The sequence below is a fragment of the Roseovarius sp. THAF8 genome (assembly GCF_009363735.1).
In the GTDB taxonomy this organism is placed as follows: Bacteria; Pseudomonadota; Alphaproteobacteria; order Rhodobacterales; family Rhodobacteraceae; genus Roseovarius.
On record NZ_CP045410.1, the window covers coordinates 1352459 to 2256638 of the forward strand.

At 64.7% G+C, this 904180-nt stretch carries 905 protein-coding genes, 8 tRNA genes, 1 other RNA gene, 6 pseudogenes and 1 riboswitch (2 of these 921 cut by a window edge); of the genes and pseudogenes, 441 read left to right on the forward strand and 479 right to left on the reverse strand.

Features of this window, described 5'->3' with window-relative positions; translation table 11 throughout:
- Together FIU85_RS06565 and FIU85_RS06570 are read left to right on the forward strand one after the other, a co-directional pair.
- On the forward strand, nt 1–433 hold the 3' portion of the coding sequence (locus FIU85_RS06565) for a cupin domain-containing protein (RefSeq protein ID WP_152496308.1). It extends 50 nt beyond the left edge of the window; the window shows 433 of its 483 coding nt (coding positions 51–483); its start codon lies beyond the left edge, outside the window; it ends in the stop codon at nt 431–433.
- Nucleotides 434–513: 80 nt separating this feature from the next.
- Complete coding sequence (locus tag FIU85_RS06570) at nt 514–2709, forward strand: 3-hydroxyacyl-CoA dehydrogenase NAD-binding domain-containing protein (RefSeq protein WP_152496309.1); 2196 nt, start codon at nt 514–516, stop codon at nt 2707–2709.
- 83 nt (nt 2710–2792) lie between these two features.
- On the opposite strand, the gene FIU85_RS06575 is transcribed toward FIU85_RS06570, so the two are convergent.
- The gene (locus tag FIU85_RS06575) at nt 2793–3455 is read right to left on the reverse strand and encodes a Hint domain-containing protein (protein WP_152491494.1); all 663 of its coding nucleotides are present in this window, start codon (nt 3453–3455) and stop codon (nt 2793–2795) included.
- A 175-nt stretch (nt 3456–3630) separates the two neighbouring features.
- Nucleotides 3631–4275, reverse strand: a complete 645-nt coding sequence (locus FIU85_RS06580; RefSeq protein ID WP_152496310.1) for a sulfotransferase family 2 domain-containing protein — start codon at nt 4273–4275, stop codon at nt 3631–3633.
- 128 nt (nt 4276–4403) lie between these two features.
- Between FIU85_RS06580 and FIU85_RS06585 the strand changes: the two genes are divergently transcribed.
- A complete protein-coding gene (locus FIU85_RS06585; RefSeq protein WP_152491492.1) occupies nt 4404–6026 on the forward strand; it encodes an AMP-binding protein in 1623 nt (540 codons plus the stop codon).
- Nucleotides 6027–6179: 153 nt separating this feature from the next.
- The gene (locus tag FIU85_RS06590) at nt 6180–7205 is read left to right on the forward strand and encodes a hypothetical protein (protein ID WP_152496311.1); all 1026 of its coding nucleotides are present in this window, start codon (nt 6180–6182) and stop codon (nt 7203–7205) included.
- 14 nt (nt 7206–7219) lie between these two features.
- On the opposite strand, the gene FIU85_RS06595 is transcribed toward FIU85_RS06590, so the two are convergent.
- The 5 genes from FIU85_RS06595 to FIU85_RS06615 all read right to left on the reverse strand — a co-directional run bounded on the left by FIU85_RS06595 (nt 7220) and on the right by FIU85_RS06615 (nt 12373).
- Nucleotides 7220–8650, reverse strand: a complete 1431-nt coding sequence (locus FIU85_RS06595; RefSeq protein ID WP_254703017.1) for an SPOR domain-containing protein — start codon at nt 8648–8650, stop codon at nt 7220–7222.
- A 127-nt stretch (nt 8651–8777) separates the two neighbouring features.
- A complete protein-coding gene (upp, locus tag FIU85_RS06600) occupies nt 8778–9410 on the reverse strand; it encodes a uracil phosphoribosyltransferase (protein ID WP_152491489.1) in 633 nt (210 codons plus the stop codon).
- Between the two features lie 75 nt (nt 9411–9485).
- Complete coding sequence (locus FIU85_RS06605) at nt 9486–10673, reverse strand: phosphopentomutase (RefSeq protein ID WP_152496313.1); 1188 nt, start codon at nt 10671–10673, stop codon at nt 9486–9488.
- Nucleotides 10670–11977 carry a thymidine phosphorylase gene (locus FIU85_RS06610; protein ID WP_152496314.1) on the reverse strand — a complete coding sequence of 436 codons (1308 nt, stop codon included), beginning with the start codon at nt 11975–11977 and terminating at the stop codon, nt 10670–10672. The genes FIU85_RS06605 and FIU85_RS06610 overlap by 4 nt, the downstream gene beginning before the upstream one ends.
- Before the next feature lie 3 nt (nt 11978–11980).
- Complete coding sequence (locus FIU85_RS06615) at nt 11981–12373, reverse strand: cytidine deaminase (RefSeq protein WP_152491486.1); 393 nt, start codon at nt 12371–12373, stop codon at nt 11981–11983.
- A 156-nt stretch (nt 12374–12529) separates the two neighbouring features.
- On the opposite strand from FIU85_RS06615, the gene FIU85_RS06620 reads away from it, so the two are divergent.
- Complete coding sequence (locus FIU85_RS06620) at nt 12530–14809, forward strand: NADP-dependent malic enzyme (protein WP_152496315.1); 2280 nt, start codon at nt 12530–12532, stop codon at nt 14807–14809.
- 121 nt (nt 14810–14930) lie between these two features.
- Complete coding sequence (gene prpE, locus FIU85_RS06625; RefSeq protein ID WP_152496316.1) at nt 14931–16820, forward strand: propionate-CoA ligase PrpE; 1890 nt, start codon at nt 14931–14933, stop codon at nt 16818–16820.
- A 3-nt stretch (nt 16821–16823) separates the two neighbouring features.
- Here prpE and FIU85_RS06630 read toward each other — a convergent pair whose 3' ends face one another.
- On the reverse strand, nt 16824–17591 hold the full coding sequence (locus tag FIU85_RS06630) for an NAD kinase (RefSeq protein ID WP_152496317.1): 768 nt from the start codon (nt 17589–17591) through the stop codon (nt 16824–16826).
- A gap of 161 nt (nt 17592–17752) precedes the next feature.
- Here FIU85_RS06630 and glyA point away from each other — a divergent pair, with 161 nt between their 5' ends.
- A complete protein-coding gene (gene glyA, locus FIU85_RS06635) occupies nt 17753–19060 on the forward strand; it encodes a serine hydroxymethyltransferase (RefSeq protein ID WP_152496318.1) in 1308 nt (435 codons plus the stop codon).
- Between the two features lie 52 nt (nt 19061–19112).
- On the opposite strand, the gene FIU85_RS06640 is transcribed toward glyA, so the two are convergent.
- On the reverse strand, nt 19113–19487 hold the full coding sequence (locus tag FIU85_RS06640; RefSeq protein WP_152491481.1) for a hypothetical protein: 375 nt from the start codon (nt 19485–19487) through the stop codon (nt 19113–19115).
- Nucleotides 19488–19559: 72 nt separating this feature from the next.
- On the opposite strand from FIU85_RS06640, the gene FIU85_RS06645 reads away from it, so the two are divergent.
- Nucleotides 19560–20333 (forward strand): alpha/beta fold hydrolase, encoded by a 774-nt coding sequence (locus FIU85_RS06645; protein ID WP_152496319.1) that lies wholly within the window; start codon nt 19560–19562, stop codon nt 20331–20333.
- A 44-nt stretch (nt 20334–20377) separates the two neighbouring features.
- Here the strand turns inward: FIU85_RS06645 and FIU85_RS06650 are convergent, their stop codons facing one another.
- Nucleotides 20378–20563: a CTP synthetase gene (locus tag FIU85_RS06650; RefSeq protein ID WP_152491479.1), complete on the reverse strand. Its 186-nt coding sequence runs from the start codon at nt 20561–20563 to the stop codon at nt 20378–20380.
- A gap of 1036 nt (nt 20564–21599) precedes the next feature.
- On the opposite strand from FIU85_RS06650, the gene FIU85_RS06655 reads away from it, so the two are divergent.
- Together FIU85_RS06655 and FIU85_RS06660 are read left to right on the forward strand one after the other, a co-directional pair.
- Nucleotides 21600–21887, forward strand: coding sequence for a hypothetical protein (locus FIU85_RS06655; RefSeq protein WP_152491478.1), 288 nt, complete (start codon nt 21600–21602; stop codon nt 21885–21887).
- Nucleotides 21888–22101: 214 nt separating this feature from the next.
- Nucleotides 22102–22578 carry a transposase gene (locus tag FIU85_RS06660; RefSeq protein WP_152496320.1) on the forward strand — a complete coding sequence of 159 codons (477 nt, stop codon included), beginning with the start codon at nt 22102–22104 and terminating at the stop codon, nt 22576–22578.
- 100 nt (nt 22579–22678) lie between these two features.
- On the opposite strand, the gene lepA is transcribed toward FIU85_RS06660, so the two are convergent.
- Nucleotides 22679–24478, reverse strand: a complete 1800-nt coding sequence (gene lepA, locus FIU85_RS06665; protein ID WP_152496321.1) for a translation elongation factor 4 — start codon at nt 24476–24478, stop codon at nt 22679–22681.
- Nucleotides 24479–24550: 72 nt separating this feature from the next.
- Here lepA and FIU85_RS06670 point away from each other — a divergent pair, with 72 nt between their 5' ends.
- The 3 genes from FIU85_RS06670 (at nt 24551) to FIU85_RS06680 (ending at nt 27102) form a co-directional block, all read left to right on the forward strand.
- Nucleotides 24551–25708 carry a hypothetical protein gene (locus FIU85_RS06670; protein WP_152496322.1) on the forward strand — a complete coding sequence of 386 codons (1158 nt, stop codon included), beginning with the start codon at nt 24551–24553 and terminating at the stop codon, nt 25706–25708.
- A gap of 91 nt (nt 25709–25799) precedes the next feature.
- The gene (locus tag FIU85_RS06675) at nt 25800–26081 is read left to right on the forward strand and encodes an acylphosphatase (RefSeq protein WP_152496323.1); all 282 of its coding nucleotides are present in this window, start codon (nt 25800–25802) and stop codon (nt 26079–26081) included.
- 175 nt (nt 26082–26256) lie between these two features.
- Complete coding sequence (locus FIU85_RS06680; RefSeq protein WP_152496324.1) at nt 26257–27102, forward strand: MBL fold metallo-hydrolase; 846 nt, start codon at nt 26257–26259, stop codon at nt 27100–27102.
- 2 nt (nt 27103–27104) lie between these two features.
- Here FIU85_RS06680 and FIU85_RS06685 read toward each other — a convergent pair whose 3' ends face one another.
- On the reverse strand, nt 27105–27692 hold the full coding sequence (locus FIU85_RS06685; RefSeq protein ID WP_152491473.1) for a GcrA family cell cycle regulator: 588 nt from the start codon (nt 27690–27692) through the stop codon (nt 27105–27107).
- Nucleotides 27693–27818: 126 nt separating this feature from the next.
- On the opposite strand from FIU85_RS06685, the gene FIU85_RS06690 reads away from it, so the two are divergent.
- Nucleotides 27819–28622, forward strand: a complete 804-nt coding sequence (locus FIU85_RS06690; protein ID WP_152496325.1) for an ABC transporter permease — start codon at nt 27819–27821, stop codon at nt 28620–28622.
- Nucleotides 28623–28689: 67 nt separating this feature from the next.
- On the opposite strand, the gene FIU85_RS06695 is transcribed toward FIU85_RS06690, so the two are convergent.
- The 3 genes from FIU85_RS06695 to FIU85_RS06705 all read right to left on the reverse strand — a co-directional run bounded on the left by FIU85_RS06695 (nt 28690) and on the right by FIU85_RS06705 (nt 30494).
- Complete coding sequence (locus FIU85_RS06695) at nt 28690–29406, reverse strand: methyltransferase domain-containing protein (protein ID WP_152496326.1); 717 nt, start codon at nt 29404–29406, stop codon at nt 28690–28692.
- Nucleotides 29403–29753 carry a hypothetical protein gene (locus FIU85_RS06700; RefSeq protein WP_254703018.1) on the reverse strand — a complete coding sequence of 117 codons (351 nt, stop codon included), beginning with the start codon at nt 29751–29753 and terminating at the stop codon, nt 29403–29405. Before FIU85_RS06700 ends, FIU85_RS06695 begins: the two co-directional genes overlap by 4 nt.
- 144 nt (nt 29754–29897) lie before the next feature.
- Nucleotides 29898–30494 carry a hypothetical protein gene (locus FIU85_RS06705; protein ID WP_172978812.1) on the reverse strand — a complete coding sequence of 199 codons (597 nt, stop codon included), beginning with the start codon at nt 30492–30494 and terminating at the stop codon, nt 29898–29900.
- A gap of 211 nt (nt 30495–30705) precedes the next feature.
- Here FIU85_RS06705 and FIU85_RS06710 point away from each other — a divergent pair, with 211 nt between their 5' ends.
- On the forward strand, nt 30706–31557 hold the full coding sequence (locus tag FIU85_RS06710; RefSeq protein ID WP_152491469.1) for a DUF4394 domain-containing protein: 852 nt from the start codon (nt 30706–30708) through the stop codon (nt 31555–31557).
- Nucleotides 31558–31842: 285 nt separating this feature from the next.
- Here the strand turns inward: FIU85_RS06710 and FIU85_RS06715 are convergent, their stop codons facing one another.
- The 9 genes from FIU85_RS06715 to coxB form a co-directional block, all read right to left on the reverse strand.
- Nucleotides 31843–32427: a GNAT family N-acetyltransferase gene (locus FIU85_RS06715; RefSeq protein WP_172978024.1), complete on the reverse strand. Its 585-nt coding sequence runs from the start codon at nt 32425–32427 to the stop codon at nt 31843–31845.
- Nucleotides 32427–33689, reverse strand: a complete 1263-nt coding sequence (locus FIU85_RS06720) for a pitrilysin family protein (RefSeq protein WP_152491468.1) — start codon at nt 33687–33689, stop codon at nt 32427–32429. The genes FIU85_RS06715 and FIU85_RS06720 overlap by 1 nt, the downstream gene beginning before the upstream one ends.
- Nucleotides 33686–35074: a threonine synthase gene (gene thrC, locus FIU85_RS06725; protein ID WP_152496328.1), complete on the reverse strand. Its 1389-nt coding sequence runs from the start codon at nt 35072–35074 to the stop codon at nt 33686–33688. The genes FIU85_RS06720 and thrC overlap by 4 nt, the downstream gene beginning before the upstream one ends.
- Nucleotides 35071–35760 (reverse strand): SURF1 family protein, encoded by a 690-nt coding sequence (locus FIU85_RS06730; protein WP_172978813.1) that lies wholly within the window; start codon nt 35758–35760, stop codon nt 35071–35073. The genes thrC and FIU85_RS06730 overlap by 4 nt, the downstream gene beginning before the upstream one ends.
- A gap of 102 nt (nt 35761–35862) precedes the next feature.
- Nucleotides 35863–36663, reverse strand: coding sequence for a cytochrome c oxidase subunit 3 (locus FIU85_RS06735; protein WP_152491465.1), 801 nt, complete (start codon nt 36661–36663; stop codon nt 35863–35865).
- Nucleotides 36664–36689: 26 nt separating this feature from the next.
- On the reverse strand, nt 36690–37277 hold the full coding sequence (locus FIU85_RS06740; protein WP_152496329.1) for a cytochrome c oxidase assembly protein: 588 nt from the start codon (nt 37275–37277) through the stop codon (nt 36690–36692).
- Complete coding sequence (locus FIU85_RS21935; protein ID WP_170067268.1) at nt 37277–37435, reverse strand: hypothetical protein; 159 nt, start codon at nt 37433–37435, stop codon at nt 37277–37279. The genes FIU85_RS06740 and FIU85_RS21935 overlap by 1 nt, the downstream gene beginning before the upstream one ends.
- Before the next feature lie 3 nt (nt 37436–37438).
- Nucleotides 37439–38386, reverse strand: a complete 948-nt coding sequence (cyoE, locus tag FIU85_RS06745) for a heme o synthase (RefSeq protein WP_152496330.1) — start codon at nt 38384–38386, stop codon at nt 37439–37441.
- Nucleotides 38387–38472: 86 nt separating this feature from the next.
- Entirely contained in the window at nt 38473–39372 is a 900-nt protein-coding gene (coxB, locus tag FIU85_RS06750; RefSeq protein WP_152491462.1) for a cytochrome c oxidase subunit II, read from the reverse strand.
- 194 nt (nt 39373–39566) lie between these two features.
- Between coxB and tldD the strand changes: the two genes are divergently transcribed.
- From tldD to dprA, 3 genes are all read left to right on the forward strand, one after another.
- Nucleotides 39567–40994: a metalloprotease TldD gene (gene tldD / locus FIU85_RS06755; protein ID WP_152496331.1), complete on the forward strand. Its 1428-nt coding sequence runs from the start codon at nt 39567–39569 to the stop codon at nt 40992–40994.
- A gap of 251 nt (nt 40995–41245) precedes the next feature.
- Complete coding sequence (locus tag FIU85_RS06760) at nt 41246–42064, forward strand: class I SAM-dependent methyltransferase (RefSeq protein WP_152496332.1); 819 nt, start codon at nt 41246–41248, stop codon at nt 42062–42064.
- A 170-nt stretch (nt 42065–42234) separates the two neighbouring features.
- Entirely contained in the window at nt 42235–43377 is a 1143-nt protein-coding gene (dprA, locus tag FIU85_RS06765; RefSeq protein WP_152496333.1) for a DNA-processing protein DprA, read from the forward strand.
- Between the two features lie 7 nt (nt 43378–43384).
- On the opposite strand, the gene FIU85_RS06770 is transcribed toward dprA, so the two are convergent.
- Nucleotides 43385–43822 (reverse strand): hypothetical protein, encoded by a 438-nt coding sequence (locus FIU85_RS06770; RefSeq protein WP_152496334.1) that lies wholly within the window; start codon nt 43820–43822, stop codon nt 43385–43387.
- Nucleotides 43823–43978: 156 nt separating this feature from the next.
- Between FIU85_RS06770 and topA the strand changes: the two genes are divergently transcribed.
- Entirely contained in the window at nt 43979–46510 is a 2532-nt protein-coding gene (gene topA / locus FIU85_RS06775) for a type I DNA topoisomerase (protein WP_152496335.1), read from the forward strand.
- A 9-nt stretch (nt 46511–46519) separates the two neighbouring features.
- Here topA and FIU85_RS06780 read toward each other — a convergent pair whose 3' ends face one another.
- Entirely contained in the window at nt 46520–47362 is an 843-nt protein-coding gene (locus FIU85_RS06780; protein ID WP_152491456.1) for a lytic transglycosylase domain-containing protein, read from the reverse strand.
- Between the two features lie 360 nt (nt 47363–47722).
- On the opposite strand from FIU85_RS06780, the gene FIU85_RS06785 reads away from it, so the two are divergent.
- From FIU85_RS06785 to FIU85_RS06860, 16 genes are all read left to right on the forward strand, one after another.
- Entirely contained in the window at nt 47723–47917 is a 195-nt protein-coding gene (locus FIU85_RS06785) for a Flp family type IVb pilin (protein ID WP_152491455.1), read from the forward strand.
- Between the two features lie 195 nt (nt 47918–48112).
- Nucleotides 48113–48301: a Flp family type IVb pilin gene (locus FIU85_RS06790; RefSeq protein ID WP_152496336.1), complete on the forward strand. Its 189-nt coding sequence runs from the start codon at nt 48113–48115 to the stop codon at nt 48299–48301.
- Nucleotides 48302–48631: 330 nt separating this feature from the next.
- A complete protein-coding gene (gene cpaB / locus FIU85_RS06795) occupies nt 48632–49504 on the forward strand; it encodes a Flp pilus assembly protein CpaB (RefSeq protein WP_152496337.1) in 873 nt (290 codons plus the stop codon).
- A gap of 199 nt (nt 49505–49703) precedes the next feature.
- A complete protein-coding gene (locus tag FIU85_RS06800; RefSeq protein WP_152496338.1) occupies nt 49704–51125 on the forward strand; it encodes a type II and III secretion system protein family protein in 1422 nt (473 codons plus the stop codon).
- Between the two features lie 14 nt (nt 51126–51139).
- A complete protein-coding gene (locus FIU85_RS06805) occupies nt 51140–51808 on the forward strand; it encodes an OmpA family protein (protein ID WP_152496339.1) in 669 nt (222 codons plus the stop codon).
- A gap of 248 nt (nt 51809–52056) precedes the next feature.
- Complete coding sequence (locus tag FIU85_RS06810; RefSeq protein WP_152491450.1) at nt 52057–53295, forward strand: AAA family ATPase; 1239 nt, start codon at nt 52057–52059, stop codon at nt 53293–53295.
- A 12-nt stretch (nt 53296–53307) separates the two neighbouring features.
- A complete protein-coding gene (locus FIU85_RS06815) occupies nt 53308–54753 on the forward strand; it encodes a CpaF family protein (RefSeq protein WP_152491449.1) in 1446 nt (481 codons plus the stop codon).
- Between the two features lie 5 nt (nt 54754–54758).
- Entirely contained in the window at nt 54759–55727 is a 969-nt protein-coding gene (locus FIU85_RS06820; RefSeq protein WP_152491448.1) for a type II secretion system F family protein, read from the forward strand.
- Between the two features lie 12 nt (nt 55728–55739).
- The gene (locus FIU85_RS06825; protein ID WP_152491447.1) at nt 55740–56720 is read left to right on the forward strand and encodes a type II secretion system F family protein; all 981 of its coding nucleotides are present in this window, start codon (nt 55740–55742) and stop codon (nt 56718–56720) included.
- A 68-nt stretch (nt 56721–56788) separates the two neighbouring features.
- Entirely contained in the window at nt 56789–57349 is a 561-nt protein-coding gene (locus tag FIU85_RS06830) for a tetratricopeptide repeat protein (protein WP_152496340.1), read from the forward strand.
- A gap of 26 nt (nt 57350–57375) precedes the next feature.
- Nucleotides 57376–58233, forward strand: coding sequence for a lipopolysaccharide assembly protein LapB (locus tag FIU85_RS06835; protein ID WP_152491445.1), 858 nt, complete (start codon nt 57376–57378; stop codon nt 58231–58233).
- Between the two features lie 21 nt (nt 58234–58254).
- Nucleotides 58255–58761: a prepilin peptidase gene (locus FIU85_RS06840; protein ID WP_152491444.1), complete on the forward strand. Its 507-nt coding sequence runs from the start codon at nt 58255–58257 to the stop codon at nt 58759–58761.
- Nucleotides 58762–58892: 131 nt separating this feature from the next.
- Nucleotides 58893–60203: an ATPase gene (locus tag FIU85_RS06845; protein ID WP_152496341.1), complete on the forward strand. Its 1311-nt coding sequence runs from the start codon at nt 58893–58895 to the stop codon at nt 60201–60203.
- Nucleotides 60204–60280: 77 nt separating this feature from the next.
- A complete protein-coding gene (locus tag FIU85_RS06850) occupies nt 60281–62683 on the forward strand; it encodes a ligase-associated DNA damage response DEXH box helicase (RefSeq protein WP_152496342.1) in 2403 nt (800 codons plus the stop codon).
- Nucleotides 62684–62733: 50 nt separating this feature from the next.
- A complete protein-coding gene (gene pdeM / locus FIU85_RS06855; protein WP_152496343.1) occupies nt 62734–63408 on the forward strand; it encodes a ligase-associated DNA damage response endonuclease PdeM in 675 nt (224 codons plus the stop codon).
- Nucleotides 63409–63475: 67 nt separating this feature from the next.
- On the forward strand, nt 63476–63895 hold the full coding sequence (locus FIU85_RS06860) for a PaaI family thioesterase (RefSeq protein WP_152496344.1): 420 nt from the start codon (nt 63476–63478) through the stop codon (nt 63893–63895).
- A 129-nt stretch (nt 63896–64024) separates the two neighbouring features.
- Here the strand turns inward: FIU85_RS06860 and folD are convergent, their stop codons facing one another.
- From folD to FIU85_RS06875, 3 genes are all read right to left on the reverse strand, one after another.
- Nucleotides 64025–64915 (reverse strand): bifunctional methylenetetrahydrofolate dehydrogenase/methenyltetrahydrofolate cyclohydrolase FolD, encoded by an 891-nt coding sequence (gene folD / locus FIU85_RS06865; RefSeq protein WP_152496345.1) that lies wholly within the window; start codon nt 64913–64915, stop codon nt 64025–64027.
- A 70-nt stretch (nt 64916–64985) separates the two neighbouring features.
- On the reverse strand, nt 64986–66662 hold the full coding sequence (locus FIU85_RS06870; RefSeq protein WP_152496346.1) for a formate--tetrahydrofolate ligase: 1677 nt from the start codon (nt 66660–66662) through the stop codon (nt 64986–64988).
- 146 nt (nt 66663–66808) lie between these two features.
- A complete protein-coding gene (locus FIU85_RS06875) occupies nt 66809–67417 on the reverse strand; it encodes an MOSC domain-containing protein (RefSeq protein WP_152496347.1) in 609 nt (202 codons plus the stop codon).
- 161 nt (nt 67418–67578) lie between these two features.
- Between FIU85_RS06875 and FIU85_RS06880 the strand changes: the two genes are divergently transcribed.
- Nucleotides 67579–68499, forward strand: a complete 921-nt coding sequence (locus FIU85_RS06880; protein WP_152496348.1) for a hypothetical protein — start codon at nt 67579–67581, stop codon at nt 68497–68499.
- Nucleotides 68500–68568: 69 nt separating this feature from the next.
- Here FIU85_RS06880 and FIU85_RS06885 read toward each other — a convergent pair whose 3' ends face one another.
- From FIU85_RS06885 to ruvC, 16 genes are all read right to left on the reverse strand, one after another.
- The gene (locus tag FIU85_RS06885) at nt 68569–69249 is read right to left on the reverse strand and encodes a methyltransferase domain-containing protein (RefSeq protein WP_254701856.1); all 681 of its coding nucleotides are present in this window, start codon (nt 69247–69249) and stop codon (nt 68569–68571) included.
- Nucleotides 69250–69353: 104 nt separating this feature from the next.
- Complete coding sequence (gene ftsH / locus FIU85_RS06890; protein WP_152496349.1) at nt 69354–71273, reverse strand: ATP-dependent zinc metalloprotease FtsH; 1920 nt, start codon at nt 71271–71273, stop codon at nt 69354–69356.
- A gap of 78 nt (nt 71274–71351) precedes the next feature.
- Nucleotides 71352–72605, reverse strand: a complete 1254-nt coding sequence (gene tilS / locus FIU85_RS06895; protein ID WP_254703019.1) for a tRNA lysidine(34) synthetase TilS — start codon at nt 72603–72605, stop codon at nt 71352–71354.
- Nucleotides 72602–73507: a tol-pal system protein YbgF gene (gene ybgF / locus FIU85_RS06900; RefSeq protein ID WP_152496350.1), complete on the reverse strand. Its 906-nt coding sequence runs from the start codon at nt 73505–73507 to the stop codon at nt 72602–72604. The genes tilS and ybgF overlap by 4 nt, the downstream gene beginning before the upstream one ends.
- A gap of 22 nt (nt 73508–73529) precedes the next feature.
- Complete coding sequence (gene pal, locus FIU85_RS06905; RefSeq protein WP_152496351.1) at nt 73530–74048, reverse strand: peptidoglycan-associated lipoprotein Pal; 519 nt, start codon at nt 74046–74048, stop codon at nt 73530–73532.
- Nucleotides 74049–74131: 83 nt separating this feature from the next.
- Nucleotides 74132–75460 carry a Tol-Pal system beta propeller repeat protein TolB gene (tolB, locus tag FIU85_RS06910; protein ID WP_152491432.1) on the reverse strand — a complete coding sequence of 443 codons (1329 nt, stop codon included), beginning with the start codon at nt 75458–75460 and terminating at the stop codon, nt 74132–74134.
- Nucleotide 75461: 1 nt separating this feature from the next.
- Nucleotides 75462–75905, reverse strand: coding sequence for a cell envelope integrity protein TolA (locus FIU85_RS06915; RefSeq protein ID WP_152496352.1), 444 nt, complete (start codon nt 75903–75905; stop codon nt 75462–75464).
- Nucleotides 75902–77071, reverse strand: a complete 1170-nt coding sequence (locus FIU85_RS06920) for an energy transducer TonB (protein WP_368372981.1) — start codon at nt 77069–77071, stop codon at nt 75902–75904. The genes FIU85_RS06915 and FIU85_RS06920 overlap by 4 nt, the downstream gene beginning before the upstream one ends.
- A 1-nt stretch (nt 77072) precedes the next feature.
- Nucleotides 77073–77546 carry a protein TolR gene (gene tolR, locus FIU85_RS06925; protein ID WP_057791869.1) on the reverse strand — a complete coding sequence of 158 codons (474 nt, stop codon included), beginning with the start codon at nt 77544–77546 and terminating at the stop codon, nt 77073–77075.
- Nucleotide 77547: 1 nt separating this feature from the next.
- On the reverse strand, nt 77548–78243 hold the full coding sequence (tolQ, locus tag FIU85_RS06930) for a protein TolQ (RefSeq protein ID WP_057791871.1): 696 nt from the start codon (nt 78241–78243) through the stop codon (nt 77548–77550).
- Between the two features lie 115 nt (nt 78244–78358).
- Nucleotides 78359–78748: a tol-pal system-associated acyl-CoA thioesterase gene (gene ybgC, locus FIU85_RS06935; RefSeq protein ID WP_152496353.1), complete on the reverse strand. Its 390-nt coding sequence runs from the start codon at nt 78746–78748 to the stop codon at nt 78359–78361.
- A 117-nt stretch (nt 78749–78865) separates the two neighbouring features.
- Nucleotides 78866–79402, reverse strand: coding sequence for an RNA 2',3'-cyclic phosphodiesterase (gene thpR, locus FIU85_RS06940; RefSeq protein WP_152491429.1), 537 nt, complete (start codon nt 79400–79402; stop codon nt 78866–78868).
- Between the two features lie 3 nt (nt 79403–79405).
- Nucleotides 79406–80029, reverse strand: a complete 624-nt coding sequence (locus FIU85_RS06945) for a hypothetical protein (RefSeq protein WP_152498199.1) — start codon at nt 80027–80029, stop codon at nt 79406–79408.
- A 107-nt stretch (nt 80030–80136) separates the two neighbouring features.
- Nucleotides 80137–81165 carry a Holliday junction branch migration DNA helicase RuvB gene (gene ruvB / locus FIU85_RS06950; RefSeq protein ID WP_152496354.1) on the reverse strand — a complete coding sequence of 343 codons (1029 nt, stop codon included), beginning with the start codon at nt 81163–81165 and terminating at the stop codon, nt 80137–80139.
- A gap of 58 nt (nt 81166–81223) precedes the next feature.
- Nucleotides 81224–81892: a Holliday junction branch migration protein RuvA gene (gene ruvA, locus FIU85_RS06955; protein WP_152496355.1), complete on the reverse strand. Its 669-nt coding sequence runs from the start codon at nt 81890–81892 to the stop codon at nt 81224–81226.
- On the reverse strand, nt 81889–82383 hold the full coding sequence (gene ruvC / locus FIU85_RS06960) for a crossover junction endodeoxyribonuclease RuvC (RefSeq protein ID WP_152498200.1): 495 nt from the start codon (nt 82381–82383) through the stop codon (nt 81889–81891). Before ruvC ends, ruvA begins: the two co-directional genes overlap by 4 nt.
- Before the next feature lie 305 nt (nt 82384–82688).
- Between ruvC and FIU85_RS06965 the strand changes: the two genes are divergently transcribed.
- Nucleotides 82689–82880: a DUF1127 domain-containing protein gene (locus tag FIU85_RS06965; RefSeq protein ID WP_152491425.1), complete on the forward strand. Its 192-nt coding sequence runs from the start codon at nt 82689–82691 to the stop codon at nt 82878–82880.
- Nucleotides 82881–83014: 134 nt separating this feature from the next.
- Here FIU85_RS06965 and FIU85_RS06970 read toward each other — a convergent pair whose 3' ends face one another.
- The 3 genes from FIU85_RS06970 to FIU85_RS06980 form a co-directional block, all read right to left on the reverse strand.
- Nucleotides 83015–83368: a hypothetical protein gene (locus FIU85_RS06970; protein WP_152496356.1), complete on the reverse strand. Its 354-nt coding sequence runs from the start codon at nt 83366–83368 to the stop codon at nt 83015–83017.
- Between the two features lie 107 nt (nt 83369–83475).
- Entirely contained in the window at nt 83476–84351 is an 876-nt protein-coding gene (locus FIU85_RS06975) for a 50S ribosomal protein L11 methyltransferase (protein WP_152496357.1), read from the reverse strand.
- A gap of 22 nt (nt 84352–84373) precedes the next feature.
- A complete protein-coding gene (locus FIU85_RS06980; protein ID WP_152496358.1) occupies nt 84374–85606 on the reverse strand; it encodes an MFS transporter in 1233 nt (410 codons plus the stop codon).
- A gap of 142 nt (nt 85607–85748) precedes the next feature.
- On the opposite strand from FIU85_RS06980, the gene FIU85_RS06985 reads away from it, so the two are divergent.
- Nucleotides 85749–86813, forward strand: coding sequence for a YeeE/YedE family protein (locus tag FIU85_RS06985; protein ID WP_152496359.1), 1065 nt, complete (start codon nt 85749–85751; stop codon nt 86811–86813).
- 228 nt (nt 86814–87041) lie between these two features.
- Here the strand turns inward: FIU85_RS06985 and FIU85_RS06990 are convergent, their stop codons facing one another.
- Nucleotides 87042–89243, reverse strand: coding sequence for a primosomal protein N' (locus FIU85_RS06990; protein ID WP_152496360.1), 2202 nt, complete (start codon nt 89241–89243; stop codon nt 87042–87044).
- Nucleotides 89244–89365: 122 nt separating this feature from the next.
- Between FIU85_RS06990 and fsa the strand changes: the two genes are divergently transcribed.
- Nucleotides 89366–90019: a fructose-6-phosphate aldolase gene (gene fsa / locus FIU85_RS06995; protein WP_152496361.1), complete on the forward strand. Its 654-nt coding sequence runs from the start codon at nt 89366–89368 to the stop codon at nt 90017–90019.
- 121 nt (nt 90020–90140) lie between these two features.
- Nucleotides 90141–90638: a GNAT family N-acetyltransferase gene (locus FIU85_RS07000; RefSeq protein ID WP_152496362.1), complete on the forward strand. Its 498-nt coding sequence runs from the start codon at nt 90141–90143 to the stop codon at nt 90636–90638.
- Nucleotides 90639–90769: 131 nt separating this feature from the next.
- Here the strand turns inward: FIU85_RS07000 and FIU85_RS07005 are convergent, their stop codons facing one another.
- On the reverse strand, nt 90770–92461 hold the full coding sequence (locus FIU85_RS07005; RefSeq protein WP_152496363.1) for a hypothetical protein: 1692 nt from the start codon (nt 92459–92461) through the stop codon (nt 90770–90772).
- Nucleotides 92462–92707: 246 nt separating this feature from the next.
- Between FIU85_RS07005 and FIU85_RS07010 the strand changes: the two genes are divergently transcribed.
- From FIU85_RS07010 to FIU85_RS07020, 3 genes are all read left to right on the forward strand, one after another.
- The gene (locus FIU85_RS07010) at nt 92708–93415 is read left to right on the forward strand and encodes a DUF484 family protein (protein WP_152496364.1); all 708 of its coding nucleotides are present in this window, start codon (nt 92708–92710) and stop codon (nt 93413–93415) included.
- Complete coding sequence (locus FIU85_RS07015; protein ID WP_152494394.1) at nt 93412–94344, forward strand: tyrosine recombinase XerC; 933 nt, start codon at nt 93412–93414, stop codon at nt 94342–94344. Before FIU85_RS07010 ends, FIU85_RS07015 begins: the two co-directional genes overlap by 4 nt.
- Before the next feature lie 94 nt (nt 94345–94438).
- On the forward strand, nt 94439–95134 hold the full coding sequence (locus FIU85_RS07020; protein WP_152496365.1) for a phosphatidylcholine/phosphatidylserine synthase: 696 nt from the start codon (nt 94439–94441) through the stop codon (nt 95132–95134).
- On the opposite strand, the gene FIU85_RS07025 is transcribed toward FIU85_RS07020, so the two are convergent.
- The 5 genes from FIU85_RS07025 to FIU85_RS07045 form a co-directional block, all read right to left on the reverse strand.
- A complete protein-coding gene (locus FIU85_RS07025) occupies nt 95131–95571 on the reverse strand; it encodes a methylated-DNA--[protein]-cysteine S-methyltransferase (protein ID WP_152494393.1) in 441 nt (146 codons plus the stop codon). The two genes, FIU85_RS07020 and FIU85_RS07025, sit on opposite strands and share 4 nt — an antisense overlap.
- Nucleotides 95572–95643: 72 nt before the next feature.
- On the reverse strand, nt 95644–96582 hold the full coding sequence (locus FIU85_RS07030) for an OmpA family protein (RefSeq protein WP_152496366.1): 939 nt from the start codon (nt 96580–96582) through the stop codon (nt 95644–95646).
- 33 nt (nt 96583–96615) lie between these two features.
- Nucleotides 96616–97188, reverse strand: coding sequence for a peroxidase-related enzyme (locus tag FIU85_RS07035; RefSeq protein ID WP_152496367.1), 573 nt, complete (start codon nt 97186–97188; stop codon nt 96616–96618).
- Entirely contained in the window at nt 97185–97934 is a 750-nt protein-coding gene (locus FIU85_RS07040) for a GNAT family N-acetyltransferase (protein ID WP_152496368.1), read from the reverse strand. The genes FIU85_RS07035 and FIU85_RS07040 overlap by 4 nt, the downstream gene beginning before the upstream one ends.
- Nucleotides 97931–98653 carry a molybdopterin-binding protein gene (locus FIU85_RS07045; protein ID WP_152496369.1) on the reverse strand — a complete coding sequence of 241 codons (723 nt, stop codon included), beginning with the start codon at nt 98651–98653 and terminating at the stop codon, nt 97931–97933. The genes FIU85_RS07040 and FIU85_RS07045 overlap by 4 nt, the downstream gene beginning before the upstream one ends.
- A gap of 46 nt (nt 98654–98699) precedes the next feature.
- On the opposite strand from FIU85_RS07045, the gene sfsA reads away from it, so the two are divergent.
- Nucleotides 98700–99401 carry a DNA/RNA nuclease SfsA gene (sfsA, locus tag FIU85_RS07050; protein WP_152496370.1) on the forward strand — a complete coding sequence of 234 codons (702 nt, stop codon included), beginning with the start codon at nt 98700–98702 and terminating at the stop codon, nt 99399–99401.
- A 60-nt stretch (nt 99402–99461) separates the two neighbouring features.
- Nucleotides 99462–100289 (forward strand): type I methionyl aminopeptidase, encoded by an 828-nt coding sequence (gene map / locus FIU85_RS07055; protein ID WP_152496371.1) that lies wholly within the window; start codon nt 99462–99464, stop codon nt 100287–100289.
- 108 nt (nt 100290–100397) lie between these two features.
- Here the strand turns inward: map and FIU85_RS07060 are convergent, their stop codons facing one another.
- From FIU85_RS07060 to FIU85_RS21940, 5 genes are all read right to left on the reverse strand, one after another.
- Nucleotides 100398–101051 (reverse strand): DUF2268 domain-containing putative Zn-dependent protease, encoded by a 654-nt coding sequence (locus FIU85_RS07060; protein WP_172978814.1) that lies wholly within the window; start codon nt 101049–101051, stop codon nt 100398–100400.
- Nucleotides 101052–101438: 387 nt separating this feature from the next.
- Complete coding sequence (locus tag FIU85_RS07065) at nt 101439–102590, reverse strand: benzoate/H(+) symporter BenE family transporter (protein ID WP_152496373.1); 1152 nt, start codon at nt 102588–102590, stop codon at nt 101439–101441.
- The gene (locus FIU85_RS07070) at nt 102590–102829 is read right to left on the reverse strand and encodes a DUF3253 domain-containing protein (protein ID WP_152496374.1); all 240 of its coding nucleotides are present in this window, start codon (nt 102827–102829) and stop codon (nt 102590–102592) included. Before FIU85_RS07070 ends, FIU85_RS07065 begins: the two co-directional genes overlap by 1 nt.
- Before the next feature lie 29 nt (nt 102830–102858).
- Entirely contained in the window at nt 102859–105831 is a 2973-nt protein-coding gene (gene ileS / locus FIU85_RS07075) for an isoleucine--tRNA ligase (protein ID WP_152496375.1), read from the reverse strand.
- 217 nt (nt 105832–106048) lie between these two features.
- Nucleotides 106049–106261 (reverse strand): hypothetical protein, encoded by a 213-nt coding sequence (locus FIU85_RS21940; protein ID WP_172978815.1) that lies wholly within the window; start codon nt 106259–106261, stop codon nt 106049–106051.
- Between FIU85_RS21940 and FIU85_RS07080 the strand changes: the two genes are divergently transcribed.
- Entirely contained in the window at nt 106260–106679 is a 420-nt protein-coding gene (locus FIU85_RS07080; RefSeq protein WP_152496376.1) for a group III truncated hemoglobin, read from the forward strand. The two genes, FIU85_RS21940 and FIU85_RS07080, sit on opposite strands and share 2 nt — an antisense overlap.
- 114 nt (nt 106680–106793) lie before the next feature.
- On the opposite strand, the gene FIU85_RS07085 is transcribed toward FIU85_RS07080, so the two are convergent.
- From FIU85_RS07085 to FIU85_RS07095, 3 genes are read right to left on the reverse strand one after another with little or no spacing between them, the layout of a single operon-like run.
- On the reverse strand, nt 106794–107801 hold the full coding sequence (locus tag FIU85_RS07085) for a YcjF family protein (protein WP_152496377.1): 1008 nt from the start codon (nt 107799–107801) through the stop codon (nt 106794–106796).
- Nucleotides 107798–108223 (reverse strand): N-acetyltransferase, encoded by a 426-nt coding sequence (locus tag FIU85_RS07090; protein ID WP_152491402.1) that lies wholly within the window; start codon nt 108221–108223, stop codon nt 107798–107800. The genes FIU85_RS07085 and FIU85_RS07090 overlap by 4 nt, the downstream gene beginning before the upstream one ends.
- Nucleotides 108220–109647, reverse strand: coding sequence for a YcjX family protein (locus FIU85_RS07095; RefSeq protein WP_152496378.1), 1428 nt, complete (start codon nt 109645–109647; stop codon nt 108220–108222). The genes FIU85_RS07090 and FIU85_RS07095 overlap by 4 nt, the downstream gene beginning before the upstream one ends.
- A gap of 104 nt (nt 109648–109751) precedes the next feature.
- Here FIU85_RS07095 and truA point away from each other — a divergent pair, with 104 nt between their 5' ends.
- From truA to FIU85_RS07110, 3 genes are all read left to right on the forward strand, one after another.
- The gene (gene truA / locus FIU85_RS07100) at nt 109752–110519 is read left to right on the forward strand and encodes a tRNA pseudouridine(38-40) synthase TruA (RefSeq protein ID WP_152496379.1); all 768 of its coding nucleotides are present in this window, start codon (nt 109752–109754) and stop codon (nt 110517–110519) included.
- Between the two features lie 48 nt (nt 110520–110567).
- Nucleotides 110568–110644, forward strand: a tRNA-Arg gene (locus tag FIU85_RS07105).
- A 228-nt stretch (nt 110645–110872) separates the two neighbouring features.
- Nucleotides 110873–112456, forward strand: coding sequence for an ABC-F family ATP-binding cassette domain-containing protein (locus tag FIU85_RS07110; RefSeq protein WP_152496380.1), 1584 nt, complete (start codon nt 110873–110875; stop codon nt 112454–112456).
- 172 nt (nt 112457–112628) lie between these two features.
- On the opposite strand, the gene FIU85_RS07115 is transcribed toward FIU85_RS07110, so the two are convergent.
- The 4 genes from FIU85_RS07115 to FIU85_RS07130 form a co-directional block, all read right to left on the reverse strand.
- Nucleotides 112629–114827 (reverse strand): xanthine dehydrogenase family protein molybdopterin-binding subunit, encoded by a 2199-nt coding sequence (locus tag FIU85_RS07115; protein ID WP_152496381.1) that lies wholly within the window; start codon nt 114825–114827, stop codon nt 112629–112631.
- Between the two features lies 1 nt (nt 114828).
- A complete protein-coding gene (locus FIU85_RS07120) occupies nt 114829–115287 on the reverse strand; it encodes a (2Fe-2S)-binding protein (RefSeq protein WP_152491397.1) in 459 nt (152 codons plus the stop codon).
- Nucleotides 115288–115449: 162 nt separating this feature from the next.
- Nucleotides 115450–116703, reverse strand: coding sequence for an FAD-binding oxidoreductase (locus FIU85_RS07125; RefSeq protein WP_152496382.1), 1254 nt, complete (start codon nt 116701–116703; stop codon nt 115450–115452).
- A 31-nt stretch (nt 116704–116734) separates the two neighbouring features.
- Nucleotides 116735–117679 (reverse strand): GlxA family transcriptional regulator, encoded by a 945-nt coding sequence (locus FIU85_RS07130; protein ID WP_152496383.1) that lies wholly within the window; start codon nt 117677–117679, stop codon nt 116735–116737.
- Between the two features lie 75 nt (nt 117680–117754).
- Here FIU85_RS07130 and FIU85_RS07135 point away from each other — a divergent pair, with 75 nt between their 5' ends.
- Both FIU85_RS07135 and FIU85_RS07140 read left to right on the forward strand, forming a co-directional pair.
- Nucleotides 117755–118666, forward strand: a complete 912-nt coding sequence (locus FIU85_RS07135) for a 3-keto-5-aminohexanoate cleavage protein (RefSeq protein ID WP_152496384.1) — start codon at nt 117755–117757, stop codon at nt 118664–118666.
- A gap of 76 nt (nt 118667–118742) precedes the next feature.
- Complete coding sequence (locus FIU85_RS07140) at nt 118743–119507, forward strand: SDR family oxidoreductase (protein ID WP_152496385.1); 765 nt, start codon at nt 118743–118745, stop codon at nt 119505–119507.
- 9 nt (nt 119508–119516) lie between these two features.
- On the opposite strand, the gene FIU85_RS07145 is transcribed toward FIU85_RS07140, so the two are convergent.
- Nucleotides 119517–119987 carry a DUF1203 domain-containing protein gene (locus FIU85_RS07145; RefSeq protein ID WP_152496386.1) on the reverse strand — a complete coding sequence of 157 codons (471 nt, stop codon included), beginning with the start codon at nt 119985–119987 and terminating at the stop codon, nt 119517–119519.
- A gap of 79 nt (nt 119988–120066) precedes the next feature.
- Here FIU85_RS07145 and FIU85_RS07150 point away from each other — a divergent pair, with 79 nt between their 5' ends.
- The 5 genes from FIU85_RS07150 (at nt 120067) to FIU85_RS07170 (ending at nt 126235) form a co-directional block, all read left to right on the forward strand.
- Nucleotides 120067–120600, forward strand: a complete 534-nt coding sequence (locus FIU85_RS07150) for a lipocalin family protein (protein WP_172978816.1) — start codon at nt 120067–120069, stop codon at nt 120598–120600.
- Between the two features lie 14 nt (nt 120601–120614).
- Entirely contained in the window at nt 120615–122024 is a 1410-nt protein-coding gene (locus FIU85_RS07155) for a carnitine 3-dehydrogenase (protein ID WP_152498201.1), read from the forward strand.
- A 4-nt stretch (nt 122025–122028) separates the two neighbouring features.
- A complete protein-coding gene (locus FIU85_RS07160) occupies nt 122029–123189 on the forward strand; it encodes an acyl-CoA dehydrogenase family protein (RefSeq protein WP_152496388.1) in 1161 nt (386 codons plus the stop codon).
- Nucleotides 123190–123414: 225 nt separating this feature from the next.
- A complete protein-coding gene (locus tag FIU85_RS07165) occupies nt 123415–125448 on the forward strand; it encodes an acetate--CoA ligase family protein (RefSeq protein ID WP_152496389.1) in 2034 nt (677 codons plus the stop codon).
- 1 nt (nt 125449) lies between these two features.
- A complete protein-coding gene (locus FIU85_RS07170; protein WP_152491388.1) occupies nt 125450–126235 on the forward strand; it encodes a carnitinyl-CoA dehydratase in 786 nt (261 codons plus the stop codon).
- Nucleotides 126236–126334: 99 nt separating this feature from the next.
- Here the strand turns inward: FIU85_RS07170 and FIU85_RS07175 are convergent, their stop codons facing one another.
- From FIU85_RS07175 to FIU85_RS07205, 7 genes are all read right to left on the reverse strand, one after another.
- Nucleotides 126335–127816 (reverse strand): TRAP transporter large permease, encoded by a 1482-nt coding sequence (locus tag FIU85_RS07175; protein ID WP_152496390.1) that lies wholly within the window; start codon nt 127814–127816, stop codon nt 126335–126337.
- Nucleotides 127817–127820: 4 nt separating this feature from the next.
- Complete coding sequence (locus tag FIU85_RS07180; protein WP_152496391.1) at nt 127821–128546, reverse strand: TRAP transporter small permease; 726 nt, start codon at nt 128544–128546, stop codon at nt 127821–127823.
- 134 nt (nt 128547–128680) lie between these two features.
- Complete coding sequence (locus FIU85_RS07185) at nt 128681–129682, reverse strand: DctP family TRAP transporter solute-binding subunit (RefSeq protein ID WP_152491385.1); 1002 nt, start codon at nt 129680–129682, stop codon at nt 128681–128683.
- A gap of 251 nt (nt 129683–129933) precedes the next feature.
- Nucleotides 129934–131271, reverse strand: coding sequence for an acyltransferase (locus tag FIU85_RS07190; protein ID WP_152496392.1), 1338 nt, complete (start codon nt 131269–131271; stop codon nt 129934–129936).
- A 143-nt stretch (nt 131272–131414) separates the two neighbouring features.
- Nucleotides 131415–132653 (reverse strand): sigma-54 dependent transcriptional regulator, encoded by a 1239-nt coding sequence (locus FIU85_RS07195; protein ID WP_152496393.1) that lies wholly within the window; start codon nt 132651–132653, stop codon nt 131415–131417.
- Complete coding sequence (locus FIU85_RS07200; RefSeq protein ID WP_152496394.1) at nt 132650–134398, reverse strand: ATP-binding protein; 1749 nt, start codon at nt 134396–134398, stop codon at nt 132650–132652. The genes FIU85_RS07195 and FIU85_RS07200 overlap by 4 nt, the downstream gene beginning before the upstream one ends.
- A 56-nt stretch (nt 134399–134454) precedes the next feature.
- Nucleotides 134455–135177 carry an ATP-binding protein gene (locus FIU85_RS07205; RefSeq protein WP_152496395.1) on the reverse strand — a complete coding sequence of 241 codons (723 nt, stop codon included), beginning with the start codon at nt 135175–135177 and terminating at the stop codon, nt 134455–134457.
- Between the two features lie 203 nt (nt 135178–135380).
- Here FIU85_RS07205 and FIU85_RS07210 point away from each other — a divergent pair, with 203 nt between their 5' ends.
- The 4 genes from FIU85_RS07210 to FIU85_RS07225 all read left to right on the forward strand — a co-directional run bounded on the left by FIU85_RS07210 (nt 135381) and on the right by FIU85_RS07225 (nt 138634).
- Nucleotides 135381–136067: a response regulator gene (locus FIU85_RS07210; protein WP_172978817.1), complete on the forward strand. Its 687-nt coding sequence runs from the start codon at nt 135381–135383 to the stop codon at nt 136065–136067.
- A gap of 75 nt (nt 136068–136142) precedes the next feature.
- A complete protein-coding gene (locus tag FIU85_RS07215; protein WP_152491379.1) occupies nt 136143–136703 on the forward strand; it encodes a thioredoxin family protein in 561 nt (186 codons plus the stop codon).
- A 69-nt stretch (nt 136704–136772) separates the two neighbouring features.
- Nucleotides 136773–137687 carry an MBL fold metallo-hydrolase gene (locus tag FIU85_RS07220; RefSeq protein ID WP_152491378.1) on the forward strand — a complete coding sequence of 305 codons (915 nt, stop codon included), beginning with the start codon at nt 136773–136775 and terminating at the stop codon, nt 137685–137687.
- Nucleotides 137687–138634, forward strand: coding sequence for an MBL fold metallo-hydrolase (locus FIU85_RS07225; protein ID WP_152496397.1), 948 nt, complete (start codon nt 137687–137689; stop codon nt 138632–138634). The genes FIU85_RS07220 and FIU85_RS07225 overlap by 1 nt, the downstream gene beginning before the upstream one ends.
- 3 nt (nt 138635–138637) lie before the next feature.
- On the opposite strand, the gene FIU85_RS07230 is transcribed toward FIU85_RS07225, so the two are convergent.
- The 14 genes from FIU85_RS07230 to FIU85_RS07295 all read right to left on the reverse strand — a co-directional run bounded on the left by FIU85_RS07230 (nt 138638) and on the right by FIU85_RS07295 (nt 151536).
- On the reverse strand, nt 138638–139684 hold the full coding sequence (locus tag FIU85_RS07230; protein ID WP_152496398.1) for a YeeE/YedE family protein: 1047 nt from the start codon (nt 139682–139684) through the stop codon (nt 138638–138640).
- A gap of 207 nt (nt 139685–139891) precedes the next feature.
- Nucleotides 139892–141109, reverse strand: a complete 1218-nt coding sequence (hemA, locus tag FIU85_RS07235; RefSeq protein WP_152496399.1) for a 5-aminolevulinate synthase — start codon at nt 141107–141109, stop codon at nt 139892–139894.
- Nucleotides 141109–141540 (reverse strand): DUF302 domain-containing protein, encoded by a 432-nt coding sequence (locus tag FIU85_RS07240; protein WP_152496400.1) that lies wholly within the window; start codon nt 141538–141540, stop codon nt 141109–141111. Before FIU85_RS07240 ends, hemA begins: the two co-directional genes overlap by 1 nt.
- Before the next feature lie 88 nt (nt 141541–141628).
- Nucleotides 141629–142894 carry an NAD(P)/FAD-dependent oxidoreductase gene (locus FIU85_RS07245; protein WP_152496401.1) on the reverse strand — a complete coding sequence of 422 codons (1266 nt, stop codon included), beginning with the start codon at nt 142892–142894 and terminating at the stop codon, nt 141629–141631.
- A 29-nt stretch (nt 142895–142923) separates the two neighbouring features.
- Nucleotides 142924–143640: a c-type cytochrome gene (locus tag FIU85_RS07250; protein ID WP_152496402.1), complete on the reverse strand. Its 717-nt coding sequence runs from the start codon at nt 143638–143640 to the stop codon at nt 142924–142926.
- Nucleotides 143641–143644: 4 nt separating this feature from the next.
- Entirely contained in the window at nt 143645–144850 is a 1206-nt protein-coding gene (locus tag FIU85_RS07255) for a c-type cytochrome (RefSeq protein ID WP_152496403.1), read from the reverse strand.
- On the reverse strand, nt 144834–146108 hold the full coding sequence (gene soxC / locus FIU85_RS07260; protein WP_152496404.1) for a sulfite dehydrogenase: 1275 nt from the start codon (nt 146106–146108) through the stop codon (nt 144834–144836). The genes FIU85_RS07255 and soxC overlap by 17 nt, the downstream gene beginning before the upstream one ends.
- Nucleotides 146109–146133: 25 nt before the next feature.
- Entirely contained in the window at nt 146134–147831 is a 1698-nt protein-coding gene (soxB, locus tag FIU85_RS07265; RefSeq protein WP_152496405.1) for a thiosulfohydrolase SoxB, read from the reverse strand.
- A gap of 89 nt (nt 147832–147920) precedes the next feature.
- Nucleotides 147921–148745, reverse strand: coding sequence for a sulfur oxidation c-type cytochrome SoxA (gene soxA, locus FIU85_RS07270; RefSeq protein WP_152496406.1), 825 nt, complete (start codon nt 148743–148745; stop codon nt 147921–147923).
- Between the two features lie 64 nt (nt 148746–148809).
- On the reverse strand, nt 148810–149139 hold the full coding sequence (soxZ, locus tag FIU85_RS07275; protein ID WP_152491368.1) for a thiosulfate oxidation carrier complex protein SoxZ: 330 nt from the start codon (nt 149137–149139) through the stop codon (nt 148810–148812).
- Nucleotides 149140–149162: 23 nt separating this feature from the next.
- A complete protein-coding gene (gene soxY / locus FIU85_RS07280) occupies nt 149163–149585 on the reverse strand; it encodes a thiosulfate oxidation carrier protein SoxY (protein WP_152496407.1) in 423 nt (140 codons plus the stop codon).
- 21 nt (nt 149586–149606) lie between these two features.
- Entirely contained in the window at nt 149607–150080 is a 474-nt protein-coding gene (gene soxX, locus FIU85_RS07285) for a sulfur oxidation c-type cytochrome SoxX (protein ID WP_152496408.1), read from the reverse strand.
- Nucleotides 150081–150226: 146 nt separating this feature from the next.
- Nucleotides 150227–150778 (reverse strand): thioredoxin family protein, encoded by a 552-nt coding sequence (locus FIU85_RS07290; RefSeq protein WP_152496409.1) that lies wholly within the window; start codon nt 150776–150778, stop codon nt 150227–150229.
- A 17-nt stretch (nt 150779–150795) separates the two neighbouring features.
- Nucleotides 150796–151536 (reverse strand): cytochrome c biogenesis CcdA family protein, encoded by a 741-nt coding sequence (locus FIU85_RS07295; RefSeq protein WP_152496410.1) that lies wholly within the window; start codon nt 151534–151536, stop codon nt 150796–150798.
- 135 nt (nt 151537–151671) lie between these two features.
- Here FIU85_RS07295 and FIU85_RS07300 point away from each other — a divergent pair, with 135 nt between their 5' ends.
- Genes FIU85_RS07300 through FIU85_RS07310 form a run of 3 tightly spaced genes read left to right on the forward strand, consistent with a single transcriptional unit; the run spans nt 151672 to nt 153473 of the window.
- Entirely contained in the window at nt 151672–151986 is a 315-nt protein-coding gene (locus tag FIU85_RS07300) for a hypothetical protein (RefSeq protein WP_152498202.1), read from the forward strand.
- Between the two features lie 8 nt (nt 151987–151994).
- Nucleotides 151995–152375 (forward strand): helix-turn-helix transcriptional regulator, encoded by a 381-nt coding sequence (locus tag FIU85_RS07305; protein ID WP_254703020.1) that lies wholly within the window; start codon nt 151995–151997, stop codon nt 152373–152375.
- A gap of 42 nt (nt 152376–152417) precedes the next feature.
- A complete protein-coding gene (locus tag FIU85_RS07310; protein ID WP_152496411.1) occupies nt 152418–153473 on the forward strand; it encodes a YeeE/YedE family protein in 1056 nt (351 codons plus the stop codon).
- Between the two features lie 68 nt (nt 153474–153541).
- Here the strand turns inward: FIU85_RS07310 and FIU85_RS07315 are convergent, their stop codons facing one another.
- The 6 genes from FIU85_RS07315 to FIU85_RS07340 form a co-directional block, all read right to left on the reverse strand.
- Nucleotides 153542–154912 carry an aspartate aminotransferase family protein gene (locus tag FIU85_RS07315; RefSeq protein ID WP_152496412.1) on the reverse strand — a complete coding sequence of 457 codons (1371 nt, stop codon included), beginning with the start codon at nt 154910–154912 and terminating at the stop codon, nt 153542–153544.
- A 10-nt stretch (nt 154913–154922) separates the two neighbouring features.
- Nucleotides 154923–156389, reverse strand: a complete 1467-nt coding sequence (locus FIU85_RS07320; RefSeq protein ID WP_152496413.1) for an NAD-dependent succinate-semialdehyde dehydrogenase — start codon at nt 156387–156389, stop codon at nt 154923–154925.
- Nucleotides 156390–156501: 112 nt separating this feature from the next.
- The gene (locus FIU85_RS07325) at nt 156502–156984 is read right to left on the reverse strand and encodes an Lrp/AsnC family transcriptional regulator (protein ID WP_152491360.1); all 483 of its coding nucleotides are present in this window, start codon (nt 156982–156984) and stop codon (nt 156502–156504) included.
- A 2-nt stretch (nt 156985–156986) separates the two neighbouring features.
- A complete protein-coding gene (locus FIU85_RS07330; protein WP_152496414.1) occupies nt 156987–157973 on the reverse strand; it encodes a cyclodeaminase in 987 nt (328 codons plus the stop codon).
- On the reverse strand, nt 157963–158970 hold the full coding sequence (gene eutB / locus FIU85_RS07335; protein ID WP_254703021.1) for a hydroxyectoine utilization dehydratase EutB: 1008 nt from the start codon (nt 158968–158970) through the stop codon (nt 157963–157965). Before eutB ends, FIU85_RS07330 begins: the two co-directional genes overlap by 11 nt.
- Nucleotides 158971–159239: 269 nt before the next feature.
- Nucleotides 159240–160295, reverse strand: a complete 1056-nt coding sequence (locus tag FIU85_RS07340) for a ketopantoate reductase family protein (protein WP_152491357.1) — start codon at nt 160293–160295, stop codon at nt 159240–159242.
- A 128-nt stretch (nt 160296–160423) separates the two neighbouring features.
- On the opposite strand from FIU85_RS07340, the gene FIU85_RS07345 reads away from it, so the two are divergent.
- Nucleotides 160424–161830, forward strand: a complete 1407-nt coding sequence (locus FIU85_RS07345; RefSeq protein ID WP_152496416.1) for a short-chain fatty acyl-CoA regulator family protein — start codon at nt 160424–160426, stop codon at nt 161828–161830.
- A gap of 85 nt (nt 161831–161915) precedes the next feature.
- Here the strand turns inward: FIU85_RS07345 and FIU85_RS07350 are convergent, their stop codons facing one another.
- The 9 genes from FIU85_RS07350 to FIU85_RS07390 all read right to left on the reverse strand — a co-directional run bounded on the left by FIU85_RS07350 (nt 161916) and on the right by FIU85_RS07390 (nt 172604).
- Complete coding sequence (locus FIU85_RS07350; protein ID WP_254703049.1) at nt 161916–163373, reverse strand: tripartite tricarboxylate transporter permease; 1458 nt, start codon at nt 163371–163373, stop codon at nt 161916–161918.
- A 78-nt stretch (nt 163374–163451) separates the two neighbouring features.
- The gene (locus FIU85_RS07355) at nt 163452–163979 is read right to left on the reverse strand and encodes a tripartite tricarboxylate transporter TctB family protein (RefSeq protein WP_152491354.1); all 528 of its coding nucleotides are present in this window, start codon (nt 163977–163979) and stop codon (nt 163452–163454) included.
- Between the two features lie 138 nt (nt 163980–164117).
- Nucleotides 164118–165101 (reverse strand): tripartite tricarboxylate transporter substrate binding protein, encoded by a 984-nt coding sequence (locus FIU85_RS07360; RefSeq protein ID WP_152491353.1) that lies wholly within the window; start codon nt 165099–165101, stop codon nt 164118–164120.
- A 120-nt stretch (nt 165102–165221) separates the two neighbouring features.
- Entirely contained in the window at nt 165222–166094 is an 873-nt protein-coding gene (locus tag FIU85_RS07365) for a universal stress protein (protein ID WP_152491352.1), read from the reverse strand.
- A 3-nt stretch (nt 166095–166097) separates the two neighbouring features.
- A complete protein-coding gene (locus tag FIU85_RS07370; protein ID WP_152496346.1) occupies nt 166098–167774 on the reverse strand; it encodes a formate--tetrahydrofolate ligase in 1677 nt (558 codons plus the stop codon).
- A gap of 22 nt (nt 167775–167796) precedes the next feature.
- Nucleotides 167797–168714, reverse strand: coding sequence for a methionyl-tRNA formyltransferase (locus FIU85_RS07375; RefSeq protein WP_254703022.1), 918 nt, complete (start codon nt 168712–168714; stop codon nt 167797–167799).
- A 63-nt stretch (nt 168715–168777) separates the two neighbouring features.
- The gene (gene frc / locus FIU85_RS07380; protein ID WP_152491350.1) at nt 168778–170052 is read right to left on the reverse strand and encodes a formyl-CoA transferase; all 1275 of its coding nucleotides are present in this window, start codon (nt 170050–170052) and stop codon (nt 168778–168780) included.
- A 14-nt stretch (nt 170053–170066) separates the two neighbouring features.
- Entirely contained in the window at nt 170067–171839 is a 1773-nt protein-coding gene (gene oxc, locus FIU85_RS07385) for an oxalyl-CoA decarboxylase (protein ID WP_216647049.1), read from the reverse strand.
- Between the two features lie 57 nt (nt 171840–171896).
- Nucleotides 171897–172604, reverse strand: coding sequence for a GntR family transcriptional regulator (locus FIU85_RS07390; protein ID WP_152491349.1), 708 nt, complete (start codon nt 172602–172604; stop codon nt 171897–171899).
- A gap of 303 nt (nt 172605–172907) precedes the next feature.
- Here FIU85_RS07390 and FIU85_RS07395 point away from each other — a divergent pair, with 303 nt between their 5' ends.
- From FIU85_RS07395 to FIU85_RS07415, 5 genes are all read left to right on the forward strand, one after another.
- Nucleotides 172908–173444, forward strand: a complete 537-nt coding sequence (locus FIU85_RS07395; protein ID WP_152491348.1) for a hydrolase — start codon at nt 172908–172910, stop codon at nt 173442–173444.
- A gap of 29 nt (nt 173445–173473) precedes the next feature.
- A complete protein-coding gene (gene sucC, locus FIU85_RS07400) occupies nt 173474–174667 on the forward strand; it encodes an ADP-forming succinate--CoA ligase subunit beta (protein WP_152496418.1) in 1194 nt (397 codons plus the stop codon).
- A 60-nt stretch (nt 174668–174727) separates the two neighbouring features.
- Nucleotides 174728–175612, forward strand: a complete 885-nt coding sequence (gene sucD / locus FIU85_RS07405; RefSeq protein WP_152496419.1) for a succinate--CoA ligase subunit alpha — start codon at nt 174728–174730, stop codon at nt 175610–175612.
- Between the two features lie 231 nt (nt 175613–175843).
- Entirely contained in the window at nt 175844–177010 is a 1167-nt protein-coding gene (locus FIU85_RS07410) for a succinate--CoA ligase subunit beta (RefSeq protein ID WP_152496420.1), read from the forward strand.
- Nucleotides 177010–177882 carry a succinate--CoA ligase subunit alpha gene (locus FIU85_RS07415; protein ID WP_152496421.1) on the forward strand — a complete coding sequence of 291 codons (873 nt, stop codon included), beginning with the start codon at nt 177010–177012 and terminating at the stop codon, nt 177880–177882. The genes FIU85_RS07410 and FIU85_RS07415 overlap by 1 nt, the downstream gene beginning before the upstream one ends.
- A 121-nt stretch (nt 177883–178003) precedes the next feature.
- Here FIU85_RS07415 and FIU85_RS07420 read toward each other — a convergent pair whose 3' ends face one another.
- Genes FIU85_RS07420 through FIU85_RS07435 form a run of 4 tightly spaced genes read right to left on the reverse strand, consistent with a single transcriptional unit; the run spans nt 178004 to nt 181234 of the window.
- On the reverse strand, nt 178004–178753 hold the full coding sequence (locus FIU85_RS07420) for an amino acid ABC transporter ATP-binding protein (protein WP_152491343.1): 750 nt from the start codon (nt 178751–178753) through the stop codon (nt 178004–178006).
- An 11-nt stretch (nt 178754–178764) separates the two neighbouring features.
- Nucleotides 178765–179628, reverse strand: a complete 864-nt coding sequence (locus FIU85_RS07425) for an amino acid ABC transporter permease (RefSeq protein ID WP_152496422.1) — start codon at nt 179626–179628, stop codon at nt 178765–178767.
- A gap of 1 nt (nt 179629) precedes the next feature.
- Nucleotides 179630–180385 (reverse strand): amino acid ABC transporter permease, encoded by a 756-nt coding sequence (locus FIU85_RS07430; RefSeq protein ID WP_152496423.1) that lies wholly within the window; start codon nt 180383–180385, stop codon nt 179630–179632.
- Between the two features lie 6 nt (nt 180386–180391).
- Nucleotides 180392–181234, reverse strand: a complete 843-nt coding sequence (locus FIU85_RS07435) for a transporter substrate-binding domain-containing protein (protein ID WP_152496424.1) — start codon at nt 181232–181234, stop codon at nt 180392–180394.
- 261 nt (nt 181235–181495) lie between these two features.
- On the opposite strand from FIU85_RS07435, the gene FIU85_RS07440 reads away from it, so the two are divergent.
- The 5 genes from FIU85_RS07440 to FIU85_RS07460 all read left to right on the forward strand — a co-directional run bounded on the left by FIU85_RS07440 (nt 181496) and on the right by FIU85_RS07460 (nt 186076).
- Entirely contained in the window at nt 181496–182764 is a 1269-nt protein-coding gene (locus tag FIU85_RS07440; RefSeq protein ID WP_152496425.1) for an NAD(P)/FAD-dependent oxidoreductase, read from the forward strand.
- 13 nt (nt 182765–182777) lie between these two features.
- Nucleotides 182778–183932: an aromatic ring-hydroxylating dioxygenase subunit alpha gene (locus tag FIU85_RS07445; protein ID WP_152496426.1), complete on the forward strand. Its 1155-nt coding sequence runs from the start codon at nt 182778–182780 to the stop codon at nt 183930–183932.
- A gap of 79 nt (nt 183933–184011) precedes the next feature.
- Complete coding sequence (locus FIU85_RS07450; RefSeq protein WP_152496427.1) at nt 184012–184431, forward strand: RidA family protein; 420 nt, start codon at nt 184012–184014, stop codon at nt 184429–184431.
- Nucleotides 184428–185102 carry a DUF1028 domain-containing protein gene (locus FIU85_RS07455; protein WP_152496428.1) on the forward strand — a complete coding sequence of 225 codons (675 nt, stop codon included), beginning with the start codon at nt 184428–184430 and terminating at the stop codon, nt 185100–185102. Before FIU85_RS07450 ends, FIU85_RS07455 begins: the two co-directional genes overlap by 4 nt.
- Nucleotides 185103–185161: 59 nt before the next feature.
- Nucleotides 185162–186076 carry a LysR substrate-binding domain-containing protein gene (locus FIU85_RS07460; protein ID WP_152496429.1) on the forward strand — a complete coding sequence of 305 codons (915 nt, stop codon included), beginning with the start codon at nt 185162–185164 and terminating at the stop codon, nt 186074–186076.
- A 47-nt stretch (nt 186077–186123) separates the two neighbouring features.
- On the opposite strand, the gene argE is transcribed toward FIU85_RS07460, so the two are convergent.
- The 7 genes from argE to pedF form a co-directional block, all read right to left on the reverse strand.
- Nucleotides 186124–187248, reverse strand: coding sequence for an acetylornithine deacetylase (gene argE, locus FIU85_RS07465; RefSeq protein WP_152496430.1), 1125 nt, complete (start codon nt 187246–187248; stop codon nt 186124–186126).
- A 180-nt stretch (nt 187249–187428) separates the two neighbouring features.
- Entirely contained in the window at nt 187429–187779 is a 351-nt protein-coding gene (locus tag FIU85_RS07470; protein WP_172978818.1) for a hypothetical protein, read from the reverse strand.
- Between the two features lie 44 nt (nt 187780–187823).
- Nucleotides 187824–188468: a pentapeptide repeat-containing protein gene (locus FIU85_RS07475; protein ID WP_152496432.1), complete on the reverse strand. Its 645-nt coding sequence runs from the start codon at nt 188466–188468 to the stop codon at nt 187824–187826.
- 57 nt (nt 188469–188525) lie between these two features.
- Nucleotides 188526–190400, reverse strand: a complete 1875-nt coding sequence (locus tag FIU85_RS07480; RefSeq protein ID WP_152496433.1) for a PQQ-dependent methanol/ethanol family dehydrogenase — start codon at nt 190398–190400, stop codon at nt 188526–188528.
- A 58-nt stretch (nt 190401–190458) separates the two neighbouring features.
- Nucleotides 190459–191421: a quinoprotein relay system zinc metallohydrolase 1 gene (locus tag FIU85_RS07485; RefSeq protein WP_152496434.1), complete on the reverse strand. Its 963-nt coding sequence runs from the start codon at nt 191419–191421 to the stop codon at nt 190459–190461.
- On the reverse strand, nt 191418–192194 hold the full coding sequence (locus FIU85_RS07490; protein ID WP_152496435.1) for a quinoprotein dehydrogenase-associated SoxYZ-like carrier: 777 nt from the start codon (nt 192192–192194) through the stop codon (nt 191418–191420). Before FIU85_RS07490 ends, FIU85_RS07485 begins: the two co-directional genes overlap by 4 nt.
- A 9-nt stretch (nt 192195–192203) precedes the next feature.
- Nucleotides 192204–192872: a cytochrome c-550 PedF gene (gene pedF / locus FIU85_RS07495; protein WP_152491329.1), complete on the reverse strand. Its 669-nt coding sequence runs from the start codon at nt 192870–192872 to the stop codon at nt 192204–192206.
- Nucleotides 192873–193016: 144 nt separating this feature from the next.
- Here pedF and FIU85_RS07500 point away from each other — a divergent pair, with 144 nt between their 5' ends.
- The 5 genes from FIU85_RS07500 (at nt 193017) to FIU85_RS07520 (ending at nt 200032) form a co-directional block, all read left to right on the forward strand.
- On the forward strand, nt 193017–193580 hold the full coding sequence (locus FIU85_RS07500; protein ID WP_172978819.1) for a rhodanese-like domain-containing protein: 564 nt from the start codon (nt 193017–193019) through the stop codon (nt 193578–193580).
- Between the two features lie 70 nt (nt 193581–193650).
- The gene (locus tag FIU85_RS07505; protein WP_152496437.1) at nt 193651–194364 is read left to right on the forward strand and encodes a response regulator transcription factor; all 714 of its coding nucleotides are present in this window, start codon (nt 193651–193653) and stop codon (nt 194362–194364) included.
- Nucleotides 194365–194546: 182 nt separating this feature from the next.
- Nucleotides 194547–195656 (forward strand): FIST N-terminal domain-containing protein, encoded by a 1110-nt coding sequence (locus tag FIU85_RS07510; protein ID WP_254703023.1) that lies wholly within the window; start codon nt 194547–194549, stop codon nt 195654–195656.
- A 2-nt stretch (nt 195657–195658) separates the two neighbouring features.
- Complete coding sequence (locus tag FIU85_RS07515) at nt 195659–197866, forward strand: PAS-domain containing protein (RefSeq protein WP_152496439.1); 2208 nt, start codon at nt 195659–195661, stop codon at nt 197864–197866.
- 210 nt (nt 197867–198076) lie between these two features.
- Nucleotides 198077–200032, forward strand: a complete 1956-nt coding sequence (locus tag FIU85_RS07520) for a TonB-dependent receptor (protein ID WP_152496440.1) — start codon at nt 198077–198079, stop codon at nt 200030–200032.
- A 156-nt stretch (nt 200033–200188) separates the two neighbouring features.
- Here FIU85_RS07520 and FIU85_RS07525 read toward each other — a convergent pair whose 3' ends face one another.
- Both FIU85_RS07525 and FIU85_RS07530 read right to left on the reverse strand, forming a co-directional pair.
- Nucleotides 200189–200677, reverse strand: a complete 489-nt coding sequence (locus tag FIU85_RS07525; protein WP_152496441.1) for a phosphoribosyl-AMP cyclohydrolase — start codon at nt 200675–200677, stop codon at nt 200189–200191.
- A gap of 110 nt (nt 200678–200787) precedes the next feature.
- The gene (locus FIU85_RS07530) at nt 200788–201927 is read right to left on the reverse strand and encodes a GTP-binding protein (protein WP_152496442.1); all 1140 of its coding nucleotides are present in this window, start codon (nt 201925–201927) and stop codon (nt 200788–200790) included.
- 75 nt (nt 201928–202002) lie between these two features.
- Here FIU85_RS07530 and hisI point away from each other — a divergent pair, with 75 nt between their 5' ends.
- The 5 genes from hisI to FIU85_RS07555 all read left to right on the forward strand — a co-directional run bounded on the left by hisI (nt 202003) and on the right by FIU85_RS07555 (nt 206576).
- Nucleotides 202003–202476, forward strand: coding sequence for a phosphoribosyl-AMP cyclohydrolase (gene hisI, locus FIU85_RS07535; RefSeq protein WP_152496443.1), 474 nt, complete (start codon nt 202003–202005; stop codon nt 202474–202476).
- A 161-nt stretch (nt 202477–202637) separates the two neighbouring features.
- Nucleotides 202638–202892, forward strand: a complete 255-nt coding sequence (locus tag FIU85_RS21945; RefSeq protein ID WP_172978820.1) for a hypothetical protein — start codon at nt 202638–202640, stop codon at nt 202890–202892.
- Nucleotides 202893–203520: 628 nt separating this feature from the next.
- Nucleotides 203521–204735: a GTP-binding protein gene (locus tag FIU85_RS07545; RefSeq protein WP_152496445.1), complete on the forward strand. Its 1215-nt coding sequence runs from the start codon at nt 203521–203523 to the stop codon at nt 204733–204735.
- The gene (locus FIU85_RS07550) at nt 204732–205388 is read left to right on the forward strand and encodes a DUF1826 domain-containing protein (RefSeq protein ID WP_152496446.1); all 657 of its coding nucleotides are present in this window, start codon (nt 204732–204734) and stop codon (nt 205386–205388) included. The genes FIU85_RS07545 and FIU85_RS07550 overlap by 4 nt, the downstream gene beginning before the upstream one ends.
- A gap of 24 nt (nt 205389–205412) precedes the next feature.
- Complete coding sequence (locus tag FIU85_RS07555; RefSeq protein WP_152496447.1) at nt 205413–206576, forward strand: S-(hydroxymethyl)glutathione dehydrogenase/class III alcohol dehydrogenase; 1164 nt, start codon at nt 205413–205415, stop codon at nt 206574–206576.
- Nucleotides 206577–206822: 246 nt separating this feature from the next.
- On the opposite strand, the gene FIU85_RS07560 is transcribed toward FIU85_RS07555, so the two are convergent.
- Nucleotides 206823–206912, reverse strand: a tRNA-Ser gene (locus FIU85_RS07560).
- Between the two features lie 339 nt (nt 206913–207251).
- Here FIU85_RS07560 and FIU85_RS07565 point away from each other — a divergent pair.
- Together FIU85_RS07565 and FIU85_RS07570 are read left to right on the forward strand one after the other, a co-directional pair.
- Nucleotides 207252–208280 carry an AraC family transcriptional regulator gene (locus FIU85_RS07565; RefSeq protein ID WP_152496448.1) on the forward strand — a complete coding sequence of 343 codons (1029 nt, stop codon included), beginning with the start codon at nt 207252–207254 and terminating at the stop codon, nt 208278–208280.
- A gap of 177 nt (nt 208281–208457) precedes the next feature.
- A complete protein-coding gene (locus FIU85_RS07570; RefSeq protein ID WP_152496449.1) occupies nt 208458–209663 on the forward strand; it encodes an acyl-CoA dehydrogenase family protein in 1206 nt (401 codons plus the stop codon).
- Nucleotides 209664–209710: 47 nt separating this feature from the next.
- Here the strand turns inward: FIU85_RS07570 and ychF are convergent, their stop codons facing one another.
- Complete coding sequence (ychF, locus tag FIU85_RS07575) at nt 209711–210808, reverse strand: redox-regulated ATPase YchF (RefSeq protein WP_152496450.1); 1098 nt, start codon at nt 210806–210808, stop codon at nt 209711–209713.
- Between the two features lie 175 nt (nt 210809–210983).
- Here ychF and trpA point away from each other — a divergent pair, with 175 nt between their 5' ends.
- Nucleotides 210984–211775, forward strand: coding sequence for a tryptophan synthase subunit alpha (trpA, locus tag FIU85_RS07580; protein ID WP_152491313.1), 792 nt, complete (start codon nt 210984–210986; stop codon nt 211773–211775).
- On the opposite strand, the gene FIU85_RS07585 is transcribed toward trpA, so the two are convergent.
- Nucleotides 211772–212629: a carbon-nitrogen hydrolase gene (locus FIU85_RS07585; RefSeq protein WP_152496451.1), complete on the reverse strand. Its 858-nt coding sequence runs from the start codon at nt 212627–212629 to the stop codon at nt 211772–211774. The genes trpA and FIU85_RS07585 overlap by 4 nt on opposite strands.
- A 182-nt stretch (nt 212630–212811) precedes the next feature.
- Here FIU85_RS07585 and FIU85_RS07590 point away from each other — a divergent pair, with 182 nt between their 5' ends.
- The 3 genes from FIU85_RS07590 to FIU85_RS07600 all read left to right on the forward strand — a co-directional run bounded on the left by FIU85_RS07590 (nt 212812) and on the right by FIU85_RS07600 (nt 215357).
- Nucleotides 212812–213975, forward strand: a complete 1164-nt coding sequence (locus tag FIU85_RS07590; protein ID WP_152496452.1) for an alpha-hydroxy acid oxidase — start codon at nt 212812–212814, stop codon at nt 213973–213975.
- A 59-nt stretch (nt 213976–214034) separates the two neighbouring features.
- Nucleotides 214035–214547: a DUF421 domain-containing protein gene (locus FIU85_RS07595; protein WP_152496453.1), complete on the forward strand. Its 513-nt coding sequence runs from the start codon at nt 214035–214037 to the stop codon at nt 214545–214547.
- Between the two features lie 126 nt (nt 214548–214673).
- A complete protein-coding gene (locus FIU85_RS07600) occupies nt 214674–215357 on the forward strand; it encodes a 50S ribosomal protein L25/general stress protein Ctc (protein ID WP_152491309.1) in 684 nt (227 codons plus the stop codon).
- 55 nt (nt 215358–215412) lie between these two features.
- On the opposite strand, the gene FIU85_RS07605 is transcribed toward FIU85_RS07600, so the two are convergent.
- Nucleotides 215413–216090 carry an FkbM family methyltransferase gene (locus tag FIU85_RS07605; RefSeq protein ID WP_152491308.1) on the reverse strand — a complete coding sequence of 226 codons (678 nt, stop codon included), beginning with the start codon at nt 216088–216090 and terminating at the stop codon, nt 215413–215415.
- 87 nt (nt 216091–216177) lie between these two features.
- Between FIU85_RS07605 and pth the strand changes: the two genes are divergently transcribed.
- The 5 genes from pth to FIU85_RS07630 all read left to right on the forward strand — a co-directional run bounded on the left by pth (nt 216178) and on the right by FIU85_RS07630 (nt 220115).
- Nucleotides 216178–216888, forward strand: coding sequence for an aminoacyl-tRNA hydrolase (gene pth / locus FIU85_RS07610; protein ID WP_152496454.1), 711 nt, complete (start codon nt 216178–216180; stop codon nt 216886–216888).
- A 64-nt stretch (nt 216889–216952) separates the two neighbouring features.
- A complete protein-coding gene (locus FIU85_RS07615) occupies nt 216953–218116 on the forward strand; it encodes a serine hydrolase (RefSeq protein WP_152496455.1) in 1164 nt (387 codons plus the stop codon).
- Between the two features lie 71 nt (nt 218117–218187).
- A complete protein-coding gene (locus tag FIU85_RS07620; RefSeq protein ID WP_152491305.1) occupies nt 218188–218574 on the forward strand; it encodes a DUF2237 family protein in 387 nt (128 codons plus the stop codon).
- Nucleotides 218575–218782: 208 nt separating this feature from the next.
- Nucleotides 218783–219580 carry an EF-hand domain-containing protein gene (locus tag FIU85_RS07625; protein WP_152496456.1) on the forward strand — a complete coding sequence of 266 codons (798 nt, stop codon included), beginning with the start codon at nt 218783–218785 and terminating at the stop codon, nt 219578–219580.
- 229 nt (nt 219581–219809) lie between these two features.
- Complete coding sequence (locus tag FIU85_RS07630) at nt 219810–220115, forward strand: hypothetical protein (RefSeq protein ID WP_152496457.1); 306 nt, start codon at nt 219810–219812, stop codon at nt 220113–220115.
- A 33-nt stretch (nt 220116–220148) separates the two neighbouring features.
- Here FIU85_RS07630 and trpB read toward each other — a convergent pair whose 3' ends face one another.
- From trpB to cmk, 10 genes are all read right to left on the reverse strand, one after another.
- Nucleotides 220149–221378 (reverse strand): tryptophan synthase subunit beta, encoded by a 1230-nt coding sequence (trpB, locus tag FIU85_RS07635; protein ID WP_152496458.1) that lies wholly within the window; start codon nt 221376–221378, stop codon nt 220149–220151.
- Nucleotides 221379–221605: 227 nt separating this feature from the next.
- The gene (locus FIU85_RS07640) at nt 221606–222229 is read right to left on the reverse strand and encodes a class I SAM-dependent methyltransferase (RefSeq protein WP_152496459.1); all 624 of its coding nucleotides are present in this window, start codon (nt 222227–222229) and stop codon (nt 221606–221608) included.
- Nucleotides 222230–222272: 43 nt separating this feature from the next.
- The gene (locus FIU85_RS07645; protein ID WP_152496460.1) at nt 222273–222722 is read right to left on the reverse strand and encodes a GNAT family N-acetyltransferase; all 450 of its coding nucleotides are present in this window, start codon (nt 222720–222722) and stop codon (nt 222273–222275) included.
- Nucleotides 222719–223363: a phosphoribosylanthranilate isomerase gene (locus FIU85_RS07650; RefSeq protein ID WP_152496461.1), complete on the reverse strand. Its 645-nt coding sequence runs from the start codon at nt 223361–223363 to the stop codon at nt 222719–222721. The genes FIU85_RS07645 and FIU85_RS07650 overlap by 4 nt, the downstream gene beginning before the upstream one ends.
- 11 nt (nt 223364–223374) lie before the next feature.
- Nucleotides 223375–223725, reverse strand: coding sequence for a lipopolysaccharide assembly protein LapA domain-containing protein (locus tag FIU85_RS07655; protein ID WP_152496462.1), 351 nt, complete (start codon nt 223723–223725; stop codon nt 223375–223377).
- Nucleotides 223725–224009, reverse strand: a complete 285-nt coding sequence (ihfB, locus tag FIU85_RS07660; protein ID WP_057792171.1) for an integration host factor subunit beta — start codon at nt 224007–224009, stop codon at nt 223725–223727. Before ihfB ends, FIU85_RS07655 begins: the two co-directional genes overlap by 1 nt.
- 273 nt (nt 224010–224282) lie before the next feature.
- Nucleotides 224283–224633 (reverse strand): DUF1801 domain-containing protein, encoded by a 351-nt coding sequence (locus tag FIU85_RS07665; protein ID WP_172978821.1) that lies wholly within the window; start codon nt 224631–224633, stop codon nt 224283–224285.
- A gap of 187 nt (nt 224634–224820) precedes the next feature.
- Nucleotides 224821–226506 (reverse strand): 30S ribosomal protein S1, encoded by a 1686-nt coding sequence (gene rpsA, locus FIU85_RS07670; protein ID WP_152491296.1) that lies wholly within the window; start codon nt 226504–226506, stop codon nt 224821–224823.
- Nucleotides 226507–226706: 200 nt separating this feature from the next.
- Complete coding sequence (locus FIU85_RS07675) at nt 226707–227000, reverse strand: hypothetical protein (protein WP_152496464.1); 294 nt, start codon at nt 226998–227000, stop codon at nt 226707–226709.
- A 35-nt stretch (nt 227001–227035) separates the two neighbouring features.
- The gene (cmk, locus tag FIU85_RS07680) at nt 227036–227650 is read right to left on the reverse strand and encodes a (d)CMP kinase (RefSeq protein ID WP_152491294.1); all 615 of its coding nucleotides are present in this window, start codon (nt 227648–227650) and stop codon (nt 227036–227038) included.
- 163 nt (nt 227651–227813) lie between these two features.
- On the opposite strand from cmk, the gene FIU85_RS07685 reads away from it, so the two are divergent.
- On the forward strand, nt 227814–228074 hold the full coding sequence (locus tag FIU85_RS07685; RefSeq protein WP_152496465.1) for a hypothetical protein: 261 nt from the start codon (nt 227814–227816) through the stop codon (nt 228072–228074).
- Between the two features lie 42 nt (nt 228075–228116).
- On the opposite strand, the gene FIU85_RS07690 is transcribed toward FIU85_RS07685, so the two are convergent.
- The 8 genes from FIU85_RS07690 to FIU85_RS07725 form a co-directional block, all read right to left on the reverse strand.
- Nucleotides 228117–228190 (reverse strand) — tRNA-Gly (locus tag FIU85_RS07690).
- Nucleotides 228191–228258: 68 nt separating this feature from the next.
- Nucleotides 228259–228825: a hypothetical protein gene (locus FIU85_RS07695; RefSeq protein WP_152491292.1), complete on the reverse strand. Its 567-nt coding sequence runs from the start codon at nt 228823–228825 to the stop codon at nt 228259–228261.
- Between the two features lie 126 nt (nt 228826–228951).
- Complete coding sequence (locus FIU85_RS07700; RefSeq protein ID WP_152496466.1) at nt 228952–230994, reverse strand: ASKHA domain-containing protein; 2043 nt, start codon at nt 230992–230994, stop codon at nt 228952–228954.
- A gap of 176 nt (nt 230995–231170) precedes the next feature.
- Nucleotides 231171–232517: a 3-phosphoshikimate 1-carboxyvinyltransferase gene (gene aroA, locus FIU85_RS07705; RefSeq protein ID WP_152496467.1), complete on the reverse strand. Its 1347-nt coding sequence runs from the start codon at nt 232515–232517 to the stop codon at nt 231171–231173.
- 313 nt (nt 232518–232830) lie between these two features.
- On the reverse strand, nt 232831–233196 hold the full coding sequence (locus FIU85_RS07710) for a RidA family protein (protein WP_152491289.1): 366 nt from the start codon (nt 233194–233196) through the stop codon (nt 232831–232833).
- A gap of 48 nt (nt 233197–233244) precedes the next feature.
- Complete coding sequence (locus tag FIU85_RS07715) at nt 233245–234633, reverse strand: GYF domain-containing protein (protein WP_152496468.1); 1389 nt, start codon at nt 234631–234633, stop codon at nt 233245–233247.
- A 32-nt stretch (nt 234634–234665) separates the two neighbouring features.
- Nucleotides 234666–235397, reverse strand: coding sequence for a DUF4339 domain-containing protein (locus tag FIU85_RS07720; protein ID WP_152491287.1), 732 nt, complete (start codon nt 235395–235397; stop codon nt 234666–234668).
- Nucleotides 235394–236092 carry a DUF4339 domain-containing protein gene (locus FIU85_RS07725; protein ID WP_152496469.1) on the reverse strand — a complete coding sequence of 233 codons (699 nt, stop codon included), beginning with the start codon at nt 236090–236092 and terminating at the stop codon, nt 235394–235396. Before FIU85_RS07725 ends, FIU85_RS07720 begins: the two co-directional genes overlap by 4 nt.
- A gap of 126 nt (nt 236093–236218) precedes the next feature.
- Between FIU85_RS07725 and FIU85_RS07730 the strand changes: the two genes are divergently transcribed.
- Entirely contained in the window at nt 236219–237802 is a 1584-nt protein-coding gene (locus FIU85_RS07730; protein ID WP_152496470.1) for an alpha/beta fold hydrolase, read from the forward strand.
- A 10-nt stretch (nt 237803–237812) separates the two neighbouring features.
- On the opposite strand, the gene FIU85_RS07735 is transcribed toward FIU85_RS07730, so the two are convergent.
- The gene (locus FIU85_RS07735; protein WP_152491284.1) at nt 237813–238271 is read right to left on the reverse strand and encodes a hypothetical protein; all 459 of its coding nucleotides are present in this window, start codon (nt 238269–238271) and stop codon (nt 237813–237815) included.
- 136 nt (nt 238272–238407) lie between these two features.
- Here FIU85_RS07735 and FIU85_RS07740 point away from each other — a divergent pair, with 136 nt between their 5' ends.
- The 3 genes from FIU85_RS07740 (at nt 238408) to FIU85_RS07750 (ending at nt 239722) form a co-directional block, all read left to right on the forward strand.
- The gene (locus FIU85_RS07740; protein WP_152496471.1) at nt 238408–238989 is read left to right on the forward strand and encodes a thymidine kinase; all 582 of its coding nucleotides are present in this window, start codon (nt 238408–238410) and stop codon (nt 238987–238989) included.
- Nucleotides 238982–239392 (forward strand): hypothetical protein, encoded by a 411-nt coding sequence (locus tag FIU85_RS07745; protein WP_152496472.1) that lies wholly within the window; start codon nt 238982–238984, stop codon nt 239390–239392. The genes FIU85_RS07740 and FIU85_RS07745 overlap by 8 nt, the downstream gene beginning before the upstream one ends.
- Before the next feature lie 75 nt (nt 239393–239467).
- Nucleotides 239468–239722, forward strand: coding sequence for a hypothetical protein (locus FIU85_RS07750; RefSeq protein WP_152496473.1), 255 nt, complete (start codon nt 239468–239470; stop codon nt 239720–239722).
- Here the strand turns inward: FIU85_RS07750 and FIU85_RS07755 are convergent.
- Complete coding sequence (locus tag FIU85_RS07755; protein ID WP_152496474.1) at nt 239719–240840, reverse strand: beta-ketoacyl-ACP synthase III; 1122 nt, start codon at nt 240838–240840, stop codon at nt 239719–239721. The two genes, FIU85_RS07750 and FIU85_RS07755, sit on opposite strands and share 4 nt — an antisense overlap.
- Between FIU85_RS07755 and FIU85_RS07760 the strand changes: the two genes are divergently transcribed.
- Nucleotides 240839–241606, forward strand: coding sequence for an exopolysaccharide biosynthesis protein (locus FIU85_RS07760; protein ID WP_254703024.1), 768 nt, complete (start codon nt 240839–240841; stop codon nt 241604–241606). The genes FIU85_RS07755 and FIU85_RS07760 overlap by 2 nt on opposite strands.
- 109 nt (nt 241607–241715) lie before the next feature.
- On the opposite strand, the gene FIU85_RS07765 is transcribed toward FIU85_RS07760, so the two are convergent.
- The 7 genes from FIU85_RS07765 to FIU85_RS07795 all read right to left on the reverse strand — a co-directional run bounded on the left by FIU85_RS07765 (nt 241716) and on the right by FIU85_RS07795 (nt 247105).
- Nucleotides 241716–242669 (reverse strand): D-glycerate dehydrogenase, encoded by a 954-nt coding sequence (locus FIU85_RS07765; RefSeq protein WP_152496475.1) that lies wholly within the window; start codon nt 242667–242669, stop codon nt 241716–241718.
- On the reverse strand, nt 242666–243007 hold the full coding sequence (locus FIU85_RS07770; protein WP_152496476.1) for a tRNA-binding protein: 342 nt from the start codon (nt 243005–243007) through the stop codon (nt 242666–242668). Before FIU85_RS07770 ends, FIU85_RS07765 begins: the two co-directional genes overlap by 4 nt.
- On the reverse strand, nt 243000–243815 hold the full coding sequence (proC, locus tag FIU85_RS07775) for a pyrroline-5-carboxylate reductase (RefSeq protein ID WP_152498205.1): 816 nt from the start codon (nt 243813–243815) through the stop codon (nt 243000–243002). The genes FIU85_RS07770 and proC overlap by 8 nt, the downstream gene beginning before the upstream one ends.
- A gap of 153 nt (nt 243816–243968) precedes the next feature.
- Nucleotides 243969–244469 (reverse strand): YbjN domain-containing protein, encoded by a 501-nt coding sequence (locus FIU85_RS07780; protein WP_152496477.1) that lies wholly within the window; start codon nt 244467–244469, stop codon nt 243969–243971.
- Nucleotides 244470–244821: 352 nt separating this feature from the next.
- On the reverse strand, nt 244822–245349 hold the full coding sequence (locus tag FIU85_RS07785) for a hypothetical protein (protein ID WP_152496478.1): 528 nt from the start codon (nt 245347–245349) through the stop codon (nt 244822–244824).
- A gap of 264 nt (nt 245350–245613) precedes the next feature.
- Entirely contained in the window at nt 245614–246723 is a 1110-nt protein-coding gene (locus FIU85_RS07790) for a VWA domain-containing protein (RefSeq protein WP_152496479.1), read from the reverse strand.
- 136 nt (nt 246724–246859) lie between these two features.
- Entirely contained in the window at nt 246860–247105 is a 246-nt protein-coding gene (locus FIU85_RS07795) for an accessory factor UbiK family protein (protein ID WP_103763316.1), read from the reverse strand.
- A 97-nt stretch (nt 247106–247202) separates the two neighbouring features.
- Here FIU85_RS07795 and lgt point away from each other — a divergent pair, with 97 nt between their 5' ends.
- The 5 genes from lgt to FIU85_RS07815 all read left to right on the forward strand — a co-directional run bounded on the left by lgt (nt 247203) and on the right by FIU85_RS07815 (nt 251432).
- Entirely contained in the window at nt 247203–248111 is a 909-nt protein-coding gene (gene lgt / locus FIU85_RS07800; RefSeq protein WP_152496480.1) for a prolipoprotein diacylglyceryl transferase, read from the forward strand.
- Entirely contained in the window at nt 248108–249175 is a 1068-nt protein-coding gene (locus FIU85_RS07805; RefSeq protein WP_152496481.1) for a class I SAM-dependent methyltransferase, read from the forward strand. The genes lgt and FIU85_RS07805 overlap by 4 nt, the downstream gene beginning before the upstream one ends.
- Complete coding sequence (gene pgeF / locus FIU85_RS07810; protein ID WP_152496482.1) at nt 249172–249927, forward strand: peptidoglycan editing factor PgeF; 756 nt, start codon at nt 249172–249174, stop codon at nt 249925–249927. The genes FIU85_RS07805 and pgeF overlap by 4 nt, the downstream gene beginning before the upstream one ends.
- Nucleotides 249928–250227: 300 nt before the next feature.
- Entirely contained in the window at nt 250228–250356 is a 129-nt protein-coding gene (locus tag FIU85_RS22500; RefSeq protein ID WP_261391488.1) for a hypothetical protein, read from the forward strand.
- A 293-nt stretch (nt 250357–250649) separates the two neighbouring features.
- The gene (locus tag FIU85_RS07815) at nt 250650–251432 is read left to right on the forward strand and encodes a Hint domain-containing protein (protein WP_172978013.1); all 783 of its coding nucleotides are present in this window, start codon (nt 250650–250652) and stop codon (nt 251430–251432) included.
- Nucleotides 251433–251456: 24 nt separating this feature from the next.
- On the opposite strand, the gene FIU85_RS07820 is transcribed toward FIU85_RS07815, so the two are convergent.
- Nucleotides 251457–251660 (reverse strand): DUF2061 domain-containing protein, encoded by a 204-nt coding sequence (locus FIU85_RS07820; protein WP_152491270.1) that lies wholly within the window; start codon nt 251658–251660, stop codon nt 251457–251459.
- 130 nt (nt 251661–251790) lie between these two features.
- Here FIU85_RS07820 and FIU85_RS07825 point away from each other — a divergent pair, with 130 nt between their 5' ends.
- The 3 genes from FIU85_RS07825 (at nt 251791) to FIU85_RS07835 (ending at nt 253533) form a co-directional block, all read left to right on the forward strand.
- The gene (locus FIU85_RS07825) at nt 251791–252636 is read left to right on the forward strand and encodes a helix-turn-helix domain-containing protein (protein WP_152496483.1); all 846 of its coding nucleotides are present in this window, start codon (nt 251791–251793) and stop codon (nt 252634–252636) included.
- Between the two features lie 100 nt (nt 252637–252736).
- Nucleotides 252737–253162, forward strand: a complete 426-nt coding sequence (locus FIU85_RS07830) for an SgcJ/EcaC family oxidoreductase (RefSeq protein WP_216648897.1) — start codon at nt 252737–252739, stop codon at nt 253160–253162.
- Between the two features lie 74 nt (nt 253163–253236).
- Nucleotides 253237–253533, forward strand: coding sequence for a hypothetical protein (locus FIU85_RS07835; RefSeq protein ID WP_152496484.1), 297 nt, complete (start codon nt 253237–253239; stop codon nt 253531–253533).
- A 6-nt stretch (nt 253534–253539) separates the two neighbouring features.
- On the opposite strand, the gene FIU85_RS07840 is transcribed toward FIU85_RS07835, so the two are convergent.
- A complete protein-coding gene (locus FIU85_RS07840) occupies nt 253540–254040 on the reverse strand; it encodes an Lrp/AsnC family transcriptional regulator (protein ID WP_152496485.1) in 501 nt (166 codons plus the stop codon).
- Between the two features lie 218 nt (nt 254041–254258).
- Between FIU85_RS07840 and trxB the strand changes: the two genes are divergently transcribed.
- Nucleotides 254259–255239 (forward strand): thioredoxin-disulfide reductase, encoded by a 981-nt coding sequence (trxB, locus tag FIU85_RS07845; RefSeq protein WP_152496486.1) that lies wholly within the window; start codon nt 254259–254261, stop codon nt 255237–255239.
- Between the two features lie 216 nt (nt 255240–255455).
- On the opposite strand, the pseudogene FIU85_RS21950 reads toward trxB, so the two are convergent.
- Nucleotides 255456–256099 (reverse strand): annotated as a pseudogene (locus FIU85_RS21950) (DUF6647 family protein).
- Between FIU85_RS21950 and FIU85_RS07855 the strand changes: the two are divergent.
- Complete coding sequence (locus tag FIU85_RS07855) at nt 256098–257066, forward strand: LysR family transcriptional regulator (RefSeq protein ID WP_152496487.1); 969 nt, start codon at nt 256098–256100, stop codon at nt 257064–257066. The pseudogene FIU85_RS21950 and the gene FIU85_RS07855 sit on opposite strands and share 2 nt — an antisense overlap.
- 19 nt (nt 257067–257085) lie before the next feature.
- Entirely contained in the window at nt 257086–259161 is a 2076-nt protein-coding gene (locus FIU85_RS07860; RefSeq protein ID WP_152496488.1) for a bifunctional sulfate adenylyltransferase/adenylylsulfate kinase, read from the forward strand.
- 725 nt (nt 259162–259886) lie between these two features.
- Here the strand turns inward: FIU85_RS07860 and groL are convergent.
- Together groL and groES are read right to left on the reverse strand one after the other, a co-directional pair.
- Nucleotides 259887–261533, reverse strand: a complete 1647-nt coding sequence (gene groL / locus FIU85_RS07865; protein WP_152496489.1) for a chaperonin GroEL — start codon at nt 261531–261533, stop codon at nt 259887–259889.
- A gap of 58 nt (nt 261534–261591) precedes the next feature.
- Complete coding sequence (gene groES / locus FIU85_RS07870; RefSeq protein WP_103763300.1) at nt 261592–261903, reverse strand: co-chaperone GroES; 312 nt, start codon at nt 261901–261903, stop codon at nt 261592–261594.
- A 220-nt stretch (nt 261904–262123) separates the two neighbouring features.
- Here groES and FIU85_RS07875 point away from each other — a divergent pair, with 220 nt between their 5' ends.
- Nucleotides 262124–263140: a TraB/GumN family protein gene (locus FIU85_RS07875; protein WP_172978823.1), complete on the forward strand. Its 1017-nt coding sequence runs from the start codon at nt 262124–262126 to the stop codon at nt 263138–263140.
- A 10-nt stretch (nt 263141–263150) separates the two neighbouring features.
- On the opposite strand, the gene FIU85_RS07880 is transcribed toward FIU85_RS07875, so the two are convergent.
- Entirely contained in the window at nt 263151–263771 is a 621-nt protein-coding gene (locus FIU85_RS07880; RefSeq protein ID WP_152496491.1) for a hypothetical protein, read from the reverse strand.
- A 140-nt stretch (nt 263772–263911) separates the two neighbouring features.
- Nucleotides 263912–264403: a flavin reductase family protein gene (locus FIU85_RS07885; protein WP_152491260.1), complete on the reverse strand. Its 492-nt coding sequence runs from the start codon at nt 264401–264403 to the stop codon at nt 263912–263914.
- Between the two features lie 147 nt (nt 264404–264550).
- On the opposite strand from FIU85_RS07885, the gene FIU85_RS07890 reads away from it, so the two are divergent.
- Nucleotides 264551–265441, forward strand: a complete 891-nt coding sequence (locus FIU85_RS07890) for a glycosyltransferase family 10 (RefSeq protein WP_152496492.1) — start codon at nt 264551–264553, stop codon at nt 265439–265441.
- On the opposite strand, the gene FIU85_RS07895 is transcribed toward FIU85_RS07890, so the two are convergent.
- Both FIU85_RS07895 and meaB read right to left on the reverse strand, forming a co-directional pair.
- Entirely contained in the window at nt 265384–266085 is a 702-nt protein-coding gene (locus tag FIU85_RS07895; RefSeq protein WP_152491258.1) for a hypothetical protein, read from the reverse strand. The two genes, FIU85_RS07890 and FIU85_RS07895, sit on opposite strands and share 58 nt — an antisense overlap.
- 250 nt (nt 266086–266335) lie before the next feature.
- Complete coding sequence (gene meaB, locus FIU85_RS07900; RefSeq protein ID WP_152491257.1) at nt 266336–267325, reverse strand: methylmalonyl Co-A mutase-associated GTPase MeaB; 990 nt, start codon at nt 267323–267325, stop codon at nt 266336–266338.
- Nucleotides 267326–267586: 261 nt separating this feature from the next.
- Here meaB and FIU85_RS07905 point away from each other — a divergent pair, with 261 nt between their 5' ends.
- The 4 genes from FIU85_RS07905 (at nt 267587) to FIU85_RS07920 (ending at nt 272877) form a co-directional block, all read left to right on the forward strand.
- Nucleotides 267587–268309, forward strand: a complete 723-nt coding sequence (locus tag FIU85_RS07905) for a DUF3108 domain-containing protein (RefSeq protein WP_172978824.1) — start codon at nt 267587–267589, stop codon at nt 268307–268309.
- Between the two features lie 8 nt (nt 268310–268317).
- Nucleotides 268318–270762 (forward strand): ATP-dependent helicase HrpB, encoded by a 2445-nt coding sequence (hrpB, locus tag FIU85_RS07910; RefSeq protein ID WP_152496494.1) that lies wholly within the window; start codon nt 268318–268320, stop codon nt 270760–270762.
- 91 nt (nt 270763–270853) lie between these two features.
- Nucleotides 270854–271315 (forward strand): NUDIX hydrolase, encoded by a 462-nt coding sequence (locus FIU85_RS07915; protein ID WP_152496495.1) that lies wholly within the window; start codon nt 270854–270856, stop codon nt 271313–271315.
- A gap of 80 nt (nt 271316–271395) precedes the next feature.
- Nucleotides 271396–272877, forward strand: coding sequence for an inorganic phosphate transporter (locus FIU85_RS07920; protein WP_152496496.1), 1482 nt, complete (start codon nt 271396–271398; stop codon nt 272875–272877).
- Between the two features lie 84 nt (nt 272878–272961).
- Here FIU85_RS07920 and gndA read toward each other — a convergent pair whose 3' ends face one another.
- The 3 genes from gndA to FIU85_RS07935 all read right to left on the reverse strand — a co-directional run bounded on the left by gndA (nt 272962) and on the right by FIU85_RS07935 (nt 276756).
- The gene (gndA, locus tag FIU85_RS07925; protein WP_254703025.1) at nt 272962–274368 is read right to left on the reverse strand and encodes an NADP-dependent phosphogluconate dehydrogenase; all 1407 of its coding nucleotides are present in this window, start codon (nt 274366–274368) and stop codon (nt 272962–272964) included.
- Nucleotides 274369–274630: 262 nt separating this feature from the next.
- Nucleotides 274631–275557, reverse strand: a complete 927-nt coding sequence (gene argF, locus FIU85_RS07930; RefSeq protein ID WP_152496498.1) for an ornithine carbamoyltransferase — start codon at nt 275555–275557, stop codon at nt 274631–274633.
- Between the two features lie 11 nt (nt 275558–275568).
- Entirely contained in the window at nt 275569–276756 is a 1188-nt protein-coding gene (locus FIU85_RS07935; RefSeq protein WP_152496499.1) for an aspartate aminotransferase family protein, read from the reverse strand.
- 271 nt (nt 276757–277027) lie between these two features.
- Between FIU85_RS07935 and FIU85_RS07940 the strand changes: the two genes are divergently transcribed.
- From FIU85_RS07940 to FIU85_RS07970, 7 genes are all read left to right on the forward strand, one after another.
- Nucleotides 277028–277933, forward strand: a complete 906-nt coding sequence (locus FIU85_RS07940; RefSeq protein ID WP_152491249.1) for a DMT family transporter — start codon at nt 277028–277030, stop codon at nt 277931–277933.
- Nucleotides 277934–277995: 62 nt separating this feature from the next.
- Nucleotides 277996–279165, forward strand: a complete 1170-nt coding sequence (locus tag FIU85_RS07945) for a PLP-dependent aspartate aminotransferase family protein (RefSeq protein WP_152496500.1) — start codon at nt 277996–277998, stop codon at nt 279163–279165.
- A gap of 58 nt (nt 279166–279223) precedes the next feature.
- The gene (locus tag FIU85_RS07950) at nt 279224–279616 is read left to right on the forward strand and encodes a hypothetical protein (protein WP_152496501.1); all 393 of its coding nucleotides are present in this window, start codon (nt 279224–279226) and stop codon (nt 279614–279616) included.
- Nucleotides 279613–280551, forward strand: a complete 939-nt coding sequence (locus tag FIU85_RS07955; protein WP_152496502.1) for a sterol desaturase family protein — start codon at nt 279613–279615, stop codon at nt 280549–280551. Before FIU85_RS07950 ends, FIU85_RS07955 begins: the two co-directional genes overlap by 4 nt.
- A gap of 111 nt (nt 280552–280662) precedes the next feature.
- A complete protein-coding gene (locus FIU85_RS07960) occupies nt 280663–281514 on the forward strand; it encodes a DMT family transporter (protein ID WP_152496503.1) in 852 nt (283 codons plus the stop codon).
- Between the two features lie 46 nt (nt 281515–281560).
- On the forward strand, nt 281561–282283 hold the full coding sequence (locus FIU85_RS07965) for an alpha/beta fold hydrolase (RefSeq protein ID WP_152496504.1): 723 nt from the start codon (nt 281561–281563) through the stop codon (nt 282281–282283).
- Nucleotides 282280–283425, forward strand: a complete 1146-nt coding sequence (locus FIU85_RS07970; protein ID WP_152496505.1) for an alpha-D-ribose 1-methylphosphonate 5-triphosphate diphosphatase — start codon at nt 282280–282282, stop codon at nt 283423–283425. The genes FIU85_RS07965 and FIU85_RS07970 overlap by 4 nt, the downstream gene beginning before the upstream one ends.
- Here FIU85_RS07970 and FIU85_RS07975 read toward each other — a convergent pair.
- Genes FIU85_RS07975 through FIU85_RS07985 form a run of 3 tightly spaced genes read right to left on the reverse strand, consistent with a single transcriptional unit; the run spans nt 283422 to nt 285247 of the window.
- Nucleotides 283422–284495, reverse strand: coding sequence for a 5-(carboxyamino)imidazole ribonucleotide synthase (locus FIU85_RS07975; protein ID WP_152496506.1), 1074 nt, complete (start codon nt 284493–284495; stop codon nt 283422–283424). The genes FIU85_RS07970 and FIU85_RS07975 overlap by 4 nt on opposite strands.
- Nucleotides 284488–284976 carry a 5-(carboxyamino)imidazole ribonucleotide mutase gene (gene purE, locus FIU85_RS07980; RefSeq protein ID WP_152496507.1) on the reverse strand — a complete coding sequence of 163 codons (489 nt, stop codon included), beginning with the start codon at nt 284974–284976 and terminating at the stop codon, nt 284488–284490. Before purE ends, FIU85_RS07975 begins: the two co-directional genes overlap by 8 nt.
- Nucleotides 284977–285022: 46 nt before the next feature.
- On the reverse strand, nt 285023–285247 hold the full coding sequence (locus tag FIU85_RS07985) for a YdcH family protein (protein WP_152491240.1): 225 nt from the start codon (nt 285245–285247) through the stop codon (nt 285023–285025).
- 168 nt (nt 285248–285415) lie between these two features.
- Between FIU85_RS07985 and FIU85_RS07990 the strand changes: the two genes are divergently transcribed.
- The 5 genes from FIU85_RS07990 to FIU85_RS08010 all read left to right on the forward strand — a co-directional run bounded on the left by FIU85_RS07990 (nt 285416) and on the right by FIU85_RS08010 (nt 287895).
- Nucleotides 285416–285829: an Hsp20 family protein gene (locus FIU85_RS07990; protein ID WP_152491239.1), complete on the forward strand. Its 414-nt coding sequence runs from the start codon at nt 285416–285418 to the stop codon at nt 285827–285829.
- A gap of 5 nt (nt 285830–285834) precedes the next feature.
- The gene (locus FIU85_RS07995; protein WP_152491238.1) at nt 285835–286062 is read left to right on the forward strand and encodes a DUF1150 family protein; all 228 of its coding nucleotides are present in this window, start codon (nt 285835–285837) and stop codon (nt 286060–286062) included.
- Nucleotides 286063–286173: 111 nt separating this feature from the next.
- Nucleotides 286174–287049, forward strand: a complete 876-nt coding sequence (locus FIU85_RS08000; protein ID WP_152496508.1) for a TIGR01459 family HAD-type hydrolase — start codon at nt 286174–286176, stop codon at nt 287047–287049.
- Between the two features lie 114 nt (nt 287050–287163).
- A complete protein-coding gene (locus tag FIU85_RS08005) occupies nt 287164–287607 on the forward strand; it encodes a MaoC family dehydratase (protein WP_057791949.1) in 444 nt (147 codons plus the stop codon).
- Between the two features lie 105 nt (nt 287608–287712).
- Nucleotides 287713–287895, forward strand: coding sequence for a hypothetical protein (locus FIU85_RS08010; RefSeq protein ID WP_152491236.1), 183 nt, complete (start codon nt 287713–287715; stop codon nt 287893–287895).
- A gap of 19 nt (nt 287896–287914) precedes the next feature.
- On the opposite strand, the gene FIU85_RS08015 is transcribed toward FIU85_RS08010, so the two are convergent.
- Complete coding sequence (locus FIU85_RS08015; protein WP_152496509.1) at nt 287915–288541, reverse strand: glutathione S-transferase family protein; 627 nt, start codon at nt 288539–288541, stop codon at nt 287915–287917.
- A gap of 123 nt (nt 288542–288664) precedes the next feature.
- Here FIU85_RS08015 and FIU85_RS08020 point away from each other — a divergent pair, with 123 nt between their 5' ends.
- From FIU85_RS08020 to FIU85_RS08030, 3 genes are read left to right on the forward strand one after another with little or no spacing between them, the layout of a single operon-like run.
- Nucleotides 288665–289591, forward strand: coding sequence for a bifunctional riboflavin kinase/FAD synthetase (locus tag FIU85_RS08020; RefSeq protein ID WP_152496510.1), 927 nt, complete (start codon nt 288665–288667; stop codon nt 289589–289591).
- Nucleotides 289588–290067 carry a YcgN family cysteine cluster protein gene (locus FIU85_RS08025; RefSeq protein WP_152496511.1) on the forward strand — a complete coding sequence of 160 codons (480 nt, stop codon included), beginning with the start codon at nt 289588–289590 and terminating at the stop codon, nt 290065–290067. The genes FIU85_RS08020 and FIU85_RS08025 overlap by 4 nt, the downstream gene beginning before the upstream one ends.
- Nucleotides 290058–291104 carry a low specificity L-threonine aldolase gene (locus FIU85_RS08030; protein WP_152496512.1) on the forward strand — a complete coding sequence of 349 codons (1047 nt, stop codon included), beginning with the start codon at nt 290058–290060 and terminating at the stop codon, nt 291102–291104. Before FIU85_RS08025 ends, FIU85_RS08030 begins: the two co-directional genes overlap by 10 nt.
- Nucleotides 291105–291134: 30 nt before the next feature.
- Here FIU85_RS08030 and FIU85_RS08035 read toward each other — a convergent pair whose 3' ends face one another.
- Nucleotides 291135–291536: a DUF2177 family protein gene (locus FIU85_RS08035; RefSeq protein ID WP_152491231.1), complete on the reverse strand. Its 402-nt coding sequence runs from the start codon at nt 291534–291536 to the stop codon at nt 291135–291137.
- A 91-nt stretch (nt 291537–291627) separates the two neighbouring features.
- The gene (locus FIU85_RS08040) at nt 291628–292434 is read right to left on the reverse strand and encodes an alpha/beta fold hydrolase (protein ID WP_152496513.1); all 807 of its coding nucleotides are present in this window, start codon (nt 292432–292434) and stop codon (nt 291628–291630) included.
- Nucleotides 292435–292608: 174 nt separating this feature from the next.
- Here FIU85_RS08040 and FIU85_RS08045 point away from each other — a divergent pair, with 174 nt between their 5' ends.
- Complete coding sequence (locus FIU85_RS08045; protein ID WP_152475786.1) at nt 292609–293625, forward strand: ribose-phosphate pyrophosphokinase; 1017 nt, start codon at nt 292609–292611, stop codon at nt 293623–293625.
- A gap of 295 nt (nt 293626–293920) precedes the next feature.
- Here FIU85_RS08045 and FIU85_RS22280 read toward each other — a convergent pair whose 3' ends face one another.
- The 3 genes from FIU85_RS22280 to FIU85_RS21955 form a co-directional block, all read right to left on the reverse strand.
- Nucleotides 293921–294286 (reverse strand): hypothetical protein, encoded by a 366-nt coding sequence (locus tag FIU85_RS22280; RefSeq protein WP_254703026.1) that lies wholly within the window; start codon nt 294284–294286, stop codon nt 293921–293923.
- A 217-nt stretch (nt 294287–294503) separates the two neighbouring features.
- The gene (locus FIU85_RS22285; RefSeq protein WP_254703027.1) at nt 294504–294947 is read right to left on the reverse strand and encodes a hypothetical protein; all 444 of its coding nucleotides are present in this window, start codon (nt 294945–294947) and stop codon (nt 294504–294506) included.
- A 32-nt stretch (nt 294948–294979) separates the two neighbouring features.
- Complete coding sequence (locus FIU85_RS21955) at nt 294980–295309, reverse strand: hypothetical protein (protein WP_172978825.1); 330 nt, start codon at nt 295307–295309, stop codon at nt 294980–294982.
- Here FIU85_RS21955 and FIU85_RS08055 point away from each other — a divergent pair.
- From FIU85_RS08055 to FIU85_RS08065, 3 genes are all read left to right on the forward strand, one after another.
- Nucleotides 295298–296239 (forward strand): rhodanese-like domain-containing protein, encoded by a 942-nt coding sequence (locus FIU85_RS08055; RefSeq protein ID WP_172978826.1) that lies wholly within the window; start codon nt 295298–295300, stop codon nt 296237–296239. The genes FIU85_RS21955 and FIU85_RS08055 overlap by 12 nt on opposite strands.
- Before the next feature lie 112 nt (nt 296240–296351).
- Nucleotides 296352–297512, forward strand: coding sequence for an iron-containing alcohol dehydrogenase (locus FIU85_RS08060; RefSeq protein WP_152496515.1), 1161 nt, complete (start codon nt 296352–296354; stop codon nt 297510–297512).
- Nucleotides 297512–297958 carry a thioesterase family protein gene (locus FIU85_RS08065; protein ID WP_152496516.1) on the forward strand — a complete coding sequence of 149 codons (447 nt, stop codon included), beginning with the start codon at nt 297512–297514 and terminating at the stop codon, nt 297956–297958. The genes FIU85_RS08060 and FIU85_RS08065 overlap by 1 nt, the downstream gene beginning before the upstream one ends.
- Before the next feature lie 106 nt (nt 297959–298064).
- Here the strand turns inward: FIU85_RS08065 and FIU85_RS08070 are convergent, their stop codons facing one another.
- The 6 genes from FIU85_RS08070 to FIU85_RS08095 form a co-directional block, all read right to left on the reverse strand.
- The gene (locus tag FIU85_RS08070) at nt 298065–298415 is read right to left on the reverse strand and encodes an H-type lectin domain-containing protein (RefSeq protein ID WP_152491225.1); all 351 of its coding nucleotides are present in this window, start codon (nt 298413–298415) and stop codon (nt 298065–298067) included.
- Between the two features lie 125 nt (nt 298416–298540).
- The gene (locus FIU85_RS08075) at nt 298541–298984 is read right to left on the reverse strand and encodes a F0F1 ATP synthase subunit epsilon (RefSeq protein WP_152496517.1); all 444 of its coding nucleotides are present in this window, start codon (nt 298982–298984) and stop codon (nt 298541–298543) included.
- A gap of 75 nt (nt 298985–299059) precedes the next feature.
- Nucleotides 299060–300484, reverse strand: coding sequence for a F0F1 ATP synthase subunit beta (atpD, locus tag FIU85_RS08080; protein ID WP_152496518.1), 1425 nt, complete (start codon nt 300482–300484; stop codon nt 299060–299062).
- A 20-nt stretch (nt 300485–300504) separates the two neighbouring features.
- Nucleotides 300505–301389 carry a F0F1 ATP synthase subunit gamma gene (locus tag FIU85_RS08085; RefSeq protein ID WP_152496519.1) on the reverse strand — a complete coding sequence of 295 codons (885 nt, stop codon included), beginning with the start codon at nt 301387–301389 and terminating at the stop codon, nt 300505–300507.
- A 15-nt stretch (nt 301390–301404) separates the two neighbouring features.
- The gene (atpA, locus tag FIU85_RS08090; protein ID WP_152491221.1) at nt 301405–302943 is read right to left on the reverse strand and encodes a F0F1 ATP synthase subunit alpha; all 1539 of its coding nucleotides are present in this window, start codon (nt 302941–302943) and stop codon (nt 301405–301407) included.
- Nucleotides 302944–303510 carry a F0F1 ATP synthase subunit delta gene (locus FIU85_RS08095; RefSeq protein WP_152491220.1) on the reverse strand — a complete coding sequence of 189 codons (567 nt, stop codon included), beginning with the start codon at nt 303508–303510 and terminating at the stop codon, nt 302944–302946.
- Between the two features lie 401 nt (nt 303511–303911).
- On the opposite strand from FIU85_RS08095, the gene FIU85_RS21960 reads away from it, so the two are divergent.
- Both FIU85_RS21960 and FIU85_RS08105 read left to right on the forward strand, forming a co-directional pair.
- Complete coding sequence (locus FIU85_RS21960) at nt 303912–304277, forward strand: VanZ family protein (RefSeq protein WP_172978827.1); 366 nt, start codon at nt 303912–303914, stop codon at nt 304275–304277.
- Complete coding sequence (locus FIU85_RS08105) at nt 304210–305109, forward strand: hypothetical protein (RefSeq protein ID WP_152496521.1); 900 nt, start codon at nt 304210–304212, stop codon at nt 305107–305109. Before FIU85_RS21960 ends, FIU85_RS08105 begins: the two co-directional genes overlap by 68 nt.
- A 3-nt stretch (nt 305110–305112) precedes the next feature.
- Here the strand turns inward: FIU85_RS08105 and FIU85_RS08110 are convergent, their stop codons facing one another.
- Entirely contained in the window at nt 305113–305865 is a 753-nt protein-coding gene (locus FIU85_RS08110) for a class I SAM-dependent methyltransferase (protein ID WP_152496522.1), read from the reverse strand.
- Nucleotides 305866–305929: 64 nt separating this feature from the next.
- On the opposite strand from FIU85_RS08110, the gene gloB reads away from it, so the two are divergent.
- The 3 genes from gloB to FIU85_RS08125 all read left to right on the forward strand — a co-directional run bounded on the left by gloB (nt 305930) and on the right by FIU85_RS08125 (nt 310293).
- Entirely contained in the window at nt 305930–306697 is a 768-nt protein-coding gene (gloB, locus tag FIU85_RS08115; RefSeq protein WP_152496523.1) for a hydroxyacylglutathione hydrolase, read from the forward strand.
- Between the two features lie 188 nt (nt 306698–306885).
- Nucleotides 306886–309219, forward strand: a complete 2334-nt coding sequence (gene clpA, locus FIU85_RS08120) for an ATP-dependent Clp protease ATP-binding subunit ClpA (RefSeq protein ID WP_152491215.1) — start codon at nt 306886–306888, stop codon at nt 309217–309219.
- A gap of 132 nt (nt 309220–309351) precedes the next feature.
- Entirely contained in the window at nt 309352–310293 is a 942-nt protein-coding gene (locus FIU85_RS08125; RefSeq protein WP_152498207.1) for a M23 family metallopeptidase, read from the forward strand.
- On the opposite strand, the gene FIU85_RS08130 is transcribed toward FIU85_RS08125, so the two are convergent.
- The 4 genes from FIU85_RS08130 to FIU85_RS08145 all read right to left on the reverse strand — a co-directional run bounded on the left by FIU85_RS08130 (nt 310274) and on the right by FIU85_RS08145 (nt 315188).
- Nucleotides 310274–311230: a hypothetical protein gene (locus tag FIU85_RS08130; protein ID WP_152496524.1), complete on the reverse strand. Its 957-nt coding sequence runs from the start codon at nt 311228–311230 to the stop codon at nt 310274–310276. The two genes, FIU85_RS08125 and FIU85_RS08130, sit on opposite strands and share 20 nt — an antisense overlap.
- A 2-nt stretch (nt 311231–311232) precedes the next feature.
- A complete protein-coding gene (locus tag FIU85_RS08135) occupies nt 311233–313326 on the reverse strand; it encodes a peptidoglycan -binding protein (protein WP_152496525.1) in 2094 nt (697 codons plus the stop codon).
- A gap of 3 nt (nt 313327–313329) precedes the next feature.
- The gene (locus FIU85_RS08140; protein WP_152496526.1) at nt 313330–314553 is read right to left on the reverse strand and encodes a biopolymer transporter ExbB; all 1224 of its coding nucleotides are present in this window, start codon (nt 314551–314553) and stop codon (nt 313330–313332) included.
- 104 nt (nt 314554–314657) lie between these two features.
- On the reverse strand, nt 314658–315188 hold the full coding sequence (locus tag FIU85_RS08145) for a gamma-glutamylcyclotransferase (protein WP_172978828.1): 531 nt from the start codon (nt 315186–315188) through the stop codon (nt 314658–314660).
- 82 nt (nt 315189–315270) lie between these two features.
- On the opposite strand from FIU85_RS08145, the gene FIU85_RS08150 reads away from it, so the two are divergent.
- A complete protein-coding gene (locus tag FIU85_RS08150; protein WP_254703028.1) occupies nt 315271–316275 on the forward strand; it encodes a DUF2125 domain-containing protein in 1005 nt (334 codons plus the stop codon).
- A 58-nt stretch (nt 316276–316333) separates the two neighbouring features.
- Here the strand turns inward: FIU85_RS08150 and FIU85_RS08155 are convergent, their stop codons facing one another.
- From FIU85_RS08155 to FIU85_RS21965, 23 genes are all read right to left on the reverse strand, one after another.
- Nucleotides 316334–316939, reverse strand: coding sequence for an extensin family protein (locus FIU85_RS08155; protein ID WP_152491211.1), 606 nt, complete (start codon nt 316937–316939; stop codon nt 316334–316336).
- A gap of 5 nt (nt 316940–316944) precedes the next feature.
- Nucleotides 316945–317862, reverse strand: a complete 918-nt coding sequence (locus FIU85_RS08160; RefSeq protein WP_152491210.1) for a prephenate/arogenate dehydrogenase family protein — start codon at nt 317860–317862, stop codon at nt 316945–316947.
- Complete coding sequence (hisC, locus tag FIU85_RS08165; protein WP_152496528.1) at nt 317859–318944, reverse strand: histidinol-phosphate transaminase; 1086 nt, start codon at nt 318942–318944, stop codon at nt 317859–317861. The genes FIU85_RS08160 and hisC overlap by 4 nt, the downstream gene beginning before the upstream one ends.
- Nucleotides 318945–319375: 431 nt before the next feature.
- Entirely contained in the window at nt 319376–320797 is a 1422-nt protein-coding gene (locus tag FIU85_RS08170; protein ID WP_152496529.1) for a homospermidine synthase, read from the reverse strand.
- Between the two features lie 96 nt (nt 320798–320893).
- Nucleotides 320894–321514, reverse strand: a complete 621-nt coding sequence (gene rpsD, locus FIU85_RS08175) for a 30S ribosomal protein S4 (protein ID WP_152496530.1) — start codon at nt 321512–321514, stop codon at nt 320894–320896.
- A 692-nt stretch (nt 321515–322206) separates the two neighbouring features.
- Nucleotides 322207–322605, reverse strand: coding sequence for a monovalent cation/H(+) antiporter subunit G (locus FIU85_RS08180; protein ID WP_152496531.1), 399 nt, complete (start codon nt 322603–322605; stop codon nt 322207–322209).
- Nucleotides 322602–322889, reverse strand: a complete 288-nt coding sequence (locus FIU85_RS08185; protein WP_152491206.1) for a K+/H+ antiporter subunit F — start codon at nt 322887–322889, stop codon at nt 322602–322604. The genes FIU85_RS08180 and FIU85_RS08185 overlap by 4 nt, the downstream gene beginning before the upstream one ends.
- Nucleotides 322886–323386, reverse strand: a complete 501-nt coding sequence (locus FIU85_RS08190; RefSeq protein ID WP_152491205.1) for a Na+/H+ antiporter subunit E — start codon at nt 323384–323386, stop codon at nt 322886–322888. Before FIU85_RS08190 ends, FIU85_RS08185 begins: the two co-directional genes overlap by 4 nt.
- A 1-nt stretch (nt 323387) precedes the next feature.
- Nucleotides 323388–325055 (reverse strand): monovalent cation/H+ antiporter subunit D, encoded by a 1668-nt coding sequence (locus tag FIU85_RS08195; protein WP_152496532.1) that lies wholly within the window; start codon nt 325053–325055, stop codon nt 323388–323390.
- A complete protein-coding gene (locus FIU85_RS08200) occupies nt 325052–325417 on the reverse strand; it encodes a Na+/H+ antiporter subunit C (protein ID WP_152496533.1) in 366 nt (121 codons plus the stop codon). Before FIU85_RS08200 ends, FIU85_RS08195 begins: the two co-directional genes overlap by 4 nt.
- Complete coding sequence (locus FIU85_RS08205) at nt 325417–328293, reverse strand: monovalent cation/H+ antiporter subunit A (protein WP_152496534.1); 2877 nt, start codon at nt 328291–328293, stop codon at nt 325417–325419. The genes FIU85_RS08200 and FIU85_RS08205 overlap by 1 nt, the downstream gene beginning before the upstream one ends.
- A 183-nt stretch (nt 328294–328476) precedes the next feature.
- Nucleotides 328477–329541 carry a Hint domain-containing protein gene (locus FIU85_RS08210; RefSeq protein WP_152496535.1) on the reverse strand — a complete coding sequence of 355 codons (1065 nt, stop codon included), beginning with the start codon at nt 329539–329541 and terminating at the stop codon, nt 328477–328479.
- A 98-nt stretch (nt 329542–329639) separates the two neighbouring features.
- Entirely contained in the window at nt 329640–330566 is a 927-nt protein-coding gene (locus tag FIU85_RS08215; RefSeq protein WP_152496536.1) for a lipid A-modifier LpxR family protein, read from the reverse strand.
- A 268-nt stretch (nt 330567–330834) separates the two neighbouring features.
- Nucleotides 330835–331617, reverse strand: a complete 783-nt coding sequence (locus tag FIU85_RS08220; protein ID WP_152496537.1) for a class I SAM-dependent methyltransferase — start codon at nt 331615–331617, stop codon at nt 330835–330837.
- A 751-nt stretch (nt 331618–332368) separates the two neighbouring features.
- The gene (locus tag FIU85_RS08225) at nt 332369–332956 is read right to left on the reverse strand and encodes a GNAT family N-acetyltransferase (RefSeq protein ID WP_172978829.1); all 588 of its coding nucleotides are present in this window, start codon (nt 332954–332956) and stop codon (nt 332369–332371) included.
- A complete protein-coding gene (locus FIU85_RS08230; protein ID WP_152496539.1) occupies nt 332956–333357 on the reverse strand; it encodes a ketosteroid isomerase-related protein in 402 nt (133 codons plus the stop codon). The genes FIU85_RS08225 and FIU85_RS08230 overlap by 1 nt, the downstream gene beginning before the upstream one ends.
- Nucleotides 333354–333815, reverse strand: a complete 462-nt coding sequence (locus FIU85_RS08235) for a low molecular weight phosphatase family protein (protein WP_152491196.1) — start codon at nt 333813–333815, stop codon at nt 333354–333356. Before FIU85_RS08235 ends, FIU85_RS08230 begins: the two co-directional genes overlap by 4 nt.
- A gap of 5 nt (nt 333816–333820) precedes the next feature.
- Nucleotides 333821–334300, reverse strand: a complete 480-nt coding sequence (locus FIU85_RS08240) for a UPF0262 family protein (RefSeq protein ID WP_152491195.1) — start codon at nt 334298–334300, stop codon at nt 333821–333823.
- Nucleotides 334301–334436: 136 nt separating this feature from the next.
- Entirely contained in the window at nt 334437–335741 is a 1305-nt protein-coding gene (gene hisD / locus FIU85_RS08245; RefSeq protein ID WP_152496540.1) for a histidinol dehydrogenase, read from the reverse strand.
- 81 nt (nt 335742–335822) lie between these two features.
- A complete protein-coding gene (locus FIU85_RS08250; RefSeq protein WP_152496541.1) occupies nt 335823–336590 on the reverse strand; it encodes a hypothetical protein in 768 nt (255 codons plus the stop codon).
- Nucleotides 336591–336621: 31 nt separating this feature from the next.
- Nucleotides 336622–337098 (reverse strand): DUF2948 family protein, encoded by a 477-nt coding sequence (locus FIU85_RS08255; RefSeq protein ID WP_152496542.1) that lies wholly within the window; start codon nt 337096–337098, stop codon nt 336622–336624.
- Nucleotides 337095–338363, reverse strand: coding sequence for a UDP-N-acetylglucosamine 1-carboxyvinyltransferase (gene murA / locus FIU85_RS08260; RefSeq protein WP_152496543.1), 1269 nt, complete (start codon nt 338361–338363; stop codon nt 337095–337097). The genes FIU85_RS08255 and murA overlap by 4 nt, the downstream gene beginning before the upstream one ends.
- Nucleotides 338364–338369: 6 nt before the next feature.
- The gene (locus FIU85_RS21965; RefSeq protein WP_172978005.1) at nt 338370–338540 is read right to left on the reverse strand and encodes a hypothetical protein; all 171 of its coding nucleotides are present in this window, start codon (nt 338538–338540) and stop codon (nt 338370–338372) included.
- 89 nt (nt 338541–338629) lie between these two features.
- On the opposite strand from FIU85_RS21965, the gene FIU85_RS08265 reads away from it, so the two are divergent.
- Nucleotides 338630–338704, forward strand: a tRNA-Thr gene (locus tag FIU85_RS08265).
- A gap of 41 nt (nt 338705–338745) precedes the next feature.
- Here the strand turns inward: FIU85_RS08265 and FIU85_RS08270 are convergent.
- A complete protein-coding gene (locus FIU85_RS08270) occupies nt 338746–339141 on the reverse strand; it encodes a hypothetical protein (protein WP_172978004.1) in 396 nt (131 codons plus the stop codon).
- Nucleotides 339142–339402: 261 nt separating this feature from the next.
- Here FIU85_RS08270 and FIU85_RS08275 point away from each other — a divergent pair, with 261 nt between their 5' ends.
- Genes FIU85_RS08275 through FIU85_RS08305 form a run of 7 tightly spaced genes read left to right on the forward strand, consistent with a single transcriptional unit; the run spans nt 339403 to nt 346418 of the window.
- A complete protein-coding gene (locus tag FIU85_RS08275) occupies nt 339403–340449 on the forward strand; it encodes a rod shape-determining protein (protein WP_057792035.1) in 1047 nt (348 codons plus the stop codon).
- 23 nt (nt 340450–340472) lie between these two features.
- Nucleotides 340473–340886, forward strand: coding sequence for a hypothetical protein (locus FIU85_RS08280; RefSeq protein WP_152491190.1), 414 nt, complete (start codon nt 340473–340475; stop codon nt 340884–340886).
- Between the two features lie 27 nt (nt 340887–340913).
- On the forward strand, nt 340914–341855 hold the full coding sequence (gene mreC / locus FIU85_RS08285) for a rod shape-determining protein MreC (RefSeq protein ID WP_152491189.1): 942 nt from the start codon (nt 340914–340916) through the stop codon (nt 341853–341855).
- Nucleotides 341848–342387 (forward strand): rod shape-determining protein MreD, encoded by a 540-nt coding sequence (locus FIU85_RS08290; protein WP_152491188.1) that lies wholly within the window; start codon nt 341848–341850, stop codon nt 342385–342387. Before mreC ends, FIU85_RS08290 begins: the two co-directional genes overlap by 8 nt.
- Nucleotides 342384–344327: a penicillin-binding protein 2 gene (gene mrdA, locus FIU85_RS08295; protein WP_152496545.1), complete on the forward strand. Its 1944-nt coding sequence runs from the start codon at nt 342384–342386 to the stop codon at nt 344325–344327. The genes FIU85_RS08290 and mrdA overlap by 4 nt, the downstream gene beginning before the upstream one ends.
- Nucleotides 344328–344337: 10 nt before the next feature.
- Nucleotides 344338–345477 (forward strand): rod shape-determining protein RodA, encoded by a 1140-nt coding sequence (rodA, locus tag FIU85_RS08300; RefSeq protein ID WP_152494378.1) that lies wholly within the window; start codon nt 344338–344340, stop codon nt 345475–345477.
- Between the two features lie 5 nt (nt 345478–345482).
- Nucleotides 345483–346418, forward strand: coding sequence for a glyoxylate/hydroxypyruvate reductase A (locus tag FIU85_RS08305; protein ID WP_152496546.1), 936 nt, complete (start codon nt 345483–345485; stop codon nt 346416–346418).
- A gap of 95 nt (nt 346419–346513) precedes the next feature.
- Here the strand turns inward: FIU85_RS08305 and FIU85_RS08310 are convergent, their stop codons facing one another.
- Genes FIU85_RS08310 through pncA form a run of 3 tightly spaced genes read right to left on the reverse strand, consistent with a single transcriptional unit; the run spans nt 346514 to nt 348462 of the window.
- Nucleotides 346514–347290, reverse strand: a complete 777-nt coding sequence (locus FIU85_RS08310; RefSeq protein ID WP_152491185.1) for an SseB family protein — start codon at nt 347288–347290, stop codon at nt 346514–346516.
- Nucleotides 347283–347873 carry a uracil-DNA glycosylase family protein gene (locus tag FIU85_RS08315; RefSeq protein WP_152491184.1) on the reverse strand — a complete coding sequence of 197 codons (591 nt, stop codon included), beginning with the start codon at nt 347871–347873 and terminating at the stop codon, nt 347283–347285. The genes FIU85_RS08310 and FIU85_RS08315 overlap by 8 nt, the downstream gene beginning before the upstream one ends.
- Nucleotides 347866–348462, reverse strand: a complete 597-nt coding sequence (pncA, locus tag FIU85_RS08320; RefSeq protein ID WP_152496547.1) for a bifunctional nicotinamidase/pyrazinamidase — start codon at nt 348460–348462, stop codon at nt 347866–347868. The genes FIU85_RS08315 and pncA overlap by 8 nt, the downstream gene beginning before the upstream one ends.
- Before the next feature lie 168 nt (nt 348463–348630).
- Here pncA and FIU85_RS08325 point away from each other — a divergent pair, with 168 nt between their 5' ends.
- From FIU85_RS08325 to FIU85_RS08335, 3 genes are read left to right on the forward strand one after another with little or no spacing between them, the layout of a single operon-like run.
- Nucleotides 348631–349179 carry an NADPH-dependent FMN reductase gene (locus tag FIU85_RS08325; RefSeq protein WP_172978830.1) on the forward strand — a complete coding sequence of 183 codons (549 nt, stop codon included), beginning with the start codon at nt 348631–348633 and terminating at the stop codon, nt 349177–349179.
- Nucleotides 349180–349226: 47 nt separating this feature from the next.
- Nucleotides 349227–350147: a rhodanese-related sulfurtransferase gene (locus FIU85_RS08330; RefSeq protein ID WP_152496549.1), complete on the forward strand. Its 921-nt coding sequence runs from the start codon at nt 349227–349229 to the stop codon at nt 350145–350147.
- Nucleotides 350148–350198: 51 nt separating this feature from the next.
- Complete coding sequence (locus tag FIU85_RS08335; protein ID WP_152491180.1) at nt 350199–351158, forward strand: SIS domain-containing protein; 960 nt, start codon at nt 350199–350201, stop codon at nt 351156–351158.
- 59 nt (nt 351159–351217) lie between these two features.
- On the opposite strand, the gene FIU85_RS08340 is transcribed toward FIU85_RS08335, so the two are convergent.
- The 6 genes from FIU85_RS08340 to FIU85_RS08365 all read right to left on the reverse strand — a co-directional run bounded on the left by FIU85_RS08340 (nt 351218) and on the right by FIU85_RS08365 (nt 357305).
- Nucleotides 351218–352408, reverse strand: a complete 1191-nt coding sequence (locus FIU85_RS08340; protein ID WP_152491179.1) for a DegT/DnrJ/EryC1/StrS aminotransferase family protein — start codon at nt 352406–352408, stop codon at nt 351218–351220.
- Nucleotides 352405–353337, reverse strand: coding sequence for a GDP-L-fucose synthase (locus FIU85_RS08345; protein ID WP_152496550.1), 933 nt, complete (start codon nt 353335–353337; stop codon nt 352405–352407). Before FIU85_RS08345 ends, FIU85_RS08340 begins: the two co-directional genes overlap by 4 nt.
- A complete protein-coding gene (gene gmd / locus FIU85_RS08350; protein ID WP_152491177.1) occupies nt 353334–354392 on the reverse strand; it encodes a GDP-mannose 4,6-dehydratase in 1059 nt (352 codons plus the stop codon). Before gmd ends, FIU85_RS08345 begins: the two co-directional genes overlap by 4 nt.
- A 157-nt stretch (nt 354393–354549) precedes the next feature.
- Nucleotides 354550–355290: an SDR family oxidoreductase gene (locus tag FIU85_RS08355; RefSeq protein WP_152491176.1), complete on the reverse strand. Its 741-nt coding sequence runs from the start codon at nt 355288–355290 to the stop codon at nt 354550–354552.
- A 72-nt stretch (nt 355291–355362) separates the two neighbouring features.
- Nucleotides 355363–356529, reverse strand: a complete 1167-nt coding sequence (locus FIU85_RS08360) for a winged helix-turn-helix domain-containing protein (protein ID WP_254703029.1) — start codon at nt 356527–356529, stop codon at nt 355363–355365.
- Nucleotides 356526–357305, reverse strand: coding sequence for a hypothetical protein (locus FIU85_RS08365; protein WP_152496551.1), 780 nt, complete (start codon nt 357303–357305; stop codon nt 356526–356528). Before FIU85_RS08365 ends, FIU85_RS08360 begins: the two co-directional genes overlap by 4 nt.
- A 252-nt stretch (nt 357306–357557) precedes the next feature.
- Between FIU85_RS08365 and panB the strand changes: the two genes are divergently transcribed.
- Both panB and panC read left to right on the forward strand, forming a co-directional pair.
- Entirely contained in the window at nt 357558–358385 is an 828-nt protein-coding gene (gene panB / locus FIU85_RS08370; RefSeq protein ID WP_152496552.1) for a 3-methyl-2-oxobutanoate hydroxymethyltransferase, read from the forward strand.
- The gene (gene panC, locus FIU85_RS08375; RefSeq protein ID WP_152496553.1) at nt 358382–359224 is read left to right on the forward strand and encodes a pantoate--beta-alanine ligase; all 843 of its coding nucleotides are present in this window, start codon (nt 358382–358384) and stop codon (nt 359222–359224) included. Before panB ends, panC begins: the two co-directional genes overlap by 4 nt.
- A 14-nt stretch (nt 359225–359238) precedes the next feature.
- Here panC and FIU85_RS08380 read toward each other — a convergent pair whose 3' ends face one another.
- A complete protein-coding gene (locus FIU85_RS08380; RefSeq protein WP_152491172.1) occupies nt 359239–359586 on the reverse strand; it encodes a hypothetical protein in 348 nt (115 codons plus the stop codon).
- A gap of 113 nt (nt 359587–359699) precedes the next feature.
- Nucleotides 359700–360995, reverse strand: a complete 1296-nt coding sequence (locus FIU85_RS08385) for an acetylornithine deacetylase/succinyl-diaminopimelate desuccinylase family protein (RefSeq protein WP_216648898.1) — start codon at nt 360993–360995, stop codon at nt 359700–359702.
- 185 nt (nt 360996–361180) lie between these two features.
- Here FIU85_RS08385 and FIU85_RS21970 point away from each other — a divergent pair, with 185 nt between their 5' ends.
- Entirely contained in the window at nt 361181–361330 is a 150-nt protein-coding gene (locus FIU85_RS21970) for a hypothetical protein (RefSeq protein ID WP_172978831.1), read from the forward strand.
- On the opposite strand, the gene gph is transcribed toward FIU85_RS21970, so the two are convergent.
- The 3 genes from gph to FIU85_RS08400 all read right to left on the reverse strand — a co-directional run bounded on the left by gph (nt 361327) and on the right by FIU85_RS08400 (nt 363448).
- Nucleotides 361327–361989: a phosphoglycolate phosphatase gene (gene gph / locus FIU85_RS08390; protein ID WP_368372982.1), complete on the reverse strand. Its 663-nt coding sequence runs from the start codon at nt 361987–361989 to the stop codon at nt 361327–361329. The genes FIU85_RS21970 and gph overlap by 4 nt on opposite strands.
- Before the next feature lie 58 nt (nt 361990–362047).
- Nucleotides 362048–362485: a DUF1330 domain-containing protein gene (locus FIU85_RS08395; protein ID WP_152491171.1), complete on the reverse strand. Its 438-nt coding sequence runs from the start codon at nt 362483–362485 to the stop codon at nt 362048–362050.
- Between the two features lie 270 nt (nt 362486–362755).
- Nucleotides 362756–363448, reverse strand: a complete 693-nt coding sequence (locus FIU85_RS08400; protein ID WP_152496554.1) for an NAD-dependent deacylase — start codon at nt 363446–363448, stop codon at nt 362756–362758.
- A 305-nt stretch (nt 363449–363753) separates the two neighbouring features.
- On the opposite strand from FIU85_RS08400, the gene hisD (FIU85_RS08405) reads away from it, so the two are divergent.
- From hisD (FIU85_RS08405) to FIU85_RS08420, 4 genes are all read left to right on the forward strand, one after another.
- The gene (gene hisD, locus FIU85_RS08405) at nt 363754–365061 is read left to right on the forward strand and encodes a histidinol dehydrogenase (RefSeq protein WP_152496555.1); all 1308 of its coding nucleotides are present in this window, start codon (nt 363754–363756) and stop codon (nt 365059–365061) included.
- Between the two features lie 7 nt (nt 365062–365068).
- Nucleotides 365069–366073, forward strand: a complete 1005-nt coding sequence (locus FIU85_RS08410) for a D-cysteine desulfhydrase (protein ID WP_152496556.1) — start codon at nt 365069–365071, stop codon at nt 366071–366073.
- Between the two features lie 7 nt (nt 366074–366080).
- Nucleotides 366081–366761, forward strand: a complete 681-nt coding sequence (locus FIU85_RS08415) for an aspartate/glutamate racemase family protein (protein WP_172978832.1) — start codon at nt 366081–366083, stop codon at nt 366759–366761.
- Between the two features lie 125 nt (nt 366762–366886).
- Entirely contained in the window at nt 366887–367450 is a 564-nt protein-coding gene (locus FIU85_RS08420; protein WP_152496558.1) for a helix-hairpin-helix domain-containing protein, read from the forward strand.
- Between the two features lie 185 nt (nt 367451–367635).
- On the opposite strand, the gene FIU85_RS08425 is transcribed toward FIU85_RS08420, so the two are convergent.
- The 4 genes from FIU85_RS08425 to ubiA all read right to left on the reverse strand — a co-directional run bounded on the left by FIU85_RS08425 (nt 367636) and on the right by ubiA (nt 372209).
- Nucleotides 367636–368721, reverse strand: coding sequence for a TonB family protein (locus FIU85_RS08425; protein WP_152496559.1), 1086 nt, complete (start codon nt 368719–368721; stop codon nt 367636–367638).
- A 226-nt stretch (nt 368722–368947) separates the two neighbouring features.
- The gene (locus FIU85_RS08430; RefSeq protein ID WP_152491165.1) at nt 368948–369271 is read right to left on the reverse strand and encodes a hypothetical protein; all 324 of its coding nucleotides are present in this window, start codon (nt 369269–369271) and stop codon (nt 368948–368950) included.
- The gene (locus tag FIU85_RS08435; protein WP_152496560.1) at nt 369258–371180 is read right to left on the reverse strand and encodes an OmpA family protein; all 1923 of its coding nucleotides are present in this window, start codon (nt 371178–371180) and stop codon (nt 369258–369260) included. The genes FIU85_RS08430 and FIU85_RS08435 overlap by 14 nt, the downstream gene beginning before the upstream one ends.
- A gap of 63 nt (nt 371181–371243) precedes the next feature.
- Nucleotides 371244–372209, reverse strand: a complete 966-nt coding sequence (gene ubiA, locus FIU85_RS08440; protein WP_152496561.1) for a 4-hydroxybenzoate octaprenyltransferase — start codon at nt 372207–372209, stop codon at nt 371244–371246.
- 11 nt (nt 372210–372220) lie between these two features.
- Between ubiA and FIU85_RS08445 the strand changes: the two genes are divergently transcribed.
- The 3 genes from FIU85_RS08445 (at nt 372221) to FIU85_RS08455 (ending at nt 374892) form a co-directional block, all read left to right on the forward strand.
- A complete protein-coding gene (locus tag FIU85_RS08445; RefSeq protein ID WP_152496562.1) occupies nt 372221–372949 on the forward strand; it encodes a 16S rRNA (uracil(1498)-N(3))-methyltransferase in 729 nt (242 codons plus the stop codon).
- The gene (locus tag FIU85_RS08450) at nt 372946–373458 is read left to right on the forward strand and encodes a hypothetical protein (RefSeq protein ID WP_152496563.1); all 513 of its coding nucleotides are present in this window, start codon (nt 372946–372948) and stop codon (nt 373456–373458) included. The genes FIU85_RS08445 and FIU85_RS08450 overlap by 4 nt, the downstream gene beginning before the upstream one ends.
- A 63-nt stretch (nt 373459–373521) precedes the next feature.
- Nucleotides 373522–374892, forward strand: a complete 1371-nt coding sequence (locus tag FIU85_RS08455) for a glutamate--cysteine ligase (RefSeq protein WP_152496564.1) — start codon at nt 373522–373524, stop codon at nt 374890–374892.
- Between the two features lie 119 nt (nt 374893–375011).
- On the opposite strand, the gene FIU85_RS08460 is transcribed toward FIU85_RS08455, so the two are convergent.
- The 9 genes from FIU85_RS08460 to FIU85_RS08500 form a co-directional block, all read right to left on the reverse strand.
- Nucleotides 375012–375350: a hypothetical protein gene (locus FIU85_RS08460; RefSeq protein ID WP_152491159.1), complete on the reverse strand. Its 339-nt coding sequence runs from the start codon at nt 375348–375350 to the stop codon at nt 375012–375014.
- A gap of 13 nt (nt 375351–375363) precedes the next feature.
- Nucleotides 375364–375789, reverse strand: a complete 426-nt coding sequence (locus FIU85_RS08465) for a hypothetical protein (protein ID WP_152496565.1) — start codon at nt 375787–375789, stop codon at nt 375364–375366.
- 24 nt (nt 375790–375813) lie between these two features.
- Entirely contained in the window at nt 375814–376347 is a 534-nt protein-coding gene (locus FIU85_RS08470; protein WP_152496566.1) for a GbsR/MarR family transcriptional regulator, read from the reverse strand.
- A 124-nt stretch (nt 376348–376471) separates the two neighbouring features.
- Nucleotides 376472–377077: a glycerol-3-phosphate 1-O-acyltransferase PlsY gene (gene plsY, locus FIU85_RS08475; RefSeq protein WP_152491156.1), complete on the reverse strand. Its 606-nt coding sequence runs from the start codon at nt 377075–377077 to the stop codon at nt 376472–376474.
- On the reverse strand, nt 377070–378353 hold the full coding sequence (gene pyrC, locus FIU85_RS08480) for a dihydroorotase (RefSeq protein ID WP_152496567.1): 1284 nt from the start codon (nt 378351–378353) through the stop codon (nt 377070–377072). The genes plsY and pyrC overlap by 8 nt, the downstream gene beginning before the upstream one ends.
- Nucleotides 378350–378880: an aspartate carbamoyltransferase catalytic subunit gene (locus FIU85_RS08485; protein WP_152496568.1), complete on the reverse strand. Its 531-nt coding sequence runs from the start codon at nt 378878–378880 to the stop codon at nt 378350–378352. Before FIU85_RS08485 ends, pyrC begins: the two co-directional genes overlap by 4 nt.
- Entirely contained in the window at nt 378877–379326 is a 450-nt protein-coding gene (locus FIU85_RS08490) for a hypothetical protein (protein WP_368372983.1), read from the reverse strand. Before FIU85_RS08490 ends, FIU85_RS08485 begins: the two co-directional genes overlap by 4 nt.
- Nucleotides 379323–379880, reverse strand: coding sequence for a hypothetical protein (locus tag FIU85_RS08495; RefSeq protein WP_152491153.1), 558 nt, complete (start codon nt 379878–379880; stop codon nt 379323–379325). Before FIU85_RS08495 ends, FIU85_RS08490 begins: the two co-directional genes overlap by 4 nt.
- Nucleotides 379877–380827, reverse strand: coding sequence for an aspartate carbamoyltransferase catalytic subunit (locus tag FIU85_RS08500; RefSeq protein WP_152496569.1), 951 nt, complete (start codon nt 380825–380827; stop codon nt 379877–379879). Before FIU85_RS08500 ends, FIU85_RS08495 begins: the two co-directional genes overlap by 4 nt.
- 177 nt (nt 380828–381004) lie before the next feature.
- Between FIU85_RS08500 and FIU85_RS08505 the strand changes: the two genes are divergently transcribed.
- The 6 genes from FIU85_RS08505 to FIU85_RS08530 all read left to right on the forward strand — a co-directional run bounded on the left by FIU85_RS08505 (nt 381005) and on the right by FIU85_RS08530 (nt 388494).
- Nucleotides 381005–381787 carry a uracil-DNA glycosylase family protein gene (locus FIU85_RS08505; protein ID WP_152496570.1) on the forward strand — a complete coding sequence of 261 codons (783 nt, stop codon included), beginning with the start codon at nt 381005–381007 and terminating at the stop codon, nt 381785–381787.
- A complete protein-coding gene (locus FIU85_RS08510; RefSeq protein ID WP_152496571.1) occupies nt 381784–382377 on the forward strand; it encodes a metallophosphoesterase family protein in 594 nt (197 codons plus the stop codon). Before FIU85_RS08505 ends, FIU85_RS08510 begins: the two co-directional genes overlap by 4 nt.
- Nucleotides 382377–382997, forward strand: coding sequence for a LysE family translocator (locus FIU85_RS08515; protein WP_152496572.1), 621 nt, complete (start codon nt 382377–382379; stop codon nt 382995–382997). Before FIU85_RS08510 ends, FIU85_RS08515 begins: the two co-directional genes overlap by 1 nt.
- 7 nt (nt 382998–383004) lie before the next feature.
- Nucleotides 383005–383547, forward strand: coding sequence for a molybdenum cofactor biosynthesis protein B (moaB, locus tag FIU85_RS08520; protein WP_152491148.1), 543 nt, complete (start codon nt 383005–383007; stop codon nt 383545–383547).
- A gap of 96 nt (nt 383548–383643) precedes the next feature.
- Nucleotides 383644–385098, forward strand: a complete 1455-nt coding sequence (locus FIU85_RS08525) for an efflux RND transporter periplasmic adaptor subunit (protein WP_152496573.1) — start codon at nt 383644–383646, stop codon at nt 385096–385098.
- Between the two features lie 3 nt (nt 385099–385101).
- The gene (locus tag FIU85_RS08530; protein ID WP_152496574.1) at nt 385102–388494 is read left to right on the forward strand and encodes an efflux RND transporter permease subunit; all 3393 of its coding nucleotides are present in this window, start codon (nt 385102–385104) and stop codon (nt 388492–388494) included.
- Here FIU85_RS08530 and FIU85_RS08535 read toward each other — a convergent pair.
- Nucleotides 388473–389270 (reverse strand): protein-disulfide reductase DsbD domain-containing protein, encoded by a 798-nt coding sequence (locus FIU85_RS08535; protein ID WP_254703030.1) that lies wholly within the window; start codon nt 389268–389270, stop codon nt 388473–388475. The two genes, FIU85_RS08530 and FIU85_RS08535, sit on opposite strands and share 22 nt — an antisense overlap.
- A gap of 160 nt (nt 389271–389430) precedes the next feature.
- Between FIU85_RS08535 and FIU85_RS08540 the strand changes: the two genes are divergently transcribed.
- Complete coding sequence (locus tag FIU85_RS08540) at nt 389431–389985, forward strand: YqgE/AlgH family protein (protein WP_152494371.1); 555 nt, start codon at nt 389431–389433, stop codon at nt 389983–389985.
- 63 nt (nt 389986–390048) lie between these two features.
- On the opposite strand, the gene FIU85_RS08545 is transcribed toward FIU85_RS08540, so the two are convergent.
- Nucleotides 390049–390813: a class II aldolase and adducin N-terminal domain-containing protein gene (locus FIU85_RS08545; RefSeq protein ID WP_152496575.1), complete on the reverse strand. Its 765-nt coding sequence runs from the start codon at nt 390811–390813 to the stop codon at nt 390049–390051.
- A 228-nt stretch (nt 390814–391041) separates the two neighbouring features.
- Here FIU85_RS08545 and FIU85_RS08550 point away from each other — a divergent pair, with 228 nt between their 5' ends.
- Entirely contained in the window at nt 391042–391746 is a 705-nt protein-coding gene (locus FIU85_RS08550; RefSeq protein WP_152496576.1) for a type 1 glutamine amidotransferase domain-containing protein, read from the forward strand.
- 187 nt (nt 391747–391933) lie between these two features.
- Here FIU85_RS08550 and FIU85_RS08555 read toward each other — a convergent pair whose 3' ends face one another.
- Both FIU85_RS08555 and FIU85_RS08560 read right to left on the reverse strand, forming a co-directional pair.
- The gene (locus FIU85_RS08555) at nt 391934–392743 is read right to left on the reverse strand and encodes a metallophosphoesterase (protein ID WP_152496577.1); all 810 of its coding nucleotides are present in this window, start codon (nt 392741–392743) and stop codon (nt 391934–391936) included.
- Nucleotides 392740–393645, reverse strand: coding sequence for a diacylglycerol kinase family protein (locus tag FIU85_RS08560; protein ID WP_172978833.1), 906 nt, complete (start codon nt 393643–393645; stop codon nt 392740–392742). Before FIU85_RS08560 ends, FIU85_RS08555 begins: the two co-directional genes overlap by 4 nt.
- Nucleotides 393646–393940: 295 nt before the next feature.
- Here FIU85_RS08560 and FIU85_RS08565 point away from each other — a divergent pair, with 295 nt between their 5' ends.
- A complete protein-coding gene (locus FIU85_RS08565) occupies nt 393941–394816 on the forward strand; it encodes an alpha-1,2-fucosyltransferase (RefSeq protein WP_172978834.1) in 876 nt (291 codons plus the stop codon).
- Nucleotides 394817–395058: 242 nt separating this feature from the next.
- Here the strand turns inward: FIU85_RS08565 and FIU85_RS08570 are convergent, their stop codons facing one another.
- The 5 genes from FIU85_RS08570 to FIU85_RS08590 are packed head-to-tail and all read right to left on the reverse strand — an operon-like array spanning nt 395059 to nt 401766.
- Nucleotides 395059–396426 (reverse strand): FAD-binding oxidoreductase, encoded by a 1368-nt coding sequence (locus tag FIU85_RS08570; protein ID WP_152496580.1) that lies wholly within the window; start codon nt 396424–396426, stop codon nt 395059–395061.
- A complete protein-coding gene (locus FIU85_RS08575; protein WP_152496581.1) occupies nt 396423–397784 on the reverse strand; it encodes a VOC family protein in 1362 nt (453 codons plus the stop codon). Before FIU85_RS08575 ends, FIU85_RS08570 begins: the two co-directional genes overlap by 4 nt.
- An 18-nt stretch (nt 397785–397802) precedes the next feature.
- Complete coding sequence (locus tag FIU85_RS08580) at nt 397803–399071, reverse strand: FAD-binding oxidoreductase (RefSeq protein WP_152496582.1); 1269 nt, start codon at nt 399069–399071, stop codon at nt 397803–397805.
- Nucleotides 399068–400570 carry an aldehyde dehydrogenase family protein gene (locus FIU85_RS08585; protein WP_152491137.1) on the reverse strand — a complete coding sequence of 501 codons (1503 nt, stop codon included), beginning with the start codon at nt 400568–400570 and terminating at the stop codon, nt 399068–399070. The genes FIU85_RS08580 and FIU85_RS08585 overlap by 4 nt, the downstream gene beginning before the upstream one ends.
- Entirely contained in the window at nt 400567–401766 is a 1200-nt protein-coding gene (locus tag FIU85_RS08590) for a pyridoxal phosphate-dependent aminotransferase (RefSeq protein WP_152496583.1), read from the reverse strand. The genes FIU85_RS08585 and FIU85_RS08590 overlap by 4 nt, the downstream gene beginning before the upstream one ends.
- Before the next feature lie 92 nt (nt 401767–401858).
- On the opposite strand from FIU85_RS08590, the gene FIU85_RS08595 reads away from it, so the two are divergent.
- Nucleotides 401859–402746 (forward strand): LysR family transcriptional regulator, encoded by an 888-nt coding sequence (locus tag FIU85_RS08595; RefSeq protein WP_152496584.1) that lies wholly within the window; start codon nt 401859–401861, stop codon nt 402744–402746.
- Between the two features lie 123 nt (nt 402747–402869).
- On the forward strand, nt 402870–403232 hold the full coding sequence (locus FIU85_RS08600; RefSeq protein ID WP_152496585.1) for a cupin domain-containing protein: 363 nt from the start codon (nt 402870–402872) through the stop codon (nt 403230–403232).
- A 140-nt stretch (nt 403233–403372) separates the two neighbouring features.
- Here FIU85_RS08600 and FIU85_RS08605 read toward each other — a convergent pair whose 3' ends face one another.
- Both FIU85_RS08605 and FIU85_RS08610 read right to left on the reverse strand, forming a co-directional pair.
- Complete coding sequence (locus tag FIU85_RS08605) at nt 403373–404089, reverse strand: ATP-binding cassette domain-containing protein (RefSeq protein WP_152496586.1); 717 nt, start codon at nt 404087–404089, stop codon at nt 403373–403375.
- Nucleotides 404086–404514 carry a branched-chain amino acid ABC transporter permease gene (locus FIU85_RS08610; protein WP_152496587.1) on the reverse strand — a complete coding sequence of 143 codons (429 nt, stop codon included), beginning with the start codon at nt 404512–404514 and terminating at the stop codon, nt 404086–404088. The genes FIU85_RS08605 and FIU85_RS08610 overlap by 4 nt, the downstream gene beginning before the upstream one ends.
- Nucleotides 404515–404551: 37 nt before the next feature.
- On the opposite strand from FIU85_RS08610, the gene FIU85_RS08615 reads away from it, so the two are divergent.
- Nucleotides 404552–404830 (forward strand): hypothetical protein, encoded by a 279-nt coding sequence (locus FIU85_RS08615; RefSeq protein WP_152496588.1) that lies wholly within the window; start codon nt 404552–404554, stop codon nt 404828–404830.
- Here FIU85_RS08615 and FIU85_RS08620 read toward each other — a convergent pair.
- Both FIU85_RS08620 and FIU85_RS08625 read right to left on the reverse strand, forming a co-directional pair.
- Nucleotides 404820–405104 (reverse strand): hypothetical protein, encoded by a 285-nt coding sequence (locus FIU85_RS08620; RefSeq protein ID WP_152496589.1) that lies wholly within the window; start codon nt 405102–405104, stop codon nt 404820–404822. The genes FIU85_RS08615 and FIU85_RS08620 overlap by 11 nt on opposite strands.
- A gap of 437 nt (nt 405105–405541) precedes the next feature.
- Complete coding sequence (locus tag FIU85_RS08625) at nt 405542–406729, reverse strand: site-specific integrase (protein ID WP_172978835.1); 1188 nt, start codon at nt 406727–406729, stop codon at nt 405542–405544.
- 99 nt (nt 406730–406828) lie between these two features.
- On the opposite strand from FIU85_RS08625, the gene FIU85_RS08630 reads away from it, so the two are divergent.
- From FIU85_RS08630 to FIU85_RS08685, 13 genes are all read left to right on the forward strand, one after another.
- Nucleotides 406829–407392, forward strand: coding sequence for a hypothetical protein (locus tag FIU85_RS08630; protein ID WP_172978836.1), 564 nt, complete (start codon nt 406829–406831; stop codon nt 407390–407392).
- Nucleotides 407393–407594: 202 nt separating this feature from the next.
- Complete coding sequence (locus FIU85_RS08635; protein ID WP_152496592.1) at nt 407595–408158, forward strand: hypothetical protein; 564 nt, start codon at nt 407595–407597, stop codon at nt 408156–408158.
- On the forward strand, nt 408158–408616 hold the full coding sequence (locus tag FIU85_RS08640) for a hypothetical protein (protein ID WP_152496593.1): 459 nt from the start codon (nt 408158–408160) through the stop codon (nt 408614–408616). The genes FIU85_RS08635 and FIU85_RS08640 overlap by 1 nt, the downstream gene beginning before the upstream one ends.
- A gap of 210 nt (nt 408617–408826) precedes the next feature.
- Nucleotides 408827–409042 (forward strand): hypothetical protein, encoded by a 216-nt coding sequence (locus FIU85_RS08645; RefSeq protein ID WP_172978837.1) that lies wholly within the window; start codon nt 408827–408829, stop codon nt 409040–409042.
- 204 nt (nt 409043–409246) lie between these two features.
- On the forward strand, nt 409247–409567 hold the full coding sequence (locus FIU85_RS08650) for a hypothetical protein (RefSeq protein ID WP_152496595.1): 321 nt from the start codon (nt 409247–409249) through the stop codon (nt 409565–409567).
- 264 nt (nt 409568–409831) lie between these two features.
- Complete coding sequence (locus tag FIU85_RS21975; protein WP_172978838.1) at nt 409832–409993, forward strand: hypothetical protein; 162 nt, start codon at nt 409832–409834, stop codon at nt 409991–409993.
- A gap of 157 nt (nt 409994–410150) precedes the next feature.
- The gene (locus FIU85_RS08655; RefSeq protein WP_152496596.1) at nt 410151–413399 is read left to right on the forward strand and encodes a hypothetical protein; all 3249 of its coding nucleotides are present in this window, start codon (nt 410151–410153) and stop codon (nt 413397–413399) included.
- A 425-nt stretch (nt 413400–413824) separates the two neighbouring features.
- A complete protein-coding gene (locus FIU85_RS08660) occupies nt 413825–414619 on the forward strand; it encodes a hypothetical protein (RefSeq protein WP_172978839.1) in 795 nt (264 codons plus the stop codon).
- Nucleotides 414616–415395, forward strand: a complete 780-nt coding sequence (locus FIU85_RS08665) for a pentapeptide repeat-containing protein (RefSeq protein ID WP_152496598.1) — start codon at nt 414616–414618, stop codon at nt 415393–415395. Before FIU85_RS08660 ends, FIU85_RS08665 begins: the two co-directional genes overlap by 4 nt.
- Nucleotides 415396–415601: 206 nt before the next feature.
- Nucleotides 415602–416297: a recombinase family protein gene (locus FIU85_RS08670; protein WP_152496599.1), complete on the forward strand. Its 696-nt coding sequence runs from the start codon at nt 415602–415604 to the stop codon at nt 416295–416297.
- A gap of 578 nt (nt 416298–416875) precedes the next feature.
- Nucleotides 416876–419743, forward strand: coding sequence for a phage tail length tape measure family protein (locus FIU85_RS08675; protein WP_172978840.1), 2868 nt, complete (start codon nt 416876–416878; stop codon nt 419741–419743).
- A 29-nt stretch (nt 419744–419772) separates the two neighbouring features.
- A complete protein-coding gene (locus FIU85_RS08680) occupies nt 419773–419997 on the forward strand; it encodes a hypothetical protein (protein ID WP_152496601.1) in 225 nt (74 codons plus the stop codon).
- A 134-nt stretch (nt 419998–420131) separates the two neighbouring features.
- Complete coding sequence (locus FIU85_RS08685; protein WP_152496602.1) at nt 420132–420809, forward strand: HEPN domain-containing protein; 678 nt, start codon at nt 420132–420134, stop codon at nt 420807–420809.
- Nucleotides 420810–420840: 31 nt separating this feature from the next.
- Here FIU85_RS08685 and FIU85_RS08690 read toward each other — a convergent pair whose 3' ends face one another.
- Both FIU85_RS08690 and FIU85_RS08695 read right to left on the reverse strand, forming a co-directional pair.
- Nucleotides 420841–421080 carry a hypothetical protein gene (locus FIU85_RS08690; protein ID WP_172978841.1) on the reverse strand — a complete coding sequence of 80 codons (240 nt, stop codon included), beginning with the start codon at nt 421078–421080 and terminating at the stop codon, nt 420841–420843.
- Nucleotides 421081–421372: 292 nt separating this feature from the next.
- Nucleotides 421373–421449 (reverse strand) — tRNA-Met (locus FIU85_RS08695).
- A gap of 101 nt (nt 421450–421550) precedes the next feature.
- Here FIU85_RS08695 and FIU85_RS08700 point away from each other — a divergent pair.
- The 5 genes from FIU85_RS08700 to FIU85_RS08715 all read left to right on the forward strand — a co-directional run bounded on the left by FIU85_RS08700 (nt 421551) and on the right by FIU85_RS08715 (nt 426641).
- Nucleotides 421551–422984 carry an FAD-binding oxidoreductase gene (locus FIU85_RS08700; protein ID WP_152491099.1) on the forward strand — a complete coding sequence of 478 codons (1434 nt, stop codon included), beginning with the start codon at nt 421551–421553 and terminating at the stop codon, nt 422982–422984.
- Between the two features lie 433 nt (nt 422985–423417).
- A complete protein-coding gene (locus tag FIU85_RS08705) occupies nt 423418–424803 on the forward strand; it encodes an ammonium transporter (RefSeq protein WP_152496604.1) in 1386 nt (461 codons plus the stop codon).
- A gap of 15 nt (nt 424804–424818) precedes the next feature.
- Nucleotides 424819–424989 (forward strand): hypothetical protein, encoded by a 171-nt coding sequence (locus tag FIU85_RS21980; protein WP_172977994.1) that lies wholly within the window; start codon nt 424819–424821, stop codon nt 424987–424989.
- A gap of 139 nt (nt 424990–425128) precedes the next feature.
- Complete coding sequence (locus FIU85_RS08710; protein ID WP_254703031.1) at nt 425129–425932, forward strand: PHB depolymerase family esterase; 804 nt, start codon at nt 425129–425131, stop codon at nt 425930–425932.
- A 67-nt stretch (nt 425933–425999) separates the two neighbouring features.
- The gene (locus FIU85_RS08715) at nt 426000–426641 is read left to right on the forward strand and encodes an NAD(P)-dependent oxidoreductase (RefSeq protein ID WP_152496606.1); all 642 of its coding nucleotides are present in this window, start codon (nt 426000–426002) and stop codon (nt 426639–426641) included.
- A 185-nt stretch (nt 426642–426826) separates the two neighbouring features.
- Here the strand turns inward: FIU85_RS08715 and FIU85_RS08720 are convergent, their stop codons facing one another.
- The 13 genes from FIU85_RS08720 to FIU85_RS08780 all read right to left on the reverse strand — a co-directional run bounded on the left by FIU85_RS08720 (nt 426827) and on the right by FIU85_RS08780 (nt 441939).
- Nucleotides 426827–427579, reverse strand: coding sequence for a TIGR02186 family protein (locus FIU85_RS08720; protein WP_152496607.1), 753 nt, complete (start codon nt 427577–427579; stop codon nt 426827–426829).
- Nucleotides 427579–428493, reverse strand: a complete 915-nt coding sequence (locus tag FIU85_RS08725) for a sulfite exporter TauE/SafE family protein (RefSeq protein WP_152491094.1) — start codon at nt 428491–428493, stop codon at nt 427579–427581. Before FIU85_RS08725 ends, FIU85_RS08720 begins: the two co-directional genes overlap by 1 nt.
- A gap of 153 nt (nt 428494–428646) precedes the next feature.
- Nucleotides 428647–429594 carry an ABC transporter permease gene (locus FIU85_RS08730; RefSeq protein ID WP_152496608.1) on the reverse strand — a complete coding sequence of 316 codons (948 nt, stop codon included), beginning with the start codon at nt 429592–429594 and terminating at the stop codon, nt 428647–428649.
- Nucleotides 429595–429598: 4 nt separating this feature from the next.
- A complete protein-coding gene (locus tag FIU85_RS08735) occupies nt 429599–430234 on the reverse strand; it encodes a LysE family translocator (RefSeq protein WP_152491092.1) in 636 nt (211 codons plus the stop codon).
- Nucleotides 430235–430331: 97 nt separating this feature from the next.
- Nucleotides 430332–431429 (reverse strand): ABC transporter permease, encoded by a 1098-nt coding sequence (locus FIU85_RS08740; protein WP_152491091.1) that lies wholly within the window; start codon nt 431427–431429, stop codon nt 430332–430334.
- A complete protein-coding gene (locus FIU85_RS08745) occupies nt 431422–433056 on the reverse strand; it encodes an ABC transporter ATP-binding protein (RefSeq protein ID WP_152496609.1) in 1635 nt (544 codons plus the stop codon). The genes FIU85_RS08740 and FIU85_RS08745 overlap by 8 nt, the downstream gene beginning before the upstream one ends.
- Nucleotides 433053–433403 carry a nuclear transport factor 2 family protein gene (locus tag FIU85_RS08750; protein ID WP_152496610.1) on the reverse strand — a complete coding sequence of 117 codons (351 nt, stop codon included), beginning with the start codon at nt 433401–433403 and terminating at the stop codon, nt 433053–433055. Before FIU85_RS08750 ends, FIU85_RS08745 begins: the two co-directional genes overlap by 4 nt.
- Nucleotides 433404–433453: 50 nt before the next feature.
- Nucleotides 433454–434443: a BMP family protein gene (locus tag FIU85_RS08755; protein ID WP_152491088.1), complete on the reverse strand. Its 990-nt coding sequence runs from the start codon at nt 434441–434443 to the stop codon at nt 433454–433456.
- A gap of 269 nt (nt 434444–434712) precedes the next feature.
- The gene (locus FIU85_RS08760) at nt 434713–436302 is read right to left on the reverse strand and encodes an ABC transporter ATP-binding protein (protein ID WP_152496611.1); all 1590 of its coding nucleotides are present in this window, start codon (nt 436300–436302) and stop codon (nt 434713–434715) included.
- Entirely contained in the window at nt 436299–437408 is a 1110-nt protein-coding gene (locus tag FIU85_RS08765) for an ABC transporter permease (RefSeq protein WP_152496612.1), read from the reverse strand. The genes FIU85_RS08760 and FIU85_RS08765 overlap by 4 nt, the downstream gene beginning before the upstream one ends.
- Nucleotide 437409: 1 nt before the next feature.
- Nucleotides 437410–438495, reverse strand: a complete 1086-nt coding sequence (locus tag FIU85_RS08770) for a microcin C ABC transporter permease YejB (protein WP_152496613.1) — start codon at nt 438493–438495, stop codon at nt 437410–437412.
- A 63-nt stretch (nt 438496–438558) separates the two neighbouring features.
- Entirely contained in the window at nt 438559–440505 is a 1947-nt protein-coding gene (locus FIU85_RS08775) for an extracellular solute-binding protein (RefSeq protein ID WP_152496614.1), read from the reverse strand.
- 213 nt (nt 440506–440718) lie between these two features.
- Complete coding sequence (locus FIU85_RS08780) at nt 440719–441939, reverse strand: cytochrome c family protein (RefSeq protein ID WP_254703032.1); 1221 nt, start codon at nt 441937–441939, stop codon at nt 440719–440721.
- A 152-nt stretch (nt 441940–442091) separates the two neighbouring features.
- Between FIU85_RS08780 and FIU85_RS08785 the strand changes: the two genes are divergently transcribed.
- Both FIU85_RS08785 and FIU85_RS08790 read left to right on the forward strand, forming a co-directional pair.
- Nucleotides 442092–442925 carry a prephenate dehydratase gene (locus tag FIU85_RS08785; RefSeq protein WP_152491083.1) on the forward strand — a complete coding sequence of 278 codons (834 nt, stop codon included), beginning with the start codon at nt 442092–442094 and terminating at the stop codon, nt 442923–442925.
- A gap of 333 nt (nt 442926–443258) precedes the next feature.
- Nucleotides 443259–443924 carry a hypothetical protein gene (locus tag FIU85_RS08790; protein WP_152496616.1) on the forward strand — a complete coding sequence of 222 codons (666 nt, stop codon included), beginning with the start codon at nt 443259–443261 and terminating at the stop codon, nt 443922–443924.
- Nucleotides 443925–443999: 75 nt separating this feature from the next.
- Here the strand turns inward: FIU85_RS08790 and FIU85_RS08795 are convergent, their stop codons facing one another.
- Nucleotides 444000–444467: an SRPBCC family protein gene (locus FIU85_RS08795; RefSeq protein WP_152491081.1), complete on the reverse strand. Its 468-nt coding sequence runs from the start codon at nt 444465–444467 to the stop codon at nt 444000–444002.
- A 78-nt stretch (nt 444468–444545) separates the two neighbouring features.
- Nucleotides 444546–445502, reverse strand: coding sequence for an NAD(+) diphosphatase (gene nudC / locus FIU85_RS08800; protein ID WP_152496617.1), 957 nt, complete (start codon nt 445500–445502; stop codon nt 444546–444548).
- A gap of 218 nt (nt 445503–445720) precedes the next feature.
- Here nudC and FIU85_RS08805 point away from each other — a divergent pair, with 218 nt between their 5' ends.
- The 3 genes from FIU85_RS08805 to FIU85_RS08815 all read left to right on the forward strand — a co-directional run bounded on the left by FIU85_RS08805 (nt 445721) and on the right by FIU85_RS08815 (nt 449464).
- The gene (locus FIU85_RS08805; RefSeq protein ID WP_152496618.1) at nt 445721–447694 is read left to right on the forward strand and encodes a bifunctional 2',3'-cyclic-nucleotide 2'-phosphodiesterase/3'-nucleotidase; all 1974 of its coding nucleotides are present in this window, start codon (nt 445721–445723) and stop codon (nt 447692–447694) included.
- Nucleotides 447695–447702: 8 nt separating this feature from the next.
- Nucleotides 447703–447801: signal recognition particle sRNA small type (gene ffs / locus FIU85_RS08810), an RNA gene on the forward strand.
- 52 nt (nt 447802–447853) lie between these two features.
- Nucleotides 447854–449464, forward strand: coding sequence for a DUF6538 domain-containing protein (locus tag FIU85_RS08815; protein WP_254703033.1), 1611 nt, complete (start codon nt 447854–447856; stop codon nt 449462–449464).
- 176 nt (nt 449465–449640) lie between these two features.
- Here the strand turns inward: FIU85_RS08815 and FIU85_RS08820 are convergent, their stop codons facing one another.
- The gene (locus FIU85_RS08820; protein ID WP_152496619.1) at nt 449641–450831 is read right to left on the reverse strand and encodes a hypothetical protein; all 1191 of its coding nucleotides are present in this window, start codon (nt 450829–450831) and stop codon (nt 449641–449643) included.
- A 280-nt stretch (nt 450832–451111) separates the two neighbouring features.
- Here FIU85_RS08820 and FIU85_RS08825 point away from each other — a divergent pair, with 280 nt between their 5' ends.
- Nucleotides 451112–451483 (forward strand): XRE family transcriptional regulator, encoded by a 372-nt coding sequence (locus FIU85_RS08825; protein ID WP_368372984.1) that lies wholly within the window; start codon nt 451112–451114, stop codon nt 451481–451483.
- Nucleotides 451484–452514: 1031 nt separating this feature from the next.
- Here the strand turns inward: FIU85_RS08825 and FIU85_RS21985 are convergent.
- Nucleotides 452515–452658: a hypothetical protein gene (locus FIU85_RS21985; protein WP_172978842.1), complete on the reverse strand. Its 144-nt coding sequence runs from the start codon at nt 452656–452658 to the stop codon at nt 452515–452517.
- 467 nt (nt 452659–453125) lie between these two features.
- Here FIU85_RS21985 and FIU85_RS08830 point away from each other — a divergent pair, with 467 nt between their 5' ends.
- Both FIU85_RS08830 and FIU85_RS08835 read left to right on the forward strand, forming a co-directional pair.
- A complete protein-coding gene (locus FIU85_RS08830; protein ID WP_152496621.1) occupies nt 453126–453374 on the forward strand; it encodes a thermonuclease family protein in 249 nt (82 codons plus the stop codon).
- Nucleotides 453375–453512: 138 nt separating this feature from the next.
- Nucleotides 453513–454010, forward strand: coding sequence for a hypothetical protein (locus FIU85_RS08835; protein ID WP_152496622.1), 498 nt, complete (start codon nt 453513–453515; stop codon nt 454008–454010).
- Nucleotide 454011: 1 nt separating this feature from the next.
- On the opposite strand, the gene FIU85_RS21990 is transcribed toward FIU85_RS08835, so the two are convergent.
- The gene (locus tag FIU85_RS21990; RefSeq protein WP_172978843.1) at nt 454012–454185 is read right to left on the reverse strand and encodes a hypothetical protein; all 174 of its coding nucleotides are present in this window, start codon (nt 454183–454185) and stop codon (nt 454012–454014) included.
- A gap of 385 nt (nt 454186–454570) precedes the next feature.
- Nucleotides 454571–454753: pseudogene (locus FIU85_RS08840) on the reverse strand (transposase); the annotation flags it as partial.
- Between the two features lie 245 nt (nt 454754–454998).
- Between FIU85_RS08840 and FIU85_RS08845 the strand changes: the two are divergent.
- The 11 genes and pseudogenes from FIU85_RS08845 (at nt 454999) to FIU85_RS08890 (ending at nt 472487) form a co-directional block, all read left to right on the forward strand.
- Complete coding sequence (locus tag FIU85_RS08845) at nt 454999–455523, forward strand: hypothetical protein (protein ID WP_152496623.1); 525 nt, start codon at nt 454999–455001, stop codon at nt 455521–455523.
- A 202-nt stretch (nt 455524–455725) separates the two neighbouring features.
- Nucleotides 455726–457480: a DUF927 domain-containing protein gene (locus FIU85_RS08850; RefSeq protein ID WP_172978844.1), complete on the forward strand. Its 1755-nt coding sequence runs from the start codon at nt 455726–455728 to the stop codon at nt 457478–457480.
- A 238-nt stretch (nt 457481–457718) separates the two neighbouring features.
- Entirely contained in the window at nt 457719–458513 is a 795-nt protein-coding gene (locus tag FIU85_RS08855) for a recombinase family protein (protein ID WP_152496625.1), read from the forward strand.
- Between the two features lie 492 nt (nt 458514–459005).
- On the forward strand, nt 459006–460496 hold the full coding sequence (locus tag FIU85_RS08860; protein ID WP_172978845.1) for a hypothetical protein: 1491 nt from the start codon (nt 459006–459008) through the stop codon (nt 460494–460496).
- Nucleotides 460497–460567: 71 nt separating this feature from the next.
- Nucleotides 460568–461341: a hypothetical protein gene (locus FIU85_RS08865; RefSeq protein ID WP_152496627.1), complete on the forward strand. Its 774-nt coding sequence runs from the start codon at nt 460568–460570 to the stop codon at nt 461339–461341.
- A gap of 32 nt (nt 461342–461373) precedes the next feature.
- The gene (locus FIU85_RS08870) at nt 461374–462660 is read left to right on the forward strand and encodes a hypothetical protein (protein WP_172978846.1); all 1287 of its coding nucleotides are present in this window, start codon (nt 461374–461376) and stop codon (nt 462658–462660) included.
- 34 nt (nt 462661–462694) lie between these two features.
- On the forward strand, nt 462695–464485 hold the full coding sequence (locus FIU85_RS08875; RefSeq protein ID WP_152496629.1) for a thermonuclease family protein: 1791 nt from the start codon (nt 462695–462697) through the stop codon (nt 464483–464485).
- 145 nt (nt 464486–464630) lie between these two features.
- Nucleotides 464631–464753 (forward strand): annotated as a pseudogene (locus tag FIU85_RS22290) (IS6 family transposase); the annotation flags it as partial.
- 530 nt (nt 464754–465283) lie between these two features.
- Nucleotides 465284–467005 (forward strand): DUF262 domain-containing protein, encoded by a 1722-nt coding sequence (locus FIU85_RS08880; protein ID WP_172978847.1) that lies wholly within the window; start codon nt 465284–465286, stop codon nt 467003–467005.
- A 157-nt stretch (nt 467006–467162) separates the two neighbouring features.
- Entirely contained in the window at nt 467163–472046 is a 4884-nt protein-coding gene (locus FIU85_RS08885; protein ID WP_152496631.1) for a type ISP restriction/modification enzyme, read from the forward strand.
- Between the two features lie 72 nt (nt 472047–472118).
- Nucleotides 472119–472487, forward strand: a complete 369-nt coding sequence (locus FIU85_RS08890; protein ID WP_172978848.1) for a hypothetical protein — start codon at nt 472119–472121, stop codon at nt 472485–472487.
- A 437-nt stretch (nt 472488–472924) separates the two neighbouring features.
- Here the strand turns inward: FIU85_RS08890 and FIU85_RS08895 are convergent, their stop codons facing one another.
- Nucleotides 472925–474703, reverse strand: a complete 1779-nt coding sequence (locus FIU85_RS08895) for a histidine kinase N-terminal 7TM domain-containing protein (protein WP_152496633.1) — start codon at nt 474701–474703, stop codon at nt 472925–472927.
- Nucleotides 474704–474766: 63 nt separating this feature from the next.
- On the opposite strand from FIU85_RS08895, the gene FIU85_RS08900 reads away from it, so the two are divergent.
- The gene (locus FIU85_RS08900) at nt 474767–475096 is read left to right on the forward strand and encodes a hypothetical protein (RefSeq protein WP_152496634.1); all 330 of its coding nucleotides are present in this window, start codon (nt 474767–474769) and stop codon (nt 475094–475096) included.
- Between the two features lie 40 nt (nt 475097–475136).
- Here FIU85_RS08900 and FIU85_RS08905 read toward each other — a convergent pair whose 3' ends face one another.
- The 9 genes from FIU85_RS08905 to FIU85_RS08945 all read right to left on the reverse strand — a co-directional run bounded on the left by FIU85_RS08905 (nt 475137) and on the right by FIU85_RS08945 (nt 483022).
- Nucleotides 475137–476111, reverse strand: a complete 975-nt coding sequence (locus tag FIU85_RS08905) for a dipeptidase (RefSeq protein WP_152491077.1) — start codon at nt 476109–476111, stop codon at nt 475137–475139.
- Between the two features lie 13 nt (nt 476112–476124).
- Nucleotides 476125–476823 carry an ABC transporter ATP-binding protein gene (locus FIU85_RS08910; RefSeq protein WP_172978849.1) on the reverse strand — a complete coding sequence of 233 codons (699 nt, stop codon included), beginning with the start codon at nt 476821–476823 and terminating at the stop codon, nt 476125–476127.
- A 7-nt stretch (nt 476824–476830) separates the two neighbouring features.
- Nucleotides 476831–477595, reverse strand: coding sequence for an ABC transporter ATP-binding protein (locus tag FIU85_RS08915; RefSeq protein ID WP_152491075.1), 765 nt, complete (start codon nt 477593–477595; stop codon nt 476831–476833).
- A gap of 4 nt (nt 477596–477599) precedes the next feature.
- Complete coding sequence (locus FIU85_RS08920) at nt 477600–478565, reverse strand: branched-chain amino acid ABC transporter permease (RefSeq protein WP_254703034.1); 966 nt, start codon at nt 478563–478565, stop codon at nt 477600–477602.
- Between the two features lie 7 nt (nt 478566–478572).
- Complete coding sequence (locus tag FIU85_RS08925; protein ID WP_152491073.1) at nt 478573–479442, reverse strand: branched-chain amino acid ABC transporter permease; 870 nt, start codon at nt 479440–479442, stop codon at nt 478573–478575.
- A gap of 60 nt (nt 479443–479502) precedes the next feature.
- A complete protein-coding gene (locus FIU85_RS08930) occupies nt 479503–480669 on the reverse strand; it encodes an ABC transporter substrate-binding protein (protein WP_152496637.1) in 1167 nt (388 codons plus the stop codon).
- 76 nt (nt 480670–480745) lie between these two features.
- Nucleotides 480746–481372 (reverse strand): TetR/AcrR family transcriptional regulator, encoded by a 627-nt coding sequence (locus FIU85_RS08935; protein ID WP_152496638.1) that lies wholly within the window; start codon nt 481370–481372, stop codon nt 480746–480748.
- 323 nt (nt 481373–481695) lie between these two features.
- On the reverse strand, nt 481696–482178 hold the full coding sequence (locus tag FIU85_RS08940; RefSeq protein WP_152491070.1) for a protein-tyrosine phosphatase family protein: 483 nt from the start codon (nt 482176–482178) through the stop codon (nt 481696–481698).
- Nucleotides 482179–482191: 13 nt separating this feature from the next.
- Entirely contained in the window at nt 482192–483022 is an 831-nt protein-coding gene (locus FIU85_RS08945; protein WP_152491069.1) for a neutral zinc metallopeptidase, read from the reverse strand.
- Nucleotides 483023–483121: 99 nt separating this feature from the next.
- Here FIU85_RS08945 and FIU85_RS08950 point away from each other — a divergent pair, with 99 nt between their 5' ends.
- The 8 genes from FIU85_RS08950 (at nt 483122) to FIU85_RS08985 (ending at nt 488857) form a co-directional block, all read left to right on the forward strand.
- On the forward strand, nt 483122–483514 hold the full coding sequence (locus FIU85_RS08950; RefSeq protein ID WP_152491068.1) for a YidH family protein: 393 nt from the start codon (nt 483122–483124) through the stop codon (nt 483512–483514).
- Between the two features lie 76 nt (nt 483515–483590).
- Entirely contained in the window at nt 483591–485378 is a 1788-nt protein-coding gene (locus FIU85_RS08955; protein ID WP_152496639.1) for a DNA polymerase III subunit gamma/tau, read from the forward strand.
- A gap of 467 nt (nt 485379–485845) precedes the next feature.
- Complete coding sequence (locus tag FIU85_RS08960) at nt 485846–486259, forward strand: hypothetical protein (protein ID WP_152496640.1); 414 nt, start codon at nt 485846–485848, stop codon at nt 486257–486259.
- A gap of 67 nt (nt 486260–486326) precedes the next feature.
- Complete coding sequence (locus FIU85_RS08965) at nt 486327–486551, forward strand: hypothetical protein (protein WP_152496641.1); 225 nt, start codon at nt 486327–486329, stop codon at nt 486549–486551.
- Between the two features lie 87 nt (nt 486552–486638).
- The gene (locus tag FIU85_RS08970) at nt 486639–486974 is read left to right on the forward strand and encodes an SH3-like domain-containing protein (RefSeq protein ID WP_254703035.1); all 336 of its coding nucleotides are present in this window, start codon (nt 486639–486641) and stop codon (nt 486972–486974) included.
- On the forward strand, nt 486971–487243 hold the full coding sequence (locus tag FIU85_RS08975) for an SH3-like domain-containing protein (protein ID WP_152491063.1): 273 nt from the start codon (nt 486971–486973) through the stop codon (nt 487241–487243). Before FIU85_RS08970 ends, FIU85_RS08975 begins: the two co-directional genes overlap by 4 nt.
- Before the next feature lie 5 nt (nt 487244–487248).
- Entirely contained in the window at nt 487249–487893 is a 645-nt protein-coding gene (nthA, locus tag FIU85_RS08980; RefSeq protein ID WP_152496642.1) for a nitrile hydratase subunit alpha, read from the forward strand.
- 31 nt (nt 487894–487924) lie between these two features.
- Complete coding sequence (locus FIU85_RS08985) at nt 487925–488857, forward strand: lysophospholipid acyltransferase family protein (protein WP_152496643.1); 933 nt, start codon at nt 487925–487927, stop codon at nt 488855–488857.
- Between the two features lie 166 nt (nt 488858–489023).
- On the opposite strand, the gene hemF is transcribed toward FIU85_RS08985, so the two are convergent.
- The 4 genes from hemF to clpS are packed head-to-tail and all read right to left on the reverse strand — an operon-like array spanning nt 489024 to nt 492149.
- The gene (gene hemF / locus FIU85_RS08990; RefSeq protein WP_152496644.1) at nt 489024–489911 is read right to left on the reverse strand and encodes an oxygen-dependent coproporphyrinogen oxidase; all 888 of its coding nucleotides are present in this window, start codon (nt 489909–489911) and stop codon (nt 489024–489026) included.
- 49 nt (nt 489912–489960) lie between these two features.
- Nucleotides 489961–490761 (reverse strand): SDR family NAD(P)-dependent oxidoreductase, encoded by an 801-nt coding sequence (locus FIU85_RS08995; RefSeq protein ID WP_152491059.1) that lies wholly within the window; start codon nt 490759–490761, stop codon nt 489961–489963.
- Between the two features lie 46 nt (nt 490762–490807).
- Nucleotides 490808–491809, reverse strand: coding sequence for a class I SAM-dependent methyltransferase (locus FIU85_RS09000; protein WP_152496645.1), 1002 nt, complete (start codon nt 491807–491809; stop codon nt 490808–490810).
- 1 nt (nt 491810) lies between these two features.
- Nucleotides 491811–492149 (reverse strand): ATP-dependent Clp protease adapter ClpS, encoded by a 339-nt coding sequence (clpS, locus tag FIU85_RS09005; protein ID WP_103763109.1) that lies wholly within the window; start codon nt 492147–492149, stop codon nt 491811–491813.
- A gap of 92 nt (nt 492150–492241) precedes the next feature.
- On the opposite strand from clpS, the gene FIU85_RS09010 reads away from it, so the two are divergent.
- Nucleotides 492242–492943, forward strand: coding sequence for an HAD family hydrolase (locus FIU85_RS09010; RefSeq protein WP_152496646.1), 702 nt, complete (start codon nt 492242–492244; stop codon nt 492941–492943).
- 274 nt (nt 492944–493217) lie between these two features.
- Here FIU85_RS09010 and FIU85_RS09015 read toward each other — a convergent pair whose 3' ends face one another.
- Nucleotides 493218–493931, reverse strand: coding sequence for a thioredoxin family protein (locus FIU85_RS09015; RefSeq protein ID WP_152496647.1), 714 nt, complete (start codon nt 493929–493931; stop codon nt 493218–493220).
- A gap of 221 nt (nt 493932–494152) precedes the next feature.
- Between FIU85_RS09015 and acnA the strand changes: the two genes are divergently transcribed.
- The 5 genes from acnA (at nt 494153) to FIU85_RS09040 (ending at nt 500417) form a co-directional block, all read left to right on the forward strand.
- Nucleotides 494153–496942: an aconitate hydratase AcnA gene (gene acnA / locus FIU85_RS09020; protein ID WP_152496648.1), complete on the forward strand. Its 2790-nt coding sequence runs from the start codon at nt 494153–494155 to the stop codon at nt 496940–496942.
- A 116-nt stretch (nt 496943–497058) separates the two neighbouring features.
- Nucleotides 497059–498129, forward strand: coding sequence for a dienelactone hydrolase family protein (locus tag FIU85_RS09025; RefSeq protein WP_152496649.1), 1071 nt, complete (start codon nt 497059–497061; stop codon nt 498127–498129).
- 222 nt (nt 498130–498351) lie between these two features.
- The gene (locus tag FIU85_RS09030) at nt 498352–498696 is read left to right on the forward strand and encodes a YbaB/EbfC family nucleoid-associated protein (protein ID WP_152491053.1); all 345 of its coding nucleotides are present in this window, start codon (nt 498352–498354) and stop codon (nt 498694–498696) included.
- A 16-nt stretch (nt 498697–498712) separates the two neighbouring features.
- Nucleotides 498713–499306 (forward strand): recombination mediator RecR, encoded by a 594-nt coding sequence (gene recR, locus FIU85_RS09035; protein WP_152496650.1) that lies wholly within the window; start codon nt 498713–498715, stop codon nt 499304–499306.
- 346 nt (nt 499307–499652) lie between these two features.
- The gene (locus FIU85_RS09040; protein WP_216648899.1) at nt 499653–500417 is read left to right on the forward strand and encodes a DMT family transporter; all 765 of its coding nucleotides are present in this window, start codon (nt 499653–499655) and stop codon (nt 500415–500417) included.
- Here the strand turns inward: FIU85_RS09040 and FIU85_RS09045 are convergent.
- Complete coding sequence (locus tag FIU85_RS09045; protein WP_152496651.1) at nt 500339–501208, reverse strand: AraC family transcriptional regulator; 870 nt, start codon at nt 501206–501208, stop codon at nt 500339–500341. The two genes, FIU85_RS09040 and FIU85_RS09045, sit on opposite strands and share 79 nt — an antisense overlap.
- A 228-nt stretch (nt 501209–501436) precedes the next feature.
- Between FIU85_RS09045 and FIU85_RS09050 the strand changes: the two genes are divergently transcribed.
- Nucleotides 501437–502141: an SDR family NAD(P)-dependent oxidoreductase gene (locus FIU85_RS09050; protein ID WP_254703036.1), complete on the forward strand. Its 705-nt coding sequence runs from the start codon at nt 501437–501439 to the stop codon at nt 502139–502141.
- Between the two features lie 98 nt (nt 502142–502239).
- Here the strand turns inward: FIU85_RS09050 and FIU85_RS09055 are convergent, their stop codons facing one another.
- Nucleotides 502240–503001, reverse strand: a complete 762-nt coding sequence (locus tag FIU85_RS09055; RefSeq protein WP_152496653.1) for a DUF1013 domain-containing protein — start codon at nt 502999–503001, stop codon at nt 502240–502242.
- Between the two features lie 131 nt (nt 503002–503132).
- Between FIU85_RS09055 and FIU85_RS09060 the strand changes: the two genes are divergently transcribed.
- A complete protein-coding gene (locus FIU85_RS09060; RefSeq protein ID WP_152496654.1) occupies nt 503133–503762 on the forward strand; it encodes a ribonuclease T2 in 630 nt (209 codons plus the stop codon).
- A 337-nt stretch (nt 503763–504099) separates the two neighbouring features.
- Here FIU85_RS09060 and FIU85_RS09065 read toward each other — a convergent pair whose 3' ends face one another.
- The 4 genes from FIU85_RS09065 to FIU85_RS09080 form a co-directional block, all read right to left on the reverse strand.
- Nucleotides 504100–504651, reverse strand: coding sequence for a hypothetical protein (locus FIU85_RS09065; RefSeq protein ID WP_152496655.1), 552 nt, complete (start codon nt 504649–504651; stop codon nt 504100–504102).
- Complete coding sequence (locus FIU85_RS09070; protein WP_172978850.1) at nt 504648–505760, reverse strand: exo-alpha-sialidase; 1113 nt, start codon at nt 505758–505760, stop codon at nt 504648–504650. The genes FIU85_RS09065 and FIU85_RS09070 overlap by 4 nt, the downstream gene beginning before the upstream one ends.
- A 10-nt stretch (nt 505761–505770) precedes the next feature.
- The gene (locus FIU85_RS09075) at nt 505771–506754 is read right to left on the reverse strand and encodes an NAD(P)H-quinone oxidoreductase (protein WP_152496657.1); all 984 of its coding nucleotides are present in this window, start codon (nt 506752–506754) and stop codon (nt 505771–505773) included.
- Between the two features lie 233 nt (nt 506755–506987).
- Entirely contained in the window at nt 506988–507671 is a 684-nt protein-coding gene (locus FIU85_RS09080) for a COQ9 family protein (protein WP_152496658.1), read from the reverse strand.
- A 126-nt stretch (nt 507672–507797) separates the two neighbouring features.
- Between FIU85_RS09080 and rpsU the strand changes: the two genes are divergently transcribed.
- The 9 genes from rpsU to FIU85_RS09125 all read left to right on the forward strand — a co-directional run bounded on the left by rpsU (nt 507798) and on the right by FIU85_RS09125 (nt 516177).
- Complete coding sequence (gene rpsU, locus FIU85_RS09085) at nt 507798–508004, forward strand: 30S ribosomal protein S21 (protein WP_007818122.1); 207 nt, start codon at nt 507798–507800, stop codon at nt 508002–508004.
- 151 nt (nt 508005–508155) lie between these two features.
- On the forward strand, nt 508156–509337 hold the full coding sequence (rlmN, locus tag FIU85_RS09090) for a 23S rRNA (adenine(2503)-C(2))-methyltransferase RlmN (RefSeq protein ID WP_152496659.1): 1182 nt from the start codon (nt 508156–508158) through the stop codon (nt 509335–509337).
- Between the two features lie 143 nt (nt 509338–509480).
- On the forward strand, nt 509481–509894 hold the full coding sequence (locus FIU85_RS09095) for a universal stress protein (protein ID WP_152491042.1): 414 nt from the start codon (nt 509481–509483) through the stop codon (nt 509892–509894).
- A 191-nt stretch (nt 509895–510085) separates the two neighbouring features.
- Nucleotides 510086–512326, forward strand: a complete 2241-nt coding sequence (locus FIU85_RS09100; protein WP_152496660.1) for a mechanosensitive ion channel domain-containing protein — start codon at nt 510086–510088, stop codon at nt 512324–512326.
- Nucleotides 512327–512653: 327 nt separating this feature from the next.
- Nucleotides 512654–512842 carry a hypothetical protein gene (locus FIU85_RS09105; protein WP_152496661.1) on the forward strand — a complete coding sequence of 63 codons (189 nt, stop codon included), beginning with the start codon at nt 512654–512656 and terminating at the stop codon, nt 512840–512842.
- Between the two features lie 68 nt (nt 512843–512910).
- Nucleotides 512911–513783, forward strand: coding sequence for an S-methyl-5'-thioadenosine phosphorylase (locus FIU85_RS09110; RefSeq protein ID WP_152496662.1), 873 nt, complete (start codon nt 512911–512913; stop codon nt 513781–513783).
- Nucleotides 513784–513797: 14 nt separating this feature from the next.
- Nucleotides 513798–514424, forward strand: a complete 627-nt coding sequence (locus FIU85_RS09115; RefSeq protein ID WP_152496663.1) for a LysE family translocator — start codon at nt 513798–513800, stop codon at nt 514422–514424.
- Entirely contained in the window at nt 514421–515701 is a 1281-nt protein-coding gene (locus tag FIU85_RS09120) for a DoxX-like family protein (RefSeq protein WP_172978851.1), read from the forward strand. The genes FIU85_RS09115 and FIU85_RS09120 overlap by 4 nt, the downstream gene beginning before the upstream one ends.
- 2 nt (nt 515702–515703) lie before the next feature.
- Nucleotides 515704–516177: a DUF2269 domain-containing protein gene (locus FIU85_RS09125; RefSeq protein WP_152496665.1), complete on the forward strand. Its 474-nt coding sequence runs from the start codon at nt 515704–515706 to the stop codon at nt 516175–516177.
- 5 nt (nt 516178–516182) lie between these two features.
- Here the strand turns inward: FIU85_RS09125 and FIU85_RS21995 are convergent, their stop codons facing one another.
- Nucleotides 516183–516350, reverse strand: coding sequence for a hypothetical protein (locus FIU85_RS21995; RefSeq protein WP_172977405.1), 168 nt, complete (start codon nt 516348–516350; stop codon nt 516183–516185).
- Between the two features lie 189 nt (nt 516351–516539).
- Between FIU85_RS21995 and FIU85_RS09130 the strand changes: the two genes are divergently transcribed.
- On the forward strand, nt 516540–517079 hold the full coding sequence (locus FIU85_RS09130) for an adenine phosphoribosyltransferase (RefSeq protein WP_152491035.1): 540 nt from the start codon (nt 516540–516542) through the stop codon (nt 517077–517079).
- Here FIU85_RS09130 and FIU85_RS09135 read toward each other — a convergent pair.
- Complete coding sequence (locus FIU85_RS09135; protein WP_152491034.1) at nt 517076–517894, reverse strand: TIGR00730 family Rossman fold protein; 819 nt, start codon at nt 517892–517894, stop codon at nt 517076–517078. The genes FIU85_RS09130 and FIU85_RS09135 overlap by 4 nt on opposite strands.
- Nucleotides 517895–517983: 89 nt before the next feature.
- On the opposite strand from FIU85_RS09135, the gene FIU85_RS09140 reads away from it, so the two are divergent.
- From FIU85_RS09140 to FIU85_RS09155, 4 genes are all read left to right on the forward strand, one after another.
- On the forward strand, nt 517984–518910 hold the full coding sequence (locus tag FIU85_RS09140) for a threonine/serine dehydratase (RefSeq protein WP_152496666.1): 927 nt from the start codon (nt 517984–517986) through the stop codon (nt 518908–518910).
- A 125-nt stretch (nt 518911–519035) separates the two neighbouring features.
- Nucleotides 519036–519638 carry a DUF1236 domain-containing protein gene (locus FIU85_RS09145; protein ID WP_152491032.1) on the forward strand — a complete coding sequence of 201 codons (603 nt, stop codon included), beginning with the start codon at nt 519036–519038 and terminating at the stop codon, nt 519636–519638.
- Between the two features lie 175 nt (nt 519639–519813).
- A complete protein-coding gene (gene dapD, locus FIU85_RS09150) occupies nt 519814–520641 on the forward strand; it encodes a 2,3,4,5-tetrahydropyridine-2,6-dicarboxylate N-succinyltransferase (protein ID WP_152491031.1) in 828 nt (275 codons plus the stop codon).
- 33 nt (nt 520642–520674) lie between these two features.
- Complete coding sequence (locus FIU85_RS09155) at nt 520675–521007, forward strand: hypothetical protein (RefSeq protein ID WP_152491030.1); 333 nt, start codon at nt 520675–520677, stop codon at nt 521005–521007.
- 13 nt (nt 521008–521020) lie between these two features.
- Here FIU85_RS09155 and FIU85_RS09160 read toward each other — a convergent pair whose 3' ends face one another.
- Nucleotides 521021–522091 carry a Hint domain-containing protein gene (locus FIU85_RS09160; protein WP_152491029.1) on the reverse strand — a complete coding sequence of 357 codons (1071 nt, stop codon included), beginning with the start codon at nt 522089–522091 and terminating at the stop codon, nt 521021–521023.
- A gap of 2 nt (nt 522092–522093) precedes the next feature.
- Nucleotides 522094–523680: a Hint domain-containing protein gene (locus FIU85_RS09165; RefSeq protein ID WP_152496667.1), complete on the reverse strand. Its 1587-nt coding sequence runs from the start codon at nt 523678–523680 to the stop codon at nt 522094–522096.
- Nucleotides 523681–523978: 298 nt separating this feature from the next.
- Between FIU85_RS09165 and dapE the strand changes: the two genes are divergently transcribed.
- From dapE to rnr, 3 genes are all read left to right on the forward strand, one after another.
- Nucleotides 523979–525136, forward strand: coding sequence for a succinyl-diaminopimelate desuccinylase (gene dapE / locus FIU85_RS09170; protein WP_152496668.1), 1158 nt, complete (start codon nt 523979–523981; stop codon nt 525134–525136).
- Nucleotides 525136–525714: a TIGR04282 family arsenosugar biosynthesis glycosyltransferase gene (locus FIU85_RS09175; protein WP_152498214.1), complete on the forward strand. Its 579-nt coding sequence runs from the start codon at nt 525136–525138 to the stop codon at nt 525712–525714. The genes dapE and FIU85_RS09175 overlap by 1 nt, the downstream gene beginning before the upstream one ends.
- 153 nt (nt 525715–525867) lie before the next feature.
- Complete coding sequence (gene rnr / locus FIU85_RS09180; RefSeq protein ID WP_152496669.1) at nt 525868–528159, forward strand: ribonuclease R; 2292 nt, start codon at nt 525868–525870, stop codon at nt 528157–528159.
- Here the strand turns inward: rnr and FIU85_RS09185 are convergent.
- Nucleotides 528156–529133 (reverse strand): calcium/sodium antiporter, encoded by a 978-nt coding sequence (locus tag FIU85_RS09185; RefSeq protein WP_368372985.1) that lies wholly within the window; start codon nt 529131–529133, stop codon nt 528156–528158. The two genes, rnr and FIU85_RS09185, sit on opposite strands and share 4 nt — an antisense overlap.
- A 181-nt stretch (nt 529134–529314) precedes the next feature.
- On the opposite strand from FIU85_RS09185, the gene FIU85_RS09190 reads away from it, so the two are divergent.
- A complete protein-coding gene (locus FIU85_RS09190) occupies nt 529315–530016 on the forward strand; it encodes a YafY family protein (RefSeq protein ID WP_152491024.1) in 702 nt (233 codons plus the stop codon).
- 97 nt (nt 530017–530113) lie between these two features.
- The gene (locus FIU85_RS09195; protein WP_152496671.1) at nt 530114–531451 is read left to right on the forward strand and encodes a lytic murein transglycosylase; all 1338 of its coding nucleotides are present in this window, start codon (nt 530114–530116) and stop codon (nt 531449–531451) included.
- Here the strand turns inward: FIU85_RS09195 and FIU85_RS09200 are convergent.
- The 5 genes from FIU85_RS09200 to FIU85_RS09220 form a co-directional block, all read right to left on the reverse strand.
- On the reverse strand, nt 531429–532289 hold the full coding sequence (locus FIU85_RS09200; protein WP_152496672.1) for a class I SAM-dependent methyltransferase: 861 nt from the start codon (nt 532287–532289) through the stop codon (nt 531429–531431). The genes FIU85_RS09195 and FIU85_RS09200 overlap by 23 nt on opposite strands.
- Complete coding sequence (gene speB / locus FIU85_RS09205) at nt 532286–533248, reverse strand: agmatinase (RefSeq protein WP_152496673.1); 963 nt, start codon at nt 533246–533248, stop codon at nt 532286–532288. The genes FIU85_RS09200 and speB overlap by 4 nt, the downstream gene beginning before the upstream one ends.
- The gene (locus FIU85_RS09210) at nt 533245–534099 is read right to left on the reverse strand and encodes an NlpC/P60 family protein (RefSeq protein ID WP_152496674.1); all 855 of its coding nucleotides are present in this window, start codon (nt 534097–534099) and stop codon (nt 533245–533247) included. Before FIU85_RS09210 ends, speB begins: the two co-directional genes overlap by 4 nt.
- Entirely contained in the window at nt 534096–535475 is a 1380-nt protein-coding gene (locus tag FIU85_RS09215) for a M17 family metallopeptidase (protein WP_152496675.1), read from the reverse strand. Before FIU85_RS09215 ends, FIU85_RS09210 begins: the two co-directional genes overlap by 4 nt.
- A 65-nt stretch (nt 535476–535540) precedes the next feature.
- Entirely contained in the window at nt 535541–535921 is a 381-nt protein-coding gene (locus tag FIU85_RS09220; RefSeq protein ID WP_172977991.1) for a hypothetical protein, read from the reverse strand.
- A gap of 152 nt (nt 535922–536073) precedes the next feature.
- Between FIU85_RS09220 and FIU85_RS09225 the strand changes: the two genes are divergently transcribed.
- From FIU85_RS09225 to FIU85_RS09235, 3 genes are all read left to right on the forward strand, one after another.
- Entirely contained in the window at nt 536074–536724 is a 651-nt protein-coding gene (locus FIU85_RS09225; protein WP_152496676.1) for a carbonic anhydrase, read from the forward strand.
- A 90-nt stretch (nt 536725–536814) separates the two neighbouring features.
- A complete protein-coding gene (locus FIU85_RS09230; protein ID WP_152496677.1) occupies nt 536815–537792 on the forward strand; it encodes a sodium-dependent bicarbonate transport family permease in 978 nt (325 codons plus the stop codon).
- Nucleotide 537793: 1 nt separating this feature from the next.
- Nucleotides 537794–538105, forward strand: a complete 312-nt coding sequence (locus FIU85_RS09235) for a transcriptional regulator (protein WP_152496678.1) — start codon at nt 537794–537796, stop codon at nt 538103–538105.
- 78 nt (nt 538106–538183) lie between these two features.
- On the opposite strand, the gene FIU85_RS09240 is transcribed toward FIU85_RS09235, so the two are convergent.
- Together FIU85_RS09240 and FIU85_RS09245 are read right to left on the reverse strand one after the other, a co-directional pair.
- Nucleotides 538184–539821, reverse strand: a complete 1638-nt coding sequence (locus FIU85_RS09240) for a DUF4139 domain-containing protein (protein WP_152496679.1) — start codon at nt 539819–539821, stop codon at nt 538184–538186.
- Nucleotides 539822–539980: 159 nt separating this feature from the next.
- The gene (locus tag FIU85_RS09245; protein WP_152496680.1) at nt 539981–541003 is read right to left on the reverse strand and encodes an aspartate-semialdehyde dehydrogenase; all 1023 of its coding nucleotides are present in this window, start codon (nt 541001–541003) and stop codon (nt 539981–539983) included.
- A 156-nt stretch (nt 541004–541159) separates the two neighbouring features.
- Between FIU85_RS09245 and FIU85_RS09250 the strand changes: the two genes are divergently transcribed.
- The 6 genes from FIU85_RS09250 to FIU85_RS09275 all read left to right on the forward strand — a co-directional run bounded on the left by FIU85_RS09250 (nt 541160) and on the right by FIU85_RS09275 (nt 547377).
- Entirely contained in the window at nt 541160–541516 is a 357-nt protein-coding gene (locus FIU85_RS09250; protein ID WP_152496681.1) for a helix-turn-helix transcriptional regulator, read from the forward strand.
- The gene (locus FIU85_RS09255; protein WP_152496682.1) at nt 541509–542537 is read left to right on the forward strand and encodes a permease; all 1029 of its coding nucleotides are present in this window, start codon (nt 541509–541511) and stop codon (nt 542535–542537) included. The genes FIU85_RS09250 and FIU85_RS09255 overlap by 8 nt, the downstream gene beginning before the upstream one ends.
- A 209-nt stretch (nt 542538–542746) precedes the next feature.
- Entirely contained in the window at nt 542747–543406 is a 660-nt protein-coding gene (locus FIU85_RS09260; protein ID WP_152496683.1) for an ABC transporter ATP-binding protein, read from the forward strand.
- Entirely contained in the window at nt 543384–545024 is a 1641-nt protein-coding gene (locus FIU85_RS09265; protein ID WP_152496684.1) for a capsule biosynthesis protein, read from the forward strand. Before FIU85_RS09260 ends, FIU85_RS09265 begins: the two co-directional genes overlap by 23 nt.
- Nucleotides 545025–545027: 3 nt before the next feature.
- Nucleotides 545028–545870 carry a 3-deoxy-8-phosphooctulonate synthase gene (gene kdsA / locus FIU85_RS09270; RefSeq protein ID WP_152496685.1) on the forward strand — a complete coding sequence of 281 codons (843 nt, stop codon included), beginning with the start codon at nt 545028–545030 and terminating at the stop codon, nt 545868–545870.
- A gap of 10 nt (nt 545871–545880) precedes the next feature.
- On the forward strand, nt 545881–547377 hold the full coding sequence (locus FIU85_RS09275) for a phosphomannomutase/phosphoglucomutase (protein ID WP_152496686.1): 1497 nt from the start codon (nt 545881–545883) through the stop codon (nt 547375–547377).
- 182 nt (nt 547378–547559) lie between these two features.
- Here FIU85_RS09275 and FIU85_RS09280 read toward each other — a convergent pair whose 3' ends face one another.
- The 14 genes from FIU85_RS09280 to FIU85_RS09345 all read right to left on the reverse strand — a co-directional run bounded on the left by FIU85_RS09280 (nt 547560) and on the right by FIU85_RS09345 (nt 560602).
- Nucleotides 547560–550010 (reverse strand): FAD-dependent oxidoreductase, encoded by a 2451-nt coding sequence (locus FIU85_RS09280; protein WP_152496687.1) that lies wholly within the window; start codon nt 550008–550010, stop codon nt 547560–547562.
- On the reverse strand, nt 550003–550677 hold the full coding sequence (locus FIU85_RS09285) for a hypothetical protein (protein WP_152496688.1): 675 nt from the start codon (nt 550675–550677) through the stop codon (nt 550003–550005). Before FIU85_RS09285 ends, FIU85_RS09280 begins: the two co-directional genes overlap by 8 nt.
- Before the next feature lie 13 nt (nt 550678–550690).
- Nucleotides 550691–551590, reverse strand: coding sequence for a homocysteine S-methyltransferase family protein (locus FIU85_RS09290; protein WP_152496689.1), 900 nt, complete (start codon nt 551588–551590; stop codon nt 550691–550693).
- Nucleotides 551591–551612: 22 nt separating this feature from the next.
- Nucleotides 551613–552683 carry an alcohol dehydrogenase family protein gene (locus FIU85_RS09295; RefSeq protein ID WP_152496690.1) on the reverse strand — a complete coding sequence of 357 codons (1071 nt, stop codon included), beginning with the start codon at nt 552681–552683 and terminating at the stop codon, nt 551613–551615.
- Nucleotides 552680–553306 (reverse strand): LysE family translocator, encoded by a 627-nt coding sequence (locus FIU85_RS09300; protein ID WP_152496691.1) that lies wholly within the window; start codon nt 553304–553306, stop codon nt 552680–552682. The genes FIU85_RS09295 and FIU85_RS09300 overlap by 4 nt, the downstream gene beginning before the upstream one ends.
- Nucleotides 553303–553860 (reverse strand): hypothetical protein, encoded by a 558-nt coding sequence (locus FIU85_RS09305; protein ID WP_152496692.1) that lies wholly within the window; start codon nt 553858–553860, stop codon nt 553303–553305. The genes FIU85_RS09300 and FIU85_RS09305 overlap by 4 nt, the downstream gene beginning before the upstream one ends.
- A 4-nt stretch (nt 553861–553864) precedes the next feature.
- A complete protein-coding gene (locus FIU85_RS09310; RefSeq protein ID WP_152496693.1) occupies nt 553865–556309 on the reverse strand; it encodes an FAD-dependent oxidoreductase in 2445 nt (814 codons plus the stop codon).
- Nucleotides 556310–556423: 114 nt separating this feature from the next.
- On the reverse strand, nt 556424–556804 hold the full coding sequence (locus FIU85_RS09315; protein WP_152496694.1) for a GFA family protein: 381 nt from the start codon (nt 556802–556804) through the stop codon (nt 556424–556426).
- Nucleotides 556801–557169: a GFA family protein gene (locus tag FIU85_RS09320; protein ID WP_152496695.1), complete on the reverse strand. Its 369-nt coding sequence runs from the start codon at nt 557167–557169 to the stop codon at nt 556801–556803. The genes FIU85_RS09315 and FIU85_RS09320 overlap by 4 nt, the downstream gene beginning before the upstream one ends.
- Nucleotides 557162–557563, reverse strand: coding sequence for a GFA family protein (locus tag FIU85_RS09325; protein WP_254703038.1), 402 nt, complete (start codon nt 557561–557563; stop codon nt 557162–557164). The genes FIU85_RS09320 and FIU85_RS09325 overlap by 8 nt, the downstream gene beginning before the upstream one ends.
- Nucleotide 557564: 1 nt before the next feature.
- On the reverse strand, nt 557565–558185 hold the full coding sequence (locus FIU85_RS09330) for a LysE family translocator (protein ID WP_152496697.1): 621 nt from the start codon (nt 558183–558185) through the stop codon (nt 557565–557567).
- Nucleotides 558186–558195: 10 nt separating this feature from the next.
- Nucleotides 558196–558744 carry a helix-turn-helix domain-containing protein gene (locus FIU85_RS09335; RefSeq protein WP_152498215.1) on the reverse strand — a complete coding sequence of 183 codons (549 nt, stop codon included), beginning with the start codon at nt 558742–558744 and terminating at the stop codon, nt 558196–558198.
- Nucleotides 558745–558904: 160 nt separating this feature from the next.
- Nucleotides 558905–559360 carry a GAF domain-containing protein gene (locus FIU85_RS09340; RefSeq protein WP_152490997.1) on the reverse strand — a complete coding sequence of 152 codons (456 nt, stop codon included), beginning with the start codon at nt 559358–559360 and terminating at the stop codon, nt 558905–558907.
- Nucleotides 559361–559429: 69 nt separating this feature from the next.
- Nucleotides 559430–560602 carry an acetyl-CoA C-acyltransferase gene (locus tag FIU85_RS09345; protein WP_152496698.1) on the reverse strand — a complete coding sequence of 391 codons (1173 nt, stop codon included), beginning with the start codon at nt 560600–560602 and terminating at the stop codon, nt 559430–559432.
- Nucleotides 560603–560714: 112 nt separating this feature from the next.
- Between FIU85_RS09345 and FIU85_RS09350 the strand changes: the two genes are divergently transcribed.
- The 3 genes from FIU85_RS09350 to FIU85_RS09360 all read left to right on the forward strand — a co-directional run bounded on the left by FIU85_RS09350 (nt 560715) and on the right by FIU85_RS09360 (nt 563315).
- On the forward strand, nt 560715–561053 hold the full coding sequence (locus FIU85_RS09350; RefSeq protein WP_152490995.1) for an STAS domain-containing protein: 339 nt from the start codon (nt 560715–560717) through the stop codon (nt 561051–561053).
- Between the two features lie 9 nt (nt 561054–561062).
- Nucleotides 561063–561509: an ATP-binding protein gene (locus tag FIU85_RS09355; protein ID WP_152496699.1), complete on the forward strand. Its 447-nt coding sequence runs from the start codon at nt 561063–561065 to the stop codon at nt 561507–561509.
- Nucleotides 561510–561737: 228 nt separating this feature from the next.
- Nucleotides 561738–563315 (forward strand): gamma-glutamyltransferase family protein, encoded by a 1578-nt coding sequence (locus tag FIU85_RS09360; protein ID WP_152496700.1) that lies wholly within the window; start codon nt 561738–561740, stop codon nt 563313–563315.
- Between the two features lie 67 nt (nt 563316–563382).
- On the opposite strand, the gene hspQ is transcribed toward FIU85_RS09360, so the two are convergent.
- Nucleotides 563383–563709, reverse strand: a complete 327-nt coding sequence (gene hspQ / locus FIU85_RS09365) for a heat shock protein HspQ (protein WP_152490992.1) — start codon at nt 563707–563709, stop codon at nt 563383–563385.
- Between the two features lie 201 nt (nt 563710–563910).
- Between hspQ and FIU85_RS09370 the strand changes: the two genes are divergently transcribed.
- Entirely contained in the window at nt 563911–564504 is a 594-nt protein-coding gene (locus FIU85_RS09370; RefSeq protein ID WP_152490991.1) for a lytic transglycosylase, read from the forward strand.
- A 20-nt stretch (nt 564505–564524) separates the two neighbouring features.
- Here the strand turns inward: FIU85_RS09370 and FIU85_RS09375 are convergent, their stop codons facing one another.
- From FIU85_RS09375 to FIU85_RS09395, 5 genes are all read right to left on the reverse strand, one after another.
- On the reverse strand, nt 564525–565121 hold the full coding sequence (locus tag FIU85_RS09375) for an outer membrane lipoprotein carrier protein LolA (RefSeq protein WP_254701763.1): 597 nt from the start codon (nt 565119–565121) through the stop codon (nt 564525–564527).
- A 112-nt stretch (nt 565122–565233) separates the two neighbouring features.
- A complete protein-coding gene (locus tag FIU85_RS09380; RefSeq protein WP_152490989.1) occupies nt 565234–565812 on the reverse strand; it encodes an exopolysaccharide biosynthesis protein in 579 nt (192 codons plus the stop codon).
- Nucleotides 565813–565898: 86 nt separating this feature from the next.
- Entirely contained in the window at nt 565899–568874 is a 2976-nt protein-coding gene (locus FIU85_RS09385; RefSeq protein ID WP_152496701.1) for a DNA translocase FtsK, read from the reverse strand.
- 15 nt (nt 568875–568889) lie between these two features.
- Nucleotides 568890–570068 (reverse strand): aminotransferase class I/II-fold pyridoxal phosphate-dependent enzyme, encoded by a 1179-nt coding sequence (locus FIU85_RS09390; protein ID WP_152498216.1) that lies wholly within the window; start codon nt 570066–570068, stop codon nt 568890–568892.
- A 210-nt stretch (nt 570069–570278) separates the two neighbouring features.
- The gene (locus FIU85_RS09395; protein ID WP_152496702.1) at nt 570279–571607 is read right to left on the reverse strand and encodes an amidase; all 1329 of its coding nucleotides are present in this window, start codon (nt 571605–571607) and stop codon (nt 570279–570281) included.
- A gap of 123 nt (nt 571608–571730) precedes the next feature.
- Here FIU85_RS09395 and FIU85_RS09400 point away from each other — a divergent pair, with 123 nt between their 5' ends.
- On the forward strand, nt 571731–572945 hold the full coding sequence (locus tag FIU85_RS09400) for an FAD-dependent monooxygenase (RefSeq protein ID WP_152498217.1): 1215 nt from the start codon (nt 571731–571733) through the stop codon (nt 572943–572945).
- Nucleotides 572946–573073: 128 nt separating this feature from the next.
- On the opposite strand, the gene rsmD is transcribed toward FIU85_RS09400, so the two are convergent.
- Both rsmD and FIU85_RS09410 read right to left on the reverse strand, forming a co-directional pair.
- The gene (gene rsmD / locus FIU85_RS09405; protein ID WP_152496703.1) at nt 573074–573628 is read right to left on the reverse strand and encodes a 16S rRNA (guanine(966)-N(2))-methyltransferase RsmD; all 555 of its coding nucleotides are present in this window, start codon (nt 573626–573628) and stop codon (nt 573074–573076) included.
- Complete coding sequence (locus tag FIU85_RS09410) at nt 573625–574830, reverse strand: NAD(P)/FAD-dependent oxidoreductase (RefSeq protein WP_152496704.1); 1206 nt, start codon at nt 574828–574830, stop codon at nt 573625–573627. Before FIU85_RS09410 ends, rsmD begins: the two co-directional genes overlap by 4 nt.
- A gap of 90 nt (nt 574831–574920) precedes the next feature.
- On the opposite strand from FIU85_RS09410, the gene FIU85_RS09415 reads away from it, so the two are divergent.
- Complete coding sequence (locus FIU85_RS09415) at nt 574921–575409, forward strand: peroxiredoxin (RefSeq protein ID WP_152490984.1); 489 nt, start codon at nt 574921–574923, stop codon at nt 575407–575409.
- A gap of 191 nt (nt 575410–575600) precedes the next feature.
- Here FIU85_RS09415 and FIU85_RS09420 read toward each other — a convergent pair whose 3' ends face one another.
- Complete coding sequence (locus FIU85_RS09420) at nt 575601–576476, reverse strand: AraC family transcriptional regulator (RefSeq protein ID WP_254703039.1); 876 nt, start codon at nt 576474–576476, stop codon at nt 575601–575603.
- A gap of 87 nt (nt 576477–576563) precedes the next feature.
- Here FIU85_RS09420 and FIU85_RS09425 point away from each other — a divergent pair, with 87 nt between their 5' ends.
- Entirely contained in the window at nt 576564–576920 is a 357-nt protein-coding gene (locus FIU85_RS09425; protein ID WP_152496706.1) for a cupin domain-containing protein, read from the forward strand.
- Between the two features lie 252 nt (nt 576921–577172).
- Here FIU85_RS09425 and FIU85_RS09430 read toward each other — a convergent pair whose 3' ends face one another.
- The 6 genes from FIU85_RS09430 to FIU85_RS09455 form a co-directional block, all read right to left on the reverse strand.
- Nucleotides 577173–577472, reverse strand: a complete 300-nt coding sequence (locus FIU85_RS09430; protein WP_152496707.1) for a 4a-hydroxytetrahydrobiopterin dehydratase — start codon at nt 577470–577472, stop codon at nt 577173–577175.
- Nucleotides 577469–578656 (reverse strand): GNAT family N-acetyltransferase, encoded by a 1188-nt coding sequence (locus tag FIU85_RS09435; protein WP_152496708.1) that lies wholly within the window; start codon nt 578654–578656, stop codon nt 577469–577471. The genes FIU85_RS09430 and FIU85_RS09435 overlap by 4 nt, the downstream gene beginning before the upstream one ends.
- 60 nt (nt 578657–578716) lie before the next feature.
- The gene (locus FIU85_RS09440) at nt 578717–579484 is read right to left on the reverse strand and encodes a glycerophosphodiester phosphodiesterase family protein (RefSeq protein ID WP_152496709.1); all 768 of its coding nucleotides are present in this window, start codon (nt 579482–579484) and stop codon (nt 578717–578719) included.
- A complete protein-coding gene (locus FIU85_RS09445) occupies nt 579481–579942 on the reverse strand; it encodes a RidA family protein (protein WP_152496710.1) in 462 nt (153 codons plus the stop codon). Before FIU85_RS09445 ends, FIU85_RS09440 begins: the two co-directional genes overlap by 4 nt.
- A gap of 217 nt (nt 579943–580159) precedes the next feature.
- On the reverse strand, nt 580160–581467 hold the full coding sequence (locus tag FIU85_RS09450; RefSeq protein WP_152496711.1) for an HlyD family type I secretion periplasmic adaptor subunit: 1308 nt from the start codon (nt 581465–581467) through the stop codon (nt 580160–580162).
- Entirely contained in the window at nt 581464–583200 is a 1737-nt protein-coding gene (locus tag FIU85_RS09455; protein WP_152496712.1) for a type I secretion system permease/ATPase, read from the reverse strand. The genes FIU85_RS09450 and FIU85_RS09455 overlap by 4 nt, the downstream gene beginning before the upstream one ends.
- Nucleotides 583201–583406: 206 nt before the next feature.
- Between FIU85_RS09455 and FIU85_RS09460 the strand changes: the two genes are divergently transcribed.
- The 3 genes from FIU85_RS09460 to FIU85_RS09470 all read left to right on the forward strand — a co-directional run bounded on the left by FIU85_RS09460 (nt 583407) and on the right by FIU85_RS09470 (nt 585878).
- Nucleotides 583407–584165, forward strand: a complete 759-nt coding sequence (locus FIU85_RS09460; RefSeq protein WP_152496713.1) for a VacJ family lipoprotein — start codon at nt 583407–583409, stop codon at nt 584163–584165.
- Between the two features lies 1 nt (nt 584166).
- The gene (locus FIU85_RS09465) at nt 584167–584760 is read left to right on the forward strand and encodes a phospholipid-binding protein MlaC (protein WP_152490975.1); all 594 of its coding nucleotides are present in this window, start codon (nt 584167–584169) and stop codon (nt 584758–584760) included.
- 131 nt (nt 584761–584891) lie between these two features.
- Nucleotides 584892–585878: a YihY/virulence factor BrkB family protein gene (locus tag FIU85_RS09470; RefSeq protein ID WP_152496714.1), complete on the forward strand. Its 987-nt coding sequence runs from the start codon at nt 584892–584894 to the stop codon at nt 585876–585878.
- Nucleotides 585879–585916: 38 nt separating this feature from the next.
- Here FIU85_RS09470 and FIU85_RS09475 read toward each other — a convergent pair whose 3' ends face one another.
- Nucleotides 585917–588109 (reverse strand): transglycosylase domain-containing protein, encoded by a 2193-nt coding sequence (locus tag FIU85_RS09475; RefSeq protein ID WP_152496715.1) that lies wholly within the window; start codon nt 588107–588109, stop codon nt 585917–585919.
- Between the two features lie 342 nt (nt 588110–588451).
- Between FIU85_RS09475 and FIU85_RS09480 the strand changes: the two genes are divergently transcribed.
- From FIU85_RS09480 to FIU85_RS09500, 5 genes are all read left to right on the forward strand, one after another.
- Nucleotides 588452–588790, forward strand: a complete 339-nt coding sequence (locus FIU85_RS09480; RefSeq protein ID WP_152490972.1) for a P-II family nitrogen regulator — start codon at nt 588452–588454, stop codon at nt 588788–588790.
- Between the two features lie 28 nt (nt 588791–588818).
- Nucleotides 588819–590162 carry an ammonium transporter gene (locus FIU85_RS09485; RefSeq protein WP_152496716.1) on the forward strand — a complete coding sequence of 448 codons (1344 nt, stop codon included), beginning with the start codon at nt 588819–588821 and terminating at the stop codon, nt 590160–590162.
- A gap of 125 nt (nt 590163–590287) precedes the next feature.
- Nucleotides 590288–591184, forward strand: coding sequence for a CPBP family intramembrane glutamic endopeptidase (locus tag FIU85_RS09490; RefSeq protein WP_152496717.1), 897 nt, complete (start codon nt 590288–590290; stop codon nt 591182–591184).
- Between the two features lie 61 nt (nt 591185–591245).
- The gene (gene accD / locus FIU85_RS09495) at nt 591246–592208 is read left to right on the forward strand and encodes an acetyl-CoA carboxylase, carboxyltransferase subunit beta (RefSeq protein WP_152496718.1); all 963 of its coding nucleotides are present in this window, start codon (nt 591246–591248) and stop codon (nt 592206–592208) included.
- Entirely contained in the window at nt 592205–593479 is a 1275-nt protein-coding gene (locus FIU85_RS09500; RefSeq protein WP_152496719.1) for a folylpolyglutamate synthase/dihydrofolate synthase family protein, read from the forward strand. Before accD ends, FIU85_RS09500 begins: the two co-directional genes overlap by 4 nt.
- Before the next feature lie 116 nt (nt 593480–593595).
- Here the strand turns inward: FIU85_RS09500 and FIU85_RS09505 are convergent, their stop codons facing one another.
- Nucleotides 593596–594462, reverse strand: a complete 867-nt coding sequence (locus FIU85_RS09505) for an SDR family oxidoreductase (RefSeq protein ID WP_152496720.1) — start codon at nt 594460–594462, stop codon at nt 593596–593598.
- A gap of 9 nt (nt 594463–594471) precedes the next feature.
- Nucleotides 594472–594915, reverse strand: a complete 444-nt coding sequence (locus FIU85_RS09510; protein ID WP_152496721.1) for a VOC family protein — start codon at nt 594913–594915, stop codon at nt 594472–594474.
- A gap of 94 nt (nt 594916–595009) precedes the next feature.
- On the opposite strand from FIU85_RS09510, the gene FIU85_RS09515 reads away from it, so the two are divergent.
- The 4 genes from FIU85_RS09515 to FIU85_RS09530 all read left to right on the forward strand — a co-directional run bounded on the left by FIU85_RS09515 (nt 595010) and on the right by FIU85_RS09530 (nt 599776).
- On the forward strand, nt 595010–596494 hold the full coding sequence (locus FIU85_RS09515) for an AMP nucleosidase (protein WP_152496722.1): 1485 nt from the start codon (nt 595010–595012) through the stop codon (nt 596492–596494).
- A 205-nt stretch (nt 596495–596699) separates the two neighbouring features.
- Nucleotides 596700–597134: a universal stress protein gene (locus FIU85_RS09520; protein ID WP_152490964.1), complete on the forward strand. Its 435-nt coding sequence runs from the start codon at nt 596700–596702 to the stop codon at nt 597132–597134.
- A 41-nt stretch (nt 597135–597175) separates the two neighbouring features.
- Nucleotides 597176–598720, forward strand: a complete 1545-nt coding sequence (locus FIU85_RS09525; protein WP_152490963.1) for a sodium:alanine symporter family protein — start codon at nt 597176–597178, stop codon at nt 598718–598720.
- A 366-nt stretch (nt 598721–599086) separates the two neighbouring features.
- The gene (locus FIU85_RS09530; protein WP_152496723.1) at nt 599087–599776 is read left to right on the forward strand and encodes a metal-binding protein ZinT; all 690 of its coding nucleotides are present in this window, start codon (nt 599087–599089) and stop codon (nt 599774–599776) included.
- Between the two features lie 300 nt (nt 599777–600076).
- On the opposite strand, the gene FIU85_RS09535 is transcribed toward FIU85_RS09530, so the two are convergent.
- Nucleotides 600077–601147: a histidine kinase dimerization/phosphoacceptor domain -containing protein gene (locus FIU85_RS09535; protein ID WP_152490961.1), complete on the reverse strand. Its 1071-nt coding sequence runs from the start codon at nt 601145–601147 to the stop codon at nt 600077–600079.
- A 111-nt stretch (nt 601148–601258) separates the two neighbouring features.
- Complete coding sequence (locus tag FIU85_RS09540; protein WP_172978852.1) at nt 601259–601936, reverse strand: Crp/Fnr family transcriptional regulator; 678 nt, start codon at nt 601934–601936, stop codon at nt 601259–601261.
- Nucleotides 601937–602082: 146 nt separating this feature from the next.
- On the opposite strand from FIU85_RS09540, the gene FIU85_RS09545 reads away from it, so the two are divergent.
- The 5 genes from FIU85_RS09545 (at nt 602083) to FIU85_RS09565 (ending at nt 606777) form a co-directional block, all read left to right on the forward strand.
- Entirely contained in the window at nt 602083–602928 is an 846-nt protein-coding gene (locus FIU85_RS09545) for a helix-turn-helix domain-containing protein (RefSeq protein ID WP_152496725.1), read from the forward strand.
- Nucleotides 602925–603923, forward strand: a complete 999-nt coding sequence (locus tag FIU85_RS09550; RefSeq protein ID WP_152496726.1) for an ArsJ-associated glyceraldehyde-3-phosphate dehydrogenase — start codon at nt 602925–602927, stop codon at nt 603921–603923. The genes FIU85_RS09545 and FIU85_RS09550 overlap by 4 nt, the downstream gene beginning before the upstream one ends.
- Nucleotides 603920–605200, forward strand: a complete 1281-nt coding sequence (arsJ, locus tag FIU85_RS09555) for an organoarsenical effux MFS transporter ArsJ (protein WP_152496727.1) — start codon at nt 603920–603922, stop codon at nt 605198–605200. Before FIU85_RS09550 ends, arsJ begins: the two co-directional genes overlap by 4 nt.
- Nucleotides 605201–605546: 346 nt before the next feature.
- Entirely contained in the window at nt 605547–605834 is a 288-nt protein-coding gene (locus FIU85_RS09560) for an HU family DNA-binding protein (protein WP_057790788.1), read from the forward strand.
- Nucleotides 605835–605907: 73 nt separating this feature from the next.
- Complete coding sequence (locus FIU85_RS09565; protein ID WP_152490956.1) at nt 605908–606777, forward strand: DMT family transporter; 870 nt, start codon at nt 605908–605910, stop codon at nt 606775–606777.
- Nucleotides 606778–606899: 122 nt separating this feature from the next.
- Here FIU85_RS09565 and aroC read toward each other — a convergent pair whose 3' ends face one another.
- The gene (aroC, locus tag FIU85_RS09570; RefSeq protein ID WP_152496728.1) at nt 606900–608003 is read right to left on the reverse strand and encodes a chorismate synthase; all 1104 of its coding nucleotides are present in this window, start codon (nt 608001–608003) and stop codon (nt 606900–606902) included.
- 172 nt (nt 608004–608175) lie between these two features.
- Here aroC and FIU85_RS09575 point away from each other — a divergent pair, with 172 nt between their 5' ends.
- From FIU85_RS09575 to FIU85_RS09590, 4 genes are all read left to right on the forward strand, one after another.
- Nucleotides 608176–609807 (forward strand): ABC transporter substrate-binding protein, encoded by a 1632-nt coding sequence (locus FIU85_RS09575; protein WP_152496729.1) that lies wholly within the window; start codon nt 608176–608178, stop codon nt 609805–609807.
- Between the two features lie 555 nt (nt 609808–610362).
- On the forward strand, nt 610363–611712 hold the full coding sequence (locus FIU85_RS09580) for an aminotransferase class III-fold pyridoxal phosphate-dependent enzyme (RefSeq protein ID WP_152496730.1): 1350 nt from the start codon (nt 610363–610365) through the stop codon (nt 611710–611712).
- A gap of 181 nt (nt 611713–611893) precedes the next feature.
- Nucleotides 611894–613270: a cytochrome ubiquinol oxidase subunit I gene (locus FIU85_RS09585; protein WP_152496731.1), complete on the forward strand. Its 1377-nt coding sequence runs from the start codon at nt 611894–611896 to the stop codon at nt 613268–613270.
- A gap of 5 nt (nt 613271–613275) precedes the next feature.
- Nucleotides 613276–614286 (forward strand): cytochrome d ubiquinol oxidase subunit II, encoded by a 1011-nt coding sequence (locus tag FIU85_RS09590; RefSeq protein ID WP_152496732.1) that lies wholly within the window; start codon nt 613276–613278, stop codon nt 614284–614286.
- Nucleotides 614287–614346: 60 nt separating this feature from the next.
- Here the strand turns inward: FIU85_RS09590 and FIU85_RS09595 are convergent, their stop codons facing one another.
- On the reverse strand, nt 614347–614634 hold the full coding sequence (locus FIU85_RS09595) for a hypothetical protein (RefSeq protein WP_152490950.1): 288 nt from the start codon (nt 614632–614634) through the stop codon (nt 614347–614349).
- A 158-nt stretch (nt 614635–614792) separates the two neighbouring features.
- Between FIU85_RS09595 and FIU85_RS09600 the strand changes: the two genes are divergently transcribed.
- Entirely contained in the window at nt 614793–615209 is a 417-nt protein-coding gene (locus tag FIU85_RS09600; protein ID WP_152490949.1) for a TIGR01244 family sulfur transferase, read from the forward strand.
- The gene (locus tag FIU85_RS09605) at nt 615206–615928 is read left to right on the forward strand and encodes a 2-dehydro-3-deoxygalactonokinase (RefSeq protein WP_152496733.1); all 723 of its coding nucleotides are present in this window, start codon (nt 615206–615208) and stop codon (nt 615926–615928) included. Before FIU85_RS09600 ends, FIU85_RS09605 begins: the two co-directional genes overlap by 4 nt.
- Here the strand turns inward: FIU85_RS09605 and FIU85_RS09610 are convergent.
- The 4 genes from FIU85_RS09610 to FIU85_RS09625 are packed head-to-tail and all read right to left on the reverse strand — an operon-like array spanning nt 615925 to nt 619824.
- Nucleotides 615925–616857, reverse strand: coding sequence for a metal ABC transporter permease (locus FIU85_RS09610; protein ID WP_152496734.1), 933 nt, complete (start codon nt 616855–616857; stop codon nt 615925–615927). The genes FIU85_RS09605 and FIU85_RS09610 overlap by 4 nt on opposite strands.
- Nucleotides 616854–618053 (reverse strand): metal ABC transporter permease, encoded by a 1200-nt coding sequence (locus FIU85_RS09615; protein WP_152496735.1) that lies wholly within the window; start codon nt 618051–618053, stop codon nt 616854–616856. Before FIU85_RS09615 ends, FIU85_RS09610 begins: the two co-directional genes overlap by 4 nt.
- Before the next feature lie 6 nt (nt 618054–618059).
- The gene (locus tag FIU85_RS09620; RefSeq protein WP_302849002.1) at nt 618060–618854 is read right to left on the reverse strand and encodes a metal ABC transporter ATP-binding protein; all 795 of its coding nucleotides are present in this window, start codon (nt 618852–618854) and stop codon (nt 618060–618062) included.
- 4 nt (nt 618855–618858) lie between these two features.
- Nucleotides 618859–619824, reverse strand: coding sequence for a metal ABC transporter solute-binding protein, Zn/Mn family (locus FIU85_RS09625; protein ID WP_152496736.1), 966 nt, complete (start codon nt 619822–619824; stop codon nt 618859–618861).
- A 210-nt stretch (nt 619825–620034) separates the two neighbouring features.
- On the opposite strand from FIU85_RS09625, the gene FIU85_RS09630 reads away from it, so the two are divergent.
- The 5 genes from FIU85_RS09630 to rfbA all read left to right on the forward strand — a co-directional run bounded on the left by FIU85_RS09630 (nt 620035) and on the right by rfbA (nt 625046).
- Entirely contained in the window at nt 620035–621450 is a 1416-nt protein-coding gene (locus FIU85_RS09630) for a mannose-1-phosphate guanylyltransferase/mannose-6-phosphate isomerase (protein ID WP_152496737.1), read from the forward strand.
- A 104-nt stretch (nt 621451–621554) separates the two neighbouring features.
- Entirely contained in the window at nt 621555–622121 is a 567-nt protein-coding gene (gene rfbC / locus FIU85_RS09635; RefSeq protein WP_152496738.1) for a dTDP-4-dehydrorhamnose 3,5-epimerase, read from the forward strand.
- On the forward strand, nt 622118–623167 hold the full coding sequence (gene rfbB, locus FIU85_RS09640; RefSeq protein ID WP_152496739.1) for a dTDP-glucose 4,6-dehydratase: 1050 nt from the start codon (nt 622118–622120) through the stop codon (nt 623165–623167). The genes rfbC and rfbB overlap by 4 nt, the downstream gene beginning before the upstream one ends.
- A 91-nt stretch (nt 623168–623258) precedes the next feature.
- Nucleotides 623259–624125, forward strand: coding sequence for a dTDP-4-dehydrorhamnose reductase (gene rfbD / locus FIU85_RS09645; protein ID WP_152496740.1), 867 nt, complete (start codon nt 623259–623261; stop codon nt 624123–624125).
- Nucleotides 624126–624179: 54 nt separating this feature from the next.
- Complete coding sequence (gene rfbA, locus FIU85_RS09650) at nt 624180–625046, forward strand: glucose-1-phosphate thymidylyltransferase RfbA (protein ID WP_152496741.1); 867 nt, start codon at nt 624180–624182, stop codon at nt 625044–625046.
- A gap of 52 nt (nt 625047–625098) precedes the next feature.
- Here the strand turns inward: rfbA and FIU85_RS22000 are convergent, their stop codons facing one another.
- From FIU85_RS22000 to FIU85_RS09665, 4 genes are all read right to left on the reverse strand, one after another.
- On the reverse strand, nt 625099–625242 hold the full coding sequence (locus FIU85_RS22000) for a hypothetical protein (protein WP_172978853.1): 144 nt from the start codon (nt 625240–625242) through the stop codon (nt 625099–625101).
- 267 nt (nt 625243–625509) lie between these two features.
- On the reverse strand, nt 625510–626622 hold the full coding sequence (locus FIU85_RS09655; protein ID WP_152496742.1) for a site-specific DNA-methyltransferase: 1113 nt from the start codon (nt 626620–626622) through the stop codon (nt 625510–625512).
- A 93-nt stretch (nt 626623–626715) separates the two neighbouring features.
- Nucleotides 626716–627360: a ribonuclease HII gene (locus FIU85_RS09660; protein ID WP_152496743.1), complete on the reverse strand. Its 645-nt coding sequence runs from the start codon at nt 627358–627360 to the stop codon at nt 626716–626718.
- A 105-nt stretch (nt 627361–627465) separates the two neighbouring features.
- Nucleotides 627466–627996, reverse strand: coding sequence for a hypothetical protein (locus FIU85_RS09665; RefSeq protein ID WP_152490936.1), 531 nt, complete (start codon nt 627994–627996; stop codon nt 627466–627468).
- A gap of 210 nt (nt 627997–628206) precedes the next feature.
- Between FIU85_RS09665 and FIU85_RS09670 the strand changes: the two genes are divergently transcribed.
- The 3 genes from FIU85_RS09670 (at nt 628207) to FIU85_RS09680 (ending at nt 630912) form a co-directional block, all read left to right on the forward strand.
- The gene (locus FIU85_RS09670) at nt 628207–628449 is read left to right on the forward strand and encodes a hypothetical protein (RefSeq protein WP_152490935.1); all 243 of its coding nucleotides are present in this window, start codon (nt 628207–628209) and stop codon (nt 628447–628449) included.
- A 19-nt stretch (nt 628450–628468) separates the two neighbouring features.
- On the forward strand, nt 628469–629173 hold the full coding sequence (locus tag FIU85_RS09675; RefSeq protein ID WP_172978854.1) for a hypothetical protein: 705 nt from the start codon (nt 628469–628471) through the stop codon (nt 629171–629173).
- A 128-nt stretch (nt 629174–629301) separates the two neighbouring features.
- Nucleotides 629302–630912, forward strand: coding sequence for a BCCT family transporter (locus tag FIU85_RS09680; RefSeq protein WP_152490934.1), 1611 nt, complete (start codon nt 629302–629304; stop codon nt 630910–630912).
- A gap of 546 nt (nt 630913–631458) precedes the next feature.
- On the opposite strand, the gene FIU85_RS09685 is transcribed toward FIU85_RS09680, so the two are convergent.
- Nucleotides 631459–632565 (reverse strand): tyrosine-type recombinase/integrase, encoded by a 1107-nt coding sequence (locus FIU85_RS09685; RefSeq protein ID WP_172978855.1) that lies wholly within the window; start codon nt 632563–632565, stop codon nt 631459–631461.
- Nucleotides 632566–633114: 549 nt separating this feature from the next.
- On the opposite strand from FIU85_RS09685, the gene FIU85_RS22005 reads away from it, so the two are divergent.
- Nucleotides 633115–633273: a hypothetical protein gene (locus FIU85_RS22005; RefSeq protein ID WP_172978856.1), complete on the forward strand. Its 159-nt coding sequence runs from the start codon at nt 633115–633117 to the stop codon at nt 633271–633273.
- A 234-nt stretch (nt 633274–633507) separates the two neighbouring features.
- A complete protein-coding gene (locus FIU85_RS09695) occupies nt 633508–633912 on the forward strand; it encodes a hypothetical protein (RefSeq protein ID WP_152496746.1) in 405 nt (134 codons plus the stop codon).
- A gap of 333 nt (nt 633913–634245) precedes the next feature.
- On the opposite strand, the gene FIU85_RS09700 is transcribed toward FIU85_RS09695, so the two are convergent.
- Together FIU85_RS09700 and FIU85_RS09705 are read right to left on the reverse strand one after the other, a co-directional pair.
- Nucleotides 634246–635697 (reverse strand): HD domain-containing protein, encoded by a 1452-nt coding sequence (locus FIU85_RS09700; protein ID WP_152496747.1) that lies wholly within the window; start codon nt 635695–635697, stop codon nt 634246–634248.
- 9 nt (nt 635698–635706) lie between these two features.
- Nucleotides 635707–637143 carry a radical SAM protein gene (locus FIU85_RS09705; protein WP_152496748.1) on the reverse strand — a complete coding sequence of 479 codons (1437 nt, stop codon included), beginning with the start codon at nt 637141–637143 and terminating at the stop codon, nt 635707–635709.
- Between the two features lie 45 nt (nt 637144–637188).
- On the opposite strand from FIU85_RS09705, the gene tmk reads away from it, so the two are divergent.
- Nucleotides 637189–637809 (forward strand): dTMP kinase, encoded by a 621-nt coding sequence (gene tmk / locus FIU85_RS09710; RefSeq protein ID WP_152496749.1) that lies wholly within the window; start codon nt 637189–637191, stop codon nt 637807–637809.
- 404 nt (nt 637810–638213) lie between these two features.
- Nucleotides 638214–640952 carry a DUF3427 domain-containing protein gene (locus tag FIU85_RS09715; RefSeq protein WP_152496750.1) on the forward strand — a complete coding sequence of 913 codons (2739 nt, stop codon included), beginning with the start codon at nt 638214–638216 and terminating at the stop codon, nt 640950–640952.
- Nucleotides 640953–640957: 5 nt separating this feature from the next.
- Here the strand turns inward: FIU85_RS09715 and FIU85_RS09720 are convergent, their stop codons facing one another.
- The 8 genes and pseudogenes from FIU85_RS09720 to FIU85_RS09745 all read right to left on the reverse strand — a co-directional run bounded on the left by FIU85_RS09720 (nt 640958) and on the right by FIU85_RS09745 (nt 645517).
- The gene (locus tag FIU85_RS09720; RefSeq protein ID WP_152496751.1) at nt 640958–641524 is read right to left on the reverse strand and encodes a metallophosphoesterase; all 567 of its coding nucleotides are present in this window, start codon (nt 641522–641524) and stop codon (nt 640958–640960) included.
- On the reverse strand, nt 641524–641877 hold the full coding sequence (locus tag FIU85_RS09725) for a transposase (RefSeq protein ID WP_152496752.1): 354 nt from the start codon (nt 641875–641877) through the stop codon (nt 641524–641526). Before FIU85_RS09725 ends, FIU85_RS09720 begins: the two co-directional genes overlap by 1 nt.
- 40 nt (nt 641878–641917) lie before the next feature.
- A complete protein-coding gene (locus FIU85_RS22300) occupies nt 641918–642154 on the reverse strand; it encodes a hypothetical protein (protein ID WP_254703040.1) in 237 nt (78 codons plus the stop codon).
- A 6-nt stretch (nt 642155–642160) separates the two neighbouring features.
- Complete coding sequence (locus FIU85_RS22305) at nt 642161–642715, reverse strand: hypothetical protein (protein WP_254703041.1); 555 nt, start codon at nt 642713–642715, stop codon at nt 642161–642163.
- 40 nt (nt 642716–642755) lie between these two features.
- Nucleotides 642756–643469 (reverse strand): annotated as a pseudogene (locus tag FIU85_RS22595) (relaxase/mobilization nuclease domain-containing protein); the annotation flags it as partial.
- Nucleotides 643466–643771, reverse strand: coding sequence for a hypothetical protein (locus FIU85_RS09735; protein WP_152496754.1), 306 nt, complete (start codon nt 643769–643771; stop codon nt 643466–643468). The pseudogene FIU85_RS22595 and the gene FIU85_RS09735, both read right to left, overlap by 4 nt.
- Nucleotides 643772–643908: 137 nt before the next feature.
- A complete protein-coding gene (locus FIU85_RS09740; RefSeq protein ID WP_152496755.1) occupies nt 643909–645138 on the reverse strand; it encodes a helix-turn-helix domain-containing protein in 1230 nt (409 codons plus the stop codon).
- Nucleotides 645139–645440: 302 nt separating this feature from the next.
- Nucleotides 645441–645517, reverse strand: a tRNA-Arg gene (locus tag FIU85_RS09745).
- A gap of 191 nt (nt 645518–645708) precedes the next feature.
- On the opposite strand from FIU85_RS09745, the gene FIU85_RS22505 reads away from it, so the two are divergent.
- From FIU85_RS22505 to rpsO, 6 genes and pseudogenes are all read left to right on the forward strand, one after another.
- A complete protein-coding gene (locus FIU85_RS22505; protein ID WP_152496756.1) occupies nt 645709–647694 on the forward strand; it encodes a YadA-like family protein in 1986 nt (661 codons plus the stop codon).
- 17 nt (nt 647695–647711) lie between these two features.
- Nucleotides 647712–648224 carry a hypothetical protein gene (locus FIU85_RS09755; protein WP_172978857.1) on the forward strand — a complete coding sequence of 171 codons (513 nt, stop codon included), beginning with the start codon at nt 647712–647714 and terminating at the stop codon, nt 648222–648224.
- Nucleotides 648225–648293: 69 nt separating this feature from the next.
- Nucleotides 648294–649322, forward strand: coding sequence for a LacI family DNA-binding transcriptional regulator (locus FIU85_RS09760; RefSeq protein WP_152490931.1), 1029 nt, complete (start codon nt 648294–648296; stop codon nt 649320–649322).
- Nucleotides 649323–649389: 67 nt separating this feature from the next.
- A pseudogene (locus FIU85_RS09765) lies at nt 649390–649533 on the forward strand (NAD(P)-dependent oxidoreductase); the annotation flags it as partial.
- Nucleotides 649534–649692: 159 nt separating this feature from the next.
- A complete protein-coding gene (locus tag FIU85_RS09770; protein WP_152496758.1) occupies nt 649693–650700 on the forward strand; it encodes a calcium-binding protein in 1008 nt (335 codons plus the stop codon).
- A 160-nt stretch (nt 650701–650860) separates the two neighbouring features.
- Complete coding sequence (gene rpsO, locus FIU85_RS09775) at nt 650861–651130, forward strand: 30S ribosomal protein S15 (RefSeq protein WP_152490929.1); 270 nt, start codon at nt 650861–650863, stop codon at nt 651128–651130.
- A 142-nt stretch (nt 651131–651272) separates the two neighbouring features.
- Here the strand turns inward: rpsO and FIU85_RS09780 are convergent, their stop codons facing one another.
- The 7 genes from FIU85_RS09780 to FIU85_RS09810 all read right to left on the reverse strand — a co-directional run bounded on the left by FIU85_RS09780 (nt 651273) and on the right by FIU85_RS09810 (nt 656241).
- On the reverse strand, nt 651273–651833 hold the full coding sequence (locus FIU85_RS09780) for a F0F1 ATP synthase subunit B (protein WP_152496759.1): 561 nt from the start codon (nt 651831–651833) through the stop codon (nt 651273–651275).
- Nucleotides 651834–651838: 5 nt separating this feature from the next.
- Nucleotides 651839–652390 (reverse strand): F0F1 ATP synthase subunit B', encoded by a 552-nt coding sequence (locus FIU85_RS09785; protein WP_152490927.1) that lies wholly within the window; start codon nt 652388–652390, stop codon nt 651839–651841.
- 210 nt (nt 652391–652600) lie between these two features.
- Nucleotides 652601–652837: a F0F1 ATP synthase subunit C gene (locus FIU85_RS09790; protein ID WP_057790696.1), complete on the reverse strand. Its 237-nt coding sequence runs from the start codon at nt 652835–652837 to the stop codon at nt 652601–652603.
- Between the two features lie 94 nt (nt 652838–652931).
- Nucleotides 652932–653711 carry a F0F1 ATP synthase subunit A gene (locus tag FIU85_RS09795; RefSeq protein WP_152490926.1) on the reverse strand — a complete coding sequence of 260 codons (780 nt, stop codon included), beginning with the start codon at nt 653709–653711 and terminating at the stop codon, nt 652932–652934.
- Nucleotides 653701–654063, reverse strand: a complete 363-nt coding sequence (locus tag FIU85_RS09800) for an AtpZ/AtpI family protein (protein ID WP_152496760.1) — start codon at nt 654061–654063, stop codon at nt 653701–653703. Before FIU85_RS09800 ends, FIU85_RS09795 begins: the two co-directional genes overlap by 11 nt.
- Before the next feature lie 308 nt (nt 654064–654371).
- Nucleotides 654372–654908: a prolyl-tRNA synthetase associated domain-containing protein gene (locus FIU85_RS09805; RefSeq protein ID WP_152496761.1), complete on the reverse strand. Its 537-nt coding sequence runs from the start codon at nt 654906–654908 to the stop codon at nt 654372–654374.
- Nucleotides 654909–654939: 31 nt separating this feature from the next.
- A complete protein-coding gene (locus FIU85_RS09810; protein WP_152496762.1) occupies nt 654940–656241 on the reverse strand; it encodes a hypothetical protein in 1302 nt (433 codons plus the stop codon).
- 356 nt (nt 656242–656597) lie between these two features.
- On the opposite strand from FIU85_RS09810, the gene ffh reads away from it, so the two are divergent.
- The 7 genes from ffh to FIU85_RS22010 all read left to right on the forward strand — a co-directional run bounded on the left by ffh (nt 656598) and on the right by FIU85_RS22010 (nt 660977).
- Nucleotides 656598–658100: a signal recognition particle protein gene (gene ffh, locus FIU85_RS09815; RefSeq protein ID WP_152496763.1), complete on the forward strand. Its 1503-nt coding sequence runs from the start codon at nt 656598–656600 to the stop codon at nt 658098–658100.
- 99 nt (nt 658101–658199) lie between these two features.
- On the forward strand, nt 658200–658769 hold the full coding sequence (locus FIU85_RS09820; RefSeq protein WP_152496764.1) for a GNAT family N-acetyltransferase: 570 nt from the start codon (nt 658200–658202) through the stop codon (nt 658767–658769).
- Nucleotides 658766–659308 (forward strand): GNAT family N-acetyltransferase, encoded by a 543-nt coding sequence (locus FIU85_RS09825; protein ID WP_152496765.1) that lies wholly within the window; start codon nt 658766–658768, stop codon nt 659306–659308. Before FIU85_RS09820 ends, FIU85_RS09825 begins: the two co-directional genes overlap by 4 nt.
- 1 nt (nt 659309) lies before the next feature.
- Nucleotides 659310–659915 carry a GNAT family N-acetyltransferase gene (locus tag FIU85_RS09830; RefSeq protein ID WP_152490919.1) on the forward strand — a complete coding sequence of 202 codons (606 nt, stop codon included), beginning with the start codon at nt 659310–659312 and terminating at the stop codon, nt 659913–659915.
- Complete coding sequence (locus FIU85_RS09835) at nt 659908–660207, forward strand: chorismate mutase (protein WP_057790679.1); 300 nt, start codon at nt 659908–659910, stop codon at nt 660205–660207. Before FIU85_RS09830 ends, FIU85_RS09835 begins: the two co-directional genes overlap by 8 nt.
- 107 nt (nt 660208–660314) lie before the next feature.
- Nucleotides 660315–660731, forward strand: a complete 417-nt coding sequence (gene rpsP / locus FIU85_RS09840; RefSeq protein WP_152496766.1) for a 30S ribosomal protein S16 — start codon at nt 660315–660317, stop codon at nt 660729–660731.
- 93 nt (nt 660732–660824) lie between these two features.
- On the forward strand, nt 660825–660977 hold the full coding sequence (locus tag FIU85_RS22010; RefSeq protein WP_172977985.1) for a hypothetical protein: 153 nt from the start codon (nt 660825–660827) through the stop codon (nt 660975–660977).
- A 90-nt stretch (nt 660978–661067) separates the two neighbouring features.
- On the opposite strand, the gene FIU85_RS09845 is transcribed toward FIU85_RS22010, so the two are convergent.
- Nucleotides 661068–662282 carry a peptidoglycan-binding protein gene (locus FIU85_RS09845; protein ID WP_254703042.1) on the reverse strand — a complete coding sequence of 405 codons (1215 nt, stop codon included), beginning with the start codon at nt 662280–662282 and terminating at the stop codon, nt 661068–661070.
- 225 nt (nt 662283–662507) lie between these two features.
- Between FIU85_RS09845 and rimM the strand changes: the two genes are divergently transcribed.
- From rimM to FIU85_RS09875, 6 genes are all read left to right on the forward strand, one after another.
- Nucleotides 662508–663014 carry a ribosome maturation factor RimM gene (gene rimM, locus FIU85_RS09850; protein ID WP_152496768.1) on the forward strand — a complete coding sequence of 169 codons (507 nt, stop codon included), beginning with the start codon at nt 662508–662510 and terminating at the stop codon, nt 663012–663014.
- 2 nt (nt 663015–663016) lie between these two features.
- A complete protein-coding gene (locus tag FIU85_RS09855) occupies nt 663017–663832 on the forward strand; it encodes a hypothetical protein (RefSeq protein ID WP_152496769.1) in 816 nt (271 codons plus the stop codon).
- 31 nt (nt 663833–663863) lie between these two features.
- Nucleotides 663864–664661 (forward strand): tRNA (guanosine(37)-N1)-methyltransferase TrmD, encoded by a 798-nt coding sequence (trmD, locus tag FIU85_RS09860; RefSeq protein WP_152490914.1) that lies wholly within the window; start codon nt 663864–663866, stop codon nt 664659–664661.
- Nucleotides 664662–665016: 355 nt separating this feature from the next.
- Nucleotides 665017–665400, forward strand: coding sequence for a 50S ribosomal protein L19 (rplS, locus tag FIU85_RS09865; protein WP_057790669.1), 384 nt, complete (start codon nt 665017–665019; stop codon nt 665398–665400).
- Nucleotides 665401–665412: 12 nt separating this feature from the next.
- Complete coding sequence (gene rpmE, locus FIU85_RS09870; RefSeq protein ID WP_152490913.1) at nt 665413–665634, forward strand: 50S ribosomal protein L31; 222 nt, start codon at nt 665413–665415, stop codon at nt 665632–665634.
- A gap of 200 nt (nt 665635–665834) precedes the next feature.
- The gene (locus FIU85_RS09875; protein ID WP_152496770.1) at nt 665835–666644 is read left to right on the forward strand and encodes a division plane positioning ATPase MipZ; all 810 of its coding nucleotides are present in this window, start codon (nt 665835–665837) and stop codon (nt 666642–666644) included.
- A gap of 72 nt (nt 666645–666716) precedes the next feature.
- On the opposite strand, the gene FIU85_RS09880 is transcribed toward FIU85_RS09875, so the two are convergent.
- Nucleotides 666717–667379, reverse strand: a complete 663-nt coding sequence (locus FIU85_RS09880) for a 5-formyltetrahydrofolate cyclo-ligase (protein ID WP_152496771.1) — start codon at nt 667377–667379, stop codon at nt 666717–666719.
- Nucleotides 667376–668233 (reverse strand): DMT family transporter, encoded by an 858-nt coding sequence (locus FIU85_RS09885; RefSeq protein WP_152496772.1) that lies wholly within the window; start codon nt 668231–668233, stop codon nt 667376–667378. The genes FIU85_RS09880 and FIU85_RS09885 overlap by 4 nt, the downstream gene beginning before the upstream one ends.
- A gap of 319 nt (nt 668234–668552) precedes the next feature.
- Here FIU85_RS09885 and FIU85_RS09890 point away from each other — a divergent pair, with 319 nt between their 5' ends.
- A complete protein-coding gene (locus tag FIU85_RS09890) occupies nt 668553–669020 on the forward strand; it encodes an N-acetyltransferase (protein WP_152496773.1) in 468 nt (155 codons plus the stop codon).
- A 198-nt stretch (nt 669021–669218) separates the two neighbouring features.
- On the opposite strand, the gene FIU85_RS09895 is transcribed toward FIU85_RS09890, so the two are convergent.
- The 11 genes from FIU85_RS09895 to FIU85_RS09945 form a co-directional block, all read right to left on the reverse strand.
- Nucleotides 669219–670439 (reverse strand): phenylacetate--CoA ligase family protein, encoded by a 1221-nt coding sequence (locus FIU85_RS09895; RefSeq protein WP_152496774.1) that lies wholly within the window; start codon nt 670437–670439, stop codon nt 669219–669221.
- Between the two features lie 43 nt (nt 670440–670482).
- Nucleotides 670483–671070: a hypothetical protein gene (locus FIU85_RS09900; RefSeq protein ID WP_152496775.1), complete on the reverse strand. Its 588-nt coding sequence runs from the start codon at nt 671068–671070 to the stop codon at nt 670483–670485.
- Nucleotides 671067–671894: an ABC transporter ATP-binding protein gene (locus FIU85_RS09905; protein WP_152490906.1), complete on the reverse strand. Its 828-nt coding sequence runs from the start codon at nt 671892–671894 to the stop codon at nt 671067–671069. The genes FIU85_RS09900 and FIU85_RS09905 overlap by 4 nt, the downstream gene beginning before the upstream one ends.
- Before the next feature lie 110 nt (nt 671895–672004).
- Nucleotides 672005–673285, reverse strand: a complete 1281-nt coding sequence (locus FIU85_RS09910; protein WP_152496776.1) for an ABC transporter substrate-binding protein — start codon at nt 673283–673285, stop codon at nt 672005–672007.
- A 91-nt stretch (nt 673286–673376) separates the two neighbouring features.
- Nucleotides 673377–674453 (reverse strand): branched-chain amino acid ABC transporter permease, encoded by a 1077-nt coding sequence (locus FIU85_RS09915; RefSeq protein ID WP_152490904.1) that lies wholly within the window; start codon nt 674451–674453, stop codon nt 673377–673379.
- A 99-nt stretch (nt 674454–674552) separates the two neighbouring features.
- On the reverse strand, nt 674553–674801 hold the full coding sequence (locus tag FIU85_RS09920; protein ID WP_152496777.1) for a hypothetical protein: 249 nt from the start codon (nt 674799–674801) through the stop codon (nt 674553–674555).
- Nucleotides 674798–675187 carry a VOC family protein gene (locus tag FIU85_RS09925; RefSeq protein WP_152496778.1) on the reverse strand — a complete coding sequence of 130 codons (390 nt, stop codon included), beginning with the start codon at nt 675185–675187 and terminating at the stop codon, nt 674798–674800. The genes FIU85_RS09920 and FIU85_RS09925 overlap by 4 nt, the downstream gene beginning before the upstream one ends.
- On the reverse strand, nt 675184–675396 hold the full coding sequence (locus FIU85_RS09930) for a hypothetical protein (protein WP_152496779.1): 213 nt from the start codon (nt 675394–675396) through the stop codon (nt 675184–675186). Before FIU85_RS09930 ends, FIU85_RS09925 begins: the two co-directional genes overlap by 4 nt.
- Before the next feature lie 3 nt (nt 675397–675399).
- Entirely contained in the window at nt 675400–676389 is a 990-nt protein-coding gene (locus FIU85_RS09935; protein WP_152496780.1) for a branched-chain amino acid ABC transporter permease, read from the reverse strand.
- 188 nt (nt 676390–676577) lie between these two features.
- On the reverse strand, nt 676578–677396 hold the full coding sequence (locus FIU85_RS09940; RefSeq protein ID WP_152490900.1) for an ABC transporter ATP-binding protein: 819 nt from the start codon (nt 677394–677396) through the stop codon (nt 676578–676580).
- A gap of 64 nt (nt 677397–677460) precedes the next feature.
- Nucleotides 677461–679434 carry an AMP-binding protein gene (locus tag FIU85_RS09945; RefSeq protein ID WP_152496781.1) on the reverse strand — a complete coding sequence of 658 codons (1974 nt, stop codon included), beginning with the start codon at nt 679432–679434 and terminating at the stop codon, nt 677461–677463.
- A gap of 474 nt (nt 679435–679908) precedes the next feature.
- Between FIU85_RS09945 and FIU85_RS09950 the strand changes: the two genes are divergently transcribed.
- The 7 genes from FIU85_RS09950 (at nt 679909) to FIU85_RS09980 (ending at nt 686853) form a co-directional block, all read left to right on the forward strand.
- The gene (locus tag FIU85_RS09950) at nt 679909–680511 is read left to right on the forward strand and encodes a 2-hydroxychromene-2-carboxylate isomerase (protein WP_152496782.1); all 603 of its coding nucleotides are present in this window, start codon (nt 679909–679911) and stop codon (nt 680509–680511) included.
- Complete coding sequence (locus tag FIU85_RS09955) at nt 680508–682409, forward strand: PAS-domain containing protein (protein ID WP_254702877.1); 1902 nt, start codon at nt 680508–680510, stop codon at nt 682407–682409. Before FIU85_RS09950 ends, FIU85_RS09955 begins: the two co-directional genes overlap by 4 nt.
- Nucleotides 682406–683119 (forward strand): response regulator transcription factor, encoded by a 714-nt coding sequence (locus tag FIU85_RS09960; RefSeq protein ID WP_152496783.1) that lies wholly within the window; start codon nt 682406–682408, stop codon nt 683117–683119. Before FIU85_RS09955 ends, FIU85_RS09960 begins: the two co-directional genes overlap by 4 nt.
- A gap of 241 nt (nt 683120–683360) precedes the next feature.
- The gene (locus FIU85_RS09965; RefSeq protein ID WP_152496784.1) at nt 683361–684011 is read left to right on the forward strand and encodes a histidine phosphatase family protein; all 651 of its coding nucleotides are present in this window, start codon (nt 683361–683363) and stop codon (nt 684009–684011) included.
- 13 nt (nt 684012–684024) lie between these two features.
- On the forward strand, nt 684025–684654 hold the full coding sequence (locus FIU85_RS09970; RefSeq protein WP_152496785.1) for a glutathione S-transferase family protein: 630 nt from the start codon (nt 684025–684027) through the stop codon (nt 684652–684654).
- Nucleotides 684651–685697 carry a saccharopine dehydrogenase gene (locus FIU85_RS09975; protein ID WP_152496786.1) on the forward strand — a complete coding sequence of 349 codons (1047 nt, stop codon included), beginning with the start codon at nt 684651–684653 and terminating at the stop codon, nt 685695–685697. Before FIU85_RS09970 ends, FIU85_RS09975 begins: the two co-directional genes overlap by 4 nt.
- Before the next feature lie 13 nt (nt 685698–685710).
- Nucleotides 685711–686853, forward strand: coding sequence for a saccharopine dehydrogenase family protein (locus tag FIU85_RS09980; RefSeq protein ID WP_152496787.1), 1143 nt, complete (start codon nt 685711–685713; stop codon nt 686851–686853).
- Between the two features lie 66 nt (nt 686854–686919).
- Here the strand turns inward: FIU85_RS09980 and FIU85_RS09985 are convergent, their stop codons facing one another.
- The 7 genes from FIU85_RS09985 to FIU85_RS10015 all read right to left on the reverse strand — a co-directional run bounded on the left by FIU85_RS09985 (nt 686920) and on the right by FIU85_RS10015 (nt 692727).
- A complete protein-coding gene (locus tag FIU85_RS09985) occupies nt 686920–687534 on the reverse strand; it encodes an outer membrane protein (protein WP_172978858.1) in 615 nt (204 codons plus the stop codon).
- Nucleotides 687535–687705: 171 nt separating this feature from the next.
- Nucleotides 687706–688032: a DUF3775 domain-containing protein gene (locus FIU85_RS09990; RefSeq protein WP_152490891.1), complete on the reverse strand. Its 327-nt coding sequence runs from the start codon at nt 688030–688032 to the stop codon at nt 687706–687708.
- A gap of 70 nt (nt 688033–688102) precedes the next feature.
- Nucleotides 688103–688837 carry an SDR family oxidoreductase gene (locus FIU85_RS09995; protein WP_152490890.1) on the reverse strand — a complete coding sequence of 245 codons (735 nt, stop codon included), beginning with the start codon at nt 688835–688837 and terminating at the stop codon, nt 688103–688105.
- Nucleotides 688834–689418: a DUF3833 domain-containing protein gene (locus FIU85_RS10000; RefSeq protein WP_152496789.1), complete on the reverse strand. Its 585-nt coding sequence runs from the start codon at nt 689416–689418 to the stop codon at nt 688834–688836. Before FIU85_RS10000 ends, FIU85_RS09995 begins: the two co-directional genes overlap by 4 nt.
- Nucleotides 689415–690680: an MFS transporter gene (locus FIU85_RS10005; RefSeq protein WP_152496790.1), complete on the reverse strand. Its 1266-nt coding sequence runs from the start codon at nt 690678–690680 to the stop codon at nt 689415–689417. The genes FIU85_RS10000 and FIU85_RS10005 overlap by 4 nt, the downstream gene beginning before the upstream one ends.
- Nucleotides 690677–691432 carry a DUF1365 domain-containing protein gene (locus FIU85_RS10010; protein ID WP_152496791.1) on the reverse strand — a complete coding sequence of 252 codons (756 nt, stop codon included), beginning with the start codon at nt 691430–691432 and terminating at the stop codon, nt 690677–690679. The genes FIU85_RS10005 and FIU85_RS10010 overlap by 4 nt, the downstream gene beginning before the upstream one ends.
- The gene (locus FIU85_RS10015; protein WP_152496792.1) at nt 691429–692727 is read right to left on the reverse strand and encodes an NAD(P)/FAD-dependent oxidoreductase; all 1299 of its coding nucleotides are present in this window, start codon (nt 692725–692727) and stop codon (nt 691429–691431) included. The genes FIU85_RS10010 and FIU85_RS10015 overlap by 4 nt, the downstream gene beginning before the upstream one ends.
- A gap of 115 nt (nt 692728–692842) precedes the next feature.
- Between FIU85_RS10015 and FIU85_RS10020 the strand changes: the two genes are divergently transcribed.
- Nucleotides 692843–693502: a sigma-70 family RNA polymerase sigma factor gene (locus tag FIU85_RS10020; RefSeq protein ID WP_152496793.1), complete on the forward strand. Its 660-nt coding sequence runs from the start codon at nt 692843–692845 to the stop codon at nt 693500–693502.
- Nucleotides 693503–693510: 8 nt separating this feature from the next.
- Nucleotides 693511–694161, forward strand: coding sequence for a ChrR family anti-sigma-E factor (locus tag FIU85_RS10025; protein WP_152498220.1), 651 nt, complete (start codon nt 693511–693513; stop codon nt 694159–694161).
- A gap of 102 nt (nt 694162–694263) precedes the next feature.
- Here FIU85_RS10025 and FIU85_RS10030 read toward each other — a convergent pair whose 3' ends face one another.
- A complete protein-coding gene (locus FIU85_RS10030) occupies nt 694264–694674 on the reverse strand; it encodes a helix-turn-helix domain-containing protein (RefSeq protein ID WP_152490885.1) in 411 nt (136 codons plus the stop codon).
- A gap of 68 nt (nt 694675–694742) precedes the next feature.
- On the opposite strand from FIU85_RS10030, the gene FIU85_RS10035 reads away from it, so the two are divergent.
- Nucleotides 694743–696158 carry an MFS transporter gene (locus FIU85_RS10035; RefSeq protein WP_152496794.1) on the forward strand — a complete coding sequence of 472 codons (1416 nt, stop codon included), beginning with the start codon at nt 694743–694745 and terminating at the stop codon, nt 696156–696158.
- 234 nt (nt 696159–696392) lie between these two features.
- Here the strand turns inward: FIU85_RS10035 and FIU85_RS10040 are convergent, their stop codons facing one another.
- Nucleotides 696393–697136, reverse strand: coding sequence for a glutamine amidotransferase (locus FIU85_RS10040; protein WP_152496795.1), 744 nt, complete (start codon nt 697134–697136; stop codon nt 696393–696395).
- A gap of 192 nt (nt 697137–697328) precedes the next feature.
- Here FIU85_RS10040 and FIU85_RS10045 point away from each other — a divergent pair, with 192 nt between their 5' ends.
- Nucleotides 697329–698549 carry a 3-deoxy-D-manno-octulosonic acid transferase gene (locus tag FIU85_RS10045; protein WP_152490882.1) on the forward strand — a complete coding sequence of 407 codons (1221 nt, stop codon included), beginning with the start codon at nt 697329–697331 and terminating at the stop codon, nt 698547–698549.
- Nucleotides 698549–699541, forward strand: a complete 993-nt coding sequence (gene lpxK, locus FIU85_RS10050) for a tetraacyldisaccharide 4'-kinase (RefSeq protein ID WP_152496796.1) — start codon at nt 698549–698551, stop codon at nt 699539–699541. The genes FIU85_RS10045 and lpxK overlap by 1 nt, the downstream gene beginning before the upstream one ends.
- 66 nt (nt 699542–699607) lie before the next feature.
- On the opposite strand, the gene FIU85_RS10055 is transcribed toward lpxK, so the two are convergent.
- Genes FIU85_RS10055 through FIU85_RS10065 form a run of 3 tightly spaced genes read right to left on the reverse strand, consistent with a single transcriptional unit; the run spans nt 699608 to nt 701955 of the window.
- Nucleotides 699608–700729, reverse strand: coding sequence for a CaiB/BaiF CoA-transferase family protein (locus tag FIU85_RS10055; RefSeq protein WP_152496797.1), 1122 nt, complete (start codon nt 700727–700729; stop codon nt 699608–699610).
- Nucleotides 700726–701427 carry a DsbA family protein gene (locus FIU85_RS10060; protein WP_152496798.1) on the reverse strand — a complete coding sequence of 234 codons (702 nt, stop codon included), beginning with the start codon at nt 701425–701427 and terminating at the stop codon, nt 700726–700728. The genes FIU85_RS10055 and FIU85_RS10060 overlap by 4 nt, the downstream gene beginning before the upstream one ends.
- Before the next feature lie 9 nt (nt 701428–701436).
- Nucleotides 701437–701955: a DUF721 domain-containing protein gene (locus FIU85_RS10065; protein ID WP_152496799.1), complete on the reverse strand. Its 519-nt coding sequence runs from the start codon at nt 701953–701955 to the stop codon at nt 701437–701439.
- Nucleotides 701956–702038: 83 nt separating this feature from the next.
- Between FIU85_RS10065 and mutY the strand changes: the two genes are divergently transcribed.
- Complete coding sequence (mutY, locus tag FIU85_RS10070; RefSeq protein ID WP_152496800.1) at nt 702039–703118, forward strand: A/G-specific adenine glycosylase; 1080 nt, start codon at nt 702039–702041, stop codon at nt 703116–703118.
- 66 nt (nt 703119–703184) lie between these two features.
- Entirely contained in the window at nt 703185–704345 is a 1161-nt protein-coding gene (locus FIU85_RS10075; RefSeq protein WP_152496801.1) for an alkane 1-monooxygenase, read from the forward strand.
- Nucleotides 704346–704464: 119 nt separating this feature from the next.
- On the opposite strand, the gene FIU85_RS10080 is transcribed toward FIU85_RS10075, so the two are convergent.
- From FIU85_RS10080 to petA, 3 genes are read right to left on the reverse strand one after another with little or no spacing between them, the layout of a single operon-like run.
- Nucleotides 704465–705253, reverse strand: coding sequence for a cytochrome c1 (locus tag FIU85_RS10080; RefSeq protein WP_152490875.1), 789 nt, complete (start codon nt 705251–705253; stop codon nt 704465–704467).
- Between the two features lie 17 nt (nt 705254–705270).
- On the reverse strand, nt 705271–706611 hold the full coding sequence (gene petB, locus FIU85_RS10085; RefSeq protein WP_152490874.1) for a cytochrome b: 1341 nt from the start codon (nt 706609–706611) through the stop codon (nt 705271–705273).
- Nucleotides 706612–706623: 12 nt separating this feature from the next.
- A complete protein-coding gene (gene petA, locus FIU85_RS10090) occupies nt 706624–707202 on the reverse strand; it encodes a ubiquinol-cytochrome c reductase iron-sulfur subunit (protein ID WP_152490873.1) in 579 nt (192 codons plus the stop codon).
- A 224-nt stretch (nt 707203–707426) separates the two neighbouring features.
- Here petA and FIU85_RS10095 point away from each other — a divergent pair, with 224 nt between their 5' ends.
- From FIU85_RS10095 to FIU85_RS10110, 4 genes are all read left to right on the forward strand, one after another.
- Nucleotides 707427–708107 carry an outer membrane protein gene (locus tag FIU85_RS10095; RefSeq protein ID WP_152496802.1) on the forward strand — a complete coding sequence of 227 codons (681 nt, stop codon included), beginning with the start codon at nt 707427–707429 and terminating at the stop codon, nt 708105–708107.
- Between the two features lie 40 nt (nt 708108–708147).
- Nucleotides 708148–708540: a hypothetical protein gene (locus tag FIU85_RS10100; RefSeq protein ID WP_152496803.1), complete on the forward strand. Its 393-nt coding sequence runs from the start codon at nt 708148–708150 to the stop codon at nt 708538–708540.
- Between the two features lie 44 nt (nt 708541–708584).
- Nucleotides 708585–709991, forward strand: coding sequence for a PepSY domain-containing protein (locus FIU85_RS10105; RefSeq protein ID WP_152496804.1), 1407 nt, complete (start codon nt 708585–708587; stop codon nt 709989–709991).
- Nucleotides 709992–710095: 104 nt separating this feature from the next.
- Nucleotides 710096–710797, forward strand: a complete 702-nt coding sequence (locus tag FIU85_RS10110; RefSeq protein WP_172978859.1) for a calcium-binding protein — start codon at nt 710096–710098, stop codon at nt 710795–710797.
- Nucleotide 710798: 1 nt separating this feature from the next.
- Here the strand turns inward: FIU85_RS10110 and FIU85_RS10115 are convergent, their stop codons facing one another.
- The 5 genes from FIU85_RS10115 to dapF form a co-directional block, all read right to left on the reverse strand.
- The gene (locus FIU85_RS10115; protein ID WP_152496806.1) at nt 710799–711401 is read right to left on the reverse strand and encodes a glutathione S-transferase; all 603 of its coding nucleotides are present in this window, start codon (nt 711399–711401) and stop codon (nt 710799–710801) included.
- 60 nt (nt 711402–711461) lie between these two features.
- Nucleotides 711462–712082: an FMN-binding negative transcriptional regulator gene (locus FIU85_RS10120; RefSeq protein ID WP_152496807.1), complete on the reverse strand. Its 621-nt coding sequence runs from the start codon at nt 712080–712082 to the stop codon at nt 711462–711464.
- 83 nt (nt 712083–712165) lie between these two features.
- Nucleotides 712166–712555: a nuclear transport factor 2 family protein gene (locus FIU85_RS10125; protein ID WP_152490866.1), complete on the reverse strand. Its 390-nt coding sequence runs from the start codon at nt 712553–712555 to the stop codon at nt 712166–712168.
- Between the two features lie 31 nt (nt 712556–712586).
- Nucleotides 712587–713855 (reverse strand): tRNA (N(6)-L-threonylcarbamoyladenosine(37)-C(2))-methylthiotransferase MtaB, encoded by a 1269-nt coding sequence (mtaB, locus tag FIU85_RS10130; RefSeq protein ID WP_152496808.1) that lies wholly within the window; start codon nt 713853–713855, stop codon nt 712587–712589.
- Nucleotides 713852–714685, reverse strand: coding sequence for a diaminopimelate epimerase (gene dapF, locus FIU85_RS10135; protein WP_152496809.1), 834 nt, complete (start codon nt 714683–714685; stop codon nt 713852–713854). Before dapF ends, mtaB begins: the two co-directional genes overlap by 4 nt.
- A 107-nt stretch (nt 714686–714792) precedes the next feature.
- On the opposite strand from dapF, the gene FIU85_RS10140 reads away from it, so the two are divergent.
- Nucleotides 714793–714868, forward strand: a tRNA-Lys gene (locus FIU85_RS10140).
- A gap of 217 nt (nt 714869–715085) precedes the next feature.
- Here the strand turns inward: FIU85_RS10140 and FIU85_RS10145 are convergent.
- From FIU85_RS10145 to FIU85_RS10165, 5 genes are all read right to left on the reverse strand, one after another.
- The gene (locus FIU85_RS10145; protein ID WP_152496810.1) at nt 715086–718208 is read right to left on the reverse strand and encodes an efflux RND transporter permease subunit; all 3123 of its coding nucleotides are present in this window, start codon (nt 718206–718208) and stop codon (nt 715086–715088) included.
- A gap of 12 nt (nt 718209–718220) precedes the next feature.
- The gene (locus tag FIU85_RS10150) at nt 718221–719423 is read right to left on the reverse strand and encodes an efflux RND transporter periplasmic adaptor subunit (protein ID WP_152494356.1); all 1203 of its coding nucleotides are present in this window, start codon (nt 719421–719423) and stop codon (nt 718221–718223) included.
- Nucleotides 719424–719722: 299 nt separating this feature from the next.
- Complete coding sequence (locus FIU85_RS10155) at nt 719723–720811, reverse strand: ABC transporter substrate-binding protein (protein ID WP_254702878.1); 1089 nt, start codon at nt 720809–720811, stop codon at nt 719723–719725.
- A complete protein-coding gene (locus FIU85_RS10160; protein WP_152496811.1) occupies nt 720808–722199 on the reverse strand; it encodes a sensor histidine kinase in 1392 nt (463 codons plus the stop codon). Before FIU85_RS10160 ends, FIU85_RS10155 begins: the two co-directional genes overlap by 4 nt.
- Complete coding sequence (locus FIU85_RS10165; RefSeq protein WP_222451527.1) at nt 722189–722860, reverse strand: response regulator transcription factor; 672 nt, start codon at nt 722858–722860, stop codon at nt 722189–722191. The genes FIU85_RS10160 and FIU85_RS10165 overlap by 11 nt, the downstream gene beginning before the upstream one ends.
- Before the next feature lie 162 nt (nt 722861–723022).
- Between FIU85_RS10165 and FIU85_RS10170 the strand changes: the two genes are divergently transcribed.
- From FIU85_RS10170 to FIU85_RS10180, 3 genes are all read left to right on the forward strand, one after another.
- Nucleotides 723023–724006 carry a tripartite tricarboxylate transporter substrate binding protein gene (locus FIU85_RS10170; protein WP_152496812.1) on the forward strand — a complete coding sequence of 328 codons (984 nt, stop codon included), beginning with the start codon at nt 723023–723025 and terminating at the stop codon, nt 724004–724006.
- 241 nt (nt 724007–724247) lie between these two features.
- Nucleotides 724248–724730: a tripartite tricarboxylate transporter TctB family protein gene (locus tag FIU85_RS10175; RefSeq protein WP_152496813.1), complete on the forward strand. Its 483-nt coding sequence runs from the start codon at nt 724248–724250 to the stop codon at nt 724728–724730.
- A 12-nt stretch (nt 724731–724742) separates the two neighbouring features.
- Nucleotides 724743–726257, forward strand: a complete 1515-nt coding sequence (locus tag FIU85_RS10180; protein WP_152496814.1) for a tripartite tricarboxylate transporter permease — start codon at nt 724743–724745, stop codon at nt 726255–726257.
- 94 nt (nt 726258–726351) lie between these two features.
- Here the strand turns inward: FIU85_RS10180 and FIU85_RS10185 are convergent, their stop codons facing one another.
- Entirely contained in the window at nt 726352–727332 is a 981-nt protein-coding gene (locus FIU85_RS10185; protein ID WP_172977981.1) for a PleD family two-component system response regulator, read from the reverse strand.
- 94 nt (nt 727333–727426) lie between these two features.
- Nucleotides 727427–727633 carry a hypothetical protein gene (locus FIU85_RS10190; RefSeq protein WP_152490857.1) on the reverse strand — a complete coding sequence of 69 codons (207 nt, stop codon included), beginning with the start codon at nt 727631–727633 and terminating at the stop codon, nt 727427–727429.
- Nucleotides 727634–728156: 523 nt separating this feature from the next.
- Here FIU85_RS10190 and FIU85_RS10195 point away from each other — a divergent pair.
- The 3 genes from FIU85_RS10195 (at nt 728157) to FIU85_RS10205 (ending at nt 731232) form a co-directional block, all read left to right on the forward strand.
- Complete coding sequence (locus FIU85_RS10195) at nt 728157–728891, forward strand: class I SAM-dependent methyltransferase (protein WP_254701757.1); 735 nt, start codon at nt 728157–728159, stop codon at nt 728889–728891.
- Nucleotides 728892–728916: 25 nt separating this feature from the next.
- Complete coding sequence (locus FIU85_RS10200; protein WP_152496815.1) at nt 728917–729606, forward strand: acyl-homoserine-lactone synthase; 690 nt, start codon at nt 728917–728919, stop codon at nt 729604–729606.
- 285 nt (nt 729607–729891) lie between these two features.
- The gene (locus tag FIU85_RS10205; RefSeq protein WP_254701756.1) at nt 729892–731232 is read left to right on the forward strand and encodes a cell wall metabolism sensor histidine kinase WalK; all 1341 of its coding nucleotides are present in this window, start codon (nt 729892–729894) and stop codon (nt 731230–731232) included.
- A gap of 174 nt (nt 731233–731406) precedes the next feature.
- Here the strand turns inward: FIU85_RS10205 and bhcD are convergent, their stop codons facing one another.
- The 4 genes from bhcD to bhcA all read right to left on the reverse strand — a co-directional run bounded on the left by bhcD (nt 731407) and on the right by bhcA (nt 735879).
- Nucleotides 731407–732372 carry an iminosuccinate reductase BhcD gene (bhcD, locus tag FIU85_RS10210; RefSeq protein WP_152496816.1) on the reverse strand — a complete coding sequence of 322 codons (966 nt, stop codon included), beginning with the start codon at nt 732370–732372 and terminating at the stop codon, nt 731407–731409.
- Between the two features lie 70 nt (nt 732373–732442).
- A complete protein-coding gene (gene bhcC / locus FIU85_RS10215) occupies nt 732443–733606 on the reverse strand; it encodes a 3-hydroxy-D-aspartate aldolase BhcC (RefSeq protein WP_152496817.1) in 1164 nt (387 codons plus the stop codon).
- 111 nt (nt 733607–733717) lie between these two features.
- The gene (gene bhcB / locus FIU85_RS10220) at nt 733718–734689 is read right to left on the reverse strand and encodes a beta-hydroxyaspartate dehydratase BhcB (RefSeq protein ID WP_152496818.1); all 972 of its coding nucleotides are present in this window, start codon (nt 734687–734689) and stop codon (nt 733718–733720) included.
- Complete coding sequence (gene bhcA, locus FIU85_RS10225) at nt 734689–735879, reverse strand: L-aspartate--glyoxylate aminotransferase BhcA (RefSeq protein WP_152496819.1); 1191 nt, start codon at nt 735877–735879, stop codon at nt 734689–734691. Before bhcA ends, bhcB begins: the two co-directional genes overlap by 1 nt.
- Before the next feature lie 166 nt (nt 735880–736045).
- Here bhcA and bhcR point away from each other — a divergent pair, with 166 nt between their 5' ends.
- Together bhcR and FIU85_RS10235 are read left to right on the forward strand one after the other, a co-directional pair.
- On the forward strand, nt 736046–736888 hold the full coding sequence (gene bhcR, locus FIU85_RS10230; protein WP_152496820.1) for an HTH-type transcriptional regulator BhcR: 843 nt from the start codon (nt 736046–736048) through the stop codon (nt 736886–736888).
- Nucleotides 736889–736943: 55 nt separating this feature from the next.
- A complete protein-coding gene (locus FIU85_RS10235; RefSeq protein ID WP_152496821.1) occupies nt 736944–739127 on the forward strand; it encodes an alpha-ketoacid dehydrogenase subunit alpha/beta in 2184 nt (727 codons plus the stop codon).
- Nucleotides 739128–739312: 185 nt separating this feature from the next.
- Here FIU85_RS10235 and FIU85_RS10240 read toward each other — a convergent pair whose 3' ends face one another.
- From FIU85_RS10240 to msrB, 6 genes are all read right to left on the reverse strand, one after another.
- On the reverse strand, nt 739313–740710 hold the full coding sequence (locus FIU85_RS10240; protein WP_152490848.1) for a TRAP transporter large permease: 1398 nt from the start codon (nt 740708–740710) through the stop codon (nt 739313–739315).
- Nucleotides 740710–741339, reverse strand: a complete 630-nt coding sequence (locus FIU85_RS10245; RefSeq protein WP_152490847.1) for a TRAP transporter small permease subunit — start codon at nt 741337–741339, stop codon at nt 740710–740712. Before FIU85_RS10245 ends, FIU85_RS10240 begins: the two co-directional genes overlap by 1 nt.
- A gap of 3 nt (nt 741340–741342) precedes the next feature.
- Nucleotides 741343–741603, reverse strand: coding sequence for a hypothetical protein (locus FIU85_RS10250; RefSeq protein WP_152496822.1), 261 nt, complete (start codon nt 741601–741603; stop codon nt 741343–741345).
- 58 nt (nt 741604–741661) lie between these two features.
- Entirely contained in the window at nt 741662–742678 is a 1017-nt protein-coding gene (locus tag FIU85_RS10255) for a C4-dicarboxylate TRAP transporter substrate-binding protein (RefSeq protein WP_152490845.1), read from the reverse strand.
- A gap of 149 nt (nt 742679–742827) precedes the next feature.
- Nucleotides 742828–743337: a peptide-methionine (S)-S-oxide reductase MsrA gene (gene msrA / locus FIU85_RS10260; protein WP_152490844.1), complete on the reverse strand. Its 510-nt coding sequence runs from the start codon at nt 743335–743337 to the stop codon at nt 742828–742830.
- Nucleotides 743337–743780 (reverse strand): peptide-methionine (R)-S-oxide reductase MsrB, encoded by a 444-nt coding sequence (gene msrB, locus FIU85_RS10265; protein WP_152496823.1) that lies wholly within the window; start codon nt 743778–743780, stop codon nt 743337–743339. Before msrB ends, msrA begins: the two co-directional genes overlap by 1 nt.
- Nucleotides 743781–744190: 410 nt before the next feature.
- On the opposite strand from msrB, the gene FIU85_RS10270 reads away from it, so the two are divergent.
- Entirely contained in the window at nt 744191–744592 is a 402-nt protein-coding gene (locus FIU85_RS10270; protein ID WP_152490842.1) for a response regulator, read from the forward strand.
- 6 nt (nt 744593–744598) lie between these two features.
- Here the strand turns inward: FIU85_RS10270 and FIU85_RS10275 are convergent, their stop codons facing one another.
- From FIU85_RS10275 to FIU85_RS10300, 6 genes and pseudogenes are all read right to left on the reverse strand, one after another.
- Nucleotides 744599–744943 carry a response regulator gene (locus tag FIU85_RS10275; protein WP_152490841.1) on the reverse strand — a complete coding sequence of 115 codons (345 nt, stop codon included), beginning with the start codon at nt 744941–744943 and terminating at the stop codon, nt 744599–744601.
- A 22-nt stretch (nt 744944–744965) separates the two neighbouring features.
- The gene (locus FIU85_RS10280) at nt 744966–749306 is read right to left on the reverse strand and encodes a chemotaxis protein CheB (protein WP_152496824.1); all 4341 of its coding nucleotides are present in this window, start codon (nt 749304–749306) and stop codon (nt 744966–744968) included.
- A 167-nt stretch (nt 749307–749473) separates the two neighbouring features.
- Nucleotides 749474–749818 (reverse strand): DUF4112 domain-containing protein, encoded by a 345-nt coding sequence (locus FIU85_RS10285; protein ID WP_254702879.1) that lies wholly within the window; start codon nt 749816–749818, stop codon nt 749474–749476.
- 501 nt (nt 749819–750319) lie between these two features.
- Nucleotides 750320–750850: pseudogene (locus tag FIU85_RS10290) on the reverse strand (transposase); the annotation flags it as partial.
- 709 nt (nt 750851–751559) lie between these two features.
- Nucleotides 751560–751635, reverse strand: a tRNA-Ala gene (locus FIU85_RS10295).
- A 95-nt stretch (nt 751636–751730) separates the two neighbouring features.
- Nucleotides 751731–752057 carry a TIGR02300 family protein gene (locus tag FIU85_RS10300; protein WP_152490839.1) on the reverse strand — a complete coding sequence of 109 codons (327 nt, stop codon included), beginning with the start codon at nt 752055–752057 and terminating at the stop codon, nt 751731–751733.
- A 114-nt stretch (nt 752058–752171) separates the two neighbouring features.
- On the opposite strand from FIU85_RS10300, the gene FIU85_RS10305 reads away from it, so the two are divergent.
- From FIU85_RS10305 to FIU85_RS10320, 4 genes are read left to right on the forward strand one after another with little or no spacing between them, the layout of a single operon-like run.
- Complete coding sequence (locus FIU85_RS10305) at nt 752172–752861, forward strand: M48 family metallopeptidase (RefSeq protein WP_152496825.1); 690 nt, start codon at nt 752172–752174, stop codon at nt 752859–752861.
- Nucleotides 752862–752906: 45 nt separating this feature from the next.
- Complete coding sequence (locus tag FIU85_RS10310; protein WP_057791516.1) at nt 752907–753584, forward strand: GntR family transcriptional regulator; 678 nt, start codon at nt 752907–752909, stop codon at nt 753582–753584.
- Nucleotides 753585–753627: 43 nt separating this feature from the next.
- A complete protein-coding gene (gene ubiG, locus FIU85_RS10315; protein WP_152496826.1) occupies nt 753628–754347 on the forward strand; it encodes a bifunctional 2-polyprenyl-6-hydroxyphenol methylase/3-demethylubiquinol 3-O-methyltransferase UbiG in 720 nt (239 codons plus the stop codon).
- Entirely contained in the window at nt 754344–754742 is a 399-nt protein-coding gene (locus FIU85_RS10320; protein WP_152496827.1) for a DUF4149 domain-containing protein, read from the forward strand. Before ubiG ends, FIU85_RS10320 begins: the two co-directional genes overlap by 4 nt.
- Here FIU85_RS10320 and FIU85_RS10325 read toward each other — a convergent pair.
- The gene (locus tag FIU85_RS10325) at nt 754739–755701 is read right to left on the reverse strand and encodes an acetyl-CoA carboxylase carboxyltransferase subunit alpha (RefSeq protein WP_152490835.1); all 963 of its coding nucleotides are present in this window, start codon (nt 755699–755701) and stop codon (nt 754739–754741) included. The genes FIU85_RS10320 and FIU85_RS10325 overlap by 4 nt on opposite strands.
- A 109-nt stretch (nt 755702–755810) precedes the next feature.
- Here FIU85_RS10325 and FIU85_RS10330 point away from each other — a divergent pair, with 109 nt between their 5' ends.
- Together FIU85_RS10330 and FIU85_RS10335 are read left to right on the forward strand one after the other, a co-directional pair.
- Nucleotides 755811–756368: a helix-turn-helix domain-containing protein gene (locus FIU85_RS10330; RefSeq protein WP_152496828.1), complete on the forward strand. Its 558-nt coding sequence runs from the start codon at nt 755811–755813 to the stop codon at nt 756366–756368.
- Nucleotides 756365–756892, forward strand: a complete 528-nt coding sequence (locus FIU85_RS10335) for an N-acetyltransferase (protein ID WP_152496829.1) — start codon at nt 756365–756367, stop codon at nt 756890–756892. Before FIU85_RS10330 ends, FIU85_RS10335 begins: the two co-directional genes overlap by 4 nt.
- On the opposite strand, the gene FIU85_RS10340 is transcribed toward FIU85_RS10335, so the two are convergent.
- Complete coding sequence (locus FIU85_RS10340; RefSeq protein ID WP_152496830.1) at nt 756889–757512, reverse strand: hypothetical protein; 624 nt, start codon at nt 757510–757512, stop codon at nt 756889–756891. The two genes, FIU85_RS10335 and FIU85_RS10340, sit on opposite strands and share 4 nt — an antisense overlap.
- Before the next feature lie 43 nt (nt 757513–757555).
- Nucleotides 757556–758161: a LysE family translocator gene (locus FIU85_RS10345; RefSeq protein ID WP_152496831.1), complete on the reverse strand. Its 606-nt coding sequence runs from the start codon at nt 758159–758161 to the stop codon at nt 757556–757558.
- An 81-nt stretch (nt 758162–758242) separates the two neighbouring features.
- On the opposite strand from FIU85_RS10345, the gene FIU85_RS10350 reads away from it, so the two are divergent.
- Nucleotides 758243–758686, forward strand: coding sequence for an Lrp/AsnC family transcriptional regulator (locus FIU85_RS10350; protein ID WP_172977980.1), 444 nt, complete (start codon nt 758243–758245; stop codon nt 758684–758686).
- Between the two features lie 56 nt (nt 758687–758742).
- Here FIU85_RS10350 and FIU85_RS10355 read toward each other — a convergent pair whose 3' ends face one another.
- The 4 genes from FIU85_RS10355 to FIU85_RS10370 form a co-directional block, all read right to left on the reverse strand.
- On the reverse strand, nt 758743–759903 hold the full coding sequence (locus tag FIU85_RS10355; RefSeq protein ID WP_152496832.1) for a cation:proton antiporter: 1161 nt from the start codon (nt 759901–759903) through the stop codon (nt 758743–758745).
- A gap of 109 nt (nt 759904–760012) precedes the next feature.
- The gene (locus FIU85_RS10360) at nt 760013–761323 is read right to left on the reverse strand and encodes an ABC transporter permease (RefSeq protein WP_152496833.1); all 1311 of its coding nucleotides are present in this window, start codon (nt 761321–761323) and stop codon (nt 760013–760015) included.
- Nucleotides 761320–762126, reverse strand: a complete 807-nt coding sequence (locus tag FIU85_RS10365) for a taurine ABC transporter ATP-binding protein (protein ID WP_152496834.1) — start codon at nt 762124–762126, stop codon at nt 761320–761322. Before FIU85_RS10365 ends, FIU85_RS10360 begins: the two co-directional genes overlap by 4 nt.
- 88 nt (nt 762127–762214) lie before the next feature.
- A complete protein-coding gene (locus FIU85_RS10370) occupies nt 762215–763204 on the reverse strand; it encodes an ABC transporter substrate-binding protein (RefSeq protein WP_152496835.1) in 990 nt (329 codons plus the stop codon).
- A 400-nt stretch (nt 763205–763604) separates the two neighbouring features.
- Here FIU85_RS10370 and FIU85_RS10375 point away from each other — a divergent pair, with 400 nt between their 5' ends.
- On the forward strand, nt 763605–764990 hold the full coding sequence (locus FIU85_RS10375) for an aspartate aminotransferase family protein (RefSeq protein WP_152496836.1): 1386 nt from the start codon (nt 763605–763607) through the stop codon (nt 764988–764990).
- Between the two features lie 93 nt (nt 764991–765083).
- Here the strand turns inward: FIU85_RS10375 and FIU85_RS10380 are convergent, their stop codons facing one another.
- Both FIU85_RS10380 and FIU85_RS10385 read right to left on the reverse strand, forming a co-directional pair.
- The gene (locus FIU85_RS10380; RefSeq protein ID WP_152496837.1) at nt 765084–765755 is read right to left on the reverse strand and encodes an OmpA family protein; all 672 of its coding nucleotides are present in this window, start codon (nt 765753–765755) and stop codon (nt 765084–765086) included.
- 186 nt (nt 765756–765941) lie between these two features.
- On the reverse strand, nt 765942–766805 hold the full coding sequence (locus FIU85_RS10385; RefSeq protein ID WP_152498224.1) for a bifunctional helix-turn-helix domain-containing protein/methylated-DNA--[protein]-cysteine S-methyltransferase: 864 nt from the start codon (nt 766803–766805) through the stop codon (nt 765942–765944).
- A 97-nt stretch (nt 766806–766902) separates the two neighbouring features.
- On the opposite strand from FIU85_RS10385, the gene nth reads away from it, so the two are divergent.
- Together nth and FIU85_RS10395 are read left to right on the forward strand one after the other, a co-directional pair.
- Nucleotides 766903–767547 carry an endonuclease III gene (gene nth, locus FIU85_RS10390; RefSeq protein ID WP_152490823.1) on the forward strand — a complete coding sequence of 215 codons (645 nt, stop codon included), beginning with the start codon at nt 766903–766905 and terminating at the stop codon, nt 767545–767547.
- Nucleotides 767544–768530, forward strand: coding sequence for an adenosine kinase (locus FIU85_RS10395; RefSeq protein ID WP_152496838.1), 987 nt, complete (start codon nt 767544–767546; stop codon nt 768528–768530). Before nth ends, FIU85_RS10395 begins: the two co-directional genes overlap by 4 nt.
- Nucleotides 768531–768957: 427 nt before the next feature.
- Here the strand turns inward: FIU85_RS10395 and FIU85_RS10400 are convergent, their stop codons facing one another.
- Entirely contained in the window at nt 768958–769776 is an 819-nt protein-coding gene (locus FIU85_RS10400) for a sulfotransferase family protein (RefSeq protein WP_152490821.1), read from the reverse strand.
- A 149-nt stretch (nt 769777–769925) separates the two neighbouring features.
- Here FIU85_RS10400 and FIU85_RS10405 point away from each other — a divergent pair, with 149 nt between their 5' ends.
- Genes FIU85_RS10405 through FIU85_RS10415 form a run of 3 tightly spaced genes read left to right on the forward strand, consistent with a single transcriptional unit; the run spans nt 769926 to nt 772781 of the window.
- Nucleotides 769926–771503: a DUF5928 domain-containing protein gene (locus FIU85_RS10405; protein WP_152496839.1), complete on the forward strand. Its 1578-nt coding sequence runs from the start codon at nt 769926–769928 to the stop codon at nt 771501–771503.
- Nucleotides 771504–771514: 11 nt separating this feature from the next.
- Nucleotides 771515–771901, forward strand: coding sequence for a histidine triad nucleotide-binding protein (locus tag FIU85_RS10410; protein WP_152496840.1), 387 nt, complete (start codon nt 771515–771517; stop codon nt 771899–771901).
- A 49-nt stretch (nt 771902–771950) separates the two neighbouring features.
- The gene (locus tag FIU85_RS10415; RefSeq protein WP_152496841.1) at nt 771951–772781 is read left to right on the forward strand and encodes an ion transporter; all 831 of its coding nucleotides are present in this window, start codon (nt 771951–771953) and stop codon (nt 772779–772781) included.
- A 6-nt stretch (nt 772782–772787) separates the two neighbouring features.
- Here FIU85_RS10415 and FIU85_RS10420 read toward each other — a convergent pair whose 3' ends face one another.
- A complete protein-coding gene (locus FIU85_RS10420) occupies nt 772788–773717 on the reverse strand; it encodes an ABC transporter ATP-binding protein (protein ID WP_152496842.1) in 930 nt (309 codons plus the stop codon).
- Nucleotides 773718–773791: 74 nt separating this feature from the next.
- Between FIU85_RS10420 and FIU85_RS10425 the strand changes: the two genes are divergently transcribed.
- Both FIU85_RS10425 and FIU85_RS10430 read left to right on the forward strand, forming a co-directional pair.
- Complete coding sequence (locus FIU85_RS10425; RefSeq protein WP_152496843.1) at nt 773792–773971, forward strand: zinc-finger domain-containing protein; 180 nt, start codon at nt 773792–773794, stop codon at nt 773969–773971.
- Nucleotides 773917–774675: a DUF2459 domain-containing protein gene (locus tag FIU85_RS10430; RefSeq protein WP_152496844.1), complete on the forward strand. Its 759-nt coding sequence runs from the start codon at nt 773917–773919 to the stop codon at nt 774673–774675. The genes FIU85_RS10425 and FIU85_RS10430 overlap by 55 nt, the downstream gene beginning before the upstream one ends.
- A gap of 191 nt (nt 774676–774866) precedes the next feature.
- On the opposite strand, the gene FIU85_RS22510 is transcribed toward FIU85_RS10430, so the two are convergent.
- Nucleotides 774867–774995 (reverse strand): hypothetical protein, encoded by a 129-nt coding sequence (locus FIU85_RS22510; protein WP_261391447.1) that lies wholly within the window; start codon nt 774993–774995, stop codon nt 774867–774869.
- 433 nt (nt 774996–775428) lie between these two features.
- Here FIU85_RS22510 and polA point away from each other — a divergent pair, with 433 nt between their 5' ends.
- The 3 genes from polA to FIU85_RS10440 all read left to right on the forward strand — a co-directional run bounded on the left by polA (nt 775429) and on the right by FIU85_RS10440 (nt 779400).
- A complete protein-coding gene (polA, locus tag FIU85_RS10435; RefSeq protein WP_152490815.1) occupies nt 775429–778227 on the forward strand; it encodes a DNA polymerase I in 2799 nt (932 codons plus the stop codon).
- Nucleotides 778228–778528: 301 nt separating this feature from the next.
- Nucleotides 778529–778654, forward strand: a complete 126-nt coding sequence (locus FIU85_RS22515; protein WP_261391446.1) for a hypothetical protein — start codon at nt 778529–778531, stop codon at nt 778652–778654.
- 164 nt (nt 778655–778818) lie between these two features.
- A complete protein-coding gene (locus tag FIU85_RS10440; protein ID WP_152496845.1) occupies nt 778819–779400 on the forward strand; it encodes a YdeI family protein in 582 nt (193 codons plus the stop codon).
- A 13-nt stretch (nt 779401–779413) separates the two neighbouring features.
- Here FIU85_RS10440 and FIU85_RS10445 read toward each other — a convergent pair whose 3' ends face one another.
- Nucleotides 779414–779995: a DUF1285 domain-containing protein gene (locus FIU85_RS10445; RefSeq protein WP_152496846.1), complete on the reverse strand. Its 582-nt coding sequence runs from the start codon at nt 779993–779995 to the stop codon at nt 779414–779416.
- A gap of 69 nt (nt 779996–780064) precedes the next feature.
- Here FIU85_RS10445 and FIU85_RS10450 point away from each other — a divergent pair, with 69 nt between their 5' ends.
- From FIU85_RS10450 to FIU85_RS10465, 4 genes are read left to right on the forward strand one after another with little or no spacing between them, the layout of a single operon-like run.
- A complete protein-coding gene (locus FIU85_RS10450; RefSeq protein WP_152496847.1) occupies nt 780065–781072 on the forward strand; it encodes a MoxR family ATPase in 1008 nt (335 codons plus the stop codon).
- A complete protein-coding gene (locus FIU85_RS10455; protein ID WP_152496848.1) occupies nt 781069–781947 on the forward strand; it encodes a DUF58 domain-containing protein in 879 nt (292 codons plus the stop codon). The genes FIU85_RS10450 and FIU85_RS10455 overlap by 4 nt, the downstream gene beginning before the upstream one ends.
- On the forward strand, nt 781944–784718 hold the full coding sequence (locus FIU85_RS10460) for a DUF4159 domain-containing protein (RefSeq protein ID WP_152496849.1): 2775 nt from the start codon (nt 781944–781946) through the stop codon (nt 784716–784718). Before FIU85_RS10455 ends, FIU85_RS10460 begins: the two co-directional genes overlap by 4 nt.
- Nucleotides 784715–786763 (forward strand): hypothetical protein, encoded by a 2049-nt coding sequence (locus tag FIU85_RS10465; RefSeq protein ID WP_152496850.1) that lies wholly within the window; start codon nt 784715–784717, stop codon nt 786761–786763. Before FIU85_RS10460 ends, FIU85_RS10465 begins: the two co-directional genes overlap by 4 nt.
- Nucleotides 786764–786933: 170 nt before the next feature.
- On the opposite strand, the gene FIU85_RS10470 is transcribed toward FIU85_RS10465, so the two are convergent.
- Nucleotides 786934–787293, reverse strand: coding sequence for a hypothetical protein (locus FIU85_RS10470; RefSeq protein ID WP_152490808.1), 360 nt, complete (start codon nt 787291–787293; stop codon nt 786934–786936).
- Nucleotides 787294–787438: 145 nt separating this feature from the next.
- Between FIU85_RS10470 and FIU85_RS10475 the strand changes: the two genes are divergently transcribed.
- From FIU85_RS10475 to FIU85_RS10505, 7 genes are all read left to right on the forward strand, one after another.
- Nucleotides 787439–788878, forward strand: coding sequence for an FAD-linked oxidase C-terminal domain-containing protein (locus FIU85_RS10475; protein WP_152496851.1), 1440 nt, complete (start codon nt 787439–787441; stop codon nt 788876–788878).
- Nucleotides 788879–788920: 42 nt separating this feature from the next.
- Nucleotides 788921–790057: a glycolate oxidase subunit GlcE gene (gene glcE / locus FIU85_RS10480; protein ID WP_152496852.1), complete on the forward strand. Its 1137-nt coding sequence runs from the start codon at nt 788921–788923 to the stop codon at nt 790055–790057.
- Nucleotides 790054–790410, forward strand: coding sequence for a hypothetical protein (locus FIU85_RS10485; RefSeq protein WP_152496853.1), 357 nt, complete (start codon nt 790054–790056; stop codon nt 790408–790410). Before glcE ends, FIU85_RS10485 begins: the two co-directional genes overlap by 4 nt.
- Nucleotides 790411–791697: a glycolate oxidase subunit GlcF gene (gene glcF / locus FIU85_RS10490; protein ID WP_152496854.1), complete on the forward strand. Its 1287-nt coding sequence runs from the start codon at nt 790411–790413 to the stop codon at nt 791695–791697.
- An 81-nt stretch (nt 791698–791778) separates the two neighbouring features.
- Nucleotides 791779–792594: a serine protease gene (locus FIU85_RS10495; RefSeq protein ID WP_152490803.1), complete on the forward strand. Its 816-nt coding sequence runs from the start codon at nt 791779–791781 to the stop codon at nt 792592–792594.
- A 1-nt stretch (nt 792595) separates the two neighbouring features.
- Nucleotides 792596–793450, forward strand: a complete 855-nt coding sequence (locus FIU85_RS10500) for a serine protease (protein WP_172978860.1) — start codon at nt 792596–792598, stop codon at nt 793448–793450.
- 208 nt (nt 793451–793658) lie between these two features.
- Nucleotides 793659–794126, forward strand: coding sequence for an Hsp20 family protein (locus tag FIU85_RS10505; RefSeq protein ID WP_152496856.1), 468 nt, complete (start codon nt 793659–793661; stop codon nt 794124–794126).
- 232 nt (nt 794127–794358) lie between these two features.
- Here the strand turns inward: FIU85_RS10505 and FIU85_RS10510 are convergent, their stop codons facing one another.
- From FIU85_RS10510 to FIU85_RS10525, 4 genes are all read right to left on the reverse strand, one after another.
- Nucleotides 794359–796380, reverse strand: a complete 2022-nt coding sequence (locus FIU85_RS10510; protein ID WP_152496857.1) for a VWA domain-containing protein — start codon at nt 796378–796380, stop codon at nt 794359–794361.
- On the reverse strand, nt 796377–796913 hold the full coding sequence (locus FIU85_RS10515) for an RNA polymerase sigma factor (RefSeq protein ID WP_172978861.1): 537 nt from the start codon (nt 796911–796913) through the stop codon (nt 796377–796379). The genes FIU85_RS10510 and FIU85_RS10515 overlap by 4 nt, the downstream gene beginning before the upstream one ends.
- Before the next feature lie 189 nt (nt 796914–797102).
- A complete protein-coding gene (locus tag FIU85_RS10520; RefSeq protein WP_152496858.1) occupies nt 797103–797987 on the reverse strand; it encodes a dihydrodipicolinate synthase family protein in 885 nt (294 codons plus the stop codon).
- Nucleotides 797988–797995: 8 nt separating this feature from the next.
- Nucleotides 797996–799474 carry an NAD-dependent succinate-semialdehyde dehydrogenase gene (locus tag FIU85_RS10525; protein ID WP_152496859.1) on the reverse strand — a complete coding sequence of 493 codons (1479 nt, stop codon included), beginning with the start codon at nt 799472–799474 and terminating at the stop codon, nt 797996–797998.
- Nucleotides 799475–799557: 83 nt separating this feature from the next.
- On the opposite strand from FIU85_RS10525, the gene FIU85_RS10530 reads away from it, so the two are divergent.
- Nucleotides 799558–800346: an alpha/beta hydrolase gene (locus FIU85_RS10530; protein WP_152496860.1), complete on the forward strand. Its 789-nt coding sequence runs from the start codon at nt 799558–799560 to the stop codon at nt 800344–800346.
- 107 nt (nt 800347–800453) lie between these two features.
- Here the strand turns inward: FIU85_RS10530 and FIU85_RS10535 are convergent, their stop codons facing one another.
- Nucleotides 800454–801452 (reverse strand): P1 family peptidase, encoded by a 999-nt coding sequence (locus tag FIU85_RS10535; RefSeq protein ID WP_152496861.1) that lies wholly within the window; start codon nt 801450–801452, stop codon nt 800454–800456.
- A 163-nt stretch (nt 801453–801615) separates the two neighbouring features.
- Here FIU85_RS10535 and FIU85_RS10540 point away from each other — a divergent pair, with 163 nt between their 5' ends.
- Entirely contained in the window at nt 801616–802854 is a 1239-nt protein-coding gene (locus FIU85_RS10540; RefSeq protein ID WP_152496862.1) for an aminopeptidase P family protein, read from the forward strand.
- 63 nt (nt 802855–802917) lie between these two features.
- Here FIU85_RS10540 and FIU85_RS10545 read toward each other — a convergent pair whose 3' ends face one another.
- From FIU85_RS10545 to FIU85_RS10555, 3 genes are all read right to left on the reverse strand, one after another.
- On the reverse strand, nt 802918–803223 hold the full coding sequence (locus FIU85_RS10545; protein ID WP_152496863.1) for a hypothetical protein: 306 nt from the start codon (nt 803221–803223) through the stop codon (nt 802918–802920).
- 37 nt (nt 803224–803260) lie between these two features.
- Nucleotides 803261–803935 (reverse strand): PspA/IM30 family protein, encoded by a 675-nt coding sequence (locus FIU85_RS10550; protein WP_152496864.1) that lies wholly within the window; start codon nt 803933–803935, stop codon nt 803261–803263.
- 61 nt (nt 803936–803996) lie between these two features.
- A complete protein-coding gene (locus FIU85_RS10555; RefSeq protein WP_152496865.1) occupies nt 803997–804626 on the reverse strand; it encodes a TetR/AcrR family transcriptional regulator in 630 nt (209 codons plus the stop codon).
- 185 nt (nt 804627–804811) lie between these two features.
- Between FIU85_RS10555 and FIU85_RS10560 the strand changes: the two genes are divergently transcribed.
- Nucleotides 804812–805408 (forward strand): DUF1523 family protein, encoded by a 597-nt coding sequence (locus FIU85_RS10560; protein ID WP_152496866.1) that lies wholly within the window; start codon nt 804812–804814, stop codon nt 805406–805408.
- 15 nt (nt 805409–805423) lie between these two features.
- Here the strand turns inward: FIU85_RS10560 and FIU85_RS10565 are convergent, their stop codons facing one another.
- The 9 genes from FIU85_RS10565 to FIU85_RS10600 all read right to left on the reverse strand — a co-directional run bounded on the left by FIU85_RS10565 (nt 805424) and on the right by FIU85_RS10600 (nt 816705).
- Nucleotides 805424–806296, reverse strand: coding sequence for a DmsC/YnfH family molybdoenzyme membrane anchor subunit (locus tag FIU85_RS10565; RefSeq protein WP_152496867.1), 873 nt, complete (start codon nt 806294–806296; stop codon nt 805424–805426).
- Nucleotides 806296–807075, reverse strand: a complete 780-nt coding sequence (locus FIU85_RS10570; RefSeq protein WP_152496868.1) for a 4Fe-4S dicluster domain-containing protein — start codon at nt 807073–807075, stop codon at nt 806296–806298. The genes FIU85_RS10565 and FIU85_RS10570 overlap by 1 nt, the downstream gene beginning before the upstream one ends.
- A complete protein-coding gene (locus FIU85_RS22015) occupies nt 807072–807290 on the reverse strand; it encodes a hypothetical protein (protein WP_172978753.1) in 219 nt (72 codons plus the stop codon). The genes FIU85_RS10570 and FIU85_RS22015 overlap by 4 nt, the downstream gene beginning before the upstream one ends.
- A gap of 49 nt (nt 807291–807339) precedes the next feature.
- Complete coding sequence (locus FIU85_RS10575) at nt 807340–810165, reverse strand: molybdopterin oxidoreductase family protein (RefSeq protein ID WP_152496869.1); 2826 nt, start codon at nt 810163–810165, stop codon at nt 807340–807342.
- A gap of 123 nt (nt 810166–810288) precedes the next feature.
- Nucleotides 810289–811347, reverse strand: coding sequence for an acetate/propionate family kinase (locus tag FIU85_RS10580; protein WP_152496870.1), 1059 nt, complete (start codon nt 811345–811347; stop codon nt 810289–810291).
- On the reverse strand, nt 811344–812276 hold the full coding sequence (locus FIU85_RS10585; protein ID WP_152496871.1) for a phosphate acyltransferase: 933 nt from the start codon (nt 812274–812276) through the stop codon (nt 811344–811346). Before FIU85_RS10585 ends, FIU85_RS10580 begins: the two co-directional genes overlap by 4 nt.
- 82 nt (nt 812277–812358) lie before the next feature.
- Entirely contained in the window at nt 812359–814137 is a 1779-nt protein-coding gene (gene xsc, locus FIU85_RS10590) for a sulfoacetaldehyde acetyltransferase (protein WP_152496872.1), read from the reverse strand.
- Nucleotides 814138–814382: 245 nt separating this feature from the next.
- Nucleotides 814383–815840, reverse strand: a complete 1458-nt coding sequence (locus tag FIU85_RS10595; protein ID WP_152496873.1) for a PLP-dependent aminotransferase family protein — start codon at nt 815838–815840, stop codon at nt 814383–814385.
- A gap of 178 nt (nt 815841–816018) precedes the next feature.
- Entirely contained in the window at nt 816019–816705 is a 687-nt protein-coding gene (locus tag FIU85_RS10600; RefSeq protein WP_152496874.1) for a helix-turn-helix transcriptional regulator, read from the reverse strand.
- 75 nt (nt 816706–816780) lie between these two features.
- Between FIU85_RS10600 and FIU85_RS10605 the strand changes: the two genes are divergently transcribed.
- Together FIU85_RS10605 and FIU85_RS10610 are read left to right on the forward strand one after the other, a co-directional pair.
- On the forward strand, nt 816781–817107 hold the full coding sequence (locus FIU85_RS10605) for an NIPSNAP family protein (protein ID WP_152496875.1): 327 nt from the start codon (nt 816781–816783) through the stop codon (nt 817105–817107).
- Nucleotides 817104–817451, forward strand: a complete 348-nt coding sequence (locus FIU85_RS10610) for an antibiotic biosynthesis monooxygenase (protein ID WP_152496876.1) — start codon at nt 817104–817106, stop codon at nt 817449–817451. Before FIU85_RS10605 ends, FIU85_RS10610 begins: the two co-directional genes overlap by 4 nt.
- Before the next feature lie 9 nt (nt 817452–817460).
- On the opposite strand, the gene FIU85_RS10615 is transcribed toward FIU85_RS10610, so the two are convergent.
- On the reverse strand, nt 817461–817853 hold the full coding sequence (locus tag FIU85_RS10615) for a VOC family protein (RefSeq protein WP_152496877.1): 393 nt from the start codon (nt 817851–817853) through the stop codon (nt 817461–817463).
- A 143-nt stretch (nt 817854–817996) separates the two neighbouring features.
- Between FIU85_RS10615 and FIU85_RS10620 the strand changes: the two genes are divergently transcribed.
- From FIU85_RS10620 to FIU85_RS10640, 5 genes are all read left to right on the forward strand, one after another.
- Entirely contained in the window at nt 817997–819160 is a 1164-nt protein-coding gene (locus FIU85_RS10620; RefSeq protein ID WP_152496878.1) for an exo-alpha-sialidase, read from the forward strand.
- Nucleotides 819161–819241: 81 nt separating this feature from the next.
- Nucleotides 819242–820441 (forward strand): PLP-dependent aminotransferase family protein, encoded by a 1200-nt coding sequence (locus tag FIU85_RS10625; protein WP_152496879.1) that lies wholly within the window; start codon nt 819242–819244, stop codon nt 820439–820441.
- Nucleotides 820442–820486: 45 nt separating this feature from the next.
- Nucleotides 820487–821779 (forward strand): nicotinate phosphoribosyltransferase, encoded by a 1293-nt coding sequence (pncB, locus tag FIU85_RS10630; RefSeq protein ID WP_152496880.1) that lies wholly within the window; start codon nt 820487–820489, stop codon nt 821777–821779.
- Nucleotides 821776–822207, forward strand: a complete 432-nt coding sequence (locus tag FIU85_RS22600) for a polysaccharide deacetylase family protein (RefSeq protein WP_368372960.1) — start codon at nt 821776–821778, stop codon at nt 822205–822207. Before pncB ends, FIU85_RS22600 begins: the two co-directional genes overlap by 4 nt.
- Nucleotides 822186–823277: a CaiB/BaiF CoA-transferase family protein gene (locus FIU85_RS10640; protein ID WP_152496882.1), complete on the forward strand. Its 1092-nt coding sequence runs from the start codon at nt 822186–822188 to the stop codon at nt 823275–823277. Before FIU85_RS22600 ends, FIU85_RS10640 begins: the two co-directional genes overlap by 22 nt.
- 30 nt (nt 823278–823307) lie before the next feature.
- On the opposite strand, the gene FIU85_RS10645 is transcribed toward FIU85_RS10640, so the two are convergent.
- Nucleotides 823308–824012 carry a YafY family protein gene (locus FIU85_RS10645; RefSeq protein WP_152496883.1) on the reverse strand — a complete coding sequence of 235 codons (705 nt, stop codon included), beginning with the start codon at nt 824010–824012 and terminating at the stop codon, nt 823308–823310.
- A gap of 83 nt (nt 824013–824095) precedes the next feature.
- Here FIU85_RS10645 and FIU85_RS10650 point away from each other — a divergent pair, with 83 nt between their 5' ends.
- From FIU85_RS10650 to FIU85_RS10670, 5 genes are read left to right on the forward strand one after another with little or no spacing between them, the layout of a single operon-like run.
- Entirely contained in the window at nt 824096–824557 is a 462-nt protein-coding gene (locus tag FIU85_RS10650) for a hypothetical protein (protein WP_216648871.1), read from the forward strand.
- Nucleotides 824554–825372, forward strand: a complete 819-nt coding sequence (locus FIU85_RS10655) for an isocitrate lyase/phosphoenolpyruvate mutase family protein (RefSeq protein WP_152496884.1) — start codon at nt 824554–824556, stop codon at nt 825370–825372. Before FIU85_RS10650 ends, FIU85_RS10655 begins: the two co-directional genes overlap by 4 nt.
- A 1-nt stretch (nt 825373) precedes the next feature.
- Nucleotides 825374–825556 (forward strand): hypothetical protein, encoded by a 183-nt coding sequence (locus FIU85_RS10660; RefSeq protein WP_152496885.1) that lies wholly within the window; start codon nt 825374–825376, stop codon nt 825554–825556.
- Complete coding sequence (locus FIU85_RS10665; protein ID WP_216648872.1) at nt 825549–826004, forward strand: hypothetical protein; 456 nt, start codon at nt 825549–825551, stop codon at nt 826002–826004. The genes FIU85_RS10660 and FIU85_RS10665 overlap by 8 nt, the downstream gene beginning before the upstream one ends.
- 57 nt (nt 826005–826061) lie before the next feature.
- A complete protein-coding gene (locus FIU85_RS10670) occupies nt 826062–826292 on the forward strand; it encodes a hypothetical protein (protein ID WP_152496886.1) in 231 nt (76 codons plus the stop codon).
- Nucleotides 826293–826328: 36 nt separating this feature from the next.
- Here the strand turns inward: FIU85_RS10670 and thiD are convergent, their stop codons facing one another.
- Nucleotides 826329–827159: a bifunctional hydroxymethylpyrimidine kinase/phosphomethylpyrimidine kinase gene (gene thiD, locus FIU85_RS10675; RefSeq protein WP_152496887.1), complete on the reverse strand. Its 831-nt coding sequence runs from the start codon at nt 827157–827159 to the stop codon at nt 826329–826331.
- Nucleotides 827160–827197: 38 nt separating this feature from the next.
- A riboswitch (TPP riboswitch) is annotated at nt 827198–827286 on the reverse strand.
- 242 nt (nt 827287–827528) lie between these two features.
- Here thiD and smpB point away from each other — a divergent pair.
- The 4 genes from smpB (at nt 827529) to FIU85_RS10695 (ending at nt 830512) form a co-directional block, all read left to right on the forward strand.
- Nucleotides 827529–828005: an SsrA-binding protein SmpB gene (smpB, locus tag FIU85_RS10680; protein ID WP_057791393.1), complete on the forward strand. Its 477-nt coding sequence runs from the start codon at nt 827529–827531 to the stop codon at nt 828003–828005.
- A 96-nt stretch (nt 828006–828101) separates the two neighbouring features.
- Nucleotides 828102–828392, forward strand: a complete 291-nt coding sequence (locus FIU85_RS10685) for a hypothetical protein (RefSeq protein WP_152490768.1) — start codon at nt 828102–828104, stop codon at nt 828390–828392.
- Between the two features lie 78 nt (nt 828393–828470).
- Entirely contained in the window at nt 828471–829328 is an 858-nt protein-coding gene (sseA, locus tag FIU85_RS10690) for a 3-mercaptopyruvate sulfurtransferase (protein WP_152496888.1), read from the forward strand.
- Nucleotides 829328–830512, forward strand: a complete 1185-nt coding sequence (locus FIU85_RS10695) for an amino acid aminotransferase (protein ID WP_152496889.1) — start codon at nt 829328–829330, stop codon at nt 830510–830512. The genes sseA and FIU85_RS10695 overlap by 1 nt, the downstream gene beginning before the upstream one ends.
- A gap of 85 nt (nt 830513–830597) precedes the next feature.
- Here the strand turns inward: FIU85_RS10695 and FIU85_RS10700 are convergent, their stop codons facing one another.
- Together FIU85_RS10700 and FIU85_RS22020 are read right to left on the reverse strand one after the other, a co-directional pair.
- Nucleotides 830598–831215 (reverse strand): TetR/AcrR family transcriptional regulator, encoded by a 618-nt coding sequence (locus tag FIU85_RS10700; protein ID WP_152490765.1) that lies wholly within the window; start codon nt 831213–831215, stop codon nt 830598–830600.
- Between the two features lie 126 nt (nt 831216–831341).
- Complete coding sequence (locus FIU85_RS22020) at nt 831342–831503, reverse strand: hypothetical protein (RefSeq protein ID WP_172977976.1); 162 nt, start codon at nt 831501–831503, stop codon at nt 831342–831344.
- Between the two features lie 198 nt (nt 831504–831701).
- Between FIU85_RS22020 and mbfA the strand changes: the two genes are divergently transcribed.
- From mbfA to FIU85_RS10745, 9 genes are all read left to right on the forward strand, one after another.
- The gene (mbfA, locus tag FIU85_RS10705) at nt 831702–832679 is read left to right on the forward strand and encodes an iron exporter MbfA (RefSeq protein WP_152496890.1); all 978 of its coding nucleotides are present in this window, start codon (nt 831702–831704) and stop codon (nt 832677–832679) included.
- A 45-nt stretch (nt 832680–832724) separates the two neighbouring features.
- Nucleotides 832725–833660: an AEC family transporter gene (locus FIU85_RS10710; protein WP_152496891.1), complete on the forward strand. Its 936-nt coding sequence runs from the start codon at nt 832725–832727 to the stop codon at nt 833658–833660.
- A gap of 169 nt (nt 833661–833829) precedes the next feature.
- A complete protein-coding gene (fghA, locus tag FIU85_RS10715) occupies nt 833830–834663 on the forward strand; it encodes an S-formylglutathione hydrolase (RefSeq protein WP_152490762.1) in 834 nt (277 codons plus the stop codon).
- Between the two features lie 3 nt (nt 834664–834666).
- On the forward strand, nt 834667–836097 hold the full coding sequence (gene sthA / locus FIU85_RS10720) for a Si-specific NAD(P)(+) transhydrogenase (protein WP_152496892.1): 1431 nt from the start codon (nt 834667–834669) through the stop codon (nt 836095–836097).
- Between the two features lie 55 nt (nt 836098–836152).
- Nucleotides 836153–837127 (forward strand): phosphotransferase family protein, encoded by a 975-nt coding sequence (locus tag FIU85_RS10725; RefSeq protein WP_152496893.1) that lies wholly within the window; start codon nt 836153–836155, stop codon nt 837125–837127.
- Between the two features lie 92 nt (nt 837128–837219).
- Entirely contained in the window at nt 837220–837669 is a 450-nt protein-coding gene (locus tag FIU85_RS10730) for a YaiI/YqxD family protein (protein ID WP_152496894.1), read from the forward strand.
- A complete protein-coding gene (locus FIU85_RS10735) occupies nt 837666–838619 on the forward strand; it encodes a DMT family transporter (RefSeq protein ID WP_152490758.1) in 954 nt (317 codons plus the stop codon). The genes FIU85_RS10730 and FIU85_RS10735 overlap by 4 nt, the downstream gene beginning before the upstream one ends.
- Nucleotides 838620–838689: 70 nt before the next feature.
- Nucleotides 838690–839607: an ornithine cyclodeaminase family protein gene (locus FIU85_RS10740; protein WP_152496895.1), complete on the forward strand. Its 918-nt coding sequence runs from the start codon at nt 838690–838692 to the stop codon at nt 839605–839607.
- Nucleotides 839589–840542: an alpha/beta fold hydrolase gene (locus tag FIU85_RS10745; RefSeq protein WP_254702880.1), complete on the forward strand. Its 954-nt coding sequence runs from the start codon at nt 839589–839591 to the stop codon at nt 840540–840542. The genes FIU85_RS10740 and FIU85_RS10745 overlap by 19 nt, the downstream gene beginning before the upstream one ends.
- On the opposite strand, the gene FIU85_RS10750 is transcribed toward FIU85_RS10745, so the two are convergent.
- Both FIU85_RS10750 and FIU85_RS10755 read right to left on the reverse strand, forming a co-directional pair.
- Entirely contained in the window at nt 840539–841147 is a 609-nt protein-coding gene (locus FIU85_RS10750) for a hypothetical protein (protein ID WP_152490756.1), read from the reverse strand. The genes FIU85_RS10745 and FIU85_RS10750 overlap by 4 nt on opposite strands.
- Nucleotides 841148–841158: 11 nt before the next feature.
- Complete coding sequence (locus tag FIU85_RS10755; protein WP_152496896.1) at nt 841159–842400, reverse strand: MFS transporter; 1242 nt, start codon at nt 842398–842400, stop codon at nt 841159–841161.
- 135 nt (nt 842401–842535) lie between these two features.
- On the opposite strand from FIU85_RS10755, the gene zapE reads away from it, so the two are divergent.
- Together zapE and FIU85_RS10765 are read left to right on the forward strand one after the other, a co-directional pair.
- Entirely contained in the window at nt 842536–843597 is a 1062-nt protein-coding gene (gene zapE, locus FIU85_RS10760) for a cell division protein ZapE (RefSeq protein WP_152496897.1), read from the forward strand.
- Nucleotides 843594–845240 carry a choline dehydrogenase gene (locus tag FIU85_RS10765; RefSeq protein ID WP_152496898.1) on the forward strand — a complete coding sequence of 549 codons (1647 nt, stop codon included), beginning with the start codon at nt 843594–843596 and terminating at the stop codon, nt 845238–845240. The genes zapE and FIU85_RS10765 overlap by 4 nt, the downstream gene beginning before the upstream one ends.
- Here FIU85_RS10765 and FIU85_RS10770 read toward each other — a convergent pair.
- A complete protein-coding gene (locus FIU85_RS10770) occupies nt 845237–845959 on the reverse strand; it encodes a type 1 glutamine amidotransferase (protein WP_152496899.1) in 723 nt (240 codons plus the stop codon). The two genes, FIU85_RS10765 and FIU85_RS10770, sit on opposite strands and share 4 nt — an antisense overlap.
- A 92-nt stretch (nt 845960–846051) precedes the next feature.
- Nucleotides 846052–847011 (reverse strand): GlxA family transcriptional regulator, encoded by a 960-nt coding sequence (locus FIU85_RS10775; protein WP_254702881.1) that lies wholly within the window; start codon nt 847009–847011, stop codon nt 846052–846054.
- An 85-nt stretch (nt 847012–847096) separates the two neighbouring features.
- Here FIU85_RS10775 and FIU85_RS10780 point away from each other — a divergent pair, with 85 nt between their 5' ends.
- The 5 genes from FIU85_RS10780 (at nt 847097) to FIU85_RS10800 (ending at nt 853210) form a co-directional block, all read left to right on the forward strand.
- Nucleotides 847097–848347, forward strand: coding sequence for a sarcosine oxidase subunit beta family protein (locus FIU85_RS10780; protein ID WP_152490750.1), 1251 nt, complete (start codon nt 847097–847099; stop codon nt 848345–848347).
- Nucleotides 848348–848360: 13 nt separating this feature from the next.
- A complete protein-coding gene (locus FIU85_RS10785) occupies nt 848361–848648 on the forward strand; it encodes a sarcosine oxidase subunit delta (RefSeq protein ID WP_152490749.1) in 288 nt (95 codons plus the stop codon).
- A complete protein-coding gene (locus FIU85_RS10790; RefSeq protein ID WP_152496900.1) occupies nt 848645–851593 on the forward strand; it encodes a sarcosine oxidase subunit alpha family protein in 2949 nt (982 codons plus the stop codon). The genes FIU85_RS10785 and FIU85_RS10790 overlap by 4 nt, the downstream gene beginning before the upstream one ends.
- Nucleotides 851586–852152: a sarcosine oxidase subunit gamma gene (locus FIU85_RS10795; protein WP_152496901.1), complete on the forward strand. Its 567-nt coding sequence runs from the start codon at nt 851586–851588 to the stop codon at nt 852150–852152. The genes FIU85_RS10790 and FIU85_RS10795 overlap by 8 nt, the downstream gene beginning before the upstream one ends.
- 62 nt (nt 852153–852214) lie before the next feature.
- Nucleotides 852215–853210, forward strand: a complete 996-nt coding sequence (locus tag FIU85_RS10800) for a helix-turn-helix domain-containing protein (RefSeq protein ID WP_152496902.1) — start codon at nt 852215–852217, stop codon at nt 853208–853210.
- Between the two features lie 53 nt (nt 853211–853263).
- Here FIU85_RS10800 and FIU85_RS10805 read toward each other — a convergent pair whose 3' ends face one another.
- Nucleotides 853264–856104, reverse strand: a complete 2841-nt coding sequence (locus FIU85_RS10805) for a hypothetical protein (RefSeq protein ID WP_152496903.1) — start codon at nt 856102–856104, stop codon at nt 853264–853266.
- Between the two features lie 148 nt (nt 856105–856252).
- Here FIU85_RS10805 and FIU85_RS10810 point away from each other — a divergent pair, with 148 nt between their 5' ends.
- A complete protein-coding gene (locus FIU85_RS10810) occupies nt 856253–856927 on the forward strand; it encodes a thiamine diphosphokinase (protein WP_152490744.1) in 675 nt (224 codons plus the stop codon).
- 3 nt (nt 856928–856930) lie between these two features.
- On the opposite strand, the gene FIU85_RS10815 is transcribed toward FIU85_RS10810, so the two are convergent.
- Entirely contained in the window at nt 856931–857845 is a 915-nt protein-coding gene (locus FIU85_RS10815; RefSeq protein ID WP_152496904.1) for a DMT family transporter, read from the reverse strand.
- A 6-nt stretch (nt 857846–857851) separates the two neighbouring features.
- Nucleotides 857852–859225: an L-serine ammonia-lyase gene (locus FIU85_RS10820; RefSeq protein ID WP_152490742.1), complete on the reverse strand. Its 1374-nt coding sequence runs from the start codon at nt 859223–859225 to the stop codon at nt 857852–857854.
- Nucleotides 859226–859423: 198 nt separating this feature from the next.
- Here FIU85_RS10820 and FIU85_RS22520 point away from each other — a divergent pair, with 198 nt between their 5' ends.
- The 7 genes from FIU85_RS22520 (at nt 859424) to FIU85_RS10850 (ending at nt 866142) form a co-directional block, all read left to right on the forward strand.
- On the forward strand, nt 859424–859552 hold the full coding sequence (locus FIU85_RS22520; RefSeq protein WP_302849149.1) for a hypothetical protein: 129 nt from the start codon (nt 859424–859426) through the stop codon (nt 859550–859552).
- Between the two features lie 108 nt (nt 859553–859660).
- The gene (rpiA, locus tag FIU85_RS10825) at nt 859661–860449 is read left to right on the forward strand and encodes a ribose-5-phosphate isomerase RpiA (protein WP_152490741.1); all 789 of its coding nucleotides are present in this window, start codon (nt 859661–859663) and stop codon (nt 860447–860449) included.
- Between the two features lie 13 nt (nt 860450–860462).
- Nucleotides 860463–861917 carry an FAD-dependent oxidoreductase gene (locus FIU85_RS10830; RefSeq protein WP_152496905.1) on the forward strand — a complete coding sequence of 485 codons (1455 nt, stop codon included), beginning with the start codon at nt 860463–860465 and terminating at the stop codon, nt 861915–861917.
- A 72-nt stretch (nt 861918–861989) separates the two neighbouring features.
- Entirely contained in the window at nt 861990–863168 is a 1179-nt protein-coding gene (gene hflK, locus FIU85_RS10835) for an FtsH protease activity modulator HflK (protein WP_152490739.1), read from the forward strand.
- Nucleotides 863168–864295 carry a protease modulator HflC gene (gene hflC / locus FIU85_RS10840; protein WP_152490738.1) on the forward strand — a complete coding sequence of 376 codons (1128 nt, stop codon included), beginning with the start codon at nt 863168–863170 and terminating at the stop codon, nt 864293–864295. The genes hflK and hflC overlap by 1 nt, the downstream gene beginning before the upstream one ends.
- A complete protein-coding gene (locus tag FIU85_RS10845) occupies nt 864292–864489 on the forward strand; it encodes a DUF2065 family protein (RefSeq protein ID WP_172978862.1) in 198 nt (65 codons plus the stop codon). Before hflC ends, FIU85_RS10845 begins: the two co-directional genes overlap by 4 nt.
- Nucleotides 864490–864684: 195 nt before the next feature.
- Nucleotides 864685–866142 carry a Do family serine endopeptidase gene (locus FIU85_RS10850; RefSeq protein ID WP_152494346.1) on the forward strand — a complete coding sequence of 486 codons (1458 nt, stop codon included), beginning with the start codon at nt 864685–864687 and terminating at the stop codon, nt 866140–866142.
- A gap of 74 nt (nt 866143–866216) precedes the next feature.
- On the opposite strand, the gene FIU85_RS10855 is transcribed toward FIU85_RS10850, so the two are convergent.
- From FIU85_RS10855 to rbfA, 5 genes are all read right to left on the reverse strand, one after another.
- Nucleotides 866217–867161: an IS481 family transposase gene (locus FIU85_RS10855; RefSeq protein WP_152496906.1), complete on the reverse strand. Its 945-nt coding sequence runs from the start codon at nt 867159–867161 to the stop codon at nt 866217–866219.
- A gap of 78 nt (nt 867162–867239) precedes the next feature.
- Complete coding sequence (locus tag FIU85_RS10860) at nt 867240–867797, reverse strand: DUF1643 domain-containing protein (RefSeq protein ID WP_152496907.1); 558 nt, start codon at nt 867795–867797, stop codon at nt 867240–867242.
- Complete coding sequence (truB, locus tag FIU85_RS10865; RefSeq protein ID WP_152496908.1) at nt 867794–868714, reverse strand: tRNA pseudouridine(55) synthase TruB; 921 nt, start codon at nt 868712–868714, stop codon at nt 867794–867796. The genes FIU85_RS10860 and truB overlap by 4 nt, the downstream gene beginning before the upstream one ends.
- Before the next feature lie 131 nt (nt 868715–868845).
- Nucleotides 868846–869577 (reverse strand): phosphodiester glycosidase family protein, encoded by a 732-nt coding sequence (locus tag FIU85_RS10870; protein WP_152490734.1) that lies wholly within the window; start codon nt 869575–869577, stop codon nt 868846–868848.
- A 4-nt stretch (nt 869578–869581) separates the two neighbouring features.
- On the reverse strand, nt 869582–869977 hold the full coding sequence (gene rbfA, locus FIU85_RS10875; protein WP_152490733.1) for a 30S ribosome-binding factor RbfA: 396 nt from the start codon (nt 869975–869977) through the stop codon (nt 869582–869584).
- Between the two features lie 84 nt (nt 869978–870061).
- On the opposite strand from rbfA, the gene dapB reads away from it, so the two are divergent.
- A complete protein-coding gene (gene dapB, locus FIU85_RS10880) occupies nt 870062–870880 on the forward strand; it encodes a 4-hydroxy-tetrahydrodipicolinate reductase (protein WP_152490732.1) in 819 nt (272 codons plus the stop codon).
- Between the two features lie 70 nt (nt 870881–870950).
- Nucleotides 870951–871304, forward strand: coding sequence for a dihydrodipicolinate reductase (locus FIU85_RS10885; RefSeq protein WP_152490731.1), 354 nt, complete (start codon nt 870951–870953; stop codon nt 871302–871304).
- Nucleotides 871305–871326: 22 nt separating this feature from the next.
- On the opposite strand, the gene FIU85_RS10890 is transcribed toward FIU85_RS10885, so the two are convergent.
- The gene (locus FIU85_RS10890) at nt 871327–871503 is read right to left on the reverse strand and encodes a DUF1674 domain-containing protein (protein WP_152496909.1); all 177 of its coding nucleotides are present in this window, start codon (nt 871501–871503) and stop codon (nt 871327–871329) included.
- 67 nt (nt 871504–871570) lie between these two features.
- On the opposite strand from FIU85_RS10890, the gene FIU85_RS10895 reads away from it, so the two are divergent.
- The 7 genes from FIU85_RS10895 to FIU85_RS10925 all read left to right on the forward strand — a co-directional run bounded on the left by FIU85_RS10895 (nt 871571) and on the right by FIU85_RS10925 (nt 880141).
- Nucleotides 871571–872836, forward strand: coding sequence for an RsmB/NOP family class I SAM-dependent RNA methyltransferase (locus FIU85_RS10895; protein WP_152496910.1), 1266 nt, complete (start codon nt 871571–871573; stop codon nt 872834–872836).
- A 93-nt stretch (nt 872837–872929) separates the two neighbouring features.
- Complete coding sequence (locus tag FIU85_RS10900) at nt 872930–874672, forward strand: heparinase II/III family protein (RefSeq protein ID WP_152496911.1); 1743 nt, start codon at nt 872930–872932, stop codon at nt 874670–874672.
- 36 nt (nt 874673–874708) lie between these two features.
- Complete coding sequence (gene purH, locus FIU85_RS10905) at nt 874709–876298, forward strand: bifunctional phosphoribosylaminoimidazolecarboxamide formyltransferase/IMP cyclohydrolase (RefSeq protein WP_152496912.1); 1590 nt, start codon at nt 874709–874711, stop codon at nt 876296–876298.
- A 54-nt stretch (nt 876299–876352) separates the two neighbouring features.
- On the forward strand, nt 876353–876817 hold the full coding sequence (gene lspA, locus FIU85_RS10910) for a signal peptidase II (protein ID WP_152490726.1): 465 nt from the start codon (nt 876353–876355) through the stop codon (nt 876815–876817).
- A gap of 50 nt (nt 876818–876867) precedes the next feature.
- Nucleotides 876868–877407, forward strand: coding sequence for a DUF3035 domain-containing protein (locus tag FIU85_RS10915; RefSeq protein ID WP_152490725.1), 540 nt, complete (start codon nt 876868–876870; stop codon nt 877405–877407).
- Between the two features lie 89 nt (nt 877408–877496).
- The gene (locus FIU85_RS10920; protein ID WP_152496913.1) at nt 877497–878831 is read left to right on the forward strand and encodes a pitrilysin family protein; all 1335 of its coding nucleotides are present in this window, start codon (nt 877497–877499) and stop codon (nt 878829–878831) included.
- Nucleotides 878828–880141 (forward strand): pitrilysin family protein, encoded by a 1314-nt coding sequence (locus FIU85_RS10925; RefSeq protein ID WP_152496914.1) that lies wholly within the window; start codon nt 878828–878830, stop codon nt 880139–880141. Before FIU85_RS10920 ends, FIU85_RS10925 begins: the two co-directional genes overlap by 4 nt.
- A gap of 239 nt (nt 880142–880380) precedes the next feature.
- Here FIU85_RS10925 and FIU85_RS10930 read toward each other — a convergent pair whose 3' ends face one another.
- From FIU85_RS10930 to FIU85_RS10945, 4 genes are read right to left on the reverse strand one after another with little or no spacing between them, the layout of a single operon-like run.
- On the reverse strand, nt 880381–881280 hold the full coding sequence (locus tag FIU85_RS10930; protein WP_152490722.1) for a helix-turn-helix transcriptional regulator: 900 nt from the start codon (nt 881278–881280) through the stop codon (nt 880381–880383).
- A 55-nt stretch (nt 881281–881335) separates the two neighbouring features.
- Nucleotides 881336–882148, reverse strand: coding sequence for a substrate-binding domain-containing protein (locus tag FIU85_RS10935; RefSeq protein WP_254701894.1), 813 nt, complete (start codon nt 882146–882148; stop codon nt 881336–881338).
- A 33-nt stretch (nt 882149–882181) separates the two neighbouring features.
- Nucleotides 882182–882937, reverse strand: a complete 756-nt coding sequence (locus tag FIU85_RS10940; RefSeq protein ID WP_152490720.1) for an ATP-binding cassette domain-containing protein — start codon at nt 882935–882937, stop codon at nt 882182–882184.
- On the reverse strand, nt 882930–883637 hold the full coding sequence (locus FIU85_RS10945) for an ABC transporter permease (RefSeq protein WP_152496915.1): 708 nt from the start codon (nt 883635–883637) through the stop codon (nt 882930–882932). Before FIU85_RS10945 ends, FIU85_RS10940 begins: the two co-directional genes overlap by 8 nt.
- A gap of 158 nt (nt 883638–883795) precedes the next feature.
- Between FIU85_RS10945 and tsaA the strand changes: the two genes are divergently transcribed.
- From tsaA to FIU85_RS10970, 5 genes are read left to right on the forward strand one after another with little or no spacing between them, the layout of a single operon-like run.
- Nucleotides 883796–884266, forward strand: coding sequence for a tRNA (N6-threonylcarbamoyladenosine(37)-N6)-methyltransferase TrmO (gene tsaA, locus FIU85_RS10950; protein WP_152496916.1), 471 nt, complete (start codon nt 883796–883798; stop codon nt 884264–884266).
- Nucleotides 884267–884299: 33 nt separating this feature from the next.
- A complete protein-coding gene (locus FIU85_RS10955) occupies nt 884300–885091 on the forward strand; it encodes a molybdate ABC transporter substrate-binding protein (RefSeq protein ID WP_152496917.1) in 792 nt (263 codons plus the stop codon).
- Between the two features lies 1 nt (nt 885092).
- Nucleotides 885093–886121: an iron ABC transporter substrate-binding protein gene (locus FIU85_RS10960; RefSeq protein ID WP_172978863.1), complete on the forward strand. Its 1029-nt coding sequence runs from the start codon at nt 885093–885095 to the stop codon at nt 886119–886121.
- Nucleotides 886094–887116 carry an iron ABC transporter permease gene (locus FIU85_RS10965; protein WP_152496919.1) on the forward strand — a complete coding sequence of 341 codons (1023 nt, stop codon included), beginning with the start codon at nt 886094–886096 and terminating at the stop codon, nt 887114–887116. Before FIU85_RS10960 ends, FIU85_RS10965 begins: the two co-directional genes overlap by 28 nt.
- Nucleotides 887116–887940: an ABC transporter ATP-binding protein gene (locus FIU85_RS10970; protein WP_172978864.1), complete on the forward strand. Its 825-nt coding sequence runs from the start codon at nt 887116–887118 to the stop codon at nt 887938–887940. Before FIU85_RS10965 ends, FIU85_RS10970 begins: the two co-directional genes overlap by 1 nt.
- On the opposite strand, the gene FIU85_RS10975 is transcribed toward FIU85_RS10970, so the two are convergent.
- Nucleotides 887895–888104 carry a molybdopterin-binding protein gene (locus FIU85_RS10975; RefSeq protein ID WP_152490713.1) on the reverse strand — a complete coding sequence of 70 codons (210 nt, stop codon included), beginning with the start codon at nt 888102–888104 and terminating at the stop codon, nt 887895–887897. The genes FIU85_RS10970 and FIU85_RS10975 overlap by 46 nt on opposite strands.
- A gap of 111 nt (nt 888105–888215) precedes the next feature.
- Here FIU85_RS10975 and FIU85_RS10980 point away from each other — a divergent pair, with 111 nt between their 5' ends.
- From FIU85_RS10980 to FIU85_RS11010, 7 genes are all read left to right on the forward strand, one after another.
- Nucleotides 888216–889370 carry a putative sulfate/molybdate transporter gene (locus FIU85_RS10980; RefSeq protein ID WP_152496921.1) on the forward strand — a complete coding sequence of 385 codons (1155 nt, stop codon included), beginning with the start codon at nt 888216–888218 and terminating at the stop codon, nt 889368–889370.
- A gap of 105 nt (nt 889371–889475) precedes the next feature.
- A complete protein-coding gene (locus FIU85_RS10985; RefSeq protein WP_152496922.1) occupies nt 889476–890363 on the forward strand; it encodes a LysR family transcriptional regulator in 888 nt (295 codons plus the stop codon).
- Between the two features lie 92 nt (nt 890364–890455).
- Nucleotides 890456–890932, forward strand: coding sequence for a formate dehydrogenase subunit gamma (locus tag FIU85_RS10990; RefSeq protein ID WP_152496923.1), 477 nt, complete (start codon nt 890456–890458; stop codon nt 890930–890932).
- Nucleotides 890929–892437: an NADH-quinone oxidoreductase subunit NuoF gene (locus FIU85_RS10995; RefSeq protein WP_152496924.1), complete on the forward strand. Its 1509-nt coding sequence runs from the start codon at nt 890929–890931 to the stop codon at nt 892435–892437. Before FIU85_RS10990 ends, FIU85_RS10995 begins: the two co-directional genes overlap by 4 nt.
- Nucleotides 892434–895367, forward strand: coding sequence for a formate dehydrogenase subunit alpha (gene fdhF, locus FIU85_RS11000; RefSeq protein WP_152496925.1), 2934 nt, complete (start codon nt 892434–892436; stop codon nt 895365–895367). The genes FIU85_RS10995 and fdhF overlap by 4 nt, the downstream gene beginning before the upstream one ends.
- Nucleotides 895364–896194, forward strand: coding sequence for a formate dehydrogenase accessory sulfurtransferase FdhD (gene fdhD / locus FIU85_RS11005; protein ID WP_152496926.1), 831 nt, complete (start codon nt 895364–895366; stop codon nt 896192–896194). The genes fdhF and fdhD overlap by 4 nt, the downstream gene beginning before the upstream one ends.
- A complete protein-coding gene (locus tag FIU85_RS11010) occupies nt 896184–896390 on the forward strand; it encodes a formate dehydrogenase subunit delta (protein WP_152490706.1) in 207 nt (68 codons plus the stop codon). Before fdhD ends, FIU85_RS11010 begins: the two co-directional genes overlap by 11 nt.
- Before the next feature lie 262 nt (nt 896391–896652).
- Here FIU85_RS11010 and FIU85_RS11015 read toward each other — a convergent pair whose 3' ends face one another.
- The 8 genes from FIU85_RS11015 to dnaN form a co-directional block, all read right to left on the reverse strand.
- Nucleotides 896653–897282 carry a GNAT family N-acetyltransferase gene (locus tag FIU85_RS11015; protein ID WP_172978865.1) on the reverse strand — a complete coding sequence of 210 codons (630 nt, stop codon included), beginning with the start codon at nt 897280–897282 and terminating at the stop codon, nt 896653–896655.
- On the reverse strand, nt 897279–897425 hold the full coding sequence (locus FIU85_RS22025) for a hypothetical protein (protein WP_172977971.1): 147 nt from the start codon (nt 897423–897425) through the stop codon (nt 897279–897281). The genes FIU85_RS11015 and FIU85_RS22025 overlap by 4 nt, the downstream gene beginning before the upstream one ends.
- Before the next feature lie 108 nt (nt 897426–897533).
- The gene (locus FIU85_RS22220) at nt 897534–897833 is read right to left on the reverse strand and encodes an NAD(P)-dependent oxidoreductase (protein WP_216647043.1); all 300 of its coding nucleotides are present in this window, start codon (nt 897831–897833) and stop codon (nt 897534–897536) included.
- Between the two features lie 12 nt (nt 897834–897845).
- The gene (locus tag FIU85_RS11025) at nt 897846–898922 is read right to left on the reverse strand and encodes a glycosyl transferase family protein (protein ID WP_152496928.1); all 1077 of its coding nucleotides are present in this window, start codon (nt 898920–898922) and stop codon (nt 897846–897848) included.
- Nucleotides 898919–899191 (reverse strand): nitrite reductase small subunit NirD, encoded by a 273-nt coding sequence (gene nirD, locus FIU85_RS11030; RefSeq protein ID WP_152496929.1) that lies wholly within the window; start codon nt 899189–899191, stop codon nt 898919–898921. The genes FIU85_RS11025 and nirD overlap by 4 nt, the downstream gene beginning before the upstream one ends.
- A 188-nt stretch (nt 899192–899379) precedes the next feature.
- Nucleotides 899380–901797, reverse strand: a complete 2418-nt coding sequence (gyrB, locus tag FIU85_RS11035; protein WP_152496930.1) for a DNA topoisomerase (ATP-hydrolyzing) subunit B — start codon at nt 901795–901797, stop codon at nt 899380–899382.
- Between the two features lie 154 nt (nt 901798–901951).
- Nucleotides 901952–903055 carry a DNA replication/repair protein RecF gene (gene recF / locus FIU85_RS11040; protein ID WP_152496931.1) on the reverse strand — a complete coding sequence of 368 codons (1104 nt, stop codon included), beginning with the start codon at nt 903053–903055 and terminating at the stop codon, nt 901952–901954.
- 85 nt (nt 903056–903140) lie between these two features.
- Nucleotides 903141–904180, reverse strand: partial view of a DNA polymerase III subunit beta gene (gene dnaN, locus FIU85_RS11045; RefSeq protein ID WP_152496932.1) — the 3' portion only. It continues 79 nt past the right edge of the window; 1040 of the gene's 1119 nt are visible here — the last part of the coding sequence; the start codon falls outside the window, past its right edge; its stop codon occupies nt 903141–903143.

Genomic DNA, 904180 nt, shown 5'->3' on the forward strand with positions numbered 1-904180 from the left:
TCCCTCCCCCCTGCACGAGGAGTTTGCGGATCGCACGCGCATCCGGCTTGGCGACGCGGTCGGGATCACCGGGTTTGGTCTGAACCTGACAACCCTGCCACCGGGCTGCCGGTCGTCCCTGCGCCACTGGCACGAGGTCGAGGACGAAATGGTCTATGTTCTGTCGGGGACGCTGACGCTGATCGACGATGACGGAGAGACCGAAATCGGACCCGGCGAGGCCGCCGGATTTCCCGGCGGAGCAGCGAATGCCCATCACTTCGTCAATCGCGGCACCGAAGAGGCGGTCTTGTTGGAGATCGGCACGCGACCTGACCAGGACCAATGCCACTATTCGGATCACGACTTGGTCGCACATGACCGCGACGGCACGACCTGGTTCACCACAAGCAACGGCACACCGGTCACGGCGTCAAAGAAACGGTTCGAGTGACAGGGAAAGCCCCTTGCCGCTCGGCCAAGCAGAATATCGCGGGCAGATGCCCGGACCAAACCCTACACGGGAGACGAAAAATGACTGATTTCACGATGGAAAAAGGCGACGACGGCGTCGCGATCATCACCTGGGACACCCAAGGCAAGTCCATGAACGTGATGAACATGGAAGGCTGGCCGCTGCTGGAAAGCCTGGTGGACGACGCTCTGGCCGACGATGCGGTCAAGGGCATCGTCATCACCTCCGGCAAGGAAGGCACCTTTGCCGGGGGCATGGACCTCAACGTCATCGCCAAGATGAAGGAAATGGCCGGCGACAACCCGGCGCAGGGCCTGATGGACGGGCTGATGAACATGCATTCGATCCTGCGTAAGATCGAGCGTGGCGGCATGGACGACAAGAACAAGGGCGGCAAGCCCATCGCCGCCGCCCTGCCCGGCACGGCGCTTGGCATCGGGCTGGAAATTCCGCTGGCCTGTCACCGTATCTTTGCCGCCGACAATCCGAAGGCCAAGATCGGCCTGCCCGAGATCATGGTCGGCATCTTCCCCGGCGCGGGCGGCACCACGCGCTTGGTGCGCAAGCTGGGCGCCATGGGCGCGTCCCCGCTCCTGCTTGAAGGCAAGCTGAACGATCCCAAAAAAGCCAAGTCCGCCGGCGTGGTGGACGAGGTCGTGCCCGCGGGCGAGTTGATCGCAAAGGCCAAGGAATGGGTCCTGAGCGAGCCCAGCTTCGTCAAGCCGTGGGACGAGAAGGGCTACAAGATGCCCGGCGGTGCGCCGTATCACCCGGCAGGCTTCATGACCTTCGTCGGTGCCTCGGCCATGGTCAACGGCAAGACCCAAGGCGCTTTCCCGGCGGCCAAGGCGCTCTTGTCTGCTGTCTATGAAGGCGCGCTGGTGCCCTTCGACACCGCCCTCAAGATCGAGGCGCGCTGGTTCACCAACGTCCTGATGAACCCGTCCTCGTCGGCCATGATCCGCAGCCTCTTCATCAACAAGGAAGCACTGGAAAAAGGCGCCAACCGCCCCGACGTGCCCGACCAGAAGGTCAAGAAGGTGGGCGTCATGGGCGCGGGCATGATGGGCGCGGGCATCGCGCTGGTCTCGGCCATGGCGGGGATGAAGGTCGTGCTGATCGACCAGAAACAGGAAGCAGCCGACAAGGGCAAGGCCTATACCGCCGACTACATGGACAAGGGCATCAAGCGCGGCAAGGCCACCGAAGAGAAGAAGGCGGCGATGCTTGACCTCATCACCGCGACCACCGATTACGACGCCCTGAAAGGCGCGGACCTGATCATCGAAGCCGTGTTCGAAGACCCGGGCGTCAAGGCCGAGGTCACCAAGGAAGTGCTCAAGGTCGTGAGCGACGATTGCATCTTCGCCACCAACACCTCGACTCTGCCGATCACCGAACTGGCCAAGGCGTCGGACAACCCCGAACAGTTCATCGGCATCCACTTCTTCTCGCCCGTCGAGAAGATGATGCTGGTCGAGATCATCAAGGGTGCGGAAACCGGCCCGCGCGCCGTCGCCAAGGCGCTGGATTACGTGCGGCAGATCCGCAAGACGCCCATCGTCGTGAATGACGCGCGGTTCTTCTACTGCAATCGCTGCATCATCCCCTATATCAACGAGGGCATCCGCATGGTGGCCGAGGGCGTGACGCCCGCGCTGATCGACAACGCCGCGCGGCAGCTTGGCTTCCCGGTTGGTCCGCTGCAACTGGTCGACGAGACCTCGATCGACCTCGGCGCCAAGATCGCACGTGCCACCAAGGCCGCGATGGGGGACGAGTACCCCGACGGTGCCGTGGACGAGGTGATCTTCTGGATGGAAAAAGAGGGGCGGCTGGGCCGCAAGTCGAACGCCGGCTTCTTCGACTATGACGACAAGGGCAAGCGTCAGGGCTACTGGCCGGGGCTGGAGGAGAAATACCCCCATGCCGAAGACCAGCCCGACCTGACCGAAGTGCAGCATCGCCTGATGTTCGCGCAAGTGCTGGAAGCCGTCCGCGCGCTGGAGGAAGGCGTGTTGGAAGACATCCGCGAAGGCGACGTGGGCGCAATCCTCGCCTGGGGCTTTGCACCGTGGTCGGGCGGACCGTTCTCGTGGCTCGATATCATCGGCACGCCCTACGCCGCCGAGCGCTGTGACGAGCTGACCGCCAAGTTCGGCGAGCGGTTCACCACGCCCGAGCTGCTGCGCGAGATGGCCGGCAAGAACCAGTCCTTCTACGGGCGCTTCGGCACCCAGACAGAGGCCGCATAACCGCGACCTTTCGAGCAAAAACGCAACCCGCGCGGCCACGCAACCGCGCGGGTTTTCTTGTTCCGGTGGGATAACCTGCGCCGCTACGCCGGAGCGGCCGCCGCCCAGATGTCCTTGGGTGAGTTACAGCAGGCCGCGGCAATCTCTTCTTCGATCTGCACGGCCAAGAACCGCGCCTCGTCCATCGACAGGATGGAGTAGAACGGGCGGGCCTCTTCGGCGAAGGCCGCATCGACCATGTCGGCAAAGGCGGGGCAGAAAAGCAGCGCCCCGTTTTCCGCGAACACCACCTGATCGGCGGCGAAATGCAGAACCACGATGTTCACATCGCCCTCGGGCGGCGTGCGGGCGACGCCATAAAGCCCCTCGATCGCTTCGGCCGGCATCAGGGTGAAGGGATCACCGTAAAGGTTCTCTGCCGCGTCGCTTTCCACCATGATGTTCTGCCCCGGCAGCACATGCATCACCTCGCGGTTGCCCAACGCACCGGCCGGGACCTCGAGCGGCCAGAACTGGCGCGGGCAATTGTCCTGCCCGCTCCACAAACGGACGCGGCTTACTTTCGTGATCGTCTGAAGCCCACCATCGAAAGTCAGCACCTTGTCGCCTTCGGCAATCGCCTCGACAGGGCGCCAGCCCATGCCCGTCGCCACTTTCGTGCCGGAAATCAGCCCTGATTTGACGGCGGATGCATCCGCATTGCCATAGCTTTCGCGCGTCCCGACCGTGGAATTCCATCCGAACATTGACCATTTCCCCTCTTGTGCCGTTGGCAGACGGCGTCAGCAGACAAGATTCATGTGGCGTGATTCTCAGGACGCTGCTTGGTCGGAAAAGTGTCACGAAAAGGGCATTGTTTCCGGCGCGAGGCCATTCGCAACAGTTTCCGAAAACAAGGCTAAAATCTGAAACGAAATCGGTTCAAAATCGGTAACCGAACCTTTCGATGTCACGCGCGCACATCCGGCTCACCAGTTCGGCATCGGCCTCGGTATAGTATTCGCGGTAGTCGGCGGATCGGTCCGAACGATTTTCATGCGGCAAGGCAAGCCGGAATCCCAGATGCTGCCACAAGGGCTCCGCATCGGTCTCGAAATGCTCCAGTCGGATGAAAAGCGTCGCACGTTCCGCACCATTTGCCAGACGCATGTAGCTTGCATAATCCGCGGCCCGGATCGAGGCCTGCATGTCCGGCGCGTTCAGAAACCCGCTGAAATCGGTGGCTTTGGCGCGGGCGACCGCCCGGTGATCGAAGTCTTGCACCCGCAGCCAGTGGTAATAGCTGACCATCCTGTCCCAAGGGTTGCGCACCAGCGTAAATGAAAAAGCCGATGCCACGAAGTCGCGCGTCACCAGCCCGTCGATATCCGCCAAGGTGGAATGTTTCCACAAGCGGCCCGCGCTCTTCACATCCTTGATCCGTCTCCGCCGCTTTCTGGCTTTCGGGGTGTCGCCGATCAGGATGTCATCCCGCATCGTGCGCCCCTCCAGCGCCAGCGCCAGCGACGTGCCGCCCGTCTTGGGGATATGCACGAAGATATAGTTGCGACCGGGGGAGATGATCATGCCGCAACGCTAGGCGATCGCGCAGGACTTGGAAAGATTGCCCCATGCACGAAACGGCTTTGCGTTCGGCATGGAAATACGCGATACCTCCTGCCGATCAGACTGTATGCGCCACAAGGGAGCCTGACATGGGTTGGATGAAGGATGAGACCGGCCTCGAAAAGCATCACGCGAACTACGTCCCGCTGACACCCCTGTCGCATCTGCGGCGCGCGTCCCATGTGTTCGCCGATCACGAAGCGCTGGTCTATGGCAGCTTTCGCAAGACCTACGCCCAGTACTACGAGCGCGTGACGCGCCTTGCCTCCGCCCTGCAAAAGATCGGCGTCGAACCCGGCGACGTGGTGGCGACGATCCTGCCGAACATCCCCGCCCATGCCGAGGCGCATTTCGGCGTGCCGGCCTGCGGGGCCGTGCTGAACGCCATCAACACCCGGGTCGAGGCCGACACCATTGCCTATATCCTCGATCACGGCGAGGCGAAGGTGGTGCTGGTCGATCCGCAATTCCTGTCCACCACGCTCGAGGCGATCGACAAGATGGACGGACCCGCGCCAAAGATCATCGAGGTGCCTGATGATGAGGCCGGCGTGAAACCCTATGGCGATCACCAGCTCTACGAGGACTTCCTTGAAACCGGCGATCCCGACTTCCGGTGGACTATGCCCGAGGATGAATGGGAAAGCCTCGCGCTGAACTATACTTCCGGCACCACCGGGCGGCCCAAGGGCGTGGTCTACAGCCATCGCGGTGCCTACCTTCTGACCATGGGCACCGCGGTGACGTGGCCCCTGCCCCGCCACGCGCGTTACCTGACCATCGTGCCTTTGTTTCACTGCAACAACTGGAACCACACCTGGGCCATACCGATGATCGGCGGCACCGTGGTGTGCTGCCGCGACATCACCGCGGCCAATATCTATAACGCCATCGCGGACGAAGGTGTCACCCATTTCGGCGCCGCGCCCATCGTGCTGAACATGATCGTCAACGCCAAGGATGCCGAGCGGCGCGAGTTCGACCATGCGGTCAGCGTGTTCACCGCCGGCGCGCCGCCCCCTGCCGCCACGCTGCGTGCCATCGAGCCGCTGGGCTTTGACGTGACGCAGGTCTACGGCCTGACCGAAACCTATGGCCACGTCACCGAATGCATGTGGCACAGCCGGTGGGACGACTTGCCCGACGACGAACGCTATGCCATCAAGGCCCGCACCGGGATCCTGATGCCCTTCATGGACGACATCACCGCGCTCGATCCCGAGACCATGGAACAGGTTCCGATGGATGGCGAGACGCAGGGCGAGGTCATGATCCGCGGCAACGCGGTGATGAAAGGCTATCTCAAGAACCCCAAGGCCACCGAGGACTCCTTCCGCGGCGGATACTTCCATTCCGGCGATATCGCCTACCAGCATGACGACGGCTACCTGAAGATCGCCGACCGGGCCAAGGACATCATCATCTCGGGCGGCGAGAACATCAGCTCGGTCGAGGTCGAAGGCGCGCTCATGATGCATCCGGCCGTGCTGCTCTGCGCGGTGGTGGCCATGCCCGACGAGAAATGGGGCGAGGTGCCTTGCGCCTTCGTCGAGATCAAGGAAAGCGCCACGGTGACCGAGGACGACCTGATCGCCTTCTGCCGCGAACGGCTGGCGGGCTTCAAGTGCCCCAAGAAGATCGTGTTCGAGGAATTGCCCAAGACATCGACCGGCAAGATCCAGAAATTCGAACTGCGCAAGGCGTTCAAATAGAACCGTCCGCCTTTGGACCGGGCCTCGCGCCCCCGCCGGCTTTGGTTGGGCGCAACGCACCTCGATCGCAGTGTCTTCGGCAATTGCCCGCTTGCGTCTCGCCGTGATATGCTCGACCAACCGCGTTAACGAGGCAGAGCAGGCCCACGCGACATGACGGCGTTGAGCGAATATGAACGGCTGGAGGCTTCCGGCATTTGGCGGGCCTCCCCGGACTCGCAGCGCGTCGATGTGTACGTGTCGTTGGGTGACGCGACGCTCACGATCCTGGATCGCCGGGAACAACCGTTGACCCACTGGTCGCTCGCCGCGATATCGCGGGTGAACCCAGGCAAGCGCCCCGCTCTCTATCATCCCGACGGCGACCCCGGCGAGGTGCTCGAACTGGGCGACGATGCCGTCGAGGTGATCGACGCCATCGAGAAGCTCCGCGCGGCCGTCGAACGCGCGCGACCGCATCCGGGGCGCCTTCGCCTGGTGATCTTCCTGGGAAGTCTCGCGGCCGTCGGGGCGCTGGCGACCCTGTGGCTCCCTGGTGCGGTACGAGAGCACGCCACACGGGTCCTGCCCGACGTGAAGCGCGAGGATATCGGCCAATCCCTGCGGCGCCACATCGAACGGGTCACCGGCCCGCCCTGCAACGGGCCCGAGGGCCGTGGCGCTCTTGCGGAACTGGCCAGGCGGTTGCCCGCAGAGGATGATCCCGGCACGCTCGACGTGATGCGCAACGGCGTGAAAGGGGCCGTCGCCCTGCCCGGCAAGACGATCCTCCTGGGGCGCAGCCTCGTCGAGGACTACGAAGAACCGGACGTGCTTGCGGGCTATATCGTCGCGCAGCGCCTGCGGGCCAGCCTGTACGACCCGATTGACGACCTGCTGCAATTCGCCGGCACCTGGGACAGTATCCGCCTTCTGACCACCGGCGAACTGCCCGAAGAGGTTCTGGCCGACTACGCTCAGCACCTGCTGACCCGTGCGCAGGCGCCGCTGCCGGACGAAACCATGCTGAACGGCTTTCGGGCCTGGTCCGTGCGATCCACGCCCTATGCCTATGCCGTCGATGTCACCGGAGAAAGCACCCTAGGCCTGATCGAGGCCGATCCCTTCGCGACCGAAGTGTCTCCCCCGATCCTCAGCGACGCGGACTGGCTACGGCTTCAGGGCATCTGCGGCGGGTGAGGCCGCAGAATGCGTTACTTGCGGTAATAGGCGTTCGGGTATCCCGCGCGGCGTACCGCCTGCATCCCCGATTGAAGCTGTGACTGCGTGCCGAACGGCCCAACCACGACCGACGTATACGACTGGCCGTTGTGGGTGGTCTTGCCCATCCGCGCGGGCAAGCCTGCATTGGCAAGGCGCTGCGCCGCACTCCTGGCGAGGCCGGGCTTGCTGAAAATACCGACCTGCACGTAACGATGGCTGGCCGCCTTGGCCGCGGGCTTCGGTGCTGCCGACCGGGTCGAGATCGTCGGCTTGACCGCCTCGGCGCGCGGCGCGTCACTGGTCACGTTGCGCGTGCGCTTGACCGACCGTACACGACCGTCACGGCTGCGCACGACGGTGATCGGATCCGGCACCATCTCGCCGCGAGTGGCGACGATGACACCGGCGGCCCGCTGCTGTTCAAAGCTTGTGTAGGGATACTGAAGACCGGGGTACTTGTGCGTCACCTCGCGCCCCGTCCAGCGGTCGATCAGGCGACGCGGCACGGTCTTGGTCCAGGCCACCTCCATCTGCGCTTTGCCGGCAAAGGTCTGGTGCGCCCGTTGCGGGTTCAGCCGGTCATCCTCCCAGACGGGCTGATATCCTTCGGGAACGAATACGCCGCGGGTGCTGCTGATCTGGCGCTCGTAGACGTGCTTCGGCGCCACGCGAACGGCCTGCGCGTGAACGACAGGGGAGTCAACGACGGGGGAGCGAACGACAGGGGCCGCCTGAGGGCTATGGCTCGTCGCGGTACTGACCACCTGCGCGGGCGCCGTGCTTGTCACACGGATTGCAGTACCGCTTCCGGAGCCGCCGGAAATGACGTTCGCGTGGGGCGCGGTTTGCGGCCCGCAGCGTACGGCAAGATTGCCCTTTTTCTGCAAGTAGCGTTGCGACACCGCGCTGGCGCCCTGACATGCAGGCTGATTGCGTACCACCCGCTCGGTCTTCGTGACTCGCTTCGGTGCGGGCTTCGGAGCCGCGGCCGCCTGGGGCGTCACCTTGACCACCTTGGGCGAAACCGCGGACGCGGTCGAGCTGGCGGCCGGTTGGGTGGACGGCACTTTGCGTGTGACAATTTTCTTGGTGGTCGTTTTCGCAGCGGCCGTGGTCGTGCGTTTCGGCGTCTGTGCCGGTTTCGCCGCGGCGGTCGCCTGCTGCGGCACCGTGATGACTTCGGGCTGTTGCGCGGCTTGTGGCCTCGCGGCCGGAGCGGCCGACGCCGTGGCGGTTGTCGTCGAGGGTTTGAACCCGCAGATCACCTTCCGCCCGCGTGTGACGCGCGGCACCCACGTGGTCTGCCCGTCGATTCCCGCGCGGATGAAAACGCATCCACGGCTGTCCACATATTGCCGCCCGGTATAGCTTTCTGGCGGAAACTCCGCCGGAACTCTCGCACCGGAATCACTCTGTGCCACGGCTCCGCCGTGCGCGACAGTGGTGGCGATTGCAGCTATCGCCAGAACACGCGTCAGTCTCATTTTGCCCCCAAGACAGCTGGAGCAAGATTGCCTGATTATTGTTCGTGAGTAAACAGTCTTTAGCCTATTTGGTGCCGAACATGCGGTCGCCCGCATCACCTAGCCCCGGCAGGATATACCCGATGTCATTCAGCCGCTCGTCAAGGGCCGCCGTCATGATCGGGACATCGGGATGCGCCTGCTTCATCCGGGCCACGCCTTCGGGTGCGGCCAGCAGGCAGAGAAACCGGATATCCGTGGCGCCCGCTTCCTTCACCATGTCGACCGCCGCGGCAGAGGAATTGCCGGTGGCCAGCATCGGGTCCACCAGGATCGTCAGCCGCTTGCCGAGTTGCTCCGGCACCTTGAAATAGTACTTCACGGGCTTCAGCGTGTCTTCGTCCCGGTAAAGCCCGACAAATCCGACCCGCGCCGAGGGGATCAGTTCCAGCATCCCGTCCAGCAGGCCGTTGCCCGCCCGCAGGATGGAGATCAGCGCCAGCTTGCGCCCCGCAAGGACCGGCGCGTCCATTTCCTGCAGCGGTGTCTCGATGGTCTGGGTGGTCATCTTCAACTCACGCGTGACCTCATACGCCAGTAGTTGGCTGATCTCCCGCAGCAGCTGGCGAAACACGGCCGTGGGCGTGTGCTTGTCCCGCATCAGCGTCAGTTTATGCTGCACCAGCGGATGGGTGACGACGGTCAGATGATCTTGCATTTCGGCTCCGTTTGGCAGGGCTGGTCAGGGCTGACCCGTTATTTCCAGAAAAACCGGCAAAGGGCAACGCAGAGCTCAAGGCAGGAACGACCGCCCCGGCCCGTGCTGCCTCAGCCCCAGATGGGCCGCGACGCTGGCCGCCACATCGACGAAATCGACCAGGCCCGCCTTGTGCGCGCCGACGCCCGCCGCGAGGACCGGCACGCGTTCGCGGGTGTGATCGGTGCCGGGCCATGTCGGATCGTTGCCATGATCGGCGGTGATCAGCATCAGGTCCGCGGGCCGCATCGCGACAAGACACGCACCAATGCCCGCGTCGAACCGCTCCAGCGCCTGCGCGTATCCCTCGACATCGCGCCGATGGCCGTACTTGCTGTCGAACTCCACGAAATTGGCGAATGTCAGGCTGCCGTCGTCCGCCTCGCGCACGGCCTTTTGCAAGGCGCTCATCAATGCCGCGTCACTTCCGGTGACGACATCGTCGATCCCCTGCATGGAAAAGATATCGCCGATCTTGCCGATGGCATGCACATTGCGCCCATCCTGGCTGGCCCAATCGCACAGCGTCGGCCGGGGCGGCGGCATTGCGAAATCCCTGCGGTTGGTGGTGCGCTCGAACCCGTCGGCTTCGGACCCCACGAACGGCCGCGCGATCACGCGGCCCACGCCCATCTCGTGCAAGAGCGGCGCAAGGGTCCGGCACAGCGCAAGCAGGCGTTTCAGCCCGAACCGCTCTTCGTGTGCGGCGATCTGGAAAACGCTGTCGATGGAGGTATAGCAGATGGGCCAGCCCGTGCGCATGTGCTCGGCCCCCAGCGCCTGAAGGATCTCGGTGCCCGAGGCATGACAATTCCCGAGTATCCCCTCGACCCCGCAGGCGGCCTTTACCGCGTCTGTCAACGTTTCGGGAAAGGCCGGCACGGTCTTGGGAAAGACGTGCCACGTGAACGGCACGGGCAGCCCGGCCAACTCCCAATGCCCGGTCGGCGTGTCCTTGCCGGGCGAGGATTCCTCTGCCGCCCCCCACAGGCCCTCGGGGGCCGCACCCAGGCCCGGCGCATCTGCACCAGAGGCCAGCGTCACCGCCGCGCCCAGGCCCAATCGGTCCAGGTTGGGCAGATGCAGGCCGCCTGTCCTCGCCTGCGCGATATGCGCCACTGTATTGGCCCCGGCATCGGGCACCGCCCCGTTGAAGAACCTGTCCGCATCCGGGGCGCCGCCGATGCCGACGGAATCCATCACCACCAGGAACGCGCGACTCATGGCCCGACGCGCTCGATCACAAGCGGTTTCTCCGCCGGCGCAGCGGCTTCGATATCAATGGCGTCGCGCACGATGGCCTCGGCGGCGTCGGCATGGCCCGCGCGGCTGGCATGTATGCGCATCAAGGGCTGCCCCGGCGCGACCTCGGCCCCCAGCGGCAGAATATCCGAAAGGCCCACCGCAGGGTCGATTCGGTCCGTCTCTACCTGCCGACCGCCGCCCAGAGCGATGACCGCGCGGCCCAGCGCGGTGCCATCGATGCTCGCGACAAAGCCGGCGGCCTGCGCCGGGACTTCCCGGATGATCGTGGCCTCCGGCAAGAACCGCGCCCAGCTGTCGACGAATTGCGTAGGCCCGCCCAAGGCCCGCAGCATCCGGCCAAAGACCTCTGCCGCCTGCCCGTTTCTCAGCACCTGCAGGATCTGCCGCGCCCCGTCCGCCGCGGTGTCGCACAGCCCGCCCTGGTACAGCGCTTCGCCCCCCAGATAGCAGGTCAGTTTCTCCAGGCGCCCTTCGGCCTTGCCGGTCAGCACGCGCATGGCTTCGGCCACTTCCAGCGCATTGCCCGCCGAGGCCGCCAAAGGTTGATCCATGTCGGTGACAAGCGCGCTGCACCGGCAGCCCGCCGCGTTCGCCGTTTCCACCAGCGACGTGGCCAGGGCGCGGGCCGCTTGCAGATCCTTCATGAAGGCGCCCGAGCCCTGCTTGACGTCCAGCACCAGCCCGGTCAGCCCCGCCGCCAGTTTCTTGGACAGGATCGAGGCGGTGATCAGATCGATGCTTTCGACGGTGGCCGAGACATCCCGCACCGCGTAAAGCCGTCGGTCCGCAGGCGCGATATCCGCACTGGCCGCGGCGATCACGACACCGACCTCCTGAACGATTTTCTGCAACCGCGCCGTCTCCAGCTCGGTGCTGACACCCGGGATGGCTTCAAGCTTGTCCAGGGTCCCTCCCGTATGCCCCAGCCCGCGGCCGGAAATCATCGGCACCGCGGCGCCGCAGGCCGACAGCGCCGGCGCAAGGACGAGGCTGATGCAATCGCCGATCCCGCCGGTCGAGTGCTTGTCCAGAATGGGCCGGTCGGTGGACCAGCGCAGGATCCGTCCGCTGTCGCGCATCGACAGCGTCAGGGCGCGGCGGCTTTCGGGCGCAAGCGACTTCAGCAAGACCGCCATGGCAAAGGCCCCGGCCTGCGCGTCGCTCACTCCGCCATCGGCCAGCCCCTTCACGAAGCCCCCGAGGGCCGCGTCGGACACCGCGTTCCCATCGCGTATCGCCGCTATGACACTGCGCGTCTCCAACGGTCAGCCGTTGACCATGTGATGCGTTGCAAAGGCCCCGGGCAACAGCTCTTTCAGGGTCCGCGTGACCGTGGCACCGCCCAGCGTGGCCATCGTGACCGGCATGTCGCCGTCGCCGAATTCCGCCAGTTTCTGCCGGCATCCGCCACAGGGCGTCACCGGCTCGGGGCTGTCGGCGATGACCACGATCTCGGCAATGCGGGCCTCGCCCGCCGCGACCATCGCCGCGATGGCCCCGGCTTCGGCGCAGGTGCCTTCGGGATAGGCCACGTTTTCGACATTGCAGCCGGTAAAGACGCGACCGGACGTTGTTTTCAGAGCCGCGCCGACCTTGAAGCCCGAATAGGGCGCATAGGCATTGTCCCGAACGCGCTGCGCCTCTTCCAGCAAACTCATCCCGCCTCCCGGCTTCCTGCCAATGTCGTCGCCGTTTAAAGATTGCGTCGCCACGCTTCGATATGCAAGCTAACTGTGACCCGGCACGATCAGGGGTGGCACATCCACCAAATCCAATATAGTTTAGCCTTAAACTAATTTCCGCAGAGGGACCTCATGGCTGACAACGCGAACGAAACCCTGCGCCAGGCGGCACTGACCTATCACGAGTTTCCCAAGCCCGGCAAACTCGAGATCCGGGCGACGAAACCCTTGGCCAACGGTCGTGACCTCGCCCGCGCCTACTCGCCCGGCGTCGCCGAAGCCTGCCTCGAGATCAAGGCCAACCCTGCCGACGCCAGCCGCTACACAAGCCGCGCCAACCAGGTGGCCGTGGTCACCAACGGCACTGCCGTCCTCGGCCTTGGCAACATCGGCGCGCTTGCAGCCAAGCCGGTGATGGAGGGCAAGGCGGTTCTCTTCAAGAAATTCGCCAATATCGACTGTTTCGACATCGAGCTGAACGAGCAGGATCCCGAGAAACTGGCCGAGATCGTCTGCGCGCTGGAACCCACCTTCGGCGCAATCAACCTCGAGGATATCAAGGCGCCCGACTGTTTCATCGTCGAGAAGATCTGCCGCGAACGCATGAACATCCCCGTTTTTCACGACGACCAGCACGGCACGGCCATAGTCGTCGGCGCCGCGGCCACCAATGCGCTGCACGTGGCGGGAAAGTCCTTCGAGGACATCAAGATCGTCTCGACCGGCGGCGGGGCCGCCGGCATCGCCTGCCTTAACCTGCTGCTGAAACTGGGCGTAAAGCGCGAAAATGTCTGGCTCTGCGATATCCACGGCCTTGTCTACGAGGGCCGCGCCGAGGATATGAACCCGCAAAAGGCCGCCTTTGCGCAAAAGACCGACCTGCGCACGCTTGACGACGTGGTCGATGGCGCTGACCTTTTCCTCGGTCTCTCCGGCGCGGGCGTGCTGAAGCCCGAACATGTCGCCCGGATGTCGGAGCGCCCGATCATCCTGGCTCTGGCCAACCCGATGCCGGAAATCATGCCCGACGAGGTGCGCAAGATCGCGCCCAACGCGATCATCGCCACCGGGCGCAGCGATTTTCCCAACCAGGTCAACAACGTGCTCTGCTTCCCCTTCATCTTCCGTGGGGCGCTCGACGTAGGCGCCACCGACATTAACGACGCCATGCAGATCGCCTGCGTCGAGGCCATCGCCGAACTGGCCCGGGCCACCACGTCTGCCGAGGCTGCCGCCGCCTATCAGGGCGAGCCGATGAATTTCGGACCAGACTACCTGATCCCGAAACCCTTCGACCCGCGCCTTTCTAGCGTCGTGCCCACCGCCGTGGCCAAGGCCGCAATGGAAAGCGGCGTTGCCGCAAGGCCCATCGAAGACCTCAACGCTTACGCGGCCAACCTTCAGGCGTCGGTTTTCAAATCAGCCCTTCTGATGCGCCCGGTCTTCGAGGCGGCGGCCACCGCCGCACGCCGGATCGTTTTTGCCGAGGGAGAGGACGAGCGCGTGCTGCGCGCGGCCCAGGCGATCCTGGAGGAAACGACCGAGCTGCCAATCCTGATCGGCCGCCCAGACGTGATCGCCGCCCGGTGCGAACGGATCGGGCTGGAGATTCGCCCCGACAAGGATTTCAGCATCGTGAACCCGGAACGCGACCACCGTTATCGCGACTACTGGGCCACGTATCATGACATCATGAAGCGCCGCGGCGTCACGCCCGACCTCGCCAAGGCGATCATGCGCACCAATACCACCGCGATCGGCGCGATCATGGTCTACCGCGAGGAAGCGGATTCGCTCATCTGCGGCACGTTCGGCGAGTACCGCTGGCACCTGAATTACGTGAACCAGGTTCTGGGCGACGCCGAGCATCACCCGCACGGCGCACTGTCGATGATGATCCTCGAGGACGGCCCGCTGTTCATCGCCGACACCCATGTGCGCATCCGGCCCACGCCCGAGGAACTGGCAGAAACCGCCATCGGCGCGGCCCGCCACGTCAAGCGGTTCGGCCTCGTGCCCAGCGTCGCCTTCTGCTCGCAATCGCAGTTCGGCAACCAGGGCAGCGATTCCGGCAACCGCCTGCGCGAGGCGCTCAGCATTCTCGACCGCGAGCCGCGCAATTTCTGCTACGAGGGCGAGATGAACCTCGACGCCGCGCTTGACCCCGACCTGCGCCAGCGCCTTCTGCCCGACAACCGCATGGAGGGCTCCGCCAACGTGCTGCTCTTCTCCAACGGCGACACCGCTTCGGGCGTGCGCAACATCCTGAAAATGAAGGCCGGCGGGCTCGAGGTGGGGCCGATCCTGATGGGCATGGGCAACCGGGCGCATATCGTGACCCCCTCGATCACGGCACGCGGACTGCTGAACATGGCTGCCATCGCAGGCACGCCGGTGGCGCATTACGGGTAGCACAGCGGGATATTCCCTAACCCCGGCGGCTTGCGGTATTGTGCCACGGGCCGCCCGGACTCTCTTGTTTCGGTGCATTGCCCTGGCGTAAACGAAGCGCGAGGACCGTGGAGGGGATACAATGGCATACAAAGACGTCTACGAAAGCTGGAAGAAAGATACCGAAAGCTTCTGGATTCAGGCCGCCGAGGCGATCGACTGGGACGAGAAACCCTCCAAGGCGCTCTTTGACGACAAGGCCCCCTTCTATGAATGGTACAGCGACGGCAAGGTGAACGGCTGCTACAACGCCGTCGACCGCCATGTCGCGGCCGGTCGCGGCGATCAGGTGGCGATCATCCACGACAGCCCGATCACCGACAGCATAACCAAGATCACCTATGCCGAACTGAAAGACCGCGTCGCCAGCCTGGCCGGGGCGCTGCGGGCCAAGGGCGTTGAAAAGGGCGACCGCGTCATCATCTACATGCCCATGGTCCCCGAGGCGCTCGAGGCGATGCTGGCCTGCGCCCGGATCGGCGCGATCCACTCGGTCGTCTTCGGCGGCTTCGCGGCGCATGAACTGGCCGTGCGGATCGACGACGCCAAGCCCAAATGCATCATCGCCGCCTCCTGCGGGCTGGAACCGGGCCGCGTCGTGCACTACAAGCCCCTGCTCGACGGCGCGGTGGACCAGGCCAAGCACAAGCCCGACTTCTGCGTGATCTTCCAGCGCGAACAGGAGACAGCCACCCTGACCGAGGGCCGCGACGTCGACTGGCACGAGTTCCAGAACGGCACCGAACCCGCAGACTGCGTGTCGGTCGAGGGCAATCACCCCGCCTATATCCTTTATACCTCCGGCACCACCGGCGCGCCCAAGGGCGTCGTCCGGGCGACGGGCGGCCACCTGGTGGCGCTGAACTGGAGCATGAAGAACATCTACAACGTCGACCCCGGCGACGTGTTCTGGGCCGCGTCCGATGTCGGCTGGGTCGTGGGCCACAGCTATATCTGCTATGCCCCGCTCATCCACGGCAACACAACCATCGTGTTCGAGGGCAAGCCCGTCGGCACGCCTGACGCCGGCACCTTCTGGCGCGTGATCGAACAGCACAAGGTCAAGTCCTTCTTCACCGCGCCCACCGCCTTTCGCGCGGTCAAGCGCGAGGACCCGCGTGGCGAGTACCTCAAGAAATACGACCTGTCGGGCCTCAATGCGATCTATCTGGCGGGCGAACGCGCCGACCCCGACACCATCGAATGGACGCAAAAGATGACCGGCAAACCAGTCTATGACCACTGGTGGCAGACCGAAACCGGCTGGACCATCGCGGGTATGCCCGCGGGGATCGAGGCGCTGCCGGTCAAGATCGGCTCGCCCACCGTGGCGATGCCCGGCTACGACATCCAGATCCTCGACGATGCCGGCCACCCCGTCGCCCCCGGCACGCTGGGCGCCATCGCGATCAAGCTGCCCCTGCCCCCCGGCACCCTGCCCACGCTCTGGAATGCCGAGGACCGCTTTCGCAAAAGCTATCTCGACCATTTCCCCGGCTATTACGAGACCGGCGATGCCGGGATGGTCGACGAAGACGGCTATGTCTGGATCATGGCGCGCACCGATGACGTGATCAACGTCGCGGGCCACCGCCTGTCCACCGGCGGCATGGAAGAAGTGCTGGCCAGCCATCCCGACGTGGCCGAATGCGCGGTGATCGGCGTCAGCGACGAACTCAAGGGGCAACTGCCCGTCGGCTTCGTCTGCCTGACCAAAGGCGTCGACCGCCCACACGAGGAAATCACCGCCGAATGCGTCAAGCTGGTGCGCGACCAGATCGGCCCCGTCGCCGCCTTCAAGCTGGCCGTGGTCGTGGACCGCCTGCCCAAGACCCGCTCGGGCAAGATCCTGCGCGCTACCATGGTCAAGATCGCCGACAGCCAGGACTTCAAGATGCCCGCGACCATCGACGATCCGGCCATCCTGGACGAGATCCGCGACGCGCTGCAAACCCTCGGCCTGGCGAAGTAGGGCTTAGCTGAACTGCTCCCGCAGCAGCCGCTCTTCCAGCCCGTGCCCTGGATCGAACAATATCCGGTGCTGAATGGTCGGATCGGAATGCACCTCGACCGACAGGACATCCGGGATCGAGCCGCTGTCCGCATCCGCCATCACGGGCCGCTTGCCGGGGTCCAGCACGTCGAACCGCACCTGCGCGTTCATCGGCAACAGCGCCCCGCGCCACCGCCGGGGCCGGAACGCCGCCACCGCCGTCAGCGCCAGCACATCCGAGCCAATGGGCAGGATCGGCCCGTGCGCGCTGTAATTATAGGCCGTCGACCCGGCGGGCGTGGCCAGCAGGCACCCGTCGCAGATCAGCTCTTCCAGCCGCAACCGCCCATCCACCGTGATCCGCAGCTTGGCCGCCTGCGGCCCCGCCCGCAGCAAGGACACCTCGTTGATCGCCAGCGCCTCGTGCGTTTGCCCGTCCTTGTCGGTGGCCGACATGAACAGCGGATTGATAACCTCCTCCTCGGCCTCGTCCAGCCTCTCCAGCAGGTCCGATTCGCTGTATTCGTTCATCAGGAAGCCCACCGTGCCGCGATTCATCCCGTAGACCGGCTTGCCCAGCTTCTGGACATCGTGCAGCGTCTCCAGCATGAACCCGTCTCCGCCAAGCGCCACGATCACATCGGCGTCCTCGGGCTCGACATGCTCGAACCGCTTTGCCAACCTTTCGCGCGCGGACTGCGCGACCGACACGCGGCTGGCGACAAAGGCGATTTTCTGCGGATTGCCCATTTTGGCTACCTTGATTTGTTCTGGATGTTGATCGAAGCATAATTCGCGCCTTCGTACCAGCGATGCCGGTTCGCGGGCGACATGTGTCGCATTACCGCCTTTCAAAAAGACGGTGTTTCCGATACGAAATCGCTTGGCTCGCAATGTGGAGGACATCACCAATGGCGCATGACGGAAATCAAGATTTTGTTTCAGAAGGCTTTTTCACGGAATCGCTGGCGTCTCGCGACCCCGATATCGCCGAGGCCGTCAAGAAAGAGCTTGGTCGCCAACGCGACGAGATCGAACTGATTGCATCGGAAAACATCGTCTCTGCCGCCGTGATGGAAGCGCAAGGCAGCGTGATGACCAACAAATACGCCGAAGGCTATGCCGGCCGGCGCTACTATGGCGGCTGCCAGTTCGTCGACATCGCCGAGAACCTGGCCATCGAGCGCGCCTGCAAGCTCTTCGACTGCGGCTTTGCCAACGTGCAGCCCAACTCCGGCAGCCAGGCCAACCAGGGCGTGTTCACCGCCCTGCTGCAACCCGGCGACACCATCCTGGGCATGAGCCTCGACGCAGGCGGTCACCTGACCCACGGCGCCGCCCCCAACCAGTCGGGCAAGTGGTTCAACGCCGTGCAATACGGCGTGCGCAAGGAAGACAACCTGATCGACTACGACCAGGTCGAGGCGTTGGCCAAGGAACACCAGCCTAAGCTGCTGATCGCCGGCGGTTCGGCCGTGCCGCGCCGGATCGACTTTGCCCGCATGCGCGAAATTGCCGACATGGTCGGCGCCTACCTGCACGTGGACATGGCCCACTTCGCCGGCCTGGTGGCCGCGGGCCTGCATCCTTCGCCCTTCCCTCATGCGCATGTCGCCACGACCACCACGCACAAGACCCTGCGCGGTCCGCGCGGCGGCATGATCCTCACCAATGACGAGGCCCTTGCGAAAAAGTTCAACTCGGCCATCTTCCCCGGCATCCAGGGCGGCCCCCTGATGCACGTGATCGCCGCCAAGGCTGTCGCCTTCGGCGAGGCGCTGCGGCCCGAGTTCAAGTCCTACATCCAGCAGGTCATCACCAACGCGCAGGCGATGAGCGACCAGTTGATCAAGGGCGGGCTCGACACCGTGACCCACGGCACCGACACCCACGTCCTGCTGGTCGACCTGCGGCCCAAGGGCGTCAAGGGCAACGCGACCGAGAAATCGCTGGGCCGTGCGCATATCACCTGCAACAAGAACGGCGTGCCTTTCGATCCCGAGAAACCCACCGTCACCAGCGGCATCCGCCTCGGCTCGCCCGCCGGCACGACCCGTGGTTTCGGCGAAACCGAATTCCGCCAGATCGCCGACTGGATCGTCGAGGTCGTCGACGGGCTTGCGGCCAATGGTGAGGATGGCAACAGCGACGCCGAGGCCAAGGTCAAGGCAGAGGTCGCGGATCTCTGCGCCCGCTTCCCGCTTTACCCGAACCTCTGATTTCGGTCTGACCGATCCTGAAACCCGCGTAAGCCATTGCTTGCGCGGGTTTTTAAATGACGCCTTGCCAGCGCAGCGCGACCAGAACAATCGCGGCCAGGATCAACAGGTTGAACACCAGCCCGGCCAGCCAGTGGATCAGTCGTCCCCGCCTCCGGTCCGCCGGGTCGATGGCTTTCAGGTGCGTCTCAATGGCTTCGAAGGCTTTCTCCACACGCGCTTCATCAACCTGTGTCGCCAGGCGCGGATGCGACAGTTTTCGCTCCGCGTCCACCAGATACCGCCCCTCCGCTCGAAGCCGCTTGGGCAACAGCCGCCCGGCCCGACGCAGCCGCGCAGACAGGGTTTTGCCCCTGAGCCCCAGCTTTTCGTGAAGCTGCTTTTCCAGCGCCTCGCGCCGCGCGTCAAATTGTTTGCGATCAATCACTTAGTGCACCCCTTGGCGGCGCACACTAGGTGCAATTGATTGCGGGAGCAATGGCGTGTATTGGCTTGATCCATGCTGAATGTCATTCATCACGCCTCGGGCGGCAATGCACCGCCACTTCTCATCGCTCACGGGCTTTATGGCTCGGGCCGCAACTGGGGAGTCATCGCCAAGCGCCTGTCCGACCGTGGGCCGGTCATGGCCGTCGACATGCGCAATCATGGCACAAGCCCTTGGTTTTCCACGCATTCCTACGAGGACATGGCCGCAGACCTTGCCGAGGTGATCGAGGCCGAAACCGGCGGTGCGATCGACGTGCTGGGGCACTCCATGGGGGGCAAGGCGTCGATGGTGCTGGCGCTGACCCGGCCCGATTTGGTGAACCGTCTGATCGTGGCGGACATCGCGCCGGTCGGCTATGGCCACAGCCAGCTGCAATATATCGCCGCGATGCGCCGCGTGGATCTTTCGGCGATCACCAAGCGATCGGACGCAGAGGCACAGCTGAAGGATGCCGTCGACGACCCGGCGCTCATTCCATTCTTCACGCAATCGCTTGACGTGAAAGAGAAAAAATGGCGGCTCAACCTCGATACTCTCGAGGCCGAGATGCCGAAGATCCTCAGCTTTCCCGACCTGGACAGCCGATTCGACGGCAAGACGCTGTTCCTGTCCGGCGCAGACTCCGACTATGTCGCGCGGGAGTACCGCCCCCGTATCAAGGAGCTTTTCCCCGACGCGAGTTTCGTCAAGATCAAGGACGCGGGCCACTGGCTTCATGCCGAGCGGCCGCGCGAGTTCGAATCCGCCGTGCGCGGATGGCTTGAAAACACGACGTCGGTATAGCGTCGGTATCCGGGTGGCATTGCGTCGGTGCCAATTCCCCGGCGTCAGCGTGCCCGGTAGAGCTGTTTCGCCACGACCCAGGACACCGGGAAGGCCACCGCGAACCCCGCCGCGGCGGAGATCAGGATGGGGGCCAACGTGTCGTGCCCCATCGCCAGCGCGGCGATGACGAACGAGCCTGCGAGGGTGGATCCGATGAATACGTGCAAGATAACCATCAACCAGATCATGGCGGGTCTCCGAGTGGGATTGTTGCGCCTGTCCTGCATAGCGCGCCGCGCCGGGCAGTGCCTTGATCTGGATCACAGGCGCCTGCCGCGCGCGGGCTGTGGCCGATTTGCGAAGATATGGTGAAATCTGTCATCCATGACGCCAGATCTGGTTGACCGGCGCCACACCACGCTATATCGCAAAGACACAGGTGTTAGACGCGGTAGCATCACTGACAGCGGGGTCCGGCGGCCAATGGCCACGGACCCCGTTCGCGTTCCGACCTACTGCCATTCGGCGCATCGGAAACCGGCGTTGCGCGAGAAACTGACACGCAGTCTGTCGCGGCAAGCCGGGAGTAAAGGCGCCAGGTGCTCAGACGCGGTCTTTGCATCGCGGGTTTCACCCCGCACCCTGACGCCTTTGCCAAACCGATCACCCCGAAGGGCATCCGGCCCAGCTTTGCCTCCGGCCTCATGGAGACCATCGGCAATCCCGCCACCCGAGGGCAACGGCACCGTTCCACACCCGTCGCCGAGCATGACCGCCTCAAGGCCCGAAGGCCTCTTGGCCACGAACAAGGAACAGGCCCCTGCCCGTTTGCATCGACCCGGCGATACGCGGGTCACCCCGGCCCCGAAAGGAGCGGGCATCCCCGAGCATCGGCCTGAACTGGCTCGAGCGGTCGATAAGGTCGTGCGACCCCCGGTTCCGCCCGCGCCGGTCCCGAGGGGCCTTCGCGGCGCTGCGTCAGGTCAGCGACCCGGTGCAGACATTCAAATGACACACCCGAAACCTCCTCCGGACAAGAAAAAAGCACTGCGGCATGAAAATTTCTTGGGGATAACCTGTTGATATCGCGCTGGAAATCCCTGTGGATAAATCCCGAAAGCCAAGTGTTTCGGCACCTTTGCCGCGGGATAACTGCAATCCAGAAGAGAGCGGGCCTGCCCGGCCGGATTCTGCGGTTGCAAATTAACCTTTTTCTTAAAATTGACTCAGAGAAGCGCGACTCACGTGCTATGCTAGCCTGACATATCACCAGGGTGGGGACCCATGTTCAAAACAACTTTGTGCGCCGCTGCCGCGGCATTTCTCGTGATGGCCGATACTGCCAAGGCCGATACCTACATTCTCGTCAGCTGCTATCGCGGCCCGTGGACCGAAGTGATCTGGGACAAGGCGAACCCGAACTTCGTCGACTCGCTGGTCGAGGCCGGCTACAGCCCGCAGGAAGCGACCAGCATCGCGAACTATATCTGCCGCGACCCGAGGCTGGTGGACAACCCGATCGCCCTGGCAAAGGAAGTGCGGTCGGCGATGGCCAACGCGCCTAGGGGGTGAGCGCCGGTCCGGGCGGTAACGCCCGGCAAACCGCCCGGGGGACGGTTTGAGGCGCGAACGGGCGGAGCCAAGGGAAATGGCCGGGCGGCGACGCCCGGCCTTCATTGTCCAAGCCGTAGGGTGGGTGAAAACCCACGCGCCGCGACGCTTGACCATGCGTGGGTTTTCACCCACCCTACACGGTTTCTTAACCTTGGCTCGGGACTGTGGGCACATGCCCAGATACCGACGCCTGTACGTTCCCGGCGGAACGTATTTCTTCACGGTCACGCTTGCCGACAGGTCGGCGGCGACGCTGACCGATGAAATCGACCTTTTGCGGTCGGTCTATGCTTCGGTCGTGGCCCAGCACCCTTTGCATTGCGACGCCATGGTCGTTCTACCGGATCACATCCACGCGGTCTGGACGCTGCCAACCGGCGACGCCGATTTCTCGACCCGGTGGAGAAAGATCAAAGCGTTGTTCTCGCGTCATTCGGAAACGACCGGATGCATCAACGACAGCAGGCGGCGCAAAGGCGAACGGGGCATCTGGCAGCGGCGTTTCTGGGAACATGCCATCCGCGATGACGCGGACTTTGTCGCGCATGTGAACTATTGCCACTTCAACCCGGTGAAACACGGATTGGTCGAGCGCCCCGAAGACTGGCCCTATTCGACGATACATCGAGATATTCGCGCCGCCGCGTAGGGTGGGTGAAAACCCACGCGCCAAGGAACGTCGCGCCGCGTGGGTTTTCACCCACCCTACGCCAATCGCTTCCGCCCACTCGCATTGAAAATGGACGCATTCAGTTGTCCATCTTAAGCGCCGAGATAAACGCCTCCTGAGGAATATCAACTTTCCCGAACTGGCGCATCTTCTTTTTCCCCGCCTTCTGCTTGTCCAGGAGCTTGCGCTTCCGGCTGGCGTCGCCACCGTAACACTTCGCCGTCACGTCCTTGCGCAGGGCGGAGAGCGTCTCGCGGGCGATCACCTTGCCGCCGATGGCGGCCTGGATCGGGATCTTGAACATGTGGCGCGGGATCAGGTCCTTGAGCTTTTCGCACATCGCCCGGCCGCGCATCTCGGCCCGGTCGCGGTGGACCATCATGCTGAGCGCGTCCACCGGCTCGTCATTCACCAGCACGGACATCTTCACCAGGTTGTCCTCGCGGTAGCCCTCCAGCTGGTAGTCGAAGGACGCATAGCCCCGCGTCACCGATTTCAGCCGGTCGTAGAAGTCGAACACCACCTCGTTCAGCGGCAGGTCATAGACCGCCATCGCGCGGCTGCCGGCATAGGTCAGGTCCATCTGGATGCCCCGCCGGTCCTGGCACAGCTTCAGCACGTCGCCCAGGAATTCGTCCGGCACCAGGATCGTCGCCTTGATCCGCGGCTCCTCGACATGGGCCACGGTCGAGGGATCGGGCATGTCGGCGGGGTTGTGCAGGTCGATCTGCGTGCCGTCTTTCATGTAGACGTGGTAGATCACCGAGGGCGCGGTGGTAATGAGTTCGATATCGTATTCCCGCTCGATCCGGTCGCGGACGACTTCGAGGTGCAACAAGCCCAGGAAGCCGCAGCGGAAGCCGAAGCCCAGCGCGGTGGAGCTTTCCATCTCGTAGCTGAAGGACGCGTCGTTGAGCGCCAGCTTGTCGATGGCGTCGCGCAGATCCTCGAACTCGGCCGAGTCCACCGGGAAGAGCCCGCAGAAGACCACCGGCTGCGACGGGTTGAAGCCGGGCAGCGGCTCGGGCGTCTGGTTCTTTTCCAGCGTGATGGTGTCGCCCACGCGGGTGTCGCGGACCTGCTTGATCGAGGCGTTGAGATAGCCGATCTCGCCCGGTCCCAGCTCCTTGACCGGTTTCATCGACGGCCGGTAGACGCCGATATCGTCCACATCATAAGTGCCGCCGGTTTTCATCATGCGGATGCGGTCGCCCTTCTTCAGGACACCGTCGATGATCCGAATGATACAGATGACGCCCAGGTACTGGTCGTACTTGCTGTCGACCAGCATCGCCTTCAGCGGCGCGTCGCGCGTGCCCTTGGGCGGCGGCAGAAGTTTGACAATGGCCTCCAACACCTCGCGGATGCCCTCGCCCGTCTTGGCCGACACCGGGATCGCGCCCGAGGCGTCGATGCCGATCACGTCCTCAACCTGTTCGGCCACGCGGCTGATATCCGAAGCGGGCAGGTCGATCTTGTTGAAAACCGGCACGATTTCGTGATCAGCGTCGATCGCCTTGTAGACGTTGGCCAGGGTCTGCGCCTCGACACCTTGCGTAGAGTCCACGACCAGCAGCGAGCCCTCGACGGCGCGCATGGAACGCGAGACCTCGTAGGCAAAGTCGACATGGCCGGGCGTGTCGATCAGGTTCAGCACGTAATCCTCGCCATCGAGCGCGGTATATTCGATGCGCACGGTGTTTGCCTTGATGGTGATGCCGCGCTCGCGCTCGATATCCATCGCGTCCAGAAGCTGTTCCTTCATGTCCCGGTCCGGCACCGTATCGGTGGCCTGGATCAGCCTGTCGGCCAGCGTCGATTTCCCGTGGTCGATATGCGCCACGATGGAGAAATTGCGGATATGCGAAAGCGGTGTCATGTAGGGGATATGTATGGGTTTAGGGGGTTTGGCAAGCAGTCAAAATGACACCTTCAAATAAGGGTTCTCAACATGGGTATGACCAAAAGGCTAATCGAGATTCAGGAATTATCAGAGCGCTTAATAGAAGAGTATCACGACGGCGGGATCAATGACTCAGTAGCGCGACACCTGGTTCGCGCAATTCCATACAATGTAAGCTCACATACTACTCGCTTTTTACCTGAAGCTGAGGATGATCCGATTGGGCAAGCGGCCGTTCTCTCAGAGCTTGAACGCGCGATAAAAGTTCTCGCTTACCAGAACTTTGAAGACTTTTCTTTAGAGAACCAAGTTCTAGAAAGGCGAATGATCGAGTCTTTGCTAGAAGACTTCAATGTACTCGGCTATGGCGCTCATTACTTAAACGATGAGCACGGTCAGGTTGAACAGGATCATGGTTTCGCGCCTCTTTTTGGGAACGTTGGCGAGCACAGTGGCACGCTTTTCGATGAAGTAGCTCCTTTTACTGACTACCTACAACGAAACGAACCCTTTCGGTTCTGGAGTGAGTGGTATCAGGGCTTCCTAGACGGCGAGCCGCTTGACTGGGAGCTGCAGCGGCGGGTGGCGCTTATCGACAACGACATCTGGGAGGCCGGGCCGGAGGCTGTGGCCGAGGAGATCACGCGGATCGAGGCGGACTATCAGGCTGAGCAAGCTAGCCGCGCGGCGCCGGACCCCGATCCGGTAACGGAAGGTGAGAAATCAGCCATAGCCCAGCGGGCCTCGATGAACCGCGATGCGCTGGCTGTGACAATTGCTAGCTTGCTCGAACAACTGGCGGACTTCAAAGAACGAGTGCGCGGGTTGAACCATCTTGAGCCGGAGTTCCGGCAAAAACTGCTCGATTTTATTGACGATTTCTCGGGCAAACTGACCGAGCTTTTGACTGACCTGCCGAATCCCGGCGAAGATATCTCGGATGCGCAGGCTGGAAGATTGGCATTGTGGTTGCGCGACTACAAAGGTTTCGTGCACGGAAAACTTGCGCAATATGCGTCGCCTCAGAATGTCGCCGAAGCGACAGTTCCGACAGCGATTGTCTTGGCGGGCACAGGCGTAGGGGCGATGCTCGGCATGCCCGTGGCGGGCGTCGTCGCGGCTGGATTGATTGCCAATACAATGAAACCGGGGCAAGCCGCGAAAGAGCTCACGAAGCCGTCCAAGAGCGACGACGATGTTAGTTGAGTCGTCGCAAAGATGGGCAGTATACACCCTACAGTCCGACGCGACAACTTCAGCGCGCAAGCTATATCCTTACCAAGAACAGGAGGCGACCATGCATAACGAGACAACACTCACCGGCGTTCTTGTGACCGGCAAGGTGCAGGGCGTGAATTACCGCGCCTGGACGCAGGAAGAGGCGAAGTCGCGCGGTCTGCGCGGCTGGGTTCGCAACGAGGCCGATGGGTCGGTCCGGGCCGTTCTGTCGGGGCCGGAAGAGGCCGTGGCGGACATGCTGCGCGCGATGGAAAAGGGGCCGCCGGCAGCCAATGTCGCGCGGGTGGAGCCGGAGCCCGCCGAAGCACCCGATCAGGACGGGTTCGAGATACTGCGCTGACGGCGCGTCTTTTCGCGACGTCATCCCGGACCTGATCCGGGATCTCCTGGCCGTGGGGCTTGGCGCCGCTTGTGCCGCCGAAACAGGCACCGCATGTCGCGGCCTCGCCTCACTACAGGCGCAAAGCTGACTTTCGCGCCCCATGCGCTACACTCCCCGGCAGGAGGTACTGCCGATGGTCCGACTCGCCCTTTTGCTCGCCGCCCTCGCGACGCCCGTCTTGGCCCAAGGCGTCGTGGCTCAGGAGGCCGAGCGCAAGCCCAGTCACTGCCTGTCCATTGCGCAATCAGCCCCCGGGATCGAGTACGTTCAGAAGGCCAGTTTCCGCGATCCGGTCCCGCAGGATCGCGTGCGCCTGCACTACATCGCCCATGCCTCTTTCCTGATCCAGGCCCAGTCCGGCACCAGCGCGGTCACGGATTTCACCGGCTTCATCGGCAACGTGGATTTCCTGCCCGACGTGGTGACGATGAACCACGCCCATGAGACCCACTGGACGCCCTTCCCCGACCCGGGCATTCCCAACGTTCTGCCGGGCTGGGGCGAAGAGCATGGCGCGGGGATCGACCATTATCTCGATCTGGGTGACATGGTGATCCGCAACGTCTCGACCGATATCCGCCCGCGCTATGGCGCGCCGGCCGAGCCCGAGGGCAACTCGATCTTCGTGTTCGAAACGGCCGGCCTGTGCATCGGACACCTGGGCCACCTGCACCACATGCCCACCGACGAGCAGTTCGCGGCCCTGGGGCGGGTTGATGTGCTGCTGGCGCCTGTCGACGGAGGTTATACTCTGCCGCTGCCCCGGATGATCGAGACGGTCGAGCGCCTGCGGTCGTCCATCGTCATACCGATGCACTGGTTCGGCGACGGCACGCTTCAGGCCTTCCTGGCGGCGATGGAGGAGGAGTTTGCAGTGGTGCGCACCGAGGACAGTGCGCTGACGGTTTCGCTCGATACGCTGCCGGGGCAGCCCACCGTCATGGTGCTGCGGCCCCGGTGGCTGTCAGAGACCGACTGATCCTACCGCTTGCGGTCGCGACGCGAGCTCATGGGCTGGAACGCGACGCCGACATGGGCCTCGCAATAGGGCTTGCCGGCTTTCACCGGCAGACCGCAGAACCAGAAATCATCCGTCGCCGGATCGCCCACGGGCCACTTGCAGGTCCGCTCGGTCAATTCCATCAGCGACAGCTTCTTCGCCTTCTTCTCGATCTCGCTGACCTTGGCCAGCGCGGCGGGGTCGATCTCGTTCGCCGAAGGTTGCGGCGGCAGGGGCTGGCCCGCCGGGATGATCGCCTTGACGCGGCTTGCCGCGGCGGTGGGCGCGGGCTCTTCCTTGGGTTCGGGCTTTTTCGCCTCGGGCTTGGGCGCGGAAGGCTTGGCCTTGGCAGCCGGTTTCGCCTTGGCGGCGGGCTTGGCCTTGGCCGGTGTCTCGGACGCGGCGGCGCCATTGCCCGAGCCGCTGCGGTTCGACAGGCCAAGGCGGTGCACCTTGCCGATCACCGCGTTGCGGGTCACGCCGCCCAGTTCCTTGGCGATCTGGCTGGCCGACTGGCCCTCGCTCCACATTTTCTTCAGCAGTTCGACGCGCTCGTCACTCCAGGACATGAGCCACCTTTCATTGGTTCATCACGCCGCCGGGTTTCCCCGGGGCGTGGTCTTTTTGCAAGTTGCCCTATTCTAATCACTGGGCGTTGAGTTACAAGGCACCGCAAGACGACAATCGAGGCCGAGATGCAGGAATTCCACGAAATGGGCAGCCGCCGCTTCGGGCGGGTCAACTGGCTTGGGCTGGCGACGCTCGCCAAGCGCGAAACCCAGCGGTTTCTTGCCGTCTGGACCCAGACCCTGATGGCGCCGCTGGCGACGGCGGGGCTGTTCCTGGTGATCTTTTCCATCGCCATCGGAGAGCGCCGGGGCGACGTGATGGGCGTGGATTTCACCACCTTCATCGCGCCCGGCATCCTGATGATGACGGTGATCCAGAACAGTTTCGCCAACACCTCGTCGTCCATCGTGATTTCCAAGGTGCAGGGCAACATCGTCGACACGCTGATGCCGCCCCTGTCACCGGCCGAGCTGGTGCTGGGCTACCTGGCCGGGGCCGTCGCGCGCGGCGTTCTGGTGGCGCTGGCCATCGCGGTGGGGCTGGCGCTGTTCCTAGGGATCGTGCCGAAGCATCCTTTGATCTGGCTGGGCTTCGTGACGCTGGGCGCGGCGTTCCTGGGCGCGCTTGGCATGGTCGCGGGCATCTTCGCGCAGAAGTTCGACCAGATGGCGGCGATCACCAACTTCATCGTCACGCCGCTGGCGTTCCTGTCGGGCACGTTCTACTCGGTCGAGGCGCTGCCCGGCGCGCTCTACACGATCAGCCACGTGAACCCGGTCTTCTACCTGATGGACGGAGGGCGCTACGGCATGATCGGCGTCTCGGACAGCAGCGTGACGCTGGGCGCGGCGATCGTGCTGGGCTCGACGCTGGCGGTGTCGCTCCTGGCCTGGGCACTTTTCCGCAAGGGCTATCGGCTCAAGGCCTGAGCGGGGCCATTTTCTGCGCAGAAAATGGCGGCGAAAATGCGCATTTTCGCGCCCCCCGTGGCGCCGGTCAGCCCTGTCCTGTCGGGCTCAGCGCGCAGACCTGGCGTACCTTGCGCCCGTCGCGGAAATAGTCGTGCATACCCCGACGGTCCTCGCCCAGGATCAGGTCGTGGTCGATCCAGACACAGTCAAGGTTCAGCGCCTCGGCCATGAACTCGGTGGCCCTGCGGGACGGCACGCCCACAACCGTGTGGCTGCGCCCCTCCACCTCGGTCACGGCATTGAGCGGGTTCGACACGTCTTCCTTCAGGACCTGGATCATGGCGTTGTCCTGCACGATGAACTCGCTGTCGATCATGACCAGCCCCGGTTCCAGTGCACGAATGAGCGACAACAGGCGGAAATGGTCCATCACATGATAGAAGATACCGTAAAGCGCCACCACGTCGAACCGCTCGCCCGCCGCGCCCCGCGCCTCGAGATCGGCGAACAGGTCGCCGCAGGTCAGGCTCACGCGCGGCTTGAAGTCGGTCTCGGGGAAGGCGTCGAACCGCGCCACCAGCTCGGGCCGCGCCTCGACCCCCACCACCTCGGCCGCCCCGGCGGCGGCAAGCGCGTAGGACCACCGCCCGTCATGGGCGGCGATGTCCAGAACGCGGGCCCCTTCGATCTGCGGGCCGAACGGGTCGATGATCAGCTTGTGCCGCTGGTTCAGCCGATAGATCGTGGTCTCATTGTCGTCATAGGGCGGAAGCTCGGCCAGGAAGTCGAACAGGCCGCTCATCGGCAAAGCCGCTCGGCCCGCTCACCATAGGCGCGATAGGCCTTCCAGAACGACTCATCCCGGCCCCGGTCCGACTGGCGGATTTCCTGGGCCTTGTGCGGGTCCCTATAGAACGCCGCCGCGCGACGCTGGTCGGACGGGTTCAGCGTCTGGTCCGCCGCCGCCTGGATACAGCCGCAGAGCGCCCGCGACCGCGACTTGCGATCCGACGCCATGCAGGCGCTCGAGATCGGACCCGACGCCATGGGCGCGGCGCGGCTGACCGAACCGCTGCGCCCGTCGAAGCGATCGGGCTGACCGCAGCCGGCAAGGCCGACAGCCATAAGGGTCATCAATACCTTTTTCATCGGGACTGTCCTGCTCTGTCCTCGTGGTGCCGGCGGGATCGCGGGTTTGCCCCGTCTTTGCCGCACCGTTGCGTTAACCTTCAATGGGCACGATATTGCCCCATCGTCCGGGGTTTTTCAATCGGGATGACACGGACGCGACGCTCAGTCCTGCGGCGGGTTCTCTTCGGGGCGCGTGGTGTCGTACTGGTCGCCCGGCGATGTGAACCGCGTCCACCGCGCCGGCAGGATCGACCCCGAGGTCAGCGCCAGGTTTTCGCCCGTCGCCGGCATGAACCAGATCTCGGCCCCGATGCCGTCGCTGTCGCGTTCACGCACCACGGCGCGGCGTGGAATGCGGATGTCGACGCGGACACCATCGCGATACGGCAGGCCCGTGCCCATGCAAGTGGCCGGGGTGCCGACATAGCGTTCGACAGGCGCAACCTCGTTGAACACGCGCAGGTCATGCAGCACCGCCTGCCCGTCCACGGCCAGCGATCCGGGTGCCAGAAGGTCGCGCACATGCGGGCGCACATAGGCTGTCAGCCGCTCGCTTTGCGCCCAGACACCGCAGAGCGCCAACTGCCCGTCGATGGCCCGGCGCGGCTCGACCGCCACGGTGACGCCGCCGCCGGTGCTGAACCCGCCGCCGCCCAGCGTGATATCGCCGGTCAGCGGCACGGTGTCGGGGGCCGCGATGACGCTGCCTGACAGGCTGAACACGGCCAGCGTGGCGGTCATAAAGGCGCGGAATGACATGATGCGGCTCTCCATTGTGAGTTTCCCAACGCTACACAGCCTTACCATGCGCTTCAACAGGATCGCCAACACCTCTGCATGAAACAGCTAGCGTGTAACGACGAAAAAAAATCTGAGCGCGCTGAAACTTCTCTCGATCACCCTCCGTATCTTCGGTCAAGCGCCGGCCAGGGAGGCTGGTTGCGTAAGCTGAAAAAGAGAGAGGAATACAATGTATACTCGTACCATCACCGCCGTTTCCGCCCTGTCGATGCTGGGGGGCGCCGCCTTCGCGCAGAGCGATAGCGCCGACATGGGTTTCGCGCTTGCCAATGACGGCATGACGCTTGTGTCCATGGCCGACATCACATCGCCCACCGATGTGCAGACCATGGACCTCAGCGAAGCACTGGACGCCATCGCATGGCGCCCCGTCACCGGCGAACTGCTTGGCTTCAAGAACGGCATGGTCGTCACCATCGACCCCGCGAGCGGTGAGATGACCGATCTCGAAGCGGCGTTCAACGACGACGCCATGGTCGCCGACGGCTCGAAGGTCGCGTTCGACTTCAACAACAAGATCGACGCCGTCCGCGCCGTCTCCTCGGAAGAAGACAACCTGGTCTATTTCCCCAAGGATTTCAGCGCCGAGGACAAGGCCGGCAAGGTCGTGCGCGTCACTGACCTGGCCTATGCCGAAGGCGACGCCAATGCCGGCGCCGACCCGATGATCTATGCCAACGCCTATACCAACGCGATCAACGGCGAGACCGCCGGCAGCACGTTCCAATACGCGCTGGACGCGGAAACGGACTCGCTGGTCAGCCTGGCCAATAACGAAGGCACGCTGGAAACCATCGCCGAAGTCACCGTCGACGGCGAAGCCGTGGACCTGAGCGACTGGGGCGGCTTCGACATCATGTCGCCGTCCGAGGGCGAAGACATGGCCTATGCCATCCTGCAGATGGAAGGCGCCGAGACGGCCGGCTTCTACACCATCAACCTGGAAACCGGTGAAGCCATGATGGAAGCCGATCTGGGCATGGGCGGCTTCACCGCGCTGGCCATCGCACAGGCGCGCTAAGCCAAGACTTGCGTAACGAGTTCTGTTGTTGAGTTCGTAACGAGTGATGAGGGGGGCTTTCGGGCTCCCCTCTTTTTGCGAAAGGGTAGCTGCACTGCGCGGAACAGAGGCGCGGCCCTGCCGCGCCGCCGCGCGATCGCCAGACCGCCCCCCGGGCTGGCGATTGGGTGCCGTGGGCACTTCGAATTGAGGTTTTACGGATGTGGCGAAGATAAAGTGCTCTGAAGAGACGTCGGTTCGCCATCCCGCGGTCTGGCAATCGCGCGGTGCAAAAGGCCGAATGGTTTACCCCACATCCGTCCGGCCGCGCCGGTCACCGCGCAGCGCGGCATACAGAACATGCGTCCGCCAGCGCCCCGCGATCTGCAAATAGCTCTGCGCCACGCCCTCGTACTTGAACCCGCAGCTTTCCAGCAGACGCCGCGAAGGAGCGTTTTCCGGCAGACAGGCGGCTTCGAGCCGCGACAGGTCCAGTCGCTCGAAGGCGTAGTGCGACACTGCCTGCAGCGCCTCGCGCATGTAGCCCTTGCGCGCATGAGGCTGACCGGTCCAGTAGCCCAGCGTGCCCGACTGGGCGGGGCCACGCCGGATATTGTCCAGCGTGATCGCCCCCACCAGCATGTCGTCCTCGCGCCGGAACAGGAACAAGGGCACCGCCGAGCCCGACGAGATCGACCGCTGAGACCAGTAGACCCGGTTGGCGAACCCCTTGCGCGACAGGTGGTCGGCGGCCCATTGCGGCTCCCACGGGGTCAGGAAATCGGCGCTGCTTTCGCGCAAGGACGACCAGTCGCGGAAGTCCGTCAGGACGGGCTGACGCAGGGTCAGGCGCTCCGTCTCGATCCGGATCTTCCGGCGCGGCAGGAACATCAGGCCGCACGCCTTTCCTGCAAGGTCTGCAGTGACGGCGCATGGCTGACGGGCCCGTAAAGCGCCAGCGCGGCGGGCGCTTCGGTGGCAATCACCTCGGCGTGCGATTTGAGGTCCTTCAGCGTGACCGCGTCGATCCGCTCGACCACCTCGTCGAGGTCCGGCACCCGGCCCCAGATCTGCATCATCCGCGCCGAGCGTTCGGCCCGGTTCGACGGGCTTTCCAGCCCCATCAGCAGGCCCGCCTTCATCTGTGCCCGCGCCCGGTCCAGCTCGGCCTGACTGAAATCCTCGGCGGCGCGCTTCATCTCGTCCACCGTCAGGCGGCCAAGGCTTTCCATCTCGTCGGCGGACGTGCCGGCATAGATCGTGAGCATCCCGGTATCCGCATAGGCCCCGGCCTGCGCAAAGATCGTATAGCACAGCCCCCGCCGCTCGCGGATCTCCTGGAACAGGCGCGAGGACATCGAGCCGCCCAGCGCCGACGCGTAGATCTGCGCGGTATGAATGTCGGGGCTGGAATAGTTCGAGCTCTCGAACGCCATGGCGAAATGCGCCTGCTCCAGCGTGCGCACGGTGCGCGTCTCGCCCCCGGCGAACTTGGCGGCGGGCGGCGCGATGGTGTTCGAGGGCTGCATGTCGCCGAACGCCTCTTCGGCCAGCTTGACCAGCGCGTCGTGATCCACGGCCCCGGCGGCGGACAGGATCATCTGCCCCGGGCGATAGCGCTGGTCGACGAACCGCGTCAGGTCATCACGCGAAAAGCTGCGCACACGGTCTTCTGGCCCCAGGATGGTGCGGCCCAGCGGGTGGTTGGGATAGGCCTGCTCCTGCAACCAGTCGAAGATGATGTCGTCGGGCGTATCCAGCGCCTGCCCGATCTCCTGCAGGATCACGCCGCGCTCGACCTCGATCTCGCGCGCGTCGAACACCGGGTTGCGCAGGATATCGGCCACCACGTCCAGCGCCAGCGGCACGTCATCGGCCAGCACGCGGGCGTAATAGGCCGTCACCTCGCGGCTGGTATAAGCATTGATATAGCCGCCCACATCCTCGATCGCCTCGGCAATTTCCAGCGCGTTGCGCCGCTTGGTGCCCTTGAAGGCCATGTGTTCGAGGAAATGCGCGATGCCGTTCTGGGCGGCGTCCTCGTGCCGGGCACCCGCCAGGACCCACACGCCGATGGCCGCCGATTGCAGGCCCGGCATATGTTCGGTGACGATGCGAAATCCGTTGTCGAGAGTGGTCAGGTTGACGGTCAATTCGGGATGCGGTCCTTGATGAGGGTTTCGATGGCGGCAAGGTCGTTCTCGACCCGTGTCACGCGTTCCGACCGCTCATACAGGTCGGCCATACGGTCCGGCAAGGGGGGATGTTGGCCGCTGGCCTCTTCCACCGCCGCCGGGAACTTGGCCGGGTGGGCGGTTGCCAGCGTGATCATCGGGATGGCAGGGTCGCGCATTTCCTCGGCCACCTTTACGCCGACGGCGGAATGCGGACACAGCAGTTCCCCGGCGGCGTTCCAAGTCTCCAGGATCGTCGCGCGGGTCTCGTCCTCGGCGCAGCGGCCCGAGGCGAAGGTTTCCCGCAACGCCTCCAATGCTCCTTGGCTGACTGAAAAGCCGCCGGCCTTCAACTCGTCCATCAGCTGCGCCACGGCGGCACCGTCCTGATCGTAAGCATAGTAGAGCGCCCGCTCGAAATTGGAGCTGACCTGGATATCCATCGACGGGCTGATCGACGGGATCACGCCGTCGGGCCTGTATTCCGACGTGGTCAGGCAGCGGTGCAGGATGTCGTTTTGGTTGGTGGCGACGATCAGCTGGTCGATCGGCAGGCCCATACGCTTGGCGATGTAACCTGCGAAGATGTCGCCGAAATTGCCCGTGGGCACGGTGAAGCTCACCTTGCGTTCGGGCGCGCCCAGCGACACGGCGGAAGTGAAGTAATAGACCACCTGCGCCAGCACCCGCGCCCAGTTGATCGAGTTCACACCGGCCAGTCCCACCGCGTCGCGGAATTCGAAGTCGTTGAACATGTCCTTCACCCGCGCCTGGCAGGCGTCGAAATCGCCATCGACGGCGATGGCGTGCACGTTGTCTTCGACAGGCGTGGTCATCTGGCGGCGCTGCACCTCGCTGACCCGGCCATGGGGGTAGAGGATGAAAACATCCACCTTGTCCAGCCCCCGGAACGCCTCGATCGCTGCCGAGCCGGTGTCGCCCGAGGTCGCGCCCACGATGCACACCCGGTCGCCCGAGCGTTTGAGCGACGCCTCGAACAGCTGGCCGATCAGCTGCATCGCGAAATCCTTGAACGCGAGCGTGGGGCCTTGGAACAGCTCCAGCAGGAAGTGCCCGGCATCCAGCTGCTTCAGCGGCGCGCGGGCGGCATGTCCGAAGCCCGCGTAGGTGCGCGCGATGATCTCGCGGAATTCGTCATCGGTGAAGGCGTCGCCGATGAAGGGGAGCATGATGCGCAACGCCGCCTCCTCGTAAGACACCCCGTGCAGCGCCTTGATCTCGTCCGCCGCCAGCGTCGGGATGCTTTCGGGCAGGTACAGCCCGCCATCCCGCGCCAGCCCGGTCAGCATGGCCTCCTCGAAACTCAGGATGGGCGCGTTGCCGCGGGTCGAGATGTATTTCATCGGTCCAGTCCTTTTGCGGCGCCACGGCCGCGGAAGATATAGAAAGCGGTCATGCCCAGCCAGATGGCGGCCAGCGAGAACCACGTGATCGCGTATTGCAAGTGATCGTTCGGAATGTGGGCCGTGTCCACCGGCAAGGGCGTCACGGCCGCCTCGGGATGCGACAGGGTGCGCGCCACCAGCAGCACCGGCTCGGTGTCCAGCACCTCGGCCATCTGTCCCAGGTCGCGCGCGAACCACGTGTTGCCGTCGACATCGTTTTCGGGCGTCGAGCTGTTGCGGTCGTCGGGCCAGTGCAGGTTGCCGGTGACCGTCAGCGCGCCCCCGGGCGCGTCACTCAGCGCATCGCCCTGCCGGATGAAGCCGCGATCCACCAGGATGCGCCGCCCGCCTTCAGTCTCGAAGGGCGAGATCACCAGGTATCCCGCGCCCACCTGCTTGCGGCTGACCAGGACGCGCAGCGCCCCGTCTCCGAATTGACCGCTCACTTCCACCGGAAGATACTTGTCCGCCTCGGGATCGAACCTTTCCGGCAGGGCCACCGGCGCGGCGTCGATCCGCGTCTCGATCTGCGAAAGGATGCCTTCCTTCCAGTCCAGACGCTGCACCTGCCACACGCCCAGCCAGATCAGCACGGCCGCACCGGCCAGCCCGAAGATCAGCGGAAGGAGTGTTTTTCTCAGCATGATGCCCCATCTGACGCGAAAATGCGGAAGGCTCCCCCTCCGCATCTTCCTCTGGCTTCAAATATCCCCGCCGGAGGCAGAGAATTTTCGTACGAAAATTCTTCAGCCGCCCCAGATGTAGACCGCGGCGAACAGGAACAGCCAGACCACGTCGACAAAGTGCCAGTACCAGGCGGCGGCTTCGAACCCGATGTGTTTTTCGGGGGTGAAGTGGCCCCGCATGAGCCGCAGAAGGCAGACGAACAGGAAGATCGTTCCGATCACCACATGCGCCCCGTGAAAGCCGGTCGCCATGAAGAAGTTCGCGCCGTAGATGTTGCCCGAAAATCCGAAAGCCGCGTGGCTGTATTCATAGGCCTGCAACCCGGTGAAGATCACGCCCAGGGCGATGGCGATGGTCAGGCCCCATTTGACGTCGTCGCGGTTGTTCTCGTGCACCAGCGCGTGGTGCGCCCAGGTGGCGGCCATGCCCGAGCACAGCAGGATCAGCGTGTTGATCAGCGGCAGGTGCCAGGGGTCGAACGTCTCGATCCCCGCCGGCGGCCAGACGCCATCGGTAATGGGGGACATCTCGCCCATCGGGTAGATCGCGTGCTTGAAGAAGCTCCAGAACCACGCGGCGAAGAACATGACCTCGGACATGATGAACATGATGAAGCCATAGCGCAGCCCGATCCGCACCACCGGCGTATGGTCGCCCGCCTGGCTTTCCTTGATCGTGTCCGCCCACCAGCCGAACATCACGTAGGCGACGCCCACGAAGCCGGCCAGCAGCATCCACGGCCCGCTGCCGTGAAAGAACAGCACCGCGCCGAACAGCATGACGAACCCGGCCATTGCCCCCAGGAGGGGCCAGATAGAGGGGTTCAGGATGTGGTAGTCGTGATTTTTTTCATGTGCCATCTAGCAAAGTCCCTCGTCGGTGGCTCTTAGTTCACGTTGTTATCAGGCGCCTCGCCCTTGTCGAGCGCCGCCTGCGTTTCGTCTTCGGGCAGGTCGATCTCGTAGAACGTATAGCCCAGTGTGATGGTTTTCGTGTACTTCGCATCGCGGTCGTCGACAATCTCGGGATCGACGAAAAACGTCACCGGCATCTGCACGCGTTCGCCCGGTTGCAACACCTGCTGCTCGAAGCAGAAGCAATCGATCTTGGTAAAGAACCCGCCCGCCTCGAACGGCGTGACGTTGTAGCTGGCCGAGCCCGCGATCGGGCGGTCGGTGGGATTGTAGGCCTCGTAGAAGGCAAGGCCCGTCTCACCGATGCGGATCTCCATCTCGCGCTGCACCGGCTTGAACTCCCAAGGAAAGCCGCGCTCGTTGCTGGCGTCGAAGCGGATCTTGATGGTGCGGTCCAGGATCTCGTCCGAGCCCAGGTCGGCCACGTTGGTCTCGCCGCCATAGCCGGTGACCCGGCAGAACCAGTCGTAAAGCGGCACCGACGCCCAGGCCAGCGCGCCCATCGTGACGCCCACGGCCACCAGCCGCATCACCGTCTTGGTATTCCGGTCCATCGCCATCAGCTTGCCTCCTCTGTCGTCACCGCGAAATCGTCGTCAGACACCTTGGCAATGGTCAGCCCGAAGACAAGTGCGACAAAAGCGGCAAGAACCAGGCCGAGCCCGAGGTTGCGCGAAAAGCGGCGCTTGTGCATTTCGTGTTGGCGCGACAGCGACATGGCTCACCACCCTCCCAGGCCGTAGGGCGCCAACAGCGCCTCGGCGGCAATCGCGCCGAAATGCGCGAAGAGGTACAGCAGCGACAACTTGAAGAACTTGCGCTCGGCCAGGTACTTGTCCGCTTCCGAGGCGGCCTCGTCCCGGCGCCAGATGTCCACCGCGCCTTTCAGGAAGGTGGCGTTCAGCACCAGCGCGACGGCCAGGTAGAGCGGCCCGCCCACGCTGGTGAAGCCCAGCCCGATGGCGAGCGCCGCCAGCAGCACGGTGTAGACCAGGATATGCACGCGGGTCGACCGGCGCCCGTGGGTCACGGTCAGCATCGGCACCCGCGCATTGTCGTAATCCATCTTGGTGAACAGCGCCAGGGCCCAGAAATGAGGCGGCGTCCACATGAAGGTCAGGCAGAACATCAGCACCGCCTCGACCGAGACCGATCCCGTCGCCGCGGCCCAGCCGATCATCGGGGGGAAGGCCCCGGCGGCGCCGCCGATCACGATGTTCTGCGGCGTCCAGCGCTTCAGCCACATGGTATAGATCACGATGTAGAAGAAGATGGTGAAGGCCAGCAGGCCTGCCGCCAGAAGGTTGGTCGCCAGCCCCAGCATCACCACGGCAAAGCCGGACAGCGCAATGCCGAAGGCGAACGCCTCGTCCCGCGTCACCTTGCCGGCGGGGATGGGCCGCTTGGCGGTTCGTTTCATCACCGCGTCGATATCAGCGTCCCACCACATGTTGAGCGCGCCCGACGCGCCACCGCCCACGGCGATGAACAGGATCGCGGCAAAGCCCACCACCGGATGCACCGAGACAGGCGCGGCAATCAGCCCGACGAAGGCCGTGAACACGACCAGCGTCATCACGCGCGGTTTCAAGAGCGCGAAGAAATCGCCGAAGCTGGCCTCGTCCTCGAAGCCCTGAACCTTGCTGGTGTTGAGACTTGCGTCGCTCATGTCTTCTCCGAAACACGGGATGCGCCCGGAGGCGCATCCTGCGGGGGATGGCATGGGGCGCGCGTGCTGCGCGCCCCGGCTGTCTTTTACTCGGCGGCGGCCAGCTTCACGCGGTCGGGAAGCGTCGACGGGTCACCTGCATATTCCTCGATCGCGCCTTCCAGCCAGGCATCATAGTCTTCCTGGCTGACGACCTTGACCGTGATCGGCATGTAGGCGTGCGCCTGGCCGCAGAGTTCCGAACACTGGCCGAAATAGATGCCTTCCTTCTCAGCGCTGAACCACAGCTGCGCGATCCGGCCCGGAACGGCGTCCTGCTTCACGCCGAAGGCGGGAATGGTCCAGCTGTGGATCACGTCCGCGCCGGTGACCTGCATCACGACCGTCTGGCCCACGGGCACGACCACGGCGGTGTCGGTGGCCAGCAGGAACTCGTCCTCGGAATAGCCCGCCTCTTCCAGCTGCGCGCGCACATCGTCGGTCAGGCGGTTGTCGCCGCCCGTGGCCGGCGCGCCGATCATGTAGCTGTCGAAGGCGAAATCGTGATCCATGTATTCATAGCCCCAGTACCACTGGTACCCGGTGACCTTGATGTTCACGTCGCCCTCGGGAATTTCCTGCTGCTTGAACAGCACCGGCAGCGAGAACGCCGCGATGAACACCAGGATCACGATCGGCACCACGGTCCAGGCCACCTCGATCGGCGAGTTGTGGGTAAAGCTCGACGGCGTCGGGTTGGCCCGCTTGTTGTAGCGCACGATGCAGTAGCCCAGCAGGCCACAGACGAAAATGGTGATCGCGGTGATGATCACCAGCACCATGCCGTCGAGCCAATGCAGGTCGCGCGCCAGTTCCGTGGCAGCCGGTTGAAAACCGATCGCGCCCTGTTCGGGCTTGCCGATGATTTCAAGATTTTCCTGTGCCATCGCCGGAAGCGCCGTTGCAGCGGCCATCATGGACGCCAGAAAGCTGGTGAATTTGCGCATGTTGCACCCTGATCCCGTTAGTTCGGTTTTATCTTCTGCAGAACGTCCCAAGGCGCATGCCATGGAATCCCGTTGTTCGCGCCGTAAATAACAATATTCTTACGGGGCGTACAAGGAAATGCGTTGCGGCAAACGGACGCTTTTGAAACCGTTAAAATACTGGCGTTTCCGGCGCCGCGAGCAGGAGCATGCAGATGACATCATACGTTTTTCGTCCCTTCGAGACCGAGATCGAGCGCGAGGCGGCGCTGGCCAGGCTGCGCGAGGCCGTGGCCGGCGCGGATGACGGCGAGCTCTTCCTGGAGCGTCGCCGGGCGGAATCCCTGTTGTTCGACGATGGCCGGGTCAAGACCGCCTCGTATGACGCCGCGCAGGGCTTCGGGCTGCGCGCCGTGCGCGGCGAGGTAGCGGGCTATGCCCATTCATCCGAGATTTCCGAAGCCGCGATGGGCCGCGCCGTGGAAACCGCGCGCCTGGCCGTGGGCGATGGCGGCGGCACGATGGCCGACGCCCCCGCCGCCACCAACCGGCGGCTCTATTCCGACGCCGACCCCATCGCCGGGCACGAGTTTCCCGTCAAGCTCGATACGTTGCGCGAGATCGACGCCTACCTGCGCGACATGGACCCCCGCGTGGTGCAGGTGACCGCCGCCATCGCCGCCTCCCTGCAGGAGATCGTGATCCTGCGCGCCGACGGGCACGAGGTCAGCGACACCCGCCCCATGACGCGCCTCAATATAAGTGTCATCGTCGAAAAGGACGGCCGTCGCGAAACCGGCAGCGTCGGCGGCGGCGGACGCGTCATGCTCGACGGCCTCATTGCCCCCGAGGACTGGCAGGCCAAGGCCCGCGAGGCGCTGCGCATCGCCCTGGTCAACCTCGAGGCCGAGGCGGCACCGGCGGGCGTGATGGACGTGGTCCTTGGCCCCGGCTGGCCAGGTATCCTGTTGCACGAGGCGATCGGTCACGGGCTGGAGGGCGATTTCAACCGCAAGGGCAGCTCGGCCTTCGCCGGGCTGATGGGCCAGCGCATCGCCGCCCCCGGCGTCACCGTGCTGGATGACGGCACCATCCCCGACCGGCGCGGCAGCATCACCGTCGATGACGAGGGCACGCCCTCGGGCAAGAACGTCCTGATCGAGGACGGCATCCTTGTAGGCTACATGCAGGACCGCCAGAACGCCCGCCTGATGGGGGTCGAGGCCACCGGCAACGGGCGGCGCCAAAGCTATGCCCACGCGCCGATGCCGCGCATGACCAACACCTACATGCTGGGCGGCGACGCGACGCGGGACGAGATCGTGGCGGATCTCAAGGACGGGATCTATGCCGTGGGCTTCGGCGGCGGGCAGGTCGACATCACCAACGGCAAGTTCGTCTTTTCCTGCACCGAGGCCTACCGCGTGAAGAACGGCAGGATCGGCGCGCCGGTCAAGGGCGCCACGCTGATCGGCGACGGGGCGACCGCCCTGCAACAGATCCGCGCGCTCGGCAACGACATGGCGCTCGACCCCGGCATGGGCAATTGCGGCAAGCAGGGCCAGTGGGTGCCCGTGGGCGTTGGCCAACCCACGGTGATGATCGGCGGTCTGACCGTGGGCGGTTCGCAGGCGGGGAGTTGAGGGAGTCGATTGCTAAAGAGCCGCGCGATCGCCAGACCGCGGGCTGGCGGCCCAACAGTGGTCCAGAGTACTTTATCCCTGCAACCTCCGCAAAACCTCAAATCAAATCGCCAGCATCACCCAATCGCCAGCCCGTCCGGGCGGCCCCCCTTTCGGCGATTGCAGGCAATCGCCTTTCGGTCAGCGGACGATCGCGCGGCGGCCTGCGGCCTTTATTCCGCGCGAACCAAGTACCAAAGGCACGTAACATAATGACCGACCCCACCCAGAACCTCGACATCGACGCCCTCCGCGCCTTCGGGGAAGGCGTCGATTTCGGCCACACCGCAAGCGATTACGCCACCCATCGCGCCGGCTTCCCACCTGCCTTTTTCGAGCTTCTGACACAGCGCGGCTGGACCGGCCCCGGCCAGACCGCCGTCGATCTGGGCTGTGGCACCGGAACCGTCGCGCGCGGGCTGGCGGGCCTTGGGCTCGACGTCACCGGCATCGACCCCGCACAGCCGCTCCTCGACGAGGCCCGCAAACTGGACCGCGCCGCAGGCGTCGAGATCACCTACAAGACAGGAACGGCAGAGGCGACGGGCCTTGCCGCCGCTTCGGTCGATCTCGTCACGGCGGGGCAATGCTGGCACTGGTTCGACCGGACAGCAACCGCCGCGGAGGTCGCGCGCCTGTTGCGCCCCGGCGGGCGGGCGGTGATCGCCCATTTCGACTGGTTGCCGCTGCCCGGCAACGTGGTGGCGGCGACCGAGGCGCTGATCCTGCGCCACAATCCCGGATGGGCGGGCGCGGGCGGCACCGGGATCTATCCCGCCTGGCTGACGGACCTGGCGCAGGCGGGCCTGACCGCGCTGGAGACCGCATCCGTCGACGTCTCGCAGCCCTACACGCACGCCGCCTGGCGCGGGCGCATCCGGGCCAGCGCCGGTGTCGCGGCCTCGCTCGACGCCGAAAGGACCTCGGTTTTCGATGCCGAGCTTGCCGCCCTTCTGGTGCAGGGATTTCCCGACGAGCCCATGGGCATACCCCATCGGGTCTGGCTGGCCACCGGGGTGCTCGACACGTAGAGATCCCCTGCTGCGCCGTGCCGCCAAGCACGGACCGGCGCGCGCCTTATTCCCCTCGGCGAAACGTCTTTTGGCCCTGCGCTCAAAATTTCTTCAATCGGAACGGGTTTGGTTTACCCTGTGTTAACCAAGCGCGCGTATCACTGACCCTGCAATCAGGCGAAGTCACGATGTCCGAGGAATTACATCCTTCCACTCACCCCCCACTCCCACCCACCACGGAAGATGATCGGGTAGCGTGGCTTCGTCTGTTGCGCTCTCGCCGGGTCGGACCGGCGACGTTTCACAGGTTGATGCAGGAACATGGCAGCGCGCAGGCCGCGCTGGAGGCCTTGCCGGAGGTCGCCCGTGCGGCAGGGGTCGAGACTTACGCCGCCTGCCCCGTCGGCGTGGCCGAGGCCGAGCTGAAGGCGGGTGCCGCGCTTGGCGCACGGCTGATCTTCATCGGCACGCCGGACTATCCAGAACTTTTGGCCGAGACACCGGACGCGCCGCCCTTTCTCTGGGCCGTGGGCGATGGCGCGTCGCTGCTGCAGCGTCCCATGGTCGCGCTTGTCGGCGCGCGCAACGCATCGTCATTGGGCCTGCGCATGGCCAAGGCGCTGGCCGGCGCGCTGTCCGAACGGGGCCATGTGGTTGTCTCGGGCCTGGCCCGCGGGATCGACGCGGCGGCGCACCTGGCGGCGCTGGATCACGGCACCCTGGCGGTCGTCGCCGGGGGCGTCGACGTGATGTACCCCGCCGAGAACACCAAGCTGGCCGAGGATATCGCCCGCACCGGCCTGCGCCTGTCGGAACAGCCCATCGGCACGGTCCCGCAGGCGCGGCACTTCCCGGCGCGCAACCGCATCATCAGCGGCATGGCGCAGGCCGTCGTCGTGGTCGAGGCCGCGGCCCGGTCCGGCTCGCTGATCACCGCGCGCAACGCGCTCGACCAGGGGCGCGACGTGCTGGCGGTGCCGGGCCATCCGTTTGACGCCCGCGCTGCCGGCTGCAACATGCTGATCCGCGACGGCGCGACGCTGGTGCGCAACGCCGACGACGTTCTGGCCGCCCTGCCCGCACGGGCAGAGGCGCCGGCACCACCGCAGCCGGACCTGCCCCTGGCCCCGCCGCCCGAAAAGCGCAGCCTGGCCGAAACCGCCCGGCTGCATACCGACATACTGAACCGTCTCGGCCCGGCACCGCTGGCCGAGGATCAACTGATCCGCGACCTGTCCGCCCCCGCCGCGCGGGTCTCTCCCGCGCTCACCGACCTCGAGGTCAGCGGCAAGATCACGCGCCATCCCGGCGGGCTGGTCTCGCGATCCTGACGTGGGCTCAGTCGAACGGCGCACAGGCGTCCGGCGTCACCGCGCGGTATTCGGCGCACAATGGCTCCCACGACCACCACGCGTCCGTCGCGCCGAAACTGTGATGCACCGCGACCCAGGTATCGCCGGATTTCCTGTAGAGAACGTAAATCTCCGTGATATCGAAGCTACCGTCCTCCTCGCCCCGCAGCACCGCGGGCGTCCGGCTCAGGTCGATCGCCCCACCGCCGGGACGCTGCGCGGCAAGCCCGGCAAAGGCCACGTCCCCGTCTCGGCGCAGGTGATGCACCACGAATTGCACGGGCGCGCCCAGTTTCCACTCGGCGATGGGCCGGATCGCGTCCAGAAGCGCGCTGCGCGTCTCGCTGCCCCGCGCCGGCTCCTCCCACGCGGCGGCGGCCCCGGCCAGCATCACCAGCAGCACGGCCAAAAGGTGTCTCGGCATGGCATCCTCCGTCGTTGCCTCGACACTGCGCCGTCCGGCCGGGATGAACAAGCCGCGGGATACCCTGCATTGACAATCCCCATTCAGACACCACATGTTGCGCCGCCATGGGACCGGCCCGAGTCGCCCCCTGTTTTTCATACCGTAGGAGTGTTCATGCCAGTCGTTGTTGTCGAATCCCCGGCCAAGGCCAAGACGATCAACAAGTACCTGGGCAAGGACTATACCGTGTTGGCCTCCTACGGCCATGTCCGCGACCTTCCGGCCAAGAACGGCTCGGTCGATCCCGACCAGGATTTCGAGATGACCTGGGAGGTCGGCAATGACAGCAAGAAACACATCAAGGCCATCGCCGACGCGCTGAAGGACGACAACGCGCTGATCCTCGCCACCGACCCCGACCGCGAGGGCGAGGCGATCAGCTGGCACCTGGAAGAGGCGTTGCGCAAGCGCCGCGCCATCAAGAAGGACACCGACGTCAAACGCGTGGTGTTCAACGCCATCACCAAGACCGCCGTCACCGAGGCGATGAAGAACCCGCGCGAGGTGGACGCGCCGCTGGTCGAGGCCTATCTGGCCCGCCGCGCGCTCGATTACCTCGTGGGCTTCAACCTGTCGCCGGTGCTCTGGCGGAAACTGCCCGGTGCGCGGTCCGCGGGCCGGGTCCAATCGGTCTGCTTGCGCCTGATCGTCGAGCGCGAGATGGAGATCGAGGCGTTCAATCCCCGCGAATACTGGAGCGTGAAGGCCCTGCTCACCACGCCCCGCGGGCAGGAGTTCGAGGCGCGGCTGGTCAGCCTGGCCGGGGACAAGCTGGACAAGTACGACCTGGAGAACGCCACCCAGGCGGAGATGGCGCAACAGGCCGTCGAGAGCCGCGACCTTGCCGTCACATCGGTCGAGGCCAAGCCCGGCAGCCGAAATCCCAGCCCGCCTTTCATGACCTCGACCCTGCAACAAGAGGCCAGCCGCAAGTTCGGCATGGGCGCGCGGCAATGCATGAGCGCGGCCCAGCGCCTGTATGAGGCCGGACACATTACTTATATGCGGACAGACGGGATCGACATGGCGCCCGAGGCCGTCGAGGCCGCCCGCGATGCAATCGGCGAGCGCTTTGGCAAGGACTACGTGCCGTCCTCCGCGCGCATCTACAAGAACAAGGCCAAGAACGCGCAGGAAGCGCACGAATGCATCCGCCCCACCGAGATGACGCGCGACGCCGAAAGCCTGAAGCTTTCTGAGCCCGACCAGCGCAAGCTCTATGACCTGATCTGGAAACGCACGCTGGCCTGCCAGATGGAAGGCGCGCGGCTGGAGCGCACCACGGTAGAGATCGGCTCGAAGGACGGCCAGGTCGGTCTGCGCGCCACTGGCCAGGTGGTTCTGTTCGACGGCTTCCTGCGGGTCTACGAGGAAGGCCGGGACGACGCCGTCGTCGATGACGACGACAAGCGCTTGCCGCAACTGTCCGAAGGCGACAAGACCGACAAGCGCTCGGTCACCCCCGAACAGCATTTCACCCAGCCCCCGCCCCGCTATACCGAGGCGACGCTGGTCAAGCAGATGGAAGAGCTGGGCATCGGCCGCCCCTCGACCTATGCCAGCATCGTCACCACGATCCAGGAGCGTGAATATGTCCGCAAGGACAAGAACCGCCTGATCCCCGAGGACAAGGGCCGGATCGTCACCATCTTCCTGCTCAACTTCTTCCGCAAATACGTGGGCTACGAGTTCACCGCCAACCTCGAGGAAGAGCTGGACGTCATTTCGGCCGGCGACGCCGACTACAAAAAGGTGCTGGCCGAGTTCTGGCGCGATTTCCACGCCGCGGTCGAGGAAGCCTCCGAGCTGCGCATCGCCGAGGTGCTCGACAAGCTGGACGAGGTTCTGGCCCCGCAGCTCTATCCCCCGCGCGAGGACGGGTCCGACCCGCGTATCTGCCCCAAATGCGGCGAAGGGCGCCTGCATCTGAAAACCTCGCGCACCGGCGGCTTCGTCGGCTGCGGCAACTATCCTGAATGCACCTACACCCGCCCCATCGCCGGCGAAGGCGCCGAGGGCGACGAGCGCCTGCTGGGCGAGGATCAGGGCGACGAGATCTGGCTCAAGTCGGGCCGCTTCGGGCCCTACGTGCAGCGCGGCGAGCCGACACCCGAGAACAAGAAGCCGCCGCGCGCGTCGCTGCCCAAGGGGTGGGACAAGGACGAGATGACGCTGGAAAAGGCGCTGACCCTGCTCAGCCTGCCGCGCATCGTGGGCACCCATCCCGACGGCGGCGAGGTGAAATCCAATTTCGGCCGGTTCGGGCCTTATGTCATGCACCAGGCCGAGGACGAGGCAAAGCCGGTCTATGTCAACCTCAAGGATCCTGCGGATGTCTTCGAGATCGGCATGAACCGTGCGGTCGAACTTCTGGCCGAGAAACGCGCCAACCCGGGGCGCGGGCGCGGGCGCACCGCCGCCAAGCCGCTCAAGGAACTGGGCGAGCACCCCGAGAGCGGCGGGCCGGTGAATGTCATGGAAGGCCGCTATGGACCTTACGTGAAATGGGAGAAGGTGAACGCCACCCTGCCAAAGGACGTGGAGCCCGCGAACGTCACCATGGATATGGCCGTGGAACTCATTGCCGAGAAGGCCGCGAAAAAGGGCACGAAGAAGGGAACGGGCCGCGCCAAGAAAAAGGCGTGACCGCGTCCCTTAATAAGACGCCAGCGTCAGCGCACAGGCGTCGGTGATCAGCTCCGGCCGGGTCTTGCAAAGGCCGCTGGCCACCTGGAAGGCTGCCAGCACCTTGGGCACGTAGTCGCGCGTTTCGGCATAGGGCGGGACGCCCGCGTGCTTCTTGACCGCGTTCTCGCCGGCGTTGTAGCCCGCCAGCGCCAGCACCGCGTCGCCGCGAAACTCCTTCATCAGCCAGTCGAGGTAGGCCACCCCGCCCTTGATGTTCTGCCCCGCCAGCATCGAGTCGCTGACGCCGAAGCGTTGCGCCGTGGCCGGTATGAGCTGCATCAGCCCCTGCGCCCCGGCCCCGCTGACTGCATCCGTCCGTCCGCCCGATTCAACAGAGATCACCGCCAGCACCAGCGCCGGCGACACCTCGGTTCCGATCGTGGCGCGCAGGATGTCGGCGCCGTGGGCGCGGGCGATCTCCTGCATATGCTGCAACCTCGGTCCCTTGACCGACGCCCCGCCCGGCCCGTCGCGCAGGGTCTCGAACGCGAGGCGCAGCCGGTCCGGCCCGCTGGCCGTGTCGTCGGTCGGGACTTTCGTCCAGAACCAGCCATAGGCCGCCGTCACGCTGGGCACGACGGGAATATCGACCGTGCCCGAGTCGGCGCCTGCGTCGCTGTCCTTGGCCCTGGGCTTCAGATGCGCCTGGTCCTCGGGGTCGATCTGCACCGTGATCAGCTTGCCGCCGCCTTTCTTGGGCGGCTTGCCTTTCTTGAAGGTGAACTCGGGAAACGGCGGCGGATCCCCCGCGTGGACGGGAAGCGCGCACGCCAAGGCAACGCCAAGGGCGAGAAATCTCGTGAATCGCATGATCGGGCCTGCTCTGCCTCGGTTGGTTTTCTTGCTAGTATGCCATCAATCGGCAAGTTTGCCCATAATTGTTGAGTGTTGACGAACACCGACGCCGGCGTTTCGCACTGAAATGACGGGCGAAAGCAATAAGCCGAAAAAATTTAACCTTTTTTAATTATTCAAAATCAATAGCTTAATACCCTCCGCGGCAAAAAAGTTAACGGTCTCCAAAATCGCTCGAAAGCCGCCCAAATCCTGCCGCAGTCGGACGGCTATATGCTGCTCATACCGCAACGCAGCGGGCCAAAGAGAGAGGCGGCCCACTCAACTGCTAGCGGTTGCAACCTGAGTAAAACTGATCCTTTGGAGGGACCAACCATGATCAAATTCATCAAAAAATTCCGCAAAGACGAAGAAGGTGCCGTGACTGTTGACTGGGTCGTGCTGACCGCAGCCGTCGTCGGCCTGGGCGTTGCAGGCGTTTCCACCGTGTCCGGTGGCGTGAACGGCCTGGCCAGCAAAATCGTCACCGGAGTCGACTCCGCAGACAACGTCGGCGCGGGCACCAAGTAAGGTATCCGCACTGTGCGATAAGGCCGCGGTCCACCCGGACCGCGGCCTTTTGCCCGTCTGGGGGCAGGGTTATTTTCCCGTAAAATCATCAATTTATTTTCAGGATGCGCCCTGGAAATCTTTCAAAATGCCCAAATGCTGCCGCGTTCGGCTGCTATGCAAGGCGCAACCCAACATGCCCCAGAAGGTGATTACATGATCCAGAGCATACGACATTTCCTCAAGCGTGAGGATGGCGCGATCACGGTTGACTGGGTCGTGCTGACCGCAGGCCTGGTCGTGCTGGCCGGCGGGCTCGGCGTCACGGTGAACAGCGGTGTCACCTCGGCATCGACCAGTATCTCCACCGCGGTCTCGGCCACGTCCGTCAACGACGCCGAGTGACCCTGCCCCGCCTTTGCCGGGGCCACCGCACGCGGTAATGCGCACCCGGCCATCCACCGGGGTCCGGCAAGGCCCGCGCAGTCCGTTTCGGCACCGCGAGCCGCACCCCGCGCAAAGCGCCGCGGCCGATTGCGATCGCGCGCCATGCAGTCCCGGCCTCCGGCCTGGCGGCCAGGGCGCCGCGGCACCTTGCCCCCCTTCGCGCGCACGGCACGGGCCTTCACCAAAGCACCACACCCACCCCGTTATTTCGCCACATTTCCATCGTAAGTCTGAACGGTAAGGCGCAACCAGTGTGCCAGTGAGCAGTTGAATTCGAAAGGACACGCCATGCGTTTGGTGTTTGGACTTGTACTCATTCTCGGCCTTGGGCTGGCAGGTTTTGCCGTCTTCATGGCCAAGAATTACATCCAGGGCTACCAGGCCCAGCTTGAACAGGAACGCGCCAAGAGCGCCCCGGCCTTTGAAACGGTCGAGGTCTACGTCGCCAAGCAGAAACTGGAATACGGCCAGCGCCTGCTGATGGACCACGTGTCGCTTGTGGCGTATCCGGTGAATTCGCTGCCCGAGGGCACCTATTCCGCCGAGGAAGACCTCTTCCCCGAGGGCGAGGACGAGCCGCGCACGGTCCTGCGCACCATGGAACCGATGGAAGCGATCCTGGACGTCAAGGTCACCGGACCGGGCGAGGATGCCGGCATCACCTCGCAGCTCACGCGCGGGATGCGCGCCTTCGCAATCGAGGTCGACGTGTCCAGCGGCGTGTCCGGCTTCCTGCGTCCCGGCGACCGCGTCGACATCTACTGGACCGGCAACGTGGGCACCGCCGCAGGTATCGACGGCCGTCGCGGCGGCAGCGAGGTCACGAAGCTGATCGAAACCGGCGTGCGCCTGATTGCCGTGGACCAGGTGGCGAACGGCGACACCACCGAGGCGATCATCGCCCGCACCGTCACCGTTGCCATCAAGCCGCAGCAGGTCGCAGCACTTGCGCAGGCGCAATCCACCGGCAGCCTGTCGCTGTCGCTGGTCGGCGCCGACGACGAAACCGTGGCCGAGGCGATCGAGGTCGACCAGAACATGCTTCTGGGGATCGAGGCCGCCGCCGCCCCCGCGCCGCAGGTCCAGAAAGAGATCTGCACCATCAAGACCCGCCGCGGCGGCGAGGTGATCTCGACACCGATCCCCTGCACGACGAACTGATCCACACAACATATTGTGTTACCGAGGCGCCCCCACCACAGGGCGCCTCGTTTCTTTCGGGCAACTGTCCCCCAAAATCCACAGCAACAGCGCGTCGAAAGTGGTTGATTCTTGAAAAAATTTTCGAATTGGCCCACAGTCCTGTCAATTCCGGGCGAAAAGACCCGATTAATGAGGCGTGATCGGAAAGGCAGGTCACATGATAAAATCGAGCGTATTCAAGGCCGCCCTTGTCGGGCTGGCTGTCGTGTTTTCCCCTGTCGCCGACATGGCGATGGCTGACAACATCACGGTGATCCAGAAGGGCGCGAACCGTGATCTGAGCATTCCGATGAACCGGGCCGTCGTGATCGAAAGCGACACGCCGTTTGCGGAGCTGAGCATCGCGAACCCGTCCATCGCGGACTTCTCTACCCTGTCGGACCGTACCGTCTATGTCCTCGGCAAGGCGCCGGGGCGCACCACCCTGACCCTTCTCGACGCCACCGGCCGGCTGATCACAAACGTGGAGGTGCACGTCAGCCCGGACATCTCGGAGTTCAAGGAGCGGCTGCAACAGATCATGCCCGGCGAAAAGATCGAGGTGCGCTCTGCCAATGACGGCATCGTACTGTCGGGCACCGTCACCAGCGCCAGCAAGATGGACCGCGCGCTGGAACTGGCGAACCGCTACGCGCCCGAGCGCGTGTCGAACCTGATGTCGGTCTCGGGCAAGCAGCAGGTCATGCTGAAGGTCCGCTTTGCCGAGATGCAGCGCACCGTGTCCAAGGCGCTGGGCACGTCGCTGTCGCTGGACGCGCGCTCGGCAGGCAGCGCGGGCTTTATCGGCGGCTCCGGCACCACTAACACCCAAGGCGGTGTCATCGGCACGCTGGCCGGGGCGATCCCGTCGGTGCAGAACAACTTCGGCGCGCTTGCCATCGGCTTCGACATCGGCTCGACCGAGGTCGGTATCCTGTTGGAAGCATTGGAAGAAAAAGGCGTCGTGCGCACCCTCGCGGAACCCAACCTGACCGCCCTTTCGGGCCAGGAGGCCAAGTTCCTCGCCGGTGGCGAATTCCCGATCCCGGTGGCCCAGGATAACGGCACCACCACGATCGAGTTCAAGCCCTTCGGCGTCGAGCTCAACTTTACCCCGCGCGTTCTGGACGACGAGGTCATCAACCTGGAAATGGCCGCGGCGGTCTCCTCGCTGGACCCCGCCAACGGCATCCAGGCCGACGGTCTGAACGTGGCCGCCTTCCGCCGCCGCGACGCGTCGACCACGGTGGTGATGCGCGACGGGCAAAGCTTTGCCATCGCCGGCCTGCTGCAGGACGACTTCCGCGACAATGCGGGCCAGATCCCGTGGCTGGGCGATATCCCGGTTCTTGGCGCCCTGTTCCGCAGCGCGGAATACGAGCGCGCCCAGACCGAACTGGTGATCATCGTGACCGCGCATCTTGTGACCCCGACCAGCGGCACGGTCCTGGCCCTGCCGACCGACCGGGTCAAATTGCCGACCGAAAAGGACCTGTTTCTGAATGGCCGCGTGGCCAAGGACGTGCGGGAGTCGCGCGGATCGACCGGCGAAGTCGCCCGGCAGGATTTCAACGGGTCCTACGGCTACGTGATGGACTGAGGAGAGACGAGGCCATGAAATATAATCTTCTGATTTCCGCATCGGTTCTCGCCCTCGCCGGGTGTTCCCAGCAAGGAGAGGTCTACAAATCCTATTTCGGCGAAGCCGGAGGGGTGGTGGACGGCGGCAATTTCGGCAACGCCAACATGCACAACCAGTTGGTGATGCGGGGCGAGAAAGGCTATGTCTACGACCTTGCCAACCGCTTTTCGAACGAGGTTCTGAGCACCGTGAACTTCGCGTTCAACAGTGCCGAGCTGGATGCCGGCGCCCGTGACACGCTGCGCGAACAGGCCCGCTGGATCCGGCAATTCCCCGAGGTCCGCTTCCGGGTCTACGGCCATACCGACCTTGTCGGGTCCGCCGGTTACAACAAGAACCTCGGACAGCGACGCGCCAACGCCGTGGTCAACTACCTGGTGGCCCAGGGCATCAGCCGCAGCCGGCTCGAAGCCGTCGTTTCCTTCGGCGAGGCACAGCCGCTGGTCGTCACCCAGGGCCGCGAACGCCGCAACCGCCGCACCGTGACCGAGGTGACGGGCTTTGTCGCGTCGCATCCCATCGTCATGGACGGCAAATATGCCGAAGTGGTCTATCGCGAATATGTCGAAAGCGCCGCACCGCGCTCGACCCTGATCATGGTCGAGGAAGGCGGGCAGGTCACCAGCGGCAGCGAAGAATGACCTGAATTCTCCCTGTCCGGCCATTGGCCGGGCCACCTGAAGAACCCGCCCGAAACAATCCGTTGGGCGGGTTTTTTTTGTCCTGAGATATCGCACAATTACGATCTTTTGGCCCCATTATCGCCTACATTTTCAAGCAGTTTACGAGCATGGCACTGGGTCCATGCGTCTTTGCGCAGGGTCCAACCGCCTGAAGACTAACGGTTTCGGGCGCAACGACGTCGCGACAAACATGGGGCCGACCACAGATGAGTAGTGTGCAAAAACAACCAGAATCCAGCCCGATCACGGCCTGTACCATCAGCCGTAACGTGCAGGATTTCGACTTGTTGATCGAGGACATGGAAACCGCGATGGGCGAAGCCTGGGGCGATCTCGGGTTCGCCGAGGCGCTGGCCTTCTTCAACCAGCCCGAGGCCGACTGCCTCGAATTTGTGGCCCTGGCCATCGACTCCACCGACGAGGACGAGATCGGCCTGCTGAGCGAGATCATCACGCTGGCCAAGGCCCGCGGCATCAAGGTCATTCTCATCGCCGAAGACGTCAGCCCCGCCTCCCTGCACCAGCTCTTGCGGCAAGGCGCGGACGAGTTCGTCCCCTACCCGCTTCCCGAGAACGAATTGCAGGCGGCCATCGACCGGCTGCACAGCAATCCCGCCGCGGCAGAGCCCGACGCCGCCGCGCCCTTCGGCGCCTCCAGTGCCCCGGGCGATGGCGTCCTGCTGGCCGTCCAGGGCCTCGCGGGCGGCACCGGCGCCACGACGCTGGCGGTCAACCTCGCATGGGAGCTGGCCTCGGTCTCCAAGACCGACGCGCCGCGCGTCTGCATCCTGGATCTCGGCCTGCAAACCGGATCGGTCGCCACCTATCTCGACCTGCCGCGCAAGGATGTCGTCTATGAAATGTGGGCCGACACCGACTCGATGGACGAGGATATCTTCAAGCAGGCGCTCGTGCCCTTCGACGACAAGCTGTGGGTGCTGACCGCGCCCACCGATATCCTGCCGCTCGACATGATCACGTCCGAGGACGTGCAGCGCGTGCTCGACCTGGCCCGCTCCAAGTTCGACTACGTCATCGTCGACATGCCCAGCACGCTGGTCCAGTGGACCGAAACCGTGCTGCATTCCGCGCAGATCTATTTCACCACGCTCGAGCTTGACATGCGTTCGGCCCAGAACGCGCTGCGCCTGAAACGCGCCCTGCGGTCCGAGGATCTGCCGATCGAAAAGCTGCGCTTCTGCCTGAACCGGGCGCCGAAATTCACCGACCTGAACGGCAAGAGCCGCGTCAAGCGCCTGGCCGAGAGCCTGGAGATCAGCATCGAGGTGCAGCTGCCCGATGGCGGCAAGCCGGTGATGCAGGCGGGCGATCACGGCACGCCGCTGGCCAGTGCCGCGGGCAAGAACCCGCTGCGCAAGGAAATCGCCAAGCTGGCGGCCTCGCTGCACGCGCTCGGCCAAAGCGACGCCGAGAAAGCCGCATAGGGGATCACGCCGATGTTTTCGCGATACAAAAAAGCAACCGACGGGGCCCAGCCGGTCAAGGCCGCCAAGAAACCCGTCGCGGAGGCGCCCAAGACCGCGCCCGTGGAAGAAGCGCAAAGCGTTTCGCTGCGCAAACCGCTTCAGAAGGCGGCGGCGACCACCGCCCCGCAGGACAAGGACCGCAAGCGCAAGGAACGGCTGGCCGAGATCAAGATCGACCTGCACCGCGCGCTTCTCGACAACCTCAACCTCGGCGCGCTCGACACCGCGACCGAGGCGGACCTGCGTGCAGAAATCAGCGCCATCGCCGGCGAGGCCCTCGAGGAACGCAGCATCGTCCTCAACCGCGAGGACCGCACCACCCTGACGCAGGACCTCTACGACGAGGTGCGAGGCCTGGGCCCGCTGGAACCGCTGCTGAAGGACGACACGGTCAACGATATCCTCGTCAACGGCCCGCATCAGGTGTTCGTGGAACGCGCGGGCAAGCTGATGCTGACCGACACCACCTTCAAGGACGAAAAGCACCTGCTGCGGATCATCGACAAGATCGTTTCCGCCGTGGGCCGCCGTGTCGACGAATCCAACCCTTACGTCGACGCCCGCCTGCAGGACGGCTCGCGCTTCAACGCCATGGTACCGCCGGTCGCGGTGGATGGCAGCCTGGTGTCCATTCGTAAGTTCAAGAAGGACAAGCTGGGCATCGACGACCTGGTGAATTTCGGCGCCTTTTCCGAGGAAATGGCCGCCTATCTTCAGGCCGCCGTCGCCACGCGCCTCAACGTGATCGTTTCGGGCGGGACAGGCTCGGGCAAGACGACCACGCTCAATGCGCTGTCGTCCTTCATCGACAATTCCGAACGCATCCTGACCATCGAGGACACCGCCGAACTTCAGCTGCAACAGATCCACGTGGGCCGGATGGAAAGCCGTCCGCCCAACGTCGAGGGCAAGGGCGAGGTCAGCCCCCGCGACTGCCTGAAGAACGCCCTGCGGATGCGCCCCGACCGCATCATCGTCGGCGAGACGCGCGGCGAGGAGGTGATCGACATGTTGCAGGCCATGAACACCGGCCACGACGGCTCGATGACCACGATCCACGCCAACAACCCGCGCGACGGCATCAGCCGCCTGGAGAACATGGTGGCCATGGCCGGGATCGAGATGCCGCTGAAGGCGGTGCGCTCGCAGATCGCCTCGGCCGTGAACCTTCTGGTGCAGGCCAGCCGCCTGCAGGATGGCTCGCGCCGGATGACCTCGATCACCGAGATCACCGGGATGGAAGGCGACGTGATTTCCATGCAGGAAATCTTCCGCTTCCAGCGCGTCGGCCTGACGCCGGACAACAAGATCATCGGCCATTTCACCGGCACCGGTGTGCGGTCGAACTATTCAGAACGGTTCCGCTTGTGGGGGTATGACCTGCCGCCCAGCATCTACGAACCCGTGGGAGAGTAAACGCCATGTCTATCAGTGCAGAGCCGATCATCTATGGCCTGATCTTCATCGGGATCATGGTCCTGGTGCAGGGTCTTTACCTGACCGTCTTCGGTCGCTCGATCAGCCTCAACAACCGCGTGAACCGCCGGCTGGAGATGCTGGACAAGGGCGGCAACCGCGAAGAGGTGATGGAAAAGCTGCGCAAGGAGATGGAACAGCATCTCAAGGCGCGCAAGATCCCGCTCTACTCGATCCTCGCCACCAAGGCGCAGATGGGCGCCATCGCGTTTTCGCCCAAGCAGCTGATGCTGCTGATGGTCGCCTGCGGCTTTGTCGCGTTCATCGGCCTGTCGGTGGGCACGAGCACCGCGCTGCCGGTGCGCGCGCTGGTTTCGGTGGTGATGGGCGTCGGCGGTATCTTCGTCTGGGTCAACATGAAGGCCAGCAAGCGTATGGCAATGCTCGAAGAACAGCTGCCCGACGCCATCGAACTCATGGTGCGCTCCTTGCGCGTCGGCCACCCGTTCAGCTCGGCCATTTCCATCGTCGCCAACGAGGTCGCAGACCCGCTGGCCACCGAATTCGGCGTCATCGCCGACGAGGCCGCCTATGGCCGGGACATGGGCGAGGCGCTCAAGGACATGGCCGAACGTCTGGACATGCAGGACTTGCGCTTTCTCGCCGTGGCCGTGACCATCCAGCAGCAATCGGGCGGCAACCTGGCCGAGATCCTCGATGGCCTGGCCAAGGTGATCCGCGCCCGCTTCCGTCTGTTCCGCCGTGTCAAGGCCATCACCGCCGAGGCCAAGTGGTCCGGCAAGTTCCTGTCCGCCTTCCCGATCCTGGCGCTGATCGCGATCCAGATGATCAAGCCCGATTACTACGACGAGGCGATGGAACACCCCTATTTCATCCCGGCCTGCCTGGCCGTGGGCTTCTTCCTCGTCACGAACCTCTTCGTGATGCGCGCCCTCGTGAACATCAAAGTGTAAAAGGCCCTGACAATGCTGGACACGATTTCACAATTCATGACCGACATGCTGGGCCCGTTCGGCCCGCTGATCGCGGTGGGCACGCTCGGTGTGCTGCTGGTCTTGCTGACGATCCCGATCCTGATCCGCGAGTCGAACGACCCGCTGGACAAGATCAGGAAACAGTCGCGCAGCGGACCGTCGCTGGAAGAGCAGAAGAAAAAGTTGCGCACCGGCCAGCGCAACGAAAAGCTGGACAAATACGCCAAGTTCCTCGAACCCGAGGACGAAAAGCAGCTCAGCCAGATCCGCCTGACCCTGATGCAGGCCGGCTATCGCAGCCGCGATGCGGTGCGGTACTTCCACTTCGCCCAGTTCGCGCTTGGCATCGGCTTCCTGATCCTCGGCGTGCTCTATTTCGTGGTCTTCCTCGCGGGGGCCGATGACACGACCACCACGCAGACGGTCATGTACATCCTCGGGCCGGGTGGCGTCGGCTACATGATCCCGAAATACTGGGTGACCAAACGCCAGCAGCAGCGCCAGCAGGAAATCGAAGAGGGCTTCCCCGACAGTCTCGACATGATGCTGACCTGCGTCGAGGCGGGCCAGTCGCTCGACCAGGCGATCATCCGGGTGTCCAGGGAAATCCGCGCCTCCTATCCGGCGCTCTCCGAGGAATTCGAGATCGTCGCGCACCAGGTCAAGGCCGGGCGCGACAAGCCTTCGGTCCTGAACGAAATGGCCGAACGCTGCGGTGTTCAGGATATCTCCAGCTTCGTGACCGTGCTCGTGCAGTCGCAGACCTTCGGCACCTCAATCGCCGACGCCCTGCGCGTCTATGCCGGCGAGATGCGTGACAAACGGGTCATGCGCGCGGAAGAAAAGGCCAACAAGCTTCCGACGAAGATGACATTGGCCACGATGATGCTTACAGTGCCGCCATTGCTGATCATCCTGGTCGGCCCGTCGGTGCTGGGGATCATGGAACTCTTCACGATGGCGGGCCAGTAACGGCCGGACCAACGAACGGCAGGCCCCGCGCGGGCCTGTCGGCATAACGAAGAGGCGGCATAACCGGCATGGCACGAGCAGGTGTCTGGCTTCTGGTTTCCTTCGCTCTTGTCGCGGGCTGCGGCGAGGGCGCTTCGCGTGACCCGGACGGCCCCTACGCCCCCGGCGTCGCCCGGGGCGGCGAGGCCGTCGACTCCAAGCTGGTCGGCCACCGCCTGGTGGCCGCGGGCGAGTTCGAGCTGGCGATCGACGCCTTTTCCCGCGCCGCCCTCGACGAAGGCATGAGCGCCGACGTGCTGGCCGGCCTGGGCACCGCCAATCTCGGCCTGGGGCGCCTGCACACCGCCGAACGCCTGTTGCGCCAGGCCATCGAAAAGGACGAATTCTCACCCGAGGTGTGGAACAACCTTGGCGTCGTCCTGCTGGAAAAGGGCGAAAACGGCGAGGCGGAACAGGTGTTCAAGAAGGCCTATGCGCTCGACAATGGCCAAAGTGACTCAATTCGTGACAATTTGCGCTTAGTTCTCGCAAAATCGGAAAATTCTCTTTATACTGAAGAACTAGAACAAGATTATAAACTGGTGCGGCGCGGGAGCAGCGACTACCTGATCCGCAGTATACCAGGTTGAGGCGAAGGCAGTAAAAGGACGCAAAAATGCGCCATCCTATTCTCATGTGCATCTGCGTGGGCAGCGCATTTGCCCTTTCCGCTTGCGATGACAAGGCCGGCAAGGCCGATGTGGACCGGGCCCTGTCCGATCTCAACGTCGTCGACGAAAGCAATCTTGGCGATGTCATGCTGACCGTGGCAGACCCCAACGAGTCCGTGAAATATTTCCAGCGCACCCTTGGCGAACAGCCCGACCGCATCGACGTGCGCCGCGGCCTTGCGCAATCGCTCATCCGGGCCAAGCGCCACACCGAGGCCGTCGCGGCCTGGCAGAACGTGGTCGAGCACGAGAAATCCACCAATGACGACCAGGTCGAATTCGCCGACGCGCTCATTCGCAACAACGAATGGAAACGCGCCGACGAGGTGCTGGATGCCGTCCCGCCGACCCACGAGACCTTCAAGCGGTACCGGCTCGAGGCGATGGTCGCCGACAGCAACGAGAACTGGTCGAAGGCCGACAGTTTCTACGAAACCGCCATCGGGCTGACGACGACCCCCGCCAGCGTGATGAACAACTGGGGCTATTCCAAGCTGACCCGCGGCGATTTCGCCGCCGCCGAGCGTCTGTTCACCGATGCGATCCGGCAGGATGACAGCCTGTTCACCGCCAAGAACAACCTTGTCCTGGCCCGCGGCGCGCAAAAGAAATATTCCATGCCGGTCATGCAGACCAGCCAGGAAGAGCGTGCGCAACTGCTCTACACGCTGGGCCTGTCGGCGATCAAGCAGGGCGACACCACTATCGGCAAGGGCCTGCTGCGCGACGCCATCGACACCCATCCCCAGCATTTCGAGGCCGCCGCGCGCAGCCTGAACGCGCTGGAAAACAACGTAGAATAAGCGGCTTGCGAGGCGCGGGCCATGCCCCTTGAAATCACCAGCTGGGCGGCGTTCTGGTTCTTGCCCTTCGTGACCCCGGTCTGTCTCTGGGTGATGTGGAGCGACCTCAAGGCGATGCGCATCCCCAACATTTCCGTCCTGACGCTTGCGGGGATCTTCGTGGTCGTGGGCCTCTGGGCCGTCACCCCGATCTGGCCCGATTACGCCTGGCGCATCGCGATCATGGTTTTCGCGCTTGTGATCGGCTTCATCGCCAATGCCGGCGGTCTGATGGGCGCGGGCGACAGCAAATTCATCGCCGCCGCCGCCCCCTTCGTCGCCCCCGCCGACTGGCGGATCATCATGTTCCTCTTCGCCGCCAACCTGCTGGCCTGTTTCGTCACCCACCGGCTGGCGAAACACTCGCCCCTGCGCCGGCTGGCGCCGAACTGGGTCAGCTGGGACCGCGGCAAGAAGTTTCCCATGGGCTTTGCCCTGGGCGCGACCCTGGTGATCTATCTCGCCCTCGGCGCGGCCTACGGGGCCTGAGGCCCCTGCCCCATCCCTGCCCGCGGGCCACCATAATTTCCGCATGATCTTCTGTCAGCCTGACCGCAAACACTCCGCCGTCTGCGGGGTCGAAACACGTCAACTTGTCTCAGAGAGCGGGCCGTAAAACCATGAACATGCAAGTGACCACCGGCGTTCAACCACCTCCGCCGCCGTCGGGGCTGGACGAAATGCGCCTTCCCGTCGTGATGATGCGGGACATCCTGCTGAAGACCATGTTCCGCAAGAACCTCGACATGGTCAGCGAAATCGCCGAGGCGATCTGCCTGCCCCGCGCCGTCACGCAGGAACTGGTGGACATGGCCCGCCAGCAACGCCTGCTCGAGGCGACCGGCACACTCAACGCGAATTCGGGCGGCGAAATGGGCTTTCAGCTGACCGACGCGGGCAAGTCCCGCGCGCTCGACGCCCTGTCGCAATCGGAATATTTCGGCGCCATGCCGGTGCCGCTGGCCGTCTATCGCGAGCAGGTCAAACGCCAGTCGATCCGCAACATCCAGATCACCCGCGACGAACTGACCGGCGCAATGGGGCACCTGGTGCTGCCCAACGATCTGCTTGATCACCTCGGCCCCGCCGTGTCGGCAGGTCGCTCGATCCTGATGTACGGCCCGCCCGGCAACGGTAAATCCTCGATCTCGAACGGCATCCGCGACGCGATGGGCGACAAGATCTATGTCCCCCGCGCCATCGAATACGCGGGCCAGGTCATCACCGTCTACGACCCCATCGTCCACTCCAAGGCCGAGGTCGAGGTAGACGATCCCAACAGCCTGCGCCGCAAGCGCACCTTCGACACGCGCTACGTGCGCTGCGAGCGCCCCACGGTCATCACCGGGGGTGAGCTCAGCCTGTCGATGCTCGATCTCGTCTACAACCCCACCGCGCGGACCTACCAGGCACCGTTGCAGCTCAAATCGACCGGCGGCATCTTCATCGTCGACGACCTTGGCCGCCAGGCTGAACCGCCGCAAAGCCTCGTCAACCGCTGGATCGTGCCTTTGGAGGAATCCAAGGATATCCTGGCGCTGCAATCGGGGGAAAAATTCGAGGTGCCCTTCGACACGCTGGTGATCTTCTCGACCAACTTCCACCCCAACGAGATCTTCGACCAGGCCGCCCTGCGCCGGATCTTCTTCAAGATCAAGATCGACGGACCCAACCAGCAGGATTTCCTCAAGATCTTCGCCATGGTGGCCAAGAAACGCGGGATGCCGCTGGACGAGGAAACGCTGCTGCACCTCCTCAAGGTCAAGTACCCGACGATCAACAACGTCTACGCCAACTATCAGCCGATCTTCCTGATCGACCAGATGATCTCGATCTGCGAGTTCGAGGGCATCCCCTACCAGATGCGCCCCGACCTCTTGGACCGCGCCTGGGCGAACATGTTCGTCAAGGACGAGACCATCGTGAAATAAGTACGCCCCGGAGTTTATCGAAAACTCCGGGCAAAACTTTTCCTGAAAAGTTTTGCGGTTCCGCCTACATCTGGCGGATGACGTCGCTACCCCCTGTTTTCACCGACTGGTTCGCCACCCGCGGCTGGTCCATCCACGCGCATCAGCAGGCCATGCTGGACCGCGCGGACGACCCCGCCCTTCTGCTCATTGCCCCCACCGGGGGCGGCAAGACACTGGCGGGTTTTCTGCCGACGCTGGTGGACATCGCAGAGCACGGCCACGACGGGCTGCACACGCTCTACATCTCCCCGCTCAAGGCGCTGGCGGCAGACATCAAGCGCAACCTGACCACGCCTGTGTCAGAGATGAACCTGCCCATCCGCATCGAGGACCGCACCGGCGACACCTCCTCGTCGGCCAAGCGCCGCCAACGCGCCGACCCGCCACATATTCTGCTGACCACGCCCGAAAGCCTTGCACTCCTCACCTCCTACGAGGACGCGCCGCGCATCTTCAAGGGCCTCAAGCGCATCGTGGTCGACGAAATCCACGCGCTGGCGGAATCGAAGCGCGGCGACCAGTTGTTCCTCGCCCTCAGCCGCCTTCAGGCCATGTGCCCCGGCCTGCGCCGCGTGGGCCTCTCGGCCACGGTCGAGGACCCCGCCGCCATCGCGCACCTTCTCGCCCGCCACCCGGACCCGTGCGAGATCCTCATGGCCGATCCCGGCCCCGAGCCGGACATTGCCATGCTGCAAACCGACGCTTTCCCGCCCTGGTCCGGGGGGGGTGCCGCCTACTCGATCCCGGCGGTACTGGACGAGGTGCGACGCCACCGCATCACCCTCATCTTCCACAACACCCGCGCCCAGGCCGAGATTTTCTTTCACAACCTCTGGCTCGCCAACGAGGATGCCCTGCCCATCGGCATCCACCACGGCTCGCTCGACCGGGCGCAGCGCGAACGGGTCGAGGCCGCCATGCAGCGCGGCGAGCTGCGCGCCGTGGTCTGCACCGGCAGTCTGGACCTCGGCATCGACTGGGGCGACGTGGACCTCGTGATCCAGGTCGGCGCGCCCAAGAACGTCAAGCGGCTGGTCCAGCGCATCGGCCGCGCCAACCACCGCTACAACGCGCCATCCAAGGCGCTTCTGGTGCCCGCCAACCGCTTCGAGGTCACCGAATGCGTCGCGGCGCTACAGGCCGTCCGCGAGCATGACCTCGACGGCGAGCCGCGCGGTCCCGGCCCGCGTGACGTACTGTGCCAGCACATCCTTATCCGCGCCTGTGCCGGCCCGTTCGATGCAGATGCATTCTATGACGAGGTCAAGACCGTCGGCGCCTACGCCACGCTCACCCGCACCCAGTTCGACGCCTGCCTCGATTTCTGCGCCACCGGCGGCTATGCCCTGCGCGCCTATGACCAGTGGCAACGCCTGCTCAACCGCGACGGCCTGTGGCAGTTGCGCGACCCGCGCAGCGCCCGCCTCATTCGCATGAATATCGGCACCATCCAGGACGCCGACCTGCTGAAGGTGCGGATGCGGCGAAACCGCGGCGGCAAGCCCCTGGGCGAGGTCGAGGAAGGCTTTGCCGCCTCCCTCACCCCCGGCGACACGTTCCTGATCGGCGGGCAGATCGTGAAATACGAGGGCCTGCGCGAAACCGTGGTCGAGGTCAGCCGCGACGCTGCCAAGAAACCCAAGATCGCCACCTTCGCCGGCACGAAATTCGCCACCTCCACCCAGCTCAGCCAGCGCATCCTGTCGCTTCTGCACTCGGGCGACCATTCCGCCCTGCCCGCCCACACCGCCGACTGGATCGCGCTTCAACAGGACGTGTCGCAACTGCCCAAGGCGGGCCGCCTGCTGATCGAAAGCTTCCCCCATGACGGGCGTGAACACGCCTGCATCTACGGCTTCGCAGGCCGCAACGCGCAACAGACGCTGGGCCTGATCCTCAGCAAACGCATGGAGGAGATGCGCCTCGCCCCCATGGGCTTCGTCTCGACCGATTACGCCACGCTTATCTGGGGGCTGGAGCCGCTGATCGACGCCACCGGCCTTCTGGACCGCGCCGCTCTGCGCGAAGGCCTGGACAAGTGGCTGGCCGGTAACCAGCTGATAAAGCGCACCTTTCGCGCCTCGGCTACCATCGCGGGCCTGATCCAGCGCAACCTGCCCCAGGCCCGCAAATCCGGCCGGCAGGCCACGTTTTCCTCCGATATTCTCTATGACACGCTGGCCAAGTACGACCCCGATCACTTGCTCTTGGACATCACGCGGCAAGAGGCGATGCGCGGCCTGATCGACTTTGGCCGGATCGAGGAAATGCTCGACCGCATCGATGACCGGGTCGACCTTGTCCGCCTGCCCCGCGTCACGCCCTTTGCGGCACCCCTGTTCCTCGAGGCCGGGCGCACCCCCGTCGAAGGCAGCGCACAGGACCGCCTGCTCGAAGAAGAAACACAACGCCTGATGCAGGCCGCCGGCCTTGCCTGACACCCGGAAAAGCCCTTGCAAAATCAGTCGCCCCGCGTGATGAACGAAGCATGAACGGCTACGAGTTCACATTGGCAGGCGCCCGCCTCACCGCCCTCGGCTCGGGCGCGCTTTTCTGGCGTGACCAGAACCTGCTTTGCGTGTCCGACATGCACCTCGGCAAGACCGAACGCCGCGCCCGTCTGGGCGAAGCGCAACTGCCCCCCTACGAGACGCACGACACCCTGTCGCGCCTGCAAGCCGACTTGGAGGCCACCGGCGCGCATACCGTCATCTGCCTCGGCGACAGCTTCGACGATGCGCTGGCCGCCCGCGCCCTGCTGGAGGCCGAAAAGCTCTGGATCAGCCGCCTTCAGGCCGGCCGCCGCTGGGTCTGGATCGAGGGCAACCACGATCCCGGCCCCGTCGACCTTGGCGGCGCGCATTTGTTCGAGCTGCCCGTGCCGCCGCTCACCTTCCGCCATATCGCGCAGGCCGGCTATTCCGGCGAGGTCTCGGGGCATTACCACCCCAAGGTCACCCTGCCCGTCCGGGGCCGCGCCATCACCCGCCCGGCCTTTTTGGTGGACAGCGACCGGCTGATCATGCCCGCCTACGGTACCTATACCGGCGGCCTGCGCAGCCGCGATGCTGCGCTCTGTGACCTCATGCGCCCCGAGGCGCTGGCGATCCTGACCGGCAACACGCCCCATCCCGCGCCCATGCCGCGCGGCCAACGGGCCTGAAACACCCCGTTCCCATTGCCGCCCGCCCGGCCTAGACTGCCGGGCGCAAGACCACCCGGAGACTCCCATGTCCGCGCAAATCGAAAACCGCATCCGCGAAAGCTTCGCGCGGCAATCCATGATGCAGACGCTGGGCGCCACGCTCACCGGGATCGCCAAGGGCAAGGTCGAGATCACCGCCCCCATCCTCGAAGGCAGCCGCCAGCAGCAGGGCGTCGCCCATGCCGGCCTGACCTTCGCCATCGGCGACAGTGCCGCGGGCTATTCCGCGCTGACCCTGATTCCCGAGGGGATGGAGGTGATGACCACGGAAATGAAGATCAACCTGCTCGCCCCCGGCGCGGGCGATCACCTCTTGGCCCGGGGCCGGGTGATCAAGCCGGGCCGCCGCCTGATGGTGGTGCAGTCGGATATTTTCGCCGTGACCGACGGCGCGGAACGTCACATCGCCATGATGGTCGGCACCATGATCCCGGTGGATCTGTAGCGGCGCACGCAAGACCTGCGACAAGGCCAAAAAGAAATAAGGGCCGTCCCCGACCGAGGGTGAGGGGTGAAGCCCCCGCCCGTGGGGACGGCCGGGGGCTGCCCGGCGGGGGCCGCCGGGCAAGAGGTCTTACGCCGTCAGCCCTTCGGGCTCCGACAACCCGTTCGCACGGCAGCAGGCCGTCACGGTATTGGCCAGAAGGCACGCGATGGTCATCGGCCCCACGCCGCCCGGCACCGGGGTAATCGCCCCCGCGCGCTCGGCGCAGGACTCATAGTCCGCATCGCCCACCAGCTTGTTCTTGCCGTCGCGCTCTACCCGGTTGATGCCGACGTCGATCACCGTGGCCCCTTCCTTGATCCAGTCGCCCGGCACCATCTCGGGCCGGCCCACGGCGGCCACGACGATATCGGCGCGGCGCACGACTTCCGCCAGATCCTTCGTCCGGCTGTGCGCGATGGTCACCGTGCAGCTGTCGCCCAGCAAAAGCTGCGCCATCGGCTTGCCCACGATGTTCGAGCGGCCGACAACCACCGCGTCCATGCCGCTGAGGCTGCCGTGGTGGTCGCGCAGCATCATCAGGCAGCCCAGCGGCGTGCAGGGCACCATGCTTTTCTGCCCCGTGCCCAGCAGGCCCACGTTCGAGATGTGAAACCCGTCCACGTCCTTGGCCGGGTCGATGGAATTGATCACGAGGTCGGAATCCAGATGCTCCGGCAGCGGCAGTTGCACAAGGATGCCATGCACATCCTTGTCGTTGTTCAGCCGGTCGATCAGCGCCAGCAGATCCTCCTCCGAGGTGTCCGCCTCCAGCTTGTGCTCGTAGGAATTCATGCCGACCTCGACGGTCTGCTTGCCCTTCGAGCGCACATAAACCTGGCTTGCCGGGTCCTCGCCCACCAGCACCACGGCCAGCCCCGGCGTGATGCCATGCTCTTCCTTCAGGCGGTCCACGTGCCCCGCCACCTTCTCGCGTACCTTCGCGGCAAACGCCTTGCCGTCGATAATCTCTGCCGTCATGTCTTTCCTCCCGGCCCGAAAATGGTCCCCCACCCTATACCTTTGGCACGGGGCGGGGGGAACCGGTCCTTTAGAACAATCCTTCGATTTCGCCCTGGTCGTTCAGGCGGATGGATTCAGATGCGGGGCGGCTGGGTAGGCCGGGCATGGTCATGATCTCGCCGCAGACCACCACGACGAAGCCCGCGCCGGCCGACAGGCGCACTTCGCGCACCGGCACCGAGTGGCCCGTGGGCGCGCCGCGCTGCGTGGGATCGGTCGAGAAGCTGTACTGCGTTTTCGCCATGCAAACCGGCAGGTTGCCATAGCCCTGCTCTTCCCAGCTCTTCAGCTGGTCGCGGATCTTCTTGTCCGCGATCACCTCGTCGGCGCGGTAGATCTTCTTGGCGATCGTCTCGATCTTCTCGAACAGGCTCATCTCGTCGGGATAGATCGGCTTGAAGTTCGCCTCGCCCTTCTCGATCGTCTCCACGACCTTCTTGGCCAGGTCCGCCGAGCCTTCAGAGCCCAGCTCCCAGTGGCGGCTCAGCACCGCCTCGGCGCCGTTTTCCGCCACGAAGTCCTTCACCGCCTGAACTTCGGCATCGGTGTCGGTCACGAAGTGGTTGATCGCCACCACCACCGGGACACCGAAAGACTTAACATTTTCGATATGCCGGCCGAGGTTCGGGCAGCCCGCCTTCACCGCGTCCACGTTCTCGGCGCCAAGGTCCGCCTTGGCCACGCCGCCGTTCATCTTCATCGCCCGCACCGTCGCCACGATCACCACCGCCGACGGCGCGATCCCGGCCTTGCGGCACTTGATGTTCATGAACTTCTCGGCGCCCAGGTCGGCGCCGAACCCGGCTTCCGTCACCACGTAATCGGCGATCTTCAGCGCCGTGGTCGTCGCGATGACCGAGTTGCAGCCATGCGCGATATTGGCGAACGGCCCGCCATGCACGAAGGCCGGGTTGTTCTCCAGCGTCTGCACCAGGTTGGGCTGCATCGCGTCCTTCAAAAGGACGGTCATCGCGCCTTCGGCCTTGATATCGCGGCAGAAAACCGGGCTGCGGTCGCGGCGATAGGCCACGATCATCGCGCCCAGCCGCTCCTCGAGGTCCTTCAGGTCACTCGCCAGGCACAGGATCGCCATCACTTCCGAGGCCACGGTGATGTCGAAGCCGTCCTCGCGGGCAAAGCCGTTGGCCACACCGCCCAAGCTGGACGTGATCTGGCGCAAGGAGCGGTCGTTCATGTCCACCACCCGGCGCCAGACGATCCGGCGGGTGTCGATCTCGGCGTCGTTGCCCCAGTAGACGTGGTTGTCGATCATCGCGCTCAAGAGCGCATGGGCCGAGGTGATCGCGTGGAAGTCGCCGGTGAAATGCAGGTTCATGTCCTCCATCGGCACCACCTGGGCATAGCCGCCGCCCGCGGCGCCGCCCTTCATCCCGAAGTTCGGGCCCAGCGAGGCCTCGCGGATGCAGATCATCGCCTTCTTGCCGATGTGGTTCAGACCGTCGCCCAGACCAACGGTGGTGGTGGTCTTGCCCTCGCCCGCCGGCGTCGGGTTGATCGCGGTCACGAGAATCAGCTTGCCGTTCTCGTTGCCCTTCACCGAATTGATGTAGTCCTGGCTCACCTTCGCCTTGTCATGCCCGTAGGGCAGCAGGTGCTCGGACGGTATCCCAAGCTTGTCGCCAATCTCCTGGATCGGCTTCTTCGACGCCGCACGCGCAATCTCGATGTCTGATTTGTGGCTCATTGTAGGTTCCCTTTGGACATAAGCGATGATGCTTCGGGGACAGCCATACAAAGTCAGTTGCGGTCACCCGGTCAGGAATCCGACATTTCCGGGGGCTGATGCGGCAGCCTGTCGCGCCCGCGTTTCACATCGGAAACAGCCGCCGCTCAGAAGGCCTTGCCGCTCAGGCATCCCTCCAGGTGCAGCCAGGGCCGCTGGTCCGGCACGTGCAGGCGCATCCGGTCGCCCAGCCGCAGCGGGCCGGGCCGCTCGACCCAGGCGGTGACGCCCCGGCGATGCGCCGCGGCGGGCTTGAAGCGCTTGCCAAGGCCCGGGTGATCCTTCTCCAGTTCCTTGGCGGGCCAGATGCAGGGACGGTTCTCCATGTCCACGATCAGCGCCGTGCCGCTCTCGGTCTGCAAGCGCGACGCGGGCGGCAGGCGGCTGAAATCGTCGATGCCTTTCAGCACAAGCGACGCGCCCAGCCACTCGGGGCGCAGCGCGTCGATCCCGATGTCCTCGGCAATCGCCGCCATTTCCTCGGCCGACACGATGGACAATTGACGCACATTGGCAATCTCGGTGCCTCTTGCGTGCTGGTCCTTTACCCGCACGCAGGCAGGGCGGGTACGTCCGCCGTGGAACTCTCCGGGCACCCCGTCCCATGTCAGCTCCACCTGGTCCAGCGCGGCCGAGCGGATGCCGCTCTTCTGGTCCGCGACGCACCCGATCCAGGTGATTTCGGCATAGTGATCGGTCGGTATCAAGGCAGGCATCGGCGCGTTCCTTCGCACGTCTCGGTCACCGCGCTCCACGGTGACTTCGGGTCTTTCCCGGGGAAAAATCGTATCATCGTCCGGGCATGTCACCTTATCGCCCAAAACAGGTCAAGGTCCCCGGTCATCTTCACCCCGAACACGCATGAGAAGAGACGTTCATGGCCTTCGCTTTCTTTCGCAAACACCCCAGGCCGCTCTCGCCCGAGGCGTGGGAGGCGGTCAAGGCGTTTCATGCCGAGATCCGGACCATCGCCCTGGTCAAGCACGGCAAGGTCCTGACCTCCGCCACGAACCGCAGGCACAACCCCGGCATCAGCGAAACCGACTGGATGGCCGTGCAGGTCTTTGAGCTTTTCGAGGACGTGCGCGACAAGGCCGGGGCGCAGGATCTCGACGCGCTTGGCCCCGAGCACCGGCATATCCTGCTGATGGCCACGCTTGCCGCCAACGGGACGCAGGATGAATTCGACAGCGCGCTCAAGGCCGACAGGCTCGGCATGGCCGCCCATATGCGCGGCCTGCGCGACGGCTGGGCGTGGGCCCGGTCGATGCCCCCGCCCCGCGCGCTGCCTGGGGAATCCCCTGCCGCGATGCTGGCACGGTTCAACCGCGGCCTGACGCTGGAAGAGGCTTACACAACTGGGCGCGAGGCCGTGATCTCGGGCCGGTTCACCGACAACGACACGCAGCTGTTCCTGCTGCCTTACGCGGTGCAAAGAGTGCGCGCGCTCGGCGCGCAGATCCCTTGCGTCTGGCGCAACGCGCCCGGCTTCCGGGACCTTCACAGGGCCGAACGCGACGCGGTGGGCCTGATGTACCGGACGCTCTGTATTTCCGACGACGTGCTGGACCTGATGGACGAGGTGCTGGACGCCCCACCCAACGGCGATGTGGTAATGGAGCGCATCAAGATGTTCCACAACGGCGCGACGCAGCTGGCCCTGGCCGACAGCGTCACGGCGGAGCTGCCCACCGGACGGCCCGGGTCCGTCCACGACATGACGCTCACCGCGTTCGACACCGGGTTTCGCCTGCTGGATGAGGCCATGGTCTTTTACGCCGCCCGAAACAGTGCGTGACGGTGAAGCGCGCGCGCCGGAATTTTGAAAAAATTCCGTCCCGTTTTCTTTTCAAGAAAACGCCCGCGCTCAGACCGACAGGGTAAAGAAAATCCTTCGGAACGGGAATAGGACCGAGCCGTCCTTGCGCACCGGGTAGGCCGCGTGCATCGCCTCTTCATAGCGTTTGATCAGCGCCGCCTTCTCGTCGTCGTCCAGCGCTTCCAGTACCGGGCGCGCATAGGTGCTCTCGGTGAAACGGCGCACCGGGTGGCTGCCCGGCTCGGCCATGAGGCGCTGGTAATACTCGGTTTCCCACATGCGGAACTGGCCCATGCCGGCCAGAAGCTCGTCGTACTTGACCGGCGCCATGACGCCGGGCGTGCCCATCTTCTCGACCCGGCCGGGGAACATCTCCTCGACCAGGCTCAGCCAGACACGGTGCGACGGCGCTTTGTTCTGATGCGGCATCTGCACCGCCAGCGTGCCGCCCTTGCTGAGCATCCGCACCAGTTTCGGCAGCAACTGTTCGTGATGCCCCACCCAGTGCAGCGCGGCGTTGGAAAAAATCAGCCCCGGCACGCGCGCGGGCGTCCAGTCGGAAATATCGGCCTGGCTGAAACTGTCATACGCCTTGCAGCCGCGGGCCTTTTCCAGCATCGCCGGGCTGGCATCCACGCCGATCACCTTGCGGTTTCCGGCCCGCGCCCGAAGCGCCTCGCCCAGCGCGCCGTTGCCGCAGCCGAGGTCATAGATGTCGCCCGCGCCCATGCTGCTGATCGTGTTCACCAGATCAAGGCCCGGACGCAGCCGAAGGTCGTGAAACCGGGCGTAGGCGCCCGGGTTCCAGTCGGTCTTCACGTGTGTCGTCGTCGTCACGCTGTCGGTTCCGGCTCCAATCCGCCCTCGGGCGGCGTCGACTTGGGCTTGGTCTTCGGGATCGCGGTCAGGGACGGCTTGTCGTCCTTCTGCGGCGTGCCGCCCTGGTCGTTATCGGCCTCGGGCGGATCGCCGTTGATCACGCGCTCGATCTCCTCGCCGGTCAGGGTCTCGTATTCCAGCAGGCCCTGCGCCAGCCGCTCCCATTCGTCCTGCTTTTCGGTCAGGATGTCATAGGCGCGCTGGTAGGCTTCGTCGATCAGGCGCTTCACCTCGTCCTCGATCAGTTCCTTGGTATGGGCCGAGATCGAGAAGCCACCGGCGCTATTGCCCATGTAGCCTTCGTGTGCCTGTTCGTAATCGACATTGCCCACCTTGTCGGACATGCCCCAGCGCAGCACCATGGCGCGCGCCAGCGACGACGCCTGCTGGATGTCGCCCGCCGGGCCGTTCGACACCGCGTCGGGGCCGTACTTGATGATCTCGGCGGCCTTGCCGGCCATCGTCATGGCAAGCTTTTCCTCGCATTCCGACTTGTGCCAGTTCAGCCGGTCGATCTCGGGCAGGCTGACGACCATGCCCAAGGCACCGCCGCGCGGGATGATCGTGGCCTTGTAGACCGGATCGCATTGCGGCAAGGCCAGCCCGACGATGGCGTGACCGGCCTCGTGATAGGCGGTCTTTTCCTTCTGCTCGGGCGTCAGGACCATGGATCGCCGCTCGGCGCCCATCATCACCTTGTCCTTGGCCTGCTCGAAGTCGACCATCGACACGAACCGCCGGCCCACGCGGGCGGCCATCAGCGCCGCCTCATTCACGAGGTTGGCCAGATCCGCACCCGAGAACCCGGGCGTGCCGCGCGCGATGATGCGCAGGTCCACGTCGGGGCCCAGCGGGGTCTTGCGGGCATGAACGCCCAGGATCTTCTCGCGGCCCTTGATGTCGGGGTTGGGTACGGTCACCTGGCGGTCGAACCGGCCCGGACGCAACAGCGCGGGGTCCAGCACGTCCTTGCGGTTGGTCGCCGCAACGATGATCACGCCCTCGTTGGCCTCGAACCCGTCCATCTCGACCAGAAGCTGGTTGAGGGTCTGTTCGCGCTCGTCATTGCCGCCGCCATAGCCGGCACCACGGTGGCGGCCCACGGCGTCGATTTCGTCGATGAAGACGATGCAGGGCGCGTTCTTCTTGGCCTGTTCGAACATGTCGCGCACGCGGGACGCGCCGACACCCACGAACATCTCGACGAAGTCCGAACCCGAAATGGTGAAGAACGGCACGCCGGCCTCGCCCGCAATCGCGCGGGCCAATAGGGTCTTACCGGTGCCCGGAGGGCCCACCAGCAGCGCGCCCTTGGGGATCTTGCCGCCAAGCCGCGAAAACTTCTGCGGGTTGCGCAGGAACTCGACGATCTCTTCAAGCTCTTCCTTGGCCTCATCAATGCCAGCCACGTCGTCAAACGTCACGCGGCCATGCTTTTCGGTCAGCATCTTGGCCTTCGACTTGCCAAAGCCCATCGCGCCGCCCTTGCCGCCGCCCTGCATGCGGTTCATGAAATAGATCCACACACCGATCAGCAGCACGAAGGGCAGAAGCGAGATCAGGAAGGTCTGGAACCCGGATTGCTCCTGCGATTCCGCCTTGATCGGGATATCCTGCTCCAACAGGAGGGACGTCACCTCGGCATCCTCGGGCTTGATGGTCGAGTAATTGTTGCCGTCCTCGCCCCGGAATCGCACGTTCTCGCCGTCCAGCGTCACCTCGGACACTTCGCCGTCCTCGACCGCCTCGACGAACTCGGAATAGGGGATGGCCTTGCTCTGCAGGGTGTTGCCGGATCCGTTGAACAGGCTGAACAGCGCCATGATCAACAGGAACAGGACCAACCAGAAGGCGAAGTTTCTCGCGTTGCCCAAGGGCTTTCTCCTCACGTCTTTAGGGGTCTGACCTACCACAGGACCCGAGTGTTATAAATAGAGATCGTTACGTGTTGTTCAATGCGCAAGAATGCCGGCAAAGAACATGTCTTCATCCCGCAAGAGCGTGGCGGACCAGCCTTCTGCGACCCCCGCCAGCGGTGCCGCGACCAAATGCCCGCCCCGCCAGACCGCCGGGCTGGCCATAAGCGACGCCCGCGGCAAGCCGGGCCGCACCCGATCCTCGCACTGCGCCAGCCCCGCCTCGCCCAGCGCGGCCACCTCGGCCCCGTCGGGCCACGGCCCGTCCAGCCGCCAGCGTCCGTCCCACGCCGCGCCGGGCGCCGCGCGCAGCTGCGCCACCGCCTGCGGCTCGCGGGTGAAGCGCAGGTGATCGGCACCCACGCTCATCATCACGCCGTGCAGCGTCATGCCGTTGCCGCCGCGGATCGCCTCCAGCATCAGGTCCACGGCCTTGCCGCGCGGGCCGTATTCCGCGCCGCTGATCCAGCGCAGGATCTCCTGCACCATGCGGCGGCAGATGTCCCGCGGCAGGGTGCGAAACCCCTTGCGCTCGATCACGACGTCGCCCCGGTCGAACGTGACATACCTGCGCGCCTCCACGAACACGTACCAGTACAGCGCCTGGCGCACCTCGGACATGTGGCGCGCCACGGTGCCCAGACCGCGCGCGGTTATCCCCAGTCCCTCCAACACGCCCAGCGCCTTGCGCACCCGCGCCCGCTCGAACGCGTCATCGGTATTCGTCGGGTCGTCGATCCAGTCCAGCCCCTCTGCCGTGACCAATGTCCGCAACTCGGCCCGGGACACCTGCAGCAGCGGCCGGCGAAACTCGACCGCGCCCTGCCGCCAGCCCGGCGTCATCGTGGCCAGCCCGTCGACGCCGGCCTCGCGCGACAGGCGCATGACAAAGGTCTCGGCCACGTCGTTCAGGGTATGGCCCAGCACCACGTCGGTGATGCCCTCGGCCTCGGCCCAGTCGGCGATCAGCCCGTAGCGGGCGCGCCGCGCGGCGTCGGACAGGTTGCCCGCCCCGCCCCAGCCGCGCCATTCCAGGGTCCGGTGCGCCACGCCAAGCCGCGCGCACAAGGCGGCGACCCCCGCCGCCTCGTCAGCCGAGCCGTCGCGCAGGCCATGATCCACCGTCACCGCATGGAGCTCCGGCCCGCCCTGCGCGGCCCAGTGCCGCGCCAGCACCAGAAGCGCCAGAGAATCGCTGCCCCCGGACACGGCAATGCCCAGCCGATGGGGCCGGGCATTGCCGAATGTCGCCACGAACTGATCCAGAATATGCGCGTTGGGTCGGTTCACGAACACCCAAGGTTCTGCATCGCCTGCGTCGCCTGTCCGACCGCAGGCGACTGCGGAAAGCGCTGCGCCACCTCCCCCAATGTCAGGCAGGCCTCGTTGGTCTGCCCAAGCTGGCCCAGCGACCGGCCCAGCAGGAAAAGCGCCTGCGGCGCCTGCGGGCCATCGGGCGCGGTGCTGAACGTATCCAGATAGGCGCGCGCCGCTCCGGTCATGTCATTGGCCTTCTCCAGCGCCTCGCCCCGCTTCAGCCCGGCCTGCGCTTCCATCGGGCTGCCGGGATAGTTGGTGGTGAAACGCTCGAACTGCGTGGCCGCGGCGGTGTATTCACCGGACTCGAAGGCCGCCATGGCGGCGTCGAAATCGGCCTGCTCCGCGGCAGCCATCTGCACGCCGGTATCGGTGCCCGTGGTGCTGCCGGTGGTGCTGCCCGTGGAGCCTTCGGTGGTCGCGCCGCCGGTCGTGCCGGTGGCCGGGGCGGTGCCCGTGCCGCCCGCGTTGCCGCCCGTCGACGGTTCCACCCCGCCCAGCGTGTCGCCGGGCTCGATGCTGCCGATATCACAGGAGGGCTCCAGCTCGCAGATCCGGAACTCCAGGTCGCCCACCCGGTTGGTGCCGTCGGTCACCACGCTGTCGATGCGGAACTCCAGCTCTTCCGTCTTCGACGTCAACCGCTGCAACTCGGATTCGATCGTGTTCACCCGGTCCAGCACGCTGCCGCCCACCGTCGCGGTGCCCGCGGCCCCGGTGGTGTTCAACTCGCGCTTCAGCTTCTGCAACTCGACATAGAGCACCGACAGCTCCTGCCGGATATCCGCCAGGGTTTCGGTATTGGCCTGCGCCGAGGCCGAAACCGGCCCCATCCCGAACGCGGCCACCACAAGGCCCAGTATCACACGACGCATGTTCACCCCGCCTTTCGTCCTATCAGCTTGTCGGCACGGCCGAGATCACCGTCACGGCGCGGCGGTTCTTGGCATAGCACGATTCCTCGCTGCAAATCTCCAGCGGGCGTTCCTTGCCATAGCTGATGACCTTCAGCCGCGCCGGGCTGACGCCCCTCGAGATCAGGTATTCCTGCACCGCATTGGCGCGCCGCGCGCCCAGCGCGATGTTGTATTGCCGCGTGCCCTGCTCGTCGGCATGGCCTTCGATGATGGCGTTGTATTCCACGTTGGTGGCCAGCCATTGCGCCTGCCCGTCCAGCGTCGCCGTCGCCGTGGGCGACAGGGTCGACTGGTCCACCGCGAACAGCACCCGGTCGCCGATCGTCTGCTGGAAGTAAAGCGGCGATTGCGGATCCTGCGCGGTTCCGGCCACAGCGCCGGCTCCGGCGCCGCCGGCGCCCGTGCCGTCGGCATATTGGTCGCCGAACCGGTCGGGGTTGCTGCACGCGCTTACCGCCAGTCCCGCCACCACGATCAATGCCTTGCTCAGATGTCTCATTTCAGTGCCCCACTCGATGTCTTGTTGCTCTTGCAATGGTTAATATCATAGGCCCGCGGCGGATGCATGTCCCTTTTGCGGCCTCAGTTCTGCAACGGCCCCCAGGACGGATCCGAGGCGCCGGTGTCGGTGCGCACCTGCTTGAGGTTGCGCCCGGTGATGTCCACCGACCACAGGCTCGACGTGCCCTGCGCGCCTTGGGTTTCGCGAGCAAACATGATCACCCGGCCATTGGGCGCCCATGTCGGCCCCTCGTCCAGGAAGGACGCGGTCAGCAGGCGTTCCTCGCTGCCGTCGGTGCGCATCACGCCGATATGGAACCGGCCTTTGGATTGCTTGGTAAAGGCGATCAGGTCGCCGCGCGGCGACCACACCGGCGTGCCATAGCGGCCCTGCCCGAAGCTGATCCGCGTCGCCTCGCCGCCACCCGCAGGCATCACGTAGAGCTGCGGCGTGCCCGAGCGGTCGGATTCGAACACGATCTTGCTGCCGTCGGGGCTGAAGCTGGGCGCGGTTTCGATCGACGGCGTGGTGGTCAGGCGCGAGGTCTGCCCGCTGCCGATGTTCAGCTGATAAAGGTCGGTATTGCCGCCCGTGGTCAGGCTGTAGACGATGGTCTGCCCGTTGGGCGCAAAGCGCGGCGCGAAGCTCATTTCGCCATCGGCGGCGTTCAGCACGTTGCGCCCCGCCGTCGCCACGTCCAGCACGTAAATCTTGGGAAAGCCGCTTTCATAGCTGGTGTACAGCACCCGGTCCCCGCCCGGCGAAAACCGTGGCGCCAGCACGATCGACGCGCTGTCGGTCAGGTAGGTCACATTGGCGCCGTCGTAATCCATGATCGCCAGCCGCTTCTGCCGCGCATCCTTTGGCCCGGTTTCGGAGACGAACACGACGCGGCTGTCGAAATACGGGTCCTCGCCGGTCAGCTGCGCGTAAACCTGGTCCGAGACCTTGTGCGCGATGCGCCGCCAGCCATCGGTGGTGCCCACGAATTGCAGGCCATCGCCCATCTGCTGCCCCGCGAACACATCATAAAGCCGGAACTTCACGACGACCTTGCCGCTGTCGTCCACGCTGACGCCGCCCACGATCAGCGCCTGCGCGTTGATCGCCTTCCAGTCGGCGAATTGAACCGGGCTGGAAAACGCCGTGACTCGCGCGATATGCGCGTCCTGCGGAATCTCGCGAAACAGGCCCGTGCCGGTCAGGTCGGCGGCGATGACCCGCGTGATATTGGCGGCCATCTCCTGCGCCTGTGCGCTCTCGGCCACGAAATTCGGCACGGCAAAGGGCAAGGGCTCGATCACACCCTCGGTGATCTCGATCCTCAGCGGTCCGCTGCGCTCGTCCTGCGCCATCACCGGCGCCGCAAGGCCTGCAAGGATCGCCACAAGGGCCAGAATTACTCTCATATCACTGCTCCCCTTCGACCACCGGGTCGAATGTCATCTCGATGTTGCGCCACACATCATATTGATCCGCTGGCAAGTCAAATCCCGTCCGACTGCATCTCAGAATGGCACGCCGTGCCGTCATGAAAGAGCCCGTGTCGGCCATCTCACGGGGAATTGAGCGCAGGCTGTCGTCCACCACCGTGCCGTCCCGGTTCATCTCGAACGCTACGGTGACAACAGCGCCGCCCTTGGGCTGGTTCCAGCAGGCCTGCACTTGCTGTCGCAGATCGCCGATCCAGGCACGACTATCACGGGCCGCCGCCTCGGCCTGGGCAACTTCCGGGACCGGGGCCACCTCGCCCGGCAGTTTTGGCCGCACCGAACCGTCCTCTGCAGCCCATGCCGACAGCGGGGCCGCAAGCCCCGCCAGCATGATGACAGCTGTGATCGCCCCGTGTCTCATCTGATCCGCATGTTCTCCGGGTTGAATGTCATTTCGATGTCACGCCACGTGGCGAATTTCTCGACAGGCAGATCGTACCCGCTCGCTCCACACCGAATGATCGCCCGCCGCGCCGCCTCGAACGCTTGCTGCGCAGAGGAGTTGCTGCCACCCTCGCTACCGATCATGCGGATCGAGTTGGTGATCGGACGGCCATCCTCCGACATCGACACCGCCACCGTCACCGTGGTGGCCAGCGCCTCGGAACTCAGCGAGCCGACGTTCCAGCACTGCTGCACCGCCACGCGCAACCCGTCCTTTTCGCCTGCCGTCAGCGGCGGGCCTTGCGGCGTGCCCTGCGGTTCAGGGTCGCTGCCCAGCGCCTCGGCCAACGCGTCGTTCACCGCCGAACTGTCGGGGCTGGTGGCCTCTTGCGTCTCGGGCTCCGCCGCCGGTTCCGGGTCGGCCTGCTGCGCCGGTTCGTCGCGCGGCTCGGGATCCGGGTCCGGCTGGGCCGCCGGGGTCGGCTGCTCGGGCCGCGTGCGCGGGCGCACCGAGCGTGTCGGCGCGGCGGATGCCACCTCCTCGGCTTCGGTCACGATCTCGGTCGTGGCCTCCTGCCGCGCGGTTTCCTCCTGCTCCGGCTCGGGCTCCTCGGCCTGCTCGGCAGGCTCGGGCGCCTGCTGGTCGACGTCGGCGATTTCGACATCCGGTTCCGGTTGCTCCACCGCCTCCGGCGCCACGCGTGGCGCGGGCCGGGGCTGCGGGCGTTCGGACTGCTGCGGCGCCAGAACGGCGGTATCCTCCTGCGGCGGCGTCGGCTCCTGCGGAGCGTCGGCGATCTCGGCCTCGGGCACGGGGGTCGGCTCGGGCTCGACGGCCTCGGGCACCGGGTCCGGCTCGGCGGTTTCCGTCACCTCGGGCTGGTCCTGCTCGGGCGCGGCGTCGGCCTCGGACGACAGCTCGGGGGCCTGTCCCTCCTCGGGCGGCTCGGGCGTATCGACATTGGCCACCGCATCCGGCGACGGCTCGGCGACCATCGCCGCGTATTCCTCTTCCGAGATGGCCGTCACCTCGGTGATCTCGAACGGCAACGGCTCGGACTGGAACGCCCCGCCGAAAATGGCAACGACGATCAGGCCCGTATGAGCCACACCGGAAATGATCTGCCCGGTGTCCAGCCGCATCTCAGCCGCCCTGCTCGTCAAGCGTCGGCCCGCCGGTATCGGTCACCAGCCCGATATTGGCGAACCCGCCGCGATTGAGCGCGCCCATCACCTGCATCACGTCCGAATAGGGCACCGCCCCGTCCGCGCGCAGGAACACCCGCGTGCTGTCGCGTTCCGTGGCGATGGCGCGCAGCCGGTTCACCAACTCGCCGCGCTGCACCTCGGTGGTCTGGATCATGACGACCCCCTCGGCGGTCAGAGTCACGGTCAGCGGCTCTTCTTCCTCGCCCGGCAGGGCATTGGCCGCGGTCTCGGGAAGCTGCACCGGCACGCCCACGGTCATCAGGGGCGCCGCCACCATGAAGATGATCAGCAGCACCAGCATCACGTCCACGAAGGGCGTGACGTTGATTTCCGCCATCGGACGGCTGCGCCCGCGACCTCTGCGCCTGCGGCCCGTGTCACCTGATTTTTGGACGACGCCAGCACCCATGTCAGCTGTCCAATTGCCGGCTCAGGATGGTCGCGAACTCGTCGGCAAACGCCTCGTAGCTGGCCACGATCCGGTCCGCATCCGCGCTCAGCTTGTTGTAGAACACCACCGCCGGGATGGCCGCCAGCAGGCCCAGGCCCGTGGCCAGAAGCGCCTCGGCGATCCCCGGCGCGACGACGGCCAGGTTGGTGTTCTGCTGTTCGGCGATCTCGATGAAGGCATTCATGATGCCCCAGACCGTGCCGAACAGGCCCACGAAGGGCGACACCGACCCGATCGAGGCCAAAATAGTCAGCCCGCTCTGCAGCTTCTCGCTTTCCTTCACGATCGCCACGTCCATGCTGCGGTCGATCCGTGCCGTGGCGCCCGCGATCAGTGCGCCGTCGGTGCGATGCGACCTGCGCCACTCGCTCATCCCCGCGGCAAAGACCCGCTCGGACTGCCCCGCCGGATCGGGCCCGATCTCGTCGAAAAGCTCATCCAGCGGCTCGCCCGACCAGAAGCGGCGGTCGAACGCCTCGGCCTCGGCGCGGGCCTTGCGATAGGTGATCGTCTTCTGGATGATGATCGACCACGCCCAGAAGGACGCCACGATCAGCATCAGCATCACCAGTTTCACGATCAGCGTTGCGCGTGCGAATAGCGCCCACAGCGAGAAATCCATCTCCTGTGCCATTGCCAGGGTTTCTGCTTCCATCTGCCTGCTCTTTGCTTTGCCGGGCCTTGTTGACTGGCCGTATTGAGCGCGAAACTAGACGATTTCCAAGGGGAAAGCCAACATCAACCGTATCCGCGCGGTCAATTGCGGGTGATCAGTGCAGCATCAGGCGGATATTCGCCGGTAGACGCGCCGGATGGCCGGTGTCGTTGATGCAGACGATGGTCACCTGTGCCGAAAAGACCAGTTCCTCGCCGCGCAGAACCTTCTGCTCCATGATCAGCCGCGCGCCGGTGACGGTGACGACGCTCGTGCGCACTTCCAGTTCGTCGTCGAATTTCGCCGGGTGGTGATAGTCGGCCTCGACCCGCCGCACGGCAAAGACCACGCCATCGTCGCGCCGCATCGCGTTCTGGTCGACCCCCAGCCCCCGCACCCAGTCGCTGCGCGCCCGCTCTATGTACCTGAGGTAATTGGCATAATAGACGATCCCGGCCATGTCGGTATCTTCGTAATAAACGCGGATGGGAAAGGAATGGGCCATGCCCGCCTTCTACGGCGCGCGGGTGGCGACGGCAACGCAAAAGAGGGGCTCCGCCCCACGGCGAACCTGCGGTTCACCGTTCCCCGGGATATTTTCGGCCAGAGGAAGAGGGGGCCGCTAGAGCGGATACTCCGCCAGCACGTCATAGACCGGCCCCTCGGGCGTCAGGGTCGAGGCATAAAGGCAGAACCGCTCCACCGGGAACGGCCCCGCGCGAAATCCGCCATACGTGCCAAGGAACGCGGTCAACCGGCCCATGTCCACCGGACGCGAGCGGCCAAACCGGGCCAGCGTGACATGCGGGCGAAACCGCTCGCGCGGCAGGTCGATCCCCGCCAGCCGCGCCGCGCCGCGCACCTTGTCATGCAATTGCCGCAGCGGCTGCGCCTTCGCCACATCGGCCCAGACCAGCGCCGGCCGCCGGCCGCCCTTGGCCTCCACCCCGGTAAACTCCATGTCCCAGCGCGGCACGCGGATCTCGCCCAGCGCCGCATCCAGTTCCGCCAGCACGTCCTCCGGCTGATCGTCGAGAAAGGCCAGCGTCAGGTGCAGGTTCTCCTCGTCCACCAGCCGCCCCTGCCGCAGCGCCTCCTGCACCGGCAAGAGCGCCTCGATGGCCGCGTCCTCCAGCGGGACACCGACAAAGGCCCGCAACGGCTACATCTGCCCCAGCCGCGCACTCAGGCGCAGCGCGTGGCTGGCGTCCTGCGCCACGGCGGGCATGACCGGATCGTACCCCGCCCGGATCACCGCGCCGATATCGGGCCGCAGGATCACCTGCCCCTCGCCCGCCTGCGCCAGCACCGAGCGGTCGGTAAAGGCCGTGTCGGACCACAACAGGATCGTCTGCGCCACCTGCGCCAGCGCCAGCGTGTCGGCGGGCACCTGGGACAATTGATCGTCCATCCGCAGGAAAACAAAGCTGGCCTTGATCGCGCCGGCCTCGTCAAAGCGGAAGATCCGGTACTGGTTGGCATCCGCCGCCTTCAGCCGCGCCACCAGCGGGCTAAGGTCGGGGATCATCCGATCCATGTCCGGCACCTCCAGCAGCTCATCCCACTCCCGGAAGAAGAAAAACATAAGGTTCACGCCCAGTTCCGGGTCGGTCTCGGCCATCCGGTGGCCCGCCATCATCACCACGGCCTCGACCGCGCCCTTGACGATTTCCAGCGTCTTGTCATCCGTCCCGAACACCACCGGCACGATGGGCCGCCCCCAACGGGCAAAAAGGTAAGAGCCATCGGCGCGGGTAAACAGCGCCTCGACACCTTCGGGAGAGATCAGATCAGCCATGCCGTCTCCCTACCAAAGCCGCCGCCCCATGCAAGTCAAAGCCCCCTTCCTCTGGCGACAAATATCCTCGCCGAAGGCACGAAACTCTTCTGGCGCTACTTGCCGAACAAATCGCCCGACCCCGCCGCCCTCGGCGCCGCCATCCCCAGATGCGCCCAGGCGCGTTGCGCCAGCATCCGCCCCCGCGGCGTGCGCTGGATCAGCCCCTGCTGCAGCAGGAACGGCTCGATCACCTCTTCCAGCGCATCGCGGCTCTCGCTCAGTGCCGCGCTCAGCGTCTCGATCCCCACCGGCCCGCCCTGGTAGGCCTCGGCAATGAGCCGCAAATACCGCCGGTCGGCCCCGTCAAGGCCCAGCCCATCCACGCCCAGCCGGGTCAGCGCGCTGTCCGCCAGGCCTTGCGTAATCCGCCCGTTGCCCTCGACCACGGCGAAATCCACCACGCGCCGCAAGAGCCGTCCGGCCACCCGTGGCGTGCCACGCGCGCGCCGCGCGATCTCCCGCGCGCCCTGCGCTTCTGCCGGCACGCCCAGCTTCTGCGCGTTGCGCGTCACGATCTCGTGCAACTCGTCCTCGGTGTAGAACTGCAACCGCGTGGGGATCCCGAACCGGTCGCGCAAGGGCGTCGTCAGCAGGCCCAGCCGCGTCGTCGCCCCCACCAGCGTGAAGGGCTGCAGCTCGATCCGCACCGTCCGCGCCGCCGGGCCTTCGCCGATCACCAGGTCCAGCTCGAAATCCTCCATCGCGGGGTAAAGCACCTCTTCCACCGCCGGGTTCAGCCGGTGGATCTCGTCGATGAAGAGAACGTCATTAGCCTCGAGGTTGGTCAGGATCGCCGCCAGGTCGCCCGCCTTGGCCAGCACCGGGCCGGAGGTCATGCGAAACCCCACGCCAAGCTCGCGCGCCATGATCTGCGCCAGCGTCGTCTTGCCCAGGCCGGGGGGGCCGTGAAACAGCGTGTGATCCATCGCCTCGCCCCGCTGCCGGGCCGACTGGATGAACACCTTCAGGTTAGCGCGTGCCTCCGCCTGCCCGATAAAATCCGCCAGCGCCTGCGGTCGCAGCGCGCGGTCCACATCCTCGGGCAGCGCCTCGGGGCGCAAGGTCGGGTCAGGCTCGGTCATGCGTCAATCGTCCCACGTCCACGCGGCAGGCCGCAAGGCCCGATCATCCGCCCGCGCTTCATCCCTTCGGCGCCAGCAGCTTCAGCGCGGCGCGGATGAGGTCCGCCGTCGCCGCGTCGGGCATCTCGCCCGCCGCCTGCGCCACCGCGCCCGCCGCCTCGCCGGGGCCGTAGCCGAGGTTGGTCAGCGCCGAAAGTGCCTCGGCCTGTGCCGCGCCACTCGGGGCCTTCGGGGGCGGCGCCTTCGCCACCGGTGTCTCGATCACCTCTTCGTCGGCGGGCCCCTCCGGCGCAGGCATCGGCGCGCTCGCGCCCATCGCCATCACCTCCGGCGCCTTGTCCTTCAGCTCGATCACCACGCGCTGCGCTGTCTTGGGGCCGATCCCCTTGGCCGCCTTCACCGCGTTCACGTCACCCAGCGCAATCGCGCGGCCCACACCGTCGGGCCCCAGCGTCCCCAGGATCGCCAGCGACGCCTTCGCCCCGATCCCCTGCACGCTCATCAGCAGGCGGTGCCATTCCTTCTCGACCAGCGAGGTGAAGCCATAGAGCTGCAACAGGTCCTCGCGCACCAGCAGATCGGTATAAAGCGCCACATGCTCGCCCGCCCCCGGCAGCGCCGCCAACGTCCGGTCCGAGCAATAGACAAGGTAACCAACGCCCTTCACGTCGATCAGCACGTGATCGGCGGCGCGATAGTCGATGCGTCCCGCGATCCGCCCGATCATGCGCGCACCTTCTCTTTCAGCGCTCGCGCGCCCCCGTGATGCGCATGGCAGATGGCAATCGCCAGCGCGTCGGCGGCATCCGCCCCGGCCAGTTCGACCCCCGGCAGTTGCACGCGCACCATATGCGCCACCTGCTCCTTGCCGGCATGGCCCACGCCCACCACCGTCTTCTTCACCGTGTTGGGGGCATATTCGCCCACATCCAGCCCGAACTGCGCCGGCACCAGCAGGGCAATGCCCCGCGCCTGGCCCAGCTTCAGCGTGCCGGCCCCGTCCTTGTTGACGAAGGTCTGCTCCACCGCCGCCGCGCCGGGCGCGTATTTTCCAAAGATATCTGTAAGTTGGCCGTGCAACGACAACAGCCGCTCGGCCAGCGTGCCCCCGTCCCCGTGGCACACCCCGTTCGCCACATGGCTCAAGCGGCTGCCCTCCATGTCGATCACGCCCCACCCGAGGTTGCGTAGGCCCGGATCGATCCCGATGACCCGCATCTGCACTGCCCGCCCTTGATTGTTTTCCAAGCCACTAGCACGAAAGGGGAACATACGCCAAGCCCTTCCACGCCCCCGGGCGATCGGGCCAGTCCTGCGCGGTATGCATGTCACAGCCTTTCCGGGATCATGCGCACAATATGTGACCATCAAAAATACAGCATTAACATGACGTTAAAGTAAATTCACCCATGCAGCGCCTGCATAGTGACTATGCGGAAAATGCGTGTTGTCCAAATCAGCGCAACCCCCTACCTGCAGCTTCAGAAGAACAAACGTACCGACTTATACGAAGGACCATGACAATGGCTGCAATCGACAACACCCGCAGCGTGCACCACGGCGCCCATTTCGGCTCCATCTTCGCGCGCATTCTCGCCACCGTTTCCGCCTGGAACGACGCCCGCGTCACCCGCAACGCGCTCAGCCGCCTGAGCGACCGCGAACTGGACGATATCGGCCTGTCGCGCGGCGACATCGAACGCGCGATCCGCTAATTGCGGATTCCGCCCGCCCGGCGTCCTCTCCCTGCGCCGGACAGCAAAAAGCCCTGCACGCGGACCAACGTGCAGGGCTTTTCGTATCGAGAGAGGCGTCTTTGGAGGGCTGAGAGGCCAGACGTCGTTGATCGTTACTTCACGAAGGGGCGCAGGTATTGCGCGATGGTTGCGGAAACAGTGTCTTTCTGCATCACGAAGGCACCGGCCTGTTCCACCACCGTGCCGGATTTCAGCGCATCGACCCGCTGGTCATAGATCGTGCCGCCGAGATGCGCGAGGATCATCCCCTTGAACAGGAACACGCCCAGAACCAGGAACGCCAGACCGCGAACCGAAAACCCCTGCGCCCGGCGCTTGGGGCGGAAAACGATCAGGCCGTCGCGGGTCACCTTGGCCGAATAGCCGTTGGCAAGGCGGGTGCGGTTACGGTTGATTTTCTTCAGTCGGGCGTCGAAGCCCTGGTAGGTGTTGGTGGCGTTGGTCATGGCAGCGTCCTACTGTATCTCATCCCCGGCCCTTGATGATCAAACTAGGTTTGAAATGTGGCAAAAGTGGGGCACCTGCCTTAATATGACTGTTTTTCCAAGCCTTTTCAGACACTTTTACGGGTCATTATCGTCGTCCACTCACCAATCTGGTCCCGTGACACGACACTGTTTCCAGCCTCGGTATAGACCGCCGCAACCTCGTCGGCCTGCTCGTTTAAAATACCGGACAGAATCACCCTGCCCCGCGACTTCAGCGCATCGGTGATCCCCGGCGCCAGCGCGATCAGGGGGGCTTTGAGGATATTGGCGAACACCAGGTCGAACGGCGCGGCCCCGGCGATTCCCGGATGGTCCAGCCCTTCGGCCTCCAGGCAACGCACCCGGCCCATCAGGTCGTTGGCCGCCACGTTGACCTCTGCCACCTCGACCGCCACGGCGTCGATGTCGCTGGCCAGGATCGTCGCCTCGGGCCAGACCCGCGCCGCCGCCATGGCCAGCACCGCCGTGCCGCAGCCCAGATCCAGCACACTGTCTTGCGCGCCCTGCTCGGCGTTCAGCCGGTCCAGCGCCTTCAGGCAGCCCAGCGTCGTGCCGTGATGCCCGGTGCCGAACGCCATCGACGCCTCGATCAACAGCGGCAGCGCATCCTCGGGCACCTTGTCGGCGTCATGGCTGCCGTGGACAAAGAACCGCCCCGCCACCACCGGTGTCAGTTCCCGCTTCACCTTGGCGACCCAGTCCGTCTCGGGCAGTTCCGAGACGGTGAAATCCTTCGCCCCGTGCAGCGACGCCAGCAGCGCCAGCCCCGCCGCATCCGGTTCCGCCTCGAAATAGCCGCCTACTTCCCACAGGCCCGAGCCGTCCTCCAGCTCGAACACGCCCACGCCCGTGGGCTCGGGTGTCAGACGTTCCAGCGCCTCGCCCAGGGCTTCGGCCTCGGATTTTCCGGGCAGGGTCGTCAAAGCGGTGAATGTGGGCATAGAGCCTCCCTTGGCGATAAGATCACTCCGCCGGGGCGGGCGCCCGGGCGGTCAGGATCGTCTCATACCCCGGTTCGGGGTGACGGGGAATAAGCATCGCCAGGATAAATGACACGCCCGCCATCGCGGCGGCCATCACGAACACCGCCACAGGCGACATCAGCCACAAGTACCCCAGCGCGGCGGGCAAGAACACGGCGGCGATATGGTTGATCGTGAACGCCACCGCGGCGGTGGGCGCGATATCGCCCGGATCGGCGATCTTCTGGAAATAGGTCTTCAGCGCCAGCGCCAGCGCGAACAGCAAATGGTCCACCACGTAAAGCGTCGCCGCCAGCACCACGCCCCAGCCGAAGAAATACAAGCCGCCATAGAGCAGGAACACGATCGCCAGCCCCGCGTATTCGAACAACAGCGTCGCCCGCTCCCCGAACACATGCACCGCCCGGCCCATCAGCGGCGCGAACACCATGTTGGCCACCAGGTTGATCAGGTAGAGCGCGGTGACCTCGTGCACTTCAAAGCCGAATTTCTCGACCATCATGAAACCGGCGAAGACGATGAAGATCTGCCGCCGCGCACCGGCCATGAATTGCAGCGCGTAATAGAGCCAATAGCGCCGGCGCAGCACCATCTTCTTGATCTGCGGATTGGGCGCCTCGAATTGCGGGAACGCGACGATACAGTACAGCGCGATCAGCACCGTCGCCCCGCCCGCGATCATGTAGACGGTGTTGTAACTCAGATCCAACGTCTCCCACGTCATCACGATCAGCACGTAGGCCACCAGCGTCGTGCCAGACCCGGCGGCCAGCAGCCAGCCCAGCATCTGCGGCGCGCGCTCCTTCTTCAGCCATTGCAGCTGCAACGACTGGTTCACCGTCTCGAAATAGTGAAACCCGATCGAGCTCAGCATCGTGATCGTCAGGATCCCGCCCAGGGACGGGAACCAAGCGGTAATCGCCGTGGCCACGCCCAGCAGGATCAGCGACACCAACGCCAGCGTCTGCTCGCGCATGAAAACGATGATGGCGATCACCCCGATGGCCAGGAAACCGGGGATTTCCCGCACCGTGTGCAACCAGCCGATATCCGAGCCGTCGAACCCCGCCGCTTCGATGACGAAATTGTTGAGCAGCGCAGACCACGTCGCAAAGGCCAGCGGCATCGCCGCCGCCATCAGAAAGAGCAGCGCCACGGGCCGCTTCCAGATCGGCAGCTCGCGCGCCAGTTCAAGGGGGTATGTCCTCGCCATGCACGTGCTTTACGCCCATCTTCCGGCTTTGACCATTCCCTCCCGCGCAAGGCGGCTGTGCAAAAATACGCGGCCTGATCTGGATCAAGGCCACGCATCCGGTCCGGTGGCATGACCCGATGCGCAACGAAAGGCACGGGTCATGGACATTCTCGCCCTCGTGGAATGGATCGACGAGGCCCCGGCAGCGGCGCTCCTGGGCCTTCTGACCGGCGTGATCTTCGGCGTCGCGGCGCAGCGCTCGCGCTTCTGCCTGCGCGCGGCGGCGGTGGAATTCGCCCGTGGCCGCATGGGCGACCGCATCGCGGTCTGGTTCCTGACCTTCTCCACCGGCGTGGTCTGGGTGCAGGGCGCGCAGCTTCTGGGCCTTTTCCGTGCGTCCGATGCCCGCATGATGGCCATCCCCGGCAGCTGGTCGGGCGCGGTGATCGGCGGGCTGGTCTTCGGCGCGGGCATGGTGCTGGCGCGCGGATGTCCGGGCCGTTTGCTGGTGCTCGCGGCCACCGGCAACCTGCGGGCCATCACCGCTGGCCTGGTCTTTGCCGTCGCGGCACAAATGAGCCTGTCGGGCATGCTCTCGGGGCTGCGCACCCGACTGGCCGCGCTCTGGACCACGTCGGGCGGCCACAACATGGACCTGCTCAGCACGCTCGGCCTGCCCTCCTATGGGGGCCTCCTGATCGGCCTCGGCTTCGCCGCTCTCGCCCTCGTCGTCTCGCGCCGCAACCGCATCGGCGCCGCCCGCCTGCTCTTCGCCTCCGGCGTCGGCTTTGCCGTGGCGGTGGGCTGGGTCTCGACCTTCGCGCTCGCCTCGGTCAGCTTCGAGCCCGTCGCGGTGACAAGCGCCACGTTCAGCGGCCCCTCGGCCAATACGCTGATGTTCTTCCTGGTCTCGGACCCGGTGCTGAACTTCGATATCGGCCTGGTGCCGGGCGTCTTCCTCGGCAGCTTCCTTGCCTCGTCCTATGCCCGCGAATTCCGCTTCCAGGGATTCGAGGATGCCGCCAACATGCGCCGGATGATGACCGGCGCGGTGATGATGGGCTTCGGCGCGATGCTGGCCGGGGGGTGCTCCATCGGCAACGGCGTCACCGGCGCGTCGATCTTCGCCGGCACCGCATGGCTGGCGCTCTTCTCGATGTGGATCGGTGCCATGGTGACGGATTTCCTGGTCGATCAAAGAGGCGTGGGCGCGCGGGCCGCATGAATTTCAAGCCGCGCGGAGTCAAGGCGCAGCTTGCTGCGCCGCCGCGCGATCGCCAGACCGCCCCCCGGGCTGGCGATTGGCAGACGTCGGCGCTTCCATTTGAAGTTTTCCGGAGTTGGCGTTGATAAAGTGCGCTGAAAGGCCGGCAGGACGCCAGCCCGCGGTCTGGCGATCACCCGGCCCCAGGAACCCCGTCCCGGGCTTGACCCGGGACCTCTCGCGAGACGCTCACATGAAACTCTGCGGGTCGATATCCACCGCCAGCCGGAACTGGCTCGACCCCTTGACCGGCGCGATCCACTGAGCCAGCGCGCCTTGCAAGGCCACCCCCTTCGGCGCCTTCACCAACAGCCGCACACGGTGCCGCCCCCGCACCCGCGCGATGGGCGCCGGCGCCGGCCCAAAGACTTGCGCGCCCACCGCCCGGATCGGGCCGTCGTTGCGCGCCAGCGCATTCCCGATATCGAACGCCTCCTGCATGTCGGTCGAAGACAGGATGATCCCCGCCATCCGCCCGAAGGGCGGCACAGCCGCATGTTGCCGCTCCCCGGCCTCGGCGCGCCAGAAGCCTTCCTCGTCGCCGGTCAGAATGGCCCGGATCACCGGGTGCTCCGGCTGGAAGGTCTGCAACAGCGCCACCCCGGCCTTCTCGGCCCGCCCCGCGCGCCCCGCCACCTGCCGCATCAACTGGAACGTCCGCTCGGCAGCGCGCAAATCCGACCCCTGAAGCCCCAGATCGGCGTCGATCACGCCGACCAAAGTCAGGTTGGGAAAGTTGTGCCCCTTCGCCACCAGCTGCGTGCCTACGATAATGTCCGCGCCCCCCGCCGCGATCTCCTCGATCTGCGCCTTCAGCGCGCGCGCCGATCCGAACATGTCCGACGATAGCGTCGCCACCCGCGCCTCGGGGAAAAGCGCCACCGCCTCTTCAGTCATCCGCTCCACGCCGGGGCCCACGGCGGCCAGCTTGCCCTCGACGCCGCAGGCCGGGCAGGCCTCGGGCATGGGCTTGGTCTCGCCGCACTGGTGACAGACCAACCGCTTCAGGAAGCGATGCTCGACCATCCGCGCGTCGCAATGATCGCACCCCACCTGGTGCCCGCAGGCCCGGCAGATCGTCACCGGCGCATAACCCCGCCGGTTCAGGAACAAGAGCGACTGCTCGCCCTTCGCCAGTCGCGACTCGACGGCGGCCCGTAGGGTGGGTGAAACCCACGCGTTGCTGGCCAGCCGCTCATCGCGCATATCCACCGCGCGCAGCTCTGGCATCACCGCCGGTCCGAACCGCGCCGTCAAGTCCAGCCGCCGGTACTTTCCGGCCTCCGCATTGGCCCATGTCTCCAGGCTCGGCGTGGCCGAGGCCAGCACCACCTGCGCCGCACACAGACTACCGCGCAACACCGCCATGTCGCGCGCATTGTAAAGCACCCCGTCCTCCTGCTTGTAGGAGGTGTCGTGCTCCTCATCGACAACGATCAGCCCCAGGTCCCGAAACGGCAGGAACAACGCCGACCGCGCGCCCACCACCAGCTGGCACTGCCCCTGTCCCACCATCTTCCAGATCCGCCGCCGCTCGGTCATGGTGACGCCCGAATGCCACTCGGCGGGCTTCACCCCGAACCGCGCCTGCACCCGCGTCAGGAATTCCGAGGTCAGCGCGATCTCCGGCAACAGGACCAGCGCCTGCCGCCCTTGCGCGATGCATTCCGCCACCGCCTCCAGGTACACCTCCGTCTTGCCCGACCCGGTGACACCGCGCAGCAGGGTCGTCCCGAACACGCCCTCGCGCAGCCCCGCGCGCAGCGCATCCGCCGCCACCGCCTGATCCTCGGTCAGCTCCGCCCCCGGCCGCGCCGGGTCCAGCCGTGGAAACGGCGCATCGCGCGGCGTGTCTTCCTCACGGACAACCCCTTGCTTCACCAGCCCCTTCACGACCGAGGACGTCACCCCGGCCATGTCGCTCACTTCCTTCAGGGTAAAGCCCAGCCCGCCATATTCCTTCAGCACGGCGATCACCTTGCGCCGCGCCTCGGTGTCGCGATCGGGCCGCCCCTCGCCCAGCCGATAGATCTTCTGCATCGACGGCGGGTCGCCCAGCCCCGGCGCGCGCGTCGCCAGCCGCAGCATCGCGGGCAGCGGCGTCAGCGTGTAATCGGCGGCCTTGGCGATGAAGGCCTGCAACTCCTCGCGCATGGGTGCCGCGTCCAGCACCCGGATGACGGACCGAATCTTCGACAGGTCATAATCCCCGGCCCCCGCGCCCCAGACCACGCCCAGCACCTTGCGCGGCCCCAGCGGCACCTCGACGAACGCCCCCAGGTGACAGCCACCCTCCGGCGCCTTGTAATCCAGCACACGGCCCAACGGTTGCGTCGTAAGAACGCCCACCAGCTGGCCGGTTTCGAAAAAACTTGCACCGAAATACGTCAAGAACGGCGACCTTCGTCACGAGGTCCCGGGTCATGCCCGGGACGGGGGGTTTCGGGCGCATACCTTATGAGGTAAAGCATCCGACAGGAAACCCCAACGCGGCCAAGAGAGGGCCTTTCGAGATGAAATTCTTCGTAGACACCGCCGACGTCGACGCCATCAAGGAACTGAACGACCTGGGCATGGTCGACGGCGTCACCACCAACCCCTCGCTGATCCTCAAGTCGGGCCGCGACATCCTCGAAGTGACCAAGGAGATCTGCAGCCTGGTCGAAGGCCCCGTATCCGCCGAGGTCGTCGCCGTCGAGGCCGACCAGATGATCGAGGAAGGCCGCAAGCTCGCCGAGATCGCAGACAACATCGCCGTGAAGGTCCCGCTCACCTGGGACGGGCTCAAGGCCTGCAAGGTGCTCGCGGGCGAGGGCAACATGGTCAACGTCACGCTTTGTTTCTCCGCCAACCAGGCACTGCTGGCGGCCAAGGCGGGGGCCACGTTCATCTCGCCCTTCATCGGGCGTCTGGATGACATCAACCTCGACGGCATGGACCTCATTGGCGACATCCGCACGATCTATGACAATTACGGGTATGAGACCCAAATCCTCGCCGCCTCGATCCGAACGGTCAACCACGCCACCCAATCGGCCCTGATCGGCGCCGACGTGATGACCGCCCCGCCGGACGTGATCAAGAAAATGGCATCGCATCCCCTGACCGACAAAGGGCTGGACGCGTTCCTAGCGGACTGGGAAAAGACCGGGCAGAAGATCCTGTAGTCAGGCGGCCCGCAAGGGTCAGATCCATTTCGGACGGTGTCGAAGGCCGCGCGTCCCGGTGCGCGGCCTGTCACATGGCGATGACCCACACGCCGCGCACGTTCACAGGACAAATCACCTTATGGTGGACACCAAAGACACCAAGTTGAACGGCGAAATCACATTCGCCCGGTTGTCAGACATAGAGCCAACCGAGATCGAGACGCACATGTCCGACCCCCGGATGGCGGACCATATGCCCCTTCTGACCACCGCATGGAATGCCGCAACCGTGGGGCGCTTCGTGGCAGCAAAGGAAGCGTGCTGGGCCCGTGACGGCCTCGGGCACTGGGCGATCCTGCACAACGACCGCTATGTCGGCTGGGGCGGTTTCCAGAAAGAAGGCGACGAGTGGGATTTCGGACTGGTCCTGAAGCCGGACGCCTTCGGCCTCGGCCGGCGCATCACGGCGCAGGCCCTCGCCTTCGCCCGGTCCGATCACCGCATCCCCTTCGTGACCTTCCTGTTGCCGCCGTCTCGCAAGAAACTGGCGGCGCTCGACCGGCTGGGGGCCAGGCCCGTTGGCCAGGTCGACTACGACGGCGCTAGGTTTCTCAAGTTTCGCCTCGAGACCGACTGATCGCGGCCTCCCGCAAGCAGACGCCGCGATCCGTGAAAATCAGACCATTTCCAAGAACGAGCGCGCGACAGGCAACACCCTCGTCGATTTGCGCGGCATCGCCATGGACCGGCGCGAGGCGCGGGGCCGCGTCAATTCCGCTGCATCTGCTGCCCGGTCTGGTTATACGCCTGCATCGGGTTGAAATTGGCGTTGTTGGTCAGGATGATCGCCCCGTTCTGCAATTCCCACGCGTAATTGTAGTTCTGGTTCAGCAACACGGTGCCGCCCGAGGGCGTCTGCCACGGCTGGACTTCCCAGATGCCGTTGATCGACTTGGCGTGGCCCGCATCCTTCATGCCTTCGCGCCGTTTCCAGCTTTCGAACATCATGTCCCCGATCGAGGTATCGGCCCCGGCCACACCGCCACCCCCGGCCGGGCGCGGCTGGCGCAATCTGGTGGCCCACCACTGCCGTTCCAGCTGCTTCCACTGCGGATTGACCCGCAAGTTGTTCAGGATGGGGACAAAGCCGGGATGCCCTTCGTCCAGTTTGCCCACGGGGGTGAACACCCCCATCACGAGCGCCGTCCGCCCGTCGCGAAAGATCGCGCCATCGTAATTCGCCTCGGCATGTTTGGTGATCACTACGAAATAGGCATCGTTCTCGCGCTGCTGGGTCCGCACATGCGCCCGGATCACGACCCCGTCCGCCCACGCCCTTGCCGTCTCCGGCCAACTGGCGCGCCACTGCTGTTCGATCAGCTCGACCAGGGGCTTCAGGTCCGGCGGGCGGTCCACGTTCTGGATCGTGACCTGCATCAGGGTCGAAACGGCCGGGAAATAGGCCCGCGCCGCCATCTCGGCATCGGTCAGGTCCTGGCCCAGGCACATGTAGCTCACCGGCCCGTAGGACGACACGCCCCAGCTGAGCGGGTTCATGTACGCAAGCCCATAGGCCTGGTCCTGCGTACCCGCCCCCCACATCAGCGCGGCGCCCGTAAAACAGCCCCCCTGGCCATCCGAGTGGCTCCATTGCACGCCGCCCTGCGTTTCCCAGCCGGCGGGCACAAGCGTCTCGTAGGCCAATACCGCCTGCCCTGTCGGCCCGTTGCTGTCGAGGATCTGAACGCGCCGCATTTCCAGCCCGTCTTCGGGCAGGGCCGCCGCTCCGGTGGTTTCCGCAGCGGCGCCGGTCGTGGTCTGGCCCGCGGGGTCCGGTTGAGTGCCGCCAGCCCCATCCGAGAACGCGGTGAATCGGGCCTGTACATCGCCCTCCGCCGCGATGCCGACACTGCCATGGCCAAAGAGGTCTCCGCCGACCGACCCAAGCGACGTGCCATTGAGCAGATAGGTGATCCCGTCGCCGTCCTCCTCGACGGTCAGCCAGTTCGCCGTACCCTGCCGGAACGCGTCGCTGGACATCTCGACCAGGGGCCGGACCCCGTCGCTGTCGCGCCGGAACACCCGCACCATGCCTCGCGCGTCGAGCGTTATCATGTGATAGCGGTCCCTCCGCTCGTTGAGACCGTAAAGCACTCCGGCAGAGCCTGCGCTGTCGGGATGAACCTCGAGCTCCACATCGACCCGCCGCCGCCCTTCGGTGTCGGGCTCCGGGCCCACGTAGAAATACGTGATCGCCTGCGGATTGCCGGTATTCGCGATTTCGAAACCGTCGCCGTTGTTGGTGTATCGCCAGCCGTCGTCCTGCCCCGTGGCCGGCAGAAACCCTGCAAGACGTCCCATCCCCGTGCCGCCGGATTGCGCGGCCATCGGGCTGGCCTGGACCAGGCAGAGGACGAGAAAAGACAGGACAACGGCAAGGGCCAAATGAATTGCGCGCATGGCACATCCTTTCGAAATGAAGGCGATCTAAATCAATTGCCGCGATGTTATGGGAGAATCGGATTGGCACAAAGGGAATTGGCAGTGCGCTCGCAGGACGGGCCGCGCTCTCGCGTTCCGGCAAGCACAACGCCCGGCACGCCCCCGGGGCACGCTGCGCGCAAAAATCCGGTCATCGCCGAGAAATCTGTTGCGGCATCGCCCCCGCATATCTGATAAGCTTGGAAAAAATAATCAGAGGCAGACATGAGCAGCAAGCCCGAGATGAACGACCAGATGCGCGACAAGATCATCGCGCAACCCGATGTTATCCTTGAAGACCAAGACCTTATGCGCGCCCTCATCGCCGCGAACGAACGCGCCATGGGCAACAATATCGTCGACTTGCGCGGCATCGCCATGGACCGGCTCGAGGCCCGGCTGGAACGGCTGGAAGACACCCACCGCTCGGTCATCGCCGCCGCGTATGAAAACCTCGCCGGCACCAACCAGGTGCACCGCGCCATCCTGCGGATGCTCGACCCGGTCGAGTTCGAGGACTTTCTTCGCAATCTCGGCGGCGACGTCGCCACCATCCTGCGTGTCGATTGCGTGAAACTGGTGCTGGAATCCGTCCAGAACGACGCCGACCCCGCCGTCAAGCGCCTGGGCGATGTTCTCTCCGTCGCCGAACCGGGTTTCATCGAGCGGTATCTCGGCGCCGGTCACCCCGGCCCCGTGCGCCAGGTCACCCTGCGCCAGGTCCACGAGGGCGACGCCCGAATCTATGGCCGCGAGGCCGAGTTCATGCGCTCCGAGGCGTGCCTCCTGCTCGATTTCGGCGAAAGCCGCCTGCCCGGCCTGCTGGTCATGGGGTCCGAGGACCCGCACCAGTTCAGCCCGCAACAGGGCACCGACCTTCTGTCCTTCTTCGCCGGCATCTTCGAACGGGCGATGCGCCGATGGCTGTCATGATCTCCGCCGCGGCCCGCGACGCGCTTCAGGCCTGGCTCGATCATCACAAGTCCCTGCGCGGCGCGTCCCCTCACACGCTCGCCGCCTACGGGCGTGACGTGGCGGACTTCCTGGCCTTCATGACCGAGCACAAGGGCGCGTCCCAGGGCCTCGGCGCGCTGGCCAAGCTCAGCGTGTCGGACATGCGCTCCTGGATGGCCTTCACCCGCGGCCGCGACGTGGGCGCCCGCAGCCTCGCGCGCAAGCTCTCGGCGGTCAAAAGCTTCTTTGGCTGGCTGGCAGAGCGCGAAGGCGTCGACCCGGCGGCGGTCCTCGCCGCCCGCGCGCCCAAGTTCCAGCGCAAGCTGCCCCGGCCGCTGACGCCCGATGCCGCCCGCGCGGTCATCGAAACCGCCGAGACCCAGCATCCCACCGGCTGGATCGCCGCCCGCGACCAGGCGGTGATAACATTGCTTTACGGCTGCGGTCTTCGGGTATCCGAGGCGCTTGGCCTCACCGGCCGCGTCCTGCCCGTGGGCGACAGCCTGCGCATCGTCGGCAAGGGTGGCAAGGAACGCATCGTGCCGGTCATCGCCCCCGCCCGAACCGCCCTGGCCCGCTATCTCGACCTCTGCCCCTATCCGACCCAGCCCGACACGCCGATTTTCCGCGGCGCCCGTGGCGGCGCGCTCTCGCCCCGCGCGGTGCAGAGACTCATGGCCAGCGTCCGGATGCAGCTTGGCCTGCCCGCCACCGCCACGCCCCATGCCATGCGCCACAGCTTCGCCACGCACCTGCTGAATGCCGGCGGCGACCTGCGCGCGATACAGGAACTTCTGGGCCACGCGTCCCTGTCGACCACCCAGGCCTACACGGCGGTCGACACCGCCCGCCTCATGGATGTCTACAACCAGAGCCATCCCAAGGCCCGCGCCCCCGGCAAGGCCTGACCCTGTCGGCCCAAAGCCACAGCGTCCCTCGCCCAAGGCCGTCCGCGCCGATTTGTAATTGCATCCCCTGCCTCATTCCCCCATCACGGGTGCCATGAGCCTGCGTATGAAAGCCCTCCTCGTGCATCTGCTGACCGCCACGGGTGCGGTCTTCGCCATGCTGGCGATGCTGGCCGCGATCCAGGAGAAATGGTCGCTAATGTTCCTCTGGCTGGTGGTGGCCTTCGCGGTGGACGGCATCGACGGGCCACTGGCGCGCAGATACGACGTCAAGACCAACTTCCCGCTCTTCGACGGCGTGCTCCTGGACCTGATCATCGACTACCTCACCTACGTCTTCATTCCCGCCTTCGCGCTCTTCGAGTTCGGCCTGCTGCCGGGCTGGACCGGCTGGGTCGCGATCATCATCATCACCTACTCCTCGGCGCTCTACTTCGCCGACACGCGGATGAAGACGAAAGACAACTCGTTTTCCGGCTTCCCGGGCTGCTGGAACATGCTGGCGCTCGTGCTCTTCGCGATCGAGCCCAACTTCTGGGTCTCGCTGACCATCGTCACGCTGCTGGCGGTGTCGATGTTCCTGCCGCTGAAATTCATCCACCCGGTGCGCACCGAACGCTGGCGCTGGATTTCCCTGCCGATGATCGTCGCCTGGACTTTCTTCGCCGGCTGGGCCGCCTGGGTCGATTTCCACCCCGAAAGCTGGGCCCACTGGGGCCTCGTGGTGACCTCGGTCTACCTCACCCTCGCGGGCATCGCGCAACAGATCATCCCCCAGCGCAACGCCTAGAGCAACAGCCCCGCCGCGCCCTCGTGGCGCAGCAGCCAGACCTTGGTCTCGATTCCGCCGGCACCGGAATAACCGCCCAGCCCAGCGGCGCCCAAAACCCTGTGGCACGGGATGATCACCGGGATCGAATTGCCGCCGCACGCCCCGCCCACCGCCTGCGCGGGCACGCCCAGCGCCTTCGCGATATCGCCATACTCCCGGGTCTCGCCCCACGGAATCGCCAGCATCGCGGCGCAAACCTCGCGCTGAAACTCCGATCCTTCGGGGGCCAGCGGCAGATCGAAGGCCTGCAACCGGCCCTCGAAATACGCCGCCAGCTGCGCGCAGGCCTCCTCCAGTTCGGGCCGCGCCTCCGCCGCCCCGGCCTGCCCCCAGCCAACGCCAATGATCGATGCGCCGTCGCTCGTCACCCGCAGCGGTCCCACCGGGCTCTCCATCCCGGCCTCATAAACCGACCCCGGCTTTTTCTTGCCAAAAATACTCAAATCCCGCCCTCTCGGCCCCGCGCCTCACTCGGTGTTGAGCAGCACCGCCTCCACTCGCCGGTTCGCCTCGCGCCCCTCTTCCGTCAGGTTCGAGGCAATGGGCGCGAGATATCCCATCCCCTCCGCCGCAAGCTGCCTGCGCGGGATGTCATACTCCGACACCAGCCGCTCCAGCACCGCCGCCGCGCGGCGGCGCGACAGCGCGGTGTTGTTTTCCAGCGTGCCCACCGTGTCGGTGTGCCCCACCAGCGCCACGCGCCGCTCCGGGTCTTCGCGCAGGAACGCCGCCAGCGCCTGCAAGGACGGGTGCGGCCCCGGCCCCAGCGACACCGTGCCGGTCTCGAAATCCAGATCCGACAGGACCGCGTGCCCGATCTGAGTCAGCCGCTCCGCCAGCGGTCCGGTCTCCGCCTCGGGCATCCCGCCGGTGGTGACCGTTTCCTCCGGCGGCGTCGCCTCCTCCGCGGTCAGGCTCCCGGTCGCCGTCTCCGATTGCGCCAGCCGGATGACCTGGATATAGCCGCTGCCGGACACCTGGCTGACCAGCACGGTCACGTAATCCATGACGCCTCCCGCCCCCTCCTTGCGCGCAGACAGGAAGCGATAGTCGCGCAGGTCCACGAACATGTCCGGCGCGGGCAATATCCGCGTGTTGAACCGAAAATCGAACCCGCCGCATTCCCGCGCCGCGCAGTCCAGCATGATCGAATACCCTGCCTCGACGACCTGTCGCCGCAAGGGGCGCTGCAACTGCAGGCTGGTCAGCCCCGGCGCATCCAGCCGCCACGCCTGCTGCAAAAAGAACCCCTCGGCGTCGATCGCCGGGATCTGCCCGTCAGCATAGACGTCCGTCGGCACAAGATAGGCTTCGGCGGCCCGGCGCACCTCGCCGGTCAGCGTGGCCCCCGCGGGCAGGCTCAGCTCCAGCGCCCCGGCCTCCGCCGCGGCCCCGAGACCCAACATCAGACCGACCGAGGTTGCCCGCCGCCCCACCGATCAGCGGGCCTGGCCGTGATATTCGGGATTGGGCTTCATGCCCGTGGCACTGGCCATCCGGTTCGACATGCTGAAGAATCCTACCACGGCGGCGATGTCCCAGATATCGCGCTCGGAAAAGCCAGCATCGCGCAGCGCCTGCCGGTCCGCCTCGACCGTCTCGGCGCTCGCCTTGGTGACCTTCTCGGCAAATTCCAGCATAGCCGTCTGCCGCGCGTCCAGGTCGGCCGCGCGCCAGTTCATCACCATCGCCTCGCCCAGGGCCGGATCGCCCGATAGTGCCCGCACCGCGGCGCCATGCGCCACCTGGCAATACCAGCAGCGGTTGATCGAGCTGACCACCACCGCGATCATCTCGCGCTCCAGCTTGCTCAGGCCACTGTCGCCCAGCATCAGCTCGTTATACATCGCCGTGAAGGCGTTCAGCTTCTCGATATCGAAGGCATAGGCCCGCAGCACGTTCGGGATCATGCCCAGCTTGTCCTGACACACATCGAAATATTTCCGCGTGGCATCGGGCAGCGGGTCCGCCATCGGCAGGTTCAGGGCGGTGGGCAGATCATCTTGGCTCATGGGGTCTTGCCATCCTTCTTAATGCGGTAATGATACTGTCCCACACGCGTCATCCCGAGGGAAGAGTAGAGCGCATTGGCCGCGTCGTTGGCGATGGTACACAGCACGCTCAGATGCGTGGCGCCCTGCCCGGCGGCCCACTGCGCCGCGTGATGCGTCAGGTGCCGCCCAAGCCCGCCGCGCCGCTCGCCCTTTCGCACTTCCAGCGCGTGGATCATCGCCACCCCGTCCGAGATCGCGACGAACCCGGTGGCCGCGGGCCGGTTCGCCGTCCGCCCGAACAGCGAGGTCTTGGGCCCCTCCACCCGGCGCATCACGTCCACCCGCGCCGGCCCGATGCCGCCCTCGTCCCAGATATCCAGCTGGATCGCCATCGGCTCCCACAGGTCGAAGGTCGTCACCGGCGGCGGGTCCTCGCCCGTCAGCGTATCGACCGGGCAGACATACATGTTCACGGGATCGATCACGTCATACCCCGCGGCCCGCAGCATCGCGTCCAGCGACTCGTCGCCATGCCGGATCATGAAGAGCAGGTCCTGCCCCATCTCGCGCATCTTCGCCTCGGCCTCGGGCAGCGCCTCGCGGCTGACCGGCGTGCCCGGCTCGCGCAGCGTCGTCGCCGAGACCCGCTTGCCCCCGCCCCTGCCGTCGCGCAGGGTCCACGGTCCCGCGTCAAACATCTCGGCGGCGGGCCACGTGGCCTCCGTCACCGCGTAAAGCCTCCTGGCATCCGGCAGCCCGCTCATGCCGGAAACGCCTCTTGCAGGTCCTGCATCGCGCGTGTCACCTCCGCCTCGTCCTGTCCCCGGATCACCACGTTCACGCCAAAACGCCCGTTCACGATGAACGGGTAAGACCCGAAGGACAGCGCGTCATACCGCTCCGCCAGCGCGCCCAGCGGCCCCGCGATGTCGCCCTCGCCGCGCTCCACGCGCAAGGTCTGCGACACCACCGGCTGTCCGCCCGTCAGCGTTGGCAACAGCCCTTCCACCATCGCCTCGAAGATCTTCGGCACACCGGCCATCACGTGCACGTTCTCCAGGGTGAACCCCGGCGCCCCGCTCACCGGGTTGTCGATCAGCGTGGCCCCCTCCGGGACCCGCGCCATGCGCAGCCGCGCCTCGTTGATCTCCAGCCCCTGACGCTCGTAATGCGCCTCCAGGATGGCCCGCGCATCGTCGCGCACACCGATCGGCAGGCCAAAGGCCGCCGCCACGTTCTCTGCGGTGATGTCGTCATGGGTGGGCCCGATCCCGCCCGAGGTGAACAGGTGATCATACGCCCCCGCCAGCGCCTTGACCGCCTCCTGGATGGCGCGCGGATCGTCCGCCACCACGCGCACCTCCTTCAGGTCGATCCCATGCTCGGTCAGCCGCCCGGCAAGGTGGTGCATGTTGGCATCGCGCGTGCGGCCCGACAGGATCTCGTCACCGATCACCAGCATCGCGGCGGTTGGGTTGGGCATGGCGGCTCTCCTTGCGGCAGGTCTTGCTCCGGTATAGGCATGGCTGATGCGCTTTCAAACCCCTCTTGAACCGGCCACGCTGATCCGCCGCTACAAACGCTTCCTCGCGGATATAAGGCTCGAGAACGGGCGCGAGGTCACGGCCCATTGCGCCAATCCCGGCTCGATGATGGGGCTGGCGGACGAAGGAATGCGCATCTGGGTCGAACCCAATGACGATCCGAAGAAAAAGCTGAAATACGGCTGGCGGCTGGTGGACCACGGCGACGGCCACTTCACCGGCGTCGACACCGGCCTGCCCAACAAGGCCCTCAAGGTCGCGCTGACCGCCGGCGACATCCCCGAGCTTGCCGCCTACGACACCGTCCTGTCCGAACAGAAATACGGGCAAAACAGCCGGATCGACTTCCTTTTGCGCGGCCCGGACCTGCCCGACGCCTATATCGAGGTCAAATCCGTCACGCTCAGCCGCGAAAAGGGTCTTGCCGAGTTCCCCGACAGCGTCACCGCTCGCGGCGCCAAGCACCTGCGCGAACTGGCAGACATGGCCAGGTCCGGCCACCGCGCGGTGCTCTTCTACCTCGTCCAGCGCACCGACTGCACGCGTCTGACCGTGGCCGCCGACATAGACCACGTCTATGCCGAGGCGCTGCTGATGGCCCGCCTCGCGGGGGTCGAGGTTCTGGCCTACGATTGTGCAATCTCGCCCGAAGAGGTCGAAATTCGGCGCACATTGCCCCTGCGGTGACCTGCCCCTCTGGTCCTATGGCCGAATTCGGCCTACATACACCTCAAAGAATTGACTCGCATGGACCCAGACGTGAACGAACAACACCGAGGCAGACTGACCCGCGACGGCATCCGCATCCACGAGGCGGCGGATTTCGCCGGTATGCACAAGGCCGGCGCGCTCGCCGCCGAGATCCTCGATCAGGTCGCCGACCTTGTCGAAGTGGGCCAGACCACCGCCGTTCTGGACAAGTTCATCGAAGACAAGGTCACCGAGGCCGGCGCGAAATCCGCCACCATCGGCTACAAGGGCTACCAGCACGCCAGCTGCATCAGCGTCAATCACGTGGTCTGCCACGGCATCCCCGGCGACAAGAAGCTGAAGGATGGCGATATCCTGAACATCGACGTCACCGTGATCGTCGATGGCTGGTATGGCGACACATCGCGGATGTATGTCGCCGGCAAGCGCAACCGCAAGATCGAGCGCCTGATCCAGATCACCCATGACAGCCTGATGAAGGGGATCGAGGCGGTGAAGCCCGGCAACACCTTCGGCGATATCGGCCATGCCATCCAGAGCTTCGTCGAAGGCCAGCGCATGAGCGTGGTGCGCGACTTCTGCGGCCACGGCCTGGGCCGGGTGTTCCATGCCCCGCCCAACGTGCTGCATTACGGCCGCGAAGGCACCGGCCCCACGCTCGAGGAAGGCATGTTTTTCACCATCGAACCGATGGTGAACCTCGGCCGCCCCGAAACCAAGGTGCTCTCCGACGACTGGACCGCCGTCACCCGCGACCGCTCCCTCTCGGCCCAGTTCGAACATTCCATCGGCGTCACCGCAGACGGCTGCGAGATCTTCACCCTGTCGCCCGGCAACCGCTTCCATCCGACCTGGAGGGACTAGGCGAAGCGCAAGGCCCGCAACGGCGGCTTGTAGCCCAGACCACCTGATGCTGCAGCGCACACGAATGGCTGCTATCAGCGACGCCGCGACGTTTGTTTCGGTCGTGTGTCACCGGTGATTGACGACATCTTCGAGGACCTCACGAAACCTGCAAGCTTCGGCATGAACCAATTTGGCGGGCGTCTCGTCGGGATATCGTTTCAAGAACTGGCGAACCAAGGAAAACCCCAGAGAGTAGCCCCGCCACGCTGGCTCTGTCCCGAAAAACCATGCGGCATGGTCGTATTCTTCGTCACCCCAAGCCGCCGATGCGTCACGCGCCGATCGTGCGAGATCTTTGGTGTCGAGCGCACATTCCCACCTTTCCGGAGGGCTGCCGTATAGCTGCTGTGCGAAGTGGCCTGCCAACCCTTCAGTGACAAGGGCTTCACCCAATGAGCGTCCATATCCCGGCCCGCGCCAGCGCAGGACATGGTGCAACTCGTGGACGATTGTTCGCTCGAGGGGTTCGCCCAAATTATGCGCGCAGTTCGGATTGTCAGGGTCAAACGTCAGTTGGATCATATCGCCGGTGGGTGCGTATCCCATGAACCCGAGGTGAGCGATTGCACGGCCAGGCCAAGCCTGCACGACCACATCGATATCAACGGGCTCGGTTACAGTCTCCGCACGCGCTTGCGCTCTTTCAATCGCGTCGTGGATCGGCGTGCCGAGGCCGTCGAACCGACCGGAAGCATTGGCAACATGAATACTCCAACTCATGAAGCCATATCTATGCCTGCCCCGCGTGATCTTCCAGATCACCGAAGCTGACTTCCGCATATCCCTGCGAAGGTTCGCTTCGTCCCGCAAAGCCGATATTCGTGCCACCAGCAACGAATGCCGGGATCGAGCCAGAGTGAGACACCAATATCGAGCCCCCAGCCGGTTAACAGCCGCGAAGCGGCCCGGCCATCGTCAGCCCCTCCCTCGGGCTGGCGATTTGGCTGAGGCTGGGCGCCTTGATCATTCCGAGGCTGTGTTTGGCAGGCATTAGGTGCTTCAGATTTGCCGTCGGATCGTCACCCCAGGGGCTGACGCTCGCCTCCTTTGTGCGTTGCATCAACGCATATCGAGCGGCGTAGGGTGGGTGAAAACCCACGCGCGTCCCTACACCTTCATCCACTTAACGAACTGCACGAGCCCCCCGGCCAACAGCCCCCAGACGGCCCCGCCCAGCCCGAACACCGTCACGCCCGAGGCCGTGACCACGAAGGTGATCACCGCCGCCTCGCGATACTCCGCATCGCCCAGCGCCGCCGCCGTGGAATTGGCGAAGACGCCCAACAGGGCCACCCCCGCCACGCTCGCCATCACCATCGGCGGCGCAAGGCCCGCGAAGGTCGTGATCACGCCGGCAAATACCCCCAACACGCAGTAAAACACCCCCGCCATCACCGCCGACCAATAGCGTTTCGCGGGGTCCGGGTGGCTGTCCTCGTCCGCGCACATCGCCGCGGTGATGGCCGCCAGACACGTCTGCGGCGCGCCGCCCGGCGCCGACAGCACGCTGAACCCGCCCACGACACTCAACAATGGCCCCGGCTCCGGCGCGTATCCATGCGCCCGCATCACCGCCAGACCGGGCACGTTCTGCGTCGCCATCGTCACCACGTAAAGCGGCAGGCCGATCCCCAGAACGGCGGCCAGCGAGACCTCCGGCATCACGAAAACCGGCGCCGTCACCCAGCCTCCGGCATCAAACGCGGCCAGGTCGCCGTAGACCAGCACCGTGATCCCCGCCGCCACGACCGCGCCCGGTACCGCCAACAACTTGTTGATCCGGCCCAGCACAAACCACGCCGCCAGGATCGGCCCGATCACCACCGGCGTCTCGGCCACCGCCAGCACCGGCACGACCACCAGCGGCATCAGCACGCCCCCCAGCATCGCCTGCGCCAGCGGCGCCGGTATCGCCGCCGCCAGCCGCCCCAGCGGCCGCCAAAGCCCCGAGATCACCGTCAAAGCCCCCGCCACCAGGAACCCGGCCACCGCACCGGCAAACCCCGCTTCCACAGGAGCCGTCACCGCCAGCAGCGCCGCCCCCGGCGTCGACCACGCGACCGAGGCGGGCATCTTCGTCCACAGGCTCAGCACGATCCCCGCCAGCCCCATCGCCAGCGCCGCCGCCATCAGGCCCGAGGCCGCCTGCGCATCGCTCGCGCCCACGGCGGCCAATCCCTGCAACACGATGGGAAAGGAACTGAAGAACCCGACCATGGCCACGACGAACCCGGTCGACATCGTCTGAAGGGGCGGCATCACGTCTCTCCTTCGGCCAAACCCAACCGGATCGGCCCACTTGCCTCCACCGGATCGACGGCCACACCTTTCTGCGTCGCCACCAGCGGCAGCCCTGCCGCAACCTCACGCACACGCGGCATCAAATTACGCCAGTCGCCCGACAGCGCCCGCGCCGCCTCGGACGGGCAAAAGGTTTTGCCCGCCCCACGCTCCCGCGCCAGCCGCATCAATGTCTTGGCGATCTCATCATCCGTCATGCCGTAGGGTGGGGTTTCACCCCCCCCCGTCACCCCAACGCCTCGTTACACCGCGCACAGACCCCCGGATGCTTGTGCGTGCCCACATCCGGCAGGATCTTCCAGCACCGCTGGCACTTCTCGCCTTCCGCGCGCTCGAACACTACGGTCACACCGTCCACTTCCGGCAGGCGGTACGCCTCCGCCGGTCTGGGATCGTCGGTCAGCCGGATATCGGAGGTGATGCAGATATCGTCGAAATTCACCGATTTCAGCACCTCCAGCGCCTCGGCATCCCGCACATGCACCACCGGCGCCGCTTCCAGCGACGCCCCGATCACCTTGTCGGTCCGTTGCACCTCCAGCGCCGCCGTCACCACGCGCCGCGCCTGCCGCACCGTGGCCCATTTCGCGGCCAGCGGCTCGTTCAACCATTCCTTCGGCGTCTCCGGGACATCCACCAGGTGCACGGAACTGTCCTCGCCCGGGAACCGTTCCAGCCAGACCTCTTCCATGGTGAACACCAGCACCGGCGCCAGCCACGTGGTCAGGCGATGGAACAGGATATCCATCACCGTCCGCGCCGCCCGCCGCCGGGCCGTGTCCCCGTCGCAATAAAGCGCATCCTTGCGGATATCGAAGTAGAACGCGGAGAGCTCCACCGTGGCGAAGTTAAAGAGCGCCTGGAACACCCCCTGGAAATCATAGGCGGCGTAACCCGTCCGCACCTTGTGATCCAGTTCCGCCAGCCGGTGCAGCACCCAACGCTCCAGCTCCGGCATGTCGGCGGGCGCCACCCGGTCGTCCTCGCTGAAATGGCTCAGCGCGCCCAGCAGGAACCGCATCGTGTTGCGCAGCCGGCGATAGCTGTCGGCGGTCCCTTTCAGGATCTCCGGCCCGATCCGCTGATCGTTGGTGTAATCCGTCTGCGCCACCCACAACCGCAGGATATCGGCACCGTATTGCTTGACCACCTCGTCCGGCACGATCGTGTTGCCGAGCGACTTGGACATCTTGTTGCCCTTCTCGTCCAGCGTGAAGCCGTGTGTCAGCACGCCGCGATAGGGCGCATGCCCCGTCGTGCCACAGGATTGCAGCATGGACGAATGGAACCATCCCCGGTGCTGGTCGGTGCCTTCCAGGTACAGGTCCGCCATGCCGTCCTCGGACCCGTCCTCGCGGTCGCGCAGAACGAACGCATGGGTCGAGCCGGAATCGAACCAGACGTCGAGAATGTCGTCGACCTTCTCCCACTCGTTCGGGTCATAGTCATTCCCAAGGAACCGCTCCTTGGCACCGTCCTTGTACCACGCATCCGCGCCCTCGGCCTCGAATGCCTCCAGGATGCGCGCGTTGACCGCCTCATCCCGCAGCAGAAAGCCCTCGTCCGTGGGCATCGCGCCCTTTTTGACAAAACAAGTCAGCGGCACGCCCCAGGCCCGTTGACGGGACAAAACCCAGTCCGGCCGCGATTCCATCATGGAATACAAACGGTTGCGCCCGGTCTTGGGCGTCCACTGCACCTTGTCGATCTCGGTCAGCGCCCGCTGCCGGATCGTCTCGCCGCTGGCGTTCTGACCGTCACCGACGGCCTTGTCGATCGCGGCGAACCACTGCGGCGTATTGCGATAGATCACCGGCGCCTTCGACCGCCAGCTATGGGGATAGCTGTGCTTGATCTTGCCCCGCGCCAGCAGGCCACCCACCTCCACCAGCTTGTCGATGATCGTCTTGTTGGCGTTGCCCTCCTTGCCCTTGCGGTCAAGGATATAGGTGCCGCCAAAGAACGGCAGATCGGCGCGGAAACCGCCATCGTCCATCACGTTATAGGTGATGACCTGGTCCAGCATCCCGAGGCCACGATAAAGCTCGTATTCCTCCATCCCGTGGCTAGGCGCGCAATGCACGAACCCGGTGCCTTCCTCGTCGGTCACGAAATCGGCGGCGCGGAAATCGCGCAGATCGTCCCACTCGCCATTCGAGCCTTCGGCGCCGTGCAGCGGGTGTTTCAGGCTGAGACCCGCCAGCTCATCGGCGGTCACGTCTCGCACCCGGCTCCACTGATCGTCATTCAACCGCGCCCGGCCCATCACGTCCGCCGCCAGCTTGTCGGCCAGGATGAACCGGTCGCCCACATTGGCCCAGCACTCGTCCGGCGTGCCCGTGACCTCGTAAAGGCCATAGGCGATGTCCTCGCCATACACGACCGCCTTGTTCGACGGCATGGTCCAGGGCGTCGTGGTCCAGATGACGACGTAAGCGTTCTCCAACCCGTCCCGGGCTTGACCCGGGACCTCTTTGCTCTCCGAGACCCCGGCTCGGGGGCCGGGGTCGCCGTGGCCCTCGGCCACGGCGAACTTCACCCAAACCGTAAAGCTCTCCTTGTCGTGATACTCCACCTCCGCCTCCGCCAGCGCGGTCTTCTCCACCGGAGACCACATCACCGGCTTCGAGCCCTGATACAAAGTCCCGTTCATCAGGAACTTCTGGAACTCCTCCGCGATGATCCGCTCGGCGCGGAAATCCATCGTGAGGTAAGGCTTCTCCCATTTCCCGGTCACGCCCAGACGCTTGAACTCGTCGCGCTGGATATCGATCCAGCCTTCGGCAAACTTGCGGCACTCGGCGCGGAAATCGACGATATCCACCGCGTCCTTGTTCTGGCCCTTCTTGCGGTATTGCTCTTCGATCTTCCACTCGATCGGCAGGCCGTGACAATCCCAGCCGGGGATATAGCGCGCATCGCGCCCCATCATCTGCTGGGACCGCACAACCATGTCCTTCAGGATCTTGTTCAGCGCGTGGCCGATATGCAGGTGCCCGTTGGCATAGGGCGGTCCGTCATGCAGCGTAAACGGCTGGCGCGGCTCGGCGTCCGCCTTCTCGCGCAGGCGGTCATAGACCTTCAGGCCGTTCCACCGCTCCAGCCACTCGGGCTCGCGCTTGGGCAGGCCCGCGCGCATCGGGAACTCGGTCTGCGGCAGGTTCAGCGTGTCTTTGTAATCGGGTGTCTCGGAACACATCTGTGACGTCCTTTGTCACTGGCATTTCAATCTCTGGGTGGGGGCGGCGCGGTGCGTCCATACGCCTATGATCCCGGCGGCTCGTCTGTTTCAGAGCGCCGGGCATGTAATTCGAATGATGATCGCAAAGCGGGTCATGATGGGGGGCGTTATAGGTGGGCGCGTTCCAAGGAGCAAGCCGTAGAACCCCGGCCCCGCCGACGGCGGCCAAGACTTTTCAGAAAAGTCTTGGCAAAAGCCTTCTCAAGGCTTTTGCAACGCCCGCCCCGTTAACCCGTCGGATCGGCAAAATCCGCACCGTCGGCGGACCACCCGAATACCGACGCGATACCGACGTGCCGATTTCCGGCAAACCTGCGGCGTTAACCATGTTTTCCGAATCGTGTTTGCCATTGCATCCGGCCCATCCAACGGCCAGATTCGAGGCCATGACACCGGCCCTGCCCCCCCGTTTCGAGATCACCCGCGCCGAGATCGAGCGCGTGGTCTCGGCCTTCTACGCCGCGTGCCGCGCCCACCCCGGCCTGGCCCCTGTCTTTGCCGCGCACGTCACCGACTGGCCCGCGCACGAGGCGCGTGTCAGCGATTTCTGGGCCAATACGATCCTGCACGAGCGATGCTACGTGGGCAATGCCATGCAGGCCCATGTGCAGGCGGGCAACGTCAAACCCGGCATGTTCTCGATGTGGCTCGACCTCTTCGACAACACCCTGCAGTCCGAGCTTTCCCCGACCAAGGCCGCCGCCTGGTCGGCGCTCGCCCACCGCATCGGCCAGACCCTGCGCGCGGGCGTCGTGAACCGCGAGACCCTGCCCGGCGGCATCCCGAAGCTGGGTAACCCGTTCTGACGCACGCAACGGCGACCGGACGTTAACGATTTCCCGCTAATTTGGGTAAAGTCTTGAGGCTATAACTGCCTTGAGGCGAAAAAACCGACCCAACGAACGAAAACCATCGCTCGTTTACCCTTTGTTAACCCCGCCGAAGAGGCCAGTCAGCGCCCTTTGCACCATCCGCGTGACCGAGGGCCGCTTGCCCGCCCGGAACGGCAGGGGCCGGCACACCTCCATCGCCGCGACGCCCACCCGCGCGGTCAGCGCGCCATTGACGATCCCCTCGCCGAACCGGCGCGACACCTTGGACAAAAGGCTTCCCCCCGCGACCGAGCCAATCAGGTCGTCGCCCACCGCCACGGCGCCCGTGGCCACAAGATGCGTCATCACCGCACGGGCCAGCCGCCAGCTGCCCAGCGTGCCAGAACGACCGCCATAGATCTCCGCGATGCGCCGGATCATCCGCAGGTTCGACGTCAGCGCCGCGATCACGTCGGCAAAGGCCAGCGGCACTACCGCCGTCACCGTTGCCACCTGTCGTGCGGCGGCCTCGATCTCGCGCGCCGCGGCCCGGTCCAGCGGCGCCAACAGCTCGGTTTCGGCCAGCCCCAGCAGGCTGCCCGCATCCATCTGCTCGGGGCCATAATCCCGCAAACGGTCGCGCCCCCAGCTCGTATCGTCGCGGCCCGAATAAAGCTGCGTCAGGTCCTGCACCACGCCCCGCGCCTGTTTGAGGTCCGCCCCAGCCAGCGCCGCATCCGCCGCCCGGTGCAGCTTGTCGATACGTGCCAGCCGGGAAAACGCCGCCATCTCGCGGATGACGATGATCAGGCAGACAAGGGCAAACGCCGCGATCAGCGCGGTCACGGCGTATCCCAGCACCACGTTCCGCGCCAGCAACGCCATCACGAAATCCCACGCGGCAAAGGAAATCACCGCCCCCAGGATCGACAGCAACAACCCCCAGAACCACCGCGCCAGGCGCGACGGCTTCCTCGCCGCCAGCGTCGCCACGGTCTGCATTGCCCGCCCCTCGGCATGACCTTCCACCACAGGGTCCGGCACCGGCGGCGCCATGTCGGGGCGTGGGTTGTCGCCTTCCTCTTCGATGTCGATCAGAACCGGCCGCTTGCTCATGACTCCACCCTGCGTTCCGGCGGCCAGACCATCAGGATCTCGGGCCGCCCCTCGTCATTTCTCGCACCATCGGCGCGCGTCTTCTCGGCAAAGCCGTGCCGGCAATAGAACCGCCGCCCTCCAGCATTTTCCTCGGCAACCCAAAGGTTTAGCCGATCCCGCTCTCGCTTGGCATCCAGCAACAACAGGCGGCCCACCCCTTTGCCCTGCGCCTTTGGATGCACGTAAAGCGCATGTAGTTCGGGGCCCGTGCAAAGGATGAAACCGGCCAGTCGCGTATCGTCGCGCACCGCCCGGACACAGCCGCGCCGCGTCATCCTGACCATGATTTTCAGGTCATCCCACCAATGCCCGCTTCGATGCTGCCACAAGACGGCCAACAGCCCCGGCACATGCTTCAGACGTGCGTCGAAAGGGGTCATAACCGATCCCCGATCAGAAACTGCGCCGCCCGATCCAGCCGGATATGCGGTGGGCCTTCGCCGCGTTTCAGCGTCAGGCGCGCGGGGGCGAAATTCATCACCTCGTACTCGGCCTCCAACCACGCTTCGGCTCCGTCCCGCGCCGGCCCCAGCAAATGCGCCGGGTCCTCCGGCAAGGCACCGGGATAAAACGCCGCCTGCTTGCCGCGCCCGCCTTCGGGGCCCATCAGCGTGCCGCGCACGCAATCGAGCGTCTGACCGCCATGCTCCCGCGTTTCCTCGGTCGTGGCCCGCAAGGCGGCAATCGCCATACCCGCCGTCTCCGCCCCGGCGAAATCCGCCCGGTTCCGCGCATCCCGCATCAGCGCCTCGATGATCCCCGTAAGGCGCCCATGTTGCGTATGGTGCAAATGGTCGGCCTTGGTGGCCGCGAACAGGATTTTCTCCACCCGCTGCCCGATCAGAAGCCTGGACAGAAAGGCGTTCCGCCCGGGCCTGAACGCCCCAAGGATATCGGCCATCGCGCGGCGCATGTCCTCGACCGCCTGCGGACCGTTGTGAATGGCCCCCAGCGCATCCACCAGCACGACCTGCCGGTCGATCCTCGAGAAATGATCGCGAAAGAAGGGTTTGACGACCTTGGATTTATAGGCCTCGAACCGCCGCTCCATCTCGCGCCACAGCGACCGGCGCGGCGGGCTGTCGGGCATGGGCAACGGCGCGAAGGTCAGCACCGGAGAGCCGGCCAGATCGCCAGGCAACAGGAACCGCCCTGGCGTGCAGTCCGACAGTCCCGCCGCGCGCGCCGCGTTCAAATAGGCGGTGAACGCCTCGGCCAGCGACTGCGCCACAGGCTCCTCCAGCTTGGCCGTGGCATCCACCTCGCGGGCCTTTGCCAGAAAATCCTGCGCCTGCGCACGCGCCGCCAAACGGCCCAGTGTTTCGGCGGACCATTCCGCATAGCTCTTGTCCATCAGACCCAGGTCCAGCAGCCATTCGCCGGGGTAATCCACGATGTCCAGATGCACCGTACGCGGCCCCTGCAACCCGGCCAGCAACCCCGAGGGGCGCACCCGCAGCGACAGGCGCAACTCCGAAACGGTCCTTGTGCTGTCCGGCCAACGCGGCGTCTCGGCGGTCAGCGCGCCCAGGTGTTTTTCATACTCGAACCGGGGCAGCGTGTCGTCGGGCTGCGGCTGCAAATAGGCCGCCGAAATGCGTCCTTCGGCGGCGGCGACAAGCCCCGGCATCCGGCCGCGATCCATCAGGTTGGCCACCAGCGAGGTGATGAACACCGTCTTGCCAGCGCGGCTCAGCCCGGTGACGCCCAGCCGGATCACGGGCTCCATGAACGCGCCAGACAGCGTGTCGCCCACGCGTTCCACCCCGCGCGTCAGCCCATCTGCAATATCCGAAAGCACCAAACTGCCCCTTCTCTTTCCGCTAAAGATAGGCCGCACACCCGGCATGTGCCAGAGGGGAGCGTTGGGGGATTGTTCCCCGCCCCCGGCCACGCTAAGGCCTTTTCATGCCCCGCTATGCATTGAAAGTCGAATATCACGGCGCGCCCTTCGCCGGCTGGCAGCGACAGGCCGATCAGCCTTCAGTACAAGGCGCGATCGAGGAGGCGCTGGCGCGGTTGGAGCCGCGGCCTCACACGATTGCAGCGGCGGGTCGCACCGATGCCGGCGTGCACGGGCTGGCACAGGTCGCGCAATGCGACATGGCCAAGGATTGGGACCCATTCCGCCTGTCCGAGGCGTTGAATTATCACCTGAAACCCCTGCCCGTCGCGATCCTCGACTGTGCGCAGGTCGCCGACGACTGGCACGCGCGCTTTTCCGCCATCGAGCGTCGCTATCTCTTTCGCCTGCTGGTCCGCCGCGCCCCGGCCACCCACGACAAGGGGCTGGTCTGGCGCGTGCAGAACGCTCTGGATGTCGAGGCCATGCGCGAAGGTGCGGCCTATCTAGTAGGCCACCACGATTTCACCACCTTCCGCTCGACCATCTGCCAGGCGAAAAGCCCCGTGAAAACAATGGACGAGATCGCCATCTCGCAGGTCGAAGGCCTCGGCGGGCGCGAGATCCAGTTCCGCCTGCGCGCCAGGTCCTTCCTGCACAACCAGGTGCGCAGCATCGTCGGCACGCTGGAGCGCGTCGGCGCCGGGGCCTGGGCACCGAACCAGGTGAAAGCGGCGCTCGAGGCCCGCGACCGTGCCGCCTGCGGCCCGGTTTGTCCGCCACAAGGCCTCTATCTTACGGGCGTCGGCTATCCCGAGGACCCCTTCGCGTGATTTCGCCTTTGAATTCGCACCCGCGCTTGGGTAAGGCTTTCGTCAAGCGGTCCCGTAGCTCAACTGGATAGAGCAGCTGACTTCTAATCAGCAGGTTCGGGGTTCGAGTCCTCGCGGGATCGCCAAAAGGTTTATCGGAGTTCGCCGTACCGAAAAAAGAGGCGTTGCCGCCGGCCTTTTGCAGTCGAGAACCCGCAGTGGACCCAGTGCGCAATGACCGCTTCGGGCGCGTTCTTGCGAAAGCACGGAGACGCAACTAAGTAGACGTCATCGCCGCATAGGAGATACACTCGACATGGACATGACCATCGCCGCCTTCACCCCTCTGGTTTCGCTGCGAGAAGTCTTGTCCCATGCCTGTATCTGTTTCCCTGTCCGAGCTGTCCTGGTCCACCCCTGACGGTACACCGCTTTTCTCCGACCTCAACCTGACCTTCGGCCCCGAGCGCATTGGCCTTGTGGGACGCAACGGGACTGGTAAAAGCACGCTTCTGCGCCTGATCGCGGGGCATCTGAACCCGGCCACAGGGAAAGTTTGCGTGACCGGGTCCATTGGCATGATGCGGCAGGATGCGATGCATCATTCGGACGACACCATCGCCGATCTATTCGGAGTGCGGGCATCGCTCGACCTGCTCGATCGAGCCGAGGCGGGCGAGGCGACAGCCGATGACCTTGATGAGGCCGACTGGACGCTGCTCGCCCGGATAGACGCCGCGCTTGCCAGTTGCGGTCTGACAGCCGAGCCGCAGACGCGGCTTGCCACGCTTTCCGGCGGAGAGCGCAGCAGGGCCGCCCTTGCTGCGCTGATCCTGGGAAAGCCTGATTTCCTGTTGCTGGACGAGCCGACAAACAACCTCGACCGGGACGGACGCAGGACCGTGATTGACCTTATTCGCGCCTGGAACGGCGGCGCGATCATCGCGAGTCATGATCGTGAGCTATTGGAGGAAATGGACGCCATCGTTGAACTCTCGTCGCTTGGCACGACCAGGTTTGGCGGCAACTACTCCGTTTATCGGGAGCATAAGGATACCGAATTGGAGGCCGCGTCACGTGATCTGGCTTATGCAGAAAAGACCCGCGCAGAGGCCGCACATCGTGCGCAACAAGCGGCCGAGCGCAAGGCCCGCAAGGACAGTGCCGGACGCAACGCGCGGGCGAAGGGCGATCAGCCGAAAATTCTCATGGATGCCGCCAAGGAGCGGGCCGAAGCTTCGGGCGGCGCGGGCGTCCATCTGCGCGAAGCCCGGCGCAATGCGGCCGAAAAAGCACTAGCCATCGCGCGCGAGAAAATAGAGGTTTTGGAGCCCTTGCGCATGGAGATCGCACCGACCGGCCTACCGCACGGAAAGACCGTTCTGCGGCTGGATGCTGTGACAGGCGGACACGATCCAAACCGCCCGGTAATCCGAGATCTGTCTTTGGCCGTCACCGGCCCCGAGCGGATCGTCATCGCCGGGCCGAACGGCTGTGGAAAAACCACGCTTCTCAAGCTTATCATCGGTCAACTCACCCCGCAGTTCGGGCAGGTGGACCGCGCCGTCCCATTCGCAATGCTGGATCAGCATGTTGGCCTGCTCGATCCCGACTTGCCCCTGCGCGAGAACTTTCTGGCGGTGAACCCCGCCGCAACGACGCAGACGGCCCATGCGGCTTTGGCCCGGTTCGGGTTCCGAGCGGATGACGCCCTGCGCCGCGCAGGTGACCTGAGTGGAGGCGAGCGGCTACGCGGTGGTCTGGCATGCGCCCTTGGCGGCACTCCGCCCCCTGCGTTGCTGATCCTGGACGAGCCGACCAATCACCTCGATCTGAGCGGTATCGAAGCCTTGGAAGAGGCAATGGAAACCTACGATGGTGCGGTCATTGCGGTGAGCCACGATGAAGCGTTTCTCAAATCACTCGGAGCCGACAGGGTTGTTCAACTGAAGCAGTGACGTCGCTTCGCCCGCTCTGCGAACATTCTTCGCAACCAGCGCCGGAAAATTTCATCGGGCGCTGGTTGACTGTCATCGGGTTGCCCTGAACGGCTTTCCGCTCTGCGCTGCATCGTTCACTGCAAAGGGCTGGGCGTGGCCGCCCCTTTCCGTACTCTTATGAAAGGTTTCGTCAGGCCAGCCCGTGCTGGGACATCGGCAGGCTGCGCACCCGTTCGCCCGTTGCCTTGTAAACCGCATTGGCCACGGCAGGGCCGATGGGTGGGGTGCCGGGTTCACCGATACCCGTGGGCGCCTCGGTCGAGGGCACGATATGAACCTCCACCCCTGGCATGTCCGAAATGCGTAGCGGCATGTAGTCGGGAAAGTTGAACTGATCCACCTCACCATCGGTCAGCGTGACCTGCTCGCGCAGGATCGACGACAGACCGTACCCCAAGGCGCCCTCGACCTGCGCCACGATGTTGTCGGGGTTGATGGGAACGCCGCAATCCACGCCGCAGGTCACTTTCTCGACCTTTATCGTGCCGTCTTCACGCAGTCGCACATCGGCCACTTCGGCAACGTAGCTGCCAAAGCTCTTGTGCACGGCGATCCCACGATGCGTGCCTTCCGGCCCGGACTCTCCGGCCTTGTCGACCGCGAGTTTCAGCACTTCCGCCAGACGCGCATCTTCGCCCAGGTAAGCCAGTCGGAACTCCACCGGGTCGCGGCCGGCGGCTTCTGCCAGCTCGTCCATCATGGTTTCCATGACATAGGCGGTGTGCGTATGTCCGACCGAGCGCCACCACAGGACCGGCACGCCGACATCCGGGTGATGTACGTCGACCGAAAGGTCGGAAATGGCATAAGGCGTGGGATGAATGCCCTCGATCGTGGTGTCGTCGACGCCGTCCTTGACCATGTATTGCTCGAACGGCGTGCCCTTGGCGATGCTCTGGCTCACGATGCGATGCTCCCAGCCCGAGATGTTGCCGTCGGCATCGAGGCCAGCACGCACCCGGTGCATCGTCATGGGGCGATAGTAGCCGCCCTTGATGTCGTCCTCGCGGGTGTAGACCAGCTTGATGGGCCGCGCGTCATGCCCGGCGTCCAGCCAGGCCTTGCCGATGGTGGCAGCCTCGGCGACCAGGTGCGCGTCCCCCGTGGCACGACGCCCGAACGAGCCGCCGCCCCACTTGGTGTGCACCTGCACCTGCCCCATCTCGAGCCCGAGGACCGAGGCCGCGGTGCCGTGATCCACGGTCTGCAATTGCGAGCCTCCCCAGAACTGCGCAGAACTGCCGTCGAAGAGCACGGTCATGTCCAGCGGCTCCATCGGCGCATGGGCCAGATATGGAAAAACGTAATCCGCCTCCATGACTTTCTCGGCCTGCTCGAGCTTGGCGGCGGCGTCGTCCTTTGGCTCTGCCGGATTTCCGGGCTTGTCCAGAAGCGCGCGGAACTCTTCCATCAGGGCGTCCGTCCCCCGGGTCTCGCCAGAGCCCTCGGTCCATTCCAGCGCCAGCGCGTCCCGCGCTTGCATCGCTTTCCACGTGGAGTCGGCCACCACGACGACGCCTTGCGGAATTTCCAGCACGTCATGCACGCCATCCATCGCTTTTGCGTCGGCCGCATCCATCGAGGCCAGGGTTGCGCCGAACCGCGGCGGGCGCGCCGTGACGGCAACCAGCCCGCCCTCGGGCTGCTGGTCGATCCCGAACATGCCGACACTGCCTTGCGTCTTTTGCGGCACGTCCACGCGGGCAAAGGACTTGCCGATATAGGCCCAATCCTCGGGCGCCTTCAGCGCAACGTCCTCGGGCGGTTGCTGGCTGGCCGCGAGGCTCGCCAGTTCGCCGAAAGTGGCACTGTTTTCACCGGCCGACAGCTTGCCGTCGGAAACGCCGATCTCGGAGGCGTCGACGCCCCATTCGCTCGCAGCCGCATTGACCAGCATCGCCCGGACCGTTGCGCCGGCCTTGCGGTACTGCTCCCAAGAGTTGGGCATGGCGGTGGACCCGCCCGTGCCCTGCACGCCAAACGCGGTGTTGGCATAGACCTCGGGGTTGGACGGCGCGAAATCCGTCGTGATCTGGTCCATCGAGGCATCCAGTTCATCGGCCACCAGCGTGGCAAGACCCGAGGCCGTGCCCTGCCCCATGTCGAGGTGCTTGCTGAGCACCAGCACGGTGTTGTCGGGCATGACATGAACGAAGGGCGTGACCAGCATTTCGCCCTCGGCACCGGACTGGGCCAGACCGCGCACCGGCACGGTGGCCCCCAGCAGAAGGCCACCTGCGGCACCGGCGGACAGGGTCAGGAATCCGCGCCGCGTCGTGGTCAGCGCGCGTGTGGCGGGTATCAGGTCGCGTTTGTCGATCAGTCTCATCTTACGCCTCCATGATTTCTGCGGCCCGGTGAATGGCCTTGCGGATACGGGCATAGGACGCGCAGCGGCACAGGTTGCCATCCATCGCCGTGTCGATGTCTGAGTCGGTGGGATTGGGCGTTTCGGCCAAGAGCGCCGAAGCAGACATGATCTGCCCCGATTGGCAGTAGCCGCATTGCGGCACTTGAAGTTCAACCCATGCTTCCTGGATCGCCTTCGCGGCCTCGCTTTCCACGCCTTCGATCGTGGTGACCGTCGCGCCCTCAAGGTCGCCCAGGTAAGTCTGGCAGGACCGCGTCGGAACGCCATCGACATGCACCGTGCACGCCCCGCAGGAGGCGACACCGCATCCGTACTTGGTGCCCGTCATGTTCAGTTCGTCACGCAGCGCCCAAAGCAGGGGCATATCCGGGCTTGCGTCGATCTGGGTTTCTTTTCCGTTGAGCGTAAATGTCGTCATGTCTGGCTCCTATCCCTGTTGGCAGTCGCTGGAACGTCAAACGGGCGCGAGGACCGCGCCTTGTTGTTACAATCTACGAGTTAGAGCGCATCTTCAAAAGTCGATACGAGCGCATCGGCCCGCACAGAACTGCGTTCAGATTCGCACAGCGCCCGGGGCGGGTCAGCGCGTGAAACGATCCGGCGCGAAGGGGGCAACGTCGATATTCGGGCGCGCGCCCGAGATCATCTGCGCCAACAGTCGGCCTGTCTTGGGTCCGGCGGTCAGCCCCACGTGATCGTGGCCGAAGCCCGTATAGGCCCCGGCAACGCCCGGCACCTCCCCGATCAAGGGAAGCGAGTCCGAGACCGCCGGACGATGGCCCATCCAACGCGTGGTTTCGCGCCATGTCAGCCCCGGCAGCGCCGCTTTCAGGTGACGCATGAACATGCGGTAGGGTGCCTCGGGCGGCGGCGCATCAAACCCGCCATAGCCGACCATTCCGGCCAGCCGGATCCTGCCGTCCATCGGCGTGATCACGAACTTGCCCGGCGCGAACATCAAGGGCGACCGCGGCATCTGCGACGGCTCCCAAAGCTCTATGTGAAACCCGCTTTCGGGATGCAGGGGAACCGCGATACCAAGCGTCTCTGTCAGGGATTTGGACCATGCGCCTGCCGCGACTACGGCGGTGTCCACGGACAGTGTGTCGCCGGCCAGGCGCACCCCCGTGACACGCCCACCGGTGCGTTCTATCGCTTCGACCTCCTCGCGGATCAGCTTCACCCCGAGGCGTTCGGCGGCCTTTGCCAACGCCTTGACGTACGCGCCCGGATCCGAAATGCGCCCGTGGCGCCGTATTCTGGCGGCACACCCGATCGCCTCGCCGTAGATCGGATCGTACGCGCGCAACGCAGTCCGGTCCATTACCGAGAACTCGAATCCCTGCTCCGTGCGGATGTCCCACGTGAAGCGATCCGCATCGAACGCCTTTCGGGTCGCGTAACCATAAAGATAATCGCAAGGTAGGACGTATTTTTCCGCTTCGGTTCCCGCCGCAAGGGCCTGGTGATCGGCCAGGCTGTCGCCGATCAGGGGCAGGATCGCGTCCGCCCGGGTCTTGGCCGCATCCGCCGTCGCGTGGCGCAGGTATTTCATCAGCCAGGGCACAAGTGCGGGCAAGTGCCGCCACCTGATATAAAGCGGTTCGCGTGGATCGAGTGCCATGCGCGGCGCTTTGCCCAAGAGGCCGGGGCCGGGCACCGGCATTGTCCCGGAGCAGGCCAGAAGGCCTGCGTTGCCGTAACTCGTCGCCTCGCCGGGACCGGCCTTGTCGATCAGGATGACGGTATGCCCTTCGCGGGCAAGCCAAAGCGCGGTGGACACCCCCACGATGCCGGCGCCGATCACCGCAACATTACATGTCTTGCCTGTCATCAGCGCAGCTTTAGCCGCGCCTCCTACGCTGTCAATGGGATCGCAGCATTCGCGGCGTGGTGCCATATTGTCGCCGGATGGCACGGGTCATGGAGGACGGCGAGTCGTACCCGCAGCGAATGGCGATTTCGGCAATGCCGAGCGTGCTGTCCTCGATCAGTTTGCGCGCTGCGGCCAAGCGCAGATGTCGATAGACCTTGCCCGGAGACGCCCCCAACCGCGCACGGAATCGGCGGTCAAGCGTCCGGGGCTGGCAGGACAAACGCACCGCAAGCTGTTCTAGGGAAAGTGGTTTTTCGACCGCGTTGCGCATCATCTGCAAGCCGCGGCGCACCAGTGGGTCGACCACCTGCGTGGTCCTTTCCCGCCCCACGGGCGGCTCGCCGTGCAGAAACAGCGCCTCGACATCCAGCCGGACCGCCATGCCGGCATGCTGCGCAATCAAATCCAGGGTCAGGTCGAGCGCAGACATGGCCCCTGCGCAGGTGATCACGTTTCCGTCCCTGAGCACGCGCGCCTGTTCGGCATCGACGGTGAGGAACCGTTCGGTGAAGGCGTCCAGAAGGTCCCAGTGCACCGTTGCCCGGCGTCCATCCAACAACCCCGCAGACGCCAGCAGCCACGGGCCTGCGTCCAATCCCACGACGACGTCGGCGTGGTGAACGGCGTCCCGCAACCGCCTGCGGGTGCGCGGGCTGTCATGCGCCTCGTGACCGTAGCTGGCCACCACGAACAGGTAATCGACCTTTGGCATTGCGGTCACCGAGGCGCGCGCAATCATCTCGATGTCGCTGGAGGACCGCGACGGGCCGCCATCAAGGCTGAGCACCGTCCAGTCGAAGATCGGCTTCGGGCCGACCGTATTGGCGGCGCGCAGAGGCTCGATGCAATTGGCCAGGCACAGGTTCGAGAACCTGTCGAACAGCAGAAACCCGATCCGGGTCGGCTCAAGCGCTGATTTTGTCCATTCCGGCATGATTTTTGTCAATTACTGCAAACTCTGCGACAGAGCCAGCGCGATATGATCTCGTTAACGAAAAGGGAGACCACCATGCCGCTTGCCATGAACCGAGAGGTTTTCATCACCTGTGCCGTGACCGGATCGGGTGGAACGCAGGACAAGAGCCCGCAGGTGCCGCGCAGCCCTCAGCAGATCGCCGAGAGCGCCATCGCGGCGGCGAAAGCGGGTGCGGCGGTGGTGCATTGCCATGTGCGGGATCCCGAGACCGGGGTGCCGTCGCGGGACGTGAAGATGTTCCGCGAAGTGACCGAGCGCATCCGGGACGCGGAGGTCGACGTGGTGCTGAACCTGACCGCGGGGATGGGCGGGGACATGGTGTTCGGCAATGTCGAAAATCCGCTTCCTCTGAAAGAGGACGCGACCGACATGATCGGCGCCACCGAGCGGGTGGCGCATGTGGCCGAATGCCGCCCGGAAATCTGCACCCTGGATTGCGGCACGATGAACTTTGCCGAGGCCGATTACGTCATGACCAACACGCCCGGCATGCTGACGGCGATGGGCCGGATGATGACGGAACTGGGCGTGAAGCCCGAGATCGAAGCCTTCGACACGGGCCATTTGTGGTATGCAAAACAACTTGTTAGCGATGGCGTCCTGGACAGTCCCGCGCTGGTGCAGCTGTGCATGGGCGTGCCGTGGGGCGCGCCGGATGACCTGAATACCTTCATGGCGATGGTCAACAACGTGCCTCAGGACTGGACCTTCAGCGCCTTCGGGCTGGGGCGCAACCAGATGCCCTATGTCGCGGCCTCGGTCCTGGCGGGCGGCCATGTGCGCGTCGGGTTGGAGGACAACCTGATGCTGGACAAGGGCGTGCTGGCCACCAACGAACAGCTTGTCGCGCGGGCGAAAGAGATCATCGAACGGCTGGGCGCCCGCGTGATCGGACCGGAAGACGTGCGCAAGAAGCTGGGCCTGACCAAGCGGGCGCCGGTCTGAAAATGGCTGTCGGTATCGCGTCGGTATCCCAGTTGCATCGCGTCGGTGTCATCTGCGCGTGTCGGGATACCCGTCCATGAGCCGCCGCGTGGTCATCACCGCCGGCGCGTCGGGCATCGGCAAGCGGCTGGCCGAACGGTTTCTGGAGGCGGGCGACCGCATGGCGATCTGCGACGCCGACCCGGTGGCGGTGGCCGCGATGGCCGAGGCCAATCCTTCGATCATAGCGCAACAGGCCGATGTCACCGACGAGGCGCAGATGGACGCTTTCCTGGGTCAGGTCGAAGGCGAATGGGGCGGCGCGGACGTCGTGTGTGCCAATGCCGGGACCGGCGGGCAGGCGGGACTGATCGAGGACCTCGATTATGCCGCGTGGCAGCAGTGCGTGGCGGTCAACCTGCACGGGTCGTTCCTGACCTGCCGCTGGGCCGCGCGGGTGATGCGGGCGCAGGGCTCGGGGCTGATCGTGCTGACGACTTCGACGGCGGGGCAATGGGGCTATCCCTATCGCTCGCCCTATTCCTCGGCCAAGTGGGCGCTGGTGGGGCTGACCAAGACACTGGCTATGGAGCTGGGCCCGGCGGGCGTGCGCGTCAACGCCATCGCCCCCGGAGCCGTGGAAGGCGACCGGATGGACCGGGTCGTGGCCATGGAGGCCGCCGCCAGCGGCAAGACCGAGGACGAAGTGCGCGCGCAATACGTCAAGGGCGTCAGCCTGCGCAGCTGGGTCACGGCGGACGATCTGGCCGACTTGGTGCTGTTTCTCGCCTCGTCGGGCGCGTCCAAGATCTCTGGGCAGGTGATGGCGGTGGACGGCCACACGGAAACGCTGGTGCCATGATCATGCGCCCTATTTGGCCCGCACGACCCGGCACAGGAAGCAATTGTTCGACGCGCTGCGGAGGTCGACGAACGCGATCTTCGGGTTCTCCAGCAAGCGCGCCGCGTAGGTTCGGATCTGCGGCGTCGCGGTTACCTGACCCGTGCCCGGGCATATGCGCTCGTCAGATGTGTAGCCCCGGACGATATAGGTCGGCGCCGTCAGCATCGGCGGCAATGTGTCTGCCAGTGAGGCCGCGTCGCAATCGTCTGCACATAGAAAGATCGGCCCGGTTTCCGTATAGGGGTTCAATCCCTGGAACGGGCGCCATGCCAGAACGAGATAGCGCTTCCCGTCCGGGACGGTTCGCAGGCAATGGCGGCATGGGGTTCCCGTGCCGTCGGATACCAGCGCTTCGATGGGCTGGTCGTGGATATCGCGCAGGGTTCCGCGCAGGTGCCGCACCTGATCGGTCGGCAGAGGTTGAAACTGTATGCTCATCATGTGTCTCCTTTACCCGGGACAGTCTTGCCGTGTTCGACGGCCCGGACGATCCGGATATTGCGGAAAGGAGAACGCGATGCTGAAACACGTGATCGGAGCAGGCATGGGCTTGCTGATGCTGGCGGGCTGCGGCGGCGGGCCCACCTCGCGCGAGGGATCGTTTCGCGACACGGGGCAGCCGCTGTCGGTCACGACGCGCGGCAACGGGATGCAGGACATGGGCGGGCCGTGGTTCGTGCGGGGGTATTTCCCCGGCGACGGCGGTTTGGCGATGGTGACGCTGCTGCCCGATCTGCGCGGTCAGGAGGCGGTGGAGTTCCGCAACGAGGCTTGCCTGCTGTCCGGCGACTGCGAAACGGACACCGAGATATGGATGGCAAAGCCGCTGGGGCAGAATCGTTGGCAACTGAACCGCGAGGGCGAAGCGCCGCGGCAGATGTGGGTCGTCTGGGTGGACGACGATTTCCGCACGGCGGCGATCGGGACGCCTGACGGCAGCTATGGCTGGATCCTCGACCGTCGCCCCGAAGGCGGTGCGGACCGGCTGCGGGCGGCGGCGGAAATTCTGAATTTCAACGGCTATGACACCTCGCGGATCAAGGTGAGATGACGAAGGGAACGACGATGACGAAACGGGCGGCAATCATCGGTGGCGGCGTGATCGGCGGCGGCTGGGCCGCGCGGTTCCTGCTGAACGGCTGGGATGTGCGGGTGTTCGACCCCGACCCGCAAGCCGAGCGCAAGGTGGGCGAGGTTCTGGAAAATGCGCGGGGTGCGTTGCCGATGCTCTATGACTGCGCCCTGCCCGCCGAGGGGAAGCTGAGTTTTCACGGCTCGATTGCCGAGGCGGTCGACGGCGCGGACTGGATCCAGGAAAGCGTGAGCGAGCGGCTGGACCTCAAGCACAAGGTCTTTGCCGAGATCCAGGCCGCAGCACCGGGCGTGCCCATTGGCTCCTCGACCAGTGGGTTCAAGCCGTCGGAATTGCAGCAAGATGCGACCGACCCGTCGACGATCATGGTCACGCACCCGTTCAACCCGGTCTACCTGCTGCCGCTGATCGAGGTGGTGCCGTCCGAGGCCACATCGCCCGAGATGGTCGAGGTGGCCAAGGCGACGCTGACCCAGGTGGGGCTCTATCCCCTGCATGTGCGCAAGGAGATCGACGCGCATATCGCGGACCGCTTCCTCGAGGCTGTCTGGCGCGAGGCGCTGTGGCTGGTCAAGGACGGCATCGCCACCACCGAGGAGATCGACAACGCCATCCGCTACGGCTTTGGCCTGCGTTGGGGGCAGATGGGCCTGTTTGAGACCTACCGCGTGGCCGGCGGCGAGGCCGGGATGCGGCATTTCATGGCGCAGTTCGGTCCGGCGCTGAGCTGGCCCTGGACCAAGCTGATGGATGTGCCGGAGTTCACGCCCGAGTTGGTGGACCTGATCGCGGACCAGTCGGACGCGCAGTCGGGGCACCTGTCGATCCGCGAGCTGGAGCGCAAGCGCGACCGCAACCTGATTGCCATGATGCGGGCGCTGAAACAGCAGGGCACCGCTTCGGGCAAGCTGGTCGGTCAGCATCAAAGGACGCTGATGCATCCGCCGCAGGACGCCCGGCCGATGATCACGCAGGACCGGATGGTGCCGGTCGACTGGACCGACATGAACGGGCATATGAACGAGGGCCGCTACGGGCAGGTTTTCAGCGATGCGGCAGAGGGCGTGATGGCGTATGTGGGCGCGGACGAGACCTATGTTTCGGAGCGGCAGCTGAGCTATTTCACGGTGGAGACGACGATCAAGTACCTGGCCGAAACGCGGGCCGGGGAAGAGATTGTCGTGGAAAGCCGGGTGACCGAGGGCGGCGGCAAGAAACTGCGCTGTCTTCACGAGATGAGGCGCAAGAGCGACGGCGAGGTGATGGCGACCTGCGACCAGCTGATGCTGCATGTGAGCCTGGAGACCCGGCGCACCTGCGCGCCGCCAGAGGATGTGGCAGAGAAGGTGGCGGCGCTGGCCGCCCTGCACGCGGAGGAGTGAGACCATGCATTTCGGATTGACCGACGAGCAGGAGATGATCGTCTCGACGGTGCGCAGTTTCGTCGAGAAGGAGATCTATCCGCACGAGGAACTTGTCGAACGGACCGGCGAGGTGCCGGACGAGGTGGCGCAAGAGATCAAGCGCAAATGCATGGATCTCGGGTTTTACGCCTGCAACTTTCCCGAAGAGGTGGGCGGCGCGGGCCTCGGCCACGTGGATTTCGCGCTGGTCGAGCGGGAATTGGGGCGCGGGTCGATGGCGCTGACGCATTTCTTCGGCCGGCCGCAGAATATCCTGATGGCCTGCGAGGGCGAGCAGCGTGAGCGGTACCTCATGCCCGCCGTGCGGGGCGAGCGGATGGATGCGCTGGCGATGACCGAGCCCGATGCCGGGTCGGATGTGCGCGGAATGAAGTGCTTCGCCAAACGTGACGGCGGCGACTGGGTGGTGAACGGCACCAAGCATTTCATCTCGGGCGCGGATCATGCCGATTTCATCATCGTCTTCATCGCCACGGGCGAGGACGACACGCCGAAAGGACCCAAGAAGCGCATCACCGCCTTCCTAGTGGATCGCGGTACGAAGGGATTTACCATCCGCGACGGCTACAAGTCGGTCAGCCACCGGGGCTACAAGAACATGGTGCTGGAATTCGACGATTGCCGGCTGCCCGACGCGCAGGTGCTGGGCGACGTCGACGGCGGATTCGCGGTAATGAACGAATGGCTCTACGCCACGCGGATCACCGTGGCGACGATGAGCGTGGGACGGGCGCGCCGGGCCTTTGATTACGCATTGAACTACGCCGCCGAGCGCAAACAGTTCGGCCAGCAGATCGGCAAGTTCCAGGGCGTGAGCTTTCAGATCGCGGACATGGTCACCGAAATCGACGCCGCCGACTGGCTGACGCTGGCCGCGGCATGGCGGCTGGATCAGGGCCTGCCGGCGAACCGCGAGATCGCCTCGGCCAAGCTCTTTGCCAGCGAGATGCTGGCCCGCGTGACCGACGCCACCTTGCAGATCTTCGGCGGCATGGGCCTGATGGACGACTTCCCTGTCGAGCGGTTCTGGCGCGACGCACGGGTCGAGCGGATCTGGGACGGGACGTCCGAGATCCAGCGCCACATCATCAGCCGCGAGCTTCTGCGGCCGCTGGGGGCATAAGAGACGAATGCCTTCGGCGAGGATATTTGTGGCCAGAGGAAAAGGGGGGAGCCGGGAAAGCCCCCCCCGGGAAAAGGCGCGGCCTCTTCCCCTGGCGCGGTCATCGGCGTCCCCGCCTGTACCGCATGGCAAGCATTGCAGGGCGTGGTTAACAAACCGTTTCTTCCTCTGGCAGGAAATATCCCCGCCGGAGGCAATAAACTCTTCGGCGCAAGGATCCGCCCCATGCGCGACCTGAGCCGCCTCATTCAGCCGAAGTCGATTGCGGTGATCGGCGGCGGGGCCTGGTGCACCAGTGTCGTCGAGCAGTGCCGGAAGATGGCATTTCCCGGCCCGGTCTGGCCGGTCCATCCGGCGAAGGCGGAAATCGCGGGCCTGCCTGCCTGCGCCCGGCTGGATGATTTGCCCGCGCCACCGGATGCCGTCTTCATCGGGGTGAACCGACACGCCACGGTCGATGTCGTCCGCCAACTGCGCGAGATGGGCGCGGGCGGTGCGGTCTGTTTCGCAAGTGGCTTCAGCGAGGCGCAGGCGGAAACCGGCGACGGGGCCGACCTTCAGGCGACGTTGCTGGAGGCCGCGGGCGAGATGCCGCTCCTGGGACCCAACTGCTATGGTTTCATCAACTACCTAGACGGCGCGCTCTTGTGGCCGGATCAGCATGGTGGTGCGCGGGTCGAAAGCGGCGTGGCGGTGCTGACGCAAAGCTCCAACATGGCGATCAACATCTCGATGCAGTCGCGCGGCCTGCCGCTGGCCTATGTGACCACCGCCGGGAACCAGGCGCAGACCGGGTTGGCGGAGCTGGGCCACACGCTGTTGCAGGACCCGCGGGTGACCGTGCTGGCGCTGCACATCGAAGGGATCGGCGACGTGCCCGCCTTCGAGCGGCTGGTGCAAACGGCCCGGGACCTGGGCAAGCCCGTGGTCGCCCTGAAGGCCGGCAAGTCGGCGCGGGCGCAGGCGGCGGCGGTCTCGCACACGGCCTCGCTCGCCGGCAGCGACGCCGGAGCGCGCGCGCTTTTGCGGCGGCTGGGCGTGGCGCAGGTCGACAGCCTGCCCGCCTTGCTGGAGACGGCGAAGCTGTTGCACTACGCAGGCCCGTTGTCCGGTGTCTCTCTGGCCTCCCTGTCCTGTTCGGGGGGCGAGGCCAGCCTGATGGCGGACAGCGCCGAGGACCGGAAGGTTGCGTTTCCCGACCTGACCCTGACGCAACGCGACCGCCTGCGCGAGACTCTCGGCCCCATGGTCGCACTGGCCAACCCGCTGGACTATCACACGTTCATCTGGAACGACGCCGGTCGCATGGCGCAGGTCTTTGCCATCATGCAGGAGGGCGCGGCGGACCTGACCTGTGTGATCATAGACTTTCCGCGCACGGATCGATGCGACCCCGGCGCCTGGAACTGCGTGTTCGAGGCCGGGGCGGCGGCAGTGGCCGAGACCGGCAGACCATTGGTGCTGGTGTCCACCCTGCCCGAGCTGCTGCCCGAGGCGATGGCCGCGCGCGCCACGGCGGGCGGCATGATCCCGATGCAGGGACTGGACGATTTTCTGACCGCTGTCGAGGCGGCGGCCTTCATTGGCCGGTGCGGCCCGCTGCCTGCGCCGGTGGTGCAGGGAGACCGGCCGAAACGCGCAAGAGTGCTGGCGGAGGCCGAGGCGAAGCGCGCGCTGGCCGCCGCGGGCCTCGACGTTCCGCGGGCGATGGTCGCGGACACGGTCGACGAGGCCGTGGCGGCGGCCAAGGAGATCGGCTTTCCCGTGGTGTTGAAGGGCATGGGCGTCGCGCACAAGACCGAGGCCGGACTGGTGGCGCTTGGTCTGCGGGACGCGCTGGAAGTCGAGGAAGCGGCCAAGGGCATGGCCTGCGACGGCTTTCTGCTGGAGGAGATGATCGGCGACGGCGTGGCCGAGCTGTTGCTCGGCGTCGTCCGGGACCCGGCGCATGGGTTCGTGCTGACGCTGGGGGCCGGCGGGACGCTGACGGAAATCCTGCGGGACACGGTGTCGCTTATCCTGCCCGTGACGGAAGACGAGGTGTTCGGGTCGCTCGACAGCTTGCGCATCGCCCCCGTGCTTGCAGGGTATCGCGGCAGGCCCGGCACGGACCGCGCCACCATTGCACGCGCCGTTCTGGCGGTGCAGGACTATGTCGGCGCCGAACGCGACCGGCTGGAGGAAATCGAGATCAACCCGCTGATCTGCACGATCGAAAGGGCCGTGGCGGCGGATGCACTGATCCGGAAAGGAGACTGACATGACGGACAACCCGGTTAAGACCGAGACTCGCGGCCATGTGCTGGAAGTGACGCTGGACCGGCCCAAGGCCAACGCGATCGACCTGGCGACCAGCCGGATCATGGGCGACGTGTTCAAGGACTTCCGCGACGATCCGGAGCTGCGGGTGGCGCTGATCACCGGCGCGGGCGACAAGTTCTTCTGCCCGGGCTGGGACCTGAAGGCCGCGGCCGGGGGCGACGCCGTGGATGACAACTACGGCGTCGGCGGCTTTGGGGGCCTGCAGGAAATGCGGGCGATGAACAAGCCGATCATCGCCGCCGTCAACGGCATCTGCTGCGGCGGCGGCCTGGAATGGGCGCTGAGCGCGGACATCATCCTGGCCGCCGATCATGCGCAGTTCGCCCTGCCCGAGATCCGGTCGGGAACGGTGGCCGATGCGGCCAGCGTGAAGCTGCCCAAGCGCATCCCCTATCATATCGCGATGGAGATGCTGCTGACCGGACGCTGGATCGACGCCGAGGAAGCGGCGCGGTGGGGGTTGATCAACCAGATCCATCCCGGCGATCAGCTGATGGCCAAGGCGCGGGAGATGGCCGACCTGCTGGCGAGCGGGCCGCCGCTGGTTTACGCCGCGATCAAGGAGATCGTGCGCGAGGCCGAGGCGATGACGTTCCAGGATGCGATGAACCGGATCACGCGGCGGCAATTCGAGAGCGTCGACGTGCTGTATGACTCCGAGGACCAGCTGGAAGGCGCCAAGGCCTTTGCCGAAAAGCGCGACCCGGTGTGGAAAGGGCGCTGAGGGCGGTCGAAGGCGGCTGAAAATTCGGAGGATTTTCTGGCCACATTCTTCTGCGAAGAATGTGCTGGCGCCCGACGTGCCAGCCGCGCGCCTGTGGCGTCAGTTGGTTATGATCTCCGGCCCCATGAAGGTGGTGGGCAGGTAGGTCGATATCCACGGGATGTAGGTCACCATGATCAGGAAGACGAACAGCACGGCGAGGAACGGCAGGGCCGCGCGCACCACGTTCATCATCGGCATCCCGGCCACGCCCGAGGTGACGAAGAGGTTCAGGCCGACGGGCGGCGTGATCATCCCGATTTCCATGTTCACCACCATGATGATGCCAAGGTGAATGGGGTCGATCCCGAGTTCGATGGCGATGGGGAACACCAGCGGCGCCACGATGACCAGGAGGCCCGATGGCTCCATGAACTGGCCGCCGATCAGCAGGATCACGTTGACCATCACCAGGAACATCACCGGGCCGAGGCCCGCGGCCAACATGCTTTCGGCGATGGCCTGGGGGATCTGTTCGTCGGTCAGAACGTGCTTCAGCAGAAGCGCGTTGGCGATGATGAACATCAGCGTGATCGTCAGTTTCGCGCCCTCGAAGACGGTATTGACCGTGTCGCGGTGCCAGAAGGCCGTGACCAGCGCCCAGGGCTTTTGCAGCAGGGTCGCGGGGCGCGGAGCCTCGGCGGCGTTGACGCTGCGCTCGCCCATGGCGCCGGTGTAGGTTTCTTCTTCGGAGGGCGCCGCGAGGGGGCCCATGTCTCGGTAGATGAAACAGGCCACGAAGAAGGCGTAGACGGCGGCGACAGCGGCGGCCTCGGTCGGGGTGAAGGCGCCGGGTTGCCAGTAGATCAGGCTGCCCTCACCGGTGAGGTTGACCCATGGATGGCCATAGATGCCGCCCATGATGATCCCGATCAGCAATAGACCCCAGAAAGCGTCGCGGAAGCTGTCGAGGATTTCGCCCCAGCCTTTCCACTCGCCCGCGGGCATGTTGCGGATCCGGGCCATGATGTAGATCGTGACCATCAGCATCGTTCCGGCCAGCAGGCCGGGGATGACGCCCGCGAGGAACATGCGGCCCACCGAGACGTCGGTGGCCGAGGCGTAGACGACCATCACGATGGAGGGCGGGATAAGGATGCCGAGCGTGCCGGCGTTGCAGATGACGCCGGCGGCGAAATCCTTGGTGTAGCCCACCTGCCGCATGGCGGCGATCACGATGGTGCCGATGGCGACCACAGTGGCGGGCGAAGAGCCCGAGAGCGCGGCGAAGATCATGCAGGCCAGAACGCCCGCGATGGCCAGACCGCCCTTCAGATGCCCGACGCAGGCGATGGAGAAACGGATGATCCGCTTGGCCACGCCGCCCGTGGACATGAAACTGGAGGCGAGGATGAAGAACGGGATGGCCAGCAGCGTGTAATGTTCGGCCATCGCGTCATAGAGCGACTTGGCCACCGCGCCGATGGAGGTGTTCGAGAACATCAGCTGGAACACGATCGAGGAGAACCCGAGCGAGACCGCGATCGGCACGCCGATCAGCAGCAGGCCGATGATCATGATGAAGAGAAATGCGACTTCCATGGTCCTAGCCCCTGTTCACGGCTTCGCCGCGGGCGAGCTTGTCGGCGGCGGTTTCCACCGCGTCCTCGGCCTCGTGGCTGGTGATGATGCGCTGGCGGGTGCCGCGGATGACGCCCAGGGTCGCCTGAACCACGCGGAAGAGGAGCAGTGCGGCGCCGATGGGCAGGATGAGGTAGGGAATGACGCGCGGGAGGTAATCGTATTCCTCGACCACGCGGGTGTCGCCATCCATGTACCAGTTGAACGTGTTCTCGAGGAACTCCTTGCCGAAGGGGATCGGCACAGGGCGGACCACGGCATAGCCCTGGGCGCGCGCCTCGTCAAAGCCGGTGGGGAACCAGCGGCCCGAGGTCGGATTGAGGTTGGAGAACGGCGCCCAGAAATCGTAGGCGCCCTTGAGCAGAAGAAAGGCATAGGCCACGCAGACGAGACAGGCGATGATCGCCATGCCCCGCTTGAGTCCGCCGCCGACCATGTTGACGATGGCATCCACACCCAGGTGGGCGGTGACCTTGAACCCGTAGGAAATGCCGAAGAGAACCAGCCAGGCGAAGAGGATTTCCACCACTTCCTGCCCCCAGAGCAGGCTTTCGGAGAAACCGTAGCGCAACACGACGTTGGCGAAGGTGATCAGGGTCATCGCGCCCAGGATCAGGGCGATGAAGATTTCCTCGGCGCGATGGACGACGCGTCCGACCGGGCCCGATGGTGTGTATCCGCTCACGCTCATGGCGTTTCCCTCCGGATCATGTGGGGTAAGGCCGGTGCAGGGTCCGGCGACACGGGTGGTGCCGCCGGTATCCGGCGCTGCGGGCACGGTCGGGCCTCAGGGAAGCCGCCGCCGCGCGCCCGCCTTGCCCTGCGTCAGCTGCCGCTGTTGTGCGACTGGGCCGCGTCGATGTTGTCCTGGCCCACATCCTCGACGAACTGGTCCCAGACCGGGCGCATCGCATCGACCCAGGCCTGACGCTGGTCGGCGCTCAGCTCGCGTACCTCGCCGCCGGCGTCGATGATCGCCTGGCGGTTTTCCTGGTTCACGCTGTAGCTTTCGGCGTTCCGGGTCTCGGTCACTTCACCCACGATGGTCATGAACTGGTCCCGCACGTCGGGTTCCAGCGAGTCGAGCCAGTCGCTCGAGGTCACCAGCAGGTAGTCGATGATGCCGTGGTTGGTCTCGGTTATGCCGTCCTGCACCTCGAAGAACTTCTGGCCATAGATGTTGGACCAGGTGTTTTCCTGACCGTCGACCACGCCGGTTTGCAGCGCGCCGTAAACCTCGGAGAAGGCCATCGGCTGCGGCGAGGCGCCGAGCGCTTCCATCTGCGCGACCAGAACGTCGGAGGTCTGCACGCGGAACTTCAGGCCCTTGGCGTCTTCCGGCGTTTCCAGCGGAACGTTGGCCGAGAACTGCTTCATGCCGTTATGCCAGAAGCCCAGCCCCTGCAGGCCGCGGCGCTGCATGGAATCGAGCATGTCCTGACCCGCCTCGGAGGCCTGGAAGCTGTCCACGGCGTCGATGTTCTTGAACATGAAGGGCAGGTCGAAAATGCGGAAGACCTTGGTGAAGTTCTCGAATTTCGACAGCGACGGCGCGGCCAGCTGAACGTCGCCCTGCAGCATCGCCTCGAGCACCTGGTCATCGTTGTAGAGCGTGGAGTTGGGAAACACCTCCATGCACATCTTGCCGTCCATTTCCTCGTTGATGCGCTCTTGCAGCAGCGAGGCGGCGATGCCCTTGGGGTGTTTGTCGGTGTTGGTGACGTGGCTGAACTTGACGACGATTTCGCCATCGTCACAGGCGGCGCTCACGGCGCCGGCGGACACGGTCAGTGCGAGTGCCGCGGTTGCGGCAGACAGGAATTTCATGGTCTCTCCTCCCAAATTCGAGACTGGTTTCGATACCGTCACGGTATTGCGGGGCAAAGAATGGCGAATGGGGGAAATGCCTCAAGATGATTCGGGGGACGATCAGCCGAATCAAAATATATCGAACGCTATCAGTGCATTAAGGCTTTCGAATCGCTGTGAGCCGCGTCACCCGCGAAAGGTCTGTGCGGATTCCCGCACGCGCCTCGCCTCTGCTGTGCGGATTTTCGCACAATTCGGTGAAGCGGCGTTCAGACCGCCCTGCCGGGCCAGCGCCGCGTCGCCACCAGGACACCGAGGACGACAAGCCCCACGGCCAGCCAGTTGACGCCGGTGATATTGTCCGCGCCAAGCCCGACCATGGCCATGACGACAAGCCCGGCGCAGGTCATCAGGGCGCCCAGCATGGCGAGGATCGGACCGGGCCGACCGGCGGGTTTGGTGCGGCTGCCGGCCTCGAACCGCACGAAGACCAGGACGAGAGGCAACAGAACGACGCTGAAGAGCGCCAGCCAGACGGGCCGCATGGCCCACCAAGCGCTGCTGCCCGGCGGCTCTTGCAGGCCGACGCCGCCAAGCATTACGGCGACGCCCACGACGATGATCAGTGCCGTCATGTGCCAAAGGTAGATCGACATGATCATCTGGTTGAAAAGGATGACCAACGCCCAGGGCCGAGTGCGCTGCAGCCATGCCTGCGCGAGGTCGGTGAAAAGCAGGATCGCGCCGATCTGCATGGCCCCCACGGCCAGCATCGCGGTGGTGGGCGGGCGCGTGTTGGACATCTCGGCGCCCGGCACGCTGACCATGGCGACGGGGTATCCGAACTGCACGATCAGCACGTAGAGCCAGGCGACGCCCAAGACGATAATGCCCAGCGCCCATGTCTTGGGCCGCGCGGCGCGGCGCCACCAGTACCCAAGCTGATGCACCGCCAGCCAGACGAAGCCGTAGTTGGCCCAGCGCAGCCAGCCCTGATCGAGACCGAAGGCGATGGCGTCCACGGCGACGGCACCGAGGACCAGCAGGAGGACCGACAGGACACCGATGCGATCCCAAAGCGCGACGGTGACCGGCACGGCCATGGTGATGACGATGTAGACGGCCAGAAACCAGACCGGCACCAATGCAGCCTGCGAGGCAAAACCGATCAGCTCGGGCGAGACGCCCATGGCGCGCGCGATCACTCCGCCCGCGGCCCAGGCCAGAACCACGGGAACGGTCGGTTTCAGAAGACGCGACAGGCGCGTGGCGGCCCAGGCGCGCTTCTTTTCCGGGTCCTTCTGGGCGGAGTCCCATGACAGGCTGTTGGAAAAACCGCCGACGAAGAAGAAGACCGGCATCACCTGGAAGAGCCAGGTGGCGTAATGGGTCCAGCGTTGTTCGGCCAACAGGATCACCAGCGTCACCTCGCCGTCGCGCATGACGGCGGCGACAAGCAGCCAATGACCGAGGATCACGAAACTGATCGCGATGGCCCGGTAAAGATCGACGGCGCGGTTGCGGGTGTCGGGCGTGCGCTCGGCGGCCCAGCGGGCGGCGGCCATCAGGCCCTTGGGCATCCTGTCGGGGGGTGTCGGGGTGGTCATGGGGTCTGCCTGCTCTGCCGTCTTTCGCCCGCGATCTGGTGCAGCGTGGCGTGTCGCAGGAGCCTAAGGTCTTTCATCTGTGCGCGGAATCACCGTTTGCCGATCCGGGCACCAAGGCCCGGGTCTGTGGCACGGATGCCGCGTCAGCCCTCGCCGCGGCGGTAGTCCTCGGGCTTTATCCCGTAGCGGGCGAGCTTGTCGTAGAACGTCTTGCGCGGCAGCTTCAGCGCCTTTGCGGCCTCGGAGGCGCGTCCGTTCTGGCGCCCCAGCGCCGCGATCAGCAGCGACCGCTCGACCTGCGCCATCTGCTCGGACAGGCCCAGGTCGGCCGCGCGGGTGACCTCGTCGGGCATGCCGAGGACGAAACGCATGGCGGCACTCATGAGCGAGCGTGCGTTGCCGGGCCAGTCCTGCGCCATCAGGCGGGCCAGGTGATCGGGGGCGATATCGGGCGCGGCGATGCCGGATTGCTCGGCGGCCTGGGCCACGTAGTGGCGGAACAGCACCGGGATATCCTCGGGCCGCTCGGAAAGGGCCGGGATGCGCACGGGCGCCACGTCGAGCCGGTAGTAAAGCTCCGGGTAGAACCGCCCGTCCTGGGCGGTCCTGGCGAGATCGGTGGTGGTTCCGGCGATCAGCCGCGCCTCGGCCCCGTCCTCGAGCCGATCGAGAAGCGCGTGCTGCGATGGCGGCGGCAGGGCGGTGATCTCCTCGATGAAGAGACTGCCGCCCCGGGCGGCGGCCAGCGCCTCGTCGAGCGCGTCGACATCCAGCGCCGCCGCGGGCTGCTTGACGTAGGGCCCCCGCCCCGCCGGCGTCATCAGGTGCAGCACCTCGGCCACCTTCGAGATGCCGGCGCCGGGCGGGCCGCTGACCAGAACGTCGGTGCCCATGGCCGCCACGCGGCGCACGCGTTCGCGCAGGTCCTCGGCCAGTTTCGATGTCCCGAAAAGCATCCGCGCCGCCGCATCGCCGGTTTCCAGCTGGCGCTTCAGCCGCCGGTTTTCCAGCACCAGCGCCCGGGTCTGCAGGGCGCGGGTCAGCACGGGCAGGAGGGCGTCGGGCGCGCAGGGCTTCTCCAGGAAATCGAACGCCCCCTTGCCCATCGCGCGGACCGCCATGGGAATGTCGCCTTCGCCGGTCAGCAGGATGACGGGCAGCTCGGCATCGGTCTTGCGGGTATGTTCCAGCAGGTAGAAGCCATCGCGGCCCGGCATCCGGATATCCGACAGGATGACGCCGGGAAAGTCCGGCGTGATGTGGTCCTTGGCCTCGATGAAGGACCCGGCGACACGCGGCGCAAGGTCATGCAGTTCCAGCGTCTGGGCCAGCGCCTCGCGCACGGCGGCGTCATCGTCGACGATCAGGACATCGGTGCTCATGCCGCCACCTCTTCCTGCCAGGGATCCAGTTCGATGCGAAAGATCGCGCCGCCATCGGGCGCGTTGCTGCCGCTGATACGCCCGCCGAAACTTTCGACCAGGCCGTAGGAAATCGAGAGGCCAAGGCCAAGGCCATCCTCGCCGCCCACCTCCTTGGTGGTGTAGAACGGCTCGAATATCTTGGCGGGGTCCGAAATGCCGGGGCCGGTGTCGCGCACGGTCACCGTCGGACGGGCACCGGGGACGAGAGAGATCTCGATGCGCTTGCGGGCCTGTCCCGCCATGGCATCGACGGCATTGTTGATCAGGTTCACGAAGACCTGGCCAAGGCGGACCTCGCCGGCGCGGACGTGCACGGAGATGGCCGGACGCCGCCAGTCGAGCGACACGTTTTCCTGCGCGAGCCTTTGTTCGGTCAGTTCCACCGCGGTGTCGATCACGGCGCCAAGATCGACCTTGCCCGCCGGCTCCGCCTCGTTCCGGGCGAAGGCGCGCAGGTTCTTGATGATCCGCGCGGCCCGCGCCGCAAGGTCCGCTATGCGGGTCATGTTGGCCCGCGCCGGCCGCGTCTTGCCCGCGTCGAGGAAGGCCGCGCCATTGTCGGCAAATTGCTGGATCGCCATCAGCGGCTGGTTCAGTTCGTGGCTGATCCCCGCGGACATCTGGCCCAGGGCATTCAGCTTGCCGGCCTGCACAAGCTCTTCCTGGGCACGGGTCAGGGCCGCCTCGGCCTCCTTGCGTTCGGCCACTTCGCGGCGCAGCGCGGCGTTGGCCTGCGACAGTTCCGCGGTGCGGTCGGCGACACGGGTTTCAAGCTGGGCGTTGGCGATGCTCAGGGTCCGGCGCCGTTCGGCCAAGAGCAGCAGCACGGTGCCGAAGGCGAGGCAAATGGCGGCGAACACCGCCGCCTGCAGGTTTGCGACCCGCGCGGCGGCGGCGACGTCCATCAGCGCGTGGCCGGTCATGCCGATCACCGGCTTCGGGCTGGCCAGGTGCAGGGCGCGCTCGGGCAGGTAGGCCCCCTGGGACAGGTCCCAGATTTCGGCGAGCCGGCGCTCCGGTGCGCCGACGGGTGCGTCGCTGTCGGGCGAGACCAGCCCGACCGAGCCGGGCGACAGGCGCCATCCGATGATCTCGGCACGGTTGGACAGGAACACCCGCCCGTCAATGTCGGTGAAGAACACAACCGGCTGGCCCCCGATCCAGCCCCACTCGATTTCGGAGATGTCGACCACGACGATGAGGCTGCCGCGGATCGCGCCCGCGCCGGAAAAGGACGGGGCGGCATAGGCGTAGACGCGGCGCCCCTCGGGGCCGAGCCGGCCGAAGAACGAGCCCAGGGCCCCCTGCATCGCGCGTCGGAAATAGGCGCTGCCCTGCGGGTTCAGCGTAACCGCGCCGGCCTGCGCCAGGACGGCGCCGGCCGCGTCGGTGAAGATCAGGCCGGCGGCGCCGCTCTTGTCCACGGCCGCTTGCAGAAGTCGGGTCGCCTCGGGCAGGTCGCGCCCGGCGCCGGTCAGCGCGGCCAGGGTCGGATGATCGGACATCAGGACCGCAAGTTCGCGGTAGCGCCGCATCTCGCCGGTAAAGCGGTCGGCGGCGAGCGCGAGGTCGGCGCGCCCCTGTTTGGCCAGCTGCGTCAGCCCCTGGGAATAGCCGTAGCGCCAGACCCCGCCGGCCGCCGCAGCGACGGCGAGCAGGAACAGGACGATGACCAACCAACGGGCGCGAAGGAGCGACAACATGGCAAGGTGATAGCAAGCCGGCGGCCCGATTGGCCAGACAAAGCGTGCGGCGCGGTCTAGGCCGGGGTGGTCGCCAGCGGCAGGTCGAAGCGCAGGCACAGTCCGCGGGGCGCGTCGGTGGGACCGACGGCGATCTCGCCGCCAAGGCTGCGCACGACCTTGCGCGCGATGGCGAGGCCCACGCCGGCATGGCCTGTTTCGCTTTTGGGGCGAAGGGTGGAGAGCGGTTTGAAGATCGTCTCGTACTGTTCGGGCGATATGCCGGGGCCGTCATCGGCCACGGTGACGTGAATCCGCCCCCGGCCCGGCGCGGCCGCGACGCGCAGCTTGCCGAAATCGCGGTCGTGATGGACCGCGGCATTGCCCAACACCGCGTCGAAGAGCCTGATCAGATCGTTCGCGGGCCCCAGAACGAAGACATCGTTGCAGGCTATGTCGCACGAGAGCCTGGGCGTGGCAGGCAAACGCGCGCAGGCCTCGGTGACGAGAGCCTGAAGGTCGTGGGCAGCAGGCGGATCGGCCCGCCGGCGCACGCGGGACAGCTCGGTCAGTGCGGTCATCGCATCATCCAACCTGTGCGCGTAGTCCCGCAACATGTCGAGGTTTTCGCGCGTATCGGCGGGGATGGCGACGCCCTGGCTGGCCAGATCCTCGTCGATCCAGTCCGGGATGGTGCGCATGGCGCGGGCAAACGCCTTGAGGTCGTGGGTCACGATATAAAGCAGGTCCTCCGCCTCGCGGACCGTACCGAGCGGATCGTCTGGGAGGTCTTTCGACACGATTGCCCACTTTCCTCGTTCTCATGCAGGTGAGCAGCGACATTGCCACAGTGGACTTTCCATTTCGTGAACGGTGCCGGGGCCGCGGCCCCGCAATCGTTAAAATCAGCGATACAGCCCGGTCCACGAGTAACGCTCCGGTAACGATCGCGCGGGTAGCGTGGGGCCAGGTATCCAGGACGTTTGAGTTAGAAAGGTGCACCATGGCCTCTGTTTCTCCGATCCCGACCGAGACAATGGTCGCTCAGGCGCTTCCCGTGCCCGGCTTGCACGGCGCCCGGCGCGGCGATTGTTTCGATGTTCTGATTCTGGACGACGACCCGTTCGACCAGAAACGGCTGACGCGCACGCTGGAATCGACGGGCCTGCCCGTCAACGCCGTCACCGCGGCCTCGATCAACGAGTTTTCCGCGGCGCTGGATGCGGACAGTTTCGATGTTGTCCTGATCGACTATCTTCTGCCGGACAGCGATGGCCTGGCGGCGCAGAGGATGGTGCAGAATCACCCGAAGAATTTCGCGGCGGCCGTGGTGATGATGTCGAACCGGATGCGCACCGATGTGGCGATCGAGTCGATCAAGCAGGGATCGCTGGATTGCCTGGACAAGGTCGAACTCGATACCGACAGGCTGCGCGAGCTGATGATGGCGTCGGTCAAGTTTCTGGCCGAGACCTCGCGCCACTGGATCGGCGAATTGCTGGCGAAGCAACGGGTGATGATCGCGCAGGACGTGGCGAAACTCGTGCGCGACGAAATGGAGTTCGGACGCCTGATCGACACGATCGACAAGCGCATTCTCGACATGCTCGCGGCGCGCGGGCTGACCCAGCCGGACCGCTGGGATGCCGATGGCATGAACGATCCCGACCCGCCCTTCGTCTTTCGCTGAGTGCGGCGCATCCACCCCGTTGCCTCGACGCCGCGGTTGGGCGAGACTGTCCCCGCCACAGCTTCGGAGGACGACATGGCCGCGAACACCCCGCCCGTATGTGACTTCCACTGGCCTGCGCCGGATTTCGATCTGCCCGGGACGGACGGATTGCGTTACACGCTGCATGACGTGTCCGGCCCGCGCGGCACGCTGATCATGTTCATCTGCAACCATTGTCCCTATGTCCTGGCGGTGCTGGACCGGATCAAGCGGGACGCCAGGGAGTTGCAGGCGCGCGGCATCGGCGTGGCCGCCATATGCTCCAACGATGCCGAAGCCTATCCCGACGACAGCTTCGAGAACATGGTCAGGATGGCAGAGAAAGAAGACCTGCCCTTCCCCTATCTGCATGACGAGGATCAGTCGGCGGCGCGGGCGTACCACGCCGCCTGCACGCCGGACTTCTTCGGGTTCGATGCCAAGGGCGGGCTGCAATATCGCGGTCGGCTGGATGCGTCGCGCATGTCGCCCGCGCCCGAGGACGCGCCACGAGAACTTTTCGAGGCGATGAAACAGGTCGCGGACACCGGCGAAGGCCCGCGCGACCAGGTCGCGTCGGTCGGCTGTTCGATCAAGTGGAAACCGGCCGCCTGACACGGCGGCGCTTGCGCTGCGCCCAACATTCGCACATATTCCTATAAGAGAATTTCTGGGAGGAATATCATGCGACTGACCCGACGCCACCTGATGGCGACCGGCGCCGCCCTGCCCCTGGCGGCAGCACTGCCGCGCTGGAGCCTGGCGGACATGTCCCTTGGCGATGCGACGGTCACGACCGTCAGCGACGGCCACCTCGTGCTGCCGGGCGACTTCCTGTTCGAGCCGATGCCGCAGGAGGAATTGCAGAAAGTCCTGGAGGCCACCGGCCAGAGCCGCGACGAGCTGCGCCCCGAATGCAACCTGACGCTTTACCGCGACGGCACCAACACCGTGCTGTTTGATGCCGGCGCCGGGTCGAACTTCATGCCCAGCGCGGGCGAGTTGCCAGCGAGCCTGGAGGCTGCGGGCCTTGCCCCGGAGGATATCACCCACGTGGTGTTCACCCACGCGCATCCCGATCACATCTGGGGCGTTCTGGACGATTTCGGAGATCCGCTGTTCTCCAACGCCGTCTACATGATGGGCCGCACCGAGTGGGATTACTGGTGGGACCCCGAGACCGTGAACACCATCGACGAGGCGCGCGCCGCCTTCGCCGTGGGCGCCAAGAACCGGATGGAGGCGATCGAGGACGTCGTCGAGTTCTTCGATGACGGACAGGAAGTCTTGCCCGGTATCGCGGCGGTCTCGACCCCCGGTCACACACCGGGCCATATGAGTTTCGAACTGCGTCGCGGCAGCGAGGCGGCAATGGTCATCGGCGACGCGATCGTTAACCACCACGTCGCCTTCGCCCGGCCCGACTGGCCCAGCGGATCGGACCAGGACCCGGACTTGGCCGTGGCGACCCGCAAGACGCTGTTCGACCGGCTGACCGCCGACGACATGACCCTGATCGGGTTCCACCTGCCGGGCGGCGGCGTGGGCCGGGCGGAAACATCCGGGACCGGCTATCGTTTCGTCGGAAAGGATGCGTGATGCGCGTCCTGACAGCCTGTCTTGTCGCCCTCGGCACGGCCCCCGCGCTGGCCGATGAAAACATACCCGATCAGTATCCCGGCTCGCCGCTTTATTCCAAGCCGGTCGAGGTGATCCCGCATGTCTGGTCGGCCATCGGTGCCACCGCGCCGCCGACCTATGAAAACACCGGGCATAACAACAACCTGAGCTTCATCGTCACCGGCGATGGCGTTGTCGTGGTGAATGGCGGGGCCGCTTATGTGTTGGCCGAGGCCCTGCACGACGAGATCAAGCGCATCACCGATCAGCCGGTGAAGCTGGTGATCAACGAGAACGGCCAGGGCCACGCGATGCTGGGCAATGCCTATTGGGCCGAACAGGGCGTACCGATCCTGGCGCATGTGGATGCCGCCGAGGAGTTCGAGGAATACGGCGCCCAGATCCTGCGGCGGATGGAGGAGTATAACCGCGACAAGGCCGAGGGCACGGTGCTGGCCGGGCCCACCGAGACGTTCGAGGACAAGAAGATCATCGAGTTGGGCGATTTCCGGATCGAGGTCTTGCACCTGGGGCCGGCGCACAGCCCCGGCGATATCTCGGTCTGGTTGCCCGAGCAGAGCCTGGTGATCGCGGGCGACATGGCGTTTCACGAACGGATGCTGCCGATCTTCGACGATACGATCACGAAGGACTGGCTGGAAACATGGGAGACCGCGTTCGAGCCGCTGGAGGCGACGTATGTGATCCCCGGCCACGGGCACCCGACCAACATGGCGCAGGTGCGGCGATACACGCGTGACTACCTGATTTACCTGCGGGAAAAGGTGGGCGCCCATCTGGAGGAAGGCGGCAGCTTGGCCGATGCCTACTACGTCGACCAGACGCCATACAAACATCTGCATACATATAAGGAACTGGCAACCAAGAATGCGGGCCGGGTCTTTGAGCAGATGGAGTTCGAGTAAGGCTTACTCGGCGGGAACGGCGACACCACGCGGCGCGAGGACGCCGCGGGCCACAACCGCGCCCAGCACGATGAATCCGAGCGCCAGCAGGGCGGCGAGGCTGAGGTTGGCGCCACCGCTGAGGCCCGCGCCGATGGTGCAGCCGCCGGCCAGCACGCCGCCGAAACCCATCAGCACCGCGCCCGCGCTGTAGCGCAGGGTCTGCACGGGGGACGAGAAGCTTTGCAGGGCCAGTTCGCCGCGCGCGGCGGCGCTGAGGAAGCTGCCGACGATGACGCCGCCGATCACGCCGACACCGAAACCCGCGGGCACGGCGGTGGAGGCGATGGCGTAGAACAGTGTGTCGGTCCATGGCAGGGTGAAGGCCATCGACTGGACGGGCAGCGGGTCGAAATCATCCAGCAGCAGCACCGAGGTTCCGGCCCAGCCCGCGACGACCACGAGGCCGATCACCGCGCCCATGACAAGGTGCAGGACGCGGGCGCCGGAGCGGTGCGCGAGCAGGACTGCGACGGCCAGCAACCCCAGTGCCACGGCGGGCGCCACGCCGGGAATAGACGCGAGGCTGCCGATGCCGAAGTCATACTGGATCGCACCGAGGGAAGTGCGCAGAGGGGCCAGAACGCCCTTGAGCGTTGCGTGGGCGACGATGGCGAAAAGCGCAATGACGCTGACCGCGCGCAGGTTGCCCGTGCCGGCAAGCACGGTCAGGCGGGACATGCAGCCGCGTGTGAGCACCATGCCGATGCCGAAAGCGAGCCCGCCCAGGGCGATCGCTGCGACCGGAACGCTGCTGGAGAGGTAGCGGTGGTCCCCAAGCTCGACCCAGCCCATGACCCCGGCCAGGGCCATGCCGCCGATGGCCACGGCAAGCGCGACCAGCCAGACCGAGAGGGCCGAGCGGTCCACGCCGTTTTCGCCCGCCACGGCACGCCGCAGACAAAAGCGCGAGATCTGGGCGGCAACACCGAAGGCAAGGCCCAAGAGCGCGCCAAGCAGAAGATGCAGGGATTGCGCGGGCAGGTCGAACGGCAGGGAGTCGAGCAGCATGGGTCACGTCCTGATTCAGATAATCCGTCCTTATCTGGTGTGATATCGCGCGAGTCAAAACCCAGGGCGAAGAGCATTGTTCCGGCTTTGCCAGCAATGGCGAAACAACGTTCCGGAACGCGGAAAACGTTACAACGCCGGACCATCGGGGGACGGTCCGGCGAAACGGATTTTCCTATTTTTCGTGTGCGCGGAATATTTTTCCGATCACTGGGCCGCGATGGGCAGCCGGGCAAGCTGGCACTGCGCCCAGAGCTTTTCGAGGGCGCCGATCAGCCGCTCGACATCTTCGGCGGAGTGGACGGGAGAGGGCGTGATGCGCAGCCGTTCGGTGCCCTTGGGCACGGTCGGATAGTTGATCGGCTGGATATAGATGCCATGGTCGCGCATCAGCACGTCCGAGATGTATTTGCACTTCACCGGGTCGCCCACCATCACCGGGATGATGTGGCTGGGATTCTCGATATGCGGCAGGCCGATGGCGTCGAGCCGGGCACGCACTTGGGCCACGCGGGCCTGTTGCTGGCTGCGCTCCTCGCTGCTGTTCTTCAGGTGGCGCACAGCGGCGGCGGCGCCGGCTGCAACGCAGGGCGGCAGGGCGGTGGTGAAGATGAAACCCGAGGCGAAGGAGCGGACGAAGTCGCACAGCTCGGTCGAGGCGGCGATATAGCCGCCCATGACGCCGAACGCCTTGCCCAGCGTGCCCTCGATCACGGTCAGGCGGTCCATTAGTCCCTCGCGCTCGGCGATACCGCCGCCGCGCGGACCATACAGGCCGACGGCGTGCACCTCGTCGAGATAGGTCATGGCGCCGTATTTGTCCGCCAGATCGCAGATCTCCTTGATCGGGGCGATGTCGCCGTCCATCGAGTAGACGCTCTCGAAGGCGATCATCTTGGGCGCGTTGGCGGGAAGGGCCACCAGCTTGGCCTCGAGATCGGCGAGGTCGTTGTGTTTCCAGATCACTTTCTGGGCGCGACTGTGACGGATGCCTTCGATCATCGAGGCGTGGTTGAGCGCGTCGGACAAGACCACCAGCCCCGGAATGCGCGACGCCAATGTGCCCAGCGCGGCCCAGTTCGAGACGTAGCCGGAGGTGAAGAGGAGCGCGCTGTCCTTGCCATGCAGGTCGGCCAGTTCGGCCTCGAGTTGCACATGGGCGTGGGTGGTGCCGGAAATGTTGCGCGTGCCGCCCGCACCCGCGCCGGTGGTGTCGAGCGCGTCGTGCATGGCCTTGAGCACGACAGGGTGCTGGCCCATGCCGAGGTAGTCGTTGGAACACCAGACCGTCACGTTCTCGGGGCCATTGTAGCAATTGGCCTGCGGGAACTGCCCGCGCCGCCGTTCGAGTTCGGCAAACTCGCGATAGTTGCCTTCGGCCCGCAACCCGTCGAGTTCGGAACGGAAAAATTCCTGGTAGTTCATCAGTTCTCTGTCGCCTCTTTCACGATCTCGGCCAAGAGCGCCTCGACCTTTTCCATCGGACCATCGGGGTAGTCGCGGTAGCCTATCGTCACGGCACCATCCGCATCCTCGGCCACGAAAATGCCGTAGGGGCAGTGCGCGATATTCATCGGGTCGGCCTCCATCACCTCGCGCGACACGACGGCCGAGCAGAAGATAAAAATGTCCGCTTCCTTGAAGATCATGACATCGCTGCCGACGTCCTCGCCCGTGCGGTTGAGCATTTCGCCCACGTGGCTGACATAGTCGATCACCAGCCCCTGCCCCACTATCGCGGTCTCCACGGCAAAGGCCGCGTCATCGAAGGAACCCTCGTAGGCCGTGGTGATCGGGGCTTCGGCGTGGGCGGCGGTGGCAAAGGCCAGGGCAGCCGTCAGAATCACGGGTTTCATGGTGGGGCCTCCTAGGTGTCGGTTTGGTTTCGCACGGGGGTGCCGCCCCGGTCTTTGACCGAGATCAAAGCCGGGACGGCGCGTTGGCTTAGCCGAACATGTCGGTGGTGATACCGGTGTACCAGCCTTCGGACTCTTCGTAGGTCGCCTTGCGAAGCGCGGAATCCTCGCCGGTTTCGCTGATGAAGCTGTCGACCGAGGCGATCTTCTCGTCCGTGGGCTCGTAGGTGGCGCCGACCTTGACGCCGTCATCGGTGGCAATGAGCGACCAGCAGGTGTTGGAGTACTTCGCCGGGAACACCTTGGAGCCGGTCAGCGCGCCCCGCACGGCGTTGGCGCAGACCTTGGCCTGGCTATTGGCGGCGAAGCCGGATTTGGGCATGTCACCCTGTTCGGCGGAATCGCCCAGGACGTAGACATCTGCATCCGCGCGCGCAGACATGTCGGCGGGATTCACCGGCGCCCAGTTGCCATCGGTCACGCCCGCCAGTTCGGCGATGCGGCCCGCCTTTTGCGCGGGGATGACGTTGCAGACATCGACCTGGGTCTCCTCGCCGTCGATGGTGACGGTCATGTTCGCGGGGTCCACCGAGACGTTGCCGCCGCCGAATTCCTCGCCGATCCAGTCGACCACGCCCGGGTAGTGCTTGTTCCAGCCTTCCTGGAAGAGCGACATCTTGGAGAATTTGGGCTTGGGGTCCGCCACGATGATCTTGGCGGTCGGGTTGTTCTCCTTCATGAAATGCGCGACCATCGAGATGCGCTCGTAGGGGCCCGGGGGGCAGCGGTAGGGGTTCGGAGGGGCCACCATGGCAAACGTCCCGCCCTCTGGCATCGCCTCGAGCTGGGCGCGCAGGAGTTCGGATTGCGAGCCGGCCTTGTAGGCATGGGGCATGGCGTTCTGGGCGCTGATGTCCCAGCCTTCGACAGCGCCGTCGACGAAGTCGATGCCGGGGCTGAGGATCAGCTTGTCGTAAGGCAGCGTCGCGCCACCGGCGAGCGTCACGGTCTTGGCGTCGCGGTCGACATCGACGGCCCAGTCGTGGATCACGTTCACGCCGCTGGCGGCGATGGTGCCATAGGTGTGGCCGATATCGCTGATCTCCTTGAAGCCACCCAGATAGAGGTTGGAGAAGAAGCAGGTGAAGTAGGTGCGCGTCGGTTCGACCAGCGTGACGTCGATGGCGCCGTCGCTGTCCTTGGCGATGTAGCGCGCCGCCGTGGCGCCGCCCGCGCCGCCGCCGATCACGACGACGCGCGGCTTGCCCGCGCCCTGCGCCAGCACGTTCGGCGCCGCGAGCACTGTCGCGGCCGCGGCTGTCGTTCCGAGGAAAGTCCGTCTGTCGAGTGTCATGTTTAGTCCTCCCTAAGGTATTATTATCTTTATTGTTCCGTCAGTTGGCCGAAATAGGCGGCCAGTGCGGCGATCTCCTCATCGCCCAACCGCCCGGCGACCATCTGCATCACCGGATGGTTGCGTTGCTTGTTCTTGTAGGCGTGCATGGCCACCACGAAATCCTCCTCCGGCCAGAGCACGATAGACGGGATACCGTCATTGGCGCCACCGGCTTGATGGCAAGCGACGCATTCCCCGCTGAGATATTCGCCATATTCCGGGTCGCCCACAAGCGCGAGGATTTCTGGGGCGACGTCGTGGTCCATGCCCCGGATGGTCGGGTCCGCCTCGGGAATATCGCGGGGGTTGTCGGAAAAGCGCCGCAGATAGGCGATCAGGTCCAGACGCTCTTGCGGGTCCTCGAGTCCGTCAAAGCTCATCCGTGTGCCCGACGCGATTGCGGTGGGATTTTCAAGGAACACGTCGAGTGTATCGGCGTGCCATTCCAGGCCGCCAGTGCCGGCGCGCTTGAAGCTCTCGGAATATGGAAAACCCTCTTGCGTGGCCGCTTTCCGGCCGAAAAGGCCGTTGAGGTGCGGACCGATGCCATGCTCGGCCCCCTTGCCCACTTGGTGACAGCCGGAGCAATATTGAAAGATTTCCTTGCCGGCCTCCGGGTCGCCCTCTTCCGCGACTGCGGGAATGGCGCAGGCCAGCAGGCCTGCCGCCAGTTTGAGGGAAAGAGCGCGCAGTCCGACCGGCATTCGGTCAGTCCCCGAAGCTTTGCAGATAGGCGATGATGGCGTCGATATCCTCGTCTTTCTTGAGACCGGCAAAGCTCATCTTGGTGCCTTTCATGTAGCTTTTCGGCGCGGCGAGGAATTCGGCCATCGACGCCTCGTCCCAGACCCGGCTTTCGGCGGCGGCTTCCTCGAAGACGCTGGAATACTTGAAGTCGTCGTGGCCGCCCATGGTCGCGCCCATGACACCGTTCAGCACCGGGCCGACGCGGTTCTTGGCGCCTTCGCCCACCATGTGACAGGCTTTGCACTTGCGGAAGACCTTTTCGCCTGCAGCAACCAACTCGGGATCGGGGGCGGTGCTTTCGTCAGCCGCCGGCGCGGCAGTCTCGGTGGGTTCGGGATCTGCGGCGGCCATCTCGATCTCTTCCGCCGCTTCTTCGGCGGCAGGCTCGGCGGCGGCTTGCTCTTCGGCGCCGTCTTCCTCGGGCGTCACGTCGACGACGGAGGCGCGCATGGTGATCTCGACGTTGTCCTTGCAGCCTTCCATGCAGGGCTCGGTCCGCCAGATCGTGTATTCGGTTTCCGCCCGGTCATCGACGATGAAGCCATCGGCGTTGGGCATCTCGACCTCTGCAAAGTTCTCGTGGCTGAGCTCGAAGTCGTCTTCGACCAGGTAGTTGGAGTAAAGGATGTAGGCGGTGATGGCGTAGACCTCATCGGGGCTGAGCGACTGCGCGTTGCCGAAGGGCATGGAGCGGTGCACGTAATCCCAGACGGTCGACAGGTACGGCCAGTAGGAGCCGACGGTCTTGACCGGGTCCTTGTCGTCGAGCGTGTCGAAGCCGCCGGCCAGCACCGGCCAGTTGCCGACGCCCTCGGCGAAGTCACCGTGGCAGACGGCGCAGGCTTCGGCAAAGACCTGTTCGCCGGTTGCCACGTCGCCGCGGCCCTCGGGCAGGCCGATGCCGCCGGGGCGGACGTCGACATTCCAAGCGGCGATTTCCTCGGGCAGTGCTTCGCGACCCAGACCGAAGCCGCCTTCCGGCGTTTCGGTTGCGGCAGCTTGAGTTTCATCCGCAGCACCGGTCGAGGCCGCGTTGGCCTGCGACACGAGCGCAGGCGTGATCGACGGGATGTCGACGACGAACTGGTCAGCCAGCACATAAGCCATCGTCAGGACGCCTGCGGCGCCGCCGGCGGCGGGTGCGAAAATCTTAAGAAACTTCGACATTTTCGGCCTCCCCGTTGGCTTTGACGTGCCAGGTCTGGATGCAGTTGTTGTGGTAGATCGAGTTCTCGCCGCGCACCTCGCGCAGCTGCGCCTTGGTGGGCTGGACATAGCCCGTCTCGTCCATCGCGCGGGCCTGAAGCAGCATTTCCTCGCCGTCCCAGGTGGTGTCGAGGTAGAAGCGGGTCAGCGCCTTGCTGTCGCCTTGCGTGCCGAGGCGGGCGGTTTCCCACGTCATGCCGCCATCGCGCGAGACATCGACGCGGGTGATCCTGCCGTGGCCGGACCAGGCAAGGCCCGAGATGACCAGCGGGCCGGGGCCGTGGGAGATGGGCGATTGCGGGCTGGGGGAGGTGATGACCGATTTGGCATCCATGACCCAGGTCCATTTGCGGGCCGTGCCGTCGGCCAGGACGTCGGTGTATTTCGACGTCTCCTCGCGGCTTTCCACGGGGCCGTCCATAACCTCTATCCGGCGCAACCACTTGACCCACATGTTGCCTTCCCAGCCGGGCACGACAAGGCGGACGGGGTAGCCGTGCTCCTTGCGCAGCGCCTCGCCATTGGCCTTGAAGGCGACAAGGCAGTCGTCCAGCGCCTTTTCCATCGGGATCGAGCGGCCGTTCGAGGACGCATCGGCGCCTTCGACATAGACCCACTTGTCCGAAAGATCGCCGGCGGCATCCAGCCCAGCCTCTTCCAGAAGGGTGCGCAGGGTGACGCCGGAATATTCCATGTTGTGGATCATGCCGTGGGTGAACTGCACACCGTTCAGCTGTGCGCCCGCCCACTCCATGCCGGTGTTGGCCGCGCATTCGCAGAAATAGACGTGGTTTTCGCGCGGAAAACGCTCGAGATCGGCGTAGTGGAAGACCAGGGGCTTATCCACCAGACCGTTGATCATCAGGCGGTAGTCTTCTTTCGCAAGTTCGATCGCGCCGGAATGGTGACGCTCGAACGCGCAGCCTTGCGGGGTGATCGTGCCGTCCAGCGCATGGATCGGCGTGAAGTTGATCGAGCTGATCGGATCGGCGGTCAGCCACGGCACGTTGCGGCGCACCACGTCATCCTCGAACCGGATCGGCAGGCCATAGGGGGTTTCGTCGACACCCTCGCCGGTGATCGCGGCCCAGTCCTGAACCTCGGTGATCAGCGGATCGGGGTCGTTCGCTGCCGCGGCCCCTGCCACGGATCCCGCGACGGCCGCCGCACTGCCGCGCAGGAAGGCGCGGCGGGAGGGGGATTTGAAAAGATCATTCATGGCTGAACGCTCCCTTGATGAATGCTCAGACGCCCGTTACTTCGACGCTGTCGTTTTCCTGCACCGTGACGGTGCCCATTTTGCGGATGTGGCTTTCGACCACGTCCCAGATCTGTGGTCCTTCAGTGCCTTCGTTGACCGAGGCCCAGCCGGCGATGACGTAGTTGCGCGACGGGTCGATCGGCTCGCCGGTCTTGAGCAGGGTCATGTTGCTGATCCGCTCGCCCTGCGGTGCGCTGACGTCGATGCTGTAGCCAAGGCCGCCGGTGCGGACCATGTCGCCGCCCTGCTGGTAATAGGGGTCGGGGTTGAAGATGTTGTCGGCCACGTCCTCCAGCACAACCTTGAGGAATTCGCCCGTCATTTCCGTGCGATACGCCTCGCCATAGGTCATGGAGGTGACGTTCCAGATATCCTCGCGGGTGATGTCCTGACCGGGGATCAGGGACGGGCCCCAGCGCACGCCGGGGCTGAGCGCGATTTCTGCGTCACGTTCCGACAGCAGTGCGTCACAGATCAGGTCGTCCCAGCTGCCGTTGAAGTTGCCGCGACGGTAAAGCAGGCTTTCGGTCTGGCCGATCACCTCTGAAAGCTTGTCCTCGTAGGGCGCGCGCTGTTCGTCGATCAGGGCGGTCATCTCGGCGTCTGGTTCGATCACGTCCGAGAAGATCGGGATCAGCTTGTGACGGTAGCCCATCATCCGGCCGTCGCGAATATCGAGGTCGACGCGGCTGACGAACTTGCCGTTGCTACCCGAGGCGATGATCAGCGTCTCGTTCGACAGAACCGGTTCCGGCAGGGCGTCGTGGGTGTGGCCGGACAGGATCACGTCGATGCCGCTGACCACGGTGGCCATCTTCTTGTCCACGTCAAAGCCGTTATGGCTGAGCACGACGACACATTCCGCGCCCTCGCTGCGGACCTGATCGACGATCTCCTGCATGTGTTCGTCCCGGATGCCGAAGGCGTATTCGGGGAACATCCAGCCGGGGTTGGCGATGGGCATGTAGGGGAACGCCTGTCCGATCACCGCGATCTTGGTGCCGCCGCGTTCGAACATCGTATAGGGCGGGAAGAGATCGGTGGGTTCGTCCCACTCGGCGTCGAAGATATTCTGGCCGAGCGCGGCAAACGGGAGAGAGGAGACGAGATCGGCCACGCGATCGGACCCCAGCGTGAATTCCCAGTGGAATGTCATCGCATCGGGTTTGAGCTCGTTCATCACGTTGACCATGTCCTGACCTTGCGTGTGATAGCAGGTGTAGGAGCCGTGCCACGTGTCGCCACCATCCAGCAGGATGGCGTCGGGGCGGTCGGCGCGGATGGCGTTGACGACTGTCGCCACGCGGTCCAGCCCGCCGACGCGGCCGTATTCACGGGCCAGCGACGTGAAGTCGCCGCTGCTGAGCGCGTAGTGGCTGGGGCTGCCGTCCTCGATCCCGTAGAGGCGGCGGAAATCGGCGCCGGTGACATGGGGCACCTCGCCCTTGTTCTCGCCCACGCCGATATTGACCGAGGGTTCGCGGAAATAGATCGGCTTCAGCTGCGCGTGGATGTCGGTGACGTGGATCAGGGACACGTTGCCGAACGTGTCGAACTGCAAGAGCTGGTCCTGGGTCAGCGACTGTTGCGCGGCCAGCCTGGCCCAGTTGCCAAAGCCCGAGGCTCCGACGAGCGCCGATGCCGCCATGCCGACCTGTAGGAAATCCCTGCGCGAAATCATGAGTGCTCATCCTTCAAGACATATGCGCATATTTGAATGTAGCGCAGATGAAAAAGGCCCCGCCTGTGCGACGGAGCCTTGAATTGAGTTCAGTTGCGGACCGACGGTCCTTCGACGCTGAGGCCGTTGCCGCGCGAGGCGACGTAAAGCTCAAGCGCCACGAACTCCGGGCTGCCGGGCGAGAATGTGTGTGCCCGGGTGTCGCGGATGCAGCCCTTGAAGCGGGCATGCACGGCGTTCAGCTTGGTGTTCTTCAGTCGGTAGGTCGGAAAGCCGTTGATCTGGCCCTGGCTGAGATGGTCGGCGCGGATCATGTTGCCGTAATTGTCTTCGTGACAATTGGCGCAGCTAAGTTCCAGCTGACCGTAGCGGGTATAGTAGATCTCCTTGCCCTTTTCCCAGGTGGACTGGGCCGGACCGTCGATTGCCACGTTCACGGGCATACCGCGCGACACCGAGGCCAGCAGCGCCGACATGTTGGTCATGTCGCCACCGGCGTATTTCCACGGCTCGGCGCCCATGCGATTTTCGCGGCAGTCGTTGATCTGCATCTCCAGCGTGCGGACTTCGCCGGCATCCTCGTTCCATTTGGGATAGACCGCCTTGACGCCGGCCATGCTGTCGACGTCGTTGTGGCACGATGCGCAGGACTTGCCCTCGGACCCTTCCGCCGTGTTCCAGACCTCGGCGGCCTGCTCCACCCAGAGCATCGCCGGGTTGTCGAAATCGTCCGTTTGCACCGCCTGCGTCTCGTCCGAGCGGAAGCGCCAGCCCGAATAGATCGTGTCGAAAGCGTCGACATGATCCGGCGCGTCGGTCTTGGTGACCATCTCGATATCTTCGTTGACCACCAGTTCGTCTTCGTCGGGTCCGGCATAGGCGGCCAGCGCGAACGCGCTGGCGGCTGCTGCCATGATCAAACGTCCACCCGTTACAGTCGCTTTTGTCATGTTATCCTCCCTGACGCTCCGCGGCGCCTTATCCGACCGTAACCGTCTGAGTTTCCTCATAGACGGAGCCGTCATCGTCGTACCAGGTGAACTTGAAGTCACCGGTTTCGGGCACGGTCGCCTCGAATTCGAAGAACGGGTTGGTCGAGATCGCCGGTTCCATCTGGACGTCGATCACGTTCTCGCCGTTGAAATCGACAACGAAGCGGTTGATGATCGAGCGCGGGATGACGTTGCCGTCATCGTCCTTGCGCTGACCGCTTTCCATCTGGTGGCTGATCAGCGTCTTGATGGTGATCGTCTCACCGGCGCTTGCCTTTTTCGGGACCTTGACGCGGGGTTTTACACCTTCGGCCATGTTCTGTTCTCCTTGTCCTCTGTTCAGCCGCCGCAGCCGCCGATGGTGACCTTGACGTTTGCCGATGCCTGCTTGTACGAGCCGTCTTCCATCTCGGCGACGGCGATGACGTTCTGCGTGCCGGCAAGGCGGATACGGGTCGACGCGAATTGCGACGCGGCCAGCGGGCCAAACTTGAACGTGGCCACGGCGGGCGTCGGGTTGCCGTCGGCGAAAACCGAAATGGCAACGGCGCCCGGGGCACTGACCTCGATCGGCACGGTGTTGCCGTTCTCGGCGATTTCAGGCGCGGTCAGTTCGACACCGCCCTCGCCCACGTCGGCGCCGCCGGTGAATTTCGCGATTGCATCTTCGGTGGCCGACGCGAAGGCCGGCAGCGCGCCGAAGGCCGTCACGGCTGCGCCTGCGGTGCCGAGCACCAGCATCTTTCGGCGATTCAGTTCCATCTTGTCCTCCAGGTATCTGAGTTATTCGTACTTGAGCGTCATCAGGTAGGCGACGACATCCTCGATTTGCTGGCCGGTCAGCAGCGGTTCGACCTCGCCTTCATGCGCTTCGCCCGTATAGGCGTCGCCGAGGCGCGTAAAGCCGTCGACCTTGTAGAAGGCCGGCATCATCGTGCCTTCGAACATGACCTTGGCATTGGCCACGATACCGCGCAGCTCCGCCTCGCTCCAGCGGTCGGCCACGCCGTCAAGCGGCGGGCCGATTTCCCCGTGGAACTGAAGCTGCGACTGGTCAGAGATCATGTGGCAGGCAATGCAGTTGCCCGCCCCCTTGTTCATCAGAACGGCGCCCGCCTCGGGGTCGCCCGGCTGGCCGGTCAGCGGAGTTTCAACCGCACCATCGACGTAGTCTACATCCTGGGGTGCGATGGTTTCCGCAGCCGCAACGGTGGCGAAAAGCGCAGTTGCGGATACAAATGCAGTTAAACGTGTCATGTGCCCTCCCGTATGACAGTTAGCGTATACTTGCACACACAAAACCGATTCACGCAACAACAAATTCAAGTAAGTGAATTTTTAAATCTGTTCGCTTTCGCAGAAAAACCCGGCAGATGGTCGTGCGCATGCAGCAATTCACGCGGCTATTCCGCCAGTTTCCGTGCCAAGTATTTCTGGAACGGCTCATCGGTTTCATAGCCCTTTTCGACGACCCAGCGCAGCAAGTTCAGGGTGGTCCCCTTCTCGAACGCGCCGGGCATCGTGACCACCGCCAGTTCGTCGGCGGGCAGCTCGCCCTCGGACTCTTCGGGGAAGAACATCATCGTCGGCGTGAACATGGCATTCCAGCGGCGCACGGCCGCTTTCTCGGGCATCGCTTCGTCGTCGAAATCGGTGACCTCGACATCGCCGAACATGTTGATCTGCACCACGAAGTAATTCTCTTCGATGAACTGCTTGATCTCGGGGACGACGAATACCTCCTCGTGCATCTTGGTGCAGTAGATGCAGCCGCGCTGCTCGATCAGGACGAGCAGGCGCTTGCCTTCGGCGGTCGCCTCTTCGAGGTCGTCGCCCAGGTCCTTGAAGGTGTCGCGCATCCAGGGTGCCTTGTGCAGGCCGTCGTCGCCTATCTCTGCGGCGAAGACCGGCAGCGCGATCAGCGCCGCGAAGGCGAAAGCGAAAAATCTGGTCATCTGGTGAATCCTCCGATTTATCCGATTGTGCTGAACCAGGGGACGTTTTCAAGCATCCACTGGGCAATGATGTTCACCGAGTTGGTCGCGATCAGGACGCCGAACAGGATCAGCAGCGCGCCCATGATCTTTTCGACCAGGCCGAGGTGGCGGCGGAACCGCGCCATGAACCGCATGAACGGGCCGATGAAGAGCGCCGCCGCGATGAACGGCAGCGTCATGCCGAGGCCGTAGACGAAGAGCAGCAGCGCGCCCTGCGAGGCGGAGTCCTGCCCCGCCGCAGTGAACAGGATCGCCGCTAGCACGGGGCCCACGCAGGGCGTCCAGCCGAAGGCGAAGGCGAGACCGATGACGAAGGCGCCGGCAAGACCCACGTTGCTGGTGTCGCCCGCATCCGCGCGGAACTGGCGGTACAGGATGCCGATCCGAACGACGCCGAGGAAATGCAGGCCCATCGCGATGATGATCGCCGCCGCGACCCAGCGCAGAATGTCGAAATAATCCTGCACCAGCTGGCCGAAGGCGGTCGCCGAGGCGCCCAGCCCGACGAAGACCGTGATCACGCCGAGCGCGAAGAAACACGCCGCGAGAAAGGCGCGCACACGCACCCCGCGGGAAATCTCGGCCTCTGCCGTGATCTGGTTCATGCCCACGCCCGCCAGGTAGCTGAGGTAGAATGGCACGATCGGCAGGATGCAGGGCGACAGGAACGACAACAACCCTGCAATCAACGCTCCGTAGATCGTTACGTCAAACATTCTCAGACCCACCGCATTTTCTTGAAATATTCGAATATTAGATTATGATCGGTTTTAGCAAGCCGTCAATCGGAGTTTCACGTGGCAGCGATCAGAGCATTCCTGCTCGTTATCCTGACCTGGATTCCCGCGCCCATGCTGGCAGAGACCTATCTGCTCATGGCCGAGGAAGACGGGTGTTATTGGTGTGCCCAGTGGAACGAGGAGGTTTCGGCGAAATATCCGAAAACCCCCGAAGGACAAGCCGCGCCACTGCGCCGCTATGATCTTTACAGCGAATCGCCGGACGTGGAATTCGCCCGGCGCGTGCGCTTCACGCCGACCTTCATCCTGGTTCGGGACGGTACCGAACTGGGCCGTATCGAAGGATACCCAGGAGAGGACTTCTTCTGGGGTCTGCTTGGCATGATGCTGGAAAAGGCGCGCATCGACCTCGACAAAACAGGCTGACGAACCCCATGACACTCGACCCCCAGAACTCTTCCGACCGATCCGAGCCCGAAACGCGGCTGCCGGTGCTCGACGCCAACATGCGCGCCGAAGACATGGAAAAGATGATGAAAAACGCCCAGCGGGCGTCGAACTTCCTGAAGGCGATCAGCCACGAGGGGCGGCTGATGATCCTGTGCCATCTTGCCTCGGGCGAGAAGTCGGTGACGGAACTGGAAGACCTGTTATCGGCGCGTCAGGCGGCGGTGTCGCAGCAGCTGACCCGGCTTCGGCTGGAAGGATTGGTGACGCCCCGGCGCGAGGGCAAGGCGATCTACTACAGCTTGACAGACGACAGACCGCGGCAAATCATGGAGGTCGTCTATGACCTCTTTTGCAGGGAAGACTGACCGGGATTGAGGAGAGGTTCCGGTCGTTAAACGGGAACCAAGATGCTGGACGTTCTGGGCGAAGCCAATAGCGCAGCCTTGATCGGGCTGTTGGGTGGTCTGGCCCTGGGGCTGGCCGCGCGGCTGGGGCGATTCTGCACGCTGGGCGCAATCGAGGACGTGCTCTATTCCTCGGACGACCGCCGCATCCGCATGTGGGGCATCGCCATCGGCGTGGCCATCATAGGCACGCATTTCGCCATGGCCGGAGGCTTGATGGACGGAACCGCCACCGCGTATCTCGATAGGGTCTGGAACCCTTTGGGCACCATCGTCGGCGGGCTGATGTTCGGCTATGGCATGGCGCTGTCGGGCAATTGCGGCTACGGCGCACTGGCGCGGCTGGGGGGCGGCGACCTGCGGTCTTTCGTGATCGTGATCGTGATGGGGCTGTCGGCCTACCTGGTGATGTCCGGGCCGCTGGCCCATTTCCGCGTCTGGCTTTTCACGGTCGAGGAAGGCGCGCGTTCGCCGCAAGGGTTCAGCCAGTTGGCCCAGGCGCAGCTGGGCATCGGCCCCGCGCTGAGCGGACTGATCCTGGGAGGTGGCATCCTGGTAGTCTCGCTGGCCAGCGCCAGAATGTTGCGCTCGCCCGGCATGGTGTTCTGGGCCGCTGTCGTCGGGTGCGCCGTGATCCTTGGCTGGGTCGGCACCTACTGGGTGGCCATGACGGGGTTCGAGGCCGAACCGATCGAGACGCATTCCTTTGCCGCGCCCATCGGCGACACGATCTATTACGCGATGACCGCCTCGGGCAACAGCCTGTCATTCAGCGTGGGCTCGGTGCTGGGTGTGGTGGTGGGCGCCTTCGTCGGGTCGCTCTTCAAGGGGCATTTCCGGTGGGAAGCCTGCGAGGATCCGCGCGAATTGAAGCGGCAGATCTTCGGTGCGGCCCTGATGGGGCCGGGTGCGATCTTGGCGGTGGGGTGCAGTATCGGACAAGGGGTCTCGGCCTTTTCGGTGCTGGCCTTTTCCGCGCCGGTGGCGTTTCTGGCGATCTTCGCCGGGGCGGCGCTGGGGCTGAAGCAGCTGATCACCGGGTTCGCGCCGGCGGAATAACCAACCGGGCGGACAAGAAAAGGCCGCACCGGAATGGCGCGGCCTTAATTGATTGCGACAGGACGGTCTTAGCCAAGCACGTTCTTGACGACCTTGCCCAGCTTGGTGGCCACTTCGTCAGCCTCTTCGCGGGTCATGCAGAAGGGCGGCGCAAAGCCAAGGATATCGCCCTGCGGCATGGCGCGGGAAATCACGCCTTCCTTGACCAGTTCACCGGCAAGCCGTGCGCCGACCTTTTCCGAGGCGTCGAAGAATACGCGGTCGTCGCGCTCCTTGACGAATTCCACGGCACAGAGCAGCCCCTCGCCACGCACTTCGCCGACATGGGCATGGTCGCCCACGGCCTCGGTCAGCGCCTTCTTGAAGTAGGCGCCCACCTCGCCGGCATTTTGCACGAGGTTCAGGTCGTCGATCAGCTTGAGGTTGGCGACACCGGCGGCGGCCCCAATGGGGTGCGCCGAGTAGGTCCAGCCGTGGCCGATGGGACCGTTCTCATCCGTGCCTTGCTCCAGCACTTTCCAGACCTTGTCGGATACGATGGACCCGGACAGGGGCGCATAGGCCGAGGTCAGACCCTTGGCGATGGTGATGATGTCGGGCTTGATGCCGTAGTGGTCCGAGCCCATCATGCTGCCCAGGCGGCCAAAGCCGGTGACGACCTCGTCGGCGATCAGCAGGATGTCGTGCTTGGCCAGCACCTCCTGGATCGCGGCCCAGTAGCCCACGGGCGGCGGCACGAGGCCCCCGGTGCCCAGCGCGGGCTCGCCGATGAAGGCGCCGATGGTGTCGGCACCCTCGCGTTCGATCAGCGCTTCAAGCTCGGCCACGCAATGGGCGACGAACTCTTCCTCGGTCTGGTTCACATCCGCGCGGCGATAGTAATACGGCGCCTCGGTGTGCAGCACCTGCGCCAGCGGCAGGTCGAACTTCTGGTGGAATAGGTGCAGCCCGGTCAGCGAGCCGGTCATCAGGCCCGAACCGTGGTAGCCGCGCCAGCGCGAGATGATCTTCTTCTTCTGCGGAAGGCCACGGATGTTGTTGTAGTACCAGACCAGCTTGATGTTGGTCTCGTTGGCGTCCGAGCCGCTGAGGCCGAAATAGACTTTCGACATATGGTCCGGCGCGCGGTCCAGCACCATCTTGGCAAGCGTGATCGCGGCCTCGGTGCCGTGGCCGACATAGGCGTGGTAATAGGCCAGTTCGCGCGCCTGTTCGGCGATTGCGTCGGCAATCTCGGGCCGGCCATAGCCGACGTTCACACAGTAAAGCCCGGCAAAAGCATCGAGCAGGCGGTTGCCGTCGCGGTCCTCGATATGGCAGCCGGAGCCGCCGGTCACGATGCGCTGCGGCGCTTCACCCCGGGCGAATTCCGCCAGGTGGGTCGAGGGATGGAAAAAGTTCTCGCGGTCCCACTGGTCGAGTTGATCGTTCTTCAGCATTGTTATCTCCTTAGCCCCAATCGCGGCAGACGTATTTGATTTCCATGAACTCTTCCATGCCCTTTCGCGCACCCTCGCGGCCAAGGCCGGATTGCTTGACCCCGCCGAACGGGATCGGCGCGCCCGTCACCTTGGTGCGGTTGACCGCGACCATGCCGAATTGCAGCGCACGGCTGAGCCGGTAGATACGGCGCGGGTCGTGGGCGTGGACATAAGCCACAAGGCCGTACTCGGTGTCGTTGGCACGCCGGATGGCCTCGTCCTCGGTCTCGAACGGCGTGATTGGTGCGACGGGTCCGAAGGTTTCCTCGCGCATGATCTCGGCCTCGTCGGGAACGTCGGTCAGAACGGTCGCGTCATAGAACAGACGGCCGAGCGGATTGCGCTTGCCACCGCAGGCCAGCTTCGCGCCTTTCTCCAGTGCGTCGGCGACATGCGCTTCCTGCTTGGCCACGGCGCCTTCGTTCATCAGCGGTCCGAGGTCGCAGTCATCCATGCCGACGCCAATCGTCAGCGCCTTTGTCGCGTTGGTGAAACGCGTGCAGAATTCATCGTAGATGCCGCGCTGGACATAGATGCGGTTCGCGCCCAGGCAGTCCTGACCGGAGGTGGCGAACTTGGCCTTGATCGTTTCCGCGACGGCGTGGTCGAGGTCGCAATCGTCGAACACGATGACCGGCGCGTGACCGCCCAGTTCCATCACCAGCTTCTTCACGGTCTCTGCGGACGCGCGATAGAGCAGTCGGCCGACCTCGGTCGAGCCGGTGAAGGACAGCGCCCGCACCCGCGAGTCGTCGGTCCAGGGCGGCACCACGGTCGAGGCGCGGCCCGTGACCACGTTGAACACGCCCGGCTCGACGCCTGCGCGTTCGGCCAGTTCGGCCAGCGCAAGCGCGGAGAACGGTGTTTCGTGGCTGGGATGCGCAACGATGGTACAGCCGGCGGCGAGCGCCGCGGCGGCCTTGCGGGTCAGCATCGCAGACGGGAAGTTCCACGGCGTGATCAGCGCCACGACGCCGACGGGTTCAAGCCATAGCTCGACCTCAGCGGTGTTGAGATGGCTGGTGACACCCTCGATGTTTGGACGCTTGGCCTCTTCGGCGTAGAATTCGACGAAGGACGCGGCATAGTCGATCTCGCCCCGCGCCTCGGACAAGGGTTTGCCCTGTTCGGCGACCATCAGCTTGGCCAGGTCCTCGCGGTTCTCGATGATGAGGTCGAACCACCGGCGCAGGATCGCGGAGCGGTCCTGTGGCAGCTTGGACGACCACCCGGGAAAGGCATTCTGGGCGACGGTGACGGCGTCACCGCTCTCTTCGGCGGAAAGGCTCGCAACCTCGCCGACCACGGCGCCATCGGCAGGGTCGGTCACGGTCAGGGTGCTGCCATCGGCAGCGGCGACCCATTTGCCGCCGACATAGGAAAAGTTGCGCACGAGGCGCAGGTCTTCGATCAGTCGCAAAGACGAGTCGGGCATGGTTTCCTCCTTTGACTTGCGGAGGTTTTATATGGTTTGGGCAATGGGTGAGCCTGAATGACCCCGGCTTGGAAGATGATTTTTCTGCAAGCCCAGGAGAGCGCAGAAAAATCTACTGCCGACCCAGAATCACATCCAATGGCGGGGCGCTCGGGCCCTTGACCGGCTTGGTCACGACATAGCTGAAATACCGCGCCATCCCGATCCGATCGTTAAGCATCTGGTCGACAAGCCGCTGGTAGGCATTGATGTCGGGGGTGACGATCTGCATCAGGTAATCATAGCCCCCGCCAATGCCCCAGCACGCGACGATCTGGGGATATTGCTGCACGGCATCCTCGAAAATGCGGAATGTCGCGGCGGTATGATCGGTCAGTTCGACGGCCACGAACACGGTCACGTGCGGCCCAAGTTTCCGCAGCGCGATCTCGGCGCGGTAGCCCTCGATCAGCCCCTCCTTCTCGAGCCGTTTCAGCCGCTCCCAGCAGGGCGATGCGGACAGGCCGACGCGCTCGGCCAGCTTTGACTTGGTGATCCGCCCATCCTCGGCCAGGACCTTCAGGATTTCGATGTCACGCGCGTCGAGGCGGGTCATGGTCAGGTCTCGATGCGCGTGCCGGTATCCGGCAAGGCGGCGCGGACATGGCTGGCGATGGCGGTGTCCTGCGCGCCGGTGCCGGTAAGGTCGCAGATCGTGACGTCTTCGGGGGTTCTGCGGCCCGTGGCGGTGCCGGCAATGATCTCGCCCAGTTCGGGCGGGGTGACGTCGGCCAATACGCCCGTGGCACGGGCGGCCTCCAGTTCGCCGCTGGTCTGGCACTGGCTGACCCGGTCGCAGACGTAAAGGTCCGCCGCGGCCAGCGCCGCCGGGTCGATCTCGTTCTTGCCCTCCTGGTCGGAACCCATGGCGGTGATGTGCAGGCCGGGGTGCAGCCAGTCGGCCATCAGTACGGGCGTGCGGGCGGGCGTGGTGGTGACGACAAGCTGGCTGTCGGCCACGAGCGCGGCGGGATCGGCGACCGCTTCGGCCGCGATGCCAAGGGTCTGCGCGAGGTCCTGGGCACAGGCGGCAGCCTTGGCCGGGTCGCGTCCGTGGACCAGGATGCGCTTGAACGGTCGCACCAGATGCGCGGCCTGAATTTGCAGCCGTGCCTGCACGCCGGTGCCGATGACCCCCGCCGTCTCGATGGTGTCCGGCGCGAGGTGCCGCGCGGCCACGGCCCCCGCTGCGGCGGTGCGGATATCGGTGAGATAGCCGTTGTCCAGATAGACCGCCTCGACCAGCCCGGTCTTGGCCGAAAAGAGGATCATCAGGCCGTTCAGGCTGGACAGCCCCAGCTTGGGATTGTCGAAAAAGCCCGGGCTGACCTTGATGGCGAACCCGTCGAAGCCGGGGATATAGGCGGTTTTCACGTCGACCTCGGCATTGGCCTGCGGCAGGTCCATGGACAGGATCGGCGGCATCACCACCTCGCCACCGGCAAGGGCAGCGAAGGCGCGTTCGACGACATCCACAATCTCCACGTCCAATTGAATGGCGGCGCGCAGTTCCGCCTCTGTCACGATCTGGATCTCATGTGCCATAGGCGCGTCCTTTCACCATGGTGTCGCCAAGCCGGATATCCTCGCCCGCCATGATCCGGTGGAACATACCCATATCGAGGTTGCGGCCCGTGATGATCGTGCCGATGGGCCCCGGCAGCGCTGACAGCTTGCCCGACAGGAGCGCCGCAATGCCGACGACGCAGGCGCCTTCGGCCACGATGCGGTCCTCGTAGAACAGCACTTGCATGGCGTGGTAGATCTCTTCCTCGGTGACAAGCACGATGTCGTCCAGGTGATCGCGGCAGAGCGCGAAGGACAGCTTGTTGTCCATGCCGATCCCGCCGCCAAGGCTGTCGGCGAGGCTGGCGACCTCCTCGACCTCGACCGGGTGACCGGCGGCGACCGAGGCGTGCATGGCCGCGCCGCGGTCCATGCTGATGCCGATCACCCTGATCTGCGGGTTGATCGCCTTGGCCGCAACCGCGACCCCGGCGGCCAGGCCGCCGCCCGAAAGCGGCACGAGGATGGTGCCCAGGTCCGGGCGGGCCTGGAGCATTTCCAGCCCGATTGTCCCCTGCCCCGCGATCACGTGCGGGTCGTCGAAAGGCGAAATCTCGACCAGGCCGTCGCTGTCGACCAGTCGCAGACTTTCGGCCAGCGCGTCGTCCTGGCTCTTGCCGCAGATCTGCACCTCGGCCCCCAGCGCGCGGATGCCGTCGACCTTGGCCTGTGGCACCAGGCTCGACATGCAGATCACCGCCCGCAGACCGCGATGCGCGGCGGCATAGGCCACGCCGCGCCCGTGGTTGCCGGTCGAACAGCAGGTCACGCCGGCGACGTCTTCGGGCAGGTTCATCACCGCGTTCACCGCGCCGCGCAGCTTGAACGCGCCGATGGGCTGCATGTTTTCGAGCTTCATCAGGAATTCGGTGCCGGTCTTTTCGGTCATGAAAGGCGACGGCACGAAAGGCGTGGCGTCGGCGATGCCGGCGATGGTCTTCCGGGCCGCCAGTATGTTCGACAGGGCGAAGGCCAAGTCTGCACTCCTCTTGCTGTTGCACCCGGGACCCGGCCGGACTGCGCCGGTGCCCGCGTGCCCCGCAGGATGGGGGATGCGGCACGCCGAACGCAACCTCAATTGGCGCGACTGGCGGAAACAATAGGTCCAAGGGGCAGGAGACCGCCGGCGTTCGCCGGGCCGGGGCGGCGGCGTCGGCGGGGACGGCGAGGCGTGCGAGCGCATGAAAAGACCCGGCCGGCGCGTGGCGCCGACCGGGCCGAAATCGTCAAAGCGTGGTCAGGCGTTCAGGCCGCGGCTTTCTTGCGGTTCTCTTCCAGGCGGGCGTCGATGATCGACACGGTTTCGTCCGCTTCGGCCATGGGCTTGCCCTTCTGGTCGGCGATCAGTTTCACCAGCATGTCGACCCGTTCGATCGAGTCCGCACCACTGTCGATGGCCCTGGCGGCCGAGGACGGCTTCAGCAGGCCATTCGCGGCACTGGCATATTTCTCGAACGGCACCTGGTCGTCCTCGTCCGCGCCGAGTTGCATGACTAGGTCGCAGATCTTGCTGTAGATCGACTGCGATTCCAGCAGGTCGCCATGCACCGCTTCCTTGATGGGGCGAACGCCGTCGCGCTGGACGCAGCGGTAGTTGCCGGTCAGCAGCATGGCCCACTTGGCGAAGGGCACGAACAGGGAATCGAAGAGGCGCAGCTTGACCGGCACGTCCTTGCCGTCGACGCGCACGGCCTCGATCGCCTCTTCCAGTTCCCGCACCATGGCGGTGTGGGCCGGATCCTCGAACGGTGCGGCCTTGAAGTTGGTGGGCAGGCCCACATGCAGGACGTTCGGGCCTTCCTCGGGCGGGCGGAACGCCTGCGGATCGGGGCTGCACAGCGACACCAGGCCGGGCTTGAAATCCTCCCACGGCTCGATGCTGTTGAAGGCCGGGCGCAGCGCCTCGGCGTCCAGGCCCTCGATCCGCTTGAGGTAAGGCAGCGGCGGCATGTTCATGATCGAGAGGCAGGGCCGCCCGGACGCCGCGATCCGCTTCATCAGCTTGGTGATCTCGGCGTTGCCGTATTGCGGCTCGGACATGGCGAGGGCCACGAGGTCATAGTCCTCGGGGATCACGTCGCCCGGCGCCTTGGCATCGAGCGTGCCCGGAAGGTCACCCGACTTGAAGGCGCGGTGTTCATCCTCGTCACGCAGCTTGATGCGGACTTCGGTGCCCTGTTCGTTGATGATGTCCGCCGTCGCCTGGCGACAGACCAGCGTCACGTCCTGGCCGGCCATCAACAACTTGGTGCCCAAGAGCGAGCCGTAGGATGCCCCCAGAATCAGAACCTTGCGAGCCATGAAGAAATCTCCTTGTCATTTCATCACGCAAGATAATTGCGTGAGCAGATTCTTCTACAAAATTCGTGTAAATGTGTTATTGATAATGATTACATCTGCTGTATCTGTAATCGTGTAAAGTTCCTGCCATGGCGAAGACCTTTATCGGCCCGAAGCTGCGCCAGCTGCGCATCGCGCGCGACCTGACGCAGGCGGACGTGGCCGAACGTCTGGGGATCAGCCCCGCTTACGTGAACCTGTTGGAAAACAACCAGAGAAGCCTGTCGGTCAAGATGCTTCTGGCGATTTCCGAGACGTTCGACGTGGACGTAAAGGAATTGACGAAGGACAACAGCGCCCATGTGCTGGCCGATCTGCGCAACGCATTCGGCGACACCACGCTGGAAGGCGCGGCCCCCGACATCCAGGAGCTGCGCAGCGCCATCGACCGGGCGCCGGCTTTCGTCGATAATTTCCTGCAATTGCACCGGGCGCATCGCGCCGCCCTTCGCATCATCATGCGCGGCGGCATGGATGGGCGGGACGAAGAGATGCTTCACGCCTCGCCCGAGAACGCGATTCACGATATTTTCCGCAAGAACAGCAATTACTTCGCCGTGCTGGAGGTAGCCGCGGAGAATGCGCGCCGGGCGATCCCCGTCGCGCCGGAATCGCTGTTTGTCGATCTGCGCGCGGGCCTGCAGAAACACCACGGGGTGTCGGTGGAGGTGCGGCCACTGGAGGAAATGGGCGAGTCGCTGCGTATCTACGATGACACCAGCCGCACGCTGTTGCTGTCACAGGCGCTCAATACCGAGAACCGCGCCTTCCAGATGGCGCATGTCCTGGCCTTTCTGACCGAGGGGCGGATGATCGCCAAGATGGCGCGCAACGCGCAGACCGATCCCGAACGGGTTCAGCCCCGGCTGGAGGTCGAGCTTGGCAATTATTTCGCCGCCGCTTTCCTGATGCCCTACGAGCCGTTTCTGAACACCGCCGAGGAAACGGGCTATGACATCGACCGCATCGCGCTCGCGTTCGGCGTGACCTTCGAGCAGGCCTGCCACCGCCTGACGACGATGCAGCGCGACAAGGCGCAGGGCATTCCGTTCTTCCTGCTGCGGCTGGACCGGGCGGGCAACGTGACCAAGCGGTTCAACGCCACCTCGTTCGACCTGGCCGAGTATGGCGGGGCCTGCCCGGTGTGGAACGTGCATGCCGCTTTCTCGGTGCCCGGTGTGATCTTTCCGCAATTCGTCGAGATGCCGGACGGGCAGCAGTTCTTTTCGATCAGCCGGACAGTGCATCGCCCCGTCTTCAGTGCCGAAACCCAGGACCGCCGCCTGACGCTGACCCTGGGCTGCGAGGCCCGTCACGCGCATCGCATCCGCTATGCCGCCAGCTTCAAGATCGACGACCCGACGCTCTATCAGCCGATCGGCATCAACTGTCAGCTTTGCCCGCGGCAGGCCTGTTCGCAGCGCGCGCACCAGCCGTTGTTCATCAACCTGCCGATCGACGCCAACCGGCGCGGCTCGACCCGCTACGAAAGCTGAAGCCACGAAAAAGCCTGCCCCCCGGGAGATCAGGGGGCAGGCGTTGGGCGTCGCGGAAAGATTCGTGGCCCGTATCAGGCCCGTATCAGGCCCGGCTTTCCGCCGCCTTCTTGCGCTTGCGCAGGATGCGCTGCACCACCGGGAACAGGACCAGCGCCAGCGCCAGGCAGATGCAGACCAGCGAGATCGGGCGCGTGATGAACGTGGTCGCGTCGCCCTGAGCCGAGATCAGCGACTGGCGCAGCGAGCGTTCTGCCAGGGGCCCAAGCACGATGGCCAGAACCGCCGGCGCCACCGGGTAGTTCAGCTTGCGCATCAGGTAGCCCACCACGCCGATGATCAGCATGATCCAGGTGTCGAACATCCGGTCCGTCGTGGCGAAGACCCCCAGCACGCAGAGCGTGAAGATGATCGGCGTCAGCAGGGTGAACGGCATCGCCAGCACCCGGATGAAGATCGGGATCAGCGCGATGTTCAGGATCACCGTCACCGCGTTGGCCACGTACATCGAGCCGATCAGGCCCCAGACGAAATCCGGGCTTTCGGTGAACAGCAGCGGCCCGGGGCGCAGACCCCAGATGATCATGCCGCCCAGCAGGATCGCGGTGGTGGGCGAGCCGGGAATGCCCAGCGTGATCATCGGCAGCATCGAGCCGGTCGAGGCCGCGTTGTTGGCCGATTCAGGCGCGGCCACACCGGCCACGTTGCCTTTGCCGAAGCTGTCGGGATCCTTCGAGAACGTCTTGCTGAGACCGTAGGACATCAGCGCCGCCGGGGTGGCCCCCGCCGCGGGCAGCGTGCCCACGAAGAAGCCGAGGAACGAGCCCACCCAGGTCGAGTTGATGTACTGCCGGATCTGCTTGAAGTTCTCCTTCATGCGCGACATCGAGATCTTGACGTTGTGCATCTGGACCTTGCCGCTGGTGGTTTCCAGCGTCCAGAGCATCTCGCCGATCCCATAGATGCCGATCGCCAGCACCAGAAAGCCGATGCCGCGCTGGAATTCGACCATGTCGAAGAAGATCAGGCGCGGGCTGCCCGAGATGATGTCGAAGCCGACCGCGGCCAGCACGAGGCCCAGAAGGATCGAGAAGATCGTCTTGGGTATGTCGTCCCCGCCCAGCCCGATGAAGGTGGCGAAAGCCAACAGCATCAGGGCGAACTCCTCCTGCGGTCCGAACTTCAGCGCGAAGGCGGCCAGGGGCGGCGCGAAGAGCGTGAAGAGGATGATCGACACCGTGCCGCCGATGAAAGACGCGATGGCCGCGGCCATGAGCGCCTGGTCGGCCTTGCCGGCCTGGGCCATGGGTCGCCCGTCGAACACCGTTGCCACGGCCGTTGACGCCCCTGGAATACCCAGGGTGATCGAACTGATCGCCCCCCCGTACATCGCCCCATAATAGAGCGCGGCAAGGAAGATGATCGCCGTCGTCGGCGGCACCAGGAAGGTGATGGGAAGCAGGATCGCAACCCCGTTGACCGAGCCGAGACCCGGCATACAGCCCACGAACAGCCCCGCAAGGCAGCCCGCGAAAATCATCATCAGGTTCAGGGGCTGGAACGCCTCCAGAAGGCCTGCTGTCAATGATACAAGTATCGTTTCCATTTCTCGTCAGACCTCTCAGTAGAACCATTCGTAGCGGAAGTTATCGACCCAGAGGAATGCGTCCTCGAAGATCGGCAGCCCCTTCGGCAGGTACTTCGTCAACGCCACCTCGAAGAGCAGGTAGACGAAAATCGGCGTGCCGATTGCGAAGCCGAGGGTCATCGGCCACGAATGCCGCCCCATGAAGCGCACGAAGAACAGCATGAAGATGACCAGCGCCAGGTAGGTGCCGATGAACGTCATCATGATCAGCAGCGCGAGAACCGACCCCGCCGAGATCGACACGAGAAAGATCGTGTCTCTGGATATGTAGGGATCGGTGTTGCGCGACTCGGGCGTCTTTTTCTGCGCCCATCGCACGAGGGTGGCGACGGAGGCCAGTGCCATGCCCGCCGACAACCAGAACGGCCACATGCCGGCACCGGGACCCCTGCCCCTGACCCAACCGATACTGAGGTCGTCTGTGTATACGTTTAACATCAGGCCGAGTGACACCAGCAGGGTCACGATCGCCATCAGGAGTTCCGCTGTCCGGACCGTCATTCTCTTTGGCTCCGTATAAATCGTTTGCGATCTTTCGAGGGGGCGTGTCCCTGCCGGACCAACCTGCCCGCGCCCGGATCGTCAGGCATCCAGGTGCAGGGCCCGATGTGTCCGGGCCCTGCCGTTTTCAGGATTGGCTTACTCGCCGGTGATCGCACCCGCGCCGACCTTTTCGATCAGCTTTTCATGCGCGACCTTCTGGTTTTCGTGGAACGTGGCGAGGTCCTCGCCCTTCATCATCGAGTCGCAGGTCAGGCCGTCGGACTTGCAGAATGCCTGCCATTCCTCGCTGTCGAACAGTTCCTGGAAAAGGTTCACGTACCATTCGACCGCCTCGGGATCCATGTCCGGCGGACCGTTGACCGAGCGCTGCATGTAGTACTCAATCTCTACCCCCAGCTCCTTGGCTGTCGGCACGTCCGGGAAGGCCGGCATGCGTTCGGCCGAGAATTGGACCAGCGGCTTGGTGTTGCCCGCGCGCCAGAACTCCATCTGCTCGGCAGGGTTGTTCACCGTGCTGTCGATCTGGTTGCCCACGAGGTTCTTGGCCACCGTGCCACCGCCCGGGAACGGGATGTAGGTCACGTCATAGCCGAACTCGGCTTCCATCATCGCGGTCAGAACGCTGTCTTCCTGGCCCGATCCGGTGCCGCCGACCTTCCAGTCCTTGCCGGCCTCGGACACGACGGCGTTGAAGCTGTCGAGATCGGTGATGTCCTCGCGGTCGGTGTTGACCCACAGCAGGAACGTGTCCATGGCCATCAGGCCGATGGGCGTGAACTCGGTCACGTCGATGCCGAGATCCTCCTGGATGATCGGCGTGGTGTAGAAGCTGTTCAGCGTCATCATGACGGTGTGATTGTCACCCGCCTTGTCCTGCATGTAGCGCAGCGCCTCGGCGCCCGAACCACCCGGCTTGTTGATCGGGATGAAGGGGCGCGGGCTCAGGTCCTTTTTCTGGATGAGGCCCTGCAGCAGCCGCGCGATCTGGTCCGCCCCGCCGCCGGTGCCGGCCATGATGATGAACTCGACCGGCTTTTTCGGCTGCCATTCCGCCAGCGCTGCCGGTGCCGTCAATGCCAGTGCGGACGCACTTGCAACAAGTAGCTTAAAGGTATTCATGGTTATCCTCCCTATGGTCTCCATGTGTGTCAGGGCTGGTGCGCGTGCATTCTTGACGTGTTTGGCGCTTGCCCCATTCCTGGTCGTCTGCTCTGTCTTCGTCGAGCCTCCCCTCTCTCCTCAATGAACCATGATGACCGGGAAATCCGCCTCGGCGACAACGACTTGCGAGTTGCCACCGAACAGGGATTCCCGTTCGTAACTGTCGTGATAGGCGCCGATGATCAGCATCCCGGCGCCCGCGGCGCGGGTTTCCGACAAAAGCTGCCGGCCGACGTTGCGCCCCTCGGCCTTGAAAAGCCGGATGTCGGCCGCGACGCCGCGCAGTTCGAGATAGCGCTGCAACTGGTCCGCCCCGGGATGCTCGTCCTTGGGGCTGTCGCCGGTGTGCAGGATCGTGACCTTCTTGGCGTTGGAAATGATCGGCATCGCCATCGCCACGGCGCGTGTCGCCTCGAGCGATCCGTTCCAGCCGATGGTGACGTGATCCGCGAAACCGGCGTCTGCAACGTCCTGGTCGGGGCACATCATCACCGGTCGGCCCGAAGAAAACAGCGCCGATTTCAAAGTGTTGACCCCGAGGTTCATCTTCTGGTCCGGTTTGGCCACGCAGACAAGGTCGCACAGGCGACCGTATCTTTGCACTGCATCGACCTGCTTGCCTTCGTACTCGATGAACCGGGTCGTGGGCTTGTCCAACTCGTGATCGGCGATCTCGAGCCCGAGTTTCCTGGCTTGCTTCTCGAACTCACCGTAGAGCTGGTCCCGGGTCACGTCGGCATTTGCATGCGCCGCATCCTCGATCTGACGGCGCAGCATGGTCGGGATCACGACGCCGTAAGGCATCATGTCCTCGGTTTTCGGATGACAATGCACCACGCGGACCCGGGCGCCGAAGCGCCGCGCCAGGGCGGCGGCGTGGGCAAAGACGTTGTCGCCTTTGCCGTCGCCCCGCACCGGAAGCATGATGCTGTGGATGGAGTCGTAAGCCATGGCTTAGAACAATCCTTCGATTTCGCCCTGGTCGTTCAGGCGGATGGATTCGGAAGCGGGGCGGCTGGGCAGGCCCGGCATGGTCATGATCTCGCCGCAGACGACGACGACGAAGCCCGCGCCCGCCGACAGGCGCACTTCGCGCACCGGCACCGAGTGGCCCGTGGGCGCTCCGCGCTGCGTGGGATCGGTCGAGAAGCTGTATTGCGTCTTGGCCATGCAGACCGGCAGGTTGCCATAGCCCTGCTCTTCCCAGCTTTTCAGCTGGTCGCGGATCTTCTTGTCCGCGATCACCTCGTCGGCGCGGTAGATCTTCTTGGCAATCGTCTCGATCTTCTCGAAGAGGCTCATCTCGTCCGGGTAGATCGGCTTGAAATTCGCCTCGCCCTTCTCGATCGTCTCCACGACCTTCTTCGCCAGGTCCGCCGAGCCTTCAGAGCCCAGCTCCCAGTGGCGCGACAGCACCGCCTCGGCGCCGTTTTCCGCCACGAAGTCCTTCACCGCCTGAACTTCGGCATCGGTGTCGGTCACGAAGTGGTTGATCGCCACCACCACCGGGACACCGAAAGACTTAACATTTTCGATATGCCGGCCGAGGTTCGGGCAGCCCGCCTTCACCGCGTCCACGTTCTCGGCGCCAAGGTCCGCCTTGGCCACGCCGCCGTTCATCTTCATCGCCCGCACCGTCGCCACGATCACCACCGCCGACGGCGCGATCCCGGCCTTGCGGCACTTGATGTTCATGAACTTCTCGGCGCCCAGGTCGGCGCCGAACCCGGCTTCCGTCACCACGTAATCGGCGATCTTCAGCGCCGTGGTCGTCGCGATGACCGAGTTGCAGCCATGCGCGATATTGGCGAACGGCCCGCCATGCACGAAGGCCGGGTTGTTCTCCAGCGTCTGCACCAGGTTGGGCTGCATCGCGTCCTTCAAAAGGACGGTCATCGCGCCTTCGGCCTTGATATCGCGGCAGAAAACCGGGCTGCGGTCGCGGCGATAGGCCACGATCATCGCGCCCAGCCGCTCCTCGAGGTCCTTCAGGTCACTCGCCAGGCACAGGATCGCCATCACTTCCGAGGCCACGGTGATGTCGAAGCCGTCCTCGCGGGCAAAGCCGTTGGCCACACCGCCCAAGCTGGACGTGATCTGGCGCAAGGAGCGGTCGTTCATGTCCACCACCCGGCGCCAGACGATCCGGCGGGTGTCGATCTCGGCGTCGTTGCCCCAGTAGACGTGGTTGTCGATCATCGCGCTCAAGAGCGCATGGGCCGAGGTGATCGCGTGGAAGTCGCCGGTGAAATGCAGGTTCATGTCCTCCATCGGCACCACCTGGGCATAGCCGCCGCCCGCGGCGCCGCCCTTCATCCCGAAGTTCGGGCCCAGCGAGGCCTCGCGGATGCAGATCATCGCCTTCTTGCCGATGTGGTTCAGACCGTCGCCCAGACCAACGGTGGTGGTGGTCTTGCCCTCGCCCGCCGGCGTCGGGTTGATCGCGGTCACGAGAATCAGCTTGCCGTTCTCGTTGCCCTTCACCGAATTGATGTAGTCCTGGCTCACCTTCGCCTTGTCATGCCCGTAGGGCAGCAGGTGCTCGGACGGTATCCCAAGCTTGTCGCCAATCTCCTGGATCGGCTTCTTCGACGCCGCACGCGCAATCTCGATGTCTGATTTGTGGCTCATTGTAGGTTCCCTTTGTCGCGTTTCAGCTTGGAAATTCTTCGCCGACCTCAAGGCCGACCTCGGAGGCCCACTGGGCGGCGGGTGTCTTGTCCCCGCCCTCGGGGCGTACTCGTTTGACCAGGATACGGCCGCCGACGCACTGCACCTCGATGCCGTCGTCGGTGATGGCGCGGACGCGGCCGGAAATGCCGTCGCCGGAGGCGCGGGTACTGTCGAAAATCCCCAGCTTGGCCCCCTTGTAGGTGGTCCAGGCGCCGGGCGCGGGGTTCGTGCCGCGGATGAGGTCATAGACCTGCCCCACCGGACGGTGCCAGCAGATTTCCGAGTGCCGCGCGGTGCAGCGCCGCTCGTAGGTGGCCTCGTCCTCGTCCGGCACGATATGCGGCGGATTGCCGGCGCGGAAAAGGTCGCAGACCTCCAGCACGCTGTCCACTGCCGCCGGGTAGATCTTCTTGAAATAGAGGTCGATCACCGTGTCGTCGGGGCCGATCTCGCATTCCCACTGCATCAGGCTGTCGCCTTCGTCCAGCCCGTCGGACGGGTAGAACCAGCTGAAGCCCGACTTGTCCGAGCCCATGATGATGGGCCAATTGACCGCGCTGGGGCCGCGATGCAGCGGCAGAAGCGACGGGTGGAAACAGATCGAGCCGTGCTTGGGCGTATCCCGCGCCGCCTCGGGCACGAAGACGTTGACGAAGGCCATGACCATGAGGTCGGCATCGAACTTCGCCAGTGTTTCAAGTGTCGCTGCATCGTCGAAATTCGCGGGCTGCTCGACGGGCAGACCCTTTTCCAGCGCGAACTCCTTGATCGGGTCCACCGGCTTGCCATCCCGGTCGGGCTCGCAATACACGGCCACGACCTCGTCGGTTCCGGTCTCGATGATCTTGGCCAGCGCATCCTTGCCGAAGGCTTGCTGCCCCATGACGATCAATCGCATTTTCTTCCTCCCTTGGGTCCGGCAGGTGCGGACATGCGCCGCACTCCGCCGGTCTTTCCTTTACTACTCCGCCGCGGTTTTCTGCGGGTCGCCCACGGCGCCGCTGTCGAGCACCGCCTGCAGGTCCTCGCCGTCGTAGCCCAGCACGTCGCGCAGGATCTCCACCGTGTGCTCGCCCAGAAGCGGCGAGCGGGTCACCTCCACCGGGCTGTCGCTCAGCTTGATCGGGCAGCCCACCGACGCGTATTTGCCGCGCTTGGGATGCTCCACATCGACGATCGTGCCCGTCGCCCGCAGCCCCTCGTCCTCGATCAGCTCCTTGGTCGACAGGATCGGGCCGACGGGGATGTTCAGCGGGTTGCAGATGTCCATCACCTCGAACTTCGTCTTGGTCATGGTCCACTCCTCGATCGCCCCGAAGATCTCGTTCAGCTTGTCCAGACGCTCGGGCGGCGTGGCATAGCCCTCGGCCGTCTTCCACTCCGGCTTGCCGATCACGTCGCAGATCTGCTCCCACACCGCGGCCTGGGTGATGAAGTAGGTGTAAGCGTTGGGGTCGTCCTCCCAGCCCTTGCACTTCAGGATCCGCCCCGGCTGGCCGCCGCCCGAGTCGTTGCCCGCGCGCGGCGTCGCCTCGCCGAACTCGATGCCCTCGCCGTACTGGCTGTATTCCTTCAGCGGGCCCGCCTCCAGCCGCTGCTGGTCGCGCAGCTTGACGCGGCAGAGGTTCAGCACCCCGTCCTGCATCGGCGCCAGAACCTTCTGGCCGCGGCCCGTGCGCTCGCGCTGGAAAAGCGCGGTCATGATGCCGAGGCAGAGATGCAGGCCGGTGCCCGAGTCACCGATCTGCGCGCCCGTCACCAGCGGCGGGCCGTCGCGGAACCCGGTGGTCGAGGCCGAGCCGCCGGCGCATTGCGCCACGTTCTCATAGACCTTGCAATCCTGGTACTTGCCGGGCCCGAACCCCTTGACCGAGGCCATGATGATGCGGGGGTTGATCTCCTGGATCCGCTCCCAGCTGAACCCCATCCGGTCGAGCGCGCCGGGCGCGAAGTTCTCGACCAGCACGTCGCATTCTTCGATCAACCGGGTCAGCACCTGCTTGCCGGTCTCGTTCTTTGAATTGAGCTCGATCGAACGCTTGTTGTGGTTGAGCATGGTGAAATAGAGGCTGTCCGCCCCCGGCACATCCACCAGCTGCTGCCGCGTGGCGTCGCCCACGCCGGGCCGCTCCACCTTCAGCACGTCCGCCCCGAACCACGCCAGAAGCTGCGTGCAGGTCGGACCCGACTGAACATGCGTGAAGTCCAGGATCTTGATGCCGTCCAATGCTTTCATGAGTTCTCTCCCGCTCAGATGTTCTTGGCTTGGGGGTAACGGTTCTGCGCCACCACCGAAGACGGGTTCAGGTTGCCGATGTTGCCGCTTTCCTTGCCGGCATCCTCGGCGATGATGGCGTTGATCAGGGTGGGCTTGCGGCTTGCAAACGCCTCCTTGATCGCCTGGCGCAGTTCGTCGGGGTTGTTGGCGGTCACGCCGACCCCACCGAAGGCCTGCATCATCAATTCGTACTTGCTGTCCTTGACGAACACCGTGGTCGAGGGATCTTCGCCGCCGGACCAGTTTTCGCCGTCACCGCGATAGATGCCGTTGTTGTTCATGATCACGATGCAGACGGGCAGGTTGTAGCGGCAGACCGTCTCGATCTCCATTCCGCAGAAACCGAACGCGCTGTCGCCTTCGACCGCGAGGACCTGGTTGCCGGTTTCCACTGCGGCGGCGATGGCTGAGCCCATGCCGATTCCCATGATGCCCCAGGTGCCCACGTCCAGACGCTTGCGGGGCTTGTGGATGTCGACGATCGAGCGGCACTGGTCCAGCGCGTTGGCGCCTTCGTTGACCAGAACCGTATCCGGGTTCTCGGCTATCAAATCCTTGATGACGCCCAGAGAGCCTTGGTAGTCCATCGGCGAGTTGTTGTTCTTCAGCCGAGGGGCCATCCGTTCGATATTGGCCTCGACCTTGGAGCGCACGGCCCCGGTCCAGTCCTTGGACGGTTTTTCCCAGTTGCCGCGGATCTTTTCCAGCAGCGCGCCGGCACAGCTGCCGATATCACCGATCAGGGGGGCCGCGATGGGCTGGTTGCTGTCCATCTCGCTGGGTTCGATGTCGATCTGGACGAATTGCTTCGCGCCCTTCTCGCCCCAGGCCTTGCCCTGTCCGTGGCTGAGCAGCCAGTTCAGGCGCGCGCCGATCAGGAAGACGCAGTCGCTTTCCTTCAACACAAGAGAGCGGGCCGCCGAGGCGCATTGCGGATGCGTGTCGGGCAACAGGCCCTTGGCCATGGACATCGGCAGGTAGGGGAAACCGAGCGTTTCCACCAGTTCCTTCACCTGCTCGTCCGCCTGTGCATAGGCCGCGCCCTTGCCGATGATGATCAGCGGCTTTTTGGCGTTTTTCATGACGTCCAGCGCGCGATCCACCGCCGCGGGGCTGGGAACACTGGCGGGGGACGGATCCACGACCTTGATCAAGGACTTGCTGCCCTCGACCTCGTCCATCACCTGCCCGAGAAGGGCACCGGGCACGTCCAGATAGACACCGCCGGGACGGCCCGTCAGGGCGGCGCGGACGGCCCGGGCGACACCGAGGCCGATATCCTCGGCGTGCAGGATACGATAGGCAGCCTTGGCATGGGGTCGCGCGATGGCCAGCTGGTCCATCTCTTCGTAGTCGCCCCGCTGCAGGTCGACGATCTCACGCTCGGACGACCCCGAGATCAGGATCATCGGCCAGCAATTTGTGGTGGCGTGGGCAAGCGCGGTCAGGCCGTTCAGGAAGCCGGGCGCCGATACTGTCATGCAGACGCCGGGTTTCTTGGTCAGGAAACCGGCGGCAGCGGCCGCATAGCCTGCGTGTTGTTCGTGGCGGAAGGACAGCACGCGCATACCCTGTGCCTGCGCGTAGCGTCCGAGGTCGGTGATCGGGATCCCCGGCACGTTGTAGATCGTCTCGACGCCGTTCAGCTTCAGCGCGTCGATAAGAAGATGAAACCCGTCGGTCAACGTTTCCGGAGCCGTGTCGGCCCGCGCGACGAGGTCATCGGTCATCTGGGTCATGCCCATGGTCTTCCTCCCTGTTCGGGGCCCCGTTCCGGCCCCTATCCTATTGCTCATTCCCTGTTAGCTGGCCTTGGCGCCTCCCGCGCCGACAGCCAGTTCGAAATTGCTCCATGTGCGACTGACGTGGGTGTGCAACCGCATGGTGTGCTCTCGGACGAGACGTTCGGACAGATCGGCATCCCGTGCCTCGATCGCCTCGATGATTTCTGCGTGATCGACGACCGACCGCCGCACGCGGTTGCCCTCGCCCATCGCCCGGACGCGCACCGCGTTCATGTGCAGAAAGAGGCCATCGGCCATCTTCCGCAGCATCGTGCAGCGCGAAATCTCGAGGATGCGCTGGTGAAAGCGGATGTTGTCGTCGGAATATTCCGAGATGCGCGTGTCGGCGAGCTCGTCGTTGTACTTGGCCGCGATGGTGCGCAGGCTGGCGATTTCGCGGTCCGTCGCGTGTTCGCAGGCCAGCCGCGCGGCCATGCTTTCCAGCGCGGCCCAGGCAACGATCATGTCCAGGATGTCGTCCAGGCTCTTGCGCTGCACGAAGACACCCTTGCGCGGCTGAACCTCGACCAGGCCGTCACGCTCCAGACGGGCCACGGCCTCGCGCAGGGGTGTCCGGGACACGCCCAGCTGCTCAGCCAGGTTGCGCTCGTCAAGGCGCAGATCGGTCGCGGCATCGTAGATGTTCATCTCGGTGATCGCAGTCCGAAGCATTTCGTAGACGTGGTCCTTCAGCGTGAAGTTCGAAGGCACAGGTTTCAGCTTCATGCGCCCTCTCCGATCTCAAGTTGCGCGGCGTCATTTGCGTCGTTGGTATACCATACACAGCATACCTATCTCGACAAACGGTTTTTCCGTTTTGCATGAAAATTCAGCGAAATCAGGCCGATTTTTAGCTGATTTTTTTCGATATAATTTTGATTTTATTGTGTTTTTGGATTTCGAAAAAAATCTGCCCGATCCATCAGTACAAGTTAGCGAATACCGAAACCTCGCAGGTTGCGATAAGGAGATATTGCTGGTATCTGGTATTCCACACGGTGGCAGCACCGAGCCAGAAAGGACCTGTTTTTGCTTATCCGCGCCGACGAATCAGCCCTCATCGTCATCGACATGCAAGAGCGCCTCGTCCCCGCGATGCAGGCTCCGGCCCGGACGATTCGCAACACAAGGACGCTGTGCGCCGGGGCGCGCGAGATGAACATTCCCATCGTGATGACCGAACAATATCCCAAGGGCCTTGGCAAGACCGTGCCAGAGCTGCAGACGCCGGACGCCACAGTGCTGCCGAAAATGCATTTCTCCTGCATGGAAGACGAGGGATTCGCCGCGCATTTCCGCAGCCTGGATCGCAAGCAGGCGGTTATCGCGGGGATGGAGGCGCATATCTGCGTGGTCCAGACCGCCGCCAGCCTGATCGAGGACGGCTACGAGGTTTTCGTCGTGTCCGACGCCACCGCCTCGCGTACGCTGGAAAGCGAGGCGGCCTGCATCGCCCGCCTGAGCGCCTGTGGCGCCGGCATCGTGACCACGGAAATGGTGGTGTTCGAGTGGCTCGGCCGCGCCGGGACGCCAGAATTCAAGAACTTGTTGCATCTCATCAAGTAGACAAAAGCATCGGGAGGAGCTTTGAGACTATGAACATCCATGAATACCAGGCGAAGGCCTTGCTGCGCTCTTACGGGGCGCCTGTATCGGACGGGCGTGTCGTGTTGCGCGCGGAGGAGGCGAAGACGGCGGCGGGCGAGCTTGACGGTCCCGTCTGGGTGGTCAAGGCGCAGATCCATGCCGGCGGCCGCGGCAAGGGCAGCTTCAAGGAGGAAGGCGCCGGCGACAAGGGCGGCGTGCGGATCACCAAGTCGGTGTCCGAGGCCGCCGAGGAAGCCAAGAAGATGCTGGGCCGCACGCTGGTGACCAAGCAGACCGGCGACGCCGGCAAGCAGGTGGGCCGGATCTATATCGAGGAAGGCGCGGCCATCGCCAAGGAATTCTACCTGGCGCTCCTGGTGGACCGGGTGACGTCCCGCGTCAGCTTCGTCGCCTCCACCGAGGGCGGCATGGACATCGAGGAAGTGGCCGAGACAACGCCCGAGAAGATCCTCAGCCTGAGCGTCGATCCCGCCACCGGCTACCAGCCGTTCCATGGCCGCCGCATCGCCTTCATGCTGGAACTCGAGGGCGCGGCGGTGAAGCAATGCGTCAAGCTGATGGGCACGCTTTACAACATGTTCCTGGAAAAGGACATGGAGATGCTCGAGATCAACCCGCTCATTCTCACCGAGAGCAACGAGCTGAAGTGCCTCGACGCCAAGATGGGCTTCGACTCCAACGCGGTCTATCGCCATTCCGACATCGCCGAGCTGCGCGACACCACGGAAGAAGACCCCAAGGAGCTGGAAGCGTCGAAGTACGACCTCAACTACATCGCGCTGGATGGCGAGATCGGCTGCATGGTCAACGGCGCGGGGCTGGCGATGGCGACGATGGACATCATCAAGCTCTACGGCGCCGAGCCCGCCAACTTCCTCGACGTGGGCGGGGGCGCCACCAAGGACAAGGTGACCGAGGCGTTCAAGATCATCACCTCCGACCCGCAGGTGAAGGGCATCCTGGTGAACATCTTCGGCGGCATCATGCGCTGCGACGTGATCGCCGAGGGCGTGGTCGCCGCCGTCAAGGAGGTCGGGCTTCAGGTCCCGCTGGTGGTCCGGCTCGAAGGCACGAACGTGGAGAAAGGCAAGGAGATCATCAACACCTCCGGCCTCGACGTGATCGCCGCCGACGACCTCAAGGACGGCGCCCAGAAGATCGTCAAAGCCGTCAAGGGCTGAGCCTCGTAGGGTGGGTTTTAAACCCACCTTTCCCAAGATTGAATTAAGGAGAACGCCACAATGGCCGTCCTCGTCGACAAGAACACCAAAGTCATCTGCCAGGGCCTGACCGGCTCCCAAGGCACCTTCCACACCGAACAGGCCATCGCCTATGGCACCCAGATGGTCGGGGGCGTCACCCCCGGCAAGGGCGGCCAGACGCATCTCGACCTGCCGGTCTTCAACTCGGTCCACGAGGCCATGTTTGAGACCGGCGCCAATGCCAGCGTCATCTACGTGCCGCCGCCCTTCGCCGCGGATTCGATCCTCGAGGCCATCGACGCCGAGATCCCCCTCATCGTCTGCATCACCGAAGGCATCCCGGTTCTGGACATGATGCGCGTCAAACGCGCACTCGAAGGCAGCAGCTCTGTCCTCATCGGCCCCAACTGCCCCGGCATCATCACGCCGGATGCGTGCAAGATCGGCATCATGCCCGGCCACATCCACAAGCGCGGCTCGGTCGGCGTGGTCAGCCGCTCCGGCACGCTCACATACGAGGCCGTGAAGCAGACGTCGGATGTGGGCCTCGGCCAGTCCACCTGCGTCGGCATCGGCGGCGACCCGATCAAGGGGACCGAGCATATCGACGTGCTGGAATGGTTCCTTGCCGATGACGAGACGGAATCGATCATCATGATCGGCGAGATCGGCGGCTCGGCCGAGGAAGACGCCGCACAGTTCCTGAAAGACGAGGCCAAGAAAGGCCGCTCCAAGCCCTGCGCCGGCTTCATCGCCGGACGCACCGCCCCTCCGGGCCGCCGCATGGGCCACGCCGGCGCCATCGTCGCCGGCGGCAAGGGCGGCGCCGACGACAAGATCGAAGCCATGAAATCCGCCGGCATCACCGTCGCCGAATCCCCCGCGGGACTGGGCGAGGCGGTGTTGAAGGCGATCGGAAAATGACCTGTAGGGTGGGGGTCCACCCCACCCGTTCTTCCGCAGCGGCGGGATGAAATCCCGCCCTACGGTCAACCCCAACGAGGGAGGTTCGCCACGCGGATCGGATTGATACATTTGTATCTCCCCAAGGGGGCTGGCGCCATGGGCGAACACACCGCATAATCACCTCATTGACATGGCTTTTGTTCTTGGTATACCAAACACCAAGAAGCCATCGCAGAGGGGAGGCCGCGCATGCTGCTTGCAGAGTACCAGTCCAAGGAGTTGCTGGCCCAGTACGGCATGTCCGTGCCGCCCGGCAAGATGGCCCGCACCGCCGACGAGGCCGAGGCCGCCTGCGCCAACATCCCCACGCGCAAGTTCGTCGTAAAGGCGCAGATCACGTCCGGTGCCCGCGGGCTGGCGGGCGGCATCAAGTTCGCTGCCACCGCCTCTGCCGTCCGGGACGAGGCGGCCAAGCTTTTGGGAAAGCAACTGGTCACGCACCAGACCGGCGCCACCGGCGAGACGGTCCATGCCGTCTATGTCGAGGCCGACGTCAAGCATGACGCCCAGTATTACATCGCCTTCGCGCTAGATCCCGACACAGGCGCGCCGCTGCTCGTCGCCTCCCCCGATGGCGGGGTTGAGTTCGAGCAGAAGGCGCAGATGAACGCCAGCGAGGTCGCCAAGCACAGCCTGACCGGCACGCCCGACGCCGATCGTGCCGGGCTGACGGAGTTCCTTTCGGGCATCGGGATGACGGACGAGAAGGCGGTCGAGCAATTGCTGTCGGCCTGCGAGGCCTTCATCGAGAACGACATGGCCCTGCTGGAGATCAACCCGTTCGTGCGCACGCCCGACGGCGCATGGATGGCGATCGACGCCAAGGTCGCGCTGGACGCCAGCGCCGCCTTCCGGCACCCGGAATGGGACTCGATGGTGTCGGGCGAGGGTCTGCCCGCGGTGGAGACCACCGCGCAGAAGAGCAATATCAACTTCGTCAAGTTGACCGGCAACCTGGGCGTCGTGGTCAACGGCGCGGGGCTGGGCCTGGCCACCAACGACATGATCATCGACGCGGGCGGCAAGCCTGCCAACTTTATGGATATCCGCACCACGGCCACCAGCATGGACATCGCCCGCGGCGTGGAACTGTTGCTTCAGGAACCATCGGTCACCGCCATCCTGCTGAACGTGCACGGCGGCGGCATGACCGTCTGCGACACTGTCGCCGAAGGCGTCAACTTCGCCTATTCGCGCAACAAGGGCAGCAAGCCCGTGATCGCGCGGCTGGCGGGACAGAACGCGGAATGGGGCCAGCGCATCCTGGTCGACCGCAAGGTCCCGGTCGAGATTTGCAGCACCATGTCCGAGGCCGTCAACCGCGCGGTCGAAATCGCATCCAAGGGGGCACGCTGATGGCCATTCTCGTCGACGAAAACACGCGCCTTCTGGTGCAGGGCATGACGGGCCGCGCCGGGACCTTCTATACTGATCAGGCGATGCGCTATGGCACGAACTGTGTCGCCGGCGTGCGTCCGGGCCGCGGCGGCACCTCTCACCTGGGGCTGCCCGTCTTTCATACCTGCGCCGAGGCGGTCAAGGAAACGCAGGCCAATGCCAGCCTCGTCACCGTGCCGGCCCCCAAGGCGGCGGAAGCGATGATCGAGGCGATAGAGGCCGAGATCGGCGTCGTCGTCTGCATCACCGAACGCGTGCCGCAGCATGATATGCGCCGGGTGAAAGACGCGCTCAAAGGGTCCGACGCGGTCCTGATCGGCCCCAACAGCCAGGGCATCCTGACACCCGGCCAGTGCAAGATCGGCGTGATGCCGACCGTCGACGCCAAGCCCGGCCAGATCGGCATCGCCTCGCGCTCGGCCTCGCTGACCTCCGAGGTTCTGGCCAATTGCAGCGCCGCGAACCTGGGGCAGTCGACCACGGTCGGCGTCGGCGGCGACGTGCTGCACGGGATCGGCTTCGTCGGCTGCCTGGAACGGTTCCGCGAGGATGACGACACCAGGGCAGTCGTCCTGATCGGCGAGATGGGCGGACGCGAGGAAGAACTGGCCGCCGAATACCTGTCTTCGGTCGATTACGGCAAACCCGTGGTGGGGCTGGTGGTCGGACGCCACGCGCCTGTCGGGCGCCGTATGGGGCACGCGGGCACGCTTTCGGTCTTCGGGAACCTCTCGGCGGACGAAAAGATCTCGCTTCTGCGCGACGCGGGCGTCGTCATCGCCAAGGATGCCGGCGACGTGGTCGACACCGTGACGTCCTGCCTGTCCTGAGCGCCGTCACGCGTCCGGGTCTCTCGTGCCCCGGCAGGTGAACGGGCCGCGCGCGCGTGCGCCGCTGGTTTGACGCCATCGAGACAGGTCCTGCCGACATGGCCGCACCCCCCTGCCCGGCTCAGAGGATCTGGCTGAGAAACTCTTTCGTCCGAGGATCGCTGGCCTGGTCGAAAAAGGACGATGGCGGTCCATGCTCGACGATGACGCCCCGGTCCGTGAAATAGACCTGGTCGGCCACCTCGCGGGCGAACCCCATTTCATGCGTCACCAGGATGCAAGTCATCCCGTCGGCGGCCAGTTCCTTGATCGTGACCAGAACCTCCTTCACCGTTTCCGGGTCGAGCGCGGCGGTCACCTCGTCGAACAGCATCACCTCGGGGCGCATGGCGAGCGCCCGGGCGATTGCGACACGTTGCTGCTGACCGCCGGACAATTCGCCGGGATAGGCGTCTTCCTTGCCCTCGAGCCGGACCTTCCGCAACAGGCCACGGGCGCGTTCGCGCACCGTCTCCCGGTCCTCGCGCAGCACCTTGAGCGGCGCCATCATGATGTTTTCCAGCGCCGTCTTGTGGGGAAAGAGGTTGTACTGCTGAAACACGATCCCGACCTCGCGGCGCAGCGCCAGCGTGTCGAGCCTGGCATCGTTCACCTCGATCCCGCCCACGGTGATCGAGCCCGAGTCGATCGGGTTCAGCGCATTGATGCAGCGGATCAGCGTCGACTTGCCCGATCCGGACGGACCGATGATGCAGATCACCTCGCCGCGGTGAACGGTCAGCGACACGCCCTTGATCACCTCCAGATCGCCGAAGGACTTGTGGACGTCCGTCATGACGACAATCGGCTCTCCCAGTTGATGTTCGGTCATTGGAAAGCTCCTTAGAATTTCACCGACACGCGCCGTTCCAGCCAGATGGTCAAACGTGCGATCGGGTAGCAATAGGCGAAGAACAGCACCAGGGCGAAGCCGTAGAACGGCACCAGCAGTTCCGGCTGGTTGTCCTCGGCACTCATCGCCTGGCGGCTGAGGGTGATAATCTCCTCGACCCCCAGCAGCGAACAGAGCGGCGTTGCCATGGTCAGGATGGCGTACCAGTTCATCCAGGGCGGGATCATCCGCTTGAAGCACTGCGGCAGGATGATCTCGTAGAGGATCTGCCGCCGGGTGAAGCCCAGCGAATCCGCAGCTTCCCACTGACCCGACGGCACGGACAACACCGCCCCCCGGACGATTTCCGAGATGTTGGCCATCACCGGCAGGGACAGTCCGAAGACCGCTTTCATCCAGGCCGGAATACGGACCGTCTGACCAAAGAGGTTCAGCTCGTAGGGCAGCGCCAGCAACACGATGAAGAGCAGGACCAGCCAGGGGGAATTGCGGAAAAGCTGGGTGACGAACCACGCCAGTTTCCGCACCACGCCGACCCGGGATATCTGCCCCAGGCCCAGCATCACGCCCAGCGTCGTGCCAATCAGCATCGAGAACAAGGAGATCACGATGTTGAACAGGAACCCCTGGGTGACGAGAAACGGCATCCAGCGCCAGAGCGCCGCGAAGGCATCGGCCATCGCCATTCCCGACTGCGCCAGCGCCGCGGTGGGCCAGAGCAGCATCAGCACGGCCACCCAGCGCAGCCGGATGCCCGCCAGCCAGCGGGTGTGATAGAACGCATCGTAGGGCGCGCCTTCCATTTGGAAGGGCTTGAGCACCGGCAGGTCGGTCTTGTCGAAGGTCACGGCCATGTCAGGTGCTTCCGTATCCGGGGATCTTCAGGCGGCGTTCCCAGCGGTTCATCCCCATCACCAGGATGCCCACCAGCCCGATATAGGCCACGAACAGAAGCAGCATCGTCGGATATTGCGCCGACGGGTAATCCGACCAGATCGAAACGCTTTCATACAGCAGTTCCGGCACCGCGATGGCATAGGCCTGCGTGGTCGTCTTGACCAGGTTCACCAGGTTGTTGTTCAGCGCCGGCAGGCAGATGCGCAGGCTGAGCGGGAAGACAACGTAGGAAAACGACTGCGTGCGCGTGAAGCCCAGCGATTCCGAGGCTTCGACAGTACTGTCCGGCACCGCCTCCAGCCCCGCGCGGAATATCTCGACATTGAAGGCGCCCGCGAAGAACGACAGCGAGATGATCGCCCAGCCCACGTTCGAGATGATCGGCACCTCGAGCCAGCCATCGGGGCTGTAGGACGGCGTGAACTGGCCCAGCGCGAAATAGAAGAACAGCAGCTGCACCATCGGCGGCGTGTTGCGGAAGAACTGGATGTACCCCTGCACGCAGGCCCTGGCAAAACGGTTCTTCACCCCCAGCAGCCACACGCCCACGACCCCGATGATGACCGAGAAGATCACGCAGGCCATCGACAGCCATACGGTATAGTACAGGCCGGAAAGGATCCGGCCTGTTTGTCGTTCGTCGTAGAGCCAAATGAAATTCCAGCGCGGGTATTCGGCCGCGAGGTCCTGGAAATAACCCGCGATGTCGATCATGCAGGCTTACTCTTCGGCCAGGTGGTCGGCCATCTTCTCGGACATGGTCTGAAGGTATTGCGTCGGCTTGATGCCCCACTTCTCCTCCAGCTCGATCAGCGTGCCGTCGCGGTGCCAGTTGTACTGCACACCCGACATGAAGTTGCCGAAGATGCAATCCTCTTCTGCCTTGGGCACGGCAAGGCCCCAGGGCGCGTCGTCTTCGGACGCCAGCGGCATCTCGAAATCGTCCCAGTTGCCCGAGGCGATGTCGGACCCGATCGAGCTGTCGTCATAGACGAACGCCACGCATTTCTTGTCGCGCAGCGCCTGCTTGGCTTCGGCCGTGCCCGAGAACGCCACCACTTCGATGTCGTAACGGTCCTCGACGATCTTGTTGTAGAACGCCCCCTGGATGCCGCAGACGGGCTTGCCCGAAAGATCGCTCCACTCGGTGAATTCCAGCGCCTTGGGGGCCATCACGTTCGTGCCCGACGTATAGTAGTTGGGGCCGACGATGCCCACGATCTCGCGCCGGTCGGGGCGGTCGGTCATGGTGGCGATCATCAGGTCGATCTGGCCTTGTTCAAGAAACTGCATCCGGTTTGACGACACGACCGGCACCAGTTCCAGCTCGACGCCCATCTTGTCGGCCACGTCCTGCGCCATGTCCACTTCCATTCCGACGACATTGCCGTCGCTGTCGCGAAAACCCCAGGGCTTGTAGTCGGCCTTGACGCCCACGGTCAGCGTGCCGCGTTCCATCACCTTCTTCCAGGTCTCGTTGGTGCAGTCCTGCGCGGTGGCGGTGCTTGCGATGGCGCCCAGCGCGGCGCTGCCGAGAATCGCCCTCATGATCGGTTTCGTCATAACAGTCTCCCCATTGGTGTTTTAAGATTGGTTAATGCCGGCAGCTTGGTGCGTCCCTCGCGTTGCGTCAACCACTCCCCTTCCAACGACCCCGGGGTCTTTGCCCGCTGCAACCTTTTCAGGCAAACCAAGGGCTTGTCCGTCCATCCACGCCTCAGGCACCTTGCTTAGGCACATCCTAACCAGGCCTAAGGGACGTTTTTCTTTCGCGGCCGCCGGGGTCGTGGCACCACTGTGCAACCCCTTTGCGAAAGGTACGACATGACGGACTATATCGACACACTCGTGGTCGGCGCCGGTCAGGCCGGGATCGCCATGAGCGAGCATCTCGGCCGCAACGGCATCCCGCATCTGGTCCTGGAAAAGCACCGCATCGCCGAGGCGTGGCGCACGCGGCGCTGGGACTCGCTGGTGGCGAACGGCCCGGCCTGGCACGATCGGTTCCCCAACATGGAATTCACCGCCTCGCACCCCGAAGCCTTTCCACCCAAGGAAGAGGTGGCCGGTTACATGGCCGATTACGCAAGGATGATCGACGCCCCCCTCCGCACCGGCGTCGAGGTCACCCGGCTGGAGCGCAACGAAGGCCGCCCCGGCTTTACCGTCACCACCTCGGACGGCGTGATCGAGGCCGGTTCGGTAGTGGCCGCCACCGGCGCGTTCCAGCACCCCGTGATCCCCGACATCGTCCCGGCCAGCGCGGGCGTGACGCAAATGCACTCCGCCGAGTACCGCAACCCCGAGGCCTTGCCCGAGGGGGCCGTCCTGGTGGTGGGCGCCGGGTCCTCCGGCGGGCAGATCGCCGACGAGTTGCAACGCGCGGGCCGCAAGGTATTCCTTTGCGTCGGGCCGCATGACCGCCCGCCGCGCATGTACCGGGGCCGCGACTATTGCTGGTGGCTGGGCGTTCTGGGCCTGTGGGACATCCCCGCCAAGGCGCCGGGCACCGAGCATGTGACAATTTCGGTCAGCGGCGCAGAGGGCGGCAAGACGGTGGACTTCCGCAAGCTGGCCCACCAAGGCATGACGCTTCTGGGCCGCGCCAACGACTTCAAAGACGGCAAGCTGATCATCGGCGACGACCTGCAGGCCAACATGAAGGCGGGCGACGATTACTACATCGACCTGCTCGACCAGTGCGACGCCTATGCCGCGCGCCACGGCCTCGACCTGCCGGAGGAACCGCAAGCGCGAGAGTTCCTGCCCGACCCCGACTGCCTGACCAACCCGGTCCGCACGCTGGACCTTGCAGCCGAAGGCATAGGCACCATCATCTGGGCCACCGGCTATCGCCAGGATTTCTCTTGGATGAAGGTCGACACGTTCGACGCCAAGGGCGCGCCAATTCACAATCGCGGGGTGTCGCAAGAGCCGGGCATCTATTTCCTCGGCCTGCCGTGGCAATCCCGGCGCGGCTCGACCTTTATCTGGGGGGTGTGGCACGATGCGGCGCATGTCGCCGACCAGATCGCGATCCAGCGCAATTACCTCGACTATCGCCCCACACCCAATGCCGCCGCAGCAGAATGAGCGAAGCCACAGCATGACCCTCGCCAAGCCAATCGCCAACCCGATCGACGCCCTGCGCGCCAATGTCTCGGCGCCGTTCGAGCAGGCCCGCGCCATGCCGCCCGAGGTCTACAAGACCGATGCGTTCCTGCAGGCGGAGATCGAGCATATCTTCCGCAAGGAATGGTTCTGCGTCGGCCGGGCCGACGCCCTCACCAAGCCGGGCGACTACGTCACCTGCGAGCTGGCCGACCAGCCCATTATCGTCCTGCGCGACCGCGAGGGCGGCCTGAAGGCGTTCTCGAATGTCTGCCGCCACCGCATGTCCACGCTTCTGCATGGCCGCGGGCATACGAAATCCATCGTCTGCCCGTACCACGCCTGGACCTACAATCTCGACGGATCGCTGCGCGGCGCGCCCGCCATGTCCGGCAATTCCGGCTTCTGCAAATCCGACTACGCCCTGCCCCAGATCCGCTGCGAGGAATGGCTGGGCTGGGTCTTCATCACCCTGAACCCGAAGGCCGAGCCCGTCGCCTCCCGCCTGTCGGAACTGGAGCGCATGATCGCCGGCTACGACATGACCAACTACACCGAGACCTTTTTCGAGGAACATGTCTGGGACACGAACTGGAAGGTGCTGGCCGAGAACTTCATGGAAAGCTATCACCTGCCGGTCTGCCACGCGGGCACCATCGGGGGCCTGTCGAAGCTGGAAGAGATGGTCTGCCCTCCGGGTCACGACGCCTTCAACTACCACACGATCCTCAAGGACGACTCCCTTCGCATCGCCATGGCGCACCCGAGCAACACGCGCCTGGAGGGCGACAAGCGTCGCATGACCTATCTGATCGCAGTCTATCCCAGCCTGATGATCACGCTCACGCCGGGCTATTTCTGGTATCTCAGCCTGCATCCCAAGGGGCCGTCGCAGGTAAGCATCCGCTTCGGCGGCGGCATGTCGAACGACTATGCCGGCGACGCCGAGGCGGAGCAGAACCTGGCCGATCTCAAGGCCCTGCTGGACGACGTGAATGTCGAGGATCGCGGTTGTACCGAGAAGGTCTATCGCGGGCTTTGCGCCGACGGGGCCGAGCCGGGGCACCTGTCGCATCTCGAACGGCCCAATTTCGATTTCGCGCAATACCTGATGAACCGGATCGACCCGAGCTTCACGCCGAAACTCTAGCGCCTCGGGCAGGCAAGCCCCTGACAGGCCCGCGCGTTTCGGCTATGGCCGACCCATCATTTGCAACGGAGCAGCCCGCATGGCCCACACCCGCATCCGCCCCTTCAACACGTCCGATACCTATCCCGAACAGAATCTCGACAACGACCTCTGCCAGGCCGTGGTGACCGAAGGCTCCGGCAAGATCGTCTGGCTGCGCGGCCAATGCCCGCAGAACCTGGATGACGCCCGGAACATCGACAGTCACGACCCCGTGGAACAGACCCACAAGGTGATGCAGAACATCCGCCAGTTGATCGAGGAAGCGGGCGGCGACATGAGCCATCTGGTCAAGGTTGTGGTCTATATCACCGATGTCCGCCACCGCGAGGCGGTCTACCGGACCATGGGCGAATATATCAAGGGTGTGCACCCGGTATCCACCGGGCTGGTGGTGCAGGCGCTGGCGCGGCCCGAATGGCTGGTCGAGATCGACGGCACGGCGGTCATCCCGGCATGACCTTTTCCCTCGTTGCCCGCTGCGCCGACACCGGCATGTTCGGCATCGCCATCTCGTCCTCGTCACCCGCCGTCGCGGCGCGCTGTTCCTACGCGCGGGCCGGTGTCGGCGCCGTCGCCTCTCAGAACGTGACCGACCCGACGCTTGGACCCCTGACGCTCGACCTGATGGAAAGCGGGTTGTCCGCGTCCGACGCCATCGCAGAGGTGCAAAAGCGCGGCGCCTTCATCGAGTACCGTCAGGTACTGGCCGTCGACGCGCAAGGCCGCACCGCGATCCATTCCGGCCCCAACTCGCTGGGCATCTGGACCCAGGCCGAAGGGTCCGACGTGGCCTCGGGCGGCAATCTTCTGGCCAACGAGGACGTCCCCGCCGCCATCGTCGCGAGCTTCGTTGAAGCCGGGGGCCATATCGGCGACCGCCTGCTGGCGGCTATGCGCGCCGGGCTTGCGGCAGGGGGCGAGGCCGGGCCGGTGCATTCGGCGGGCATGAAGATCGTGGACCGCGTCGCCTGGCCGGTGGCCGACCTGCGCTGCGACTGGACCGAGGACTGCCCGATCGAGGCCATCGCCGCCGCATGGGCCGTCTACAAGCCCCAGATCGACGCCTATGTGCAACGCGCGCTCGACCCGCGCGAGGCGCCGTCCTACGGCGTGCCCGGCGACGATTGAGGCACTGGACGACAACCCGCGAAAACGCCACCATGGCCGGACCCAGCAAGAGCCCGCCCATGCCCCTCAGGTTCACCCTGCGCCAGTTGGAATATTTCGTCACCGCCGGGGAAAGCGGCAGCATCGCCGCGGCCAGCCAGAAACTGAACGTGTCCTCGCCGTCGATTTCCGCCGCCATCTCCCAGCTCGAGGCAGAGCTTGGCCTCTCGCTGTTCGTGCGTCAGCACGCCCAAGGCTTGCGCCTGACGGAGGCGGGCCGCACCCTCTCGTCACAGGCGCAGACGGTGCTGAGCGAGGCGACCGAGTTGACCCGCCTCGCTGGCGCCGTGTCGGGGACCGTGCAGGGGCCCCTGCGCGTCGGCTGCCTTGTGACCTTCGCCCAGATCGTCCTGCCCAGCCTGCGCCGCAGCTTCGAGGCCCGCTATCCCGATGTCCGCATGAGCCAGGTCGAACTGACCCAAAGCGACATCTTCGCGGGCCTGCGCCGGGGCGAGATCGACCTGGCCCTGACCTATGACATGACCCTGCCTGCCGACCTTGAATTCCATCCGATCCGCGACCTTGCGCCGTTTGTGCTTCTGCCCCCGGACCACCCGCTTGCGGGGCGAGACAGCCTCACGGTGCGCGACCTTGCTCCGCATCCGATGGTCCTGCTGGACCTGCCGATGAGCGCCGATTATTTCCTTGCCTTCTTCACCCGTGCCGACCTGCGCCCCACCATTGCCGAGCGGACCCGCGACATGGCCGTGATGCGCAGTCTCGTGGCAAACGGTTTCGGCTATTCCATCGCCAACTTCCGGCCGCTCAACACCATCGCGCCCGATGGCAAGCCTCTCAGCTTCGTCCCGCTGACGGGCGATATCGCACCCATGGCGATGGGGGTGCTGGGCTTGCAGGGGCTGACGAACAGCCGGACCAGCGCCGCGTTTCTCGACCATTGCAGGGCCGAACTGCCCGCCGCCGACGGTTCGTGAGGAAACGGACGGCCGGGACAGCCGCGACCGTTCCTGACGCCCACGTGTCACGCTGCGCAGCGCCGGGCGAAGCTCAGGATCATCGCGTGGCACGCCTCCAGTTCCGCGACCGTCAGGTATTCCTCGGGTCGATGCGCGCGCGCCATGTCGCCGGGGCCGCAGATGATCGACGGGATCCCCGCTTGCTGGAACAACCCCGCTTCGGTGCCGAAACTCACGGCCGCGACCGGGGTTCGCCCCGAGACCTCCGCCATCATGCCGGCCAGCGGGTCGCCGGCCTCCAGCGCGAGGGGCGGATAGGTCGACAGCCACGTTGCCTCGACACCGGCGGTGTCCGCCGCGGTCAGGACCGGCGCCAGAAGCGCCCGAGGATCGGCGCCCGCGATGGCGCGGGCCTCGACCTCCGCCTCGGCGCGCTCGGGAATGATGTTCAGCGCCTGCCCCCCCGCGATGGTGCCCACCTGAAGGCTGGACCACGGCGGCGCGAAACGGTCGTCCCGCGGGGCGTCCTCCTGCAATGCGCGGGCCTGAGCTTCGGCCGCGGCCAGAACCGGCAGTAGCTTGTGGATCGCGTTCTCCCCCAGTTCCGGGCGCGCGCTGTGACCCGCCCGCCCCGTCGCGCATAGCCGCAACGCGGCCTTGCCCTTGTGGGCCAGCACCGGCACGAGGCCCGTGGGTTCACCGACGATGCAGCCAAGCGGCGGCGCGCACAATTCGGGCAACGCCTCGATCAGGTGCGGCACGCCGCGACACCCGGCCTCTTCATCGTAGGACAGCGCGATATGTATCGGCACCTCCGGGGCCAGCGACGCCATGTCCGGTGCGGCCGAAAGCACCGCTGCGACGAACCCTTTCATGTCGCAGGCCCCCCGCCCGATCAGCCGCTCCCCCGCGTGGCGCAGCGTGAAAGGGTCGGCCTGCCATTCCGGCTCTTCGGCCGGAACCACGTCGACATGGCCGGACAGGACATAGCCGGGCCGTTCCGCGTCTCCGATCGTGGCGAATAGATTGGCGCGGTCGCCTTCCGGCCCGGTGAGAACATGGCAGGCGATGCCATGCCCTTCCAGCCAGTCGGCCACCGCCTCGATCAGCGACAGGTTCGGCCGGCCGACAACGCTGTCATATTCGACAAGTGCTGTGAGCGTATCCCGCGGCGTTCGTGAAAACGGCATGGTCCGGATGCCTCCTTTTGCAGGGCGAAGCAAAGACATGCCAAATCCGGGCGCAAAGCGAAAGGGCCCGCCGCATCTCCGCGCCCGGCGCATGGCTTCGAGGGTGGCAAGGGACGAGCGACAGTCCCGACAGCCGTCTTCACAGCATTGACCGTCGTCATGCGGCGCCGGGTCGTGCGGTCAACGCGCCCGTCGAACGCGGATTTTCCATTGCCCGGTCGCGTTGACCTGGACGTGGTAACGCCCCGGGATCTCGATCAGGTAAGATCCTTCGCCCTTGCCGCCCCTGTGCAGGTTCTGCACCACCTCGTCGCGCTCATTCAGCAGATAGACCACCATCACCGCGTCGCTGCTTTCGAAGGTCATAAGGCGCGGCGCGACCACGTCGAATTGCGGCGTCACCCCGCTGCCCGACCCGGTGAACTCCTCGGCATCCTCCGCCGCTGCCAGTTCGTCGAAACACGTCAATCGCCTGGCGTCGGACGAGATGTCACGGCAGGCACTCAGGCCGGCCGCAAGAGGGTCGGCCAAGACCTGGGACGGGGCAAGCCAGCCAATGATCAGGGCGCACGCGCCTACCACTCGACCGGACATCCCTTGCAGTTCTCCATATGCGCGCCTTCCCAGATCGCAAACCGGATGTTGTTGTCCTCCATCACGGCCCCGGCAAGGTCGGCATTGTAGAATTTCGTTTCCTGCAGGTTCGACGCCCGGATCGTAGCGCCGACCAGCCGGACTTTCGGCGCCCAGGAGGCCTCCATCGAGACCGCGGTCAGGTTCGCCCCTTGAAGCTGGGCACCGGCCAGGCGGGAAAAGTCCAGGTTCGCGCCGGTAAAGTCGGCGTCGGTCGCCGTCATCCCCTGCATGAAGGATTTCGTCAGGACCGCACCGCGCAGGTCGGCACCGGAAAAATCCACTCCCTTCAGCACGGAGTCCGACAGGTCGGCGCGCGTCAACTTGGCGCCGCGCAGATTCGCTCCGTTCAGCTGCACGCCCCGAAGATCGGCATGGGACAGGTCGACCCCCGGACAGTCCGCACCGGGCTCGAGCGTACAGTTGCCGATCACCAGCGGACCTTCGCGCGGCTCGTCCGTGTCCACGATCACGGGATAGTCCCGCGCGCCCGGTTCCAATGGCGTGTCAAAGCAGGTCTCGGCGGAGGCGGCGGCGGCGATCGCCAGGGGCAGGACCCAAACCGCACAAAAGCTGGCCTTCAGCATTCACTCTCTCCTTGAACAAAGTGAAGGGCGGCATCATGCCGCCCTTCCTTGTTTGCCTTACTGTGCGCTCGCAAGAAGTTCGTCGGGCACCTCGAAGACCCAGAACGATCCCCCCTGGCTGACCTGCGTGGTCAGCGTAGCCATGTCACCACCCCAGAGCGGAACCGCACCGCCATATCCCGACGCGATCCCGAGATACTGCTTTCCGTCCATTTCCCATGTGATGGGCTGCGAAATCACGCCGGACCCTGTGTTGAACTCCCACAGTTGCTCGCCGGTCTCGGAATGGAAGCCTTTGACATACCCGTCAGAGGTGCCGGTGAAGACCACATCGCCTGCCGTCGCCAGCACGCCGGCCCAGAGCGGGAACTCCTCGTTATGCTCCCAGACCTTCTCGCCGGTCGCCGGATCATAGGCCCGCAGCGTGCCGATGTGATCATCGTAAAGCCGCTTGATACGGAACCCCTGCCCCAGATAGGCCGCGCCAGCCTGGTAGGTGATGTTCTCGGTCCAGTAATCCTCGGTCCAGTTGTTCGCCGGCACGTAGAAGAGGCCGGTTTCCTGGCTGTAGGCCATGGGGTTCCAGTTCTTGCCCCCGAGGAAAGGCGGCGTCACCTGGATCGTGGCGCCCTTGGTTTCACCCTCCGCGGGCAGCGGCGGGCGTTGCCCCTCCACTTCGATCGGTCGCCCGGTCTCCAGGTCGATGCCCGTGGCCCAGGTGATGTCGTCGACAAACGGGAACGCGTTCAGAAGCGCGGTCGGCCGGTTGATCTTTTCGCCTTCGCGATCCGACAGCGCATCGATGTCGGTCACGTAGAAGAACCCGTTGCGGTCGGCATGGGCACCGGCCCGGTGGGTGTTGCCCTCGGCATCGGTGTAGTCGAACAGGATGATCTCGTTATTGCCGGAGCAGTCCCAGGCATCGTTGGGCGTATGCTGGTAGAAGCCGACGACTTCACCATCCGTCGGGTTCACATAGGCCTGCCCCGAGGTATAGAGCGAGTCGAAGTCCTGGTAGTTGTCGCCTTCCGAACGCTCCCACGTGTTCCACGGCGCGGGGTTTCCGGTGCCCACGATGATCGTGTTTGTCACCGGGTCGAAGCTCGCGGATTGCCACGGGGCGCCGCCACCGTGATACCAGGCTTCCTTCTTGTCGCTTCCATCCTCGTTCATCGGCCAGGACGGCGCGTCCGCGTCGCCGGTCGTGGTGCTTTCGGCCCCGGCCAGACGGCCCTTGTGACCCTCGACAAAGGGCCGCATCCAGATTTCCTCGCCGGTTTCGGGATCTCTGGCGAACAGTTTGCCGACCACGCCGAATTCGTCTCCGGACGAGCCGTGGATCAGCATGACGCGGTCGGTCTCCTTGTCCTTGATGATCGTCGGAGCACCTGTCATCGTGTAGCCGATCTTGTGGTCGCCGAACTTCTCGCGCCAGACCACTTTGCCAGTGTCCTTGTTCAGCGCGTAGATGCTGGCGTCGAGCGCCCCGAAATAGACCTTGTCACCGTAGATCGCGACGCCGCGGTTGATCACGTCGCAACAGGGGCGGATATCGTCGGGCAGACGCGCCTCGAATTTCCACAGGCGTTCGCCCGTTTTCGCATCCAGCGCCCAGACGCGGGAATACGACCCGGTGATGTAGATCACGCCGTCATGCACGACCGCCTGGCTTTCCTGCCCGCGCTGCTTTTCATCGCCGAACGAGAACGCCCATGCAGGGCGCAGGTGCTTGACCGTATCGGCGTTGATCTGGTCCAGCGTGGACCACCGCTGGGCATTGCTGCCCATGCCGTACATCAGCACGTCATCGGTGGTCTCATGGTCGTTGAGGATATCCTCCCAGGTCACCTTGCTGGTCTCCGCTGCCGCAAGGTTGGCGGCGGCAGCCAGGGCCAGGACGCTGGCCCCCGTCATTTTCAAGACATTCTTCATTTCTGTTCCTCCTCCGTCGAAGTTGTCGGACGGTGTGTCCACATCCGTCCGGGTTGGCTCAGGTCCCGCCGACCACCGGCAGGGCCTCGCTTTCGTAGTCTGTCCACCGCTGCACGACGCTGCGGTGGTATTCCTCGGGGTTGGCGCCCATTGCCGCGAATTCCGGCATCGGTCCGGCCAGGATCGCCTCCATCGGCGACAGCCCCCGTGTGACGGCCCGCTTCATGCGGTCGTCAAAACCTTCAAGATAGGCGCGGGTCTGCGCCAACGCGGCGCCGGTACGGTCAAGCGGCCCATGACCAGGCACCACCCCTGCGGGGTTCAGGTCGGCCAGGCGCTCCAGCGCCCGTTTCCACGCAGCAATGTCAGCGTCCGGAAGGCTCGGCGCCCGGTCGAGGAAAAGAAGATCGCCCGCGACAAGCGTGCCGGTCTCTTCATCGAGAATCGCAAGATCGGCCCCGGTATGCCCGGCCTCTCCGATCAACCGCAGCGCGCGGCCGCCAATAACGACAGGACCCGGCGCGACGGCTTGCGCCGGCGGATGCGGCGCGGTGCCCGTCATCCAGTTTCCGAGAATGGCATAGAGCGCCGTCGCATAATCCGCCCCGTTCGCCTCGGCGGCAGCCTTGCTGTCCGCCAGCGCCTTTATGGGACGGTCGGTGAAGGCCTGGTTGCCCAGCCAGTGATCGGGATGATGGTGCGTGTTGAAGACCGCCGCGACGCCCCCCAGCCTCTGATCCGCGAATGCCCGCAGCGCGGCGCCGAAGCGCGCGGTCGATCCGGTGTCGACGATCACCGAACCGGCGTCCGTCTCCAGAAGCACGATGTTGCAGATCGCCCCGCCATTTGCGGCGTCCAGGCTCTCTTGCGCGCCTTCGATCATCCAGACACCCCCCGCAACCTCAAAGGGGTTCAGCGCATAGCTTGAAGCCGCCCGTGCGGGCCGGACCAGGGAAGACGCCGCAGCAATCGCGACACCACCCAGCAGGACCTGGCGACGACTTGGGGCGCGCCGGGTCACGACTGTGCCTCCACCCGACCCTCGAAGCGGTAGCCGAGATTGTCGCGGGCCGTTATCGTCACCGGCTGCCGTGCAAGAGCGGCAGGCAGCAGAAACGTCAGTGCCGGGTTTTCCTCCACCGGCTCGTGCAGCTCCAGCCGTGCAATCGTTTCACCGTCGCCCGAGGCCAGTTCAAGTTCGGTCAGATGATGCGCGGCGATGCCCGGTGCAAGGCCGGTATCCATCGGGTGCCGCAGCGACACCCGCAGGCGTCCCGTGTCCGGCCAAAGCCGCGCCCGGATCTCGCCCAGGCGCTCCTGCCAATCGGGACGTGCATGGGCCGCAGCCGGCGCCGTGCAGCCCCCGCCCATCGCGGCGACATAGGTGGCACCCATCGCCCAACTGCCGTCTTCGCGCTCCACCGATGCGCGCAAGGCGCTGCCGATCTCGTATTTCACGCCAAAGCCGAGCAGCGGCAACGCCCTGCCCGGGTGAAAGGTCAGCACCAGCGGGATCGGGCTGTAGTCGATCGTCACCACGATCCGCCGCACCTGGCCCTCGATGCCGGTCGCATCCACGATCAGCGGAACATGCGCGACGTCTTCGGCCGCACTCGGTGCCAACGTCAGGACACTCGCGTCCTGCTGCCAATCTCGCGGCCCACCAAGGTATTCTTCCCGGTGCAAAGGCCACATACCGCTGTCGAACGGATCGGATCTGCCCCCGGCCCGGGCCGTCGGCACGGCGCCTGAAATCGGCCCCCCGGGAAGAAGATGCGACAGCAGCGAGGACATCGGCGTCGCTCAGTTCCGCAGGACGGATTGAAGCGCCTCGATCGCCGCATCCGGGTTCGGCGTGTCGCGCTTGAGCATTTGCGCCGCCTCGTCCAGTGCCGTGACCGAGCGCGGCGCACCGGACAAGGGCTCGAAACTGGCCCCTGCCTGCTCAAGCTCGTCGGCAAGCGACGCCGCGGCCTCGGCATCGTCCTTCACTTCCACCAGCTTGCCGTGCATCGCCTTCAGCTCGTCCTGCCGGTCCACCATTTCCTGGTCGTCGGGCCGGGTCTCGACATATGTGCGGATGGCCCAGATCGCTTCCTGACTCAGAATGTCGGCGAAGGGCGGCATCTTGACCGCGCCGTTCTGCTCGTACCCGTTCAGCACACGGTCCAGGTACCATTCGTCGCCCCAATCATTGGCTTCGAGAAATCGCAGGTCAGGCGCCAGCCCGCCCGAGATCGCCTCCAGCCCATGGCAGCGCGCGCAATTGCTGTTGAACCCTTTCGCGCCGATCTCGACGGCTTTGAACAGCACGTCGGGCTCGGCCTCGCGCCACGGGTTTTCCGACGCCATTTCTTCGGGCAGTTCGGGCAGTCCGGTGGTGTCGACGGCTTGCGGCGCGGCATCGCCATGCGCAAGGGCCATGGCCCCCAGGCCGGCGAACATGGCGGCGGTCGAAAGCTTGCGCTTCATAACATATCCTCCCAGGTCAAATCCTTCAGCCTGCATTGTGGCGAAGTGCCGGCCCCGCGAAATTGGCGAAACGTCGATGGAAAGGGCCCACCCCTAGACCTTGGTCGAATGGCCCGGGTCGACGAAAACGAGGACCATCGTCAGATGCGAATTTCGAAAACCATCGGTGCATTGCTGATCCCGGTCCTCATGGCCGGCCCGGCCACGGCCGAGCCCCTGTTCGACCCGGTCACCGGCCTCCGCATCGCCGCCTATCGCGCGCCTGTGCCTGAAAAGGTGCCGGGCGGCGAAACCGTCGGCACCTCCGAGGTCGTTGCGTTGGCGAAGAAAGGCGCGCTGCTGGTCGACGTGCGAGCGGCGCCCGGGCACAGGATCGACGATGACGGGCGCTGGATCGTCGCCGAGCGGCACGAAGCGCTCGCCGATGCGGTCTGGCTGCCGGAAACCGGCCATGGACGGCTGTCGCCCGCAATCGCCGACTATCTGCGCCGGTCCCTCGCCAGTTGCACCAATGGGAACACGGATCATCCCATCGTGATCTTCTGCCGAAACGACTGCTGGATGAGCTGGAATGCGGTTCAGCACGCCGCGGGAATGGGGTACACTCGGATCTATTGGTATCCCGGCGGGGTCGATGAATGGCAAGACATGGACCACCCCACGACAGAAGCCCGCCCGCTGGCGGTTTCGGCCTCGACATGCTCGTGACCCGCGCGCTCTCCGGCGGCGCGGACAGGTGTCGCGATCACGCTCCCGGACGCAGCGGGGGTGCCTTGGCATGACGCAACTCGAAAACCAGGCCGCCACCGGCGCGGACTGCCCTGTCAAAGAGCCCAGGACCATTTCGTCGGCCCTGATCGTCGAGGATCACCCTCTGTTCTGCGATGCGCTCATGCTGACACTTCAGCTCGTGGCCGACATCCACAGCGTTCGGACCGCCCACAGCATCGCCGACTGCCTTGCCGCCCTGGAGTCCGGCGAACGGCCCGATGTCATCCTGCTGGATCTCAACCTGCCCGATTCCGACGGGCTGGACAGCCTGTTGCGGGTCAGGAACGCGGCGGGCGAGGCCGATATCCTGATCGTGTCGTCCATCACCGACAGCAAGATCATCGGCGCGGCCATCGAGGTCGGCGCGGCCGGCTATGTGCCCAAGCACAGTCAACGCGCGGTGTTCCAGGCAGCCCTGCGGACGATCTCCGAAGGCCGGACATTCCTGCCCGAGGGCTTCATCGTCAATGTCTCCAAATGTCCTGGCGACGAGCCTACACCGTTGGAACGATTGCAAAACCTGACCGAGCAGCAAGCCCGTATCCTGAGGCTTATCTGCCAGGGCAAGTTGAACAAGCAGATCGCCTTCGATCTTTCGATCAGCGAAGCGACGGTCAAGGCCCATGTCACCGTGATGATGCGCAAGCTGGGGGTTCAAAACCGCACGCAGGCCGTTCTGATCGCGCAGTCCGCGAAGTTTGACAACCTGTCTGCCTCATGACGTAATTCACCAGCCCGACGCGGGCGCGCACAAGCAAAACTAGGCAAGAGATGGACGAAAAGAACGGGAGGTCGTCCGCTCATGGGGAGGAGGGTACGCTCGAAGCGGTTCGGGCGCGGCCTGGCTCATCTGAAGCGGCATCGCAGGCGCTGTCTCGGGCAGCCCGGCAGGGCGCATCGCTGATGCGGTCCGCCCATGTCGCATCCGATGCGCCCGACGCGGTCGCGCAGCTTCTGCGCGACCTTGGTGACGATCTCGCGCTTGCCATCCTGTTCGTCTCGCCCCGCGCGGATTTTTCCGCCGTGATGGATGAAGCAAATCTTCTCTTTGCGGGCACGCAGGTCCTGGGGTGCACCACCGCCGGCGAAATCGCCGGCGGCTATGTCGAGGACGGCATCGTCGGGATCGGCCTGCCGCGAAGCCATTTCGAGGCCAGTGTCGTTACCATCGAGAACCTCGACGAGATCGCACCCACAGCCCTGATCGAGCACATGATCCGGACCCGCCGGGACCTGGAAAAGGACAGCACCGATTTCGAGAACGAATTCGCATTTCTTCTGGTCGACGGCACATCCCTGCGCGAGGACGCGCTGATGAACGTGCTGGCCCGCGGGCTCGGACCTGTACCGCTGTTCGGAGGCTCCGCCGGGGATGGCACGCGGTTCAGGCAAAGCCTGCTCTACTGCGATGGAAAGGTGCAGAAGAACGCCGCACTGCTGACCTTCTTGCGGACCCGCTGCCCCATCAAGGTGTTCAGCTTCAATCACCTCGACCCCGCCGATCAACGCATGGTCGTCACCCGTACCAACGCCGCCGCTCGCCGCGTGCAAGAGATCAACGCCGCCCCCGCCGCGCGGGAATACGCGCGCATCCTCGGCAAGGATCAGACCCAGCTCGACCCGTTCACCTTTGCGGCCCATCCGCTCGTCGTGCGCATCGGCGGCCGGTATCACGTGCGGTCCATCCAGCGGGTCGACGGCGACGACCTGATCTTCTTTTCCGCAATAGACGAAGGCGTTGTCCTGACCCTGGCCGAACCGCGCGAGATCGCCCAGACCCTCGCCGAAGACTTCGAAACCCTGAACCACGGCGGCCGGCTGGACAGCATTCTGGCCTGCGATTGCATCCTGCGCCGGATCGAAGCCCACCAGAAACAGCGCAGCCTTGCCGTTTCGAAGGTTCTCCGGCGCAACCGCGTCGTCGGCTTTTCCACCTACGGCGAACAGTTCGGCGCCATGCATGTCAACCTCACCATGACCGGCGTTGCGATCTACGCCCCCGAGGACGACTGACGATGTACGACAATCTCGTCGATCCGCGCGAACCGCTCGAAGTTCAGTTCGAACGCCTGCGCGCCATCAGCGCCGTCCTCATGCGCCGCGTCGAGAGCCACGCCGATCGGGACGGTGCGGCATATGCCCAGTTCGAACGTGCCGTGGTGCTCGAGGATCAGGTCCGCTCCCGCACTCAGGAACTGGAGCGTGCTCTTGATCTTCTGAATGAATCCAATGAACGGCTGTCCGCTGCGAACAACGAGGTCGAGGCCGCCCGCCGCGACCTCTCGGATGCCATCGAAGCGGTGCAGGAAGGCTTTGCTCTCTTCAACGAAGAAGACGTGCTTTTACTGTTCAACCGGCGCTTCTGCTGGCAGATGCCGGATGTGCGCGCAAGGCTGAAGCCCGGCCTCCGCTTCGACGAATACGTCGAAATCGTCAGCCAGAGCCGGGCTTTGTATCTGCCACCCGATACGGACAGCGGAGACTGGGTGAACGGCCGGCTCGGCCGCCACCGTCAGGAACACATGATCTTCAACCTGGCCCTCAAGGACGATCGCTGGCTTCAGATCTCGGAACATCGCACCGCCAACTCGGGAACGGCGATCGTCCAGACCGATGTGACCGACCTGATGCGCACCGGGCGCGAACAGCGCGAGCGCCTTCTGGACAGTCAAAGCCGCATGATCCGGGCAACGCTGGACCATCTCGACCAAGGGGTGGCGATTTTCGACGCCAAGGCGCAACTCGCGGGATGGAACAGCCGCCTCAAGACCCTGACAGCCTTGTCGCCGCACGCCTTTGTCCTCGGAATGCCCTTCGCTCACATGGCCGAGCATCTCTCGCAGAACTTCCACATGGCCAACCGCGAAGAGGAACGGCGGCTGGCGCTATGGGTCCGTGGCTCGACACCCCGTTCGCCGATCTCGTTCGAACTCACCCAAACCGCGACCGGCCGAATCCTCGACACGTTTTCCCAACGGCTTCCCGACGACGGCTTCATCGTCTCGTTCACCGACGTGACCGTCGAACGGCGCAACGCCCGCGACCTGGCGCGGGCAAATGAAGAGCTCGAAGCCAGGGTCGCCGCCAGAACCGAAGAATTGCAAGCGGCCTTGCTGCAGGCAGAACGCTCGAACGCTGCAAAGTCGCGCTTCGTGGCGGCAGCCAGCCATGACCTCTTGCAACCGCTCTCCGCCTCCAAGCTCTACCTGTCCGCGGCCGAAGACGGCACGCACCCCGAGTCGATCCGAAAGGCCGCCGAGGCCCTGACCAGCGTCGAGGCAATCATCGAGGCCCTGCTCGACATCTCCCGCCTCGACACCGAGGAAATCCGCTTTACCCCGGTCGAGGTGGCCCTTGACGAGATCCTGACGCCGCTGTCCCACGCCTTTGCCCCGGTTGCCGCCGCCAAGGGGCTGGACCTGCGCATCCGGCCAAGCCGCCTGCGTGTCATGAGCGATCCCTCCTACCTGCACCGCATCCTTCAAAACCTGATCTCCAACGCCATCCGGTACACGACCGAGGGCGGGGTGCTCGTCGGGGCGCGTCGCAGGGGTGACTCCGTCAGGATCGATATCTGGGACACCGGCATCGGCATCTGCGAAGAGGATCGCGGCGTGATCTTCGAGGAATTCAGAAGATTGAACCGCCGCGCGTCCGCCGCCGAGGGCATGGGGCTCGGTCTCGCGATCGTGGAAAGGGCGTGCGCGCGCCTGGGACACAGGATCAGCCTGCGCTCGCAACCGGACCGGGGCAGCGGGTTCATCGTGACGCTGCGCGGGGCGGCGCAGCAGACCCAGGCACACGCCGCGTCGCAGGGGCTTCCGGAACGTCCCGTCGCAAACCTGCCGCCAAGCCTGCTGGTTCTGATCGTCGACGACGATGACGGAATACGCAACGCTCTGGTCGCGCTGCTCGAACGCTGGGGTGTCAGCGCCCTGGACGCCGCAAGCCTGGCCCAGGCGAGCGCGCTTCTCGACGAAGTGGACATCATTCCTGACGCCATCATCATGGACTATCAGCTGGGGAACATGGAAAACGGGCTCGACACGGCGCGCGCCCTCCATGCGCGCTACGGCCCCTGCCCGACCTGCGTGATCTCCGCCAACCGCTCGCCATGGTTGAGAAGCGAATGCGCGACCGAAGGCTGGACGTTCATTCCCAAGCCTGTTCCCGCCCGCGAGCTTCTGGGCTTTCTGGCTGTGACCGGCAGCGGATCCGACTGAAATGCGACAGATGCGGCGCGGCACGCCACGCCGAGATCTTTTCGTCTCGCGCCCCCAGGCGACATTGATGCAAAAATGCCAGACCGGCCCGTGCTTGGCACCGCAGGGACCTTGCGCTTTCTTCGCAGCGCCTTAAACGTCACGGCAGAACCGCCAGGGAAGCATGACCGCACGTACCCAGCTTCGACACGATTGAAATGGGACACAGTCATGAACCTCTCTCGCCTCAGCCTCCTGCTGATCACGACCGCTTTTCTGCCCGTGCCTGCCGCCTATGCGCAGGACGGCGACGACGCCACTTTCCTCGGGACGATCCGCATCGGCTCGCCGGAAGCGCAAGCGCTTCTGGGCAATGACGAGATCTCGGAAGAAGAGATCGAACAGCGCAATCCGCAATCCATCCGCGACGTGTTCGACGGGGAAACCTCGGTCACCACCAGCGGCGGGGCGGCGATTGCCAACAAGGTCTTCGTCAACGGTGTCGAGGAAAGCCTGCTGTCGGTCACCATCGACGGCGCGCGGCAGAACAAGTCGGCGTTTCACCACACCGGAAACGTGCTGATCGACCCCGCGCTGCTGAAATCGGTCGAGGTCAGCAAGGGCCTGGCGCCGGCGGATGCGGGACCGAACGCGCTGGCCGGGTCGCTGGCCTACGAGACCAAGGACGCCGCCGACCTGCTGGAGGATGGCGACAATTTCGGCGGCATGACGACGCTGACTTTCGGCACGAACGAGGACCAGGTGCGCGCCGGGCTGACGCTCTTCGGGCGCAGCGGCGGGTTCGAATACCTGCTGAGCGGCACGCGGTCGGACAGTGGCAGCTACGAGGATGGCAGCGGCGTGACCGTGCCCGGCTCGGAGGCGGATCTGACCAGCTACCTGGGCAAGTTCGCCTATACCTCGCCCACGGGGCACCGCCTGGAATTCGCGGCGTCGCAGACCGAAGATACCGGCCTGCGCGCCGGGCAGGCGGGGCCGGGCGGCATCATCTTCATCCGGCCGGATTTTGCAGGCGTTGTCGGACGGCCCAGCGTGCTGGTGCCGGCCCTGTCAAAGCGCACGTCCTATACGCTGACCTACACCAAAGACAGTGCCACGGACTGGTTCGATCCGTTCTTCCAGCTGAGCTACAACGAGCAGGAAATCGACGCGTCGGGCGTTTTCGGCAAGAACGAAAGCTTCAGCGGGACGTTCAAGAACCGCTTTGCCATCGCCGGCGGGGACCTGTCGGTGGGTGTCGATTTCTTCGACGAGTCCGCCTCGGGCTTTGGCCGTGGTCCGGGCCCGTTCGGCAGCTCCGGGCGCGAAGATCACTGGAACATCGGGATATTCGCGCAGGCGCGGCAGGATGTCGGCGAGCGCGTGTCGGTGTCATATGGCGCGCGTTACGACTGGCAGGAGTTCGAGGCCGCCAACGGCCAGACCTTCAAGGATGACGGGTTCAGCGCCAACGGGTCGGTCGATTACAAGATTACCGATGCGCTAACCCTGAACGCGGGCTATGCCCATAGCTGGGGCGGGTACGAGCTGGGCGAGGCGGCGCTGATCAATTTCGGCGCGCCGTGGACCTATGCCGGGTTCACCACGTCGCGGTCGGATGCGGGCCGGATCGGTCTTCGGTATGAGCAGGGGCCGTGGCAGCTGAGCGGTGCCTATTTCGAGACCTATGTGAACGACATCAACGCGGTGCTGCCCACTGGCGGCGACCGGGGTGCGATTGCCGACCTGTCCTCCAAGGGCTGGGAAGCATCGGTCGGGTACACGTGGGCCAACGGCTTCATCCGGGCGAACTATACCGATGCCGATGTCGACCTGAACAGCACGACAATCGGCTCGACCGCCTATTACCTTGGCCGCCCGGTCGGCAAGGCGATCGCACTGGAAGGCGCTGTCGATATCACCAACGAGTGGACCCTCGGCGGCACGGCGGAAATTGCATTCAAGAACCGCGACACGCCGGTGCCGCTGTCGGGCTACGAGGTCGCCAACCTCTACGCGACCTACACGCCAAGCAGCTTCGACCGTTTGCAGATGCGGCTGGACGTTCGCAACATCTTTGACGCGACCTACACCAGCCGCTCGTCGGACGGGGTCGGGCTGGGCAACGTGATCGCGTTGACGGAACCGGGCCGCTCGGTCAGCCTGACGGCAAATCTCAAGTTCTGATGCGCCCTGCCAGGACCTGACGTTCCGTGTTGCGGAACAGACGGTTACGCGAGGCAGAGACCCCGATCCAATACGAACGATAGCCACCGCCGCGCGCGGTGGCTATTGGCCTGGCCGGTTTGACGACGTGCCGAAAACGCGTAGTGGCGTGCCGCTTCACGACCCTTGGGTCTGGACTTCGAACGGCAAGGACGAGTGGTGCAGCACGATGCGCAGACCGCCCTCTGGATCCTTACGGTATCCAAAGCTCTTGTCGGTCTTCACGACATCGCCATCCTTGTCCGTGAAGAAGAACCATCCCATCCACATGGCGCAGGCCCCGTCAATGACGCTTGCGGCGGTTTCCGAGCGGGTCTGCCGCCATCCCCGAAGGGCAAACCCGGCGTCGAGGGGATAGTCGGGGTCATTTCCGACGAAATAGGACAGTGCGCCTTTTCTGGTCGTGCGAAAGGTCTTCTCGCCACCGCTCAGCGTCGGCTTGAACAGGACGGACCCGAAGTCGAACGCATAAGCCGAGTCTATGATCTGCTCGGCGATCCGCTTCGCCCGGTCGAACCCGCCGGCCTCGTAGGCTGTCGCGATTGCAACAAGCCCGTCGCCCCAGGAGCCGCGTGCCTTGGCAAGGTCGTCTTCGGTTATAGTCAATATACTCTCCCGATGGGCGCAAGGCGCTCGACGCCAGACGCATGGCCCGTCTCACGCGGAGTGCACGGCCCTCCTTCAAGGGTAGACGAATTTTGCAGCCGCATCATCTTTCAGAATGACATCCCGGTCGTATGCACCATCATGCCATCCGCATCCGACCCATCCTCCTTCGGGCGCGTACGCAGGATTTCGAGGCTTTTTTGCAGGCCCTTTGCATCCGTGTCCCGCGCGATGACCACGACCCGGCTGGTCGTGTCGGTCCCGGACCAGGATCGGACCTGTACCGGCGTGTCAAAGATGTGCTGCACGCCGTGGAACACGAAGGGCAGCTCCAGGCCTTCCACGTGCAGGATCCCCTTGATCCGCAGGATATCCGGCCCCTTTATCGCGATCAGGGTGTCGAGCCAGAAATCAAAGATGCCGGCCGGGATCGGGTCTTCGACTTCAATCGCCGCTGATGAGATCCGATGATCATGATTCGCGTGATGTCCGGCCTGTCCAAACGGGAGTGAGGCCGGCTTGCTGTTCTTCTGGGCAAAACCCGAAAGCCCCGCAAGCGGGTCCGGCTTTGACGGCTCGGTGCCGAGCCAATCCGAGATATCGCCCGATGTCACGCTCGGACGCAGGGCCGACAGGCCGAACAGCGCGCCAGGCGGGATCCGTCCATGCTCGGCGTGTATGCGGCGGGCGGTGGCGTTGAGGCCCTCGATACGAGCTTCGAACCGCTCAACCTCGTGCGGCGTGACAAGATCGGTCTTGGTCACGACAACCAGGTCGGCCATCGCGATCTGGTGCACCGCCTCGAACTGGGTATCGAGCGTGCGAGGCCCGACGGCAGCATCGGCAAGAGTCACCACTCCATCCATACGGAAGGACGGAGCGATCTGCTGGTCCATGACCAGCGTATGAAGGATCGGCCCCGGATCGGCGATGCCGGTCGTCTCGATGACCACGCGGTCGAACGCGAGGTCGCCGCCTTGCCTCTTGTCCAGGAGCGCCCGCATGGTCTCGACAAGGTCGCTGCGGATAGTGCAACAGATGCAGCCCGATTGCATGAGGACGGTTTCTTCGGTCGCTTCTTCGATCAGATCGTGGTCCAGCCCGACATCGCCGAACTCGTTCATGACCACAGCGATCCTACCGGCGTCGGGGTCACGGATGAGGTTATTCAGCAGAGTTGTCTTTCCTGATCCGAGGAAGCCCGTGAGCAAGGTCACGGGTATCCGGTCGTCAGAGGTTTCGGTCGCCATGCGTGCCTCTTTACAATTCTGGCCTGTCGCGCAACGAATGGTACGTTATAACATGCTATATCACAAGGAGCGGAGATGAACAAAGTGAAGTTCGGGTCACGTGAAACCGTCGAGCAGATCGAAGAGGGATATGAATTGGCGCCGAAATTCGGATCGGATGGCCTGATGCCCTGCATCACGTCCGATGCAAGGTCCGGGGAGGTGCTCATGCTCGGGTGGATGAACGCCGAGGCGCTGCACCGGACGCTCGAGTCGGGCGAAGCCCACTATTTCAGCCGCGCCCGGCAGGTTCTCTGGCACAAGGGCGCGACGTCCGGTCTTGTGCAGAACGTCGTCGAAGCACGGATCGACGATGATCAGGACGCGATCTGGTTGCGGGTCGAAGTCTCGGGGTCGGGCGCATCTTGCCACGTTGGATACCGATCCTGTTTTTATCGAGCGGTGCCAGTAGGTCAGGAAGCCGGTCAGCCACTGAAATATCTGGAAGACGCAAAGACGTTCGATCCTGACGAGGTGTACGGCGATGCTCCAAATCCGACCCAGCTCTGACCTGCATTGGACGCGGCGCGCCTTGCACCTGGCTGAACAGATCCGGGGTCATGTCCGGCCCAACACGCCCGCGGGATGCGTGATCGTCAAAGGCGGTCACGGTGTCGGAGAGGCCGCGACCGGAAGGAATTGATGAGTCGTGGGAGGCAAGGTGGGCAAAGGTGATCAGCAGATCCTTTCGTGACGCGTCGCGAACCTTCTGGCACGTTCAGCGTGTCAAACGCCTGATCCGGTGGCACCTGGGGGCCGGGATGCAATGCCTCGTTTCCGTGCGCGAGGCTTACTGCACAGACCCCGGATGCGAGGGCTTCACCACCGAAATCCGAATCGTTCACCTCGGTTTGCGAGAGATACGCACGACGGTCCACAAACCGATCGCAGACGTCACCGAGGGCGACATCGCCGCAATCCTGTAAGCCTTGGCTCGCAACGCAGGATCAGCGTCGACTTGCCCGAGCCGTTCGGGCCGACGAATGTCACGATCTCACCGGGTTGGACGAGGGGACCGAGGCACGGACCACGGTGATCGATCCCCTCAGCCTCGAGTTTGACACCGGGCCGGGCTTTCATCCGGCGCTCATTCGTTCTCTTGGCGAGAGCATCGCCAACTGCACATCGTCCTCCTGACACGCGCGTGAAGGGCCATCGGCGGCGGGGGGCCGCTGCGAGGCCTCTTGCCCTGAAAGGTTGCCACGCAAAACTTCCCGGGCACCAAGCGATGGTCCGCCCTGATCTGTCAGAGGCGTGTAGGCGACGGCACGGTGCATAGTGGACATCGTAGGTCCGACGCGGCTTAGGAAAGTCTCTGAGACGGTCGGTCATCTCGCCGATGGCGTGATCGGCGTCAAAGCGGCACCGGAGCATCCCGTCGCGCTCCCGAACAGGGCGCTGATGACAACCGCATTGGTGGCGCTCGGCGCGAGACGGAGCCGCATCAGCGCCGCCTCATGTGCATGATTTCTTCCGATTGCGCCAATTGGAGGGGTTGGCGACCGCCAAGTGGCAGGTTAAACGTTATGATATAACATTGAGCAAAGGCATCGCATGACACAGACAGACTCCCGCCTCCCCGTCACCGTGCTTTCCGGCTTTCTCGGCGCCGGGAAGACGACGCTCCTGAACCGCGTCCTCAACAACCGCGAGGGCCGACGTGTTGCCGTGATCGTCAACGACATGTCCGAGGTGAACATCGACGCCGACCTCGTGCGCGAAGGCGGCGCCAACCTCAGCCACACCGACGAAACGCTCGTGGAGATGAGCAATGGCTGCATCTGCTGCACCCTCCGCGACGACCTGCTGGACGAGGTCCGCAGGCTCGCCAGCGAGGGACGCTTCGACTATCTGCTGATCGAATCGACCGGCATTTCCGAACCGCTGCCGGTGGCCGCGACCTTCGATTTCCGCGACGAGGACGGCGACAGCCTGTCGGATGTCTCGCGCCTCGATACCATGGTCACGGTGGTCGACGCGGTGAACCTGCTCAAGGACTACTCCAGCCATGATTTCCTCAGCGACCGGGGCGAGACCATGGGCGAGGAGGACGAGCGCACGCTGGTTCACCTGCTGACCGACCAGATCGAGTTTGCCGATGTCGTGGTGCTCAACAAGGTCTCCGACGCGGGGCCCGAGCGCACCGATGCGGCGCGCAAGATCATCCGCAGCCTGAACGCCGACGCCCGGATCATCGAGACCGATCATTCCGACGTCGCCGCGGACGCCATCCTCGACACCGGGCTATTCGATTTCGAGAAAGCGCACGAGCACCCGATGTGGGCCAAGGAACTCTACGGCTTTGCCGATCATGTGCCCGAAACCGAGGAATACGGCGTCGCGTCCTTCGTCTATCGCGCGCGGCAGCCGTTCCACCCCGAGAAGGTCCTCGAGATCCTCAACGGCAACCTGCCCGGCGTGATCCGCGCAAAGGGGCATTTCTGGATCGCCACGCGGCCCGACTGGGTGGCGGAATATTCGCTCGCCGGGGCGCTGTCATCGGTCACCCCGCTGGGCCATTGGTGGGCCACGGTGCCCAAGGAGCGACACCCCGACCACGCCGCCGCGCAGGAGTACTTGAGGGCGCACTGGCAAGAGCCATGGGGCGACCGCCGGCAGGAGATCGTGTTCATAGGCGCGGGTATCGACTGGCCCGCGCTGAAGGCGCGGCTGGACGCGGCGCTGGTGCCCGAAAGCGTGGCACCGGGACCGGACCACCTGCCCGACCTACCCGATCCGTTCCCGGCGTGGCGGAGGGCTGCGGCATGACGGTCCACAAATTTATCGAACCTGCCGGGAACCACGGCGTGGTCACGACGGCGTCGCTCCAGGGTGTGCGGGAGGTCCGGGACGCTGGCGTCGGCGGTGTCATCTGGGACCGCAGGCCGCTCGACTCGTTCCAGACCTGGATCGACGGGCTCACACCCGCCCGGCTTCCGTGGGCACGGGTCATTCTGCGCCCTGCCGCGGTTCAAAATGCGGTCACCGCGGCCTGCGACAACGCGCGGCTGCCGGACGGTCCGGAGCGGCGACGCCTGATCGACGACATTTCGGCGCTCGCCGACATGTTCTCGGATGTCATGGACGCCCGCTGGCTGCGCCTGCGCCTCGATGTGGTCGACGGCAATGCCTGCCGCCGCTTTCACGTCGACCGGATCACCGCGCGGCTCATCTGCACGTATCGCGGCACCGGCACGCAGTACGGCGTGACCGCAGATGGAAACGCAGACCCGCAGACGATCCACACCGTCCCGACCGGCTCGCCCTTCGTCATGCGTGGCACGCTCTGGCCCGTGACACCCGATTCAGGCTTGCTGCATCGCTCGCCCCCGATCGAAGGAACGGGAGAAACGCGCCTCGTTCTCGTCCTCGACCCGATCGACGACCCCGCAGACGAACCCGAGAGCAACATCCTTCACTGAAATACCATTCCGGGAGACAAAAACATGAAGACACGTGCCGCCATCGCATGGGAACCGAACCGCCCGCTCGAAATCGAGGAGATCGACCTCGAAGGCCCGAAGGAGGGTGAGGTTCTGGTCCGGATCGTAACGACAAGCCTCTGCCATACCGACGTCTTCACGCTGTCGGGCGAAGACCCGGAGGGCCTTTTTCCTTGCGTCCTCGGCCATGAAGGCTGCGGCGTGGTCGAGGAGGTCGGCAAGGGCGTGACCTCTGTCAAACCGGGCGACCACGTGATCCCGCTCTATGTGCCCGAGGACCCGAATTGCCCCTACATCAAGTCCGGCAAGACCAACCTTTGCCAGACCATCCGCAAAACGCAAGGCGCAGGCGTGATGCCGGATGGCACCTCGCGCTTTTCCTACAAGGGCAAGCAGATCCTGCATTACATGGGCACCAGCACGTTCAGCGAATACACCGTACTGCCCGAAATCTCGGTGGCGAAGATCTCGAAAGAGGCGCCACTGTCTAAGGCGTCGGTGATGGGCTGCGCGGTTCCCACGGGCATGGGCGCGGTACGCAACACCGCCAAGGTCGAGGCCGGTTCGACGGTCGCTGTCTTCGGGCTTGGCGCGGTCGGCATGGCCGTGATCCAGGGGGCCGTCATGTCGGGCGCCTCGAAGATCATAGGCATCGACATCAACCCGTCGAAGTTCCTGCTGGCAAAGGCGCTCGGCGCGACCGAGTGCATCAACCCGAAGGATTACGACGCTCCGATCCAGGAGGTTCTGGTCGAGATGACCGATGGCGGGCTCGACTATACGTTCGAGGCGGTCGGCCATGTCGGCCTGATGCGCGCCGCGCTCGAGTCGTGCCACAAGGGCTGGGGCGAATGCACCGTGATCGGCGTGGCCGGGGCGGGGCAGGAGATTTCGACCCGTCCGTTCCAGCTGGTTACGGGCCGGGTCTGGCGCGGCACGGCGTTCGGCGGCGTCAAGGGCCGCAGCGAATTGCCGGGCATGGTGGACGAATGGCTGCGCGGCGATTTCAGCGTCGATCCCTACATCACGCATCACATGACCCACAACCAAATAAATACGGCGTTCGACCTTCTGAAAGCCGGTGAATCGATCCGGTCGGTCATCCATTTCGACCCCGACGCGACAATGACGGTCAACTCTCTGCCCGGCGTGCTCGTCCCCGAATGACGCGCTCGGTGGGACGTCGTTGGTTCATTCGCTGTCCGCCGTGAGAAATCATGACCGTCACCGGCCACACGACGCTCGCCGAGGTAACCCGCTACACAAAGGAGGTAAATCGCCCTGAAATGGCTGACGAAGCCATGACGCGTCTGAAGTGGAACGCCCGGCGAACAAAACATTGGCGAACCTACGCAAAAGGTTCGCCAATAACACCGCCAAACCCCTGGTGAAAAAGGATATTATTATGTGTGATGGCGGAGACGAAGGGATTCGAACCCTCGAAACGGTCTCCCGTTTACTCCCTTAGCAGGGGAGCGCCTTCGACCACTCGGCCACGTCTCCGCCGACGCGTATAGCCAAGGAAACATAGGGAATACAAGGCCATTCTGCCCGTCTTCCGAAAAACCTTGCCACAGGCGAAAACTGGCCCGGGAGCCACGGGGAAACACTGAAAAACACCGGATCCGGGCAGAGCCGGGTCGATTTCCCTTGCAGCGAAAGCGCCCCCGACGCTCGGTGCGGCGTGGCGCATGCCAGCAAGGGGGTCCAACGCGAGTTGGCCCCCAACGCCTCCACCTGCGGGCTTCAGGCCAGGTGCATGACTGTCGGCACTCATCCCGTGCCGGCACAGGCCTTCAGGTCTTCTGCGCCGCGGGATTTAAGGATAACGAAGGGCGTGTAATGTCCAGTGCTGCCTCCCCTCTCTTTTTTACGGTTTCCAATCAGTTCATCTCTGACTGGCTGGGCGCATTGCGGCCCCTGTGCTCCGAGGATCACTTCGCGTCCCTTCTCGAGCGGTCCGACCTGCCGGCACGCCACCACGAGCGAAAGGGCCGGGTCACGCTGGATCAGATCGTCCGCCTGTATCAACTGGCCGCGGTGGAAACCGGGGACGAGATGATGGGGCTGTGGTCGCGCCCCATCCGGCCGCGGGCCTTGCAACACCTGCTGACATCCGTGCGCGAGGCGACGTCCCTGGCCTCTGCGCTCTATCGGTTCTCGACCTTCTGGAACCTGCTGCTGGACGACTACCGGCTCGACCTCGTGGAAACGGATGCCATGCTCACGCTGCGGCTTGTGCCGCAAGGCGACACGCCGCCACAGCGGTTCGGCCACATGCTGATCCTCAAACTGGCCCACGGCCTGATATCCTGGCTTGCCCGATACGAAGTCCCGGTCAAAGCGGTGGAGTTCGCGTTTCAGCGCCCCCCGTTCGAAGAGGACTATGCCGTCATATTCCCCGCGCAGGCAGGCTTCGGCAGGCCGGCGACATCCCTGGTCTTCGATCAAAAGGCGCTGGGGCCGGTTCAAATACGCACCGCCACCGATCTTGAGGTCTTCTTGCGCAATGCGCCCCGCGACTGGATCTTCACACGCTCCAGCGAACATACCCAGTCCCTGCGCGTGCGCGCCTATCTCGGCAAGACAGGGTGGGAGAATGCGAGCCTCTCCGGGGCGGCGCGCGCCCTGCACGTGACGCCGCGCACCCTGATCCGCAGGCTTCGGGCGGACGGCACGTCGTTTCAGTCGATCAAGGACGCGCTGCGCCGAGATATTGCGATCCGGCACCTTCAGGCCGGCAATCGCAGTGTCGAGGCCATTGCTCAGGACGTCGGGTATTCATCGGCGGCGAGTTTCCACAAGGCCTTTCGACGGTGGACTGGCAAATCCCCCAGCGCGTATCGACGCGCACAAATGTTCAATCCATAGTTTTGTCACTTTCGGACAACAGGCTGTCACCTCACGATATGGCGTGTCGCCGCTGAGATCGCTACTTTGCATTTGGAAATAGAATTTAAACCTGCAAAGCACGTCCGGGTCGCCTGACACTCGCCTTCTTACGGTTGGCGAAATCCGACAGTGCGCCGCCTTGAAGGGACCGCTCTGATGTCCGAGAAACTGGATGCCATCCTTGCCGCCGCCCACGATCACGCCACCGGGGTCATCGCGCCCAATGTCGACGGTTGGAACACCGCCCGGAAATGGCCGCGCGACGCCTCCGACAAGGCGGGGGCCGCCGGCCTGACGGGCCTCTTCGCCCCCGAGGAATGGGGCGGCCAGGGCTTGCCCCTGTCCGAGGGCATCCAGGTCTACGAACAGCTTGGCCTGGGCGACGGGGCCTATGCTTTTGCGCTCTCCATGCACAACATCTGCACCTATGCGGGATGCGGCTACGGCACGCAGGCGTTCAAAGACCAGTGGGCGCGCGACCTGACATCGGGGCGCAAGCTGGCGAACTTCGCTTTGACCGAGCCGCAGTCGGGGTCGGACCCGATGCAGATGTACACCCGCGCCACGATCAACGATGACGGCACGTGGACGATCAGTGGATCGAAGGCATGGGTCAGCTTGGCGGGTGAGGCCGACATCTACTTCACCGTTGTCAAAACCAGCGATGCACCCGGCCACAAGGACATGGCGATGATCGCCATTCCCGCCGACGCACCGGGGATCAGCTTTGGCCCGATCTACGACACGCCATCCTACAACTTCCTGCCCATGTCCGAGATGTATCTCGAGAAGGTCGTGGTCAGCGAGGACAACATCATCCTGCCCATCGGTCAGGGCTTTCAGGGGTCCCTGATGGCCATCGACATCGCCAGGGTCTCGATTGCATCCGGCTGCTGTGGCTTGATGCAGGCCGCGCTCGATACTGCCCTGTCCTATTCGAAGAACCGCAGGATGTTTGGCGGAAAGACACTCGATCTGGAGGGCATCCAGTGGATGCTGGGCGAGGTCGCGACCGATCTTGAGGTGTCCAGGCTGCTCTATCGCAAGGCCGCCGAGGCGCTTGGCACATCGGAAGGCCCGTTGATGGCCGCTCATGCGAAACGCTTTGTGCCCGATGCCGCGTTGAAAGCAGCGAACACCTGCACCCAGGTTCTCGGGGGGGCGGGGTTGCTGCAACCTTACGGCCTGGACCGTCTGTCGCGTCTTGCACAGATGTTGCGGATCGTCGACGGCACCACGGAAATCAGCCGTGTTGTCATCGGGCGGGCATTGCAAAGGCGCGCGGCCGGATTGTCCGACATGACCGTGCCCACGGGGTTCGGCGAAACGGCGGACAGTGACGCGACGCGCAAAGCCGGCTAGTCCGGCTACGCCCTCAGGATCCTTGACCGGGGGGCGAACGCGGCCTCTTACGTGTTGAACAGAAAGTGCAGCACGTCGCCGTCCTTGACGATATACCCCTTGCCCTCGGCGCGCATCTTGCCGGCTTCCTTCGCCGCCTGCTCGCCGCCCAGCCCGACGAAATCCTCGTAGGCGATCGTTTCGGCCCGGATGAAGCCTTTCTCGAAATCGCCATGGATGACCCCCGCCGCCTGCGGCGCCGCGGTGCCGGTGCGGATCGTCCACGCCCGCGCTTCCTTGGGGCCGACGGTGAAATAGGTCTCGAGATGCAGAAGGTCGTAACCCGCCCGGATCAGCCGGTCGAGGCCCGCCTCCTCCAGTCCCATTTCCTCAAGGAACATCTCGGCTTCCTCGGCATCCAGCTGGCTGATCTCTTCCTCGATCTGGGCCGAGATGATCACATGCGCCGCGCCCTGTTCCTCGGCCATCTTCGCCACGGCGGCGGAATGATCGTTGCCATTCGCCGCGTTCGCCTCGTCGACGTTGCACACATACAGGATCGGCTTCGAGGTCAGCAGTTGCAGGTTCTTCCACGCCTTCATATCCTCGGCATCCACCTCGACCAGCCGCGCGGGCTTGCCCTCGTCCAGCATGGCCTGCGCCGCGGCCAGCAGACGGTCGGCCTGCACCGCTTCCTTGTCATTGCCCTTCAGCTTGCGCACCAGCCCCGCGCGCCGCTTCTCGATGCTTTCCATATCGGCCAGCATCAGCTCTGTCTCGATCACCTCGGCGTCCTCCACCGGGTTCACGCGGCCCTCGACATGGGTCACGTCGCCATCCTCGAAACAGCGCAGCACATGGGCAATCGCATCCGTCTCGCGGATGTTGGCCAGAAACTGGTTGCCCAAGCCCTCGCCCTTGCTGGCCCCCTTCACAAGGCCCGCGATATCCACGAACGTCATGCGCGTCGGAATGATTTGCTTGGACTGCGCAATCGCCGCCAGCTTGTCCAGCCGCGCGTCGGGCACCGCCACCTCGCCCACATTGGGCTCGATCGTGCAGAACGGAAAATTCGCCGCCTGCGCCGCCGCCGTCCGGGTCAGCGCGTTGAACAGCGTAGACTTGCCCACGTTGGGCAGCCCCACGATTCCCATCTTGAAGCCCATGATGCACCTCTTTGCCTCGTTCCGGCGCCTTCTATGCCCAAGCCGCGCCCAGCGCAACGCCCCCGCTTTTTCTTGCCTCAAATACTCGAATCCTGCGCGTCCCACCCGCACATCCCATTGCATTTCCGCGCCGCATTCGCCAAACCATGCCGGAACATCAGGACGGGACCGCGACATGACACGCATCGACGCCAAATTCGAAGACCTGCGCAACGCGAACAAGAAGGCCTTCGTGGCCTATGTCATGGCCGGCGACCCCGATTTCGACACCTCGCTCGAGGTGGTCAAGGGCCTGCCCGCCGCCGGTGTCGACATCATCGAACTGGGCCTGCCCTTCACCGACCCCATGGCCGACGGCCCCACGATCCAGCTGGCGGGCCAGCGCGCGCTCGAAGGCGGGATGACCCTGCAACGCACGCTCGACATGGCCGCCGAATTCCGCAAGGGCGACGACACCACGCCCATCGTGCTGATGGGCTACTACAACCCGATCTACAATCGCGGGGTCGAGACCTTTCTGAAAGACGCCAAAGAGGCCGGCATCGACGGGCTGATCGTGGTGGACCTGCCGCCCGAGGAAGACGACGAACTGTGCATTCCCGCGCAGAAGGCCGGGCTGAACTTCATCCGCCTCGCCACCCCCACCACCGATGACAAGCGCCTGCCCAAGGTGCTGACCAACACCTCGGGCTTCGTCTACTACGTCTCGATCACCGGCATCACCGGCGCGGCGGCGGCCGAGGCGGCCGATGTCGGCCCCGAGGTGAAACGCATCAAGTCGCAGACCGACCTGCCCATCGTCGTGGGCTTCGGCATCCGCACGCCCGAAAGCAGCCGCGAGATCGCATCCGTGGCCGATGGCTGCGTCGTCGGTTCCGCCATCGTCGGCAAGCTGGCCGACGGCGACAGCCCCGCGCAAGTGCTCGACTTCGTCAAGGGCCTCGCCGACGGCGCGCACTCGGCCTAAAGCGCCGGCCGCGCCCCGTCCATCGTCAGAAGTGGACCATAGGCATCGGGCCTCCGGTCGCGGAACACGCCCCACCCGGCGCGCATTTGCGCGATTTCCTCCAGGTCGAAGCTTTCCACGATAACCATCTCCGAGCTGTCGTCGGCCTTCTTCCGGACCTCGCCTTTCGGCCCGGCAATGAACGACCGGCCCCAGAATTCGGTCTCACCCAGTTCGCCCGCCTCGCGTCCGACCCGGTTCGCGGCCACCAGCGGCGTCAGGTTGGCGCCCGCATGGCCGCGCATCACGGTTTCCCAGTGGTCATGGCAATCCGACCCGATCGCTGTGGGATAGAGCAGGATATCAGCGCCCTTCAACGCCATGACCCGGGCCGATTCCGGGAACCACTGGTCCCAGCAGATCGCCGCGCCCACCTTGCCATGGGCGGTCTGGAACACCTGGAACCCGGTATCGCCATAGCTCGTGTATATCTTCTCGAAGCACCCCGGCGGCCCGCCGGGGATGTGCGTCTTGCGGTAGACCCCCAGAACCGCGCCATCGGCGTCGATCATCGCGTTGGTGTTGAAATAGGCGTTGTTCGCCTTCTCGAAGAAGTTGACGGGGATCACCACGCCCAGATCACGCGCCAGTGTCTGCATGTGGCGCACGATGGGGCCGTCCAATCCCTGCGCCAGCCTGAAATGCTCGGGCTTCCAGTCCATGAAGCCGAAGAAGTGCAGCCCCACGTTTTCCTGCGGCAGGATCACCTGCGCCCCCTGCGCGGCGGCTTCGCGGATCAGACGCTCGGCCTTGTTAAGGTTGTCTTCCATATCCCAGCTACAGCGCATCTGGGTCGCAGCGACGGTCAGGGTCATCGGGCCTCCGGGGTCAACAGGGTTCGTTCCATGCTGGAAGCGTTCTCGCCGCGACAAATGCCGATCCCCGACATCCCCTGTCGTTTTCCGGCCATCCGCTATGTCGTCACCCGGTCGCATGGACTCGGGCGCCGATCCCGGCTACTGGTCAACAAACCTGACCAAAGCCCGAGACGTCCGCCATGCCCGTCATCACCAACATCGACGACCTGAAAAAGATCTACCGCCGCCGCGTGCCCAAGATGTTCTACGACTACGCGGAGTCGGGCAGCTGGACGGAACAGACCTTCCGCGAGAACACCAGCGATTTCAGTGACATATACCTGCGTCAACGCATAGCGGTGGACATGTCGAACCGCTCGACGGCGACCCGAATGATCGGTCAGGACGTCTCGATGCCCGTGGCCCTCGCCCCCGTGGGCCTGACGGGGATGCAGCACGCCGACGGCGAGATCAAGGCCGCACGCGCCGCCGAGGCATTCGGCGTGCCCTACACGCTCTCGACCATGTCGATCTGCTCGATCGAGGACGTCGCGGCCCACACGCAAAAGCCGTTCTGGTTTCAGGTTTACACCTTGAAAGATAACGATTTTATGCAGCGGCTCTTCGACCGCGCCAAGGCCGCCAACTGCTCGGCGGCGGTCATCACCGTCGACCTTCAAGTGCTGGGCCAGCGCCACAAGGACCTCAAGAACGGTCTCAGCGCGCCGCCTAAACTGACCGTTAAGTCCATTGCCGACATGATGACCAAGGTGCAGTGGGGCCTCGGGATGCTGGGCACCAAGCGGCGGTTCTTCGGCAACATCGTCGGCCATGCCAAGGGCGTCTCGGATCCCTCGTCGCTCAGTTCCTGGACCGCCGAGGCGTTCGACGAAGCGCTCAACTGGGACCGCATCCGCGAGTTCCGCAAGATGTGGGACGGCCCGCTCATCATCAAGGGCATCATCGACCCCCGCGATGCCCGCGAGGCGCTGAACGTCGGCGCCGACGCCATCGTCGTGTCCAACCACGGCGGCCGGCAACTCGACGGCGCGCTTTCCGCCATCCGCGCCCTGCCCCAAATCATGGACGCCGTGGGCGACAGGATCGAGGTCCATTTCGACAGCGGCATCCGCTCGGGCCAGGACGTGCTCAAGGCCGTCGCCCTCGGCGCCAAGGGCACTTACATAGGCCGCGCCTATGTCTATGGCCTCGGTGCCATGGGGCAAGAGGGTGTGACCAAGGCGCTCCAGTGCATCCACAAGGAGCTTGATGTTTCCATGGCGTTTTGCGGCCACACCGACATCACCAAGGTCGACCGAGATATCCTGATGGTTCCAAAGGATTTTTCCGGCGACTGGCAATAGGCGGGGAACATCGCCCCACCCCCTGCGTTCGCCTGTCATGCAAGCGCAGGAGCCGTGACATGCCCGATACCGTCTTTCAGACCGTCGTGGCGGTCGCCGTCATCATCCTGCTCGCCCGCGTCAACGGCCTGCGCTCCTTCTCCAAGATGTCCAGCTTCGACTTCGCGCTGACACTGGCCAGCGGCTCGGTCGTTGCCACGCTGATGACCACCTCCAGCCGGTTTCTTCCAGGCATCCTCGCACTGGCCGCGCTCTTCGCCCTCCGCTTCGCCATCTCGGCCCTGCGCGTGCATTATCGCGCCGTGGAACACCTGGTGGACACGCGCCCCATAATCCTGATGCACGAGGGCCGCATCCTCGACGACAACCTGCGCCTCGCCCGCGTCACCCGCGCGGATATCCGCGCCAAGCTGCGCGAGGCCAACGCGCTTCAGCCCGACCAGGTGCGCGCCGTGGTCATGGAAGCCACCGGCGATGTCAGCGTCCTGCATGGCGACCGGCTCGACCCGTCGCTGCTCGAAGGCGTCTCCTGGGGCCGCGTGACGCCACCCGCCGAGACCGCGCGCACCTGATCCCCGGAATCCCGCAAAACCTTGCATATTTGGGCTTTTCAAGCCGCCCTTAATCCTCTAAAGCGACGGCTTCACGCGGGGCTACAGCCTTGGAGGAGCCCCGCCTTTGCATATGGAGAATTACAAATGGCTGGAGAAATTCCTGATCTTCACGCCCAGGAACGCACGGGGACGGGCAAGGGCGCCGCTCGTGCTGCACGCCGCGATGGCATGGTTCCGGGGATCGTATTCGGGGGCGACGTCGAACCGCTGCCCGTCAACATTCCGTTCAACGTCCTGTTGAAGCGGCTGAAACAGGGCCGGTTCAAGTCCACCCTGTTCAACCTCAAGGTTGACGGCCACGACGATGTCCGCGTGATCTGCCGCGACGTCCAGCGCGACGTGGTAAAGGACCTGCCGACTCACTTCGACCTGATGCGCCTGCGCCGCACGACCAAGATCAACCTCTTCATCCCCGTCGAGTTCATCAACGAGGAAGAGTGCGAGGCGCTGAAAACCGGCGTTCTGACCGTGATCCGCAACGAGATCGAGCTGGTGGTGACCGCCGGCGACATCCCCGAAAGCATCACCGTCGACCTCAGCCTGATGGAAAACATCGGCGACACGATCACCATCAGCCAGGTTCAGCTGCCCGAGGGCGCGAAACCCACGATCGACCGTGACTTCGTGATCTGCAACATCGCGGCTCCGTCGGCGCTGAAATCCGATGCCGAGGACGAAGACGAAGACGTCGCAGCCGACGAGGTTCCGGCAACCGAGCAAGAGGCCGGCCCGGACAGCGTCGAAGAAGCGGAAGGCGGCGAAGACTAAGTTCTTCCCCCGGTTTGCGAAAACACCAGCGCGAGGGTCCCGGCCCTCGCGTTTTTCATGTGTGCCGCAGACGCCGAAAACACAGGATTCGCCCCCGCGATGGCCCCGGATCGTAGGTCAGGCCGGAGGCCGACATGCAATCCACGATCTGCTTGATCACCCGGTCGGGATACTGGTTGGGGTGAAGTTCCATCATCACCGCCCGCACATGCGCAGGCCAGGGCGCGTCGAACAGATGCCGCTCGGCCCCTTCCACGTCCATGATCACCAAGTGCGGCCGGTGCTCCTGCAACAGGCCCGAAAGCGGCAGCATAGGCACCGTCACCAGCTTGTCGGCGTCCGCCTCGTCGTCCGCGATCCGCCCGGCCCAGAACACCTTCTTGGGATCGAACGCGATCTCCTCCGCATCGCCCTCCCCGGTCACCGCCCCGTGGATCAGCCGCGCCGCCTGATACCCATTGCGATCAAGGTTGGCGCGAATGACCGGCAGCATCGCCGGGTTGGCCTCCACCGTCACCACGTTCGCGGCGCCCGCGACGCCCGCGCAGATCGACGCGATGTACCCCACGCCCGCGCCCAGCTCCAGCACGCGCATCCCTTCGCGCAGCCGCATTTGTGCCGCGTGCGCCTCGTGCGCCTCGTAGGTGCCGGTCTCCAGCTTGCCCGCCACCCGTTCGTTCAGCATGTCGTCGGGCACCACCAGCGTGACCCCGTTGACCGCGTATTCACCCATCCTGCCCCGCCTGTCCCTGCCGGTCGTGTGTTGATTCAGCGCAGCGCGCCGCGTAGACCATCCTCACCAAAGAACAGGTGATCGGCAATGCTGCTTTTCGTGGGCCTCGGCAATCCGGGCGGAAAATATGAGAAGAACCGCCACAACATCGGCTTCATGGCGCTGGACCGCATCGCCGCCGATCATGGCTTCGCGCCCTGGCGGGCCAAGTTCCAGGGCCAACTGACCGAAGGCAAGCTCGGCTCCGAAAAGGTTCTGCTGCTCAAGCCCGAAACCTTCATGAACAAGTCCGGGCAATCGGTCGGCGAGGCCATGCGCTTTTACAAGCTGCAGCCGTCGGACGTCATCGTTTTCCACGACGAGCTCGACCTCGCCCCCGGCAAATGCCGCGTCAAGCAGGGCGGCGGCCACGCCGGTCACAACGGGTTGCGCTCCATCCACGCCCATATCGGCGAGGCCTATGGCCGCGTCCGCCTCGGCATCGGCCATCCGGGCCGCAAGGACCTGGTGTCGCATTACGTGCTTCAGGATTTCGCCAAGGCCGATGGTGACTGGCTGGACGATCTGCTGCGCGGCCTGTCCGATGGCGCGCCCGAACTGGCCGCGGGCCATAGCGACAAGTTTCTCAACGCCGTCTCGCTGCGCACCGCGCCCGCCCGTTCCTCGAAAACCGCGCCGAAACCCGCGGCCGAACAGCAACCTGACGCGAAACCGGCCGCAAAGCCGGACGCGCCGCCCGCGTCCCCGGAAACCGAAGACCGCAGCCCGCTGCAAAAGCTCATGGACAAGTTCCGCTAACGCCGCGTTCCACTTGCCGCACCGCGCCCCCGGTGCTTTGCTGCCCCACGGGGAGGATCACATCATGCGCCGCATCCTGAAATGGACGCTTCGGATCGTTGCAGTTCTGGCCATCGTCGCCATCGGCATCGGTATCTGGAAGCGCGACGAGATCACCCGCCTCATGGCGGTCAACAGCCTCTTCGAGCCCGAGCATATCGTCGGGAATTTCTCCAACATGGACGGGGCCTTCCTGCACACGCCCGTGCCGCGCGGCGACCGCCCCGTCATGCCGCTGCCAGGCGGCGCCCCGATGACCCTTCCCGACGGCACCGACGACTGGATCGAGACGCGCGCCGTCACCTCGCTGCTGGTCCTGCACCATGGCGAGGTCGTCCACGAAAGCTATCACCTGGGCACGACACCCGACGACCGCCGCATCAGCTGGTCCGTGGCCAAGTCCTTTCTTTCCGCGCTGATGGGCATTGTCTTGGCCGAGGGCGATATCGCCTCGCTCAACGATCCTGTAACGCAATACGCGCCGAGGCTGAGCGGCAGCGCCTATGACGGGGCCACCATCCGCAACGTTCTGCAAATGACCAGCGGCGTGCAGTTCGACGAGGACTACCTTGACTACGATTCCGACATCAATCGCATGGGCCGCGTGCTGGCCCTGGGCGGCACGATGGACGGCTTCGCCGCTGGCCTCACCGAGCGGGACGCGGAGCCCGGCAAGCGTTGGCACTACGTTTCCATCGACACCCATGTCCTGGGCATGATCATCCGCGGCGCGACGGGCCGCGACATCCCCGCGCTGCTGTCGGAAAAGATCATCGCGCCCCTGGGGCTCGAGACCGCGCCCTACTACATCACCGACGGCGAGGGCGTGGCCTTCGTCCTCGGCGGTCTCAACCTGACCACCCGCGACTACGCCCGTTTCGGCCTGATGATCGAACAGAACGGACAACTGGGCGGCCGTCAGGTCGTCCCCGCCGACTGGATCGCGGCCTCCACGACGCCCAGCGCCCCGACCGAGCCGGGCCAGATCGGCTATGGCTACCAGTGGTGGATCCCCCAAGGCGCAGAGCCCGGACAGTTCATGGCCCGCGGCATCTACGGCCAGTACATCTATATCGACCAGGGGCGCGATGTGGTCATCGTCACCACCGCCGCCGATCGCGCCTTCCGCGAGCCCGGCGTAAATGATGCCAATATCGCTATGTTCCGGCAGATCGCGGACGCGCTCTAGCACGGCGCTGCCCTTGCACCCACGTCGCCTGATGTGCACCATATGCCCACCCGGGACCCAAGGAGCATCGCATGGCAATCGAAATGGACACTTCCGTCAACGTGCTGGGCGGCAAGCTCGAAAGCTGCTCGACCACGCCCATGACCGGCTTTTTCCGTGACGGCCATTGCAACACCTGCGCCGCCGACCAGGGCAGCCACACGGTCTGCGCCCTGATGACCGCCGAATTTCTCGCCTATTCCAAATATGTCGGCAACGACCTGTCCACGCCGCGCCCGGAGTTCGGTTTCGACGGGCTGAAACCCGGCGACCACTGGTGCCTCTGCGCCGGGCGCTTCCTTCAGGCGCATGACGAGGGCTGCGCGCCCAAGGTGCGGCTGGAGGCCACCCACGCCCGCGCACTCGATATCGTGCCGATCGACGTGCTGAAACAACACGCCTCCGACGCGACATCCTGAGGCTCGTTCACCCTTCTCCAAATGCGCATTCAGGGCCCCGTATGCGGCCCCTTGTTTGGCCGGGGTCCGCCAAAGCCGGCCCGGCGTTGCAGGGAAAATCAGGAACTCACACCGCAACGGCACGTTCTTCCACCGGGACGTCAAACCCGGAGGAGTGACGCCACACCCGTCATCCCGACCGTTTGTAAACGCGAAAGGAGACACGAACATGAAGACCCTGACGACAACGATCCTGACATCCGCCGCGCTGGTCACAGCCGCTCCCGCGCTGGCCCAGCAGAGCGAGGGCGAGACCGACATGCCCGCCTTCTGCGAAACTGCCTTCATGCCCGCCGACAAGAACAAGGACGGCTTCATGAGCGAGCAGGAGATCAAGGACGCGCGCGACGCCGAATTCGCGGCGCTCGACCTCAACAAGGACGGCTCGGTCGACCGCGAGGAAATGGTCAACTGCATCGGCAAGGCCGAACAGAGCTACCGCGACGCCTATACCCAGGCCCAAGCCGGGAACGACAAGACCGATTGGTCCGACCTGGGCACCGGCGACAAGACCGAACTCAGCGTCGAGGAATACCAGAAGCTGACGAACAAGGCGTGGCGCACCGACGACAGCGACATGAAATCGGCCGTGTCCACCGACACCGACGATGCCGAGGAATTCGCCAAGACCGCCGTCGACCGCTTCAAGATGTATGACGGTGACGGCAACGGCATCATCACCCAGGCCGAATATGAAAGCGAGATCGACAAGGACTGGAGCGACAAGGCCCTGCAAAAGCGCTTTGACGCGATGGACGCCGACGGCTCCGGCTCCCTGTCGCCGCAGGAATACCGCGGTGCCGGAACCAAGGCACTCGACATGACCGCAGGCACGTCCGAAAGCAAGGACATGACCAACGACAGCGCCGATGCCTCGGACAGCAACGACACCAGCGCCAGCGACACGCAGAACGCCAGCGACGAGGCGACCGTGCCCGTCGTGATCTACTACTACTCGCTGGTGTAGGGAGAGGCGGATTATCAATCCGCACGACACCGGATTGGCGCGCCGGGCCTCATCGCCCGGCGCGTTTTCCGTTGAGCCGCGTCATGAGCAGGCGCAAGATGTGGCGTTCTCTCGCCGGAACCGCGCGCCCCTTCTGTCGTTTGCTTGCAGTGCGTCCGTGCGGCGCTATCTCAAGTCAATTGTAAAGCGCCCGTCGACGCGCAAGTACCAGTAAGCGAAGGAGGTTCGCATGCGACGATTAATTGCTTTCTCCGCCACCGCTCTCCTGCTTTCCAGTGCGGCCATGGCCGATGACACCGCTGTCGCGGGTCCCGACCGCGATATCCCGTCGGACGACCTGAAAATCAACTCGGCCGGCTTTCTCTTCGACGATTCGCTTAGCGGAAACGACGACAACGACCGCGACGATCGGGGCGATGACGACGATGACCGAACCGAAGACGACCGCAAGAACGACGACAGCGGCGAGGGTCGGCCCACGCCGGACGACGGCGACCACGACGCAGAGGAAGAAGAAGACAAGCCCGACGACTGATCGCGCTCACGCCCGAACCGGATGGGCGGCGATTCAGTCGCCCTCGGCCATATCGAACCCGAGGTGCCGTGCCACGGTGAAAATGTCCTTGTCGCCGCGTCCGCACATGTTCATGCACAGGATATGGTCCTTGGGCAGGTCGGGCGCGATCTTCATCACGTGCGCCAGCGCGTGGCACGGCTCCAGCGCCGGGATGATCCCTTCGGCCTCGCAGCACAGCTTGAACGCTTCCAGCGCTTCCTTGTCGGTGATCGACACGTATTTCGCGCGCCCGATCTCGTGCAGCCACGAATGCTCGGGTCCGATGCCCGGATAATCCAGCCCCGCCGAAATCGAGTAACCTTCAAGGATCTGCCCGTCATCGTCCTGCAACAGGTAGGTCCGGTTGCCATGCAGCACCCCGGGCCGCCCGCCGGTCAGTGACGCGCAATGCTCCATCTTCTCGTTCACGCCCTTGCCGCCGGCCTCGACGCCGATGATGTTCACCTCCTTGTCGTCGAGGAACGGATAAAACAGTCCCATCGCATTCGACCCGCCGCCGATGGCCGCGATGATCGTGTCGGGCAGACGGCCCTCGGCCTCCTGCAGCTGTTCCTTGGCCTCCTTGCCGATGATCGACTGAAAGTCGCGCACCATCGCCGGATAAGGGTGCGGCCCCGCCACCGTGCCGATGCAGTAGAACGTGTCGCGCACGTTGGTCACCCAGTCGCGCAGCGCGTCGTTCATCGCGTCCTTCAGCGTGCCGCGACCGCTGGTCACCGGGATCACCTCGGCGCCCAAGAGCTTCATGCGGAACACGTTGGGCCGCTGACGTTCGACGTCATGCGCGCCCATGTAGACCACGCATTTCAACCCGAATTTGGCACAGACCGTCGCCGTCGCCACACCATGCTGCCCCGCTCCGGTCTCGGCGATGATGCGGGTCTTGCCCATGCGCCGCGCCAGCAGGATCTGCCCCAGCACGTTGTTGATCTTGTGCGCACCGGTGTGGTTCAGCTCGTCGCGCTTCATGTAGATCTTGGCGCCGCCCAGCCGCTCGGTCAGCCCTTCCGCATGGTACATCGGGCTTGGCCGGCCCACGTAATGCTTCCACAGGAAATCCATCTCGTCCCAGAAGCTCTGGTCGGTCTTGGCGTTCTCGTACTGCTCTTCCAGTTCCAGGATCAGCGGCATCAGCGTCTCGGACACGAAGCGCCCGCCGAATTCTCCGAAACGCCCCTTCTCGTCGGGGCCGGTCATGAAGGAGTTGAAGAGATCGTTCATGGTCATCATCCCTGTTTGCTCAAGCGTTTCGCCTTTTACCTGAGCCGTCAGCGAAAGGCGAAACGCGTGCAACGATTGACTGTTGTGCTGCGTTTCGCGGGTAAGCTGTGAGTCAGGTTTATCGCGAAACGCTTTAGCGTCTCAATAGGGCACGGGCCCGCCGTTTTCCAGCGCATTCCTGTGCGACACGCCGCCCCGAGAATATTCGTACGAATATTCTTGGAGCCTCACCTCAGCCGCACGACATAGCCCGTGCTCAGCAATTCCGGCTCGGCCAGCAGGAAGGGTCGGAAGGGCGGCGTGGTATGGATCACCTCCCACGTGCCCGACGCCGCGAGCTTGTCCAGAACCGGCGGAAACCCCTGCTCCTCGAAGGTCGCATCCAGCAGGTTGAAGACCCCGATGCCACCGGGCCTGGTCACCCGCGCCAGATGTTCCAGCGTGACCGGCGGCGCGTGGCCCGGCCCGAACGCCCCGACGCAGACGAAGCCGGCGAAGCCGTCATCCCCGAACGGCAACCCGGCGCCGGTGTCCGCCACCTCCAGCCGCTCGTAGGCACCCGTCCTGGCGGCGTAGGCCAGCATCTCCGGCGACAGGTCGCAGCCCACGATCCGGCCATACCCCATCAGCCGCAGCGTCTCGCCCACCAGCCCGGTGCCACAGCACGCGTCCAGCACAGGCCGCTCTGCGTCACCCAAGTACCGGCCCAGCAACCCAGCGCCCAACCCGGGCAGGCGGAACCCCCGGCTCAGGCAATCGGCATCATAGCCGGTCGACCACTTGTCATAGATCGCCCGCGATTCCTCGGGCGTCCTGGCTCCGTACACGTCATCCAGATCCTGGCGGGTCATGCATCTCTCCTTTGCTCCAGCTTGGGCAAAGCGGCGCGATGCGTCAATCAAGTGCCATCTTGAAGCCGGTATGCGACGCGACGAAACCGATCCGCTCGTAGAACCGGCTGGCGTCTTTCCGGCCCGCGTTCATCGTCAGCTGCACCAGCGAGCACCCCGCCGCCCTGGCCCGCGCCTTGACGTCCTCGAACATCGCCTCGCCCACGCCCTCCCCGCGCACATGCCCGGCCACGCGCACGCTTTCCACCTGCGCCCGCCGCGCGGCCCGCAGCGACAGCCCGGTGATAAAGGTGATCTGGTAGGTGGCGACGATCCGGCCCGCGTCGTCCTCGCCCACGATCAGGTGGTTGGCGGCCTCGTCGCGTATCCGCGCAAAGGCGGCCTCGTAGAGCGCGGGATCGGCCCCTTCCCGCCCCTGCCCCAGCACGTCATCGGCCAGAAGCGCCACAACGGCGGCAACATCCGCCTCGTCCGCCTCACGAAACCGGATCATGCCCGCGCCGCGTCGGCGAAGGCGCGCATCCTGCCGTGGTCCTTCACCCCCGGCGCGCTTTCCAGCGCCGACGACAGATCAAGCTGCCGCGCGCCCGCCACCCGGATCGCCTCGGCCACGTTCTCCACCGTCAGCCCGCCGGCCAGCATCCACGGCACGGACCACTCGCGTCCCGCAATCAGGCTCCAGTCAAAGCTCTCGGCATTGCCACCCGGGCGGGTCGCGTCCTTCGGCGGCTTGGCGTCCAGCAGGATCTGGTCCGCCACCGCCGCGTATCGGTCGATGGCCGCAAGGTCGCCGGCCTCGCGCACGCCCACGGCTTTCATCACCGGCAGGCCATAGCGGGCCTTGATCTCGGCCACACGCTCGGGGGTTTCGGACCCGTGCAACTGCAGCATGTCCAGCGGCACCACCTCGGTCAGCGCGTCCAGCAGCGAATCGTCCGCGTCCACCACCAGCGCCACCTTGGCCACGCCGGGCGGCACCGCCAGCGCCATCTCGCGCGCCAGTTCGGGCGTCACGTAGCGCGGCGATTTCGGGAAGAAAACGAACCCGACGTAAGCCGCCCCCGCCGCCACCGCGGCAGGGATGTCCTCGGGCCGGGTCAGCCCGCACATCTTGATCCGAATGTCCTGCGCCATGACGCCGCCGGTTAGCTGGCCTCGTCCAGAAGCGCAAGCACCTCGTCCTGGTCCTTGTTGCGCTCGCCTTTCAGCCGGCGCACCTCGGCCCGCAATGCCGCCATCTCGCGCGCCTGCCGGGCGGCCGCCGCGCGCTCCTTGGCCTCGCGGATCCACTCCCAGATGAACCCGATCACCAGCCCCGCCAAGATCCCGCCGAACATCACGATGAAGAGCGGAATCTGATACGACGGGTTCAGGGCCGCTATGCCGGCCAGTTCGCCGGGAAGGATCTGAACCTCGACCACCTGCCGGTTGGCCAGCGCGATCAGGATAAGCGCCACCGCGAAAATGGCGATCGAAGCATAGCGGATATAGCGCATCAGGATTTCCCGTTCAGTCGTTCACGCAACAGCTTGCCGGCCTTGAAGAACGGCACGTGCTTTTCCTCGACCTGCACCGATTCTCCGGTGCGCGGGTTGCGGCCGGTGCGCGCGTCGCGCTTCTTGACGGAAAACGCCCCGAATCCGCGCAACTCGACACGGTTGCCCTCGGCCATGGCATTGGTGATCTCGTTGAAGATGGTGTTCACGATGCGCTCGACATCGCGCTGGTACAGGTGTGGATTCTCGTCGGCGATCTTCTGTATTAGTTCCGACCTGATCATCGGTTCCCCCCGGCGTTGTTCTTTGTTCGCGCAGCGTATCGACTTTAACGACTATAGATAGAAAAAGCGCAATTAGAAACTGCAACCTACCGGATGAACTCGGAAATTCGCGGGGAAAAAGCGCGGACTTCGGCTTGCTGATCCTCTTTGACCACTCAGAGTGCAGACATTTCTGGGCTCAATCAACGTGGGCTCACAAACACCAAGCACATGATTCGTAGCTTGTCATAGGCCCTTGGATATCGTCCCTGGCGGCGACACACGCCTGTCCTGCTACAGCTTGTTTCTATCCAGTTCGATCGCGGCTTGGATGAGCCCAACAAGACCTTCACGATCCACATGCCCGGCAATCGGTATCTTCACATGCCGCATCTGGCGACCATGTCCTTTCAACAATTTCAGAGGATCGCATAGTTCCGCCCCGCGTCCAAACCCAAGCGCGACATGCCCTTTCGCCGTCTGGATATAACAAACCAGCGATCTCAGCGTGAAACAGGGCCGCCCCCATTTTATCTGTTCTCGCATTTGCGCCTCCTGATCGTGTATCAGAATTCTCAGTTGCTGCGCGATGACGCGCTGGCCTTCCGAAAGGCCGGAATACCAAGTCTCAAGATCAGAGTTCATTGCCACCATCCGCCTGCAGGTCGCCTATCGTGACACGCTTCTGCTACAGTCAGCGTCGCGCAAAGCATATTATGGGTCAAATTGATCCCAAGAGGCTGCACCGCCCCGGCAACGCGCCGCCAGTGCCAAAAAAGAAAAAGGCCCCACGTCTCCGCGGGGCCTTTCAAATCTGCAAACCGTATCCGGCTTACTTGTCGTCGTCGCCTTTCAGCGCGGCGCCAAGGATGTCGCCCAGCGAGGCGCCCGAATCCGAGCTGCCATACTGTTGCACGGCTTCTTTCTCTTCCGCGATTTCGCGTGCCTTGATCGACAGGCCCAGACGGCGGGTCTTGCTGTCCACGTTGGTCACGCGCACGTCGACCTTGTCACCGACCGAGAAACGCTCGGGGCGCTGCTCGGAACGGTCACGCGACAGGTCGGAGCGGCGGATGAAGGATTTCATGCCCTCGTATTCCACCTCGATGCCGCCATCCTCGATCGAGGTGACCTCGACGGTGATGATCGAGCCGCGCTTCACGCCGCCCACGGCCTCGGCGAACTTGTCGCCGCCCAGGTTCTTGATCGACAGCGAAATGCGCTCTTTCTCCACGTCCACTTCCGAGACGACGGCCTTGACCACATCGCCCTTCTTGTAGCTCTGGATCGCGTCTTCGCCGCGCTCGTCCCAGCTGAGGTCCGACAGGTGAACCATGCCGTCGATGTCGCCATCGAGACCGATGAACAGGCCGAACTCGGTGATGTTCTTGACCTCGCCCTCGACCTCGGTGCCCTCGGGATGGGTTTCCGCGAACACTTCCCACGGGTTGCGCATGGTCTGCTTGAGACCCAGAGACACGCGGCGCTTCGCCTGGTCGATCTCCAGCACCATGACCTCGACCTCCTGGGACGTGGACACGATCTTGCCGGGATGGACGTTCTTCTTGGTCCACGACATCTCGCTGACGTGCACCAGGCCCTCGACACCGGGCTCCAGCTCGACGAACGCACCGTAGTCGGTGATGTTCGTCACACGGCCGGTATGCACCGATTCCAGCGGGTACTTGGCAGCGACCAGATCCCACGGATCGTCCTGCAGCTGTTTCATGCCCAGGCTGATGCGGTGGGTTTCCTTGTTGATCTTGATCACCTGGACCTTGACGGTCTCGCCGATGTTCAGGATCTCCGAGGGGTGGTTCACACGACGCCACGCCATGTCGGTCACGTGCAGCAGGCCGTCGACACCGCCCAGGTCCACGAAGGCCCCGTATTCGGTGATGTTCTTGACCACGCCGTCCACGGCCTGACCTTCGGAAAGGTTGCCGATGACTTCGGCGCGCTGCTCGGCGCGGCTCTCTTCTAGGATGGCGCGACGGCTGACAACGATGTTGCCACGGCGGCGGTCCATTTTCAGGATCTGGAAGGGCTGCTTCAGACCCATCAGCGGGCCGGCGTCGCGCACGGGGCGCACATCGACCTGAGAGCCGGGCAGGAAGGCCACGGCGCCGCCCAGATCGACGGTAAAGCCGCCTTTGACACGGCCAAAGATCGCGCCTTCGACACGGGCGTCGTCCGCGTATGCTTTCTCCAGGCGGTCCCAGGCTTCCTCGCGGCGGGCCATTTCACGGGAAATGACGGCTTCGCCGCGGGCGTTCTCTGCCGAACGCAGGAACACCTCGACCTCGTCGCCCACTTCGATTTCGGGCGCTTCACCGGGATTTGCGAATTCCTTGAGCTCGACGCGGCCTTCCATCTTGTAGCCGACGTCGATGATGGCTTGTCCCGCTTCAACCGCGATGACCTTGCCTTTGACAACCGTTCCCTCTTGGGGGGTGTCCATTTCGAGGCTTTCATTAAGGAGGGCCTCGAATTCCTCCATCGATGCGTTTTGAGCCATGTGGCGTTTCAATCCTAACGTTTCGTTGTGTCCGGCCGCGCGGTTGTCTCCGCCGGTCTTCAAGGTTTCGTTGGTCAGACGGGCCACCATAGAAACGCAAAACAAAGAGGGCCGGTATTCCCGACCCTGCTCGCTCTCAATGCTCTGCGGCGGTTCCGCCTTGTCGACGAGGGGCGCTATAGCCCGCTCGGCCATGACAATCAAGGGGTTTCGAGCCCGAAAGCCCCCTCCAGCAGCCGCAGCCGAAGATATTCGCCCGGCGCCCGACGCATCACGCCTTGCCCCTTGAAGGGCCCGTGGGGGTTCGACACCTCCACATGCAGCTCGCCGCCCTCCGACAGGTCCACGTAAAGTATGTTGCTGCCACACCAGTCAATCGTGGCCCGCAGCATATGCTGCGTGGGCTCCACCTCGACTATCAACTGGCTGCTGCGCTTGATGTGCCCGACCTCCTCGCCCGTCACGCTCAGCCGGTAGGCCCGGAACCTGTCCATCCACCCGCCTCCGCGGTGAAAGGTGATCCGCGCGGTCACGTTCCGTCGCGCACCCGCGCGACCTCGGCGCAGGCGGCCTCCACGGCGCCCTCGATGGTCAGGGTCGTGGTGTCCAGCAACACCGCGTCGGCCGCCGGCAAAAGCGGCGCGGTGGCCCGCGCACTGTCGCGCTCGTCGCGCTGGCGCAACTCCGCCAGCACGGTGTCGTAATCCGTCTCGGCCCCCTTGGACAGCAGCTCGTCCAGCCGCCGCTGGGCGCGCACATCGTCGCTCGCCGTCACGAACAGCTTCACCTCGGCATCGGGACAGATCACCGTCCCGATGTCGCGCCCGTCCAGAACCGCACCGCCCGACCGCGCCGCGAAAGCCCGCTGGAACTCCACCAGCGCCGCACGGACCTCGGGCACCGCGGCAACCCGGCTGGCGGCCTGGGCGACTTCCGCCGTGCGCAGGTCGTCCGCCTCGAGGTCCGCGGCCAAAAGCGCCCGCGCGGCCTCGACCGGCTCGGTGCCGTCCAGCGTCCGCCGCCCGGTCGCGCGGTACAACAGCCCCGTGTCTAAATGCGCAAAGCCAAAGCGCGCGGCCACCGCCCGCGCCACCGTGCCCTTGCCCGCCGCCGCCGGCCCGTCAATCGCTACCGTAAAGCTCATGTATCTTCCTGCCTCGTCCCGCCGCTGCGTGGGGTGCGTTCACACCGCAACACAGTGTTTCCGCAAATTGCCTGACTTTATCGGGCAAATCACCCTATATCGGCAACAAGATGGCAGGTTTTCCATACTCCTGTCTTCATTGAAACGCACAACCGCATCTACCATGAACCAGTCTGCCAACTCCCGTCACGACGATCCTTCGTCGCCCTTTTCCGACCCGCGTCACGAGTCCCCCGTGCACAAGTGCCGCGCCCATCGCAAGGCGCGCCGGGTCTGGGGCCAGGGCCTGCTGTCCGGCCTGCCCTTTGCCGAGATCGTGCTTCTGGCGGCGTTCCTGATGTCTGCCGGCATGTTCCTGACGATAGATGGCGGCCATGCCACCGCCGTCGATCCCGCACCGAACGCGAACACGGCCACCCGCTGACGGGACGCCATTCCTTGGTTTCAATCGTGACTGGAAACGCGTTGGAGCGGGTAGCGGGAATCGAACCCGCGCGTTCAGCTTGGGAAGCTGACAGGCTACCATTACATCATACCCGCCTGCGCATCTGGCTCAGATATGCCTCGCCATCCACCCGGTCAAGAGAGATTCTGGCCCGCCCCGGGACCTAATCCGCCACGCGCACATCGGTATAGGTGTAGACCTCCTCGTCGCCGCTCGAGGAACTCGACACCAGCAAGCCCACACCCATTTCCGGCAGGTAGTGATAGCGCTCGGTATAGCTCGGGTCGTCGTTGAAGCTCATGTCGATCTCGAACGCCGGATAGGCGCACGGCCCCAGCTTGATCGTCTGCATGGGGCCCGACGTTGCGGTACCCCCGCCGGTGCTGTCATTGCTCCAATCGGCATCGGGCTTCGGCTCCTGCCACTTGTCGAGCTCGTCATAGCTGGCGAAGATCTCCTTCTCTGCCACCCGTACCACACCGTCCTCGATGGGCACCGAACTTGCCAGGTAAAGCCCGTGCCTGGTCTCCAGGATCGACCCCGATCCGTCGGCGAACTCCGTCTGGATCACGATCACGTCGGTGGCCAGCTGCCGATGCGTCTCGACCGTGCCGTCCTGGGTCTCGAAGACAACGCCTTTCTTCAGATCCTCCGGCCCGGGACAGGCAAGGGCCGGCAGGGCGGCCGCCGAGGCGAGGGACAGGGAAAGCGCTTTGAAACGAAGGGTCATGGCAGGCATTCAATCGGTTGCGCCACTCGGGGCTCGGGCAGGCTCGGAACGCCCGGATCTAGGCCCGGGCGCCTTGTATTCTGCGCAATCGCCCCGCGCCGCGCAATCGCTTTCTCGGGACGTCGGTCAGCCCCGCCGCCGCCTGCGGCGGCCACCCTCCTGGTCGCCCCCGGTGTTGAAGGACGGGTTCGGCAGCGGCGCCACCTTGGCCAGTTCCGGGAACGGATCGGTCTTGTGTGGAATGGCGTTGGCGGCGACGAAATGCTCCTGGAACTTGGGTTCGATCGCGGTCTCGACCTTGGTGATCTCGCGCACCACCCGCTCGATCTCGCGCCGCGCGCCCACGTTGCACAGCGCGATGCGCGCGCCCGTGCCCGCCGCGTTGCCCGCGCTCGTGACCTTGTCCAGCGGCACATCCGGTATCATCCCCAACACCATCGCGTGCTTGGCGCTGATATGCGCGCCGAACGCCCCGGCCAGCACCACGCGGTCCACCTTGTCCACGCCGCGCTGGTCCATCAACAGCCGCGCGCCCGCGTAAAGCGCGGATTTCGCCAGCTGGATCGCCCGAATATCGCCCTGCGTCACGGTGATGCGCGGCCCGCCCTCGGCGGTCGCGTCATGCACCAGGTAGGAATGCGTCCGCCCTTCCGGCACCATCCGCGCCGTCCCGGTCGCCTCGGCCGAGCCGATCAGCCCGCTTTCATCCATCAGCCCCGCCATGCGCAATTCCGCCACCGCCTCGATGATGCCCGAGCCGCAGATGCCGGTAATACCGCCCGGCCCCACCTCCTCGGCAAAGCCCTCTTCGTCGGACCACTTGTCCGATCCGATTACGCGAAAGCGCGGCTCTTTCGTCTCGGGGTCGATCCGTATGGCCTCGATCGCGCCGGGCGCGGCCCGCTGCCCGCTGGAAATCTGCGCGCCTTCGAAGGCCGGGCCGGTGGGCGACGAACAGGCCAGAACCCGGCTCTTGTCCCCCAGCAGGATCTCGGCATTGGTGCCCACGTCCACGATCAACGCAAGGTCCTCGGACTTCCCCGGCTCCTCGCTCAGGGCAACGGCGGCACAATCCGCACCCACATGTCCCGCGATGCAGGGCAGCACATAAACCCGGGCCCGCGTGTTGATCGCGCTCAGCTCCAGCTCGCGCGCCTCCAGCGCCATGCTGTCGGACGTGGCCAGCGCGAACGGCGCCTGCCCCAGCTCCACCGGGTCGATCCCCAGCAACAGGTGATGCATCACCGGGTTGCACACGAAGACCGTCTCGACGATCAACTGCGGCTCGATCTCCGCCTCTTTCGCAATCTCTTCGGCCAGCGTGTTGATCGCCTCGCGCACCGCGCGGGTCATTTCCTTGTCCCCGCCGGGGTTCATCATCGCATAGCTCACCCGGCTCATCAGGTCCTCGCCGAACCGGATCTGCGGGTTCATGATCCCCGACGACGCCTTCACCTCGCCGCTCTCCAGATCGGTCAGATGCGCCGCCACCGTGGTGGACCCAAGATCGATCGCCAGCCCGTACAGGCCCGCCTCATGCAGCCCCGGCCAGACCTCGATCACCCGCGGCACCGGGTCCAGGTGCGATTTGTGCAGCGCCACCGTCACCCGGAACTTGCCCTTGCGCAACACCGGCTGCAACTTCGACAGCAGCGTCAGGTCGGCGGTGATCTCCTCGATTTCCCACTGCTCGCGCAGCGCCCGCTCCAGCCGCTCCAGGTCGCCCGTGGGCTCGTGCATGTCCGGCTCGTCCACCTCGACGAAGTAGAGCCGCGTCGCCGGGTCCATCTGGATCACCCGGGCCGAGGCCGCCTTGCGCACCACCTGCTTGTGCACCTGGCTCTCGGGTGGCACGTCGATCACGATGTCGCCCATCACCTGCGCCTGGCAGCCCAGCCGCCGCCCGGCCTTCAGCCCGCGCTTCTGGTCATAGCGCTCCTCGACCGCATTCCAGTCCGACAGCGCGCCTTCGCGCACCGTGACGCCATGCTTGGAAAACTCGCCATAGCCCGGCGTGATCTGGCATTTCGAACAGATCCCCCGCCCGCCGCAGACCGAATCGAGGTCGACCCCCAACTGCCGCGCCGCGGTCAGCACCGGCGTGCCTTTCGGAAAGCGCCCGCGCTTGCCCGAGGGCGTGAAAACCACCAGTGGATCGGACTCGCTCATCTTACATCGTCCTTGGCTCAAGCATTCTTCTGGCGGGCACCATAGCGGTTTCCGGCACGACCGAAAGCCCGCCACCGGCATTATCTGTCAAACCCGCGTCATCGACCCGTCCCCGAAAATTCTTACGAATTTTCGTCGCCCGGGATTATTCGCACGAATAATCTCCGGCGCTCCGCTCAAACGCGACGGATCTCGGCGCCCAGCCCGGTCATCAGCGCCTCGAACACCGGAAAGGAGGTGGCGATCGGCCCGCCGTCATCCACCGTCACGGGCGCCTTGCTCGCCAGCCCCAGCACGAGGAACGACATGGCGATGCGGTGATCCAGATGGCTGGCACAGGTCGCCCCGCCCGGCACGCCGCCCGCGCCCCTGCCCTCGACGATCCACCAATCCTCACCCTCCTCGACCGTCACGCCACAGGCGCGCAGCCCCGTTGCCATCGCGTCGATCCGGTCGCTTTCCTTGACGCGCAATTCCTTGACCCCGCGCATCACCGTGCGCCCCGCAGCACAGGCCGCCACTACCGAAAGCACGGGGTATTCGTCGATCATGCTCGCCGCACGTTCGGGCGGAACCTCGATACCTTTCATGTCGGGCGAGTATCGCACCCGCAGGTCCGCCACCGGCTCGCCGCCTTCCTCGCGCTCGTTCTCATAGGTCAGGTCCGCGCCCATCTCGCGCAGCGTGGTGAACAGACCCGCCCGCGTCGGGTTCAGCCCGATATTGGGCACCAGCACGTCCGAGCCTTCGGTGATCAGCGCCGCGCAGACGGGAAAGGCCGCGCTCGACGGGTCGCGCGGCACCAAGATGGTCTGCGGCCGCAGCTCCGGCTGCCCGGCCAGTGTGATCACCCGGCCCTCGTCCATGACCTCGGTCGAAATCTCGGCACCGAACCCGGCCAGCATCCGCTCGGTGTGGTCGCGCGTGGCCTCGCGCTCAATCACCACGGTCTGGCCCGGCGCGTTCAGCCCGGCCAGCAACACGGCCGATTTCACCTGTGCCGACGGCACCGGCACCTCGTAGCGCACCGGCACCGGCTCCCGCGCGCCCACTATGGTCATAGGCAGCCGCCCGCCCTCGCGCCCCACGGCCCTCGCCCCGAACAGCGCCAGCGGGTCGGTCACCCGCGCCATGGGACGCCCGTTCAGGCTGGCATCCCCGGTGAAGGTCGCTGTGATGGGCGACGTCGCCATCGCGCCCATGATCAACCGCACGCCGGTCCCCGAATTGCCGCAGTCGATCACCTGGTCCGGCTCGGCGAAACCGCCCGCGCCCACGCCATGCACGTGCCAGGTGCCGTCCGCGTCTCGCGCGACCTCCGCCCCCATGGCCCGCATCGCCTTGGCCGTGTCCAGCACGTCCTCGCCCTCCAGCAGGCCGGTCACCACCGTCTCACCTACGCTGAGCGCCCCAAGAATGAGGCTGCGATGCGAGATCGACTTGTCGCCGGGCACATGCGCCTCGCCTTTCAGGCCAGACGACAGGCTGGATTGCATCGGGACGGGCGCGCCATGACCGGACATCGGACTTCCTTCCTTAAAAGTTCGCCCCGCTGATAGCGCAGCCCCCGGGCAGCGTCCATCACGCCTTTCCTCTGGCTGAAAATATCCCGGGGGTTTGGGGGCTGGCCCCCAATTAAACCTGTGTTTGGGGGCTGGCCCCCAATTCAACCTGTGTTTGGGGGCTGGCCCCCGATCGAACCGGCCTTGCCCCACCCACAGGTCATCCTCGGGCCCGACCCGAGGATCTCTCCGCCGCGAGATCCCGGATCAGGTCCGGGAAGGGCCGCAACCCGGCGCCCCGGTCAGCTCCGCAAAGCCCGGCCGGGCATGCCGGTCACTTGCCGTCCTTCGCGTCCACCGCCGCCGTCACCAGCAATTCGACCTTCAGTTCGGGATGCGCCAGTTTGGCCTCGCCACACGCCCGGGCGGGCGCGTGGCCCTCGGGCACCCAACTGTCCCACACGTCGTTCATCTCGGCGAAATCGGCCATGTCGGCCAGCCAGATCGTGCATTGCAGGATCCGCGTCGCGTCCGAGCCCGCCTCGCCCAGCAGCGCCTCGACCTTTTCAAGGCAGGTGCGGGTCTGATCCGCCACGCTGTCGCCGCGGTTGCCCACCTGCCCGGCCAGGTAGATCGTCTCGCCATGGATCACGATCTGGCTCATGCGGGCGGCGGTATGGTGGCGGACGATATCTGTCATGACGGGGCTCCTTTCCCAAGTATTCGCCCCGTCATAGCGCGGCGCGCGCTACTGCGCCAGTTCCCCGATGCTGCCCGCCATGGCCCAGTCGGCCATTCCCTTGCGCCACACCAGCGTCCGGTCCCCGACCCGTCCCGCCGCCATCTCGGCGCGAAGGTCGTTCAGCGTCATCGGCCCGACCTGCTGCTGGCCCTCCGCGAACCACCAGATCGCCTCCTGCGGGGGGTGCGCCGCGCCCCGGCTCGCCTTCAGCCGCTCCAGCTCGCCCGCAGCCTCCTCGTGACCGCGCTCGAGCGCCACCTCCATCCACTCGATCGCCCGGTCGAGGTTCTGCTCCACCCCGTCACCGTCGCGATACATGATGCCCAGGTTGAAGGCCGCGGTCGTGTGACCCTCCCGCGCGGCGGCCTCGAACATGCGCGCGGCCTCGGCCATGTCGACCTCCACGCCCTCGCCGCCGTGATAGTGGATCACCCCGGCCAGGTAGGTCGCGCTGGTATTGCCCTGCTCGGCCGACATCAGCGCATAGCGCAGCGCCTCGGCCGCATCCTTCTCGCCGCCGCGGCCCTGCCAGCGGAACCAGGCATAGTTCGACTGCGACACGTGGTTGCCCAGGTCCGCCGCGCGCCGGTAATACGCGGCCGCCTCCGCATCGTCCTGGGGCACGTTCTCGCCGCGGGCATATTCCACGCCCAGCTGGTTCAGCGCATCGGTGCGCTCCGCGTCTCCCGCACGGTTCAGAAGCTCCAGCGCCAGCTCCACGTCCTTCTCGACCGTGATCGCCTGGAGATAGGCCATCCCCATGATGTAGACCGAGTTGGAATGGTCGTCCTCGAACGCCACCTTGGCATAGCCGACCGCGCGCGGCTCGTCCTCGGGGATGCCCTCGACCCCGTACCAGAACATGTTGGCCAGGTTGTCGGCGGCGATCGTGCTGCCCAGCGCCATGGCCTGTTCGTAATACTCGATCGCCTTCTCGAAACTCTGCTCGACCCCGTCGCCCCGGTAATAGGCCACGCCGAGGTTGTTCAGCTTCGCCGCCTCGCTCAACGCGTCGTCGCCGTCACCCGATGGCGCGCCGGACCGGGTGCTGGTGATGACCTCCTTGCCATCGACAAGGATGCGCGTGGTGTTGCCCTCGACGACGATCTCCACCTCGTCGAAGGCACCGCTGTCGATCGACGATCCATCCAGCGAGATCGTGGTGCCGTCGATCACGATCTCGCGGCCGTCGATCACGATCTCGGCCCCGGTCGACGTGGTCGAGATACTCTGCGACCCACCCCCCGTGATGGTGATCTGCACCCCGTTCACCGTGACCGAAGACGAGCTTTGCGCCCCCGCCATGCCCGCCGGCAAGGCCAGCGCCACTGCCAGGCCGACAATCGCGGCCACGAGACGCGTCCGCAATGGCCGCAGGAAATCCGTCACCGTCATGATAATCCCCAATCTGTCATCCTTGAAATCCGTCAGTAGTTCACGCGCCGGAAAATCAGCCCATTGTCATTCAGCGTATTTTCGTCCACGACCCTCAACGTACTGTCGTAGTTGAAATTTCCCGGCAAAGGGACATTGCCGCCCGGGCCGTTCGAGGTCATCAGCGTGGTGCCGATCATCGACAGGTGAAACCCTTCAGGCGACGGGTTCGTGATCTTGAACGTTCCTCTGCCCTTGTTGGTCGTGCGCAGGACGCCTCCCATGCCATCGGAGACCTCGATGATCTGTGTCGACGTGTAGGTGCCCACCTTGTTGTAGATCACCTCCATCTTCTGCGTGCCCAGCCCGATACCCTCGATCGGCAGGTCCGTGCGTCCGGTTTCCCAGCGTCCATCTAGAAACGCGTTGTAGTCCCGCACCGGCGGCGGTGGCGGCGGCTGCAAAACGTTGAGAAGCTGCGCCACCTCCTTCACCGTCCGCGCGGGGCCCCAATCGGCCATGCCCTGTTTCCACACCATGGTCTGCGCGGTCAGCCGGCCATCCCTGATGCGCTGCTCAACGTCCGCATGGGTCAGCGGCCCCACCGCCTGACCGTTGTCGACCACGTAGACCCCGTCCGCCGTCATCTGCTGCGCCGCACCAGCACCGCTCCAGACCGCCAGCAAGAAAGCCAGCAAGACCGCCACCACCGGCGCCGGGACACCCCCCGCGCCGATCCGCCGCATCATACCCCTCGGAGGCGTGGACATCGCGCCGCCGCTCATTGCGACACCTTTCGATAGGTACTGCCATCCTCGAAGAACGTGCTCTGGTCGATCGCCTTGATCGTCGTGTCGAACTGCAGCTGGTCGGGCCAGCCCGCGCCGGCCTGTCCCTCCACCTTGGTCAGCGACGTGCCGAGGTAGCTGACCGTCACCGTGTTGGTCGTCGCCCCGCTCAGCGTGAAGGTTCCGTTGCCCTCGACATGCACCGTCATCGGCTGCGGCGCGCCGGCAACGCTGCTCATTTCGGTCAGCAACGTGAAGATCCCGTCGGTGCCGAAGGTGATCGTGCTGACCACGTCGACCTGTCCAACCTCGGGCAGCTCGGCCTGCGCGGCCTCGCTTGTCCACGTGCCTGCCAGGTAGCGCCCGAAATCCTGCACGGTCTGATCCGGCTGCGGATCGCGCTCCGCCGGCGGTCCAAGCTCCGCGCCCAGATCCGGGCGGAACCGCGCCGCCTCCCAGTCCTGCATCCCCTTCTTCCAGACCAGCGAGGTGTCCGTGACCCGCCCGTCGCGCAACCGCGCCTGCATCTCCGACGCGGGCAGCGGACCCACCGCCTGACCGTTCTCGACCACGTAATATCCCTCGAACGGAGGCCCCTCCTGCGCCGCCAGGGGTGACGCGACCAGCCACAGGGCCAGCGCAAATGCCAGCGCCCCCGGCAGCCGCGCGGCGAATTTCCCAAAAGAGTCCATACCCAATGCCCTGTCTGCGGTCTCCGCCTGCAAGGCTCACAGAATCGTACTAGGCGCACATCACCCAATTGGGTATCCTGACACCGTAACGGCCCGATAAGGTCAGGGCTGGTATTGGGGAAGACCATGCCAGTTGGGGATTACGACGCCGACCTCGCGTCGGTGTTTTCAATATTGCCGCGCGACAAGGCCCGCGAAGCCCGCGACTATGTCGCCAAACGCCTGAAGGTGGCCGAAGCGGCCATCGAGGACGATCTGGCCTGGGCCGACTTCGACAGGTCCGGCAAGCTCCTGCGCGGCGGATTGTCCAGCATCACCGATCATTCCACGCGGATCCTGCCCGCCGAAACCGACAACCCCCAGATCGCCGCCATCCTGGGGAACGTGGCCCGTCACGGGCTTTCCGCGGGCCACATCTCGTGGGATCCGGGTGTCCAGATGCTGTTCTGGTACGTCCCGATCACCCCGTCCAACCGCGACAATGTCGGCAAGCGCCAGCTGCGGGGCTTCGCCGTGACCCAGCTTCTGTTCTCCGAGTTTCTCGACATCTTCAACGAGGACAGCGGCCTGACCCAGGCCGAGATACGCACCGTGTTCCAGGTGATCGGCGGCGCCAGCCTGCGCGCCGCGGCCGATCTCGACGCGCTGTCCTACGAGACCAAGCGCGCCCACCTCAAGAACGCCTGCAGCAAGCTGATGTGCTCGGGCCAGCGCGAATTGATCACCAAGCTTCTGGGCCAGATGGTCCATTTCATCTCGATCTCCGAGGGCGAGGCCAGCCATGCGGGTTTCATCGAACCCTTCTTCGCCCGCTACCTGTCGCAGGACGCCCGGCTTCTGTCGCGGCGCCTCTCGGATGGCCGGCTCGTCAATATCGTGGAGTTCGGCCCGCCCGGCGGCCGGCCGGTCCTGCTCAGCCACGGCGTTCTCTTCGCCTTGCTCATGCGCGACGCCGGTCCGCATCTGGAACGGCTGGGGCTGCGGGTCATCACCCCCATCCGCGAAGGATATCTCGAGATCCGGCCCACCTCGTCGCTCTTTGACCAGGACGATCTGTTGCGGCAATGGGTCGATGACGCGCACGGGCTCATCCGCGAATATATCGGCCATCCCTGCGTGGTCGTCGGCAACTCGACCGGCGCCCGCGCCGCCGTCCGCCTCGCGCTCGAAGCCCCGAAAGTGGTCGCATCGCTGGTGCTGGTGTCCCCCACCTTGATGCAGACCGAGTCTCTGCGCAGCGGAAAGGTCGCGGGGTTCTTCGATGCCCTGCGTGGTCTGGTATCGAACTCGCGCCTGTTCAAAGCCGTGACCTGGCGGTTCAAGAAATACTATCTCAGCGAAAAGACCTGCCGCGTGGCACTGATGCAGCTTTTCGGCGACAATGCCGCCGACCGCGAGGTGCTGGAACGCCCGTTTTCCAGCGACGCCAGCAGTTACGCAATGTTCTCGGACATCTACAGCAGCTCGCTGCGCGGGGTCGCCGCGGATTTCAGCTTCGATTTCGACAGCGTCCACCGCGAGATGCAGGCGCTGAAAATGCCGTTTTCCATCCTGCATGGCCGCGACGACCCGATGCTGCGCGCCGCTGAAATGATCGCCCAGCTGCCCGAACCGCTCGGCCGCACCGTCACCACGCTGGACGGCGGGCACTTCCTGGGCGTCACCGCCGCCGACGCCGTCTGGGATCACGTCGCCACCCGAAACGGCTGATCCGCGCGGATCACAGGTGGCCGTCTTCCAGGTGCAGCTTCATCGCGATCAGCACCTGCTGCAACGCGGTCGTCTCCTTCAGCAGGCGCTTGGCCTCGGTGACCGTGATCACCCCGTCCTGGATAGACTGGTGGTACTCGCTCATCAGCATGGCAAAGCGCTGCGACAGCGCGATCACGTCCGAATTCACCCCGCCCGTTCCGCCATCATTCTGCCGGCTGTCGTCGAAATTCAGCCGCGTGCCGTTCAACTCCGCCAGCGCCGCGGTCACATGCGGATAGGACGCCGCCGCCTCCAGCGCCGCCACCGCGTCGATCGGCATGTAGCGGCCGGAATGCTCCTCGTGGTCCGAGTAATACCGCCCCAGCGTGGCCTTCGACTTGCCCGTCAGCTCGCAGGCCGGCTCCACCCCCACGTCCTTGACCAGCGCTTCGGTGTGCTTCTTGAGGTATGATCCGGCTTTCGACATCGCGCTCTTTCCCTGGACCGGGCCGTTATCCGAAGGGGCCCCGCGGCGCCGCAATGGTGGAAAATCCTACGTGCCCGGCGCCCGCGCCGACCCCGGCACGCTTGAACCCGCACGCGTCATGCGGATAAGTCGCCGCATGGCCAAGCTCTATTTTCATTACTCCACCATGAATGCCGGCAAGTCGACCCTGCTGTTGCAGGCCAGTCACAACTACCGCGAACGCGGCATGAACACCCACCTGCTGACTGCCGCGCTCGATAATCGCGCCGGACCCGCGCATATCGGCTCTCGGATCGGCATCGGGGCCAGGGCCGACACCTTCACCGCCGACGACGATCTCTTCGCCCGACTGGACCGGGTGCTGGCCACGGGTCCGCTGTCCTGCATCTTCGTCGACGAGGCGCAGTTCCTGACCGAGGCGCAGGTCTGGCAACTGGCCCGCGTGGTCGACGACCTGAACGTGCCGGTGATGTGCTACGGCCTGCGCGTCGATTTCCGCGGTCATCTCTTTCCCGGCTCCGCCACCCTTCTGGCGTTGGCCGACGAGATGCGCGAGGTGCGCACCATCTGCCATTGCGGCAAGAAGGCCACCATGGTCGTTCGCCGCGACGCCCACGGACAGGTGGTGACCGACGGCGCCCAGATCCAGGTCGGCGGCAACGAAACCTACGAAAGCCTCTGCCGCCGCCACTGGCGAGAGGTCACGGGCGATGTCTAAACTGTCCCGGTACATCGTTCTCGGCCTCCTGTCGCTCGTGGCCGTGCTGGTTGCGGTCTATATCTATGCGATCAACACCGTGGATTTCTCCGTCGACAAGGCCACCGCCGCCCATACCGAGGCGCGGCAGGCGTTCCTGGCCGACCTGCCCGATACCGACTGCCTGCGCGCCGCCGACATCACCGGCATCGCCCGCGCCCGCGGCTGGGATGCGGTGCAACCGTCGCAATTCGACTGGTGCGTCGCCCCCGACACCGTGCAAACCTGGCTGCGCGTCACGGTCGAGCCGCCCCTGCCCTTCTCGACCGAGGACGAGAACGCCCAGATCTTCGCCTTTGACGAGGCGGGCTGCGCCGTCGACTGGTCCTACGCCTCCGGCCCCGGCTCCACCTGCGCGGAGTGACGCTTGCGCCGCGTCGCTCCGGGAACCCGGCCCGCAGCTCCTGCGTTTCCCCTACGTAATGGAAAGGAAACCGACATGGACCGCCTGTCCTTCTACATCACGTTCTTCACCGGCAGCTTCATCACCGGCGCCATCGTGATCGCCGGGTTTGCAATGGGCTATTATTCCGTCTGGACCATCGCGATCAGCGCCGTCGCGGGCCTGCTGCTCGCCTGGCCAACCGGCTACATGATCTCCCAGCGCATCAAACGCGACGATCCCGACTGGACGCCCGAGGCCGACCCCGGCGACCAGCCCGTCATCCCGCGGCCGGGCGCGCCCGAAATCTAGGCCCGCTCCACCAGGACCGAGCCCACCGAGTAGCCCGCCCCGAACGAACAGATCAGGCCGGTATCACCGGGCTGCAGGTCGTCGGAGTATTTCGAGAACGCGATGATCGACCCCGCCGACGATGTGTTGGCATAGTCCTGCAGGATGTTCGGTTGCTCGTCGGCATCGGGCACCCGCCCCATCACCTTGCGCCCGATGAAATCGTTCATCGTTTTGTTCGCCTGGTGCAGCCACAGCCGCTTGAGACCCGCCGCCGCGACCCCGGCTTCTTCCATGTGATCCGCGATATGCGCGCTGACCAGCGGCAGCACCTCCTTGAACACCTTGCGTCCCTCCTGCACGAATTGCATGTCGCGCCGGTCGTGCAGCTCCGGGTCGCGGGTGCGCCGCAGGAACCCGTTGTTGTTGCGGATATTGTTGGAAAACTGCGTGGCGCAACGGGTCGAATGCACGATGAAATGCGCGCCCTTGGCATCCTCCGCCCGCTCGATCACCAGCGCGGTGCACACGTCCCCGAAGATGAAGTGACAATCCCGGTCGCGCCACTCCAGGTGCCCTGAACAGATCTCGGGGCTCACCACGATGGCGCAGCGCACGCTGCCCGACCGCACCATGTCGGCCGCCGCCTGGATCCCGAATGTGGCCGAGGAACACGCCACGTTCATGTCGAACGCGAACCCCTTGGCCCCCAGCAACTGCTGAATCTCGATGGCCACCGCCGGATAAGGCCGCTCGTGGTTGCTGGCCGCGCAGATGATCAGGTCGACCTCGCCCGCGTCCCGCCCCGCCTGGGCCAGCGCCTTGCCGCAGGCATCCAGCGCCATCTCCGCCATGATCCCCGGCTCGTCATTCGACCGCTCGCGCAGCCTGGGATGCATCAGGCCGGGATCCAGCACGCCCGACTTGTCCATCACGTAGCGCTGCTCGATCCCCGACGCGTTGACGATGAACTCCGACGAGGACGGCGCCTTGGCCTCCACCTCGCCCGCCGCGATAGCGTCGGCGTTCTCTGCGTTGAACCGCTCGGCATAGGCGTTGAACGCCACCACGAGCTCGTCGTTGGTGATGGTCTCTTCCGGCGTGAAAACCCCCGAGCCGGTAATCGCAGGCTTGAACATGTCTCTCTCCCTCGACGTGGCGGCCACCACGCCAGAACCCTGCCCCGAGGTCAAGCGAAACGCGGCGGCAAACCCGGCGGCGCGGGGAACTGCCGGCCGTGCGGCGGCGTTTCACGACGTGACGCGCGGCGCGTCATCAAGGCCACTGGTCATATCCGTGAAAGGCGACATGGCGCATCCCGAACGATCATCAAGGCCCATCACCGGCATCATCGACCGGCTCGAAGACACCACCCACCGGGACCAGGTGACCCTGCGCTGCATGATCGAGGCGTTCGGCAAGAGCTCCTTCACCACGGCGATGTGCGTGCCCGCACTGCTGGTCACCTCGCCGCTCAGCGGGATCCCCCTGTTTTCCAGCGCCTGCGGCATCCTGATCGCCTCCATCGCCGCACAGATGCTGGTGGGTCGGCACTACCTCTGGCTGCCCGCCTTCGTGATGAACCGAAGCATCGGCAACGACAAGATGCTGGCCGCGCTCCGCCGCCTGCACCGGATCGGCGAAAGGATCGACGCGCTCACCCGCCCCCGCCTCGGACCGCTCATGACCCGGCCTTTCCGCAAGCTCTACCAGGCGCTCTGCGTGCTGTGCGGCGTCCTGATGATCTTTCTCGAGATCGTGCCGTTCTCATCCTCGGTTCTCGGAATGGCGACGATCTGCTTCGCCACGGCGATCATCGTGCGCGACGGGGTGCTGGCCTGCCTCGGGCTGGCCCTCATGTGCCTCGGCGCCAGCCTGCCGGTGTTCGCGCTCCAGGCGATGTAGGGTGGGGTTCCACCCCGCCACCATGCCGCCCGGCCCGCAGACCCAGACCCTCCCGGACCTCTTTCCGCGCCGTAGGGTGGGGTTTCACCCCACCTGTGCCCCCGCCCGCTCAATTCACCAGGTTCGGCGGCGTCTCCCCGGCCAGGGCCGCGCGCAGGTTCTCCACCGCCACGCGCCCCATTTTCTCGCGCACTTCCAGCGTCGAGGTGCCCATATGCGGCAGCAGCACCACGTTCTCCAGCGCCTTCAGCGCGTCCGGGACCTCCGGCTCGTTCTCGTAGACATCTAGACCCGCCCCCGCGATGCGACCCTCTTGCAAGGCGGCGATCAGAGCAACTTCGTCCACGATATCCCCCCGCGCGATGTTGATCAGATGCGCATGCCTCGGCATCAATGCAATCGCCTCCGCGTCGATCAGGTGACGCGTGTCCGGGCTGACCGGCACCGCCACCACCGCGAAATCCGCGCGGGCCAGCAGGTCTTCCAGTTCCACCCGCTCGCAGGGAAAGCCCGGATCCTTGTCGCTCCGCGCGGTATAGATCACGTCCATGTCGAATCCGTAATGACAGCGCTGCGCAATCGCCGACCCGATCCGGCCCATGCCGATGATCCCCACGGTCTTGCCCGTCACATGCGTGCCCAACAGTTGCGTCGGGTTCCAGCCGGGCCACTTGCCCGCCCGCACCATGCGCTCGCCCTCGCCCGCCCGGCGCGCGCTCATCATGATCAGCGTCATGCCGATATCCGCCGTGGCCTCGGTGACGGCCCCCGGCACGTTGGTCACCAGCACCCCGGCCGACCGCGCCGCGGCCAGGTCGATATGGTTGATCCCGACGCCGTAATTCGCCAGCACCTTGCAGCGCGGGTTCTGCGCCTCGCGGAACACCTCGGACGAGAACGTGTCGCCGAACATCATCAGCACACCGTCATAAAGGTTCAGCGCCGCACGCATCTGCCCGATCTTCAGCGGCGTGTTCTCCTCGCGCATCTCGACCTCGAAATGCGCGCGCGCCATGTCCGCCACGCTCTCCGGCAGGGGCCGGGTGAAATAGACCCGCTTCAATGCATCCGCCCTCCGACAGGCACATCCAGATCCGGCGAAAGCAGCACGATCCCGCCCTCTTCGTCGCTCACGCCCAGCACCAGCACCTCGGACATCACCGGCCCGATCTGGCGGGGCGGAAAGTTCACCACAGCCATGACCTGCTTACCGACCAAACCCTCGGGGTCGTAGTGCTTGGTGATCTGCGCCGAGCTCTTCTTCTCCCCCAGCTCCTTGCCGAAATCGACCCACAGCTTGATCGCGGGCTTCTTGGCTTCGGGAAACGGTTCGGCCCGGGTGATCCTGCCCACCCGGATATCCACCTTCAGGAAATCGTCGAACGTGATCTCGTCAGCCACGGCGCAGCTCCTTCGAGCGGTCGGCGGCGGCTTTCACCGTCGCCTTCATCAGCGGCGGCAGGCCCGTATCCTCGTCCATCAGCACCTCAAGCCCCGCCTGCGTCGTGCCGTTGGGGCTGGTGACGTTCTCGCGCAGCTGCGCAGGTGACTCAATCGCGGCCTCGGCCAGCGCGCCCGCGCCCGCCACCGTGGCCTGCGCCAGCTGCATCGCCAGCTCCGGCGATAACCCCTCGGCCTCGCCCGCCTTGGCCATGCATTCGATCATGTGAAACACATACGCGGGGCCAGACCCCGACACACCCGTGACCGCATCCATCTGGTGCTCGCCCTCCAGCCGCACCACCTGTCCCACCGCTTTCAGCAACGCCTCGGCCAGGTCCATCTGGTCCGCGTTCACCGCACCATTGCCGACGATTGCGGTGATCCCCCGGCCCACGGCGGCGGGCGTGTTGGGCATGGCGCGGATGATCGGGCTGTCACTGCCGAACGCCGCCTCGAACGCCTCGATCGGCGTGCCCGCGGCGACCGAGACAAACAGCGTCCCGCCACCGCCCATCGCCGCAATCGTGGGAAGCGCCTCGCCCATCATCTGCGGCTTGACGGCGATCAGCACGATGGCCGGATGCTCGGGCAGATCGGCGTTCAGATGCACACCCGTCCCCTTCAGCCAGTCCGACGGCTTGGGGTCGATCACCCAGACGGACCCGGGCGGCAGATCACGCTCCAGCCACCCGGCCAGCATCGCCGATCCCATCTTGCCACAGCCCAGCAGGACCAGGCCCCTGTCGGCCACATGCTGCATATCCATTCCGGTGCGTCCCTTCATTCCTTGTCTTTCCCCGGGTTGATAGTCCGCACATTGCGTCCCTGCAATACGCCAGCGCCTCTTCGGCCACACCTCGCGCAAAAGAAAAAGGGCGCGCCGCCCGGCACGCCCCGTTCGCCTTGAGATTGTGCGTTGTCAGGCCCTGCCATAGGCCTCGCCGATGGCGATCTGCATCGCCTCCTTCGGCGCGCGGTCACCCCAGACCACCAGTTGCAGCGCCGGATAGAACCGCTCGGCACTCATCACCGCCGCACCGATCAGCGTGTCGATCTGCTCGGGGCTGATTGCCTGCGCGCCCGTCATCACCAACCCGTAGCGATAGACCATCAACTGCTGTTCGGCCCAAAAGGTGAATGCGCCGGCCCAGCACTGGTCATTGACGTCGTTCAGCACGTGGTAAAGCGCCGGCAGCTTGTCCTCGGGCGGCTCCATTTCGAAGGTGCAGACCAGGCGCAGCGTCTCGTCATAGGCCGACCAGGCCAGCGTGATCGAATAGGTCCGCCACTGCCCTTCGACGGCCATCGCGATCTGGTCGTCGCCGATCCGGTCGAAATCCCAGTCGTGATGCTCGGCCAGGTGTTCGACGATATCGATGGGATGAAGGTCTTCTGAAAAGTACTGCTCGGAAAGTGCCATGGCGCCACCTCATGTGTTGTAGCGAAGGGCTGGCAGCGCCCATACGCTAGGTGCCTGCTCTAGGAAAGGGGTTCATTCCCGCTTTTCCTACAAGATATGGTGAGGGGGGATTTGCGACCTGTAAAGCTATTTCTTGGGGATAACTACAATAAGTTGTGGATGACATGAAAATTTCATCAAGCGATGGGGACCGGTAAACGCGCCTCACCCCGCCGCCGTCCCGGACCTGATCCGGGACCTCTTGCGCCGGCGGCCGTCACGCTTGCACCCGCGATCAAAGGCGGACTCGTCAAAATGAAAATGGCTGCCCGAAGGCAGCCATTGACTTCAATTTCAAACTGTATCCGGCGACTTAGCCGCCCGAGCTCGTCCGTGCATTCGCTTTCAGCGCCGTCTCGAACTCGGCCTTGGTCATGTTGACGGTCACGCCGTCGTCACCGACCATCAGGGCGTTCAGCGGAATGCCCGCACGTTCGATCGCGCGGTCATCGGCACCTTCCATCTCGCCGTCCAGATCGACGACCGCGATGTTGCCTTGGGAATCCGCGTCGTTATACGTGCCGACCAGTTCACCATCGCTGGTATAGACTTTCGCATCGCCGGTCAGGGCGGCATCCAGTTCGGTGGAAATGTCGCTGGCCGCGTCATAGGCGTCTTCCGCCACGCCACCCACGGCGTCGACTCCGGCCTGCGCCGTGTCGGTCGTGCTTTCGCCGATGGCATAGATGGTGTCGCCGACTTCCTGCGCGACATCACCCGCCTGGGCCGAAACGCTCGCCTCGGCCTCGGCATTGGTCGCCTCGTCATTCGCGGCGAAGGTCGCCACGGGGGCGGACACGAGGGCGGCAATGGCCAGTGCGGATGTGAATGTCGTTTTCATCAGGACTTCTCCTTTTTCCATCTTGCGGGCGCTTGGCCCGCGTGAATGTAGTTGGACAATGCAAACCTCGCGGCACGCGTTCCATACCGATTTCGACTGAATGGATCCTGCCCCCGGATGTCAGCAGCATCGTGCCGACATCGCGCGCCGATATGCGCAAGGTTATTCCCATGATCCGCGGCCCGGACACATCGTAGGGTGGGTGAAAACCCACCTTTGCGCCGCCTTCACCCGTAGGGTGGGTGAAAACCCACCCGCGCGTCCCTATTCCGCGTCCAGGCGCATCTCCTCGCGATAAGCCTCCATCCTGGCCTCCGCCTCTTCGCCCCACGCCTTGAACTGCCGGTTCAGGAACCCGCCATCAAGCTCCATCGCCAGCGCATGTGCCGTCAGCATCTCCGCGCAGGCAGCCTCCGGCGTGGCATCACGCTCGGCCTTTCGCGCCCGGTTCATCAGCGCCGATTTCGCCTTCATCGGATCGTTCCGCGCGTAGCATCCCGCCAGTGCGATCCGCGCGTCGTGATAGGGTGCCGCGATCCGACCCAGGTTGGCGTTCACGCAACTCCGGTACCGCGCCAGCGATGCCTCCGCCGCCGTGATCGCATCAAGCTGCCGGCGCAACGCAGCCACGTCGTCGGCGGGATAATATGTGCCGCCCGCCGCCTCGGCGATGGCCTCCAGCTGCGCCGCCGTCTCGGCATCCACATCGAACCCGATCGTGTTGACCGTCGTGCGCACCCCGGCCTCATACAATGCCGCCGCCTGCGCCGCCGGATCCCCGTCACAGGTCTCCTCCCCATCCGAAATCAGGTAAATCACCGGGGCCAGATCGCCCTCCTTGGGCGGCTCCAGTTCCGCGACCACCTCGGCCGAATAAGCCAGCACACCCCCCAGCGGCGTCCAGCCCACCGGCTCCAACGCGCCGATGCTCGCCTCCAGCGCCGATCGCGGCGCATCGAACCCGTGCACCATCTCCGTGGCCGCACAAGACTCTGCCTTGCCGGAGTCTTCGTTGTTGCCCTTGTGGCCATATATGACCAGCCCGACCGACACCTCCTGCGGCATGTCCCGCAGGAAACCAAGCGCCTCGCGCTTGGCCGCGGCCATCTTGGTCTCGCCCCCGACGCGGCCGGCCATCGAGCCCGAGGCGTCTATCGCCAGCAGGATATGGCTGCTGGGCCGTCCGCCCACCGTCTCCGGCGGTTCGCATTGGCGCAGTTCGGCTGGCACGATCTCCGCCGCGCAGGAGCGGTACTCCGTGGGCCGGTCCGCCAGAACGGCGTCGAGCACCGCCTGGCAGTCCACGCTGCCCTCCTGCGCCCAAGCCGGCGCGGCCATCACCGCAGCCGCCATCCAAACCGTCAAACCGCGCATGACCCGACCTCCCGCACCCGCCACTCCAGAATCTTATATCCGGTTTCTGGCCCGTACGGCCAGGTTTTGCCGTCCGCACGAAAAAGCGCGGCTCGTTGCCGAACCGCGCCATATCTTCCAGCCCGTAGAAAGGGCCTTACTTCGCGCCTTTCTCCAGCGCGTCCAGCCGCGCCTTCAGCGCCTCGTTTTCCTCGCGGGCCTTCTGCGCCATGGCGCGCACCGCGTCGAATTCCTCGCGTGTGACGAAATCGCGGTCGGCCAGCCAGCGGTCCACCATCGACGACATCGCCGTCTCGGCCTCCTGCTTGGCGCCCTGTGCCACGCCCATGGCGTTCGTCATCAGCTGGCTGATATCGTCCAGAACCTTATTGCGCGTCTGCATATCGCTCTACCTTCCGTTACACTTGATCCCTATATGGGCACCAAACCGCGTCGGGGCAAGGTTGACTTCGCCACGCACCAGCAGCAGACAGGCGCCCATGAAAGCAGCGATCCCCTTTCCCGATATCTCGTCCGAGGTGTTCTCGTTCACCGTCTTCGGGTTCGAGATTGCCTTGCGCTGGTACGCCCTGTCCTACATCGCGGGCATCCTGATCGGCTGGCGTCTGGTGGTGATGGCGATCAACCGTCCGCACCTGTGGAAGGACAACGTGGCCCCCATGACCGTGAAACAGGTCGAGGATCTGGCGACATGGGTCATCCTGGGCGTCATTCTGGGCGGGCGGCTGGGCTTCGTGCTCTTTTACCAGCCCATGTATTACCTGCAGAACCCGGCAGAAATCCTGCTCATATGGCAGGGCGGCATGTCATTTCACGGCGGGCTTCTGGGGGTCATCGTCGCCTGCATCACCTATTCGAAGATCCAGGGCATCCGCTGGCTGACCGTCGCCGACATCCTCTGCGCCGTCACCCCCGTCGGCCTACTCCTGGGCCGTATCGCCAACTTCATCAACGCCGAGCTCTGGGGCCGTCCCACCGACCTGCCCTGGGGCGTGATCTTTCCTGGCGCGGCGGCGCAGGACTGCGCCGGCATCGCCGTGGGGATCTGCGCCCGCCACCCCTCGCAACTCTACGAAGCCGCGCTGGAAGGGCTGATCCTGGGCGCGATCCTGCTCTACCTCGTGTTCCGTCGCGGCCTGCTGAAGCGCGTCGGTGCCGCCACCGGAATCTTCTTCGCCGGCTACGGCATCGGGCGCTTCATCGTCGAATTCGTCCGCCAGCCCGACGCGCAGTTCGTCAGCCCCGGCAACCCGCTGGGCCTGGCGTGGCACGTGAACGGCTACGGCCTGACCATGGGCCAGATCCTCTGCATCCCGATGGTTGCCATGGGGCTGATCACGCTGGTGCTGGCCTACCGCAGACACGCCCGCGCCTCCGCCCCCGGATGACCCCCCTGGCCCAGATCCTGCGGGCCGAGATCGCCACGACCGGCCCCATGCGCCTCGACGCCTATATGGCCGCCTGCCTGATGCATCCCCGGCACGGGTATTATTCCACCCGCGACCCGTTCGGTGAACAGGGCGATTTCATCACCGCCCCCGAGATCAGCCAGATGTTCGGCGAACTCATCGGCCTCTGTCTCGCGCAAACCTGGCTCGACCAGGGCGCGCCCAACCCCGTCGCCCTTGTCGAGCTTGGCCCCGGCCGCGGCACCCTGATGGCCGACGCCCTGCGCGCCACGCGCGGCGTGCCCGGCTTTCACGACGCCCTGCAGGTCCATCTGGTGGAAAGTTCCCCCGCCCTGCGCGCCCGGCAGGCCGAAACCCTGGCCGCTCACGCCCCCACCTGGCACGACAGCGCCGACACCCTGCCCGACCTGCCCACGCTCTCGGTCGCCAACGAGTTCTTCGACGCGTTGCCCATCCGCCAGTTCCAGCGCCAGGGCGACGGCTGGTGCGAACGCGTCGTCGGCCTCTCTGACGACACGCTCGCCCTCGGCCTCAACGCCAAGCGGATCGAGCCGACCCTCGCCCACCGGCTCGACGACACGGCCGACGGCGACATCGTCGAGACCTGCCCCGCCGCCGCCCCCGTCATCGACGCGCTGGCCCGCCGCATAGCGTCGCATGGCGGCGCGGCGCTCATCATCGACTACGGCGACTGGCGCTCGCTCGGCGACACGCTGCAAGCCGTGCAAGGCCACGACCGCGCCGACATCCTCGCCGCACCGGGCCTGGCCGACCTCTCCGCCCATGTCGATTTCGAGGCGCTCACCGACGCCGCCCACGGCACCTGCAAGACCACCCGTCTCGCCCCGCAGGCGCTCTTCCTGTCCCGCCTCGGCATCACCCAGCGGGCCGAGGCCCTTGCCGGGAACATGAGCGGGCACACGCTAGACGCGCATCACGCCGCATTTCATCGCTTGACCGGACGAGAGGAAATGGGGACGCTCTTCAAAGCGATGGCGCTCTATCCCGAGGGCGCCGCACCGCCACCCGGACTGGAACCATGACGCTGGAAATCCTCACCGACGACAGTCTCGCGCCTGTCACCCACGGCTTCTTCACCCGCAAGGGCGGGGCGTCGTCGGGCGTGTTTCACGGGCTGAACTGCGGCCGCGGCTCTTCGGATCAGTCCGAGGTCGTCAGCATCAACCGCGCCCGCGTCGCCCACGCCATGGACGTGGCCGAGGATCACCTGATCACCGTGAAACAGACCCATTCCACCGACGTGCACGTGGCCACCGGCCCGTCCGAGGCCCGACCCAGGGCCGACGCCATCGTCACCGCCACACCCGGCCTCGCGCTGGCGATCCTGACCGCCGACTGCCAGCCCGTGCTCTTTGCCGACCGCAAGGCGGGGGTCATCGGCGCCGCCCATGCCGGCTGGCGCGGGGCGGTCGACGGCATCCTGGAATCCACGCTCGACGCGATGGAGGCGCTCGGCGCCCGCCGCGCCGACACCACCGCCGTCATCGGCCCCTCGATCAGCCAGCCCGCCTACGAGGTGGGCGAGGAGTTTTTCGAGCGTTTCGCCGACGACGATCCCGGCAACACCCGCTTTTTCGCCAATGGCAAGCCGGGCAAGTACCAGTTCGACCTGCCCGGCTTCGGCCTTGACCGCCTGCGCCGCGCGGGCGTCGGCGACGCCACCTGGACCCGCCATTGCACCTACAGCGATGCCGAGCGGTTCTTTTCCTACCGCCGCGCCACTCATAACGGCGAGGCCGATTACGGCCGCCTGATCTCGGCCATCCGTCTTTAGACCGGCGCACCGCAATTCTGTCGCGATCTGGGCAAAACCGTCCACGAGATTGCCTCAATCTGCGAAACAATCACCTATTTCTCCCCCGGATTGGTTCCGCCACCTCCGCGATCAACCTTGTTTCACTGGCCGTTTCCAATTGCGACAACGCGACCACAATCCGGGCGGCGCGACCCGAAAAATTTTTCGGATTTTCTTCGCCGCGCCAAACCATGGCCCCAAACCCGGGCAAATATGAACCCATCAGAACAACACGCCCCAAAAACGGCGGCGAGGCAGATAAAACCAAGAGGAAAGACCATGAAGAAGCGTTGGATGAAATCCCTGATCGAAACCAGCCAGCAGGCCACCCCGGACATGCCGTTCTCGCGCCGCGTGCGCCATGCGAACCGCATGACCCCCAAGACATCCACGCTTCGGATCGCCTGATCCGGTCCACTCCCCGATCTCCGACACCGGCAATGGCCGCCTCGCTGACGAGAGCGGCCATCGTTGATTCGAATGCCCCCGACCGTGAAATGTGGCAGCTTCGTCCCACCGGCACGGACAATAGCCCGGCATTCCCGCGCACTGTCCGACCCCTTCGGACAATTCCCCGCAAAATTTGACTACAATTCGCCGTTTCTGCCTTTATTGGCCCTGTAACGTACATGACGGACCATCCCTCTGTCGTTGTCGGTGGGGGCCGACGCGGTTGTGATGACCCTGAAAAGGATCGCACGATGGGCACCCCTACCATCGCCACCTCTCTCTCGGTGGCGCACAAGACAAATGCAACACACGCGCGCACCGGCACGGCGCAGGTCCCTCCCGCCGCCCGGTCGCCGCGCCCGATGCGCAAGTTCCGGGTCACGTATCTGCGCCCGGACGGAACGGCCGGCTGGACCGACCAGATCGCCCCGGCCACCCCGATCTTCGACAGCGCGTTTTCCGCCTTTTCCCACGGCACGCTCCTGCATACGCCCTCCGGTCAGGTCGCCGTGCAGGATCTCGAACCTGGCATGAACGTTTCCACCGCCGATCACGGTCCCTCCCGCGTGCTCTGGATCGGCGCCATGACGCTGGTTCCGTCCGCCGCCGGCCTCGACCAGTCCGCCTGCCGCCTGACCCGGATCATGCCGGACAGCTTCGGCCTGGGCCGCCCCGATTTGAACCTCACCGCCGGTCCCGGTGCGCGCATCCTCGGCCGGCCACCCGGCCTGCGCGACAGCTTCGGGCGCGAACGCGTACTGACCCCGGTCAGCGACCTTGTCGACGGCATGAACGTGATCGAACTGGTGCCGCCCCGGCCCGTGACGGTCTATCATGTTTGCCTGCGCCGACATGCCATCCTGCGCGCCTCGGGCATCGAGGTCGAAAGCTTCCACCCCGGCCCCGGCTTCGAGCGCGCCATGGGACCCAACATGCTGGCCCTCTTCCTGTCGCTCTTTCCGCATGTGAAGAAACCCGCCGATTTCGGCAGCATCTGCCATCCCCGCCTGCCCTTGCAGGGCCTGACAGCCTGACGCTGGGCGTCGCCGCCGGCCCGGTCAGCCGCGGCGACCCCAGCCGATCCCGGCCCAGATCCGCTCGTGCAGGAAGAACGTGACGAAGCCGATCGCCGCCGTGATCATCGCATAGGTGCCGCCTTGCGCCACCGATCCGGTCATGATGAACCCGATCAACGTCATCACCATCAGGCCCAGCACCTGCCAGGTTGTCGCCTTTGCCAGCGTGCGTTTGTTCGTCTCCATCTCCAATGCTCCTCTGCCGCGTCGTGTTACGTCTCTGTCGACCACCTAGCATCCCGGCACCCTGTCGTGTATTCTGCCTTTGCTTAACAAAACGGATGGATGTCCATTAAACTGGACAAGCGGCACCAATATGAACAAACAGGCCCGCGCCACGATCTTCCGCGACCGGCTCACCGGCGCCATGACCATGACCGGCACCAATCTCAGCGCGCTCGCGCGCCAGACCGGCGTCAGCCGCTCCACCGTGTCGCAACTGCTCGACGCCGAGACCGCCCGAATGCCCAACGCCCACCTCGCCGCCGGCTGCGCCGAGGCGCTCGGGGTCAGCTCCGACTGGCTGCTGGGCCTCACCGATCGCCCCGAGCGCCCCGGCGACGTGATCGAGGCCGCCCTCAGCATGACGCAAGCCGACCGCACCTCCGCCGACGCCCAGCTGCTCGACTGGCACCGCGAGGCCAGCGGCTACAAGGTCCGCCACGTCCCCGCCACCCTGCCCGACATGCTCAAGACCGAGGCGGTGATGCGCTGGGAATACGCCGCTTTTCTCGGCAAGACACCCGGCCAGGCCGTGCGCGCCATGCAGGACAATCTCGACTGGCTCCGGCGCGAGGCGACCGAGTACGAGATCGCCATGCCCCGGCACGAGCTCGAGGCTTTCGCCCGTGGCACCGGCTACTGGCAGGGGCTCGACCGCGACGCGCGGCATGAACAGATCCTGCACTTGGCCGAACAGGCCGAAACGTTCTTTCCGTCCTTGCGCCTCAACCTCTTCGACGCGCACAATCTCTTTTCCGCGCCCGTCACCCTGTTCGGCCCGCTCATGGGTGTGATCTACGTGGGTCGGTTCTACCTCGCCTTCCGCGAACCCTCCCGATTGAAGCTGCTGTCGGGTCACATGGACTGGCTGATCCGCGAGGCCGTGGTCGATGCTCGCGACGCCCCTGGCTGGATCGCGGGACTGGCGAAACACATCTGAGACGGCCCTGGCCCGCCATCGACGTTGCATCGCCGGTCGCGTCGCGGCTACGCTTTCGGGCAAGACATCTGCCCCCCAAGCCCTACGGAAAGCCGCCGCTATGCTTCGCCTGCCTATCCTCGCCCTCGGGCTCCTGCTTGCCTTCGGCACCGCCGCCCAGGCCCAGGACAACCCCGTCATCGCCCGCATGACCGCCTTCGTCGCTACATACAACGCGCAGGATGCCGAAAGCCTCGCCGGGTTCTACGCCCCCGACGCGGCCCTGCTGCCGCCCGGCCAGGCCTCGATCCTCGGGCGCGAGGCCATCGCCCGGCACTACGCCCAGGCCTTCGCCGCCGGTGCCCGCGAGCTGCAATTCAAGACCTTCGACATCCGCGGCTTCGACACCAGCGCGGTCGAAATCGGCGAAACCGTCGTCATGATGGGCGAGCAGCGCATCGTCGGGCGCTACATGCACCTGTGGGAGGTGATCGACGGCCAACTCCTGCTGACCCGCGACATGTACCACGTGCTCAAGGTCGACTAGACGCCGCCCTGCCCGCTTGCTGCGCCCCGGCATACGGCGCACACTCCGCGCATTCAGCCAGAACGGGTTTCCCCATGCGCCATTTTCACCTGACCTGTCTCGCGGTCCTGTCCCTTGCCCCCATGGCACTGGCCAATGACCGCCCGCCACCCCGCGAAAACGATCCCGACGATTTCGTCCGCTACATTTTCGAGATCAACGCCTGCGTCCTGACCGAGGCACAGCTTCTGCAGATCTACCGGGACGCGGGCCACGGCCTGATGGGCGCCAACAACGCCGTCATCGCCGTGTCGACCCGCGAGGATATCGAGGTGCTCGACCGCAACCCCTTCCGCTACCGCTATTACGGCTCCGACTATTGCGGCTTCTGACCAGGCTCAGGCCGACCGGCTCAGCCGCTCCTCCAGGATCTCGAAGGGTACGCCCGGCTCGTCCTTGGCACAGCGGATGACCAGCGAGGTCTTCACCGACGCCACGTTCTCCGCCGCCGTCAACTCGCCGGTCAGGAAGCTCTGGAAGGTGCTCAGGTCCGGCGCCACGCATTTCAGGATGAAATCCACCTCGCCGTTCAGCATGTGGCACTCCCGCACCAGCGGCCACGCCCGGCAGCGCGCCTCGAACGCGCTCAGGTCCGCCTCGGCCTGGCTCACCAGCCCGACACTGGCAAAGACCTGCACCTCGAATCCCAGCTCGCGCGCGTCCACGTCGGCGTGATAGCCCTTGATGTACCCCTGCTCCTCCAGCGTGCGCACCCGGCGCAGGCAGGGCGGCGCGGAAATGCCCACCCGGCGGGCCAGTTCGACGTTGGTCATCCGCCCATCCGCCTGCAATTCGGCCAGGATCATGCGGTCAATGTCGTCAAGGCGCGTCGCAGGCATCGGTTTCTCCGGTTGATTTCGCGATTGTTATATCACGACCGGCGCCACGCGCAATAATGTTTCACCCCGGCGCAATATCCTTTCGGGACAGAAAATGTCGTCCCGACCCCCGCATACCGGGTTTGCGGGGCTACACACCCCCGCCCGGCCCCGTTATATCTGTCCGGACTCACGCGGGGCGTCTCATGCCCCGCTCCACGGATCAAGGGGGATCGGACATGGCCGAGACACGTCACACCAGGGTTTTGATCATCGGCTCGGGGCCCGCGGGCTACACCGCCGGCGTCTATGCCAGCCGCGCCATGCTGGAACCCATCCTCGTGCAGGGCATCGAGCCCGGCGGCCAACTGACCACCACCACCGAGGTCGAGAACTGGCCCGGCGACACCGAGGTCCAGGGCCCCGACCTGATGGTCCGCATGGAGGCCCACGCCAAGGCCATGGGCTGCGAGATCGTGGGCGACATCATCTCCTCGCTCGACGTCGACACACGCCCCTTCATCGCCAAGAGTGATTCAGGCACCACCTACACCGCCGACGCCGTCATCCTCGCCACCGGGGCGCGCGCCAAGTGGCTCGGCCTGCCCTCCGAGGACGCGTTCAAGGGCTTCGGCGTGTCGGCCTGCGCCACCTGCGACGGCTTCTTCTACCGCGGCGACGAGATCGTCGTGGTGGGCGGCGGCAACACCGCCGTCGAAGAGGCGCTCTTCCTGACGAACTTCGCCTCCAAGGTCACGCTCATCCACCGCCGCGACGAACTGCGCGCCGAGAAGATCCTTCAGGACCGCCTGCTGAAACACCCCAAGATCGAGCCCCTGTGGTTTCACGAACTCGACGAGGTGCTGGGCGACGACAATCCCAAAGGCGTCACCGGCGTGCGCGTCAAGCACACCAAGACCGGCGAGACGCAGGAAATTCCCTGCAAGGGCGTCTTCATCGCCATCGGCCACGCGCCGGCCAGCGAACTGGTCAAGGGCAAGGTCGAGATGCATCACGGCGATTACGTCAAGGTCGAGGCCGGCTCCACCCGCACCTCGATCCCCGGCCTCTTCGCCGCGGGCGACCTCACCGACCACATCTACCGCCAGGCGGTGACCTCTGCCGGCATGGGCTGCATGGCCGCCCTCGACGCGGAAAAATTCATCGCCGAGCTGCCCGAAGACGCCCCCGCCCCCGAGGCCTACGTCCCGCAAGCCTGAGCCGCACGCCCCGCCTTCCTCTGGCCGAAAATATCCCGGGGGTTTGGGGGCTGGCCCCCAGTCAATCCTGCGTTTGGGGGCTGGCCCCCAATCAATCCTGCGCTTGGGGGCTGGCCCCCAACCCACACCAATGCGCTACCGGCGCGGCCCCACTCCACCCGTCCCGGACCTGATCCGGGACCTCGTAGGGTGGGTGAAAACCCACGCTCACCCACCTCACTCGAGATGAATGTCCCGCAGCGTGCATCCCGACTCCAGCACCACCGCCACCCAGTTCACGTCCGGCTCCAGCCCCTGCGCGTTCAGCCATGCCTGCTGCACCCGGCAGGCCGGCAATTCCTGCGCGCCCGGGCAATACCAGTGCCCGGGCGGCGCCTGCCGGTGTGCACCAGTTCGTGCGACAGAACACCCACGTCATAGGGATCCTTCGCGTTCCACGGCCGAACCAGCCAGATTGTCTCGCTGTCAGGATCATAAAGCCCCCGCGTGTGTGACGCGTCCGACGCCGCACGCATCGGCGCCAGCCGCGCCACTTTGGCCTCGGACGTCAGCCGAATTTCCGGCGCGTCCGAGCGACGCGGCAGATCGGTGTGCTCGTCCAGCCAGACCTCCATGTGCGCCACTAGCTCAGTCAGCGCCCTTGCCTCGACCCAGGCCAGAAGATCGGATGCCCAAGCGCCGCCGCCAAACACCATGAGAACAAGGCAGAAAAGACCACTACGCGCCGACCACAGGCCGGCTCGGGACAGGATGCACATGGCGACCTCCTGGGCAATTTGATTGATGTCCCGAAAATGCAAAGCTTCGACCGCGCCCCGGCGCAAAAGGCTATTTTTCATCTGCCAATGAAGGAAATTCATCCGCCATGGGACGGCACTTGCCCCCTTCGCCGCGGTCAAGGCGTTCGAGGCCGCCGCGCGCCACAAAAGCTTCAAGCACGCAGCCGAAGAGCTGTGCCTCTCGCCCTCTGCCGTCAGCCACCAGATCCGCGCACTGGAAGAGTATCTCGACACCGCGCTGTTCGAACGCAGCGGCAACCGGATGGACCTGACCCTGACCGGCCGCGCCTATGCAGGCAAGCTGACCGGCCTGCTGGACCTGCTCGACGACAGCACCCGTTCGGTGCGTGACGCGGGCGAAAGAAACCTGCGCGTGCTCTGTACTCCGGGCTTTGCCGCCCGCTGGCTGGTGCCACGCCGGCACTGGCTGGATTTCGGCGACCGGACCCGCTTGCGGGTCTCGACGGGCGCGCCCGACATCGATTCCTCGTCCAATGACAGCGACGTGGTGATCCAGTGGCGCGACACGCACCACCCCGGCGTCCACACCGAGCCGCTGATGACCTCCAGCCGCTACCCGGTCAGCCACCCCGACCTGATGGACCGCGAAGATATCCGCAGCCCGCGCGACCTATTGCGCAAGCGGCTGATGTACGACGATACCGACGACTCTTGGCAGGAATGGTTTGCCGCAGCCGGACTCGGCGCACCCGACCTGCCGCCCGGCCCGACCTTCCCCAATTGCGAACTGGCCACCACCGCCGCCGAACAGGGGCACGGCGTGGCCATGGCCTTCGACGCGATGGTGCACGGCACGCTGGCCTCGGGGCGTCTCGTGCGGCTTTTCGACACCGACACCATTCCCGGCGCGATCTACTCGGTCGCCTGCGCCAAGGCGCACGCCGACGATCCCAGGCCGCCACCGCGCCCATGTCCGCCGCGCAATAGCGTCGGCGCGCCTCGCTCACGGCATATCGGCAACAATCCCCGTGCCGCCCCGAAAGGGGGTTCACAAGGCAGGCCGCCTCCCATATGTGTTCACGCGTGAACATACTTCGAGTCGCCGCATGTCCGCCCCTGACGCCAAATCCAGCCTCCCCGACCGGGACCTCCTCTTCCGCCTCCTGCGGCAGCTGGATCGGTCGTCCGAGGCCTCCCAGCGCACGCTCGCGGCGGCGCTCGACGTGTCCCTCGGCCGCCTCAACACCCTGCTCCGGCAGGCGACCGAGGCCGGCTTCGTCAAGGTCGGCGACCGCTCCGGCCCCGACAAGCGCCAGCGTTTCGCCTACGCGCTCACCACCCGGGGAGCGGCGGAAATGCTGCGCCTCACCGATGATTTCCTCGCCCGGAAATTCGCCGAATACGACGCGCTTCATGCCGAACTGACCGGCACGCGAAGCGGGCTCGCCCCCCTCAACCAAAGGACCAGACTAGTGCAGAACAACCTCGCCCCCATCCCCGAACTCTACGTCTCCCACGAAAGCGCGCAGAAACTGAAGGTCGAAGCGGCCGATCTCGTCAGCTGGGATCTCACCCCGCGCCAGATCTGCGACCTGGAACTCCTGATGAACGGCGGCTTCAACCCGCTCAAGGGCTTCCTCGGCGAGGAAGATTACAATTCCGTGGTCGACACCATGCGCCTGGCCGACGGCACGCTCTGGCCCATGCCGATCACGCTCGACGTCTCCCAGGATTTCGCCGACAGCATCGAGCCCGGACAGGACATCGCCTTGCGCGACCAGGAAGGCGTGATCCTGGCCACCATGACCATCACCGACCGCTGGACCCCGAACAAGGCGCACGAGGCCGAAAAGGTCTTCGGCGCCGACGATTCCGCGCACCCGGCCGTCAACTACCTGCACAACACCGCCGGTCCGGTCTATCTCGGCGGCCCCGTCACCGGCATCCAGCAGCCCGTGCATTACGATTTCCGCGCCCGCCGCGACACACCCAACGAGCTGCGCGCCTTCTTCCGCAAGATGGGCTGGCGCAAGGTCGTCGCCTTCCAGACCCGCAACCCCCTGCACCGCGCGCACCAGGAACTGACCTTCCGCGCCGCGAAAGAGGCGCAGGCCAACCTGCTCATTCACCCCATCGTCGGCATGACCAAGCCGGGCGACGTCGATCACTTCACCCGCGTCCGCTGCTACGAGGCGGTGCTCGACAAGTACCCGGCCTCGACCACGAACATGTCGCTCCTGAACCTCGCCATGCGCATGGCCGGCCCGCGCGAGGCCGTGTGGCACGGCCTGATCCGCAAGAACCACGGCTGCACGCACTTCATCGTCGGCCGCGACCACGCCGGTCCGGGCAAGAACTCGGCGGGCGAGGATTTCTATGGCCCCTATGACGCCCAGGACCTCTTCCGCGAGCATCAGGACGAGATCGGCATCGAAATGGTCGACTTCAAGCACATGGTCTACGTGCAGGAACGCGCCCAGTACGAGCCGATGGACGAGATCGAGGACCGCGACAACGTCACCATCCTCAACATCTCGGGCACCGAGCTGCGCCGCCGCCTTCAGGAAGGTCTGGAAATCCCCGAATGGTTCTCCTTCCCCGAAGTGGTCAAGGAACTGCGCCGCACCCGTCCGCCGCGGGCCAAGCAGGGCTTCACCGTGTTCTTCACTGGCTTCTCCGGCTCGGGCAAGTCCACCATCGCCAACGCCCTGATGGTCAAGCTGATGGAAATGGGCGGCCGCCCGGTGACGCTGCTCGACGGCGATATCGTCCGCAAGAACCTCAGCTCGGAACTCGGCTTCTCGAAAGAGCACCGTGACCTCAACATCCGCCGTATCGGTTACGTGGCCAGCGAGATCACCAAGAACGGCGGCATCGCCATCTGCGCACCCATCGCGCCCTATGCCACCACCCGCCGCGCCGTGCGTGAAGACGTCGAAAGCTTCGGCGCCTTCGTCGAGATCCACGTCGCCACCTCGATCGAGGAATGCGAACGCCGCGACCGCAAGGGCCTCTACAAGCTCGCGCGCGAAGGCAAGATCAAGGAGTTCACGGGCATCTCCGATCCCTACGACGTGCCGGAAAATCCTGAACTGCGCGTCGAGACCGAGAATGTCGATGTCGACAACTGCGCCCACCAGGTCGTGCTGAAACTCGAACAGATGGGCCTGATCGCCGGCTGATCCGGCGACGCTCCAAGATTGTGGGCCGCTCCCGTCCGGGGGCGGCCTTTTTTCATGTCACGGGGCAACTTGCGGCCGAAACCCTCGAAATTTTCCGTGCCGGAGGTCTGCAATGCGGACGGAGCCGCCGTTCACGACGGAGGACATCGTCAGTGCCTGGGATGGCGATCCGAATGATGGTTGCGCCCAACCTCAGCCAAATCGCCAGCCCGAGGGAGGGGCTGCCGATGGCCGGGCCGCTGCGCGGCGGTTAACCGGCTGGGGGCTCGATGCCAGTGTCTTGCAACGGGCTCGATCCCGACAGTCGTTGCAGGCGGCACGAATGTCGGCTTTGCGGACATAGAAGACATTTGATCTACAGCCTTGGCGCTGACTCAGGCCGCAGGCCCCGCGCCATCGCCGGGCCGCCCCCACGGCCCGGCGATTGGGTGACGTTCAGCGCTTCGCTCAATCCTGTTTCGGATCTGGCCTGGATCAAGCGCTGCCGACCCACCGTCGGATCGCCGCGCCGCGGCCCGTCAATGGCGCTCGGAGCTATAGATCACACGTCTCTGCAATGGGCGCGAAGCAGCCGAAGCACTCCCTGCCCTTGAGCACTCGCTTCCCCATCAAACGAAAAGGGCCGCCCCCGACGGGACGGCCCTCGTTTTTCGCGGCACCCTGTCGACATCCGATCGTGTCGGACGCCAACCGGGCGACGGTTTTCGCCGAGGCGAAAACCTTGCTTACATCATGCCGCCCATGCCGCCCATGTCGGGCATGCCGCCGCCGCCGGCGCCAGCGCCTTCTTTCTGCGGCTTGTCGGCAACCATGGCCTCGGTCGTGATCAGCAGACCGGCGATCGAGGAGGCGTCTTCCAGCGCGGTACGCACGACTTTCGCCGGGTCGATCACGCCGAACTTGAACATGTCGCCATATTCCTCGGTCTGCGCGTTGAAGCCGAACTTCAGGTCGTCCGATTCACGGATCTTGCCTGCCACGACGGAACCGTCGACGCCTGCGTTCTCCGCGATCTGGCGCAGCGGCGCTTCCAGCGCCTTGCGGACGATCGCGATACCGTTGTTCTGGTCGCTGTTGGCGCCCTCGACGCCGTCCAGCGCCTTCGCGCCCTGAACAAGCGCGACACCGCCGCCCACGACGATACCTTCCTGAACGGCCGCGCGGGTCGCGTTCAGCGCGTCATCGACGCGGTCCTTGCGCTCTTTCACTTCGACCTCGGTCATGCCGCCCACGCGGATGACGGCAACGCCGCCTGCCAGCTTGGCAACACGCTCTTGCAGCTTCTCGCGGTCGTAGTCGCTGGTGGTGTCCTCGATCTGCTGACGGATCTGGCTGACCCGTGCTTCGATCTCGGCTTTCTCGCCGGCACCGTCGACGATGGTGGTCTCGTCCTTGGTGATCGACACCTTCTTGGCCTGGCCAAGCATGTCCATCGTGACGTTGTCCAGCTTCATGCCCAGATCTTCGGAAATCACTTGGCCGCCGGTCAGGATCGCGATGTCCTGCAGCATGGCCTTGCGACGGTCACCAAAGCCCGGCGCCTTGACAGCGGCGATCTTCAGGCCACCGCGCAGCTTGTTGACCACGAGGGTCGCCAGCGCTTCGCCTTCCACGTCTTCGGCGATGATCAGCAGCGGTTTCTGCGACTGGATGACTTGCTCCAGCAGCGGCACCATCGGCTGCAGCGACGAGAGTTTTTTCTCGTGCAGCAGGATCATGCAGTCTTCCAGCTCGGTGGTCATCTTGTCGGCGTTGGTCACGAAGTAGGGGCTCAGGTAACCACGGTCGAACTGCATGCCCTCGACGACGTCGGTCTCGGTGACGAGGCCCTTGTTTTCCTCGACGGTGATGACGCCTTCGTTGCCGACCTTCTGCATCGCATCCGCGATCATTTGGCCGATCTCGGCTTCGCCGTTGGCCGACACGGTGCCGACTTGTGCCACTTCGGCCGAGTCGTTGACTTCGCGCGCGGCGGATTTGATCGCGTCGACGACTTTGCTGGTCGCAAGGTCGATGCCGCGCTTGAGGTCCATCGGGTTCATGCCCGCGGCCACGGCTTTCATGCCTTCTTTCACGATGGCTTGGGCCAGAACGGTCGCGGTGGTGGTGCCGTCGCCGGCTTCGTCATTGGTGCGGCTGGCGACTTCTTTCACCATTTGCGCGCCCATATTCTCGAACTTGTCTTCCAGTTCGATTTCCTTTGCAACCGACACACCGTCCTTGGTGATGCGCGGCGCGCCAAAGGATTTGTCCAGAACCACGTTACGGCCTTTGGGGCCAAGGGTCACCTTGACCGCATCGGCCAGGACGTTGACGCCGCGCAGCATCTTGTTGCGGGCATCGGTATCGAATTTCACGTCTTTTGCAGACATATTAAGTCGCTCCTGATGTCTTTGGTTGATGTTCAGCTTAGGATACGATCCGGGGCGTTCAGGCGGCTTGCGCGGCCTTCGCGTCGGTCGTCACACCCAGGATGTCGCTCTCTTTCATGATCAGCAGCTCTTCGCCATCGATCGTGATTTCCGTGCCCGACCATTTGCCGAACAGGATGCGATCGCCAACGGAAACGGCCATCTCGATCAGCTCGCCATTATCCTTGCGGGCGCCATCGCCAACAGCAACGACTTCACCTTCGCTGGGTTTTTCCTTGGCACTGTCGGGGATAATCAGCCCACCAGCGGTTTTTTCTTCGCTCTCAACGCGGCGTACAAGCACGCGGTCATGCAGCGGTTTGAATGCCATAGCTTTTGCTCCTTGGCTATCAAGTTTCCCTCAAGCCTCCCTGCGGAGGCCGTTATCACTCACCGTAGTCGAGTGCTAACGGCGCATAGCTAAGGAGCGATCACGAAGCTGTCAATATGTGTCTGAGATAATTTTGCGTGGTCCTGGGCGGGCCCTTGTTGCGCGCATCGCCCTGCCCCTCTACATCTTGTTTAAAGCACGTAAAACAAGGGGTCAGATGATGAAAACTTTCCGCACCGCGCTGCTGGCCCCGTTGTGCCTGGCCCTCGGCCTCACCCTGCCCGCGACCGCGCAAGAAACCCAAGGCACCAATTGCGGCGGCGCCGACCTGATCGACGCGCTGGACCCCGGCACGCGGAAAAAGCTAGAGCGCGAAGCCGCCGCGATGCCCCATTCCGAGGGGATCCATTGGCAGGCCACGCGCGGCGACACGGTGATCGACATTTTCGGCACCTATCACTTCGAACACCGCCTGACCGACGCGCATCTTCAGCGGCTGGAGCCGATGATCACCGCGGCGGACAAGATTTACCTTGAAGTGTCCACCAAGGATCAGACCGCGATGCAGCGGGCGATGGCCGAAAACCCGTCGCTCATGTTCATCACCGAAGGCCCCACACTGCCCGACCTTCTGGGCGAAGAGGACTGGCAGCGGTATCGCGATGAAATGCAGGCCCGGATGATCCCTGGCTTCATGGCCGCCAAGTTCAAGCCGCTCTGGGCCGGGATGATGCTGGGCATCGGCCCCTGCGAGGCGCAGGCCGGCGCGTTCGAGGCCAAGGGCATCGACATGCTGGTGGGCGAACGCGCCAGGGACGCCGGCACCCCCAGCCGTTCGCTGGAGGATTTCGAGGACCTGCTGACCCTGCTGGACAGCTTTCCGATGGACGACCAGATCGAGATGATCCGCATGTCCCTGGCCTGGCCCGGCGACATGAACGACCTGTCCTACACCATCCGCGAACGCTACCTCAGCGAAGAGATCGCCCTGACGCTGGCCTTCTCGCGCTACGTCTCCGAGGAATTCGGTGGCGAGGCCGGCGCCGAAGGGTTCGCCATGGTCGAAGACCTGCTTCTGGAAAAACGCAACCAGGGCTGGATCGAACGGCTGGACGCGCAGGTGACGCCCGGGGATCACGTGCTGATCGCGGTGGGCGCGGGGCACCTGCCGGGCGACGTCGGCATACTCAGGCTGCTGGAACAGGCGGGCTATACCGTGTCGCGCGTCCCGCTCTAGCGGCCGCGGCTCAGCCGGCGAGCGCCCGCGCGGAGGTCCGCGCCCCGGCCAGGCGCAACGTCGCCGCGCGCTCGGGGCGGACGGAACCGCGTTGCAATACCGCGCACAGCTGGGCGTGAACGTCCTCGACCTCGCTCAGATCCCCCGACAGCGCGATGGCCGGCGCGTCCTGTCCGGCCACCCGCACCAGCAACGTGGCAATGCCACCGGGCTGGATCGAGCGGCGCAGAAAGACGCTTTCGATCATGCCAAGGTCGATCTCGTGGTTCACCCGCGCCTGTTCGTGAATGTTGATCTTGGTCAGGGTCAGGGTGCCCGCCTCCACGTCCAGCGTGATGCGACGACGGAACCCGCGCGTGCCGAACGCGAAAACCCCCAGCCCCGCCGCAGCCAGAACCGAGGCCATCAGCCCGAACGACGCCAGCCGCCCGGTCGTCGGATCGACCGGCAGGAAAAACCACATCGCGATCGAGCTCATGGTCATCACGATCCCGGCGACGCGCAACGCCATTTCCGTCACGGCCTCCAGCTTGAACCGCTGCAACCGTTCGCCGGCGACAAGCCCGCGCATCGTCGCCTGCATGTCGATCGTACTGCTGCCGACCTTCCTGCCCGCCTCAAGATAGCTCATCTCGCCCTTCCTTCGCCCGTCGTTTAACGCAGCGTTAAGCGCGAATCGGGGCGAGATTGCGGCGGACCGAAAGCGTGATTGCGCGGAAATCAGGGAAATCGCGAGATGGTTGCAGACGCGCCGCGCGGCGCCGGCCCGGATCAGACCTGCGCCTTGGGACGCACGATATGAAAACTGCCGCTCATATAGGTCAGCGGCCTTTCCCCGGCATCGGAAATGCCCGTGACATCGCCAATGCAGATGGCGTGGCTGCCATGGACATGGCGATGCGTCAGGCTGCACGAAAACGCCGTCGCACGGGGCAGGAGCGGGCCGTATTCCGTGTCGACGACCTCGACGCCCTCGAAACGGTCGGGGCTGTCGGCATCGAACATCCCGGCAAAGCGGCGGGCCAGGTGGTCGGCATCCTCGGGCAGGATGTTGACGCAGAACGTGCCGTTGGCATCCACCGCCAGCGCGATGCTGCTGTCGGCCTTCAGGCACACCAGCACCGACGGCGGGTCGGCCGACAGCGACGTGAACGCACTGACCGTGGCCCCCGCCTTGCCGGCGGGACCATCCGTCGTGACAACGGTCACCGTCGCGGCCACCTGCCGCATGGCCCCGATGAATGCGTCGCGCGCCTCTGTCATCCTGCTGCCTTCTTGACCCGAACCCGTCTCTCTCCGGGTGGGGCATAAGCTGGCATCCCGGGCCGGGATGTCAATGGCGCACGGCCCCGAACCGAATGCGAACGCGCCGGATTGCGCGGCCCGGGGTTTGACCGTATCAGGGCCGCCATGACAGATCTTTCACCCGCCATCGCCGTGATGCCCTATGACGTCCGCCCGGGGCTGCGCCCGGGCCGGGTGCCGCTGGACCGGCTGGTCTGGCCCCAGGGGCGTCCCGACCGGCTCGGCGGCAGCGACAAGACCCTGCGCGATCTCGAGCGCACCGATCACCTCATCGTCAACACCTCCAGCCTGCTCTATCGCCGGCCATGGCTGGGCACACCGTCCAAGGTCTCGGTCATGGTGCTGGAGCCCGAGGCGATCCACGGCGATCACATGCGCAAGCTGCGCCACCAGTACGCCCGCTTCCACAAGGTGCTGTGTTCCAATCCCGGCCTGCTGGAGGCGATACCCAACGGCGTGCTCTTTCCCCTGGGCACCACCTGGGTGGGCGACTGGACCCGGCTCGACCTGACCAAGACCAAGGCCTGCAGCCTCATCGCCTCGGCCAAGCGTTCCCAGGAAGGGCACGCGCTGCGTCATTCCATGGCCGATCATGTCAGGGCGGGCGGTCTGGACGTCGACGTGATGGGCGGCGGCTACCAGCCCTTCGAGCACAAGGCCGACGGCCTCGCGCCCTACCGCTTTTCGCTGGTGATCGAGAACGTGCGCGAAGCGAACTACTTCACCGAAAAGCTGATCGACGCGCTGCTCTGCAAATGCGTGCCGATCTACTGGGGCTGTCCCAACATCGCCGATTTCATCGACCCCGGCGGCATGATCGTCTGTCAGACCGAGACCGAGATGAAAGAGGCCCTGCGCGACCTCTCCGAAGCCCGCTATGCCGCGCTCCTGCCCGGGCTGGAGGCGGCGATTCCCCAGGCCGCATTCTATGCCGACCTCTACGAGCGCGCCGCCCGCGCCGTGCTGGCGGAAGACGCCTCCGGCCAGATACCATAGCGGGCATGCACCAGCGCCGCACAGGCGCGGTTGACCGCATCACGCGGCGTTCTGTCCTGCAGCGCGTGCGCATCGTCGAAGGCCGGGCACAACCGCCGGCGGGCCTCGGGCCGCGCCCGGATCGGGATGCCCTGCCGCGCCAGCTGACCCGACAGCCAGATGTCGTCGGCCAGGGTGGCCTCGGGCGGCGGCTCCACCTCCGGCCCCGCCAGCCATTCGGGACGGATGCACACCCCCGCGAAGCCCTGCGCGATGTCGGCCCCGGCGCCCGCCCGCCCCAGACGCGCGATGTCCCACGCCTGCCCGGTCGTGGCCACGTCCTCGGCGTCGGTCAGCAGCTGCGCGGCCCAATCGGACACCGGTAGCCAGTCGTCGTCGCAATAGATCAGCCGCATGTCCCGCCCCGCCAGTACCCGCGCGGCAGGCAGTGCCTTCATCGCCGGCCCATGATCCGCGCCGCCGCGCAACAGCGTCACGCCCGCGGGCAGGGCCGGCAGCGTCACCGGACCGGGAAACCGGGCATAGCGCTCGGGCAGGCTCAGAAAGACATGCTCCGGCGCGGGGCGTTGCGCCAGAAGCGCGTCCAGAACCGGCCCGAGGCGGGCAAGGCGCGGCGGGATCGAGGTCAGCGAGATGGCATACATCGGGCAGGCTTTCCGGCAGGATCTGCGCCCGCAGCTTGACGGCGGTACCGCGCGCTTTCAAGACGCGGCGCTCCGCGCCGGAGATCCCGGATCAGGTCCGGGATGGGTGCCCACCGCCGTCAGGACGATGCAAGACCGCGCGCCCCCGGTCCGGTCCCGTTAACGTTTGAAAGCGCGGCGAACCGTACCGTCGCAATACCACTTGGATACCGACGCGATACCGACGTGCCAAACCGGGCCGCCGCCCCGATTAACCCTCCTGCGCACCGCGCAGACGGTCCAGCACCCGCTGCGCCGCCACGCTGGGCACCGTGCGCCCTTCGGCCACGTCCTCGGCGCCCTCTTCCATCAGAGCCCGCGCCTCCGGCGTCTCCAGCTGCGCCATCAGTCCGCGCTTCACTTCCTCACCGAACCAATAGCGCGCCTGCGCCTCGCGCCTTGCGTCGAAATGCCCGTTCTCGCGCCGCCAGTCGACCAGCGCGTTCATCTCGTCCCAGGCCGCTTTCAACCCCTCGTCCTGCAACGCCGACACCATCATCGCCTTCGGGAAACCCTCCGGGTCCTGCGGCCGCTTGCGCAGCAGGCGCAGCGCTCCCGAATAGTCGCTGCAGGTCCGGGTCGCCGCCGATTTCAGATCGCCATCGGCCTTGTTTACAAGGATCAGATCGGCAATCTCCATGATCCCGCGCTTCACGCCCTGCAACTCGTCCCCGCCCGCGGGCGCCAGCAGCAGCAGGAACAGATCGCACATCTCCGACACCACCGTCTCGGATTGGCCCACGCCCACCGTCTCGATCAGCACCACGTCGAATCCCGCCGCCTCGCACAGCGTCACCGCCTCGCGCGTGCGCCGCGCCACGCCGCCCAGATGCGTCTGGCTGGGCGAGGGGCGGATGAACGCCCCGGGCTCGCGGCTCAGCCGCTCCATCCGCGTCTTGTCGCCCAGGATCGACCCGCCCGAGCGCGCCGAACTGGGGTCCACCGCCAGCACCGCCACCCGCAGCCCCATCCCGGTCAGCATCATGCCGAACGCTTCGATGAACGTGCTTTTTCCGACACCCGGCGTGCCCGACAGCCCGACCCGGATCGCCTGCTTGCCATGCCCCGCGACCCTGTCCAGCAGGGCCTGCGCCGCCTCGCGGTGATCGGCCCGCCCGCTTTCCACCAGCGTGATCGACCGCGCCAGGGCCCGGCGCTCCTGCGCCAGCAGTTGATCGGCAAGCTTATCCGTGTCGGTCATGGCGCGTCGTCTCCTCCGGTCCGGTGCGCGGCGTGGCGCGGCCGTGTCAGGGCCTTCCGACTTGTGCCCCAGCCACCCGGGAAATGTCCAGCAACCGCGGCCCCACCCGCCGCCGCAAGGCGGGTTTACGAAATCGTAACAGGTTGCGCCGACACTCCCGGACAGACCCGGTGTCAGATGCCGGGATGAAATCCGGATCGACTGTGCTAGGGTCCATCTTGCGCCATGTCCAATCGCGGACGCCATGCAAGAGGCTCCAACGTGACAGTCAAGACCCGGTTGACCCATTTCGCCCTCGCGGCGCTCTTTACGACCCTCGGCGCGGCGCCTTCGCTGGCCGACAGCGTGCAGGCGCGCTACGACGTGCGCATGATCGGCGCCAAGGTCGGCGAAATGGCCATGGCCAGCACCGAGACGGCCAGCGGCTACAGTGTCCGCGCCCGGTTCGCCACCACGGGCACGCTGTCCGCGCTCAAGCAGGCCAGCTTCGACCTCGCCGCGCAGGGCGGCAAATCCGGGGAACGGTTCGTTCCCGCCAGCTATTCCGAGGTCACCTCCGAGGGCAGCCGCTCCACCAACCTCAAGATCTCCTTTTCCGGCGGTGTCGCCACCCGCGTCACCGGCGATACCGGCAGCAGCGCACCCGCCGTCAACCCGCGCAGCCTGCCCGGCGCCTACGATCCGCTGACGGCCCTTTACGCCGCCCTGCGCGATCAGGCCCCGAACCAGCTTTGTTCCCTGAATGCAGACGTTTACGACGGCCATCGCCACGCCCGCCTCAGCCTGACCAGCCGCGCCGCGCTCGAAGGCGGGCGGGTCCAGTGCTCGGGCCAGTACCGCCGCATCGCCGGCTATTCCGAGCGTGAACTGCGCCACCGCACCGCGCCCGTCACGGTGATCTACGCCCCGCAGGGAAACACCATGCGCGCCGAAACCGTCGTCGTGCGCACCCGTTATGGCAAAGTGTCGATGCATCGCCGATAAGGCGGGCCATGACCCATGACAGGCTTCCCATAGACGACGCGATTCCGGCGCTGCTGACAGCGCTCCGGGACCACGGCCGCGCCGTATTGCAGGCCCCGCCCGGTGCCGGCAAGACCACCGTCGTGCCCCTTGAAATGCTGGTCGCAAACCTCACCAAGGGCCGCATCGTCATGCTGGAGCCCCGCCGCCTCGCCGCCCGCGCCGCAGCAGAGCGCATGGCCTCGACCCTGGGCGAAAAGACAGGCGAAACAGTCGGCTACCGCGTCCGCGGCGACGCCAAGGTCTCGGGCGACACCAGGATCGAGGTCGTCACCGAGGGTATCCTCACCCGCCGCATCCAGTCCGACCCCGAACTCACCGGCATCGGCGCCGTGATCTTCGACGAATTCCACGAACGCTCCCTCAATGCAGACCTCGGCCTCGCCCTCTGCCTCGAAGTGGCTGGCGCCTTGCGCGACGACCTGATGCTTCTGGCCATGTCCGCCACGCTCGACGCCGCCCCGGTGGCCGAGCTTATGCAGGCCCCCATCGTCACCTCAGAAGGCCGCAGTTTCCCGGTCGAGACCCGCCACCTCGACGCGCCAGTCTCCAAGAAAACAAGGTGGGACGCGGCCCTTTCAGACCTCGTTACCACGGCCGTATCGGAAACAACGGGCGGCGTTCTCGTCTTCCTCCCCGGCGAAGGCGAGATTCGCCGCGCCGAGGCGCTCCTGAAGGATCGCCTGACCCCCGATTGCCACATCCGTCCCCTCTTCGGCGCCATGGATTTCGCCGCCCAACGCGCCGCCATCGCCCCTGTAAGCGACGGCCGCAAGGTCGTCCTCGCGACCTCCATCGCCGAAACCTCGTTGACCATCGAGGATATCCGCGTCGTGGTCGACGGCGGCAAGTCCCGCCGCGCCCGGTTCGACCCCGGCTCCGGCATGTCACGGCTTGTGACCGAGCCCGTCACCCGCGCCGAGGCCACGCAACGCGCAGGCCGCGCGGGGCGCGTCGCGGAAGGCACCTGCTACCGCCTGTGGACCAAGGGAGAGGAAGGGGCCCTGCCCGCCTATCCGCCTGCCGAAATCGAGGCGACCGATCTTTCGGGCCTCGCCCTCGAACTCGCGCTCTGGGGCGCCACGCCGGACGATCTGCCCTTCCTGACCCAGCCCAATCCCGGCAGCTATGCCGAGGCGCAGGCGCTTCTGCACATGCTGGGCGCGCTGGACGCGACCCACCGCATCACCGAGCATGGCAAGGCGCTGGCAAAGCTCCCCCTGCACCCGCGGCTGGCCCACATGCTGGGCACCGCCGGACCGGACGCGGCCCTGCTCGCCGCCCTGCTGGCCGACCGCGATCCGCTGCCGCGCGGCGCGCCCGTCGACCTCGCCCTGCGCATGGCCGCGCTGCGCGACCCCAAGGGCCGCCACCCGCATCCCAGCAACCACGGCGCGGTGATGCGCATCCGGGCCGAGGCCAAGCGCCTGGCCTCACAGGCAAAATCGACGCAAGCGAGCGGACTGTCCGACGCCGAATGCGCCGCCCTCGCCTATCCTGATCGCATCGGCCTGCGCCGCAAGGGTGACGCGCCGCGCTTCGTGATGTCGGGAGGAAAGGGCGCGCTCTTGCCCGACGAGGATCCGCTGGCCAGTCAACGCCTGCTGGTCGCCACCGACCTCGACGGCAACCCGCGAGAGGCCCGCATCCGGCAGGCCATCGCGCTTTCCGAATCCGAACTCCGCGCGCTTTTCGCCGATCAGATCGCCTGGCATGACGTCTGCCACTGGGACCGCCGCGACCGCCGCGTCATCGCCCGCAAACAGGAACGTTTCGGCGCGCTCGTGCTGGATGACCGCATGTGGAAGGATGCCCCCGACGACGCCGTGGCCCTTGCCATGCTGGACGGTATCCGCGACCTCGGCCTCAGCTGGTCCGACCCCGCCCGCCGCTTCGCCGCCCGCGTCGCCCTTCTACGCGAGGCGGGCGAGGGCCTGCCCGACATGGCCGACGCCGCCCTCCTCGAAGACCTCGAAACCTGGCTCCTGCCCTACATCACCGGCCTCAAGACCGCCGCCGACTGGAAGCGCTTCGACATGCTGGACGCCCTGCGCGCGCGCCTGACCTATAACCAGATGCAACGTCTTGATGCCGCCGCCCCGGCCCATTTCACCACGCCTCTGGGGCGGCGCATCCCCATCGACTATTCCGGCGACCATCCCGAGATTTCCCTGCGCCTGCAGGAAATGTTCGGCCAGACGACCCATCCCACGGTGGGCCGCACGCCCCTGCGCGTCACGCTCCTGTCGCCCGCGGGCCGCCCGGTGCAGACCACGCTCGACATCCCCGGCTTCTGGGACAGCTCCTATGCCGACGTGCGCAAGGACATGCGCGGGCGGTATCCCAGGCATCCCTGGCCCGAAAACCCGCGCGAGGCCGACCCGACCCTGCGCGCCAAACGCCGCAACTCCTGACCAATTCAGCAAAATTGAACGCAAAATTTGATTTTTGGTGCAAGAAACGTATATACAATAGTGAAAAGACTTTTTTAAGACGAGCAGCACAATGACAAATACGATGAAGCGGGCCTGGGCCGAGTTCGTCCAGCCGATATTACGCAGACCACCCGAAATGCAGGTGGCCGCACTTTGTTACCGCGTCACCCCGACGGCGGAAAAGCAGGTCCTGCTCATCACCAGCCGCGGCACTGGCCGTTGGATCGTGCCCAAGGGCTGGCCGATGGACGGCAAGAAGGCCGCCGAAGCCGCGCTTCAGGAAGCCTGGGAAGAGGCCGGCGTCACTGACTGCGCCGCAATCGAGGGCCATGTCGGCAGCTACGCCTACGACAAGCATCTCGACCATGGCTACGACGCCCCGGTCGAGGTCGAGGTGTTCAAGGTCCGCGTCAAGCAACTCGCCGACATCTACCCCGAACATGATCAGCGCACCCGCCGCTGGGTCAGCCCCGCGGATGCGGCTGAAATGGTACAGGAACCGGGCCTCAAGACCATTTTGCTGGAAATGTAACAGTTTTGTGACGGCGTGGCATTGAACCGCCGCGCCGGACCGGCTAGCGCTCTGCCCCGAACCGGACCGGGAGGGGACCGTTGGCCGAGAACCCGCAGAACAACCAGTGGAAGACGCTCGACAAGGATCTCGGGCGCATCTCGCAGATCGAGTACGCGACGGCCTATGTCTCGCGTCCGCTGATCTCGCTCGGCATCGCGCTGGCCTTCATGGTGCTCGCGGGCCTGGGCGCGGCGCTGGTCTTCGGCTCTTCGCCCAACACCGTCGTGGTGATCGCCGCGGCCATCTTCGGCGCCTACATGGCGCTCAATATCGGCGCCAACGACGTGGCCAACAACATGGGGCCGGCGGTGGGGGCCAACGCGCTCACCATGGGCGGCGCCATCGTCATCGCCGCCATCTGCGAAAGCGCGGGCGCCCTTCTGGCCGGGGGCGACGTGGTATCGACGATTTCCAAGGACATCATCGACCCCGACGGCATTCAGGACGCACAGACCTTCATCTGGGCGATGATGGCCGCGCTGGTCTCGGCCGCGCTCTGGGTCAACCTCGCCACCAAGGTCGGCGCGCCGGTCTCGACCACCCATTCCGTCGTCGGTGGCGTCATGGGCGCGGGCATCGCCGCCGCGGGCCTTGCCACCGTGAACTGGCCCACCATGGGCGCCATCGCAGCCAGCTGGGTGATCTCGCCGGTCCTGGGCGGCGTCATCGCTGCCGCCTGCCTCGCCCTGATCAAGACCCGCATCTCCTACCGCGAAGACAAGATCGCCGCCGCCCGCCGCTGGGTGCCCATTCTCGTTGGCCTGATGGCCGGGACCTTCGCCACCTACCTCGCCATGAAAGGCCTCAAGCGGATCGTCAGGATCGACATCGGCACGGCCCTGCTGATCGGCGCCGCGACCGGGGCCGTGATCTATGCCGTGACCATCCCCCTGATCCGGCGCCAGTCCGAGGGCATGGAAAACCGCCGCCGCTCGCTCAAGGCGCTGTTCGGACTGCCGCTCATCATCTCGGCGGCGCTGCTGTCCTTCGCCCACGGCGCGAACGACGTCGCCAACGCCGTGGGCCCCCTGGCCGCCATCGTCTACGCCTCCGAAGCCGGTGGCTTTGCCGGCGAGGTGGCGATCCCGCTCTGGGTCATGATCATCGGCGCCTTCGGCATCTCCTTCGGCCTGTTCCTCTTTGGCCCCAAGCTCATCCGCATGGTCGGCAGCCAGATCACCAAGCTCGACCCGATGCGCGCCTATTGCGTCGCCCTGTCGGCGGCGATCACCGTCATCGTCGCCAGCTGGCTGGGGCTGCCCGTCAGTTCCACGCATATCGCGGTGGGCGGGGTCTTCGGCGTCGGGTTCTTCCGCGAATGGTACATGGAACGCCGCCTTCAGAAAGGGCTGACAACCGGCGGCACGGGCAAGCGCCTCGCCCCCGAGGAACGCCGCCGGCGCAAGCTGGTCCGGCGCAGCCATTTCATGACCATCGTCGCCGCCTGGGTCATCACCGTGCCCGCCGCCGCGCTGATGTCGGCATTCATCTTCTACGTGCTGAACAGCCTGACGGGCTGATCCTCAGCCCCGGCGCCCGCGCCGGTCTTGCAAGGGGCCTCGACCGTGCCATCGCTCGAGACGCTTGCCCTTCGGGCGCAAGGCTCACTCCCACCACGGCCCGTGAAACTTGCCTTCCTGCCCCAACCGGGCGAAGCCGTGATAGCCGAAGAAATCCCGCTGTGCCTGGATGATGTTGGCGGTGCCATAGCCCTGGCGCATACTGTCGTACCATTGCAGCGCCGCCGACAGCGCCGGGATCGCGTGGCCACCCACCACGGCCTCCGCCACCACCTTGCGCAGGGACGGCACCGTGCGTTTCAGGATCTCCGCGAAGCGCGGCGACAGGAACAACTGCCCGTGCGGCAGATCCTCGCGGAACGCCGCCGCGATATCGTCCAGCAGCACCGACCGGATGATGCACCCGGCGCGCCAGACCTCGGCGATCCGCGCATGGTCCAGCTGCCACTCGTACTCCTGCGATGCCGCCTCCAGCACGCGAAACCCCTGCGCATAGCACAGAACCCGCGCCGCCATGAAAGCCTCCTTCAGGATGTCCTCGTCGAGGGACAGCAGGCCGCGCTCGCCTCCCAGCAAGTCCTGCGCCTTGATGCGCGTGTCCTTCTCCGACGACCACGCGCGCGCGCCCACCGCCGCCTCGATCATGGTCGCGGCCTGTCCCATGCGCACCGCCTCCACCACGGTCCAGCGCCCGGTGCCTTTCTGCCCCGCCGCATCCTTGATCACGTCCACCACCGGATGCCCGGTCGCCGGGTCGGTATAGGCCAAAAGCTCGCCGGTGATCTCCACCAGGTAGGATTTCAGCGGGCCGTCGTTCCAACTCGAAAACAGCGCCCCGATCTGCGCCGGCGGCCAGACGCAGCCGTTGTGCAACAGGCCATAGATCTCGGCGATCACCTGCATGTCGGCATATTCGATGCCGTTATGCACGGTCTTGACGAAATGCCCCGCCCCGTCGGGGCCAAGATGATCGACGCACGGGTCACCTTCATACCGCGCCGCGATTGCCCGCAACACGTCGCGCAACTGATCCCAGCTGTGCTCGCTGCCACCCACCATCATCGACGGCCCGTGCCGCGCGCCCTGCTCGCCGCCCGACACACCCATGCCGACGAAATGCAGGCCTTTCCCGGCCAGCGCCTTCGCGCGCCGCCGGGTGTCGTGGAAATCGGCATTGCCGCCGTCGATGATCGTGTCGCCTTCCTCCAGCAGGGGCGCCACCTCCTCGATCATCGCATCCATCGGCTTGCCCGACGGGATCATGAACAGCATCACCCGCGGCGTCTTCAGCCCGGCCACGAAATCGCGCAAATCGTCATGCGGATGCAGGCGCTCGGCCAGCGGCCCGGCCTCCTGGACAAATGCACCGATCCAGTCCGCCTCGCGGTTGGTCACCGCCACGTCGAAGCCCTTCTCGGCCATGTTCAGCGCCAGGGCGCTGCCCATCGTGCCAAGCCCGTATACGCCAATCTGTGCGGTGCCGCCTGTCATGTCCGCTCCCATGCTTCCCGGCCAGCGTAGACCGCCCCGCGCCGGATGCCAAGAAACCCGGTCGCGCACCCGGCGGCCTTTCCCGCGCCTCGCCCTTTTTCTTGGCAGAAATACTCTCGCCGAAGGCGGGCCGGGGCCTCCGCCACGCCACCCGGACCGCGCCGTGACGCGTCGCACCCGCCATCCCGCGCCCGAGGAGGCGCGCGCAAGGGCAACGACGAGACCAGCCAGCGCGCGGGAACCGCGCTCTTTCAGGTCAGGCTCAGACGCCCAGACACCAGCGCATGATCGCCTTCTGCGCGTGCAGCCGGTTCTCGGCCTCGTCGAACACCACCGAGTGCGGGCCGTCCATCACAGGGCTCGTCACCTCTTCCTCGCGATGCGCGGGCAGGCAATGCATGAAGAGCGCGTCGTCCTTGGCGTGCTTCATCAGCTCGGCATTCACCTGGTAGGGGCGCAGCATGTTGTGGCGCCGCTCCTTGCTCGACTGACTGTCATGCATGCTGACCCAGGTATCGGTCACCACCAGATCCGCGCCCTCCACCGCTTTGACCGCGTCGCGCTCGATGGTGATCGTGCTGCCCGCCTTGCGTGCCAGCCCGACGAATTCCTCCTCGGGGTCCAGCTGCGACGGCCCGGTGAATGTCATGTCGAACCCGAACTGCCCCGCCGCGTGCAGGAAGGACGAACAGACATTGTTGCCATCCCCGGCCCAGACCACCTTCTTGCCTCTGATGGGCCCGCGATGCTCTTCATAGGTCATCACGTCGGCCATGATCTGGCAGGGATGCGTGCGGTCGGTCAGCCCGTTGATCACCGGCACGTCGGCATACTCGGCCATCTCCTGCAACACGCTCTCGTCGAAGGTCCGGATCATGATCAGGTCCACGTAGCGGCTCATCACCCGCGCGGTATCGGCAATCGTCTCGCCATGGCCCAGCTGCATGTCGGCCCCAGACAGCACCATCGTCTCGCCGCCCATCTGGCGCACGCCCACGTCGAAACTGGTGCGCGTCCGCGTCGACGGCTTCTCAAAAATCAGCGCCACCATCCGGCCCGCCAGCGGCTGCTCGTCATCCGCCGCACCGCGCGGCCGTCCGGCGCGCGCTGTCTTCATGTGCCGCGCCCCGTCGATGATGTCGCGCAATTCGCCCGCGTCGGTCGTGTGAATATCCAGAAAATGCTGCATCGTCCCGCTCCTCACACTTCGGCCAGCGCCGTCTTGACGGCGGTCGCCGCCTTGTCCAGCCGGGCCACCGCCTCGCCGATCTCGTCATCCGAGATGTTCAGCGGCGGCAACAGGCGCACCACGTTCTCCGCCGCGGGCACCACGGCCACTTCGGCCTCATAGCCGGCGGCCACCACGTCGGTATTGGTCGCCACGCATTCCAGCCCCAGCATCAGGCCCCATCCGCGCACGCCCTTGAACACCTCCGGATGCGCCGCCACCAGCCCTTCCAGCTTCTGCCGGAACAGGCCCGCCTTGCGGTTCACCTCGGCCAGGAAAGCGGGATCGGCCACGATATCCATCACCGCGTAGCCCACGGCACAGCCCAGCGGGTTGCCGCCATAGGTCGACCCATGCGTGCCCGCCGTCATACCGCGCGCCGCCTCTTCAGTGGCCAACACCGCGCCCAGCGGAAAGCCCCCGCCGATGCCCTTCGCCACCATCATGATGTCGGGCGTGATCCCCGCCCATTCATGCGCAAAGAGCTTGCCGGTCCGGCCCACGCCGCACTGCACCTCGTCGAAAATCAAAAGGATGCCCTTCTCGTCGCACAGATCGCGCAGCCCCTTCAGGCACTGGTCCGGCACCGGCTTGATCCCGCCCTCGCCCAGCACCGGCTCTAGCAGGATCGCCGCGGTGTTCTCGTCAATCGCGGCGTGCAGCGCGTCATGGTCACCGAACGGCACATGCTTGAACCCCGGCAACAGCGGCCCGAACCCCTTGGTCATCTTCTCCGACCCGGCGGCGGCAATCCCGGCGCTCGACCGGCCGTGAAAGGATCCGTTAAAAGCGATGATTTCCGTGCGGTCCGGCTGGCTTTTGTCGTGAAAATACTTGCGGCACATCTTCACCGCCAGTTCGCACGCCTCGGTGCCCGAGTTGCAAAAGAACACCGTATCGGCAAACGTCTCCGCCACCAGCTTGTCGGCCAGTTCCTGCTGCTTGGGGATCTGGTAGAGGTTCGAGGTATGCCACAGCGCCCCCGCCTGCTCGGTCAGCGCCGCCACCAATGCGGGGTGCGCATGGCCCAGCGCGTTCACCGCGATACCCGCGCCAAGGTCCAGGAAACGTCGACCATCCGCCTCGATCAGCCAGGCGCCCTCGCCTTTGACAAAGCTGAGCGGTGCACGGTTATAGGTCGGCAGAACGGAGGGGATCATCGCAGGTATCCTCAAACATGGAAGCCCTTTGAGTGCCGTATGGCAGGGCGTTCGTCAATGGTGGAAGAAGGTGGTGCGCTTGGGCACCGGGGGGATCGAACAGGCGAACGGGACGTCAGGCGCAGGCGCGGCGGCGTCGGCTCTCGGCATATGTGCGGCGTTCGATCATGGGCGCTGACATAGCCGGTTCCGCGCCCCGCGCAAAGCGTTTTCTTGGCGCGCCTCGATATGGCGCTTGAGTTTCCCATTGCCGCCTGCCACGTCAGTCAGCATGACCCCGCCCATCCAGAACCCCGGCGCCGCCGCGCTCCTGACCCTTGCCGCCGCCGCCTTCATCGCCGGCTGCACGCTTCTGGCCAAGGCGCTGGGCACCGACGCGCTCGGCCCCGCCCTCCATCCGTTGCAGATCAGCCAGGGCCGGTTCGTCTTCGCGCTCATCACCATATCGACCTTCGCCGCCGCCACGCGGTTCCGCGTCGTGCGCCCCGCGCTGCACCTGCACCTTCTGCGCTCGGGCCTCGGCTGGGGCGGCGTCACCCTGATGTTCGCCGCCGCCGCGTTCATCCCTCTGTCCGACGCCACCGCGATCACCTTCCTGAACCCGGTCTTCGGCATGATGCTCGCGATTCCCATCCTTGGCGAAAAGGTCGGTCCCGTCCGATGGACCGCCGCCGCCATCGCCCTCCTCGGCGCGCTGATCCTGACCCGCCCCGGTGGCGGCAGCATCGAACCCGGCGCGCTCCTTGCCCTCGCTGCCGCCGCCTGCTTCGGCATGGAACTCATCGCGATCAAGTTTCTTTCGGGCCGCGAACGCCCGCTTCAGATCCTGCTGATCAACAACCTCTTCGGCAGCCTCATCGCCAGTGCGGCGGCCTATTTCGTCTGGACCGCGCCCACCCCGGCACAGTGGGCCGCGCTTGCCGGGATCGGCCTGCTGATGGCCACCGCGCAAGCCTGCTTCGTCAACGCGCTGGCCCGCGCCGATGCCAGCTTCGTGGCCCCCTTCTTCTATGCCACGCTGGTTTTCGCCGCGCTCTACGATGCCGCCGTGTTCTCGGTCCGGCCCGACGCGATATCCATTCTCGGCGCCGTGACAGTTCTCTCCGGCGCTGCCTTGCTCGCGTGGCGAGAGGCGCGGCTCAAATCTCCCACGGTTCCACCCGCGCGCCCGCTCTGACCCGGCTTGCCATCGCGAACCAAATGCCTACCGTCTGCGCCAACGCTGAAAGGAATTGCCCGATGGCCCACCGCCCCAACCGCCCGCTCTCGCCTGCCACCAAACTGGCCCAGGCCCTGCGTTGTCTCGATCCCGCCACCGGCGCCATCGTGCCGCAAATCCAGCCCTCGGCCACCTACGCGCGGGATGAAAACTACGCACTGCGCCAAAACTACATGTACCGGCGCGACAGCAACGTCACCACCGAACAGGCCGAGGCGATCATCGCCGACCTCGAAGGCGCCACCGAAAGCCTGCTCTTCTCGTCGGGCATGGGCGCGGCAACGGCGGTGATCGAACACCTGCCCGCCGACGCCCATGTGGTGGTGCCCGAGGTGATGTATCATGGCGTCCTCGCGCAGTTCAAAACCTACGAGGCCAAGAACCGCCTGCGGGTCAGCTACTATCCCGCCGGCGATCTCGATGCGATGCAGGCCACAACGCTCAAGGGCGACACCGCGCTGGTCTGGGTCGAGACCCCCAACAACCCCAACTGGGACACGACCGACATCGCCGCCGCCGCCGAGATTGCCCATGCCGCCGGGGCCAAGCTTGTCACCGACTGCACCGGCACACCCCCCTGCGCCACCCGCGCGCTCGATCTGGGCGCGGACATCTCGTTCCACTCCGCCACCAAGTACCTCAACGGCCATTCCGACGTGACCGCCGGCGTTCTGTCTGTGCGCGAAACAGGCGAATACTGGGACGAGATTTTCCACGTCCGCATGATCCAGGGCACCGTCCTGCACTCCTTCGACGCCTTCCTGCTCATTCGCGGGATGCGCACGCTGATGCTGCGCTATGAGCGCGCGACCCAGAATGCCCTGGCCGTCGCCCAACATTTCGAAGGGCATCCGGGCATCGAGAAGGTGATGTATCCCGGCCTGCCCTCGCATCCCGACCACGAGATTGCCAAGCGCCAGACCGGCGGTCTCTACGGCGGGATGCTCTCAATCCTCGTCAAGGGGACCGAGCAGACCGCCATCGACGTCAGCCGCTATTGCGAGGTCTTCTATCCCGCCACGTCGCTGGGCGGCGTCGAAAGCCTGATCGAGCACCGCAAGACCGTCTCGGGCGAGGGCTTCCCGGTCCATCCCCGCCTTCTGCGCCTGTCCATCGGGATCGAGGACGCGGACGACCTCATCGCCGACCTCGAACAGGCGCTGGATCGCGCCGGCGCCGCGGCGTCGTAACGTCACCCTTGATCGTGCGCCCCCTTCCCGGGCTAGATACGACGCGAGGGAAGAGGACATGCCGCTCAGCATCTTGTTACCGATGGTCGTGCTCGGCATCGCAGGCATTGCGGTGCTCTTGCACCTGCTCGGCCTGTCGCAACCCGCCACGTTCGAGGACGAGGCCGCAGCCCGCCGCGCCTGGCTGCGCGAATTCCCCGAGGATACGCCGACGCGCGTGATCCTCAGCCACGACCGCCACGCCGCCCTCGTGGAAACGCCGCAAGGCCCCGGAATCGTCTGGCCCATGGGCGCCGACACTACCGCGCGGTATCTCGACGGCGCGCAGGTCACGCAGACCGACACCGGCCTGCGCATCGCCCTGCCCGACTATACCGCCCCGTGCATCACCCTCACGCTCGACCCCGAAGAGGCCCGCCACTGGCCCGGCCTGATGGAGGCCCGCAGATGACCGATCAACTGACCTATCCCGACGTGGTGAACTTCGCCGTTCCCGTCTTCATCGCCCTCATCCTGATCGAGCTTGTCTGGATCGTCGTCAAACGCCGCGGCGGCCGGTATGAAACCTACGACGCGCTCACGTCTCTGGTGATGGGCGCGGGCAACGTCGCCTCCGGCATCGTTCTGGGCTTCGTCGCCTACGGGTTCTTCATGGCGCTCTGGGCCATCACACCTCTCGACCTCGGCACCTCGGTCTGGGTGGTGATCCTGTGCTTCGTGCTCGATGACCTGCGCTACTACTGGGTCCACCGCTTCGGCCACCGCATCCGCTGGGTCTGGGCCAGCCACGTCAATCACCATTCCTCGCAGCACTACAACCTGACGACCGCCTTGCGCCAGACATGGACCGGCACCTTCACCTTCATGATGCTGGTCCGCGCGCCCCTGATCCTCCTGGGCTTTCACCCCGCGATGGTGCTCTTCTGCGGCGGTCTGAACCTGATCTACCAGTTCTGGATCCATACCGAGGCGATCACCCGACTGCCCCGCTGGTTCGAGGCGGTGATGAACACACCCTCGCATCACCGCGTCCACCACGGCCGCAACGCGCGCTATCTCGATGCAAACTACGCGGGCGTCTTCATCATATGGGACAAGATGTTCGGCACCTTCGTCCCCGAGCAGGACAGTGAGAAAGTCGATTACGGCCTCGTCCGCAACCTCGGCACCTTCAACCCGATACGCGTGGCCTTCCACGAATGGGTCGGCATCTTCCGCGACGTGATCCAGCCCGGCATCACCTGGCGCGACCGGCTGAACTACTGCATTCAACCCCCGGGGTGGAGCCATGACGGCAGCCGCGACACCTCCGAGACGATCAAGCGCAAGCACCTTGCCAAGCATCCCGAAGACGCGAACACGCCCGGTTTCGAGAAGCTCACCTGACGCCGGGCGCAGAAAATATCTTCAAAAGAAATTTGCTCGGAATTTCTTCAAAATTCCGCCACCGCGCCAATGTGAGTTTCCTTCGCCCCCGCCCCGCGCTACGGCTACCCCATGCGCCTCTTCCTGCTCACCGCCCTGACGATGGTGGCCTTCGCCGCCAATTCCATCCTCAACCGCCTCGCCTTGGCGGGCGGGCATATCGACGCCGTCCCCTTCGGCGCGATCCGGCTGGTGGCGGGGGCGGCGATGCTGGCCGGTCTCTGCATCGTCCTGCGCGACGGGCTGCGCCTCGGCGGGCCCGCGCGGGTCGCGGGCGTCGTCTCTCTCCTAGTCTACATGTACGGCTTCTCGCTGGCCTATAGCGCGCTTGATGCGGGGCTTGGCGCGCTCATCCTCTTCGGCATGGTCCAGATCACCATGTTCGCCGCCGCCCTCCTGACGCGCGAATCCCTGCCCGCCCGCCGCTGGATCGGCGCGGGGCTGGCGCTCGCCGGCCTCGCCTGGCTGATGTGGCCCGGCGCCGGCACGCCGGTCAGCCCTGTGCATGGCGCGCTCATGGCGCTGGCGGGCATCGGCTGGGGCGTCTATTCCCTCGCGGGCCGCAAGTCGAAAGACGCGCTTCAGGCAACCGCCGCCAACTTCACCCTCGCCGCCCCCGTCGGCCTGCTGGCCTGGCTCGCCCTGCCCAGCCCCGCTGACGCCGCCCCTCTCACCACCTACGGCATCCTCCTCGCCATTGTCACCGGCGCAGTCACCTCCGGCCTGGGGTACGCGCTCTGGTATACCGTCCTGCCATCGCTCGCCGCCTCTGTCGCCGCCGTCGCGCAACTCACCGTGCCGATTATCGCGCTCCTGGGCGGTATCCTCATCCTGAACGAGTCCCTGACCGTGCAGATCGTGCTCTCCTCCGCCATCGTTCTGGGCGGCGTTGCGCTTTCCATGCCGCGCCGCCGCAAAACCTGAGCGCCGGGGCTGTATCTGTGCCGCCGGAACGCCTATCTCAGTCTGCATGAAAGCCGCGCTCACCGCCCTTGCCCTTCTGCTCCCCGCCCCGGCGCTGGCCGATTGCGTGGTGCTGCTGCATGGCCTGGCGCGGACCGAGACCTCCTTCATCGTGATGGAGGAAGTGCTGAAGAACGAAGGCTACACCACCTTCCGCACGGATTATCCCTCGACCGAACTCGACATCGCCGAACTGGCCGAGGAAACCCTGCCCTATGCTGTCAGCGTCTGTGGAGAGGACAGGATCCATTTCGTCACCCACTCCATGGGCGGCATCCTCCTGCGCCACTGGCTGCGCGACAACCGCCCCGCCGACATGGGCCGCGTCGTCATGCTGGGACCGCCCAATCACGGCTCGGAACTGGTGGACGAATTGGGCGGGCTGGAGCTGTTCGAGTGGATGAACGGCCCCGCCGGCATGCAACTCGACACCGGCACGGACAGCATCACCAACACGCTGCCCCCGGTCGATTTCGAGCTTGGGATCATCGCCGGCACGCGCTCGCTCAACCCCTATTTCTCGGTCCTGATCGAGGGCGCCGATGACGGCAAGGTGTCGGTCGAATCCACCAAGGTCGACGGCATGGCCGATCATATCGAACTGCCGGTCAGCCACACCTTCATGATGAACAATCCTTACGTGATCGCACAGGTGCTGGCCTTCCTGCGCACCGGCAAGTTCGATCACGACATGAACATCACCGACATGTTCATGGGCCTCACGGAATGACCTTTGCCCTACGCCTGACCGGGGCCGAGGTGCTGACGCCCTCGGGCCTGACCGATATGCCTCTCGCCATTGCGGATGGGCTGATCACCGACGATACCCCGTCCCGCGAGGTCGATCTCACTGACTATCTCATCCTGCCGGGACTCGTCGACGCCCATGGCGACGCCTTCGAAAAACACCTCGCCCCCCGGCGCGGCGCGATGAAGGATCTCGACCAGGGCCTGATCGTCGCCGAGGCCGAATTGGCCGCCAACGGCATCACCACCGCCACGCTAGCCCAGTTCTACAGCTGGGAAGGCGGGATGCGCGGGCCGGATTTCGCCCGGCGCGTGCTGGAAAGCCTCGACGATATCCGCCCCCGCGTCGGCACCGACCTGCGCGTGCAACTTCGGTTCGAGATTTCCATGCTGGACGACTACGCCACGATAGAAGCCTGGATCACCCGCTACGCCATCCCCTATCTGGTGTTCAACGATCACCTGCCGCATGACCTGCTGGCCAAGGGCAAGACGCCCCCGGGCCATTTGGGCAAATCCCTCAGGATCGGCAAGAACCCCGACAAGCATCTCGAAGACATTCACGCACTGCACGCCGGAATGGAGGCAGTGCCGGCAGCGCTCGACGCGCTTTGCGTCCGGCTGGCAGACAAGCCCGTGCGACTTGGCAGCCATGACGACAGCACCGCCGCCCAGCGCGCCGCATGGGACGCGCGCGGCGTCCACATCGCCGAGTTCCCCGAAACCACCGAGGCGGCAGAGGCCGCCCGCGCCACCGGCGCGCCCATCGTTCTTGGCGCCCCCAACGTGGTGCGCGGCGGCTCGCACAAGGGCAATGCCAGCGCGCTCGACCTCATCGCGATGGGGCTGTGCGATGCGCTCGCCTCGGATTATCACTACCCGTCCATGCGCCGCGCCGCCTTCCTGCTGGCAGATGGCGGGCTGATGGACTTCGCCGCCGCCTGGGGGATGATCTCGTCGGGTCCGGCACGGCTTCTGGGTCTCACCGACCGTGGCACGCTCACCCCCGGCCAGCGCGCCGACCTCGTCATCGTCGACACCAAGACCCGAGATGTCTGCGCCACGCTCTCGGGCGGTCAGGTCACCTACATGAAAGGCGAGGTCGCCGCGCGCTTCGTCGGTTAGCCCGCGCCCCCGACGCGGTTCACATGCCCCATCTTGCGCCCCGGCTTGGCCTCCGCCTTGCCGTAGAGATGCAGGCTCGCCCCGGCCTCCCCGGCAATGTCCGGCACACGGTCCATGTCGTCGCCAATGAGGTTTTCCATCACCACGTCCGCATAGCGCGACCCGTCCCCCAGCGGCCATCCCGCCACAGCCCGGATATGCTGCTCGAACTGGTCCACCGCACAGCCCTGCTGCGTCCAGTGCCCCGAATTATGCACCCGCGGCGCGATCTCGTTCACGATCAGGCCCTGACGCGTCACGAACAACTCCACGCCGATCACGCCGACATAATCCAGCGCGTTCAGGATCCGCCCGGCCAGCAGCACTGCATCCGTCCGCTGCGCCGTGCTCAGAGTCGCGGGCACCGTGGTAGTGTGCAGGATCCCGTCGCGGTGCACGTTCTCGCCCGGATCGAAACAGGCCACCTGCCCGTCCAAGCCCCGCGCGCCGATCACCGACACCTCGTGGCTGAACTCGACGAACCCTTCCAGGATCGCCGGCGCGCCCTGCATCGCGTCCAGCGCGGCCTCGGCCTCGGACGCATCATTGATCCGCACCTGCCCCTTGCCGTCATAGCCAAAGCGCCGCGTCTTCAGGATCGCGGGCGTGCCCATCTCCTCCAGCGCGGCCTTCAGGCGCGCCAGATCGGTGATGTCGGCATAGGGCGCGGTGCGCAGCCCCAGCCCGGTCAGGAAGTCCTTCTCGGTCAGCCGGTCCTGGCTCACCCGCAGCGCCTCGCGCCCCGGGCGGATCGGGCGAGCCTCCTCCAGCACGTCCAAGGCCGAGGTCGGGATATTCTCGAACTCGTAGGTCACCACGTCCACGGCGCCGGCGAACTGCCGCAGCGCGTCTTCGACCTCATAGGATTTCTGGAAATGGAAATTCGACACATGGCTCGCCGGGCAATCGCCTGCCGGCTCGTAGATACAGGTTTTGAACCCCAGACGGCTGGCCGCGACGGACAGCATCCGGCCCAGTTGACCGCCCCCCAGGATCCCGATCACCGCGCCCTGCGGCAAAGGCTCAGTCATCGCTGGGCTCCTCGGGGATCGAGGCCGACAGCGCCGCGCGCCACTCGTCCAGCCGCGCCGCCAGATCCGCATCGCCATTGGCCAGGATCGCCGCCGCCATCAGGCCAGCATTGGCCGCCCCCGCCGCGCCGATCGCCATGGTCGCCACGGGAAACCCCTTGGGCATCTGCACGATGGAATAAAGACTGTCGACACCGCTGAGCGACCTGGTCTGCACCGGCACGCCAATGACCGGCACCCGCGTCTTGCTGGCCATCATCCCTGGCAGATGCGCGGCGCCGCCGGCCCCGGCGATGATCGCCTTCAGTCCACGGTCGACCGCCGCTTTACCATACTCCCACAGCCGGTCCGGCGTGCGGTGCGCCGAGACGATGCGCGTCTCGTACGCCACGCCCAGCTCGTCCAGAATCACCGCGGCCTCCTTCATCGTGGCCCAGTCCGACTGGCTGCCCATGATGATGCCGATCTGCGGATTGCCCATGTCACGCTCCCCTTTACGGAGCGCGCACTATACCTATCGCCGCTGCCTACGCAATGATATCCGGCAACAGCCGATCCTCGATCCACTGGATCCGGTCCTTCAGCCGCAATTTCTGTTGCTTGAAGCGTTTCACGGTCAGGGGATCACTCGTGCCTTTTTCCTCCAGCGCCCGGATCGCCTCGTCCAGATCGCGGTGCTGGCGGCGGAACTCTTCCAGTTCCACCCGCAGCACCTCGTCGGACTTCATCGACAGCTCGTTAAACTTGTTCATTTGCGCAAGAGTCTCCCGAAACCACCGCGTATCCCGACAATAGCGCCAAACCTCTTGCCGGCATAGCCCTTGCAGCCCCCGCCCCACGGCCCCATATTCATCCCAGGAGGTCGCCGCGAACGGGGCCTTTTTATACGGACTGTCGCTTGACTGGATAAGGACACGCCCATGACAAAGCTATCGATGGGATCGCACCCCTACATGCTCGGCTTCGAGCAACTTGAACGCCTGCTGGAACGCAGCGCCAAGTCGGGGAACGAAGGCTATCCGCCCTTCAATATCGAACAGACCTCGGAGAATTCGTATCGCATCACGCTGGCCGTGGCCGGATTCGCCGAAGGGGACCTGTCGATCACGCTGGAAGACCGGCAACTGGTGATCCGCGGACGCCAGCGCGACGACTCGGATGGTCGGGTATTCCTGCATCGCGGCATTGCCGCCCGCCAATTCCAGCGCAGCTTCGTGCTGGCCGATGGCGTCGAAGTGGGCGAGGCGATCATGGAAAACGGGCTGTTGCACGTCGACCTGACCCGCGCCGCACCAGAAACGGTGGTTCAGACCATCAAGATAAACAAGGGGTAAACAGTATGGACACGCAGTACGAATTCGACCACGAGACCGAGCGTCCCATCGTCTATGTCCGCCAGGTCAACGCCGACGACCTGCCCGACGAGGTGCGCGAGCAGGTGGGCGAGCTTGAAACGCTCTACGCGGTGCACAACGAGGAAGGCGAGCGCCTGGCGCTGGTCGCCGACCGCAAGATGGCCTTCGTCCTGGCCCGCCAGAACGACCTCGACCCGGTCACGGTCCACTAGAACCCCACTTCGGTTTCGGCCCGCATAACCGGGCCGAAACCCCGCTGGTCAAACAGCCCCGCCACTGGCATACCGCTTTCGACGCACCCGACGCGAAAGGCCCGTATCGCAGTGACCCAGATCATCAATTCCCTCTCCGACATTTCCGGCAATTACGACGCGCTCTTCGTCGACCTTTGGGGCTGCGTGCATAACGGCGTCACCGCCTACCCCGAGGCGGTCGAGGCGCTGATGACCTATCGCGCCGATGGCGGGACGGTGGTGCTTGTCACGAACTCTCCCAAGCCCCGCGCCGGCGTCGAATCCCAGCTCGACAGCTTCGGCGTGCCCCCCGCCTGCTACGACGCCATCGCCACCTCCGGCGACAGCGCCCGCGCCGCGATGTATCGCGGCATGGTCGGCCGCAAGGTCTGGTTCATGGGCGAATGGGAGCGTGACGCCGGCTTTTTCGAGCCCTTGGAGGTGATCGACGATCCCGTCGAGATCGAAAGGGTCGACCTCAAGGAGGCCGAGGGCATCGTCTGCTGCGGCCCCAACGACCCGATGGCCGATCCCGACACGAACCGCGCCGATTTCCTCTATGCCAAGCAGAAAGGCCTGAAACTGCTCTGCGCCAACCCCGATATCATTGTCGATCGTGGCGATGTGCGCGAATGGTGCGCGGGCGCGCTCGCCCGGCTGTATACGGACATGGGCGGCGAAAGCCTCTATTTCGGCAAGCCGCACCCGCCGATCTACGACCTCGCCCGCCGCCGCCTGGCGGCCCTGGGCAAGGATATCTCCAGCGACGGCATTCTCGCCATCGGCGACGGAATCGCCACCGACATCCAGGGCGCCACCGGCGAGGACATCGATTCTCTCTTCATCACCGGCGGGCTGGCGGCCGAGGAAACCAAAACGTCGCACCAGCCCGACCCGGATGCGCTAACCGCCTATCTGCAAAAGGAAATGTCCTCGCCCACCTACGCCATCGGCAAGCTGCGGTAATAAATTAACCCTTGATTTTCTGCGCCTGCAAAGTAATAAAGTTGCAACCTTACCTATCGTATGGTGTTATTTATTGCGCACCCAATGCGGGCGCAGGTGGAAATGGAGGGTCTGATGTTGGACAACATGCCGCGCGGAACGATCACGATCGAAGAGATCGAAATGGGAATGACCCGGTCGCTGCGCAAAGTGGTGACCGACGAGGATATCCGCATGTTCGCCGAGGTCTCGACCGACCATAACCCGGTGCACATGGACGACGACTACGCCCGCGATACCATCTTCGAGGGCCGCATCGCCCACGGGATGCTCACCGCCGGGCTGATCTCTGCGGTGATCGGCGAACAGCTTCCGGGGCATGGCACCGTCTACATGGGCCAGACCCTGAAATTCCTCGCCCCCGTGCGCCCCGGCGACATGGTCGAGGCCGAGGTCGAGGTGATCGCCATCGACTACGCCAAGCGCCGCGTTACGCTGGAAACCCGCTGTCTCGTCGATGGCAAGAAGGTTCTGGTGGGCGAAGCGACCGTGCTGGCCCCGACCGGCAAGTTCGACTGAGCGACCCGCACCCGCCCTGCACATGCACGGCCGCGTCACACATCCGGAACACGAATCGTGTATGATGCGTTGAGGTACCGCACAACCATAGGGAGGACCCAACCGATGGATGCAATCCAGACAGCCGAATACGCCCGCGCCCTGCTCAGCGCCCACGGCCCCAAGGCCGAGGCCGAAGCCGCCCGCAAGATGCGCGAGTCGCAAGATGCCGGACGCAAGTCCGAGGCCGAGAACTGGGCCGCGATCCGCCAGGCCGTCTCGCAACGGCGCGGCCCCAGCCAGACCTGAGGCACGCGCCTAAGGGCGATCAGCCCATATCGGGCTCGGTCGCCTTGAAGCTTTCGATCTCCTGCACCGCGGCCCACCACCGCGCCAGCTTGCCGGTGATGATGTTGTCGGCCTCTGGCGTCAGAGACAGGTAATAGATCATCGGCGCCAGCATGTAGTCCGCCAGCGTCGCCTCCTTGCCGCAGATGAACGGATCGGCCCAGTCCATCAGCAACGCGTTCAGCGTCTGCGAATCCGCAAGGCTTTTCGACAGCGCGTCGTCATTCCTGCCGCCGATCAGCTCGGGAAACAGGTGATAGCCTGCCGCCCCCATCAGCGCGTCGTACCCATAGCTGGTGAAAACGCTGATCGCCTCGTTCATCTTCGCCCGCGTCTTGGGATCGTCCGGCTGAAGGCTCGGCCCCTTGCCCGTTTCGTCAATATAGCGGCAGATTGCGTCGCACTCGCGCAGGCGCATATCGTCGATATCCATCACCGGCACCTTGCCGAACGGATGCCGCTTAAGGTGCTCGGGCTGCTTGGGCTCGCCTTCCAGCACGTTCACATGCACCTGGTCGTAATCGACCTCGTTATCCATCAGCACCATGCGCGCTGTCCGCACATAGGTCGATCCGTTGAAACCGTAGAGCACGGGTTTGTCGGCCATTTCTCGTCTCCATTCATTCAGTTGCTGCTGCATCAACGCATCAGGACGCCTTCCGTTGCTTGCCGCGGGCAATCCGCGGCACCGCCTCTTGATCACCCCCCCGCATCCGGCTACCCCTGCGCCATGCGCATCATCCGCGATTACACCTTCATTGATCCCCAGGACCGGGGCGCCTCCGTCGCCATCGGCAATTTCGACGGTGTGCACCTGGGCCACCAGTCGGTGATCGACCTGGCCCGCAAGGGCGACGGCCCCCTGGGCGTGCTCACGTTCGAGCCGCACCCGCGCGAGTATTTCGCCCCCGACGCACCCCCCTTTCGCCTGATGGGCCACGAGGCGCGCGCCAACCGCCTCGCCAAGCTGGGCGTCGAACGGCTCTACGAGCTCAACTTCAACGCCTCCCTCGCCAGCCTCACGCCCGAGGAGTTCGCCCGCAACGTCATCGCCGACGGGCTTGGCCTGACCCACGTGGTCGTCGGCGCCGATTTCTGCTTCGGCAAGGGCCGCGCCGGCAATTCCGCCGATCTTCAGCGCTTCGGGCAGGACATGGGCTTCGACGTCACCATCGCCACGCTGCTCGAAGGCGATGATGGCCAGGTCTCCTCCACCGCCATCCGCGACGCCCTCTCCGAAGGCCGCCCGCGCGACGCCGCCGCCATGCTGGGCCACTGGCACCGCATCGACGGGCCTGTGATCGGCGGCGAACAACGCGGCCGCGACATGGGCTATCCCACCGCCAACATGTCCATCGAAGGGCTGCACCCGCCCCGCTTCGGCGTCTACGCCGTGCTGGTCGACGTGCTCGACGGCCCGCACAAAGGCCACTACCACGGTGCCGCCTCCCTCGGCGTGCGCCCGATGTTCCAGGGCGAAGTCCCCAATATCGAGACCTTCCTCTTCGATTTCTCCGGCGACCTCTACGGTGCCGATCTCTCGGTGGCCCTCGTCGAATACCTTCGCCCCGAGGAAACCTTCGACAGCCTCGAGGCCTTCATCGCCCAGATGGACGCCGATTGCGACCGCGCCCGCGCGGTGCTGGCCGCCCTATGACCGACCCCATCGACCGCTCCGGCCTGCGCCCGCGCTACTGGGAAACCGTGCCGCTGGACCGCATGACGCAAAAGGAATGGGAAGCGCTCTGCGACGGGTGCGGAAAATGCTGCCTCAACAAGCTCGAGGACGAGGACACCGGTGAGGTCGCCCTGACCCGCATCGCCTGCCGCCTGTTCGACGACAGCACCTGCCGCTGCGCGAATTACGACATCCGGCACCAGTTCGTGCCCGAATGCATCTCGCTCTCGCCCAAGACCATCGAGAAAAGCCTCTACTGGCTGCCCGAAACCTGCGCCTACAAGCTCCTCTGGACCGGCAAGCCGCTCTACGACTGGCACCCGCTCATCTCCGGCACACCCGACAGCGTGCACGCCGCCGGAATTTCGGTGCAAAACGCCACCCTGCCCGAATTCGAGATCCCCGAGGACGAGTGGGAAGAGCATCTGATAGAGGAACCACTGGGATGCGACTAGGCTCCGACAACACCGGCCCCGCCCTGCCCGAAGTGATCGAGGCGCTCACCCGCGCCAACGAAGGACACGTGCCCTCCTACGGGGCTGACCCGCTGACCGAGGCGGCGCAGAACGCCGTCCGCGACCTCTTCGAGGCGCCCGGCGCGGCGGTGCATTTCGTCGGTACGGGCACGGCAGCCAACGCCATCGCCCTCGCCAGCTTCGCCCAGCCGTGGCAGACTGCCTTTTGCACGCCACTGGCGCATATCCTCGTCGATGAATGCCACGCCCCCGAGTTCTACACCGGCGGCGCGCGGCTGACTCCGGTCGGCACCGGCGACAAGATGAGCGCCGACGACCTTGCCGCTGCCATCGCCGCCCTGCCCGCCGGCGACGTGCACACATCCCAACCCGGGCCGGTCTCACTGACCCAGGTGACCGAACGCGGCCATCTTTACACGCTGGAGGAACTGCGCGCGATCTGCGACGTGGCGCACGGCCACGACCTGCCCGTACATCTCGACGGCGCCCGCTTCGCCAATGCCTGCGCCGCGCTCGGCTGCTCGCCGGCCCAGATGAGTCACGCCGCGGGGATCGACGCCGTTTCCTTCGGCGCCAGCAAGAACGGCTGCCTCGGAGTGGAGGCGCTGGTCGTCTTCGACCCGGACAAGTCTTGGGAAGTGGAATTGCGCCGCAAGCGCGCCGGACACCTCTTTTCAAAGCACCGCTACCTTGCCGCCCAGATGCTGGGCTATCTGCAGGACGGTGCCTGGTTGCGCGCCGCGCAGGCCGCAAACGCCCGCGCCGCGCGGCTGGCCGAGGGCCTGCGCTACCTGCCCGGTTGCAGCTTCGAGGCCGAACCGCAGGCCAACATGATCTTCGCCACCCTGCCCCGCGCCACGCACCAGCGACTGAAGGCCGGCGGCGCCGTCTATGGCCTCTACGACGGGCCGCTGGAGACCGGTGATCCGCACGAACCGCTGCTGATGCGCCTGGTCTGCGACTGGTCAATCACCGAGCAGGAGATCGACGCGTTCCTGTCCCTCGCTCGCGACTGACGCGACGGGCCCTCCGGCCCGGCGCGCAGATCACGCCGCCCACCGGGCCACTGCGACCCCCACGGTCGCGGCCGCTCCCGTCAGCAATGTGCCCCATGTCAGGTCGGTGGCCACCATCCGCCAGGTCCAGTCCTTCAGCGTGGCGAGGTTCGTGAATTCGTAAGTACCATAGGCCATCGCGCCGATCAGTGCAGCCGATCCGAACACCCACAGCAGGCTGTTTTCCTGTTTCATCGCGGGCCAGCTCACGAACCACAAAAGGCAGACCACGTAGAACGCGTAAAAGGCAACGGCAGGCCCCAGCCGCGGGCTGTCCAGCAGCAAACCCTTGATGTCCCGCTCGAAAGTCGGCTTCACGATATAGCTCAGCCCGATGTAGTCCAACCCGAGGAACACCGCGAAGGTGACGACGTAAAGAATGGCGATGGTCATGCATGTCTCCTGCTCATCAGGCCGCAACGTGGCGCGCCGGTCCTGTCCTGTATGGCAGATAGGGCGATCGGCCGCTCCGGCACGGTCCGTCTCAGATGTTTCCCAGGAACCGCAGGATTTCCGCGCCCACCTGCCGCGCGTGGGTCAGCGGCGCCATGTGGCCCGCCCCCGCGATCACCGCCCGTCTGGCCCGCGGCAGGCGCGAGGCCAGACCGTCGTCGATCACACTGATGATGTCCGGCGAGTCGCTTCCCTCGATCAGCAGCACCGGCTGCGACACATTCTGCAACACTCCAGGCGCCAGCATCGCGCCCGCATCCTCGTATAACGCCGGATGCCCGGCCTCTACCAGGTGCATCTGCCCCGCCAGCCGCTTCCGTTCCGTCGCGCTCAGGCTCTCCCACTCCGTACCATTGCCCCAGACATGCAGGAACCCGCGCGCCGCCGCCTCCGGGTCTCCCGCCCGCATGCCGTTCGCGAAACCGGCCATCTGTACCTCGAAGCCGTCCCGCATCTCCGGACAATCCGCCAGCGCCACGGCAAAGAACACCGGCTCGATCAGCACCAGCGACCGCACCAGCTCGGGCCGCATCACCGCCAGCCGCAGCGCCACCGTCGCGCCAAAGGAATGTCCGATCACATGCGCCGGGCCGTCCAGCAGATCGGCGGCGATCTCCGCCGTCATTTCTTGGATCTCGCCGCGCCCGTCCCAGGCGCCGCTGCGCCCGTGCCCCGGCATGTCGAACGCGGTCAGCGTCAGCGCCCCCGACAGATGCCGCGCCAACGCCCCCCAACTGCCCGAATGCGCCAGCGAGCAGTGAATGGCCAGTGCCGGCTGCGGCCCTTGCCCGAACGTCGTCCAATAGGTCGGAAACCCGGCTTTCAACGCCTCAGGCATCGCGTGTCACATAGGGCTCTGCGGGGAAATGCGGCAGGGTGCGTCTCATTTCTTGGGCCTTTCGCGGCATTCGGCACCCTCGCCCAATGCATGTCTTTGCCAGACGTGCCACCCATGCTAATCGGTGTCAACGTCACGAATCTGTCAAGATCGACCACCCGGGGACCCTTTCACATGTCAGTCACTCACGAGCCGAAGCTCATTTCCGGCAACGCCAACATGCCGTTGGCCACAGCCGTCTCGCGCCGCATGTCCATGCATCGCGGCGTCAATGTCGGGCTCGTCGATGCCCGCGTCGAACGTTTCAACGACGGCGAGATCTTCGTCGAGGTGTTCGAGAACGTGCGCGGCGAGGACATGTTCATCATCCAGCCCACCTCGAACCCGGCCAACGACAACCTGATGGAACTGCTGATCATGTCCGACGCGCTGCGTCGCTCCTCGGCCAAGCGCATCACCGCGGTGATCCCCTATTTCGGCTACGCCCGGCAGGACCGCCGCACCAAGGCCCGCACGCCCATCTCGGCCAAGCTGGTGGCCAACATGATCGTCGAGGCCGGCATCGAACGGGTCCTGACCATGGACCTGCACGCGGCCCAGATCCAGGGCTTCTTCGACATCCCCGTCGACAACCTCTATGCTTCGCCGGTCTTCGCGCTGGACGTGATGACCCAGTTCCGCGACCATCTCGACGACGTGATGATCGTCTCGCCCGACGTCGGCGGCGTGGCCCGCGCCCGCGAACTGGCCAAGCGGATCAACGCGCCCCTCAGCATCGTCGACAAGCGCCGCGAGAAAGCCGGCGAAGTGGCCGAGATGACCGTGATCGGCGAAGTCACCGACAAGATCTGCGTGATCGTCGACGACATGTGCGACACCGCCGGCACCATGTGCAAGGCGGCCCAGCACCTGATGGACAACGGCGCGCGCGAGGTGCACGCCTACACCACCCACGGCGTCATGTCCGGTCCGGCGGTCGAGCGGATCACCGGCTCGGTGCTGAAATCCATGGTCATCACCGACACGATCCAGCCCACCGAGGCGGTCAAGAACACCCCCAACATCCGCATCATCCCCACCGCGCCGGTCTTCGCCCAGGCGATCCTGAACATCTGGAACGGCACGTCCGTCTCGTCGCTCTTCGAGACCCCGACGCTGGAGCCCATCTACGAAGGCCAGTTCGGCACCTGACCGCAATCAAATCGAGTGGCTGCGCCACGCTCTATTTTTTTGATTGGGGCCAGCCCGTCGCCATTGTCTCTCGGACCAATGGCGCGACAATGCCGATCCGGGATATTTGGGGCCAGAGGAAAAGGCATGTCCGCGCGTCTTCTTCTGGCGGAAAATATCCCCGCCCACGGGGTATCCTTGTCGTGTCATGTCTGACGTCCGCGCCGATGGGACAGTTCGGGGCGGTTTGACAAGAGAGGGGGTCCGGCACGGGGGCGTTTGCAACTGACCTTCCGTGTCGGCATCGACACTGCGATCAGGTGTGAATCGAACGCGCCATGGCCGCGCCTTCCACCAATGCCGACAGCTTCGCCCTGGTCAGATCGACCGGAAGGTATTTCATCCCGCAATCGGGTGCCGCCACGATATTGGCGGCCGGGATGCGCTCTGTGGCGGCGATCAGCCTGTCGCGGACCTCTTCAGGGGTTTCCGCTGTCTCGCGTCCAAGGTCCAAAGCGCCGATCAGGAAGCCCTTTTTCATGTCCTCGATCAGCGACAGGTCGAGGCCCGGCTGCGCGACCTCGATCGACAGCTCGTCGGCAGAACACTCTTCGAGTTCACGCAGGAACGAATAGCCCTGGGGCTTGGCCTGGTCCATGATGTAGGCATAGCCAAAGCACATGTGGATCGCCGTACGGCCGCGCCCTGGAGCGCACGATTGATGGCCGGGATGGCAAAGGCGCGGGCCGCTTCCGGTTCGGCCTGCATGTAGGGTTCATCCAGCTGCACGATGTCGACGCCGGCGGCAAATATGTCGGCGATCTCCTCGCGCAACATGTCGGCATAGGCCATCGCGAGCGCGGCGTCATCCTCGTAATGCTCATTGAGGGCCTGCATCGTCATGGTGAAAGACCTGGCAGGGTCATCTTGGTAAGCCGCTTGCTGTGCTTGCGAAGGAAGACGGCTTCGCGGTCCATGACCGGCTCGCGGCGCTGGATGGGTCCGACGACGGGCGGCACCACCATGGGCCGCCCGCTGCGCCCGGTCTTGGTGCCGGGGTTTTCCAGGTCGAGCCCGTCCAGCGACGTGGCGAGATGGTTGGAGTAGCTTTCGCGACGCACCTCGCCGTCGGTGACGATATCGAGCCCGATCTCTTCCTGGTCCAGAATGGCCAGCCGCGTGGCGGCGTCCTGCGCCTCGGTCAAATCGGCCTCGGCCATCTTCCATAGCGACGTGTCGCGGACACGCGGCGGCCCCTTGGAACGGAGTTTCTCGCGGTCGATCAGCCAGTCCGGTTGCGGGTAGCTGCCCACGAGGCTGGTGGGGAATAGGCTGTCATACATGGGATAAATCCTGTGTTTGAGCGGTTGAGGCGTCACGCGATCGCGCTGATTTCCTCGGCGATGTCGTGCGCCTGACCGTTTTCGATGGGCAGGCAGCGAGCAGGAAAATCCTGTACGAACTCGATCCCCAACGCTTCGACCCGGTCGCAGAAACCTGCAAGCACGTCGAGCTGCGGGGCGATAAAGCGGTCGTGCAGCACGAGCACGGTCCAGTCGTTTCGTTCGAGCGCCTCGAACGCGCCTTCGGTCCAGTGGATATGTGGCGGCTTCCAGTCGCCGGGGGCAGAGGTCCAGGTGACGACGGTAAAGTCGTTGCGTTTCAGGTAATCCACCGCTTCGGGGCAAAGCAGGTGCTGGCCCATGGCGCCGCCGGGTTCCAGGTCGAGACGGGCGCCACCCGCCGCGCCGACCCGCCGGCGCCCGACATGACCCTGGCCCGCGCCGGCGAACTCGCCCGTCAATTCGATGTCGAGACCCTCGGCCCCGAGCGGCTGACGCAGATGCGCGAGGCTCGGGATCGCAACATCTACCTGTTCGACGTCCGCACCCCCGAGGATTACGCCGCCGGTCACGTCCCGGGCGCGCTCAACGCCCCCGGGGGACAGCTCGTGCAGGCGATGGACGAATATGTGGCCGTCCGCAATGCCGTGGTGGTTCTCACCGACCCGCTGATGCTGCGCGCGGTGATGACGGCCTCATGGCTGGCGCAGATCGCCCAGTGCGAGGTCCAAGTGCTCGATCCCGCGCCGGATGCGACCGAAACGGCGGCCCCCGATATCGCCGGGCTCGACCTGCCCGATGTCCAGACACTCTCCACCCGGGACCTGGCGGCGGAACTGGCCGGGCCCGGGGCGCCGCATGTCCTCGACCTCTCCACCTCGGTGCAGTATCGCGCCGGCCACATACCGGGCGCGCTGTGGATGGTGCGCGGCCGCGAGGCCGCATTGCGCGCCGAACTGAGCGACGCCGCCGGCACCGCGCCGGTGGTGCTCTACGGACCGGACAAGGCTATTCTGCGGCTCGCCGCGCCAGAGATCGCCGCATCCCTTGGCACCGAGGTCCGGCTGCTCGACGGTGGCGTCGACGCGTGGCAGCCCGAAGGCCAGCCGCTGGAAACCGGAATGCAGCGCCCGGTCGGGCCGATCGACGATGTCTGGTACAAACCCTACAAGCTGGCCGATGCCGGGGCCGAGAAACAGGCAGCCCTCGACTACCTTGACTGGCAAATCGACCTGACCGAGAAAGTGGCCCGGGACACTGTCGCGTTCCGCCCCTTGCACCCGGCAGGCTGACGGTCTCCGAAGGCGCGGCGCGCAGGTCCGTGCGCGCGCCTCCCCCGGCACGTGTCCCAAGGGGCAGCCACCGCGTGGCGCTGCCCGCCCCAAATTTCAAAGTTGACTGACCATGACCCCATTTGCCTACAACACCACGACCAATATCACCTTCGGGTCCGGCAGCGCGTCCCGGATCGCGGAACTCGCGCCCGTCCGCGGCGCCGGCGCCTGCCTTTTCGTCACCGATCCGGGGCTGATCCGGCACGGGCTTTGCGACGGGACGCTTTCCGCGCTGCGGGACGCCGGCCTGCACGTCACGGTGTTCAGCGAGGTCGAAGCAGACCCCTCGCTCGCCACCCTGATGGCCGCCCGGGATGACGGCCGCGCTGCCGAGGTGGACCTGGTGATCGGCTTCGGCGGCGGCTCGTCGCTGGATGTCGCCAAGCTTGCGGCGCTGCTCCTGGGCTCCGACGAGGATATCGACGCCGCCTGGGGCGTGGGTCAGGCCAAGGGACCGCGGCTGCCGCTGGTCCTGGTGCCGACGACCGCCGGCACCGGCTCCGAGGTGACCCCGGTCTCGATCTTCACCGTCGGCGAGGGCGAGAAACGCGGCGTGTCGTCTCCGGTGATCCTGCCCGACGCCGCCGTGCTCGATCCGGACCTGACCCTCAGCCTGCCGGCACCGATCACCGCGGCCACCGGCGTCGACGCCATGGTCCATGCGATCGAAGCCTATGCCTCCACCTCCGCGAACAACAATCCCATATCAAGGATGCAGGCCCGCCAGGCACTGCAACTTCTGGGCGCCAATATCGAAACCGCCGTGTTCGACGGCCAGGATATCGACGCCCGCGGCGCCATGATGCTGGGCTCGATGCTTGCCGGGCAGGCATTCGCCAATTCCCCGGTCGCCGCCGTCCATGCGTTGGCCTATCCGATCGGCGGCACCTTCCATGTTCCGCACGGGCTCTCGAACGCGCTGGTGTTGCCGCATGTCCTGCGCTTCAACGCCCCGGCGGCCCACGATATCTACGCCGAAATCGCGGCAGATGCCTTTCCGGACCTTGCCGGGATCACGGACCCCGAGGCCCGCTGCGCGGCCCTGATCGAGGCCTTGGCCAACCTGTCGCGGCGCTTGCAGATGCCCACCCGCCTGCGCGATGTGGACATCCCCGAAACCGCGCTGGCCAAGATGGCCTCGGACGCGATGATACAGACCCGCCTGCTGATGAACAATCCGCGCGAGGTCACCGAGCAGGACGCGCTCGACATTTACACGGCGGCCTGGTGATGGCGGACAGGGCGCCGCCTGCACAGCGAAGCGATTACGTCGACTTCTATCCGATTCAGACCCGATGGATGGACAATGACGCCTACGGGCACGTGAACAACGCCGTCCATTATTCGCTGTTCGATACCGCCGTAAACGGGTGGCTGATCGACCGGGGCCTGCTGGACCCGCGGCACAGCGAGACGTTCGGCCTGGTCGTCGAAACCGGGTGCCGGTACCACAGCGAGTTCAGTTTCCCCGACAGGGTGACGGCCGGGCTGCGGGTGGCGCGGCTGGGAACCAGTTCGATCCGCTACGAGGTTTCCCTGTTCCGCAACGAAGAGCCGCAGGCCGCAGCCGAAGGGTTCTTCGTACATGTCTATGTCAACCGCGCGACCCGCCGCCCCGTTCCTATCGAAGCGGACCGGCGCGCCGCGTTCGAAAGCTTGATGAAAGACGTTGCATGAAGTGACCTTGCGGCGCTCTGACCAAGACGACCGCGAGACCAACCCTACGTCGCCTGTCGGTGGTGGTGCTCGGACGGCAATCCTCCGGCCGGAGGCAGGAAGCGCTTCAGTAGAGCTGCCAGTCGTCCTCGTGCGGGACGGCGCCGATTGCCATCCAGCGGATCCGGGCGCGGGCCACGCGGGTGTCGCCCCACGTGCGGAAAACCACGTCGAACCCCGTCGCCGCCACGTTCTCGGCGGTGACATCGGCGCGGGCGTTGCGTGCGCTGTCCATGTCCCACATCGACAGGCTGACATGCACCGAGGGCGGCTCCTTGAAAGCGGTCCCGAATGTCACCTTGCGGCGACGTTCGCGGGCGCCGGTGCCGGTCCACATCTCGCCGCCATCCTCGTAATCCGAGAACAGGACATCATCGCCCTGCTCGATTCCGATGGTCTGATTGACAAGATACTTCATTTACCGCCACGCGCCCTCACGCCATTGGTTCTACTATCGCTTTTCGGCGAAAATGCGAAACAAAAAGGAAAAGGGCCCGACATTCGTGGGCCCTTTCCGGAAATTCGCCAGCAGCCGCCGCACCGTCAGGGGGCAGGCACTTTCGAGGGGGTCGACAGGCCGATCTGGTCGCCCATCGCCACCATGTCGGACAGCAGCTTCGCCGCGTCGTCCACCGGGCCGGGCTCGTTGACGAACGTCTCCTGCGCCTTGGCCAGCCGGTCGGTGGCCTCATCGACCATCTTCTGGAACTCGTCCTGCGTCATGTCCTCGCGCGGCAGCGCGCGTTCGGCCAGCACCGAGATGGAATCGGCGTTGATCTCGGCAAAGCCGCCGGTGACGACGTATTCCTTGTCGCCCTCCGGGCCGGACACGCGCATCACGCCAGGGCGCAGTGTCGTGATCAGCGGCGCATGGTTGGCCATGGCCGTCATGTCGCCGTCGGTGCCCGGAATCTGCACCTCGGTCGCCTCGACCGACGCCAGCAGGCGCTCGGGGCTCACCAGGTCGAATTGCACTGTATCAGCCATATTGGCCTCCGTTTCTGTCGCGAGCAGCCTCGCCCACCCCGCGGGTCACCCCGTAGGGTGGGTGAAAACCCACGCTTATGCGGCGTCCGCGGCCATCTTCTCGGCCTTGGCCTTCACGTCGTCGATGCCGCCCACCATGTAGAACGCACCTTCGGGCAGGTGGTCGTATTCGCCGGCCACAACCGCCTTGAAGGACGCGATCGTGTCTTCCAGCGGCACCTGGATGCCGTCCGAGCCGGTGAACACCTTGGCCACGTCGAAGGGCTGGCTGAGGAACCGCTGGATCTTCCGGGCGCGGGCCACGGTCAGCTTGTCCTCTTCGCTCAGTTCGTCCATGCCGAGGATCGCGATGATGTCCTGAAGCGACTTGTAGCGTTGCAGGATCCCCTGCACGTCACGCGCCACCTTGTAATGCTCCTCGCCCACGATCTGCGGGTCCATCAGGCGAGAGTTCGAGTCGAGCGGGTCCACGGCCGGGTAGATGCCCAGCTCCGAAATCGCACGGCTCAGAACGGTCGTGGCGTCGAGGTGGGCGAAGGTCGTGGCCGGTGCGGGGTCGGTCAGGTCGTCCGCGGGCACGTACACGGCCTGGATCGAGGTGATCGAGCCGGCCTTGGTCGAGGTGATGCGCTCCTGCATCGCGCCCATGTCGGTGGCCAGCGTCGGCTGATACCCCACGGCCGAGGGGATACGGCCCAACAGAGCCGACACCTCGGAGCCCGCCTGCGTAAAGCGGAAGATGTTGTCCACGAAGAACAGAACGTCCGTGCCCGACTGGTCGCGGAACTGTTCGGCCAGCGTCAGGCCGGTCAGCGCCACACGGGCACGCGCGCCCGGCGGTTCGTTCATCTGGCCGTAGACCAGCGCCACCTGGGAATTCTCCAGGTTCTCGGGGTCGATCACGTTCGACTCGATCATCTCGTGATACAGGTCGTTGCCTTCACGGGTCCGTTCGCCCACACCGGCGAAAACCGAGTATCCCGAGTGCACCTTGGCGATGTTGTTGATCAGTTCCATGATCAGAACCGTCTTGCCCACGCCGGCGCCGCCAAACAGACCGATCTTGCCGCCCTTGGCGTAAGGCGCCAGCAGGTCGACGACCTTGATGCCGGTCACCAGGATTTCCGACTCGGTCGACTGCGCCTCGAACTCGGGCGCGGGCTGGTGGATCGAGCGGGTTTCCTTGGCCTTGATCGGCGCGCCCTCGTCCACCGGCTCGCCGATGACGTTCAGGATGCGGCCCAAGGTGGCGTCGCCCACCGGCACGCTGATCGGGCCGTCGGTGTCGGTCACTTCCTGGCCGCGCACAAGACCCTCGGTCGAGTCCATGGCGATGGTCCGCACGGTGCTTTCACCCAGGTGCTGGGCCACTTCCAGAACCAGGCGCTTGCCGTTGTTGTCGGTTTCCAGGGCGTTCAGGATTTCCGGCAGGTGGTCGGTGAACTGCACGTCCACCACGGCGCCGATCACCTGCGTGATTTTGCCTTTTGCTTTGGCCATTGTCGTCTCTCCGGTTGTTCTTAAAGCGCCTCGGCGCCCGAAATAATTTCAATCAGCTCGTTGGTGATCACGGCCTGACGCGAGCGGTTGTACTCGATGGTCAGGTCCTCGATCATCTCGCCGGCGTTGCGCGTGGCATTGTCCATGGCCGACATCCGTGCGCCTTGTTCCGAGGCGCCGTTCTCCAGCAGACCGCTGAAGATCGCCGTCGCGACGCCACGGGGCAGCAGATCGCGCAGGATCGCGTCCTCGTCCGGCTCGTAATCATAGATCGTACCGGCCTCGTCGCTCTCAGCCGCGGCCTCCTCGTCGATCTCGAACGGGATCACCTGCTGCATCGTCGGCTTCTGGCTGACCACGTTCTCGAACTCCGAGAAGAAGATCTTGGCGACGTCGAATTCGCCCGCATCAAAGCGGTCCAGCACGTTCTGCGCCACGTTCTGCGCGTCGGCATAGCCCACGTTCTTCACCTCAGACAGATCGACATGGTCGATAAAGAGGTCCGAGAAATCGCGCTTCAGCGCGTCGCGGCCCTTCTTGCCCACGGTGATGACCTTCACGGTCTTGCCGTTGGATTGCAGCTTGTTGATCTCGCTCCGCGCCAGCTTGGCGATGTTGGCGTTGAAGCCACCGCAGAGGCCCCGCTCGGCGGTCATCACCACCAGCAGATGCACATCGTCCTTGCCCGTCCCGCGCAGCAAAGGCGGCGCGTTCTCGGCGTCGCCCGCGGCGGCGGCCAGCTTGGACATCACCGCGTTGAACCGCTCGGCATAGGGGCGGGCCATTTCGGCCGCATCCTGGGCCCGCCGCAGTTTCGCGGCGGCCACCATCTGCATGGCCTTGGTGATCTTGCGGGTCGATTTGACCGACTCGATCCTGTTTTTTAGGTCCTTCAGACTCGGCATTGCCTCGTCACCCCCTTATCCGAAGTCGGCTGCGAACTCTTCGATGGCCGACTTGAGCTTGTCTTCGGCGTCGCCCTTGATCTTGGGATCCTCGTTGGTGATCCAGTCCAGGACGTCCTTGCGCTTGGTGCGCATGTGGTTCAGCAGACCATCCTCGAAACGTCCGACCTGATCGACCTTGATCTTGTCGAGGTAGCCGTTGGTGCCCGCATAGATGATGCAGACGATCTCGGCGTTGGTCAGCGGCGAATATTGCGGCTGCTTCATCAGCTCGGTCAGACGCTCACCCCGGTTCAGCAACTGCTGGGTCGACGCGTCGAGGTCCGAGCCGAACTGCGCGAAGGCCGCCATTTCACGGTACTGCGCAAGGCTCAGCTTCACCGGGCCGGCAACGGATTTCATCGCGTTGGTCTGGGCCGAAGAGCCCACGCGGCTGACCGACAGGCCGGTGTTCACCGCCGGACGGATGCCCTGATAGAACAGCTCGGTTTCCAGGAAGATCTGGCCGTCGGTGATCGAGATCACGTTGGTCGGAATGAACGCCGACACATCGCCGCCCTGGGTTTCGATGATCGGCAGCGCAGTCAGCGAGCCCGAACCGTTGTCCTCGTTCAGCTTGGCCGACCGCTCCAACAGGCGGGAGTGCAGGTAGAAAACGTCACCCGGATACGCTTCGCGGCCCGGCGGACGGCGCAGCAGCAGCGACATCTGGCGATAGGCCACGGCCTGTTTCGACAGGTCATCATAGACGATCAGCGCGTGGCGGCCGTTGTCGCGGAAATGCTCGGCCATGGCGGTGGCCGAATAGGGCGCCAGGAACTGCATCGGCGCGGGGTCGGATGCGGTGGCGGCCACGACGATGGAATAGTCCATCGCGCCTGACTCTTCCAGCTTCTTCACCAGCTGCGCCACGGTCGACCGTTTCTGACCCACGGCGACATAGACACAGTAAAGCTTCTTGCCCTCGTCGTCGCCGGCGGCGTCGTTATAGGACTTCTGGTTCAGCATCGTGTCCAGCGCGACGGCGGTCTTGCCGGTCTGACGGTCACCGATGATCAGCTCGCGCTGGCCGCGGCCGATCGGGATCATGGCGTCGACCGATTTCAGGCCGGTGGCCATCGGCTCGTGCACCGATTTACGCGGGATGATGCCCGGCGCCTTGACGTCCGCGACACCGCGCTTTTCCGTCTTGATCGGGCCCTTGCCGTCCAGCGGGTTGCCCAGACCGTCCACGACCCGGCCCAAGAGTTCGTCCCCGATCGGCACGTCCACGATCGACTTGGTGCGCTTGACGGTGTCGCCTTCCTTGATGTCCCGGTCCGAACCGAAGATCACCACACCGACGTTGTCGGTCTCAAGGTTCAGGGCCATGCCCATGATGTTGCCGGGGAATTCCACCAGCTCACCGGCCTGCACATTGTCGAGGCCGTGCACACGGGCAATCCCGTCACCGACTGACAGCACGCGACCCACCTCGGCAACTTCGGCCTCTTGGCCGAAATTCTTGATCTGGTCCTTAAGGATCGCAGAAATCTCTGCAGCTTGGATACCCATTTATCCGACCTCTTTCATTGCATTCTGTAGGGAGTTGAGGCGCGAACGGATCGACGTGTCGATCATCTTCGAGCCCACCTTTACGACAAGACCGCCAATGAGGCTTTCATCGACGGTCGCATTGATCTTGATGTCTTTTCCGACGGTGCTCTTCAGCGTCTCTGCCAGCTTCTTCGACTGCGCATCGGTCAGCTTGACGGCACTGGTCACCTCGGCGGTCACTTCGCCCTTGTGATCGGCAATGCGCTCGTTCAGCAGGCGCACCATCTGCGGCAGCACGAACAGGCGGCGTTTCTGCGCCATCAGCGCAAGACCGTTCTTCAGTTCCGGCACGAGACCCATCTTGTCCGCGACCGCCGTGATGGCGCGCTCCTGCTCGTCACGGCTGACGACCGGGCTGCTGATCAGATCGCGCAGATCGGCACTGTCATCGAGCGCGGCGGAAAGATCGGCGAGGTTCGATTCAAGCTTGTCCAGCGAATTTGCGTCTTTGGAAAGCTCGAAAATGGCAGTGGCATAGCGCTCGGCAATGCCGGAGGAGATCGAAGCTGGTTCGGACACGTCCACCCTTCCGATAGTTTGACCCCGGCTCGACAAAAGACGGCGCAAAGGCCGTCTTCCCGGGGTGGTTAGAGACGATGAAACTTGCGAGACACCGATTTTCGTGGGCGGTTTAGCAGACCGATCCGAACCTCGCAAGCTAGCAGGACGGACTAAGCCCCCTATGGATGCCTATACTTTTCAATGGCTTACGGGGTCTGCGACCGATTGCGCAATTTTATTGCGACAAAAATCGTAACTTTTCGTCGCTTTTTTGCGATTCCTTCGTGAATGGCCTGCACGAAACCACGGCACAAAGGGTTTTCACGCACCGCCGGACCGTTACCGCTATCACTCCGGCGGCGGCTTTCCCCGGTTCTTCAGAATGTCGATTGAACCCGCCATTTTCCCACCCTAGGAGGTTGCAGATGGCCCACTCCGATCATCCCGTCAAATCCCTGCCCCGTGCCCGGGCGCTGACCTGTCTCATCGCCCTCGGCATTCTCGTCGGCACGCTCTGGCCGTCCGATGCGCCCGCCGTTCCCTTCATGCTCCGCGACAAGGTCCTGCACCTGCTGGCCTTCGCCGTCCTCGTTCTGCCCTTGGCTGTCGCCGCACCGCGCCAGGCCCTCCGGCTCGCACCCGTCTGCATTGCCTTCGGCGCGGCCATCGAGGTGATCCAGCCCATGTTCGGCCGCGGCGCCGAGTGGCTGGACCTGCTGGCCGATGCGCTCGGCGTCGGGCTGGGCCTCGCCCTGGGGCTTCTGCTGCACCGCGCCCTGCGAAACCGATAACCCGCCAATCGTCACGGCGTCGTTTCTTCTGCTTGCGCTGATCGGCGGCGCCGCTGCGTCGTTTCTGAACTACGACGAGTTCATCGACGACGATGACGACAATCCGCGCGATCTGGATGTCGGCACCCCAGGCGACGGCGACGGCCCCCTGCCCGGAAGTCCCGACGACCCGGACGATCCCGACACCCCGGACCTGTCGGGCGACGACACGCTTTCGGCGTCGGGCAACGAAAGGGTCTACGGCGGCGAGGGTCGCGACCTTCTCGATCTTTCCGACAACGCGGTGGGCTTTGGACAACTCGGCGTCGACCGGCTGGACATCAACGAGACCGCCACCGGCTACGGCGGCGAGGGACAGGACCGGCTGAATATCTTCGACGATGCCACCGGCTTTGGCGGTGAAGCCGACGACATTCTCGAAGCGGTCCAGCGCGGCGACGCCTCTGCCTTCGGCGAAGGTGGCGACGGCGACGACACTATCGACGGCCGGGTCCAGTCCACCATCCACGGCAATGCCGGCAACGATAACCTGCGCGTCCAGGGCAATGCCTCCATCTCGGACGTCGAAGCGGGCGACCGGCTCACCCTGGTCCTTTCAGACGACGTGACGAATATCGACATAACCGTCAATAACGATGGATGTGCCCCGATTGACCCCATCACCATCGAGCTGACGGACGATTGGACCTCCGGCGAGGACGTGGCTCTGCGCGTCGTCGAACTGACCGAGACCCGGAACTGGGTCTATGTCTCCATCGGGGGCGAGCAGGTGATCCGCCTCGATTTCGTGGATGGCCCGGACGCGCCGCAATTCAACGTCGTGCGTGTCTAGGTCTCACACCGGCTTGGCCTGCGCGCTCGGCTTGGGCTTCAGGACACCCAGCGGGCTGCGCACCGTGTCGCGGATGGCCGACCCCCGGTCGGTCGGCGCATGTACCCGCTTGGTGGCCTGCACGATCAGCACGCCGCCTTTCAGCACCACCGACAGCTTGCCGCCCATATTCTCCCACATGCCCGCCGTCTTGCGCCAGAATTTGCGATGCGACGGCGGCTGGTAAAGCGCGGTCACATGCCGCTCGGGCAGAAAGTTGCGGGTCTTCAGCTGCGACTCGAGCTGGCTCTGGCTATAGGGCCGCCCGTACCCGAACGGCGTCCGGTCGCTGCGCGACCACAGCCCGGCGCGGTTCGGCACCACGAACAGCGCCGATCCCCCCGGCCCCAGCACCCGCCAGCATTCCTCCAGCAACTCGCCGGGACGCTCGCAGGTCTCCAGCCCGTGCACCAGCATCAGCTTGTCGACCCGGCCCGTCTCCAGCGGCCACAGGGTTTCCTCGCACAGGACACTGATGTTGGGCTTGTCCGCGGGCCAGTGGATCACGCCCTGCGGCGCGGGCATCAGCGCGATCACCCGCCGGCTGTCCTTCAGGTAGGGCCGCAGGAACGGCACGGCAAAGCCGTAACCGGCCACCGTCTGCCCCTTCGCCTCGGGCCACAGCCCCCGGATCTCGGCGCCCACGGCATTCTGCACCGCACGCCCCAGCGGGTTGCGGTAATAGAAATTCCTCAGGTCCTGCACGTCCAGATGCATTGCAGCCCGCGCCTCGATCCGTCACTCTCGGGGCAAACATAACCACGAATTCAAGGATGGACCAATGACATTGCAGATCGAAACCGTCCCGTGCCTTTCGGACAACTACGCTTTCCTCGCCCACGACTCTGAGACCGGCGAAACGGCGGTTGTGGACGTCCCCGAGGCCGCGCCGATCCTCAAGGCCCTCGACGACAAGGGCTGGAAAGCCACGCATGTCCTGATCACCCACCACCACGCCGATCACGTGCAGGGCCTGGACGAACTCCTGGCCCAACATGACGCAAAGGTCGTCGGCCACGCCGCCGACGCCGACCGCCTGCCAAAACTCGATATTGCACTGAACGACGGCGACACCGTCACCATCGGCTCCGAATCCGGCACCGTCATGGATGTCTCCGGCCACACCGTCGGCCACATCGCCTTTCACTTCCCGGGCAGCAAGGTCGCCTTCACCGCCGACAGCCTGATGGCCCTGGGCTGCGGCCGCGTCTTCGAGGGCACCATGCCCCAGATGTGGAACAGCCTGTCGAAACTCGCCGCGCTGCCGCCAGAGACGACCATCTGTTCCGGCCATGAATACACCGCCGCCAACGGCCGCTTCGCGCTGACCATTGATCCCGACAATTCCGCGCTTATATCAAGGGTCAAGGCGGTCGAAGCCGCCCGCGATCAGGGGAAACCGACCGTTCCCTCCACCCTGTCCGAAGAATTGGCCACCAACCCCTTCCTGCGTGCCACCGATCCCGCCGTTCAGGCGCATCTGGGCATGACGGGCGCAGACGCCGCCGACGTGTTCGCCGAGATCCGCACCCGAAAGGATAACTTTTAGGCACGCCCGCGCGGGCTGGCCAAATTGTCACGGCGTGGCCTGCAAAAGCAGCTTTTGTAAGATCGGAAAGGGAAAAGTGAACGGGTTTGGAAAAAAAGTCCTTGAAGGCTGGCCTGTATCGACCAAACTTTAATCATATAAGGCGAAGGTCGCGGGACCGGCCCAAGCCCAAGCAGAGGGAGCACACCGTGCCGTCATTCTCGAACACCCTTGAACAGGCAATCCATGCTGCACTGGCCCTGGCCAATGCGCGGCAACATGAATTCGCGACGCTGGAACATCTCCTGCTCGCCCTGATCGACGAGCCCGACGCGGCCCGCGTGATGAAGGCGTGCAGCGTCGAAACCGAGGATCTGCGCACCACGCTGGTGGAATTCATCGACGATGACCTGTCCAACCTCGTCACCGACATCGAAGGCTCCGAGGCGGTTCCGACCGCCGCCTTCCAGCGCGTGATCCAGCGCGCCGCCATCCACGTGCAGTCATCCGGCCGCACCGAGGTGACGGGCGCCAACGTCCTCGTTGCCATCTTCGCGGAGCGCGAGTCGAACGCCGCCTATTTCCTGCAGGAACAGGACATGACCCGTTACGACGCGGTCAACTTCATTGCCCACGGCGTCGCCAAGGATCCCGCCTACGGCGAATCCCGCCCGGTTCAGGGCGTCGGCGAAGAAGAATCCGAACAGACCAAGTCCTCCTCCGAAGGCGATCAGGTCGAGAACGGCGAATCCGCCCTTGCGAAATACTGCGTCGATCTCAACGAGAAATCCCGCCAGGGCGATGTCGATCCCCTGATCGGCCGCGACAGCGAGGTCGAGCGCTGCATCCAGGTGCTCTGCCGCCGCCGCAAGAACAACCCGCTCCTGGTGGGCGATCCCGGCGTGGGCAAGACGGCCATCGCCGAAGGCCTCGCGCACAAGATCGTGGGGGGCCAGACGCCCAAGGTCCTGTCGAAAACGACCATCTTCTCGCTCGACATGGGCGCGCTTCTGGCCGGCACCCGCTATCGCGGCGATTTCGAGGAACGGCTCAAGGCCGTCGTGACCGAGCTCGAGGAGCATCCCGACGCGGTGCTCTTCATCGACGAGATTCACACCGTCATCGGCGCCGGCGCCACCTCGGGCGGCGCGATGGATGCCTCCAACCTGCTGAAGCCCGCGCTTCAGGGCGGCAAGCTGCGCTGCATGGGCTCCACCACCTTCAAGGAGTTCCGCCAGCATTTCGAAAAGGACCGCGCCCTGTCGCGCCGGTTCCAGAAAATCGACGTGGCCGAACCCACCGTCGATGACGCCATCAAGATCCTCAAGGGCCTCAAGCCCTATTTCGAGGAGCACCACAGCGTGAAATACACCGCCGAGGCCATCAAATCGGCTGTGGACCTGTCCGCGCGCTACATCAACGACCGCAAGCTGCCCGACAAGGCCATCGACGTGATCGACGAGGCCGGCGCGGCGCAGCATCTCGTGGCCGCCTCCAAGCGGCGCAAGTCCATCGGTCCGAAAGAGATCGAGAATGTCGTGGCCAAGATCGCCCGCATTCCTCCGAAAAACGTCTCCAAGGACGATGCCGAGGTGCTCAAGGATCTCGAAGGCTCGCTCAAGCGCGTCGTCTTCGGCCAGGACACCGCGATCGAGGCGCTGTCGGCGGCGATCAAGCTGGCACGCGCCGGCCTGCGCGAGCCCGAAAAGCCCATCGGCAACTACCTCTTCGCCGGCCCCACCGGCGTCGGCAAGACCGAGGTGGCGAAACAGCTCGCCGATACGCTGGGCGTGGAACTGCTGCGCTTCGACATGTCCGAGTACATGGAGAAACACGCGGTCAGTCGCCTGATCGGCGCACCTCCGGGCTATGTCGGCTTCGACCAGGGCGGCCTTCTGACCGACGGCGTCGATCAGCATCCGCATTGCGTGCTGCTGCTCGACGAGATCGAAAAGGCGCACCCGGACGTGTTCAACATCCTCCTGCAGGTGATGGACCACGGCAACCTGACCGACCATAACGGCCGCACGGTGAACTTCCGCAACGTCGTCCTGATCATGACCTCGAACGCCGGCGCCACCGAGCTTGCCAAGGCCGCCATCGGCTTTGGCCGCGACCGCCGCGAGGGCGAGGATACCGCCGCGATCGAACGCACGTTCACGCCGGAATTCCGCAACCGTCTGGACGCGGTCATCTCCTTCGGCCCGCTGCCGAAAGAGGTCATCCTGCAAGTGGTCGAAAAGTTCGTGCTGCAGCTCGAGGCCCAGCTGATGGACCGCAACGTGACCATCGAACTGACCAAGCCCGCCGCCGAATGGCTGGCCGACAAGGGCTACGACGACAAGATGGGCGCGCGCCCCCTGGGCCGCGTGATCCAGGAACACATCAAGAAGCCGCTGGCCGAGGAACTTCTCTTCGGCAAGCTCGCCAAGGGCGGCGTGGTCAAGGTGGGCGTCAAGGACGGCCAGATCGACCTGCGCATCGAGGGGCCGGACCATCCGCGCCTCTCGGGAAAAAAGCCGCCGCTGCTCACGGCAGAGTGACAAGGGCTCAGGCTTTGCGATAGGCTATGAAACGGGCGGCATCCCTTGCCGCCCGTTTTCGCGACCGCCCCCAGCTTTCGAGGTTCCCCGTTGCCGACCGCGCCCAGATCCGCCCTCACCGCCGCCCTGCTCATGCTGGCCACCCCAGCGCTGTCAGAGCCGCCGACCCTCGCGCTGCCCATCGACTGCGCCCTGGGCCAGACCTGCTATATCGAGGACTACGTCGATCTCGATCCCGGCCCGGGACAGTTCGATTTCATGTGCGGCCTCAAGAGCCGCGATCACCACCGCGGCACCGACATTCACCTTCTGTCCTTCGAGGCGATGGACCAGGGCGTGAACGTGCTCGCCGCTGCCCCCGGCCGGGTCGCGGCCACCCGCGACGGGATGGAGGACATCGCATTCACCCCCGAAACCCGCGACAGCGTCGCGGGCCAGGAATGCGGCAACGGCGCGCGCATCGACCACGGCGATGGCTGGCAGACCCTCTACTGCCACCTCAAGAAAGGCTCGATCGTCGTTCGGCAAGGCCAGCAGGTCGACGCCGGCACCCCCCTGGGCGAGGTCGGCCTCAGCGGCATGACCAACGCGCCGCATGTCCACCTGACGGTTCTGAAGGATGGCGAGGTCGTCGATCCTTTCCTCCCCGAGGCCGAACCCGGCACCTGCGGCTCGATCAGCGGCGCCGGCCTGTGGGAAACCGCCCTGCCCTATCACCGCGCGGGCCTCTTCACCGCCGCCTTTTCCACCGCCGTGCCCGCGTTCGACGCCGTGAAATCCGGCGCCGCCCGCGTGACCGAAACCGCCCGCGACACGCCGCTGGTGCTTTACGGCTACGTCTTCTATGCCCAGCCCGGCGACACCATGCGCCTCACCGCCTCCGGCCCCGAGGGCGAGATCTTCTCCCAGTCCGAAACGCTCGAGGCTCCGCAGGCCCAGCTGTTCCGCGCCTATGGCCGCCGCGCGCCCGAGGGCGGCTGGCCCCCCGGCGCCTATCGCGGCTACGTGACGCTGGAACGCGCGGGCCAGGTGCTGGCCAACCGCCACGCCGACATCATCGTTCTGGCCGAGTGAGACGGGTCGCCCACGGCACCCCGACCAGCAGCAGCGCCATCACCGCCAGGAATGCCCCGCGGGCCGTCCACATGGCGGCCGCGCCCTGCATCGCGCCTGCCATGCCCAGCATCACGACGCAGACCGCCACCGCCGGCAACAGCCAGCGCATCCCGCGCCGCTGCCAGAAAGGCCCCGGCACGCCCCGATCCAGCCAGGGCACGAACAGCCACACCGTGCAAAAGGCAAACATCGCCACCAGGCCCATCAGCTTGCCGGGCATCGCCACCAGCACTGCGTAGAACGGCAACAGGTACCACTCGGGCAATATATGCGCCGGAACGACCAGCGGGTTGGCAGCCACCGCACCACCCGTCCGTGTGCCAACCCGCGCTGCGCCACTTGCGGCCTCCGCCGGCACCAGCTCCCGGATCGGCGCATAGCTCGCCCACATCGCCCAGATCAGCACCGCGGCCAGCACCAGGGCCGCGCCCAGCCCGACCCACGAGTACCGCCCCCGGTATGGCATCGGCGGGGCGCCACGCGCCATCTGCCACAGGGACCCGCCCAAAATCGCCATGACCGCCACCGGCATCACCAGCGCGATGTGGTTCAGCGTCACCGGCACCCCCTGCGCCGCCATGAGGTAGGACACCTGCCCCCAGGGCAGCATGTAGCCCATGAAACCGAACAACGCGCTCAGCACCGCCAAGGCCGCCAGCGCGACCCAGACCCACCGGAACGACCTGCCATAGACCCCGAACACGAAACCCACGCCGATCATGATCCACGGTATCGCCTGCGCCGCGCCGATCACCCGCTGCCGATGCGCGCTCACGATTTCCGCCGGGGCACCTGCCAAGACCAGGGCCACACCCGCCGCGATCTGCACCGCAAGGATCACGGCCAGCAGGTTCACCCACAGCCACCATGCCCGCCGGGCATCCAGTACCGTCACGCTTACTTCTCCGTCAGCTTCAGCTCGATCCGCCGGTTCTGCGCCCGCGCCTCGGGCGTGTCGGCGGGGTTGATCGGCTGGTACTGCCCGAACCCGTTGGCCGACAGCCGGTCTGGCGGCAGGCCCAGGAAATTCACCATGTAGCGCACCACCGACAGCGCCCGCGCCTGGCTGAGATCCCAGTTATCCTCGAATTGCGCGCCAGGCCGCACCGGCACGTCGTCGGTATGCCCATCCACCTGGATGACCCAGTCGATGTCCTCGGGGATATTCTCGGCCACGCTGCGCAGGATGTCGGCCACCTTGGCCAGCTCGCCCTCGCCCGCGTCCGACAACCGCGCCTCGCCTTGGGCAAACAGCACTTCGGACGAGAAAACAAAGCGGTCGCCGACGATCCGCACGCCTTCCTGCTCTTCCAGCAACTGCCGCAACCGGCCAAAGAATTCAGATCGGAATTTTTCCAGGTCCGCGCGTTCCGCTTCCAGCCGCTTGCGTTCGGCTTCCTCCAGCTCGCGCCGTCGCCGCTCCTCGGCGGCCACCCGCGCCAGCGCGGTGTTCAGCTCGTTACCCAGCGATTGCAGCTGCACATCCGTTGCCGCCTCGCGCGCCTTGGCATCGTCCAGAAGCGCCTGCAACTGCCCCAGCTGGTCGCGCAACGCCCGAACTTGCTGGTTCAACAGCGCCTCTTCTTCCTGCGCCTCGTCGGCCAGCGCGCGCTGCCGATCCAGCTCCGCCTGCACCTGCCCCAGCATCGCCGCCCGCTGCTCGGATTCCGTCAGCCGTGCCTCGGCCTCCTCCTCGGCGGCCAGCTTCGCCGCCAGTGCCGCAGCCAATTGCGCCCGCGCATCCTCGGCCGACAGCGCCTCGGCGTTAGCCGCCTCGTTTGCCGCGATCAAGGATGCGATCCGCTTGTCCCGCGCCTGCAAATCAGCCTCGAGCGCAGTGACCTGCCGCTGCAAGTCCGCGATCAGGTCGGCGTTCTCCACCGCGTCATTCTCTGCGGCGGTTTTCGCCGCCAGCGCCTCGGCCAGCCGTGCCTCCAGGCTCGCCGCCGTCTGCGCCGCCTCGCCACTGTCCTCGCGCAACGCGGCCAGCTCCGCCTCGGTCTCGCTCAACCGAACCTGCAATTCCTCGGCCCGCACCGTCTCGGAGTCCACGTCGGCCAGCGCCTTGGCCAGTTCCGCCTGCAGCTCCGTCAGCTCCGAGCGGCGCACCTCCTGCCCGCTCTCGGCCTCTTCCAGCGCCATCAGCGCTTCGGCCAGCCGCACGTCCAGATCCTCCTGCGCGTCCTGCGCCGCCGCCAGCATCGCCAGCGTTTCCTCCGCTTTGCGCCGCTGTTCCTCCAGCGCCAGCGTCATCGCGGTCAGTTCCGCGTCCGCATTCTCCAGCCGGTCGCGCAGCGCCTCCGCCGCCGCCGCCTCGGCCAGCCGCGCCTTCTCCTCGTCCGACAATTGCGCCTGCAGATCCTCGACCTGCGCGGTCAGCTGCGCCTGCGCCGCGTCGTCCGCCTCGGCCTCGCTGCGCAGATCGGCAATCAACGCCTCCAGCGCATCCGCCTGCGCGGCGGCCAGCCGTGCCGCCTCTTCCTGCGCGTCGATCTCGTCGCGCAGCCCGGCCAGCGCCAGTTGCAACTGCTCCTGCTCGCTCAGCAATTCCTCGCGCTGGCCCTCCAGATCGGCAATCGTGCCCAGGTTCTCCTCGCGCTGCGCCAACAGCCCCGCCACCTGTTCCTCGAAACTGGCGATCCGCGCCTCTGCCTCGGCGATCTGCGATTCCTGCGCGGCAATCAGCGCCGCCTGCCGTTCCTGCCGCTGGCGCGCGTCGCCCAGTGTCGCGGTCAGCGCGCCCACCCGCTCGGTCAGCGTAGCGTTGCGGTCCTGTTCCAGCCCCAGTGCCCGGCTCAGCGCCGCCACCTCGTTCGACAGCTCGTCCAGCCGGCTTTCCTGCCCGCTGATCGTCTCGCGCAGCACGAACTGCACCACCATGAAGATGGTCAGCACGAACATCAGCACCAGCAGAAGCCCCGTCATCGCATCCACGAAACCGGGCCAGATCGAGGCCTGGAACCGTGCGCCGGTGCGCCGTGACAGGGCCATCGCCTAGCTCCCCTGCTCCCGCTCGGTCCGGCGCAAGGCACGCGGCGCGGCCTCGGCCCGCCCATGGCTCGACGCCAATTGCCCGATCGCCCGCGACAGCGCGTTCAGGTCGGTGCGCAGCTCGCTCATGCTTTCCTGCCGCCCGGCGCTGATTTCCTCGAGGATCCGCAGCATCTGCACGTCGATCGACCGCAGCCGCATCCGGCTTTCCGCGTCGATCCCGCCGCTCTCGCCCTCATGGCGCGCCATGTGCCGGATCAGCTCTTCCTGTCCGTCCGCCACCCGCGTCAGCGCATCGTGCAGCGGCGCGGTGTCGGTCAGCCGCTCGGTCAGCTTCTCCATGGAATCCGCCAGCACGCCCAGCTTTTCGTCCACCATCGCACGGCTCACATCGGATTGCGTCAGCATCAGCTGCAAGCTCTCCATCTGCTCGCCCATGTGGTCGACGACGCTCGCCATCACGCCCGCCTCGCCGCCGCCCTCGCCATCGCCCGAGGCCAGACCGACGCGCGTGATCGTCGACATCCACTCTTCCAACTCGCGGTAAAACCGGTTCTGCCCGTGCCCCGCAAAGAGCTCCAGCAGCCCCACGACCAGCGACCCGGCCAGACCCAGCAGCGAACTGGCAAAGGCCACGCCCATGCCGCCCAGCTGCGATTCCAGCCCGGTCATCAGGCGATTGAACACGTCCACGCCTTCCTCGCCGTCCTGCGGTGCCAGGCTGCGGATCGTGTCCACCACCGCCGGCACCGTCGTGGCCAGGCCATAGAAGGTCCCCAGCAGCCCGAGGAAAATCAACATGCTGGTTATGTAGCGCGTGATCTCCCGCGCCTCGTCGATCCGCTGCGCCACCGAGTCGAGGATCGACCGCGCCGAGCCCGACGCGATCTTCATCCGCTTGCCGCGCTGTTTCAGAAGGGTCGCCAACGGCGCCAGCAGCAGCGGCGCCTTGATATCCTGTGGGGTTTCGCGCTCGTGGACAAAGCCTTCGATCCAGCGGACCGAGCCGATCAGCTGGTACATCTGCCAAAAACAGGCCACCACGCCAATCACGAAAACGAACAGGATGAACCCGTTCAGATACGGGTTCGCCTGGAACACCGGCAACACCCGCGGCAGCGCAAAGAACGCGCCAAGCCCCGTCAGGGCCAGCACGATCAGCATCAGCGTGATCTGCCTTACGGGGTGGGAAAAGTTGGGCTCGACCTCACGGTCCGGCTGGTCCATCTGGACGGCTCCCGGCGCGGTTATTGTTTGGCGACACCCTACGCGTTAACCACTGTGAAGCCAAGGTTCTAAAGCGTTTCTGGCGCGTCCGCCGCGCGCCTTGCTCAAACCCCGATCCCCTTCACCCGCCGCACCAGCCAGTCCAGCTCGGGATCAACGATGCCCAGCTCCTCCAGATGCGCCACAGTCTGGAACAGGTACTCATGGTTCGGGCCCCGCCCGCCATGGGCACGCGCGATGATCCGCGCCTGCTCCTCCAGGTCCAGCCCGCCGCAATACTGCTCGTGATCGGCGTCGATCACATAGGTCAGCGCCCGCACCTGCCGCCCGTCGCGCAGCATGATGTCCAGCTCCTTCTCCAGGTACGCCGCCGACACCAGTTCGCGCTCGCGCAGATAGGCCAGCACCTTTTCCTCTTCATCCTCGTGCACCGCCAGCGCCACACCCCGGCACAGCGCATCTGGGCTTTCGTCCAGCGCCAGCACGAGGCCTGGGTTCTCCTCGGTCCCGCGATGGTGGATCGAGCGCATGCAGAAACTGCGATGATACCCCGGCAAGGCGGCCAGCACCCGCTGTACCGGCGTGAACCCGGGGTTCCACACCAGCGACCCATAGCCGAAAACCCACATCGTCATTTTTCGCTCCTTGCGCTTTCCCCTGCCCCCTAATCACTTTAGATAGCTCACGGCAAGGGCTCGGAAGAAGGCTGATAGGCAGATGCGCGGCATGTTGATCCTGATCGTGGTGGCGGCTCTGGCGTGGTCCATCTATTGGGCCGTGGGCTCCGCCGGCGCCACCAGGGCGTTCGAGGCGTGGTTCGACGGCCGCCGCGCCGATGGCTGGGTGGCCGAGTATTCCGACCTTTCCACCCGCGGCTTTCCCAACCGCTTCAACAGCACCTTCACCGATGTCAGCCTCGCCGACCCCGACACCGGCCTGGCGTGGGAGGCGCCCTTCTTTCAGGTCTTCGCGCTCAGCTACAAGCCCAACCACATCATCGCCGTCTGGCCCGATCACCAGCTGATCGCGACGCCCCGGGCCAAGTACGACGTGACCAGCACCGACATGCGCGCCAGCCTCGTCACCCGTCCCGCGCCGGGCCTGCCGCTGGAACGGCTGACCCTGACGGCCGAAGGCCTCGCGGTGCAGCCCGACACCACCGTCCAGCCGACCACCGCCGACAGCCTGACGCTCGCCGCCGAGCGCACGACAGCGTCCGACAGCAGCTACCGCTTCGGCCTCACCGCCGACGGCTTTTCCCCGGCGCTCGACTGGCGGGTCAAGGTCGATCCCGGCGACACCCTGCCCGACTCGCTCGAAGCGCTGTCACTGGACATGACCGTGGATTTCGACAAACCCTGGGACCTCTCGGCGATCGAGGACGCCCGCCCCCAGCCCACCCGCATCGACCTCAAGCTGGCTGAGGCCCGCTGGGGCCGGCTGGAACTGCAGGCGGCGGGCGAGGTGACGGTCGACGCCGCCGGCATCCCCACCGGCGAAATCACCGTCAAGGCCCGCAACTGGCGCGACATCCTGCGCCTCGCCACCGACAGCGGCGCGCTGCCACAGGCCTTCGCCGGCACGCTCGAGGATGGCCTCGCGCTGGTGTCGCAGATGGCCGGCAACCCCAAGACTCTCGACATTCCGCTGGGCCTGCGCGACGGCCGCGTGTTCTTGGGCCCGGTGCCCCTCGGCCCGGCCCCGGTGCTGCGGCTGCGCTAGAGGCCAAAAGATTTCAGAAATCTTTTGGCAAATCTTTTCTCAAAAGATTTGCCCCGCCCTATCGGCAGTACGACCCGTTGCGGTGCTCCGCCGTATCGAAATGAAAGTGATCGCGGTGATACCCGTCCGATCCCGGCCCCAGCACCGTGCCGAACGGCCCGCAGGCCGACCCGTGCAACTGCCGCAGGATCTTGCCGCGCTTGCCCGCGCCCCAGTCGTTCAGCACCGAGATATCCGTGCCGTCGCGCAACAGGAACGCCGAGATGTCGATCGCGTTGCCCTTGGAATGCTCCGACAGCCGCGCGCCGCGCTTGTGATTGCGTGTCCGGCACACGTAATGCGCCGCCACCTTCAGGCTTTTCACCCCGCCGCCGGTCTTGCCGACGATCGGCTTCATGTCGTTCTTCACCCAGGCATTCAGCGTCCGCGCCGTGCGGCAGTTCATCGTCGCGGGCGTGCTCAGCAGAACCCCGCTTACCGCATCCACCTCGACCGCGTTGGCGATCCCGCAGGCGCCGTTGCCCGGCACGTCTCCGACCACCACGCCCTGGATCGACGGATCGCCGCAGACGGCCCCCCGCGTGACCAGTTCGGGGTCATCCCTGTCCCCACCGCCAAACGAACAACTCGCCAGAAAGACTGGAAAAATCCACGCCAAGCGCATCCTGCTCACCCTTTTTTCACGCGCCCGAAATCCGGCGCATCCGTATCTTGCCCGGCCTCGATGATACCACGCCGAATGCTGCGCGTCCGCGTGAAATAATCATGCAGCAGATCACCGTCCCCGGTCCGGATCGCCCGCTGCAACGCAAAGAGTTCCTCGGTGAAGCGCCCCAGCACCTCCAGCGTCGCCTCCCTGTTGGTCAGAAACACGTCGCGCCACATGGTGGGGTCGCTGGCCGCGATCCGGGTAAAGTCGCGGAAACCGGCGGCGGAATACTTGATGACCTCGCTGTCGGTCACCCGGCGCAGGTCGTCGGCCACGCCCACCATCGTATAGGCAATCAGGTGCGGCGTGTGGCTGGTGACGGCACAGACAAGGTCGTGGTGATCGGCATCCATCTCGTCGGTCTTGGCGCCCATGCCCTGCCACAACGCCTCCAGCCGGTCCACGGCACTTCGGTCGCTGCCCTCCACCGGCACGATCAGGCAATATTTGTTCTCGAACAGCTCGGCAAAGCCCGAGCGCGGTCCGGAATGCTCGGTGCCCGCCATCGGGTGCGCCGGCACGAAATGCACGCCGTCCGGCAAATGCGGGCCGACCGCCTCGATCACGGCCTTCTTGACCGAGCCGACATCGCTGACCGTGGCGCCCGGCTTCAAGGCCGGCGCTATCTCTTCGGCCACCGCGCCCATCACGCCCACCGGCACGCACAGCACCACCAGGTCCGCGCCCTCCACGGCCTCCGCCGCGCTGTCGCACACCCGGTCGCACAACCCGATCTCGCGCGCCACGTCGCGGGTCTCCTGCGACCGCGCATGGCCCGTGACCTCGCCCGCCAGACCGGCGCGCTTCATCGCCCAGAACATTGACGACGCGATCAGCCCCAGCCCGATAAGCGCGACGCGGTCGTAGATCACGCTCATTCCGCGTCTCCCATGAATTGGCCCACCGCATGGGCCACCCGGCGGCAGCTGGATTCGTCGCCCACCGTGATCCGCAGGCAGTTGGGCAGGTTGTAGCCCGCCACCCGCCGCACGATCAGCCCCTCGGATTTCAGGTATTCGTCGCAGGCCTCGGCCTGCGCCTGGTCGGCAAAGCGCGCCAGGATGAAATTGGCCAGCGAGGTGTCCGACGGCACGCCATGCCCCGCCAGCGCCTCGGCCAGCCAGGCCCGCATCCGCGTGTTGTCGGCCCGGCACTTGTCGACCCAGGCCTGGTCGCGCACCGCGGCCTCGGCGGTCACCAGCGCCGCCTCGCTCAGGTTGAAGGGGCCCCGAACCCGGTTCAGTACGTCGATCACATGCGCCGGTCCATAGCCCCAGCCCACGCGCAGCCCGCCCAGACCGTAAAGCTTGGAAAAGGTCCGCGTCATCACCACGTTCTCGCGCGCGTCCACAAGACCCGCGCCGCCGTCGAACCCCTCGACATACTCGGCATAGGCCCCGTCCAGAACCAGCAGCACGTGATCGGGCAGCCGCTCGGCCAGCCGCGCGATCTCACCGTCCCCCACCATCGTCCCGGTGGGGTTGTTGGGGTTGGCGATGAAGACAAGCCTGGTGCGCTCGGTCACCGCCGACAGGATCGAATCCACATCCGTCACCCGCTCGCGCTCGGGCACCTCGACGGGCGTCGCCCCGTTGGACAGCGCCGCGATTTTGTAGATGGCGAACCCGTGCTCGGTGTGAATCACCTCGTCGCCCGGCCCGGCATAGCACTGGCACAGCAGCGACAGGATCTCGTCACTGCCGACCCCACAGACGATCCTGTCCGCATCCAGCCCGTGCACGTCGGCAATTGCGCTCCGCAGGCTCGCATGGTCGGTCGACGGGTAACGGTGCAGATCATACGCCGTCTTGCGAAACGCGTCCTTCGCCGCCTCGCTCGGCCCGAACGGATTCTCGTTCGAGCTCAGCTTGACCACGTTGCTTACCCCCTCCACATGGCTCGACCCGCCCACATAGGGGGCGATGTCCAGTATTCCGGGCTGGGGGGTGATCTTGGTCATTGTGATGTCATTCCTCACGGGGGCAGCGGCACACCGCCCGGGGCCGCAGCGGCCCCGAACAGGTGGTCAGTTCCGCATTACCGAGACGCGCGCGCCCTGACCAGCCCCACCAAAGTCAATTCGCACAAGATGCGGCGCGAAGACCACGGAGCGGGCATGGAAATACCAGCGTTGATGTCAACGTTCCGCACCCCAGCGCGGAATCAAGGCCGCAGGCCGCCGCGCAATCGCGCCAGAGGCGCGTCTCCTGAAATGCGCGCCTTTGGCGCGACGGGCCGCCCCCACGGCACGTCGATACGTCAACATCAGCGCCACGTTCCAAAGTCTTTCGGCAACTCAGAGATAAAGCGCATTCTCCTCGGCCTTGGATCGACGCACCGCGGCCCGTCGATTGCGCGGCTCGGCACCTGTCTCACCTCTCCGGCATCCCCTCACGACGCCAGCACGTTCCGGAAAAGCCACGGATCGCTCTCGTCGATATCCTCGGGGAAATGCTCCCACCGATCCTGCAAGGGCGTCCAGTCGGTGTAATGCGCTTCCACCGGGCCCAGGTAAGGCCGCTGCACCTCCAGGCACCGGGCGTGGTCCATCTCGTCAGTCTCCACGATACCCGCGTCGGGGTTCTCCAAAGCCCAGACCATGCCCGCAAGCACCGCGCTCGTCACCTGCAAGCCGGTCGCGTTCTGGTACGGCGCAAGGTCCTTGGTTTCCTCGTTCGACAGTCGCGAGCCATACCACATCGCGTTCTTCTCATGCCCGTAAAGCAGCACGCCCAGCTCGTCGATGCCGGTGACAATCTCGTCCACGTCCAAAATCTCGTGCGTGGTTTGCTGCCGCCCCGCCCCGAACATCTCGTGCAGCGACAACACCGCGTCGTCGCAGGGATGATAGGCATAGTGGCAGGTGGGCCGGAACTCCGGCGCATCCGGCGCGCCCACCGTGTAGAAATCGGAAATCGAGATCGCCTCGTTATGCGTCACCAGGAACCCGAATTGCGGCCCCGGCGTCGGACACCACGTATGCACGCGCGTGATCGCCCCGGGCCGTTCCAGCCAGATCCCCGCCCGACACCCGGTCTCATGGCTATGCCCGTTCTCGGGAAACCACGTCTCATGCGTGCCCCAGCCCAGCTCGGCGGGCTGGAACCCCTCGGCGATGAACCCCTCGACCGACCAGGTGTTGACGAAATGCCCCCGGGGGCGCGGCAGCGCCCGCGCCTGCGTGTCGCGCTCGGCGATATGCACGCCCTTGACGCCCAGCCCCTGCATCAGCCTGGCCCAACCGTCCCGATCCTTCGGTGCCTCCGCCTCCTTTCCGGTGTCGCGGGCCAGCGTCAGCAACGCTTCCTTCACGAACCAGCTGACCATGCCGGGGTTCGCCCCGCAGCAACTCACCGCCGTGGTCCCGCCCGGATTGGCCGCCTTCTCGTCGCGCACCGCCTGCCGCAGCGCATAGTTTGTCCGCGCCGCGTTGTCCGCCGTGTCGAAATAGTACCCCGCCCACGGCTCCACCACAGTGTCGATATAAAGCACACCCTGCTCGCGGCAGAACTTCATCAGGTCGAGCGACGAGGTATCCACGCTCAGGTTCACCACGAACCCTTTGCCCGGCTCGATCAGCCCGCCCAGCAAGTCGCGGTAATTCTCCGCCGTCACCGCCTCGGGGATGAACCGCAAGCCAAGCTCCCGCAAGGCATCGTGATTGGCCGCGTTCGGCTCGATCACCACGAACTTGTCCGCATCATAGTCGAAATGCCGCTCGATCAGCGGCCACGTCCCCTTCGCGATCGACCCGAAGCCGATCATCACGATGGTCCCGTCGATGCGCCCATACTTGGGATAATCCTCAGCCATGCCTTGCGTCTCCTCCAGCTTCAAATGCCTTGCAAATGCAAAAGGCCGCGCCCAGCGGCGCGGCCTTCCGGATCAGGTGCTGCAGACCTAAGAGGCTTAGTTCTGCGCGTAGAATTCGATGACCAGGTTCGGTTCCATCATCACCGGGTACGGCACGTCGCCCAGGGTCGGCGTCCGCACGAAGGTCGCGGTCAGCTTGGAATTGTCCACGTCGATATAGTCCGGCACGTCGCGCTCGGGCAGTTGCGTGGCTTCCAGGATGGCCGCCATCTGCTTCGAGCGGTCACGAACCTCGATCACGTCGCCCTCTTTAACACGGTAGGACGGGATGTTCACCAGTTGACCGTTCACGCGCACGTGACGGTGGTTCACGAACTGACGCGCGGCAAAGATGGTCGGCACGAACTTGGCGCGGTAAACCACCGCGTCCAGACGCCGTTCCAGCAGGCCGATCAACAGCTCGCCGGTGTCGCCTTTCAGACGCTCCGCCTCGCGGAAGATGCGGCGGAATTGCTTCTCGGTCAGGTCGCCGTAATAGCCTTTCAGCTTCTGCTTGGCGCGCAGCTGAAGACCAAAGTCGGAAATTTTCGCCTTGCGGCGCTGGCCGTGCTGGCCGGGGCCGTATTCGCGGCGGTTGACCGGGGATTTCGGACGCCCCCAGATGTTTTCGCCCATCCGGCGGTCGATCTTGTATTTGGCAGCCGTTCTTTTCGTCATCGACTGATCTCCTTCGTTTCAGGTTTCGAAGGGCGTTGTCCTCTCCCTGTCCCGGACTTGATCCTGGATCTCGGGCGACAGGCATCCCCTTGCGAGGGCCACCAACACCAATGAAGCCGCGCTTATATAAGGGTGCGTGACAGAGTCAACACCGTCATCGCGCCAGCCCTTGGGTTTTCTGTCATGCGCAAGGATTGGTGAGGACGACCAAGAAATCGCTCCGCAGCATCATTGACTTTTCGTAACTACATTGTATATACATTGCATCGACAAAAATGCTGGCATCCCGCCACCCTTTCAGGAGTAAATAAAATGTCCCTTATTCACGCCCGCAGCGTTCTGGTGCGCAACCGTCTCGACTGGTCCACCCCTCATCTCGGCTGGCTGCCCCGCCGTGTGTATCAGCGTTTCTTCAAGCCTCAGGTTTGAATGGAGCAGCGAAAGCGGTGTGCCGCGCTCTTGTAAGCCGCACGTGCGCAAGTTGGATAACCACCGTCCCGGACCTGATCCGGGACCTCCTGCCGCCTTCGTAGGGTGGGTGAAAACCCACGCGGCCCCGCGCGGCCAGGGCACCCCCCCGCCCTCGCACGTACACATTTGGAAACCCGCCGTACCGGACCCGATCCGGGACCTCCTGCCACCTTCGTAGGGTGGGTGAAAACCCACGCGTCGCCCGCCTCGCAGGCCGCGCCCTACTCCTGCGCCTTCGCCGCGTCCGCCTCGGCCTCTGCTTCGACGTCCGGGTCCGTCAGCGTCGACCACGTGTCGTCGCGCGGCGGGCTGGGCGGCGTCTCGCAAGCCCGTTTGTGGATGTTCACCTTGGCGATGAAATGCGCCGATATGGGCGCGGTGACGAACAGGAACGCCATGATCAGCGGCTCGTGATAGGACCTGTCGCCGATCAGGAACGAATGGATCATCGACGCCAGCAGGAACATCCCGATCCCCAGCGTGCCCACCTTGGTGGGCGCGTGCAGGCGCGTCATCGGATCGTTGAACTTCAGCAGGCCGAACACGCCCACCGTGACAAATCCCGATCCCACCAGCAGGCAGAACGCGACGGCAAGATTTCCGATCTCCAACCAGCTCATTCGATGATGTCCCCCCGCAGGATGAACCGCGCCAGCGCCACGGTGGAGACGAAGCCCAGCATCGCGATCAGCAGCGTGACCTCGAAATAGACCTGCACGCCCTGGTAGATGCCCACCATCACCACCAGCCCCAGCGCGTTGATCACCATCGTGTCCAGCGCCAGGATCCGGTCGCCCGGTGTCGGCCCCAACACCAGCCGCACCATCGACAGGATCTGCCCCAGCGCCAGCGCCACGAAGGAAATCACGATGGCAATGTCCATGATATCGGCAGGGTTGCTCATGCGAAAATCTCCTCCAGCCGGGCCTCGTAGCGGGTCTTGATCTCGTCGCGCACCGCGTCCGGGTCATCGGTGTGCAGCACGTGCACCAGCAGGCTGTGCCCCTCGTCCGACAGATCCGACGACACCGTGCCGGGCGTCAGGGTGATCGTGCCGGCGAGGATGGTGATCGCCTCGGGCTTCACCAGGTCCAGCGGCACCACGATCCAGGCCGGTTTCAGCTTGTCGTTCGGCACAGTCAGCACGATCCACGCCACCTGCAGGTTGGCGATGATAATATCCCAGATCACGATCAGGCCATAGGAGAACATGCGGAACAGGTTGAACCCCTTGGGCGTGTCCGGCCACCAGATCGAGGTCATCCACGGGATGATGATCCCCAGGATCAGCCCGAACACCGCCATCCCGGCGGAAAACCCGTTCTGCAACAGCACCCAGACCAGCGTCAGCAGCAGGGTCAGGAACGGATGCGGAAACAGCCAGTAGAACGCGCGTGTCATGTCAGTGCCCCCCGTTCTCTTGTTCGTCCGCGCCATAGCCCGCGTCGCTCTCGCCATGGGCCGCGTCATCGCCGTGGCTCTCGGCACCGTGGCTCTCGCCGCCATGGCCGTCATCGCCATAACCGCCCTTGGCCTTGTCCTCGGGCCGGCCCAGCTTGCCCGGCGTCTCCAGCACCGTCGAGATATAAGGCTGCGGCGCGAACAGTTGCGCCGAGATGGCCCGCGTGTACCCGTGCACCTGCCCGGCAAACACCGTGTGCGCGATCAACAGCGCCACCAACCCGCCCACGGCGGTATAGCTCAGCGCGGACGGTGCCGCCACCACCGGCGCCCCCTCGGGCCGCGCGATGCTGCGCGCCTTCCAGAAGACGTTGCTGCCCGCCCGGGCAAATCCCACCACGCTGATCAGGCTGGAGGCCAGCACCACCGCCCAGATCCACGGCATCTGCACGCTGTCATAGGCCGCGTCCAGCACCAATAGCTTGCCAAGGAACCCCGACAGCGGCGGTAGCCCCGCCATGGCAATCGCGCCGACAAAGAACAGCCCCGCCGTCAGCGCCGCCCCCGACACCGGCGGCTGCGCCGTCAGGTTCAGGTTGTCCCGCCCCGACCGCGCCAGGTCGGTGATCAGGAACAAGATGGCCCCCGCCAGCGTCGAATGCACGATGTAATACAGCGCCGCCGCGATCCCGTCCTCGGTGAAAAGCGCAATCGCCACCATCACCATGCCCATCGACCCGATGATCGAGAAGGCCACCAGCCGGTCGAGTTTCTTAGCGGCCAAGACCCCGATCATCCCGATGGCCAATGACACCAGCGCCGCCGGCATCAGCCACACCACATGCAGCCCTGCCGTCGCCTCCAGGTCGGGCGGAAAGATCATCGTGTAGACCCGGATGATGGCATAGGCCCCCACCTTGGTCATGATCGCAAAGAGGGCCGCCACAGGCGCCGGCGCCTCGGCATAGCTCGACGGCAGCCAGAAATGCAGCGGCACCAGCGCCGCCTTGATGGCGAATACCAAGAGCAGCAGCACCGCCGCCACCCGGATGCCCACCGTCTCCTCCGCGCCGATCTGCGTCACCCGCTCGGCCAGGTCCGCCATGTTCAGCGTCCCCGCCTCGGCATAGATCGAGCCCAGCGCGAACAAAAACAGCGTCGAGCCGATGAGGTTATAGAGAACATACTGCACCCCCGCCCGCAGCCGCGCGTTGCCGCCCGCGTGGATCATCAGGCCATAGGACGCGATCAGCAGCACCTCGAAGAACACGAACAGGTTGAACAGGTCGCCGGTCAGGAACGCGCCCATGATCCCCATCAATTGGAACTGGAACAGCGCGTGGAAATGCCACCCCCGCTCGTCCCATTTCGACCCGATGGCATAAAGCAGCACGAACAGCGCCAGAACGGAGGTCAGCAGCACCATCAACGTCGACAGCCGGTCCCCCACCAGCACGATGCCGAAGGGCGCGGCCCAGTCGCTCAGCTGGTACAGGATCACGTCACCGTCCGACACGCTCCACGCCAGGCTCACTGAGATGGCGATCAGCGCCACGACCCCGGCCACGGAAAAGGCCCGCTGAATCCCGAAATGAAACCGCGCGGCCAGCACGATGAACGGCGCCAGCAGCGCCGGCAGCACGACGGGCGCGATAATCCAATGGGTCATTGCTGGCCCTCCGCGTGCGCGTCGTTTTCGTCTTCTTCCTCGGGCCGGTCGTCCACATGGTCGTCATCCGCGCCCAGGAACGATCCCAGCGCGATCATCACCACGACCGCCGTCATCCCGAACGAGATCACGATGGCCGTCAGAACCAGCGCCTGCGGCAGCGGGTCGGTATAGGTCTCCACCCCGTCCACCAGAACCGGCGGCGCCCCCACGGTCAGCCGCCCCGACGCGAACAGGAACACGTTCACCGCATAGGTCAGCAGCGAAATCCCCAGGATCACCGGGAAGGTCCGCAGCCGCAGCACAAGGTAAAGCCCGCCCGCGGTCATGACGCCGATGGCCGATGCAACAAGAAACTCCATCAGACAGGCCCCCCGCTTGCGCCCACCGTTTTCGGCGGGTCATCCCGTGACGGGTCGATATCCATCGGGTGCTCCGTATCCGGCGTATGCGCCCGCCGCGCCAGCCGCGAGAAGCTTTCCAGCGACAGCATCACCGCGCCCACGACCGCCAGGAACACGCCCAGGTCGAACAGCGCCGCCGTCGCCAGTTCGAACTTCTCGAAGGGCGGAATGCGGACATAGGTGAAATCCGAGGTCAGGAACGGCTTGCCCACGAACCACGACCCGATGCCGGTCAGCCCGGCAATCAGCACGCCCGCCCCGATCACCCCGTGATAGGGATAGCGCAACCGCTGCGACGTCCAGGCGAAACCGCTGGCCATGTACTGCATCACCACGCCGATTGACACGACCAGACCGGCGATGAACCCGCCGCCCGGCTCATTATGGCCGCGCAGGAAGATGTAGAAGCCCACCATCATGACCACCGGCATGATCACCCGCGTCAGCACCACCATCATCATCGGGTGCATGTCGCCCGCGCGCGGCTGGTCCGGCGTGCGGTTCAGCAGCCGCGCCCGCACCTTGCTGTTCAGCAGCGTCTCGGTCAGCGCATAGATCAGCAGCGCCGCGATCCCCAGCACGATGATCTCGCCATAGGTGTCAAAGCCCCGGAAATCGACAAGGATCACGTTCACCACGTTGGTGCCGCCGCCCCCTTTGTACGAGTTGGCCAGGTGATACTCGGATATCGGGCTGCTCACCGCGTCGCGCAGAAGATAGTGATAGGACAGCGCAAAGGTCGCCAGCCCGCCGACCACGCCCACACCCGCATCGCGCACCCGGCGCAACAGGCTGCTTTCCACCGGCGTCGTCTTGGGCAGGAAATTCAGCGCCAGAAGCAGCAGGATGATCGTCACCACCTCGACGGTGAATTGCGTCATCGCCAGGTCCGGCGCGCTGAAAAAGATGAAGCCGACCGACACCATCAACCCGACGATGCCGATCAGGATCAGCGAGAAGAAGCGGTTGCGATGCAACAGCACCAGCGCCCCCGTCGCCGCCACCAGCATCAGCCACCCGGCGATGGTCACCGCACTCGGCGCCTGCATTTCCCGCGTGGCCTCGGCCACCGTGCCCGTAGCCCAGGCATAGTAGCCCGCCACGATGATCGCCGCCGACCCCACCGCGGCATAGCGCGTGAACGATCCGTTGTGGATCGGATGGATCAGCGCCCGCGCCCCCGCCGCCGCCGTCTCGACGATCCACTCGAAGATCACCTTGGCCTCGGGCCGCGGCGCCGCGTCCCACAGCTTCAGCAGCGGTTTGAACAGCAGCAGCACGATCAGTCCGCCCACCACGGCGGCGATCGACATGTAAAGCGCCGGCACCAGCCCGTGCCAGATCTTGATGTATTTCACGTCCAGGGGCTCGACCCCGCCGATCACGGCCTTGGCCACAAGGAACACGAAATCCTGCACCAGGAAGGGGGCTACCCCGATCACCACCACCAGCACCACCAGGATCGCGGGCGGCAACCACATGCCCGCCGGCGGATCATGCGGCTTGGCCGGGTAATCGTCGCGCACCGGCCCAAGGAAGGTGTGCGAGATGAAGCGAAAGCAATAGGCCGCCGAAAAGAGCGAACCGATCACCGCCAGCGCCGGCACGAACCACCACGTGTCGAACAATACAGTGTGGTTGGCCTCTTCCAGCATCATTTCCTTGGACAGAAAGCCGTTCAGGAACGGAATCCCCGCCATCGACAGCGCCGCCAGCGTGGCGATCACGAAGGTCACCGGCATCAGCTTGCGCAACCCGCCAAGGCGGCGAATGTCGCGCGTATGCGCCTCGTGGTCGATGATGCCTGCGGACATGAACAGCGCCGCCTTGAACGTCGCGTGGTTCAGGATGTGGAACACCGCCGCCATCGCGCCAAAGGCCGTCCCGGTGCCCAAAAGCATCGTGATCAGCCCCAGGTGGCTCACCGTCGAGAACGCCAAGAGCGCCTTCAGGTCATGCTTGAAGAGCGCGATCACCGCGCCCAACACCATCGTGATCAACCCCGCCGTGGTGACGATCACGAACCATTCCGGCGTGCCCGACAGCACCGGCCACATCCGCGCCATCAGGAAGATCCCCGCCTTCACCATGGTGGCCGAATGCAGGTAGGCCGACACCGGCGTGGGGGCGGCCATCGCGTGCGGCAGCCAGAAATGGAACGGGAACTGCGCCGACTTGGTGAAACACCCCAGCAGGATCAGGATCAGCGCCGGCACGTACATCGGGTCGGCCTGGATCATCTCGCGCTCGGACAGGATCACGCTCAGGTCGTAACTGCCCACGATCTGCCCCAGGATCAGCATCCCCCCGATCATCGCGAGGCCACCCATGCCGGTCACCGCCAGCGCCATCCGCGCGCCCTGCCGGCCCTCGGGAAGATGCTTCCAATACCCGATCAGCAGGAAGGACGACAACGACGTCAGCTCCCAGAACACCAGCAAAAGCAATATGTTGTCGCTCAGCACGATCCCCACCATCGCGCCCTGGAACAGCAGCAGATAGGTGAAGAACTCGCCCATATGGTCTTCGCGGCTCAGGTATTGCCGCCCATAGGCGATGATCAGCATCCCGATGCCCAGGATCAAAAAGGCAAAGAAGAACCCCAGCCCGTCCAGCATCAGCGTGAAGTTCAGCCCCAGCGCCGGCATCCAGTCGATCTGCGCCATCACCGTCCCGCCGGCCAGAACCGTCGGAAGGTTGGTCAAAAGCCCGATGAACGCGGCCAGCGACACCGTGAACGTGACCCCTGCACAGGACGACCGCCCCGCCGAATTCATCAAGCCCGGCAGAAGGGCGCCGAAAAACGGAAGTGCTACGATAAAGAAGAGGGACACGCGAACTCCTTGGCGTAACAGTTTCGTAAATTCCGACCTAAACTGCATCCCAGCGACGAAAGCGCAAGGAAAAACGACCGAAATTGTCGGTTATAATCCTGCGTTATCGCACCATAAAATCAGATGCATGTGTCACGGCGCCCGCGCCGCGGCGGGGGCGCCGTGACAATCTGTCCGGGCGGCTCAGGCCGCCTCGTGCTGAAGGATCGCCGCCTCAGACGCGCTCAGGTTGCGCCGGGCGAATCCGCCATAGGTCTGCGGCTCGAATTCCAGCGTCGGATTGTACTCCAACAGCCGCTTGCGGTCCTCGTCGTCCAGCGCCTGAAGCGACGCGGACGCGGGATGAAAGCTCTCGGTCTCCACCCCGTTGGCCCACAACACCTGGTGGCGCGGCAACAAGAGGTGCACATAGGTCACCTCCCGCACCGCCAGGTCGATCGTGATGTTGCGCCCGTTCACCAGGTCCTTGGCCGACACCAGCACTTCGGGCGTGTTGTAAAGCGCCTGCGCGATCTCGCCCTCGACCAGCATCCGGTGCTCGGGACTGACCAGCAGCTCCTCGTCCGGCCGCTCGACACCCAGCGCGCCCGCGCGGATGCGCACCGGCCGCAGATGCGGCATCGCAAAGAGCCGCGCGCCGCTCATCCGCCGGCTGCCGATCCACTGGATCTCTTCCGCGCCGTTGTCCTTGGTCTGCACATAATCGCCCTCGCGCAGCTCCTCGACCAGCCGCGGGCCGTCCGGCGTCTCGATCCGCGTGCCGGGGGTAAAACAGATCACCCCGCCGCTTTCCACGTCGGTCGTCTGGCTGCGATGCGCGCCCAGCGATTGGTGCACGATCCACATCTCGGTATTCCTGGGGGGGATGTCATCGAGGAACATCAGCAGGGGCGGCGCCTCGTGCCCCACCTCGATCACCGTGATGGTATAGCTGCGAACCCCGTTGGTCACCACGAATCCGCTGTCCATCAGCGGCTCGTGCACCTCCACCTCGTCCAGTTGCGTTGTCCCCGTGCGCGCCGCCGTCACCAGCCGCCGCACCAGCTTTGCCGCGCATTTGCGGCTCATTGCGTCCCGTTCCGTCCGCTCAAGGCGCAGTACTTCATTGGGCCCGTCCACCCGCACCAGATCCCCGCGCCAGGACCATGCGGCCCCCACGTTGAGAGACTGGACAGGAGCGGCGTCCAAACCGTCCACTTCCGTCTGCGACCAGGAGATGACGAACGCGCCCCGAAAGGTCGTTCCCATTGCCTGTATGCCTGCCTTTTTTAGTCTTTTTTTGTCTTTTTGTGCGGGCAGGCTAGCAAAAACGAATCAGCCTGCAAAGTGTTAACAAGGGGTTACGGTCAGAATCTCAGGCGCAGTCGCACCGATCCCACAAGCTGGCTTTCCTTCTGCGCCTCGAATTCCTCGCCCAGCCAGGTCAGCCCGTAGAAGATCGTGCCGCCCCGCTTGCCCTGCCAGTTGACGCCGGTGCGCACCCGTGTCCGCGCATCGGTCAGCTGGATGCCCCGGTCCCGGTTCAACAGCTCGCTGCTGTCCACATAGGCCGTGTCGGCCCCGAAGACAAAGCTCGCACCGGGCGCCTCATTGCCCTGCACCGCCACGTATCGCTGCCCCGTCACCGGGTCGCGCACCAACAGCCCATCGCGCCCGCGCTGGCCGATCGTCAGGTCAAAGCCTACCCGCGCCAGTGTCTCGAATCCCCAACGTCCTTCGACAAAGGGCCGGATCGTCGCGTTGCCACCCAGCGCGAAATCCCGCCCGGCCTCCATCACCAGTTCGGGGTTCACGTCGTTGCTCACCTGGTTGCGGCGCACCCGGCCCGAAATATCCCGGCCACCCAGATAGTCGTGCAGGAACCTCTGGAAATCGTCCAGGCCGGTCTGCGGCCCGGTCACCACCACGTCCACGCCCACGGCATAATCCATGGCGCCACGGGCAAAATGCGTGTGAAGCCCCAGCGACAGCGCGCCACCGAACGGCCGGTCGCCCGGCGCGGGCCGGCTCAGGTTCTGCGGCGACACGATCCGCCCGTTGAAACGCAGTTCCAGCACCTCGCCGAATCCTTGCGGCAGGCGCCCGGTCCAGCCCCGCCCCCAGATCCGGCTGGTCGAAACCGATCCGGTCTGCCAGCGGTCGTGCAGGTCGCCCACGATGTCGTTGGTCGCCAGCCAGCCATAGCCGATGCGCTCGCGCGGGCCTGCATCGGCGGCCTGCCCGGCCAGGAGCACCGCGAAAATGGTCAGAAAATTTGCAAGGAGGCGCGTCATGTCCGTTGTCCCATACTCGTCGCCCCCCCGGGCCTTGACGTGGTACACCGAAAGCGCGGCACAGAGCCATCGCCCGCGTCCCGAATTTCCGCATCGTGGGCTTCGCGCAACATTTCGGCAGCCCGGACCCGCGCCATGAGCCTGGGGGACCGAATGACGGCTGCGCGGGGGCGGAGCTGCCGTTTGCCTGAACGCAAGCGATGTCTGCTAACGTTCAATCTGGATAGTTGTATCCTGACAGAACTAAGGCCGAAGTGGCCCTTAAAGACTATTCGTGTTTTGCTGGGGTATCAGCACGAGAAACAATTTTCACAGCAACCTGCTGATGTTCATGGTTGTACGTGATGTATTCATACTTGACGCTGTTCTCTGCGACGAATTCTTGAAAGGCTTTGAACTCTCCTTCTTTCCAACCTGGGTAGTTGAAATACTCGTCAAAGACGATAACGGTGCCCGCAACGATGTGACCCCCCAAATACGAAAAGACTGACTTTGCAGAACTGTAAAGATCACTGTCGATATGAAGATAGCAAATGGATCGCTGATCCTTCTTCAGGTCGGCAACAAACTTGGGAAGTGTTTCATCAAACCAGCCGACATGAAGAGTCACGGTATCGGCGACATCTGGCAGGGATCTGCGGGAGAATTTTCCCTTTTTGTATCCAGCGCGCCAAGTTTCGGGCAAACCTTCAAATGAATCGAATGCATGTATCGTCCACCCAGTCTTCGAAGCGATATAGTTCGTAGTCGTGCCTGAATACACCCCGAACTCCAGCACAAGCCCCCCCTCAAGTTCTGCAGATTGCACCGCCACGTCATGAACTGAGCGCCATGATCGGACAGGGTGGACCAGCGGCATCCTAGACGCCACATAGTCTGCTGTTTCTGACGTTGCGTGGTCTTGCAGGCGTAAAGAAATATCTGAGATGGCCGACAAGTAACCACTTCGGAAACGATCTCGCCGGCGACGGCTGATGCGCCTGTTCAAATGCGCCAACTTGGTTCTAATGAAGCGCAAGAAGTCCTCACTTAAAAACGTGTTATTTTTCAATCCCTCAGTCTCACAGTCAAACGCATACGGCAAGTCTGCAGGAATGGCCGCAGTGGCTGTCCGCTTTCAGACCAACGCACCACGCTATCTGTTGGCGTTTATCGAATAGAACGTCAAAATCGATAATTCACAGGCTCGAATTTGTTCTGATACAAAGCAGTCTTTCGTCGGCAGCGCAGCCTCCATCCCTATATGGACTCGAACCCGACTTTCTCCGCAAGGTGCATGAAGGTCTGCAATGCGGGCCTTTGCTGCCGTTCCAGACGGAGGCGAGCGTCAGCCCCTGGGGTGGCGATCCGACGGCAATTCTGAAGCACTTTATGCCTGCCAAATACATCCTCGGAATGATCGGTGCGCCCAGCCTCAGCCAAATCGCCAGCCCAAGGGAGGGGCTGACGATGGCCGGGCCGCTTCGCGGCTGTTAACCGGCTGGGGGCTCGAACCCAATGTCTCACAAGGCTCCAACCGGACACACACCCGCTGCTCAGCTACACTGACGCAAACCACGCCTTTCCTGCCTCTGAAATGTCGCCGCGTGTCCACACCGGCCCGCATCGCCTTCGTCCTCACCCTCAACCGACAGACCATCGCGGGCGGGTCTCGCCGAGCGTCTGCCGGGTTTCGGGCGTCCACGGCCCCGTCCCCGGCGCACGGTCCGGTTATCCGGCCAAGTCGAAAAAATCGCACCGTCGCGATACCACCCGGATACCGACGCGATACCGACGTGCCGATTTCCCGAGTTTTCGCGCGGTTAACCTTCGAGTCGCCGCATCCAGAATTGCAGGGGGTGATCGGTCTCCTCGGACTGGTCGATATCCTTCCAGCGATAGGTCGCCACGGCCCCCTCCACAGGCGCATATCCCCGCTTGCGCCAGAAGCCATCCAGAGGCCGGTAAGTGTCTGGCTTCATTGGATGATCCGGCGACCTGACGACCCCGCAAAAGGCGACATAGTCGCGGCCCAGCGCCCGCGCATGGGCCTCCCGCGCATCAAAGAACGCATGACCCAGCCCGCAGCCGCGGTATTCGGGCAGCAAGACACTCTCGGCGCAATAAAAGATATCTTTCATATCAATATCTTGCCCGGAAAATGCCGCTCCGAAATCCTCGGCATGATCCTCCATCGGCGTGCCCGTCGAGGCCCCGACCAGCCGGTCGCCGTCGAACGCCGCCACCACGATCGCGTCCTCGCTCTGCCGATAGGGCTCCAGATAGGCGCGCTCATAGGCGGCGTCGCCATCGTAAAGGTATGGAAAGTCACGGAAAACCGTGATCCGAAGCTGCGCCACATCGTCCAGCGCCGCCACCAGGTTTTCGCCGGTCAGCCGTTCGACCCGCATCAGGCGTTGACCTGTTTGATCCAGTCCGCGAGGTTGTAATAGGTCACTACCCGGGTGATCTTGTTGTTTTCCAAAGAGAAAAACGACCCGGCAGGCAGCTTGTACGTCTGCCCCTTCGCCTCGGGCAGCCCCGCGTCGGTCTCCAGGTAGGTGCCGTTCACGACGTATTCCGCCGCCGCGCGCGTGCCAGCCTCGGCCTCGAAAATCACCATATTATCAAGATGTTCGCTATAACAGCGGCTCATATGCGCGCAGAATTCGGCAAAGGCGTCCTCGCCCCGGCGCACCTGCCCTTCGTTGACGTGGTGCGCCACATCCTCGCTCAGGCAGTCCAGCATGCCATCCACGTCGCCGTTGTTGAACGCTTCGAAATAGGCGGAGATCACATTTTTTGCAGTCATTTCATATCCTTGGGATCGCCCCACCGTCGTTTGAGATGCTCCACGATCTGGTCGCGGGTCTGTCGGTAGGCATTCAGTTTCGCCTCTCGTGTTTCGCCCAGCCCGGTCGGGTCGAGGATCGGCCAATAGACCACGTCGAGATGAAAAACCCGTGTCAGATCAAGGGCCTTACGCTGGCTCGCCGGGCTGAGCGCGACCACCAGATCGAACGAGGACAGGTCATCGCCCCACTGCTCCATCTCGTCAAAGCTTCGGGTTCGGTGCCGCGCGAGCTCGACCCCGATCTCGTCGCAGACCGCGATCGAGAACCCGTCGATGTCCATGTCCCCTTTGACCCCGGCCGACTGGACATAAGTATCGGTGCCATATAGCTTTTTCATGATGCCCTCGGCCATGGGCGAACGCGCGGAATTGTGGTCGCAGCAAAACAAAACGGACTGAGGAAGCTCCTCGACCATCTGCGTCAGCTCCCGAAATGCAGCACGCAGATCAGCGTGAACAGGCGCCGCGCGGTGTCGGTGTCGACCTTCGCCTTGCCGTCCAGCCGCTCCTCCAGCACCCGCGCACCTTCGTTGTGAATGCCCCGGCGCGCCATGTCGATGGTCTCGATCTGGCTTGGCGGCATGTTCTTCACCGCGTCGAAATAGCTTTCGCAGATCGCCCAGTAATCCTTGACGACTTGCCTAAAGGGCGACAGGGAAAGGTGAAATTCCGCCGCCGGCGCATCGTCTTCGGTACGGATATCGAACACGAGCCGCTTCTCGCGGATCGACAGCCCGACACGATAAGGCCCGTCGGGCGCCACCCGGTCATCGCGGATCGGCAGGCTGAAAGAGTTCTCCTCGATCAGGTCGAACATGGCCACTTTCCGCTCCTGCTCGATCTCGGGCGTGGGCGGAGGCAGGTTGGCGTCATCCAACTCGATATGACAGATACGGCTCATGGGTCATCTCTTCGGCAGTCTCGGTCCTGCCTACCCCACCAGGTGTAAGCGGGCAATGCAGCCAAGCGTCGGTACAAGGTGTTTTTGCGACGCTGTGACATGCGCGGCAGGCCGAAAGGCCTGACAGGCGGGATGCCTAGCCCTGGTTCAGCTTGTCCAACCGAGCGCGTACCGACAGCCCGTGCGCCTCCAGGCTTTCAGACCGTGCCAGCGTTTCCGCCGCGGGTCCAATTGCCCTGAGCGACCCCGGCGTCATCCGCGCCATCGTCGTTTTCTTCATGAAGTCCAAGACGTTAAGACCGCTGGAAAAGCGGGCGGAGCGGGCTGTGGGAAGCACGTGATTTGGCCCGCCGACGTAATCTCCGATAGCTTCCGGCGTCCATGCTCCAAGGAAAATCGCACCTGCATGGGTGATCTTCGCCGCCAACGCCTCGGGCTCGGCCACGCACAATTCCAGGTGCTCGGGCGCGATTCTGTTGGCCAGTCTTGCACCGTCTTCCATGTCGTCCACCACGATCACCGCGCCGAAATCACGCCAGCTTGCCCCGGCAATGGCCCGGCGTTCCAGCGTTTCCAGGCGTGCCTTGATCGCCGTCTCCACAGCGTCCGCAAAGACGGAATCGTCGGTGATCAACAGCGCCTGAGCGCTCTCGTCGTGTTCCGCCTGGCTCAGCATGTCGAGCGCGATCCAGTCCGGCTCGTTGTCGCGATCCGCGATCACCAGGATCTCGGACGGCCCTGCGATCATGTCGATCCCGACCTTGCCGAAGACCCGCCGCTTGGCCGCCGCGACATAGGCGTTGCCCGGCCCTGTGATCTTGTCGACCGGCGCGATGCTCTCGGTTCCATAGGCAAGCGCAGCCACGGCCTGCGCGCCGCCCACCCGGTAAATCTCGTCTACTCCTGCGATCTGCGCTGCTGCCAGAACCGCCGGATTGGCCACACCGTCGGGCGTGGGCACCACGATCGCCAGCCTTTCCACGCCGGCCACCTTGGCCGGTATCGCGTTCATCAATACCGAAGACGGATATGACGCCAGGCCGCCGGGCACGTACAGTCCAGCCGCGCTGACCGCCGACCAGCGCCAGCCGAGTGTCGCACCGCATTCGTCCTGCCACGAGGCGTCTTCGGGCAGTTGGCGCTCGTGATAGGTCCGGATGCGCGCGGCGGCCAGCTCCAGCGCCTCTCGCTCTTCATGGGGGACCCGGGCCACCAATGCCTCGATCTCATCGCGTGAAAAGCGCAACGTGGCCGGGGTCAGGTCCAGGCGGTCGAATTTTGCCGTCAGTTCGATCAGTGCGGCGTCACCGCGTGTGCGGACATCGGCGATGATACCAGCGACGGTCTCATCCACGTCCGGACTGTCCTCGCGTTTGGCGCTCAGAAGCGCCGTGAAGCGGCTTTCGAAATCGTCGTCCTTCGTCGTCAGTCGCACGGGCATGGGCATTCTCCTGTCGCGGCGCAGACTTAGACCGGGCGCGCCGGTCGCTCAAGGGCCTTTGCCGCGTTCATGTCGGACGGATCAGCGCGCCAGGCTGCCGGTGTAATCGACCAGGATACGCAAGCCCGAGGGGCTCGTTTCCGCGATCAGACGCCGGGTGAACGCCACGGCCCCCGCGCAGAAAAGCTCCGGATCGACCTTCTGCGAAGACAGGTAAGCCTCGACCTCCGGGCGCATCGTCCCGTCCTCCTCGCGCCATTCACGCAGAAAGTTGTACCAGTCGTCGGCCGAGGGCGGCCGGAATTCTTCGGGAGCATCGCGCCCCGCGGCCATGGCCGTCACCAGCGCCGCCAGCCATCTGCCATGCAATTGCCTGTCGACCTGGCCAAGTCCTGCTCGATCGAGATAGGTCAGTCCCCCTTTTGCGACCCGGCCGCACAGCTCGGGCGAGCCGGAAAGATCCTTCAGCAGCGCCAGTTGAGCCCGCTGGATTTCCAACAGCGGCCCCCGCCCGGCAAGACTGAGATATTGCGCGTTCTCGCCCCTCAAGTCAGCCACGAACGCATCGCTTTCCGCCATGAGCTCTGGCCCCAGGTCATGACGAGCCACATCAGTATCAAGCGCGATCTCCTCGATCTCTTCGACATGTTCGGCATAGGCTTTCGGGAACCGTGTCTCGATCGCGTCATAGAGACCGGGAAAAGACCGCTTCCGGACGTCTTGCATCAACTTTCCGTCTTGGACGAGGTCGCGGTGCGCGGCTTCGCCAACGGTCAGGGACTGCATGATGAAATAGATCAGGACCACCCCAAGCGGCACGGCGACCATGACGAAACGCGCGATGTTCATTCCACCCGCTCCGCCCCGTGCCCGGGCAGGCTCATGCGCCGTGATCGGGCGCTTTGCCCGACGGCGCGCGATAGGGTCGGGTCACATCCCGCAAACTCACTTCCAGCGCTTCGATCCTTGCCCTGACCGCGCCGTCGCCCGCCAGCGTCAGGGTGATGTATCCGGATACATCGTCCGCGGCATCAGGCTCGAAACCGATACTCAGGACGGACAGGATCGTGCCCGTATCGCCACGGTCGATCCCCTGGCTTGCGACCCCCAGAACATTGTCTATCACCAGCACCGAGCGCACGCGTTCGGCCCCGTGCCGTTGGCGCCCCTCGTCTTCCCAGCGGAAGCGGTTGACCAAGAACGCAAGACGTCGTTCCTGCGGACGCCAGGCCATGTCGGTGATCGTGAACACCGCATCCTGCACAAGGCTGGACAACACTTCCAAGTCCTCGGCGTCGAACGCCCCAAGGTTCAGGGGCGCCTCTCGCCCGTCTTCGAACTTGGCATCTTCCGTCATTCGCCTTGAACCCGTTCGATCCGAGCGCCCACGTTGCTCAGTTTTTCTTCGACTCGCTCGTAGCCGCGGTCAAGGTGATAGACTCGATTGACCAGGGTTTCGCCTTCGGCGGCCAGCCCGGCCAGGATAAGTGAAACGCTCGCGCGAAGGTCGGTCGCCATGACCGGCGCCCCCTTCAGGCGTTCGACACCCGTCACGGTCGCGGTCCCGCCATGCACGTCGATCCGGGCGCCCATCCGCATCAGCTCGGGCGCGTGCATGAAGCGGTTCTCGAAAATTCTCTCTTCCAGGATGCTGGTACCCTCGGCCGTGCACATCAGCGCCATCATCTGGGCTTGCAGATCGGTTGGAAAACCCGGGAAAGGCTCTGTGATCACGTCGACCGCGCGAACCCTGCCGTTCTTGCGCGTGACCTTCAGGCCTGCTTCGGTTTCTTCCACCGATACCCCAGCGGCATCCAGCTTTTCGCAGAATGCCTCGAGGAGGTCGATGCGACCGCCCAGGCACTCGACCTCGCCGCCGCAGATGGCAGGGGCAAGCATGAAGGTGCCCAGCTCGATCCGGTCCGTGACAACAGGGTGCGTCGCGCCGTGCAGGCGATCGACGCCCTGGATCGTGATTTCGCTGGTGCCTTCGCCCTCGATCTCGGCGCCCATCTTGCGCAGGCAATGCGCCAGATCCACGATTTCGGGCTCGCGCGCCGCGCCGCGCAGCACCGTCGTGCCCTTGGCCAGCGTCGCGGCCATCAGCGCGTTCTCGGTGGCACCCACCGACACCAGAGGAAAGTCCACGACGCCGCCTTTCAGCCCGCCGGGCGCCTTGGCGTGCACATACCCTTCCTTCAGTTCTAGCTCGGCGCCCATCGCCTCCAGCGCCTTGAGATGCAGGTCGACAGGCCGAGCCCCGATGGCGCAGCCCCCGGGAAGAGAGACTACCGCGTGTCCGTCGCGGGCCAGCATCGGTCCGAGCACCAGGATCGAGGCACGCATCTTGCGCACGATGTCGTAGTCGGCCACGTGATTGTCGAGGCGGTGGCTCGACATCGCCAGCACCTGCCCGTCCTGCAACGTGGTCACCTCCGCCCCGAGCGACTGCAACAACGCGGTCATCGTCTTGATATCCGACAGGCGTGGCGCGTTAGTCAGCGTTAGGGGCTCATCGCTCAGCAAGGTCGCCGGCATCAGCGTGAGGCAGGCGTTCTTGGCCCCGGCAATGGGGATTTGCCCCTGCAGCGGGCCATTGCCCGTCACGAGTATCGAATCCATGTCGTCTTATCCGCCCTTGTTCTTGTTCTGGCCTGCCTCCGACCCCTCCTGCCCCGATGCCTTTCCGCGCGCCTGGGCCTTGCGACGGGCCAGGTTCGCCTTCAGCGCCGCCTTCAGCCGATCTTCGCGGCTTGGCTTGGGTTTGGCGCCTGATTTGGGCGGGGGGTTCGTGCTCATGCCGCCTGTCTACAGCAGTCGCCAAAAAGCGTCCAGATTACGCTTGCACGAATACTCGGAACGGTCTAATCACCCCGCCACGAACCGGCGCTGCTGTAGCTCAGTGGTAGAGCGCACCCTTGGTAAGGGTGAGGTCGGGAGTTCAATCCTCCCCAGCAGCACCAGATTTCGTCTCCCCAAAACGCTATCCCATGGAAGCCCGCGCTTATACTAAGCGATGCCATGCTTCACGAAACTCAGGCTTTTCGTAATTCTTTGCTTCCAGCCAGTAGGCACGGCCTTTCCCCTTATCTTGAGTAGATAAATCCTTCACTTCTTCAAGCGAAAGAACAAAACACGTCGGGTCATCGTCGTTCGCGCCCAAAGTGATAACCCACCACCGAGACCGAAGACGGCTTAGATCCGTCCCCAACGGGACAGCGGCCCGCCTTGACAACGCTTTGGACTGAATTGGAATCACAGCTTCTTCATCATCCAACGGCGCTGCATAGAGGTCAGCACCTCTCGCATTTCGCACTGTCGGCATTACATTCCATCCACGTCGGGTCAGTTCCCAAGCAATGTGGAAAAGCCCGGCGTTGCCGGTCATTTGGTTTCGCATCGCGGGCTCCTGCCAACTCCGGGAAATAGTAATTCAACGCCTGACAGGAAAGCAACGCCTGTTGGTTGCTCATGCGCGCATAGGAATGGTCCGCGTCTTCAGCCAACTTGTTGCCACATAACGCCGCCCCCGGCAATTTGACGCTTAGCAGTCCCGAAACCACCCTTTCACCCGGCAATCGCCCACTCTATAAGAGCCCACGGTTTCCGTCGGTCGAGTCGGGGACCAAATCACTATTCAAACCACGGGACGCACGACCTCATGTCCATCTTCGACAAAATTCCCGGCCTGTTCACGGCCGACATGGCGATCGACCTCGGCACAGCCAACACGCTGGTCTACGTCAAGGGGCGGGGCGTCATCCTGTCGGAGCCATCCGTGGTGGCCTACCACGTCAAGGACGGCGTCAAGAAGGTGTTGGCCGTGGGCGAGGACGCCAAGCTGATGCTGGGCCGGACCCCTGGCAGCATCGAAGCGATCCGCCCCATGCGCGAAGGCGTCATCGCCGATTTCGATACCGCCGAGGCGATGATCAAGCATTTCATCCGCAAGGTGCACAAACGCTCGACCTTCTCGAAGCCGAAGATCATTGTCTGTGTCCCCCACGGCGCCACGCCGGTGGAGAAACGCGCCATCCGTCAATCCGTGTTGAGCGCCGGCGCGCGCCGCGCGGGTCTGGTGGCCGAGCCCATCGCGGCGGCCATCGGCGCGGGTATGCCGATCACCGATCCCACCGGCAACATGGTCGTGGATATCGGCGGCGGCACCACCGAGGTTGCCGTCCTTTCGCTGGGTGACATCGTTTATGCCCGCTCGATCCGCGTCGGGGGCGACCGAATGGACGAGGCGATCATCAACTATCTGCGCCGCCAGCAGAACCTGCTGGTGGGCGAATCCACCGCCGAGCGCATCAAGACCTCGATCGGAACCGCACGTATGCCCGATGACGGACGCGGCAGCTCGATGCAGATCCGGGGACGCGACCTTCTGAACGGGGTGCCCAAGGAAACCGAGATCAGCCAGGCCCAGGTGGCCGAGGCGCTGGCGGAACCCGTGCAGCAGATCTGCGAGGCGGTGATGACCGCGCTTGAGGCCACCCCGCCGGACCTTGCCGCCGATATCGTCGACCGCGGCGTCATGCTGACCGGCGGCGGCGCGCTGCTGGGCGACCTGGACCTGGCCTTGCGCGAACAGACCGGACTGGCCGTCTCCATCGCCGACGACAGCCTCAACTGCGTGGCGCTCGGCACCGGCAAGGCGCTGGAATTCGAAAAACAGCTGCGCCACGCAATCGACTACGACAGCTAGGCCGCTCTGCAAAAGGATGGATGATGCCGCGTTTCATGATCCTGTCCCTTGTGCTGACGCTTCTGGCTTCTGCCGGGCACGCGGGGTCCGCCCTGCCGCGCACGGGCGAGTGCGTTCACAGGGAAAACGCCAGCGGCGTGATCCTGCGGACACTGATCAAATGGGCTGATGCCAGCGCCGAGGTCACGACCACCTATGGCGAGACCGTTCCGGGAAAGGTCGTCGGTCTGCGCCCGCATGATGAAAATTTCAAGCTGTCCATCTTCTATGAGGACCCGATCTCGGGGCCCGCAGAGATGACGATTTTCGGAGTCACAATCGACGGCATAACGACGCATCGCCGCTCGGTCGTGGTGTATGGGACCCTGCAAGACGGTACACGGGTCGTCAACTACGTGAACGGATTCGAAGACATCACCTGCACTGTGCTAGAATAAGCCGATCCTGGAAGCGAAGGGACAAGTTTGGCAAAGGACCGCAATCAAGGCAGCGAATACACTGCCCCCCTGAAGCGCCTGCTTCTGGGGCTTCTGGTGTTGTGCCTGATAGGCCTGTTCCTGTTGTGGCGCATCGACAGCCCCCGTGTCGAACGCTTCCGCGCCCAGGTGATCGACCGGGTCGTGCCCAGCTTCGACTGGGCGATGGCGCCGGTCACCGGAGCCGTCAACATCCTGCGCGATTTCCAGAGCTACCAGCGCATCTACCAGCAGAACCAGGAACTGCGCCGCGAGTTGCAGCAGATGAAAGCCTGGAAAGAGGCCGCGCTGCAACTGGAGCAAGAGAACGCCCGCCTGCTTGACCTCAACAATGTTCAGCTTGACCCGCGCCTGACATTTGTCACCGGCGTGGTGCTCGCCGACAGCGGCTCGCCGTTCCGGCAGTCGGTGCTGATCAACGTGGGTGGTCGCGACGGCATCGTCGACGGCTGGGCCGCGATGGACGGGCTGGGCCTGGTGGGACGCATTTCCGGCGTCGGCGACAATACCGCAAGGGTGATCCTGCTGACCGATACGTCCAGCCGCATACCGGTGACGATTCAGCCCTCCGGCCAGCAGGCGCTTTTGATCGGCGACAACACCGCGTCGCCGCCCATCGACTTTATCGAGGATGCCGACAAGGTGCGCCCCGGCGACCGGGTGCTGACCTCAGGCGACGGCGAGGTGTTTCCGGCAGGTTTGCTGGTTGGCCAGGTGGCCGAAGATCCGGGCGGGCGAGTGCGGGTCCGTTTGGCGGCCGATTACGAGCGGCTCGAATTCCTGCGCGTGCTGCGCAACTACGGGCACGAGCGCGTTCTGGACCCCGGCAGCCTGATCCAGCCGTCCGTTCCGATCGTGCAGGGCGCCGACCCCGATCCCGAGCCGCAACTGCCTGCCGAAGCGCAGACCAGCGAGGCGATCGATGGGTGACAATGCCGCGTTGCAACTATGGACGATGCGCCTGCTGTACCTTGGGCTGGGGCTCTTCATCATGTTCTTCAGCCTTCTGCCCATGCAGACGCTGCCCCGCGGCTGGGCCGGCCCTGACCTGATCGTTGCGCTGACCTTCGCATGGATATTGCGGCGTCCGGAATATGTGCCGCCGCTGCTGGTGGCCGGCGTGATCCTTCTGGGGGACCTGATGTTCCACCGTCCTCCCGGCCTTTGGGCCGCGCTGGTGCTGATTGCCGCCGAAGCCCTGCGCGCGCGCCATATCGGCCTGCGCGATCTGACCTTTGCGGTGGAATGGGTTTCGGTCGCCACGACGCTGGTGATCATGACGCTGGCCTACCGCACCATCCTTGCGGTTCTGCTGGTCGACCAGGCGCCGCTTGGCCTCAGCTTCATCCAACTGGTCATGACGATGATTTGTTATCCTCTGGTCGTGCTGGTCTCGCAATCGGTGTTCGGAGTGCGTAAACTGGCACCCGGCGATATCGATGCACTCGGAGGCCGGACATGAAACGCCCCACCCGCGACAACACCGAAAGCCAGAAGAAGATCACCCGCCGCGGCCTCGTGCTGGGTGGCGGCATGGCCGGGGTCGTGGGCTTGCTGGGTTTGCGGATGCGCTACCTTCAGGTCGATCAGGCCGACCAGTTCCGACTCTTGGCCGATGAAAACAGGATCAACATCCACCTGATCCCCCCATCGCGCGGCCGTATCTTTGATCGCAGCGGCAGGGTCATCGCCGAGAATATTCCCTCCTACCGGATCAACCTCATCCGAGAGCAGGCCGGCGATGTCGAAGACGTGATCGCCAGGCTGTCCAAACTGGTGCGGCTGAACCCCGAGGAACTGGAGAAGGCGCGCGAGGACCTTGCGAAGCTGCGCGGTGACACGCCGGTGACCGTGGCCGACCGCGTAAGCTGGGAAGATATCAGCCGTGTCGCGGTGAACGCACCGGCCCTGCCCGGCGTCACCCCCGAGGTGGGCCTGTCGCGGCATTACCCGATGGGCGCGGATTACTCGCACGTCGTGGGCTATGTGGGGCCGGTCAGCGACCGGGACCTGGAACGCATCGACGCGCCCGACGCGCTGCTTCTGATTCCACGCTTCCAGATCGGCAAGATCGGCCTGGAACGCCGACGCGAGGATTCTCTGCGCGGCAAGGCCGGCACCAAGCGTGTCGAGGTCAACGCCGCCGGCCGCGTCATGCGCGAGCTTGATCGGGTCGAGGGCGAGGCCGGCGCGGACATCCAGTTGACACTCGACAACGCGCTTCAATCCTACGTGACCGCCCGGCTGGAGGGTGAAAGTGCCGCCGCCGTCGTGATGGATTGCGAAACCGGCGACCTGCTGGCCTGCGCGTCGACCCCCGGCTACGACCCCAACCTTTTCGTGCGCGGTATCTCGCAGGCGGATTATTCCTCGCTGCTGGAGAACAAGTACCGCCCTCTGCCCAACAAGACCGTACAGGGCGTCTACCCGCCCGGCTCAACCTTCAAGATGATCACGGCGCTGGCCGCGCTCGAGGATGGGCAGGTCGATCCGAACGAGACGGTCTATTGCCCCGGCTTCCTCAAGGTCTCGAACCGTCGCTTCCACTGCTGGAAGCGGGCCGGACACGGCAACGTCGACCTGCACCGCTCGCTGCGCGAAAGCTGCGACGTCTACTATTACGACCTCGCCCTGCGTGTCGGCATCGACAAGATGGCCGAGATGGCGCGCAAGCTGGGACTCGGCGTGGAACACGATCTGCCGATGACGTCCGTGGCGGAAGGCCTGATCCCGAACAAGCTGTGGAAGGCCACGACACGCGGCGAGGACTGGCGGATCGGCGACACCGCCAACGCCGCCATTGGCCAAGGGTATGTGCTCAGTTCTCCTTTGCAACTGGCCGTCATGACCGCGCGCCTCGCCACCGGGCGGTCTGTCTCGCCGCGCCTCGTGCGTTCGGTCGATGGCGTCGAGGAACCGCCCAAGCCCAGCGAATCCCTTGGATTGAACGAAAATAACCTGCGCGAGGTGCGCCGCGCGATGTATGCCGTGTCCAACAACCGGCGCGGCACAGCCTATGGCAGCCGCATCATCGAAGACGCCTTCCGAATGGCCGGCAAGACCGGCACCAGCCAGGTCCGCAACATCACCGCGGCAGAACGCGCCCGCGGCGTCTTTCGCAACGAAGACTTGCCGTGGGAGCGCCGCGACCACGCGCTCTACGTCAACTTCGCGCCTTACGAAGCGCCCAGGGTGGCGGTTGCCGTGATCGTGGAGCATGGCGGCGGCGGCTCCTCGGTCGCGGCACCGATCGCACGCGACATCACGCTTCAGGCGCTCTATGGCGAAGACCCCCCTCTCGAGGCTTATCCCTCGAAGGATCGCGGCCGTATCCAGACACAGCAGGAACAGCTGCGTTCGCGACTCGATCGCCATGGCGGCGAAGACAACGACCGGGCATGAGGGCTGCGCCGTGAGCTATCTGGAATATACCGTCAAGCACACGCCTTCCGGTGTCCGAAAGGTGCTCTACCTCAACTGGCCGCTGGCGCTCTTGCTGACGGCCGTTGCCGCAATCGGCATCCTGATGCTCTATTCGGTGGCCGGCGGATCGTTCAATCCCTGGGCCGAGCCGCAGGCGAAACGCTATGCGCTCGGCTTCGCGGTGATGTTCGTCGTGGCGATGGTTCCGATCTGGTTCTGGCGCAACATGTCCGTGCTGGCCTACGCGATATCGGTTCTCCTGCTCGTCGGAGTGGAGCTTGTGGGCGTCGAGGGCAAGGGCGCGCAACGCTGGATCGACCTGGGATTCATGCGCCTGCAACCATCGGAACTGATGAAGGTCACGCTGGTGATGCTGCTCGCCGCATATTACGACTGGCTGCCGATAAAAAAGACCTCGCGCCCGCTCTGGGTGTTGCTGCCGGTCATACTGATCCTCATACCCGTTGCGCTGGTGCTGCGTCAGCCCGACCTTGGCACCTCGATCCTGCTCATCACCGGCGGGGGGCTGATCATGTTTCTCGCGGGCGTACACTGGGCCTATTTCGCGGTTGTCCTCACCGCGATCGGCGGGCTTGTGACGGCGGTCTTCAACAGCCGCGGCACCGACTGGCAATTGCTGGCCGACTACCAGTACCGCCGTATCGACACGTTCCTCGACCCGGCCTCGGATCCACTAGGCGCGGGCTATCACATCACCCAGTCCAAGATCGCGCTCGGATCCGGCGGTTGGACGGGGCGCGGGTTCATGCAAGGCACGCAATCGCGCCTGAACTTCCTGCCCGAAAAGCACACCGACTTCATCTTCACAACGCTGGCCGAAGAATTCGGCTTTGTCGGCGCGGTGTCCTTGCTTGCGCTTTATGCGCTGATCATCGTCTTCTGCGTCGCGTCCGCACTGGCGAACCGCGATCGGTTCTCGTCACTCCTGACGCTTGGCGTCGCGGTGACGTTCTTTCTGTTCTTCGCGGTCAACATGTCGATGGTCATGGGACTGGCTCCCGTGGTCGGCGTACCGCTTCCCCTGGTCAGCTACGGTGGCTCGGCCATGCTCATCCTGATGCTGGGCTTCGGCTTGGTGCAGAGTGCCCACATCCACAGACCCCGGTAGGTTTCATGTCTCTAAACATTCTCTTCGCCGCCCGGCCCGAACGCTGGGCGGAATACGAAACACCCCTGCGCACAGCGTTCGAAGCGGCGGGTCTCAAGAACTATAACCTGTCGATGGAAATCCCCCCGGAGCAGGTGGACTACATCGTTTACGCGCCGAATTCCAGGCTACGGGACTTTACGCCCTACACGCGCACCAAGGGTGTTTTGAACCTGTGGGCCGGGGTCGAAGAAATCACCGGCAACGAGACCCTGACGCAGCCGCTGACCCGTATGGTCGACGACGGGCTGGAACGGGGCATGGTCGAATGGGTCACCGGACAAACGCTGAGGCATCACCTTGGCATGGACGAACACATACTTGGGCAGGATGGCACCTGGCGCAACGAGACGCCGCCCCTCGCCAAGGACCGCCCCGTCACCATCCTCGGCCTCGGGGCGCTGGGGCGCGCATGCGCAGAAACGCTCGCGCATCTGGGCTTTCCGGTCACCGGCTGGTCACGCAGCCAGAAGGAAATCCCGGGCATCACTTGCCTCTCAGGGGACGACGGCTTCGCTCGGGCGCTGGAGACCGCACAGATCGTCGTGCTGCTGGTGCCCTATACCCCGCAAACCGAGAACCTCATCGACGCCGCCGCTTTGTCTAGGATGCCAGCCGGCGGATTTCTCATCAACCCCGGCCGCGGGCCTTTGATCGACGACGACGCGCTGATCGCGGCTCTCGACTCCGGGCATATCGCCCATGCCACGCTGGACGTCTTCCGCACCGAGCCGTTGCCGCCCGAGCACCTTTACTGGGCCCATCCCCGCGTCACGGTCACGCCTCATATCGCGTCTGAAACCCGCGCTGACACCGCCGCAGAGGTGATTGCCGAGAATATCCGCCGCGGCGAAGCGGGCGAGCCGCTCTTGCACCTCGTCGACCGCAACCTCGGCTATTGAGAACCAGCCTTACGCAATAACGAGACGGGGGTAAGAAGCGCCTCGGAATTTTCTGAAAATTCCGTGCCGTTTTCTTTGAAAGAATACGCGCCCGCTTATTTCAGTTTCGGCGGTTTTTCCGGGTCGGTCCCAGGCGCCGGACGGACGGTCTCTTCGGGCTTTGGCAGATCGAAACGCAATCCGACCAAGGCCATACGCGCCGCCGCCGGGTCGGTGCTGCGAAAGAACCCCACGTCCAGAAGCGCCGCCTCGAGCCCGGAAAGCGCCAGAACGTCCGACACGGCGCGCGCGATGGCGGCATCGGCCCCCGGCACCGCATCCACGACGCCCAGCAAATGTCCGGTGGTGCCGTTCTCGTAGGTCACGCCAACCAGATAAGCCAGCTCCGCCAACCCACCCGCCGCGGCCAGTCGGGCATCCAGCGCCGTGACCAGTTCTTCGGGCAGACCCTTCGGAGGATGAAACGACTGCGGTTGCGCCTCCACCTCTTCCGGCCCCTCGGCCAGTGTCTCGGCCAACCAGACCATCGCCGCATTCGGCAACAGGGCCGCCTGTGGACCTGCCTCCAGGTTCAGCCCCAGCCCCAGCCCCGCCTCGGCCAGCATCTCGGCCACGGCCCGGCCGGAAAGGGCGACGTAATGCGCCTCGTTACCGGCAAACCCGGACAGGCGCTCCTCGGTGTCGAAGGCCAGTACGAAGGTCTGCCCTTCCACCTCGAAAGCCTGCGGCACGACATCGTCCTCCTGCGCCTCCGCTTCCAGCAGCAGGAACAGCTCTGCCGCGGCCAGCGTCTGGTAATACCGCAGGCGCGCGGCCTCGTCGCCGGCCTCCATCGCCGCATGGGCCCGGTCCAAATGTGTCGTCTCAGTCATCCAGTGCACGCCTCACTTCAGTCCGCAGGGCCGGCAGCACATCTGCTTCGAACCACGGGTGTTTCTTCAGCCAGCCGGTATTGCGCCACGATGGGTGCGGCAAGGGGAAAACCCCGGGCGCATGATCCCGCCAGTTGCGCACCGTTTCTGTCACCGATCCCTTCGCACCCAGATGATAGCGATGCGAATAGCCGCCCACGATCACCCGAAGCCGCACGTCGCCCAGTGCCGCCATGACCCGGTCATGCCATGTCCGACCGCAGATCGCGGGCGGTGGCAGGTCCGACCCCTTGGCATCATATCCCGGGAAACAGAACGCCATCGGTATAATCGCAACGCGATTCTTGTCATAGAATTCCTCCGACGACATGCCCAACCAGTCGCGCAACCTGTCACCAGACGGGTCGTCGAAGGGCCTGCCGGACTTGTGCACCCTTAGGCCCGGCGCCTGTCCCGCGATCAGGATGCGCGCACCGGGCCGGAACCAGACCACCGGGCGGGGTTCGTGCGCGGTATGTGTCGCGGCAAAGCGCTCGGCGCAGATACGGCAGGCCCGGATTTCCTCCGGCAGTCCATCAGGCAAGCGTGACCCCCGCGTCGCGCATGTCCTTCAGCGCCAGTTCGAAGGAGCCGTCGAGGTCGATTCCGCGGCAGAGATCGCGCAGCACCGTCACCGGATAGCCCAACCTTGCGGCATCCACGGCCGAGTAATTCACACAAAAATCCGTCGCCAGACCCACCATCACAAGCTCGGTGATCCCCCGGCTGCGCAGATAGCCATGCAATCCGGTGGGCGTTTCGTGATCATTCTCGTAGAACGCAGAGTAACTGTCGACCGCCGGGTTGAAGCCCTTTCGCACGATCATGTCAGCGTGGTCGGTCGCAAGGTCAGGGTGAAATTCAGCGCCGCGCGTGCCCTGAACGCAATGGTCCGGCCAAAGCACCTGGGGCCCATAGGGCATGCCGATCATGTCGAACGGCGCCTTGCCTTCGTGGCTCGAGGCGAATGACGAATGCCCTGCGGGGTGCCAATCCTGGGTCAGCACAACGGCGGAGGCATCTTGCATGATCGTGTTGATCCCCGCCACGATGCGGTCTCCTCCCTCGACGGCCAGTGCCCCGCCGGGACAGAAATCGTTTTGCATGTCGATCACGATCAGGCCTTTGGGCATGAGTCTCTCCTGTTGGTGGCTGTCGGCGGTTCGCGCGGACCCTGAAGCAGTCACGCGCGCAGGTCAATGTCACCCCGATGTCTGTGCGAAAATGCAGAGAAATCCTGCGAGAGTTACTGTTTCCTTAATTCGCCAACCGATTATGTATGCGAGCAAAGGAGACATGACATGACCAAGACACTGAATTTCGCAACGATCAGCGGGTCGCTTCGCCAAGGCAGTCACAGCACATCCGTGGCCGAGACGCTGCAAGAGCTGGTGCCCGAGGGCGTGACCGTCACCCGGCACGACATTGCCGATATCCCGCTTTACAACGAGGATATCAAGGATGGCGACACCTCTCCGCAGGCGGTCCGCGACCTGGCCGAGAAACTGGCCGCCGCGGACGCCATCATCGTGGTGTCGCCGGAATACAACCGCGGCACCTCGGGCGTTCTGAAGAACACCATCGACTGGATGTCGAAGGAACCCAACGCGCCCTTCTCGGGCAAGCCCACGCTGATCATCACGCAGTCGCCCGGGGCCACGGCGGGCCTTACCGCGCATTACGACCTGCGCCAGGTACTATCGGTCATCAATGCGAACGTTCAGGCCGGGTTCGAGATCGCCATCGGCGGCTCGGCAGGCAAGATCGAGGACGGCAAACTCGCTCACGAAGACACGCGCGACTTCATCGCCAAGCAGCTGAAGCGCCTGACCGAGACCGCCAAGGGCTGACCGCGCAGAGCTTGCCGAACGCCACCGAAGGGCGTAGATCGCGGCGCATGTATACCATCGCCGCGCTCTACCATTTCACCCGGTTCGACGACCCTGCCGCCATACAGGGTCCACTGCTCGCGTTGTGCGAGGCCGAGAAGATTTCCGGCTCTCTCCTGCTGGCCCAGGAAGGCATCAACGGCACCATCGCGGGGCCGCGCGCCGGGATCGATGCGGTGCTCGCCCACATCCAAGGCCTGCCCGGCTGTGCCGATCTGGAGTGGAAGGAAAGCACAGCCGCGTCCCAGCCGTTCCGTCGTCTCAAGGTGCGCCTCAAGAAAGAGATCGTCACGATGGGTCAGCCCGATGTGGATCCGGTCGCACGGGTCGGGCACTACGTCGACCCCGCAGAGTGGAACGACCTGATCCAGTCGCCCGACGTCGCCGTCATCGACACTCGAAACGATTACGAGGTGGCCATCGGCACGTTCCAAGGCGCCATCGACCCCAAGACCGACAGCTTCCGCGACTTCCCCGCATGGTGGGAGAAAAACAAGCACCGTTTTCACAACAAGCGCATCGCGATGTTCTGCACCGGAGGCATCCGCTGCGAGAAGTCCACCAACTACCTGTTGGGCCAGGGGGTCGATGATGTCTATCACCTCAAGGGCGGCATTCTGAAATACCTTGAAGAGGTTCCCCCTGAAGACAGCACCTGGAACGGCGAGTGTTTTGTCTTCGACGGCCGCGTGTCGGTGGGTCATGGCCTCGAGGAAGGCCCGCATTTGCTCTGCCATGCCTGCCGCCGGCCGATCCTGCCCGAAGACACGCAGCGCGCCGAATACGAACAAGGTGTCGCCTGCCACCTCTGCACGCATGAAACCACCGAGGCCGACAAGAACCGCTTTCGCGAACGCCAGAAACAGATGGCTCTGGCCGAAGCCCGCGGCACCACCCACATCAAGATCGTCCACGAGGACGAGATTTGACCGGCCCTGCCCGCTCGGACAGGCTCGGCGCAGCATAGAAGAGCGACCTCCATGACGGACACTTCGACCCCTACCGACATTGCGCGTGACGTGCTGACGATTGAACGCGATGCGCTCGACCTGATGCGCGACACCCTGCCCGAGACATTCGACACCGTGGTCGACCGCCTGCTAAAGGTGCCGGGCCGGGTCATCGTCTCTGGCATGGGCAAGTCCGGCCACGTCGCGGCGAAGATCGCAGCGACCTTCGCCTCCACCGGCACGCCGGCGCAATATGTCCACCCAGGCGAGGCCAGCCACGGCGACCTCGGAATGGTCACCGGGCAGGACGCCGTGATCCTGATCTCGAACTCCGGCGAGACCCGCGAACTGGCCGATATCACCGCCCATTGCGCACGCTACTCGATTCCGCTCGTGGCAATCACCAAGAAACCCGGCAGCGCCTTGGCGCGACAGGCCGACCACGTCCTGACACTGCCCGACGCGCCAGAGGCCTGCGGCATCGGCATGGCGCCCACCACCTCGACCACCTGCACCATGGCGATGGGCGACGCGCTGGCTGTCGCGATGATGAAACTGCGTGGCTTCGAGCGTGAGAACTTCCTCGCCTTCCATCCCGGCGGCACATTGGGTGCACAGCTATTGAAGGTCTCGGCAGTGATGCACACGGGCGACGAACTGCCCCTGGTGACCGAAGACACTCCCATGGGCGAAACTCTGGTGGAAATGACCCGCAAGAGCTTTGGCGTCGCCGCCGTCGTCTCGGGGGATCAGCTTGTCGGCATCGTTACCGATGGGGACCTGCGCCGCAACATGGACGGGCTGATGACACACACAGCAGGCGAAGTCGCCACGAAATCGCCTCTTGTCACCGCGCCGGATACGCTCCTGGTCGAGGCGCTCGGGGTGATGAACTCCAACAAGCGCACCGTGCTGCTCGTGACCGATTCCAATAATCGCCTTGTCGGCCTCGTCCACATTCACGACGCCCTGCGCGCCGGCGTCGCCTGAGAAAATTCGTACGAATTTTCTCAGGCGGGATTATTCGCAGAATAGTCTGGGACGATCCCTCAGGAGCGTGCCACGGCGTCAAGCGCCGCGCGCAGAAGATCCCATTGATCGCTCAGAGGATAATGATGGTTGCCGATGAACAGCCCGTTGGCATCGATGTCGTCCGCGTTTTTCAACGAGCCATGTATCACGTGATCCATATGCTTCGTGACAACCTCGTTCTTGGCGAAATTCCCCGCCACGACGGGCCGACATTCCACACCTTGCCGCACCAGAGACGCAATCAGCTCGGCGCGTGAGAACCCGGCATCGGGCTGCACGACCATCGAAAAGCCGAACCAGCTCGATTGGCCGATTTCCTGCTGGGTACGGATCTGCGGATAGCCTTGCATCAGGCCACGGAAAGCCTCGGCATTCTTGCGCCGTTCTTCCACAATCATCGGCAGCTTCGCGATCTGTTCCTGCCCGATCGCCCCGCTCATCTCCAACGGGCGCAGGTTGTAACCCGGCAGCACGAACTTGAAACTTTCCTCGAACGGATCGTCGCTCTTCTTGCCGGTCACATGGTTGAATTTCGGCAAATGCCGAGTCCAGCCGTGGCTTCGGACCGACAGCATGATGTGATAGAGTTCCTCGTCATCGGTCACCACCAACCCGCCTTCCATTGTGGCGATGTGGTGCGAAAAGAACGACGAATAGCTGCCCGCGATTCCGAATGTGCCCGCCTGCCGCCCTTGGAACGTGGCACCGAGGCTTTCGCAATTGTCCTCCATGATCACGATGTCGCGCCCGGCGACAAGGGCCTCGATCCGGGTGAAATCGTTGGGGTTGCCTAGCAGGTTCACCACCATGACCGCCTTCGTCTCCGGCCCGATAGCCGCCTCCAGCGCCTCAAGATCGTAGTTGAGCGTATCCGCGTCGATATCCACGAACTTGAGCCGCAGACCGTACTGGTGCAGCGGATAAAACGTCGTCGACCAACTGACCGCGGGCACGATCACCTCCGCCCCGGCAGGAAGGTCGATCTTCGAATGGTACCTCAGCGCCGCCACCATCAGCAGGTTCGCCGAAGAGCCCGAATTCACCATCACGGCATGGGCCGATCCCATCGCCGCCGCGAACTGCTCCTCGAAGGCCTTCACCTCCGGCCCCATCGAAAACATGCCGGACTTCACCACCCGGTCGATGGCCGCGTGTTCTTTCTCGTCCCAGCTGGTCGTCGCCAACGGGAACCCCTTTGCCTCGCTCATGCTGCCCCCCGTTCCAACAGGTCCTGGAAATGCGCGTAGGTCTGCGCGATCCCTTCGGCCAGCGAGGTTCGTGCCTCCCAGCCAAAATTCTTTTGCGCGCTTACGTCCAGGAGCTTTTGCTTCATGCCGGTGGGGCGCGACAGGTCATGCACGAATTCACCCTCCCAGCCGATCACGCGGGCGGCCTCGGCGTAATACTCGTTGATCGAGTAGTCATAGCCCAACCCGATGTTCATCCGCGCCGGCAGCGCGTCAAACCGTTCCGCCGCCGCCCAGACGCCATCCGCCAGATCGCCGGAGAACATGAACTCGCGTCGCGCGGTCCCGTCGCCCCAGATCTCCACCGTCTCGGCGTCGTTTTCCTTCGCCTCGTGCACCTTGCGGATGATCGCCGGCACCAGGTGGGACACCTTAGGGTCGAACTTGTCATGCAGCCCGTACAAGTTGCACGGGATCAAGGTCTTGTAAGCCAGGTCCTCGCGTTCCCGGCTGACAAAAGCACATAGCCGCGCCACCGCCACCTTGGCCAGCCCATAGCCTTCGTTGGTCGGCTCCAGCTCGCCCTTTCCCAGGCTGTCCTCGTGCAGAGGGTTCAGCGCATCATGCGGATACATGCAGCTCGAGCCGAGGTTCAGCAGGAGCGGCACGCCGGCGTCGCGCGCGGCCATGACGATATTGAATCCCATGTCCATGTTCTCGGTCAGAAATGCCGCCGGGTTGGCCATGTTGGCCTGGATCCCGCCGACACGGCCCGCCGCGTGGATGACGATGTCAGGCGCGGTTTCGGCCACGAATTCCATCACGGCAGTGCGATCCGTCAGGTCCAGTTCGGTACTGGTCGGCGCGACAATCCGGTGCGCCGCCGCGCCCGGATGATCCTGGATGGCGCGACCAACCATGCCGCGCCCGCCGGTCAGCAATACCCTCATCCCTGCTCCTGCGCCCGCTTCTGCGCCGCCGCTTCCTCGAAATCCGACAGCGCCATTTCCTCCACCAGTGTCTCGAACGGCGTCTCCGGGGTCCAGCCAAGCTGTTGCCGTGCCTTACTGGCGTCTCCCAGCAAGGTCTCCACCTCGGCGGGGCGGAAATAGGCCGGATCGACCCGCACGATCACGCGGCCGCTCTCGTCGCGGCCCACCTCGTCGACACCCTCGCCCTCGAAGGTCACGCTCATACCCAGCACGTTGGCCGCGCACTTGATGAATTCGCGCACCGAGTATTGCTGGCCCGTGGCGATGACGTAATCCTCGGGTTTGTCCTGCTGCAACATCAGGTGCATCATCTTGACGTAGTCGCGCGCATGGCCCCAGTCGCGCAGTGCGTCCATGTTCCCGAGGCGCAGCTCCTCTTGCGTACCCAGCTTGATCCGCGCCAGCGCCCGCGTGATCTTGCGGGTTACGAAAGTCTCTCCGCGAATAGGACTCTCGTGGTTGAAGAGGATGCCGTTACAGGCATAGATTTCATAGGCCTCGCGGTAGTTCACCGTAATCCAGTAGGCGTATAGCTTGGCCACGGCATAGGGGCTGCGCGGATGGAAAGGCGTCGTCTCGCGCTGCGGCGTTTCCTGCACCAGCCCGTAGAGTTCGGATGTCGACGCCTGATAGAATCGCGTCTTGTCGCCCAGTCCCAGGAACCGGATCGCCTCCAACAGTCGCAACGCGCCCATGGCATCGGAATTGGCGGTATATTCCGGTTCTTCAAAGCTGACCCCGACGTGGCTTTGCGCCGCGAGGTTATATACCTCGTCGGGACGCACAGCCTGAAGAATGCGCGTGAGCGAGGAACTGTCGGTCATGTCGCCGTGATGCAGCTGGAACTGTTCCTTTCGGCCAGGCTCGCCTTCGAACAGATGGTCGATCCGGTCGGTGTTGAACAGCGACGTGCGTCGCTTGATGCCATGCACCTCGTAGCCTTCTGCCAGAAGATGCTCCGAAAGATAGGCACCGTCCTGCCCTGTCACGCCGGTAACCAGTGCTTTCTTCATGCGTCTCGTCCTCGCGGTCTCGTCCGTCGTCATCCGATAAAGCCTCATGCGGCAAATGAACAGGCCCTACGCCACCGGCGGGGCCCGGAATTTGCGCAAGTTCCGGGATAGAAAATGCGCATTTTCTATCCCATCTTCCGCGCGGAAAATGCCCCGCTCAGATGCAGCGCCCGCCATCGACCTCCATGCAGACGCCAGTGATCATGCTCGCCTCGTCGCTGCAAAGAAAGGCCGCGGCGTTGCCCATGTCCTCGGGTGTCGAAAATCGGCCCAGCGGAATCGTGCTCAGGAACCTTTCCCGCATCTCGGGCGTGTCCTCGCCCATGAAGGACTTCAGGAGCGGCGTCTCCCCGGCCACCGGGTTCAGCGCGTTCACCCGAATTCCTTCGGGTGCCAGTTCCACCGCCAGCGCCTTCGTCGCCGTGATCATCCATCCCTTCGAGGCATTGTACCAGTTCAGTTTCGGCCGCGGGCTGACGCCGGCCGTCGAGGCGACGTTCAGAAATACGCCCGAGCCGCGTGCCTTCATCCCCGGCACGAAAGCTTGCGCAGCAAGGTAGACCGACTTGCAGTTGACCGCGAAGACCCGGTCGAATTCGTCTTCGGGAACCTCCTCGGCGGGCTGCGGCAGGTGTGTGATTCCGGCATTGTTCACAACGATATCCGGGAGGCCGTACGTCATCTCGGTGGCCAGCGTCAGCGCCTTCATGCTGGCCGCGTCCGACACGTCCACCGGGCAGGCCGCCGCGCCCAGTTCCTCGGCCAACGCCATGGCGCCGGGACCGTTGAGGTCGGCGATCATCACCCGGGCCCCTTCGGCCACGAATTTGCGCACGATCCCCGCGCCAAATCCGCTGGCCCCGCCGGTCACCACCGCCGTCTTTCCTTGCAATCGCATCTCGGTCCTCCCTTGCCGCCTGTCTTCAAATGGCAGCTTGCCTTGGCTCTTGGTTCAACCCTGCCTGGCGGATCACGCCGGACGGGGCACGCTCCAGCCTATATCCGCGATCCCGGCAAGGCGGCCGAAGCGGGTCAGCTCGCGGTCCAGTTTCGCCACTCGTTGCGCGGTCCATTTCACTCCCGGCTCCGGCCAGAACCCGGTTACCTGGATCCAGCCCGCAGCGCGGTCGGCCTTCAGCTCCAGCCGTCCGACAAAGCGGTCCCCTTCCAGCAGGGGATAGACGTAGTAGCCCCAGATGCGCTGATCCTTGGGCACGAACATCTCGTTGCGATAGGCAAAGCCGAACAAACGCTCCAGCCGCACCCGGTCGCGGATCGCCGGGTCGAACGGGTTGAGCAGCCGTAGGTGCGACGACAGCCCCTCCGCCGCTGCCAGACGCGTCTCGATATCCGCCACACCCCAGGCCGCCCGCCAGGTTCCGTCCGCGCCTTCGACCTCCAGCGGTACGAGGTCGCGACGCTCCGACCATGCCTTCGCCTCGCGCGCATCCATCGCGTCCCAGAACCGCTGCACCTCACCCACAGTGGCCATCCCCAGCCGATCCAGCGCGGCATCGCACAGCCAGTCGGCGGCCTTCTCCTCGCCGGGGCACTGGCGCAGGGCTGCGGGGAACACGCGCTCGCCAAGATCGTAGAATTTCACGAAGTTCTCACGGTGACTGGTTGCCAGCTCTCCCGCGTACCACATCTGGTCGAGCGCCTTTTTATGAGGCGGTCGCGCCCACATCTCGCGGCTTTCCGCCTTTGTGTCGAACGCATGGGTCGAAAGCGCTCCTTCCCGGGCGATGCGCTCGCGGATGCGCCGGATATCCTCTTGGGCCAACCCGGAGCGATACCAGTCCGCGCGCGACACCTTCGCCCCCAAGCGCCGGAACTGCCGCTGCCAGTAGGGAAGCACGTCCATCGGGATCAACGAGGCATCGTGCGTGAAATGCTCGAAAAGCTGCCGCCCCCTCAGAAGCGGCCACAAGCTGCGCTCGCGGTAGTTCCGGTTCCGGCTCCACAAGATGTGATGATGCGCCCGTGTGACATTCCGGATCGTGTCGAGTTGCACGAATCCCAACTGCCGGATCGTCTTCATCACATCGACGGCGCCGGAGGGATTGTGGGCCAGCCCGTTGGCGTGAAGCCAAAGCCGGCGTGCGGCCCGATTCCCGATGCGCAGCGGCGCGCTCAAGGGCGGCTCATGTAGACCAGCGTATCGCTGAGGGCGCGGCCCTCCAGCTGCAGGACCGTGTTCATGAAAAGCCGTCCGATGGCGCAGGCCTCGGTCGTGCTGGCCTGTTCGAGGTTGATCATCGCCTGCATCAGATCACCGGCGCGGTCGGTCGCCATGATGCTGCGCGTCATGCTGGCCTGAAGTCGCTCTTCGACCCGACGTGCTGCAACCTCGCTCAAGCGCACCGGCTGGCGCCGCGCACCAATGCGGGCCGCCTGTGCCTGGATGCGATAGTATTTTTCCAACGCGTCCGTATTCAGACGGGCGGCCACGCGCGACGTCAGTTCGGCAAACCGCGCCGGGCGCATGCGGTTGCTTACCGCCATACCGCACTGCCGGATTGTAAGTGTCTCCATGATCTTGCGTTCGACGGTATAATAGAACTTCAGGTCCCGGGTCGGCAGATGGCCGAGCCCGCGTTCGATCAGAGGCCACATCAGGCCGTCCGAAACGCGCACGGCTGTCGGATCCTCGAACGCGGCAATGACCTGATCGGCGACGTATCCGGCGATGACCGGGTCGCGATACAGCAATTCGGCCTGCGCCACTGCCAGATCCAGGTTGTCGCCGCGAAATCCTAACAGGCGAAGGTCCTCGCGGATGGGCGCGATGTCGGGCAATTGACCCAACAGTCGGATGACCTCCTGACGTTCCGCCCGGGTGTCGCGGTCCTGGGCAAGGGCAACCCCGGTGCCTGCCAGGATCAGCCAGGCGAGAACTGCAACAAAACGCAAGAGACGTCTCCTATCCGTGGCGGCAGAGCAAACGCGGGGCGCGCTCCGCATCTGCGCAAGGCCAACCTAAGGATTCTCGAACGGTTTGAAAGCCCCTTCCCGACGGGCCCGCTCCGAAATGCCTTGCGGCACCTGTTTCTCGCAACGAGAATCGCCGGGAATTCAGCGTGTTTCCTTCGGACCTTACGCGCTGGATTCAACTTCACATACCTGCTAGGCACTTTCGCACCGAGCACATTTCCGGAGCGTCCCATGAGCGCCACAAGCCGTAAATCAGCGCCACTTCCCGACGACATCCGCGCTATGAAAGGTGCCACGCCGATCGTGTCGCTGACCGCCTATACCACGCCCATGGCGGAACTGATGGATCCACATTGCGATTTCGTGCTGGTCGGCGACAGCGTAGGCATGGTGCTGCATGGCCTGCCCAACACGCTGGGCGTCACGATGGAGATGATGATCCTGCATGGTCAGGCCGTGGCACGGGGTCTCAAGACCGCCATGCTGGTCGTCGACATGCCATTCGGGTCGTACGAGGAAAGCCCTGCTCAGGCCTTCCGAAACGCATCGCGCCTCATGGCCGAGACCGGCTGTGCGGCGGTCAAGCTCGAAGGCGGTGCTCATATCGCCGACACCATCGCCTTTCTGGTGGCGCGTGGCGTGCCGGTCATGGCGCATATCGGCCTTACGCCGCAATCCATCAACACGCTGGGCGGCTATCGGGTGCAAGGCCGCGACGAAGGCGCCGGAAAGGTTCTGAGAGACGCGCGTGCGATCGCCGAGGCGGGCGCATTTTCGGTCGTTCTCGAGAAACTGCCCGCCCCACTTTCGGACGAAATCACCCGCGAGATACGCATACCCACGATCGGGATCGGTGCCTCGGCCGGGTGCGACGGGCAAATCCTCGTGCATTACGACATGCTGGGGCTCTTCACCGCGTTCAAGCCCAAATTCGTCAAGCGCTACGCGCATCTGGGCGAAGAGGCGGAACGGGCCATCGCCACCTACGCAGAAGAGGTCCGCGCCCGCGCCTTTCCGGCCGAGGAGCACGTTTATTCAAACAAGGCACCGAACACGTGACTGCGCCTATCCTGCGAAGCCTGCCTGACCTGCGGACGATGACCGCCCCCTGGCTGCGGGCCGGCGCGCGCATCGGCGTCGTGCCGACCATGGGCGCGCTTCACGACGGTCACCTGTCGCTTGTGGCGGCCGCAAAGCGCGACTGCGACCATGTGATCGTGACGATTTTCGTCAACCCAAAGCAGTTCAACAACCCCGAAGACCTGGCCAACTACCCCCGAACTGAGGATGACGATGCGCGAAAGCTCGCGCGTTTCGAGGTCGACGCATTGTGGGTGCCGGATTGCGACCAGATGTATCCCGGCGGTTTCGCCACGAACGTGTCGGTGTCCGACCTGACCGATGTGATGGACGGGGCACACAGGCCCGGCCATTTCGACGGTGTGGCCACGGTGGTGACGAAACTCTTCACGCAGACACGGGCGACCGATGCCTATTTCGGTGAAAAGGATTTTCAGCAGTTACTCGTCGTGCGCCGACTTGCCGCCGATCTGGATCTCGGCGTCACCGTGCACGGGTGCCCCACGATCCGCGACATTGACGGGTTGGCGCTCAGTTCAAGGAACCTGCTTTTGTCCGATCGCGCGCGCACGATCGCGCCGCGACTGCACGAGGAAATGGAGGAGATCGCCAAAGGCCTCGCCCATGGCGAAGCTCTCGCCCCCCTACGGGAACGTGCCGTAGACCGCCTGCTCACGGCGGGTTTCACCAAGGTCGATTACCTTGACCTGCGGTCCCAAAGCGATCTGCGCAGTGTCACCGACACCGCGCAGCCTGCTCGCTTGTTCGCCGCCGCCTATCTCGCGGGGGTTCGGCTGATCGACAATATCGCCGTCTGAAGCTGATAGTGGCGTCAGAATTCGTTCGGGTTGCCCGACACGACGGTGCCCGTTCCGTCGGCGGTGTCACCGTTCATCCAGGTGACGGACTCTCCATCGATCGCGACGCCCCAGCAGTTTTCTTCTTCGCCGTAGTCAAAGCACATCTGATCGTCCTCAACGCGCCACGCGCCGGTGTAATCGGCACCCTTGATCGTGCCGTCCGTGTCGTAGAACTCTGTATAGGCAGAGCCGTCTGCCATGCTGCCCTGCACGGTGTTGCCTGAAATCGTTGACGTGATCTCGTCGCCAGACGCGAGTTCACCCGCCCAAAGCGGCGTCGCCGCGAACGCCGCTACGGCGGCACATAAGAAATGTCTCACAATCGTCCTCCTGATTTCGATATCCGATCAAGATGCGGCGATGCCCGGCCAGTTCAAGCCGACACGTGCAGGCCATCTTGGCCCAGGTCACGCGCCCCAGGTCGGCGCGGGGATCATGTGCCGTCGCCAGACAGCAGGCTGTGCAATGCCAATGCCATAACTTGCGCGCTTTGCACCATATCCTCGATATCGACGTATTCGTCCGGCTTGTGCGCGAGGTCGAGTATACCGGGCCCATAGGCGATGCAATTGCTCAGCCGCCCGATCCGGTCGATATGCTTCTGGTCGTAGGTGCCGGGGCTGACCACATATTCGGCCTCGCGCCGGAATACCGTCTGCACCGCCTGTGCGACGGCCCCCACCACCGGCGCATCGCGCGCGGTCATCGTGGGCTCGACACTGTGGATGCCCTTGATCGAGTAATCGAAGCCGGCCCGTCCCGCGCGCACGCGCTCCAGCACGTCGCGTACTTCCCGTTCGACTTCGCCGATATCCTCCTCGATCAGGAAGCGCCGGTCGATCACCATGCGGCAGCGATCGGGCACGCAGGGCGACGGCAACCCGGTATAGTCGGCCTCCTGCTCTCGTTCGCCGCCGTGGATGGAGTTTATGTTGAGCGTCGACTGCTTGGCACCTTCGGGCACAACAGGCATGTCCGTGCGTTTCTCCGCCAGCGCCGGGAACAGGCTCGCTTCCATCTCCGCCAGCACGGCGCCCATGTGTCGGACAGCACAATCGCCCAGAAACGGCATCGAGCCATGCGCGATTTCGCCCATCGTCTCGATCTCGGCCCACCAGACGCCCCGGTGGCCAAGACAGATCCGGTCCTTGTTCAACGGCTCGGGAATGATGACATGCTGAACCCGGGAGGGGCTGAAATAGCCCCGCTCCGCGAGGTATGCGACGCCGCCGAAGCCGCCCGACTCCTCGTCCGCGGTGCCACTTATCTCGATCGCGCCCGCGTAGTCGGGACAGACAGCGATGAATGCTTCCGCCGCAACGATGCTGGCCGCGAGCCCGCCTTTCATGTCGCAGGCCCCGCGCCCGTAAACGCGCCCCTCCTTCACCTCGCCACCGAACGGGTCCGTCGTCCAGCCATGGCCCACCTCGACCACATCGATATGGCTGTTGAAATGCACGCACTGGCCTGGCGCCCTGCCGTCGCGTCGCGCCACGAGGTTCCAGCGCGGATACCGATCGCTGTCGCCAACCGCGCCCTCGGCCCGTACCAGTTCGGTCTGAAACCCGGCCTTCAGAAGCCGTCGGTCCAGAAGGTCGCAGATTTCGCGGTAGTTCGCGCCCGGCGGATTAAGCGTGGGAATGCGGATCAGGTCTTGCGTCAGGCCGATCAGGTCATCGCGCCGCGCGGCCACTTCGGCCAGGAGCTTTGCCGTCACACCCTCGGTCACGCCCACGCCCTGCTGACGTCATGTCCGAGGGCGTAACCTCCTGGATTGCCCGGCAAAATGCCGGCCTGTGTCAGGCGGCAAGCGATGACCCGGCACGACTGCTGCACGATCCTGCCGAACCGGCACTCGCCGACGTGAAACCACTTTAACAAGGTCGGGAGGACCTTGATCCTGGTCGGACAGACGTGAAAATCCGAAAGCTCGGGCTCACCCCGACACGGTACCACCCGGTACATCTCGGCTATATCCGGCTGATCGCCGGCATCGGCGAGCGTCACACTGATCTGAGGCATCTGGTCGAACGGCCAAGCAACATCTGCATCTCGAAAGCCTAGCAATCCGCCCCGGACCTGACAACAGGCGGCGCATCGCGGTCGCCCAGAACCCTGTCGACCAGCGCGGGCAATGAAGCGAACTGGCTGAACCGGCCTGCCTGGGGCAGGTCGTCAACCGGGGTCTTGCGATACCCCTCGGTGAAAAGCGCGAAAGGCACGCCGGCCGTCCGGGACGTTTCCGCATCCACTTCGCTGTCCCCGACGAAGATGACCTCCTCTGAGCCGGTTTGACTGATGGCCCGCAGCAAGGGTGCCGGATCGGGCTTGCGCACCGACAAGGTATCACCGCCGACGATCACGCTGAAATACCGCGCCAGGTCCAGATGCGCCAGCACCGAAGCCGTCGGCCCCTCGGGCTTGTTGGTGCAAATGCCAAGCGCGACACCGGCACCATCCAGGGCGTCGAGGCACGCGGTCACGCCGGGATACGGCTGCGTCAGGTGGACCGCACCTTCGTAGACGTCAAGAAACTGCTGGAGGACCTGCGCCTGCAACGCGCTATCGTCGTCCAGGCCCCGTGCGGCAAGGCATCGCCTGACGAATGCTGCCGCGCCGTGGCCGACAAACCCCCGTGCCTCGGCCAGGGTGAAAGGTGCAATGCCGTGACCCGCCAGCACCCGGTTGGCGGCGGCGTGAATATCCGGCGCGCTGTCGATCAAGGTACCGTCCAGATCGAAGATAACAGCACGCGACCGGCGTCCGGATGTCGATCCCGCCTCAGGCATCATTCAGAACGAACTCACCAAACGCGCCTCCGGGCGTGCCGGGCCGCATTCGAACAAGACGAGAATCCGCCACCGCGGCCTGCCGGTGCCGCACCGCACGGCGATAGACCGGATCGCGCAGCATACCGACGAAAGCATCGACACTTGGATACTCCGCGATGAACGCGACGTCCCAGCCTTCGTCCTGTGGTCCGATCAGCATCATCTCGGGCTGTCCTGCCCATACGATCCGGCCGCCCAGATCGCGGAAAACCGGCGCACTTTCCCGTCCGTAGGCGGCATAAGCCTTCGCCCCGGTCGCGATGGTACCGTCGCTATAATCCGCCTCTTCACGCAGACGGATCAGGTTGAGCATTTGGACCGGGCCTTCGCGAGCCATGGCCCGAAACGCGGCAAAGCTTTCTTTCGTCGGATCAATGTAGTGCGACATCCGGCTCCCTCTCGTGCCGTCACTCTGCCGGGCGCGAACCGGAAAGGAAAGCGTTGCGGGCTCGTCGTCTGCAACCGAACATCCAACACTCGTTTACCAAGGGAGTTGTTCAATCATCCGCGGCACCGGGGTGATCCGGAATGCGGCCCTTGGCCGAACTTCATCTCGGTGTTGTAGCCCCAACTCACCCGCGATCCCCTTCGGTTGAGTCAGAACAGCCAAATCGGCCTGTGGTATCGCGTAGAAAACCACGTGCCGGGGGGGAACCACTCACGCCCTCCGCATCTCCTCGACCCAAAGCGGCACGACCTCGCTTGCCGGGCCCCGACGATGCTCCGCGAAATCGCGCGATGCAGTGGATACCTCGAGGTTCAGTTCCACCGTATGCGCACCCATCCGGCGCGCATGTTGGCCAAAGGCCGCCGCCGGATACACATTGCCCGATGTCCCGACTGCCGCAAAGATATCGGCATCGGCCAGCGCAGGGTCGATCCGCTCCATCCCGTAGGGTATCTCACCGAACCACACCACGTCCGGTCGGGTCGCCCTTTGCCCGCATTCGGGGCAGGTATCTTCGGGCTGCATGACCTTCGGCGCCGGCCAGCGGTGGCCGCAGGCATGGCACAGGGCGCGGTCGAGTTGCCCATGCATGTGCACCACGTTGCGGCTGCCCGCGGCCTCGTGCAGGCCATCCACGTTCTGCGTTATGATCAATACCTCGCCCGCATTTTCCGACTCGAGCCGCGCCAGCGCCTCATGCGCCGCGTTGGGACGCGCGGCAGCGGCCTGCGCACGCCGGGCGTTGTAGAATTCCTGCACCAGGCCCGGATTGCGCGCAAACCCCTCCGGCGTCGCCACATCCTCTATCCGGTGCTGCGCCCACAGCCCGTCCTGATCGCGAAACGTGCCAAGCCCGCTTTCGGCCGAAATGCCCGCGCCCGTCAGGATCACGATTTTGGACATCAGGGCGTTGCCTCCGGGTAAACTCATTCTTGGCTCAATTTACCTGCTAGCGATAGCTTTGAAACCCTCCGATTCTTGAAATCCAGCGACCAGTATTGCGTGGCCGCGCGGCTTCGGCCCTCCGAGAGAATTCGTACGAATTTTCTGCGCTGAGCACTGCTCAATGCGTTCAAATCGTGACGGCTGGAAGTTTCGTATTTCCTGAAAACGCCCTTTGGCAGCTGGAAAAACAGCGGCGGTTTCCGATCATGTCCCTTGTCTGACACGGCCAGAGGGCGCAATCCGAAACGGACAGGAGATTTGCCATGCCGCTTACCTACCTCAAGACCGCCCCCGGCCAACCGCCCCAGACGATGGCCGACGTCACCGATACCGTTCAAATGATGCTGGCCCGTCTCAAGGCCGGCGGCGCGCAAACCGCGCTGGAATACACGCGGCAACTGGATGGCTGGACCGGCGATATCGCGGTGTCCTCGGACAGCATCGAAGCCGCGATTGCCCGCGTTCCGCAGGATTTGAAGGAGCATATTCGCTGGGCGCACGAAAACATCTCTCGTTTTGCCGCGGCCCAACGCGCCACAGCCCAGGACATGGAGATCGAGCTGCGCCCCGGCCTGATCGCGGGCCAGCGCCAGATCCCGGTGCAGGCGGCCGGCTGCTATGTGCCGGGCGGGCGCTACACGCATATCGCCTCTGCGCTCATGTCCATCGCCACGGCGCGCGAGGCCGGCGTACCCGACATCACTGCCTGCTCTCCGCCGAACGGCGCAGCGGGCATTCCCGACGCCATGCTTTTCGCGATGCATCTCGCGGGTGCGACGCGCATCCTGTGCATCGGCGGGGTGCAGGGCGTCGCCGCGATGGCCTTCGGCATGTTCGGCGCACCGGCGGCAGATATTCTTGTGGGTCCCGGAAATGCCTTCGTCGCCGAGGCCAAGCGGCAGCTGTTCGGCCCCATCGGCATCGACATGTTCGCGGGCCCCACCGACAGCCTCGTGCTGGCCGATCACACCGCCGATCCGGAGGTCGTTGCCGGCGACCTCGTCAGCCAGGCCGAGCACGGCCATAACAGTCCCGTCTGGCTGGCCACCACGGACCGCGCGCTTGCCGACACCGTGGTTGCCCGCGTGCCCGACCTGATCGCTGAACTGCCGGAGCCCAACCGCCGCGCCGCGACACAGGCCTGGGCCGATCTGGCCGAAGTCGTGCTGTGCGACACGCCGGAAGACATGGCGCAATATGCCGACGCCAAGGCGCCCGAGCACCTGCAGGTCATGGCCGAACACCTCGACTGGTGGCGCTCCCGCCTCACGGCCTACGGTTCGCTTTTCCTTGGCGAGAACACCACCGTCAGCTTTGGCGACAAGGCGTCGGGACCCAACCACGTGCTGCCGACGTCTGGAGCCGCCCGCTACACTGGCGGCCTTTCGGTGCACAAGTTTCTCAAGACCGTGACCTGGCAGACCGTCTCGGACGACGCTATTGCCGACCTCGCGCGCGCCACCGCCGCCATCAGTCGCGCCGAACGCATGGAGGGCCACGCCCTGGCCGCCGATATCCGGCTGGACAAATGCACCGGACCTGCCAAACTCACAGCGAATACCAAAGGATAAGACCCAGATGAACCTTGCAAAGTTTCCCCGCGTACGCCTCGCCCACCTTGCCACGCCGCTTGAACACATGCCGCGTCTCAGCGAGGCTCTGGGCGGCCCCGAGATCTGGATCAAGCGGGACGATTGCACGGGGCTGTCCACCGGCGGAAACAAGACCCGCAAGCTGGAATTCCTGATGGCCGAAGCACAGGAACAGGGCGCTGAAATGGTGATGACGCAGGGCGCGACCCAGTCGAACCACGCCCGCCAGACCGCGGCCGCAGCGGCCAAGCTGGGGCTCGCCTGCCACATCCTTCTCGAGGACCGGACCGGCTACAATTACGACAACTACAAGTATAACGGCAACGTTCTCCTGGATCACCTGCACGGCGCGACGATGGAACATCGCGGCCCCGATCTCGACATGAACGCCGAAATGGAAGCGGTGGCCGACAAGTACCGCGAAGAGGGCAAAAAGGTCTACACCATTCCCGGAGGCGGCTCCAACGCCACCGGCGCACTTGGATACGTCAACTGCGCCTTCGAGATGCTGCACCAGTTCGTCACGATGGGCCTGAACGTCGACCACATCGTTCACGCAACAGGATCGGCAGGCACGCAGGCGGGGCTGATCACGGGTCTCAAGGCGATGAACGCGCAAATCCCGCTTTTGGGTATTGGCGTCCGTGCACCGAAACCCAAGCAGGAGGAAAACGTCTACAACCTCGCCGTCAAGACGGCCGAGAAGCTGGGCTGTCCCGGTGTCGTCGCGCGCGAGGACGTGGTCGCAAACACCGATTACGTCGGTCCCGGCTATGGCATCCCCGCCGAAGACACGCTGGAAGCCATCGACCTTTTCGCCCGGACCGAGGCGATCCTGCTTGACCCGGTCTATTCGGCCAAGGGCGCAGCAGGTCTCATCAACCTCTGCCGCAAGGGGCACTTCAAGAAAGGCGAGCGCATCGTCTTCCTTCACACCGGCGGAGCGATCGGCCTGACAGGCTACAGCCATTGCTTCGACGTGCCGAAATAGGCGCCTGATGAAGCCGGTCGGAATCCTGGGCGGGATGGGGCCGGAGGCCACCATCCTGCTCATGCAAAAGGTCCTTTCCGCAATCCCCGCGCAGGACGACGCCGACCATGTTCCCCTGATCGTACATCAGAACCCGCAGGTGCCGTCCCGGATCAAGGCGCTGATCGACGGCGACGGGCAGGACCCGATGCCAGTTCTGATGTCCATGGCGCAGGATCTAGAACGCGCCGGCGCCCAGGCGCTGGCCATGCCATGCAATACCGCTCACCACTACGCGGTGGCCGTTGCGAATGCCACCAGCCTGCCGTTCCTGGACATGATAGAGCTGACGGCTCGGCATCTTGGCGAAACCGGCGCGGGAACCGTTGGCATGTTAGCCTCCCCCGCGACGCGCAAGGTGGGCGTATTCGACACGAAATTCGACGCGCATGACCTGAAGCCGCTCTGGGCCGATGACGAAGACGACCTTCTCGACATCATTCGCGCGGTCAAAGCCGGGAGCGATCTGACCACGCTCGCGCCCCACATGGGACGCATCGCGGCAGGCATGGCGGACAAAGGCGCCGATCACCTGCTCATCGCCTGCACCGAACTTTCCCTGATGAGCGAGAGCCTCCCGGACGCCATCCCTTATACCGACAGCCTGGACTGCCTGGTGAAGGCGGTCGTCGATTTCTCGACAAAGTGAGTCGCCGCCACCACGGCGCTCCAGAACTCAGAAATTGGTCTGTTGACAATCTCTACTTGTATATACATTGTATCCCAAATCGAACAATCGTTTCGCACAACAAACCACTCACGGAACTATCCAGAATGACAGACCTCACGCGCATAACGGGCATTGGCCCTGGCCTTGCTTCACAAATGATCGCCGCCGGGATACCGGATGCCGAAGCCCTGGCGAAAGCTCACCCCTCGGACATCGTGATCGTGCGCGGCGTCGGCGCCGCCACGGCCCCGGTTCTGATCGCACGTGCAAAACAGATCACGGCACCCACACCCGACCCCGCGTCGCAAACCGATCGCGACGCTGCGGTGGCACGCCCTGCGGCCAAGACCAATCCCGGCAAGAAGAAGCGCACCAGGTCCGCGGAAAGCAAGGGGAAGGACGACGCGAAAAAAGACTCTCCTTCGAAGGCGGAAAAGAAGGCCAAGAAAGCCGCGAAAAAGATAAAAGCCAAGGCGGAAAAGAAGGCCGACGAAACCGAAAAAGCGGCAAGGAAGGCGGCCGACAAAGCCGAGAAGAAATCCGGGAAAGCCAAATCAAAGGCAAAGAAGGCAGCCAAGAAGCTGAAGCTTCAAGCTAAGGAGATCAAGGCCAAGGCAGACAGGAAAGCCAAGAAGATCAAGAAAAGGGCCACCAAATCCAAGGCCTGATCTTGCGGCGCGAACGAAACACACTGCTCAAAGGCTGGTTGACCGATGCGGCCTGGGATGGCGCGAACGGACCGCCGGATATACGATTTGGCTGATTGACTGCCAAGCACCGTTGCAAGTGGCCAGTTCGAAATATCTCGGCCGCTATTCAGATCGTTCCCTTTTCCTGCGACAAATCACGCCCGCTACCGATTGCGATAGAAGAATACCAGCTTCTCCGGCTGCCCGCTCGGTGGCGGAGGAAAGGGAGCCGCACTGCGTACCTGGGCTTCTGCTGCGCTGTCTATGCCCGCCGATCCGGAACTGTTGAGAATGCGCACCCAGGCCAGCGACCCGTTCGGATTGATCTGAAAATATACACGCGCGGAGCCTGTCGCCTGATTGTCTATCCGCGGCCTGCGATTGAGTTGCATCAGGACACGCCCGGCGTAATTGGTCGTACCGGCGTTGCCCTGTCCGCCCGATCCGCCGAAATCGCCCGGCGAAGCGCTGCCGACGCGGCCAAGCGCCGTCAGGTCTGTACCATCTCGCTTGTACGCGGTCAGAGGCGACTCGTAGGTCGGAGTTCGCCGCGCCTGTGCCTGGCGCTGTTCAGGCACACCCAGTTGCTCGGCGGTGGGCCGGGTGCTGGGCGGCCGCAGAGACCTGGTGACCGCCGAGGCTTCCAGGTTCGGCTCCTCCGCCGCGATCACGTTCTCAGGTGCCTCCGGCGTCGGAGCAAGCGCCGCCTCGTCGGTCTCCGGTGTGACCTCCTCGGGTCGCGGCGTCTCCTCGGCTTCGGCAGCGTCCTCGGCAGGTTCGGGCGCGCCCTGCTCGACGCCCTCGGGCGCTTGCGGCTCGGCGTCCGGCGCATCGGGCGCAATCATCGCGATGTCGGATGTGCTCTGATCCTCGCCGCTGTTCTCGGCAACGTCCTCGGACTCCTCTCCGGCGCCTTCGTCCGGGCTTCCGGTTTCGCCCTCGGGGCCGTCCGGGGCCGTCACCTCCTCGGGGTTGTCGGAGGCCACCATCGCATTGGATGTCTGCATCGTGTCCGGCTCGGTCACATCGGGCGGCTCGACCGCTTCGGTCGGCTCCGGCTCTGGTGGCTCCGGCAACGGTTCGGCGAGGTCCTCGAAGGCGCGTCCCGTGTCTGGCACCGGTTGCTCCTGCGGTGCAGATGTCGTGTCTTCGGTATCGTCCACAATGTCCTGCCAACCAACGCCGACGGCATGCAGGAACAGCGATACGAGGATGGCCACCACGGCCACGGGGATGGATCGTTTGATCATGCCACTATCGAGCCGGGCCCCGCGCATGGCACAGGCCGATTTGACCGTCGGCCTGGCCATTCAGGCACGTTTTGAAAGCAAGGCGTTTATCAGGCATGAACACGGCTCACCGATCCTCGGAGACGGGGCCATGCCCCACTGCGCCGGCAGATTACGCCAAGCCGCTCCGACACGAAACCACGGCCTACGCTATCGTGATCGACCGCCGGCCCGGGGCACCACGTGGTCAGGCGCGGCTCTTTTCCAGTTCGTTGCGCAGTTCCTCGGCCTCGTGCCGTGCCTCGCGCAGCCCGTCCATCGTGGCCGACAGTTCCGCCTCGGTCTGGCTCAGCTGGTTGGTCAGTTCCGCCTCGCGCTGCTGAAGGTAGGTGATCGCCTGGTCGCGGGTTTCCTCGGCTTCGTGCAATTCCTGCGCCATGCGCTCCAACTCGCCAACGTCGGACCCTGACACCCGAATGAACCGATGCACCAACCAATTGGCGAACCATCCCATGCAGAACGCCACGAACAAAACGATCGCCGTGGCTATGATAAATTCAGTTCTGTTCATCCGTCCCGGTTTCCTGCTCGGCGTCGCCCCCCGCCGCATCGGTCTCGTTTAGCGCTTCTTCTTCCAGCGCTTCAAGCGTTGTTTGCTGTTCTTTGATCGGTTCCGGCCGGATGACCCGGAATTCGATCCGGCGATTGGCCTCGCGGCCCTCTTCGCTGTCGTTGCTGGCGATCGGATCACTTTCGCCGTATCCCTTGGCCCGTATGGCCGATGTCAGTACACGGCGCGACCGCAACTCGTTGAGAACCGACTGTGCCCGCGCCTGGCTCAGTTGCTGGTTCATCACCTCGCGTCCCTGGCTGTCGGTGTGGCCCTGGATCTCCATGCGGATTTCACCACAGGCCTTCAGGATATCGGCGATCCGGTCCATGATCTGCGCACCGTTGGAATCCACATCCGTCTCACCCGGCTCGAAGGTGATCTTGCTATCGGCCTGCACCTCGGCGATCTGCGCTTCGCACTCCTCCGGGGTGGGTTTGCTCGCCACCGGGTCCAGTTCCTCGCGGTAATTCACGTCTATGTCGAAATCCGCGGCTTCTCCCAGCTTGGCGGCGAACATCGCCGAAATCTCCGCGCTGGCGTCTTGCTGCCCGGTCAATCCCGTTACCGCGATGCTTTCCGGCCCCACGGTCACGGCCCCGTTCGACAGATACGCCAACGCTTCCAGTCCGGTCAGCACGCGCACCGTCCAGTCCGTCGGCAGGTTTTCAGCAACCCGCGCGGTTGTGCTGACCACGTCAGAGCTGAACTTTGCCTTGGCAAAGCTGTCGACCATTTCCCGCGCCTGCGCGCTTTCGACCCGGCCACGGATCTGAACCAGCCCTTCAGGCGACAGCGTGGCGACGAACTCCGGCGGCGCTTCCTCGGCGGCATCCTTGGGCTTTGGCAGCACCGCCTTCAATGCAAAGACGTCCGGCAGGCTGGTCTCCAGCCGTCCGATCACCGTGTCATACAGCTTTTCATCCGTGCCTTCGGCGGCCACCAGCGCGATATCGGCGTCCGAGAAGGTCACGCTGCCGCCACCCAACTCGCCCAGCGCCCCAATCGCCAGTTCCGCCGCGCGGCCCCATTGTGGCGACGGGACGCCCAGCGCAAGGGGGCACTGCGCCTTCTGCTGCAAGCCGGCCTGTCCTGCGGCGGCAAGGATACGGTCCTTTGCGGCTTCGGTATCGGCGGCGCAGGCGTCAAAGCTGCCCTCGCCATCCTCCAGCAGATAGCGCAGCGTGAAAGGCGTGATTACCGGCCGCGGCGCCGAGATGTCCAGAGACAGGCGCACACCTTCAGGCACTCGCCGGGCCAGCTGCGTTTCCAGGTTGCGCTTGTCCTCGTGACTGTCAGCCATGGTCACCACGCTCACTCTGCGGGCCTCGACCGAGATCTTGGTGCGCGGCATCTGCTTGAGGATGTCGACCGCGTATCCGATCGCGTCATCCCACGTCTCGGGATGCGGATAATCGGCCATCTCCAAAAGGTCGGTCACCTCCTTGCCGGGCGCATTCTTGGCCACGTCCTCGATCAGCTGCTCGCGGTCGGTCTCGGCCGGGATCAGACCGATCAATGACAGCCCGCTGTCATTACTCAGGATCTCGACCGAGAATCGCGGCGGCGCGATATCTGCACTGTCGGCCACCAGCATCTGGTCGATGATCCGGGCCGATTCCACTACGCTTCCCGCGATCGACAGTGCGCGAAAGCGCGTGGCCTCGGACGGTGCCGTACCGGCCAGGAATACCTGCAACCCGTCGGCATCTACTTCCGTCCATGTCATCCCGCGCTCGTCCAGCGTGTCGCGCACCGCGTTGCGCGAGCCTTCCTCGATCACTTGCACCGAGAATCGCGCCGCGAAAAGGCACAGGACGAAGGCCAGAAAGAAGGTACCAAGAATGGCGAAGATGGAGGAAAGGCGCATGAACCCAAGGCTCGCCGTTGTTTACCACCCGGCCTATTTATGCGCCACCGGCCCCGAGTGCAATCAGACGAACAGGGCTGCGGCGAAAAACGGCAGGGGCAGCAGGCCCGCATCGCGGTTCGACCGAAACAGCCGCAACAGCGTCGGATCGTCCTGCATGTCGAATTGCCGGAGCTGCCAGAACAGGTGCCATCCGAACGCCCAGGGGCCGATCAACGCCACCAGCACCGCGAGCGCCGAGCCGCCCACCGCCGCGCCGATCACCGCGATGGCCATCAGGCTGACCGCGCCGATCAGGAACCGCTGCAACCAGACCGGCGTGCGGTCGGCAAAGAGCCTGGCGGTGGATTTCACCCCGATCAGCGCATCGTCTTCCGCGTCCTGCTGCGCATAGACCGTGTCATAGAACAGCGTCCATGCAATCCCGGCCACGTACAGCACCACCGCCGGCCATTCCAGCCGCCCGCTATGCGCCGTCCACGCCAGCAACGCGCCCCAGTTGAACGCAAGACCAAGGAAGATCTGCGGCCACCACGTGAACCGCTTGGCAAAGGGATAGATGCACACCGGCGCCAGTGAGATGATCCCGAGGATGATCGCAGCCATGTTGAAAGTCAGCAGGATGCAGAACGACACGAGAGCCTGCGCCACCAGCCAGGCCAACGCCTGCGTCACGCTGACCTGCCCCGAGGGTATGGGCCGCGACGCGGTGCGCGACACGGACCCGTCGATATGCCGGTCGGTGATGTCGTTCCACGTGCAGCCCGCACCGCGCATCAAAAACGCCCCGATCCCGCAGCCCGCGAATATCCACAGGTCGTGCCATGTGGCCCGTCCGTCATGCAGCATCGACAACAGCAGCCCCCACCAGCACGGCAGCAAGAGCAGCCACGTCCCGATCGGCCGGTCGGCTCGGCTCAACCGCAGATAGGGTCGGCTCCAGGCCGGGGCCGAGCGATCCACCCAGTTGCCCTTGACGGCATCGGCCACCTCGCCGGTCGCATCTGGCGTCTGGTTCGGTCCGGTCATATGTTGGCCCCATGTCGACTGCAAAGATCAGGCTTTATGTAGAGCACCCTCTCGGGGAAGGGCAAACGGTTCCTCTGGACCGCGACCAGGCGCATTATCTCTTCGGGGTCATGCGGCAGGGCACGGGCGATGCCGTCCTGCTCTTCAACGGCCATGATGGCGAATGGCATGCCACCGTGGCCGAGGCGTCCAAGCGAGGCGGCCTGCTGAACGTCGAGCGCCAGACCCGCCCTCAGCAAGACCCGCCCGACCTCTGGCTGCTTTTCGCCCCCATCAAGAAGGCCCGCACCGACTTCATCGTCGAGAAAGCCGCCGAGATGGGCGCCGCCCGCATCTTGCCCGTTCAGACCGATTTCACCAATTCCGAACGCATCCGGCAGGACCGCCTGCAAGCCCACGCCGTCGAGGCCGCCGAGCAATGCGGCGGCACATATGTCCCCGAAGTGACGGACCTGCAAAAGCTCGACCGCCTGCTTGCCGACTGGCCCGAGGGCCGCCAACTGATGTTTTGCGACGAGGCACTGGCCGGCGCAAACGAGGCCGTTCGACAAGACGGTCATGCAGGCCCCTGGGCCATCCTGATCGGCCCGGAGGGCGGCTTTTCAAACGCCGAGCGCGCGCGCCTCCACGATCTGCCTTTCACTCATGCCGCGTCCCTCGGCCCCCGCATCCTGCGCGCCGACACCGCCGCCGTGGCCGCCATGACCGTATGGCAACAGCGCTTCGGAGACTGGGCATGAGCTTCATCCGCCCCGACGCCGCCGCAAGTCTCAGCCGCTGGCGCGAGGTGCTGATCGGCGCGGGCGTCGTCGCCCTCGGCGCATGGTGGTCGGTCGGCTTCATCGGCATCCTCTCGTGGGTCGGCTACATCCTGTTGCCGGTCGGGGCCGCACTCACGTTCATCGGCCTGCAACGCGCCCGCTTCCGCCGCGCCACTGGCGGGCCCGGCATCGTCCAGGTGGATGAGGGCCGCGTCACCTATTTCGGCCCGCTCACGGGCGGCACCGTCGACCTGGCCGAGATGTCCCGCCTCACGCTCGAACATGCCGCCAAGCCTGCCCACTGGGGCCTGCACCAGCCTGGCCAGCCCGCCCTGATGATCCCGACGACCGCCCAGGGCGCCGACACGCTCTTCGACGCCTTCACCACCCTGCCCGGCCTGCGCGTGCAAAAAATGCTCGCAGCACTCTCGTCACAAGATCGCGAAACCGTCACCGTCTGGTCCACATACACCAATCGGCTGCATTGACACCCCTGCCCATTCGGGCCAAGCCTCTCCCCCAAGTTCGCGCGCAATGCAGGAAAATTCTCTATGTCCATCCCCCAATCAGGCGGCGGCCCGATCGAGTCCGAGGCCCAACTGGCAGGCTATCTCGAAAGCGGCTGCAAACCGCGCGACACCTGGCGCATCGGCACCGAGCACGAGAAGTTCGGCTACTGCAAGGACACGCTCAAACCCATTCCCTATGAGGGCGACCGAAGCGTGCGTGCCGTGCTCGAAGGCCTGCGCGACAAGCATGGCTGGTCCCCTGTCATGGAAGGCGACAACCTGATCGGCCTGGAAAAAGACGGCGCTAACGTGTCGCTTGAACCCGGTGGACAGCTCGAACTCTCCGGCGCGCCGGTCGAGACCATCCACCACACCTGCGACGAGGTGAACGTGCACCTGGCCGAGGTCAAGGATGTCGCAGACAAGGTCGGCGTCGGCTTCATCGGGCTTGGCGCCGCGCCGATCTGGCGGCACGAAGACATGCCGATGATGCCCAAGGGCCGCTACAAGCTCATGGATGCCTACATGCAGAAGGTCGGCACCATGGGCCAGACCATGATGCGCCGGACCTGCACCGTGCAGGTCAACCTCGATTTCGCATCCGAGGCCGACATGGTGCAGAAACTGCGCGTGGCCCTGGCGCTGCAACCCGTCGCCACCGCGCTGTTTGCCAACTCGCCCTTCCTCGACGGGCAGCCCAACGGTCACAAGTCCTGGCGCGCCCGCGTCTGGCGCGACCTCGACGCCGACCGCACCGGCATGCTGCCCTTCGTGTTCGAGGACGGCTTCGGCTTCGAGCGCTATGCCCAGTACGCGCTCGATGTGCCGATGTATTTCGTCTATCGCGACGGGCAATATATCGACGCTCTGGGCCAGTCCTTCCGTGACTTCCTCAAGGGTGAACTGCCCGCCCTGCCGGGCGAAACGCCGACGCTTTCGGACTGGGCCGATCACCTGACCACGATCTTCCCCGAGGCGCGGATCAAGAAATTCATGGAAATGCGCGGCGCCGATGGCGGGCCGTGGCGGCGGCTCTGCGCCCTGCCCGCCTTCTGGGTGGGGCTAATGTATGACCAGTCCGCGCTCGACGCGGCATGGGACGTGGCCAAGGGCTGGGACGCCGAGACGCGCGACGCGCTGCGCGTGGCGGCCAGCGAACAGGCCCTCGATGCCAAGGTCGGCAATATCTCGATGCACGACCTCGCGCGCGAGGTTCTGTCGATCGCCGAAGCCGGCCTAAAGGCCCGCGCCCGCCCCGGCGCCGGCGGCATGGTCCCGGACGAGACCCACTTCCTCAACGCACTTCAGGAAAGCGTCGAGTCCGGCCGCGTGCCCGCCGACGAATTGCTCGACCGCTATCACGGCGCCTGGAACGGCGACCTCACCCGGATCTACGAAGAATTCAGCTACTGATGGGCGGACCCGCCCCGGGCTTGACCCGGGAGCCTGCCCCGGGCTGGACCCGGGGGCTCCCGCACAAACAGAAAAGGCCGCCCGGACCGGGGCGGCCTTTTGCTTTTTCAACTCCGGTCTCAGCTATCGGCAAGCACGTTCGACCTGTAAAGCATCAGCCGCAGCGTATTTACCGCGTGCGAGAACCCCAAGCCCAGGCACAGCACCGCCAGCCCCAATCCGACGAAGAACGCCATCATCGGGGCCTGCGCCAGCAGCGGGAATGCCGCCGCGATGAGAAACACGCCCCCCGCGCCGATGGCGCAAAATCCCGTCGCCACGGTCACGGCGACCAAGCGCGCCGCTGGCCCGGTCTCGGGGCACTCCCGCTGCATCGAACCGATCAGCACGATCATCCGTGTCAGGGCGACCAACGCCAACAGCGACAGTCCGATAAAGCTCAGCAAGTAAGTCAACATTGTCTCGTCTCCTTCAGATGGGGCGTGCATAGATATCGCGCCGAAAATTGCGGTAGAACATGCCGAACACGCCGCCCCAGAGCGGGGCAAAGATCAGGCCGAATCCAACGAAAAGAGAGAACCCCTGAACCGCGCGCTCGCCGGCGGTCACCAATTGGTACAGCATGAAGGCAGCCGCCGGCACGCCGTAGCTGGCAAGGGCCAGCCCGGCGATGCGCCACGGTTCGGGCGGCCTGTGCCCGAGATACCACAGCAGCACCGGCACCCCGATCGCCAGGTAAATGGGCCCGCCGAACACAACCGCGAAGATCGGGATGCCCAAGGCCCAGAAACCTCCGGCGGCGACGGCCAGCGGTGCGGCCAACAGCGCGAAAAAGAACGCCACCGGATCGATCACGTAGGTTTCACATATTTTTGTATTTGCAGTTATTTCTGTCATAAGTGAAATCTCCTCTCAAATTTTTTACCCGGATTTGCCTTTCGGCAGGAACTTCGCAACCCGCGCCCCCAGTTTCACCGCGCTCAGCTGCACGGCCCGCGGCAGGCGCGCCACGTCTCGGTACCAGTCGTCGAACAGCTGCATAGTCTCCAGCGTCTCGCGGATGCGTCCGCGCACTTTCTTGGGCGTGCCGTCGGTTTCGGCCTCCTCCGCCACCGCCTTCAAAGCGGCAAGCGTCGGCGCGTACTCACGCTCCCGCCGCCCCTCGATCACCACGTTCACCAAGTCGAACATGTCACGCACGGATGTAAAATGGTCGCGCCGATCCCCCAGCTTGCGGCTGACCTTTACCAGTTTCCAGGCCTGCAACTCTTTCAGCCCGTTCGAAACGTTCGACCGTGCAAGGTTCAATGTTTCGCTGATGTCTTCGGCGGTCATCGGGTCCGGCATCACGTGCAGCAACGCATGAATCTGCGCGACCGAGCGATTGACGCCCCACTTGGCGCCCATTTCACCCCAATGCAGAATGAAGTTCTGTGTGGCGGGCGAAAGCTGCATCTTATGAATCCTGTCATTTCTGTAATGACAGAAATAACAGAAGTGAATGCAAAGTCAAATCCTTTCTCGCGGCACATGTCCTGAGGTACGAGATCTCGTGACAAGCCTGCGGGTGCCCCTGGCGTCACTTCTGGCCGATCTTCGGCTCCGTGCCGTCTCGCAGGCGGCGAATGTTCGCCGCGTGGCGCAAAAAGATGAAAAGGGTCAATACAATTCCAAGCACGAACAAATCGCGGTATCCCAGGAAAACCATCCAGACCGTCGACAACGCCGCCATGTAGATCGCGGCCATGCTCGAAATGCGCATCCCCACTGCCGCGACCAGCCAGGTCAAGCAACATGCGATCCCCACGGGCCAGGCCAGCCCCAGGAAGATGCCAAGGAACGTCGCCACCCCCTTGCCGCCCCGGAACGACAGCCAGATCGGATAACAATGCCCGGTGAACGCCGCCAGCCCGGCCAGTTGCGCCGCGTCTTCGCCCGCCAGGGCCCTCGCCAGCAGGACAGCCGCGGCCCCCTTGCCCCCGTCCAGCAACAAGGTGATCAACGCGCCCAGCTTGTTCCCCGTACGCAAGACATTCGTGGCGCCGATATTGCCCGAGCCGATGTTGCGCAGATTGCCAAGCCCCAAGACACGGGCCACGATCATTCCAAACGGGATGGACCCCAGCAGGTAGCCCACCGCCGCCCACAGGGCGAGAACCGCTAGACTGGATTGGATATCAGGCATTTACGTTCTCGAAAACCGCGTGTCCGGCAACATAGGTTGCAAGAACCTTACCTTGCAAGCGCTGCCCGTCAAACGGCGTATTTTTCGATTTCGATCGCAGCGTCCAGCGGTCCAGCACATAGGGCAGGTCCGGATCGAAGAGAACGAGGTCGGCGGGCGCCCCCTCGGCCAGCCGCCCGGCGTCGAGACCCAGGCGCTTCGCAGGATTCAGCGCCAGCGCCCGGAACAGTGTCGGCAGGTCCAGGTCTCCAGCATGGTAAAGCCTCAGCGCCGCCGTCAGCAGGGTTTCCAGAGCCACGGCTCCGCTGGCGGCTTCCTCGAAGGGCAGGCGCTTGGATTCCTCGTCCTGCGGGGTGTGCATGGAACTGATGATGTCGACGGTGCCGTCGCGGACCGCCTCGACCATCGCACGGCGGTCGTCCTCGGACCGCAGCGGCGGCTTGACCTTGAAGAAGGTGCGATAGTCGGCGACGTCCAGTTCATTCAGCGTCAGGTGGTGGATCGACGTCCCTGCCGTCACGTCCAGCCCCGCCGCACGGGCCCGCTCCAGCACCGGCAGGCTTACGGCGCTGGTCACCTGGTCGATGTGATACCGCGCGCCCGTCGCCTCGACCAGCGCCATGTCCCGCTCCAACCCCATGCGTTCGGCCATCGTGCCCACGCCCGGCAGACCGCGCAACGACGCGAACTTGCCGGATGTCGCCGCCGCGCCCGCGCTCAGCACCGGATCCTGCACATGCCCCACGACCAGCGCCCCCAGGCTGCTGGCATAGGTCAGCGCCCGGCTAAGCACCTTGTTGTCGGCCACCACGTGATCGCAATCGGTAAAGGCCACGGCCCCGGCATCCATCAGGAACCCGATCTCGGTCATCTCGCGTCCTTCGCGACCCTTGGTCAGAGCCGCCATCGGCAACACGTTCACGGGCGCCGCCTCGTTGGCGCGACGAGCGACGAATTCCAGCGTCTCGGGGCTGTCGATCGCAGGAGCCGTGTCGGGCCGGGTGATCATCGTCGTCACGCCCCCCGCCGCTGCGGCGGCCCCGGCGCTGCGATAGCTTTCCTTGTGGCGTTCGCCGGGCTCGCACACCTTGACGCCCAGGTCCACTATGCCCGGCGCCAGGTACTTGGCCCTGCAGTCCACTCTTTGGCCGGCTGCGGGCGCGTCACCGCTGCCGCGAGCCTCGACCCGGCCCTTGTCGACAAGCAGCCAGCCTTCGGTGACCTCTCCCGCCTCCGGGTCGACCAGCCGGGCGTTCTCGAACACCACCGTCGTCATGCACTCTCCCTTTCCTGCACCTGTCGCATCAGTCGCATCACCTCCCCGGCCTCCGCGATCCGCTCGAAGCCGATATCGACGCGGTAGTGACCATTCTTGTGACGGCGCATCTCGTGATCGAACATGACCGATCCCGGTGTGCCATCCCGCAGTTCCAGCCGGGTCTGGCCCGTGATCGGATAGCTCTTCAAGCTCCGACCCAGAAACGGCAGGTCCCGCGCGATGAAGGCCCTGCTATCGGTCAGCGTGTACCAGGTATGTCGCCGCTTCCACGGCTCCCAGAAGATACCGCCGAACGCAATGCCCAGGCCGACCGAGAAATGGATCAGCCCGAACATCCAGAACGCCCCGCCGGCAGTCGCGGCAAGGATCATCCACAACAGCGCGAACCCCGCGAAGAACAGACCGAAAATCAACGTGACAATACTGGCCGGTGCGATGGTGACACCCGGATCGGGCCGCCCCTGCCACAGGACCTTCTCACCGGGGTTCAGAATACCGTCCCATTCATCGACGTCCGCCGTCATGCCATTGCTCCCGCAACCGCCGCATCGATCCGGGTTTTCACGGCGTCCCGGTCCGCCAGGTACTTGATCAGGTGCTTGTCGCCCTCGGTCGTCACGATCTGCACCGCCGATCCGAGAACGCGAAGCTGCGCGATCTCCCGCAGCCAGGCCTGCTTTCCGAGCGGCCCCAGCAAACGCCGGTCGGTCAAGTCCCAGCGGGCTTTCACCTCGTCCGAGGCCAGGTATCCGGCCCGCACCGCAATCGCGGCCAACCCGCCCACGGCACCTGTCCAGACATGCGGGTTGCCGATGGCCCACAGAACCACCATGCCCAGTGCCATGGCGCCCGCTGCCATCCATGCATGATCGCGCCAATAGGTTGTTCGGGCGGCGTGAAAGCTATCGACAACCCGCTCTCCGGGCTCCAGTTCCGCCTGCGGCACCATGACGGACACGGCGTCGCTCAAGAGGCTACCCACACCACGACGGCCGTCAGCACGAACAGGACCATCAGCGCGATCATCGCCACCCGGCCCGACATGGCTGCGTCCGACTTCTTCTTCGGCTCCGGCGCGTCAGGCTCCTCCGTCGCGGGCGCCACCTGCGCGCCCGCGCTCGGAAGCGGGTCGAACTGAACGGGCGCCTTTTCCTCGTTGAACGTCGCCACCAGCCGCAGCGGCGCGCGCGGGGTCAGGATCTGCGCCCGACCGTCGAACGCCCCCGACCCGATGACCAGCACCGTGCCTTTCAGGCCGTCCATCAGCACATGCGCATCTTCCAGATCGTGCGAGGACACGCCCATCCCCTGTTCCAGGTACTGGCTCAGGCCATACCCTTCCAGATCCTCGATTTGCATCATGTCGACGTAATGCGGATCCAGGCTCTCTGCTCCCAGCGCGTCCTTCAGGGGCCAGCTGCCATTGCGCCGGTTGAACGCTTCGGCCTCCGCGCGAGTCAGGTCCACGTCGAAAACGCGCACCACGCCGCTCTCGCTTTCGCGTATTTCGATCCGGTCGCTCATGCCATCACCTCCTTGGGCCTTGCCCGCAGGTTTCGCGCCAGCAGGTCCATCGCGGCCATCCGCACGGCCACGCCCATCTCGACCTGTTCCTGGATCACGCTCCGATTGATATCATCGGCGATCTCGCCGTCGATCTCCACGCCACGGTTCATCGGGCCGGGATGCATCACGATTGCATCGCCCTTGGCATGGCCCAGCTTCTCGGCATCCAAACCGTAGCGATGGTAATACTCCCGCTCGCTGGGGATGAAGCCGCCATCCATCCGCTCCCGTTGCAGGCGCAGCATCATCACCACGTCCACATCCTTCAGCCCTTCGCGCATGTCCTCGAACACCTCGACGCCGAAATCGGCAATCCCCGCCGGCATCAGCGTGGGCGGCCCCACCAGCCGCACTCGGTTCTCCATCTTGCCCAGAAGGATGATATTCGACCGCGCCACACGGCTGTGCGCGATATCCCCGCAGATAGCGATGCTCAACCGATGCAGCCGGCCTTTCGCCCGCCGGATTGTCAGCGCATCCAAGAGCGCCTGGGTGGGGTGCTCGTGCCGCCCGTCACCCGCATTCAGAACGGCGCAATTCACTTTCTGCGCCAACAGGTCCACCGCCCCCGATTGCGGATGCCGCACCACCAGCAGATCGGGATGCATCGCGTTCAGCGTCATCGCCGTATCGATCAGCGTCTCGCCCTTCTTGATCGAGGACGCCTGCATCGCCATGTTCATCACATCCGCCCCCAGCCGCTTGCCCGCCAGCTCGAAACTGGCCTGCGTCCGGGTCGAGTTTTCAAAGAACATGTTGATCTGCGTCAGACCCGCCAGCGCATCGGCATGCTTCTGGTCGCGGCGATTGAGGTCCACGTACTGGTCCGACAAGTCAAGCAGGGAAGAGATATCCGACGGCGCCAGGGGTTCGATCCCCAGAAGATGCGCGTGTTGAAAAGCCATGCCACCGCTCCGTCGCCAATACCTGCGCGCTTATAGGAAAGCCCGGCGCGTGGGGCAAGCGTAGGGTGGGGTTCCACCCCACCTGCCTTTCGCCGCACCCCCGCCGCGAGGCAGGCCATCCGGCCCGACAAGCAACCCACCTTCCCCCTTCCCGCCACAGCCGCTATCTTTCGCCCCATGACCGCCCCCTTGGATTCGCACACCGCCCTTGCCCTGCTCGACTGGCAGATCGACCTCGGCGCGACCGAGGCGATCGGCGACGCGCCCGTAAACCGCTACGAGGCGCCCGAGCGGATGACACCGATCAATCATCCCGACACGGCGGCCCATATTCCCGCCAAGGCACCCGAGCTCGACACCGCCGCCGAGGCCGGGTTCGCCGCGGCCGAGGCAGGCTCTCTCGATGCGCTAAAATCCGCCCTCGCCGCGTTCGAGCATTGCGATCTGAAGCGCGGCGCGCGCAACCTCGTCTTCTCAGACGGCCACCCTTCCGCCCGCCTGATGATCATCGGCGAGGCCCCGGGCCGCGACGAGGACCAGCAGGGCAAACCCTTCGTCGGCCGGGCCGGGCAACTCCTGGACAAGATGCTGGCCGCCATCGGCCTGTCGCGACAGAACGACGATGCCGCCACCGGGGCCTACATCACCAACATTCTGCCCTGGCGCCCGCCGCAGAACCGCGATCCCAACCCGCAGGAAATCGCGATGATGCTGCCTTTCGTCGAACGCCACGTGCAACTGGTCGACCCCGAAGTGATCGTGCTCATGGGCAATATCAGCTGCCAGGCGGCACTTGGCAAACGCGGCATCACCCGTCTGCGCGGCCAGTGGACCCAAGCCTTCGGCAAGCCAGCCCTGCCGATGTTTCATCCCGCCTACCTCTTGCGCAAACCCCATGAGAAACGCGCCGCCTGGGCCGACCTGCTCGACCTTCAGGCCCGCCTCGAAGGACAGACATGAAGATCCTCGCCTTTTCCGATCTGCACCTCGCACGCGCCCGCGCCACCGAAATCGTGGCCGCCAGCGCCGAGGCCGACCTGGTGATCGGCGCGGGCGACTTTTGCAACCACCGCGCCGGGCTCGACGAGGCGATGGAGATGCTGTCCGGCATTGTCGCTCCCATCGTCGCGGTACCCGGCAATGCCGAACGCTTCGACGAACTGACCTCGGCGGCCCTGCCCAACATGACCGTGCTGCACGGCACCGGAACCACCCAGGGCGGCCTTTCCCTCTTCGGCCTCGGCTACGGCGTGCCCGTCACGCCCTTCGGCGACTGGTCCTGCGATCTGTCCAACGAAGAAGCCGCGGCGCTGCTCGCGCCATGCAAGACCGCCGATATCCTCGTCCTGCATTCCCCGCCCAAGGGCGTGGCCGACCTCACCTCGCTCGACATGTCCGTGGGCTCCACCGCCATCCGCGACGCGATCGAGCGCATTCAGCCCAAACTGGCCCTCTGCGGCCATATCCACGACAGCTGGGGCGTGACCGGGCGCATCGGCGCCACGCAGGTGGTCAATCTCGGCCCCCGGCCCAACTGGTTCGATCTCTGATGATCGACACGCTCACCCTGCTGGCCTTCGTTCCCGCCGCCGTGGCGCTGAACCTCACACCCGGCGCGGACATGATGTTCTGCCTCGGCCAGGGCCTGCGCGGCGGCCCGCGCCCCGCCGTCGCCGCAAGTGCAGGGATAGTGCTGGGCGGCCTGGTGCACGTCACCCTTGCGGGCCTTGGCCTCGGGGCCGCCGTCGCCACCCTGCCCTGGCTCTTCGACGTGATCCGCTGGGCCGGCATCGCCTACCTGCTCTGGCTGGCGTGGCAGGCCCTGCGCCACCCGCCCCAAGCCGGCGACACGCCGCCCGTCAAACCTGCCCGCGCCTTTCGCGACGGGATGGTCGTGAACCTGACGAACCCCAAGGTGATCTTTTTCGTGCTCGCCTTCCTGCCGCAATTCATCGACCCCGCCCGCGGCAGCGTGCTGGCCCAGTTCCTGCTCCTCGGCGCGGTCATCGCGGCGGGCGGCTTCATCGTTAACGCCGCCGTCGGCATCTTCGCCGGCGGCCTTGGCCGCCGCATGGCCCGCTCGCCTGGCTTTGCCCGAGGCATCGGCTATGTCTGCGCCACCATCTTCGCCGGCCTCGCCCTGCGCCTTGCCCTGATCGAAAGGAGCTGACCCGACCATGAGCCGCATCGACGACACCAGGGAGTTCATCCCGGTCCGCATCGCCGTCCTGACCGTCTCCGACAGCCGCGACCTCAGCCAGGATCGCTCCGGCGCCGTGCTGGTCGAACGGATCGAGGCCGCTGGCCACATCCTTGCTGACCGCATGGTCGTGCGCGACGAGCGCGACCAGATCACCGAGCAGCTGCGCGAATGGATCGCCAACCCCGAGATCGACGTGGTCCTCTCCACCGGCGGCACCGGCCTGACGGGCCGCGACGTCACGGTCGAGGCGCACAGGGACGTCTATGAAAAGGAAATCGACGCGTTCGGCACGGTCTTCACCATCGTGTCGATGAAAAAGATCGGCACCTCCGCCGTGCAGTCCCGCGCCACGGGGGGCGTGGCGAACGGCACCTACCTTTTCGCCCTGCCCGGCAGCCCCGGTGCCTGCAAGGACGCATGGGACGAAATCCTGTCCTACCAATTCGACTACCGCCACAGCCCCTGCAATTTTGTCGAAATAATGCCGCGCCTGGACGAACATTTGCGACGGAAGTGATCTTTGGCCGCGTATCAGCCCCATGAAACCTTGCCGCGAGCGTCTATCTATATGGTATGACTACTCCGCGCCAAGTGGCTTAAAAGGTTGATCTGAATGCGGTTCCTGCGCCACAGCCTGACCGGACTGTTCCTGCTGTCCCTGACAGTGGGCCTGTTCGCCTATGCCGGTCAGATCGTGTTCTCCGCCGTGCAGGAACGCATGAACGCCGAAACCGAAGCGCCCGAGCGGCGCGAGCGCGTCTTCGCCGTCAACATGGTCACCGCAGCGCCGGGTACGCAAACACCCGTCCTGACCGCCTATGGCGAGGTCGAAAGCCGCCGCACGTTGGAAATCCGCTCCGACACCCCCGGGCGCGTCACTGAACTGACCGCGCTTTTCGAGGATGGCGGCCGCGTCCGCGACGGTCAGGTGCTGGCCCGGATCGACCCGTCGGACGCGCAATTCGCCCTAGATCTGGCCCGCGCCGACCTGACGGATGCCGAGGCCGAGGTGCGCGAGGCCGAGCGGGGCCTTAACCTCGCCCGTGACGAGCTTGCCGCGGCGCAATCGCAGGCCGAGCTGCGCAAGCGCGCCCTCGACCGCCAGCTTGACCTCGAGGAACGCGGCGTCGGCACCGCCGCCGCCGTCGAACTCGCAGAACTCGACGCCGCCAGCGCAGAACAGGCCGTTCTGACCCGCCGCCAGGCCGAAGCCACCGCCGAGGCCCGCGTCGACCAGGCCCAGACCCGCCTCTCGCGCAGCCGCATCGCGCTGGCCGAGGCGCAAAAGGCCCTAGACGAGACCACGATCACCGCCCCCTTCACCGGCACGCTGCAAGGCGTCAGCGTGGTCGAAGGGCGCCTGGTCTCCGCCAACGAAAAACTGGCCGATCTCATCGACACCACCGCGCTTGATGTGGCTTTCCGCGTCTCCACCGCCCAGCACCGCCGCCTGCTGGATGAAAACGGCGAGTTGATCCTTGCCCCCGTGCGCATCCGTCTCGATGTATTCGGTTTGGAAATGGAAACTACCGGTCGAATCACCCGCGACAGCGCCGGCGTCGAGGAAGGCCAGACCGGGCGTCTCGTCTATGCCCGCATCGACGACCCCCAGGGTCTCAAACCCCGCGACTTCGTCACGGTCCTGATCGAGGAACCACCGCTCGACAACCTCGTCCGCCTGCCCGCCACGGCGCTTGGCTCGGACGGCACCGTGCTGGCGCTGACGGCCGAGGACCGCTTGCGCGCCGTCCCCGTCACGCTGGTCCGCCGCCAGGGCAACGACATCCTCGTCTCCGGCGACGGCCTCGACGGGCTTGAAATCGTGACCGAGCGCAGCCCGCTTCTCGGCCCCGGCCTCAAGGTCCGCCCCCTGGGCAACGCGCCCCAGGCCGACGACACTGCCCAGATGCTCGAACTTTCCGAAGACCGCCGCGCCCGCCTGCGCCGCTTCGTCGAGGACAGCCCCGACATTCCCGCCGCCATGAAGACCCGGCTCTTGGGCCAGCTGGAGCAACCACAGGTTCCGGCGCAGACTGTCGAACGGCTCGAACGCCGCATGGGCAGTTAACCCATGGTCCGTGACCTGCCAGACCGCGCCGGCGGCATCCTGTCCTATTTCACTCGCCACCCCACGGCGGCGAACCTGCTGCTCGTGGTGCTCGTGGTCCTTGGCCTTGCTGCCGCCCCCCGGATGCAGGCCCAATTCTTCCCGGACGTCATTATCGACGAGGTCAGCGTTTCGGTCCTCTGGGACGGCGCCAGCGCCGAGGATATCGACGCCGGCATCGTGCAGGTGCTGGAACCCGCGCTGCTGGCCGTCGAGGGCGTGGAAACCTCGCAAGCCACCTCGCGCGAGAACACCGCCAGCATCCAGCTCGAATTCGAGCCGGGCTGGGACATGGGCCGTGCCGCGGACGATGTCTCGGCCGCCGTCGACAGCATCACCGACCTGCCCGAAGAGGCCGAGGAACCCCGCGTCACCCGAGGCGCATGGCGCGACCGCGTCACCGATATCGTCCTCACCGGCCCCGTCGCCACGCCCCAGCTTGGCCAGTTCGCAGACGAGTTGGTCACGCGCCTTTACGATGCCGGCGTCACCCGTACCACGCTACAGGGGGTCGCCGCCCCGCACACTATCGTCGAGGTGCCTACCACCAACCTCATCGCCTACGACATCACCATGGCCGAGATCGCCGCCGTGATCGCCGCCGAGGCCGACACCGACCCGGCGGGCGACGTCACCGGCGGCGCCACCCGCGTCCGCATCGGCACCGAGAAACGCGCCACCGACCAAATCGAGGCGCTGATCCTGCGTTCCAATCCCGACGGCTCCAAGCTTACCATCGGCGACGTGGCCGACGTGCGCGTCGAAGGCATCGACCGCGAACGCCAGTACTTCGTCGGCGACAACCCAGCCCTTCAGATCCGGGTCGACCGCTCCGCCAACGGCGACGCCCTCGCCATCCAGGCTCAGGTCGAGGAAATCGCCGCCCAAATGGAAGCGACCTTGCCCGAAGGCACGGAACTCACGCTCATCAATACCCGCTCCGACGCCATCTCGGGCCGCCTCGACATGCTCATGGACAACGGGCTGACCGGGCTGGCACTGGTGGTCTCGCTGCTGTTCCTGTTCCTCAACGCTCGCACCGCCTTCTGGGTGGCGGCAGGCATTCCCGTGGCCATGCTGGCGGCCATCGCGCTGATGTACGCGGCGGGGTTGACCATCAACATGATCTCGCTCTTTGCGCTTATCATCACGCTCGGCATCGTGGTGGATGACGCCATCGTGGTGGGCGAACATGCCGACGCCCGTGTGCGCAAATATCGCGAAAACCCCGTTCAAGCCGCCGAACGCGCCGCCCAGCGCATGGCGCTGCCCGTTTTCTCCGCCACCCTCACCACGCTCATTGCCTTCTTCGGGCTGGTGGCCATCGGCGGGCGCTTCGGGGACCTCATCATCGACATCCCCTTCACCGTGATTGTCGTGCTGACGGCCTCGCTGGTGGAATGCTTTCTGATTTTACCACACCACATGTCCCATGCGCTGACCCATGCGGGCAAGGAACGCTGGTACGACTGGCCCTCCCGGACCGTGAACCGTGGCTTCGTCTGGCTGCGCGAACGCGCCTTCCGGCCCTTCATGGCGCTGGTCATCCGCGCCCGTTACCCCGTGCTTGCCGGCATTGTCGTGCTCCTGGCCGCGCAGGCCGCGCTCTTCATCAGGGGCGACGTGCAATGGCGCTTTTTCAACGCCCCCGAGCGCGGCAGCGTGACCGGCAACTTCTCCATGGCCCCCGGCGCCACGCGCGACGACACGATTGCAATGATGCACCAGATCCAGACCGCTGTCGAAGACCTCGGCGCCGATTACGAAGAACGCTACGGCGCCAACCCCATCAAGTTCGCCATCGCCCAGATCGGCGGCAATTCCGGCGGCGGCCTCGCCGGGGCCGACACCAAGGAACCCGACCAACTGGGCGGCATCTCCATCGAACTCATCGACCCCGACCTGCGCCCCTATTCCTCCTTCGCCTTCGTGGCCGAGCTGCAGGATGCCGTCCCCCGTCACCCCCTGACCGAAGAGCTCAGCTTTCGCGGCTGGCGCTCAGGCCCCGGCGGCGACGCGCTCGATGTGGAATTCTACGGCGCCAGCGCCGAGACACTCAAAGACGCCTCCGAGGCGCTCAAATCCGCGCTGCTCGACTACCCCGAGGTATCGGCGGTCGAGGACAACCTGGCCTATGACAAGCAGGAGCTGATCCTCGAACTTACGCCACAGGGCCAGGCGCTCGGCTTTACTATCGACGACCTGGGCACGGTCCTGCGCCATCGCCTGAACGGGATCGAGGCCGCGACCTATCCCGACAGCGCCCGCAGCGCCGAGATCCGCGTCGAGGTGCCCGAATCCGAACTGACCGCTGATTTCCTCGAACGGATGCAGGTCCGCGCGCCCACCGGCGCCTACCTGCCGCTGGCCGATATCGTCAGCGTGACCGAGCGCGTGGGCTTCTCCACCATCCGGCGCGAAAACGGCATCCGTCACATCAACGTCACCGGCGATATCTCCGAGGACGACCCCCCCCGCGCCGCCGAAATCAGCACCGCGCTGGAAACCGAGATCCTCCCCCGCATCGCCAGCGTTCACCAGGTCGAGTGGCAACTGGGCGGCCTCGCCGAACAGGAAAACGAATTTCTGAACGACGCCCGCCTTGGCCTGATCCTGACGCTGACCGGCATCTACCTCGTCCTCGCCTGGGTCTTCGCCAGCTGGACCCGGCCCATCGTTGTGATGTCGATCATCCCCTTCGGCCTTGTCGGCACGATCTACGGTCATGCCTTCTGGGAGGTGCCCCTGTCGATGTTCACCGTGGTGGGGCTTCTGGGCATGACCGGCATCATCATCAACGACTCGATCGTGCTGGTGACCACCATCGACGACTACGCCAAGGAGCGCGGCATCGTGCCCGCGATCATCGAAGGCGCCGTCGACCGCCTGCGCCCCGTCATGCTGACCACGCTCACCACGGTGTTGGGCCTCGCCCCGCTTCTCTTCGAGCAATCGACCCAAGCGCAGTTCATCAAGCCCACGGTCATCACGCTGGTCTACGGCCTCGCCTTCGGCATGGTCCTCGTCCTGCTCCTGGTGCCCGCGATCATCGCCATCCAGTCCGATGTCGCGCGCCACACCGCCTCCCTGCGCCGCGCCCTGCGCTCCAAACCCGGGGAATTACGCGGTGTCATGCTGGCGGGCGGACTGGCCATCGCGGCACTCTTCGCCGGCACGCTAGGCGCAGCGGCGGTCACCGGCAGCCTGCCAGGGCCGCTCTCCGGACTGGCCCTCGCCGCGCCGATGCCTACGGCGCTGCTGCTCTTCGCCGTTGGAAGCCTGTTGATCGTTCTGCTGCTCTATGCGGTGGTCGCGATCCGCCACGCCCTGCGCCGTCAGCCCGCCGAGCAGCCCTGAATATCCACCGCGCTGCCCCGGCTCAGCACCGTAAACCGCAGGCTCCGGCGGTCGACTGCAAACGACCGCCCGTCGACATGGCTCAGAACTGCACGCGTTACCAATGTTTCCCCCTGGCGGGTCGTTTCGGACGCAGAGACCCAAAGCCTCGGATCACCCGCCTCGACCACCGCGTATTCCGACACGCCCAGTTTCGGCATCCGGATCCTCGCGATCAACTCGACGCCCTCCTCGACGGGCGACAGCCGGCAGGCCACGCTTCGAACGCCGGCCTCGTCGGCGCCATAGGGCCGCTCGGTCAGCGCCGCCACGATGGCCGGGTCCGGCTTTTTCGCGGCATGGGGCAAGACCTGCGCCACGTTCACGCTGACCGGCACGCAGATATCCTTGCACACCCCGATCTCCAGCTGGCCTTCCAGCCGCACATCGCGCCCGCCCGCCTTGGGGCGAATGCGCAGCGGCACCACCACGTCATGGTCATAGCCGATCGTCATGAACCCGAATTGCGGCACCGGCTTGGGCGCGGGCCAGATCACGTCGACGCCTGACAGGTTGCGCGACCCCTGCCAGTTGAAAAGCGGCGGTACCCCGGCCTCGCCCGGACTGCGCCAATAGGTTTTCCATCCCGGCGCAAGGTCCAGCCGCAGGCCCGCGTAGTGGCTGCCATCCGCCGCCCGCCATCCCGGCAGCACCTCGACCCGCACCATGTCCGCGGTATCCTGGGCCGAAACGGATCCGGCGCACATGGCCAGAAGAGCAGCTTTCAATAGGGTCATGATCTTTCGCATGACGCCTCTCATGGCGGGTTTCACCGGCTTTGCCAATTCACATTGAAGCGAGAAATCCCGCCACTCTCAAGGTGGGATGGTTGCACAGAGCGCCCCACACCCCCATCATGGGTTCTGCAACCAACCACCGGGGACCGCCTTGAGCGATATTGACCTGACCGGAAAACTGCTGATCGCCATGCCCGCCATGGGCGACGACCGCTTCGCACAGTCGGTGGTCTTCATCTGCGCCCATTCGCCCGAGGGCGCCATGGGCCTCATCGTCAACAAGCGCGCCGATGATCTGCGCCTCAGCGACCTTCTGGACCAACTCGACATCGCGCAGGGGCGCGACATGACCAACCTGCCCGTGCATTTCGGAGGCCCGGTTGAACACGGCCGGGGTTTCGTGCTGCATGATTACGGCTACCATTCGGCCATCTCCACACTCGACGTGAATGACGAATTCGCCATGACCGCGACGATGGACATATTGGAGGACTTGGCGCTCGGCCGCGGCCCGCTACGCAACATCGTGGCCTTGGGCTATGCCGGCTGGGGCCCCGGCCAGCTGGAAAGCGAATTGTCCCAGAACGCCTGGCTTACGGTCGAGGCCGACAAGGAAATCGTCTTCTCCCACGCCGACGGCAGCAAGTGGGAATCCGCCCTGCAAAAATTGGGCGTCAGTTCCGTTACGCTCTCGTCCGAAGCCGGCCGCGCCTGACGGCAAAAGCTTTATCAAAGCTTTTGCCAAATCTTTTCCGTAAAAGATTTGGCCCACCCCGCTTCACGCGGCGTAATCCGATCCTTCCGCGTCGAGGATTTGCATCAGTTCCGCCAGGTGCCGGTCGCCCTGCTCCGGATAGGCTTCAATTTCGCGCGCGGTCTTCTCGGCTACCTCGTCCGGCAGCACCCGCAACGGCTGTCCCGTCTGCAACGCGCGGATATAGGTCTCGGCGGCCCGCTCGAAGTAGTACATGCGGTTGAAGCAATCGGCGACGGTATCGCCCATTACCAGGATGCCGTGATTGCCCATGATCATCACTTTCTTGGCCGGGTCCCCCAGCATCGCCGCGCAGCGTGCGCCCTCGTCCTCGAAGGCAAGCCCTCCATAGCCGTTGTCGATGACGTAGCGGTTGAAGAACGTGGCGCAGTTCTGGTCGATCGGTGGAAGGCGGCTGTCGGCCAGGCTGGCCAGCACCGTGGCGTGGATCGAATGCACATGCATCAGGCAACGGTGATGCGGGCACGCCCGATGCACCCCGCCATGCAGGCCCCATGCGGTCGGGTCCGGCGCACCGGGGCGCTCCAGCGTCTCTGGGTCGTTGGCGTCGATCAACAGCAGGTCCGATGCCTTGACCCGGCTGAAATGCACCTGGTTGGGATTCATCAGGAACTGCGTGCCGTCCGCATTCACCGACAGGCTGAAATGGTTCGCCACGGCCTCGTGCATGTTCAGTCGCGCGGTCCAGCGAAACGCCGCCGCCAGTTCCACCCGCTCTTTCCAATGGGCGATGTTCGCCACTGTATCGTGGTGTCCAGTCTGCAGCATGGCACATCTCCTTGTCCGGGGCTGGGCTGCAGACTGCGCCAACGAAGCAGAATTTTCAAACCCGTTTCCACGGATGTCGGGACCCGTTTCTCCCGGTCCTTCAAGAATTCGTGCTCCGATGGAAATCTCCCCCTCGTTCGCGCGTTCAAACTGCAGAAACATGAACGCACTGAAGGCGCCCCGACGCAATCGGGTGCGTCACCAGCTGATTCTGAAAAGGAGACGATCATGACGCACTCCAATATCCTCATCATCGCCACCTCTGCCAGGCGCATGAGTGATGGCGAGCCCACCGGCCTCTGGCTGGAAGAGCTGACAACGCCCTACTACGCGTTCCGCGACGCGGGCGCGAACGTCACGCTCGCGTCCATTTCGGGCGGGGAAATTCCCGTGGATGCCCGAAGCCTTGCCGAAGAAGACGACCGCGAAGCATCGGTGCAGCGCTACATGGACGACACTGCAGCCCGGTCTGCCGTGGCCGGGACACCGCGCTTCGATTCCCTCGATCCGTCAGATTTCGACGCTGTCTTCCTGCCCGGCGGGCACGGAACGATGTTCGACTTTCCCGACAACCCTGACCTTGCCCGCCTGATCGAAACGTTCGACCGCGACGGCAAGCTCATCGCCGCTGTCTGCCACGGTCCCGGCGCTCTCGCCGGACCGACGCGACCCGACGGCGCGCCGTTTGTCGCCGGTCGCAAGGTGGCCGCATTCACCGACAGCGAGGAACGCGCCGTGGGTCTCGACAAGGCCGTGCCGTTCCTTCTGGCGTCGCGGCTCAAGGCTCTCGGTGCCGACCATCACAGCGCTCCGGATTTCCAGCCTTTCGCCGTCCGAGACGGCAACCTTATCACCGGGCAGAACCCGCAATCCGCCGAGAAGGTCGCACAGATGGTGCTCGACGCGCTGGATCGGAAAAGGCAGGCCGCCTGACCGTCAGGGAACGCGAATTCAGGCAAGCGCCTCCACTCGTAGGGTGGGTGAAAACCCACCCTGCCTCTCCATATCTTCAAAAGTAACCGTACCGCCGCGCCAACGAACCAAAGGCGCGCCTTCGTCATGTGCGCCGGTGCCATCCTCCTTCACGTCGGCATGCCAACCGAAGTCATACGTCCGGCAATCACCGCTCGATTTGCGCGCCCTCTCGTTGCCAGCCATGGTCCCCGACCACGTACCGCGTGCGGGCAGACTGTTGAAACTCGCCGCCCTCGGCGACCATTCTCGTGATGGTGACATCTTCGGCATTGCAGTCCAGCACCGCGAAATCGTTCGGATGGCCCCGCCGACGTGTCGACAGGCCGGTACCGCAGTGCAATTGCAGGGTCATGTCCGCGCCCTTTCGGCGCACGAACGGTTCCACGAGCCACTGGTGCAGGTGGCCCGACATGATGATATGAGGCCCGCATCGCGCCCAGTGTTCCAGCGCGTCCGAGGCGCCGACCATCAGATCTTTCTCGATATCTTCGGTATGGTGAAACGGATGGTGTGCCGCGATCACGGTCAGGCCGGCCCGAGGCGCGGAGATGGCCTCGCCAATTCTGTCCACATCGGCCCGCGCGACACGCCCCCGCTGATGCGCCCATGGGTCCGTCGTGTTCAGACCCACCACCCTGACTTCGCCAAGATCGACCGTGGGGGCAAGCTCTTGGCAAATCCAGCGCCTGTACCGTCGAAAGGGGTCCCAGGCCCTCAATAGCAGATTATACAGCGGGATGTCGTGGTTGCCCGGCACACCCAGCCATGGTCGGCCGAGCGAGTTCATGAAGTCAGCCGCCGGCCGGAACTGCGAGGCCCGGGCGCGCTGGACGAAATCGCCCGCCATGACCACCAGATCCGGGGCCGCTGCTCCTATCGCCGTCCGAAGCGGCTCCAGCAGGTCGGGATCCTCCCGACCGAAATGCAGGTCACTGATCTGAACGAGTCGTGTCATTCAGCCGCATCCGGCTTGCTCGCGGTCTCGGGGACCCGGACGGTGATGGCGTCCTTCAGAATGCTGAACTTGAACGGCGCCTTCATACGGTGTCTTTCTCCGTCCAGAGCGACATCCCGCGCCGACCGCCTGATCTCGACCGTTGCGTGCTCGCCCGTGAGCAAAGTGAAATCCCGGCCTTTGCGCACATCGCGCAACGCAACAAGCAGGGCTTTCCAGACGAGCATGAACCGTCCGACATCCGGTGCCAGCAAAATCGCGAACTTACCGGCCCGGACCGCGTCCGCGCCCTCGATTTCGAATTCATCCAGCTGATACGCACTCATCGCAACGAACAACGTCGGAGCCTTCGCGCTTTGCAACTCTCCGTCGACCTCGATGCGCATCGTCAGGGGCCGGTAAACGGTGACCATCGCAACAAGGACCGACCAGTACGCGGCCAGCCTCGAACGTCCCCAACGCTGATAGACGCTCTCTCGCTCCTTCAGGATCGTCGGGTACAGGCCGATGCTCGCATTGTTTATGAAGACACGTCCGTTGACGCAGCCCAGATCTATCTTCTCCCCCCGTCCACGGCAAATCGCGTCCACGGCGTCTTCCGCGTCCTCGGGAATGCCGAACCGCCGTGCGAAATAGTTGAACGTTCCGAACGGAAGCACGCCAAGATCGATGCCGCTGTCGGCGAGCGCGCCAGCCACGGCACAGATGGTCCCGTCGCCGCCCGCGGCCACAACGCACTCGACGCCGGACTCTTCGATGACCTGCGCCACCTTCGCCGAAAGGTCATCTCCGCTGGACACAGGCACGATCTTGACGGGCGTCCCTCGCGCCTTGAACAATTCCTCGATCGTATCGGCATCCGGATTGGCGTCGCCCTTTCCAGAGTCGGTGTTCAGGATCACGATGTGAGACATATGGGCTTTCAAGCGTGTTGGGGTCTTCGGTCTTCCCGGGCCTCCTGCCCGGGGCGTCACCAGACCCAACTGCGGAAGGGCGGCATCTGTTCCTTTAACCGAAGGGGGAGCCTCCACGTTTGCTCGCAGGGAATTCCGGGGTGCGCCGATGCAATCGCGAAAGGCGCGGGTCCACCTCTTGACTGGAGATGTGCATGACGTCCATTTGACCAGTCCGCTTTCCAGGTCCTGGATATCCGGACAACCCTTCAAACTACAGGACCTGAGGGTTAACAAGAGTTCCATGACAACCATCCGCCGACACATGCTCAACGCGCTAGGCAAGTTATTTGCCGAAGACAACCTCGTCGTCATTCGCAATGAAGGCGGGCTGGCCAGCCAGATCGGTTTTTGGGCGCTTGGTCACGAGTTAGCTGGCTCAGGGTACGACGTTAAATTCGACAACTCATGGTTCAGATCCAACGGCATGGACCTGAATGGCCGGTTCCCGAGAAATCTCGATTTCCCAAAGGCTTTTCCCTCCCTGAACCTTGTTGAGGCTTCGAAGTTCGAAAGAACTATTCTGAAAAAATTGAACAACTTTACGGCGGGGGACCCAACGACAGTCATGGCACCCGCGTATCTCGGCGGTTTCTATGACCGCTGGAAGCTGGTCGTCAAACACCAGAAACTTCTGTCCGAAAGCTTTGCACCCGACGCTTCCTACTTCTCGAATGAAGACCTGGAACTGCTGGAGCAGATCAAGCGAGAGCCCAACACGTGCGGTGTCCATGTTCGTCGAGGGGATCTTTCGAATGATCATCAGCACTACGGCAAGGCCTTGGGTCCGGATTACTTCAAAAGAGCCCTCGCTGAAGTTGACGCCAGACATGAAGATACGACGTACTATTTCTTCTCGGACGAGCCGAACTGGGTGAAACAGAATATCGGCAGAAGCCTGGGACCTGAAACCTCTTACGTCGTTGTTGACAACAACGGTTCAGACCGGGGCTTCGTGGACTTGTATCTCATGTCCCGCTGCCAGTCATTTGTCAGCTCGCAAGGAGCCTTTGGGAAATACGCCAGGTTACTCGGAGATCCGTCCCGCCTGATTGTCGAGCCAAGCTCCCACGCTCTTTTCAGAAAAGACGACAAAAACGTTACCGTCTTGGACGTTTAGGAAATCACTTAGGCCGTGCTGCCTGTGCCCTGCAGACCGTAAGTCTATGCCGCAAACAACGCCTCTCAACAGCGCCGCGACACGACAGTGGCCATGGCTGCCCACTGTCCGTCACGTGCTTTCAGCTCCGCCGCCATGTCATCCGCCCCAGGTATCGGATAGGGTGAAGCCGTCCGGGAACGGGTCCGTCGGATCGAGTCCGATCTGCGTCATCGCGTGTCTGACGTCAGCGCCTATGGGACTTAAGCTTGCAAGCCGTCAGTCCGTAGTGCAGACCATCCCCCACATGCCAAATCCGCTTCCGCAAGCCCGCTGATACGCCTTTCTCTTTCCAGGTACCTGATGTTCTTCGGGCCGATCCCATGCTCCGCGCTAAATGATCCGCCGAACGCAGTCACGGCATGGTCCACAACATAATCCCGCAGCTCTTGTTCGAAGGCCCCGTCCACCGCACCATCGGTTTTCACCAGGTTGAAATGAAGACCGCCGTCGCCCAGGTGGCCGAAATCGCAAACCTCCATCATCGCAAAGTCCTCGGCCAGTTTGCGGGTCATCTCGGTTCGGAAAGCGATCACCTTGTCCCGAGTGAACCCAAGGTCAAAGGCGATCAGCGGCCCTGCCGCTTTCACCCCTTCCGACAGCGCATGGCGCAGCGCCCAGATTTCCTCGGGCCGGCCGAACAGTGCGTCCTCCAACGGCGCCTCGGGCAGGTCCCACGCTTCGGACAGCACGGCTTCTAGAACCTCGTCCAACGGCGTGTCCCAGGGGGCCTTGGTGGGGCGGGAAAGCTCGATCAGCAGGGCGGTTTCCGGGATCTCGCCTCTGGCGAACGGGTTCTTCACGGATGGCGCATGGTCGAAGCTATGCACCATTGCGGCACGCGACATGAATTCGAATGCGGACAACAAAGGCCCGACGCGCAGTTCCAGATGGCGCAGCAAGGTCAGCATCGCAGCATCGCAGGACGGCACGACAAGAGCGGTGGCCTGTTCGGCAACGACAGGCTCGACGTTCAGGATCGCCTCGGTAATGATGCCGAACCAGCCGCAGCTTCCGATGTGCATCTGCTTCCAGTCCGGGCCGGTGTTGTCCTTGCGCACAGGGCTGCCAAGCCGCAGCACCTCGCCCTGCGACACCACCGTAAGCCCAAGCGTATTGCGACGCACATCCCCGTAGCGCAGGAAACGCCCGCCGCCGGTGTTGGTCGCCACCATGCCCCCGATCATGGGGTCCGAGCCGAGGTCGATGGGAAAGAACAGCCCATGCTCCGCCAGGCGGTCATTGACCTCCGACAGTCGAAAGCCGGCGCTGACCCGAAGCGAGCGGTTGGCAACGTCCAGATCGAAGGTCTCGCGCAGGCGCGACAGGCTGAGAACAGCCTGGGTGCCGGTTTCATCGGGGACCGACGCACCGACCAGGCCAGTGTTGCCCGACTGCGCGACAAAAGGCGTGTCGGTCGCCTTAAGATGGCGCATGCACTGCGCCACCTCCTCCGTCCTTTCCGGCAGCAGGACCACGGGGCTGGTCCCGATCTCCCCGCGGACGCCTCGCAGGTACGCGGCCATCTCCGCTGGCGCGGTGATTGCCCTGATGCCGTCGGGCAGCATCATGCCGCGCTCGTGTTCAACTGTTCCAGCGCCGCAGTATAGGAGGCCGCCCGCATCGCCTCGTAAAGCTCGAATTCATCGGTGACGCGCTTGCCGAGGGCCGCTTCGAACGCCTCGCGGCTCGACGCGGTCTGGTTACCACTGCGGGCCTCGTCGCCAAGGTTCGACTGGAAGATCCCCGCCGCGCTGACCGGCAGGAAATCTTCATAGATTATCGGGCTGATCGTCAGCGCACCCGCGTCCAGCAGCGCGTCAAGATCCTCGCCCGTCGCGGCGCCTTGCCCAATGCCGTACTTGAAATAGGCAAGGTCACGATCGTGCAATTCGCGCCAGGTGTCGGGGAAGGCCGCAAAACCCTCTGCAAGCCTGGCCACGTAGTCCTCCGCATTCGACCCGTCGGCGGCGGGCAGGATGTCCGCACGCACCTCCGCCAGCAAGCTGTCATAGAGCGCGCGCCCCTTCGGTGTCAGCGCCACGCCACGCTGTTCGATCTCGCCGAACCGGGCGGTGTGCTGCCCCTCTTCCCACCCGCCGTCCACGGGAAAGCGGATCGCTTCATTCAGCGCCTTGAACGCCGTCTGCCTGAGCAGGATCGGGCAGTCGCGCCGCGGCGGGCCTTCCACGATGGCCTTGGCCGGCAGGCCCTTGGCCACCATCTGGGCCTGGGCCGCGTCGATGTCCAGCGTCCGGGGCGTCAGGTGGTTGATGTGCGGCCCCTTGAACGAGACCACGTCGGCGATCAGGCGATGGGCGCCGATCAACTCTGCAAAGGTGGCATCGTCGACACAGGCCTCCGGGTGCCAGCGGAACGTCTCCAGCACCTCGGCCACGAAACGTGCGGCATCCGCGCTATCCAGCCCCCCTTCGGCTCCGGCCTTCTCGGTCAGGGCGACAGCGCCGTCCGTGAAGATTTGCCGACGCGCCAGCGTGGCGGCGGCCTTGTCGCGCAAAGTGTCATCCTCGATCAACTCCAGCCGCAGAAGAGAGGTGAAAACGCGAAACGGGTTCTCGGCAAGGGCATCACGGCCAATCGGACGGAATGCCGTGGAGTGAACCGGCACCGACGCGACCGAAAGATCGTAGTATCCGACCGGCTCCATCCCCATGACGGCAAAGACGCGTCCCATCATGGCAAGCTCTTCCGCGGTGCCCAGCCGGATCGCACCATGGCGCTCCGCGCTGATCCGGTTCGTGTCTTCGCCCGGGGTCAGCGCCAGCGCGTTGTCGTCGCGATCCAGCACATCCGCGTTCACGGTCTCCACGATCTCGACAAGCGTGCCGTAGGCGGGCACCTCCTTGCGGTACATTTCCGACATCGCCGCGGAAAAATCGGCACGGATCTGGTTTGGGGATACGGTCATCTTTTCGTCCTTCTGCGCCTAGAAGCGCCCGTTGGTAAAATGGGTAAGAGTCGCGCCTGTCTCGAAGTAGAGACCCTTGACGGCGGCGTAGCTTTCGGATTGCGGATCGCAGATCGGCAACGGCAGGTCACCAGTGCCAAGCGCCCAGTCCGCAGCGGCCCTGCCAAACAGCGTCCCGGGGCAGATGCCCCGCCCGCTGTAGCCGAAGATGGAGATGCCGGTCTTTCCACGGCGTTCGATGCGCGGCAGGTGGGTTCCGGTCATCGCGATGCGGCCGGTCCATTCCTGTTCGAACGGAATATCCTTCAACTGGGGGAACAGCCTGGACAGCTTGCGGTGCGCCCATCCGCGGTGAAATGCCCCACCGAACCCCTCCAGATTGCCGAGCGCGCCAAAGATCATCCGCCCCGCCTGGTCAAGGCGGAAGGCCGACATGACCAACGCCGTGTCCCAACACCCTTCGCCGCCAGCCAGGATGCTGTGCCGCAGGTCGTCCGGCAGGGGCGCCGTGGCCAACTGGAAGAAATGCGCAGGGATGATCGCGTTATCGTCCGCCGCGCCCGCGCCATAAGCATTGGTCGCCTGGATAAGCCGGACCGCACGAACCTCGCCTTCTGCCGTTCGGACGGTCCAGCCCTCGCCGGTCTCCGTCATGCTCAGGGCGCTTGTGTCCTCGAATATCCGCGCCCCCTGCCCCTCTGCCGCGCTGGCCAGTCCCTGAACATAGGCCAGGGGCTGGATGGTACCGGCCCGTCCATCCCAGAGCGCGCCGCAGTAAGCCGCGCTGCCAATGCGCCGCGCGGTTTCGGCGGCATCGAGCAGCTTGACCGGCGCGCCCCGTGCCTCCTGCTGGGCAAAGCGGTTTTCCAGGTCGCGCAGACCGGCCTGCGAGTGGGCACAGTGCAGCGTGCCCCGCCGCGTCGCCTCACACCGGATCTGGTGCTTTTCGATCAGGTCGAACACGGTCGAAGGCCCACCAGCCAGCAATTCGTTCAGCTGCCTGCCGGTGGTCTTTCCGATCTTCCCTTCCACCTCATCGGGCGGCGTCCAGAGCCCGGCGTTGACAAGCCCCACATTGCGCCCCGACCCGCCGAACCCGATCGTCCGCGCCTCCAGGAGCGCCACCGAAGCGCCCCCGGCGGCCAGGTGATAGGCCGCCGACACCCCGGTGAACCCGCCGCCGATCACCACGACATCGACGGTGATCGACTCGCTCAAAGGCGCGTAGCGGGTCCGTTCGGGGGCCGTTTCGGACCACAGGCTGTCCAGGCGCGGGGCGTGTGTCATATCTCGAACGAAATGCCCTGCGCCAGGGGAAGTTCGCGCGAGTAGTTCACCGTGCTGGTCTGACGGCGCATGTAGGCGCGCCACGCGTCCGATCCGCTTTCGCGACCGCCCCCGGTTTCCTTTTCACCGCCGAACGCCCCGCCGATTTCCGCACCGGACGGGCCGATATTGACGTTGGCGATGCCACAGTCAGACCCCTGGGCCGACAGGAAATGCTCGGTCTCGCGCACATCGGTCGAAAAGATGCACGAGGACAGCCCCTGCGGCACGGCATTCTGCATCCCGATGGCCTCATCGAGGTCCTTGTACTTCACCACGTAAAGGATGGGCGCAAAGGTTTCCGTGTGCACGATCCCGCTCTGCTCCGGCATCTCGACGATGGCTGGCGCCGCATAGGCCGCATCGGGGTACTGGTCCGTCAGCGCCCGACCACCGCCATGCACGGTGCCGCCTTCCGCCTTGGCCTGTTCCAGCGCCTTTTCCATCGCCGTCATCGCGACTGCGTCGATAAGAGGACCGACAAGAGTGCCCTGGTCCAGCGGGCTGCCGATGGAAAGCCCTTCATAGACCTTGGTCAGACGCGGGATCAGCTCGTCGTAGATGTCTTCGTGAACGATCAGCCGGCGCAGCGACGTGCAGCGTTGACCCGCGGTGCCGACGGCCGAAAAGACAATCGCCCGCACGGCCATTTCCAGATCCGCAGACGGGGCCACGATCATCGCGTTGTTTCCGCCCAGTTCGAGGATCGTCTTGCCCAGACGCTTGGACATATCCGCCGCGACCGCCTTGCCCATGGGCACGGACCCCGTGGCCGAGATGATCGCAACATCGCTGGACGCAGTCAGAACCTCGCCCAGGTCACGCTCGCCGATCAGGCTCTGGATCAGGCCGTCGGGCGCATCGTCGCCGAATGCCTTCATGGCCCGGTCGCAGATTTCCTGGATTGCAAGCTGGGTCAGCGGCGTCTTTTCCGACGGCTTGGCAAGAACGGGATCGCCGCACACCAGTGCGAGCGCGGCATTCCAGCACCAAGGCGCGGCCGGGAAGTTGAACGCGGTGATGACCCCGCAAACCCCCAGCGGATGCCAGGTTTCGCGCATGGAGTGGCCCGGACGCTCCGACGCGATGGTCAGACCGTAAAGCTGCCGCGACAGGCCGACCGCGAAGTCACAGATGTCGATCATCTCCTGAACCTCGCCCAGTCCCTCCTGGTAGATCTTGCCGCATTCCAGCGACACGAGGCGGCCAAGGTTCTCCTTTTCGCGGCGCAGCTCTTCGCCCAGAAGACGCACCAGTTCCCCGCGCCGCGGCGCCGGCACCTTGCGCCACGCGTTGAACGCCTCGACGCCCTTGGCGATGGCGGCGTCCGCGTCGGCCACCGTGTGCATCGGAACCCGGGCGATTTCGCTGCCATCCACAGGCGTGGTGACCGAAAGCGTACCGCCGGTGGTTTGCGCGGCCGTCAGGCCGCAGGCGTCGAGAATGTCTTGATATTTCATGAAGCTGTCCTTTGGTTCGGGATCAGGCCGGCGACGGCCCGGTTCAGACGTGCGCAACCATCCTCGAGATCGGCGCGCGCGTAGGCGTAGGAAAGACGGAAATGCCCGGGCAACCCGAAGGCCCGGCCGGGCACGATGGCAAGCCCCGTGGCAGCCAGAACGTAGGCGCAGAAGTCCGCATCCGTCTCCAGCAGCTTTCCGTCCGGTTTGACTTGCCCAAGCACCGCCTCGCAGGACGGGAAAACGTAGAAGGCCCCGTCTGGCATCGGGCAGGAAATCCCGGGAATGGCATCAAGCGCGGCCACCACGAAATCGCGGCGGTCGCGGAACGCGTCCCGGCGCTCCTGGATATGACTCTGCTTCCCCGTGACCGCTTCCAATGCGGCGGCCTGCGCGATCGAACAGGCGCCCGATGTTATCTGCCCCTGCACGGTCAGCATGGCCTTGACCAGATCCGCCGGCGCAATGCCCCAGCCGATCCGCCAGCCTGTCATGGCATGGGCTTTCGACACGCCGTTGATCACGATGGTGCGCCCTGCCAGATCGGGGCAGGCCTCGCGGAACGAGGTAAAGGGCACATAGCAGATCAGGTCGTAAATCTCGTCGGAGGCAATCCAGACATGGGGATGCCGCGCCAGGACTTTTCCGAGGGCGGCCAGTTCGGCGGCGGTATAGACAGCGCCCGAGGGGTTCGACGGCGAATTGAGCAGCACCCAGCGCGTGCGCGGCGTGATCGCGGCCTCGAGCTGCGCCGGCGTCATCTTGAACCCCGCCTCGGCCCCGCATCGCACAAGGACCGTTTCACCGCCCGACAAGGCGACGATGTCGGAATAGCTCGTCCAGTACGGCGCCGGCACGATGACCTCATCCCCGACGTTTAGCGTGGCCAGGAACATGTCGGCCAGCACCTGTTTCGCGCCGGTGGCGACAATGACATTGCCCGGCTCGGCCCCTGCCTTCTCGGCAATGGCGGCGCGCAGCGCTGCGGTGCCGGCGGTGGGCGGGTAACGCGTCTGGCCCTCCTGCATCGCCCTGTAAGCCGCGTCGCAAATGTGGGGCGGCGTCGGAAAGTCGGGTTCCCCCGTACTTAATGCCAAAACGTCATGCCCTTGGGCACGCAGACGCGCGGCCTCCTCGGAGATCGCAACAATCTCCGAAAGCGCCATTCCATCGATTCTCTCAGCTTTTTTCAGCATAAACCGCTCCTGATTCAAGGCGGTGTTTGACATGGAGCGAGCCGGTATGTGAAACGAAATTATCGTATAAGTCATGCGAAAGCCTCATACCCATGCCCAACCCAAAGCGTTTCCTGCCCCCGATGTCCGCGCTGCGCGCTCTGGAGTCCTTCGAGCGGACGGGAAATGTCACGCAGACCGGCCTTGAACTGGGCGTGACCCAAAGCGCCGTCAGCCGCCAGCTTAAACTTCTCGAGGAGTACCTCGAAACCCCGCTCTTCATGCGCGACAAGAAAAGCATCAAGTTCCTGCCGGCCGCGCGGACCTATTGCACCCAGGTCAGGGCCGCGCTGGACCAGATCGGAACGGCAAGCCTGCGCCTCAAGGCAAATCCCGCAGGGGGGCAGCTCAACATCGCGATGCTCCCGGCCTTCGGCGTCCGCTGGCTGGCCCCGAAACTCCCCGATTTCGTGGCGCGTCACCCCGAGGTCACCGTGAACCTCAGCACCAGGCTGAGACCTTTCGATTTCGCCGCCGAACCCTTTCACGGCGCCATCCATTTCGGCCAGAAGGACTGGTCCGACGTGGCCTACCACGAACTCATGCGCGAATATGTCGTCCCCGTGGCATCGCCGAAAGTGGCCGGAACACTTCGCGGCACCACGGTGAGCGACGTGTTCTCGTTACCGCTTCTCCACCTCGACACACGCCCGGACGCGTGGGAAAACTGGGCCAGGGCGCTCGGAGAAGACCTCAAATGCCCTGCCGGAATGCTCTTCGATCAGTTCGCTTCGATGATCCAGGCCGCGATTCACGACATGGGCGCGGCACTGTTGCCGACCTACCTGGTCGAAAACGAATTGCAGGATGGCAAACTGGTGGCGCTTTGGTCGGAAAGCAAAACCAGCATCGGCACCTACTATTTCGTCTGGCCCAAGGATGAACCGAACCATCAACCCCGGGACCTGTTCGTGAACTGGCTGGCAGAAGTGAAACACTGAGATGCGCCGGCGCGCACCGGCCTGGTGCAGCTCTTCGATGCGGGCGGAAAATCTGCCGCAACATTTGATGTTTCACCCGCCCTTCAGTAGCGTTCTTCGAACCACAGCAAACGGGATACACGCATGGCAGACCAATTCCAGCCGACAGGGACCGCCGCAACTCTGGACCGCCCTGCTTCCGGCACGGCCTATCTGAACCAGTCCGCCCTGGATTGGCAGGAAACCGGCACCCAGGGATTCGAAACGAAACCCCTCTACGAATCCTCGTCGGGCGATATGACAATGCTGATGAAAATTGCCCCGGGCGCGTTTTCCGAAGCGCACGCACATGAAACGGTCGAGGAAATCTACGTGCTGGAAGGGTCTTTCTACGATGACGAGAACAGCTATGTGCCGGGCGACCTCATCATCCGCGCACCGGGCACCATGCACACCGCAGGCAGCAAGTCGGGCGCTCTGGTGCTGTTGAAGTTCTCGCCCGGCTGACAGGCGTTCTTTCGTTTTCACACGTCTGCGTCACCCCGTGCCGCGCAGTTCGGCGCACTCCGCCAGATAAGACATCGGACCCACCGATTTCCTTCGCGCGCAAAGGCCGTACCCGCCGGTCAGGTCCCGTGCCGACAGGATCATGTGTGCCTCCCCAGGTAGATGTCGCGCACCTCCTCATCCTCCGAGATGGTCTGGAAATCGGAATCCCGCAGCAGCGCGCCCTGGTGCAGCACGACGGTCCGGCAATTCAGCGCGCGCACGAAACTCATGTCGTGCTCGATCGCCACGACGCTGCAGACCTGCGCGACGTCGCGCGCGATCTCGGCCGTCCGGGCGGTCTCCTCCGGGGTCATGCCGGCCGTCGGCTCATCCAGCAGCAGCACTCGAGGGCGAAGCGCCAGCACCATGCCGATCTCCAGCCACTGGCGGTGCCCGTGCGACAGGTTGCAGGCCAACGTGTCGGCCTTGCCCGTCATGCCGACACGCTCCAGAACGGTGTCGACATTCATGCCGCCGCCCCGCGCGGCACCGGGACCGTTCACCGAGACTTCGATGTTCTCGCGCACGCTCAGATCGTCGAAGGTACTGGGCACCTGGAACTTGCGCCCGATCCCCGCGCGCACGATGTGATGCGGCTTCCAGCCCGTGATGTCCTTTCCGGCGGTCAGGACCTGCCCACTGTCGGGCTCGAGGACGCCGGTGATAAGGTTCAGCAACGTCGACTTTCCTGCGCCGTTCGGCCCGATGATCGCGACCAGCTCCTTCGGCGCGACCGAGAACGAGACATCGCGCGTGGCGCGCACCCCACCAAAGCTCACCGCCAGATGACGGGTTTCGAGGGCGGCTTCGGTCATGACGTGCGCCCCCCCGTCAGCCTGCACCCCATCCGGCCCAGCCAGGGCAACAGCCCGTTCGGCGCGGTAAAGACCAGGATGACGAAGCCGACACCCACGACCAGCGGCCACAAGGCGGCGCTGACCGACGAAACCTCCTGCTGAAACCGCATCACCAGGAAGGTGCCGACCACCGGCCCCACCAGCGTGCCGCGCCCGCCGACGACGACCCACATGATCACCTCGGTCGAAAGCAGCAGCCCTACCAGGTCGGGAACCACGATGCCGGATGTGGCGGCGTAAAGCGCACCGGCAAGCCCGGCAATGCCCGCCGACAGCATCAGCGCCTTCAGCAGTTCCGCCGACGTGTCGTAGCCAAGCGACTGCGCCCGGGTCTCGTTGCACTGGATCGCGGTCAGCACCTTGCCCGTGTGGCCCGCACGCATCCTGGACCTTGTCCCCCAGCGATACGTAGATCGACAGATGCGCACAGCGGTCGGGGCCGATCTCCATCAGCGTGCCGATTTCGTGGTCGGCCGACACCTTGATCCAGTAGCGCGCAAAGGTCTCCGGCATCTCGCGGTCCTTGCTGCCCGCAAGGTCCAGCAGCACCGTACCGAAGAACCGATCTTCCGCGAACAGGCTGTACATCGGGTCGAGCACGTATATCCCGTTGGTGTATTCAACCATGTTCGGATCATGGCCGGGAGCATGGCTGAAAAGCGTCCGTGGCTGCATCCCGGCTTCGAATTCAAACAGTGAAACCGACCTTCGGAATCCAGCGTCGCACCCAGGTCACGACGGTCTCGGAAAACGTCCGCTCGCCAACCTGGGCATCCAGCGCGGCCAACTCGCCGAACAGCCGGGTCAGGGCCTCGCTCGGCAGACCTTTCGCAAGATCCCTGGTATGGGGTGGAAGTTCATTCGGCATGCCGGATTTTTCACATATCTGACGAACTGCACAAGCATTCGTGGACAGGGCGAAAACCAATGGTCGGAATGAAACGGTCAGGGCCGCGGGCGAGACGGCTTCCATGTCGGAAGCGCCTTGTGGGCGGATTGTGGCAGAGGCGCAATTCCGACGTTCTCGTGTCTCTTTTTGCCCAGCAGAGAATCGCGGCGCCTGACATGTGTAGCGAGTTCTTACGGCAAGCATTTCAGGATAAAGGCGGCGACCGCAGATACTTGGCGGTCGCTGCAATTCGCGCCATATAATGGGCGATACCCCACGCCGATTGCTGAAACATCGCTCCGTCTGAAAGCGTCGAAAGCCGACGGCCACAGGCCGGACGGAACGACCATACCGGCTTATCATCAGCTTTCTGATACGTGCATGGAGAATTTGGTAGCGGAGGAGGGACTTGAACCCCCGACACGCGGATTATGATGACGCATGTCTGAGTTGAATATTAGATATTTTAATCAATTACTTAATACATGTATGATTTTATTTTTCCACCCCATTTTCCACTCTTATATAGCTATTTTTTCCATCAACGCGGCGTCAGCCGCCTTGTCTTCGAATAGGTGACCGTACTGCTTCACGGTGTACGCAGGGTCATGGTGACCCATCCACACCTGAAGCCTTTTCAGGTCCACATTGGCTGCAATCAGACGCGACGCGTAGGCGTGGCGCAGGGCGTGAAAACCCCCTTCGCGGACATTGGGCAGACCATTGCTTTCATCCGACGCCAGTTCGTTCGCCTTGGCCAGAAGCGGCTTCCACATACGATTGTAGAGGTTCCTAAGTTCGAGCGGCTTCCCATCGCGCGTCGAAAATACAATGTCGCGCTTGTGGGCACGCATGGCGGCTTGCATTGGCTCTACTAGGTTAGGGTGCAGAGGTATGTCACGGATGCCGTCAGCGCTCTTCGGATGCTCAATCGCCCCTCCTTCCGTAGCCTTCTGCCGTATCCGGACGATCTGTTGACTTTGAATAAAGTCCGACCGGGGAAACCCCCGCGCCTCTGAAATCCGCGCACCTGTATACGCGAGGAAGTAGGCCAGCGCGCGATATGCAACCCAAGCTTGTCGCCGCTGTGGTTGAGGGTCTTCTGACAGCGCGTCCGCCGCGACCAAAAGCGCTCGAACCTCTTCTGGTGTGTAGACGTGGTCAGCGCGACGGATGCGGCCCTGCATCCTGTCGGATCGACTTTGCCTGATCTTCAATTTCTGCCCCGGCGCGTGGCCGATGTAGCGCTCCTCTTCGGCAAACCCCATTACCGCCTTACAGAGCCGGAATGCCTCACTCGCAGCCCGCGTTGATTTCGTATTGCGGACGCAGAAGGCTCTGACGTGTTGCATTGTCTCTTCGTCAATATCCGCGAGCGGAAAGCTCTTCAGAGCACGCGCCGAATACCTGAGATAGTTTAAGTACGTCCGATAGGTTTGGTCACCGATTGGATCGGAACCGTCTTCTGGTCCTCGAAGCGCGTCCAGATATTCTAGCGCGACTTCTGGATAAAGCTTATCACCTCCAAAGAATGTGCGCTCGAATGCAGCAGGAACGGGCTTGACTGATTCAAGGTGGGCATCTGCATCCTTCTTGCGGTCGAAAATCTTTTCGTGTTTTCGTCCGTCCGCACCCTTCCAACGCGCCGCAAACACCTTGCGTTTCGACCCCCCTTTCGACTTCACCATTTTCTTAGTTATGTGAGCCATTTTCCACTCCTGATTCCGCATATCGGACAGTGATAGTCCTTCTGACGCCCTTTGACAACTACCGTGATCTCACGAGGATGGGCTAGAGACTGGACATCAATGGATGCGACACACATGGACGAAATGGAACTTATTGACCTTGTACCTATCGCGGTGTCGGTGCTGGCTCTTGCGATTTCTGCGTTTAGCTTGGGGTGGACCGTATATAGAGACGTTCGAAAACCACGCTTTCGCGTTTCCGTGAGCATCAAAAGAATCTTTCAGCAGGATGAAGAACCAAGTGATCCATTCATTACAATTGAAGCCTTAAATCTAGGCCCACAACCGAACCGCGTCGGCCTTCCGTGGGCTGAGAAGTCGTGGTGGAGACGCAGAATTCTGCGAGATGAATGGACTCAAGCAATGATTACGCCTGATTACTCGCACCCGGCAACCTCTCCCCCACACAGTAGAGAGGCCCAGACCGAAGTAGGCGATGCCATCACCTACGCCTTCCCATACAACAGCGAATGCTTTTTGGGAGAGGAGCAATTTGCACGTGTCGGCATCGTAGACGGATATGGTCGGGCGCACTATGCGTCGAAATCTCAACTGCGCGACCTTCAGAAGCGACACCAAGAAGAATTTAGCCAAAACGCGGCACGGCGGCGAGCATCCCGCTGATGGGATGGGCGACATGATTATCACGCAAGCAAACTAAGCGAGCGCCGAATCACCGTGACCGTGGTCAATATTGACATGTCAAGTAAAAAGTGATAGACATCACAATTAGAGGGATAGACCCTCAGACCCAGCGAATTTGATCGGTTGGGTCACGAAAATTCCCTGACACGAATGTGCCCGCAAGCGCGGGTAAGGAGTGACTATGAACCCTATCACCGCGACTCTGCGGTCAGCAGACCTGTGCGCGTTGCTGAGCGTGTCTGACCAGTCCATTTATCGGTGGACCGCGAAGCCGTATCCGCCCTTTCATGACTTTCGCTGCAAGCCGCGCGGCAAGATGTTTGCGCTGCCCGATATTGTGGTTTGGTTTCGCGAACGCCGGAAGCGTGCACTATATGGAGACGACCTGAGCCGCGTCGTTGAATTCGATGCTCACGTACGCGCTGAACGCGCCCGTGACGGCGTAAACGACCTTTGGTTGGGCGACGTCCCTGAAGCCCGCGCTGAGGCCTTCCTGAAGGCGCTGACCGGCGAGGAAGTCGAACGGGCGCGGTTGGTACAGAAGACCGCTACCAGCGCCGCAATCGCCGCTGGTTTGCCCCGCATCTCGCGTCTGTCCAATATCGTCCTCATCCATCCCGGCTGCATCCGCTTCATCTTGACCAGCGAAGGCGAGGAATTGCCCGTGGGTGACGCCGGTTGGTCATCGTGGATCAAGGCAATCGACGTCGTGAACGTCGCTATCGAAGAAAAGGAGGCCGCGTGATGGCCAATATTGAAGATACACTTGCCCATCTGGGCGAAGAAGACCGCCAGCGTTTCACCGACGCAATCGGACAGGTCGGCAAGGCCTTCCAGATGAAGACCGGTATTGAGGTGGACCCCAAGACAATTGCGGGGCTGGCCACGATCCGTGACCACGTCCTGACCGGCGGTGAATACCCTCTTGATTTGGCAGAATCTATCGAGGCCCTGAAGCAGGACACGGACGTCTCGAACGCACTTATCGCTGCGGAAATTGAACAGGCAGAGGTATCGAAGATCACCGACGATATCGCGAGCCTCAGTCCTCAGCAGAAGATGAATTACGCACGGGCGAACGGCCTTGATCGGCCTCGGACCGACACCACCAACAGTATGACCCGAAATGAACATGACGCCGTTCTTGCCAGTCTCAGCCCCCAGCAGCGTATCAACTACGCTCGCAAGCACGGCCTCACGTGATGGTGTTGACGAAGATCGAGTCCGCCGTGCGGTCGGCTGGCGGCGTCTGGTCACAGTATTTCCGCCGCGAGGGTGGGGAATGGCAGTGCATCCTGTTGCCTGCGGAACGCCTTTCTGAAGAACAGTACGCCGCCCTTTCGCGTAGGTTCACCCCCCTTCCTACCGGAGTGGACAAGGCAAAGGCGCGGGCGCGAGCGGCGGCTGAGCGAAATGGATAGTCCGTTGAACCACGCCTCATCCGGCGACTTCCTTCACCTGTCGCCCGCTGAACGCCGCAAGGCCAAAGCGCGTGCGAAGAAGCGAGCCGAAGTGCTCCGGCGCTGGAAAGAGGCGCGGTCGCATTGGACCCCTGAAATGATCGAGGCTGAAAATGAAGAACTTGAGCGACAGAAGCAGGCCATGCTCGCAGAGCGCCGCGCCGCGTAAGCCACTGCCTTTTCGGAAGGTGATGGAGAGACCCGCCCGCCGCCGCGCCCTGTGGCATGCGGCTTGGTTGGCGTGTTCATCCTTTGACGAATGGAAGGCGAATCTTCACATCATCGAAAGAGCCATTGCAGCGCAGATGGAAAGAGAATTCGGGACGCCTTAGCAGCGCCCCCTGCCTGAAACCAATTAGAACTAGGAGAAGAAATGACCCGCCACCAAATTGGGGCGCTGCCCCGCGAACACAACGAATACGACCCCGCCATGATCACGAGCATGGCCCGCGAAATCCAGCGCATCGCGGACCGATCTGGACCCGGTGGCATGCGCATCTCCTTCGAATGGTTGGAGGACGTACTGGATGGGGACGAAATCCTGACGCGTCGCGTCTTGACCGCGGCGGGCTTCTCGCCGCCTACGGAGGTCGAGTGGCGGCGGGGCAAGGGCCGCGACCAGCTTTCCGACCGGGGGTATCCCGGCCTTCTTGAAGACCGGTTGACCGACATCCTCGACGACCACACGAGCTAGCGAAACAATCGGTTTCCGTTTTCGCAACAAGCTTGTGCGCCGCGCCTGCGCAAGACACAACATGTTGATTTCCTGCATTGCGGATTTAAGCTTCAAGCTCAGTCTTGATTTGGGTTTTCAGCTTGAGGCCAAAAAGTGCATTTCACCATATTTATATGGGCATGTATGATTTTCAATTCGTGATTGACGGATGCTTTGTCAGCGGTCTAGGTAGTACCTGCCACCGAAACAGAGAATCAACATTTAGTAGGGACGGGATGCAGAATGGAAGAGATCATTTTGGGGGCGCACCGCCTTATCGAGGTGGTGGAGCAGCGAGACGAAGGTGCGGCGCTCGAAGGAGCGGGGCCGTTGCTGACGGAACTTGCTTTGCTCGTGGATCAGCGGCGAGGTGACCGCGGCGGGGACGTTGTGCCGCTGAGGTGAAAGGGATGCGCCCGCGTAAGCGGGCGAGCCGACCCATAGAAGGGATTGCAGCTTTGTCCCGTTTCACTGCCGTCCGTCGCTGAAGGTAATCGGCAGGGTAAACAGGACCAGAAAGGAGGTGAGACATGCAATAACTGCAACTGAGAGAGATACAATAATGGCAGAAGATAACACCGCAGGTCAGAGTGAAGACGGCCCGGACCTGAACCACGCATACTTTCATGGAAAGGAACCTGAAGGTCTCGAAGACTTCCTTAATCGGGAAGCAACTTTCCTCACGGGCGAACTGTGGGGCCAGCGCGACCGGCGTAACACGCAGGACGGTAACTGGCAGTCCCTGACCCTGACTTGGGCTGCGTGGGTTGGCGGGCAGGCTGGTTCAAAGGTTGAACCCGCATGGGGCTTTTCGCGCCACCCCGTGGGCAAGCAGAAGGAAGGCGCGGCAATCGTGCTGGGGTCCAGTGTCGGCGGCGCGCGCAAGGCGAAGGCCATGGACACGATGTATGCCATGGGCCTTGACGTCGACTCCGGTGCATCGCTGGACGATACGCTGGATAAGGTCGAAGAGCTTGGCCTTCTCTGCTTCGTCTATAGCTCGTTCAACCACGGCAAGCGCGGGATCGAGCTGAAGCGGGACGAGGTCCTGCGCAAGCTTGAAATCGCACGCGACCCGACCGACGAAGAAGTCAGGAGCTTCCTGAAGGACCACGATAAGCACCGGTATGAAGAGTCATTCGTCGCCGGGTGCACCATCGAGAAGCAGAAGTACCAGACCACCGAAGGCGTTAAGATCGTCCTCCACACGCCGCCCTTGGACAAGTTTCGCTTGATCTTCCCGTTGGCAGAACCGGTCAAGCTGATCGATCTTGCAGACACCCAGCAGGCCGCTCTCGACCTGTGGGAAGACAAGATCACGGGGCTGGCCCGCAACGTCCTCGGCGTTCACTTCGACACGTCCTGTACGGACCCGTCGCGGCTGTTCTACACCGCGCGTCACCCCAAGGCAGCGGAAGACTGGTATTGCGCGATTGTGCAGGGTGACCCGCTGGCGTTCGAGGATATCAAGCCCATGAAGAAGTCCGCGTATGTCGGTGGTAACGACAACGCGTTCTCGCGGGCCGGTGGTGATGATAACCGCCCGCCTAGGTGCGTAGCGCCGTCAGGCGCTTCTCTGAACGAGTGGCACAGCGACGGCGGTAAGGACCGCTTCCTGATTGCGGACCTGATGGAGACGCTGTGCTCTGACAAGGTGCGTGTCGCCGGGGGTGAAGCCAACGGACACGTCCACTGCGAATGCCCGTTCGAGCACGAGCACACCTCCGAAGGTGGCACCGCCACGATGGTGATCAACAGCATCGACAGTCAGAACGAATACTGGACGTGGTTCTGCCACCACGACGCCTGTCAGGGGCGGCACAAGCTGCAGTTCCTCGAAGAGGCGCTTCGGCAGGGGTGGTTCGAGGAAGACGCCTTGTACGACAAGGACTCCGGCTTCCTGTTGGAAGTGGCGGACGGCGAAGACGATCCGCTTGCGCCTCTCCCTGCTGAACCGGGCGACACCGACAAGACGCCGGAGGAACGTGCAGAAGCCTTCAATACGGACAGCACCGAAGAAGACATTCGCAAGTTCATCAAGAGACTGTTCCGCGAAGGTGTTGACCTCACGGTTCAGGCCAACGTCACCGCGGTCATCGCGAAGAACACCAACCTCGGAAGGCGTGAGGTGAAGAAGTTCTGGAAGGAACTGGAAGACAAGCTGAGCAAGCGGGAAAAGGATCAGGAATTCTCAGGCGGCATGTACATCACTGAACCTGCCCCGGATCAGACGCGCTATGCGGCTGACGCCGCCAGGGCCGCGAATGAAAACTCCCCCTTCCTGTTCGAGTACATGGAAGCCCCGGCAATCGTTCGGCGCGGGCGGTTGAAGACGCTGGACCGTGCCGGACGGCGGCATGAACTGGGCAAGGTCACGCGCTTTATCGCAGTGCGTGGTGATGATCCGCAGCACGTTTATCCGCCCTATGATGTGGTAGATGACCTGTTTTCGTCGGACCTCTCGGAATTCGCCTTGCCTCTTCGCGGTGTCGTGGACACGCCGTTTTTCGCGGCGGACGGGACGCTTGTGACGGCGAACGGGTATCACGCCGGGTCGCAGATGTATCTGGACAGTGAATTGGTGCTGGACCGCGTTAGCCCGCGCCCGACCGCCGAAGAGGTAAACGCGGCAAAGTCGCTTATTGTCGATAACGTGCTCGCCGATTTCCCGCTGGGCGGGTTGTCGCGTCCTGAGATCAAGGAGGCACTGGACGGCGGGAAGGCCCCTGCCGTGACCCATGCGGTAGGCCTGACCCTCTTGCCCTTCATGCGGGAAATGATTGACGGTCCGACGCCGGGTTGGATTCTGTCCAAGCCTGCACCGGGCACGGGTGCCTCGCTCTTGGTGAAGCTTCTGACCACCATCGCAAGCGGTGTGTCCGCGCCGGAGTCAACTCTGCCGTCGAACAAGGAAGAGATGCCGAAGACGCTTGCCGCGCTTTTGATGAACGCTCCGACCCACATCGTGTTCGACAACATCAACCATTCGGTGGATTCCGGAGATTTAGCGTCGGCGCAGACTGCCCGGACCTATCAGGCCCGCGTTCTCGGGAAGACGCAGACCATTGAAGTAGACGTACGGTCGATCATGATTTTCACCGCGAACAACGTCACTTTGTCCAATGAACTGCTGCGCCGCTCGATCTTCATCCCGCTGGACGCCAAGGTTGAAGCACCCGAAAAGCGGACCGGGTTTTTGCACGCCGATGTATTCAAGTGGGTGGATCAGAACCGGGCGGAATTGGTGCACGCCTGCCTGACCTTGATCCAGAACTGGGTCGCAAACGGTATGAAGCGGAGTGGGCATTTCTTGGCCTCTTTCGAGGACTGGGCGGCGGTTACCGGTGGCGTGCTCGAAGCCGCCGGTTTCGCCGGTTTCCTCGAAGGTCAGGAAGACGCCAAGGCTCTGGCGGCTGACGCCGCACAGAACAATGTCACGCATCTCATGGACGTTCTGTCAGACTACGTGGACGGCACGCTTTTCCGTCCCGGCGGTACGGCCAAGTTCGGCGGAGATGCCACTGTGAGCATTATGGAGATTCTGAACGGCGCGGAGCGTGCGGAGGTCGAACCCGGCGACGACAAGCCGGACCCTATCCAGATCAATAGCTGGGGGTACAGCCCCTATGACGGCTGCTACAACACCTCAGGGCGTATCAAGACCGGGTTCGGGAAGCTGGCACGCAAGCCGCACCGGGGTCACTCTGGTGATGGGTATGAATACATCCTGCACTTCGAAGAACTTTACGACTCCAAGAACAAGGGCGCGGTGTACAGGATGACGAAGGTTCCCGCTCCGGACCGAGAATGACTTGATGAGTTGTAGGGGGCCAGCTAACGCTGGCCTTTCTGCTTTTGCGGAGGTGCCGGAGGTACGTTTTCAGACCTCCGCAGTATTTATACCAATGATAACAGTGACTTACGCTTCGTTTGCGGAGGTCGCGGAGGTGCCGGAGGTATTTCCGGCGCTCCCCGCCCGTAGAAATATTTTTCTTGTAATTAACGCCCCCGAACGGCCTGCCTGTTGAAAGAAATAATATTTTCTCTCTCTATTCCTTAAGATTTACCTCCGGGACCTCCGGGACCTCCGCAAACCCCTATAAATAAGGGCTCAAATTTGCGGAGGTGCAAAAGCCGCACCTCCGGCACCTCCGCAAGTAACGTTCGAATCCTCGCCGGAATCCGGGGGTCGGGCTGGACCGATGCACGGAACGCGTGCATCCTAGGTCCGCAGAGATGGGAGAGGCTATTACGTTGACCGAAAATTTCAAAAAGAGGGAGACAAATCCCCTGACTGACCTTTCTGGCCTCAGCATGGAACTTCGACCGAATGGGGAAGAACTCGACGTACACTGTCAGTTGCGCTTTGCGACCGATGAGATTGAGTTCAGCAGTCGTGCCTATGTCGTTGGTATACGGCAAGCTCGCCTACAGCTCTATCTTGAAGGTTGGGATAAAAAGATTGGCGCAGACTATGGTGACTTGAAAATCCCCACCGTTGAACGGTCTTCCAAGTCGGTACAGGAGACCTGTACGAGTGGAGAGATTGGCGGGGGCGGTGCTGCTTCGATAGCAGGAGACGGCATGCCCACGGGCAGCGGCCAAGTTGGGGTTACCGGGAACGTCAAGAAGAGTTGGAAGGAAGCGCTCGAAAGCGAGTACAATCAAGAAATTCCTCCGATTACTTCACTGCCCAACAATGCATGGCAAATCAAAGTAATGCATGATGGATCACCCGATACCCCACTGGAGGGAACCGCTCTGTCCGGCGAGCGGCTGTGCATCCTCTCAAGAACGCAAGGCAGCAACCAATCCCACGTAACTGCTGAACTACAGGTTAGGCGAAGTCAGATTACGGTTCGGCCTTCAAAGGGTAACAAGTGGGGCAAGATGTTTAGCCTTTCCCGGAACAAGGATGCCATAATCGCCAAGGTGCTTGAGAAGGCGATAAAGCGGGAAGCCGAAGGAGCGACAGCACGTTCTCTTGACGCTGTCGTTGTGGCGTCCAAGGTCGATTTCGAAGAACAATGAGTCGCCTACTAGAAGACCTTGTCACCGATGAAGAGCGCTCAGCTATTGAGCGCATCTTGGCGAGCGTAGAGATGCGCTTCGACAAGTTGGTCGCGCTCGCTGGGCTAGACCCTTCGAATGACTTTACGCATTCTGATCTTCGGGCACTGAATTTCTGCGGTGCCGACCTCCGAGGCTTTGACTTTACCGGCAGTGACCTCCGCGATACCGCGATAGATGGTAATACGAAGATTGACGATACTACCATACTGACGGATTCGAGTGTTCGCTGGACAGAAAAAGAAGATATTCCGATTGTACAGCTCATGATGAGCGTTGCATCGGCGTCCAGTACCCCGGCACGTAGGTCGCTATTAGCCGAAATCGAAACGAGGTTTGGCAAATCAAGCCACGTGATACAGTTTGTGGTGAACGCCGCAGCCGAAACGGATGACCTAGAGACATTCTTAGATTTCCTCGATTTCCTCCCCGCGCAGATGAGCATAACGCATATGAGAAAACTCGCCCAGAACGGCGAGCGTGTCCTTAAAAGGAAAATGGCGAAGTCCCGGTCCCGGACCCGCAGGCAAACCACCACAATATTTGCAAGCTCAAGAATTGTCGAAAGACTGCAGAATTCGGAGGACTCTCTGGCTTCAGTTTGGCTGGCCCGGATTGCGGTAGTCGCAGACAAGCAGGCTCGGACACACACATTGAATGGCACAGTTGAACCTACCGAAGAGGTTTTGATCACGTCACTTAAAGAACTGCCCAAAGCCGCCTCCGACGCTAAATAGCCCTTTCAGACGCCGTCGAACGCCGACATGTAAACACCGCAAATGTATATACATATGATATACGTTTTGCAAATCGTCCTAAGGCATACGGAAACAGATCGTTTCGGATTCAAGGCGTTGATTTTGCTAGAGAATCATGCCTTGCCGACGTATAAAACCCTTAAAGAATCTCAACGAACAATGGATGGTTATAGAGAGGGTTGTACATGGCTGAAAATGACTGCATCGAAGGCCCGTTTATCGCCTATTATAGGGTGTCCACGAAGGCCCAAGGGAAAAGCGGGAACGGTCTTGAAGCGCAGCGCCGGGACATTGACCTTTTTCTGTCCGCATACGCCTGTCAGGGGGCCTCAGTGGTCGCGGAATATACGGACGTGGCCAGTGGCAAGCATGACGATCCTAGACGCCGTCCGGGCCTCTCTGACGCCCTTGCGCACTGCCGTAGAACCGGGGCGGTTTTGCTGGTGTCCAAGCTGGACCGCTTGAGCCGCAAAGTCCTGCATATCGCCCAGTTGATGGACGACAAAACCGTTAAATTTAAGGTAGTTAGCATGCCTCACGCGGATGAATTTCAGTTGCAGCTATACGCGAGTTTGGCCGAACAAGAGCGCCGATTTATCAGCCTCAGAACCAAGGCGGGATTGGCCTCTGTGAAAGCCAAGGGGAAGGCCTTGGGCGGGGACCGTGGCGGTGCCGCTCACGCGGCCATTGCCAATCGCCGTATCGCCGATAACCATGCCCAGAATATCGCCCAGATCGCCCTGCCGATGCGTGCTGCTAAGTCATCATATCAAGCCATTGCAGACGCCCTCACAAAGGCAGGTGTCGAGACGCCAAGAGGCAAGAAGGTCTGGTATCCACAGACTGTGAAGAACGCCCTAAACAGGCTGAATCCGGCCTGAAAACCGCTGACAAAACAAGCGAAGGACAGGGCAGCGCCCCCGCGTGAGCGGGCGAACTAGATGTTGTCTGCGTTAGCAGACTTAACACCATTCAGTCCCTTCGGACCTATATTTAGTGTATGGGACCCGAGGCGGTGCTATGGGTGGGGGTCAAAATCGGGCGTAGATGCTGTCCGCATAGGTGGCGCAAACTCGCCGAAAAGTGCACTGCGATTTTTCTATGTCGTGTTTGCTTCTTTTGTTCTGTTGCCCTGCAATTTTTGCCCGACAGGGGACCCATCCCCAAAACGACCCCCGGCCTTCCCAGATCAGAATCCCGCGTCCGAAAATTTAAAAAATGGGCGGGATAGAGTTGCAGTCCTGACCCCGACACACTCAACTTAAAAGTGTGACCCGAAATTCCCGTTTCCTAGGTGCCGGGGCGGCGATGTGGTATAGTTTGCCCATCTCTAGCAGTAGGTCTGCGGCTCCTCTTCGCTGCAACCATGCACTCGGCGAGGTTGCGGCGGACTTTGACTGCCACCGGGTACCGCACGCGACCTCGCCACCTCTTCCTAGCAGTCAGGACTATCGAGCGAATGTCAGAAACACACGAATTGCGTCTGAAGGTAGACGCCTCTGCCGCCAAGCGGGGCAGTCGCGAATTTGTAGGAGCCGTGAACGCGGTGAAGCAGGCCGTACGCGACTTGGAGCGGGACAGCGCAGGCGCGTTCACGAAGCTCCGCAAGGTGGACACTTCCGGTCTCCGCGAAGTTACTCGCGAGGCGCAGAACGCCTCTAAGAGCATGCAGGGCACTGGCACTGCATCCGACAAGGCCGCGGCCCAGATCAAGCGAACCGCACTCGCCTCCGCCTCCGCGATGCGTTCTTCCGAACAGGCCGCGCAGCGCCTCGCTCTTCGTATGGGCGACTTGGGCAATACGTCCGGTCTCGCCGAACTTGAAGGCGCATTGTCTCGCTTGCGGTCGAATTTGACGAACGCGGGTAGTACCTTGGACGTCAGGTCTGCCAAGTCCCAGTTCGACGACCTCCGCAGCAGCTTGCTGCAGAACACCGTCGCCGCAGAACACCTTCGCGGCGAACAGGTGCAGCTTGCCCGTCAGACCGAAGAGGCCGCGCGCGCCGCTCGCCAGCAGGCAAGCGAAATGGATCGACTTCGCGAGAAGTACAATCCGTTGTATGCCGCCTCCAAGGCCTATGAGAGGTCGATTGAGGAAGTTGCACAGGCCGAACAGGCAGGCGTGATCAGCGCCAATATGGCAAGCGCTGCAAGGGAACGCGCGGCGGCACAGTTGGGGGCCGCGTCAGCAGCAAACACCCGGTATGCCGCCACGGCCCGTTCAGGCGGATACGAGTCGGCCTATTTTGCCGCGCAGATGCAGGACGTTTTTGTGTCGGCCCAGATGGGCCAGCCGATCATGACGACGATGATGCAGCAGGGTTTCCAGTTCTCAGCGATGCTCAATCAGATGGGCGGTAGAACCGCCATTCTGAAGTCACTCAGCGGTGCCATGCTTTCGCTTGTAAACCCGACGACCCTTGCCACTTTGGCCGTCGTAGGCGGTGCCGCCGCACTTACTCAGTGGGTCATGTCCGCCGGGGGAGCCGAAGACGCCACCGAGTCCCTGAAGCGTCAGCTCGATACGCTCAGCACCCTTTCCACCGATCTTTCCGCCACTCTCGACGTGCTGGAAATGGACGCCGTACAGCTTGCCGAAAAGTACGGCACCGCTGCCATTCGCGCCCGTGAACTTGCTGTCGCGCAGGCCGAACTGCGCCGGGGCGAGATCATCGACGCGTTGAAGGCTCAGGTTGCGGAACTTGGCTTCATCGAAACGCGCTACAAGCAGGCGCAGGGCGCGGCGGCGTTGTACAGCAGCGGCATCAAGAATATCGCGACCGATTTCAAGATCAGCCGCGCCGCCGCCGCCGACTTCGAAGGTGTTCTTCTCCGTCTGGGTCGCGCGAAGACCTTTGACGAACAGCGGGCCGCGCTTCAGGCAATCGTGAAGCACGCCGAAGAAGCTGGAATCGAGTTGTCGCAGTTCCCGCCCGAACTTCGGCAGGCCGCTATCCATATGATTGACCTCAGCAATGAATCCGACGCCCTTCAGCAGCTTCTGCACCGCGCCTCCGATGCTATCGCAGGTGCCACGGGACAGACAAATGCGTGGGCGGGGGCAATGAGCGGGGTCCGGGCCGAAATTAACGCTATCCTGTCTTCTCTGGCGTCCATCGGCGGCGGCGTCATCTCCAATGCCGCGAAGTCCGCAGAACTGACGGCCTTGAACGCGGGGAATAGCGTCAGGGCCGCCGCCGTTGCCCGCGTCCGTTTCGAAAAGGAACAGGAATTTGCCGCCAAGGAAATGGCCGCGAACTCGGCTGGCGGCATCGCAGGCTGGGCGCAGGGGCAGTTGCTCGAAATGGAACGATACCAGTTCGAGGAAAGCCTTCGTCTTGATGCTGAGCTTGACGCCAAGCGTGCAGCCGTCCGCAAGGCCGCGACCAGTTCGGGCGGTGGTGGCGGTGGTGGCGGTGGTGGCTCTTCAAGCCGTACCGCCGCGCTGACGGAAGAACAGAAGGCCGTGACCGACCTCACTGAGTCTCTTCAGGACCGGCTCACGAGTCTCACCGAAGAAAAGTTGGCGCTTGAACTGGTGGCCTCAGGCCAGTTTGAGACGCGGGAAGGTGCCCGCGCCATGGCAGAAGCGCAGACCACCATGGGCGGCGCAGTAGACGCCACTACGGAAGCACTTATCCGCCAGATCGACGCTGCACAGAAGAGCGCAAACGAAATGCGCAAGGCGGCAAACGCCGGGGCACAGGGTTGGTTGAATGCGGTGCCGTCCTATCAGGAAGCCGCCGATCAGATCGAAGTGGAAGTACTCGACTCGCTCTCGAATGAGATCAGTTCATTCGCACAGACGGGCAAGTTCGACTTCGAGCGTCTCGCAGATTCGATCCTTGCCACCATGGCAGACCTCGCCGCCAAGCTGGCGGTGAAGGAGTTGTTCGGCGGACTTCTGGGTGGCGGCGGTTCTGGCGGTAGCGGTGGCCTTCTGTCGGGCCTCTTCAGCGGCGGTGACGGCGGCGGATTTCTTGCCGGTCTGTTTAGCGAAGGCGGATACTCGACACAGGCTGTCGCGCATAGCGCCGTCCCGGCGGCGGCGTTCAAGAATGCCCCTCACTTCAGCGAGGGCACGGCGAACACGTCCGGCATCCCCTCGATTTTGCACCCCAACGAGGCGGTGATTCCGTTGTCCAAGGGCCGGAAGGTCCCTGTGGAACTGAGTGGAGACAAGAGCGGCGCAGCAGGCCAGATGCTGAACTACGCGCCAACCTACAACATCCAGACGCCGGACGCAGACAGCTTCCGCAGGTCGCAGGCTCAAACGGCGGCAGACGGCTTGTCAGTAGCACAGCGCGCCCTCAGGAAGAACGGCTGACCCCGCAAGCAAAACGAACGGACAATAGAATGAGCAGACTTGGCATTTACACAGACAAGATTAACGCAATCCGCGAACAGCGCGGGCTGACGCCCAGCGGCTTCGGGGAAGACGGGACCGACCCCGCAGAAAACGACAAGAAGGAGATGGAGCGAGCCGTGTACGACCGCGCGAACCACAAGGTAAGCAGCATCGCATCAGCACTTGCGCCCGCGAACGAGAGGACCAGCGTAAACCCGGAAGGCGATCTCTAAGTCTTCACATAGAAGCTAGATGTAAGAGTCTGACTTCGGGCCTGATCAAGGTGTGAGACAGTAGGCGTATGTTCATTTGCCAGTAAGAAAAACAGATGACACGATGCAGTCGAAGCAGTTTTGGAGGCTAAACCTTGGATTTTGATAAAGTTCTTGCAAATCGGGAAATTAGAGAGGCGCGAAACGCTCGACCATATGTGAACTACAGAGAAGGAGTGGACCAATGCATTGCAGCGGGAAGAGACATTGTCCGGAATGAACAGCCTTCCAGCCACCAGAGGCTGCTTGAGAGGTCAGTAGTTATAACTTTTGTTACACACATCGAAGTCTATTTCCGCGACATGCTCGATGCAGTTTTCCGTGTTTGCAAACCAGACTACTTCTTGCCGCACCTCAAACATATCCACCAAAGCAAGTACAGTATCGAGGAACTGATTCACATATATCAGAAACAGATACACCCGCTTGAGCTAGTCTCCAGCGACATGTCATTCCAAAACACCGACAAGATTGAGAAAGTCTTTTCGAGGTTTCTCGGCGGAAGCCTCTGGAATGCAGCAATTAACATTCAGGTTCGAATTCCAAACAGACCTGAGACCGCAGTTAGCTTTGAGGCTGAGTACCTCGAGGGGTTGAAGCGGATTTTTGAGCTACGGCACGAATTAGTTCACAATCCCAAGAATTCGCCGCACCTCACGCCTGATCTTCTCAAAGATATCACAAATGCCGATGGACTCATTCTAGCCGTTGACTGTGTGCTTTCCAAAATGCTGTCCGATCACATGGACCCATTGTTGGAGGAAAAAGGCTAGTCTTTTGGGACCTCACTCCACTACGCTGAAACTAGAACAATCGCACGTACGTCATAGTCAGGCCGATGACTGCCAACGTAGTCCCGATGACCCATTTCCATTCACGAGCAACAAAACCGACCACGGCGCGTGCAGCGCGTGAGGTCCAGTGCCGATGAGTAATGCCACCGAACACGATCAATGAATCGCCGGGGTCGTTTTCAGCGGGAATGAACCTTCCGTTCCACCACGTCCCAACCCGTTCACGCATGTTTCGTCTCTGTCCGGTCATGTGTTCGATGCTGTCAGTCCACGACGAACTTGGCAACTGTCTCCAAGGCTTTCTGCTTTCCTGTGGTCCGGGCATCGGAGCCGCCCTAGGCTTCTAGGCAGCGCCACCCGTCGCGATTCCCCTCACGGTGTCGCAAACCGCTTTTTCCACTCATTTTCCACTCCTACATGTATGAAAACCCAGAAATCGAGCGTGTTTGGGGTGGCATGATACCCTAAACAACAAGCACACTAGGCGACCCAAAGCGCACATAAAGTCTTTGTTTTAAAAGGTATTTTTCGTTGTGGGGTGTTGGTAGCGGAGGAGGGACTTGAACCCCCGACACGCGGATTATGATTCCGCTGCTCTAACCACCTGAGCTACTCCGCCAAACCGTGGCGCTAGTTAAGACAGGCACATCACTGCGTCAAGCCGGAAATCCAACGCATTTCACCTTGCAGCCGCCCGGCACCGGGCGCAGTTTGCACATCATGACGACAGATACCACTCTCCTGCTTTCCGATCTGCGCGCGGCGCTCGGCGACGCCTGCGTGCTCACCGGCGAGGCCGCGGCACCCTACCGCATCGACTGGATGGGCGACACGCGCCCGGAACCGCTCGCCGTGCTGCGCCCCGCGGACACGGGCGAGGTCTCGAAGGCGCTGCAATGCGCCTTGCGCCACGGCACCCCCGTCGTGCCGATCTCCGGCAATACCGGGCTGACGCACGGCACCGATGCCGGCGGTGCGCTGCTCTTGTCGCTCGACCGCCTGAACACCATCCGCGAGATCCGGCCCGACGCGCGCGTCGCCGTGGTCGAGGCCGGCGTGATCCTCGCCAACCTGCACGAGGCGGCCGACGCCCACGACCTGATTTTCCCGCTCACCTTCGGCGCCCGCGGCTCGGCGATGATCGGCGGGGCGCTGTCCACCAATGCGGGCGGCTCGAACGTGGTGCGCTACGGCTCAACCCGCGGCCTCTGCCTCGGCATCGAGGCGGTCCTGGCCGACGGTCGCGTGCTCGACCTGATGAGCGCGGTACACAAGGACAATTCCGGCTATGACCTGCGCGACCTTCTGATCGGCGCCGAAGGCACGCTGGGCATCATCACGGCCGCCGTCCTGAAACTCGCCCCCAGGCCCCGCGCCTATGTCAGCGCCATGGCCGCCTGCCCCTCAATCGCCGCGGCCCTCACGCTCCTGCACCGGCTTCAGGCCGAGACCGCGAACTCGGTCGAGGCGTTCGAGCTGATGCCCGGCAACTACATCGACGCGCATCTCACCCGCTATCCCGACGCCCGCGCCCCGTTCGAGCAGCGTCACGACGTCAACATCTTCCTTGAACTCGGCGCCCTGTCGGCCCGTGACGCCACGCCCGACGCCACCGGCGCCGTGCCCATGGCCAGCCATCTGGAAACCGTCCTCTCCGACATGCTCGAGGCCGGCGATATCCTCGACGCCACCGTCGCCCAGAACGCCGCGCAGCGGTCCGAGATGTGGGCAAGGCGCGAGGCCGCCGCCGAACTCACACGCCTTCATTCTCCCGTGGTGGACAACGACATCGCCGTCCCGCTCGACCGCATGGCCGACCTGATCGCCGGGATCGAAACCGAAACCCGGGCCATCGACCCGGGCATCCGCTTCCTGCACGTGGCGCATCTGGGCGACGGCAACCTGCACTTCTCCGGCTGGCCCACCACCGACGATCCGGAGGTGCACGCCGCCGTCAATCGCGCAGTCGAAAACGTGGCGATATCCCTCGGCGGCTCCTTTTCCGCGGAACACGGCGTCGGCCTGTCGAAACGTCCCGCGATGGCCCTGCACAAGGATGCCGTGGCCCTGGACGTGATGCGCAGCATCAAGGCCGCGCTTGACCCGCAGAACATCCTCAACCCCGGCAAGGTCCTGCCCGGTCCGCCCGGCTGAGCCTGTCCTGCGGGTAACCTGATCCGGTACAACTCCGGTCTGGTTGCCCGCATCTTTAGCGCCGGCTGCCTATTTACTGTGCAAACTTTGGTTCACATTTGGACCACACGAAACCGCGATGCCAAATTTTTCCCGCACAACCCTGCGGCGATAAGAATGCACCCGCTTTCCTATACCGAGTGCGCTCACACCCCCATGCCCCGCATGATTACTTAAAAGTTTCATAATCTTACGGCAAGCCACGCCAAATCCGCGCCTCCTGCCCACCTTTCCCCCCTCCGTCCTGTACCCGCGAAAACGGCGCTTTCCCCGCCGCGCGCGGCCCGAAAAAAACGTTTGGCGGAATGCCTTGGACCCGTTTCAGTAAAGGCGTCGCCGGAATCGAAGCGTACGGGACTGCGCGCTCCGGCCAACACGGAGGTTAAAAAGAAAAATGGAAGAACAACTCGCGGAACTTGCGGCCCAGGTGGCCGCGATGGAGGCGAAGGGGAACATGACCAACACCATGTTCGCGGAGACGTATTACTACCTCTCCATCCCCCTCATGATCATCATCCACGCAGGCTTCCTGGCCTATGAAATGGGCGCCTCGCGCGCCAAGAACGCGCTCTCGTCGGGCGTCAAGAACATCCTTGCCTTCGCGTTCGTCATTCCGGCCTTCTACTTCTTCGGCTGGTGGGTCTACTGGGGCTTCCCCACGGGCTTCTCGCTGTCCGAGGGGCCGAACGGCATCTCCGGCGCAGCCTATGCCAACTCCATCGCTTTCCCTTGGGGGGAATCGGCGGCCTACATGGGCCCCAATACCGAAGACCAGATCGACGGCGTCTTCTGGGGCGCGTTCACGCTCTTTGCCGCCACCACCGCCTCGATCATGTCGGGTGCCGTCATCGAGCGCATCCAGACCGTGGGCTTCGTCATCCTCGCCATCATCCTCGGCGGGTTCAGCTGGACGCTGGCCGCCGCCTGGGGCTGGCACGCGGATGGCTGGCTTGTGCAAAACTGGGGTGTACATGACTTCGGCGCCGCCGGGCTTGTCCACGCTGTCGCGGCCTTCTTCGCGCTCGGCGTGCTGATCAACCTCGGCCCGCGCATTGGCAAGTTCAATCCCGACGGCACCGCCAACAACCTTGCCGGCCACAACATGCCCTTCACGGCAACGGGCCTCATGCTCATCGTCGTGGGCTTCTGGGGCTTCCTGATGGCCTGTCTGGTCGTCGGCGGCGAGGCGTGGTCCTGGGGTGCAAACTTCACCACGATCTACGGCACGCCCACCAACCTTGGCGCACTGACCTTCAACATCCTGATGGGTGTGTCCGGCGGCATCATCGGCGCATGGCTCTTCACGCGCGATCCGTTCTGGATGATGTCCGGCGCGCTGGCGGGTCTCATCTCGGTGGCCTCGGGTCTCGACATCTACTTCCCGTCGCTGACCTTCATCATCGCCATCGTCGCGGGCATCATGCTGAAACCTGCCGCCACGATCCTCGAAAACATGGGGATCGACGACGCGGTGGGTGCCGTCACCGTGCACGGCACGATGGGCATCTTCGGGATGCTGATGTTGGGCATCTTCGCGTCGGGCTACCCCGCCCTCACCGGCGAAGGCGCCCCGACGGTCAGCTTCATCGGCCAGCTTGTCGGCATCGTCGTCTTCGTCGCGATCGGTTTCAGCACCGGCTACGTCAGTTCCCTCATCCTGAAAATGGTGGGAATGCTGCGCGTGCCCGAGGCGGCCGAAATCGCGGGTCTGGACACGGTCAAGGTACCGGCACAGGCCTATCCCGAAGGCATCATGGCGTCGCCCCCGGCGTCGCAGTAACGAAAGGAAAGAACCATGGGATTTCCCTTTGAGAACGCATCCTGGGACGGTGTCAGCGGCGTGATCTTCGTTGGCGGCGCGGGTGGCCACACGCTGGTCTACAGCCTGATCGCCATCGGCATCTGCGTCGCCGCCCTGTTCTTTGGCAACGGCATCGAGTCGACCAAGTACAAGAAGCACAAGTAAACCTCGGCCTGCTTGGCCGAAACGCCCCGCGGGTTGCCTGCGGGGCGTTTTGCATTCGGGCAGGGTCAAATGACCGTGAAGTCCCCCATTGGCCCTGTCACCGGGCGCCGGCGGTGCTAATCCTTGCGGCATGAAACACTTGGCTGCCCTCCTCGCCCTCACGCTCGCCCTGACGCTGCCCGGTCTTCCGGCCGTCGCCTGCGGCCTCGACACCGACTGCCGGATCGGTGACCGCAGCTACCGCATCTACCTGCCACAGGGGCAGGACGGCTCCATGCCCATGGGCGCGCTGATCTTCGCCCACGGCTACAAGGGCTCGGCGGCGGGCACGATGCGCAACGGTTCGCTGCGCGCCATGGCCGACCGGCTTGGCATCGCGCTGGTCGCGGCCAACGCCGAGGGCGACGACTGGCGCCTGCCCGGCACGCCCTCCGGCGGCGTCACCTCGCCCGACACGGAACTGGCCTATTTCGACGCCCTGCGCGCCGACATTCTGGACAGGAACCCGATCGACCCCGACCGCATCGTCATGGCCGGCTTTTCCGCCGGCGGCATGATGACCTGGACCCTGACCTGTCACCGGCCCGCCGACTATGCCGGCTTCATTCCCGTCGCCGGCACCTTCTGGGCGCCCACGCCCGACAGCTGCGCGATGCCTCCCGCCGACATCATCCATGTCCACGGCACGTCCGACCAGATCGTTCCACTTGCGGGCCGCGCCATCGGCGAGGCGCGCCAGGGCGATGTCGAAACCGTCCTCTCGATGTACCGTAAGCTCGCCGGGCACGAACCCTCCAAGGCCCCCACGTTGCATGACGGCCTGACCTGCGAAGCCTGGACCGCCCCCAACAACACCCGGCTGCTCAAATGCCTGCATCCCGGCGGCCACAGCTTTCGCACGGACTGGATCGCCGCCGCCTGGGGTCTGATCTTCTCCGGTTGACCCAAGGCACTTTACCTCGCCCCCGCCGCCGCTAGGTCCTGACACGAACGCCACGCAAGGGACCCGCATGAGCACCCACATGACCATCTTCGGCGCCACCTCCGGCATCGGCCAATGCGCCGTAGAAGAGGCGCTGCGCCGCGATCACACAGTCCGCGCCTTCGCCCGCTCCGCCGGCGACATGCCCCCCGCTCCGGGGCTGGAGCCGTTTCCCGGTGACGCGCTGGACCCCGTCACCGTCGCAGGCGCGCTCAAAGGCACCGACGCGGTGATCTATGCGCTGGGGATCAAGGAAAGCGTCTCGATGCTCTGGAAAGAGGTCACGCTCTTCTCGGAAACCACCCGCATCCTTCTGGACGCCATGCAGACGGCGGACGTCTCCCGCCTCGTCGCCGTCACCGGCTTCGGCGCGGGCCGCAGCCGGTCGGCCATGAGTTCGCTTGAAAGCCTCGGGCACAAGGCGATCCTGGGCAGGCCCTATGCCGACAAGGACCGGCAGGAGGCGTTGATCATGGACAGCCCGCTCGACTGGACCATCGCGCGCCCCGTGATCCTGACAAACGGCACGCGCACCGGCAGCTACCAGGTGCTGCGCGACCCCAAGGCGTGGCGCAACGGCCTGATCTCGCGCGCCGACACCGCCTGCTACCTGATCGACGCGATCGAGGAGGGTCTGGACATCCGCGGGGACGTCGTTCTCGCCCGGTGAATTCGCAAGAACTGGACCTATGGATTTTACGCCTTCTTCAGCTTTGATGCTGCGGCCGCGAAATCCGCGCGGTCCGTTAACCTGCCGTGCGACAGAATTGGCACCGTCGCGATACCGCCCGGATACCGACGCGGGTACCGACATGCGAAACATGGTGAATCAGGAACGTTAACCCTGGATCCGGCTCAGCGATCCCGTATCGCCCGGAACGCCGCCGACGCCCCCCAGCCCGCCGCGATGGCGATGGCCAGCGACATCAACCCGTAGATCAGCGGCTGTTCCCGCGACAGGTTGAAGATCCACCGCTCCAGCCCGACCTTCTGCACGCCGATGGCCGTCTCGTAGGTCGACACGACCTCGCCGCCCCGGGTCAGGAAGATGCGCGTCGTATAGGCCCCTTCCGTCAGGTTCGCAGGCATGGCAATGGAGGTACGGAACAGCGTCTGCTCGTCCAGCGACACCGCCCCTTCCTGCAAAGAGTAGGCCCCGTTGGCCTTGCGGATGCGGATGATCGCCTCGGTAAAGGCCTGCGGATCGACCGTGTCGCTCGCCGTGCCCACCGCCCGAATCGCCCGCGGGATCGAAATGCTGTGCCGCAGGTCCTCGACATTCGACAGCACCCGGTCCAGCGGCCCGGTCGTGGCGATGGCATAAAACGACGGCGCCCGGTCCACCTCGACCGCGTCCGTATTCACCCAGATACCGAACCGCCGTTCCTTGCGGCGCACCACCACCGGCTTGCTCGGACCCGCGATGGCCACGATCACGTCCAGCGGTTCCTCGGGGATCTTCTCTTCCCGCTTGACCGCACCGAACACCAGTATTTCCGAACCATCGAAGGTGGCGGTGATCGCCACCTTGTCGCGGCTCAGGCCCAGCACGACCTCCTCCGCCATCACCGGCCCAGCCATGAACAGAAAGGCGATCAGCCAACGCATCAATGCCCCTCCGCCGCGCCAATGGAATAAAGCTCGGAGGGGACAAGCAGCAGGTCCAGCGCCAGCTTGAAGCACACCGCCAGCACCATCAGCGCCAGCAGGATCCGCAGTTGCTCGGCCTTCATCCGCGTGCCGATCGTGGTCCCGACCTGCGCCCCGATCACGCCCCCGATCAACAGCAGCACCGCCAGCGCCACGTCCACGGTAAAGTTCGTCGTGGCGTGCAGAAGCGTGGTAAAGGCCGTCACGAAAATGATCTGGAACAGCGACGTGCCCACGACCACCTTGGTGGGCATCCCCAGCAGGTAGATCATCGCCGGCACCATGATGAACCCGCCGCCCACACCCATGATCGCCGCCAGGATGCCCACGCAAACCCCCACGATCACCGGGGGAATGACGCTGATATACAGCCCGCTCGTGCGGAACCTCATCTTGAACGGCAGCTTCTGGATCCAGGTATGTTTCTTGCGCGCCGCGGGCTTGCCCGACTTGCTGCGCCGGATCGCCCGCAGGCTTTCAAAGAACATCATCCCGCCGATGATGCCCAGGAACACCACGTAGCACAGCCGCACCAGCAGATCGACCTGCCCCAGCGACCGCAGGTAGTTGAAGACCACGACGCCCAGCGCGGCCCCTATGAGGCCGCCGATCAGCAGCACCGTGCCCATTCGGAGGTCCACGGTCTTGCGCCTCAGATGCGCCAGCACGCCCGAAAAGGACGACGCGACGATCTGGTTCGCCTCGGTCGCCACGGCCACCGCCGGCGGGATGCCGATGAAGAACAGCAGCGGCGTCATCAGGAACCCGCCGCCCACACCGAACATCCCCGACAGCACGCCCACCAATCCACCCAGCCCCAAAAGCAGGAACGCGTTGACCGAAACCTCGGCGATGGGAAGGTAGATCTGCATAACCCGTGTTAGCCCCGGCTCAGGGCTTTTTGCAAGCGCGGCATGGGCTTTGCCGTCTCAGGTCTGATCAATTTATGTGAACTGGCCTTACGAAGTGTGAACGCATCGGTCCATGCGCTTCCGTTTCCAAAACTTTTGAGACACTCGGGGCAGTTAGCGCTCTTTGACGTAAGGCATGCCGCCCGATTTCGGCGGAATCGCCTTGCCGACGAACCCGGCCAGGATCACGACCGTCAGGATATACGGCGCCGCATCCATCAGCTGCGTCGGAACCGCGATCCCGCCCAGCTCGAGCGTCTGGTACCGCAGCGCCACCGCCTGCAACAACCCGAACAAGAGCGTCGCCCACAGCGCGTACCACGGTCGCCACTTGGCAAAGATCAGCGCTGCCAGCGCGATGTATCCGCGCCCCGCCGTCATGTCCTTGACGAACCCGGCCTGCAACGCGGTAGACAGGTACGCCCCCGCCACCCCGCACAGCACGCCGCAGATCGCCAGCGCCGCGAACCGCATCCCCGGCACGCTGATGCCCGCCGTGTCCACCGCTTCCGGGTTTTCGCCCACCGCCCGCAGCCGCAGCCCGAACCGCGTGCGGTACAGCACCCACCAGCTGGCCGGCACGCACAGAAAAGCAAGGTAGACCAGTATCGTATGCCCGGACACGAGCTCGCCATAGACCGGCCCCAAGCTGCCCGCGAATGGCAGGTCGATCGGCTCGAACCGCGCCCCCGTGCCCAGCGAGGGCGTCCGCCCCGCCTCCTCGAACCAATCCGCCGCGATCAGCACCGTCAGCCCCGCCGCCAGGAAATTGATCGCCACGCCCGAGATCAACTGATTGCCCCGGAACGTGATGCTGGCCAGCCCGTGCAGACCCGACAGCAGCATCGACGACCCGATTCCCGCCAGCAGCCCCACCCAGGCCGACCCCGACACATAAGCGACGGCAGCCGAAAAGAACGCCGCCATCAGCATCTTGCCTTCCAGCCCGATGTCGAAAATCCCCGCCCGCTCGCTGAACAGCCCCGCAAGACACGCCAGCAACAGCGGTATGGCCAGCCGCACCGTGCTGTCGAGAACTTGCAGAAGGGTCAGAAACTCCATGCGGTCAACTTTCCGACGTGGCCATTTTGTACGCGGCAAAGGTGAAAAAGCTGCCCAGCCCCGCCTCGATCCACCGCCGCCCGCCGGCATAGGCCGCGCGGATTGGCCCCGAGGACAGGAACAGCGCCCAGGCCGCGTGCATCGTGAAACTGATCGCAAAGGCCCCGGCGACGAAGGCGGCAATCACGGTCCCCGGCGCCCCTTCGACCGCGCCCACCGCCGCGATGGCTAGCCAGAAGACAATCGCCTTGGGGTTCGTCACCTGCAACGCGTAACCTTGCGCAAACAGCTTCGCCTTCGCCTGTTTCGGCGTCTTCATCACCGACAGCTTCGGCGGGTTCAGCGCCTTTTTGAATGCGCCATAGGCCAGCCACACCAGGTAGGCCGCACCGATCAGCTTCAAAAGGCTCATCGCCCACGCCGCCTGCGACAGGATCAGCCCTACGCCCAGCATGGTCAGGATGTTGATCGTCATGCTGCCGGTGGCGATGCCCGCGCAGGTCACCAATGCCGGCCCCCGCCCCTGGTTGGTCGAGATACCCAGCAGCATCGCCACTGCCGGCCCGGGCGAGGACGCGCCCACCAGCAGGATGGCATAGGCGGCGATAAAGCCCGGAAGATAAGGTGCGAAATCAGTCATGGTACGCGGCTCCGAAAATGTGTGTCTCTCGCACAATGCCACACATCAACACCCATCCCCAGCCTCAACACTTCGCTCCAGGCCGAACCATGCACGCTCATGCCTTCCGCCTCCGCCGCAGCGCGCCATAGGCCCGTTCCATCGGCATCCGCACCATGTTGTCCAGCGCCCCGGTGAACAGGATCACCAGCGCCTGTATGACCACGATCAACTCGCGCGGGATCGACGTCCAGAGGCCTAGCTCTCCGCCGCCCTGGTACAGAAACCCGAACAGGATCGCCGCCAGGAACACGCCCAACGGATGGTTCCGCCCCATCAGCGCCACCGCGATCCCGATGAACCCCGCGCCCTCGGTGGGGTTCAAGAGCAGCCGCTCGGCCTCGCCCATCACCACGTTCACGGCCATCAACCCCGCGAGGCCGCCCGAGATCAGCATCGCCACCACGACGATCTTCACCGGCCCGATCCCGGCATAACGCGAGGCCGTCTGCGAATACCCCAGCGCCCTGATCTCGTATCCCAGCCGCGTCCGCCAGATCAGCAGCCAGACGATGAGGCAGGCCAGCACCGCCACGAACAGGCTGATATTCACCGGCGCGGCCTTGGAAAACGAAATCCCCAGCGGCGCCAGCATGTCGTGCAGCGTCGGCAAGGTTGCCCCTTCCGGGAACCGCGCCGTGGCCGAATCCACCGAACCCGCCGGCCGCAGCACCCCGCCCAGAAGATAGTTCAGCAAGGCCGCCGCAATCAGGTTGAACATGATCGTCGTGATCACGATGTGACTGCCCCGCGTCGCCTGCAACCACGCCGGGACCAGCGCCCAAAGCGCGCCGAACACCGCGCCCCCCGCCATCGCGGCGGGCAAGGCCAGCGCCCAATGCGGCCAGGGCAGTGCCAGGCACACCAGCGCCACGCCAAGCCCACCCAGCATCGCCTGCCCCTCGGCCCCGATATTGAACATCCCCGCGTGGCTGGCGACGGCAAAGGCCAGCCCGGTGAACATGAAAGTCGTCGCGTAATAGAGCGTATAGCCCCAGCCATAGGTCGACCCGAACGCGCCGGTGATCATGATCCGCAGCGCTTCGACCGGGCTTTCCCCGATGCCAAGGATCACCAGCGCCGACAGCAGTGCCGCCAGCAACAGCGACACCAGCGGCACCAGCACCGCATCGGCCCAGCCCGGTAGCCTATCCATGCCTGCCTCCCTGCCCGGGCCCATGCGCCGTGCCGTGTTCCTCGGCGTGTTCCTGCGCCTGAACGGCCTGTGCCTCCTGAACCGCGGCGGCGGCATCCTCGGGCCTACCCTCGATCCCGGCCATCAACAGGCCCAGCTCGGTCTCGTCGGTCTCAGCCGGCAGGCGTTCGCCCATGATCCGCCCGTCGAACATCACCGCGATCCGGTCGCTCAGCGCCATCACCTCGTCCAACTCCACGCTGACCAGCAATATGGCCTTGCCCGAATCGCGCAGCGCGATGATCTGGGCGTGGATGAACTCGATCGCCCCGATATCCACGCCCCGCGTGGGCTGCCCCACCAACAGCAGGTCCGGGTTCCGCTCGATCTCCCGCGCCAGAACGATCTTCTGCTGGTTGCCGCCGCTGAAATGCCTGGCCGACAGTTTCGCATCTCGGGGCCGCACGTCGAACCGCTCCATCTTGGCCGCCGCCTCGGTCAGGATGCCAGCGTTGTCCATCAACAGGCCGCCCCCAGAGGCCGGATCCCGATGATACCCGAACACACTGTTTTCCCAAGCGGAAAACGCCATGATCAGCCCTTCGCGCTGTCGGTCCTCGGGCACGTGGCCTACCCCGGCCTCGCGCCGCGCCTTGCCATCCGCGCCACTCCCGGACAAGGGCAGATCCACACCGTTCACCGCCACGCGCCCCGTCGCGGGTCGCATTCCGCCCAGCACCTCCAGCAGTTCCGACTGCCCGTTCCCAGCCACCCCAGCCAGCCCCACGATCTCGCCGCGGCGCACCTGCAGGTCGATGCCGCGCAGCCGCTCCACCCCCTGCCCGTCGACCACGTGCAGGTTCTTGACCTCCAGCACCACGTCGCCGGGCCGAGCCGCCTCCTTCTCGACACGCAACAGCACCTTGCGCCCCACCATCAGCTCGGCCAGTTCCTCCGGCCCGGTCTCGGCGGTCTTGACCGTTGCCACCATCTCGCCGCGCCGCATCACGCTGACATCGTCGGTAATCTCCATGATCTCGCGCAGCTTGTGGGTGATCAGGATGATCGTCTTCCCCTCGTCCCTGAGCCGGGCGAGGATACGAAACAGCTGATCCGCCTCGGCGGGGGTCAGCACGCCCGTGGGTTCGTCCAGGATCAGGATATCTGCCTGACGATAAAGCGCCTTCAGGATCTCCACCCGCTGCTGCATCCCCACGCCGATATCTTCGATCAGCGCATCCGGCGTCACGTTCAGCTCGTATTCACGGGCCAGCGCCGCCAGTTCCCGCCGCGCCTTGGCCAGGCTCGGGCGCAACAGCGCCCCGTCCTCGGCCCCAAGGATCACGTTCTCCAGGACGGTGAAGTTCTCCACCAGCTTGAAATGCTGGAACACCATGCCGATCCCCGCCGCAATCGCCGCCTGGCTGTCGGGAATGCGGGTTTCCCGCCCTTTTATGAAAATTCGGCCACTATCGGCCTTGTAGAACCCGTAAAGGATCGACATCAGTGTCGATTTCCCGGCCCCATTCTCGCCGATGATCCCGTGGATCGTGCCGGGCGCCACCCGGATCGAGATATCCTTGTTCGCCTGCACCGGGCCGAAGGCCTTGGATATCCCCTGCAACTCGATGGCCGGCGCCACGCTCATGCGCCGGTGCCCTTGAACCCCACCAGCCGGGTCAATTGCCCCGCCCCGTCGGCCTCGATCATGTACTGTCCAAGCTGCATCTGCCCGTCCGCCATGATGAACTCCACCGTCGCGCGCGTGATGCCGTCGCGGGTCTCCAGACCCGCGATCTGCGCAATCGCCCCCGGCGCCATCTGCGAGAACTGTCCCACATAGCCGATCACCGCCGCCGTCCCGACCAGCGGCTCCTCCAGCCGCGGGTCGGCATAGCGCACACCGTCCGCCAGCACGTCGTTCAGTACGGCCATCCGCGCCTCCGCGTCGCCGTCGCCCCATGCGTTGAAAAACCGTCTGACGCTGTCACTCATGGCGGCCTCCGGCAGGGGCCGAGCCACCCTCGCGGCCCGGCCCGGTGTGATCAGGACGCCGGACAGCTGTTGTCGGACATGTAGTCATGCACCTCCAGCCCGCCATTCGCGATCTCTTCGGCGGCGGCGTCCACGGCCTCTTTCATCTCGGCCGTCACAAGGTCTTCGTTATGCTCGTCCAGCGCATAGGCCACCCCGTCATTCTGGAGGCCCATCACGTTCACGCCGGTCTCGACGTCCGCGCCCGCCGACATCGCGTCATAGACAGCGTTGTCCACGCGCTTGACCATCGAGGTCAGAACGCTGCCCGGATGCAGGTAGTTCTGGTTACTGTCCACGCCGATGCCCAGCACGTCCTCGTCGGCGGCGGTCTGCAACACGCCCGTCCCGGTGCCGCCCGCCGCGTGATAGATGACGTCCGCGCCCTGGCTGATCTGCGCTTTGGTCAGCTCCGACCCCTTGACCGGGTCGTTCCACGCCGCCGGGGTCGTGCCGGTCATGTTCTGGATCACCGTGGCGTCCGGGTTGGCCGCCTTCACGCCCTGCACGTAGCCGCAGGCGAACTTGCGGATCAGCGGAATGTCCATGCCGCCGATGAACCCGACTGTGCCGGACTCGCTGGCCATCGCCGCCATCATCCCCACAAGGTAGCTGCCCTCGTGCTCGTTGAACACGACCGAGCGCACGTTCGGCTCTTCGACCACCATGTCGATGATCACGAACTTGGTGTCGGGATAGTCCGGCGCCACCTCGCCCAGGATATCGCCGAACGCGAAGCCCACCATCACGATCGGGTTGTTGCCGTTCTCGGCAAAGCGGCGCAGGGCCTGCTCGCGCTGCGCCTCGGATTGCAGTTCGACCTCGTTGTAGCTGCCGCCGGTTTCCTCCGCCCAGCGCGAGGCACCGTTATGGGCGCTTTCGTTGAACGACTTGTCGAACTTGCCGCCAAGATCGTAGATCAGCGCCGGATCGGCCAATGCGCCCGCCGCGCTCAAAGCCAGCGTTGCGGCGGCGCCCATGAGGCTTTTCATCAATGTCATGCATGTCTCCCTGAGGTTCGGCGGCGGTACATGGCTGACCGGAAGGGTTGAATCACGCCCGCCCCCTTTTTGATTTCGGCAAGTAGGCCGCAACTGGCCCCATGGGTCAAGGTGCTCGGCGGCTTGCCGCAAGGTAAGCCTGCCTGTCCCGCCCCGGTGCGCGCCACGCGGGTCCATCCGCAAACGCCGTTCCAGACCTGATCAGGGACCTCCCGACGCAATCGCGCGCTTGCCGGCCCGCGCAGGGTGGGTGAAAACCCACGCGCCTCCTAGACCTTCAAATCAAGCGCCGCCTGCAACAACGTCTTGGCATACTCGGTCTGGGGATTGTTGAAGATGTCCTCGGACGCCCCGTATTCCACGATATCGCCCTGTTTCATCACCACCACCTTGTGGCTCATCGCCCGCACCACGGCGAGGTCATGGCTGATGAAGAGATAGGTCAGCCCGTACTTCACCTGCAACCGGCGCAGCAGGTCAACGATCTGCACCTGCACCGTCATGTCCAAAGCACTCGTCGGCTCGTCCAGCACCACCAGCTTGGGCCGCAGGATCATCGCCCGCGCGATGGCGATCCGCTGCCGCTGCCCGCCGGAAAACTCGTGCGGATAGCGGTCCATCGTCTCGGGGTTCAGCTCGACTTCCCGCATCACCTCGGCCACCAGTTCGCGCACCGGCCGTCCATCCGGGTTGCCATGCACGCCCAGGCCCTCGGCGATGATCTGCTCGCAGGTCATCCGCGGGCTCAGGCTGCCCACCGGGTCCTGGAACACGATCTGGATGTCCGAGCGTTTGCGCCGCAGCTGCCGCGTGGACCACGCGCGCATGTCCTCGCCCTCGAACCGCATCCCGCCCTCGGATTCGATCAGACGCATCAGCGCCAGCGCCAGCGTGGTCTTGCCAGACCCGCTTTCGCCCACGATGCCCAGCGTCTCGCCCCGGCGCACCTCGATATCGGCTTCGTTCACCGCCTTCACATGGCCTACCGTGCGCTTGAGCAGCCCCTTCTGGATCGGAAACCAGATGCGCAGCCCATGCGTCTCGACCAGCGTCTCGGCCCCTTCCGGCACCGGCTCGGGCACGCCCGAGGGCGCAGCCCCCAGCAGCTTTTTCGTGTAGTCATGCTGCGGATTACCGAAAATCTCTTCAGTCGGGCCGCTCTCAACGATCTCGCCATCCTTCATCACGCACACCCGGTCGGCAATGCGCTCCACCACGCCAAGGTCATGGGTGATGAACAAGAGCCCCATATCCTCCTCGCGCTTCAGTTCCGCCAGCAGCTCCAGAATCTGCGCCTGGATCGTCACGTCCAGCGCCGTCGTCGGCTCGTCCGCGATCAGCACATCTGGCTTGTTCGACAGCGCCATGGCGATCATCACCCGCTGCCTCTGCCCGCCCGACAGCTGGTGCGGATAGGCACCCAGCCGGCTCTCGGGGTCGCGGATACCGACTCGATTGAGCAACTCCAGGATACGCTCCCGCACCGCCGCACCGCGCAACCCCTGGTGCAGCTCGATCGACTCGGTCAGCTGCTTTTCCAGCGTGTGCAGCGGGTTCAGGCTGGTCATCGGCTCCTGAAAGATGAAACTGATGTCGTTGCCCCGCACCTTGCGCAGCAGCTTGTCATTCGCGCCGATCATCTGCTGTCCGTCATAGGTGACGCTGCCCTCGACAATCGCGCTGTCCCCCAACAGCGACACGGTGCTCAGAGCCGTCACCGACTTGCCCGACCCGCTTTCGCCCACCAGCGCCACGGTCTCGCCCCGGTCCACGCTGAACGACACGCCATGCACGGCCTGCGTCACCGCCCCGTCCTGGCGGAAGCCCACCTTCAGGTCTTTGACTTCCAGCAGGCTCATTGAAACGTCTTTCTCGGGTCGAACGCGTCGCGCACGCCTTCAAAGATGAAGACCAGCAGCGACAGCATGATCGCGAAGGTGAAGAACGCGGTAAAGGCCAGCCACGGCGCCTGCAGGTTCTGCTTGGCCTGCAATGTTAGCTCGCCCAGCGACGGCGCCCCCGACGGCAGACCGTAGCCCAGGAAATCCAGCGTCGCCAGCAGGCTAATCGTGCCGGTGATGATGAACGGCAGGAAGGTCAGCGTCGCCACCATCGCGTTGGGCAGCATGTGGCGGAACATGATCTTCATGTTCCCCACGCCCAGCGCCTTGGCCGCGCGCACGTACTCGAAGTTGCGCGCCCGCAGGAATTCCGCGCGCACCACGCCCACCAGCGCCATCCAACCGAACGCCACCATGATCCCGACCAGCAGCCAGAACCCCCTCGGCAAGATCGAAAACAGGATGATGATCACGTATAGCTGCGGCGTCGACGCCCAGATCTCGATGAACCTCTGAAAGAACAGGTCGATCCGCCCGCCGAAATACCCCTGCACGGCCCCCGCCACGACCCCGATCACCGACGAAAAGAACGTCACCACCAGCGTGAACATCACCGCCAGCCGGAAGCCGTAGATGACGATCGCCAGCACGTCCCGCTTGGTCCCGTCCGTGCCCAGGATATTCTGATCGTTCGGCGGCAGCGGCGCGGCCCCCGGGCGGTCCACCGGCGTGTCGTGGCTGTAGGGAATGATCGGCCAGATCGTCCAGCCTTTCTCGATCGTCTCGCCGTTCACTTCGCCGTCCTGGGCGTCCTCGATGATCCCCTCGGGATCGTCGAAACACTCCTCCAGCCCGCCCGACACGATCAGGCACTCGACCTCGGGGTCGGCATAGACCGCCTCGGTCCGGAAATCCCCGCCGAACTCGGTCTCGGGATAGAACTTCAGGATCGGCATGTAATAGGCGTCGCGGTATTTGACCAACAAAGGCTTGTCGTTGGCCACGAACTCCGCCGGCAGGGTGATCACGCACAGCAAGGTAAAGATGATCAGCGACCAGAAGGCCCGCTTGTTGCGCTTGAAATTGCGCCAGCGCCGCTGGTTCAGGGGGTTGAGCTTGATCATCTCAGCCCGACCTCTTCTCGAAGTCGATGCGCGGGTCGATCAGCACATAGGTCAGGTCCCCGATCAGCGCCACGACCAGCCCGATCAGCGTGGTGAGGTAAAGCGTGGCGAACATCACCGGGTAATCGCGCCCGATGGCGGCCTCGAAGAACAGCCGCCCCAGCCCGTCCAGCGAAAAGATCGTCTCGATCAGCAGGCTGCCGGTGAAAAAGACGCTGACGAAAACGCCCGGAAAGCCCGCGATCACGATCAGCATCCCGTTGCGGAAGACATGCCCGTAAAGCACCCGCCGCTCGGTCAGGCCCTTGGCCCGCGCGGTCATCACGTATTGCTTCTTGATCTCATCCAGAAACGAATTCTTGGTCAGGATCGTCAGCGTGGCAAACCCGCCGATGCTGAGCGCGGTGACCGGCAGCACGATGTGCCACAAGTAATCCAGCACCTTGCCGATCACGGTCATGTCCTCCCACCCGTCCGAGGTCAGGCCCCGCAGCGGGAAGATCTGCCAGTAACTGCCCCCCGCGAACAGCACCAGCAGCATGATCCCGAAGAGGAACGCCGGGATCGCATAGGCCGCGATGATGATCCCGCTCGTCCATGTGTCAAAACTGCTGCCGTCCTTCACCGCCTTGCGAATACCCAGCGGGATCGACACCAGATAGGACAGCAGCATCGTCCAAATCCCCAGCGTGATGCTTACCGGCATCTTTTCCAGCACCAGGTCCATCACGTCGATCTTGCGGAAATAGCTCTCTCCGAAATCGAAAGTCGCATAGTTCCCCAGCATGGTCAGGAACCGCTCCAGCGGCGGCTTGTCCAGCCCGAACTGCGCTTCCAGCTCGGCGATGAACTCCGGCGGCAACCCTTGCGAGCCGATGTATCCGCTGTCGCCCTCGTTGCCGGTCACCGCCCCGTCCTGCTCGCCGCCCGCAAAGCCGCCGAACACGTCGCCCTGGCCCTGGATGTCGGCAATCGCCTGCTCCACCGGGCCGCCGGGCAGGAACTGCACCAGCGCGAAGTTGATGATCATGATCCCGATCAGCGTCGGGATGATCAGCAACAGCCGTCTTACGATATAGGCGCCCACCCGTGGCCCCCTATGCCCGCGCGGCGCGCGTCAGCGCCCCGTCTTCCAGAACCTGCCAGATCGTCAAAGCGCCCCCGCCTCTCTCAGCTTTTCGGCCTTCTCGGCGTCGTACCACCAGAAGTCCAGCGTTCCCAGCAGGTAGGGCGGAATTTCCTCGGGACGCGCGTACTGGTCCCAATAAGCGACCCAGTGATCGGGGGCATAGCCATCGGGGATCAGGACGAATTCGTGCCGCAACGCCCGGTCCAGCGCGCGGATCGTCATGTCCTCTTCCTCCTGGCTTTCGGTCATCAGCGATTCCTCGATGATCCGGTCCACCATCTCGCTGCGCAGCCCGGCAGGGTTGAAAAGGTCATCGGCCGCCTCGCTCCCGAACCGCTGCGCCAGGCCCGTGCCCGTGCCCATCAAGGCCGGATAGCCATCGAAAACCAGGTCATAGTCGTGATCGCGCTCACGCTTGGTGAACTGCGCGCTGTCCACGGCCTCCAGCCGCGCATCGAGGCCCAGGTCCTGAAGGTTCGAGATGAAATTCTCGGCCACGGCCTTTTCCGTGGGCTGCCCCGACGCGTTCAGCAGGAAATCCAGCCGCAGCACCTTGCCGTCCTCGCCGCGCATCTTGCCGTCGTCGCCCACCGTGTACCCGGCTTCCTGCATCAGACGCAGCGCCTGCCGCTTGTTCTTGCGCGACGTCAGCCGCGACGGATCGCTCGTATGCGGCACCCACGGCTCGGTCGTCTTGACCTCCTCGGGCACCGCGTCGCCCAGCGAATTCAGGAATTCCAGCTCGTCGCCCTCGGGCAAGCCCGTAGCTTCCAGCGGGGTGCCCGTGGAAAAGGATCGCTGCTGCTCGTAGAACCCGGCAAACAGCGACTCGTTTGTCCACTCGAAGTTGAACATCAGCGCCACCGCCTGCCGCACGCGCTTGTCCTTCAGCACATCGCGGCGGGTGTTGAACACGATGCCCGTCATCTGCGGCGGCGAGCCATCCGGGATCGCCTCCAGCTTCACCCAGCCCTTGTTGGCGGCGGGAAAGTCATAGGCGCTGGCCCACTGCTTGGGGTCGGCCTCGGTGCGATAGGTCACCTCGCCCGCCTTGAACGCCTCGAAGGCAGCGGTGGAATCCGCGAAATACTCCAGCCGGATCGTATCGAAATTGTGCCGGCCCTTGTTGATCGGAAGGTCCCATCCCCAGTAATCGGGGTTGCGCTTTATCACCACGCGGCGGTTCGGCACCACCTCGTCGATCACATACGGGCCCGACCCCGGCGAAATGTCCAGCCGCGGCTCGTCCAGCCGCGCGCCGGTTTCCTCGTACCACGCCTTGGACCAGATCGGCACCGTGCCCACCTGGTCGATCAGGCTGCGGCGCGAAATGCCGTCGGCGAAATAGAACTTCACCGTATGCTCGTCCAGCACCTCGACCTTCGGAATGCGCTTGCGCACGGCCTCGGCATAGCTCTTCAGCCCCTGGTCCAGCAGCAGGTTGTGCGAAAACGCCACGTCCTCGGCGGTGACCGGCGTGCCGTTCGAAAATTCGGCCTCGGGCCGCATGTGGAAGATCACCCAAGACTTGTCCTCGGGGTATTCGACCGTGTGCGCCACCAGACCATAGAGCCCGTTCATGTCGTCGCCCGGCAGGCTGCCCGACCCGGCCAGAACCTGGCCCAGCAGGCTTTCGTACCCGATCGTCGACAGGGCCGAGGCGCGGCCATTCCGCGTATAGGGGTTCATCGAGTCGAAACTGCCCGCCAGCGCGATGGAAATCTCGCCGCCCTTGGGCGCATCCGGGTTCACATAGCTGAAATGCTCGTAATCCTCGGGGTATTTCAGCTCTCCGAAATACGAATAACCATGGCTCTTGATGATGGTCTCGTCCGCGGCCTCGTCCTGCGCCAGCGCGGTGGTCGCGGCCAGCGCCGCGATGCACAGCCCGGTCAGCGCGGCGGTCAGGAAACGTGTGCGGGAAACGGCGATGGCCCGGGGCGTGGCCCGGCTCTGGCGTCGGGTCATGTGTCTCTCCTCTTGACCTGCCTCATTTGGGGTCAGTCTCATTGCAAGGCAAGCTAAAGGAGGTTTGAAACGGGTTTCAAGCGCCGAAAGCGGGATTCCCGATCAAACTTCCGACAGGGCGACGGCTTGCCGACGCGACGCCGGAGACCGCCAAACAAAAAGGCCGCCGCTCCGGGCAGGAACGGCGGCCTTCGCAATCCACGTCCGACCGGCTCAGTTGGCGGTGCTCTCCAGGTACTTGACCAGCGCCGCGCGCTCTTCTTCCTTGCGCACGCCGCGATAGGCCATCTTGTTGCCCGGCGCATAGCCTTTGGGGTCTTCCAGCCACGCGTTCAGTTCGTCCGCCGTCCACTGTCCGTCCAGGCCGGCCAGCGCGTCGGAATAGTTGAAGCCGTCGACCGAGCCGATATCGCGGCCCACCACACCCACAAGGTGCGGACCGACGCCGTTGGCTTCTTCCTCGGCCTTGTGGCAGGCGGCGCACTTGCGGAACGCCTTCTCGCCATCGGCCGCGTCCGCCGCCGCGACGAGTTGCTCGAACTCCGAGCCGCCACCGTCGCCGCCCGAGCTTTCCTCGGCGGCCTGCTCTTCCGAGCCGCCCTCGTCAGAGCCTTCTTCGGCTGCGGCTTGCTCGGTGGCTTCTTCTTCCGAACCTTCTTCGGCCGACGCTTCCTCGGTCGCTTGCTCTTCGGAGCCTTCCTCAGCAGATGCTTCCTCGGTCGCCTGCTCTTCAGAGCCTTCCTCGGCCGACGCCTCTTCGGTCGCCTCTTCTTCAGAGCCTTCCTCGGCAGAGGCCTCTTCGGTGGCTTGCTCTTCCGAACCCTCTTCGGCAGACGCCTCCTCGGTGGCCTCTTCCTCGGTGCCCTCCTCGGACGACGCGCTCTCTTCCGACGCGCCTTCCTCGGCCGCAACCTCGGTCATGTCGCCATCCGTCTGGTCAAGAAAGGCGATGACGTTGGCGCGGTCTTCCGGCTTGGGCAGACCGTTGAAACCCATCGTCGTGCCCGGCGCATAGCCTTTCGGGTCCTCCAGGAACGCGAACAGGTTCTCGGGCGTCCAGACGTCCGCCGCCTCTTCCAGCGCGCCGGAATAGCTGAAGCCGTCGACCGCATCGACGTCACGTCCGACCACACCGTAAAGATGCGGACCGACGCCGTTGGCACCGTCCTCCGCCTGGTGGCAGGCCTTGCATTTGCCGAACACGCGCTCACCCGCGCCCACGTCCGCTTCGGAGTAAAGCGAGGCCAGCGTCACTGCTTCCTCTTCTTCTCCGCCGCCGCCTTCGCCTTCGTCCACCTCGATGACGTAGGCCGCTTGGTGCTCCTCGCCGTGACCGCCGCCGCCAACGTGATAGATCTCTTCCGCAGCCCACTTGCCAAGAAGAAAGACCAGGAACGTGCCGCAAAGGCCGCCCATGATCTTTGTGAAGGTCATTGTGTCAAACATAGCCCGCTTCCATCTGAATCTCTCGCGCGGTATCTATCCGCTTCCCCTCGGGCGGTGCAAGGTGTAGTTTCCGCGACCAAACGCCCGCCTTTCGTCGAATAAAGCGGGAAACAGTAAAAAACAGGCGAAGAACCAAGCAGATGACCAAACGCATCGCCTTTCAGGGAGAGCCCGGCGCCTACTCCCACCAGGCCTGCCGCGACACCTATCCCGACATGGATACCCTGCCCTGCCGCACCTTCGAGGACGCGATCGAGGCCGTCCGCTCGGGCGAGGCGGACCTGGCCATGCTGCCCGTCGAAAACTCGACTTTCGGGCGGGTCGCCGACATTCACCACCTTCTGCCGGCATCCGGCCTGCACATCATCGCCGAGGCCTTCGTGCGCGTGCACATCAACCTTCTGGCGCTGCCCGGCGTGCCGCTGGAACAGATCAAGCGCGCCAAAAGCCACACGATGCTCTTGGGCCAGTGCCGCCAGTTCCTGGCACAGCACGACATCCAGCGCGTCACCGGCGCCGACACCGCCGGCTCTGCGCGCGAGGTCGCCCAAGCCGGCGAGCCCGATATGGCCGCGCTCGCCTCCGAACTGGCCGGAGAGATCTACGGCCTCGACATCCTCGCCCGCGAGATCGAGGACGAGAGCAACAATTCCACCCGCTTCCTCGTCATGTCGCGCGAGCCCGACCACTCCTATCGCGGCGACGACGGCATGATGACCACCTTCGTGTTCCAGGTCCGCAACATCCCCGCGGCGCTTTACAAGGCGATGGGCGGTTTCGCCACGAACGGTATCAACATGACCAAGCTGGAAAGCTACATGGTCGGCGGCTCCTTCACCGCAACCCAGTTCTATGCCGATATCGAGGGCCACCCCGACGATCCCGGCGTCAAGCTGGCGCTGGAAGAGCTGGATTACTTCACCTCGGACGTCACGCTTCTGGGCGTTTATCCCGCCGACCCGCGCCGCCACTGAGCGGGAACGACCGGCCGCACCGCGCGTCGGCACCTGAAATGTTACGAACGTACCGTCACATCCAAAATCGCACCAATTTCGTGCATTTGTGCACAGTTCGGATGTTACAGTAAATTTCGCTTTTTTACAGTTATTTTATGAAGATTTTCCCGCGCAGAACACGCGGGCCGAGAGCATCACGACAGTTTTCCTCACACTTCTGTGCATTCACGTGAAGCGCCAGTAACGAGAAGCGGAGGCCCCCTGTGCTGGTGCCCTGCTTGTGTCCATCTTGCTTTCAGACGACGCGGACAGACCGCGCCGCCCAGACACAAACAATGAAAGGAACACATCATGCGTATCATCAGTACAGTCGCGGTCATCGCCGCTCTCGCCACCCCCGCCGCCGCCCTTCAGGTCGTCAACGTCCTGGGCCAGCACAGCACGCCGCTCAACAGCAGCGTCCTGACCAACGGCGCTCCGTATTTCGATGAAGACAAGGACAATCAGCTGGGCTTCGGCTTCGGCGCTCCCTTCCAGGACGAAGAGAAAGACAACCAGCTGGGCCTCGCCGCAAACTTCGGCGCCCCTTTCGTCAACCAGGAGCAGGATGACCAGCGCGGCTATGGCGCCGACGCGGCATCGGACGTGCAGTTCGTTGCCGACAGCAAGTATGGCGCTCCCTTCGTGAACGAAGACAAGGATAACCAGCTGGGCTTCGGCTTCGGCGCTCCCTTCCAGGACGAAGAGAAAGACAACCAGCTGGGCCTCGCCGCAAACTTCGGCGCCCCTTTCGTCAACCAGGAGCAGGATGACCAGCGCGGCTATGGGGCCGACGCCTCGACCTTCGAGGTTGCCTCCAACTACGGCGCGCCCTTCGTCAACGAAGAAAAGGACAACCAGCTCGGCTTCGGCTTCGGCGCTCCCTACTTCGATGAAGAGAAGGACAACCAGTTGGGCCTGGCCTACGGCTATGGCGCACCTTACTTCGATCAGGAGAAAGATAATCAGCTGGGCTGATATCGGCCCTGCCTGAAACGGGAAAACGGGTCGCCAACCTCGGCGCCCCGTTTTGCGCTCGGCCCGCCACCGCCCTCAGGCCACGTCCTTGTATCGGTCTTCAAGGTCCTTGGCATAGCCCGCGACACGCTGGCGGAACCGCTTCGTCAGGTTGCCCTTCGCCAGCTTCATCGACTGGACCAGCAGCTTGGCCGCCAGCGTCCTGGGGGTCATGTCGATCTTGACATTGATCCGCGTGCGCGAGCGCGACAGCGCAACCAGGTCCAGCACCATCTGCCCGCCCATGTTGGGCGAGCGCGACGCAATGACGATGCCGTTGGGCCGGTCCAGCTCGGTCAGCTCCAGCTGCATCTCGCGCCGTTTTCCGCGCAGGTCGAAGGCCGCATCCCATTTCATGCCGGGCCGCGTCTCCTCCAGGTCGTCGACCCGCTGCACCTCGGCACCGCGCCGCAGGACCGATCGCTCGATCGCGGCAAAATCACTGACCTGATCGAACACGAACTCGATCGGGGCTTCTACATCCTCGTGGGCCACGAATTTCATCTCTGCGCCTCTTTTCGTCTTCTGCATCCGGGTCTTTCTCGCCCGGCTGGGTAACTTCGGTGTTCCGGCTCGTCCGGACTATAGCGTATCCGCCAGCCAGTTGCGCAGCAAAAATTGAGCAATCGCTCCTTTTCGCGCCGGGCTGAGCACAGTATGCGATCCGGCGAAGGCCTGCATCATCTCTTCCCGGCTGATCCACATCGCGTCCTCGATCTCGACCGGGTCGATGGTGATCTCGCGGCTCAGCGCCACGCCCCGGCACCCGAACATCAGCGACGCCGGAAAGGCCCAGGGCTGGCTCGCCAGGTACTCGACCGCGCCCACGCGCACGCCGGCCTCTTCCCGGACTTCGCGTCTCACGGCGGCCTCGATGGTCTCCCCCGGCTCCACGAATCCCGCCAGCAGGGAATACATGCCCGCCGGCCAGTGCGGCGATCGCCCCATCAGCACGCTGTTGCCATGGGTGATCAGCATGATCACCACCGGATCGGTGCGTGGAAAATGATGCGCGCCGCAAGAGGCGCACACCCGCTGCCACCCAGCCTGCGCCGGTGCGCTCTGCGCGCCGCACCGGGCACAGAAACGGTGACTGACATGCCAGTGCAGCACACCCTTGGCCGTGGCCGCCAGTTCCGCGTCGCGCGGACTCAGCCGGGTCATCACCCGCCGCAGTTCGGCAAAGACCTCCGTCTCGCGCATCAGCGGATGGCGCTGCTCGCTCACATCCACGAAGCTGTTCATCTGGTCGGGGTCCACGTCCTCGGGCTCCCAGTCGACCAGTTCCCGCGCCTCGATCAGCCGCCCGTCTTCCTGCCGTCCCAGCAACACGGCCTCGGGGTCGGCCAGCGACAGCACCGGGTGATCCACCGGCAGCCTAACCAGCCGGTCCAGCCCCGGCCCCTCGACCAGCGGCTTGCCGCGCCACAGCAGCACCACGTCGCGCGCGGCCGCGGCAATCTCGTCGGGCTTGTCCCGCAGCTCGGCGGCCCGGTCCAGAGCCGACCCGCCGAAGGTCACTGTTTCAGCATGGCGCATCCCTGTCTCCTTCGGCTGCAGACCTGCCACAGCCCCCCGCGAACGGCAAGCGACGCCGTTCACAGGGCGCGACGATCTTGCCTGGCACTCGGGCGAGCCCAATCTGAAGGCGATCCTAAATAAGTGACATCAACCAAAAGGCGATTGCCCGACGCCACCTCAATGTGCCAATCTGGTGCTTTGAAGGTTTTGCCAAGTATTAAGAGATAGGTTTCGCAATGCCCTCCGACCTGATCTGGCCGCACGAGACCTCAGCGTCGGCAGGGGACCCCAACCACCCGCATGTCTGGCTCCGCCTGCTCGAAACGACCGATGTGCATGGCCATCTCATGCCCTACGACTACACCCGCGACACCGACACGCCCGGCTATGGCCTCGCCCGCACCGCGACGCTGGTCGCCCGCGCCCGGACCGAGGCGCACAACTCCCTGCTGTTCGACAATGGCGACTTCCTGCAAGGCTCGGTGCTCAGCGATATCGTGGCCGCCCCGGACAGCGGGTGGACCGGCCCGCACCCGGTCATCGACGCGATGAACCACATGGGCTACGACGCCGCCGCGCTTGGCAATCACGAGTTCAATTTCGGACTCGACTGGCTGATGCGCACGCTGAAGGACGCGCGCTTTCCGGTGCTGTGCGCCAATGCCCGGCTTTCGGACCCGGACGCGGCGCCGCTGCGTCCGCCCTCGGTGCTGCTGCGGCGCAAGATCCGCGACTCCGCCGGTCGGACGCACCAGCTGCGGCTCGGGGTTCTGGGCCTTCTGCCGCCCCAGGTCACCACCTGGGACCACGTCCACCTGCAGGGCCGGCTCGTCACCCGCGGCATCGTCGAGACGGCGATGTCCGAAGTGCCCCGACTGCGCGCGGCGGGGGCCGACATCGTGGTGGCGCTGGTGCATTCCGGCATCGGCCCCGCCGTGCGCCGCCCCGAAGAGGCGCAGGCCGACCAGGAACACGCCGCCCTCGCGCTTGCCACCGTGCCCGGCATCGACGCGCTTCTGTGCGGGCACAGCCATCAGGTCTTCCCCGACCCGTCCGCCGGGACGGCGACGCCCGGCGTCGATCATCGCGCGGGCACCTTTGCCGGCGTGCCCGCGGTGATGGCGGGCTTTCGCGGCTCGCATCTGGGCGTGATCGACCTCTGCCTCGTGGCGCGAGACGGCGGCCGCTGGCATGTCGGCGCGGCACACAGCCGCGCGCGCCCCGTCCGGCCCGGTTTTCACGCCGCGCCCGTGCCCCCAGAGACTGGGCTCGTGGATCGTCTGCGCGCCGCCCACCGGGCCGCGCTGACCCACGCGGCCCGCCCGATCGGGCACACGACCCGGCCGCTGCGCAGCTATCTGTCGATTCTGCGTCCCGGTGACACGCTCCGACCAGTGCTCGATGCCAAGGCCGCGGCGCTTCGGGCCGCCCTGGCGGACACGCCCCACGCGCATCTGCCGGTGCTGGCAACCTCGGCCTGCTTCAAGACCGGCGGGCATGGCGGCCCCGACCATTTCATCGACATTCCGCCCGGGCCGCTGACACTGGGCCACGCGGCGGAGCTCTATCCGTTTCCCAACACGCTGGTCGGACTGCGGCTGACCGGGGCCGAGGTCGCGGACTGGCTCGAACGCGCCGCGTCCTGTTTCCAGCAGGTTCACCCCGGGCTTGGCGACAGGCCGCAACCGCTCTGGAACCCCGCCTTTGCCGGCCACAGCCTGGACACGGTGTCGGAACTGACCTACCGCATAGACCTGTCGCAGCCGCCGCGCTACGACCCGATGGGCCGGCTGCTGAACCCCGAGGCCACGCGCATTCGCGACCTGCGCCACCACGGCACCCCCGTCGCCGCCGACGCCGTCTTCGCCATGGCCACGAACAATTTCCGGGCCTTCGGCGGCGGCCCCTTCCCCAAGGCCGGCACGGATCGCATCATCCACGAGACCCGGCGCAAGGTGCGGGACTACCTTGTCGACCGCTTGCGTGACACCGGCGTGCGGTACCCCGCGGCACCGGCCTATGGCTGGTGGCTCGACGGTCCCCGCGATGCGACCGTGCTCCTCGCGACCGGGCCGGGCATCCGGGCCCACCCCGAAGAGATCGCGGCACTGTCGGCGCGGGATCTCGGGCTCTGCGAAAAGGGCTTCGTGCAGCTCGCTTTACCGATGACTGCCCTTGCACACCTTGCGAATCCCGCCGCGACGTCCTAGATACCCCTCGAGAGGTTGGCGCGGGCAGGCGCCTCGCCAACCCGGTCAGGTCCGGAAGGAAGCAGCCGTAACGAGCCCCGCTTGGGTCGTTGTCCAGCCTCTCACCCTTTCATCCACTAGTCCGTTGAAATCAAACAAAGCCCTTGCAAATAGGGGGCATTGGCCGTTTCAAGGTTACAGATTTGGTTACAAAGGCTGATCATGATGGCGGGAAGACCTAGGAACTTAGTGGATCGCAACGGACGCTATCACGCTCGACTGGTCGTGCCCAAAGATCTGCGTGGGATCATCGGCAAGACAGAATTGCGCACCCCGCTCGGCGGTGACTACCGACAAGCAATCAAGTTACTTCCAGGTGCTGTCGCCCAGCTTCAACATCAAATCGCCCTCGCTGAGAGGAAAATCAGCGCAGGAACATTGCGGACCGGCCCAGCGCGCTATCCACTCGCTCCTGACCAGATCGCCATGAGCCATTACATGCAACGATTGGCTTTCGACGATGAGCTACGCAATGATCCGCGCTGGCCATCTGTCGGCATTGACGACCTTCTAGTGCAAAGACTGCGCGCGGCGATAGCTGGTCTCGCAGATGACGCCGAGCTGGCGGATCTCGTAGGGCCGCAGATTGAGCGTTTCCGCGCCTCTGGCAATCTCGATGCAACGCCGGGGAGCGATGAGTGGCGCGTAATCGCACGTGCCCTTTGCAGCGCCGAGTTAGAGGCACTGGAGCGCGTAGCTGAGCGTGACGAGGGAGATTTCACTGGCACCCCTACCGCGCCGATCATCAAGAACGCACAGCCTCCGCAGAGCGCCACTGCGCCGGTGAGCATCACGGACCTGTGGACAGACTACGTGCAGGTTCGCCAGAGACTGGGATATATGAAGGACGGGGGGCGCAGACAGGAACTGGCAATAAAAAGTCTGATCAAGTTCCTACGCCACGACGATGCGACCAAGATTAAAAAGAAAAACATGTTGGATTGGCTGGAAAACACTTTGCAGGAGAAACAACCATCGACAGTCAGCAAAGTCTATCTGCCGACGATACGCAGCTTGTTCAGATGGGCCACCGAACAAGATAGGATAAAGGACAATCCCGCTGTCGGTGTCCGGTTGGCTGCACGGAAACCCATCCACAATAGAGAGCGCGGTTTCACGACCGAGGAAGCAATGGAGCTGCTCACCGCAGTCTTTAACTATCAGCCTAAGACCTCACAAAATGGAAAGGCTATGGAAGGAGAAAAGGTCACTGCCGCCAAAAGGTGGGTGCCTTGGCTTTGCGCATTCACAGGTGCGCGCGTTGCCGAGATTACCCAACTACGACGTGAAGATTTCCGTGAAGCTGGCGGCAACGTGACGATCAGGATAACGCCAGAAGCCGGGGGCACAAAAACAGGACAATGGCGCGACGTTCCAGTGCACCCTCAGATTATCAAGCTAGGCTTTCTCGACTATCTGCACACGATCAAGAGTGGGCCAGTCTTTCACAACGCCAAAGAGCAGAAGAAATATCAGACTTCCGCGAAGAAAACGGCCAATCGCATCGGCGATTGGCTCAGAGAGCAAAATCTTGTGCCGGAAGGTGTCCAGCCCTCGCATGGCTGGCGGCACAGATTCAAGACCGTGGGGCGCGAGATCGGAATCCAAGATCGAGTCCTTGATGCAATCCAAGGCCACGCCGCCAGAACGGCTGGTGACGATTATGGCGACGTGACGCTGTCAACAAAGATCAATGCAATCAACCGGCTGCCTGAATATGAGATCTTATGAGTTGGTGTTTCGACTGCGAAAACCCGAACTCGGCCAAGGTCTATCTTAGCATAGTCGAACTTCTTGATGATTATGCCCAGTTCTTCGCGCCCATGAGCCACCGTGGCCGCGACAGATGAGCATAGACACATGGTTCCAACGGACCAACGGGAGCTGAGTATGCGGCGCGCAGTGCGCTATGACTCGTCGTCCGTAGCCTCTCGGGAGACCGACCGAACACTTTCAAGGAGTTCCTTGAAGACTGCGTCGGAATAGCGATGTCCTTTGAAGAAGTTCGCGAACTGGCACACCAGTTGTATGTTGCCGCGGACGTAACCGATGTCTGAATCGATCCGGTCGGCCGACACTAGGAAGTGCTTCTCGAAGGCGCTTCTGGGTTCTCCGTCGTAGAACATCTCGCAGCCTGTGAGTTTGCAAATGCGCCCCTCAACCATCAGCTCGTCGATATGGGCTTCAAGTTCTGCGTCCGTCATGTCGGTTATTTTGTTCTTGATGCGCCGTAGCTCTTGTTGGCCGCTGGCGTTCTTCACCGTATTCTGGATGGTAATGACCATCCGGCGATGCGCCTTCACACGGGAAGCGGTGAGAATCGCGCCCCCACGGTGGAGTATGCGCCCCGCCGCGTCCGGGCGCTCCCAAGAACCGATGACCCAAACGAAACTATGCGCGTCGATCAGGCGAACCTCGAGTCCCGTCTGTCTCGCCAGCTCCTCGGCGATTTCACTGAGCCGCAGTAAGAAGGCGCTGTAGTTATCCCAAGAAGCCCTCCCGATCAGGGAAAGCTCGGCGCCGATCTCGACAAGCCCCCTCTGGAGCCCGTTTGGGGTTACCGGCACGAAGCGATCAATATCTTTGAGAAAAAAAATGTAGCCTAGAAGAGGGTAATTTCGCCCAAGCATTTCCTTCTGCGAGAGATCTCCGAAGATCTCCGCCTCCGGGCGGCGATCTAGATAGAGGTCGCGAAGCTCTCGCTCAAGCTCAGCGAGCCGAGCACCGCCTTCGTCGCGAATGTCGAGGACACGGCGATGAGCGAGATTGGGCGGCCACCATGTGAGCACGTTGTTCTGGATGATCCCCTTGGCTTTGTCTTCTCGGATCTCGATAGCATCGACGAGCCTTGCAACGATTTTCCCGGACCCGGGCGAGAGATCATCCCAATCTGCAAGCGCAAGCCGTTCGCGAGCGACCTCGTGGTTGCGGGCCTTGTAACCTTCCTCACGGTCGATCACCCCGGAGTGGAAATCGGTAAAGCCGCCAGCGGCTCCGCCGTAGGCCTCCAGGATGGCGCGAAAAATCTCAAACCCGCCGGCAACACCGGCAGCTGTGACGCTGGAAGGTCGCTCCATTTTCGCAAGGTCTTCTACCACTGCCGAGCTCCTAGAATTCCATTTGCCCAATATTCGCGGTCGGGGAGATCCACGCAAGGGCGATGGCTCAGACTGGTGTGGTGCATGCGGATCGTCGGATCGCACAACGCGGTCTTCTTGCTATCTGCGATCTAGATCGCGGATGAAATCTGGCAGAATCAATATTTATCCCGCCACACATCCCCATAAATGCCGTCGCTATATCAAAGACAAGCAGCGTGTGCTGCGTCACATCTTAGAGAGAGCGAGAATGATAAGGAAACCGCATGAAGACACCCGGATGGCGAACTACGTTGAACGTCGGGTGCTCGAACTGAAGCCGACCAAGAGCCAAGCCGAGATTGCCGCCCAGGCAGGATACACTAGCCCCAACATGATCACGATGATCAAGCAGGGAAGCTCCAAGGTAGCTCTGGACCGTGTTCCGGCCCTGGCACTCGCACTGGAAGCAGATCCCGCTTTTGTAATGCGGCTCGCCTTGGAGCAGTCGATCGGCCGGGCGGCGGCTGCGGCCGTGATTGAGATCTTCGGCGCACCGATCACCGCCAACGAGCGTGGCTGGATCGAGGCGATCCGGGAGGCCTCCGACAACAGCGACCCACGACTCACCAGCCGGTCGAAGGTGTCGGTCAACGCGATCTTCCGGAGTTAGGCATTATGCGCAACCAAACGGACGAACTGACACCCAACGAGCGCGCTTGGCTGCGCTTCCTCCGTGATGTGAGCGATGAAAGTGACCCAAAGCCTACTCTTCGCCGCTTGCAATTTCTGAGGCGCCTCTGCGCGCCTCGGAGAACCTGATACGGGTGCCGTTAAGGCTGAGGTTGAGGAATGGCTGTATCGCCGCGCCTCGCCAGACCCTGTCGGGACGTTTACCTAAGGTTGACATAGGTTTACATGAGAAAAACAGTCGGAAACCTTTGAGGCTCAAAATTGGCCGAAATGATCAACGTTTCATGCACAAAGGTTTACGCTAAGTTTACGCTAAGTTGACAGATTAACCCCGAAAAACATTTTTTCTGGAAGAAAATGTAAACGTCCGGCTTCTAGAACTCCAAGTAAACAGTTAGTTTGGAACTCTAGATGTTTGCACGGAACCGGGGAATTGCTCACAGGCGGAAAAATGTAAAGTGTAGAGGCCAGAGAGCATCAAGAGCTACGGACAATGCTCAGCGACGCGCACAGCGCGCCAAAAAGCTCATTGTAACCGAAGTTATCAAAGCACTCAGATCAAGCGACACTCTCCAAGAACACCGGCGGTCCAAAGACGACAGCCAAGCCGCGATCGACACAAGTGAGTGTGGGGAGGAGTATGAGATCGTCCGGAGGAGGCTTTTGATGCGCGGAGATCGTAGCATCCTGTTTGTCCTCTTTGGCGGTAAACTCCCAAGGTTCTCATTGTCTCAGGCTGCGGCGCTAGGAAATCGCACGGCATTCGCGCACCTACGAAATTCAATGGGGGATCGGATAGGATCACACACGCCACTGTAGCTATCCCCTCATGCAGCTATTTCAATGTCCATGTATGAAGAAGGACACGATAGCGGACAAGCTGAGCAGCAAGCCGGTGGTGACGAATTGCTACGGACTGCGGCTTCTGGCGTTCTAGAGCTCGTAGTGCAAATCCAACTTCGGTAATGAATAGCCTTCTTTCACCCCCAAGTCCGCCTGAACTTGCTTGCCTCACCGCCGCTTTTGTATCTTCCACGCAACCCAGAGCGTGATGCTCGCCCAGAAGAGTGGCTGCATGATGAAATACGTCCCGAGAAACCACGCAATCTTCATCGCCCATGACATGAGGTCCGGGTCAAGTCCACGGCGGGCCATCGCACAACCTCCCTTTTCAAATTGCGCCAATACAGAGACTAGCTCCCCGGTCCCAAAAACTTTCCGCCTGTCCCTGATGCCGTTGGGAGCCTGGCTTTGCTCCGCATACTCTACTTCGCTAATCAGCTTTCCGGATAAGGTGGGTTTATTGGCGAGTTACCATTTCTCCACGAAAAAAGCTTGCGGCGCACTCGCGAGGTCTTGACCAACCGGGCAATCTTATCGGAGTAGACTTGGGGCGGCATTAGCAGCCCCTCACCCCGTTTCTATCTTCAAAGCAGGGTCCACAGCGAGGATTTGGCCCGACCGGACTTGTCCGCGCCAATCATCATAAACAACTCCATGGAAAACTCAAAATTAATTGCGAACAACTGTGCGCCTAGGCAAGTGCGGTTTCCGCGATTTTAGAGAAGCGTCAAAGATGGCAGCCAATCCAAATTTCGGGATCTTCTGAACGCTGGTTAAGAATGGCTCCGTATCCTGATAGGGATGGGTATCGCTGTGGGCAGCTTGCCGCCAACCAGCTCGACACCCTGATCGGCGGAAGCTCTGTGAAATCCTGGACTCAGGACGTCGATCGCTACCGGCGCCTCGTCTCAGTCTGCGAGCTCGGAAACATCGACATCAACGCATGGATGGTCGAGCAGGGACTTGCGGTTGCTTACCGGAAATACTCCATTGGGGAATGTCAGCAAATCGTGTTGGTGAACGGATAGTCACACAATGATCCCCCCAGGGTTTATGCCAAGGACATAGTCTTCTGGTATGCTCGCCCAGCCGACGCACTGTCCGAAACGATTTGGTGCCAGCACCTCTTCGAGATACTATTCTGCAAAATGGCATAAAGGTCAGCCATGAGGCTATTTGACTATCTGAAAGTAGCGGAAGCTCTTGCCGTAATACTTGGCGTCGGGGCTGCGTTCTATGAATTCTACTTCGGCGACCGCTTCGCCCAACGTCAGGCCATGACAGAATTTGACCGACGATCTTTCGAGGTCGCGTCTGGGCTCTTTGATGGCGGGGCGATGATGCCGTTTGTCGAGGTTGCCACCCGCTACAACGACCCCAGCGAAGAGCGACTCTACAAAAACGCGGATGCGGCGATCAAGAAAGCAACCGAAGACGTGATATTGACCTCCGGATTTCCGATCTTGTTCAAGATAGCGGAGATCGACAGCTGCTTGCAAAATAAGCTTTGCAATCCCGCAATCGTGCTGGGGATGACTTGCACCCCAATATTGGGGGTTCAGCGCGAGTTCAAGGAACTCACGAGACGATATTCTGGAGTATCCCAGCTGAGCCGGGAAAAGCCGCTGCTTCGAATGGCAGCGCGATGCTCTGGATCGGCATAGCTCATGCGATTATTGACCGGAAGATCGCAAGGGGATCGCTATCACGACGCGCCACCATCCAGCGCGTGTAGCCATCGAGATATTTCGTCGCCGGCCCCCGCCATCGCCCGCGGAAATCCCGCTTCAGCTCGGAATACAGTGCGTTGACGCTGTTGAGGTGATAGGCTTTCGGCATCCATTTGGTCCGGCGGCCGGCTACGAGGACCTTGTAGGAGATCCCTCACGCTCTGGCGATCGCCTCATATTGGGGCGCACCATCAAAAAGCACCATTGAATCGGACGCCACCTGCGGCACGAGCGTCGTCTCGATCGTCGGCTGCAAGGTGTCCGTCATGTGCTGGAAGGTGGCCCGCCCAGTGCGATCCACGACGCCGAGGATCGGCTCGGACTACGCGCGAGCGATCGCCTTCGGTGGCCGCCGCTTCGGATACTCATACCAGCGTTTTCGGGGCGGCTTGGGTGTTGTCTTCGGTTGAGATGTGTCGCGCTGGTAACGAACCCATTCACGAGAGCCCTTCCGGCTCTCCCGCTATTAAGTCTCTTCTGTTTCAATGATGCCTGTAGAGCGTCTTGTGCGGACCGTAGGCGGTGGGGGCATCCCGCCACCGCAAGCCATTGCGATTGATGAAGATAATCCCACTCAGCACACGTCGATCATCGACGCGTGGCTTGCCGTGTGACTTGGCAAAGAAGCGCTCAAGACGCGCCATCTGGGCGTCGGTCACCCAAAACAGATCAGACATGTTCACCGCTCGTTTTTTGGACCGTGAATCACGCCATCCCAAGGAAATCAATGGGTCCTGACCCTAGGCCCTTTCGTCTCTGATCCGGTCTCCCAGGCATGCAGGTAGCCCTATGCGTGTTCAGAAGTGATGTGTGCATCACGAGCCTTTGGATTCTCCGGAAATCTTCCTACGCCTGTCGAAACTGATTGACGTGCGTTGTGATTGTGAATATAGCTTTCACTATCACGCAAAGGAGATCAGCAATGGCACTTTCAGCCAAGGAAAGAAAACAGGCGCAGCTCGCACGGGAGAAGCAGGCGCTCGTGCGCAAGAAAGACGCGACGTATGCCTATCTGAAGACACCCTTCTTCAAGTGCTTGGAGAACGATGGCAACTGGAGTTCGGTCGAGATGTGTTTCGATTTGCTCGGTATCGACCCGCCGGTTTTCGACGATGATCTTGGCCCAGAGGCATACGCCAGCGACACCTGCTTCTCGAACGACGAGGATCGTTTGGAGGCATTCCAAAGCTCGGAGAAATCCATCGGACGCGCAGAGGTCATGGTGGATATGTTGCTTGATGCCGCGATGGAGTTGTCGCACATCATCAACCGCTACAAGCAAGATGAACTCCTCAAGCAACGCGATGCGCTCGAGAAAGCTGACCTTTCGGAACCGAATAGCCGCAGCAAAGCGCTTGAGACTGCCGCGGAGATCGCGAAGCTGCAGGACGAGTTGCAGAAGAACGTGCGCCGCACTTTCCCGGTCTGGCGGGTGAAGCTCATGTAATTCTCCAAGCGCGTTGGTGACGGCCTCCTGAGGCTCAGAACGGGTCCGGATCCCGCCATCAACGACAGACCTAACCACACATTACCCAAGCTGCCTCGTCAGCGAACTCGGTAGGCCGATAGCAGCCGCCCGATACGGATACCTCATGCCAGTTCGCCTCGGTTTTGCGCGGACCGGATCATCATACGCGAAAGGAACGCAAATGGACGGTAACTTCTCAGCCAATTCTCTCGGCCAACACCCACTCATCTCACATGCGCCACCGGCAGGCTTCTCTGCAGCTCATGACGGAATCTATGTGGAAACCACAGGCAAGGATGGTGAGATTGATTTGGAATGGCTGTGCTCGCCCCTTGCCGTGGTGGCCAGCGGCAGAAACGTCCAGCAAGCGGGTTGGAGCCGGTGCCTCGAGTTCGTTGATCCCGAAGGCGTGGTGCAACGCCGCTACGTCCTGGAAAAGGAGCTCGCGGTTGGCTTCAACAAGGTGCTTGCGGACCTTTGTGATCAAGGCCTGAAAATTGCTCGGGGATCGTCCGCACGCAGACACCTGAACGATCTGATCGCTGGTTGGAAGCCGGTCGGATCCTACCAGACAACTGATCGGCTCGGATGGGCTGACGCGACCTGCAAGGCATTCGTGCTGGGTGATAAGCGTGTCGTTGGCAAGGCCAACACGGTATTTCTGAACCCGGTCGCTCCTGACGGTGCGCCATCCATGACACGTAAGGGAAAATTGGATCAATGGCGCTCTGAGGTGGGTGAACGCTGCGTGGGAAACCCGGTCCTGATCGCTTCGGTCTCGCTCGCGTTTGCAGGCCCACTCCTTGAGCTTCTGGGGAAGGACTCCATCGGCATGCATCTCAGGGGCGGCTCGTCGAGCGGCAAGACGACCGCCATGGGTGCAGCTGTTTCCGTATGGGGCAGTCCCAAGCTGATGCATAGCTGGCGCGCGACTGCCAACGCCCTGGAGGGTATCGCTGCTACCTGCAATGGCTCTCTCCTTGCTCTGGACGAACTGGGGCTTGTCTCGGGACGCGAGGTTGGAGACGCAATCTACACGCTGGCGAACGGGGAGGGAAAGGCGAGGTCGTCTTCCACGGGTCGTTCGCAAGCCACAAAAAAGTGGCGCCTGACGATGCTCTCCACCGGAGAGATCTCGCTCGCCGATAAGATGGGTGAGGCGGGCCGTTCGCCAATGACTGGGCAAGAGGTGCGGTTCATCGACATAGCGGCGGACACTCGGCGCCACGGAGTCTTCGATGCTTTGCACGGTGCCCTGGACAGTGCGGCATTCGCCAATCAGCTCAAGCAGGCCACGGCATCATCATACGGAATGGCGGGGCCTACGTTCGCAAAGTTCCTGATCGCGAACCCAAAGCTTGTTCAAATTTTGCCCGGCATGATTTCGAAGATTAAAGCTGTGCTTGGAAACGGAGATAAAAGCGGCGCCAATGGCGCAGTAGAGCGCGTATTGGGCCATTTTGCTTTGATCGCGGCTGCTGGAGCACTAGCCACAAAGGCCGGAATTACTGGATGGAAACCAGGAGATGCGCCGCAAGCATTGATCGAGCTTTCCCGGGAGTGGATCGAGGCGCAGGATCGGTCCGAGCACTGGCAGATCAAGCAGGCAGTCGATCGGACAAGCGCATTTTTGCGTGCGCACGGAAAATCTCGGTTCGAGAAAGCCTGTAGCGCGCCTGTGGTGGGTCGTGCTGGCTATCGCGATGAAAAATGGTTCTTCATTCTCAGCGATGCCTGGAATGAGATCCATGCAGGTCATTTGCCGAGAGATCAGGCCAAGCATCTGATCTCTGGCAGGTGGATGGTTCGCGGAGACGGCAAGAACCTCATGAGCAAGACACCTGGATGGGTGCCGGGGCGTCCACGTGCTTACAAGGTTCGTGCTGAAATCTTGAATGCTGGGGCCGATGCGTCGGTTGCGACAAATATCTCGTAGGGCTGGTCGGACAGTCGGACATCTTGGAAGTGCTGCCCGACTGTCCGACCGTCCGACGTCGGAACTAGCAAAATGATTTGAGCCATGCGGAAGTCCGACTTTGGAAACCGTAGCTCTATCGGCGCATCCGAAATCGTAAAGGGGGTCGGATAGGATCTCGCACCCTCAATCAATCAAGCAAACAACACCAACAAGCACATAGCCATAAAGGCATGTAGCTAAGAAGGAGACCTTTAACATGTCGCGCACAACGAACAGGTGGGACGCACCGAAGAACGGCAACGCCATTCCTCGAGGTTTGGCGGTTGCTTACACTAGGGTTTCAACAGCCGGTCAGGGCAGCAAAGGCACTAGCTCCCAGAACCAGCGTGACGCAATTGAAGAATTCGCGCGTGTCGCTGGCTATAAGGTGATCGAGACCTTCGACGATGTCGCGTCTGGAGCTCACGCCAAAAGTTTTTACAACCGTCCGGAACTTCAAAACGCTCTGGACAGTGCTGTTCGCAATGACTGCGTGCTTATCGTTTGGGACTGGGATCGGCTGTCGCGACACGCCGGTTTCGACAAGCAGGTCCGGAAAGTTTTTTCGGATCTGAGCCGGATCGTTTGCGCCAGGCATGGAATGGATATGCAGGAAGCCTCGCGCAAGGCGCAATTTCTTCACAGCGCGAAAGCCAGGGAGATTATCTCCAACAATACGAAGCGAGGAATGGCAAGAATGAGTGCGCAGGGCGTGACTTTCGGAAATCCTGACATCCAAACCAAAGTTCAGCCGATGGGCACTGCTGCGTATTCAAACATGCGACAGGAACTCGAGATAAAGATGGCGGACGTGCTGCGGAGGCTCCCCAACCCAATGGGAATAACGCGGGCTCAGGCTGCCGAGATTTTCAATCAGCATGGTCTCCGGACACTGCAAAACAAAGAGTGGACCAAGTCCCGGGTCACAGAGCCTTTGAAGCGTGCGCGTGCGATCCTCGAGGAGGAAGAAAAGGCAAAGATGGCAGCCAACCCAAAATTCGGGATCTTCTGAGCGAAGGTAAGGAATGGCTCTGGATACAGATAGGGACCCGTCGGCGGCCTAACCAATGAGCGAAGTCCTAGGGGTTTATGCTAAACGTGATGGGGATGCATTCTGGCGTCAGAACCGTTCCGAGTCCTATCCTCCCATAGATGAGGATGCCGGTGCCGATCTCGCCAGCGCGGCTTTGAGAGCAGGACCTAGTTGCCGTTGTCTGACGTCTCTGGCGGTTCTGAAGAATGCGTGGCCTGCCGAGACCCGTCCGTTCGATGTTGCCTGTCAGCCACAGATAGGCTAATCGCGACGCGTGCAACGCCACGATGAACGCTTTCGGTGATACTAACGTATACTGGGAATTCAATCGTCGCGGCCGGGGTCAGTCTCTTGATTTTGGCGACTTCTTTACCAAGAATTCCGAGGCGCTGACCGTCGACAATCTATCGGTGCGACCAGTCAAAAAAACTGTGCTTCGTGTTTTGAAAGGTCTGTTTTTTGCTTGAGAAATTGAAAAACGTTTTCGCCACCGATGCCTTCGCGCCCGGTTCGTCTGTTTTTCCCACGATCGATTCCAATACCATCGCGAACTCGCTGCGGCTGGAAGAAGTGGGGCGCAAGCGTGGCGAGAAGAACCAACCGCCGGCAGACACACTGACCCGCGACAATGTCGAGATGAAGATCATCGAGCGAGTCGAGGAACTGCGCCGCAAGGGGCTGCAGAATTTCGAAGAGCATCTGCGCGTCTATCGAGAACGCCTCAACCGGGCATCCGAGGCCCGCAAGGAAGTCGAGATCGCTGCCGGCAAGGCAACTTCAGATTTCCGGGCAGAGGTCCGAAATTGGACCTCGCGCCTGACGACGCCCAAGGAGAGAGTTAGCAGGGCCCATAAATACCGAGACACCTTCCGCGAGATCCATGGTATTCCTGATCGTGAGGCTAAGCATTTCGCCGGCTGGACGAAAACTATTGCTATCCTGATGCTTCTGCTCGTGATCGAGGTCATCCTCAATGGATACCTGTTCGCACAGCGAAACGAGCTCGGCATGTTGGGTGGCATCATGGCCGCGACACTCGTTTCGATTGCCAATGTGGGTGTATCCTTTGTTTCCGGCCTCGGAAGCCGATGGGTCATCCACCGCAACTTTCCCGCCAAGGTCTTCGGACTTGCAGTTTCTCTTTTCTGGCTCGCCTACGCGCTTGGCTTCAATCTTGGCGTTGCACATTTTCGTGACGCCGTTGAGATTATCGGCGATTGGAGGGAGGCGACCAGGGCAGGTCTCGAGAACCTGACCTCCAATCCGCTTGGGATCGAGAGCGCCGAAAGCTGGCTTCTGATCGTGGTGGGCTGCCTGATCTCTCTCTTCGCCTTCTTGAAAGGTCTGACCACACTCGACGCCTATCCGGGTTACGGGGCCGTCGAGCAGAACGTTATTCAGGCCCGCGACGAGTATGCGGAAGAACTCGACGAGGCGATCGCGGACCTAACGCAGAAGCGTGACGATGCTATTGATGAATTGCGTGAGGCCGACACGTTGGTTCGCCGCGGGATAAATGAGAGCGTCGACGCGCTTTTTGGCCAGAGCACGCTGGGTTCGCATCTGAATGCTTTCCTCGAGCAATGCGATGTGAAGGCCCAGACATTGCTTGCGATTTACCATGACGCCAATCTTGCGGCCCGCACCGAACCTGCGCCCAAAACTTTCAGGGAGGAATTCCGCTTCGAGCCTTTCCAGAAAAACGATGCGGAAGGACCACGCCGCGAGGATGCGGAAAAAGAACGTGAAGCCATCACCAAGTCTGTCGAAGAGACGATCAAGAAGATCTTCGATGAGGTCGATCACTCCATTGAAGAATACCGTTCCATCGAGGACATCCAAGGCAATTACGAACCTCGGCCCCGCCGAGTTCAGCCTGCGAAGAACACCGGAGAAAAAATGACTTCCGAGGCTCAGGCAGTTGACGGGGACGTTGTCGACCTGCGCGAGGGAGGCGAGTGATGGCAAGGCCACGGAAACGCCGCCCTGCCCGCCGATCGTCATCGCGACGCCGGAGCTCGTCCGCCAGCGCCTTGAGCACGATTGGCTGGGGAGTTATCATCGTTCTGGTCGTAGCACTAGTTATCGGGGGCTTCTGGCTAGCTGACCGCCAAAAGAAGGCGAATGCAACCGATGCGGTGACACTCTGCCCCGTAGAAGGGCCCAATGGTGCGATGGTAGCACTTCTCGACCTGACCGACCCGCTGACACGCTCTCAAGCCAAACAGCTTCAAACCTGGCTTGGTGACGAAATCGCGTCTTCACCTCGAGGAGTGATGCTTTCCGTAGGGGTTGTCTCCGAAGATTCTTCCGATTGGGGAGCGCGTTTTGCCAAATGCAAGCCTCAGACGGCAGAGGACGCAAACCCCCTCATTCAGAATCCATCGATCGTGGGCGAGACCTACAATGACGAATTCTTGGTGCCTCTTCACGAAACGCTCAAAAAGATGATGCAAAGCGAAACCCAGGACACCTCTCCGATCATGGAAAGCCTGCAGGCGCTCGTCTCCGAAACCCCGAACTTCACAGCCACGCGCCCAAGGCGCCTCGTTATCGTCTCTGACATGCTTCAAAACAGCGACGTGCTCTCCTTTTATCGCGCGGAAGGGTGGGAGTATTTCACCGAAACCCGGGCCCACGAGCGCCTTGCCGGCAACCTCACCGATGTCGAGGTGACGCTTCTGCGTATCCCGCGCACGTCCGCCAATATTGGTGACCCCCGGGAGGTCGACACATTCTGGGCCCGTTATTTCGACAGTCAAGGAACGTCGGCACCGTTCGATATCCATAATCTGGGGGACCTCTGATGGCTTTGCCCCGTAGAACACGCATGCATGGCGTGAGCCCGCGTGACAGTCTCGATCGATTGGCCTTTATCCTTGCCTTTATTGCCGGCACAGTGGGCTCGATCGTCCTTAAAATTATGGGATTCCACCCTTTTTGGGTGGCTGGCTTTGCCGCCGCAATCCTATGTGGCTACGCGCTCCTCTCTTGGTTCTCCGGCAAATTGATGCTGGAGCCCGAGGTTCTGGGCGACAATTGCTACTATCTGGGTTTTCTTTTTACGCTCACCTCGCTTGGATACACTCTTTACCAAGTTGCAACGCCGGGACAGGCAACAGCGCAGACCGACCTTCTACCGGAAGTGATCTCCGGCTTCGGCGTCGCACTCTCGTCAACAATCGTCGGTGTTTTTCTGCGTGTGCTCCTGATGCAAATCAGACCCGATATCATGGTGCGCGATCGCGAGACCCGGCGGGAACTACAGGACCAGGTGCGCGACTTCCGCGTGGCGCTTTCGGAAAGCGTGCAAGACATCCGCACATTCTCGACGGAATCTATCCAGATGGCCGTCGAGCGGGAGGCCAAGATTGCTGAAAGCATTGATGTCGCAGTAAAACGCGCCGAAGAGCGGCTTGCCGATAGCAGCGGCATCATCACTGACACGCTCAAGCAAACCGTCGAGCGCCAGGCACGGACGATCTTCGAAGATATTTCGAAAGCCGTCGGAGACAGCTCGAAGGCGGCCATCGAGGAAATGCAGGTCGGCCTCACCAAGATCGGCGAGAGCGCAAAGACGCTGCGCGAAGCGCATGTCGGAGCTCTCGAAGCGCAACGCGGCAACGCTGTTAAGATCCAAGAGGACCTTGCGTCGATTGAGGACAGCATGTCCTCACTTTCCAGTAGCCTCCGCACGCTTGATGACGATCTGAGGGACGTGCCGATCACTAAAAGCATGGCAACCTTCAAGGGGAAGCTCACACGAAGCACAAATGATCTCGCACGCTTGACCGAACGCATCAGTGAGGTATCCGAAAGCGTGGAGGCCGATCTTCGGAAAGCTGCCAAACGCAATCGTCAGGATGCCGCCTCGCTCGATGGGAACGCCAGCGCGCCTGAGACGGCCACTCGGACCGAGACCCAGTCCGATCAATTGGCATCCAACGCCGTCGCAGCTGATCCGAATGTAAGCCGCGAAGCAACGCCCGGGCGCCGGCCAATCCTGAGCGTGAATCCCTCGGGGACAGCTGATCCTGGCGAAAGTTCTTCAAACCCCGCTCCCCGGACCGAAAGCTCACCACCCCAGCGGTCATTCTTCGGCCGTCGCACACGGGGCGACGGATGACACCGACATTGAAAATTGACGAGTAGGCGTCCACATGGCTATCTCCGACCAGGCAAGCGTGGCAGCCGCAGATCGCAATTATCGCCGTGGAGCCATCATGGGCCTCACCGTCGCGGAAGCATTTATTCTGCTCGCCTTCTGTCTCCTGCTGCTCTTCACTTATTGGCAGGCCAAGGCAGATGAAGAAAAGGAGATCCTGCGTCAGGAAAAAGAGGAAATCATCGCTTCTTACGGCAATCTGACGCGCGATCAGCAGGCTGAACTAATGGCCGCCTTCGAGGATGGGCGCATGGAAGCACTGATCACGATCGAGAAGGCCGGGGTCGACATTCGTGAGGCCGTGAAGGCCATCGAGCCAGAGGAATTCACCCGTTTCATTCAAGAGGAGCAGCTCCAACGTATTCTCGCCGGCGCTGCCAAGCTCGACGAGGAAACACTGGTCGACCTGTCGGAGCTTGTCGAGATTGGCAAAAACGACATGATCATGCGCGCATTGGCTGCTGCCGAGAGCGAATATCTCGAGAACATAGAAGCGCTGCGAACCAATCCCAAGCTTGCCGCTCTCATGGAGGAGGCTGCGGAACTTGAACCGCGAATGCTCGAGACACTTAGCAAAGTCGTCGAAATGGACGAGAAGATGTTGACCCGAGCCCTAGTGGCCGCCTCCAAGGAGGAAGACGGCGCTGATCAGCGTCTTGCGGACATCTCCGAGGTTCTGGTTCGGGCAGAGCAGGAGCAGCGGGCGCTGACAGGAGCGATCAGGGATGAGTTGGGAGATCTCGTCAGCGAGATCGGCGGCCATATCGAGCCCGATGGCTCGATTGTGCTCCCTGAGGGCGTTGTCTTCGAGCGCGGCGAGGATCAGATCACGCCAAGGCTCAGAACCTTCCTTTCGGCAGCCTGCGCACCGTGGCTCGAAGTCCTGAAGAGTTCCGGTCTCAATATTGCCTCCGTCCAGATCGAAGGCCATGCCTCGAGCGAATGGAGCCGCACCAGCACTACTGACGAGGCTTACCGCAACAATCTCGATCTCTCGCAGCGCCGCTCGCAGAACGTGCTCAATGCCTGCCTCGATTTCGTAGACAGCGAAGACACCCAACGTTGGGCACAGGCGCATCTGGTTGCCATCGGCTATTCCTCCGGCAAGCCCGTGCTCACAGAGGACGGACTTGAAGATGCTGCGCGTTCACGCCGCGTGGTCTTCTCGGCTGCTCTCGACCGGGAGAAGGTCCTCGAGGAGATCGAAAAGGAGACGGCACTATCGCCGAACGGCGCTGACGCCGGAACCAACGCGTCTCCAGATGTCACCGACACAGGCCAAGAGACTGCATCAATTGAAACCAGCGCCACGAATCCCCTCGATGCCATCGCCCAGGAGGCGCTCCAAAAGAACAATTTTGACGACCGAACCCGCGGGCAGGCGGATGTCATCGGCATTGCATCCGTGGTCGATGGAGACACGATCGAGATCCATGGACAGCGTATCCGGCTTCACGGCATTGATGCACCGGAATCCAGTCAGCCCTGCCGAAACGCCGAAGGTAATGGGTATCGCTGTGGGCAGCTTGCCGCCAACCAGCTCGACACCCTGATCGGCGGAAGCTCTGTGAAATGCTGGACTCAGGACGTCGATCGCTACCGGCGCCTCGTCTCAGTCTGCGAGCTCGGAAACATCGACATCAACGCGTGGATGGTCGAGCAGGGACTTGCGGTTGCTTACCGGAAATACTCGATGGACTATGCCGCGCTCGAGGACGATGCACGCAAAGGTCGGGTAGGGATCTGGGGCGGCAGGTTTCAGATGCCGTGGGATTACCGGAAGTGAGTAAAAAGATCATTTGCGGTCAGAATTCGCATCTTCAGCTCAGTGATGGAGCATCTCAAGTGAACCGGGTTGAGAGGTTTTAGGTTCTGCCGTAGCTTGTCGCCACAATCGCAGCCTATCTGATTGTTCCAGAGCCAGTTTAGAAATCATTCGGCTGGCGACGATGCTGTTAAACCGGTTTCCGCTCTCGCTGCGGAACTTAGCGGATCTACTCTACGAAAGAGGCAGCGTTGTGAGCCAAGAATCCATGCGCTTCTGGTCGCAACGCCTCGAGTCGAATTCTGGCTCCGAGTTCACGAAAAAGCGCGTTGACCGGACGTGCGCATGGTGCCAAGCGAAACGCCTCGGGCGCCTCCACTGGGGTGCACTGACAGTTCTTCATCCACAAGAGTGCCTGGAAACCAGCTCTAATGGATCAACTCGATCCACACGAGGCGACCACTCTAGCCGATGATCTCGATACTGCGATCTCAAAGCGAGACCTGATCCACCAGGACAGGCTCGGTTTGCGCGCCAATATCGATTGGCACGCCATCGGCCACGAGGAGGCTTTTCTCCCGGCCAAACGCTTAATCACGGCAATTATCGCGCACAGGGGGAGCCCTTCCCTGCAGACACACATCTCGCGTAGCCGAAGCAATTCTTCCAAATCCCACGGTAGCTTGTTGTCTCGACTTGTGATCCGCGTTTAAGTTGAGTTGCGAGGCTAAAAAAGTCGAGTGTGATTTGATTGAATAGAAATGCGTTGAGACACAAATGACTTATGCGACTGTGACTATCGGAAGTCTTCTTACGGAAGTGAACACCCGCTACTTTTTGCCGGCTATCCAGCGGCCATACGTCTGGAGCTCAGATCAGGTCGTCACCTTGATCGACTCGCTGATGAAGGGTTACCCGATCAGTTCCTTCATGTTCTGGGCTGTCGATGATGACTTGAAGCGAGAATTGAAAATCTACAACTTCATCGAGAATTGGAAGCCGGAGAAACAAAATCCAGCGGCGTCTTCCGACGGTCGAGACGTGACTCTGGTTCTGGATGGTCAACAACGCATCACGTCGCTACTTATAGCCTTGCGCGGCACCTTCTCCGAGAAGGCAAAATACAAGCGGCGTTCCAGTGCCGATGCATGGACGGAAAAGACCCTTTACCTGGACCTGCTCCAAGACCCTTCTGGAGACTACGATGAGGAAGGAATGGACCTCGGCGTCAGCTACGGCTTGCGTTTCCATGCGGTAGCCCCCCGAAACGACTACCGTCGCCATTGGTTCCGGTTGGGGGACATGTTGAACTACCCATCGGAAGAACAGTTAGAGAACTTGATCGAGGAAACTGTCGCGAAGTTGCATCATGGGGTAACGGCGTATGAGCGAGAGCTAATTTCTACCACGCTGGGTCGTCTTCATAGGGTCATCTGGACCGACGAAGTGATCAATTACTACACCGAAACCAGTCACTCAGTTGATCGCGTCCTAGACATATTTGTGCGCGCTAACGATGGCGGCACGAAACTATCAAAGTCTGATTTGATGATGTCGATGATCACGTCAAAATGGCAGGACGGCTCGGCCAGGGACATGGTGTTTGAATTTGTCGACCACATAAACAATGGCCTCGGAGCGGAAAACAAGATCACTAAAGACTTTGTTTTGAAAGCATGTCTCGTTTTGTGTGATTTCGACGTGAAATACAATGCGAGCAACTTCAACACGCAGTCGATCACTGAGATTGAACAGAAGTGGCCGACCATCAAAGATGCGATCGAGCGCACTTTTCGCTTCCTCAAAGGATTGGGCATCTCGTCACAAAACCTGACGTCATTAAATGCTGTGCTGCCAATCGCCTGGTATCTATTCCAAACTCCTGGGATGACACTTCGAGGATCGTCGGAATTCGAGAGACAGAATGCACGGGCCGTTCAACGCTGGCTCATCAATAGTCTTCTCATGGGCGTATTTGCAGGCGCGTCGGACCGGACTATCGCCGTCGCTCGCACCACATTAAAAGAGGTAAGCCAAGTCAGTCGCAACTTTCCGGAAGAACAACTTTATCATTCGCTTGCGATCGGAGGACGCATGACGAGATTAGACGAACGCGGTGTCGAAGATCTATTGGATCTGAAATACGGCAAAGCCAAGACTTTTCTCGCACTATCATTGCTCTACGACGATCTCGATTGGGGTGGCACCAATTATCATGTCGATCATATCATCCCCAGGGCTAGAGCAGCGCGTCGCGTTCTGATGGGAATGAACCTGCCGGAAAATCGCGTCCAGGAAATAACAACCTCTGTTGATTTGCTCGGCAACCTCCAACTTTTGAGCGCGCAAGAGAATATCGAGAAGGGAGATTTGCCCTTCGAGTCTTGGATCACGAGCCGAAGTGATGTCTACCGCGACCGACACCTGATCGAGCACAGTCCGGATCTCTGGACCGCTGCCATGTTACCCGATTTCGTGCGCGGGCGGGAGCGTTTAATCCGCCAGCGGTTGCTCGCCTTAACTGAGCCACAGCTGGCGTGATGAATTGCGAAGAGCTGAAATTTGCAAGTCTGGAGCAGCTCTAACCAATTGTAATCGAGATCCCCTACCAGTCCAAGAGTTCGATATGTAGTCTGACCTTTGCAGGTGGGGTCATCTCGAGGCAGTGAGAGTAAATAAATAACATGATATCATACACATGAGTCCACTTGACGATCTACTGCAGTCCTATCGCATCGCTGCTGTCACCGAGCGTGAGAAGGGCACCTACCTGGAACGTCTTGCTTGTGCATACCTTACAGCCGACCCGGTTCAGGCAGAGGAATACGCAGACGTCTGGTCATGGTCGGATTGGGCCGCCCAGCACGGCTGGAACGGCAAGGACGTTGGCATCGATCTCGTCGCGAAGCTCCGGAACGAAGAGGGCTATGCTGCTGTCCAGTGCAAATTCTACGGGGCACGGCACCGTATCCAGAAGGCAGACATCGACAGCTTCATCTCGGCGTCCGGCAAGAATCCCTTCGTTCGACGCGTCGTCATCGACACCACGGAAGTTCCTTGGGGCCCCAACGCCGAGGAGATGATCGCAGGTCAGAGCATCCCGGTGGTTCGCCTGTCGCTCACGCATCTGCGCGAGAGTCCGATCGATTGGACGATTTTCGGCATCCGGGGCGAAGCGGTCCTCTCGGCGAAGAAATCCCTCAGGCCTCACCAGATCGAAGCGCTGGAAGCCGTGCGCACCGGCTTGGCCAAGGCCGATCGGGGCAAGCTCATCATGGCGTGTGGCACTGGCAAGACGTTCACCTCCCTCAAGATCGCTGAGGATCTCGTTGGCAAGGGCGGTCGCGTGCTGTTCATGGTTCCGTCCCTTGCCTTGATGTCCCAAACGGTCCGGGAATGGACGAGCGACACGGAGACGCCTCTTCGGTCCTTTGCCGTGTGTTCTGATGCGCAGGTCGGCAAGCGCCGTGTCTCGAACGACGACGCAGCAGAGATCGAGGCACATGATCTCGCCTTCCCGGCCACGACGAACCCCGAACGCCTCGTCGAGAAGGCCGGGCAGGATGATCCGGAGCGGATGACGGTCGTGTTCTCGACCTACCAGTCCATCGGGGTCCTTGATGCCGCGCAGAAGGCGGGCCTCCCCGCCTTCGACCTGATCGTGTGCGACGAGGCGCACCGCACGACCGGCGCAACGCTGGCCGGCGAGGAAGAGTCGAACTTCGTCCGCATCCACGACGATGCCTGCGTCAAGGGGCACAAGCGCCTCTACATGACCGCCACACCACGGATCTTCGGCGATGCGGTGAAGACGAGGGCCGATGAAGAAGCCGCCATCCTGGCCTCGATGGATGACGAGACCCTCTACGGCAAGACATTGCTCCACAAAGGCTTCGGCTGGGCCGTCCAGAAGGGCCTGCTGACCGACTACAAGGTCATCGTGCTGGCCATGGACGAGGGGCTGGTCAGCGCCAGCGTCCAGAAGCGCCTGGCGGACCAGAATTCGGAGCTCGACCTCGACGACGCCACCAAGATCATCGGTTGCTACAAGGCGCTAACCAAGCAGGACCTGAAACAGGACATCTCATTCGACCCGCAGCCCATGAAGCGCGGCCTGGCGTTCTGCAAGAGTATAGCCGCCTCCAAGCTGATCCGGGACGAGTTCGCCAATGTCGTTGCCGAATACACCGGGGATGACGCGCTGATCGAAGACGACGCGTCCTCGTCGCCGGACCGCCTGGACATAGAGATCGAGCATGTCGACGGCACCTTCAATGCCAAGTCCCGCAACCAGCTGCTTGACTGGCTAAAGGCCGACGCCGATGGCAACACCGCCCGTATTCTGACCAACGCCCGCTGCCTTTCCGAAGGGGTCGACGTGCCCTCACTCGACGCGATCATGTTCCTGCACCCGCGCAAGTCGCTAATCGACGTGGTGCAGTCCGTCGGCCGCGTCATGCGGCGCGCCGAGGGCAAGAAGATGGGCTACGTCATCCTGCCCGTCGGCGTGCCGGCCGGCGTGGAGCCCGAGGTCGCTCTGAAGGACAACGAGCGCTACCGCGTCGTCTGGCAGATCCTGAACGCGCTCCGCGCCCATGACGAACGCTTCGACGGCACCATCAACCAGGCATCGCTTGGCCAGGATGTCTCGGATCGCATCGAGATCGTCGGCGTCACCAAGGAATCCGAAGAGCTCAAGTCCATCACCCACGAGGTGACAGAGTTGCCAACCCGCAAGGCGCAACCGCAGGCCGGGCTGGGCAAAGGAGGCGACACCGGCGACATCGTCATCGAGGGCCCGAGCGCCGAGCAATACGAACTCTTCATCGACGAATTCTCCAAGGCCATCATGGCCAAGATCGTCAAGAAATGCGGCACCCGCGACTACTGGGAAGACTGGGCCACCAACATCGCCGAGATCGCGCAGCGCCACATCTCGCGCATCACAGGCATCCTTGCCGAACGCGGCACCAACGCCCGCAATGCCTTCGACGACTTCCTCGCCGAACTCCGCGACGACCTGAACGACAGCATTACCGAGCAGGACGCGATCGAGATGCTGGCCCAGCACCTCATCACGCGCCCTGTCTTCAAGGCGCTCTTTGCCGGGCACCAGTTCACCGACCAGAACCCCGTCTCCCGCGCCATGCAGCAGGTGCTGGACGTGCTGGACGAAAACCGCATCGACAAGGAAACCAAGGACCTCGAGAAGTTCTACGACAGCGTGCGCAACCGCGCCCACGGCATCACCGATCCCCAGGCCAAGCAGCGCCTGATCGTCGAGCTCTACGACAAGTTCTTCCGCAACGCCTTCCCCCGCACGACCGAGAAGCTCGGCATCGTCTATACCCCGGTCGAGATCGTCGATTTCATCCTGCACTCGGTCAACGAGATGTTGCAGGAGCACTTCGGCCAGACCCTCGGGTCGCGCGGCGTCCACATCATGGACCCCTTCACCGGCACGGGCACCTTCATCACGCGGCTGCTGCAATCCGGCCTGATCGCCCCGGAGGAACTGGAGCACAAGTATCGCCACGAGATCCACGCCAACGAGATCGTCCTGCTGGCCTACTATATCGCCGCGATCAACATCGAGGCAGTCTACCAGGGCGAGGCCAAGAAGAACGAGTATATGCCCTTCGAGGGGATCTGCCTCACGGACACCTTCCAGATGTATGAGGGCGACGACGAGCTGGCGCTTTACATGCCCGACAACTCCGAACGCCGGACCCGGCAGAAGGAGCTGGATATCCGGGTGATCGTGGGCAATCCGCCGTATTCCTCGGGACAGAACAGCGCCAACGACAACAACGCCAACGTGGGCTACCCGGGCTTGGATGGGCGCTTGCGCGATACATACGCAGCGCGCTCCACTGCGACCAACAAGAACGCGCTTTATGACAGCTACATCCGGGCGATCCGCTGGGCTTCTGACCGGATTGGGGATGCCGGCATCGTGGCATTTGTGACGAATGCCGGTTGGGTTGATGGCAACGCAGCAGACGGGATGCGCGCGTGTCTGGCAGAGGAGTTCACGGACCTCTACATCTTCCACCTTCGCGGCAACCAGCGCACCAGCGGGGAGAGGTCGCGCAAGGAGGGCGGTAAGATCTTTGGCTCAGGCAGTCGCGCGCCGATCGCCATCAGCGTTTTCGTCAAGAACCCGGACGCGGCAGACCATGGCCGCATCTTCTTCCACGACATCGGCGACTATCTCGACCAAAAACAGAAGCTGGCAATCATCCGCGACTTCGGCGCGGTGAAGGGGATCAGCAATGGCACGGGCTGGGAACGGATCACGCCGGACGACCAGAACGACTGGTTGAACCAGCGCGATGCCAGCTTCGACGCTTTCATGAAGATCGGAGACAAGAAAGACAAATCTGAGCCGGTTCTCTTTGCATCTTATTCCCGAGGTGTAGCAACAGGGCGAGACAGTTGGGTATACAACTCTTCAAAGGCATCTCTGGAAAGAAATATCTCGACCCTAATCGGATATTACAATCACGAGGTCCAGAAACACGCATCCGCATCTGGCGATATAGATCAAGAAGTAGCTGCTGACCCCAAGAAAATTAGTTGGACCCGAGCGCTTTACTCCGATGCAAACAAGCGAAAGCACTTGAGCAAAGACGATGGCCAAGTTGTCTTAGGTCAGTATCGTCCATTTACTCGGAATTGGTTCTATTACAGTCGCAGACTCAACGAAATGGTTTACAGGATGAATGACTTTTATCCTGATGGATCATTGCGGAACCCCGCAATCTGGATTTGCGGTATGAGCGTGCCGACACCGTTTTCTTGCACGATGAGCGATATCGTTCCCAATTCTCAAGGCCCAGAAAAGCCTCAGTGCTTCCCCCTCTACGTATACGATAAACAGAACGAAGAACCGGGCGGCCTCTTCGAAGGTCAATCCTCCGGCCTCCAGCGCCGGGACGCGATCACAGATGCCGGTTTGGCGCATTTCCAGGCGGCCTATCCGGGCGAGGAGATCACCAAGGAGGATCTCTTCTACTACGTCTACGGCCTGCTGCATTCGCCCGACTACCGCGACCGCTACGCCGACAACCTGACCAAGGAACTCCCCCGCATTCCGGCGGTGAAGACCTACGCCGACTTCCGCGCCTTCTCCGACGCCGGACGGCGCCTTGGCGACCTGCATGTGAACTACGAAACGGTGGAGCCATACCCCGTTACCTACAAGCAGGGCACCCCAGCGCTCTGGAAGATCGACGACCCCAGGGCCTTTTACCGCGTCACTAAGATGAAGTTCGGCGGCAAGGCCCGCGACAAAGACAAGACCACGGTGATCTACAATTCGAAAATCACCATGACCGACGTGCCCCTTGAGGCCTACGACTACGTCGTCAACGGCAAGCCTGCACTGGAATGGGTGATGGAGCGCCAGGTGGTCAAGACCGACAAGGCCAGCGGCATTGTCAACGACGCCAACGACTACGCCAACGAAACCATGGGTGACCCGGCCTATCCGCTGGACCTGTTCCGCCGCGTGATCACCGTGAGCCTCGAAACGATGAAAATCGTCCGTGCTCTGCCGAAGCTGGATCTGCCAGCATGAGGTGGATGCGGCTCTTTTTTTGCGATTTTTATGATGCCGTCGATGTCGGTGGCTCAGAGCTTCTCTTGCAGCATGGGCGACCGTCCCGCCTGCCTAGGATATGGCGACACGGTGTGTTCCAGCCGCGGCAAATGCGTCAGCCAGGACGCGGCGTGCTTTGAAAGCTATCAGTGCAACTACGAAGGGTTCACATGCAAATCGAACCTGACAGAGTGCGGCGCGGAATACGATGGCCTGCTGATCCGGTTCAATACACTGGTCGACGACTACAACGAGCTTCTGGAAGAAGCTCATGATATGCGCACAGAATTCCAGACCGCCTTGGAAAATTTGGAGGAAACTAGACGTGATCTGCGGCGATCGGAAGATGTGCTTTCCGACGTCCTCTCATGCATCGAAGGGCTGGGCCGTCTCGATGATCCCGACAACTGCCTACCGTGACGGGTATCTAGTGGTTCTAAAATTAGCACTGGGATGATTGGAGCTGACGTGTTCTGACGGCAGGTGCAGTCATATTGACGCTACGTCATTTGCCCATTTCAGATGCGGTTACACGGTTACAAAACTACATCTAACTTATTGATTTTAATAATCACATGTCGTTGTCCAGCCTCTCACCCAAGTAAACCGGACGCAGTCCGGTTTACGACGGCCGACAGGGGATGCACCGCATCCCCGAAAGGCCCGCCCAGACCAGCCCTGTGCCCCAACCGTCCGCCGCCTCCGGCATTTTTCGCTTGAGAAACAGCCGTCCGTTCATTGGCTTAAAGTGTTTCGCCTTTTACCTGAGCCATCGGCGAAAGGCGAAACGCGTGCAACGATTGCCCGATGTGCTGCATTTCGCGATAAGCTGTCCTTCAGGTTTATCGCGAAACACTTTAGCCGGCCAATCGGTCTTCATTCTGTGCCATCGCGGCAAACTCCAGATGAAAATTCGTGCCGACGCCCAGGGTGCTGTCATAGGTCAGGTCGCCGTGCATCTGACAGGCCAGCCGTTTGGAAATGTGCAAGCCCAGGCCCGAGCCTTGCGTCGAATGCTGGCTCTGGTTGGCGACCTGTCCGAAGCGCCCGAAAACGCGGTCTTCCATCCCCTCGGGGATGCCGTGGCCGGTATCCTTGATCGACAGGCGCAGCTTGCCATTGGTCATGTGCACCGCGCCTTCCACGGTGCCGTTCTCGGGCGAGAACTTGATGGCGTTGGACAGAAGGTTGTCGATGATCTGGCGAATGGCGAAGGCATCGCCCTGGACCAACGCGTGCGAAACGGTGGACTTCTTCACGAGCGTTATCTTGCGCTCCGTGGCGAAGATGCGGTTTTCCTCGATGCTGTCCGCGAGCAGCCTGTCGAGATCGACAGCGTCTTCGTCAAGCTGAAGCGCTCCGATGTCCATCTTCTGCGCCAGGAGAATCTGGTCGATCAGGCGCGAAAGGCGAATACCGTTGCGGTGGGAAATTTCCAGCAGCGCGCGCATCTGGTCGCTCATCTCGCCGATATGTCCGCTAAGGGCGAGCGCAAGGCCGCCTTTCAGAGACGTCAGCGGCGTGCGCATCTCGTGGCTGACCACAGAGACGAACTCGTCCTTGGCGCGATTGGCGGCGTCGGCGGCCCTCAGGGCCTCCTGCAACGAGGTATTTATCGCCATGCGGTCGGTGACGTCGACAAGGGTCACGCTCCATCCCAGGATTTCGGCGGATGGGTTCAGGGGGTTACGGACCTTCTGTATCCGGGGTTCGTAAGCGCGGCGGCCAATCTGCAGGTGCGAGCCATCGGCGGCCGTGGCCAGGTCATCATGCCCCGCGAAAAGGTCGCGCAGCATTTGGGTGTTGCCATTGCCCAGCCCGCGCTTGCGGGCCGCGGCATTCGTCAACACGATGTTTCGCTTCCGGTCGATCAGGACGACTGGTTCGCTGCTCGTGTCGAAGAGGACCGACTTGCCGACCGCGGCCATGTCCATAGTTTTGCTCACCACCAGCATCCAGGAGAACGCCAGAACGCCCAGCGTGAACATGAAGGCGGTGGGATCGAGACCGAAGAAGGTGAAGTCCAGGCCGATATAGGCGGCGTTCACCACCAGCGGCGACAAGGTGATGGCGGTCAGCATGCTCAGCAGGGGCCAGGCGCTCCGCTTGGCCCGGACAAACCCCCTTATCAGGCAAACGAAGGTGGCCATGACGAAGGTGTAGAGCAAGGCGATGATCGTGAAAAAGCCCGGCCCGTGAACGTATTCGATCTGCTCGCTGCCGACCGGAAGCATCGTGTCCCCGGTATAGACGAGCTGGTGCCAAGGATTTGTGGCGACCACGGCAAATATTCCCAGCGTAACGCCAAGCAGAAGCGCGGTTGCGCGACGCGTGCGGACCCAATCGGCGCCTCCGACGTAATTGAAGACAAAGTAGCACCACGAGGTCGTCACCAATCCGTGCCCCAGCCACGCGAGCGTCGCCCATTGCATATTGCAGGCATACGTCGCTGACGCCGCCTCGAGACCAACGCAGAGGAGCGCCCACATGACACCGATGAAGGTGAGCGCATAGAAGCGCTTTCCGTTGAAATCCTGCGATTTCAGGGTCCAGATCATGGTGAAGGCAGCAAGTGCGATCACCGCCACGGCCACCAGGAAGACCGGGCTGGAGAATGCTCTTTCAAAGCAGGTCATGGAAACCCCAATTGCAAAATACCGAGTTAAAAAGACACTCGAATTTGCTTAGAATACGGCGTCATGGTGACCTTTTGCTTCAACCCCGGTGGAGTGGGTCAAAAATACCGCTGGCCACGCTATGACTTTTTCAAGCCTTTGCGGAAAAATGCAAGGGATGTGGCGCCCGGACAATCGCATTTAAGCACACAAGCAATTCGGGTTCGGCAGGTGCATCGAACCAAAGAGCACTGTCTATTACCCAAAATCGTACTGATGATCGCTCCAAGCGTCGACATCTCGCAGAATGTTAATGTGCATCACATAACGATTGCAGCGCCGAATTCCGCTTTCGCAGGCATGAAAGCCCAATTGTTTTCGCAACCTGCCTTGTCGATGACCGCGAAACAATAAAGGGCAGCCACAGGTTTGGCTGCCCCGAGGGGAACCGATATCACCAGACCCGGTCGAGCACCGAAAGCCAGTTCTCGCCCATGACCTTGCGTATCTTGGACTCGGACCATTTAGCCCGCTCCATTGCGGCGGTCAGGTTTGGGAAATCAGCGATGCTTTCGAGCCCATCGGGAAATTCGACATCCCAGATCTCGGTCAGTTGCCGTCCCGTGCCCTTGTCACGATTGAGATACTCGAAAAAAGGCTTGCCGTATCCCACGGTAAAATCTGTGCCGAAGCCGACCCGGTCCTCGCCAACCAGGTTCACGACGTAGTCGATCGCGCTGACATAGTCGTCTACGGTCGAGTCGTTTCCGCGCGGCAGGAAAGGCGGAAACATGGTGACGCCGACGAACCCGTCATGATCCGCGATAAGGCGAAGCTGCTCATCGGTCTTGTTGCGAGGGTGCGCCTTCAGACCATGCGGCAGACAATGGCTGTAGGCGACGGGACGTCGAGAGGCGCGGATCACGTCTTCGGACGTTTTCGGGCCGACATGGGAAAGGTCGCACAGCATGCCCACCCGGTTCATTTCGGCGACGATGTCGTGACCGAAATCCGAAAGACCGCTATCGGTGCTTTCATAACAGCCGCTACCGACCAGATTCTGCGTGTTATAGGTCATCTGAACGATGCCCACGCCCTGCTGCTTGAACAGCTCGACGAACTCCACCCGGTCTTCGAACGCGGTCGTATTCTGAAACCCCAGGACGATTGCCGTCTTCCCGTCTTTCTTGGCGCGGCGAATATCCTCTACGGAAGTGGCCTTCGTGATCTGGTCCTCATGCTCGGAAAGCATTCGGTTCCACGCGCCGATATTGAGCATGGTGTCGCGGAAATTCTCCCACACCGAACAGGTGCAGTTGGCGGCTGTAAGACCACCCTTGCGCATCTGCCCGAAGACTTCGCTGCCCCAATTCGAAATTATCAGCCCGTCAAAGACGATGAGATCTTCGTGGAGGTTGTTCTTGGTCATGTTCTTTCCATTCTCAGAGGTAGATGTTCTTGATGATCGCGTCGTGGTCGTGCTCCATCGCCTTGACGTCGCCACCGTCCACCACGACCCCGTCGCGCAGGACGATGAAGCGGTCCGCCGCGCGGAAGGCGAGCTTGAGGTTCTGTTCCACCATCAGCAGGGTGACGCCCTCGGCCTTCAGCCCGTCCATCAGGACAGCGATCTCTTCGCAGAACTCGGGTGACAACCCCCCGGAGGGTTCATCAAGCAGCAGCAGACGCGGTCGCGACATGAGCGCCCGGCCAATGGCGACCATCTGCTGTTCCCCGCCCGACAATGTCCGCGTGGCCTGCTTGCGGCGTTCGGCCAAGCGCGGGAAGCGGCTGTAGACGCTGTCGAGGGTCGCCGCGGACTCCTTGCCGCCCCGGCGCATGGCGCCCAGACGCAGATTGTCCTCAACCGACAGGTCCGGAAACAGATCGCGCGCCTGGCTGACCTGTGCCACGCCGTGGGCAAAAACCTGGTGCGGCGCAAGCTGGGCAAGCTCGGTGTCGCCAAGCATCACGGATCCCGAACCGGGGCGCACAAAGCCACAGATCGCGTTCAGGGATGTGGATTTGCCCGATCCGTTTGCGCCCAGAAGCGTCAGGCATTCGCCTTTGAGGATGTCGTAGCTGGCGCCACGCAGGATCGGTTTCTTGCCGTATGCGACGTGAAGGTCGCGTATTTTCATCAATGTCTCAGGCATGTCCAAGATAAGCCTCCAGCACGGCGCGGTCTTCGCGGATTTCTGCGGGGGTTCCTTCGGCGATGCGCTGGCCTGCCGCCATCACCATGATCCGGTCGGCCCCGGCCATCACCAGTTCGACCGCGTGCTCGATCAATAGGATGCCAACACCCTTTTCGCCGGCCATACGATTGATGATGTCCATCATCTGGTCCCGCGCCAACGGGGACAGGCCGACCGCTGGTTCGTCGAGCAAAAGAACCGGCGGCTCGGAGGCTACGGTGCGGACGATCTCGACGATACGTTGCTGCCCGCCGGAGAGATCCGCAGCCCTTGTGTCTGCCATATGATCCATCTGCATGAGCGACAAAAGCTCGCGCGACTTGGCGATCATCTCGCGTTCCGACGCCAGGGCACGTCTGCGCCCCAAGATCACGTCCAGGAAAGAGCCGTGGGTCTGGGCGTGCAGACCCGTCAACACGTTCTCGAGAACCGTCAGTGCGGGAAAGAGCCCGCCGTTCTGAAAGGTCCGCCGGATCCCGTGTTCGGCGATGCTGTGCGGCGAGAGCCGGGCAACGTCGTGCCCCCTGAGGCGCACGCTTCCGCCGCTGGGCCGGACATAGCCGGAAATGGCATTGAAGAGCGTCGTCTTGCCGGCGCCGTTCGGGCCGATCACGGCCGTGATCTGTCCCGCCTCGAGGCCGAGCGATACATCGCGCAAGGCGTGCAGGCCGGCGAACTGGACATCGAGAGACTCGACTTCGAGAAGCTGCGTCATCGGTTCATTCCCTGTAGTAGCGTTCGACAAATATCGGCGACAGCTTGCGCAGGAGGCTTGCCAGCCCCTCGGGTAGCGCCAGAAGCACACCGATCACGATCAGGCCGAAGAACAGCTCTTCCATGCCGGGAAAACTGCGCAGGTATTCGGGCAGGATGGTCAGCGTGGCCGCACCCAGCACCGCGCCGATCACAGAGCCGAGCCCCCCCACCAGGACCATCGCGAAGCTTACGATCAGGTGAAGCATCCCGAAGCTCTCGGGGAAGACGTAGCTTGTGTGCAGTGCAAAGAGCGCCCCGGCGCAGCCCGCGACGAAGCCCGACCAGATGAAGGCGAAGACGATGATCTTCGCGGTCGGAATGCCCAGCGACGCGGTGGCGACCTCGTTTTCCCGGACGGCCATGACCGAGCGCCCGATGCGGGATCGCAGCAAATTCAGCGTCGCCTTGAACAGCAGAACCGCGACAGCCAGGAAGATGTAGAACTTGGCGTGATCCCCGGTCAGCGATATCCCGAAGATCGACTGCGCCGGGAGGCCCATGCCATCCGTCCCGCCGGTGACCGATTTGCCGTGGACATAGAGCCAGCGCATCAGTTCTCCGAAGGCCAGCGTGATGATCGCCAGGTAGTAGAGGCGAATACCGCGCAATGCCGCCGCCGAGGCGAGAAAGCCCCCCGCCGCGCCCGCCACGCCGGCGAGCGGGATGGTCAATATCCATGGCAGGCCGAAGGCGTTGACGAGGATGGCGGAGCCATAGGCGCCCAGGCCGAAAAGCGCGGTGTTGGCAAAGGCCAGCTGGCCGAGATTGCCGATCACGAAATTGAAGCCCAGCGCGACGAGTGCGAAGATGACGATGCTGTTGGCGATGAACTGCACGTAGGCGTTCGCGACCAGCGGCAACAGCAAAAGCAGCAGCGGAAACGCCCAGAACAGGACGGTGCGAAAACGAAGTTGGGAAGCTGTCGGCATCATGGCATCACACCTTCACTACGGCTTTGCGCCCGAAGAGACCCTGCGGCCGGACAAAGAGAACGATCACGATCACGAGGTAGGCGGTGATATCGATCAGGGCGGAGTCGATATAGGCCCCGGCATATTGCTCGCTCAGGCCCAGAAGCAGGGCGCCCAGGACCGCCCCGTAGAGCGAGCCGAAGCCGCCCAGGGTCATCGCCGCGAAGCCCTTGATCAGGAAACTGGCGCCCAGGTCGGGATGCAGGAGCGAGATCGGCGCGATCAGGATACCGCCGATTGCGCCAAGCGCTGCGCCTATGCCCCAGGTGAAGTCGTTGAAACGGTCGACATTGATGCCGATCAGCTGCGCGCCGCGTGCGGACTGATAGACCGCCTGAACCATCTTGCCGATATCCGTAAGTGCAAGAACACTGAAGAACACCACCAGCATGATCGCCGTGGTCGACAGGATGAATATCGCGTCGCCCGTGATGATCAGGTCGCCCAGAAAGATCGGGTCGATGTCGAAGACGCGCGGCATCGGCAGGACCTCCCGGCCCCAGACGATGCGGGCAATCCCCCGAAATACGTAGCCCGCCGAGATGCACATCAGCGCGAAACCGATATGCGGGCCGCCCCGGATGGGCCGGATGAGCCCCCGGCTGAACGCCAGCCCCAGAAGGAACATCGCGACGACCGCCAGCATGGCCGCGGGCACGAAGGCGACGCCAAGCAGGACCACCAGCACGTAGCTGATAAAGGCACCCGCCATCACGAAATCGCCGTGACCGAAGTTGACGATCGTGGTCGAACGGTAAACGATCGTGAGGGACAGGGCGATCAATGCATAGATCGCACCCTGAGAGATCCCACTGATCGTGAGTTGCATCAGCATTTCCAAAACTCCCTGAAGAGACGCTGAGGGTCAGTGACCCTCAGCCTTTGCTTGGATGGATCAATAGGGCGTGTTCCAGGCGCTCAACACGGTGGGCTCGCCATCCACGAACCCGGCAACGGCCGACCCCTTCACGCCCTGATGGTCCGTCTCGCTCCATGTGATCGGCGCGGACAGCACACCCGTCTCAAAGCTCTCGATGCCTTCCATTGCGTCGATCAGTTTCTCGCGCGTGAGATCGGGCCCCGCGGCCTCGAGTGCGGCGACGAGCGCCTTGGCCGAGCCGATCGAGACGAAGCTGAAGGTCGAAAGCTCTTCATCCGGGGCGTATTCGGCCAGGATGTCACGCACCGGCTGAAGCTTCGGCCCGTCGAGGTTGTCGACATAGGAATGGATCACGAAGTAGTTCTTGACCGTCTCGAAGTCGCCCACGCGCTTCAGCGTGTTCTCGAGGTCGGTGCCGGCCGTGCCCATGACGGGGATATCGCCCAGCCCGTATTTCTTTAGATCGCGCAGGAAAATCGCCGTTTCGGCTTCGTAGATCGCGGCGATGATGAAGTCCGGCTCCGCTTCGCGCAGCTTGAGGATTTGCGCGGTCGCATCCGTTTGTCCGCGCTCCATCGTAAGCTCGGCGACCGGCTCGATACCATTCTCGGAGAGATACTCCCTGGCCGGGTTGGAATAGCTGTGCGCCCAGTCGTTCGAGTGCTCGATGATCGCGACGCGTTCCGTGTCGGGCTTGGACAGCACGAATTGCGCCATGGCGCGTCCGTTCGCGGAGCCGGTCGGCACGCCGTGAAAGATATTCCTTGCCAGGGGCTCCGAGATGGAGTCGCTCACGGCATGGGCCACCAACCAGGGCAGCCCCGCCTCTTCGACCACCGGACGGATTGCAACTGCCACGCCGGAGCAGGAATTGCCGTGCAGCATGAAGACCTCGTCCTGGTGAATGAGCTTCTTGGCCGCGGCGAGCCCCTTGCTGGGGTCGCACGCGGTATCCTCGGGTATCGCGACCAGCTTGCGACCGTGCACGCCACCTTCCGCGTTGACCTTGTCGTAGTAGGCCATCATCCCGACCAGCGCCTTGCTGTAGGAAGACGCGTTGCCGGAAAATGGCCCCATGACGCCGATGGAGATGCTGTCGTCGGTGACACCGGGCACATCCTGCGCCGTGGCAGGCAGGCCGGCCATGACGAGGGCGGCAATCAATTTCAGGCTGTTTTTCATTTCGTATTCTCCAGTCTGTTGGATTTCGAGGATGCTGGCTACAAACAAACCAGTCTGTTTTTTTATTTTGAAACCGTTACTTTACGATCGGCGCGACCTTTTCTTGAAGAAGATCGGCCATTTCTTTCAGCATGTCGTTCAGGAACTCTCTGTCGGGACGCAGAACCGCCTGAACCGCCATGCCGCGGCACATGTTCATGACGATGTTCATGATGACCACAGGGTCCGAATTCGATCCGGTCGCCGGAGCAAATGTGCTCCGCCAAATGGATTCGAACCGATTGTGAAGCGAGAATATTGCAGGCTGCAGGCGCCTTTGCAGTTCTTCGTCGCCACGCGCCGCCACGATTATCTCGAGAGAAGCGTAAAACCAGTCGCCCTCGAGCATACGTTTCCAGACAAGGCTCAGGAACTCGTCGAGGCTGACCTTACCAGAGCGCAATTCAGCGGCCAGTTTCGCCAGGCCTTCCGCGAAGCCGTCGAACATGTCCTCGGTCGCGGCGACGATCAAGTCGATCTTTTCAGGATAGTGATGCGTCTGAGCACCGCGTGATACGCCGGCACGTTTGGCGATACCAAGTGAGGTCGTGTTGGAGTAACCAACCTCCATCAACAGATCCACGGTCGCCTCGTGCAGGCGCCTGCGCGTTCGATCGCTGCGTTCGGTCTGGGTTCTACGAGTCTGTTTCAAGAGATTCGACATACCGACCAGACTGTTTGTAAGTTGGCGGTTCTGTCAAGAATTTCTTTTCAGGAGGTGTTTTCCGGGGTCGAATACGAAAACTGAAACGACATTCTCCATCATTTGCTCGGGGAAACGAGCACGCGTCTTTCTTGATCCACGGTCACAAGTCTGCATCTGACCTATTGTTTTAGGACACACGGCGATGCACCGCCTCCCCGCAAGGCCCGCACAGACCAGCCCGCGCCCCAACCGTGCGCCGCCACCAGAATTTTCGAAAATTCTGACCCGGAAAATTCGAAATTTTCCGCCCCAAATTTTTCCACGAAAAATTTGCCCGCGTCTCAGCCCGCGCGCGCCCATTGCAGCTGCTCGTCGGTCTCCACCGCGCAGGGCCGCACCGAGCGCAGCCGGGCCAACGCGGCCTCGGCCTCCTCGCCCGCCTCGACCATCAGGCGCAGGGCCGCCATGCCCGACCGCCCGCACCCGCCAAAACAGTGGATCAGCACGCGCCCGCCGCCTTGCAGCGCCGCCAGCGCGGTCTTGCTGGCCGTATGCCATTCCTCGATCCGCTCCTGTGCCGGCACGCCCATATCCTCCACCGGCAGGTGGATCCACCGCGTGCCCTTGTCCTGGATCTCGGCGCCCATGTCGGCAAGCCCGTGCGTGACCTGCTCGGACACCGTCGTCATCGACACGACCAGCGCCGGCTTCCAGTCCGCGAGGTGCTGCAGATCGTCCTGCCAGTGGCCGCCCCGTCCCGGCATCGGCGCGATGCCGAGGATCCCCTCGGCCACCGGCAACGCGTAGATGACGAAATCCGACATACGCCCGCGCCCCTCAGAGGCGATCCGCCGCGAAAGTGTCACAGGACCGCACGGCACCGCTCTCATAGCCGGTCGCGAACCAGCGCGACCGCTGCTCCGACGTGCCGTGGGTAAAGGTATGCGGCTGCGGAACCCGCCCCGCGCGTTTCTGCAGGTGGTCGTCGCCGATCCGCCGCGCCGCGTTCAGCGCCTCCTCGATGTCGCCGGGCTCTAGCAGCCCTTCGACCGACCGCGCCCAGACCCCCGACAGGCAATCGGCCTGCAATTCCAGCCGCACGGTCAGCCGGTTGGCCTCGACCTGGCTCGCCTGCTGCCGCGCGCGGTTGACCTGCGGCAGGATTCCCAGCTCGTTCTGGACGTGATGCGCCACCTCGTGGGCAATGACATAGGCGGCGGCGAAATCTCCCCTGGCCCCCAGCTCCCGCGACAGCGTGCCGAAGAACTCGGTATCCAGGTACGCCTTGCGGTCCGCCGGGCAGTAGAACGGCCCCGTCGCCCCCGACGCGCCGCCACAGGGGCTTTGGGTCACGCCCGAATACAGCACCAGCACCGGCGGCACGTAGGTCTCGCCCAGCTGCGCCTCGAACACACCTGTCCATACTTCCTCGGTGGTGGCCAGCACGCGCGACGTGAATTCCGCCGCCGCCTCGTCCTCGGCGCTGATCTCGCGCGGTGCCGTCTGCTGGCCGCCCGCCCCCTCCAGAAGCGGCGTAATGTCGATCCCTGTGAAATACCCGATCGCCAGCACGATCAGCAGCCCGACACCACCAAGGCGCAGCCCGCCGCCGCCCATGCCACGCCGATCCTCGATATTCCGGCTGCGCCGAAACCCTTTCAACCGCATGATGTCCCCCCAAGGACGATATACCGCAACCAACATAGCCCGGTTTTCGTTCATTCGGATATACTGAATTTCAAACGGAAAATCCCGACGGAGCCGCACATGCCCCAGGACGATGCCGACCACGGCGAGCAGGACAAGAAAACCAGGTGGGCCGAGAACCGCACCGACTGGGCCTCGGACCGCACGATCCTGGCCAACGAGCGCACCTTCAACAGCTGGATGGGCACCGGTCTGGGCGCGGTCGGCGTCGCCATCGGCCTCAAGGCCGTCTTCGGCGATTTCGAACCCACATGGGCCGCCAAGGCCGTCGCCTCGGTCTTCCTCGGCATCGCCATAGTCGTCTTCTGGGCCGCCCGCCACCAGGCCCGCAAGACCATCAGCAGCATGGAAACCCACGATGCCGCTCCAATGCCCACCCGAAACTTCACCCTGCTGGCAAGCCTGATGACGCTGGCCACTCTCGCCGTCGGCGCCATCCTCTGGAGCCTATGATCCCCGCACCCCCTGCTGGACCCCGGCGCGTGCCGCCTCTACTCTGCTCGCAAATCCGAATCCCAAAAGGCGTGGCATGAGCGAGACCCAAGACAGCGGCTACCAGGTTCTGGCCCGGAAATACCGCCCCGAGACCTTTGCCGATCTCGTCGGACAGGACGCCATGGTGCGCACGCTCAAGAACGCGTTCGAGGCCGACCGCATCGCGCAGGCCTTCATCATGACCGGCATCCGCGGCACCGGAAAAACCACTACCGCCCGGATTATCGCCAAGGGCATGAACTGCATCGGCCCCGACGGCAACGGCGGCCCCACCACAGACCCGTGCGGCCAGTGCGAACATTGCAAGGCCATCATGGAAGGCCGGCACGTGGACGTGCTGGAAATGGACGCGGCGTCGAATACCGGCGTCGGCAACATCCGCGAAATCATCGAAAGCGTGCACTACCGCGCCGCCTCGGCCCGCTACAAGGTCTACATCATCGACGAGGTTCACATGCTGTCCACGGGCGCGTTCAACGCGCTTCTGAAGACGCTCGAGGAACCCCCCGCGCACGTCAAGTTCATCTTCGCCACCACCGAGATCCGCAAGGTCCCGGTGACGGTCCTCTCGCGCTGCCAGCGCTTCGACCTGCGCCGGATCGAACCCGAGGTGATGCTCGACCTCCTGCGCCGCATCGCCACCGCCGAAAACGCCCAGATCGCCGAGGATGCGCTCGCCCTCATCACCCGCGCCGCCGAAGGCTCGGCACGCGACGCGACCTCCCTGCTCGACCAGGCCATCTCCCACGGCGCCGGAGAGACCACCGCCGAACAGGTCCGCGCCATGCTGGGTCTCGCCGACCGCGGCCGTGTCATGGATCTCTTCGACCTCGTGATGAAAGGCGACGCAGCGGGCGCCCTGACCGAGCTCTCCTCGCAATACGCCGAAGGCGCCGACCCCATGGCGGTCCTGCGCGACCTGGCCGAGGTCACCCACTGGGTCAGCGTGGTCAAGATCACGCCCGAGGCCGCCGAGGACCCCACCATCGGCCCCGACGAACGCACCCGCGGCGGCCAGATGGCCGAGGCCCTGCCGATGCGCGTGCTCACCCGCATGTGGCAGATGCTGCTGAAGGCGCTGGAAGAGGTGGCCGCCGCGCCCAATTCCATGATGGCCGCCGAGATGGCGATCATCCGTCTCACCCACGTGGCCGACCTCCCCACGCCCGAGGATCTCGTGCGCCGCCTGCGCGACAACCCTCCATCCGGGCCTCCCTCCGGCCCCGCGCCCACGCCGCCCTCCGGCGGCAACGGCGCATCCCACGGCGCGCCCGCGCCCCAGTCCGGCCAGTCCGGCCAGTCCGGCGGATATGCCCCGACGCAAACGTCCGGCGGCGGCCATGGCGGCGGCGTCACCGCGCTCGCCACCCAGGCCGAGGCCGCCCTGGCGCATTACCCCACCTTCGACCACGTGGTCGAACTCATCCGCGCCCACCGCGACGTGAAACTGCTGGTCGAGGTCGAGACCTGCGTGCGCCTCGCGGCCTACCAGCCGGGCCGCATCGAGTTCGTCCCCACGGATGCCGCCCCCACCGACCTGGCCCAGCGCCTCGGCACCCGCCTGCAAACCTGGACCGGCAACCGCTGGGGCGTCACCGTGGTCAACGATGGCGGCGCCAAAACCATCGCCGAGGTCCGGGACGCCGCCCGCAACGCGCTCGAGGCCGAGGCCCGCGAACACCCGCTGGTGCAAGCCGTCTTCGCCGCCTTCCCCGAGGCCCGCATCGACGACATCCGCACGCCCGAGGACATCGCCGCAGAGGCCCAGGCCGACGCGCTGCCCGAGGTGGACGAGGAATGGGACCCCTTCGAAGAGGACTGACCCCTGTCGCCCCCGCCGCTCAGGGCCGTCGGACGCACGCCCTGACCGCGAACCGATCCAGGGCGGTAAAATCGTCGGCCCGCGCCCGTGTGTGACCAGCGACACGCGCTCGGGTTCTGGCAGGCCCGGCGCGACCTCCAGCGCGTAGACGTAATCGTCCCCGGCCATGTCCATCCGGCACGCACCGTCGCAGATGAACACGTACGGCAGATCGTCCCCGTACCCCGTCCGTGTCTCAAGAAAGGCGGAATGGACCGCACCGTCATGGGCGTACATGCGCAGGACACTCGAAACCAGGCTGGTGCCGCCCCCCGGCGCCAGGCTGCATTCTGTCACCGCCGCCGCTGCGGGCCACGGCGCCGCCAACACGCCGGCACACATAAGGTGTCGCACCATGCCTCGTCCTTCCAATTGACCGTCCCCGGTAATACGCTCAACTCGGACCCGCTCAAGGAAAGTCTTGCCCGATGCGCCGCTACACCTGCCTGTCGATCTGCGCCGTGCTGCTGGCCGCCCTGCCCGTGCCCGCCCGCGCGCAGGAGGTCTGCGCGCGCGTCCGCCCCGACTGGGACGGCGCGCCCGTGCCCGCGTGGGAGGAAGCGATCCTGCTCTTCGGCACGCCCGCCTCCCTGGTGCTGCTCCTCGCCTCCGCCCTCGTCCTGCGCTTCCGCAGCGCCTGGGGCGCGCTCGCCGTCTTCGTCGGGTGGAGCCTGCTGGTCTCGGCCTTCACTCTCTTCGACCCCACCGGCGGCCAACGCATCGCCGCCGCTGCCGAGGGATGCATCGGCTCGCCAGTGCTCTTCATCTCGATCGTCATGGCCATCGGCGTGGGCCTGCTGCTCTATACCGGCAAACCGAAAGACGACACGCCCCGCTCCTGACGCACGCAGCGCCTCATTATCGCCCAAAACCGCTGCTATCTTCCAGCGCCGGGGCAAAGGTGATGAAATGTCAGTCGGATTCAACAGACCCTCTCGCGACTACGCGCAGTTGCGCCGGTGCCACCGCTGCGCCGGCTCGGGCCAGGCACCCTGCCAGGTCTGCTTCGGCCAGGGCACCACGCACCGGCGGACGGACCGCTTCGGCAAACCCGTCCACGACCGCTGCGACGGCTGCTTCGGACGCAAGACAACCCGCTGCGGCCTGTGCAACGGCGACGGCTTCATCTCCTGACCACCGCCTGCGTAGGGTGGGTGAAAACCCACGCGCACACTCAATCCCCATGGACACACCCCACCCCGCCGTCCTACCCTTCGACGCATGACAGACACACCCGAACACCGCTGGCATGACATGGGCGGCCAGCCCGCCGGCCCCATCCCGATGGAAGGCCACGATTTCGCGCTGTGGGAAAAACGCGTCGACGCGCTCATGGTCCTCTGCGGCGCCAAGGGCCTCTTCACCGTCGATGGTCTCAGGCGCGCGCTCGAGGACATGGGCGAAGACGCGTTCGAGAAATACTCCTATTACGACCGCTGGATCGCCGCCACCAACCAGAACCTCATCGGGGCGGGCGTCTACACGCTCGAGGAACTGGGCCAACGCATGGAAGAAGTCGCCCGCCGCGGCGCCACCTATGGCGAGGCGCAGGAATGACGCCCGCCGGCACGAAGGTCCGCGTGAAGACGATGACCCCGCCGGGCCATGTCCGCGCGCCGTCCTACCTGCGCGGAAAGACCGGCAAGGTCGAGCGCGTCCTCGGCAGCTTCAGGAACCCCGAGCAACTCGCCTACGGCCTGCCCGCCCCGGAAAAGACCCTCTACCGCGTCCGCTTCACCATGGCGGAACTCTGGGGTGACGCGGCGGAAAACCCCGCCGACACCGTCGACGCCGAGATCTACGACCACTGGCTGGAAGAGGCCTGACGGACATGCCCCACGACCACCACGATCACCTCTCGCCGTCGGGCCACCCCTACCGACAGGACAACGACGCGCCCCTGACCTATTTCCAGCGCATGGAAATCGCCGTGCGCGAGCTTCTGATCGAAAAGGGCCACCTCACCGCGGCCGAGATCGCCACCCAGATCGACGCGATGGATGCCCGGTCGCCGGCCAACGGCGCCGCCGTGGTCGCCCGTGCCTGGACCGACCCGGACTTCAAGGCGCGGTTGATGGACAACGCCGGCGACGCCACCCGCGAGATGGGCTTCGACATCGGCCCCCTGCACCTGGTGGCGGTCGAGAACACCGCCGACACCCACAACATGATCGTCTGCACGCTCTGCTCGTGCTACCCGCGCAACCTCTTGGGCCTGCCGCCCGACTGGTACAAGACCCGCGCCTACCGCTCCCGCGCGGTGCGCGAACCCCGCGCGGTCCTGCGCGAATTCGGCGTGGAGCTGCCCGAGACCACGCGCATCCGCGTCCACGACAGCACCGCCGACATGCGCTACATCGTCCTGCCCGCCCGGCTCCCGGGCACCGAGGGCATGGACGAGGCCGGGCTGGCCAAGCTGGTCACCCGCGACTCGATGATCGGCACCGGCCTGCCCCTCGCGCCTGAAAACACTTGAGGCAGCCCCGCCCCCGGCGTATCCCCTGTCCATGAGCCGCGAGACCGAAAAAATTCCCCTCGGCGAACGCCTGACCGGCGCGGCCCTCGTCGCGCCCATCCGCCTGGCCCGCCTGTTGCCCTATCGCTGGCGTATCCCCTTTGCCGCCTGGCTGACGACGCGCGTGCTGGCGCCGCTTGCGGGCTACCGCAAACGCGTCCGCGAAAACCTCGCCCTCGTCCGCCCGGACCTGTCGCGCGCAGAAGTCGAGAGCCTCGCCCGCCGCGTCCCCGACAATGCCGGCCGCAACATGATGGAGCTCTACTCGCCCGAGTTCCCCGACAACGCCCGCAAGTCGCCGGTCGTCGGCCCCGGCCTGCCGGATGTGCGCGCCGCCCGCGACGCCGGCCGCCCGGTCATCTTCGTGACCGGCCATTTCGGCAGCTTCAACGCCGCGCGCATGGCGATGATGGAACAGGGCTTCAACATGGGCGTGTTCTATCGCCCCATGGCCAACCGCCCGTTCAATTCGCATTATGTCCAGGCGATGGCCGACCTCTCCGAGCCGATGTTCGAACAGGGCCGCAAGGGGATGATGCAGATGGTCAAGCACCTGCGCTCGGGCGGCGTGCTGGCGATTCTCAACGATCTCAACGCCCATGACGGCGTGCCGCTCGATTTCTTCGGCAAGCCCGCGCTGACATCGCTCGCCACCGCCGAGATGGCACTGAAATTCGACGCTCTTCTCGTCCCGGTCTGGGGCCTGCGCGACCCCGACGGACTGCACTTCACCATCCAAACCGAGACGCCCATCGCCCATTCCGACCCGGTCACCATGACCCGCGAATTCAACGCCCGGCTGGAAGCGGCCGTGCGCGACAACATGGAACAATGGTTCTGGATTCACCGCCGCTGGAAAGACGGCACCGGCCCGCTGGCCGACCGCGGCGCCGACTACCTGCGCGAACTGGAAGAAAAAGCCTGATCCGAAGGTGCGGCTGTGCCGCGCTCTATTCGTTTAATGAGGGGCGCTGCCCCTCAAACTCCCCCCTCAAACTCCCCGGAGTATTTCCAGCAGGAAAAGCCCGGACCACTCCAGCTCTTCCTCTGGCCATAAATATCCCCGCCGGAGGCCTGAAACTCTTATCGTCTCACGTCCATTTCGCCACCGGCGGCAGGCTCATCAGCACCGCATCCGCATCATGCCCCGTGGCCAGGCCGAACTTGGTGCCCCGGTCGTAGACAAGGTTGTATTCCGCATAAAGCCCGCGATGAACCAGCTGCGCCTCCTTGTCGGCCTCGCTCCATGCCTGCGCCCGGCGTTTCTCGACCAGCGGCAGATAGGCCTTCAGAAAGGCCCGCCCGATATCCTGCGCGAGGGCGAAATCCGCCTCCCAGTCGCCGGTATTCCGGTCATCCATGAAAATGCCGCCCACGCCCCGCGCCCGGTGGCGGTGAGGGATATAGAAATACTCGTCCGCCCAGGCCTTTAGCGCCGGATAGATTTCGGGCCCGTGCGGATCCAGGTGCGCCTTCTGCTGGTCATGGAAATGCGCGGTGTCCTCGTCATACTCTATGCAGGGATTCAGGTCCGACCCGCCGCCGAACCACCAGGCGTGCGGCGTCCAGAACATCCGCGTGTTCATGTGCACCGCCGGCACGTGCGGGTTCTGCATATGCGCCACAAGGCTGATCCCGCTGGCCCAGAAGCTGGGATCGTCCGCCATTCCCGGCACGCCCCGCGCGGCCATCGCCTTCTGCGCCTGCTCTCCCAGCTGGCCGAAGACTTCCGACACGTTCACGCCCACCTTCTCGAACACGCGCCCCCCGCGCATCACGCTCATCAGTCCGCCGCCCGCGTCCGATCCGTCCTCGCTGGTGCGCCTGGTCGGCTTCACCTCGAACCGCCCCGGCGCCGCGTCCGACATCGGACCGCTCTCGTGGCTGTCCTCCAGCGCCTCGAAGGCCGCGACGATCTCGTCGCGCAACTGGTGAAACCACGTCGCCGCGCGGGATTTCTGTTCTGTCATGTCCGTCATGGTACTTCCTTCGGCCGGGCCGCCCGCAAAGGCGGACGAGCGGGCCTCATTAGTGCGCGGGCGCCGAGACCGGGTCAAGCAGCGACCGGCCGCCATCCACCGTCATGATCTGCCCGGTCATGAAGCTCGACCCGTCGCAGGCCAGGTACTGCACGGCCTCGGCCATCTCGTTCGGCGCCGCGATCCGGCCCAGGGGCGTATGCGCCTCGATATCCTCGCGGTAGGTCTTGTTGTCGCGCAGCGTGTCCTGCAGCGACGCGCTCATGACCGAGCCGAACGCCACCGCGTTCACCCGGATCCGGTGCGGCGCCAGCGCCACGGCCAGGCTGCGGGTCATCTGATCCACCGCCGCCGAGGCGATGGAATAGCCCAAAAGGTCGGGATGCGTCCGCCGCCCGGCGATCGACGACAGGTTCACGATCGAGCCCACCGGCCCCTCGTCCCGCCCTTCCGCCTGCTTGATCATCCGCTTGGCCACAAGCTGGCTCAGCCGCAGCGCCGTCATCAGGTTCTGGTTCAGAAGCTGCTCCACCGCGTCGTCGTCGGGGTTCAGCGGATCCGACGGCAGCAATTGCCGCCACGCGTTGACCAGGACATCCACATCCTCGTAGGCGTCGATCGTCGCCGACAGGAGATTCGCCAAGGTCAGCTTTTCCCGCAGGTCGCCCGCGAACCATCGCTTGCTGGCGCCATCCTCGTTCTCGCCCAGCTCGTGCTTGAGTTGCTTTTCGTTGAGGTCCGCGAACATCACGTTCGCCCCCTTGTCGACGAAATGCCGCCCGATGGCGAGGCCCACGCCACTGGCCGCGCCGGTCACGATGACCGTCTTTCCCTGTATCGAAAAGGACATGGCTCGATCTCTCCCTGATGGCCCGCCCGGACCGTTCTAGCGCAACTCAGCCCCGGGTGCGAGACGGTCGTGCCGCCTGCACGATCTTGAAGCGGTTGTCGCCGCCGATCTCGCGCACCTCGCCGTAGGCCGCCGCAAGATCGCCCTCGTAAGGCAGGTGTCGGTTGGCCACCATGTAAAGCTGCCCGCGCGGGCTCAGCATGCGGGCCGCCGCCCGGATGAAGGCGCGTCCCAGCTCCGGGTCACTGGCCCGCCCGATATGAAAGGGCGGGTTCATCACCACCGCATCCACCGGCCCCGGCGCGGTCCAGCCCCGCGCGTCGGCCCAGTGAAATTCGGCCCGCGCGTCGCTCACGTTCTCGCGCGCGCAGTCCAGCGCGACGCGATCGGCCTCCACAAGGTGCAGCGCCTGCACGGCGTCGCGCCTCAGCACGTGATGCGCCAGGTACCCCCAGCCCGCGCCCAGGTCGACCACCTGCGCGCCCAGCTTCTCGGGCAGTGCCTCGGCCAGCAGGCGCGAGGCCGGGTCCACACCGTCGGCCGAGAAAACACCCGGCGCTGTGACGAACGTCTTTCCGTCATCCTCCACCGTCGTGCTGTCCGCCAGCGCCCAGTCCGGGAAATCAGCGCCCGCGCCGATGCTGAAAAGCTTGCCATGCGCCTTCGACAGCGGCGCGGACACATCGGACCTCTTGCGGCAGGCTTTCAGGATCGATTCGATCCCGTCCGTCTTGGTGCCGTCCACCACGACGATCCCGTCGCTGACGCCCGCGGCCTCGGCGATCAGCCCCTGGCACTGCGCCTTGGCCCGCGTGGCAAAGACCAGCGCCGCGCCGTAGCGCCCCTCGGGCGCCAGCACACAGTCCCATCCGGCGGCCTGGAACGCCTCCCAGTCGGGCCGGAACCGGGTGATGATCTGCGTGCGGTCCTTCGGCAGCGCCGACAGGTCCGCCCCCGTGCGCGGCGCGAACACGGCCACCCGCGCGCCCTCGGGCCACGCGATCGTGCCATCCTCCACGGCCAGCGACAGGCGGGATGCCGTGCTCACCCTATTCCTTTTCCATGGTGCATTGCAGCGGATGCTGGTGACGCCGGGCGAAATCCATCACCTGCCCCACCTTGGTCTCCGCAATCTCGTGGCTGAACACGCCCACGACCGCGACGCCCTTCTTGTGCACGGTCAGCATGATCTCGAACGCCTGCGCGTGATTCATGCCGAAGAACCGCTCCAGCACCGCGACGACGAATTCCATCGGGGTGTAGTCGTCATTCAGCAGCAACACCTTGTAAAGCGGCGGCCGCTTCGTCTTGGGCTTGGTATCGACGACCACGGCGGCATCGCCGTCGCCGTCATCGTCCTTGCCCGACATGATCACCTGGTGCTGCATCAATCCCCGTGCTGCGTATGGCGTTTCGTGAGCGGTTTATATAACTTCCCTGAAGCGTCTGAAAAGGGGGCGCGTCGGGGGCAAGGGCCGCAATGACGCAAAATCTCACGACAATCGCCTTCGATGCCGACGACACGCTCTGGCACAACGAACGGTTCTTCAAGCTGACCGAGGACAGATTCGCCGATCTCCTGCGCGCTTACGTCGAAGGGCACCACCTGGCCGAGCATCTTCTCGCCGCCGAGAAACGCAATCTCGGGCACTATGGCTTCGGCATCAAGGGCTTCACCCTGTCGATGATCGAAACCGCCATCGACGTCACCGACGGCCGCGTGCCGGCGTGCGTCATCTCCGAACTGATCGCCGCGGGCCGCGAGATGCTGGAACATCCCATAGAGCTTCTGCCGCATGCGCGGGAGGCGGTCGAGGCCGTGGCCGACACCCACCGCGTGCTTCTGGTGACCAAGGGCGACCTTCTCGACCAGGAGCGCAAGCTGGCCCAGTCCGGGCTGGGCGATCTCTTCGACGCGGTCGAGATCGTGTCGGACAAGACGCCCGAAATCTACACCCGCATCTTCGACCGCCACGGCACCGGCGCGGCCCATGCGCTGATGGCGGGAAATTCCCTGCGCTCGGACGTGAACCCGGTGATCGCCGCCGGCGGCTGGGGCGTGCACGTCCCCCACGACCTCACCTGGGGCTACGAGGTGGACGACGCCCCCAAGGACGCCACGCGATTTCGAAAGGTGAAGGATCTGGGCGAATTGCCCGCGCTGGTCGACGCGATCGGATGACGCCGTGCGAAAGCGCGGCCAAGCCGAATGCGTAGGGTAGGTGAAACCCACGCGCCACTCCCGTAGGGTGGGTTTCCAACCCACCAAGCCCGAACGCGCACCCCTACTCCAGAACCGCCGCCCCCGGGCTGGCAATCGCGCGCCCCCATTCGGCAGGCGTCTCGAATCTCGTCCCGTGCCTCTGCCCTGCTCGGTCAAAACGTAGGGTGGGTGAAAACCCACGCGCCACCCCCGTAGGGTGGGTTTCCAACCCACCAAACACCGACGCGCACCCCTACTCCAGGACCGCCGCCGCCTCGATCATCCCCGCGCCGCCCTTGTTCTGCAACAACACCGCCACCGGCGCGTCGCCCCCGGCTTGGCCCGTCACGCGCAACGGGGCGGCCCCGTCCCATACGCCCAGCACCCGCATCTCGGTCACCACGTTGGCATAGCTGATCGTCCGGCCCGCGTTCTCGCCGCGCTTGATATGCACCGTGCTCTCGGGCCGGAACCGCACCAGCTGTACCGTCAGCGGCCCGTCCAGCCCCTTCAGGCTTTCCGCCTCAACCAGCACGCTGTCGCCTTTCCGCGTGAGGTCCAGCGCAACCGTCTTCGGCAGGCGCCGGTGCCGGTCGATCACGTCCACCACGTCCATGGGCCGGTTGCCCACCACGTCGTCGGCCCCGTTGATCACCATCTGCGGCGTGTAGATCACGTTGCGCTCCGCCAACTTGGCATAGGCCCTCTGCCGCTTGGTGTTCGCCGGGCTGGCAAAGCTGTCCTTCCAGCCGATGTAATCCCAGTAATCCACGTGCATCGACAGCGCGATCACGCCCTCGTGGCCCGCCACCTTGTGAAAGAACCTGTCCGCCTCGGGACAGGACGAACAGCCCTGGCTGGTGAACAGTTCCACCACCACCGGGCGACCCGTTTCCTGCGCCATCGGCGGTGCCGCGAAAAACAGCACAAGGGCCGCGACCCCCGTGAACACTCTGCTGAAATTCATGTCTGGCGCTCTACTTCATTGTTCGTGACACCGCTTCTGAGTATTCATCCCGGCATGAAACTGCCAATCAAGGTTTCGAGAGAGTCGCGTGAAAACTGTAACATTCATCAATTGTGTGCAATAGTATACAATAAATGCTGTACCCCTCTTGAACGACTCTCCGGATTGGGTCAGAAGCAAGCCAGACAATCCTGCCTTCCTACGTGAAAGGATATCCAGAAATGCCCATTACAGTCGGTCACGACTCGTCCAACACTCGCAAGACGCTGAAGGTCGGCGACACCTCCGTCGCCTACTATTCCATCGCCGCCGCCGAAGAAGCGGGCCTGGGCGATTTCTCCAAACTGCCCGCCGCGCTCAAGGTGGTGCTGGAAAACATGCTGCGCTTCGAAGACGGCAAGACCGTCACCACCGACGACATCAAGGCGTTCTCCGACTGGGCCAAGGATGGCGGCAAGGGCACCAAGGAACTGGCCTACCGCCCCGCCCGCGTGCTGATGCAGGATTTCACCGGCGTTCCCGCCGTGGTGGACCTCGCCGCGATGCGCGACGGGATCAAGGAACTGGGCGGCGACGCGCAAAAGATCAACCCGCTCAACCCCGTGGACCTGGTGATCGACCACTCGGTCATGATCGACGAATTCGGCAACCCCCGCGCCTTCCAGATGAACGTCGACCGTGAATACGAACGCAACATGGAACGCTACCAGTTTCTGAAATGGGGACAGGGCGCGTTCAACAACTTCCGCGTGGTCCCGCCGGGCACCGGCATCTGCCACCAGGTGAACCTGGAATACCTGGCCCAGACCGTCTGGACGGACAAGGATCAGAACGGCGAGACCGTCGCCTATCCCGACACGCTGGTGGGCACCGACAGCCACACCACCATGGTCAACGGCGCGGCCGTCCTGGGCTGGGGCGTCGGCGGGATCGAGGCCGAGGCCGCCATGCTGGGCCAGCCCATCTCGATGCTCATCCCCGAGGTCGTCGGCTTTGAACTTTCCGGCAAGATGGTCGAAGGCACCACCGGAACCGACCTCGTTCTCAAGGTCGTTGAAATGCTGCGCGAGAAAGGCGTCGTCGGCAAGTTCGTCGAATTCTACGGCGACGGGCTCGACACCCTGCCGCTGGCCGACCGCGCCACCATCGCCAACATGGCCCCCGAATACGGCGCCACCTGCGGATTCTTCCCGATCGACGACGAAACCCTGCGCTACCTGCGCCAGACGGGCCGCGACGAGGACCGCATCGCGCTGGTGGAAACCTACGCCAAGGAGAACGGCTTCTGGCGCGGGTCGGATTACAACCCGGTCTACACCGACACGCTGCATCTCGACATGGGCACCATCGTTCCGGCCATCTCTGGCCCGAAACGCCCGCAGGATTATATCGCGCTCGACAAGGCCGCGACGGCCTTCCACGACTACGTCCGCGGCATCCGCGAAGGCAAGGATGCCGGCCCCGACACCGAGGCCCGCTGGGAAGCCGAGGGCGGCGCGCCCGAGCCGCGCGACATTCCCGGCAACGAAGGCCACCACAAGAAAGGCTGGTACACCGACGAAGACGGCCACAAGCACCAGCTGCATGACGGCTCGGTGGTGATCGCCTCGATCACGTCCTGCACCAACACCTCCAACCCCTACGTGATGATCGGCGCGGGCCTCGTCGCGCGCAAGGCGCACGAACTGGGCCTCAACCGCAAGCCCTGGGTCAAGACCTCGCTCGCGCCCGGCAGCCAGGTGGTGTCGCACTATTTGGAGGCCGCCGGCCTTCAGGACGATCTCGACGCCATCGGCTTCAACCTCGTGGGCTATGGCTGCACCACCTGCATCGGCAACTCCGGCCCGCTGGACGAACCGATCTCCAAGGCGATCAACGACTGCGACCTCATCGGCGTCTCGGTGCTCTCGGGCAACCGCAACTTCGAGGGCCGCATCTCGCCCGACGTCCGCGCCAACTACCTCGCCTCGCCGCCACTCGTGGTGGCCTACGCGCTGGTGGGCGACATGAATGTCGACATCGCCAACGACCCGCTGGGTCAGGACAAGGACGGCAACGACGTCTACCTCAAGGACATCTGGCCGTCGCAAAGCGAAATCGCCGAGCTGGTCGAACAGACCGTCACCCGCGAGGCGTTCCAGTCGAAATACGCCGACGTCTTCAAGGGCGACGAGAAATGGCAGGAGGTCGAGACCTCCGACGCCGAAACCTATGACTGGCCGCCGCAATCGACCTACGTCCAGAACCCGCCCTACTTCCAGGGCATGAGCAAGGACCCTGGCACGATCTCGAACATCGAGGGCGCCCGCGTCCTGGCCCTTCTGGGCGACATGGTCACCACCGACCACATCTCGCCCGCGGGCTCGTTCAAGGAAACCACCCCCGCCGGTGAGTACCTGCGCGAACGCCAGGTGCCGGTGCGCGAGTTCAACTCCTACGGCTCGCGCCGCGGCAACCACGAGGTCATGATGCGCGGCACCTTCGCCAACATCCGCATCAAGAACGAGATGCTGGACGGCGTCGAAGGCGGCTACACCAAGGGCCCCGATGGCGAACAGACCTCGATCTACGACGCCGCCATGGCCTACCAGGAGCAAGGCACGCCGCTCGTGATCTTTGGCGGCGAGCAATACGGCGCAGGCTCCAGCCGTGACTGGGCCGCCAAGGGCACCGCGCTTCTGGGCGTCAAGGCCGTCATCGCCGAGAACTTCGAGCGTATCCACCGCTCGAACCTCGTCGGCATGGGCGTCATCCCGTTCGAGTTCACCGGCGGCGACACCCGCAAGACGCTGGAGCTGACCGGCGACGAAGAGGTCTCGATCCGCGGTCTGGACGACATCAAGCCCCAGGCCGAAGTGCCCTGCACGATCAAATACGCCGACGGCACGACGAAAGAGATCACCCTCAAGTGCCGCATCGATACGGCGATCGAGATCGAATACGTCGAACACGGCGGCGTGCTGCACTACGTCCTGCGCAACCTCGCGCAGGAGCCGATGGCCGCCGAGTAAGCAACGCCGGACACCACGAACAAAGGGCGGGGATTTTCCCCGCCCTTTCAATTTAGTGACGCCGAACGTTAAACGCGCTATACTCTGCGCGATTTCAACAACTGATTGAACACGACATGCACCGGCGTTCGATTATTGTCGCTTCTGCAGTGGTTGTGTGTCTGGCAACACACTTGGCAAATGCACAGCAGGCTCCCGGCTTGCATAACAGCAGCAAGACATTCACCGACCCCGACGCCATCACCCAAGCCGATATCGTCGACCCCCAAGAGGTCGAACGCACCTGGCAGGCCGCCCTCGTCAGGGTGCCAACCGGGCTGGGTCGCTCCCAACGTACCACGTTCGAAGACCTCGCCGCCCAATACGGCGACGGGTCGCGAAAGTTCCCGGTGGCCATCTATATGCACGGCTGCTCCGGCATCTGGCGCGGCACGCATTTACGCGTGAAGTTCCTGGCCGATAACGGCTTTCTGGTCATCGCACCGGCAAGTTTCGCACGCACCGTTTATGCACAGTCCTGCGATCCCTCGCGCCATGAGGGTAGCATGTTCCGCGATGTTATTAAGATGCGCAAGATGGACGCCGGCCATGCCATCGAACTGGCCAAGTCCCTGCCGTATGTCGATCCCGAAAACGTACTCCTGATCGGGCTCAGCCAAGGCGGCGTTACAACCGCAAAGCACACCGTCTTCAACGAGCGTCGAAGCGTGACCGCCCGCGTGATCGAAGGCTGGACCTGCAACGCAGGATGGTATGAATACATCGGTCTAGACGCCCCGAAGGACGAACCGGTGTTGTCGTTGGTCGGCAGCAAAGACCCCTGGTACCAAAACGAATGGAACGAGGGCGATTGCTGGGAAGCGATGAACAAGGAAAATGGCAGCATCTCCATCGTGTATGACACGGGGCCGCTCGCCACGCGCCATGAGTTACTTGAATTCAAAAGCGTACAGAAAACGACGCTGGAGTTCCTGCACAAACACATGAACTTGCCGCTGAACGCCACGCAAGTGCAGCGAATTCTGACCGATCAGGGCTACGATCCCGGACCCATCGACGGAATCTGGGGCCAAAAGTCATTGGCGGCGCTGAACGAGTTGCGCGCCGAAAGATCCCTGCCGCCCGTTGCTGACTTTGAAGCTAGTAGTCAAGAACTTCTCAAAAATCTGCTGCGTCGCGAAAACTAGCATCTTCTCAGCTAAAGCCGGTACGAAAACCGGCCTAGCCCCTTGGCAGTAGAATTCGAGCATGCAGCGCTTCGGTCGGCGGATCGACATCGAGTACGTCCAGCCAGGACCCGCAACGTCTTAAGGCGGCTAAAACCCCACGCCTTTCCCACCCTCCCCTTGCCGACACCCCCCACGGCCCGTATCTATGACTCAACACCCCTCAAACCCCGGGAGAGACAGATGTTCAAAGGACTAGGCCAGCTCGGCGACATGAGCAAAATGATGAAGGCCGCGCAGGAAATGCAGACCAAGATGGCCGAGCTTCAGGAAGAGATGCACAACATCACCGTCACCGGCGAATCCGGCGCGGGCCTGGTAAAGGCCGTCTGCTCCGCCAAGGGCGAACTCAAAAGCCTCGACATCGACCCCTCGATCTTCAACTCCGACGACAAGGAAGTGGTCGAGGACCTGATCCTCGCCGCCATCAAGGACGCGCAAGCCAAGGCCAGCGACAAGGCGCAGGAAGAGATGGGCAAGCTGACCGAGGGCATGGGCCTGCCCGAAGGCATGAAGCTGCCGTTCTGAGGCGCCCCCCGCGCTCATGAACTCCACCCGCGACATCGACGCCCTGATCGAGATGATGGCCAAGCTGCCGGGCCTCGGCCCGCGCTCGGCCCGCCGGGCGGTCCTGCACATGATCCGCAAGCGCGAGCTTCTGCTCTCGCCGCTTGCGGACCTCATGGGCCAGGTCGCCCTCACGGCCCGCGAATGCATCGTCTGCGGCAATGTCGGCACCACCGAGACCTGCGATATCTGCCTGTCTGAAAAACGCGCCAACGGCATGATCTGCGTGGTCGAGGATGTGGCCGACCTCTGGGCGATGGAACGCGCGGGCGTCTTCAAGGGCCGCTACCACGTGCTCGGCGGCACGCTCTCGGCGCTCGACCAGATCGGCCCCGAACAGCTCCGCATCCCCCGGCTCGTGGACCGCATCGAAACGGAGAACATCACCGAGGTCATTCTGGCGCTGGCCGCCACCGTCGACGGCCAGACCACCGCGCATTACATCGCCGACCAGCTCGAGGACCGCGTCACCCTCACCTCGCTGGCGCAAGGCGTCCCCATCGGCGGCGAGCTCGATTATCTCGACGACGGCACCATCACCGCCGCCCTCAACGCCCGCAAGGCGCTCTGACGCGACCTGGCCGCAACATCCCGTAGGGTGGGTGAGAACCCACCACTTTGGTGGGTGACAACCCACCACTCCGATGGGTGACAACCCACGCCCCCCACACCATGACATCCCTGAACAACACCGCCCGCGCCATTCTCGTCATCACCCTCGCGGTGGCGGCCCTCGCGCTCGGCGACGCGCTCATCAAGCTCTCGTCGGGCGCGATCTCGCTCTGGCAGATGTTCCTCCTGCGCTCGGCCCTCGTACTGCCCGTATTGCTGGCCCTCATGGCGCTCTTTGCGCGGTCGGCGTTCGCCCTGCGCCACCCCGGCTGGACCGGCCTGCGCAGCTTGGTCCTTGTCGCCATGTGGGTCGCCTATTATGCAGCCCTGCCGCCCTGCCGCATGTGCCCCTGTGGGTCGCGGCGGCGGGCTATTACACCTCGCCGCTCTTCATCACGCTCTTCGGCGCCCTGGCCACCCGCAGCCCCATCACCCCGCGTCACTGGCTCGCCGTCGCGATCGGCTTTGCCGGCGTGCTCCTGATCATCAAGCCCACCGCCTCGGGCCTTTCGGCCTACGCGCTCCTGCCCCTGATGGCGGCCATGCTCTATGCCGTCGCCATGCTGATGACCGGAACGCGCTGCCGGGGCGAGCACCCGCTGATGCTCTCGGCCGTGCTGAACGTCGCCTTCATCCTGGCGGGCGGTCTCGCCTTCGCCCTCCCGCCGGCCGCGACGGGCACGCCCGCGCCCTTCACCGCTGCCTGGACAGCGCTCGACTCCGCCGACTGGCGCACCATCGCGGTCCTCGCCACCGCCATCCTGATCGGAAGCATCGGCGCCGCCTATGCCTACCAGAATGGCCCGCCCGCCGTGATCGGCACGTTCGACTTCACCTATGTCGGGTTCTCGGCGCTCTGGGGCTGGCTCTACTTCACCGAGCGTCCCGACGCGCTCTCGTCGCTCGGCATTGCCCTGATCCTCGGTGCGGGCCTGCTGGCCATCACGCGTCCCGTGCCGGCCCCGCCCCGCCCCGGACCTGATCCGGGGCCTCACGCCCGCATGTCTTCGCGCGGCGGCGCGCCGAACTTGCGAGTGTATTCCCGGCTGAACTGCGTCGGGCTCTCGTAGCCCACGGCGAACGCCACCGATGACACGCTCTGCCCGCCCAGCCGCAAGTGCTCACGCGCCTGCAACAGCCGCATCTCCTTTTGGAATTGCAGCGGCGTCGTCGCCGTCACCGCCTTGAACCGTGCGTGAAAAGTCGACCGGCTCATCCCCGCCAGACGCGCCAGCGCCTCGGTCCGCACCGGCTCGGCCACATGCGCCCGCAGATGTGCAATCACATCCGAGATCCGCCCCGCAGGCCCGTCCGCCAGCAGCGCCCGCAACGTCGCCCCCTGCGGCGACACCAGCAGCCGGTAGTGGATTTCCCGCTGCACCAGCGGCCCCAGCACACCGGCCTCGCCTGGCCGCTCGACCAGGTCCAGCAAACGCGCGAACGCATCGCATAGCGGGTCATCCGCCTCGTGCAGCGTCATCGCACGTCCCGTGCCACCGGCCTGGTCCTCGTCCACCTCCGACAGCAATTCCCGCAGGATCGACAGGTCCAGCGGCAGGATCAGTGCGATATAGGGCCGGTGCGGCGTCGCCTCCACGATCCGCGACACGATGGGCACGTCGTGGCTCACCACCAGCATCCGCCCGGCAGAGGCGCGCACCCTTCCTCCTTGCGTTCCGACCTCCTTGGCGCCCTGAAGGATGAAACACACCAGCGGCTCGTAGATCATCGCCTCCATCGCGGTCAGCACCGGACGCCGCGCGACCGCCAGCCCCGTCACCCCGGTATCGACCGTGCCATCGGCCACGCCCGCCGCCGCGCAAACCCGCTCCGCCGCGGCGATCATCCTGTCCATCGTCATCTGCGCCTCCGCACTCCGATCCGTCGTTTTATGGCATGTTTCGCGCCCCGGGCCACCGCCCCACCCATCGCTTCCGGAGGATCAGGCAAGTCTTCCGGACAATCCGGCAGGCACGGATGCGAAGCCCGGTGCATATCCCTTCCATCCAAACCAACCCGGACAAGGAGTGTCACAATAACCGACAGAATCGCATTCATCACCGGCGGCAGCCGCGGCCTCGGGCGCAGCATGGCGCTGAAACTGGCCAAGGCCGGCGTCGGCGTGGTCTTCACCTACCTGGGCAACAAATCCGCCGCCGACGCCACCCTGGCCGAGATCGAGGCGGCAGGCGGCACCGCCGCCTCCCTGCAACTCGACGTCGCCGACACAGCCCAGGTGGCGGCCCTGCCCGACCGCCTGCGCACCACGCTGCGGGAAACCTTCAACCGCGACACCATCGACCACGTGGTCAACAATGCCGGCACCGGCGTCTGGGCGCTCTTTGCCGACACCACGCCCCAGCAACTCGACGCGCTGTTCGCCATGCACGTCAAGGGCCCCTTCCTGCTGACGCAAGCCCTGCTGCCGATGATAAAGGATGGCGGCAAGATCGTCATGATCTCCTCGGGCCTCGCCCGCTTCGCCTTGCCCGGTTACTCGGCCTACGCCGCGATGAAAGGCGCGGTCGAGGTCATGACCCGCTATCTTGCGCAGGAACTCGGCGAGCGGCGCATTTCGGTCAACACCATCGCCCCCGGCGCGGTCGAGACCGATTTCGGCGGCGGCGCCGTGCGCGACAACCCCGAGGTCAACCGGATGATCGCGGACAACACCGCCCTGGGCCGCGCCGGCCTGCCCGACGATATCGGCGGCGCCGTCGCCGCCCTGCTGGCGGGCGAGACGCACTGGATCACCGCGCAGCAGATCGAGGTTTCCGGCGGCATGAAGATCTGACAGCGCAGCGGACTCTGCCACGAAAAAACGCCTGCCGGATCTTCTCCGTCAGGCGTTCCATGATCATCGTCTCTTCAGGCGACCCCTCGGCCAAGGTCTTACGCCTTGTCGTCATCCTCGTCGTCGTCACCGTCATCGTCGGGCAGGTTGAAGAAGGTCTCGGCGTCGTATTCCTTTTCCTTCTCTTCCTCGCCGGCGGTATCGTCCCCGCCCAGGCTGAACGTCTCCAGCCCCTCGATGGCCGTGGGCATCCGCGGCTCGGCATCCGACTCCAGGCTCTGCTCGGTCGACAACAGCTTGCGACGCTCGTCATCGTCCATCGGCTGGCCTTCCTTGGCCTTCTTCGCCGCGGCCTTCTGCACGGCGGCATCCAGCTCGGTCTGCTTGCACAGGCCCAGAGCGACAGGGTCGATCGGCTGCATGTTGGCGATATTCCAGTGGGTCCGCTCGCGGATCGTCTGGATCGTCGGCTTGGTCGTACCCACCAGCTTGGCGATCTGCGCATCGGCCAGCTCGGGGTGGAACTTCACCAGCCACAGGATCGCGTTCGGCCGGTCCTGCCGCTTGCTGAGCGGGGTGTAACGCGGCCCGCGCCGCTTTTCCTCGCCCACGGCGGCGGCGTTGAACTTCAGCTTCAGCTTATGCAGCGGGTCCTTCTCGGCCTTGTCGATATCGTCCTGCGTCAGCTGGTTGTTGGCGATCGGGTCGAACCCCTTCACGCCGGCGGCCACGTCGCCATCGGCGATCCCCTGGATCTCCAGCTCGTGCATCCCGACGAAATCGGCGATCTGCTTGAAACTGATCGTGGTGTTGTCCACCAGCCAGACGGCGGTGGCCTTGGCCATCAACGGTTTCGACATCCTTCAAAGACTCCTTCACGCATATCTTTCCCCTCGCCTGAAACGGCGGTCCCGGGGGCCGGGACGGGTTCTCGTTGTCGGGGAACTTGGCGGCTATATAGTAGCCTCCGACGCAAAAAGAAAGAGCGAACATGCGCGCGTTTCTCGCCCTGCTTTTCTCCGCCACCGCGGCCCTGGCCGAGGGCGACCGGCCCGGTGAATTCGACTATTACGTCCTCAGCCTCAGTTGGTCGCCCACCTGGTGCGCCCTCGAGGGCGACAACCGCAACTCACCCCAATGCGACGCGTCGCGCGACCTGGGCTGGGTGCTGCACGGGCTCTGGCCGCAATACCACCGCGGCTGGCCGGACCATTGCCAATCACCCGAACGCCCGCCCACCCGCGCCATGACCAACGACATGGCCGATATCATGGGCACCTCCGGGCTGGCGTGGTACCAGTGGAAGAAACACGGCACCTGCTCGGGCCTTTCGGCTCCCGCCTACTACGCCCTTGCCCGCGAGGCCTACGGCCGCATCACGAGGCCCGAGGTCTTCCGCAAACTGAAAGACCCCGTCAAACTCCCCGCCTCCGTGGTCGAAGAGGCCTTCCTCAAGGCCAACCCCACGCTCGACCCCGACGGCATCACCATCACCTGCCGCGCGGGCCGCATCCAGGAGGCCCGCATTTGCCTCTCCCGAGACCTCGCCCCGGTCCCCTGCGGCCGCGACGTGATCCGCGACTGCACGCTGGACGATGCGCTCTTTGATCCGATTCGCTAGGCCCCTGCCACGCGCATCTGCGCCTCGACTTTTGAAACCTCGCAAAAGGCCGAATTGCCGACCTTGCTGCCATTCACGACGGAGGCGAGCGTCAGCCCCTGGGGTGGCGATCCGACGGCAATTCTGCAGCACTTTATGTCTGCCAATTACATCCTCGGAAGGATCGTCGTGCCCAGCCTCAGCCAAATCGCCAGCCCGAGGGAGGGGCTGACGATGGCCGGGCCGCTGCGCGGCTGTTAACCGGCTGGAGGCTCAAACCCAATGCCTCACAAGGGCTCGAAACCGCCGTTGCCTTCGGTGTTCAAACCCCACCCGCAAAGAACACGCCCGCTCCCCCTCAAAACACCCGCATCACCAGCACCATAACCGCCACCGGCACCAGCAGCACATGCAGCACCATGTCGAACCAGTTGCTGCTGCCCCATCCCATCACCCAGGCCAGCTGCCCCAGCACCGCCACCCCCGCCAGAAACCAGTTCCCCGTCACCAGCGCATAGACACACACCGCCAGCACCATCCCCGCCACCGGCCATGGGGCATAGCCCAAACGGTACACATCCACCGGAATCACCCCGAACGCGCAAGCCAGGAACGCCACGTAGGCACACAGGAACACCGCGATCTCCACGCCAGAGAATCCCGGCACCTCGACGCCAACCGACACCGCCACATGCCGCAGCGCCAGCGCCGGCAGCATCACCCCGAACGGCGCCAGCACCGCCACCGCGCCACTCACCGCCACGGTATCGCGCCACAACACGCCGACCAGAACCGCGGCCACCAGCGCCAGCCCGGCGGCCAGCGAGGACGACAGCACCAGCCCGCTCAGCGCGAACACCACCCAGCCCAGCACCACCGCCACGCCCAAAGTCGCCCCGACGGCGCTCATTGCGCCGCCACCCAGGCACCGTTCAGCACATGCGCCCGAAGCCCCGTCTTGTTCCCCACCGAATAGACCAGCGCGATCTCTCCCCCGTCCAACCGCCGCAACATCGGGTACCGTGCCCCGGCCCCGTTCGGCTCAAGCTCCCGCAGGACGCGCCAGCTGTCTCCTTCATCGTCCGACAAGAGCAGCCGCAATCGGTCTCCCCCCTCGGGATCGTCATTCGCCGCCATCAGGATGCGGCCCCCGCCCAGGCCCAGCGCCGCCACCGGCGCGCTCCGGTTCGGCATATCCGAGGGCACCACCTCCGACCACGTTCTGCCGCCATCCTCCGAGTAGCTCGCCAACAGCCGCCCCGACGGCGCGAAATCCCGCAGCCACGCCACCGCCCGGGTCTCGCCCAAGGGCACCACCATCGGCTGGATCGGCTGACCCGCCCCCGCCATCCGCGCCGTGTCGCGCACCCGGCCGTCACGCCCGAACCGCACCAGCACCCCATGCGCCGCGCCCATCTCGAAATAGGCCGGCAACCCCATGCTCCCGCCGGCAAATTCCACCATCGGCGACTTCACCAGGTGCGAACGGTTCAGGAATGGCGACAGGGTCAGCTTCCGCGCGGCCACGGGCCCGCCCGCCCCCATCTCCACATCGGCGACCGAGGCCATGGCCCAGCCGCCCACCGACACCACCGTCGCAAAGACATGCCCCGGCGCGGCCTCGTTCTCCACCGTATTGCCCAGCGTCACCACCAGCTGCGCCGGGTCCATCGCACGGCCCAGCGCCCCCCGCGTGATCCGCACATCCCGGCCCGTCCCGGCCCATCCCTCCGGCCCGCGCCGAAGTGAAACCCCGTGAATATCCACATCCGCCTGCGCCTCCGCCGAGCCTTCGAACCACAGCACGTCAAAGCCGCCGTCGGTCACCACCACCGACGCCGAATGCGCCTGTCCCGCGGCGACATCGTACTGAAACACCGTCTCGAAGCGCGGCGCCCCCGTCTCCGGCACCGCCTCCGGCACCGCGAACCGCCAGACCGGCGGCACGTCCCGCGCCACCGCCCAGGCGCTCAGGCCCAGGCTCAGCGCCATCAGGCAAAGGATCGCCAACTGCGCCACGCCCATCGCCTCAGCCCACCTTCAACACGATCTTGCCGATGTGATCGCTCGTCTCCATCCGCGCATGCGCCGCCGCGGCCTCCGCCAGCGGAAACTCCGAATCCATCACCGGGGCCACGCGCCCCGCGTCCAGCAAAGGCCAGACCTCGCGCCGCAACTCTTCCGCGATCCGCGCCTTGGCCAGCCCGCTCTGGGGCCGCAGAGTGGACCCCGTGATCATCAGCCGCCGCGTCATCACTTGGGTAAAGTCCATCTCCACCTTCGGCCCCTGCAAAAAGGCGATCTGCACCAGCCGCCCCTCATCCGCCAGCGCGGCGATGTTCCGCGGCAGGTACGCGCCCCCCACCATGTCCAGAATCAGGTGCGCGCCCCCGCGCGCGCGCATCTCCTCCACGAAATCCACCTCGCGATAGTTGAACGCCGCCTCCGCGCCCAGCGCCTCGCACACCCGGCACTTTTCCTCCGAGCCCGCCGTGGCGAACGCCCGCGCGCCCCGCGCCACGGCCAGCTGGATCGCCACCGTCCCGATCCCGCTCGATCCGCCATGCACCAGGAACCGCTCACCAGCCGTCAGCCGCCCCCGGCCGAACACGTTGGTCCACACGGTAAAGAACGTCTCCGGCAGGCACGCCGCCCGGTCCATCGCCATGCCCCCGGGCACCGGCAGACAATGCGCGGCCTCCGTCACCACGGCTTCGGCATACCCGCCTCCCGGCACCAGCGCACAAACCCGGTCGCCCGCCTGCCATCCGGTCACGCCCGGCCCAAGCGCCGCGATCTCGCCCGACACTTCCAGCCCCGGCAACTTGCTCGCCCCCGGCGGCGGATCATACAACCCCGCCCGCTGCAACGCATCGGGCCGGTTCACCCCGGCATAGGCCACCCGAATCACCACCTCGCCATGCCCGGGCTCCGGCCAGTCCCGCTCGGCCAGCGCCAGCACCTCCGGCCCGCCCGGCGCGGTGATCTCGACAACCTTCATCCTGTCCGGCATCATCTTTCCCCCGTCGCCCCGTCGTACCAGCCCCCCCGGAAAAAGCAACAAACGGCACCAATCGGCACCGCTCCGAAGGCCTCCAAAGCCCCACCTCTTCCTCTGGCCATAAATATCCCCGCCGGAGGCTCCCGCGGATGCCACCGGGCACACCGCCCGCCTGTACGTAGGGTGGGTGACAACCCACAGCCCCGGTGGGTGACAACCCACCGCTCCCACAAGGGAAAAACCCGCTACCGCGTCCAGCGCCCCGGCAATCCGCCGGTCCGCCCCGGCGCGGGCTTGCGGATCTTCGACAATACCGCCAGCGGCCCCGCCATCAACCCGCTCACGACCCGGTTCTCCCGCGCCTTCGCCTTGACCTTCTCGATCTGCATCACGTCCTCGATCCGCCGGTCCAGGAAATCCCAGGTCCGGGCGTGGCCCTCGCTCTCGTCGCCCAGCCAATAAAGCACCGTGGACGAATAAACCCCCGACAGGGTCGCGCGCTTGGTGTACCAGTTCACGTCGTCCGAGGTATCGCCCAGCGCCTCCCAGATCCTGTCGCAGGTGCCCCAGATCGCCCTGGCCCCGTCCACCGCGTGATGAGGCAGCGCAAACAGCGTCACCCCCCGGCGCACCAGTTCCTTGTCCTCGACCGCCTCCAGCCGAAAGCGCACGGCGGCCGCCACCCGCGCGCTATACCTCATCCGGCTCAAGTCCTCCTGCTCCATCCGCGCCAGCATCGTCGCGTCGCCTTCCTCGTGAAAGGCCAGCGCCAGGTCCACCGCCCCGCGCGGACACGCGGCCTTGGCCACGCCCATGGAAAGCCCCGCATCCTCCGCCGCGGCGCGGAACGTGGCCTCGCTCCACCCGTCAAAAGCCACATGCGGTTTCGCCGCCTCCAAAAGCTGCGTTTTCACGTCGGGATCACTCATTCCGGGGCTCCTTTTCGTGCTGCGTCCGTGTCGCGCGTCTGCGCCTAGACAAACTAGAACGGCTTTGCTATACGGCCACTTCCTGCAAATTATGCAACTTTAACCTAGAAAGGTGGTGACAACCACATGCAGGTCAGTGTTCGCGACAACAATGTCGATCAGGCGCTTCGTGCCCTGAAAAAGAAACTGCAGCGTGAGGGCGTTTTTCGCGAGATGAAGCTTCGGCAACATTTCGAGAAACCGTCCGAGAAAAAAGCGCGCGAAAAGGCCGAGGCTATCCGCCGCGCCCGCAAGCTCGCACGCAAGAAGGCCCAGCGCGAAGGTCTCCTTTAAGACCCGCCGCCAGGGCCACACGCATTGTCATGACGACCCCCGGGCACCCGCTTCGGGGGTTTGTCTTTATTTCAGGGGGCACTCCCCCGTTTTGGAATCAGCCGCCCGCGCCTATATGATGGCGCAACCCGAACCCGTTGAGACATATCCGATGACCGATTCTGCGCCCATCACCCAGGATGTCCTGACCATCCCCCGCAAGCTGCCCGAGGGGCCGATCAACCTTGTCGGCCTCACCCGCGACGCCCTGCACGACACCCTGATCGCCCACGGCACCCCTGAAAAGCAGGCCAAGATGCGCGTGAACCAGATCTGGCAATGGATCTACCAATGGGGCGTGCGCGATTTCGCCGCCATGACCAATCTCTCCAAGGCCTACCGCGCCGAGCTGGCCGAGAAATTCGTCATCGACCTGCCCGAGATCGTCGACCGACAGGTCAGCGCCGACGGCACCCGCAAGTACCTGGTGCGAATCGCAGGCGGCCACGAGGTCGAAACCGTCTACATCCCCGAGGAAGACCGCGGCACGCTCTGCATCTCCAGCCAAGTCGGCTGCACCCTCACCTGCTCCTTCTGCCACACCGGCACCCAGAAACTGGTGCGCAATCTGACCGCCGGTGAAATCATCGGCCAGGTCATGCTGGCGCGCGACGATCTGGATGAATGGCCCAAACCCGGCGTCGGCATGGGCACCGACGGCCCCCGCCTGCTGTCGAACATCGTGCTGATGGGCATGGGCGAGCCGCTCTACAATTTCGAAAACGTCCGCGACGCCATGAAAATCGCGATGGACGGCGAAGGCATCGCGCTCTCGCGCCGCCGCATCACGCTCTCGACCTCCGGCATCGTCCCGGAGATTCACAAGACCGCGCAGGAAATCGGCTGTATGCTCGCCGTCAGCTTCCACGCCACCACCGACGAGGTGCGCGACAAGCTGGTGCCGATCAACCGCAAATGGAACATCGCCGCCCTCCTGGATGCGCTCCGTGCCTATCCCAAGGCGTCCAATTCCGAGCGGATCACGTTCGAATACGTCATGCTCAAGGACGTCAACGACAGCGACGAGGACGCCCGCCGCCTGGTGCAGCTGATCAAGGGCATCCCGGCCAAGATCAACCTCATTCCGTTCAACGAATGGCCCGGCGCTCCGCACCAGCGCTCCGACTGGGACCGGATCGAGAAATTCGCCGATATCATCTACAAGGCCGGCTACGCCTCGCCCATCCGCACCCCGCGGGGCGAGGACATCATGGCCGCCTGCGGCCAGCTCAAGTCCGCCACCGAACGCCAGCGCAAGTCCCGGCGCGAGATCGAGGCCGAGGCCGGCCTTTGAATTTCATCGCATCCCGGGCTTGACCCGGGATCGCCGCCTCTCTTAAACCCCCGGACCAAGCCCCGGGGGATCATTGAGCCGACCTCCCTGCCACCCGCCATCCCGCCCGCTTTCGATCCACCACGCATAAACTGGAATACCCGATGGCCAAAGACGTCGAACTGCTCCTCTGCCCCGTGAACCTGCGTCACCTCGAAACCAACACCCGCGCCTATGACGAGGCCGTCTCGATGGCCAAACGCCGTCGCGCCAAGCTCATCGTGGCCACCGTCGCCCCGGAAATGGAACGCAACCTCAACATCCGCGACTCCGAGGCCTACTGGTCCCAGCAGCTGGCGAAGTTCCTCAGCGACAACCCGCCCGATGGCGTCCAGGTGGAAACCGTCGTGCGCAAGGGCGCGATCCACCGCCAGATCGTCAAGCTCGCGGACGAGCGCAAGGTCGACGTCATCGTGATGAACTCGGCCAACCCCAAGGTGCAGGACTACCTGCTCGGCACCACCGCCAGCCACGTCGTCACCCACGCCAAGTGCTCGGTCTACGTGGTCCGCGGCTGACGCACGCACCGGGACCGGCACGGCAACGGGCCCGCTGGCCCCCCCACACCGGGTGTTCGATCCTGATCGGACCGGCCCTGGTGCCGCGGTCTCCCCCGGCACCGGCGAGGCCGTGCGCGCAAGGCCAAGGTTGCTGTCACGGCTCACAGTGCTAAGTCTCCGGCAAATCGAAGACCAGCACTGGACGACCCATGTACCTTTTGACCCGTATTCTGCTTGTGGCCGCGCTCGGCCTGTTTTTCCTCACCCCCGCCAGCGCGCAAGAGGCCAACGTGCCCTCTGCCGAGGCACAGCAACTCATTGATCTGCTCGAAAATCCCGAGGCCCGCGACGCGCTGATCCAGTCGTTGCGCGGCGCGGCCGAAACCACCACCACCGAGGTCGTCGATCCCGAGGAAGACACCTCGATCGGGCGTCAGCTGGCCGATTTCACCAAGTCCTTCTTCGAGACCGCCGCCACGTCCGTCGGCTCCGCCCTGGGTGCGGTCATCGCCCTGCCCACCACGCTCTTGGCGCTTGATGGCGGGCAGCTCGACGTGTTGTGGGAGGCGCTTCAGGCGCTGGCCGTGGTCATAGTCGTCACCGTCGTCGCCTACCTCGTGCTGCGGGCCGGGGCGCGGCTGATCTATCGCCGCATGGGCGACAAGGCCCATGACTGGGGCTTCGTGCGCACCCTCGCGGTGGTCGCCGCCACCTGCCTCATCGACATCTTGGTGGTCCTCGCGGCCTGGGGCCTCGGCTATCTCGTCGCGCTTTATCTGTACGGCGAAACCGGCGTCATCGGCGTGCGCCAGACGCTCTATCTCAACGCCTTCCTGCTCGTCGGACTGGCCAAGGTGGCCATCCGCGCGGTTCTCGCACCCTCGACGCACGAACTGCGCTTCGTCGCCATCTCCGACGTCGCCGCCCGGCGCATGTCCTCGTGGTTCGGCGCCATCGCCTCGGTGATCGGCTATGGCCAGCTTCTTATCGTCCCCATCGTCAACCGGCAGGCCTCCTATGCCGCCGGGCGGGGCATCTCGACCCTGCTGGCCTTCATCGCCATCGCCATGGCCGCCATCCTGGTGGTGCGCTCGCGCAAGGACGTGGCGGGCTGGATCCTCGGCCCCGCCCCCGAAGAGCGGCCCAGCGCCCTGCGCTTCATCGGACGCAACTGGTACATCCCGGTGCTGCTCTACCTGGCGGGCCTCGCCGTCATCGTGGCCGCACGTCCCGACGGGCTGATCCTGCCGCTGCTGATCAGCTCGGCGCAGGTGGTCGGCATCATCATCCTCGGCGTGCTGATCTCGGGCGGGCTCTCGCGCTTCGCGGTGCGCGGCATGCACATGCCGATGAACGTCAGCAGCCGCATGCCCACGCTCGAGCCGCGGATCAACTCCCTTCTGGGCCGCGTGATTCAGGTCGTGCGCGTCTTCATCGTGATCGGCGTCCTGGCCTTCGCGCTCGACGCCATCGGCCTGTGGGACATCTCCGGCCTGATGCGCAGCGAGTTCGGCGTCTGGGCCGCCGGCGCCATCATCAGCATCGCCTTCATCCTGCTGGCCGGCGCGATCCTGTGGCTGGCGCTGGTGTCATGGGTCGACTACCGCCTGAACCCCGAGTTCGGCTCTGCCCCAACCTCGCGCGAGATCACGCTGCTGACGCTTCTGCGCAACGCCGCCACCATCGCGCTCATGGTCATCATCGTGATGTTCGTGCTGGCCGAGCTTGGGGTCGACATCGCCCCGCTCATCGCCTCCGCCGGTGTGCTCGGACTGGCGATCGGTTTCGGCGCGCAGAAAATGGTGCAGGACATCATCACCGGCATCTTCATCCAGTTCGAGAACGCCATCAACGTGGGCGACGTGGTGACGCTTGGCGGCACCACCGGCACGGTCGAGAAACTGACCATCCGCTCGGTCACCCTGCGCGACGTGCACGCCGTCGTTCACCTGATCCCGTTCTCCTCCGTGGACATGGTGTCGAACTACGTGCGCGATTATTCCTACTTCGTCGCGGATGTGGGCATCGCCTACCGAGAGAACGTCAACGACGGCAAGGACGCCATGGTCGACGCCTTCGAGGAACTGCGCGCCAGCGAAGCCGGCGAGAACATCACCGGCGACCTGGAATGGTTCGGCGTCCAGTCCCTGGGCGATAGCGCCGTGGTCCTGCGCGCCCGGATCAAGACCGTTCCGGGCACGCAATGGGGCACCGGCCGCGCCTATAACGAGATCTGCAAGCGGATCATGGACGAGCGCGGCATCGAAATCCCCTTCCCGCACCAGACCATCTATTTTGGCGAGGACAAGAACGGCGCCGCCACCCACCTGCGCCTCGACCGCGCCGCGGACGACGCCAGAACAATCGAAGGGTCCAGACAGGCTCCGGCGCAGGACACCAAGAAAACCCAGGATCCCCATCTCGACATGGAAGACGACGCAGACGTCTGACGGGGGCAGCCCGCACAACACGGTCGGACGCATTCTCCACGCGGAGAATGCCCCGGAGAATGCGCATTTTCCGGGCGCGGAAATTTTGAAATTTCCGCACTGCCCCGTGCGGTTCGTCAAGCCGCCAAACGTGCGAAAATCGCACCGTCGTCATACCACCCGGATACCGACGCGATACCGACGTCCCGTTTCGGCGCCCTGACCCGCCGTTAACCATTCTGTCAGCAATTTGCAGAAATCTTCTCCGCGCCACATTTCGGCACGATTGTTGCCACGCGCCGTGAATATCGCTGTTTCATCAACCTATTTGTGGAAGGGTAGGAAACGATGGGACTCGAAACCAAAAACGACATCCGCAATTTCGTCATGCGCGAACGCCAACGCTGCGTCTCCGACCGGGAATGGAAGTTCCGGCTGCGCGGTTACGGCTTTGCCATCCGCGACACCGACGAGGGCCGCATGGTCACCTCGCTGACCGGCCGCGGCGATCTCTGCACGCTGGGCGCCGGCGCCTGATAGATCCCGTTCAGGGTTGAATTTCCGCGCCGCACGGTATTCGCTGTGGCAAAGCGGAAAGGACATCCATGACATCGTATCTCGGCGTGATCGGGGGCTCGGGCCTCTATGAAATAGAGGGCCTGCAACACCCCGAATGGGTCACGGTGGACACCCCCTGGGGCGCACCCTCCGACGAGGTCCTGACCGGGATGCTGGGCGACACCTACATGGCCTTCCTGCCCCGTCACGGGCGCGGCCACGTGCATTCGCCCTCGACGGTGCCCTACCGCGCCAATATCGACGCGCTGAAACGCATCGGCGCGACCGACATCGTCAGCGTCTCCGCCTGCGGCTCGTTCCGCGAAGACATGGCGCCCGGCGATTTTGTCATTGTGGATCAATTCATTGACCGCACCGTCGCCCGCGAGAAATCCTTCTTCGGCCAGGGCTGCGTGGCCCATGTCAGCGTGGCCCACCCCACCTGTCCGCGCCTCGGGTCGGCCTGCGCCGCGGCCGCCCGCGCCGCCGGCGTGACGGTCCATGACATCGGGACCTACCTCGCCATGGAAGGCCCGCAATTCAGCACGCTGGCGGAATCGAAAATGTACCGCGAAAGCTGGGGCGCCGACGTGATCGGCATGACCAACATGCCCGAGGCCAAGCTCGCCCGCGAGGCCGAGCTTTGCTACGCCTCCGTCGCCATGATCACCGACTATGACAGCTGGCACCCCGACCACGGAGAGGTCGACGTCACACAGATCATCGCCACCCTTCTCGGCAACGCCGACAAGGCCCGCGACATGGTCGCCCGCCTGCCCGCGCTGCTGGGGTCCGAGGACCGCGAGCCCTGTCCCCATGGCTGCGACCGCGCGCTGGAACACGCCATCCTCACCGCCCCCGAGGCCCGCGACCCGGCCCTGGTGGCGCGTCTCGACGCCGTCGCGGGCCGCGTCCTTTAGAAAGGCTTAACCCGATGCCCCTAGATCTCTGGCTGACATTCGTGGCGGCGACCCTCGCGCTTTTGTTCATCCCCGGCCCGACCGTGCTGCTGGTCCTGTCCTACGCCCTTAGCCAGGGCAAGCGAATCGCCGTCGCCTCCGCCACCGGTGTGGCCCTTGGCGATCTTGTGGCCATGACCGCGTCCCTTCTGGGGCTCGGCGCATTGGTGCTGGCCTCGGCCACGCTCTTTACCGTGCTGAAATGGATCGGCGCGGCGTATCTGGTGTATCTCGGCATCAAGCTCCTGCGCAGCGCCCCCACCGCCGGGCCGGGCCAGGTCGCCACCGGCCCCAAACCCGCCAACGGAGTCTTCTGGCACGCCGCCGCCGTCACCGCGCTGAACCCCAAATCCATCGCCTTCTTCATCGCCTTCGTGCCGCAATTCGTCAGCGTCGACAGGGCCCTGGCCCCGCAATTCGTTATCCTCATCGCCACTTTCGTCGGCCTCGCCTGGCTCAACGCGCTGGCCTACGCGCTCCTGGCCGATCGCCTGCGCCAGACCATCGGGCGGCCTTCGGTCATCACGTGGCTCACCCGCGGCGGCGGCGCGGCGCTCGTGGGCATGGGCGTGATGACAGCCGCCCTGCGCCGCACCGCGTGAGCGCCGCGCCCGGCACCGTCCTCGTCCTCGGGGCCGATGGATTTATCGGCCGCCACCTCGCCTACGGTCTCCGCGACGCGGGCTGGAACGTGCGCGCCTGCGCCCGCCGCACCGCACGCCTAGAACACATGGGGTTCGAGACACTGAAGGTCGACCTCACCGCCCCCCAGGCCCACGACCCCGCCTTCTGGCGAAGCCATCTCTGCGGCGTCACCCACTTCGTCAACAGCGCCGGCGTCCTCGACGCGCCCGAGCCCACCTACACCGCCGTCCACGTCAGCGCCCCGGAGGCGCTTTACGCTGCGCTGCCCGACGCGCAGGGCTTGCTCATTTCCGCCGTCGGCATCGACGGCGCCGCCACCGACTTTGCCCGGTACCGTCACGCGGGCGAGAAAATCGCGTCGGATCATGATGTTACCATCCTCCGCGTCGGGCTGGTGCTGGGCGAAACCTCCTATGGCGGCTCGTCGCTCGCCCGCGCTCTGGCCGCCCTGCCGGTCTTCACCCCGGTCGTCGGCGACGGGCAACAGACGTTCAACCCGATCCACGCCGCTGATCTGGCCCGCGCCGTCGATCACCTGCTGCGCCATCCCCCCGGCCCCGGCCCGCATGACATCGGCGGACCGGAAACCGTGACCCAGGCCGGGATGCTGCACTCCCTCCGCGCCTGGTTCGGCCTGTCCCCCACCCGCCTGCTACGCCTGCCTGTCGGGCTTGCCAAAGCCATGGGCCGGATTGGCGACGCCATGCGCCTCGGCCCGATCTCCGCCACTTCGGTCGCGCAACTCCAGAACGGCGTCCTGGCCGACCATGCCAGGCTGACCGAGACCCTGCCGGACAAACCCCGCGGCCTCTCGAACTTCCTCGACAGCCGCCCGGCCGGCACGCAGGACCTCTGGCACGCAAGGCTCTACCTCGCCCGCCCGGCCCTGCGCATCGTGCTGGCCCTTCTGTGGCTGGCCTCCGGCCTCTTGGGCCTCTTCCTGCCACGCGCCGATTTCCTGCCCCTGATCCCGGACACGACCCTCCCGGACGCAGCCCTCGTCGCGATGGCCCGTCTGGGCGGCCTCCTGGACCTTGCCCTCGCCGCTGCCCTTTTCCGCGGCTGGCGCCCCCGATTGGTCGCCGGGCTTCAGGCGGCGCTGGTCCTCTCCTACACCCTCGCCTTCACGATCCTTGCCCCGGGCCTGTGGCTGCTGCCCCTGGGCGGACTGCTCAAGAACCTGCCCATCCTCGCCCTCATCGCGGTCCACGCCATCCTCGAAGACGAGCGCTGACGATGGACCCCTACCTGATCACCAAATGGCTCCATATCCTCAGCTCAACCGTCCTCTTCGGTACCGGCATCGGCACCGCGTTCCAGATGGTCTGGGCGATGCGCACGGGCCGCGTGCAGACAATCCATTCCGTCGCCTCTGGCGTGGTGGTGGCCGACTGGCTCTTCACCACCCCCGCCGGGATCGTGCAGCCGCTCACCGGCCTTGCGCTCATCCACATGGCAGGCTTCGAGCCCTTCGCACCGTGGCTCCTGGCGACCTACGCTCTGTACGTGCTGGCCTTCCTCTGCTGGGCGCCCGTCGTGCGCCTGCAAATCCGCATCCGCGACCTTGCCGCCGAGGCCCTGCGCACCGACGCCCCCCTGCCGCAGGCCGCGCACCGCGCCTACCGCCTCTGGTTCGCCCTCGGCTGGCCCGCCTTCGCGGCGCTGACATGCGTCTTCTGGCTGATGGTCACGAAACCCGCGCTGTGGTAGGCGCGTCAGCTGTTCTTCTTGATGAATTTCCGGATGAACCCGCGGATTTCCCGCGCCGCGCTGGTGTCCATCTCCTTGCACAGCTCGATGAACGTGTCGCGGTCATCCTTGTTCAGCCGCAGGATCAGCTGGCTGTCCTTCTTTCCGGCTTTCTTGTCGTCACTCTTGGCCACGAGAGCTCCTGATTTGCGTTTTCCGTCACCGGCTTGCCAAGGTATATACAAAGCATATGCAGTCTTGGCAAACGCTCTTGCATATCATTTCCCTGACCTCCGAAACCGTGCCGATCCCAGCCAAACCTTGCGATTTTGCGCCAGTTGCGCCAAACGCAAGGGCGGACAGGCCCAACCGGAGACACCGCCATGCCCAACGCGAAAACGGTCAAGGATTACATCCGCACAATCGTCGACTTCCCGCATGAAGGCATCATGTTCCGCGATGTCACCACGCTCTTTGCCGACCCGCGCGGACTGCGCCTTGCGGTGGATCAGTTGCTGCATCCCTATGCCGGTATGGCAATCGACAAGGTCGCGGGGCTCGAGGCGCGCGGCTTCATCCTCGGTGGCGCCGTGGCGCACCAGCTGGGCAAGGGATTCGTGCCGATCCGCAAGAAGGGCAAGCTGCCCGGCAAGGTGATTTCCGAGGAGTACCTGCTGGAATACGGCGAGGCCATCGTCGAGATCCACGACGACGCCATCACCCCCGGCGAAAAGGTCCTGCTGGTCGATGACCTTCTGGCCACCGGCGGCACCGCCGAGGCGGGTATCAAGCTGATCGAACGGCTGGGCGGCGAGATCGTCGGCTGCGCCTTCGTCATCGACCTGCCCGAACTGGGCGGGCGCAAACGGATCGAGGCGCTCGGCATGGACGTCCACACCCTCTGCGAATTCGACGGGGCCTAAAGCTCCTCGTACCAGTCGTCGATGATCTTCACCGCCTCCTCGGCGGACTCCACGAATTGAAAGAGGTCGAGGTCCTCGGCGCTGATCGTTCCGGCCTCCGACAGCGCCTCCCAGTTGATGATCTTTCGCCAGAATTCCTCGCCGAACAGCAGGAATGGCACACGTTTCATCCGGTCCGTCTGGATCAGCGTCAGCGCCTCGAACATCTCGTCCAGCGTCCCGAACCCGCCGGGGAAACAGCAGATCGCCTTCGCGCGCATCAGGAAATGCATCTTGCGGATGGCGAAGTAATGGAAGTTGAAGCACAGCCCCGGCGTCACGTATTCGTTCGGCGCCTGCTCGTGCGGCAGCACGATGTTCAGCCCGATCGACGTACCGCCCGCATCGGCCGCCCCGCGGTTGCCCGCCTCCATCACGCCGGGCCCGCCGCCCGTCGCCACGACGAACTCGCGCCCGTAGCTCTGCATCGACTTCTCGGTCAGCATCTTCGCAAAGCTGCGCGCCTCGTCATAAAACCGCGATAGTTCCGCCAACGTCTCGGTCCGCGCGGTATCCTTGACCGCAGGTTCGGGAATCCGCGCGCCGCCGAACAGCACCACCGTGCTCTCGATCCCGCGCTCGTTCAGGATCATCTCGGGCTTCAGCAGCTCCAGCTGCAACCGCACGGGCCGCAGCTCGTCGCGGCACAAAAAATCGTCGTCGGCAAAGGCCAGGCGATAGGCCGGCGCACGGGTCTGCGGCGTGTCGGGCACCTGCTCGGCGGTGTTGCGGTCGGAATGCGCGTCCCGAAACTGGCTATTGCGGTCGTCTTTCATCCTGAACTTCCCTGTTGGGTTCGTTTTTCCACCCGTATAGGGTTCCACGCGATTTGCCTAGATACGGGGCATACAGGAAAGGCTTTGAAATGGACTGGAAAACCGAGATCGCCGCCGCGAAATTCCGCATCGCTCCGTACCTGCGCCGTACCCCGGTGGCGCAGGTGTCGGGCTTCGGCCTCGACCGCCCCATCGAGCTCAAGCTGGAGCACACCCAGCACACCGGCAGCTTCAAGCCGCGCGGCGCCTTCAACACCCTTCTGTCGCAGGACGTCCCCAAGGCCGGGCTGGTCGCAGCCTCGGGCGGCAACCACGGTGCCGCCGTGGCCTATGCCGCCGCAAAACTTGGCCACCGTGCCCGCATCTACGTGCCCGAAATGGCCGGCCCCGCCAAGATCGCCCTGATCCGCGACCAGGGCGCCGATTTGCACGTGGTCGAAGGCGCCTATTCCAATGCGCTCGATGCCGCCCGCGAATACGAGGCCGAAACCGGCGCGATGCAGATCCACGCATACGACGCGCCCGCCACCGTGGTGGGCCAGGGCACCTGCATGGCCGAGTGGGAGGACCAGGGACTGGAGGCCGACACGATCCTGATCGCCGTCGGCGGCGGCGGCTTGATCGCCGGCGCGCTGGCTTGGCTCGACGGGCGACGCAAGGTCGTGGCGGTTGAGCCTGAGACCTGCGCCGCGCTGAGTGCCGGACTTGAAGCCGGCAAGGCCGTCGATGTCGAGGTCTCGGGCGTCGCGGCCAACGCGCTTGGCGCGCGGCGCATCGGGTCGATCTGCCTCGACCTCGCGCAAGCGCACGACGTGACCTCCGTCACCGTCAGCGACGACGCCATCACCGTCGCTCAGCATGCGCTCTGGAAAGACGCCCGCCAGCTTGTCGAACCCGCCGGTGCCACCGCCCTCGCCGCGTTGAGCAGCGGCGCCTACAGGCCTGAAAAAGATGAGCGCGTCGCGGTCTTGGTCTGCGGCGGCAATCTCACGCCAGACCCCTTATCGGCGGATTGACGCCCGTTTTCACGCTTTGCCGAAACGACCGGGAACGCTCTTGGAAATCGCCGCGTTGAGGCGTCAGATTGCCAACGGACATTCCGTCTGCATGGCACGCCCATGTGAGTGAGGAGGATTTCCAAATGAAGACCCGACTTCTGAGCCTGACCCTTGCCGGCACCCTCGGCGCTGGCGCCGCCATGGCGGATGTCGACGCAACCGCCGTGACCGACCTGAACCTGCGCGCGGGCCCCAGCCCGGCGCAACCCGTGATCGCCGTGATCCCCAATGCCAGCGCCGTCAGCATCCAGGGCTGCATCGAGGCCAGCTCCTGGTGCGAGGTCAGTTACAATGGCACCCAGGGATGGGCCTATGGCGACTATCTTGCCGCGTCCACCGATGCCGGTTCGGTCCGCGTCATCGAGAACCGCAGCACGATGCAGCTTCCGACCGTGACCTATGACTACAGCGAAGCCGACACCGTCGCGGCTGGCGGTGCCATCGGCACGGTGGTCGAAGACACCTACGTCACCCCGATCACGCCGCCCGACAACACGGTTGTCTACGTGCGCGACAACCCGGTGGAGCCGATCTATCTCGACGGCGAAGTCGTGACCGGCGCCCAGCTGCCCGCGGCCGTGACGCTGCAACCCGTCCCCGATACCGAGTATCGTTACGCCTATGTGAACGGCGTGCCGGTGCTGGTGGAACCGGCAGAGCGCCGCGTGGTCTACGTGGTACGGTAAGGCCGTATCCCGACCCCTTGTCCCTCGGCGGGCGTCCTCGGACGCCCGCCTTTTTCATGCGCGCAGGGCGGAACCTGCCGCGAATGACCGGCGTCGCGTCGCATTGCGATCCCCCCCGTCCGCCCGTATAGGGCATTTCAGCACAACACGACCTGCCAAGGGGAGCACGCAACAGATGTCCAACGCACAGCTTGAAACCGCAATCGAGTCCGCATGGGAAACCCGCGACCAGATCACACCCTCGACAGGCGGCGAGACGCGCGAAGCCATCGAGGCGACGCTTGACGCTCTCGACAGCGGCAAACTGCGCGTGGCCGAACGGCAGGACAACGGCGACTGGCTCGTCAACCAATGGGCCAAGAAGGCCGTGCTGCTGGGCTTTCGCCTCAAGGACATGGAACCACAGGCGGGCGGCCCGCAAGGCAGCACCTGGTGGGACAAGGTCGACAGCAAGTTCAAGGGCTGGGGCGACACCGAATGGAAAGAGGGCGGCTTTCGCGCCGTGCCGAACTGCATCGTGCGCAAATCGGCCTATATCGCCCCCGGCGTGGTGCTGATGCCCTCTTTCGTGAACCTCGGCGCCTATGTGGACGAAGGCACGATGGTCGACACCTGGGCCACAGTCGGCTCCTGCGCGCAGATCGGCAAGGGCGTGCACCTGTCGGGCGGCGTCGGCATCGGCGGCGTGCTGGAACCGATGCAGGCCGGCCCCACGATCATCGAGGACAACTGCTTTATCGGCGCCCGCTCCGAGGTCGTCGAGGGCTGCATCGTGCGCGAAGGCTCGGTTCTGGGCATGGGCGTCTATATCGGCAAATCCACCAAGATCGTCGACCGCGAAACCGGCGAGGTCTTCATGGGCGAAGTGCCGCCCTACTCGGTCGTCGTGTCGGGCTCGATGCCCACCAAGAACAACCTCAACCTCTATTGCGCCGTGATCGTAAAGCGCGTGGACGAAAAGACCCGCTCCAAGACCGCCATCAACGAACTGCTGCGCGACTGATCCCTGCGCGGCAGGCCCGGCACGAGGTCCCTCATGGCCAAAGATCCTGACAAGAAAAAGCCTCAGCAGGTCTTCACCCTGCTGGTCGAGATCGGACGCAAGTCCGGCGACGGCCTGCCGGACAAGGCCACCGGGGCCGCGCTGGTCGTCTATGCCTCTGGCGTGGACGAGGCCGAGGCGGTGCGCGAAACCGTGGCGATCCTGAAACAGGCCGACACCGCGCCCCTGGATGTCTCGGGCTACGGCACACTCGACGAACGCCTCGCCGAAGGCCACGAGATCGGCGAGGACGAGCGCGACCTCATGCAGCGCGCGCTCGATGAGAACGCCGTTATCGTCGCCCAGATGACGCCCTTCTACGACTAGACTGCCGCGCGGCTCAGGCCGCGCGGCTGGTGGCCAGCGTCACCGCCTCGAAGGGTTTCAGCACCGGCCAGACCGGCTTGGCATGTTCCGGCAGACGGTTGCGGTCGAACGACGCCAGCACGCTTGCGGCAATGGCCGCGGGCTTGCGCCGCAGCCGCCCGATATAAAGGCTTTCCAGCGCGCATCCCGCCGCCAGGACGGCCTCGTGCCCCGGCAACAGCAGATGGTGATAGGTCACAAGGTCCGGCCCCTTGGCGTGAAAGGCGGAGCGGTCGTTCACAAGGTGCCGCGCCGGCACAAGAACCGCCTCGCGGCCGAACATGTATTCGACCTCGCTGCCGTGCATCACCAGCCGCTGCTGCGGCGAGACCACGATGTCCTGCGTCAGCTTGAAATAGGGCGCCCGCAGGCGGATGGGCCGGAAACTGCCCCGCGCGGGAACGGTCCGCTTGACCACCTGCAACACCGGCACGCGCTGGCCGTCATCCGTCAGCACAACGTCGCCACGGCGGATCTCGCCTGCCGGACGCTCGCCCCGGTCTGTCATGATCGGCACCTGCGCAGTCAGTGCTGGCAGCGGTCCCACCGGCTCGATCCGGTCGGACAGGGCCAGGAACATCACCTCCTCGTCCACCTCGAAATTGCATCCATGGGCGAAAACCGCGTTCAGGTCGTCGATCGGCAGGGGCAGCGTGGCAGTCATCGCCACGGTGTGCACCTGGTCGGATTCGGGCCGCTCCAGCGTCAGCCGGGCCCACCCTTCGGTGCTGTCCCAGGAATAGGTCAGGCGCAGGATATCCAGCCGCCCGTCGCCATCCACCGGCAGGGTTGCGTGACAGATGTCGTCGCCCTGCGCGTCCACCAGGACGATACCGCCCTGCGGCAACGCCTGGATCGAAAACAGGCCCGGCATCGGCCATGTCCGGCGGAACGCCAGCATGGTCTGCGGCCGTATATCAGCCGAGATGCGGCTCTCGACCACCAGGCTGCCACGGTGCAGCACCCGGTCCGCCCCGGTTTCCGTCAGTCGCGGGTCCGGCTTGAACCAGCCATCGTCGCGATCACGCAGTCCGATCCATCCCATTGTCACGCCACCCATTTCTTTGAAAGGATCTGCGCCTCGAAGCCGCGCAGCATCCGTCTTGCCGCGGGGCTGTAGCCTTCGGCGGTTTCGGGGTCGATTTCGGGGAACAGGGTGCAGATCTCTTGCAGCACCTCGGCCTCGAAACTGTCCTTGATCTGCGGCCCGGGCAGAAAGCTTTCGGTCGGCAACCCTTCCGAGACGATGACCTGATGCCGGTCGAACAGCAGGTGAAAGTAATCCACGGTGTCGACCTCGACGCGTCGCACGCTGCGGTCGTTGACCAGGTCCTTGGCCGCCACCAGCACCTCGCGCTCACCGAACAGCAGCTCGGCCAGGCTGTCGCGGATCAGGATCCGGTGCAGCGGCGAAAGCCACAGTTCACCATGCGCGCCGAACGTGCCCGCCTGAATGCGGATCGGGGCGTACTGCCCCGTTCCGGCAACCTCTCGGTGGCCGATCCAGCGCACCGGCTGCAACCCTTCGTCGCGCGTCATGACAAGATCGCCCACGCACAGGTCCTCGACCGCGACCTCGCCGCGCTCGCACCGAATGCGCGACCCGCGCACGAAACACGGGATCGAATTCAGCGTGACAAAGCCGGTATCGCTCTGCCCGTTCGCGCTTTCGACCGTGTAGGTAAAGTTGACTTCCTCGACGTCGCCATCCCCCACGACCGTAAGGGTGCCGTCCGCGTTCAACTGCACCGTCTGTCCGGTGGCCAGCGTGACCGTGCTGCCCGCAACGACGTTCTGCCCGTTGATCTGCGTGATCGTCAGCGCACCGGAGGTGTTGTTCACGTCGTTGTCCAGAACATCCAGCGTCTTCGACCCTGTCGGATACAGCTTGGACACATCGTCCAGCGCCACCAGCGTCGTCTGCACGCTGTTGCCCGCGATGATCAGCGTCGAGTCGTAATTGGCGTCCGTAACATCCGCGATACCGATCCGGATCGAGTTCACATCGTCCGAATTGACCGGAATCGTCAGCGTCATCGTAACGGTGAAACCGTCCATCTCGGTGTTGTACTGGTCCGAGGTATTGTCGACGTACAGGTTCGCGTTAGACCCGGCATTCAGGTTGTTGGGGTCGATATCCCCGTCCCCTACGCTCAGCGGGACCTGCGTGCCGTTGATCCAGACTCCGACGAAGTCCTGAAAGGAACCCACCGCGTATTCGGGGAATTCTTCCGAGGCGAAGACGAATTGCATCGTCATCACGTCGCCCGTCGGAATGAAATCGACGTCGAGGTAAGAGGCGTCGTAGGTATTGGCTCCGGCCGCCGCGTTGAACATCGGGTCGTTGTTGGGACCGCTGGAACTGGTCGTGGTCTGACTGGACTGGTTGGAATCGTTCGACCACCACCAGGTCGAATTGGTGAATCCGTTCAGGTCCCCGGTCGAAAACATGACCCCGGTATCCGACGGCATCACACCCGGCGAGACCGAGTTGCCTTGCGTGTATATCCCCGAAGAATCGTTGTCGCCGGTGTAAGAGGCGCTGATCACCTGAACACCGTCACCAAAGATCGTCTCGGCCATTTCTCTTGCCGACGCACGATCGTCTATAGGGATTTCAACGCCCCTGACCATACTGCCCACCTCATGTACGTCCAAGGTCAGCGCACGCCAAGAATCGGCTTTTCCGGTGGTCCGGTCTGACACGTCGCGGCTTGTTTTTATGTGCCTGCTTGCGTGTCGGGCGATTTGCCCAGCTGCTCTTTTGCCCTGCCTCGGGTCATTTATTAAGGATCGGTTACCACGTTTTTTTCGCTTTGTTAAGGAATTCCGTCACCGATCCCGATCCGGAGGCAAAGTTTTTTCCCGGCGCGGGTTTGCGGTTACAGACCGTGCAGGCTAGGTCTGTCGAAAGTTCACAGGATAGACCTCCATGCCACAAGACTCCGCCCCCATCGACCCGGTCGACCTGACCGCACAACTGGTGCGCTGCGCCTCGGTCACCCCCGAGGAAGGCGGCGCGCTCGTGTTGCTGGAAAACCTTCTGTCCGAGGCGGGCTTCACCTGCACCCGCGTGGACCGGGGCGGCATCGCCAATCTCTTCGCGCGCTGGGGCGAAAAGGGCGCGGCCCGCAGCTTTGGCTTCAACGGGCATACCGACGTGGTGCCGGTGGGCGATGCCGCAGCCTGGACCGCCGATCCCTTCGGCGCGGAAATTCGCGACGGCCAGCTTTGGGGCCGCGGCGCCACCGACATGAAATCCGGCGTCGCCGCTTTCGCCGCCGCGGCAATCGACTTTGTGCGCACCACGCCGCCCGAGGGCGCGATCCTGCTCGCCATAACCGGCGACGAGGAGGGCGATGCGCAGGATGGCACCGTGGCCCTGCTTGACTGGATGGCAACCGAGGGCGAAGCGATGAGCGCCTGCCTCGTGGGCGAGCCCACCTGCCCCGAAACCATGGGCGACATGATGAAGATCGGCCGCCGCGGCTCGATGTCGGCGTGGATCACGCTGACCGGGGTGCAGGGGCATTCCGCCTACCTGCACCGGGCGCTGAACCCGCTTCCGGCGATGGCACGGCTGGCCGACCGCCTGTCCAGCCACGTGCTGGACGACGGCACCGATCATTTCGACCCGTCAACGCTCGCCGTGGTGACCATCGACACCGGCAACCCGGCGACCAACGTGATCCCCGAAAGCACGCGCATGACGGTCAACATCCGTTACAACGATGCCCATAGCGGCGACAGCCTGACCAGGTGGCTGCAATCCGAGCTGGATTCGGTCTGCGACAGCTTCGGCGTCACCGGCGAGATGACGGTGAAGAATTCCGGCGAAAGCTTCCTCACGCCGCCGGGGCCGCTTTCGGACCTCGTGTCGAGCGCGGTTCAGGCCGAGACAGGCCAGACGCCGGTCCTGTCGACCAGCGGCGGCACATCCGACGCGCGCTTCGTCAAGGATCACTGCCCGGTGGTGGAATTCGGCCTGGTGGGGCAGACCATGCACCAGGTCGACGAGCGGGTGGACATCGCCCATATCGAACAGCTCAAGGCGATCTATGCCCGCGTGCTGAAAGACTATTTCGCGTGATCCGCCGCCAGCTGGTGGTGATGCTGAAAGAGCCCCGGCCGGGCAGGGTGAAGACCCGCCTGGCCCGCGACATCGGTCCTCCCGCCGCCACCTGGTGGGTCCGACACCAGACCGCCCGTCTCCTGCGCCGCCTGCGCGACCCTCGCTGGGACCTCGTGCTGGCCGTCGCCCCGGACGTCGCCGGCCTGTCCAGCCGCGCCTGGCCGGATGACCTTGAACGCATGCCTCAGGGCCCCGGCAACCTCGGCGACCGCATGGCGCGGGTGATGCGCACGCGCCCGCCCGGTCCGGTCTGCATCATCGGCGGCGACATTCCCGGCATCACTCCCGCCCATATCGCCCGGGCCTTTGCCAGTCTTGGCCGGAACGACGCGGTCTTCGGCCCGGCCCCCGACGGCGGCTACTGGCTGATCGGGATGAAACGCACCCGCGCGGTGCCCGCGACCTTCCTGCAAGACGTCCGCTGGTCCACCGAGCACGCGCTGGCAGATAGCCGCGCAACACTACCGGACTCGCGGATCGGTCTGGTCGACACGTTGCGGGATGTGGACACGGCGGACGATCTTCGCGCGCCGTAACCCGTTTCGCCGCGGGCCAAGCCCGCGTCGACCGGCTGGGGGTTTCACCCCCAGACCCCCGAGAGTATTTTCGGCAAGAAAAAGCAGGCGCTCCGGCACGTGCCGGCAATCTTCGCATGGCACGCCCCCCACCTTCGTGCTACGTCCCGAGGCATGAGCGAGTTGCCTTCCAAATCACAGGTCCTGCAATGGATCTCGGACAATCCGACCCTGACCTCCAAGCGGGACATCGCCAAGGCGTTCGGCATCAAGGGCGCGGCGCGGATCGACCTCAAGCGCATCCTGAAGGAGCTGGAGGCCGAAGGGCACCTGGAAAAGCGCAAGAAGACCTATCGCGACCCCGACAAGCTGCCGCCCGTGAGCGTGCTGCAGGTCAGTGACCAGACGCCCGACGGCGAGCTTCTGGCACGTCCCCTGGAATGGCATGGCGAGGGCGTCGAGCCGGTCGTCCTGCTGATCCCCCGCGCCAGCGATCCCGCGCTCGGCCCCGGCGACCGCATCCTGGGCCGGTTGCAGGAGGTCAAGGGCGAGGCACATCACTACGAGGCGCGGCTCATCCGCCGGATCGGGACCAACCCGCGCAAGGTGCTGGGCGTCTTCAAGAAAACCGCCGAGGGTGGGCGCATCCTGCCGATCGACAAGGGCGACGGCAAGGAATGGCTGGTCGCGCCCTCCGCCACCGGCGGCGCCAGGGACGGCGAGCTGGTCGAGGCCGAACAGGCCGGGCCCAAGGGCCGCATGGGCCTGCCGCAGGCCCGCATCCTCGACCGTCTGGGCGACCCGACCGCGCCCAAGGCCGTGTCCCTCATTGCCATCCACCAGCACGGCATCCCCGATGATTTCCCGGATGATGTCATCGCCGAGGCCGACGCGCAGAAACCTCAGGGCCTCAAAGGCCGAGAGGATCTGCGCGACCTGCCGCTCGTCACCATCGACCCGGCGGACGCCCGCGACCACGACGATGCCGTCTGGGCCCATCCCGACGATGACCCCAAGAACGAGGGCGGGCATGTCATCTGGGTCGCCATCGCCGATGTCGCCTGCTACGTCACCCCCGGCTCTGCCCTCGATGCCGAGGCCCGCAAGCGCGGCAACTCCAGCTATTTCCCCGACCGGGTCGTGCCGATGCTGCCCGACCGGCTGTCGGGCGATCTCTGTTCCCTGCACGAAGGCGTGCCGCGCGCCTGCATCGCCGTACGGATGCAGATCGACGCCCATGGCGAGAAAATCGGCCACCGCTTCGTGCGCGGCCTGATGCGCTCCGCCGCCTCGCTCACCTACCAGCAGGTACAGGCCGCGCGCGACGGCTCCCAGGACGACAAATGCGGACCCCTCATGGACGAGGTCATAGACCCACTCTACGAGGCCTTCGCCGCCCTGCAAGAAGCGCGCAACACCCGCCAGCCGCTCGATCTGGACCTTCCCGAACGCAAGGTCGTGCTCAGCGACGAAGGCAAGGTCACCTCCGTCAACTTTGCCGACCGCCTCGATGCCCACAAGCTGATCGAGGACATGATGGTGCTGGCCAACGTGGCCGCCGCCGAGACGCTGATCGCAAAGAAATCCCCCCTCCTCTTCCGCGTCCACGAAGAGCCGCCGCCAGAGAAGCTCGACACCCTGCGCGAGGTGGCCGAGGCCGCGGGCCTGACGCTGGCCAAGGGCCAGGTGCTGAAGACAGCCCACCTCAACCAACTCCTGCACGGCGCGGCGGGCACCGACCATGTCGAAGTCATCAACCTCGCCACCCTGCGCTCGATGACGCAGGCCTATTATGCACCGTCCAATTTCGGGCATTTCGGCCTCGCGCTGCAATCCTACGCCCATTTCACGTCGCCCATCCGCCGCTATGCCGACCTGATCGTGCACCGGGCACTGATCTCGGCGCATGGCTGGGGCGAGGACGGGCTTTCAAAGGCCGACGAGGAACGCCTGCAAAGCACCGGCGAGCACATCTCGGAAACCGAGCGCCGCTCGATGATGGCCGAGCGGGACACCAATGACCGCTATCTCGCGGCCTTCCTGTCGGAACGCATCGGCGAGGAATTCACCGGGCGGATCAGCGGCATCGCCAAGTTCGGCGCCTTCGTGCGGCTCGATGAGACGGGTGCGGACGGCCTCATCCCGATGCGCGCGCTTGGTAACGAGTACTTCCACCTCGACCGTGACCGCGGCACGCTGATGGGATCCGATACCGGCATGGTCATCGGCTTGGGCCAGCGCGTTGTCGTCCGCCTCAGCGAAGCTGCACCTGTCACCGGCGGCCTCGGGCTCGAACTGATACGCCTCGACGGCAAGGCGATCACGCCCGCAGGCCCGGACACGCCCCGCACCGGGCGGGGACGCGGCAAGCCCAAAGGCGGGCGCGGCGGACCCAAGCGCAAACTGGCGCGCGAAAAGCACAAGGCCGACAAGACCAAGCGCAAGGTCTCGCGCAAGCGTCGCTAAACGCCCGCCGGCAACCAGACCATGTAACCACCGTAAGTTGCCATCAGCCAGATCATGTAAGCACCGTAGGCCGCCAGCAGCATCGCGCCCTCGCGCCGGTCGATCCGCGCCCCGGTGAAGGCAAACGCCACGAACACCACCGCCGAGCCCAGCAGCACGGCGAGGTCCAGCCCCGCGATCGGCAGAGGCGCGGCCATTGGCACCACCAGCACCGTCGCTCCCAGTATCCCCAGAATATTGAAGATATTGCTGCCGATGATGTTGCCAAAGGCGACGTCACCCTGCCCCTTGCGCGCGGCCAGCACCGAGGTCACCAGCTCCGGCATCGACGTGCCGATCGCCACGACCGTCAGCCCGATCACCGAGTCGCTCATCCCCAGCATCTGCGCCAGCCCCACGGCCCCCGACACCAGAAACCGCGCCCCAGCCAGGATCACCACCAGCCCGAGCAACAGCCCCAACGCCGCACGGCCCACGCGCACCGGCGCTTCGGGCAACAAATCGCCTTCCGCGACATAAACCTCGCCCGCCGCCGTCGGCCCCTTGCGCTCAGCCATAAACGTAAACGCCAGGTAGCCCGCCAGCGCCAGCATCAGGCCCAGCCCGGCCACGCGCCCCATCTCGCCGCTCAGCACCAGCGCCGCGCAGGCCAACGTCGCGCCCAGCATCACGGTCCCATCCCGCGCCAGTGCCCGCCGCGCCACCAGAATGGGCGAGATCAGCGCCGCGATCCCCACGATCAGCAACGTGTTCCCGATATTGCTGCCCACCACGTTGCCCAGGGCAATCCCCGGCGACCCGACCCAGGCCGCCTGCAAGCTGGTCACCAGTTCCGGCGCGGACGTGCCGAAGCCCACAATGGTCAGCCCGATCACCAGCGGCGACACGCCCAGGCCTCGGGCCAGCTGCACCGCGTTGCGCACCAGCAACTCGCCACCAAGGAGCAGCCCCGCCAGCCCGGCGATCACGAACACGATATCCAATTCGGATAACTCCAATCCCGCGCAAAAGGCGCGTTGCTGGGAATTTGAGCAGGCTCCGTCCCACTTCAAGATAGCGCCGGAAAGAATCCGCTGCCGTGACAGGTTCATCGCGCCTCATGCCCGCAAACCCTGCTGACAAAAACCGTCACCATGTGGCATCATACTCCGCGCCATGACCCGGACCGAACGCCTTTTCAAACTGATGCAGGCCCTGCGCATCGTCCCGGCCCCCGCCACGGCGCAGGCGCTGGCGGACCGGCTCGACGTGACCGCCCGCACCATCTATCGCGATATCGACGCCCTGCGCGGGCTTGGCGCGGTGATCGACGGTGCGGCGGGCTTCGGCTATCGCCTGATAGAGGATGCCGCCCTGCCCCCGCTCAACTTCGACGAGGACGAGCTGGAGGCGCTGGTGCTGGGCCTGCGCGAGGTGGGCGAGGTGGGCGACAGCACCCTGGCCGACGCCGCGCAATCGGCGCTTGCCAAGCTGCGCGCCCGCCTGCCGCAGACGCAGGCGCACCGGCTGGATCACGCCGTCCTCTCGGCCCGCCGCTTCACCCCCCTGCCGCAATCGGGCGTTGACACCGCCCGCCTGCGCCGCGCCACGTGGGAGGAAAAGACCATCCGTTTCGATTATTCCGACGCCGAGGGCCGCGAAACCACCCGCGAGGTCGACCCCCTGTCGGTCGTCCTCATGCAATCCTCGCTCTGTCTTCTGGCCTTCTGCCACCTGCGCGGCGATTTCCGTGCCTTCCGCCTCGACCGGATGCGCGGGCTGGACCTCACCGGCGCGTCCTTCCGGCCCCGCCGCGCGATCCTGTTGCGCGAATGCCTTGCCGCCATGACCTGCGACACGGGCCAGGAAACGGCCTGATCACAGGCGACACTTCGCCCGGCCACATGATTGAATGCTTTTGAAACAAACTGTTTCAGGCTATGCTCCGATCAAACCCAGCAAAAAGGGGCGAGCAATGTTTGTCAGGTATCTCTTTCCAGTTCTGGGCGCGGCGCTATTGTCCGGCGGCGCGGCGGCCACGGCCCTCGAATCGTCGATCCGGCCCGTCGCGCGACCCGCCGCCGCCACGCCAACCCCGCAGGTCACCCGCGTTTCCGTATCCACCAGATCGCTACGTCCCAAGCTGCGCCCCGAGGCGCTGAGCGACAACTCCGGCGAGGCGCAACTCACCCGCGTCTCCAACCCCGCCTTCGACAACTGGGTTCGCTCCTTCCGTGGCCGTGCCCTGTCGCGCGGGGTCAGCGCGCGGGTCTTCGACGCCGCCTTCCAGAACATCAACTACAACGCCGACGTGGTCTCGAAAGACCGCAACCAGGCCGAGTTCAAACGCCAGATCTGGGATTACCTCGACAGCGCCGCCTCGCCCGAACGCGTCGACATGGGCCAACAGGCCCTCAGCCGCCACCGCAGCGCGCTAAGCCGGATCGAACAGGCCTACGGGGTCGAGGCCGAGGTCGTCACCGCCGTCTGGGGCCTGGAAAGCAAGTACGGCACCCGCATGGGCGACATCCCGGTGATCGAGGCCCTGTCCACGCTGTCTTTCGACGGTCGCCGCGGCGCCTTTTTCGAAAAGCAACTGATCGCCGCGCTGAAGATCCTCCAGAACGGCGACACCACGCCGCGCAATTTCCTCGGCTCCTGGGCCGGGGCAATGGGTCACACGCAATTCATCCCCACCTCTTACGAGGCCTATGCCGTGGATTTCACCGGCGATGGCCGCCGCGACATCTGGTCGAACGACCCCTCCGACGCGCTCGCCTCCACCGCCGCCTACCTGAAACGCTTCGGCTGGCGCAAGGGCATGCCCTGGGGCGTCGAGGTACGTGTGCCCAACGGCGCCCGCTTCGGCAACACCAGCCGGATGCCCTCGCAATGGGCCGCCCAGGGCGTCGTCGGCGTCGATGGCCGCGCGGTGCGCGACTACGGCTCGGCCCGGATCATCCAGCCCGCCGGACCTGCCGGCGCGTCCTTCATGGTCTTCGCCAATTTCGACGTGATCAAGCGCTACAACAACGCCGACGCCTACGCCATTGGCGTCGGGCACCTGTCGGACCGCATAAAGGGCGGCCCCGGGATCCAGGCCAGCTGGCCGCGCGGCTATACCCCCGTCAGCTTCGAGGAGCGCAAGGAAATCCAGCGCCGGCTGAAGCAGATGGGCTATCCGCTGGAAAAGATCGACGGCATCATCGGACCTAACACCGCCAAGTCTATTATGAACTTCCAGCAAAGCGCCGGTATGAAGACCGACGGCTTCGCCTCGCGCGAGGTGCTCAAACGCCTGCGCTCGCGCTGACCACGTGCACCCGCCCCGGAACGCGCAGCGCGCCGTCCGGGGCCTCGAACTCTTTCAAGGCGTCGCGCAGCTTCTCCGCCACGGCGGCATAGTCCCCGCGGCCGCCGCCCATATCCTTGACGATCCGCCCCGCCGGCCCCTCGCGAGAGGCGAAGGTGGCGTTCTGCTCCAGGTCGCCGATGGGCGTCAAAGTGATCTCCTCGGTGGTCAGGCCGATGCCGTCGAACCCGGCGGAATCAAGAATCTCCCGCACATAGTCCGCCTCTGAAAACGCCATCGGCCCCGGCGCGCGCGGGTCCTGCGGCGGCGGCGCGCCGACCACGGATTTCGCCGCCTCGGCGGGGACACGGAACCACGGGTTGCCGTCCATCCCGGCCCAGCACACGAAGGTCATGCGCCCACCCGCTTTCAAAGCACCCCGCATGTTGGCGAAGGCCGCCCTCGGGTCGTCAAAGAACATCACGCCGAAACGTGACACAAGGTGATCCGCCGCCACGTCCCCGAACGGATGCACCTGCGCATCCGCCAGAACACAGGTGGCATTTGCGACGCCCTCCGCATCCAGCCGCTCACGGGCCAGGTCCAGCATCGGCCCCGACACGTCCAGCCCGGTCACATGGCCAGCCTCGCCCACGATCTTCGCTTCGGCGATCAGGCCTGCCCCGGTGCCGCAGCCGATATCGACGACCTTGTCGCCCGCCCGCAACCCGGCGCGGTCCAGCAGCAGGTCCAGAACCGGCGCCATCAGACCGTCGAACATCGCCTGTTCCCGCACCCAGACTTCGCCCGCCTTGCCGGACCAGTGATCCGCCTGCTCGGTGTTGACGATCCCGCTCATGCCGCCCGGCCCGCGGCCATCACGCACAGGATCTCGAACATGATCGATACACCCAGGAACGCGGTGTTGCCGCTGGCGTCGAACGGTGGTGACACCTCGACCATGTCCGCGCCCACGATATTGACGCCCTCAAGCTCCCGGCACACCTGCAACGCCTGATACGAATTCGGCCCGCCCACCTCGGGCGTCCCGGTGCCGGGCGCGAAGGTCGGATCGACGAAATCGATGTCATAGGACACGTAGGTCGGTTTATCGCCCACGATCTCGCGCGCCTCGGCCATCACGTCGGCCACGCCACGCTCGAAGAACTCCTCGATCAGGATCAGGCGGATGCCTTCGGCGCGGGCGAAATCCCGGTCCTCGGAATCGTACATGCTGCCACGCAGCCCGATCTGCACCACGCGCTTGGGGTCCAGCAAGCCTTCCTCAACCGCGCGGCGGAAGGGCGTGCCGTGGGTATACATCTGCCCGTTGAAATAGCTGTGAAAAAGGTCCGTATGGCTGTCGAAATGCACCATGCCCAGCGGCCCGTCCTTGGCCACCGCGCGCAGCACCGGCAGGCTGGTCAGGTGATCGCCCCCCGCCGTCAGCGGCGCGATCCCCGCGCCCACCACGCCCTCGTAGAATGCCGTGATCCGCGCCATGCTGTCGGCGATATCGGCCGGGTTCGGCCCCACATCCCCCAGGTCGGCACAATTCAGAGCCTCAAACGGCCGCACGCCACTGACCGCGTGCTGCGCCCGGATCATGGTGGACGCATCGCGCAACTGCCGTGGCCCATGCCGAGGCCCGGGCCGGTTGGTCGTCCCGCTGTCCCAGGGCACGCCGATCACGCCCACATCCACATCCGCGTACCGCGCATGATCCGGCAGCACATAGGGCAGCCGCATGAAGGTCGGCACCCCCGCGAAACGCGGCAGCTCAAAGCCCGAAACGGGCTGGAAAAACGGGTCACTCATGCTTTGGTCTCCAGTCTCTTGCGGGCCGTCACCGGCCCATCCCCATGCGCCTCGATCCGCGCGATGGCCTCGGCCATCGGTTCATAGGCCACGGCCATGTGATGCGCATTGGCATGTAACAGCGTCTCGGGGTCAACCACCCACGCCACATGCCCCTTCCAGAACAGCAGGTCGCCACGCCGCAATAGCGCGTCTTCGGGCAGCGCCTCACCAAGCTCCGCCGCCTGCAAGTCGCTGTCGCCGGGGCAGGCCACGCCGCAGGCCAGGCACCCCGCCTGTACCAGCCCCGAACAGTCGATCCCCAGCGCCGAGTTCCCGCCCCAGACATAGGGCGTTCCGATCAGCCGCTCCGCCACGCGCACCGGATCGGGCTCGACCGCACTGGCCACGCGCAAATGCGTTGCCGGCACGTACATCCGGCCCTCCGGTGCAAAAATCTCGGCCCAGCGCCCCTCGGTGCCGGTCACGCTCACCCAGGCCCCCAGGCTCAGTATCAGATGCTCGGTCTGCGCCTTGAAATCCGGTTCCCCCAGAGCATGGGTCATCCGTGCCTGCACCACGTGGTTCGGTGGTCCCTTCGGCACAGCAAGATCCCCCGCGGCGAAATATCCGGCATATCCATCGCGCAGCGCATAGCCGAACACCCAGCCGCCCCGCTCTTCCAACAGGCGCACGCCCTCGCCGAAAACCAGTTCGCGCTCGCGCCTGCCGTCCGGCTCTGACAGGATCGGCGTGACCGGCACGATCACCTGCCGGTCGTCGCCCTCCACGAACAGCTCCGCCTCGACCTGCCCCAGCAGCCCCGCATCGGCCACGCGCCCGTTGGAATGCAGCCGCCGCCGGTCGGTCACAGCGCCAGCACCTCGGGCAGCGCCTGCAAGAGCGCCCGCGCGCCCATGCCGACCCCGCCCTTGGGACGGCCCGGCGCGGCGCTCTGGTTCCAGCCGTAGATGTCGAAATGCGCGTAGCGCGTGCCCCCCGCGAAGCGCCGCAGGAACAGCGCAGCCGTGATCGCCCCGGCAAACCCGCCGCTCGGCGCGTTGTCGAGATCGGCATTTCCCGGCTCAATCATCGCCTCGTAGGGCTCGTGAAAGGGCAGCCGCCACACCGGATCCGCCACCGCCTGCGCCGCCGCGTCCAGCGCGCCCGACAGAACGCCGTCATCGGTGAAATAGGGCGCGATATCCGCCCCCACCGCCACTCGCGCCGCACCCGTCAGGGTCGCCATCGAGATCATCAGGTCCGGCTCCGCCTCGGCACCAAAGCTCAGCGCGTCGGCCAGCACCAGCCGCCCCTCGGCATCGGTGTTGTTGATCTCCACCGTCTTGCCGTTCCGGGCGGTCAGGATGTCGCCGGGCCGGAACGCATTGCCGCTGACCGAGTTCTCCACCGCCGGGATCAGCACCCGCAACCGCACCGGCAGCTTCAACGCCATGATCATCCGAGCCAGCCCCAGCACCGTGGCCGCGCCGCCCATGTCCTTCTTCATCAGGCCCATGCTCGCCCCGGGTTTCAGGTTCAGCCCCCCGGTGTCGAAGCACACGCCCTTGCCGACCAGCGTCAGGTTCGGCCCGGTGTCGCCCCAGCGCATGTCGATCAGGCGCGGCGCCTGGTCGGCGGCGCGGCCCACCGTGTGGATCATCGGGAAATTCTCGTCCAGCAGCGCCTCGCCGCGGATGACCTCGATCTCGGCGCCCTGCGCCTTGGCCAGGTCGGCACAGGCCGCTTCCAGCTCTACCGGCCCCATGTCCGAGGCCGGCGTATTGATCAGGTCGCGCGTCAGTGCCTCTCCGGCCGCAATCGCCTGCTGCCGGGCCGCGTCGACGCCTTCCGGGGCCACCAGCGTCGCCTTGGCGGGTTTCTGATCCTTGTAGCGGTCAAAGGCATAGCCCGCGAACAGCCAGCCCAGCGCCTCCTCGGCGGCCCGTTCCTGCGCCAGCCCTTCCAGGCGATAGACGCCCTCCGGCAGGTTCGCGGCCTGCGCCGCAAGGTGGAATCGCCCGCGTTTGCGCGCATCTTGCGTGCCATAGCCCGCCAGCGCCATTACCGGCGCGCCATTGCCGTCGGGCACCAGCAGCGACTGGTCCAACCCGCCGGTGAACCCCGCCGCCTGCACCCAGGTCGAGACGGTGGCCGACTGATCTGCCAACCAGCCCTCCAGCGCGTCCTGTTCGATCACGTGAAGCGGAAGGGCATCGGCCCCTTCCGGTGCAAACTCAAGCGGCATGGCGCATGTCCCGGGATGGTTTCGTTCATCCGCAGCCTAGCCTGACCCGCAGCACCTGCAAGACCTCAGACGGAATAATCCTGCACGTCCCAGATTTCGTGCAGCGACGTCTCGCCGATCCTCAGAAGCCGCGACAGCGTGGCCGCGATCGCCACCCTGTCATGCAGGTCGATGCTTTGCGTGACGTCCCGCGCCACCCGCGCTAGCTTGCTCATCCCGACCTGCTCGGCAATGGCGATCAGGCTGCGGGCGCTCTTGCGCATGTCCTGCACCCGGTCGCTGCGATAACACCTCTCGGTATGCGACAGGCGCACCGCCAGTTCTTCCAGTGCGCGGCACACGACATCTTCAGCCCCGGCCTCGCCCAGTTGAAGGTAAAGCTGTTCCAGCCGCCCCTGGTCCAGCTGCGCGACCTCGGTCTGGTTCAAAAGGGTAATTCTTTCCACGGTCTTTCCCACATTTCCATGCCCCCTCGGCGGGGCCGACCATGCCTGCAAAGCCTTTTGAATTGGTTTGCCATCCACCAATTTCTATCTCGAATTCTTCTAGAATCCCGATTATCACCCTCCGGACCAGTGACAGACCCAAAGGCGCCATCATGAAAAGAGTCCGCCCGCTCCCCAGCTACCTCGTGCAACGCTACAAGGGCTGGAAGGCCACGAAATACCAGGACAACCAGGCCTGGTACCGCCACCTGGCGCAAGAGGGGCAGCACCCCCGCGCGATGATCATCTGCTGCTGCGACAGCCGCGTGCATGTCACCGCGATCTTCGGCGCCGACCAGGGCGAGTTCTTCCTGCACCGCAACATCGCCAACCTCGTGCCGCCCTTCACCCCCGACGGTCAGCAGCACGGCACCTCGGCGGCGGTGGAATACGCGGTTACCGCGCTGAAGGTCGCGCATGTGATCGTGCTCGGTCATTCCAACTGCGGCGGCGTGCGCGGCTGCGACGCGATGTGCTCGGGCGAGGCGCCGGAGCTAAACGACAAGACCAGCTTCGTGGGCCGCTGGATGGACATCCTGCGCCCCGGCTACGAACGGGTGAAAAAGATCAAGGACACCGACGAGCGTGTCGCCGCCCTGGAAAAGCAGGCCGTTCTGGTCAGCCTGGAAAACCTCGTCACCTTCCCTTTCGTCGCCGCGGCCATCGAGAGCGGCCACCTTACCCTGCACGGCCTCTGGCACGACATCGGCGAGGGCGAGATCGAACATTACTTGCCCGAAGAGGGCGGGTTCGTCACGGTCTGACATCGCGCCGGGCCCTCCGCGCGTTATTCCTGTTGCCTTTCTCCGCCAGTGCCATAAATCACCCCGGATTTCATTCGGAGGGGATGCTGGATGACGGAGATACTCGCCCTGGCCGGCGACAACCTGATCTCGCCGATCGTGTTGTCCTTCGCGCTCGGCCTCGCCGCCGCGCTTGCGCGCTCGGACCTCTCGGTGCCCGAGGCCGCGGCGAAGGCCCTGTCGATCTACCTGCTGTTCGCCATCGGGTTCAAAGGCGGGGTCAGCGTGGCCGATCACGGCATCGACGCCACGCTCGGGTTCACCCTGCTAGCGGGCGTGGTGCTGTCGGGCCTTCTGCCCTTCGTGGCCTACCTTCTGCTGTGCATCGTCACTCGGATGGACCGCCTGAACGCCGCCGCCGTCGCGGGGCATTACGGCTCGATCTCCATCGTCACCTTCGTCGCCGCCACCTCCGTACTGGAAAGCCGCGGCATCGGGTCCGAGGGCTACATGGTGGCCGTCGCCGCCGCAATGGAGGCGCCGGCCATCCTGTCGGCCCTCTGGCTGGTGTCGCGAGGCGAGAAATCGGGGCGAATGGATGCCGGCCTCTGGCGCGAAATCCTTCTGAATGGCTCCATCGTCCTGCTGGTCGGCAGCTTTCTCATCGGCTGGGTCACCGGCCCCGAGGGTCTTGAGGAAATCAGCAGCTTCATCGTCGCGCCCTTCAAGGGCGTGCTCTGCCTCTTTCTTCTGGACATGGGCCTCGTCGCCGGGCGCGGCATGGCCAAGGGCCGCCATGACATCGGCCTTGGCGGTCTGGTCTTCGGCCTCGTCATGCCCGTGGTCGGCAGCCTCTTCGGCCTCGGCGCCGCCCTGCTTCTGGGCCTGTCGACCGGCGGCGTGGTCCTGCTGATGGTGCTGGCCGCTTCGGCCAGCTACATCGCCGTGCCGGCGGCCATGCGCGTCGCTCTGCCCGAGGCGAATCCCTCGATCTACCTCACGCTGTCGCTTGGCGTGACCTTCCCCTTCAACCTTGTGCTGGGCATCCCGCTTTACGTGGCCATCGCCCGCGCCGCGACAGGAGGCTGACATGCAGACACATGATGCGAAACGCGTCGAGATCACCATCGAGAAGGTCATGAAAAGCCGCCTGACCAAGGCGCTTCAGGCCGCCGACTTGACCGGCTACACCGTCCTGCCCGTCTCCGGCGGGTCGGGCCGGTCCGGCGAATGGGACCGTGCGGGCCAGGTCGGCCGCGCCGAAGGCATGGTGCAGGTCGTCTGCATCATCCGCCCGGACCGGCTGGACAGCCTGCTGGAGGCCGCCTTTTCCGTGGTCGAGCGTCACATCGGCGTGGTCTGCGTCACCGACTGTCAAGTTCTGCGCGCCGAGCGATTCTAGGCCTCGCCCCGGCAGACGCCCTGTGCACCGGCCCGGCAGGGCCAGTGCACACGTTCCGTCCCGGACCACGAAAGCACCTCAGCGCAGCACCATCCCGTCCGGCCACTTGATCGTGTGGCTCAGGCGGATCTCCCGGCGTTCGCCTGCGCCCAACTCGAACTCCCACGCCAGCACGCCGCGCTTGTCGTCGACCGTCTCCTCGGCCGGGGTCGGCGTCGCCTCCCAGCTGATCTTCAGATCCTCCTGCTCGGACACCGGTACCCGGTCCAGCACCCGCAACGGCCAGCTCTCTCCGGTCAGGTTCTCGACCTCGATGCGCACCGTTTCCTCGATCCGGTTGGATTTCGAGATCACGCCGCGGTCGCCCTCAGCCCGCTCCTCTACCGTCCGCGTCAGGCGCAGCCCGTCGATGGGACCAAAGGACAGCTCCGCCGCCTCGCCCGCCGGGATCATTTCAAGGTAACGCTGCCCCACGAAGCGCCCGTCGAGATAAAAACTCGCCTCGGCAGTGGGCAGGATCAGTTCGCCCGTGTCATTGGTGAACTCCGCCACCAGAAACGCGCTGGGATCGTTCAGCGGCACCGCCTTGGCGACGGTCTCGGCCTGCGTTTCCAGCGTGCCCAGCGCCAGGCGCACCCGGTCCGCCCCCGTGGCGACGTCGACCGTGCCGGGATAGCTGTAGGTCACCGACAGCCCGTCGAAATCCGCCGCAGCGACGATCGCCTCAGGCGACACGGCCAGGGCTTCTTCCTTCGCGGCGCCTGCGGCCATGTCGGACTCCGCAACGCTGCGCGCGAGCGGCACGGGCTGCATCGGCTGCTCCTCGTAGATCCGGCGCAGCCACGGCCAGACCTCACTGGGCGCGGTCTGCTCGCTGGGGCGCACGGTCGACAGGGTCAGCTCCGCCGCCTGCCAGTTCTCGCCCGTCGACTGCGTCACGTACGCGCCGCGCTCCAGCGTCAGCGCACCGCTGCTCCGGTCCAGCCGCAGGTCATAGACCGGCTCCCACCCGGCGGCATCGGTGTTGTAGGTCACGGTCAGCACGCCCTCGGTTGCGGCCTCGGCGCTGACGGCCACGGCCAGCATCGCGCGGTCCTCGTCCTCGGGCACCAGCGCGGCCTCGGCCTGTTTCGCCCGCTCAAGCTCTTCTTCCAGGTCCTCCAGCGAGCGCGCCATGGCTTCGGCCCGACGCTCGGCATCCTGGGCCGCGCGCAGCGCCGCCAGGGTCTCTTCCCCGATCATCGACGACAGGTCGCGCAGGGCGGCGATGTCCAGAGCGGTCACGCCCTCGCCTTCGCCCAGCTTCTGCAGGAACGCCACCCGCGCCCGGGCGGCCTCCGCCTCCAGCCGGATCGTCTCGACCGCGGCGCGCGCGTTGCGCAATTCGTCCTCCAGCCGCTCGACCTCGGCGCGGGCGGCCTGCAACGCGGCGGTCTCTTCCTCGGTGCGCGGCGGCACGAAATCGCGCCGCGCCGTGACGCTGCCCATCGCCGCGCCCTCGACCGCCACCCGGACCGAGGCCAGCGGCGTCGAGCGGGGCAGATCCGTCAGGATCAGCTGATGCTGCCCCGCCGGGATGCTGTACGGCACCTGCCGCGTGATCGTGGCGCCTTGGGGATAGAGCGTGACCGCATCCACGTCACTCGACAGCGCGAAATCTTCGGCAAGTGCGGGAAACGGCAGGGCGGCAAGGATGATAAGGGAAAGCGAACGCATGATGTTTACTCCAGGGTAGTTGGCCGGATGATCGGTCTCTGATGGGACGCGTGCAAGGGCGCCGTTCTTGGCGGCACCAACAAATTTTTTCGCAAAAAGAAACCGCGCCGCCCTTGGCAGAGGACGGCGCGGCAAAAATTTCGATGCAATGGTAAGGGCTTAGCCCTTTTGCAACACGCGGTTGCCCAGCGTCTCGGCGATCTGCACCGCGTTCAACGCGGCACCTTTGCGCAGGTTGTCGCTGACGCACCACAGGTTGATGCCGTTCTCGATCGTGCTGTCCTGCCGGATCCGGCTGATGAAGGTGGCAAAATCGCCCACGCATTCCACCGGCGTCACGTATCCACCGTCCTCGCGCTTGTCGACGACCATGATCCCCGGCGCCTCGCGCAGGATGTCGCGTGCCTCGTCCTCGTCCAGAAACTCCTCGAACTCGATATTCACCGACTCCGCGTGCCCGACGAACACCGGCACCCGCACGCAGGTCGCCGTGACCTTGATCGACGGATCGACGATCTTCTTCGTCTCGACCACCATCTTCCACTCTTCCTTGGTGGAACCATCCTCCATGAAGACGTCGATATGGGGAATGACATTGAACGCGATCTGCTTCTGGAACTTCTTCGGCGGCACTTCGTCCGTGGGGTTGTAGATCGCCTTGGTCTGATCCCACAGCTCGTCCACGCCTTCCTTGCCGGCACCCGACGTCGCCTGGTAGGTGCTGACCACCACCCGCTTGATCCTGGCGCGGTCATGCAGCGGCTTCAGCGCCACGACCATCTGCGCGGTCGAACAGTTCGGGTTGGCGATGATGTTCTTCTTGGAATAGCCCGTGATCGCCTCCGGGTTCACTTCCGGCACGATCAGCGGCACATCCGCGTCATAGCGATAGAGCGACGAGTTATCAATCACCACGCAACCCGCCTTGGCGGCGATCGGCGCGTATTTCTTCGTCGCTTCCGAGCCGATGGCAAAGAGCGCCATGTCCCAGCCGGTGAAATCGAACCCCTCGATGTCCTTGGTCTTCAAGGTCTTGTCGCCAAAGCTGACCTCTGTGCCGATGGACCGGCGGCTGGCAAGCACCGCGATCTCGTCGACAGGGAACTGGCGCTCGGCCAGGATGTTCAGCATTTCGCGGCCCACGTTGCCCGTGGCGCCCGCGACGACGATCTTGTAACCCATCTTGGGAAATCCTCTTCGGTTCGGGTCTCTTTGCGCCGCTCATACCGCAGTGCAGCACGATGTTAAAGGGGCTGCACATGGGGCGCACAGTCTGTCATTTCGATATTTCTAGAAATTTGGCTTGCAACAGACCTTCATTTCTATAATCCTAGAAATATGAAACAGAAGCCGATTCCCGACCTCGACCTTGCCCTCGCGGCCTCCACCTTTGCGGCACTTGGCTCCGAACAGCGCCTCGCCGTGCTGCGCACCCTCGTGCGCGCCGGCCCCGAGGGCTTGCGAATCGGCGAGTTGGGCGAGCGTGCGGGTGTCACCGGATCCACTCTGACCCATCACATGAAAATCCTGTCACAGGCCGGTCTGGTCCGGCAGGAGAAACAGGGCCGCAGCATCATCTGCGCCGCCGTCGCCTATGACGAACTGCACGCGCTGGCCGATTTCCTTTTGCGCGAATGCTGCGCCGACAGGGACCACTGCGCCCACGAGGACACCAAGGACCACGATCATGGCTGACATCACCGCCCCCACCCTGCGCCGCAGATGGGCCAGCCTCGACAAGGCCTGGCTGGCAGTCGCGCTGATCCTCGCCGCCGTCGCCGTGCTCGACCCGCCGCAGGCCTGGCCCACCGTCACCTTCACCGCCGGCGCGCTCCTGCACACCGCCCCCTTCATCGTTTTCGCCGTCCTCGCCGTGGCCTACATGAAGGCCACCGGAGCGGAGACCCTTCTGGCCAAGGCGTTCGAGGGCCGGCAGGTCCGCATGATCTTCCTCGCCGCTGTGCTGGGCGGTCTCTCGCCCTTCTGCTCGTGCGAGGTCATTCCCTTCATCGCCGCCATGCTGGCGCTCGGCGCGCCTCTCGGTGCGGTCATGGCCTTCTGGCTGGCCTCGCCGCTGATGGACCCGGCGATGTTCCTCATTACCTCCGGCACCATCGGCTGGGATTTCGCCATGGCCAAGGCCGCCGCGGCGGTGGGCCTCGGCCTCATGGGCGGTTTCGCCACCATGGCGCTGGCCCGCTCGCCCCTCTTCGCCGATCCCCTGCGCGAAAACCGCCAAACCGGCGGCTGCTGCGGCGCCAAGAAACCGTTCGAGGGCAAGCCTGTCTGGCGCTTCTGGTGCGACGCCGACCGCACCGCCACCTTCCGCGAGAACGTCATCGACAACGGGATCTTCCTGCTGAAATGGCTGACGCTGGCCTACGTGATCGAGGCGGTGATGCTGGAATACATCCCGGCCGAAACCATCGCCGCGGTCCTGGGCGGCGACGGCATCGGTACGATCCTCCTCGGCGCCCTCGTCGGCGCGCCGGCCTACCTCAACGGCTATGCCGCCGTGCCGCTGGTCGACGCGCTGCTGGCCCAGGGCATGAGCCAGGGCGCCGCCATGAGCTTCGTCATCGCCGGCGGCGTCAGTTGCATTCCCGCCGCCATCGCGGTGTGGGCGCTGGTCAAGCCACGTATCTTCTTCGCCTATTTCGGCTTCGGCATCACCGGCGCCGTGCTCGCCGGCATTGCGTGGCAGGCTGTGGCCTGAGGTCGCAAAAGCACACCCGGATCAACAATGCGGCGCGACGTACCGGACGGCCTTCGCGCCGCTTCCTCGTTTTTTCTCATCTCGAGCACAAAATTGCCCCGATTTGTTGTCACATCGTGGACAATTCCGACATAATGTGCGGGATCAAGACCAACACGGTCTTAAGAAAACCTCGCTAAACGAGGGCAAGAGCAGCGACGGAGCCCCTGATGCTCGAGTTCGACAATGTCAGCAAGTCCTTCTGGACGGGCACGCAGCGCAAGGTGATCCTTGACCGCGTCTCGTTCCGGGTGGAGCTTGGCCGTTCGCTCGGCATCCTCGCGCCCAACGGCACGGGCAAGACCACGCTGATCAAGATGATGGCGGGCCTGGAAAAACCCGACGAGGGCGAGATCCGCCGCGGTTGCCGCATTTCGTTTCCGCTGGGTTTCATGGGCGGTGTCATCAGCCGCGTTTCGGCCCGCGAAAACGCGCGCTACATCGCCACGCTCTACGGGCTCGATCCCGACTACGTCGAGGCGTATTGCCGCTATGTCTGCAATCTGGGCGAATATTTCGACCAGCCGCTCGGCACCTACTCGACGGGCATGAGATCGCGCTTCACCTTTTCGTTGATGCTCGCGCTGGATTTCGACATGTACCTCATCGACGAGGGCATGCCCAGTTCCACCGACGTCGAATTCAACCGGCGCGCGGGCGACATCCTTCGGGAACGACTGCGCACGACCACAGTGGTGATCGTATCGCACCAGCCCGCCACGCTCGAGAAATTCGCGCAGGAGGCCGCCGTCCTGATGGACGGCAAACTGCATATGTTCGACACCTTGGAAGAGGCAAAACAGCTCTATGACTACGAAACCCAAGGCTAGAAAGTTCCGCATCCGCCGCACGTCCGGCGGCAGCGCCCATGCCGCCGCCCCCGGCCCGGAGACCCCCGCCGAGGAGGTCCCGCAGACGCCGGACACCACGCCGCAGCAGCCCCCCGCAGACCGCGCCGACGCGCCCCGCCTGCACGAGGGCGAGGTGACATCCGCCCGAGAGGTTTCGGTGTCTCAGAACATCGATGACATCCGCAAGGAGGGCCTGACCGGGCGGCAACTGCGCATGGCGCGGCGCATGGCCCAGAAACACGGCCTCGCGCCGACATCCGACTTCGACGCGGTCCGCCTGCTGCGGGCCCGTGGCATCGACCCGTTCCAGGGCTCCAATATCGTCCAGCTTGTGTCGGCGGGGGAAAACACCCAGCCGGCCCAGACCGGCGACGAGCGCATCCAACTGCCCCAGACCGTGCCGGTAGGGCAGGTGGCCCTGCCCTCGACCGAGCTCAGTCCGGCCGACCGGCGCGCCCAGGAAATCCAGAAGATCCAGCGCGACATCGCCTCGCGCCGCCGCAAGAAGATGCTGCTGCTCATCTCGCGGCTAGCGGCCTTCGTCATGCTGCCCACGCTGATCGCGGGGTATTATTTCTACAACATCGCCACGCCGATGTACTCGACCAAGTCGGAATTCCTGATCATCACCGCCGACGGCTCGGGCGGTGGCAAGGGGGGCCTCGGCGGCCTTCTGCCCTCGCAATTCGCCACCGGGCAGGATTCCATCGCGGTCCAGTCCTACCTTGAATCCAAGGATGCCATGCTGCGCCTGAACGAGGATGTCGGCTTCAAGGCCATGTTCAGCAGCGACGAGATCGACCCGATCCAGCGGCTCGATCCCGACGCCACCAACGAAGAGGCCTACAAGGTCTATCAGAAATACGTAAAGCTGGGCTATGACCCGACGGAGGGCGTGATCCGGCTGGAGGTCGCCACCGCCGACCCTGAAACCAGCCGCGAGTTCTCTGAAAAGCTGATCGAATATGCCGAGGAAAATGTCGACTCGCTCAGCCAGGAAAAACGTTTCGACGCCGTGAAAACCGCCGAGGCCGCTCTTGAAGAGGCCAAGGAAGAACGCCGCGCGGCCCAGCGCCGGCTCGTCGAGTTGCAGGAAGGCTCGATCCTCGACCCCGAGGGCGAAATCGCCAATATCCGTCAGCTGATCGGCAATGTGGAATTGCAGCTCCAGGAAAAGCAGCTGGCGCTCAACACCCAGCTTGCCAACGCCCGGCCCAACACCGCCCGGGTCGAGGCGCTGCGCTCCGAGGTGCAGGTCCTGTCGCGCGAACTCGCCAAGCAAAACGCCCGCCTGACCGAGGCGACCGAGGAACGCACCTCGCTCGCCAGCCAGGCCGCCGAGATCCAGATGGCGCAGGCCGACCTCGCCACCTCCGACCTCGTGCTGCAATCCGCGCTGGAAACCAAGCGCCAGTCCGAGATCGAGGCGAACAAGCAGGTGCGCTACCTCACGGTCGCGGTGAAACCCGTCGCGTCGCAGGATCCCTCCTATCCGCGCAAGTTCGAGAACACTTTGCTTGCCTTCCTGATCTTCGGCGGTATCTACCTGCTCTTGTCGCTCACCGCGTCGGTCCTCAAGGAACAGGTTTCGTCGTAAGACATGAAAACAGTTGAAATCGCAGACCTGCGCGTCGGGAACGACGCGCCGCTCACCGTAATCGCCGGCCCCTGCCAGTTGGAAAGTGCCGATCACGCCCAGATGATCGCGGGCCAGATGAAAGAGGCCTGCGCCGCCGCAGGCGCCCAATACGTCTTCAAGGCGTCCTTCGACAAGGCCAACCGCACGTCCCTGTCAGGTAAGCGCGGCCTCGGCATCGACGACGGGCTGAAGGCGCTCCAGTCGGTCAAGGACGCGCTCGGCGTGCCGGTCCTGACGGATGTTCACCTGCCCGACCAATGCGCGCCCGCGGCCGATGTGGTCGATATCCTGCAAATCCCCGCCTTCCTCTGCCGCCAGACCGATCTTCTGCTCGCCGCCGGCGCGACCGGCGCCGCGATCAACGTCAAGAAGGGTCAGTTCCTCGCCCCCTGGGACATGCCCAACGTCATCTCCAAGGTCGAAAGCACCGGCAACACCCGCATCCTGCTGACCGAACGCGGCACCTCTTTCGGCTACAATACGCTTGTGGCCGACATGCGCGCCCTGCCCCAGATGGCCGCCACCGGCTACCCGGTGGTGATGGACGCCACCCATTCCGTGCAACAGCCCGGCGGCAAGGGCGGCAGTTCCGGCGGCCAGCGCGAGTTCGCCCCCGCCATGGCCCGCGCTGCCGTCAGCTTGGGCATCGCCGCCGTCTTCATCGAGACCCACGAGGCGCCCGACACCGCACCCTCCGATGGCCCAAACATGATCCCGCTGGACCAGATGCCCGCCCTCTTGCAGAGCCTCATGCAATTCGACAAGCTCGCCAAGGAACACCCCTGCCGCATTGATCCAAACTAAAGGTATTTCCGTGACCAAGCCTGCCGCCACTGTGACCCAGAACACCTGGGAATTCCTCCGCGACCCGATGATCACGCCCACGGGGTTCCGCGAATACGACGCCCGCTGGAAATACCCCGACGAGATCAACCTGCCCGGCGTCACCGCCCTCGGCCTCGGCCTCGGCACCCAGATGCGCCGCCGCGGCATCGATCCGGTGATCGCGGTCGGCAACGACTACCGCGACTATTCGCTCTCGATCAAGAACGCGCTCATCGTCGGCCTGATGCAGGCCGGTATCCACGTCAAGGATATCGGCCCGGCGCTCTCGCCCATGGCCTATTTCTCTCAGTTCCACCTCGACGTGCCCGCCGTGGCCATGGTCACCGCTTCGCACAATCCCAACGGCTGGACCGGGGTCAAGATGGGCTTCGACCGCCCCCTCACCCACGGCCCCGACGAGATGGGCGAGCTGCGCGACATCGTCCTGAATGGCGAAGGCGAGCCTCATTCCGGCGGCGGCTACGAATTCGTCAATGGCGTGCGCGAGGCCTATCTCGACGACCTCGTCGGCGACTTCAAAATGTCCCGCAAGCTGCGCGTCGTCTGCGCCACCGGCAACGGCACCGCCTCCGCCTTCGCGCCCGAGCTCTTCGAGCGCCTCGGCGTCGAGGTCATCCCCTCGCACAACACGCTCGACTATACCTTCCCCAACTACAACCCCAACCCCGAAGCCATGGAAATGCTGCACGACATGGCCGCCTCGGTAAAGGAGAGCGGCGCCGACTTCGCCCTCGGCTTCGACGGCGACGGCGACCGCTGCGGCGTGGTCGACGACGAGGGCGAAGAGATCTTCGCCGACAAGATGGGCGTCATCATGGCCCGCGACCTCAGCAAGCTGCACCCCAATGCCACCTTCGTGGCCGACGTCAAATCCACCGGGCTTTTCGCCGCCGACCCCGAGTTGCAGAAGAACGGCGTGAAAGCCGACTACTGGAAAACCGGCCACAGCCACATGAAACGGCGGGTCAAGGAACTGGGCGCACTCGCCGGGTTCGAAAAATCCGGTCACTACTTCCTGGCCGAACCCGTGGGCCGCGGCTACGACTGCGGAATGCGCGTGGCCGTGGAAATCTGCAAGCTGATGGACCGCAACCCCGACATGTCCATGTCCGACCTGCGCCGCGCCCTGCCCACCACATGGTCGACCCCCACCATGTCGCCCCATTGCCCCGACACCGAGAAATATCAGGTGCTCGACCGGCTGGTGCAGAAACTCGTCGCCAAGCATGAGGCGGGCGACACCTTCGCCGGCCAGCCGATCAAGGAGGTCGTCACCGTCAACGGCGCGCGGGTCATTCTCGAAAACGGCAGCTGGGGCCTGGTGCGCGCATCGTCCAACACCCCCAACCTCGTCGTGGTCTGTGAAAGCGCCACGTCGGACGACGAAATGCGCGCCATCTTCGCCGAGATCGACACCGTCATCCGCACCGAACCGTCGGTCGGCGAGTACGACCAGAAAATCTAGGCAGACTGGCGGCTCACGCTGTCTTAGTTGATCGGGGCTCAACCCTCAAACGCAGGTTGGATTGGGGGCCAGCCCCCGAACTCAGGTTTAATTGGGGGCCCGCCCCCAAACCCCCGGAGTATTTCCCCAACAGTGAACGCCGCCCGCCTCTGATCTGTTCTGGAATACCCTCGCCGCAGGCATCAAGCCTTCACGCGCTCCGATTTCGGGTCGTACATCGGACGCAAAGACGCCTCCGCCTTCACCCGCGTGCCCGCCACGTCGACCTCGTAGCTCGAGGCCAGCACCTGTTCGGCGCTCTCGCCCTTGCACGGCACATATCCCATGCCGATCGCCCCACCCAGGTGATGACCATACGCCCCCGAACTGAGGTAGCCCAAGATCTCCCCGTCCCGCAGCACCGGCTCGTTATGATAGACCATCGGCTCGGGATCGGTCAGCCGGAACTGCAGCAGCCGCTTGGTCAGCCCCGCCTCCTTCTTGCGCAGCACCGCGTCGCGCCCGATGAAATCCGGTTTCGAGGTCTTCACCGCAAAGCCCAGCCCCGCCTCCAGCACGTGATCCTCGCAGGTGATGTCATGCCCGAAATGCCGGAACCCTTTCTCGATCCGGCACGAATCCATCATGTGCATCCCGCAAAGCTTCAGCCCATGCGCTTGCCCCGCGTCGTATAGCGTCTCGAACGCATGCCCCGCCATGTCGGCACCGATGTAAATCTCCCAGCCCAACTCTCCGACGTAGCTGACCCGGTGAACCCGGGCGAGCCCCATGCCCAGCTCGATCTCCTGCGCCGTGCCGAACGGGTTGGCCGCGTTGGAGAAATCATTCGGGCTGACTGCCTGCATCAATTTGCGGGCATCCGGCCCCATCACCGCCAGCACGCCTTCGCCTGCCGTCACATCGGTGATCACGACGTTGAGATCACCCCGGTGCCGCGCCATCCAGGTCTGGTCCGCCAGCCGCGTCGCGGCGGGCGTCACCACCAGATACGCTGTCTCGCTCAGCCGCGTCACCGTCACGTCCGCCTCGATCCCGCCCCGGTCGTTCAGGAACTGGGTGTAGACGATCTTTCCATTCGGCACCGAATAGTCGCCGCCACCCACATGGTTCAGAAACGCTTCCGCATCCGGCCCCTCGACCCGGATCCTGCCGAAACTCGACATGTCGTACATGCCCACACCCGTGCGGATCGCGTTGTGCTCGGCGGCCGCATTCTCGAACCAGTTCTGCCGCCCCCAGCCATAGCGATACTCCCGCTCCTGGCCGTCCTTGGCGAACCAGTTCGCCCGCTCCCACCCGGCGATCTCGCCCAACACCGCACCGTGCTCCAGCAGGTGATGATGGAAGGGCGAGCGCCGCACGCCCCGCGCCGTGCGCTTTTGCAAATAGGGGAAGTGATCGGCGTAAAGCAGCCCCAGCGTTTCCTTCGACCGCTCGTAAAGGTAATGCCGGTTCCCCTGGAACGGCTGCATCCGGGCAATGTCCACGTCGCCCAGGTCGAACGGCTTCTCGCCGCTGTCCATCCACTGGCTCAGCGCGTGCCCCGCGCCCCCGGCGCTCTGGATCCCGATCGAGTTGAAACCTGCCGCCACCCACACATTGTCCATCTCGGGGCAAAGCCCGAGGTGATAGGCGTCATCCGGCGTGAAACTCTCCGGCCCGTTGAAAAACGTGTGAATCCCGGCATCGGCCAGCATAGGCATCCGGTTGACCGCCGCTTCGAGGACGGGTTCGAAATGGTCGAAATCCTCGGGCAACTGGTCGAACTCGAAGCTCTCGGGAATGCCGTTCATCCCCCACGGCTTCGCGGAGGGCTCGAACGCGCCCAGCAGGATCTTGCCCGCGTCTTCCTTGTAATAGGCGCACTCGTCCGGCACCCGCAGGACCGGCAATTGCCCCAGCCCGTCGATGCCCTCGGTGACGATATAGAAATGCTCGCACGCATGCAGCGGCACGTTCACGCCCGCCATGCGCCCCACGGCGTGGCCCCACATGCCCGCGCAGTTCACGATCGTGTCGCAGGCGATATGGCCGGTCTCGCCGCCATTGTCAGCGGCCCAGTCCACGCCCGTCACCCGGCGTCCCTCACGCGCGATGCCGGTGACCTTCACCCGCTCCTTCACCAGCGCCCCGTTCTGCCGCGCCCCCTTGGCCAGCGCCAGCGCGATATTGGCCGGGTCGGCCTGACCATCCGTGGGCAGCCAGACACCCCCAGTCACGCCATCAAGGTTGATATGCTCGTATCTCTGCTTGATCTCGTCCGGCGACAATTCCTCGACCGGCACGCCAAAGGCCCGCGCCATGGCCGCCTGCCGGTTCAGCTCCTCGCGCCGCTCGGGCGTCAGCGCGACCGAAATCGACCCGCCCTGCCGCAGGCCCGTGGCCACGCCCGTCTCGTCCTCCAACCCGCGATACAGCTCCGCCGAATAGCGTGCCAGCTTCGTCATGTTGGCACTGGCCCGCAACTGCCCGATCAGCCCTGCTGCGTGCCACGTCGTCCCGCTGGTCAGCTGCTTGCGCTCCAGCAGCACCACATCCTGCCAGCCCAGCTTGGCCAGGTGGTACGCCACCGAACAGCCCACCACACCGCCGCCGACAATCACCACGCGGGCGTGCTTCGGAAGGTCACTCATCGCCAGTCTCCTTGAACGCGGCATAAAGGTTCTGCCACTGGTTGGTCATCGGCCCCACCGTGCGCCATTCGACGTGCAAGCCATCACGCTCGAAATGCCGCTCGACCCAATCCTCGACGGCCTGCGGTCGCGACATCGAGAAATTGCTCGCGCCGATCTCGAACAGCGGCAGGTCCGCATCGATCTCGCAGGAGCGCCCGAACTCGTCCGTCGCCTGCACCTGAAGCCTGTAGCGATCCGGCGGCACATGGTTCAGCGCCAGCTTCAGCACGTCGGTCGAGCCATAAGACCCCTCCTGGATCGCCGCCGGCGCCTCCAGCACATCGGGCGACCTGTCAGAGTCGAAATCGACCGTAACACCGTCCAGCGCCGCTCGGTCCCGGCTGGCGAACTGTCGTTCATCGATCTGCAGCCATTCGGTGGTCAGTGCCGGCGCCAGCAAATACGCCATGTCCGCGTCACCGCTCTCATCTGGGATCTCCCGGCTCTGCGCGGCGATCATGATATCCAGTTGCACGCCCTCGGTTTCCTGACCGTTCTCGAAACTCTTCCACAGGACGAACTTCGCGTGGCTCACCTCGAAATCCAGCCGCCCGAATTCCTTGCTTTCAAAGCGGAAGCGCCCGCTTGCCGGGACCATGCCGGGGGGAAGCGTGCCATCACTCATCTCGTCACCTCCTTCATACGATCTCGTGTCCCGCCGCCTGAAGGCAGCGGGCAATCTCGGCGATATGCGCCGGCCCGATCTCGCAACAGCCGCCGACAATGGTGGCCCCCTGCGCGACCCAGCCCATGACGTATTCCGCGTATTCCAGCGGGCCAAGGTCCTTGCGTTGCTCCAGCGCATCCACCGTCGGCGCATCGCCCAGGAACCCGTCGCTGATCTCCGTAAACCCGTTGGCATAGCCGCCAAAAGGCAGGCCGAAATCCTTGATGACGTCCAGCGCGGCGCCCGTCGCCTCGGGACGCGAACAGTTCACCAGCACTGCGGCCGGCGCGTGCCTTGCTACCGTCTCGGCCAGCTCCGCCACCGGCTCGCCCGAGCGCAGTCGCGTGCCGTCCCGGTCATCCACGCTCACCGCCAGCCACACCGGCAGGCCCTGCCCCGACGCCGCCCGCAACGCGCCCTCGGCCTGGTCCACCGACGACATCGTCTCCAGCAGGAACAAGTCTACGTGATCCTTCATCAAGGCCACCGGCTCGGCATATATCTTCGCGGCCTCGGCGGCGGGCGGGCAGGTCTCGGGCTTGTAGGACTGCACCAAAGGGCCGATCGCGCCGGCCACCCGGCCCTTGCCGCCACTTGCTGCCCGGGCCCGGCGCGCGGCGCGCACCGCCGTATCGGTCAATTGCCCGACCTTGTCCTCCAACCCGATCCGCACCAGCCGGTCGCGCAGCACCGCGTAGGTATTCGTCGTGGCCACCGTCGCGCCGACGTTGAAGTAATCCAGATGCACCTCGCTCACCAGCTTGGGATGGTCGATCATCACCTGCGTCGACCACAGCGGCGTCGCCCGGTCGCCCGACCGTTTCACCAGCTCCTGCCCGATCGAGCCGTCCAACAGCGTAACCTGTGCCAAGTCTTTCCTCCCGCGCCCTTGTTCAGATGTCGATGCCATCCGGGATCAGCACCAGCTTCCCGGCATGTCGCTTCGACATGAACTCTTCCTGCGCCCTGTCAATCTCCCGCATGGGAAATGTCTTCGCGATCAGCGGCTTCACCGCGCCCTGCCGCACCATCTCGACCAGCCGGGCAAAAACCGCGCGCGACTGGAAGGTGCAGCCGTGGATCGTGATGTCCCGCAGGTAGATGCGCCGCAGATCCGCCTCCACCACCGGCCCGGCAATGGCCCCCGCCACCGCGTAATGCCCGCCAGGCCGCAGCGCGTCGATCAGCGCGCCCCAGCCCGGCCCCGCCACGAGGTCAATCACCGCGTGAAACGTATCGGCGGGCGGCACATCGTCCCGCCCGATCACCGCCACCGCCCCCGCATCGCGCACGCAATCGGCCTTGGGTGCCGAGGACACGCCGGTCACCCTCGCCCCAAGCGCCGTGGCCAGTTGCACAGCCGCCAACCCTACGCCACCGGATGCCCCGGTGATCAGCGCCTTCTGCCCAGCCGCAACCCCGGCCCGGTCCAGCAGCCCCGCGGCCGTCCCGAAGGCACAGGGAATCGCCGCCAGCTCCACGTCGCTCAACGGCGCGTCGCTCACGTCGAACAGATCCTCCTGCGGCACCACGCAATACTGCGCGAAGGCGCCGTCATATTCCGACCCCAGCGCCTCGAACCCCACCGGGTTGTCGTCGGTCGGACGCGGCTGGTTGATCGGGCAGATCACCCGCATCCCCATCGCTACCGCGCTCACGCCTTCGCCCAGCGCCACGACTTCACCGCACAAGTCCCCGCCTTGGATCAGCGGAAAGTTCAGCGCCCCGGACCAGCCGCCATCCTCGACCCCGTCCTGCAACTCGCCCGTCGCGCCCTTCACGTCGGCAGAATACCAGCCCTCGCGCGTGTTGATGTCGGTGTTGTTCACCCCGGCCGCCAGTACCCGCACCAGCACCTCGCCCGGCCCGGGGCGCGGCACGGGAATATCCTCGCGCCATTCCAGCTTGTCCGGCCCGCCATGGCCGGTCAGGTACACGCCCGACATGGTCTGCGGCAGGCTCATCGCACCGCCCCCTTGTCCAGGTCCTTCAGCCCCAAGAGCGCCGCCGCACCCACCATCAGCGCCCCGCTGACCCGGTTGATCCACAGCCCCGTCAGCGATTTCACACGCCCCAGGGTCCGCGTCGCGGCCCAGCCCCACAACAGAAGCACCAGACCGTCCACCACCAGGTAGGTCACGCCCAGCACCAGCAATTGCGGCAGGATCGGCGCGCCCGCGTCGATGAACTGCGGAAACAGCGCCCCGAAGAACACCACCGCATAGGGATTGGCCGACGAGGTCACGAACCCCTGCCGGAACAGTCGCCCCTTGGCCGCAGCCCCCGGTTTCTCGGTCCCGCCCCGCGCCAGCATCAATCGCAACCCGATCCAGACCAGGTACGCAACCCCCGCCCATTTCACGGCCCACAGCGCATCGGCATTGGCCGCGATCACCGCCGTCAGGCCGAACGCCGCCAGCGTCATCTGCACCGCGTTAGCGCTCAGGTCGCCCGCCACCGTCGCCAGCGACCGCCGCAACCCGTGCCGCAGGCTGTTGGAAATGATCAGCAACTGGCTTGTATCCGGCGGCGTCAGGAAGAACGCCGCCAGCACGCCAAGATAGATCAGGTAGGTCTCGATGCTCATGAATCCGTCCCTTCCAGTTGCGCGATCACGCCACCCGCCCGCATCTCTGCCACGCTCACCTTCACGCCATCCGGGAACAACGCGCGTGCCAAATCCGCGCCCGGCTCCATCCCGGCCTCCGCTGTCACCGACAGCAGGTGCAGGGGCAAGTCCACGCGAAACACGTGCCCGCTCTCACTCTGACCTTCGGCCTCGACCGAATAATCGCCCGTCGCATCACATCGCAGAACGAAGCCCAGACGAACAAGGCTCTCGTGATCCCAATAATAGAAGAACCCCTGATCAAACTCAGGCACGCCGTCATAGACAACGGCACGCCCGCGCAACCCCGTGCGGTCGTCCGGCACGACGTGGTCGTTCACCACAAGGCTCAGCCCAACCGGCGCGTCCCATCCCGGCGCGCCCCGGTCATCGGTCGTCATGCCCGGCCGCGTGCCAAGAAGGTGCACATCCAGCAAAAGACCTTTCTGCCGCTTCAAGGCAAGCCGCAATTCCGCCCTGTGCACCTCCATCGCGATGGGCGGCTTGTCCTTGAATGTCACTTGAAACGTCATCGGCTCAGGCCCGCAGCCGCGCGTTCTCGGGGTCCCAAAGCGGCTGATCCGGCTGCACGACCGCGCGGCGCCGCTCGCCATAGATCTCCACTTCCAGTTCCGTGCCCGCCGCCGCCACGTCCGTCCGCAACATCGCCAGCGCCACGCTCGCATTCACGCGGTACCCCCACGCGCCACTCGTCGTCTCGCCCACGATCTCGTCGCCGCTCCAGATCGTCGACATATAGGGCGCATCCGCTTCTCCCGCGTCGATGATCAGCGGGGCAAAGGCCTTCTTCCGGCCCTGCTGTTTCTCCGCCAGCAGCGCCGCCTTCCCGGTGAAATCCTGGTCCTTGTCGAACTTAACAAACCGCTCAAGCCCGGCCTCCAGCATCGAGTAATCGGTGCTCAGGTCGCCCTTCCACGCCCGATACCCTTTCTCGATCCGCAAGCTGTTCAGCGCATACATCCCGAAGGGCTTCGCCCCCGCGCCCAGAATGGCCTCGTAAATCGCCGGCATCTCGGCGTTCTCGGCATGAACCTCCCAGCCCAGCTCGCCGGTGAAACTCACCCGGATCAGGAAGGCAGGCCGCCCCGCCACGGTGCAATGCTGATGACTCAGCCATCCTGCCTCCAGATCCGCATCGCTGATCCCCGCCAGCACCTCGCGGCTCTTCGGCCCCGCCACCAGCAGTGCCGATCGTTCGGTCGTCGTCTCCGTCAAGGTCACACCTTCCGGCACGCTGTTCCGAATGAGCTCGCCGTCATGCCACTGCGCCGTGGCCGCGGTGATCAGAACGAAATCGTTCTCCGCCAGACGGATACAGGAAAACTCCGTCACGATCCGCCCTTGGGTATTGGCGACGTAAACCAGGTTCATCCGCCCCACCTTGGGCAGCCCGCCGGTCACGAAGCCGCGCAGCCACTCATCGGCCCCCGCGCCCTGCACCCTGAACCGCGAAAAGCCCGGCAGGTCCAGCACGCCACAGGCATCGCGCACCGCCTCGCATTCTTCGCGGATGCGCTGCTCCCACGGGCCCTTGCGGTTCCACGTATGCGTGCTTTCCTCCGACGTGTCGTCGTCCGGCTGCGCGAACCAGTTGGCCCGCTCCCAGCCGTTATAGGCCCCCATCACGCCGCCCAGTTCCAAAACGCGTCCATGGTTCGGCGACAGCTTCTTGTCACGCCCCGCCGGCCATTCGTGCCACGGGAAATGCATGGCATATTCGTTGCCATAGACCTCCATCCCCTTGGCCACGCAGTAATCGTGATCGGCGTAGTCGGTGTACCGCCTCGGATCGACCGCCCACATGTCCCACTCGGGCGCGCCGTCCACGATCCACTCGGCCAGCACCTTGCCAGCCCCGCCCCCCTGCGCGATCCCGAAGGTAAAGACACAGGCCTCGAAGGCGCCTCGAACCCCCGGCATCGGCCCCAGCAGGGGCAGGCCGTCGGGCGCATAGGGGATGGGCCCGTTGATGATCCGGCTGATCCCCGCCGTACCCGCCACCGGCACCCGCTCCATCGAATCCGCCACGATATCCTCGATTCGCTCAAGATCGTCCGACCACAGTTGAAAGCTGAAATCCTCGGGCATCGGGTCCGAGGGCTCTACCCAATGCGCGCGGCAATTGGGCTCGTAGGGGCCGATATTGAACCCGTGCTTCTCCTGCCGGAAGTAATAGGACACGTCCACGTCGCGCAGCAGCGGCAGCTTGCGGCCCGTGTCCTTGCTGTAGGCCTCGACCTCGGGGATCTCGTCGGTCAGCACGTATTGATGGCTCATCACCATCATCGGCACGGTCCGCCCGCCATAGGGCTTGAACCACTCGCCCACCGTCTGAGCATAATACCCGGCCGCGTTCACCACGAAATCACAAGCGATATCGCCCTTGTCCGTATGCACGATCCAGCCGTCGCCATCCTGCGTCACGCCCGTCGCCGGACAGAACCGCGCGATCGTCGCCCCCATGTCCCGCGCGCCCTTGGCCAGCGCCTGCGTCACCTGCGCGGGGTCGATATCGCCGTCGTTCGGGTCATAGAGCGCGCCCACGATGTCATGCGTCTCGATGAACGGATACCGCGCCTTGATCTCGTCGGGGGTTAGGATTTCCAGCTCCATCCCCTGATGCCTGCCCATGCCGCGGGCGCGCTCGAACTCCTGCATCCGCTCCTTGGAATGCGCCAGCCGGATCGACCCGGTCTGGTGATAGTTCATCGGATAGTCCACCTCGTCCCCCAGCCGGGCATAAAGCTCGGTGGAATACCGCTGCATGTTCATGATGCCCCAGCTGGTCGAGAACGTGGGCACGTTCCCCGCCGCGTGCCAGGTGCTGCCGGCGGTCAGCTCGTTCTTCTCCAGCAGAACGCAGTCGCTCCACCCTTTCTTGGCAAGGTGATACAGCACCGAGCACCCCACGACGCCCCCGCCGATGATGACCACTTTCGCCTTTGTCGGCAGATCAGCCATTGTTCCAGTCTCCCATGCTCGACGCCCACCAACGCGCCGCCCGTTTTCCATCATTCCCGTCCGCAGTGACCGCGCCGGCAGCCCGGCCAACGGCGCACCAGGGCACGTCCCGGCTCACGCCTGCCTCGCTTGCGGCAACCCGTCCGCGATGTCGTAATAGTCGCCCTTGTCCGCAACAAAGATATGCCCCGCCATCGCCCCGCCCGAGGGCGCGTCGATCAACCCGGCTTCCAAGCTCGTCCAGTCCTCGGGATCCTCGAACCACAGCTTCGTGCCGCAGCGTCCGCAAAAGGCGCGCACCGCGCCGCTCTCGTGGACGAACCGCGTCACGTACCCCTGCCGAACCCAGTGCAGCGGCACATCGTCCACGTCCACGCTGGCGGCGTGAAAACCGGAATACTTCCGGCACTGCCCGCAGTGGCACGCCGTCACCGGCCCGGCCACGCGGTCAAGCTCGAAGGCGTTCGCGCCACACAGACAGGACCCGGTGATCATTTCTGCGGAACCCCGTCCGCGATCTCGTAGTAATCCCCCTTGTCCGCGGTGAAGATATGCTTCTCCAGCCGCAGCCCCGTCGGCCCGTCGAGCGCCCCCAGGGCAAAGCTCATCGTGTCCTCGTCATGCGCCTTCCAGAACAGAAACGCCCCGCAGGTCGCGCAGAAGCCCCGTTTGGCCTGCGGCGTCGCCTCGTACCAGGTCACCGCGCCGGTGATCTCCAGGTCCGTCTCCGGCGCATAGGCCGAGGACCACACATGCCCGGACTGTTTTCGGCACTGCCCGCAATGACAGGCCGACACGCCCTGCGGCGCGCCCGTCACCGTGAACCGGATGCTCCCGCACAAACAACTTCCCTCAAGCATTCTCACCTCCACTGAACCGCGCGAACTGCGGCAGCCCGTCGCCGATGTCGTAATAATCGCCCTTGTCCTCAAGAAAGACATGGGCGGTCATCTTCAGCCCATGCCCCGGCTCCAACGATGCCGCGGCAATCACCGTGCGCGGCGCATCCTCCGGCTTCCAGAACAGGCCCGACCCGCAAATCTTGCAGAATCCCCGCCGCGCCGTCTCGCTGGACTGGAACCAGGCCAGCCCATCGTCGCGCTCCATCACCAGCCCTTCGTCCGCCACCGAGGTCGCCGCCCAGTAAAACCCCGACTGCTTGCGGCACTGCCCGCAATGGCATCCCAGGATGTCCCTGGCCTTGCCCTCCAGCCGGAACGCCACCGCCCCGCACAGGCACGCGCCCTTGATCATCTCACGCCCTCCCCGGCGTCGAAGCCGCGCCCAAGAGCACGCCATAGATCACGAAACACGCCGCCAGCCCCCGCCGCAACCAAACGTTGAACACCGCCCCCAGCGCCGCCCGGCCCAGCCCCGCGCCCAGCGCGGTGTAGCCTATGTAGCTCAACGCCGTCAGGCTCAGCGCGGTGGGAACGATCACCCACATCTGGCTCCAGATCGGCACGCCCGGTTGCACGAACTGGCTGAAAGCGGCCAGGTATCCCGCCACGCTCTTGGGGTTGATCGTCGCGATGGCAAAGGCCCGCCAGTAGATGCTTCGCCCATCGGGCGCGGCCACGACAACCTGTCGCCGCGCCATGATCCAGCCGCGCACACCGAGGTAGATCAGAAATCCCGCGCCGATGAATTTCGCCACCTGAAACGCTTCGGGCGAGGCCGCGATCAGCGCGGTCACCCCCGCCGCCGACAAGGTCAGGAACAGCGCCGCCTGCGTCAGGATCGCCGCCACCCCCCACAGGCTGCGGCGAAACCCGATCGTCATGCCGTTGGTGATGCAATTGACCGCATTCGGCCCCGGCGTGGTCACGAATACCACCCAGAAGAGCGCGAAAACGGTCCAACCCTCCAGGCTCATGCCACCCACCTCAATAGACCGGAGGCGCGATCACCCAGATCGCAACGCACGGCGCGTCATAAGGGTTGGCCCATGCATAGCTCTCATGCCGGATGCGAAAACTGTCCCCCGGCCCCACGGTAAAATCGCGCCCGCCGATGCTCAGGTCCAGCCGGCCTGACACCACGTACCCCACCTCCTGCGTCGGTCGCGTGGCAGGGCGCTGCATTTTCGATCCGGGTCGGAACGTCGAGTGGATCACCTCGAAATCGTCGCTCAGGTCCGGCGACAACAGCTCCTCGATCAGCCCTTCCTCGCTCGACCCCATCCGCCGCCGCGACCCCTCGCGCACGATTATGCCCTGCTCTTCCGCAGGGGCGCTGGCATGGGCGAACAGAAACGACATCGGCACGTCGAACGCGCCCGCAATCGCCCGCAGGTCGGAAATCGACGGTTCGGACAGGTCCCGCTCCACCTGGCTCAGCCAGCCCACCGACCGGCCCAACGCCTGCGCCATATCGCTCAAAGTCAACCCCCGCGCCTTGCGCAAGGCCCGCAGATCGGCCCCGAGGCTGCGCATGGCGGAGATCTGGCTCTGTTCCAAAGGGCACTCTTCCCGTGAAATTCTTCGATCAATTTTCACGCTGCGCGAGTTGCGTGAAAAAATCAATCAAAATTTCACTGTTCCGGAAATACTCCCGCCGGAGGCCTCAACACCCGCACCGCGCGTCGGTAAATCTCTACAACCGCCCGAAAACCATCTTCAGAATCGCGCCCAACCCGTCGGCATCCGCCGCGTCGAACGCGGCCGGCCGGTCGCTGTCGATATCGAGCACGCCCAGCAACCGCTCCTGCCCGTCCCATACCGGCAGCACGATCTCCGACCGGGTCGAACTGGCACAGGCGATATGCCCGTCGAAACTGTCGACATCGTCCACCAGCTGCACCTCGCCCGTCCGAGCCGCCGCCCCGCAGACGCCGCGCGAAAACGGGATCTGCAAACAGCCATGCCCGCCCTGGTACGGGCCGATCTTCAACAGCTCCGGCCCGGTCACCCGGTAGAACCCGGTCCAGTCGAAGCGCGCGTCCGCGTGGTGCAACTCGCACACCAACGTGGCCATCAGCGCCACCTCATCGGTCTCGCCCTCGGTCAGCGCCCCGATGGTTTTCGCCAGGTCTTCATAATCCGCACGCATCGCGCACCTCCCCCGCCAAGAGTTTTCATGAAAACTCTTGGCAAATCTTTTCCAAAAAGATTTGCGGCCTCAGACCCGCTCGATCGCGATGGCCGTACCTTCGCCCCCGCCGATGCAGATCGCCGCGACACCACGCTTGAGGTCGCGTTTCTCCAGCGCGTTCAGCAGCGTCACCATGATCCGCGCGCCGCTGGCCCCGATGGGATGGCCCAGCGCACAGGCCCCGCCATGCACGTTCACCTTCTCGCGCGGCAGGCCCATCTCGTGCATGAAGGCCATGGGGACCACGGCAAAGGCCTCGTTCACCTCCCACAGGTCCACGTCGTCCTTCGTCCAGCCGATCCGTTCCAGCAGCTTCTGCGCCGCGGGCACCGGCGCCGTGGTGAACCATCCCGGCGCCTGCGCGTGGCTTGCATGGCCCAGGATCCGCGCGCGGATCTTCAGCCCCTGCGCCTCTGCGGCCTCGCGCGAGGCCAGCACCAGGGCCGCCGCCCCGTCGCTGATCGAGCTTGAATTGGCCGCCGTCACCGTCCCGCCCTCGCGGAAAGCAGGCTTCAACTGCGGGATCTTCTCGGGCCGCGCCTTGCCGGGCTGCTCGTCGGTCTCGACCACGACCGTGCCCTTGCGCGTCTCCAGCGTCACCGGCGCGATCTCGCCCGCGAACGCACCCGATTTCTGCGCCTCCAGCGCCCCTTCCAGAGACCCGATGGCATAGGCATCTTGCGCCTCGCGGGTGAATTGATATTTCTCGGCGCAATCCTCGGCGAAGGTGCCCATCAGCCGCCCCTTGTCATAGGCGTCTTCGAGCCCGTCAAGGAACATGTGGTCGATCACCTGCCCATGCCCGATCCGCGCCCCGCCGCGCATCTTGGGCAAGAGGTACGGCGCGTTCGACATGCTCTCCATGCCGCCCGTCACCATCGTGTCGGTGTGGCCCAGCGCGATCTGGTCGAACCCGATCATCGCCGCCTTCATGCCCGAGCCGCACATCTTGTTCAGCGTGGTCGCCGGCACCTCTTCGCCCAGCCCCGCCTTGAACCCCGCCTGGCGCGCCGGAGCCTGCCCCTGGCCCGCCGGCAGCACGCAGCCCATCAACAACTCGCTCACGGTCGCGGCGCCCGCATCCTTCAGCGCCGCGGCAATCGCTGCGCCGCCCAGGACGCTGGCCTCGACGCCATCGAAATCCCCCTGGAAGCCGCCCATCGGCGTGCGCGCCGCGCCTGCGATCACAACGTCTTTCATGCTGATTGTCCTTTCGTCCTTGGGTGCCACGCCGGGAAAGCTCACGGGGCCACACGGTTTGGTAAGGAATTGCGCCTAGGCTGCGCGCAACATCCATGTGTCCGGAGGCATCATGCAACTCACCTGCGCCACTCACAACAACATCAACGTTATCACCGTCGAAGACAACCGGATCGACGCCGCCTCCGCCATCCGGTTCAAGGACGAGATGCGCCGCCTCACCGAAGATGGCCCCGCCCATGTGGTGCTCGACCTCTCCGGCGTGGCGTTCGTCGATTCCAGCGGCCTCGGCGCCATCGTCGCCTCGATGAAGCAGATGGGCGACGGCCGGCGGCTGGACCTGGCCGGTCTGACACCGGACGTGGCCAAGGTCTTTCGCCTGACGCGCATGGATTCGATCTTCGTCATCCACCCCGACATGGCCGCGGCGCTGCAACGCGCGGCGGGCTGATCCGGGGCCGTGGCCACCACCGCCCCCTCCCTGCCCGATCCGCTGATCTCGTGGTGCACGACAGCGACGAACCTGCACGTGCGCGACATGGTCGAAAGCCTGGCCAGCAACCTGGACGAGGCCGGGATCGACAGGGATTTGCGCGGCTCCATCGCGCTCGCGGTCAGCGAAGCGCTCAACAACATCACCGAACATGCCTATGCCGACCGCGCGCCTGGTCCGGTCACCATGACGGTCGACCTGCTGCCCGACCGCGTGGACGTGACCCTGATCGACAGCGGCCGCGCCATCCCCGGCCAGGATCTGCCTCCGGCCCACCTGCCGGACAGCGCCGGCCCCCGGTCGACTCTGCCCGAAGGGGGATTCGGCTGGTTCCTCATTCACAGCCTGTGCCGCGACCTGAGCTACACCCGAACGTCAGGACAAAACACACTCAGCCTGCGGTTTCCGCGCTGAAACACGCGGCGCGGCAAACCACGCCACCAAATCGCCCAATTCCCATCGCAACGCCGCCCCAAAGCCCCCGCATATACCAACCTGTAGCTGCATATGGCTTCCCTCGGCGCCGCGTTTAACAGCCCCCACCCAGTGCGCGGCGTCGAGGTACTTCTTCTTCCCATCACATTGGCATTCCCGAGCGCGCCCCCTAAGGTGCCGCACAGCATTGCAATCAACGGGAAAACCATGCGCGACTTCCAACGTCCCGGCCGCTCGGCCGTCCTCGCCACGAACGGCATGTGCGCCACGTCGCACCCCTTGGCCGCCCAGGCCGCCATCGACATTCTGAAACGCGGCGGCAACGCCATGGACGCCGCCATTGCCGGCGCCGTTCTGCTGGGCATCTGCGAGCCGCAGATGACCGGCATCGGCGGCGACTGCTTCGCGCTGTTCACCCGGCCCGGCAGCGACGACATCCATGCGCTGAACGGCTCCGGCCGCGCCCCGGCCGCCGCCAGCGCCGCCGACCTGCGCGCCCGTGGCCTCGACACCGTCCCGTTGCACGGGCCCGAAGCGGTCACCATCCCCGGCGCGGTCGACGCCTTCTGCCACTTGTCGGACGCACATGGCAAACTGGGTCTCGACGCCCTTCTGCAACCCGCAATCCACTACGCCGAAGAGGGTGTGCCGGTGGCCCCCCGCGTCGCCAATGACTGGCCCCGGGCCGCCGAATGCCTGCAGGGCCACGGCCTGACCCATTACACCAACGGCGGCCAACCGCTGAAGCAGGGCGAGATGTTCCGCGCCCCCGGACAGGCCGAGGTGCTGCGCCGAATCGCCCGCGACGGGCGTGACGCCTTCTACAAGGGCGAGGTGGCCGACGACATGGTCGCCGCGCTCAACGCCCAGGGCGGCGTGCACACCGGCGACGATTTCGCCGCCACCGCCGCGACGCCCACCGACCCCATCAGCGGCAGCTACGCCGGCATCGACCTGGTCGAGCATCCGCCCAACGGCCAGGGCGCCACGGCGATCCTGCTGCTCAACATCCTGGCCCAGTTCGACATCGCGTCGATGGACCCGTTCGGCACAACGCGCGCCCATACCGAGGCCGAGGCGACCAAGCTGGCCTACGACGCCCGCAACCGCTTCATGGCCGATACCGACCGCACCGCGCGGCTGGATCACATGCTGTCGATGGACACCGCCCGCGCGCTCGCCGCCCTGATCGACCCGAAAAAGGCGATGCCGTCCGCCACCTCGCTCAGCGAGGCCGTGCACCGCGACACGATCTACATCACCGTGGTCGACCGCGACCGCATGGCGGTGTCGCTGATCTATTCCATCTTCCACGGGTTCGGCTCGGGTATCGCGTCGGAAAAATTCGGCATCCTGCTGCAAAACCGCGGCGCGGGCTTCACGCTCGAAGAGGGCCACGCGAACGAGATGAACGGCGGCAAACGCCCGATGCACACGATCATTCCTGGCATGCTGCGCGAGGGGGGCCGTGTCACCATGCCCTTCGGCGTGATGGGCGGCGCGTACCAGGCAAACGGCCACGCCCGCTTTGTCTCGAACCTGCGCGATTTCGGCCTGTCCCCGCAGGAGGCCATCGACGCGCCGCGCTGTTTCCCCGACGCGGGCGAGCTTCGGGTCGAAACCGGCTACGCGCCGGACGTGCACCGCGAACTGGCAGATCTGGGCCACAACGTGGTCGAGGCCGACGAGGCGATCGGCGGCGCCCAGGCAATCGAGATCAAGGAGAACGGGGTCCTCGAAGGCGGCTCCGACCCGCGCAAGGACGGCTGCGCCCTGGGCTACTGACCCCGCAGACCTGCGCCATGAACCGGCGCCAAAAAACCGGCATGGGGCGCGGCAGCGCGCCCCGGCCTCAGTTCAGTTGGAAATGCAGCGGGTACTGCCCGTCCTCGAACGGGCCGAAAAGGTCGGGAATGTCAGGATGCCCCACCGGCTCGCCCGAATAGTCGGCGATCAGGTTCTGTTCGCTGACATAGGCCACGTAATAAGTCTGATCGTTCTCGGCCAGCAGGTGATAGAACGGCTGGTCTTTCACCGGGCGGCTGTCCTCGGGAATCGAGTCGTACCATTCCTCGGTGTTCGCAAACTCGGGATCCACATCGAAAATCACGCCGCGAAACGGATGTTTGCGGTGTTTCACGACCTGTCCCAGGTGATATTTCGCGCGTGTCTTCAACATTCTGATAGCCCCTAACGACACACTGTACTGCGTTCAACCGAGTTTTGTCCAATCGCTGAACGCAATTTCTCGGGAAACAGTCTGTGAACCGCCGTCAGACAGTGCCCCTCCTCCGCCCCGGCTCGAAGGCCCAAATCCGGCATTTCCAAGCGCCGAAATTTTGGTTAAACTGAAAAGAAAAACAAACATAGCGAGAGGCAGATGAGCAGACGTCTTCGCACGATTCTATCAATGGTGGCCCTGGCCACCCTGAACGCCTGTGGTGGTGGTCCCAGCGGCCCGCCGCCCGACAATCTGGACAATGCCTGCGCCATCGTGGCGCAGAAACCGCATTACCTGCGGGCCTTCCGCGCGACCGAGCGTCGCTGGGGCGTGCCGGTGCCGGTGCAGATGGCCACGATCTACCAGGAAAGCAAGTTCGACGGCGAGGCGCGCACGCCCTTCCGCTGGACCCTCGGCGTGATTCCCATGGGCCGCCAAAGCTCCGCCTACGGCTACAGCCAGGCACTGGACGGCACGTGGGACGAGTACGTGAAGGACGGCAACCGGGCCGCGCGGCGCAACGACATCCGCGACGCGACCGACTTCATGGGCTGGTACATGGCGCAGTCGAACCAGCGTCTGGGCATCCCGATGCACGACGCCCGCAACCACTACCTCGCCTATCACGAGGGGCGCACGGGCTACAGCCGGGGCAGCTATAACGCCAAGCCATGGCTCTTGCGCGTTTCGGGAGAGGTCGGCCAGCGCGCCGTCGTCTACGATCAGCAGTTGCGCGCCTGTGGGCGGCGCTAAGCCGCCCCGCTTCGCCCGGCCTACCTGTCGATCCGCTTGAACTTGTCCTTGCCCGGGATGACGAACCTGTCATTGCCCAGCTGCGTGCCCGTGGTCAGATCGCCCAGCACCACGGTGGTCTTGCTGCCACCGCTGTCGTTGATCACCCACTGACGCAACTCCACCGGGCTGCCGGTGAAGACCAGCTCGATATTGCCGTATTCGGGATGCGCCGGGTCCTGCGCGCGCACCGTGGTGGTCTTGCCGTCGCTGCTGTGACCCGTCACCATCCGCGCACGGCCGAAATCCACGTTGCGTTGCAGGATGATCTTCAGCGGCGTGCGGTCCAGCGGATAGGCCTCGCCCCCGGTATTGGACTTGGGGTCGATGATACCCACCGTATCGCCATCGGCCACCACCAGCGTCTGTTCCGGCGGGTTGTACTCGAACCGAACCCGCCCTGGCCGCTTGATATAGATTTGCCCCGTGCTGATCGTGCCGTCATCGTTGATCTGGGTAAATTCGCCGGTCGCCGAACTGAAGCTGTTCAGGTATTGCGAAATCTCGTTCAACGACAGCTTTTCGGCCATCGCGGGCGTGGCCATCAGGAAAGTCAGGGCCAAAGCAACCATACGCATGAGGGGAAACCTCTCCTTTTTCATTCTCGCCAAAAGATAGGCGCACACACGGCGTTATGCGATAGCAATCGGTGCAAATGCGTGTGAACGCCCTTTTTTCCGGTCCAATGCATCAGAACGGCAGAAATCGGATCGCCGCAAAAAGCGCCCCGGCGCTGGCCGCGAACGCCACCACCATCAGCACCCCGTCCCGCACCGTGATCGCCAAGCCCAGAAGCGCTATGGCCGCGAACGGAATGAGCGCCGCAAAGGGCACCACCTCCAGCGGCGGGATCATCGCGCACAGACCCACCACGACAAGCGCCGCCGCAAGCTGCGCCGGACGCCCGGTCAACGCCTCGAGCCTGTGACCGAAATGCCGGTCCATCCACTCTGCGGCGGGGCGCGCCTTGTCGACCGAGCGCGCGACCCTGTCATCGGTCACCGCCCTGTTGCCGATCCGGTCCGGCATCCAGAAACTGCGCCGCCCGAAGAGGATCTGCACCGCGATGAGGATCAGTATGATCGCAAACAGCGTCGGCACGCCCGGTATGCCGCCCAGGGGCGACGCGCCCAACAGCGCCGTCACGAAGATGATCGGCCCAAAACCGCGCCCGCCAATCGCATCGACCACGTCCTTGACCGAGACGGTGTCCCCGCCGTCGGCCAGGTCATCGATCTCGTTCAGCAGCGTCCCGGCATCTCCGGCCATTCACCCGTCCTTCTTCGCGTTGGCGTTTCCTTGCACGCCAACGCAACAGACCGGCAAACGTTTCCCCTCGGCCCTTTTCGGAGGCGTTATTGCTCGGGCACCAGGATTTCGCGCTTGCCCACGTGGTTCGCGGCACTCACGACACCCTCATCCTCCATCTGCTCGACGAGGCGTGCCGCCTTGTTATAACCGATGGCCAGCTTGCGCTGGATATAGGAGGTGCTGCATTTCCGGTCGGTGATGGCGATCTGCACGGCCTGATCGTACAGCGCGTCCTCGCCATCGGTGTTGCCGCCCGTCGACAGGCCCAGGACCGCGTCGATCTTGTCGGCCTTCTCGTCCTCGGGGCCGTCCTGCACGCCGCCCACGTAAACCGGCGGGCCGAAGGCTTTCAGGTGATTCACCACCTCCTCGACTTCCTCGTCGCTGACGAACGGCCCGTGACAGCGGGTGATCTTGCCGCCGCCGGCCATGTACAGCATGTCGCCCATGCCAAGCAGCTGCTCCGCGCCCATCTCGCCCAGGATCGTGCGGCTGTCGATCTTGCTGGTCACCTGGAAGGAAATCCGCGTCGGGAAGTTTGCCTTGATCGTACCCGTGATGACGTCCACCGACGGGCGCTGCGTGGCCATGATCAGGTGGATGCCCGACGCCCGCGCCATCTGCGCCAGCCGCTGGATACAGGCCTCGATCTCCTTGCCGGCGACCATCATCAGGTCCGCCATCTCGTCGACGATGACCACGATGAACGGCATCTTCTCGGGCGCGAACTCCTCGGTCTCGAACACCGGCTCGCCGGTTTCGTCGTCGAACCCCGTCTGCACCGTCCGGCTGAACATCTCGCCCTTGGCCAGCGCATCGGCCACGCGGCTATTGTACCCGTCGATGTTGCGCACGCCCATCTTCGACATCTTGCGATAGCGGTCTTCCATCTCCGCGACGACCCATTTCAGCGCCACCACGGCCTTCTTCGGGTCGGTCACCACCGGGCTCAGCAGGTGCGGAATGCCGTCATAAACGCTCAGTTCCAGCATCTTGGGGTCGATCATGACCAACCGCAGCTCCTCGGGCGTCAGCTTGTAGAGCAGGCTCAGGATCATCGTGTTGATCGCCACCGATTTACCCGAGCCCGTCGTCCCCGCGATCAGCAGGTGAGGCATCTTGGCCAGGTTCGCCACCATCGGGTCACCGCCGATATCCTTGCCCAGCGCCAGCGGCAGCTTCTGGTTGCCGTCGCCATAGTCGCGGCTCGACAGGATCTCGCGGAAGCTGACCATCTCGCGGTTGTCGTTGGGCAGTTCGATGCCGATCACCGACCGCCCCGGCACGGTGCTGACCCGCGCCGACAGGGCCGACATCGACCGCGCGATATCGTCCGCGAGGCCGATCACCCGGCTCGCCTTCAGGCCCGGCGCCGGTTCCAGCTCGTACATCGTCACCACCGGACCGGGGCGCACGCTGACGATCTCGCCCTTCACGCCATAGTCGTCCAGCACGGTTTCCAGCATCCGGGCATTCTCCTCGAGCGACTCGTCGCTCAGGTGATGGCGCTGGATATTGACCGGGTTGGTCAGCAGGTTCAGCGGCGGCAGCTCGTACTCGATCTGCGGCTTTTCCTCGAATTGCAGCTTGGGCTGCGCCTCGGCCTGCGCCCGTGCGGACGGCTGCGGCGCGCGGCGCGGCGGATGCTGCACGACCTTCTTCGGCTCGGCGACAGGCACCTCCTGGGGCGTCGCGGCGCGGGTATAGACCGGCACCTCCGGCTCCGCCCCGTAGCTGTCATATGCGCCGTAGCCGTCGTCGATCACCTCGTCCTCCGGCGTCGCCTCGACCATCTCCTGCATCGGTGCGTGCACCGGCGTTTGGGCGGCATCCGGCACGGCGTGCTCGGCGGTCAGCGGCGGCTCGGCCCGCACCGCGCTGCGCGGCGCGGTGTTCAGGATCAGCGGGTCCGGCCCCCGGCCCCGGCCACGGGTCAGCGGCGCGACCGTCTCGACCTGCACGGCGGGGTTCTTGCGCACCCGGCTCTTGATGACATCGGCAATCTTGGCGCTCACCCGGTCGCCGCTCGGTGCGGGCATGTCGGGCATCTCGGACGCCTCGATCAGTTCCGGCTCCGGCGTGCGCTCGGGCCGCCGCATCAGCGACGGCATCCGCGACAACAGCCCGCCGGTCCGTTCCGGCGCCTGGCTCACCTCGTAACCGGGCACGGCGGTTTCGACCGGCGCGGCATGGCCCTGGTGCCGGACGGCTCCGGCCAGGGCGGGCTCCGCACGGCGCACCCGCGGCTCGGGCACGGCGGCCTCGGCCAGGGCCAGTTCATGGGCCTCGGCGCGTTCCTGCATCCGGCGGTCCCAACGATCTGCAGCCTTGGCCTGCGCGGTCTTCGCGGCCCCTGCCGCCACCCCGCCGCTGCGGGCCAGCACGGCGCGCAACGTGGCATAGGTCATGATCGTGCCAACCACCAGGAAGCGGGTGATCTGCGACAGCTCAAGCCGGCTGAACCCCAGGATGAACGCGCCCAGCGCCACCATCCCCACCGCCAGAAGCAGCGACAACAGCTTCAGCCCGAAGGTCGCACTGATCGGCAGGAAACCCAGCACCGTGCCCAGCGCCATTTCCCCGAACAGCCCGCCATAATCGAAACTGTGCGACGCCGACCACTCCGCGCTCGGTTCCAGCGACGAGGCATACATCGCCAGAAGCGCGATCCAGATCGGCGCGTAGATCAACCGGCCAATCGCCCGGTCCTGGCCCCGGTGCAGGGCGAAACGCACACCCCACGCCCCCAGGACAATGGCAAGGCCCCACGCGCCCCAGCCCACGATCATGAACAGCGGCGCCGCAATCGACGCCCCCATCCGGCCAAGCAGGTTCTGCACCGGCGCGTCCGTCGCGGCCATCCAGCTGGGATCGTCGGGATTGTAGGATGCGATCATCATCGCGGCGGCCAGACCCAGCGCCAGCAGCGCAAGTCCCAGAAGTTCCTTGCCTCGCTTCTCGATCGCCTCCGCCATCGAGCTGTCCAAAAGCGGGTCACGTCCGCGCGTCTGATATGCCATGTTGCCTCTTCCTCGTTAATTATAAAGACAGTCACGCAGCTGCGTCAGGCCGCGTGCCACCTCTTTCTTTGGGGCCACCATCGCGACCCTTATGTATGCGTGGCCGGGGTTCAGGCCCCCGGCCTCCTGCGCCAGGTACGCGCCGGGCAGCACCCGCACGCCTGTCTCTTTCCACAGTTTCAACGCCGCCGCCTCGCCATCCTCGACCGGCAGCCACAGGAAAAACCCCGCCTCGGGGCTCTGGTATCCCGGCACGCCGTCAAGGATCTCGTCGGCCAGCATGTATTTTTCCCGGTAAAGCCCGCGGTTCACCTCGACATGCTTTTCGTCCGCCCAGACCTTGGCCGCCGCATGCTGCAACGGCAGCGGCAGCGGCGTGCCCGCATAGGACCTCAACTGCCGGATCCGCTTCATGCTCTGCGGCCCCGACGCCACGAACCCCGAGCGCAACCCGGCCAGGTTCGACCGTTTCGACAGGCTGTGAAACGCCACCACCCGCTCGGGCTCGGCCCCCATCTCCTTCGCGACTTCCAGCGCGCCCACAGGCGGCGCATCGCGGTAGATCTCCGAATAGCACTCGTCGGCGAAAACCTTGAAATCATGCTTTTCCGCCAGCCCGATCAGCGTCTTCCAGTACTCCGCATCCGCCACCGCGCCCTGCGGGTTGGACGGCGAGCACAGATAGGCCACCGTCACCCGGTCCAGCACCTCGGCGTCCAAGCTGGCGAAATCCGGCAGGAACCCGGTCTCGCGCGTCGCCGGCAGGAACATCGGCGCGGCCCCCACGCTCAGCGCGGCCACCATGTAAACCTGGTAGAACGGGTTCGGCAGCAACACGATCGGCTGCTTGCCGTTCTTGGTTTCGGGCGACAGCGTCATCATCGCGTTGTACAGCCCCTCGCGCGTGCCATTCAGCGCCATCACATGCCGGTCCGGGCTCAACTCCACGCCATAGCGCCGCGAAACCCAGTCGCAGAACGCCGTGTTCAGCGCCGGAATGCCCTCGTTCACCGGGTACTTGCGAAACTCCTCCGCATGTCTCTCGATCACATCCATGATCCAGCCCGGAAAATCGTGCTGCGGCTCGCCGATGGTCATGTGAATCACATCACCGCCGGGATCGTGCACGTCCAACAGGGTCCGCAAACGCGGAAACGCATATTCCGGAAGGTTCGAAAACCGCTCGGGAAACATCAACACTGCCTCTAGGTTACGGGATCGTTGTCGCCCCGTTTGGATCAAATCTACAAAAGCCCCCGCGTTGCGTCCAGCAAAACCAACCGGGGGTGCGGGGATTGTGGCATTTTTGGCAAGAGGTTAGCGGATACCTCTAAAGTAGGCCAAGTATTGTGGCCGGCTTGCATCAGCCGGGCAACATTTTGCGTCCAGTAACGATTTTGCCCGTCAGGCCAGCGCCGCCTCGGCGGCCTTTGCGACCCGCAGAATCCGTTCCTCGCCGAAGGCTTCACCGCACATCATCAGCCCACAACCGGGCGTCCCGGTGGGCAGGTTGACGGCCGCCAGACCCATCAGGTTGCCCACCCGCGTGTTGCGCAGCGCCAGCAGGTTCTCGGTCACGTAATAGTCGTCGTCGGTCATCAGCCGATCCACCTCGGGCGGCAGGTTCGGCGCCGTCGGCATCAGCACCGCGTCATAGGGTTTCATCCGTTCGGCCCACTGGATTCGCAGCGCCGCCAGCAGGTTCCAGCCCGCGACGTAGTCACAAGCCCGGAATTCCTTGCCGGATTCGAACCGCTCACGGATCGGCTTGAACATCTTGTCCGGGTTGGCCGAAATCACGTCGCCCCAGATACCATACGCCTCGGACGTGAACAGGATCGCCGACAACGGCATCGCCTGTTCAGCCTCGGGCGACTCCACCTCCTCGATCCGCGCCCCCGCCGCCTTCAGCCGCTCCAACGCGCTGAAATAGGCGTCGCGCGGCGCGTCGCGGATGTCGTCGAACACCACCGACTGCAACGCGGCAAAGCGCATCCCCTCCAGCGACACGCCCTCCAAGTCCGCCGCCCGTCCGCCTTCCAATGCGGCCAGCACCAGCGCGCAATCCTCCACGCTGCGTCCCAGCGGCCCCACCGTGTCGAACTTCGCGCAAAGCGGCACGACCCCGCCCAGCGACACGCGCCCCGACGTGGTCTTCAGGCCCACCAGATCGTTCCACGCCGACGGGATACGGACCGATCCGCCCGTGTCCGACCCGATGCCGCAGGCCGCCAGCCCATGCGCCACGCTCGCCGCCGCCCCCGAGGAGGATCCCCCCGGCACCAGCTTCGGATCGTTCACATTCGGCGGCGTCGCCGTCATCGGGTTCAGCCCCAGCCCCGAAAACGCCAACTCGCTCATATGCGTCTTGCCCAGGCACACCAGCCCCGCAGCCGTCGCGTTGCGCAGCACGTCCGCGTCTCGCTCCGGCACCCGGCCCTTCAGCAGCCGCGTGCCCGCCTCGGTCGCCGTACCGGCACTGTCGAACAGGTCCTTCCAGCTGACCGGCACGCCATCCAGGGGCCCCAGCCGCCGCCCGGCCTGCGCCCGTGCCTCTGCCGCCTGCGCCTCGGCCCCGGCGCGGTCATGGGTGACCACCGAATAGATCTCGTCCCGCGCCGGATGCGCGTCGATGGCCGCCAGGTACGCCTCGGTCAGCGCCACCGGCCCGATTTCGCCCGCTTCGATCCTGCGCCCCAGCTCCGCCGCGCTCATCGTCAGCCACTCGTTCATTCCGGATCCTCCGCGCCCATGCAAAATCGCTTGCATGAATGCAGATGCCCCGGCGCAAGGCAAGCCCACCCAATGACAATCCGGCGCATGGACAATCCGGCCCGCGCCGACATATTGATCCGCATGGACCATGACAGCGATATCCTGATCGTCGGCGGCGGCCTCACCGGCCCCGCGCTTGCCCTCGCCGCGGCGCAGGCGGGCCTGACCGTCACCGTGATCGACAGCCTGACCCAGACCGTGCGCGAGGACGCCGCCTTTGACGGACGCGCCTATGCCCTTGCGCTGGCCTCGGTGCGTTTGCTGGGCAATATCGGCATCTGGTCCAGTGTGGCCGACAACGCGCAAGCAATGCTGGAAATCAAGGTCTCCGACGGCCGCGCGGGCGAAGGCGCCGCACCCTTCTTCCTGCATTTCGATCATGCCGAGATCGAGGAAGGCCCGATGGGCCACATGCTCGAAGACCGCTTTCTTCGCCGCGCCTTTCTCGAGGCGATGCAAGGCGAGGACAAGATCGCGCAGGTGACCGACACCGTCACCGCGCAAGAGGTCACGCAAACCGGCGTCACCCTCACCCTCGCCTCCGGCAAGACCCTCGCGGGCCGCATCGTCGTGGGCTCCGATGGGCGCGCCTCGGGCACCGCGCAACGCGCCGGCATCGCCCGCACCGGCTGGAGTTACGGCCAGACCGCGCTGGTGGCCGCCATCGAACACGAACAGCCCCATAACGGCATCGCGCACCAGTTCTTCATGCCCCCCGGCCCGCTCGCCATCCTGCCCCTGCCCGGCAATGTCAGCTCCATCGTCTGGTCCGAGACCGAGGCCACGGCGGCCCGCTTCGCCGCCCTGGACGATGCCGACTTCATGGAGGTCCTCCGCCCCCGCTTCGGCGATTTCCTGGGCGACATCACCCTGCGCGGCAAGCGCTTCACCTACCCGCTGAACCTCACGCTCGCCAACGCCTTCGTCGCCGACCGCCTGGCCCTGATCGGCGACGCGGCCCACGGGATGCACCCCATCGCAGGCCAGGGCCTCAACGCCGGCCTGCGCGACGTGGGCGCCCTGGCACAGGTCCTGACCGACGCCACCCGCCGGGGCGAGGATTTCGCCGCCTCCGACGTGCTCGCCCGCTACCAGCAATGGCGCCGCTTCGACACCGCGACGCTGGCGGTGACAACCGACCTCACCAATCGGCTCTTTTCCAACGACAACCCCCTCCTGCGCGCCGCGCGCGACCTCGGCATGGGCGCGCTTTCGGCCATACCGACGCTGCGGCGCACATTCATCCGAGAGGCGGCAGGCCTGACCGGCGACCTGCCGGAGTTGATGAAGGGGTGAAGCCGTGCGAGCGGCAGACCTGCCTGTCCCGGACTTGATCCGGGACCTCCCGGCCAAAGATATCCTCAGATCAAGTCCGAGGATGACGGCCGCGCAACGCGTAGGGTGGGTGAAAACCCACGCGCCACCTACCCCGCCTCGAACACCCGGATCACCGTATCCCCATACCCCCGCTCATCGAGCAGGCTCCACCCTTCCGGCACCGCCACCGCGCCGCCGTCCTCCCAAACCACCAACGCCCCGGCCGCAATCCACCCCCCGGCCATTGCCGCGCCCAAAGCCGCCTCACCCAGCCCCTTGCCATAGGGCGGATCGAGAAACACAAGCCCGCAGGCCTCCGTCGCCGCACCCAGCTTGCGCGCATCCCGGCCCACGACCTGCACGCGGTCCCCGACCCCGCAAATCCCGATATTCTCCCGGACCAGCCTTTGCCCCACGCGCCCGTTCTCCACGAACGTCGCGCTTGCCGCCCCACGCGACAACGCCTCCAGCCCCAGCGCGCCGGTCCCGGCAAAAAGGTCCAGCACCACGGCCCCCGCCACCCGGTCCCCGAACCGCGCCATCAACACGTTGAACAGGCTCTCCCGCACCCGGTCCGAGGTGGGCCGCAGCCGCGCCCCCTCGTCGCCCTTGCCGACCGACGCCAGCCGCCGCCCGCGAAACTCGCCGCCGATGATCCTCACGCCTTCAACAGCGCCTTGAGGTCCGCGCCGGGGTCCGACACCACCGCCGGATCAGCGGTTTTCCCACTGTCGATCAGCCGCTTACCCACCATATAGGCCCGCGCATCATTGGCCGCGTCCACCGCCAACAGCGTGTCGCCCGCAAAATACCAGAAAGAAATGCCGCCCTCGCTGTCGCGCGTCACCACCCGATCATACCCCACGTTCAGCCCGGCAATCTGCAGCTTCACATCGTACTGATCCGACCAGAACCACGGCTGCGGCACATAGGTCTTCTCCGCGCCCATGATGTTCTCGGCCACGCATTCCGCCATGTCGATGGCATTCGGCACGCTCTCCAGCCGCAGCCGCTCACCTCGGAACGGAAAGCTCGCGCAATCCCCGGCGGCCCAGATCGACGGGTCGCTGGTACGTCCCTGCGCGTCCACCTTGATCCCGTTCTCGACCTCGACGCCCGCGGCCTCGGCCAGCGCCGTGGCCGGCGTGATCCCGACGCCCACGATGACAAAATCCGCCTCCAGCTCGCTGCCGTCACTCAAGAGCGCCCCACTGACCCGGCCCTCGCCGGTCAGCCGCTCCAGCCCGACACCCTCGCGGATGTCCACACCGTGCGAGCGATGCAACGCCCGGAAGTAATCCGACGTCTCCTGCGCCGCCACGCGCTGCAGGATCCGGTCCGCCATCTCGACCAGCGTCACCTGCAAACCCTTCGAGGCAGCCACGGCGGCGGCTTCCAGCCCGATATATCCGCCCCCCACGATCAGAACCTTCGCGCCATCGCGAAACTCCGGCGCCATCCTGTCCACGTCGCGCAGGTCGCGCACCACGTAAACGCCGTCCAGCGCACCACCGATCGCCGGCGGCAACCGCCGCGGCACCGACCCCGTGGTCAGCACAAGATGCTCGTAAGGCACCGCCTGCCCGCCCGCGACAACCACCTTGTCAGCGGGATCAATCGCCGACACCGCCGCATCCAGCCGCAGGTCGATCATGTTCTCCGAATAAAAGCTTTCCGGCCGCAGGTAGAGCCGCTCCAGATCCATCTCGCCCAAGAGGTATTTCTTCGACAAGGGCGGCCGCTGATAAGGCGGCGCGTGCTCTTCCCCGATCAGCGTCACCTTGCCGTCATAGCCAAGCGCCCGCAGCTTCGCCACCAGCGAACTGCCCGCCTGACCCGCGCCCACGACAACAACTCCTGCCATGTCCCCTCCTGCAAATTCCACATGGCCCTCGGGCCGTCAGGGCCTATACTTACAGGCATTCCAAACGCAAACGAAAGACAGGATGCGACAATGACGATCACCACCGGCGACAAACTCCCCGATGCGACGCTGCTCAAGATGGGTGCGGACGGCCCCGAAGAGGTCGCGCTGTCCGACAAGACCAAAGGCCGCAAGGTGGCGATCTTCGCCGTCCCCGGCGCCTTCACTCCCACCTGTCACTCCGCCCACGTGCCCAGCTTCATCCGCACCAAGGCCGATTTCGACGCCAAGGGTGTGGACGAGATCATCTGCATCTCGGTCAACGACGCTTTCGTAATGGACGCCTGGGGCAAGGACACCGGCGCCAGCGACGCCGGCATCACCATGCTGGGCGACCCGCAATCGGAGTTCACCAAGGCCGTCGGCATGGATTTCACCGCGCCGCCTGTCGGCCTCATCGCCCGCTCCAAGCGCTATGCCATGCTGGTCGAGGACGGCACCGTCAAGGTCCTGCATGTCGAGGACAATCCCGGCACCTGCGAGACCTCCGCCGGCGAGTCGCTGCTCGACGCGATCTGATTGATGTGAAACGTCGAGAATCTTTGACTCAATGGAGCTGGTTTTCTGAAACTTTCTAGGGCGCCGCGTCACGCAATATTGGCCCAATCGTCAAGCACTTCTGACCCAAACCGGACCTTGAGCGCGGTATAGGTCAAGGTCCGGCAGGCGGGACGAAGCAGACGCTGGAAGCAAACAAGCCGAGGTCAGCTTTAGGCGCTTTCCAGCATACGTCGCCAGCGCCCGGGCGCGATGCCAAAAGCTGCCTTGAAGCGACGTGTCATATGGGCTTGATCACTGAAACCGGCATTGAGTGCTGCTTCGGCCAAGCCCGAGCCAGCCGAGATTTCTGCGCGAACACGATCAAGGGGGCGCATTGTCAGATAGCGATACGGACTCGTTCCATAGGCTTTGCGAAACTGGCGAGTAAGCGTGTATCGGTCCAGGTCGGTCACGACTTCCAGTTCATCCGATCCCACCGTAAGAGCGAAATTCGCATCGAGATATTCGCGCGCTGAGCGAACAGCCGGAAGGTCGGGCAAGAATTTCACAGGCCGGCTAATTGAGGCGTCATTGGACGTCAGGCCATCTGCCAAAAGCGTCACGATTTCGGCGAGGGCAACCGGCTCCAGCACTGAATCCATAACTGAAAATGCAGTGTGGATGGCGTGCAGCAGGTTCGGGTCGCCGAGCACAGCGTCCTTTACGAAAGGCAGCGCTCTTACTGCCGGATCGAGGGCCTCTCGCAGTAGAGACGGCTCGATATAGAGCATCTGGTAGTGAAAGCCCTCGCTTGTACCAGCTTCTCCGTCATGAACCTCGTCAGGATGCAAGACAATGATTTGCCCCGACACGCTGTCCGATCGAACACCGCGATAATCGAAGCTCTGAACCCCTTGGATCGTATAGCCTATCGAGTAGGTGTCATGCCGATGTGGCGCATATGCTTTGCCGGAAAAGAAGGCTTCGATGCGTTGGATGCCCGTCTGCCACGGGGCAGTCCGCACCCAGTCGGACGCGCACGAACGTTCAAGACCGGGCGTCAGGTTTCGTGCTCTGTCACCTGAGGCTCCGGGTTTAGCTGACACGGACATCTCCTTTCAGCTCGCTCGCGCCCGAATTGAAACGCGAACCAGTCACTCGGCTGGCTTCCATACACAGCAGGCCATCGCAAAATGAAATCGGTAAACCTCGACGAAAAATTCGGTCAGTTCACCAGCCACTGGGACCCTCATGTGGTCGCAGAGTACAACAATAACGAGATCATGGTTGTCAAGTTCGTGGGCGAATACCCATTCCACAAGCACGATACGACGGACGACTTTTTCTATGTGCTGGAAGGTGAACTGAAGATGGACATCGAGGGCGAGACAGCGCGCACCGTCAGAGCCGGCGAGCTATTTGTCGTCCCTAAGGGGGTGGTGCATCGGCCGCGGGCCGATAAAGAGGTGAAGGTTCTTCTTATCGAACCCAAAGGAGAACCGAACTCTGGCGATTCTGATCGGGAGCCGTCCCCGAAACCGCGCATTTGATGGGCGGCTGCGGCAATGAGCGGACGTCGGACGTTGCCGCAGCATCCGACGCTATGGGCTCAAAGCCGACAGTCGCTGCACCCGGTTCGAATGACAGCTCTCGCTAACGTAGGGCTTCAAACTCTTCCGGTTTGTAGTGCTTGGGTCAGTTTATGACGCAAAGGTCAATTTCATCTGACGTCCAACAATTGACAAACGCTAGGGGGCCGGGGCACAGACGCGTCCCGGCCTCCAATTCACGCGCCCCGGCGCTCAGTCTTCGGCCAGCTTGTCCATTTTCCGCGCCAACTTGGTGTCGCGCGAACTAAGACCTTCCACGTCATGGCTGGTCAGCGTCACCTCGACCGTCTTGTAGACGTTCGACCATTCCGGGTGGTGGTCCCACTTCTCCGCCCAGATCGCGCAGCGGGTCATGAACCCGAACGCCTCGACGAAATTCTCGAACTCGTAGGTCTTGTGGATCGCATCGCGCCCGTCGACCATCGCCCAGCCGCTCTCGAACAGCGGCTCCAGCGTCGTCTTCCGCGCCGTGTCACTCAGTTTCTCACTCATTCCTGCTCCTCCACATTTGCTCTTCTGAACGGGCCGAAGCTCGTCAGGATCTCGATATCCTCCGCCACGGCTTCGCGTTCCGCCTCAAGGTAATGCGCCACCGCATCGGAAAAAGGCGGGTCGCGAAACCAGTGCAGCGAGTGGGTCTCGACCGGCAGATATCCGCGGGCCAGCTTGTGCTCGCCCTGCGCGCCCGCCTCGACGCGGCCCAGACCGTGCGCGATGGCGTAGTCGATGGCCTGATAGTAACACAACTCGAAATGCATCACAGGATGATGCGCCGTGCAGCCCCAATACCGGCCATAAAGCGCGTCCCGCCCGACCATGTTCAGCGCCCCCGCCATCGGTTCGCCGTCTTCCAGCGCCAACACCAGCAGGATATCGTCGCGCAGCCGCTCCTGCGCGATGTCGAAGAATTTCCGCGTCAGGTACGGCATCCCCCATTTCCGCGCCCCGGTGTCCTGGTAGAATTCCCAGAACGCCGCCCAGTGCTCGGGCCGGATCGCGTCGCCGGTCAGTTGCACGATCTCGCCGCCAAAGCCCTGCGCCTGCGCCCGCTCCTTGCGGATGTTCTTGCGCTTGCGCGAACTCAGGCTGCCAAGGAAATCGTCGAAGCTCTCGTATCCCCGGTTCAGCCAGTGATATTGCTGCGTGATCCGCGGCAACAGGCCCATCTCGGTGCCCACCTCCCGCTCGAACCGCGTGCAAAAGGTCACGTGCAGCGACGACAGCGCATTCCGGTCCCCGATGCTGACGGCGGCCTGCATCAGCGCATCGCGCCCCGGCTGCCCGTAGCCCGGCCGGGTCAGCAGCCGCCGTCCGGTGACGGGCGTGAACGGCACCGCCATCTGCAACTTGGGATAATACCGCCCGCCCGCGCGTTCAAAGGCATGACCCCAGTTGTGGTCGAAGATATACTCGCCCTGGCTGTGCCCCTTCACGTAAAGCGGCGCGCAGGCGATCACCTGGCCGTCCATCTCCGCCACCAGATAATGCGGCTGCCAGCCGGTGCCGGCGCCGACCGACCCGCTGTCCTCCAGCGCCCTCAGGAAACGATATGTGGTGAACGGGTCTTCCGCCCGGCCGCCGTCTTCGGCCTCGGGACAGGCGCAGGCGTCCCAGTCGGCCTGCGCCACGTCGCCCAGGCTTTCATAGACGCTCACAAGGACAGATCCGCCATCCATCAGGGCCGCTCATTGGTTCGGGAAATCATACCCTTCAATCTGTGGCCTGCCCGCCGCGGTTCAAGCGGGAATCGCGGGCAGGTACCCCTCGAAGGTGATGTTCTGCGCCACGCGCCGAGCCTTTGCCTCTTCCTGCGGCGACCGGATCGTCCAGCACAGTACGTCCGCCCCCGCGCCCTGCAACGCGGCCACCCGCGCGCGGCCCAGGTCCTGCGCCTGGTGGCTGAGGAACGCCGCGCCGGCGCGGTCGTAATCCGGGATGTCCCGCAACCGCGCGCGCACCTCGGCCCGCAGCAGTGTCCAGTCCCCGGGGTCGTAATCGCATGTCACGATCCCGCGCGCCACGTCCGGCGCAAGGTCGCGCATCGCCACCATCATCTCGGGGTTGAACGACATCACCGCCACCGGCCCGGAATAGCCCTTCAGCGCCACCGCCGTCGCCGCCTCCAGCCGCCCGTCGGTCTGGCCCATCTGCCCCTGCTGGTCCTTCAGCTCGATCAGAAGCGGCACCCGGCCCCCGACCAGTTCCAGCACCTCCGGCAGCGTCGGAATGCCCTCGCCGCCGCCTAGCAGCGCAACGCCACACAGCTCCGCCGCCTCCCGCTGCTGCACCGGCCCGGACTGCCCGGTCAGGCGCTTCAGGTCATAGTCGTGGAACACCATCGCGGCACCGTCCCGGCTCAGCTGCAGGTCGATCTCGATGCCATAGCCATGGGCCATGGCCGCCGAGATCGCCGCCCGCGAATTCTCCGGCCGGCCATCCGCCACGTCATGCAGCGCCCGGTGCGCCAGCGGCGCACGCAGAAACTCCGGGTCGAGCCGCGTCATCCGATCTGGAACACGCCTTCGATCTCGACCGCCACGCCAAAGGGCAGCGCCGGCGACGACACCGCGGCGCGGGCGTGCTTGCCCGCCTCGCCCAGCGCCTCGCCGATGAAATCCGACGCACCGTTGATCACCTGCGGCTGCTGGGTGAAATCCGGCGTCGAGTTCACGAACCCGCCCAGCTTCACCACCCGCTTCAGCCGATCGAGGTCACCACCGCAGGCTGCCTTGACCTGCGCCAGCAGGTTGATCGCGCAGGCCTTCGCCGCCTCGGCGCCCGCGGCCACGTCCATGTCGTCGCCCAGCTTGCCGATCATCATCTCGTCGCCCAGCTTCGGCAACTGGCCCGAAACGTACAGCATGTCGCCCACCAGCACATACGGCACGTAATTCGCCGCCGGCGCCGCCGCTTCTGGCAGGGTCACGCCCATCTCGGCCAGCTTGTCCTCGAATTTTCCCATGGTCCCGACCTCCTCGGTTGCGTTGCCGCGCACGCTAGACGCTCCGGGCACCGATGCAACCGCAAAAACAGGCCCGTGCTTTTTCTTGCGATAAATACTCACCATGCCGTCGCCGGCCACGCGCCCCGTCCCTCGCCCCCGCGCATCACGCCCGCCACGCGCCCCGAGACGTCCCGCAGGGACGCCGAGACAAGCCTGCGCGCCGCAGGCGCTCCGCTTACTCGCGAAACGCCTTGGCGAAGTAATCCGTCAGCGGTTTCGTCAGATACGCCAGCGGCGTGCGGTCGGCAGTGCGGATGAAGGTCTCGACCGGCATGCCGGGGATCAGCGTCACGTCCTCCGGCAAGCGCTCCCGCTGGCCTTCGCTCAGCGCGATCTCGGCCCGGTAATAGCTCTGCTGCGTGGCGTCGTCCCGGAACGCATCGGCCGAAATCTGCATCACCTGTCCCACCAGTTCCGGCGTCGTGCGCTGGTCCAGCGCCGAGAATCGCAGCGTCACCTCCTGGCCGACATATATCTTGTCGATATCCGTGGGCGGGACCCGTGCGTCGATGATCAGCGGCCGGTCCTGCGGCACCACGTAGAGGATCGGATCGGCCGGCCGGATGACCGACCGCAGCGCAAACACTTGCAAGCCGTACACCACCCCGCCCACCGGCGCGGTGACGTCCAGCCGGCTCATCTGCTCGATCAGCGCACGGCGCTCCTCCAGCAGCTCCAGCTCGCGGAACTGCAGGTCGCGCAGGGTCGTGATCGCCTCCTCGCGGCGCCGCGTGCCCAGCTTCAGCACTTCGATGTCGATCTCCGTGATCCGGCCTTCGGATTGCGCCGCCTGCGCCACCAGTTCGCCCAGCTGGCCCAGCAGCCGCGATTTCTCCCGCTTCAGCGCCAGCACGCGCGACGCCTGCGCCAGGCCCCGGTCCAGAAGCGATTGCTGGTCGGCCAGTTCCCTCTCGATCAACGCCAGCTGTTCGTTCATGGCCTTCTGCTGCGCCTCGATCCCGCCAATCTGGTCGGCGATCTGCCCGCGGCGCTTTTCCAACTGCGAAATCTCGCTGGCCACGGTTTCGTTGCGCGCGCTCAGCAGCCGCCGCTGACCGTCCAGCAGCCCGGCCACCTCGGCGCTCCGGGCCGCCATTTCGCGCACGAGGTCGGGAAACTCGATCTCCTCCCGTTCGTCCCGCTCCGCTTCCAGCCGGCCGCGCCGCGCCTGCAATTCGAACAGCTGGTTCTCGGTGATCGCCAGTTGCGAGCGCAAGGCGGTGGCATCCAGCCGCAGCAGCACCTGCCCGGTCTCCACCGTGTCGCCCTCGTCGACCTCGATAGCAGCCACGACACCGCCATCGGGATGCTGCACCACCTGCCGGTTCTGGTCGACCACGATCTGCCCGCTGGCGATCACGGCGCCCGAGATCTGCGTCACCGCGGCCCAGCTTCCGAACCCGCCCAGCAGCAGGATCAGCCCGGTCAGCCCCAGGATCATCGGCACGCGCACCGACCAGCCGTCCCGCGTCTGCTCGCTCATTGCACGCCTCCGATCCGGGCGTGGCCAATCTCCTCGGCGTTCTTCACCACGTCCTTCAACACCTCGTCCTTGGGCCCGAAGGACCGCACGACGCCACCGTCCAGCATCAGCAGCAGGTCGCACTCGCGGATCGCCGCCGGGCGATGCGCCATGATCAGCACCGATTTGCCCTCGGCCTTGAACTGCCGGATCGCGTGGTTCACCGCCTCGCTGCCCTCGTTGTCGAGATTCGAGTTGGGTTCGTCCAGCACCACCAGGACCGGGTCGCCATACATCGCCCGCGCCAGCCCGATCCGCTGCATCTGCCCGCCCGACAGCCGCCCGCCGCCGGCGTTGATCCGGGTGTCATACCCGTCGGGCAGCTTCAGGATCATGTCATGCGCGTCCGCCTTCCGCGCCGCCGCGACGATCTTCGCGGGGTCGGGCTCTTCGGCAAGGCGCGATATGTTCTCGGCGATGGTGCCTTCGAACAGCTGCACGCGCTGCGGCAGGTATCCGATATGCTCGCCCAGCACCCGCGGCTCGAACTGGTCCAGCGACGCGCCGTCCAGCCGGATCTTGCCGCCCGCGGGCCGCCAGACCCCGGTCAGCGCCCGCGCCAGCGTCGACTTGCCCGCGCCCGACGGGCCGATCACGCCCACCGCCTGCCCCGGCTCGACGGTGAAACCGATGGTCTTCAGCGCCGCCTGCTGGTCGCCCGGCGGCACCACCGTCACCTGCCGGACCTCCAGCAGGGCCTTGGGCTTGGGCAGCGGCGTGCGCGGCTGTTCGGGCGGCACCAGCGCCAGCAACCGGGCCAGCGAGTCCCAGCCCTGCATCGCCCGCTGCACCAGGGCCCACTGTCCGACGGCCAGCTCGATCGGCGCCAGCGCCCGGCCCATCAGGATCGATCCCGCGATCATCGCACCGGGCGTCAGCGCGTTCTGCAACACCAGGTAGGCCCCCAGGCCCAGCATCGCCGACTGCAGGAACAGCCGGAAGGTCCGCGTCGTCGTGGTGAACGTGCCCACCAGGTCCGACGACGCGATCTGCGATTTCAGCGACTCGTCGCGGGCCTTTTGCCAGCGCGAGAACGCCTGGTCGCGCATCCCCATCGCCTGCACCATTTCCGACTCGTTGCGGATCTGGCTGGACAACGCCTCCGCCGCGCCGGTGGCGCGCGCCGATTTCATCGCTGGCTGGCGGGTGACCATCTGGTTGACCAAGGTGACCAGGATGATGATCCCCCCGCCGATCAGCGCCAGCGCCCCCAGCCAGGGGTGGAACAGCCAGATCCCGGCCAGGAAGACCGGCGTCCACGGCATGTCGAATATCGCCATCAGCACCGGCGAGGCCATAAGCCGCTGCACCGCTTCCAGGTCGCGCAGGCCGGTCTGCGTATGTTCGTCCGGGGCCAGCGCCGCCTTGCGGATCACCGCGTCGAACACGCGCCGGTCCAGCCGCGCCTGGAACCGCGCCGCGACCCGGCCCATGATCCGGCCCCGCGCGTAGTCCAATAGGCCCATCATGCCGTAGAGGAACACCACCAGAACGCTCAGCGCGATCAGCGTCTCGACCGACCGGCTGCCCAGCACCCGGTCATAGACCTGCAGCATGTACAGCGGACCCGTCAGCATCAGCAGGTTGACGAAAAAGCTGAGCACGCCGACGAACCAGTAAAGCGCGCGGCTTTCGCGACGGGCGGCGCGCAGTTCCTCGCGCCCCGCGTCCAGTCTCGCCTTGCTCAGTTGCATCCCGTCTTTCCCGCCCGCCGCCGCATCATCGCTTGAACGACTCCCCGAATCCGCCTTACATGCGTTGTCACTGATCTGCCACAGGGTTACGCCGACAATTCGCGGTGTCTGGGCATCTCGAACCGATGCTTTAGGTATACCCGCATAGTTTAACCAAAGTCTGACCGTTGCCGAATTTCTCTTCTTCCCGTCGCCCCAAGCGCCTCGTGGCCGGCCTCCTCCTCGCGGTCGGCCTTGCTGTTTCGGGCTGCACGCCAACGCCCGCCGGCCACCCGCCCGGCGAGGTTTTCGATCCTTACGAGGGCGAGAACCGCCGGACACACACCTTCAACCGGGCGCTCGACCGCAAGCTGCTCCGGCCCGCCGGCAAGGGCGCGTCCGGCTTCATCCCCGACGATGTCGAAAACATGATCGGCCGCTTCGCCTTTCACCTGTCGATCCCGGGCGCGGTGGTGAACAACATCCTGCAAGGCAACATGAAAGGCGCGACCGAGGACACGTATCGCTTTGTCGTGAACACCACGATTGGCCTGGGCGGCCTCTTCGACACCGCGACCGAACTGAACATGCCCCAGGCCACCGATGCCGATTTCGGCCAGACACTCCATGTCTGGGGTGTCCGCGAGGGCGCCTATCTCGAACTGCCGCTGCTCGGCCCCTCGACCGAACGCGCCGCCGCGGGCAAGGTGGTGGATCTCTTCACCAACCCGCTCAGCTACGTGCTGGACGAGCCCGCGAACTACGCCATCCCGGCCGCATCGGCCGCCTCGGGCCTGTCCGACCGGGGCCGGTACGCGGACACGATCGATTCCATCCTTTACGAAAGCGCCGACAGTTACGCCCAGGCGCGTTCGCTCTATAGTCAGAACAGGCGTTTCAAGCTCGGCGGTGGATCGGGCGGAGCGCTGGAAGATCCATATGACGCGCAACTCGGCGCGCTGCCGGAGGACCCATACGATGAATGACATGTCCAGACGTTTCCTGATCGGTGCGGGCGCGGCCTTCACGCTGCTGCCCGCCGCCGCAACCCCCGCCCTCGCCCTGACAGAGGGCCGTGCCCGCGCGCTGATCGACCAGGTCGTGGCCGACATCAACCGGGTCATCGGCTCGGGCAAATCCACGAGCGCCATGATCCGCGACTTCGAACGCATCTTCGCGCGCTACGCCGACGTCAACATCATCGCCCGCTCGACCCTGGGCGCCGATTCGCGCCGCGCCTCCTCAGGCCAGATGCGCGCCTTCACCGCCGCCTTCCAGGGCTATATCGCCCGCAAGTACGGCAAGCGGTTCCGCGAATTCGTCGGCGGTCAGGTCAGCGTGACCGGGGTGCGCCAGGTCAAGTCCTGGCACGAGGTCCGCGCCAACGTGAAACTGCGCGGCAAGTCGCCCTTCACCGTGCTCTTTCTCGTTTCCGACCGCTCCGGCCGCGATCTCTTCTTCGACATGGTGATCGAGGGCGTCAGCCTGCGCCTCACCGAACGCACCGAGATCGGCGCCATGCTGGATCGCAACGGCGGCAATATCGACGCGCTGATCGCCGACGTGCAACGCGCGGGCTGATCCCGTGCCCCGGCCCGGGCCTTCCCCGGTCCTGGCCCGAACACGGCCCTCCCGGAAAAAACGGCGGAAAAACGATCTTTTCCGCCGCTCCGCGCGTTTCCCGAACAGGACAAGACAAACGGGAGACTGACATGCCGGACAAAGGCCGGGGGCACACGGCGGACCATCCGCACCACATATCGCGACATGGCTGGTGGGACGTGGTCCTGCGGCTCAAGGACGGCATCGCGTCCGACCACATGTCGGTCGTTTCGGCCGGTGTCGCCTTTTTCGGCCTCTTGGCGATCTTCCCGGCCGTGGTCGCCCTGATCTCCATCGCGGGTTTCCTGCTGAACCCGCAGGACGTGGCGAACAACCTGGAACAGATCATCGCCATCCTGCCCGAGAACGCGGCGGCAATCATCCAGGACCAGATCATGAAAGTCACCGGCGGCGACGAGGCGGCGACCGGCCTTGCCGCACTCCTGGGTCTTCTTCTCGCGCTTTACGGCGCGACCAAGGGCATGATGACCCTGATGGAAGGCATGAACATCGCCTATGGCGAAAAGGAAAAGCGCGGCTTCGTCAGACTCCACGCTACCGGCCTTGCCCTGACGCTCTTCATTATCGTCGGGGTGCTGTCGGCGCTGGGCCTGATGATCGTGCTGCCCGCCGTGATCGGCTATCTGGGTCTGTCCGAGACCCTCGAGACCACGATTCTCTGGCTGCAATGGCCCGTCCTGGGCTGTCTCGCCGTCCTCGGTCTCGGCGTGCTCTACCGGTTCGGTCCCTCGCGCCGCAACGCAAGGTGGCGCTGGATCACCCCGGGCGCGGTGGTCGCCATGATCCTCTGGCTGGCAGGCACCGTCGCCTTTTCGGTCTACACCCAGAATTTCGCCAGCTACAATGAAACCTACGGCACGCTCGGAGGCGCGATCATCCTGCTGACATGGCTGTGGCTGTCGTCCTTTATCGTGCTGGCCGGGGCCAAGCTCAATGCCGAGCTGGAACACCAGACCCGCCGGGATACCACCACCGGCCCCGAACGCCCCGAAGGCGAGCGCGGCGCGGTCAAGTCCGACACTTTTCCCGATACCGGCACCCAAGCGACCTCCCACGCGGCGCCCGGCAAGGACTGAATCGACCTGCCGGATCGGCAGAGCGCCTCAACCTCGCCTCACCTTCGGTTGCCTGTCCCCTCCAACAGCTCTTCCAGCATCCGGTTGATCGTGTTGTCCCGGTCACCCTGCGGCTGTTGCTGTTGCGGCCACTGCTGCTGAACCTGCGGCTCCGGCTCGGGCTGCACGAAGATCATCGGCAGGTCGCTGACCGGCACGCCCTCGTTCACCCGCACCATCGTCTCGCGCCAGATATCCGCGGGCAGGCCGCCGCCGGTCACGCCTTTCAGCGGGGTGTTGTCGTCGTAGCCCATCCAGACGCCGGTGACGTAATCCGCCGTGAACCCCAGGAACCACGCATCCCGCGCCGCCTGCGTCGTGCCGGTCTTGCCGGCGGCCTGACGGTCGGGCAGCTTGGCGCGCGCGCCGGTGCCGGATTGCACGACCTCGTACATCATGCCCGTCAGCTTCTGCGCCGCCTCCTGCTGGATCACGCGCTCGCCGATGCCGCCGCTCTTGCGCATCAGCGGGTCGTCGTCGCCCAGCAGCTTCAGCTCGACCAGCCCGTAGGGCGTCACCGACGATCCGCCGTTCAGGATGCCCGCATAAGCCCCGGTCATTTCCAGAAGCGTGCTTTCCGACGTGCCCAGCGCCAGCGCAGGCCCCTCGGCCAGGTCGTTGTCGATGCCGAAATCGCTGGCGACCCGGCGCACCAGGTCCAGCCCCACGCTCTCGGCCACCTTCACCGCCGGGATGTTGTAGGACTGCGCCAGCGCCCGGATCAGAGGCACGCGGCCGTGGAATTTCTTGTCATAGTTCTCCGGGCACCATTGGCCCGACCCGGCAATGTTGCGGCAATAGGGCTCGTCCACCACCATCGACGTGGGCTCATAGCCCAGTTCCAGCGCCGTGGCATAGACAAAGGGCTTGAACGCGGAGCCGGTCTGCCGCTTGGCCATCGTCGCCCGGTTGAAGGCGCCGGTGACGCGCGACTTGCGCCCGCCCACCATGGCCCGCACCGCGCCGTCGGCGCTCATCACCACGATCGCCGCCTGCGCCTCGGACCCGTCGCTGACCTTGTTCTCGAACACATGGGTCAACGCCTCCTCGGCGGCGCGCTGCATCCGCTGGTCCAGCGTCGTCTGGATGATCACGTCCTCGGTGGTGTCGCGGGTGAACAGTTCCGGCCCGCTGTCCATCACCCAGTCCGCGAAATACCCCCCCGCCTGCGCCGCGGCGGCCTCCGACAGGGTGGCGGGATTGTCCTGGGCCGCCTGCGCCTCGGCGTCGGTCAGGTAGCCCTGCTCGTTCATCAGCCGCAGCACCGTCGCCGCGCGGTTCTGCGACCGCTCCAGGTTGGTCGTCGGCGCGAGCCGCGTCGGCGCGGTCAGCAGGCCGGCCAGCATCGCCGACTGCGCCGCGTTCACCTCGCGCGCGCTCACCCCGAAATAGCGTTGCGCCGCGGCCTCCACGCCAAAGGCGCCGCCGCCGAAATAGGCCCGGTTGAGGTAGATCGACAGGATCTCGTTCTTGGAATACTTGGCCTCCATCGCCATGGCATAGACCGCTTCCTTGGCCTTGCGGCCCAGCGATCCGCGGCGGCAGTCCCGGACGTACTCCGCCTCGCTCTCCCACTCGGATTCGTCGTATTCCACGCCCAGGCACAACAGTTTCGCGGTCTGCTGCGTGATGGTCGACCCGCCATGGCCCGACAAAGGCCCGCGCCCCTCGCTCAGGTTGATGCGGATGGCGCTGGCAATGCCGCGCGGGCTCAGGCCGAAATGCCGGTAGAACCGCTTGTCCTCGGTGGCCAGCACCGCGTTGCGCAGATCCGGGCTGACGGTATCGGCGGTCACCACGCCGCCGAACTGGTCGCCCCGCCAGGCAAAGACGTCGCCCTCCCGGTCCAGCATCGTGACCGACCCGCGCGCCCGCCCGTCCAGCAGCGCGCGCACATCCGGCAACCCCGCATAGACATAGGCCACCGCCAGGGCCGTCACCAGCAGCGCCACCGCGGTCACGCGCCATGTCACGACCCAGAACAGCCGCAGAATCCAGCGGAACAGGCGCTTGATCCACGCCACGGGGCCGCGCCCGCCGCCCGAACCGCCACCGCTCTTCCGCCGCGTGCGCGCCGGTTTCGCCGGCTTGCGGGCAGCCGTCTTGGCCCGGCTCTTTGCCGGTGTCTTGGTTGTCTTGCCGTATCGCCTGTCTGCAACGAGTCGCGGCGCTTTTCGCCCCTGGTTTCCCATGCCCTACCTGCTCGGACCTCTTTTGTTGCAGTTTACAGGTCCTGTCACCGAAAGTAGACCCCCGAAATGCATCTCCGGGCCTCCTGCGTCGCGTCACTCCGGCCCGCCCTCCGCCCCGCCGCCGGCAGCCGCGCCCGGCGGCATGGCGCCGAAGCGCAGCCTGCCCAGATACGATTCTTATTTGCCTATTTATTAGTCATTAATGATGAATTGCGCATAATTTGTGCATAATCCGACGATTTCCGCCCGTTTCCCCGGCGCTCACTCTTCCCGCCCGCCGCATCTCCGTCACTTTCTGCATCAGCGAAATCAACCTCGCCCAAGCAACCGAAAGGGACATCTGTGAAACTCATCATTGCAACCATCAAGCCGTTCAAGCTTGAAGATGTGCGCGAAGCGCTGACGGGGATCGGCGTGCGCGGCATGATGGTGACCGAGATCAAGGGCTTCGGCTCTCAATCGGGTCACACCGAGATCTACCGCGGCGCGGAATACGCCGTGAATTTCGTACCCAAGATCAAGCTCGAGATCGCCGTCACCGCCGGCATGGTCGACCAGGTGGTCGAGACCATCGCGACGACCGCGCGCACCGGCAAGATCGGCGACGGCAAGATCTTCGTGCTCGATATCGGACAGGCCATGCGCGTGCGCACCGGCGAAACCAACGATGACGCGCTTTAAGACGCGCGATAGAAGGGATAACATCACTATGAAACGCATTATTCATCTGGGGCTCGCCGCAACCGCAATCGCGGTCCTGCCCCAATTCGGCTTTGCTCAGGAAGCGGCCGAAGCCGCCGAAGCCGAGGCCGCCGCACCCGGCTTTGACGAGATCGGCCCCTACATCATGACGACCCTGCTGTTCTGCATGGCAGGCTTTCTGGTGTTCTTCATGGCCGCGGGCTTTGCCATGCTCGAAGGCGGGCTGGTGCGCTCGAAAAACGTGACCATGCAGATGACCAAGAACATCGCGCTCTTCTCGATTGCCGCGATCATGTACTGGCTCGTCGGCTTCAACACGATGTACCCGGGCGACTTCAACGGCTACTTCGCCATCGGCGGGCAGACCGTGCTCGATCCGGTCGGCGTCGCCGCGGCCGATGCGGCGCTTGACTACGCGTCGATCGGCTCGGACTTCTTCTTCCAGCTCGTGTTCGTCGCCGCCACCGCCTCGATCGTGTCGGGCGCGCTGGCCGAACGGATCAAGCTGTGGCCGTTCCTGATCTTCGTCGTCATCCTGACCGGCTTCATGTACCCGATCTCGGGCTCGTGGAAATGGGGCGCAGGCTGGCTCGACGCCATGGGCTTCCAGGACTTCGCCGGCTCCACCGTCGTGCACTCCGTGGGTGGCTGGGCCGCTCTGGCCGGTGCCATCGTGCTGGGTCCGCGCCTGGGCAAGTACGGCAAGGACGGCAAGGTGCACCCGATGCCCGGCTCTAACCTGGCGCTCGCCACCCTGGGTACGTTCATCCTGTGGCTGGGCTGGTTCGGCTTCAACGGCGGCTCGCAGCTTGCCATGGGCACCGTCGGTGACGTCTCCGACGTGAGCCGCATCTTCGCCAACACCAACATGGCCGCCGCTTCGGGTGCCGTGACCGCGCTGATCCTCAGCCAGGTGATGTACAAGAAGCCTGACCTTACCATGGTGCTCAACGGCGCTCTTGCGGGTCTCGTCTCGATCACCGCCGAACCGCTGGCGCCCACGCTCTTCGGCGCGCTCTGGATCGGTGCTGTCGGTGGCGTGATCGTGGTCCTGACGATCCCGATGCTCGACAAGCTGAAAATCGACGATGTGGTCGGCGCCGTTCCGGTGCACCTCTTCGCCGGTATCTGGGGCACCATCGCCGTGATCTTCTACAACGGCGACGCCAACCTGATGACGCAGCTGACCGGCATCGTGGCCTACGGTGTGTTCACCTTCGTGGCCAGCCTGATCATCTGGTTCATCCTCAAGGCCGTCATGGGCATCCGCGTCGGCGAAGAGGAAGAGATCGCAGGCCTCGACATGTCGGAACTGGGGATGGAAGCCTACCCCGAGTTCTCGAAAGGCTGAGACCAAATCGGAATGGGTCCTCCCGACCCTTGACCCTGACCCGGGCGTTCGCGCCCGGGTTTTTTCTTTCGGCGCAGGGACCCTTCGCCATTGCGGTCCCCCTCCCCGCGCCCTAGCTCTTGCCCATGTCCGACGCCTACCGCCCGTTTGAAGCCCTGGTCGCCCCGGCCCGCCGCACGGCGTCTCTCGTGCGTCTCGTGCTGGGCGGCGTGATGCTGGCGGTGCTGTTCCTGTCGACGATCTTCGCGGCCTCGACGCTGCTCAACCTGGTCCTGCCCGGCGCACCGCTCGACGAAACCGCCGCCGCGCTGGCCAACGGCGGCACCCCTTACGGCGTCCTGGCCAACCTTTATATCTTCGGCTTCATCATCCTCGCGCTGGCCATCACCGGGCGCGCCGTGCACGACCGATCCCTGCCCAGCTTCGTCGGCGACTGGCGTCGCGCGCGCCAGCATTTCGGCCGCGTCTGCCTCTACATGGTGGGCCTGCACCTCGCGCTTTCCATCCTGCTGCCCGCCACGCCCGATCTGACGCCCGAGGCCAACCTCGCCCCGTCCAGCTGGCTTGCCTTCCTGCCCCTCGCCCTGCCCGCCATCCTGGTTCAGACCGGGGCCGAGGAACTGGTGTTTCGCGGCTACCTGCAAAGCCAGCTCGCCGCCCGCTTCGCCAATCCCCGCATCTGGATCATCGTCCCCGCGGTCCTCTTCGGCCTGCTGCACTACGATCCCGCGATCAACGGCGACGCCACCTGGCTCATCGTCGGCTGGGCCACGCTCTTCGGCATCGCCGCGGCCGACCTCACGGCCCGCACCGGCACCATCGGCGCCGCTCTCGGCCTGCATTTCGTCAACAATTTCTTCGCCATCCTCGTCGCCGCCCCCGCGGGCAATTTCGACGGCCTGGCGCTCTACACCTACCCCTTCGCCGTGGGAGACACCGATGCGCTCTGGGTCTGGGCCCCGCTCGACCTGATGCTCTTGCTGGTCAGCTGGCTCACCGCGCGGCTCGCCCTGCGCGTCTGATTGCATTTCCCCCGCGCACGGCTTATCTCAAGGGCGATTTGCAACGGGAACTGGGCCACCGATGAACTGGATCACCAATTACGTGCGTCCGCGCATCAACTCGATCTTCTCGCGCCGCGAGATCCCCGAGAACCTCTGGACCAAGTGCGACGAGTGCGGAACCATGCTGTTCCACCGCGAGCTGCGCGAAAACCTCAACGTCTGCACCTCCTGCGGCCACCACATGGCGATCACCCCGCGCGACCGCTTCACCGCGCTTTTCGACGGCGGCACCTTCGCGCAGGTTTCCGTGCCCCAGCCCACCGCCGACCCATTGCAATTCCGCGATCAAAAGAAATACCCCGACCGCCTGCGCGCCGCGCAAAAGGCGACCGGCGAGACCGAGGCGATGCTGGTGGCCTCGGGCGAGATCGGCCGCACCCCCATCGTCGCGGCGGCGCAGGATTTCTCGTTCATGGCAGGCTCCATGGGCATGTATGTCGGCAACGCCATCATCGCCGCCGCCGAAGAAGCGGTGAAGCTCAAGCGTCCCCTCGTGCTCTTCTCCGCCGCCGGCGGCGCCCGGATGCAGGAAGGCATCCTGTCGCTGATGCAGATGCCCCGCACCACCGTCGCCGTGCAGATGCTGAAAGAGGCCGGCCTGCCCTATATCGTCGTGCTGACCCACCCCACCACGGGCGGCGTCACGGCCTCCTATGCAATGCTGGGCGACGTGCATATCGCCGAGCCGGGCGCGCTCATCTGCTTTGCCGGCCCCCGCGTCATCGAACAGACCATCCGCGAGAAACTGCCCGAGGGCTTCCAGCGCGCCGAGTACCTGCTCGACCACGGTATGCTCGACCGCGTCACCCCGCGCGGCGAGATGCGCACCGAACTCATCACCATCCTGCGGATGCTCCTGAACCTGCCGCCCGCCGTCACCGCCGACCTCCCCGCCCCCGAACTCCCAGCCGAGGAAGAGTCTCAGCACGCGGCACAGCCCGACACGGCCGAGGAACAGAGCGCGGACGACACCGACAAATGACCGCCCCCACATCGGACGTCATCCTCGACCGGATGATGGCCCTGCACCCCAAGATCATCGACCTCACGCTCGACCGCGTCTGGCGCCTGCTAGAGGCGCTCGGCAACCCGCAGAACGATCTGCCCCCGGTAATCCACATCGCCGGCACCAACGGCAAGGGCTCGACACTGGCCATGATCCGCGCCGGGATCGAGGGCGCCGGCAAAACCGCCCACGCCTACACCTCGCCCCACCTCGCCCGCTTCCACGAACGCATCCGGCTCGCGGGCGAGCTGATCACCGAGCCGCACCTGACCGAAGTGCTCGATGAATGCTACGCCGCCAACGGTGGCGAGCCGATCACCTATTTCGAGATCACCACCTGCGCTGCGATCCTCGCCATGTCCCGCACCCCCGCAGACTACACCCTGCTGGAGGTCGGCCTGGGCGGACGGCTTGACGCCACCAATGTCGTCGCCACCCCCGCGCTCACCATCATCACCCCGGTCTCGATGGACCACGAGCAATATCTCGGCGACACGCTGGCAAAGATCGCGACTGAAAAGGCCGGCATCCTGAAACGCGGCGTCACCTGCGTTGTCGGCCCGCAGGACGAGGAAGGCATGGACGCCATCGAGGCCGCCGCCCAGCGCACGCACAGCCCCCTTCGGGCCCACGGCCAGCACTGGCACGTCACCACCGAACGTGGCCGTCTCATCTACCAGGATGAAACCGGCCTGCGCGATCTGCCCCTGCCCAACCTGCCCGGCGCGCACCAGTACGAGAACGCAGGCGCCGCCCTCGCCGCACTGCGCCATCTGCACCTTGGCGATACCGCGCTCGAGGCGGCGGTCACGCACGCCCACTGGCCCGCCCGGATGCAGCGCCTCTCCACCGGCCCGCTGGCCGAGGCAGCCCCGCAAGCCGAACTCTGGCTCGACGGCGGCCACAACCCCGCCGCGGGCCGCGCCCTGGCCGCGCACCTGGCCTCGCTGCCGCCTCGCCCCACGCATCTGGTCTGCGGCATGCTCAACACCAAGGATATCTCGGGCTACCTCTCGCCGCTCGCCGGCGTCGCCCAAAGCCTCACCGCCATCTCGATTCCCGGCGAGGCCAACACCCTGCCCGCCGACGCCACCGCCACCGCCGCCGCCAACGCCGGCCTGCCCTCAGGCACCGCCGCCAGCGCCCGCGCCGCCATCGAGGATATCGCCGCGAAAGACCCCACCGCCCGCATCCTCATTTGCGGCTCGCTCTACCTCGCCGGCGCCATCCTGCGCGAAAACGGCTGATCTCTGCCCCCGCGCCGGACCTGATCCGGGGCCTCGTAGGGTGGGTGAAAACCCACCACGCCCCTCACCCCTCGCGCAACATCGCGTAGGGTGGGTGAAAACCCACGCACCACGCCTCACCCCTCGCGCGCATTCTCCTCGGCCAACAACGCCTCCAACCCCGCCTTGTAATCCGGATAAATCAACTGGACCCCCAACTCGTCCTTGATCCGGCTGTTCTCCACGCGCTTCGATTCCGCATAGAACGACCGCGCCATGGGGCTCATCTCCGCCTCCTCGAAATCCACCGCCGGCGGCAACGGCAGGCCCAAGAGTTCCGCCGCATAGCCGATCACGTCCTGCGGCGGCGCCGGATCGTCGTCGCAGACGTTATAGGCCGCACCCGGATTGGGCCGGTTTATCGACGCCTCCAGCACCTGCGCGATATCCTCCACATGGGTGCGGCTGAACACCTGGCCTTGCTTGATGATCCGCCGCGCCGTGCCGCGGCGCACCTTCTCGAACGGCCCGCGCCCGGGGCCGTAAATCCCCGCCAACCGGAAGATATGCAGCGGCAGGCCCGGTATCGCCGCCCACGCGGCCTCGGCGACGACGCGCTTCTGCCCCCGCTCGGTCGACGGCTCCAGCGGGCTGTCCTCGTCCACCCAGTCGCCCTCGTGATCGCCGTAGACCCCCGTGGTCGACAGGTACCCGGCCCATTCCAGCCGACCCGCGATGGCCGCGATATCGTCGCCCAGCGCGTTCAGCACCGGGTCGCCATCCTCCCCCGGGCTGACGGATGTCAGCAGATGCGTCGCCGCCCCCAGCACCTCCGACAGGTCGCTTCCGGGCCAGACCACGCCCTCCACGCCCTCGTCCCGCAGCGCCTCGGCCTTCTCCGCGCTTCGGGTCGTGCCGATCACCCGCCAGCCCTGCGGCACCAGCCGCCGCGCCAGCGCCCGCGCCGAAAACCCGTGCCCGAAGGACAGCAATACCTTGCCCATGCGTTTCTCCTATGGCTCTCCGCCAGATATATCCTGCAGCGGCCGCGACGCCACCCAGGCATAGCCGTTCTCGCACAGGATGGTGGTCTCGCGCAGGCCGTGCGGCTTGTCCGTCGGCGGCTGCAACACGTGCCCGCCCGCCGCCTCGGCCTTGTTGGCGGCCTCGTCCGGATCACTGTCGAACAGGTGGATCTGCGCCCCCGCCCCGCGCGGGCCGCTTTCGGGCAACAGCCCCAGCGCGGGATGGCTGCCATAGGTGGCATCGACATGCAGCTGCATCAGCTGATCGCCATAGACCATGATCGCGAAATCCCCGCTCACCCGGTGGCCTCGCATCCCGAACACCGCCTCCAGGAACGCCACCTCGCGCGCCACGTCCCGCACCAGCAGGTTCAGGCCCATCCCCCGCAGCGACGCGCCGAACACCTCCGGCTTGACCGTCTCGAAATCCATCGCTCCCTCCCTCGCACCGAAATCCGCGCCAGCTTGCGAACCGCCCCCCGCTCTGTCAACGTGCCCCGCAAAAGTTGAATGTATCGGGTACACCATGGCTCAGACCGCCGATGACGGCCGCTACCACAGTCCAGAGGCCCCGGCGCCGCAGAACTTCACCGAGGCCGCGGCGGCCGTGGATCACCTGGTGGCGCTCTACGACGACGCGGTAAGCTTCCTGTGCGAGGCGTTCCAGGCCGCGATGCTGAACGGTCAGCCGTCGCGCCCCGTGCGCGCCTTCTACCCCGAGATCCGCATCAGCACCTCCAGCTATGCCAAGATCGACAGCCGCCTCAGCTTCGGCCACCTGGCCGAACCGGGCACCTACGCCACCACGGTCACCCGGCCGCGCATGTTCCGGAACTACCTCGAACAGCAGATCGGCCTTCTGCTCCACAACCACGATGTGCCGGTGACGATCGGCGTGTCCGACACCCCGATGCCGGTGCATTTCGCCGTCGCCAACGATGCCTCGATCACCGTCCCGCAACAGGGCGCCGCCGACTTTACCCTGCGCGACTATTTCGACGTGCCGGACCTGTCGACCACCAATGACGACATCGTCAACGGCACCTATACCGTCATGCAGCAAAGCCCCGCGCCGCTTGCCCCCTTCACGGCGCAGCGCGTGGACTATTCGCTCGCGCGGCTCGCCCATTACACCGCCACCGCGCCCGAGCATTTCCAGAACCACGTCCTCTTTACCAACTACCAATTCTACGTGGCCGAGTTCGAGGCCTATGCCCGCAAGGTCCTCGCCAATCCCGACAGCGGCTACGACAGCTTCGTCGGCCCCGGCGACGCGACCATCACCGGCCCCGACGACGTGCTGCGCCCCACCACCAAGCTGCCGCAGATGCCCACCTACCACCTCAAGCGCAAGGGCAGCAGCGGCATCACCCTGGTCAATATCGGCGTCGGCCCCTCCAACGCCAAGACCGCGACCGACCACATCGCCGTCCTGCGCCCCCATGCCTGGATCATGGTCGGCCATTGCGCGGGCTTGCGCAACTCGCAGTCGCTGGGCGATTTCGTTCTCGCCCATGCGTATTTGCGCGAGGACGCGGTGCTCGATGCCGACCTGCCCGCCTGGGTGCCCATCCCGGCGCTGGCCGAGGTGCAGATCGCGCTGGAAAAGGCCGTCGCCGCCGAAACCGAACTGGAAGGCTACGCGCTCAAGAGTGTCATGCGCACCGGCACCGTCGCCAGCTTCGACAACCGCAACTGGGAACTGCGCGACCAGTCCGGCCCGGTCCAGCGCCTGTCGCAATCCCGCGCCATCGCGCTCGACATGGAAAGCGCCACCATCGCCGCCAACGGCTTCCGCTTCCGCGTGCCCTACGGCACGCTTCTGTGCGTCTCGGACAAGCCGCTCCACGGCGAACTGAAACTGCCCGGCATGGCCAGCGATTTCTACAAGACCCAGGTCTCGCGCCACCTCATGATCGGCATCCACGCGATGGAGCATATCCGCGACATGCCGCTGGAACGCATCCACAGCCGCAAGCTGCGCAGCTTCGACGAGACCGCGTTCCTCTAGGCTCCCCCAGACAACGAAAAACACCCGTCCCGGACCCGATCCGGGACCTCTCTGCCGTTTGCGCATCCGGTGAACACGGGGCGGAGAGCCGCAAACCCCCTACGGCACCGTTCTGCCAACATAAATTGAAAAAACTCGCGCCGACTCGCCTTTTGCGTCTACGCTTGTCGAATTCCGATCCGGAATGACACGACAGGAGAGAACAATGTCAAAAAAACTGGTCCTGGGATTTGACGACAGTGAAAGCGCCAAGGCGGCTCTCGACTTCGCAACCACCCTGGCAAAGGCACAAGGTGCGGAAGTCATCGTCGCCCATGTGCTGGAATGGTCCCCCTATTCCTTTCTCACCAAGGAAGAACTCGAGGAACGGCACATGCGCCGCAAGGAGGAACTGGCCCGCGCCGAGGACGCGCTGCTCAAGCCTGTCCTGAAAAGACTGTCCGACGCCGGCATCACCGCGACGACGGTCCTGCGCTACGGCCATATCGCCGACACGCTGGTCGACATCATCAAGGAAAACAACGCCGAGATGATCGTCATCGGCCGCACCGGCCACTCGGCGCTGTCGTCGCGCCTCTTCGGCTCGGTCGCGGGCAGCCTGGCACAGGCCGCCCCCGTGCCGGTCACCATCGTACCGTGATCATGCGCCACGCATTCAACGACAATAATCGAGGGACACAGATGAAACATGCATTCAAGACGCCCCTGGCGGCGCTCTTCGCCCTGCTGGCGCTCAGCGCCCCGGCCCTGGCGCAATCCATCGACGAAACCGTCAACGAGATCTTCGCCAATTCCACCGGCTGGTTCGTCAGCCTGATCTTCTCCGACTTCCCCGGCACCAGCTTCCCCTGGATCGTCGGCTGGCTGGTCATCGCCGCCACCGTCTTCACCGTCTATTTCGGCGTGGTGCAGCTGCGCTGGGTCGGCCACTCCATCGCGCTCGTGAAGGGCGACTATTCCGATCCCAACGACGCCGGCGAGGTCAGCCACTTCCAGGCGCTCGCCACGGCGTTGTCGGGCACGGTGGGCCTGGGCAACATCGCGGGCGTCGCGGTGGCCGTCGGCATCGGCGGTCCGGGGGCGACGTTCTGGATGATCCTCGCGGGCCTTCTGGGCATGGCGTCCAAGTTCACCGAATGCACGCTCGGCGTGAAATACCGAAATGAATATCCCGACGGCAAGGTCTCGGGCGGCCCGATGTACTACCTGTCCAAGGGCTTCAAGGAACGCGGCATCTTCGGCGGCGGCATCCTGGCCGTGCTCTTCTCGATCTTCTGTATCCTCGGCGCATTGGGCGGCGGCAACATGTTCCAGGCCAACCAGGCCCACGCGCAGCTCTCCAACGTGCTGGGCGACTACCCCGGCTGGATCACCGGCCTCGTGATGGCCGCGGTCGTCTTCGCCGTCATCGTGGGCGGCCTGAAATCCATCGCCAAGGTCACCGAAAAGGTCGTGCCCTTCATGGGCATCCTCTATGTCGGCACCGCGCTCATCATCATCGCGATGAACTATGACCAGATCGGCACCGCCTTCGGGCGCATCTTCGAGGGCGCCTTCACCGGCCTCGGCGTCGCCGGCGGCATGGTCGGCGCGCTGATCCAGGGCTTCCGCCGCGCCGCCTTCTCGAACGAGGCGGGCGTCGGCTCTGCCGCCATCGCCCACTCGGCGGTGCGCACCAAGGAGCCGATCACCGAAGGCTTCGTCTCGCTGCTCGAGCCGTTCATCGACACGGTGGTGGTCTGCACCATGACCGCGCTGGTGATCATCATCACCGACCAGCTGATCACCGATCCCGAAACCGGCCTCTTCGTGCTGAACGAGGCAGGCAACGCGGTCCAGACGGTCGACGGCAACACCGGCGTCGCGCTCACGTCGGCGGCGTTCTCGTCCTCGATCGACGGGTTCAAGTACGTCCTGGCGCTGGCGGTGATCCTCTTCGCCTTCTCCACGATGCTCAGCTGGTCCTATTACGGCCTCAAGGCCTGGACCTTCCTCTTCGGCGAGGGCCAGACAAAAGAGCTGATCTTCAAGCTGATCTTCTGCCTCTTCGTGGTGATCGGCGCGGCCTCCAGCCTCGGCCCGGTGATCGACTTCTCCGACGCCGCGATCTTCGCCATGGCGGTGGTCAACGTGCTGGGCCTCTACTTCCTGATGCCGATCGTCAAGCGAGAGCTGCACAGCTACGCCGCGCGCCTGCGCTCGGGCGAGATCAAGAAGTACAAGTAAGCGCGAGGTCCCCTGACCGGGGACCGTCCCACCAACGACACCGCCCTCGCAGACTCTGCGGGGGCGGTTTTGCATTGGCTGCCTGCCAGTGCCAGAAGGCGCGGACTTGCCTTCACGCCAAGCCAACAGACGTTGCGAGCGACCCACGCGCAACGTGCGGTTCCATCGCGGTTCGCTGTACCGGGCTTGCACATGCAACGGACCGGCGCGCGGCAGCACGTGCCGTTCGGCAGTCTTTCGCGTCCGAACAGGACTTCAACTGCGTGACCCGGTTGTCAAAGCAAAATCCGTCAGTTAGAGACAAACCGTTATGTAATAACATCAATATTCATGGGGTCGCAGATCCCGTCAACACAGGAGCCTCTCATGCAACAGACATTCGCCAGGTGCGTTGCCGCCGTCGCCACCGGCGCATTGCTCGTGCTTTCCGCGCCGGCGTTCGCCCAAAGCGACAGCACACATGACCACGATCACGATCACTCCGAAGAACACGATCACTCCGAAAAGCACGATCACGGTGACGACAAGGTCTACAACGGTTACTTCGAGGATGACCAGATCGAGGACCGCACCCTCTCGGACTGGGAAGGAGACTGGCAATCGGTCTACCCGCTGCTGCAGGACGGAACGCTCGACCCCGTCATGGCGCACAAGGCCGAGCATGGCGACAAGACAGCGGCCGAATACACCGACTACTACGAAACCGGCTATGCGACCGATGTTGACCGTATCCTCATCGAAGGTGACAGCGTGACCTTCTTCGAGGACGGCACCCCGCTGCAGGGCCGCTATGCCAACGACGGCTACGAAGTGCTGACCTACAAGGCCGGCAACCGCGGTGTCCGCTACATCTTCGAAAAGAGCGGTGGCGATGCCGGGGCGCCCGCGTTCATCCAGTTCAGCGACCATGCCATCGCGCCGCAGGATGCCGGGCACTTCCACCTCTACTGGGGCGACGACCGGGCGAAGTTGCTCGAGGAAGTCACCAATTGGCCAACCTACTACCCCGCCGAACTCAGCGGCGAGGACGTGGCTGAAGAAATGATGGCCCACTGAATACGGGTCAATGCGTGCGGCCGGACAGGGCCGCACGCAGTCCGGGCCCCGGTCCGACAAAGCGGCGACCCGCAAAGAAAACGGCGCACGCTGACCCGGCTCATTGCCATGATATCCGGCGACAGAACGTGGCAGAGACGGTCGCCCAAACCGTCGCGGCGCTCCGTTGACTCCGCACCCGCAAAACGGACGTGCCGCGTGGGCAGACCCAGTGCACCGATGTCGATGCAGACGCCCTTGCATCCGGCACCATCTCGACATCCCCGTCCGGCCCAAGCCCCGGGCCGCCGCCTTACCCGGTCACACCTCGACCGTCACCCGCGTGCCCTGCTCCAGCGTCTCGACCGACAGGTCCGCCTCCAGCGATTGCGTCAGCGCCACGACGATGCTGCCGCCCACGCCGGGCTTGCCGCTGTCCCCGGTCGTATCCAGCGCCCCGTCGTGATCCTCCGCCCGCTCACGCTGCGTCTCGATGCTCGCCGCGCCGAACGGCCAGTTGCTGTCTTCCGGCAACCCGATCCCGTCATCCTCGACCGACAGGCGCAAGCCCTGCGCGCCGGTCCGCTGGAACCGCACCTCGACCGTGCCGGTCGACCGGCCCGCGAAGGCGTGCTCGAACGCATTGGTCAGGAACTCCGACAGCAGCAGCCCCAGCCGCGCCGCCTGGTCGACCGGCAACGACACCTCGTCGCATTCCACGTTCACCCGTATCGCCCCGCGCGGCTCCAGGCTGGACACCACCGAGGCGATCCGGCTCAGATAGGCGCCGGTCTCTATCTTTTCGCTGTTTCCGCCGCTCAGCAGCTCGTCATACAGAACCGACAGCGCCTCGATCCGGCGGCCGATCGCCTTCAGCGACTCCTCGGTGACGTCCTGGCGGGCCTGGATGCGGATCATGCTGACGATCATCGCCAGATGGTTTTTCACCCTGTGCTGCAACTCGCGCAGCAGCCCCAGCGTCGCGTCATCCTGCTCCGGCATCGTCACGGTCTGCGGGATTTCGCGCTGCAGGCCGAAAAACCCGGTCAGCGCACCGTCGCTGCCGTGGATCGGCGCCACCAGCAACTGGTTGCGAAACGCCGTGCCATCGGCCCGGTGGTTGGTGATCACGACCTCGAATTCCTCTGCCGAATCCAGCCCCGACCGAAGCTTCTGGACATCCGCCGCATCGGTCTCTTCACCCTGCAGGAAACGGCAGTTCCGCCCGATCGCGTACCGTCGGCTGTAAAGCGTCAGGGACTCGAAGGCGGAATTGACATAGGTGATCGGATTGTCGTCCAGCCTCGGATCGGTCAGCACCATGGACAACGGCGAAAGCCGTATCGCCTGCTCGACCTCGTTTTCGCCCATTTCCATGTCTTCCGGCTTCATCCTGTCGCTTCTCCCCAAACCGCTTCATCCTGAAGCAGCAGGAAAAGCTCCTTCAAGCTTACAGGATGGATCGCTCGCTTTCTGTACGCTACCGCACCTCAAATCCACAGGTCAATCACCGCTCCTCTTATCGGGAAGCAGCTCCGCATTGGCCGAACGCACCAGGTCGTAACACTCGCAGCTTGCCCCGCGCAGCCCCTTGATATCGGTGATCTCAAGACGCCCGCGCGCATACTTGATCAGCCCCTGCGACTGCAGGTCCAGCGCGGCGTTGGTCACCGTCGCCCGCCGCACGCCCAGCATTTGCGCCAGAAAGTCGTGGGTCAGCCGCATCTCGTTGCCGTCGGTCCGGTCCCCCATCGTCAGCAGCCACCGCGCCAGCCGCGGCTTGGCCTCATGCGCCGCGTTGCACGCGCCCGAGACCATCGCCTGGTACAGAACCGACTGCACGACCGAAAAGAGGGCGTTCTCGAAATCCCGATACTCGGATTTCAGCTCCCGGAACCGCTCTGCCGGCAAGCGCAGCGCCCGGCCCGCGATCTGCACCTCGTCCGCGGCCAGTTGCCTTGGATGTCGCAGGATCAGGTTCAGCGCGCTGCACGCCTCGCGTCCCACATTCGCCATCTCGACCCCGCTCCCGTCGCTGTAGGACGCCAGCGTGGAAATCACCGCGGTCTCGGGAAAATAGACGGCCGAGGTCGTATCGCCCATCCGGTGCAGGACATCGCCGGCCTTTAGCGCCACAGGTTCGCACCGCGCGCCCACCGCCTCCCGCGTCGACGCGCTCAAAGAGCGCAAGACCCTGTTGTTCGTTGCAAACGACATGTCGGGCCAACGCACGGCATAGCTCCATGGTTCACCGCCAGGCCGGGATCGGGTCGCGGGCCGCAAGACACGCCTTGCATCCCGCTCATTATTTCAATACTTCATGAAGTATGGAAATATTGATTCCCCACCGGCTCGCCACCCTCGGCCATCCCCAGCGCATGGCGGTCTTCCGTCTTCTGATGCGGCGCTACCCCGATGCCGTCCCGGCGACCGAACTGGCCCATGCGCTCGACCTCAAGCCCAACACGCTTTCCACCTACGTGAACGCACTGGCGCAGGCCGGGCTGATAACGCGCACGCGGCAGGGCACCTCCCTGCGCTACAGCGTCGACATGACAGCGATACGACAGACCCTAGACTATCTCATCGGCGATTGCTGCCGCGGCCGCCCCGATGCCTGTTCCACCACCTCCCTCCACACCCTTCTCGGAGTTCCCCAAATGACCGACCGCAAATACAACGTGCTCTTCATCTGCACCGGCAATTCCGCCCGCTCGATCTTTGCCGAAAGCCTCCTGCGCGCCGAGGCGGGCGACCGCTTCAACGCCTATTCGGCGGGCACCAAACCCCGGTCCGAACTAAACCCCTTCGCCCTCGATGTGCTGGAACAGAAAGGCCACGACACCTCGGTGCTCGAGGCCAAGAACGTCTCGGTCTTCCAGGGGCCCGACGCCCCGCAATTCGACTTCGTCTTCACCGTCTGCAACCAGGCCGCGAACGAGGAGTGCCCGGCCTGGACCGGCCAGCCCGTCAGCGCCCACTGGGGGATGCCCGACCCGGTGAAAGCCGAAGGGACCGACGCGCAAAAAGCGCTCGCCTTCCAACAGGCCTACGGCGCGCTTCAGAACCGCATCAAGGCGTTTACAAGCTTGTCACTCGACAGTCTCGACCGGATTTCCCTACAAAAGGCCGTGGACGACATCGCCAACATCAACAGCGGGGCCTCCGCATGACCACCTACGCCGTCAACGGGCTGGGCCGCATCGGCAAGCTGATCCTGAAACCTCTGCTGGAACGCGGTGCGAAAATCGCATGGATCAACGACGCCGTGGGCGATGCAGAGATGCACGCGCACCTTCTGGAATTCGACACCGTGCACGGCCGCTGGGACGCCGAATTTGCCCATGATTCCGACAGCGTCACCATCGACGGCACCCGCCTGTCTTTCATCGGCACCAAGGACCTGTCGGCGCTGCCTCTTGATGGCGTCGACGTGGTCATCGACTGCACCGGCGTCTACAAGACCGAGGCCAAGCTCGCCCCCTATTTCGAGGCGGGCGTGAAAAAGGTCGTCGTCTCCGCCCCGGTCAAGGACGGCGACGCGGCCAACATCGTCATGGGCGTCAACCACGACATCTACGACGCCGCCCGCCACCGCATCGTCACCGCCGCCAGCTGCACCACCAATTGCCTCGCCCCTGTGGTCAAGGTCATCCACGAGAACCTGCGGATCAAACACGGCTCCATGACCACGATCCACGACGTCACCAACACGCAGACCATTGTCGACCGTCCCGCCAAGGACCTGCGCCGCGCCCGGTCGGCGCTGAACTCGATGATCCCAACGACCACCGGCAGCGCCACCGCCATCACGCTGATCTACCCCGAACTCAAGGGCCGCCTGAACGGCCACGCCGTCCGCGTGCCGCTCCTCAACGCCTCGATCACCGACTGCGTCTTCGAGGTCGAGCGCGAGACCACCGCCGAAGAGGTCAACAGCCTCTTCAAGGCCGCGTCCGAAGGCTCGCTGAAAAACATCCTCGGCTACGAGGAACGCCCGCTCGTCTCCGCCGACTACACCAACGACACCCGCTCGGGCATCGTCGACGCGCCCTCGACCATGGTGGTCAACGGCACCCATGTGAAGATCTACGCCTGGTATGACAACGAGATGGGCTATGCCTACCGCCTCGTCGACGTGGCCCTGATGGTCGGCGCCTCGCTGTGACACAGGCCTCCGCCCGCCCCGAGGGCCTCTCGGCCTATATCGCCGTCACCGCGGCCTACTGGGCCTTCATGCTGACCGACGGAGCGTTGCGGATGCTGGTGCTTCTGCATTTCCACACGCTTGGTTTTTCCCCTGTCCAACTGGCCTATCTCTTCGTCCTCTACGAGATCGCCGGTATGGTCACCAACCTCGCCGCCGGCTGGATCGCCGCCCGCTTCGGCCTGACCTCCACGCTTTATGCCGGTCTGGGGATACAGGTGCTGGCCCTCCTGGCCCTCACCCAGCTCGATCCCGACTGGGCCATCGGCCTTTCGGTCGCCTTCGTCATGGTCGTGCAAGGCGCCAGCGGCGTGGCCAAGGACCTCGCCAAGATGTCCTCCAAATCCGCCGTCAAACTCCTCGCCCCCACGACAGGCGGCGGCCTCTTCCGCTGGGTTGCCGTGCTCACCGGCTCCAAGAATGCCGTGAAAGGGCTGGGCTTCCTGCTGGGCGCGGCCCTCCTGGCTCTCATCGGCTTCACCGGCGCGGTGCTCGGCATGGCCGCGATCCTTGCCCTCATCCTCGTGGCGGTCCTTCTCGCCATGCCCCCGGGCCTGCCCAGGGGCCGCAAGGGCGCCAAGTTCACCGAGGTGTTTTCCAAGTCCCCCAACGTCAACTGGCTGTCGGCGGCCCGCGTCTTCCTCTTCGGCGCCCGCGACGTCTGGTTCGTCGTCGGCATCCCGATCTACTTCTACGCCGTGCTGTCGGACGGCACCGAGGAGGGCAACCGCGCCGCCTTCTTCCTCATCGGGACGTTCATGGCCGTCTGGGTCATCCTCTACGGCGCGGTCCAGGCCGCCGCCCCCCGCCTCCTGCGCGCCGCCTCGCGCCCCGAGGCCGATCTGGTCTCCGCCGCCCGCTCCTGGGCCTGGGCGCTGGCCGCCGTCCCCGCCATCCTGACCGTCGCCGCGCTCGCGTCCTCCGGCCCGCAGCCCTGGCTCACCGTCACCCTCGTCGCCGGCCTGCTGGTCTTCGGCGGCGTCTTCGCGGTCAATTCCTCGCTGCACTCCTACCTCATCCTCGCCTTCACCCGGGCCGAGCGGGTGACGATGGACGTGGGCTTCTACTACATGGCCAACGCCGGCGGTCGCCTTGCCGGCACCGTGCTCTCGGGCCTCACCTACCAGACGGGTGGCCTGCCCCTGATGCTCGGCACCGCGACCGCCATGGTCGCGGGCGCCGCGCTGGCCTCCGGTCGCCTCGATCCGGGCCTGGGCCAGGAACGCCCCGCCACCTAGCCTCAGCCTCCCGTCAACCGCGTCCGGCCCGTTAACCCCGGCAGATCAAGTCAGGCGCACCGTCGCGATACCACCCGGATACCGACGCGATACCGACATGGGTTTTCGGCCCTCCCGGCCCCTTTAACCATGTTTCATTGGCGATTCCCCGCCCGGCATCCGGCATCGCCGTTTGCGCGTTGAAGGTCCCTGAATCTTGTGTAAAACGGTCCGGACACCAAAAAAACAGGCCCAAACAGCCGAAATCGGCCTTGTTTTGCTACACTATTTGTTGTGTTTGCCTACAAGATACAGTTAAATCCCGCGCAGGAGGCCCAAGAAACGGGCAGTTGAAGGAGACCAGAAAATGGCAAAACCGATGACCAAAACCCAGCTCGTTGCGGCCCTCGCCGAAGAAATGGGCAGCGACAAGAAAACCGCGACCAGCGCCCTCGACTCCATGATCGAGATCATCACCAAGGAAGTGTCCAACGGCGGCGCCGTCACCCTTCCCGGCGTCGGCAAGATCTACTGCCGCGAGCGCCCGGCCCGCATGGTGCGCAACCCCGCCACCGGCGAGCAGATCCACAAGGATGCCGACAAGGTCGTCAAGATGACGATCGCCAAGGCCCTCAAGGACAGCGTCAACGGCTGACCTTGTAATCCTGCCAGGTTTCGGAAAGGGTCGCCTCACCGGCGGCCCTTTTCAGTTCGAGGACGAGTAAATCATGGATTTTCGCGCGCTTTTCATGGGACTGGCCTTTGCCGTGATGTGGTCCAGCGCCTTCACCTCCGCGCGCATCATCGTCGCCGCCGCGCCCCCCGTGACGGCGCTCGCCCTGCGCTTCCTGATCTCCGGCCTCCTGGGCGTCCTGATCGCCCGCGCCCTGGGTCAGTCCTGGCGCCTGACGCCCGCGCAATGGCGCGCCACGATCGTCTTCGGCCTGTGCCAGAACGCGCTCTATCTCGGCCTCAACTTCGTCGCCATGCAGACGGTCGAGGCCTCGCTTGCCGCCATCATCGCCTCCTCCATGCCGCTGCTCGTCGGCCTCGCCAGCTGGCTGATCCTCGGCCAGCGCGTCAGCGCGCTTGGCTTTGCCGGCCTCGCCGCGGGCATGGCCGGCGTCGCGCTGATCATGGGCACACGGCTTCAGGGCGGCGCCGACCTCTACGGCGTCATGCTCTGCATCGGTGGCGTCGTGGCCCTCACCTTCGCCACCCTGATGGTGCGCGGCGCCACCTCGGGCGGCAACTTCCTGATGATCGTCGGCCTGCAAATGCTGGTCGGCAGCGTTGCACTGGGCATTGTCGGGCTGTCGACCGAAACGCTCGAAATCGCCTGGTCCTGGCCCTTCATCGCCGCCTTCGTCTACACCACGCTGATCCCGGGCCTGGCCGCCACGCTGGTCTGGTTCGCGCTGGTCAACCGCATCGGCGCGGTCAAGGCCGCCACCTTCCACTTCCTTACCCCGTTCTTCGGCGTCACCATCGCCGCCCTCGTGCTTAACGAAGCATTAGGGTTCTGGGATATAATCGGCGTGCTGGTGGTCACCGCAGGCATTCTCGCCGTGCAACTGTCGCGCCAGCAAGATACCTGAGCACCGGCCCGTCTCTTCCTCTGGCCGGAAATATCCTGGGGTGAGCGTCGAAACCCCGTTTCGGCGCGAGGGGCGAAGCCCCTCACCCAATCAAACCTGCGCGGCGCAGCCGCACAATTGAGCTATCCGATCACACCGCGCGGCCCGTCGCCGACCTGCCCGCGATGCAACAGCAGGTGATCGAGCACGACACAGGCCATCATCGCCTCGGCCACCGGCACCGCGCGGATGCCGACGCAGGGGTCGTGCCGCCCCTTGGTGACCACTTCGGTCGCGCTGCCATCCATCCGGATCGACCAGCGCGGCGTCAGGATCGAGCTGGTGGGCTTGACGGCAAAGCGCACCACGATGTCCTGCCCGGTAGAGATCCCGCCCAGGATGCCACCCGCATGGTTGCTGCCGTATTCCGGGCCATTCTCGCCCATGAAAATCTCGTCGGCATTGTCGACGCCGGTCAGCCGCGCCGCCGCCATGCCTTCGCCGATCTCCACGCCCTTGACGGCATTGATGCTCATCATCGCGGCGGCCAGATCCGTATCCAGCTTGCCATAGACCGGCGCCCCAAGCCCGGCGGGCGCCCCGCGGCACACCACCTCGATCTCGGCGCCGACCGAGTTCTGCGCCTTGCGGATCCCTTGCAGGTAATCTTCCCACACCGGCACCGCCCCGGCGTCCGGCAGGAAGAAATCGTTGCGGTCGATCTGGTCCCAGTCGATCTGGTCGGGGTCGATCGTGACCTCGCCCATCCGCGTCATGTAACCCTTCACCTGAAGCCCCGGCGCAAGGCTTGCCAGCGCGGCCCGCGCCAGCCCGCCTGCAGCCACCCGCGCGGCCGTCTCGCGCGCAGAACTGCGCCCGCCTCCGCGATAGTCGCGGATCCCGTATTTCTGGTGATAGGTGATGTCGGCATGGCCGGGCCGGAAGGTCTGGGCGATCTCGCCGTAGTCCTTGGACCGCTGATCGGTATTCTCGATCATCAGCTGCACCGGCGTTCCCGTGGTCTGCCCTTCGAACACCCCCGACAGGATCTTCACCGCATCGGGTTCCTTGCGCTGCGTGGTGTGCTTGCTCTGCCCCGGGCGGCGCTTGTCGAGGAACTGCTGCAAAAACGCCTCGTCCACGGCGATGCCCGGCGGGCAACCATCCACGGTCGCGCCAAGGGCGGGCCCGTGACTTTCGCCCCAGGTGGTGACGCGAAACAGATGTCCGAACGTATTGAGGCTCATGCGGCTCCTCCTTTGGCGCCTGATCTACCCGTGCGCCCCTGCCGTCTCAAGCGAATTCGCGGCGCATGGCACAGCGCCCCCGGGGCGCGTCGCCGATTTACAATCCGCCATGGCGCCTCATAGTAGGGCAGGCCATTGAAGCCGTCCGCCCAGCAGACCAAGGAACGCCCCCATGACGGGCAAGACCCGAAAGTGCCGCCTGCGCCAGTTGGCCCGCGACACCCGCGCCGGCCTGATGGACCGCCGCGAATTCATCGCGCTTGCCTCGACCCTGGGGGCCAGTGCCGCCACCGCCCATGGCCTGCTGGGTGCATCGCGCCCCGCCCTGGCACAGCAGGGGGAGGGGCGCAAAGGCGGCGTTCTGCGCGTGGCGATGCGCGTGCTCGACATCACCGACCCGCGCAAGTTCGACTGGACCGAGAAAGGCAATCTCGCCCGCCAGTTCTGCGAGCCGCTGGTGCGCTGGAATGCCGACTACAGTTTCTCCGGCCTCCTGCTGAAGAGCTGGGACGTGTCCGACGACGCGCGCACCTACACGCTCCACCTGCGCCGGGACGTGACCTGGAACAACGGCGACGATTTCACCGCCGAGGACGTCGTTCACAACATCATCCGGTGGTGCGACACCTCGGTCGAAGGCAACGCGATGGCGGCCCCCATGGCCGCGCTGATCGACAGCGACACGGGCCGGCTGGCCGATGGCGTGATGGCGCAGCTCGATGACCACACCATAAGGTTGACCCTGCCCCGCCCCGACATCTCGCTGATTGCCGGCATGGCGGACTATCCCGCCCTGATCGTGCACCGCAGCCAGGGTGACGACAGCGACCTGGCGCAAAGCCCCATCGGCACGGGCCCGTTCGAACTGGTCTCGCTCGATGCCGGCGCGGGGGCCGAGGTGAAGCGCCGCGAAAACGGTGCGTGGTGGGGCGGCGAGGCCTATCTCGACGGTATCCGGTTCATCGACCTCGGCACCGACAGCGCGGCCATGGTCACGGCCTTCGACGCGGGCCGGATCGACGTCAACGACGAGACCACCGAGGATATCGCCACTGCGCTGGACGATCTCGACCTCGTCAGAAGCAGTATGCCCACGGCCGCCACCATCGTGGCCCGGATGCGCATGGACACCGCGCCCTACACCTCGAAGGAGTTGCGCAACGCGGTCCAGCTGGCAGTGGACAACGACCTTGTCCTGCAACTGGGCATCGACGGCGATGGTCTCGTCGCCCAGAACCATCACGTGGCGCCATTTCATCCCGAGTATGCCGCGATCCCCGCGAAGGCGACCGATCCCGCCGCGGCCATCGAGATGGCCCGCGCCGCCGGGCACGGCGACACCGAACTGGAGCTCATCTCGGTCGACGGCGACTGGCGCACCGCGACCGCCGACGCCATCGGCGCGATGCTGTCCGAGGCGAGCTTCAACATCAAACGCAGGGTGGTCCCCTTGTCGTCCTTCTGGAACGACTGGACGCGATACCCGTTCTCGACCACCAACTGGGCCCCCCGCCCGCTGGGCGTGCAGGTTCTGGCGCTCGCGTACAGATCGGGCGCGGCGTGGAACGAGACCGCGCATTCCGACCCGGACTTCGACGCCATCCTCGACCAGGCGCTCGGGGTCTTCGACGCGCGGAAACGGCGCGAGTACTCCGCCATTCTGCAGACCCGCCTGCGCGACAGCGGCGTGATCGTCCAGCCGTTCTGGCGCAATCAGACCAAGCATTTCGCAAAGCATGTGAAGAACGACCATGTGCACCAGGCGCGTGAAATGCAGTTCGAGACCGTCTGGCTCGACACCTGAGCGCTCCTTGAGCGTCGCGCGCGCCTCGGCGACGTTCCGAAGCTCGAAACTTTTTTTCGAGTCGCGCCCACCGCTTAGCCGAAACCGCGGGAAAAACGAATCGCCGACGATTGACCGAAACGAATCGCTTCGCCTATACCTTGTAAAACTGCATTCCAACGCACGGGGACAGGGACTTGACCCGTGCCGGCATCGGGGGACGCCGTGTTGCGGACGGCACTGAGGCACATTTTCATAACGGCACCGCGCACCCACGCGGCGGAAGCGGCATGATCCGGCCCGCGACCATGTGGTCAGGCGATACCGCCTTGGTCACGCGCCGCGGCAACATCCAACCACCATGCGAATTCGCCGCGATCCACATATCGCGGCACACCACGACCGGACGGGAAGAAACACACCCGGCGCGGTGATCCTACAACGCGGCAGGAGGGAATGAGGGGCCGAACCAACGGCCCCCTTTCTTTTGCGCCCCTCACCCTTTGGGGTCACTGGACAGAACCCCGCCGTGGTGCCACGTTTGATCAAATCCGCGACTCAGTGACGGGGGCTCCCATGAAAGACGACAATTTCCTGCGCGAGATGAACGCACGCCACCTGTGGCATCCCATGGGCCATCCCGGCGAGCAGCAACAGAACGCGCCCACCATCATCAAGAGCGCCGAGGGTGTCGAGATCACCGATATCGACGGGCACCGCGTGGTGGATGCCGTGGGCGGGCTGTGGTGTACGAACCTTGGCTATTCCAACGACGCCATCAAGCAGGCCATTTCCGATCAGCTGTGGCAATTGCCCTATTACTCGGCCTTCGCCGGCACCTCGAACCCGCCCGCGATCGAGGCCTCCTATGCCGTGCAGGAATTCTTCGCCGAGGACGGCATGGCCCGCGTCTTTTTTACCTCCGGCGGGTCCGACGCGGTCGACACGGCCCTGCGCATGGCCCGTCAGTACCACCGCCTGCGGGGCGAGCCTACGCGCACCAAGTTCCTGTCGCTGAAAAAGGGCTATCACGGAACCCACTGGGGCGGCGCGTCGGTGAACGGCAACAACCGCTTCCGCATCACCTACGAGCCGCTTTTGCCCGGCTGTTTCCACCTGCCCAGCCCCTACACCTATCGCAACCCCTACCATGAGACCGACCCGGCCAAGCTCGCCGAGAAAATCGCCGCCGCCATGGTGGACGAGATCGAGTTTCAGGACCCCAGCACCATCGCCGCCTTCATCATGGAGCCGATCCAGGGCGCCGGCGGCGTCATCGTGCCAGACGCCAGCTTCATGAAGCACATGCGAGATATCTGCGACCGCTATGGCATCCTCATGATCTCGGACGAGGTGATCTGCGGCTTCGGACGCACCGGCGACTGGTCGGGGGCCCGCCACTGGGGCGTGAAGCCCGACATGATGACCGTCGCCAAGGGCATCACCAGCGCCTATTTCCCCGTGGGCGGCGTGTTGCTGAGCGACAAGGTCGCGGACGTGTTCGAGACCGCCGACGCCAGTGGCGCGATCTGGACCGGCTATACCTATTCTGCACATCCCGTGGGCGCCGCCGCCGTTGTGGCCTGCCTGTCCGAGACGACGCGGCTGGACACCAAGACGAACGCCGCAGAGCGCGGGACACAGCTGTTCGAGGGCGTGCAGCGCCTGATGGAGAAATACGACATCATCGGCGATGTCCGCGGCGGCCACGGCCTGATGACCGGGATCGAACTGGTCAGCGACAGGTCCGCGAAAACGCCGATGGACGCGGCGACCGTCAAGAAGGTCCACCAGGCCACGTACGAGGCCGGCGCGATGGTGAGGATCGGCGGCAACAACCTTCTGATGTCACCGCCCCTGATCATCACGGAAGCCGAAATCGACCAGGTTCTTTCCGCGCTGGACACGGGCTTTGCGGCAGCCTGACCCAAGCGTGCAGGCCAGCGCCTGCCGTAAGCTGCACCTGCCGCCTTGCCGGCGCCATTCGCACAGGTTCCGTCGCCTGCTGCGCCCTCTGGTCGCAACCAGCGGAAATCCGCGGTTTTTGCCCTAGGTCTGTGACAACACAGCCAGGGCGGCCTGCAAGCATGTAGGCATCGCGAGGACAATGGACACACTCATACTTTCGCGCATCCAGTTCGGCGCAAACATTTCCTTCCACATCCTGTTCCCCACGATCACGATCGCCTTGGGATGGGTGCTGCTGTACTTCAAGCTCAGATATACGCGCAGCGGGGAAGACCGCTGGATGGACGCCTATCGCTTCTGGGTCAAGGTCTTCGCCCTCAGCTTCGGTCTGGGCGTCGTGTCCGGTATCACGATGTCCTTCCAGTTCGGCACCAACTGGCCCGGCTTCATGGAAACCGTGGGCAACATCGCCGGACCTCTGCTGGCCTACGAAGTGATGACCGCCTTCTTCCTCGAGGCGGTGTTCCTGGGCATCATGCTGTTCGGCATGTCGCGCGTGCCCGGATGGTTGCACACGCTGGCCACGTTCCTGGTGGCCTTCGGCACCACGATGTCGGCCTTCTGGATCCTGGTTCTGTCAAGCTGGATGCATACCCCCGCCGGGTTCGAGCTTCGCGAAGGCGTGGCCCATGCAACCGACTGGTGGGCAATCATCTTCAACCCGTCGATGCCCTATCGCGTCGTGCACATGCTTCTTGCCTCGGGATTGACGGTCGCCTTTCTGCTGGCCGGTATCTCCGCCTATCGCTGGTTGCGCGGGGACCGGGCCGGGGACGTGCGTACCGCCGTGGTCACGGGGATCGGGCTGGGTGCCCTGCTGATCCCCTTGCAGATCCTTGCCGGCGACTTTCACGGCCTCAACACGCTTGAACACCAGCCCGCGAAAGTCGCCGCGATGGAGGCCAACTGGGAGACCGGGCCGAACGTCCCTCTCGTGCTGTTCGCCATCCCCGACGAGACGGCGCGCGAGAACCACTACGAGATCGCCATCCCGAACCTTGCCTCTCTTATCCTGACGCATCACGCGGATGGCGTCGTTCCCGGTCTCGACGACTTCGTCACCGACGACGGCGGGAAAACCCACCCGCCTGTCGCGCCCGTCTTCTATGCCTTCCGCGTCATGGTCGGCACCGGCCTCACGATGCTGGTGCTCAGCTGGTCCGCGGCCGCCTTCATGATCTATCGGCGTCGCGGTCCCGAGGGACTGCCGAAACCGCTCCTCTGGGCGCTGGTCCCGATGACCTTCTCCGGCTGGATTGCAACCCTCGCCGGCTGGTACACGACCGAGATCGGCCGGCAGCCCTGGCTAGTGACGGGCGTCATGACGACCGAGCAGGCAGTGGCGGATGTCCCCAGCCCGATGGTCGCCACGACGCTGGCAGTCTACCTGACGGTCTATGTCGCGCTTCTGGTCGCCTATATCGGCGTGCTGTTCTACCTCGCCCGGAACGGCCAATATGCGAAGAAACGCGGCCGGCCCGACGTGCCCGGCATGAACCCGACCCCGGCGGAGTAGCCCCCATGGACGCTTTCGGAGACCCGGCAACCTGGCTGCCCTTCACCTTCGCAGGCCTGATGGGGCTTTCTATCCTGGTATATGTCTGCCTGGATGGCTTCGACCTGGGCCTCGGCGTGTTGTTCCCCTTTGCCACGGACACCGAGAAGGACAGGATGGTGGCCTCGATCGGGCCGTTCTGGGACGCCAATGAAACCTGGCTGGTGCTGGCCATCGGGATCCTGCTGGTCGCGTTCCCCGCCGCCCACGGGGTCATGCTGACGGCACTCTACCTGCCGGTCGCGGTGATGCTGGTGGGGCTCATCCTGCGCGGCGTGGCGTTCGAGTTTCGCGCCAAGGCGCCGGCGCGGCGCAAGCGGCTCTGGGACCTGTCGTTCTTCTGGGGCAGCCTCATGGCCTCGCTGTCGCAGGGCTTCATGCTGGGTCTTTACGTCATGGGCCTTGTGATCAGCCCGTTTACCCTGATCTTCGCCGCGACGACCGCGGTTTTTCTGACGGTGGCCTATTCCTTCATCGGGGCCACGTGGATGATCCTCAAGGCCGAAGGCGACCTTCAGGTCAAGGCAATCCACTGGGCCCGACGCGGGATCTGGGGTGTCGTGCTCGGGCTCGGGGCGGTGTCGCTGGGCTCGCCCTATGTCAGCGCCCGCATCTTCGAAAAATGGTTCTCTTTCCCCGAGCTTTACCTGCTTGCGCCGTTGCCACTTGTTTCCGCGGGACTGCTCCTGGCGCTGTGGTGGGTCCTCAGAACGCTTCCCAGGGAAAACGACGCGCTTTCGTTCCTGCCATTCAGCCTCACGATTGCGCTCTTCACGCTCGGCTTCGTCGGCATGGCGTATTCGTTCTATCCCTACGTCGTGCCCGAGCGGCTGACCCTCTACGAGTCGGCCAGCGCACCGGAAAGCCTGATGATCATCCTGGTCGGCACCCTGCTCGTGCTGCCGATGATCATCGGATACACTGTTCTGTCCTACGTGGTTTTTCGCGGCAAGGCGACCGATCTGCGCTACGACTGACCCGGACATGCCGACGGTCCGGAACCGTCGGCGCCGAGCTGCAAAGCGTGCCGCGACAGGTCAGCCGAACCGCTTCCACGCATCCTGCATCGCCTTGGACATGTCGTCCCACGCCTTGTCCGCCCCAGCCTTGATGTCATTCCAGGCCGCCGACTGGTTCTTCTGCAACTCGCTCAACTTTTCCTGAAGTTCATCGCGGCGGCTGCGCAGATCCTTGAGTTGTCGCTCGTACTCGATCTGGGAATCGGCCTGCGCCTTCTCGGCCTGCGCCCGCAGCTTGTCGATATTGGCCTGCCATTCCTTCATCTGGGCCTCTAGCTTCTTGGTGTAGGCGTCCTTGTCCGTCATGTTGGTCGATCCTCCCATTCAGTGCGGTCAATGACCGTGAGACTCGGACTATAGCACGGATCGGGCGTGCGTGCCGACAGGCCGCAAACATCCAAGGCCAGCATTGAAATCCGCCCCCGTTTGCGCCCATATGGGCCCATCGGAACAGGAGCCAAGCCATGGACATTCGCCCCCTGACCAAGGAATTCGCGGTCTCGCCACAGATCGATGCGGCCCACATCAAGGAGATCGCCGGCGCGGGGTTCCAATCCATCCTGTGCAACCGCCCCGATGGCGAAGAATTCGGCCAGCCCGAATTCGAGGCAATCGAGCAGGCGGCGAAGGCCGAGGGCCTGGAAATCCGCAGCATTCCGATCATCTCAGGCATGATCACCCCCGAAGCGCTGGCCGAATTCGACGCGGCGCTCAAGGACCTGCCCAAGCCCATCCTGGCCTATTGCCGAAGCGGGACGCGCTGCACCATGCTTTGGGCCGCGGTCGAACACGGTCGTCGCGACGACAGCGAGATCATCGACCGCGCCGCCAAGGCGGGATACGACGTGGCCCCGCTGGTGCGCCAGATGCAGGCGCGATGACCCGCTGGATCGCGCTCGTTCCCGATAACGCCGGCCAGTGCGGATACCTTGTCGAGGGCGACCGCGTCCTGAGACATGCCACCGGATCCTCCGAGGAGGCGGTGCTGGCAGAGCTTGGCGACGCACCGCGCATGGTACGGCTGGGGGACGGACCTCCCGATCGGTTGCCCACCGGCATCCTGCCGAAGACCGGCGATACCCTGAGCGCGCTCGAACAGGCCACCCCGCCCGACATCATCAGCGCCAGCGTGCGTCTGTGGATCGCCGGTGCGCTGGCAAGCCGCGTGCATTGGGACGGCGTGATATGCGCCACGCAATCCGACGTGACGCACTGGATCCACATCAGCGCCGGCGAAGCGGTCAGCGTCCAGACGGTTCTCACCCCACGCCTCGTGACCGCGCTCGGCGGTACCGCATCAGCCGATCCCGATGCACTTGCAGACACGCTGAGCCGGCCAGAGCGCCTTGCCGCGCATCTGCGTCAGGCGGAAATCTCGGGCGACCGCGCGGCGCTGACAGGTCATCTTCTGGGCGCTGAACTGGCCGCCACCCGACCCTATTGGCTGGGACAGGAAGTGTTGGTGATCTCTGCCAAACCTGCGCCACACATGACCGCCCTTGCCGCACAAGGGGTGCCTGCCACAGCGCTGGCGCCCGGCGATCTCGTCGCATCCGGGCTTGCGGCGTTGAGCCGCGCGCTGGGGCTGACAGACGGCTAAGATGCCGACGCGCTGGCGCCGCTCCGGTGGCGGCAGGGGCCGAACGCGGCGGCCAGCCCCAGGATGGCCCCCGAAACTGTCGCGATCATGCCTGCCGCGCTGACCGCATCGTCAAATCCCAACCAGAGCGGGCCGTAGCCTGCCAGCACGTAGCCCAACACCGCCGAGACCACGGCGAAACCGACCGACCATGCCACCTGCGCCTCAAGGCCGTTGGTGACCATCCGTGCGGCCGCGGGCGGGCAGATGAACATGGCGATCACGATGATCGAGCCGACCGCGTCGAACGCCGCGACCGCCGCGATGGCTGCTACCACGACCAGTCCCAACCCGATCAGGCTGACGGGCAGGCCCATCGTGCGGGCAAACCCTTCGTCGAAGGTCGACAGTTTCAGCGGTCGCCAGAAAACCCATGTCAGCGCGATCACCAGCACCAGGGTCAGGGCCATCCGGGACAACTCGGGCGGAAGGCCCCGCAACGCGCCGATGTCCCAAAGCGACGCCCAACCCTGCGCATCCAGCCAGATCAGGCTTTCAAGATTGCCATAAAGCGCGTGTTCGACATCAAGATGGACCGAAGAGGTGTCCGACTGTTCCAGCAACAGGACACCGCCTGCGAACATCGCTGTAAACACCACGCCCATCGCCGCGCCCGGCTCGATCCCGCCCAGCCGCCTGATCGCCTCGATCAGGCCGACCGCCACAAGCGATGCGCCGCCCGCGCCCAGCATCATGGGCCAGGCCGAGACCACGCCGGTCACCAGGAAGGCCACCACGATCCCCGGCAGAACCACGTGACTGATTGCATCGCCGATCAGCGCCTGTCGCCGCAGCAACAGGAAATTGCCGGGTATCGCGCAGGCCACGGCGGCAAAGATGCCGATCAGCATCGGCGCCAGGGACAGAACAACGAATTCCTCGCCCATCACGACACTCCCTTCGGCCGCAACTCGCGGTCCAGCGCACCCAGCTGATCCGGCGTCAGGACATCGTCCAGCGGTGTCAGCCCGTCATAGCTTGCCGCCGCTTCCTCATAGGCCGGGTTCGAGCGCAACACCTGCCAGCGCCGCTCGTCGCGCAGGGCCTGTGCCGCTTGCGCCTGTCCCAGCTCGGTCGCCACGCCATCCGCCCGGATCAGCCCCCGGCGCTGCATCAGGCGCAGCGTCAGGCCCTCGTAGATCAGTTGCCCCTGGGCGAGGGCCAGCAAGCCCTGCCGCTCATGGACCCGCACCCGGAACCGCTGATGTTTCAGAACCGCGGCAAGAACGCCGCGATTGGGCGCCGCGAACAGGGACAGGGTGAACAGGGCGAAGGACACCAGGACGATGATCGGTCCCGTGGGCAGTGCCGGCGCCGTGGCCGAGAATGCCGCGCCCGCGTAACCGGACAGCCCGCCGATCACGCCGGCCAGGATCACGACCCGTCCGACCCGGTCGGTCCAGAACCGTGCCGCGACCGCCGGAATGATCAGCAGCGCGACAATCAGGATCAATCCCACGACCTTCAGGCCCACGACGGTGATCGCCAGCGCCAGGCCCATCATCGCCAGCTCGACCCGCGGAACATTGACCCCCAGGCTCGCCGCGAACACGCGGTCGAACGCAACCATCGTCATGGGCCGCCGGAGCGCGGCAACCAGCAGCAGCACGATTGCGCCGCCGGACGCGATCACCACCGCGTCCTGCCGCAACATTCCTGCCGTCGACCCCAGCAGAAAGCTCTCCAACCCCGCCTGCCGCCCGGAACTCATCGACTGGATCACCGTCAGAAGAACGATACCGAACCCGAAGAACACCGACAGGACGGCGCCGATCGCCGCATCCTCCGACAGCCGCGTCCTGTTGGTCAGGGCGCTGACGCACAAGAGGCCGACCGCCGCCGAAAGGGCCGATCCCGCCAGAAGGCCCGGCAGCGCCCTGCCGTCTCCGCCCAGTGCCACCATCGCGACGAAGGCAAGCGCGACGCCTGGAAGGGTCGCATGGCTGATCGCGTCACTGACCAGCGCCCTTTTGCCCAGAAACAGGAACGTGCCCGTGGCGCCGGCGGCCATGCCAAGCAAGGCGGCGCCAAGCGTCACGAGCGTGGCGTTGTATCCAAGTTGCAGCGTCAGTGCGTCCCAAACCATCGCGAATTATCCCAAGGCGCCCATCTGGGCCGTGGCCAACCGTCCGCCATACGCCTCCTGAAGGTTGGCGCGGGTAAAGGCATCGGCCACCGACCCTTCGGCAATCTTGCTGGTGCTGATGACGAAGACGCGGTCGAAATACTCGGTGACCGTCGACAGGTCGTGATGCACCGCGACCACCGTCTTGCCCAGTCCGCGCAGGTCCTTCAGCACGGAGATTATCGCCGTCTCGGTCGCGGCATCGACCCCCGCGAAAGGCTCGTCCAGAAGATAGAGGTCCGCATCCTGCGCCAGGGCTCGCGCCAGGAACACCCGCTGTTGCTGACCGCCGGACAATTGCCCGATCTGCCTGTCCGCAAAGCCGTCCATACCCACGCGCTCGAGACAGTGCAGCGCGGCTTGCATGTGCTTGGTTCTTATCCGCCCCAGCAGGCCGAGGTCCCGGTATTGGCCCATCAACACCACGTCCAGAACCCGCGCGGGGAAATCCCAGTCCACGCTGGCCCGTTGCGGCACATAGGCGATCCGGGCCCGCATCTTTTCGAGCGCCTCGCCCCACGCCGTGACCCGCCCGGAGACTGGCTTGACGATCCCCAGCGCGGCCTTCAGCATCGTCGACTTGCCCGCGCCGTTCGGCCCGATGATGGCCGTCATCGCGCCTTGCTGAAACGTCGCATCCAGGGAAAACACGGCAGGCTTTTCCCCGTAGGACACGGTCAGGCCACGCACCGCGAGCGGGCTCGCCGCCAGCGCATCGCGATCCTCGCGCTCGGCCTCGGTCGTTACCACCTTCACGGTCACCGCCTCAGCTCCCTTCCGCCAGCTTGCCCTGCATGCCGCGGTCTGGCACCTCGCCGCCCAGCGCCTGGGCAATGGTCGTGACATTGTGGTCGATCATCCCGATATAGGTGCCGGTATACGTGCCCGGCGCACCCATCGCGTCGGAATAGAGTTCACCCCCGATCTTCACCTCGTGGCCCTGCGCCGCCGCCCCTTCGATCAGGGCGCGCACGTTGCGGTCGCTGACGGAGGTTTCGACAAACACCGCCCCGATGCCGCGTTCCACCAGCATATCGGCCAATGTCCTGATCCGGTTCAGCCCGGCCTCCGACTCCGTGGAGATGCCCTGAATCCCGACGACTTCGAAATCATAGGCCTCGCCGAAATAGCCAAAGGCGTCATGCGCGCTCAACAGGACGCGAGCAGAAGACGGCACCGTCTCCAGCACGCGGTGCGCATAGGACGCCAGGGCGTCCAGTTCCTTCAGGTAGGCGGCTGCGTTCGCCGCGAATTGATCGGCGTGATCCGGCGCCACATCGCTCAACGCGTCACGGACGCCATTCACCACGTAAGCCCAAAGTTCGGGCACCATCCAGACATGCGGGTCGAACTTGTCGGCGTAATCCTCATGCGCGATCCGCCGGTCCCGCGGCACGCTTTCGCCCACCGGCACCGCGGTCCCGCGTTCGTCCAGCTTCAGCAGGAACTCCTCCATTTGCGCCTCGAGGTACAACCCGTGCCAAAGAACCACGTCGGCGCGCAGGGCGGCCTGGATGTCGGTTCGGGTCTGGCGATAGGAATGCGGATCGATACCCGGACCCATCAGCGCCGTGACCTCCACGAGGTCGCCTCCGACACGCCGCGCGGCGTCGGCGATCATCCCGGTTGTGGCAACCACTGACAGAGCCGCGCCTTGCGCCCGCAGCGGCGTCCCGGCCAGAGCAGCGGCAGACAGCGAGGTGATCAACAGATTTCGGCGAGACAATTGCATGATTTCAGGACTCTCTTTGAGGCGCTTAAAATGATTATGCAAGTCATTCTCAAAAAGTCAACCCGGTGCGGTGCCCCAATCCGCCGCGACGGGAACGGAAAATAGCGAAAACGCGGACTGTAAGTGTCACGTCTTGCGCTGTAATAGCGGATCGGCAAGATTTCGGTTTCGACTGAACGATCCTTAATGGTGAAAATAAGGTAAGGCGACATGATCACACCAGTGCTTTTGTGCGGCGGGTCCGGGACACGGCTTTGGCCGCTCAGCCGGAAATCCTACCCGAAACAATTTGCGCCGGTCTGGGATCAGGGCACGCTTTTCCAGCGGACAGCGCAGCGTCTGTCGGGCCGGGATTACACCGCGCCCCTGGTGATCACCGCATCCGATTTTCGCTTCATTGTCGCGGAGCAGTTGCAGGAGGTCGGCATAGATCCCGGCACGATCATGCTGGAACCCGATGGGCGCAACACCGTTCCGGCCATCCTTGCCGCCGCGCTTTACCTGTCGAAACAGGACCCGGACGCCCTGATGCTCGTCGCGCCGTGCGATCACGCGTTCAACGACGCGGAGGCCTTTCGCGCCACCGTGCAAGCCGGCGTGCCTGCCGCGCTCAAGGGCGATCTGGTCACGTTCGGCATCACCCCCAGCTATGCCGAAACCGGCTACGGCTATCTCCAGCTTGCCGCAGAGCCGGACGGCACCACCCCCGTGGCCCTTTCGCGGTTCGTCGAAAAACCTGATGCCGCGCGGGCAGCCGAGATGGTGGCCGATGGACGTCACCTGTGGAACGGCGGGATCTTCCTGTTCCGCGCCAGCGATATCCTGACAGCCTTCGACGCCAGTGCGCCGACTCTCGTGGAACCCGTTCGCGCGGCACTGGAGGGCGCACAGCCCGACCTTGGCTTCCTTCGCCTCGCGCCCGAGCCCTGGGCGCGCGCCGAGGACATCTCGATCGACTTCGCTGTCATGGAACGCTCGAAGAACCTGTCGGTGGTTCCGCTGTCGCACGGCTGGTCGGACCTTGGCGGCTGGGACGCGATATGGCGCGAAAGCCCACAGGATGAAAAAGGTGTCGCCACCAGTGGCCCCGCCACGGCATTGGAGTGCGAAAACACGCTTCTGCGTTCTGAATCCGACAGGCTCGAACTGGTCGGCATCGGTCTCAAGGATATCGTGGCCGTCGCCATGCCCGATGCCGTCCTGGTGGCACACGCCTCGCAGGCTCAAAGTGTGAAGAAAGCCGTCGACGCGCTGAAGAAAAAGTCCGCCGCGCAAGCAACGCAGTTTCCCAAGGACCACCGCCCTTGGGGCTGGTTCGAAAGCCTCGCGCGTGGCAAGCGATTCCAGGTCAAGCGCATCCACGTGCATCCCGGCGCCGCGCTCAGCCTGCAAAGCCACAACCACCGCTCCGAACACTGGATCGTGGTCCAGGGCACCGCCAAGGTGACGATCGACGGCAAGGAAGAGCTGATCACGGAAAACCAGTCGGTCTACATCCCGCTTGGCGCGGTCCACCGGATGGAAAACCCCGGCAAGGTGCCAATGGTCCTGATCGAGGTTCAAACCGGCAGCTACCTGGGCGAAGATGACATCATCCGCTACGAGGACGTATATGCGCGGTCATAGGCCCGTAGCGGCCGTCTTTACCGCTGCAAAGGTGCCATCGTCGCGTCGTGACATCGTCCCGATCGGCTGATACTACCGGAACGATTTCAAGCGGAGGCGCGCCTGTGAACATCACCGAAACTGCCTTGCCGGGCGTATTGCTGCTCGAGCCGGCCCGCTTCGGCGACTCGCGCGGCTTCTTCAGTGAAAGCTGGAGTCGCAAGACGCTGGCGGCCCATGGAATCGAAATCGACTTCGTTCAGGACAACCATTCGCTGTCAGAGCAGGCCGACACGGTGCGCGGTCTGCATTTTCAGTCACCCCCCCACGCCCAAGCCAAACTGGTGCGCTGCGGGCGCGGGCGGCTGTTCGATGTGGTCGTCGACATCCGCAAGGGCAGCCCCACCTACGGGCAATGGCTGGGCTACGACCTCAGCTTCGAGAACGGCCTGCAGCTTCTGATCCCCGAAGGCTTCCTGCACGGGTTCGCCACGCGCGAACCCGCCACCGAAATCGTCTACAAATGCGGCGATTACTATGCGCCCGAATGCGATGGCGCGGTGTTCTTCGATGATCCCGATATCGGCATCGACTGGAACCTTTCCGGCGACGCGGTTCTGTCGGAAAAGGACGCGGCCGCGCCGCGCCTGGCCGAGTTCGACAGCCCCTTCGTCTGGACGGGTGCGCCATGAAGCTGCTCGTGACCGGCGGCGCCGGATTCATAGGATCGGCCGTGGTGCGCCTGGCCATCGCGCGCGGCCACGCGGTGGTGAACCTCGATGCCCTGACCTATGCCGCCTGCCTGGACAACGTGGCCCCCGTGGCCTCCGATCCCGGATACAGTTTCGTCAAGGCCGACATCCGCGACCGGCCCGCGCTCGATGCCGCCCTGGCCGAACACCAGCCCGACGCGATCATGCACCTGGCCGCGGAATCCCATGTCGACCGCTCGATCGACGGACCGGGTGCGTTCATCGACACCAATGTCATGGGCACCTACACCCTGCTCGAAGCGTCTCGCGACTATTGGGAGGTCCGGGGCCGCCCCGAGACCTTCCGGTTCCATCACATCTCGACCGACGAGGTCTTTGGCTCGCTCGGTCCGACCGGCATGTTCACCGAGACCACGCCCTACGATCCGCGCTCGCCCTACTCGGCCTCCAAGGCGGCCTCGGACCACCTGGTGCGCGCCTGGCACGAAACCTACAGCTTGCCGGTGGTGCTCACCAACTGTTCCAACAATTACGGCCCCTACCACTTCCCGGAAAAGCTGATCCCGGTGATCATCCTCAACGCGCTGGCCGGCAAGCCGCTGCCGATCTACGGCGACGGATCAAACGTGCGCGACTGGCTTTATGTCGAGGATCACGCCGACGCCCTGCTGACCGTGCTGGCGAAAGGCGTCGTTGGCGAAAGCTACAACATCGGTGGCGAGAACGAGCGCACGAATCTCGAACTGGTCCAGTCTCTCTGCGCGATCCTCGACGACAAGCGCCCGAAGGCCAGCGGCTCCTACGCGGATCAGATCACCTTCGTCACCGACCGCCCCGGCCACGACGCCCGCTATGCCATCGACCCCACGCGCATCCGGCAGGAACTGGGCTGGCGCCCGTCCGTCACCGTCGAAGAAGGGCTGGAGCGGACCGTGCAGTGGTATCTGGACAACGAGGCGTGGTGGCGCGCATTGCAGACCCGCGACGGCGTCGGGCAACGTCTTGGCGCAGGGGGCGTGCGATAGGCCCCGGGACAAACCGTTTGGCAGAACCGCGCGTCAGGGACTATCGACGCGGGGGCCCGTCAGCCGGGTCAACGCAATTGGAGCACGACGGATGAGCACACTTGTTTTCGGCAGCTCGGGCCAGGTGGCAACCGAACTGCGTCTCTCGGCACCCGACGCCAGGTTTCTGGGACGCGACAGCGCAGACCTGGCCGACCCCGCCGCCTGCGCTGCCGCGATCGCCGCGCACCGTCCCGACCTTGTGATCAACGCCGCTGCCTACACCGCCGTCGACCGCGCCGAGGAGGAAGAGGCGCTGGCCCACGTCATCAACGCCGACGCCCCCGGCGCGATGGCGCGCGCGGCGGCGGAGCTGGGCGTGCCCTTCGTTCATATTTCCACCGATTACGTCTTTGCCGGCACCGGCACCGGCACCCGCCCCTGGGCACCCTCCGACGCGACCGCGCCGCAAAACGCCTATGGCCGCACCAAGCTGGCGGGCGAAGAGGCGGTGCGGGCCGCCGGCGGCGTCCACGCCATCCTGCGCACCTCCTGGGTGGTGTCGGCGCACGGGGCGAATTTCGTCAAGACCATGCTGCGCCTCGGGGCCGAGCGGGACGCGCTGACCATCGTCGCCGATCAGGTGGGCGGGCCGACGCCCGCGCGCGACATCGCGACGGCCTGCCTGCGTATCGGCGACGCGCTGCGCCACGATCCTGCGCTGTCGGGCTCCTTCCACTTCTCGGGTGCGCCCGATGTCAGCTGGGCCGATTTCGCCCGCGCGATCTTCGACAAGGCCGGGCTGAACTGCGCGGTCACGGACATCCCCACCGCGGACTATCCGACCCCGGCGGCCCGGCCATTGAACTCGCGGCTGGATTGCACCAGAACCGAAAGCGTATTCGGCCTGTCCCGCCCCGACTGGCGCGACGGCCTCGACGACATTCTGAAGGCCCTGAAGGAGGCGCAAGATGCTTGATCTGACGACGCACCTGCGTGACCGCGGGACCGGCCCGCGCCCGGAGGGATGCGCATGACACGCAAGGGCATCATCCTCGCCGGCGGCTCCGGCACGCGGCTCTACCCGATCACGATGGGCGTCTCGAAACAGCTTCTGCCGATCTATGACAAGCCGATGATCTATTACCCGCTCTCGGTGCTCATGCTGGCCGGTATCCGCGAGATTGCCATCATTACCACGCCCCAGGATCAGGCCCAGTTCATCCGCACGCTGGGGGATGGCGCCCAGTGGGGCCTCAGCCTGACCTATATCGAGCAACCCTCGCCCGACGGGCTGGCCCAGGCCTATATCCTGGCCAGGGATTTCCTCGCCGGCGCCCCGTCTGCGATGGTGTTGGGCGACAACATCTTCTTCGGCCACGGCCTGCCGCAACAACTGGCCGAGGCCAGCGCGATCGAAACCGGCGGCACCGTGTTCGGCTACCGCGTCGCAGACCCCGAGCGGTATGGCGTGGTCGATTTTGCCCCCGACGGCACGGTGAAGACGATCATCGAAAAGCCCGCCAGACCGCCCTCGAACTACGCGGTCACCGGACTTTACTTCCTCGACGGCACCGCCCCCGAACGGGCCGCCAGGGTGCAGCCGTCCGAGCGTGGCGAGCTCGAGATCACGTCGCTTCTGGACATGTACCTCGCCGACGGGCAACTGACCGTCCAGCAAATGGGCCGCGGCTATGCCTGGCTCGATACCGGAACCCACGGCTCGCTTCTCGATGCGGGCAACTTCGTGCGTACGCTGTCGGAACGCCAGGGCCAGCAGGTCGGCTGCCCCGAGGAGATCGCATATGAGCAGGGTTGGATCAACGCCGAGGACCTGGCCCGGCGCGCGCGGCTGTTCGAGAAGACCAATTACGGGGCCTATCTGAAGGGGCTTCTCTGAGCCTCGGAACAATGACCATTCCGGAGGTTGGCGTGTCGCGGGCACCTGGTTTTCAAGGTCTCCTTTGCGGGACGAAGCCGCCGTTCACGACGGAGGCGAGCGTCAGCCCCAGCGCGGAGTCAGGCCGCAGGCCACGCGCCATCGCCGTGCCGCCCCCACGGCCCGGCGATTGGGTGACGTTCGGTGCATCGCTCAATCATGTTTTGGATTTGGCTTGGATAAAGCGCTGCCGACCCCCCGTCGGATCGCCGCGCCGCGGCCCGCCAATGGCGCTCGATACCAGGGTCTCGCAACGACCCATGAACTGCCATCTCCAAGTGTAGTGACCCCCCGCCACAGAACCCGCCTCACGCGCCTGGTGTAACCGCCATGAAAAAGCCCCCGCCAACAGGGGCGGGGGCAAGGTGAGTGCCATGTGTCAGGCCACAGGCACCGGCGGTGTTCTTGAATGTCCTGGGACTGGCTAGTTGGCGCGGTCGGCCATCTCGGCCCGGATCTGCTGCCGGAACACGTCGATGGACACCGGCTTGCCGTCACGCTTGATGCACCAGTAGGTCCAGCCGTTGCAGCTGGGCGCGCCTTCCAGCGCCGCGCCGACCTGGTGAATCGAGCCTTTGACGTCATCGCCCACCAGCGTGCCATCGGCGCGCAGCTTGGCCTTATGACGTCCGTTCATGCTCAAGAGTTCCTCGCCCGGCCGCAACATGCCCCGCTCGATCAGCTGGCCAAACGGCACCCGCGGCTCGGCGCGCTTGCTGGTGCTGACCTGCAACGCCTCGCGGTCGTATTTGCGCACCGAAGACAGCCGTTTCTCGGCCACTTTGCGATAGGCCGCCTCGCGCTCGATCCCGATGAACTCGCGCCCCAGCATCTTGGCGACCGCGCCCGTTGTGCCGGTGCCGAAAAACGGGTCCAGCACCACATCGCCGGGGTTGGTCGTGCCCAGAAGGACCCGGTGCAGCAGGCTCTCGGGCTTCTGCGTCGGATGCGCCTTGTCGCCTTGCTCGTCCTTCAGCCGCTCGTGCCCGGTACAGATCGGCAGCACCCAGTCGCTGCGCATCTGGATGCCTTCGTTCAGCGATTTCAGCGCCTCGTAGTTGAACGTGTATTTCGCCGCCTCGTCCCGGCTCGCCCAGATCAGCGTCTCATGCGCGTTGGTCAGCCGCTTTCCCCGGAAATTCGGCATCGGGTTGGACTTGCGCCACACCACGTCGTTCAGGATCCAGAAACCCGCGTCCTGCAACGCCGCGCCGACGCGGAAGATGTTGTGATAGGACCCGATCACCCAGATCGCGCCATTGGGCTTCAACAGACGCCGCGCGGCCTTCAGCCAGTCGCGAGTGAAGCGGTCATAGACCTCGAAACTGGCGAACTGATCCCACGCGTCATCGACCGCGTCCACCTGGCTGTTGTCCGGCCGGTGCAGGTCGCCACGCAATTGCAGGTTGTAAGGAGGGTCGGCGAATATCAGGTCGACGCTGCCTTCCGGCAGGCCGTTCATGACCTCGATACAATCTCCACCAAGGACAGTATTCAACGGGAGCGTTTCCACGCCCTTCTTGGTCTTTGTCGTCATCTTTTCTGCCTCTGTCCCGGCGCCTTGTTGTGCGCTCTGGTCGTTGACGCCAAGGATGAGTCAAAGCGGATTCGCGGTCAATTTCTTTTTGAATCAGTCGGTTAGGTTTTTTTCTTGATACAAGATATTGTGGACCGGCTTGAACGAACGTCTATGGTGTGGGGTCGGCCCGAGATTTTGCAAAGCGGCCATGTGGCTTTTCGAGCCATACCCTGCGTTGGTCTCCCAACCATAGCCCGGATACTGTTGCGCCAAATCCCACATGATGCGGTCGCGCCTCACTTTTGCCATAATCGAGGCCGCCGAAATCGACAGGCAAACCGCGTCGCCCCTGATGATCGCGCGCCCCTCGCAGGGCATGTCGCGGGGCAGAAGGTTGCCATCGACCAGCGCCAGGCAGGGCGGGCGCGACAGCCCCGCCAGCGCCCGCGTCATTGCCAGATGCGATGCCCGCAGGATGTTGATCTCGTCGATCTCCTCGACACTGGCATGGGCCACCGAAACCTCGGCCACCTCCAGGATCGCGTCGTGCAGAGCCGCGCGTCGCTTCGCCGTCAGCATCTTGGAGTCGTTCAGCCCCTCGGGTATGCGCCCGGGCGCCAGGATCACCGCCGCCGCCGTCACCGGCCCGGCCAGAGGGCCGCGCCCGACCTCGTCCACCCCGGCCACTTGCAACGCGCCAGCGGCCAGCGCCTCGGTCTCGAACTGAAAATGGGGCCCATGCACGGTTATGCTCATGGGCCCTTCAGTAGTCGCGTTTTCATGGAAGGAAAAGAAGGGAGGCGCACGAAGGATGCTTCGAGCCGCGCGCCTCCCCTCACTGCTCGACCGGTATCCGCGCTCTTATTTGCGGTACTTGTCGCTTCTGCGATCGTTGAACCCGTACCGCTCCAGGCACTGGCTGCCATAGATGACGCCGCGCCGGCCGTGCCCGCGTGTCTCCACAGCGCAGCGATGCGGCAGCGCATTGAACCGCGGATAATTTTTCAGCAGGCAATGCCGCCCATACCCGCGCAGCACGCCGCCCCGGACCCGCACGTCGCGGCGGCACTGCTGCGGCAATGCAAACCGATCGCCATGACGCCCACGATGACCATAGCCGTCATGCCCGCGCCGATGCCCGCGATTGTCGTACCGGTCGTACCCGCGGCGATGCCCGTTGTTGAACCGTGGCCCGTGGCCGCCCTGAAGGCGCGTCACCGCGCGGTCGTCGCGGCGCTGGTCGGCGATGGCCGCGCCGATCAGCCCCAGGGCGACCGCCCCCGCCACCCATTTGGCCACGTCCTTGTCACCGGCCTGCGCCGGCGCGGCTGTCATCCCCGTCACGGCGAGCGCCGCCGCCAGGATCAGCGATATGAATGTCCGATGTGTCATGTCAGGTCCTTTCTCTGCTTGAGCCTTGATCGGTCCCCACCCCGGTCATGACGTCACCGTGTCGGCCCGGGTCAGGCGATGCATCAAGGATGGGTCCAGCCCGCCGAGACAGGCAATAACGGCCACCTGCTATCCGATAACACGGCGCAAAAGGCCGTTTCCCGCCAACCCGATATTGAATAGCGGCAGGGATACGCGCATCTTGGCGCCATGAAACGCAAAACCCTTCCCCTCGTCGTGACGCTCGGCCTTGCCACCGCCACGACCGGCGCCGCACAGGCCGCCTGCTATGCCGAGTACAAGGCCAAGCGCGACACCCCGTTCGAGCTCATCTACGAGGTTGCGCAGGTCAGCGGGCCCTGTACCGTCGCCAACGCCACCGCCCAGCTTGGCGCCCGCCTTGCCGGACAGGGCCTGACCTTGCTCAAGGTCCTGTCGGTCCGCGAAGGCTAGCGCAGGGGGCCAGGGGCACGTGCAGGATCTCGACACTTCCATCACCGACACCCGCCGCTCCGGCAACCGGATCGTGCTCTTTGGCGTCGCGGCCATCGTCACCATTCTCGTCGGTGCCGCCATCCTCCTGGTGCTCACGTTGCCCGACGCCAACGCCTTCAACGACAAGGTGGCGCAGATTTTCGCCGAGAACGACGCGCTCACCTCGGACGCCGAGATCAAGCTCCTGGAAATCCTCGCCCTCTCGGGCACCGCCTTTTCCGAAACCCTGGGCAGCTACCGGATGCTCATCCTCGTGCTGCTGATCTTCGCCACGGCCCTCCTCGTGGCCGCGCTGGTCTTCCTGGTGATGCTCGCCGGCATGAATCGCCGCCTCGCGCAGATCGAACATTCCGGCATCCAGGTCAGTTCGCTGCTCATCAGCCGCGAGGAAAACGCCGTCTACCTTAACAACATGGGGTTCAAGCTGACCGATGCGGCGATGGAAACGCTCGCCGTGCTGGCCGAGGCGCGGATGGACGATGACGTGCTCTCGGGCGCCGAGATCGAGGCGGTGATCTCGGGCCGCGCCGCCGACGACTGCGAGGAAGCCGCGGGCGCGACCCGGATCAAGCGCCTGCGCGACACGCTGGGCAACCAGATGGTGTCGGAACTGCTGGTCAAGAACATCGCGCGGCGCGGCTACATGCTGGCCATCGACAAGAAAGTCATCCGGGTGATCTGACGCCGCCCGCGCCCTAGGACGCGTGTTTCGCTTGGCGCGCTACCAAAAGTTGTGGAACTCACCGCACCCCCACTGCGTTCAAGACCTTAACGTTCAAGAACGAAAAACGTCCAGAGGGGGACAGTCATATGACTACGTGGGTTGAACGGATGGGCCTGAAAACCGATCCGGTGATTTTTTCCGTATCCGCAATCTTCACCCTCGTTTTCGTCCTCGCACTGGTCATTGCCCCCGAACCCATCGGCGACGCCTTCGCTGCCGGGCGCGCTTGGATCGTTTCTCACCTGGGGTGGTTCTTCATCCTCGGCGTCAATCTCTGGCTCGGCTTCCTCGTCTGGACGGCCATGAGCCGCCACGGACATATCCGTCTCGGCCCGCGCGATTCGCGCCCCGATTACACCAACCTGTCTTGGTTCACGATGCTCTTCGCCGGCGGCATCGGCACGGTGCTGATGTTCTGGGGCGTGGCCGAACCCATGAGCCATTTCGCCACCCCGCCCCTGCCCGGGGTCGAGCCCTTCTCCCAGGAGGCCGCGCAAGACGCGATCTCCATCGCCACCTACCACCTCGCCCTGCACACCTGGACGATCTTCGCCCTGCCGGGGCTGGCCTTTGCCTATTTCATCAATCGCTACGACCTGCCCGTGCGGGTCAGTTCGGTCTTCTACCCCCTTCTCAAGGATCGGATCTACGGCCCGTGGGGCAAAGCCATCGACATCGCCGCGGTTCTCGGCACGCTCTTCGGCGTCGCGGTCTCGCTCGGCCTCGGCTCGTCCCAGATCGCCGCCGGGCTCGAGGCCCTGTTCGGCTGGGAAAGCGGCGTCATGCTCAAGGTCGCGATCCTCACGGTGCTGACAGCGGTGGCCGTGGTCTCCATCGTCGCGGGCCTCGACAAGGGCGTGAAGCTGCTGTCGAACATCAATATCGGCATGGCCGTGGGCCTGATGATCTTCGTGCTGATCTGCGGCTCGACGCTCTTTTTGCTGCGCGGCATGGTTGAAACCGTCGGGCTTTACCTCGGCAACCTTCCGCGCCTCGCGTTCTGGAACGACATGCTGGCCGATATTGGCCCCGATTCCGACGGCTGGGGCTGGCAGGGCGGCTGGACCGTCTTCTACTGGGCCTGGACCGTGACGTGGTCCCCTTTCATCGGCCTCTTCGTGGCCCGGATCTCGCGCGGGCGCACGATCCGCGAATTCGTCTTCGGGGTCCTTCTGGCGCCCTCGCTCTTCACCCTGATCTGGTTCTCGATCTTCGGCTGGCAGGCGATGGAAATCGACGGCATCGGCGCCGCCGCGCGCGAGGCGCTGGGCGACCAGGCCGGCGCGCTCAGCGATGCGGTGGCCGAGTCGGTGCCGCTCGCCATGTTCGCCTTCTTCGAAAACTTCCCCTTCGCCGACCTCGTACAGGGTATCGCCGTGCTCGTGGTCGCGATTTTCTTCGCAACCTCTTCGGACTCCGCCTCGCTGGTGGTCGACATGCTCTGCACCGGCTCCCCCGATCCCGGCCCGACCCGCCAGCGCGTGTTCTGGGGCGTCTCCGAAGGGCTGGTGGCCACGATGCTGATCGTCCTCGCCGGCGACGCCGGCCTCACCGCCCTGCAACAGGTCATCACCGTTGTCGGCCTGCCGATCTTCTGCCTGGTGTTCCTGATGATACCCGCCCTGATCCTCGGCCTGCGCAACGAGGAGATCGATCACATCACCATCGGCAAGCGTCCCGGTCTGACGAAGTTCTGACGTTGCACGTGCCAACGCACCATAAGCATGTACAGATCGGATGTGCGAGGATATTGCTTATGGCACTCGAGAATGGCGGCTCAGCGGACATAAAAGACGTTTGATCTACAGCCCCGGCGCGGAAACAGGCCGCAGGCCCCGCGCCATCGACGGGCCGCCCCCACGGCCCGGCGATTGGGTGAAGTACGGTGAATCGCTCCATACTGTTTCGGATTTGGCCTCGATAAAGTGCTGCCGAACTACCGTCGGATCGCCGCGCCGCGGCCCGTCGATGGCGCTCGGGGAAATAGATCACACTTGTCCGCAAAGGGCTCGATGCGGCCATTCGCCAGCCGGGACACGAACGACTGCTAAGCAAGCTCTTAGCATGAACAGCCAGGATACCTCGAAGTTGGGCCGATTGTGTCGGACTTAGAATGCCCCCTTGACAGGCAGTGGGCAGGAAAACCGCCTAAACGTGCAAGCTTACGGTGCATTGGCCGTTGCACGCGGAAGATTGGCGACCCCGGCAGGATTCGAACCTGCAACCTGCCCCTTAGGAGGGTGCTATCCATTGCCCATTTCTCCATTTTCTTTCTGTAGGTTATCATTATTCGACGAGTCCGTCTGTACGGACCGTGTACGAAAACGCGCCCGAATGTCGGCCTCGTCGCTCTCCGGATGGGCGTAGATGCTCATCGGCAGATTGGCATCGGACCACCGGCCCGCCCGCGCGGCAGTAACAGGGTCCACGCCCTGACGTATGACCAGCTCGGTGAAGAATCCGTGCCGTCCTGCGGCATGAGCCGAGAGGTACGGAATGCCAGCGCGGCGGCAGATCGTCTTCCAGCGGTTGTTGTAGCCTGTCGAGCTCGCGTACCCGAAGACTCGCGGCGGCAAGATCGCTCCAGTTCTGCGGTTGCGGGGGCGCTTGGGACGCAACTCCTGCAACTCCGCCATCATTTCCGGCGAGACGGCTATCCAGCTTTCCGGATGTCCCTTCTGAGCTTTGACCCGTACCTGGCATTTCTCCGAGCGCAGGTCGTCCGGGGTCAGAGAAACAGCCTGATCGATCCTGGCGGCCGTTTCGAACATGAAGCGCGCCATGGCAGCATTGTACGGATCGGCTTCCGCACAGAAGGCGTCGATCCAGGCCCGTGTTGCAGGAACCCGCTCAACACGACTGGCCTTGCCGCGGCGCTTGTCTTGGGCGTTGCGCTCGAACTGGTCGTAGCGACGAACGCGCAGCAGTGGCGTCCCCTTCAGCTCGTGCGCATTATTGATGACCGCCCGCGCTGGAGTCACAATTTCCCGCCACCAAGTATCCGTGGACGCGTTTGGGCGTAACTTCGGACCGAGATTCTTCAGCAGACGCCCGGTAATGGCCGCGAGGGGCAAACTGCCGATCTCATCGAGGATCGGTAGTAGTTGGCGCGCACTCCTGCTGTCAGGCTGGTAGAGTTCGGTTGCATCTGCGAAGCGAAGCGCCCGCTCCTCGCCGACGATGTGCTTGCGGATCTGCATCTCGGTCTCTTCGCTTATCCAGTCCCGCGCGCCAGCTTCCGAAGTCGATCTCGTGCTTTGTCGATATGGACCGGCGATCGGGCGGCTGTTGTATTCGATCCAGCCTTTGACCCAATAGACCTTGCCTCTGAGGTACGGTTCGAGCGGCACTTCCAGTCCTCCGTCAGAATTTCATCGATCTGGTCGGGAGTGATGATCATGGCATTGCCGATCCGAAAGCACGCCCCCAAGCGGTTCGCCTTCTCCCGCAACGTCCGCTCCGCGATGTTGATCTGGCGGTACTCCTGCAACCAGGAAACCCAGTCTGCAGGCGACTTGCCTGCGTCCAGAATGGCCGAACCACATCGGGCCTCCTCCGGGCGAATGGCCGCATCGTTCTCTCGATCGAAATCACTTCCCACGGGACCAAGTCCCGATAGCTTGCCCGCCTCTCCGAACCTGGGCTCCTTCGACGGATAGGATCGCCTCGACATGCTCCGCTGACAGCAGCATGACCCGGCCGAGGGCGTAGTAGTGGCCGCAGGAACGAGCCTTCGCCCGCAAAACGCGCGCTGAGACCTCTGCCCCCTGTGAGCGCAGCCGCTCGCACCAAATCTCTGGCGTGACTGCGTTCTCAAATGTATCGTTCATCTGCGCCTCCAAACCGCTTTTACGCTAAGATCATGGCCCGCGAAAATGGGTCAAGCAAATGAAATCATTATGTTTTCTCAGGAGACCAAAAAGCGGCAAGATCTGGCAGGTTTTCGATCTGATGAAGGAACGTTCAATGCCATTCCAGTTCAAGCCCGACCCGGACCAGGACAATTTGGTGATTCGCTCGGGCATGTCAGCGCAGCAAAAGCCACCCCACCCAAATGAAGGGGAGGCACGGTGAGCGTGCCTCCCATCCTCAATGCAATAGTGAAAGTTCAAAACATGAAATCCAAGACGTTCAAAGTCGGCCGCAGCGCCAAGACGGGCCGCTTCACTACGGTCAAGAAGGCCACGCAACGCAAATCCACCCATGTGGTGGAGACCATCAAGAAGAAGTGACGGTCATCGTCGTGCCCTGCGGCAAAGCTCGCGGGGCACGACATTTCACAGGAGTGCAACGTGGTAAAATACACCGATCTCCCGCCCGAGGCGGCTGAGCTGATCCAGCGTCAGTATGAAGTTGACCGTGCCGACGCCGGACCCAAGGCCCCGGTCTCGAGCTTCCGCTATCGGGGCGTCCAGATTGAGAGCCGCTGGGCTGTAATGGCTGAGCTGGACACGATGCGCCGGGTCATCGACGCGATGCCAGAGCTGATGGCGCGCCGCCTCGAAACCATCTGGTGTGATTCAAACGCCGGGGCCTGCTACACGGTCACCGTGCGCCCCAGCCTCTATGTGCCCGACCTCCGCGGGGCAATCTTTGACGCCGTGTTGGTAGCCGGGGGAGGCCACAACGGCATCATGATCGAGGCAGATTGCGGCAAAGGCTGTCACATCGATCCTGACTGGGGTGAGCCCTACTAATTCAAGATTGCGCGCTGGAAAGTCCGTATTGCGTCATCTCCAGACCTTCGCCGCAAGCTCAATGAGTTTCCGGTTTGGGCCTGTATCTGTCTTGATCGCAACGAGCGGAAAGCGGCCTGACGCTGCGCAGAATGGGCCACGGAGTAAGATGAATGAAGCGGACATTCATGCTCGGCGCAGCAACTGCGGCTCCGCATCGTGATATCGGAGAACCTTATGAAATCCCGTTGGTTAGCTGCGTTGATCACCAACCGGACGATGGTCATGCTGCACTTGAACTCGCGCGTGCTCTTCGGAGCGTGGATCTAAACCCCGCGAGTTTCTACGCGGCCTCTAAGGTTTGTGGGGGTCGCCCTGAACGTTATCCTTCAGTTGCTCGTTCAGCCTCGCCGTCACTCCGTCCCGAATTGCCGCCTCCAATCGAGCGCCAAGTCCACCCTTGGCGTCATCGTAGTAGATGCGGTGGATGCTGAAGCGCGCTGCGCTGGCAACAATCGGTGAGATTGAGGCAATATCCACGATTTTGTTTCCGAACTCGACGTTGATTTGCTGAGGGTGGCCGCCTTCGACATTCCCCGGACTATAGAGCTTCCGGGGATAGTTGTCGTAGTAGCAAGCCTCCGACCAAATTTCCTGCCGTTCCTGCAGATCTTTTGCAACCTGCATGCAGACGTTATTGAGCACTTCCACCCGCCGGCCGGCATCGAGCGCCTTCATCGCCGGATTGCCGGCAGCGACGTCTTCCGCGTGCTTCCAGATGTCATGCATGGGGTAGGAGTGCCGAGAAGCGATACGATTGGCAACCGTCTGAATCTCGGGGTCGCTAGCTTCCTGGAAGAGATGCAGAGCCCCCCAGAACAAGCTATCGTCGAGCAAGAGCGCATTTTCGAGGTTAGCCGGATCCCGAAAAAAACGAACCAACGCATGGTTGTGCGCCAGTCCGGCCTGCGCTTCGTTTCCGGCGGAGATGTGCTCGAAGACTCGGCTCATCAAAAGCGAGAACATGTACTCAATCCCGCGGGTCCGCTTGTGCAGATACAGGGTCGGATACAGTTGGAACAGCGTGACGGTGAACTGTTCAAGCGAGATGTAAGCCTTGCTGTTCACGTAGAGAAAGCGCCCTTTAGTGCCGTTCCCGACCTGAAAATTCCGCATGAGCCAGTCGAGGTCGATGCCGCCCGAGGAGACGCCCGCGAAGTAAGGGTCGCGCTTTGCGTAGTCCAGGCGGTCGGCATCGAGTTGGCTCGACACCAGTGATGTATATATGCACTGCTCATCCTTCTTAGCGATCATGTTCGCCACCATCTCTGGGAACCCGGCGCCACCCATCTTCTCGAGTGCGCGACTGATGGACGAATTCTTGATGATCCGGGGACTAATCTTCTCGTGGTCGACCGCGGACGTGAGCGGGCTGTCTTTCGGCTGCGGATTGCGCGCCACGTATAGTTTCATCGCGTTCTCAAACGCGTGGCTGAACATTCCGTGGCCGATATCGTGCAGAAGTGCCGCGGCCAAGCACGCGTGACCTTGACCCGACCAATCGCCCTTTTTGACGTCAGGCTCTACGACTGACAGTAAGCGCTTGGCCACTGCGTATACGCCCAAGGAATGAGCAAACCGAGAATGGGTGGCGGACGGAAATACAAAGTCAGAAAAGCCTAGCTGCTTTACGCGCCGCAGCCGCTGAAAATACGGATCAGACAGCATGGTCTTAAGTTCGAGTTCGGCCTGTCCTTCGAACTCGATCGAACCGTGGATCGGGTCCTTGATCATCTTGGTCGACATTGGCTCTCCTCAGTCTGCAGGTGTGCCGTTGAAACCCGGTGTAACCGTGAACTCGGACATCGCCGCGCCTTTGACAGCAAAAGGCAGCAAGGCTGGATCGGAAGCCGCAACGTCACGGTCGAAGTCTTCGCGACCGAAATCGCGCGGATAATAAGAGAAGCTCTTCAGGGCGAAGTAAGAGTCTTGGTCCATGAAGCGACGGGAAAGGGTGAGGCTTTCTGCCTCGGCTACTTCCGCGGGAAAGTCCGGACTAAGGTGCATCGCGGTGATGCCGGAAGCAGCGGCGGCGCGTTCATCGATCGGCCGCGCCCCAAGCCCGCGCCACTCCTCGATCAGACCGCCCGCCGTTCTCGGCGGTCCATAAGCGAGCACCGGGCCGACCGAAACGCCGGCGACCGCATCTCGTCGGTCGTCGAGCCATGCGGTCGTCTCGCCAAGGGTCTGACGAGACTCACCGGCATAGAGCAGCACGTTAACCTTGGCCTTCACACCGTTGTCACGGCAAGCCGCCAAGAGATCAGAGGCTGCGGAGAGGTAGCGATCGGGGTCACCGGCCTTCTTCATCGCCAGGATTTGGCGCGGAGAGGCGGTCTCCAGCCCGAGATCGATGACCCGCAGCCCCGCCCGAGCAAGGTGCTCAAGGGTTTGGGGCGTCATCACGTCGACCCGAGTTTCGGTACGCCATGAGATATCAAGGCCCTGGCGGTGCACCTCTTCTGCGAAACCCGCCGCCCAGCGGGCGTTCGGCAGGAACATCGAAGACTGGAGGTAAGGGTGGATTTCCTCGCCGTCGTATTGCTCGCGCACAAGAGCCATCGTTTCCGCCAACGCGACGCCGTTCCCGAGTTTTTCAACCTTGATGTCACGCTCTTCACAGAACGCGCAGCCCATTCCACAGCCGCGCGAGGCCTCGATGCTAGGTTGATACTTGCGAAAGTCGTCCACCAAACGATGGTTAAGCGTGAAGCCTGGCGTTGGCTCCGCAATGCGAGTGAGCTCGGGGCTTTCCGTCAGAAGCTGTTCAATGACGCTCTCGCTGAGACCTGGGGCGAGCACATCGGCTTCCGGTAACAGGCAACTCAGCCAATCCGTGTCGGGGCCGACGACCCAACGGCCTCCGACCACGATCCGGCAGTGAGGGTCGGAAGCCTTCGCGAGCTTGCAAAACGCCTGAGCCCAGGGGAGAGCGTAAAAACTCGGAACTGAAACCATCAGCGGGTAGATCGACGGAAATCGCCCGGTTTCCTCTAACTGCTCCAACACATCTTTGGGAAGGCGATGCTCTCCATGGAGCAGGGTTACATTATAGCCCGCGAGCTCGAGTTTGGTGGCTAAGGACAGCGCGCCGTAATTGAGGTATAGCTGTCGTCGCGCCAGTGCATGGTCGCGTTTTTTAGGTGAGAGCATGCCGGCGGAAACGAAATTGACGATGTTTGATCTATACATTCTTTCCACCAATCGTGCCTTGGCAGCAATACATAGGGGAATATCGTGCCATTTATAAGTATCGAGGGCATCGACGGCAGCGGAAAATCCACACAGAGCAACCTTCTAACCGCCGCGCTTCGCAAGATGGGCGAGCAGGTACTCAAGACGAAGGAGCCGGACGGGGGGCTGATCGGTGCCGGTGTCCGTTCTATCTTGGTGGCGGAGCGTGCCGCGAAGCTGTCGCCCCTTGAAGAAATGCTGCTGATTTCGGCGGCCAGGGTAAGCCATGTCGAGAGCGTAATCCGCCCAGCTCTGGACGCTCGCGAGTGGGTCGTCAGCGACCGCTTCCTCGATTCGACCTACGCGTTTCAGGTTCACGACACGGGCTTGCCAGAACAGCTCTATTCGGAAATCGCCTCGGCGGTTGTTGGCGACACAATGCCCGATCTGACCTTCATTCTGGACCTAGACCCCGCGCAAGCGCTAGAGAGACGCTCGGCACGCGACGACGCCGCAGGTCGGGACCCCTCAGAAGCCACCCGGGACTTTGTCCGGATTCGGGAAGGCTTACTTACAGTGGCGAAGCGGAACCCAGACCGGTGCCGCGTCATCGATGCAGCCCGTGCGGCCGACGAGGTCGCCAACCTGATCTTGTCCGAAGTGAAACAATCTGGATTACTGTAGCGACGGTTTCATGTCGTCGAGGTCGGCCGGTGATGACTTTAGTGAGAGCACATTTGTAGCACTTCTTGTTCGACCGCAGAGGCAAGGGCATTTGACGGACGGAGTGATCGTGACTCCACGATACAGGGGGCTATTCAACGGAGACCTTTTCAGCTTTTTACTTCTTCCGGTTGCTCACTCCGCAGCAAGTAAACGTCTGATGCGGAAAAGTGCAATTTGCACGCAGTTTTTCCCGTCCTGGACAGCGACGAGCACTTCGGCCAAGCTACCGGAACGTCTTATGTTCCGGTCCCTGATTGCCCTCCACTTACACTCTTTGCCCCATCTGCACCCAGAACGTCGCTGGTATCATTCCAGCGCCGCGACACGTCCTGGAATGGGGCAACCTGAGCTCGGCGGAACAGATGCAAATGCTTGGCGCTCTTGCTGGCGCCTTGTCGAGCGGCGTGTCACGGCTTCGTACGTCTACCGCCTTCGGTCATTTCCATTTCGTGCTGGATGACAGGGGCCGGCTGACGACGGGTGGCGCCGACCCACTCCTGCCGCTTCTTGGTGAACACATCGACAGGGCCACTTCGGTCGACTTGGCCGTGGCCTTCGCCATGGACAGCGGCGTCGCACTGCTCGAGCCTTGGTTGAGGGAGCTTCTGGCCCGCAAAGGGCGCCTGCGCATCATCGTGGGCGACTATCTCGACACGACCGATCCCGCCGCCCTACGCCGGCTGCTGGATCTGGATGGCGCCGAGCTCTTTGTGTTCGAGACGCGAGGTCTGAGCTTCCACCCCAAGGCTTGGCTTTTCCGTGCGGCGGATGCCTCGGGCATGGCAGTCGTGGGCAGCTCAAACTTGTCAAAGTCCGCGCTGGAGGAGGGCGTGGAGTGGAACCTCCATTCCGAAGCCGCGACGGATCAGGTTGCCGATGCCTTCGAGGACCTACTGCGCAGGCCACAGGTTGCGCCGCTCACCGAAGAATGGGTCGAGAGCTATGCCCGACGCCGTCGCGCGCAACCGCTGCCCGAGTTCTCCCGCAAAATGGTCGAAAATGAGGGCCCGCCTCCTGAGCCGCACCCGATCCAAGTCGAAGCTCTGGAGGCTTTGCAGGCCACGCGTCAGACAGGGCTTCGGGCCGGGCTCGTCGTTCTTGCAACCGGGCTCGGGAAGACCTGGCTGGCGGCCTTTGATACCCAGCGGGCCAATGCCGGCCGTGTCTTGTTCGTCGCGCATCGCGACGAGATCCTGACACAGGCCATGTCTGCTTTCCGGAAGGTGCGTCCCGAGGCCCGCATGGGCCGCTACAGCGGGACGGAGAAAGAGGCCGACGTCGATATTCTCTTTGCTTCGATCCAGACCCTTGGCCGGGCCCAGCACCTGAGGCGTTTTGCGCCGGATCACTTCGACTACATTGTCGTCGACGAATTCCACCATGCCGCAGCGCGGACCTATCAGAACCTGATCGACCATTTCACACCCCGCTTCCTGCTTGGGCTGACCGCCACCCCCGACAGGACAGACGGTGGCGACCTGCTAGGGCTCTGCGGTGAAAACTTGGTGTATCAATGCGACCTCTTCCGCGGCATCGAGGCTGGCCGGCTGTCTCCCTTCCACTATTTCGGCGTGCCGGACGACATCGACTATGCGCAGATCCCTTGGCGGTCCGGCCAGTTCGACCCGACCGAGCTTGAGGCACAACTGGCGACCACCGCCCGCGCCGAAAACGCGCTGGAACAGTTCCGTAAACGGGCAAAGGGCCCTGCGATCGGTTTTTGCTGCTCGAAGCGGCATGCTGACTACATGGCCCAGTTCTTCCGCGACGCGGGGCTGCGGGCCGTCGCCGTCCACTCAGGCGAGGACTCGGCGCCGCGTGCCTCTTCGCTGACCCAGCTGGGCGCAGGAGAGCTGGATATCCTCTTTGCGGTCGACATGTTCAACGAAGGCGTCGACGTGCCCGAGATCGGCACCGTGCTGATGCTGCGCCCGACCGAAAGCGCGATCATCTGGCTTCAGCAGCTGGGTCGCGGGTTGCGCAAGGTCGAGGGCAAAGTGCTTCAGGTCATCGACTACATCGGGAACCACAGATCCTTCCTGACCAAGGTGGCGACCCTGACCGGCGCCGGTGCCGGCGATCGGTCGATCACCCGCAAGCTGGACAAATGGGAGCGCGGAGAGCTGACCATGCCGCCCGGCTGTGAGGTAACCTACGAACTTGAGACCATCGACATCCTGCGCACGCTCCTGAAACCCAAGGAAGGTGCAGCTGAGCTTGAAGCCTTCTACCTGGACTTCCGCGACAGGCAGGGCGTACGACCAACGGCGATCGAGGTCTTCCGCAACGGCTTTGACCCGAGGGCGACTGGGCACGGCAGCTGGTTCAGCTTCGTACGCGACATGGGTGACCCGCTGCCCGAAGAAGTCTTCGCAAGCCATGCGCGATTGCTGGCGGATATTGAGCGACCGAAGCGCTACACGGCTGAAGCACTCGCAGCCATCGAGGCAATACTTGTAGGGCAGCAACCTCGGAACGGCACCGAAGCCCTGGCGTTCGATCCGCATTTTAGCGATGGCCGCAACGGCTGGCAGCTTACACGCCCAAGTCGCGGAGCGGCTCTGCGCGAACTCGCCCAAGAACTGATGGACTGGCGAAAGGCTGAAACCCCTGGCACCGAGGTTGCGGAACCCGAATCGCCGTTCGTTCATCGATCAAAGGGCCTGCAGCTTTGGCAGAGATATCTTGCCCCTGAAATCGCCGAAGCCTTTGGTGTCGAGTACAAGCAAAACGTCTGGCGCACCGGCATCCTACCGATCCGGGAAAAGAACGCTCTGATCTTGCTTGCCAACGTCTCGACCCAGGATCTGGTCTACGAGAATGGGTTCCTGGCGCCGGATCGCCTGCGTTGGTTCAGCCAGAACCGGACGACGCAGGACGGTCGCCATGGCCGGATCATCTCAGGCAAGGAAGATGAGGAAGTCCACCTCTTCGTGCGCCGTGGCAACAAGGTGAACGGCAAGGTGAACCCCTTCATCTACTGCGGGAAACCCCGTTTCCTGTCCTGGGAGGGCGAGAAGCCGATTGCCGTGACCTGGCAACTTACCGAGCCAGTGCCGATGGCGCTGCAGCCAGAGCTCGGTGTGCCTGGCCCAACCTGAGGCTTCTAGGCGCCGGCAGACCTCGGCTCGGCGTCTTTCCAGTGTGAGTTCACTGGAAGACTGCGCGCACGACGGCTGATCGTCTCGAATTGCACCGGACAATAGTCCCAGACATCTACCCCAACGTTCACCGCGTTTCGCGTCCCTGCCCAATTCCCATGAACGTGACCGAAGAGCTGCAGCGCGCCGCGCCGGGCGTGCTCCCAGGTGATCATGGGGTAATGGCAGAGGGTCAGAGGCGGTTCCTTTGGCGCATCCTCCACTTGCGCGAGATGGCCAATACTGTCCCAGGGCAACGCACGTGTCGCAGCGCCATCATGGTTGCCGATGACCAGATGACGCCGCGCACCTGGTAGCTGCTGAAAGATGCCGTGTAGCCAGGCCTCATCGTCAGATCGCTTTCCCCAGGCAAAATCACCAACGATCCATAGATCGTCCTCTGGGCCGACCTTGGACCAAAGGTTCTCCAGCAGCGCGCCGTCCATATGGCTGGCGCTGCGGAACGGACGTTTGCAGAATCTGATGATCGCCTCATGCCCGAAATGCAGGTCCGCCGTGTACCAATGCGCCATCAGAAGCCTCCCCCCGCCGGGCCGCGGGCGAAGATCAGGCAGGCCTGTCGCAACACGTCGTTCTCGGCGCGCAGCCGCTGGTTCTCCAGCTCAAGCTCGGCCTTCGAAATCGCAGCGAGACGCTTCCGGTTGGATAGAAGCACGGGATCAACGGTCTCTAACAGACCACTGTCCTGAACCCACTCGAGCAAGGTCTTCGGCGCGCATCCGATGCGTGGCGCCACCTCGGAGACGGCAGCCCAGAGGGAGGGGTGATCATCCTGAATATCCAGGACCTCCTGGACCGCGCTTGCCCTTTTCTCGGCCGGGTATGAAGGTCTTGCCGCTCTCCCCCGCACAGGTTTCGTTGTCATTCCTTTTTCCACCTTCACTGCTCTGGCTCGGTGCCTGCTGTCAGGTACGTCTGCGAATGAACCCGGTCCGCTTTCGCTCCTCTGGCTCGGTGCGTTCCGGCGGTCGGCGCCCGGCCTCCAAGGCGCCGTGCAAGGTCGACAACGAGGCGTTCAATTCGCTCCGCAATTCGGCGAGCGCCTTCTCTTGCTCGAGTTGCCGCTGCATGCACGCGGAGACGCTCTTCTCCAATTCTTTGACGCAGGCGAGCAACTCTTTCTCGAGCGGTGTCAGGGTCATCTGGAATCACTCCATCGTCAGACAGGTGCGGTTCGTTCCTGCGCCGATCGGGCAGCTTGCGGGCGACAGTCCCGGCGGCAAGACGATCACCTGTCCCAGGCCGCCGACGCCACGGATAGTCCGGCTGCCCGTCAATTGCTCCGGGATCCGCTGGATCGGTGGCTCGGGCGGCGGCAGCGTTGCCACTTTCGCGCCCAGGAACGCGCTGAAGGCCGCCATCAACCCGGCGAGGGCGATCCCCGACAGGATCAGGGCCACCGCACGCCGCGTCACGATCTGGCCGTGCCTCAGGCGATGCTGCTCCAGCTCCCTCATCAGGCTCTCGATTTCGACCCTTCGGTACGCCACCTCGTCCTTCAGGTCCTGCGTGCTCTTGCGGGACAGGTCGCGAAGGCTCTCCAAATCGTCCGAGATTGTACGCGCGGCTCTTTGCGCAGTCTTCCGCAACACGTCGTTCGAGCTCTTCAATTGGGATTGCAGCGAGTCGAGCTGAGCCTCCAGCATCTGCTCCATGTTCTGTCGAATGCGGGGGCTGAGCTGTTTCTGCGGTCCAATCGTCATGGAAGTACTTTCCTCTCAAACGCCACTTGTTCTTTGGCTGGTCAGGGTCGGCGACGGTCACGTAATCGCCCCCCGCTCTCGGGTTGGCGAAGCCGACGCTCTTTAGCGCTTCGAGCAGCGTGTCGCGGTCAAGGATCACCCCCAGACCGACCTGCTCCTTCACCCACTCGTGGACCGCTTCTCGTGTCTGCGCCCGTTCTGGCGCTTCGGTGATGGTCTTCACGTCGCGTGCCCGTGCCGGGTCCATGGGATCGGCCCAGCCATGCCGGCGGTTGTGCAGATCCATGAAAGCCAGGAACGACTGCTCGTGACCTGGCGGCGCGATGTTGAGGGACTTTCCCGTCCGCAGCTCCATCCGCGGCATGAGAAAGTGCAGCTCCACGCGACCCGCATGCAGGTGGCGCACCCACAACATCCGGTAGCGGTCATGGGTCAGGCCTGGGCAAGCGAAGGCCTCGAACGCCTCTATCATCTGGCGCTGCTGCGCTTCTGTCGGGGCATCCTCGGCGGCAAAGCTCAACACCCCGGACTTGTACCGCCAGCGATGCGGCACCGCGTCCACGAGGTCAATCATCCGCTCCGGGTGCCCCTTCAGAACCTCGGGAGCGGTCGAGCGGCGCACACGCTTGATTCTGCCAACCGCGTCGCGCTTGGGCTGGCGGTACTGGTCGTAGTCTACCACCACCTCCTCGATAAGGTACTTCACCGCAGGAGCGGCCTCGCCCTGACCATGGTCGAAGAACTTGACCATCATCGCCAGCTCCAATGCCGGTGCGCCAGCTTGCCCAGCTTCCGATCGATGGCGACCAGCAGGCTCAGGATCGCCAGGCGGTCCAGATAGCTGCCATCTGCCTCGGCCGCCCGCAGAACGCGCGTGACCTCGTCCATGTCGGCCTCGAGGCGAGCGACGGCCCGCATCAGCTCCGGCGGCGCCATGGGGACGTTGGTGCGGTGGCCAGACGTCACCATCCCCAGGGCCTCTCTCAGCAACTCCGCCAGCGGGCGGCGGGCCTGACGTGCGATGTCATCCAATGCGTCCTTCTCAAACTGGGACACCCGGAAGGTAATTGATCGGGACAACTGCTCGGCATACTTGGCTCCTGAAACTGCCGGGGTGTTCGAAGGGGGCGCAGCGCCCTCGCCTGTTCCCGCGTCGCAAGACGTGGGTGAACTTGATTTCCGTCCCGTGACCATCACTCGGCCCCCTCTGACATTTCGCGGAAGACCTGCCACGTTGCCTCTGGGAGCCGCCGCTGGCGGCTGCGAAGCGGTGGCTCGCCTGCCGTGTGGGAGGCGATCTCACCACCACTCCGCGGCGCATGACCTGAAGCGTCGGGCATGGTGGCGCGGTCGTGCAATTGACGCCGCAAGCCTTGAAGCTCTCCGATCAAACCGCGAAGTGCGGAACCACGCGCAGCGGTGTTGCGCGCCAAGCCCAGGAACGCGCGGCGAAGGTCATCGACCTGATGCACACTGCCGACCCGCTCTGCATTTCGATCTGCGACGAGAAGACAGATGGCCGCCTTCTCCGGACCGAGGCAGTCGACCTGCCGCTGCCAGAGACCAGCCGGGATGCCCCGCACCTGCACCCAATCCTTCGCCGCGGCGGGGATCGTGCGCCAATCGGGGGGCGCACCTGGGGGCGCGTACTGCCGAACCGCATCTTCGAAGCCCGGGCTGGCGAGGATGCAGAACTGTGCCGGGGACAGTCGGGGTTCGAGCTGCCCGCTGCTACTTCTTTTTGAGTTTGTTTTTCTACCTTCCCTGGGTGCGACATCCACGTCGCACCGGTCGGACATTTCCACTGCCACAGACGCGTCGGCGAACGTCTCGATCAACGCCTCCAGCGCGTCGGCGATCTCCTTCAGCCGCGCATAGCGCCAGATGCGGGAGGGGCGCCGAGATGGCAGGATCACTTCCGCGGCCTCTTCGGCGGAAGCGTCCCCGGAGGTTCGGACCCGCTCCAACAGCTTGGGGATATGAAGGCGCAGACGCTTGGCCTCTTCCTTCTCGAAGCAAGTCTTCCGCGCGGCGGCCTCGATCTCGCGGGCCCGATCCACGAGCGGAGCGAGGTTGATGCCGAAAGCGTAGCGGATGACGTTTTCCGACCTGACGCCGTAGCGCCGACACCGCGCTGCGCTGGATTTCACGATGAAGCCCAGCTCCGCCAAGCGCGCCTCGGCCCGGGCAATCTGGCGCGGGTCCGCCTCCAGCTGCGACGCCGTTTCCGAGACCGAGGGCCACAGTGCGCAGATCCTGCCTGCGGCATAATCCTGATCCTGAGTCCGGGAGATCGCGAAGCGCAGGTACTTGAGCATAGTATCGGTCAGGCCGAAGTGCTTCGCCGCCTTCACCAGGAGGCCGTAGAGATCCCATCGGGTCATCCCTTCCGGCAGACCGCGGTGCGTCAACACATGCGTCATGCGACCCTCCCATCGGGGAGTTCGCACCAAAGGATTTTCGTTGTGACAGGGCGGCTCGATGCGCTATACTCGGGGAAGCAGAATTTCGTGCCTGCTTTTGAATTTGCCTCGGTTTCGGTTGCCGCCGGACCGAGGTTTTTCTTTGCCCATCTCCCAGCTGAATCAGAGCCAGCCCGGTCCGATTGTACGGGTTTTGTACGGGATGCTCCCGATCTAGGGCCGAAAACCGCCGGAAAATCCTGCAAGAACCTGCAGGATGCGCGCACCCAAGGTGCATAAGCTACTGATATAATTATGAAAAGTGGTGACCCCGGCAGGATTCGAACCTGCAACCTGCCCCTTAGGAGGGGGCTGCTCTATCCAGTTGAGCCACGGGGCCGCTGCCGCGTTCATAATCCAGTCGCCCGCGCGTGTCACGAAGAGGATGAAACGTCTCTCTGAGTGCGCCTGCGCGCGATGACATCAAGAAAAACGCAAGAATAGCTTTGCTCCACGCCTGTTTGGCGCATATCGTGGAATAGCCGAGATTGTTTCGGTCTAGGTATCAGTTCAACCAAGGTTAGGGTTTACATGTTCTCCATCACACAATCCCCACGCCGTGCGCTGCTGCGCAGCGGCACGGCCATCGTCTTTGTCCTCGCCGGCAGCCACGCGGCGATGGCGGACACAACCGCACCCTGCAACACGGGCGCTGGCACCAATAGCGTCGAATGCGGCGAAAACAGCACCTCGAACGGTGACTTCTCGGTCGCCATCGGGGATCAGTCGGTGACCGATGCAACGTCGACCGACGGCATCGCCATCGGGTCCGAAGCCGCAGCCACCGGCCCCTCCACCACCGCAGTCGGCGGCGAGACCGTCGCAACCGGCCCCGGCACCACCGCCATCGGCTGGCAAAGCCAGGCAACAGCCGAACGCGCACAGGCCTTCGGGCACCTCGCAACCGCGCAGGGCGTCCGCAGCCTCGCGGTTGGCGAGAACGCCGACGCGCAAACCGACAACGCCACCGCCATCGGCAACGAGGCCATCGCGAACGGCGTCGATTCGATTGCCTTCGGTGACACCTCGCAGGCCACCGGCCCCTCCACCACCGCAGTCGGCGGCGAAACCGTCGCGACCGGCCCCGGCACCACCGCCATCGGCTGGCAAAGCCAGGCAACAGCCGAACGTGCACAGGCCTTCGGGCATCTGGCAACCGCACAGGGCGTCCGCAGCCTCGCGGTCGGTGAAAACGCCGACGCGCAGACCGACAACGCCACCGCCATCGGCAACGAGGCCATCGCGAACGGCGTCGATTCGATTGCCTTCGGTGACACCTCGCAGGCCACCGGCCCCTCCACCACCGCAGTCGGCGGCGAAACCGTCGCGACCGGCCCCGGCACCACCGCCATCGGCTGGCAGAGCCAGGCGACGGCGGAACGCGCACAGGCCTTCGGGCATCTCGCGACCGCACAGGGCGTCCGCAGCCTCGCCGTTGGCGAGAACGCCGACGCGCAAACCGACAACGCCACCGCCATCGGCAACGAGGCCATCGCGAACGGCGTCGATTCGATTGCCTTCGGTGACACCTCGCAGGCCACCGGCCCCTCCACCACCGCAGTCGGCGGCGAAACCGTCGCGACCGGCCCCGGCACCACCGCCATCGGCTGGCAAAGCCAGGCAACAGCCGAACGCGCGCAAGCCTTCGGGCACCTTGCGACGGCACAAGGCGTCCGCAGCCTCGCGGTCGGTGAAAACGCCGACGCGCAGACCGACAACGCCACCGCCATCGGCAACGAGGCCATCGCGAACGGCATCGACTCGATTGCCTTCGGTGACACCTCGCAGGCCACCGGCCCCTCGACCACGGCAGTCGGCGGCGAAACCGTCGCAACCGGCCCCGGCGCCACGGCGATGGGCTGGCAAGCCATGGCAACGGCAGAGCGTGCACAAGCGTTCGGCCACCTTGCCCGTGCAAGCGGTGTGCGGTCCACGGCGGTCGGCGAAGGGGCCGTCGCGTCCGGCGAGCGGTCGCTGTCCTTCGGCAACCTGGCAACGGCCACGGCCACCAACTCGGTCGCAATCGGTGACGGGGCCCAAGCCACCAACGCCAACCAGTTCGTCCTCGGCAACGCGCAGAACACCTATACCACGCCCGGAATCAACTCCGCAGAAAGCACCGCGGCACAGGGCGCCGTCGTCGGCTACCTGACGACGGACGCGTCGGGCAATCTCGCGGTCGACAATTCCGCGCTGCCGACGGCGGCGCTGACCAGCGCGGTCCAGGCCAACACAGGATCGATTGCGGCCAACTCCCGTGGGATTGCGTCGAACGCGCGTGGCATCGAGAACAACAAGGAAGGCATCGCGATGGCGATGGCCCTCGATGCGCCCTACGTGCCCAGCGACCGGACCTTCGCCTTGTCCACCGGGATCGGCGCCTTCGAGGGCAAGACCGCCTTCGCGCTCAACATGGGCTTCCGCGCGAGCGATTCCGTGCAGTTCGACGCCGGTCTCGCCCACGGTTTTGACAATAACCAGACCGGTGGCCGTGTCGGGGTGACATGGGCCTGGTAACGGCAACACATCTCGCCATGAAGGGAGCGTCGCAACGGATCGTTGCGGCGCTTTTCGCCGTAGTGCTCATGACCGGACCTGCGGCCGCACAAGAGCAGGTCGAGCGCAGCTTCGCCGTCGCGCTGATCCGCGACATCATGACGGCCGTGAATCACGGCAACTGGACGGGCAACTATACCGTGCTGCGGGATTATGCCGCGCCCGAGTTTTCTGCCGCGAACGATCCGACCCGGCTTGCGGGGCTCTTCACGCCGGTGCGCGAGGCCGGTCTCGACATGCTGCCGGTCCTTGTGACCGAGCCTGAAATCCTCCAGGCCAAGATTGCCGCCGGGGGTCAGCAGATGCGGCTCACAGGGTACTTTCCGACCCGGCCACAGCATTTCAGCTTTGACATGGTGCTGGTGAACGAAGGCCGGCGGTGGGTTCTGCTGGATATCTCGGTGGGCGCTTTCGATCCCATATCGGTTCCGGCCCCGGACCCCTCCGCAGAGGCGCAGACCGACCCCGACCCGGAAACCGAGGCGGAGTAAGCCCTGCTTGCAGCGGTGACGCCGGTTCGGCTAGAATCGGCGCACCCCCTGACAGGAACGCCCCGCGCCATGACGTCACAGGATAACCGACCGCTCACGCTTCGCGACGTATCCGAGGCTTCGGGCGTGTCCGAAATGACCGTCAGCCGCGTCTTGCGCAATCGCGGCGACGTGTCCGATGCCACCCGCAGCCGCGTCCTCGCCGCCGCCAAGACGCTGGGCTACGTGCCGAACAAGATCGCCGGCGCGCTGGCCAGCCAGCGGGTGAACCTTGTCGCGGTCATCATTCCCTCGATGTCCAACATGGTCTTCCCCGAGGTCATGACCGGGATCTCCGAGGCCCTCGACGAGACCGATCTGCAGCCCGTGGTCGGCGTCACCGGCTACCGCCCTGAGAAAGAGGAAAAGGTCCTCTACGAAATGCTGTCCTGGCGCCCCTCGGGCGTGATCATCGCCGGCATGGACCATTCCGACGCGGCGCGCGCCATGCTGCGTGCCTCCGGCATCCCGGTGGTCGAGATCATGGATGTGGACGGCACCGCGATCGACTCGGTGGTCGGCATCTCGCACCGCCGCGCCGGCTCGCAGATGGCCAAGGCGATCATCAAGGCCGGATACCGGCGCATCGCCTTCCTGGGCACCAAGATGCCGCTCGACCACCGCGCCCGCAAACGCTTCGAAGGGTTCACCGAAACCCTCGCCAAGGCCGGGATCGAGATCGAGGACCGCGAGTTCTACTCCGGCGGTTCGGCGCTGAAGAAGGGACGCGAGATGACCCGCGACGTGCTGGCCCGCAGCCCCGACCTCGACTTCATATACTATTCCAACGACCTGATCGGCGCGGGCGGCCTGCTCTACCTCACCGAGCAGGGCGTCGACATTCCCGGCGAGGTGGGTCTTGCGGGCTTCAACGGTGTCGACCTGATCAAGGGCCTGCCGCGCGAACTGGCCACCATGGATTCCTGCCGCCAGGAAATCGGCCGCCGCGCCGCGGACCTGATCGTGACCCGCGCCGCCAGCGTCGACGGCCAGGGCGCGCCGTCGCGCATCGTCCTGGAGCCCACGCTCACCTACGGCGACACCCTGCGCCGCCTTTAGGGCGCTCCACGCCTCTCGCCTGTCGCGGACAGAGCAGACACCACCTCATTCACACCGCACCATCCTGCGGGCGCAGTCCGACGACATGTTCCGTCGCCTGGAAGAGGCCACGGGCCTCGACATCACCCCGCCGGGCTTTCCCGCCGAAATGGTCGACGACGACCCCGAAGAACCGGCATTCGGGGTGCGCCCGCGCGGCCATGCGACCTGAGCAATGCCGACCCGGCGTCGAAATTAATGGAAACGTAACCAATATCCATCAATTCTCCGCCTTGTCCCGCAAGGCCGTTAACCATGCCCGGCGGATTGAATTGAAAGCCGCCCTCGAATCTGGCTTTGTCATAAGGGGTTTTCTGGTGGATTATTCGCGATGCTGTTTCTTGCAGGTCTGATCGGTATGGTGGCCGTTGGCACCGCCGCGATGTGGGGCTTCGAGGACCTCGGCACCAGCAACGCCCGTGACGATATCGGTACGCCTGGCGACCCGTCCGATGAAGCCTCCGACTATGACAACGGCGCCGCGGCCTACTCCGGTGCACAAGACTCGCTGCTCGATATCGCCACCGACGACGACCCCGAAGGCGACGATTACGGCATTGCCCGCGGCACGGCCGATGCCGACACGCTGTCCGGCGGCGAGGCCAGTGAGTTTCTCGAAGGTCTCGATGGCGACGACCTGATCGCGTCGGGGGACGGCGACGATGTCGCGCGCGGCGGCGACGGTGACGACACGATTAACGGCGAGGCCGGCGACGACACCCTTCATGGCGAGGCCGGGAACGACACCCTGGCAGGCGGCGCAGGATCGGACAGTGTCATGGGCCACGATGGCGACGATCATCTCTCGGGCGGCGCCGGCGACGACAGCCTTGTCGGCGGCGAAGGCGCCGACACGCTCATGGGCGACACGGGCGATGACGCGCTGCACGGCTATCTCGGCAACGATTCCCTCGATGGCGGCGCCGGGGCCGACACGCTCTTCGGCGGCGACGGTAACGACGTGCTGACCGGGGTCGCGCCCGATGCCACGGCGCCCGAGCAGGATCAGGACTATCTCAACGGCGGTTCCGGCGACGACGAGATCACGCTGGGCGCCGGCGATATCGCCACCGGCGGCACCGGCGCCGACAGCTTCATTCTCCGCGATTGGCTGGACGCCGATCACCAGGGCCAGATCGTCGATTTCAACACCGCCGAGGACAATCTCGTCCTACTCTACGACTATGACGGCACCGTTCCCGACGTGACCATCGAAGAAGACCCCGACGCGCAGAACCTGCACCGCGTGCTGCTGGGGGGCGAGGTCATTGCCAACGTCACCAGCGACGCTGCCCTGACGCTCGCGCATATCACGCTGATCCCGCAAACCACGGGCTGATCCCGCCCTCGCGTCCATACCGGGCGATACCCCCTTTCCAAACGTCCGGGAATCTCCTATACGCCCGCATCTGCCGCTGAAATCGGCAGGTATCTCCACAGGACCTTGCTGGACGACATCCCGGCTCGTGCCCTTCACCCTTCAACCAAAGGAGACCCCGATGTCGATCACTGTCGAAGAAAAAGCCAAGGTGCTGAAAGAATTCGCAACCAAAGAGGGCGACACCGGCTCGCCCGAAGTTCAGGTCGCAATCCTCACCTCGCGCATTTCCACCCTGACCGAGCATTTCAAGACCCACAAGAAGGACAACCACGGTCGCCGTGGCCTTCTGAAAATGGTCGCCCAGCGCCGCAAGCTGCTGGACTACCTCAAGGGCAAGGATGAAGGCCGGTACCAGGACCTGATCAAGCGTCTCGGCATCCGCCGCTGATCGCACCGATCACCAGAGTTTGACAAGAATGCCCGCTCCACCGAGCGGGCATTTTCTTTTGCAACCATCGCCGGGCACCAAAAGAAAAAGGCCCGGGTCGTTTCCGAGCCCGGGCCAATCTCACTACATCCTGGTCCGCAGGTCAGTGCAGCTTGGCGTCGACCTGTGCGATCGACTCGTCGATCAGCTTGCTGTTGTCATCCTCGGTCATCGCCTTGGCGACCACGTCCTTGGCGGCGGCCACGGCCACCGCGATGGCTTGGTCGCGCACGTCCTTCACTGCATTGGCCTCAGCCGAGGCGATCTGTTCCTCGGCCGCCTTGATCCGGCGCTTGATGGACACTTCCAGGTCCTTCTTGGCCTGCTCGGCGGCTTCGGCAGCTTCGGTCTTGGCATGGGCCACGATCCGGTCGGCCTGGTCCTGCACTTCCTTCTGCTTGCGTTCATAGCTGGCCAGCAGGGTCTGTGCTTCCTCGCGCAGTGCGCGCGCCTCGTCCAGCTCCGACTTGATGCCGTCGGCCCGCTTGTCCAGCATCTCGCCGATCTTGCCGGGCACCTTCAGATAAACCAGCAGCGCGATGAACAGGATGAAGGCCAGCATCACCACGAAATTGGTGTTGCCCAGCGAGAAGAACGGCCCGGTGGCGGCCAGCGCGGGGCTGGCGACGACCATGGCGGTCAGGGTTGCGATCAACTGTTTCATGGCGCTCACCCTTTCAGCCGCGAATTGACGGCGCTCGTGACGGTCCGCGCATCGGCCTTGAAGCCCATCGCCGCGACCAGTTCCTTGGCGGTGTCCTTGGCCACCTCTTTCACGCTTTCCATGGCATTCGCCCGGATGTCCGCGATGGCCTTTTCGCCTTCGGCGGTCTTGGCCGCGATCTCGGCATCGGCCTTCTGCGTGGCCTCTTCCAGCTCGGCGTTGATCTCCGCCTTGGCCTCGGCAATGATCTCCTGCGCTTGCGCACGGGCATCGGCGAGGGCCTTGTTATAGGCGTCCTCGGCGTCCGAGGCTTTCTCTTTCAGGTCTTCCGCCGCGGCCAGATCGTTGGTGATCGTGCCCTGGCGCTCGGCCAGCACCGCCGCGATGCGCGGCAGCGCGATCCGCGACAGGATGAAAAAGATCACGATCAGCGCGATGACCAGCCAGAAGATCTGGTTGCCCATCCAGTCCGGGCAAAGCTGGGGAAGGCCAATTGCCCCACCGCCTGCGTCGACGCAAGCGCTGGCAGCACCTTCTCCTAGGGTATCGGTCGCCATCTGCGTTCTCCTTGTTGCGCCTGCCCATGTTGTATCAGGTTTTCCGGATCATGTCCGGTCACCGGGGCCGCGCAAGGCTCAATGTTCGTGTCGTATCGCCATGCCCCGGCTTCGGGCCGGGCGCGGCGCCATCCGGATCTTCCTCACGGGACGCCGGGGGACGGGCATCACGCCCCTCGCCCCGGCCCGTAAGGATGAAACCCGTCTGGCTTAGACGGCGAACATCAGCAGAAGCGCGACGAGGAACGAGAAGATCCCCAGTGCTTCCGCGAACGCGATACCGATGAACATGGTCGCGGTCTGGCCACCGGCAGCCGAGGGGTTGCGCAGGGCACCGGCCAGGTAGTTGCCGACCACGTTGCCCACACCGACGGCCGCGCCGCCCATGCCGACAGACGCCAGGCCCGCGCCGATGAATTGACCCATTTGTGCGATATCGCCTTCCATGTCTTTTCTCCTTACGATGGAATTCAGTGATCTGTTGTTCGTTGCTGGCGCCGGAAACCGCCGCCGTAGCGTGGGTGACAACCCACGCTATCTCCTAATGATGCGGGTGCAGCGCGTCCTTGAGGTACACGCAGGTCAGGATGGTGAACACGTAGGCCTGGATGAACGACACCAGCACCTCCAGCCCGTAGACCGCGGTGATCGCCAGGATCGACAGCGGCGTGACCACAAGGCCCACCCCGGTCGAGATCAGCACCAGCGGCGCAAAGGCGGCGAACACCTTCATCACGGCGTGGCCCGCCATCATGTTGCCGGCAAGACGGATCGAGTGGCTGACCGGGCGCACGAAGTACGAAATCACCTCGATCAGCGCCAGGATCGGCCGCAGCACCAGCGGCGCCGAGCTGATCCAGAACAGGCTCAGAAAGCTCGCGCCGTTCTTGACGAAGCCCAGCACGGTCACGCCGATGAACACCATCATCGCCATCACGGCGGTCACGCCGATATGGCTGGTCGATGTGAACGATCCCGGGATCAGCCCGAGGAAGTTGGCGAAAACGATGAACATGAACAGCGTCATGATATAGGGGAAATACGGCAGCGCGTCCTTGCCCGCCACGTCCTCGACCATCTTGCGGATGAAGCCGTAGGCCAGTTCGGCCACCGACTGCAGGCGGCCCGGAATGACCGACCGCGCGGACGTGCCCAGCACCATCAGCGCGAACACCGCCAGGCATGTCAGCGCCATCCACAGCGTCACGTTGGTGATCGTGAACAGGCCCACCGGACCGTCTCCCGCCAGCGGCTTGATGATGAACTGATCCATCGGGTGGAAAACCAGCCCTTCGCTTTCGCCATGCGCTTCAGTGGCCATCTGTCATCCTCTTGTCGTCACCCTCGCGGGCTCGCTCTGCGTCCAGCGTTTCCGCCGCGTTCTTCAACTGGATCTCGTTGGCGCTGCGCATCATCGTCTTGATGCCCGCCGCAAGGCCCAGCAATGTAAACAGCACGAGGAAGATCGGGATCGTCCCGAACAGGTAATCCAACCCGTACCCCATGCCAAAGCCGATCCCCAGACCGGCCACTAGCTCGATCACCATCCGCCAGGCCAGCTGCGCCTGGGAATAGTGGTTCTCCATGTGGGGCTTCGGCGCATCCACGCCCTTCAGCGCGTTGATCCTGTCTTCAAGCCGCTTAAGCCGCTCGTGTCGGTCAGGATCGTTCACGTTTGCCCCTCCGGAACCGTTGCGCTGTTGCTATGCCGCACCCGCGCCTGAGTCAAGCGCGCGGGCGCCCCCGTCAACCCATTGATAAGTCTACGATTTACCAAGATGCGCCGCTCCGCCGCAGCGCCTCTCGGGCCCCGCAAACCGGATTCCGCATATTCAACCAGGCGGTTGAGATTGCCCGCGCGCGCCGTTTCATGGTTCCGCAAACACGCGCCATCCCCGCAGCGCCGCGCGCAGCACGGGTCCGGCGGTGTTCCTGCCCCCGGCTTTTTCTTGCCAAGAATACTCGACTCCCGACGCCAGCCTCAGGGTTCAAGCCACGAGATATCCGCGCCCCACCCCGCCAGAAGCGACTCGAGGTCCCCGGGCCGGATCGCCACCGTCCGGTCATTGACCAGCGGATGCGCATGGACGAAATCCGCGGCCTTCACCGCCGCGTCCATCCACAGCTGCACGCCGGTCCCTGCGCCGTTGACCATCGACAAAGGGCTCACCGCGCCGGGCCGCACGCCCAAGAACTCCATCAACCGATCCGCCGAGCCAAAGGACAGTCCGGCCACCCCCATCTGCGCGCCCAGCGCCTTCAGGTCCACCTCCCGGTCCTGTTCCAGCACCACCAAGTGGTTCCGCTTCTTGCGGTCGCGCAGGTAGAAATTCTTGATGTCGATCCGCCCCGGTCCGCCCGGCACGGCCCCGCCCTGCACCGTCTTGGCGTCCTCGACCGTGCGCAGCGGGATATGCTCGTAAAGCTCGAACTCCACACCTGCCGCGCGCATCTGCGCCAGCAGATCATCGGAACTCACCGGCAAACTGTCCTGAAAGGCGGACGTGGCATCGACCATATTCAAAGGCTCCTTGAACAGACACGGACGGCTAGTCCGCCGGGTCGTCCTTCTCGAAGAACGACTTCAGCCTGTCAATGGCCCCCGGCTTGTCGTTCTCGGTCGTGTCGCCCTCCTCTTCTGCCGTCTCGTCCTCGCGCACGATCCCGCCTTTCATCACCCCTGCCAGCACCGTGTCCCAAAAGAGGTCGATATCCCCCTCGCGCAGCCGCGCCATCTCCTCCGCATCCAGCTGCAACTGATAGCGAAACTCCGCGTTGCCACCCTGCGCCGCCACCAGCTTGCCCAGGCCCCCGGCCAGCATCCGCTCGGTGCGCGCGGCCCCCTCCGGCACGCTCACACTCATGTCCCGCGCCGCCAGCCGCCAATCCATGTCGACGAAGTCCTCCGACAGGCTCCAGCGGTCCTCGACCATGACCGTCGCCCGGCCCGTCTCGATCCATGTCAGCGGCGCGCGCGGCACCAGCCGCTTCAGCTGCGCCGCATCCACGTCCTCGAAGGCCCAGCGCGTCTCGCGCCCCTGCTCGGTGATCTCGCGCGTCTCCACCAACAGCGGCCGGCCCGCCACCTCGGCCTTCAGGTTCGACCGAAACAGCAGATCAAAGAGCGCCAGCCCGCTGCGAAACGGCGCCATCTCCCCGGTCTTGATCGCCAGCGTGTAGGGCTCGGTCCCACGCGGCCGGATCTCCACGTCGACACCCTCGACCGCCAGCCGATCAGCCTTGAACGCCCGGCGCGGCTTGGGCAAACCACGCGCCTCGCCCGCCGTCTCCTCCCTGGGAAGCGGCGGAATGACATATCCTTCCACCCCCTCGACCTGCCCCAGCTCCAGACGCGGCGTATCACCCAGCAGGCTCCACAGGTCCACATCCGCCTCCGCCCGCGCCACAGCCAGATCAAAGGCCAGCCCGGTCTCATGCGCCCGCGTCATTTCCAGCCCCTCCAGCACCACGTGCCCGCCCAGAAGCGAGCCACTGGCTTCGGCATAGCTCACGCTCATCCCCGCCTTCTCGCTCGCGGTCTCGATCACCGTTCGCAGGATCGGCTGGAAAAACACGTAGGTCGCCACGACCCCCAGCACGCCCAGCACCGCGCTGCCGCCGGCCACCCAATGCACCATCTTGCGCGGGATCAGCGGCTTGCGCGGCGGCGAGGATTTGCCCCTGGCCGAGGCACGCCGCGCCCGCCGGGCCTGGACCCATTCCGCGAACACCCCGCCGAACAGCAGGAAAAGACCCTCGATCACCGCCCCCACGATGGCGCCCAGAATGGCGATCACCGGCGCCATGCACGCCAGGATGATTTCCGCAAAGACAAGAACCAGCGCTTCCATCGCGAAATCCCCTTAAGCAATGCGCGCACTCTAGCCGTGCCCGTCACACGCTGCCAACGCCTTAGGTCCCGGTGCCGTGGCCTTGGCGCTTGCGGTGGCGTTCCTGCATCAGCGCCAGCATCCTCATGGAAACACACCACCATATTGACTCGGCCCCCGCAAAGGCCTATCAGCCGCGCAACATCACGGAAGTCAGCGCGCTTCCGGTCCCTTGGGCGCAGCCCGGGATCGCCCCCCACCAGCGAGTGTCGCCCGTGGGGGCGCTTCTCGTTTGAATGCCGTGGGGGCGTTTATCGTTTGAACCGTCATCCCTATGTTGGGACGGCATGACAGAAACCGGCGAAGGAGGCCGAGGCATGTTTGAAAATCTTTCCGAACGTCTCTCCGGCGTCTTCGACCGGCTGACGAAACAGGGCGCGCTGAGCGAAGAAGACGTCAAGACCGCCCTGCGCGAGGTCCGCGTCGCCCTGCTCGAGGCCGACGTTTCCCTGCCTGTCGCCCGCGATTTCGTCAAACGCGTGCAGGATCAGGCCACCGGCCAGGCCGTCACCCGCTCGGTCACCCCCGGCCAGCAGGTCGTCAAGATCGTCCACGACGCGCTCGTCGACACGCTCACCGGGTCCGAAGACCCCGGCGCGCTTAAAATCGACAACCCGCCCGCACCAATCCTCATGGTCGGCCTGCAAGGCTCGGGCAAGACCACCACCACCGCCAAGCTCGCCAAGCGCCTCAAGGACCGCGAGGGCAAGCGAGTGCTGATGGCCTCGCTCGACGTCAACCGCCCCGCGGCGATGGAACAGCTCGAAATCCTCGGCCGCCAGATCGGCGTCGACACGCTCCCCATCGTCAAGGGCGAAGACCCCGTCACCATCGCCAAGCGCGCCAAGACGCAGGCGGGTCTGGGCGGCTACGACGTCTACATGCTCGACACCGCCGGCCGCCTGCATATCGACCAGGAACTGATCGCCCAGGCGGCAGCCGTCCGCGACGTCGCCAACCCGCGCGAAACCCTGCTGGTGGTCGACGGCCTGACGGGTCAGGACGCCGTCAACGTCGCCACCGAGTTCGACGACAAGATCGGCGTCTCCGGCGTCGTCCTCACGCGGATGGACGGCGACGGTCGCGGCGGTGCCGCCCTTTCCATGCGCGCCGTCACCGGCAAGCCCATCCGCTTCGTCGGCCTGGGCGAAAAGATGGACGCCATCGAGACCTTCGAGCCCGAGCGCATCGCGGGCCGAATCTTGGGCATGGGTGACATCGTCAGCCTCGTGGAAAAGGCGCAACAGACCATCGAGGCCGAACAGGCCGAAAAGATGATGCGCCGCTTCCAGAAGGGTCAGTTCAACATGAACGACCTCAAGATGCAGCTGGAACAGATGCAGAAGATGGGCGGCATGGAAGGCGTGATGGGCATGATGCCCGGCATGGGCAAGATGGCCAAGCAGATGGAAGGCGCGGGCATCGACGACAAGGTCATCGCCCACCAGATCGCGCTGGTCAATTCCATGACCAAGAAGGAACGCGCCAATCCCAAGCTCCTCCAGGCCAGCCGCAAGAAACGCATCGCGCAAGGCGCGGGGCTGGAAGTCTCCGAGCTCAACAAGCTTCTGAAGATGCAGCGCCAAATGGGCGACATGATGAAGAAGATGGGCAAGGGCGGGATGCTGAAACAGGCCATGAAAGGCATGTTCGGCAAGGGCCAGCCCTCGCCCGAGGAGATGGCCCAGGGCATGGACCCCAAGGCGCTCGAAAAAGCCGCCAAGCAGATGGGCAAGGGGATGCCCGGCGGCGGCTTTCCCGGCATGGGCGGCGGTGGCGGACTGCCCCCCGGTCTTTCCGGCTTTGGGAAAAAGAAATAACGCCATGTCCTTCGCTCGGCTCACATACGCAATCCGTCCTCTGTCCGCCTTGGCGCGCGGCAGCGGCGCGCGGTCGTGCGCTTCATCGGAAGGTGCCGCATGACCCTGCGCCTCGACATCCCCCGGATCGAGACCGACCGCCTCGTCCTGCGCGGGCCGGAAGCCAGCGATTTCGAACCGCTGGCCGGCTTCCTGCTGGACCGCGAGCGCTCTTGGGGCTTCGGCACGGAAAAGAACATGTCCCGCGCCTGGCGCTGGTTCGCCATGTCCATCGGCCACTGGGCGCTGCACGGCTTCGGCTATTTCACCATGGAATGGAAGGAAACCGGCCAGCCCTGCGGCATCACCGGCATCTGGGCGCCCGAAGGCTGGCCCGAGCCGGAACTCGGCTGGGTCGTCTATGACGGGTTCGAGGGCCGCGGCATCGCCTATGAGGGCGCCGAACGCGCCCGCCGCTGGGCCTACCAGGACCTGGGCCTGACGACGCTGACGTCGAACATCGTGCCCGGCAACACGCGCTCCATCGCGCTGGCCGAACGCCTCGGCGCGTACTACGAGCGGACCTACCAGAATGTCGAGATGGGCGAAGATTACCTCTACCGGCACCCCGGCCCGTCCGAACTGGGTCTCGACTGCGACGCCGATGGCTCCCCCGAGGCCTACGCATGAAAACCACCGTCGACATCCCCGTGCTCGAAACCGAGGACCTGATCCTGCGCGGCTATGACGAGGCCGATTTCGAGGCCTTCGCCGCCTTCGGCACATCCGATCGCGCGTCCTATGTCGGCGGTCCGCACACCCGCTGGGACAGCTGGCGCGCCTTCATGGCCGGTATCGGCCACTGGGCCCTGCGCGGCTACGGCATGTGGATGATCGAACATCGCGCCACGGGCAGTGTCGCGGGCCGCGTCGGCATGATCCTGAACGATGGCTGGGACGAGCCGGAACTCGGCTGGCACATCTACGACGGGTTCGAAGGCAAGGGATACGCCTACCAGGCCGCCCTCGCCGCCCGCGACCACGCTGCACGCCATTTTGGCCTCGACGCCGTCATCTCCTATATCGACGCCACCAACACCCGCTCGCTTCGTCTCGCAGACCGCCTCGGCGCCAAGCACGAGCGCGACGGCACCGTGGTCGGCACCCCCTGCCAAGTCTGGCGCCACCCCCGCGTGGCCCAGCCTACCGCACAGCCGGCGGAGGCCTGACATGGGACACCGCGACATCCCCGTGCTGGAAACCGGGCGCCTCGTCCTGCGCGGCCCCGAGGCGCAGGATTACCCCGACTTCAAGGCGACCTTCGCCTCCTACCGGTCCCGCTTCATGGGCGGCCCGCTCAACCCTTACGAGGCGTGGATGCTCTACGCCGCCGAGATCGGCCATTGGGAAATCCGCGGCTACGGCATGTGGATGATCCACCTGCGCGACACGGACGAGACCGTCGGCATGGCCGGCGGCTGGTTCCCCGCCAAGTGGCCGGAACGCGAAATCGCCTGGATCATCTGGCCCGACAAGGCCGGCAAGGGCTTCGCACTCGAAGCCACGCACAAGGTCCGCGACCACCTCTTTTCCACCGCCGGCTGGGACAGCGCGGTCAGCTATATCGACCCCAAGAACCTCGATTCCATCCGCCTCGCCGAGCGCCTCGGCTGCACCAAGGACCACGAGGCGCCCAGCATCGACGGCTCCGACGCGGTCTATCGCCACCCGTCGCCCGCCACCCTGAAATCCGGCCAGATCCGCGACGGGATCGAGCTGGAAATCGGCCACTACCGCGACCCGCTCTTCAAACCGAAGGGGATGCCCATTGACTGACGCCGACACCTCCCGCGCCGCGGCCCTTCTGAAGGGGCACCGCGAAAGCATCGACCGGCTCGATGCCATCCTCGTCTATACCCTGGGCGAGCGGTTCAAGCACACCCAGGCCGTGGGTGCGCTCAAGGCCGAACACGACCTTCCCCCGTCCGATCCCGCCCGCGAGGCGCAACAGATCGCACGGCTCGAAGACCTGGCGCACCGCGCCGACCTCGACCCGGAATTCGCCAAGAAATTCCTCAACTTCATCATCGCTGAAGTGATTCAGCACCATAAGCAACACCAGACCTGACGCGGGATCCCCCCGCCAGACCAACCCCGGCGGGAAGCATCCGCCAAACCAACCCGTAGGGCGGGGTTCACCCCGCCATCCCAACGCCATTCAAAAGGAGAACACCAATGGCCATGAAAATCCGCCTTGCCCGTGGTGGCAGCAAGAAACGCCCACACTACTCGATCGTCGCCGCCGACAGCCGCATGCCGCGCGACGGCCGCTTCATCGAAAAGCTGGGCACCTACAACCCGCTTCTGCCCAAGGACAGCGAAGACCGCGTCAAGATGAACATGGAACGCGTGCAGCACTGGCTGGACCAGGGCGCCCAGCCCTCCGACCGCATCTCGCGCTTTCTTGAGGCCGCGGGCGTTCTGGAAAAGAAAGAGCGCGCCAACATGAAGAAGGCCGAGCCGGGCCAGAAAGCCAAGGACCGCGCCGAGGAAAAAGCCGCCAAGGCCGCCGAAGCGGCCGAAGCCGCCAACGCCCCCGCCGAGGAAGCCCCGGCCGAAGAGGCCGCCGCGGAAGAAACCAGCGAAAGCTGATCCGCACCTGCCGCTTTCAGCGCTCTGATCTCCGTGCCGCCCTTGCGTTCAGCCGGGGCGGCACGCACCGCTTTCGCTTTCGGGACATCCCAAATGTTCGGCCTCATACGCCTTGTCGTTCTCAGTTCTCTGACCTTCGTCGCGGGCGTCTTCTTCGAACGTCACAACGTCTCCGAGGCCTGCACGGCGCAGGGTGGCCTCGCAACCGACGGGCTGTGCGTGGTGCAAAACACCGGGGCGAACTGAACCGCCGCGTATCGAGAAACGTCGCGCAAGAATCAATCGCTGCCAGCTTTTCGCCCTTCGCTGATACCTCAGGTTAACGGCGAACCGCCGCTATTCCGCGAGACCCAGCGTCGACAGCGTCTTGCGGTCCGGCGCGCCGGTTTCCGGCAGACCCTTCGCGGACTGAAAACGTTTCATCGCCGCGCGCGATCCCGGCCCCCACTGTCCATCCGCGACACCGGCATCGAATCCGCCCGCATTCAGCAGGGTCTGGATCGCCTTGTAATCCGCCTTGCTCAACTCCAGCGTCGACCAGCCGCACGCCCCGGCCACGGCCTCGATCGCATCACGGTGCCCGGCCAGGTCGAAGGATGCGTCGTGCCGCTCACCGTTCTTTTCCACCAGACGCAGGAACAGTGTCTCCGCCTCGTAAATCTCCCGCATCAGCCGCTCGGCCCGCGCGCCGAACAGGCCCGCGCCCTTGTTGTTGGTCAAGGAACTCCAGCTTTCGGTCCGGGCCTCCTGTTCGTCGATCCGGATCGTCATGTCGAACGCCTGACGCCGGTAGTCGCCGATCAGGAAATCATCCTGGATGAAGATAAAGGCCGTCTGTCCCTCGCTGCACCGCGCCAGCAGCGCCGTCACCCCGGCAAAGGCCTGCGGGTCATACTCCGAGTAATTGATCGCCGTCACCATCGGACTGTCGTCAATCGCCGCGCGCTCTCGTTCGATTGTCCACCAGCCGGAAATCTGGTCACCGTCATCGCTGGCCTGCTCGAAGGGCCTCAGCGTATAATCCACCTTTGGATAGCGCGGATCGGCCCAGTCGGGCGCCGATGCGGCCCCGTCGTTGGCCGCGCCGTCTTGCGACTCGGTCTCGGACAAAGCGGCTGTCGTGCCGGGGTCTGTGGTGGTGACAGGGGCCGGGGCCGGAAAGGCAATCCCGTATTTTGCCTGCAAATAGGCCATCTGCAATTGCGCCAGTGTCAGTTTCTCGGTCTCGGCCCGGCTCAACGCCACGGCCTGGATCAGCCCGCCAGAGCGCTTTGCCTCCGCTTCCGCCTCGGCGATCCGCTCTTGGGCCGCGGCCATTTCCCCAAGCAATCTGTCCGCCTTGGCGGGGTCGGGGGTCACCGCCGCCACGACGACGTTCACCGTCGCATCGCCTCTGTCGGCCTGCGCGCGGTTCTCCACCATCTGCCGCGCCAGCAACAGCGCTTCGCGGCGCGCAACGGCAAGGTCACGCACCAACCCGCCGTCGTAGCGCGCAATCGTTGCATCCACTTCGGCGACCTGCGCATCGATCGCCGCGATCTCGCGGCTCAACGCGTCCTCCTGCGCCGGGGCAACCCCTGGCATAATCCCCGACAAGACCAGAACCAGCAACAAGACCCGCATATGACCTCCCTCACCGCTATGCGCCAAACTGCGCGTTCTCCGTTAACAGATCGTTAACCGTGAAAAAGGAGCGGATTTCCCGTAGGCACCCCGCTGTGATTGCGGTACATCACCCGCCATGACACGGCAGCCCCGAAACAAGACCATATCTAGATGACCGACCTTATCTGCATAGGCGCCGTCGCCGGCGCGTTCGGCGTCCGGGGCGAGCTGCGGCTGAAATCCTTCACCGCCACGCCCGAGGATATCGCCACCTACGGACCTGTCACCTCCGAGGACGGCACACAAAGCTACACCATCACCCTCACCGGCCAGTCCACCAAGGGCGCGCTCATCGCGCGGCTGTCCGGTGTCGCCACCAAGGAACAGGCCGACGCCCTGCGCGGCCTGCGTCTCTTCGTCGAGCGTGACCGCCTGCCCGCGCTGCCGGACGATGAATATTACCACGCCGACCTCATCGGGCTGGACGTATACGACACCGGCGGCACCCTCCTGGGCCACGTCAAGTCGGTCCAGAACCACGGCGCGTCGGACATCCTCGAAATCCACGGGCCGGGGCTGAAGGCCACCGTCCTGCTGCCCTTCACGCTCGAGGCCGTACCCACCGTCGACCTCGCCTCGGGCCGCATCGTCGCCGACCCGCCCGAGGGCCTGTTCTGACCATGCCGCGCCTCCTGCTGCATCCGGGGTTTCACAAGACCGGCACCTCCTCCCTGCAACGCGGCGCGGCGGACCTGCAGCACGCCCTGCGCCCGCATCTGCGGCTGATCTTCACCCAGGACCTCATCGACGCCACCCGCATGGCCAAACGCTTTTCGGCCTATGGCGACCATGCCGACCTGAACCGTTTTGCCGACACGTTCACCGCCGCCATCCGGCGCGTCGACGCGAGCGACCCGCGCGCCCTGATGATCACCTCCGAGGATCTTTGCGGCTATATCCCCGGCAACCACGGCGTCACGACCTACGCCGCCGCGGCCCCGCTGATGAACGTCGCCACCGCCGTTCTGGCGGCCCATTTCGGCCCCGACGCCCCGCTCGGTGTGCTCTTCACCACCCGCGCGCCCCGCGACTGGCAGCGCAGCGTCTGGTGGCAGAACTTGCGCGCCCTGCGCCTGACCGAGGATTTCGAGACCTACCGCGCCCACCTCTCCGGTGCCGCCGACCTCGCCACGATCGTCGACAGTGTCGAGGCGCGCATCCGCCACCGCGCCACCGTTCTCGACGCCCGCATCGAAGAAACCGGCGCCGACCCTCTCGGGCCCCTGGGCCTTGCCCTCGATCATCTCGAGGTGCCCCGCGACGGGCTTCCGCCCCTGCCCGCACACAACGTGCAGCCCGATGGCGCCGCCGAGGAGCTCTTGGCGCTCAACCGATCCGCCCTGTCCGACACGGACCTGGCCGAGGCCAAGCGCGCCGTGCTCAAACGCTACCGCGCCGCCGGCGCCACGCGCCAGACCCGCGCCACGCCCGCTTGACGCGGCCCGGATTTGCACCGCACATAGCCCCATGTCCGACAAAGCCTCGAAATCCCACGGTCGCAAGTCGATCACCGCATCGCTGAAACCGCGCAGCCTGATGGACGGCCCCGAACGCCTCGCCCGCGCGTGGTCGGCACAGGTCATCACCCTCTTGCCCGACGCGTTTCCCGGCATCCTGGGTCACAGCCTGACCGGCAAGGCGCTGAAGGACGATCTTTGGCAACTCGACACGATCGACCTGCGTGGTTTCGGCGAGGGCAAGCACCGCAATGTCGACGACACCCCCGCCGGTGGCGGCGCGGGGATGGTCCTGCGGGCAGACGTGATGGGCCGCGCCCTCGACCACGCCCTGCCGCGTGCGCCCAAAGGCGCGCCGCTGGTCTACCTCAGCCCGCGCGGCACGCCCTTCACCCAAGGCATGGCCCGCCACTGGGCCACCCGCCCCGGCGTGACGATGATCTGCGGCCGTTTCGAAGGCCTCGACCAGCGCGTCATCGAGCATTACGACATTCAGGAGGTCTCGCTGGGCGATTTCGTCCTCACCGGCGGCGACCTCGCCGCGCAGGCCATGATCGACGCGACCGTGCGCCTTCTGCCCGGTGTCCTGGGCAACGAGGCCTCCACCGAGGAGGAAAGCTTCTCCGACGGCCTGCTCGAACATCCCCAGTACACCCGCCCCGCCGAATGGCAGGGGCGCAAGATCCCCGACGTGCTGATGTCCGGCCACCACGGCGAGATCGCCAAGTGGCGCAAGGCCAAGTCCGAGGAATTGACAAAACAGCGCCGGCCGGATCTGTGGAGCGCACTTTCAAAGCGCGACGACTGACCCCCGCGCCAGCGGAATTTGCGCAAATTCCGCGATAGAAAATACGTATTTTCTATCCCGTTTTCTGCGCAGAAAACGGTTCCGCCCCGCGCTCAACACTGCTCTTGATCGACACACCGTTTCCCCCTATACACCGCCCGTCCGGGGCTCGACCGAGTCGTCCGGACCTGTTTGTTTGGCACGAAGGGCCTGCTTTCTTCGGCACCCGTCCCGCCCGGCACGCAGCGCAGAGAAAAAGACATGACGACCTGACCTCCGGCGGGCACTTCCCAGTGGACCCGATAGAAGACCAGGAGCTCTCTAGGCCGCGCATCACCTTTGCGGGACAACCGCAAGCAACATAGGAGTGGATCAGATGGACCTGATCGCTGAAATCGAGGCGGAACAAATCGCCGAACTGGGGAAAACCATCCCCGATTTCAAGGCCGGCGACACCGTGCGCGTCGGCTTCAAGGTGACCGAGGGCACCCGCAGCCGTGTGCAGATGTTCGAAGGCGTCTGCATCAGCCGCAAGAACGGCGAAGGCATCGCCGGCTCGTTCACCGTACGCAAGATTTCCTTCGGTGAAGGCGTGGAACGGGTGTTCCCGCTCTACTCGACCAACATCGACAGCATCGAAGTCGTGCGCCGTGGCCGCGTCCGCCGCGCCAAGCTGTATTACCTGCGCCAGCGCCGCGGCAAGTCGGCCCGGATCGCAGAGGTTTCCAACTACAAGCCCAAGTCGGGCGCAAACGCGTAAGGAGCGGATAGCATGAAAAAAGATCTGCACCCCGATTACCACTTCATCGACGTGAAGATGACCGACGGCACCATCGTCCAGATGCGCTCGACCTGGGGCAGCGAAGGCGACACCCTGTCGCTCGACGTCGACCCCTCCGTGCACCCCGCCTGGACCGGCGGCGGCACCCGCCTGATGGATTCCGGCGGCCGCGTGTCGAAGTTCAAGAACAAGTACGCAGGCCTCGGCTTCTAAAGCCAGCCGCGCCAGCACCATCGAAACGCCGCTCCGCCCGGGGCGGCGTTTTTCGTTTGCACCCCCGGCATGGCGCAAATGCAATATTTCCACGAGATCGTGTCGAACCGGCTTCAACCGGGCCGTCATACACCATAAAGTGGCGTCCAAACCTGCAAGGCAATTCGCCGGGTCAAAAGCGGGGCAAAAGGGCAAGGGGCATGGCACATATCATCGTCGTCGGAAACGAAAAGGGCGGGGCGGGAAAATCCACCGTCTCGATGCATGTCGCGACCGCGCTCGCCCGGATGGGCCACAATGTCAGCGCGCTCGACCTCGACCTGCGGCAAAAGACATTCGGCCGCTACGCCCACAACCGGACGGCCTACCTGGCCAAGGAAGGGCTCGACCTGCCCGGCCCGCACTACCACGACCTGCCCGAGGTCGACCCCGACAAGCTGAAGCCCGGCGAGAACGTCTATGACCGCCGTCTGTCTGCGGCGGTGGCCGAGCTGGAACCCGACAGCGACTTCATCGTGATCGACTGCCCCGGCTCGCACACGCGGCTCAGCCAGGTGGCCCATTCGCTGGCCGATACATTGGTCACGCCCCTCAACGACAGCTTCGTCGATTTCGACCTCCTGGCGCATGTCGACACCGACGGGCTCAAGATCCTGGGGCCGTCCGTCTATTCCGAAATGGTCTGGAACGCGCGGCAGCTGCGCGCGCAGGCCGGGCTGAAACCGATCGACTGGATCGTGGTGCGCAACCGCCTCGGCGCTCAGCAGATGGTGAACAAGGAAAAGATGGGCGCGGCGCTGGAAAACCTCGCCAAGCGCATCGGCTTCCGCACCGCGCCGGGCTTCAACGAACGGGTCATCTTCCGAGAGCTGTTTCCGCGCGGCCTCACCCTGCTGGACCTCAAGGATATCGGCGTCAAGGGCCTCAACATCTCCAACGTTGCCGCGCGCCAGGAACTGCGCGACCTCGTCAAGGCCCTGAACCTGCCCGGCGTGACGGTGGAATTCTGACGGCAGGGGCCGCACGCGGCAGATTTTGAGTATTTTCGGCAAGAAAAAGCAGCAGGGCGGCGCGTAAAGCTGTCACGCCGCGCGGCGCACATGCGACCCGTCGCCCAGGATCACCTCATCCATCGGCACGTCCCAGGGCTGCGGAAAGATCGTCTGCACTGGGCAGAAATCATGCCCCACCCCGATCACCCTTGGCCGCGGCGCCAGCCCGGCCAGCGTCATGTCGTAATAGCCACCCCCGTTGCCCAGCCTGTAGCAGCCGTCATCGACCCCCAGAAGCGGCGCGATGACGATATCGGGCGTGACGGCGCGCGCCTCGGCGGGAACCGGAATATTCCAGATGCCACGCGTCATTTTCGCGCCGGGGTGCCACAGGTGAAACGCCACCGCCCGGCCCTTTTCCACCACCACGGGCAGCGCCACCTGCGCCCCCGCCGCAATCGCCCGGCGCAGCCAGGGCTGCAGGTCCAGTTCGCCCCGGATCGGCCAATACCCGGCCACGGTCTGGCCAGCGACATCCCCCAGAACACGGGTCAGCGTGGCCATCGCCACCGCCGCCTGTCCGGCCAGCTCGTCCTGCGACAGCTCCTTTCGCAGGGCGTAAAGCCGTGCGCGGTCACTCTTGCGAAACTGCGCCACGTCGGCCCATGTCTGCGCATCCACGATATGGCCGCCCACCAGGTTCTGCGCGAAACACGGCGGCTCACCACCCGGGTCATCCTCCGCGCCGCTCATCGCCGCCGCCTGAGCGCCACCATGTTCGACACCACGAGCGCCCCGATCACCACCGCGCCGCCGACGATGGCCCAGCGCCCCGGGTCCTCGCCCACCACGGCCCAGACCAGCAGCGGCGCCAGCACCGATTCCAGCAAGATCAGCAAAGACACCTCCGCCGAGCTGATATAGCGCGGGCCCAACGTCAGAAAGCACGTGGCGACCGCGATGAACGCCCCGTGCAGCGCAAACAGATGCCATTGCGCCGCCACCGGCACCCATGGCGACACGAAGGGCAGCACCACCAGCCCCGCGCCGATATAGGCCACCGGGATGGCCGGGATCATCGAGACATCCTTCAACTGCCGCACCGCCGTCAGCGCACCGGCGTAAGAGGCGCAGACGATCACCGCCCAGACGTCGCCCTTCCAGCTGGCGATCTCGTTCTCGCCCGAGCCATAGGCGATGATCGCCAGCCCGGCGAACACCCCCAGCATGGTCAGCACCATGCGCTTGCTGATCCCCTCGCCCAGGAATACCTTGCCGAAAAGGGCGGCGAACACCGGCATCGAGGCAAAGATGAACACCACGTTCGCCACGCTGGTCTGCGTCACCGCCAGCACGAATCCCGGCGCGGTCGAGCCCATCAGCACGATGTAGATGACACCCGGCCAGCCCGTGCTCAGCGACGCCCGGATCGACCCGCGCGGCATGAAGGCCAGCACGCCCACCAGGATGAACACCCCGGCGGTGATCCCGCGCCAGAAGGCCACGACCAGCGGCTCCGCCTCGATCAGCCGCACGAACAGGGAATCGGGCACCACGAACAACACGCCCAGCGTGGTCAGCAGCAGCCCTTTGAGATGCGCATTCATAAGGAATAACTGCCCGGAATTTGATCAGAATGTAAAGACCGGCGGCTCGGATTTCGCAACGATGGAGGGCATGGGAACAGGCGGCTCGGAAGGCCCGGCGCGCGGACCTTTCCAGACCGTCGCAAGCCCCGGCCTCGACACTGGACCGGCCTTTCAGCACGACCGGGCAGAGCCGGCTTGCACCTTGGAGCGCCCGACGCGCATCCAGGTGCCGGGCTTTGCGACTATGGTTGACGCGAGCGGGCCTTCCATGTCAGGCGCACGGTTTCAATGACACTCTCCGGCGCGTTGGCGCCGCGACCAGCCGAAGGAAGGACCAATGACACTCACCCTGCGCCGCAACCACGACCGCGATCTGGCCCCGTTGGCAAAAATGCTGCCGGACACGGAAATTCCCTTGCTCAACCCCAGTGCAAAGGTGCCCTTCGACGAGATGGAATGGCATCGCAACTGGCTCGGCGAGTCTTCGGATGTCTCCTTCTACCTTCTTGACGCGGAAGGGCACGACGTTGGTTTTTTCGCCCTGCGCGAAGGTATCGGCCCGGAAGTGCGGCACCTGACCTACGTCTACCTCCGCGAAGAGATGCGCGGCGGCGCGGGCGCCGAATTGGCCAAGATCGTCGAGCGGGCGGCAGAGGATCTCGGTGCGCTGGTCCTGACCCTGAAGGTAGAGACCGATAACGCGCCAGCCTTCAACGCCTATCTCTCGGCCGGTTACGAAGAACTGTCGCGTCGCCACGGCATGGCCACCATGCGGCTCGATCTGGAAGCGCGAATCGCCGCATAGGCGTAGCACTCGGAACAGGTCGCCTGAAGGGCCGGCACGGCACGGGGTCGCGGATCAACCTTCCAAGCAGGCCTGTCCCGGTCGATACCGGACACGTGCAAAAGCGTCTGGCCCGCGCGGCTCCTGGGGCGTGGTCGCCTTGGGCTCCGCCCCGGCGTTGAATGCGCGCGCCCCGGAAACGCCCAGCGGCCCACACCCTCACTCGTAACTGCGCAAATCCTCGATCACCTTGCCATCGTTGGGCAGGCTACCCTTGGCCACCACCTCGATCTTGCCTTTCAGCTTCAGCACGTCGCTCACCGTGGCCGCATAGGCCTCGGGCGCGCCGCCCTCGGCCTCGATCTGCACGGTCATCACGTCCATCTCGCCCTCGCGGCTGGCCACCACCCGGGCGCGCGCGATCTCGGAATGCTTGGCCACCAGCGCGGCCACCTGTTCGGGCCGCACGAACATGCCCTTTATCTTGGTGGTCTGGTCGGCGCGCCCCATCCAGCCCTTGATCCGCATGTTGGTCCGCCCGCAGGGGCTTTCCCCTTCCATCACCGCGCTCAGGTCTCCGGTGGCAAAGCGGATCAGCGGATAATCCGGGTTCAGCGTGGTCACCACCACCTCGCCCACCGCGCCGGGTGTCACCGGATCGCCGGTGCCGGGCGTCACTATCTCCACGATCACGCCCTCGTCGACGATCATCCCCTCCTGCGCCGCGCTTTCATAGGCGATGTTGCCCAGATCGGCGGTGGCATAGCATTGCAGACACTGAATGCCCAGGTCCGCGTACTCCTGCCGCAGCGACGGAAACAGCGCCCCGCCCCCCACGGCGGCCTTGGTTATCCTCAAAGCCAGCCCCATCTCGTCCGCCTTGTCCAGGATCACCTTCAGGTAATCCGGCGTCCCGGCATAAGCCGTGGTCCCGATGTCATGCGCCGCCTGCACCTGCAGCTCGGTCTGCCCCGTCCCGGCGGGCAACACCGTGGCCCCCACGGCCCGCGCCCCGTTCTCGAACATCATGCCCGCCGGCGTCAGGTGATAGCCGAAACAGTTCTGCACGATATCCCCCGCACCGATCCCGCAGGCGTGCAGGAACCGGCCCATCCGCCACCAGTCAGCCCCGGCCCCGCCCGGCTCGTAGATCGGCCCGGGGCTCTGGAACACATGCGCAAAGCCCGAGACCGGCCCCGCCGTCAACCCGCCAAAAGGCGGCGCGGCCTTCTGCGCCGCGCCCAGATCCGCCTTGCGCAGCACTGGCAACCCGGCCAGGTCGGCCACGCTCTTGATATCCCCCGGAGCGACCCCCGCCAGCGTGTCACCGTAACCTGGCAAGCCTTGCGCCCGTTCGATCTGCGCGCCCAAGGCACGCGCCAGCACCGATGCCCGGTCCCCGGGGTCCCGTGTTTCAAGATCGTCGAAATACTGGCTCATCTGTCGGCCCTCCGCTGGCCAAGGTCTCTGCGTCCAACCGCTTTCATATCCGGTACCCGTCCGATGCGAGCCCCGGTCGCCCCACATTCCGCTCCAGGCTGTCCCTGACCGCATCCATCAAGGGCGTGCCATAAGGCCAGTTCCACAACCCCACGCCGAACCCCGCGATGATAAAGCCGCCCTCGGACGCCCATTCATTCACCGATGTCTCGGCCCCGCAGGCGATGCACGTGACAGCCGTGTCGGAGAAATCGGCATCGGCCACCGCCTCTCCGATCTGCTCGAGCTGGTCATTGAACGCCTCCACCTCCCCGGCCGAAACCGTCATCCCGCACCGGGGACATTCCAGCGTCTCGGTATTCAACGGACCGTGGTTGAAGATCAGCGACCCGCAAAACTCCGCACCGTTGGTCAGCAGTTCCGCAAAGGAGTCGTAAGGTCGGGCAAGCGCGATAGCCCCGTCTGCCGGACGATGCACAGGCCCCCTGGGCTCACCCAGAATGGACTCCGGGTCCCGGTCCCGCCGAATGATCCCCTGCCCAACCAGATCGGCAATCGTGCCGCTCAGCAAGGCTCGGGCGTTCGGCGGCGTCGGTTCCGGATAGGCAAAGAACCAGACATGGTCGCTCATGAAAGCCACCGCTTCCGCCGGCGATAGCTGCGCACGTCGCGGAACGATTTGCGACCCTCGTCCGACATGCCCAGGTAGAATTCCTTCACATCCGGGTTCTCGCGCAATTCCTTGGCGGGTCCGTCCATCACCACGCGCCCCGACTCCAGAATATACCCATACTGCGCGAACCGCAGCGCCACGTTCGTGTTCTGCTCCGCCAGCAGAAAGGTATAGCCCTCCTCCTCGTTCAGCGATTTCACGATCCCGAAAATCTGCTCCACCAGCTGCGGCGCCAACCCCATGCTGGGCTCATCCAGCAGGATCGTCTCGGGCCGCGACATCAGCGCGCGCCCGATGGCACACATCTGCTGTTCGCCACCCGACGTGTATCCCGCCTGGCTCCGCCGCCGCTCCTTCAGGCGTGGAAAATATTCGTACACAAGGTCCAGATCCTTCTCGATCTCCCCCTTGCTCGACCCGCGCGTATAGGCCCCCGTCAACAGGTTCTCCTCCACCGTCAGGTGCTCGAAACAATGGCGCCCCTCCATCACCTGGATGACGCCCTTCTTCACCAGCTCCGACGGCACAAGGTCCTGCACCCGCTCCCCGCGGTACCGGATATTACCCTTGGTCACCTCGCCCCGCTCGGATTTCAGCAGGTTGGAAACCGCCTTCAGCGTGGTGGTCTTGCCCGCCCCGTTGCCGCCCAAAAGCGCGGTGATACCGCCCTTGGGCACGCTCAGGCTCACGCCCTTCAGCACGAGGATCACGTGGTTGTAGATCACCTCGATATTGTTCACCTCAAGCAGGTTCTCTTCGGTCTGGACAGCAGCCTCGGCCATGCTTCGGTCTCCATCGCGCCGGGTCCCGCATGCGACCCGCGCTTTTTCTTGCCAAAAATACTCGAAATCCCCCGGCCGCCACCGCGTGCGGCGGCCGGAGAAAGGTCAGATCAGCAGCCCGGCTCGATGCCGTTCTCTTCCGCGAACGCCGCCGAATCCTCTTCCACCAGCGGCTGGATGACCTCCTGGTCCGACTGGTAGTATTCGGTGATCAGGTCGAACGCGCCGGCCTCCGCGTTCCACTGCGACACGGCGCCAAAGCCGTTGCCGCCATGGTTCTCGCACGACACCTTGAACTCGGGGCCGAAATTCGGAAGGCCAAGCGCGGCCATCTTCTCCTCGGTCATTTCCAGGTTCTCCATGCCGTCGCGCATCTGCGCCGCGTTGATCGCGGCGGTACCATGCATCTCCTGCGCGGTCTTGATCGCCTCGGCGGCCAGCATCGCGGCATACATCCCCCGGTTATAGAGAACCGAGCCGATCTGATCGCCCGCACCCGCGGCATTGCCGGTATCCACGACATATTGCTGGATATCGTCATAGACCGGGTAATCGGACCCCAGGTTGTGGAAGGTCAGCGCCTTGTACCCATCGGCGCCGGCGCCCGCGGATTTCACGTCGTTCTCCGAGCCGGACCACCAGATGCCGATGAAGTTCTCCATCGGGAACCGGATGTTCACGGCTTCCTGGATCGCGACCTGGTTCATCACGCCCCAGCCCCACATGATCACGTAATCCGGGCGCTGCTGGCGCACCTGCAACCACTGAGATTTCTGCTCCTGGCCCGGGTGATCCACCGGCAGCAGCATCAGCTCGTAGCCATGCTTCTCGGCCAGCTTCTCCAGCGTGCGGATCGGCTCCTTGCCATAGGCCGAGTTGTGATAGACCAGCGCCACCTTCTTGCCGCTCAGGTCGCCCTCGTTCTGCTCCGCCAGGTGCGTGATCGCGAGGCTTGCGCCGTCCCAGTAGTTGGCGGGATAGTTGAACACCCACTTGAACACCTCGCCGGCCTTGGCGCTGGTGCGGCCATAACCCATCGTGTGAAGCGGGATGCCATCGGCCGTCGCCTTCGGGATCAGCTGATAGGTGATGCCCGTGGACAGCGGCTGATACACCAGCGCACCTTCGCCTTTGGTGGCCTCGTAGCACTCCACGCCCTTCTCGGTGTTGTACCCGGTCTCGCATTCGACAAGGTTGATCTTCTCGCCCCCGATACCGCCGTCACGCTCGTTCAGCAGGGTGAAATAGTCCTGGTAGCCATCCGAGAACGGAATGCCGTTCGCCGCATAAGGCCCGGTGCGATAGCTGGTATCGACGATGGTCAGCTCCGCAAGCGCGGGGCTCGCCACCATCGCCACAGCCGCAATCGCTGTCAGCAGTCTCTGTTTCATCGGTTTGTTCCTCCCTTGGTATGTCCGATGTCTTGTCATGGGCGCGAGCGCCCAACCCGTAGGGCGGGATTTCATCCCGCCACGCCGCCCCCTAATGCGGAAACGGCCATAGTCTCAGCTTCTCCTTGGCCACCCGCCACAGCTGCGCCAGCCCGTGCGGCTCGGCAACCAGGAATATCACGATCAGCCCGCCCACGATGATGAACTCGAAATGCGCCGCCAGGTCCGTGGGCCAGCCCAGCCCCCCCACCAGCACGTTTTTCAACAACACCGGCAACAGCACCAGGAACGCCGCCCCGGCGAAGGACCCGAAGATCGACCCAAGCCCCCCGATGATCACCATGAACAGCACCAGGAACGACTTGTTGATGCCAAAGACCTCGCCCACTTCCACGGCGCCCAGGTAGACGGCAAAGAACAGCGCGCCGGCAATGCCCACGAAAAAGCCCGACACGGCAAAGGCGCTCAGCTTGGCCTTCAGCGGGTTCACCCCGATGATCTCGGCCGCGATGTCCATGTCCCGGATGGCCATCCACTGCCGCCCCTGCATCCCCCGCGTCAGGTTCCGCGCGACCAGCGCGCAGACTACGGTGAACACCAGACAGAAAAGATACGCAGCCCAGGGCGCGGTCTCGGCGCCCGTGATGGGCACGCCCAGCACCGTCCGTTCCGGCGCGTTGATCTGGCCCGAGGCCGAGTAGTTGTAGAACCACCCCACCCGGTTGAAGAGCCAGACAAGAAAGAACTGCGCCGCCAGCGTCGCCACCGCCAGGTAGAACCCCTTGATGCGCAAGCTGGGCAGGCCGAACAGCACACAAACCCCCGCCGTGATCCCGCCCGAGATGATCACGTGGAAAAAGATACTCACCTCCGGGAATCCGGTCATCAGCTTGTAACAGGCATAGGCCCCCACGGCCATGAACCCCCCGGTGCCCAGGCTCACCTGCCCGCAATAACCCACCAGGATATTCAGCCCGATCGCCGCGATCGAATATATCAGGAACGGCAGGAAAACCGCGTTCACCCAGTAGTCGTTGATCACGAAGGGCACGATGGCGAACGCCACCAGCAACACCGCGTAGTAGCGAAACCTGTCGAACTTGATCGGAAAGGTCTGGCTGTCCGCCACGTAGGACGTCTTGAAGTCGCCCGCCTCACGATAAAACATCAGATCTCTCCTCCACCAAAGTCACATGCGCCGGACGAAGGTCCCGGGCGGGCGGGTGCCGTGGCCCGCAGGGACACGCGGTCGCCCGCACGGGGCCGCTCAAACAGGTTCCGCATCGTCATCCTCCCGCGTCATCACCCGGTTCGCGGGCCGGGCATAGCCCGTCTCCTCCGCGTGCCGCACCAGCCAGAGCCAGGCCAGCATCCCCGCGCCGCCGCCCAGCGCCGCCAGGACCGCAGCCACCACCATCTGACCAGCCGACTCCACGCCAGACGTCAGCGCAAGGTACCCGAAGGCCCAGAACCCGGACCACGCGACCACGTTCAAAATCGCGATCAGCTGTCTCATGCCCCGGCCTCTTCCTCGAACGTCGCCGCGTCGCCGGGCCAGTCGTCGCCCTGCGGCCCCACCAGGCAGAACCTGTGCCCGGTCGGCGCCTCCATCACGATCCAGCCGCGCAGCCGGTCGACCTCGCGCGCGCCCAGCGCCGTCAGCCGCGCGCACTCCGCCTCCTGGTCGTCGGTCTCGATATCCAGATGCACCCGCGGCGCGTGATCCACCGCCTGCAGCAACACCTTCGGGTGCCCGCGATGCCCGTCGAACTCGGTGTATTTCCCGCGTTCGTCCATCTTTGCGTCCTTGCCCAGTGCCGCCGACCAGAACGCCGTCGCCTCCGACAGGTCGTCGGTCTGGCAGTCGATGCAGACCACGCTGATGCGCGCCTTGTGGGTCATGCCCCGCTCTCCCCGTCCTTCAGCATATCCGCTTTCAGCGCCGCGAACTTCGCCTGCGCCGCGCCCCAGCTTTCCTCGGCGCGCCCCGCCATGGAAATCTCCGCGCCGCAAGTGCCGCAGGCAAAAGATGCCCCGTCCATCAGCGCCCGCGTCTCTATCGCGATGGGCGTGCCGCAATCCGGGCAGTCTATGCTCTGCTCAAGGCGCACCGCTCATACCCTCTCGATGATCTTCTCGCCGAACAGGCCCTGCGGTCGGAACACCAGGAAGATCAGCGCCAGCACATAGGCAAACCAGATCTCGGTCGCCCCGCCGAGGTAGGGCGCGCCGATGGCGAACTCGAAAAGCTTCTCGCCCACCCCGATCAGCAAGCCGCCCACGATGGCCCCGGGGATCGAGGTGAAGCCGCCCAGCATCAGCACGGGCAGCGCTTTCAGCGCGATCAGCGACAGCGAGAACTGCACGCCCGACTTGGTGCCCCACATGATCCCCGCGACCAGCGCCACGAACCCGGCCAGCGACCACACCATCACCCAGATGAAGTTCAGCGAAATGCCCACCGACAGCGCCGCCTGGTGATCGTCCGCCACGGCCCGCATCGCGCGCCCCTGTTTGGTGTATTGCGCGAAGACGATCAGCGTGAAGACCAGCGCGGCCGCGATCACCGTCGCCACGATGTCCAGGTTGTCGATGAAAAAGCCGTAACCGAACCACCCCGCCGTGGTCTCGTCGATCACCTCGTTGATCCCCTGCGGCAGGCCGACATCCATCGTCTTGATGTCCGACCCCCACATCATGTCCCCAAACCCTTCGAGGAAATAGGCAAGCCCGATGGTGGCCATGAACAGGATGATCGGCTCCTGGTTCACCAGGTGCTTGAAGATCAGCGTATTCACCGCCCAGGCCAGCGCGACCATCACCACCATCGTCAGCAGGATCGCGGCCAGCGCCGGCACGTGCCAGCCGAAATGGTGGATTTCCGTGCCGAAGATCGCGTTGATCAGGTGGCTGAATGGCACCTGCCCTTCCATGATCCCCACCAGCGTCAGCGCCGCGAACAGCGCCATGACCCCTTGCGCATAATTGAAGATGCCGCTGGCCTTGTAGATCAGCACGAAGCCCAGCGCGACCAGCGCATAGAGCACCCCGGCCATCAGACCGTTCAGGAACACTTCCATGCCGAATATCAGTTGATCAGGCATCACGAACCTCCTTCGCATTCCCGCCCCGGACCTGATCCGGGGCCTCCCGGCCACCGAGGTCCCGGCTCAAGGCCGGGACGGCGGACCGCCGGACATCGACCATGCGCCCCGTAGGATGGGTGGAAACCCATCTTTGATGGGTGGAAACCCATCTTTGGTGGGTGAAAACCCACGCAGACCGTCCCGCATCAATCATGCGCCACCCCCAGATAGGCGTCGATCACCGCCTGGTTGCTGCGCACCTCGTCGGGCGTGCCATCCCCGATCTTCTTGCCGTAATCCATCACCACGACACGGTCGGAAAGGTCCATCACAACTCCCATGTCATGCTCGATAAGAACAATCGTGGTCCCGAACTCGTCATTCACGTCGAGGACAAAGCGGCTCATGTCCTCCTTCTCCTCCACGTTCATCCCCGCCATCGGCTCGTCCAGCAGCAGGATCGACGGCTCGGCGGCCAGCGCCCGGGCCAACTCCACGCGCTTCTTAAGGCCGTAGGGAAGCCGCCCAACCGGCGTCTTGCGAATATGCTGGATTTCCAGAAAGTCGATGATCCGCTCCACGAAAGCCCGGTTCTCGACCTCCTCGCGCTCGGCCTTGCCTTTCCACAGCGATTGCGAAAACAGCCCCGATTTCATCTGCCGGATGCGCCCTGTCATCACGTTGTCCAGCACGCTCATCCCCTCGAAGAGCGCGATGTTCTGGAACGTCCGCGCAATCCCCTGCTGCGCCACCTGATAGGGCTTCATCTGCGGGCGCTTCTCGCCCTTGTACCAGACCTCGCCCTCCTGCGGATTGTAGAAGCCACTGATGACATTCAGCATCGAGGACTTGCCCGCACCATTGGGCCCGATGATCGCCCGGATCTCGCCCTCGCGCACGTCAAAGCTGATGTCCTGGATCGCAACCACACCGCCGAAACGCAGCGTGATGTTCTTCATCTCCATCACCACGCCGCCAATCTTGCGACCATCCTCGGTGGTGTAACCTTCGGTCTGATCAAGCATCAAAACTCTCCCAAAACGCCACGGGATGGCGGGCGGGGCGATAGCGCAGCTGAGCGTCGTCCCGTCATTCCGCCGCCACCTTCTCCTGCGCCACCGGCACCACCTGCGCCTCCACGATCTTCAGCGTGGCCGAGATGCTGCCCTTGCGCCCGTCCTCATAGGTGACTTCCGTGGTGGTGAACTTCTCCTCCGAGCCGTCATAGAGCGCGCCCAGCAACTCCTCGAATTTCTCCGAGATCACGCCCCGACGCACCTTCCGAGTCCGGGTCATCTCGCCGTCATCCGCATCCAGCTCCTTGTGCAGCACCAGAAAACGGTGCACCTGGCAATGCGCCAGCATCGGGTCCTCGGCGAGGCTCCGGTTCACCTCTTCCACATGTTCCTTCACCGTCTCCAGCACACGCGGATGCCCCGCCAGTTCCTGGTAGGAGGCATAACCGATATTGTTCCGCTCGGCCCAGTTGCCCACGGCATTCAGGTCAATATTGATAAACGCCGTGCACTGTTCCCTCTGGTTGCCGAACACCACGGCTTCCAGAATATTGGGATAGAATTTCAGCTTGTTTTCCACGTATTTGGGCGCGAACAGGCTGCCATCGGCCATCTTGCCCACATCCTTGGCGCGGTCGATGATCTTCAGATGCCCGGTCGCCTCGTCGATGAACCCGGCATCGCCCGTCGCGACCCAGCCCTCGGCATCCTTGGTGCTCGCCGTGCTCTCGGCGTTCTTGTAGTATTCCTCGAACACGCCATCGCCGCGATAGAACACCTCGCCGCTCTCGGCGATACGCAACTCCACGCCCGGTGCTGCCACGCCCACCGTGTCGCTGTAAACCTCGCCATCGGGCTGCAGAGTGATGAACACCGACGCCTCGGTCTGCCCGTAAAGCTGCTTCAGGTTGATGCCGAGGCTACGGTAGAAATCGAAAATCTCCGGCCCGATCGCCTCGCCAGCGGTATAGCCCACGCGCACGCGCCCGAACCCCAGAGTGTCCTTCAACGGGCCGTACACCAGCAACCCGCCAAGGCGGTATTTCAGCCGGTCCCAGCCGCTGACACTCTTTCCGTCCAATATCGCCGGCCCCACCTTCCGCGCATGTTCCATGAAGGTATGGAACAGCCATTGCTTCATCCGGCTGGCATCCTCCATCCGGATCATCACGTTGGTCAGCTGCCCCTCGAACACCCGCGGCGGAGCGAAATAATAAGTCGGCCCGATCTCGCGCAGGTTTACCTGCATCGTGTCCGGGCTCTCGGGGCAGTTCACGCAGAACCCGCACCAATAGGCCTGCCCGATGGAAAAGATGAAATCCCCCACCCAGGCCATCGGCAGGTAGGCCAGCACTTCCTCGTTCCGCGTCAGGTGATCGAACTCCGACGAGGATTTGGACGCCTCGATGATGTTGCGGTTCGACAGCACCACGCCCTTCGGCTTGCCCGTGGTCCCCGAGGTATACAGCATCACGCAAGTGCTGTCGTAATCCAGGGCCTCGCGCCGCGCCTTCAGCTCAGACATCAACGTGTCTTTCGCCGCACGCCCCTGTTCCTGAACCTCCGTAAAGGGATGCAGCTTGCCATGATCGTACTTCCGCAAACCCCTCGGATCGACATAGATCATGTGCTCGAACTGATGCAGCTGGTCCTGAATGTCGATGATCTTGTCGACCTGCTCCTGGTCCTCGACAATGGCGAACCGCGCGCCGCAATGGTCCAGCACATAGGCCATCTCGTCGCTGGCGCTGTCCTGATAGACCGGCACCGGGATCGCGCCCACCGACTGCGCGGCGACCATCGACCAGTAGAAATAGGGCCGGTTGCGCCCGATAATGGCAATGAAGTCGCCTTTATCGACGCCAAGCTTCAACAGCCCCAGCGCCAGCGCCTCGATCTCCTGCTCCGCCTCGGCCCAGGTCCAGCTTTGCCAGATCCCGTATTCCTTCTCCCGATAGGCGGGGCGGTTGCCGAACTGGGCGGCGTTGCGCTGCAAAAGCGCCGGAATGGACCCAAGCCCATCCGCGCCTCTCGACGACTGTGCCAAATTGTGTCCTCCCTTTGTCCGCTCTCTCCCGCGAACAGACCGCTCCCCCTGGGGACGATTCTTGATCCACCATAGAGTGCGCAGCCGACGCTGAGCGTCAACTTTTTCCTGATCTTTTCCCAATCCTTACGAATTGTAACAGGCGCCACGTAAGCCGTGCGATTGCCAGACCGCGGGCTGGCGAGCGACCTTCCATCAGCGCGCTTTATCCACGCCAAATCCGCAAAACCTGCATTCGACGCGCCCACGTCCCCCAATCGCCAGCCCGTCCGGGCGGCCCCCTTTCGGCGATTGCAGGCAATTGCCTTTCGGTCAGCGGACGATCGCGCGGCGGCCTGCGGCCTCGATTCCGCGCAGGCCATTACCAACCGTCATCCCGGACTTGATCCGGGATCTCCTGCCCCGACGCAGCCCCACCCTTGACATGCCCGCCATTTCCCCGTCGATTGCCCCTCTCGCAAGAGGATCGCCACCATGACGAAACCACGGATGGATTTCTGGTTCGAATTCGCCTCGACCTATTCCTATCTCAGCGTCATGCGCCTGCCCGCCCGCGCGACGCAGGCCGGTGTGGCCGTCCGCTGGCGCCCCTTCCTGCTCGGCCCGATCTTCGCCGCGCAGGGCTGGGACACCTCGCCGTTCAAGATCTACGCCGCCAAGGGCAATTACATGTGGCGCGACATGGAACGCCGCTGCGCCGCGCGCGGCCTCACGTTCAAACGCTCCGACACCATGCCCCAGCACAGCGTGCTGGCCGCCCGCACCGCGCAGCTGGCGCTCGAACACCCCCAGGGCATCGCCTTTTGCCAGAACCTCTATCTCATGCAGTTCGCCGAAGGCCTGAACATCGCCGATGCGGACGTCATCGCCGCCTGCCTTTCGGCGGCCAACCTCCCAGCCGACCTGATCGACAAGGCCCAGGCCGACCCCAACAAGCACCGCCTGCGAGACACCACCGAAGAGGCCATGCGCCGCGGCATCTTCGGCGCGCCCAGCTTCACCGTGGGCGAAGAGCTCTTCTGGGGTGACGACCAGCTCGATACCGCCCTCGACTGGGCCCAGAGGCACGCCGCATGACCCAGCGCGACACCACCCGCATGACCACGGCGGGCCTCAACCTCATCCAGCAGGCCCTCACCATCTACGACGCCGATCTCGATCTCGCCGTCTGCAACCGCCGCTTCCAGGAGATGTTCGACCTGCCCGACCGGCTGGTCACCCCCGGCGCGCATTTCGAGGACACCATCCGCTTTCTGGCCGAGCGCGGCGACTATGGCGAGGTGACCGACCTCGACCGTTTCGTCGCCGACCGGGTCGAGACCGCCCGCGCGTTCGAGCCGCATTACATGGAACGCACCCGCGCCAACGGCCGCACCATCAGCGTCGAAGGCTCGCCCCTGCCCCAGGGCGGCTGGGTCACCGTCTACACCGACATCTCCCGCGCCAAGCAGCAGGAGGCGCTGCTCGCCGCCCGGTCCGAGGAACTGTCGGACCGGCTGGTCACCTATTCCGACGACCTCGCGGCGGCCAACCGGCAACTGGAATCCACCATCATCGCGCTGGAAGAGGCCAAGCGCCAGGCGTCCGAGGCCGAGGCCCGAATGCGCCTGACGACCGAGATGGTGCCCGCCCATATCGCCCATGTCGGCCCCGACCGGCGCTACACCTATTCCAACCGCCGCCTGTCGCTGGTCATGCCGGGCAGCACCGCCGATCCGGTCGGCCTCGCCCCCGCCGACGCGCTGGGGGACGAGACCTTCGCCAACATCGCCCCCCATCTCGACCGCGCCTATGCCGGCGAGCCGTCGGTGTTCGAGTTCACCCACGCCGCCAGCTCCCGTCGCATCCGCGTGGCGCTCACCCCCGATCCGGCCACCGGCGGGGTCTATATCCTGTCGATGGACATCACCGAAGAGGCCCAGACCCGCGCCGCCCTGGGCCAGCACCGCCGCCGCGAAATGGCCGCCCAGCTGACCTCCGGCCTCGCGCATGATTTCTCGAACCTGCTGACCATCATCCTCGGGATGCAGTCCCGCCTGCAATCCATGTCCCTGCCCGAGGAGGCCGCCGACCTCATCGCCGCCACCTTGGGCGCGGCGCGGCGCGGCGGCACCCTGCTCGACCGCATCGCCGACATGACCGGCCCGCGCGAACACATGCCCGTGCCCACCGACCTGCCCGCCTTCCTCAACGACCTGGAACCGCTGGCCCGCTCGGTCCTGCCCGACACGATCACCCTCGATATCCGCCCAGCCGACGCACCCCGCACCTGCCTGCTCGATCCCGGCATGTTGCAGGATTCGCTCATCAACCTCTTGCTCAACGCCCGCGACGCCATCGCGGGCCCGGGCCGCATCTCGCTCAAGGTCACCACCGTCCAGGACACCTGGCTCGACGTCGCCGTGTCCGACACCGGCCCCGGCTTTTCCGATCACGTCCGCAGCCACGCTTTCGATCCGTTCTTCACCACCAAGGGCGGCGAAGGCTCGGGGCTGGGCCTCACCATGGTCTACAACATGACCAAGCTCGCCGGCGGCCGCGTCATGATCGACAACACCGACGCGGGCGGTCAGGTCACCCTGCGCCTGCCCCTGCGCGAGGCCAGCGCCGACGACACTCCCGGCTTCGTCCTCCTGGTCGAGGACAGCGCCGACCTGCGCGAAAGCATCCGCGCCATGCTCCGTGCCGATGGCCACCAGGTGATCGAGGCCACCAGCGCGACCGAGGCGCAGGCGCTGCTGCACGGCCTGCCCGAGATCACCGCCATCCTCAGCGACATCACCCTCGAAGGCGAGGCCACCGGCCTCGACCTCATCGACGCCCTGCCGGCGCGGCACCCGCCCGCGGTGCTCATGACCTCGCTGCCGCCCTCCGATCCGCTGCACGCCGCCGCCCTCGCCCGCGCCCCGGTGCTGCGCAAACCGTTCCACCCCGGCGCCCTGCGCGCCGCCCTGTCTGGCGGAGCGCCGCGATGACCGCCACCACCCCCCTCGTCACCATCCTCGACGATGAACCGGCCATTCGCACCATGCTGGCGCAGGCGCTGGAAGAGGCCGGCTTTCGCACCCTCACCTTCGCGCGCGCGACCGAATTCGAGGCCGCGCTGCGCTCCACCTCTCCCGATATCTGCCTGGTCGACCTCTCGCTGCCCGACCGTGACGGGCTGACCCTGGTGCACCGCCTCGCACTGGAACAGGGCGCGCGCGTCATCATCATCTCCGGCCGCGCCGAGGTACAGGACCGCGTCACCGGGCTGGAGCTTGGCGCCGACGACTACATCATCAAACCCTTCGATCCGGCCGAGGTCGTGGCCCGCATCCGCGCCCGCCTGCGCCGCGACGCGCCCACCTCGCAGACCGGCAACACCGCCCGCTTCGGTCCCTGGACCGCGCATTTCGACCGCTACGTGCTGGAAGACGAAACCGGGCAGGAAACCCCCTTTTCCCATGCCGAGGGCGAGGTGCTGCGCCTCTTTCTCGACCGCCCCAAGCGCCTGATCTCGCGCCAGGCCATGCAAGAGGCCCTGGGCGGCGCCGCCGGCGAAAGCTTCGACCGCGCCATGGACGTCCGCATCTCGCGCCTGCGCACCAAGCTGCGCGAAGACCCCAAGAACCCCCGCCTGATCAAGACGATCTACGGCGCGGGCTATATCTTCCTCGGCGATGTCAGCTGGGGCCCTGCATAACGCACGCGCAACCGCGTAGGGTGGGTGACAACCCACGCGCCCCCTCCCCGAAACACCCCTCACCCGCCACCAACGCCCTCCGGTCCATCCTGCCGCGACTCATTCCAGACCCGTCACAACCACCACGTAGGGAGGGTGAAAACCCACGCGCCCCGTCCCCGAAATATTCCGCGCAACCGCCTTCACCCTCCCGCGCCCCGGCGCTAGGTTGCCCGCATCTGAGACAACGAAGGCATCCACCTTGGCGGAACTCATCCTTGTGCGGCACGGGCAGGCCAACAGCCACGCCACCGACGAAGCGGGCTACGACCAACTCTCCGACCTCGGCGCCGACCAGGCCCGCTGGCTGGGCGAGCATCTGGCCGCCACCAACCCGCATTTCGACCGCGTCCTCACCGGCACGCTGCAACGCCAGGTCGACACCGCCCACCACATGGGCGTCACCGTCACCACCCGGGATCCGCGCCTGAACGAGCTCAGCTATTTCGCCCTCGCCCAGGCCGCCTTCGACGCCCATGCCATCCCGGTGCCCACCGACCCCTCGCAATTCGCCACGCATCTGCCCCGTGTCATCACCCTATGGACCACCGGCGACCTGCCCGGCGTCCCCGAAAGCTTCGACGCCTTCGCCGCCCGCATCGTCGAGGTCCTGACCGAGCAATGCGCCGACGCGGGCCGCACCCTGCTGGTCACCTCCGGCGGCGTCATCGGCATGGCCCTGCGCCATGTGCTCGACCTCGACAACACCGCCATGGCCCGCGTCATGCTGCAAATCAACAATGCCTCCATGCACCGCCTCAGCTACGTGCACGACACGCTCATGGTGGCGGGCTTCAACGCCATTCCACATCTCGACCGTCCCGACCGGGCCCATGCCCGCACCTATGTCTGAAGGACCCACGCGCATGAAATTCTACTACGCCCCCGGCACCATTTCGGTCGCCACCGGCCTCCTGCTGCAAGAGGCCGGGCTGGACCATACCCCCGTCGCGCTCAGCTTCGCCGACGGCGACCAGACCAAGCCCGACTACCTCGCGCTCAATCCCAAGGGCCGCGTCCCCGCGCTCGTGACGGATCATGGCGTTCTGACGGAAACCGGCGCCATCGCCGAATTCATCGCCGCCCAGGTGCCCGACAAAGGCCTCGTCCCTGCCGACCCGTGGCAGGCCGGCCAGATGCGCAGCATCTGCTACTACCTTGCATCGACCATGCACGTGAACCACGCCCACGGCCCCCGGGGCATCCGCTGGGCCGACAGCGACGCGGCGCTAGCGGACATGAAGGCAAAGATGCCCCAAACCATGACCGACAGCTGCACCTTCATCGAGGAAAACTGCACCTTCGCCCCCTTCGTCATGGGCGAAGAAATGACCATCGCCGATCCTTGGCTCTTCGCCATCTGCTGCTGGCTCGAGACTGACAATGTCGACGTAGACCGTTTTCCCAAGATCAAGGCCCACCGCACCATGATGTCCGCCCGCCCCTCGGCCGCAGCCATCCGCGCCTACGGCCTGCTGACGAAAGACTTCGCATGACCCACCTCTGGCTCCGCGCCGAACAGCGCGACAACGAAGACCGCACCGGCCTCACCCCCGACGGCGCCGCCGCCCTCATCGCACAGGGCATGGATATCAGCGTCGAGGACAGCCCCGACCGCATCATCCCCACCGACCGCTATGCCGACGCGGGCGCCACCATCGTGCCGCAGAACGCATGGCCCGACGCGCCCCGCGACGCCATCATCTTCGGGCTCAAAGAGCTGCCCGACGACGGCACGCCCCTGCCGCACCGCCACATCATGTTCGGCCACGCCTTCAAGGGCCAGCATTCCGGCCGCCGCCTGCTGGACCGTTTCAAGGCCGGGGGCGGCACGCTCTACGACCTGGAATACCTGGTGGATGAACAGGGCCGCCGCGTCGCCGCCTTCGGCTACTGGGCGGGCTATGCCGGTGCCGCCGTCAGCCTCTTCGCCTTGGCCGCCCAGCAACAGGGCCGGACCTGTCCGCCCGTCTCAGCCTACCCGGACAAGGACGCGCTGCTGACCGACCTGGCGCAGGCGCTCGACACCACCGGCCACGACCGTCCTTCCGCCATCGTCATCGGCGCGCTCGGCCGCGTCGGCACCGGCGCCGCCGACCTCTGCACCGCGATGGACGTCACCCCCACCCGGTGGGACATGGACGAAACCGCCCATGGCGGCCCCTTCCCCGAGATCCTGGACCACGATCTTTTTCTCAACTGCATCTTCGCCCGCCCCGGCACGCCCGTCTTCGTGCCGGCAGAGGCCCTGACCGCCCCCCGCCGCCTGACCGTCATCGGCGACGTCGCCTGCGACCCCGACAGCGATTACAACCCCGTGCCGGTCTACTCCCAGGCCACCACCTGGGACGCGCCGGTGACCCGCGTGCACGACGCGCCCCCGCTCGACGTCATGGCGATCGACAACCTGCCGTCGCTCCTGCCGCTGGAATCCTCGCAGGACTATGCCAGCCAACTCTTGCCATCCCTGAAAACACTGGACAAACTGGACGCCGGAGTATGGGCGCGCGCGGAACGGACCTTCCGCGAGCACGTTTGAAGGGGACACCAACATGACAATCCACTGGTGTGGCACCGGCCTTTCGGCGGTGCCCGGCCTGCGCAGGCTGATCGAGACGGGCCATTCCGTCACCGTCTGGAACCGCTCTCTGGACAAGGCCGAGGCCGCCGTGGGCGACCTCACGAACCGCATCCGCGCCTTCGATTTCGACATGCTCTCGTCCGAGGTTCAGGAGGGCGACATCGTGGTGTCCATGCTCCCCGGCGACTGGCACGTGCCCATCGCCGAGATGTGCATCAACAAGGGCGCACACTTCGTCTCAAGCTCCTACATCGCCCCCGAGATGCGCGAACTCCACGCCAAGGCGCTCCTGCGCGGCGTTTCCGTGGTCAACGAAATCGGCCTCGATCCCGGCATCGACCACCTGATGGCCCACCACCTGATGGCCGACTACCGCGCCTCGGCGGCCTTCAACCCCGAAAACGACCTCAGCTTTCTCAGCTATTGCGGCGGCATCCCCAAAAACCCCAACCCCTTCCGCTACAAATTCAGCTGGTCGCCGCTCGGCGTGCTCAAGGCCCTGCGCTCGCCCTCCCGCTCGATCCGCAACTACTCGGAGTTGAACGTCCAGCGCCCCTGGGACGCGCTCGGCACCTACACCGCGCCCCTGCCCACGCCCGAAACGTTCGAGGTCTACCCCAACCGCGACAGCCTGCCCTTCCTCGACGATTACGGCTTCGAGCCCGCGTGGCGGGTCAAGGAATTCGTCCGCGGCACACTGCGCCTCAACGGCTGGTCCGACGCCTGGGCCGATGTCTTCGCCGAAATCGAAACGCTCGAAGGCCCCGAAGGCGAGACAAGGCTCAAGGAAATGTCCGACCAGTTCTGGCGCGACAACGCCTATGGCGAGGATGACCCCGACCGCGTCGTGCTCTGTGTCGACCTCAAGGCCGAACGCGGCGGCGACGCCGTCTGGCACAAGACCTTTGTCATGGATGCCTGGGGCGACGCGCGCGGCACGGCGATGTCCCGGCTGGTGTCGGTCCCGGTGTCCCTCGCGGTCGAGGCTGTGGCGCAAGGCCAAATCCCCGCCGGCGTCAGCCCCGCGCCCAACGACCCCAGGCTGGTGGAACGCCTGCTGTCAGAGGTCGACCGGCTGGCGCAGCACCTTCAGGTCGTGGATCACCTCGGCTGAGGGCCTTGCAAAAGGCGTAGGGTGGGCGAAAGCCCACGCGCCACCCTCGCCACTGTGGCCCCGGTCCTAGAACCGATAGGACATCCGCAGACGATAGGTCATGCCGTCGACGCTGCCCGACGGGGACACGTCGTCGAACTCGTGGTACAGCGCATCGGCGCCCGCGACCCATTTCTCGCTCAGCTTGAAATCGACCCCGGCACCGGCCACCCAGCCCCAGCTGTCGATGCTGATCGCACCGCCGCCACCGCTCATGTAGGCCGCGCCGCCGGTCCCGTAGACGAACGCGCTGCCGGTATCGAGGCCGACGCGCAGGCGCAGGCGGGAAATCGAGTCCACGTCCACGGTGTTGAACGAGATATCGGTAAAGTCGATATCGCCCTCGACGCCGTAGACCAGCGTGCCGCGATCCCAGTTGTATCCGGCGTGAACACCGCCCAGAAAGCCATCGTCGTCAAGATTGATGACCTGCGGAATGTTCGCCCCGGCAGGCGGAGGCAAGGTTGCGTCAAGATCGAAATCGCCGAAACCCAGCTGCACACCGACATACGGCCCGGCCCAGTCCGAAACCGGCACGGGCGGCGGCGGCACGTAGGGATCCGCCGGCGGCGTTAGGTTGCCTGCCAGTGCGGGGGCGGCCGTGATTGAAACGATGGCTGCGACGACGACAGATGTTTTCATTTCATCCTCCTGAAAACGCCTTTGAGCCGGAGCATACCACATTCCGCGCCAATTCTGGCGCTCGCCGCGCGGCCGGCTGCATTTTCCCGCCCCCGCGGGCAAAGGCGCAACACTGCGTAGGGTGGGTGAGAACCCACCTGTGGTGGACGAAAACCCACCACGCCGCGAAAATCACCCGCCGCGCACCAGGTCGTCCTCGTCGTCCTGCGCCGACAGGCCCAGCTCGTCCAACCCGTTTTCCAGATGATCCGACAAATGCGGCGTGCCCAGAAGGTAATCCGCCGTCGGCGTCGTGGCCTCCTCCCGCGCGGTCGCCTTGGCCTCTTCGATCTCGTCGGCCCCGAAGCTGCCGCGCCCGATCCACATCAACGCCACCAGGCTGGCCTGTTCGTCCTCGGCCAGCCGCTCGATGAACGCCCTCAGCTCTCCTTCCGCGCGGTCCAGTTCGCGCGACATGAGGATCACCTGGGCGACTTTGTACGTGCTGATATCCAGCATGTCCCGACCTCCTTTTCCGGCTCTCAGTCTACCGGAAAGATGGCCTCAAAGACAGACGCCGACCTTGATCTCACGCAAACAGGCGGAAATAGAGCCAGTTGGGCAAAAACCGCGCACCGCGGAAAACAAGGCTGAACCAGCTGGGAAAGTTCCGGTCGAACGCGTTCTCGTCGTTCATCAGCTCGAACATGATCTGAGCGGCCTCTTCGGGCTCCATCAGCCCCGGCATCTTGAAATCGTTCTTATCGGTCAGCCGCGTGCGGATGAAACCCGGGTTGGCGCATTGCACCAGCACGCCCGTGCGCCACAAATCCGCCCGCATACTCTGCGCCAGCGACATGATCCCGGCCTTCGACGCGCCATATCCAATGGCCCCCGGCAGCCCGCGAAAGCCCACCAGCGAGCCAGTCACAACGATGTGTCCGTGGTCCCGCGTAACCATCTTGGGCACCACGTGGTTCAGCACCCGCACCGTGCCGGTGAAATTCACGTCCGCCATCGCGGTCACCTGCTCGGGCTCCCACTCCGTCGCCTTCATCGGCCAGTAGACCCCGGCGAGCGTCACCACCCCGTCGATCTCGCCCACCTCTTCGGCGGCCGCCTTTACGCTTTCCTCGTCGGTTACATCAACGGTCACGATACTGGATCGCCCCGGCAGCATCTCCGCCACCTCCTTCAGCCGGTCCTCGCTACGCGCCGACAGGATCACCTCCGCCCCCACCGCGCTCAGTTTCCGTGCCAATGCCGCGCCAAGGCCTTCGCTGGCACCCACCAGCCAATAGCGTTTTCCAGTCCAGTCCATTATGCCGCTTTCTGAATATCCGTATCGTCCAACTTTTGCAGGGTCGCCACAAGCTCGGCGACCTTGATCCCATACTTGCGGAACTGGCTGCGGTTCACAATGGTTCCACCCGGCGTCAGGTACATCCAGTCCTCGACGCTCAGAACATGACCACCCGCCTCGGCGGGCAGGCGAATATCATAGCACAATTGCACCGCCGCCCCAGCGTGCCGGCCTTGCCCGGTGCCGACCACGTCATCGGCCTCGGCCCGGATGCGCCCGTCATTGCCCAGCTCCAGCCGCCACTCGCGCTCCTGCACCGTGCCGCTGTCATAGGTGAAACGCTCGGCCATCACCCCCTTGTTGCCGTCCCAGCGCGCATCGAACCGGGCCGAAAACCGCGACGCCACCCGCCCCAATGGCCCGTAAATCACCCCCTCGCAGCGCATCGGCCCGTTCAGATGCTGGCGCAGGTCGAACCGCGGCAGCGTGTCGGCGTAATCCTCCACGCTTTGCGCCCGGAACCCGACGAACCGATTGCGCAGCATGGCAACCCCGGTCGCCAGCGCCGCCCCGCACATGATCAGAAATCCTTCGAACATCATCTCCGTCTCCCCGCTTCAACCATGGCCCCCTGGGGCGCGTCCCCGCCCCCGGGCACCGTTGCCAGCAGCGCGATCGCCGCCAGTTTCAGAACGCACGGCACCGCCCCGTACAGCAGGCCCAGCGCCCATAACGCGTCTTCCGAATTCTCCTGCCCCGAGGCATAGCCGACCGACTCCAGCAGCGGCAGCAGGCCCACCGCCGCAATCGCCAGCGTGATCTTCGACACGAAGGACCACAGGCTGAAGCCCTCGGCCGCCCCCGGCGACACCTCCGCCATCCGGTCGGCAAAAAGCGCCGGCAACAGCGTCATGTCCGCCCCCAGCGCCACGCCGGTCAGCACGCAGATGACCGCAAAGGCCCAGACATCACCCGCGCCCAGCATCACAGCAAAGCCAAAGGCCGCGATGGCCAGCACCATCGCCCAGATCAGCACCCGCCGCGCGCCATAACTCTCGGCCAGCTTGCCCCACACCGGCGCCGCCGCCGCCGCGCTCAGGAAGAACACCAGCAGCAGCGGCCCTTCCCAGCCCGGTGCCGCCAGCCGGTCCTCCACATAGAACAAAAACAGCGTCGAACTCACCGCAACCGGCGCCGAGTTGGCCAAGGCCACCAGCAAAAGACGCCGCGCCTTCGCATCGCGCAGCACCGTCCCCAGTTGCGAGGTCACGCCCTCCTCGGGCGGCTGCCCGCGCCACTCGGTGCCCATCGCCCACAGCGCCACCAGCCCCAGCCCGGCAAACGCCACGGCAAACGCCGCGTACCCGCCCAGCGCCACGGGCGCCACGGCGGCGGCACAGATCCCCAACAGCGCCCCGGTCTCGCGCCACCGCGCCACCCGCAGGTGCCCGCCCGTGCCCATACGGCCTGCCACCGACACGCCTTGGGCATAGAAACAGATCGTCAGGTAGCTGAACGCCGAAAACACCAGCGTCAGCATCACCGCGAACCACCACAGGGGTGGCAGCATCGGCTCCACCGCAAAGAGGCCCAGCATCCCCGCGATCATCGCCACCCCGGCGATCACCACGGTCAGCCCGCGATAGCCTGCCGTCATCGCCGACACCCGCCCCAGCAGCGGGTCCTGCACAAAATCCAGCAAGCGCAGCACCCCCAGCACCGTCCCCAGCGCCGCCAGCGACACGCCGTACTCGTCGACGAAAAACTTCGGCGCGTGCATGTACAGCGGCAGCCCCGCCGCCGACAGCATCGCCGCGAACAGCGCAAAGGCCGGCAGGCGCGGCGATTTGCCGGCCCCGCTCATCGGCTCACTTCCCGTGTCGGCGGCTCGGGCCGGTTCTGGAATTTCGCGCCCTTCCACCACAGCTTCAGCGCCTGCCAGTGGATCAGCGCCAGCACCCGGCGCGACCCCAGCGGCCGCCGCGCCAGCGCCTTCAGAACACCCGCCGTGGTCAAGGGCCTGCGGTCCCCCACCAGCGTCGCGATCACCCCGTCCTTGCCCCGGCTCAGGTCGATCCAGATCCCGATCCGGTCGGGCCGGATATCGAACCGGAACGTGTAGTCGCCCTCAATCGTCTGAAACGGCGAGACATGAAACACCTTCTTCGCCCGCAACCGGTCCTCGGGGCCTATGGGGCTGCGATCATCGTGGTGACACAGGTACGAATGCCTGTCGCCATAGGTGTTGGTCACTTCCGCGATCACCACCATCAGGTCATCCGCCGCGTTGTAGCACAGCCAGAACGACACCGGGTTGAAGATATGCCCCAGCACCCGCGGTTGGGCCAAAAGCTCGATCCGCACGGGCGCCGCGAACTGGTGCGCCTCCAGCACCTCGCGCACCCAGGCCGCGCCACGCCCCTGCCCCGGCGGGCCGCCATGATCCCGGTCCCGCAAGCTGAAAAGTCCCGCGTGGTTGCGCCCGAACACCCGGCTCTTCGGCAGCGCGGCTTCCGCATCCACCATCACGTAGTCGATGCCGTACCGGAACGCGTTGCGGACCGCGCCCTTGCGGCCATGCCACGTGTGGCCCGCGATATGATCGGGTCCATTCACGCCGCCGCCGCCGCGCTGTCCCGCGCCAGGATCGCATCGGCCACGTCATAGGCGCTCGACAAACCGTCCTCGTGAAACCCGTTCTTCATCCAGGCCCCGCAGAACCACGTGGCGGTGTCGCCATTGATCCGCGCCACCTCGGCCTGCGCCCGCAGCATGTCCATGTCATAGACCGGGTGCCGCAGCACCGTCTGGTCATAGATCAAATCCTCGCGGATCGGCCGCGTACTGTTCAGCGTCACGAAATGCGGATCGTCCATCGGAATCGGCTGCAGGCTGTTCATCCAGTAGGTCAGGTCGATCTGCCCGTCCCGCTTGGCCGGCCCTTCCATGTAGTTCCACGACGACCACACCGCGCGCCGCTTCGGCATGACGGATGTATCGCAATGCAGCACCACGTCGTTGGGCTGGTATTTCACGCGGCCCAACGCGGCACGTTCCTCGGGCGTCGGGTCTTCCAGCATCTTCAGGCTGTCGTCGCCATGGGTGGCAAAGATCACTTCGTCAAAGCTGTCCCACTCGGCACCATGCGCCCGCACCTCCACACCGCCATGCGTCCGCCTGACCCCGGCAATCGGCGCACCCGTCCGGATGCGCACGCCAAACTTGCGCAACGCCGCTTCCAGCCGCGTCACATACTCGATCGACCCGCCTTGAACCGTGTACCACTGGTGCTGCCCCTCGTAGCCCAGCAGCGCGTGGTTCTCCATGAACCGGATCAGCGCGTGCGCCGGGAAATCCATCACCTTCTCGGTGGGCGTCGACCAGATCGCACCGGTGAACGGGCTCAGGTACCGCTCGCGAAACCACTTCCCCATCCCCATCTTGCGCAACAGCTCCCCGATGCTGGCCTCGGGATGCGCCTCCGCCGTGCGCACCGCCCGCGCGTTGAACCGAAAGATATCGCGCAGCATCATCCACATGCGCGGGTCCAGCACGTTGCGCGTCTGGGCAAAGAACGCCTGCGCCCCGTCCAGCCCGTACTCGAACCGCGTGTCCCGGAACGACGCGCCAAAGCTCATCTTGCTTTCCACCACCGGCACGTCCAGCGCCGCGAACAGCTCTGCCAGATGCGGATAATTGGCATAGTTGAACACGATGAACCCGGTATCCACCGGCTGCGTCCCGTCCTTGCCCGCCATCCTGGTCCGCGCATGTCCGCCCAGCCGCGGCTCGGCCTCGAAAAGCGTCACATCGCACGCGCCGGCCAGCCGCCACGCAGCCCCCAATCCACTGATCCCCGCGCCGATAACTGCGACTTTCTTGCGCAACGGCGCAACTTTCGTAACTGGCATTCCGTGTAGTACCTTTAATTGTCCCTGCTTAAGGTACGACCATGCGTCGAAATCGGATGCAAAGAAACCGACTGAATTTTTTGATCCGATCCGGCAACGGTCGCGTAGCAAGGACATGTTCAGTGACGCTGACGCCATCGAGATCACCGGCCTCCGTGCCGACACCCCGCCTCAGGCGGGCGTGCTCCTTTCGATCCGTGGCAAAGGCAAGAGTATTGAACCGGTGATCGAGAAGACGGAAGAGCATACCCAGGACTGGGCGCAAATCATCGCCCGGATACGCGACCAGCGCGACCGCGCCGCCTTTCAGCGGCTGTTCTCGCATTTCGCCCCACGGGTCAAAGCCTTCCTGATGAAATCCGGGACGGATGCATCACTGGCCGAGGAATGCGCGCAGGAGGTCATGGCGACCCTCTGGCAAAAGGCCCACATGTTCGATCCGTCCCGCGCCAGCGCGGCGACCTGGATCTTCACCATCGCGCGGAACCGCAGGATTGACGCGATCCGCAAGCAAAGACGACCCGAGCCCGAGGAATTGCCCTGGGGCCCGGAGCAGGAACCGGACCAGGCCGATGCCCTGGCCCTGCAACAGGAGAGCGAAAAACTGGGCGCCGCCATCGCGCAGCTGCCCGAAAAACAGAAGGACCTGATCGAAAAGGCCTATTTCGGCGATCTCACCCATTCCGAGATCGCCGAGGAAACCGGCCTCCCGCTCGGGACCATCAAATCGAGGATCAGACTGGCGCTGGACCGCCTGCGCCACCAGATGAAGTGATGACGACGATGACAGACACGATCAAACACCACCTGAGTGACAAGTTGCTCATGGGCTATTCCGCGGGCACCCTGCCCGAGGCGTTCAGCCTCGCGGTGGCGGCACACATCTCCATGTGCGACGAATGCCGCGCCCGGCTCGCGTCCTTCGACGCGGTCGGCGGCGCGCTGATGGAAGACTGCGGCGATGCCGACCTGTCCGACACCGCCTTCGAGGACACGCTGGCCCTGATCGACGCGGCCGACCTCTCCGCGCCCGAGCCGACCCAGACGGTCACCGGCACTCTGCCGCGCCCGCTGCAGGACTATATCGGCGGCGACCTCGACGCGGTGAAATGGAAATCCGTCGGCATGGGCGTGAAACAGGCCATCCTGCCCACCTCGCGCGAGGCCACGGCCCGCCTGCTCTACATTCCCGCCGGCGCCGCCGTGCCCGACCACGGCCACCGCGGCACCGAACTGACGCTGGTGCTGCAAGGCGCCTTCGCCGACGAGGTCGACCGCTTCGGCCCCGGCGATATCGAGATCGCGGGCGAAGAGCTCGACCACACGCCCGTGGCCGAGGTGGGCGCCGACTGCATCTGCCTCGCCGTCACCGACGCCCCCCTGCGCTTCCGCGGCTTCCTGCCCCGCATCGCGCAGCCCTTCCTGCGGATCTGACGTTTCAGCGGGGGCAGCTATACCGCGTGCCGGTCCACCATCCAGTCGAAGTTTCCAATGCGTTCCGACCTGGCGACGTCTGCTTTCAGACCGGCGGCGAACTCATCGCTTCCCGGCGCTCATAGAGCGCGCTGCAAACTGCATGAGGCGTTTGAATTTCGGACAATCCATATGGTTCTCCTCCGGGCAATCCGCCACATGCCGCAGCGCATCGCGCAGTCTGGTGAGGCCACGTATCTGGTCATCAAGCGCGTCTGCACGAAGATGCAACTCCGCGCGAGGCAACTGCGGTGATCCATCCCGGGCGAACATCGCTTTGATGTCCTCAAGCGAGAACCCAGCCATTTTGCCAAGTGAAATCAACGCAATCTGGGTAACGACCGGCGCGTCGAACTGTCGTCGCAGGCCGTGCCTTCCGACCGACCGGATCAGTCCGATTTCCTCGTAATATCGCAACGTCGAGGGAGGCAGGCCGCTCTTTTCCGACAGCACACCGATATCAAGCAGTTTCATGGTTGACCTCAAGTTGACTTGAAGTGGCAATGTAGCAACCGACCGCATCAAGAACAAGAGCGCCCCCTATGACCAGAACCGAACAGACCCGATTGCCCATTGCCACGTTGATCACTCTTGCCGCCGCCACGCTGACCGCATCTCTGGGCATTAGCATCGCGTCGGTCTTGCTCCCGAAACTGACACAGGTCTTTTCGGCGACGGTCTCGGGCGTCCAATGGATTGTGCTGATCTACCTCATGTCCATAACCATCGCCATCGTCCCGGCCGGACGGTTGGGCGACCTGTACGGTCATCGCCGCGTGTTCACCTGCGGTCTCTTGATCTTCATCGTCGCATCGGTTCTCTGCGCCACCGCGCCAGACCTTGGCGTGTTGATCGCCGGACGTGCATTGCAAGGGCTAGGCGGCGCTGTTCTGATCGCGCTTCCGATGTCGATGGCGCGCGATCTTGTTCCGACCGAGCGGCTTGGCACGGCAATGGGGTTACTGGGTATGACCTCCGCCGCAGGCACCGCACTTGGTCCCTCGCTTGGCGGTGGGCTGCTCTCTTGGAGCGATTGGCGGATGGCCTTCTGGCTCCTTGCAGCGCTTGGAACTGCCACACTCATTCTTGCCGTCACCGCGTTGCCCCGAAATCCCGCAACGCGGGTCGCATCCATCAAGGAACTGGATCTGCCGGGAACATTTGTACTGGCTATTGCTCTGTCTGCCTATGCGCTTGCGACAAGCGGTGACGCGGCCGGCATCCTGATTCAGCCCATGATGCTGTTCGCAGTTGCCCTGATCGGGGTCGCCTTGTTTGTGATTGTCGAAACTAGGGTGTCTTCACCGCTCGTTCCGCTGAGACTGCTTCGCGACCGCACAACCTGTATTGGCTTCGTCATGAACATGACGGTTGGCACCGTCATGATGTCCACCCTCGTCGTCGGGCCATTTTTCCTGGCATTTTCTCTTGGATTGAACGTTGCGCTGGTCGGGTTGGTTCTGGCGGTCGGTCCAGCCGTATCCGCGCTTTCCGGCGTTCCAGCGGGCCGATTGACGGATCGGGTGGGCGCATCCCGCGTGATCCTGATCGGCCTCCTGCAGGCTGTCTTCGGATTGCTGTGTCTTGCTTTTCTACCCCTATTTTTTGGGGTTGGCGGGTATGTCGTGGCGCTTGTCGTGCTGACCCCGGCCTTTCAGCTGTTTCTAGCCGCCAACAACACACTCGTGATGGTGGGGTCCGACAAAAAGCAACGTGGCCGTCTCTCGGGTTTGCTTGGCTTGTCGCGAAACCTGGGGCTGATGACGGGTGCCTCCGCTATCCCCGCCTTGTTTGTCGGATTCCTTGGCACAGGCAATGTCGCGGAAGCATCGGCGAGGGATGTGGCACATGCCTTTTCCCTGACGTTTGTCGTCGCCGCAAGTTTGGCAATGGTCACGTTGAGTTTGGCGATCTACGGCCGTGCCGGTCTCTCGCGTGGCGTAACGCCTGTTGCTTAATGAGCCGCCATTCGTTCAAAGTACAGCACTCGTCAAAGAGCGCTCGAAGCCGGCAGTCCACCTGGCCGACCGGGCCGCTATCATCACCCCCCTCCCGGGCTTGACCCGGGACCTCCCGGACATGCGCCGACCCTCCGCACTTCCGTTAACCAACCGGCGCCTGACAGTTGCACCGCCGCGATACCACCCGGATACCGACGCGATACCGACGCGGTTTCGGACGCCCCGGCGGGCTTAACCCTTGCCGTACCTCTGTACGAAATTCCGCAGGATCATCTCGGGCGCGAACACGTCCGCCGCCCGGCACATGGCGATCAGATCCTCCGCATCCTCGGGCGGGAAATAGCCCCGATCGCGGTAGATCCTGATCCGCGTCTCGAACCCGTCCGCATCCGCCTCGGGGTGGAACTGCGTGGCATAGACATTCTCTTTGTACCGCAACATCTGGTATGGACACGCCTCGGATCTCACAAGATGCACGCATTCTTCCGGCAGGTCCTGCAAGGCCTCCTTGTGCCCCACGAACGCGTCGAACGCCGTCGGAACGCCCGCCAGCAGCGCATCGTCCTTGCCCTCCGGCGTGACTTCGCAGGCCGATGTGCCCACCGCCTCGCCAAAGGCCCGCTTGCTGACATCGCCCTGCAGGTGCGCCCCAAGGATTCCGATCCCGTAACAGCAACCCAGGAAAGGAAAATCCCGCTCCGTCACCTTGGGCATCAGCCCCAGAACATCCGCCTCGATCCGCGCCTCGATCTCGGATTTTTGCTCCGGCGCATCGCTCACACAGCCCGGACCGCCCCCGACGATCACACCCGAAAAAGTATCCAGATCAATGTCTTCCGGCAACCTCTCCCGGTCCATCCGGATCCGCCGCGCGGCGCCGGCCTCCAATCCGCCCTTGCGCAGGATCGCCGCGAACTCGTCGTCCGACGCCTCGGTTTCCGGGCGCAGTTGCAGGATCAGGAAAGGCTTGGTCATGGTCCATGGCTCCGGCAAGGGGTCCTGTCCATTGGCCTCATTCCGGCGCGCAGGTCAACCCGTCCGCATCCCTTGACCCCGCTTGGCAATAGAATACCCTGCGCCACGACCGGCCGCCGCGAGGAATGCAACGGTGCCATTCTGCTACAGACATGATTTCACGGCGTTATTACGCATCGCAAGGGGTCCGGCATGAGCCGCTCCCTCAGCCTCGCGGCGTATCTCGCCTATGCCCGTCGCGGACCGGCCCGGCCCTACACCCCCAGCCGGGAGCGCCCCTCCGGCCCGTTGTTCTGGGCTCATGCCGCCGACAGCGGCCACGCCGGCGCCTTGCTGCAGCTCTTCGACCGCCTGCGCCTCTACCGTCCGAAACTCTCGCTTCTGCTGACCTCGACGGACACGCCCCCGGCCACGCCCTATCGGGACCGGACCGAAGTCATCTTCGAACAACTGCCCGAAGACAGCGTCGCCACCGCCGAGGCGTTTCTTGGCTGCTGGCGTCCCGACATCGCCCTCTGGACAGGTGGCGGCCTTCAGCCCGCCCTGCTGGATCGCACCGCGGAGATGCACATTCCCATCGCGCTCGTCGATGCCACCGAATCCGCGCTGGCGCGTCCCGCCTGGCGCTGGTTTCCCGACCTGCCCCGCGCCCTGTTGCGCCAGTTCGAGTTCGTCATGGCCCGAGACGAGGCCTCGGCCCGCTTTCTGCGCCGCATGGGCGTGCCCGAACGCGTGGTATCGGTCACCGGCCCGCTGCTCGAAGGCACCGTGTCCCTGCCCTACAACGAGTCCGACCGCGCCGACCTCGCCGCCACCTTGCTGGGCCGTCCGATCTGGCTGGCCGCGATGATCCGCCCCGAAGAGATCGAGACCGTGCTTGACGCCCATCGTGAGATCAGCCGTTTCTCGCACCGGACCCTGCTGGTCATGGCGCCCGAAACCCCGGAGGAGACGGCGCCTTTCCGCGCCGCGCTGGGCGACGCCGGAATGCGGCATATCACCTGGTCCGAAGGCGCGCTGCCGGACGAGACCACCCAGGTGATCCTGGCCGACACACGCGGCGAAATGGGGCTTTGGTACCGCCTTGCGCCGACCACCTTTCTCGGCAGTTCGCTGGTCTCCGGCGCGCATGGATACGACCCGAACGAACCCGCGGCGCACGGCTCGGCCATCCTTTACGGCCCCAATATCCGCCGGTATCTCAACAGCTATTCCCGCTTTGCCGAGGCCGGCGCGGCCCGCATCGTTCGCGATGCCGAAACCCTGGCCGCCGCGGTCAAACGCCTGATCCCCCCCGATCAGTCCGCCGGCATGGCCCATGCGGCCTGGGAGGTCGCCTCGCGCAGCGCCGGGCTGACCGACCGTATCGCCGACCTGCTGAACGACCGGCTCGACCGGCTGGAGGAACATTGATGCGCGCACCCGGCTTCTGGGACAGCACCCCCGACCGGCCCGGACTACGGGCACGGCTTCTGTCGCCCCTGGGCCGCGCCTATGCCCGCGCCACCGCCCGCCGCGTGGCCAGGGCGCCGGAGTTCCGCGCAGAGGTTCCGGTGATCTGCGTCGGCAACCTCAATGCCGGCGGCACCGGCAAGACGCCGACGGTGATCGCGCTCGTCCAGCACTTGCAATCGCGCGGCAGGACCGTTGCCGTCATTTCCCGCGGCCACGGCGGCGCGCTCGACGGCCCCGTCGAGGTGAACGAGCGCACTCACACTGCCCGGGATGTCGGCGACGAACCCCTGCTGGTCGCCGCCTTCACCCGCACCTGGATCGCCCGCGACAGGGCCGCCGCAGCAAGGGCGGCAGCGGCCTCGAACCCGGATGTGATCATCATGGATGACGGTCACCAGAACCCGTCCGTGGCGCGCGACCTGTCGCTTGTCGTGGTCGATGCGGTCAAGGGCTTCGGCAATGGCCGTTGCCTGCCGGCCGGCCCCCTGCGCGAGCCCGTGGAAACCGGCCTCGACCGCGCCGATCTTCTGCTGTCGATCGGCCCCGACGCCGCGCAGATCGCGTTTCGCAAGACCTGGGGCCACGTCATCCTGATCCCCCACGTGAACGGCAGGCTGGACCCGTTGCAGACCGGCATGGACTGGACCGGCACGCGCTTTCTCGCCTTCGCGGGCATCGGCCACCCGGAGAAATTCTTCGCCACCCTGCGCGGCCTCGGCGCCGACCTTTCGCGGGCCGAGGCGCTGGACGATCACCAGCCCCTCACCGAGGCGCTGATGACCCGGCTGGAAAACGAGGCCGCGCTCATTCAAGCCCAGCTCGTCACCACAGAAAAGGACGCGGTCCGCCTGCCCCCGGCCTTCCGCCGCAAGGTCCTGACCTTGCCGGTCCGGCTGACGCTGTCCGACTGGGCGCCGCTGGATGCCAAGCTGGAAAACCTCGGCCTCTGATCCGGCTTTTTCTTGCCCTAAATACTCAAATCAAAAAATAGAGCGTGGCGAAGCCACACAATTTGATCACGCCGGGTCGTCCTCGCCCAGCTTCGGCGAGGCGCGTCCTAACGACAGATCCGCATCGGAAAACCGCATCGGGCTGCGCACGCCCGGCACGCCGTCCACCTCCACCTTAAGGCCCCGCGCCACGACCTGCGGATCGGCAAAGACCTCGGCCATGTCGTTGATCGGCCCCACCGGCACGCCCTGCGCCTCGCACCCGGCTTGCAACGCGGCCTTGCTCAGCCCCTTGGTGTACCCGGTCAGCGCCTCTGTCAGCGCATCGCGATGCGCCACCCGGTCGGCATTGGTGGCATAGTCCGGCGCCGCCTTGACGTCCGTCGCGCCCAGCACGTCGCAGAACCGCCCGAACTGCGCGTCATTGCCCACAGCCACGATCAAAAAGCCGTCCGAACACTCGAACACCTGGTACGGTGACAGGTTCGGATGCTGGTTACCCAGCCTTTGCGGCGGCGTGCCCGTGGCCAGATAATTCATCGCCTGGTTCGCGGTCACCGCCACCGCCGTATCCAGAAGCGCCATGTCGATATGCTGGCCCTTGCCCGTCGCCTGCCGCTGGTGCAATGCGGCCAGGATCGCGGTGCTGGCATAGACGCCGGTGAAGATATCCGTCACCGCCACGCCCACCTTCACCGGCTGGCCTTCGGGATCGCCGGTCATGCTCATCAGCCCCGACATGCCCTGGATGATATAGTCATACCCGGCCTTGCCCGCATAGGGCCCGTCCTGCCCGAACCCGGTGATCGAGCAATAGATCAACCCCGGGTTCACTGTCGCAAGGCTCGGGTAATCCAACCCGTATTTCGCCAGACCGCCGACCTTGAAATTCTCGATCAGGATGTCGGCCTCCGCCACCAGCTCACGGACACGGGCCTGTCCCGCCCCGGTGCGGAAATCCACCGTGACGCTCTGCTTGCCACGGTTGCACGAATGGAAATAGGCGGCCGAGCGGTCGCCGTCACGCTCGATGAACGGAGGCCCCCACTGGCGCGTATCGTCGCCCGCGGGGCTTTCCACCTTGATCACCTCGGCCCCCAGATCGGCCAGCACCTGCCCGGCCCAGGGGCCGGCCAGGATCCGCGCCAGCTCGACGACCTTCAGGCCGACCAGCGGCGCGGGCTTCATTCCGCCAGTTGGTCGTCGATCATCGCCTTCAACTCGTCATAGGACATGTTGGAATGCGTCTCGCCGTTGATCACCAGCGTCGGCGTCGAATTCACGTCGTCGGCCTCGGCATTCTCCTGGAACCAGGCCACCAACGTCTTGGCCTTGTCGGCATCGTTCAGGCAGGCATCCAGCTGGTCGTCGTCCAGCCCCGCGACCTTGCCGATCTTGCGCAACCGCTCCGAGATGGCCACCGGGTCCTGCCCGTCGCCGATCCAGTCCTTCTGCTGGTCATAGATCATCTCGGTGATGCCAAAGAACCGCTCTTCGCCGCCGCAGCGCGCCACCATCGACGCCCAAAGGCCATAACGGTCGAAATAGACGTCGCGATAGGTGAAATGCACCTTCCCTGCGTCGATATACTCGGATTTCAGCTGCTTGAACTGGTTCTCGTGGAAATTCGCGCAATGCGGACAGGTGAAGGACGCGTATTCGACGATCTTCACCGGCGCGCTTTCCTCGCCCAGGGTCATTTCCACGATCGAGGACGTGTCGATCTCTTCCGCCGACGCGTCCGACCCCTCCTGCGCATTGGCGGCGCCCGGCAGGTCGATCACACCGCTGCTTTCGGTGGGTTTTCCGGTCTGCCCGCTCAGCCACCAGCCGCCGCCGGCCGCCAGGACAAGGGCCGCGGCCCCGGAAAGAAGCACGTTTTTCATCTCATCACCTTACGATTTCTGCGTGTTGCTTTTCGTTAATACGTTCCGGCCCAGCTTTTCCAGCGCATCGCGCAATCCCGCATCGCCCACGGGCTGCGCCAGCCTGGCGGCCGCAGCCACGGTCATCTCGCTCGGGGCGGGTTTCTCGGCCGCCTTCGGCCGATGCTCGAAACTGGCCTGCCCTTCGGCAAACCCGGTGGGCGCCGTCTGGGTGATCTGAACGCGCGCGATGGCGTTATAGCCATAGGCGGTGTTCACCCGCTCGCGGAGCGTTTCCTTCTGCATTTCCAGCATCGGCGCCTGTGCGCCCGTGGTCAGCACGACCAGCGTCGCGCCCAGGCCATGACGGGGATAGGTCACCTTGACGGGCCGGCATATCGCGGCGATCTCTTCCCCCGCGATCTCGGGCCAGTGCGTCACCACGCGCGACACCGCAAAGCCCCGGCTTTCCGAGGCTTTCCGGATCCGCGCCCCCAACAGGGCACCGCTGCGCTTGAAGCCTTTCGTCGTGCCCCGATACGCGGGCATGGCTGACCTCCCGTTTCCTCGCCCTAATGTAGAGGGTATGAGGATGAACGACAAACGCAAAGCTGGCAAAGGCGGGATAACAGATGCGTGACACCGAGATGAGCACGGCCTTGCTGGACTGGTACGACCGCCACGCACGCCAGATGCCGTGGCGCGTGCCCCCGGATGCGAAAAAGGCCGGGGTGCGCCCGGACCCTTACGCCGTCTGGCTCTCCGAGGTCATGCTGCAACAAACCACCGTCGCCGCGGTCAAAAGCTATTTCGAACGCTTCACCGCGCTCTGGCCCACCGTCACCGGCCTCGCCGCCGCCGAGGATGCGCAGGTGATGGGAGAATGGGCGGGCCTGGGATATTATGCCCGCGCCCGCAACCTGTTGAAATGCGCCCGCGTCGTGGCGTCCGACCATGGCGGCTGGTTCCCCGGCACCGCCGCCGAGTTGCAAAAACTCCCCGGCATCGGCCCCTATACCGCCGCCGCCATCTCGGCCATCGCCTTCGATCAGCCTTCGGTGGTGGTCGACGGCAATGTCGAGCGGGTCATGGCCCGCCTCCACGACATCCACACCCCTCTGCCCGCCGCCAAGCCCGAACTGACCGAGGCCGCGGCAACCCTCACGCCCCGGGACCGCCCCGGCGACTATGCCCAGGCGGTGATGGACCTCGGCGCCACCATCTGCACGCCCCGCAGTCCCGCCTGCGGCATCTGCCCCTGGCGCACCCCCTGCGCCGCGCGCATGAATGGCACGCAGGTCGATCTGCCCAAAAAGACCCCGAAAAAGGCCAAGCCCACGCGGCTCGGCATCGCCTATGTCGCACGCCGCGCCGATGGCGCCTGGCTGCTGGAACGCCGCCCCGACAGCGGCCTTCTGGGCGGGATGCTCGGCTGGCCCGGCAGCGACTGGTCCGACGCGCCCACCCCCGCCCCGCCGCTGGATGCCGACTGGCAGATGCTCGACGCCGAGGCGCGCCACACCTTCACCCATTTCCACCTGCGCCTGAAAATCGCCCTTGCCTGCCTTGGCCCGGACGCGGACAGTCCCTCCAACACCACCCGCTTCGTCCCCGCCCACGCCTTCAAACCGACCGACTTGCCCACCGTCATGCGCAAGGTTTTTGACTTGGCCCGCGAACCCTTGCAAGACTGCGCCGCGAACACGTCCTGAGGCGATTTGCGCAATCGTCCCGCACCCGCGCATCACGCTACAATCGCGGGCAAAAAGGTGAAGGCCATGCAGACCACCACGCCCAAATACCTTCCCGCCGACAAGGTCGGAACCCTCCGGCGCGCGCTGCCCTTCTGGGCCGCCTTCTCACTTGTCCCGCTGGCCGTCATCAGCGCCACCCAGGGCGGCTGGACGGTCTTCCTGCTGCCGCTCTTCACCTGGTATTTCTTCGCCGCGCTCGACGCCGTGCTAGGGCTGGAGCTCGAAAATCTCGACCCCGAAACGCGCCAGCAGCACATCCGCATGTACACCGCCGTCACCGTGCTCTGGCCGCCGGTGCAGTTCTGCCTGCTTTTCTGGATGATCTGGTACGCCACCGGCCCCGGCGACGCGCATCTGAACGCTTTGGAAACCATCCTTCTGTTCTTCGGCATGGGCGTGATTTCCGGCACGGTCGGCATCAACTTCTCGCACGAACTCATGCACCAGAAAGGCAAGGGCGAGCGTTTCCTGGGCGACGCGCTCCTGTCGATGGTGCTCTACTCGCATTTCCGGTCCGAACACCTGCAGGTCCACCACCGCCATGTCGGCACCCCGCGCGACCCGGTGACGGCGCGCTACAACGAGGGCTTCCACCGTTTCTTTCCCCGCGTCCTGCGCGAAAGCCTGATGTCGTCGTGGCAGGCCGAAAAGGCCCTGCTGGCCCGCAAGGGCAAGCCGTGGTGGGACCTCAAGAACCCGTTCTGGAAATACTGGGGCTTGCAGGCCTTCATGCTGCTCCTCGCCGCGCTCATCGGCGGCTGGATCGGCCTCGCGCTCTTTGTCTGGCAGGCGTTCATCGCCATCTGGCAGCTGGAGCTGGTCAACTACGTCGAACATTACGGCCTCACCCGAAAACACCTGGGCGACGGCAAGTACGAGCACGTCAAACCCCAGCACAGCTGGAACGCCGCGCAGAAGGCGTCGAACTGGCTGCTGATCAACCTGCAACGCCATTCCGACCACCACTACAAGCCCAACCGCCGCTTCCCGCTCCTGCAGAACTACTCCGAGGACGAGGCGCCGCAACTGCCCTATGGCTACCCGGTGATGACAGTGGCCGCGATGATCCCGCCGCTCTGGCGCCGGGTGATGAACCCCCGCGTCCGCCGCTGGCGCGAGAAATACTACCCCGAGATCACCGACTGGAAGCCCTACAACAAGGCGCTGAACCCGCTCCCGCGTTAGTCGTCGACCCTACACGGGATCGAGGCGCAGCAAGCGCGCATCGCCAATCCCCACTCCCAAAGCAAAAACCCCCGCTGCATCGCAACGGGGGCTTCCATATCTCAGCGAAGGCCGGTCGTTCAGCTTTCGTATTTCTTCTTGATCGGCTTCCAGATCCGCTTGTTCGTCAGGTACAGCAGCACCGACAGCAGCGTCAGGAAGATCACCCCGGTCAGGCCCGCCTGCTTGCGGTCCATCATCTTGGGTTCCGCCGTCCACATCAGGAAGGCCGCGACGTCCTTGGAGATCGCGCTCAGGTCGTTCTCGTGACCGTCGGCATACTCCACGTCCTCACCGTAAAGCGGCGGCGCCATGGCGATCCAGCCGCCGGGGAACGCCTCGTTCTCATAGAACGTGGTGCCGGCTTCTTCCTTGGTCTCGCCGGTATAGCTGGTCAGCAGCGAATAGATGTATTCCGGGCCGCCCATACCTTTCACAAGCTGGTTGATCCCGGTGCCTTCCGGCCCGTGGAACCCGGCGCGGGCTTTGGCCATCAGGCTCAGGTCCGGCGCGTTCTCCATGTTCGAACCAGGGAAATGGTCGACCGGGCGTGCCGCGCGGAAATCATCCAGTTCCTCGTCGAAAACCTCGTAATTCTCGGCATAGGCGCGCACCTCGGCCTCCGAGAAATGCGGTCCGCCTTCATCGCCCAGCGTGCGCAGCGGCACGTATTGCAGGCCGTGGCACGCCGAACAGATCTCGGTATAGACCTGCAGGCCACGCTGAAGCTGGAACTGGTCGAAGCTGCCGAACGGCCCCTCGAACGAGAAGTCCACGTCCTTTACGTGGCCCTCGCCGCCCGCGGCCATCACGCCGCCGGTCGAAAGGGCCAGGGCGGTAACTGCGCTGATCGCGACTGTCTTGAACATTTGCCTCGTCCTTTCTCTTACTCGGCCGGGCTGGCAACGGTGGCCGTGCCGCCGCTTGCCGCCTTGTGCGCCTCGAAATCCGCCTCGATGGTCTCGGGCTGCGGCAACGGTTTCTCGATCACGCCCAGCAGGGGCAGGATGATCAGGAAGTAGGCGAACCAGTAGGCCGACGCGATCAGCGAGTAGGTCGCGTAGGGCTCTTCCGCCGGACGCGCGCCCAGCCACATCAGCACGACGAAGTCGACCGCCAAGAGCCAGAACCACCACTTGAACATCGGGCGATACCGGCCCGACCGCACCATCGAGGTGTCCAGCCAGGGCGCCAGCGCCATCACGGCAATCGCGCCGAACATCGCCAGCACGCCAAAGAACTTGGCGTCGATGATGCCGCCGGTGATGAACGATGCGAACTGCACCACCCACACTTCCGACGTGAACGCCCGCAGGATCGCGTAGAACGGCAGGAAATACCATTCGGGCACGATATGCGCCGGCGTCGCCAGGGCGTTGGCCTCGATATAGTTGTCGGGGTGGCCCAGATAGTTCGGCATGAAGCCGACGATGGCAAAGAACACCGCCAGGATCACGGCCAGCGCAAACAGGTCCTTGATCACGAAGTAGGGCCAGAACGGAACGGTGTCCTTCTCGGCCTCGGCCTTTGAGGTGCGGCGCACTTCGACACCCGTGGGGTTGTTGTTGCCCGTGGTGTGGAACGCCCAGATATGCACCGCGACCAGCGCGGCAATCACGAAGGGCAGCAGGTAATGCAGGCTGAAAAAGCGGTTCAGCGTGGCGTTGTCCACCGCCGGACCACCCAGCAGCCAGGTCTGGATCGGCTCACCGATCAGCGGGATCGCCCCGAAGAGGCCGGTAATCACCGTGGCACCCCAGAACGACATCTGCCCCCAGGGCAGCACGTAGCCCATGAAGGCCGTGCCCATCATCATCAAGTAGATCAGCATCCCCACGATCCACGTGATCTCGCGCGGGGCCTTGTAGGAACCGTAATAGAGACCGCGGAAGATGTGCAGGTAGACCGCGAAGAAGAACAGCGATGCGCCGTTCATGTGCAGGTACCGGATCATGTGCCCGCCATTGACGTTGCGCATGATGTGCTCGATCGACGAGAACGCGTAATCCACATGCGGCGTATAGTGCATCACCAGCACGATCCCGGTGATGATCTGCAACGCCAGGCAGAAGGTCAGAACGATGCCCCAGATCCACATCCAGTTCAGGTTCTTGGGCGTGGGGATCATGATCGTGTCGTACAGAAGACCGACAATGGGAAGGCGGCGGTTCAGCCACTTTTCACCGCCGGTTTTCGGTTCGTAATGGTCGTGAGGAATTCCAGCCATCGTTGTTATTCCTTATCCCAGCTTAACGGTCGTTTCATCGACGAATTCGGCCACCGGCACCGGCAGGTTCTCCGGCGCGGGTCCCTTGCGGATGCGTCCCGCCGTGTCGTAGTGCGACCCGTGGCAGGGGCAGAACCAACCGCCCACGCCGCTGTCCAGCACGTAATCGCCGGCATTGCTCAGCGGCACGCAGCCCAGGTGCGTGCAAACGCCGATCTGCACCAGCCACTCGCCGGTCTCGTCCAGCGCGCGGTTCTGGTCGGTGGCATCGGCCTCGCCCTGCAGGTTCTCGTTCCGGGCAATCGGGTCCGGCAGGCTCGAGACATCCACGTCACGCGCGGCCTCGATCTCGGCCTCGGTGCGGCGGCGGATGAAAACCGGCTTGCCCAGCCATTTCACCGTCAGCTGCGAGCCCTGGTCGACGCCCGAGACATCCACCCGGATCGAGCTGAGCGCCTGAACGTCGGCAGAGGGGTTCATCTGGTCGATCAGCGGCCAAACGGCTGCCCCGACCGCCACGGCGCCGGCGCCGCCGGTCGCGTAGTAGATGAAATCTCTGCGTGTGCCTTCGTGATCTTCTGCGTGGGACACGAGCCAATCTCCAATCTGTCTGAGCCTTCTCGGCAAACTCCCGCAAGCGGCGAACGGACGACTCCCCGTGCCGCGGTCAATCGGGTTATTATCCAACGATGACTGAGGCGTCCAGTGCACAATGCCAATCATTTGACCAGGGCGCTCATGTGTCGCGCTTGTGGCGTCTGAACAGCGGGTGTAAGCACGGCGCGACCCGACCTGTCGCTGAAAAGGCCCGTATCATGCTGAATTCCGTCCGAGTTTCCCTGTTTGCCCTCTTCGCCATGGCCTGCCCTGCCGCCGCCGAGATCGAGCTCAGCTTCTATCTTGGCGCGCAAGGCGCGAGCGAAAGCTCCGCCAGTGGCGTCCTGCCCAACGGTGGCGCCGCGTTCAACCGCAACATCGGCTGGGAAGGCAAGCCTTTCGACGCGCCCATCTATTACGGCGGCCGCGCCATGTACTGGACCGACACCAACTGGGGCTTCGGGCTCGAGGGCACGCACACCAAGGCCTACATGCCCGCCGGCGACGCCGCTGCCGTCGGCCTCACCCGGTTCGAGCTGTCGGACGGCCACAACATCTTTACCGCCAACGTCATGAAACGCTGGCCCGGCGCCTTCAACCAGGGCCGCTTCACGCCCTATGTCGGCGGTGGTCTCGGCGTTGCCATCCCACATGTCGACGCATTGGCTGTGGGCGCCACCAACCGCACCTACGACTACGAAAACACCGGCGTCGCGGTGCGCGGCATCGCCGGCATCAAGTACAATTTCACCGACCGCTGGGCGCTCTTCGGCGAATATCAGATGACCTATTCCGAGAACGACATCACCATCGACGGCGATCCCGGCCAGCCCGACGGCAAACTCAGCACCGACCTGCTGACCCACGCGGTCAATGTCGGCATCAGCTACAGCTTCTAAGATCTGGCGCGCCCCCGCCGGGGCGCGCGATTGACCCCACATGAAACCGAAACGCCCTCCCCGCTCCGGCGCGACACGCAGCATCGGCCTGATGCTGCTCTGGGCGTTCGTTTCCGTCTTCACCGCCTTTTCGTCCTTCGCGCCGGGCACCATGCCCCAGTTCCAGCCCGGCGGCATCACCGTCGTTCTGTGTACCGGCGACGCCCAGCGCAGCATCACCGTCGATGAAAACGGCACCCCGGTCGAGGCGCAGGACGTGCCTTGCCCCTGGGTCACCCATGCCAAGGCCGCCGATCCGGCCGTCGCCCCGATCGTCGCGGCACATACGATCCGCGCCACCCACCGCAACGCCGTCGTCTATCACACGGCAGCGCCGCATCCGAGCCTCGGCTTCCCCCCGGCGCACCCCCGCGCACCTCCCGCATACCTTTGATCTGACTGCACTTTCCCAACTGCTTCATATCAAAGGAGAACCTCATGGTTTCCGATCCCACCCCCATGGGCGCGGCCCCAACGGCTGCGCATGACCCGCAAAAACTCTACCGTGCCGCATGGCGCTGGCACTTCTACGCCGGGCTCTACGTCATCCCCTTCTTCGCCCTTCTGGCCATCACCGGCATGATGATGCTCTGGATCGCGCATCTTGACGGCCGCGACGGCGAGCGTATCCCCGTCACCGCGCTGGAGGCCCCCACCGCCGTCTCGGATCAGGCCAAGGCCGCCCTCGCCGCCATCCCGGACGGCGAGTTGCGCGCATATATCGCGCCCCGCACCGGCGATGTCGCCGCCGTCTTCCGCGTCGACGATACCACCGGCCCGCAAATGGTCGCCGTCGATCCCTACACGGCTCAGGTCATCCAAAGCTGGCCGCGCCGCAGCGGCTGGTACGACTTTGCCGACAACCTGCACAGCGACCTGATGCTGGGCGTCACCGGCGACCGGATGCTGGAAATCGCCGCCTCCATCGGCATGGTCCTGATCGCCACCGGCCTATACATGTGGTGGCCCCGCGGCGGCAGCACCTGGCGCGAGGCTCTGTTGCCCCGGCTTGGCAAAGGTCGCGCCGGCTGGCGCTCCCTGCACGGCGCAGCCGGCTTCTGGATCTCGATCATCCTGATCTTCTTCCTGCTTTCGGGCCTCTCTTGGACGGGTGTATGGGGCGCGAAAATGGTCCAGGCCTGGAGCCAGTTCCCCGCCGAGAAATGGGACAACGTCCCCCTTTCCGACGCCACCCATGCCAGCCTCAATGCCGGCCGCGCCGATGTGCCCTGGGTGCTGGAACAGACGCCCCTGCCGGCCTCGGGCAGCCAAGCCGGCACCGACGGCCTCGCCCCCGGCACCCCGGTCAATATCGACAGCATGGATGCGCTCGCCCGCCGGATCGGCTTTGACGGGCGCTACCAGATGAACCTGCCCGCAGGCGAAACCGGCGTCTACACCTTCGGGCGGGATTCGATGAACACCGACGACGTGAACCCCACCACCGACCGCACGACGCATGTGGACCGCTACACCGGCAGGATCCTCGCCGATATCCGCTACGAGGATTACGCGCTCGCGGGCAAGGCCATGGCCGTGAGCATCGCGTTGCACATGGGCACGCTGGGCCTGTGGAGCGTTCTGGCCAACACCGCCTTCTGCCTGACCGTGCTGATGCTCTGCGTCACGGCGGTGGTGATGTGGTGGAAACGCCGCCCATCCGGCAGCGCCCGCCTCGCCCCGCCGCCGATGCCGTCCAACATGCCGCTCTGGTCCGGCGCCGTGCTGGTGGGTCTTTTGGTGTCCCTGGCCTTCCCGCTGGCGGGCCTGACCCTGATCGCGGTGATCGCACTCGATGTATTGGTCATTTCCCGCATCCCGCCGCTGCGACGCCTGCTAAGCTGAACCACATGGAATGGCCCGGGGATTCTCCACCCCGGGCCGCTTTCTTTGAACGCTTCCGCTCTGCGACCCGACACAGGATCATGTTCAACGCAGAGGACCACATTATGAAACGCGACAGCTTCCAGTTCTTCGGCAGTGCCAGCGACGACCTCACCGGCACGAAGTCCCCCAATGACGGCATTTTCAGCTTGGGCGGCCGTCCCGACCTGCCCGGCGACTTCACCGATGGCGAAGACAGCCACGATGGCGCACCCGGAGGCCGCGTCCTGCCCGGCGAGGTGCACGGAACGAAAGGCGACGACCATATCTTCGACACCAATACCGCCGATGGCTCGCGATACTACGGCTTCGCCGGCGACGACACGATCGAAACCGGCGCGGGAAATGACAGCGTCTTCGGCGGGCTGGGCAACGACGTGATCATCGCCAATGGCGGCAACGACGTGATCGTTGGCGGCGAGGGCGACGACAACCTCTACGGCGAGGCCGGCAACGACAGCATCCACACCGGCGAAGGCGCCGATATCGTCTTTGGCGGCACAGGGGACGATTTCATCTTCCTGACCGACGACGGCGACGTGGACAGCGTCTATTTCATCCAGGGCAACGGCAACGACGTGATCGACAATTTCGAGACCGGCATCGACCAGGTCGGCATCGGCGGCTTCGGCTTCACGTCCTTCGCCGACATCGAAGGGCTTATCACCTATTCCGGCGATCAGGCGCTGATCGACTTCGGCAATGGCGACACGATCATCTTCACCGGCCTCGAAGCGCCGCTTGCCGCCGACGATTTCATCTTCTGACTCACTCCGGCGCGCTGGATTTCATGCTGTCGCGCTCGGAAAACGCCGCGAACCAGTCGTCCAGCGCGTCATTCCCCTTGCGCCACCCCCGGTCACCCAGCCGGAAATCCAGATAGCCCAGCGCACAGCCCACCGCGATCTGCCCGGCATCAAGCGGGCCGCGCAGATGGCTCATCCACCGCGCGTTGATCGCCGCCACGCTGCGCGCGACCTTCTCCCATTGCGCCTCGATCCACGGCTCATACACCATGTCCTCCGGCCGCACCCGCCGCTCGTAGACCATCGCCAGCGCCGCATCCAAAATCCCGTCCGCCGTCGCCTCCAGCGTCAGCGTCTCCCAGATCCGCCCTTGCGGGTACAGCTTCGTCCCCGCCCGCGCATCGAGGTAGCGGCAGATCACCCGGCTGTCATAGAGCGTCGGCCCCTCGTCCCGGATCAGCGCCGGGATCTTGCCAACCGGGTTGGCCGCCGCCACCGCCGGATCGGTCGCCACCGGCGTGGTCGACACCTCGACCATCTCTATCTCGTCGATCAGCCCGGTCTCGATCAGGGTCACCTTCACCTTGCGCACATAGGGCGACGGTTTGGCAGAGATCAGTTGCATCGTTCCTATCCTTCCGGTCTTTACGGACGCTACGCCCTTGATAGCGCCCGGTCCAGCGGTCTAACCGTTTGCATCCCGCATCAGCGCCGCCAGCGCCCCGGTGTCAACACCCATGCCCGACGCCTCCACCGCCTCGGCGGCCCGCAGACGCACTTCCTCCGCCTTGTTCTGGTTCAGCTTCCAGGTGCCGTGGATCTCGTCCACCCGCATCCGGCAGGGCACGATCTGCCGCATCATCCGCGCCATGACGTCCGGCGTCATCTTGTCGGATGTCCAGGGGAGCTTCGGCAACAACTGATCCTCGAAATGCGCCGATTGCCGATCCAGAAGGTCCCGCAGCTCGGCCTCTGGCCGCAATTCCACCTCCCCCACCAGGTGCACTGCAACGTAATTCCACGTCGGCACCTGGTCCTCGGCCCCGTACCAGTCCGGCGAGACATAAGAATACGGCCCCACCACAGCCAGCCGCGCATGCAAAGGCGCGGAGAGCGCCCGCGCAATGGGGTTCGACCGCACAAGATGAAACTCCGCGACCGCGCCATCCTCCGACAACAGGAACGGGATGTGGCTCACCAGCGGAGCGTCCTCGGTGCCAACCGCCAGCATCCCGAACGCCTGCGCCCGCGCGAATGCGATGTTCCGCGCCTCGGGCGTCTGGCGAAAGATCGGGTTGGGATGCATGGCGGGTCTCCTTCACGCTCACCATGTCGCGGTGGCGCCGCTCAAGGCCAGCAAAGAATTGTCCCCGTCACAATCGCGGCGCGTCACGGCTCCCGCGCCAGCGCGGCGGTATCGTGATACTCCACGATCTCGGTGATCTGCTCGTCCTTCACGGCAAAGAACAGCGCCAGACGCGTGTCGAACTGCCGCCCCGTCCCCTTGTGCGTGGCATGATGCGCGACCTGCGCCGCCGCCCGCTCGCCGCTCACGATCAGGTCCACGATCCGGTAGCCGGTGATCTCCCACCGCGCCAGGATCGCGCCCACGGCGTCATAGAACGCCGCCTTGCCCGACACGTCACAGGTGAATTTCCCGCAATCCGGCTGGCCGTTGATCCGATACCGCAAATCCTCGGCCAACAACGCATCCAGCGTGGCGCTATCCCCACCGGCATAGGCCTCAACAGCCTTTTCGATAACATCCTGCGTCCGCATGTGCGCCTCCCGAGGGCCGACCGCCCTCAGACTAGCACAAAGCAGGGTCCGCCGTCAGCCGCGCCGCGTCGTGCCCGGTCACCTTCGCGGTAACGATCTGCCCCTCGGGCTGATCCGTGCCAAAGGCCACTTCCGTGAACTGCTCGGTCCGTCCCATCCGGGCATTCTCGAGCAGAACCCGGTGCACCCGCCCCTGCTGTTCATCCAGATGCCGCGCCACGCGCGCTTCGCCCGCCGCCCGCAGCCGTGCCGCCCGGTCCTTGATCGCCCGCCCGTCCACCTGCGGCATCCGCGCCGCCGGCGTGCCCGGGCGCGGGCTGTAGGGGAAGACATGCAGCCAGGTCAGCCCGCACTCCTCGACCAGCCGCAGCGAGTTCTCGAACGCCGCCTCTGTCTCGGTCGGAAAGCCTGCGATGATGTCCGCGCCAAACGTCATGTCGGGGCGCAACTTGCGCGCCTCCTCGGAAAACCGGATCGCGTCGTCGCGCAAATGCCGCCGCTTCATGCGCTTCAGGATCAGGTCGTCGCCATGCTGCAAGCTCAGATGCAGATGCGGCATCAAGCGGCTTTCGGTGGCGATGGCCTGCATCAGGTTCTCGTCCACCTCGATCGAGTCGATCGACGAAATCCGCAACCGCGGCAGGTCCGGCACCAGCTTCAGGATACGCATCACCAGATCGCCCAATTTGGGTTCCGCCGGCAGGTCCGCGCCCCAGCTTGTCAGGTCCACACCGGTCAGCACCACCTCGTTGTATCCGCGATCCACCAGCCGCTTGATCTGGTCCACCACCACGCCCGCCGGCACGCTGCGCGAATTGCCCCGGCCGTAAGGGATGATGCAGAAGGTGCAACGATGGTCACACCCGTTCTGCACCTGCACATAGGCCCGGCTCCGCGTGCCGAACCCGTCGATCAGGTGCCCCGCCGTCTCGGTGACGCTCATGATGTCGTCCACCTGCACCGCCTCGGTCTCGCCGATAAAGTCCGCCGCCAGCCCGGCCCAGGTATCGCGCACCATCTTCTCGGTGTTGCCGATCACGGCATCCACCTCGGCCATCGCGGAAAACGTCTCGGGCTCCGTCTGCGCCGCGCAGCCCGTCACGATCAGCCGCGCCTCGGGGTTCTCGCGCCGCAGCTTGCGGATCTCCTGCCGCGCCTTGCGCACCGCCTCGGCGGTCACGGCGCAAGTGTTCACCACAACGGCGTTCTCCAGCCCCACCGCGCCGGCAAGCTCCTTCATGGCTTCCGTTTCATAGGCGTTCAGCCGACAGCCGAGCGTGGTGAAGACCGGCGCACTCATGACGCCGCCCTCAGGAAGTCCGCCGTCAGCACCCCATCACAGACATGCATCGTCGGTCCGGTCATCCAGACGCCATCCTCGCGCCACTCCACCCGCAGCGTGCCGCCATCCAGGTCGATCCGCACATCCCGCCCCGTCAGCCCCCGCCGCGCCGCCGCCACGGCGACCGCGCAAGACGAAGACCCCGAGGCCAGCGTCAATCCCACGCCCCGCTCCCACACCCGCATCCGAATGTGATCGGGGCCGATGACACTGGCCACCTGAACGTTGGTCCGCTCGGGAAACAGCGGGTGATGCTCGTACCGCGGACCGAAAGTCTCCAACGGGATCGCCTCGGCATCCTCGACGAAGAACGTGCAATGCGGATTGCCCATGCCCGTGGCCACCGGCCCGCCCTCGATGGGCAGTTCCAGCGTGTCCATCTCCTCGGCCAGCGGCACGTCCTGCCAGTCCAGGAACGGCGCCCCCATGTTGACAGAGGTCATCCCATCCCCCGCATCGACGGCATGAAGATCCCCCCGCGCCGTGGTCAGGTGCAGGCTTTCCTTGCCCTTCTCGTCCAGCAGATACCGGGCAATGCACCGCGTCGCGTTCCCGCAGGCGGCGGCCGTCGTGCCATCGCTGTTCCAGAACTCCAGATGCGCATCGCCCGCACCCTCGCGGATCACCGCCAGCTGGTCGAATCCGATCCCGCGATGCCGGTCGCCGATGGCCCGCGCCAGCCCCGGCGTCACCTCCACGTCACGCGCACGCCCGTCCAGGACGACAAAGTCGTTTCCCAGCCCGTGCATCTTCATGAAGGGCAATCCGGTATCCTGCGCAACGCTCATGGCCGCGCATATAAAGCGCCCGCGCAGACGAATCCAGCCACAGCGGAAAATTCCGTGCAATTGGGGCTTGACCCCCCTCTCCCCTCTTTCTAGATAGGCCGCCTAGTGGGCCGTTAGCTCAGTTGGTAGAGCAACTGACTTTTAATCAGTGGGTCGCAGGTTCGAATCCTGCACGGCTCACCACTGAAATCAGATACCCAGGATGAGTCTCGGCGTCTCCGGCCCTCGCCGGCCGCGCGCGGCCCGCCGTCATGGGCCACCGAAGACGGGCACTGTCGAACAAGCGCAACAGCGGGCAGGACCTCCGGAACGTGACAACATCGCGGAACGGGAGCGTCGCGGCACAGCGGCCGCCTGCCCGTTCAGAGCAGGGCAACCACGAGCGAACCCCGGCCCGTCCCTATCCCGCGTCGGTGTCTTTGGCGGAACCGCGTCCGAACCTGAACAACCTGGTCACGATCACGAAGAACAGCGGCACGAAAATGACGCCCAGCACCGTGCCGGAAATCGTGCCGCCAAGAACACCCGACCCGATCGCGTTGCGCCCGCCGGACCCCGCGCCGGAACTCAGCACAAGCGGCAGAACCCCAAGCGAGAACGCCATCGAGGTCATGATGATCGGACGAAAGCGTTGCCTTGCCGCCTCCACCACAGCGTCGATGACACGCTCCCCCGCCACGTGCCTGTCGCGCGCGAACTCCACGATCAGGATCGCGTTCTTGCCGGTCAGGCCGATCACGGTCAGCAGCCCGACCTGAAAGAAGACGCCATTGTCGAATCCGCCAAAGAAGGCCGCCGACAACGCGCCCACGACGCCGATCGGCATGGCCAGCATGACCGCGAACGGGATCGACCAGCTTTCATAGAGGGCCGCAAGCGACAGGAACACCGCCGCGAGCGATAGCGCATAAAGCAGCGGCGCCTGGTTGCCCGATTGCCGTTCCTCCAGCGACAGGCCGGTCCAGGACAGCGCGAAACCCGGCGGCAGCTCCGCGGCCAGGCGCTCCATCTCGGCCATCGCCGCGCCGGTCGACACGCCGGGGGCCGGCGCGCCCTGCAGCTGCATCGACGGGATGCCGTTGAAGCGGTAGAGGCCCTGCGGTCCGTAGTTCCACGAGCCCTTCGCGAAATTAGAGAACGGCACCAGGCCGCCGCTGGCATTGCGCACCCGCCACTTGTCGATGTCGGACGGAATCGCGCGATCCGGCGCGTCGCCCTGCACGTAGACGCGCTTGATCCGGCCCTGGTCTATGAAGTCGTTCACGTAGGACCCGGCCCAGGCCACCGTCAGCAGCTGACCGACGTCGCTGGCCGTCACGCCCATCGCGCCCGCCTTGCGCCAGTCGATATCCAGGTTGAACTGCGACGCGTCCTCCAGCCCGTTGGGCCGGGCCGACGCGATCAACTCGCTCTGCGCGGCCATCCCCAGAAGCTGGTTGCGGGCCTGCAGCAATTCCTCGTGGCTCTGTCCCCCGCGCGCCTGCAGGTACACGTCAAACCCCGACACGTTTCCAAGCTCGATCACCGAGGGCGGCACGATCGGGAACACCATCGCGTCCCTGATCCCGCTGAGCGCGCCATAGGCCCGTCCCGCCAGGGCCTGCACGCTCTGATCGGGCGACTTGCGCTCCTCCCAGTCCTTCAGCTGCACAAAGGCGATACCCATGTTCTGGCCGCTGCCGGCAAAGCTGAACCCGACGACGCCGAACATCGAATTCACCGTCTCCGTCTCCTGGGTCAGGTAATACTCCTCAACCTGCTCCAGCACATCCAGCGTCCGCTCCGCGGTGGCGCCGGTCGGTGTCTGGATCAGGGTGAAGAGGATGCCCTGGTCCTCTTCCGGCAGGAACCCGGTCGGCGTGCGCGTGAACAGGAAGGCCATCGCGACCGCCAGCGCCAGATAGACCAGCCCCACCCGGAAGGGCCGCTTGACGCTCCAGGCGACGGTGCCGCCATAACGCTTCAGCAGCGCGTCGAACCCGCGGTTGAACCAGCCGAACGCGCCCTTGGTCTTGTCGCGGTCCTTGTGCTTCAGGATCGTCGCGCACAGCGCGGGCGTCAGGGTCAGCGCCACCACCACCGACAGCGCCATCGCCGACACGATGGTGATCGCGAACTGCTTGTAGATCACCCCGGTCGAGCCGGGAAAGAACGCCATCGGCACGAACACCGCCGACAGCACCAGCGCGATCCCGATCAGCGCGCCGGTGATCTGCCCCATCGACTTGTAGGTCGCCTCGCGGGGCGGCAGACCCTCTTCCTCCATGATCCGCTCGACGTTCTCGACCACCACGATGGCGTCGTCGACCAAGAGGCCGATCGCCAGCACCATGGCCAGCATCGTCAGCGTGTTGATGGTAAACCCGGCCGCCGCCAGAACGCCGAAGGTTCCCAGCAGGACCACCGGCACCGCCAGCGTCGGAATAAGCGTCGCGCGCAGGTTCTGCATGAACAGGAACATCACCAGGAAGACCAGGATGATCGCCTCGAACAGCGTCTTGATGACCTCCTCGATCGAGATCAGCACGAAGGGCGTGGTGTCATAGGGAATGACGTATTCCACGCCTTCGGGAAAGAACTCCGCGAATTCGGCCATCCGCGCCTTCACCGCCTCGGCGGTATCCAGCGCGTTGGCCCCCGGGGCCAGGCTGACGGCAAGGCCCGCCGCCGGGTCCTGGTTGAAGCGCGCGATGGTGGCATAATTCTCGGCACCGATCTCGACACGCGCCACATCGTCCAGCAGCACCAGCCCGCCATCGGTCTCGGCCCGCAGGACGATCTGCCGGAAATCCTCGGGCGAGGTCAGCAGCGACTGCGCGGTGATCGTGGCATTCAGCTGCTGGCCCTCGACCGTGGGCCGGGTGCCGAACGCCCCCGCCGAAATCTGGGCGTTCTGCGCCGACACGGCGTTTACCACGTCGGCAGGCGTTAGCTCAAAAGCGGCCAGCTTGGACGGATCCAGCCAGATCCGCATCGCGTATTGCGCGCCGAACACCTGGACCGATCCGACCCCCTCGACCCGGCTCAGCTCGTCGACAAGGTTGGTGACCATGTAATCCGACAGGTCCACCTGGTCGAACCCGTCCCCGCGCGAGATCATCCCGATCACCATCAGGAAGCCGGCCGAGGATTTCTCCACCGTCACGCCCTGCCGCTGAACCGTTTCCGGCAACAGCGGCGTGGCGCGAGACAGCTTGTTCTGCACCTGCACCTGCGCGATATCGGCATCCGTGCCGGTCTCGAAGGTCAGCGTGATGCTCGACTGCCCCGCCGATGTCGAGTTGGACGAGAAATAACGCAACCCGTCCAGCCCGGTCATCTGTTGTTCGATGACCTGCGTCACCGTGTTGGCCACCGTCTCGGCAGAGGCGCCGGGATAGGTCGCGTTGATCGAGACCGAAGGCGGCGCGATTTCCGGGTACTGCGCGATCGGCAGGATGCGGATCGCCAGAACCCCGACCCCCATGATCAGGATCGCGATGACCCAGGCAAAAACCGGGCGATCAATGAAAAAGCGCGCCATGGGATATGATCCTTATGGGGATGTCTTCTCGCCCGCCTCGGCAGGCTCTTCGGTTGCGTCGCCGGTTGCGTCGCCGGTCGCCTCGGCCTCGGGGGCCGGGCGTTCCTCGGGGGCCACGGTGGCACCGACGCCGGTCTTCTGGAACCCGGCAACGACCACGCGGTCGCCGTCCTGCAGGCCGCCGTTGACCACCCAGTCGGCACCGCGGTCCTGAAGGATGCTCACCTGGCGCTCCTCGACCACATTCTCGGCCGTCACAACCCATGTAAACGGGCGCCCGCGCCGGTCGCGCTGAACAGCTTCCTGCGGCACCAGCAGCACGTCCTCGGCGGTACCGACAGGCATCTCGACCTGAACGTACATCCCCGGCAAGAGCAGCCGGTCGGGGTTGTCGAACTGCAGGCGCAGCACCACCACGCCGGTCTGCGGATCCACGTTCGGCTCCGCGGCGGTGATCGTGCCGGTCTCGTCATATTCCGACCCGTCCGCCAGCGTCAGCCGCACCGTCGTATCGGCGTTGGTCAACTGGTCCTCGGTCTGTCCGCGCGTCCACCGCAGCAGGTCGGCAGCCGATTGGGTCACGTCCACGTAGACCGGGTCGATCTCCCGGATCACGGCAAGCGGCTCGGCCTGGCTGGCCGTCACCAGCGCGCCGGGGCTGGTCCGCGCCAGGCCGATCTCGCCCGAAAGGCGGGCCTTGATCGTGGTGCGTTCCAGCTCGATCTCCGCCGACCGCAATTGCGCCTCGGCCACCTCCACCGCTGCCGCGGCGGTGTCCCGCACCGCCTTTGCCTCGTCGAAGGCCCGTTCGCTCGTCACGTTGCGCTCGCGCAGCTCCACGAGCCGTTCGGCCTCGACCTCCGCCGCGTCCAGCTGCACCCGCGCTTGCGTCACCGCCGCCTGCGCCTGTTCAACGGCGGCGGAATAGGTAGCGGAATCGATGCGATAAAGCGCGTCGCCGGCCTCGACAAATGCGCCTTCCCGGAACAGCCGTTCCGTGATGATCCCGTTGACCTGCGGACGCACCTCCGCCTCCGCCGACGCGGCCACCCGCCCCGGAAGCGTCGAGGTCAGCGTCACCGTCTTCGCCTGCAAGGTGACAACCACGACCGGCACCGGGTCCTGTGCCTGCTGCGATAGGGCGCGTCCGGCGAACAGGCTTGACACGGTCAGGCCCAGAACGACGGTTGCGATGGCTAGGATGGAGCGGTTCATCATGCGTTTCGACCCCCGATTGCGGATGTTTGCCGCGATGTCTTAACTAGGCCCGCTTCGTAAACCCTTCCGTTCAGTTTATCCATAGCAAACCGCAAATGCCTGTCACGCGACCGCACCGCATCGCAGGATGGCCCAAAGGTTTGAGTACTCCAGCCACGACCGCCATCCTCCCGCGCCGCCCCCCTCGTGATCATGACCGTCCCGGCCCTCAGCCGCCCCTGCCACAAAGCCTGGCCGCGGGAATCACGCGCCGCGCCAGCGGACGACCGGGGCGATCTTCGCCGCGGCGGTCGCGGTCATTCCGGCGTCACCCCGGCGGCGCCCCCTCCATTGGGAAAGGTCGACCGCCAGAGAGCGATGAAATCCCGCCGCTTGTGCCGGTCGAGCCCGACCAGCAGGGACGGCGTCAATGCAATGGGCCGGAAACTCGTTTCCGCGGTGTCCGGCAGGCGCAGGTACTCGGGTCCTCCCTCCTCGGTACTCACGATCAGCTGCGCCGATCTCAGCGCCGACCGCCCGGCCTCGGACAGCAGGAAATCCAGGAACGCGCCCGCCAGGTCCGGCTCGGCGGCCAGGCGGGGGATCAACGCGGCGCGGGCCAGTACCAACGTGTAATCGTCCGGTGCCACGGCGACGATGTCCGGGTTCCGCTCGGCCCGCGCCAGGGCATAGGAGCCAAGGACGTTATAGGCGATCAGGTAGGTGCCGTCGGCCACCCCGTCGATGATCTCGTCCGAACAGCAGGTGGCCACCGCCCCGCTGCGCCCGAAGGCTTCGATCAGGCTGCCGAACGTCGTGGCCTGTTGCGCATCCGCAAAGGCGAAAAGATACCCCAGCCCCGAGGCTTCGATATCGTAGGTGGCGACCCGCCCGCGAAACCGGCTGTCATCGGGCCGCAAAAGGTCGATCAGGTCGAACCGGGACCGCGGCACCTCGGCATCGTCGATCAGGCGCCTGTTATAGACGATCACCGCAAGTTCGCGGGTGATGCCGAACACCTCGTCACGCCAGTTGGCAACCTGCGGCAGACGCGCCGTCGCGGCCGACCGATGCGCCCTGGCGCATCCGTCATTGGCCAGCTTGAACTGAAGGTCGACCGCCGAACTGATCACCATGTCGGCGGCCTCGACGCCCTGCCGGCAATCCGCCACGGTCACCTGAAACAGGTCGTTCGACCCCCATTGCTCGTAATCGATACGCGTATCGCCGCGGCGGGACGCGAAAAGATCCATCACCGTCTCGAACCGGGCGATGTCGGTTGTGCCGCGCACCAACAATCGTCGCCCGGCATCGTCCGGGCCATAGGATTTCACGGCTTCAGGCGCCGGCTGGGCCACCGCCGCACCGGCCAGCATCATCGCGAACATCAGGCCGATCGCCTTCATGCCTCCACCTCGCTGACTTTCGGAAGCTCCACGAAAACCTCGAAACGGTCGTCGGCGGGGCGTCGGATCTTCATCCGGCCGCGATGCGCCTGCGCCACGGCACTGACGATCGACAGCCCCAGCCCCGCACTGGTCGAGGACACGCCGGACCGTTTCGCAAAGCGCGAGCCCGCATCCGCCCACATTTCCTCGGCCATCCCGTCGCCCCTATCGCGCACCCCAAGACGGAACGTCGCGCCGGGATCTTGCACGAAGACGGTGATCGGCGGCTTGCCATAGGCGACGGCATTGTTGATCAGGTTCTTGCAGGCCTCCACCAACGACAAGGCGTCGCCGTCGCAGATCATCGGCTCCTCGGGCAGGTCCATCCGCACTTCGAGTTCGGCGCCTGTCAGCGTCTGATCGAACTGCGCGACGGCCTCGCTGGCCACCACCCGCAGATCCACCGACGTCAGTTCGACACTGTCCGCACGGTGAATGATCATCGCGTGGTTCAAAAGCTGGTCGGTCAACTGGCTCAGGTTGCGCGACCGATCATGGATCCTCTCGACGATACGCCTCATTTCTTCGGCATCCGGCGCCTCTCGCGCAAGCTCGGCCTGCGCCCGAAGCGCCGCGATCGGGGTCCGCAACTGGTGCGAGGCGTCGGCAATCAACGTGCGCATGATCCGCAACTGACGGTCGATCCGCCCGATAAAGCGGTTCAGGGCCGCCACCAGGCTGGCAATCTCCTGCGGCACCTCGACATCCACCGGCGTCAGGTCGCGACTGGAACGTGCCGCGACATCACGCTCCAGCCGGCGCAGCGGGCGCAGGGCAGAGTTCACCGCCAGGAAGGCAAGCCCCGAGATCACCAGGCCGACCGCCGCCACAACCACCAGCGCGTTTCGCGTGACCTGCTGCGCCAGGTCCCGGCGCGCCTCGATGGTCTGTCCGACCACGACGTCGACCGCACCCAGGAACGACCGCTCCGAGATCAGCCGCCTGACATGCGCGTACCGCACCGGCTCGCCGGCAAAGCTGCCGCCGAAAAACTCGTCGTCCCCGTCCGGAGGGTCCACGGCGTCATACCCCGTGATCAGCTGCCCCCGGTCATCGAACACGGCATAGACCACGCGGTCCCTCGGCGCCAGCGACAGCAGGTCGAAGGCCGAGACCGGGATATCGACCATGATCTCGCCGCCACGCAGCCTCAGCGACCCGGCAATCTGGTTGGCCGCCCCGACCAGCAGCCTGTCATACGAATTCTGCGCCGCGCTTCGGCCATAGGCATAGGCCGCCAGCGACACCGCCACGCCGCCGATGGCCAGCACCACCGCCAGCGCCACACCGAGCCGAAAGCTCAGGGACCCGGTCAGCCGCGTGCCGCTCCGCGCCCTACTCTCCATCGACCATCTGGTAGCCAAGCCCCCGCAGCGTCTTGATCGTGATCCGGCTGTCGCACAGCTTCTTGCGCAACCGCCCGACGTAAAGTTCGACGGCGTTCGGGCTGACCTCTTCGCTGTTGAAGGAATAAAGACGTTCCAGCAGCGTATCCTTCGTCACCACGCGCTCGCGGTTCGCCAGCAGGATCTCCAGCACGTTGAACTCGCGCCGGGCCAGCGAAACCGGGCTGCCCTTGACCTCCACGGTCAGGCCCGCCGGATCGAAGGTGATATCCCCGAACTCGATCCGCCCCGAGCGGTCCATGTCCTGCCGTCGGAACATCGACCGGACGCGGGCGTGCAACTCGCGCAGGTCGAAGGGCTTTATCAGGTAATCATCCGCCCCCTTGTCGAGCGCGGCGACCCGGTCCTCGATGTCCGAGCGCGCGGTCAGCATCAGCACCGGCGTCGGTTTGCCCCGATCCCGAAGGCTTGCAAGAATGTCCGTGCCCAACCCGTCGGGCAGACCGATATCAAGGATGATGACGTCGTAATCCTGCACCGCCAATACGTCCGCGGCCTCTTCGACCGACCCTGCGTGATCGACCGCATCGCCGCGATTCGCAAAGCTCGCGACAATGGCATCCGCCACGTCAGCGGTATCTTCCACCAGTAGCAGACGCATATCCGCTATTGTACCTCCCTGCCCCAGCATCCGCCAATTCTGAAAGAAATTCCAGTCGTCTGACGCCCCCCGCGCCCATGGGTCCGGCATGACAGCTTCACGACAGGTTGAGACGGTAGCAAGGAGGGCATCGAGAAAATAACAGCATGAATGGAGGAGATAATGCTGACACTAAATATGACCCGGCGCATGGCGCTGGCGGCGGCGGCCGCCTTTGCACTCACAGGACCGACCCTCGCCGACGACACCCAGGTGCTTGACAGCGTCCACTTCCTGATCCCCGGCGGCGCCGGTGGCGGATGGGACAGCACCGCGCGCGGCACGGGCGAGGCCCTGACGAAGTCCGGCCTGGTCGGCACCGCGTCCTACGAAAACCTGTCAGGCGGCGGCGGCGGCAAGGCGCTCAACTACCTGATCGAGAATGCCGAGAGCAACCACGACACGCTGATGGTCAACTCGACCCCGATCATCATCCGGTCGCTCACCGGCGTCTTCCCGCAAAGCTTCCGTGACCTGACGCTGGTCGCGGGCACCATTGGCGACTACGCGGCCCTCGTGGTCCACGCCGACAGCGACATCGACACCATGGAAGACCTGGTCACCAGGTTCGCGGACGACCCCAACGCCACCGCCATCGGCGGCGGGTCCGTGCCGGGCAGCATGGACCACCTCGTGGCCGCGATGACGATGGAAGCGGCCGGCCAGGACCCGCTTCAGATGAAGTACATTCCCTACGACGCGGGCGGCAAGGCCATGGCCGCGCTGCTCTCGGGCGAAATCGCGGCGCTGTCGACTGGCTTTTCCGAAGCCGTGGCGCTGGCAGAGGCCGGCGAGGTCAAGATCATCGGCGTGACGTCCGACGAACGCGTGCCGGCGTATGACAGCGCGCCCACGATGAAGGAACAGGGCATCGACACCACCTTCGTCAACTGGCGCGGTTTCTTCGGCGCCCCGGGCCTGCCCGAGGAAAAGCTGGCGCAATACCAGGAAGCCCTTTCCAGGATGTACGACACCGAGGAATGGGAAACCGTGCGCGCGCGCAACGGCTGGGTCAACATCCACAACTTGGGTGACGACTTCCAGACCTTCCTGGAAAACCAGGAAAAGCAGATCGGTGACCTGATGAAGAAGCTGGGCTTCCTCTGATCTCGACGGGTCTGCGCGAGGGGACCATCCCCTCGCGCGTCTCCGGGCCCATGGCGCCCGGAACGCGGGAAAACCGCAGGTCCCCCGTCCGCTCGGAGCCGACCTGCGCCGCCCGCGACACCTCGACCCTCGACACCCCCGTCTTTCGCAGTGCCGGACGTGTCCCAGGCAACCGCCCATGACGGCGGTCCCGGATCCGGGCCTTCCGGCAGCAACACCAACCAACCCAAGGAGACATGACATGGCCCTCGATCGCTGGATCGCCTTCGTCATCCTGTGCGTAGCATCGGTCTATGCCTATGCCGCGTTTTTCACCATGGACGACCTCCTGCCGCCCTTCATGCAGCGCAATCCCATCTGGCCGTCGACCTTTCCCAAGGTCCTCTCGGTCCTGGCAATCTTGACCTCACTGATGATCGTGCTGGGGTTCGAAGCGCCGCCCGAAAGGTCCGCCAAGCCCGAGATCGATTACCGGCGCCTCGGCGATTACCACATCTTCCAGGCACTGACATTGCTGGGCCTGATGGTGGCCTACGCGGTCTTCCTGCGGCCCGCCGGGTTCCTGCTGTCGACGGTCGGCTTCCTGTCGATTGGCGGCATCGTGCTGGGCGAACGCAAGCTCCACATCCTGATCCCCGTCGCGGTCTTTGCCACCGGCATCGTCTGGTACCTCGTCGACCGGGTTCTGGGGATATTCCTCAGCCCGCTGCCCTATTTCATGTAAGGAGGCTGACCGATGCTCGAAGGACTTCTTATCGGCCTGCAAACGGCCCTTTCGATCCAGAACCTGCTGATGGTCATCGCAGGCTGCCTGATCGGCACCTTCATCGGCATGTTGCCCGGCCTGGGCCCGATGTCGATCATCGCCATCATGATCCCGGTCGCCATTTCCATGGGCGACCCCTCGGCCGCGCTCATCCTGCTGGCCGGCGTCTATTACGGCGCGATCTTCGGCGGCTCGACCTCGTCGATCCTGCTCAACGCGCCGGGGGTCGCAGGCACCGTGGCCAGCAGTTTCGACGGCTATCCGATGGCGCGCCAGGGCAAGGCGGGCAAGGCGCTGACCATCGCCGCGATCTCCAGCTTTGCCGGCGGCACGATCGGGGCGATCCTGCTGATGATCTTCGCCCCCGCGCTGTCGTCCGTGGCTCTGCTGTTCCACTCGGCAGAGTATTTCGCGCTGATGGTCGTGGGCCTGTCGGCCATCGCCGCCTTTGCCGGCACGGGCCAGGTGGCCAAGGCGGTATTGATGACCCTGGTCGGCCTGATCATGGCAACGGTGGGCGAAGGGGCGCTCTTCAACATGCCGCGCTTCACCATGGGGCTGATGGACCTGCAGTCGGGCTTCGGCTTCATTACGCTGGCCATGGCCATGTTCGCCCTGCCCGAGGCGCTGTTTCTCGTGCTCAAGAAAAAGGACATGGGCGGCGACGGCGGCGGCAAGATCGAAAACCTGCGCATCTCCCGCACGGAAGGGCGCGCCATCGCGCCCGTCATCGGGCGCCAGTCGCTGCAGGGCTTCTTCATCGGCGTGCTTCCCGGTGCCGGCGCCACCATCGCCAGCTTCCTGGGCTACGCGGTCGAGCGCAACCTCGCCACCAAGGAGGAACAGTACGAGTTCGGCAGGGGATCGGTCAAAGGCCTCGCCGCACCGGAAACGGCCAACAACGCGGCCTGCACCGGGTCTTTCGTGCCGCTGCTGACGCTGGGCATTCCGGGGTCCGGCACCACGGCGATCCTGCTGGGCGCGCTGATCGCGCTCAACGTCACCCCCGGCCCGCGCCTGATGGTGGACGAGCCACAGGTGTTCTGGGCGGTGATCATGTCGATGTTCATCGGCAACCTGGTGCTGCTGGTTCTGAACCTGCCGCTGATCCCCTACATCGCCAAGGTGCTGAGCATTCCGCGCAACTACCTGATCCCGTTCATCTTGTTCTTCACCCTGATGGGGGCCTATATCGGCCAGAACAACGCGACCGAGCTGCTGATCCTCGTCGGTTTCGGCATCTGCGCCACGGCGCTGAAATTCGCCGACTATCCGCTGGCGCCGTTGCTGATCGGGTTCATCCTCGGCCGGATGATGGAGGACAACTTCGCCCGCTCGATGCAGCTCTACGACGGCATGGGCTTCATCATCGAACGCCCGATGACGCTGGCGCTCCTGGTACTCGCCGCGCTCCTGGTGATCCTGCCCAGCTACCGCGCGCGACGCGCGGCGGCCCGCGCCAAGGGCGTGGCCGAAGGCGACTGACAAACGGTCAGGGCGATGACCTTCATCGCCCTGCCGCATCCCGAAGCATTGCCCGTTGCCGGTTCCGGCCTCCGCCGGTGCCGGCCGACGCGCGTTAGATGTTCATGCTGTGCTTGTCGTACCAGAAGTCTTCGAGGTTGCGCGCATGGCGACCGCTTGCGCGCTCCGCGCTTTCATGCGCCTGCGCCAGGGCATCCACCGCGCTCTGGCCGGACTTCCACACCAGGCGGACCTGCTCCCCGGCCGACACGAACGCGTTGATCGGCGACCCGTCGTTGGAATACAGGTCCATGCTGCGCATGATCAGGTTCACCTGATCCGCCAGCGTATCCGGCTTCAGTTGCGATCCGCACTCCAGAACGCACAGGTACGTGCCGTTCCCGGCATAGGATATCAGCGCCCCGAACTCTTCCAGCGCGATCGAGATCGCCTCGGCCACATCGGTCACGATGCACTCGTATTCGTACCGCGTGGATGTCCGGTGCAGTTCTTCGATGTTGCGGATGGTGAACCCGATGATGGAGGAGCCGAACAGCTTTTTCCTCGACATCAGCGACACGTAGTTCTCCATCGCGAGATACGTGATGCACCCGTCCACGTCCTGGACGAAAATCGGTTCGTGCAGGGCCAGCGTGGTCGACTCCTCCGGGATAGCCTCGTTCCTGGGCTTGGCGCTGATGACGGCCTGCCGGCTGGTCTTGGACATGTCGCCGATCAGCTGGATGCGGCCGCGCAGGTTGTCGATATCGAACGGCTTGGTGATATAGTCGCTGGCGCCTGCCGCGAAGGCCCGGTCGATATACGACTTGTCGGTCATCGCGGTCAGCATCAGGATCGGCGTCAGCTGATACTCGGGCTTCGACCGCAGGGTCTGGCACAGCGCCACCCCGTCGGTGTCCGGCATCTGGATGTCGACCAGGAAACAATCTATCGCCGGGGTCTCCGGATTGTCCAAAAGCTCCAGCGCCTCTGCGGCAGAGGTCGCGGTGATCACGGTGTGATCCCCTAGCGTCTGGATGATCAGCTGAAGCAGCTCCAGGATTGTCGGTTCGTCGTCTACAGCAAGTAGATGCATTTTCATCGCTCCCAACAGGCCAAGCGGTTTCGGGTCCTGTTGCTTTCGGTTGCGCGTATTACCACTTGACAGTCAGTAAGCGGTTGAAAATCGGCTAAATTAAGACAACTTTAAGGTGTTTTTGCTCCCCCAGGACCGCCGCGGCTGGCCGGGGCGCGATATCCAGCGGGCTGTACGACGCCGTGCGGGCGGTTGCAGGCCGTGAAGGGGCAGCATTGATGTTGTCATGCGTGGCAATGCCAAGGAAATGCGCAACCAGGTCCAGATCGACTGAACCATCAAAATTTAGCGAAACCAGCATGACATCTCCACGATTCTCGCACCTCAGCGCGTCATGGCAGGGGGTTTCGCCGACGAATCGGGTTGTTTTTTGTCAGAACCGGGACTTTTCTCCTGCAAGTCCGACGTCTCCGCCATATACCTGCCACACTCGGTCGATGGCGCATCGGACAAGCGCGAGAACGCCGGCCGCCGTCGCGCCAGCGTGACGCCACGGGCGCGAAGGACCGCGCCGGGGCGATGCCCAAGCGGCCATTAAATACACCTATAGGATGATGATCGTCGGAAAGCAGCGACCGGCAGTGCCAGGCGCGTTGAGCATGTCCGCCAACAGCGACCGGCTGATGTGGCTGATCTGCCTCAGGATTAACCTGAAATGGAAACAATATGGACTAATTCAACCCGCTGTTGCGCTTATGGGTTGCAATATCGCGCTGACATATTAACAATTTACTAATGTAATTATTGGTTTGCGATTGTTTCCGCAAAAAGCTTGGAGGCCGTGCGCTCACCCTCTCAAGCATATTCGGAAGGACAGGTCAGTTGTGAACTATGGTGAAGTCAAGCGTCCCGACCCTGGATCGAATGCCGACTGGAGCGCTTACGCAGCGGCCTACGACCTGCTGTCAAAGCACAACCCAGAGTATAAGGCCCTGATGCGGGATTTCGAGGACTTCCTGTCCGGAATCGAGACGCCGGGGATCATCTACGACGTGGGGGGAGGAACCGGAAACTATACCGATATTGCGGCGCGCCTCTGCCCCGGCAGCCGCATCTGCCTGGTGGAACCCGATCCCGGCATGATGCAGGCCGCCCGGGCGAAACTTGCCGCCCGCAAGAACGTCACCTACCAGAATGTCGGCCTGGAAAGCGCCGAGGCGCCGGAAAAGGCCGACCTCGTCATCAGCGTGCATTCGCTCTATGCCATGCCCGACCCGCGGCAACGGCTGGTAGACATCCGCCGGATGCTGCGTCCGGGCGGGTTGCTCTTTCTCGTCGATCTCGGCCGTCCGATGGATGTGCAGGACTGGCGCCGGTACCTGTTCACTACGCTCAAGAAGGAACACGGGCTCATCCGGACGCTGGAAATTTTCTGGCAGGCCCGGCAGATTGCCAAGCAGAACCAGGCGATCTTCAAGGCCCAGATGAACGGCACCTACTGGACCCACACCCCGGCAGAGATTGCCTCGGCCGTCACGGCCGCAGGCTTCGAGATCCTCGACCAACGATCCGTCTATCGCGACTACAGCGACCTTCTGGTGTGCCGCGCCGCGCCCTGAAAACCGCAGCATTTAAGGAAAGCCCATGTACGAGCAAGTCATCGAGGCGCTCAAGCCGGCGCGTTACTCCGTTCTCACGGACGACGACGATCTCGAAGAGCTCTATCGCCTGAGATACACGTGTTACCGCGCCGAAAACACCGTGTCCGCAAGGGCGGACAAGAGGATGTCGGACCCGTTCGACGAAACCGAGAACTGCGTGCATGTCGCGGTCAGGATCGACGGCACGATGCTGGCGGCGGTCCGGCTTCACCTGCTGTCGAAACTGTGCTGGAAATCACCGACCCTCGAGGTCTTTCCGGAACTTCTGGACGAGCTCAAGCAGGAAAGAACCATCCTCGACCCGACCCGCTTCGTGATCTCGTCATCCGCACGCCGGCAACGCATCCCGCTGAACTTCCTGACGTTGCGGATTCCGTTTCTCGCGTCGATTTTCTACGATGTCGACCTGGCCCTGGCCCCGGTGCGCGCCGAACACACGGCGTTCTACCGTCGCTACCTGGGCTACGAACCCGCGCTCGAGCCGCGCAGCTATCCCGGCCTGGCCAAGCCGATACAGCTCCTGACGGCCAATTTCAAAGAGCAGCGGGAAAAGGTCCTGGCCCGCACGCCGGTCTTCGGCCCGATCGAGGATATTCCGCACGCGAACATCCAGTTCCCGTCGCTCTCCGGCGTCTACGCGGCGTCCAAATCGGGCAGCTCCGAGGCAGCATGACCTGACTTTTCGCCGCCCGGGCGAACCGCAGGCTGCGCAGGCCCCGGGGCCTGGCCCGCGTTCTTTTTAACGTGTGAACTGCATTAAAAGAAAACGCGTCCGATCCGGTCTGCCTTGGATTGTTCGACGAAATACCGCTTTCTGCCCGATTAAGGGCAGAATTTAAACAAATAGGGCCTGTAGGTCGAAACAATCCGTGTTGCGACAGAGGCAATCATGAGAACGCTACTAAGGACTTGGTCCTCACCGACAGACTGGTTCTCCTCGCAAGGCCGCGAACAGCGGATGAAGGACTATTTGACCCTGGCCAACGAGCTGATCTGGCAAAGGCAGACCAGCTTCTTCACGGCGGCCTTCCTGGCCGCGTTCTATTTCGATCCGGTCTCGATCTTCGCGTGCTACGGCATCGTCGTCCTGACCGAGATCCTCGACCAGATCCTCGGCGCACGTGCCAAGACCTGGGATGGCAAGGACCCGGTTCTCGGTCGGAAACTCCTGACAGCCATCGCCATCAACACCACCGTCAGCGCCCTGGCGATCAGCGTCTTCATCGCCAACATCGCCGTCCAGCAAACCACGGGGGGCCAGTTCACCTCGCTGTTCTTCCTGTTCTCGGCGTCACTCTTCGCGGCCATGCACAACAGCCAGATGTTCGGCATCCTGATCCTGCGCCTGTCGATCTATGGCATCACGTTTCTCTTCATCGCGTTCCTGGACGTCGTGCGGTACGCGCCGCCGATCACATCCCCGATCTGGCTCCAGTTCTTCACGATCATGTTCGTGCTGTTTTTCATCGCCGACATCTCCGCGAAATTCTATCGCGGCTACCAGGAACGCCTGAAACAGATGAAACTGATGGAGGAAGAGCACGACCGCACCAAGGCGGCGCTGGAGGTGAAATCCCAGTTCCTCTCCACGGTCAGCCACGAATTGCGCACACCGCTTACCTCGATCATCGGCTCGCTCGAACTGGTGAACAACGGCGTTCTGGGAGACATTCCCCAGAACTTCAAACCCGTCATCGAGATAGCCACCAAGAACAGCCGCCGGCTGGCCAACCTGATCGACGATCTGCTCGACCTGCAAAAGATCGAAGCCGGCGAAATCCGCTTCAACCTGCAGCCGATCTGCGCGAACGACCTCGCCCGCGAGGCCGTCGACTCCATCTCGGGCTATGCCAGCATGCTCGGGATCAGCCTCGAGATGCAAAGCTGCAAGGGCGAATGCTACATCATGGGCGACCAGAAACGGCTGATCCAGGTGATGAACAATCTTCTGTCCAATGCCCTGAAGTTCTCCAAGGAGAATGGCGCCGTAAAGGTGCGTGTCGAAAACGTCGCAAGCCGCGTCCGCATCTCGGTCGAGGACAAGGGCACCGGCATCCCCGAAAACGCCGAGGAGCGCGTATTCGGCAAGTTCAGCCAGATCGACTCCTCCGACGTGCGCAAGGTCGGCGGCACCGGCCTCGGCCTCAACATCACCAAGCAGATCGTCGAACACCACGACGCGCGCATCGGATATGTCAGCGCCCTTGGCGTCGGATCGACGTTTTACGTGGACTTCGACCGGCTTGAAGACGCGGACGACACCGACGGGATCTCCGGCAACGTCTCCGAAGTCGCCTAGTCCAATCCCTTTCGGCACACTCAAGCGCGGTCGTCCGGGGCATGGGCTCGGCGTCCCCCAAGGTAGCCGGGTGACCTCGTTCGGCCAAGGGACCGCAAGGGACGCCCCCCAATAAGAAAAGGCGCGGAGCAACCTCCGCGCCTCCCTTCAGGCTCATCTGTCGGAACGTGTGCCTCAGAAATCCACTTCGATGGCGCGGCCCTGCTCCACCGCCAGGTCCACGACACTCGCCGCCACGGCCAGGTCCTGCAAGCCCACGCCGGTGCCGTCGAACAGCGTGATCTCGTCATCGCTCGTCCGCCCCGGATGGGTGCCGTTGATCACAGCACCAATCTGGTGCACGTCGCCCTCTGTAATCAGGCCTTCGCCCACCGCGTGCTGCGCCTCGCCGATGCTGATCGACTGCGCCACCTCGTCGGTGAACACCGTCGCCTTCTGCAACAGCGCCGCCTCGACCTCCTGCTTGCCCTTGGTGTCGGTGCCCATGCAGGCCACGTGACAGCCCGCGCCCACATGATCGGCCATCAGCGTCGCGTCAAAGGACGAGGTGATCGAGATGATCACGTCCGCCTCCGTCATGCCCTCCAACTCGACCGCCTCGAAGGCCACGCCGGCCTCTTTCGCGACCTTCTCGATATTGGGCAGCATCTCGGGGTGATAGTTCCAGCCGATCACCTTCTCGAACTCCCGCTGCTCCAAGGCCGCACGCAGCTGGAACGTCGCCTGGTGCCCCGCACCGACCATGCCGATCACCTTGGCATCCTTGCGCGCCAGGTGCTTGATCGACACCGAAGAGGCCGCGGCGGTGCGCAGCGCGGTCAACAGGTTGCCCCCTACCATCGCCTTCGCCTTGCCGGTATCGGGATCGAACAGGAACACCGTCGACTGGTGGTTGATGATGTCCCGCTTCTCCAGGTTGTTGGGCCAGTAGCCCCCGGCCTTCAGCCCCAGCGTCAGGCCCGCCTTGTCGAACCCGCCCTTGAAGCCATAAAGCGCATCCTCGTGCCCGATCGCCTCGCGGACAACAGGGAAGTTATACGCGTCACCCGCCGCCATCGCGGCGAACACCTTCTCGACGGCCTCGAACGCCGCCTCCCGCGTCATCAGGTCTGCAATCTCGCGCTCGGGAACAATGATCATGTTTGGGGGCCTTTCAAAAAAGCGGGGTCAGCGAAATGCCAACCCCGACAGTCCACAGGAAGAATTGGGTTCAGTATGCGTGGCCGCGGGCCGACACCGGCCAGACGGTCTCCACCTTGCCGCCGCGCACGCCGACATACCAGTCATGCACGTTGGCGGTGGGGTCGCAGTGGCCCGGCACCAGCTTCAGCTTGTCGTTGACCTTCAGCGCGCCGCCGGGGTCCTTCACCACGCCATGCTCGTCCGAGCACTTGATGTATTCCACGTCGTCCCGGCCAAACACCACCGGCAGGCCACTGTCGACCGACTGCGCCTTCAGGCCCGCGTCGACGATCGCCTTGTCCGCCTTGGCGTGGGACATGACCGAGGTCAGGATGAAGAACGCGTTCTCCCACTCGCCCTGGTCGATCCGCTTGCCGTCCTTGTCCAGGATGCGGCCATAATCGGCGTCCATGAAGGCATAGGACCCGCATTGCAGCTCATTGTACACGCCCGAGTTGGACTCGAAGTAATACGAACCCGTGCCGCCACCGCCGACGATGTCACACTCCAGCCCTTCGGCCTTCAGCGTGTCGACCGCGTCCTTCACCATCGCCACGGCGATGTCGATCTTTTCCTTGCGGTCGTTGTAATCGTCCATGTGCTGCATCGCGCCCTGGTAGGCCTGGATGCCCGAGAACTTCAGCCCGTTTGCCGCGTCGATCGCCTTGGCGATTTCCACCACTTCCGGCGTCGTCGTCACACCGCAGCGGCCCGCGCCGCAGTCGATCTCGACAAGGCACTCGATCTCGGTGCCGTGCTTCTGTGCCGCCGCCGACAGGTCGGCCACATTGGCCAAATCATCGACGCAGCAGATCGTCCGCGCGCCCAGCTTGGGCAGCTTGGCCAGCCGTTCGATCTTGGCCGGGTCACGCACCTGGTTCGACACCAGAATGTCCTTGATCCCGCCACGGGCGAACACCTCGGCCTCGGATACCTTCTGGCAGCAGACGCCACACGCGCCGCCCAGTTGCTCCTGCAGCTTCTGCACGTCCACGGACTTGTGCATCTTGCCGTGGGTGCGGTGGCGCATCCCATGTTCCTTGGCATAATCGCCCATCTTCTTGATGTTGCGCTCCAGCGCGTCGAGGTCCAGCACAAGGCAGGGCGTCTGGATCTCGGCCTCGGACATGCCCGGCTTGGCCGGAATGTCGAAGCCCACTTCGAAATCGTCGAGATTGCTCATGTCTTTCATCGGATCTCTCCCTATCCATGAATGTCTTTGTCACGCAGGGCCACGCCGCCCTGCCGGCTCATATCGTCTACGTAAGTTTCCTATCGGAAACCGCAACCGGGTGCAAAGGGATCACGCAGTCATCCACGGCAGCTTGTCGAGGTCCACGTTCCCGCCGGTCACGATCACACCCACGCGCTTGCCCTTGAAGGCGTCCTTGTTCTTCAGGATCACCGCCAGCGGCACGGCACAGCTGGGCTCCATCACGATCCGCAGGTATTTCCAGGTGATCTTCATCGCGTCGACGATCTCTTCCTCGCTCGCGGTATACATCTCGCTCACGTGGTTCGACACGAAATGCCAAGTCAGGTCCTTCAGCGGCACTTTCAGCCCGTCCGCGATGGTATCCGGCGCGTCGTCGGCGATGATATGCCCCGCCTTGAAGCTGCGATAGGCGTCGTCCGCCTGCTCCGGCTCGGCCGCGATGATCTTAACCTCGGGCGCCAGGGTCGACAGTGTCAGGCAGGTGCCCGAAACCATGCCGCCGCCCCCGATGGGCGCGACCATCATCTCGAGGCCATCGACCTGCTCCATGAACTCTTTCGAACACGTCCCTTGCCCGGCGATCACGCGCGGGTCGTTATAGGGATGCACGAACTCGCCGCCGGTCTTTTCCTGCACCTCGGCGAACACCGCCTCGCGGCTCGACGTGGACGGCTCGCATTCCGTGATCGTCCCGCCATAGCGCCGCACGGCGTCCTTCTTGGCTTGCGGCGCGGTGCGCGGCATCACCACGTTGCACGGTATGCCCCGCCGGCCCGCGGCATAGCTCAGGCACAGCGCGTGGTTGCCGGACGAATGCGTCGCCACGCCCTTTTCCGCCTGTTTGTCGCTCAGGCCGAACACGGCGTTTGATCCGCCACGGACCTTGAACGCCCCCGGCTCCTGGAAGTTCTCGCACTTGAAGAACAGCTCCGCCCCGGTCAGCTCGTTCAGATAGGCCGACTGCAACACCGGCGTCCGGTTGATATGCGGCTTGATCCGCTCGTGCGCGTCCAGCATGTCCTGGTATGTGGGGATATACATCTCCGCTCCGTCTTTCATCACGCGGCATCCTTCTTTGCCAAGGCCGGGCGCTTGCGCCACACGTCCTGTGCCGCCGCCACACCCGAACCCAGTTCTAGGTCGAGGCCCAGGTCGACCATGCACATCTCGGCCACGCCAAGGCCCGAGATCATCATCGCGTCGGTCAGGCTGCCAAGGTGGCCGATCCGGAACACCTTGCCGGCAACCTCGCCCAGCCCCACGCCGAACGCCATGCCATAGGCATCGGCGGCATGAGTCACGATGTCGGTCGCGTTGAACCCATCGGGCGTACAGATAGCACTTACCGTATCCGAGTAAACCTCGGGCGTCTTGGCACACAGCGGCAATCCCCACGCCTGCGCCGCCGCCCTGACACCGTCGGCGATCCGGGTATGACGGGCAAAGACCGCCTCCAGCCCCTCGTCCAGCAGCATGTCGCAGGACACTTTCAACCCATTCATCAGCCCGGCGGCGGGCGTGTAGGGATAGGCGCTGTTGGCATAGCCCTTCAGCATGTCGTGCACGTCAAAGAACGTACGGTGCAGTCCGGCGCTCTTCGTCGCCTCCATCGCCTTTTCGCTGAACCCCACGATGGCCAGCCCCACGGGCAGCATGAACCCTTTCTGCGAGCCGGTCACGGCCACGTCCACGCCCCACTCGTCCATGCGGAAATCCATCGACCCGATCGAGCTGACGCCGTCGACGAACAGCATCGCGGGGTGCCCGGCGGCGTCCATCGCGGTGCGGATCGCCTCGATGTCCGACTTCACGCCGGTCGCCGTCTCGTTATGCGTGGCCAGCACCGCCTTGATCTCGCGGCCCTTGTCGGCCTCCAGGATCTCGCCATAGCGCGCGGCGGAAATGCCTTCGCCCCAAGGGGTTTCATCAATCACCAGATCAAGCCCGTGCCGCTCGCACATGTCGATCCAGCGATGGCTGAACATGCCGTTGCGCGCCACCAGAACCTTGTCGCCCGGCGACAGCGTGTTGGTCAACGCCGTTTCCCAGCCGCCCGTGCCGGTCGACGGAAAGATGAACACTTCCGCATTCTTCGACTTCAGGACCTTTTGAACGCCCGCCCGCGCGGGATGCAGGATGTCCCCGAACAGCGCCGAGCGGTGGTCGATCGTCGGCATGTCGCACGCCTTGCGCAGGCTTTCGGGAATGTTGGTCGGGCCGGGAATGAACACCGGATTTTGAAAACTCATGGATCTCTCCTCCAAAACTCACCTCCTGTGTACAGGCCTCGTGCCCGCTTGAAAATTTTTTTGAAATCATTTTTCATTTTTCTGCAGGTTGATTTTATATAGACTTGTCAGTCTCTTATATTTTTCATAACGTGAAGTAATATTTCAAAAATGTTTGAGGCACGCCATGGCCACCCCGAATCCCTCCCCAAGACGCGCCCGCGGCCGCCCCCGCGGCTGGGACGACAAGACCGATCAGAACACCATCAAATCCCTCGACCGCGCGATGGAGGTGCTCGATTACGTCAGCCAACACCAGGGCAAGGCGCTCTCGGAACTCGCCACCGAGATGGATCAGTCCCCCGCCACGCTCTACCGCGTGCTCGTCACGCTGGAAACGCGCGGCCTCGTGGAATTCGACCCCGAGGAACAGGCCTGGCATATCGGCCCGCAGGCCTTCATCATCGGTGCCCGCTTCCTGCGCCGCACCACGCTGGTCGAACGCGCCCGCCCCGTGCTGCGCCGCCTGATGGAAGTGACCGGCGAAACCGCCAACCTCGGTATCGAGACATCCGGCCAGGTCCTTTTCGTCAGCCAGGTCGAAACCCATGCCAGCATCCGCGCCTTCTTCCCACCCGGCACGCTCTCGCAGATGCACGCCTCGGGCATCGGCAAGGCGCTGCTGGCGGAAATGGACGACGCCCGCCTGACCCGCCTGCTAAGCAACCAGCCCCTCACCGCCTTCACCGAACATTCCATCACCGACGCGGACGCCCTGCGCACCGAACTCGCCCTCACCCGGTCACGCGGCTATGCCATCGACGGCGAGGAAAAGAACATCGGAATGCGCTGCATCGCCGCCCCGGTCTTCGACTTCAACAACGAGCCTGTCGCCGGCATCTCCGTCTCCGGCCCCACCAGCCGCGTCGGCACCGGCGATATCGACCGGCTCAGCGCCGCCGTGATGCAGGCCGCGACCGACCTCACCACCGCCATCGGCGGCATCACCCGCCACGATCCCGGCACCTGACCCTTCCCTTTCCCGCGCGGCTTCTCTACCCCTTCGACCAAGAAGGAGATTGCCCATGGACCGCGCCCAGATCGTGCACGAAAACTTTCTGTCCCGCACCGCCGCGGGCGACCTGCCCCCGGGCCGCGACCCCTCCGGCCCGCTCGACGCCGAGACAGCCCGCCTGATCTTCCGCGCCCAATGCCTCTCCCGCGCCTTGGACCAGCAAGCCCGCGTCATGCAGAAAGCCGGCCAAGGCTACTACACCATCGGCTCCTCGGGGCACGAAGGCATGGCCGCCGTCTCCGTTGCCCTGCGCCCCACTGACATGGCCTTCCTGCACTACCGCGACGCCGCCTTCCAGATCGCCCGCGCCCTGCAGACCGGGCACGAGGACATCGCCACGGACATGGCCCTATCCTTCGCCTGCTCCTCCGAGGATCCCATCTCCGGCGGCCGCCACAAGGTGCTTGGCTCCAAGGCGCTCAACGTCCCGCCCCAGACCTCCACCATCGCCAGCCACCTGCCCAAGGCGGTCGGCACCGCCTATTCCCTCGGCCTCGCCCGCCGCCACGCGCCCGAGCATGAACAGCTGCCCCGTGATAGCATCGTCATGGCCAGCTTCGGCGACGCCTCGGCCAACCACGCCAGCGCCCAGGCCGCCTTCAACACCGCCGCCTGGACCGCCTATCAGAACGTGCCCCTTCCGATGCTTTTCGTGTGCGAGGACAACGGCATCGGCATATCCGTGAAAACCCCCAAGGGCTGGATCGCCGCCAATTTCGCCCACCGCCCGGGCCTGACCTATATGGCCTGCGACGGCGTAGACATCTTCGACACCTACGCCACGGCCCAACGCGCCGCCCACCACGCCCGCACGCATCGGCAGCCCGTCTTCCTGCACATCCGCACCGTGCGCCTCTACGGCCATGCCGGTGCCGATGTGCCCACCACCTACCTGCCCAAATCCGAGGTCGAGGCCGACGAGGCCAACGACCCCCTTCTCCATTCCGTCCGCCTGCTGGACAAGTCCGACATCCTGACCCCGCAGGACGCTTGCACGCTCTATACCGACACCTGCGCCGAGGTCGAAAAGACCTGCAACCAGGCCGCCACCCGGCCCCGCCTGCAAACCGCGCGGGACGTCATGGCCTCCCTCATCCCGCCCAAGCGCACATGCGCCCCCACCAACGGCCCCACGCCCGAGGCCCGCGCGGCAGCCTTCGGCCCCGACCTCAAGGCGATGGACGAGCCGCAGATCCTGTCGCGCCACATCAACTGGGCGCTCACCGACCTCATGCTCACCCACCCCGAAATCATATGCATGGGCGAGGATGTGGGCCGCAAGGGCGGCGTCTACGGCGTCACGCAAAAGCTGCAAAACCGCTTCGGCCCCGCCCGCGTCATCGACAGCCTGCTGGACGAGACCTCCATTCTAGGCCTCGGCATCGGCATGGCCCATAATGGCTTCCTGCCGATCCCCGAAATCCAGTTCCTCGCCTATCTCCACAACGCCGAGGACCAGTTGCGCGGCGAGGCCGCGACCCTGCCCTTCTTCTCCAACGGCCAATACACCAACCCCATGGTCCTCCGCATCGCGGGGCTGGGGTACCAGAAAGGCTTCGGCGGGCACTTCCACAACGACAATTCCATCGCCGTCCTGCGCGACATCCCCGGCCTTATCCTCGCCTGCCCCTCCACCGGCGCCGACGCCGCCCGTATGCTCCGCGAATGCGTCCGTCTCGCGCGCGAGGAACAGCGCCTCGTCGTCTTCCTCGAACCCATCGCCCTCTACCCCATGCGCGACCTCGCGGAACCCGGCGACAACGCCTGGCTCACCACCTATCCCGACCCGTCCGAGACCATTTCCCTCGGCCAGGTCGGCCAGCATGGCGACGGCACCGATCTCGCCATCGTCACCTTCGGCAACGGCCACCACCTCTCGCGCCAGGCGCAGGCCCAGCTCGACACCGACGGCCTCGGCACCCGCGTCATCGACCTGCGCTGGCTCTCGCCGCTTCCCGGCCCGGCCCTGCTGGACGCTGTGGCGGGCTGCAAGCGCATCCTGATCGTGGACGAGACCCGCCACTCCGGCGGCGTGGCCGAGGCGCTGATGGCGCTCTTCACCGAGCACACGGACATCCCCCACAGCCGCCTCACCGCCACCGACAGCTTCATCGCCACCGGCCCGGCCTACGCCGCCACGATGCCAAGCGCCGACACGATCCTCTCCACCGCGCGCAGCCTCTGCCGCGGCTAGACCGCCCCGGCTTTTTCTTGCAAAAAATACTCAAATCCGCCACGCGAGCCGCGGTGCGCAACGCCCGATCCGTTAACACCGGAGGCCGGAAGACATCGCACCGTCGGAATACCACTCGGATACCGACGCGATACCGACACGGGATTTTCCGGCCAAACCCCTGATTAACCAAGTGATTCGCAGGGCTACGCCAACCCCGGCAGCCACAGCACGATGATCGGAAACGCCACCAGCAGCCCGATCGTCACCGCATCGGCGATGAAGAACGGCATCACCCCCTTGAACACGTCCTGCACACTCAGGTCCGGCCGCACGCCCGCCACCACGAAACAGTTCAGGCCGATGGGCGGCGTGATCAGACAGAACTCCGCCATCTTCACCACCAGGATCCCGAACCAGATCGCGCACATCTCGCCCGACATGCCGAAGGCGCTGTCCTCGACGCTGACGAACTCGCCCCCGTTCAGCGCCATGACCGCCGGATAGACCACCGGCAGCGTCAAGAGCAGCATCCCGATCGCGTCCATGAACATGCCCAGCACGGCATAGGCCAGCAGGATGCAGATCAGGATCAGCATCGGCGACACGGTCAGCGACGTGATCCAGTCGGCAAACGCCCCCGGCAGGTCCGCAAACCCCAGGAATCGCACGTAAATCAGCACGCCCCAGATGATGGTGAAGATCATCACCGTCAGCTTCGCGGTCTCGATCAGCGCCGATTTCAACTCGCGCAGCCGCATGCCGCGCCACAGCGCCATCAGGAACACGATGAACGCCCCCACCGCGCCGCCTTCGGTGGGCGTGCCCCAGGCATCGCCAAAGGGGTTGTAGACGAAGAAGATGATGATCACGACCACCGCCACGATCGGCAGCGCAGAGGGCAAGGAGGCGAATTTCTCGCGCCAGGTGAACCCGCCCACCGGCGGCCCCACGGACTTGAAGATCAGCGCGATCCCGATGATCAACGCCGCATAGACCAGCGCCGAGAAGGCGCCGGGGATGAACCCCGCAAGCAGCAGTTTGCCCACGTCCTGCTCCACGATGATCGCATAGATCACCAGGATGGCCGAGGGTGGAATCAGGCTCGCCAGCGTGCCCCCGGCGGCCACCACGCCAGCAGCGAACTGTTTGTTATACCCAATCTTAAGCATTTCGGGGATAGCTATACGGGCAAACACCGCCGCCGTGGCCACCGACGCCCCCGACACCGCCGCAAAACCGGCAGTGGCGAAAACCGTCGACACGGCCAGGCCCCCGGGCACCCAGGCGATCCACCGCTTGGCGGCCTCGAACAGGGCGCGTGTCAGGCCCGCGTAATAGGCCAGGTACCCGATCAGGATGAAGGTCGGGATCAGGGAAAGTGCGTTCGCCGACACCTTGGAATGCGGCACCTGCCCCGCGGTCTTGACCGCCACCGTCAACGCCCACCAGAAATCCTCGCCGCCGAAATCCTTCTTGGACCAGAAGATGACGATCAGCCCGACAAAGCCCGCAAGCCCCGCCGCAAAGGCCACGCGCATCCCGATGACCACCATCACCAGCATGAATCCGGTGGTCCACAGCCCGATGGTGATCGGATCCATCAGTCGCGCCCTTCCAGTTGTTCGGCTTCAAGCGCGGCCTGCTCGGCCACCGACAGCGTCAGCGGCACCGCCACGGGCCGCTCGAGGCCAAGCGCAAAGGCACGCGCATATCCCACCGCCTGCAGGATCAGGCGCAGCACCAGCACGCCGAACGCGACCGGGACGACCAGTTTCGCAGGCCATACCGGCAGGCCGATATCGATCGTGCTGTCGCGCGAACACAAGGGCCTTGCACAATCGAAGGACCTGTCGAAATGCGCCCAGGCCCCCCAGACCAGCGCGATCATCAGAACCAGCACCAGCAGAACCGTGATGAACTCCAGCAGCCAAAGCAGGCGACCGTGCAGGTTCCCGATCAGGATATCCATGCGAATATGCCCGCCCTCGCGCTGCACGTATGAGATGCCCATGATTGCGATCAGCGGCATCAACACCTCGATGTAATCCACGTATCCCGCCAGCGGCGCGTCGAAGAACTTGCGCCCACCTACAGAGTAAGCTGCCAGAAACATGAGGGAAAATGCAGCAATCCCGCTCAACAACGCCATGAACCGCTCCACCGGCAGCAGCGCGCGGTCCAGTCGGCTCAGCAGGCTGCTGTCGCTCAGGACGGTCGAAGCCCCCGCCATGCGCTACTCTGTCCGTTCCACGGCGATGCTCAGGGTGGTGCCCAGCCCCTTGCCGCCGAAGCTGGTGGTCACCGTCTTCTTCAGCACGATGCAAGGCCAGTTCTTGCCTTCGACCCACAGGTTCCACGACTGCCCCACATCCGGGATCGGCGGCGCATAGGCGGTGGCCGGGATGCGATATTCCTCGGAATGGATCTTCTGACCGTCCGGGTCAGTGACCTTCAGAAGAATGATCAGCGGCTGTTGATTCACTTCTACGACCATGCTCGGCACCCTTTATAGACAAGCCGTCCGGGGTCGGCCCCCGGACGGCCAGCCGCGCTCAGTTCGACGCGCGTTGCTCTTCCAGCGTGCTCTGCACGAGGTCATACAGCTCCTGGCCCGGCAGGCCCTGCGCTTCCATTTCCTCGATCCAGGCTTCGCGCGCGGGGTCCGCGGCCTGCGCCTTGAACTCTTCCTTCACGCTGTCGTCGATCATCACTTTCTCGACGCCCTTTTCCTCCAGAACGCTGTCCCAGCGCTTCAGAAGCTCGGCATAATTGGCCAGGTAGTGGTCCAGCGCCTCGGGCACCGAGCTGTCCAGCGCCTCGCGGTGTTCGTCGCTCAGCCCTTCATAGGCGTCGATGTTCACCACCACCGGGCAATTCACCGTGCCGGGGTTCAGGTTGGCCGTCCACCAGTCCGCCTGGTTGATCGTGCCAAAGCTCAGATGCGCGTGCTGCGCGAACGACACCGTGTCGACGACGCCCGATTCCATCGCCTGGTAGGCTTCGGTCGCGGTCACCGAGGTGGGCACCGCCCCCACCGCCTTGAACGCCTCGCCAAGGCCGCCGGTGGCGCGCACCCGCATCCCTTCGAAATCGGCCAGTTCGTCACGCGGCTCGCCCGTGCCGACAAGGTTGTATTGCGGCATCGGCGAGGTCATCAGCAGCTTGGCATTCCACTGCGCCATCTCCTCGGCGGCGGCCGGGTGGTTGTACACGGCAGTGGACACGGCGACCTCTTCATCGAGGTTGGTGACACCCAGGAACGGCAGCTCCAGCACGGTGATCACGCGGTTCTTGTCGGGGTGATAGCCGGCACAGAACTGGGCCATCTCGAAGGCACCGATGGAAATCCCGTCAAGATTCTCCTTGTTCTTCGACAGCCCGCCATAGCTGACATTCATGGTAAACTCGCCGTCGGTCTTTTCTGCGACCAGCTCGGCCAGCTTCTCGACATGCTCGGTGAAGGCACGGCGCTTGCCCCACACGGACACGTTCCATTCGACGGCCAAGGCTTCTCCGGCAAACGCAAAGGACAGCGCGGCGGTGACGCCGGCTCCGATCATCTTGTTCATTGGTTATCTCTCCCTGTTTGTGGCAAGAATACTAAGTGTCTCGACCCACGACGCAACAGGGTATTTTTGGGTAGATTTGTAGCAAATCAAAAGAGCCGCCCCGCATGGGACGGCCCTGAATGGCAGTTCGTCAGAGTGTCGGCGCCGCCCTATTCCGCCGCGTCGCGCCGCGGCAGCACCCAGTCGGGGCGCGGGAAATGGCAGGTGTATCCGGCCGGAAACCGCACAAGGTAATCCTGGTGTTCGGCCTCGGCCTCCCAGAAATCGCCCACGGGCTCGACCTCGGTCACGACCTTGCCGGGCCACAGGCCCGAGGCGTTCACGTCGGCAATCGTGTCCTCGGCCACGGCCTTTTGCGCGTCGTTCACATAGTAGATCGCCGAACGATAGCTCATGCCCATGTCGTTGCCCTGCCGGTTCAGCGTGGTCGGGTCGTGGATCTGGAAGAAGAACTCCAGGATCTGCCGATAGCTGATCTTGTCAGGGTCGAACCAGATCTCGATGCCCTCGGCATGGGTGCCGTGGTTGCGGTAGGTGGCGTTGGGCACATCGCCCCCGGTGTATCCCACGCGGGTCTTGCCCACGCCGGGCATCTTGCGGATCAGCTCCTGCATGCCCCAGAAGCATCCGCCGGCCAGCACTGCGCGTTCCTCAGCCATTACACGTCCTCCACTTGATCCAGGTAGTCACCATAGCCTTCGGCCTCCATCTCGTCACGCGGTATGAACCGCAGCGAGGCCGAGTTGATGCAGTATCGCAGGCCGCCGCGGTCCTGCGGCCCGTCGGGAAAGACGTGGCCGAGATGGCTGTCGCCATGGGCGCTGCGCACCTCGGTGCGGACCATGCCAAGCGAGGCGTCTTGCAGCTCGGTCACGTGGGCGGGTTCGATCGGCTTGGTGAAACTGGGCCAGCCGCAGCCGCTCTCGAACTTGTCGGACGAGGCGAACAGCGGCTCGCCAGAGACGATGTCGACGTAGATGCCCGCCGCCTTGTTGTCGTTGTATTCGCCGGTGAAGGGCCGCTCGGTGCCGTTCTCCTGCGTCACGCGGTACTGCTCCGGCGTCAGCCGCGCCACGGCGTCTTCTGTTTTCTGGTAGGTCATGGATACCCCCGTTTTTGCGTCCTTAAGAAAAATGGCCTGTGTCGCCCGCTTTGCAAGCCCCGGACGCGGGACCGTGATTGAACCGAAACAAACCTCTCCGCGACCCATGGGCATGATTGCGAAAGGATCAGGCCATGCACACCCGGACATGCGACAGCTTCAGACCGGCCCACGTCCAAAGGACCCGTGACCAGCCCGGTGGCGCACCAACCCACACCCAGTTTCTGCCTCCCGACCGCGCGACTCAAATTCTGTTGCAGCAGTTTCTGTAGGGCCCGTCCCATGCCCCCTCTCGCCGCAGAACGCGTATGGCTACGGCGATGCTCCGCGCACGACGTGCATTGCACGTTGTTTCCAGGCCCTTCTACTGATATGTTACACTGCGCGCGCAGAAAAAATTGAGGAATGTGATGGCACTGTCTTCGGTCCTTGTCGTCGAGGACGACCCGGTGATCTGTGTCGGGCTGGAGGTCGCTCTGAGCGATGCCGGCTGCCAGTCACTGAAAAGCGCGTGCAGCTACGAAGACGCGCTTGCCGCCATCAACGCGCGGTCCTTCGATTACTGCATTCTCGACCTGGATCTCGGCAATTCCTTCAAAGGTCCGTTTCCCAACGAGCCGGAAGGCAGGCGCCTGCTTGCGATACTGCAGTCACGCGGCGTTTCCACCGTCGTGTACAGCGGCATCCTGGATGAGCAGCGGCGTATCCGGGATCTGGATCCATCGGTGATCACGATCGACAAGACCGAGCCTGCACAGACGGTGATCGAGGCGCTTGGTCGTTTCAAACGCTCGAACAGCGCTCTCGCCTGACCCGCCTCAATTCCGCACGGCGCCCAGGAACTTCTCCAGATCCGCTTCGGTGTAAGGCTTCTCGATCACCAGAACCTCGTGCAGGTCGGATGGCAGATGCTGGCGTCCATGGGCCGTCAGGAACGCGAAATTTACACCGTCCCGAAACAGCCGCCGCGCAAAGTCGGAACTGTTGCGGTCCTTGCCAAGGTTGTAGTCGACGAACGCTGCATCCGGCAGGGACGCATCGCACGACCGCATGGCCGGGTCTTCCTCGCTGAAGGGGCCGACCACCTCGTGCCCCATGATTTCCAGGACCTCTGCGAGATCAATCTGCAAAAGGGGATCGTCTTCAAGTACGAGAACCTTCATCGCGGTCCCTCCTGACGCGATCTCACGCCAAATTGGCTAGCGATATCCTGACACGAATGCCGGTATCGGGATAGTCCATTGTTACGTCAGCTCCCTGGGCTGCAAGAATTCGGGTCAACAACGTGGTGCCGAAACCCGATGAGGACGGTGGTGTAACGCCGGACAGGCCTGTTTCGATCCATTCTATTTCCAGACCGTCATCGGTTTTCCAGTTGATATCAAGCTGGCCCTCGTCCTGCGACAGGGCGCCGTACTTGCTCGAATTCGTGGTCAACTCGTGAAATGCCAGCGCCAGCGTCTGCACCAGGCGGGGCGGCAATTGCACATAGGGGCCGTGCATGACGATCGAGTCGTTGCGGTTGGCGCGATACGGGTCGATCTCCGTCTCGATCAGTTGTTCCAGCGGCATCCCCTGCCAGTTGGCATCGGCCAGTTGCCTGTGCGCCGCGGCCATCGCCCGGATCCGTGCCTGAAGCGCATCGCGATAGTCCTCCAGCGTGTTCGAGGACCGCCCGGTCATGCGCGTAATCGTCGAAACCGTCGCAAGGATGTTCTTCACCCGATGGTCCAGTTCCGCCGAGATGACCCGCAGCCGATCCGCCTCGGCCTTGCGCTCGGTGATGTCCAGGTTCAAACCGACCCAAGAGGTGATCCGGCCATCGGGATCGCAGATCGGCCGGCCCAGTGCCAAGGTGTGATACAGCTTGCCATCCGCCCCGATGATACGAATTTCCCGCTCCCACGGCTCGCCGCTTGCCAGGGTCTTGCGCCACAACTCTTCGATCTCTTCGCGCATCGCGGGATCGATGCAGTCGATCAGCCCGTCCGACCGCGCTTGTTCCATCGTTTTCCCGACAAGCTTCAGAAAGGCCGGACTGACATAGGTCAGCTGGCCATCGGGATCGTTGATCCAGACCCCAAAGGGGATGGACTCGCCAAGCGTGCGGTATTGATCGAACCGCTCCGCAAGATCGCGCTCCAGCTGCTTGCGCTCAGAAACGTCCAGCGCGGCGGAATAGAACCCTGTCACGTTGCCGTCGGTATCGCGGCGGGGCGCGTAACTGACCAGGACATCGCGTTTTTCCGCGTCGGCTCCGGGGCCGATCCTGACCTCGAACGTCTGGTCCTGGCCTTGCAACGCTGCGGCGATATGCGGGGCGACCGCCTCGTAAGCCTCGGGATTTACCAGGTCGGAAACGCGTTGTCCCTCGATCTCGTCCGGTGAGGCCCCCCAGAATGCGTAACCGCTGTTGACGAACTCGTACCGCTGGTCGGCGTTAATCACGGCAAACAGGATCGGCAGGCTGTCAGCCATGTTGCGCAGCTGCCATCGTTCTTCATCGATGCGCTTCAACGCACGCCCGCGCGAGATCACGAGCCACAACACGTTGGCCGTGGCCTGCAGGTAATTGATGTCATCCGTGTCGAAACGGCTGCGGGACGGATTGTCCTCGTGCACCCCCAGAACGCCCCAGGGGGCATCCGTGGGGCCGATGATCACGCTGACGCCGCACAGGATGTGATGGTCCTTCAGCAGGCGTGGCGCAGAAAACCGCCGTTCCTCGCGGAAATCGTTGACCACGACCGGGCCGCGCTGTTGCAGCGTATACCCCGCCTGGCTTTCGATCCCCGACCCCACCTTGGATGACCCGATGGTCGCATGGGTCCAGCCGACGCCAGAGCGCAGGGTCAGGTTCAGACCGTCCGGGTCAAGCTCCAGCACCTTCGTGAACCTTACGCCCATGTGTTCCGACAAATCGCGCACCGCCATGTCGAAGATGGCCTGAAGCTCCCCCCCTGCCAGCGCCGCACGGCCCAGCTCGGCCACGGCCTGCTGCTGGGCCTCGCGCCGGCGTGCGGCCGCGCGCGCATTCTGCAAGTTTGTGACATCCGTATAGGTGATCACGACGCCCTGTATCTGGTTCTCCGAGGTGCGGTAGGGGCGCATGCGGCGGATCCTGTGGTGCCCGTCGTCCGTGCTGATCTCCGCCTCTATCTCGGTCAGCTTCTCCAGGCAGGTTTGCGCGTCTTCGATCAGCTTGCTGTCATGCACCCGCATCGCGATATCTTCCGCCGGACGCCCGATATCACCGTCGATGATGCGCATCACGTCCTTCATCGCCGGGGTGAACCGGCGGATCAGCAGATTGGTATCCAGGAAGATCACCCCGATATCGATCGAGGTCAGCAGGTTGTTCAGGTCGTTGTTGGTCTGCTCGAGTTCCTCGATCTTGTCTTCGAGTTGACTGTTGACCGTCGACAACTCCTCGTTCAGCGACTGCAATTCCTCCCGGGACGTCTCCAGTTCCTCGTTGGTGGACTGAAGCTCCTCGTTCATGCTCATGACCTCTTCGTTCGAGGTTTCCATCTCCTCGATGGTCGATTGCAGATCCTCGCGGGTCGATTGCAATTCGTATTCCAGCGCCGCCACCGCATCGCGTTCTTCGGGATCGGCCTCTTCGCGCGCCTTCTCGCGCGCAGCCTGGCCCGCGGTCGCATCGCGCGGTTCCGACGCGTCGTGGAAATGGATCAGGTAGGCCGGATCCCGGTCCAGCGCGTCGACCCGTTCCCCGTTGATCCGTACGTCCAGCTCTCGATCGCCACGCGGCACCCTGAGCGCCTCGGCCTCTGCGTCGGCCTGGCCCGACTGCAGCGCGTGTATCACGAAGCGCAGCTTGCTGCGCATTTCCGGCAGGATCATTTCCGTCAGGATGCTGGTCGGCTCGCCGGCCGGAAAATCCAGGTATTCCCGCACCGGCCCATGGAAATACAGCACCTCGAGCCGCATGTTGACCACGACGGACGCCGGCACGAAACGGTCCATCAACCTGCGCCGCGCAAGGTCCGAAACCGTCGCATAGGAGTTTTCCTTTGCCGCGGGCCTCGATTGCTGGCGCTTGCCGCCCGCCGCAATGGCGAATTTTCCGGGCCGCACGCGCGCGCTGACCGTTTTGCGGTAAATCCGGTTGGCCTTGTCTACCGGCACGAACAGGCGGCCGGGACGTTCGGCATTCTCCGAATTGCCAAGCAGCAGGTGCCCCTCGTCGCCGAGTGCGAAATGAAACATCTCGATCATCCGCTGTTGCACATCCGATTCCAGATAGATCATCAGGTTGCGGCACGTGATGATGTCCAGCCGCGAGAACGGCGGGTCGGAGATCACGTTCTGCGTGGCGAAAACGACAGTTTCGCGCAGGCGCTTGTTGACCATGAACCACTCGTCTTCCTCGACGACAAAGCTCTGCCGTATCCGTTCCGGGATATCCGGCAGCGCCGCCAGCGGGTAGCGCCCGGCGCGGGCAACTTCGATGGCCCGCGCGTTCAGGTCGGTTGCAAAGATCTGTACCGGATGCGCCGCCCGCCGGCGGTCCATGCGGGCAAACAGGGTCGCCGCCAACGTATAGGCTTCTTCCCCGCTGGCGCAGCCCGGCACCCAGGCGCGGATCACGTCATCCTTTTTCTTGCGGTCCAGCATCGGTTCGATCACCCGGTCGGCCAACGCGTCCCAGGTTTCAGGCTCCCGGAAAAAGCGGGTCACGCCGATCAGCAGATCACGGAACAGGTGATGCACCTCTTCGCTGTTGTCGCGCATGTGGGCAACGTAACCTGACAGCGTTTCGAACTGCCCCAACCCCATGCGGCGCTGGATACGCCGTTCGACCGTGCCTTTCTTGTAGCACCGAAAATCGAAATCGGTCTGCGTGCGCAAGAGGTGCAGCACCTCGTTGAATCCATCCGGCGCGGCCTTGGCCAGCCCCGCCTCCTCTTCCTGCGGTTCGCGCAGATAGGGATGCTTGATGAACTGCGCCAGCCGGTCGGGCATTTCCGCGACCGGAAGAAGGAAATCGACCAGCCCGGTATTGGCTGCGCTGCGCGGCATGCCGTCGTGCTCGGCTTCTTCGGGGTCCTGCACCATCACCATGCCGCCCGCGGCCTTGATCTCGCGCAGGCCCAGCGTGCCGTCGCTGCCGGTGCCCGAAAGAACGATACCGATCGACTTTTCGCCACGTCCCTCGGCGAGCGACCGAAAGAAATAGTCGATCGCCATCCGCATGCCGCGCTTTTCGACCGGTTCGTCGAGGATCAGACCTTGATCCAGAAGCCGGATGAATTTGCCGGGCGGAATCACGTAGACGGTGTTCGGCGCCAGGTGCATCTCGTTCTCGGCCTGCACGACTGTCATTTTTGTCTGCCGTGCCAGCAGGTCTGCCATCATACTGGGATGATTGGGATCGAGATGCTGGATCAGGATAAAGGCCGCGCCGGTATCGTCCGGCATGGAGCGCAGCAGGTTCTTGTACGCCTCCAGCCCGCCGGCAGACGCGCCGATGCCCACGATTGGAAAATCCTTCTTGGCTGGCATCCGTTCTCCTGACCGCAGCACCGCACCTTTGCCGTAATCTTGCACCCGTCCCAATTTATGCAGCCGGATGGCGCTCGAGTCACCCCCGCATCGTTCTCTCCAGTCCGCGCATCCAGGCGAACAGCCCGAACCCGCAGAGCCGTCGCCCCCACCCGGTCAAAATGCCGTCAAGCGTGGACTGCGTTCTTCGATTCGCCGTGATGAACCAGATCGCGCTCGGCCAGGTCGCGCCGCAACAAGGCGACGTTCCGGCGGTGAGATTTGAAGAAAACGTCGAATGCGTCGCCAATCAGGGGAATGCCGCCCAGTACGGCGTCAATGCCGGTATTGAGCGTCATCCGAGCCAGAGCGCGCTTGCGAGCACCAAGACGATGACCTTCGATGATCGTCCAGGCCCCCGGCCCGACAGTCACCAGATCACCGATGCCGGGCACAAGCCCCAGGATCGAATCCCACCCCAGCGGGATACCGACGAGCGGCAGCCGGAATTTCGTGTCCAGCAGGTTCGCCATCCGCTCCAGCCTGGCGAGGCGTCGCTCACGATCCGCATGCATCTCGCCGGGCGTGTGACGCGATTGCGCAGGCGACGTTGCCGCTACCCTGTCACCATCCGGCTCGGACCCTTGAGGCATCGCACCATTCCTTTCGTCGCCACACTCGTCGCGGCGCGGCACTATCACCCGATCAACTTGCGGAAGACCGCAGTTGTTCCAGCGCTTACGGGCGATACTCCAGACAGTACGTTTCAGGAAGGTGGCCGGGTCACGAGGTCCTGCCTCTCGGGCGGGGCAGTATCGTTCGAAAACAGGAATGCGGAAGGTCGGCTCCGCGCCGAAGTTGCCTCTCTCGTTAGAAAGGTATGCCTCTCACGGGCCACGTGGCATTCCTCAGCGCTTGAAGCTGCCGTTCAGACATCGTGCAGCGACTGTCGGCTCTCCGCCGATTCTGTGGAAAAACAGCGTGTTTCTTGCGCAGAAAGTCACGCCCTGAAGAGCGCGCGAGTGCCTTTCTGATCAGGCTTTTCGCGTTTGCTGCGGTGCGGGAAGGACGTTGGCCAGTTTCCTGAGGTTCTGGGCGGTGGCGGCGAGGAGGAATTCGTCGTTTGCGCCACATGGGCCGCGTAATCGGAGCCGTCCCGGTCCGAGGATGCGCTTCAGGTGCGCGAAGAGCATCTCGACCTTCTTCCTCAGCTTCATCGAGATCTCATATTGCTTGGTCTTCGCGATATCCCGGGCGACTTGGCGGGCGTCTTCGTGTTCCTCACGGGTGATGGATCGGAAGTCCATGTTAGGGCAGCAGCGAGGCTTCGAGGGGCAAGCCTGGCAGGTGAGCTTCAGGCCACGGTATTTGGCGATGCCCTTGCCTGTCGGCCTCCGGCTCGGGTCGGAATAGTTTCGGCGGAACTGCTTCAGTTCATGGCCTTCCGGGCAGATGTATTGATTGTTCTCGGCATCCCACTCGAAGTCGGCGCGGGTCCATGTTCCCTCGTTGCGCCCGGACTTGTCGAAGACCGGAATGTGCGGGGCGATCTTGCGGTCAACCAGGACGTGATCCTCCAAGGAGAAATCGTGGAACAGTGCCGGCTGCGCCTCCTGCCTCGGTCCCATCAGCGCCGTTCCTCCCACCCATTGGCGGGATTGAATCAGCGTGATGCCCACCGATCAAGCGAGAGTGTTTCAACAGAATAAGTCCTTTGCGGACACGTATGATCTATATCTCCGAGCGCCATCGACGGGCCGCGGCGCGGTGATCCGACGGTGGTTCGGCAGCACTTTATCCAGGACAAATCCGAAACAGGATCGAGTGATGCACCAAGCTTCACCCAATCGCCGGGCCGTGGGGGCGGCCCGGCGATGGCGCGGGGCCTGCGGCCCGTTTCCGCGCCGGGGCTGTAGATCAAACGTCTTATATGTCCGGTCCGAGTCCGTTGCTAGACACTGGTATCGAGCTCCCGGCCGGTTGACAGCCGCGAAGCGGCCCGGCCATCGTCAGCCCCTCCCTCGGGCTGGCGATTTGTCTGAGGCCGGGCGCAACGACCCTTCCGAGGATGTATTTGGCAGGCATAAAGTGCTTCAGAATTGCCGTCGGATCGCCACCCCAGGGGCTGACGCTCGCCTCCGTTGTGAACTGCGGAAAGGTCCGCACTGCCGACGCTCACGACCATCGCAGGGAATGACCGCTTCGGCGTAGGTCGCCCTGTCAGAGGCAACGCTTCTGACAGGGCGACCTATTTGGTGCTGTTCAGAAGGATTTTGGTGGAGCCTAGCGGGATCGAACCGCTGACCTCCTGCATGCCATGCAGGCGCTCTCCCAGCTGAGCTAAGGCCCCGAACCGATGGTCCGTCGCCGGACCGTCATTTGCCGCCTTCTAGGTAAAGCGGCAGGCGGGATCAAGTGGAAAATCCCGCCCTCTCGCAACTTGGTTCAGCTTTCGTCGTCGTCCGAAGCAACGTCCGCGATCTCGTCCAGCGAGACGTTGTCGTCATCGTCGTCGTCTTCCAGAACATCATCGCCCAGGTCGACATCGACATCGTCGTCATCATCCTCGATGACCTCGTCGTCGACCTCGTTACCCTTCATCTTCTTGGTCTCGGCGTCTTCCGCATCCGCGGTGATCGACCGGCTCTTGCCGGAATGCATCTCGACGACCTCGCCCGTGTACGGGCTGACGATCGGATCTTTGTTCAGGTCGTAAAACCGTTTGCCCGTCGTCGGGCATACGCGCTTCACACCCCATTCTTCCTTGGGCATCCTTATCCCCTTCGGTGTCTGTGGACTTGCAGGCATTCGACGTCCCCTGCCATAAGACGTATCAGGTGTCAAAGGCATAAAGTGCGGCGCGGCGCTGCAAGAGGTGAGCGGCATATGGGGCATTATGTTCTGCCCGGCAACCCCCCGGTCGATGTGACCCTGCGCCGCTCGGCGCGGGCGCGGCGGATTTCGCTTAGGGTGTCGGGCGTTGACGGGCGCGTGACGCTGACCATGCCCCCCGGCGTGGCCGAGCGCACCGCGTTGGACTTCGCCAACGAAAAGGCCGCGTGGCTGCGCGCGCAACTCTCGCGCCAGCCGGACATGACCGAGGTGCGAATCGGCTCGGGCCTGCCCGTAGAGGGCCGCCTGCGCCATATCACCCCCGGCTCGGGCCGCCGCATCCAACTGAGCGACGACACGCTGATGGTGCCCGCCCCGCCCGAGACCGCGCCACGCCGCATCCAGGCCTGGCTCAAAGCCCGCGCCCGCGACCAGCTTGCCGCCGCTTCGGATCATCACGCAAGGGCGATCGGCCGCTCATACGCCCGCCTCACCCTGCGCGACACCCGTTCGCGCTGGGGGTCCTGCACCCATGATGCCGGGCTCATGTATTCCTGGCGACTGATCCTCGCCCCGCGCGAGGTGCTCGATTACGTCGCCGCCCACGAGGTCGCGCATCTTGTCGAGATGAACCATTCGCGCGCCTTCTGGGAGATCGTCGCACGGCTTTGCCCCGGCTATGAGGCCCCCCGCCGCTGGCTGCGGGAAAACGGCGCGGAACTGCATCGCTACCGCTTCGAGTGATGCGACGGGATTGACCGCGGACCAATCCGTGATCACAAATGCGCCATGAACTTTCCGCCGCGTTCCGAAGCCGGGCTTGTCCCGGCCCCCGGCACCGCCCCGACCGGGTCGGCCCATGATCGCGTTTATCGCGGTCTTCGCAGCCGCATCATGCATGGCGAGCTGCGCCCCGGACAGGCCCTGACCCTGCGCGGCGTCGGTGCCGAGTACAACGTTTCGATGACCCCCGCCCGCGAGGCCGTGCGCCGTCTCTCCGCCGAGGGCGCCCTGACGGTCAGCAGCTCGGGCCGCCTTGCCGCGCCCGAGCTTGGCAATGAACGGATCGAGGAGTTGGCCGCCCTGCGCGCCCTGATCGAGGTCGAACTGGCCAGCCGCGCCCTGCCCCGCGCACACATGGCCCTGATCGACCGACTGCAATCCATCAACGCTCGGATCACCGATCACATCGCCCACCAGGACGCGGTCGGCTACATCCGCTCGAACCTCGAATTCCACCGCACGCTCTACCTGCGCGCCCAGGCCCCCGCGATGCTGGCCATGGCCGAGACCGTCTGGCTGCAACTGGGCCCCACCATGCGCGCGCTGTACGGCAAGCTGCAGCAAAAAGAGCCGCCGCGCTATCACCGCCTCATCATCTCGGCGCTCAAGGCCGGGGACGAGCCGGGCCTGCGCCTTGCCGTGCGCTCGGACGTGACCCAAGGGCTGAAGATGCTGCTGGCCTGACGACGCCTCTGGATGCCCGCGCCCGCCGGCCTATCTCCGGCCCATGACTGCGAACACCCGCAACAAGCAAGAGATTTACGACGCCGCCGCCACAGCGTGGTGGTCGGACGAGTTGCGCTGGGTGCGCACGCTCAAGAACCTCGTGCCCGCCCGCCTGAAATTCTTTGACCGGCATTTCGACTGGGCGGGTAAACGCGTGCTCGACCTTGGTTGCGCGGGCGGTTTCATGGCCGAGGCAATGGCGCAGCGCGGCGCGCAGGTCACCGGCATCGACCCCGCGAAAGAGGCCATCGCCGCGGCCCGGTCCCATGCCGCGCAATCGGGCCTCGACATCCGCTACGACACCGGCATGGGCGAGGCGCTGCCCTATGACGATGAGGCCTTCGATGCCGTCGTCTGCGTCGACGTGCTGGAGCATGTTTCGGACCTGGAGCAGGTTCTGCAAGGGGTCGCCCGCGTCCTGAAACCCGGCGGCCTGTTCCTCTACGACACGATCAACCGCAATGTCGTCGCCCGGCTGGCCACCATCACCGTGGCCGAGGACCTGCTTGGCCTCTTGCCCAAGGGCACCCACGATCCCGCGATGTTCATCAAGCCCGGCGAGCTGGAGGACGGGCTGCGACAGGCCGGGCTGACCCCCGGCAAGATGGCCGGTCTCGGCCCCACCGGCCTGAACCGAAAGCTGGACTTCACTTTCGGCGTGCTGCCGTTCAGACAGGTGATCTATATCGGCACCGCACGAAAACCGGAGAAGGTCACATGACGATCCTCGCCCTGCTTCTGACCGCCCTGCTGTTCGGCGGCATGACGCTCTATTCGTTCGGCTTTGCCGCCTTCATCCTGCGCGTCCTGCCGGAAGAAACGGCGCGCCCGCTGATCCGCCGCGCCTTTCCGCATTTCTACCTGTTCGTGCTGGGCACGTCCGGCCTTGCCGCCCTCTGCGCGGCCTTCGCCGACCTGCTGTCCATGGCAATTCTCGTGGTCATAGCGCTCACCACGCTCTATGCGCGCCAGTCCTTGATGCCGCGGATCAACGCCGCGACCGATGCCGGGCACTCAAAGCGGTTCAAGTTGCTGCACCTTGCGTCGGTGATGATCACGCTGGCCCATATCGCGGGCGCGGCCTGGGCTCTCATACGGCTGGGCGTCACCCTTTAGGCGGCCAGCCCCTTCGCCCCCATCTTCAGGAACTTCTCGCGCCGGTCGCGGACCAGTTCTTCGCGCGACAGGTCCTTCAGCCCGCCGAGCATAGACCCGATCGCATCCCCGACCGAGGCCATCGCCCCCGTCGGATCGCGATGCGCCCCGCCCTTGGGCTCGTCAATCACGCGGTCGATCACACCCAGCTTGATCAGGTCCTGCGCGGTCAGGCGCAGCGCTTCGGCCGCCTCGCGCATCTTCTCGGAATCCTTCCACAGGATGCTGGCGCAGCCCTCGGGGCTGATGACCGAGTAGACGGAATGCTCCAGCATCGCCACCCGGTTGGCCGAGGCAAAGGCGACCGCCCCCCCCGATCCGCCTTCGCCGATGATCACGCTGACCAGCGGCACACCGGCCTTCAGGCACATCTCGGTCGCGCGCGCAATCGCCTCGCTCTGCCCGCGCTCCTCTGCCCCCTTGCCGGGATAGGCGCCGGGCGTGTCGACCAGCGTGATGACCGGCAGATCGAAACGGTCCGCCATGTCCATCAGCCGTATCGCCTTGCGATAGCCCTCGGGCCGCGCCATGCCGAAATTCCGCTCGATCCGGGACTTGGTGTCGTTGCCTTTCTCGTGGCCGATCACCACCACCGGGGTGTCGCGGAACCGGGCCAGACCGCCCATCACCGCTTGGTCGTCGGCGAAATTCCGGTCACCGGCCAGCGGCGTGTATTCCTCGAACAGGGCTTCGATGTAATCCTTGCAATGGGGCCGGTTCGGATGCCGCGCCACCTGGCATTTCCGCCACGGCGTCAGGTCCTTGTAAAGGTCGGTCAGCATGGTGGCCGCCTTGCGGTCCAGCGCCCCGGCCTCGTCCTCGACATCCATGCCCTCGGTCGTCCGCGCCATCGCCCGCAGCTCTTCGGCCTTGCCTTCGATTTCCGCGAGGGACTTCTCAAAGTCGAGGTAATTGGTCATGCCCATGCTCCTGTTTGGCCAACGGGATATATGGAAATGGCCGGAGGGTTCAACAGACTTCGCAAGTTCCGGCTTGCGCGAATCCCGAAAGTGGAATTTATTCCCATTTATGGAATCATCGCTCGCCACACCGCCCCCGCTGGCCAGACACATCCGCGATCTGCGCCAGTCGCGCAACCTCACGCTCGCGGATCTGGCCGCCGCCAGCACCATCAGCCGCGCCAGCCTCTCGCGGATCGAAAATGGCGAGGTCAGCCCCACGGCCGACACGCTCGCCAAGCTCTCGACCGCCCTGCGCCTGCCGATCTCGCATCTGATCTCGCCGCTGGAAAGCCGCTTTCACGCGCTGGTGCCTCGCGATGCCCAGCCGGTCTACCACGATGCCAGCCACGGCTTTCACCGCCGCAACGTCTCACCTCCCAGCGCCGATCTGCAAATCGAACTGGTCGAGGCCACGCTGGAACCCGACGCGCACATTTCCTACGACCACCCCAGTGTGCCGGGCCACGAACATCATTTCGTGCTGCTGGAAGGGGCGTTGCACATCACCGTCGACGGCGGGACCCACAGCCTCGGGCCCGGCGACTGCCTGCGCTACCGCCTGCACGGCGTGTCGGAATTTCGCGCCGGGGCGGACGGCGCCCGCTACCTTCTGGCGCTCGCATGACCGCGCCCCGGATTACCGCGCTGACTGGCCCCGCGCTACAGCGAAACCTCGATGACCTCGCCCGCCTGCTGATCGACACAGTGGCCGATGGCGCCGCCGTCAGCTTTCTGCACCCGCTCGCCCCCGAGACGGCCAGCGCCTTCTGGCGCGACAATGTCTTTCCGCATGTGACGGCCAACGCCCGCAGCCTGTTCGCCGCCCACCTTGGCGACACGCTTGCCGGAACGGTCCAGCTGATCACCGCCATGCCCCAAAACCAGCCGCACCGGGCCGAGATCGCCAAGATGATGGTGCATCCGACCGCCCGCCGCCGCGGTCTGGGGCGTATGCTGCTTTCCGCCGCGCTGGACCACGCTCGCACTCTGGGCAAGACCAACGTCACCCTCGACACCCGCAGCGGCGACGTCTCGCAATCGCTTTACGCGTCCGTGGGTTTCGAGGTGGCGGGCATCATCCCCGACTTCGCCCTCGATCCCGACGGGCGCACGCTGCATTCCACGACCTACATGTTCAAACGGCTTTAGCCGCCCGCCACGTCCAGCACAGCCCGCAGCGCCAACTCCGGCGAGCTCAGGACGGGGACACTCAGATCCTCCAGCCGCGCCGCCGCCCCCGCCATCGAGGCTTGCGCCAGCACCACCGCCGCCACGTCGCCCTGCGCGGCCACGGCCTGCCGCACCTCGCCGGCGATCACGGCGTCAAAGGCGTCCGTCTCGCCCGCCTCGAACAGCGGCCAGTATTGCGGCATCGGCAGGGGATAAACCTTCTGCGGCGTGCCGCCCTCGGCCAGCGCCCGTTCCAGCAGGGCGAGGCTCGGCACGTAGGTACTCTCCAGACAGAAAGCCATCAGCACCGGCCCCTGCGCCCCTGCCGCCGCCCGCATCATCGGCCAGTCCACGCGCATCGCTCCTGCGCTCTCGGCCACCGGCCCCAGCGTCGTGCAAGTACACAGCACCGGCCCCTGCGCCCGCGCAACGACGCCTGCGATCTCTTCCTCCAGCGCCGCTGCGCTGCCGTCCTGCGCCCGCTGCAACCAACGCGGTCGCACCACGTGGCGTAACTCCGCGTCCGGTGAAATCTGGTCACGCAAATCATCGAACCGCGACCGGTGCACTTCGGCCGTATGAAGCAAGGTAACCGTCATGCCCGCCGTCATCGCAGCATACCCGGCACGGCGCAAGTCCGGACTATCCCGCGCCCTGCTGTGCCAACACCAAGACCAGCGTCAGAACCAGAAAGGCCGCCATCACCCGGTTGAATACCCGCAACCGTTTCGGGCTGTTCAGAAAGCGGCGCATCTGCTGGCCCAGAACCGTCCAGCTTGTGGTGCTGACGACCGACACGACCACATAGACCCCGGCCACCCACAAGACCGCGCCAAGGTCCCGGCTCGTTGCGTAAAGCGTGATCGCCGAAAGCGCCATGCTCCACGCCTTCGGGTTGACCCACTGGAAAGCGGCCGATTGCAGAAAGGTCAGCGGCTTGCCTTCCGTCTCGGCCTCCCTCGGCGGGGCGGCATTGGCGATCTTCCACGCCAGGTACAGCAGATACGCAACGCTCAGCACCATTAAGATCGTATAGGCCGGCGGCCACAGGTCGAACAGCTGCATAACTCCCAGCCCCACCAGTACGATCATGCAGGGAAATCCCAACGTGATGCCCAGCATGTGCGGCACGGTCCGCCGAAAGCCGAAATTCGCGCCCGAAGCCATCAGCATCAGGTTGTTAGGCCCCGGCGTAATCACCGTTGTGAAAGCAAAGCCGGCAAGAAGGATAAGTAGCTGAAACGTCATGAACGCAACATATGGCGTAAGTAGCGCAGTGAAATTGCGTTCCTTTGCGCAAAAATCTCTTTTGTGCAATTAATCGCACCCATGGATCATATAAACGACAAAATATTGCACGCACTCCAGCGGGACGGCCGGATCAGCAACCTCGATCTCGCCGAACGAGTCGGCCTGTCCCCCTCCGCCTGCCTGCGGCGGGTGCAGGATCTCGAACGCCGCGGCATCATCACCGGCTTCCGCGCCGTGCTCGACCGCTCCAAGCTGGGCGTCGGCTTCATCGCCTATGCCACGGTCGGCCTGAACTCCCACACAAAGGACAGCCAGGTCGCCTTCGAACGCGCCATGGCCGCGGCACCCGAGGTGGTGGAGTGCCACAACATCACCGGCTCGGTCGAATACCTTCTGCGTATCGAGGTCGCCGATCTGCCCGCCTACAAGGCGTTCCACACCGATGTCATCGGCACCCTGCCGCAGGTCAACGCGATCACCTCTTTCGTGGTGATGGGCTCACCCAAGGACATGCGCGCCTGAAGCTTTTCACCTGCGTCTCGCGGGTAAGCTGCACATCAGTTTTATCGCGAAACGCTTTAACCGTCCTGCCGGGCCACCCGCCGGATCGCCAGCAGGGTCAGCGGCGGGCCCACGATCTCGAACACCACCGTGCTGGCGATGGTCAGCGCCATGATCGTGCCCGACCAGTCGGGCAGCGCCTCGCCCGCGACCAGCGCGATGCCCACCGCGACACCCGCCTGCGGCAACAGCGCAGGGCCGTACCACCGCCGCTCCGCCGCGCTGGCCCCGGCCAGCCAGCCGCCGGAAAAACTGCCCAGGACACGGGCCAGCATTCGCAGGCCAAGGTAAAGCAACCCGGCCCAGCCCAGCGCCTTCAGGGCCTCCACCTCCAGCGTCGCCCCCGCCAACAGGAAGAACAGGATCATGAACGGCCACTGCACGTGTTCGATCTCGTGGAAGGCCCGTTCGTGGTGCTGCGCAAAGTTCACCACCACGGCCCCGGCCGTCATCCCCGCGATCAGGAACGACACCTCCAGCCACAGGGCCAGCCCCGCGGTCAGGAACACGATCCCGATCGCCTCGGCCTGCTGCGGCTCTCCCGGCGTCAGCCGTCCGGTCAACAGCGCCGCCGGCACGCCCAGCGCCACGCCCAGCGCGACGCCGCCCAGGATGTCATGCGCCGCGCCCGCCAGCATCTCGCCCAGGCCGCTGGATTGCGACACCAGCGACAGGACCAGGCTGAACAGGATCAGGCCCCAGACATCGTCTATGGCGACGATCCCCTTCAACGTCTCGGTGAACCCGATCTTCACTCCCGCCTGCCGGATCACGTCGGTCATCGCCGCAGGGTCGGTCGCCGTGGCAATCGCCCCCAGCACCAGCGCCAGGCGCCAGTCCACTCCGATTGCCGTCAGACCGCCCGCCACCACCAGCGCGGTCCCGCCCGCGATGGCCACCGACAGCATCAGGATCGCCCGCCCGTGCCGCGCCAGCGTCTCGCGTGTCAGCGTCCCTCCCAGCAAGAAGGCGACCATCGTCAACGCCACGATCGACAGGATCTCGAACCATGCGATCAGGTCGCCCGGGATCAGGTCCAGCCCGGCCTGTCCGGCAACAAGCCCCAGAAGCAACAGCATCGTCACCCGAGGCAGGCGCGTGAACCGGCCCGCCTGGTCCGCCGCCAGCCCGGCCAGGAACAGCACACCCAACGCCATCAGAAGTTCCGCGATTTCCATGGCCTCACCCTGCCCGGTTGCAAGCGCAGGTTTCCTTGATCGGCATCAACTCACCACCACGAAAAACGCCCGGCACGGGTAGCCGGGCGTTTCGCGGTATTCCTGGCCGTCAGACGCGCCCCTTCCAAGGCACCAACCATTTCTCCAGCATCCGGATGCCCACGTCGATCAGGAAGCCGATGATCCCGATCAGTATGATCCCGACGATCACGATATCGGTCAGCTGGAACTTCGACGCGACCATGATCATCATGCCAAGGCCCCGCTCGGCGGCCACCAGTTCGGCGGCCACCACCGTGCCCCAGCAGACCCCCATGGCCACCCGCGCACCGGTGAAAATCTCCGGCAGGCTGTTGGGAATGATCACCTTGGTCAGCACTTGCAACTTGCTCGCGCCCAGCGAATAGGCCGCGTGGACCTTGGAAATCGCCACGCCCGACACGCCGGCCCGCGCCGCAATCGCCATGATCCAGAGCGCCGCCAGGAACAGCAGGATCACCTTGGACTGCTCGCCGATGCCGAACCAGATGATCATCAGCGGGATCAGCGCAAGCGGCGGCACCGGCCGCATGAACTCCACGATCGGGTCGAACCAGCCACGGGCCCAGTTGGTCAGCCCCATCGCATAGCCCAGGGGTATCCCCACCAGCGCGCCGAAGAAAAAGCCCAGCAGAACCCGCTGCAGCGAGATCCACGTATGCTGCCAAAGCGTGTAGTTGCGATATCCTTCCTCGTTCAGCTCAAAGAACCTGTCCACCGTGACCTCGGGCGCGGGCAGGTAAAGCCGCTGCATGCGGTTGCCGGTCGAGGGCGAGAAGGTCGGCGTGCCCTTGTCGGTCAACCCAAGCTCACCTTCCGGCAGCTTGAGTGTCTCGCCCGGCTGCACCTCGGTCCCGTTGAGCGCGGTGATGACGGCGTCCTCGCTGCGGCCTTGCTCATCATTGCCGAACACGTTGATCACCTTGTAGCCGTATCGCGGCACCACAAAACTGTCGTTCTTGGCAAACCCCTCGCCCGGCTCCACCTCGGGCGCCGCCGGGATGCGGCCCGGATTGCCATCTGCGTCAACGGTCTGACTGATATCCTCGCGATAGACGATCGCCGTCACCTCCGCATCGTCCGCCCGCCCGTCGGGCAGTGTCGAAGTATAGGTGAACGTCACCTCGCCCAGATACGGCGAGGACGCCTGCGGCAATGGCAGGGTCGAATTTGTAAAGGCCACCCACAGCAGGAAGATCGTGATCACCGACAGCACGCTGGCCGCCCGATTGGGGCGCACGGCGCTTTCGTCCCCGAAGGTCACGGTCTTCAGCGCGGTATAGTCGATCCGTGCAAAGAATGCTCGATAGAGCGCAGAAACCGCGAGATAGGCAATGAAAAACGCGCCCACGTAGAGCGCGAGAACGATGAACCCCGTCATGCGCTTTCCTCCAAGCGGCCCATGATCTCTTCTTCCATGTTCCAGATCATCTCTAGAATCTCTTCGCGACGTTCAGAAAACTCGGGATGTTTCTTCACCTCGCGCAGGTCCTTGCCCACGCCCAGGTCGGCAAAGGGCAGGCGGTATTCCTTGTGGATGCGCCCCGGCCGCGGCGCCATCACCAAGAGCCGCTCGCCCAACAGCAGCGCCTCTTCCACCGAGTGGGTGATCAGGATGATCGTCTTGCCGGTTTCCTTCCACAGCTTCAGCACAAGCCCCTGCATCTTTTCGCGCGTCAGCGCATCCAGTGCGCCCAGCGGCTCGTCCATCAGGATCACGTCGGGGTCGTTGGCCAGGCACCGCGCCAGCGCCACGCGCTGCTGCATCCCGCCCGACAGCTCGTAAATCGCCTTTTCCTTGAAATCCTTCAGGCCGACCACATCCAGCAGGTGGTTGACCGTCGGCATGTACTTGGACTTGCTCTCGCCTTCCATCCGGGGGCCGAAGCTCACGTTGTCGCGCACGCTCATCCATTCGAACAGCGCGCCTTGCTGAAACACCATGCCGCGTTCCGCATCGGGGCCGGTCACCTTGTGATCGTTCAGCGTGATCTTGCCCTCGGTCGGCGCCAGAAACCCCGCCACGATGTTCAAAAGCGTGGTCTTGCCACAGCCTGACGGCCCCAGCACGCTCATCAACTCGCCGCTCTGCAACTCCAGCGAGACGTCCTTGAGCGCCTGCACATGGCCGCCATTCGGCAGATCGAAGCGCATGGAAATATTGTCGATCTTCAATGTCGACATGCCTGCCCCCTTCGTTTCGAGATTTTGTGGTGGTATCGGGAGCCGCGGGCCAACTGTGCGGCCCGCGGTCTGTCCTTTGCGAACCGCCTTATTGCACCGCTTCCAGCGGGCCGGTGTTCACGTTCGTCTCGTAAGAGGCCTTGGCCGCGTCGATCGAACCAGATTCCACAAAGACGTTCGCGACACCCAGCATGAATTCCTGCGCGCCGCCGCCCAGCCACTTCTCGGTCAGTTGCTCGTCGACCGGCGGAAAGACGAAGGTTTCGATGGTGGCCATCGTGTCTTCTTCGGACATGCCCGCATCTTCGGCGATCACCGGTAGCATCTTCTCGTGGTTGGCCTCGTCCGCCCACATGGCGTTAGCCTCGGCCGTCACCTTGAGGAAGCTCGACACCACGTCCGGATTCTCGGCGATGAACGAGGCCGGGCCAGAGGTCACGTCGAACACCAGGATGCCCAGCTCTTCCTTCTCGGCGCCGGTCAGCAGGACGTTGCCGCTTTCCTTCATGCGGCGCAGCGCACCGCCCCAGCCACACGCCATGTCGACGGCACCCTGCGCCAGCGCGGCCTGCCCTTCGGCGGGGGCCATGTCGACCACCGTCAGGCTGTCCAGCGACACGCCGAAATGGTCCATCTGCTTCAGGAACCCGTAATGCGCCGCGGTGCCCAGGGGCACGGCGACCTTCTTACCGGCCAGTTCGCCCGCGCTGTCCTTGTCGATTTCCAGCGCCGCCGACACGACGCAGTTGTCGTTGTCCGAATAGGACACCGCCACGTCGACGATCTGAAGGTCCTGGCCGGCGCTGGTGGCCACCACGAAGGGCGGCACGCCCTGACTCACGCTCAGCTGCACGTCGCCCGAGGCCATCGCGGCGCTCATCGCCGTGCCGGTGTCGAAGCTGACCCAGTTTACGGTCATGCCCATCGCCTCGTCATACATGCCTTCGGCCTTGGCGTACTGGAACGGCATCGGCCATTCGAGGAAATAGCCGACCGTGATTTCCTGCGCCGAAGCGGATGCCCCGGCCAGAAGCGCCGCGCCGGTGGTGGCGGCCATGAATTTCGACTTGAGTGTCATTTTTCCTTATCTCCCTGGAGTGTCGTTTCTTTTTCGTTGCGCCATCCTTGCGGGGGCGTCGTGAGCCGCACGGCAGAAACCATATCGCCACGCTGCCCCCGATGGCAGATGCGGCCTCATCCGAGCCGAATTTACGATTCCGATCAATGATTTTGTCTGGCTGGAGGCACTTCTTCCACCTTTCCGAACCGAAGTTTCGGGAAAACTGTCTCAGAAATCAGCAGAATAGCACGAATTCGCCATCACTCTGCAGGCAATGCACAATTTCCTGGACTTAAACAATGACCCCGCCTGGCCCTATCGACAGTCGCGGTTTCAAGGCTGATTATACGGCAATCGCACGCACGTGCACCTACGCGCCCCCGGCCGCCGCGCCGGGCCTGACCTGATGGAGTTTGAGATGGATGGCAACCTGCTGAATGATATCGACAAAGTCGTGGACGCCGACCGCGCTCATGTCTGGCACCACCTTGTTCAACACCAGCCGTTCCAGACCGGCGCCCCCAAGATCATCGTCGAGGGCAAGGGGATGCGCGTCTGGGACCAGCACGGTAAGGAACATATCGACGCCGTCTCGGGCGGGGTCTGGACGGTGAACGTCGGCTATGGCCGCGAGCGCATCGCCAACGCCATCCGGGACCAGTTGATCAAGCTGCCCTATTTCGCGGGCTCGGCGGGCTCGATCCCCGGCGCGCTCTTCTCGGAAAAGCTGATTTCCAAAATGCCGGGCATGAGCCGGGTCTATTTCACCAACTCCGGGTCCGAGGCGAACGAGAAAGCCTTCAAGATGGTCCGCCAGATCGCGCACAAGCGTTACGGCGGCAAGAAATACAAGATCCTCTACCGCGAGCGCGACTACCACGGCTCCACCATCGGCACTATGTCGGCGGGCGGCCAGGACGAGCGCAACGCGCAATACGGCCCCTTCGCCCCAGGTTTCGTCCGCGTGCCGCACTGCCTTGAATATCGCGCCCAATGGGACCTGACGGGCGAGGACTACGGCATCGCCGCGGCCAACGCGATCGAAGAGGTCATCCTGGCCGAAGGCCCGGACACCGTTGGCGCGCTTTGCCTTGAACCCGTGACCGCCGGCGGCGGCGTCATCACCCCGCCCGAAGGCTACTGGCCCCGCGTGCAGGAGATCTGCCGCAAGTACGACATCCTGCTGCATATCGACGAAGTCGTCTGTGGAGTGGGCCGCACCGGCACCCACTGGTTCGGCTACCAGCATTACGGGGTCGAACCCGATTTCGTGACCATGGCCAAGGGCGTCGCCTCGGGCTATGCCGCCATCGCCTGCTGCGTGACCAACGAAAAGGTCTTTGACATGTTCAAGGACGATATCGAGGATCCGCTGAACTACTTCCGCGACATCTCAACCTTCGGCGGCTGCACCGCCGGTCCCGCCGCGGCGCTGGAAAACGTCGCCATCATCGAAGAAGAAGGCCTGCTGGAAAACACCACGAAGATGGGCGACTACATGATGGACCAGCTGAACGCGCTGGCCGACAAACACGCTGTCATCGGCCAGGTGCGTGGCAAGGGCCTCTTCCTCGGGGCCGAGCTTGTGTCGGACCGCACCAGCAAGGAGCCGGTGCCCGAGAAACAGGCGCAGGCCGTGGTCGCCGACTGCATGGCGCAGGGCACGATCATCGGCGTGACCAACCGCTCGATCCCGGGCTTCAACAACACGCTGTGCTTCTCACCGGCGCTCATTTCGACCAAGGACGACATCGACCAGATCGTCGCCTCGGTGGACGAGGCGCTGGGCCGCGTTTTCGGCTGAGCGCAACGCGTGCAACGCAAACGCCCCGCCGGGTCTTCCGGCGGGGCGTTTTGTTTCAGGGCCAGATTATTCGCAGAATAATCTTCGCTGGCGTCACGCCGCGTTGGGCAGGATCACGATTTCCACCCGGCGGTTCTGCGCCTTGCCGTCCTCGGTCAGGTTCGACGCCACCGGCGCGTCCTCGCCCCGGCCGAACGCGTCGATCCGGCTGAAGGCCACGCCACCGTTCATCAGAACGTCCGCCACCGCGTTGGCCCGCCGCTCGGACAGGGCCTGGTTGTGCTCGGCCCCACCGGAATTGTCCGTGTGACCGACGATCTGCACGCGGCTGTCGGGGTAGGACTGCAAGTTCTGCGCCACCGCAGACAGGTCGCTGCGCAGGCCCGGACGCACCGCTGCGCTGTCCACGTCGAACAGAATATCCTGCGGCAGCGTCACGATCAGACGGTCGCCGGTGTTCTGGATATCGACATTGTCGTTGCCGATATTGTTGCGCAGCTCGGCTTCCTGCCGGTCCAGCATGGTGCCGGCCACGGCGCCGCCCGCCGCGCCGACCGCGCCGCCGATCAGCGCGCCCTTGACCTTCTTGTCGGCCACCAGCGCGCCCGCGCCCGCGCCCAGCAGCCCGCCCAGCAGCGCACCCTGCTTGGCCTTCTGGTTGCGGTCGACAGCGGTGTCGTCAAGGTAGGCCGGGCTGGTGCAGGCCGTGGCCCCCAACATCGACAAACCCGCAATAAGGGTGACTGTTTTTTGTGAAATGCTCATCCTGATGCCTCATGTTCCAAGCGCCCGTTTGCCGGGTCTGACATCGATTCTAAGCAATTTACGACCAAGGCCCAAGCGTTTTTTACGGGGAAACCGGCGGCGATCCGCGCAGAACCGCCGTGCCCGCCGCCCGGCGGCGGCAGAAAATGCGCATTTCCTGCCCCATTTTCTGCGCAGAAAATGGGCTCACCCGGCCTCGGCCCGCGCACTTTCCCATGCCAGGATCGCGCGTTTGACAGGCAGACCCCAGTGATACCCGCCAAGCCCGCCCGACTTGCGCAGCGCCCTGTGGCACGGGATCAGGAAACTCACCGGATTGCGCCCCACAGCGGTGCCCACGGCGCGCACGGCCCTCGGGTTTCCGATGGCCTGCGCGATCTCGGAATAGGTCGTCACGTGGCCCGACGGGATCTGCATTAACGCCTCCCATACCTTGATCTGGAACGGCGCCCCGATCATGTAGAGCGGCACTTTTTCAGCCGTCTGGTCACCCGCGCCGAAGGCCTGCAACACCCACGGGCGCAGCATCATCGGGTCCTCCACGAATTCCGCGTTCGGCCAGCGCGAAATCATGTCCCCCATCGCCGCCTCCTCGCCCGTTTCGCTGGCAAACCCGATGCCGCAGATGCCCTTCTCGGTGCCCATCACCAGCGCCAGTCCGAAGGGGCTGTCGAACCACCCCCACGTGATCTTCAGCCCCTTGCCCCGCCGCGCGAACTCGCCGGGGCTCATCGCCTCCCACCGCAGGAAAAGGTCATGCAGCCGCCCGGTGCCCGACAGACCCAGCTCATGCGCGGTGTCCAGCGTCGTGAACCGCCCGGCTAGCAGATCCTTGGCCTGGCCCAGCGCCAGGTATTGCTGGTACCGTTTGGGGCTCACGCCCACCCATTGCGTGAACAGCCGCTGGAAATGCGCGGGGCTCATGTTCATGTCGCGGGCAAGGTCCGCCAGGCGCACACCCGGCCCGCCCGCGTCGATCAGGTCGATCGCCCGGCGCATGACATTGAAATGATACCCGTCGCGGATTTCGGTGTTGATTTCGGCGCTCATGACGGCTCTCCATTCGATATACGGAATGTAGTCGCGCACCCGCATCGCCGCGACCCGAATGTTGCGCATCCCGACCAAAGCGGGCACAAGGTAAACCATGGCCAAGCAACTCGACTACCACACGATCCGCGAGATCTTCACCCGGTTCCAGGAGTCGTCTCCCGAACCCAAGGGCGAGCTCGACCACGTGAACGCCTACACGCTTCTCGTGGCCGTGGCGCTCTCGGCGCAGGCGACCGATGCGGGGGTCAACCGCGCCACGCGCGAGCTGTTCAAGATCGCCGACACCCCGCAGAAGATGCTGGACCTGGGCGAGGAAGAGCTGATCGAGCATATCAAGACCATCGGCCTTTACCGCAACAAGGCCAAAAACGTGATGAAGCTGTCGCGCATCCTGATCGACAAGTTCGACGGCGAGGTGCCCAATTCCCGCGCCGCGCTGCAATCGCTGCCCGGCGTCGGGCGCAAGACGGCCAACGTCGTGCTGAACATGTGGTGGAGCTATCCCGCACAGGCGGTCGACACGCATATCTTCCGGGTCGGCAACCGCACGGGCATCGCCCCGGGCAAGGATGTGGACGCGGTCGAACGCGCCATCGAGGACCACGTGCCGGTGGATTTCCAGCAGCACGCCCACCACTGGCTGATCCTGCACGGCCGCTACCACTGCAAGGCGCGCGCCCCGATGTGCCGGTCCTGCATCATCCGCGACCTCTGCCAGTTCGAGGAAAAGACCATATGAGCAAGTACCAGGCCGTGGGTATCGGCAACGCCGTCGTCGACGTGTTCTCGCAGGCCGATGACGGGTTTCTGTCCCGCATGGGCATCGAAAAGGGCATCATGCAGCTGATTGAGCAGGATCGGGCCGAACACCTTTACGACAACATGCAGAACCGCACCCAGATGGCGGGCGGCTCGGTGGCGAACACCATCGCCGGGCTGGGGGCCCTGAGCCTCTCCACCGCCTTTATCGGACGCGTGGCCGACGACGCCCTGGGGCGCGACTATGCCCGGGAAATGTCGGATGTCGGAACCGACTTCGTGAACGCGCCGGCCAGCGAAGGCGAACTGCCGACCTCCCGCTCGATGATCTTCGTCTCGCCGGACGGCGAGCGGTCGATGAACACCTATCTCGGCATCTCGACCGAACTTGGCCCCGATGACGTCGACGACGCGGTCGCGGGCAATGCGGGCCTGCTCTTTCTCGAAGGTTACCTCTTCGACAAGGACAAGGGCAAAGCGGCCTTCCTCGCCGCCGCGCGCGCCTGCCGCGACGGCGGCGGCATGGCCGGCATCACCCTGTCGGACCCGTTCTGCGTCGACCGCCACCGTGCCGACTTCCGCAAGCTGGTGACCGAACTGGACTACGTGATCGGCAACGAACACGAATGGTGCGCGCTCTACAAGACCGACGACCTTGGCACCGCACTGGAACAGGCGGCATCCGAAAGCGGCCTGATCGTCTGCACCCGCTCGGGCCGGGACGTGGTGATCGCGCGCGGCGAAGACACCGTGACCGTCCCCGTCGATGAAATCACCCCGGTCGACACGACCGGCGCGGGCGACCAGTTTGCCGCGGGCTTTCTCTATGGCCTGGCCACCGGCACGTCGCTGGAGGTGGCCGGGCGCATGGGCTGCATTGCGGGCGCGGAGGTGATCAGCCACTACGGCGCCCGGCCAGAGGCGGACGTGAAGGCGATGTTCAGGGCCGAAGGGCTGGTCTGAGAGAGGCCATTTTCTTGAAGAAAGAAAATGGGCCGGAAAATCCTGGATTTTCCGCGCCGGTTCCGACGGGCCGCGCGTTCAACACGCGGCCGTCCGAAAGGCCGGCGTCAGGTCAGTCGAGTATTTTCAGCAAGAAAAAGCCATGGATGCGCTTCCGGGCCGGGCGTCGTTCGGCACGGCGCCGATGCAGACCCGATACCCGGATGCGACTTTTCCTTGCACGGTCATCGGCTCTCCAGCCTGTACCGCAGTCCGATCGTGCCGCGGCTTCGTTAAAATATCGTTCCCGGTTTTTTCTTGCCGCAAATACTCAGATCACCGCGCTCGCCATCTCGTCGAGGGCCGGGCGAAAGCGTCACGCCGCCATATGCCCGAGGAGGAGGCACGACGACGAGACAGACCTGCGCGCGCGGCACGCGCGCCCCGCCTACGCGCCCAGCTTGGCGTGGACCTCGTCCAGGTCGATCTCGCCGATGGGCATCTTGTTCGACGGATCGTCGAAATCGTATTTGAACAGTTCGAAATCGCGGTGATAGATTTCCTTCACCAGGTGCATCGACAGGTCGTCGAAATAGTCCTCGACCGGGTGCGCCCGTTTCGGCCCGTGCCCTTCGCTCTCGTTGAAACGCGGGATCGTCTTCAGGTCCACCTTCTTCGGCGTCCGCGTCGCCTTCAGGACATCCGCCATCCCGTCGTTGAACTGCTCCGTCCAGAAAATCCTGTCATAGGTGCCGCCGTTCACGATGAAGGTCGACACGTGCCCCGACATCGACGACCAGTGAATGTCCGGTTCCATCGGGCGTTTCCACCGGATGGTATCACGGGTGAACAGCAGGAACCGCCGGAAGCTCTTGATCTGGTCGAACTCCTGCTTGCCGTCCTCACCGCCCACCTCGATGCCGTATTTCTGGATCAACAGGGGCACCAGCTTGCCGCGGTACCGCTTGCCGTTGCGCTGGATGCCGCAGATCTTGTCGAAGAACGACGACAGGATGCGGGTATAGGGGTTGCGCACGCAGGTGAACGCATAAGACGTGTGCGTGCGCACGTTCGCCTTGATCAGCGGCTGGCTTTCGTCGCGGGCCCATTTGTGCAGGCCATCCGTGGCGTCGTGGATGTCGCCATCGAAAAACTCGCCATGGTCCGAGAAATACATGATCTGCCCGATTGTCGAGCAGGCGCATTTCGGCACCACGCGATAGACCATGCTCTCGCTTTCCGTCATCCAGGTACCGGGAAAGCCCATTCGCCTGCCTCCAACCCCGCTGCTTTGGTTTTCTCGGGTCAAGTCGTGTTTAACCCGTTAAAAAAACCAAAGAAAGCCTGTTTATTCAACGGACGTTCACCTCTATCACTATAATCAATCGACGAAAGAGCAGGTCAATCGTTTCGCCCATGGCCAGGATCGCCTTCATTCTGCTGTGCCACAAGGACCCCGATGCGATCATCGGACAGGCCAACATGCTGACCGCGGCGGGCGACTACATGTCGATCCACTTCGACGCCCGCGCAAATCCCGATCATTACAGGAAGATACGCGCGGCGCTGGCCGACAATCCCAACGTCACCTTCGCCAGCAAGCGGATCAAGTGCGGCTGGGGCGAATGGTCGCTCGTCCAGGCCACGCTGCACGCGATCGAGGCGGCGGTCGACGCCTTCCCCCGCGCGACCCATTTCTACATGCTCTCGGGCGATTGCGCGGCCATCAAGTCGGCCCGCTACACCCATGATTTTCTCGATGCCAACGATGTCGATTACATCGAAAGCTTCGACTATTTCGCATCCGACTGGATCAAGACCGGCATGAAGGAAGAGCGGCTGATCTACCGCCATTTCTTCAACGAGCGGAACCGCAAGTGGCTGTTCTACACCTCGTACAACATCCAGAAGAAGCTGCGCCTGACCCGCGAGATCCCCGCCGACCTGCAGATCCAGATCGGCAGCCAGTGGTGGTGCCTGCGCCGGCGCACGATCGAATGGATCCTCGAGTTCACCCGCAAGCGGCGCGACGTGATGCGCTTTTTCCGCACCACCTGGATTCCGGACGAGACCTTCTTTCAGACCCTCGTGCGGCACCTCGTGCCGGAAGACGAGATCCGGACGCGAACGCTGACCTTCCTGATGTTCACCGATTACGGGATGCCGGTCACGTTCTACAACGACCATTACGACCTGCTGCTCAGCCAGGACGCCCTCTTTGCCCGCAAGATCAGCGCCGAGGCGACCGAACTGAAGACGCGCCTGGGCGCGCTCTATGCTGACGAGACCGCGCGGTTCAACATCTCGGACGAAGGGCGCAGCCTGTTCAAGTTTCTCACCGGGCGCGGGCGCATCGGCCGCCGCTTCGCCCTGCGCTTCTGGGAAACCGAAAGCACGCTGGGCCGTGAGCGCGAGCTGATGATCATCGTCTGCAAGAAATGGCACGTCGCCAAGCGCATGATCGACAAGATCCGGCAAATCACCAACGTGCCTGCCATCGAATACCTCTTCAACGAGGAAAACACCCACCTGCCCGACCTGGGCGGCATCCAGGCCACGCTGGGCAAGCGCACGCGCCATCGCCGGGCGCTCATGCGGATGCTGTTCGACTATTTCGAGACCGACCGCCTGATCGTCTGCATGGATCCCGGCAATCTCGACCTGCTCGAGGATTTCTGCAACGACCGGTCCACCACCAAGCTGCTGGAAATCCAGTGCGAGTTCACCGACCACTACCTCGTCGGCCATGCCCGCCGCGTCGGCCTTGCCGGCGAGCAGACGCCCAAGGAAACGCTGGAACGCCTGCTGCCCACCATCCGCGGCGACATCAACTTCGAATCCGACCGGATCCGCGATGCCGAGTTCGAGAACCACGGCATCATGAAACAATCCAACGACCCCGAGGAAAACGCCGGGCTGATCGCCCGTTTCCTTGATATCGCGCCCGACAAGGCGCTAGAGATCGCCCGAACCGACCATCTTTATGCCGACTGAGGCCGCACATCATGTCCTTTGCCTATGACGACCAGAATATCTTCGCCAAGATCCTGCGCGGCGATATCCCCAACGACACCGTGCTGGAAACCGAGCACACGCTCGCCTTCAATGACATCGAACCGCAGGCGCCGGTGCATGTGCTGGTCATCCCCAAGGGACCGTATGTCTGCCACGACCATTTCGCCGCCGAGGCGTCCGAGGCGGAACTGGTCGACTTCATGCGGGTCACCGCGCAGGTCTGCGCCATGACCGGCGTGTCGCCGGGCGACGGCAAACCGGGATATCGCACCATCTCGAACGCGGGCGAGGCCGGGGTCCAGGAAGTGCCGCATTACCACATGCACATCCTTGGCGGGCGCGGCCTCGGGCGGATGCTGGCCAAGGCCGACAGCTGATCGAACCCCTACCTTGCGCCCCTGCGCAGCCTGCCCCATATCCAGCGCCATGAGCCAGTCAATCCAGTCCAGTCCCCAGGGCCTGCGCGCCCGCGTCGAAACCCTCGTCAGCCGCACGAGCTTTCAGAATTTCATCCTCGCGGTGATCCTCTTCAACGCCGTGGTGCTGGGGCTGGAGACGTCGCAGACCGCGATGACGGCCGCCGGTCCGCTGATCGTCATGCTGGACACGATCTGTCTCGCGATCTTCGTGGTCGAAATCGGGCTGAAACTCTTCGCCCGCGGCACGGGGTTCTTCCGCAACGGCTGGAACGTCTTCGACTTCGTGATCGTCGGCATCTCGCTCATTCCTTCGGCTCAAGGTCTCTCGGTGCTCCGCGCCCTGCGCATCTTGCGCCTGTTGCGGGTGCTGTCGGTCACCCCGTCCCTGCGCCGCGTCGTCGAGGGTTTGATGAACGCCCTGCCCGGCATGGGCTCGGTCTTCCTGCTGATGGGGATCATCTTCTACATCGGCTCGGTCATGGCGACAAAGCTGTTCGGCGGCGGATGCCCCGCATGCACCCCCGAACAGGCCGTTCTGTTCGACCAATGGTTCGGCACCATCGGCCGCTCGGGCTATTCGCTCTTCCAGATCATGACGCTGGAATCGTGGTCCATGGGCATCGTCCGCCCGGTGATGGAGGTTTACCCCTACGCCTGGGCCTTCTTCGTGCCGTTCATCCTGGTGACCACCTTCGCCGTGGTGAACCTCGTCGTCGGCCTGATCGTGAACTCGATGCAGGACGCCCACAACCTCGAAGCCGAGGAACGCACCGACACCTACCGTGACGAGGTGCTGCAACGCCTGAAATCCATCGAGGACAAGCTGCAGGACAAGTAGGCGCCCTCAGCGCGAGCGCGTCAGCTCCAGGAACACCTCTTCCAGGTCCGCCTGCTCGGTCCGCACGTCCCGGATGCGCATCCCCGAGGCCCGCACCGCCTCCAGCACCGCCTCGGCCGACATCCTGGTCGCGCGATAGCTGATCGCCACCTGCCCCCCGGGGCGCGTCTCGACGGTCAGGCCTTCGCCCTCGGGCAGCTTGCCGGGCTCTTCCTCGGGCTCGATCACCATCGTGCGCCGGTCCATCTGGCCCAGCAGATGCGCCGTGCTGTCCCGCGCCACGACCGAGCCTTCGTTGATGATGGCGATCTCGTCGCACATCTCCTCGGCTTCCTCCAGGTAATGCGTCGTCAGGATGATCGTCATCCCTTGCTGGTTCAGCTTGCGCACGTTCTGCCACAGCATCTGGCGCAGCTCGATATCCACGCCCGCCGTCGGCTCGTCCAGTACCAGGATATGCGGGTGATGCACCAGCGCCTTGGCCAGCAACAGCCGCCGCCGCATCCCGCCCGACAGCGTCCGCGCATAGGCCTCGGCCTTGTCGCTCAGCCCCACCAGTTCCAGTATCTCGTCGCTGCGCCGGTCCTTCCTGGGCACACCGTACAGCCCCGCCTGCACCTCCAGCGCCGCGCGCGGCGCAAAGAACGGATCCAGGTTCAACTCCTGCGGCATCACGCCGATCGACGCCCGGCTTTGCCGCGGGTTCACGTCCTGGTCGAAGCCCCAGATCTTCACCTGCCCCTTGGTCTTGGTCACCAGCCCGGCCAGGATGTTGATCAGCGTCGACTTGCCCGCGCCATTGGGCCCCAAAAGGCCGAAGACCGATCCCTTTGGCACATCCAGGTCCACGCCCGTCAGCGCCGGCTTGGACATGCCATGCTTGCCGCCGCCATAGACCTTCTCCAGGCCTCTCACTTCGATTGCATTTGTCGGCATGGCGGCTCTTGTCCCCGGGTGTCTGTCGGATATAGTCTGCCCGGACCTACTTGCAGCCAAAAGGAACGCCGTCAATGGTGACCCAAGCCCCCGAGACCCGCATCGTCGACAGCTACCGCGTGGCCTGCGATGGCGGCGAAGGCGCATTGGGCCATCCGCGCGTGTGGCTGACCATCCCGCAGGACATCGGCTTCGTCGAATGCCCCTATTGCGACGCCAAGCTGGTGCACCGCGATTTCGAGGGAAAGGTCTGAGCCACGCAGTCCGGACGATCGGCAAAGCCGTCTTCCGCATCGCGCTCGGCCTTGTCGCACTGGTCGGCCTCTATCTGTTCGCCTCTATTGCAGGCGCCCTCATACCCGGCCCGCTCTCTCCCAACCCGTCAGCCGAAGACGGCCCTCCGGTCGAGATCCGGCTGGTCGCGGGCCCCATCCACTATGACCTTCTCCTGCCACTGACACCCCGCACACGGGCGCGCTTCTTCCACCTCGAACAGGCGGGCCTTCCGCTCGCGGACCCACAGGCCGAGTGGCTGGTGATCGGCTGGGGCAGCCGCGCGTTCTACACCCACGAAGGCCCCTACCGCGATGTCCCCGCCGCCACGCTCTGGCGCGCCGTCACCGGCGACGATGCCGTCCTGCGCGCCGACGTGATCGGGCCGCTTCCCCAAGGGTATGAAAGCCCGGTCCTGAAGGTGACACAAGCAGAGTACGCCGCGCTTCTGACGGCAATCCTGCAACAGCTGAAACCGGACGCCGACTTCGCGGCCATCGCGCTCACCGCCCCCGGCTTTACCGACACGGACATGTTCTTCGAGGCGACGGGCCGCTTTCACATCTTCCGCACCTGCAACACCTGGGTCTCGCGCACCCTGCGTCGCGCGGGCATCCGCTTCGGCGCGTGGACCCCGACACCCTACGCCGTGACGCTCTCGCACCGCCGCTTCCATCCCGGCTGACTGCACGCAATCTTACCCTTCCATCGCCGCGCCGGTGCAAGACGCATTGGGGGATGATTTCTGAACATCGCCAGCCAGCCTAGGAAATGTAAGCAGGCGGCTGACCTATGGCCCTTGAAATGTCATCCCTCGCATATCGCGCGGTCACGACCTGGCCGATCCTGAAATTGCTTTTTCGACGGTTCCGCGCCTCAAATCATCGCGAAATCGCTGAACACCCGTCTCGAAATGACGATTGGCTTCTCGGTATCGCTGGTCTTGACCGGCTCACCGGGCTTGGGCCGTGTCGCATCAGGGGGTTTGGGATCTGTCTTGGCCATTTTCCTTCTCCGCTTGAGGCGGCGTCCGGGCCAAGGCGCGCTCGACCGGCGCCACAGGTTTCAAGTTTCGTGCAGAAAGGCCGACCGTAATACAGCGGTCACATCTTCAAATCTCTTTAAAAAATCAGCCTTTCTACACCTGACAGTGTGCCCGATGCAGGATCTTCGGTCCAGCGTCACGGCAGAAAATCAGTGTCTCCAAATCCGGCAAAATCAGACAACCACCTGTTAGGCAACAGTTTCTCCTCGCCCCACCAACGGATATGCACGCACTGCCACGTCCATCGCCTTCGTCGTATGAACGCCAACGCCCCATGCCGTGACCCTCTCGCACCGCTGGTTCCACCCCGGCTGATCCCCGGCAAAAACTCAGGCTGGAACTGCCATGGCGGGCGTGAGATATGTAACCCGACAGCAAGGAAAGGCGCGGCACATGGCATTCGGCAAGGGACATCACCTGCACCTGATCGACGGGTCGGCCTTCATCTTCCGCGCCTACCACGCGCTGCCCCCGCTCACCCGCAAATCCGACGGGTTGCCCATCGGCGCGGTCTCGGGCTTCTGCAACATGCTGCAGAAATATGTCGAAGACAGCACCGGCGCCGATGCGCCCACCCATGTCGCCGTGATCTTCGACAAGGGCAGCCACACCTTCCGCAACGACATGTACCCCGAGTACAAGGCCAACCGCGACGAGATGCCAGAGGACCTGCGCCCGCAGATACCCCTCACCCGCCGCGCGACCGAGGCGTTCAACATCGCCTGCAAGGAAATGGAAGGCTACGAGGCCGACGACATGATCGCCACCCTCGCCGTCCAGGCCCGTGACGCCGGCGGGCGCGTGACCATCATCAGCTCCGACAAAGACCTGATGCAGCTTGTGGGCGGCGGCGTGGAAATGCTCGACGCGATGAAGAACCGCCGCATCGATCGCGAAGGGGTCGAGGAAAAATTCGGCGTCGGCCCCGAACGCGTCGTGGACGTGCAGGCCCTGGCCGGCGACAGCGTCGACAACGTCCCCGGCGCGCCCGGGATCGGCATCAAGACCGCCGCGCTCCTGATCAACGAATTCGGCAGCCTCGAGGAACTTCTCGACCGCGCCGGGGAAATCAAGCAACCCAAGCGCCGCGAGACCCTGATCGAAAAGCGCGAACAGATCGAACTGTCGAAGAAACTCGTCCAGCTCGACTGCGAAACCCCGCTCGATTTCACCCTCGACGACCTCGAGGTCCGTGAGCCCGATCCCGAGACCCTGCTGGCTTTCCTCACAGAGATGGAGTTCCGCACCCTGACCAAGCGCATCGCCGACGCGCTGGATGTCGAGGCGCCCGCCATCCCCGAGCCCACCGCGCCGGAGTCGGGCGAAGACAGCGCCCCCGACTGGCCCGCCATCGACCCCGCGAAATACGAACGTGTCTCGGACATGGATGCGCTGCAAGGCTGGATCGACCGCATCATCGCCCGCGGCTACGTCGCCGTGGATACCGAAACCACCTCGCTTAACGAAATGCAGGCCGATCTGGTGGGCATCTGCCTTTCCATCGACCCGGGCGAGGCGTGCTATATCCCGCTCGGCCACAAGGACGGCAATGCGGATGATCTCTTCGGCTCCGACGCCCTGCTCGACGGCCAGATCCCGATGCAGGACGCGCTCGACGCGCTCAGACCCGTGCTCGAGGATCCCTCGATCCTCAAGATCGGGCAGAACATGAAATACGACACCAAGATCATGGCCAACTACGACATCGCCATGGCGCCCATCGACGACACGATGCTGATGTCCTACGCGCTTTATTCCGGGATGCATGGCCACGGCATGGACACGCTCGCCGAACGCTACCTGTCGCACACGCCGATCCCCATCAAGGAGCTTCTGGGCACCGGCAAATCCGCCATCACCTTCGACCGCGTGCCCATCGACGAGGCGGTGAAATACGCCGCCGAAGATGCCGACATCACCCTGCGCCTCTGGCACACGTTCAAGCCGCAGCTGCACCGCGCGAAAGTCACCACCGTCTACGAGACCCTCGAACGCCCGCTGGTGCCCGTGCTGGCGCAGATGGAGCGTAACGGCATCAAGGTCGACAAGGACACGCTTTCCCGCATGTCCGCCGCCTTCGCCCAGAAGATGGCCGGGCTCGAGGCCGAGATTCACGAACTGGCCGGCGAGAAGTTCAACGTCGGCTCCCCGGCGCAGCTTGGCGATATCCTCTTCGACAAGATGAGCCTGCCGGGCGGCAAGCGCGGCAAGAACGGCAAGTATTCCACCCCCGCCGACGTGCTCGAGGACCTCGCCACCGAACACGACCTGCCCGCCCGGGTGATGGACTGGCGCCAGGTCTCCAAGCTCAAGTCCACCTATACCGACGCCCTGCAGGACCACATCGACCCCGACACGGGCCGCGTCCACACCTCCTACGTGCAGACCGGGGCCAGCACGGGCCGCCTCGCCTCGACCGATCCCAACCTGCAGAACATCCCCATCCGCACCGAGGAAGGCCGCCGCATCCGCGAGGCCTTCGTGGCCGAAAAGGGCAACACCCTCGTCGCGCTGGACTACAGCCAGATCGAACTGCGCATCCTTGCCCATATCGCCGATATCCCGGCGCTCAAGGAGGCGTTCCGCGACGGTCAGGACATTCACGCCATGACGGCGTCAGAGATGTTCGATGTTTCGATGGACGACATGACGCCCGAGATCCGCCGCCGCGCCAAGGCGATCAATTTCGGCGTGATCTACGGCATCTCGGGCTTTGGCCTCGCGCGGAACCTGCGCATTCCCCGCGCCGACGCGCAGGCCTTCATCGACCGCTATTTCGAACGCTTCCCGGGCATCCGCACCTACATGGACGACACCGTCGCCTTTGCCAAGGAACACGGGTTCGTCCAGACCCTCTTCGGCCGCAAGATCCACACGCCCGAGATCGGCGCCAAGGGGCCGCGCGCCGGCTTCGCCCGCCGCGCCGCAATCAACGCGCCGATCCAGGGCACCGCCGCCGATATCATCCGCCGCGCCATGATTCGCATGCCCGACGCCATCGCCGACCTGCCTTGCCGCATGCTGCTCCAGGTCCACGACGAACTGCTGTTCGAGGTCTCCGATGGCGCCGAGGACAAGGTCATCGACACCGCCCGCAAGGTGATGGAAGAGGCCGCCCGCCCGGCCCTGCATCTGGACGTGCCGCTGGTGGTCGACGCAGGCCGGGGAAGCAACTGGGCCGAAGCGCACTGAACTCCGCATAAAGCCTTGGAACCAAGCACGAGTTGCCGGAATCAAGCGCCCGCGCAGTAGGTCGTTTCGCGGTCCGGGAAAGTGACTTTTCCAAGGCGAAGTGCAAAAGTAGCACAGTTGCAACAGTGTCAAACCCACTGAAAATCGCGGAATCCCGCTCAAAAAGGCATTTACGTGACAAAAATGCTGTCCTAGAAGCCATAGCAGCCGGAGATTCGCGTTTTTACGCAAGCTCTTGTGTTGACAACAAATCGCGTTCAAACACAGTATCGGGCGCGTGACATGGAAGGAATTTGTTCACATGAAAAACAAGATCGCAATGATTGCTGCTCTCATCGCAACCGTCGGCCTGGCCGCCTGTGCACAGCAACAACAAGAAGAAGTCGTGGTTCCGGTTGAGCCTGAGCCCGTAACGACGAAGTACTAATCTTCGACGTTTTCCCGGGTCGGGGCATAGCACCTTCGGGTGCCCGTTCCGACCCGGGTTATCCTTCCTGAGCCTTCAAAGGCCAATCCGCCTGATGCCCTCCGCATCGGGTTTTTTTGTGTCTGCAAGATCCGCCTTCAACGATCCCGCGTATCCATTACATCATGGTCAAACGCGCCGCAGACACCGCAGAAAGCATTGAGGTCAAATCTCTTGACGAACTGCACGCGTGGCTTGCCGCCAATCACGCCTCGTCGCCATCGGTCTGGCTCGTCACCTTCCGCAAGCATACCGCATTCCACCTGCCCTACGATGACATCGTCTCGGAACTGCTCTGCTGGGGCTGGATCGACAGCCAGCCGCGCAAGGTGGATGACGATCGCACCGGCCTCCTGATCGCCCCGCGCAATCCGCGGTCCGCCTGGTCCGCGGCAAACAAGGCCAGAATCGACGACCTGCGCGCCGCAGGACGGCTTCAACCTGCCGGCGAGGCCCTCGTAACCGCCGCCCAAGAATCCGGCATGTGGACGTTCCTCGACGATGTCGAACGTCTCGAACGCCCCGACGACCTGACCCGTGCGCTGGGCGATCTGGTGTCTGTCTGGGATCACTGGCCGCGCAGCGTCCGGCGCGGCACGCTCGAATGGATCAAGACGGCCAGGACCACGCGAACCCGCAATAAACGCATCGAGGATGTGGTCGACAGCGCCGCTTCGAACCGGCGTCCGACACCGTTCCGCCGCTGAGGCTGCCCGAGATTTACGAGGTCGGCAGCTCGTCGGAGGGGATCATCGGAAAGAACGCCCCGTCCGACCGCACACCGAACCAGCCGTCCTCGTGCGCGCCCAGATCCACCAGCCGGTAAAACGACTTGCGGTCGATCAGCGCCTCAAGCCCGGCCCGCACATGCAGGTAGGGCGACGGCTCGCCCGTCTCGGGGTCGCGCTCCACCCGGATCGCGTTGTCCGGCCCCGCCAGCACGTGGTCGCCCACGTTGGTCACGAAGACCAGCATCTGCGCCGCGCCCTCGCCTTCCACCTCGAAATCCACCGCCACGAAAGGCGCGTCGTCCACGACGATCCCGACCTTTTCCACCGGCGTGACAAGGTAGTAGCGGTCGCCTTCCTTCTTCAGGATCGTAGAGAACAGCCGCACCAGGCCCTGGCGCTCGATGACCGTGCCTTCGTGATACCATGTCCCGTCCCGCGCGATCCGCATGTCGATCTCGCCGGTAAACTCGGGCGTCCAAAGGTGCACGGGCGGCAGGCCTTTGCCGCCTTCCCGGCGCGCCGTTTCGGCAAGGCTTTCCGCTGACGGGGTTGTGACCGATTTATTGCTCATTGCTTTTGCCATTTTGCTTGTGCGCGATACACTCTACCCAAGCGATATAGCCCATACCGGAGTTTTGCCATGACCGACGACGCCGACCTGCTGGCCGGGATCGAAGCCCTTGAGGACAAGCTGGCCCAGGCCCGCGCCTCGATCACCCGCCGCTTCATCGGGCAGGAACGGGTCGTCGACCTGTCGCTCTCGGCGCTGCTTTGCGGCGGGCACGGCCTGCTGGTGGGCCTTCCCGGCCTCGGCAAGACCCGGCTGGTCGAAACCCTCAGCGTCGTCATGGGCCTCGATTCGAACCGGGTGCAGTTCACGCCCGACCTGATGCCCGCCGACATCCTGGGCTCCGAGGTGCTTGAAACCGGCGCCGACGGCACCCGCGCGTTCAAGTTCATTCCCGGTCCGATCTTCTGCCAGCTTCTGATGGCCGACGAGATCAACCGCGCCAGCCCCCGCACCCAGTCCGCACTCCTGCAAGCCATGCAGGAACGGCAGGTTTCCGTCGCGGGCGAAGACCGCCCGCTGACCCCGCCCTTCCACGTGCTGGCGACGCAGAACCCCATCGAGCAGGAAGGCACCTATCCCCTGCCCGAGGCCCAGCTTGACCGCTTCCTCGTGCAGATCGACGTGCCGCATCCCGACCGGGACACCGAACGCGCGATTCTGCTCGCAACCACCGGCGCGACCGAGGATGTGGCTCACCAGGTCTTCACCGCCGAGGACCTCATCGCCGCGCAGACCCTCCTGCGCCGGATGCCCGTGGGCGAGGCGGTGATGGAACAGATAATCGACCTTGTCCGCGCCTTCCGTCCCGACGACGCCACCTCGTCCGAGACGGTGCGCGAAAACGTCGCCTGGGGTCCCGGCCCCCGTGCCGCGCAGGCGCTGATGCTGACCGTCCGCGCCCGCGCCATGATCCAGGGCCGCCTTGCCCCCGATGCCGACGATATCGCCGCCATGGCCCAGCCCGTCCTGACGCACCGCATGGCGCTCAACTTTGCCGCGCGTGCCCGGGGTGAAAACCTCGACGACCTCATCGCCGCCACCGTCGCCCAAGTGACGATGACCGAGGCCGCCGCTTGACCCAGATCGCCCCTCTCCGCGCCCGGTCCGAGGCCGAGGCCTCCCGCTTTCCCGCGCTTCTCGCGCGGGCAGAGCATCTGGCGGGGACTGTCCTTCTGGGCGAACACGGCCGCCGCCGCGCGGGCATGGGCGACGATTTCTGGCAATACCGCCCAGTGCAGGCCGGGGATGAACTGCGCCATATCGACTGGCGCCGCTCCGCCCGCTCGGACACGCAATTCCTGCGCCAACGCGAATGGCAGATCGCCCAAAGCGTCACGCTCTGGGTCGACGGCGCCGCCTCCATGCGCTTCGCCTCCGACGACGCCCTGCCGCAAAAGGCCGATCGCGCCCGCCTCTTGTCGCTGGCCATCGCCATCCTTCTCAATCGCGCGGGCGAGCGCATCGGCCTCTCGGGTGCCGACCTGCCGCCCCGCCGCGGAGACGCCCAGATCGAGCGACTCGCCATGGCCCTTGGCCAGGACGGTCCCGACGATTACGGCGCGCCCCAGGCCACCGGAATGCTGTCGCATGGACGCGCGCTCTTCCTGTCGGACTTCCTTGGCGATCTCGACCCGGTGCGCAACGCGCTGACCGCCGCCGCCGACCGCGGCGTGCGCGGCGTGCTCTACCAGATCCTCGACCCGGCCGAGGAAAGCTTTCCCTACCGTGGCCGCACCATCTTTGAATCGGTGGGCGGCACCATGGTGCACGAAACGCTCAAGGCGTCCGAGCTGCGCGACCGCTACCTGGAACGCCTCGCCGCCCGCAAGGACGCCCTGCGGCACCTCTGCGCCACCACCGGCTGGTTCTACGGCACGCACCACACGTCGGACTCCGCGCAATCCGCGCTCCTGTGGCTCTATAACGCATTCGACGGGGGGCACGGACGATGACCATCGGCCCCATCGGCTTTGCCGCGCCCTGGCTTCTGGTGGCGCTGGCAGCACTCCCCATCCTGTGGCTGATCCTGCGCGCCGTGCCGCCCGCCCCCATCCGTCGCCGCTTCCCGGGCGTGGCGCTTCTCCTGGGGCTGCGCGACGACGACAGCGTGTCAGACCGCACACCCTGGTGGCTGCTGCTCCTGCGGATGCTGGCCGTCGCCGCGGTCATCATCGGCCTCGCCGGCCCCATCCTCAACCCGCAGGACCAGGCCCAGGCCAACCGCACCGGCCCCATGCTGATCGTGCTCGATTCCAGCTGGGCCAGCGCCCGCGACTGGCCCGCGCAGGAAGATCTGCTGGATTCCCTGCTGGCCGAGGCCGGGCGCAACGCCCGCCCCGTCGGCATCATGCAACTCTCCGACCCAGAAACCCCGGTCTTCCAGTCCGCCGAGACGTGGCGCACCCGCCTCACCGGCCTCGCCCCCGCCGCGTGGTCGCCGCAGCCCCCCGACTATGAAGAAGCCGCCACCCTGCTCGGTGAAGAAAATTTCGAAACCCGCTGGTTCTCCGACGGCCTTGCCCGCGACGGCCGGCAAACCCTGCTCGACGCCCTTCAGGATCGGGGCCGCGTCACCATCCACGAAAGCGCCGTGCCAATCTACGCGCTGACCCCGGCTGTGGTCGAGGACGACGCCCTGCGCCTCACCGCCAAACGCGCCAATCCCGGCCCCGCCCGCGACATCACGGTCGAGGCGCACGGCCGCGACCCCTCCGGCGCCCAGCGTCTTCTTGCCACACAAGACATGACGTTCGACGCCGGCGCGAAAGAGGCGACGACGCTTCTGTCCCTGCCCGCCGAACTCCGCGCCCGTCTCACCCGGTTCGAAATCGCAGGCCAGTCCCATGCCGGCGCCGTCACCCTGACCGATGACAGCCTCAAGCGCCGCGAGGTCGCGCTCATCGCGGGCCGCGAAGACCGCGAAGGCCTCGAACTCCTCTCACCGCTCCACTACCTCGAACAGGCGCTCGAACCCACCGCCGACCTGCTCGACGGCGGCCTTTCGGATATCCTGCCCGCCAACCCCGATGTGGTCGTGCTGGCCGATGTCGCCACGCTCTCGGGCGCGGAACAGGCCGACCTGCTCGACTGGACCGACCGTGGCGGCATGCTCCTGCGCTTCGCCGGCCCGCGCCTCGCCGCCTCGGACGTGTCGCGCAGCGACGAAGACCCGCTGATGCCCGTCCGCCTGCGCGCCGGAGGCCGTTCCATCGGCGGCGCCATGAGCTGGGGCGAACCCAAGCAACTGGCATCTTTCCCCGAATCCAGCCCGTTTTTCGGCCTCGACATGCCGGACGACGTCACCGTCACCGCCCAGGTCATGGCCCAGCCCGACCCCACGCTCGCCGACCGCGTCATCGCGCAGCTCAGCGACGGCACGCCGCTGGTGACCCGCAAACGTATCGGTCAGGGCCAGGTCGTCCTCTTCCATGTCACCGCCAACGCCGAATGGTCCACCCTGCCGCTCTCGGGCCTTTTCGTGCAGATGCTCGAACGCCTCGCCATTTCATCCAGCCTTGCCCTACCCGACCTGGCCGAGCTGGAAGGCACCACCTGGCAGCCCGTGCAGGTCCTCTCGGGGTCTGGCATTTTGGAAGATGCCAGCACCCTGCCCGGCGTCGACGGCACCCGCTTCGTCGAGGATGTCCCTGGCCCCGATTTCCGCCCGGGTCTGTACGACGGCCCCGACCGGCGCCTCGCGCTCAACGTGCTGCCCTCCGGCACCACGCTCACCCCGGTCAGCTGGCCCGCGAACCTGCCCGTCCTGGGCCTCGACCGCCCGCCCGAGGCCGCGCTCGGCGGCTGGTTCCTCGCCGGGGCGCTCCTGATACTGATGGCCGACATCCTAGCGTCGCTGGGGCTCTCGGGCCGCCTGATGCCCACCCGCGCAACGATGTCCGCCCTCCTTCTAGCGCTCCTGCTCAGCCCGCAGATGGCCGACGCCCAGGACGACACCATGACCGAGGCCGACGAAAAGGCCCTCATGGCCGCGTCCGAGGTCGTTCTGGGCCACGTCCTCACCGGCGACAGCAGCCTCGACAACGCGGCCCAGGCCGGCTTGCGCGGCCTGGGCGAAACCCTCTTCTTCCGCACCTCCGTGGAACCGGCAGACCCGGTCGGCGTGAACCTCGAAACCGACGAGCTTTCGGTCTATCCGTTCCTCTACTGGCCGATCTCCCCCGATCAGCCGATCCCGTCCGAGGAAGCCTACGTCAAGCTCAACGACTACCTGCGCACCGGCGGCATGATCCTCTTCGACACGCGCGACGCCAATGTCGCGGGCTTCGGCGCCTCGTCTCCGGCGGGCCGCAAGCTGCAACGCCTCGCCCGCCCGCTCGACATCCCCCCGCTGGAGCCCATCCCCGAGGACCACGTGCTCACCCGCACCTTCTACCTGCTCCAGGATTTTCCCGGCCGCCACACCGGCCGCTCCGTCTGGGTCGAATCCGCACCCGCCGACGCCGAACAGGTCGAGGGGATGCCCTTCCGCAACCTCAACGACAACGTCACGCCCGTGGTCATCGGCGGCAATGACTGGGCGTCGGCCTGGGCCATGGACGACCGCGGCAACCCGCTCTTCCCCGTGGGCCGCGGCTTTGCCGGCGAACGCCAGCGCGAACTCGCGTACCGCTTTGGCGTCAACCTCGTGATGCACGTGCTGACCGGCAACTACAAATCCGACCAAGTGCACGTGCCCGCCCTTCTCGACAGGCTTGGCCAATGACCGGCAGCATCGTTTTCGAGCCGCTTCTGAACCCGTGGCTGATCGCGGCGCTCGCCGGCATGATGATGACCGGCACGGCGCTCGCCATCTGGCGCGGCCTCTCCGGCTGGCCCTTCCGCGCGCTCGCCGGGCTGGTCGTCTTGGCCGCGCTCCTCGGTCCTGTCTACCAGGCCGAGGACCGCGAGCCGCTCACCGACATCGTCCTGATGATCGAGGATGAAAGCGCCAGCCAGGCCCTTGGCGACCGCGCCGCCCTCACGTCTTCCACCGCCGACGATCTCGCCGCCCGCATCGCCGCGCGCGACAACACCGAGCTGCGCCGCATCACCGTCCCCGACGGCGCCGACAACTCCGGCACCCAGCTCATGACCGCCCTGTCCGAGACGCTGGCCGAAGAACCCCGCGCCCGCATCGCCGGCGCGATCCTCATGTCCGATGGCCGCCTGCACGACCTCGACCGCGCCCCCGACATGCCCGCGCCCATCCACCTGCTGCACACCGGCCGCGAGGACGACTGGGACCGCAAGCTGGTGGTCGAGAACGCCCCCGCCTTCGCCATCCTGGGCGAGGAAATCCAGATGACCCTGCGCATCACCGACGACGGCGCCGCCCCCGAAGGCACCAGCACCGTGCCCGTCGACGTCTCGGTCGACGGCGAGGACCCGCAGCGGTTCAACGTCCCCCTGGGTGAGGATATCGACCTGCCCCTGCGCCTGCCCCATGGTGGCCGCAATGTGCTGCAATTCTCCACCCCCGCCATCGATGGCGAACTCACCGACCGCAACAACACCGCGCTCGTCCAGATCAACGGCGTCCGCGACCGGCTCAGCGTACTCCTTGTCTCAGGCGAACCCCACGCCGGGGGGCGCACCTGGCGCAACCTGCTGAAATCCGACAGCTCGGTCGACCTCGTCCACTTCACCATCCTGCGCCCGCCCGAGAAACAGGACGGCGTCCCGGTGCGCGAGCTCTCCCTCATCGCCTTCCCCACCCGCGAGCTCTTCCTCGAAAAGATCGACGATTTCGACCTCATCATTTTCGACCGCTACAAGCGCCGCGGCATCCTGCCCTCGCTCTATCTCGACAACGTGCGCAACTACGTCGAAGGCGGCGGCGCGGTCCTCATCGCCGCCGGCCCCGATTACGCCGCCGCCGACAGCCTCTACCGCACCCCGCTCGAGGCGATCCTGCCCGGCCGCCCCACCGCCCGCGTGCTCGAGGAACGCTACAGCCCCTCCATCACGGAGCTGGGCCAAAGGCACCCGGTCACGGCAGGTCTTGAACAGGAATTCGGCGGCGAATGGGGCCGCTGGATGCGCCAGATCGAGGTCGAGGAAACCTCCGGCGACACCGTCATGACCGGCGTCGGCGACCGTCCCCTCCTGACCCTCGACCGCGTCGGCGAAGGCCGCGTCGCGCTTCTGGCCTCCGATCATGCCTGGCTCTGGAACCGCGGGTTCGAGGGCGGCGGCCCGCAACTCGAACTCCTGCGCCGCCTCGCCCATTGGATGATGAAGGAACCCGAACTCGAGGAAGAAGCCCTCTGGGCCGAGGCCACCGGCCAGCAGATGCGCATCGTCCGCCGCTCGCTCGAAGACAGCGTCGGCCCGGTCACCATCACCACCCCAGAGGACGAACAGATCGAGATGGAGCTGGAAGAGGTCTCGCCCGGCCGGTTCGAAGCCCTCTTCGACGGCCCCGCCATCGGCCTCTACCGGCTGGAAAACGGCGAGCACAGTGCGGTCATCGGCCTCGGCCCCGCCTCCCCGGTGGAATTCGAGAACACCATCGCCGACACCGAAACGCTCGAACCTTACATCACCGAGACCGGCGGCGGCATCCACCCGCTGGCCGAGGGCGCGCCGCGCGTGCGCACCGTGCGCGAAGGCCGCGCCATGTCAGGCCGCGGCTGGATCGGCCTCCTGGACCGCGACGCCTACCAGACCCGCTCGGTCACCCAGACGCCGCTCCTGCCCGCCTGGCTGGTCCTTCTGCTCGCGGCATCCCTCATCGTCGGCGGCTGGCTCCGCGAGGGCCGCCAGTAATCGCGCCCCGCTTCCTCTGGCCCAAAATATCCCCGCCGGAGGCTCCCACGCCGGCCCCCCCGCCCCGCGCTCAAAAAAAAACGTCACGCCGCCACGGGCCACCGAGGTGTCGGACCCCAGGTCCGCCGCCGAGACAAACCGGCACGCGCCCCTTGGGCGCGTTCATTCTGTCAGGGTTGCAGCGCCACGCGCTTTTGCGAGCCCGACCAGCCATCGACCGAACAGCGCGCCCGCACGAAAATCTCGCGCGTCCCGTCCGGTATCACCACGCCGCTCAACGACCGGGTGAACGGCTGCTCGTTCACGTGCGGATGCATCAGCTCACGATAGCCCAGCCGGTTGCCTGCCGCATCCAGCACTTCCCAGCCGTCGGCATAATGGTCCCACCCGGTGTCCGGATGGCGAATCGTCACGTGGATATTCCAGACCATGCCCGCCTTTTCGACGGTCACGTCCAGTACTTCCGGTTCGTCGGCAAATGCCGGCGCGGCCAACAGAATGGCCAGGAAAAATGCGGCGAGTCTCTTCATGTCTGTTAATATAGGCGAGCGCTGCGGCACATGCACTCACAACCGCGTGCAGGCCGCATTCTTCTTGCGACCGCGTCACGGATGCCGCACTTGCGACTGGCGCAAATTGGTTATATTATCTTACCAATCCACCGGGAGGACTGCCATGGACATGCCAAAGCCCAATCCGACCATCCTTGCCCGCAAGTCGCAACTGCTCGACCGGCTGGCGTCTTTCCTCCCGCCCGAGGCGCTCATCCACGACCCCGCCGAGACCCGCGCCTATGAATGCGACGGGCTGACAGCCTACAAGTGCCCGCCGCTGGCCGTGGTCCTGCCCGCCTCGACCGCAGAGGTGTCCGAGACTCTCAAGATCTGCAACGACATGGGCGTGCCCGTCGTGCCGCGCGGTGCGGGCACCTCGCTCGCCGGCGGCGCGCTCCCGACCGAGGACAGCGTCATCATCGGCGTCGCCCGCATGTCCGAAGTGCTGGAAACCGACTACGACAACCGCTTCATCCGCGTGCAGACCGGGCGCACCAACCTCTCCGTCACCGGCGCGGTCGAGGAAGACGGCTTTTTCTACGCCCCCGACCCCTCCAGCCAGCTGGCCTGCGCCATCTCGGGCAACATCGCCATGAATTCCGGTGGCGCGCATTGCCTGAAATACGGCGTCACCACCAACAACCTGATGGGCGTGACCATGGTGCTGATGGACGGCACCGTGACCGAAATCGGCGGCGCCCATCTCGATGCCGAGGGGCTCGACCTTCTGGGCCTCATCTGCGGTTCCGAAGGCCAGCTTGGCATCGTCACCGAGGCGACCCTGCGCATCCTGCACAAGCCCGAGGGCGCCCGCCCCGTCCTGATCGGCTACGATTCCTCCGAGGTCGCGGGCCAATGCGTGTCGGACATCATCAAGGCCGGCGTCCTGCCCGTGGCGATCGAATTCATGGACCGCCCCTGCATCCGCGCGACCGAGGCTTTCGCCGGCGCCGGCTACCCCGATTGCGAGGCGCTCCTGATCGTCGAGGTCGAAGGTTCCGACGCCGAGATCGACGAACAGCTTGAAACCATCATGGATATCGCCCGCAAGCACGACCCCGTCGAGCTGCGCCAGTCCTCGTCCGAGGACGAAAGCAAGCGCATCTGGCTCGGCCGCAAATCTGCCTTCGGCGCGATGGGCAAGATCAACGACTACATGTGCCTCGACGGCACCATCCCGGTCAACGAACTGCCCTACGTTCTGAAACGCATCGGCGAGATGTCCAAGGAGTACGGCCTCGACGTCGCCAATGTCTTTCACGCGGGCGACGGCAACATGCACCCGCTGATCCTGTTCGACGCCAACAAGGAAGGCGACCTTGAACTCTGCGAGGAGCTGGGCGCCGAGATCCTGAAACTCTGCGTCGAGGTCGGCGGCTGCCTCACCGGCGAACACGGCGTGGGCATCGAGAAGCGCGACCTGATGGTGCACCAATACGACCCGCCCGATCTCGAAATCCAGATGGCCGTCAAGGACGTGTTCGACCCCAAGTGGCTGCTGAACCCCGCCAAGGTCTTTCCGCTGGCGTCCTCCGACACCCGCCGCATCGCGGCTGAATGACCTTCCGGGGCGCCGCCCCGGACCCCGGAGTATCTTGCAACGATGAAAGCCCTTGCCCCCACCTCCGAGGCCGAACTGGCCGAGATGGTCGCCTCCGCCTCCGAGCCGCTGCGTATTCAGGGCGGCGGCACACGCCCCATCGGCGTGCCGGTCAACGGACAGCCGCTGACAACCTCGGGCCTCTCGGGCATAAACCTTTATGAACCCGGCGCGCTGACGCTGGTGGTCCAGGCCGGCACCCCGGTCGAGGAGGTCCGCAAGACCCTCGCCAAGGAGGGCCAGCGCCTCGCCTTCGAACCGATGGACCATCGCGGCCTCCTGGGCACGACCGGCGAGCCCACCATCGGCGGCGTCTTCGCGGCCAACGTCTCGGGTCCCCGCCGTATCCAGGCCGGGGCCGCGCGCGACTTCCTGCTGGGCGTGCGCTTCGTCGACGGGCAGGGACAGGTCACCCGCAACGGCGGGCGCGTGATGAAGAACGTCACCGGCTACGACCTCGTCAAGCTGATGGCGGGTAGCTACGGCACCCTTGGGGTGCTCACCGAACTGGCGCTCAAGGTCTTGCCCGCGTCGCACCACACCGCCACGATCACGCTCTCGGGTCTCGACGACAGCACCGCCGTCACCGCTCTCTCCCGCGCGCTCGGCTCGCCGTTCGAGATCACCGGCGCCGCCCACCGCCAGACCGGGGACGGTCCCCAGACCTGCCTGCGGATCGAGGGCTTCGAGAAATCCGTGGCCTATCGCGCAGGTCAACTCCGGACCCTTCTGGCCGACCTCGGCACCGCCGAAATCGAGACCGACCCCGACGCCAACGCCACCCTGTGGCAGGACATCCGCGACGTCGCCTGTTTCCACGACGGTCCGGGCGATATCTGGCGCCTCTCGGTCAAGCCTTCCGACGCCCCCGGGATCAAGGCGCAGATCGACGGGGCCGAGGCACTTTACGACTGGGGCGGCGGTCTGGTCTGGCTCCGCGTCCCGCAGGACACCCAAGCCGACACCATCCGCGCCGCCGTGAACGCGGCGGGCGGCCATGCAACGCTCCTCCGCGGCAACCGGGCCGGCGGCGTGTTCCAGCCGCTCTCTCCCCCCATCGCCGCGCTTCAGGACGGGCTGCGCGCGCGCTTCGACCCGCGCGGCATCCTCAATCCCGGCCTTATGGGCCGCGCCGCATGATCGACGTCCTGCTCTTTGCCCTCGGCTTTCTCGCCGGGCCGGTCATCTTCTGGGTGCTGGCCAGGCAGATGCCCACGCGGCGCTATGTCACCGCGCTCTGGGCCGTCTCCGTCGCCCTGATTGCAGGCGCCTTCGTCCTGCGCCAATGGGGCGGCGCGCACGGCGCTTACGGCGCGCTTGCCGTCGTGCTGCTGGCGTGGCTGGCCTGGATCACCGTCCTGTCGCTGGTGATGCTGGCCATACGCACCAGCACACTGCCACAGCGTCCCCGCCGCATCGCCTATGGCGTGACCGCCGCCGCCACCACCCTGCCCTGGTTCGGGCTCTACACCGCACAGATGATTGCCGACTGAATGAAAACAGAATTCACCGCCGAACAGCTCAAGTCCCCCGCCATCCAGCGCTCGAACGAGATCCTGCGCTCCTGTGTGCATTGCGGCTTCTGCACCGCCACCTGTCCCACCTACCAGGTGCTCGGCGACGAGCTCGACAGCCCCCGCGGCCGCATCTACCTCATCAAGGACATGCTGGAAAACGACCGCGACCCGGATCGTGAGACCGTCAAGCATATCGACCGCTGCCTGTCCTGCCTCGCCTGCATGACGACCTGTCCCTCGGGCGTGCATTACATGCACCTCGTCGACCACGCCCGCGAATATATCGAGGACCGCTACCAGCGCCCGATGTTCGAACGTGTCCTGCGCTGGACGCTGGCGCGCATCCTGCCCTATCCGAACCGTTTCCGCATCGCCATGCTCGGCGCCAAGATCGCCAAACCGTTCAAATGGGCCCTGCCCGACGCCCGCCTGCGCGCGATGGTCGACATGGCCCCCAAGAATGTCCCGCCCGTCAGCCGCAATGACGATCCACAAACCTTCCCAGCCAAGGGCAAGCCCGTGAAACGCGTCGCCCTGATGACCGGTTGCGCGCAAAAGGCGCTGAACACCGACATCAACGACGCCACCATCCGCCTGCTCACCCGGCTGGGCTGCGAGGTCGTCGTGGCCAAGGGTGCCGGCTGCTGCGGGGCGCTGACGCACCACATGGGCAAAACGTCCGAGAGCCACGCCACGGCGGCCCACAATATCCGCGCCTGGACCGCCGAGATGGACGAGGGTCGCCTCGATGCCATCGTCATCAACACCTCCGGCTGCGGCACCACCGTCAAGGATTACGGCCACATGTTCCGCACCGAGCCGCTGGCCGACGACGCTGCCCGCGTCTCGGATATTGCCATGGACGTCTCAGAATTGCTGATGCAGCTCGACCTGCCCGAGGGCACGCCCAAGGGCACCCGCGTCGCCTACCACGCCGCCTGCTCGCTCCAGCATGGTCAGCAGATCAAGACCCACCCCAAGACCCTGCTGAAGAAGGCGGGTTTCGAGGTGGTCGAACCGGCCGACGCGCATCTTTGCTGCGGCTCGGCGGGCACCTACAACCTGATGCAGCCCGCCATCTCCAAGCAGTTGAAAACACGCAAGGTTCAGACGCTCGAGGCCAAGTCACCCGACATCATCGCCACCGGCAATATCGGCTGCATGATGCAGATTGGCTCGGGCACCGGCGTGCCCGTCGTGCACACCGTCGAACTGCTCGACTGGGCCGCCGGCGGGCCGAAACCGCCCGCGCTGCGGCAATAACCCCGGGCCAGCCCTATTTTCGACATATTGCGCCGGTAGCACGCTTTCAAATCAAGCGAGGCACCCGGTTTGTTCGACAGAATGCGTTTCACAGGGCTGGTCGTCGTCCTGCTCTGGTCCATGTCGCCTGCGACCGCGCAGGATGCCATGCTCCAGCGGCTGGACACCACCGATGACGGCCGCCAGTGGCAGGCCGTGGGGCGTATCGACATCGGCGGCAGCGGCTTTTGCACCGGCGCCCTGATTGCGCCGGACCTCGTGCTGACGGCGGCGCACTGCCTGTTCGATGCCACGACGGGCAAGCCCGTCGACACCCAGCAGATCGAGTTCCTCGCCGGCTGGCGCAATGGCCGCGCCACCGCCTATCGCTGGGTCCGCCGCGCCGTGGTGCATCCCGAATACGATTACTCCAACCGGATCGACGCCGCCCGCGTGCGCAACGATATCGCGCTTCTGGAACTGCATCATCCCATCGCCAAGTCCGGCGTCGCCCCGTTCCTGACCGACACCCAGCCGCGCAAGCATGAACGCATCGGCTTGGTCAGCTATGCCCGCGAACGCTCCGAGGCGCCGTCGCTGCAGGATATGTGCCAGGTCCTGGAAAAGCGCAGCGGCGTGCTGGTGATGTCCTGCGACGTCGACTACGGCGCGTCCGGCTCGCCGGTCTTTTCCTTCGATGACAAGGGCGATCCGCGGATCGTCTCTGTGGTCTCCGCCATGGCCGAGATCCACGGCAAGAAGGTCGCGCTGGGGGCCTCGCTCGACCGCCCCCTCGCCATGATGCGCGATGCGCTCGACAGTGGCGCCCGCCTGGAAAACCAGGCCCGGTCCGAGATGTTCTCGACCGGACAGAACCGCGACACCGGGGCAAAATTCGCCTCTCCGGACCTGGACTGACATGATCCGCCGCCTGCTGTCTCTGTCTGCCCTTGTCGCGAGCGTCGCCCTGCCGACCCTGGCCACGCCCAGCGAGCTGATCCGGCTGACCAACCGCGACGACCTGCTGGGGTGGGAGGCCGTGGGCCGAGTCGACCTCGGGCAGGACAGCTATTGCACCGGCACGCTTATCGCGGACAACCTCGTGCTGACGGCGGCCCATTGCGTCTTCGACAAGCACGGCGCACCGCTACTGCCCGAGCGGATCGTCTTCCGCGCCGGGCTGCGCGACGGGGCCGCCATCGCCGCGCGCAACATTCGCCGCTACGTGGTGGCCGACGGCTATGCGCCCTCAGACGGGATGTCGGCGGACAATATCCGCCGCGACGTCGCCCTGCTGGAACTCAGCATCGCCATCCCCACCGCCACCGCCAGCCCCTTCGCGCTGCACATGAACCCCACCCGTGGCGATGACGTCAGCGTGGTGTCCTATGGCCGGCACCGCGACGACGCCTTGTCATGGGAGCGGGAATGCGATGTCCTGCGCCGGGGCCAGGGCCTGATTTCCTTCGACTGCAACGTGACCTTCGGCTCGTCCGGCGCGCCGGTGTTCTCGGATGGCGGGTATCGCGCGCGGATCGTCAGCCTCGTGGTCGGCGGCCGCAAGACCGAACACGGAACCACCATCGCCTACGGCATGGAACTGCCCGGCACGGTCGACTCCCTGAAACGCAAGCTGCGCGCGATGCCCAGCACGTTTCCGACCAGCACAGGCATACGCCGCAACAGCGCCAAGACCGCGCACTTTCCCCCCACCGGATCGAACGGCCAAGCCACCGCGGGCACGCATCCCGGTCCGAAATTCGCAAAACCCTGAAGCGTTTCGCCTGTGACCCGAGGCATCGGCCAGGCGACGCGCGCGACGATTGGATGTTGCACCGCGTTTCAAAGCCGCACGGAGGTCTTGAAACCGGGTTTTTCGCTCCCCAAATAACGGTCGTCCGACGCCGCGTCGCGGGTCGGACATGACCGCCTGTCCCGTTTGGGAAGGCATCCACATAGGTATCGCTCAACGGAGGATTCCAATGCGTAACTTTGATCTTGCCCCGCTCTACCGGGCATCCATCGGGTTTGACCAGATTGCCGACATGATGGACCGCGTCCTTGCCGGTGACGTCAATCACCCCACCTACCCACCTTACAACATCGAGAAAACGGCCGACGATGCCTACCGCATCTCCATCGCCGTCGCCGGTTTCAGCGATGACGAACTGTCGGTCGAACTGCGCGAAGGCGCGCTGATCGTCTCGGCCCGCAAGGCCGAAGAGGACGGCGACCGCACCTACCTGCACCGTGGCATCGCCACACGCGCCTTCGAGCGCAAGTTCCAGCTGGCCGACCACGTCAAGGTGACCGGCGCGACCCATACCGACGGGATGCTGCATATCGACCTGGTGCGCGAAGTGCCCGAGCGGCTGAAACCCCGCCGCATCGAGATCGCCAGCGGCACGTCCATGCAGAAAGACGTCGTAGACGCCGAAACTGTCAACTAATTGACACTTCATTACATGCGAAACGCCCCGTGGCTGCCACGGGGCGTTTTTCGTTTCCAAACCGCGCGATTGCCAGACCGCGGGATGGCGACCAACATTTGTTCAGCTCACTTTATCCTCGCCACCTCCGCAAGACCTCCGATCAAAGCACCAACGTCACCCAATCGCCAGCCCGTCCGGGCGGTCTGGCGATAGCGCGGCGGCCTTCGGCCTTGATTCCGCGCGACGCCTCTCACCGCGACAGGCTTTCCGCCAGCCGCATCAGCTGCACCGCCTCGGCCCGATAGCCGAACGGGTCCTCGCCCTTCGCCCCATTGGCCAGCGCAATCGCATCCGCATAACCCCAATCACCAAGATACGTCTCCCCGCGCAGCAACTGCCCGAACCCGGCAATCGCCGCCGCAAACCGCGCCTCAGAACCAGCCCCGCTACCCTCGACGATGGCCTGCTCGATCAGCCGGCTCTCATCCTCTCCGGGCGCCTTGTACCGCAGCTTGAAATACCCAAGCTCATCGGCCTCTCCGCTAACCGCCTCCGCCTCGCCATAGCGCAGCGCGTCACTCATCTGCGCGGGCGAGCCCACCGGCGTGATCTCGTAAAGCGCCGTCACCTGGTGCCCGGCCCCGATATCACCCGCATCCACCCGGTCGTTGTTGAAATCCTCGCGCCGCAGCGCGCGGGTTTCGTACCCGATCAGCCGGTATTCCACGACCGCCGCCGGGTTGAACTCCACCTGGATCTTTACGTCGTCGGCAATCGGGTACAGCGCGCCGCTCACCTGGTCGACCATCACCTTCTGCGCCTCGGACAGCGTGTCGATATAGGCCGCCTGCCCGTTCCCGTTCTGCGCCAGCGCCTGCATCGTCGCATCGTCCAGGTTGCCGCGCCCGAACCCCATCACCGACAGGTAGGTGCCGCGCTCGCGCTCTTGCGCGATATAGTCTTTCAACGCCTCCGGGTCGCTGATCCCGACATTGAAATCCCCGTCCGTCGCCAGGATCACCCGCGACACGTCACCTTCGCCACGCATCTCCCCGGCCAGCGCATAAGCCTGCTGCAATCCCGCCTGCCCGGCGGTCGAGCCTCCGGCCTCCAGCCTGTCCAGCGCGCCCAGGATCGTCTCGCGCTCGGTCGCCGGTGTCGGCGCCAGCGCCTTCCCCGCGCTGCCCGCGTAGGTCACGATCGCCACGCTGTCCCGCTCGGTCAGCTGCGGCAGCATCAGCGCCAAGGACTGCTTCAACAACGGCAGCTTGTTCGCCGCCTGCATCGACCCGCTCGTGTCGATCAGGAAGACAAGGTTCAGCGGCGGGCGGTCCGCCACGGGGGGGACCTCGCCCTGGATCGCGATATGCACCAGCTTCGTGTCCGGGTTCCACGGCGTGTCCGTCACACTCACCGTCGGCTCGAACGGCGCGTCACCCTCGGGCGCGGCATAGTCATAGGGGAAATAGTTCACCATCTCCTCGACCCGCACCGCCTCCCGCGGCGGCAGGTATCCCGCCCGCAGCGATGACCGCACAACACCATACGACGCCGTATCCACGTCGATGGAAAACGTCGACACCGGCTCTTCGCCGGTGATCTTCAGCGCGTTCGGCGCGGCCTCGGGAAACGCCTCGGTATCGCTTTCGGGCAGGACCACCCCGTCATCCGCGTTGGGCTGCGCGATGCGCCCGACCGGCGTCGTGTTCGCCGCGCTCCCGGCATATCCCTCCGCATCGGACAAAGCTTGCGACTGCATCGCCTGCGGGGCCATCTGCCTCTGCTTTGCAACGCCTGACTCCGGCCGCGCCACCTGCGGCGACGGCATCGGCACGGGCCGGGGCGCCTCGGCCTCCGGTGCCGGCTCGGCCGGGGCGACGTCCAGCACCATCTCCTCCGCCGCTTCCGGCGCAGGCGCTTCCCGCCGAACTGCATCGGCCATGTCGCCATCGGCTTCCGTCACCACCGGCTGCGCCCCGCGCAGCGCCGGCGCATCCTGCCAATCCGGCACGACCACGACCATTCCCAGCGCCACCAGCGCCGTCGTCGCCGTCAGCGCCCCGCGCGTATTCATCCGCATCAACATATCCGTCACTCCTCTGATGAGCCCCTTTCCCGGGCGATCAGAGGTTTGACGCGCGCCGTCCCGCGCGTCTTGGAGATCGGCAAAGTTTTTCCGCGCCAACGCCAGATCCGCCGCTTTCCTGTCGGCATCCGGCTTCGGCGTCGCGGCCCGCATCATGGCCTTCAGATCGTCGAGGTCGTCGCTCATGCGTCCTCCTCTCGCGCGCGCATCGCGCGCAGATGTTTCTTGGCCTCCGACACGCGCCACCCCACCGTGCCGCCCGAGATGCCCAGCACCTCGCCCGCCTCGGCATGGCTCATGTCATCGAGCACCAGGGCCAGCGTGTCCCGCAACTCCTCCGGCAGGGCGCGCATCGCTTGCGTCAGCCAGTCGACGGCCTCCGCCACCTCCGCGTCCGCCGCCCGCCGGTCCACTTCCCAGTCGCCCCAGCCTTCGGAATACTTCGCCCGTGTCGCCGCCCTGCGCCGCCGGTCATGGGCGGCATTCACCACCATCCGCCACAGCCACGTGGTAAACTTCGACGCCCCGCGAAACCCGCCCAGCTTCCCCGGCAGCGCCGCACACACATCCTGCGTCAGGTCCTCCGCCTCGGCCCGTGACCCGGTCAGCCGAAAGGCCAGACGGAACACGCCATCGTAATGCCGCTCGACCAGGGCCGAGAACGCCGCCGCGTCACCATCTGCGGCCGCCTGGGCCAGGGTTTCGTCACTGACTGTCATGCGCATCACGATTGTAGGACGCCGCCCGAGCGTCAATCCTTGGCGATCCGTGGAACTTTCTTCACACCGTCATCCCCGACTTGATCGGGGATCTCTTTGCCACAGAAATCCTCGGGTCAAGCCCGAAGCTCCGCGTAGGGTGGGATTTCATCCCACCTTGACGGGATTTCATCCCACCTGTCGTGCCCCTTAAAGAGCCCCGACCCGCTCCAGCACGGCCTTCAGATCGGCCCGGCCCGCATCGCTCAGCCCGTCCTGCGGCGGCAGCGGCGCGCCCACGTCGTAGCCCTGTAATTCCAGCCCGCCCTTCACGCAGGCCGCAAGGTTGTACTTGGCAAACGCCTGATTCAGCGCCCACAGCTCGCGCTGCAACTCCATCGCCGCCTGGTACTGCCCGACCTTGCACAGCTCATAAAGCTTCACGCTCTGCTTCGGCACGATACACGCGGGCCCGGCCATCCAGCCCTTGCCGCCGATCAGCATCACGCAGGCCGGGATATGCGCCGACGCGGCAAAGATATCCAGCTTGTCGCCCACCCGGTCCATGATCGACAACAGCCGCCCGGTGTTGCTCGACGCGTCCTTCAGACAGCGGATGTTCTCCACCTCCGCCAGTTCCGCAATCAAGGCCACGCTCAGGTCACTGCGCTGGAAATTCGGGTTGGTGTAAATGACAATGGGCAACTCAACCGCCGCCGCTACGGCGGTGAAATAGTCCTTGATGCCCGCATCGCTTACCGGGAAATACGCTTCCAGCACCGCAAGGATGCCGTCACATCCCATCGCCGCGAACTCCCGCGCTTGCCGCACGGCCTCGGACGTGGTCGTCGCCGCCACGCCCGCCACCACCGGCACACGGCCCTTGGCGGCGGCAACGACCGTCTCGACGATATCGCGCTTCTGCGCCCAGCTGAGATAGGCGAACTCCCCCGTCGAGCCCAATGGCGTCAGCCCATGCACGCCAGCGTCGATCAGGTCGTCGCAGAGCCGCGTCAGAACCTCGCGTTTGACGCGGCCCTCGCCATCCAGCGGCGAGACGAGATAGGGAAAGACCCCGTGAAACCCGCCGTCCATGCCGTGCCTCACACGCTCATGCAGACGTATTTCAGCTCCAGAAAATCCTCGATCCCGTGGTGGCTGCCTTCCCGGCCCAGCCCCGACTGCTTGACCCCGCCGAACGGCGCCACCTCGGTCGAGATGATCCCGGTGTTCACGCCGACAATGCCGTATTCCAGCGCCTCGGCCACCTTGTAGACGCGGCTCAGATCCTTTGCATAGAAATAGCTGGCAAGGCCAAAGATCGTGTCGTTCGCCATGGCGATCACGTCATCCTCGTTCTCGAACTTGAACAAGGGCGCCAGCGGCCCGAACGTCTCTTCCTGGCTCACCTTCATGTCCTGGGTCACACCCGTCAGGATCGTCGGCTTGAAGAAATTGCCGTCCATCTCGCCATCCGCGCCGCCCAAGATCACCGTGCCGCCTTTCGATTTCGCATCCTCGATATGCTCCACGACCTTCTCCGACGCTTCCGGGTTGATCAGCGGGCCGAGTTCGACACCCTCTTCCAGCCCGTCGCCCACCTTCATCTTGCTGACCCGGTCCTTCAGCTTTTCGGCGAAAGCGTCATAGACCCCGGCCTGCACATAGATCCGGTTGGCACAGACACAGGTCTGCCCGTTGTTGCGGAACTTGCACATGATGGCACCTTCCACGGCGGCATCCACGTCGGCGTCGTCGAACACGATGAAGGGCGCGTTCCCGCCCAGTTCCATCGAGCATTTCATCACCTGGTCGGCGGCCTGCCGCAGCAGGATGCGCCCCACCTTGGTGGACCCGGTAAAGGTCAGCTTGCGCACGTTCGGGTTCTCGCAGAACTCCTTGCCGATGTCCGAGGACCGCGACGAGGTCACGATGTTGAACACCCCCGCCGGAATGCCCGCCCGCTCGGCCAGCACGCCCATCGCCGTGGCCGACAGGGGCGTCTCCGCCGCCGGACGGCCAACGAACGCACAGCCCGCCGCCAGCGCGGGGGCCGCCTTGCGCGTGATCATCGCGTTCGGGAAGTTCCAGGGCGTAATGGATGCGGCCACCCCGATCGGCTGCTTCAGCACCATGATCCGCTTGTCGCGCTGGTGGCCGGGGATCATCTCTCCGTAAACCCGCTTGGCCTCCTCGCCGAAGAACTCGATGAACGACGCGCCATAGGCGATCTCGCCCTTCGCCTCGGCCAGCGGCTTGCCCTGCTCGGCGGTCAGGATCGTGCCCAGGTCGTCCTGGTGCTCCATCATCAGGTCGAACCACTTGCGCAGCACGGCGGCGCGCTCCTTGCCGGTCCACTTGGCCCACTCCTTCTGCGCCTTGGCGGCGCCCGCGATCACGTCGGCCACCTGTTTGCGGTCAAGGTCCGCCACATTGGCGATCACGTCGCCCCGCGCCGGGTTCACCACCTCGAACGTGGCGCCATCCGTGCCGTCGACCCACTTGCCCCCGGCATAGGCCTTCTCGGCCAGCAGATCGGGATCCTTCAAAAGCGATTTCAGGTTGGTGGCAGTATCGAGCATGGCGCATCCTCCGGCAAAAACTGTTGCTCATGGCAAAGCATCTGGGGCACGGAATGTCTAGGGCCAGACCGAAGGAGAAAATCATGAAACTGGACGACGCCTATGCCAACGTCCCCTACATCCCCGGCGGCGAGGGTTACCCGCCCCGCTGGGCCACCGAAGCCGCCGCTTTCCGCGAAGCGCGCCCGCGCGAGCGTGACGATCTTGGCTTGCCCTACGGCGACACACCGCGCCAAGCCTACGATATCTTCCGCCCCGAAGCCGCGCCCGAAGGCACGCTCATCTTCGTGCATGGCGGCTACTGGCTCCGCTTCGACCGCAGCTACTGGTCCCACTTCGCCACCGGCGCGCTGGCCCGTGGCTGGTCCGTCGCCATGCCCTCCTACGACCTTTGCCCCGATGTCCGCATCGCCGACATCACCCACCAGATCGCCCGCGCCATCCAGACCATCGCGGGCACGACCGATGGCCCCCTCGCCCTTGCCGGTCACTCCGCCGGTGGTCACCTCGTCTCGCGCATGACCCAGCCCGGCCTCCTGCCGCCGGACCTCGCCAAACGCATCACCACGATCACCCCGATCTCCCCGGTCTCCGACCTGCGCCCGCTGCTGCAGACGTCGATGAACGACCAGTTCCAGCTTACCGAAGCCAGCGCCGCCGCCGAAAGCCCGGCCCTCATGACCGACCGCCTCGCCATCCCCACCCGCATCTGGGTCGGTGCCGAGGAACGCCCCGTCTTCCTCGACCAGGCCCGCTGGCAAGCCGACGCCTGGTCCTGCCCCCTGCGCATCGACAAGGGCCGTCACCACTTCGACATCATCGACGCCCTCAAGGACCCCGAAAGCCCCCTGATGCGCGATATCCTCGGCTGACCCACCCCGGCTTTTTCTTGCCGAAAATACTCAAATCCCGCCGCGCGCCACGCGCCCGACGCGATGGCCCTGCGTAGGGTGGGTGAAAACCCACGCGTCCCCCCGCCTCATCCCTGACCGAACCGCTCCACCCAACACGGCACCCCGTCCCTCTCCGCCGGTCGTGCCGCAAAAACCGCCCGCGCAATCGCCCGCGCCACGCAACTCGCCGCCGCATGGCCCAGCGCCAACTGCCCCGCCACGTCCGGTGCCTCCCCGCGCCCCGTGGCTGCAGCAAAGATCAGATCCCCGTCCATCGGCGTGTGCGACGGCACCAGCGCCCGGGCATAGCCGTCATGCGCCGCCACCGCCATCCGCGTGCACTGCGCCTGCGTCAGACTTGCATCCGTCGCAACCACACCGATCGTCGTCGCCGCGTGTTGTCCCAGCTTTGTGCGCGGCTCCTGAACGTCGCCGAAACTCCGCGCCACGCCCAATCCGCCAAATTCGCCCTCCATCTCGAACGGCGCCGCCCAAAACTCTCCGCGCTCGCCCGCCACGGCGGACCCCAGCGCGTTGACCGCCACCAACGCCCCCACCGTCACGCCCGACGCCAGCACGACCGAGGCCGAGCCAATTCCACCCTTGAAATCCGCCGTCACCGCTCCCGCGCCGGCGCCAAACGACCCCAGTTCGAACACCTCTCCCCGCGCCGCCAGCGCCGCGCGCCCCAGCCGCTTGTACGGGTTCTCCCCCCAGTCCTTCTCCCCGCCGTTCAGCAGGTCGAACAGGATCGCCCCCGGCACAATCGGCACGCGCTGGTCGCCCACGACGAACCCGCGCCCCTCGGCGCGCAGCGCGTCCGCCACGCCCGACGCCGCATCCAGGCCAAAGGCCGACCCGCCCGACAGCACCAACGCATCGACCTCCTCGACAACCTTGTCCGGCGCCAGAAGGTCCGTCTCCCGCGTCCCCGGCGCCCCGCCCATCACATGCACGCCCGCCGTGAAAGGCGTATCGCCCACCACCACGCTCACCCCGGTCTTCACCGCCGCATCTTCGGCCTGCCCCACCAGTATCCCCGGCACATCCGTGATCAGGTTCCGCTTGCCCGGTCTTGCCGTCATGTTCCGTTCCCGTCCTCGCAATGTCGCAATCCATCTTGCCAGACCAGCCCCGCTCTGCAAGAACAGCGTCAGACCCGCGGGCGATGGCGTCGCCCCAACCACGGGTTCCTACCCCAACAGTCCTGAACGCCGGGACCTTTCTTTTTGCAAGGAGGGTCACACTATGACTGCACCCCAAATCCACACCGATGACACGGGCGCGCGCCCCGAATTCTACCGCTTCCACAACGGCGAAAAGGCCCCGTTGCCCTTCGCCCCGTCCGAATACGAGCAGCGCCTCGCCGGCCTGCGCCGCATCATGGCAGAGACCGGCGTCACCGCCGCCGCCTTCACGTCGATGCACAACATCGCCTACTACTCGGGCTTCCTCTACTGCGCCTTCGGGCGGCCCTACGGCCTTGTCGTGACGGCAACCGACAGCGTCACCATTTCCGCAGGCATCGACGCAGGACAGCCCTGGCGCCGCAGCCATGGCGACAACATCACCTATACCGACTGGCAGCGGGACAACTACTGGCGCGCAATCAGTTCCGTCACCGGCACCGGCGGCGTGATCGGCTACGAATCCGACCACCTCACGGTGCAGCAACGTGGCAAGCTGGATCACTTTCTTTCGCCAAGGAACACGGTCGACCTGTCACCTCACACCATGACCCAGCGCATGGCCAAATCCCCCGCCGAAATCGCCCTCATCCGCCAATGCACCGCCATCGCCGACGTGGGCGGCCATGCCATCCGCGACGCGGTGCGGATCGGCACCCGCGAGATCGACGTGGCCATGGCCGGACGCGACGCGATGGAGATGGAAATCGCCCGCCGCTTCCCGGACGCCGAATACCGCGACAGCTGGGTCTGGTTCCAGTCCGGCCTCAACACCGACGGCGCCCACAACCCCGTCACGTCCCGGCAACTCCAGCGCGGCGATATCCTGTCGCTCAACACCTTCCCGATGGTCTCGGCCTATTACGTTGCCCTCGAACGCACCATGTTCGCGGCCGAGGTCGACGCCGCCTCGCTCGCCATCTGGCAGGCCAACATCGCCGCCCACGAATACGGCATGTCCCTGCTGAAGCCCGGCATCTCCTGCGCCGAGGTCACCCACAGGATCAACGCCTTCCTGGCCGAGCGGGACCTGCTGCAATACCGCACCTTCGGCTATGGCCACAGCTTCGGCATCCTGTCGCATTACTACGGTCGCGAAGCGGGTCTCGAACTGCGCGAGGATATCGACACCGTGCTGAAACCCGGCATGGTCATCTCGATGGAGCCGATGCTGACCATCCCCGAGGGCCAGCCCGGCGCCGGCGGCTACCGCGAACACGATGTCCTCGTGATCACCGAGGACGGGCACGAGAACATCACCGGCTATCCCTACGGGCCGGACTTCAACGTGGTCGGCTGACACGGAAAACGCCCCCCGGAAACCTTGCCGGGGGGCGCCTCAGCCCTGACCTATTGCGCGAACCTAGGCCGCATCCTTGCGCTCGGGCCCATAGCTCTCGCCCACGTAATCCTCCAACAGCTTTTCGTTCCTGGCTTCCTCGATCCGGTTGATCCGGTCGATCCGCGCCTGGTTCTCGAACCGGTATTTCACGAAATTCACCAGGCTCAGCGTCAGCAACAGCACCGCGATCCCCCAGAACCCCTTGGTCGACAGCGGCACCTCGGTCGAAAGCCACAGCGAAATGCCCAGCAGCACATAAGCCGCCGCCACGCCAATCGCGTTGAACGCCATGATCACGGTATTGTCGGGTTTGTCATTGAATTGCATTGGTCGTCTCCTCGTTCAGTAGAAAATAAAAGCTCGGTTACTTGCGCTTCAGCCGGTCCAGCACCTGGTCCGCCGTCACTTTCGTCACCGGGCCGAAACCCTGCGCCTCCATGCGGGCATCCAGGCTTTCGTGGTTCAGATCCGCCTCGATCCCCTGCAGGATCTGCGATTGCTCGAACGGGTCATCCCGTCCCACGACCCGCGCGATCAGCTCTTCGGCCTCGTCCGCCGCCGACGTGTTTCCGATCGTGGTCCGCAGCGAGCCCTGCACCTGCTGCTCGCGCCGGATGGCCCGGGCCGTCACCGCGCCTTGCTTGAGGTCGATCAGCCGCCGATGCGCCACTTCCACGCTCCCGCGCAGCCGGATCACCTTGGCCTCCAGCCGGTCGACCGTGCCCTGCCGAAGCTGCCCCTCGTTTTCCATCGTCGCGACGGCATCCGCCGCCTGCCGCGCAAGGTCTTCGCGCTCCGAGGCGAGGGCATCTTCCGCCCGCCGCATCATGGTATCGATCCGCCCCTGCAGCGCGTCCAGGATCCGCTTTTCCGACCTCTGCCGCTGAATAAGCGAGGCCAGGGTCGCTTTCGCCGCCCTCAGTTGCGCATCCGAGTCGCGGATCTTCTGATCGATCAATTCTATCGCGAAGGCGTCTTTGACCTGCTCCTCCGCCCGCGCATTCGCCCCGGCGATCAATGTCTTCAGTGTCGTGAACATATTCCAATCCCTTTCGTGAACAATGTTCATGAAAGGAAATATACAGAGCACTGAACAATGTTCAAGAAATATTTTGAACAGCGTTCATGAATTGTCTGTTTCCGGTGACATTCCCGATAACCAGCGCGATCATCCGGGTCATGTCGGCGCGCGACACCTCCGACACCTGGTTATCCAGTCCCAGCGCGATGATCCCGTGCACCGACGAAAACAGCGCCCGCGCCATCAGCACCACGTCGTCCTCCGGCATATCCGGAAAGCAGTCCCGCACCGGGGTCTCGATCAGGCCGAACAGCCGTTTCATCTGATCGTGATACCAGGCCGGCGCCTCGACACTCGGCACCGTCTGCACCTCGAAAAGCGCGCGCCAGGCGTTGCGATTGCCCTCCGCAAAATCAAGATAGGCCTCTGACATCGCGATCATCCGCGCGGTCGGGCTGTCATGCGCACAATCTTTCAGGCTGGTCTCGACGGCCTGCCCAAGCCGCCCGAAGGTCCGCCCGTTTACCGCGATGACAATGTCGTGCAAGTCGCCGAAAACGTTGTAAATCGCGCCCAATGCGCACCCCGCCTCTCGCGCCAGCTCCCGCGCCTTGACCGCGGCCAGACCGCCTTGCGTCACCTTCGCCTCCGCCAGGTCGATCAACGTCTTTCGCAGCGCCTCCCGCCGCGTCTCAACTTTACCCGCCATACGGCCTCCGAACTTGAACCATGTTCAGGAGTATACATCCTGACGCAAAAACCAAGTCCGAAGAAACGCCGCAGGCCAGATACCTGATTGCCCCGGCCCCCGAGCCGGGGCCTCCCGGTCCGCTCCCTGTTGCCATCGCTCCTGCGACACTAGATACAAGGGCAACACGCCAAAGAGGGCCGCCCATGTACTACATCAAATGGATTTTCGTCGCCGCCTTCTGGCTGCTGGTCGCGGGCTTTCTGCACTACACCCTTCCGCAGCACGACATCGCGCGCATCACCGACACCTATGAGAAGCGCATCGACTTCGGCGAAAACTCGATCTTCTGGTCGAACGTCGGCAGCGGCGACGCCGAAGGCACGGTCAACCGCGACATCTTCTTCATCCAGACCCGCCTCGCAGATGGCGGCGTCATGGTCTACCGCAACGAGGATACCGGCTGGGGCTGGCCGCCCTATTTCAAGTTCGACACCTCGAACCTTCAGGCCGAAGCCGCCGACCTGCGCTCCACCTCCGAGACCCCCAAATGGGTGTCGATCACCCATTACGGCTGGCGCAACGAGTTCTTCTCGATCTTCCCCAACGCCATCTCGATCGAACCCGTCGAAGGCCCCAACGTCACCATCATCCCGTGGTTCAACATCATCTTCCTGACGCTGCTGGCCGCCCTCGTCTGGGCCATCCGCGTCCGCTGGATCCGCTTCCGCGAACGCCGGATCGATCCTGTCACGGACGAGTGGGGCCTGACCGACCCACAACCGGGCCAAGACCGCCTGTAAAGGCGGGCAAGGCGCCTAGCGCTTCCCGTAATACAGGCCCACCACGTGCTCGGCCTCTGCAAAGAACAACCAGCGCGACGCCGCGATCCCGACCAGATGCGCCAGCACGGCCACCAGCGCCGCGATGTGCGAAAACGGCACCAGCAGCAGCACGAAAGGCACCGTGTACCCGAAGAGCAGCGCAATCATCCGCAGCTTCTGCGCGTGTTTGCGCCCCACCACGTAAACGAATTCCCTTAAGAGGTAGTTGTTGCCCGTATGCGGCGGCTCGAACGCCCGCACAGTGCCGATATTGCCCAGCCCCGTCGCCGTGGCCATATCCGTGCCGCTCTGTGCCAACGCCTTGTCGCCGCGCAGCCACCAGATGACCTGTACGGCGGCCGCGACGGGCATCAGGATTAGCGCAATCTCAACTTGCCCCGCAAGCAACGCCCCGCCGGCCAGCGCAATCGCCATGAACAAAAGCGGCGTCAGCGTCGTGTTCCAGCGCGGCACGGTCTTCATCTGCGTGTAGATCATCGAGGTGGTGAACACCGTCACCGCCGACAGCGCCGCCCCGATCATCCCCACCAGCATCCAGGCCGTGTCGAAAAATACCAGCCCCGCGCCATAGATCGCCATCACGACCAGCGCCGCGACCGAGGACACGCCCTCCCGGCTCAGCCATGACGACCGCCATTGCGTGAACGCCTTCAGCGCCCGCTCCGGGTGCCCCAGGTGAAAGGTCGACGCCATCAGCCCGCCCACCGCCAGAAGGTAGGCGATCACGAAGAACGTGAACGCGACCCATCCGGTGGGCACGATGACCCCCAGCCCCAGCCAAAAGAGCAAGCCGAACCCAAGGCCCGACAGCGTGGTGAATACGATAACGGAAGGTGCAGGATGCATCAGATCTTCTCCAGAGCCTTGTCGAGCCAGCCAATGAACCCTTTCGGCTCCTCGGCCACCGGGGCCAGCAGCGGCGCCAGAACGTCGATCTGCGCGTCGGGGGCCGCCATCACCTGGTCCTTGGGCCGCGGCGGCAGGTACTGGTTCACGGGCTTCGTGCCCTGCTCGGGCATCAGGTCCATTCCGCCGCGCTCCTCGACCAGTTTCGACACGTCGCTCTCCGGATCGCCCAGATCCCCGAAATGCCGCGCCCCCGCCGGGCAGGTGCGCACGCAGGCCGGCACCCGGTCCTCCTCGGGCAGATTGTCGTTGTAGATCCGGTCGACACACAGCGTGCATTTCTTCATCACGCCCTCCGCCGCGTCCATCTCGCGCGCGCCATAGGGACAGGCCCAGGCACACAGCCCGCAGCCGATGCAATCGCTCTCGTTCACCAACACGATCCCGTCCTCGACCCGCTTATAGCTTGCGCCGGTCGGACATACGGTCACGCATGGTGCGTCCTCGCAATGCAGGCAGGACTTGGGGAAGTGAATGAGCTGCGCCGCCGGATGCGGCATCCCGCTCTCGGCCAGGGGCTGCACCTCGTAGGAATGCACCCGGTTCAGGAACGTGCCGCGCGGGTCATCGCCATAAGGGTCCTGATCGCTCAGCGGCGCGCCGTAATTCTCGGTGTTCCACCCCTTGCAGCTTACCACACAGGCGTGACAGCCGACGCACGTGTCCAGGTCGATCACTAGCCCCATCTTGCGCCGTGTTGTCTCGGGAAGCGTCGTCATGCCTGCCGCTCCTCTGTCTTGGCTGGGACGGCGCCGGTCAGGGCCTCGTCCTCGCTCGCATTCCATTTGCCGATGAACCACACGAAGGTCCCGACCACGAAGATCACGAACGCCAGTATGGCGATTAACGTCAGAGTCTTGCCGCTCACGATCTCATCTCCGCGCACCCATTTTCTGCGCAGAAAATGGGCCGGAAAATACGCATTTTCCGCCAAAGACTTTTCGAAAAGTCTTGGCAATTTTCTTTCAAGAAAATTCCCGCAATCATTTGCCCACCTTCCAGCGCAACTCGTCCGGCCCGGTCCCCACCGGCGACCGGATCGGCGCGAAACTCGGCTGCGATTCTTCCGGCGCACCCGATTTCTCGATCTTCACCCGCAGGTCGAACCATGCCGCCTGCCCCGTCACCGGATCACTGTTTGCCCAGCGCAACCCGTCGCCCTTGGGCGGCAACAATTCGTGGATAAGGTGATTCAGCAAGAACCCCTTCGTGGCCTCCGGCGCGTCCTTTTCCAGCGCCCAAGCGCCCTTGCGCTTGCCGATCGCGTTCCACGTCCAGACCGTGTTCTCGTTCAGCGCCGCCATATGCGCCACCGGCACCGTGATCTCGCCATGGGCCGAGGTCACACGCGCCCAATCCCCCTCGGCAAACCCGTTCGCCTCCCAGATCTTGGTCGGCAGGTACAAGGGATTGCGCCCGTGGATCTGCCGCAGCCACGCGTTCTGGCTCCCCCAGGAATGGTACATCGCCATCGGCCGCTGCGTCAGCGCGTGAACGGGATATTCCACCGGGTCCACATGCCCGTCCTCGAAGGGCGGATACCACACCGGCAACGGGTCCAGCGTCACCTTGATCCGCTCGCGCAGATGGTCCGGCGGCTGCCGCTCGCCATGGCCCTCGGCGGCCAGCTGGAACTTGCGCATCGTCTCGGCATAAAGGTCAAAGAGATAGGGCTGTGGACTGTCATACAGGCCCATGCCCACCGCCCACTCCTGGTACCCCATGTTCCACGGCTTCATATAGGCGTGCTCTTCGGCGATATGGTTCACGAAGAACCCGCCATTCTCGATGTATTTCTCAAGCTGCGCCTCATTAGGCGCCCCGCGCCCGTGGGTCAGCCCGTCCTCGCCCTTGCGCCACCCGGCCAGCGGGCCGATCCCCGGCTTGCGCTCGTGGTTGACGATGTAATCGGCATAATCGGCCCACTTGGCGCTGCCATCCTCGTTGGTGAACCCCGGCAGGCCCATCTTGTTCGCCAGCAGCACCAGCGCCGTCTGAAATCCCTTCACGTCCCGGTCCGGCTCCACCACCGGCCAGCGGATCGCGTCGGCTGCGGCATCCGCCTCGCAGATCGGGCGGTCCAGCAGGCTGATGCAATCGTGCCGCTCCAGGTACGTCGTGTCGGGCAGGATCAGGTCGGAATAGGCAACCATCTCGGAACTATACGCATCCGAATAGATGATACGCGGGATGACATACTCGCCGTTCTCGTCGGTGTCCGTCAGCATGTCGATCACGCCACGCGTGTTCATCGAAGAATTCCACGCCATGTTCGCCATGTACATGAACAGCGTGTCGATCTTGTAGGGGTCCCCCGCATGGGCATTGCTGATCACCATGTGCATCATGCCATGCGCGCTCATCGGGTTTTCCCAGGTGAACGCCTTGTCGATCCGCGCAGGTGTCCCGTCATCCTTCAGCGCCAGGTCTTCCGGCCCGCGCACGAAGCCCAGGTGCGGGCCATCCAGCGGCTTGCCCGGCGTCACCTTGCAATGCGGCGTCGGGTGGATGCTCACGGGCTTGGGATACGGCGGCTTGAACCGGAAGCCCCCCGGCACCTCGACCGAGCCCAGCAGGATCTGCAACAGGTGCAGGCTCCGGCAGGTCTGGAATCCGTTGGAATGCGCCGAGATCCCGCGCATCGCGTGAAAGCTCACCGGGCGGCCCACCATCGTCTTGTGCGTCTGGCCCCGGAAATCCGTCCACTCCCGGTCCAGAACAATCTCTTCCTCGAAGGCCACGCGCGCCAGTTCCGCGGCAATCGCCCGGATGCGCCGCGCGCTGACGCCACAGCGTTCCGCCACGGCCTCGGGCGCGTATTCCTTGCCCATATAGCGTTCGGCCAGCAGGTGCATCACCGGCCGGTGCGTCACGCCATCCTTCTCATAACTGGCCGACAAGTCCGGCTTCACGCCTTTCTTGTCGAACGGCGCAGGGTGCCCTGTCGCCCGGTCGATCACCAGCAGCTTGCCGTTCTCATCGCGCATCAGCAGCCCATGTTCGGGCGAACTCTCATCGCAATTCACCAGCACCGGCGCGTTGGTATACTCCGCTAGGTACCGCAGGTCGATCTTCCCCGCGCGCAGCAGTTCATGCACCAGCGCCAGTATGAACAGACCATCCGTCCCCGGCGTGATCCCGACCCATTCATCGGCCACCGCGTTATATCCCGACCGGATCGGGTTCACCCCGATCACCTTGGCGCCGCGATCCTTCACCCGACCTATTCCCATCTTGATCGGGTTGCTGTCATGGTCCTCGGCCACGCCGAAAATCATGAACAGCTTGGTGTTCTCCCAGTCCGGCTGCCCGAACTCCCAGAACGCGCCGCCCATCGTGTAGATGCCCGCCGCCGCCATGTTTACGGAACAGAACCCGCCATGCGCCGCATAGTTCGGCGTCCCGAAATTCTGCGCCCAGAAGCTGGTAAAGCTCTGGCTCTGGTCGCGCCCGGTGAAGAACGCCAGCTTCTCCGGCGCCTTCTGCCGCAGCGGCTCCAGCCATCCGGTGGCGATCTCCAGCGCCTCGTCCCAGCTGATCTCCTCGAACTCGCCCGACCCCCTCGGCCCGACCCGCTTCAACGGCGCGCGCAGACGCGCCGGCGCGTTGTGCTGCATGATCCCCGCACTGCCCTTGGCGCAAAGAACACCCTTGTTCACCGGGTGGTCGCGGTTGCCCTCGATATAGGCAACCTTGCCCTCCTTCATATGCACGTTGATCCCGCAGCGGCAGGCGCACATGTAGCAGGTCGTCTTGCGCACCTCGTCGGATACCTTGGGCGAGGTGTCCAGTTTGGGCTGATCCAGCATGTCGTCGCCTCCCTTTCTCGGTTCGGGTCACGCTAGGCCAGTTCGCACCGCCCCGCGACCGCTTCTCTCGCTTCGTTCGCTTTCCCGAAGCGCTCTGCCGGGAAAGCCGAAAATCTCTTGCGCTCAGCCGGGCAGCAGCCCGACAACATCGCGCGCAATCTGCCGTTCCTCATCAGCAGGCACCACATGCACCGGGATATCTCCCAGCCACTTCAGATGTGCCATGATACGGTCCCGTATGGTTTCGGCGTTCTCGCCGATCCCGCCGGTAAACGCCACCGCGTCCACGCCGCGCATCGCGGCAATCGCCGACCCGGCCTGCCGCGCCGCCCAGTAGCAGAAGTGCTCGACCGCAAACCGCGCGTCCTCGTCGTCGCGGCTCAAAAGCGTGGCCATGTCATTCGTCCCGGCCAGCCCCTTCAGCCCGCTTTCCTTGTTCAGGATCGCGCCCGCGCCCTCGACCCCATGATCCTCGGCCAGCCGCAGCACCGCCATTCCATCGATACACCCCGTCCGCGTGCCCATCACAAGGCCGTCCAGCGGCGAATACCCCATCGAGTTCGCCACCGACTTGCCCTCGACCATCGCGCACAGGCTGGCCCCATTCCCAAGGTGCAGCCCCAGCAACCGCCGCGGCAGGTCATCGCCGAACTGCGCCACCATCCCGGCATAGGAGAGGCCATGAAACCCGTACCGCCTTATCGCCTTGTCCCGCTCCGCCTGCGGCAGGGCATAGGTCACGGCGATCTCCGGGTTGGTCGCGTGAAACGCCGTGTCGAAACTAGCGAACTGCGGCAGGTCCGGGGCCAGCCCGGCCAGCGCCCGCACCCCCGACAGGTTGTGCGGATTGTGCAGCGGCGCCAGCGGCACCACCGCCTCGATCCTGGCAATCACGTCATCGGTCAGCCGCTCCGGCGCCGTCAGATGCGCCCCGCCATGCACCACGCGATGCCCTGCCGCAATCAGCGACGACACCGGATGCCCCGCCGCCTCCAGCTTCTCCAGAACCATACCCAACGCAGCCGTATGGTCGGCAACCGAAACGTTCTGCTTCTCACCCCCAAGGCTCAGCCGCCCCGGCCCGCCGATCTCGGTCACCGACCCCGACAGAACCGACTCCAGCCCGGGCGTGAACAGCTCCACCTTGACCGAGGACGACCCGGCATTGACGACCAGGATCATGCCGCGCCCCCGATCACGCCCAGCGCCGCCGAAGCGATGCGCTCTTCCGCGCCCTGCGCCCGGCTGGTCAGCAATATCGGCACCTTCGCCCCCAGCACAACCCCTGCACAACAGCACCCCATGCCGAACGACATCAGCTTGAACAGCGCGTTGCCCGTGGTGATGTTCGGCGTCAGCATGATGTCGGCATCGCCCGACACTTCCGACTCGTAGTTCTTCGCCTCTGCCGCCGCCTTCGACAGGATCAGGTCCATCGCCATCGGCCCCTGCACCACGGCACCGGGCAGCGCGCCCTGCGCCCACTCCGCGATCTCGACTGCCTCCATCGTGTTGGGCACCGTCGGGATCGGGTCTTCGGTCGGGGCCAAAATCCCCGCCTTGGGCCGCTCGATCCCCAGCTTGTAGGCCAACATCACCGCATGGCTCAGGCACGCCTGCCGCGTCTCCACGTCAGGGTCCACGTTCAGCGCCGCGTCGGTCAGCAAGAGTGGCCGCTCCGACCCCGGCATCGTGATGTGAAACACGTGTCCGCAGCGCGTCCCCCTCTCGCGCAGCCCCGCCGCCGACGGCAGCAGGCCCTTCAGAAAGGTCGACGTATGGATCTGCCCTTTCATGATCGCCCCCACCTCACCGCCGCGCGCCATCTCGGCCGCCACCGGCGCGGCGCTTTCCTTCGGCGCGTGTATCAGCGGCAGCCCCGCGATATCCCACCCGATCTCTTTCGCCGTCGCCTTGATCTTGTCGCTGTCCCCGATCAGCACCGGATCGGCCAGCCCGGCCTCTGCCGCCTCGCGGATCCCCTGCAACGGGTTCGGCGCCCCGGCATTCACCAGCGCCACACGTGGCCGTGGCAGGCCTTGCGCCCGCTTCAACAACGAAGGCGGGCACTTCGGTTCACTCGCGGCGAGAAAGGGATATCGGTCTGTCATGTCTTGTCCTGTCACTCTATCCAGGGCCCTTATCGGCCCCGCGTGGCACAGTATGCCCGCGGGGCGACAGGTTTGCGACGTCTCAGACCCGTTGCTCGACCATGTCGTCGGCGCTGATCCCAGCCACTTCCACCGGCTTCTTCATGGCATCCCGGCGGAACGGCTCACCCAACTCCTGGTTGATCATCGCCTCGATCAGCGTGGTCGTCCCGTTCTCCATCTGCTCCTTGATCGCGGTGTTCAGCGCATCGGTCAGCTCGTCCATCGTCCGCGCCACGACACCTTTCAGCCCGCAGGCATTGGCGATTCCGGCATAGCTGACATCGTCATCCAGTTCGGTGCCCACGAAATTGTCGTCGAACCAAAGCGTCGAGTTCCGCTTTTCCGCGCCCCACTGGTAGTTGCGGAACACGATCTGCGTGATCCCTGGCCACTCGCTCCGGCCAATGGCCGTCAGCTCGTTGACCGCGATGCCGAACGCGCCGTCCCCGGCAAAGCCGACCACGGGCACATCCGGGCAGCCGATCTTGGCGCCCACGATGGCCGGCAGGCCGTACCCACAGGGTCCGAACAGCCCCGGCGCCAGGTATTTCCGCCCCTCGTCGAAATCCGGGTAGGCGTTGCCGATGGCACAGTTGTTGCCGATATCCGAAGAGATGATCGCGTTGCGCGGCAGCGCACCCTGAATTGCCCGCCACGCCATGCGGGGGCTCATCCAGTCCGGCTTGTCCTTGCGCGCCCGCTCGTTCCAGGTGGTGCCTGGGTCGTCATCCTCGTGGTCCATGCTGGCCAGTTGCTGCGCCCATTTGCTCTTGGTCTCGGCGATCTTCGCCTTGCGCGCCTCGCGCTCGTGATCCCCCGCCGTCTCGCCCAGGTTCTTCAGGATGCCCTGCGCCACCTTGGCCGCATCGCCCACGATCCCCACGGTCACCTTCTTGGTCAGGCCGATCCGGTTGGGGTTGATATCCACCTGGATGATCTTGGCATTCGTGGGCCAGTATTCCATCCCGTACCCCGGCAGGGTCGAAAACGGATTCAACCGCGTGCCAAGGCACAGCACCACATCCGCGTCCTTGATCAGCTCCATCCCCGCCTTGCTGCCGTTATAGCCCAGCGGCCCGGCAAAAAGCGGATGCGAGCCGGGGAAAGCATCGTTGTGCTGATAGCCCACGCAGACCGGCGCGGTCAGCCGCTCGGCCAGCTCCATCGACGCCTCGATCCCGCCTTTCGACAGGACGACACCCGCGCCGTTCAAAATCACCGGGTTCTTGGCCTCGCTCAACAGCGCAGCCGCCTCGGCCACAGACTTGGTGCCACCGGGGCTCACCTCGAACTCGATCGCGTGCGGAATCTCGATATCCACCACCTGCGTCCAGAAATCGCGCGGGATGTTGATCTGCGCCGGCCCGCACAGGCGCTTGGCCTGGCTTATCACCCGTGCCAGCACCTCGGCCACGCGCGTCGGGTCGCGCACCTCTTCCTGGTAGGCCACCATGTCCTCGAACAGCTTCATCTGCTCGACTTCCTGGAAGCCCCCCTGGCCAATTGTCTTGTTCGCCGCCTGCGGCGTTACCAGCAGCAGCGGCGTGTGGTTCCAATAGGCGGTCTTCACGGCGGTCACGAAATTGGTGATGCCCGGCCCGTTCTGCGCGATCATCATGCTCATCTTGCCGGTCGCGCGGGTATAGCCATCGGCCATCATCCCCGCGCTGCCTTCGTGCGCGCAGTCCCAAAACGTGATCCCGGCCTTCGGGAACAGGTCCGAGATCGGCATCATCGCCGACCCGATGATCCCGAACGCGTGCTGGATCCCGTGGCGTTGCAGCGTTTTGACAAAGGCTTCTTCGGTGGTCATCTTCATGACAGTGCTCCTGAACATTGGAAAAGGGCCGGTCCTCCCCCGGCGCGGTTTGAGGGGAAGCTACCCTTGCAGTCACCCCCATTCTAGGGCCAGTTTCCGTTGCATACTATAGCCAGAGAGTATTTTTATTGAGACTATTGGTCTCAAAAATATGCAATTTCGACATGCCGCGCGTCCGGCCAGTGTCCGTTTCCGCCTCCTGAACAAGGCGTTCGAGCGATTTCGTACCATGTCGCCAACTGGCCTTACGGCCCCAGCTCATCCGCCAGTATCCCGATCCCGTCCGCGATCCGCTCCGAGGGAATCGAGGAATAGGCCAGCCGGTAGAAATTCCGCGGCGCCCGCGCGGCCTCGAAAAACGGCCGCCCCGGCTCGATCAGCACGCCACGCGCGCGCAGTCGCTCGGCCAGGTTCTCGGTATCCACCCCCTCCGGCGCCCGCATCCAGATCGAGCTTCCGCCGAACACCCCGCGCCCCTCAACGCCAAGCCCGTGATCTTCCAACGCCGCCTCCATCACCTGCCGCCGCCGGGCATAGGCCTTGCCGATCCGCCGGATCAGGCTGTCGTAATGCCCCAGGCTCAGAAAATAGGCCGTGGTGCGCTGCACATGCCCCGGCGGATGCCGCAGCACGCTCGCGCGCAGCGCCCGCGCCTCGCGGATGAACGCCTGCGGCCCCACCAGGTAGCCCAGCCGCAGCCCCGGAAAGATCGACTTGGAGAAACTTCCCACGTAGATCACCCGCCCATCGGTATCGAGCGATTTCAGCGACGGCAGCGGCGCGCGCAGAAAGCTGATCTCGAACTCGTAATCATCCTCGACGATCAGCGCCTCCATCTCCCGCGCCCGGGCCAGCAGGTCCTGCCGCCGGTCCAGCGGCATGGTCGCATTGGTCGGCGCCTGGTGGCTCGGCGTTGTGAAAATCACCTCCGCCCGCTCGGGCAGGGCGTCGGGTCGCAACCCGTCACGATCCACCGGCACCGGCGCCATGTGACAGCGCGATTGCGTCAGGATATCGCGCAGCGCGTGGTAACACGGCTCCTCCACCGCCGCCGTCCGCCGCTGCGTCAGCAACACCTGCGCGGTCAGCCACAGCGCGTTCTGCGCCCCCATCGTCAGCAGTATCTCCCCCGGCTCCGCCAGGATCCCCCGGCGCGGCAGGGTGTGCCGCGCGATGAACTCGATCAGCTTGGGATCGTCCTGGTCATAGGCATCCGCCGCCAGCGCCTGGAACTCCTTCTGCCCCAGCGCCCTGAGCGCGCAATGCCGCCAGCTTGCATGATCGAACAGGCTCGGATCGGTCTGCCCGAAAATGAACGGATAGGGATAGCTCGACCAGTCGCGCGGCTTCTCCGGCGTCGCCCCGCCCGTGTACCGCCGCCCGATCGCCCGGCCCCAGTCGATCAGGTCCCCCTTCGCCGCACTGGGCGTGAAGGCCGGCGGCTCCGGCGCGTTCTGCGACACGAAATACCCCGACCGGTCCCGGCTCTCAAGATAGTCGTTGGCCTGCAACTCGGTATAGGCCAGCGTCACCGTGATCCGGCTCACCCCCAGGTGCTCGGCCATCCTGCGCGAAGAGGGCAACTTCTCGCCCTTGCGGAATCGCCCCGACAGGATGCCCTGCGCGATCATCTGCTGGATCTGCGCCTGCAACGTCCCTTCCGCCTCGGGCGACAGGAAAAAGCTTTCCACCGATATGGCCATAAGCTGAACTCTACACTGGCCTCATCGCCCCCGCAATCTGGACCGATGCCCGCAGCTCTCACCCTTCGCCAGATCTTCCTGCCGAAGGCGCCCGAAGACCCGACCGACACGACATCGCCCGCGTCTGCGCGCAACCGTCCCAACCGCGTAGGGTGGGTGACAACCCACGCGTCCCCCGTCACGCACCCCCGCCGAACATCTCCGCGAACGCCGCCTCTCCGTCGCGCGAAAACCGCACCACCCGCGTGCCCGTAACCCGCGCCGCCCAGCCCATCTCCTCCATCCGGCTCAACATCGCCCGCCCCAGTTGCCCCGCCAGGTGCGAGCGTCGCTCGGACCAGTCCAGGCAGTCGCGGCACAGCGGCGCCCGCGATCTCGGCAAACCGTCCAGGTCGATCCCGAACCCGGCCACGAACTCCCGCCCGGCCTCCGTCAGCTCCAGCGCCTGACCGCTCCGCCGCAACACGCCCTGCGCCAATAACGCGTCATACATCTGCGTGCCCATGTCGCCCGCCAGGTGGTTGTAACAGACCCGCGCCCGCCGCATCTCCGGGTCGCGCGGCCCCGGCCTCGTCCGCGATGCGCCGGTCCCGGCCGCCAGCCCCATCAAGGCCTCCAGCACCTCCGCCACCTCGTCGCCCGCCAGCCGGAAATACTTGTGCCGCCCCTCGCGCCGCAGCGCGATCAGACCGCCCCCTTCCAGCTTGGACAGATGCGCCGAGGCGGTTTGCAGCGTCACCCCCGCCTCGCCCGCCAGCTCGCTGGCGGTCAACGCCTTCCCGCTCATCAGCGCGGTCAGGATATTCGCCCGCGCCGGATCCCCGATCAGCGCGGCCACGCGGGATATGTCAGGGCCGTCTTTCATAGTTCGATGTTAGCCGAACCATCATGACCTGTCCATCGGCTAGAAAATGTCCGGAACCATCCAAGGAGACCCACCATGCTCACCTGCATCATCCGCTACCACATCGACCCCACAAAACACGACCAGTTCGCGCAATATGCCCGCAACTGGGGCACCGCCATCCCGCGCTGCGGTGCCGACCTGATCGGCTATTTCGCACCGCACGAAGGCTCCTCGACGCTGGCTTATGGCATCTACAACATCCCCAGCCTGGCTGAATACGAAGCCTACCGCGACCGCCTCGCCGCCGATCCGCTGGGGCGCAAGAACTACGCCTTCGCCCAGGCGGAAAACTTCCTCTTGCGCGAGGACCGCACCTTCCTGAAATGTGTCTCCACACCGCAGGAAGGAGCCCCCAAATGATCGCCGTCATCTTCGAGGTCATGCCGCACCCCGACCAGAAAGACGCCTATCTCGACATGGCCGCCAAGATGAGACCGCTCGCCGAGGGCATCGACGGCTTCATCTCGGTCGAGCGCTTCCAGAGCCTGACCAACCCCGAGAAACTCCTCTCGCTCAGCTTCTGGCGGGACGAGGCCGCCCTGGACGCATGGCGCCGGCTCGAGGCGCATCGCGGCGCCCAGCGCGCGGGCCGCGAGATCATGTTCGACGACTACCGCCTGCGCGTCGTGTCGGTGATCCGCGACTACGGCATGTTCGAACGGGACGAGGCCCCCGCCGACAGCAAACAGGTCCACGGCGGCTAGGCCCCCGCATCACTCCGGGGCATGGCAGCACACGCACACCTTGTTCCCGTCCGGGTCGCGGAAATAGGCACCGTAGAACTCCGCATGGTACTCGGGCCGCAGCCCCGGCGCGCCCTCTTCCGTCGCCCCGGCCGCCAGGGCCCGGCGGTGGCACTGGTCGACGATCCGGCGCTCCGCCGCCTGAAAGGCGACCATCTGCCCGTTCCCCGCGCCCGGCGCAGCCCCATCCAGCGGCCGTCCGACCACGAACAGCGGGCGGTCCGCATCGGCAGGTTTCCACCCGGCCCAGCCGCGATCCGCGTCGATGAATGTCTGCACGATCCCCAGCGGCTCCAGCACGGCGCCGTAGAACCGCACCGCGCGGTCGAGGTCCGCCGTGCCAAGATGAACATGCGAAATCATGGCGCGATCCTAGGCCGCGTCCGCAGCGAGCGCCAGTAAGAGGCATCCGGGCCATCCGGCCCCCGCGCGCGTCGGCCACTCTCCGCTCTCGGGAATCGACCGACGGCGTGCTAGGATCCGGCAAACCAGCCGGAGCCACCCTCATGCCCGCCATCCCGCTCACCCTTCTCGTCGGCACCACCAAGCGCGCCTTCCTCGTCGCCGCCGACGCCGACCGGCAGACATGGGACATCTCCGGCCCCCATTGCGGCGGCTGGTGCATCAACCACATGGCCGGCGACCCCAGAACCGGCACCATCTGGGCCGGAGGCGGCGGCGACTTTTTCGGCGCGGGCGTCTGGCGCTCCGACGATCAGGGGCAGAACTGGGACCTGACGCGCCTCAGCAAGGGCCAGATGGATGACTGGGCCGCGCAGGACCCCGATTTCGCCGCCATGGTCGGCTGGACCGACACCCCCCTGCCCTTCGCCACCGAGTTCCAGCAGGTCTGGTCGCTCGGCTTCGCGCATGACACGCTCTATGCCGGCACCAAGCCCGCCAACCTGCTCAAGAGCACGGATCGCGGCATCACATGGGCGCGCGTCGATGCCCTCACCGATCACGACTCCGCCAAGGACTGGAACCCGGGCGCCGCGGGCCTCGTGCTGCACAGCATCGTTTTCGACCCGGACTCGGCTGAAAAGCAATGGGTCGGCATTTCCGCCGCCGGTGTCTTCGCCACCGAGGATGGCGGCCGGTCATGGCAGCGCCGCAACCGCCTGTCGAATGCCGAGGCCTGCGGGCACCATGACCACCCCGCCGCGCCGCGCGACGGCGAAACCGGCCATTGCGTTCACAATATCGTCCGGGCCAACGGCGACACCGACCTGCTCTACCAGCAGAACCATCACGGTGTCTGGCGCTCCCCTGATGGCGGGCGCAGTTGGGACGATATCACCCCCGGCCTGCCTTCCACCTTCGGCTTTCCGATCCGCGTCCACCCGCACGATCCGCGCACCATCTGGACCCTACCGCTCAATGGCGACATGGCGGGCCGCTTCCCGCCCGATGCGGCCTGCGCCGTCTGGCGCTCTCGTGACGGCGGCGAGACGTGGCAGGCGCTGCGCGAGGGCCTGCCGCAGAAGAACTGCTATTTCACCGTCCTGCGCCAGGCCATGGCCGGTGACGCGCAAGACGCGCCCGGCCTTTACTTCGGCACCAATTCCGGCTCGGTCTTCGCCAGCCTCGACGAAGGCGACACCTGGCACGAGATCGCCCGCCACCTTCCCACCATCCTCTCGGTCGAAACACTGGACCGCGCGGGCTGACGCCCGGAAGACAATAATTGAACGTTCGTTCAGTTTGTTCTATGACCGCGTCACGCCGACACCGAACCCGGGAGGTTTCATATGCCCCAGCGCCCCGCTTTCGCCAAGTGGCTCGACGACACCAACGACGTCACCGCCACCTTCCTCGCCGCCGGGCGCATCCCCGGCCTGGTGAACCTGGGCGGCGGCCTGCCGGGCACCGAGATCTGGCCGATCCCCGAAATGGCCCGGCTCGCCACCTCCGCCGTCACCGACCATGCGGACGAAACGCTGGCCTACGCCCCCGTTGCCGGCCTGCCCAAGCTGCGCGACCTCATCGCCAGCCGCTATTCCGAGGGCGACCTCACCCTCACCCGCGACAACGTCCTGATCACCTCCGGCGGCGCCCAGGCGCTCAACCTCATCGGCACCGTGCTGCTGGAACAGGGCAGCCCCATCGCGTCGCAGACCCCGGCCTATCTCGGCGCGCTCGACAACTGGCGCCCGCGCCAGCCGACCTATCGCCCGATGCGGCTCGACGCCAACGATCTCGATCCGGTCGCCGCGATGACCGGCGCGCAATTCGCCTATACCGTCCCGAATTTCTCGAACCCCACGGGCAAGCTGGTCGACACCGCCACCCGCCGCCGCCTCGTCGATGCCGCGCACCAGACCGGCACCTGGCTGATCGAGGATGACCCCTACGGCACGCTCTACTACGACGACGCGCCCCTGCCCCGGATGCTCACCCTCTCGGCCGACCGCGCCGGCACGCCCTATGACGGCCCCGTCATCTATCTCGGCACCGTGTCCAAGGAACTGGCGCCGGGCCTGCGCATCGGCTGGATCATCGCCGCCCCGGAACTGATCGAGGTGCTTAAAGCCGCCAAGCAAAGCGCCGACATGTGCAGCTCCGGCCTCTGCCAGCAGATCACCCACGACGCCTTCGCCACCGGCCTCGCCGACGACATGCTGCCCGGCATCCTGTCGCTCTACCGCGCCCGCCGCGATGCGCTCTGCACCGCGATGGACACCCACCTCACCGACCTCTTCACGTGGGAACATCCCTCGGGTGGCATGTTCGTCTGGGCCACGGCAAAGGACCCCAGCCTCGACACCAACCACCTGATGCAGGTCGGGCTCGACCACGGCGTCTGCATTTCGCCCTCGTCCGTCTTCGATCCCGAAGGCAGCGACCACACGTCGATCCGCATCAACTTCACCTACAATACCGAGGACAAGCTGGCCCTGGGAATCGAAAGGCTGGCCGAAGCGACCCGCGCCGCGCTTGCGGAGACCTGACCCTTTTGCTCTAACGGGCGGCGCAACCACCCTCGGAGGCCGCCCATGGTCGACATCGCAACCCGTGTCTGGAACCACAAGTGGAAGATCGACCCGATCGTCCGGTCCCTGATCGACACCGATTTCTACAAGCTGCTGATGTGCCAGTCGGTTTTCCGCAACCGGCCCGACACCACCGTCACCTTCTCGCTCATCAACCGCACCAAGGACGTGCGCCTGGCCGACCTGGTGGACGAGGGCGAGTTGCGCGAACAGCTCGACCATATCCGCTCGCTGTCGCTGTCGCGCGGCGAGAGCACGTGGATGCGCGGCAACACCTTCTACGGCAAGCGCCAGATGTTCACGCCCGAATTCATGGACTGGTTCGAGAAACTGCGCCTGCCGCCCTACCACCTGGAAAAGCGCGACGGCCAGTACGAACTGACCTTCGAGGGCAAGTGGCCCGAGGTCATGCTGTGGGAAATCCCCGCGCTCGCGGTGCTGATGGAACTGCGCTCGCGCGCCGTGCTGCACGACATGGCAAGGTTCGAGCTGCAGGTGCTCTACGCCCGCGCCATGACCAAGCTGTGGGAAAAGGTCGAGCGCCTGCGCGGCGTCGACGGGCTGCGCATCGCCGATTTCGGCACCCGGCGGCGGCATTCCTTCCTGTGGCAGGACTGGTGCGTGCAGGCGATGACCGAACGGCTGGGCGAGAATTTCGTCGGCACCTCCAACTGCCTCATCGCCAAGAACCGCGACCTAGAGGCGATCGGCACCAACGCCCACGAACTGCCCATGGTCTATGCCGCGCTGGCCGAGGACGACGCCACGCTGGCCCGCGCGCCCTATGACGTGCTGTCCGACTGGCACGACGAGCACGAGGGCAACCTGCGCATCATCCTGCCCGACACATACGGCACCGAAGGGTTTCTGGACAAGGCCCCCGACTGGCTCGCGGGCTGGACCGGCATCCGCATCGACAGCGGCGACCCCGCGACCGGCGCCGAGATCGCCATCGACTGGTGGAAAAAGCGCGGCGAGGATCCCACGCGGAAACTCATCATCTTCTCCGACGGCCTCGACGAGGAAAAGATCCTCGCCCTGCATAAGCAATTCGCCGGCCGCGTCCGGGTGTCGTTCGGCTGGGGCACCCTGCTGACCAACGACTTCCGCGGCCTCATGCCCGACGACTCGCTCGCCCCCTTCTCCCTCGTCTGCAAGGCCATCGCCGCCGATGGCCGCCCCACCGTCAAGCTCTCGGACAACCCCCGCAAGGCAATGGGCCCCGAGACCGAGATCGACCGCTACAAGCGCGTGTTCGGCGTGGGAGAGCAGAGGGAGATGGAGGTTGTGGTTTGACCACCCCCGGCGTCTGCCTCACCTTCGACGACGTCCATGTCGAGACCCGGCGCGCAGCCCGTCCAGTCTGTCAGGCGCATGACGCCCGCGTCACCTTATGCCTCTGTTGGATGCACACCGCCACGCCCGCGCAGATCGACGGCCTGCACCGCTTGCAGGAGGACGGCCGTGAAATCGCCTGTCACGACCACACCCACGAGACTCGGCAACCCGACCTGCGCCGGTACGGGCTCGACCTCTGGCCGGAGAACGGGATCGCCCGTGGCGTCTCCGAACACCGCGCGCCCGGCTTGCCGGCCACCCGCCATGCCAGACCATTCCATGGCTCCACCCGGCAAACCCGCGCCGCCACCGCGCCCTGTTTGCTGGTGACCCGCCCCGCCCGGACCGATCAGGAGGCGCCCCCATGCTCGCCGGCATCAAGGTAGTCGAGTTCGAGGGCCTCGGCCCCGCCCCCTTCGCCGCCATGATGCTGGCGGATCTCGGCGCGAGTGTCACGGTCGTCCAGCGCCCCGGCCCCGCCAACCCCACCATGGGCGAACACAACATGCTCGACCGGGGCAAGCGCACCATCACGCTCGACCTCAAGGACCCCGGCGACCTCGCCGTGGCCCGCGCGCTGGTGGCCGACGCCGACGCCCTGATCGAGGGTCTGCGCCCCGGTGTCATGGAACGGCTCGGTCTCGGCCCCGACACCTTCACGCAGTCCAATCCAAAACTCGTCTACGGCCGCATGACCGGCTGGGGCCAAACCGGCCCGCGCGCCCATCTCGCGGGGCATGACTATAACTACATCGCCACCGCCGGGGCGCTTTACTATGCCTCCAACCCCGGCGACGCGCCCCTCACACCGCCCACCATCGTCGGCGATATCGGCGGCGGCGCGCTCTATCTCGTGGCGGGCATCCTATCGGGCATCCTCAATGCCCAGCGCACCGGAAAAGGCACCGTGGTCGACGCCGCCATCACCGACGGCTCGGCCCACATGATGGCGCTGTTCATGGCCATGGCGGGCGGCGGCAACCTGTCGGAAACGCGCGGTCAAAGTCTGCTCGACGCGCCCCCCTGGGGCCGCACCTATGCCTGCGCCGACGCGCGCCACCTCTCGGTCCAATGCCTCGAACCGCAGTTCTACGCGCTCTTCCTCGACACGCTCGGCCTCTCGGACGACCCCCTGTTCGCCGACCAGTACGACCGCGCCCGCTGGCCCGACCAGACCGCCCGCCTGACCGCACTCTTCGCCGCAGAACCGGTCACCCATTGGGCCACGCTCTTCGACAATTCCGACGCCTGCGTCGCCCCGGTCCTCACCCCGTGGGAAGCAGCCAGGGACCCCCACATCGCCGCCCGCTCCATCTGGCACGAGGCCGGGGGCACCCTGCAACCGGCCCCCGCGCCCCGCTTCGACGGACAGGCGCAGGCACCGAACCCGACGCCGCAGCGCGGGCAACATACCGAAGAAATCCTGAAAGACCTCAGACAGCGCGGCCTCGTCTGACCTCGTAGGGTGGGTGAAGACCCACGCGCCTCACGCGCGCCTCGACGCGGTGTAGAGGACCCAGTCCTCCCCCTCCAGCGTCGCCTCCCATGCCGCCCGCAGCGCCGCCGCCTCTCCGGCAAAGCCCTCCCCCGTCGGCACGCTCTCCACGATCCGGTCGATGCGGAAACTGCGAAACCCCTGCCGCAGCGCGCACCACGCCGCCAGCACGACCGCGTCGATGTGATAGGTCAGCGCCACGGGCCGGATCACCCGCTCCGTCCGCGCCTCCTGCAGGTCAACGTAAACGATCCGCAATTCCACCGCATCGCGGATCTGCGCCCGCAACGCTTCGGCATCCACCCCGTCGCGCGGGATGCGGTTCCAGCCCGACACCCGCAACGGCACATGCGGCGCGCCGCCCGGCAACGCGGTGGCGATCTTCTCGCCCGCCCGCCGCGCCGCCCGCTCCAGCCCCGGATCCCCGGTGCGATGCAACAGCGCCATGCCCACGTAAAGCGCCTCCAGCTCCTCGGCGGAAAACATCAGCGGCGGCAGGTCATATCCCGCCCGCATCATGTACCCCACGCCCGCCGCGCCCTCGACCGGCACGCGCAACGCCTGCAACGCCACCACGTCGCGATAGATCGTCCGCTTGGTGACCTCCAGCTCCTCGGCCAGCATCGCGGCGGTCACCGGCGCATCGGCGCTGCGCAGGATCTGGATGATGTCGAACAGGCGGGTCGATCGGGTCATGCGGACACCCTAGCATGATTGCTGACAGTATGGTGTCAGCAGCGTTGCAGTAGGCTGATCCCGGATCAACAAGGACCCTCGCCATGCTGCAAGACTACACCGCCAGGACCGGCACGCTCAGTCCCATCTGGACGCTGGAAATCCAGACCCTGCCGCAAGACACCGACCGGATACTGGATGCCGTGATGCAGGTGCATCCCCTGGGCTATGGCCGCTATCATCGCACCGCGTCCGTGTCGGCCACCGGCGCCGAGACCACGACACCGCAGCCCAACTCCACCACCACCACGCACAAGAGCACATATATGCCCGGCAGCGCCGAGACCTACCCAATGGTCGAGCTGAAAATCTCCATCGAACGCGACCTTCCCGCCCTGCAACGGGTCATGGACGCGATCATGGACGCCCACCACTACGAAGAACCCGTGATCTTCGTGCGCGAGGACTGGGCCAGCCGCGCCAGTTACGACCCGAACCGGACCAACCCGAACCGCTGGTGGAACGATGGCCGCGGCCTGCCGGACATGGTGGCGTTTTCCCGATGACGGCCCAAGACTTCCGCGCCCTGCACCACGGCGACAAGCCCTTCGTCATCCCCAACCCGTGGGATGCCGGCTCCGCCCGCATCCTCGCGTCCATTGGCTTTCCGGCGCTCGCGACAACCAGCGCCGGCATGGCCTTTTCCATGGGCCGCCTCGAAGGCACCGTGCCATCCGCGGATGTCCTGGACCATTGCCGCACGATCGTCGGCGCCACTCCCCTGCCGGTCAGTGCCGACCTCGAACGCGGCTTCGGCGAAAGCCCCGAGAGCGTAACCGAAACCATCCGCGCCGCCGCCGCCACCGGCCTTGCCGGCGCCTCGATCGAGGACCACACCGGCGACCGGAACGCGCCCATCTACGACCACACCCTGGCCGTCGAACGGATGATCGCCGGGGTCGAGGCCGCCCGGACCCTTTCGCAGGATTTCGTCCTCACCGCCCGCTGCGAAAGCCTGCTCTGGGGCGAAACGCGCCTCGACCCGGTCATCGCCCGCCTGCAGGCGTTCGAGGCGGCGGGGGCCGACGTCCTCTACGCCCCCGGCCTGCCCGACCTCGACGCCATCCGCACGGTCTGCGCGGCCGTGACCCGGCCGGTCAACGTAGTCATGGGCCTGCCCGGCCGCACCTTCACGCTGGATCAGCTGACAGAGGCCGGCGTGGCCCGCATCAGCGTCGGTTCGGCCTTCTTCCGCGTCGCCTACGGCGCCCTCATCGGGGCCGCGCGCGACATCCGCGACACCGGCCGTTTCGACAAGACCGCGCAGGGCATCGGCTTCGCGGACCTGGAATCCCACCTCGCCCCATTTACGGAGATCTGACATGATCATGTACTATTACCCCGACGGCAGCCACTGCTTCCGCGCGCTGCACACCACCCACGCCGTCTATACGGACGCGAACGGAAAGCTGATCGCACGCACCCTGCGTCCCGACAATTCCGAGCTGTACGAATTCGAGATCACCGGCTTCGAACTGCTCGAGACGGGGGTGCGCTATGACTGACCCCTCGATCCTCCGGACCGGCTTCGACACAAGGCCCATCGAGATGCAACCCATGTGGGCCCTCATGTTCCAGGCGCCCTCTGAAGACGTCGACCGCATATTCGACGCCGTGACACAGGTCGCGCCCCTGACCCAGGGCAAGACCGACCGCAACGGCTATCGCGCCCCCGGCGGGCTGGAATATTACCGCCCCCGGGAAGGCACCCCGACAGGCGCCGAGGACGACACGCGCCACCGCCCCGGCGTCGACGAGATGCGCTTCTTCCTGCCCCGCGACCCCGCCATGTTGACCGCGGTGATCGAGGCGATCTACGCGGTCCACAGCTACTACGAACCGGTCATCACCGTGACGGATGTGCTGCGCAGCCAGTGCAAGGGCCTCGACGACAGCGACAATCCCCACCGCTGGTGGAACAGGGACGGCGACTGGAAAACATCGCCCACGTAGGGTGGGGTTCCACCCCACCTTCCCACGCCACAAATCCGCGAACTGTTACGTCGGCCCGTGCCCCGACCCCACCTCCAGCGCCCCGGCCCCGGCGTCGACAAGACGCGCGCCTTCAAGCCTCGCGACCCCGCGACACTGACCGCTCTGATCGAAGCGATCCGTACCCTCCTCAGCTCCTACGAACGGCTCTTCACCGTAACAAAGGTCCTGCGCAGCCAGTGCAAGAACCTCGACCACAGCGACACTTCCCCACCGCTGGTGAAACAGGGCCGGTCACCCAAGGCGTAGGGTGGGGTTCCACCCCACCTTCACCGACCCCCACCTTCACCAATCCGGCCAAAGCCCCGCGAAATGATGCGTCGGCCCGTGCCCCGACCCCACCTCCAGCGCCCCGGCCCCGGCAATCGCCCGCGCGACATAGGCCTTCGCCGCCCGCACCGCCTCGGGCAGGGCCACGCCCCGCCCGATCCGCGCCGCCAGCGCCGCCGACAGGGTGCATCCCGTCCCGTGGGTGTTCCGCGTCGCCATCCGCGCGCCCTCGAACCAATGCACGCCGTCCGCATCGGCCAGCACGTCGGGGCTGTCCTCGCCCTCCAGGTGCCCGCCCTTCAGCAGCACCGCACCGCAGCCCAGCGCCCGCAGCGCCTGGGCCTGCTCCGCCATCGCGTCCCGCGTCACCGCCTCGTCGCAGCCCAGCAGCACCGCCGCCTCCGGCAGGTTCGGCGTGATGACGCGCGCCTTCGGCACCAGCGCCTCGCCCAACGCCGCCACCGCGTCCTCGGCCAACAGCGATGCGCCGCCCTTGGCCACCATCACCGGATCGATCACCACCGGCACGTCCGGCAAGGCGTCCGCCACCGCGCGGGCGATCTCTGCCGTGGCGATCATCCCAATCTTCACCGCATCGATCCGCACATCCTCGGCGACGGCCCGGACCTGGTCGGCCACGAACTCCGGCGGCACCAGGTGCACCCCCTGCACACCCCGCGTGTTCTGCACCGTCAGCGCGGTCAGCGCCGCCATCCCGTAGGCGCCGTTCGCCGAAATCGCCTTCAGGTCCGCCTGCACCCCGGCCCCGCCCGACGGGTCCGACCCTGCGATCGACAGGATGTTGGCGATCCCGCCGCTGTCCGCGTGAAATGTCCTGGGAATCATCCGGCTCCTTTCGCGGCGCGCGAAAGGCAGGGGTCCGACCGGGTCCGGTCCCGCCTTCCTCCGCCAGCATGATCTGGGTCAGGTTCAAAGGGTGCATCTCAGCCCGAAGGCGCCCCTGGCTCGTGCCGGACGATAGGCGAGCTGGCCCGCCTGTCAACCGCAACCGCACCCGCGCAACGCCCGCTCCGTTCATCCGGCCCCCTGCAGGAAACCGCACCGTCGCGATACCACCCGGATACCGACGCGATACCGACGTCCGGATCTGCCCTCCCGGGGCCCGTTAACCTCTCGATTCGCTTCAGGGGGTTGGAAGCCTTCGCCGCAGGGGCTATCTTGCTCTCTTGCACCGCCCGGAAGGCAGAACTCGACATGGTCAAGCCCAAGATAAATCCGAACTACAAGGTCGTCGCCGAGAACCGCAAGGCGCGGCACGACTATGCCATCGAGGACGACCTCGAATGCGGCATGGTGCTCGCCGGGTCCGAGGTCAAATCCCTGCGCCAGAAGACCTCCAACATCGCCGAAAGCTATGCCGCGGTCGAGGATGGCGAACTGTGGCTGGTCAACAGCTACATCGCCCCCTACGAACAGGCCGTGCCTTTCGGGCATGAGGACCGGCGACGCCGCAAGCTCTTGGTTTCGCGCAAGGAAATGGCGCGCCTGTGGAACGAGACGCAGCGCAAGGGCATGACCCTTGTGCCGCTGGTGATGTATTTCAACGACCGTGGCATCGCCAAGATCAAGATCGGCATCGCCAAGGGCAAGAAGAACACCGACAAGCGCCAGACCGAGGCCAAGCGCGACTGGAACCGCCAGAAGCAGCGGCTTTTGCGCCACGGTATGTAAACGCTTCGGATTCCACCCTCTGCGGGTGCCGCCCGTTTTGCTATCCTCCCTTAGTTCCCGGCGCGACGCGCGGGACTGCACGGGGGACCGGGAAGCATGGACTTACTGATCAGCCTCATTGCCGGCGCCATCGGCGGCAACATCGCCGGCGGCCTTGTGCCCCGCCTCAACCTCGGACTCCTGATCAATTCCCTTGCCGGCAGTCTGGGTGGTCTTATGGGGGGCCATGCCCTTGCTTTGCTGGGCTTTGGCGGGCTTGCGCAGACAGCGCCCGATAGCGTGTCCCTCGACCCCACGGCCCTGACCACCCAACTGGCCGCGGGCGGTCTGGGCGGCGGCGCGTGCCTGCTGGCCGTGGGTCTTCTGCGCAATCTTCTGACCCGCTGACCCGCCGCAGCGCCTGCCCCCCGCTTGCACTGTCCGGCGTCCCGCGCTACGTCACTGTCAACGTTTCAGGGGGCTGTCATGGCAAACGACGATCCGAAAACATTGGTATCCACCGATTGGCTGGCGGCGCATCTGGGCGACCCGGACCTGCGGATCCTCGATGCCACCTATTTCCTGCCCGGCGTCGACCGCGATGCCAAGGCGGAATACGAGCAGGCCCACATCCCCGGCGCACGCTTCTTCGATATCGACGATATCTCGGACCACCGTTCGGACCTGCCGCACATGGCCCCCCCGGTGGAAAAGTTCATGTCCCGCATGCGCCAGATGGGCGTGGGTGACGGGCACCAGGTGGTGGTCTACGACACCCACGGTCTCTTTTCGGCGGCCCGCGTCTGGTGGCTCTTCCGCCTGATGGGCCAGACCGAAGTCGCCGTCCTGGACGGCGGCCTGCCCAAGTGGCTGGCCGAGGGCCGCCCGACCGAGGACCTGCCGCCGATGATCCGCGACCGGCACATGACCGTCCGGCGCGAGGCGCACCGGGTCAAGGACGTCACGCAGGTCGCCGCCGCCTCCAAGCTGGGCGACTACACTATCCTCGACGCCCGTGCGCCCGGACGGTTTCGCGGCGACGAGCCCGAACCGCGCCAGGGCCTGCGGGCCGGGCACATCCCCAATTCCCGCAACGTCCCCTACAGCTCCCTGCTCAACGATGACGCCACGATGAAATCCCCCGACGAACTGCGCGCGATCTTCGACGCGGCCGGTGCGGACTTGTCGAAACCCGTCATCACAAGCTGCGGCTCTGGCGTGACCGCCGCGGTGATCAACCTTGCGCTGGAACGGATCGGCAAGACCGACCACGCGCTTTATGACGGATCATGGACCGAATGGGGCGCCTTCCCCACCGTCTCCGTCGCAACCGGAGAAGCCTGATGTTCGAACACCTCAAGGAACAACCCGCCGACAAGATCCTCGCGCTGATGCAGGCCTACAAGGACGATCCGCGCGACACCAAGATCGACCTCGGCGTCGGCGTCTACAAGGATGCAGAAGGCCGCACGCCGATCATGCGCGCCATCAAGGCCGCCGAGAAGGAATGGTGGAACGAGGAAGAGACCAAGGCCTATGTCGGCCTTGCCGGCGACCCGGCCTTTTCCGACGCGATGATCAGGCTGATCCTGGACGATGCCGCGCCCCGCGATGCGGTGGCGGCGGTGGCGACACCCGGCGGCACCGGCGCGGTGCGGCAGGCCTTCGACCTGGTGAAGATGGCCAACCCCGGCGCGCGCGTCTTCGTGTCCGACCCGACCTGGCCCAACCACCTCAGCATTCTCAAGCACATGGGGATCGAACACGTCCCCTACCGCTATTTCGACAACGAGACCGGCGGCGTCGATTTCGACGGCATGATGCGGGATCTGGACGGCGTGAAAGCGGGCGACGTGATCCTGCTGCACGGCTGCTGCCACAACCCGACCGGCGCCAACCTGACGATGCAGCAATGGGGCGACGTCACGGACCTGGCCAACGCCAAGGGCGCCATCCCGATGATCGACATCGCCTACCAGGGCTTCGGCGACGGCCTGGATGCCGACGCGGCCGGCACCCGCCACGTCGTGGCCTCCTGCCCCGAGGTCCTGATCGCCGCGAGTTGCTCCAAGAATTTCGGCATCTACCGCGAACGTACCGGCCTGCTGATGGCCGTCTGCCAGGACAGCGCCCGCCGCCCCACGACCCAGGCGAACCTCGCCTATCTCAACCGCCAGAACTATTCCTTCCCGCCCGACCACGGCGCGCGGCTGGTCTCGCTGGTGCTGAACGACGACGCCCTGCGCGCCGACTGGCAGGCCGAACTGGAGGAAGTGCGCCGCGGCATGCTTGGCCTGCGCGAGCAACTCGCCCAGGAACTGCGCAAGCTTTCGGGCTCGGACCGTTTCGGCTTCATCGCCCAGCATCGCGGCATGTTCTCGCGCCTCGGGCTGGACGCCGACAAGGTCGAGGCGCTGCGCAAGGATCACGCGATCTACATGGTGGGCGACAGCCGCATCAATATCGCGGGCCTGAATGCCAGGACGGTCCCGCTGCTGGCGCAGGCGATCATCGACGTGGGCGCCTGAACGCGCCGTTAACCTTTGATGAAGTCGCGGGTGTGATCTTCGGGCGGTGATGCCAAGAGCCGCCGCCCGATCCCGTGCACCGACCTCAGGCGCCGTACCGCGCCATGAAGGTCTCGACCGCGCCGCTGGCGATGCGTTCGATCGCGCTCTCGGACGTGTCGCACTCCACCCCGCACAGGCACCGCACGAACAGATCGCACTTGCACAATTCGCCGAATTGCTTGGTGGCCAGGTCCATGTCGTCGATCTTCAGCTCGCCGCGCTCCACGTAAGGTGTCAGCAGCCGTCCCATGCGTTCGCTGAACAAGCCCGGCCCGGACGCATAGAACCTCTGGCCCAACTCGGGAAACCGATAGGACTCGGCGACGCAGATCCGGAACATCTGCTGTCCGAAATCCGACAGGAAAAACCGTACGGCGCGGCTCGCCGCCTCGTGCAGAACTTCATGCGCCGGGGCCTCGGTGTCGATCTGCTCCAGCGCGCTTTCGGCCTGACGGTTGCACTCCACGCGCGCAACCTCGGAAAACAGCAGGCGTTTGTCGGGAAAATAGCTGTAAAGGGTGGCCTTCGACACGCTCGCCGCCTTGGCGATGTCGTCAACGCTGGCCCCTTCGAACCCGTCCCGCATGAAAATCTGCCGTGCGCCCTCAAGCACCTGGTCGAACTTGCGACCCTTCTTGATTTCGGCGTCCATGGCCGTCATGCGTCTCCTCCTGCCTGTTCCTGTCAGCTTACAGGTCGCGGGTGGCGAACTGCAAGCATGTCTGCGGACGGGCCGTTTCGGGGAAGGGGAGGAAGGAACACCCGCCCGCAGACCTGGCGCGCACGTCTATTGCGCGTCAACGCCACCGGCCCCTTGCGTGACAGGTTCGGGCGCGGGTGCAGGGAAGGTCAGAACCGGCGTCAGGCTCGACATGTCGACACTGAACGCCATGGCGGGCGCGGCGAAGGCCGAGGCGGCAATCGTCACTGTCAGAAGAAGATGTTTCATTTCGCGTTCCTTTATCTGAACCATTCAGTTCATATCAGCCAATCTAAACAGACCGGTTCATTTTGCAATGGCAAAAATGAACTGCTTGGTTTAGTTTTTTGCATACCTGCTATTTGCTGATGACTGGACAGCCCCGCACTTGACCTGATCCGCCGGCGTAGTAGATTAGAACCATTCTAAACTACTGGAGGCCACCCGATGATCCCCGGTGTCTCGTCCCGCCGCCGTTTCTCGGACCTTTCCGAACAGGAAGTGCTCGCGCTCGCCATCTCCTCGGAGGAGGATGACGCCCGCATCTACCGCAGCTATGCCGAGATGCTGCGCGCGGACTATCCCGATACCGCAAGGATCTTCGACGGGATGGCCACCGAGGAGGACGAGCACCGCCGCCGCCTGATCGCCCTGCACCGGGACCGTTTCGGCGACGTTATACCGCTCATCCGGCGCGAGCATGTGGCCGGCTACTACACCCGCCGCCCGGTCTGGCTGATCGAGAACCTCGGCATCGAGCGTATCCGCGCCGAGGCCGAGGCGATGGAACGCGACGCAGAGCGCTTCTATCTCAAGGCGGCGCAAAGCACGCAAGACGCCACGACCCGCGCGCTTCTGGGCGATCTGGCCGCCGCCGAGGCCGGGCACCAGGACCGCGCCGGCGCGCTCGAAGAGCAACACCTCGACGCCGACGCCCGCGACGCCGAAGAGCGCACCGCCAAGCGCCAGTTCCTTCTGACCTGGGTGCAACCGGGCTTGGCCGGGCTCATGGACGGATCGGTCTCGACCCTCGCCCCGATCTTCGCCACCGCCTTCGCCACGCAGGACACTTGGACGACCTTCCTCGTCGGCCTCGCCGCCTCAGTCGGCGCCGGCATCTCCATGGGCTTTACCGAGGCCGCCAGCGACGACGGCGAACTCTCCGGTCGCGGCAGTCCCGTCAAGCGCGGTTTCGCCTCAGGCATCATGACCACCGTGGGCGGGCTGGGTCACGCCCTGCCGTATCTCATCCCCGATTTCTGGACCGCGACGATCATCGCCGTCATCGTCGTCTTCGTCGAGCTTTGGGCCATCGCCTGGATCCAGAACCGCTACATGGAAACCCCGTTCTTTCGCGCCGCCTTCCAGGTGGTGCTGGGTGGGGCGCTGGTGTTCGCCGCCGGGGTGCTGATCGGCAGCGGCTGACGTCATCGCGATTGACGCCCCCCGCCAGCATGCTACGACCGCTTCATGCTGGACATCTTCTTGCAAACCCTGCCCTTCTTCCTGCTGATCGGGCTTGGCTACTGGGCAGGACGCACCGGGTTCTTCAGCGAAGAGGCCACCGCCTACCTCACCAAGTTCGTGTTCTATTTCGCCCTGTCGGCCATGCTGTTCCGGTTCTCCGCGAACCTGACGATGAGCGAGATCTTCGACTGGCGGTTCGTCATGGCCTATCTCTGGGGCACGGCCTTCGTTTACGGGCTGGTCACGCTGGTCGCCTTCTTCCGCCGCCTCAAGGCCGAGGAAGCCGCGTTCGAGGCACAATGCGGCGTGATCGGCAACGTGGGTTTCCTGGGCGTGCCGATGCTGACGCTGCTGCTGGGGGAGGATGCGATCGGCCCCGTGATGCTGGTACTCGCGGTCGACCTCATCGTCTTCGGCTCGCTGATCGTGATCATCGTCACCGGCACACGCGACGGGCGCATGAGCCTCGGCGTCTTTCGCACCGTGGGCATCGGCCTCGTGAAGAACCCGATGATCGTCTCGATCACGCTCGGGCTTGCCTGGTCCGCCTTCGACCTCCCCATTCACCCGGTCATGAACGATTTCCTGTCCCTGCTGGGCGGCGCGGCGACACCCGGCGCGCTCTTCGCCATCGGCGCCTCATTGGCCACCAAGTCCGCCGAACGGCCCTTCGTCGCCGGCTGGCTCAGCTTCAACAAGCTGATCCTGCACCCGCTCTTCGTGGCCTTTTCCGCGCTCTACCTTTTCCCCGTCGATCCCTACCCCGCCGCCGTGATGATCACCGCCGCTGCCCTGCCCGTTGCGGGCAACGTCTATATCCTGGCCGAGCATTACCGCATCGCACCCCAACGGGTCTCGGCCTCGATCCTGATCTCGACGGCCCTCGCGGTCATTACGGTGTCAGTCGTCATCGGCTGGGTCAGCCGCCTTTATCAATAGACCGCTGCGCCACCCGCCGATTTTTGCAATTCTGAAACCTGTGCGCGCTAGGCCTGTGCCGACCAATTTCACGGTTGGCCGCAGGGCTGAGCGTGATACGGTCCGCGCGACCGCCGCCGGATGGCGGCATTCGGTGTCTCACCGCTCATAGGACGGAAGGAAGATCGTGATGGAAACCGTTTCGGAAAACGCCTGCTTCGGCGGCACGCAAGGTGTCTACACCCACAAATCCAAAGCCTGCGATTGCGACATGACCTTTGGCCTGTTCCTGCCGGAAGAGGCGAAATGGGGCAACGTGCCCGTGCTGTGGTACCTCTCTGGCCTGACCTGCACGCACGAAAACGCCATGACCAAGGCCGGCGCACAGCAATGGGCGGCGGAACAGGGCATCGCGCTCGTGTTCCCCGACACCTCACCGCGGGGCGAGGGCGTGGCCAATGACGACGCCTTCGACCTCGGGCAGGGCGCGGGCTTCTACGTCAACGCCACCCAGGACCCCTGGGCGCCGCATTTCCGCATGTGGGACTACGTGACCGAGGAATTGCCGGTCCTGATCGCCTCGAACTTCGCCATCGACAGCGCGCGCCAGGCCATCACCGGCCACTCCATGGGCGGGCATGGCGCGCTCACCATCGCGATGAACATCCCCGACCGCTTCGCCTCGGTCTCGGCCTTCTCGCCCATCGTGAACCCCACCCAAAGCAGCTGGGGCCGCAAGCAGTTCGGCGCCTATCTCGGCTCGGACGAAAGCCTCTGGGCCAAGCATGACGCCACGCTGCTGATGAACGAAAAGGGTTTCGATGGTCCGATTCTGTGCGATACCGGAACATCGGACCAGTTTCTGGACCTGCTGATGCCCGAAAGCTTTGCCAAGGCTTGCGCCACCCGCCGCCAGCAATCCATCCTGCGGATGCAGCCCGGTTACGACCATAGCTACTTCTTCGTCTCCTCCTTCATGGAGGACCACATCGCCTTCCACGCCGAAGCGCTCTACGCAGGGTAAGACATGAGCCACTACGACCTCATCATCATCGGCTCCGGCCCCGCCGGACGCTCTGCCGCGATCCAGGCCGGCAAGCTGAAACGCCGGGTGCTGGTCGTGGACCGCAAGGAGCGACTGGGCGGCGTGTCGGTGCATACTGGCACGATCCCGTCCAAGACCCTGCGGGAAACCGTGCTCAACCTCTCTGGCTACCGCGAGCGCAGCTTTTACGGACGATCCTACCGCGTGAAAGAGGATATCGGCGCGCAGGACCTGAAAATGCGCCTGCACAAGACCCTCGATTACGAGGTCGACGTGCTGGAGCACCAGTTCAACCGCAACCACGTCGATACCCTCCACGGGTTGGCCAGCTTTACCGGGCCCAACGCCATCGATGTGGCAACCGAGGCGGGCGAGACGGTGGCGCTGACCGCCGACCGCTTCCTGATCTCGACCGGGACCAAGACCTATCGCCCCGATTACGTGCCCTTCAACGGCAAGACGGTCGTGGACAGCGACGAGTTTCTCGAACTGGGCCAGATCCCGCGCAGCCTTGTCGTGGTGGGCGCGGGCGTGATCGGCGTGGAATACGCCACCATGTTCTCGGCCCTCGACGTGCGCGTCACCCTGATCGAGCCGCGCGACAGCTTCCTCGACTTCATCGACAAGACCCTGATCGACGACTTCACCCACCAGATCCGCGAAAACGGCGTCGACCTGCGCCTCGGTTCGGCCATCGAGACGATCGAGGACGCGGGCGAGCATATCGAGACCACGCTGGCCAACGGTCGGCACGTCCGGTCCGAAATGCTGCTCTTCGCCGCCGGCCGCATGGGCGCCACCGACCGCCTGGGCCTCGACAAGGCCGGGCTGAAGACCGACCATCGCGGCCGGCTCGAGGTCGACCGCAAGACCTACCAGACCAAGGTGCCGCATATCTACGCCGCGGGCGACGTGATCGGGCACCCCTCGCTGGCCTCGACCTCGCTGCAACAGGGCCGCATCGCCGCCTGCCATGCGCTCGACACGCCCACCCTGCCCGAAAGCCCCTGGTTCCCCTACGGTATCTACTCCGTGCCAGAGATTTCCACCTGCGGCATGTCCGAGGAAGAAATGCAGGAACGCGGCATCGCGTACGAGGTCGGCATCGCCCGCTTCCGCGAGACATCCCGCGGCAACATCATGGGTCTGGAACACGGGATGCTGAAAATGCTCGTGTCGCTGAAAACCCGCCGTGTGCTGGGCGTCCAGATCGTCGGCGAAGGCGCGACCGAGCTTATCCACATTGCGCAGGCGGTCCTGAACCTCAAGGGCACGGTGGACTACTTCGTGCAGAACACGTTCAATTATCCCACGCTGGCCGAGGCCTACAAGATCGCCGGTCTCGACGCCTTCAACCGGATGCCCATCCCCGAGGAATACAAGGTCACCCGCGGCGCCAAGGCGGCGGAATAGCGTTTTGGCCCATATGTCGATGCCAGCCAGACCGACGATGAACACGGCGTTCTGAATGGCCAATCTGCTGAACTACAACCACAGACGCATCAACGGCTACGTCAAGGAATTCGTTGCTCAACAGCACCCGGCACAGGACTACAACTTCGCCTGCATCTACCGCTCAGCCGACTACCCGAAAGAACGTCAGGTTTTCGTGGTCGAAATCGGTGAGCGGCGCTATGCGCTGAAGGTCGATACCAAATCCGCGAAGACCGAAAGGCTGGTGCGCGAGTTTGAAACGCTGCGCGAACTGCATGCCCATTTCGAGAAGTTTGAAAAGCTGGATGTCGTGACACCCGTCTACATGTCCCCTTCCGGCGAGTTCTTCGTCACAGGCTATATCGACAACCGGACGGCGACAGAGGCAATCTATGAACAGGAGGCCGACAATCGCGCGCGCCAAATCTATCGCAAGGCCGGTCACTGGCTGCATGCACTACATGGCTTTGAACCGATCACCACAGAGAACTTCTGGTACGACTGGATGCTCGAGACCCTCGCCACCCTGACCGGCAGCCGGGACTGCCCTCATGCGACGCCCGAGCAATACGGGCCGATGATCGACCAGATGCACCGGGACGTCAGGCGGATTGAAGGCGCGGAAGATACGCATGTCTTCAGTCACGGTGACTTCCATGGTCGCAACCTTATCTTGGGTGCGGGCGTGACCTACGGTTTCGACTTCACGGAAGTGACGCGCAAACTGGCCGTTTACGACATCGTGGATTTTTTGAAGACGGATGTCTTCCGGCCGGCCAGCCCGGACGAAATCGACCGCAGCGGACTCATTGCCAAAAACAAGGCGATGTTCTTCAAACTCTACCGGCACCCGATAAACATGGATGTGCTGGACTTCTGCATGCGGGCGCGTCTGCTGATTGACTGGTTGAGCATCACGACCGAGCGGCATGACCGCACTCAATTCCAACAAAAGAAATTCGACCACCTTCACTCCCGCCTGTTGCTTGCATTTGAACACCCGCTCTAGGATTTAAGAGTTCGCGGTGGGTTTGCGTTGTTGGAAGATTCCGATCCGAGATCTACCAAGGCCTCGCCGGACAGAAAAAGGAACCCGCTTGCATGTCCCTCTACGTCGATGCCGATGCCTGTCCGGTCAAGGACGAGGTCGAGCGGGTGGGCACCCGTCACAAGCAGAAGATCTTCATCGTCTCCAACGGCGGCCTGCGCCCCTCGCGCAATCCGCTGGTGGAAACCGTCATCGTGCCCGACGGCCCCGACGTGGCCGACATGTGGATCGCCGAGCGTGCCGGGCCGGGCGACGTGGTCATCACCGGCGACATCCCGCTCGCCGCCAAATGCGTCGAAGCCGGCGCGCTGGTGCTAAAACACAACGGCGAGGCGCTGACCCAGGCCAATATCGGCAACGCACTCGCAACCCGCGACCTGATGAGCGACCTGCGCGCCGCCGACCCGTTCCGGCAAGGTGGCGGCAAGGGGTTTACCAAGGCCGACCGCTCGCGCTTTCTCGATGCGCTGGAACGCATGGTCCGCAAGGCGGCGCAGACATGAGCGTGTCGCGCACGAACCTTGCCGGGGCGGGCTGCGCCCTGCTGGCTGTCATGTGCTTTTCGCTGAACGACGTGGGCATCAAGTTCCTGTCGGATGACTACGCCCTGCACCAGATCGTCTTCTTCCGGTCGGCGATCGCCTTGCTCACCTTCGCAATCGTGTTTCTGCCCATCTACGGTCTGCGGGTGCTGCGCACGCGGCGGCCTGGCGCCCACCTTCTGCGCGGGGTCTGCGTGGTCGGCGCCAACTCCTGTTTGTTTCTCGGCCTGGCGGCGATGCCCATCGCCGATGCGGTCGCGGTGTTCTTCATCTCGCCGCTGGTCATCACCGTCTTCTCGGTGATCTTCCTACGCGAAACCGTGGGCGCCCGCCGCTGGGCCGCCATCGCCGTCGGCTTCGTCGGCGTCCTGGTGATCGTCAAACCAGGCACCTCGGCCTTTCAGGTTGCAGCCCTCCTGCCGATGGCCGCGGCCGTGCTCTATGCCGTGATACACATGGTCGCGCGCAAGGTCGGCGGCACGGAATCGGCGGCGACCATGGCGGTCTATATCCAGATCACCTTCATTATCGCCTGCAGCATCATCGGCCTCTCCATCGGCGACGGCAAATTCGCCCAGCAGGATCACGCATCGCTGGCCTTCCTGTTCCGCGCCTGGGGGCCGATCGCGACGCATGACTGGTGGATCCTGATCATGCTGGGCGTCAGCGGCGTGATGGGCGGGTTCTTCATCAGCCAGGCCTACCGCATTTCCGAGGCCGCCTTCGCCGCACCGTTCGAGTATGTCGCCATGCCCATGGCCATCATGTGGGGCGTGACCGTGTTCGGCACATGGCCCGACCGCACCGCGTGGATCGGCATCGCCTTGATCCTCGGCTCGGGCCTCTACCTTATCTGGCGCGAATCCCGGAAGGACCAGATCGTCGCGAGTGACGAGCCCAGCCACCTGTGACCCCTGCAGGGTTTGACGCGCCCCGCGCCAGCACGCATACCTTGCGATACCAACAGCAAGGAGCGCCCCCATGAGCATTTCCATCATCCCCTTCGACGAAGGCGAGGCGCTGCTCGACTGGCTGGCGCTCTGCGACACCTTCGAGGCGGGCCATGAACGCCCCAAGGCCGAGATCGGCGATACCTTCCTCTACCGCGATCCCGACACGCTGCTCAGCCGGTCGGCCTGGATCGACGGCATGGGGCTGGCGGTCAAGTCCGCCACGATCTTCCCCGGCAACCCCGACAAGGGCGACCCGATGATCAACGGCTCGGTCAGCGTCTTTTCCGACGCGAACGGCAGCCTGGAGGCCGTCATCGACTTCCACCTCGTGACCAAGTGGAAAACCGCGGGCGACAGCCTCTTTGCCGCCCGACGCCTGGCGCGGCCCGACAGCCGCAACATTCTGATCGTTGGCGCGGGCACCGTGGGCCGGTCGCTCTTCCAGGCCTACAGCGCCGGCTTCCCCGACGCGCAATTCACCGTCTGGAACCGCACCCGCGCCAATGCCGAGGCGATGGTCAAGGATTGCCCCGGCCTGACCGTAGCCGATGATTTGGAGGGCGCCGTGCGTGCCGCCGATATCGTGACCTCGGCCACCATGTCCACCGACCCGGTGCTGAAAGGCAACTGGTTCCAGCCCGGCCAGCATATCGACCTCATCGGCGCCTACCGCCCCGACATGCGAGAGGCTGATGACACCGCCCTGCAACGCGCCCGCGTCTTCGTCGACAGCTACGACACGACCGTCGGCCATATCGGCGAGATCAAGATCCCGCTCGAGGCCGGAACGATCACGCGCGATGACCTTGTGGCCGACTACTACGAGCCGGAAAATTTCACCCGGCGCAGCGACCAGGAGATCACCCTTTTCAAGAACGGCGGCGGCGCACATCTGGACCTCATGACCAGCCGTTACATCCTTGACGCTTGGAAAGCGGCCAAGTGATCGGCTGGGCGGTCCTGTCCGCCGGGACGGCCCTTGTCGCCGCCCCTTTCATTGCCGAGGCATTCCGTCCCCGTGTGACGGACAAACAGCGGGCCTCGGCCCCGGGGCAGGTGGCGGATCTGCCGAACGGCCCGACATGGTTCCAGTGGCGCGGACCCGAGGACGGCCCTGTGGCCGTCTGCGTGCACGGGCTGACCACGCCCAGCTTCGTCTGGGGTCCACTGGCCGACCACCTCGCCGGGATGGGCTTTCGCGTCCTGACCTATGACCTTTATGGCCGCGGCCTGTCGGCCCGTCCCAAGGGCGAACAGGACAGCACGTTTTTCAACGCCCAGCTTGCCGCGCTGCTCGATCACCAGGGCATCGAGGGCGGCTTCACCCTGCTCGGCTATTCCATGGGCGGGGCCATCGCGACCGGGTTCGCCGCCGCGCATCCCTCACGGGTGCAGCAGCTTTGCCTGATCGCTCCAGCCGGGCTTGGGCATGATCTCGGGCCGGTCGCGGGGATGGCCATCAACCACCCCAATATCGGCAAGTGGATGATGCTGGGGTTCTATCCTCGCAGCCTGCGCCGTGGCTTGGCGTCCGAACGCGGCCTGCCGTCGGCCATTCCGAACATGGTCGACTTGCAAATGGCCGAAAGCCGCAAACGCGGGTTCGCGCCCGCCATCCTGTCCTCGCTCAGGGGCATCATGGACGAAGACCTTGCCCCCGCCCACCGCGCCATCTGCGACGCCGGCATTCCGACCCTGGCGATCTGGGGCGAAACCGACGACGTGATCCCGCTAGCGGGCCGCGACCGGCTGACAGAACTGAACCCCGAAGCGCGCAACGTGGTCATCCCGGGCGCCGGGCACACACTGGCCTATACCCATGTGACCAAGGTCGCCCGGGTCCTGGACACGCTTCAGGTCGCGCAGGACACGGCCCGCTAATCCAACCGGGCCCGCGCGGCGTCGCAGGCACTGCCATCGGGGTCGACATCGCAGGCGCGCTGCCATGCATCCTGCGCCTTGCCGTTGTCACCCGCCTGCGCCCATTCCGCGCCCAGCATGTAACAGCCCCAGGGCGCCCGCGCCGTGCAGGCCGTCTCATACGTGCGCACCTGGCACGCCGGCGCTGCGGCGGCGGCCGGCTGCGATCCGGCGATCCAACTGCCCCGCGCAGCCGTCGCGCCGGCGTTCGTGCACGCATTCGCGTCTCCCGCCGCGCAGGCGGCCATGAAGAAGGGATATTTCACCGTGGCCTGGCCTTCGACGTCCAGCTCGATTTCAACCGACCGCGCCAGCCCGAAACAGGCCCGCGCCTGCCCCGCCCGGCACAGGCCCAGGCACCATCCCGGCCTTTGGGTACAGTCCCGCGATCCGCCCGGCTCCCGGCCCAGGTCGCGAAAGACATCCGCCGGACACATCTCGCGAAACGCCGAGAACGTCGGATCCTCCTGCCCCGCGCGCAACGCTTGTCTGTAGCGTTCGGGCGTGCCGGCGATCCAGTCCTCCACCTGATCCGCCGCCGCCGGGCCTGCGGTCAGCCCCAGCACCGCGGCAAGCGTCAGGCCAAGGCACTGCGCGGCAGCACCCGCTCTTTTACCGGAAGATGCACGATTGCCGAAAATGCGCCCACTCCCACGCCGATCCACCAGACCATCGAGTAGTTCCCGTAGATATCATACAACTGCCCTCCCAGCCAGACACCCAGGAAACTGCCCAACTGGTGGCTGAAGAACACGATACCGTAAAGCGTGCCCATGTAGCGCAGCCCGTAGATATGCGCGATCAGCCCGCTGGTCAGCGGCACGGTGGCCAGCCAGAGCGACCCCATCGCCGCCGAGAACAAGAGCACGCTGGTCGGCGTGATCGGAAACATGATGAAAGCTGCCGCGACGAGCGTCCGCCCGGTGTATATTCCGGCCAGCAAAAGCTTCTTGGAATGGCGTTTGCCCAGCCACCCCGCCGTCAGCGTCCCCGCGATATTGGCCAGCCCGATCAGCGCGATGGCCACCGCCCCCAGCGCCGAGGTCGTGGTCACCCCCATGTTGTGCAACACGCTGCCCGCCGCGATCGGCCCGCAATACTCCGTCACGAAGGCCGGGAAATGCGCGGTGATGAACCCCAGCTGATAGCCACAGGAAAAGAAGCCCAGGAAGATCAGCGTGTAACTCGGATCCCGGAACGCCTTGACCAGGATCTGGCCCATCGTCTCTTCCAGCTCCGTCGTGCTGACAGGCTCCGGCGCCCGCATCAGCGGCAGGCAGGCCAGCACCGCCAGGATCGCCGCCGCGAAGATCAGGAAGACCGACTGCCAGCCCATCATCGACAGCAGGTACTCCGCGATCGGCGGGCCGAACACCTGCCCCGCCGATCCGGCCGCCGTCGCGATGGCAAGGCTCATCGAGCGGTTCTCGTCGCTGCTCGCGCGGCCCACCACGGCCAGGATCACGCCGAACCCGGTGCCCGCGATACCGAAGCCCACCAGCACCTCGTAAAGCTGGTGCGCCAGCGGCGTCGTTGCAAAGGACGACAGGACCAGCCCGGCGGCATACATCAACGCACCGAGGATGATGGCCTTGCGGTCGCCCACCTTTTCGGCAATCGCGCCGAATATCGGCTGGCCGATCCCCCAGGCCAGGTTCTGAACCGCGATGGCAAGGCTGAACTCCACCCGCAGCCAGTTGAATTCCTCGGCGATCGGGATCTGGAACACCCCGAACGCCGCCCGGATCGAGAAGGACACCAGCATTATCAGGCAGCCCGCCACCAGCACAGGCGTGAAAATCGACGCGGATTTCTGCATTGGGTCCTCCGAGCAATGCGGCGACATTACCCGCCCGTTGCCGGGCGTCAATTCAGCGATTGTGATGCACACAATTCCGTTCCGCGATCTGCTTCCTGCTTTCCACGCCGCCCCGGCTTCGGTATCCACGAGGGCATGGAAACGGTTCCCGACAGATACGAACGGCTGATCGACGAGGGCGTCCTGAAACGCGACGAGGCCCAGGTCGCCGTGGTCGAGGAGCTGGAGCGTCTGCGCGCCGATCTGGCACAACCCCAGAAGAAGGGCTTTTTCCGCAAGCAGGTCGAAGCGCCCAAGGGCCTTTACATCTGGGGCGGCGTCGGGCGCGGCAAGTCGATGCTGATGGACATGTTCGTGGAAACCCTGTCGGTGCCCAAGCGCCGCGTGCATTTCCATGCCTTCATGCAAGAGGTCCACGCCGGGATGCACAAGGCGCGCGCCGCCGGCAAGGAAGACGCGCTTGCCCCCGTCGCCAAGGCGGTGGCCGAATCCGTCCGCTGTCTTGCCTTCGACGAGATGCAGATCACCGACATCACAGATGCCATGATCGTCGGTCGCCTCTTCGAGTCGCTCTTCGAGTCGGGGGTCACCGTGGTGACAACCTCGAACCGCGTGCCTGACGACTTGTACAAGGACGGTCTCAACCGGCAGCTTTTCCTGCCTTTCATCGAACTTCTGAAAGAGCGGATGGTCATCCACGAGATGGTCAGCCCCACCGACCACCGGCAAGGTCGGCTGGCGGGCAGCCCGACCTATTTCACGCCCGTCAACCCCGAGGCTCGGGCGAAGATCAACGAGGTCTGGAAGGACCTGACCGATGGCAAGGGCGAGCCGCTGACACTGGTGGTCAACAAGCGCGAGGTCGAGATCCCGGCCTTTCACAACGGTGTCGCGCGGGCCACCTTCTATGACCTTTGCGGTCGGCCCCTCGGCCCCGCCGACTATCTCGCACTGGCCCAGGCCGCGCGGGTGCTGGTGCTGGAGAACATCCCCCAGCTCAGCCGCTCCAACTTCAACGAGGCCAAGCGCTTCGTCACCCTGATCGACGCCCTCTACGAGGCGAAGGTCAAGCTGATCTGCTCTGCCGCCGCCGCGCCGGAATACCTGTATGTCGAAGGCGAAGGCAGCTTCGAATTCGAGCGCACCGCCAGCCGCCTGCGCGAGATGCAGTCCGACGGCTGGGGCAAGGACGCATGAGCCAACCGGCGCGCGAGTACGACTATATCATCGTCGGCGCCGGTTCGGCCGGATGCACATTGGCAAGCAAGCTGGGCGAGGACAGATCCAAGTCCATCCTCGTCCTTGAGGCCGGACCGATGGACCGCGATCTTTTCATCCACATCCCGGCAGGCGTCTACCGCACGTGGTGCGATCCCAAGCTGAACTGGAACTACGAGACCGCGCCCGAACCCGCCGCGCAGGACCGCGAGATATTCATGCCGCGCGGCAAGGTCGTCGGCGGGTCCTCCTCGATCAATTCGATGGTCTATATGCGGGGCCATCCGCTGGATTATGACAGCTGGGCCGACGATTTCGGTCTGTCCGACTGGCGCTACGAGAACTGCCTGCCCTATTTCCGGGCCGGGGAAACCTATTCGCGTGGCGGCGATGCCTATCGTGGCGACGCGGGCCCCCTCGGAGTCACCCGTGGCGACTATGACAACCCGCTTTTCGATGCCTTCCTCGAGGCCGGCGCGCAGGCGGGCCAAGGCCGATCCGACGACCTAAACGGCCACAACCCCGAAGGCGTCGCGCGCTTTGATGCCACCAAGCGCCATGGGCGGCGGTGCAGCGCGGCGGTGGCCCATCTGCGCCCCGCCTTGGCGCGTGGCAACGTCACCTTGCTGACCGGCGCGGCGGTCCAGCGGATCGAACTCAGCGGCAACCGCGCCACCGGCGTGCGCACCCTCCATCGCGGCCAGGCACGGAGCTTTCACGCCGCGCGCGACGTGATCCTCTCGGGCGGCGCCATCAACTCGCCGCAGGTTTTGATGCTGTCAGGCATCGGCCCCGCCGCCCACCTGTCGGAGACGGGCATCGAGGTGGCCAACGACCTGCCCGGCGTGGGGGCCAACCTGCAGGATCATGCCAGCGTCATCGTGCAATGCAAAAGCCGCGTCAGCTTTCCCATCCACCGCATCGACCGGCCCTGGAACAAGATGCGTGCCGGGGCGCAATGGGTCTTTGCCCGCAACGGCGTCGCCGCCTCGAACATATGGGAGGCCGGCGGTCTGATCCGGGGCAACGCCGACGTCTCCTATCCCAACCTGCAATATCATTTCGGCCCCGTCGGATTCGAATACAACGGGCCAAAGATCACCCTGCTGCAGGCCTTCGCCTGCCATGTAGACCAGTTGCGCCCGCGCAGCCGGGGAACGCTGCGCCTCGCCTCGACCGACCCGTCAGACCACCCGAACCTGCAGTTCAACTACCTGTCCGATCCCCATGATCTCGACGAGCTCGTCGAAGGCATCCACCGCGTCCGCGACCTGATCGGCCAAAGCGCCTTTGACCCGTTCCGCGACGTCGAGATCGACCCCGGCCCGGACGTGAAAACCGATGCACAGATCCGCGACTGGATCCGCGCCAATGTCACAACCGATTTCCACCCTTGCGGCACATGCCGGATGGGCCACGGTGCCGACGCCGTGGTCGACAGCCGCTTTCGCGTGCACGGGGTCGAGGGCCTGCGCGTGGTCGACGCCTCGGTCATGCCCCGCGTGATATCGGCCAATCTCAACGCGCCCACCCAGATGATCGCGGCCCGGGCGGCGGACTACATCGCGGGGCATCCCCAGCTTCCGCCGGAGAACCCGCGGCTCGCCTTCAAGCCGTCCTAGGTCCGCGCCGTCGCCTGTAGCCAGTTGATATAGATGCGCTCGGCCATGTCGTTGAACATGTCCATGCGCTTGGCGCACTCGGCCTGGAACCCGGGCAGCGATCCGGGGCCCAGCGCCTTTTCCAGCGCATCGGCATATTCCGGGATATCCCCCCAGATCTCGACCGTGTCCTGCTCGATCTCGATGTGGAACTGCATCGAATAGGCCCGCGTCCCCCATTTCATCGCCTGCACCGGACAGGCCGGCGAAGTGGCCAGGACCTGCGCGCCTTCGGGCAAGGCCGTCACCTCGGCCGAATGCCACTGCAAAGCCTGAAAGACCTCCGGCAGCCCGTCGAACAGAACGCCGCTCGCGCCCGCCTCGGTCAACTGCACGTCCAGCACGCCGATTTCGGGCGTCTTCGACGGCCCCACCGCACCGCCAAGCGCATCGGCCAGCAACTGGTGCCCCAGGCACAGGCCGAGATACGGCACACCCTGCCCCTCGACCGCCTCGCGGATGAACGCCTTTTCGTCCCTCAGCCAGGGGTGCGCGTCCTCCTGCCAAGTGTCCATCGGCCCCCCCAGCACCCACAGCGCATCGTAGCCGTCCATGCTGTCGGGCAGTGCCTCGCCTTCGTCCAGTTCGATCGCATCCCAGCTGTGCCCGTCCTCCTTCAGGAACTTGCGAAACACCGCCGGATGCTCGACGCGCTCATGTTGCAGGACCAGAATATGCATGGGGACCCTCACCTTTGCCTTGCCCGCACCGTAACGCGGCACACGGGCAAGACAAGCCATACTGCGCAAACCGAACGCCGCCTGACGCAAACCTACCGATAGGCCGAGGGCGGCTGCCCGAACCGCGCACTGTAGGCGCGCGAAAAATGCGCCGAACTGGCAAAGCCCGTGGCCAGCGCGATCTCGGTCAGGCTCAGCGGCGAGTTTCGCAAGAGGCTCTGCGCCTTCTCCAGTCGCAATTCGCGGTAATACCGCATCACCGACCGCCCCAGCTTGTCGTGGAACAGCCGGTTCAGCTGCCGGGGCGACAGGCCCGCCACCTGCGCCAGCCGCGACAGTTCCAGCGGATCGGCCACGTTCGCCTCCATCGCCTCCACCGCGTCCAGCACCGCCGGCACCGTCGTGCCCACCCGCTCGACCAACCCCGACCGCTGCGGCCCGGCCGAGGGGCGAATCTCGGTATGCATGAACCAGTCGCTGACCAGCCGCGCGAAATGCGCGCCATGGTGCTGCGTGATCAGCGCGTGCATCAGGTCCATCGGCGCGGTGCCGCCCGCACAGGTCACCCGGTCCCGGTCGATCACGTAAAGCGAACGTTCCAGCACCAGGCTGGGCGAGATTTCCGCCAACGCCGCGGCATGCTCCCAGTGCACCGTCATGCGCCGCCCGTTCATCAGCCCTGCCCGCGCCAGGATGATCGGCCCGCCCGAGACACCGCCCAGCGGCACCCCGGCCCGGGCCAGCCGCGCCAGCCAGTTCAAGACAGCGCGATCATCGTAAAGCGTGGGGTCCCCACCCGCGATGACGAACAGGTAATCGAACGCGTCCGTCTCGCCCACCTCGACAAGCGGCGCGACCATGCCCGCCCCGGAACTCTGGATCGGCTGCATGTCCGAACCGACGGTCACGACCTCGTACAGCTCACGCCGCGCCAACAGGTTCGCCGCCCGCATCGGTTCGGTCAGCGCCGCGAAGGACATCATCGCAAAGCCCGGGATCGGCAAGATCCCGACGCGCCGCGAGGTGGCCGGATTTGAACCAATATTGTCCATAATAGAAAAATATCCGTCTGTTCTGGAAAAGTCCATTCGTCTGGATTGCCGCACACTGGGTGCCAGCAATCGTGGGAATCATTTTATGCGCTACAGTGGGTTCAAGGTCCTCTGGGAAGGCCTGACCGGCAACAAGGGTTGGACACGCGCCTGGCGCGAGCCCGAGCCCAAGGCGGAGTACGACATCGTCATCATCGGCGGCGGCGGGCATGGCCTCTCGACGGCCTATTACCTCGCCAAGGAATTCGGCCTGACCAATGTCGCCGTCCTTGAAAAGGGCTGGCTGGGGTCGGGCAATATCGGGCGCAACACCACGATCATCCGCTCCAACTACCTGCTGCCCGGAAACGAGCCGTTCTACGAGTTCTCGATGAAGCTGTGGGAAAACCTCGAACAGGACACGAACTACAACTCGATGGTCTCGCAGCGTTCGATCCTGAACCTCCTCCACACCGATGGCCAGCGCGATGCCTTCGTGCGGCGCGCGAACGCGATGTTCCTTGCCGGCGCCGATGCCGAACTGGTCGATGCCGCGCAGCTGAAGAAGGAACTGCCGTTCCTCGACTATGACAACGCCCGCTTCCCCATCAAGGGGGGCCTGTTCCAGCGCCGCGGCGGCACCGCCCGGCACGACGCCGTCGCCTGGGGCTATGCCCGCGGCGCCGACAGCCGCGGCGTCGACATCATCCAGAACTGCGAGGTCACGGGCTTTCAGATCGAGAATGGCCGCTGCCTCGGGGTCGAGACCTCGCGCGGCCCGATCCGTGCCAAGAAAGTGGCGATGTGCGTTGCCGGGTCCTCCGGCCGTGTGGCCGCGATGGCCGGTATGCGCCTGCCCATTGAAAGCCACGTGTTGCAGGCGTTCGTGTCCGAGGGGCTCAAGCCGACTCTCCCCGGCGTGATCACCTTCGGCGCCGGCCATTTCTACGTCAGCCAGTCCGACAAGGGCGGTCTGGTCTTCGGCGGCGACATCGACGGCTACAACACCTACGCGCAGCGCGGCAACCTGCCGGTGGTCGAGGACGTCTGCGAAGGCGGCATGGCCATCATGCCGATGATCGGCCGCGCCCGCCTGCTTCGGTCTTGGGGCGGCATCATGGACATGTCGATGGATGGCTCGCCCTTCATCGACAAGACCCATATCGACGGTCTCTATTTCAACGGCGGCTGGTGCTATGGCGGGTTCAAGGCCACGCCCGCCTCGGGCTTCTGCTATGCCCACCTGCTGGCCAAGGACGAACCGCACCCCACCGCCACGCAGATGCGGCTGGATAGGTTCATGACCGGCAACCTGATCGACGAAAAAGGCATGGGCAACCAGCCCAACCTGCACTGAGGGGCAGAAAGACATGATCATCGACCATCCCCTTCTGGGCCCGCGCGACGCCGCCGAATTCGTCTATCTCGGCGATGCCTGCCTCATCGACCGACCCGACTGGCAGGCCGACGACGCGATGGAGAAATTCCACAGCTATGGCTACCTGCGCGACAACCCCGCAGGCCAGCACCAGGAGCTTTGGTATCACGAACAGGGCGACCGCTCCTGGCTGGTGGTCACACGCAACACCCTGACCCACGAGATCACGGCGGTCGAACTGGCCCGCGACGTGGCACGCAAACGGGGGCGCGGCAAATGACCGGAGAGAACCGTATCAAGGGCGGCCTGATCGACCGCTCGAAAGAGATCAAGTTCCGCTTCAACGACAAGTGGTTCCGCGGGCACCCGGGCGACACACTCGCCTCAGCGCTTCTCGCCAATGGCCAGCTGTTGGTGGGCCGCTCGTTCAAGTATCACCGCCCGCGCGGCGTGTTCACCGACGGCTCAGAGGAACCCAACGCGCTGGTCCACCTGCGCGACGGCGCCTACCAGGAGCCGAACACACGCGCCACGATGGTCGAGCTCTTCGATGGCCTCAACGCCACCTCGCAGAACCATCGCGGCTCGCTGGAATACGACCTCCTGGCGGTCAACGACTTCTTCTCGCCTTTCCTGTCGGCGGGTTTCTACTACAAGACCTTCATGTGGCCCAAGGCGTTCTGGGAAAAGCTTTACGAGCCGATCATCCGCTCCGCTGCCGGCCTTGGCCGCCTGTCGATGAAGGACGACCCCGACACCTACGACAAGGGTTTCCTGCATTGCGACCTGCTGGTCATTGGCGCGGGTCCCTCGGGCCTGATGGCGGCGCTGACCGCCGCGCGCGCCGGTGCCCGCGTGATCCTCGCCGACGAGGATTTCCGCGCCGGCGGGCGCCTCAACTCCGAGACGCTGGAACTGGGCGGGATGTCCGGCACCGACTGGGCGACAGAAACCGCAGCTGAACTGGGCGCGATGGACAATGTCCGCCTCATGCCCCGAACAACGGTTTACGGCGCCTACGATCACGGCATCTACGGCGCGCTCGAACGCTGCACCGATCACCTTTCCGATGGCGGCGGCAAGCCCCGGCAGGTCCTGTGGCGCATCTATTCCAAGCGGGCCGTTTTGGCTGCAGGCGCCACCGAGCGTCCCATCGCCTTCGGCAACAACGACCGGCCCGGCATCATGCTGGCGAGCGCCGTGCGCAGCTATGCCAACCGCTACGCCGCCACGCCCGGCAAACACGTCGCCGTCTTCACCAACAACGATGACGGCTGGCGCACCGCCGCCGACCTGATCGCCAAGGGCGTCGAGGTTCCCGTCGTGGTCGACAGCCGTGACAAGCCCGCCCCCATCGACCTGCCCGGCGTGCGCCACGTCGCGGGCGAGGCGGTGATGAACACCATCGGGCGCAAAGGCGTGAAGTCGATCACCCTGACCAATGGCAAGGTCATTCCCGTCGATGCGCTGGCCGTGTCCGGCGGCTGGAATCCCAACGTGCACCTCACTTGCCACCAGCGCGGCCGCCCGACCTGGCGCGACGACCTCTGCGCCTTTGTACCGGGCGGCGATTTGCCCGTCGGAATGGTCGTTGCCGGGGCCGCGAACGGGTCCATGACCCTCGCCGCCGCATTGGCTGAAGGACAGGCTCAGGCGACCACACAGCTCGACGCGATCGGGATCAAGGCCACCGCCGCCGACCTGCCGAAAGCCGAGGATGAGCCGCGCGAGACCGCCGCCTTTTGGCACGTCAAACAAAGCAAGCACCGCGCCTGGGTCGACCTGCAGAACGACGTCACCGTCAAGGACATCAAGCTCGCCAATACCGAGGGTTTCCGCTCGGTCGAACTGCTCAAGCGCTACACCACGATGGGCATGGCCACCGACCAGGGCAAGACGTCGAACATTGCCGGCCTCGCGATCCTGGCCGAGGAACGCGGCAAGACCATCCCCGAGGTGGGCACCACCATCTTTCGCCCGCCCTACACGCCCGTGCCCATCGGCGCACTTGCCGGTCGCGCCCGCGGCAAGGATTTCCGCCCCTACCGCCTGACCCCCAGCCACAAATGGGCCGAGGAGAACGGCGCCAGCTTCGTCACCGTGGGCAACTGGCTGCGGGCCGAATGGTACACGCGTCCGGGCGAGAAGGGCTGGCGCGATTCCGTCGACCGCGAGGCGCTCACGGCCCGCACGAGTGTCGGCATCTGCGACGTCACCACGTTGGGCAAGATCGACATCCAGGGCAAGGATGCCGGCGCCTTCCTCGACAAGGTCTATGCCAACACCTTCTCGACCCTCAAGGTCGGCCGGGTCCGCTATGGCCTGATGCTGCGCGAGGACGGCATCTGTTACGACGACGGCACCACCGCGCGGATGGGCGAAAACCACTACGTGATGACCACCACTACCGCCAACGCGGTCACGGTCTTCCGCCGGCTCGAATTCGCACGCCAGTGCCTCTGGCCCGACATGGACGTGCACCTGATCTCCACCACCGACGGCTGGGCGCAGTTCGCCGTCGCCGGGCCGAAATCCCGCGACCTTCTGCGCAAGGTGATCGACGCCGAACACGACATCTCGAACGAGGCGTTCCCCTTCATGGCCTGCGGTCAGATCACCGTCTGCGGCGGCACGCCCGCGCGGCTCTTCCGGATCTCGTTCTCGGGCGAGATGGCGTATGAAATCGCCGTGCCCGCCCGATACGGCAACTCGATGATGGCGGTGCTGAACGAGGCCGGCAAGGAGTTCGATGCGGCACCGTATGGAACCGAGGCGCTCGGCGTCATGCGCATCGAGAAAGGCCACTGCACCGGCAACGAGCTGAACGGCCAGACCACAGCCCACAATATCGGGCTGGGCAAGATGGTCAGCCAGAAGAAGGAATGCATCGGCCAGGTCCTGGCGCAACGCCCCGAACTGATCCGCGAAGATGCCGTGCGGCTGGTCGGCTTCCGCCCCGTCGACCGCGACAGGAAACTGATCGCCGGCTCGCATTTTCTCAACAAACATGCCCCCGCCGACATGGAGCACGACCAGGGCTGGATGACCTCGGTCGCCTATTCGCCCAACCTCGGCCACCATATCGGCCTGGGCTTCATCAAGAGCGGGCACGAGCGCATGGGCGAAATCGTCCGCGCGGTCAGCCCCGTGCACGGCACCGAGATGGAGGTCGAAATCGTTTCGGCCCATTTCGTCGACCCGGAAGGAGAGCGTCTGCGTGGCTGATTTCACCCTCACCTCGGAACCGCCCCTCAAGGGCTTTGACCACGGCTTCGGCGACACGCGGCTTCACGCGCCCGCCGACCTGGCGATCGTGTCCATCGCCCTGCCCCTCGGGGCCGAGGACGCGGCACTGAAAGCGATCAAATCCGCCTTCGACACCGACCTGCCCGCGCCGGGCCACTCTGTCATGGGCAAGGACGACACCCGCCTGGTGCGGCTTGGCCCCGACCAGGCCTTCGCGATCTTCACCCGCGCGACGCCCGATGCCGAACCGCATGTGCAAAGCCTGCTCAAGGGCGCAGCCTACACCACCGACCAGACCGATGTCTGGTCCGGCCTCATGCTCGACGGCCCGCTGGCCCGCACCGCGCTGGAACGCATCTGCCCGATCGATCTGCACCCCGATGCCTTTGCCGAAGGCGCCGCCGCGCGCACGGTCATGGAGCACCTGGGCGTGCTGATCCTCCGCACCGGCCCCGACGCCTATCTCCTCCTCTCCGCATCCTCCTCTGCAGGGTCCTTCCTGCACGCGGTAGAGACCTCGCTCCTCAACGTAACCTAAAGGCAAGATCACCAAGCACGGAATTCAGGGATCCGTTCGCAACAGGGAAAGTCAGACAAGACATGTACCTTTCAAACCTCGATCCCCTCGGCACCCCCGATCCGCGCCCGCTGCGCGACCAGCGCAGCTTGTCGGACACCTTCGTTTTCGTTGTTCAGGAGGCCTCCAACGCCTTCGTCGCCGAAACCTGCATACACGTCCTGCGACGCGCCAACCGGATTCTCGGCCAGGACATCTACAGCTGGTCACTGATCGACGCGACCCGGCGGGCCTGCCGCGACACGACCCTCTGCTCTCCGCACCAGGTGCTCGTCCTGGTCGGCGGAACCGATCAGCCCTGGCGCCCCGCCAAGTCCGACCTGTCGCCGCTGCGGGCGGCCATCCGCAACGCGGCGCGGGTCTGCGTCGTCGGCGGCGCCGTCTTCGTGCCGCTGGCCGCCGGAGTCCTGGGGGCCAAGCGCGTTTCGGTGCATTCCGCCTTTCGCGCCGGCGTTCAGGAAAGCTGCGCCAATGTCGAGATGCATGACGACACCACCTGCCATCACAAGGCGCTCAGCAGTGCCACGGGGCCTGCCGCCGCCATGCGGATGATGGTCGAGTTGATCGGCGCCCGCGAGGGCAAGTTCACCGAAGTCGCACTGGCCTGCGACCTCGGCCTGCAAGAGACCGGCACCCAACCCGCCGCCGGGTCTGGCGAGCGCTGGCGGATGCAGCGCCTGGCGCAGGGCTGCGACGTGATAACGGATGCGCTTCAGATCATGGAAGACCATATCGAAGATACGCTGAGCGTTGCTCAAATTGCTGAAATAATTGGGATTTCCGCGCGAAAACTGGAGCGCGGCTTTTCCGAGAAACTTGGCCGTTCGCCCTTGAAGGTATACCGTGACCTGCGGCTTGACCGGGCCAACGACCTGATGATGCAGACCGCCTTGCCGTTGGGCGAGGTTGCCCTTGCCTGCGGATTTTCCAACGTCACGCTGATGAAGCGCTGGTTTCAACGAAAGTATGGCCAGGCACCCTGCGACGTGCGACGCCAGGCGTTCAGCGGAATTCACTGAAACGGCAAAAGCCCCGGCACACGACCGGGGCTTTTCAGGTCTGCCGCCACATGTCAGCCGACGTTGCGGGCCTGGGCGCGAAACTCGGTCTCTTCGGTGGCCGAGAACCGGCCCCCCTGCACCTTGCGCAGCTTGCCTTCGCGCAACAGCTGGCCGAACGAGCGCAGGCCATCCTCGCGGCTGTAATTGCCGTTCTTCGCTTCCTTCAGTTTGCCCATCAACATCGGGCGCGTGAATTCGGAGTGGCCTTCGACATCGGACATATACGCCGCCGCGGCCTCCAGCAGCTCGGACAGTCTGGTCGCGCCCATCTCCTCCGCAAAGGCGGTAAAACCGCCGTCGTCAGACGAAGACACGTTTGCGTGTATCGAGGACACGCGCCGCGGCCGCACCGGCGCCCGTTCGGTATCGACGCGCTGCTCGGCAACAAGTTTCAGCGGCGCGGGACGCTCCTCGTTCGGACGTGCTGACCTGGAAGAGGCCGATGGTGCATTCGGCCGGCGCGGGCGCACGACTTCGGCCAGGTCCGAGCGGTAAGGCGCGTCGTCCACGCCCTGATCGACATCCACGCCGGCGATTTTCTCTGCCTTGGTCGCGGCCACGGCAGCCCGCAGATGCTGGATCGCGGTGCGCCGCATGCTGGCATCCTTGTCGCCCATCTGGCTGTCGGTCTCTTTGAAGAGCCGCGTTTCATCCTCGGGCGCGCGTTTGCCTATTCCAAGCAGTCGCGACAGGCCCCGGCTCTGCGTTTGCGACGGATCGTCCTCGCCGATCTCCTCCGTGTCCAGGGCGTCGGCACCCTGCCGAACCTCGGCCTCCGGCGCGTTACTGTCATCCAGCGCCACCGCGGCAATCGGGCGTTGGACGTCGCCATCATCATCGGCATGCGCTTCGGACGTGTCGTCATCCTCTGCCTCGAACGCCGCATCCTCGGCGTCCAAAATCTCATCGTATGCCTTCCGGGTGCCCTGGTCCGCCAGTTCCGCCTCGACCTCGGCCAGCTCGCGCTGCAGATCCGCTTCCTCCTCGGGGCTGAGCACGGCCTCGTCCCCAAGCGCGCCCATCTCGTCTTCGAGGTCGTCCTCTTCTTCGATCACGCCCTGCGCAATCGCCGCCTCGAACTCCGTGCGCTTCATTTTCAGCACACGTGCATTCATCGGACGCTGCGCCGCGTCGGGCGCGTCCGTGTCCGCCACGCGGGCCTCCTTGCCCAGCACGAATGGCGTTTCCGCAGGGTCCGCGTCGATCTCGTCCTCGGCATCCAAGGCACCGTCCAGGTCCGAGAAGAGAGAGTCCGACGCATCGTCGTCCTCAAGGTCTTCGGTAAAATCCCCGTCCAGGTCCGCCGCAATGTCCGGCACCTCCGAACGCGCGGCGTCCGTTGGCATCGCATCCGCAAGAAGCTGGGCCAGCGTGTCCTCGTCAACCGCAGCGGCGGTGCCGAGATCGTCCTCGTCGTCCTCCGCCTCGGTCGCATCGGCCCGCTCCTGCGCGACAACGGGCGCTTTCCCGACGGGCGCGTCCGGGATCGACGCATCGGTCTCGTCCGGCACAGGCTCGAGACCGGCCATCACCGCACCGAGCGTGTCCTCATCGGATCCGGTCTCGTCGAGGTCACTCTCCTCGACATCATCCGATTCGAACGCGGCGTCCTTGTCTTCCGCGACGGGGGCCGCAAACGCCGCGATATCCGCGTCGTCCGTGTCTTCGAAACTCTCGTTCAACAGGGCGTCCAGCGCGTCGGCAGAGCGGTTCATCACCGCGCCTGCATGTTCGTCTTCGCTGTATTCCGAGACTTCATAGTCCAGGTCGCTCTGCGACACGACCGACCGGATCCGGCGCAGTTTCTCGGCAACACTGTCCGCCGATACCGCTTGCACGGACGCAACCGGCTGCGGGTCGACAGCGGTTCCGGCGTCTTCATCTGCACCGAGAGCCTGCGGCACAAGCGTTGCGTCCTCCGCCTCGCCCGTTGCCGGCTGAGACGCCTCCTGCGCCACCGCGTCGTCCTCCTCCGCCGCCGCGTCCGCGACAAACGCCTCTATATCGGCATCTTGCGGCGACTCGGCTTCGTCGGCGTCGTCCGGCTGCGGCTCGGACATGTCAGAGGCGGTCTCGACCGCGTCTTCGGGGTCGTCCGAAGCGAGACCGGCAATCGCCTGGTCGGTGATCTCGATCCCGGCATGGGCATCGGTGGCGAGAGCGCCGCCGGATGTCGCCGCGCCATCTTCGTCCGGCGTGTCTTCGTCCGGCGTCTCGTCGTCCGAGCGCCGTGAAGCCTCCGGCGACTCCTGGTCATCGCCCCCGGCCTCTGCCCCGATCACGGCGGCCTCTTCTTTTTCTGGCTCGAATTCACTGTCCTGCCCGACGCTCTCGGGCGCGTCCCCACCATCCAGAGCACGTTCCATCACCGGGTCCGGTGTCCCGATGTCGCCGGCACCGGCGGCCGGTCCGGCCACCTCGGCCACGGTCGCCGGCGTCTCGGCCTCCGCCCCTTGCGTCGGCGCTTCGGCCTCCTCGGGCGCGGCGGGCTCTTCCGCGGCAACAGTCTCTTCGGGCGTGTGCTCTTCGGGCGTGTGCGGTTCGGCAGGCGCAGCCACGGGCGCGGCATGGGTCAGGGCCTCGGCGGCCCCGCGCCCCTCGTCGGCGCGCAGATGGATTTTCCCCTGGTCCTCGCGCGCCTCGACGCGGCGCGAAATCTCGCGTTCGGCAATGCGCGCCAGCATCTCGGCATCCGGCGTCGGCGGCTCGGCCCCGAAATACCGATCATCGGCAGCCAGGTCGCGGAAATACTCTGCAATCGCCTTCATGGTATCGAACGAATCATCGAAACCTTCCAACGTGCACGAGAACGTGCCGTAGGATACGGTCAGAATTTTGCTTGTACTTACCATCTTTTTGCTCGCCCTACTTTGCCTGCAATCATAATTTTTACCATGATGCCCGCGACGAAAGCGGTCCGATTCTTAGAGTTTTACCGTATCATTTCGAGGCCAGAATGTGTCTTGTTTCCAAAATAGGCTTTAATAACGGGAATTCATCGTGATTGTTCACCGTCCGCAACCCATTACTCTCATCGGCGGCAGCAAACTGTCCGATTCCGACCTCGCGCGCGCCGTGGCGATCGGCGACTGCGTCGTCGCGGCGGATGGCGGTGCCGACCTGGCGCGCCGGGCGGGCCTCGATCCCGCGGCGGTGATCGGGGATTTCGATTCGATCAGCGCGGAAACCCGCGCCGGTCTGCCCGAGGATATACTGCACCATATCACGGAACAGGACAGCACCGATTTCGAAAAATGCCTGCGCAACATCGAGGCCCCTCTCATCCTGGGCGTGGGCTTCACCGGGCGGCGGATCGACCATCACCTGGCCAACCTCAACGCCCTCGTCAGGTATCCCCGCCAGCGCTGCATCCTTCTGGGCGACGCGGATATCGCGTTTCTCGCGCCTCCCTCCTTCGCCCTGGATCTCGATCCCGGCACGCCGGTCTCGCTCTTTCCGCTTGGCGTCGTCGAGGGCATCTCCGACGGTCTTCAATGGCCGATCGCGGGCCTGACCTTCACGCCGGATGGGCGCGTCGGCACGTCGAATGTGGCCACCGGGCCGATTTCCCTGCAGGTCACGGCGCCGAAGATGCTGATCATCCTGCCCGCCTCCGCGTTCGAGGCCGCCGCCGAGGCGCTCACGCACAGCGCCTCCAGGTGGGCCACGGCCTGAGCGTCAGGGGGCCGGCATCGGGCGCCGTTCCAGCCGCCGCTCCCGGAAGAACACGTACAGTCCTGCCGACACGATCAGCGCGATCCCGAAAAACGTCAGCGCATCGGGCAGGTCCCCGAAGATCACGTATCCCAGAACGGTCGCGCCGACGATCTCGAGGTATTGAACCGGGGCCAGAACCGAGGCCGGGGCCAGCTTCAGCGCGAAACTGATGCAGACATGGCTGGCCGTCGCGATCAGCCCGACCGCCGCCAGCAACATCAGTTCGCGCTGTTCCGGCCAGGACGGATCCAGCGCCGCGACACCGCTGCCATCGAACACCCACAGGGGCGGCAGGATCAGGACCAGCGCGGCCAGTCCGGTATAGGCTTGCATCGAGATCGGGTGCATCGACGCCGCCATCCGCCGGGTCAGTATCATGTAGAAGGCAAAGCACACCGCCGTCACCAGCGGCAAGAGCGCGGCCAAGCCGACATCGCTGAAACTGGGCTGTATCACGAAGAGCGCCCCGACGAAGCCCACCGCGCAGGCCGCGTAACGCCGCGGTCCGATCGGTTCGCCCAGGAAGACACCGCCCAGAAGTGTCAGGATGAACGGCTCCACGAAGAAGATGGCGATGGCATCCGCAATCGGCATAAAACGCAATGCCTGAAAGAAACAGGCCGTCGCCAGCAGGATCAGACCGCCGCGCACCAGGTGCAGCGCCGCCTCGCGCCCACCCGGCCTGTGCAGCCATCCCAGCAGCAGGGCCAGCGGCAGCAGGATCGCCGCCTGCACGCCGAATCGCGCCGCCACGATCTGTCCCACGGCCAGCGCGTCGCCGATCAGCTTGGCCGAGGCATCCATCGCCGGCGCGATCAGGGAAAACCCGACCATCAGCAGAATGCCGAGCGAGATCGTGCCCTTGTTTTCCTGCATGGCCGGTCAGCAGTTCGGCACGTTGACAGCCAGGCCTCCGAGCGAGGTTTCCTTGTAACGCTCGCTCATGTCCGCGCCCGTCTGGCGCATGGTCTCGATGCACGCATCCAGCGGCACGAGGTGGACGCCGTCTCCGCGCAACGCGAGGCTTGCCGCGCTGACCGCCTTGATCGCCCCCAGGCCGTTGCGCTCGATGCAGGGCACCTGCACCAGACCCTTCACCGGGTCGCAGGTCATGCCCAGGTGATGCTCCAGCGCGATCTCGGCGGCATTCTCGATCTGCGCCGGCGTGCCGCCCAGCACCGCGGCCAGCCCCGCCGCCCCCATGGCGGAGGCGCTGCCGACCTCGGCCTGGCATCCCGCCTCGGCGCCGCTGATCGAGGCGTTGAACTTGACCAGCCCGCCGATGGCCGCCGCGGTCAGCAGGAAGGTCTCGATATCGCGTTCGTTGGCGCCCGGCACGTGGTCCAGCCAATACTTGATGACCGCAGGCACGACACCCGCCGCGCCATTGGTGGGCGCGGTCACCACCTGCCCGCCGGCGGCGTTCTCCTCGTTGACGGCCATGGCATAGATGCTGATCCAGTCGTTTATCTTGTGCGGGGCGTTCAGGTTCGTGCCCCGCTCGGCGATCAGCGCCTCGTGAATCGCCTTTGACCGGCGCCGCACCTGCAAGCCGCCGGGCAGGATGCCGTCATTCGCCAGCCCCCGCTCGATGCAATCGTTCATGACCTGCCAGATTCGTGCCACGCCGCTGCGCAGGTTCTCGGACCCGCCGCGCGAAATCTCGTTGGCCTTCTTCATCTCCGCGATGGTCTTGCCGCTGGTCTCGGCCATCTCCAGCATCTCGGCGGCACTCTTGAACGGATAGGGCACCGGCGCGCCGTCGTCCGTGTCCTTGCCCGCCGCCAGCTCGTCGGCCGTCAGCACGAAACCGCCCCCGACCGAATAATAGGTCTCCTGCAGGATCACGTCGCCCTGCTTGTCGGTGGCCATCAGGATCATCCCGTTGGCATGGCCGGGCAGGTTGGGCCCGAAATCGAACTGCAGGTCTTCCTTCGGGTTGAACTGCAACTCCGGCAGGCCCGGCGGCGTCACGGTGTGGCTGTCGCGGATCTGCTCCAGCACCGCTTCGGCCTTTTCGGCGTCATAGTCCTCGGGCCGGAACCCCGCCAGGCCGAGGATCGTCGCCCGGTCCGTCGCATGGCCGACCCCGGTAAAGGCCAGCGAGCCGTGCAGGGTGCCGCGCACCCCGTGAAACTCGAACGGCGAGTCGCGCATCGCGTCCAGGAACCGCGCGGCGGCCACCATCGGCCCCATCGTGTGAGAGGAGGATGGGCCGACGCCCACTTTGAACATATCGAAGACTGAAAGAAACATGCGCCCTTACCTACGGCATTCACCGTCGCTGCCCAAGTAATCTCTATGCGGTCACGGGTCAAAAACGTCGTGCAAAAACGACTTCGACGCGACGGTCCACGCCAAAACCCGGCTCCGATTCACACTAGCTTAACCGACTCGCGCCAAGGTGGAACACATTGCCGGTTCGCAAGTTATCTTCAGATAAGGAGCACGCAGATGCAGACCACTGGTTTCATTCTTCTTCTGGCGGCGGGAGTCATCGTTTTTTTCGGCGGCAACACGACAAGCGACACGACGCTCCCCTCCGTCGTATCTCCCGACCTTGCCGGAATCAGGGCGCAGTAGACGCACTAACTAATGTCTCTTGCGGGCGGGGGTGAAATGACCCCTCGCCCCTGCCGCGCAAACTCCCTATAAACCGGGCGACGAAACCCGCCAGGTGGAGAGATGCGCATGACCGGAGAGCTGTCACCGATCGACAAGGCCAAGTTCGTGGCCGCAAAGCGGTCCGTCGACTATATCGAGGACGGAATGCGCGTGGGCCTCGGCACCGGCTCCACCGCCGCCTGGATGGTGCGCTGCCTGGGCGAGCTCGTGCGCGAAGACGGCCTCAAGATTCGCGGCATCCCCACCTCCACCCGCACGGCCGAACTCGCCCGCGAGGTCGGCATCGAGGTCATCAGCCTCGACGAGGCCCGCTGGATCGACGTCACCATCGACGGCGCCGATGAATTCGACGGCAATCTCAACCTCATCAAGGGCGGCGGCGGCGCGCTGTTGCAGGAAAAGATCGTGGCCACCGCCTCGGACCAGATGATCGTCATCGCCGATGTCGGCAAGGAGGTCGAGAAACTCGGCGCCTTCCCCCTGCCCGTAGAGGTCATTCCCTTCGGCTGGCAGACCACCAAGTCGCTGATCGAGGAACTGCTGATCTCGATGGACGTTCTCGGCCGCGACGCCACTCTGCGCATGAACGGCGACAGCCCCTTCGTCACCGACGAGGGCAATTACATCCTCGACCTTCACCTGGGCCGCATCGGCAACGCCCACCAGCTTTCCATGGTCCTGAACCAGATGCCCGGCGTGGTCGAGAACGGCCTTTTCATCGACATCTGCGATGTGGTGATCCTCGGCTACGGCGACGGCCGGGTCGAAACGCGTGACATCAACGAAGGCACCGTCGCCGAGGACCGGCTCGATTTCGTCGAGACCGACAACCTCTTTTCCGACCTGCAAGACTGAAAGGCCCGCCCATATGGCCTATGACTACGACCTATTCGTGATCGGCGGCGGCTCCGGCGGGGTGCGCGCCGCCCGCGTTGCCAGCGCCACCGGGGCCAAGGTCGCCCTGGCCGAGGAAGACCGCTATGGCGGCACCTGCGTCATCCGCGGCTGCGTGCCCAAAAAGCTGATGGTCTTCGCCTCCGAGTTTTCCAACCTGCCCGACGAGGCACGGGCCTATGGCTGGGACATGTCGCTGGGCGACTTCGACTGGTGCGGCTTCCGCGACCGCCTGCACGGCGAACTGGACCGTCTCGAGGGCGTCTATCGCAGCCTGCTCAGCAATTCCGGCGTCACCATGTACGACGCCCGCGCGCAGCTGAAGGACGCCAACACCGTCACGCTGTCCACCGGCGAAGAGGTCACCGCGAAACACATCCTCGTCGCCACCGGCGGCCATCCCGTCCGCCCCGAGATCCCGAACGCGCATCTCGGCATCGTCTCCGACGACCTGTTTCACCTGGACGCGCTGCCGAAATCCATGCTGATCGTCGGCGGCGGCTATATCGCCTGTGAATTCGCCTGCGTCATGGCCGGTCTGGGTGTCGACGTCACGCTCTACTACCGCGGCGCCCAGATCCTGCGCGGCTTCGACGAAGAGGCCCGCGGCATCATCGCCGAAGGCATGAGCGAAAAGGGCATCGACCTGCATTTCGGCACCAATATCGTCGACATGGCGCCCGCCTCCGAGGATCACAGCGTCAGCGGCGCGCTCACCTCGTCCGACGCCTCCATGGGTGCCCCCGCGAACGAGCCCGAATCGCACGACATTCCCGAGCGCCACGACGGCCCGATCTGGGTCAAGGCGACCAACGGCAAGGAAGCGGTCTTCGACAAGGTTCTCTTCGCCACCGGCCGCGCGCCCAACACTCAGGACATGGGGCTGGAGGAGATCGGCATCGAACTCGGGCGCGGCGGCGAGATCGTCGTCGACGACTACAGCCAGACCGCCGTGCCCTCGGTCTATGCCATCGGCGACGTGACCAACCGGGTCAACCTGACGCCCGTTGCCATCCGCGAAGGCATGGCTTTCGTGGAAACCGTGTTCAAGGACAACCCGACGCCGGTCGATCACAAGCTGATCCCCTCGGCGGTGTTCACCCAACCCGAATTCGGCACGGTCGGCCTGACCGAGGACGAGGCCCGCGAGCAGGAGCCGGTGCATGTCTACTGCACCTCGTTCCGCCCCATGCGCACCGCCTTCGCCGGTCAGCCCTACCGCGTGCTGATGAAGCTGGTCGTCTCCAGGGATACGGACAGGGTTCTGGGATGCCACATCGTCGCACCGGGCGCGGGCGAAATGATCCAGCTGGCCGGCGTGGCGATCAAGATGGGCGCGACCAAGGCGGATTTCGACCGCACCGTGGCCGTGCACCCGACCATGTCGGAAGAGATCGTGACGATGCGCGACCCGATGCGGACAGGTTGAATTTTTGACTGTTGTGCACAGTTATGACACAGGGATGGCGCTCTGCGCGATAGGATGAAGGGAAGAGATTACATGGCTGGACATTCTGGCGGCCCCTGGGGCGGCGGCGGCGGTGGCAACCGCGGCGGTGGCGACGACGACGATCGCGGCAACCGCGGCAATGACAACCGACGGCCCCCCGAAGGCGGGTCGCAGATTCCGGAAATCGACGAACTGGTCCGCCGTGGACAGGATCAACTGCGCGTCCTGATGGGCGGGCGCGGCGGCAAGGGCCGCGGCAACGGTGTCGGCGGCGGCGATGGCGGCGGCGGCCCCGGCTTCGGGCGCGGCACCATCGTGATCGGCGCCCTGATCGCGGTCGCGCTCTGGGGGGCTGCCAGCTTCTACACCGTCAAGCCCGAGGAACAATCGGTCGAGCTCTTTCTCGGCAAGTACTATTCCACCGGCGATCCCGGCCTGAACTTCGCGCCGTGGCCCCTCGTGACCGCCGAGGTCGTCAACGTCACCTCCGAGCGGACCGAGAATATCGGCAGCGGGCGCGGCAGCGCTTCGGGCGGCGACGGCCTGATGCTGACCACCGACGCCAACATCGTCGACATCGACTTTCAGGTCGTCTGGAACATCAACGATCCCGCCAAGCTCCTGTTCAACATCCGTGACCCGCAGCTGACCGTGCAGGCCGTGTCCGAGGCCGTCATGCGCGAGATCATCGCGGCGACGAACCTCGCGCCGATCCTCAACCGCGACCGGGGCATCATCGCCGACACCGCGCGGGAAAACATCCAGTCCACGCTCGACGAATACGACAGCGGCATCAACATCGTCCGGGTCAACCTCGACACCGCCGACCCCCCGCGCGAGGTGATCGACGCCTTCCGCGAGGTGCAGGCCGCCGAACAGGAACGCGACCGCCTCCAGCGTCAGGCCGACGCCTACGCCAACCGCGTTCTGGCCGAGGCCCGCGGCGAGGCCGCGCAGGTGCTCGAACAGGCCGAAGGCTACCGCGCCCGTGTGGTGAACGAAGCCATCGGTGAGGCCAGCCGCTTCATCGCCGTGGCCCAGGAATTCAACGAAGCCCCCGAGGTGACGCAGCGCCGTCTCTACCTCGAAACGGTGGAACGCACGCTGGGCAAGATGGACAAGATCCTGCTCGACGAATCCAGCGGGGCCTCGGGCGAGGGCGTGCTGCCCTACCTGCCCCTTGACCAGTTGCGCCGCTCGAACCAGACCGGCAACGGAGGATCGAACTGATGCGTAAATCCGCTCTGCTACTTCCCGTCCTCGCCGTTGCCATCATCGGCATCCTGTCCTCGCTCTACATCGTGGACGAACGCGAAAAGGCGCTCGTGCTGCAATTCGGCCAGATCAAGAAGGTCGTGGACGAGCCCGGCCTCGGCGTGAAGATCCCGATCATCCAGGAGGTCGTGCGCTATGACCGCCGGATCCTGTCGCTCGACACCGACGCGATCGAGGTCACGCCCTCCGATGACCGCCGCCTGGTGGTCGACGCCTTCACCCGCTACCGCATCGCCGACGTGGTCCAGTTCCGGCAGGCCGTCGGCATCGGCGGCACCCGCGTCGCCGAAGACCGGCTCGCCTCGGTCCTCAACGCCCAGATCCGCGAGGTTCTCGGTGCCGACCAGGTGACGTCCGACACCATCCTGTCGCCGCAGCGGCGCGACCTCGCGGTGCGAATCCTCGAACAGGCCCGCGCCAGCGCGGCCGGCCTGGGGCTCGAAATCGTCGACGTCCGGCTGAAGCAGACCAACCTGCCGCAGCAGAACCTCGACGCCACCTTCGCCCGGATGCGGGCCGAGCGCGAACGCGAGGCCGCCGACGAGATCGCCCGCGGTAACGAGGCCGCCCAACGGGTGCGCGCCGCCGCCGACCGCACCGTGGTGGAAACCGTGTCGAACGCCGAACGCGAGGCCGAGATCACCCGCGGTGAGGCCGACGCCGAGCGCAACCGGATCTACGCCGAGGCCTTCGGCAACAATCCCGAGTTCTTCGCCTTCTACCGCTCGCTCGCCGCCCTCGAACGCTCGATGAACGAGCAGAACTCCACCCTCGTCTTCTCGCCGAACAGCGAATTCCTGGGCCAGATGTTCGACGCCGTGCGCGCCGATGGCCTGGGCGAGGTCGCGCTCGAGGAGATCGACATCGACCGCCTGCGCGAAATGGCGCCCGAGACGGAAATCTCGCCGGACCTGCCCGAAAGCGAACGCCAGCGCCTCGAAGAGGACGCCGCCCAGCAAGAGGCCGAGGCCGCCGAGGAAGAGGCCAGCGAGCAAGCCGCCGAGGAGGCCGACGAAGAGGCAGAAACCGAAGCCGAGGAGGCCGAACAGGATAACCCGGTCAACGAGGACGTGACCAATTGATCGCAACGATCTTCCTGGCCTTCGGGCTCGTGCTGATTGTCGAGGGGCTGGTGTACGCACTGGCCCCTTCGCTTGTGGAACAGATGCTGGCCGCCCTGCGCGCGATGCCACAGGACCAGCGGCGCCTGGTCGGCCTCTTGGCACTGGCCTTCGGCGTCGTGCTGATCTGGTGCGCCAAAATGCTGGGTGCATGACCCAAGGCGCTTGCGTCATCGTCAACAAAACGTTCACATGGGCGTGACATCGTGTTGTGGATTTTGCGTTCTCGCCCAGCGCGCCTAAATAGTCTTCAGGACAGTCTGCCCGCGCATGGCTGCGGCAGGCCCTTCGAATTTCAAATACCGATCAAGGAGTGGTCTCGCGTGAAAGCACAAACTCTCTCTCAACCCATGACACCGCCCGCGGCGATCCGCGCGATCTGGCTCACGGCGCTGGCAATGGCCCTCGTCATCGCCCAGGCGATCAGCGCCAGCGCCCGCCCCGAAAGCTTTGCCGACCTCGCGCAAAAGGTCAGCCCGGCCGTGGTCAACATCACGACGTCCACCGTCGTGGCCCAGGGCACGGGGCCGTCCCCCATCGTCCCCGAAGGCTCGCCGTTCGAGGACTTCTTTCGTGACTTCCAGGACCGGAACAACAACGGCGAAGGCGACCGGCCCCGTCGCACCTCCGCGCTTGGCTCGGGCTTCGTCATCTCCGAAGACGGCTACATAGTCACCAACAACCACGTGATCGAAACCGCCGATGAGATCATCATCGAGTTCTTCTCGGGCAAGGAACTCACGGCAAACGTGATCGGCACCGACCCCAAGACCGACATCGCCCTGCTCAAGGTCGACGCGGACGAGCCGCTGCCGTTCGTCAGCTTCGCCGACAGCGACACCGCCCGCGTGGGCGACTGGGTCATTGCCATGGGCAACCCGCTCGGCCAGGGCTTCTCGGTGTCCGCCGGGATCGTTTCGGCCCGCAACCGCGAGCTCAGCGGCACCTATGACGACTACATCCAGACCGACGCCGCCATCAACCGCGGCAACTCGGGCGGCCCGCTCTTCAACCTCGACGGCCAGGTCGTCGGCGTGAACACCGCGATCCTGTCGCCCAATGGCGGCTCGATCGGCATCGGCTTCTCGATGGCCTCGAACGTCGTCACCCGCGTGGTCGATCAGTTGCAGGAATTCGGCGAAACCCGCCGCGGCTGGCTCGGCGTGCGCATCCAGGACGTGACCGATGACGTGGCCGAGGCGATGGGCCTTGAAAAAGTGGCCGGCGCCCTGGTTACGGATGTCCCCGAAGGTCCCGCCGCCGAGGCCGGCATGGAATCGGGCGACGTGATCATGCAGTTCGACGGCTACGATGTCGAAGACACCCGCGGCCTCGTCCGCCGGGTCGGCAACACCTCCGTCGGCAAGACCGTGCGCGTCGTGGTCTTCCGCGATGGCAAGACCCAGACCCTGCGCGTGACGCTTGGCCGCCGCGAAGCAGCCGAAGGCGTCGTGCCAGCGGCCCAGCCCGGCGAATCCGAGGCACCGTCCGAGGTCGAAATCCTCGGCCTCACCCTGTCGCAGCTCGACGACGAACTCCGCAGCCAGCTGGAGCTGGACGACAACGCCTCCGGGCTCGTCGTGGCGGATATCGACAACCTGTCGGAAGCCTACGAAAAGGGTATGCGCGCCGGTGACGTCATCACCGAGGCCGGGCAGCAGAAGCTGTCCAGCATCTCCGATCTGGAAGACCGGATCGCGGATGCGCGCGAGGCGGGCCGCAAGTCGATCCTGCTGCTCGTCCGCCGCGCCGGCGAACCGCGCTTCGTCGCCCTGTCGCTGGACGCGGAAGAGGAAGACCCGCAGTAACACCGGCAGGTGATCGAACAAGAAAAACGGGCGCTCCCTCGGGGCGCCCGTTTCACGTTGGCGTCTCTGCTTGGCTAGCTGTGACGTCTTATGAGGTTGTTCAGAGCCATTGTCGGAGCTTGGCCATTGAGGGCTGAGTGTGGTCTTCGAAGGTTGAACCAGTCAAGCCATCGCTGCAGGTCAGAGTTGCGCGCAGCGGAGGAGGCGTAGGTCGCCCCAAGGGCCCAGTCGCGGATGAGGGTCTGGATGAAGCGCTCTGCCTTGCCGTTGGTTTTGGGCGTGTAGAGCCGGGTCCGGATGTGGCGGATGGTGTGTGCGTCGAGGACCTGGCGGAAGAGGCGCGATCGGTAGCATGGCCCGAGGTCGGTCTTCATCCGTTCGACCCTGATGCCGCGCGCGGCGAACCAGGCCCGCTCGCGGCCCAAAAAGGCGGTGGCGCTCTCCTTCCGCGCGTCGGGCAGGACCTCGACATAGGCCAGCCGGGTCGCGTCATCGACGGCGACATGGACAAGGTCCCAGCCCGCGCCGCGGCTCGATCCCTTCGTCCGTGACCCCGTGACGCGATGGCCCGACCGGTCGAAGCGACCCAGCTTCTTGATGTCGATATGGATCAGTTCGCCCGGCCTCTCCCGCTGATAGCGCCGGACGCGTGGCGGCGGATCGAGCGCCGCGCGTCGTCCGACACCATGACGGGCCAGCCACCGCGCGACGGTCGAGCGGGCCGGACCGAGGCGCTCGGCGATGACCGCCGCCGTCATGCGGAAGCGGCGGCGCAGATCGAGGATCAGGGCGATCCGGGCCTCACCGAGACGCCTTGGGCGCCGAACGGGCGCGCTTGCGCCATTGCCGAGCGCGCCATGACCGCCCTCCCGGTATCGTCGGAGCCATTTGTGGATCGTGCGCACCGACACGCCGAACGCCTCGGCGATCTGTCGGGCGGGCCGACCTGCGGCATGGCGGGCGACGACAAGCTTTCGACTATGAACAGTGAGGCGTGCACCTTGATGTGGGTTGTTCACCCTTCGGGGTCCTCGGCTGGAGTTTGGCGATTGCAGCCCAACTCCGAACCGGATGAAAAAACTACTGAGAGTTCACATCTACGCCGGCATCGGAAAGTCCCGCAGCGGCGTGTCCTTGCGCAGGTACAAGGGGTGCTTTGCGGATCCGTCCTTGTTGAGGCCCAGGCATTTCAGGGGCCGCCCGGTCGCTTCGACCGCCATCAGCGCATCGCGCACCACGCCGGCAAAACGCTGGTGCAGCTTGCCATAGGCCAGCACCACAAGCTCGGACTCCTGCGCCATCTCGACCAGCGCCGGCACGTTCTCGGCACTGCACGCCACCGCCGGATCGTGCGGAATATCCCTGGGCGACGTCGCCCGCCAGTCCAGCACGTTGCCCTTCAGGTACCGGGTGAATTCCCAGTCGCGGGCGAACATCAGTTCCCTGTGGCAGGTCGGGTCCGACGCCGCCGCATCCGCCACCGACGGGTTCATCCCGATGAACAGCACGGTGCGGGGCGCGGCCCCCTCCGGCGTCCAGTCCCGGATCAGCGCCTGGCGATACCGCCCGCAGTCGGAAAACCGCGCGCCACCCAGCACGCCGTCGGGCAGGCGCAGCCGGACCTTGCCGCCCGGGTCGTGCGCGGCTTGGGTCATTGCGCCACCGGCGCCAGGTTGAACACCCGGCTGGGGTAGAGCTCGCCCCCCTTGAAATGCCCCACGGCCACCGCGCGCCCTTTCAGGGCGGCCCAGCACTCATCGCCATACTCGACCGACCCGCCGATCACCGGCGCCGGGTTGCCGTGCCGCAGCCGCGCCGCGCTCATCTCGTTGCAGGTGACCATCGGCAGGTCGCACAAGCCCTCTTCCAGCGGCCTCAGGTGGTCGTCCAGCGCCGGGTCCTGCGCCAGCGCGTTCACCTGCTCCAGCGTCACGCCGTCCTCGGCCCGGAACGGCCCCGACCAGACCCGCCGCAGCGAGGCCACATGCCCGTGACAGCCCAGCGCCTCGCCCAGGTCGCGTGCGATCGACCGCACGTAACCGCCCTTGCCGCACACCATCTCAAGCTCGACCGTGTCGGCATCGGGCCGGTCCGTCAGCAACAGCTCCTCGACCCACAGCGGACGCGCCTCGACCTCGAAATCCTCGCCGTCGCGGGCGCGTTTATAGGCGCGCTCGCCGTCGATCTTGACCGCCGAGAACTTCGGCGGCACCTGCTGGATCTCGCCCAAGAACCCGCTCAGCGCGTCCTTGATCTCGGCGTCGCTCGGGCGCGCGTCGCTTTCGGCCACGACCTCGCCCTCGGCATCGTCGGTATTGGTGGCCTGCCCCAGCCGCACCAGGAAGCGATAGGATTTCAGCGCATCGGTGATGAACGGCACGGTCTTGGTGGCCTCGCCCAGCGCCACTGCCAGAACGCCCGTCGCCTCGGGGTCCAGCGTCCCGGCATGGCCCGCCTTCCTGGCCTGCAACGCCCAGCGCACCTTGTTGACCACCGCGGTCGAGGTCATGCCCGCGGGCTTGTCCACGACAAGCCACCCCGAAATATCGCGTCCCTTGCGCTTGCGCCCCATGATGCCGTCGCCTCTTTGCTGTCCGAAGGCCGCCGCGTACCGCAGCCCCCGGCACCTGTCAATTCGCGGGTCAATGCGCGGGCGCGATGCCCCGCCGCTCCCCCGGGCCGCCCGGAATCATCGGCGCCGGGTCAGGGCGCCACGACCCCCACGATCGGCCCCATCGGGAACCCGCCATCATGCCGGTCGAGCGCGGGCGCATACAGCCGCGAGATGCTCCCGTCGAAATACAGCGCCTGCGGCGTCTTCAGCACATCCCGGAACACCCGCGCGAAGCTGTGGAAATTCACCTTGTCCTCGGAAATCAGGAACCACGCGGTGCGCCCGTCGGCCGAGGTGCCGACCCCGTTGCGCACATGCAGGCTGTCGCTGTTCTTCAGAAAACGCGGATGCAGCTGGCCGTCGATCACCAGCATCGGCCCGGACTGCGTGGCATGGGTGCAGACCGGCCCTTCCCGGTCGAACCGCCTTGTCTCGAACACGTCGGCCCGGCCCTCGCCGATGCAGAACACACCGTTGGGCAGCAGGCCGAAATTCCCCGGTCCCTCGCGGGTGATCAGCCCCTTGGCCTCGCGTCCCGCCTCAACGTAATGGCCCACCGGGCTGCGGTCCTGATGATACATCCCGGCATTCATCGCAAAAAGCAGCTTACCGCCCTCGCCGCGCACCTGTCGCTCGACGCTGCTGAAACTGCCCAGCGGCGCGCCGGTCATCGGGTCGTTCAGGAACAGGCGCAGCGTTTCACTGCCGGCATCGACCTTGCAGGCGGTATACCGGCTGCCCTCGACGCTGATCTGCTGGCATTCCACGGCCTTGGCCGGGCCCGCCAGCAACGCCACAGCCAAAAGGACCCACCGCCACATCGGCTCAGTTCTCGACGTCGCGCCGCACGGCGTCCTGCGCAAAAAGCCGCCGCGTCTCGTCCAGCTGGTCGAACGTCTCGTCCAGCCGGAACCGCAGCTCGGGCGCGAACTTCAGGCCGACCTTCTTGCCGATGATCCGGCGCAACTCGCCCTTGTTGCGGCCCAGCAGGTCCAGCACATCGTCCTGGCCCTGCCCGCCCAGCGGCAGCACATAGGCTGTCGCCACTTTCAGGTCCGGCGAGGTCCGCACTTCGCCGACGGTCACCGACAGGCGGTTCAGCTCGGGGTCGTGAATGTCTCCGCGCGCCAGCACCTCCGCCAGCGTCCGCCGGATCAACTCGCCGACCCGCAACTGCCGCTGCGAGGGTCCGGGTCCGTCATGAAACTTGTTCTTTGCCATGGAACTGCATCTAAGCCCTGCATGGGTCTTTGCCAAGCGATGATCGCCGCGCTATGCAATGCGCACCAAAGAACGGAGATGGAAATGACCGACCTGCCGGGGATCGTGGTGACAGGCGCTTCGGGGCGCATGGGCCGGATGCTGACCGAAATCGTGACCGCCTCGGACCGGGCAAATCTGGTCGGTGCGCTGGAACGGCCCGGCCATGCCTGGATCGGTCAGGACCTGGGCGAGGCGATGGGCGGCGCGGCAAACGGCGTCACCGTCTCCGACGACCCGCTGGACACCATTTCCAGGGCCCATGCAATCCTGGATTTCACCGCACCAGCGGCCACCGTGGACTTTGCCGCGCTGGCGGCACAGGCCCGCTGCGTGCACGTCATCGGCACCACCGGGCTTGCCGACGAGGACCTGGCCAAGCTGGACGCGGCCGCCCGTCACGCCACGATCATACGCGCCGGGAACATGAGCCTCGGCGTCAACCTGCTCGTGCAACTGACCAAGAAGGTCGCCGCCGCGCTGGATGACGACTACGACATCGAGGTGATCGAGGCGCATCACAACCAGAAGGTCGATGCGCCCTCGGGCACCGCGCTGATGCTGGGGCAGGCAGCGGCGGACGGGCGCGGCGTGTCGCTGGATCAGGCCGCCGACCGCGGGCGCGACGGCATCACCGGCGCCCGGACGAAGGGCAATATAGGCTTCAGCGCCATTCGCGGCGGCGACATCGTCGGCGAACACGACGTGATGTTCGCCGCGGCGGGCGAACGGATCATCCTGCGCCACGTCGCCTCTGACCGGGCGGTCTTTGCCCGTGGGGCGCTCAAGGCCGCGCTGTGGGGCCAGGGGCGCAAGCCGGGGCAATACGACATGCTCGACGTGCTTGGCCTGAAAGAGGACTGACCGGGCCGAAACTGATCCAGATCGGCCGGCGCGCCGTAACATACATTGTTTGTTACAGGGAGTTCCGACGATGCGCCTGACTGTTCTTGCGGGTATCGCCGCGCTGTTGAGTGGCCCCGCTGCTGCGGAAAGTTTCGACCAGATCGACGACAGGTCCGAATTCGTTTCGGTCGTCGCCAACAAGAATCTCACCCGCTTGGGTATCACCCTGACGGTCACGCCGTCGGGACAGATCGAAGGCCGGGCCTTCGGTCGACCCGTCACCGGCGCGTGGCAGTGGAAATCGGGCTATTTCTGCCGCGACCTCTACTGGGGTCAGCGCAACCTTGGCGCCAATTGCCAGGCGGTGAGGGTTCAGGGCTCCACCGTCCGCTTCATCTCGGACCAAGGCACAGGCGACTACGCCGACCTGCAACTGCAATAGCGCCAACGGTGCATGGCATCGCTCAGAAGTCGATCGCGATGCCCTTCTTCTCCCAGTCGCCATAGCGCACGGGTTCGGGTCCCTTGCGCCCGCCCAGCTCCTTCGGCAGGGCAAGCGCCTCGGCGTCCTTGCGCCGCGCCTCGGCTTCGGCCAGGGCGCGCTGGGCTTCGGGTGGCAGGTCTTTGCGGTCTTCCGACATGGCCGGGCTTCCTTCCTCTTGATGCCACTGATATAGGCCAGCCCTGTTCAAAGGCCAAGGATGACCGATGCCCGCGCCCACCCCCCGCAGCACAGCCGTGGCCCTGCTCGACAAGGTGCTCGGCGACGGCCGCCTTCTGGCCGAACTCACCGCGCCGCTTGCGCGCCTCTCGCCGCCCGACCGCGCCCGGGCGCTGCGGCTGGCCAACGACACGCTGCGCGGCATGGACCGGGCCGACCGCCTGCTGGCGCGCCAATTGCGCAAGACGCCGCAGCTTCACGTCATGAACATCCTGCGCCTCGGCACGGTCGAGCTGTGCATGGGCGGCGACGCCCATGGCGTGGTGGACGAACTGGTGACGCTTGTCGGCACCCATCCGCGCTACAAGCGCCTGCGCGGGCTGGTCAACGCGATCCTGCGCCAGATGGCCGGTGACGCCGGCAAGCCGTGGAAGGACCTGCGCATCCCCCGCCTGCCCAACTGGCTGCGCGCTCCGCTGGTGTCGGCCTGGGGCAATGGCGCGGTCGCGGCGATGGAAAAGGCGCATTTCGCCGGCGCCCCGCTCGACCTGACGCTGAAGCCGGGAGAAGACCCCGCCGCCTGGGCCGACCGCCTCGGCGGCACGGCGCTGCCCACCGGCTCCGTCCGGATCGGCGACGCGGGCCAGGTCTCGGCCCTGCCCGGTTTCGAGGACGGCCACTGGTGGGTTCAGGATGCCGCCGCCGCCCTGCCCGTGCGCATCCTGGCGCCCCGCGCCGGCGAATTCATTCTCGATCTCTGCGCGGCACCGGGCGGCAAGACCCTGCAACTGGCCGCCGCCGGCGCCCAGGTCACCGCCCTCGACACCTCGGAAAAGCGCATGGCCCGCGTCACCGAGAACCTCGACCGCACCGGCCTGTCCGCCACCTGCGTCACGCAGGACGCCTTCGCCTTCACCGAAGGATCCTTCGACGCCATCCTCGTCGATGCGCCCTGCTCGGCCACCGGCACGATCCGGCGGCACCCCGACCTGCCCCACGCCAAGGACGGCTCCGACTTCGGCGCGCTGATCGAGCAGCAGGCGCGGATGATCGACCACGCCCTGACCCTGCTCGCACCCGGCGGGCGGCTCCTGTTCTGCACCTGCTCGCTGCTGCCCGACGAGGGCGAGGTGCAGATCGAAGAGGCGCTGGCCCGCCATCCGGGCCTCGCAACCGACACCGCCGCGCTGGACCGCCCCGGCATCGACCCGGCCTGGATCACCGCGGAAGGCGGCCTGCGCCTGCGCCCCGATCACTGGCCCGATCTGGGCGGCATGGACGGCTTTTACATCGCGCTTCTGCGCAAGGCCTGATCCCGCGCCCCGCCTTCCTTGCGTGACTTGGTGCGCGCGGCGGCGTATACTGACCCGACAACGCCAGGAAGAGCGTGCCGAGGCTGGGATTCGATGTCGACATCCGATCACGATCTACCGCGCGTGACGCGGTTCCTGAACCGTCTGGAGGCCCGGCGGTCCACCTTCGGCGGCCGTGTCGCGGCCTTCGTGTCGCAACCCGATCCCCGCACCATCGGCAGCTTCGCCCGCGGCCGCCAGCTCTGCGCCGGCAACTTTCTCTTTGCCGGCCACCTCGTCCGCGACCCCGACAAGACCCCGTGGGACATTCCGCCCCCCGACCTCGCCTTCTCGCGAGAGGTGCACGGCTTCACCTGGCTCGACGACCTGGCCGCCGCGGGCGACGCCCCGGCGCGGGCCTGCGCGCAGGCCTGGCTCTGGCGCTGGATCGAGCTTTACGGACGCGGGCGCGGCCCGGGCTGGAGGCCCGACCTGACCGGACGGCGCATCATCCGCTGGATCAACCACGCGATCTTCCTGCTGTCGGGCCGCACGCAACAGCAATCCGACCTGTTCCTGCGGTCGCTGGCGCAGCAAACCCTGTTCCTGTCCCGCCGCTGGCGCGCCACCACGCCCGGCCTGCCGCGGTTCGAGGCGCTGACCGGCCTTGTCTATGCCGGGCTGTCGCTCGAGGGCATGTCGGCCCGGGTCGCGCCCGCCTCTGCCGCGCTGGCCCGCGAATGCGCCCGCCAGATCGACGAACAGGGCGGCCTGCCCACCCGCAACCCCGAAGAACTGCTCGAGGTCTTCACCCTGCTCACATGGGCCGCCGAAACCCTGACCCAGGCAGGCCAGACCCCCCATCCCGCCCACTGGGCCGCGATCGAGCGCATAAGCCCCACCCTGCGCACCCTGCGCCATTCCGACGGCGGGCTCGCCCGCTTTCATGGCGGCGGGCGCGGGCTCGACGGGCGGCTCGACGCGGCGCTTGCCGCCAGCCAGATCAAGGGCCGCCATGCCAACGGCCTGTCGATGGGCTTTGCGCGGCTCAGCGCGGGGCGCTGTTCGCTGATCATCGACGCCGCACCCCCGCCCGAGGGGCGGGCATCGGCGGGGGCCCATGCCTCGACGCTGGCGTTCGAACTGACATCGGGCCGACGTCCGCTGATCGTCAATTGCGGCGCGGGCGCCAGTTTCGGCACCGCGTGGCGCCGCGCCGGCCGGGCCACGCCGTCGCATTCCACCCTCGTGCTGAACGGCCATTCCAGCAGCCGCCTGGGCAAGACCGCGCCCAAGCAGGACATGCTGACCGAAGGCCCCACCGAGGTGCCGATCCGGGTCAACCACGCGCCGGACGGCCTGACCTTCGAAGGCGGGCATGACGGCTATGTCAGGGGCTACGGCCTGACCCATGTGCGCAAGCTGGAAATGACCTTCGACGGCCGCGGCATCGCCGGAGAGGACATGCTGCTGGCGCTGACCGACGCCGACAAGCGACGCTTCGACCGGGCGCTCGACACGATGACACTGCAAGGCATCCCGTTCGATATCCGGTTTCACCTGCACCCGGACGTGGATGTGTCCATCGACATGGGCGGCGCGGCGGTGTCGATGGCGCTCAAGAGCGGCGAGATCTGGATCTTCCGGGCCGATGGCACCGCCCGCCTGTCGGTGGACTCCAGCGTCTATCTGGACACCAATCGCCTGAAACCGCGTGCGACCAAACAAATCGTTCTATCCGGGCGCGCGATGGAGTATGCGACCCGCACGAGGTGGTCACTGGCCAAGCCGCAGGACTCGCCGATCGGGATGCGCGATCTGGCGGAAGACGGGCGAACGCCGGTGGCCCTCAGCTGAACACGACCCAGGACTGCCACAAGGAATAGCTGCCCCATGACCGATCTCGCCCCCGTGCGCCGCGCACTTCTTTCCGTTTCCGACAAGACCGGGTTGATCGACCTGGGCCGCGCCCTCGCCCAGCGCGGCGTCGAGATGCTGTCGACGGGCGGCAGCGCCAGGGCGCTGCGCGACGCCGGGCTCGACGTGCGCGACGTGGCCGAGGTGACAGGCTTTCCCGAGATGATGGACGGGCGCGTCAAGACACTGCACCCGATGGTGCATGGCGGCCTTCTGGCGCTGCGCGACAATGACGACCATCTGGCGTCCATGGACGAGCACGGCATCGGTCCCATCGACCTGCTGGTCGTCAACCTCTACCCGTTCGAGGAAACCGCCGCCAAGGGCGCCGACTACGACACCTGCATCGAGAATATCGACATCGGCGGCCCCGCGATGATCCGCGCGGCGGCCAAGAACCACGCCTTCGTCAACGTCGTTGTGGATGTCGAGGATTACGAGGCGCTCCTGTCGGAACTGGACGCGCATGACGGCCAGACCACCTATGCCTTCCGCCAGAAACTGGCGCTCAACGCCTATGCCCGCACCGGCGCCTATGATGCCGCCGTCTCGGGCTGGATGGCCAGGGCCCTGGATCAGGCCGCCCCGCGCCGCCGCGCGGTCGCCGGACAGCTGGCCCAGACCCTGCGCTATGGCGAGAACCCGCACCAGGGTGCGGCGTTCTACACCGACGGCTCCGCCCGTCCCGGCGTGGCCACCGCGCGGCAGGTCCAGGGCAAGGAACTCAGCTACAACAACATCAACGACACCGACGCGGCCTTCGAGCTGGTCAGCGAATTCGCCCCCTCCGATGGTCCGGCCTGCGCCATCATCAAGCACGCCAACCCCTGCGGCGTGGCCCGCGCCGAGACGCTGAAAGAGGCGTATATGCGCGCCTTCGACTGCGACCGCACCTCGGCCTTCGGCGGCATCATCGCCCTGAACCAGCCGCTCGACGGCGCCACCGCCGCAGAGATCGCCGGCATCTTCACCGAGGTGGTGATCGCGCCCGGCGCCGACGACGACGCCAGGGCGGTGTTTGCCGCGAAAAAGAACCTCCGCCTTCTGGTCACCGACGGGCTTGCCGATCCGGCCGAGGCCGCGCTGATGCTCAAGCAGGTCTCGGGCGGCTACCTGGTGCAGGACAAGGACAGCGGACAGGTCTCGGAAAGCGACCTCAAGGTCGTGACCAAGCGCGCCCCGTCGGACCGGGAAATGGCCGACATGCTGTTCGCCTGGAAAGTCGCCAAGCACGTGAAATCCAACGCCATCGTCTATGTCAGGGACGGCGCGACCGTCGGCGTCGGCGCCGGCCAGATGAGCCGCGTCGACAGCTGCCGCATCGCCGCCCGCAAGTCCCAGGACATGGCCGCCGAACTGGGCCTCTCCGCGCCGCTGACCCAAGGCAGCGTCGTGGCCTCCGACGCGTTCTTTCCCTTCCCCGACGGCCTGCTGACCGCCGCCGAGGCCGGCGCGACCGCGGTGATCCAGCCGGGCGGCTCGATGCGCGACGACGAGGTGATCGCCGCCGCCGACGAGGCCGGGCTGGCCATGGTCTTGACCGGCATGCGCCATTTCCGGCACTAAGAGCCGAAACAATAAGCGGCCGGCACACGCAAGCGGGCCTTGAAGGAGAGCAGTATGCGCACGGTTGCTTGGGTCGCGGGTCTCGTATTCGTGCTCGACCAGATCACCAAATACTGGGTCGTGCAGGTGCTGGACCTCAAGACCGTCCGCTCGATCGAGGTCCTGCCGCCCTACCTGAACCTTGAGATGGCGTGGAACACCGGCATCAATTTCGGCGCCTTCGCCGGCGCCAGCAAGTGGATCTGGATCGCCGTCGCCCTGGTGATCGTGGCCGCGGTGCTGTGGTGGGTCCGGACCGATCCGCAGGGCCGCTGGCAGAAAATCTCGGCGGGCCTTCTGGTGGGCGGCGCACTGGGCAACGTCATCGACCGGCTGATCTACGGCGCCGTGGCCGATTTCCTGAACATGTCGTGCTGTGGCTTCACCAATCCGACATCTTTCAACGTGGCCGACATCGCGGTTTTCATCGGCGCATTCGGCATGGTAGTCTTCAGCGGCGACAGTAAAAAGGCGGCGTGACGTGCCGGTCCGAATACGATAAGGCTGGCGGAACGATGCAGGAGTGGGAAATGAAACGTCCGGCGATAATGGTCATGATCCTTGCGATGGCGCTGTCTGCCTGCGGCGCGCGCGACGGCGACGTCAAGCTGTCGCGGATCAAGAACACGGGCAACGGTCCCGAGGAGTTCAACATCGTCCCCGGCAAGCCGCTGCAAGCGCCCGACAGCTACCGCGCCCTGCCGGCGCCCACTCCGGGCGGCACCAACATCACCGATCCGACCCCCCGGGGAGACAGCGTGGCGGCCCTCGGCGGCAATCCCGCCGCGCTCGCGGATACCGGCATCGGCCGCGCCGACGGCGGCCTCGTGAACTATGCAAACCGCTTCGGCAGCGCCCCCGGCATTCGCCAGACCCTCGCGCGCGAGGATGCCGAGGTCCGCAGACAGCGCGGGCGGGTCAACATCCTGAACATCGGTATCAACGACGATTACAACCTCGCCTACAAGCGCCAGTGGCTGGATGCGCGGTCCGAGGCGGCGCGTTTGCGCAGCAGGGGCGTGCCCACACCGTCCTACCCGCCGGCAAACTCCAGCGACAGACGCCGCTGACCCGCTCACAACAAGGTCAACACCGTTGAAACGCGGCGCGGGCCGCGTATCTTCTGATCAACGCGTTTTCTGACCTCAGGGGGTTCTTCATGCGCAACTGGCTGTCCGGCCTATACTTTTGTTTTCTCGTCGCGACTCCGGCCTTCGCCGACGACGCGGTAACCACGTTCAGCCTCGACAACGGCATGGATGTCGTGGTGATCGAGGATCACCGCGCCCCGGTCGTGGTCCAGATGGTCTGGTACCGCGCCGGTTCCGCCGACGAAAAGCCCGGTGTCTCGGGCGTCGCCCATTTCCTCGAACACCTGCTTTTCAAGGGCACCGAAACCATGGAGCCGGGCGAGTTCTCGGCCACCGTGGCGCGCAACGGCGGCTCGGACAACGCGTTCACCAGCTATGACTACACCGCCTATTTCCAGCGTGTCGCCGCCGACCGGCTGGAGCTGATGATGAAGATGGAAAGCGACCGCATGGTCAATCTCCAGCTCGACGAGGAAGACATCCTGACCGAACGCGACGTCATCATCGAGGAACGCAACCAGCGCATCGAGAACAACCCCTCCGCGCTTTTCCGCGAACAGCAGGGCGCGGCCCAGTATCTCAATCACCGCTACGGCGTGCCGATCATCGGCTGGCAGCATGAAATGGTCGATCTCTCGCTCGACGACGCGCTGGACTATTACCAAACCTACTACGCCCCGAACAACGCCATCCTCGTCGTGGCCGGCGACGTCGATCCCGGCCAGGTGCGCGATCTTGCCGAAACATATTACGGCGTGATCCCCGCCAACCCGGATCTGCCCGAGCGCACCCGCGCACAGGAACCGCGCCAGCTTGCCGAACGGCGGATCTACTACCAGGATGCCCGGGTCGCGCAGCCGTATCTTCAGCGCTCCTACCTCGCCCCCGAGCGCGACAGCGGCGATCAGGAAAAGGCCGCGGCCCTGACGATCCTGGCCGAGGTTCTGGGCGACGGCACCACCTCGATCCTGAACGAGAAGCTGCAATTCGATTCCCGCGTCGCGGTCTATTCCGGCGCCTATTACGGCGGCCTCTCGCTGGACGACACGACCTTCAACCTCACCGTGGTCCCGGCCCCCGACGTCACCCTCGAAGACGCCGAAAAGGCGATGGACGACGTGATCGCCGGGTTCCTCGAAGACGGGTTTTCCCAGGAACGGCTCGACCGGATCAAGACCCAGGTGCGCGCCTCGGAAATCTACGCCCGCGACGACGTCAGCGCGCTGGCCAACCGCTATGGCCGCGGCCTGACCCAGGGGCTGACGGTCGAGGATATCCAGGCCTGGCCCGACATCCTGGAACAGGTCACCGTCGATGACGTCATGGCCGCCGCACGCGATCTCTTCGCGCAGGACAACAATTCCGTCACGGGATACATCACCGCACAGGAGGTGACTCAATGATCCGCTTGGTTCTTGCCGCGTTCATGCTGTTCACCGCGCTGCCCGCGCGGGCGGACGTCGACATCCAGGAAATCACCACGCCCGGCGGCATCGACGCCTGGCTGGTCGAGGATCACTCGATCCCCTTCGTCGCGCTGGAGTTGCGATTTCGCGGCGGCACGTCTCTCGATGCGCCTGGCAAACGGGGCGCCGTCAACCTGATGACCGGCCTTCTCGAGGAAGGCGCCGGCGATCTCGATGCCCGTGCCTTTTCGCGCGCGGCGGACTCCCTTGCCGCGTCGTTTTCCTACGACGCCGGGCCGGATTCGCTTTCGGTGTCGGCCCGCTTCCTGACCGAGAACCGCGACGACTCCATGGCGCTTCTGAAGGACAGCCTTGTCGAGCCGCGCTTCGACGAAGAGGCCATCGAACGGGTTCGTGCGCAGATCCTGTCAATCATCCAGTCCGACGCGAAGGACCCGCAACAGATCGCGCGCGCTCGGTTCGACAGCCTGGTCTACGGGGATCATCCCTATGGCAGCGACGAAAACGGCACCGCCGACAGCGTCGGCGCCCTTAGCCGCGAGGATATCGTCGCGGCGCATCGGGCGACCCTGGCCCGCGACCGTCTCTATGTCAGCGCGGTGGGCGACATCGACAGCGAAGAGCTCGCGTCGCTGCTCGACACGCTTCTCAGCGACCTGCCCGAGTCCGGCGCGCCCCTGCCCGATGACGCCACGCTCAACCTGCCCGGCGGAATCAAGGTCGTCGATTACGCGACGCCGCAATCCATCGCCATCTTCGCGCAGCCCGGCCTGGAACGCGAAGACCCCGATTTCTTTCCGGCCTTCGTGCTCAACCACATCCTCGGCGGCGGCGGCTTCGAAAGCCGGCTGATGACCGAGGTGCGCGAAAAGCGCGGGCTGACATATGGGGTTTATTCCTACCTCGCCGACCGTGACGACGCGCAGGTCTGGATGGGCAGCGTCGCGTCCGCCAACGATCGCGTGGCCCAGGCGGTCGAGGTCATCCAGGCCGAGTGGCAGCGCATCCGCGAAGAGGGCGTGACCCAGGAGGAACTGGACGACGCCAAGACCTATCTCACCGGCGCCTATCCGCTGCGGTTCGACGGCAACGGCACGATTGCCAACATCGCCGTCGGAATGCAGATGGACGGCTTGGGGACCGAGTACATCGCCAACCGCAACGACAAGGTGAACGCCGTCACGCTCGAAGACGTCAACCGCGTGGCCCGGGAATGGCTCGACCCCGAGGCGCTGACATTCGTGGTCACCGGCCAGCCCGAAGGCCTGACCGACACACTGAACTGAAGCGTCACGCGCCCCGCCCCGGACCGTGCGGGGCGTTCATGACCTCGCAATATTCCGGTCGAACCGCACGGTCCGTTCACCTTTTTCATCGCCCGCCCGCCGCACCGCGGCGGTGTACGGGGGGTGCACGGGGGGTGCACGCGTGTCACCCCCCGTTTCCGGGCCTCGCGCCGGCGTTAACCCGCCCGTCCGGTGGTTCAGGATATCCTGGATTTGCCCCTTCCGGCGCGCGTCGCCCGCTACGCGTTCCACTGAACAGCGCCGAAACCCTCGATATCGTAGCCCCCATAGGCCTCCGCCCGCGCCCGGAAGGCATCCGAGCCACAGAAGGTCATAAGCGCCTGGAAAGGCGGCTCAAACCACGCCTTTCGGTCAACCAGCAACGCGAATTCCTCGTCGATGACAGGCACGAAATCCAGCCCGTAACTCCGCGCAACCGCTTCCAGCCCAAAGGTCGTATCCGCCGCCCCGCGCCGGACCGCCTCCACGGCCTCGTCCTCGGTCCTGGCGACCTCCGCCAGGTCCAGCGCGCCCAGGTCCAGCCCCTCCCGCTCCGCCAGGTGCCGCAACAGCGTATCCGTACCCGATCCCGCCTGCCGCGGAACAAGCCGAAACCCCTCAAGATCCCCAAGAGAATCAGGCACTTGCCCCCCGGGCCGGACCACGAGTCCACGCCGCCGCACCGCGAACCGCACAAGAACCGCATTCTGCCGCGAGGCCGCTTTCGAGACAGCGGGCACGTTCCAGAGATTGGTGGTGGCATCGAGGATATGCAGGCCCGCCGCGATGCCCTCGCCGGTGGTGAACCGTTCAAGCCCGTCATTCGAGCCGTCATGCAACGTGGCCAGCCCACAGCGCGACTGGCGGATCGCCCAGTCCAGCAAGGGGTCGTGACTGCCAAGCACGATGGGCGAGCGCGGCTTGGAAAGCTTGCCCTGCCCATCCCCCCCGCCCGACTGTGCCCGAGCGATCCAGGTCCGGATTTCGTTGGCCGGGAACAGCAGCTTTCCGGTCGCGCGCGAACACGGCACCGCGCCCGAAGCGGCAAGGTCATAAACCTTGCGTTCCTTGAGGCGCAGAAGCTCGGCCAGCTCCCTGACGGTCAGGTATTCGTGATCGGGAAGGTCAAGTTCGGCCATGGCACCTGATTAAGGATGTTGGGACGGCGGGTGCACCACCGCCCCGACATATCTATCAGTTTTCCGATGCGTTCGGGAAGAACAGTTGCTGGTCGGCCACTTTGTAGGCTGCGATCGCCTCCTGCCCTTCGTCCGAGACCAGCCAGTCGGCAAATGTCTGCGCGGCGTCCACGTTCACGCTGGGACACTTCTCGGGATTGACCGGAATCACCCCGTACTGGTTGAACATGTCCTCGTCACCCTCGACCTGGATCTGGTAGTCCTGCTTGTTGTCAAAGCTGATCCAGGTGGCGCGGTCGGTCATCACGTAGGCCCCCATGCCGATGCCGGCATTGAGCGTGGCGCCCATGCCCGAGCCGGTCTCGCGGTACCAGTCGCCGCTGGCCGCAGTGGGATCGACGCCGCTGTCGGACCACAGCGCCATTTCCTTCTTGTGGGTGCCACTGTCATCCCCGCGCGAGGCGAAAAGCGCACCCGCCTCGGCGATCTTGGACAGCGCGCCCTGCACGTCGTCCGTGCCGCCCACGCCCGCCGGGTCGCCCTCGGGGCCGACGATGACGAAGTCGTTATACATCAGGTCCGTGCGCGCGGTGCCGAACCCCGCTTCGACGAATTTTTCCTCGGACGGCTTGGCATGCACCAGCAACACGTCGCCATCGCAATTCTCGGCGTTCTTGATCGCCTGGCCGGTACCGACGGCCACGACGTTGACCTGGATGCCGGTCTTGTCCTGAAAGATCGGCAGCAAGTAGTCGTAAAGGCCCGAGTTTGCCGTCGAGGTCGTGGATTGCACGATGATCGACTGATCCTGCGCCCAGGCGCCGCCCGTGAGGGCCAGCACGACTGCGGCCGCACCGAATGATTTCATTTGCATGATGGATACTCCCTTTCGTGAAGTCTTTCAGACGACGATTTCGCCGTTCAGGTAGTCCCGCGCCGCCTTGCTCTGCGGTTCGGGAAAGAAGTCTGCGGCGCGGCTGTGTTCTGCGATGCCGCCACCGCTGAGAAACAGGATGTCGTCGGCCATGCGCCGCGCCTGCCCCATGTCGTGGGTCACAAAGACGATGCGCACGCCGCGCGCGCTGGCGTCCCGGACGATCTTTTCAATGGCCAAGACCGACGCGGGGTCGAGGCTGGCCGTGGGTTCATCGAGGAACAGCACTTCGGGATCCGCCGCCAGCGCGCGGGCCAGCGCCAGTCGCTGCGCCTCGCCCCCAGACAGGAGGCGCGCCGGCTGATGGGCCTTGTGGGCCAGCCCGACGTGATCGAGAAGCGCCGCGGCCCGCGCGCGGTCCTTGCCACGGACCTTCAGGACGAAATCGACATTGGCCGCCACCGACCGCCGCAGCAGAACAGGTTTCTGAAAAACCAGCGCCTGTCGCGCGGTGACGTCCCGCGGCCCCTGCCCGCGCCAGTCGATACTGCCCGAGGTCGGGGGAAGTAGCCCGTGCAAGAGCTTCAGCAGCAGGCTCTTGCCTGCGCCATTGGGGCCCATGACCATGGTGCAGCCGGAGGGCCCGAGATCAAAACCGACGCCATCGAGCACGGTCGTCTTGCCGAAGCGCAGACCGAGGTTACGCACCGCCAGCGGCAGGATCGCGGCAGGCCGCGCGGACGGGGCCAATTCGCGGCTCAGAGGAAGCGCCGCATCAGACATAGGCTTGCCGGGCCGCGGTCATGCGCACCGATTGCACGGCGGCATTGACGCCCAGGGCAATGATCAAAAGGATGATGCCAAGCGCCAACGCTAGCGCGAGGTCGCCCTTGGAGGTCTCCAGCGCGATTGCGGTGGTCATGACCCGCGTCAGGTGGTCGATATTGCCACCGACGATGATGACCGCGCCCACCTCGGCCACCGCACGGCCAAACCCGGCCAGCCCCACCGTCAGCAACGAATACCGCGCATCCCACAAAAGCGCTTGCACGGTCTGAAGCTTGGTCAGGCAAAGCGACCGGAATTGCTCGGCATACTCGGCGTGCAGATCTTCCAGCACCTGTCGTGACAGCGCCGCGACGATCGGGGCGATTAGGATGGTCTGGGCGATGATCATTGCGGTGGGCGTGTAGAGCAGCCCCAGAAAACCAAGCGGACCCGAGCGTGAGAGGTGAAGATAGACGAGCAGGCCGACGACCACCGGCGGAAGCCCCATCAGCGCGTTCATGACGATCAGGACGGCGTTGCGCCCGGGAAAGCGCCCGGTGGCCACCAGCGCTCCGATCGGCAGGCCGATCAGGCAGGCCAGCACGGTAGCCGTCAGGCTTACGCGCAGAGACAACAGAACGATTTCGATCAGATCCCCATCACCCGAGGCGACGAGGTCGAGCGCGAGGCCGAAAGCTTCTCCAATAGACTGCAAAATTTCCCACCTTGCAAATCTTACGTTCCCTCGCACACTATGCGATCCAACGGATAAAGTTCAAGTACGGCAATGCGTGAAAAGAAATTCTACGTTCCGACGACGGCTGCCTTGTTTCCTGCGCCGTACCGGGAACTGCAAAATTTACGGAGGTCGCCGTGAGTGGCTCTGACATTCGCCCCGGTGAGACAATCGTGGACCTGCCCGCTCCCGGCGACGCGGCGCTGCGCTTTATTGGCACGATCCACACGCCCTGGCTGCGGCGCGAGGACTGTCCGCGACAGGGCCGAAGCGACGGGCCGCAGTGCCGGATCGAGTTGGATCCAGTCTGGCGTCCTGCCCTGAAAGGGCTGGAAGACTACGAAATGATCGAAGTGCTTTACTGGCTGGACCGCAGCCGCCGCGATCTTGTTTGCCAAAGCCCGCGCAGCGACGGCGCGACCGTCGGAACCTTCGCCTTGCGCTCGCCGGTGCGGCCCAACCCTATCGGCACGTCGCTTGTCCGGTTGCTGAGCATCGAAGCAAACACGCTGATCGTGCGTGGCCTGGATTGCCTCGACGGCACGCCGCTGATCGACATCAAGCCTAACCGCTGCGCCTTTACCCCCGTGGCGCCCCCGAAATCCTGAACGATCCTGAAGACGAACAATGGGAAATTCACCATGCGACACGCATTCCTGCTGGCAGCGGCCCTCGGCCTCACGATGAACCAAGCCCAGGCGCAGGACCTCTCGCTTTACGCCGCGGGCAGCTTGAAAGCCGCACTGTCCGACGTGGCCGCGGACTTTGCCGAGACCTACGGCACGCCGGTCACGACCACTTTTGGTCCCTCCGGCCTGATGCGCGAACGGATCGAGGCGGGAGAGACGGCGCATGTCTTCGCCTCTGCAAACATGCGCCACCCCCGGACGCTGGAGAGCACCGGCAAGGGCGGCCCCGTCGCGCTCTTTGCCCGCAATCGCCTGTGCGGTCTGGCACGACCCGAGGTGGAGGCGACGTCCGAGACGTTGCTCGATGTCATGCTCGACGAAAACATCCGCCTGGGCACGTCCACGCCCAAGGCGGACCCGTCCGGCGATTACGCGTTTCAACTGTTCGACAAGTCCGGCCATGCCGACGCGCTCAGGGCCAAGGCCCTGCAATTGACCGGCGGGCCCGACAGCGCCACGCCGCCCGAGGGGCGCAACACCTATGCCTGGGTTCTCGACAGCGACCAGGCCGACCTGTTCCTGACCTATTGCACCAACGCCGTTCTGGCCCGCAAGGAAGTGCCGGACCTGCAAATCGTGCAGGTCCCCGACCCGTTGTCGGTGGGGGCCGATTACGGCCTGATTGTGCTTGATGGCGCCCCACCCGAGGCATCGAAACTCGCGCTGCACATCCTGTCGCCGGCGGGCCAGTCGGTCTTGGCGGAGTACGGTTTCGACGCCGCCGCGGTGCCGAAAGGAGAGTGACGTGAGATACCTGCTTCTGCTGCTGTTGCTGGTGGCGCTGCCGGTGCAGGCGCGCACGATCACCGACAGCGCCGGGCGGATCGTTGAGATTCCAGACGACGTGACCACCGTGTTTGCCGCCGGGCCACCGGCCGCCATCCTGCTATACATCATGAAGCCCGAGGCGATGACCGGCTGGCCCCGCGCCCTGCGTCCCGAGGAACGCGACTATATCGCCTCGCCCTATCGCGACCTGCCCGAAACCGGCCGCCTGACCGGGCGCGGCGGCGAGGCGAACCTGGAGCGCGTGCTGCAGATCGAGCCCGATCTGATCCTCGATTTCGGTTCGGTCAGGGACACCTATATCGACCTTGCGGACCGTGTGCAGGACCAGACCGGCATCCCGTATATCCTGATCGACGGGCGGTTCGAGAACACGCCCGCCGCGCTGCGCCTTCTGGGCGAGGCTGTGGGTGTGCCGGAACGCGGTGAGGCGTTGGCCGAAGACGTCGAGGCCACCTTTGCCCAGATCGACGCCATTCTGGAGGACGTCCCCGAGGAGGACCGCCCCCGCGTCTATCTGGCCCGTGGTCCCGAAGGGCTGGAGACGGGGATGAAAGGATCGATCAATTCCGAGATCATCGAGCGCGCGGGCGGGCGCAACGTGGCCGACGATGGCGGCGCGACGCGCGGTCTGGTGCAGGCGTCCATGGAACAGGTGATCGTGGCCAACCCGGACACCATCGTGACTTGGGACCCCAATTTCTTCGGCAAGGTCTTTGACGACCCGCTGTGGCAGGGCATCGATGCGGTCGAGGACGGGCGGGTCTACCTGTCGCCAACCGCCCCCTTCGGCTGGATCGACCGACCACCGTCGCTCAACCGGATAATGGGCCTGAGATGGATGGCCGGATTACTGTATCCTGACCGGTGGGAGGGCGATCTGCGCGCAGAGACCCGCGCCTTCTACGAACTCTATTATCATGTCGACCTGAGCGACGAGGAACTTGAAAGGCTGCTGGCATGGGCCGAGGGACGACCGCCGAACTGAAAGGCTCAAGGCCCGGCCTGACCTTGACCGGCGGCCTTGCCCTGAGCGTGGCCGTACTTGCCTTCGGCGCGGTCATGATCGGCCCCTATGGCCTGTCTCCGGGCCAGACACTGGCGGCATTGCTGGGGCAAGGAGAGAGCCAGGCCGAGATCGTGGTATGGAACATCCGCCTGCCCCGAGTCGGCGCGGCGCTGCTGGTGGGGGCGGCGCTGGCGGCAGCGGGGGCCAGTTATCAAGCGCTGTTCCGCAACCCGCTGGTGTCGCCGGATATCCTGGGCGTGTCCGCCGGTGCCGGGCTTGGCGCGGTTGCCGGGATTTTCCTGTCGCTGCCGGTGGCGGCGATCCAGGCGTCGGCCTTTGTCGGTGGCATGGCAGCGGTGGGCGTCGTGACGCTGGTGGCGTCGATGGTGCGCAACACCGACCGGACGCTGACGCTGGTGCTGATCGGCGTGGTGGTCGGCGCGCTGGCCGGGGCGGCGACGTCGCTCTTGAAGGTCATGGCCGACCCCTATGACCAGTTGCCGGCGATCACCTTCTGGCTTCTGGGCTCGCTGGCTGCGATCACCACCGAGGATATCGGGCCCGCCCTGCCCATGGTGCTGATCGGCCTCGTTCCGCTGGCCCTGCTGCGCTGGCGGATCAACGTCCTCAGCCTCGGCGACGAGGAAGCGCGCGCGCTGGGCGTCGAGGCCGGGCGCACGCGGTTCCTGGTAATCGCCGCCGCCACGCTGATCACCGCGAGCGTCACGGCGCTGGCGGGCGTGGTGGGCTGGGTCGGGCTGGTCATTCCGCATATCGCGCGGATGATCGTCGGCCCCGGCTTTGGGCGGCTCTTGCCCGCCTCGGTGCTGATCGGGGCGGGCTATCTTCTGATCGTCGACACGGCGGCGCGAACGATGGCGCAGGCCGAAGTGCCGCTGGGTATCTTGACCGCGGTGATCGGCGCGCCCTTCTTCGTCTGGCTGCTGGCCCGGGGCCGCCGGGGGTGGTCGTGATGCTGGAGGCACGGGACCTTGCCATAGGATACGGAAACGCGCAGGTGGGCGCGGAACTGCGCCTGTCGGTTCAGGCCGGAGATATTCTATGCCTGCTTGGCCCCAACGGGTGCGGGAAAACCACGCTCTTCCGCACCTTGCTGGGGCTGCTGCCGCCGCTGGCCGGTGAGGTCCGCCTAGGCGGCACGCCGATCTCGGCGCAGCGCCGCGCCGAGATTGCCCGGCGCATCGCCTATGTCCCGCAAGCCCATGCCCCGCCATTTCCGTTCGAGGCGCTGGAGGTGGTCCTGATGGGGCGCACCGCGCGGCTGGGGCCGTTTGCCCAACCGGGCGAGGCGGATCGTGATGCGGCACAAAAGGCCATGGATCAGCTTGGGATCGGCGACCTTGCCGCCCGCGATTATTCGCGCCTGTCCGGCGGTCAGCGCCAGCTTGTGCTGATCGCGCGGGCGCTGGCGCAGGACACGCCGCTTATCGTGATGGACGAGCCCACCGCAAGCCTCGATTTCGGGAACCAGGCACAGGTGCTGGCGCGGATCGCCAGGCTGGCGCAGGGCGCGTCGTCCGAGCGGCGCGGGATCATCCTGTCGACCCATGACCCCGACCAGGCCTTTGCGCTCAATGCCTGCGTCCTGCTGATGCACCAGGGCCGGATCATCGCCGACGGCCCGGCCAGCGATGTGCTGACCGCGCGCAACCTCAGCACGGTCTACGGCATCCCCGTGACCGTCGAGACCACCGGGTCAGGCCGAAAGGTCTGCCTGCCGTCCCTTCACCCTCAGTCGGACCCGACGATCACGTCCGACGCCTTGACGATTGCGTAGGCCGTCTTGCCGACCTCAAGCCCCAACTCCTCGACCGACGCATTGGTGATCATCGCTGTCACCATGGTGGCGCCGCCAACGTCGATCTGCACGGTCGCGTTGACCGCGCCCTTGTCGATGGCGGTCACGGTTCCGGCGAGCTTGTTGCGTGCGCTGAGTTTCATGGCTTGTATCCCCTGTCATCGTGAATTTCGTGCTGACGATATGAAGCACAAGTCCGATCTCAGCAACCCCACGCAGGTTTCGCAACGCCCTCAGCATCGGGAGCCGTTGCGATGAGGCGGCACGCGTCGGACCGGCTTCGCTTTGACCTGCGCGAAGTGAACGGGGCCCTGGGGGATCTCGGCACGCTGCTGCCGCTGACTATCGGGGCCATTGCCCTCGTGGGTCTGTCGGCGACACAGGTGCTGCTGGGCTTCGGCCTGTTTTACATCGCGACCGGCCTGATCTACCGGCTGCCGGTCCCGGTCCAGCCGATGAAGGCTATCGTCGCCGTGGCGCTGATGGTCGAGATCTCGCCGGCCTCCATCGCGCTCAGCGGAATGCTGATCGGCTCGGCACTGCTATTGCTGGGAGTAACGGGCATCATAGACCGCATCGCGCGCCTGGTGCCGCAATCGGTGCTGACCGGGCTTCAGTTGGGACTGGGCCTGGGATTGGCCTGGATATCGCTTGGGCTGATGGCCGGGCAGCCGCTCATCGGGCTGCTGTCGCTGGGGATTGCGGCTGCGGCGTTGCGGCTGGGGACACACGCGGCCCTGATGACGCTGGGTTTCGGCGTGACGGCGGGCCACTTCGTCGGTCACGAGGCCCTGCCCGATCTGGCTGGCGCTGCGGCTGCGGGCTGGCTGGCGCCGGTTCCAAACCTTGAAGACATGCGCATCGCCATTACCGACCTCGCCCTGCCGCAGCTTGCCCTGACCCTGACCAACGCGGTGATCCTGACCGCGATCGTGGCCCATGACAGCTATGGTGCGCGCGCCGCGCGGGTGACGCCGAAGCGTCTGTGCCTGACCTCGGGTATCGCCAACCTGGCCTTGTCCCCCTTCGGAGCGCTTCCGATGTGCCACGGCGCCGGGGGTGTCACGGCGCATCACCGTTTCGGCGCGCGCAGCGGCGGCGCGCCGGTGATGCTTGGGGCCGCGCTGCTGCTGGTGGCGCTGCTGCCGGAAGACCTGCGGCACATGGCACTGCTGGCGATCCCGTCCGCAACGCTGGGGGCCTTGTTGCTGGTTGCCGCGGTCGAGCTTGCCGCCAATCGCCGGCTGTTCGATGCCAGACCCTCTTGCAGGCCCGGCATCGCGATCACCGCGCTCGCGACGCTTCTGGGCAACCCGCTGATCGGGCTGATCCTCGGCACGCTTGCCGAGGCGGTTCGAAAGGCCGTTCTTGCCCACCTGTCGGACCAAAAAGCGGACCGCCCGCAATGACGACGCCACAGCGTTGGGCCCTGGTTTCGAGACAGCCGCGTCCGGAAAAGGACCGGCCATTCAAGATATCTATCAGGACGGCCGATTTCGATTGGCTTTACCCAAATGATTGACAAGCTGGAAATGTTCATCGCCGTGGCCAAGGAAGGCCATTTCGGTCGCGCGGCCTCCGGCCTGGGCATCACACAGCCGACCCTGTCTAACGGGATCAAGACGCTGGAAGACCAGCTTGGCGTGCAGCTGATCTTTCGCGGCTCGCGCTTTGGCGGGCTGACGCCGGAAGGCCAGACCGCGCTGGACTGGGCCAAGAAGATCGTCGGCGACACGCGGCAGTTGCGCGAGGAAATGCGGGTCAAGCGCGATGGCTTGTCGGGGCAGTTGCGCATTGCCGTCATTCCGACGGCCCTGACGGTGGCGGCGCGGCTGTGTCAGCGCTTCAATGCCAGGCATCCGAAGGTTCACTTCACCATACTTTCGCGCACGTCGATCGAGATCATGTCGATGCTCGACAACCTGGAGGCGGATGCGGGCATTTCCTATCTCGACAACGAACCGATGGGGCGGGTCAGTACCGAGCCGTTGTACGAAGAGCGGTACATGCTTGTGTGCACGAACGATTCCCCATTCGTGAACCGGCATAATGTCGCGTGGGAGGAACTGTCGGGTGAAAAGCTCTGCCTGCTGACCCCGGACATGCAGAACCGCCGCATCATCAACCGGAATTTCTCTGCGGCCAACGTCTCGCCGGAAACCTGCATCGAGTCGAACTCGACGATCGTCCTGGTGGCGAATGTCGAATCCGGCGGCTATCTGACAGTGCTTCCCGAGGAGCTGGCGCGCTTCCTCGTGGCCGGAAAGCCGCTGACCGTCGTGCCGCTGACGGGCCGCGAGCCGTCTCACGCGGTCGGCCTCGTGGCCCCGTTCCGAGAGCCCCATACCCCTGTTCTGGATGCCCTTCTGCGGACCGCGAGGAAGCTGTCGAAAGCGGATTGATAGCCTATCTCTATCGGTCGACCGATCTGCGATATTGTCGTCGGCCCGCACCTTCTGTCTGCTTGGCGCAATTGGACGCAGGAGGTTAGCCCATGCAATCAGCCGCCCCCACACCCACCGAAGACGAGATCGCCGCGCTTATCGAGGCGAATGCCGATCTGGAAGGTCCGTTGCTGCCGATACTGCACGCGTTGCAGGAGAGCTTCGGGCACATTCCGCAGCCTGCCATGCAGATGATCGCGGATCGGCTCAACATCACCAAGGCCGAGTTGCACGGTGTCATCAGCTTCTACCACGATTTTCGCGAGGCCCCTGCCGGCAAGCATGTTCTGAAGATCTGCCGCGCCGAGGCCTGCCAGGCGATGGGCGGCAACGCGCTGGCCGAAGAGACGCTGGCAAAGCTGGGGCTGGACTGGCACGGCACCACGATCAACGGCGCTGTCACGGTCGAGCCCGTCTATTGCCTTGGCCTGTGCGCCTGCGGCCCGGCCGCGATGCTGGACGACCGCTGTGTAGGCAAGGTGGACCGCAATCGCATGGATGCACTGCTGGCCGAGGCGGGCGCATGAAGATCTATGTTCCCATGGACAGTGCCGCCAAGGCGCTTGGCGCTGACGCGGTGGTCGCGGCCCTGAAACAGGCCGCGCCCGAGGCGCAGATCATCCGCACCGGAACCCGTGGCATGATCTGGCTGGAACCGCTTGTCGAGGTCGAGATCGACGGGGTTCGCCACGGTTTCGGACCCACAACGCCGGACGACACGGCAGCCATCTTCGATGGCAGCAGCGCCAAGGCGCTTGGCCCGGTGGACGACCTCGAATGGATGAAGCGCCAGACCCGGCTGACCTTTGCCCGCGTCGGTGTGATCGACCCGCTATCGCTGGACGACTACGAGGCGCATGGCGGCCTTGCCGGGCTGAAACGCGCGCTATCGATGACCGGCCAGCAGATTGTGGACGAGGTCAAGACCTCCGGCCTGCGTGGCCGTGGCGGCGCTGGCTTCCCGACGGGGATCAAGTGGCAGACCGTGCACGACGCGGACGCGCCGCAGAAGTACATCGTCTGCAATGCCGACGAGGGCGACAGCGGCACCTTCGCCGACCGCATGATCATGGAGGGCGACCCCTTCACCCTGATCGAGGGCATGGCCATTGCCGGACTGGGGGTCGGGGCGACCAAGGGGTATGTCTACCTGCGCTCCGAATACCCCGATGCCATCGCGGTGATGACCCGCGCGGTCGAGATCGCCCGCGCCGAGGGCGTCCTTGGCGAGAATATCCTCGGCTCGCCGCACAGCTTTGACATGGAGATCCGCAAGGGCGCGGGCGCCTATGTCTGCGGCGAGGAAACGTCCCTGCTGAACTCGCTCGAAGGCAAGCGCGGGGTTGTTCGCGCCAAGCCGCCGCTGCCGGCGCTCGAAGGATTCATGGGACGCCCGACGGTGGTCAACAACGTCATCAGCCTGGCCACCGTGCCGGTGATCTTCGAGAAAGGCGCCGAGCATCACGCCAGCTTCGGCATCGGCAAGTCGCGCGGCACCATCACGCTTCAGATCGCGGGCAACGTGGCGCGTGGCGGCCTGTTCGAGACCGGGTTCGGTGTGACGCTGGGCGAGGTGATCGACGACCTTGCCGGCGGCACCGCCACCGGCCGCCCGTTCAAGGCGGTGCAGGTCGGCGGGCCTCTCGGCGCTTACATGCCACGTTCGAAATTCGACGCGCCCATGGGATACGAGGAATTCGGCGCCGAGGGCGGGCTCATTGGCCATGCCGGGCTGGTGGTGTTCGACGATTCCGCCGATATGCTGGGCATGGCGCGCTTCGCGATGGAGTTCTGCGCCGTGGAAAGCTGCGGCAAGTGCACCCCCTGCCGGATCGGCGCGGTGCGCGGGGTGGAAACCATCGACCGCATCGCACGCGGCGATGCCGACGCCGTGACCATCCTCACCGACCTCTGCGAGACGATGACCGACGGGTCGCTTTGTGCTCTGGGCGGCTTCACGCCCTATCCTGTCATGTCCGCGCTGACCCACTTCCCCGACGAATTCTCGACCGCCAAGGAGGCCGCAGAATGAAAGACCTGATCATTCCCGACGACCGCGACATGGGCACCCCCGCCAAGACGGGCGAACCCGTGACCCTGACCATCGACGGCTTCGAGGTGACCGTCCCCGAAGGCACCAGCGTGATGCGCGCGGCGGCCGAGGCGGGCATCCAGGTTCCCAAGCTCTGCGCCACTGACAGCCTTGACGCGTTCGGCTCCTGCCGCCTTTGCGTGGTGGAGATCGAAGGCCGGCGCGGCACGCCCGCGTCCTGCACCACGCCCGTTGCCCCCGGCATGGCCGTGCACACGCAGTCGAAGAAAGTGCGCAAGATCCGAACCGGGGTGATGGAGCTTTATATCTCCGACCACCCGCTCGATTGCCTGACCTGCTCGGCCAATGGCGATTGCGAGTTGCAGGACATGGCCGGCGCCGTGGGCCTGCGCGACCAGCGCTACGAGGCCGGACGCAACCATTACGACGCCAAGGGCGGCACGCTGGCGCAGGGCGACATCCGCGCCCGTGCCCCGCAGGGCGACAAGGGCAATCCCGAGTACATCCCGGCGGACACCTCGAACCCCTATTTCAGCTATGATCCCAGCAAATGCATCGTCTGCAACCGCTGTGTGCGCGCCTGTGAAGAGGTGCAGGGCACCTTTGCCCTGACGATCGAGGGGCGCGGATTCGAGTCGCGCGTCAGTGCGGGCACCGCCGAGGACGATTTCCTCGCGTCGGACTGCGTCAGCTGCGGCGCTTGCGTGCAGGCCTGCCCCACCGCGACGCTGCAGGAAAAATCAGTGATCGAGATGGGCACGCCCGACCGGTCTGTCGTGACAACCTGCGCCTATTGCGGCGTCGGCTGTTCCTTCAAGGCCGAGATGCAGGGCGACGAGCTGGTCCGCATGGTGCCCTACAAGCACGGCAAGGCGAACCGGGGGCATTCCTGCGTCAAGGGGCGCTTTGCCTATGGCTACGCCCATCACAGCGACCGCATCCTGAACCCGATGATCCGCGACCGGGTGAACGAGCCCTGGCGCGAGGTCAGCTGGGATGAGGCGCTGGACTTTGCCGCGTCGAAAATGCTGGCGCTGCAAGAAACCTACGGCAAGAAATCCATCGGCGTCATCACCTCCAGCCGCTGCACCAACGAGGAAACCTACCTGGTGCAGAAACTGGCGCGCTCGGTCTTCGGCAACAACAACACCGATACCTGCGCCCGCGTCTGCCACTCGCCCACCGGCTACGGGCTGGGCCAGACCTTCGGCACCTCCGCCGGCACGCAGGATTTCGACAGCGTCGAAGACACCGACGTGATCATCGTCATCGGCGCCAACCCGACCGACGGCCACCCCGTCTTTGCCAGCCGCATGAAAAAGCGCCTGCGCCAAGGGGCCAGGCTGATCGTGATCGACCCGCGCCGGATCGACCTGGTGAAGTCGGCCCATATCGAGGCCGCGCATCACCTGCCGCTGCGCCCCGGCACCAACGTCGCCGTGGTCACGGCGCTGGCGCATGTGATCGTGACCGAAGGGCTGATGGACGAGGACTTCATCCGCAGCCGGTGCGACTGGGAAGAATTCCAGGAATACGCCGCCTTCGTGTCGGACCCGCGCCACAGCCCCGAGGCGACCGCGCTGCTGACCGGCGTCGATCCGGCACAGCTGCGCGCCGCGGCACATCTCTATGCCACCGGCGGCAACGGCTCGATCTATTACGGCCTCGGCGTGACCGAACACAGCCAGGGCTCGACCACCGTCATGGGCATCGCCAACCTCGCCATGCTGACCGGCAACCTTGGCCGGCCCGGCGTGGGCGTGAACCCGTTGCGCGGGCAGAACAACGTGCAGGGCGCTTGCGACATGGGCTCGTTCCCACATGAACTGCCGGGCTATCGCCACGTCAAGAACGCGGACGTGCGCGAGATGTTCGAGGCGCTCTGGGGCACCGAGATCGACCCCGAGCCGGGCCTGCGTATCCCAAACATGCTGGACTGCGCGGTCGACGGTACCTTCAAGGGCCTCTACTGCCAGGGCGAGGACATCCTGCAATCGGACCCGGACACCAAGCATGTCGCGGCGGGCCTAGCGGCTATGGAATGCGTCATCGTGCATGACCTCTTCCTGAACGAGACAGCCAACTACGCGCATGTCTTCCTGCCCGGCTCCACTTTTCTGGAAAAGGAAGGCACCTTCACCAATGCCGAGCGCCGCATCAACCGCGTGCGCGAGGTGATGAAGCCGCTCAACGGCTATGCCGACTGGGAGGTGACGCAACTGCTGGCCAACGCGATGCTGAAGAAATCCGGGCGTCCGGAATGGGCCTATACCCATCCCGCCCGCATCATGGAGGAAATCGCGGCCACCACGCCCTCTTTCGCCGGGGTCGATTATGCCCTGCTGGAAACCAGGGGCAGCGTGCAATGGCCCTGCAACGAGGAGCACCCCGAGGGCACACCGCTGATGCACGTGGACAGCTTCATGCGCGGCAAGGGCAAGTTCATCATCACCGAATACGTGGCGACCGATGAAAAGACCGGCCCGCGCTTTCCGCTGTTGCTGACCACCGGGCGCATCCTGTCGCAATACAACGTGGGCGCCCAGACACGGCGCACGGACAACACCATCTGGCACGAGGCCGACGTGCTGGAAATCCATCCCCACGACGCCGAGAACCGGGGCGTGAACGAAGGCGACTGGGTCAAGCTGGCCAGCCGCTCGGGCGAGACGGCGCTGCGGGCCAAGATCACCGACAGGGTCAGCCCCGGCGTGGTCTACACCACCTTCCACCACCCCGACACGCAGGCCAATGTCATCACCACGGATTTCTCGGACTGGGCCACGAACTGTCCCGAGTTCAAGGTGACGGCGGTGCAGGTCAGCCCTTCCAACGGGCCGACCGACTGGCAAGAGGACTACGCGGCGCAGGCCGCCCAGGCCCGCCGCATCCTTCCGGCGGCGGAATGATGGGGGCGGGTTTCTCTCCCAGCCAAAGCCGCTCGGGCCTGTCCGTTCAGGCAGAGGGCGCGCGCATGGTCAGCCGCGCCCTTCCCGAAGAGCTGCCGGTGGCGCTGGTCTTCGACGGTTCGACCCAGGCGGTGATGATGGCCACACCCGGCGATATCGAGGATTTCGCCCATGGCTTTGCCGTGACCGAGGGGATCGTGACCGACCCCGCGCAGATCGAAGGTTTCGAGATCGCGGAACACGATCTGGGCATTGAAGCCCGGTTCTGGCTGCGCGCCGACCGGCGCGAGGCGCTGGCGGCGCGTCGCCGGTTCATGGCCGGGCCGGTGGGCTGCGGGCTGTGCGGCATTGACTCGCTGGATCAGGCGGTGCGCGACGTACCAAGCGCGGCGCAGGTTGGCCCGACTTTCAGCCGTGACGACATCGCCCATGCCGCCGACGCGCTGTTCAATATCCAGCCCCTGCACCGCCGCACCCGCGCGACCCATGCGGCGGGCTTGGTCCTGCCGGGCAAGGGCGTCGTCCTGGCGCGCGAGGACGTGGGCCGCCACAACGCGCTCGACAAGCTGATCGGCGCGCTCTGGCGGGCTGGGCGCGACCCGGGCTTGGGCGCTTTCGTCATGACCAGCCGCCTTTCGGTCGAACTGGTGCAGAAATGCGCCATGGCCGGCTGCGGCACGCTGATCGCAGTCTCCGCCCCCACGGCCCATGCCCTGCGCCTAGCCGACACGGCAGGCATCACGCTGGCCGCCTTTGCCCGCGGCGGCGGTTTCGATCTCTATTCCAACCCGCACCGCATTTCCCACGAGGTTCCAGATGTCGCCTGACAAACTAGTCATGATGGCCAACCAGATCGCCACGTTCTTCAAGTCCCAGCCCGGCAACGACCACGCCGAGCGCGTCGCGAACCACCTGCAGGATTTCTGGGACCCGAGGATGCGCCGCCAATTCTGCGACTACGTGCAAAACGGTGGCGAGAACGTCGATGACATCGCGAGAAAGGCAGCGGGACTGATCACTTGAAACTTTCCGAAGATTTCTCACCGGCCTCGGGCGCAGAGCGCGGCGGTCTATTTTGAAAAAGCTTCGGCGTAGCGGGATACATAAGGCATTTCGCGAAAAACCTGAATCACAGCTTATCGCGAAACGCTTGTCATGACTTTCCTCGTTTCCATGCGAAGACCTTGAGGGTTTCGCAAGACATTCATCGTTCCGCAGCCAAATCGATTGTTCGCGTCAAACCACTTCACCAACAAAAAGACCTTGATCCGTTTCGCTCGAAAGTTCACGTTTCCGAATGACCGTGGCCTGGGTCCCATGCCTGTCGGGTGATGCCGAAGCCGGCACAATCCTCGGCATAAGCACGCCGCGGCACTTCGGCAGAAAGACCGCATTTCTGAAGAACCCGCTGCGATGCCAGGTTGCCGAGGTCGGTGACGGCCTTGATCTCGTCCAGTGCCGTGTGTTCGGATGCAAATTGCAAAAGACGTGTGCAGATCTCGGTGGCGAACCCCTGCCCCAAGAAGTCGGGCGACAGCATGTATCCCACTTCGATTTCGGCGTCCGGGTAGCGATCGCTGATCATCTGCGACCAATCGGTATCGTTGGTTTCAATCGGAAGGGGCAGCAAGACGCCGGTTCCGATCTTCACGCCTGTATCCACGAGGGTTGCTGCCCATATCCCTATACGGCCACCAGCGGCGCGTCTTACTTCGACAGGCAGGTGGTTTCGTATCTCATCGGGGTTGTAGACGTCACACACGTACTTCACCACTTCCGGATTGGTGAAAAGCGCAACCGCCAGATCCTCGTCCTCCAGCGTGAGCGGGCGAAGCTCCAGCCTTGCCGTTCTCAAAACCAGATCCTCTGGCGGCAACGGCGGGACACGCCGATTTCTCCATGAGGGCGAGGTCATGACCCAAGCGCATTGCTGACGGCCTGGGCCTGGGCCTGCCCGCCATAGTATGCGCCGCTGCACAGGGCGGCGCAGGGGCCGGCGACCGCTTCGCCCGCAAAGAACAGCGTGTGGGACCGCTCCCAGACTCTTCCGCACAACATAGCTGGGATAGCCCTCATCCATTTCCCAATAGTCCAACATCGAAAGGTCGCGGAAATCGATGCCCTGATCCACGAGCACCCCAGGTCGAACGGTTGCCAAAGTTACCTCTAATCGGTGAAGGCACGTCCGCCATGACGGACCAAACACTTACCGGAAATCGAGTGTCGCATGCGAACCGGCACTCGGCAAGCTGGTTCGGTCGGTGACTCTGTGGCTCCGAGGCCGCGCGCGGCGTCCTGCAAAACGCGGCCTATCCTTGGGCAGCAATCTTCCAAGCTGTCGGCGACGAGAACCAGGCTGGCATCGGTCTTCAGCATCAGACGCGCCTTTTGAGCCGCCTGCTCGCCACCACCGACGACGACGATCCGGCGGCCTGTGGTGCGTATGAACATGGGAAAGGCCTTCATCGGGGTCTCCTTTCAGGCGGCGCACCGCCGGGCGCGGTTCTGCCAGAGCAAGTCTGCCTGCCGCACCGCATTGGCATGGCCAAGCGTATCGAGGGCGAGGGCGGTGGTGGTGACAACGAGGTCGGTCTCAAAAGGCGGGCGGCGGAGGCCCTGCCAGAGATCGGACAACGCAAGGTCGCCCTCGGTATTTAGCTTTCGGGTTTCATCGCGCAACACAGGCCGCGTTTCCTGCCAGGGGCGCCCTTGACGCAGCCCGAAAGCGGTAATGTCCTTGGCCGGGTTGCTCTCGAATTCTCCACCGGCCCCCTTGATGATGCTCAATGCCTGCCAGCCGAGATGCATCGCGGCGTCCGCCTGAAGTTGGCGGTAAAAGGGGTGAAAAACGCCTTTAACACTGGCCGCGGCGCGGGCGGGATTGAGCATCCGGCAAACGGTATTGACGCAGGAGCGCAGACCAAGAACGTCCCGCAAGTTCAAAAGACGAAACAGGCCGGGATGAAGGGATTTCAGCGGCATATAGGCAATGCGATCACGGTCCAGCAGGCGGGCGGCGTCCTCCGGGTCCTCCGCGAGACCGATCCCCGCCTCTGCCAGTCCGTCACGTACCTTTCTGTCCGGCCCGTTCCAGCCATGCAGCAACACCCGGTGCCCCGTATCCGCCACAAGACGCGCAGACAGCAGGAACCAGGGCTGGCCCCGTGTCCGTCCGGCGGCGTAGCTCGGCCAGTCGAGATCAGCAGGCGGCGATGTAGGCGCCGTGCTGGACGCCGCCTCGGCAAAACCCGCGATTTCTTCCGCGGTCTCCTCTTTCATGCGCAAGAGCATAAGCAGGGCACCCACCGCTCCCGGCGCGTCGTCCCAGCCTGCGTCCTGCCCATTCACACGGGGGCGCAGCAGACGATGGTCAAGCCCCACGGTCTCGGCCAGAGCCGTGCCCTTGGAACAAAGCCTTCCCAGATTGGCCGAATGCGCGTCGTCGCCCTTGACCTCCAGCCCGCCGTCGCCGTCCCGCCGCAGCAGGACGCCGCAGCCAACGCCGCCATACGGACAGGTGGACCGGGTCCAGGGCTGGTCGGCGCCATCAATCACGCGGCGTCCCGCGCGCTCAGGCCTGCGCCGTCGATCAACACGCGGCCATCCTCGACCTTCAGCGGATAGGTGGCGATCTCTCCGTCCTCGCCTTGTGCCTTCCCGGTCTCAAGATCGAAGACCCAGTTGTGCAACGGGCAAGTCACCGACTGGCCGTGAACAATCCCCTCTGACAGGGGCCCCGCCTTGTGCGGACAGGTGTTGGACGTGGCGAACACCTCGTTCTCGGCGGTACGGAACACGGCGATACAACCCTGCGCCGTCTTCAGCTTTCGCGCACCGCGCCGGGGGAAGACGCCCGATCAGATCCGGCCAAGAGCAGTCCTACCCCAAATAACTGCCGAAAAGGAAAGATCACCCAAGCCTCTGATACTTCAAGAAGAAATAGAACACGTGACCTTCCGCGCCACGAAAAAATGTGCGCACCGCGAAAAAATATGAGCTCACCTACAAATTCTCAGAAGTCGAGGTTTTCCACGCTCAGCGCGTTCTGCTGGATGAACTCACGCCGCGGCTCCACCACATCTCCCATGAGCTTCGTGAACAGGTCGTCGGCCTCGGCCACGTCATCCACCTTGACCTGCAGGAGCGTGCGGGCTTCGGGATCCAGCGTGGTCTCCCAAAGCTGGTCAGGGTTCATTTCGCCCAATCCCTTGTAGCGCTGCAGGGCCAGTCCCTTTTCGCCTTCCTTGAGGATCGCGTCCAGCAGGTCCAGCGGGCCGTAAATGGCTTGGGATCGCTCCTTACGATGCAGGGTCGCAGGCTGGTTGTAAATCTCGCGCAGACCCTCGGTAAGCTGGCCCAGCCGCTTGGCCTCTCCGCCGCGCAGGATAGGGCCGTCCAGCGTACGAACCTCCTCGACGCCGCGTAGCACACGGGCCAGGCGGATGCCGTGATCCTGCGTCTGCCGCCCCTGCCAGCCCCGCTCGTATTCCAGCGCAATAAGGTCCAGCCGTTCGGCGACGGCATCGGCAACCGATTGGATGTCCGCATCCGCGCGGCCCGCCTCGAACGCCTCGGCGATCGCCGCCTGTTCCAGAATGTGGCGCGGGTAATGTGTTGGAAACGCATCGAGAATCCGGTTTGCCTGCCGCGCTTCCTCGACAACCCGAACAAGGTCCTGCCCGGTGATGTCCTCTCCGGATCCGAGGCGCAGCACGGCGTCATCCGTGCCTTGGGCAATCAGGTAATCTTCCAGTGCCGGCGTGTCCTTCAGGTACACTTCTGACTTGCCCCGGCTAACCTTGAACAGCGGCGGCTGCGCGATGTAGAGGTATCCGCCTTCGATCAGTTCGGGCATCTGACGATAGAAGAACGTCAACAGCAACGTCCGGATATGCGCCCCGTCCACGTCGGCATCCGTCATGATGACAATCTTGTGGTAGCGCAGTTTCGAGATGTTGAACTCGTCCCGCCCGATCCCGGTGCCCAGTGCCATTACGAGGTTCCCGATTTCCTGGCTCGACAGCATCCTGTCGAAGCGGGCCCGCTCGACGTTAAGGATCTTGCCGCGCAGGGGCAGAACCGCCTGCGTGGATCTGTCCCGCCCGGTTTGCGCCGAGCCACCGGCGCTGTCACCCTCGACGAGAAACAGCTCTGTCTTCGACGGGTCCTTCTCGGAACAATCCTTCAGCTTGCCGGCAAGGTAGTTCACGTCGAGCGCCGTCTTGCGGCGCGTCAGCTCGCGCGCCTTGCGCGCCGCCTCGCGGGCCATGGCTGCTTCCATGATCTTGCCGACGATCATCTTGGCGTCGTTCGGGTTCTCCTCGAACCATTCCGACAGCTTTTCGTTAACCAAGCCTTCCACCGCCGGGCGCACCTCGGAACTTACCAGCTTGTCCTTGGTCTGGCTGGAGAACTTCGGATCTGGGACCTTGACCGACAGCACGCATGTCAGCCCTTCACGGGCGTCATCCCCGGTGAAGGTGATCTTTTCTTTCTTGGCGATACCGCTTTCGGCGGCATATTTCTGCAAGACACGGGTCAACGCCCCGCGGAAGCCGGCAAGGTGTGTGCCGCCGTCCCGCTGGGGAATGTTGTTGGTGAAGGGCAGAACCGTCTCGTGATAGCTGTCGTTCCACCACATCGCGACCTCGACGCCGATGTCATCCCGCTCGCCGGTCACGAAGATGGGGTCGGTCATCAGCGGCGACTTGCTGCGGTCGAGGTAGCGCACGAATTCCTGCACGCCACCGTCATAGTGCAGCTCTGTTTCCAGCGGCTCGGCAGGCCGTTCGTCGCGCAGGATGATGCGCACGCCGGAATTCAGAAAGGCCAGTTCGCGCAGCCGTTTCTCCAGTGTTTCAAAGCTGTATTCGAGATTGGAGAACGTATCGAGCGATGCCAGAAACCGAACTTCGGTACCACGCTTGCCGGACGCGTCGCCGACGACTTCCAGGTGCTTGGCGGTCTCGCCGCGCTCGAAACGGGCGACATGTTCCTTGCCCGCGCGCCAGACGCGCAGTTCAAGCCAATCGGACAGAGCGTTGACCACCGACACGCCGACACCGTGCAACCCCCCGGAAACCTTGTAGGAATTGCTGTCGAACTTCCCGCCCGCGTGCAGTTGGGTCATGATCACCTCGGCGGCGGACACGCCCTCTTCCTCGTGCATCTCGACCGGGATACCGCGACCATTATCGCTGACCGAAATGGAACTGTCCTCGTGAATACAGACACTTACATGGTCTGCATGGCCGGCCAGGGCCTCGTCGATGCCGTTATCGACGACCTCGTACACCATGTGGTGCAGGCCAGAGCCGTCATCGGTGTCGCCGATATACATGCCAGGGCGCTTGCGAACAGCTTCTAACCCTTTGAGAACCTTGATGGAATCGGCGCCATACTCTTCGGGGGACGCGGCGGGTTCTGCCATGCAGATTATCCTTCGTTCATTTTCGTATTTTATACGATTTCCGGGGGGGAATGTCACGCGATAGACACAATATTTTGTGGTTAACGATCAGTACCTTAATATCGGTATTGCGTCGGTATCCGAGTGGCATCGCGTCGGTGTCATTCTCGCCGTTTCAGCGCTGATTAACGCACGAGATCGCATCCGTTTCGGTCACCTCGAAAACCTGCGCCCGGTCGCCCAATTCCGAGAACAGCTCCGGCCCCGTTCCCGTCATCCAGGCCTGGGCACCCAAGGCGCAGATCTCGTCGTAGAGCGCCGCACGCCGCGTCGCGTCCAGATGCGCGGCGACCTCGTCCAGAAGCAGGATCGGCGGCGCGCCGAAATCCTGCGCCAGCGCGCGCGCGTTGGCGAGGATCAGCGACACCAGCAGCGCCTTCTGTTCGCCGGTCGAACACTCGGCCGCGGGCACACCCTTGGCGGCGTATACGCCGTACAGATCGGCGCGGTGCGGGCCCACGAGCGTACGCCCGGCGGCGATGTCGCGAAAGCGGCTTTCGGACAGGGCATCGCGGAAATCGGACTCCGTGCCGGGCATTTCGCCTTCGGTCATGGTCAGCTCCAACTCGGCGACGGGAAAGGCCGTCTCGGCCTGCGCCTGCGCCTCGGCGAGCTGTTCCAGCGCCGCGACGCGGTTGGCGTGTATCGCGGTCCCCGCCTCGGCCATCTGCCGCTCCAGCGCGACGTACCAGTGACCGTCGCGCACTTGGTCCTTCAAGAGCCGGTTGCGCTCGCGCATGGCCTTTTCATAGGCCAGCGTCGCCTCGGCATGGGCGGGCACGAAGCTGAGCGTCATGCGGTCGAGAAAACGCCGGCGCCCCTCCGCCCCCTCGATCCACAGCCGGTCCATGGACGGGATCAGCCAAAGCACCCGCGCGACACGGGCCAGCGCCACCTGCGACGCGGCCTTGCCGTCGATCCTGAGCTGCCGTGCGCCGCCGTCCTCGGACCAGGTCTCGATCTCGTGGACCTGGTGCATCGACCGCAACACCCCCGTCAGCTTCCAGCCGATCGCGTCGGGCCGCCGCGCCATGTCCTGTGCCGCGGCCCGGCGCAGGCCGCGCCCGGGTGAGAACAGCGAAACTGCTTCAAGGATGTTGGTCTTGCCCGCCCCGTTCGGCCCGTAGAGCGCCAGGGGTCGCGCATCCGCCTCGATCCGCACGCCCTTGTGCGACCGGAAATGCGACAGGCTGAGCGATGACAGGTACAATCCGGTCATTCAGAGCACCACGTTTTCTTGAAAGAAAACGGCACGGAAAATTCAAATTTTCCGATCCGGAATTTTTGAAAAATTCCGGCCCGCGTCACACGCGCATCGGCATCACGACATAGACCGCCGAGGTGTCATTGCCTTCGCGCATCAACGTGGGATCGCCCGAGGAATTGAACATGAAGACGGCGTTTTCACGATCGACCTGGCTGGCGATTTCCAGCAGGTATTTGGCGTTGAAGCCGATTTCCAGGCGTTCGTCGCCATAGGCTACGGCCAGCTCTTCCTCGGCGGCACCGCTGTCGGGGGCGTTGACGGACAGGATCAGCCGGTCCTCGTCCAGCGCCAACTTCACGGCGCGGGAGCGTTCGGAACTGACGGTGGCCACACGGTCGACGGCCTGGGCGAATTCGCTGGCGTCGACCTCCATCTTGCGGGTGTTGCCCTGCGGGATGACGCGGGTGTAATCGGGAAAGGTCCCGTCGATCACCTTGGATGTCAGGGTGATGTTGGGCGTGGCGAACCGCACCTTGGTTTCGCTGACAGACACGGCGATGGCCATGTCGTCATCGTCCAAGAGCTTGCGCAGCTCGCCCACGGTCTTGCGCGGTACGATCACCCCCGGCATGTCCCCGGCGCCCTCGGGCAGGTCGGCGTCGATCCGGGCCAGGCGGTGGCCGTCGGTGGCCACGCAGCGCAGCACCTTGCCGCCCTCGCCATCGGAGACGTGCATGTAGACGCCGTTGAGGTAGTACCGCGTCTCTTCGGTGGAAATAGCGAATTTCGACTTGTCGAACAGCCGGCGCAATACCGGCGCCTTGGCCGAGAAATTGCAGGAATATTCCGACGAGGCCATGACCGGGAAATCTTCCTTGGGCAGGGTCGCCAGAGAAAAGTTCGAGCGTCCCGCCTCGACCGTCAGGCGCCCCGAAGCACCATCGTCGCTCAGCGTAACCAGCGCCCCGTCGGGCAGCTTGCGCACGATTTCGTGCAGCGTCACGGCAGAGACGGTCGTGGCGCCGGCGCGCTCGACCTGGGCCGGGGCCTTGTCGACCACCTCGATATCGAGATCGGTTGCGCGGAAATGGACGGCGTCGCCCTCGGCCTCGATCAGCACGTTGGCGAGGATCGGAA

Coding starts and splice junctions, on each gene's coding strand:
- FIU85_RS09415 (WP_152490984.1), top strand. CDS start 574,921: ATGACGATCACCACCGGCGACAAACTCCCCGATGCGACGCTGCTCAAG.
- FIU85_RS09990 (WP_152490891.1), bottom strand. CDS start 688,032: ATGCTGGATATCAGCACGTACAAAGTCGCCCAGGTGATCCTCATGTCG.
- FIU85_RS07500 (WP_172978819.1), top strand. CDS start 193,017: ATGCGAATTTCGAAAACCATCGGTGCATTGCTGATCCCGGTCCTCATG.
- FIU85_RS09500 (WP_152496719.1), top strand. CDS start 592,205: ATGACCGCCCCCACATCGGACGTCATCCTCGACCGGATGATGGCCCTG.
- fghA (WP_152490762.1), top strand. CDS start 833,830: ATGGAAACCGTTTCGGAAAACGCCTGCTTCGGCGGCACGCAAGGTGTC.
- hisD (WP_152496555.1), top strand. CDS start 363,754: ATGCCGCTTACCTACCTCAAGACCGCCCCCGGCCAACCGCCCCAGACG.
- FIU85_RS10080 (WP_152490875.1), bottom strand. CDS start 705,253: ATGTTCAAGACAGTCGCGATCAGCGCAGTTACCGCCCTGGCCCTTTCG.
- FIU85_RS07370 (WP_152496346.1), bottom strand. CDS start 167,774: ATGAGCCACAAATCAGACATCGAGATTGCGCGTGCGGCGTCGAAGAAG.
- FIU85_RS08650 (WP_152496595.1), top strand. CDS start 409,247: ATGACCCGCCACCAAATTGGGGCGCTGCCCCGCGAACACAACGAATAC.
- FIU85_RS08140 (WP_152496526.1), bottom strand. CDS start 314,553: ATGGACCAGCCGGACCGTGAGGTCGAGCCCAACTTTTCCCACCCCGTA.
- lepA (WP_152496321.1), bottom strand. CDS start 24,478: ATGACACCGCTTTCGCATATCCGCAATTTCTCCATCGTGGCGCATATC.
- FIU85_RS06575 (WP_152491494.1), bottom strand. CDS start 3,455: ATGTTCGGATGGAATTCCACGGTCGGGACGCGCGAAAGCTATGGCAAT.
- FIU85_RS10015 (WP_152496792.1), bottom strand. CDS start 692,727: ATGCCAGTTACGAAAGTTGCGCCGTTGCGCAAGAAAGTCGCAGTTATC.
- FIU85_RS21940 (WP_172978815.1), bottom strand. CDS start 106,261: ATGGCCTCGAATCTGGCCGTTGGATGGGCCGGATGCAATGGCAAACAC.
- FIU85_RS08250 (WP_152496541.1), bottom strand. CDS start 336,590: ATGAACATCGCGCGTTTCGTCATGGTCGCCGTGCCGCTTGGGGTGGTC.
- FIU85_RS10235 (WP_152496821.1), top strand. CDS start 736,944: ATGGACCGCGCCCAGATCGTGCACGAAAACTTTCTGTCCCGCACCGCC.
- FIU85_RS10925 (WP_152496914.1), top strand. CDS start 878,828: ATGATCCGCTTGGTTCTTGCCGCGTTCATGCTGTTCACCGCGCTGCCC.
- FIU85_RS07530 (WP_152496442.1), bottom strand. CDS start 201,927: ATGGCGACCGAAACCTCTGACGACCGGATACCCGTGACCTTGCTCACG.
- FIU85_RS08450 (WP_152496563.1), top strand. CDS start 372,946: ATGAGCTTCATCCGCCCCGACGCCGCCGCAAGTCTCAGCCGCTGGCGC.
- ubiG (WP_152496826.1), top strand. CDS start 753,628: ATGACTGCGAACACCCGCAACAAGCAAGAGATTTACGACGCCGCCGCC.
- FIU85_RS10005 (WP_152496790.1), bottom strand. CDS start 690,680: ATGAGCGGGGCCGGCAAATCGCCGCGCCTGCCGGCCTTTGCGCTGTTC.
- FIU85_RS07230 (WP_152496398.1), bottom strand. CDS start 139,684: ATGCTGCTCGACTCCCTGCCGTTCGACCTGCCCGCGCAATCCCTGCAT.
- FIU85_RS10020 (WP_152496793.1), top strand. CDS start 692,843: ATGTTCAGTGACGCTGACGCCATCGAGATCACCGGCCTCCGTGCCGAC.
- FIU85_RS22010 (WP_172977985.1), top strand. CDS start 660,825: ATGTTCGGCCTCATACGCCTTGTCGTTCTCAGTTCTCTGACCTTCGTC.
- FIU85_RS07340 (WP_152491357.1), bottom strand. CDS start 160,295: ATGGCTCGCAAGGTTCTGATTCTGGGGGCATCCTACGGCTCGCTCTTG.
- FIU85_RS07160 (WP_152496388.1), top strand. CDS start 122,029: ATGCATTTCGGATTGACCGACGAGCAGGAGATGATCGTCTCGACGGTG.
- thiD (WP_152496887.1), bottom strand. CDS start 827,159: ATGATTCCCAGGACATTTCACGCGGACAGCGGCGGGATCGCCAACATC.
- FIU85_RS10125 (WP_152490866.1), bottom strand. CDS start 712,555: ATGCGGACGCAGGATGTTATCGAAAAGGCTGTTGAGGCCTATGCCGGT.
- FIU85_RS08935 (WP_152496638.1), bottom strand. CDS start 481,372: ATGTCGAATCTCTTGAAACAGACTCGTAGAACCCAGACCGAACGCAGC.
- FIU85_RS10160 (WP_152496811.1), bottom strand. CDS start 722,199: ATGGAGAGTAGGGCGCGGAGCGGCACGCGGCTGACCGGGTCCCTGAGC.
- sfsA (WP_152496370.1), top strand. CDS start 98,700: ATGCGCTTTCAAACCCCTCTTGAACCGGCCACGCTGATCCGCCGCTAC.
- FIU85_RS09100 (WP_152496660.1), top strand. CDS start 510,086: ATGTACCTTTTGACCCGTATTCTGCTTGTGGCCGCGCTCGGCCTGTTT.
- FIU85_RS10900 (WP_152496911.1), top strand. CDS start 872,930: ATGTCGACATCCGATCACGATCTACCGCGCGTGACGCGGTTCCTGAAC.
- FIU85_RS07840 (WP_152496485.1), bottom strand. CDS start 254,040: ATGCCTGCGACGCGCCTTGACGACATTGACCGCATGATCCTGGCCGAA.
- FIU85_RS06845 (WP_152496341.1), top strand. CDS start 58,893: ATGAACATGCAAGTGACCACCGGCGTTCAACCACCTCCGCCGCCGTCG.
- FIU85_RS09550 (WP_152496726.1), top strand. CDS start 602,925: ATGACCACCTACGCCGTCAACGGGCTGGGCCGCATCGGCAAGCTGATC.
- FIU85_RS09325 (WP_254703038.1), bottom strand. CDS start 557,563: ATGATCAAGGGCGCGTGCCTGTGCGGGGCGGTGGCGTTCCGGCTGGAG.
- FIU85_RS06645 (WP_152496319.1), top strand. CDS start 19,560: ATGCTGAATGTCATTCATCACGCCTCGGGCGGCAATGCACCGCCACTT.
- FIU85_RS06670 (WP_152496322.1), top strand. CDS start 24,551: ATGGGTATGACCAAAAGGCTAATCGAGATTCAGGAATTATCAGAGCGC.
- FIU85_RS06735 (WP_152491465.1), bottom strand. CDS start 36,663: ATGGCACATGAAAAAAATCACGACTACCACATCCTGAACCCCTCTATC.
- FIU85_RS07145 (WP_152496386.1), bottom strand. CDS start 119,987: ATGAGCATACAGTTTCAACCTCTGCCGACCGATCAGGTGCGGCACCTG.
- bhcR (WP_152496820.1), top strand. CDS start 736,046: ATGGCCACCCCGAATCCCTCCCCAAGACGCGCCCGCGGCCGCCCCCGC.
- FIU85_RS08420 (WP_152496558.1), top strand. CDS start 366,887: ATGACAGACCTCACGCGCATAACGGGCATTGGCCCTGGCCTTGCTTCA.
- FIU85_RS08435 (WP_152496560.1), bottom strand. CDS start 371,180: ATGCGCCTTTCCTCCATCTTCGCCATTCTTGGTACCTTCTTTCTGGCC.
- FIU85_RS07625 (WP_152496456.1), top strand. CDS start 218,783: ATGAAGACCCTGACGACAACGATCCTGACATCCGCCGCGCTGGTCACA.
- FIU85_RS07355 (WP_152491354.1), bottom strand. CDS start 163,979: ATGACGGTCCGGACAGCGGAACTCCTGATGGCGATCGTGACCCTGCTG.
- msrA (WP_152490844.1), bottom strand. CDS start 743,337: ATGGCTGAGGAACGCGCAGTGCTGGCCGGCGGATGCTTCTGGGGCATG.
- FIU85_RS10850 (WP_152494346.1), top strand. CDS start 864,685: ATGACACCGCCCGCGGCGATCCGCGCGATCTGGCTCACGGCGCTGGCA.
- FIU85_RS08280 (WP_152491190.1), top strand. CDS start 340,473: ATGCCGCGTTTCATGATCCTGTCCCTTGTGCTGACGCTTCTGGCTTCT.
- soxY (WP_152496407.1), bottom strand. CDS start 149,585: ATGGAACTGAATCGCCGAAAGATGCTGGTGCTCGGCACCGCAGGCGCA.
- rnr (WP_152496669.1), top strand. CDS start 525,868: ATGAGCGAGTTGCCTTCCAAATCACAGGTCCTGCAATGGATCTCGGAC.
- polA (WP_152490815.1), top strand. CDS start 775,429: ATGGCATTCGGCAAGGGACATCACCTGCACCTGATCGACGGGTCGGCC.
- oxc (WP_216647049.1), bottom strand. CDS start 171,839: ATGGGCATGACCCAGATGACCGATGACCTCGTCGCGCGGGCCGACACG.
- FIU85_RS07115 (WP_152496381.1), bottom strand. CDS start 114,827: ATGAGACTGATCGACAAACGCGACCTGATACCCGCCACACGCGCGCTG.
- FIU85_RS08585 (WP_152491137.1), bottom strand. CDS start 400,570: ATGAAATATCAAGACATTCTCGACGCCTGCGGCCTGACGGCCGCGCAA.
- FIU85_RS07640 (WP_152496459.1), bottom strand. CDS start 222,229: ATGACCCGCCAGGATCTGGATGACGTGTACGGAGCCAGGACGCCCGAG.
- FIU85_RS07215 (WP_152491379.1), top strand. CDS start 136,143: ATGGCCGCGAACACCCCGCCCGTATGTGACTTCCACTGGCCTGCGCCG.
- FIU85_RS10665 (WP_216648872.1), top strand. CDS start 825,549: ATGACTGACCCCTCGATCCTCCGGACCGGCTTCGACACAAGGCCCATC.
- FIU85_RS08855 (WP_152496625.1), top strand. CDS start 457,719: ATGTCGCGCACAACGAACAGGTGGGACGCACCGAAGAACGGCAACGCC.
- FIU85_RS06690 (WP_152496325.1), top strand. CDS start 27,819: ATGCAGGAATTCCACGAAATGGGCAGCCGCCGCTTCGGGCGGGTCAAC.
- FIU85_RS08455 (WP_152496564.1), top strand. CDS start 373,522: ATGTCCATCCCCCAATCAGGCGGCGGCCCGATCGAGTCCGAGGCCCAA.
- FIU85_RS08215 (WP_152496536.1), bottom strand. CDS start 330,566: ATGACGCGCCTCCTTGCAAATTTTCTGACCATTTTCGCGGTGCTCCTG.
- FIU85_RS09450 (WP_152496711.1), bottom strand. CDS start 581,467: ATGAGCGAGCAGACGCGGGACGGCTGGTCGGTGCGCGTGCCGATGATC.
- FIU85_RS07425 (WP_152496422.1), bottom strand. CDS start 179,628: ATGGCCGTGACCTTCGACAAGACCGACCTGCCGGTGCTCAAGCCCTTC.
- FIU85_RS08160 (WP_152491210.1), bottom strand. CDS start 317,862: ATGAGCGTGATCTACGACCGCGTCGCGCTTATCGGGCTGGGGCTGATC.
- pgeF (WP_152496482.1), top strand. CDS start 249,172: ATGACGCTGGAAATCCTCACCGACGACAGTCTCGCGCCTGTCACCCAC.
- FIU85_RS09780 (WP_152496759.1), bottom strand. CDS start 651,833: ATGAAACAGTTGATCGCAACCCTGACCGCCATGGTCGTCGCCAGCCCC.
- FIU85_RS08885 (WP_152496631.1), top strand. CDS start 467,163: ATGAGTCCACTTGACGATCTACTGCAGTCCTATCGCATCGCTGCTGTC.
- FIU85_RS21960 (WP_172978827.1), top strand. CDS start 303,912: ATGGCCCACTCCGATCATCCCGTCAAATCCCTGCCCCGTGCCCGGGCG.
- FIU85_RS07995 (WP_152491238.1), top strand. CDS start 285,835: ATGGACACGCAGTACGAATTCGACCACGAGACCGAGCGTCCCATCGTC.
- FIU85_RS09140 (WP_152496666.1), top strand. CDS start 517,984: ATGGACTGGAAAACCGAGATCGCCGCCGCGAAATTCCGCATCGCTCCG.
- FIU85_RS07000 (WP_152496362.1), top strand. CDS start 90,141: ATGGTGGACACCAAAGACACCAAGTTGAACGGCGAAATCACATTCGCC.
- FIU85_RS10620 (WP_152496878.1), top strand. CDS start 817,997: ATGCCCGCCATCCCGCTCACCCTTCTCGTCGGCACCACCAAGCGCGCC.
- FIU85_RS07455 (WP_152496428.1), top strand. CDS start 184,428: ATGACCTTTTCCCTCGTTGCCCGCTGCGCCGACACCGGCATGTTCGGC.
- hspQ (WP_152490992.1), bottom strand. CDS start 563,709: ATGTTGAAGACACGCGCGAAATATCACCTGGGACAGGTCGTGAAACAC.
- FIU85_RS09225 (WP_152496676.1), top strand. CDS start 536,074: ATGAAAAGAGTCCGCCCGCTCCCCAGCTACCTCGTGCAACGCTACAAG.
- FIU85_RS08305 (WP_152496546.1), top strand. CDS start 345,483: ATGTCTCTAAACATTCTCTTCGCCGCCCGGCCCGAACGCTGGGCGGAA.
- FIU85_RS08595 (WP_152496584.1), top strand. CDS start 401,859: ATGCCCAACCCAAAGCGTTTCCTGCCCCCGATGTCCGCGCTGCGCGCT.
- FIU85_RS08740 (WP_152491091.1), bottom strand. CDS start 431,429: ATGGATAGGCTACCGGGCTGGGCCGATGCGGTGCTGGTGCCGCTGGTG.
- FIU85_RS08905 (WP_152491077.1), bottom strand. CDS start 476,111: ATGACCAAGAACAACCTCCACGAAGATCTCATCGTCTTTGACGGGCTG.
- FIU85_RS07710 (WP_152491289.1), bottom strand. CDS start 233,196: ATGACAGATATCGTCCGCCACCATACCGCCGCCCGCATGAGCCAGATC.
- FIU85_RS10685 (WP_152490768.1), top strand. CDS start 828,102: ATGGACTTACTGATCAGCCTCATTGCCGGCGCCATCGGCGGCAACATC.
- FIU85_RS10625 (WP_152496879.1), top strand. CDS start 819,242: ATGCCCCAGCGCCCCGCTTTCGCCAAGTGGCTCGACGACACCAACGAC.
- FIU85_RS09370 (WP_152490991.1), top strand. CDS start 563,911: ATGAGCAGACGTCTTCGCACGATTCTATCAATGGTGGCCCTGGCCACC.
- FIU85_RS08255 (WP_152496542.1), bottom strand. CDS start 337,098: ATGACGGAAGATGCCAAGTTCGAAGACGGGCGAGAGGCGCCCCTGAAC.
- FIU85_RS10440 (WP_152496845.1), top strand. CDS start 778,819: ATGGTCAAACGCGCCGCAGACACCGCAGAAAGCATTGAGGTCAAATCT.
- FIU85_RS08620 (WP_152496589.1), bottom strand. CDS start 405,104: ATGGAAGCCGTCTCGCCCGCGGCCCTGACCGTTTCATTCCGACCATTG.
- FIU85_RS10365 (WP_152496834.1), bottom strand. CDS start 762,126: ATGTCGACATTGAAGATCGACAATATTTCCATGCGCTTCGATCTGCCG.
- FIU85_RS10145 (WP_152496810.1), bottom strand. CDS start 718,208: ATGGCGCGCTTTTTCATTGATCGCCCGGTTTTTGCCTGGGTCATCGCG.
- FIU85_RS10100 (WP_152496803.1), top strand. CDS start 708,148: ATGAAACCGAAACGCCCTCCCCGCTCCGGCGCGACACGCAGCATCGGC.
- FIU85_RS06830 (WP_152496340.1), top strand. CDS start 56,789: ATGGCACGAGCAGGTGTCTGGCTTCTGGTTTCCTTCGCTCTTGTCGCG.
- FIU85_RS08015 (WP_152496509.1), bottom strand. CDS start 288,541: ATGGCCGACAAACCCGTGCTCTACGGTTTCAACGGATCGACCTATGTG.
- FIU85_RS10075 (WP_152496801.1), top strand. CDS start 703,185: ATGCAGACCACCACGCCCAAATACCTTCCCGCCGACAAGGTCGGAACC.
- FIU85_RS10660 (WP_152496885.1), top strand. CDS start 825,374: ATGATCATGTACTATTACCCCGACGGCAGCCACTGCTTCCGCGCGCTG.
- FIU85_RS07895 (WP_152491258.1), bottom strand. CDS start 266,085: ATGTATGCCATCTCGCTGACCTCGATCCCGCCGCGCCTTGCCCGCCTC.
- FIU85_RS10120 (WP_152496807.1), bottom strand. CDS start 712,082: ATGCATCCCAACCCGATCTTTCGCCAGACGCCCGAGGCGCGGAACATC.
- FIU85_RS08030 (WP_152496512.1), top strand. CDS start 290,058: ATGCGACTAGGCTCCGACAACACCGGCCCCGCCCTGCCCGAAGTGATC.
- FIU85_RS09055 (WP_152496653.1), bottom strand. CDS start 503,001: ATGTCGAAACCGTTGATGGCCAAGGCCACCGCCGTCTGGCTGGTGGAC.
- FIU85_RS10485 (WP_152496853.1), top strand. CDS start 790,054: ATGATCGACGTCCTGCTCTTTGCCCTCGGCTTTCTCGCCGGGCCGGTC.
- FIU85_RS21935 (WP_170067268.1), bottom strand. CDS start 37,435: ATGTCGCTGTCGCGCCAACACGAAATGCACAAGCGCCGCTTTTCGCGC.
- groL (WP_152496489.1), bottom strand. CDS start 261,533: ATGTCTGCAAAAGACGTGAAATTCGATACCGATGCCCGCAACAAGATG.
- FIU85_RS09910 (WP_152496776.1), bottom strand. CDS start 673,285: ATGAAACAGAGACTGCTGACAGCGATTGCGGCTGTGGCGATGGTGGCG.
- FIU85_RS08065 (WP_152496516.1), top strand. CDS start 297,512: ATGGCGGACAGGGCGCCGCCTGCACAGCGAAGCGATTACGTCGACTTC.
- FIU85_RS08830 (WP_152496621.1), top strand. CDS start 453,126: ATGGCTCCGTATCCTGATAGGGATGGGTATCGCTGTGGGCAGCTTGCC.
- FIU85_RS09900 (WP_152496775.1), bottom strand. CDS start 671,070: ATGAGCGACCATGTCTGGTTCTTTGCCTATCCGGAACCGACGCCGCCG.
- FIU85_RS10035 (WP_152496794.1), top strand. CDS start 694,743: ATGACCAGAACCGAACAGACCCGATTGCCCATTGCCACGTTGATCACT.
- FIU85_RS08745 (WP_152496609.1), bottom strand. CDS start 433,056: ATGAGCGTGGCGCCGGCCATCGAGTTGCAGGGGATATCCAAGGCCTTC.
- FIU85_RS10335 (WP_152496829.1), top strand. CDS start 756,365: ATGACCGCGCCCCGGATTACCGCGCTGACTGGCCCCGCGCTACAGCGA.
- FIU85_RS09515 (WP_152496722.1), top strand. CDS start 595,010: ATGGCTCAGACCGCCGATGACGGCCGCTACCACAGTCCAGAGGCCCCG.
- FIU85_RS10915 (WP_152490725.1), top strand. CDS start 876,868: ATGAAACGTCCGGCGATAATGGTCATGATCCTTGCGATGGCGCTGTCT.
- FIU85_RS07325 (WP_152491360.1), bottom strand. CDS start 156,984: ATGACCCGCCTCGACGCGCGTGACATCGAAATCCTGAAGGTCCTGGCC.
- FIU85_RS09320 (WP_152496695.1), bottom strand. CDS start 557,169: ATGCTTGAGGGAAGTTGTTTGTGCGGGAGCATCCGGTTCACGGTGACG.
- FIU85_RS08290 (WP_152491188.1), top strand. CDS start 341,848: ATGGGTGACAATGCCGCGTTGCAACTATGGACGATGCGCCTGCTGTAC.
- FIU85_RS09565 (WP_152490956.1), top strand. CDS start 605,908: ATGGATTTTCGCGCGCTTTTCATGGGACTGGCCTTTGCCGTGATGTGG.
- FIU85_RS10775 (WP_254702881.1), bottom strand. CDS start 847,011: ATGGACAATATTGGTTCAAATCCGGCCACCTCGCGGCGCGTCGGGATC.
- FIU85_RS09285 (WP_152496688.1), bottom strand. CDS start 550,677: ATGAGTGATGGCACGCTTCCCCCCGGCATGGTCCCGGCAAGCGGGCGC.
- FIU85_RS08845 (WP_152496623.1), top strand. CDS start 454,999: ATGGCACTTTCAGCCAAGGAAAGAAAACAGGCGCAGCTCGCACGGGAG.
- FIU85_RS09950 (WP_152496782.1), top strand. CDS start 679,909: ATGACGAAACCACGGATGGATTTCTGGTTCGAATTCGCCTCGACCTAT.
- FIU85_RS10185 (WP_172977981.1), bottom strand. CDS start 727,332: ATGCATCTACTTGCTGTAGACGACGAACCGACAATCCTGGAGCTGCTT.
- prpE (WP_152496316.1), top strand. CDS start 14,931: ATGGCATACAAAGACGTCTACGAAAGCTGGAAGAAAGATACCGAAAGC.
- FIU85_RS09470 (WP_152496714.1), top strand. CDS start 584,892: ATGCCGGACAAAGGCCGGGGGCACACGGCGGACCATCCGCACCACATA.
- murA (WP_152496543.1), bottom strand. CDS start 338,363: ATGGATTCGATACTCGTGACGGGCAATGGCCCGCTGCAGGGGCAAATC.
- FIU85_RS11010 (WP_152490706.1), top strand. CDS start 896,184: ATGTCGCCTGACAAACTAGTCATGATGGCCAACCAGATCGCCACGTTC.
- FIU85_RS09060 (WP_152496654.1), top strand. CDS start 503,133: ATGCGCGCGTTTCTCGCCCTGCTTTTCTCCGCCACCGCGGCCCTGGCC.
- FIU85_RS07085 (WP_152496377.1), bottom strand. CDS start 107,801: ATGAGCAAGCGGCCGGTTCTGATCGACATCGAAGAGGAAGGCGACAAC.
- FIU85_RS08040 (WP_152496513.1), bottom strand. CDS start 292,434: ATGCCTGAGGCGTTGAAAGCCGGGTTTCCGACCTATTGGACGACGTTC.
- FIU85_RS10450 (WP_152496847.1), top strand. CDS start 780,065: ATGACCGACGACGCCGACCTGCTGGCCGGGATCGAAGCCCTTGAGGAC.
- FIU85_RS09715 (WP_152496750.1), top strand. CDS start 638,214: ATGCAAATGCTTGGCGCTCTTGCTGGCGCCTTGTCGAGCGGCGTGTCA.
- FIU85_RS08500 (WP_152496569.1), bottom strand. CDS start 380,827: ATGGCTTTTCAACACGCGCATCTTCTGGGGATCGAACCCCTGGCGCCG.
- FIU85_RS07985 (WP_152491240.1), bottom strand. CDS start 285,247: ATGAACAAGTTTAACGAGCTGTCGATGAAGTCCGACGAGGTGCTGCGG.
- FIU85_RS09440 (WP_152496709.1), bottom strand. CDS start 579,484: ATGACGCGGCTCGACCCGGAGTTTCTGCGTGCGCCGCTGGCGCACCGG.
- dapE (WP_152496668.1), top strand. CDS start 523,979: ATGCCACAAGACTCCGCCCCCATCGACCCGGTCGACCTGACCGCACAA.
- FIU85_RS09830 (WP_152490919.1), top strand. CDS start 659,310: ATGGGACACCGCGACATCCCCGTGCTGGAAACCGGGCGCCTCGTCCTG.
- FIU85_RS22510 (WP_261391447.1), bottom strand. CDS start 774,995: ATGGCCAAGACAGATCCCAAACCCCCTGATGCGACACGGCCCAAGCCC.
- FIU85_RS07005 (WP_152496363.1), bottom strand. CDS start 92,461: ATGCGCGCAATTCATTTGGCCCTTGCCGTTGTCCTGTCTTTTCTCGTC.
- FIU85_RS09980 (WP_152496787.1), top strand. CDS start 685,711: ATGACAATCCACTGGTGTGGCACCGGCCTTTCGGCGGTGCCCGGCCTG.
- FIU85_RS10165 (WP_222451527.1), bottom strand. CDS start 722,860: ATGCGTCTGCTACTGGTGGAAGATACCGCTGACGTGGCGGATGCCATT.
- FIU85_RS07755 (WP_152496474.1), bottom strand. CDS start 240,840: ATGTTCAAGCCTGCGATTACCGGCTCGGGGGTTTTCACGCCGGAAGAG.
- FIU85_RS07060 (WP_172978814.1), bottom strand. CDS start 101,051: ATGAGTTGGAGTATTCATGTTGCCAATGCTTCCGGTCGGTTCGACGGC.
- FIU85_RS06885 (WP_254701856.1), bottom strand. CDS start 69,249: ATGGGCGCGGGCGACATCTATGACCTCGGCTGCGGCAACGGCGCGCTG.
- hflC (WP_152490738.1), top strand. CDS start 863,168: ATGCGTAAATCCGCTCTGCTACTTCCCGTCCTCGCCGTTGCCATCATC.
- FIU85_RS07695 (WP_152491292.1), bottom strand. CDS start 228,825: ATGACCCTTCGTTTCAAAGCGCTTTCCCTGTCCCTCGCCTCGGCGGCC.
- rlmN (WP_152496659.1), top strand. CDS start 508,156: ATGACCGATTCTGCGCCCATCACCCAGGATGTCCTGACCATCCCCCGC.
- speB (WP_152496673.1), bottom strand. CDS start 533,248: ATGAGTGACCCGTTTTTCCAGCCCGTTTCGGGCTTTGAGCTGCCGCGT.
- FIU85_RS08345 (WP_152496550.1), bottom strand. CDS start 353,337: ATGAGGGTATTGCTGACCGGCGGGCGCGGCATGGTTGGTCGCGCCATC.
- FIU85_RS07825 (WP_152496483.1), top strand. CDS start 251,791: ATGAACAAACAGGCCCGCGCCACGATCTTCCGCGACCGGCTCACCGGC.
- proC (WP_152498205.1), bottom strand. CDS start 243,815: ATGGATATGCAGCATGTGGCCGACAGGGGCCTGGTCCTGCTGGGCTGT.
- FIU85_RS10570 (WP_152496868.1), bottom strand. CDS start 807,075: ATGACGACGCTTCCCGAGACAACACGGCGCAAGATGGGGCTAGTGATC.
- FIU85_RS08750 (WP_152496610.1), bottom strand. CDS start 433,403: ATGAGTGACAGCGTCAGACGGTTTTTCAACGCATGGGGCGACGGCGAC.
- FIU85_RS09535 (WP_152490961.1), bottom strand. CDS start 601,147: ATGAAGCCGGAAGACATGGAAATGGGCGAAAACGAGGTCGAGCAGGCG.
- FIU85_RS09165 (WP_152496667.1), bottom strand. CDS start 523,680: ATGGTCAGGGGCGTTGAAATCCCTATAGACGATCGTGCGTCGGCAAGA.
- FIU85_RS10285 (WP_254702879.1), bottom strand. CDS start 749,818: ATGGCGAACCTGCTGGACACGAAATTCCGGCTGCCGCTCGTCGGTATC.
- FIU85_RS09940 (WP_152490900.1), bottom strand. CDS start 677,396: ATGCTTGATCAGACCGAAGGTTACACCACCGAGGATGGTCGCAAGATT.
- FIU85_RS08985 (WP_152496643.1), top strand. CDS start 487,925: ATGAGCCGCGAGACCGAAAAAATTCCCCTCGGCGAACGCCTGACCGGC.
- FIU85_RS08680 (WP_152496601.1), top strand. CDS start 419,773: ATGAGCAGACTTGGCATTTACACAGACAAGATTAACGCAATCCGCGAA.
- FIU85_RS09435 (WP_152496708.1), bottom strand. CDS start 578,656: ATGGATGGCGGATCTGTCCTTGTGAGCGTCTATGAAAGCCTGGGCGAC.
- FIU85_RS10800 (WP_152496902.1), top strand. CDS start 852,215: ATGTACCTTTCAAACCTCGATCCCCTCGGCACCCCCGATCCGCGCCCG.
- glyA (WP_152496318.1), top strand. CDS start 17,753: ATGGCGCATGACGGAAATCAAGATTTTGTTTCAGAAGGCTTTTTCACG.
- FIU85_RS07155 (WP_152498201.1), top strand. CDS start 120,615: ATGACGAAACGGGCGGCAATCATCGGTGGCGGCGTGATCGGCGGCGGC.
- FIU85_RS07020 (WP_152496365.1), top strand. CDS start 94,439: ATGAGCCTGCGTATGAAAGCCCTCCTCGTGCATCTGCTGACCGCCACG.
- FIU85_RS10420 (WP_152496842.1), bottom strand. CDS start 773,717: ATGCCGACAAATGCAATCGAAGTGAGAGGCCTGGAGAAGGTCTATGGC.
- atpA (WP_152491221.1), bottom strand. CDS start 302,943: ATGGGTATCCAAGCTGCAGAGATTTCTGCGATCCTTAAGGACCAGATC.
- FIU85_RS08400 (WP_152496554.1), bottom strand. CDS start 363,448: ATGTCCAAAATCGTGATCCTGACGGGCGCGGGCATTTCGGCCGAAAGC.
- thrC (WP_152496328.1), bottom strand. CDS start 35,074: ATGAAATACATCTCGACCCGCGGCAACGCGCCCATCCTGAGTTTCGAG.
- FIU85_RS10940 (WP_152490720.1), bottom strand. CDS start 882,937: ATGTCTGATGCGGCGCTTCCTCTGAGCCGCGAATTGGCCCCGTCCGCG.
- FIU85_RS09625 (WP_152496736.1), bottom strand. CDS start 619,824: ATGCAATTGTCTCGCCGAAATCTGTTGATCACCTCGCTGTCTGCCGCT.
- FIU85_RS08180 (WP_152496531.1), bottom strand. CDS start 322,605: ATGAGCTGGTTGGAGATCGGAAATCTTGCCGTCGCGTTCTGCCTGCTG.
- FIU85_RS08580 (WP_152496582.1), bottom strand. CDS start 399,071: ATGACACACGCCCCGCGCCTGGACAGCCTGTGGTCCGAAACGGCCCCC.
- tldD (WP_152496331.1), top strand. CDS start 39,567: ATGACATCATACGTTTTTCGTCCCTTCGAGACCGAGATCGAGCGCGAG.
- FIU85_RS06770 (WP_152496334.1), bottom strand. CDS start 43,822: ATGCCGAGACACCTTTTGGCCGTGCTGCTGGTGATGCTGGCCGGGGCC.
- FIU85_RS08760 (WP_152496611.1), bottom strand. CDS start 436,302: ATGAGCCTGCTGGAAGTCAAAGACCTGAAGGTGGGCTTCCGCCAGGAC.
- FIU85_RS10030 (WP_152490885.1), bottom strand. CDS start 694,674: ATGAAACTGCTTGATATCGGTGTGCTGTCGGAAAAGAGCGGCCTGCCT.
- FIU85_RS10305 (WP_152496825.1), top strand. CDS start 752,172: ATGGGGCATTATGTTCTGCCCGGCAACCCCCCGGTCGATGTGACCCTG.
- FIU85_RS09670 (WP_152490935.1), top strand. CDS start 628,207: ATGAAACGCAAAACCCTTCCCCTCGTCGTGACGCTCGGCCTTGCCACC.
- plsY (WP_152491156.1), bottom strand. CDS start 377,077: ATGCCTGATATCCAATCCAGTCTAGCGGTTCTCGCCCTGTGGGCGGCG.
- FIU85_RS07300 (WP_152498202.1), top strand. CDS start 151,672: ATGCTGGCAGAGACCTATCTGCTCATGGCCGAGGAAGACGGGTGTTAT.
- FIU85_RS10735 (WP_152490758.1), top strand. CDS start 837,666: ATGAGCGTGTCGCGCACGAACCTTGCCGGGGCGGGCTGCGCCCTGCTG.
- FIU85_RS09760 (WP_152490931.1), top strand. CDS start 648,294: ATGACGTCACAGGATAACCGACCGCTCACGCTTCGCGACGTATCCGAG.
- FIU85_RS09425 (WP_152496706.1), top strand. CDS start 576,564: ATGAAATCGGTAAACCTCGACGAAAAATTCGGTCAGTTCACCAGCCAC.
- FIU85_RS09485 (WP_152496716.1), top strand. CDS start 588,819: ATGAAACGCATTATTCATCTGGGGCTCGCCGCAACCGCAATCGCGGTC.
- FIU85_RS08545 (WP_152496575.1), bottom strand. CDS start 390,813: ATGCTGCAGACTGGACACCACGATACAGTGGCGAACATCGCCCATTGG.
- FIU85_RS06840 (WP_152491444.1), top strand. CDS start 58,255: ATGCCCCTTGAAATCACCAGCTGGGCGGCGTTCTGGTTCTTGCCCTTC.
- FIU85_RS10655 (WP_152496884.1), top strand. CDS start 824,554: ATGACGGCCCAAGACTTCCGCGCCCTGCACCACGGCGACAAGCCCTTC.
- FIU85_RS07830 (WP_216648897.1), top strand. CDS start 252,737: ATGCTTCGCCTGCCTATCCTCGCCCTCGGGCTCCTGCTTGCCTTCGGC.
- FIU85_RS08665 (WP_152496598.1), top strand. CDS start 414,616: ATGAGTCGCCTACTAGAAGACCTTGTCACCGATGAAGAGCGCTCAGCT.
- FIU85_RS06915 (WP_152496352.1), bottom strand. CDS start 75,905: ATGAGACACGGGGCGATCACAGCTGTCATCATGCTGGCGGGGCTTGCG.
- FIU85_RS09785 (WP_152490927.1), bottom strand. CDS start 652,390: ATGGCGACCGATACCCTAGGAGAAGGTGCTGCCAGCGCTTGCGTCGAC.
- rpmE (WP_152490913.1), top strand. CDS start 665,413: ATGAAAAAAGATCTGCACCCCGATTACCACTTCATCGACGTGAAGATG.
- FIU85_RS10350 (WP_172977980.1), top strand. CDS start 758,243: ATGGATCATATAAACGACAAAATATTGCACGCACTCCAGCGGGACGGC.
- gmd (WP_152491177.1), bottom strand. CDS start 354,392: ATGAAGAAAGCACTGGTTACCGGCGTGACAGGGCAGGACGGTGCCTAT.
- FIU85_RS10545 (WP_152496863.1), bottom strand. CDS start 803,223: ATGCAATTCAATGACAAACCCGACAATACCGTGATCATGGCGTTCAAC.
- purE (WP_152496507.1), bottom strand. CDS start 284,976: ATGGGCAATCCGCAGATCGGCATCATCATGGGCAGCCAGTCGGACTGG.
- FIU85_RS10920 (WP_152496913.1), top strand. CDS start 877,497: ATGCGCAACTGGCTGTCCGGCCTATACTTTTGTTTTCTCGTCGCGACT.
- FIU85_RS07090 (WP_152491402.1), bottom strand. CDS start 108,223: ATGACCCCTTTCGACGCACGTCTGAAGCATGTGCCGGGGCTGTTGGCC.
- FIU85_RS10470 (WP_152490808.1), bottom strand. CDS start 787,293: ATGAAGAGACTCGCCGCATTTTTCCTGGCCATTCTGTTGGCCGCGCCG.
- FIU85_RS09380 (WP_152490989.1), bottom strand. CDS start 565,812: ATGGCCGGAGATGCCGGGACGCTGCTGAACGAGATCGATGACCTGGCC.
- FIU85_RS07225 (WP_152496397.1), top strand. CDS start 137,687: ATGCGCGTCCTGACAGCCTGTCTTGTCGCCCTCGGCACGGCCCCCGCG.
- FIU85_RS07220 (WP_152491378.1), top strand. CDS start 136,773: ATGCGACTGACCCGACGCCACCTGATGGCGACCGGCGCCGCCCTGCCC.
- FIU85_RS08955 (WP_152496639.1), top strand. CDS start 483,591: ATGAGCGAGACCCAAGACAGCGGCTACCAGGTTCTGGCCCGGAAATAC.
- FIU85_RS10465 (WP_152496850.1), top strand. CDS start 784,715: ATGACCGGCAGCATCGTTTTCGAGCCGCTTCTGAACCCGTGGCTGATC.
- FIU85_RS09790 (WP_057790696.1), bottom strand. CDS start 652,837: ATGGAAGGCGATATCGCACAAATGGGTCAATTCATCGGCGCGGGCCTG.
- FIU85_RS09240 (WP_152496679.1), bottom strand. CDS start 539,821: ATGCGTTCGCTTTCCCTTATCATCCTTGCCGCCCTGCCGTTTCCCGCA.
- trpA (WP_152491313.1), top strand. CDS start 210,984: ATGACACGCATCGACGCCAAATTCGAAGACCTGCGCAACGCGAACAAG.
- hflK (WP_152490739.1), top strand. CDS start 861,990: ATGGCTGGACATTCTGGCGGCCCCTGGGGCGGCGGCGGCGGTGGCAAC.
- FIU85_RS07130 (WP_152496383.1), bottom strand. CDS start 117,679: ATGCCGGAATGGACAAAATCAGCGCTTGAGCCGACCCGGATCGGGTTT.
- coxB (WP_152491462.1), bottom strand. CDS start 39,372: ATGCGCAAATTCACCAGCTTTCTGGCGTCCATGATGGCCGCTGCAACG.
- FIU85_RS06875 (WP_152496347.1), bottom strand. CDS start 67,417: ATGCCTGCCTTGATACCGACCGATCACTATGCCGAAATCACCTGGATC.
- FIU85_RS10495 (WP_152490803.1), top strand. CDS start 791,779: ATGCGTTTCACAGGGCTGGTCGTCGTCCTGCTCTGGTCCATGTCGCCT.
- FIU85_RS08395 (WP_152491171.1), bottom strand. CDS start 362,485: ATGTCGCACTACATTGATCCGACGAAAGAAAGCTTTGCCGCGTTTCGG.
- FIU85_RS07615 (WP_152496455.1), top strand. CDS start 216,953: ATGCGCCGCATCCTGAAATGGACGCTTCGGATCGTTGCAGTTCTGGCC.
- FIU85_RS06985 (WP_152496359.1), top strand. CDS start 85,749: ATGGACATTCTCGCCCTCGTGGAATGGATCGACGAGGCCCCGGCAGCG.
- FIU85_RS22505 (WP_152496756.1), top strand. CDS start 645,709: ATGTTCTCCATCACACAATCCCCACGCCGTGCGCTGCTGCGCAGCGGC.
- FIU85_RS09960 (WP_152496783.1), top strand. CDS start 682,406: ATGACCGCCACCACCCCCCTCGTCACCATCCTCGACGATGAACCGGCC.
- FIU85_RS06850 (WP_152496342.1), top strand. CDS start 60,281: ATGACGTCGCTACCCCCTGTTTTCACCGACTGGTTCGCCACCCGCGGC.
- FIU85_RS06570 (WP_152496309.1), top strand. CDS start 514: ATGACTGATTTCACGATGGAAAAAGGCGACGACGGCGTCGCGATCATC.
- FIU85_RS10580 (WP_152496870.1), bottom strand. CDS start 811,347: ATGATCCTGGTCGTCAATGCCGGGTCGTCCTCGGTCAAGGTGGAGCTG.
- FIU85_RS06825 (WP_152491447.1), top strand. CDS start 55,740: ATGCTGGACACGATTTCACAATTCATGACCGACATGCTGGGCCCGTTC.
- FIU85_RS08150 (WP_254703028.1), top strand. CDS start 315,271: ATGCGCGGCATGTTGATCCTGATCGTGGTGGCGGCTCTGGCGTGGTCC.
- soxA (WP_152496406.1), bottom strand. CDS start 148,745: ATGGCAGCAGCCGCCAGCGCGTTCGCGCTGGCCGCCTATGCCGGACCC.
- fdhF (WP_152496925.1), top strand. CDS start 892,434: ATGAAAGACCTGATCATTCCCGACGACCGCGACATGGGCACCCCCGCC.
- soxX (WP_152496408.1), bottom strand. CDS start 150,080: ATGACACGTTTAACTGCATTTGTATCCGCAACTGCGCTTTTCGCCACC.
- FIU85_RS08415 (WP_172978832.1), top strand. CDS start 366,081: ATGAAGCCGGTCGGAATCCTGGGCGGGATGGGGCCGGAGGCCACCATC.
- FIU85_RS09235 (WP_152496678.1), top strand. CDS start 537,794: ATGCAGACACATGATGCGAAACGCGTCGAGATCACCATCGAGAAGGTC.
- FIU85_RS10785 (WP_152490749.1), top strand. CDS start 848,361: ATGATCATCGACCATCCCCTTCTGGGCCCGCGCGACGCCGCCGAATTC.
- FIU85_RS07570 (WP_152496449.1), top strand. CDS start 208,458: ATGTCCGAGAAACTGGATGCCATCCTTGCCGCCGCCCACGATCACGCC.
- FIU85_RS07860 (WP_152496488.1), top strand. CDS start 257,086: ATGTCCGCCCCTGACGCCAAATCCAGCCTCCCCGACCGGGACCTCCTC.
- FIU85_RS10955 (WP_152496917.1), top strand. CDS start 884,300: ATGCGACACGCATTCCTGCTGGCAGCGGCCCTCGGCCTCACGATGAAC.
- groES (WP_103763300.1), bottom strand. CDS start 261,903: ATGGCATTCAAACCGCTGCATGACCGCGTGCTTGTACGCCGCGTTGAG.
- FIU85_RS09160 (WP_152491029.1), bottom strand. CDS start 522,091: ATGGGATGGATCGGACTGCGTGATCGCGACGATGGCTGGTTCAAGCCG.
- FIU85_RS07965 (WP_152496504.1), top strand. CDS start 281,561: ATGAAAGCCGCGCTCACCGCCCTTGCCCTTCTGCTCCCCGCCCCGGCG.
- FIU85_RS08945 (WP_152491069.1), bottom strand. CDS start 483,022: ATGCGGTTGAAAGGGTTTCGGCGCAGCCGGAATATCGAGGATCGGCGT.
- FIU85_RS09395 (WP_152496702.1), bottom strand. CDS start 571,607: ATGAACGAGTGGCTGACGATGAGCGCGGCGGAGCTGGGGCGCAGGATC.
- FIU85_RS08125 (WP_152498207.1), top strand. CDS start 309,352: ATGCTGGCCACCCCAGCGCTGTCAGAGCCGCCGACCCTCGCGCTGCCC.
- FIU85_RS10765 (WP_152496898.1), top strand. CDS start 843,594: ATGAGCCAACCGGCGCGCGAGTACGACTATATCATCGTCGGCGCCGGT.
- atpD (WP_152496518.1), bottom strand. CDS start 300,484: ATGGCCAAAGCAAAAGGCAAAATCACGCAGGTGATCGGCGCCGTGGTG.
- FIU85_RS07655 (WP_152496462.1), bottom strand. CDS start 223,725: ATGCGCTATATCCGCTATGCTTCGATCGCCATTTTCGCGGTGGCGCTT.
- FIU85_RS10890 (WP_152496909.1), bottom strand. CDS start 871,503: ATGTCGGAAGACCGCAAAGACCTGCCACCCGAAGCCCAGCGCGCCCTG.
- FIU85_RS09855 (WP_152496769.1), top strand. CDS start 663,017: ATGCCGCGCCTCCTGCTGCATCCGGGGTTTCACAAGACCGGCACCTCC.
- FIU85_RS07955 (WP_152496502.1), top strand. CDS start 279,613: ATGACCGATCAACTGACCTATCCCGACGTGGTGAACTTCGCCGTTCCC.
- FIU85_RS09905 (WP_152490906.1), bottom strand. CDS start 671,894: ATGGCCGAGGCTGCTGTCCAGACCGAAGAGAACCTGCTTGAGGTGAAC.
- FIU85_RS09245 (WP_152496680.1), bottom strand. CDS start 541,003: ATGGGTTACAAGATCGTCGTCGCGGGCGCCACGGGCAACGTGGGCCGC.
- ruvC (WP_152498200.1), bottom strand. CDS start 82,383: ATGCGGGTCATCGGGATCGATCCGGGCCTACGCAACCTCGGGTGGGGC.
- FIU85_RS10300 (WP_152490839.1), bottom strand. CDS start 752,057: ATGCCCAAGGAAGAATGGGGTGTGAAGCGCGTATGCCCGACGACGGGC.
- FIU85_RS08660 (WP_172978839.1), top strand. CDS start 413,825: ATGGGAGAGGCTATTACGTTGACCGAAAATTTCAAAAAGAGGGAGACA.
- FIU85_RS10000 (WP_152496789.1), bottom strand. CDS start 689,418: ATGATGTTCGAAGGATTTCTGATCATGTGCGGGGCGGCGCTGGCGACC.
- FIU85_RS10245 (WP_152490847.1), bottom strand. CDS start 741,339: ATGGCGGGGGCTTCGACCGTCCTGAGCGACAGCAGCCTGCTGAGCCGA.
- mutY (WP_152496800.1), top strand. CDS start 702,039: ATGCGTGACACCGAGATGAGCACGGCCTTGCTGGACTGGTACGACCGC.
- FIU85_RS09315 (WP_152496694.1), bottom strand. CDS start 556,804: ATGATCACCGGGTCCTGTCTGTGTGGCGCGAACGCCTTCGAGCTTGAC.
- rpsO (WP_152490929.1), top strand. CDS start 650,861: ATGTCGATCACTGTCGAAGAAAAAGCCAAGGTGCTGAAAGAATTCGCA.
- ruvA (WP_152496355.1), bottom strand. CDS start 81,892: ATGATCGGGCGGATCGCGGGACGCATCGACTATCGCGCCGCCGATCAC.
- FIU85_RS09375 (WP_254701763.1), bottom strand. CDS start 565,121: ATGCGTATGGTTGCTTTGGCCCTGACTTTCCTGATGGCCACGCCCGCG.
- FIU85_RS09410 (WP_152496704.1), bottom strand. CDS start 574,830: ATGGCAGGAGTTGTTGTCGTGGGCGCGGGTCAGGCGGGCAGTTCGCTG.
- FIU85_RS06835 (WP_152491445.1), top strand. CDS start 57,376: ATGCGCCATCCTATTCTCATGTGCATCTGCGTGGGCAGCGCATTTGCC.
- gloB (WP_152496523.1), top strand. CDS start 305,930: ATGACATTGCAGATCGAAACCGTCCCGTGCCTTTCGGACAACTACGCT.
- FIU85_RS07835 (WP_152496484.1), top strand. CDS start 253,237: ATGCGCCATTTTCACCTGACCTGTCTCGCGGTCCTGTCCCTTGCCCCC.
- lgt (WP_152496480.1), top strand. CDS start 247,203: ATGAAAGCAGCGATCCCCTTTCCCGATATCTCGTCCGAGGTGTTCTCG.
- pedF (WP_152491329.1), bottom strand. CDS start 192,872: ATGAAGCGCAAGCTTTCGACCGCCGCCATGTTCGCCGGCCTGGGGGCC.
- FIU85_RS07700 (WP_152496466.1), bottom strand. CDS start 230,994: ATGAGCGAGTCCGATCCACTGGTGGTTTTCACGCCCTCGGGCAAGCGC.
- FIU85_RS10575 (WP_152496869.1), bottom strand. CDS start 810,165: ATGCTGGATCAGCCCAAACTGGACACCTCGCCCAAGGTATCCGACGAG.
- FIU85_RS07375 (WP_254703022.1), bottom strand. CDS start 168,714: ATGCGATTGATCGTCATGGGGCAGCAAGCCTTCGGCAAGGATGCGCTG.
- FIU85_RS08145 (WP_172978828.1), bottom strand. CDS start 315,188: ATGACGATGTGGGTTTTCGGCTATGGGTCGCTGGTGTGGAACCCCGGG.
- FIU85_RS06705 (WP_172978812.1), bottom strand. CDS start 30,494: ATGTCATTCCGCGCCTTTATGACCGCCACGCTGGCCGTGTTCAGCCTG.
- FIU85_RS07515 (WP_152496439.1), top strand. CDS start 195,659: ATGTACGACAATCTCGTCGATCCGCGCGAACCGCTCGAAGTTCAGTTC.
- FIU85_RS08590 (WP_152496583.1), bottom strand. CDS start 401,766: ATGCTGAAAAAAGCTGAGAGAATCGATGGAATGGCGCTTTCGGAGATT.
- FIU85_RS08780 (WP_254703032.1), bottom strand. CDS start 441,939: ATGACCTTCACAAAGATCATGGGCGGCCTTTGCGGCACGTTCCTGGTC.
- FIU85_RS22300 (WP_254703040.1), bottom strand. CDS start 642,154: ATGACCCTGACACCGCTCGAGAAAGAGTTGCTCGCCTGCGTCAAAGAA.
- nthA (WP_152496642.1), top strand. CDS start 487,249: ATGCCCCACGACCACCACGATCACCTCTCGCCGTCGGGCCACCCCTAC.
- FIU85_RS09805 (WP_152496761.1), bottom strand. CDS start 654,908: ATGGTCGATGCCACGTCCGCCTTTCAGGACAGTTTGCCGGTGAGTTCC.
- hemF (WP_152496644.1), bottom strand. CDS start 489,911: ATGACGGACATGACAGAACAGAAATCCCGCGCGGCGACGTGGTTTCAC.
- rfbA (WP_152496741.1), top strand. CDS start 624,180: ATGACACGCAAGGGCATCATCCTCGCCGGCGGCTCCGGCACGCGGCTC.
- ubiA (WP_152496561.1), bottom strand. CDS start 372,209: ATGACCGGACCGAACCAGACGCCAGATGCGACCGGCGAGGTGGCCGAT.
- FIU85_RS07555 (WP_152496447.1), top strand. CDS start 205,413: ATGAAGACACGTGCCGCCATCGCATGGGAACCGAACCGCCCGCTCGAA.
- FIU85_RS08425 (WP_152496559.1), bottom strand. CDS start 368,721: ATGATCAAACGATCCATCCCCGTGGCCGTGGTGGCCATCCTCGTATCG.
- FIU85_RS08510 (WP_152496571.1), top strand. CDS start 381,784: ATGAAGATCCTCGCCTTTTCCGATCTGCACCTCGCACGCGCCCGCGCC.
- sucD (WP_152496419.1), top strand. CDS start 174,728: ATGGCCGTCCTCGTCGACAAGAACACCAAAGTCATCTGCCAGGGCCTG.
- FIU85_RS06650 (WP_152491479.1), bottom strand. CDS start 20,563: ATGATCTGGTTGATGGTTATCTTGCACGTATTCATCGGATCCACCCTC.
- FIU85_RS09700 (WP_152496747.1), bottom strand. CDS start 635,697: ATGTCGACCAAGATGATCAAGGACCCGATCCACGGTTCGATCGAGTTC.
- fsa (WP_152496361.1), top strand. CDS start 89,366: ATGAAATTCTTCGTAGACACCGCCGACGTCGACGCCATCAAGGAACTG.
- FIU85_RS10095 (WP_152496802.1), top strand. CDS start 707,427: ATGCTGAATTCCGTCCGAGTTTCCCTGTTTGCCCTCTTCGCCATGGCC.
- FIU85_RS09330 (WP_152496697.1), bottom strand. CDS start 558,185: ATGAGCCTGGAGGGTTGGACCGTTTTCGCGCTCTTCTGGGTGGTATTC.
- FIU85_RS06920 (WP_368372981.1), bottom strand. CDS start 77,071: ATGCGGCTGGACACCGGGCAGATCATTTCCGGTGTGGCTCATACGGGC.
- FIU85_RS07790 (WP_152496479.1), bottom strand. CDS start 246,723: ATGCGCGGTTTGACGGTTTGGATGGCGGCTGCGGTGATGGCCGCGCCG.
- FIU85_RS08170 (WP_152496529.1), bottom strand. CDS start 320,797: ATGGCTGAGGATTATCCCAAGTATGGGCGCATCGACGGGACCATCGTG.
- FIU85_RS10040 (WP_152496795.1), bottom strand. CDS start 697,136: ATGACCAAGCCTTTCCTGATCCTGCAACTGCGCCCGGAAACCGAGGCG.
- FIU85_RS09580 (WP_152496730.1), top strand. CDS start 610,363: ATGAAAGACGACAATTTCCTGCGCGAGATGAACGCACGCCACCTGTGG.
- pncA (WP_152496547.1), bottom strand. CDS start 348,462: ATGCCCAAAGGCCTGATCGTGATCGACATGCAAAACGATTTCTGTCCC.
- FIU85_RS09720 (WP_152496751.1), bottom strand. CDS start 641,524: ATGGCGCATTGGTACACGGCGGACCTGCATTTCGGGCATGAGGCGATC.
- FIU85_RS10755 (WP_152496896.1), bottom strand. CDS start 842,400: ATGCAGAAATCCGCGTCGATTTTCACGCCTGTGCTGGTGGCGGGCTGC.
- FIU85_RS10815 (WP_152496904.1), bottom strand. CDS start 857,845: ATGCAGGAAAACAAGGGCACGATCTCGCTCGGCATTCTGCTGATGGTC.
- FIU85_RS10475 (WP_152496851.1), top strand. CDS start 787,439: ATGGACATGCCAAAGCCCAATCCGACCATCCTTGCCCGCAAGTCGCAA.
- FIU85_RS07650 (WP_152496461.1), bottom strand. CDS start 223,363: ATGGCGCAGGACATTCGGATCAAGATGTGCGGGCTGACCCGGCCCGAG.
- FIU85_RS07490 (WP_152496435.1), bottom strand. CDS start 192,194: ATGTCCTCGCTGCTGTCGCATCTTCTTCCCGGGGGGCCGATTTCAGGC.
- FIU85_RS06620 (WP_152496315.1), top strand. CDS start 12,530: ATGGCTGACAACGCGAACGAAACCCTGCGCCAGGCGGCACTGACCTAT.
- FIU85_RS06590 (WP_152496311.1), top strand. CDS start 6,180: ATGACGGCGTTGAGCGAATATGAACGGCTGGAGGCTTCCGGCATTTGG.
- ybgC (WP_152496353.1), bottom strand. CDS start 78,748: ATGGCCCATTCCTTTCCCATCCGCGTTTATTACGAAGATACCGACATG.
- FIU85_RS08270 (WP_172978004.1), bottom strand. CDS start 339,141: ATGCGAAACCAAATGACCGGCAACGCCGGGCTTTTCCACATTGCTTGG.
- FIU85_RS06655 (WP_152491478.1), top strand. CDS start 21,600: ATGTTCAAAACAACTTTGTGCGCCGCTGCCGCGGCATTTCTCGTGATG.
- FIU85_RS08605 (WP_152496586.1), bottom strand. CDS start 404,089: ATGACCGAAGCCGCCCTCGAAACCCGTCATCTGGCGGTGAGCTTTGGT.
- FIU85_RS10175 (WP_152496813.1), top strand. CDS start 724,248: ATGGCCCTCGATCGCTGGATCGCCTTCGTCATCCTGTGCGTAGCATCG.
- FIU85_RS07315 (WP_152496412.1), bottom strand. CDS start 154,912: ATGCTGAAGAACGATCAACTCGACCAGTGGGACCGCGAGAACTTTTTC.
- FIU85_RS06965 (WP_152491425.1), top strand. CDS start 82,689: ATGGCTGCAATCGACAACACCCGCAGCGTGCACCACGGCGCCCATTTC.
- FIU85_RS06580 (WP_152496310.1), bottom strand. CDS start 4,275: ATGATCATCTCCCCCGGTCGCAACTATATCTTCGTGCATATCCCCAAG.
- topA (WP_152496335.1), top strand. CDS start 43,979: ATGCCAGTCGTTGTTGTCGAATCCCCGGCCAAGGCCAAGACGATCAAC.
- nudC (WP_152496617.1), bottom strand. CDS start 445,502: ATGCGCCATGCTGAAACAGTGACCTTCGGCGGGTCGGCTCTGGACCGG.
- FIU85_RS08010 (WP_152491236.1), top strand. CDS start 287,713: ATGGATGCAATCCAGACAGCCGAATACGCCCGCGCCCTGCTCAGCGCC.
- FIU85_RS10935 (WP_254701894.1), bottom strand. CDS start 882,148: ATGAAATCATTCGGTGCGGCCGCAGTCGTGCTGGCCCTCACGGGCGGC.
- FIU85_RS08825 (WP_368372984.1), top strand. CDS start 451,112: ATGGCGAACTACGTTGAACGTCGGGTGCTCGAACTGAAGCCGACCAAG.
- petB (WP_152490874.1), bottom strand. CDS start 706,611: ATGGCTGGAATTCCTCACGACCATTACGAACCGAAAACCGGCGGTGAA.
- FIU85_RS07585 (WP_152496451.1), bottom strand. CDS start 212,629: ATGACCCTGACCGTCGCTGCGACCCAGATGCGCTGTAGCTGGGATATG.
- gndA (WP_254703025.1), bottom strand. CDS start 274,368: ATGACAGGCGGCACCGCACAGATTGGCGTATACGGGCTTGGCACGATG.
- FIU85_RS07320 (WP_152496413.1), bottom strand. CDS start 156,389: ATGCCCGACTCGTCTTTGCGACTGATCGAAGACCTGCGCCTCGTGCGC.
- FIU85_RS09890 (WP_152496773.1), top strand. CDS start 668,553: ATGACACTCACCCTGCGCCGCAACCACGACCGCGATCTGGCCCCGTTG.
- FIU85_RS09925 (WP_152496778.1), bottom strand. CDS start 675,187: ATGACCCACAAGGCGCGCATCAGCGTGGTCTGCATCGACTGCCAGACC.
- FIU85_RS07185 (WP_152491385.1), bottom strand. CDS start 129,682: ATGAAATTCCTGTCTGCCGCAACCGCGGCACTCGCACTGACCGTGTCC.
- FIU85_RS10460 (WP_152496849.1), top strand. CDS start 781,944: ATGACCATCGGCCCCATCGGCTTTGCCGCGCCCTGGCTTCTGGTGGCG.
- FIU85_RS10615 (WP_152496877.1), bottom strand. CDS start 817,853: ATGATTTCGCATGTTCATCTTGGCACGGCGGACCTCGACCGCGCGGTG.
- FIU85_RS07630 (WP_152496457.1), top strand. CDS start 219,810: ATGCGACGATTAATTGCTTTCTCCGCCACCGCTCTCCTGCTTTCCAGT.
- FIU85_RS07210 (WP_172978817.1), top strand. CDS start 135,381: ATGGCCTCTGTTTCTCCGATCCCGACCGAGACAATGGTCGCTCAGGCG.
- FIU85_RS10110 (WP_172978859.1), top strand. CDS start 710,096: ATGAAACGCGACAGCTTCCAGTTCTTCGGCAGTGCCAGCGACGACCTC.
- FIU85_RS08940 (WP_152491070.1), bottom strand. CDS start 482,178: ATGTCGGATTTCGTCATCTACGCGTTGCCGGTGGCCGAGGGGATCCTC.
- FIU85_RS08755 (WP_152491088.1), bottom strand. CDS start 434,443: ATGACATTGATGAAAAGCCTCATGGGCGCCGCCGCAACGCTGGCTTTG.
- FIU85_RS09015 (WP_152496647.1), bottom strand. CDS start 493,931: ATGAATTTCAGCAGAGTGTTCACGGGGGTCGCGGCCCTTGTGCTGTTT.
- FIU85_RS22020 (WP_172977976.1), bottom strand. CDS start 831,503: ATGAAACATCTTCTTCTGACAGTGACGATTGCCGCCTCGGCCTTCGCC.
- FIU85_RS08155 (WP_152491211.1), bottom strand. CDS start 316,939: ATGCGCTTGGCGTGGATTTTTCCAGTCTTTCTGGCGAGTTGTTCGTTT.
- FIU85_RS09525 (WP_152490963.1), top strand. CDS start 597,176: ATGAAACATGCATTCAAGACGCCCCTGGCGGCGCTCTTCGCCCTGCTG.
- FIU85_RS09505 (WP_152496720.1), bottom strand. CDS start 594,462: ATGGGCAAGGTATTGCTGTCCTTCGGGCACGGGTTTTCGGCGCGGGCG.
- mrdA (WP_152496545.1), top strand. CDS start 342,384: ATGAAACGCCCCACCCGCGACAACACCGAAAGCCAGAAGAAGATCACC.
- FIU85_RS08995 (WP_152491059.1), bottom strand. CDS start 490,761: ATGTCCTTTTCGATACAGGGAAAGACGGTCATCGTGACCGGCGCGGCC.
- FIU85_RS10340 (WP_152496830.1), bottom strand. CDS start 757,512: ATGACGGTTACCTTGCTTCATACGGCCGAAGTGCACCGGTCGCGGTTC.
- FIU85_RS09110 (WP_152496662.1), top strand. CDS start 512,911: ATGACATCGTATCTCGGCGTGATCGGGGGCTCGGGCCTCTATGAAATA.
- FIU85_RS07475 (WP_152496432.1), bottom strand. CDS start 188,468: ATGCTGAAGGCCAGCTTTTGTGCGGTTTGGGTCCTGCCCCTGGCGATC.
- FIU85_RS07290 (WP_152496409.1), bottom strand. CDS start 150,778: ATGACCAGATTTTTCGCTTTCGCCTTCGCGGCGCTGATCGCGCTGCCG.
- FIU85_RS10535 (WP_152496861.1), bottom strand. CDS start 801,452: ATGACGGCAAGACCGGGCAAGCGGAACCTGATCACGGATGTGCCGGGG.
- FIU85_RS08805 (WP_152496618.1), top strand. CDS start 445,721: ATGCCCTCCGACCTGATCTGGCCGCACGAGACCTCAGCGTCGGCAGGG.
- FIU85_RS07595 (WP_152496453.1), top strand. CDS start 214,035: ATGCCCGATACCGTCTTTCAGACCGTCGTGGCGGTCGCCGTCATCATC.
- FIU85_RS10400 (WP_152490821.1), bottom strand. CDS start 769,776: ATGGGCTTTCCCGGTACCTGGATGACGGAAAGCGAGAGCATGGTCTAT.
- FIU85_RS08525 (WP_152496573.1), top strand. CDS start 383,644: ATGCGGTTCCTGCGCCACAGCCTGACCGGACTGTTCCTGCTGTCCCTG.
- rpiA (WP_152490741.1), top strand. CDS start 859,661: ATGACCGGAGAGCTGTCACCGATCGACAAGGCCAAGTTCGTGGCCGCA.
- FIU85_RS06675 (WP_152496323.1), top strand. CDS start 25,800: ATGCATAACGAGACAACACTCACCGGCGTTCTTGTGACCGGCAAGGTG.
- FIU85_RS10500 (WP_172978860.1), top strand. CDS start 792,596: ATGATCCGCCGCCTGCTGTCTCTGTCTGCCCTTGTCGCGAGCGTCGCC.
- FIU85_RS10345 (WP_152496831.1), bottom strand. CDS start 758,161: ATGACGTTTCAGCTACTTATCCTTCTTGCCGGCTTTGCTTTCACAACG.
- FIU85_RS10565 (WP_152496867.1), bottom strand. CDS start 806,296: ATGCATCCTGCACCTTCCGTTATCGTATTCACCACGCTGTCGGGCCTT.
- cmk (WP_152491294.1), bottom strand. CDS start 227,650: ATGAGCTTTACGGTAGCGATTGACGGGCCGGCGGCGGCGGGCAAGGGC.
- FIU85_RS10830 (WP_152496905.1), top strand. CDS start 860,463: ATGGCCTATGACTACGACCTATTCGTGATCGGCGGCGGCTCCGGCGGG.
- FIU85_RS07715 (WP_152496468.1), bottom strand. CDS start 234,633: ATGACGGTGACGGATTTCCTGCGGCCATTGCGGACGCGTCTCGTGGCC.
- FIU85_RS10395 (WP_152496838.1), top strand. CDS start 767,544: ATGAGCAAGTACCAGGCCGTGGGTATCGGCAACGCCGTCGTCGACGTG.
- truB (WP_152496908.1), bottom strand. CDS start 868,714: ATGGGGCGCAAGCGCAAGGGACGCGATATTTCGGGGTGGCTTGTCGTG.
- FIU85_RS07305 (WP_254703020.1), top strand. CDS start 151,995: ATGACACTCGACCCCCAGAACTCTTCCGACCGATCCGAGCCCGAAACG.
- FIU85_RS09195 (WP_152496671.1), top strand. CDS start 530,114: ATGTTTGTCAGGTATCTCTTTCCAGTTCTGGGCGCGGCGCTATTGTCC.
- FIU85_RS06680 (WP_152496324.1), top strand. CDS start 26,257: ATGGTCCGACTCGCCCTTTTGCTCGCCGCCCTCGCGACGCCCGTCTTG.
- FIU85_RS08610 (WP_152496587.1), bottom strand. CDS start 404,514: ATGCGTGCGGGCCACACGGGCAAGGTGCTGACCGCGATCCAGTGCAAC.
- FIU85_RS08900 (WP_152496634.1), top strand. CDS start 474,767: ATGGTGACCTTTTGCTTCAACCCCGGTGGAGTGGGTCAAAAATACCGC.
- FIU85_RS10770 (WP_152496899.1), bottom strand. CDS start 845,959: ATGCATATTCTGGTCCTGCAACATGAGCGCGTCGAGCATCCGGCGGTG.
- FIU85_RS08075 (WP_152496517.1), bottom strand. CDS start 298,984: ATGGCTGATACAGTGCAATTCGACCTGGTGAGCCCCGAGCGCCTGCTG.
- FIU85_RS09400 (WP_152498217.1), top strand. CDS start 571,731: ATGGACCATGACAGCGATATCCTGATCGTCGGCGGCGGCCTCACCGGC.
- FIU85_RS10730 (WP_152496894.1), top strand. CDS start 837,220: ATGTCCCTCTACGTCGATGCCGATGCCTGTCCGGTCAAGGACGAGGTC.
- FIU85_RS07125 (WP_152496382.1), bottom strand. CDS start 116,703: ATGACAGGCAAGACATGTAATGTTGCGGTGATCGGCGCCGGCATCGTG.
- FIU85_RS09880 (WP_152496771.1), bottom strand. CDS start 667,379: ATGAGCGGCGCGGAGGATGACCCGGGTGGTGAGCCGCCGTGTTTCGCG.
- FIU85_RS07150 (WP_172978816.1), top strand. CDS start 120,067: ATGCTGAAACACGTGATCGGAGCAGGCATGGGCTTGCTGATGCTGGCG.
- FIU85_RS07445 (WP_152496426.1), top strand. CDS start 182,778: ATGACCCTCGCCAAGCCAATCGCCAACCCGATCGACGCCCTGCGCGCC.
- FIU85_RS06800 (WP_152496338.1), top strand. CDS start 49,704: ATGATAAAATCGAGCGTATTCAAGGCCGCCCTTGTCGGGCTGGCTGTC.
- FIU85_RS07345 (WP_152496416.1), top strand. CDS start 160,424: ATGGCGAAGACCTTTATCGGCCCGAAGCTGCGCCAGCTGCGCATCGCG.
- FIU85_RS07200 (WP_152496394.1), bottom strand. CDS start 134,398: ATGTTGTCGCTCCTTCGCGCCCGTTGGTTGGTCATCGTCCTGTTCCTG.
- FIU85_RS09970 (WP_152496785.1), top strand. CDS start 684,025: ATGAAATTCTACTACGCCCCCGGCACCATTTCGGTCGCCACCGGCCTC.
- FIU85_RS07960 (WP_152496503.1), top strand. CDS start 280,663: ATGCGCCTCTTCCTGCTCACCGCCCTGACGATGGTGGCCTTCGCCGCC.
- FIU85_RS09045 (WP_152496651.1), bottom strand. CDS start 501,208: ATGACGATGGACAGGATGATCGCCGCGGCGGAGCGGGTTTGCGCGGCG.
- FIU85_RS06785 (WP_152491455.1), top strand. CDS start 47,723: ATGATCAAATTCATCAAAAAATTCCGCAAAGACGAAGAAGGTGCCGTG.
- FIU85_RS07975 (WP_152496506.1), bottom strand. CDS start 284,495: ATGACTGAGCCTTTGCCGCAGGGCGCGGTGATCGGGATCCTGGGGGGC.
- zapE (WP_152496897.1), top strand. CDS start 842,536: ATGGAAACGGTTCCCGACAGATACGAACGGCTGATCGACGAGGGCGTC.
- FIU85_RS09585 (WP_152496731.1), top strand. CDS start 611,894: ATGGACACACTCATACTTTCGCGCATCCAGTTCGGCGCAAACATTTCC.
- FIU85_RS08785 (WP_152491083.1), top strand. CDS start 442,092: ATGACCAAACGCATCGCCTTTCAGGGAGAGCCCGGCGCCTACTCCCAC.
- tolQ (WP_057791871.1), bottom strand. CDS start 78,243: ATGGAAGCAGAAACCCTGGCAATGGCACAGGAGATGGATTTCTCGCTG.
- FIU85_RS09955 (WP_254702877.1), top strand. CDS start 680,508: ATGACCCAGCGCGACACCACCCGCATGACCACGGCGGGCCTCAACCTC.
- FIU85_RS10510 (WP_152496857.1), bottom strand. CDS start 796,380: ATGAGCGACGACCTCGACGATCTGAAGGCCATGATGCGGGCCGCGACG.
- FIU85_RS09600 (WP_152490949.1), top strand. CDS start 614,793: ATGGACATTCGCCCCCTGACCAAGGAATTCGCGGTCTCGCCACAGATC.
- FIU85_RS07725 (WP_152496469.1), bottom strand. CDS start 236,092: ATGGACTCTTTTGGGAAATTCGCCGCGCGGCTGCCGGGGGCGCTGGCA.
- FIU85_RS10555 (WP_152496865.1), bottom strand. CDS start 804,626: ATGGCGGGTAAAGTTGAGACGCGGCGGGAGGCGCTGCGAAAGACGTTG.
- FIU85_RS10990 (WP_152496923.1), top strand. CDS start 890,456: ATGCAATCAGCCGCCCCCACACCCACCGAAGACGAGATCGCCGCGCTT.
- FIU85_RS10280 (WP_152496824.1), bottom strand. CDS start 749,306: ATGCCAGCCAAGAAGGATTTTCCAATCGTGGGCATCGGCGCGTCTGCC.
- dapD (WP_152491031.1), top strand. CDS start 519,814: ATGTCCAACGCACAGCTTGAAACCGCAATCGAGTCCGCATGGGAAACC.
- kdsA (WP_152496685.1), top strand. CDS start 545,028: ATGAAAACAGTTGAAATCGCAGACCTGCGCGTCGGGAACGACGCGCCG.
- FIU85_RS09200 (WP_152496672.1), bottom strand. CDS start 532,289: ATGAGCGGGATCGTCAACACCGAGCAGGCGGATCACTGGTCCGGCAAG.
- FIU85_RS09255 (WP_152496682.1), top strand. CDS start 541,509: ATGGCTGACATCACCGCCCCCACCCTGCGCCGCAGATGGGCCAGCCTC.
- FIU85_RS09725 (WP_152496752.1), bottom strand. CDS start 641,877: ATGACAACGAAACCTGTGCGGGGGAGAGCGGCAAGACCTTCATACCCG.
- FIU85_RS08700 (WP_152491099.1), top strand. CDS start 421,551: ATGACGACAGATACCACTCTCCTGCTTTCCGATCTGCGCGCGGCGCTC.
- FIU85_RS10025 (WP_152498220.1), top strand. CDS start 693,511: ATGACAGACACGATCAAACACCACCTGAGTGACAAGTTGCTCATGGGC.
- FIU85_RS07135 (WP_152496384.1), top strand. CDS start 117,755: ATGCCGCTTGCCATGAACCGAGAGGTTTTCATCACCTGTGCCGTGACC.
- glcE (WP_152496852.1), top strand. CDS start 788,921: ATGAAAGCCCTTGCCCCCACCTCCGAGGCCGAACTGGCCGAGATGGTC.
- FIU85_RS07310 (WP_152496411.1), top strand. CDS start 152,418: ATGCTGGACGTTCTGGGCGAAGCCAATAGCGCAGCCTTGATCGGGCTG.
- FIU85_RS07815 (WP_172978013.1), top strand. CDS start 250,650: ATGGGCACCCCTACCATCGCCACCTCTCTCTCGGTGGCGCACAAGACA.
- FIU85_RS06605 (WP_152496313.1), bottom strand. CDS start 10,673: ATGAGTCGCGCGTTCCTGGTGGTGATGGATTCCGTCGGCATCGGCGGC.
- FIU85_RS07605 (WP_152491308.1), bottom strand. CDS start 216,090: ATGGGTGAATACGCGGTCAACGGGGTCACGCTGGTGGTGCCCGACGAC.
- FIU85_RS08600 (WP_152496585.1), top strand. CDS start 402,870: ATGGCAGACCAATTCCAGCCGACAGGGACCGCCGCAACTCTGGACCGC.
- FIU85_RS08835 (WP_152496622.1), top strand. CDS start 453,513: ATGAGGCTATTTGACTATCTGAAAGTAGCGGAAGCTCTTGCCGTAATA.
- rbfA (WP_152490733.1), bottom strand. CDS start 869,977: ATGGCAAAGAACAAGTTTCATGACGGACCCGGACCCTCGCAGCGGCAG.
- FIU85_RS09215 (WP_152496675.1), bottom strand. CDS start 535,475: ATGCCGCTTGAGTTTGCACCGGAAGGGGCCGATGCCCTTCCGCTTCAC.
- frc (WP_152491350.1), bottom strand. CDS start 170,052: ATGAAAGCATTGGACGGCATCAAGATCCTGGACTTCACGCATGTTCAG.
- fdhD (WP_152496926.1), top strand. CDS start 895,364: ATGATGGGGGCGGGTTTCTCTCCCAGCCAAAGCCGCTCGGGCCTGTCC.
- FIU85_RS08235 (WP_152491196.1), bottom strand. CDS start 333,815: ATGGTCGAGGAGCTTCCTCAGTCCGTTTTGTTTTGCTGCGACCACAAT.
- FIU85_RS07745 (WP_152496472.1), top strand. CDS start 238,982: ATGTCTAAACTGTCCCGGTACATCGTTCTCGGCCTCCTGTCGCTCGTG.
- FIU85_RS07520 (WP_152496440.1), top strand. CDS start 198,077: ATGAACCTCTCTCGCCTCAGCCTCCTGCTGATCACGACCGCTTTTCTG.
- FIU85_RS08230 (WP_152496539.1), bottom strand. CDS start 333,357: ATGACTGCAAAAAATGTGATCTCCGCCTATTTCGAAGCGTTCAACAAC.
- FIU85_RS08190 (WP_152491205.1), bottom strand. CDS start 323,386: ATGACACGCGCGTTCTACTGGCTGTTTCCGCATCCGTTCCTGACCCTG.
- FIU85_RS07420 (WP_152491343.1), bottom strand. CDS start 178,753: ATGACCGAACATCAACTGGGAGAGCCGATTGTCGTCATGACGGACGTC.
- FIU85_RS10585 (WP_152496871.1), bottom strand. CDS start 812,276: ATGACAGACCGATATCCCTTTCTCGCCGCGAGTGAACCGAAGTGCCCG.
- FIU85_RS08335 (WP_152491180.1), top strand. CDS start 350,199: ATGACGGACACTTCGACCCCTACCGACATTGCGCGTGACGTGCTGACG.
- FIU85_RS10430 (WP_152496844.1), top strand. CDS start 773,917: ATGCCCCTATTGCGACGCCAAGCTGGTGCACCGCGATTTCGAGGGAAA.
- ychF (WP_152496450.1), bottom strand. CDS start 210,808: ATGGGCTTCAAGATGGGAATCGTGGGGCTGCCCAACGTGGGCAAGTCT.
- argE (WP_152496430.1), bottom strand. CDS start 187,248: ATGCCGTTTTCACGAACGCCGCGGGATACGCTCACAGCACTTGTCGAA.
- sthA (WP_152496892.1), top strand. CDS start 834,667: ATGAGCCACTACGACCTCATCATCATCGGCTCCGGCCCCGCCGGACGC.
- FIU85_RS09155 (WP_152491030.1), top strand. CDS start 520,675: ATGGCCAAAGATCCTGACAAGAAAAAGCCTCAGCAGGTCTTCACCCTG.
- FIU85_RS10200 (WP_152496815.1), top strand. CDS start 728,917: ATGTACGAGCAAGTCATCGAGGCGCTCAAGCCGGCGCGTTACTCCGTT.
- FIU85_RS06860 (WP_152496344.1), top strand. CDS start 63,476: ATGTCCGCGCAAATCGAAAACCGCATCCGCGAAAGCTTCGCGCGGCAA.
- FIU85_RS07015 (WP_152494394.1), top strand. CDS start 93,412: ATGATCTCCGCCGCGGCCCGCGACGCGCTTCAGGCCTGGCTCGATCAT.
- argF (WP_152496498.1), bottom strand. CDS start 275,557: ATGCAGCATTTTCTGGATATTCACACGACCGACGCGGGCGAATTGCGC.
- FIU85_RS10780 (WP_152490750.1), top strand. CDS start 847,097: ATGCGCTACAGTGGGTTCAAGGTCCTCTGGGAAGGCCTGACCGGCAAC.
- FIU85_RS07330 (WP_152496414.1), bottom strand. CDS start 157,973: ATGGCACATGAGATCCAGATCGTGACAGAGGCGGAACTGCGCGCCGCC.
- FIU85_RS22515 (WP_261391446.1), top strand. CDS start 778,529: ATGAAAAACAAGATCGCAATGATTGCTGCTCTCATCGCAACCGTCGGC.
- FIU85_RS08920 (WP_254703034.1), bottom strand. CDS start 478,565: ATGCCGACAGCTTCCCAACTTCGTTTTCGCACCGTCCTGTTCTGGGCG.
- FIU85_RS08795 (WP_152491081.1), bottom strand. CDS start 444,467: ATGAAATTCGTGGCCCACGAGGATGTAGAAGCCCCGATCGAGTTCGTG.
- FIU85_RS07035 (WP_152496367.1), bottom strand. CDS start 97,188: ATGAGCCAAGATGATCTGCCCACCGCCCTGAACCTGCCGATGGCGGAC.
- FIU85_RS07890 (WP_152496492.1), top strand. CDS start 264,551: ATGACAGATCTTTCACCCGCCATCGCCGTGATGCCCTATGACGTCCGC.
- FIU85_RS09655 (WP_152496742.1), bottom strand. CDS start 626,622: ATGACGACAAAGACCAAGAAGGGCGTGGAAACGCTCCCGTTGAATACT.
- FIU85_RS08325 (WP_172978830.1), top strand. CDS start 348,631: ATGACCAAGACACTGAATTTCGCAACGATCAGCGGGTCGCTTCGCCAA.
- FIU85_RS09345 (WP_152496698.1), bottom strand. CDS start 560,602: ATGAAAGACGTTGTGATCGCAGGCGCGGCGCGCACGCCGATGGGCGGC.
- FIU85_RS07440 (WP_152496425.1), top strand. CDS start 181,496: ATGACGGACTATATCGACACACTCGTGGTCGGCGCCGGTCAGGCCGGG.
- purH (WP_152496912.1), top strand. CDS start 874,709: ATGACCGATCTCGCCCCCGTGCGCCGCGCACTTCTTTCCGTTTCCGAC.
- FIU85_RS10540 (WP_152496862.1), top strand. CDS start 801,616: ATGACTGCACCCCAAATCCACACCGATGACACGGGCGCGCGCCCCGAA.
- aroA (WP_152496467.1), bottom strand. CDS start 232,517: ATGTCCGGTCATGGCGCGCCCGTCCCGATGCAATCCAGCCTGTCGTCT.
- FIU85_RS07040 (WP_152496368.1), bottom strand. CDS start 97,934: ATGAGCGGGCTGCCGGATGCCAGGAGGCTTTACGCGGTGACGGAGGCC.
- FIU85_RS10860 (WP_152496907.1), bottom strand. CDS start 867,797: ATGACCCAAGCCGCGCACGACCCGGGCGGCAAGGTCCGGCTGCGCCTG.
- FIU85_RS10445 (WP_152496846.1), bottom strand. CDS start 779,995: ATGAGCAATAAATCGGTCACAACCCCGTCAGCGGAAAGCCTTGCCGAA.
- FIU85_RS07255 (WP_152496403.1), bottom strand. CDS start 144,850: ATGTCGAAGTTTCTTAAGATTTTCGCACCCGCCGCCGGCGGCGCCGCA.
- ileS (WP_152496375.1), bottom strand. CDS start 105,831: ATGTGTTCCGAGACACCCGATTACAAAGACACGCTGAACCTGCCGCAG.
- FIU85_RS08275 (WP_057792035.1), top strand. CDS start 339,403: ATGTCCATCTTCGACAAAATTCCCGGCCTGTTCACGGCCGACATGGCG.
- FIU85_RS09075 (WP_152496657.1), bottom strand. CDS start 506,754: ATGCCGGACAGGATGAAGGTTGTCGAGATCACCGCGCCGGGCGGGCCG.
- FIU85_RS07880 (WP_152496491.1), bottom strand. CDS start 263,771: ATGAGCTATCTTGAGGCGGGCAGGAAGGTCGGCAGCAGTACGATCGAC.
- FIU85_RS08005 (WP_057791949.1), top strand. CDS start 287,164: ATGTTGGACAACATGCCGCGCGGAACGATCACGATCGAAGAGATCGAA.
- FIU85_RS07415 (WP_152496421.1), top strand. CDS start 177,010: ATGGCCATTCTCGTCGACGAAAACACGCGCCTTCTGGTGCAGGGCATG.
- upp (WP_152491489.1), bottom strand. CDS start 9,410: ATGCAAGATCATCTGACCGTCGTCACCCATCCGCTGGTGCAGCATAAA.
- FIU85_RS08775 (WP_152496614.1), bottom strand. CDS start 440,505: ATGACCCGACGCCAGAGCCGGGCCACGCCCCGGGCCATCGCCGTTTCC.
- rpsP (WP_152496766.1), top strand. CDS start 660,315: ATGGCCATGAAAATCCGCCTTGCCCGTGGTGGCAGCAAGAAACGCCCA.
- FIU85_RS07295 (WP_152496410.1), bottom strand. CDS start 151,536: ATGTTTGACGTAACGATCTACGGAGCGTTGATTGCAGGGTTGTTGTCG.
- FIU85_RS22280 (WP_254703026.1), bottom strand. CDS start 294,286: ATGTGCTTTGGCTATGCCTACATCATGGACCAGGCCAAGCCCCAGGGC.
- lspA (WP_152490726.1), top strand. CDS start 876,353: ATGCGCACGGTTGCTTGGGTCGCGGGTCTCGTATTCGTGCTCGACCAG.
- FIU85_RS07665 (WP_172978821.1), bottom strand. CDS start 224,633: ATGAACTCTGATCTTGAGACTTGGTATTCCGGCCTTTCGGAAGGCCAG.
- FIU85_RS08965 (WP_152496641.1), top strand. CDS start 486,327: ATGTCAGTCGGATTCAACAGACCCTCTCGCGACTACGCGCAGTTGCGC.
- FIU85_RS07730 (WP_152496470.1), top strand. CDS start 236,219: ATGCCAGTTGGGGATTACGACGCCGACCTCGCGTCGGTGTTTTCAATA.
- FIU85_RS22520 (WP_302849149.1), top strand. CDS start 859,424: ATGCAGACCACTGGTTTCATTCTTCTTCTGGCGGCGGGAGTCATCGTT.
- acnA (WP_152496648.1), top strand. CDS start 494,153: ATGCCCATTACAGTCGGTCACGACTCGTCCAACACTCGCAAGACGCTG.
- FIU85_RS08555 (WP_152496577.1), bottom strand. CDS start 392,743: ATGACACGACTCGTTCAGATCAGTGACCTGCATTTCGGTCGGGAGGAT.
- FIU85_RS07935 (WP_152496499.1), bottom strand. CDS start 276,756: ATGATCCCCTCCGTTCTGCCGACCTATAACCGTGCACCGCTCAGCTTT.
- FIU85_RS10965 (WP_152496919.1), top strand. CDS start 886,094: ATGGGCCGAGGGACGACCGCCGAACTGAAAGGCTCAAGGCCCGGCCTG.
- hrpB (WP_152496494.1), top strand. CDS start 268,318: ATGACCCATGACAGGCTTCCCATAGACGACGCGATTCCGGCGCTGCTG.
- FIU85_RS06780 (WP_152491456.1), bottom strand. CDS start 47,362: ATGCGATTCACGAGATTTCTCGCCCTTGGCGTTGCCTTGGCGTGCGCG.
- FIU85_RS07885 (WP_152491260.1), bottom strand. CDS start 264,403: ATGACAGAGGCGCGCGACGCATTCATCGGGGCCATGCGGCAGGTGGCC.
- recF (WP_152496931.1), bottom strand. CDS start 903,055: ATGACCGGATTGTACCTGTCATCGCTCAGCCTGTCGCATTTCCGGTCG.
- bhcA (WP_152496819.1), bottom strand. CDS start 735,879: ATGAGTTTTCAAAATCCGGTGTTCATTCCCGGCCCGACCAACATTCCC.
- FIU85_RS10640 (WP_152496882.1), top strand. CDS start 822,186: ATGCTCGCCGGCATCAAGGTAGTCGAGTTCGAGGGCCTCGGCCCCGCC.
- FIU85_RS09105 (WP_152496661.1), top strand. CDS start 512,654: ATGGGACTCGAAACCAAAAACGACATCCGCAATTTCGTCATGCGCGAA.
- FIU85_RS08625 (WP_172978835.1), bottom strand. CDS start 406,729: ATGGCTCACATAACTAAGAAAATGGTGAAGTCGAAAGGGGGGTCGAAA.
- FIU85_RS06630 (WP_152496317.1), bottom strand. CDS start 17,591: ATGGGCAATCCGCAGAAAATCGCCTTTGTCGCCAGCCGCGTGTCGGTC.
- dapB (WP_152490732.1), top strand. CDS start 870,062: ATGACCGACCTGCCGGGGATCGTGGTGACAGGCGCTTCGGGGCGCATG.
- ffh (WP_152496763.1), top strand. CDS start 656,598: ATGTTTGAAAATCTTTCCGAACGTCTCTCCGGCGTCTTCGACCGGCTG.
- FIU85_RS08240 (WP_152491195.1), bottom strand. CDS start 334,300: ATGAGCCGTATCTGTCATATCGAGTTGGATGACGCCAACCTGCCTCCG.
- FIU85_RS07390 (WP_152491349.1), bottom strand. CDS start 172,604: ATGAAGCTGAAACCTGTGCCTTCGAACTTCACGCTGAAGGACCACGTC.
- trmD (WP_152490914.1), top strand. CDS start 663,864: ATGTCCGACAAAGCCTCGAAATCCCACGGTCGCAAGTCGATCACCGCA.
- FIU85_RS09335 (WP_152498215.1), bottom strand. CDS start 558,744: ATGCGCAGCCTCGGGGCCGATCTGCGGGCCTTGCGCAAGGCGCGGGGG.
- FIU85_RS10275 (WP_152490841.1), bottom strand. CDS start 744,943: ATGAAGGTTCTCGTACTTGAAGACGATCCCCTTTTGCAGATTGATCTC.
- FIU85_RS09145 (WP_152491032.1), top strand. CDS start 519,036: ATGAAGACCCGACTTCTGAGCCTGACCCTTGCCGGCACCCTCGGCGCT.
- FIU85_RS10360 (WP_152496833.1), bottom strand. CDS start 761,323: ATGACGGGGTTCATCGTTCTCGCGCTCTACGTGGGCGCGTTTTTCATT.
- FIU85_RS09065 (WP_152496655.1), bottom strand. CDS start 504,651: ATGAGCGCCGTCGGGGCGACTTTGGGCGTGGCGGTGGTGCTGGGCTGG.
- FIU85_RS08790 (WP_152496616.1), top strand. CDS start 443,259: ATGCGTATCATCAGTACAGTCGCGGTCATCGCCGCTCTCGCCACCCCC.
- soxC (WP_152496404.1), bottom strand. CDS start 146,108: ATGAATGATCTTTTCAAATCCCCCTCCCGCCGCGCCTTCCTGCGCGGC.
- FIU85_RS09340 (WP_152490997.1), bottom strand. CDS start 559,360: ATGCGTGCGGATTATGAAGACCTGGCGAAAACCATCGGGGCGCTGACC.
- FIU85_RS21990 (WP_172978843.1), bottom strand. CDS start 454,185: ATGCCGAAAGCCTATCACCTCAACAGCGTCAACGCACTGTATTCCGAG.
- FIU85_RS07065 (WP_152496373.1), bottom strand. CDS start 102,590: ATGCCGCCCCTTCAGACGATGTCGACCGGGTTCGTCGTGGCCATGGTC.
- FIU85_RS09250 (WP_152496681.1), top strand. CDS start 541,160: ATGAAACAGAAGCCGATTCCCGACCTCGACCTTGCCCTCGCGGCCTCC.
- FIU85_RS10820 (WP_152490742.1), bottom strand. CDS start 859,225: ATGTTTCTTTCAGTCTTCGATATGTTCAAAGTGGGCGTCGGCCCATCC.
- FIU85_RS08645 (WP_172978837.1), top strand. CDS start 408,827: ATGGATAGTCCGTTGAACCACGCCTCATCCGGCGACTTCCTTCACCTG.
- rpsA (WP_152491296.1), bottom strand. CDS start 226,506: ATGGCTCAAAACGCATCGATGGAGGAATTCGAGGCCCTCCTTAATGAA.
- glcF (WP_152496854.1), top strand. CDS start 790,411: ATGAAAACAGAATTCACCGCCGAACAGCTCAAGTCCCCCGCCATCCAG.
- FIU85_RS08445 (WP_152496562.1), top strand. CDS start 372,221: ATGTCGACTGCAAAGATCAGGCTTTATGTAGAGCACCCTCTCGGGGAA.
- pncB (WP_152496880.1), top strand. CDS start 820,487: ATGGTCGACATCGCAACCCGTGTCTGGAACCACAAGTGGAAGATCGAC.
- FIU85_RS07165 (WP_152496389.1), top strand. CDS start 123,415: ATGCGCGACCTGAGCCGCCTCATTCAGCCGAAGTCGATTGCGGTGATC.
- FIU85_RS08505 (WP_152496570.1), top strand. CDS start 381,005: ATGACCGCCCCCTTGGATTCGCACACCGCCCTTGCCCTGCTCGACTGG.
- FIU85_RS10550 (WP_152496864.1), bottom strand. CDS start 803,935: ATGTTCACGACACTGAAGACATTGATCGCCGGGGCGAATGCGCGGGCG.
- FIU85_RS08705 (WP_152496604.1), top strand. CDS start 423,418: ATGGAAGAACAACTCGCGGAACTTGCGGCCCAGGTGGCCGCGATGGAG.
- FIU85_RS06805 (WP_152496339.1), top strand. CDS start 51,140: ATGAAATATAATCTTCTGATTTCCGCATCGGTTCTCGCCCTCGCCGGG.
- FIU85_RS07720 (WP_152491287.1), bottom strand. CDS start 235,397: ATGAGCGGCGGCGCGATGTCCACGCCTCCGAGGGGTATGATGCGGCGG.
- FIU85_RS07915 (WP_152496495.1), top strand. CDS start 270,854: ATGACAAATACGATGAAGCGGGCCTGGGCCGAGTTCGTCCAGCCGATA.
- panB (WP_152496552.1), top strand. CDS start 357,558: ATGAGCGCCACAAGCCGTAAATCAGCGCCACTTCCCGACGACATCCGC.
- FIU85_RS07590 (WP_152496452.1), top strand. CDS start 212,812: ATGCCCGTCATCACCAACATCGACGACCTGAAAAAGATCTACCGCCGC.
- FIU85_RS10895 (WP_152496910.1), top strand. CDS start 871,571: ATGCCCGCGCCCACCCCCCGCAGCACAGCCGTGGCCCTGCTCGACAAG.
- FIU85_RS08890 (WP_172978848.1), top strand. CDS start 472,119: ATGGGCGACCGTCCCGCCTGCCTAGGATATGGCGACACGGTGTGTTCC.
- FIU85_RS09875 (WP_152496770.1), top strand. CDS start 665,835: ATGGCACATATCATCGTCGTCGGAAACGAAAAGGGCGGGGCGGGAAAA.
- FIU85_RS10190 (WP_152490857.1), bottom strand. CDS start 727,633: ATGCTGGTTTCGCTAAATTTTGATGGTTCAGTCGATCTGGACCTGGTT.
- FIU85_RS08330 (WP_152496549.1), top strand. CDS start 349,227: ATGTATACCATCGCCGCGCTCTACCATTTCACCCGGTTCGACGACCCT.
- FIU85_RS10995 (WP_152496924.1), top strand. CDS start 890,929: ATGAAGATCTATGTTCCCATGGACAGTGCCGCCAAGGCGCTTGGCGCT.
- FIU85_RS07795 (WP_103763316.1), bottom strand. CDS start 247,105: ATGCAGACGCGCAATAAGGTTCTGGACGATATCAGCCAGCTGATGACG.
- rfbB (WP_152496739.1), top strand. CDS start 622,118: ATGAAGCTGCTCGTGACCGGCGGCGCCGGATTCATAGGATCGGCCGTG.
- FIU85_RS10425 (WP_152496843.1), top strand. CDS start 773,792: ATGGTGACCCAAGCCCCCGAGACCCGCATCGTCGACAGCTACCGCGTG.
- FIU85_RS07170 (WP_152491388.1), top strand. CDS start 125,450: ATGACGGACAACCCGGTTAAGACCGAGACTCGCGGCCATGTGCTGGAA.
- FIU85_RS07805 (WP_152496481.1), top strand. CDS start 248,108: ATGACCCCCCTGGCCCAGATCCTGCGGGCCGAGATCGCCACGACCGGC.
- FIU85_RS09630 (WP_152496737.1), top strand. CDS start 620,035: ATGATCACACCAGTGCTTTTGTGCGGCGGGTCCGGGACACGGCTTTGG.
- FIU85_RS09280 (WP_152496687.1), bottom strand. CDS start 550,010: ATGAGTGACCTTCCGAAGCACGCCCGCGTGGTGATTGTCGGCGGCGGT.
- FIU85_RS07110 (WP_152496380.1), top strand. CDS start 110,873: ATGCCTGTATCTGTTTCCCTGTCCGAGCTGTCCTGGTCCACCCCTGAC.
- FIU85_RS08195 (WP_152496532.1), bottom strand. CDS start 325,055: ATGACCCATTGGATTATCGCGCCCGTCGTGCTGCCGGCGCTGCTGGCG.
- FIU85_RS07410 (WP_152496420.1), top strand. CDS start 175,844: ATGCTGCTTGCAGAGTACCAGTCCAAGGAGTTGCTGGCCCAGTACGGC.
- rimM (WP_152496768.1), top strand. CDS start 662,508: ATGACCGACCTTATCTGCATAGGCGCCGTCGCCGGCGCGTTCGGCGTC.
- FIU85_RS07510 (WP_254703023.1), top strand. CDS start 194,547: ATGCGGTCCGCCCATGTCGCATCCGATGCGCCCGACGCGGTCGCGCAG.
- tolB (WP_152491432.1), bottom strand. CDS start 75,460: ATGAGAGTAATTCTGGCCCTTGTGGCGATCCTTGCAGGCCTTGCGGCG.
- FIU85_RS07545 (WP_152496445.1), top strand. CDS start 203,521: ATGACACAGACAGACTCCCGCCTCCCCGTCACCGTGCTTTCCGGCTTT.
- FIU85_RS10740 (WP_152496895.1), top strand. CDS start 838,690: ATGAGCATTTCCATCATCCCCTTCGACGAAGGCGAGGCGCTGCTCGAC.
- FIU85_RS08105 (WP_152496521.1), top strand. CDS start 304,210: ATGCGCTCGGCGTCGGGCTGGGCCTCGCCCTGGGGCTTCTGCTGCACC.
- FIU85_RS07970 (WP_152496505.1), top strand. CDS start 282,280: ATGACCTTTGCCCTACGCCTGACCGGGGCCGAGGTGCTGACGCCCTCG.
- rfbD (WP_152496740.1), top strand. CDS start 623,259: ATGAGCACACTTGTTTTCGGCAGCTCGGGCCAGGTGGCAACCGAACTG.
- moaB (WP_152491148.1), top strand. CDS start 383,005: ATGAGCCGCATCGACGACACCAGGGAGTTCATCCCGGTCCGCATCGCC.
- FIU85_RS07430 (WP_152496423.1), bottom strand. CDS start 180,385: ATGATCGACATCGCGGGTTATTTCCAGGACCTCGCGGCCGAATACCCG.
- FIU85_RS10370 (WP_152496835.1), bottom strand. CDS start 763,204: ATGACACTCAAGTCGAAATTCATGGCCGCCACCACCGGCGCGGCGCTT.
- FIU85_RS08575 (WP_152496581.1), bottom strand. CDS start 397,784: ATGACCGTATCCCCAAACCAGATCCGTGCCGATTTTTCCGCGGCGATG.
- hisD (WP_152496540.1), bottom strand. CDS start 335,741: ATGCCCGTGCGACTGACGACGAAGGACGACGATTTCGAAAGCCGCTTC.
- ruvB (WP_152496354.1), bottom strand. CDS start 81,165: ATGACCGAGCCTGACCCGACCTTGCGCCCCGAGGCGCTGCCCGAGGAT.
- FIU85_RS10375 (WP_152496836.1), top strand. CDS start 763,605: ATGGATGGCAACCTGCTGAATGATATCGACAAAGTCGTGGACGCCGAC.
- FIU85_RS09545 (WP_152496725.1), top strand. CDS start 602,083: ATGGAAATATTGATTCCCCACCGGCTCGCCACCCTCGGCCATCCCCAG.
- FIU85_RS10695 (WP_152496889.1), top strand. CDS start 829,328: ATGTTCGAACACCTCAAGGAACAACCCGCCGACAAGATCCTCGCGCTG.
- FIU85_RS07785 (WP_152496478.1), bottom strand. CDS start 245,349: ATGAAAACGACATTCACATCCGCACTGGCCATTGCCGCCCTCGTGTCC.
- FIU85_RS07250 (WP_152496402.1), bottom strand. CDS start 143,640: ATGCCGGTCGGACTGCGCGCTCTTTCCCTCAAACTGGCGGCAGGCCTG.
- FIU85_RS08565 (WP_172978834.1), top strand. CDS start 393,941: ATGACAACCATCCGCCGACACATGCTCAACGCGCTAGGCAAGTTATTT.
- rplS (WP_057790669.1), top strand. CDS start 665,017: ATGGACCTGATCGCTGAAATCGAGGCGGAACAAATCGCCGAACTGGGG.
- FIU85_RS10515 (WP_172978861.1), bottom strand. CDS start 796,913: ATGACAGTCAGTGACGAAACCCTGGCCCAGGCGGCCGCAGATGGTGAC.
- soxB (WP_152496405.1), bottom strand. CDS start 147,831: ATGATTTCGCGCAGGGATTTCCTACAGGTCGGCATGGCGGCATCGGCG.
- FIU85_RS09740 (WP_152496755.1), bottom strand. CDS start 645,138: ATGACGCATGTGTTGACGCACCGCGGTCTGCCGGAAGGGATGACCCGA.
- FIU85_RS07460 (WP_152496429.1), top strand. CDS start 185,162: ATGCCCCTCAGGTTCACCCTGCGCCAGTTGGAATATTTCGTCACCGCC.
- FIU85_RS11015 (WP_172978865.1), bottom strand. CDS start 897,282: ATGACCTCGCCCTCATGGAGAAATCGGCGTGTCCCGCCGTTGCCGCCA.
- FIU85_RS07760 (WP_254703024.1), top strand. CDS start 240,839: ATGTCTCTCTCCCTCGACGTGGCGGCCACCACGCCAGAACCCTGCCCC.
- FIU85_RS08910 (WP_172978849.1), bottom strand. CDS start 476,823: ATGAAAATACGCGACCTTCACGTCGCATACGGCAAGAAACCGATCCTG.
- FIU85_RS22285 (WP_254703027.1), bottom strand. CDS start 294,947: ATGTATGACAGCCTATTCCCCACCAGCCTCGTGGGCAGCTACCCGCAA.
- FIU85_RS08915 (WP_152491075.1), bottom strand. CDS start 477,595: ATGACGCAGCTTCTCGAAGTCGAGTCTCTCGATGTCCAGTTCGCCGGC.
- FIU85_RS08895 (WP_152496633.1), bottom strand. CDS start 474,703: ATGACCTGCTTTGAAAGAGCATTCTCCAGCCCGGTCTTCCTGGTGGCC.
- FIU85_RS07120 (WP_152491397.1), bottom strand. CDS start 115,287: ATGACGACATTTACGCTCAACGGAAAAGAAACCCAGATCGACGCAAGC.
- recR (WP_152496650.1), top strand. CDS start 498,713: ATGAACTCCACCCGCGACATCGACGCCCTGATCGAGATGATGGCCAAG.
- FIU85_RS08110 (WP_152496522.1), bottom strand. CDS start 305,865: ATGCATCTGGACGTGCAGGACCTGAGGAATTTCTATTACCGCAACCCG.
- FIU85_RS08925 (WP_152491073.1), bottom strand. CDS start 479,442: ATGCTGATGCAACTCACGATCAGTGGGATCTCTCAGGGTGCGATCTAT.
- bhcB (WP_152496818.1), bottom strand. CDS start 734,689: ATGAAAGACGGAGCGGAGATGTATATCCCCACATACCAGGACATGCTG.
- sucC (WP_152496418.1), top strand. CDS start 173,474: ATGAACATCCATGAATACCAGGCGAAGGCCTTGCTGCGCTCTTACGGG.
- FIU85_RS09265 (WP_152496684.1), top strand. CDS start 543,384: ATGACTACGAAACCCAAGGCTAGAAAGTTCCGCATCCGCCGCACGTCC.
- FIU85_RS07190 (WP_152496392.1), bottom strand. CDS start 131,271: ATGACCACCCCGACACCCCCCGACAGGATGCCCAAGGGCCTGATGGCC.
- FIU85_RS08735 (WP_152491092.1), bottom strand. CDS start 430,234: ATGACTGATTTCGCACCTTATCTTCCGGGCTTTATCGCCGCCTATGCC.
- FIU85_RS07675 (WP_152496464.1), bottom strand. CDS start 227,000: ATGGACAGGTTCCGGGCCTACCGGCTGAGCGTGACGGGCGAGGAGGTC.
- FIU85_RS10255 (WP_152490845.1), bottom strand. CDS start 742,678: ATGAACAAGATGATCGGAGCCGGCGTCACCGCCGCGCTGTCCTTTGCG.
- FIU85_RS09615 (WP_152496735.1), bottom strand. CDS start 618,053: ATGGTTTGGGACGCACTGACGCTGCAACTTGGATACAACGCCACGCTC.
- FIU85_RS09030 (WP_152491053.1), top strand. CDS start 498,352: ATGTTCAAAGGACTAGGCCAGCTCGGCGACATGAGCAAAATGATGAAG.
- FIU85_RS06710 (WP_152491469.1), top strand. CDS start 30,706: ATGTATACTCGTACCATCACCGCCGTTTCCGCCCTGTCGATGCTGGGG.
- FIU85_RS10410 (WP_152496840.1), top strand. CDS start 771,515: ATGTCCTTTGCCTATGACGACCAGAATATCTTCGCCAAGATCCTGCGC.
- FIU85_RS10975 (WP_152490713.1), bottom strand. CDS start 888,104: ATGAAACTCAGCGCACGCAACAAGCTCGCCGGAACCGTGACCGCCATC.
- FIU85_RS06615 (WP_152491486.1), bottom strand. CDS start 12,373: ATGAGTTTGCTGGAAGAGGCGCAGCGCGTTCGGGACAATGCCTATGCG.
- FIU85_RS06730 (WP_172978813.1), bottom strand. CDS start 35,760: ATGCTGAGAAAAACACTCCTTCCGCTGATCTTCGGGCTGGCCGGTGCG.
- FIU85_RS08020 (WP_152496510.1), top strand. CDS start 288,665: ATGCGCATCATCCGCGATTACACCTTCATTGATCCCCAGGACCGGGGC.
- FIU85_RS07945 (WP_152496500.1), top strand. CDS start 277,996: ATGGCCCACCGCCCCAACCGCCCGCTCTCGCCTGCCACCAAACTGGCC.
- FIU85_RS08045 (WP_152475786.1), top strand. CDS start 292,609: ATGTCAGTCACTCACGAGCCGAAGCTCATTTCCGGCAACGCCAACATG.
- FIU85_RS07620 (WP_152491305.1), top strand. CDS start 218,188: ATGGCAATCGAAATGGACACTTCCGTCAACGTGCTGGGCGGCAAGCTC.
- FIU85_RS07240 (WP_152496400.1), bottom strand. CDS start 141,540: ATGAAACCCGTGATTCTGACGGCTGCCCTGGCCTTTGCCACCGCCGCC.
- FIU85_RS09705 (WP_152496748.1), bottom strand. CDS start 637,143: ATGTATAGATCAAACATCGTCAATTTCGTTTCCGCCGGCATGCTCTCA.
- FIU85_RS09465 (WP_152490975.1), top strand. CDS start 584,167: ATGTCCAGACGTTTCCTGATCGGTGCGGGCGCGGCCTTCACGCTGCTG.
- FIU85_RS07195 (WP_152496393.1), bottom strand. CDS start 132,653: ATGAGCACCGATGTCCTGATCGTCGACGATGACGCCGCCGTGCGCGAG.
- folD (WP_152496345.1), bottom strand. CDS start 64,915: ATGACGGCAGAGATTATCGACGGCAAGGCGTTTGCCGCGAAGGTACGC.
- FIU85_RS10520 (WP_152496858.1), bottom strand. CDS start 797,987: ATGGACGGCGGGTTTCACGGGGTCTTTCCCTATCTCGTCTCGCCGCTG.
- FIU85_RS07360 (WP_152491353.1), bottom strand. CDS start 165,101: ATGAATACCTTTAAGCTACTTGTTGCAAGTGCGTCCGCACTGGCATTG.
- FIU85_RS22220 (WP_216647043.1), bottom strand. CDS start 897,833: ATGAAGGCCTTTCCCATGTTCATACGCACCACAGGCCGCCGGATCGTC.
- FIU85_RS08675 (WP_172978840.1), top strand. CDS start 416,876: ATGTCAGAAACACACGAATTGCGTCTGAAGGTAGACGCCTCTGCCGCC.
- FIU85_RS08025 (WP_152496511.1), top strand. CDS start 289,588: ATGACCGACCCCATCGACCGCTCCGGCCTGCGCCCGCGCTACTGGGAA.
- FIU85_RS09025 (WP_152496649.1), top strand. CDS start 497,059: ATGCACCGGCGTTCGATTATTGTCGCTTCTGCAGTGGTTGTGTGTCTG.
- FIU85_RS09885 (WP_152496772.1), bottom strand. CDS start 668,233: ATGAATGCGCATCTCAAAGGGCTGCTGCTGACCACGCTGGGCGTGTTG.
- FIU85_RS07180 (WP_152496391.1), bottom strand. CDS start 128,546: ATGAGCGTGAGCGGATACACACCATCGGGCCCGGTCGGACGCGTCGTC.
- FIU85_RS07740 (WP_152496471.1), top strand. CDS start 238,408: ATGGCCAAGCTCTATTTTCATTACTCCACCATGAATGCCGGCAAGTCG.
- FIU85_RS09825 (WP_152496765.1), top strand. CDS start 658,766: ATGAAAACCACCGTCGACATCCCCGTGCTCGAAACCGAGGACCTGATC.
- FIU85_RS07990 (WP_152491239.1), top strand. CDS start 285,416: ATGACAAAGCTATCGATGGGATCGCACCCCTACATGCTCGGCTTCGAG.
- FIU85_RS08670 (WP_152496599.1), top strand. CDS start 415,602: ATGGCTGAAAATGACTGCATCGAAGGCCCGTTTATCGCCTATTATAGG.
- clpS (WP_103763109.1), bottom strand. CDS start 492,149: ATGCAGCACCAGGTGATCATGTCGGGCAAGGACGATGACGGCGACGGC.
- FIU85_RS08690 (WP_172978841.1), bottom strand. CDS start 421,080: ATGACCGGACAGAGACGAAACATGCGTGAACGGGTTGGGACGTGGTGG.
- FIU85_RS07480 (WP_152496433.1), bottom strand. CDS start 190,400: ATGAAGAATGTCTTGAAAATGACGGGGGCCAGCGTCCTGGCCCTGGCT.
- FIU85_RS07505 (WP_152496437.1), top strand. CDS start 193,651: ATGACGCAACTCGAAAACCAGGCCGCCACCGGCGCGGACTGCCCTGTC.
- FIU85_RS08970 (WP_254703035.1), top strand. CDS start 486,639: ATGACAGACACACCCGAACACCGCTGGCATGACATGGGCGGCCAGCCC.
- FIU85_RS08570 (WP_152496580.1), bottom strand. CDS start 396,426: ATGATGCTGCCCGACGGCATCAGGGCAATCACCGCGCCAGCGGAGATG.
- FIU85_RS09490 (WP_152496717.1), top strand. CDS start 590,288: ATGTCCGACGCCTACCGCCCGTTTGAAGCCCTGGTCGCCCCGGCCCGC.
- FIU85_RS10330 (WP_152496828.1), top strand. CDS start 755,811: ATGGAATCATCGCTCGCCACACCGCCCCCGCTGGCCAGACACATCCGC.
- bhcC (WP_152496817.1), bottom strand. CDS start 733,606: ATGAAAGACATGAGCAATCTCGACGATTTCGAAGTGGGCTTCGACATT.
- FIU85_RS10870 (WP_152490734.1), bottom strand. CDS start 869,577: ATGTGGCGGTGGGTCCTTTTGGCTGTGGCGTTGCTGGCGGGCCCGGCC.
- trxB (WP_152496486.1), top strand. CDS start 254,259: ATGGCCGAGACACGTCACACCAGGGTTTTGATCATCGGCTCGGGGCCC.
- FIU85_RS06880 (WP_152496348.1), top strand. CDS start 67,579: ATGGCCTTCGCTTTCTTTCGCAAACACCCCAGGCCGCTCTCGCCCGAG.
- FIU85_RS08725 (WP_152491094.1), bottom strand. CDS start 428,493: ATGCAGATCTACCTTCCCATCGCCGAGGTTTCGGTCAACGCGTTCCTG.
- FIU85_RS08460 (WP_152491159.1), bottom strand. CDS start 375,350: ATGTTGACTTACTTGCTGAGCTTTATCGGACTGTCGCTGTTGGCGTTG.
- FIU85_RS10060 (WP_152496798.1), bottom strand. CDS start 701,427: ATGAAAAACGTGCTTCTTTCCGGGGCCGCGGCCCTTGTCCTGGCGGCC.
- FIU85_RS10980 (WP_152496921.1), top strand. CDS start 888,216: ATGAGGCGGCACGCGTCGGACCGGCTTCGCTTTGACCTGCGCGAAGTG.
- FIU85_RS06740 (WP_152496329.1), bottom strand. CDS start 37,277: ATGGCGATGGACCGGAATACCAAGACGGTGATGCGGCTGGTGGCCGTG.
- FIU85_RS21985 (WP_172978842.1), bottom strand. CDS start 452,658: ATGGCCCGCCGTGGACTTGACCCGGACCTCATGTCATGGGCGATGAAG.
- FIU85_RS07780 (WP_152496477.1), bottom strand. CDS start 244,469: ATGGCACTTTCCGAGCAGTACTTTTCAGAAGACCTTCATCCCATCGAT.
- FIU85_RS09050 (WP_254703036.1), top strand. CDS start 501,437: ATGGCGCTGAAACTGGCCAAGGCCGGCGTCGGCGTGGTCTTCACCTAC.
- FIU85_RS08975 (WP_152491063.1), top strand. CDS start 486,971: ATGACGCCCGCCGGCACGAAGGTCCGCGTGAAGACGATGACCCCGCCG.
- FIU85_RS08640 (WP_152496593.1), top strand. CDS start 408,158: ATGGCCAATATTGAAGATACACTTGCCCATCTGGGCGAAGAAGACCGC.
- FIU85_RS08875 (WP_152496629.1), top strand. CDS start 462,695: ATGGCTATCTCCGACCAGGCAAGCGTGGCAGCCGCAGATCGCAATTAT.
- FIU85_RS07350 (WP_254703049.1), bottom strand. CDS start 163,373: ATGATGATTTTCGCGGGCTGCCTTGCGGGGCTGTTCGTGGGCTGTATG.
- FIU85_RS06815 (WP_152491449.1), top strand. CDS start 53,308: ATGTTTTCGCGATACAAAAAAGCAACCGACGGGGCCCAGCCGGTCAAG.
- pyrC (WP_152496567.1), bottom strand. CDS start 378,353: ATGACGACGGTGGTGTTCGAGAACGCCCGGCTGGTCGACCCGGAGGCG.
- FIU85_RS08635 (WP_152496592.1), top strand. CDS start 407,595: ATGAACCCTATCACCGCGACTCTGCGGTCAGCAGACCTGTGCGCGTTG.
- FIU85_RS07025 (WP_152494393.1), bottom strand. CDS start 95,571: ATGGAGAGCCCGGTGGGACCGCTGCGGGTGACGAGCGACGGCGCATCG.
- FIU85_RS09665 (WP_152490936.1), bottom strand. CDS start 627,996: ATGACACATCGGACATTCATATCGCTGATCCTGGCGGCGGCGCTCGCC.
- FIU85_RS09935 (WP_152496780.1), bottom strand. CDS start 676,389: ATGCCTGATCAACTGATATTCGGCATGGAAGTGTTCCTGAACGGTCTG.
- pth (WP_152496454.1), top strand. CDS start 216,178: ATGCTGCTTTTCGTGGGCCTCGGCAATCCGGGCGGAAAATATGAGAAG.
- FIU85_RS10150 (WP_152494356.1), bottom strand. CDS start 719,423: ATGAACCGCTCCATCCTAGCCATCGCAACCGTCGTTCTGGGCCTGACC.
- FIU85_RS09755 (WP_172978857.1), top strand. CDS start 647,712: ATGAAGGGAGCGTCGCAACGGATCGTTGCGGCGCTTTTCGCCGTAGTG.
- dapF (WP_152496809.1), bottom strand. CDS start 714,685: ATGAGCGTTGCGCAGGATACCGGATTGCCCTTCATGAAGATGCACGGG.
- FIU85_RS10985 (WP_152496922.1), top strand. CDS start 889,476: ATGATTGACAAGCTGGAAATGTTCATCGCCGTGGCCAAGGAAGGCCAT.
- map (WP_152496371.1), top strand. CDS start 99,462: ATGGACCCAGACGTGAACGAACAACACCGAGGCAGACTGACCCGCGAC.
- FIU85_RS10380 (WP_152496837.1), bottom strand. CDS start 765,755: ATGAGCATTTCACAAAAAACAGTCACCCTTATTGCGGGTTTGTCGATG.
- sseA (WP_152496888.1), top strand. CDS start 828,471: ATGGCAAACGACGATCCGAAAACATTGGTATCCACCGATTGGCTGGCG.
- FIU85_RS07070 (WP_152496374.1), bottom strand. CDS start 102,829: ATGACGGATGATGAGATCGCCAAGACATTGATGCGGCTGGCGCGGGAG.
- FIU85_RS08720 (WP_152496607.1), bottom strand. CDS start 427,579: ATGCGTTGGCTGATCGCCTTTCTGTTCATGGCTGGGCCGGTGATGGCG.
- FIU85_RS10240 (WP_152490848.1), bottom strand. CDS start 740,710: ATGGATCCGATCACCATCGGGCTGTGGACCACCGGATTCATGCTGGTG.
- FIU85_RS10170 (WP_152496812.1), top strand. CDS start 723,023: ATGCTGACACTAAATATGACCCGGCGCATGGCGCTGGCGGCGGCGGCC.
- FIU85_RS21955 (WP_172978825.1), bottom strand. CDS start 295,309: ATGGGCCAGCACCTGCTTTGCCCCGAAGCGGTGGATTACCTGAAACGC.
- FIU85_RS22025 (WP_172977971.1), bottom strand. CDS start 897,425: ATGTTGTGCGGAAGAGTCTGGGAGCGGTCCCACACGCTGTTCTTTGCG.
- FIU85_RS07450 (WP_152496427.1), top strand. CDS start 184,012: ATGGCCCACACCCGCATCCGCCCCTTCAACACGTCCGATACCTATCCC.
- FIU85_RS10700 (WP_152490765.1), bottom strand. CDS start 831,215: ATGACGGCCATGGACGCCGAAATCAAGAAGGGTCGCAAGTTCGACCAG.
- FIU85_RS08135 (WP_152496525.1), bottom strand. CDS start 313,326: ATGGCCCTGTCACGGCGCACCGGCGCACGGTTCCAGGCCTCGATCTGG.
- FIU85_RS09455 (WP_152496712.1), bottom strand. CDS start 583,200: ATGCAACTGAGCAAGGCGAGACTGGACGCGGGGCGCGAGGAACTGCGC.
- FIU85_RS10405 (WP_152496839.1), top strand. CDS start 769,926: ATGGCCAGGATCGCCTTCATTCTGCTGTGCCACAAGGACCCCGATGCG.
- FIU85_RS08495 (WP_152491153.1), bottom strand. CDS start 379,880: ATGAGCGACCGGATCGAAATACGCGAAAGCGAGAGCGGCGTGGTGCGC.
- FIU85_RS10710 (WP_152496891.1), top strand. CDS start 832,725: ATGCTGGACATCTTCTTGCAAACCCTGCCCTTCTTCCTGCTGATCGGG.
- FIU85_RS08410 (WP_152496556.1), top strand. CDS start 365,069: ATGAACCTTGCAAAGTTTCCCCGCGTACGCCTCGCCCACCTTGCCACG.
- smpB (WP_057791393.1), top strand. CDS start 827,529: ATGGTCAAGCCCAAGATAAATCCGAACTACAAGGTCGTCGCCGAGAAC.
- FIU85_RS09300 (WP_152496691.1), bottom strand. CDS start 553,306: ATGAGCATCGAGACCTACCTGATCTATCTTGGCGTGCTGGCGGCGTTC.
- FIU85_RS06970 (WP_152496356.1), bottom strand. CDS start 83,368: ATGACCAACGCCACCAACACCTACCAGGGCTTCGACGCCCGACTGAAG.
- hisI (WP_152496443.1), top strand. CDS start 202,003: ATGAACAAAGTGAAGTTCGGGTCACGTGAAACCGTCGAGCAGATCGAA.
- hisC (WP_152496528.1), bottom strand. CDS start 318,944: ATGACCAAGATCACCCCCCAGCCCGGAATACTGGACATCGCCCCCTAT.
- nth (WP_152490823.1), top strand. CDS start 766,903: ATGGCCAAGCAACTCGACTACCACACGATCCGCGAGATCTTCACCCGG.
- FIU85_RS10790 (WP_152496900.1), top strand. CDS start 848,645: ATGACCGGAGAGAACCGTATCAAGGGCGGCCTGATCGACCGCTCGAAA.
- FIU85_RS10645 (WP_152496883.1), bottom strand. CDS start 824,012: ATGACCCGATCGACCCGCCTGTTCGACATCATCCAGATCCTGCGCAGC.
- FIU85_RS07010 (WP_152496364.1), top strand. CDS start 92,708: ATGAGCAGCAAGCCCGAGATGAACGACCAGATGCGCGACAAGATCATC.
- FIU85_RS07550 (WP_152496446.1), top strand. CDS start 204,732: ATGACGGTCCACAAATTTATCGAACCTGCCGGGAACCACGGCGTGGTC.
- FIU85_RS09915 (WP_152490904.1), bottom strand. CDS start 674,453: ATGTTTTATCGTGAGGCGGGCGACTTCAAGACGTCCTACGTGGCGGAC.
- FIU85_RS09975 (WP_152496786.1), top strand. CDS start 684,651: ATGACCCACCTCTGGCTCCGCGCCGAACAGCGCGACAACGAAGACCGC.
- FIU85_RS10885 (WP_152490731.1), top strand. CDS start 870,951: ATGCGCCTGACTGTTCTTGCGGGTATCGCCGCGCTGTTGAGTGGCCCC.
- FIU85_RS09385 (WP_152496701.1), bottom strand. CDS start 568,874: ATGGCATATCAGACGCGCGGACGTGACCCGCTTTTGGACAGCTCGATG.
- FIU85_RS07565 (WP_152496448.1), top strand. CDS start 207,252: ATGTCCAGTGCTGCCTCCCCTCTCTTTTTTACGGTTTCCAATCAGTTC.
- pal (WP_152496351.1), bottom strand. CDS start 74,048: ATGAGACATCTGAGCAAGGCATTGATCGTGGTGGCGGGACTGGCGGTA.
- FIU85_RS09820 (WP_152496764.1), top strand. CDS start 658,200: ATGACCCTGCGCCTCGACATCCCCCGGATCGAGACCGACCGCCTCGTC.
- FIU85_RS08200 (WP_152496533.1), bottom strand. CDS start 325,417: ATGGAGTTTCTTGTTGCATCGGCCATCGGCGTCATGACCGCGGGCGGG.
- FIU85_RS10600 (WP_152496874.1), bottom strand. CDS start 816,705: ATGAAAGACGGCCCTGACATATCCCGCGTGGCCGCGCTGATCGGGGAT.
- FIU85_RS09810 (WP_152496762.1), bottom strand. CDS start 656,241: ATGGAAGCGCTGGTTCTTGTCTTTGCGGAAATCATCCTGGCGTGCATG.
- FIU85_RS09475 (WP_152496715.1), bottom strand. CDS start 588,109: ATGGGAAACCAGGGGCGAAAAGCGCCGCGACTCGTTGCAGACAGGCGA.
- FIU85_RS09135 (WP_152491034.1), bottom strand. CDS start 517,894: ATGAAAGACGACCGCAATAGCCAGTTTCGGGACGCGCATTCCGACCGC.
- FIU85_RS10930 (WP_152490722.1), bottom strand. CDS start 881,280: ATGGCCGAACTTGACCTTCCCGATCACGAATACCTGACCGTCAGGGAG.
- FIU85_RS07245 (WP_152496401.1), bottom strand. CDS start 142,894: ATGACACTCGACAGACGGACTTTCCTCGGAACGACAGCCGCGGCCGCG.
- FIU85_RS10155 (WP_254702878.1), bottom strand. CDS start 720,811: ATGAAGGCGATCGGCCTGATGTTCGCGATGATGCTGGCCGGTGCGGCG.
- FIU85_RS08950 (WP_152491068.1), top strand. CDS start 483,122: ATGCCCCAGGACGATGCCGACCACGGCGAGCAGGACAAGAAAACCAGG.
- FIU85_RS07685 (WP_152496465.1), top strand. CDS start 227,814: ATGAACCAGTCTGCCAACTCCCGTCACGACGATCCTTCGTCGCCCTTT.
- FIU85_RS08515 (WP_152496572.1), top strand. CDS start 382,377: ATGATCGACACGCTCACCCTGCTGGCCTTCGTTCCCGCCGCCGTGGCG.
- FIU85_RS10605 (WP_152496875.1), top strand. CDS start 816,781: ATGCTCACCTGCATCATCCGCTACCACATCGACCCCACAAAACACGAC.
- cpaB (WP_152496337.1), top strand. CDS start 48,632: ATGCGTTTGGTGTTTGGACTTGTACTCATTCTCGGCCTTGGGCTGGCA.
- pdeM (WP_152496343.1), top strand. CDS start 62,734: ATGAACGGCTACGAGTTCACATTGGCAGGCGCCCGCCTCACCGCCCTC.
- FIU85_RS09510 (WP_152496721.1), bottom strand. CDS start 594,915: ATGGATTTCGAGACGGTCAAGCCGGAGGTGTTCGGCGCGTCGCTGCGG.
- FIU85_RS06820 (WP_152491448.1), top strand. CDS start 54,759: ATGTCTATCAGTGCAGAGCCGATCATCTATGGCCTGATCTTCATCGGG.
- FIU85_RS08730 (WP_152496608.1), bottom strand. CDS start 429,594: ATGGAGTTTCTGACCCTTCTGCAAGTTCTCGACAGCACGGTGCGGCTG.
- FIU85_RS09530 (WP_152496723.1), top strand. CDS start 599,087: ATGCAACAGACATTCGCCAGGTGCGTTGCCGCCGTCGCCACCGGCGCA.
- FIU85_RS09595 (WP_152490950.1), bottom strand. CDS start 614,634: ATGACGGACAAGGACGCCTACACCAAGAAGCTAGAGGCCCAGATGAAG.
- FIU85_RS08960 (WP_152496640.1), top strand. CDS start 485,846: ATGCGCCGCTACACCTGCCTGTCGATCTGCGCCGTGCTGCTGGCCGCC.
- FIU85_RS08470 (WP_152496566.1), bottom strand. CDS start 376,347: ATGCAGCTTTCGCCCGCCACACAGAACTTCATTCTGCATTGGGGTGAA.
- mbfA (WP_152496890.1), top strand. CDS start 831,702: ATGATCCCCGGTGTCTCGTCCCGCCGCCGTTTCTCGGACCTTTCCGAA.
- xsc (WP_152496872.1), bottom strand. CDS start 814,137: ATGAAGATGACCACCGAAGAAGCCTTTGTCAAAACGCTGCAACGCCAC.
- meaB (WP_152491257.1), bottom strand. CDS start 267,325: ATGACCGACACGGATAAGCTTGCCGATCAACTGCTGGCGCAGGAGCGC.
- FIU85_RS06870 (WP_152496346.1), bottom strand. CDS start 66,662: ATGAGCCACAAATCAGACATCGAGATTGCGCGTGCGGCGTCGAAGAAG.
- FIU85_RS10320 (WP_152496827.1), top strand. CDS start 754,344: ATGACGATCCTCGCCCTGCTTCTGACCGCCCTGCTGTTCGGCGGCATG.
- FIU85_RS21980 (WP_172977994.1), top strand. CDS start 424,819: ATGGGATTTCCCTTTGAGAACGCATCCTGGGACGGTGTCAGCGGCGTG.
- FIU85_RS08715 (WP_152496606.1), top strand. CDS start 426,000: ATGAGCACCCACATGACCATCTTCGGCGCCACCTCCGGCATCGGCCAA.
- FIU85_RS09560 (WP_057790788.1), top strand. CDS start 605,547: ATGGCAAAACCGATGACCAAAACCCAGCTCGTTGCGGCCCTCGCCGAA.
- FIU85_RS22500 (WP_261391488.1), top strand. CDS start 250,228: ATGAAGAAGCGTTGGATGAAATCCCTGATCGAAACCAGCCAGCAGGCC.
- FIU85_RS08430 (WP_152491165.1), bottom strand. CDS start 369,271: ATGAACAGAACTGAATTTATCATAGCCACGGCGATCGTTTTGTTCGTG.
- aroC (WP_152496728.1), bottom strand. CDS start 608,003: ATGAGCCTCAATACGTTCGGACATCTGTTTCGCGTCACCACCTGGGGC.
- FIU85_RS08340 (WP_152491179.1), bottom strand. CDS start 352,408: ATGAGCGAGGCAAAGGGGTTCCCGTTGGCGACGACCAGCTGGGACGAG.
- FIU85_RS07140 (WP_152496385.1), top strand. CDS start 118,743: ATGAGCCGCCGCGTGGTCATCACCGCCGGCGCGTCGGGCATCGGCAAG.
- FIU85_RS09390 (WP_152498216.1), bottom strand. CDS start 570,068: ATGTTTCCCGAGCGGTTTTCGAACCTTCCGGAATATGCGTTTCCGCGT.
- ihfB (WP_057792171.1), bottom strand. CDS start 224,009: ATGATCAGGTCGGAACTAATACAGAAGATCGCCGACGAGAATCCACAC.
- FIU85_RS09230 (WP_152496677.1), top strand. CDS start 536,815: ATGACGGAGATACTCGCCCTGGCCGGCGACAACCTGATCTCGCCGATC.
- FIU85_RS10325 (WP_152490835.1), bottom strand. CDS start 755,701: ATGACCAATTACCTCGACTTTGAGAAGTCCCTCGCGGAAATCGAAGGC.
- FIU85_RS09795 (WP_152490926.1), bottom strand. CDS start 653,711: ATGGCCACTGAAGCGCATGGCGAAAGCGAAGGGCTGGTTTTCCACCCG.
- FIU85_RS10045 (WP_152490882.1), top strand. CDS start 697,329: ATGAGCCGCTCCCTCAGCCTCGCGGCGTATCTCGCCTATGCCCGTCGC.
- FIU85_RS08085 (WP_152496519.1), bottom strand. CDS start 301,389: ATGCCGAGTCTGAAGGACCTAAAAAACAGGATCGAGTCGGTCAAATCG.
- FIU85_RS09010 (WP_152496646.1), top strand. CDS start 492,242: ATGACGCAAAATCTCACGACAATCGCCTTCGATGCCGACGACACGCTC.
- FIU85_RS08630 (WP_172978836.1), top strand. CDS start 406,829: ATGGATGCGACACACATGGACGAAATGGAACTTATTGACCTTGTACCT.
- FIU85_RS09605 (WP_152496733.1), top strand. CDS start 615,206: ATGACCCGCTGGATCGCGCTCGTTCCCGATAACGCCGGCCAGTGCGGA.
- trpB (WP_152496458.1), bottom strand. CDS start 221,378: ATGAACGATCTCTTCAACTCCTTCATGACCGGCCCCGACGAGAAGGGG.
- FIU85_RS09660 (WP_152496743.1), bottom strand. CDS start 627,360: ATGAGCATAACCGTGCATGGGCCCCATTTTCAGTTCGAGACCGAGGCG.
- FIU85_RS10105 (WP_152496804.1), top strand. CDS start 708,585: ATGGTTTCCGATCCCACCCCCATGGGCGCGGCCCCAACGGCTGCGCAT.
- FIU85_RS07045 (WP_152496369.1), bottom strand. CDS start 98,653: ATGCCCAACCCAACCGCCGCGATGCTGGTGATCGGTGACGAGATCCTG.
- FIU85_RS09590 (WP_152496732.1), top strand. CDS start 613,276: ATGGACGCTTTCGGAGACCCGGCAACCTGGCTGCCCTTCACCTTCGCA.
- FIU85_RS21965 (WP_172978005.1), bottom strand. CDS start 338,540: ATGAGCACGAACCCCCCGCCCAAATCAGGCGCCAAACCCAAGCCAAGC.
- FIU85_RS08535 (WP_254703030.1), bottom strand. CDS start 389,270: ATGACCCTATTGAAAGCTGCTCTTCTGGCCATGTGCGCCGGATCCGTT.
- FIU85_RS10595 (WP_152496873.1), bottom strand. CDS start 815,840: ATGGCCATATCGGTGGAAAGCTTTTTCCTGTCGCCCGAGGCGGAAGGG.
- truA (WP_152496379.1), top strand. CDS start 109,752: ATGCCCCGCTATGCATTGAAAGTCGAATATCACGGCGCGCCCTTCGCC.
- FIU85_RS07875 (WP_172978823.1), top strand. CDS start 262,124: ATGAAAACTTTCCGCACCGCGCTGCTGGCCCCGTTGTGCCTGGCCCTC.
- FIU85_RS08530 (WP_152496574.1), top strand. CDS start 385,102: ATGGTCCGTGACCTGCCAGACCGCGCCGGCGGCATCCTGTCCTATTTC.
- FIU85_RS09350 (WP_152490995.1), top strand. CDS start 560,715: ATGCAACTCACCTGCGCCACTCACAACAACATCAACGTTATCACCGTC.
- FIU85_RS07950 (WP_152496501.1), top strand. CDS start 279,224: ATGCCGCTCAGCATCTTGTTACCGATGGTCGTGCTCGGCATCGCAGGC.
- FIU85_RS08485 (WP_152496568.1), bottom strand. CDS start 378,880: ATGACGGCGGACGTCGATGAATGGGACGGTATTCTGAACCCCGGTGAG.
- FIU85_RS09445 (WP_152496710.1), bottom strand. CDS start 579,942: ATGGGAAAATTCGAGGACAAGCTGGCCGAGATGGGCGTGACCCTGCCA.
- FIU85_RS06695 (WP_152496326.1), bottom strand. CDS start 29,406: ATGAGCGGCCTGTTCGACTTCCTGGCCGAGCTTCCGCCCTATGACGAC.
- FIU85_RS09430 (WP_152496707.1), bottom strand. CDS start 577,472: ATGAGTGAGAAACTGAGTGACACGGCGCGGAAGACGACGCTGGAGCCG.
- FIU85_RS07030 (WP_152496366.1), bottom strand. CDS start 96,582: ATGTTGGGTCTCGGGGCCGCGGCGGAGGCCGGGGCGCTGGAGCTGAGC.
- FIU85_RS08765 (WP_152496612.1), bottom strand. CDS start 437,408: ATGATCAAGCTCAACCCCCTGAACCAGCGGCGCTGGCGCAATTTCAAG.
- FIU85_RS06980 (WP_152496358.1), bottom strand. CDS start 85,606: ATGGCGAGGACATACCCCCTTGAACTGGCGCGCGAGCTGCCGATCTGG.
- FIU85_RS08465 (WP_152496565.1), bottom strand. CDS start 375,789: ATGACAGAAATAACTGCAAATACAAAAATATGTGAAACCTACGTGATC.
- FIU85_RS06975 (WP_152496357.1), bottom strand. CDS start 84,351: ATGCCCACATTCACCGCTTTGACGACCCTGCCCGGAAAATCCGAGGCC.
- gyrB (WP_152496930.1), bottom strand. CDS start 901,797: ATGGCAGAACCCGCCGCGTCCCCCGAAGAGTATGGCGCCGATTCCATC.
- FIU85_RS10610 (WP_152496876.1), top strand. CDS start 817,104: ATGATCGCCGTCATCTTCGAGGTCATGCCGCACCCCGACCAGAAAGAC.
- dprA (WP_152496333.1), top strand. CDS start 42,235: ATGTCCGAGGAATTACATCCTTCCACTCACCCCCCACTCCCACCCACC.
- FIU85_RS09295 (WP_152496690.1), bottom strand. CDS start 552,683: ATGAGCCTGCCGCAGACCATGTCGGGCGTGTACCTGACCGGCCATGGC.
- FIU85_RS07940 (WP_152491249.1), top strand. CDS start 277,028: ATGACCCCGCCCATCCAGAACCCCGGCGCCGCCGCGCTCCTGACCCTT.
- FIU85_RS10065 (WP_152496799.1), bottom strand. CDS start 701,955: ATGCCCGCGTATCGGGGCACGACGAAAGGCTTCAAGCGCAGCGGTGCC.
- FIU85_RS09985 (WP_172978858.1), bottom strand. CDS start 687,534: ATGAAAACATCTGTCGTCGTCGCAGCCATCGTTTCAATCACGGCCGCC.
- FIU85_RS08310 (WP_152491185.1), bottom strand. CDS start 347,290: ATGACTGAGACGACACATTTGGACCGGGCCCATGCGGCGATGGAGGCC.
- FIU85_RS08225 (WP_172978829.1), bottom strand. CDS start 332,956: ATGCGGGTCGAACGGCTGACCGGCGAAAACCTGGTGGCGGCGCTGGAC.
- FIU85_RS07750 (WP_152496473.1), top strand. CDS start 239,468: ATGGACCGCCTGTCCTTCTACATCACGTTCTTCACCGGCAGCTTCATC.
- FIU85_RS06760 (WP_152496332.1), top strand. CDS start 41,246: ATGACCGACCCCACCCAGAACCTCGACATCGACGCCCTCCGCGCCTTC.
- FIU85_RS06810 (WP_152491450.1), top strand. CDS start 52,057: ATGAGTAGTGTGCAAAAACAACCAGAATCCAGCCCGATCACGGCCTGT.
- FIU85_RS09130 (WP_152491035.1), top strand. CDS start 516,540: ATGCCCAACGCGAAAACGGTCAAGGATTACATCCGCACAATCGTCGAC.
- soxZ (WP_152491368.1), bottom strand. CDS start 149,139: ATGGCCGAAGGTGTAAAACCCCGCGTCAAGGTCCCGAAAAAGGCAAGC.
- FIU85_RS07820 (WP_152491270.1), bottom strand. CDS start 251,660: ATGGAGACGAACAAACGCACGCTGGCAAAGGCGACAACCTGGCAGGTG.
- FIU85_RS06715 (WP_172978024.1), bottom strand. CDS start 32,427: ATGTTCCTGCCGCGCCGGAAGATCCGGATCGAGACGGAGCGCCTGACC.
- lpxK (WP_152496796.1), top strand. CDS start 698,549: ATGCGCGCACCCGGCTTCTGGGACAGCACCCCCGACCGGCCCGGACTA.
- FIU85_RS08355 (WP_152491176.1), bottom strand. CDS start 355,290: ATGCGATTGCAAGGAAAGACGGCGGTGGTGACCGGCGGGGCCAGCGGA.
- FIU85_RS07735 (WP_152491284.1), bottom strand. CDS start 238,271: ATGTCGAAAGCCGGATCATACCTCAAGAAGCACACCGAAGCGCTGGTC.
- FIU85_RS07080 (WP_152496376.1), top strand. CDS start 106,260: ATGACACCGGCCCTGCCCCCCCGTTTCGAGATCACCCGCGCCGAGATC.
- FIU85_RS08930 (WP_152496637.1), bottom strand. CDS start 480,669: ATGAAAAACAGCCTGAAATTGATTGCCGCCCTCGTCATGGCCGGCCTG.
- hemA (WP_152496399.1), bottom strand. CDS start 141,109: ATGAACTACCAGGAATTTTTCCGTTCCGAACTCGACGGGTTGCGGGCC.
- FIU85_RS06790 (WP_152496336.1), top strand. CDS start 48,113: ATGATCCAGAGCATACGACATTTCCTCAAGCGTGAGGATGGCGCGATC.
- FIU85_RS10725 (WP_152496893.1), top strand. CDS start 836,153: ATGGCCAATCTGCTGAACTACAACCACAGACGCATCAACGGCTACGTC.
- ybgF (WP_152496350.1), bottom strand. CDS start 73,507: ATGCGTCGTGTGATACTGGGCCTTGTGGTGGCCGCGTTCGGGATGGGG.
- mtaB (WP_152496808.1), bottom strand. CDS start 713,855: ATGAGTGCGCCGGTCTTCACCACGCTCGGCTGTCGGCTGAACGCCTAT.
- FIU85_RS09095 (WP_152491042.1), top strand. CDS start 509,481: ATGGCCAAAGACGTCGAACTGCTCCTCTGCCCCGTGAACCTGCGTCAC.
- FIU85_RS09260 (WP_152496683.1), top strand. CDS start 542,747: ATGCTCGAGTTCGACAATGTCAGCAAGTCCTTCTGGACGGGCACGCAG.
- FIU85_RS10505 (WP_152496856.1), top strand. CDS start 793,659: ATGCGTAACTTTGATCTTGCCCCGCTCTACCGGGCATCCATCGGGTTT.
- FIU85_RS07435 (WP_152496424.1), bottom strand. CDS start 181,234: ATGACGAAACCGATCATGAGGGCGATTCTCGGCAGCGCCGCGCTGGGC.
- FIU85_RS09190 (WP_152491024.1), top strand. CDS start 529,315: ATGACCCGGACCGAACGCCTTTTCAAACTGATGCAGGCCCTGCGCATC.
- FIU85_RS22005 (WP_172978856.1), top strand. CDS start 633,115: ATGTTTTCTCAGGAGACCAAAAAGCGGCAAGATCTGGCAGGTTTTCGA.
- FIU85_RS10205 (WP_254701756.1), top strand. CDS start 729,892: ATGAAGGACTATTTGACCCTGGCCAACGAGCTGATCTGGCAAAGGCAG.
- FIU85_RS09520 (WP_152490964.1), top strand. CDS start 596,700: ATGTCAAAAAAACTGGTCCTGGGATTTGACGACAGTGAAAGCGCCAAG.
- FIU85_RS09305 (WP_152496692.1), bottom strand. CDS start 553,860: ATGACGTTTCAAGTGACATTCAAGGACAAGCCGCCCATCGCGATGGAG.
- rpsD (WP_152496530.1), bottom strand. CDS start 321,514: ATGACGAAAAGAACGGCTGCCAAATACAAGATCGACCGCCGGATGGGC.
- FIU85_RS08850 (WP_172978844.1), top strand. CDS start 455,726: ATGGACGGTAACTTCTCAGCCAATTCTCTCGGCCAACACCCACTCATC.
- FIU85_RS22305 (WP_254703041.1), bottom strand. CDS start 642,715: ATGACGATTGGACCGCAGAAACAGCTCAGCCCCCGCATTCGACAGAAC.
- FIU85_RS10270 (WP_152490842.1), top strand. CDS start 744,191: ATGGCACTGTCTTCGGTCCTTGTCGTCGAGGACGACCCGGTGATCTGT.
- FIU85_RS06685 (WP_152491473.1), bottom strand. CDS start 27,692: ATGTCCTGGAGTGACGAGCGCGTCGAACTGCTGAAGAAAATGTGGAGC.
- FIU85_RS09920 (WP_152496777.1), bottom strand. CDS start 674,801: ATGAGACAGCTGATCGCGATTTTGAACGTGGTCGCGTGGTCCGGGTTC.
- FIU85_RS10115 (WP_152496806.1), bottom strand. CDS start 711,401: ATGCAACTGATCTCTGCCAAACCGTCGCCCTATGTGCGCAAGGTGAAG.
- FIU85_RS10415 (WP_152496841.1), top strand. CDS start 771,951: ATGAGCCAGTCAATCCAGTCCAGTCCCCAGGGCCTGCGCGCCCGCGTC.
- FIU85_RS07645 (WP_152496460.1), bottom strand. CDS start 222,722: ATGATCCGGTTTCGTGAGGCGGACGAGGCGGATGTTGCCGCCGTTGTG.
- FIU85_RS09575 (WP_152496729.1), top strand. CDS start 608,176: ATGACGGGCAAGACCCGAAAGTGCCGCCTGCGCCAGTTGGCCCGCGAC.
- FIU85_RS10310 (WP_057791516.1), top strand. CDS start 752,907: ATGAACTTTCCGCCGCGTTCCGAAGCCGGGCTTGTCCCGGCCCCCGGC.
- FIU85_RS10650 (WP_216648871.1), top strand. CDS start 824,096: ATGCTGCAAGACTACACCGCCAGGACCGGCACGCTCAGTCCCATCTGG.
- FIU85_RS09360 (WP_152496700.1), top strand. CDS start 561,738: ATGCGCGACTTCCAACGTCCCGGCCGCTCGGCCGTCCTCGCCACGAAC.
- FIU85_RS10385 (WP_152498224.1), bottom strand. CDS start 766,805: ATGAGCGCCGAAATCAACACCGAAATCCGCGACGGGTATCATTTCAAT.
- cyoE (WP_152496330.1), bottom strand. CDS start 38,386: ATGAGCGACGCAAGTCTCAACACCAGCAAGGTTCAGGGCTTCGAGGAC.
- FIU85_RS09125 (WP_152496665.1), top strand. CDS start 515,704: ATGGACCCCTACCTGATCACCAAATGGCTCCATATCCTCAGCTCAACC.
- FIU85_RS07600 (WP_152491309.1), top strand. CDS start 214,674: ATGGCTGGAGAAATTCCTGATCTTCACGCCCAGGAACGCACGGGGACG.
- FIU85_RS21975 (WP_172978838.1), top strand. CDS start 409,832: ATGGAAGAGATCATTTTGGGGGCGCACCGCCTTATCGAGGTGGTGGAG.
- FIU85_RS08655 (WP_152496596.1), top strand. CDS start 410,151: ATGGCAGAAGATAACACCGCAGGTCAGAGTGAAGACGGCCCGGACCTG.
- FIU85_RS07365 (WP_152491352.1), bottom strand. CDS start 166,094: ATGGCTTACGACTCCATCCACAGCATCATGCTTCCGGTGCGGGGCGAC.
- FIU85_RS10805 (WP_152496903.1), bottom strand. CDS start 856,104: ATGGTAAGTACAAGCAAAATTCTGACCGTATCCTACGGCACGTTCTCG.
- FIU85_RS10055 (WP_152496797.1), bottom strand. CDS start 700,729: ATGAAGCCCGCGCCGCTGGTCGGCCTGAAGGTCGTCGAGCTGGCGCGG.
- FIU85_RS09080 (WP_152496658.1), bottom strand. CDS start 507,671: ATGAGTGATCCCGACGTGAAAACGCAGCTTTTGGAGGCGGCGAAACCG.
- FIU85_RS09310 (WP_152496693.1), bottom strand. CDS start 556,309: ATGGCTGATCTGCCGACAAAGGCGAAAGTGGTCATCATCGGCGGGGGC.
- FIU85_RS10355 (WP_152496832.1), bottom strand. CDS start 759,903: ATGGAAATCGCGGAACTTCTGATGGCGTTGGGTGTGCTGTTCCTGGCC.
- tolR (WP_057791869.1), bottom strand. CDS start 77,546: ATGGGTGCTGGCGTCGTCCAAAAATCAGGTGACACGGGCCGCAGGCGC.
- FIU85_RS06585 (WP_152491492.1), top strand. CDS start 4,404: ATGGGTTGGATGAAGGATGAGACCGGCCTCGAAAAGCATCACGCGAAC.
- FIU85_RS08035 (WP_152491231.1), bottom strand. CDS start 291,536: ATGACCATCGCCATTCTTTACGTCGTCACCTTCGCGGTGTTCCTCGGG.
- FIU85_RS09115 (WP_152496663.1), top strand. CDS start 513,798: ATGCCCCTAGATCTCTGGCTGACATTCGTGGCGGCGACCCTCGCGCTT.
- FIU85_RS09770 (WP_152496758.1), top strand. CDS start 649,693: ATGCTGTTTCTTGCAGGTCTGATCGGTATGGTGGCCGTTGGCACCGCC.
- FIU85_RS10250 (WP_152496822.1), bottom strand. CDS start 741,603: ATGGTCGTAGAAGTGAATCAACAGCCGCTGATCATTCTTCTGAAGGTC.
- FIU85_RS08615 (WP_152496588.1), top strand. CDS start 404,552: ATGCGCACAGCGGTCGGGGCCGATCTCCATCAGCGTGCCGATTTCGTG.
- FIU85_RS08060 (WP_152496515.1), top strand. CDS start 296,352: ATGACCCCATTTGCCTACAACACCACGACCAATATCACCTTCGGGTCC.
- FIU85_RS08550 (WP_152496576.1), top strand. CDS start 391,042: ATGACGCACTCCAATATCCTCATCATCGCCACCTCTGCCAGGCGCATG.
- FIU85_RS09895 (WP_152496774.1), bottom strand. CDS start 670,439: ATGAGCCAGTATTTCGACGATCTTGAAACACGGGACCCCGGGGACCGG.
- FIU85_RS08210 (WP_152496535.1), bottom strand. CDS start 329,541: ATGGGAACGACCTTTCGGGGCGCGTTCGTCATCTCCTGGTCGCAGACG.
- FIU85_RS06660 (WP_152496320.1), top strand. CDS start 22,102: ATGCCCAGATACCGACGCCTGTACGTTCCCGGCGGAACGTATTTCTTC.
- accD (WP_152496718.1), top strand. CDS start 591,246: ATGAACTGGATCACCAATTACGTGCGTCCGCGCATCAACTCGATCTTC.
- FIU85_RS08185 (WP_152491206.1), bottom strand. CDS start 322,889: ATGAGCAACCCTGCCGATATCATGGACATTGCCATCGTGATTTCCTTC.
- rpsU (WP_007818122.1), top strand. CDS start 507,798: ATGCAGGTCAGTGTTCGCGACAACAATGTCGATCAGGCGCTTCGTGCC.
- FIU85_RS06700 (WP_254703018.1), bottom strand. CDS start 29,753: ATGAAAAAGGTATTGATGACCCTTATGGCTGTCGGCCTTGCCGGCTGC.
- FIU85_RS10970 (WP_172978864.1), top strand. CDS start 887,116: ATGCTGGAGGCACGGGACCTTGCCATAGGATACGGAAACGCGCAGGTG.
- FIU85_RS10530 (WP_152496860.1), top strand. CDS start 799,558: ATGAAACTGGACGACGCCTATGCCAACGTCCCCTACATCCCCGGCGGC.
- FIU85_RS10180 (WP_152496814.1), top strand. CDS start 724,743: ATGCTCGAAGGACTTCTTATCGGCCTGCAAACGGCCCTTTCGATCCAG.
- FIU85_RS08070 (WP_152491225.1), bottom strand. CDS start 298,415: ATGAAGTATCTTGTCAATCAGACCATCGGAATCGAGCAGGGCGATGAT.
- bhcD (WP_152496816.1), bottom strand. CDS start 732,372: ATGATCATTGTTCCCGAGCGCGAGATTGCAGACCTGATGACGCGGGAG.
- FIU85_RS10560 (WP_152496866.1), top strand. CDS start 804,812: ATGTACTACATCAAATGGATTTTCGTCGCCGCCTTCTGGCTGCTGGTC.
- FIU85_RS09680 (WP_152490934.1), top strand. CDS start 629,302: ATGACTACGTGGGTTGAACGGATGGGCCTGAAAACCGATCCGGTGATT.
- FIU85_RS07175 (WP_152496390.1), bottom strand. CDS start 127,816: ATGGAAGTCGCATTTCTCTTCATCATGATCATCGGCCTGCTGCTGATC.
- msrB (WP_152496823.1), bottom strand. CDS start 743,780: ATGACCTACCAGAAAACAGAAGACGCCGTGGCGCGGCTGACGCCGGAG.
- FIU85_RS10525 (WP_152496859.1), bottom strand. CDS start 799,474: ATGCTCGATACTGCCACCAACCTGAAATCGCTTTTGAAGGATCCCGAT.